799 protein-coding genes, 19 tRNA genes, 1 pseudogene and 2 riboswitches (2 of these 821 only partly in view) are annotated in these 922,746 nt (G+C 63.7%); of the genes and pseudogenes, 338 read left to right on the forward strand and 481 right to left on the reverse strand.

What is annotated here, in order from left to right; all coding sequences use genetic code 11:
• Positions 1-628: the 3' portion of a serine hydrolase domain-containing protein gene (locus CLU94_RS01125; protein WP_218965266.1), read on the forward strand. 422 nt of this gene lie to the left of the window's left edge; only the last 628 of its 1,050 coding nucleotides appear in the window; its start codon lies beyond the left edge, outside the window; its stop codon occupies positions 626-628.
• Between the two features lie 3 nt (positions 629-631).
• Here the strand turns inward: CLU94_RS01125 and CLU94_RS01130 are convergent, their stop codons facing one another.
• Both CLU94_RS01130 and CLU94_RS01135 read right to left on the reverse strand, forming a co-directional pair.
• Positions 632-1,762, reverse strand: a complete 1,131-nt coding sequence (locus CLU94_RS01130; RefSeq protein ID WP_257218632.1) for a YbfB/YjiJ family MFS transporter — start codon at positions 1,760-1,762, stop codon at positions 632-634.
• On the reverse strand, positions 1,759-2,631 hold the full coding sequence (locus tag CLU94_RS01135; protein WP_099664265.1) for a LysR substrate-binding domain-containing protein: 873 nt from the start codon (positions 2,629-2,631) through the stop codon (positions 1,759-1,761). Before CLU94_RS01135 ends, CLU94_RS01130 begins: the two co-directional genes overlap by 4 nt.
• A gap of 87 nt (positions 2,632-2,718) precedes the next feature.
• Between CLU94_RS01135 and CLU94_RS01140 the strand changes: the two genes are divergently transcribed.
• Complete coding sequence (locus CLU94_RS01140; RefSeq protein WP_099664266.1) at positions 2,719-3,780, forward strand: NAD(P)H-dependent flavin oxidoreductase; 1,062 nt, start codon at positions 2,719-2,721, stop codon at positions 3,778-3,780.
• Between the two features lie 19 nt (positions 3,781-3,799).
• Here CLU94_RS01140 and CLU94_RS01145 read toward each other — a convergent pair whose 3' ends face one another.
• On the reverse strand, positions 3,800-4,891 hold the full coding sequence (locus CLU94_RS01145) for an agmatine deiminase family protein (RefSeq protein ID WP_099664267.1): 1,092 nt from the start codon (positions 4,889-4,891) through the stop codon (positions 3,800-3,802).
• A 22-nt stretch (positions 4,892-4,913) separates the two neighbouring features.
• The gene (locus CLU94_RS01150) at positions 4,914-6,071 is read right to left on the reverse strand and encodes an agmatine deiminase family protein (protein ID WP_257218633.1); all 1,158 of its coding nucleotides are present in this window, start codon (positions 6,069-6,071) and stop codon (positions 4,914-4,916) included.
• 124 nt (positions 6,072-6,195) lie between these two features.
• Here CLU94_RS01150 and CLU94_RS01155 point away from each other — a divergent pair, with 124 nt between their 5' ends.
• On the forward strand, positions 6,196-7,092 hold the full coding sequence (locus CLU94_RS01155; RefSeq protein ID WP_099664269.1) for a LysR family transcriptional regulator: 897 nt from the start codon (positions 6,196-6,198) through the stop codon (positions 7,090-7,092).
• Here the strand turns inward: CLU94_RS01155 and CLU94_RS01160 are convergent, their stop codons facing one another.
• The 6 genes from CLU94_RS01160 to CLU94_RS28600 all read right to left on the reverse strand — a co-directional run bounded on the left by CLU94_RS01160 (position 7,093) and on the right by CLU94_RS28600 (position 11,780).
• Positions 7,093-7,671, reverse strand: coding sequence for a phospholipase D family nuclease (locus tag CLU94_RS01160; protein ID WP_257218634.1), 579 nt, complete (start codon positions 7,669-7,671; stop codon positions 7,093-7,095).
• A 239-nt stretch (positions 7,672-7,910) separates the two neighbouring features.
• Positions 7,911-8,444, reverse strand: a complete 534-nt coding sequence (locus CLU94_RS27885; protein ID WP_143451323.1) for a hypothetical protein — start codon at positions 8,442-8,444, stop codon at positions 7,911-7,913.
• 229 nt (positions 8,445-8,673) lie between these two features.
• Positions 8,674-9,528: a toxin-antitoxin system YwqK family antitoxin gene (locus CLU94_RS01165; RefSeq protein WP_143451324.1), complete on the reverse strand. Its 855-nt coding sequence runs from the start codon at positions 9,526-9,528 to the stop codon at positions 8,674-8,676.
• A 147-nt stretch (positions 9,529-9,675) separates the two neighbouring features.
• Positions 9,676-10,725: a hypothetical protein gene (locus tag CLU94_RS01170; RefSeq protein WP_143451325.1), complete on the reverse strand. Its 1,050-nt coding sequence runs from the start codon at positions 10,723-10,725 to the stop codon at positions 9,676-9,678.
• A gap of 21 nt (positions 10,726-10,746) precedes the next feature.
• Positions 10,747-11,544 carry a TOTE conflict system archaeo-eukaryotic primase domain-containing protein gene (locus CLU94_RS01175; RefSeq protein WP_099664273.1) on the reverse strand — a complete coding sequence of 266 codons (798 nt, stop codon included), beginning with the start codon at positions 11,542-11,544 and terminating at the stop codon, positions 10,747-10,749.
• Between the two features lie 47 nt (positions 11,545-11,591).
• On the reverse strand, positions 11,592-11,780 hold the full coding sequence (locus CLU94_RS28600) for a hypothetical protein (RefSeq protein ID WP_257218635.1): 189 nt from the start codon (positions 11,778-11,780) through the stop codon (positions 11,592-11,594).
• On the opposite strand from CLU94_RS28600, the gene CLU94_RS01180 reads away from it, so the two are divergent.
• Positions 11,779-12,333, forward strand: coding sequence for a LysR substrate-binding domain-containing protein (locus CLU94_RS01180; protein WP_257218636.1), 555 nt, complete (start codon positions 11,779-11,781; stop codon positions 12,331-12,333). The two genes, CLU94_RS28600 and CLU94_RS01180, sit on opposite strands and share 2 nt — an antisense overlap.
• Here the strand turns inward: CLU94_RS01180 and CLU94_RS01185 are convergent.
• A complete protein-coding gene (locus CLU94_RS01185; RefSeq protein ID WP_099664275.1) occupies positions 12,313-13,707 on the reverse strand; it encodes an MFS transporter in 1,395 nt (464 codons plus the stop codon). The two genes, CLU94_RS01180 and CLU94_RS01185, sit on opposite strands and share 21 nt — an antisense overlap.
• 93 nt (positions 13,708-13,800) lie before the next feature.
• Between CLU94_RS01185 and CLU94_RS01190 the strand changes: the two genes are divergently transcribed.
• Positions 13,801-14,697, forward strand: coding sequence for a LysR family transcriptional regulator (locus CLU94_RS01190; RefSeq protein WP_099664276.1), 897 nt, complete (start codon positions 13,801-13,803; stop codon positions 14,695-14,697).
• Between the two features lie 108 nt (positions 14,698-14,805).
• Positions 14,806-15,420: a glutathione transferase GstA gene (gene gstA / locus CLU94_RS01195; protein WP_099664277.1), complete on the forward strand. Its 615-nt coding sequence runs from the start codon at positions 14,806-14,808 to the stop codon at positions 15,418-15,420.
• A gap of 22 nt (positions 15,421-15,442) precedes the next feature.
• On the opposite strand, the gene CLU94_RS01200 is transcribed toward gstA, so the two are convergent.
• On the reverse strand, positions 15,443-15,895 hold the full coding sequence (locus tag CLU94_RS01200; protein ID WP_099664278.1) for a PaaI family thioesterase: 453 nt from the start codon (positions 15,893-15,895) through the stop codon (positions 15,443-15,445).
• A 151-nt stretch (positions 15,896-16,046) separates the two neighbouring features.
• Between CLU94_RS01200 and CLU94_RS01205 the strand changes: the two genes are divergently transcribed.
• Positions 16,047-16,619, forward strand: a complete 573-nt coding sequence (locus CLU94_RS01205; protein ID WP_180278549.1) for a DUF4337 domain-containing protein — start codon at positions 16,047-16,049, stop codon at positions 16,617-16,619.
• Positions 16,620-16,630: 11 nt separating this feature from the next.
• On the opposite strand, the gene CLU94_RS01210 is transcribed toward CLU94_RS01205, so the two are convergent.
• Entirely contained in the window at positions 16,631-17,251 is a 621-nt protein-coding gene (locus tag CLU94_RS01210; protein WP_099664280.1) for a ParB-like protein, read from the reverse strand.
• Positions 17,252-17,299: 48 nt separating this feature from the next.
• Positions 17,300-18,961, reverse strand: coding sequence for a SulP family inorganic anion transporter (locus tag CLU94_RS01215; protein ID WP_099664281.1), 1,662 nt, complete (start codon positions 18,959-18,961; stop codon positions 17,300-17,302).
• A gap of 160 nt (positions 18,962-19,121) precedes the next feature.
• On the opposite strand from CLU94_RS01215, the gene CLU94_RS01220 reads away from it, so the two are divergent.
• A complete protein-coding gene (locus CLU94_RS01220) occupies positions 19,122-19,451 on the forward strand; it encodes a hypothetical protein (protein WP_099664282.1) in 330 nt (109 codons plus the stop codon).
• Between the two features lie 103 nt (positions 19,452-19,554).
• On the forward strand, positions 19,555-20,682 hold the full coding sequence (locus CLU94_RS01225; protein WP_099664283.1) for an acyl-CoA dehydrogenase: 1,128 nt from the start codon (positions 19,555-19,557) through the stop codon (positions 20,680-20,682).
• On the opposite strand, the gene CLU94_RS01230 is transcribed toward CLU94_RS01225, so the two are convergent.
• From CLU94_RS01230 to CLU94_RS01240, 3 genes are read right to left on the reverse strand one after another with little or no spacing between them, the layout of a single operon-like run.
• The gene (locus CLU94_RS01230) at positions 20,679-21,158 is read right to left on the reverse strand and encodes a (R)-mandelonitrile lyase (RefSeq protein ID WP_099664284.1); all 480 of its coding nucleotides are present in this window, start codon (positions 21,156-21,158) and stop codon (positions 20,679-20,681) included. The genes CLU94_RS01225 and CLU94_RS01230 overlap by 4 nt on opposite strands.
• Positions 21,159-21,194: 36 nt before the next feature.
• Complete coding sequence (locus CLU94_RS01235; protein WP_099664285.1) at positions 21,195-21,602, reverse strand: carboxymuconolactone decarboxylase family protein; 408 nt, start codon at positions 21,600-21,602, stop codon at positions 21,195-21,197.
• Complete coding sequence (locus CLU94_RS01240; protein WP_099664286.1) at positions 21,602-22,687, reverse strand: alpha/beta hydrolase; 1,086 nt, start codon at positions 22,685-22,687, stop codon at positions 21,602-21,604. Before CLU94_RS01240 ends, CLU94_RS01235 begins: the two co-directional genes overlap by 1 nt.
• Before the next feature lie 206 nt (positions 22,688-22,893).
• Here CLU94_RS01240 and CLU94_RS01245 point away from each other — a divergent pair, with 206 nt between their 5' ends.
• From CLU94_RS01245 to CLU94_RS01255, 3 genes are all read left to right on the forward strand, one after another.
• Complete coding sequence (locus CLU94_RS01245; RefSeq protein WP_257218637.1) at positions 22,894-23,760, forward strand: HDOD domain-containing protein; 867 nt, start codon at positions 22,894-22,896, stop codon at positions 23,758-23,760.
• 92 nt (positions 23,761-23,852) lie between these two features.
• Positions 23,853-24,284, forward strand: coding sequence for a hypothetical protein (locus CLU94_RS01250; RefSeq protein ID WP_099664287.1), 432 nt, complete (start codon positions 23,853-23,855; stop codon positions 24,282-24,284).
• Positions 24,281-25,225, forward strand: a complete 945-nt coding sequence (locus CLU94_RS01255) for a DUF2145 domain-containing protein (protein WP_099664288.1) — start codon at positions 24,281-24,283, stop codon at positions 25,223-25,225. Before CLU94_RS01250 ends, CLU94_RS01255 begins: the two co-directional genes overlap by 4 nt.
• Here CLU94_RS01255 and CLU94_RS01260 read toward each other — a convergent pair.
• From CLU94_RS01260 to CLU94_RS01275, 4 genes are all read right to left on the reverse strand, one after another.
• On the reverse strand, positions 25,222-26,490 hold the full coding sequence (locus tag CLU94_RS01260; protein ID WP_099664289.1) for a nucleotide disphospho-sugar-binding domain-containing protein: 1,269 nt from the start codon (positions 26,488-26,490) through the stop codon (positions 25,222-25,224). The two genes, CLU94_RS01255 and CLU94_RS01260, sit on opposite strands and share 4 nt — an antisense overlap.
• A gap of 159 nt (positions 26,491-26,649) precedes the next feature.
• The gene (locus tag CLU94_RS01265) at positions 26,650-27,099 is read right to left on the reverse strand and encodes a GNAT family N-acetyltransferase (protein ID WP_099664290.1); all 450 of its coding nucleotides are present in this window, start codon (positions 27,097-27,099) and stop codon (positions 26,650-26,652) included.
• 46 nt (positions 27,100-27,145) lie between these two features.
• Entirely contained in the window at positions 27,146-27,775 is a 630-nt protein-coding gene (locus tag CLU94_RS01270) for an NAD-dependent dehydratase (RefSeq protein WP_099664291.1), read from the reverse strand.
• A gap of 46 nt (positions 27,776-27,821) precedes the next feature.
• Complete coding sequence (locus tag CLU94_RS01275) at positions 27,822-29,102, reverse strand: arsenic transporter (RefSeq protein ID WP_099664292.1); 1,281 nt, start codon at positions 29,100-29,102, stop codon at positions 27,822-27,824.
• Positions 29,103-29,359: 257 nt separating this feature from the next.
• Here CLU94_RS01275 and CLU94_RS01280 point away from each other — a divergent pair, with 257 nt between their 5' ends.
• From CLU94_RS01280 to CLU94_RS01290, 3 genes are read left to right on the forward strand one after another with little or no spacing between them, the layout of a single operon-like run.
• Positions 29,360-29,647, forward strand: a complete 288-nt coding sequence (locus CLU94_RS01280) for a DUF6150 family protein (protein ID WP_099664293.1) — start codon at positions 29,360-29,362, stop codon at positions 29,645-29,647.
• Between the two features lie 22 nt (positions 29,648-29,669).
• Positions 29,670-30,245: an Hcp family type VI secretion system effector gene (locus tag CLU94_RS01285; protein WP_099664294.1), complete on the forward strand. Its 576-nt coding sequence runs from the start codon at positions 29,670-29,672 to the stop codon at positions 30,243-30,245.
• A 4-nt stretch (positions 30,246-30,249) separates the two neighbouring features.
• Positions 30,250-30,801, forward strand: coding sequence for a contractile injection system tape measure protein (locus CLU94_RS01290; protein WP_099664295.1), 552 nt, complete (start codon positions 30,250-30,252; stop codon positions 30,799-30,801).
• Between the two features lie 44 nt (positions 30,802-30,845).
• Here the strand turns inward: CLU94_RS01290 and CLU94_RS01295 are convergent, their stop codons facing one another.
• Genes CLU94_RS01295 through CLU94_RS01305 form a run of 3 tightly spaced genes read right to left on the reverse strand, consistent with a single transcriptional unit; the run spans position 30,846 to position 36,526 of the window.
• Positions 30,846-32,219, reverse strand: a complete 1,374-nt coding sequence (locus CLU94_RS01295) for an efflux transporter outer membrane subunit (protein WP_099664296.1) — start codon at positions 32,217-32,219, stop codon at positions 30,846-30,848.
• Entirely contained in the window at positions 32,219-35,365 is a 3,147-nt protein-coding gene (locus CLU94_RS01300; protein WP_099664297.1) for an efflux RND transporter permease subunit, read from the reverse strand. Before CLU94_RS01300 ends, CLU94_RS01295 begins: the two co-directional genes overlap by 1 nt.
• A 33-nt stretch (positions 35,366-35,398) precedes the next feature.
• Positions 35,399-36,526, reverse strand: coding sequence for an efflux RND transporter periplasmic adaptor subunit (locus tag CLU94_RS01305; protein WP_257218638.1), 1,128 nt, complete (start codon positions 36,524-36,526; stop codon positions 35,399-35,401).
• 163 nt (positions 36,527-36,689) lie between these two features.
• On the opposite strand from CLU94_RS01305, the gene CLU94_RS01310 reads away from it, so the two are divergent.
• The gene (locus CLU94_RS01310; RefSeq protein WP_099664299.1) at positions 36,690-37,439 is read left to right on the forward strand and encodes a response regulator; all 750 of its coding nucleotides are present in this window, start codon (positions 36,690-36,692) and stop codon (positions 37,437-37,439) included.
• Positions 37,439-38,524, forward strand: a complete 1,086-nt coding sequence (locus CLU94_RS01315) for an ATP-binding protein (RefSeq protein WP_099664300.1) — start codon at positions 37,439-37,441, stop codon at positions 38,522-38,524. Before CLU94_RS01310 ends, CLU94_RS01315 begins: the two co-directional genes overlap by 1 nt.
• Here CLU94_RS01315 and CLU94_RS01320 read toward each other — a convergent pair whose 3' ends face one another.
• Positions 38,525-39,412, reverse strand: coding sequence for a LysR family transcriptional regulator (locus tag CLU94_RS01320; RefSeq protein ID WP_099664301.1), 888 nt, complete (start codon positions 39,410-39,412; stop codon positions 38,525-38,527).
• Between the two features lie 115 nt (positions 39,413-39,527).
• On the opposite strand from CLU94_RS01320, the gene CLU94_RS01325 reads away from it, so the two are divergent.
• Together CLU94_RS01325 and CLU94_RS01330 are read left to right on the forward strand one after the other, a co-directional pair.
• Positions 39,528-40,526, forward strand: a complete 999-nt coding sequence (locus tag CLU94_RS01325) for an aldo/keto reductase (protein WP_099664302.1) — start codon at positions 39,528-39,530, stop codon at positions 40,524-40,526.
• A gap of 121 nt (positions 40,527-40,647) precedes the next feature.
• The gene (locus tag CLU94_RS01330) at positions 40,648-41,286 is read left to right on the forward strand and encodes an NAD(P)H-dependent oxidoreductase (protein WP_099664303.1); all 639 of its coding nucleotides are present in this window, start codon (positions 40,648-40,650) and stop codon (positions 41,284-41,286) included.
• A gap of 60 nt (positions 41,287-41,346) precedes the next feature.
• On the opposite strand, the gene CLU94_RS01335 is transcribed toward CLU94_RS01330, so the two are convergent.
• From CLU94_RS01335 to CLU94_RS28285, 3 genes are all read right to left on the reverse strand, one after another.
• Positions 41,347-42,657 carry an ATP-binding protein gene (locus tag CLU94_RS01335; RefSeq protein ID WP_099664304.1) on the reverse strand — a complete coding sequence of 437 codons (1,311 nt, stop codon included), beginning with the start codon at positions 42,655-42,657 and terminating at the stop codon, positions 41,347-41,349.
• Positions 42,651-43,316 carry a response regulator transcription factor gene (locus tag CLU94_RS01340; protein WP_099664305.1) on the reverse strand — a complete coding sequence of 222 codons (666 nt, stop codon included), beginning with the start codon at positions 43,314-43,316 and terminating at the stop codon, positions 42,651-42,653. The genes CLU94_RS01335 and CLU94_RS01340 overlap by 7 nt, the downstream gene beginning before the upstream one ends.
• Positions 43,317-43,393: 77 nt before the next feature.
• Positions 43,394-43,570, reverse strand: coding sequence for a hypothetical protein (locus tag CLU94_RS28285; protein ID WP_180278550.1), 177 nt, complete (start codon positions 43,568-43,570; stop codon positions 43,394-43,396).
• Between the two features lie 249 nt (positions 43,571-43,819).
• Here CLU94_RS28285 and CLU94_RS01345 point away from each other — a divergent pair, with 249 nt between their 5' ends.
• Complete coding sequence (locus CLU94_RS01345) at positions 43,820-45,685, forward strand: LodA/GoxA family CTQ-dependent oxidase (protein WP_099664306.1); 1,866 nt, start codon at positions 43,820-43,822, stop codon at positions 45,683-45,685.
• Complete coding sequence (locus CLU94_RS01350) at positions 45,682-46,782, forward strand: tryptophan 7-halogenase (RefSeq protein ID WP_099664307.1); 1,101 nt, start codon at positions 45,682-45,684, stop codon at positions 46,780-46,782. The genes CLU94_RS01345 and CLU94_RS01350 overlap by 4 nt, the downstream gene beginning before the upstream one ends.
• Positions 46,783-46,834: 52 nt before the next feature.
• Here CLU94_RS01350 and CLU94_RS01355 read toward each other — a convergent pair whose 3' ends face one another.
• Positions 46,835-47,413, reverse strand: coding sequence for a TetR/AcrR family transcriptional regulator (locus CLU94_RS01355; protein WP_099664308.1), 579 nt, complete (start codon positions 47,411-47,413; stop codon positions 46,835-46,837).
• A gap of 92 nt (positions 47,414-47,505) precedes the next feature.
• Here CLU94_RS01355 and CLU94_RS01360 point away from each other — a divergent pair, with 92 nt between their 5' ends.
• Positions 47,506-48,354 carry a siderophore-interacting protein gene (locus CLU94_RS01360; RefSeq protein WP_099664309.1) on the forward strand — a complete coding sequence of 283 codons (849 nt, stop codon included), beginning with the start codon at positions 47,506-47,508 and terminating at the stop codon, positions 48,352-48,354.
• A 22-nt stretch (positions 48,355-48,376) separates the two neighbouring features.
• Here CLU94_RS01360 and CLU94_RS01365 read toward each other — a convergent pair whose 3' ends face one another.
• From CLU94_RS01365 to CLU94_RS01380, 4 genes are all read right to left on the reverse strand, one after another.
• The gene (locus CLU94_RS01365; protein WP_257218639.1) at positions 48,377-49,069 is read right to left on the reverse strand and encodes a hypothetical protein; all 693 of its coding nucleotides are present in this window, start codon (positions 49,067-49,069) and stop codon (positions 48,377-48,379) included.
• 74 nt (positions 49,070-49,143) lie between these two features.
• Positions 49,144-49,806, reverse strand: a complete 663-nt coding sequence (locus CLU94_RS01370) for a DUF799 domain-containing protein (RefSeq protein WP_034788080.1) — start codon at positions 49,804-49,806, stop codon at positions 49,144-49,146.
• Positions 49,803-50,171 (reverse strand): DUF4810 domain-containing protein, encoded by a 369-nt coding sequence (locus CLU94_RS01375; protein WP_230521897.1) that lies wholly within the window; start codon positions 50,169-50,171, stop codon positions 49,803-49,805. Before CLU94_RS01375 ends, CLU94_RS01370 begins: the two co-directional genes overlap by 4 nt.
• An 8-nt stretch (positions 50,172-50,179) precedes the next feature.
• Complete coding sequence (locus CLU94_RS01380) at positions 50,180-50,854, reverse strand: CsgG/HfaB family protein (RefSeq protein WP_099664311.1); 675 nt, start codon at positions 50,852-50,854, stop codon at positions 50,180-50,182.
• Positions 50,855-51,166: 312 nt separating this feature from the next.
• On the opposite strand from CLU94_RS01380, the gene CLU94_RS01390 reads away from it, so the two are divergent.
• Positions 51,167-52,366: a YbfB/YjiJ family MFS transporter gene (locus CLU94_RS01390; protein ID WP_099664313.1), complete on the forward strand. Its 1,200-nt coding sequence runs from the start codon at positions 51,167-51,169 to the stop codon at positions 52,364-52,366.
• A gap of 30 nt (positions 52,367-52,396) precedes the next feature.
• On the opposite strand, the gene CLU94_RS01395 is transcribed toward CLU94_RS01390, so the two are convergent.
• Positions 52,397-52,765 (reverse strand): cupin domain-containing protein, encoded by a 369-nt coding sequence (locus CLU94_RS01395; RefSeq protein ID WP_099668113.1) that lies wholly within the window; start codon positions 52,763-52,765, stop codon positions 52,397-52,399.
• Between the two features lie 234 nt (positions 52,766-52,999).
• Here CLU94_RS01395 and CLU94_RS01400 point away from each other — a divergent pair, with 234 nt between their 5' ends.
• Together CLU94_RS01400 and CLU94_RS01405 are read left to right on the forward strand one after the other, a co-directional pair.
• Positions 53,000-53,533 (forward strand): ankyrin repeat domain-containing protein, encoded by a 534-nt coding sequence (locus CLU94_RS01400; protein WP_099664314.1) that lies wholly within the window; start codon positions 53,000-53,002, stop codon positions 53,531-53,533.
• Between the two features lie 617 nt (positions 53,534-54,150).
• Positions 54,151-54,345: a hypothetical protein gene (locus CLU94_RS01405; protein ID WP_257218641.1), complete on the forward strand. Its 195-nt coding sequence runs from the start codon at positions 54,151-54,153 to the stop codon at positions 54,343-54,345.
• A 98-nt stretch (positions 54,346-54,443) separates the two neighbouring features.
• On the opposite strand, the gene CLU94_RS27890 is transcribed toward CLU94_RS01405, so the two are convergent.
• The 3 genes from CLU94_RS27890 to CLU94_RS01415 form a co-directional block, all read right to left on the reverse strand.
• The gene (locus CLU94_RS27890; RefSeq protein WP_143451326.1) at positions 54,444-54,920 is read right to left on the reverse strand and encodes a hypothetical protein; all 477 of its coding nucleotides are present in this window, start codon (positions 54,918-54,920) and stop codon (positions 54,444-54,446) included.
• A complete protein-coding gene (locus CLU94_RS01410; protein ID WP_099664315.1) occupies positions 54,917-74,815 on the reverse strand; it encodes a two-partner secretion domain-containing protein in 19,899 nt (6,632 codons plus the stop codon). The genes CLU94_RS27890 and CLU94_RS01410 overlap by 4 nt, the downstream gene beginning before the upstream one ends.
• Positions 74,816-74,918: 103 nt before the next feature.
• Positions 74,919-76,691 carry a ShlB/FhaC/HecB family hemolysin secretion/activation protein gene (locus CLU94_RS01415; protein ID WP_099664316.1) on the reverse strand — a complete coding sequence of 591 codons (1,773 nt, stop codon included), beginning with the start codon at positions 76,689-76,691 and terminating at the stop codon, positions 74,919-74,921.
• A 781-nt stretch (positions 76,692-77,472) separates the two neighbouring features.
• Here CLU94_RS01415 and CLU94_RS01420 point away from each other — a divergent pair.
• The 3 genes from CLU94_RS01420 to CLU94_RS28290 all read left to right on the forward strand — a co-directional run bounded on the left by CLU94_RS01420 (position 77,473) and on the right by CLU94_RS28290 (position 79,065).
• Positions 77,473-78,075, forward strand: coding sequence for a DUF4291 domain-containing protein (locus CLU94_RS01420; RefSeq protein WP_099668114.1), 603 nt, complete (start codon positions 77,473-77,475; stop codon positions 78,073-78,075).
• A 324-nt stretch (positions 78,076-78,399) separates the two neighbouring features.
• Positions 78,400-78,837 carry a helix-turn-helix domain-containing protein gene (locus tag CLU94_RS01425; protein WP_099664317.1) on the forward strand — a complete coding sequence of 146 codons (438 nt, stop codon included), beginning with the start codon at positions 78,400-78,402 and terminating at the stop codon, positions 78,835-78,837.
• A 69-nt stretch (positions 78,838-78,906) separates the two neighbouring features.
• Positions 78,907-79,065 (forward strand): hypothetical protein, encoded by a 159-nt coding sequence (locus tag CLU94_RS28290; protein ID WP_180278551.1) that lies wholly within the window; start codon positions 78,907-78,909, stop codon positions 79,063-79,065.
• Between the two features lie 55 nt (positions 79,066-79,120).
• On the opposite strand, the gene guaA is transcribed toward CLU94_RS28290, so the two are convergent.
• From guaA to CLU94_RS01445, 4 genes are all read right to left on the reverse strand, one after another.
• The gene (gene guaA, locus CLU94_RS01430; protein ID WP_034777714.1) at positions 79,121-80,731 is read right to left on the reverse strand and encodes a glutamine-hydrolyzing GMP synthase; all 1,611 of its coding nucleotides are present in this window, start codon (positions 80,729-80,731) and stop codon (positions 79,121-79,123) included.
• Positions 80,732-80,907: 176 nt separating this feature from the next.
• Positions 80,908-82,368 carry an IMP dehydrogenase gene (gene guaB, locus CLU94_RS01435; RefSeq protein ID WP_034752206.1) on the reverse strand — a complete coding sequence of 487 codons (1,461 nt, stop codon included), beginning with the start codon at positions 82,366-82,368 and terminating at the stop codon, positions 80,908-80,910.
• Positions 82,369-82,512: 144 nt separating this feature from the next.
• Entirely contained in the window at positions 82,513-82,809 is a 297-nt protein-coding gene (locus CLU94_RS01440) for an RnfH family protein (protein WP_099664318.1), read from the reverse strand.
• Positions 82,802-83,233 (reverse strand): type II toxin-antitoxin system RatA family toxin, encoded by a 432-nt coding sequence (locus CLU94_RS01445; RefSeq protein WP_099664319.1) that lies wholly within the window; start codon positions 83,231-83,233, stop codon positions 82,802-82,804. Before CLU94_RS01445 ends, CLU94_RS01440 begins: the two co-directional genes overlap by 8 nt.
• A 93-nt stretch (positions 83,234-83,326) precedes the next feature.
• Between CLU94_RS01445 and smpB the strand changes: the two genes are divergently transcribed.
• Complete coding sequence (gene smpB, locus CLU94_RS01450) at positions 83,327-83,776, forward strand: SsrA-binding protein SmpB (RefSeq protein ID WP_034784131.1); 450 nt, start codon at positions 83,327-83,329, stop codon at positions 83,774-83,776.
• 313 nt (positions 83,777-84,089) lie between these two features.
• Here smpB and CLU94_RS01455 read toward each other — a convergent pair whose 3' ends face one another.
• The 5 genes from CLU94_RS01455 to ppsA form a co-directional block, all read right to left on the reverse strand.
• On the reverse strand, positions 84,090-84,398 hold the full coding sequence (locus CLU94_RS01455; RefSeq protein ID WP_010397665.1) for an H-NS histone family protein: 309 nt from the start codon (positions 84,396-84,398) through the stop codon (positions 84,090-84,092).
• A 634-nt stretch (positions 84,399-85,032) separates the two neighbouring features.
• Positions 85,033-85,977, reverse strand: a complete 945-nt coding sequence (locus CLU94_RS01460; RefSeq protein WP_099664320.1) for an SPFH domain-containing protein — start codon at positions 85,975-85,977, stop codon at positions 85,033-85,035.
• A gap of 15 nt (positions 85,978-85,992) precedes the next feature.
• Complete coding sequence (locus CLU94_RS01465; RefSeq protein ID WP_099664321.1) at positions 85,993-86,409, reverse strand: NfeD family protein; 417 nt, start codon at positions 86,407-86,409, stop codon at positions 85,993-85,995.
• 177 nt (positions 86,410-86,586) lie between these two features.
• The gene (locus tag CLU94_RS01470; protein WP_034752224.1) at positions 86,587-87,084 is read right to left on the reverse strand and encodes a Dps family protein; all 498 of its coding nucleotides are present in this window, start codon (positions 87,082-87,084) and stop codon (positions 86,587-86,589) included.
• 146 nt (positions 87,085-87,230) lie between these two features.
• Positions 87,231-89,663 (reverse strand): phosphoenolpyruvate synthase, encoded by a 2,433-nt coding sequence (gene ppsA / locus CLU94_RS01475; RefSeq protein WP_099668115.1) that lies wholly within the window; start codon positions 89,661-89,663, stop codon positions 87,231-87,233.
• Positions 89,664-89,815: 152 nt separating this feature from the next.
• Between ppsA and ppsR the strand changes: the two genes are divergently transcribed.
• On the forward strand, positions 89,816-90,664 hold the full coding sequence (gene ppsR, locus CLU94_RS01480; protein WP_035818186.1) for a posphoenolpyruvate synthetase regulatory kinase/phosphorylase PpsR: 849 nt from the start codon (positions 89,816-89,818) through the stop codon (positions 90,662-90,664).
• Between the two features lie 112 nt (positions 90,665-90,776).
• Here ppsR and CLU94_RS01485 read toward each other — a convergent pair whose 3' ends face one another.
• The 17 genes from CLU94_RS01485 to rpsB all read right to left on the reverse strand — a co-directional run bounded on the left by CLU94_RS01485 (position 90,777) and on the right by rpsB (position 107,700).
• Positions 90,777-91,979 carry an aminotransferase class V-fold PLP-dependent enzyme gene (locus CLU94_RS01485; protein ID WP_099664322.1) on the reverse strand — a complete coding sequence of 401 codons (1,203 nt, stop codon included), beginning with the start codon at positions 91,977-91,979 and terminating at the stop codon, positions 90,777-90,779.
• Between the two features lie 11 nt (positions 91,980-91,990).
• On the reverse strand, positions 91,991-92,776 hold the full coding sequence (locus CLU94_RS01490) for a TrmH family RNA methyltransferase (RefSeq protein ID WP_099664323.1): 786 nt from the start codon (positions 92,774-92,776) through the stop codon (positions 91,991-91,993).
• Positions 92,773-93,411 carry a ribonuclease HII gene (gene rnhB / locus CLU94_RS01495; RefSeq protein ID WP_099664324.1) on the reverse strand — a complete coding sequence of 213 codons (639 nt, stop codon included), beginning with the start codon at positions 93,409-93,411 and terminating at the stop codon, positions 92,773-92,775. The genes CLU94_RS01490 and rnhB overlap by 4 nt, the downstream gene beginning before the upstream one ends.
• Before the next feature lie 45 nt (positions 93,412-93,456).
• Positions 93,457-94,641 (reverse strand): lipid-A-disaccharide synthase, encoded by a 1,185-nt coding sequence (gene lpxB / locus CLU94_RS01500; protein WP_099664325.1) that lies wholly within the window; start codon positions 94,639-94,641, stop codon positions 93,457-93,459.
• Entirely contained in the window at positions 94,625-95,416 is a 792-nt protein-coding gene (gene lpxA / locus CLU94_RS01505) for an acyl-ACP--UDP-N-acetylglucosamine O-acyltransferase (RefSeq protein ID WP_034784140.1), read from the reverse strand. Before lpxA ends, lpxB begins: the two co-directional genes overlap by 17 nt.
• Position 95,417: 1 nt before the next feature.
• Positions 95,418-95,912, reverse strand: a complete 495-nt coding sequence (gene fabZ / locus CLU94_RS01510) for a 3-hydroxyacyl-ACP dehydratase FabZ (RefSeq protein WP_071077748.1) — start codon at positions 95,910-95,912, stop codon at positions 95,418-95,420.
• Positions 95,909-96,964, reverse strand: coding sequence for a UDP-3-O-(3-hydroxymyristoyl)glucosamine N-acyltransferase (lpxD, locus tag CLU94_RS01515; protein ID WP_099664326.1), 1,056 nt, complete (start codon positions 96,962-96,964; stop codon positions 95,909-95,911). Before lpxD ends, fabZ begins: the two co-directional genes overlap by 4 nt.
• Before the next feature lie 70 nt (positions 96,965-97,034).
• On the reverse strand, positions 97,035-97,553 hold the full coding sequence (locus CLU94_RS01520; protein ID WP_077403376.1) for an OmpH family outer membrane protein: 519 nt from the start codon (positions 97,551-97,553) through the stop codon (positions 97,035-97,037).
• 51 nt (positions 97,554-97,604) lie between these two features.
• Entirely contained in the window at positions 97,605-99,941 is a 2,337-nt protein-coding gene (gene bamA / locus CLU94_RS01525) for an outer membrane protein assembly factor BamA (protein WP_099664327.1), read from the reverse strand.
• A gap of 83 nt (positions 99,942-100,024) precedes the next feature.
• Positions 100,025-101,386, reverse strand: a complete 1,362-nt coding sequence (rseP, locus tag CLU94_RS01530; RefSeq protein ID WP_099664328.1) for an RIP metalloprotease RseP — start codon at positions 101,384-101,386, stop codon at positions 100,025-100,027.
• The gene (gene ispC / locus CLU94_RS01535; protein WP_099664329.1) at positions 101,383-102,567 is read right to left on the reverse strand and encodes a 1-deoxy-D-xylulose-5-phosphate reductoisomerase; all 1,185 of its coding nucleotides are present in this window, start codon (positions 102,565-102,567) and stop codon (positions 101,383-101,385) included. The genes rseP and ispC overlap by 4 nt, the downstream gene beginning before the upstream one ends.
• An 8-nt stretch (positions 102,568-102,575) precedes the next feature.
• Positions 102,576-103,409, reverse strand: coding sequence for a phosphatidate cytidylyltransferase (locus CLU94_RS01540; protein ID WP_099664330.1), 834 nt, complete (start codon positions 103,407-103,409; stop codon positions 102,576-102,578).
• Positions 103,409-104,176, reverse strand: coding sequence for a polyprenyl diphosphate synthase (gene uppS / locus CLU94_RS01545; RefSeq protein WP_099664331.1), 768 nt, complete (start codon positions 104,174-104,176; stop codon positions 103,409-103,411). The genes CLU94_RS01540 and uppS overlap by 1 nt, the downstream gene beginning before the upstream one ends.
• Positions 104,177-104,275: 99 nt before the next feature.
• The gene (frr, locus tag CLU94_RS01550; RefSeq protein ID WP_034784152.1) at positions 104,276-104,836 is read right to left on the reverse strand and encodes a ribosome recycling factor; all 561 of its coding nucleotides are present in this window, start codon (positions 104,834-104,836) and stop codon (positions 104,276-104,278) included.
• 176 nt (positions 104,837-105,012) lie between these two features.
• A complete protein-coding gene (pyrH, locus tag CLU94_RS01555) occupies positions 105,013-105,729 on the reverse strand; it encodes a UMP kinase (protein WP_034752258.1) in 717 nt (238 codons plus the stop codon).
• A 148-nt stretch (positions 105,730-105,877) separates the two neighbouring features.
• Positions 105,878-106,789, reverse strand: a complete 912-nt coding sequence (tsf, locus tag CLU94_RS01560) for a translation elongation factor Ts (protein ID WP_034752260.1) — start codon at positions 106,787-106,789, stop codon at positions 105,878-105,880.
• 158 nt (positions 106,790-106,947) lie between these two features.
• Positions 106,948-107,700: a 30S ribosomal protein S2 gene (rpsB, locus tag CLU94_RS01565; RefSeq protein ID WP_010397614.1), complete on the reverse strand. Its 753-nt coding sequence runs from the start codon at positions 107,698-107,700 to the stop codon at positions 106,948-106,950.
• A gap of 390 nt (positions 107,701-108,090) precedes the next feature.
• Here rpsB and map point away from each other — a divergent pair, with 390 nt between their 5' ends.
• The 4 genes from map to CLU94_RS01585 all read left to right on the forward strand — a co-directional run bounded on the left by map (position 108,091) and on the right by CLU94_RS01585 (position 113,212).
• Complete coding sequence (gene map, locus CLU94_RS01570) at positions 108,091-108,903, forward strand: type I methionyl aminopeptidase (RefSeq protein ID WP_099668116.1); 813 nt, start codon at positions 108,091-108,093, stop codon at positions 108,901-108,903.
• 34 nt (positions 108,904-108,937) lie between these two features.
• Positions 108,938-111,505 carry a [protein-PII] uridylyltransferase gene (locus CLU94_RS01575; protein WP_099664332.1) on the forward strand — a complete coding sequence of 856 codons (2,568 nt, stop codon included), beginning with the start codon at positions 108,938-108,940 and terminating at the stop codon, positions 111,503-111,505.
• A gap of 40 nt (positions 111,506-111,545) precedes the next feature.
• Positions 111,546-112,295: a pseudouridine synthase gene (locus CLU94_RS01580; RefSeq protein ID WP_099664333.1), complete on the forward strand. Its 750-nt coding sequence runs from the start codon at positions 111,546-111,548 to the stop codon at positions 112,293-112,295.
• A 152-nt stretch (positions 112,296-112,447) separates the two neighbouring features.
• Positions 112,448-113,212: a flagellar brake protein gene (locus CLU94_RS01585; RefSeq protein WP_099664334.1), complete on the forward strand. Its 765-nt coding sequence runs from the start codon at positions 112,448-112,450 to the stop codon at positions 113,210-113,212.
• Between the two features lie 177 nt (positions 113,213-113,389).
• Here CLU94_RS01585 and def read toward each other — a convergent pair whose 3' ends face one another.
• From def to CLU94_RS01620, 7 genes are all read right to left on the reverse strand, one after another.
• On the reverse strand, positions 113,390-113,926 hold the full coding sequence (gene def, locus CLU94_RS01590) for a peptide deformylase (protein WP_076569759.1): 537 nt from the start codon (positions 113,924-113,926) through the stop codon (positions 113,390-113,392).
• Positions 113,923-114,816, reverse strand: a complete 894-nt coding sequence (gene galU / locus CLU94_RS01595) for a UTP--glucose-1-phosphate uridylyltransferase GalU (protein ID WP_077403348.1) — start codon at positions 114,814-114,816, stop codon at positions 113,923-113,925. Before galU ends, def begins: the two co-directional genes overlap by 4 nt.
• 24 nt (positions 114,817-114,840) lie before the next feature.
• Positions 114,841-117,207: an NAD-dependent DNA ligase LigA gene (gene ligA, locus CLU94_RS01600; RefSeq protein ID WP_099664335.1), complete on the reverse strand. Its 2,367-nt coding sequence runs from the start codon at positions 117,205-117,207 to the stop codon at positions 114,841-114,843.
• Positions 117,208-117,221: 14 nt separating this feature from the next.
• Positions 117,222-118,385 (reverse strand): cell division protein ZipA C-terminal FtsZ-binding domain-containing protein, encoded by a 1,164-nt coding sequence (locus CLU94_RS01605; RefSeq protein WP_099664336.1) that lies wholly within the window; start codon positions 118,383-118,385, stop codon positions 117,222-117,224.
• The gene (gene smc, locus CLU94_RS01610; RefSeq protein ID WP_099664337.1) at positions 118,382-121,909 is read right to left on the reverse strand and encodes a chromosome segregation protein SMC; all 3,528 of its coding nucleotides are present in this window, start codon (positions 121,907-121,909) and stop codon (positions 118,382-118,384) included. Before smc ends, CLU94_RS01605 begins: the two co-directional genes overlap by 4 nt.
• 190 nt (positions 121,910-122,099) lie before the next feature.
• On the reverse strand, positions 122,100-122,735 hold the full coding sequence (locus CLU94_RS01615) for a phosphatase PAP2 family protein (RefSeq protein WP_257218642.1): 636 nt from the start codon (positions 122,733-122,735) through the stop codon (positions 122,100-122,102).
• 147 nt (positions 122,736-122,882) lie between these two features.
• Positions 122,883-123,455 (reverse strand): ATP-dependent Clp protease proteolytic subunit, encoded by a 573-nt coding sequence (locus CLU94_RS01620; protein ID WP_257218643.1) that lies wholly within the window; start codon positions 123,453-123,455, stop codon positions 122,883-122,885.
• A 170-nt stretch (positions 123,456-123,625) separates the two neighbouring features.
• Positions 123,626-123,712, forward strand: a riboswitch (glycine riboswitch).
• Between the two features lie 28 nt (positions 123,713-123,740).
• A riboswitch (glycine riboswitch) is annotated at positions 123,741-123,846 on the forward strand.
• 74 nt (positions 123,847-123,920) lie between these two features.
• Here CLU94_RS01620 and gcvT point away from each other — a divergent pair.
• The 3 genes from gcvT (at position 123,921) to gcvP (ending at position 128,498) form a co-directional block, all read left to right on the forward strand.
• Positions 123,921-125,042 (forward strand): glycine cleavage system aminomethyltransferase GcvT, encoded by a 1,122-nt coding sequence (gcvT, locus tag CLU94_RS01625; RefSeq protein WP_099664340.1) that lies wholly within the window; start codon positions 123,921-123,923, stop codon positions 125,040-125,042.
• 71 nt (positions 125,043-125,113) lie between these two features.
• Positions 125,114-125,494 carry a glycine cleavage system protein GcvH gene (gene gcvH, locus CLU94_RS01630; RefSeq protein WP_077403327.1) on the forward strand — a complete coding sequence of 127 codons (381 nt, stop codon included), beginning with the start codon at positions 125,114-125,116 and terminating at the stop codon, positions 125,492-125,494.
• 103 nt (positions 125,495-125,597) lie between these two features.
• Positions 125,598-128,498: an aminomethyl-transferring glycine dehydrogenase gene (gene gcvP / locus CLU94_RS01635; protein ID WP_099664341.1), complete on the forward strand. Its 2,901-nt coding sequence runs from the start codon at positions 125,598-125,600 to the stop codon at positions 128,496-128,498.
• A gap of 228 nt (positions 128,499-128,726) precedes the next feature.
• On the opposite strand, the gene CLU94_RS28295 is transcribed toward gcvP, so the two are convergent.
• The gene (locus CLU94_RS28295) at positions 128,727-128,885 is read right to left on the reverse strand and encodes a hypothetical protein (RefSeq protein WP_180278552.1); all 159 of its coding nucleotides are present in this window, start codon (positions 128,883-128,885) and stop codon (positions 128,727-128,729) included.
• Between the two features lie 163 nt (positions 128,886-129,048).
• Here CLU94_RS28295 and CLU94_RS01640 point away from each other — a divergent pair, with 163 nt between their 5' ends.
• The 4 genes from CLU94_RS01640 to CLU94_RS01655 all read left to right on the forward strand — a co-directional run bounded on the left by CLU94_RS01640 (position 129,049) and on the right by CLU94_RS01655 (position 134,361).
• The gene (locus tag CLU94_RS01640; RefSeq protein ID WP_099664342.1) at positions 129,049-130,266 is read left to right on the forward strand and encodes a Bcr/CflA family efflux MFS transporter; all 1,218 of its coding nucleotides are present in this window, start codon (positions 129,049-129,051) and stop codon (positions 130,264-130,266) included.
• Positions 130,267-130,288: 22 nt separating this feature from the next.
• The gene (locus CLU94_RS01645; protein ID WP_099664343.1) at positions 130,289-130,900 is read left to right on the forward strand and encodes a TetR/AcrR family transcriptional regulator; all 612 of its coding nucleotides are present in this window, start codon (positions 130,289-130,291) and stop codon (positions 130,898-130,900) included.
• 386 nt (positions 130,901-131,286) lie between these two features.
• Positions 131,287-133,971 (forward strand): magnesium-translocating P-type ATPase, encoded by a 2,685-nt coding sequence (gene mgtA, locus CLU94_RS01650; RefSeq protein ID WP_099664344.1) that lies wholly within the window; start codon positions 131,287-131,289, stop codon positions 133,969-133,971.
• 36 nt (positions 133,972-134,007) lie between these two features.
• Positions 134,008-134,361: a DUF6677 family protein gene (locus CLU94_RS01655; RefSeq protein WP_099664345.1), complete on the forward strand. Its 354-nt coding sequence runs from the start codon at positions 134,008-134,010 to the stop codon at positions 134,359-134,361.
• Positions 134,362-134,372: 11 nt separating this feature from the next.
• On the opposite strand, the gene CLU94_RS01660 is transcribed toward CLU94_RS01655, so the two are convergent.
• Positions 134,373-134,939 carry an RrF2 family transcriptional regulator gene (locus CLU94_RS01660; RefSeq protein ID WP_099664346.1) on the reverse strand — a complete coding sequence of 189 codons (567 nt, stop codon included), beginning with the start codon at positions 134,937-134,939 and terminating at the stop codon, positions 134,373-134,375.
• Between the two features lie 59 nt (positions 134,940-134,998).
• Entirely contained in the window at positions 134,999-136,207 is a 1,209-nt protein-coding gene (locus CLU94_RS01665) for an NAD(P)/FAD-dependent oxidoreductase (protein ID WP_099664347.1), read from the reverse strand.
• A 143-nt stretch (positions 136,208-136,350) separates the two neighbouring features.
• Here CLU94_RS01665 and CLU94_RS01670 point away from each other — a divergent pair, with 143 nt between their 5' ends.
• Positions 136,351-137,040: a ribonuclease HI family protein gene (locus tag CLU94_RS01670; protein ID WP_099664348.1), complete on the forward strand. Its 690-nt coding sequence runs from the start codon at positions 136,351-136,353 to the stop codon at positions 137,038-137,040.
• Here the strand turns inward: CLU94_RS01670 and CLU94_RS01675 are convergent.
• The 3 genes from CLU94_RS01675 to CLU94_RS01685 all read right to left on the reverse strand — a co-directional run bounded on the left by CLU94_RS01675 (position 137,037) and on the right by CLU94_RS01685 (position 141,202).
• Complete coding sequence (locus CLU94_RS01675; RefSeq protein WP_099664349.1) at positions 137,037-138,683, reverse strand: methyl-accepting chemotaxis protein; 1,647 nt, start codon at positions 138,681-138,683, stop codon at positions 137,037-137,039. The genes CLU94_RS01670 and CLU94_RS01675 overlap by 4 nt on opposite strands.
• 72 nt (positions 138,684-138,755) lie before the next feature.
• Positions 138,756-140,387, reverse strand: a complete 1,632-nt coding sequence (locus CLU94_RS01680; protein WP_099664350.1) for a methyl-accepting chemotaxis protein — start codon at positions 140,385-140,387, stop codon at positions 138,756-138,758.
• A gap of 323 nt (positions 140,388-140,710) precedes the next feature.
• A complete protein-coding gene (locus CLU94_RS01685) occupies positions 140,711-141,202 on the reverse strand; it encodes a chemotaxis protein CheW (RefSeq protein WP_035818113.1) in 492 nt (163 codons plus the stop codon).
• Between the two features lie 444 nt (positions 141,203-141,646).
• On the opposite strand from CLU94_RS01685, the gene CLU94_RS01690 reads away from it, so the two are divergent.
• The 4 genes from CLU94_RS01690 to CLU94_RS01705 all read left to right on the forward strand — a co-directional run bounded on the left by CLU94_RS01690 (position 141,647) and on the right by CLU94_RS01705 (position 145,524).
• Complete coding sequence (locus CLU94_RS01690) at positions 141,647-142,297, forward strand: HD domain-containing protein (protein ID WP_099664351.1); 651 nt, start codon at positions 141,647-141,649, stop codon at positions 142,295-142,297.
• Between the two features lie 156 nt (positions 142,298-142,453).
• Positions 142,454-143,737 carry a TCR/Tet family MFS transporter gene (locus tag CLU94_RS01695; protein WP_099664352.1) on the forward strand — a complete coding sequence of 428 codons (1,284 nt, stop codon included), beginning with the start codon at positions 142,454-142,456 and terminating at the stop codon, positions 143,735-143,737.
• A gap of 100 nt (positions 143,738-143,837) precedes the next feature.
• Positions 143,838-144,659 carry a substrate-binding periplasmic protein gene (locus CLU94_RS01700; RefSeq protein WP_099664353.1) on the forward strand — a complete coding sequence of 274 codons (822 nt, stop codon included), beginning with the start codon at positions 143,838-143,840 and terminating at the stop codon, positions 144,657-144,659.
• 7 nt (positions 144,660-144,666) lie between these two features.
• A complete protein-coding gene (locus tag CLU94_RS01705) occupies positions 144,667-145,524 on the forward strand; it encodes a DMT family transporter (protein WP_099664354.1) in 858 nt (285 codons plus the stop codon).
• Here the strand turns inward: CLU94_RS01705 and CLU94_RS01710 are convergent.
• Positions 145,521-147,410 carry a CocE/NonD family hydrolase gene (locus CLU94_RS01710; protein ID WP_257218644.1) on the reverse strand — a complete coding sequence of 630 codons (1,890 nt, stop codon included), beginning with the start codon at positions 147,408-147,410 and terminating at the stop codon, positions 145,521-145,523. The genes CLU94_RS01705 and CLU94_RS01710 overlap by 4 nt on opposite strands.
• 383 nt (positions 147,411-147,793) lie before the next feature.
• Here CLU94_RS01710 and trpS point away from each other — a divergent pair, with 383 nt between their 5' ends.
• The 3 genes from trpS (at position 147,794) to CLU94_RS01725 (ending at position 151,875) form a co-directional block, all read left to right on the forward strand.
• Positions 147,794-148,873, forward strand: coding sequence for a tryptophan--tRNA ligase (trpS, locus tag CLU94_RS01715; protein ID WP_257218645.1), 1,080 nt, complete (start codon positions 147,794-147,796; stop codon positions 148,871-148,873).
• 129 nt (positions 148,874-149,002) lie between these two features.
• Complete coding sequence (locus tag CLU94_RS01720) at positions 149,003-150,592, forward strand: pyridoxal-dependent decarboxylase (protein WP_099664356.1); 1,590 nt, start codon at positions 149,003-149,005, stop codon at positions 150,590-150,592.
• A 35-nt stretch (positions 150,593-150,627) separates the two neighbouring features.
• Positions 150,628-151,875 (forward strand): voltage-gated chloride channel family protein, encoded by a 1,248-nt coding sequence (locus CLU94_RS01725; RefSeq protein ID WP_099664357.1) that lies wholly within the window; start codon positions 150,628-150,630, stop codon positions 151,873-151,875.
• A gap of 9 nt (positions 151,876-151,884) precedes the next feature.
• Here CLU94_RS01725 and CLU94_RS01730 read toward each other — a convergent pair whose 3' ends face one another.
• Positions 151,885-156,114 carry a DUF3857 domain-containing protein gene (locus CLU94_RS01730; RefSeq protein ID WP_180278553.1) on the reverse strand — a complete coding sequence of 1,410 codons (4,230 nt, stop codon included), beginning with the start codon at positions 156,112-156,114 and terminating at the stop codon, positions 151,885-151,887.
• A 207-nt stretch (positions 156,115-156,321) separates the two neighbouring features.
• Between CLU94_RS01730 and CLU94_RS01735 the strand changes: the two genes are divergently transcribed.
• The gene (locus CLU94_RS01735) at positions 156,322-157,053 is read left to right on the forward strand and encodes a class I SAM-dependent methyltransferase (RefSeq protein ID WP_099664359.1); all 732 of its coding nucleotides are present in this window, start codon (positions 156,322-156,324) and stop codon (positions 157,051-157,053) included.
• A gap of 6 nt (positions 157,054-157,059) precedes the next feature.
• Here the strand turns inward: CLU94_RS01735 and CLU94_RS01740 are convergent, their stop codons facing one another.
• Positions 157,060-157,617 (reverse strand): helix-turn-helix domain-containing protein, encoded by a 558-nt coding sequence (locus CLU94_RS01740; RefSeq protein WP_257218646.1) that lies wholly within the window; start codon positions 157,615-157,617, stop codon positions 157,060-157,062.
• A 51-nt stretch (positions 157,618-157,668) separates the two neighbouring features.
• On the opposite strand from CLU94_RS01740, the gene CLU94_RS01745 reads away from it, so the two are divergent.
• The gene (locus CLU94_RS01745; RefSeq protein WP_099664360.1) at positions 157,669-158,574 is read left to right on the forward strand and encodes a DMT family transporter; all 906 of its coding nucleotides are present in this window, start codon (positions 157,669-157,671) and stop codon (positions 158,572-158,574) included.
• A gap of 3 nt (positions 158,575-158,577) precedes the next feature.
• On the opposite strand, the gene CLU94_RS01750 is transcribed toward CLU94_RS01745, so the two are convergent.
• The 6 genes from CLU94_RS01750 to CLU94_RS01775 all read right to left on the reverse strand — a co-directional run bounded on the left by CLU94_RS01750 (position 158,578) and on the right by CLU94_RS01775 (position 165,802).
• A complete protein-coding gene (locus CLU94_RS01750) occupies positions 158,578-159,525 on the reverse strand; it encodes a cupin-like domain-containing protein (RefSeq protein WP_099664361.1) in 948 nt (315 codons plus the stop codon).
• A 52-nt stretch (positions 159,526-159,577) separates the two neighbouring features.
• On the reverse strand, positions 159,578-160,564 hold the full coding sequence (locus tag CLU94_RS01755) for a chemotaxis protein CheB (protein ID WP_099664362.1): 987 nt from the start codon (positions 160,562-160,564) through the stop codon (positions 159,578-159,580).
• A gap of 126 nt (positions 160,565-160,690) precedes the next feature.
• Positions 160,691-161,434, reverse strand: coding sequence for a DNA-binding protein (locus CLU94_RS01760; protein ID WP_046684938.1), 744 nt, complete (start codon positions 161,432-161,434; stop codon positions 160,691-160,693).
• 142 nt (positions 161,435-161,576) lie between these two features.
• Entirely contained in the window at positions 161,577-162,194 is a 618-nt protein-coding gene (locus tag CLU94_RS01765) for an LON peptidase substrate-binding domain-containing protein (RefSeq protein WP_099664363.1), read from the reverse strand.
• A 67-nt stretch (positions 162,195-162,261) separates the two neighbouring features.
• The gene (locus tag CLU94_RS01770) at positions 162,262-163,500 is read right to left on the reverse strand and encodes a DEAD/DEAH box helicase (protein WP_099668119.1); all 1,239 of its coding nucleotides are present in this window, start codon (positions 163,498-163,500) and stop codon (positions 162,262-162,264) included.
• A 118-nt stretch (positions 163,501-163,618) separates the two neighbouring features.
• Positions 163,619-165,802, reverse strand: coding sequence for a TonB-dependent receptor plug domain-containing protein (locus tag CLU94_RS01775; RefSeq protein ID WP_257218647.1), 2,184 nt, complete (start codon positions 165,800-165,802; stop codon positions 163,619-163,621).
• A 284-nt stretch (positions 165,803-166,086) separates the two neighbouring features.
• On the opposite strand from CLU94_RS01775, the gene asd reads away from it, so the two are divergent.
• Positions 166,087-166,935: an archaetidylserine decarboxylase gene (gene asd, locus CLU94_RS01780; RefSeq protein WP_099664364.1), complete on the forward strand. Its 849-nt coding sequence runs from the start codon at positions 166,087-166,089 to the stop codon at positions 166,933-166,935.
• 17 nt (positions 166,936-166,952) lie between these two features.
• Here the strand turns inward: asd and CLU94_RS01785 are convergent, their stop codons facing one another.
• Positions 166,953-167,858, reverse strand: coding sequence for a LysR family transcriptional regulator (locus CLU94_RS01785; protein ID WP_099664365.1), 906 nt, complete (start codon positions 167,856-167,858; stop codon positions 166,953-166,955).
• 124 nt (positions 167,859-167,982) lie between these two features.
• On the opposite strand from CLU94_RS01785, the gene CLU94_RS01790 reads away from it, so the two are divergent.
• The 3 genes from CLU94_RS01790 to CLU94_RS01800 all read left to right on the forward strand — a co-directional run bounded on the left by CLU94_RS01790 (position 167,983) and on the right by CLU94_RS01800 (position 170,582).
• Positions 167,983-168,582 (forward strand): FMN-dependent NADH-azoreductase, encoded by a 600-nt coding sequence (locus CLU94_RS01790; protein ID WP_099664366.1) that lies wholly within the window; start codon positions 167,983-167,985, stop codon positions 168,580-168,582.
• Positions 168,583-168,639: 57 nt separating this feature from the next.
• A complete protein-coding gene (locus tag CLU94_RS01795) occupies positions 168,640-169,515 on the forward strand; it encodes a pirin family protein (RefSeq protein WP_099664367.1) in 876 nt (291 codons plus the stop codon).
• A 116-nt stretch (positions 169,516-169,631) separates the two neighbouring features.
• Positions 169,632-170,582, forward strand: coding sequence for a cation diffusion facilitator family transporter (locus CLU94_RS01800; RefSeq protein WP_099664368.1), 951 nt, complete (start codon positions 169,632-169,634; stop codon positions 170,580-170,582).
• A gap of 41 nt (positions 170,583-170,623) precedes the next feature.
• On the opposite strand, the gene CLU94_RS01805 is transcribed toward CLU94_RS01800, so the two are convergent.
• Genes CLU94_RS01805 through CLU94_RS01815 form a run of 3 tightly spaced genes read right to left on the reverse strand, consistent with a single transcriptional unit; the run spans position 170,624 to position 174,187 of the window.
• On the reverse strand, positions 170,624-172,876 hold the full coding sequence (locus CLU94_RS01805) for a RelA/SpoT family protein (RefSeq protein WP_099664369.1): 2,253 nt from the start codon (positions 172,874-172,876) through the stop codon (positions 170,624-170,626).
• A 39-nt stretch (positions 172,877-172,915) separates the two neighbouring features.
• Positions 172,916-173,266, reverse strand: a complete 351-nt coding sequence (locus CLU94_RS01810) for a RidA family protein (protein ID WP_034784210.1) — start codon at positions 173,264-173,266, stop codon at positions 172,916-172,918.
• A gap of 39 nt (positions 173,267-173,305) precedes the next feature.
• Complete coding sequence (locus CLU94_RS01815; RefSeq protein ID WP_099664370.1) at positions 173,306-174,187, reverse strand: alpha/beta fold hydrolase; 882 nt, start codon at positions 174,185-174,187, stop codon at positions 173,306-173,308.
• 349 nt (positions 174,188-174,536) lie between these two features.
• Here CLU94_RS01815 and CLU94_RS01820 point away from each other — a divergent pair, with 349 nt between their 5' ends.
• The gene (locus tag CLU94_RS01820) at positions 174,537-175,874 is read left to right on the forward strand and encodes a dicarboxylate/amino acid:cation symporter (protein ID WP_257218648.1); all 1,338 of its coding nucleotides are present in this window, start codon (positions 174,537-174,539) and stop codon (positions 175,872-175,874) included.
• A 237-nt stretch (positions 175,875-176,111) separates the two neighbouring features.
• The gene (locus CLU94_RS01825) at positions 176,112-176,522 is read left to right on the forward strand and encodes a DoxX family protein (RefSeq protein WP_077409084.1); all 411 of its coding nucleotides are present in this window, start codon (positions 176,112-176,114) and stop codon (positions 176,520-176,522) included.
• Positions 176,523-176,572: 50 nt separating this feature from the next.
• Here the strand turns inward: CLU94_RS01825 and CLU94_RS01830 are convergent, their stop codons facing one another.
• Together CLU94_RS01830 and CLU94_RS01835 are read right to left on the reverse strand one after the other, a co-directional pair.
• Positions 176,573-177,223 (reverse strand): CoA transferase subunit B, encoded by a 651-nt coding sequence (locus CLU94_RS01830; protein ID WP_077403229.1) that lies wholly within the window; start codon positions 177,221-177,223, stop codon positions 176,573-176,575.
• A gap of 157 nt (positions 177,224-177,380) precedes the next feature.
• Positions 177,381-178,079: a CoA transferase subunit A gene (locus CLU94_RS01835; protein ID WP_099664372.1), complete on the reverse strand. Its 699-nt coding sequence runs from the start codon at positions 178,077-178,079 to the stop codon at positions 177,381-177,383.
• 147 nt (positions 178,080-178,226) lie between these two features.
• On the opposite strand from CLU94_RS01835, the gene CLU94_RS01840 reads away from it, so the two are divergent.
• On the forward strand, positions 178,227-178,793 hold the full coding sequence (locus CLU94_RS01840) for a LuxR C-terminal-related transcriptional regulator (protein WP_099664373.1): 567 nt from the start codon (positions 178,227-178,229) through the stop codon (positions 178,791-178,793).
• Positions 178,794-178,893: 100 nt separating this feature from the next.
• On the opposite strand, the gene CLU94_RS01845 is transcribed toward CLU94_RS01840, so the two are convergent.
• Positions 178,894-179,670, reverse strand: coding sequence for an SDR family oxidoreductase (locus tag CLU94_RS01845; protein ID WP_034752351.1), 777 nt, complete (start codon positions 179,668-179,670; stop codon positions 178,894-178,896).
• Positions 179,671-179,934: 264 nt separating this feature from the next.
• Here CLU94_RS01845 and CLU94_RS01850 point away from each other — a divergent pair, with 264 nt between their 5' ends.
• From CLU94_RS01850 to CLU94_RS01895, 10 genes are all read left to right on the forward strand, one after another.
• A complete protein-coding gene (locus tag CLU94_RS01850) occupies positions 179,935-181,611 on the forward strand; it encodes an electron transfer flavoprotein-ubiquinone oxidoreductase (RefSeq protein ID WP_174718100.1) in 1,677 nt (558 codons plus the stop codon).
• Between the two features lie 231 nt (positions 181,612-181,842).
• Positions 181,843-184,452 (forward strand): tetratricopeptide repeat protein, encoded by a 2,610-nt coding sequence (locus tag CLU94_RS01855; RefSeq protein WP_099664374.1) that lies wholly within the window; start codon positions 181,843-181,845, stop codon positions 184,450-184,452.
• Positions 184,449-185,582 carry a DegT/DnrJ/EryC1/StrS family aminotransferase gene (locus CLU94_RS01860; RefSeq protein WP_099664375.1) on the forward strand — a complete coding sequence of 378 codons (1,134 nt, stop codon included), beginning with the start codon at positions 184,449-184,451 and terminating at the stop codon, positions 185,580-185,582. The genes CLU94_RS01855 and CLU94_RS01860 overlap by 4 nt, the downstream gene beginning before the upstream one ends.
• On the forward strand, positions 185,579-186,322 hold the full coding sequence (locus CLU94_RS01865; RefSeq protein ID WP_099664376.1) for a CatB-related O-acetyltransferase: 744 nt from the start codon (positions 185,579-185,581) through the stop codon (positions 186,320-186,322). Before CLU94_RS01860 ends, CLU94_RS01865 begins: the two co-directional genes overlap by 4 nt.
• A complete protein-coding gene (locus CLU94_RS01870; RefSeq protein WP_099668121.1) occupies positions 186,315-186,911 on the forward strand; it encodes an acyltransferase in 597 nt (198 codons plus the stop codon). Before CLU94_RS01865 ends, CLU94_RS01870 begins: the two co-directional genes overlap by 8 nt.
• Before the next feature lie 172 nt (positions 186,912-187,083).
• Entirely contained in the window at positions 187,084-187,935 is an 852-nt protein-coding gene (locus tag CLU94_RS01875) for a flagellin N-terminal helical domain-containing protein (RefSeq protein ID WP_099664377.1), read from the forward strand.
• A gap of 184 nt (positions 187,936-188,119) precedes the next feature.
• Complete coding sequence (locus CLU94_RS01880) at positions 188,120-188,971, forward strand: flagellin N-terminal helical domain-containing protein (RefSeq protein WP_099664378.1); 852 nt, start codon at positions 188,120-188,122, stop codon at positions 188,969-188,971.
• Between the two features lie 184 nt (positions 188,972-189,155).
• Entirely contained in the window at positions 189,156-190,034 is an 879-nt protein-coding gene (locus CLU94_RS01885) for a flagellin N-terminal helical domain-containing protein (RefSeq protein ID WP_077403203.1), read from the forward strand.
• 173 nt (positions 190,035-190,207) lie between these two features.
• Positions 190,208-191,086, forward strand: coding sequence for a flagellin N-terminal helical domain-containing protein (locus CLU94_RS01890; protein WP_099664379.1), 879 nt, complete (start codon positions 190,208-190,210; stop codon positions 191,084-191,086).
• A gap of 56 nt (positions 191,087-191,142) precedes the next feature.
• On the forward strand, positions 191,143-192,243 hold the full coding sequence (locus tag CLU94_RS01895; RefSeq protein WP_180278554.1) for a hypothetical protein: 1,101 nt from the start codon (positions 191,143-191,145) through the stop codon (positions 192,241-192,243).
• Positions 192,244-192,309: 66 nt separating this feature from the next.
• Here CLU94_RS01895 and CLU94_RS01900 read toward each other — a convergent pair whose 3' ends face one another.
• The 7 genes from CLU94_RS01900 to CLU94_RS01930 all read right to left on the reverse strand — a co-directional run bounded on the left by CLU94_RS01900 (position 192,310) and on the right by CLU94_RS01930 (position 198,768).
• Positions 192,310-194,397 carry a flagellar biosynthesis protein FlhA gene (locus CLU94_RS01900; RefSeq protein ID WP_099664380.1) on the reverse strand — a complete coding sequence of 696 codons (2,088 nt, stop codon included), beginning with the start codon at positions 194,395-194,397 and terminating at the stop codon, positions 192,310-192,312.
• Complete coding sequence (locus CLU94_RS01905; protein ID WP_099664381.1) at positions 194,394-195,533, reverse strand: EscU/YscU/HrcU family type III secretion system export apparatus switch protein; 1,140 nt, start codon at positions 195,531-195,533, stop codon at positions 194,394-194,396. Before CLU94_RS01905 ends, CLU94_RS01900 begins: the two co-directional genes overlap by 4 nt.
• A 137-nt stretch (positions 195,534-195,670) precedes the next feature.
• Positions 195,671-196,468 carry a flagellar biosynthetic protein FliR gene (locus tag CLU94_RS01910; protein WP_077403190.1) on the reverse strand — a complete coding sequence of 266 codons (798 nt, stop codon included), beginning with the start codon at positions 196,466-196,468 and terminating at the stop codon, positions 195,671-195,673.
• Between the two features lie 11 nt (positions 196,469-196,479).
• Positions 196,480-196,752 carry a flagellar biosynthetic protein FliQ gene (locus CLU94_RS01915; RefSeq protein WP_034757874.1) on the reverse strand — a complete coding sequence of 91 codons (273 nt, stop codon included), beginning with the start codon at positions 196,750-196,752 and terminating at the stop codon, positions 196,480-196,482.
• Positions 196,753-196,755: 3 nt separating this feature from the next.
• Positions 196,756-197,526: a flagellar type III secretion system pore protein FliP gene (gene fliP / locus CLU94_RS01920; protein ID WP_099664382.1), complete on the reverse strand. Its 771-nt coding sequence runs from the start codon at positions 197,524-197,526 to the stop codon at positions 196,756-196,758.
• Positions 197,523-197,888, reverse strand: a complete 366-nt coding sequence (locus tag CLU94_RS01925; RefSeq protein ID WP_077403184.1) for a FliM/FliN family flagellar motor switch protein — start codon at positions 197,886-197,888, stop codon at positions 197,523-197,525. Before CLU94_RS01925 ends, fliP begins: the two co-directional genes overlap by 4 nt.
• Before the next feature lies 1 nt (position 197,889).
• Positions 197,890-198,768 carry a FliM/FliN family flagellar motor switch protein gene (locus tag CLU94_RS01930; RefSeq protein WP_257218649.1) on the reverse strand — a complete coding sequence of 293 codons (879 nt, stop codon included), beginning with the start codon at positions 198,766-198,768 and terminating at the stop codon, positions 197,890-197,892.
• A 551-nt stretch (positions 198,769-199,319) separates the two neighbouring features.
• Between CLU94_RS01930 and CLU94_RS01940 the strand changes: the two genes are divergently transcribed.
• The 17 genes from CLU94_RS01940 (at position 199,320) to CLU94_RS02020 (ending at position 212,995) form a co-directional block, all read left to right on the forward strand.
• Positions 199,320-199,658 (forward strand): flagellar hook-basal body complex protein FliE, encoded by a 339-nt coding sequence (locus CLU94_RS01940; RefSeq protein WP_034787870.1) that lies wholly within the window; start codon positions 199,320-199,322, stop codon positions 199,656-199,658.
• A gap of 60 nt (positions 199,659-199,718) precedes the next feature.
• Positions 199,719-201,449, forward strand: a complete 1,731-nt coding sequence (gene fliF / locus CLU94_RS01945) for a flagellar basal-body MS-ring/collar protein FliF (protein WP_099664383.1) — start codon at positions 199,719-199,721, stop codon at positions 201,447-201,449.
• On the forward strand, positions 201,427-202,467 hold the full coding sequence (locus tag CLU94_RS01950; RefSeq protein WP_077403172.1) for a flagellar motor switch protein FliG: 1,041 nt from the start codon (positions 201,427-201,429) through the stop codon (positions 202,465-202,467). Before fliF ends, CLU94_RS01950 begins: the two co-directional genes overlap by 23 nt.
• On the forward strand, positions 202,464-203,153 hold the full coding sequence (fliH, locus tag CLU94_RS01955) for a flagellar assembly protein FliH (protein WP_034787861.1): 690 nt from the start codon (positions 202,464-202,466) through the stop codon (positions 203,151-203,153). The genes CLU94_RS01950 and fliH overlap by 4 nt, the downstream gene beginning before the upstream one ends.
• Positions 203,150-204,460, forward strand: a complete 1,311-nt coding sequence (gene fliI / locus CLU94_RS01960; RefSeq protein WP_077403166.1) for a flagellar protein export ATPase FliI — start codon at positions 203,150-203,152, stop codon at positions 204,458-204,460. Before fliH ends, fliI begins: the two co-directional genes overlap by 4 nt.
• Positions 204,461-204,468: 8 nt before the next feature.
• Positions 204,469-204,906 carry a flagellar export protein FliJ gene (locus CLU94_RS01965; protein ID WP_077403163.1) on the forward strand — a complete coding sequence of 146 codons (438 nt, stop codon included), beginning with the start codon at positions 204,469-204,471 and terminating at the stop codon, positions 204,904-204,906.
• A gap of 89 nt (positions 204,907-204,995) precedes the next feature.
• The gene (gene fliD / locus CLU94_RS01970) at positions 204,996-206,405 is read left to right on the forward strand and encodes a flagellar filament capping protein FliD (protein WP_099664384.1); all 1,410 of its coding nucleotides are present in this window, start codon (positions 204,996-204,998) and stop codon (positions 206,403-206,405) included.
• Between the two features lie 50 nt (positions 206,406-206,455).
• On the forward strand, positions 206,456-206,845 hold the full coding sequence (gene fliS, locus CLU94_RS01975) for a flagellar export chaperone FliS (RefSeq protein ID WP_070219791.1): 390 nt from the start codon (positions 206,456-206,458) through the stop codon (positions 206,843-206,845).
• Between the two features lie 31 nt (positions 206,846-206,876).
• Positions 206,877-207,155: a hypothetical protein gene (locus CLU94_RS01980; protein ID WP_251349170.1), complete on the forward strand. Its 279-nt coding sequence runs from the start codon at positions 206,877-206,879 to the stop codon at positions 207,153-207,155.
• Positions 207,152-208,303, forward strand: coding sequence for a flagellar hook-length control protein FliK (locus CLU94_RS01985; RefSeq protein WP_099664386.1), 1,152 nt, complete (start codon positions 207,152-207,154; stop codon positions 208,301-208,303). Before CLU94_RS01980 ends, CLU94_RS01985 begins: the two co-directional genes overlap by 4 nt.
• Positions 208,304-208,308: 5 nt before the next feature.
• A complete protein-coding gene (locus tag CLU94_RS01990; protein WP_251349230.1) occupies positions 208,309-208,776 on the forward strand; it encodes a flagellar basal body-associated FliL family protein in 468 nt (155 codons plus the stop codon).
• Positions 208,777-208,809: 33 nt separating this feature from the next.
• On the forward strand, positions 208,810-209,553 hold the full coding sequence (locus CLU94_RS01995) for a FliA/WhiG family RNA polymerase sigma factor (RefSeq protein WP_077403148.1): 744 nt from the start codon (positions 208,810-208,812) through the stop codon (positions 209,551-209,553).
• Between the two features lie 56 nt (positions 209,554-209,609).
• Positions 209,610-210,524 (forward strand): flagellar motor stator protein MotA, encoded by a 915-nt coding sequence (motA, locus tag CLU94_RS02000; protein ID WP_034757817.1) that lies wholly within the window; start codon positions 209,610-209,612, stop codon positions 210,522-210,524.
• Positions 210,451-211,512 (forward strand): flagellar motor protein MotB, encoded by a 1,062-nt coding sequence (locus CLU94_RS02005; RefSeq protein ID WP_099664387.1) that lies wholly within the window; start codon positions 210,451-210,453, stop codon positions 211,510-211,512. The genes motA (CLU94_RS02000) and CLU94_RS02005 overlap by 74 nt, the downstream gene beginning before the upstream one ends.
• Positions 211,513-211,528: 16 nt before the next feature.
• Entirely contained in the window at positions 211,529-211,819 is a 291-nt protein-coding gene (gene flgM, locus CLU94_RS02010) for a flagellar biosynthesis anti-sigma factor FlgM (RefSeq protein ID WP_034757812.1), read from the forward strand.
• Complete coding sequence (flgN, locus tag CLU94_RS02015; protein ID WP_099664388.1) at positions 211,816-212,256, forward strand: flagellar export chaperone FlgN; 441 nt, start codon at positions 211,816-211,818, stop codon at positions 212,254-212,256. Before flgM ends, flgN begins: the two co-directional genes overlap by 4 nt.
• A complete protein-coding gene (locus CLU94_RS02020) occupies positions 212,243-212,995 on the forward strand; it encodes a glycoside hydrolase family 73 protein (RefSeq protein ID WP_180278555.1) in 753 nt (250 codons plus the stop codon). Before flgN ends, CLU94_RS02020 begins: the two co-directional genes overlap by 14 nt.
• A 5-nt stretch (positions 212,996-213,000) precedes the next feature.
• Here the strand turns inward: CLU94_RS02020 and flgA are convergent, their stop codons facing one another.
• The gene (gene flgA / locus CLU94_RS02025; RefSeq protein WP_099664389.1) at positions 213,001-213,648 is read right to left on the reverse strand and encodes a flagellar basal body P-ring formation chaperone FlgA; all 648 of its coding nucleotides are present in this window, start codon (positions 213,646-213,648) and stop codon (positions 213,001-213,003) included.
• A 254-nt stretch (positions 213,649-213,902) separates the two neighbouring features.
• On the opposite strand from flgA, the gene flgB reads away from it, so the two are divergent.
• From flgB to CLU94_RS02085, 12 genes are all read left to right on the forward strand, one after another.
• The gene (gene flgB / locus CLU94_RS02030) at positions 213,903-214,265 is read left to right on the forward strand and encodes a flagellar basal body rod protein FlgB (protein ID WP_034758109.1); all 363 of its coding nucleotides are present in this window, start codon (positions 213,903-213,905) and stop codon (positions 214,263-214,265) included.
• A gap of 8 nt (positions 214,266-214,273) precedes the next feature.
• Positions 214,274-214,690, forward strand: coding sequence for a flagellar basal body rod protein FlgC (flgC, locus tag CLU94_RS02035; RefSeq protein ID WP_034757795.1), 417 nt, complete (start codon positions 214,274-214,276; stop codon positions 214,688-214,690).
• A gap of 3 nt (positions 214,691-214,693) precedes the next feature.
• Entirely contained in the window at positions 214,694-215,347 is a 654-nt protein-coding gene (locus CLU94_RS02040; protein ID WP_099664390.1) for a flagellar hook capping FlgD N-terminal domain-containing protein, read from the forward strand.
• 58 nt (positions 215,348-215,405) lie between these two features.
• The gene (locus CLU94_RS02045; RefSeq protein ID WP_099664391.1) at positions 215,406-216,584 is read left to right on the forward strand and encodes a flagellar hook protein FlgE; all 1,179 of its coding nucleotides are present in this window, start codon (positions 215,406-215,408) and stop codon (positions 216,582-216,584) included.
• Positions 216,585-216,610: 26 nt separating this feature from the next.
• On the forward strand, positions 216,611-217,339 hold the full coding sequence (locus CLU94_RS02050) for a flagellar basal body rod protein FlgF (protein ID WP_099664392.1): 729 nt from the start codon (positions 216,611-216,613) through the stop codon (positions 217,337-217,339).
• Between the two features lie 32 nt (positions 217,340-217,371).
• Positions 217,372-218,160 (forward strand): flagellar basal-body rod protein FlgG, encoded by a 789-nt coding sequence (gene flgG, locus CLU94_RS02055; RefSeq protein WP_171985002.1) that lies wholly within the window; start codon positions 217,372-217,374, stop codon positions 218,158-218,160.
• 11 nt (positions 218,161-218,171) lie between these two features.
• Entirely contained in the window at positions 218,172-218,834 is a 663-nt protein-coding gene (gene flgH / locus CLU94_RS02060; RefSeq protein ID WP_180278556.1) for a flagellar basal body L-ring protein FlgH, read from the forward strand.
• A gap of 9 nt (positions 218,835-218,843) precedes the next feature.
• Entirely contained in the window at positions 218,844-219,956 is a 1,113-nt protein-coding gene (locus CLU94_RS02065) for a flagellar basal body P-ring protein FlgI (RefSeq protein ID WP_070219890.1), read from the forward strand.
• Positions 219,953-220,345 carry a flagellar biosynthesis protein FlgJ gene (locus CLU94_RS02070; RefSeq protein WP_373609739.1) on the forward strand — a complete coding sequence of 131 codons (393 nt, stop codon included), beginning with the start codon at positions 219,953-219,955 and terminating at the stop codon, positions 220,343-220,345. Before CLU94_RS02065 ends, CLU94_RS02070 begins: the two co-directional genes overlap by 4 nt.
• An 81-nt stretch (positions 220,346-220,426) precedes the next feature.
• Positions 220,427-221,788, forward strand: a complete 1,362-nt coding sequence (flgK, locus tag CLU94_RS02075; RefSeq protein WP_099664394.1) for a flagellar hook-associated protein FlgK — start codon at positions 220,427-220,429, stop codon at positions 221,786-221,788.
• A gap of 10 nt (positions 221,789-221,798) precedes the next feature.
• The gene (flgL, locus tag CLU94_RS02080; protein WP_099664395.1) at positions 221,799-222,710 is read left to right on the forward strand and encodes a flagellar hook-associated protein FlgL; all 912 of its coding nucleotides are present in this window, start codon (positions 221,799-221,801) and stop codon (positions 222,708-222,710) included.
• Between the two features lie 5 nt (positions 222,711-222,715).
• Positions 222,716-223,759, forward strand: coding sequence for a hypothetical protein (locus CLU94_RS02085; RefSeq protein WP_251349175.1), 1,044 nt, complete (start codon positions 222,716-222,718; stop codon positions 223,757-223,759).
• On the opposite strand, the gene CLU94_RS02090 is transcribed toward CLU94_RS02085, so the two are convergent.
• From CLU94_RS02090 to CLU94_RS02100, 3 genes are all read right to left on the reverse strand, one after another.
• A complete protein-coding gene (locus tag CLU94_RS02090; protein ID WP_180278557.1) occupies positions 223,756-225,921 on the reverse strand; it encodes a putative bifunctional diguanylate cyclase/phosphodiesterase in 2,166 nt (721 codons plus the stop codon). The two genes, CLU94_RS02085 and CLU94_RS02090, sit on opposite strands and share 4 nt — an antisense overlap.
• Positions 225,922-226,039: 118 nt before the next feature.
• Positions 226,040-226,885 carry a DUF5672 family protein gene (locus CLU94_RS02095; protein WP_099664397.1) on the reverse strand — a complete coding sequence of 282 codons (846 nt, stop codon included), beginning with the start codon at positions 226,883-226,885 and terminating at the stop codon, positions 226,040-226,042.
• 156 nt (positions 226,886-227,041) lie between these two features.
• Positions 227,042-227,497, reverse strand: coding sequence for a hypothetical protein (locus CLU94_RS02100; protein ID WP_099664398.1), 456 nt, complete (start codon positions 227,495-227,497; stop codon positions 227,042-227,044).
• A gap of 182 nt (positions 227,498-227,679) precedes the next feature.
• On the opposite strand from CLU94_RS02100, the gene CLU94_RS02105 reads away from it, so the two are divergent.
• A complete protein-coding gene (locus CLU94_RS02105; protein ID WP_099664399.1) occupies positions 227,680-228,147 on the forward strand; it encodes a PACE efflux transporter in 468 nt (155 codons plus the stop codon).
• On the opposite strand, the gene CLU94_RS02110 is transcribed toward CLU94_RS02105, so the two are convergent.
• The gene (locus tag CLU94_RS02110; RefSeq protein ID WP_099664400.1) at positions 228,123-229,004 is read right to left on the reverse strand and encodes a LysR family transcriptional regulator; all 882 of its coding nucleotides are present in this window, start codon (positions 229,002-229,004) and stop codon (positions 228,123-228,125) included. The two genes, CLU94_RS02105 and CLU94_RS02110, sit on opposite strands and share 25 nt — an antisense overlap.
• A gap of 74 nt (positions 229,005-229,078) precedes the next feature.
• Here CLU94_RS02110 and CLU94_RS02115 point away from each other — a divergent pair, with 74 nt between their 5' ends.
• Positions 229,079-229,282: a DUF3460 family protein gene (locus CLU94_RS02115; RefSeq protein ID WP_099664401.1), complete on the forward strand. Its 204-nt coding sequence runs from the start codon at positions 229,079-229,081 to the stop codon at positions 229,280-229,282.
• 25 nt (positions 229,283-229,307) lie between these two features.
• Here CLU94_RS02115 and CLU94_RS02120 read toward each other — a convergent pair whose 3' ends face one another.
• Together CLU94_RS02120 and CLU94_RS02125 are read right to left on the reverse strand one after the other, a co-directional pair.
• The gene (locus tag CLU94_RS02120) at positions 229,308-230,057 is read right to left on the reverse strand and encodes a YcbK family protein (RefSeq protein WP_369811599.1); all 750 of its coding nucleotides are present in this window, start codon (positions 230,055-230,057) and stop codon (positions 229,308-229,310) included.
• A gap of 125 nt (positions 230,058-230,182) precedes the next feature.
• A complete protein-coding gene (locus CLU94_RS02125) occupies positions 230,183-231,016 on the reverse strand; it encodes an EAL domain-containing protein (RefSeq protein ID WP_099664403.1) in 834 nt (277 codons plus the stop codon).
• A 234-nt stretch (positions 231,017-231,250) separates the two neighbouring features.
• Between CLU94_RS02125 and CLU94_RS02130 the strand changes: the two genes are divergently transcribed.
• Positions 231,251-232,063 (forward strand): class II glutamine amidotransferase, encoded by an 813-nt coding sequence (locus CLU94_RS02130; protein ID WP_099664404.1) that lies wholly within the window; start codon positions 231,251-231,253, stop codon positions 232,061-232,063.
• Positions 232,064-232,129: 66 nt separating this feature from the next.
• On the opposite strand, the gene CLU94_RS02135 is transcribed toward CLU94_RS02130, so the two are convergent.
• Positions 232,130-232,660, reverse strand: coding sequence for a GNAT family N-acetyltransferase (locus CLU94_RS02135; RefSeq protein ID WP_099402317.1), 531 nt, complete (start codon positions 232,658-232,660; stop codon positions 232,130-232,132).
• A gap of 462 nt (positions 232,661-233,122) precedes the next feature.
• On the opposite strand from CLU94_RS02135, the gene CLU94_RS02140 reads away from it, so the two are divergent.
• Positions 233,123-234,178, forward strand: a complete 1,056-nt coding sequence (locus tag CLU94_RS02140; protein ID WP_099664405.1) for a sulfate ABC transporter substrate-binding protein — start codon at positions 233,123-233,125, stop codon at positions 234,176-234,178.
• 63 nt (positions 234,179-234,241) lie between these two features.
• Here CLU94_RS02140 and CLU94_RS02145 read toward each other — a convergent pair whose 3' ends face one another.
• Entirely contained in the window at positions 234,242-234,742 is a 501-nt protein-coding gene (locus CLU94_RS02145; RefSeq protein ID WP_099664406.1) for a hypothetical protein, read from the reverse strand.
• A 175-nt stretch (positions 234,743-234,917) separates the two neighbouring features.
• Between CLU94_RS02145 and CLU94_RS02150 the strand changes: the two genes are divergently transcribed.
• Positions 234,918-235,136, forward strand: a complete 219-nt coding sequence (locus CLU94_RS02150) for a TOBE domain-containing protein (protein WP_034757699.1) — start codon at positions 234,918-234,920, stop codon at positions 235,134-235,136.
• A gap of 51 nt (positions 235,137-235,187) precedes the next feature.
• Here the strand turns inward: CLU94_RS02150 and CLU94_RS02155 are convergent, their stop codons facing one another.
• Genes CLU94_RS02155 through CLU94_RS02165 form a run of 3 tightly spaced genes read right to left on the reverse strand, consistent with a single transcriptional unit; the run spans position 235,188 to position 237,646 of the window.
• Positions 235,188-235,616, reverse strand: a complete 429-nt coding sequence (locus CLU94_RS02155) for a DsrE family protein (protein WP_099664407.1) — start codon at positions 235,614-235,616, stop codon at positions 235,188-235,190.
• 42 nt (positions 235,617-235,658) lie between these two features.
• Positions 235,659-236,408 (reverse strand): LytR/AlgR family response regulator transcription factor, encoded by a 750-nt coding sequence (locus tag CLU94_RS02160; RefSeq protein ID WP_099664408.1) that lies wholly within the window; start codon positions 236,406-236,408, stop codon positions 235,659-235,661.
• Positions 236,405-237,646, reverse strand: a complete 1,242-nt coding sequence (locus tag CLU94_RS02165; RefSeq protein WP_099664409.1) for a sensor histidine kinase — start codon at positions 237,644-237,646, stop codon at positions 236,405-236,407. The genes CLU94_RS02160 and CLU94_RS02165 overlap by 4 nt, the downstream gene beginning before the upstream one ends.
• A gap of 416 nt (positions 237,647-238,062) precedes the next feature.
• Here CLU94_RS02165 and CLU94_RS02170 point away from each other — a divergent pair, with 416 nt between their 5' ends.
• Positions 238,063-238,941: a serine hydrolase gene (locus tag CLU94_RS02170; protein ID WP_099668125.1), complete on the forward strand. Its 879-nt coding sequence runs from the start codon at positions 238,063-238,065 to the stop codon at positions 238,939-238,941.
• Here CLU94_RS02170 and CLU94_RS02175 read toward each other — a convergent pair whose 3' ends face one another.
• Positions 238,942-239,874 carry a DMT family transporter gene (locus tag CLU94_RS02175; RefSeq protein ID WP_099664410.1) on the reverse strand — a complete coding sequence of 311 codons (933 nt, stop codon included), beginning with the start codon at positions 239,872-239,874 and terminating at the stop codon, positions 238,942-238,944.
• Positions 239,875-239,983: 109 nt separating this feature from the next.
• On the opposite strand from CLU94_RS02175, the gene CLU94_RS02180 reads away from it, so the two are divergent.
• Entirely contained in the window at positions 239,984-240,883 is a 900-nt protein-coding gene (locus tag CLU94_RS02180; protein WP_099664411.1) for a LysR family transcriptional regulator, read from the forward strand.
• A gap of 7 nt (positions 240,884-240,890) precedes the next feature.
• On the opposite strand, the gene CLU94_RS02185 is transcribed toward CLU94_RS02180, so the two are convergent.
• Complete coding sequence (locus CLU94_RS02185; RefSeq protein WP_099664412.1) at positions 240,891-242,813, reverse strand: methyl-accepting chemotaxis protein; 1,923 nt, start codon at positions 242,811-242,813, stop codon at positions 240,891-240,893.
• 198 nt (positions 242,814-243,011) lie between these two features.
• Between CLU94_RS02185 and CLU94_RS02190 the strand changes: the two genes are divergently transcribed.
• Positions 243,012-243,674 (forward strand): thiol:disulfide interchange protein DsbA/DsbL, encoded by a 663-nt coding sequence (locus tag CLU94_RS02190; RefSeq protein ID WP_099664413.1) that lies wholly within the window; start codon positions 243,012-243,014, stop codon positions 243,672-243,674.
• Position 243,675: 1 nt separating this feature from the next.
• Here CLU94_RS02190 and recD read toward each other — a convergent pair whose 3' ends face one another.
• From recD to CLU94_RS02215, 5 genes are all read right to left on the reverse strand, one after another.
• On the reverse strand, positions 243,676-245,634 hold the full coding sequence (recD, locus tag CLU94_RS02195) for an exodeoxyribonuclease V subunit alpha (RefSeq protein ID WP_099664414.1): 1,959 nt from the start codon (positions 245,632-245,634) through the stop codon (positions 243,676-243,678).
• On the reverse strand, positions 245,624-249,295 hold the full coding sequence (recB, locus tag CLU94_RS02200; protein WP_099664415.1) for an exodeoxyribonuclease V subunit beta: 3,672 nt from the start codon (positions 249,293-249,295) through the stop codon (positions 245,624-245,626). Before recB ends, recD begins: the two co-directional genes overlap by 11 nt.
• Positions 249,292-252,711, reverse strand: coding sequence for an exodeoxyribonuclease V subunit gamma (gene recC, locus CLU94_RS02205; RefSeq protein WP_099664416.1), 3,420 nt, complete (start codon positions 252,709-252,711; stop codon positions 249,292-249,294). Before recC ends, recB begins: the two co-directional genes overlap by 4 nt.
• Positions 252,712-252,786: 75 nt before the next feature.
• Positions 252,787-255,834, reverse strand: coding sequence for a CHASE domain-containing protein (locus CLU94_RS02210; RefSeq protein WP_099664417.1), 3,048 nt, complete (start codon positions 255,832-255,834; stop codon positions 252,787-252,789).
• 143 nt (positions 255,835-255,977) lie between these two features.
• Positions 255,978-256,868 (reverse strand): LysR family transcriptional regulator, encoded by an 891-nt coding sequence (locus CLU94_RS02215; RefSeq protein WP_099664418.1) that lies wholly within the window; start codon positions 256,866-256,868, stop codon positions 255,978-255,980.
• Positions 256,869-256,976: 108 nt separating this feature from the next.
• Here CLU94_RS02215 and CLU94_RS02220 point away from each other — a divergent pair, with 108 nt between their 5' ends.
• Complete coding sequence (locus CLU94_RS02220; protein WP_099664419.1) at positions 256,977-257,969, forward strand: cyclase family protein; 993 nt, start codon at positions 256,977-256,979, stop codon at positions 257,967-257,969.
• Between the two features lies 1 nt (position 257,970).
• Here CLU94_RS02220 and cobA read toward each other — a convergent pair whose 3' ends face one another.
• The 11 genes from cobA to CLU94_RS02275 all read right to left on the reverse strand — a co-directional run bounded on the left by cobA (position 257,971) and on the right by CLU94_RS02275 (position 270,940).
• The gene (gene cobA / locus CLU94_RS02225) at positions 257,971-258,735 is read right to left on the reverse strand and encodes a uroporphyrinogen-III C-methyltransferase (protein WP_099664420.1); all 765 of its coding nucleotides are present in this window, start codon (positions 258,733-258,735) and stop codon (positions 257,971-257,973) included.
• Positions 258,736-258,749: 14 nt separating this feature from the next.
• Positions 258,750-259,928, reverse strand: a complete 1,179-nt coding sequence (locus CLU94_RS02230; protein WP_257218650.1) for a CmpA/NrtA family ABC transporter substrate-binding protein — start codon at positions 259,926-259,928, stop codon at positions 258,750-258,752.
• 157 nt (positions 259,929-260,085) lie between these two features.
• On the reverse strand, positions 260,086-260,724 hold the full coding sequence (locus CLU94_RS02235) for an ANTAR domain-containing response regulator (RefSeq protein WP_099664422.1): 639 nt from the start codon (positions 260,722-260,724) through the stop codon (positions 260,086-260,088).
• Between the two features lie 76 nt (positions 260,725-260,800).
• Positions 260,801-262,300 (reverse strand): CoA-acylating methylmalonate-semialdehyde dehydrogenase, encoded by a 1,500-nt coding sequence (locus CLU94_RS02240; RefSeq protein WP_099664423.1) that lies wholly within the window; start codon positions 262,298-262,300, stop codon positions 260,801-260,803.
• A gap of 13 nt (positions 262,301-262,313) precedes the next feature.
• Entirely contained in the window at positions 262,314-263,108 is a 795-nt protein-coding gene (gene iolB / locus CLU94_RS02245; RefSeq protein ID WP_099664424.1) for a 5-deoxy-glucuronate isomerase, read from the reverse strand.
• Positions 263,105-264,022: a myo-inosose-2 dehydratase gene (iolE, locus tag CLU94_RS02250; protein WP_099664425.1), complete on the reverse strand. Its 918-nt coding sequence runs from the start codon at positions 264,020-264,022 to the stop codon at positions 263,105-263,107. Before iolE ends, iolB begins: the two co-directional genes overlap by 4 nt.
• Positions 264,019-265,860 (reverse strand): 3D-(3,5/4)-trihydroxycyclohexane-1,2-dione acylhydrolase (decyclizing), encoded by a 1,842-nt coding sequence (iolD, locus tag CLU94_RS02255; protein ID WP_099664426.1) that lies wholly within the window; start codon positions 265,858-265,860, stop codon positions 264,019-264,021. Before iolD ends, iolE begins: the two co-directional genes overlap by 4 nt.
• Entirely contained in the window at positions 265,857-267,803 is a 1,947-nt protein-coding gene (locus CLU94_RS02260; protein ID WP_099664427.1) for a bifunctional 5-dehydro-2-deoxygluconokinase/5-dehydro-2-deoxyphosphogluconate aldolase, read from the reverse strand. The genes iolD and CLU94_RS02260 overlap by 4 nt, the downstream gene beginning before the upstream one ends.
• Before the next feature lie 8 nt (positions 267,804-267,811).
• Positions 267,812-268,597, reverse strand: coding sequence for an ATP-binding cassette domain-containing protein (locus tag CLU94_RS02265; RefSeq protein ID WP_099664428.1), 786 nt, complete (start codon positions 268,595-268,597; stop codon positions 267,812-267,814).
• A 3-nt stretch (positions 268,598-268,600) separates the two neighbouring features.
• Positions 268,601-269,722, reverse strand: a complete 1,122-nt coding sequence (locus tag CLU94_RS02270; RefSeq protein WP_077409079.1) for an ABC transporter permease — start codon at positions 269,720-269,722, stop codon at positions 268,601-268,603.
• 171 nt (positions 269,723-269,893) lie between these two features.
• Positions 269,894-270,940: a sugar ABC transporter substrate-binding protein gene (locus tag CLU94_RS02275; protein ID WP_099664429.1), complete on the reverse strand. Its 1,047-nt coding sequence runs from the start codon at positions 270,938-270,940 to the stop codon at positions 269,894-269,896.
• A 251-nt stretch (positions 270,941-271,191) separates the two neighbouring features.
• On the opposite strand from CLU94_RS02275, the gene CLU94_RS02280 reads away from it, so the two are divergent.
• From CLU94_RS02280 to CLU94_RS02290, 3 genes are read left to right on the forward strand one after another with little or no spacing between them, the layout of a single operon-like run.
• On the forward strand, positions 271,192-272,058 hold the full coding sequence (locus CLU94_RS02280; RefSeq protein WP_034757651.1) for a MurR/RpiR family transcriptional regulator: 867 nt from the start codon (positions 271,192-271,194) through the stop codon (positions 272,056-272,058).
• On the forward strand, positions 272,051-273,043 hold the full coding sequence (iolG, locus tag CLU94_RS02285; RefSeq protein ID WP_099664430.1) for an inositol 2-dehydrogenase: 993 nt from the start codon (positions 272,051-272,053) through the stop codon (positions 273,041-273,043). Before CLU94_RS02280 ends, iolG begins: the two co-directional genes overlap by 8 nt.
• 34 nt (positions 273,044-273,077) lie before the next feature.
• Entirely contained in the window at positions 273,078-274,100 is a 1,023-nt protein-coding gene (locus CLU94_RS02290; RefSeq protein ID WP_099664431.1) for a Gfo/Idh/MocA family oxidoreductase, read from the forward strand.
• A gap of 15 nt (positions 274,101-274,115) precedes the next feature.
• Here the strand turns inward: CLU94_RS02290 and CLU94_RS02295 are convergent, their stop codons facing one another.
• Entirely contained in the window at positions 274,116-274,454 is a 339-nt protein-coding gene (locus tag CLU94_RS02295) for a helix-turn-helix domain-containing transcriptional regulator (protein WP_099664432.1), read from the reverse strand.
• Positions 274,411-274,902, reverse strand: a complete 492-nt coding sequence (locus tag CLU94_RS02300) for a type II toxin-antitoxin system RelE/ParE family toxin (RefSeq protein ID WP_441326505.1) — start codon at positions 274,900-274,902, stop codon at positions 274,411-274,413. The genes CLU94_RS02295 and CLU94_RS02300 overlap by 44 nt, the downstream gene beginning before the upstream one ends.
• 123 nt (positions 274,903-275,025) lie before the next feature.
• Between CLU94_RS02300 and CLU94_RS02305 the strand changes: the two genes are divergently transcribed.
• On the forward strand, positions 275,026-276,243 hold the full coding sequence (locus CLU94_RS02305; protein ID WP_099664433.1) for a hypothetical protein: 1,218 nt from the start codon (positions 275,026-275,028) through the stop codon (positions 276,241-276,243).
• A gap of 3 nt (positions 276,244-276,246) precedes the next feature.
• On the opposite strand, the gene CLU94_RS02310 is transcribed toward CLU94_RS02305, so the two are convergent.
• On the reverse strand, positions 276,247-277,626 hold the full coding sequence (locus CLU94_RS02310) for an MFS transporter (protein ID WP_099664434.1): 1,380 nt from the start codon (positions 277,624-277,626) through the stop codon (positions 276,247-276,249).
• Positions 277,627-277,855: 229 nt separating this feature from the next.
• Between CLU94_RS02310 and CLU94_RS02315 the strand changes: the two genes are divergently transcribed.
• The 3 genes from CLU94_RS02315 to CLU94_RS02325 all read left to right on the forward strand — a co-directional run bounded on the left by CLU94_RS02315 (position 277,856) and on the right by CLU94_RS02325 (position 281,272).
• Positions 277,856-278,401: a TetR/AcrR family transcriptional regulator gene (locus CLU94_RS02315; protein ID WP_218965338.1), complete on the forward strand. Its 546-nt coding sequence runs from the start codon at positions 277,856-277,858 to the stop codon at positions 278,399-278,401.
• An 88-nt stretch (positions 278,402-278,489) separates the two neighbouring features.
• Positions 278,490-279,530 carry a ParB/Srx family N-terminal domain-containing protein gene (locus CLU94_RS02320; RefSeq protein WP_180278558.1) on the forward strand — a complete coding sequence of 347 codons (1,041 nt, stop codon included), beginning with the start codon at positions 278,490-278,492 and terminating at the stop codon, positions 279,528-279,530.
• Positions 279,531-279,607: 77 nt separating this feature from the next.
• On the forward strand, positions 279,608-281,272 hold the full coding sequence (locus tag CLU94_RS02325) for a ParB-like protein (protein WP_180278559.1): 1,665 nt from the start codon (positions 279,608-279,610) through the stop codon (positions 281,270-281,272).
• Positions 281,273-281,339: 67 nt separating this feature from the next.
• Here CLU94_RS02325 and CLU94_RS02330 read toward each other — a convergent pair whose 3' ends face one another.
• The 5 genes from CLU94_RS02330 to CLU94_RS02350 form a co-directional block, all read right to left on the reverse strand.
• Positions 281,340-282,449: an ABC transporter ATP-binding protein gene (locus tag CLU94_RS02330; protein WP_099664438.1), complete on the reverse strand. Its 1,110-nt coding sequence runs from the start codon at positions 282,447-282,449 to the stop codon at positions 281,340-281,342.
• A gap of 9 nt (positions 282,450-282,458) precedes the next feature.
• The gene (locus tag CLU94_RS02335) at positions 282,459-283,328 is read right to left on the reverse strand and encodes a carbohydrate ABC transporter permease (protein WP_034777933.1); all 870 of its coding nucleotides are present in this window, start codon (positions 283,326-283,328) and stop codon (positions 282,459-282,461) included.
• Entirely contained in the window at positions 283,325-284,209 is an 885-nt protein-coding gene (locus CLU94_RS02340; RefSeq protein ID WP_010397323.1) for a carbohydrate ABC transporter permease, read from the reverse strand. The genes CLU94_RS02335 and CLU94_RS02340 overlap by 4 nt, the downstream gene beginning before the upstream one ends.
• A 115-nt stretch (positions 284,210-284,324) precedes the next feature.
• The gene (locus tag CLU94_RS02345) at positions 284,325-285,578 is read right to left on the reverse strand and encodes an ABC transporter substrate-binding protein (protein WP_099664439.1); all 1,254 of its coding nucleotides are present in this window, start codon (positions 285,576-285,578) and stop codon (positions 284,325-284,327) included.
• A gap of 356 nt (positions 285,579-285,934) precedes the next feature.
• Complete coding sequence (locus CLU94_RS02350) at positions 285,935-287,248, reverse strand: maltoporin (protein WP_099664440.1); 1,314 nt, start codon at positions 287,246-287,248, stop codon at positions 285,935-285,937.
• Between the two features lie 346 nt (positions 287,249-287,594).
• Here CLU94_RS02350 and CLU94_RS02355 point away from each other — a divergent pair, with 346 nt between their 5' ends.
• Together CLU94_RS02355 and CLU94_RS02360 are read left to right on the forward strand one after the other, a co-directional pair.
• The gene (locus tag CLU94_RS02355) at positions 287,595-289,508 is read left to right on the forward strand and encodes a glucokinase (RefSeq protein ID WP_099380657.1); all 1,914 of its coding nucleotides are present in this window, start codon (positions 287,595-287,597) and stop codon (positions 289,506-289,508) included.
• Positions 289,492-290,586, forward strand: a complete 1,095-nt coding sequence (locus CLU94_RS02360) for a LacI family DNA-binding transcriptional regulator (protein ID WP_099664441.1) — start codon at positions 289,492-289,494, stop codon at positions 290,584-290,586. The genes CLU94_RS02355 and CLU94_RS02360 overlap by 17 nt, the downstream gene beginning before the upstream one ends.
• A 28-nt stretch (positions 290,587-290,614) precedes the next feature.
• Here CLU94_RS02360 and CLU94_RS02365 read toward each other — a convergent pair whose 3' ends face one another.
• The 4 genes from CLU94_RS02365 to CLU94_RS02380 all read right to left on the reverse strand — a co-directional run bounded on the left by CLU94_RS02365 (position 290,615) and on the right by CLU94_RS02380 (position 294,658).
• The gene (locus CLU94_RS02365; protein ID WP_099664442.1) at positions 290,615-291,538 is read right to left on the reverse strand and encodes a carbohydrate kinase family protein; all 924 of its coding nucleotides are present in this window, start codon (positions 291,536-291,538) and stop codon (positions 290,615-290,617) included.
• On the reverse strand, positions 291,535-292,749 hold the full coding sequence (locus CLU94_RS02370) for an AGE family epimerase/isomerase (RefSeq protein WP_099664443.1): 1,215 nt from the start codon (positions 292,747-292,749) through the stop codon (positions 291,535-291,537). Before CLU94_RS02370 ends, CLU94_RS02365 begins: the two co-directional genes overlap by 4 nt.
• A 68-nt stretch (positions 292,750-292,817) precedes the next feature.
• A complete protein-coding gene (locus tag CLU94_RS02375; protein WP_180278560.1) occupies positions 292,818-293,819 on the reverse strand; it encodes a tetratricopeptide repeat protein in 1,002 nt (333 codons plus the stop codon).
• Positions 293,816-294,658 carry a tetratricopeptide repeat protein gene (locus CLU94_RS02380; RefSeq protein WP_099664445.1) on the reverse strand — a complete coding sequence of 281 codons (843 nt, stop codon included), beginning with the start codon at positions 294,656-294,658 and terminating at the stop codon, positions 293,816-293,818. The genes CLU94_RS02375 and CLU94_RS02380 overlap by 4 nt, the downstream gene beginning before the upstream one ends.
• Before the next feature lie 134 nt (positions 294,659-294,792).
• Between CLU94_RS02380 and CLU94_RS02385 the strand changes: the two genes are divergently transcribed.
• On the forward strand, positions 294,793-295,182 hold the full coding sequence (locus CLU94_RS02385; protein WP_180278561.1) for a DUF1090 family protein: 390 nt from the start codon (positions 294,793-294,795) through the stop codon (positions 295,180-295,182).
• Between the two features lie 12 nt (positions 295,183-295,194).
• On the opposite strand, the gene CLU94_RS02390 is transcribed toward CLU94_RS02385, so the two are convergent.
• From CLU94_RS02390 to CLU94_RS02425, 8 genes are all read right to left on the reverse strand, one after another.
• Positions 295,195-297,201: an SWIM zinc finger family protein gene (locus CLU94_RS02390; RefSeq protein WP_099664447.1), complete on the reverse strand. Its 2,007-nt coding sequence runs from the start codon at positions 297,199-297,201 to the stop codon at positions 295,195-295,197.
• The gene (locus CLU94_RS02395) at positions 297,198-298,331 is read right to left on the reverse strand and encodes a VWA domain-containing protein (RefSeq protein ID WP_180278562.1); all 1,134 of its coding nucleotides are present in this window, start codon (positions 298,329-298,331) and stop codon (positions 297,198-297,200) included. Before CLU94_RS02395 ends, CLU94_RS02390 begins: the two co-directional genes overlap by 4 nt.
• A complete protein-coding gene (locus CLU94_RS02400; RefSeq protein WP_257218651.1) occupies positions 298,324-300,807 on the reverse strand; it encodes a DUF5682 family protein in 2,484 nt (827 codons plus the stop codon). Before CLU94_RS02400 ends, CLU94_RS02395 begins: the two co-directional genes overlap by 8 nt.
• Complete coding sequence (locus CLU94_RS02405; RefSeq protein ID WP_099664448.1) at positions 300,798-301,904, reverse strand: AAA family ATPase; 1,107 nt, start codon at positions 301,902-301,904, stop codon at positions 300,798-300,800. The genes CLU94_RS02400 and CLU94_RS02405 overlap by 10 nt, the downstream gene beginning before the upstream one ends.
• Positions 301,905-301,918: 14 nt before the next feature.
• Positions 301,919-305,659 (reverse strand): DUF4132 domain-containing protein, encoded by a 3,741-nt coding sequence (locus CLU94_RS02410; protein ID WP_099664449.1) that lies wholly within the window; start codon positions 305,657-305,659, stop codon positions 301,919-301,921.
• Between the two features lie 212 nt (positions 305,660-305,871).
• Positions 305,872-306,777 (reverse strand): 3-hydroxyisobutyrate dehydrogenase, encoded by a 906-nt coding sequence (gene mmsB / locus CLU94_RS02415; RefSeq protein ID WP_099664450.1) that lies wholly within the window; start codon positions 306,775-306,777, stop codon positions 305,872-305,874.
• Between the two features lie 10 nt (positions 306,778-306,787).
• On the reverse strand, positions 306,788-308,314 hold the full coding sequence (locus CLU94_RS02420; protein ID WP_099664451.1) for a CoA-acylating methylmalonate-semialdehyde dehydrogenase: 1,527 nt from the start codon (positions 308,312-308,314) through the stop codon (positions 306,788-306,790).
• Positions 308,315-308,340: 26 nt separating this feature from the next.
• On the reverse strand, positions 308,341-309,558 hold the full coding sequence (locus tag CLU94_RS02425) for an ABC transporter substrate-binding protein (protein ID WP_099664452.1): 1,218 nt from the start codon (positions 309,556-309,558) through the stop codon (positions 308,341-308,343).
• 124 nt (positions 309,559-309,682) lie between these two features.
• On the opposite strand from CLU94_RS02425, the gene CLU94_RS02430 reads away from it, so the two are divergent.
• The 3 genes from CLU94_RS02430 (at position 309,683) to CLU94_RS02440 (ending at position 313,153) form a co-directional block, all read left to right on the forward strand.
• The gene (locus tag CLU94_RS02430; RefSeq protein WP_099664453.1) at positions 309,683-310,600 is read left to right on the forward strand and encodes a LysR family transcriptional regulator; all 918 of its coding nucleotides are present in this window, start codon (positions 309,683-309,685) and stop codon (positions 310,598-310,600) included.
• Positions 310,601-310,643: 43 nt separating this feature from the next.
• Positions 310,644-311,174 (forward strand): isochorismatase family protein, encoded by a 531-nt coding sequence (locus CLU94_RS02435; RefSeq protein WP_099664454.1) that lies wholly within the window; start codon positions 310,644-310,646, stop codon positions 311,172-311,174.
• A gap of 107 nt (positions 311,175-311,281) precedes the next feature.
• Entirely contained in the window at positions 311,282-313,153 is a 1,872-nt protein-coding gene (locus tag CLU94_RS02440) for a hypothetical protein (RefSeq protein WP_218965269.1), read from the forward strand.
• Between the two features lie 7 nt (positions 313,154-313,160).
• Here the strand turns inward: CLU94_RS02440 and CLU94_RS02445 are convergent, their stop codons facing one another.
• Together CLU94_RS02445 and CLU94_RS02450 are read right to left on the reverse strand one after the other, a co-directional pair.
• Positions 313,161-314,318 carry a DUF1624 domain-containing protein gene (locus CLU94_RS02445; RefSeq protein WP_180278563.1) on the reverse strand — a complete coding sequence of 386 codons (1,158 nt, stop codon included), beginning with the start codon at positions 314,316-314,318 and terminating at the stop codon, positions 313,161-313,163.
• Between the two features lie 9 nt (positions 314,319-314,327).
• The gene (locus CLU94_RS02450; protein WP_180278564.1) at positions 314,328-316,430 is read right to left on the reverse strand and encodes a TonB-dependent siderophore receptor; all 2,103 of its coding nucleotides are present in this window, start codon (positions 316,428-316,430) and stop codon (positions 314,328-314,330) included.
• Positions 316,431-316,703: 273 nt separating this feature from the next.
• Here CLU94_RS02450 and CLU94_RS02455 point away from each other — a divergent pair, with 273 nt between their 5' ends.
• On the forward strand, positions 316,704-317,027 hold the full coding sequence (locus tag CLU94_RS02455) for a tetratricopeptide repeat protein (RefSeq protein ID WP_180278565.1): 324 nt from the start codon (positions 316,704-316,706) through the stop codon (positions 317,025-317,027).
• Between the two features lie 7 nt (positions 317,028-317,034).
• Here CLU94_RS02455 and bla (CLU94_RS02460) read toward each other — a convergent pair whose 3' ends face one another.
• From bla (CLU94_RS02460) to CLU94_RS02515, 12 genes are all read right to left on the reverse strand, one after another.
• On the reverse strand, positions 317,035-317,970 hold the full coding sequence (bla, locus tag CLU94_RS02460; protein WP_257218652.1) for a subclass B3 metallo-beta-lactamase: 936 nt from the start codon (positions 317,968-317,970) through the stop codon (positions 317,035-317,037).
• An 80-nt stretch (positions 317,971-318,050) separates the two neighbouring features.
• A complete protein-coding gene (locus CLU94_RS02465; protein WP_099664458.1) occupies positions 318,051-319,814 on the reverse strand; it encodes a M56 family metallopeptidase in 1,764 nt (587 codons plus the stop codon).
• The gene (locus CLU94_RS02470) at positions 319,811-320,203 is read right to left on the reverse strand and encodes a BlaI/MecI/CopY family transcriptional regulator (protein WP_099664459.1); all 393 of its coding nucleotides are present in this window, start codon (positions 320,201-320,203) and stop codon (positions 319,811-319,813) included. The genes CLU94_RS02465 and CLU94_RS02470 overlap by 4 nt, the downstream gene beginning before the upstream one ends.
• Before the next feature lie 63 nt (positions 320,204-320,266).
• Positions 320,267-321,766, reverse strand: a complete 1,500-nt coding sequence (locus CLU94_RS02475) for a hypothetical protein (protein ID WP_218965270.1) — start codon at positions 321,764-321,766, stop codon at positions 320,267-320,269.
• Between the two features lie 104 nt (positions 321,767-321,870).
• Positions 321,871-323,217 (reverse strand): DUF3422 family protein, encoded by a 1,347-nt coding sequence (locus tag CLU94_RS02480; protein WP_099664461.1) that lies wholly within the window; start codon positions 323,215-323,217, stop codon positions 321,871-321,873.
• 99 nt (positions 323,218-323,316) lie between these two features.
• Positions 323,317-324,525: a multidrug effflux MFS transporter gene (locus tag CLU94_RS02485; protein WP_099664462.1), complete on the reverse strand. Its 1,209-nt coding sequence runs from the start codon at positions 324,523-324,525 to the stop codon at positions 323,317-323,319.
• Positions 324,522-325,196 (reverse strand): CerR family C-terminal domain-containing protein, encoded by a 675-nt coding sequence (locus tag CLU94_RS02490; RefSeq protein ID WP_099664463.1) that lies wholly within the window; start codon positions 325,194-325,196, stop codon positions 324,522-324,524. The genes CLU94_RS02485 and CLU94_RS02490 overlap by 4 nt, the downstream gene beginning before the upstream one ends.
• Before the next feature lie 122 nt (positions 325,197-325,318).
• Complete coding sequence (locus CLU94_RS02495) at positions 325,319-325,789, reverse strand: copper chaperone PCu(A)C (protein WP_099664464.1); 471 nt, start codon at positions 325,787-325,789, stop codon at positions 325,319-325,321.
• Between the two features lie 20 nt (positions 325,790-325,809).
• On the reverse strand, positions 325,810-326,406 hold the full coding sequence (locus tag CLU94_RS02500; protein ID WP_251351250.1) for an SCO family protein: 597 nt from the start codon (positions 326,404-326,406) through the stop codon (positions 325,810-325,812).
• Between the two features lie 62 nt (positions 326,407-326,468).
• Positions 326,469-326,867 (reverse strand): DUF2946 domain-containing protein, encoded by a 399-nt coding sequence (locus CLU94_RS02505; RefSeq protein WP_257218653.1) that lies wholly within the window; start codon positions 326,865-326,867, stop codon positions 326,469-326,471.
• A 24-nt stretch (positions 326,868-326,891) separates the two neighbouring features.
• Positions 326,892-327,485, reverse strand: a complete 594-nt coding sequence (locus CLU94_RS28605) for a hypothetical protein (protein WP_257218654.1) — start codon at positions 327,483-327,485, stop codon at positions 326,892-326,894.
• Positions 327,486-327,547: 62 nt separating this feature from the next.
• Positions 327,548-328,249: a Crp/Fnr family transcriptional regulator gene (locus CLU94_RS02515; protein ID WP_099664467.1), complete on the reverse strand. Its 702-nt coding sequence runs from the start codon at positions 328,247-328,249 to the stop codon at positions 327,548-327,550.
• Positions 328,250-328,362: 113 nt separating this feature from the next.
• Here CLU94_RS02515 and CLU94_RS02520 point away from each other — a divergent pair, with 113 nt between their 5' ends.
• Positions 328,363-329,997, forward strand: coding sequence for an acyl-CoA synthetase (locus CLU94_RS02520; protein ID WP_099664468.1), 1,635 nt, complete (start codon positions 328,363-328,365; stop codon positions 329,995-329,997).
• Between the two features lie 2 nt (positions 329,998-329,999).
• On the opposite strand, the gene CLU94_RS02525 is transcribed toward CLU94_RS02520, so the two are convergent.
• The 8 genes from CLU94_RS02525 to CLU94_RS02560 all read right to left on the reverse strand — a co-directional run bounded on the left by CLU94_RS02525 (position 330,000) and on the right by CLU94_RS02560 (position 340,580).
• Complete coding sequence (locus CLU94_RS02525; RefSeq protein WP_099664469.1) at positions 330,000-331,415, reverse strand: MFS transporter; 1,416 nt, start codon at positions 331,413-331,415, stop codon at positions 330,000-330,002.
• Between the two features lie 73 nt (positions 331,416-331,488).
• Positions 331,489-332,205, reverse strand: a complete 717-nt coding sequence (locus CLU94_RS02530; RefSeq protein ID WP_218965271.1) for a ribonuclease T2 family protein — start codon at positions 332,203-332,205, stop codon at positions 331,489-331,491.
• A gap of 68 nt (positions 332,206-332,273) precedes the next feature.
• A complete protein-coding gene (locus tag CLU94_RS02535; protein WP_099664470.1) occupies positions 332,274-333,374 on the reverse strand; it encodes a branched-chain amino acid aminotransferase in 1,101 nt (366 codons plus the stop codon).
• Between the two features lie 117 nt (positions 333,375-333,491).
• The gene (locus CLU94_RS02540) at positions 333,492-333,989 is read right to left on the reverse strand and encodes a Fur family transcriptional regulator (RefSeq protein WP_180278566.1); all 498 of its coding nucleotides are present in this window, start codon (positions 333,987-333,989) and stop codon (positions 333,492-333,494) included.
• Positions 333,990-334,122: 133 nt separating this feature from the next.
• On the reverse strand, positions 334,123-336,474 hold the full coding sequence (locus CLU94_RS02545) for a TonB-dependent receptor (protein ID WP_099664472.1): 2,352 nt from the start codon (positions 336,472-336,474) through the stop codon (positions 334,123-334,125).
• Positions 336,475-336,567: 93 nt separating this feature from the next.
• On the reverse strand, positions 336,568-338,973 hold the full coding sequence (locus CLU94_RS02550) for a TonB-dependent siderophore receptor (RefSeq protein WP_099664473.1): 2,406 nt from the start codon (positions 338,971-338,973) through the stop codon (positions 336,568-336,570).
• Positions 338,974-339,064: 91 nt separating this feature from the next.
• Positions 339,065-340,078: a FecR domain-containing protein gene (locus CLU94_RS02555; protein ID WP_099668132.1), complete on the reverse strand. Its 1,014-nt coding sequence runs from the start codon at positions 340,076-340,078 to the stop codon at positions 339,065-339,067.
• Positions 340,068-340,580: a sigma-70 family RNA polymerase sigma factor gene (locus tag CLU94_RS02560; protein WP_369812298.1), complete on the reverse strand. Its 513-nt coding sequence runs from the start codon at positions 340,578-340,580 to the stop codon at positions 340,068-340,070. The genes CLU94_RS02555 and CLU94_RS02560 overlap by 11 nt, the downstream gene beginning before the upstream one ends.
• Positions 340,581-340,842: 262 nt before the next feature.
• Between CLU94_RS02560 and CLU94_RS02565 the strand changes: the two genes are divergently transcribed.
• The 4 genes from CLU94_RS02565 (at position 340,843) to CLU94_RS02580 (ending at position 344,716) form a co-directional block, all read left to right on the forward strand.
• Positions 340,843-343,389, forward strand: a complete 2,547-nt coding sequence (locus CLU94_RS02565; RefSeq protein ID WP_099668133.1) for a PepSY domain-containing protein — start codon at positions 340,843-340,845, stop codon at positions 343,387-343,389.
• 137 nt (positions 343,390-343,526) lie between these two features.
• Positions 343,527-343,712, forward strand: a complete 186-nt coding sequence (locus tag CLU94_RS02570; RefSeq protein ID WP_099402374.1) for a hypothetical protein — start codon at positions 343,527-343,529, stop codon at positions 343,710-343,712.
• A 151-nt stretch (positions 343,713-343,863) separates the two neighbouring features.
• Positions 343,864-344,019 (forward strand): hypothetical protein, encoded by a 156-nt coding sequence (locus CLU94_RS28300; RefSeq protein WP_180278567.1) that lies wholly within the window; start codon positions 343,864-343,866, stop codon positions 344,017-344,019.
• A 298-nt stretch (positions 344,020-344,317) separates the two neighbouring features.
• The gene (locus CLU94_RS02580) at positions 344,318-344,716 is read left to right on the forward strand and encodes a bacteriohemerythrin (RefSeq protein WP_099664476.1); all 399 of its coding nucleotides are present in this window, start codon (positions 344,318-344,320) and stop codon (positions 344,714-344,716) included.
• A gap of 3 nt (positions 344,717-344,719) precedes the next feature.
• Here the strand turns inward: CLU94_RS02580 and CLU94_RS02585 are convergent, their stop codons facing one another.
• Positions 344,720-345,598, reverse strand: coding sequence for a hypothetical protein (locus CLU94_RS02585; RefSeq protein ID WP_143451328.1), 879 nt, complete (start codon positions 345,596-345,598; stop codon positions 344,720-344,722).
• A 324-nt stretch (positions 345,599-345,922) separates the two neighbouring features.
• On the opposite strand from CLU94_RS02585, the gene CLU94_RS02590 reads away from it, so the two are divergent.
• On the forward strand, positions 345,923-348,157 hold the full coding sequence (locus tag CLU94_RS02590; protein WP_180278568.1) for a TonB-dependent siderophore receptor: 2,235 nt from the start codon (positions 345,923-345,925) through the stop codon (positions 348,155-348,157).
• 15 nt (positions 348,158-348,172) lie between these two features.
• Here the strand turns inward: CLU94_RS02590 and CLU94_RS02595 are convergent, their stop codons facing one another.
• The gene (locus CLU94_RS02595) at positions 348,173-348,934 is read right to left on the reverse strand and encodes a nucleotidyltransferase domain-containing protein (RefSeq protein WP_180278569.1); all 762 of its coding nucleotides are present in this window, start codon (positions 348,932-348,934) and stop codon (positions 348,173-348,175) included.
• A 94-nt stretch (positions 348,935-349,028) separates the two neighbouring features.
• Between CLU94_RS02595 and CLU94_RS02600 the strand changes: the two genes are divergently transcribed.
• The 3 genes from CLU94_RS02600 to CLU94_RS27895 all read left to right on the forward strand — a co-directional run bounded on the left by CLU94_RS02600 (position 349,029) and on the right by CLU94_RS27895 (position 350,542).
• The gene (locus CLU94_RS02600) at positions 349,029-349,595 is read left to right on the forward strand and encodes a methylated-DNA--[protein]-cysteine S-methyltransferase (protein ID WP_099664480.1); all 567 of its coding nucleotides are present in this window, start codon (positions 349,029-349,031) and stop codon (positions 349,593-349,595) included.
• Positions 349,596-349,653: 58 nt separating this feature from the next.
• Positions 349,654-350,028: a DUF1294 domain-containing protein gene (locus CLU94_RS02605; protein ID WP_099664481.1), complete on the forward strand. Its 375-nt coding sequence runs from the start codon at positions 349,654-349,656 to the stop codon at positions 350,026-350,028.
• A gap of 124 nt (positions 350,029-350,152) precedes the next feature.
• Entirely contained in the window at positions 350,153-350,542 is a 390-nt protein-coding gene (locus CLU94_RS27895; RefSeq protein WP_143451329.1) for a hypothetical protein, read from the forward strand.
• 81 nt (positions 350,543-350,623) lie between these two features.
• Here CLU94_RS27895 and CLU94_RS02610 read toward each other — a convergent pair whose 3' ends face one another.
• Positions 350,624-351,343, reverse strand: a complete 720-nt coding sequence (locus CLU94_RS02610; RefSeq protein ID WP_099664482.1) for a hypothetical protein — start codon at positions 351,341-351,343, stop codon at positions 350,624-350,626.
• A 158-nt stretch (positions 351,344-351,501) separates the two neighbouring features.
• Between CLU94_RS02610 and CLU94_RS02615 the strand changes: the two genes are divergently transcribed.
• The gene (locus CLU94_RS02615; protein WP_099664483.1) at positions 351,502-351,681 is read left to right on the forward strand and encodes a hypothetical protein; all 180 of its coding nucleotides are present in this window, start codon (positions 351,502-351,504) and stop codon (positions 351,679-351,681) included.
• Between the two features lie 123 nt (positions 351,682-351,804).
• Positions 351,805-352,017: a hypothetical protein gene (locus CLU94_RS02620; protein WP_099664484.1), complete on the forward strand. Its 213-nt coding sequence runs from the start codon at positions 351,805-351,807 to the stop codon at positions 352,015-352,017.
• Between the two features lie 63 nt (positions 352,018-352,080).
• On the opposite strand, the gene cydX is transcribed toward CLU94_RS02620, so the two are convergent.
• From cydX to cydD, 5 genes are all read right to left on the reverse strand, one after another.
• On the reverse strand, positions 352,081-352,206 hold the full coding sequence (gene cydX, locus CLU94_RS02625) for a cytochrome bd-I oxidase subunit CydX (protein ID WP_077402854.1): 126 nt from the start codon (positions 352,204-352,206) through the stop codon (positions 352,081-352,083).
• A 22-nt stretch (positions 352,207-352,228) separates the two neighbouring features.
• Positions 352,229-353,383, reverse strand: coding sequence for a cytochrome d ubiquinol oxidase subunit II (gene cydB / locus CLU94_RS02630; RefSeq protein ID WP_099664485.1), 1,155 nt, complete (start codon positions 353,381-353,383; stop codon positions 352,229-352,231).
• A 13-nt stretch (positions 353,384-353,396) separates the two neighbouring features.
• Positions 353,397-354,974, reverse strand: a complete 1,578-nt coding sequence (locus CLU94_RS02635) for a cytochrome ubiquinol oxidase subunit I (protein WP_099664486.1) — start codon at positions 354,972-354,974, stop codon at positions 353,397-353,399.
• 114 nt (positions 354,975-355,088) lie between these two features.
• Entirely contained in the window at positions 355,089-356,771 is a 1,683-nt protein-coding gene (locus CLU94_RS02640) for an amino acid ABC transporter ATP-binding/permease protein (protein ID WP_099664487.1), read from the reverse strand.
• A complete protein-coding gene (gene cydD, locus CLU94_RS02645; RefSeq protein WP_099664488.1) occupies positions 356,768-358,456 on the reverse strand; it encodes a thiol reductant ABC exporter subunit CydD in 1,689 nt (562 codons plus the stop codon). The genes CLU94_RS02640 and cydD overlap by 4 nt, the downstream gene beginning before the upstream one ends.
• Before the next feature lie 138 nt (positions 358,457-358,594).
• Here cydD and CLU94_RS02650 point away from each other — a divergent pair, with 138 nt between their 5' ends.
• The 3 genes from CLU94_RS02650 (at position 358,595) to CLU94_RS02660 (ending at position 360,327) form a co-directional block, all read left to right on the forward strand.
• A complete protein-coding gene (locus CLU94_RS02650) occupies positions 358,595-359,146 on the forward strand; it encodes a GbsR/MarR family transcriptional regulator (protein WP_180278570.1) in 552 nt (183 codons plus the stop codon).
• A gap of 289 nt (positions 359,147-359,435) precedes the next feature.
• On the forward strand, positions 359,436-360,002 hold the full coding sequence (locus CLU94_RS28610; RefSeq protein WP_099664489.1) for a PEP-CTERM sorting domain-containing protein: 567 nt from the start codon (positions 359,436-359,438) through the stop codon (positions 360,000-360,002).
• Between the two features lie 145 nt (positions 360,003-360,147).
• Positions 360,148-360,327 carry a hypothetical protein gene (locus tag CLU94_RS02660; RefSeq protein WP_099664490.1) on the forward strand — a complete coding sequence of 60 codons (180 nt, stop codon included), beginning with the start codon at positions 360,148-360,150 and terminating at the stop codon, positions 360,325-360,327.
• An 85-nt stretch (positions 360,328-360,412) separates the two neighbouring features.
• Here the strand turns inward: CLU94_RS02660 and CLU94_RS02665 are convergent.
• The 6 genes from CLU94_RS02665 to CLU94_RS02690 all read right to left on the reverse strand — a co-directional run bounded on the left by CLU94_RS02665 (position 360,413) and on the right by CLU94_RS02690 (position 365,823).
• Positions 360,413-360,487 (reverse strand) — tRNA-Arg (locus CLU94_RS02665).
• A gap of 94 nt (positions 360,488-360,581) precedes the next feature.
• Positions 360,582-360,658 (reverse strand) — tRNA-Pro (locus tag CLU94_RS02670).
• A gap of 81 nt (positions 360,659-360,739) precedes the next feature.
• The gene (gene glmM, locus CLU94_RS02675; RefSeq protein ID WP_099664491.1) at positions 360,740-362,077 is read right to left on the reverse strand and encodes a phosphoglucosamine mutase; all 1,338 of its coding nucleotides are present in this window, start codon (positions 362,075-362,077) and stop codon (positions 360,740-360,742) included.
• 40 nt (positions 362,078-362,117) lie between these two features.
• Positions 362,118-362,951 carry a dihydropteroate synthase gene (gene folP / locus CLU94_RS02680; RefSeq protein WP_099664492.1) on the reverse strand — a complete coding sequence of 278 codons (834 nt, stop codon included), beginning with the start codon at positions 362,949-362,951 and terminating at the stop codon, positions 362,118-362,120.
• A 105-nt stretch (positions 362,952-363,056) separates the two neighbouring features.
• Positions 363,057-364,937, reverse strand: coding sequence for an ATP-dependent zinc metalloprotease FtsH (gene ftsH / locus CLU94_RS02685; RefSeq protein WP_077402824.1), 1,881 nt, complete (start codon positions 364,935-364,937; stop codon positions 363,057-363,059).
• 202 nt (positions 364,938-365,139) lie between these two features.
• Positions 365,140-365,823, reverse strand: a complete 684-nt coding sequence (locus CLU94_RS02690; RefSeq protein WP_034757436.1) for an RlmE family RNA methyltransferase — start codon at positions 365,821-365,823, stop codon at positions 365,140-365,142.
• A gap of 42 nt (positions 365,824-365,865) precedes the next feature.
• On the opposite strand from CLU94_RS02690, the gene CLU94_RS02695 reads away from it, so the two are divergent.
• Positions 365,866-366,336 (forward strand): YhbY family RNA-binding protein, encoded by a 471-nt coding sequence (locus CLU94_RS02695; protein ID WP_010397237.1) that lies wholly within the window; start codon positions 365,866-365,868, stop codon positions 366,334-366,336.
• A 98-nt stretch (positions 366,337-366,434) separates the two neighbouring features.
• Here CLU94_RS02695 and CLU94_RS02700 read toward each other — a convergent pair whose 3' ends face one another.
• From CLU94_RS02700 to CLU94_RS02725, 6 genes are all read right to left on the reverse strand, one after another.
• Positions 366,435-366,878, reverse strand: coding sequence for a DUF4149 domain-containing protein (locus CLU94_RS02700; protein WP_180278571.1), 444 nt, complete (start codon positions 366,876-366,878; stop codon positions 366,435-366,437).
• Positions 366,878-367,354 (reverse strand): transcription elongation factor GreA, encoded by a 477-nt coding sequence (gene greA, locus CLU94_RS02705; protein ID WP_034757428.1) that lies wholly within the window; start codon positions 367,352-367,354, stop codon positions 366,878-366,880. Before greA ends, CLU94_RS02700 begins: the two co-directional genes overlap by 1 nt.
• Before the next feature lie 163 nt (positions 367,355-367,517).
• The gene (gene carB, locus CLU94_RS02710) at positions 367,518-370,748 is read right to left on the reverse strand and encodes a carbamoyl-phosphate synthase large subunit (protein WP_099664494.1); all 3,231 of its coding nucleotides are present in this window, start codon (positions 370,746-370,748) and stop codon (positions 367,518-367,520) included.
• The gene (gene carA, locus CLU94_RS02715; RefSeq protein WP_099664495.1) at positions 370,741-371,919 is read right to left on the reverse strand and encodes a glutamine-hydrolyzing carbamoyl-phosphate synthase small subunit; all 1,179 of its coding nucleotides are present in this window, start codon (positions 371,917-371,919) and stop codon (positions 370,741-370,743) included. The genes carB and carA overlap by 8 nt, the downstream gene beginning before the upstream one ends.
• A gap of 295 nt (positions 371,920-372,214) precedes the next feature.
• Positions 372,215-372,622, reverse strand: coding sequence for a GlcG/HbpS family heme-binding protein (locus tag CLU94_RS02720; RefSeq protein ID WP_034786036.1), 408 nt, complete (start codon positions 372,620-372,622; stop codon positions 372,215-372,217).
• 59 nt (positions 372,623-372,681) lie between these two features.
• Complete coding sequence (locus CLU94_RS02725; RefSeq protein ID WP_099664496.1) at positions 372,682-373,593, reverse strand: patatin-like phospholipase family protein; 912 nt, start codon at positions 373,591-373,593, stop codon at positions 372,682-372,684.
• Positions 373,594-373,831: 238 nt separating this feature from the next.
• On the opposite strand from CLU94_RS02725, the gene CLU94_RS02730 reads away from it, so the two are divergent.
• The 3 genes from CLU94_RS02730 to CLU94_RS02740 all read left to right on the forward strand — a co-directional run bounded on the left by CLU94_RS02730 (position 373,832) and on the right by CLU94_RS02740 (position 375,329).
• Positions 373,832-374,275 carry a hypothetical protein gene (locus tag CLU94_RS02730; protein ID WP_099664497.1) on the forward strand — a complete coding sequence of 148 codons (444 nt, stop codon included), beginning with the start codon at positions 373,832-373,834 and terminating at the stop codon, positions 374,273-374,275.
• A 107-nt stretch (positions 374,276-374,382) separates the two neighbouring features.
• Complete coding sequence (locus tag CLU94_RS02735) at positions 374,383-375,045, forward strand: hypothetical protein (RefSeq protein ID WP_099664498.1); 663 nt, start codon at positions 374,383-374,385, stop codon at positions 375,043-375,045.
• 14 nt (positions 375,046-375,059) lie between these two features.
• Positions 375,060-375,329, forward strand: coding sequence for a barstar family protein (locus CLU94_RS02740; protein WP_257218655.1), 270 nt, complete (start codon positions 375,060-375,062; stop codon positions 375,327-375,329).
• A 14-nt stretch (positions 375,330-375,343) separates the two neighbouring features.
• Here CLU94_RS02740 and CLU94_RS02745 read toward each other — a convergent pair whose 3' ends face one another.
• The 5 genes from CLU94_RS02745 to tssF (CLU94_RS02765) all read right to left on the reverse strand — a co-directional run bounded on the left by CLU94_RS02745 (position 375,344) and on the right by tssF (CLU94_RS02765) (position 384,649).
• A complete protein-coding gene (locus tag CLU94_RS02745) occupies positions 375,344-376,177 on the reverse strand; it encodes a hypothetical protein (RefSeq protein ID WP_257218656.1) in 834 nt (277 codons plus the stop codon).
• Positions 376,178-376,731: 554 nt separating this feature from the next.
• Positions 376,732-378,954: a T6SS effector phospholipase Tle3 domain-containing protein gene (locus CLU94_RS02750; RefSeq protein ID WP_180278572.1), complete on the reverse strand. Its 2,223-nt coding sequence runs from the start codon at positions 378,952-378,954 to the stop codon at positions 376,732-376,734.
• Positions 378,955-378,994: 40 nt separating this feature from the next.
• Positions 378,995-381,739, reverse strand: a complete 2,745-nt coding sequence (locus tag CLU94_RS02755; RefSeq protein ID WP_099664502.1) for a type VI secretion system Vgr family protein — start codon at positions 381,737-381,739, stop codon at positions 378,995-378,997.
• Positions 381,740-381,818: 79 nt separating this feature from the next.
• Positions 381,819-382,844, reverse strand: a complete 1,026-nt coding sequence (gene tssG, locus CLU94_RS02760) for a type VI secretion system baseplate subunit TssG (protein WP_099664503.1) — start codon at positions 382,842-382,844, stop codon at positions 381,819-381,821.
• A complete protein-coding gene (tssF, locus tag CLU94_RS02765) occupies positions 382,808-384,649 on the reverse strand; it encodes a type VI secretion system baseplate subunit TssF (RefSeq protein ID WP_180278573.1) in 1,842 nt (613 codons plus the stop codon). Before tssF (CLU94_RS02765) ends, tssG (CLU94_RS02760) begins: the two co-directional genes overlap by 37 nt.
• Positions 384,650-385,132: 483 nt before the next feature.
• Here tssF (CLU94_RS02765) and leuA point away from each other — a divergent pair, with 483 nt between their 5' ends.
• Positions 385,133-386,839 carry a 2-isopropylmalate synthase gene (leuA, locus tag CLU94_RS02775; protein WP_099664506.1) on the forward strand — a complete coding sequence of 569 codons (1,707 nt, stop codon included), beginning with the start codon at positions 385,133-385,135 and terminating at the stop codon, positions 386,837-386,839.
• A 167-nt stretch (positions 386,840-387,006) separates the two neighbouring features.
• A complete protein-coding gene (locus CLU94_RS02780) occupies positions 387,007-388,608 on the forward strand; it encodes a methyl-accepting chemotaxis protein (RefSeq protein WP_257218657.1) in 1,602 nt (533 codons plus the stop codon).
• Between the two features lie 5 nt (positions 388,609-388,613).
• Here the strand turns inward: CLU94_RS02780 and egtB are convergent, their stop codons facing one another.
• Positions 388,614-389,855, reverse strand: a complete 1,242-nt coding sequence (gene egtB, locus CLU94_RS02785; protein ID WP_099664508.1) for an ergothioneine biosynthesis protein EgtB — start codon at positions 389,853-389,855, stop codon at positions 388,614-388,616.
• A 9-nt stretch (positions 389,856-389,864) separates the two neighbouring features.
• Positions 389,865-390,857, reverse strand: a complete 993-nt coding sequence (egtD, locus tag CLU94_RS02790) for an L-histidine N(alpha)-methyltransferase (protein ID WP_099664509.1) — start codon at positions 390,855-390,857, stop codon at positions 389,865-389,867.
• Positions 390,858-391,179: 322 nt separating this feature from the next.
• On the opposite strand from egtD, the gene CLU94_RS02795 reads away from it, so the two are divergent.
• From CLU94_RS02795 to CLU94_RS02805, 3 genes are all read left to right on the forward strand, one after another.
• Positions 391,180-391,872 carry an ABC transporter ATP-binding protein gene (locus CLU94_RS02795; RefSeq protein WP_099664510.1) on the forward strand — a complete coding sequence of 231 codons (693 nt, stop codon included), beginning with the start codon at positions 391,180-391,182 and terminating at the stop codon, positions 391,870-391,872.
• 181 nt (positions 391,873-392,053) lie between these two features.
• Complete coding sequence (locus tag CLU94_RS02800) at positions 392,054-392,341, forward strand: hypothetical protein (RefSeq protein WP_034786045.1); 288 nt, start codon at positions 392,054-392,056, stop codon at positions 392,339-392,341.
• A gap of 261 nt (positions 392,342-392,602) precedes the next feature.
• Positions 392,603-398,065: a CHAT domain-containing protein gene (locus CLU94_RS02805; RefSeq protein WP_099664511.1), complete on the forward strand. Its 5,463-nt coding sequence runs from the start codon at positions 392,603-392,605 to the stop codon at positions 398,063-398,065.
• Here the strand turns inward: CLU94_RS02805 and CLU94_RS02810 are convergent.
• On the reverse strand, positions 397,998-398,759 hold the full coding sequence (locus CLU94_RS02810) for a GNAT family N-acetyltransferase (RefSeq protein ID WP_099664512.1): 762 nt from the start codon (positions 398,757-398,759) through the stop codon (positions 397,998-398,000). The two genes, CLU94_RS02805 and CLU94_RS02810, sit on opposite strands and share 68 nt — an antisense overlap.
• A 145-nt stretch (positions 398,760-398,904) precedes the next feature.
• Between CLU94_RS02810 and CLU94_RS02815 the strand changes: the two genes are divergently transcribed.
• The gene (locus CLU94_RS02815; protein WP_099664513.1) at positions 398,905-401,229 is read left to right on the forward strand and encodes an FdhF/YdeP family oxidoreductase; all 2,325 of its coding nucleotides are present in this window, start codon (positions 398,905-398,907) and stop codon (positions 401,227-401,229) included.
• On the opposite strand, the gene fdhD is transcribed toward CLU94_RS02815, so the two are convergent.
• The 4 genes from fdhD to CLU94_RS02835 form a co-directional block, all read right to left on the reverse strand.
• On the reverse strand, positions 401,205-402,032 hold the full coding sequence (gene fdhD / locus CLU94_RS02820) for a formate dehydrogenase accessory sulfurtransferase FdhD (RefSeq protein WP_099664514.1): 828 nt from the start codon (positions 402,030-402,032) through the stop codon (positions 401,205-401,207). The two genes, CLU94_RS02815 and fdhD, sit on opposite strands and share 25 nt — an antisense overlap.
• 67 nt (positions 402,033-402,099) lie before the next feature.
• Complete coding sequence (locus tag CLU94_RS02825; RefSeq protein WP_099664515.1) at positions 402,100-402,792, reverse strand: hypothetical protein; 693 nt, start codon at positions 402,790-402,792, stop codon at positions 402,100-402,102.
• A gap of 93 nt (positions 402,793-402,885) precedes the next feature.
• On the reverse strand, positions 402,886-404,343 hold the full coding sequence (locus tag CLU94_RS02830; protein ID WP_099664516.1) for a Ppx/GppA phosphatase family protein: 1,458 nt from the start codon (positions 404,341-404,343) through the stop codon (positions 402,886-402,888).
• A 164-nt stretch (positions 404,344-404,507) separates the two neighbouring features.
• Entirely contained in the window at positions 404,508-405,590 is a 1,083-nt protein-coding gene (locus CLU94_RS02835) for a calcium:proton antiporter (RefSeq protein WP_099664517.1), read from the reverse strand.
• A 295-nt stretch (positions 405,591-405,885) separates the two neighbouring features.
• On the opposite strand from CLU94_RS02835, the gene CLU94_RS02840 reads away from it, so the two are divergent.
• Positions 405,886-406,215 carry a hypothetical protein gene (locus CLU94_RS02840; protein WP_070279126.1) on the forward strand — a complete coding sequence of 110 codons (330 nt, stop codon included), beginning with the start codon at positions 405,886-405,888 and terminating at the stop codon, positions 406,213-406,215.
• A 16-nt stretch (positions 406,216-406,231) separates the two neighbouring features.
• Here CLU94_RS02840 and CLU94_RS02845 read toward each other — a convergent pair whose 3' ends face one another.
• Together CLU94_RS02845 and CLU94_RS02850 are read right to left on the reverse strand one after the other, a co-directional pair.
• Complete coding sequence (locus CLU94_RS02845) at positions 406,232-407,383, reverse strand: GGDEF domain-containing protein (RefSeq protein WP_099664518.1); 1,152 nt, start codon at positions 407,381-407,383, stop codon at positions 406,232-406,234.
• Positions 407,384-407,420: 37 nt separating this feature from the next.
• Entirely contained in the window at positions 407,421-407,696 is a 276-nt protein-coding gene (locus tag CLU94_RS02850) for a hypothetical protein (RefSeq protein WP_099388548.1), read from the reverse strand.
• Between the two features lie 165 nt (positions 407,697-407,861).
• Between CLU94_RS02850 and CLU94_RS02855 the strand changes: the two genes are divergently transcribed.
• Positions 407,862-408,638, forward strand: a complete 777-nt coding sequence (locus tag CLU94_RS02855) for a transferase spermidine synthase (protein WP_034782842.1) — start codon at positions 407,862-407,864, stop codon at positions 408,636-408,638.
• A gap of 154 nt (positions 408,639-408,792) precedes the next feature.
• Entirely contained in the window at positions 408,793-411,672 is a 2,880-nt protein-coding gene (locus CLU94_RS02860; RefSeq protein ID WP_099664519.1) for a bifunctional diguanylate cyclase/phosphodiesterase, read from the forward strand.
• On the opposite strand, the gene CLU94_RS02865 is transcribed toward CLU94_RS02860, so the two are convergent.
• The 5 genes from CLU94_RS02865 to CLU94_RS02885 all read right to left on the reverse strand — a co-directional run bounded on the left by CLU94_RS02865 (position 411,662) and on the right by CLU94_RS02885 (position 416,451).
• Positions 411,662-411,910 carry a hypothetical protein gene (locus tag CLU94_RS02865; protein WP_099664520.1) on the reverse strand — a complete coding sequence of 83 codons (249 nt, stop codon included), beginning with the start codon at positions 411,908-411,910 and terminating at the stop codon, positions 411,662-411,664. The genes CLU94_RS02860 and CLU94_RS02865 overlap by 11 nt on opposite strands.
• A 9-nt stretch (positions 411,911-411,919) precedes the next feature.
• The gene (locus tag CLU94_RS02870) at positions 411,920-412,801 is read right to left on the reverse strand and encodes a LysR family transcriptional regulator (protein ID WP_099664521.1); all 882 of its coding nucleotides are present in this window, start codon (positions 412,799-412,801) and stop codon (positions 411,920-411,922) included.
• Between the two features lie 91 nt (positions 412,802-412,892).
• On the reverse strand, positions 412,893-413,510 hold the full coding sequence (trhA, locus tag CLU94_RS02875) for a PAQR family membrane homeostasis protein TrhA (RefSeq protein ID WP_099664522.1): 618 nt from the start codon (positions 413,508-413,510) through the stop codon (positions 412,893-412,895).
• A gap of 136 nt (positions 413,511-413,646) precedes the next feature.
• Positions 413,647-415,152 (reverse strand): NYN domain-containing protein, encoded by a 1,506-nt coding sequence (locus CLU94_RS02880; RefSeq protein ID WP_099664523.1) that lies wholly within the window; start codon positions 415,150-415,152, stop codon positions 413,647-413,649.
• A gap of 111 nt (positions 415,153-415,263) precedes the next feature.
• Positions 415,264-416,451 carry a dienelactone hydrolase family protein gene (locus tag CLU94_RS02885; protein WP_099664524.1) on the reverse strand — a complete coding sequence of 396 codons (1,188 nt, stop codon included), beginning with the start codon at positions 416,449-416,451 and terminating at the stop codon, positions 415,264-415,266.
• A 168-nt stretch (positions 416,452-416,619) separates the two neighbouring features.
• On the opposite strand from CLU94_RS02885, the gene CLU94_RS02890 reads away from it, so the two are divergent.
• Positions 416,620-416,991 carry a flagellar basal body protein gene (locus tag CLU94_RS02890; RefSeq protein WP_099664525.1) on the forward strand — a complete coding sequence of 124 codons (372 nt, stop codon included), beginning with the start codon at positions 416,620-416,622 and terminating at the stop codon, positions 416,989-416,991.
• 37 nt (positions 416,992-417,028) lie between these two features.
• Here the strand turns inward: CLU94_RS02890 and CLU94_RS02895 are convergent, their stop codons facing one another.
• Positions 417,029-417,628 carry a TetR/AcrR family transcriptional regulator gene (locus tag CLU94_RS02895; protein WP_099668135.1) on the reverse strand — a complete coding sequence of 200 codons (600 nt, stop codon included), beginning with the start codon at positions 417,626-417,628 and terminating at the stop codon, positions 417,029-417,031.
• A 139-nt stretch (positions 417,629-417,767) separates the two neighbouring features.
• On the opposite strand from CLU94_RS02895, the gene CLU94_RS02900 reads away from it, so the two are divergent.
• Genes CLU94_RS02900 through CLU94_RS02910 form a run of 3 tightly spaced genes read left to right on the forward strand, consistent with a single transcriptional unit; the run spans position 417,768 to position 420,657 of the window.
• Positions 417,768-418,829 (forward strand): sugar phosphate isomerase/epimerase family protein, encoded by a 1,062-nt coding sequence (locus CLU94_RS02900; RefSeq protein ID WP_099664526.1) that lies wholly within the window; start codon positions 417,768-417,770, stop codon positions 418,827-418,829.
• A gap of 35 nt (positions 418,830-418,864) precedes the next feature.
• A complete protein-coding gene (locus CLU94_RS02905; RefSeq protein ID WP_099664527.1) occupies positions 418,865-419,731 on the forward strand; it encodes an alpha/beta fold hydrolase in 867 nt (288 codons plus the stop codon).
• Positions 419,728-420,657, forward strand: coding sequence for an alpha/beta hydrolase (locus CLU94_RS02910; protein WP_099664528.1), 930 nt, complete (start codon positions 419,728-419,730; stop codon positions 420,655-420,657). The genes CLU94_RS02905 and CLU94_RS02910 overlap by 4 nt, the downstream gene beginning before the upstream one ends.
• A gap of 51 nt (positions 420,658-420,708) precedes the next feature.
• Here the strand turns inward: CLU94_RS02910 and CLU94_RS02915 are convergent, their stop codons facing one another.
• Entirely contained in the window at positions 420,709-421,245 is a 537-nt protein-coding gene (locus CLU94_RS02915) for a molybdopterin-dependent oxidoreductase (RefSeq protein WP_099664529.1), read from the reverse strand.
• A gap of 30 nt (positions 421,246-421,275) precedes the next feature.
• Positions 421,276-423,282 (reverse strand): TonB-dependent receptor plug domain-containing protein, encoded by a 2,007-nt coding sequence (locus tag CLU94_RS02920; protein WP_099664530.1) that lies wholly within the window; start codon positions 423,280-423,282, stop codon positions 421,276-421,278.
• A 277-nt stretch (positions 423,283-423,559) separates the two neighbouring features.
• Between CLU94_RS02920 and CLU94_RS02925 the strand changes: the two genes are divergently transcribed.
• The 8 genes from CLU94_RS02925 (at position 423,560) to CLU94_RS02960 (ending at position 431,691) form a co-directional block, all read left to right on the forward strand.
• A complete protein-coding gene (locus CLU94_RS02925; RefSeq protein WP_099664531.1) occupies positions 423,560-424,384 on the forward strand; it encodes an IclR family transcriptional regulator in 825 nt (274 codons plus the stop codon).
• Positions 424,385-424,423: 39 nt separating this feature from the next.
• Positions 424,424-425,578, forward strand: coding sequence for an acyl-CoA dehydrogenase family protein (locus tag CLU94_RS02930; RefSeq protein ID WP_099664532.1), 1,155 nt, complete (start codon positions 424,424-424,426; stop codon positions 425,576-425,578).
• A gap of 11 nt (positions 425,579-425,589) precedes the next feature.
• Complete coding sequence (locus tag CLU94_RS02935) at positions 425,590-427,128, forward strand: class I adenylate-forming enzyme family protein (protein ID WP_099668136.1); 1,539 nt, start codon at positions 425,590-425,592, stop codon at positions 427,126-427,128.
• A 60-nt stretch (positions 427,129-427,188) separates the two neighbouring features.
• On the forward strand, positions 427,189-428,355 hold the full coding sequence (locus CLU94_RS02940; RefSeq protein ID WP_099664533.1) for an ABC transporter substrate-binding protein: 1,167 nt from the start codon (positions 427,189-427,191) through the stop codon (positions 428,353-428,355).
• A 104-nt stretch (positions 428,356-428,459) separates the two neighbouring features.
• Positions 428,460-429,332 carry a branched-chain amino acid ABC transporter permease gene (locus tag CLU94_RS02945; protein ID WP_035817692.1) on the forward strand — a complete coding sequence of 291 codons (873 nt, stop codon included), beginning with the start codon at positions 428,460-428,462 and terminating at the stop codon, positions 429,330-429,332.
• A complete protein-coding gene (locus CLU94_RS02950; RefSeq protein ID WP_099664534.1) occupies positions 429,329-430,291 on the forward strand; it encodes a branched-chain amino acid ABC transporter permease in 963 nt (320 codons plus the stop codon). Before CLU94_RS02945 ends, CLU94_RS02950 begins: the two co-directional genes overlap by 4 nt.
• Positions 430,284-430,997: an ABC transporter ATP-binding protein gene (locus CLU94_RS02955; RefSeq protein ID WP_099664535.1), complete on the forward strand. Its 714-nt coding sequence runs from the start codon at positions 430,284-430,286 to the stop codon at positions 430,995-430,997. The genes CLU94_RS02950 and CLU94_RS02955 overlap by 8 nt, the downstream gene beginning before the upstream one ends.
• Entirely contained in the window at positions 430,990-431,691 is a 702-nt protein-coding gene (locus tag CLU94_RS02960) for an ABC transporter ATP-binding protein (RefSeq protein WP_099664536.1), read from the forward strand. The genes CLU94_RS02955 and CLU94_RS02960 overlap by 8 nt, the downstream gene beginning before the upstream one ends.
• Here CLU94_RS02960 and CLU94_RS02965 read toward each other — a convergent pair.
• Positions 431,688-432,956, reverse strand: a complete 1,269-nt coding sequence (locus CLU94_RS02965; protein WP_180278574.1) for an alpha/beta hydrolase — start codon at positions 432,954-432,956, stop codon at positions 431,688-431,690. The two genes, CLU94_RS02960 and CLU94_RS02965, sit on opposite strands and share 4 nt — an antisense overlap.
• Positions 432,957-433,256: 300 nt before the next feature.
• Positions 433,257-434,174 (reverse strand): HDOD domain-containing protein, encoded by a 918-nt coding sequence (locus tag CLU94_RS02970; RefSeq protein WP_180278575.1) that lies wholly within the window; start codon positions 434,172-434,174, stop codon positions 433,257-433,259.
• On the opposite strand from CLU94_RS02970, the gene CLU94_RS28305 reads away from it, so the two are divergent.
• From CLU94_RS28305 to fghA, 10 genes are all read left to right on the forward strand, one after another.
• The gene (locus tag CLU94_RS28305; protein WP_180278576.1) at positions 434,134-434,409 is read left to right on the forward strand and encodes a hypothetical protein; all 276 of its coding nucleotides are present in this window, start codon (positions 434,134-434,136) and stop codon (positions 434,407-434,409) included. The genes CLU94_RS02970 and CLU94_RS28305 overlap by 41 nt on opposite strands.
• A 3-nt stretch (positions 434,410-434,412) precedes the next feature.
• Entirely contained in the window at positions 434,413-434,997 is a 585-nt protein-coding gene (locus tag CLU94_RS02975) for a DinB family protein (protein ID WP_099664539.1), read from the forward strand.
• 32 nt (positions 434,998-435,029) lie between these two features.
• Complete coding sequence (locus tag CLU94_RS02980) at positions 435,030-435,569, forward strand: GNAT family N-acetyltransferase (protein ID WP_180278577.1); 540 nt, start codon at positions 435,030-435,032, stop codon at positions 435,567-435,569.
• Positions 435,570-435,678: 109 nt separating this feature from the next.
• Entirely contained in the window at positions 435,679-437,277 is a 1,599-nt protein-coding gene (locus tag CLU94_RS02985; protein WP_099668137.1) for an oleate hydratase, read from the forward strand.
• A 126-nt stretch (positions 437,278-437,403) separates the two neighbouring features.
• Positions 437,404-437,655, forward strand: a complete 252-nt coding sequence (locus tag CLU94_RS02990; protein ID WP_099664541.1) for a hypothetical protein — start codon at positions 437,404-437,406, stop codon at positions 437,653-437,655.
• Positions 437,652-437,894, forward strand: a complete 243-nt coding sequence (locus tag CLU94_RS02995) for a hypothetical protein (RefSeq protein WP_099664542.1) — start codon at positions 437,652-437,654, stop codon at positions 437,892-437,894. The genes CLU94_RS02990 and CLU94_RS02995 overlap by 4 nt, the downstream gene beginning before the upstream one ends.
• Before the next feature lie 160 nt (positions 437,895-438,054).
• The gene (gene lepB / locus CLU94_RS03000) at positions 438,055-438,726 is read left to right on the forward strand and encodes a signal peptidase I (RefSeq protein ID WP_099664543.1); all 672 of its coding nucleotides are present in this window, start codon (positions 438,055-438,057) and stop codon (positions 438,724-438,726) included.
• A 48-nt stretch (positions 438,727-438,774) separates the two neighbouring features.
• Complete coding sequence (locus CLU94_RS03005) at positions 438,775-439,638, forward strand: NAD-dependent protein deacetylase (protein ID WP_099664544.1); 864 nt, start codon at positions 438,775-438,777, stop codon at positions 439,636-439,638.
• A 35-nt stretch (positions 439,639-439,673) separates the two neighbouring features.
• Positions 439,674-440,177, forward strand: a complete 504-nt coding sequence (locus CLU94_RS03010) for a hypothetical protein (RefSeq protein WP_099664545.1) — start codon at positions 439,674-439,676, stop codon at positions 440,175-440,177.
• Positions 440,178-440,249: 72 nt separating this feature from the next.
• A complete protein-coding gene (gene fghA, locus CLU94_RS03015) occupies positions 440,250-441,116 on the forward strand; it encodes an S-formylglutathione hydrolase (RefSeq protein ID WP_099664546.1) in 867 nt (288 codons plus the stop codon).
• Between the two features lie 9 nt (positions 441,117-441,125).
• Here the strand turns inward: fghA and CLU94_RS03020 are convergent, their stop codons facing one another.
• The 4 genes from CLU94_RS03020 to CLU94_RS03035 all read right to left on the reverse strand — a co-directional run bounded on the left by CLU94_RS03020 (position 441,126) and on the right by CLU94_RS03035 (position 446,062).
• On the reverse strand, positions 441,126-441,791 hold the full coding sequence (locus CLU94_RS03020) for a dienelactone hydrolase family protein (RefSeq protein WP_077402643.1): 666 nt from the start codon (positions 441,789-441,791) through the stop codon (positions 441,126-441,128).
• A gap of 177 nt (positions 441,792-441,968) precedes the next feature.
• Positions 441,969-444,287, reverse strand: coding sequence for a xanthine dehydrogenase family protein molybdopterin-binding subunit (locus tag CLU94_RS03025; RefSeq protein ID WP_099664547.1), 2,319 nt, complete (start codon positions 444,285-444,287; stop codon positions 441,969-441,971).
• Entirely contained in the window at positions 444,280-444,747 is a 468-nt protein-coding gene (locus CLU94_RS03030; RefSeq protein ID WP_034782880.1) for a (2Fe-2S)-binding protein, read from the reverse strand. The genes CLU94_RS03025 and CLU94_RS03030 overlap by 8 nt, the downstream gene beginning before the upstream one ends.
• Before the next feature lie 16 nt (positions 444,748-444,763).
• A complete protein-coding gene (locus CLU94_RS03035) occupies positions 444,764-446,062 on the reverse strand; it encodes a cytochrome c (protein ID WP_099664548.1) in 1,299 nt (432 codons plus the stop codon).
• A gap of 194 nt (positions 446,063-446,256) precedes the next feature.
• On the opposite strand from CLU94_RS03035, the gene CLU94_RS03040 reads away from it, so the two are divergent.
• The 9 genes from CLU94_RS03040 (at position 446,257) to CLU94_RS03080 (ending at position 453,104) form a co-directional block, all read left to right on the forward strand.
• The gene (locus CLU94_RS03040; protein ID WP_077402630.1) at positions 446,257-447,909 is read left to right on the forward strand and encodes a Na+/H+ antiporter; all 1,653 of its coding nucleotides are present in this window, start codon (positions 446,257-446,259) and stop codon (positions 447,907-447,909) included.
• Positions 447,910-448,104: 195 nt separating this feature from the next.
• Complete coding sequence (locus CLU94_RS03045) at positions 448,105-448,686, forward strand: YfiR family protein (protein ID WP_257218658.1); 582 nt, start codon at positions 448,105-448,107, stop codon at positions 448,684-448,686.
• 8 nt (positions 448,687-448,694) lie between these two features.
• Entirely contained in the window at positions 448,695-449,954 is a 1,260-nt protein-coding gene (locus tag CLU94_RS03050) for a diguanylate cyclase domain-containing protein (RefSeq protein WP_099668138.1), read from the forward strand.
• A 16-nt stretch (positions 449,955-449,970) separates the two neighbouring features.
• Complete coding sequence (locus tag CLU94_RS03055; RefSeq protein ID WP_099664550.1) at positions 449,971-450,474, forward strand: OmpA family protein; 504 nt, start codon at positions 449,971-449,973, stop codon at positions 450,472-450,474.
• A 38-nt stretch (positions 450,475-450,512) separates the two neighbouring features.
• Positions 450,513-450,983, forward strand: a complete 471-nt coding sequence (locus CLU94_RS03060) for a gluconokinase (protein WP_180278803.1) — start codon at positions 450,513-450,515, stop codon at positions 450,981-450,983.
• Between the two features lie 71 nt (positions 450,984-451,054).
• Positions 451,055-451,372: a DUF3144 domain-containing protein gene (locus CLU94_RS03065; RefSeq protein WP_099664551.1), complete on the forward strand. Its 318-nt coding sequence runs from the start codon at positions 451,055-451,057 to the stop codon at positions 451,370-451,372.
• Positions 451,372-452,292: an acyl-CoA desaturase gene (locus CLU94_RS03070; protein ID WP_099664552.1), complete on the forward strand. Its 921-nt coding sequence runs from the start codon at positions 451,372-451,374 to the stop codon at positions 452,290-452,292. The genes CLU94_RS03065 and CLU94_RS03070 overlap by 1 nt, the downstream gene beginning before the upstream one ends.
• A gap of 75 nt (positions 452,293-452,367) precedes the next feature.
• Positions 452,368-452,763 carry a helix-turn-helix domain-containing protein gene (locus CLU94_RS03075; protein ID WP_099664553.1) on the forward strand — a complete coding sequence of 132 codons (396 nt, stop codon included), beginning with the start codon at positions 452,368-452,370 and terminating at the stop codon, positions 452,761-452,763.
• Positions 452,745-453,104 (forward strand): hypothetical protein, encoded by a 360-nt coding sequence (locus CLU94_RS03080; protein ID WP_099664554.1) that lies wholly within the window; start codon positions 452,745-452,747, stop codon positions 453,102-453,104. The genes CLU94_RS03075 and CLU94_RS03080 overlap by 19 nt, the downstream gene beginning before the upstream one ends.
• A 4-nt stretch (positions 453,105-453,108) precedes the next feature.
• Here CLU94_RS03080 and CLU94_RS03085 read toward each other — a convergent pair whose 3' ends face one another.
• The 5 genes from CLU94_RS03085 to CLU94_RS03105 all read right to left on the reverse strand — a co-directional run bounded on the left by CLU94_RS03085 (position 453,109) and on the right by CLU94_RS03105 (position 458,251).
• A complete protein-coding gene (locus CLU94_RS03085; protein WP_099664555.1) occupies positions 453,109-453,648 on the reverse strand; it encodes a gamma carbonic anhydrase family protein in 540 nt (179 codons plus the stop codon).
• Between the two features lie 35 nt (positions 453,649-453,683).
• Complete coding sequence (locus tag CLU94_RS03090) at positions 453,684-454,415, reverse strand: CPBP family intramembrane glutamic endopeptidase (RefSeq protein ID WP_099664556.1); 732 nt, start codon at positions 454,413-454,415, stop codon at positions 453,684-453,686.
• A 99-nt stretch (positions 454,416-454,514) separates the two neighbouring features.
• Positions 454,515-455,651 carry a benzoate/H(+) symporter BenE family transporter gene (locus CLU94_RS03095; RefSeq protein ID WP_257219048.1) on the reverse strand — a complete coding sequence of 379 codons (1,137 nt, stop codon included), beginning with the start codon at positions 455,649-455,651 and terminating at the stop codon, positions 454,515-454,517.
• 177 nt (positions 455,652-455,828) lie between these two features.
• Positions 455,829-457,304: a MocR-like pyridoxine biosynthesis transcription factor PdxR gene (pdxR, locus tag CLU94_RS03100; RefSeq protein ID WP_099664558.1), complete on the reverse strand. Its 1,476-nt coding sequence runs from the start codon at positions 457,302-457,304 to the stop codon at positions 455,829-455,831.
• On the reverse strand, positions 457,301-458,251 hold the full coding sequence (locus tag CLU94_RS03105) for a hypothetical protein (RefSeq protein ID WP_099664559.1): 951 nt from the start codon (positions 458,249-458,251) through the stop codon (positions 457,301-457,303). The genes pdxR (CLU94_RS03100) and CLU94_RS03105 overlap by 4 nt, the downstream gene beginning before the upstream one ends.
• Before the next feature lie 150 nt (positions 458,252-458,401).
• On the opposite strand from CLU94_RS03105, the gene CLU94_RS03110 reads away from it, so the two are divergent.
• Together CLU94_RS03110 and CLU94_RS03115 are read left to right on the forward strand one after the other, a co-directional pair.
• A complete protein-coding gene (locus CLU94_RS03110; RefSeq protein WP_099664560.1) occupies positions 458,402-458,857 on the forward strand; it encodes an META domain-containing protein in 456 nt (151 codons plus the stop codon).
• 55 nt (positions 458,858-458,912) lie between these two features.
• Positions 458,913-459,635, forward strand: coding sequence for an HAD-IA family hydrolase (locus CLU94_RS03115; RefSeq protein ID WP_099664561.1), 723 nt, complete (start codon positions 458,913-458,915; stop codon positions 459,633-459,635).
• Here the strand turns inward: CLU94_RS03115 and CLU94_RS03120 are convergent.
• The 5 genes from CLU94_RS03120 to ssuE are packed head-to-tail and all read right to left on the reverse strand — an operon-like array spanning position 459,580 to position 464,067.
• A complete protein-coding gene (locus tag CLU94_RS03120) occupies positions 459,580-460,419 on the reverse strand; it encodes an ATP-binding cassette domain-containing protein (protein WP_099664562.1) in 840 nt (279 codons plus the stop codon). The two genes, CLU94_RS03115 and CLU94_RS03120, sit on opposite strands and share 56 nt — an antisense overlap.
• Before the next feature lie 25 nt (positions 460,420-460,444).
• On the reverse strand, positions 460,445-461,245 hold the full coding sequence (gene ssuC / locus CLU94_RS03125) for an aliphatic sulfonate ABC transporter permease SsuC (protein WP_099664563.1): 801 nt from the start codon (positions 461,243-461,245) through the stop codon (positions 460,445-460,447).
• A 1-nt stretch (position 461,246) separates the two neighbouring features.
• A complete protein-coding gene (ssuD, locus tag CLU94_RS03130) occupies positions 461,247-462,407 on the reverse strand; it encodes an FMNH2-dependent alkanesulfonate monooxygenase (RefSeq protein WP_099664564.1) in 1,161 nt (386 codons plus the stop codon).
• 16 nt (positions 462,408-462,423) lie between these two features.
• Positions 462,424-463,422, reverse strand: a complete 999-nt coding sequence (locus CLU94_RS03135; RefSeq protein WP_099664565.1) for a sulfonate ABC transporter substrate-binding protein — start codon at positions 463,420-463,422, stop codon at positions 462,424-462,426.
• 24 nt (positions 463,423-463,446) lie between these two features.
• Positions 463,447-464,067, reverse strand: coding sequence for an NADPH-dependent FMN reductase (gene ssuE, locus CLU94_RS03140; RefSeq protein WP_099664566.1), 621 nt, complete (start codon positions 464,065-464,067; stop codon positions 463,447-463,449).
• A 253-nt stretch (positions 464,068-464,320) separates the two neighbouring features.
• Here ssuE and CLU94_RS03145 point away from each other — a divergent pair, with 253 nt between their 5' ends.
• From CLU94_RS03145 to CLU94_RS03185, 9 genes are all read left to right on the forward strand, one after another.
• Positions 464,321-465,535 carry an acyl-CoA dehydrogenase family protein gene (locus CLU94_RS03145; protein WP_099664567.1) on the forward strand — a complete coding sequence of 405 codons (1,215 nt, stop codon included), beginning with the start codon at positions 464,321-464,323 and terminating at the stop codon, positions 465,533-465,535.
• A gap of 21 nt (positions 465,536-465,556) precedes the next feature.
• Positions 465,557-466,384, forward strand: coding sequence for a MetQ/NlpA family ABC transporter substrate-binding protein (locus CLU94_RS03150; RefSeq protein WP_099664568.1), 828 nt, complete (start codon positions 465,557-465,559; stop codon positions 466,382-466,384).
• 3 nt (positions 466,385-466,387) lie between these two features.
• Entirely contained in the window at positions 466,388-467,779 is a 1,392-nt protein-coding gene (locus CLU94_RS03155; protein ID WP_099664569.1) for an LLM class flavin-dependent oxidoreductase, read from the forward strand.
• A 28-nt stretch (positions 467,780-467,807) separates the two neighbouring features.
• Positions 467,808-468,797, forward strand: coding sequence for an aliphatic sulfonate ABC transporter substrate-binding protein (locus CLU94_RS03160; protein ID WP_099664570.1), 990 nt, complete (start codon positions 467,808-467,810; stop codon positions 468,795-468,797).
• 6 nt (positions 468,798-468,803) lie between these two features.
• Positions 468,804-469,634, forward strand: coding sequence for an ABC transporter permease (locus CLU94_RS03165; protein WP_099664571.1), 831 nt, complete (start codon positions 468,804-468,806; stop codon positions 469,632-469,634).
• Between the two features lie 15 nt (positions 469,635-469,649).
• Positions 469,650-470,384 (forward strand): ABC transporter ATP-binding protein, encoded by a 735-nt coding sequence (locus CLU94_RS03170; protein ID WP_099664572.1) that lies wholly within the window; start codon positions 469,650-469,652, stop codon positions 470,382-470,384.
• Between the two features lie 76 nt (positions 470,385-470,460).
• Positions 470,461-471,246, forward strand: coding sequence for a hypothetical protein (locus CLU94_RS03175; RefSeq protein ID WP_257218659.1), 786 nt, complete (start codon positions 470,461-470,463; stop codon positions 471,244-471,246).
• 64 nt (positions 471,247-471,310) lie between these two features.
• On the forward strand, positions 471,311-472,216 hold the full coding sequence (gene bla, locus CLU94_RS03180) for a subclass B3 metallo-beta-lactamase (protein WP_099664573.1): 906 nt from the start codon (positions 471,311-471,313) through the stop codon (positions 472,214-472,216).
• A gap of 85 nt (positions 472,217-472,301) precedes the next feature.
• A complete protein-coding gene (locus tag CLU94_RS03185) occupies positions 472,302-472,781 on the forward strand; it encodes an META domain-containing protein (RefSeq protein ID WP_180278578.1) in 480 nt (159 codons plus the stop codon).
• Between the two features lie 100 nt (positions 472,782-472,881).
• On the opposite strand, the gene epsC is transcribed toward CLU94_RS03185, so the two are convergent.
• Positions 472,882-473,820 carry a serine O-acetyltransferase EpsC gene (gene epsC / locus CLU94_RS03190; protein ID WP_077402556.1) on the reverse strand — a complete coding sequence of 313 codons (939 nt, stop codon included), beginning with the start codon at positions 473,818-473,820 and terminating at the stop codon, positions 472,882-472,884.
• Between the two features lie 188 nt (positions 473,821-474,008).
• Between epsC and CLU94_RS03195 the strand changes: the two genes are divergently transcribed.
• Entirely contained in the window at positions 474,009-475,196 is a 1,188-nt protein-coding gene (locus CLU94_RS03195; protein WP_099664575.1) for a multidrug effflux MFS transporter, read from the forward strand.
• Between the two features lie 127 nt (positions 475,197-475,323).
• Here CLU94_RS03195 and CLU94_RS03200 read toward each other — a convergent pair whose 3' ends face one another.
• Positions 475,324-475,620: a hypothetical protein gene (locus CLU94_RS03200; protein WP_099664576.1), complete on the reverse strand. Its 297-nt coding sequence runs from the start codon at positions 475,618-475,620 to the stop codon at positions 475,324-475,326.
• Between the two features lie 80 nt (positions 475,621-475,700).
• The gene (locus CLU94_RS03205; RefSeq protein ID WP_099668141.1) at positions 475,701-476,141 is read right to left on the reverse strand and encodes a carboxymuconolactone decarboxylase family protein; all 441 of its coding nucleotides are present in this window, start codon (positions 476,139-476,141) and stop codon (positions 475,701-475,703) included.
• Positions 476,142-476,245: 104 nt separating this feature from the next.
• Here CLU94_RS03205 and pdxR (CLU94_RS03210) point away from each other — a divergent pair, with 104 nt between their 5' ends.
• Positions 476,246-477,718, forward strand: coding sequence for a MocR-like pyridoxine biosynthesis transcription factor PdxR (pdxR, locus tag CLU94_RS03210; RefSeq protein ID WP_099664577.1), 1,473 nt, complete (start codon positions 476,246-476,248; stop codon positions 477,716-477,718).
• Here pdxR (CLU94_RS03210) and CLU94_RS03215 read toward each other — a convergent pair.
• The 5 genes from CLU94_RS03215 to trxC all read right to left on the reverse strand — a co-directional run bounded on the left by CLU94_RS03215 (position 477,687) and on the right by trxC (position 480,467).
• A complete protein-coding gene (locus CLU94_RS03215) occupies positions 477,687-478,277 on the reverse strand; it encodes a DUF1287 domain-containing protein (protein WP_099664578.1) in 591 nt (196 codons plus the stop codon). The genes pdxR (CLU94_RS03210) and CLU94_RS03215 overlap by 32 nt on opposite strands.
• Positions 478,278-478,339: 62 nt before the next feature.
• On the reverse strand, positions 478,340-478,675 hold the full coding sequence (locus CLU94_RS03220) for a DUF6616 family protein (RefSeq protein WP_099664579.1): 336 nt from the start codon (positions 478,673-478,675) through the stop codon (positions 478,340-478,342).
• A 16-nt stretch (positions 478,676-478,691) separates the two neighbouring features.
• Positions 478,692-479,438, reverse strand: a complete 747-nt coding sequence (locus CLU94_RS03225) for a HEAT repeat domain-containing protein (protein WP_099664580.1) — start codon at positions 479,436-479,438, stop codon at positions 478,692-478,694.
• The gene (locus CLU94_RS03230; RefSeq protein ID WP_218965340.1) at positions 479,435-479,944 is read right to left on the reverse strand and encodes a MarR family winged helix-turn-helix transcriptional regulator; all 510 of its coding nucleotides are present in this window, start codon (positions 479,942-479,944) and stop codon (positions 479,435-479,437) included. The genes CLU94_RS03225 and CLU94_RS03230 overlap by 4 nt, the downstream gene beginning before the upstream one ends.
• Before the next feature lie 70 nt (positions 479,945-480,014).
• Positions 480,015-480,467 (reverse strand): thioredoxin TrxC, encoded by a 453-nt coding sequence (gene trxC, locus CLU94_RS03235; RefSeq protein ID WP_099664582.1) that lies wholly within the window; start codon positions 480,465-480,467, stop codon positions 480,015-480,017.
• Positions 480,468-480,614: 147 nt separating this feature from the next.
• Here trxC and CLU94_RS03240 point away from each other — a divergent pair, with 147 nt between their 5' ends.
• Positions 480,615-482,042, forward strand: a complete 1,428-nt coding sequence (locus CLU94_RS03240; protein ID WP_099664583.1) for a coniferyl aldehyde dehydrogenase — start codon at positions 480,615-480,617, stop codon at positions 482,040-482,042.
• Here the strand turns inward: CLU94_RS03240 and CLU94_RS03245 are convergent, their stop codons facing one another.
• Positions 482,043-482,648 (reverse strand): LysE/ArgO family amino acid transporter, encoded by a 606-nt coding sequence (locus CLU94_RS03245; RefSeq protein WP_034785705.1) that lies wholly within the window; start codon positions 482,646-482,648, stop codon positions 482,043-482,045.
• A 202-nt stretch (positions 482,649-482,850) separates the two neighbouring features.
• On the opposite strand from CLU94_RS03245, the gene CLU94_RS03250 reads away from it, so the two are divergent.
• Positions 482,851-483,741, forward strand: coding sequence for a LysR family transcriptional regulator ArgP (locus CLU94_RS03250; RefSeq protein ID WP_034785706.1), 891 nt, complete (start codon positions 482,851-482,853; stop codon positions 483,739-483,741).
• Positions 483,742-483,846: 105 nt separating this feature from the next.
• On the forward strand, positions 483,847-484,863 hold the full coding sequence (locus CLU94_RS03255; RefSeq protein ID WP_099664584.1) for an alpha/beta hydrolase: 1,017 nt from the start codon (positions 483,847-483,849) through the stop codon (positions 484,861-484,863).
• A 106-nt stretch (positions 484,864-484,969) separates the two neighbouring features.
• On the opposite strand, the gene CLU94_RS03260 is transcribed toward CLU94_RS03255, so the two are convergent.
• The 6 genes from CLU94_RS03260 to CLU94_RS03285 form a co-directional block, all read right to left on the reverse strand.
• A complete protein-coding gene (locus tag CLU94_RS03260; protein WP_099664585.1) occupies positions 484,970-485,608 on the reverse strand; it encodes a phasin family protein in 639 nt (212 codons plus the stop codon).
• A 280-nt stretch (positions 485,609-485,888) separates the two neighbouring features.
• The gene (locus CLU94_RS03265) at positions 485,889-486,209 is read right to left on the reverse strand and encodes a hypothetical protein (RefSeq protein ID WP_099664586.1); all 321 of its coding nucleotides are present in this window, start codon (positions 486,207-486,209) and stop codon (positions 485,889-485,891) included.
• Between the two features lie 27 nt (positions 486,210-486,236).
• Entirely contained in the window at positions 486,237-486,608 is a 372-nt protein-coding gene (locus CLU94_RS03270; protein ID WP_099664587.1) for a VOC family protein, read from the reverse strand.
• Positions 486,609-486,724: 116 nt separating this feature from the next.
• Positions 486,725-487,996 carry a YVTN family beta-propeller repeat protein gene (locus CLU94_RS03275; RefSeq protein WP_099664588.1) on the reverse strand — a complete coding sequence of 424 codons (1,272 nt, stop codon included), beginning with the start codon at positions 487,994-487,996 and terminating at the stop codon, positions 486,725-486,727.
• 54 nt (positions 487,997-488,050) lie between these two features.
• A complete protein-coding gene (locus tag CLU94_RS03280; protein WP_099664589.1) occupies positions 488,051-488,821 on the reverse strand; it encodes a creatininase family protein in 771 nt (256 codons plus the stop codon).
• A 276-nt stretch (positions 488,822-489,097) separates the two neighbouring features.
• Positions 489,098-489,562, reverse strand: coding sequence for an SRPBCC family protein (locus CLU94_RS03285; RefSeq protein ID WP_099664590.1), 465 nt, complete (start codon positions 489,560-489,562; stop codon positions 489,098-489,100).
• Between the two features lie 369 nt (positions 489,563-489,931).
• Here CLU94_RS03285 and CLU94_RS03290 point away from each other — a divergent pair, with 369 nt between their 5' ends.
• From CLU94_RS03290 to CLU94_RS27905, 3 genes are all read left to right on the forward strand, one after another.
• Entirely contained in the window at positions 489,932-490,351 is a 420-nt protein-coding gene (locus CLU94_RS03290) for a hypothetical protein (RefSeq protein ID WP_099664591.1), read from the forward strand.
• Positions 490,352-490,401: 50 nt separating this feature from the next.
• Positions 490,402-490,698, forward strand: coding sequence for a hypothetical protein (locus CLU94_RS27900; RefSeq protein ID WP_143451332.1), 297 nt, complete (start codon positions 490,402-490,404; stop codon positions 490,696-490,698).
• A gap of 103 nt (positions 490,699-490,801) precedes the next feature.
• On the forward strand, positions 490,802-491,599 hold the full coding sequence (locus tag CLU94_RS27905; RefSeq protein WP_143451333.1) for a hypothetical protein: 798 nt from the start codon (positions 490,802-490,804) through the stop codon (positions 491,597-491,599).
• Between the two features lie 205 nt (positions 491,600-491,804).
• Here CLU94_RS27905 and CLU94_RS03295 read toward each other — a convergent pair whose 3' ends face one another.
• The 3 genes from CLU94_RS03295 to CLU94_RS03305 all read right to left on the reverse strand — a co-directional run bounded on the left by CLU94_RS03295 (position 491,805) and on the right by CLU94_RS03305 (position 495,893).
• Positions 491,805-493,451: a methyl-accepting chemotaxis protein gene (locus CLU94_RS03295; protein WP_099664592.1), complete on the reverse strand. Its 1,647-nt coding sequence runs from the start codon at positions 493,449-493,451 to the stop codon at positions 491,805-491,807.
• An 80-nt stretch (positions 493,452-493,531) separates the two neighbouring features.
• Entirely contained in the window at positions 493,532-494,653 is a 1,122-nt protein-coding gene (locus CLU94_RS03300) for a patatin-like phospholipase family protein (protein ID WP_099664593.1), read from the reverse strand.
• A gap of 313 nt (positions 494,654-494,966) precedes the next feature.
• A complete protein-coding gene (locus tag CLU94_RS03305) occupies positions 494,967-495,893 on the reverse strand; it encodes a LysR family transcriptional regulator (protein ID WP_099664594.1) in 927 nt (308 codons plus the stop codon).
• Between the two features lie 133 nt (positions 495,894-496,026).
• Here CLU94_RS03305 and CLU94_RS03310 point away from each other — a divergent pair, with 133 nt between their 5' ends.
• The 12 genes from CLU94_RS03310 (at position 496,027) to CLU94_RS03365 (ending at position 512,363) form a co-directional block, all read left to right on the forward strand.
• Complete coding sequence (locus CLU94_RS03310) at positions 496,027-497,577, forward strand: MFS transporter (protein WP_218965273.1); 1,551 nt, start codon at positions 496,027-496,029, stop codon at positions 497,575-497,577.
• Between the two features lie 238 nt (positions 497,578-497,815).
• Positions 497,816-499,036 (forward strand): maltoporin, encoded by a 1,221-nt coding sequence (locus tag CLU94_RS03315; protein WP_099664596.1) that lies wholly within the window; start codon positions 497,816-497,818, stop codon positions 499,034-499,036.
• Positions 499,037-499,348: 312 nt separating this feature from the next.
• Complete coding sequence (locus tag CLU94_RS03320) at positions 499,349-500,359, forward strand: substrate-binding domain-containing protein (protein WP_099664597.1); 1,011 nt, start codon at positions 499,349-499,351, stop codon at positions 500,357-500,359.
• Between the two features lie 239 nt (positions 500,360-500,598).
• Complete coding sequence (locus CLU94_RS03325; RefSeq protein ID WP_099664598.1) at positions 500,599-502,236, forward strand: alpha-amylase family glycosyl hydrolase; 1,638 nt, start codon at positions 500,599-500,601, stop codon at positions 502,234-502,236.
• Between the two features lie 221 nt (positions 502,237-502,457).
• Positions 502,458-503,543 carry an ABC transporter ATP-binding protein gene (locus tag CLU94_RS03330; protein WP_099664599.1) on the forward strand — a complete coding sequence of 362 codons (1,086 nt, stop codon included), beginning with the start codon at positions 502,458-502,460 and terminating at the stop codon, positions 503,541-503,543.
• 109 nt (positions 503,544-503,652) lie between these two features.
• Positions 503,653-504,873, forward strand: coding sequence for a maltose/maltodextrin ABC transporter substrate-binding protein MalE (gene malE / locus CLU94_RS03335; RefSeq protein WP_077402478.1), 1,221 nt, complete (start codon positions 503,653-503,655; stop codon positions 504,871-504,873).
• 97 nt (positions 504,874-504,970) lie between these two features.
• The gene (gene malF, locus CLU94_RS03340; protein ID WP_099664600.1) at positions 504,971-506,482 is read left to right on the forward strand and encodes a maltose ABC transporter permease MalF; all 1,512 of its coding nucleotides are present in this window, start codon (positions 504,971-504,973) and stop codon (positions 506,480-506,482) included.
• A gap of 10 nt (positions 506,483-506,492) precedes the next feature.
• Entirely contained in the window at positions 506,493-507,383 is an 891-nt protein-coding gene (malG, locus tag CLU94_RS03345; RefSeq protein WP_077402472.1) for a maltose ABC transporter permease MalG, read from the forward strand.
• 2 nt (positions 507,384-507,385) lie between these two features.
• Positions 507,386-509,032 (forward strand): alpha-amylase family glycosyl hydrolase, encoded by a 1,647-nt coding sequence (locus CLU94_RS03350; protein ID WP_099664601.1) that lies wholly within the window; start codon positions 507,386-507,388, stop codon positions 509,030-509,032.
• Complete coding sequence (locus CLU94_RS03355) at positions 509,029-509,940, forward strand: carbohydrate kinase family protein (protein ID WP_099664602.1); 912 nt, start codon at positions 509,029-509,031, stop codon at positions 509,938-509,940. The genes CLU94_RS03350 and CLU94_RS03355 overlap by 4 nt, the downstream gene beginning before the upstream one ends.
• 94 nt (positions 509,941-510,034) lie before the next feature.
• Complete coding sequence (locus CLU94_RS03360) at positions 510,035-511,321, forward strand: O-acetylhomoserine aminocarboxypropyltransferase/cysteine synthase family protein (protein WP_099664603.1); 1,287 nt, start codon at positions 510,035-510,037, stop codon at positions 511,319-511,321.
• A gap of 49 nt (positions 511,322-511,370) precedes the next feature.
• The gene (locus CLU94_RS03365; protein ID WP_218965274.1) at positions 511,371-512,363 is read left to right on the forward strand and encodes an AraC family transcriptional regulator; all 993 of its coding nucleotides are present in this window, start codon (positions 511,371-511,373) and stop codon (positions 512,361-512,363) included.
• A gap of 18 nt (positions 512,364-512,381) precedes the next feature.
• Here CLU94_RS03365 and CLU94_RS03370 read toward each other — a convergent pair whose 3' ends face one another.
• A complete protein-coding gene (locus CLU94_RS03370) occupies positions 512,382-513,185 on the reverse strand; it encodes an SDR family NAD(P)-dependent oxidoreductase (RefSeq protein ID WP_099664605.1) in 804 nt (267 codons plus the stop codon).
• A gap of 179 nt (positions 513,186-513,364) precedes the next feature.
• Between CLU94_RS03370 and CLU94_RS03375 the strand changes: the two genes are divergently transcribed.
• Complete coding sequence (locus tag CLU94_RS03375; protein ID WP_099664606.1) at positions 513,365-513,943, forward strand: TetR/AcrR family transcriptional regulator; 579 nt, start codon at positions 513,365-513,367, stop codon at positions 513,941-513,943.
• Here the strand turns inward: CLU94_RS03375 and CLU94_RS03380 are convergent.
• The 10 genes from CLU94_RS03380 to CLU94_RS03420 form a co-directional block, all read right to left on the reverse strand.
• Positions 513,900-514,943 carry an AAA family ATPase gene (locus tag CLU94_RS03380; RefSeq protein WP_099664607.1) on the reverse strand — a complete coding sequence of 348 codons (1,044 nt, stop codon included), beginning with the start codon at positions 514,941-514,943 and terminating at the stop codon, positions 513,900-513,902. The two genes, CLU94_RS03375 and CLU94_RS03380, sit on opposite strands and share 44 nt — an antisense overlap.
• Positions 514,940-516,319, reverse strand: coding sequence for an AMP-binding protein (locus tag CLU94_RS03385; protein WP_099664608.1), 1,380 nt, complete (start codon positions 516,317-516,319; stop codon positions 514,940-514,942). The genes CLU94_RS03380 and CLU94_RS03385 overlap by 4 nt, the downstream gene beginning before the upstream one ends.
• Positions 516,316-516,909 carry a hypothetical protein gene (locus CLU94_RS03390; protein WP_099664609.1) on the reverse strand — a complete coding sequence of 198 codons (594 nt, stop codon included), beginning with the start codon at positions 516,907-516,909 and terminating at the stop codon, positions 516,316-516,318. The genes CLU94_RS03385 and CLU94_RS03390 overlap by 4 nt, the downstream gene beginning before the upstream one ends.
• 1 nt (position 516,910) lies before the next feature.
• A complete protein-coding gene (locus tag CLU94_RS03395; RefSeq protein ID WP_099664610.1) occupies positions 516,911-518,695 on the reverse strand; it encodes a VWA domain-containing protein in 1,785 nt (594 codons plus the stop codon).
• A complete protein-coding gene (locus CLU94_RS03400) occupies positions 518,692-519,663 on the reverse strand; it encodes a hypothetical protein (protein ID WP_099664611.1) in 972 nt (323 codons plus the stop codon). Before CLU94_RS03400 ends, CLU94_RS03395 begins: the two co-directional genes overlap by 4 nt.
• 9 nt (positions 519,664-519,672) lie before the next feature.
• The gene (locus tag CLU94_RS03405) at positions 519,673-520,158 is read right to left on the reverse strand and encodes a hypothetical protein (RefSeq protein ID WP_099664612.1); all 486 of its coding nucleotides are present in this window, start codon (positions 520,156-520,158) and stop codon (positions 519,673-519,675) included.
• A complete protein-coding gene (locus tag CLU94_RS03410; RefSeq protein WP_099664613.1) occupies positions 520,155-521,735 on the reverse strand; it encodes an AAA family ATPase in 1,581 nt (526 codons plus the stop codon). Before CLU94_RS03410 ends, CLU94_RS03405 begins: the two co-directional genes overlap by 4 nt.
• Before the next feature lie 75 nt (positions 521,736-521,810).
• On the reverse strand, positions 521,811-522,416 hold the full coding sequence (locus CLU94_RS03415; RefSeq protein WP_099664614.1) for a glutathione S-transferase: 606 nt from the start codon (positions 522,414-522,416) through the stop codon (positions 521,811-521,813).
• On the reverse strand, positions 522,413-522,643 hold the full coding sequence (locus CLU94_RS28615) for an alpha/beta fold hydrolase (protein ID WP_257218660.1): 231 nt from the start codon (positions 522,641-522,643) through the stop codon (positions 522,413-522,415). The genes CLU94_RS03415 and CLU94_RS28615 overlap by 4 nt, the downstream gene beginning before the upstream one ends.
• A 13-nt stretch (positions 522,644-522,656) precedes the next feature.
• The gene (locus CLU94_RS03420) at positions 522,657-523,271 is read right to left on the reverse strand and encodes an alpha/beta fold hydrolase (RefSeq protein WP_257218661.1); all 615 of its coding nucleotides are present in this window, start codon (positions 523,269-523,271) and stop codon (positions 522,657-522,659) included.
• 99 nt (positions 523,272-523,370) lie between these two features.
• On the opposite strand from CLU94_RS03420, the gene CLU94_RS03425 reads away from it, so the two are divergent.
• The gene (locus tag CLU94_RS03425; protein WP_099664615.1) at positions 523,371-524,255 is read left to right on the forward strand and encodes a LysR family transcriptional regulator; all 885 of its coding nucleotides are present in this window, start codon (positions 523,371-523,373) and stop codon (positions 524,253-524,255) included.
• On the opposite strand, the gene CLU94_RS03430 is transcribed toward CLU94_RS03425, so the two are convergent.
• The 9 genes from CLU94_RS03430 to CLU94_RS03470 form a co-directional block, all read right to left on the reverse strand.
• Complete coding sequence (locus CLU94_RS03430) at positions 524,252-524,770, reverse strand: hypothetical protein (protein ID WP_143451334.1); 519 nt, start codon at positions 524,768-524,770, stop codon at positions 524,252-524,254. The genes CLU94_RS03425 and CLU94_RS03430 overlap by 4 nt on opposite strands.
• Before the next feature lie 2 nt (positions 524,771-524,772).
• Positions 524,773-525,921 carry an ABC transporter permease gene (locus tag CLU94_RS03435; protein WP_099664617.1) on the reverse strand — a complete coding sequence of 383 codons (1,149 nt, stop codon included), beginning with the start codon at positions 525,919-525,921 and terminating at the stop codon, positions 524,773-524,775.
• The gene (locus CLU94_RS03440) at positions 525,918-527,099 is read right to left on the reverse strand and encodes an ABC transporter permease (RefSeq protein WP_099664618.1); all 1,182 of its coding nucleotides are present in this window, start codon (positions 527,097-527,099) and stop codon (positions 525,918-525,920) included. The genes CLU94_RS03435 and CLU94_RS03440 overlap by 4 nt, the downstream gene beginning before the upstream one ends.
• A gap of 6 nt (positions 527,100-527,105) precedes the next feature.
• The gene (locus CLU94_RS03445) at positions 527,106-528,080 is read right to left on the reverse strand and encodes an HlyD family secretion protein (RefSeq protein ID WP_099664619.1); all 975 of its coding nucleotides are present in this window, start codon (positions 528,078-528,080) and stop codon (positions 527,106-527,108) included.
• Positions 528,081-528,082: 2 nt separating this feature from the next.
• Positions 528,083-529,507, reverse strand: a complete 1,425-nt coding sequence (locus CLU94_RS03450) for a TolC family protein (RefSeq protein ID WP_257218662.1) — start codon at positions 529,505-529,507, stop codon at positions 528,083-528,085.
• Between the two features lie 177 nt (positions 529,508-529,684).
• Positions 529,685-531,295, reverse strand: a complete 1,611-nt coding sequence (locus CLU94_RS03455) for a bifunctional aspartate transaminase/aspartate 4-decarboxylase (RefSeq protein ID WP_099664621.1) — start codon at positions 531,293-531,295, stop codon at positions 529,685-529,687.
• 76 nt (positions 531,296-531,371) lie between these two features.
• On the reverse strand, positions 531,372-533,060 hold the full coding sequence (aspT, locus tag CLU94_RS03460) for an aspartate-alanine antiporter (RefSeq protein WP_099664622.1): 1,689 nt from the start codon (positions 533,058-533,060) through the stop codon (positions 531,372-531,374).
• Positions 533,061-533,116: 56 nt separating this feature from the next.
• Entirely contained in the window at positions 533,117-534,799 is a 1,683-nt protein-coding gene (gene aspT / locus CLU94_RS03465) for an aspartate-alanine antiporter (RefSeq protein WP_099664623.1), read from the reverse strand.
• Positions 534,800-535,060: 261 nt separating this feature from the next.
• On the reverse strand, positions 535,061-535,927 hold the full coding sequence (locus CLU94_RS03470; RefSeq protein ID WP_099664624.1) for a substrate-binding periplasmic protein: 867 nt from the start codon (positions 535,925-535,927) through the stop codon (positions 535,061-535,063).
• A 248-nt stretch (positions 535,928-536,175) separates the two neighbouring features.
• Here CLU94_RS03470 and CLU94_RS03475 point away from each other — a divergent pair, with 248 nt between their 5' ends.
• The gene (locus CLU94_RS03475) at positions 536,176-536,439 is read left to right on the forward strand and encodes a heavy-metal-associated domain-containing protein (protein ID WP_077402408.1); all 264 of its coding nucleotides are present in this window, start codon (positions 536,176-536,178) and stop codon (positions 536,437-536,439) included.
• Positions 536,440-536,472: 33 nt separating this feature from the next.
• Here CLU94_RS03475 and ubiT read toward each other — a convergent pair whose 3' ends face one another.
• From ubiT to ubiU, 3 genes are all read right to left on the reverse strand, one after another.
• A complete protein-coding gene (gene ubiT / locus CLU94_RS03480; RefSeq protein WP_180278580.1) occupies positions 536,473-536,955 on the reverse strand; it encodes a ubiquinone anaerobic biosynthesis accessory factor UbiT in 483 nt (160 codons plus the stop codon).
• Between the two features lie 77 nt (positions 536,956-537,032).
• On the reverse strand, positions 537,033-537,929 hold the full coding sequence (gene ubiV / locus CLU94_RS03485) for a ubiquinone anaerobic biosynthesis protein UbiV (protein WP_099668143.1): 897 nt from the start codon (positions 537,927-537,929) through the stop codon (positions 537,033-537,035).
• A gap of 9 nt (positions 537,930-537,938) precedes the next feature.
• Positions 537,939-538,976 (reverse strand): ubiquinone anaerobic biosynthesis protein UbiU, encoded by a 1,038-nt coding sequence (gene ubiU, locus CLU94_RS03490; RefSeq protein WP_441326506.1) that lies wholly within the window; start codon positions 538,974-538,976, stop codon positions 537,939-537,941.
• 162 nt (positions 538,977-539,138) lie between these two features.
• Here ubiU and CLU94_RS03495 point away from each other — a divergent pair, with 162 nt between their 5' ends.
• The 7 genes from CLU94_RS03495 (at position 539,139) to CLU94_RS03525 (ending at position 548,160) form a co-directional block, all read left to right on the forward strand.
• On the forward strand, positions 539,139-539,549 hold the full coding sequence (locus CLU94_RS03495; RefSeq protein WP_099664626.1) for a hypothetical protein: 411 nt from the start codon (positions 539,139-539,141) through the stop codon (positions 539,547-539,549).
• A gap of 123 nt (positions 539,550-539,672) precedes the next feature.
• Positions 539,673-541,421, forward strand: a complete 1,749-nt coding sequence (locus tag CLU94_RS03500) for a ribonucleoside triphosphate reductase (RefSeq protein ID WP_099664627.1) — start codon at positions 539,673-539,675, stop codon at positions 541,419-541,421.
• On the forward strand, positions 541,418-541,618 hold the full coding sequence (gene nrdD / locus CLU94_RS03505; protein ID WP_092712624.1) for an anaerobic ribonucleoside-triphosphate reductase: 201 nt from the start codon (positions 541,418-541,420) through the stop codon (positions 541,616-541,618). The genes CLU94_RS03500 and nrdD overlap by 4 nt, the downstream gene beginning before the upstream one ends.
• A complete protein-coding gene (locus CLU94_RS03510; RefSeq protein ID WP_099664628.1) occupies positions 541,608-542,315 on the forward strand; it encodes an anaerobic ribonucleoside-triphosphate reductase activating protein in 708 nt (235 codons plus the stop codon). The genes nrdD and CLU94_RS03510 overlap by 11 nt, the downstream gene beginning before the upstream one ends.
• A gap of 148 nt (positions 542,316-542,463) precedes the next feature.
• Complete coding sequence (locus tag CLU94_RS03515; RefSeq protein ID WP_099664629.1) at positions 542,464-546,519, forward strand: Pls/PosA family non-ribosomal peptide synthetase; 4,056 nt, start codon at positions 542,464-542,466, stop codon at positions 546,517-546,519.
• Positions 546,520-546,540: 21 nt separating this feature from the next.
• Positions 546,541-547,056 (forward strand): 4'-phosphopantetheinyl transferase family protein, encoded by a 516-nt coding sequence (locus CLU94_RS03520; RefSeq protein ID WP_180278581.1) that lies wholly within the window; start codon positions 546,541-546,543, stop codon positions 547,054-547,056.
• A gap of 198 nt (positions 547,057-547,254) precedes the next feature.
• Complete coding sequence (locus tag CLU94_RS03525) at positions 547,255-548,160, forward strand: LysR family transcriptional regulator (RefSeq protein WP_099664631.1); 906 nt, start codon at positions 547,255-547,257, stop codon at positions 548,158-548,160.
• On the opposite strand, the gene CLU94_RS03530 is transcribed toward CLU94_RS03525, so the two are convergent.
• Positions 548,157-548,834 carry a phosphoribosylanthranilate isomerase gene (locus CLU94_RS03530; protein ID WP_099664632.1) on the reverse strand — a complete coding sequence of 226 codons (678 nt, stop codon included), beginning with the start codon at positions 548,832-548,834 and terminating at the stop codon, positions 548,157-548,159. The two genes, CLU94_RS03525 and CLU94_RS03530, sit on opposite strands and share 4 nt — an antisense overlap.
• 125 nt (positions 548,835-548,959) lie before the next feature.
• On the opposite strand from CLU94_RS03530, the gene CLU94_RS03535 reads away from it, so the two are divergent.
• Together CLU94_RS03535 and CLU94_RS03540 are read left to right on the forward strand one after the other, a co-directional pair.
• Positions 548,960-549,187 carry a protein L gene (locus tag CLU94_RS03535; protein WP_099664633.1) on the forward strand — a complete coding sequence of 76 codons (228 nt, stop codon included), beginning with the start codon at positions 548,960-548,962 and terminating at the stop codon, positions 549,185-549,187.
• A 62-nt stretch (positions 549,188-549,249) separates the two neighbouring features.
• Positions 549,250-549,654 (forward strand): hypothetical protein, encoded by a 405-nt coding sequence (locus tag CLU94_RS03540; protein WP_099664634.1) that lies wholly within the window; start codon positions 549,250-549,252, stop codon positions 549,652-549,654.
• Here the strand turns inward: CLU94_RS03540 and CLU94_RS03545 are convergent.
• The 7 genes from CLU94_RS03545 to CLU94_RS03575 form a co-directional block, all read right to left on the reverse strand.
• On the reverse strand, positions 549,651-550,679 hold the full coding sequence (locus CLU94_RS03545) for an RNA methyltransferase (protein ID WP_099664635.1): 1,029 nt from the start codon (positions 550,677-550,679) through the stop codon (positions 549,651-549,653). The two genes, CLU94_RS03540 and CLU94_RS03545, sit on opposite strands and share 4 nt — an antisense overlap.
• Positions 550,680-550,746: 67 nt before the next feature.
• Positions 550,747-551,088, reverse strand: a complete 342-nt coding sequence (locus CLU94_RS03550) for a zinc ribbon domain-containing protein YjdM (RefSeq protein ID WP_077402365.1) — start codon at positions 551,086-551,088, stop codon at positions 550,747-550,749.
• Positions 551,089-551,179: 91 nt separating this feature from the next.
• The gene (gene dmeF / locus CLU94_RS03555; RefSeq protein WP_099664636.1) at positions 551,180-552,145 is read right to left on the reverse strand and encodes a CDF family Co(II)/Ni(II) efflux transporter DmeF; all 966 of its coding nucleotides are present in this window, start codon (positions 552,143-552,145) and stop codon (positions 551,180-551,182) included.
• Positions 552,146-552,155: 10 nt separating this feature from the next.
• Positions 552,156-552,431, reverse strand: a complete 276-nt coding sequence (locus tag CLU94_RS03560; RefSeq protein ID WP_099664637.1) for a metal/formaldehyde-sensitive transcriptional repressor — start codon at positions 552,429-552,431, stop codon at positions 552,156-552,158.
• 121 nt (positions 552,432-552,552) lie between these two features.
• The gene (locus CLU94_RS03565) at positions 552,553-553,389 is read right to left on the reverse strand and encodes a TlpA disulfide reductase family protein (protein ID WP_099664638.1); all 837 of its coding nucleotides are present in this window, start codon (positions 553,387-553,389) and stop codon (positions 552,553-552,555) included.
• A 59-nt stretch (positions 553,390-553,448) separates the two neighbouring features.
• On the reverse strand, positions 553,449-554,147 hold the full coding sequence (locus tag CLU94_RS03570; protein ID WP_373610639.1) for a DUF2325 domain-containing protein: 699 nt from the start codon (positions 554,145-554,147) through the stop codon (positions 553,449-553,451).
• Between the two features lie 133 nt (positions 554,148-554,280).
• Positions 554,281-554,886: a hypothetical protein gene (locus CLU94_RS03575; RefSeq protein ID WP_143451335.1), complete on the reverse strand. Its 606-nt coding sequence runs from the start codon at positions 554,884-554,886 to the stop codon at positions 554,281-554,283.
• A gap of 285 nt (positions 554,887-555,171) precedes the next feature.
• On the opposite strand from CLU94_RS03575, the gene CLU94_RS03580 reads away from it, so the two are divergent.
• From CLU94_RS03580 to CLU94_RS03625, 11 genes are all read left to right on the forward strand, one after another.
• The gene (locus tag CLU94_RS03580) at positions 555,172-558,336 is read left to right on the forward strand and encodes a type VI secretion system Vgr family protein (protein ID WP_099664640.1); all 3,165 of its coding nucleotides are present in this window, start codon (positions 555,172-555,174) and stop codon (positions 558,334-558,336) included.
• The gene (locus CLU94_RS03585; protein ID WP_099664641.1) at positions 558,333-560,093 is read left to right on the forward strand and encodes a hypothetical protein; all 1,761 of its coding nucleotides are present in this window, start codon (positions 558,333-558,335) and stop codon (positions 560,091-560,093) included. The genes CLU94_RS03580 and CLU94_RS03585 overlap by 4 nt, the downstream gene beginning before the upstream one ends.
• A 2-nt stretch (positions 560,094-560,095) precedes the next feature.
• Positions 560,096-561,121 (forward strand): PoNe immunity protein domain-containing protein, encoded by a 1,026-nt coding sequence (locus CLU94_RS03590; RefSeq protein ID WP_099664642.1) that lies wholly within the window; start codon positions 560,096-560,098, stop codon positions 561,119-561,121.
• A gap of 47 nt (positions 561,122-561,168) precedes the next feature.
• Entirely contained in the window at positions 561,169-561,327 is a 159-nt protein-coding gene (locus CLU94_RS28310) for a hypothetical protein (protein ID WP_180278582.1), read from the forward strand.
• A 136-nt stretch (positions 561,328-561,463) separates the two neighbouring features.
• On the forward strand, positions 561,464-562,489 hold the full coding sequence (locus CLU94_RS03595; protein ID WP_099664643.1) for a PoNe immunity protein domain-containing protein: 1,026 nt from the start codon (positions 561,464-561,466) through the stop codon (positions 562,487-562,489).
• 107 nt (positions 562,490-562,596) lie between these two features.
• Entirely contained in the window at positions 562,597-563,622 is a 1,026-nt protein-coding gene (locus CLU94_RS03600; RefSeq protein ID WP_099664644.1) for a PoNe immunity protein domain-containing protein, read from the forward strand.
• 233 nt (positions 563,623-563,855) lie between these two features.
• Positions 563,856-564,932 carry a type VI immunity family protein gene (locus CLU94_RS28315; RefSeq protein ID WP_180278583.1) on the forward strand — a complete coding sequence of 359 codons (1,077 nt, stop codon included), beginning with the start codon at positions 563,856-563,858 and terminating at the stop codon, positions 564,930-564,932.
• The gene (locus CLU94_RS03610) at positions 564,929-565,810 is read left to right on the forward strand and encodes a PoNe immunity protein domain-containing protein (protein ID WP_099664646.1); all 882 of its coding nucleotides are present in this window, start codon (positions 564,929-564,931) and stop codon (positions 565,808-565,810) included. The genes CLU94_RS28315 and CLU94_RS03610 overlap by 4 nt, the downstream gene beginning before the upstream one ends.
• Position 565,811: 1 nt before the next feature.
• Entirely contained in the window at positions 565,812-566,729 is a 918-nt protein-coding gene (locus tag CLU94_RS03615; RefSeq protein ID WP_099664647.1) for a PoNe immunity protein domain-containing protein, read from the forward strand.
• A 2-nt stretch (positions 566,730-566,731) separates the two neighbouring features.
• Positions 566,732-567,568 carry a PoNe immunity protein domain-containing protein gene (locus CLU94_RS03620; RefSeq protein ID WP_099664648.1) on the forward strand — a complete coding sequence of 279 codons (837 nt, stop codon included), beginning with the start codon at positions 566,732-566,734 and terminating at the stop codon, positions 567,566-567,568.
• Entirely contained in the window at positions 567,565-568,668 is a 1,104-nt protein-coding gene (locus CLU94_RS03625; RefSeq protein ID WP_099664649.1) for a hypothetical protein, read from the forward strand. Before CLU94_RS03620 ends, CLU94_RS03625 begins: the two co-directional genes overlap by 4 nt.
• A gap of 18 nt (positions 568,669-568,686) precedes the next feature.
• Here the strand turns inward: CLU94_RS03625 and CLU94_RS03630 are convergent, their stop codons facing one another.
• Genes CLU94_RS03630 through CLU94_RS03650 form a run of 5 tightly spaced genes read right to left on the reverse strand, consistent with a single transcriptional unit; the run spans position 568,687 to position 575,627 of the window.
• Entirely contained in the window at positions 568,687-570,330 is a 1,644-nt protein-coding gene (locus CLU94_RS03630) for a T6SS phospholipase effector Tle1-like catalytic domain-containing protein (RefSeq protein ID WP_099664650.1), read from the reverse strand.
• Between the two features lie 3 nt (positions 570,331-570,333).
• Complete coding sequence (locus CLU94_RS03635) at positions 570,334-570,996, reverse strand: DUF3304 domain-containing protein (protein ID WP_099664651.1); 663 nt, start codon at positions 570,994-570,996, stop codon at positions 570,334-570,336.
• 13 nt (positions 570,997-571,009) lie between these two features.
• Positions 571,010-571,930, reverse strand: coding sequence for a DUF4123 domain-containing protein (locus CLU94_RS03640; protein ID WP_180278584.1), 921 nt, complete (start codon positions 571,928-571,930; stop codon positions 571,010-571,012).
• Positions 571,931-571,932: 2 nt separating this feature from the next.
• Entirely contained in the window at positions 571,933-574,827 is a 2,895-nt protein-coding gene (locus CLU94_RS03645) for a type VI secretion system Vgr family protein (RefSeq protein ID WP_099664653.1), read from the reverse strand.
• Entirely contained in the window at positions 574,824-575,627 is an 804-nt protein-coding gene (locus tag CLU94_RS03650) for a hypothetical protein (protein ID WP_143451336.1), read from the reverse strand. Before CLU94_RS03650 ends, CLU94_RS03645 begins: the two co-directional genes overlap by 4 nt.
• 220 nt (positions 575,628-575,847) lie before the next feature.
• On the opposite strand from CLU94_RS03650, the gene CLU94_RS03655 reads away from it, so the two are divergent.
• The 7 genes from CLU94_RS03655 to tssA are packed head-to-tail and all read left to right on the forward strand — an operon-like array spanning position 575,848 to position 585,138.
• The gene (locus CLU94_RS03655) at positions 575,848-576,690 is read left to right on the forward strand and encodes a M15 family metallopeptidase (RefSeq protein WP_180278585.1); all 843 of its coding nucleotides are present in this window, start codon (positions 575,848-575,850) and stop codon (positions 576,688-576,690) included.
• A gap of 11 nt (positions 576,691-576,701) precedes the next feature.
• Entirely contained in the window at positions 576,702-576,971 is a 270-nt protein-coding gene (locus CLU94_RS03660; protein WP_099664655.1) for a PAAR domain-containing protein, read from the forward strand.
• A gap of 31 nt (positions 576,972-577,002) precedes the next feature.
• Positions 577,003-578,439: a hypothetical protein gene (locus tag CLU94_RS03665; RefSeq protein ID WP_099664656.1), complete on the forward strand. Its 1,437-nt coding sequence runs from the start codon at positions 577,003-577,005 to the stop codon at positions 578,437-578,439.
• A 53-nt stretch (positions 578,440-578,492) separates the two neighbouring features.
• Positions 578,493-582,257: a type VI secretion system membrane subunit TssM gene (gene tssM, locus CLU94_RS03670; protein ID WP_099668147.1), complete on the forward strand. Its 3,765-nt coding sequence runs from the start codon at positions 578,493-578,495 to the stop codon at positions 582,255-582,257.
• A complete protein-coding gene (gene tagF, locus CLU94_RS03675; RefSeq protein ID WP_099664657.1) occupies positions 582,254-583,237 on the forward strand; it encodes a type VI secretion system-associated protein TagF in 984 nt (327 codons plus the stop codon). Before tssM ends, tagF begins: the two co-directional genes overlap by 4 nt.
• Positions 583,238-583,239: 2 nt before the next feature.
• On the forward strand, positions 583,240-584,052 hold the full coding sequence (locus CLU94_RS03680) for an OmpA family protein (RefSeq protein WP_099664658.1): 813 nt from the start codon (positions 583,240-583,242) through the stop codon (positions 584,050-584,052).
• A 48-nt stretch (positions 584,053-584,100) separates the two neighbouring features.
• Positions 584,101-585,138 (forward strand): type VI secretion system protein TssA, encoded by a 1,038-nt coding sequence (gene tssA, locus CLU94_RS03685; RefSeq protein ID WP_099664659.1) that lies wholly within the window; start codon positions 584,101-584,103, stop codon positions 585,136-585,138.
• A 13-nt stretch (positions 585,139-585,151) separates the two neighbouring features.
• Here tssA and tssH read toward each other — a convergent pair whose 3' ends face one another.
• The 8 genes from tssH to CLU94_RS28620 form a co-directional block, all read right to left on the reverse strand.
• Complete coding sequence (gene tssH / locus CLU94_RS03690; protein WP_099664660.1) at positions 585,152-587,809, reverse strand: type VI secretion system ATPase TssH; 2,658 nt, start codon at positions 587,807-587,809, stop codon at positions 585,152-585,154.
• Between the two features lie 53 nt (positions 587,810-587,862).
• Positions 587,863-588,948 (reverse strand): type VI secretion system baseplate subunit TssG, encoded by a 1,086-nt coding sequence (gene tssG, locus CLU94_RS03695; protein ID WP_099664661.1) that lies wholly within the window; start codon positions 588,946-588,948, stop codon positions 587,863-587,865.
• Positions 588,912-590,756: a type VI secretion system baseplate subunit TssF gene (tssF, locus tag CLU94_RS03700; protein WP_099664662.1), complete on the reverse strand. Its 1,845-nt coding sequence runs from the start codon at positions 590,754-590,756 to the stop codon at positions 588,912-588,914. Before tssF (CLU94_RS03700) ends, tssG (CLU94_RS03695) begins: the two co-directional genes overlap by 37 nt.
• A 2-nt stretch (positions 590,757-590,758) precedes the next feature.
• Positions 590,759-591,250: a type VI secretion system baseplate subunit TssE gene (gene tssE / locus CLU94_RS03705; protein ID WP_099664663.1), complete on the reverse strand. Its 492-nt coding sequence runs from the start codon at positions 591,248-591,250 to the stop codon at positions 590,759-590,761.
• Positions 591,251-591,345: 95 nt separating this feature from the next.
• Positions 591,346-591,837, reverse strand: a complete 492-nt coding sequence (locus CLU94_RS03710; RefSeq protein ID WP_035817450.1) for an Hcp family type VI secretion system effector — start codon at positions 591,835-591,837, stop codon at positions 591,346-591,348.
• A gap of 33 nt (positions 591,838-591,870) precedes the next feature.
• Positions 591,871-593,355 (reverse strand): type VI secretion system contractile sheath large subunit, encoded by a 1,485-nt coding sequence (gene tssC, locus CLU94_RS03715; RefSeq protein WP_099664664.1) that lies wholly within the window; start codon positions 593,353-593,355, stop codon positions 591,871-591,873.
• Position 593,356: 1 nt separating this feature from the next.
• A complete protein-coding gene (tssB, locus tag CLU94_RS03720) occupies positions 593,357-593,866 on the reverse strand; it encodes a type VI secretion system contractile sheath small subunit (protein WP_077402277.1) in 510 nt (169 codons plus the stop codon).
• A gap of 73 nt (positions 593,867-593,939) precedes the next feature.
• Positions 593,940-594,512 (reverse strand): hypothetical protein, encoded by a 573-nt coding sequence (locus CLU94_RS28620; RefSeq protein WP_257218664.1) that lies wholly within the window; start codon positions 594,510-594,512, stop codon positions 593,940-593,942.
• 289 nt (positions 594,513-594,801) lie between these two features.
• On the opposite strand from CLU94_RS28620, the gene tssK reads away from it, so the two are divergent.
• From tssK to CLU94_RS03745, 4 genes are read left to right on the forward strand one after another with little or no spacing between them, the layout of a single operon-like run.
• The gene (tssK, locus tag CLU94_RS03730; protein ID WP_099664665.1) at positions 594,802-596,148 is read left to right on the forward strand and encodes a type VI secretion system baseplate subunit TssK; all 1,347 of its coding nucleotides are present in this window, start codon (positions 594,802-594,804) and stop codon (positions 596,146-596,148) included.
• Between the two features lie 9 nt (positions 596,149-596,157).
• Positions 596,158-596,940 (forward strand): type IVB secretion system protein IcmH/DotU, encoded by a 783-nt coding sequence (gene icmH / locus CLU94_RS03735; RefSeq protein ID WP_099664666.1) that lies wholly within the window; start codon positions 596,158-596,160, stop codon positions 596,938-596,940.
• Positions 596,940-600,761 carry a type VI secretion system Vgr family protein gene (gene tssI, locus CLU94_RS03740; protein ID WP_099664667.1) on the forward strand — a complete coding sequence of 1,274 codons (3,822 nt, stop codon included), beginning with the start codon at positions 596,940-596,942 and terminating at the stop codon, positions 600,759-600,761. The genes icmH and tssI overlap by 1 nt, the downstream gene beginning before the upstream one ends.
• 41 nt (positions 600,762-600,802) lie before the next feature.
• Complete coding sequence (locus tag CLU94_RS03745; RefSeq protein ID WP_099664668.1) at positions 600,803-601,258, forward strand: hypothetical protein; 456 nt, start codon at positions 600,803-600,805, stop codon at positions 601,256-601,258.
• Here the strand turns inward: CLU94_RS03745 and CLU94_RS03750 are convergent.
• From CLU94_RS03750 to CLU94_RS03770, 5 genes are all read right to left on the reverse strand, one after another.
• Entirely contained in the window at positions 601,255-602,397 is a 1,143-nt protein-coding gene (locus CLU94_RS03750) for an FAD-dependent oxidoreductase (RefSeq protein WP_143451337.1), read from the reverse strand. The two genes, CLU94_RS03745 and CLU94_RS03750, sit on opposite strands and share 4 nt — an antisense overlap.
• A complete protein-coding gene (locus tag CLU94_RS03755; protein WP_099664670.1) occupies positions 602,397-604,583 on the reverse strand; it encodes a LodA/GoxA family CTQ-dependent oxidase in 2,187 nt (728 codons plus the stop codon). The genes CLU94_RS03750 and CLU94_RS03755 overlap by 1 nt, the downstream gene beginning before the upstream one ends.
• A 47-nt stretch (positions 604,584-604,630) precedes the next feature.
• Positions 604,631-604,990 carry a hypothetical protein gene (locus tag CLU94_RS03760; protein ID WP_099664671.1) on the reverse strand — a complete coding sequence of 120 codons (360 nt, stop codon included), beginning with the start codon at positions 604,988-604,990 and terminating at the stop codon, positions 604,631-604,633.
• Positions 604,987-606,690: a tyrosinase family protein gene (locus CLU94_RS03765; RefSeq protein ID WP_180278586.1), complete on the reverse strand. Its 1,704-nt coding sequence runs from the start codon at positions 606,688-606,690 to the stop codon at positions 604,987-604,989. The genes CLU94_RS03760 and CLU94_RS03765 overlap by 4 nt, the downstream gene beginning before the upstream one ends.
• Positions 606,691-606,757: 67 nt before the next feature.
• Positions 606,758-608,803 (reverse strand): multicopper oxidase family protein, encoded by a 2,046-nt coding sequence (locus tag CLU94_RS03770; protein ID WP_180278587.1) that lies wholly within the window; start codon positions 608,801-608,803, stop codon positions 606,758-606,760.
• A 630-nt stretch (positions 608,804-609,433) separates the two neighbouring features.
• Between CLU94_RS03770 and CLU94_RS03775 the strand changes: the two genes are divergently transcribed.
• Positions 609,434-609,739 (forward strand): hypothetical protein, encoded by a 306-nt coding sequence (locus CLU94_RS03775; protein ID WP_099664674.1) that lies wholly within the window; start codon positions 609,434-609,436, stop codon positions 609,737-609,739.
• Here the strand turns inward: CLU94_RS03775 and CLU94_RS03780 are convergent.
• From CLU94_RS03780 to mads1, 6 genes are read right to left on the reverse strand one after another with little or no spacing between them, the layout of a single operon-like run.
• Complete coding sequence (locus tag CLU94_RS03780) at positions 609,691-612,687, reverse strand: type III restriction-modification system endonuclease (protein WP_099664675.1); 2,997 nt, start codon at positions 612,685-612,687, stop codon at positions 609,691-609,693. The genes CLU94_RS03775 and CLU94_RS03780 overlap by 49 nt on opposite strands.
• Before the next feature lie 2 nt (positions 612,688-612,689).
• Positions 612,690-614,606 (reverse strand): site-specific DNA-methyltransferase, encoded by a 1,917-nt coding sequence (locus CLU94_RS03785; RefSeq protein ID WP_099668148.1) that lies wholly within the window; start codon positions 614,604-614,606, stop codon positions 612,690-612,692.
• A 23-nt stretch (positions 614,607-614,629) separates the two neighbouring features.
• Complete coding sequence (locus tag CLU94_RS03790; protein ID WP_099664676.1) at positions 614,630-616,486, reverse strand: ATP-binding protein; 1,857 nt, start codon at positions 616,484-616,486, stop codon at positions 614,630-614,632.
• Positions 616,487-616,488: 2 nt separating this feature from the next.
• Positions 616,489-617,271, reverse strand: coding sequence for a DUF4391 domain-containing protein (locus CLU94_RS03795; protein ID WP_099664677.1), 783 nt, complete (start codon positions 617,269-617,271; stop codon positions 616,489-616,491).
• A complete protein-coding gene (locus CLU94_RS03800) occupies positions 617,268-620,504 on the reverse strand; it encodes a helicase-related protein (protein ID WP_099664678.1) in 3,237 nt (1,078 codons plus the stop codon). The genes CLU94_RS03795 and CLU94_RS03800 overlap by 4 nt, the downstream gene beginning before the upstream one ends.
• Before the next feature lie 24 nt (positions 620,505-620,528).
• Positions 620,529-620,807 (reverse strand): methylation-associated defense system helix-turn-helix domain-containing protein MAD1, encoded by a 279-nt coding sequence (gene mads1, locus CLU94_RS03805; protein WP_373609838.1) that lies wholly within the window; start codon positions 620,805-620,807, stop codon positions 620,529-620,531.
• Positions 620,808-620,897: 90 nt separating this feature from the next.
• Between mads1 and CLU94_RS03810 the strand changes: the two are divergent.
• A pseudogene (locus CLU94_RS03810) lies at positions 620,898-621,632 on the forward strand (IS256 family transposase); the annotation flags it as partial.
• Between the two features lie 967 nt (positions 621,633-622,599).
• Here the strand turns inward: CLU94_RS03810 and CLU94_RS03815 are convergent.
• The 8 genes from CLU94_RS03815 to cysS (CLU94_RS03845) form a co-directional block, all read right to left on the reverse strand.
• Complete coding sequence (locus tag CLU94_RS03815) at positions 622,600-623,505, reverse strand: tyrosine-type recombinase/integrase (RefSeq protein WP_306558291.1); 906 nt, start codon at positions 623,503-623,505, stop codon at positions 622,600-622,602.
• 30 nt (positions 623,506-623,535) lie between these two features.
• Positions 623,536-623,808 carry an Arm DNA-binding domain-containing protein gene (locus tag CLU94_RS28835; protein ID WP_306558292.1) on the reverse strand — a complete coding sequence of 91 codons (273 nt, stop codon included), beginning with the start codon at positions 623,806-623,808 and terminating at the stop codon, positions 623,536-623,538.
• A 292-nt stretch (positions 623,809-624,100) separates the two neighbouring features.
• Positions 624,101-624,193 (reverse strand) — tRNA-Ser (locus CLU94_RS03820).
• A gap of 110 nt (positions 624,194-624,303) precedes the next feature.
• The gene (locus tag CLU94_RS03825) at positions 624,304-625,551 is read right to left on the reverse strand and encodes an aspartate kinase (protein ID WP_099664679.1); all 1,248 of its coding nucleotides are present in this window, start codon (positions 625,549-625,551) and stop codon (positions 624,304-624,306) included.
• Positions 625,552-625,747: 196 nt separating this feature from the next.
• On the reverse strand, positions 625,748-627,166 hold the full coding sequence (gene tilS, locus CLU94_RS03830) for a tRNA lysidine(34) synthetase TilS (protein ID WP_099664680.1): 1,419 nt from the start codon (positions 627,164-627,166) through the stop codon (positions 625,748-625,750).
• 100 nt (positions 627,167-627,266) lie between these two features.
• A complete protein-coding gene (locus CLU94_RS03835) occupies positions 627,267-628,241 on the reverse strand; it encodes an acetyl-CoA carboxylase carboxyltransferase subunit alpha (protein WP_034756951.1) in 975 nt (324 codons plus the stop codon).
• 54 nt (positions 628,242-628,295) lie between these two features.
• Positions 628,296-629,009: a DNA-3-methyladenine glycosylase family protein gene (locus tag CLU94_RS03840; RefSeq protein WP_369811602.1), complete on the reverse strand. Its 714-nt coding sequence runs from the start codon at positions 629,007-629,009 to the stop codon at positions 628,296-628,298.
• Positions 629,006-630,403, reverse strand: coding sequence for a cysteine--tRNA ligase (gene cysS / locus CLU94_RS03845; protein WP_099664681.1), 1,398 nt, complete (start codon positions 630,401-630,403; stop codon positions 629,006-629,008). Before cysS (CLU94_RS03845) ends, CLU94_RS03840 begins: the two co-directional genes overlap by 4 nt.
• Positions 630,404-630,682: 279 nt before the next feature.
• Between cysS (CLU94_RS03845) and CLU94_RS03850 the strand changes: the two genes are divergently transcribed.
• The 3 genes from CLU94_RS03850 to CLU94_RS03860 all read left to right on the forward strand — a co-directional run bounded on the left by CLU94_RS03850 (position 630,683) and on the right by CLU94_RS03860 (position 632,719).
• Positions 630,683-631,312 carry a peptidylprolyl isomerase gene (locus tag CLU94_RS03850; protein WP_099664682.1) on the forward strand — a complete coding sequence of 210 codons (630 nt, stop codon included), beginning with the start codon at positions 630,683-630,685 and terminating at the stop codon, positions 631,310-631,312.
• A 73-nt stretch (positions 631,313-631,385) separates the two neighbouring features.
• A complete protein-coding gene (locus tag CLU94_RS03855) occupies positions 631,386-631,877 on the forward strand; it encodes a peptidylprolyl isomerase (protein ID WP_070221314.1) in 492 nt (163 codons plus the stop codon).
• A gap of 86 nt (positions 631,878-631,963) precedes the next feature.
• Positions 631,964-632,719 carry a UDP-2,3-diacylglucosamine diphosphatase gene (locus CLU94_RS03860; protein WP_099664683.1) on the forward strand — a complete coding sequence of 252 codons (756 nt, stop codon included), beginning with the start codon at positions 631,964-631,966 and terminating at the stop codon, positions 632,717-632,719.
• 146 nt (positions 632,720-632,865) lie between these two features.
• Here the strand turns inward: CLU94_RS03860 and CLU94_RS03865 are convergent, their stop codons facing one another.
• Positions 632,866-635,157, reverse strand: a complete 2,292-nt coding sequence (locus tag CLU94_RS03865; RefSeq protein WP_143451338.1) for a hypothetical protein — start codon at positions 635,155-635,157, stop codon at positions 632,866-632,868.
• Between the two features lie 190 nt (positions 635,158-635,347).
• Here CLU94_RS03865 and CLU94_RS03870 point away from each other — a divergent pair, with 190 nt between their 5' ends.
• The 7 genes from CLU94_RS03870 (at position 635,348) to CLU94_RS03910 (ending at position 650,118) form a co-directional block, all read left to right on the forward strand.
• Positions 635,348-635,728: a GntR family transcriptional regulator gene (locus tag CLU94_RS03870; RefSeq protein ID WP_077402228.1), complete on the forward strand. Its 381-nt coding sequence runs from the start codon at positions 635,348-635,350 to the stop codon at positions 635,726-635,728.
• Complete coding sequence (locus CLU94_RS03875; RefSeq protein ID WP_099664685.1) at positions 635,725-636,597, forward strand: ABC transporter ATP-binding protein; 873 nt, start codon at positions 635,725-635,727, stop codon at positions 636,595-636,597. The genes CLU94_RS03870 and CLU94_RS03875 overlap by 4 nt, the downstream gene beginning before the upstream one ends.
• Positions 636,594-637,595 carry a hypothetical protein gene (locus tag CLU94_RS03880; protein ID WP_099664686.1) on the forward strand — a complete coding sequence of 334 codons (1,002 nt, stop codon included), beginning with the start codon at positions 636,594-636,596 and terminating at the stop codon, positions 637,593-637,595. The genes CLU94_RS03875 and CLU94_RS03880 overlap by 4 nt, the downstream gene beginning before the upstream one ends.
• Positions 637,596-638,356: 761 nt before the next feature.
• A complete protein-coding gene (locus CLU94_RS28320) occupies positions 638,357-645,379 on the forward strand; it encodes a hypothetical protein (RefSeq protein ID WP_180278588.1) in 7,023 nt (2,340 codons plus the stop codon).
• Between the two features lie 122 nt (positions 645,380-645,501).
• Complete coding sequence (locus CLU94_RS03900; RefSeq protein ID WP_180278589.1) at positions 645,502-646,770, forward strand: TolC family protein; 1,269 nt, start codon at positions 645,502-645,504, stop codon at positions 646,768-646,770.
• 28 nt (positions 646,771-646,798) lie between these two features.
• The gene (locus tag CLU94_RS03905) at positions 646,799-648,952 is read left to right on the forward strand and encodes an ATP-binding cassette domain-containing protein (RefSeq protein WP_218965275.1); all 2,154 of its coding nucleotides are present in this window, start codon (positions 646,799-646,801) and stop codon (positions 648,950-648,952) included.
• Positions 648,949-650,118 (forward strand): HlyD family type I secretion periplasmic adaptor subunit, encoded by a 1,170-nt coding sequence (locus tag CLU94_RS03910; protein WP_099664688.1) that lies wholly within the window; start codon positions 648,949-648,951, stop codon positions 650,116-650,118. The genes CLU94_RS03905 and CLU94_RS03910 overlap by 4 nt, the downstream gene beginning before the upstream one ends.
• Before the next feature lie 27 nt (positions 650,119-650,145).
• On the opposite strand, the gene udk is transcribed toward CLU94_RS03910, so the two are convergent.
• Positions 650,146-650,790, reverse strand: a complete 645-nt coding sequence (gene udk / locus CLU94_RS03915) for a uridine kinase (protein ID WP_099668153.1) — start codon at positions 650,788-650,790, stop codon at positions 650,146-650,148.
• Positions 650,791-650,849: 59 nt separating this feature from the next.
• Positions 650,850-651,353 carry a DUF2199 domain-containing protein gene (locus CLU94_RS03920; protein ID WP_099664689.1) on the reverse strand — a complete coding sequence of 168 codons (504 nt, stop codon included), beginning with the start codon at positions 651,351-651,353 and terminating at the stop codon, positions 650,850-650,852.
• Between the two features lie 192 nt (positions 651,354-651,545).
• Here CLU94_RS03920 and CLU94_RS03925 point away from each other — a divergent pair, with 192 nt between their 5' ends.
• On the forward strand, positions 651,546-651,995 hold the full coding sequence (locus tag CLU94_RS03925) for a DUF4240 domain-containing protein (protein ID WP_099664690.1): 450 nt from the start codon (positions 651,546-651,548) through the stop codon (positions 651,993-651,995).
• A 7-nt stretch (positions 651,996-652,002) separates the two neighbouring features.
• Positions 652,003-652,371, forward strand: coding sequence for a tetratricopeptide repeat protein (locus tag CLU94_RS03930; protein WP_099664691.1), 369 nt, complete (start codon positions 652,003-652,005; stop codon positions 652,369-652,371).
• Between the two features lie 16 nt (positions 652,372-652,387).
• On the opposite strand, the gene CLU94_RS03935 is transcribed toward CLU94_RS03930, so the two are convergent.
• The 4 genes from CLU94_RS03935 to rnr all read right to left on the reverse strand — a co-directional run bounded on the left by CLU94_RS03935 (position 652,388) and on the right by rnr (position 657,284).
• On the reverse strand, positions 652,388-653,086 hold the full coding sequence (locus tag CLU94_RS03935) for a YceH family protein (protein WP_099664692.1): 699 nt from the start codon (positions 653,084-653,086) through the stop codon (positions 652,388-652,390).
• 10 nt (positions 653,087-653,096) lie between these two features.
• Entirely contained in the window at positions 653,097-653,846 is a 750-nt protein-coding gene (cysE, locus tag CLU94_RS03940; protein ID WP_099664693.1) for a serine O-acetyltransferase, read from the reverse strand.
• 132 nt (positions 653,847-653,978) lie between these two features.
• On the reverse strand, positions 653,979-654,722 hold the full coding sequence (rlmB, locus tag CLU94_RS03945; protein WP_034756912.1) for a 23S rRNA (guanosine(2251)-2'-O)-methyltransferase RlmB: 744 nt from the start codon (positions 654,720-654,722) through the stop codon (positions 653,979-653,981).
• Between the two features lie 3 nt (positions 654,723-654,725).
• Positions 654,726-657,284 carry a ribonuclease R gene (gene rnr, locus CLU94_RS03950; protein WP_099664694.1) on the reverse strand — a complete coding sequence of 853 codons (2,559 nt, stop codon included), beginning with the start codon at positions 657,282-657,284 and terminating at the stop codon, positions 654,726-654,728.
• A 409-nt stretch (positions 657,285-657,693) separates the two neighbouring features.
• Between rnr and CLU94_RS03955 the strand changes: the two genes are divergently transcribed.
• From CLU94_RS03955 to CLU94_RS03970, 4 genes are all read left to right on the forward strand, one after another.
• Positions 657,694-657,778, forward strand: a tRNA-Leu gene (locus tag CLU94_RS03955).
• Positions 657,779-658,109: 331 nt separating this feature from the next.
• Positions 658,110-658,194, forward strand: a tRNA-Leu gene (locus tag CLU94_RS03960).
• A gap of 67 nt (positions 658,195-658,261) precedes the next feature.
• Positions 658,262-658,346, forward strand: a tRNA-Leu gene (locus CLU94_RS03965).
• A 67-nt stretch (positions 658,347-658,413) separates the two neighbouring features.
• A tRNA-Leu gene (locus tag CLU94_RS03970) sits at positions 658,414-658,498 on the forward strand.
• 98 nt (positions 658,499-658,596) lie between these two features.
• Here CLU94_RS03970 and CLU94_RS03975 read toward each other — a convergent pair.
• Positions 658,597-659,448: an SDR family oxidoreductase gene (locus CLU94_RS03975; RefSeq protein WP_099664695.1), complete on the reverse strand. Its 852-nt coding sequence runs from the start codon at positions 659,446-659,448 to the stop codon at positions 658,597-658,599.
• A 115-nt stretch (positions 659,449-659,563) separates the two neighbouring features.
• On the opposite strand from CLU94_RS03975, the gene CLU94_RS03980 reads away from it, so the two are divergent.
• The 4 genes from CLU94_RS03980 to phaP all read left to right on the forward strand — a co-directional run bounded on the left by CLU94_RS03980 (position 659,564) and on the right by phaP (position 663,285).
• Positions 659,564-659,992, forward strand: coding sequence for a winged helix-turn-helix transcriptional regulator (locus CLU94_RS03980; protein WP_099664696.1), 429 nt, complete (start codon positions 659,564-659,566; stop codon positions 659,990-659,992).
• A 91-nt stretch (positions 659,993-660,083) separates the two neighbouring features.
• The gene (locus CLU94_RS03985) at positions 660,084-662,324 is read left to right on the forward strand and encodes an ATP-binding protein (protein ID WP_099664697.1); all 2,241 of its coding nucleotides are present in this window, start codon (positions 660,084-660,086) and stop codon (positions 662,322-662,324) included.
• A 47-nt stretch (positions 662,325-662,371) separates the two neighbouring features.
• Positions 662,372-662,566 carry a hypothetical protein gene (locus CLU94_RS03990; protein WP_099664698.1) on the forward strand — a complete coding sequence of 65 codons (195 nt, stop codon included), beginning with the start codon at positions 662,372-662,374 and terminating at the stop codon, positions 662,564-662,566.
• A gap of 107 nt (positions 662,567-662,673) precedes the next feature.
• A complete protein-coding gene (gene phaP / locus CLU94_RS03995; protein WP_077402186.1) occupies positions 662,674-663,285 on the forward strand; it encodes a TIGR01841 family phasin in 612 nt (203 codons plus the stop codon).
• A 41-nt stretch (positions 663,286-663,326) separates the two neighbouring features.
• On the opposite strand, the gene CLU94_RS04000 is transcribed toward phaP, so the two are convergent.
• Positions 663,327-663,953, reverse strand: coding sequence for a helix-turn-helix transcriptional regulator (locus CLU94_RS04000; protein ID WP_099664699.1), 627 nt, complete (start codon positions 663,951-663,953; stop codon positions 663,327-663,329).
• Complete coding sequence (locus CLU94_RS04005) at positions 663,950-665,167, reverse strand: MFS transporter (protein ID WP_099664700.1); 1,218 nt, start codon at positions 665,165-665,167, stop codon at positions 663,950-663,952. The genes CLU94_RS04000 and CLU94_RS04005 overlap by 4 nt, the downstream gene beginning before the upstream one ends.
• A 160-nt stretch (positions 665,168-665,327) precedes the next feature.
• On the opposite strand from CLU94_RS04005, the gene CLU94_RS04010 reads away from it, so the two are divergent.
• The 3 genes from CLU94_RS04010 to CLU94_RS04020 all read left to right on the forward strand — a co-directional run bounded on the left by CLU94_RS04010 (position 665,328) and on the right by CLU94_RS04020 (position 670,034).
• Positions 665,328-666,032, forward strand: a complete 705-nt coding sequence (locus CLU94_RS04010; protein ID WP_099664701.1) for an SMI1/KNR4 family protein — start codon at positions 665,328-665,330, stop codon at positions 666,030-666,032.
• A gap of 85 nt (positions 666,033-666,117) precedes the next feature.
• Positions 666,118-667,770, forward strand: a complete 1,653-nt coding sequence (locus CLU94_RS04015; RefSeq protein WP_099664702.1) for a VRR-NUC domain-containing protein — start codon at positions 666,118-666,120, stop codon at positions 667,768-667,770.
• The gene (locus CLU94_RS04020; protein WP_099664703.1) at positions 667,767-670,034 is read left to right on the forward strand and encodes an ATP-dependent DNA helicase; all 2,268 of its coding nucleotides are present in this window, start codon (positions 667,767-667,769) and stop codon (positions 670,032-670,034) included. Before CLU94_RS04015 ends, CLU94_RS04020 begins: the two co-directional genes overlap by 4 nt.
• 155 nt (positions 670,035-670,189) lie before the next feature.
• On the opposite strand, the gene CLU94_RS04025 is transcribed toward CLU94_RS04020, so the two are convergent.
• The 14 genes from CLU94_RS04025 to pstS all read right to left on the reverse strand — a co-directional run bounded on the left by CLU94_RS04025 (position 670,190) and on the right by pstS (position 684,580).
• Positions 670,190-670,918 (reverse strand): LytR/AlgR family response regulator transcription factor, encoded by a 729-nt coding sequence (locus tag CLU94_RS04025; protein WP_099664704.1) that lies wholly within the window; start codon positions 670,916-670,918, stop codon positions 670,190-670,192.
• Between the two features lie 11 nt (positions 670,919-670,929).
• The gene (locus CLU94_RS04030; RefSeq protein WP_099664705.1) at positions 670,930-672,006 is read right to left on the reverse strand and encodes a sensor histidine kinase; all 1,077 of its coding nucleotides are present in this window, start codon (positions 672,004-672,006) and stop codon (positions 670,930-670,932) included.
• 6 nt (positions 672,007-672,012) lie between these two features.
• Positions 672,013-672,828: a LiaI-LiaF-like domain-containing protein gene (locus CLU94_RS04035; protein ID WP_099664706.1), complete on the reverse strand. Its 816-nt coding sequence runs from the start codon at positions 672,826-672,828 to the stop codon at positions 672,013-672,015.
• On the reverse strand, positions 672,818-673,201 hold the full coding sequence (locus CLU94_RS04040) for a LiaF transmembrane domain-containing protein (protein WP_099668154.1): 384 nt from the start codon (positions 673,199-673,201) through the stop codon (positions 672,818-672,820). Before CLU94_RS04040 ends, CLU94_RS04035 begins: the two co-directional genes overlap by 11 nt.
• Before the next feature lie 382 nt (positions 673,202-673,583).
• Entirely contained in the window at positions 673,584-674,498 is a 915-nt protein-coding gene (locus tag CLU94_RS04045; protein ID WP_099664707.1) for an NAD-dependent epimerase/dehydratase family protein, read from the reverse strand.
• Between the two features lie 94 nt (positions 674,499-674,592).
• Entirely contained in the window at positions 674,593-676,539 is a 1,947-nt protein-coding gene (locus CLU94_RS04050; RefSeq protein ID WP_099664708.1) for a UvrD-helicase domain-containing protein, read from the reverse strand.
• A gap of 40 nt (positions 676,540-676,579) precedes the next feature.
• Entirely contained in the window at positions 676,580-677,776 is a 1,197-nt protein-coding gene (gene senA / locus CLU94_RS04055; RefSeq protein WP_257218665.1) for a selenoneine synthase SenA, read from the reverse strand.
• 72 nt (positions 677,777-677,848) lie between these two features.
• Positions 677,849-679,165, reverse strand: coding sequence for a phosphate regulon sensor histidine kinase PhoR (gene phoR / locus CLU94_RS04060; protein ID WP_034778134.1), 1,317 nt, complete (start codon positions 679,163-679,165; stop codon positions 677,849-677,851).
• An 11-nt stretch (positions 679,166-679,176) separates the two neighbouring features.
• Positions 679,177-679,866, reverse strand: coding sequence for a response regulator (locus CLU94_RS04065; RefSeq protein WP_034755074.1), 690 nt, complete (start codon positions 679,864-679,866; stop codon positions 679,177-679,179).
• Between the two features lie 5 nt (positions 679,867-679,871).
• A complete protein-coding gene (phoU, locus tag CLU94_RS04070) occupies positions 679,872-680,582 on the reverse strand; it encodes a phosphate signaling complex protein PhoU (protein WP_034778131.1) in 711 nt (236 codons plus the stop codon).
• A 42-nt stretch (positions 680,583-680,624) separates the two neighbouring features.
• Complete coding sequence (gene pstB / locus CLU94_RS04075) at positions 680,625-681,407, reverse strand: phosphate ABC transporter ATP-binding protein PstB (RefSeq protein WP_010396817.1); 783 nt, start codon at positions 681,405-681,407, stop codon at positions 680,625-680,627.
• A 38-nt stretch (positions 681,408-681,445) separates the two neighbouring features.
• A complete protein-coding gene (pstA, locus tag CLU94_RS04080) occupies positions 681,446-682,333 on the reverse strand; it encodes a phosphate ABC transporter permease PstA (RefSeq protein WP_077402151.1) in 888 nt (295 codons plus the stop codon).
• Positions 682,330-683,301 (reverse strand): phosphate ABC transporter permease subunit PstC, encoded by a 972-nt coding sequence (gene pstC / locus CLU94_RS04085; protein ID WP_099664709.1) that lies wholly within the window; start codon positions 683,299-683,301, stop codon positions 682,330-682,332. The genes pstA and pstC overlap by 4 nt, the downstream gene beginning before the upstream one ends.
• A 229-nt stretch (positions 683,302-683,530) precedes the next feature.
• Positions 683,531-684,580: a phosphate ABC transporter substrate-binding protein PstS gene (gene pstS / locus CLU94_RS04090; RefSeq protein ID WP_099664710.1), complete on the reverse strand. Its 1,050-nt coding sequence runs from the start codon at positions 684,578-684,580 to the stop codon at positions 683,531-683,533.
• Positions 684,581-684,851: 271 nt separating this feature from the next.
• On the opposite strand from pstS, the gene ppk1 reads away from it, so the two are divergent.
• The 3 genes from ppk1 (at position 684,852) to CLU94_RS28625 (ending at position 687,867) form a co-directional block, all read left to right on the forward strand.
• Entirely contained in the window at positions 684,852-686,945 is a 2,094-nt protein-coding gene (gene ppk1, locus CLU94_RS04095) for a polyphosphate kinase 1 (RefSeq protein WP_099664711.1), read from the forward strand.
• 25 nt (positions 686,946-686,970) lie between these two features.
• Positions 686,971-687,429, forward strand: coding sequence for a phosphohistidine phosphatase SixA (sixA, locus tag CLU94_RS04100; RefSeq protein WP_070254143.1), 459 nt, complete (start codon positions 686,971-686,973; stop codon positions 687,427-687,429).
• Between the two features lie 312 nt (positions 687,430-687,741).
• Complete coding sequence (locus CLU94_RS28625; protein ID WP_257218666.1) at positions 687,742-687,867, forward strand: hypothetical protein; 126 nt, start codon at positions 687,742-687,744, stop codon at positions 687,865-687,867.
• 207 nt (positions 687,868-688,074) lie between these two features.
• On the opposite strand, the gene CLU94_RS04110 is transcribed toward CLU94_RS28625, so the two are convergent.
• The 9 genes from CLU94_RS04110 to CLU94_RS04150 all read right to left on the reverse strand — a co-directional run bounded on the left by CLU94_RS04110 (position 688,075) and on the right by CLU94_RS04150 (position 702,523).
• Positions 688,075-689,196 carry a polyamine ABC transporter substrate-binding protein gene (locus tag CLU94_RS04110; protein WP_099664712.1) on the reverse strand — a complete coding sequence of 374 codons (1,122 nt, stop codon included), beginning with the start codon at positions 689,194-689,196 and terminating at the stop codon, positions 688,075-688,077.
• Positions 689,197-689,310: 114 nt separating this feature from the next.
• Positions 689,311-691,917: an ATP-dependent chaperone ClpB gene (clpB, locus tag CLU94_RS04115; protein ID WP_099664713.1), complete on the reverse strand. Its 2,607-nt coding sequence runs from the start codon at positions 691,915-691,917 to the stop codon at positions 689,311-689,313.
• Between the two features lie 121 nt (positions 691,918-692,038).
• Positions 692,039-692,512 (reverse strand): molybdopterin synthase catalytic subunit MoaE, encoded by a 474-nt coding sequence (moaE, locus tag CLU94_RS04120; protein WP_099664714.1) that lies wholly within the window; start codon positions 692,510-692,512, stop codon positions 692,039-692,041.
• The gene (locus CLU94_RS04125; protein WP_257218667.1) at positions 692,509-695,121 is read right to left on the reverse strand and encodes a DUF349 domain-containing protein; all 2,613 of its coding nucleotides are present in this window, start codon (positions 695,119-695,121) and stop codon (positions 692,509-692,511) included. The genes moaE and CLU94_RS04125 overlap by 4 nt, the downstream gene beginning before the upstream one ends.
• A gap of 171 nt (positions 695,122-695,292) precedes the next feature.
• A complete protein-coding gene (locus CLU94_RS04130) occupies positions 695,293-695,934 on the reverse strand; it encodes a hypothetical protein (protein WP_143451339.1) in 642 nt (213 codons plus the stop codon).
• A gap of 116 nt (positions 695,935-696,050) precedes the next feature.
• Positions 696,051-698,717, reverse strand: coding sequence for a bifunctional acetate--CoA ligase family protein/GNAT family N-acetyltransferase (locus CLU94_RS04135; RefSeq protein WP_180278590.1), 2,667 nt, complete (start codon positions 698,715-698,717; stop codon positions 696,051-696,053).
• A gap of 118 nt (positions 698,718-698,835) precedes the next feature.
• Positions 698,836-699,828 (reverse strand): DUF2804 domain-containing protein, encoded by a 993-nt coding sequence (locus tag CLU94_RS04140; RefSeq protein ID WP_099664716.1) that lies wholly within the window; start codon positions 699,826-699,828, stop codon positions 698,836-698,838.
• Positions 699,825-701,108: a winged helix-turn-helix domain-containing protein gene (locus tag CLU94_RS04145; RefSeq protein ID WP_099664717.1), complete on the reverse strand. Its 1,284-nt coding sequence runs from the start codon at positions 701,106-701,108 to the stop codon at positions 699,825-699,827. Before CLU94_RS04145 ends, CLU94_RS04140 begins: the two co-directional genes overlap by 4 nt.
• A gap of 62 nt (positions 701,109-701,170) precedes the next feature.
• A complete protein-coding gene (locus CLU94_RS04150) occupies positions 701,171-702,523 on the reverse strand; it encodes an ATP-binding protein (RefSeq protein ID WP_257218668.1) in 1,353 nt (450 codons plus the stop codon).
• A gap of 165 nt (positions 702,524-702,688) precedes the next feature.
• On the opposite strand from CLU94_RS04150, the gene CLU94_RS04155 reads away from it, so the two are divergent.
• On the forward strand, positions 702,689-704,833 hold the full coding sequence (locus CLU94_RS04155) for a TonB-dependent receptor domain-containing protein (protein ID WP_099664719.1): 2,145 nt from the start codon (positions 702,689-702,691) through the stop codon (positions 704,831-704,833).
• 61 nt (positions 704,834-704,894) lie between these two features.
• Here CLU94_RS04155 and CLU94_RS04160 read toward each other — a convergent pair whose 3' ends face one another.
• Both CLU94_RS04160 and CLU94_RS04165 read right to left on the reverse strand, forming a co-directional pair.
• Positions 704,895-705,563, reverse strand: coding sequence for a response regulator (locus CLU94_RS04160; RefSeq protein WP_099664720.1), 669 nt, complete (start codon positions 705,561-705,563; stop codon positions 704,895-704,897).
• A 23-nt stretch (positions 705,564-705,586) separates the two neighbouring features.
• Positions 705,587-705,958, reverse strand: a complete 372-nt coding sequence (locus CLU94_RS04165) for a YajD family HNH nuclease (RefSeq protein WP_034755042.1) — start codon at positions 705,956-705,958, stop codon at positions 705,587-705,589.
• Between the two features lie 282 nt (positions 705,959-706,240).
• Here CLU94_RS04165 and CLU94_RS04170 point away from each other — a divergent pair, with 282 nt between their 5' ends.
• The 3 genes from CLU94_RS04170 to CLU94_RS04180 all read left to right on the forward strand — a co-directional run bounded on the left by CLU94_RS04170 (position 706,241) and on the right by CLU94_RS04180 (position 714,345).
• Positions 706,241-709,261: a PAS domain-containing protein gene (locus tag CLU94_RS04170; RefSeq protein ID WP_257218669.1), complete on the forward strand. Its 3,021-nt coding sequence runs from the start codon at positions 706,241-706,243 to the stop codon at positions 709,259-709,261.
• A gap of 82 nt (positions 709,262-709,343) precedes the next feature.
• Complete coding sequence (locus CLU94_RS04175) at positions 709,344-710,570, forward strand: exonuclease SbcCD subunit D C-terminal domain-containing protein (RefSeq protein ID WP_099664722.1); 1,227 nt, start codon at positions 709,344-709,346, stop codon at positions 710,568-710,570.
• 16 nt (positions 710,571-710,586) lie between these two features.
• Positions 710,587-714,345 carry an AAA family ATPase gene (locus CLU94_RS04180; RefSeq protein ID WP_099664723.1) on the forward strand — a complete coding sequence of 1,253 codons (3,759 nt, stop codon included), beginning with the start codon at positions 710,587-710,589 and terminating at the stop codon, positions 714,343-714,345.
• A 177-nt stretch (positions 714,346-714,522) separates the two neighbouring features.
• Here CLU94_RS04180 and CLU94_RS28325 read toward each other — a convergent pair whose 3' ends face one another.
• Positions 714,523-714,690 (reverse strand): hypothetical protein, encoded by a 168-nt coding sequence (locus CLU94_RS28325; RefSeq protein WP_171984974.1) that lies wholly within the window; start codon positions 714,688-714,690, stop codon positions 714,523-714,525.
• Between the two features lie 178 nt (positions 714,691-714,868).
• Between CLU94_RS28325 and CLU94_RS04185 the strand changes: the two genes are divergently transcribed.
• From CLU94_RS04185 to CLU94_RS04205, 5 genes are all read left to right on the forward strand, one after another.
• Complete coding sequence (locus CLU94_RS04185; RefSeq protein ID WP_034755039.1) at positions 714,869-715,078, forward strand: hypothetical protein; 210 nt, start codon at positions 714,869-714,871, stop codon at positions 715,076-715,078.
• A 60-nt stretch (positions 715,079-715,138) separates the two neighbouring features.
• A complete protein-coding gene (locus CLU94_RS04190; protein WP_099664724.1) occupies positions 715,139-716,002 on the forward strand; it encodes a hypothetical protein in 864 nt (287 codons plus the stop codon).
• 58 nt (positions 716,003-716,060) lie between these two features.
• Complete coding sequence (locus CLU94_RS04195; protein ID WP_099664725.1) at positions 716,061-717,239, forward strand: methyltransferase; 1,179 nt, start codon at positions 716,061-716,063, stop codon at positions 717,237-717,239.
• A 56-nt stretch (positions 717,240-717,295) separates the two neighbouring features.
• Positions 717,296-717,372: transfer RNA gene (locus CLU94_RS04200), tRNA-Met, on the forward strand.
• Between the two features lie 142 nt (positions 717,373-717,514).
• Positions 717,515-717,591 (forward strand) — tRNA-Met (locus CLU94_RS04205).
• A gap of 64 nt (positions 717,592-717,655) precedes the next feature.
• Here CLU94_RS04205 and CLU94_RS04210 read toward each other — a convergent pair.
• Positions 717,656-718,324 carry a hypothetical protein gene (locus CLU94_RS04210; protein WP_143451340.1) on the reverse strand — a complete coding sequence of 223 codons (669 nt, stop codon included), beginning with the start codon at positions 718,322-718,324 and terminating at the stop codon, positions 717,656-717,658.
• A 217-nt stretch (positions 718,325-718,541) separates the two neighbouring features.
• On the opposite strand from CLU94_RS04210, the gene CLU94_RS04215 reads away from it, so the two are divergent.
• From CLU94_RS04215 to dbpA, 6 genes are all read left to right on the forward strand, one after another.
• Positions 718,542-719,060, forward strand: coding sequence for a sigma-70 family RNA polymerase sigma factor (locus CLU94_RS04215; protein WP_099664727.1), 519 nt, complete (start codon positions 718,542-718,544; stop codon positions 719,058-719,060).
• A gap of 1 nt (position 719,061) precedes the next feature.
• Entirely contained in the window at positions 719,062-720,069 is a 1,008-nt protein-coding gene (locus CLU94_RS04220; RefSeq protein ID WP_099664728.1) for a FecR domain-containing protein, read from the forward strand.
• Between the two features lie 101 nt (positions 720,070-720,170).
• Entirely contained in the window at positions 720,171-722,666 is a 2,496-nt protein-coding gene (locus tag CLU94_RS04225; protein ID WP_257218670.1) for a TonB-dependent siderophore receptor, read from the forward strand.
• A gap of 75 nt (positions 722,667-722,741) precedes the next feature.
• Entirely contained in the window at positions 722,742-724,433 is a 1,692-nt protein-coding gene (locus CLU94_RS04230; protein ID WP_257218671.1) for an acid phosphatase, read from the forward strand.
• Between the two features lie 205 nt (positions 724,434-724,638).
• A complete protein-coding gene (locus CLU94_RS04235; protein ID WP_077402076.1) occupies positions 724,639-724,875 on the forward strand; it encodes a hypothetical protein in 237 nt (78 codons plus the stop codon).
• A 111-nt stretch (positions 724,876-724,986) separates the two neighbouring features.
• On the forward strand, positions 724,987-726,414 hold the full coding sequence (gene dbpA / locus CLU94_RS04240; protein ID WP_099664730.1) for an ATP-dependent RNA helicase DbpA: 1,428 nt from the start codon (positions 724,987-724,989) through the stop codon (positions 726,412-726,414).
• Here the strand turns inward: dbpA and CLU94_RS04245 are convergent.
• The 4 genes from CLU94_RS04245 to CLU94_RS04260 all read right to left on the reverse strand — a co-directional run bounded on the left by CLU94_RS04245 (position 726,401) and on the right by CLU94_RS04260 (position 730,409).
• Complete coding sequence (locus tag CLU94_RS04245; RefSeq protein WP_099664731.1) at positions 726,401-726,943, reverse strand: hypothetical protein; 543 nt, start codon at positions 726,941-726,943, stop codon at positions 726,401-726,403. The genes dbpA and CLU94_RS04245 overlap by 14 nt on opposite strands.
• Complete coding sequence (locus CLU94_RS04250) at positions 726,936-727,469, reverse strand: hypothetical protein (RefSeq protein ID WP_099664732.1); 534 nt, start codon at positions 727,467-727,469, stop codon at positions 726,936-726,938. Before CLU94_RS04250 ends, CLU94_RS04245 begins: the two co-directional genes overlap by 8 nt.
• An 81-nt stretch (positions 727,470-727,550) precedes the next feature.
• Entirely contained in the window at positions 727,551-728,927 is a 1,377-nt protein-coding gene (gene cysS, locus CLU94_RS04255) for a cysteine--tRNA ligase (RefSeq protein ID WP_099664733.1), read from the reverse strand.
• Between the two features lie 240 nt (positions 728,928-729,167).
• A complete protein-coding gene (locus CLU94_RS04260) occupies positions 729,168-730,409 on the reverse strand; it encodes an MFS transporter (RefSeq protein ID WP_099664734.1) in 1,242 nt (413 codons plus the stop codon).
• Between the two features lie 127 nt (positions 730,410-730,536).
• Here CLU94_RS04260 and CLU94_RS04265 point away from each other — a divergent pair, with 127 nt between their 5' ends.
• Entirely contained in the window at positions 730,537-731,367 is an 831-nt protein-coding gene (locus CLU94_RS04265) for an AraC family transcriptional regulator (protein ID WP_099664735.1), read from the forward strand.
• 37 nt (positions 731,368-731,404) lie between these two features.
• Here the strand turns inward: CLU94_RS04265 and aqpZ are convergent, their stop codons facing one another.
• The 18 genes from aqpZ to CLU94_RS04355 form a co-directional block, all read right to left on the reverse strand.
• On the reverse strand, positions 731,405-732,100 hold the full coding sequence (gene aqpZ, locus CLU94_RS04270; RefSeq protein WP_099664736.1) for an aquaporin Z: 696 nt from the start codon (positions 732,098-732,100) through the stop codon (positions 731,405-731,407).
• Between the two features lie 224 nt (positions 732,101-732,324).
• Positions 732,325-732,735, reverse strand: a complete 411-nt coding sequence (locus CLU94_RS04275; RefSeq protein WP_099664737.1) for a GNAT family N-acetyltransferase — start codon at positions 732,733-732,735, stop codon at positions 732,325-732,327.
• Positions 732,735-733,193, reverse strand: coding sequence for an Ivy family c-type lysozyme inhibitor (locus CLU94_RS04280; protein ID WP_180278591.1), 459 nt, complete (start codon positions 733,191-733,193; stop codon positions 732,735-732,737). The genes CLU94_RS04275 and CLU94_RS04280 overlap by 1 nt, the downstream gene beginning before the upstream one ends.
• A gap of 65 nt (positions 733,194-733,258) precedes the next feature.
• Positions 733,259-733,669 carry a hypothetical protein gene (locus CLU94_RS04285; RefSeq protein ID WP_143451341.1) on the reverse strand — a complete coding sequence of 137 codons (411 nt, stop codon included), beginning with the start codon at positions 733,667-733,669 and terminating at the stop codon, positions 733,259-733,261.
• 29 nt (positions 733,670-733,698) lie between these two features.
• Positions 733,699-734,847, reverse strand: a complete 1,149-nt coding sequence (locus CLU94_RS04290) for an amidase family protein (protein WP_257218672.1) — start codon at positions 734,845-734,847, stop codon at positions 733,699-733,701.
• A gap of 206 nt (positions 734,848-735,053) precedes the next feature.
• A complete protein-coding gene (locus CLU94_RS04295) occupies positions 735,054-735,629 on the reverse strand; it encodes an elongation factor P (RefSeq protein ID WP_034758247.1) in 576 nt (191 codons plus the stop codon).
• Positions 735,630-735,764: 135 nt separating this feature from the next.
• The gene (earP, locus tag CLU94_RS04300) at positions 735,765-736,934 is read right to left on the reverse strand and encodes an elongation factor P maturation arginine rhamnosyltransferase EarP (protein ID WP_099664740.1); all 1,170 of its coding nucleotides are present in this window, start codon (positions 736,932-736,934) and stop codon (positions 735,765-735,767) included.
• Between the two features lie 94 nt (positions 736,935-737,028).
• A tRNA-Glu gene (locus tag CLU94_RS04305) sits at positions 737,029-737,104 on the reverse strand.
• 57 nt (positions 737,105-737,161) lie between these two features.
• Positions 737,162-737,237, reverse strand: a tRNA-Glu gene (locus CLU94_RS04310).
• Between the two features lie 123 nt (positions 737,238-737,360).
• A tRNA-Glu gene (locus tag CLU94_RS04315) sits at positions 737,361-737,436 on the reverse strand.
• Between the two features lie 241 nt (positions 737,437-737,677).
• Entirely contained in the window at positions 737,678-738,715 is a 1,038-nt protein-coding gene (locus tag CLU94_RS04320; RefSeq protein WP_257218673.1) for a DUF5694 domain-containing protein, read from the reverse strand.
• 378 nt (positions 738,716-739,093) lie between these two features.
• Positions 739,094-739,169, reverse strand: a tRNA-Ala gene (locus CLU94_RS04325).
• Positions 739,170-739,219: 50 nt separating this feature from the next.
• Positions 739,220-739,295, reverse strand: a tRNA-Glu gene (locus tag CLU94_RS04330).
• A gap of 38 nt (positions 739,296-739,333) precedes the next feature.
• A tRNA-Ala gene (locus CLU94_RS04335) sits at positions 739,334-739,409 on the reverse strand.
• A 134-nt stretch (positions 739,410-739,543) separates the two neighbouring features.
• Positions 739,544-739,619, reverse strand: a tRNA-Glu gene (locus CLU94_RS04340).
• A 67-nt stretch (positions 739,620-739,686) separates the two neighbouring features.
• Positions 739,687-739,762, reverse strand: a tRNA-Ala gene (locus tag CLU94_RS04345).
• A 124-nt stretch (positions 739,763-739,886) separates the two neighbouring features.
• Positions 739,887-741,293: a glutamate--tRNA ligase gene (gene gltX, locus CLU94_RS04350; RefSeq protein ID WP_099664742.1), complete on the reverse strand. Its 1,407-nt coding sequence runs from the start codon at positions 741,291-741,293 to the stop codon at positions 739,887-739,889.
• Positions 741,294-741,363: 70 nt separating this feature from the next.
• Positions 741,364-742,275 carry a LysR family transcriptional regulator gene (locus CLU94_RS04355; protein WP_099668160.1) on the reverse strand — a complete coding sequence of 304 codons (912 nt, stop codon included), beginning with the start codon at positions 742,273-742,275 and terminating at the stop codon, positions 741,364-741,366.
• 101 nt (positions 742,276-742,376) lie between these two features.
• On the opposite strand from CLU94_RS04355, the gene lysA reads away from it, so the two are divergent.
• Both lysA and CLU94_RS04365 read left to right on the forward strand, forming a co-directional pair.
• Positions 742,377-743,615, forward strand: a complete 1,239-nt coding sequence (gene lysA, locus CLU94_RS04360) for a diaminopimelate decarboxylase (protein WP_099664743.1) — start codon at positions 742,377-742,379, stop codon at positions 743,613-743,615.
• 62 nt (positions 743,616-743,677) lie between these two features.
• Positions 743,678-745,240 carry a phospholipase D family protein gene (locus CLU94_RS04365; protein ID WP_099664744.1) on the forward strand — a complete coding sequence of 521 codons (1,563 nt, stop codon included), beginning with the start codon at positions 743,678-743,680 and terminating at the stop codon, positions 745,238-745,240.
• Between the two features lie 15 nt (positions 745,241-745,255).
• Here the strand turns inward: CLU94_RS04365 and CLU94_RS27915 are convergent, their stop codons facing one another.
• From CLU94_RS27915 to apbC, 4 genes are all read right to left on the reverse strand, one after another.
• On the reverse strand, positions 745,256-746,218 hold the full coding sequence (locus CLU94_RS27915) for a hypothetical protein (protein WP_143451342.1): 963 nt from the start codon (positions 746,216-746,218) through the stop codon (positions 745,256-745,258).
• 160 nt (positions 746,219-746,378) lie between these two features.
• Complete coding sequence (locus tag CLU94_RS04375; protein ID WP_257218674.1) at positions 746,379-748,064, reverse strand: alkaline phosphatase family protein; 1,686 nt, start codon at positions 748,062-748,064, stop codon at positions 746,379-746,381.
• A 165-nt stretch (positions 748,065-748,229) separates the two neighbouring features.
• The gene (locus CLU94_RS04380; protein ID WP_034778045.1) at positions 748,230-748,637 is read right to left on the reverse strand and encodes a DUF4399 domain-containing protein; all 408 of its coding nucleotides are present in this window, start codon (positions 748,635-748,637) and stop codon (positions 748,230-748,232) included.
• A gap of 87 nt (positions 748,638-748,724) precedes the next feature.
• On the reverse strand, positions 748,725-749,813 hold the full coding sequence (gene apbC, locus CLU94_RS04385; RefSeq protein ID WP_034758315.1) for an iron-sulfur cluster carrier protein ApbC: 1,089 nt from the start codon (positions 749,811-749,813) through the stop codon (positions 748,725-748,727).
• Between the two features lie 160 nt (positions 749,814-749,973).
• On the opposite strand from apbC, the gene metG reads away from it, so the two are divergent.
• The 5 genes from metG to panC all read left to right on the forward strand — a co-directional run bounded on the left by metG (position 749,974) and on the right by panC (position 754,790).
• A complete protein-coding gene (gene metG, locus CLU94_RS04390) occupies positions 749,974-752,130 on the forward strand; it encodes a methionine--tRNA ligase (RefSeq protein ID WP_099664746.1) in 2,157 nt (718 codons plus the stop codon).
• A gap of 19 nt (positions 752,131-752,149) precedes the next feature.
• Entirely contained in the window at positions 752,150-752,629 is a 480-nt protein-coding gene (locus tag CLU94_RS04395; protein WP_034778216.1) for a GNAT family N-acetyltransferase, read from the forward strand.
• A gap of 107 nt (positions 752,630-752,736) precedes the next feature.
• Entirely contained in the window at positions 752,737-752,946 is a 210-nt protein-coding gene (locus CLU94_RS04400; RefSeq protein ID WP_034778041.1) for a DUF3460 family protein, read from the forward strand.
• A 17-nt stretch (positions 752,947-752,963) separates the two neighbouring features.
• Positions 752,964-753,896 carry a segregation and condensation protein A gene (locus tag CLU94_RS04405; protein ID WP_077402012.1) on the forward strand — a complete coding sequence of 311 codons (933 nt, stop codon included), beginning with the start codon at positions 752,964-752,966 and terminating at the stop codon, positions 753,894-753,896.
• Between the two features lie 54 nt (positions 753,897-753,950).
• Positions 753,951-754,790, forward strand: coding sequence for a pantoate--beta-alanine ligase (gene panC, locus CLU94_RS04410; protein ID WP_099664747.1), 840 nt, complete (start codon positions 753,951-753,953; stop codon positions 754,788-754,790).
• Between the two features lie 65 nt (positions 754,791-754,855).
• On the opposite strand, the gene CLU94_RS04415 is transcribed toward panC, so the two are convergent.
• A complete protein-coding gene (locus CLU94_RS04415; RefSeq protein ID WP_099664748.1) occupies positions 754,856-755,308 on the reverse strand; it encodes a hypothetical protein in 453 nt (150 codons plus the stop codon).
• Between the two features lie 294 nt (positions 755,309-755,602).
• Here CLU94_RS04415 and CLU94_RS04420 point away from each other — a divergent pair, with 294 nt between their 5' ends.
• On the forward strand, positions 755,603-756,355 hold the full coding sequence (locus CLU94_RS04420; protein WP_099664749.1) for an SDR family oxidoreductase: 753 nt from the start codon (positions 755,603-755,605) through the stop codon (positions 756,353-756,355).
• A 73-nt stretch (positions 756,356-756,428) separates the two neighbouring features.
• On the opposite strand, the gene cheY is transcribed toward CLU94_RS04420, so the two are convergent.
• From cheY to flhD, 14 genes are all read right to left on the reverse strand, one after another.
• Complete coding sequence (gene cheY / locus CLU94_RS04425; RefSeq protein ID WP_010396677.1) at positions 756,429-756,827, reverse strand: chemotaxis response regulator CheY; 399 nt, start codon at positions 756,825-756,827, stop codon at positions 756,429-756,431.
• 147 nt (positions 756,828-756,974) lie between these two features.
• Positions 756,975-758,045 (reverse strand): protein-glutamate methylesterase/protein-glutamine glutaminase, encoded by a 1,071-nt coding sequence (locus tag CLU94_RS04430; RefSeq protein WP_034778028.1) that lies wholly within the window; start codon positions 758,043-758,045, stop codon positions 756,975-756,977.
• A 109-nt stretch (positions 758,046-758,154) separates the two neighbouring features.
• Positions 758,155-758,763 carry a chemoreceptor glutamine deamidase CheD gene (gene cheD, locus CLU94_RS04435; RefSeq protein ID WP_034758343.1) on the reverse strand — a complete coding sequence of 203 codons (609 nt, stop codon included), beginning with the start codon at positions 758,761-758,763 and terminating at the stop codon, positions 758,155-758,157.
• A 9-nt stretch (positions 758,764-758,772) separates the two neighbouring features.
• On the reverse strand, positions 758,773-759,645 hold the full coding sequence (locus tag CLU94_RS04440; RefSeq protein ID WP_099664750.1) for a CheR family methyltransferase: 873 nt from the start codon (positions 759,643-759,645) through the stop codon (positions 758,773-758,775).
• 71 nt (positions 759,646-759,716) lie between these two features.
• On the reverse strand, positions 759,717-761,438 hold the full coding sequence (locus CLU94_RS04445; RefSeq protein ID WP_099664751.1) for a methyl-accepting chemotaxis protein: 1,722 nt from the start codon (positions 761,436-761,438) through the stop codon (positions 759,717-759,719).
• A 180-nt stretch (positions 761,439-761,618) separates the two neighbouring features.
• A complete protein-coding gene (locus tag CLU94_RS04450; RefSeq protein WP_034758356.1) occupies positions 761,619-762,125 on the reverse strand; it encodes a chemotaxis protein CheW in 507 nt (168 codons plus the stop codon).
• A gap of 30 nt (positions 762,126-762,155) precedes the next feature.
• Positions 762,156-764,348: a chemotaxis protein CheA gene (gene cheA / locus CLU94_RS04455; protein WP_099664752.1), complete on the reverse strand. Its 2,193-nt coding sequence runs from the start codon at positions 764,346-764,348 to the stop codon at positions 762,156-762,158.
• A gap of 43 nt (positions 764,349-764,391) precedes the next feature.
• Positions 764,392-764,757 carry a response regulator gene (locus CLU94_RS04460; protein WP_034758362.1) on the reverse strand — a complete coding sequence of 122 codons (366 nt, stop codon included), beginning with the start codon at positions 764,755-764,757 and terminating at the stop codon, positions 764,392-764,394.
• 83 nt (positions 764,758-764,840) lie between these two features.
• Positions 764,841-765,389, reverse strand: coding sequence for a chemotaxis protein (locus tag CLU94_RS04465; RefSeq protein ID WP_077401991.1), 549 nt, complete (start codon positions 765,387-765,389; stop codon positions 764,841-764,843).
• Between the two features lie 46 nt (positions 765,390-765,435).
• Positions 765,436-766,413, reverse strand: a complete 978-nt coding sequence (gene motB / locus CLU94_RS04470; RefSeq protein ID WP_077401988.1) for a flagellar motor protein MotB — start codon at positions 766,411-766,413, stop codon at positions 765,436-765,438.
• Between the two features lie 58 nt (positions 766,414-766,471).
• Positions 766,472-767,332: a flagellar motor stator protein MotA gene (gene motA / locus CLU94_RS04475; RefSeq protein ID WP_077401985.1), complete on the reverse strand. Its 861-nt coding sequence runs from the start codon at positions 767,330-767,332 to the stop codon at positions 766,472-766,474.
• Between the two features lie 220 nt (positions 767,333-767,552).
• Positions 767,553-768,314 (reverse strand): class I SAM-dependent methyltransferase, encoded by a 762-nt coding sequence (locus tag CLU94_RS04480; protein ID WP_099664753.1) that lies wholly within the window; start codon positions 768,312-768,314, stop codon positions 767,553-767,555.
• A 121-nt stretch (positions 768,315-768,435) separates the two neighbouring features.
• Positions 768,436-768,999, reverse strand: coding sequence for a flagellar transcriptional regulator FlhC (gene flhC, locus CLU94_RS04485; RefSeq protein ID WP_099664754.1), 564 nt, complete (start codon positions 768,997-768,999; stop codon positions 768,436-768,438).
• Positions 769,000-769,145: 146 nt separating this feature from the next.
• Positions 769,146-769,463 (reverse strand): flagellar transcriptional regulator FlhD, encoded by a 318-nt coding sequence (flhD, locus tag CLU94_RS04490; RefSeq protein WP_034758381.1) that lies wholly within the window; start codon positions 769,461-769,463, stop codon positions 769,146-769,148.
• 606 nt (positions 769,464-770,069) lie between these two features.
• On the opposite strand from flhD, the gene kynU reads away from it, so the two are divergent.
• The 5 genes from kynU to CLU94_RS04515 all read left to right on the forward strand — a co-directional run bounded on the left by kynU (position 770,070) and on the right by CLU94_RS04515 (position 775,966).
• Positions 770,070-771,320 carry a kynureninase gene (gene kynU, locus CLU94_RS04495; protein WP_099664755.1) on the forward strand — a complete coding sequence of 417 codons (1,251 nt, stop codon included), beginning with the start codon at positions 770,070-770,072 and terminating at the stop codon, positions 771,318-771,320.
• 8 nt (positions 771,321-771,328) lie between these two features.
• On the forward strand, positions 771,329-772,216 hold the full coding sequence (kynA, locus tag CLU94_RS04500; RefSeq protein WP_099664756.1) for a tryptophan 2,3-dioxygenase: 888 nt from the start codon (positions 771,329-771,331) through the stop codon (positions 772,214-772,216).
• 15 nt (positions 772,217-772,231) lie between these two features.
• Positions 772,232-772,777 (forward strand): RBBP9/YdeN family alpha/beta hydrolase, encoded by a 546-nt coding sequence (locus CLU94_RS04505; protein ID WP_099664757.1) that lies wholly within the window; start codon positions 772,232-772,234, stop codon positions 772,775-772,777.
• Positions 772,778-772,883: 106 nt separating this feature from the next.
• Positions 772,884-774,938, forward strand: a complete 2,055-nt coding sequence (locus CLU94_RS04510; protein ID WP_143451343.1) for a toxin-antitoxin system YwqK family antitoxin — start codon at positions 772,884-772,886, stop codon at positions 774,936-774,938.
• 2 nt (positions 774,939-774,940) lie between these two features.
• Positions 774,941-775,966, forward strand: a complete 1,026-nt coding sequence (locus CLU94_RS04515) for a hypothetical protein (protein WP_099664759.1) — start codon at positions 774,941-774,943, stop codon at positions 775,964-775,966.
• A gap of 2 nt (positions 775,967-775,968) precedes the next feature.
• Here the strand turns inward: CLU94_RS04515 and CLU94_RS04520 are convergent, their stop codons facing one another.
• Positions 775,969-777,006, reverse strand: a complete 1,038-nt coding sequence (locus tag CLU94_RS04520; RefSeq protein WP_099664760.1) for a hypothetical protein — start codon at positions 777,004-777,006, stop codon at positions 775,969-775,971.
• A gap of 134 nt (positions 777,007-777,140) precedes the next feature.
• Here CLU94_RS04520 and CLU94_RS04525 point away from each other — a divergent pair, with 134 nt between their 5' ends.
• Entirely contained in the window at positions 777,141-777,872 is a 732-nt protein-coding gene (locus CLU94_RS04525) for an alpha/beta fold hydrolase (RefSeq protein ID WP_099668162.1), read from the forward strand.
• On the opposite strand, the gene CLU94_RS04530 is transcribed toward CLU94_RS04525, so the two are convergent.
• The 4 genes from CLU94_RS04530 to CLU94_RS04545 form a co-directional block, all read right to left on the reverse strand.
• The gene (locus CLU94_RS04530; RefSeq protein ID WP_099664761.1) at positions 777,849-778,214 is read right to left on the reverse strand and encodes a hypothetical protein; all 366 of its coding nucleotides are present in this window, start codon (positions 778,212-778,214) and stop codon (positions 777,849-777,851) included. The genes CLU94_RS04525 and CLU94_RS04530 overlap by 24 nt on opposite strands.
• Complete coding sequence (locus CLU94_RS04535) at positions 778,211-778,561, reverse strand: hypothetical protein (RefSeq protein ID WP_099664762.1); 351 nt, start codon at positions 778,559-778,561, stop codon at positions 778,211-778,213. Before CLU94_RS04535 ends, CLU94_RS04530 begins: the two co-directional genes overlap by 4 nt.
• Before the next feature lie 187 nt (positions 778,562-778,748).
• A complete protein-coding gene (gene htpG / locus CLU94_RS04540; protein WP_099664763.1) occupies positions 778,749-780,668 on the reverse strand; it encodes a molecular chaperone HtpG in 1,920 nt (639 codons plus the stop codon).
• 98 nt (positions 780,669-780,766) lie between these two features.
• Positions 780,767-782,185: an aminotransferase-like domain-containing protein gene (locus CLU94_RS04545; RefSeq protein ID WP_257218675.1), complete on the reverse strand. Its 1,419-nt coding sequence runs from the start codon at positions 782,183-782,185 to the stop codon at positions 780,767-780,769.
• A gap of 129 nt (positions 782,186-782,314) precedes the next feature.
• On the opposite strand from CLU94_RS04545, the gene CLU94_RS04550 reads away from it, so the two are divergent.
• From CLU94_RS04550 to CLU94_RS04560, 3 genes are all read left to right on the forward strand, one after another.
• The gene (locus CLU94_RS04550) at positions 782,315-783,229 is read left to right on the forward strand and encodes a DMT family transporter (RefSeq protein WP_099664765.1); all 915 of its coding nucleotides are present in this window, start codon (positions 782,315-782,317) and stop codon (positions 783,227-783,229) included.
• Positions 783,230-783,405: 176 nt separating this feature from the next.
• Positions 783,406-784,599, forward strand: coding sequence for an aminotransferase-like domain-containing protein (locus tag CLU94_RS04555; protein WP_099664766.1), 1,194 nt, complete (start codon positions 783,406-783,408; stop codon positions 784,597-784,599).
• Positions 784,600-784,889: 290 nt separating this feature from the next.
• A complete protein-coding gene (locus CLU94_RS04560; protein WP_099664767.1) occupies positions 784,890-786,248 on the forward strand; it encodes a diguanylate cyclase domain-containing protein in 1,359 nt (452 codons plus the stop codon).
• 4 nt (positions 786,249-786,252) lie between these two features.
• Here CLU94_RS04560 and CLU94_RS04565 read toward each other — a convergent pair whose 3' ends face one another.
• From CLU94_RS04565 to CLU94_RS04580, 4 genes are all read right to left on the reverse strand, one after another.
• Entirely contained in the window at positions 786,253-787,833 is a 1,581-nt protein-coding gene (locus CLU94_RS04565; RefSeq protein WP_099664768.1) for an FGGY-family carbohydrate kinase, read from the reverse strand.
• 3 nt (positions 787,834-787,836) lie between these two features.
• Positions 787,837-788,064: a hypothetical protein gene (locus CLU94_RS04570; RefSeq protein WP_099664769.1), complete on the reverse strand. Its 228-nt coding sequence runs from the start codon at positions 788,062-788,064 to the stop codon at positions 787,837-787,839.
• 135 nt (positions 788,065-788,199) lie between these two features.
• Entirely contained in the window at positions 788,200-789,780 is a 1,581-nt protein-coding gene (locus CLU94_RS04575) for a glycerol-3-phosphate dehydrogenase/oxidase (RefSeq protein ID WP_099664770.1), read from the reverse strand.
• Positions 789,777-791,387: an FAD-binding oxidoreductase gene (locus CLU94_RS04580; RefSeq protein WP_099668163.1), complete on the reverse strand. Its 1,611-nt coding sequence runs from the start codon at positions 791,385-791,387 to the stop codon at positions 789,777-789,779. Before CLU94_RS04580 ends, CLU94_RS04575 begins: the two co-directional genes overlap by 4 nt.
• A 126-nt stretch (positions 791,388-791,513) precedes the next feature.
• Here CLU94_RS04580 and CLU94_RS04585 point away from each other — a divergent pair, with 126 nt between their 5' ends.
• The 3 genes from CLU94_RS04585 to CLU94_RS04595 all read left to right on the forward strand — a co-directional run bounded on the left by CLU94_RS04585 (position 791,514) and on the right by CLU94_RS04595 (position 794,480).
• Positions 791,514-792,587, forward strand: coding sequence for an AraC family transcriptional regulator (locus CLU94_RS04585; protein WP_099664771.1), 1,074 nt, complete (start codon positions 791,514-791,516; stop codon positions 792,585-792,587).
• 92 nt (positions 792,588-792,679) lie between these two features.
• Positions 792,680-793,462 (forward strand): 3-hydroxybutyrate dehydrogenase, encoded by a 783-nt coding sequence (locus tag CLU94_RS04590; RefSeq protein WP_070257772.1) that lies wholly within the window; start codon positions 792,680-792,682, stop codon positions 793,460-793,462.
• Between the two features lie 169 nt (positions 793,463-793,631).
• Positions 793,632-794,480 (forward strand): DUF2071 domain-containing protein, encoded by an 849-nt coding sequence (locus CLU94_RS04595; RefSeq protein ID WP_099664772.1) that lies wholly within the window; start codon positions 793,632-793,634, stop codon positions 794,478-794,480.
• Here the strand turns inward: CLU94_RS04595 and CLU94_RS04600 are convergent.
• From CLU94_RS04600 to CLU94_RS04610, 3 genes are all read right to left on the reverse strand, one after another.
• Complete coding sequence (locus CLU94_RS04600; RefSeq protein ID WP_099664773.1) at positions 794,452-796,104, reverse strand: methyl-accepting chemotaxis protein; 1,653 nt, start codon at positions 796,102-796,104, stop codon at positions 794,452-794,454. The genes CLU94_RS04595 and CLU94_RS04600 overlap by 29 nt on opposite strands.
• Positions 796,105-796,352: 248 nt before the next feature.
• Entirely contained in the window at positions 796,353-796,949 is a 597-nt protein-coding gene (locus CLU94_RS04605) for a hypothetical protein (RefSeq protein ID WP_099664774.1), read from the reverse strand.
• 61 nt (positions 796,950-797,010) lie between these two features.
• Positions 797,011-797,376 (reverse strand): winged helix-turn-helix transcriptional regulator, encoded by a 366-nt coding sequence (locus tag CLU94_RS04610; protein WP_099664775.1) that lies wholly within the window; start codon positions 797,374-797,376, stop codon positions 797,011-797,013.
• A gap of 114 nt (positions 797,377-797,490) precedes the next feature.
• Here CLU94_RS04610 and CLU94_RS04615 point away from each other — a divergent pair, with 114 nt between their 5' ends.
• Both CLU94_RS04615 and CLU94_RS04620 read left to right on the forward strand, forming a co-directional pair.
• Positions 797,491-798,198 (forward strand): glutathione S-transferase family protein, encoded by a 708-nt coding sequence (locus CLU94_RS04615; protein WP_099664776.1) that lies wholly within the window; start codon positions 797,491-797,493, stop codon positions 798,196-798,198.
• A gap of 118 nt (positions 798,199-798,316) precedes the next feature.
• The gene (locus CLU94_RS04620) at positions 798,317-800,401 is read left to right on the forward strand and encodes a S9 family peptidase (RefSeq protein ID WP_099664777.1); all 2,085 of its coding nucleotides are present in this window, start codon (positions 798,317-798,319) and stop codon (positions 800,399-800,401) included.
• A gap of 126 nt (positions 800,402-800,527) precedes the next feature.
• On the opposite strand, the gene CLU94_RS04625 is transcribed toward CLU94_RS04620, so the two are convergent.
• The 8 genes from CLU94_RS04625 to CLU94_RS04660 all read right to left on the reverse strand — a co-directional run bounded on the left by CLU94_RS04625 (position 800,528) and on the right by CLU94_RS04660 (position 810,230).
• Positions 800,528-802,582: an esterase-like activity of phytase family protein gene (locus CLU94_RS04625; RefSeq protein WP_099664778.1), complete on the reverse strand. Its 2,055-nt coding sequence runs from the start codon at positions 802,580-802,582 to the stop codon at positions 800,528-800,530.
• A gap of 72 nt (positions 802,583-802,654) precedes the next feature.
• The gene (locus CLU94_RS04630; RefSeq protein WP_099664779.1) at positions 802,655-803,581 is read right to left on the reverse strand and encodes a helix-turn-helix domain-containing protein; all 927 of its coding nucleotides are present in this window, start codon (positions 803,579-803,581) and stop codon (positions 802,655-802,657) included.
• Between the two features lie 55 nt (positions 803,582-803,636).
• Positions 803,637-804,554 (reverse strand): helix-turn-helix domain-containing protein, encoded by a 918-nt coding sequence (locus tag CLU94_RS04635; protein ID WP_099664780.1) that lies wholly within the window; start codon positions 804,552-804,554, stop codon positions 803,637-803,639.
• Between the two features lie 16 nt (positions 804,555-804,570).
• Complete coding sequence (locus CLU94_RS04640; RefSeq protein WP_099664781.1) at positions 804,571-806,052, reverse strand: mannitol dehydrogenase family protein; 1,482 nt, start codon at positions 806,050-806,052, stop codon at positions 804,571-804,573.
• Positions 806,052-807,101 (reverse strand): ABC transporter ATP-binding protein, encoded by a 1,050-nt coding sequence (locus CLU94_RS04645; protein WP_099664782.1) that lies wholly within the window; start codon positions 807,099-807,101, stop codon positions 806,052-806,054. The genes CLU94_RS04640 and CLU94_RS04645 overlap by 1 nt, the downstream gene beginning before the upstream one ends.
• Positions 807,102-807,124: 23 nt before the next feature.
• On the reverse strand, positions 807,125-807,943 hold the full coding sequence (locus tag CLU94_RS04650) for a carbohydrate ABC transporter permease (protein WP_034777945.1): 819 nt from the start codon (positions 807,941-807,943) through the stop codon (positions 807,125-807,127).
• A 10-nt stretch (positions 807,944-807,953) separates the two neighbouring features.
• A complete protein-coding gene (locus tag CLU94_RS04655) occupies positions 807,954-808,814 on the reverse strand; it encodes a carbohydrate ABC transporter permease (protein WP_099664783.1) in 861 nt (286 codons plus the stop codon).
• A 111-nt stretch (positions 808,815-808,925) separates the two neighbouring features.
• Positions 808,926-810,230, reverse strand: coding sequence for an ABC transporter substrate-binding protein (locus CLU94_RS04660; protein ID WP_099664784.1), 1,305 nt, complete (start codon positions 810,228-810,230; stop codon positions 808,926-808,928).
• A gap of 310 nt (positions 810,231-810,540) precedes the next feature.
• Between CLU94_RS04660 and CLU94_RS04665 the strand changes: the two genes are divergently transcribed.
• Positions 810,541-811,809: a maltoporin gene (locus tag CLU94_RS04665; RefSeq protein WP_099664785.1), complete on the forward strand. Its 1,269-nt coding sequence runs from the start codon at positions 810,541-810,543 to the stop codon at positions 811,807-811,809.
• 79 nt (positions 811,810-811,888) lie between these two features.
• Here CLU94_RS04665 and CLU94_RS04670 read toward each other — a convergent pair whose 3' ends face one another.
• From CLU94_RS04670 to xsc (CLU94_RS04720), 11 genes are all read right to left on the reverse strand, one after another.
• Positions 811,889-814,207, reverse strand: coding sequence for a chitinase C-terminal domain-containing protein (locus tag CLU94_RS04670; protein ID WP_099664786.1), 2,319 nt, complete (start codon positions 814,205-814,207; stop codon positions 811,889-811,891).
• Positions 814,208-814,319: 112 nt separating this feature from the next.
• The gene (locus CLU94_RS04675) at positions 814,320-815,795 is read right to left on the reverse strand and encodes a glycoside hydrolase family 19 protein (protein ID WP_257218676.1); all 1,476 of its coding nucleotides are present in this window, start codon (positions 815,793-815,795) and stop codon (positions 814,320-814,322) included.
• A 298-nt stretch (positions 815,796-816,093) separates the two neighbouring features.
• Complete coding sequence (sorB, locus tag CLU94_RS04680) at positions 816,094-816,708, reverse strand: SorB family sulfite dehydrogenase c-type cytochrome subunit (protein ID WP_099664788.1); 615 nt, start codon at positions 816,706-816,708, stop codon at positions 816,094-816,096.
• Between the two features lie 10 nt (positions 816,709-816,718).
• Positions 816,719-817,945 carry a SorA family sulfite dehydrogenase catalytic subunit gene (gene sorA, locus CLU94_RS04685; protein ID WP_099664789.1) on the reverse strand — a complete coding sequence of 409 codons (1,227 nt, stop codon included), beginning with the start codon at positions 817,943-817,945 and terminating at the stop codon, positions 816,719-816,721.
• On the reverse strand, positions 817,938-819,371 hold the full coding sequence (locus tag CLU94_RS04690; protein ID WP_099664790.1) for an amino acid permease: 1,434 nt from the start codon (positions 819,369-819,371) through the stop codon (positions 817,938-817,940). The genes sorA and CLU94_RS04690 overlap by 8 nt, the downstream gene beginning before the upstream one ends.
• 280 nt (positions 819,372-819,651) lie before the next feature.
• Positions 819,652-820,446, reverse strand: a complete 795-nt coding sequence (locus CLU94_RS04695) for an ABC transporter permease subunit (protein WP_058049276.1) — start codon at positions 820,444-820,446, stop codon at positions 819,652-819,654.
• A 79-nt stretch (positions 820,447-820,525) separates the two neighbouring features.
• The gene (locus tag CLU94_RS04700) at positions 820,526-821,341 is read right to left on the reverse strand and encodes a taurine ABC transporter ATP-binding protein (protein WP_070219220.1); all 816 of its coding nucleotides are present in this window, start codon (positions 821,339-821,341) and stop codon (positions 820,526-820,528) included.
• 84 nt (positions 821,342-821,425) lie between these two features.
• Positions 821,426-822,478 carry a taurine ABC transporter substrate-binding protein gene (tauA, locus tag CLU94_RS04705; protein WP_099664792.1) on the reverse strand — a complete coding sequence of 351 codons (1,053 nt, stop codon included), beginning with the start codon at positions 822,476-822,478 and terminating at the stop codon, positions 821,426-821,428.
• Between the two features lie 121 nt (positions 822,479-822,599).
• On the reverse strand, positions 822,600-824,009 hold the full coding sequence (locus tag CLU94_RS04710; protein WP_217495227.1) for an NAD(P)/FAD-dependent oxidoreductase: 1,410 nt from the start codon (positions 824,007-824,009) through the stop codon (positions 822,600-822,602).
• Between the two features lie 58 nt (positions 824,010-824,067).
• Positions 824,068-824,475 carry a nuclear transport factor 2 family protein gene (locus tag CLU94_RS04715; protein ID WP_034788413.1) on the reverse strand — a complete coding sequence of 136 codons (408 nt, stop codon included), beginning with the start codon at positions 824,473-824,475 and terminating at the stop codon, positions 824,068-824,070.
• Positions 824,476-824,673: 198 nt separating this feature from the next.
• Entirely contained in the window at positions 824,674-826,479 is a 1,806-nt protein-coding gene (gene xsc, locus CLU94_RS04720) for a sulfoacetaldehyde acetyltransferase (protein WP_180278807.1), read from the reverse strand.
• 224 nt (positions 826,480-826,703) lie between these two features.
• On the opposite strand from xsc (CLU94_RS04720), the gene CLU94_RS04725 reads away from it, so the two are divergent.
• Genes CLU94_RS04725 through CLU94_RS04735 form a run of 3 tightly spaced genes read left to right on the forward strand, consistent with a single transcriptional unit; the run spans position 826,704 to position 830,287 of the window.
• Positions 826,704-827,540, forward strand: a complete 837-nt coding sequence (locus tag CLU94_RS04725) for an IclR family transcriptional regulator (protein ID WP_369811606.1) — start codon at positions 826,704-826,706, stop codon at positions 827,538-827,540.
• A gap of 39 nt (positions 827,541-827,579) precedes the next feature.
• A complete protein-coding gene (locus CLU94_RS04730) occupies positions 827,580-828,554 on the forward strand; it encodes an AAA family ATPase (RefSeq protein ID WP_257218678.1) in 975 nt (324 codons plus the stop codon).
• Complete coding sequence (locus CLU94_RS04735; protein WP_099664795.1) at positions 828,551-830,287, forward strand: cobaltochelatase CobT-related protein; 1,737 nt, start codon at positions 828,551-828,553, stop codon at positions 830,285-830,287. Before CLU94_RS04730 ends, CLU94_RS04735 begins: the two co-directional genes overlap by 4 nt.
• Before the next feature lie 3 nt (positions 830,288-830,290).
• On the opposite strand, the gene CLU94_RS04740 is transcribed toward CLU94_RS04735, so the two are convergent.
• The 3 genes from CLU94_RS04740 to CLU94_RS04750 form a co-directional block, all read right to left on the reverse strand.
• On the reverse strand, positions 830,291-831,199 hold the full coding sequence (locus tag CLU94_RS04740) for an NAD(P)H-binding protein (RefSeq protein WP_099664796.1): 909 nt from the start codon (positions 831,197-831,199) through the stop codon (positions 830,291-830,293).
• A gap of 220 nt (positions 831,200-831,419) precedes the next feature.
• Positions 831,420-832,559: an AAA family ATPase gene (locus CLU94_RS04745; protein WP_099664797.1), complete on the reverse strand. Its 1,140-nt coding sequence runs from the start codon at positions 832,557-832,559 to the stop codon at positions 831,420-831,422.
• Positions 832,556-833,443, reverse strand: coding sequence for an RNA ligase family protein (locus CLU94_RS04750; RefSeq protein WP_099664798.1), 888 nt, complete (start codon positions 833,441-833,443; stop codon positions 832,556-832,558). Before CLU94_RS04750 ends, CLU94_RS04745 begins: the two co-directional genes overlap by 4 nt.
• A 446-nt stretch (positions 833,444-833,889) precedes the next feature.
• Between CLU94_RS04750 and CLU94_RS04755 the strand changes: the two genes are divergently transcribed.
• Entirely contained in the window at positions 833,890-835,287 is a 1,398-nt protein-coding gene (locus CLU94_RS04755) for an RtcB family protein (RefSeq protein WP_180278592.1), read from the forward strand.
• Here CLU94_RS04755 and CLU94_RS04760 read toward each other — a convergent pair.
• The 10 genes from CLU94_RS04760 to hisC all read right to left on the reverse strand — a co-directional run bounded on the left by CLU94_RS04760 (position 835,284) and on the right by hisC (position 846,129).
• Positions 835,284-836,045: a sulfite exporter TauE/SafE family protein gene (locus tag CLU94_RS04760; RefSeq protein ID WP_257218679.1), complete on the reverse strand. Its 762-nt coding sequence runs from the start codon at positions 836,043-836,045 to the stop codon at positions 835,284-835,286. The two genes, CLU94_RS04755 and CLU94_RS04760, sit on opposite strands and share 4 nt — an antisense overlap.
• A 1-nt stretch (position 836,046) precedes the next feature.
• Entirely contained in the window at positions 836,047-837,048 is a 1,002-nt protein-coding gene (gene pta / locus CLU94_RS04765; RefSeq protein ID WP_099664801.1) for a phosphate acetyltransferase, read from the reverse strand.
• 111 nt (positions 837,049-837,159) lie between these two features.
• Positions 837,160-838,974 carry a sulfoacetaldehyde acetyltransferase gene (xsc, locus tag CLU94_RS04770; RefSeq protein ID WP_180278593.1) on the reverse strand — a complete coding sequence of 605 codons (1,815 nt, stop codon included), beginning with the start codon at positions 838,972-838,974 and terminating at the stop codon, positions 837,160-837,162.
• 225 nt (positions 838,975-839,199) lie between these two features.
• Complete coding sequence (locus tag CLU94_RS04775) at positions 839,200-840,210, reverse strand: porin (RefSeq protein WP_099664802.1); 1,011 nt, start codon at positions 840,208-840,210, stop codon at positions 839,200-839,202.
• An 83-nt stretch (positions 840,211-840,293) separates the two neighbouring features.
• On the reverse strand, positions 840,294-841,109 hold the full coding sequence (locus CLU94_RS04780; protein ID WP_099664803.1) for a thiazole synthase: 816 nt from the start codon (positions 841,107-841,109) through the stop codon (positions 840,294-840,296).
• The gene (locus CLU94_RS04785) at positions 841,106-842,410 is read right to left on the reverse strand and encodes a D-amino acid dehydrogenase (protein ID WP_099664804.1); all 1,305 of its coding nucleotides are present in this window, start codon (positions 842,408-842,410) and stop codon (positions 841,106-841,108) included. The genes CLU94_RS04780 and CLU94_RS04785 overlap by 4 nt, the downstream gene beginning before the upstream one ends.
• A gap of 16 nt (positions 842,411-842,426) precedes the next feature.
• Positions 842,427-843,491, reverse strand: a complete 1,065-nt coding sequence (locus tag CLU94_RS04790; protein WP_099664805.1) for a YeiH family protein — start codon at positions 843,489-843,491, stop codon at positions 842,427-842,429.
• Between the two features lie 207 nt (positions 843,492-843,698).
• Positions 843,699-844,568, reverse strand: a complete 870-nt coding sequence (locus CLU94_RS04795; RefSeq protein ID WP_099664806.1) for an NAD(P)-dependent oxidoreductase — start codon at positions 844,566-844,568, stop codon at positions 843,699-843,701.
• Between the two features lie 63 nt (positions 844,569-844,631).
• Entirely contained in the window at positions 844,632-845,069 is a 438-nt protein-coding gene (locus tag CLU94_RS04800; protein ID WP_099664807.1) for a GNAT family N-acetyltransferase, read from the reverse strand.
• Positions 845,070-845,073: 4 nt separating this feature from the next.
• Entirely contained in the window at positions 845,074-846,129 is a 1,056-nt protein-coding gene (hisC, locus tag CLU94_RS04805) for a histidinol-phosphate transaminase (protein ID WP_099664808.1), read from the reverse strand.
• A gap of 125 nt (positions 846,130-846,254) precedes the next feature.
• Between hisC and CLU94_RS04810 the strand changes: the two genes are divergently transcribed.
• Entirely contained in the window at positions 846,255-846,917 is a 663-nt protein-coding gene (locus CLU94_RS04810) for a hypothetical protein (protein ID WP_143451344.1), read from the forward strand.
• 163 nt (positions 846,918-847,080) lie between these two features.
• Here CLU94_RS04810 and CLU94_RS04815 read toward each other — a convergent pair.
• The 5 genes from CLU94_RS04815 to CLU94_RS04835 form a co-directional block, all read right to left on the reverse strand.
• Positions 847,081-847,170: transfer RNA gene (locus CLU94_RS04815), tRNA-Ser, on the reverse strand.
• Positions 847,171-847,517: 347 nt separating this feature from the next.
• Positions 847,518-847,607 (reverse strand) — tRNA-Ser (locus CLU94_RS04820).
• Between the two features lie 110 nt (positions 847,608-847,717).
• On the reverse strand, positions 847,718-849,007 hold the full coding sequence (serS, locus tag CLU94_RS04825; RefSeq protein ID WP_099664810.1) for a serine--tRNA ligase: 1,290 nt from the start codon (positions 849,005-849,007) through the stop codon (positions 847,718-847,720).
• A 146-nt stretch (positions 849,008-849,153) separates the two neighbouring features.
• Positions 849,154-849,351 carry a hypothetical protein gene (locus CLU94_RS04830; RefSeq protein ID WP_099664811.1) on the reverse strand — a complete coding sequence of 66 codons (198 nt, stop codon included), beginning with the start codon at positions 849,349-849,351 and terminating at the stop codon, positions 849,154-849,156.
• Between the two features lie 276 nt (positions 849,352-849,627).
• Positions 849,628-851,049, reverse strand: a complete 1,422-nt coding sequence (locus CLU94_RS04835; RefSeq protein ID WP_099664812.1) for an aminotransferase-like domain-containing protein — start codon at positions 851,047-851,049, stop codon at positions 849,628-849,630.
• Positions 851,050-851,229: 180 nt separating this feature from the next.
• On the opposite strand from CLU94_RS04835, the gene CLU94_RS28330 reads away from it, so the two are divergent.
• Both CLU94_RS28330 and CLU94_RS04845 read left to right on the forward strand, forming a co-directional pair.
• Positions 851,230-851,520 (forward strand): DUF2917 domain-containing protein, encoded by a 291-nt coding sequence (locus tag CLU94_RS28330; RefSeq protein ID WP_180278594.1) that lies wholly within the window; start codon positions 851,230-851,232, stop codon positions 851,518-851,520.
• Entirely contained in the window at positions 851,517-852,257 is a 741-nt protein-coding gene (locus CLU94_RS04845; RefSeq protein ID WP_099664814.1) for an NAD-dependent epimerase/dehydratase family protein, read from the forward strand. The genes CLU94_RS28330 and CLU94_RS04845 overlap by 4 nt, the downstream gene beginning before the upstream one ends.
• A gap of 3 nt (positions 852,258-852,260) precedes the next feature.
• On the opposite strand, the gene CLU94_RS04850 is transcribed toward CLU94_RS04845, so the two are convergent.
• From CLU94_RS04850 to CLU94_RS04860, 3 genes are all read right to left on the reverse strand, one after another.
• The gene (locus CLU94_RS04850; RefSeq protein WP_099664815.1) at positions 852,261-853,568 is read right to left on the reverse strand and encodes a replication-associated recombination protein A; all 1,308 of its coding nucleotides are present in this window, start codon (positions 853,566-853,568) and stop codon (positions 852,261-852,263) included.
• Between the two features lie 73 nt (positions 853,569-853,641).
• Positions 853,642-854,298, reverse strand: a complete 657-nt coding sequence (gene lolA / locus CLU94_RS04855; RefSeq protein ID WP_035826475.1) for an outer membrane lipoprotein chaperone LolA — start codon at positions 854,296-854,298, stop codon at positions 853,642-853,644.
• A gap of 3 nt (positions 854,299-854,301) precedes the next feature.
• Positions 854,302-856,662, reverse strand: coding sequence for a DNA translocase FtsK (locus tag CLU94_RS04860; RefSeq protein ID WP_099664816.1), 2,361 nt, complete (start codon positions 856,660-856,662; stop codon positions 854,302-854,304).
• 216 nt (positions 856,663-856,878) lie between these two features.
• Here CLU94_RS04860 and trxB point away from each other — a divergent pair, with 216 nt between their 5' ends.
• The 3 genes from trxB (at position 856,879) to CLU94_RS04875 (ending at position 859,267) form a co-directional block, all read left to right on the forward strand.
• Complete coding sequence (gene trxB / locus CLU94_RS04865) at positions 856,879-857,832, forward strand: thioredoxin-disulfide reductase (RefSeq protein ID WP_034786153.1); 954 nt, start codon at positions 856,879-856,881, stop codon at positions 857,830-857,832.
• A 7-nt stretch (positions 857,833-857,839) separates the two neighbouring features.
• Complete coding sequence (locus tag CLU94_RS04870; protein ID WP_099664817.1) at positions 857,840-858,514, forward strand: Smr/MutS family protein; 675 nt, start codon at positions 857,840-857,842, stop codon at positions 858,512-858,514.
• A gap of 123 nt (positions 858,515-858,637) precedes the next feature.
• Positions 858,638-859,267, forward strand: coding sequence for a trimeric intracellular cation channel family protein (locus tag CLU94_RS04875; protein WP_034786156.1), 630 nt, complete (start codon positions 858,638-858,640; stop codon positions 859,265-859,267).
• Between the two features lie 215 nt (positions 859,268-859,482).
• Here CLU94_RS04875 and CLU94_RS04880 read toward each other — a convergent pair whose 3' ends face one another.
• Both CLU94_RS04880 and CLU94_RS04885 read right to left on the reverse strand, forming a co-directional pair.
• Positions 859,483-859,821 carry a P-II family nitrogen regulator gene (locus CLU94_RS04880; RefSeq protein WP_034758685.1) on the reverse strand — a complete coding sequence of 113 codons (339 nt, stop codon included), beginning with the start codon at positions 859,819-859,821 and terminating at the stop codon, positions 859,483-859,485.
• Between the two features lie 41 nt (positions 859,822-859,862).
• The gene (locus CLU94_RS04885) at positions 859,863-861,479 is read right to left on the reverse strand and encodes an NAD+ synthase (RefSeq protein WP_099664818.1); all 1,617 of its coding nucleotides are present in this window, start codon (positions 861,477-861,479) and stop codon (positions 859,863-859,865) included.
• 90 nt (positions 861,480-861,569) lie between these two features.
• Between CLU94_RS04885 and CLU94_RS04890 the strand changes: the two genes are divergently transcribed.
• Entirely contained in the window at positions 861,570-862,703 is a 1,134-nt protein-coding gene (locus CLU94_RS04890) for a GNAT family N-acetyltransferase (RefSeq protein ID WP_099664819.1), read from the forward strand.
• A 52-nt stretch (positions 862,704-862,755) separates the two neighbouring features.
• On the opposite strand, the gene ppa is transcribed toward CLU94_RS04890, so the two are convergent.
• Positions 862,756-863,298, reverse strand: a complete 543-nt coding sequence (ppa, locus tag CLU94_RS04895) for an inorganic diphosphatase (RefSeq protein WP_034758697.1) — start codon at positions 863,296-863,298, stop codon at positions 862,756-862,758.
• A 624-nt stretch (positions 863,299-863,922) separates the two neighbouring features.
• Here ppa and CLU94_RS04900 point away from each other — a divergent pair.
• Positions 863,923-866,352, forward strand: coding sequence for a membrane-bound PQQ-dependent dehydrogenase, glucose/quinate/shikimate family (locus CLU94_RS04900; protein WP_257218680.1), 2,430 nt, complete (start codon positions 863,923-863,925; stop codon positions 866,350-866,352).
• Between the two features lie 109 nt (positions 866,353-866,461).
• On the opposite strand, the gene CLU94_RS04905 is transcribed toward CLU94_RS04900, so the two are convergent.
• From CLU94_RS04905 to hemC, 4 genes are read right to left on the reverse strand one after another with little or no spacing between them, the layout of a single operon-like run.
• A complete protein-coding gene (locus CLU94_RS04905) occupies positions 866,462-867,658 on the reverse strand; it encodes a heme biosynthesis protein HemY (RefSeq protein ID WP_071653290.1) in 1,197 nt (398 codons plus the stop codon).
• A gap of 4 nt (positions 867,659-867,662) precedes the next feature.
• The gene (locus CLU94_RS04910; protein ID WP_077401782.1) at positions 867,663-868,811 is read right to left on the reverse strand and encodes a uroporphyrinogen-III C-methyltransferase; all 1,149 of its coding nucleotides are present in this window, start codon (positions 868,809-868,811) and stop codon (positions 867,663-867,665) included.
• Entirely contained in the window at positions 868,808-869,590 is a 783-nt protein-coding gene (locus tag CLU94_RS04915) for a uroporphyrinogen-III synthase (RefSeq protein ID WP_099668167.1), read from the reverse strand. The genes CLU94_RS04910 and CLU94_RS04915 overlap by 4 nt, the downstream gene beginning before the upstream one ends.
• The gene (gene hemC / locus CLU94_RS04920) at positions 869,583-870,587 is read right to left on the reverse strand and encodes a hydroxymethylbilane synthase (protein ID WP_099664820.1); all 1,005 of its coding nucleotides are present in this window, start codon (positions 870,585-870,587) and stop codon (positions 869,583-869,585) included. Before hemC ends, CLU94_RS04915 begins: the two co-directional genes overlap by 8 nt.
• Positions 870,588-870,830: 243 nt before the next feature.
• Between hemC and ppc the strand changes: the two genes are divergently transcribed.
• Both ppc and CLU94_RS04930 read left to right on the forward strand, forming a co-directional pair.
• Entirely contained in the window at positions 870,831-873,671 is a 2,841-nt protein-coding gene (gene ppc / locus CLU94_RS04925) for a phosphoenolpyruvate carboxylase (RefSeq protein WP_099664821.1), read from the forward strand.
• 176 nt (positions 873,672-873,847) lie between these two features.
• The gene (locus tag CLU94_RS04930) at positions 873,848-875,605 is read left to right on the forward strand and encodes a PAS domain-containing sensor histidine kinase (protein ID WP_099664822.1); all 1,758 of its coding nucleotides are present in this window, start codon (positions 873,848-873,850) and stop codon (positions 875,603-875,605) included.
• A 59-nt stretch (positions 875,606-875,664) separates the two neighbouring features.
• Here the strand turns inward: CLU94_RS04930 and rpoD are convergent, their stop codons facing one another.
• Complete coding sequence (gene rpoD, locus CLU94_RS04935) at positions 875,665-878,211, reverse strand: RNA polymerase sigma factor RpoD (protein ID WP_099664823.1); 2,547 nt, start codon at positions 878,209-878,211, stop codon at positions 875,665-875,667.
• A 566-nt stretch (positions 878,212-878,777) separates the two neighbouring features.
• Between rpoD and CLU94_RS04940 the strand changes: the two genes are divergently transcribed.
• The 3 genes from CLU94_RS04940 to CLU94_RS04950 are packed head-to-tail and all read left to right on the forward strand — an operon-like array spanning position 878,778 to position 880,391.
• Entirely contained in the window at positions 878,778-879,287 is a 510-nt protein-coding gene (locus CLU94_RS04940) for a ProQ/FINO family protein (RefSeq protein WP_034758713.1), read from the forward strand.
• Between the two features lie 9 nt (positions 879,288-879,296).
• The gene (locus tag CLU94_RS04945; protein WP_077401767.1) at positions 879,297-879,944 is read left to right on the forward strand and encodes a 3'-5' exonuclease; all 648 of its coding nucleotides are present in this window, start codon (positions 879,297-879,299) and stop codon (positions 879,942-879,944) included.
• Between the two features lie 21 nt (positions 879,945-879,965).
• The gene (locus CLU94_RS04950) at positions 879,966-880,391 is read left to right on the forward strand and encodes an SMI1/KNR4 family protein (protein WP_099664824.1); all 426 of its coding nucleotides are present in this window, start codon (positions 879,966-879,968) and stop codon (positions 880,389-880,391) included.
• 21 nt (positions 880,392-880,412) lie between these two features.
• Here CLU94_RS04950 and CLU94_RS04955 read toward each other — a convergent pair whose 3' ends face one another.
• Both CLU94_RS04955 and CLU94_RS04960 read right to left on the reverse strand, forming a co-directional pair.
• Positions 880,413-880,760 (reverse strand): DUF4870 domain-containing protein, encoded by a 348-nt coding sequence (locus tag CLU94_RS04955; RefSeq protein ID WP_034786172.1) that lies wholly within the window; start codon positions 880,758-880,760, stop codon positions 880,413-880,415.
• Positions 880,761-880,857: 97 nt separating this feature from the next.
• Positions 880,858-882,270: an aminotransferase-like domain-containing protein gene (locus tag CLU94_RS04960; protein WP_099664825.1), complete on the reverse strand. Its 1,413-nt coding sequence runs from the start codon at positions 882,268-882,270 to the stop codon at positions 880,858-880,860.
• Positions 882,271-882,423: 153 nt separating this feature from the next.
• Between CLU94_RS04960 and CLU94_RS04965 the strand changes: the two genes are divergently transcribed.
• Together CLU94_RS04965 and CLU94_RS04970 are read left to right on the forward strand one after the other, a co-directional pair.
• Complete coding sequence (locus CLU94_RS04965) at positions 882,424-883,146, forward strand: c-type cytochrome (RefSeq protein WP_180278595.1); 723 nt, start codon at positions 882,424-882,426, stop codon at positions 883,144-883,146.
• Positions 883,143-884,417, forward strand: a complete 1,275-nt coding sequence (locus tag CLU94_RS04970; protein WP_099664827.1) for a cytochrome c — start codon at positions 883,143-883,145, stop codon at positions 884,415-884,417. Before CLU94_RS04965 ends, CLU94_RS04970 begins: the two co-directional genes overlap by 4 nt.
• A gap of 112 nt (positions 884,418-884,529) precedes the next feature.
• On the opposite strand, the gene CLU94_RS04975 is transcribed toward CLU94_RS04970, so the two are convergent.
• Entirely contained in the window at positions 884,530-885,165 is a 636-nt protein-coding gene (locus tag CLU94_RS04975; RefSeq protein ID WP_077409040.1) for an SAM-dependent methyltransferase, read from the reverse strand.
• Between the two features lie 188 nt (positions 885,166-885,353).
• On the opposite strand from CLU94_RS04975, the gene CLU94_RS04980 reads away from it, so the two are divergent.
• Entirely contained in the window at positions 885,354-886,139 is a 786-nt protein-coding gene (locus tag CLU94_RS04980; RefSeq protein WP_099664828.1) for a head GIN domain-containing protein, read from the forward strand.
• A 60-nt stretch (positions 886,140-886,199) separates the two neighbouring features.
• Here CLU94_RS04980 and CLU94_RS04985 read toward each other — a convergent pair whose 3' ends face one another.
• On the reverse strand, positions 886,200-886,742 hold the full coding sequence (locus CLU94_RS04985; RefSeq protein ID WP_070291303.1) for a YaeQ family protein: 543 nt from the start codon (positions 886,740-886,742) through the stop codon (positions 886,200-886,202).
• A gap of 39 nt (positions 886,743-886,781) precedes the next feature.
• Positions 886,782-887,663, reverse strand: a complete 882-nt coding sequence (gene purU, locus CLU94_RS04990; protein WP_099664829.1) for a formyltetrahydrofolate deformylase — start codon at positions 887,661-887,663, stop codon at positions 886,782-886,784.
• Positions 887,664-888,008: 345 nt separating this feature from the next.
• On the opposite strand from purU, the gene CLU94_RS04995 reads away from it, so the two are divergent.
• The 3 genes from CLU94_RS04995 to CLU94_RS05005 all read left to right on the forward strand — a co-directional run bounded on the left by CLU94_RS04995 (position 888,009) and on the right by CLU94_RS05005 (position 889,666).
• Positions 888,009-888,521 (forward strand): phasin family protein, encoded by a 513-nt coding sequence (locus CLU94_RS04995; RefSeq protein ID WP_099664830.1) that lies wholly within the window; start codon positions 888,009-888,011, stop codon positions 888,519-888,521.
• 47 nt (positions 888,522-888,568) lie between these two features.
• Complete coding sequence (locus CLU94_RS05000) at positions 888,569-888,985, forward strand: KGG domain-containing protein (RefSeq protein WP_099664831.1); 417 nt, start codon at positions 888,569-888,571, stop codon at positions 888,983-888,985.
• 168 nt (positions 888,986-889,153) lie between these two features.
• The gene (locus tag CLU94_RS05005) at positions 889,154-889,666 is read left to right on the forward strand and encodes a YgjP-like metallopeptidase domain-containing protein (protein ID WP_034758768.1); all 513 of its coding nucleotides are present in this window, start codon (positions 889,154-889,156) and stop codon (positions 889,664-889,666) included.
• Between the two features lie 126 nt (positions 889,667-889,792).
• Here CLU94_RS05005 and CLU94_RS05010 read toward each other — a convergent pair whose 3' ends face one another.
• The 12 genes from CLU94_RS05010 to CLU94_RS05065 form a co-directional block, all read right to left on the reverse strand.
• Positions 889,793-890,386 (reverse strand): PEP-CTERM sorting domain-containing protein, encoded by a 594-nt coding sequence (locus CLU94_RS05010; RefSeq protein ID WP_099664832.1) that lies wholly within the window; start codon positions 890,384-890,386, stop codon positions 889,793-889,795.
• A 312-nt stretch (positions 890,387-890,698) separates the two neighbouring features.
• Positions 890,699-891,244 carry a TIGR00730 family Rossman fold protein gene (locus CLU94_RS05015; RefSeq protein ID WP_180278808.1) on the reverse strand — a complete coding sequence of 182 codons (546 nt, stop codon included), beginning with the start codon at positions 891,242-891,244 and terminating at the stop codon, positions 890,699-890,701.
• Between the two features lie 11 nt (positions 891,245-891,255).
• The gene (locus CLU94_RS05020) at positions 891,256-892,029 is read right to left on the reverse strand and encodes a hypothetical protein (RefSeq protein ID WP_099664834.1); all 774 of its coding nucleotides are present in this window, start codon (positions 892,027-892,029) and stop codon (positions 891,256-891,258) included.
• 41 nt (positions 892,030-892,070) lie between these two features.
• On the reverse strand, positions 892,071-892,742 hold the full coding sequence (locus tag CLU94_RS05025) for a TetR/AcrR family transcriptional regulator (RefSeq protein WP_034758777.1): 672 nt from the start codon (positions 892,740-892,742) through the stop codon (positions 892,071-892,073).
• Between the two features lie 138 nt (positions 892,743-892,880).
• Positions 892,881-893,498, reverse strand: a complete 618-nt coding sequence (locus CLU94_RS05030; RefSeq protein WP_099664835.1) for a phasin family protein — start codon at positions 893,496-893,498, stop codon at positions 892,881-892,883.
• Positions 893,499-893,633: 135 nt separating this feature from the next.
• Complete coding sequence (locus tag CLU94_RS05035; protein ID WP_099664836.1) at positions 893,634-897,269, reverse strand: EAL domain-containing protein; 3,636 nt, start codon at positions 897,267-897,269, stop codon at positions 893,634-893,636.
• A 302-nt stretch (positions 897,270-897,571) separates the two neighbouring features.
• Positions 897,572-898,528 (reverse strand): esterase/lipase family protein, encoded by a 957-nt coding sequence (locus tag CLU94_RS05040; protein WP_099664837.1) that lies wholly within the window; start codon positions 898,526-898,528, stop codon positions 897,572-897,574.
• Positions 898,525-900,159, reverse strand: coding sequence for a GMC family oxidoreductase (locus tag CLU94_RS05045; protein ID WP_099664838.1), 1,635 nt, complete (start codon positions 900,157-900,159; stop codon positions 898,525-898,527). Before CLU94_RS05045 ends, CLU94_RS05040 begins: the two co-directional genes overlap by 4 nt.
• Positions 900,160-900,166: 7 nt before the next feature.
• Complete coding sequence (locus CLU94_RS05050) at positions 900,167-900,694, reverse strand: hypothetical protein (protein ID WP_099664839.1); 528 nt, start codon at positions 900,692-900,694, stop codon at positions 900,167-900,169.
• Positions 900,695-900,780: 86 nt separating this feature from the next.
• Entirely contained in the window at positions 900,781-901,986 is a 1,206-nt protein-coding gene (locus CLU94_RS05055) for an MFS transporter (RefSeq protein WP_257218681.1), read from the reverse strand.
• Positions 901,987-902,076: 90 nt separating this feature from the next.
• Positions 902,077-902,979, reverse strand: a complete 903-nt coding sequence (locus CLU94_RS05060) for a LysR substrate-binding domain-containing protein (RefSeq protein ID WP_099664840.1) — start codon at positions 902,977-902,979, stop codon at positions 902,077-902,079.
• Positions 902,976-903,740, reverse strand: a complete 765-nt coding sequence (locus CLU94_RS05065; RefSeq protein ID WP_070254993.1) for an RNA methyltransferase — start codon at positions 903,738-903,740, stop codon at positions 902,976-902,978. The genes CLU94_RS05060 and CLU94_RS05065 overlap by 4 nt, the downstream gene beginning before the upstream one ends.
• Before the next feature lie 195 nt (positions 903,741-903,935).
• Here CLU94_RS05065 and CLU94_RS05070 point away from each other — a divergent pair, with 195 nt between their 5' ends.
• Entirely contained in the window at positions 903,936-904,718 is a 783-nt protein-coding gene (locus CLU94_RS05070; RefSeq protein WP_035826389.1) for an inositol monophosphatase family protein, read from the forward strand.
• Between the two features lie 75 nt (positions 904,719-904,793).
• On the opposite strand, the gene CLU94_RS05075 is transcribed toward CLU94_RS05070, so the two are convergent.
• From CLU94_RS05075 to CLU94_RS05120, 10 genes are all read right to left on the reverse strand, one after another.
• Positions 904,794-905,735, reverse strand: coding sequence for a type II secretion system F family protein (locus CLU94_RS05075; RefSeq protein WP_369811608.1), 942 nt, complete (start codon positions 905,733-905,735; stop codon positions 904,794-904,796).
• 18 nt (positions 905,736-905,753) lie between these two features.
• Positions 905,754-906,719, reverse strand: a complete 966-nt coding sequence (locus tag CLU94_RS05080; RefSeq protein WP_099664841.1) for a type II secretion system F family protein — start codon at positions 906,717-906,719, stop codon at positions 905,754-905,756.
• A 6-nt stretch (positions 906,720-906,725) separates the two neighbouring features.
• Complete coding sequence (locus CLU94_RS05085; protein WP_373610644.1) at positions 906,726-908,072, reverse strand: CpaF family protein; 1,347 nt, start codon at positions 908,070-908,072, stop codon at positions 906,726-906,728.
• 63 nt (positions 908,073-908,135) lie between these two features.
• Positions 908,136-909,296, reverse strand: a complete 1,161-nt coding sequence (locus CLU94_RS05090; RefSeq protein ID WP_077401700.1) for an AAA family ATPase — start codon at positions 909,294-909,296, stop codon at positions 908,136-908,138.
• Between the two features lie 37 nt (positions 909,297-909,333).
• Positions 909,334-909,612 (reverse strand): pilus assembly protein, encoded by a 279-nt coding sequence (locus tag CLU94_RS05095; protein ID WP_099664842.1) that lies wholly within the window; start codon positions 909,610-909,612, stop codon positions 909,334-909,336.
• A 9-nt stretch (positions 909,613-909,621) separates the two neighbouring features.
• Positions 909,622-911,133: a type II and III secretion system protein family protein gene (locus CLU94_RS05100; RefSeq protein ID WP_257218682.1), complete on the reverse strand. Its 1,512-nt coding sequence runs from the start codon at positions 911,131-911,133 to the stop codon at positions 909,622-909,624.
• Positions 911,134-911,164: 31 nt separating this feature from the next.
• A complete protein-coding gene (gene cpaB / locus CLU94_RS05105) occupies positions 911,165-911,992 on the reverse strand; it encodes a Flp pilus assembly protein CpaB (protein ID WP_099664843.1) in 828 nt (275 codons plus the stop codon).
• Positions 911,993-912,034: 42 nt separating this feature from the next.
• Positions 912,035-912,595, reverse strand: a complete 561-nt coding sequence (locus tag CLU94_RS05110; RefSeq protein WP_099664844.1) for an A24 family peptidase — start codon at positions 912,593-912,595, stop codon at positions 912,035-912,037.
• 116 nt (positions 912,596-912,711) lie between these two features.
• On the reverse strand, positions 912,712-912,885 hold the full coding sequence (locus CLU94_RS05115; RefSeq protein ID WP_071650303.1) for a Flp family type IVb pilin: 174 nt from the start codon (positions 912,883-912,885) through the stop codon (positions 912,712-912,714).
• 204 nt (positions 912,886-913,089) lie between these two features.
• A complete protein-coding gene (locus tag CLU94_RS05120; protein WP_257218683.1) occupies positions 913,090-913,779 on the reverse strand; it encodes a LuxR C-terminal-related transcriptional regulator in 690 nt (229 codons plus the stop codon).
• Positions 913,780-914,339: 560 nt separating this feature from the next.
• Between CLU94_RS05120 and CLU94_RS05125 the strand changes: the two genes are divergently transcribed.
• Genes CLU94_RS05125 through CLU94_RS05135 form a run of 3 tightly spaced genes read left to right on the forward strand, consistent with a single transcriptional unit; the run spans position 914,340 to position 916,779 of the window.
• The gene (locus tag CLU94_RS05125) at positions 914,340-914,828 is read left to right on the forward strand and encodes a TadE family protein (RefSeq protein ID WP_099668172.1); all 489 of its coding nucleotides are present in this window, start codon (positions 914,340-914,342) and stop codon (positions 914,826-914,828) included.
• The gene (locus tag CLU94_RS05130; protein WP_099664846.1) at positions 914,828-915,439 is read left to right on the forward strand and encodes a TadE/TadG family type IV pilus assembly protein; all 612 of its coding nucleotides are present in this window, start codon (positions 914,828-914,830) and stop codon (positions 915,437-915,439) included. Before CLU94_RS05125 ends, CLU94_RS05130 begins: the two co-directional genes overlap by 1 nt.
• Entirely contained in the window at positions 915,439-916,779 is a 1,341-nt protein-coding gene (locus CLU94_RS05135; protein WP_099664847.1) for a TadE/TadG family type IV pilus assembly protein, read from the forward strand. Before CLU94_RS05130 ends, CLU94_RS05135 begins: the two co-directional genes overlap by 1 nt.
• A gap of 4 nt (positions 916,780-916,783) precedes the next feature.
• Here the strand turns inward: CLU94_RS05135 and CLU94_RS05140 are convergent, their stop codons facing one another.
• The 4 genes from CLU94_RS05140 to CLU94_RS05155 all read right to left on the reverse strand — a co-directional run bounded on the left by CLU94_RS05140 (position 916,784) and on the right by CLU94_RS05155 (position 919,719).
• Positions 916,784-916,942, reverse strand: a complete 159-nt coding sequence (locus CLU94_RS05140) for a XapX domain-containing protein (protein ID WP_077401676.1) — start codon at positions 916,940-916,942, stop codon at positions 916,784-916,786.
• The gene (locus tag CLU94_RS05145; RefSeq protein ID WP_099664848.1) at positions 916,939-917,130 is read right to left on the reverse strand and encodes a DUF1427 family protein; all 192 of its coding nucleotides are present in this window, start codon (positions 917,128-917,130) and stop codon (positions 916,939-916,941) included. Before CLU94_RS05145 ends, CLU94_RS05140 begins: the two co-directional genes overlap by 4 nt.
• Positions 917,131-917,144: 14 nt before the next feature.
• Positions 917,145-918,995: an amidohydrolase gene (locus CLU94_RS05150; protein ID WP_099664849.1), complete on the reverse strand. Its 1,851-nt coding sequence runs from the start codon at positions 918,993-918,995 to the stop codon at positions 917,145-917,147.
• A gap of 70 nt (positions 918,996-919,065) precedes the next feature.
• The gene (locus CLU94_RS05155; protein WP_099664850.1) at positions 919,066-919,719 is read right to left on the reverse strand and encodes a hydrolase; all 654 of its coding nucleotides are present in this window, start codon (positions 919,717-919,719) and stop codon (positions 919,066-919,068) included.
• A 215-nt stretch (positions 919,720-919,934) separates the two neighbouring features.
• Between CLU94_RS05155 and CLU94_RS05160 the strand changes: the two genes are divergently transcribed.
• On the forward strand, positions 919,935-920,177 hold the full coding sequence (locus tag CLU94_RS05160) for a hypothetical protein (RefSeq protein ID WP_099664851.1): 243 nt from the start codon (positions 919,935-919,937) through the stop codon (positions 920,175-920,177).
• A 2-nt stretch (positions 920,178-920,179) separates the two neighbouring features.
• Here CLU94_RS05160 and CLU94_RS05165 read toward each other — a convergent pair whose 3' ends face one another.
• Positions 920,180-922,315, reverse strand: coding sequence for a TonB-dependent receptor plug domain-containing protein (locus tag CLU94_RS05165; protein ID WP_099664852.1), 2,136 nt, complete (start codon positions 922,313-922,315; stop codon positions 920,180-920,182).
• Between the two features lie 88 nt (positions 922,316-922,403).
• Positions 922,404-922,746: the 3' portion of a M23/M56 family metallopeptidase gene (locus CLU94_RS05170; protein WP_099664853.1), read on the reverse strand. The gene runs 1,085 nt beyond the window's last position; only the last 343 of its 1,428 coding nucleotides appear in the window; its start codon lies beyond the right edge, outside the window; the stop codon is at positions 922,404-922,406.

The following is a 922,746-nucleotide window of genomic DNA, read 5'->3' on the forward strand; positions in this document are numbered from 1 at the left end:
GCTGGAAGGCACGCCGGGCCAGGCTGTCGCATACACGGACCGCGCCGCCCTGATCCTCGGCTTTGTCATCGAGCGCCTGCTGGGCCTGCCACTGGAACAGGCGCTTGCAGAGCATGTGCTGCAGCCGCTGGGCATGGCCGCCACGGGCTACGGCCCGCTCGCGCCACGCCACGGCCAGTTAGTGGCGCCGACCGAGTATTGCGAACAGGCGGGCGCCCACCTTGCCGGCGTGGTGCATGATTTCTCCGCCCGCCTGCTGGGCGGCGTGTGCGGCATCTCCGGGCTGTTTTCCAATGTGCCCGACTTGCAGCGCTTCCTGCGGGCAATGCTGGCGTCGGGCCTGCATGGCGCAGGCCAGGTGTTTGACGCCGGCTGGGTGCGCGCCTCGCTGACGCTGCAGACGGGTTCGTTAAATCCCTCGCGCGGCCTGTTCTGGCACCCGGCGGCAGGCACCGGGCCGGCAGACGACGTCTGGTGCCACCAGGGGTTCACCGGCACGGCCATGTGGCTCAGCCCCCGGCGCGGCCGCTATGCCGTGCTGCTGACGAACAAGCTGTATTACACGCGCGATTCCGCCCGGGTCAACGCGCTGCGGGGCGACTTCATGCGTTGCGCATTCGGCCTCTGAGGCTTACAGGCGCAAGCTCACCGCGATGGCCAGCAGCAGCGCGCCGGCCGCCGCCAGTAGTGCACCGTTGAAACTGTGCGACTGCGCATACAGGCTGCCGGCCAGCACGGGGCCGATAATCTGTCCGATGCCGTACACCACCGTCATGATGGCCATCATGCTGGCGCCCGCCTTGACAGCCGCCCGCTGCGCGGCCGGCATGGCGATGGTCACCGTGCCGACGAACGTGCCGCCGACGAGGATGGCGCTGAGCAGATAGCCGGCGGCCGAGGGCGCCAGCACGGGCAAGGCTACGCCCAGCGCCTGCAGCAGCAAATTCAGCCGCAGCGCCTGGCGCGTGCCCAGGCGCTCGTGCAGCCGGTGCCACAGGAAGCAGGACGGCGCCGCGCCCAGGCCGAACACGGCCCACACGTGGGCGGAATTAAGATTGGGCAAGGCCACGCCCACCAGCACGGGCAGATAGGTGGCCGTGACGATGTAGCCGAGTCCCGCCAGTCCATAGATCAGCACCAGCGGCCAGGGCGACACGGGCGCCAGCGCCGGCGCGGCCGGTGCGGGCGGCGCATCCGGGGTGGCCTGGCCGCTCACGGCAAGCGCGGGCGCGGCCGCCAGCCCCGCCAGCGCCGTAACGCCGGCCAGCAGCAGCCACATGCCGGCGCTGCGCCAGCCCAGGTGCGACGCCAGCACCAGCAATTCGGCCGAGATGGCAATGCCGGCGCCCACGCCCGCATACAGCAGCGGCGCGCCGCGCGCCTGCCCGCGCTGCACCAGCAGCCACAGCGAGGCCGCCACCATGGCCAGGGCGCTGAAGACGCCCGCCACGCCGCGCACCGTCACGATGAGCCAGACGGGCATCGGCCAGGCCAGCACGCCCAGGCACAGGGCCGTGCCGGCCACCGACCATAAACACAGCCGGTGCGCGCCATTCGCCCGCGCGCGCATGGCCAGGATGGCGCCCAGCAAGTAACCGGCATAGTTAGCCGAGGCGGCCAGGCTGCCGTCGCGCAAGGTCAAGACGCCTTCCTCGAGCATGTGCGGGTAGATGGCCGTGAAGGCGAAGCGGCCGAAGCCCATGCCGATGGCGAGGATGACGGCCGCGGCGATGGCCGCGCGCAGCCCGGCCGCCCCGCTCACGCCGCCTCGCCGAGCTGCGCCAGCAAGTGCTGGAACGCGGGCACGTCGAATCCCGCGCGCCACACCAGCACGGTGTCAATTTGCCCAGCGGAAATAGTCGCCAGGGTGGCCGGCGCGCCGGACAGCGCCAGCACACTGGCAGGCAGCAGGGTCACGCAGGCGCCGGCCGCCACGCAGGCGATCATGCAGTGATACGAGCTCATTTCCTGCACCTGCCATTGCGTGCTGCCGGCCACGCCCAGCACCTCTTCCGCGATGCCGCGGTAGGTGCAGCCCTGCGGAAACGCCGCCAGCGAACGCGTGCGCACATCCATGGCGCGGCGCGCCTGCGCTTCGCTGGCCGGCAGCAGCAGGCACAGTTCCTCGCGCCACACGGCCCTCGATGCCAGGCCCAGCTCCGCCAGGGCGGCGGCGCCGCCGAATGGTGGCGGCAAGGCCACGAAAGCGCAGTCGAGCAAGCCCGTGCGCACTTGCTCGATCAGGGGCCGCGACGGCCCCGTGCCCAGCGCCAGGCGCGTCGCCGGATAGCGCGCGTGATACGCGGCCAGCAAGGCCGGCAAACGGCTGGCCGCCGTGCTTTCCATGCTGCCGACGCGCAAGGTGCCCCCCTCGCGCCCGCCCGTGACGACATGCCGCGCCTCTTCCGCCAGCGCCAGCAGGCGCTGCGCATACTCGAGAAAGCGCTCGCCCGCCGCCGTCAGGGCCATGCGTTTATTGGTGCGCACGAACAGTTCCGCGCCGATATCGGCTTCCAGCTGCTGGATGCGCGTGGTAACGCTGGACGGCGCGCGCCCCAGCCGCGCGGCGGCCTGGGTGACGCTCAGTTCACTGGCGACCGAGCAAAAAATCCGCAATGATTCCGAATCCATCGCATTCTCTTTCTAAAAATGATTATGCTATTATATTCTTAAAATACGAATTAAATGCAGCATCCTCAACCTCATGAAGGAATCATCATGACGTCAATCCAGCGTTTCCTCGACCGTCTCGGCTTGCAATTGCCCATCATCCAGGCGCCGATGGCGGGCGTTTCCACGCCGCGCCTGGCCGCCGCCGTCTCGAACGCGGGCGGCCTCGGTTCGATGGGAATCGGCGCCGGCACCGTGGCGCAGGCGCGCCAGATGATCGCCGACACGCGCGCGCTGACGGACAAGCCCTTCAATATCAATGTGTTCTGCCATGCGCCGGCCGTCAGGGATGCGCGGCGCGAAGCGGCTTGGCTGGCCCATCTGGCGCCCCTGTTTGCGGAGCTGGGTGCAACCGTACCAGAGGCGCTCGACGAGATCTATCAGACGTTCATCGGCGACGAGGCGGCGTTTGCCCTGTTGCTGGAACAGCGTCCCGCCGTCGTCAGCTTCCATTTCGGCTTGCCGACGCAGCAGCAGATAGCCGCCCTGCGCCAGGCCGGCATCTACACGATGGCCACGGCCACCAATGTGCGCGAGGCAGCACTGATCGAACAGGCGGGCGTCGACGCCATCGTGGCGCAAGGCGTGGAAGCGGGCGGGCATCGCGGCGTCTTCGACCCGCAAGCGCCGGACGAACGCCACAGCACCACCGTGCTGCTGCGCCTGCTGGCGGGCCGCACCGCCCTGCCCCTCATCGCCGCCGGCGGCATCATGGATGGACAAGGCATCCGCGCCGCGCTGGACCTGGGCGCCGTGGCTGCGCAGCTGGGCACGGCGTTCGTGCTGTGCCCGGAATCGTCGGCCAATGCGGGCTACCGGAGCAACCTGAAAAGCGAACGGGCGGCGGCCACCCGGCTGACCAGCGTGCTGTCGGGCCGCCTGGCCCGCGGCATGGTGAACCGTTTGATCGAACATGGCGAAGCGCCGGGCAGCCCGCCGCCGGCCGACTATCCCGTCGCCTACGATGCCGCCAAGCAATTGAACGCGCTAGCCAGCCAGCATGGCGACAGCGAATTCGCCGCCCAGTGGGCCGGCCAGGGCGCCCCGCTGGCGCGGGAAATGGGGGCGGAGGAATTGGTGGCCACCCTGGCGCGGGAAATGGCGGCCTGACTTTTCCGGGGTCATCCGCCTACGCCGGCTGCTGCTGCGTGGTGCAGTGGATGCCGCCGCCACCGGCCGCGATGGCGTCGATGTTCAGTTGCACGATGTCGCGGCCGGGGAATTGCTCGCGCAGGATGGCCTTGGTGTTGCGGTCGGCTGCCGCATCGCCGAATTCCGGGCACAGCACGGCGCCGTTACAGACATAGAAATTGATGTAGCCGGCGGCGAAGTCCTTGTTTTCATAGCGCGGACGGACTGACCCAGGGCCCGGCAAGACCACCACCTGCAGCGCACGGCCGCGCGCATCCGTGGCCTTGCGCAGGATGTCGAGGTGGCGCTGGGTGACGGCCCGTTCAGGCGACGCCGGGTCGCTGTCGAAGCCGGCCGCCACGACGCCGGGGGCGCAGAAGCGGGCATAGAAATCCGTGTGGCCATCGGTGATGTCCTGGCCGGCGATGCCGGGCAGCCAGATGACTTTCTCGATGCCCAGCAGCCGGCGCAATTCGCGTTCGCATGCTGCCTTGCCGACGCCGGGATTGCGGTTGGCGTTCAGCACGCAGCTTTCCGTGATGATGGCCGTGCCCTGGCCATCGACTTCGATGCCGCCCCCTTCCAGCACCAGGCTGCTTTCCAGCACGGCCACGCCGGCGCGTCCGGCAACAAAAGGGGCCACCCGCGCATCGTCGTCATAGTCCTGCTTCTCTCCCCATCCATTGAAATTGAAATTCACGCCGGCCAGCGCCCCGCCCGCCTTTTTCACGAAGACGGGGCCCGTGTCGCGCATCCACAGGTCGTCGATGGGCTGCACCAGCAGCTTGACCTTGTTGCCGCACAGGCGAGCCGCCACGTCGTAATCTTCCTCGTTGACGAGCATGTGCACGGGTTCGACGCTGGCGATCGCTTGCGCGATGCGCGCCAGGTCCGCCTGCGCGCCCGCCTTCAGGCGCTTGCCCCACACGTCGTCATTCGCGCCGAAGGCCATCCACGTGGCGGCGTGGCGCTCGCCTTCGTCGGGCATGCGCCAGCCGGCGTCGGCCGCCAGGGCCGACATGGCCGGGAAACCGGCTGCGGCGCTGGCCGCCAGGCCCATGGCGCTGGTCAGAAAATGTCGTCGTTGCATGCTGTCCTCCTGTGCGGCGCGTTTACGCCGGTTCCTGTTGCGTGGTGCAATGGATGCCGCCGCCACCGGCCGCGATGGGGTCGATATTGATCTGGATCACGGCGCGTCCCGGATACAGCTGCGCATACTGCGCCTTGGCGCTGGCGTCCGCTTGCGCATCGCCGAATTCCGGCAGGAAAATGGCGCTGCTGGTGGCATAGTAATTGATGTAGCCGGCGGCGAAGGTGTTCGGGTTGTTTCCAGGCCGAATTTTCTCGGGGCCGTCGATGACGACGATCTGCAGCGGCTGGTTGTCGGCATCCGTGGCGCCGCGCAAAATCTCCAGGTGGCGCCGGGTCAGCGCGTAATCGTACGATGCCGTGTCCATCTCGCGGTGCGCCGCCACCACGCCGGGGCGCACGAAGCGGGCGTAAAAGTCCGTGTGGGCATCCGTGATGTCCTGGTTCTTGATGCCTGGCAGCCAGATCACCTTGCGGATGCCGAGCAGCCGGCCCAATTCCGCTTCGCAGTCGGCCTTGCTCCAGCCCGGATTGCGGTTACTGTTGAGCACGCAGCTTTCCGTGATGATGGCCGTGCCCTTGCCATCGACTTCCAGCGCGCCCCCTTCCAGCACCAGGCGCGTGGCCAGCAGCGGCACCCTGGCCTGGGCGGCGACCACGTCGGCCACCTGGCCATCCTTGCCGGACTGCTGCTTGTTGCCCCAGCCATTGAAGTTGAACTTCACGCCGGCCCGCTCGCCATTCGGCTTGCGCACGAAGACGGGCCCCGTGTCGCGCATCCAGACATCATCCATCTCGGCGGGAATCAGGTTCACGCGGGCGTCCAGCAACTGCCGCGCACTGGCCAGCTCGGCAGGACGCACCAGCATGTTGACGGGTTCGTAGGCGGCAATCGCGTTGGCGATGCGCACCAGCGCCAGCTGCACTTGCGGCACTTGCGCGCGCGTCCAGACGGCGTTCGAGGCGCCATACGCCATCCACGTCGCCTTGTGGGCTTCGGCCTCGTCGGGCATGCGCCAGCCGTCGGTCTGGTTGACGCCACCGCCGCTGATGATGGGCGGCACTGGCGCCACCGGGCCCGTTTCCGGCGTGCCGCCGCCGCAGCCGGCCAGCATGCCGCCCATGGCCAGCGCGCTGCCGCCCAGCATGCAATGGCGCAAGAAATATCGACGTGTGTTCATATCCATCCTTGATTAGTTAGTCAGAGTGCCGCGCAGTCGATGCGCTGGCATGGACGGCATTGTGGAGCGATCAAGATATGAAAACAAATGATATGATTTACGCTAATTCATTAGGTTTTCTCATATGTCAGAACATCGCATTCCCTCGCTGAAGTTATTGATGGGCTTTGAAGCGGCCGCCCGCCACGGTAATTTCTCGCGCGCGGCCGACGAGCTGCACGTGACGCAGTCGGCCATCAGCCATCAGGTGCAATTGCTGGAAGAACAAGTCAAGCAGCCGCTGTTCCGCCGCGCGGGACGGGGCGTGGAACTGACGGTGGCAGGCGAAGTGCTGCTGCGCAGCGTGCAGCGCTCGATGACCGTGCTGCGCAGCGGCCTGGGGCGCATCGCCACCTATCTCGATCCGGGATTGGTCGTGCTGGTGTGTCCGGCGCCCCTGCTGCACGGCTGGCTGCAGCCCCGGCTGCGGGAACTGGAAGCGCGGCTGCCCGAACTATGCCTGCTGCTGTCGGTGGACGAGAGCGCCCGCTTCGTCGATGAAATCGACGTCGATATCGCCATCGGCGACCGTCCCATCCTGCAGCCGGACTTGCAGGAAATCCCCCTGCTGCGCGATGAATGGGTGATGGTCGCCAACAGCGAGCTGGCGGCGCGGCTGGCCGGCGTGCCGCAGGATGCGCATCACCTGCACGCGGATCTGGTGTGTCTGGAAGAAAGCTTGACGGGCGACACTACGGCGCCCCTGTTCCTGGGCCCGCTGGCGCGCTTTCGCAAGCGGGCCATCTACGACGATGTGCGCCTGTTGCTGGACGCTACGCTCGACGGGCGCGGCATCGCCTGCCTGCCGCGTCTGCTGGTCGATGCCAGCCTGGCGCGCGGCCTGCTGCACATCCTGCCCGACTATCCGCGCGTGCCCGGCGCCACCTGGTGGCTGTCGGGCGTGGCGGAACATCCGCGTTCGCCCATCGTCGGGCAAGTATTCGACTGGCTGCGCGCGCAGGGTGCAGCTGAGGGGCAGTGATTACGGCAGCGTAGATGCAGGTGCAGGCGCCGCCAGCGGCGTGCGCACGTAGTCGACGCCGCTGGCCCAACGGTTTTCCCAGTGCGCCAGGTACGACTGCGCCAGGCGCTCGCTGTGCCACACGACGAGCACGTTTTCGCTGTTGGCGGTGGCCGCATCGGCCGTGTAATTGAAGCTGCCGTTTTGCACGGTCACGCCATCTGCCACGATATACTTGTCGTGATGCAAGACATAGCGGGAAATCAGGCGCGTGGGAATGCCAGCGCCGACGAGCCGGTCCAGCGCGGCCCGGCTGTTCTTGCGCGCGTTGCGCCGCGCATCGACCAGCACCCGGACATCCACGCCCCGCTGCCGCGCCCGCAGCAAGGCCTCGACCACATGGGACGAGCTGAACGAATAGGCGGCCAGCCGGATGCTCGACGCCGCGCTATCGATGACCTTGAGCACCAGCGCCTCCGCCCCGCCATCGGGAGAAAACGCGTTCTCGATGGTCACCACGGGCGCGGCGTCGGCGGCAAGCGCCGCTGGCGAAACGCCGTTAGCCAGGCACAACGCAACGGCAAGTACGAGATTCTTCATCGCTGGCATTTCCCTGCTTCAATAATCGGGGGTGGACGAACAAAAAATGTGGACACAGCCTGCAGGCAGACTCGTCGCCTGGGCGACCGTCCGCTGTCGCCCCAAAGCGGACAACGGTTACTGAGCGCAGATTACTTTGCTCGCGGTCAAGCACAGCGTTCAAAGGCCTGAAGGGCTGTTTCACCAGATATTTTCTGAGTGGGCAGCATTGGGCCTTTTCTCGTCAAATGTGCCAATACCTATTTTCCAACCACTGGACTAAAACGAGCGTTGCGAATTGACTGTTCAATAAACGAAATGTCAGATGCAGTCCTTTCGGACTTTTCCTGAGAGCTCAAAATCGAGTAGCTGAAACTAGCGACACGCACATGGTCTGGCTCCACAACATTTGCGACGTACCACCAATATATGGTGATGGGAGCGCCACGATCCACTTCCCGAGAAACATGCTTAGATATGGCGCCTCCAGTCGGTAGGTTTTCCGCATGCGGATATCCAATTTTCGCGAGCACTTCACCACTAGCAGATGATGATACGGGACTTGGGGACTTGGCAGTAATAACGTCTAAGCGGAGGGTGCCCGTGTCGTCGCCTGGCGCATAAAACACGCCGCCTCCCTCTGGCTCATACTCTTCCACCCACGCATCTGGCAGGGAGAACACAACGATTCCGCCACGGTAAATGATCTGTTTTAAATTTGATGGAGACTCTTGGCCAGCCATGGCGCCTTTCAAACTCAGTAATGCAATGATGCTCGCTATGACTTTGCGCATGAAGCGCCCCCTAATTTTTTGTAAGCGACCGCTTGTGGCCGGTAGCGGCACCAGAGCATAGCGGATTGCCAATCAGAAAATCTCACACATTGTCACGCTGCTTCGAATGGCCGCTTCTGGCCGATTTCAGCCAACCAGTCCACCTTCAAAACGAATCGGAACCCCACGACGTCGTGCATCACTGCTACGTCTCTCTACATACTCTGGGAGCCTGACACACCGCATCAGTTCATTTTTTCGACTTCTGACCATTTGAATACACCAGCACACCTTGCTCGTTGAACTGCTGGGTACTCAGCAGCACGCCCTTATCACTGTAAACCTGACGAATGCTTACCTTACCGTTGAGATGGTAACTATTTTGCACACCCACGGGCTGGCCATCGCGCCATTGCCCCTGCGACTCCAGCTTGTCATGACTAAAATACGTAGTTGCTACGCCGTGTTGGCGGCCATGCTCATCTAGCTCTACCTGCGATTTGATATTGCCATCTCGATCATAATAGCGGTAACCGCCAACCATCTTGCCAGAAACAAAATCGGCTGCATTGGTCTGTCCGGAGATTCGTACCAGATCGCTCTTGATGGTATCGAAAATCTCCACCTTCCAAGTGCCGGGCAACGCTGCTTTTGGTAGGGGCAGCACCAGCACATAAGGCGAGAGATGCTTGACCTGCGGCATCAGCTGTTCGTCCAGGTAGAGGCGCGCCTTGCCGTCGGGACAGGAGTCCGGGCCACAGTCGGTCATCATGCGCGCAAACGGAATGGCCTCATCGCCGGCTTTCCCGACAGGGCAGCCAAACAAGGTCACGACCATTGCTGTCTTGTCACGGATGCGCTCGGCGAGTGCGGGTCTGAGGCTCGCATACTCATCTTTGTTTTCCAGCATCCCCTCTTTTATGCGCAGCTGATTGCCGCCGCAGGCCGTAGATTCCGCCACGGTCAGCACATCGGCGCCTTTGCTATCTTTCTCGTTAGAAATAGCCGTAAACACGTGTCGCTGAATAATATCGGCCTGCGCCACTACTGGCCACAACAGCATCGCACCTAGCGCCACGCATATCATTTTCTGATGTTTTTTCAAGTACATCTCTAATCAAGTGCATCTGTAATATTGACTGGGTTAGCGGAAAAGTGCTTTCCCATGGCCGCTTGTGGCTGCTGTCATTGGCAGCTTCCGCCCCATTGTGCCGCTCGAACTCACATTGAACGTCAAAGTGATCGCCGCGCTTCAGTCCGTCAAATGCAGCATGGTGTTATCCATTTGCGTCAACTTTGCTTCGATCTGATCCAACGCATGTAGCTTTTCTTCGCGATGAGACCAGTCCCCCGCAGCCAGCGCCTGGGCTCTTTGCTGCCCGATAGCGTCCAATGCCAGTTGTCGCGCCTGTTGGTCGCATGCCGCTCTTAACTTGATATCCGCAAATGCGAGAGCAATCGACGCTTCGCAGCGCACGTCATCGTCCATGGCGTGTATGTCGGCGTATCCCCACTGCTTTGCCAGTTTCTCGAGGAATCGAATTGGCGTGACATCCTTGTGCGTCTTGTGCCAATCGCGATAGCTCTCCAGAAGATCAGCGCCAGTATCATTGCCGTTCGGCGAGAAATCATCCGTGCAATTCCAAAAAAATGGATCATCCAATATCTCGCGTGCCTTGGGATGAAAGTCTTCCCAGTCGATTCCCAACTGCTCCCAGGCCGACATTCCATCACGCTTGGCTTGTGCCGCTGCCTCCAGCCCGGATGCCAGGAGTTGCAGAGCTTCCACGGAATCCGGGACGCGTTTCCTGGCAGCTTCACAGTGGTCCAGAAATTTCTCCAGGCTAAAATCATCAGTGCGCTTCAATCGTTTGCTCAATAGCCCTAATGCATGGATGACTTCATCCACACCTGCTTTAAAAAGTGGCAAAGACAATGTTGAAGGATGCGTCCAGTCCCGGCCTTCCATCAATTCGCTGGCGATGTCGATCTCGACCTTGCCCTTTGCTCTTCGATAAGTGACCTTGGGTAGCGTTGCGCGGAAATTGTTGTGCGTCTCCAACAGAGATTCCAGCGTCTTCTTTGCCGAACCAGAGTCCCTGAAGTGAAGCGTGACCGCAATTTCCTGAATCGCGTCGCCAAAACTGCCGCCGCCCGCCAGAAGAAAATCCCCGATCGGAGACAACGTTGTGTGACCGCCGTAGCAATTATAGGAATTTGCGACTACATGGAAATCCATTGAATACTGCCTTTCATCTGAAATTTCAATTGTTCTGAATGTCGATATATATTGCTTGTTCACCTCAAGCCAGCCATGCCGTGGCTACGGCAACCGGTGCCGGAACGTCGGTTCGATGTTGCGCGCATGCAGCCAGCGCACGATGTCTTCCAGGGTGGCGTCCTGCAGCAACAAGCCAGGCGCGGTGGCGGATGAGGCCGCAGGCGGGGTGGCCACGGGAACAGGCGCTGGCGAAGACTCCGAAAGGCCAGCATGTCCCTGCAATTTCGCCAGCGCCTGCGCGAACTGGGCCGGATTGATGCTGCGCAAGCTTTCCAGGAAGCCCAGTTGGGCGGCGGGCGGCGGCGGCATGTCCAGGCCCGGTTCGTCGACGAAGGCGGCGCCCATGCTGGGGTGGATGAAGGCGGCCCACTTGCCGGACGGCTGCAGGCTTGGCGGCAGCGCCACCTGTTCCACGTCGGCGGGCGGCGCGGCGGCAAGGATGTCGGTCGAGGCAGGCAAAAAGGTCGAGCGCAGCAGTTGCACGAACTGGCGCGCCTGGGCGACGGGCACGGGCGTGGCCAGCGACAGCCATAACTGGAACGCCGTGCCCGAGATGCTGACGGCGGGCGCCGGCAAGTCCAGCTCGTGCTGCACGGCATTGGCGATCGCGCACAGCGCGCTCCAGTGCGCCTCGCCGCCGCCCTTGCCGCCAAACTCCAGCACCAGCGCGCGCGTCAGGCCGCTCCCGGTCACGAGTCGCACCGCTACCGTCTGCTCGCCCGACAGATGGCGCGCCAGCACGGCCGGCGTCAGCGGCTGCACGCCGCCCTCGCCATCGACATAGTGCTGCTGTTCATCGAACAGGTACAGGCGGGTGAGTTCGGAAATCAGTTTATGCATGGACGGCCTCGTAATGACGTTGAGCAACACTTGTCAACGTGCCCAGATTATAGCCTCCCAAGCCTTGGCGCACCCGCACGTCCGACGCCAAACACGAGCCAGCTGGCCACGGCGAACAGGCAGGCGGCAACGCCGCCGTACAGCATCACGGCGCCAAAGCCTTCTGCCAGCGCAAGCTTCGCCACGCCGGCCGGCAGCATAGCGGCGCCCTTGCCTGCCGACAAGTCTTCCACCATGGCGCGCCTGCCCGCCCTGCTGGCGCAGTTCGCCCACCTGTTTCCCGCCGTACGCCTCGATGTGACGGTCGGCACCTATCTTGACTTGCAAAAACTGGTCGCCGCCGATGCGCTGGACCTGGCCGTCGTCATGGCCCTGGCGGACGGGCAAGATGAAGCGGCCGTGCTGCGCCGCACGCGCTTCGTCTGGGCCGCGGCGCAGGATTTCCGGCACGACGGCGCGCTGCCCCTGCCGCTGGCGTTTTCACCGGCGCCCTGCATGCACCGGCAAGTGGGCGTCGACGCCCTCGAGGGCGCCGGCCTCGACTGGCGCGTGGCGTTCACCTCGCCCAGCCAGCAGGGCTTGCGCGCCGCCGTGCTGGCGGACCTGGCCGTCACGGCCCTGCCGCAAGGCGACCTGGAGTCCGGCATGGTGGTCATCGACGGCCAGCATGGCTTGCCCGCCCTGCCCGCCGCCCAGTTCCAACTGCTGTGGCGCGCCGCCGGCGGCACGGCGGCGGCCGAAGCGTTCGGACAGTTGCTGCGCGAATGGTCAGCCGCCGCGGCGGCTTGACAGCACCAGCAGCAAGGCCAGCGCCAGCATGGCGCTGGCGCCGCCCAGGGCCACCGTCACGCGGTGCGCCAGCAGCGCCGCGCCGACGCGCTGGTGTGCGCCAAAGGACGAGATCGCCACCAGCGCCGCCAGCCCCAGCGAATTGCCCAGCTGGTGCGCCACGTTGACGACGCCCGCAGCGGCGCCCGCATCCTGCGCGGGCACGCCCGCCACGCCGGCCGCCGTCAGCGGACTCAAGGCCATGCCCTGCCCCGCGCCGATCAGCACCATGGGCAAGGCCACGCCCAGCCAGTACGCCGTGCCCGCATCGATACGGCTCAGCCATGCCATGCCCAGCAGGGTTATCGACAATCCCATGGCCAGCAGGCGCGCATTGCCCAGGCGGCGCGTCAAACGCGGCACGCACAGGGCCACGCCGAAGTTGACCAGGGTCATGGGCAGGAAAGCCAGGCCCGTCAGCGATGGCGGATAGCGCAGCACCACTTGCAAAAATTGCGTGGTGAAAAAGAAAAACCCGATCATGGCGCCCAGGAACAGCACCCTGGCCCCGTACGCCGCATTGCGCTGCGCATCGGCAAACAGGCGCAGCGGCAGGATGGGCTGCGCGGCGCGCCGTTCGATGGCAATGAAAGCGGCCAGCAGCAGCACGCCCGCCGCCAGCGCAGCTTGCGTCAATGAGTCGCCCCAGCCGGCGCCGGCCGAGCGGATCAAGCCATACACGAGGGCCGACATGCCGAGGGTGGAGCTGGCCGCGCCGGCCACGTCAAAGCGGCCCCGGCTGCGCGGGCTTTCCGCGATGAATCGGCGCGCGGCCAGCAGCATGGCCGCGCCGATGGGCAGGTTGATGAAGAAACCCACGCGCCACGACAGCCATTCGGCCAGCACGCCGCCCAGCACCAGGCCCACGCTGGCGGCAATGCCCGCCACGGCGCTGTACAGGGCGATGGCCCGCGTGCGTTCGCGTCCCTCCGCAAACGTGGTTTGCAGCAAGGCCAGGGTGGATGGCGCCAAAATGGCCGCGCCCACGCCCTGGACGGCGCGCGCGGCAACCATCGTGGCAGGCGAGCGCGCCAGGCCGATGGCCAGCGATGCCAGCGTGAACAGCGCCAGGCCCTGCTGCAGCAGGCGGCGCCGGCCAAGCACGTCGCCGGCGCGCGCGGCCAGCAGCAGCAAGCCGCCAAACGTCAAGGTGTAGGCGCTTTGCACCCAGGCCAGGCCCGTATCCGTAAAGCCCAGTTCCTGGTGGATGTTCGGCAAGCCCGTCAGCACGATGGACGTGTCGAGCACGATCATCACGTAGCTGACGAGAATGATGGCGAGGATGGCCGCCTTGGGCGGCGCGGCAGAGGGAGTAGCAACTGGCGGATTGTTCATGCCATCACTGTAAGCCGTATGCATTACAATGAATAGATGGTAAAGTCCGCATGAACTTATTAGCACAACTAATGAATTGGAAAGACATCCGCCATGGCACAGACCAACTTCAACGACATACTCGCCTTCGTGGCCGTGGCCCGCGAAGGCAGTTTTACCCGGGCGGCGGCCAAGCTGGGCGTGTCGCAGTCGGCGCTGAGCCAGACCGTGCGGGCGCTGGAGGAACGGCTCGACTTGCGCCTGCTGGTGCGCACCACGCGCAGCGTCTCGCCCACGGAGGCGGGCGAACAGCTGCTGCGCACGGTGGCGCCCCGCTTCGACGAGATCGAGGCGGAACTGGCCCTGCTCAGCGCACGGCGCGACAAGCCGGCCGGCAACATCCGCATCAGCGCGGGCGAGCATTCGGCACTGACGGTGCTGCAGCCGGCCATCGCCCGTTTGCTGCCCCACTACCCGGACATCCACATCGAAGTCATCGTCGACAACGGCATGACCGACATCGTGGCCGCGCGCTGCGACGCGGGCGTGCGCCTGGGCGAGCAAGTGGCCAAGGACATGATCGCCATGCCCATCGGTCCCGATTTCCGCATGGCCATCGTTGCCTCGCCAGCCTATTTCAGCCGGAATCCGCCGCCCGTCACGCCGCAGGACTTGATGGCGCACAACTGCATCAACATGCGCCTGCCCACCCTGGGTGGCCTGTTTGCCTGGGAATTTTCCAAGGATGGGCAGGAACTGAAGGTACGCGTGGAAGGTCAAATGATCTACAACAACATGGCCATGCGCCTGCAGTCGGCGCTGGACGGCCTGGGCCTGGCCTGCATGCCGGAAGATGTGGTGCTGCCTTACGTGGCCGATGGCCGCCTGGTGCGCGTGCTGGACGACTGGTGCCCCGCGTACGCGGGCTACAAGCTGTATTACCCGAGCCGGCGCCACCCGTCTCCCGCGTTTACCTTGCTGCTCGACACCTTGCGCTATCCCCGCGTTTGAGCCAGCGCAATCGTCCACCGGGCGTGGACAGTCGCCAAACGAACATGCGTTTACCGTGCGGCGGCGCAGGACTATAGTGGCTACTTTCCCACCTGTTCAAGGATCGCCATGAAACTCTTTTATTCGCCGGGCGCCTGCTCGCAGGCGCCGCACATCATCCTGCGTGAAACGGGCACGCCATTCACCCTGGTCAAGGTCGACCTGGGCCAGCACCGGACGCAGGAAGGCGGCAATTACTACGAACTCAACCCGAAAGGCCAGGTGCCGCTGCTGGCGCTCGCCGATGGAACGACCTTGAGCGAAGGCCCCGTCATCGCCCAGTACATCGCGGAACAGGCTGGCCGACAGGACTTGCTGCCGTCCGTGGGCAGTTTTGCCCGCTACAAGGTGCTGGAATGGCAGAACTACATCACGTCCGAGCTGCACAAATCGTTCAGCCCCCTGTTCGATCCGCGCATCGACGCGGCCGCCAAGGCCTTGTTCGTCCAGCAACTGGCCAAGAAATACAAATGGGTGGACAGCCGCCTGGAAGGCAGGGCCTACCTGACGGGCGACACGTTCACGGTCGCCGACGCCTATCTGTTCGTCATCACGGGCTGGGCGCCAGGCGTGGGCGTGGACTTGTCCGCGCTGGCGCATGTGCAAGCCTTCCTGGCCAGAGTGGCCCGGCGCGACAGCGTCAAGGCGGCTTTGGAAGCGGAAGGACTGGCCAAGGCGGCTTGAGCGCCATCGCCCGGTGCACGGCTCACGTCTTTTCCGACTTGCCGTGCATCACCATGATGGTTTGCTGCATCAGCGCGCACAGGGTTTCCTTGCCATCGCGCACGGCGAACACTTCGGCTTGCGTGACGATCAGGGTGCGCCCCGGGCGCACCACCTTGCCGCGCGCGATCAGTTTCTCGCCATCGGCGGGCGCCAGCAAATTCATCTTGTATTCCACCGTCAGCACGGACGCGCCGTCGGCCACCATGGTCATGGCTGCGTAGCCGGCGGCCGAGTCCGCGATCATGCCCACCACGCCGCCATGCACGAAACCGTGCTGCTGCTCGATGCCGCGCCAGTGCGGCACGTGGATTTCCGTGCTGCCGTGGCTGACCACGGGCAGGCTGGCCTGGATCAGGGTCATGGCGTTTTGCAGGTCGAAACTGGCGCGGACTTTCTCGGCGAAGTGCGGGTCGGGCAGACGGGACGTGCTCATGGGCTGTGCGCTTTCAAGGGGAGAACGCCTTACTGTACCCGCTTATGCCCGTTCGCACCATGTCGCGGCGCCCGCCGGCTTGCACGGCAGATGCGGTAGTATCGCCATGTCGACACATGATCCCTCCTCCTGCCCCCGCGAAAGGTCCGCCATGGAAGAAGAATACGAAGTACCCAGCCCCCATGAGCACGCCGTGGAAGAGGCGACGGAGAACGAGCGCGATGGCCTGACGCAGAAAATCGCCCTGATGACCGCCATCCTCGCCACCATCGGCGCCCTGATCAGCTACCAGAGCGGCAACGCGCAGAACGAGGCCATGTTCCTGAAGAACGAGAGCATCCTGAAACAGGCGCAGGCGAGCGACCAGTGGGCCTTGTACCAGGCGAAGTCGACGAAAGGCCATATCGCCGAAGCGACGGCCGCGCTGGCCAGCGTACCCGAGGTGCGGGCCCGCTTCCTGGCGGAACAGGCGCGGCAGGAACGGGAAAAGCCCCTGGTGCAGGCGCAGGCGCGCCAGCTGGAAGAGCAGTCGAGGAAGCTGGGCGAGGCGTCGGAAGCCAAGCTGCGCCCGCACGAACGGCTGGCCATGGCCCTGACCTTCATCCAGATCGCCGTGGCGCTGGCCGCCATTACCGTGCTGACGCGGCGGCGCTGGCTGCTGTGGGGCTCGGTGGGCGCGGCGGCGGCCGGCATACTGGCGGCCGGCAGCGCCTTCCTGCTGTAGCGGCAGGCGGTTCAGGCGGGCGGCACGATGCCGCTCCAGCCCGGCAAATAGCGCGCCTGCTGGCTGCGCGCCAGCTTCATGGCCTGTGCCAGTGCCTTGGGGAAATTTTTCTGCAGGCTGGCGGGCGCGATGCGGCTGCGCAAGAAATCGGCCCACAAGAATTCGCTGAACGGCGTCACGTCCTTGGCGTAGCCGCCCGCGTTGCGCAATTCGCCGGCCAGGCTGCGGTAGGGATCGTCGTGCAAGCCGCTCAGGTGCCGGGGGATGGCGGAAAAATCGCGGCGCAAGCCTTCGCTGTCATACGGGTGCACCCACTGATGGTGGTCCATCACATGCCAGAAGTGCAGCGGCTCCAGCCAGGACAAATCCTTGAGGATCATCAAACTGACGCTTTTCACGCCTTCCTGGTGCAGCGCCAGGCCGAAATGGTGGTGGTCGACGATGTAGTGGCGCCCTTCCGGACCGATGATGCTGGGAAACCAGTGGTCGGCCAGCGCTGCCGCCCGCGCTTTCCGGCCCAGGCTGGCCCAATGCGCGCGCTTGAGCGCCACCTCGGCCATGCCCACCGTGATTTGCGTGGGCAGCAGCTTGTTCAGCCGTCCCTTGACCAGTTGCGGTTTCACGCTTGTCATACCGTCTCCCAGATGCATGGCCTGGCCGCCAGCGTAGCATAGTCGCCGCTACTTTTCAGGCGTGGCGCAGCCCAGCAGGCGCACGGCCTCGGCCACGCTCAATTCGCTGAGCAGCAGCGCCGGCCCCGCTTCGGCAGCCAGCATGTCGCGCAGCGCCAGTTGCAGCACGGCGCACGCCGGCTCCTTCAGCCGCGCCAGCGCCAGGGCCAGCCCCCGCTGGCGCGCAAACGCGGCAAAGTCGCGCAAGGCTTCGACGCTGCTGCCATCGAGGTCGGGCGACTCTTCCAGGCTGAGGATCACCTTGCGCAGCGGACCGGCCCGCTCCTCCAGCAGGGTGCGCGCCAGGTGCAGGCTGCGCTCGGCATTGACGAAGAACAAGGGTTCATCGAGGCGCAGGATCAACGTGTCGGGCTGCGCGCGGGCCGCCGGGTACAACGCCAGCTTCACGTAATCGTGGCTGTCGCCCAGCCGGCCCAGCACGGACAGGCCCGGCCGCGACAGGCGGCGCAGCATCAGTAGCAGGCTCATGGCGATGGCTGCCAGCAAGCCGTCGAGCACGCCGAACAGCAGCACGCCGGCAATGGCCGCCAGCGCCAGCAGGCGGTCGCGGCGCCAGGTGAAATAAGGCCGCAAGGAAACAGGGTTCAGGGTATGACTGACGGTATGGATGACCACGGCGGCCAGCACGGGCACGGGAATCAGGGCCACCAGCGGCAGCAGGGTCAGCACGATGACGCCCACGACGGCGGCGGCCACCAGCCCCGCCAGGCGCGAGGTGGCGCCGGCCGCCTCGTTGGCGGAGGTGGCCGAATAGCCGGCGCCCACCGGCATGGCCTGGAACAGGCCCGCCACCACGTTCGCCGCGCCCAGCGCCAGCAAGTCGCGCTCGGGCGCCACGGCGTCGCCATGCTTCAAGGCAAAACTGCGGATGGCGCCATACGATTCCGCATACAGGATCAGCGCCAGGGCAAACGCCAGCTCGGCCAGGCGCGTCCATTCCGCCTGCGTCAGGCGCGGCAAGACAGGCATGGCCAGGCGCACATCGATGGCGCCCACCAGGGCCACGCCATGGCGCGGCAAGTCCAGCCATTGCCCGGCGGCGATGCCCAGCCCGATGACGATCAGGCCGGCAGGCCAGCGCTGCAGCCGCCGCAGCAGGAACAGCGACAGCAGCGCCGCTGCGCACAGGCCGGCGCCACTGCCGTTCCACTGCCCTGCACCTGCCAGCAGGCCCGCCAGCAGATGCGGCACATCGCCGTGCGCCGGCTGCACGCCCAGCACGCCGGGCAACTGCTTCACGATGATCACGATGGCCAGGCCGAAGGAAAAGCCCCGCAGCACGGGCTTGGCGATGAATTCCGTGATGCTGCCCAGCCTGGCCAGCCAGGCCAGCAGGAAAAATGCCCCCGTCAATATCACCAGTCCCGCCATCAGCATCAGCCGGTGCCCCGCCGTGCCGCCCGGCATGGATGCCATGGCGGCGGCCAGCACGGCGGCCGAGGACGACGTGGCCGAGACGATGGCAAAGCGGCTCGTGCCCAGCACGCCGTAGCACAGCAAGCCCGCAAACAGGGCCAGGATGCCCGCCTGCGGCGCCAGGTTGCCGATGCTGGCATACGCCACCGCTTCCGGCAGCAGCAGGCCGGCGATCGACAGGCCGGCGCTGGCATCTTGCCAGCGGTTCATTTGCGTCGCAGCCGGTGCGCTCATGGAGGCTCCTGGTGAGTGGCGCTAGTCCGCTCCATGATGCGGCAAGAACGGTGTTTCCGGCCACATTTGCTTACATTTTATACATAAAAACTGTCTACCGGCGGCCCCGGCAGCGCGTTCAGGCAGTGTGACATCCCTGATCGACCACCTGGAGACTACAATGAAAACCACCGTCCTGTCCGCCATCACCGTGATCGTGCTTGCCTCGGTTGCCGCCAGCAGCTTTGCCGCAGAAACGACCTGGCAGAAAAACCATCCCCGCCGCGAACAGGTGAACAACCGCCTCGCGCATCAGAACGCGCGCATCCATAAGGAAGTCAAGGAAGGCGAGATCAGCAAGGGACAGGCGGCCGCCCTGCACCGCGAGGACCGCAGCATCCGCCGCGAAGAGCGCAGCATGGCCAAGCTCGATAACGGCCATATCACCAAGGCGGACCAGCGCGCGCTGAACCAGCAGGAAAATGTGGTCAGCAAACAGATCGGAAAGTGATTTGACGCAAGGGGCGGCGTTGCACGGTGCAACGCGCTCGCGCCGCCCACGGCATGCAGCTCTGTGCGAAAATGCCCGCCTTCGCCATTGCCGGATTCTGCCCATGCCGCACGCTGCCCTCGCTACCCCTGCTACCCTTTCCGGGCGCGATGCGCGCCGCATCGCACGCCACGCGCCGGCCGCCGACGCCGCCCGCTTCCTGCATCCGGCCCAGCAAGCGCTGCTGCACCGGCGCGGCTGGCTGACGATGCTGGCGCCGCGCGGCGCGGGCGGAGCCGAGCTGCCCTTGCCGCAAGTGGTGCGCCTGGAGGAAGCCGTGGCCGCCGTCGACGGCAGCATGGGCTGGGTGCTGACCCTGTGCGCGGGTGCCGGATGGTTTGCGGGTTTCCTGGCGCCCGACATGGCGCGGGCCATCATCGGCACGCCACGCGTCTGCCTGGGCGGCAGCGGCGCGGCCACCGGTGATGCGGAAGAGGAAGGCGACGGCTACCGCATCACGGGCAGCTGGGACTACGCCAGCGGCGCGCCGATGGCGACCCACTTCACGCTGAACGCCCGGCTGCGGCGCGATGGCCAGCCCCTGCTCGATGCGGATGGCAAGCCGCGCATCCGCGCCTTCCTCGTGCCCGCCGCCCTGGTGCAGCTGGTGCCCTCGTGGAACAGCATCGGCATGCGCGCCAGCGCCTCGCACAGCTACCGCATCGACGGTCAATGGGTTGCCAAGGAGCACGGTTTCACCATCGATCCTTCGGCCGCGACGGCCGGCGGCCCCCTGTACCGCTACCCGTTCTATTCGCTGGCCTACGTGACCCTGGCCGCCAACGTGGCCGGCATGGCCAGCCATTTCATGCAACTGGCCGAAGAAGGCATGCGCCACCGCCGCCATGCGCGCGCCGGCTTGCCGCTGCTGGACGTGCCGGAAGTGGCCGCCATGCTGCAAGACAGGAAACAAGCGTTCGCGGCCGCCCGCACCCGCTTCTATGCCGTGCTGGACGACAGCTGGGCGCAGGTCGCGGGCGGCGCGGCGCTCGGCGCGGATGCCATGCAAGCCGTGCAGGAACGTTCACTGGACCTGGTCGCCGCATGCCGCGCGGCCGTCGGTGATGTGTATCCGTATTGCGGCCTGTACGCGGCCCGCGAAGACAGCACCATCAACCGCGTGTGGCGCGATTTCCACACGGCCAGCCAGCATGCGCTGCTGCTGCCGCAAGCTGCCTGGCCGGCGCCTTAGCGCGGATAGCCGTCATCGGCCACCTGCTCCAGCCACGTTACCACCGTGCCATCCTGCGCCTCGGCGATGGCAACATGCTGCATGGCGGACGTGGCCGTGGCGCCATGCCAGTGCTTGACGCCGGGCGGTATCCACGCCACGTCGCCCACGGCCAGCTGCTGCAGCGGGCCCTGCCAGTGCTGCACCCAACCCTGGCCTTGCGTGACGATCAGGGTCTGGCCCAACGGGTGCGTATGCCACGCCGTGCGGGCGCCGGGCGCGAAGGTGACGATGGCGCCGCCCACGCGGGCCGGCGCCAGGCGCTGGAACCTGGCGTCGACTGCGACCTTCCCCGTGAAATAGGCGGCGTCGCCCATGCTAGCCGGCATGGCGGCGGCGCGCGTGACGGTGACGGCCGCTGGCGCGGCAGCCGGCTCGGCGGACGCGACCCCGGCGGGCAGGCAAAGCGGCAAGAGTGCCGCGGAGTATCGGTGCATGTGTATATCCTTTCTTGCCGCGCGGGGCGGCGGTCGTTATTTGCGGAAGACTTCTTTCGCCACGGCCAGCGCCGAGACGGCATTCGGCCAGCCCGCATAGAAGGCCAGGTGGGTGATCGCCTCGACCAGCTCTTCCTCCGTCAAGCCGTTCTGGCGCGCCAGCAACAGGTGCGATTTCAGCTGCTCGGGACGGTGCATGGCCACCAGCGCGCTGACGGTCACCAGGCTGCGGTCGCGTTTGGACAGCTGGGGACGCTCCCAGATGTCGCCGTACAGCACCTTGTCCGTGAGGTCGGCCATCTTCGGCGCAAGGTCCCCCATCAATTGCTGCGCGCGCGAGGGTGGCTTGCTCTGCGCATCCAGCGTTTGCGCTGGCGCAAAGACGGGCAGCGCCAGGCAGGCCGCCAGGAAGCCCGCTTCCATGCTGTTCGAGAAGACCCCCATCACGCCCCCAGGTGCTGGCGAAAGAAGGCGTCCAGCCTGGCCAGCGACTGCGCGATGTAAGGCGGCCGGTCGTACAGGTCCACGTGCGAGGCGCCGGGCACGACGAACAGTTCCTTCGGCTGCGCCGCCCTGGCGTACGCATCGTCGCTGAAATATGCCGAGACGGCGCGCTCGCCGACGATCATCAGCAACGGGCGCGGCGCGATCGTCTCGATCTGCGCGAACGGGAAGAAATTCATCATCGGCGCCAGGCTCGTCAAGGCGTACAAGCTGGTCGAGTGCGGGTGCTGGCCCCGGGGCGTGGCGTAGTAGTCGAGGAATTCGCGCACGATTTCCGGCGCGTCCGGCCCGGCCGACTCGGGCAGCGCGCGGATGTCGCGCCGCGGTTCGCCGCGCGCTTCGCGCGTGCGCTGCTCGCCGACCTCGTCCAAGGTCTTCATGCGCTGCTCGTAGGTGAGCGTGTCGCCCAGCCCCTGGCGGCGCGCGCGGCCCATGTCGTACATGCTGACGGTGGCGATGGCCTGGATGCGGTGGTCGACCTGCGCCGCGCTGACGGCATAGCCGCCGCCACCGCAAATGCCCAGCACGCCGATGCGCGCCGGGTCCACGGCCGGATGATTGCTGAAGAAATCCACGCAGGCGCTGTAATCGCCCACGCGCGTGCCCGGCACTTCCGTGTAGCGGGGCACGCCGCTGCTGTCGCCGTAATGCGAAGCGTCGAACGCCAGGGTCACATAGCCCAGTTCCGCCAGCTTTTGCGCGTGCAAGCCGGCCGTCTGCTCCTTCACGCCGCCGAACGGGTGGCCGATGACGATGGCGGGATATCGTTTGGCCGCGTCGAAGCGGGCTGGCATGAACAGGTTGGCCGCGATGACGGTCTGCGCGCTGGTGTTGGGAAACGTGACGCGTTCGATAGCGACGCCGTTGCGCCGGGGATGGCCCACGACCATGGGCAGGGTGGGCGCGGACGCCGGCGCTTGCGCCTGGGCCGCGCCTGCCAGGGCCATGCCGGCGCCGCCGGCCACCATGGCCAGCGAGGTGTTCAGGAACGTGCGCCGCTGCGGCTGGGGGACTTCATCACGCATCTGTATTTTCCTTGTAAACATTGATATGGAACAAGCCGCGTACGAGGCACGCTTGTGGCAGATCAAGCGTACCCGCCCTCGCCCACCGTGAATAGACAGGCAAATCCACTAAAGTCTATAAGTACAGCTTATGAATGGCGCCACCGGCCAGCCGTGCCTGACAGCAAAGGCAGCCGGGCGCCATGCGGCCTGGATTGCCTGATAAGATGGGGACATTGCTACTTCCCGCTCCCCTATCCATGCACGTCAACACGCTCAGCAGCCTGGCGCAACTTTTGGCCAGCGCCGAAACGGAAACCCTGGCTTTTCCCACCAGCATTAATACGGCCCTGCTCCTGCAAAAGGAACTGGCCAACCCGGATTGCCACTCGGCCGACATCAGCCGCTTGCTGCTGTGCGAACCGACCTTGTCGGCGCGCGCCGTGGCGCTGGCCAATTCGGCCCTGTTCTCGCCCGGCCAGGCGCCCGCCATCACCAGCGTGCGCGCCGCCGTCGAGCGGCTGGGCCACCGCAACCTGTATGCGCTGGCGACGGCCGCCGTCATCCGCCAGCTGAACGCGGGCATCCGCGACGAAGCCTTGCGCGCCCGCGCCACCCAGCTGTGGGCGCACACCGTGCACGTGGCGGCGCTGGCGCACGGGCTGGCCACCACCGTCACGCAGACGGATGCCGATACGGCGCTGTTCGCCGGCATCGTGCATGAAGTGGCCGGCTTTTATTTGCTGGCCCAGGCCGACAAGACTCCGGGCCTGTACGCCCAGCTGGAAACGCAGATGGCATCCACGCTGGAAGTGATCGGCCGCGCGCTGATGCGCCAGCTGGGCGTGCCGCTGCCGGTGGCCGACGCCGTCAACGCCTTGCCCGGTTCCACCATCATGCTGCCGCCCGAGGGCTTGCGCGACACGCTGCTGCTGGCCAAGGCGCTCTCTCCCGTCCCTTCGCCGCTGCCGCAGGCCAGCGTCACCGTCAGCGAGGCGCTGCAAGCCTATCTGGAACACGATCCCGTGCTGCAGGCGCTGCGCACGCAGCCGTCGGCCGAAGCGCAGGGCCTGATCGAGGTACTGCTCAGCTGATGGCCGATCTGCTATGATGGCGCGAGCCGGGATGGACCCGGTCCGCTTTCATTGATGCTCACTGGAAAACTGCCTTGACTACCTCCTTACGCATGCTCGGCCTGGCCGCAGCTCTGACCATGGCGTGCAACGCCAACGCCGACAGCTTCGTTTCCTCGGCCTCCAGCGCCGGTTCCCAGTCGAGCGGCAGCATTTCCGATTCGCTCAACGGTTCGAGCAACAGCTCTTCGCGCGACAACAAGGTGGCCAATGGTCCCTACCGCATCATCGACGTGGCCGCCGTGCCGGGCCGCGCCGGCATGACGCGTTTGACCATGCAGGCCGACGCCACGGCCACGCCGCTGGTGCTGGACTTGCCGCAAGCGGCGCTCGACAAGCAGCAGCTGGCGCAGGGCGACGTGGTGCATGCGCAAAACCGCGCCTACGGCATCGAATTCTCGCGCAACGACACGCGCGCCGCCTTCTTCCTCGTGCTGGCCGACGACTGGTACGGCGAAATGGCCACGCGTCCCGTCAGCCTTTGATTTTGCGCAAACTGGCGCCGCTGCTGGCCGGCTGCGCCGCACTCGTCCTGGCTGGCGCCGCCCAGGCGGGCACCTCAATTTCCTCCTCGCGCTTTTGCGACCGCGCCCAGGAACTCACGGCCACGGAACAGGACCGGCTCTTGCGCTTTGCCGCCGTCGTGCGCGAGGAACTGGCCGCCAGCGAAGGCAGCGTGGCCCTGATCAGCCGTTCCGGCCTGGACCTGGCCCGCTTCGGCATCCGCTATTCGCACGCCGCGCTGGCCTGGCGCCACGACAATGACAGCGGCTGGTCCGCGCGCCAGCTGTACTACGCCTGCGACGAAGGCCGCCCGCGCATCTTCGACCAGGGCACGGCCGGTTTCGCCATGGGCACGGAAAACCCGGCGCTCGGCTACATCTCGCTCGTGAAATTGCCGGCCGAAACCGTGCCGCCCCTGCGCCGCGCCCTGCTCGACCCCGTGCGCGTGCAGCAGTTGCTGGCGGGCCGCTACAGCGCCAACGCGTATGCTTTCAATTTGACATACCAGAATTGCAATCAGTGGGTGGTGGAAATGCTGGCCTCGGCCTGGGGCGAACTGGCGGCAGGCGGCGACTTGCGCGTCCGCGCCCAGGACTGGCTGCGCACCGCACCATATGCGCCCGCCCCCGTCGACGTGGGTGCGCGCTGGCTGATGCTCGGCTCCATCTTCGTGCCCCTCGTGCATATGGATGACCACCCGCCTGAGGCAATTCGCTCGATGCAGCTGGCGGTGAGCCTGCCGGCCAGCCTGGAAGCATTCGCGCGCCAGCGCCTGCCCGCCAGCGAACGCGTGGAAATCTGCCACGACGGCAAGCAGGTGGTGGTGCACCGGGGCTGGGAACCGATCGCCGACGGCTGCGTGCCCGGCGCAAACGACCGGGTCATCGCCCTCGACGACACCTGGCGTCCCCAGGCAGACTAAGCGGCCAGGGCCGCTTCGACGTGATCCAGCAGGCGCGCTGATTCAAGCCCCTCACCCATCCGGCGGGCCACCTCGCCGCACGCCAGCCTGACTTCGGGCGCGGCCAGCAGGCGCGCCAGCTGCCGCTGCATGCGCCCGGCAGACAAGCGCTTGGCCAGCAAGACTTCCCCCACACCGAGCCGTTTGGCGCGCCAGCCATTGTCGAACTGGTCGTACGCGAACGGCACGATCAGTTGCGGGATGCCCGCGCGGAAGGCGTCCGCGCTGGTGCCGATGCCGCCGTGATGCACCACGGCCGCCACGCGCGGCAACAGCGCCGCGAACGGCGCGTGCGCCTGCCACAGCACGCCAGCCGGCAAGTGCTGCGGCACTTGCGCCGCATGGGGCGTAAGGAACAGGCCGCGCCGCCCCAGCCGCCGCAAGACGTCCAGGGCGATGCTGAAGTAGGTTTGCGCATGCTGGTGGCCGGTGCCAGGCGTAAACACGATGGGCGGCTCGCCCTCGCCCAGAAAACGTTCCAGTTCCGGCGGCAGCGCTGCGGCGCCAGGCATGGCGGCGGCGGTGAAATCGGCTTGCGCGAAGTGCGGCGGCCAATCCGCCTGCGGCGCGGCGAACCAGGCGGGAAACAGTCCCAGCGAGGCGTCCGGCGCGGCCAGCATGTGTCCAAAAAAATGCGCTTCCGGCGGCAAGCCGTGCTGCGCGCGCGCGCCGTTCAGCCCAGGCAGCAGCACCGGGTCGATCATGGCGCGGTGGATCATGCGCCACAGGGCCTGGCGCCAGGCCAGCGGCACCCACGCGGGAATGCGCAGCGAACCGGCCGTCAGGAAATCATGGCTGCTGCACAGGTTCGATGGCGCCAGATACGCCGCGACGATGCGCAAGTCCGGGCGCACGGACCGCGCCAGGGCCGCCATCGGCACGAGGATGGGATGGCACAGCACCACGCAAGCCTCGTTGGCCGGCAAGCCTTGCACGATGTCGCGCACGGCGCCCAGGTGCGGCACGAGGCCGTTCCACACCACGCCCCAGCCCTTGCGTTCATCCCACAGGCCGGGGTTGCCCAGCATGGCCTGCCCCTCTTCCGCGCTGCCGAAGGTACGATACGGCAACTTTGACGCCTGCGCGGCCGCTTCCTGCCAGCCCGGCACCAGCAGCAGCACGCGCCGGCCCCGTTGCTGCAAGCCCTGCGCCAGCGCGATAAACGGCTGCATGTCGCCGCCGGTGCCGCTGCTGGCGATGATGACGAGCGGGGATGGATCAGCCATGCAGCCATCCGTGCCTGGCGGCAATTTTCAGCGGGAAATCAAGCAAGAACGAGGGGTGCATGGGCATCTTTCCTAGTTGAAACACCCAACGATAGTAAGCGATTAACGTTAGCATTTCAATCAATTATTGAGCGCGGCACGGCGCCATGCCTGCCGCTGCTACAGCGGCAGTTGCAGCACCATGTCCCATTGATCGATGCCCGGCCCGAAGCCGTCCGGCGTCACGTTGACCGTCACGAAACCGTAGCCCGCATAAAAGCCTTGCGTGTGCTGGCTGGTATTCATGCGCACGCTGGCGATGCCCGGCACGGCGCGGATGGCGTCCAGGCGCGCCTGCGTCAGCGCCCGGCCCAGTCCCTGGCCATGCGCATCCTGCGCCACCATGCCCCAGCACAGGCTGGCGACGCTGCCGCCCGCCTCGATGGCATGGCCGCCGCAGGCGACGATGCGGCCGTCGCGCAGAATGACCAGGTAGGGATGCGTCGAGGTATCGAGCCAGGCGGCAAAGTCCGCGCGCTCGGACGGGTCGAAAAAGCGCGGCGTATTGCCGTCGAACAGGGCCAGGCAGGCGTCGCGGTCGCCGGCCTGGTAAGGGCGTACAGTCTGCATTGCTATCCTTTTCAGAAACAGGAAGGGAGATTACACGGGCGCGCACTCACAGCAGCTGCTCCGACGTCACCACGTGCACGCCCGGCGCGGCGGCCAGCGCCGCTTCCAGCAAGGCGCTGGCGATGCGCGGCGCGGGATTGATGCGCCAGCGGCGCGGCAGCACGGGACCGAGCACGCGCAGGATGCGCAAGGCGGCGCCCTCGCCCGCCCGCGCCACGGCGCGCTCGCCGCCGATCAGGCCCGGCCGCACGTGCGTGAGCGAACGAAAACCCAGCGCTTGCAGGTCGCGTTCCAGCTCGCCCTTGACGCGGTTATAGAAGATGCGCGAAGCGGCGTCGGCGCCGGCCGCGGAATTGAGCACATAGACTGGCGTGCCGGCCGCCAGCGCCAGCCGCGCCACGGCCAGCGGATAATCGTGGTCCACGCGGGAAAACACTTGCCGCGTGCCGGCCACCTTCATCGTCGTGCCCAGGGTGCAGATGACGGCGTCCGCCTGCCACCAGGATGCGTCCGCCGGTAATTGATCGAAATCAATGAGGGGCGCGGACAGCTTGGGATGGGGCGGCAAGGGCTTGCGCACGGGCGCCACGATGGCCGTGATCCGCGCATCCGTCAGCGCCAGGCGCAGCACTTCGCTGCCGACGAGCCCGGTAGCGCCTACGAGCAGTAATTTCATTGCATCCCAGTATAAAGTTGCTCACAGCCACCACCATACACGGAACTCAGGACAGGCGCAGCGCCAGCGCGGCCAGGGTCACCAGCAGCACGGGCACGGTCAGCACGATGCCGACGCGGAAATAGTATCCCCAGGAAATGTGGATGTTCTTGCTGTCGAGCACGTGCAACCACAGCAAGGTGGCCAGGCTGCCGATCGGCGTGATCTTCGGTCCCAGGTCGCTGCCGATGACGTTCGCGTAGATCATCGCTTCGCGCACGGCCCCCTGCGCCGTCGTCGGGTCGATGGCCAGGGCGCCCACGAGCACCGTCGGCAAGTTGTTCATCACGGACGACAATAACGCCGTCAGCACGCCCGTGCCCATGGCCGCGCCCCACACGCCGTACTGCGCAAAGTGGTTCAGCATGCCCGTCAGGTAAGCCGTCAAGCCCGCATTGCGCAAGCCGTACACGACCAGGTACATGCCCAGCGAAAAGACAACGATGTGCCATGGCGCATGGCGCAGCACGTAGCGCGTGGAAATCACGTGGCCCTTGCCGGCCACGCCCAGCAGCAGCGCGGCGCCCACGGCGGCGATCAGGCTGATGGGCACGCCAAGGCTTTCCTGCGAGAAAAAGCCCACCAGCAGCAGCACCAGCACCAGCCAGCCGGCGCGGAAGGTGGCCAGGTCGCGGATGGCGGCGTCCGGACGTTTCAGCTGCGCCACTGCATAGTCGCGGGGAATATCCTGGTGGAAAAAGAGCAACAAGGCCGCCAGGGTGGCCAGCACGGCGACGACGTTGACGGGCACCATCACAGACGCGTACTCGGCAAAGCCGATCTTGAAGAAATCGGCCGAGACGATGTTCACCAGGTTCGACACCACCAGCGGCAGGCTGGCCGTGTCGGCGATGAAGCCGGCCGCCATCACGTAGGCCAGGGTTGCCTTGGCGGAAAACTTCAGCGCCCGCAGCATGGCGATGACAATGGGCGTGAGGATCAGCGCGGCGCCGTCGTTGGCGAACACGGCGGAAACGAGGGCGCCCAGCAAGACCAGCAGCACGAACAGTTTTCTGCCGCTGCCGCCGCCCCAGCGCGCCACGTGCAAGGCGGCCCATTCGAAGAAGCCGGCCGCGTCCAGCAGCAGGCTGATGATGATCACGGCGATGAATGTGCCGGTGGCGTTCCACACGATGTGCCAGACGACGGGGATGTCGCCCCAGTGGATGACGCCGGCCAGCAAGGCGACGCAGGCGCCGATGACGGCGCTCCAGCCGATGCCCAGGCCACGCGGCTGCCAGATGACGAGGATGAGGGTGGCGAGGAAGATCAGGAAAGCGGTCAGCATGCGGTAATGGTCCCGTGCAATGCGGCGTCGCGGGCACCATGCGCCGCAGCCTGTGAAATAAAACAATACTTCTATATTACTGGAATTATTGAATCAATGCAAAACCGCAGTGCTTGCGCCTCACTGCAGCGCCATGCCAGCCGGGAGGCCGGCGGCGCAAAAAAAAGTGGGCGCCAGCATTTATGATTGTCTTTAAGCAATTTAATCGGTGTATAGTCGCAGCACCGTTGACACCAGGATCGAACAAGGAAGCATACATGGCGCGCATTTACCAGACCAACAATATGGGCGAAGCGGACGTGCGCGTGGCCATCGTGCAGCGCGGCAACGCCGACTTGCTGGTGCAACGCGTGAGCAGCTGGGGCCTGGCGCATGGCGACGCCCATTGGTTCCTCACCCGTGAGCGGCAGGACGCCTCGGCCAGCGTGTATTTCACTTCGCAAGGCTTCGCGCAACTGACCATCTGCTTTGTCGACCACGCGGGCGAGGCAGGCTGGGCCCGGCCACACCGATTTAAAGGTTGCCTGTCGCACGGCGGCACCTGACCATCAAGCGGAGGAGTTCGTCATGGATTTGATCTTACTGGAACCCGGCGACGGGGAACTCGTGTTCGGCAAGGCGCAGGACGGTGAAAGCAAGAGCGGCGGTATCGACGCCATCTGGCGCGACGACGCCGCGCTGCGGGGCATGGGCCGGTACATCGAGCTGGTGTCATTACATCAAGGCATGAAGCAGCAAATAACGACCGACGTCAGCAACCCTGCGCGCACGTCCGGCCGGCCCGTCATCACCGAATTTACCTGCGTCAAGTATGTCGATGCGACCTCGGTCAAACTGTACGATCTGTGCCTGCGGGCGAAGCCGCTGGGCAGCGGCCCGGACCAGCCGACCAGGCTGTACATCACCCGCCAGACGGGCGACAAGACGGCCAACATCATCACCATCGCCCTGCGAGACGCCCTGATCAGCGAAATCCAGCTGCAAACCCATCCCGACGACATGCCCACCGAGCAGTTCAAGCTGAACTTTACGGAAATCCTCTGGACGTACAGCTTGCAGCAGGCCGACGTCCAGCTCGGCGACCAGCAGACGACGGGCTGGAGCCTGGCGCGCAACCGCCCGATCGGGGCATTTACAGGATAAGCACATGAACGACGCTGTGCACGCGACTGACATCGCCGACATCGGCAACGCCGGCCTGGCGCTGCTCCACCCGTTCCTGCCGGCAATGTTCCAGCGGCTGGACTTGCTCGCCACTGGCGGCGATGGCAGGCCGCGGCTGCGCGGCGAACACGGCGCGCGCGCCGTTCATTTGCTGCAATACCTGGTCGATGGCAGGAGCGACGCACCGGAGCAGGAGCAGGAGCAGGCACTGTCGCTGAACAAGCTGCTGTGCGGCCTGGAACCGGACTTCCCTGCTCCCCCTGTCGACCTCGGCGAAGAAGAACGGGTCCTGTGCGAACAAGTGCTGGCCGCCGTGATGCGCCATTGGCCAGCGGTGGGACAAACCTCGCCCGAGGGATTGCGCCAGGTATTTCTGCAGCGCGAAGGCCGACTGCAAAAAGGCGACGGGAAATGCACGCTGGCTGTCGCGCGCAATCCCTTCGATGTACTGCTGAGCCGCTTGCCGTGGAACCTGGCTGCCATCCGGCACCCGTGGATGCCGCAACCGCTGTTGATCGACTGGCCCGGCGCGTAGCCCGGCAAGCCCACGCCCGGCTGGCCGCCACCCCGCAAGGCGGGCTACTCTTCCAGCCCGCCCCCCAGCGCCTTGTACAGGGCCACGGCCGACTTGAACTGGTCGCGCCGCGCGTCGAGCAAGGCTTGCTGCGCCGCATACGACTGGCGCTGCGCGTCGAGCAATTCCAGCCGGCTGTCCTGGCCCGCGTCATAGCGCAGCTGCGACAGGCGCTGGCGCTGCTGCGCCGCCGTCACCACGCGTTCCTGCGCGGCGATCTGCTGCGCATACGTGGCGCTGCCCGCGAGGCCGTCGCGCACGTCGCGGAAGGCCGCCTGGATCGCTTGCTCGTATTGCAGCACGGCCACGTCCTTGCGCAGGCGCGACAGCTGCAATTCCGCGCGCAGCTGGCCGCCCTGGAACAGCGGCTGCGTCACTTGCGGCGAGAACGACCAGCTGCGCGCGCCGCCGCGGAACAGGTCGCCCAGTTCCGGGCTGGCCAGGCCCAGCTGCGCCGTCAGCGACAGGCGCGGGAAGAAGGCGGCGCGCGCGGCGCCGATTTCCGCATTCGCCGCCACCAGCGCGTATTCCGCCTGCAGGATATCGGGACGGCGCGCCAGCAAGTCCGACGGCAGGCCGGGCGGCAGCTGCGTCAGCACGGGCTGGCCATCGAGCGGCCGGCCCGCCGGCAAGTCGGCGGGCAACGGGGCGCCCAGCAGCAATTCCAGGTTGTTGCGCGCCAGGGCAGTCGCCCGCTCGCGGGCCTGCACGTCCGCTTCCGCCGTAGCCGCCTGTCCTTCGGCTTGCGCTACATCAAGACCGCTGCCCTGCTGCGCGCCGTGCAGGCGCTGCGTCAGGAGCAGCGCCTGGCGCCAGTCGAGCAGGGTTTGCCGGGCCAGCGCCAGCTGTTCCTCGGCCAGCCGCTGTTCCAGGTAGGCGTCGGCCACGGCGCCGATCAAGGCCATGTGGGCGGCCCGCTGGCCCTGCTGCGTGGCCAGGTAGCGCGCAAAGGCGGCCTCCGACAGCGAGCGCAGGCGGCCGAACAGGTCGATTTCGAACGCGCTCATGGCGACGCCCGCCGTGAACTGATTCTGTACCTTGCCATCGGCAGCGCGCTGGCGCGTGCCGCCGCCGTTGAGACCAATCGCCGGATAGCGGCCCGCATCCTGGATCTGGTACTGGGCCCGCACGGCTTCCACGTTGAGGGACGCCACGCGCAGGTCGCGGTTGTTTTCCAGCGCGATGTCGACCAGGCGCTGCAGGCGCGCGTCCAGCAGCATCTGGCGCCAGCCCAGGTTGGCCGCCGTGTCGGCCGTGCCTGGCGCGGCGGCCTCGGCATACGCGGCGGGAATCGGCGGTGCCGGCTTGACCAGCGGCGGCGTCAATGAACAGGCCGACAAGGCCAGCGCGGCCAGCGGCGTGATAAAAATCAAACGCATTACAACTCTCCTTCCACCGCCTTGACGGCGATGCGATTACTGCGTTTGTTGAAGTACGTGTCCATCTTGTCGACGGCGCCCAGCACCACGACAAAGAACACGGGCACGAAAAACACGGCCAGCACGGTGGCGGTGATCATGCCGCCGAACACGCCCGTGCCGATCGCATGCTGCGTCTCGGCGCTGGCGCCCGTGGCCAGCATCAGCGGCACCACGCCCAGCGCGAACGCCAGCGACGTCATCAGGATCGGGCGCAAGCGCAACCTGGCCGCTTCCACCGTCGCCTCGACCAATCCCTTGCCCTGCGCCTGCAGCTGGCGCGCATATTCGACGATCAGGATGGCGTTCTTCGCGGAAAGACCAATAATCGTGATCATGCCCACCTTGAAGAACACGTCGTTCGGCATGCCGCGCAACATCACGGCCAGCACGGCGCCCAGCAAGCCCAACGGCACCACCAGCATGACGGAGACGGGAATGCTCCAGCTTTCATACAGGGCCGCCAGCACGAGGAACACCACCAGCATCGACAGCGCCATCAGCATGGGCGCTTGCGAGGCCGATTCCTTCTCTTGCAGCGATTGGCCCGTCCACGCCAGCGCGAAACCGGGCGGCAATTGCTTCACGAGGCGCTCCATTTCCAGCATGGCGTCGCCGCTGGACACGCCGGGCGCCGCGCTGCCCGAAATGCGCGCGGCCGGATAACCCTGGTAGCGCACCAGCTGCAGCGGCGATTCGCTCCACACGGGGCGCACCAGCTCGCCCAGGGCCACCATGCCGCCCGCGTTATTGCGAATGCGCAAGGCCAGCACGTCGTTCAGCTGCATGCGCGACGGCGCATCGGCCTGGATGATCACTTGCTGCATGCGGCCCGCATTCGGGAAATCGTTGACATAGGTCGACCCCATGGCCGCCGTCAGCATGTCGGCGATGGCCGTAAACGACACGCCCAGCGCTTCCGCCTTGGTGCGGTCGATATCGAGGCGCACGCTGGCGCCGGGCGGCAAGCCGTCCGGATACACGCCCGCCACCTTGGTGCTTTGCGCGGCCAGGCCCAGCAACTGGTTCTGCGCCGCCTGCAGGGCAGCGATGCCCTGGTTGGCGCGGTCTTGCAGGCGCAGGGAAAAGCCGGACGAGTTGCCCAGTTCATCGATGGCGGGCGGCATCAGGCTCATGATCACGCCCTCCTTCGCCTGCGACATGGCGGCCTGCGCCAGCGCCACCTCTTCCTGCGCCGTGGCGCCGTTGCGCTGTTTCCAGTCCTTCAGCATGGTGAACGCCAGGCCCGCATTCGGCCCCGCGCCGGAAAAGCTGAAGCCAAGGATCGATTGATTTACCTCAATACCGGGCCGCGTGGCCACGTGCTGCTCGTACAGCTTGACGACATCGAGCGTGCGCTCCATGGTGGCGTCGGACGGCAGCTGGATCGAGGTAATGAAATAGCCCTGGTCTTCTTCCGGCAGGAAGGCCGACGGCAGCTGCATGAAGGCCACGCCCAGCGCCGCGACGATGGCGCCGTACAGCACCATCGAGCGCCCAGCGCGTTTCAGCATCGCCACCACGCCCTTTTCATAGCGCGCCGTCATGCGCTCAAACTGGCGGTCGAACCACAGGAAGAATCCCTTCTTGTCATGGTCGTGCGGACCGATGGGTTTCAACATCGTGGCGCACAGGGCCGGCGTCAGGGTCAGCGCCAAAAACGCCGAGAACAGGATCGACACGGCCATGGCCAGCGTGAACTGGCGGTAGATGGCGCCCACGGAACCGCTGGCCAGCGCCATCGGGATGAACACGGCCGTCAGCACCAGGGTGATGCCCACCACAGCGCCCGTGATTTCGCGCATGGCCTTGGAAGTCGCTTCCTTCGGCGACAGGCCCTCGGTCGCCATCAGGCGCTCGACGGCTTCCACCACCACGATGGCGTCATCGACGATGATGCCGATGGCCAGCACCATGCCGAACATGGTCAGCACGTTGACGGAATAGCCGGCCAGCAGCATCACCGTAAACGTCCCCATCAGGGCGATCGGCGCTACGATGGCGGGAATCAAGGTGTAGCGTATCTTTTGCAGGAACAGGTACATGACGAGGAACACCAGCACCATCGCTTCCAGCAGCGTGACGATGACCTTTTCGATCGAGATCTTCACGAACGGCGCCGTATCGAAGGGCACCGAATACTTGATCCCGGCCGGCATGGTGTGCGCCAGTTCGGCCATGCGCGCACGCACGGCAGCCGCCGTCTGCACGGCATTGGCGCCCGGCGACAGCATGATGGCGGCGCCCGACGCGGCCTGGCCGTTTTCGCGGATGCTGAAATTGAAGCTTTGCGCGCCCAGCGACACTTTCGCCACGTCGCCGATGGTCACTTTCGAGCCATCGGGATTCGCGCGCAGCACGATGGCGGCAAATTCGGCCGGCGTTTGCAGCTGGCCCTGCACCGTCAGCGGGATGGTCACGCGCTGGCCGTGCACGGCGGGCGAGTCGCCCAGGCGGCCCGGCGCGATCTGCGCATTTTGCTGCGCGATGGCGGCCGTCAGCTCGCCCATGGCGATGTTGTACGACACCAGCTTGGCCGGATCGACCCAGATGCGCATGGCCCGCTCGGAACCGAACAGCTGCACCTTGCCCACGCCGGGAATGCGGCGCAGTTCTTCCGTCACGTTGCGCGCCAGGTAGTCGCCCAGCGCCACTTCATCGTGCTGGCCATTGTCCGAGATCAAACTGACGATCATCAAAAAGCCGGACGACGCCGATTCCACCGTCAAGCCGTTTTGCCGCACGGCTTGCGGCAGGCGCGGCTCGATGGCTTTCAGGCGGTTTTGCACGTCCACCTGCGCCATTTCCGGATTCGTGCCCGGCTGGAAGGTGACGGTGATCGAGGCCGAACCCGACGTATCGGTGGACGACTCGAAATACAGCAGGTGCTTGACGCCCGACAGTTCGCGTTCGATCAAGCCCACCACGGAATCGTTCATGGTTTGCGGCGTGGCGCCGGGATAATTGGCGCTGATGCTGACGCTGGGCGGCGCCACCGAGGGGAAGCGTGCAATCGGCAATTGCGGTATGGCGATCAGTCCGAACAGGACGATGAAGACCGCCACCACCCACGCGAAGACGGGGCGGTTGATGAAAAATTGAGGCATGTCATTAGGCTTTCATTGTATTCATATGGTGCATCAACGCGCCCTGGCGGCAGCCGCCGTTGCCACGACGGCGGGTTTCCACGGCTGCGGCGCGGCCGTGGCGCCCGGCTGCAGGCGTTCCTGGCCTTCGATGACGACGGTTTCGCCAGCCTTCAAGCCGCCGTTGACCACGTACTGGTGCTCGATCACGTCGCCCACGCTGATGGGTTTAAGACTTGCTTTGTTCGTGCCATCGAGCACCCAGGCCTGCGCCTGGCCGCCGCTGCTGTGCAGGACGGCTTGCTGCGGCAACAGCACGCCATTCGCCTGCACGGCGCGGGCGATGCGGGCGCGTACGAACATGCCCGGCAGCAACTGGCGCTGCGGATTGTCGACCAGCACGCGGATGACGGCGTCGCCCGTGCCCGCATCGACGCTGATGCCCGAGAACAGGATGCGCCCCGTGACGGGATGCGGCTGGCCATCGGCGCCCAGGATGGTCACGGGCAGCTTGTCCGCGCCGCCCGTTCCCGACGCTTGCAATGCCGCCAGCGCGGCGGCCGGCTGGCGCACGTCCACATACACCTTGTCGATCTGCTGGATGCGCGCCATCGGCGTGGCATCGGCCAGGCCCACCAGCGCGCCTTCCGTCACCAGTTCCGAGCCGATGCGCCCGGCAATGGGCGCCTCGATGCTGGCGAAGGCCAGGTCCAGGCGGCGGCGCGCCAGGCTGGCCCGCGCCTGGGCCACGGTGGCCACGGCTTGCTCGCGCTGGGCCACGGCGTCGTCATACGCCTGGCGGCTGATGGCGTCCGCCTCCACCAGCGGCTTCAACCTGTCGGCCTGGCTGCTGGCGCGGTTGGCCGTGGCCACCGCATGCTGCAGGGCGGCGGCGGCCGAATCGACGTCCGCCTGGAACGGCGCCGGGTTGAGCTGGAACAACTTCTGTCCCGCCTTCACTTCGGCGCCCTGCTCGAACTGGCGGCGCAGCACGATGCCGCCCACTTGCGGACGGATGTCGGCCGTGCGGAAGGCGGCCACCCTGCCCGGCAATTCATCGCTGAGGACGACGGGTGCCGCTTGCAGCTTGAGCACCGTCACGGCGGCGGGCGGCGCCGCGCCTTCTTCCGGCGCGGGTTTGGAACAGGCGGCAAGGCTGAGCAGTGCCGCGGCGATCAACATGTTTTTCCTGGTGAGGTACTTTACTGGCATGACTTTTCTCTATGACTGATCCCAACCGGCGGTCCGGTCGACAGATAACAAGAGCATAGAAGGCCAACATGGATGTTCCGTCAAAGAAATGTGGAGATTCGATGGAGAGCGCGAAGAATGCTAGACTATTTGCATGAACTATCATCACAGCGCCAGCCAGCCCTCGTTTCTTGCCACCACACCCCCTTCCGCCCTCGTCCTGATCGCCGAAGATGAACCGCAAATCGCCCGCATCCTCGCCGGTTACCTGGAGCGCGACGGCTACCGCACGGCCTTCGCGCACGACGGCCAGGAAGCGCTGCAGCAGCACCTGGCGCTGGCGCCGGACCTGCTGCTGCTCGACGTGCAAATGCCCAGGGTCGATGGCTGGGGCGTGCTGGCGGAAGTGCGGCGGCGCGGCGAGACGCCCGTCATCATGCTGACGGCGCGCGACCAGGATGCCGACAAACTGGCCGCCCTGCGCGTGGGCGCCGACGACTACATCATCAAGCCCTTCAATCCGGCCGAAGTGGTGGCGCGCGTGGCGGCCGTGCTGCGCCGCTCGCGCGTGCGCCACCACCCGGTGGGCGGCCAGCGCCTGCGCTGCGGTCCCATCGACATCGACCAGGAAACGTATGTGGCCAGCGTGCTGCGCGACGGCGCGCCCGTGCCCTTGAGCCTGACCCTGACGGAATTCCGCCTGCTGGCCCACCTGGCGCGCACGCCGCGCCGTGTGTGCAGCCGCCTGGAATTGCTGGAGTCATGCATGCCCGAGAGCAACTCCATGGAACGCACGGTGGACAGCCACGTCAGCAAGCTGCGCAAGAAACTGGAAGAAGCTGGGGTGATGAACATGCCGGCCAGCCTGCGCGGCGTGGGCTACCGCCTGGAAAGCGACCTCTGATGCGCTTCACGGGCTTGAACCGGCAGATCGTGCTGTCGATGTCCGTGCTGATGGTCAGCGGCATCCTGATCATCTGGATCGGTTCCTGGACCTTCTTCGCCATCGCCTTCAAGATCGATCCCGGCATGCTGTCCGAGCCGGACGACTGGTCGCCGACGACGGCCGAATGGCTGTGGATCTTCGCCATCACCATCTTCGGCCTGGGCCTGGCCGCGTTTTTCGCCATCAAGCTCGCTTCGCGCATTCTCAAGCCGATCAATTCCGTGATGGACAGCGTGCGCCGCGTGGCGCATGGCGACCTGTCCGCGCGCGCCTTCGCGGGCGACCGCAGCCTGGGCGAGACGGCCATGCTGGTCGATGACTTCAACAGCATGGCCGAGCGCCTGCAGCGGGCGGCCAAGGAAAGCGAGACGTGGAATGCGGCCATCGCGCACGAATTGCGCACGCCCGTGACGATCCTGCGCGGCACCTTGCAAGGCGTCGTCGACGGCGTCTTCAAGCCCGAGGAAGTGCCGTTTTCCAGCCTGCTGGCGCAAGTCGAGGACCTGGGCCGCCTGATCGAAGACTTGCGCACCCTGAGCCTGGCCGACAGCGGCCACATGCAGCTGCGCATGGCGTGGACGGACCTGACCCTGGAAATCGGGGAAGTGCGCCGCCTGCTGGCGCAGGAGATGGAAGCGGCCGGTTTTACGCTGCAACTGCACCTGTCCGACCATCCCGTCTGCTGCGACGCGGCGCGCATCCGGCAAATCGTGCTGGCCCTGCTCGACAACGCGCGCCGCTACGCGCATCCGGGCTTGCTGCGCGTGCGCACCCGCGTGCAGGCCGGCCAGTACTACCTGAGCGTCGAAGATGCGGGTCCCGGCATTGCCGACGACCTGGCGCCGCACGTGTTCGAAGCGTTCCGCCGCGGCGACAGCGCCAGGGTCGACCTGAACGCGGGCAGCGGCCTGGGCCTGGCCGTGGTGGAAGCCATCGCGCGCGCCCACGGCGGCAGCGCCGTCTGCACGCGTGGCAAGGCGGGCGGCAGCCTGTTTACCATCAAGTGGCCGGTCGAGCATGGCGCCCCGCCGCCCGCCGGCTGACTACACGGGCGGGGCGCGCAGCATGTCGACGAAGGCGCGCAGCACGGGCGGCATCTGGCGCCGGCCCGGGTAGTACAGGAAATACCTGGGCGGCGGCGGCAGGCAGCGCTCCAGCACGCACGCCAGGCGCCCCGCCGCGAGATCGGCGCGCGCATCGGCCTCGTACACATACGCCAGTCCCGCGCCATCGCGGGCCGCGCGCAGCATCAATTCATCGTCGTCGAACACCAGCGGGCCGCCGACGGCGATGCTGACGGCTTCCCCTTCCAGCTCGAACTCCCACGCATACTGGCGCCCGCTGGGAAAACGCCGGCCGATGCAGGCATGGTCCAGCAAGTCGCGCGGCGTGCTTGGCGCCCCATGCACCGCCAGGTAGGCGGGCGACGCCACCACGACGAACGGTTGCGGCGCGCCCACGGGCACGGCGACCATGTCGGCCGCCACCTGCTCGCCAAAGCGGATGCCCGCATCAAAACCGTCGCGCACGATATCGATCATGCCGTCATCCGTCACCACTTCCACCTGCACGCGCGGATAGCGGGCGACGAAGCTGGCCAGCATGGGCGCCAGCAGCAGCCGGGCGGCCGGACGGGGCACGTTCAGGCGCAACTTGCCTGCGGGCACATCCTGCAAGGCGCTCAGGTCCAGCAAGGCATCGTCGATTTCGCGCATGGCCGGCGCCAGCCGCGCCAATAGCTGCTGTCCCGCCTCCGTCGGCGTGACGCTGCGCGTGGTGCGGTTCAGCAGGCGCACGCCCAGGCGCTCTTCCAGCGTCCGCAGCGCATGGCTGAGGGCGGACGCGGAGACGCCCCGTTCGAGGGCCGCCTTGCGAAAGCTGCGCAGGCGGGCAACGGCGGCAAAGGCCGTCAATTCATTCAGGTCAGCCATTATTCGGAAAACAATTCATGAGCAATATTCAGTAATACATGCAGGATTAGGCATCTTATCGCATGCTGTTGCTTCATCCATACTCCTCGCATCTTTTTTTGAAGAGGAGTGAAAAATGGAACACAGAACACTGGGCAAGTCCGGCTTGCGCGTCGCCCCCATCGGCCTGGGCTGCATGGGCATGAGCTTTGCCTACGGCGGCGCGGACGAAGCCGCCTCGCTGCGCGTGCTGCACCGCGCCGTGGAACTGGGCGTGACCCTGATCGATACAGCGGAAGTCTATGGCCCCTACGCCAACGAGGACTTGATAGGCCGCGCCCTGAAGCAATTGCGCGGCAAAGTCAGCATCGCTACCAAGTTCGGCTTCAAGATATTGCCCCACGGCCAGGGCGTGGAGCGCATGGCGGGCGTCGACAGCCGCCCCGAGCATATTCGCCAGGCGGTGGAAGCGTCGCTGTCCCGGCTGGGCATCGAGTGCATCGACTTGCTGTACCAGCACCGCGTGGACCCCGCCGTGCCCATCGAGGACGTCGTCGGCGCCATGGCCGGCCTGGTGCGCGCGGGCAAGGTGCGCCACCTGGGGCTGTCGGAAGTGTCGGCCGCGACTCTGCGCCGCGCCCACGCCGAGCACCCGATTGCGGCCGTGCAGTCCGAGTATTCGCTGTGGAGCCGCGACGCGGAAGCGGAGGTGCTGCCCGCCTGCCGCGCCCTCGGCATCGGCTTCGTGCCCTACAGCCCGCTGGGCCGGGGCTTCCTGACGGGCCAGCTCACGTCCAGCGCGATGCTGGCGCCCGACGATTATCGCCACAGCCTGCCCCGCTTCCAGCCGCAGGCGATGGCGGCCAACGCGCATCTGGTGGCAGAACTGCAGCGCCTGGCGGCGGCGCGCGGCGTCACGGCGGCCCAGCTGGCCCTGGCCTGGCTGCTGGCGCAAGGTGACGACCTCGTGCCGATACCCGGCGCCCGCAGCCTGGCGCACCTGGAAGAAAACGTGGCCGCCGCGCGTATCACCCTGGGCGACAGCGAGCTGGCCGCCATCGGCGCCGCCATTGCGCCCGCCAGTGTGCAAGGCGCGCGCTATCCGGACGTGGAACTTGCCATGCTTGGCCTGTAGACAAGCGTACTCGAGTACGCTAATTTGAGTACGAATACCGCTTCTTTTTGCCCGCCGCACTTGAAATGCCTGAATCCGCTATCATTTCCAATCTGAACTATTCATTATGAAAGGGATTTACATGTCCGCACTGCTCGAAACACTGCAATGGCGCTACGCCACCAAGAAAATGGACCCGACGAAAACGGTGCCGCAAGACAAGGTCGAGCGCATCCTGGAAGCCGTGCGCCTGACGGCCAGCTCCAGCGGACTGCATCCTTATGAAGTCTTCGTCGTGACGAATCCGGCCCTGCGCGAGCAGATCAAGCCGCATGCGTGGAACCAGGGCCAGGTGACGGATTCCTCGCACCTGCTGGTGTTTGCCGCCTGGGACAATTACACGGTGGAACGCATCAACGCGCGCTTCGACCTGGTCAACGAGGTGCGTGGCTTCAAGAATGAAGGCTGGGAAGCGTATCGCCAGCAAATCCTGGCCACGTATCCGCAGCGCGATGCCGAGACCAACTACCAGCACGCGGCGCGCCAGGCCTACATCGGCGTGGGCACGGCCCTGATCGCCGCGGCGCAGGAACAAGTCGATTCGACGCCGATGGAAGGTTTTGATCCGGCCAAGGTCGACGAGATCCTGAACTTGCGCGAAAAAGGCTTGCGTTCCGTCGTCATGCTGCCGCTGGGCTACCGCGCCGACGAAGGCGACTGGCTGGTGGACTTGAAAAAAGTGCGCCCTGCGCGCGAGCAATTCATCACCGAGCTGGCGTAAGCGCTACGCCAGTGCCTGAAAAGCGGATGCCCTGACCGGCATCCGCTTTTTTTTGTCCGCTCAGGCCGCCTGCGGGAAGCGCACCGTCACCTGCAATCCCCGCCCCGCCTCGCCGTCGGCCAGCGCGATATCGGCCTGGTGGTGCTCGGCGATGTGGCGCACGATGGACAGGCCCAGGCCGCAGCCCCAGGCGTCGTTGCCGTCGGGACGGAAGAAACGGTCGAACAGGCGCGCATGGTGCTGGCGCGGCACGCCAGGGCCGTTATCGGACACGCGCAGCAAGGGCCTGCCCTCTTCCACGGCCGCCTGCAAATCGACCCGGCCGCCCTGCTGCGTGTAACGCAAGGCATTGTCGATCAAGTTGTTCAGCAACACTTGCAAGCCGTCGGGATCGGCCTGCACCAGCACCCTGGCGGGCGGCGCTTCCACCACGCCCAGGTCGATGGCGCGGCTGTCGGCCAGCGCGCTATGGTCGCCCACGGCCGCTTCCAGCAATTGTCCCAGGTCCACCGTGTGCAGCTGGCTGGCCGTGAGCGCCGTTTCATGGCGCGCCAGGCTCAGCAACTGGCGCACCAGGTGCGTGCTGCGGTCCAGCCGTTCGTGCAGCCGCGCCAGCGCCACGCGCCGTTCTTCCTCGCTGCCGGCCCGTTCGGCCACCTGCAGCTGCAGTTTCAGCGCCGTCAGCGGCGAACGCAATTCATGCGCGGCATCGGCGACAAAGGTGCGCTGCGCCGTCAGCGCCGCCTCGAACTGCCCCATCAGGCTGTTGAGCGCCAGCGCCACGGGCCGCAGTTCGGGCGGCATGTCGTCGGCCGCCAGCGGCGTCAGCGCGTCCGGCGAACGGCCCGCCACGGACTCGGCCAGCCGGTGCAGCGGCGCCAGCGCGCGTCCCACGACAGCGACGATCAGCAGCGCCAGGATCAGCGCGAACACCAGCAGGGGCGCGCCGGCCCGCATCGTCATCCGCCAGGCCAGCTGGTCGCGCACGGCCTGCGCCTGCGCCACCTGCACGTAGCGGCCGCGCCGGGTTTCGCCGTACAGGCGCCAATCCTCGCCGTGCAGCTCGACATCGGCGAAGCCGGCCAGCGCATAGCGCGGCAGTGCCGGCTGCTCCTGCAGGACGGGCAAGGGCTGGCCATCCTCGTCCCACGCCTGCAGCACGAACGCTTCTTCCGGCTCTTGCGCGGCGGCCAGTCCCTCCTGCGGCTCGAACTCGTCGGGCAAGGCCACGGCCAGCTGGCGCAGCTGCAAGTCGGCCAGCTCATTGGTTTCTTCCAGCAGCGAACGGAACAGGGAAATGCCGGCGCCCAGCACGCACAGCAGGGTGGCGGCCAGCAAACCGAGCAGCAATTGGCGGCGGATGGTCAGCATGGCGTCAGCCGCATCTTGTAACCCACGCCGCGCACGGTCTGGATGCAATCCGCACCGAGCTTCTTGCGCAGCTGGTACACGTACACGTCGACGGTATTGCTTTCCACTTCGCTATCCCAGCCGTACAGCTTTTCGCTCAGCTGGCGCTTCGACACCACCTTGCCCGGATGGTCGAGCAAGGCGCGCAGCACGGAAAATTCGCGCGGCGGCAGCTTGATCAGCTCCCCCTCGAACGTGACGTCGTGGCTGGCCAGGTCGAGGATCAGCGCGCCATGCTCGATGACGGAGCGCGAACGGCTGACGCGGCGGCGCAGCAGCGCACGGATGCGCGCCAGCAGCTCGTCGAGGTCGAACGGCTTGACCAGGTAATCGTCGGCGCCGCTGTCGAGCCCTTCCACGCGGGCCGGCGTGCCGTCGCGCGCCGTGATGATCAGCACGGGCAACTCGGCGCCCCGCGCGCGCATGGCGCGCAGCACGTCCATGCCCTCCTTGCCGGGCAAGCCCAGGTCCAGCAGCATCAAATCGTAGGCGAAGCCGGCCAGCGCCAGCTCCGCATCGTGGCCATCGCGCACCCAGTCCACGGCATAGCACTCGCCGCGCAAGCCCTCGACCAGGCTTTCCCCGATCATCGGATCGTCTTCCACCAGCAACACGCGCACGCGGGCCTCTCAAAGTCTTGAAAAAGCCACCATCTTACCTTGACTGGCGCCGCGCCGCAGGGGCTGCCGCGGTAGCCTTACCTGGACCCGGACCCGCGGAACGGTGGGATATTGCCTTCTTGCGGATACAGCGCCACGCCTGTCGCAAGCGGTGCCGCCGCAGCGAGCGCCTCGCCGGGCTGGGCCGCTTGCGATACGGGCAGAAAGGCCAGCAGGGATACCACGCCAACACAGAAAATAGCCTTGATTTTCATATCATTCCTTCAAAGGTTGCATAGAAAAATATCGGATCAATACATTATTTCGTATATTGATAAACAGGCAATGCCAGCCCAAGATAGCTACATGCCGGCAACAAGTCAATCTCCGCAGCAACTGAATTGCTCCCGTGTCCGCCCATGCCAGGCATGGCGTGAATTCGCGATACCGTGACTATGTGCGCATTTGGCGCGTTTTTTATGCGGTATATTTTCCTTCCCTCCACGCATCTGGAAAGGCATGCCATGTCCAGTTCCACCCAAGATACCGTCATCGTCAAGGCGGCGATTTATCCGCCCATCGGCATTGCCCGCGTGGGCAACAGCCCCAGCGAGTACTTTATGGGACCGGAGGTGCCGGAACCGGCGCCGCGGCCGGCCGGCTATTACCGCGATGCGTCCGGGGCCATCAAGCGCCAGGCGGCGGGCTTTCGCATCTACGGCTTGAACGCCGCCGGCGTGGCCGTGGCCGAGTTGAACGCCAGCAATGCCGACATCGAATGGTCCGTCACGCTGGCCAACACCAAGGCGGCGTGGTATCAGTTCCAGATCGCGCTCGACATTCCCGAGGCGAATGCCACCCAGCCCTCGTTCCTGCGCAACATGGCCGTCACGGACCGCGCGCAACTGTCCATCACGCCGGGCGAGCGCAAGATCGGCGGCAGCGAACAGCCGGCCGTCGCCTTCGACAGCGGCCGCTTCATGGGTACGCCCGTCTACCTGGGCGAGTTGCGCACGGACGCCATGGGACGGCTGATCGTGCTGGGCGGCCATGGCAAGTCCGCCTCGTGGAATGGCGCGCGCGCCATCACCTTTGCCAACAACGAAGGCTGGCATGACGACACGGCCGACGGCCCCGTCTGCGCCACGGTGCACTACCAGGGCCATGCCTTGCCCGTCGACATGGCCTGGGTGGTCGTCGCGCCGCCCGACTACGCGCCGCAGCAAAAGTCGGTGCGCACCATGTGGGACTTGATGCGCGACCTGTTTGTTTCTGAAGACAAAATTACCGCGCCTGCCGTTCCCTCGTTCCATGACGACATCCGTCCCATTTTCGAGCGCCTGTCCAACCTGCAATGGGTCAATGCCGGCTTCGCGGCCGCCTTCGGCTGGGATGGCAGCACGCCGTTCAGCCGCGACGAATGGATGGCGCGCCTGGCCAGTCCGTCCGAAAACCGCAAGGAGTGGCGCAACGTCATCTATAACCAGTTCCGCCAGTTCGAGCGCGACGCCTGGGCGCCGTCGCCGTGGCCGTGGCTGTATGGCGACGCGATGGCCATCCCGCCGGCAGACACGCCGCGCCAGAACTGCGCGCTGAGCAATTTGCAGTTGCGCTTCCTCAAGCAATGGGCCGACGGCAAGTTCACGGACGACTACGCGCCCGGCAAGACGCCGCCGCAAAGCCTGGCCGACGTGGAAGTGGCGCAGCAGCCGGACACCCTGCTGCGCGCGGCCATGGAATTCTGCCTGGCCGACGCCTTCCACCCCGGCTGCGAAATGACCTGGCCCATGCGCCAGGCCAGCATGTACAGCGCGCCGTTCCGCCTGGCGCACCGGCCGCCCGGCTGGGTGGAGCCGGATTACGGTGCGGTGTTGACGCCGGACAATATCGGCAGCCCCTGCTCGGCGCAGATCGCCGGCGGCGTCACGCGCTGGATGGCCGTGCCTTGGCAAACGGACACGGCCAGCTGCCGCTCCGGCTACCAATCCGACTACGATCCCTATGTGCCGACCTTCTGGCCCGCGCGCGTGCCGAACCAGGTGATGAGCAAGCTCGCCTACGACACGGTGATGAACCGGGAAGCCCCCACCGACGACCGCCTGGCCGCCTTCGCCCGGCGCGCCGCGTGGATACGTCCGCTGGGCAACATCAGCTATGAAGAGCAGATCAACAACATGATCGCCGACCTGGCGCAAGTGGGCGTGGTCGAGGTGCGCCCCGGCCCCACGGACGTGAGCGGCTTCCCCGCCTTCCTGCAGGTGGAAAACCTGCCGCAAGCGATCGCCGGCAAGCATACATTGCGCGCCGCGGCGCCCATACCGGACGAGTTTGTCGACGTCGACCTGGAAGGCACGGAAAAAGCGCGGCATCTGCAGCGGCACCGCTTGTGACGGTGCTGCAGGCCGACGTGCTCGTCGTCGGCGCCGGTCCGGCCGGCGCCACGGCCGCCCTGAACCTGGCGGGGCGGCATCGGGTCTTGCTGGTCGACCGGCTGGCCGCGCCGCTGGCGCGCATCGGTGAATCGCTGCCGCCCGCCGCCGCGCGCCTGCTGCAGGACATGGGCTTGCTCGACGCCTTCCTGCGCCAGGGCCATGCGCCCTACCACGGCAACCGCGCGTGGTGGAACGGCGCCTGGGCGGAACACCACTTCCTCAGCGACCCCGATGGCCACGGCTGGCACCTGGCGCGCGGCACATTCGACCTATGGCTGCGCGACGAAGCGCGCCAACGCGGCGCCGCCCTGCTGGCCTCGGCCAGGGTCGCGGACATCGCGCCGGACGATGGCGGCTGGAGAGTACGGCTGGAAACGCGGCACGGCACCTGCGACGCGGCGGCGCGCATCGTCATCGACGCCACGGGACGCAGCGCCCGGCTGGCCCGCAAAGCGGGCGCGCAGCGCCGGCACAGCGACCGGCTGATATCTATATGGCAATACGGACATGAACGCACGCCCTCCGCGCGGGGCTTTGCCCACATCGAGGCGTGCGAATACGGCTGGTGGTACAGCGCGCCCCTGCCCGGCCAGCGCCGCGTGCTGGCCCTGCATACGGATGCGGACTTGCTCGGCAACACCTCCCTGCGCGATGCCGGCTGGCTGGAAGCGGCGGCACGGCGCTTGCCGGCCACGCGGGAATTGCTGGAGCAGCAAGGTTACGGGGCCGATACACCGGCCCTGGCCACGCCCGCCCATACGGCCGCCCTGGACGCCGCCGCGGGACCGGGCTGGTTTGCCGCCGGCGACGCGGCCCTGAGCTTCGATCCGCTGTCGTCGCAAGGCATCTTCAACGCCCTGTACACGGGCCTGGCCGCCGCCGAAGCGGCCGACCGCACGCTGCAGGGCGACGCCACGGCTTGCCAGCAATACAATGCGGAACTGGCGGCCATCGGCGCGGCATACGGACGCCACCTGGCATACTGTTACGGCCAAGAAACACGCTGGCCATCGGCGCCATTCTGGAGCCGGCGCCGGCCGCTCGCGGCCCGCTGACCCGCCGGCCCGCAAAAAAATCGCTGCGCCGCCGTGCTGCCACGCGCTGCCGCTATGGCTGCATGGCCAGCGCCCCGATCACCAGCGCGCGCATGCCCAGGTCGAACTCGGCCTCGATGAGCGCATCGTCCTCTGCTTCCCAGGCGTCGCCGGCCGGCGCATACACGGTGTCGGCCAGGGCCACGCAGTGGAAGGCCACGGTCGACAGCAGCCAGCGGGCGCGCTCCCTGGGCAGCCGGTAGCTGTCCGCCACTTGCGCCTGGTGGGCGTCGATCCGGGCCAGCATGGCCGGCGTCGTCGCTTTTCTGCGCAGCAGGTACGGCGCCAGCCCCGGATGCGACTTGACCAACGCGCGCAGCGAGGCGCTGAAACGCAGCAGATAACCCTCCAGGTCGTCGTTGCCCGTCGCCGGAAGTTTCCATCGAACAAAAATTTCCTCGGCCACCAGTAGCTTGAGCGCCGCCAGGTTCGCCACATGCTTGTACAACGCCACATGGCTGACGCCGAGCAAGGTGGCGACACCGGTAAACGTCATGGCGGGCAGGCCCACCGCCATGCCGGCGTCGGCGATGCGTTCGCGCGTGATGCTGGGGGGACGCCCGGGGCGGGGCGAAGTGCTTGCAATAGTCATCGTTATGGTCCGTGGCGGCAGCTGCGTTGTCGGTTTCAGTTAATTAGTTTAGCATGGTGAAACTAATTACCCAATACCAAGGAGTACTTACCATGGCAACACCCGTAGAACAGCAATCCGGCGGCCAGCTGCGCAATGCCGAGCATGACCGCAGCCTGCATGAAGTCACGGCCGCCGTCAGCGCCATCGCGCACCCCGTTCCCAGCGTGCTGCGCGTCACGGCCCGCCTGGACCGTTCCGGCGACGATCCCCAATGGGCGCTGCCCAACGTGGCCTTCCGCATCCACCTCGACGGGCCGGCGTATGGCGGCGCGTCGCGCATCTACACCGTGCGCAGCTTTGACGCGCAGGCAGGCGCGTTTACCTTCGATATCGTGCGGCATGCACACGCGAGTCCGATGATGCACTGGGGTAACAGCCTGCACGTGGGCGAGGTCTTCCGCCTGACGGGGCCGCGCCCGCAGTTCATCGTTCCTGCCGGCGCCGAAAAGAAAATCGCCCTCTTCCTCGACGAAACGGGCATACCCGCGCTGTATGCCATGTTGCAGCAGTGGCCCGCCGGCGCGAGCGGCATCGGCTGGGTGGTGACGGATGATGCGGCCTCCTTTGCCGAGCTGCCCACCGTGCCGGGCCTGGCATTGCAACGCCTCGGCACGGCCCACGTGGCGCCGGACGGGCCGCTGGCGGCCCAGGCCAGGGCCTTGCAATATCCGCACGATTACGCGATCTGGGGCGCCGGCGAGCGCGATGAAATGCGCGCCATCCGCCAGCATTTTCGCGTCGACGCGGGCCTGTCCAAGGAACAGGTGCTGGTGGCAGGCTACTGGAAACGGGGCGTCAGCAACACGGACATCGATCTGCGCCGCCGGCAAAATTTCGAGCAGCTGATCGCCGATGGCGGCACCCTGGCCGATTTCGACGACTTGGCCGTCGAAGTGTGAGCAGCGCCGGTCGCGGCGCGCGCTAGCGGGCGGCGAAGTCGAAGCGCCACGCGTCCTGGCTGCGGTGCAAGGTAACGTCCACTTCGGTAGCCGAGACCGGCATCGCATATTGCGTCATGTCCTGGAAACTCTCCAGGCTGTAAGTCTGGCCCGCCGCCGGCCGCATGGCCACCACAAAATACAGGCTGGGCAGGTATTCGAAACCGACCGTCATGTTGGCATCGACATCGGGCATGGTCGCGACCGGCCGGTCGTTCACGTACCAGTTGCAGCTGAATGGGATGAATGGGCTGGTCTCGTTCATGACGCCGCATTGTGCGGGCGTCAGCTTCGATTGCGCCAGCGAGGCGGCGGCCGGCTGCAGCAGCGGCGACAAGCCATGCGGGCTCACGGCCGACAGCAGCTGGCCCGGCGCGATGACCTGGCGGCCCGAGACGATCTTGTTCCCGCTGATGCCGAAACTGTTCACGTCAGTCGAGATGCTGTCCTCGTAGTGGAACGATTCGGTGGCGCCGGCCGACCCCGTCAACACCTGCCAGGCATGGCTGTGGTAATGGCCCTGCGGGTTGTGCAGCTTCAGGAAGACCAGCACGGAGTTGCCTTGCAAATCGTCTGTTTCCACGTTGTAGCGGACGTTGAATTGAATGCCCATCGCTTGCTCCCTGCCTGGAATCTGCACGAACTCAGGAAAGACAGCGCCGGAGGACGAGTCCACGATTTCCTCCGGCGCCGGTTGTCACTGCCCCTGCCCTGGCTGATGCAGGGCGTAAGCACGCTATTCGCGAACGATTACTGCGCCAGGTAGCGTTCCGAACGGGGACCGTACAGCAAGCCATTCGGCACGCCGGCCGACAGCATGCGCGCATTTGCCGTGCCGGCGAGCGGATGGCTGGCATCGGTGCTGGTGTTGATGATCTGCTTGACGGCCGCCGTCACCAGCATGCCGACCAGGCCGCCGCCACCGCTGTTGTTGCCTTCGTTGCTGGACGCGCTGGCCGCGCCCTGCCACAGCAAGGCGCCCGTCTTCAGGTCCACCAGCTTGGCATCGACCGACACCACCGTCACGCTGTCGATCACGGCATAGGTCGTGCCGTACTTGGAAATCGTCACGTACAGGCCCGCATCGGCGCCAAAGATCTCGTTGAGCTTTTTCGCATCGACGCCGTGGATATCGGCGGCGTTCGTCAAGCCGTTCTGCTTGAAGGTTTCACCGACCACGGCCACCGGCAGCACATAGTATCCCGCTTCGGCCAGGGGATACGTCACTTGCGCGTAGACGCTGTTGCCGGCATTGACTTCCGGCGAGTTGTTCAACGGCGGCAAGACCACGATGGAGCGGGGCTTGGCGGCCTTGAAGGCGGTGTAATCGTAGGCCGCCTGCTTGGTGGCGCAACCGACCATGAAGATGGCGGGACCCAGGCACAAGGCCATTTTCAACATGCGCGACATCATAATTTCTCGCCTTTTTTCATTTTACCCAACAGGAAGTCCATGTACGGCGTCGATTCCGGGAACAGTTTTTTCTCGTCTTCGAACTGCGCTTCGACTTGCTCCGGCTTGCCAGCGATCGAGTACAGCATGCCCAGGTGGGCATGGAAACCCGGCGGCGCGTGATTGCCCTTCGCGCCGATCACTTGCAAGTCTTTTTCCATGGCGGCGATCTGCTGTTCCGGGCTTTCACCCTTCAGGTATTCGTACACTTGCGGCTCGTAGCCTTCCCATTGGTACAGGGTCTTCGATTGCGTGGCGCAACCGGTCAGGGCGGCACAGGCGAGCAGCGCCAGCAGGGCTGCGCCCTTGTTCATCATTGTTTTCATGGGATACCTTATTGTTTGCGCATTGCGCCCGCTTCGACACCAGCCACCAGGCGCTCGACCGCTTCGCGCATGGCCAGGTCCAGCACTTTGCCGTTGAGGGTGGCGTCATAGCTGGCGGTGCCGCCAAAACCCAGCACTTCGCGGTTCGACAGGCTGTATTCACCGGCGCCGGCGGCCGAAAACACGACTTCCGACGTAGCGATGTTGACGACGTTCAAGGTGACCTTGGCATATGCCACTTGCGTCTTGCCGCGGCCCATGATGCCGAACAATTGCTTGTCGCCAACTTCCTTGCGGCCGAATTCGGTCACGTCGCCCGTGACGACGAAATCCGCGCCCTTGATGTTCTGGCCCTGCTTCTTGAACTCGGCTTCCTGCTTGAGTTCCGCCATGTTGTCGCGGTCGAGCACATTGAAACGGTTGGACGTTTGCAGGTGCGCAATCAGGATCGTTTTCGACTGGCTGCCCAGGCGGTCGACGCCATCGGAAAAGATGCCGCGCATGAAGTTCGAGCGGTTGTCGAATTTGCCGACAGCGATCAGGGTGCGTGGACCAACGTAGGGACGGGCTGCGCTGGCAACCGTGGGGACAGCCAAAGCTTGCGAGGATTCGGAAGCGCAACCAGCCAACGCCGCGCCAATCAGCGCTGCAATCAACAACGCGCCGGGTGTATTCTTGTTCATAGTGCCCTTATGATATGGAGGATCAGGAGCAACCTGCGAAATTGATTTTTGGCAAGTTAATTTCCTAATGGCAATTATATGGTATTGCATGTCTCATAATTCTCTCCAAAAGTAACGATGGCCAGGATTGCATGATTGCCGGCGCTACTCAGCGCTCGGCCCTGCTTGACTTCCCCGGGCCGATTCATTAACTTAGTAGTAAAAAAGCGCGCCGTCAGCGCCCTGTGCCACTGTCCCTCAGGGACTTCGCCCGCCGGCCCGCCCCACTCCGGCGCCAACTCCACGCTTTCCACCTGGACGGGTCTCCTGGCCATGCCGATACACGATCATTCCCCGGCCCATCCGCTGGTCACGGCGCTGGCGCTCTCGCTGGGCGCCGCCGTCGCCCTGGGCCTGTCGCGCTTTTCCTATGGCTTGCTGCTGCCGCCCATGCGCGCCGACCTGGGCTGGTCCTACCTGCTGGCAGGGGCCATGAACACCTTCAATGCGCTCGGTTATTTTCTCGGCGCCCTGGCCACGCCGGCCCTGATGCGCCGCCTGGGCGTGTGGCGCTTGCTGATCGTCGGTTCCGTGCTGGCCAGCATCTTCATGCTGATGTCGGGCCTCGTCAGCGACACGGCCACCCTGTTCCTGCAGCGCGTGTGCGCGGGCGTGGCCAGCGCCTTCATCTTCATCGCCGGCGGCGTACTGGCGGCGCGGCTCGGCTCCATGCACAGCCAGCGCGCCGGCTTCTACATCGGCCTGTATTACGGCGGCACGGGATTCGGCATCGCGCTGTCGGCCCTGCTGGTGCCGGCCGCATTGACGTCCGCCCGGCAGCACGGCGCCGCGCATGCCTGGCAATGGCCGTGGCTGGCACTGGGCATCGCCTGCCTGCTCGCCACCGCCGTCATGGCCTTGCCGGCGAAAGCCATCGGCGAAGCGCCGCGCGCCGTCGACACCCAGCGGCGCTTCGCCTGGCGCGACTTTTCCCCCAGCCTGGCCGGCTACTTCATGTTCGGCGTCGGCTACATCGGCTACATGACCTTCGTCATCGCCCTGCTCAAGCAGCAAGGCATGCCGCCCAGCTTGATCACGGTGTTCTACGCGGTATTGGGCCTGGCGGTGGTGGCGTCGTCGCGCATCTGGGCGCGCATGCTCGACCGCTACAAGGGCGGCGAATCGCTGGCGATATTGAATGGCGTGCTGGGCGCGGTGACCATCCTGCCCGCGCTGACGAGCTTTGTCCCCGTCGTGTTCCTCTCCGGACTCGTCTTCGGCGCCGTATTCCTGTCTGTGGTGGCGTCGACCACGGCCCTGGTGCGGCATAACCTGCCGCAGCAATCCTGGACGGCCGGCATCAGCGCCTACACGACGGTATTCGCCCTGGGCCAGATCGTCGGCCCCATCGTCGTCGGCTGGATCGCCGACGGCCCTGCCGGCCTGGAACGGGGCTTGATCGCCTCGGCCATCGCCCTCTTCATCGGCGCGGCGCTGGCCGCGCGGCAAAAGGCGCTGGCGGCGGGCGCGTAAGCGACTGTCTCGCACATGCATTGGCCCCGCTTATTGCGGTTTGGCATACTTTGCGACGCCGGTTACATCGAACAGTACACAACGCTGGTTTCCAACCACCCAGGCGTCGTGCCCTGGTGGCATATAGAAGACGTCACCCGGGCCATATTCCATTTCAGCGCCATCATTCATCCTTACCAGCATCCGTCCCTCAAGGACCATGCCGGTATGAGCTGCCTGGCACGAATCGGTTCCTGCAATCGGTTTTACGTGCAGACTCCAACGCCAGCCAGGCTCAAATTCGCCGCGCCCCATGGTCTGTTCGCCAAGCGTAAAGACAGCCATCCGGCCGGCTCCGTCCTTGAATGGGCGGACTTCGTCCGGCTTATCCAAGGATTTCTTTTCTAACATCGCACTCATGACCCGCCCCTCCTTTGAAATTTCTGGAAGTATTAAATTTCCGAATTGGAATAACTGACACAATATAAAAATCACATCATTTTCCAATATAGTTTAATAATGGAAATTTACAAGCAGGGCACCTGCCGCACTTACCTCAAATGCGGAGCCGGATCGTACAATTGAAACTTCCGGGCCAATGCTTCAACATCCATTTACACTGCAGGCATAGCCCACCTTCGCGGAAAGAAAACGATGAACACCGATGCACGAAAAATCCCGGCAACGATGGATGCGGAAACGCTGGAATTCATCCAGGGCCTGTTCGCCCTGGTGCGCGAAGGCGATACGCAGCAACTGGGCGCCATGGTGGCTCAGGGCGTTCCAGTGAACTTTCGCAACGAAAAAGGCAGCAGCCTGATCATGCTGGCCAGCTATCATGGCCACCTGGAAACGTCGCGCCTGCTGCTCGAAGCGGGCGCCGACGCCAACGTCCCCAACGACCAGGGCCAGACGCCGCTGGCCGGCGTGGCCTACAAGGGTTACCTGGACATCGCCGAACTGCTGCTCCGGCACGGCGCCAAGGTGGAAGGCAGCAGTCCGGATGGCAAGACCCCCTTGATGATGGCCGCCATGTTCAACCGCCTGGCCATCCTCGACCTGCTGCTGCAACACGGCGCCCGCATCGATGCCGTGGACAGCCGCGGCATGACTGCCGTTTCACTGGCCAAGAGCATGAATGCGCAGGAAACCCTGGGCCGCCTGGCCAGCTTGGGGCAGACGGCATAGCTGACGCTGACATCACCGACAGTTTGCAAGCCCACCGGCAAAAAAAGTCCCTGACAAATCAGGAACTTGGCGGTGTCGCTGAGCAAGCGTCAGCTTACGCTGTCGAATGAACGATTATTCCATTCGATGGTCAACGAGCTGGCTAAGCGCTTGATTTTTCAGTGTTTTCTACTTTATTCAGTTGCCGATACCCTCAAAAATACCCTCATCGCCAAAATCCGTCATTGCGGGTTTGTTGCCGGCGGAGACGGGAAAAACTAGCCCACTCGCTAGCACCTGCCATCAGATTCTTCTAGGCGATGAGGCCTTCATTTCAGCACATCAGCAATCGCAGCGCACCGAGACGCCGAGAGATACGCCAAGGTCGCAGCGCCGCGCTGTCACGCTGTCATTAGAGCAGTTTCGGGCGCGCTATAGCGACAGAGACGAGGCGATGGCACGCGCTTATCTATCGACCGCTTTTACCATGTCCCACATCGCCTCCGCTTTTCACGTCTCGAGCAGGACAGTCAGTCGAGCCGTATCGGCATTTAGTAAAGCGCAACCTGCTGCAGATCGAGACGACCAAGGCTGAGATCGTGTACGAATGCCGGACCTGCCCCCCGGCCTCCCGCAGCTTGGCCGCACGCCGCCACAATCCAATTCTCTGCCGTTTTGCCGAACGCTTGTCTGCAACGGACATGGCGAAAAAAGCCGTAATTGGCGCGATCATGCACAAACTAGCACATCTGATCTATGGCGTGATCCACACTGACAGGCCCTTTGATGCGCATTACTTGGCAAAAGGACTTGTCATTCAAGACGGTATCTGACCCCGGGCGTGCTGGCCCCGCGGCCCACGCGGCCCACGCGTAAACTGATCCCGATCCTTTAATCTCGCCGGCATTGAATTTTTTCCATTAGAACTCTATCAATCGATATTTATAATAATTATTGGGTCTAAAAAATCTTCTATTTCATTAACATTATACAAAACCTCTCCTTCCCTTTTTTTGTGAAATCTAAAAGTGCATATATCGCCAAACTCGTCACTCTTTTCATATCCAAAAATTGCGACAATGGGAAACGGTAATTTTCCATCACACAAAATTGAAAACTTCTCAACAAAACAGATCGATGAAGAAAAAAAGTTATCTACCATGAAGTCTTCAAGATGGATGCCATTAATTGCACATTCATACCCACTTAAATTTGAAAAATTTCTTTCAATAAAGTCAATATCAGGAATATTTTTACAATTAAATGAGTTCTTAAAAAATACACACCCGTCAATCTCACTAAAACCATCATCCAAAATCTTCGCCAATCCAACAGGAAACTCATCTGGACATAAATATTTGGTTTCCACAAGATGGCCCATCGATCGATTACATTTTACGGTTATCATTTTTTTACTCCCAAGTATTTGGTTAATCCCTTATCTATCGCCTTTGAAAATCTTTCATCTTTAAGCAGATTCTGCACAGACTTAGGAGCAAGTTCTGCTGTTTGGACGTTAAAAAATACTTTGGTATTTGGATCGTAATAATACTTTTTATTATTTTCATCTTGGTAATGAATTTGACCAGGACGGCTTCCTGGAGCAGCATTCTCCACATCGATCCTTTCTTTTCCTTTACCTTGCCAAATAGTTGTTGAGTGTGTTTTTTGTCCATCCTCACCCAACATTTTTCCTTGGTAATATCTAGCATCAATTTTTCCATCAACAGATTTTGTTTTTGATTTTCCAATTGATTGGACCATCAAGACTGCTAACATACTAGCAGCTTCGGGAGAGAGAGAGTATTTTTCCTGCAACTCTATCGTTGAACTCTCTACAGCTTTGTTTTTCCAATTGATAGATGAATAAAATTCCGGCGCAACCGATGTCAAAGATGCCTGATTTGTATGCGCGGATATGTATTTGAGGGTATTAAGACAAGAATAATCGCCTGGAGGGCAAAAGTTATACTTATCCTTAACCTCAGTAGAAAACAAACCCATCACACCATTCTGCTGGAGTGGATAAACAAAATCAGCGGTCAGCTCACGGCAAGACTCTGTAGTTATACATTGCTTCAATAAAACATCTTGAGCATCAGATAAATTTCTCATATCTGCTAATACGGAATCTTTGCATTGGACTGTTTTGCATTTTCCATAAGCATCTCGAAATTCATCCAGTTGCGCATGCTTCAGATAATTATTCGCCACCTCATTCGTGGCGCTAGCTGCTCCCGTCGCCCCACCAGCGGCGGCGCCCACCGCAGCGCCCGCAGCCAGCGTCAACGCATCACGCAGCGTTTCAGGCATATCAAGTTGCTTCAGGTGCTGGGCGATGGCATCCGTCGACAACGCCGCCGCGCCTGCGCCCAAAGCACCATTGGTTCCGCCGGCAAGCCCGCCAATTGCCGTGTGCAACGCGACCCGCGCTAGCCCCCCCTCTTTCCAATTCTCTGTTAACTCAACACTTTGACGCGTTAACTCTGCGCTTCTTTCAGGATCGGTTTCTCGAAGCTTATATGCTTCATCTGCCAATGCAGTCGCTTCTTTCAGCTTATCGGAAGCATAGGTCCCCAGCTTCTCTGCAGCAGCTGCCGCAAACGCCGCCGTCACATCCATCGTCGCCTGCAGCGCTGCCTTGTCAAAATTATTGCCAATCTTACCGCTGGAATCCACTCCAGTCGTTACATCGCGGTTCAGATCGGAGATAGCTTCATCCGTTCCCTTGCCCGTCGCTGCACGCTGAGCCGCATCATCGGTGATGACCAGAGTGCCGCCACTGATGCCGCTACGCGTAGTACTACTAGCGTTCTCGCTGAGCGCGACAATGGCAGGCAGGCCTGCGGGGGTGCCGCCTTTACCGCCAACATTGGTCAAATTCTTATTCTCTTCGGTCTCCTTGCCCGCTACCGAAAAACCGCCCGAAACACCCACACTGCTACCCTTCGATATCGCATGGTTGGCAATGTCGCTATGCGTCAGGGTCGCGGTGATCAAACTGCTGTCCAGCTTGCCCGCCTCGGTGGCACTGATGACGGCTCCCTTCAAGTCCGTATTGCCGCCCACCTTGATCTGGAAGCCGCCATCGCCCGCCTTGATGCCGCTTTGCTCCTGCACGCTGGCATAGTCGTTGTGCATGTTGCTCTGGCTATAGCTGCCGCTGAAGCTGGCGCCAATGCCCACCGTACCGCTGGCAGAAATGCTCTGGCTCTTGCTGTCGAACTTGGCCAGGTCTTGCAAGCTTTCCAGGTTCAGATTGCCCTTGATGTCGGCAATCACCTGGTTGGCGCTGGCCACGGCGCCCTTGATGTTGGTGTCGCCACCGCTTGTGATAACCAGCTTGTCGCCCGCTTTCACATGCGTATTGAGCTGCGTCGTGCCATCCCCGTCCTCATGCCCCTTGCTGCCGCTGACGCTGGCCGTGAAGCCGAACGAGGTGCCCTGTGTGCTGACGATCGCCTTCACGCCCACGGAGGCGCTCAGGCTCGAGCTCTTGCTGTGCTGGCTTTCCGTGTCCTGCGCGGCCAGCAGATTGACGTTATTGTCGGCATGCAGGCGGATATCGTTCTTCGCGTTCAAGTCGCTGCCCAGGATATTGATGTTGCTATCCTTGCCGCCACCCAGGGCCGTGATGTTGATATTGTTGCCTGTCAATACGCTGCCGCTATGGGTGGTGCTGGCCGTGTTTTGCGTCTGGATGCTTTCCGAATGGCCCGCCGTCAGGCTGATGCTGATGCTTGGACCGCCTTCCTTCATCATGTCCTTGGCAGCGTCCTTGGCGGCCATGGCCGCCGTGGCCGCCGCCATGGCCGTAACGCGGCCATCCTTGGCCGTGCTGGCCGCCGAACTCATGGTTTGCAAGGTCTGGATGGCGCTGATCACGCTGCCGCCCAGAGCCAGGGTCAAGCCATCCTGCGTCGTCTTGACTTCAAATTTCCCCTTCTCATTGTCCTGGCCCGGCTTGATGGTGACGCTCTTGCCGATGATATCGAGATCGGTAGCGGCAAGAATATCGCTGCCGCCTATCGTCACGTTATTGCCGGCAACCATCGTCAACGCACCGCCCGTGGCGCCGATCGAACTGCGCGCCTCGCCGCTTTGCAAGGTGGCATCCCGTTCCTGGTCTACGGTCGTGGTCTTGGTGCCATAGCTGAAGCCGATGCCGCCACTGCTCATGAAGCCACTTTTCTTGGTACTCGTGTGATGCAGTTCGTATACCGTATTGGTGGCCGCGTCGATCGTGATGTTGTTGCCCGCGAGTAATCGCGTCGCGTCGTCGCTCAAGATGCTCGAACCAGTAACTTGCAAATCATGCCCGGCCTGCACCGTCACGCTGCTGCCGCCAAGCGAGGTGCCGATGGCCGTGGTGGTATCGACCACGTCATGCTTGGTGGTGGTAGTCTTGTTCCAGAAGCCCTTCTTCGTCGATTTGCTGGCAACATCGGTCACTTCGTTCTGGAAACCATTCACCAGGCTGATGTCATTGCCCGCCACCAGGCCCAAGGTACCGCCCGCCTGCACGTCCGCCGCGCGCGCCGTCAGATCATGGCCCGCCTGCAAATTGACGTTGCCGGCGCCCATGATCTGGCTGCCCACTTCACCTGTCTTGCTTTCTTTGCGGTAATTGTCCGCATTGCGCACTTGGTCGTGCGTCGAGGCGACGGCGACGGTATTGAGAGTCAGGTTATTACCTGCGACCAGGCTGGTCTGGCCATTCACGCCGGCATTGGCGATGACGCCTCCGGTCAGCGTCATATCACGGCCCGCCTGGGCGACCAGCGTATTGCCTTCACCCGTGCCGGTCACATACAGGCCTGCCACCTTGTCGACGACGGTGCTGGTTTCGCTATTGCCCATCCCTTTCTTGCTGGCATTGCTGACAGTGGTCGTGACGATGTTGATGTCTCGTCCGGCGCTTGCGATGAGCTTGTCTGTCGCGATCACCTGGCCGCCAGTATTATTAATATCATTGCCGGCCAGCATGACGATCTGCTTGCCGCCCAGCTCGCTGCCTTGGCTAGTGCCTTTGGTCGAGCTGTTGCCATACCAGCTTTGACGCGTTTCTGTATCCCGTGCCGTAGAAATGTCGATATTGCGTTCCGCAGACAGCTGCAGCGTTTCCGCTGCCTGGACATTTGCCGCTTTCAGCTGGATATTGTCACCGGCACTCAGGCGAATATCGCCGGCAGATGCAATCGTGCTGGCGGTTTCTTTGCTGGACGTATCGGTCATATGCCGCTGCCCAGGACCTGCCAACGTGAACTCACTACCGCTGTTCACTGTCGTGACGGCAATATCACGGCCAGCTGCGATGCCAATGCCGCCACCGGCATCCGTATTCACGACGGATGCACCCGCGATAGTCACGTCGCGCCCCGCAGATACCAGCAAATTACCGCTGCCGGCCGTGCCATTGCCTGTGACATACAGGCCCGCCAGATTATCCAGGGTAGTACGACTGTAGCTGTTTTTGCCATCGCCGCCGCTGGACGTCAGCGTGGACGTCTTCACGTTGATATCCCTTCCCGCACTGACTTGCAGCTCGCTATTGGCAGAAATGGTGCCGCTGATGTTGTTCAGGTCATTCCTGGCATGGGCCGAAATGGCGTCGCCAGTAATGCGCCCGCCCAGGTTGTCGATATTTTCCGCATTCAGCTTGACGATCGTGCGTCCGGCGATCGTACCGCTATTGGTCAAATCGCCTTCGAGATTCAGATTGACTTCCTTGCCGGCCAACAATCCGCCCTGGCCATCGATATCGCCCTCACGCACGCGCACATACACTTGCGGCGCCAGCACTTTTTGCGTGCTGCCGTCGGCCAGCACGACGTCCTGTTCCACCAGCCAGACGATATCGCTGGTCAGCCCCGCCATTTGCTCCGCTGTCAGCGCAATACCGGGACGAAGGTCCCATTGCTTGGCAAACGCGACACCTTGATCCATCAGTGCCTTGTACTGCTGTTCGTCACTGGTGTAATCGCCGACGAAACGCTGCCCCGTCAGCTCTGCGACTTGCTCGCGCACCAGGCGTTGCTCGTAGAAACCGTCGCCCAGGCGCTTTTGCGTCACGGAGGGATCGTTTTTCACCTGCTTGAGCAGATAATCGGAACCCGTCCACTCCCGATAACTGGCAAAGCGCGGATCCGTTTCCACCAGATAGCGGGATGATGGCGCAGAGCTCACCTTATACAGGCTGGCGTTCGGAATCTGCAGCGATGAACCCGTGGTCCGCACCACTTGTGCGCGCGTGGATGGATTGCCCAGTTTCACCTGGGTAATGCCATTCATGCGCACCTGCCCTATTCCACCGACAGCACCTGCGTATGCCGCGCTGCCTGTCGAGGCTGCAATAGCCACGTCTTTCAGCGGGTTCAATCCGGTTCCGGCGCTTGCTTGCGCGCCGTTGACACCCGCCAGCGCAGTCGACGCCAGCGTTGCAATTTCGCCGGCCCGGCCAAGCTTGGCGGCATCGGCAATACCGCCTGGTCCGCCCTTGCCCTGCACTTGATCTGCCGCAATGCCGGCCCCGGCTACGGGACCAAGGCCTGTATGCGAGCTGGCGTGGCTGCCGGCAATGCCACTCAACTGGGCAGCATTCACCGCCCCAACCTCTCCAGCTTGGCCAAGGACGCCACCATGGGCCGCGCCGCCCGGCCCCTTGCCGCCCGACACGGCCGTGACCGCCCCCACAGACGAGCGAGACAGCAAGGCCGCATCAACGCCTGCGCCATGCTGGCCAGCGCCGCTGGCCGCATCAACGTGCGCGCCGGAAACCGTGTCAACGGCAACAGTACGGGCCGCATCGCCCGTACGCGTGCTGCCCGTCGCACCGTGAGCGCCCGACACCGTGGCGGCGCCCTGTGCGGCAACGCTACCTGCCGCGCCTGTCGACACGTGGTTCAGTGATGTCCCTGTATCTGCAGCGATGCCTGTCGCGCCATCAAGCTTGCTGCCTGGCGTGACGCCAACAGCCGCATCGGTGACGGGATTGCCAGCACGGTCAGTCTTTTGGACAACACTGCCGCCATCGACACGATTAGTTTCTTGACCGCTGACATCGGCTTTCCGGATTTCTGTTGCCTCCGTAGAAAAAGCCGAAGTGCGCACATGCGTTTCCGCACCGCCTATGCGTTCCGCCGCACCGCCAACGCCGTTTTTGACGGCACTGCCTGGTTTTGTGCCCTGGCCGCCGGTATTGGCATTTCCTTCATTGCGTGATGTGCTGGCAGAACTGGAGGGCTCAGTTACAGTCCGGTCTATGGGTGTATCAATTTTCGCCGTCACTGTTCTATGCTCAAATCCAATAACCGGTTTGAAAACTGTCATTTTTCCTTTCTCATGTACAGTTTTCTGCCCCTTCGTCGTCTTATTATTGAGAATCGCCCTATCCATATCCAAAGTACCACCTGCAATGATATGACTATTGTCATTCACAATGGCACTTGAGCTAATTTTCAAATTATTGCTTGCAATAATTCTCCCTGGATCAGAACTAACGACAACACTCTCATAGCTTGTGCGAGTCAGTTCACGCTTTGTGAAAACGGAATAGCCCCTGCCATCAGGTGCATTCATAAATAAGCTAGTATCCTTGGGGTCGTCTGGAAGAGCAAAAATATCCAAACCTAACGTGCCCTCTGTATACCAGATATCACTTCCTTTTCCTTGATACTCAGATATCGTCTCCGTCGTCATCCGCCCTTCCTCAAAAACCAGATGGTTATTGAGTACATTCACCTGACTCGCACCCAGGTTCAAGCTCCCCAGCGCCTCGATCGTCGCGCTGGCATTCGTCACCGTTCCCGCCCAGCCCGTGGCGATGCGGTTGCCGTCCAGGTAGCCTCCGATGGCCATGTCGCCGCCACTGAAGATCAGGCCGTGCTCGCGGTTGTTGAGTGTGGTGACGCCGATATCGAGCCGCTCGCGCGCCGCGATGGTGGCCGCCACGCCGCCTTCCACGTTATTGTTGACGGTGCCGCCTGCTATGCTCAGATGGTCGCCATAGATGCGGCCCGTGCCGACGTTGTTCAGCGTGCCCACGTTCAGTTGCGTGCTGATGCCGTCGATCACGCCCCGGTTGTTCAGCACGCCGCCGACGTTGACGCGCGTCGTGCCCGCATTGATGTCGCCCGTGCTGGCATTGTCGAAATTGGCCGCGCCCAGGGTCAGCATGCTGAGCGCCTGGATTTTCCCGGCATTGGCCAGCTGTCCGCCGATGGTGATATCCGCATTACCGTTGGCCATGATCTCGGCGCCTGCGTTCAGCGTAAAGTTGCCGGCCAGGTCCAGCGCCATATCCTTCTGCGACAGCACCTTGCCATCGCCGCTCAGGCTGCCCGCGCGGATGTCGGTGCGCTGGCCGCCGATGATGGTGCCGCCCGAGTTGGTCACGGCCAGTCCCCGGCCAGGGCCGGTGTCCTGCAGCGCCAGCGTGCTGCCGGCGCTGAGCATGCCCAGTGTGTTGTTGATAATGCCTGCACTGTTGATCGCCAGGTTGCCATCGGCGCGCACCGCGCCCTGCACATTGCTGACATTGACACTGTTCAGGGTCACATGGATGCCTTCGATGCCCTGGTTCGCGCCCAGGGTGCTGGCATTGTCAATGGTGCCGCCCGTCACCGTGACGGCCGCGCCGGAGCGGATCAAGCCTTGCTGGTTGTTGATACTGCCGCCACCCGCGTTCAAGCCAATATTGCCCAGCACCTGGATTTGCCCGCCCTGGTTTTGCAAGCCGCTCAGGGCCAGGTCCAGCGCCGACTTGCCGACGAGCTGGCCGCCACGGTTATCCAGCTGGCCCACGCTGCCCGTGATGTTGCCGGCCGCGCCCAGATAGCCGCCCGCATTGTTCCAGCTGCCCGTTTGCAGGGTCAATCCTGCGCCGCTGCTGATGCCGCCCGCGCTGCCCGGATGGCGCACCGCGTACGCGCCCGCATTGGTGTTGAGCAAGGCATTACCGTGCGTGTCGATGGTCATGGCGCCGCCCGACTGCAGCAAGCCGCCATCGTTGTCCAGGATGCCCGTCTGCAAGTTGACGGTGCCTGCGCCCGCCAGCGTGCCCTGCGTATTGTTGAAGACCTGGCCGTGCGTGTCGAGCGTGACATTCGCGCCCGCAATGGTGCCCTGCCCGTTCCACAGGCCGCCATTGCGCAGGATGATATCGCCGCCCGCTTGCAGAGTGCCGCCATTGTTGACGGTGGCGCCCGTGGACGTGACCGCCAACAGGCCTTGTACCGAGGCCAACTTACCCCCGGCGCTGTTGTCGACGCTGGCCGCGTTCACGGTCATATTGCCCGTGGCGGCCAGCAAGCCGCCCGCATTGTTCAATGCCTGCACCACATTTGCCGTCAGCTGCCCGCCCGCCGTGGCGCTGCCGCCTTGGTTCAGCAGATTTCCGGCACCCAGCACGACATTGCCGCCGCCGGCGATGACGCCGCCATGGCGGTTGTCGAGCACGTTGCTTGCCGTCAGCGTCAGGTTGGCCGTGCCGGCCGCCTGCAGCTTGCCGCCCTGATTGTTGAGGGTCGGTGCAACAATCGTCGTGTTGCCGTTGCTGGCAATCGTGCCGCCGCGGTTGTCCAGGCTGGTCGTCAATTGAATGCTGGTATCGCCCTTGCCCAGCTGCGTCAGGTTGCCGCCCGCATTGTCCAGGATCGTGCCCGTCACGCTCACTTGCTGCGCGATGGTGCTGGCGTTGCGGTGGTCGATGGCGCCGGCCGTGACGACCAGCGCGCCATTGCCCGTGATCTGTCCGCGCTGGTCGTTCAACTGCGCGGCTTGCAGGCTCAAGGTGCCGCTGCCCGCATGTTCGATCTTGCCATCCGTATTCGTCAGCGTACCCGCTTTCAGGCCCAGGTTGGCGCTGTTGACGGCGATGCGCCCGCCCGTGTTGTCCAGCACGCCTGCTGGCGATGTCAAGTCGATGGCCGTATTGCCGGCACCCGTCTGTACGATGCTGCCTTGCTGGTTGTTCAGGTTGCCGGCTGTGACGGCAAGTTGGCCGGCGCTGATGTCGCCGCGCTGGTTGTTCCAGCTTGCCTGTCCAGATGTAATCGTCAAGGCGCCCGGCGTAGTGACCACGGCGCCACTGGTGCTGACATCACCGCTTGTCGCCGTCAGGCTGATATTGCCAGCGCTGCTGCGGCTGCCGCCGAGGTCGACGCTGCCGCCGCGCAGGACGGCATTGCCTGCCGCCAACACTTGCCCATGCGCTCCCAATGCCTGCTGCGCCGTGATTTGCAGATTGCCGCTCGTCTGCAGGCTGCCATCGGCTTTCACGCCCGCGCCGATCAGGCTGGCCGCGCCGCTGTTGACGCTGTTGGCACTGATCGTGTTGTTGCCCTGGGCCAGGATCACGCCGGCATTTTCCAGCGCGCCCGTCACGGTGAGCGTTTGTTCTGTGCCGGCAAACAGGCTGCCGCTGTTGCGCACGCTGCCCGCCGTCGTCGTCAGATTGCCGCTGGCAACGATACTGCCCTGTGCGTTGAGTAGCTCGTCCATCGTCAATTGCGCATTGCCGCCCGCCGCCTGCAACTGGCCCAGGGTATTGTCCACCTTGCCACCGGCCAGTGTCAGGTCGCGCCCGGCAATGATCACGCCGCTAGTATTGTCCAGCTTGCCCGTCGCTGCCACATTGACATCTTGCGCAGACGCAATACGGCCATGATCGTTAAGCAACTCGCCCGTTTCCACGCGCACATTGCCATTCGCCTCGATCTTGCCGCCGCTATTATCCAGGCGCGTGCTGGCCAGCACTGTTGCCGCACTCGTGCCCAGCTGCGTGATCTGTCCCTGGCGATTATCGAGGATGCCGGCGGAGACGTTCACCTGCTGCGCCAGCAGGCTGGCGTTGCGGTGATCGAGGTAATTGGCCGCCACCTGCAGCGCGCCATTGCCCGTCAGCTGGCCCCGCTGGCCATACAAATTGGTGGCGCGGATCTCCAGCACGCCCTTGCCGGCATGCTCGATCTTGCCGTCGATATTCGTCAAGTCACCCGCCTGCAGGCGCAGGTTGGCGCTGTTGACGGCGATGCGCCCGCCCGTATTGTCCAGCTTGCCTGTTTCGATGAGCGTGTCGCCAGCACCCGTCTGTATCAAGGTGCCTTTGGCGTTGTCCAGGTTGGTAACGCGCAGGGCCAATTGCCCAGCGCTCAAGCTGCCGCCCTGGTTGACCAGTGCCTGCCCGTTGGCGGCATTCGCCGTGATGCTCAATAGACCATTGGTCGACACGACGGCCTTGCTGGTCGTCACATTGCCCGTCAAGGCCGTCAAGCCGATGTTGGCAGCGCTGGTCTGGCTGCCGCCCGCGTCGACCGATGCGCCCGTCATCTGCAGCTGGCCGGCCGCCATGTTCTGGCCACCAGCTTGCATGGCACCACGGGCCGTCACGGTCAGGTCACCGGCCGCGGCAAAGCTGCCATCGGCGCGCATGCCGGCCGCCAATAACCCGTTGCCGCCCAGACTGCCCGCCGTGATTGTCGTACTGCCCAGGGCTGCCAGCGAGCCTGTATTGCCGAGCAAGCCGCCGATATCCAGAGTCTGGTTGCGCCCCGCATACAACACGCCAGCGTTAAGCACATCACCGCTGACCTTGGCGGTGATATCCGTGGCCGCGCTGAGCGTGCCTTGCGCATTGCGCAGGCTGGCCGCATCCAGGCGCAAGGCGCCGGTCCCCGCCTGCAGCAAGCCGCGCGTGTTGTCGATGGCGCCGCCCAAGTGCAAATCGGTTGCCGCCGCGATCACGCCATCGGTATTGACGAGCGCGCCAGTGCTGGCGATGTCGGCGGACGTGGCCGAGGTGATCTTGCCTTTGGTGTTGTCAAGGCTGCCGGTCTGCACCGACAAGGTGCCGTTGCCAGCGATTTCGCCATTTGCGTTGTCCAGTTGGCCGGTCACGGCCACTGTCATGCCCCCCGCGCCCGTCTGCAGCAGATGGCCGCCCCGGTTGCTCAGGCTGTCTGCCTGCACGTTCAGGGAGCGTCCCGTGGTGGTGGCGTTGGCGTGGTCGAACAAGCCTGCCTTCAGATCGACGGCACCATTGCCGATGATACTGCCGCCTGCGCCCTGCAAGGTGGCCGCCGTGATGGCCAAGGTGCCGCTGCCCGCATGCTCGATCTTGCCGCCCGCATTCGTCAAGCTGGCCGTGCCCAGGGTCAGATTCGCGCTATTGACGGCGATGCGACCGGCGCTGTTGTCCAGTTTGCCCGTCTGGATGACGGTATCGCCCGAGCCCGTCTGGATGACGCTGCCCTTGGTGTTGTCCAGGTTGCCCACATGCAGGTCGAGCTGGCCCGCCTGCAATGTGCCTTCCGCGTTGTGCAGGTTGGCGCTCGTTGTGATGTTGAGCGCGCCTGGCGTCATCACCACCGCCTTGTTCGTGCTGACATCGCCCTGGGTTGCCGTCAGGCCGATGTTGGCGGCGCTGGTCTGGCTGCCGCCGATGTCGATGCTGGCACCTGTCAGATTGGCATTGCCCGCCGCCAGGTTCTGGCCGTGCGCGGCCAGCGTTTGTGTTGTGCTGATCGTCAAGTCGCCAGCCGTGCCCAGCTTGCCATCGGCCTGCATACCGGCGCCGATCAGGCTACTTGCGCTGCTATCGAGGCTTTTCGCCGTGAGGCTGTTGTTGCCTTGCGCCGCGATCACGCCCGTGTTCACGATGGCGCCGCTGGCGGTCAAGGTTTGATTGCCGGCCGCATACAGGCTGCCGCTGTTGTTCAAGGTGTCGAGCGTAGCGTTCAGGTTGCCGCCGGCAAACACGCTGCCCGCGTTGTTGTTCAGCTTGCCAACCTTCAAGGTCGCATCGCCCGCCACGGCCTGCAACTGACCCTTGGTATTGTCGATATCGCCACCGGTCAATGCCAGATTGCGCCCCGCCGCCACCGTGCCTTCCGTGTTATCCAGGCTACCGATGTTCAACTTGGCATCCTGTGCCGCCACGATGCGGCCCTTGTTGTTCAACAACGTACCTGCTTTCACCAGAGCATCGCCATTGCCTTCGATATTGCCGCCCGTGTTGTCCAGCAAACCAGTCGCATTGACATTCATCAAACCTGTACCCGTTTGCGCCAGGCTGCCGGCACGGTTGTCCAGGCTGCCCGCGTTCACCGTCAGCTGATTGGCCACGGTGGTGGCATTGCGGTGGTCCAAGGTCGCAGCGGTGAGGTCCACTTTGCCGTTGCCCGTAATCTTGCCGAACTGGTTGTTGAACTGGCCCGCGTTGATAGCCAGGATGCCCGCGCCCGCGTGTTCCAGCTTGCCATTGATATTGGTCAAGACGGAGGCGTTCAAGGCCAGGTTCGCGCTGTTGACGGCGATGCGGCCTGCCGTATTGTCCAGCTTGCCGGTGGTGATAACGGTATCGCCCGTGCCCGTCTGCACGATCTCCCCGCTGGCGTTGTTCAGGTTGGCCACGCTCAGTTGCAACTGGCCGGCCACCAGCTGGCCCTGCGTATTTACCAGTGACTGCGCGTTATGCGCGTTGGCCGTGATGGCCAGCACGTTGCTGGCGGAAATCACCGCCTTGTTCGTCACGACATCGCCAGTATTTGCCGTGATGGCGATATTCGCCGCGCCCGTCTGGCTATCCGACAAATCGACTGATGCACCTTTCAACTGAGCGCTGCCCGCCGCCAGGTTCTGCCCGCTCGCTTGCAACACGCCATCGGCATGGATGGTCAGATCGCCTGCCGTACCCAGGCTGCCGTCCGCTTTCACGCCGGCACCCAGCAAGCCGCTGCTGGTCACTTTGCCAGCGGTAATCGTCGTGTTATTCACGGAGGCAATCGACCCGCTATTGTTCAGCAAACCACCCACCGTCAGTTGCTGGTTGCGGCCCGCATACAGCAGGCCAGCGTTATTCAAATCACCACTCACTTTCGCCGTCAGGTCCATGCCAGCGCTCACTGTCCCCTGCTGGTTCAGCAAGGCCGCCACCTCAAGATGTAAATTGTCCGCCTGCAAGACGCCGCGCGTGTTGTCCAGTGCAGTGCCGCCAACCTGCAGATTGGTGGTGGCGGCGATCACGCCATCCGTATTGTTCAGCACACCTTTGCTGATGACAGAAGCTGCTGCCGCCGACGTGATGCGGCCCTTGTTGTTGTCCAGCACACCCGCCTGCACATTCAGCGTCCCCGTGCCCGCATGCTCGATCTTGCCATCCTGGTTCGTGACCTTGGCGGCATCGACATTCAAGTTCGTGCTGTTGACGGCGATGCGGCCAGCCGTGTTGTCAAGATTGCCCGTCTGGATGACGGTATCGCCCGTGCCCGTTTGCAAGAGAGTGCCCTTGGCGTTGTCCAGATTGCCCACATGCAAGTCGAGCTGGCCCGCCTGCAAGGTGCCTTCCGTGTTGTGCAGGGCGGCATTGCTCGTGATGTTCAATGTGCCTGGCGTCATCACCACGGCCTTGTTCGTGCCAACATCGCGCTGAGTGGCCGTCAGGCCGATGTTCGCCGCGCTGGTCTGGCTGCCGCCGATGTCGATGCTGGCGCCGGTCAGGGTCGCCTTGCCCGCCGCCAGGTTCTGGCCGTGTGCAGCCAACGTTTGCGCGGTGTTGATGGTCAAGTCACCAGCCGTACCCAGCTTGCCATCGGCCTGCATGCCGGCGCCGATCAGACTACTTGCGCTGCTGTCGAGCGTCTTTGCCGTGAGGCTGGTGTTGCCTTGTGCCGCGATCACGCCTGTATTAATGATGGCGCCTGTTGCGGTCAGGGATTGATTCCCGGCCGCATACAAGCTGCCCGTGTTGTTCAAGCTGGCCAGTGTCGCGTTCAGATTACTGCCAGCAAACACGCTGCCTGCCGCATTGTTCAAGTTTGCAACGTTCAAGGTAGCGTTACCGGCCACGGCCTGCAACTGGCCCTTGGTATTGTCGAAGTCAGCACCGCTGAATGCCAGGTTGCGGCCGGCAGCCACCGTACCATCCGTATTGTCCAGGCTACCGACGTTCAACGCGGCATCCTGCGCCGCCACGATGCGGCCCTTGTTGTTCAGCAAGGTAGTGGCCTTTACCAGCGCATCGCCATTGCCTTCGATCTTGCCGCCCGTATTGTCCAACAAACCAGTCGCATTGACGTTCATCAAACCTGTACCCGTTTGCGCCAGGCTGCCGCTGCGGTTGTCCAGCGTGCCCGCATTGACCGTCAGCTGGTTCGCGATGGTCGTGGCATTGCGGTGATCCAAGCTAGTCGCCGTGATGTCGAGCTTGCCATTACCCGTAATCTTGCTGAACTGGTTGTTGAACTGGCCCGCGTTGATGGCCAGGATGCCGGCGCCTGCGTGCTCCAGCTTGCCATTGATGTTCGTCAATACCGTGGCGTTCAAAGCCAGGTTCGCGCTGTTGACGGCGATACGGCCAGCCGTGTTGTCCAACTTGCCTGTGGTGATGACGGTGTCGCCCGTGCCCGTCTGCACGATGTCGCCGTTGGCATTGTCCAGATTCGCGATGTTCAGCTGCAGCTGGTCTGCCACTAGTTGGCCCTGGGTATTGATCAGCGACTGTGCGTTGGCCGCATTGGCGGTAATCGCCAGCAGCTTGCTCGCAGAAATGACCGCCTTGCTGGTGATGACATCGCCAGCAAGGGACGTGATGGCGAGGTTCGCCGCGCCCGTCTGGCTACCCGACAGATCCACATTGTCGCCCGTCAGCACGGCATTGCCCGCCGCAAGGTTCTGGCCGCTCGCTTGCAAGAGGCCATCGGCGTTGATGCTGAGATCACCTGCCACGCCCAAGCTGCCGTCCGCTTTCACGCCGGCGCCCAGCAAGCCGCTGCTGGTGAGCTTTCCAGCAGATATAGTGGTGCTACCAACGGAGGCGATGGAACCGCTGTTGTTCAGCACACCGCCCACCGTCCATTGCTGGTTGCGGCCCGCGTACAGCAGGCCAGCGTTGTTCAGGTCACCGCTCACTTTCGCCGTCAAGTCCGTGCCGGCGCTGAGCGTGCCTTGCTGGTTCAGCAAGGTCGCCGCGTCCAGACGTAAATTGTCCGCTTGCAATATACCTCGGGTGTTATCCAGTGCAATACCGCCCACCTGCAAGTCGGCAGTCGCTGCCATCACGCCATCGGTATTGTTCAGCGCGCCCTTGCTAACGATGTCGGCCGCCGCGGCGGATGTGATACGGCCCTTGCTGTTGTCCAGCACGCCCGCCTGCACGGACAGGATGCCGGCTCCCGCATGCTCGATCTTGCCATCGCGGTTCGTCAGCGTAGTCGCATCGAGGGTCAGCTTGTCACTGTTGACGGCGATGCGGCCAGCCGTGTTGTCCAGATTGCCCGTCTGGATGACGGTGTTACCCGTGCCCGTTTGCAGCAACGTCCCCTTGGCGTTATCCAGGTTTGCCACATGCAGGTCGAGCTGGCCCGCCTGCAAAGTACCGTCCGTGTTGTGCAACGCGGCGCTGGTCGTCACGTTCAACGTGCCCGGCGTCGTCACCACGGCCTTGTTCGTGCGGACATCGCCTTGTGTCGCCGTCAGGCCGATATTGGCCGCGCTGGCCTGGCTGCCACTGATGTCGAGCGTGGCGCCTGCCAGATTGGCATTGCCGGCCGCCAGAATCTGGCCGTGTGCATTCAGCGCTTGCGCGGTGCCGATCGCCAGGTCGCCAGACGTGCCCAGCTTGCCATCGGCCTGGATACCCGCGCCGATCAGGCTGCTTGCACTGCTGTCGAGGCGATTGGCCTTGATGCTGGTATCGCCCTGCGCCGCGATGACGCCCGTGTTGACGATGGCGCCTGTTGCGGTCAGGGATTGATTTCCGGCCGCATACAGGCTGCCCGTGTTGTTCAAGGTATCGAGCGTGGTGCTCAGATTGCCGCCGGCAAACACGTTGCCTGCCGCATTGTTCAAGTTCGCCACGGTCAAGGTAGCGTTACCGGCCACGGCTTGCAACTGGCCCTTGGTATTGTCGATGTCAGCACCGCTCAATGCCAGGTTGCGCCCGGCGGCCACGATCCCTTCCGTATTGTCCAGACGATCTACATTCAACGTGGCATCCTGCGCCGTCACGATGCGGCCCGTGTTGTTCAGCAAAGTGTTTGCCTTCACCAGCGCATCGCCATTGCCCTCGATCTTGCCGCCCGTGTTGTCCAGCGAGCCGGCGGCATTGAGGCTCATCAAACCTGTACCCGTTTGCGCCAGGCTGCCGGCGCGGTTGTCCAGGCTGCCGGCGTTGACGGTCAGCTGATTCGCCACCGTCGTCGCATTGCGGTGGTCGATGGCGGCGGCAGTGATGTCAAGCTTGCCATTGCCCGTGATCTTGCCGTACTGGTTGTTGAACTGACCTGCGTTAATGGCCAGAACGCCCGCACCCGCGTGTTCCAGTTTGCCATTGATGTTCGTCAAGACCGTCGCGTTCAAAGCCAGGTTGGCGCTGTTCACGGCGATGCGTCCGGCCGTGCTGTCCAGCTTGCCGGTGGTGATGACGGTGTCGCCAGTGCCCGTCTGCACGATCTCGCCGCTGGCGTTGTTCACATTCGCCACGTTCAGCTGCAACTGACCGCCCACCAGCTGCCCTTGGCTATTCACCAGCGATTGTCCATTGTTCGCATTGGCGGTAATAGCCAGCAGATTGCTGGCGGAAATCACGGCCTTGTTCGTCAATACGTCGCCGCTGCGCGCGGTGATGGCGATATTGCCTGCCCCCGTCTGGCTGCCCGACAAGTCCACATTGTCGCCCGTCAGCACGGCATTGCCCGCCGCAAGGTTCTGGCCGCTCGCTTGCAAGAGGCCATCGGCGTTGATGGTGAGATCGCCCGCCGTGCCCAGGCTACCGTCCGCTTTCACGCCGGCGCCGAGCAAGCCGCTGCTGGTCACTTTATTAGCGGAAATATTGGTGCTACCAACGGAGGCGATGGAACCGCTGTTGTTCAGCACACCTCCCACCGTCAGTTGCTGGTTGCGGCCCGCGTACAGCAGACCGGTGTTGCTCAAGTCTGCGCTGAGGCGCGCCGTCAGGTCCGAACCGGCGCTGAGCGTGCCCTGCTGGTTCAGCAAGGTTGCCGCGTCCAGACGTAAATTGTCCGCCTGCAATACGCCATGCGTGTTGTCAATATTTACACCTGCCACATGCAAGTCGGCAGTCGCAGCAATCACGCCATCCGTATTGTTCAGCGCCCCTTTGCTGACAATAGTCGCCGAGGCAGCGGACGTGATACGGCCCTTGCTGTTGTCCAGCACACTAGCTTGCACTTGCACGCCGCCATTGCCGGCGATGTTGCCACGCGTATTGTCCAGGGTCTGCGCCACATCCACGCGCATCTGTCCTGGTCCCGTCTGCTGCAGGGTACCGTCGCGGTTGTCCAGGTTGTCGGCCTGCACTGTTACCTGCTGCCCGGACGTGACGGCATGACGGTGATCAATTGTTTCCGTCTGGATATCAACCAGGCCATTGCCCGTCACCTTGCCGCGCTCGTCATCGAAACGCACCGCGTCGATGCTCAGGCTGCCCGTGCCCGCGTGTTCGATGCTGCCGTCGCGGTTAGTCACAGTTTCCGCAGTCAGCGCCAGCTTGGCGCTGTTGACGGCGATGCGTCCGCCCGTGTTGTCCAGGGTGCTGCCTTGCAAGGTAGTGTCGCCAGTGCCCGTCTGAATCAACGTGCCGCCGCGGTTGTCGAGCGATCCCGTTGTGATATCCAATTGCCCGGCGCTCAGGGTGCCGCGCACGTTCGACAGGGCCTGACCGCTGCCGGCCGCCATCACGGACAGCACGCCCGTAGTGGTCACCAGCGCGTTATCGGTCACGACATGACCGGCGCTGGCGTTCAGGCTAATCGCCGCGCCGCCCGTCTGGCTGCCGCTCAGGTCGATGGCGGAAGCATGCATGCTGGTCTTGCCTGCCGCCAGGTTCTGGCCGTGGGCCGCGATCGCCTGCGTGGCCGTCAGTTGCAACTGGCCGCTGCCGGCCAGGCTGCCGTCGGCACGGATCCCGGCGCCCAGCAAGCTGCCGGCCGCACTGTCGATGCGGTTGGCGTCGATGCGGTTATCGCCTTGCGCGGCAATGACGCCGCTGTTGCTGACGGCGCCGCTCACCTGCAGCGCCTGGCTGCCGGCCGCATACAGGTTGCCGCTGTTGAGCACTTCACTGGCCCGGGTGGCAAGGTTGCCACCGGCAAACACGCTGCCGGCCGTATTGTTCAGCTTTGCCACCGTCAAGGCCGCATCGCCCGCCACTGCCTGGATCTGGCCGCGCGTATTGTCGACGTCGCCGCTGTCGAGGCGCAACTTGCCGCCCGCCGCCAGGGTCGCCTCGGTATTGTCCAGCGCGCCTGTCGACAGCGCCACATCGGTGCCCGAGACGATACGGCCCTTCTGATTTTGTACATTGCCCGCCTGCACGCTCAAAGCGCCATTGCTTTCCAGCGCACCACCGCGGTTATCCAACCCGCCGCGCACCTGCACGCCGGTCGCGCCCTGGCCGCTCTGCGCCAGGCTGCCGCCCCGGTTATCCAGGTTGCCGGCATCGACGCTGAGCTGCCCCGCCACCGTGCGCGCATCGCGGTGGTCGATGTGCTCGCCCGTCAGCGCCATGGCGCCATTGCTAAGGATGCTGCCGCGCTGCAAGTTGACTTGCGCTGCGCCGATCTCCAGCGCGCCCGTACCCGCATGCTGGATTTGCCCATCCTGATTGCTCAGGCTGGCAGCATGCAGACGCAGGGCCTGGCTATTCGTGGCGATGACGCCGCGCGTATTGTCCAGTGCACCCGGCAAGCGGATGGCCAGATCACCGTTGCCCAGTTGCATGATCTGGCCGCCCACGTTCGACAAGTCGTGCGCGTTCACGCCCAATTGCTGGCCCACCAGTTGCGCCGCATCGCTGCGCACGGTGTGCGCAGCGTCCAGTTGCAGGCGGTCGCGGGCGGTGACCTGCGCGCGGCTGGCATCGAGGTCGCCAGCGCTGGCGCCCAGACTGACATTCCCGCCCGAAACTTGCGCCCCAGCAAGGTCCAGCTGGCGCGCCGCCAGAGTGCTGTCGCCGCCAGCCACGGCCGTGCCATGCATGGCAATGGTGTCGCCAGCAGAAACGCTCAGCTTGCCGCTGGCGGCCAAGGTATTGTCCAGATTCAAGCCAGCCGCCAGCACCGAGCCGGCGGTGGCATCGATGCGCGCCGCCGCCCCCGTGGCATGCACCTTGGCATTGCCCTGGGCCGCGATCACGCCGCTGTTGGCAATGTTGCCCTGCGCCTGCACCAGGCTGTCGCCACCCGCATACACGGTGCCGCTGTTGGCCACGTCGCCCGTGACGGCGATGCTCGTCTGGCTGCCCGCGCCGGCGGACTGGATATTGCCGCTGTTGCTCAGCCAGCCATTCGATTGCAGCACCAGATTACCCGCCGTGGCCGCCAAGACGCCCGCATTGCGCACACCCAGGCCCGCTTCCGTGCCGATCAGGGTGATCTTGCCCGCGTACATGCCGCCCAGCTGTGCCACGTCCAGCGCATACGCTGGGGCAGATCCTACACCAGCCGCAGCGCCCGTCACCCCATGCGCCGCATCGATCTGGTTCGCCCCCGTCACCACTTTCAATTCCTGCGTCCAGATGCCGCCGTTGATCTGTGCGGCGCGCGCCAGGATGGCTGTGTAGTCGCTCAGCGAGGTGTCCAGTCCACGCCCGTTGATGCTGACCACGCCGCGCTGCACCATGTAGCCGTCCAGGCTGCCGCCGTTGAGGATCGGCGTGCCCGTCGTCAGCGTGACCCGGCTGGCATTGATGAAACCGCCGCCGTCGATGGCCACGCCGGCCGGGTTGGCGATGACGACCTCGGCCCGCTGCCCGGCCACCTCGACATAACCGCGCAGCTGGCTCGGGTTGGCCGAGTTGACTTCGTTCAATATCACACGCGCGCTGCCGCCGGCCAGCCATGGATTGCCTTGCACCCAGCCGCCCGTCTGCGTCTGCACGTTGCCGCGGCTATTGTTCAGGATAGCGCCATTCGCCGTCACGTCGAACTGGCTGTAGGTATTGCGCGACACGCCCGCCGCGCTCGGCGTCTGGATATTGACCTGCGTCACGCCGTTGGCGCTTTGCACCACGGTCGGACGCTGGCGGCCCGGCGCGTTCGGATCAGCCACGATCTGTCCCATGGCCGGACCGGCGACAAAGGCCACCATGCCCAGCGCGCCAAATATCGCCAAGGCCAGGGGCCGCAATTTGGCATTGACCCCGCCACCGCCATCACCGCCAAAGACACCACTGTCCAGGCCTCCCTCCCCCTTGGCAGCCTTGCCTTGCGACGAAGCATTTTCGGCGACGACCATCAATTGGCCACGGCGTTTGTTGAAGATGATGCGGTACAGGTTCTTGTTCATGAAAGTCCTAATAGCGGCCAAATACAGGGAAAGGAAAACGTCTGGCGGATGGCTGCGTTTAGTGACTTAATTCTTTAAAACTACGTAACTACATTGCTAAATATCAATAACTGGCGTTCAGGCTGAAACCGGCCGTATGACTGGCCGTACGGAAGAGTTCAGGTTTATGCACGGGCCAGCCGACAAAAGCGTCGTACTGCACGCCCAGCCATTGCCCCCGCAAGCCGACGAAGCCGCCCGTCAGGCGGCGCGCGATCAGCCATTCGGCGGATGGCCCCGATACCTCGCCATGATCGAGTCCCGCATACGCTTGCTGGCCACTGCTGCCCAGCGGCACGCCGACTTCGTTGCGCAGCAGCCAGCCACGCTCGGCCGACAGGCTGCTTTCGCCGTCATAGCCGCGCACCGTGTAGCGCCCGCCGATGGCGAAGCGGTCTTGCGGCACCAGCGGCGTACGGTTGTGCTGCGTGCGCCAGCTACCCGTGTAGTGCAGCGGCTGGCCAGCCAGCGTGAACGGCGCCGACACGGCCGCGTCGGCCAGCAGCAAGCGCATGCGCGAGGTGCCCTCGCCAAACGCTTCCTCGGGCGCCGCCAGCGCCTCCATCGCGCCCGTGCCGCGCCGGTATTGCAGGTTCACGTCCAGGGTCGCCTGGCCCATGAATTCACGGTGGCCGATACCGATTTCCCAGCCAGCCATGCGGCGGCGCTGCACTTCCACTTCCGTGTCGTCGATGAAGTTTTGCGCGGAACGCTGCCAGCCCCGTAGCGACACCGTCGTCTTGCGCGAGGCGTCGCGGTAAACCAGGCGCGACAACTTGACTTCGCGATTCTGGCTGGCGCCGCTGTAGTTGTAGTCCTGGCTGATGCCGGCCACGGACTGGTGGTAATGGCTGTCGCTGACCGTGAAGGCCAGCAGCCAGTAGGCGTAGGGAATCGAATAATGCGCCACCATGCCGGCCGTGCCGCGCGGGCCGTCGCGGTCACCGTCGACGTTCTGGTTCAGGCTCAGGTAAAACAGGTCGTTCAGGGTCAGCCAATGGTCATACGACAGGGTCACGCTGCCCTGCAGCTTGCCCGTCGAGCGCGAACCGCCATCGTCGAGGCCCAGCGCCAGGCGGAACGGCAAGCCCTGCTTCCACTGGATCTGCAGGTCGCTCTCGCCCGGCTTCGCATTGCCGCCCTCGGCCGGCATGATCTGGATATCGGCCTCGGCCGTCGGCACGCGCTTGAAGTTTTCCAGCGCCTGTTCCGTATCGCGCACATTGAGCAAGTCGCCCGGGCGCGCCGGCACGGCATTCCACCAGGTGGCGCGGGGATTCGTGCCGGGCGCAAAGCCGATCTGGCGGATGCGACCCGGTATCAAGGTCAAGGCCAGCGTACCCTTGCTCAAGTCCTGCGGTTCGGCCAGCACGCGCGTGGTGACATAGCCGCGCGCGATGATGGCGTTCTGCAGCCGGCCCATCAGTACATTGATGGCCTGCGTGCCCAGGCAGCGCCCCAGCGCAGAGTCCGGCGCACCCAGGTCGTCGCGCCCGGCGGCGGCCAGCGCCCACTGGAATTGCGCGGCGTCCTCGCCTCGCAACACAAGCTGGTCAATCGTAAAGCATGGCGATTCGCCCGCAGGCAGGCGGTTGGCGGACGCGGCCGCGGGTGCATCGAGCAGGCGCACGTCGGGAGTGCGTTCCTGCTGCTGGCGCAGGAGGCGCTCACGTTCTTGCTGGCGGATAAGTTCCTGGCTGGCATCGTCGCGCTGGCTGGCGCCAGGCGGATTGGGAAGGGGCGGTGCAATTTCAGGACGGGTCTGCGCGGACACGGCGGTACACAAAGTACTGCTAAACAAAAATACACCGCACCATGGCGTCAAGCGCAGGTGCATATGTTGCCTTAGGTAATTATTTACGTAATGAAATTATAAATTAATTATTTCTATAGGGCAACTATATTTATTTATTGAGAACTTTACCTCTTTGGTAACTACCTTTCAACTATCCAATTACCACCAGTAAGACAGGTGAGCAGGCGATGGTGCATCGACATGAGCCCATAAAAAAACCTGCCAAACAGGGCTTCAGCTAGCTCAGTCATTCCGATACACAAAGTTTCCCAAAAAAACTTACTCCAACTCGATGCTCAATGAGATAGCTAAAATTCTGCATTTTTCAAACCAATAAACTGCTGCTACCCTCGCAAATACTCTCACCGGATATATCCATCCTGTCCGATTTGTCGCGGACTGGATGGCAGAGGCAAGCCCGTTCGCTCATACGGGTCACCATACCTTGCGCTTTTCACTGCGCGAGCAAGACAGTCAGTCGAACCGTATACACATTTGAGAAACTGATGCGTACCCTATGGGCTGAGATCGGGTAAGAATACCCCCGGCCTCCACATCGCCTTGATCGGCAAGCTGCGCACCCTGCGCATGCAGCGGGACGAGGCCAAGGTCGTGTAAGATTTACAAAGCTGACCACGCTCCACTTCCGCCAGTCGGGCCATCCACCTTGCCACCATCCTGATGGACCCATCGGCATGGGCTATCAACCGGCGACGTATGGCTGGCAGCAAGGATTGCTTAGGCCACGCGCAGGAATCGGGCGGCACTGTCAGCGTTACGTTAAAACTTGCCGGGATTCTCCCTGGCTTCAACCAAGGTAACAATGCAAGATGATCAGCACCCAACATCAGCCATCCCTGAACGTCAGATCAGGGCCACCTACGACGAATCGACCATCCGTGTCTATCAGGCCTATTCGGATGTGATCGCAGATGACGCATTAACGAACGGCACATTTACTTCGCCCCCATTCAAAATGGAACGCATGACGTGGATTAAACCGTCTTTCTTATGGATGATGTATCGCGCCGGCTGGGGATTCAAAGATGCTGGTCAGCAACGCATACTGGCGATCGATATCAGTCGAGCGGGATTTGAATGGGCACTGGAGCACGGCTGCCTGAGCCACGCGGATGCGTCCATGAGCAAGGACGAATGGTCGGCGAAAAAAGAGGCATCGCCCGTGCGCATCCAATGGGATCCAGAACGGGATCTGCTGTTGCGGCCGCAAGCTCACAGAGCCATTCAGATCGGCCTCAGCAAAAAGGCGGTAGAACTTTACGTACATCAATGGATAACCAGGGTGGCGGATGTGACGCCGCTGGCCCATGCAATCCATGCGTTGCTCGCCCAAGAGAAATTTGAGGAAGCAAAGCACATGCTCCCGCAAGAAAAACCGTATTCGTCAGTATTTCATCCATCCTGAGCGCTGACATCCAGGACCTGAGAGCGAGGTCAAGCAAGGTAGCTCATGCAACGCAGGCCACCTCTTAGCAAGCTCAACTGCGTCCAGCTCCCTCCCCTGCGCGGAGCGGGGTCAGATCCGGCATCCGTACACGATCTCAACATTGACCATGCCGACCGGAAGAAATACGAAACAAGGGATGCCGCCATGCCGCTCCCGGGCGGTAAAATCATTGCTGTTGACCAAGCTGTGGCTGGCAGAACGCTCTTGCTCCTTTCATCACCGTGGAGACAGCTGCACCACAGCCAGTCATTCACGAACGGTATATATTGAAAGGCAATATGTATGTCTGGCAACACCCATGTTTCTGAGCGCCTCAAAAGCTGCCGCGAGAATCTTCGTATCTCACAAGTGCTGCTTGCCGAACTGGCGGGCATCAATCCCACGCAACTGTATCGCTATGAATCAGGCAAAGCCAAACTGCTTATGGACGCGGCAGAGAAGATTGCCGCTGCCCTCGACGTCAGCACCGCCTGGCTTATGTATGGGACGTTACCCATCGCCAGAGGGACGCAAATCGACCCGCCAGTACCGGCCGGAGGGGCGCTGATCCTGCATTTTCTGGAACTTCCCCCCATGCTTGCCTCCGCCGTGAAGCGCCTGTCCATGCAAAATGGCTGCACCGTAGAAATAGCGCTGCTGGACCTCGCGCATCAAGGCCTCGAAGCCATCCCCAAAAAAACCTTGGATTGCGCCGAGCCCGCAAGCAAGAGCGAGAAATAACCGGATCACTACCTTGCTGAGAAGTCGCGGTAGATGGAGTAGTGCAGCTCACGGGGAAATACGCGCAGCGTGATCCATGCGCTGACCTGTGTAGGTAAAAAACTGCCTGATGACTGGCTGGATTCATTGACCTGGGATCGCGGTGGCGACGTCAATGCACGCATTTCCTTGGCGCGACGGATCAACCGCACGCACATCAAAAAAATGGCCGTTGATAATTCTTTTTGAATTATCAACGGCCATCAATTTTTCACTTTAAAATCAAACAGTTAAAGCGAGCTCATCACTCCCATTCGATGGTCGCCGGCGGCTTGCCCGAAATATCGTAGACGACACGGTTGATGCCGCGCACTTCATTGATGATGCGGTTGGAGACCTTGCCCAGCAAGCTGTGCGGCAGGTGCGCCCAGTGGGCCGTCATGAAGTCTTGCGTTTGCACGGCGCGCAGGGCCACCACGTATTCGTAGGTACGGCCATCGCCCATCACGCCCACCGATTTGACGGGCAGGAAGACGGCAAACGCCTGGCTGGTCGCTTCGTACCAGTTCGCTGGCAGCGCGTCCGGGTCGACGGCCTGGCCGGCGACGAACTCGTACGGCGTGTTGCGCAGCTCTTCGATGAAGATGGCATCGGCGCGGCGCAGCAGGTCGGCATAGTCTTTCTTGACTTCGCCGAGGATGCGCACGCCCAATCCCGGGCCCGGGAATGGGTGGCGGTAGACCATGTCATGCGGCAAGCCGAGCGCGACGCCCAGTTTGCGCACTTCATCCTTGAACAGTTCGCGCAAGGGTTCGAGCAATTTGAGCTTCATGGTGTCCGGCAAGCCGCCCACGTTGTGGTGGCTCTTGATGGTCTGGCCTTTCTTGCCCTTACCTGCCGATTCGATCACGTCCGGGTAGATCGTGCCTTGCGCCAGCCATTTGGCGTTGACCAGCTTGCCCGATTCAACCTGGAAGACTTCGACGAATTCGCGGCCGATGATCTTGCGCTTTTGCTCGGGGTCGGTGACGCCGGCCAAATGGCCCATGAACTGGTCTTCCGCATCGACGCGGATGACTTTCACGCCCAGGTTCTTGGCGAACATGTCCATCACCATCTTGCCTTCGTCCAGACGCAACAGGCCGTGGTCGACGAAGACGCAGGTCAGCTGGTCGCCGATGGCGCGGTGGATCAGGGCTGCGGCGACGGACGAATCGACGCCGCCGGACAGGCCCAGGATGACGTCGTCGCTACCGACTTGCGCGCGGATCTTTTCCACCGCTTCACTGATGTAGTCGGGCATGTTCCAGTCCGACTTGCAGCCGCAGATTTCATGCACGAAGCGGCCGATCATGGCCTTGCCCTGCACCGTGTGCGTCACTTCCGGGTGGAATTGCACGCCGTAGAACTGGCGCTCTTCGTCGGCCATGGCGGCGATCGGGCAGCTCGGAGTGTTGCCCATCAGCTTGAAACCTGGCGGCATTTCCAGCACCTTGTCGCCGTGGCTCATCCACACTTTCAGCATGCCGTGGCCTTCGTCGGTGACGAAGTCGGCAATGCCGTTGAGCAACTTGGTATGGCTGCGGGCGCGCACTTCGGCGTAACCGAATTCGCGCACCAGGCCGTTCTCCACCTTGCCGCCCAGCTGGGCTGCCATGGTTTGCATGCCGTAGCAGATGCCCAGCACGGGCACGCCCAGCTCGAACACGGCTTGCGGCGCGCGCGGCGAATCGCCGTCCAGCGTGGAATTGTGGCTGCCCGACAGGATCACGCCGGCGGCGCCATAGTTGCGCACGAATTCATCGCTGACGTCATACGGGAAGACTTCGGAAAACACGCCGGAATCGCGCACGCGGCGGGCGATCAACTGGGTGACTTGGGAACCGAAATCGAGAATGAGGATTTTAGAGTGCATGGTCGGAGCTTTATTCAGGGTCAATTGCAAAACCGGCGCACTGGGCGCCGGTCTGGACTTTCGCTACCACAATAGCGTAGCTGGAAAACTGTTCAGGGCAAGGCGCAGTGCCGAAGACAGTACGAACAGTACGGCGAGGCACTGGAACGCAGCCATGGACAGTTTCTCCAGTACGCTTACTCGGAGCGGTAGTTAGGCGCTTCTTTCGTGATCTGCACATCATGGACATGCGACTCGCGCATGCCGGCCGAGGTGATTTCCACGAATTCCGCTTTTTCGCGCAGTTCGTCGATGGTGGCGCAACCGCAGTAACCCATCGATTGACGCACGCCGCCCACCAGTTGGAAGATGATCGCCAGCACGCTGCCCTTGTAGGCCACGCGGCCTTCGATACCTTCAGGCACGAACTTGTCGGCCTTCATGGTGGCGTCCTGGAAATAACGGTCAGCCGAACCATCGGACATCGCGCCCAGCGAACCCATGCCGCGGTACGACTTGTAGCTGCGGCCCTGGTACAGGATCACTTCGCCCGGTGCTTCTTCCGTACCGGCAAACATGGAACCCATCATGACGGTCGAGGCGCCAGCGGCCAGCGCTTTCGAGATATCGCCCGAGAAACGGATACCGCCGTCGGCGATACATGGCACGCCCGTGCCTTCCAGTGCTTCAGCCACATTCGAGATGGCCGTGATTTGCGGCACGCCCACACCGGCGACGATACGCGTGGTGCAGATGGAGCCAGGACCGATGCCGACCTTGACCGCATCGGCACCGTATTCCACCAGCGCCTTGGCGGCAGCGGCCGTAGCGATGTTGCCGCCAATCACTTCCACTTGCGGATACTTGGTCTTGATCCAGCGTACGCGGTCGAGGATGCCCTGCGAGTGGCCGTGGGCCGTATCGACCACCAGCACGTCGACGCCGGCAGCGACCAGCAGGTCGATGCGCTCTTCATCCTTGGCGCCTACGCCGACGGCAGCGCCGACCAGCAGCTTGCCCTGGCTGTCTTTCGACGCGAACGGGTGGGAAGTCGACTTCTGGATATCCTTGACGGTGATCAGACCGCGCAGTTCGAACGCGTCGTTGACGACCAGCACGCGCTCGAGGCGGTGCTTGTTCATCAGGCGCTTGGCTTCGGCCGTATCGGCGTCTTCCTTGACGACCACGAGTTTTTCGCGCGGGGTCATCTTGGCGGAAGCTTCCGCGTCGAGTTCCTGCTCAAAGCGCAAATCGCGGTTGGTGATGATGCCGACGACTTCCTTGCCTTTGACAACAGGGAAACCGCTGATGCCGTATTGTTCCGTCAGGGCGATCACGTCGCGGATTTTCATTTCCGGCGGAATCGTGATCGGGTCGCGCAGCACGCCGGCTTCGAAACGCTTCACGCGGGCCACTTCACGCGCCTGGTCTTTCGGATTCAAATTCTTGTGAATGATGCCGATGCCGCCTTCCTGGGCCATCGCGATCGCGAGGCGGGCTTCCGTCACCGTATCCATGGCTGCGGACAGCAAGGGAATATTCAGGGTGATATTGCGGGTCAGGCGAGTTTTGAGGGACGTATCGGCGGGCAGAACGTTGGAGTAGGCTGGGACGAGCAGCACATCATCGAATGTGAGTGCTTTTTGAAGTAGACGCATAGCATTTCCTATTGGCGCAAAAGCAGATTATACAGAAAAAAGCGCCCTCCGTCCTTGCAGCATAGAAAAGATATTTGGAAATAGCAAAAAAATGTCCCGCCAGGGCCAGCCGCCAGCCGCAGCCCTGCCCCCCTTCCAGACCCGTCAGGTCTTGGCGGGCTTGCCGCTGGCACGCCGGCGGCGCGCTTCTTTCGGGTCCGCCTGCAGCGGACGGTACACCTCGATCCGGTCATGCTCGCGTAAGACGGTGTCCAACGGCTTCTTCTTGCCATAGATGCCGACCATATTCACGGCCAGGTCGATGCCGGGGACTTCCTGCAGCAAGCCGCTCTGCTCCACCGCCTGCCCGATGGTGGCGCCTGCAGGCACCGTCAATGAGCGCAGAAAGCTGCTATCGGGCAAGGCGTAGCAGACTTGCACCTGGATGCTCACTTCAGCCATACACCGTCTCCGCGCGCTTGCAGAAGGAATCGACCATGCTGTTGGCGATCATGCCGAAGACGGGGCCGATGATCTGCTCGAGCACGCGGCTGGAAAACTCGTAGTGCAGGTCCAGTTCGATCTTGCACGCATCGTCACGCAGGGCCTTGAAGGTCCACACGCCGTCGAGGGTCTTGAAAGGACCGTCCACCAGCTTCATCTTGATGGAGTTCGGCGGCACGTTCTCGTTGGACGTGGTGAAGCTTTGGCGCACGCCGTGGTAATGTATGCCCACGCTGGCGACGACCGTGTTCTCGCCCCGCTCGCGAATCTCGACCGCACCGCACCAGGGCAGGAATTTGGGATAATCCTCCACCGCCGCCACCAGCGCGAACATTTGTTCGGCGCTATAGCCGAGAAAAACTGATTTATGTACTACTGCCATTGAAGAACCATTTGCTATGATGTTGGATACATTTGATTTTATCGCGCTTGCGCGAGACAGTAGTTTAACCGACCCGCGCACATTTACCATCTCATGACCATAGCAGACAACAGAAAAGCCTTCCACGACTACTTTATCGAGGATCGCTACGAAGCCGGCATCGTGCTGGAAGGCTGGGAAGTCAAAGCCATCCGCGACGCCCGCGTACAAATCAAGGAAGCCTACGTTGTCGTCCGCGGCGATGAACTCTTCCTGTTCGGCGCGCATATCAGCGCCCTGCCGACCGCCTCTACCCACATCCACCCGGAAGCCGTACGCACGCGCAAGCTGCTGCTGCACCGTGCGGAAATGGATAAACTGATCGGCAAGGTGGAACGCTCCGGCTATACGCTGGTGCCGCTCAACCTGCACTACAAGGGCGGCCGCGTCAAATGCGAAATCGGCCTGGCCAAGGGCAAGAAACAGCACGACAAGCGGGCAGCGGAACGCGACCGCGACGGCGCGCGCGAAGTGCAGGCGGCAATGAAGTCGCACCGCCGCTGATCCGGCACCACGCGCAGCGAGTTGCGCCAATACCACCAAACCCGGCTATATGCCGGGTTTTATTTTGCCGGTACCTGCGGCAAGCGGAAATGCACAGCGCAATGGGATGAAAACAGGAAAAGGAAGAAATACTGCGGGAACAAGACAGGCATTATCGAAAATACCATGGAGATAAGCGAATGAATCAGCGTTGCCTGCGTGGCCAAAGACGATTAATCAGGAAAGTTCCGGATGCTTGCATACTGCCTTGTACTACACCTGTACTACTCCACAGGACAAGCATCCGAATGAACGGTTTGTTAAACCTTCAGGATCAAACCTTCAGCAGATCGCGCGACTTGCCCGAATCGGTCCACTCTTTGACCCATTTCGGTTGACGGCCGCGGCCAGTCCATTGCTGCGTCGCATCATCCGGATTGCGATAGCGTACTGCGACCGTGCCGGTTTTAGCGCGGATACCGGTACCAACCAGATCTTTTACGGAAACGCCAACGCTCTGGGCGATTGCCAGGATTTGTTCACGCGCTTTGGACAGATCGTCCTGTTCGCGTTTCTTCATTTGCTTCTTGATGTCGTCCTGCAAGGTGCGCAGTTCGGACAGGGATAAGCTGGACAGATCCATGATATTTCCTTGTGTGAGTTGAAAAATATAACTGAACAGTTAAATTCTATCCAATTGTAACGCGACTGAGGTGATTTTTCTTGAGATTTGATTGTTTTTTACAATTCTCTTACCAAAAACCCGACTTCCCCGACCTTCAGATGATGTAAGTCTTCAATCCAGGGAGCGGACATCGCGCCGGACCGACTGTCTGCGCCGACTTCCCTTCCTTGTGCGATCGCGATTCAATGCAGCACCATCGGCAGTATTTATTTTGCAGCACTTTCTACCTCATTGCAATTTATAGTAATCATAAATTGCAATTCAAAATATACATGGGAGCAATACTATCGCCAATGATGCATCGGCTCCCAAACACTACCCAAGTAACCGCCGCGGATATCGGTTGAATCATCGCAATGCATGAGCAGCAGATTCTACTTCAATCAAAAAGATAAGCGTCGCACGGCAGCATATAATCCCGAAAGTGCGCACAGCATAGCATAAAGAAAATATTTTCAACATTGCCATTTAAAGCGCAGATACTCGAGCCCTGTTGCCAGCATATATTCCAGCAGCGCAAATGAAAACTGCCCGCGATATGGCGGGCAGTTTTGACGACTAACTTGCTACGAGTTTGCTATTCACCAGGCAATCAGGGAATCGCCACGCCGCTTTTCGGCTTTTGCGTTTTCACCACCTGCATCGCCGTGGCGATCAAACCGCTCATATCGCCCAGATTGGCCGGCACGATAATCGAGTTATTTGTTTTCGCCAATTGCGCGAACGCGCCCACATACTGCTCGGCCACTTTCAGGTTGACGGCATCTTCGCCGCCCGGTTCGCGGATGGCGGCGCCCACCTGGCGCAGCGCCTCGGCACTGGCTTGCGCCAGCGCGACGATGGCCGTGGCCTGGCCTTCGGCACGGTTGATCGACGCCTGCTTTTCGCCTTCCGAGCGGGCAATCGCCGCTTCGCGCTCGCCGCTGGCGATATTGATCTGCTCCTGCTTGCGCCCTTCCGAGGCGGCAATCAGCGCGCGCTTTTCGCGTTCAGCCGTAATCTGCGCCTGCATCGCATGCAGGATTTCCTTGGGCGGCGTCAAATCCTTGATTTCATAGCGCAATACCTTGACGCCCCAATTCGCCGCCGATTCATCGATGGCATTCACGATGGCCGTATTGATATGGTCGCGTTCTTCAAATGTCTTGTCGAGTTCCATTTTACCGATCACCGAACGCAAGGTCGTTTGCGCCAGTTGCGTAATGGCGGCGATATAATTCGACGAGCCATACGAAGCACGCATGGCGTCGGTAATCTGGAAATACAGAATGCCATCGACCTGCAATTGCGTATTGTCGCGCGTAATACATACCTGCGGCGGCACGTCGAGCGGAATTTCCTTGAGCACGTGCTTGTAGGCGATACGGTCGACAAAAGGCACGACGATATTCAAGCCAGGGCCCAATACCGCATGGAACTTGCCCAGGCGCTCCACCACCCAGGCATGCTGCTGCGGTACCACATTGACCGTCTTGAAGACAAATACCAATGCCAGCAATAACAAGATCAACGACATGCTTCCGATGCTTACTTCCATAATCTACTCTCCAGGTTATCCAACAATCAAACGGCTGCCACGCACGGCGCGTATGGTGTAATGGCCGGCTTGCGTATCGCTGCCGGGAATCAGTTCCACATCCCACAAGGCGCCGCGGTACATGACGCGCGCCGCGCCATCGACCCAATGCGCGACCGCCACGCTTTGGCCGATATCGAGATTGACATTCGGATCCTGCGCCGCATCGCGCCGCGCCGCCTTGCCAAAACGGCTGCGCCGCAATAACAGGGTGGCCGCCACGCCGACAATGGCGGCCGTCAGGGCTTGCCAGCCGCCATTGCCGCCCGCCAGCGCCACCAGTCCTCCGGCACTGATACCGATGGCGATCATCAGCAGATAAAACGTGCCCGTAAACAGCTCCAGGATCAATACCGCGCCAGCCGCCACAAACCAGCCTACCCATTCAGCCATGATGCCTCCATCTTTGCGAATCCGAAAATAAAAAACCCCGCAGCCTATATAAGCGACGGGGTTTAATGCGTATTACTGCCTGATATTATTCTTGCCAAACACCTATATACAAGCAGTCTAACGCAATTCCTGATGGCGTCAATAGGCAGGGGCGAATTAGCGCCGCAGGCCCGGCAATTACTCTTCCAGCAGGCTGCGCAGCATCCACGCCGTCTTTTCATGCAAATCGAGGCGCTGCGTGATCAGGTCGGCCGTCGGCTGGTCATTGGCTTTTTCCAGCAGCGGGAACAGGCGGCGCGCCGTGCGCGCGGTCGCTTCCTGTGCCGATACCAGGTGGCTGACCATGTCCAGCGCCGGCGGCACACCGTCGATTTCCTTGATCGAGGCCAGCTTGACGAATTCCTTGTAGGTGCCGGGCGCAGGATAGCCGAGGGCGCGGATGCGCTCGGCGATCAGGTCCAGCGCGGCCCACTGTTCCGTGTATTGCGTCATGAACATCAGGTGCAGGGTGTTGAACATCGGCCCCTTGACGTTCCAGTGAAAATTATGGGTCATCAGGTACAAGGTGTAGCTGTCGGCCAGCAGGCCGGACAGGCCTTCCGCAATCTTCGCGCGGTCCGCCTCGGAAATGCCGATGTCGATCTTTGCCACTTTGCTCGGTTTCTTGCTTGCCATGAGAACTCCCGTTTCAATGTATTGGTGGAATCATTTTAGCTGATCTGGCGCAATACCATCGAATACAGGCGTGCGCCGCATAGCAGGCATAAAAAAACCCGCTGCCGGGTGAGCGGCAGCGGGTTTTCAGAAGGCGGACAAGACGCTTACGCTTTCAGCGCAGCGAGCTTTTGCCAGGTATCGATCACCGAGTCCGGGTTCAGCGACATCGATTCGATGCCCTGTTCCATCAGCCAGACGGCGAAGTCCGGATGGTCGGAAGGCCCCTGGCCGCAAATGCCGATGTACTTGCCGCGTGCCAGGCAAGCCTTGATGGCCAGGGCCAGCAGGGCTTTCACGGCAGGATCGCGCTCGTCGAAGTCGGCGGCCAGCAATTCCATGCCGGAATCGCGGTCCAGGCCCAGGGTCAGCTGGGTCAGATCGTTCGAACCGATCGAGAAGCCGTCGAAATGGTCGAGGAACTGGTCGGCCAGGATGGCGTTCGACGGCACTTCGCACATCATGATGACGCGCAAGTCGTTCTCGCCGCGCTTCAAGCCATTCTTCGCCAGCAACTCGATGACTTTCTCGGCCTGGCCCAGGGTCCGCACGAAGGGCACCATGATTTCCACGTTCGTCAGGCCCATGTCGTTGCGCACGCGCTTCATCGCTTCGCATTCCATGTTGAACGCTTCGGAGAAGTCGGCCGACAGGTAGCGCGCCGCGCCGCGGAAGCCCAGCATCGGGTTTTCCTCGTCCGGCTCGTAGCGCGAACCGCCGATCAGCTTCTTGTACTCGTTCGACTTGAAGTCGGACAGGCGCACGATGACTTTTTTCGGCCAGAACGCGGCGGCGATGGTGGCGATGCCTTCGGCCAGCTTGTCGATATAGAACGCTTTTGGCGAAGCGTGGCCACGCGCCACCGATTCCACGGCCTTTTTCAGGTCGGCGTCGATGTTCGGGTATTCCAGGATCGCGCGCGGATGCACACCAATATTGTTATTGATGATGAATTCCAGGCGCGCCAGGCCCACGCCCGCATTCGGCACGGACTGGAAGTCGAACGCCAGTTGCGGATTGCCCACGTTGAGCATGATCTTGGTGTCGAGCTTCGGCAATTCGCCGCGCGACACTTCCGACACTTCCGTTTCCAGCAAGCCATCGTAGATCTTGCCTTCGTCGCCTTCCGAGCACACCACGGTGACGAAGGTGCCGTCTTTCAGCACGTCGGTGGCGTTGCCGCAGCCGACGACGGCAGGCACGCCCAGCTCACGCGCGATAATTGCCGCGTGGCAAGTACGGCCGCCACGGTTGGTGACGATGGCCGAAGCGCGCTTCATGACCGGTTCCCAGTTCGGGTCCGTCATGTCGGCAACGAGCACGTCGCCTGGCTGCACGCGTTCCATGTCGGCCGGGTCGTGGATCACGCGCACGGGGCCGGCGCCGATCTTCTGGCCGATGGCGCGGCCGGAGGTCAGCACGGTGCCGGTGCTTTTCAACTTGAAGCGCTCTTGCACGTCGGTCGCCTTTTGCTGCGACTTGACGGTTTCAGGACGCGCTTGCAGGATGTACAGCTTGCCGTCGCGGCCATCCTTGCCCCACTCGATGTCCATCGGACGGCCGTAGTGGTTTTCGATGATGACGGCGTATTTGGCCAGTTCCACCACTTCGCTGTCGTTCAGCGAGTAGCGGTTGCGCATTTCGACGGGCACGTCGACGGTTTTCACGGAACGGCCGGCTTTCGCTTCATTCGTGAATTCCATCTTCAGCAGTTTCGAGCCGATATTGCGGCGGATCACGGGCGACTTGCCTTTTTCCAGCATCGGCTTGTGCACATAGAATTCGTCGGGATTGACGGCGCCCTGCACCACGGTTTCGCCCAGGCCATAGCTGGAAGTGACGAAGACCACGTCCTTGAAGCCCGATTCGGTGTCGATGGTAAACATCACGCCAGCGGCGCCCAGGTCGGAGCGCACCATGCGCTGCACGCCGGCCGACAAGGCCACTTCAGCGTGCGTAAAGCCCTTGTGCACGCGGTACGAGATGGCGCGGTCGTTGTACAACGACGCGAACACCTGCTTCATGGCCTCGAGCACGTTGTCGATACCGACCACGTTCAGGAAGGTTTCTTGCTGACCAGCAAAAGACGCGTCCGGCAAGTCTTCCGCCGTGGCCGACGAGCGCACGGCAAACGACATTTCGGTATCGGAATCGGCCACCAGCTTGGCGTAGAACTGGTCGATTTCGGCGGCCAGGCGGGGCTGGAATGGTGTTTCCACGATCCATTGACGGATCTCGGCGCCGGCTTGCGCCAGCGAGCGCACGTCATCGATGTTCAGCCCTTCGAGGCGCTGGGCGATGCGTTCGGCCAGCGGCAAGCCGCCGTTGGCGCTATATGACAGGAAATCGCGGAATGCCTGCGCCGTGGTGGCAAAGCCACCGGGCACGCGCACGCCGGCTTCCGCCAGTTGGCTGATCATTTCGCCCAGGGAGGCGTTCTTGCCGCCGACGGATTCGACATCCGTCATGCGCAAATGCTCGAACGAGGCAACATACACCGCGTCCTTGTCTTCCTGCTGTTGCGATACTGCGTTGGTCATAATGACACCCTTACTGATGATAGAAATCTTTACGCGCGGCGCACAGACAGTCTTCTTGTTATTCTTGGCGTCGTGCAGCACAATCATACCGTTGCAGCCATTTTACCTTGTGCGGCGCAAATTGACGACGCACAATCTTGATCCGAAAACCCATGACACAAGAACCACGCCCTCCTCTGCCCTCCGCGGCCCGCACCGTCTTCTTCGTTTCCGACGGCACCGGCATCACCGCCGAGACGTTCGGCCACTCGGTGCTGACGCAGTTCGATCTGCGCTTCCGGCAGATCCGCCTGCCCTTCATCGACACCATGGACAAGGCCTACGAGGCGGCGCGCAAGATCAACGAAGCCTTCGCCACCGATGGCCAGCGCCCGATCATTTTCTCGACCCTGGTGAAGAACGACCTGTCGGCCGTGATCCGCAAGTCCAGCGGCATGCACATGGACCTGATCCAGACCTTTGTCGCCCCGCTGGAGCAGGAGCTGGGCGTGATGTCGACCCATACCATCGGGCGTTCGCACAACATCGTCGACAGCGAGGAATACAAGAACCGCATCGAGGCGATCAACTATTCGCTGGCGCACGACGATGGCCAGTCGCACAAGAACCTGTCCTCGGCCGATGTCATTCTGGTGGGTGTTTCGCGCTCTGGCAAGACCCCGACCAGCCTGTACCTGGCCATGCAATACGGCATCAAGGCGGCCAATTATCCGCTGATTCCCGACGATTTCGAGCGCGACAAGCTGCCATCGGCCTTGCTGGAATTTAAGAATAAAATTTTCGGATTGAGCATTACGCCCGAACGTTTGTCGGAAATACGCAACGAAAGACGCGCTGGAAGCAAGTATGCGGCCATCGAAAACTGCCGTTACGAGGTCAACGAGGCGGAAAAAATGATGAAACGCGAGGGTATCCGCTGGCTGTCGTCGACCACCAAGTCGATCGAAGAGATCTCCACGACGATCCTGCAAGAGATTAAGCCGAACCGCCGCGAATACTAGAACGCTTGACAAAACCTGCTGCGCGTCGGTATAGGCGGCTTGCGATGCTCACCGTACTAGAAGTACGGTTGCGCTTCTCGGCCACCTCCCCCTTCCGCTCGCTACGGTTTTGTCAGGCGTTCGTTTCGCTCGAAAGCACTGTCAGCGCGGCGACCAGTTGATCGAGTTCGCTGGTCTGCGTCGTGATGGCCACCGTGGCGCGCACGATGTCGGTATCGCCGATATTGCGCTCCACCGTGAAGATGCCAAAGCGTTGCAGCAAGGCTTGCTGCAACTGGCGCGCGCTCATGCCGTCGACGGCAAAGGCCACCAGCGCCGTGCCCCGTTTCGCATCGAGCGGCGACAACATGCGCACGCCGGGCAGCTGCGCGGCACGGCTGACCCAGTAATTGCGCAGCCAGGCCAGGCGCTCCATCTTGGCCGGCGTACCGCCCAGGTGCGCATGAAAGTCCAATGCGGCAGGCGCGGCCAGGATGGCGCCGATCGGCGGCATGCCCATGCGCAGCCGGCCGCGGATATCATCCAACGGATAATCCTCGTCGCCCAAATGCGGCTCGATCTTGTGCAGCTGCGAGGCGCGGATATACACGACACCCAGTCCCGCCGGCGCCCCCAGCCATTTGTGCAGATTGAAACCGGCGAAATCGATGCCCATCGCTTGCACGTCCACGTCGACCTGCCCCAGCGCATGGGCGCTGTCGAGCAGCACGTCGATACCGTGTTCGCGCGCCAGCGCCATGATCTCCCGCACCGGCAGTTGCTGGCCGTTGGCCGGTGTCACCTGCGACAGCAGCAGCAATTTGGGCTTGACGGCCTGGCGCATGGCTTGCGCGTAACTGGCGACGATCTCGTCATCGCTGATGGGCAAGCGCAATGTGACTTGCGTGCTGGTGACGCCACGGCGCTGCGCCAGCCAGCGCATGGCCGTGCGCATGGCCGGATAGTCGAGATTACTCCACAGCACCGTATCGCCGGGCGCCAGGCCGTGGTATTGCGTGATCAGCACCTGCATGGACTCGGTGCCGCTGCGGGTCAGCAGGATTTCGTGCGGTTCCGCATGGATCAGTTCAGCGACACGCCGGCGCAGGATATCCACATGCGTGCGCGTGAACTCGCCGCGCACGAAAGGACTCAGTTGCTCGTTGGTGTAGCGCACGGCCTGCTCGAAGGCCGCTTGCACGGGCGCGGCCATGGCGCCGAAATAGCCGTGTTCGAGATTGACGATGGCGTCCGGCGGCGCAGGATACAAGGCGGCCACCTGGCGCCACCAGGCCTCGTCGCGTGCCGCGCCGTCGGCAAGCAGGGGGAAGGACATGGCTACCCTGTTCAGGCCTGGCCCTGGCGCAGCTGCTCGAAGAAGCAGACGGCGGCGCAGGCGGCCACGTTCAGCGATTCGATCTGGCCCAGGTGGGGAATGACCACCTGGTGCGTCGCCATCGACAATAAATCATCGGCGACGCCCTGCCCTTCATGGCCGAAGAGCCAGGCGACCGGTTGGCGGAGGTCGACGTCGTACAATCGCTGCGTGGCATAGCCGCTGGTGGCGAGCGTCGCCACCTTGGCACCGGAAACGAGCGCTGCCAGGTCGACGTTTTCAAAGATGTCGAGCACGAAGTGCGCGCCCATCGCCGCGCGCAGCACCTTCGGCGACCAGCAGAAGGCCGTGCCGGCGCTGCAATACACCTGCGTGATGCCGGCGGCCGCCGCGCTGCGCAGGATGGAACCCACGTTGCCCGGATCTTGCAGGTTATCGAGCAGCACGGCCGACACGCGCAGCGGCTGCGTGACGGCCCGTTCCGGCGTCTCGATGAGGAACATCACGCCCACGCCGTGCTCTACCTGGCTCACGGCGTGATACAGCGCGTCGGGCAAGCCCAGAACGTGCGCGCGCTGGCTTTCCAGCTGGCCGACGATGTCCGCCACTTCCGGGTTCTGCAAGGCGCTTTCGCTGACGATGCACTGCTCCGGCATGCCGCGCAGCTGCAGGTAGGACTGGCACAGGTGCACGCCGTCGAGCAGGGTGCGGCCCGACTTGCGGCGCGCCTGCGAACTGCCCGCCAGTTTCAGCAAATCCTTGTATTGCGCATTGTCGCGCGAGGTAATCGTCTTCATGCCACCACCTCCTGTCCGCCAAACAGGGCGATCACGTTGCGCACGGGCGCGAACGAGCGGCGGTGCACGGGCGAGGCGCCGTGCAGGTGCAGGCGCTCCAGGTGCAATTTCGTGCCATAGCCCTTGTGCTGGTCGAAGCAGTACTCGGGATAGGCCGCATGCAGGTGCACCAGCGCCGCGTCGCGCGCCGTCTTGGCCAGGATCGAGGCGGCAGAAATCGAATCGACCTTGTCGTCGCCGCCGATGATGGCCATGCCGCGTATCGGCATCACGGGGCAGCGGTTGCCGTCGATCAAGGCCAGGGTCGGCACGGTGGCCAACGCCTCGACGGCGCGGCGCATGGCCAGCATCGACGCCTGCAAAATGTTCAGGCGGTCGATTTCCTCTTCCGACGCTTCGGCGATGGCCCAGGCGAGGGCCTTGGCCTTGATCTGCGGCGCCAGCAGGTCGCGTTTGGCTTCGGTGAGCTTTTTCGAATCGCGCAAGCCGTCGATGGGCTGGTTCGGGTCGAGGATCACGGCGGCGGCGAACACGGGGCCGGCCAGCGGACCGCGCCCTGCCTCGTCGACGCCGCAGATGATTTCATCGAGCGAGAATGGCAAGTCGTCAAACAGGCCGGGATAGATATTTTTCACATTGAATCTTTGGTTGGGTACTGCGGTTGAAGCGGTGATCGGGAGCTACTTGCGGTTGGCCGCGATGACTTGCATGACGGCGTTGGCGCTTTCGCGCGCGCTGTCGCGCAGCAGGCTGTGGTGCATGTCCGTGAAGCGCTGCACCAGGCGCAGGCGGCCTGGAACGTCGCTCAGCTGCTGCCACATGGCCTCGGCCAGCGCTTCCGGGCTGGCCGCGTTTTGCAGCAGCTCGGGCACCAGGTAGTCGCGCGCCAGGATGTTGGGCAAACCGATCCACGGCTGGTAGCCCATGTGGCGCATGATTTCCCACGAGGCGCGCATCATCTTGTAGGCGATGACCATGGGTTTCTTGTACAACGCCACTTCCAGCGAGGCCGTGCCCGACGCCACCAGCACCGCATCGGCGGCGCAGATGGCCGTGTGCGAGCCGCCATCCGTCAGCAGTATCTCGACGTCCTGCAGGCCCGCTTCGCGGATCAGCTGCAAAAAGTACTGGCGCTGTTTTTCGCCGGCCATGGGCGCGACGAAACGCAAGGAGCGGTCGCGCGCCAGCAGCAGCTTGCAGGCGGCCACGAACGCCACCGTATTGTATTTGAGCTCGCCCATGCGGCTGCCCGGCATCAGGGTCACGACGTTCGCGTCTTCCGGCAAGCCCAGGGTGCGGCGCGCGGCCGCTTCGTCGGGCTGCAACGGGATCATTTCGGCCAGCGGATGGCCGACATAGGTGACGGGCACGCCTGCCTTGCGGTAGATCTCTTCCTCGAACGGGAAGATCACCAGCATGTGCGAGACGGCCTTGATGATTTTCTTGATGCGCCCGCCGCGCCAGGCCCAGATCTGCGGCCCGATGTAGTGCACGGTGGGGATGCCGCCTTCCTTGAGCTGCTGTTCCAGCCCCAGGTTGAAGCCGGGATAGTCGGCACCGATGAAGACGGCGGGACGCTCGGCCAGCAACTGGTCGCGCAGCGCGTTCTGGATGCCCTTGATTTCGCGGTAGCGGGGAATGATTTCGAACAGGCCCCGTACCGTCAGCTTGTCGAGCGGCCAGTCGGAAATAAAGCCCTGCCTGGCCATGTGCTCGCCGCCGATACCGTGGAAGCGCGTGCCGGGCAGCTGCGGCACGAGGCCGGACAGCAGCCGGCTGGCCAGCAGGTCGCCCGACACCTCGCCGGCGACGATGGCGACGTTGGCGACGCCGAGGCCGCTGGCCTGGTCAGCGGACGATGCCACGCGAGGCCACGCCAAGGAATTCGCGCATGGCGCGAATGTGTTGCGCCACCTCGGGCGACGACGCCGCTTCTTCTTCGAACAGGGCTGCCTTCGATTCTTCCAGGGTCAGTCCCGAGCGGTAAATGAGTTTGTACGCGGTGCGGATGCCGTTGATCTGCTCGCGCGTAAAGCCGCGGCGTTTCAAGCCCTCGATATTGACGCCATGCGCCTGCGCCGGATTGCCGTTCAACAACACAAAAGGTGGCACGTCCTGCGTCAGGCTGGTGCTCATGCCGACGAAGGCGTGCGCGCCGATCTTGCAGAACTGGTGCACGTTGGCGAAGCCGCTCATGATGACCCAGTCGCCGATCTCCACGTGGCCCGCCAGCTGGGCGTTGTTCGAAAAGATGGTGTTGTTGCCCACCAGGCAATCGTGCGCCAGGTGCACGTATGCCGAAATCCAGTTGTCGTTGCCCAGGCGCGTCACGCCGCCGCCCTGCACGGTACCCGTGTTGAAGGTGCAGAATTCGCGGATGGTGTTGCGGTCGCCGATTTCCAGGCGCGTCGCCTCGCCTGCCCATTTTTTATCCTGCGGCTGCGCGCCGATGGAAGAAAACTGGAACAGGTGGTTGTCGCTGCCGATCGTCGTATGGCCGTCGATGACCACGTGCGGGCCGACCTTGGTGCCGGCGCCGATGCGCACGTGCGGACCGATGATGGTGTACGGACCCACCTCGACCGAGCTGTCGAGCTCGGCCTTCGGATCGATCACTGCCGTGGAGTGGATGGCCGCCATATCACTGCCCCGCTGGCTGGCTCGCAGACTGGCTCGCATCCTGCGCGCTGCGGATGGTGCACATCAGTTCCGCTTCCAGCGCCACTTTGCCGTCGACGGAGCCGACTGCCTTGTATTTCCAGATGCCGCGCGAGACGCGCAGGATTTCCACATCCATCTTCAGCTGGTCGCCCGGTTCGACAGGACGCTTGAAGCGCGCATTGTCGATGCCGACGAAGTAGACCACCGAATTTTCATCCGGTTTCACACCCATCGACAGGAACGACAGCAAGGCCGCCGTTTGCGCCAGCGCTTCGATCATCAGCACGCCGGGCATGACCGGCTTGTGCGGGAAATGGCCCTGGAAGAACTCTTCGTTGACCGTCACGTTCTTGATGGCGGTGATGGTTTTGTTCGCTTCCCAGTCCAGCACGCGGTCAACCAGCAGCAGCGGATAGCGGTGCGGCAGCAGCGATTTGATGGCCAGGATGTCGAGGGTCTTTTTTTCAGTAGTCATTTTTCGTCTTGCGTGGTCAGTGTTTTAATTGTTTTTTCAAGCGCGCGGATCTTCTCGCGCATGCTTGACAGGTTGCGCACGATGGCGGCGCTCTTTTCCCAGTCGGCGTTCTTGGCCAGCGGATAAAAACCCGTGTACTGCCCCGGCTCCGCGATCGAACGCGAGACCATGCTGCCCGAGCCCACGTGGACGCGATCGGCAATGGTCAGGTGGCCCAGCACCATGGCGGCGCCGCCAAAGGTGCAGTACTTGCCGATGATGGCGCTGCCGGCCACGCCGACGCAGCCGGCCATGGCCGTGTGCGCGCCGATGCGGCAGTTGTGGCCGATCTGGATCTGGTTATCGAGCTTGACGCCATCTTCGATGATGGTGTCGGCCAGTGCGCCGCGGTCGATGGTGGTGTTGGCGCCGATATCGACATCGTCACCGATCACCACCCTGCCCGTCTGCGGAATCTTGATATACACGCCGCCTTCGTTGGCGAAGCCGAATCCGTCGGTGCCGATCACGGCGCCCGAATGGATGATGCCGCGCAGGCCGATCACGCAGCGCGCATGGAAGGTCACGTTGGCCAGCAGCTGCGTGCCCGCGCCGATGACGGCGTCGCGCCCCACTACGCAGCCAGGCCCGATGACGCAGCCGGCACCGATCACGGCGCCCGCTTCGATCACCGCATGCGCGCCGACGGAGGCGCTGGCGTCAACCTGCGCGCTGGCGTCGACAAAGGCGCCCGGGTGGATGCCGACCGGGGCCTTGATCTCGTGCAAGGCGGCGAAATACTGCGCCGCACGCGCGAAATACACATAGGGATTCGGTGTGACGATGCGCGCGCCCGCGTACTCGTCGCCGATCAGCGCGTCGTCGGCCGGCGTGAGGATCAGCGCCGCAGCGCCGCTCTGGGCCGCCTGTGCGCGGAATTTGGTATTGCTGAGAAAGCTGATGTGCGAAGCACCGGCGTCGGCCAGCGGTGCGATGCCTGAGACTTCCAGGTTCGGATCGCCCGCCAATTGCCCGCCGAAGCGTTCGACCAATTCTCCTAGTCGAGTGCCCATCTGATTACCTTTATAAATACGCCTGCCAGTGCACGCAGAGCATGCACTGGCAGGCTTGAAACCGTTTCGATTACTTGTCCAGCGCCTTCAAGACCTTGTCGGTGATGTCGATGCGCGGGCTGGCCCACAGGGCTTCCTGCAGCACGATGTCATATCCTTCGATATGCGCCATCTGCTGGATGATGGTGTTGGCTTTTTCCGCGATGGCGCTGCGCTCTTCGTTCGTGCGCTGGCTCAGGTCTTCGCGGAACTCGCGCTGGCGGCGCTGCAGCTCCTTGTCCAGCTCGAAAAACTCGCGCTGGCGCTTGGCGCGCTCCGCCTCGCTCAGGGTCGGCATGTCCTTTTCCAGGGCTTCGTTGGCGACCTTGAAGCGGGCCGCCAGTTCCTGCACGGCTTTTTCACGCGAGCGGAACTCTTCGGCCAGCTTGGCGCTGGCCAGCTTGGCCAGCCTCGATTCGTTATAAATACGTTCGCTGCTGATCCAGGCGATCTTCGACTCCTGAGCCTGCGCCTGCACCGGCAACAGCGAACTCCAGCACAATGCAATCATGGCAAGGGACTTGGGCAGGGTGGCGGATGCGGTGTTCATGATACTCCATGGTCAAAAAGTAAAAGCTGTCGCCCCGTTTCAGATGGCCGGTTAGAAACCGGTGCCCATCTGGAACTGGAAGCGCTCCAGGCGGTCCGTCGGCTTGGCGTTCAGCGGCTTGGCATAGCTCAGCTTGAGCGGGCCCACCGGTGAAATCCAGCTGATGCCCAAGCCAGCAGAATAGCGCAATTGCGAAATCCGCATTTTTTCGCCTTCCTGGTAGACCTGGCCGCCGTCAAGGAAACCGAACCAGCGCAGGCTGCGGTCATTGCCCGAACCGGGGAATGGCATCTGCAGTTCCGCGTTACCGATCAGGCGCGAAGCGCCGCCCAGGGCATCGTTGGTGCTCGGTTCAACCGCGCCCAGCGAGGAACTCAGATAGCCGCGCACCGAACCGATGCCGCCGCCGTAGAAGTTCTTGAAGACCGGATACACGTGCTTGCCGATACCGTGGCCGTAATCGATCTCGCCCTTCAGCGCCAGGGTGACCTTGCTGAACAGCGGACGGAAGTACTGGTGCTCATAGATGGCACGGAAGTACTTCTGGTCGCCGATCAGGTCAGCCTCCAGGTTGACGCGCTGGTAGCGGCCGATCGATGGCGTCAGGGCGCTGTCGCGGCTGTCGCGCTGCCATGCCGCCGTCAGCGGGATGGAATTGGTGGTGGCCGAACCGATACCGTCGGATGGGCCGCCATTGTCCACCACGTACTGCTTGAAGCGGATCGGGCTGGTGACGTCGGTCTCGATGCGCGAGCGCTCGCCGCCGATACCGAAGAAGACGGTGTCGACTTCCGAGAACGGCACGCCGAAACTGACGCGGCCACCGGTTTGCTTGATCTTGTAGCTGCCGATGTTCAGCGCCGGCGGTTCCGTCGTCCGCAGGTAGACTTCAAAGCTGCGCGAAATGCCGTCGTCCGTGAAGTACGGGTTAGTTTGCGAAAACGCAATCGTGCGGCTGTAATGGCTGGTATTGAGTTCAATACCGACCGTGTTGCCGCTACCGGCAAAGTTGGCCTGCGAAATCGACGCCGACAGGGTGAATTTTTCCGATTGCGAGAAAGCGCCGCCGATCAGGAAGTTACCCGTTGGTTTTTCCACCACCGTCACGTTGACGTCGACCTGGTCGGTCGTGCCCTGCGCTTCCGGCGTGTCGATGGTCACGTCCTTGAAGTAGCCCAGACGGTCGACACGGTCGCGCGACAGCTTGATCTTGTTGCTGTCATACCAGGACGATTCGAACTGGCGGAATTCGCGGCGGATGACTTCATCGCGCGTGGTGGTATTGCCGGCGATATTCATGTGGCGCACGTAGACGCGCTTGCCCGGATCGATGAAGAAGGTGAAACCGACTTCATGCTTTTCACGGTTGATTTCCGGATTGGCGTTGACGTTGGCAAACGCGTAGCCGAACGTGGCCAGGCGGTCCTGGATACGCTTGTTCGTCGCCGTCAGGCGCGCGCCCGAATAGATTTCGCCTTCGCGCATCAGGTTCAGGGCTTTCAGCTCTTCTTCGCGGCCGAACATCTCGCCTTCGAACTTGGTGCCGGCGATCTTGTACTTTTCACCTTCGGTGATATTGATCGTCAGGTAAATGTCTTTTTTATCGGGCGTGATCGACACTTGCGTCGAGTCGACCTGCATCTCGATATAGCCGCGGTCCAGGTAGTAGGACTTCAGCGACTCGATGTCGCCCGTCAGCTTGGTCTTCGAATATTGATCGGCCTTGGTGTACCAGCTGAACCAGCCGCCCGTGTTCAGGGCCAACTGCTCGCGCAGTTCCTTGTCGGTGAAGGCCTTGTTGCCAACGATGTTGATCTGCTTGATGCGGGCCACGTCGCCCTCGTCGACGGCGAACACCACGTTGACGCGGTTGCGCTCGATCGGCGTGACGGTGGTGGTGATCTTCACGCCGTACAGGCCATGCGACAGGTACTGGCGCTTGAGTTCCTGTTCCGCGCGGTCAACGGATGCCTTGTCGAAAATCTTGGCTTCGCCCACGCCGATTTCCTTCAATGCCTTGACCAGCACATCCTTTTCAAATTCCTTGGTACCCGTAAATGCCACGGAAGCGATGGCCGGACGTTCCTCGACCAGCACCACCAGCACGTCGCCCTCGGCTTCCAGGCGCACATCCTTGAACATGCCCGTCGCATACAGGGCCTTGATGGCGGCAACGCTCTTCTCGTCGGAGAACGTTTCGCCGACCCGCACCGGCAGGTAAGCAAAGACGGTGCCCGCTTCGGTACGCTGGATCCCTTCGACCCGGATGTCCTTGACAGTAAATGGCTGGACGGCCAGCGCGTGGCCGGAACAGATGGCCATGACGGCGGCGCCGATCAGGCTGCGACGAAAGGAAGGCAAGGCAAAACGAGCAGAATGTAATTTCATTGGGGTTATTCAATGGGTAAATCAATGGACAACATACACAAAAGATTGCTTGTGCGACTCACGCAATGGCATCAACCACGGCCCTAATTCAGCAATCGCAACACGTCATTAAAGACGGCAAGCACCATCAAGGTCAGCAACAAACCGATCCCCAGGCGCTGGGCAATCTCGCCTACGCGCTCCGGCAAGGGGCGTCCGGTCAAAACTTCCAGCGAATAATACAGCAAATGCCCGCCATCCAGAACAGGAATGGGTAGCAAATTCATCACGCCCAGACTGATACTGATGAAGGCAATGAAGCTCAGGTAGCTTACCAGGCCGATGCGCGCCGTCTGGCCCGCGTAATCGGCGATGGTAATGGGACCCGTCACATTCTTCAGCGAGACCTGGCCGGTGATCATTTTGCCCAGCATTTTCAGGCTCATGACACTGGTATCCCAGACCTTGGCGGACGCCTTGCCCACGGCGGAGAACGGTCCGGAGGCCACGGTGATCATATCCGGCACCTGTCCCAGCTTTGCCTGTATCTTACCAACTGTTACAGCTCCCTCTGCCCCGGCGCCCGGCACGGCGTCCGGCGTAATGGACAGGGTCAGGTCCTGGCCCTGGCGCAAGAGCTGCAATTGCAAGGTCCGGCCCGGCGCCTGGCTCAGGGTGGCGATGACGGCCGCCACGTCGTGCACGGGCTGTTCGTCGATGGCCAGGATCTGGTCGTTTTTCTGCAGGCCGGCGCGCGCGGCGGCGCCATCGGGCATGATTTCCATCAAGGTGGGCGCGGAACGGGCCAGGGTCAGGCCCAGCTTGCCCAGCACGTCGCCTTCCAGGTCCGCTTCCGTCAGGCTGGCCGTCGGCAAGGTCGCTTCCTGCTGGCCACGGTCGGGACGGCGCACTTCGATGCGCGCCGGCTGCTTGTCGAGGGTGGCCTGGATCAGTTCCCAGCGCAGCTCGGACCAGCTGGCCACGGCCTTGCCATTCACCGCTTCGACCGTATCGCCGCTGCGCAAGCCGGCCGCATAGGCGGCGGTCTGCTCGGCCACGGGACCGAGCTTGCTCGACGGCTCTTCGATGCCATGCATGAACAGGCCCGCGTACAGCACGATGGCGACGAGGAAATTGGCCAGCGGGCCGGCGGCCACGATGGCGATGCGGCGCCACACGCTCTGGCGCGTGAATTCGCGGCGCAATTCGCTTTCCGGCAAGTCGCTGAGGTCTTGCGCGCGGCTGTCGAGCATGCTGACATAGCCGCCCAGCGGCAGCGCGGAAATCGCCCATTCCGTCTGGTCCTTGCCAAACTTGCGCGAATACACCACTTTTCCCATGCCGATCGAGAAACGCAGCACCTTCACGCCGCACCAGCGCGCCACCAGGTAGTGGCCCAGCTCGTGCAGGGTGATCAGCGAGCCCAGCGCAACGATGAACGCCAGCAAGGTGGTAATCAGGGTCATGCGGCCAGCCTGTGGGCGATGTACGCGTGCGCGGCCGCTCTGGCCAGGCGGTCCTGCTCCATCACGGCCTCGATGCTCGAAGCGGCACCGTGCGGCACCGTCTCGATCACGTGCGCGATGACGCGGTCGATCTGGCGGAAGCCGATCTGTTCATCGAGGAAGGCTTGCACGGCCACTTCATTGGCCGCGTTCAGCAAGGCCGGCGCCGTGCCGCCCGCGCGCAGGGCGTCGAAGGCCAGCGCCAGGCAGGGGAAGCGGCGGAAATCGGGACGTTCGAACTGCAAGGTGGCCACTTGCGCTAGGTCAAGCTGCGCCACGCCAGAGTTGATACGCTGTGGATACGCCAGCGCATGCGCGATCGGCGTGCGCATGTCCGGATTACCCAGCTGGGCCAGCACGGAACCGTCGATGTACGAGACCATCGAATGGATCACGCTTTGCGGGTGGATCAGCACTTCGATCTGCTCCGCCGGCGCGCCGAACAGCCAGTGCGCCTCGATCACTTCCAGGCCCTTGTTCATCATGGTGGCCGAATCGACGGAAATCTTGCGCCCCATGGCCCAGGTCGGATGCTTGCAAGCCTGGTCCGGCGTGACCGTGTCGAGCGTCTCGACGTCGCGCGTGAGGAAGGGGCCGCCTGACGCCGTCAGCACGATTTTCGCCACGCCCGCGGCGCCCGGCGCGCGGCCATGCGCATGCGGCATGCATTGGAAGATAGCGTTATGTTCGCTGTCGATCGGCAGCAGTACGGCGCCGTTGTCATGCACGGCATCGATGAACAGCTGGCCGGACATGACCAGCGCTTCCTTGTTGGCCAGCAATACTTTCTTCCCGGCACGTGCCGCCGCCAGGGTCGGCGCCAGGCCGGCCGCGCCGACGATGGCCGCCATCACGCCCGTCACTTGCGGCGCGCTGGCGATGGCGCACAGGGCCTCCACGCCGTACTCGACTTGCGTATCGACGCCCTGCCCGCGCAGCAAACGCGTCAGCTCAAGGGCGGCGTCAGCCGTGCCGACGACGGCGCGCTGGGGACGGAATTGCAGGCACTGGGCGGCCAGTTCGGCGACACGGCTGTGCGCGCTCAACGCGTACACGCTGTATTGCTCCGGGTGACGCGCGAGCACGTCCAGGGTGGACACGCCGATCGAACCGGTCGCGCCAAGGATGGTGATGTATTGCATGAGTTTCCTTAAAGCCAGCTGGCCACGAGGGCGGCAAATGGCAGGACCGGGATCAACGCGTCGATACGGTCGAGTACACCGCCATGGCCGGGCAGCAGGTTGCTGCTGTCCTTGATGCCGGCGCGGCGCTTCAATTGGGATTCGAACAGGTCGCCGACGATGCTGGCGGCGACGATCAGCAACAGCACCAGCAAGGCCACCAGCCAGCCGCGGCGCAATTGCAGCTGCACGGCAAAGGTGTCTTGCAAGACCGGCAGTGCTGGCGCGGCGAAAATCGTGATGGCGGCGATGACGAGCACGGCGATGCCGCCGCCGATGGCGCCTTCCCAGGATTTACCTGGGGAAATACTTGGCGCCAGCTTGCGCTTGCCGAAAGCCTTGCCCGAGAAATAGGCGCCGATATCGGCGATCCACACGAGGGCCATGACGGACAGCAGGTACAAGGGGCTATGCAGGAACAAGGCGATGATGGCGACGAAGCAGCCGACGATGGTCACCGGATATACCAGGCTGAGCAAGGCATTGCCCAGGCCTTCGGTGGGCGGCAAGCCCGTCGCCAGCGAAGGCACGAAGCGGATCAGCCAGATGGCCACGCACAGGGCGAACCAGAAATTGAGCTGCGCCATGCCGTTGCCGACAAAAAACGTATAAGCGAAGGCGGCAGTCCAGATGGCGGCAATCAGGAGCGCCTGGCGATTTTTGAAAATGCGGAAGCTTTCCCAGATGGCGGCGCCGAAGAACGCCGTGGCGATCACGGCGAAGGCGGGGAAGTAATTCAGATACAGAACCGGCAGCAAGACCGCCAACAAGACCAGGGCGGTGATTATCCGTGTTTTCAGCATCAGTTTGTCTTTTCAGTTAATTGCGCGCTGGTACGGCCAAAGCGCCGTTCGCGCTGCTGGTAAGACGCGATTGCCGCGTCGAGGCACTCGTCATTGAAGTCGGGCCAGAAAGTCTCGGTGAAAAACAACTCAGTGTACGCCAGTTGCCACAGGAGGAAATTGGAAATGCGCTGCTCGCCGCCCGTGCGGATGAACAGGTCGGGCTCGGGCGCGTAAGCCATGGCCAGGTGCGGCGCCAATTGCTCTTCCGTGTAGGCGTGCCCGGCGCTCTGGCCGTTGGCTGCCGCCTCGGCCGTCATTTTGTTGACTGCCTGCATGATATCCCAGCGGCCGCCGTAATTGGCGCAGATGGACACCGTCAGGCGCGTGTTGTTCGCCGTCTTGCGTTCCGCATTGGCGATCAGGGTTTGCAACTGCTCATTGAAGCGCGACAGGTCGCCCACGACCTTGAGGCGGATATCATTGGCGTGCATCTTGACCACTTCGCGTTCCAGCATGGTAACGAACAGGCGCATCAGCATCGACACCTCTTCTTCCGGGCGGCGCCAGTTTTCCGAACTGAAGGCAAACAGGGTCAGGTACTCGACACCGCGATCGAGGCAAGTCTCGACGATGCCGCGCACGGCGTCGGCGCCCTTGACGTGGCCAGCCACGCGGGGCAGGAAGCGCTTGGTTGCCCAGCGGCCATTGCCATCCATAATGATTGCCACATGGCGCGGCACCGTGCCCACCTCAGGTACTGCCGTTGTCGAACTCGAATAGATCATGAAAACACGAATACCAAAAATAAAAGATAGCTATTATGCGCCAAATAGCACTGCCCGGAAAAGCCATGCTTTTCCGGGCAGCGTCAAAAGAACTGAAAACTAGACCGTCAGCACTTCTTTTTCTTTGTCGACCACCATCTTGTCGATGTCGGCAATAAACTTGTCCGTCAGCTTCTGCACTTCTTCCGACGAGCGGCGCTCATCGTCCTCGGAGCAGGCTTTTTCCTTGACCAGTTTCTTCAGCGACTCGTTCGCATCGCGGCGAATGTTACGCACGGCAATCTTCGCGTCTTCCGCTTCGCTCTTGACCAGTTTGACCATTTCCTTGCGGCGCTCTTCCGTCAGCGGCGGCGTCGGAACGCGGATCAGGTCGCCCTGTGCCGACGGGTTCAGGCCCAGGTCGGCGTCGCGGATGGCTTTTTCGATGGTGTTGGCCATCTTCTTTTCGTACGGCTGCACGCCGATGGTGCGCGCGTCGATCAGGGTCACGTTGGCGACCTGGGTCAGCGCCGTCGGCGAACCGTAGTAATCGACCATCACGTGGTCCAGGATACCCGTATGGGCGCGGCCGGTACGCACTTTGGCCAGGTCGGCCCGCAGTGTTTCCAGCGACTTCGTCATGCGTTCCTGGGTGTTCTTTTTAACGTCAGCTAAGGACATTACCTACTCCTTGTCTTGATAATAATGAATATTCTATTGCGCTTGCGGGTTGAATGGTACCGCAGCCGGGAGTGCCGAAAACCGTTCAGGGCAAGGCGCAGCGCCGAAGACAGTACTTAATGTACGGCGAGGCGCTGCAACGCAGCCATGAGCGGTTTCTCGACGCTCCGCTTCCCTTATACGTGAACCAGCGTGCCTTCGTCTTCGCCCATGATGACGCGCATCAGCGCGCCCGGCTTGGTGATCGAAAACACTTTGATTGGCAGTTTCTGGTCGCGGCACAGGGCGAATGCGGTGGCATCCATCACTTGCAGGTGCTTGGCGATGGCGTCGTCGAACGTAATCGTGTGGAACAGGGTGGCGTTCGGATCCTTCTTCGGATCGGCCGTGTAGACGCCGTCGACCTTGGTGGCCTTCAGGACGATCTCGGCGCTGATCTCGGAACCGCGCAGGGCGGCTGCCGTGTCGGTGGTGAAGAACGGATTGCCGGTACCGGCGGCGAAGACGACCACTTTACCTTCTTCCAGGTATTGCAGGGCTTTCGGGCGGACGTACGGCTCGACCACTTGCTCGATGCCGATGGCCGACATGACGCGCGCGGTGATGCCGACGTGGCGCATGGCATCGGCCAGGGCCAGGGCGTTCATCACCGTGGCAAGCATGCCCATGTAGTCGGCGGTGGCGCGGTCCATGCCTTGCGCACCAGGCGCGACGCCGCGGAAGATATTGCCGCCGCCAATCACGATTGCCAGTTCCACACCCAACTTTGCCACCTCGGCCACATCGGCCACCATGCGCTCGATCGTGGCGCGGTTGATGCCGTAGGGATCATCACCCATCAGGGCTTCGCCGGACAACTTGAGGAGGACGCGCTTGTAGGCTGGTTTTGACATGAGCTGGGGCTCCATAAATGAGGTTATTCGAGTATGACATGGCGCAGCGCCTTGCAGCGCCGGATAGGCGGGAGGAAGCTGCCCATGCCGCCGCCCGGCACGACAGGTGCGGGCGGGCCAAAAAAACGGGCCTCTCGGCCCGCTTTACTTACGCTCCCTGGGAGGCAGCCATCTGTGCTGCGACTTCTGCTGCGAAGTCGTCTTGCTTCTTCTCGATGCCCTCGCCCACTACGTACATGGCGAAACCTTTGACGCTGGTGTTAGCCGCCTTCAGCATTTGCTCAACCGACAGCTTGTCGTTTTTCACGAAAGCTTGGTTCAGCAGGGAAACTTCTTTCAAGAACTTCTGTACGGAACCTTCCAGGCGCTTGGCCAGGATTTCCGGCGATTGCGCTGGCTTGCCTTCGGCGGCCGCTTTGGCTGCGTCTTCTTCGGCTTTCAGTTGTGCAACCGAACGCTCTTTTTCGATCAGTTCCGCAGGAACTTCGTTCGACGACAGCGACACTGGCTTCATGGCAGCGATGTGCATGGCCACGTCTTTGCCGACTTGCTCATCGGCGCCGTCGAATTCGACGATCACGCCAATGCGCGAACCGTGCAGGTACGAAGCCAGCTTGGCGCTGGTTTCGAAACGCTGGAAGCGGCGGATGGTCATGTTTTCGCCGATTTTGCCGATCAGGGCAGCGCGCACGTCTTCCAGGGTCTTGCCATCGAGTGGCAGGGCCAGCAGGGCAGCGACGTCAGCCGGGTTGTGTTCCGCTACCAGACGGGCAGCGTTGTTGGCCAGTGCCAGGAAATCGTCGTTTTTCGCAACAAAGTCGGTTTCCGAGTTCACTTCGACCAGGGCGCCTACGCCATTGGCGATGTAGGTTGCCACGACGCCTTCAGCGGTGATGCGTGCCGATGCTTTCGATGCCTTGCCGCCCAGTTTGACGCGCAGGATCTCTTCCGCACGAGCCATGTCGCCTTCGGCTTCGGTCAGTGCTTTTTTGCATTCCATCATTGGTGCGTCGGTTTTGCCGCGCAATTCGCCTACCATCGCTGCTGTAATCGCTGCCATGTGTTTCTCCTGATTCGGTGAGTCGATAGTCGCGGCCGGGCATGCATGCCTCGCCAGCGGTCACTATCGTTTTTTTGTTAAAAAAAAGGGGGAGCTGCTGCCACCCCTTTTCCCTTACTGCTGTGCTTACAAACGGCTATCCTGCGATAGCCTGGCCATTAAGCCTGTTCGTTTACTTCGACGAATTCGTCGCCAGCGGCTGCTTTAACCATTTCAACAACTTCGTTACCGGCAGCTGCACGGCCTTCGATGATTGCATCAGCAACACCGCGAGCGTACAACATGATGGCTTTCGAGGAGTCATCGTTACCTGGGATCACGAAGTTCACGCCTTCTGGGGAGTGGTTGGTATCGACAACGCCGATGACCGGGATACCCAGTTTAGCTGCTTCGGTGATCGCACCTTTGTGGTAGCCGACGTCGACGACGAAGATTGCGTCAGGAATGCCGCCCATGTCCTTGATGCCGCCGATCGATTTTTGCAGCTTGATCATTTCGCGGGAGAACATCAGCGCTTCTTTTTTCGACAGCTTCTCGATCGAACCGTCTTCGATCATCACTTCCATGTCTTTCAGACGCTTGATCGAGGTTTTGATCGTTTTGAAGTTGGTCAGCATGCCGCCCAACCAACGTTGATCAACGAAAGGCACGCCAGCGCGTTGCGCTTCAGCAGCGATGATTTCGCGAGCTTGACGCTTGGTGCCAACCATCAGGATGGTGCCACGGTTTGCAGCCAGTTGACGCACGTGCTTCATTGCGTCCTGGTACATCGCCATGGTTTTTTCCAGGTTGATGATGTGGATCTTGTTGCGATGGCCGAAGATGAACGGTGCCATTTTTGGATTCCAAAAACGGGTTTGGTGACCAAAGTGGACACCGGCTTCCAGCATTTCGCGCATTGTTACGGACATTATTAACTCCAGGGTTGGGTCTGGAATCCGATCAGTCACCATACAGGCACCCTTGTCGACCGGATTCGCGTGTTTATATAAATTAAAGACACTGTTTTACTACATTGCTTAAAAGAGAATTCAAGCAACCCGGGATTCTACACCGAAATGCCCATTTCATCAAGTCCACGGCGCAAATCGCGCGCGCAGCGACGGCAAGCGTTGCACCACGCTGGTGCAATGCGTATCCGCCATGGCCATTCCCGCAAAAAACGCCTGCCCGCCCTAGGATGGAGGCGGCGGATACAGGGCGCCTCGTTTATAATTTCGACATATTTGCAGACTTTTCCTCCTACGCTGAGATTCGTCTGTGCTTTTCACCCGAACAACTTGCAGATTGCGAATTACATCATGTCCACCATCCGTATCAATACCGCCGCCGACATCGAAGGCATGCGCGTTGCCGGCAAACTCGGCGCCGAAGTGCTCGACTACATCACTCCCTTCGTCAAGGTCGGCGTCACGACCGGCGAACTGGACCGCCTGTGCCACGAATACATGGTCAACGTGCAAGGCACCATCCCTGCCCCGCTGAACTATTGCCCGCCCGGCTACACGCCCTACCCGAAAGCCATCTGCACCTCCGTCAACGACGTCATCTGCCATGGCATCCCCGGCGACAAGGTCTTGAAAAGCGGCGACTCCGTCAACCTCGACATCACCGTCATCAAGGATGGCTACCACGGCGACAACAGCCGCATGTTCCTCGTCGGCACGCCGACCATCCTGGCCAAGCGCCTGTCGGAAATCACCTATGAATGCATGTGGCTGGGCATAGCCCAGATCAAGCCGGGCGCCCACCTGGGCGATATCGGCCACGCCATCCAGCAGCACGCGGAAAAGGCCGGCTACAGCGTGGTGCGCGAATTCTGCGGCCACGGCATCGGCAAGGTCTTCCATGAAGAACCGCAAGTGTTGCATTACGGCAAGCCAGGCACCCTGGAACGCCTGGAAGCGGGCATGATTTTCACCGTCGAACCGATGATCAACTCGGGCCGCCGCGAAATCCGCGAAATGAACGATGGCTGGACCATCAAAACCAAGGACCGCAGCCTGTCGGCGCAATGGGAACACACGGTGCTGGTGACGGAAACGGGCTATGAAGTGCTGACCGTCTCGCCCGGCATGCCGCCACCACCGGCCTTGATCCTGAACAAAGCCTGATTCTCCACCCCACGCACCGCCACCCAGGGCCCAGATGAAAAAGCAAGTTCGGGAACAGCTGAAACAGCAACTGAAAGCCGACCGCCAGGTCGTCATTGCGGCCTTCCAGGCCGACGGCAAGCCTGAAAAACTGCTGCGCAGCCTGCGCCACAGCGTCGACGGCGTGCTGGCGCGCGCCTGGCAGGAAGCGGGCTTGCCACCAGGCACTTCCCTGGTGGGCGTGGGCGGCTATGGCCGCGGCGAACTGTTTCCGTATTCCGACGTCGACCTGCTGATCCTGCTGCAACAACCGCCCGATGGGGCCACGCAGGAAAAGCTCGAGGAACTGGTGCAACTGCTGTGGGACCTGGGCCTGGAAATCGGCCACAGCATCCGCACGGTCGATGAATGCCTGGTCGAATCGAGGGCCGACATCACCGTGCAAACGAGCTTGCTCGAAGCGCGCCTCGTGTGCGGCAACGCGGACTTGTTCGCGCAATTGCAGCAACGCTATGACGCGGCCATGGACCCGCAGGCGTTTTTCCACGCGAAAACGGCGGAAATGCGCCAGCGCCATGCCAAATATGAAGACACGGCCTTCAGCCTGGAGCCGAATTGCAAGGAAAGCCCGGGCGGCTTGCGCGACTTGCAAGTCATCCTGTGGGTAGCCAAGGCGGCCGGCCTGGCGAACTCGTGGCGCACCCTGGCCACGGGCGGCCTGATCACCCTGACGGAAGCGCGCCAGTTGATGGAAAAGGAGCGCGCCTTCAAGGATATCCGCGTGCGCCTGCACCTGCATGCGGGGCGGCGCGAAGACCGCCTCGTGTTCGACGTGCAGACGGCGATCGCCGAATCGCTGGGCTTGCAGGCGACTGGCAGCGGGCCGCACATGCGCCGCGCCAGCGAATTCCTCATGCAGCGCTACTACTGGGCCGCCAAGACGGTGACCCAGCTCAACACGATCTTGCTGCAAAACATCGAAGCGCGATTGTTTCCACAAGACAATGTGGCCGTGCCCATCAACGCACGCTTCAATGAAGTCAACAGCCTGATCGACATCAGCGCCGACGATACGTTCGAGCAATACCCATCGGCCATGCTGGAAGTCTTCGTGCTGATGACGGAACGCCCGGCCCTGAAGGGCATGACCTCGCGCGCCACGCGGGCCCTGTGGCACGCGCGCTTCAAGATCGACGCCGCCTTCCGCCAGGACCCCGTCAACCGCGCCCTCTTCCTGCGCATCATGCAGGCGCCGGTCGGTATCATCCATGCGCTGCGGCGCATGAACGAAATGAGCATCCTGGGGCGCTACCTGCCGAATTTCCGCCGCATCGTGGGCCAGATGCAGCACGACCTGTTCCACGTGTACACGGTCGACCAGCATATTTTGATGGTGGTGCGCAACATGCGCCGCTTCACCATGAGCGAACACGCGCACGAATACCCGTTCTGCAGCCAGCTGATGGCCGATTTCTCGCAATCGTGGCTGCTGTACGTGGCGGCCCTGTTCCACGACATCGCCAAGGGCCGCGGCGGCGACCATTCGAAGCTGGGCGTGGCCGACGCCACCCAGTTCTGCCAGGAGCACGGCCTGTCGGAAGAAGACACGGAACTGGTGGCTTTCTTGGTGGAAAATCACCTGACCATGTCGCAAGTGGCGCAAAAGCAGGATTTGTCCGATCCCGACGTCATCGCCGCCTTTGCAAAGGTGGTCAAGGACGAGCGCCACCTGACGGGCCTGTACCTGCTGACGGTGGCCGACATCCGCGGCACCAGCCCGAAAGTGTGGAATGCCTGGAAGGGCAAGCTGCTGGAAGACCTGTACAAGATCACCTTGCGCGTGCTGGGCGGCGAGCCGCACACGGCCGACCGCGAGCTGAAAAACCGCCAGCAGGAAGCGCTGGCCACCCTGCGCCTGTACGGCTTGCCGCCGGATGCCCATCTGAAACTGTGGCAGCAGCTGGACGTGGCGTATTTCCTGCGCCACGACGCGTCCGACATCGCCTGGCAGACGCGCTCGCTGTATGACAAGCTCGACAGCAAGTTGCCGGTGGTAAAATGCCGGCTGGCGCCCATCGGCGAAGGCTTGCAGGTGGCCGTGTACATTCCCGACCAGCCCGACCTGTTCGCGCGCATCTGCAGCTATTTCGACCGCAAGAACTTCAGCATTCTCGACGCGAAGATCCACACGACCAAGAATGGCTATGCGCTCGACACGTTCCTTGTCACGGAGCAAAACTTCGCCAAGAGCTACCGCGACATCATCAGCCTGATCGAGCATGAGCTGGGCGAGCTGCTGCAGTCGCAAACGCCGCTGCCGCCGCCGGGCAAGGGACGGCTGTCGCGCCTGTCGCGCACCTTCCCCTTCCAGCCGACCGTGGATTTGCGGCCCGATGAAAAGGGCCAATACTATTTGCTGTCGGTGGCGGCCAACGACCGCACGGGGCTGCTGTATGCGATCGCCAACGTGCTGACCAAGTACCGCATCAACTTGCACACGGCCAAGATCATGACCCTGGGCGAGCGGGTCGAAGACGTTTTCCTCGTCGACGGTCCCGCGCTCAACAATGCCCGCAACCAGATATTGCTGGAAACCGATTTACTCGATGCGCTGAAAGTGTAGACTTTCCGCGCAGCGCCTACCTTACTGAAACTGAAACAACATGACCGAAGAATTATTACGCTTGTCCAAACGCATGTCCGAACTGGGCCTGTGCTCCCGCCGTGAAGCCGATGAATGGATCGCACGCGGCTGGGTCCGTGTGGATGGCAAGGTGGTGTCCGAGCTGGGCAGCAAGGTCTACCCCAGCCAGCGGGTCACCGTGGAACGCCAGGCGGCGGCCGAGCAATCGAAGCGGGTCACCGTGCTGATCAACAAACCCGTCGGCTATGTCAGCGGCCAGGCCGAAGACGGCTACACGCCAGCCGTGGCCCTGATCAAGGCGGAAAACCGCTGGGCGGAAGACCGCAGCCCGGAACAATTCCACCCCACCCAGCTGCGCAGCCTGGTGGCGGCGGGCCGCCTGGACATCGATTCCGTCGGCTTGCTCGTCCTGACGCAGGACGGCCGCGTGGCCAAGCAGCTGATCGGCCACGATACCGATATCGACAAGGAATACCTGGTGCGCGTCAGCTACACCAAGGGCGGCACCCTGCCCGACAGCGAACTGAAAAAACTCAATCATGGCCTGTGGCTCGACGGCAAGCCGCTGCTGCCGGCCAAGGTGCGCTGGCAAAACGAAGACCAGCTGAGCTTTACCTTGCGCGAAGGCAAGAAACGCCAGATCCGCCGCATGTGCGAAGCCGTCGGCCTGAAAGTACTGGGTTTGAAACGCGTGCGCATCGGCAAGATCAAGCTGGGCGACCTGCCGACGGGCCAATGGCGTTACCTGAGCGCGGACGAACAGTTTTAAGCGACGGCATCAAGGTGGCATGCCGCGTGGCATGCCAAGCCATATAAGCAACAGGAATATAGTGATATAAAAACAATTATTGTGATTTACTTAGTAAATATTGCTTTAAACCTATACACTATTCCCCATCAGAACAAAAGAGATACGCTGTCGTGAACGATCCCATCCCCAATCCCCTGCGCAAAGGCGCGCCCAGCCTGGCTGACGTGGCCGAGCCGATGGCGCCAGGCACCAAGCCGCACCATATGAGCGATCCGTGGGATATCGGCGAAACCCTGTGCAGCCTGGCAGACAACGGCGACGCCATTTCCATCTACCCGGCGGGCGGCGAAGACGTCATCATGGCGCGCATCCTGTCCGTCGACGACGACTTGCCGCAATTCGTGCTGGAACTGAATGAAGGCGCCACCCTGCCCGAAGGCGGCGCCACGTTTGTGTCGTGGGTGCAAAGCGCCAAGTTGCAATTTACCATCAATGGCGAATGGGAAGCGTATCCCGAGCGGCCGAACGTGTATCTGACGAACTTCCCCAGCCATTGCCTGGTGCTGGAACGGCGCGAATCGGCACGCCTGGAAACGCCGCTGGGCGTGTACTACCTGGCCGCCTTCGTGCTCGAGGGTCGTCCGTATGAATTGCAGCTATATGATTTCTCGGCCGGCGGCATCGGCATGCGCGCCCATCCGCGCGACACGGTAGGCCTGTACGTGGGGCGCAAGCTGTCGCGCGTGCGCCTGGAGCTGGGACCGAACAAGGTCATGATCGCCGACCTGGAAATCCGCCTGTCGCGCACCTTCCGCTCCTTCCTGCTGGGCGAGCAGGTGCAGATCGGCTGCCGCTTCCTGAACCTGACGGAAGCCATGGAGGATGAATTGAAAGTGCTGCTCGATAATCTGGGCAGCAGCCGCAAGGTGCGCTAGTTTCGCTTCACGCATGAAAAATGGCCGCCCAGCTCATGCTGCGCGGCCATTTTTTGTTTAACAGCCAAAGTCACGAGGCGCCTGAAAAACGTTCAGGGCAAGACGCATTGCCGAAGACAGTACGAATAGTACGGCGAGGCAATGCAACGCCGCCATGGGCGTTTTCTCAGCCGCCGATCAGTCGTCGTCGTTTGGATCTAAATCCGGAAACATCACTTCCGTATAACCGAATTGCGTAAAATCAACGATGCGCATCGGATACAAAATGCCGTGCAAGTGGTCCACTTCATGCTGCACCACGCGCGCATGGAAACCGTCGCAGTCGCGGCTGATGGGCTGGCCGAACTGGTCCACGCCTTCGTAGTGCAGCTCGCTCCAGCGCGGCACGCTGCCGCGCAGGCCGGGCACGGACAGGCAGCCCTCGAAACCCTCTTCCTTGCGTTCCGACAAAGGCGTCAGCACAGGGTTGATCAGCACGGTTTCCGGCACTTGCGGCGCATCGGGGTAGCGCAGGTTCTGCTTGAAGCCGTAGATCACCAGCTGCAGGTTGACGCCGATCTGCGGCGCCGCCAGGCCCGCGCCATTGGCCGCATGCATGGTGTCGAACATGTCGGCGATCAAGGCGTGCAGTTCGGGCGTATCGAATTCACGCACGGGCTCGGCCATGCGCAGCAGGCGCGGATCGCCCATCTTGAGGATGTCACGTACCGTCATTTTGTTTCCAGTGTCGCTTGCAGTTGTTGCAGATAGCTACGGAAGGCGGCGCCCGTTTCCGGATGTTTCATGCCCATCGCCGTCGTTGCCTTCAGGTAACCAAGCTTGGAGCCGCAATCATAACGCTGCCCCTGGTAGCGGTAAGCCAGCACGCGCTCTTCGCGCATCAGGGCGGCGATGCCGTCCGTCAACTGGATTTCGCCGCCGGCACCCGTGCCGATATTTTCCAGATGGTTAAAGATACGGCTGGTCAGCACATAACGGCCCACCACGGCCAGGGTTGACGGCGCCTCTTCGGGCGCGGGCTTTTCCACGATGGCCGAGACCAGCTCCAGGTCGGGCTGATAATTCTTTGCCGACACAATACCGTACTGCTTGGTTTCCGCGCGCGGCACATCCTGCACGGCCAGCAGCGAGCAATTTTCATACTGGAAGACATCGGTCATCTGCGCCAGCACGGGGCGCACGCCCTCTTGCACATCCATGAAATCGTCGGCCAGCAAGACGGCAAACGGCTCGTCGCCGATCACGGGACGGGCGCACAGCACGGCATGCCCCAGCCCCAGCGGCGCGGACTGGCGAATGTAAATGCAATTGATATGCTTGGGAATGACGTTTTGCACCATGTCGAGCAACTGGCGCTTGCCGGCCGCTTCCAGCTCCGATTCCAGCTCGTAAGCCGTATCGAAATGGTCTTCGATGGCGCGCTTGTTGCGCCCCGTGATGAAGATCATTTCCGTGATACCGGCCGCCACGGCTTCTTCCACCGCGTACTGGATCAATGGTTTATCGACGATGGGCAACATTTCCTTCGGTTGTGCCTTGGTCGCTGGCAAGAAGCGGCTGCCCAGGCCGGCGACGGGAAAGACTGCTTTTCTGATTTTTTTCATGGGTCTTCTGTAATATTTTAAGAATTAATCCTGCGCGAGCAAGGCCAGCAAACCAGCCTCGTCGAGGATGGCCACGCCCAGTTCCTGGGCCTTGGCCAGCTTGCTGCCGGCGTCCGAGCCGGCCACGACATATCCTGTCTTCTTCGAAACAGAACCGCTGACCTTGCCACCGGCCGCTTCGATCAGCTCCGCCGCCTCGTCGCGGCTCATATTGGGCAAGGTACCCGTCAGGACGAAAGTCTTGCCGTCCAGCTTGCCGCCAGCGGCTGGCATTTCAGGCAATTGTGACAGTAATTCATGACGCAGGGCGTCCAGTTGACCAAGCAGCTTGACATTGCCCTCATCGGCCAGCCATTGCGCCAGCGACTCGGCCACGGCGGCAGGCAAGCCCGCATGGAAGCTGGCGCCTTGCGCGGCCAGGCTGGCCAGGGTCACGCCCCGCTCCACCAGCTGCTTGCTGCGCGGCTCCGTCAGCTTCGGGATGCCGATGGCGGCCAGCAAGGTGGTTTGTTCGAGCTGCGTGCGCAGCTTGGCGCTGGGCGCATGTTCGCCTTGCGGCGCGACGCCCGCATCCAGCAACGCCTGCAGCGCCTGCTGGTTCTTTTCTTCGGCAAAGAAATCGGCAATCGACTCGGCGACCGTGCCGCCGATGTCGGGCAGCACGCGCAGCAAGGCTGCGGGCGCTTGCCGCACATACGCCAGGCTACCGAGCCACTCGGCCAGGGTCTTGGCCGTCGATTCGCCCACGTGGCGGATGCCCAGCGCGAACAGGAAGCGCTCAAGCGGCGGGCGCTTGCTCGCTTCTATACCGGCCAGCAGGTTTTCCGCCCACTTGGTGGGAATCTTGCCTTGTTGCACTGTTTCTGGCGTCGAACCGTCGCGCTCGTCGGCGCGCACTTTCATTTCCAGCAATTTATCCAGGGTCAGGCTGTACAAGTCGGCCAGGCCATGCACGTATTCCAGTTCGACCAGGGTATCGATATAACGTTCGCCCAGGCCTTCGATATCCATCATGCGCCGGCCCGCGAAATGGCGGAACGCTTCCTTGCGCTGCGCCGAGCAGAACAGGCCGCCCGAGCAGCGGGCAATCGCCTCGCCCTCTTCGCGCACCACGTGCGAGCCGCACACGGGGCACGTTTCCCGCATCTTGAACGGCAGCGGCGCCGGTTCCGGCCGCTTTTCCAGCACCACGGACAGCACTTCGGGAATCACGTCGCCCGCGCGGCGCACGACGACCGTATCGCCCACGCGCACATCCTTGCGCAGCACCTCATCTTCATTGTGCAAGGTGGCGTTGGTGACCGTCACGCCGCCCACGGAGACGGGCGCCAGGCGCGCCACGGGCGTCATGGCGCCCGTGCGGCCCACCTGGATATCGATGCCCAGCACCTGCGTCAGCGCCTCTTCGGCGGGGAACTTGTGCGCCAGCGCAAAACGCGGTGCGCGCGACACAAAACCCAGCTCCTGCTGGTCTTCCGTCGCGTTCACCTTGTAGACGACGCCGTCGATTTCATACGGCAACGTGGGACGGCGCGCGCCGATGTCCGCGTAGTAATCGAGCAAGCCTTGCGCGCCCTGCACCACACGGCGCTCCTTCGATACGGGAATGCCCAGGGTTTCGTACCAGTCCAGCAAGGCAGAATGCGACACGGGCATGGCGGCGCCATCGAGGGCGCCGATGCCGTACGCATAGAAACGCAGCTTGCGCTGGGCCGTGATGCGCGAATCGAGCTGGCGCAGGCTGCCGGCCGCCGCATTGCGCGGGTTGGCAAATTCCTTCTGGCCCGCTTCGCGCTGGCGTTCGTTCAGGCGGGCAAAATCGGCCTTGAACATCATGACTTCGCCACGCACGTCGAGCACGGCAGGAATCCTGTCGCCATGCAGGCGCAACGGGATGCCGGAAATGGTGCGGATATTCGCCGTCACGTCCTCGCCCGTGGCGCCGTCGCCGCGCGTGGCCGCCTGTATGAACAGGCCGTTTTCATAGCGCAGGTTGATGGCCAGGCCGTCGAATTTCACTTCGGCAGCGTAATCGACTTCGGCACCGTCAAGGTCCAGGCCTTCGCGCACGCGGCGGTCGAAGTTGACGATATCGTCATCGGTGAAACCATTGTTCAACGACAACATCGGCACCGTGTGCGTGACTTGCTCGAATTGCGGCAAGGGCGCCGCGCCCACGCGCAAGGTGGGCGAATCGGGCGTGCGCAAGTCGGGATGGGCCGCTTCCAGCGCCTGCAGTTCGACGAACAGCTTGTCGTACTCGGCGTCGGGGATGGTGGGATTGTCGAGCACGTGGTAGGCGTGCAGATGCCGATTGAGTTCGGCCGTGAGTGCCAGGACGCGCTGAGCGGCATTCCGCTGGGCGGCGTCCTGGTTGATCGGATCAGTCATTGTTGCGGGATTCTTCAGCTAAATAAACGCAGGGCGCGGGTGGAACCGGCAGGAATGTCGGCCGCGTCCATTTCCTGGTAAAACTCTTGCACCTGGCCGGCGATCTCGGCCAGCGCCGCGTCCGACAGGGCCTGGTTGTAATCGTCGACGATGGTGGCGTCCAGGCGGCCCACCAGTGCCTTGGCGCAAGCGACCATGGCGCCGAAGCCGTCGCGCGCGGGCGCCACGCATGGTACGTCCAGCAGCAGGGTCAGGCGCGGCGTCGTTTCCTCGGCCAGGGTGACATTCGTCGACAGCGAGAACAGATAGCCACCTTCGCCGTCCGGCATGACGAAACGGCCGTCCGGACGTACGTCGAAGCCCTGCTTTTCCAGCGCGAACAGCAAGGTGGAAATGGCCCATGGCGCGCCATTCGTGTGCAGGTTGACGCCCAGCTGGGCATCGTGACCGGCCACGAAGCGGTGCAGATTGCGCGCTTCGGCCATCACTTCCATCATGTCGGGCACTTCCGGCTCGGCGCCGATCTCGTCAGCCACGCCGCGCAGGCGCGTGACCAGTTCCGAGTATTCCAGTTCATTCAGGGCCGTGCTGCGGCTGGCCAGCTGCACGCCGCCCTGCATCTTGGTGTAGACACCGCCATGCGTGATCGGTTCCCAGTCGCCATTCACGTGCAAACCGATGAAGTGGACGGGCTTGTTGCCCACCAGGCGCAGGGTTTGCAGCACGGGCAGGATCTTGTCGCCACGCACGGGCGCTTCCAGCGACAAAGGCAGCAGGCAATCGATCAGCGGGTCGACTAGGCTGGTCGCCTGTTCGCTGGCGGCGCTGACTTCCGGCTGCGCCGGCGCGGCAGGAGCGGCTGGTGCAGGGTCGGCATCGGCCAGCGACGGTTCCGCATGCACGGGCGCGTCCGGCACCACGGCCGCCGGCGGCGCGCCGAACGACGGTTCGGCCTTGGCGGCGGGCGCCGCGTCGAAGCGCGGTTCCTGGCGCAGCACGGGTTCCTGGGTTTCCACGGCAGGGGCCTCGCCCTCGCGCATCAGCACGTCGTCGTGGTCGGTGGAAAAAGCCCGTTCCACGCTTTTCTTGGCCTTGTATTCCTGCCATTTGTTGTACGAGAAAACACCGACGATAAAGACGCCGCCGGCGCCGAACAAGGTAATTTGAAGGTCTGTCATGCTGCTTGTGCCTCGGTTGCAAAATTTGCGGCGGACTCCATGTCCACCGCCACGATGCGCGATACGCCCTGCTCCTGCATCGTCACACCGATCAATTGATGGGCCATTTCCATCGCAATCTTGTTATGCGAAATGAAAAGGAATTGGGTCTGGTCGGACATGCGCTTGACCATGCGGCAGAAGCGTTCCGTGTTCGAATCGTCCAGCGGTGCATCGACTTCGTCGAGCAGGCAGAACGGCGCCGGATTCAGGCGGAACATGGAAAACACCAATGCGGTCGCGGTCAGCGCCTTCTCTCCACCCGATAACAGGTGGATGGTGGCATTTTTCTTGCCGGGAGGCTGCGCCATGACTTGTACACCGGAATCGAGAATCTCGTCGCCCGTCATGGTCAGCCTGGCCTGGCCGCCGCCGAACAGAATCGGGAACAGCTCGGAAAAGTGATGGTTGACCTTGTCGAACGTGTCTTGCAACAAGTCGCGCGTTTCCTTGTCGATCTTGTGGATCGCGTCTTCCAGGGTGTTGATCGCTTCCGTCAGGTCGGCATTCTGGGCGTCGAGGAAATTCTTGCGCTCGGATGCCTGCGCCAGCTCGTCCAGCGCGGCCAGGTTGACGGCGCCCAGGCCCGTGATGGCGTTCGTCAGGCGCGTCACTTCGCCCTGCAGATACGATGGACGCATGTCCGGGTGCAATTTCTCCGTCAGCGCGGCCTCGTCGGCGCCCGATTCCAGCAATTGCTGGGCGAATTGCTCCTGGTTCAGGCGCGCAGCCTGTTCCTTGAGCTGCATTTCCATGATCTTGTCGCGCTGCGGCTGCAAGCTGCGTTCCGATTGCGTGCGCGCATCTTCGGACAGGCGCAGCTGCTGCGTAATTTGATCGAGTTCGTGGCGCGCGTCCGCCAGCGCCCGCTCCTGCGTCGTGCGGCGTTCGAGCAAGTCCTGCAAGCCGTCAGCGGCCGCGCCGCTTTCCAGGTTGGCCAGTTCCAATTCTCCCGCCTGCAGGCTTTCCGTCACTTGCTGCGCCTGCGTGCTGGCCGTGGCGATGTTGCGGCGCAATTCCTCGATCTTCGCGCGGTGGGCTTTTTCCGCGTATTCCGTATCCTTGGCGGCGCGTTCCAGGTCGCGCAAGGCTTCGCGCGCTTCGGACAAAAGCTGTTCCTTCCGCAGGAAGTCCGTATGGCCGTCTTCGTGCGCTTCCTGCAAGTTGCCCAGCTCCATGTCCAGCTGTTCGAATTTCTCTTCCGATTCCAGCTTGGTCTGCATCTGCTCCGCTTCCTGCGCGGCGATCTCGGCGAGATCCGCACCGATCTGCGTGCTGCGCTGGTTGAAGCGCGCTTCCACTTCCGACAGTTTCACCACGTCCAGTTGCAGAGTATGCACGGAAGACGTCAGTTGCTGTATGCGCAAGCGCAAGTCGGACAGATTGCGCGTCAGGGTGGCAACGGCCGCATCGGCCCGCACGGAACGGGCGCGCGCCTCTTCGGCCAGCAATTGCTGGGCACGCAACTGCTTGCCGATATTGTCGATTTCCTGCTGGCGGCCCAGCATGCCTTCCTGCTCCGAATCGGCCGCATAGAAGCGCACGCTGGTGGCCGTCACGACGTGACCGGCGCGCGTGACGAAATAGCCGCCCGGCGGCAATTTAGCGCGTTCGGCCAGGGCTTCGGCCGCGTCTTCCACGGCATAGGCGTTGTACAGCCAATCCTGCAACAGGCCGCGCAAGCCCGGATCGTTGAGTTTCAACAAGTTCAGGAACGGCTTCAGGCCGGCGATTTCCGGCAGCGGCAGCGGCGCCACCGTGGATGGCGCGTACAGGGCCAGCTTGGCCGGCGGCGCGTCGGCAAAGAAGGCCTTGGCCCAGTCGATGTTCGACAGTTGCAAGGCCGACGTGCGCTCGCGCAAGATCGACTCCATGGCCGCTTCCCAGCCCGCTTCGATCTGCAGCTTTTGCCACAGACGCGGCAAGGTGTCGAGCTCGTGCTTTTTCAGCCAGGGCTGGACCTTGCCCTGCGTCTGCACCCGTTCCTGCAATTGTTTCAAAGCGGAAAGACGCGCTTCCAGCTGGGCATTCGCCGCCGTCTCGGCATTGACTTGCGCCTGCGCCTCGGCCCGCTCCTGTTCCAGCTTTGGCTGCTGCTCCAGCGCCTCTTCCAGGTAGAAACCCTGCTCTTCCAAGGTTTGCTGCTTTTCTTCCAGTTGGAGCTTCAGGTTTTCCAGGTGGCTGCTGTCGGGCAGGCTGAGGCTGTTCTTTTCCTGCTGCAGGCGCTCGCGGCGGCTCAAGAGGCTGGCCAGGATGTTCGAGGCATTGCGCTGGTGCGCCGATTCCAGCTCCAGCTGCTGCTGGGCCTGCATGATGCGCGCGCGCGATTCCGTGCTCTTGTTTTGCGCGGCGCGCCAGGCGGCGTCCAGCTCGGGCAATTGCTCGCCCTTCTGTTCCGCCATCATTTGCGATTGCTCAACCTTCGCAGCCAGTTCCTCGAGGTGGAATTCCGCCTCTTCGATCTGTTCCTGGTATTCGCCGCCCTGGCTGGTCCACTGGTCGCGCTGGGCCGTCAGGGTGGCCAGCTGCGCCTGCAGGCGGGCGCGCGATTCGATGACGAACTTGATCTGCGCTTCCAGGCTGCCGATTTCCGCATTCGTCTGGTACAGATGGCCTTGCGCCGTATGCAAGCGGTCGCCCACGGCAAAGTGCGCCTGGCGCATCTGCTCCAGGGTCAGTTCCACGTTGCGCAGCTTGGCCGTCTGCTCTTCCAGGTCCGTCTGCGCCTGTTCCACTTCGCGGAAATAGCGCGTCTGCTCGTTTTGCGCCTCGTTCTTGCGCAGCAGCCACAACAGCTTCTGCTTTTCTTCCTGGTCCGCCTGCAAGGCGTGGAAACGGGTGGCGACAGCGGCCTGCGCTTCCAGCTTTTCCAGGTTGGCATTGAGTTCGCGCAAGATATCTTCCACGCGCAGCAGGTTTTCGCGCGTGTCCTGCAAGCGGTTTTCCGTCTCGCGGCGGCGTTCCTTGTATTTCGATACGCCGGCCGCTTCTTCGAGGAAGACGCGCAATTCTTCCGGGCGCGATTCGATGATGCGCGAAATCATGCCCTGGCCGATGATGGCGTAGGCGCGCGGACCGAGGCCCGTGCCGAGGAAGATATCCTGGATGTCGCGCCGGCGCACGGGCTGGCCATTGATGTAATAGGTGGAGGTGCCGTCGCGCGTCAGGGTGCGCTTGACGGCGATCTCGGCGTACTGGCCCCACTGGCCGGACGCCTTGCCATCGTTATTGTCGAACACCAGTTCCACGGAAGCGCGCCCGGCCGGTTTGCGGTGGGTGGAGCCATTGAAAATGACGTCCTGCATCGATTCGCCGCGCAATTCCGACGCTTTCGATTCGCCCAGCACCCAGCGCACGGCGTCGATGATGTTCGACTTGCCGCAGCCATTCGGCCCGACCACGCCCACGAGCTGGCCTGGCACCTGGAAATTGGTGGGATCGACGAAAGACTTAAATCCCGACAACTTGATGGAAGAGAGACGCACGTGTTTTAGAGTTCCTGGCCTATGCTGGCGGTTATATTTGGGTGAACCCGGTTCATATTCAGTTCATGGCCACCTTGGCCACCCTTGCGGCAACAGTCCAGCCACTCACCGCAGGGAGTGGTTCATCATACCATTTCCTGATGCTTTTCTGGCCAAAAAACCGCAGCGCCAGGCGCCGGCGTGCCCCGCCTTACGGGGCTGGGCGGCCGTCCTGCGCCAGTTTCCAGTCTTCGCGGGAAAAAACGCGCTCATGGCCGGACAGCGCCAGGGCCAGTTTTTGCAGCCATTGCTCGGTCGGCATGGGCTCCGCCTTGAAGCTGAGCCCCACCATCAGCACGAGGCTGGCCAGGGCCAGCGCATGGCTGACGGCGATATTCACGGCGCCGCGGGCGCTCCACATGAAGCCCAGGGCCAGCGCCAGGCCCAGCACGCAGCCGCTGACGGCTTCCGACACGCTGTGCGCATGCACGACCACGCGCGAAATGGCCACCAGCACGGCAAAGGCCACGCCGACGAGCACGCCGGCATGGCGCCAGCGCGGTGCAGCCCGCTGCAGCAGCACATACATCAGCACGGGAAACACGGCGCCGGCGCGCATGGCGTGGCCGCTGAAGCCCGTAAAATCGAGCGCGCTGCTGCCCACGCCCCAGCTCATGAAGGCCAGCTTCGACAGCACCACGAGGGCCAGGCCGCCGCCGTACCACAGGCTCCAGCTGAGCACCAGGCGCCATTGGCGCGAGACGAGCAGCCACAGGGCAATCGCCACGCCAGCCGGCCCCATCACGGACATATCGGCCGCAAAAGAAATCCCATTCCACCAAGTCATCGCGCCTGCACTTATTTCATGATCAGCTTGCACTATGCCACGACTCTGCCCTGTTCCGCGCGGCTTTTGCTGTGCTGCAGCGAAGAATTACATTCGATTACAAACTTTCCACGCTGAAACCATCTGCCCGGCATGGCGCGGCAGGCGTCAGATATTCGTCAGGCGCTTGCCCTTGGGCGGCGCAAAGTCGCGGATCGATTCGATCATGCCCACTTCCAGCGCCTGGTCGGCCGTCAGGTGCAGGTCGGAATACGCGTGCACCTGCCACTGCTCTTCCGTCAGGCTGACGTGGCCGCGCAGGATGCGCTCGGTACGCATGTCGTCGGCGCGCAAGCCCTCGACGATGATGCTGAGCGCGTCGGGGCGGGAACCGGGCGAGGCTGTCGCATGCGACTTGTGCACCATGAAGCGGGCCGTGTCGCTGGCATGGCGGTGCCGCCCCGCCAGGAACAGGGTGACGGCGATGGAGGCCACGGCGCCCCCGTTATAGGTGATGATGTCGAGCGGCAACTTGCTGAGGAAGTTGTACAGACAGATGCCGTCGCTGACGTAGCCGCCGTTCGACTGGATCAGGATGTGCGCGGTGGTGAGCTTGTCTTCCGTGATGTCGGCCGCGGCGTTGAAGACGCGCCGCACCATATCGCTGTTGACGTCGCCCGAGAGGGTAAAGTAACCGTGCTGCTCGGTGTTGTTTTGCGTCTCGCTTTGTGTAGTGTTCATGGCAGGCACCCGCAAGAAAGCCAGAATTTCATCATAGCGCATTCCCGCACGGCCGGGCGCCCTTTTGCGGCGCCGCCAGCCCCCCTGACAGCCCCGCAAACCGGGGCTTTTGCTGCAATTTGGCAACGTCTTTTCAGATTGACAGAAACACCCTGCTGGCATATATTCCTCCCACTTGATCGGGAGAGGGCAAACCAGCGTTGCCGCCGAAGGGGCACTACCCAAAAACTCTCAGGCAAAAGGACCGATCAGGCGGACTGCAGCTGTTGCTTTGGCGACACGTTTCAGCTCAACTCTGGAGAGCGGCCGCGGCTATTGCCGGCGGCCCACCGAAGGGGCGCACGGGGCAAGCCCCCGTAATCTCTCAGGTACAAAGGACAGGGGGGTCAGTGATCACGCTGGAAAGCCGTGTTTGGCTATTCTATGTTTTGTTAACTCCCCTTTTACCTTCGTCCCGAGGAATCCATGACGCTCAAAGCGACCCCACTCAATAACGCCCACCGTGCCCTCGGCGCCCGCATGGTCGATTTCGGCGGCTGGGACATGCCCGTCAACTACGGCTCGCAAATCGAAGAACACAACGCCGTGCGCGGCGATGCCGGCATGTTCGACGTGTCCCATATGTGCGTGGTCGATATCGAAGGTCCGAACGTGCGCGCCTTCCTGCGCGGCTTGCTGGCCAACAACGTTGACAAGCTGCAAGTGTCGGGCAAGGCGCTGTACTCGTGCATGCTCAATGCCGAAGGCACCGTCATCGATGACCTGATCGTCTACTTCTTCAACGAAAACTGGTTCCGCCTCGTCGTCAACGCGGGCACGGCTGAAAAAGACGTGGCGTGGATGCAGCAGCAAAACACCAACACCAACAGCGGCCTGACGATCACCGAGCGCCGCAATGCCAACAATCCGATGGCCCTGGTGGCCGTGCAAGGCCCGAACGCGCGCGCCAAGGTGTGGCAAGTGCTGCCGGAAACGCAAGCCGCGTCCGAAGCCATCAAGCCGTTCAACGTCGTCATCGTCAAGGACACGGCCTTCGGCGAAGTCATGCTGGCGCGCACCGGCTACACGGGCGAAGACGGCTTTGAAATCGGCGTGGCCGCGACCCAGGCGGAAGCGCTGTGGAACGCCCTGGCGGCGGCCGGCGTCAAGCCTGCCGGCCTGGGCGCGCGCGACACCCTGCGCCTGGAAGCGGGCATGAATCTGTACGGCCAGGACATGGATGAAACCGTCAACCCGCTCGACGCGGGCCTGGCGTGGACCATCGACCTCGTCAGCGAACGCGATTTCATCGGCAAGGCCGCCCTGCTGGCCAAGGGCCAGAATGCGCAATTCGTCGGTTTGATCCTGCGCGAAAAAGGCGGCGTGCTGCGCGCCCATCAAAAAGTCATCATCGCCGGCAGCGAAGCCACGGGCGAAATCACCAGCGGCACCTTCAGCCCGACGATGCAGGAAGCGATCGCGCTGGCGCGCGTGCCAAATGGCGTCGCCGTGGGCGACACCGTGCACGTGGAAATCCGCGGCAAGCAGCTGGCCGCTTCCGTCGTCAAGCTGCCTTTCGTGCGTAACGGTAAAATCCTGGCTGCGTAAGGTTTTATAGAGCCGCCCGCAAGACCGTACAACCATAATCAATAACGAACACTTACCATCTGGAGCCACACATGAACATTCCTGCAGACCTGAAGTACACCGCTTCCCACGAATGGGTACGCCTTGAAGGCGACGGCACGATCACCGTCGGCATCACCGAGTACGCGCAGGACGCCCTGGGCGACATCGTCTTCGTCGAACTGCCAACCGTGGGCAACACCTACGGCGCCGGCGACGACGCCGCCGTGGTGGAATCGGTCAAGGCAGCGAGCGACATCTACGCGCCGATCGCCGGCGAAGTCGTGGCCGTCAACGACGACGTGGTCAACTCGCCCGAGTCGATCAACGCCGACGCCTACGCCAACTGGCTGTTCAAGATCAAGCCAGCCGACGTGTCGGCCCTGGACGGCTTGCTCGACGCTGCCGCCTATGGCGCCACTACCGGCGCGTAATCGCGTTTGACTCACGGGCCGCAATCGCGGCCCGTTTGCATTTTTTCTGCGCTGCGCCCGCGCGCCGCATCCCGGTTTTTCAGTCTTTTTTGGCCTCTATATCATGACCCGCACCAGCCTGACCCAACTCGAAGCACGCGATGCCTTCATCGCCCGCCACATCGGCCCTTCCCACACCGAACAAGCAGCCATGCTGGCGACCCTCGGCTATCCATCGCGCGCCGCGCTGATCGACGCCCTGGTACCGGCCAACATCCGCAACAAGGGCGCCCTGCCCCTGGGCGCGTACTCGCAGCCGATGCCGGAACAGGAAGCCCTGTCGCGCCTGAAAGCCATCGCCGGCAAGAACCAGGTACTCAAATCCCTGATCGGCCAAGGCTACTACAACACGTTCACGCCCGGTGTCGTTTTGCGCAACATCTTTGAAAATCCGGCCTGGTATACGGCGTACACGCCTTACCAGCCTGAGATTTCGCAAGGCCGCCTGGAAGCGATCCTGAACTTCCAGCAAGTGATCACGGACCTCACCGGCATGGGCATCTCGAACGCCTCGATGCTGGACGAAGGCACGGCCGCCGCCGAAGCGATGACCCTGATCCAGCGCGTGGGCAAGTCGAAGTCGAACGTGCTGTATGTCGCCAATGACGTGCTGCCGCAAACGCTGGAAGTGGTGCAGACGCGCGCCCAGCCGATCGGCATCGAAGTGCGCACGTTTGATCCGGCTGAAATCGAATCGCTGGACGCCTGCTTCGGCGTGCTGCTGCAATACCCTGGCGTCAACGGCGTCGTGCGCGATTACCGCGCCGGCGTGGAAAAACTGCACGCGAACGGCGCCATGGTCATCGTCGCGGCCGACCTGCTGGCCCTGACCATGCTCACGCCTCCGGGCGAATGGGGCGCCGACGTCGTCGTCGGCAACAGCCAGCGCTTCGGCGTGCCGCTCGGTTTCGGCGGCCCGCACGCGGGCTATCTGTCCACGCGCGATGAATTCAAGCGCAATATGTCGGGCCGCCTGGTGGGCGTGACCGTCGATGCGCAAGGCAACAAGGCGTATCGCCTGGCCCTGCAAACGCGCGAACAGCATATCCGCCGCGAAAAAGCGACCTCCAACATCTGCACGGCGCAAGTGCTGCTGGCCGTGATGGCCTCGATGTACGCCGTCTACCACGGCCCGGCCGGCCTGCTGCAGATCGCCCGCCGCGTGCACCGCTTTACGGGCGTGCTGGCGGCCAACCTGAAGACCCTCGGCTATGGCGTCGTCAACGCGACTTACTTCGACACCCTGACCATCAACGTCGCCGATGCGGCGCAACTGCACGCGACGGCCATGCACCACGGCGTCAACCTGCGCAAGATCGACAACACCCACGTGGGCGTGTCGCTCGATGAAACCACCACGCGCGACGATATCGCGCTGCTGTGGAAAGTGTTCGCGCACGGCCTGACCAACGCGCCTGCCGCGCCGGACCTGGACAGCGTGGAAGCAAATGTGACCAGCGCCCTGCCGGCCAACCTGGCGCGCGAAAGCGCCTACCTGACCCACCCCGTCTTCAACAGCTACCATTCGGAACACGAAATGCTGCGCTACCTGCGCAGCCTGGCCGACAAGGACCTGGCGCTGGACCGCACCATGATCCCGCTCGGCTCGTGCACCATGAAGCTAAACGCGACGAGCGAAATGATCCCCGTCACCTGGCCGGAATTTTCGAACATCCACCCGTTCGCGCCGGACGCGCAAACGGTTGGCTACCGCGAGATGATTTCGCAGCTGGAAGAGATGCTGTGCGCCTTGACGGGCTACGCGGCCGTCTCGCTGCAGCCGAACGCCGGCTCGCAGGGCGAATACGCGGGTCTGCTGGTGATCAAGGCCTACCATGAATCGCGCGGCGAAGGCCACCGCAACATTTGCCTGATCCCGTCGTCGGCGCATGGCACCAACCCCGCCTCGGCCAATATGGTCGGCATGCAGGTGGTCGTCACCAGCTGCGACGCCAACGGCAACGTGGACCTGGCCGACCTGAAGGCGAAGGCGGAAAAGCACAGCGCCAACCTGGCTTGCGTGATGGTCACCTACCCGTCCACCCACGGCGTGTTTGAAGAAGGCATCCAGGAACTGTGCGAAATCATCCATGCGCACGGCGGCCAGGTCTACATCGACGGCGCCAACATGAACGCGCTGGTCGGCGTGGCCGCTCCCGGCTCGTTTGGCGGCGACGTGTCCCACCTGAACCTGCACAAAACCTTCTGCATCCCGCACGGCGGCGGCGGACCGGGCGTCGGCCCGATCGGCGTCGGCGCCCACCTGGCGAAATTCCTGCCGAACCAGCGTTCCTCGGGCTACCAGCGCGATGCTGCCGGCATCGGCGCCGTCAGCGCCGCGCCATTCGGCTCGGCCAGCATCCTGCCGATTTCGTGGATGTACATCGCCATGATGGGCGCGGAAGGCTTGACGGCAGCCACCGAGACGGCGATCCTGGCGGCGAACTACATCGCGCGCCGCCTGGCGCCGCACTACCCCGTGCTGTACTCGGGCCACGACGGCCTGGTCGCGCACGAGTGCATCCTGGACCTGCGCCCGATCACGGACGCCACCGGCATCAGCAACGAAGACGTGGCCAAGCGTTTGATGGACTTCGGCTTCCATGCGCCGACCATGAGCTTCCCCGTGCCGGGCACCCTGATGATCGAACCGACGGAAAGCGAATCGAAAGTGGAAATCGACCGCTTCATCGACGCCATGATCGCCATCCGCGCGGAAATCGCCAAGGTCGCCAGCGGTGAATTCGACCACGACGACAACCCGCTGAAAAACGCGCCGCACACGGCACAGGTATTGATGTCGGACAACTGGGAACGCAAGTACAGCCGCGAAATCGCCGCCTACCCCGTCGCTTCCTTGCGCCAGCGCAAGTACTGGCCGCCGGTCGGCCGCGCCGACAACGTGTACGGCGACCGCAACCTGTTCTGCGGTTGCGCGCCCATCAGCTCATACGAAGAGGAATAACGCCAGACCAAACCTACTGCGCGTCGCGCTTTGCGGCCGGCGATGCTCACCGTACTGAAGTACGGTTGCGCTTCTCGGCCACAAGGGGGCGCCGAGCCTCACTGACGCTCGCTACGGTTTTGTCAGGCGTCGAAACTCAGTAATCAGGAATTAAAATCCCGGCGAAAACCGGGAGCATTAAACCAGAACGGCAGGCCGCAAGGTCTGCCGTTTTTTTTATGCGCCGCGTTACAGCGCCAGCAAGGCCGCGCCCGGCAATCCCAGGGCGGTGCCCAGCATCGTCAGCAGCACGACATCGCGCCGCTCGCAGCGGCCGCGGTGCGAACTCCAGGCGGCGAACAGCAAGGCCACGGCCACGCCGCTGAGCGAAATACCCACTTCCGTCATGTCCACTCTCCCCGCAGATGCGGCACAGCTGCCATTGTTACGTTCATCATCGTCGTCATCCTTTGCCTTTATTAAGTTAGCTACCTATCGGTAGGTAGTCAGTGTACAATAAAAAAGACGGCAATGTCCATGCCGTGTTTTTTGACGATACAAAGGAAGCGCAATGCAGCAGCAAACCCCTCTCCCCGCCGCCAGTCTCGGGCTGGCGGCTTCCCTGGCCCTGGTGGCCGTGCTCGGCCCGGCCGGCATCGACATGTACCTGGCCTCGATGCCCGCCATGGCGCGCGAGCTGCACACCTCGTATGCGAACGTGCAGCTAAGCCTGACGGTTTTCCTGCTCGCCCTGGGCGGCGGGCAATTGCTGTGCGGACCGCTCACCGACATGCTGGGCCGGCGCCGTCCGCTGCTGGCCGGCATCGCCGTGTACATTCTTGCCGCCGTGTGGGCGTCGCAGGCGGATCAATTGAGCACCCTGCTGCTGGCGCGCTTGCTGCAAGGCATGGGCGCCGCGCTGACCCTGGTCGTGGTGATGAGCATGGTGCGCGACGTGGCCGATGGCGTCAAAGCGGCGCAGCTGTTTGCCCTCTTGATGACCATCGTCGGCCTGGCGCCCGTGCTGGCGCCCGCCGTGGGCGGCTTGCTCGACGCGCATTACGGCTGGCGCGCCGTGATGCTGGCCCTGGCTGCGCTAGGTCTCTTGACCTTGCTCAATAGCGCGCTGTTCCTGCCAGAAACCCTGCCAGCGGCCCGGCGCGTCGCGCCGCGCGGCATGCACCGCACGTATGCGCGCATCGCGCTGGACCGCGCCTTCCTGCTGCCCGCGCTGGCCCTGTCCGCCACTTTCTTTTTCCTGTTTGCCTATATCGGCGGAGCGTCGCTCGTGTACCAGCGCGATTTCGGCCTGTCCGCAGGCAGCTTCGGCCTCGTCTTCGGCGCCACGGGCGTGGCCGTGCTGCTGGGCGCCATGGCCAGCGGCCGCCTGGTGGAAAAGCACGGCGTGGCGCGCCTTTGCGTGGCGGGCAGCGCGGCCATGCTGGGCGGCGCGGGGCTGGCGCTGCTCGGCGCCTGGGCGGGAGCAGGCATCGCCGCCGTCGTGCCAGGCATGTTCGTGGCCCTGTTTGGCCTGGGCATCGCGGAAGCGGCGCTGATGGCCATGGCCATGGGTTCCCAGCAGCGCGCGCTCGGTTCCACGGCCGCCCTGCTGGGCGCCATCCAGATGACCTTGTCGTCGCTGGCCACGCCGCTGGCGGCCAGCCTGTCCGAATGGGGGCCGCTGCCGTGGCTGCTGCTCTTGACCGTGGCCGGCCTGCTGGTATCATGGCTGACCCTGGCCACTGCGCGCGTCCATCCGGTCCATGCCAGCAGCCTGGGAGCGCACTGACGCCTCACCCCATATCACCCCCATGATGAAAAAACGCTCGGCCTCGGCCGATAACATCTGTGCCGTCGCCGTCGTCCACTTTTCGGAACACGGCTACGACGCTTCGTCCCTCAGCGACATCGCCGCGCAGGCGGGCATGCGCAAGGCGTCGCTGTATTCGCACTTCGCCGGCAAGGACGCCCTCTTCCTCGACGTGTTTGCCGACGCCCTGGCCGAAGAGCAAGCCTTCATGGACAGCTGCTTCGCCGACGAAGCGGCGCTGGCGGCGCCCGGCGGCCAGCAAGCCGGCGCCCTGTACTGCGACCGCATGGCGCAGCGCTATGCGGACTCGGCCCATTTGCGCTTTCTGCTGCGCACGGCGTATTTGCCGCCCGCGCCCCTGCGCGTGGAAGTGGGCACGGGCTACGAAGCCTTGCTGGCGCAGCTGCAGCGGTATTACGTGCAGAGCCTGGCCCGTCTCGCGCCCACGTTATCGCCGCAGCGCGTCGACCTGTATGCGCAAGCCTACCTGGGCATCGTCGACAGCCTGCACGTGGAGCTGATCTACGCGGGCGGCGCCGCGCTGCAGCAGCGTCATGCGGCGCTGTGGCAGATATTGTCCGATTCGCTGGCGATGGCCACGCAACATGGCTGAGCATGCGGCCTGCCACAGTCACATTACACTTTGGAAACCTAAGATTTCTTCAGTTGACACTCTTGCAGCATGTGCATAAGATGCCCCCATTATTCATTTACGGAGTCCCACGTGGGTACTTGTTCTAGTGACAGTAGCCGATCTTGTATCGGCGATTGCCTCGGCAGCTAAACAGCAAGCAACGCGGAACTCTCTTTCCTCCGTGCCTTGCTGAGCAAGGTGCGGTGTCTCGCGCGGCCAGTACGGTCGCACGCCTCTCCCCCCTCTTTCCGATCGCGACCGGCTACTGACCCGGATTGCCCGCCAGCACTATCGTGCTTTGGCGGCACGCAAGTCTTGCCTGCGGCTGCGCCGCCCGTCAACACCTCGTCGTGAAAGGAAGAGCAATGAATCTCTTCACCCGCTTATTCGAATCGTTCCTGCGCAAGCGCCATACGGCAGGCAACTTCCGCCGCCGCGCCATGCCGCTGGAAAACAGCACGGCCCGCCCCGTGCCCGACCACCTGGCGCGCCAGTTGCTGGCTGCCGCCCATGAAGACCTCGATAGCGCCCTGAACCGCCTGCACACGCGCCTGGAAGGCTTGCGCGATGCCGAAGCACAAGTGATCGGCGCGCAAACGGGTCCGAACGAGGTCGAGCATGAAAAACCGCTGGCCTGGTACCAGCACCTGTGGCTGTGCTACAAGAATCCGTTCAACCTGCTGCTCACCGTGCTGGCCATCGTTTCCTACCTGACGGAAGACCCGAAGGCAACCATCGTCATCGGCACCATGGTGATCTTGTCGACCCTGCTGCGTTTCGTGCAGGAAGGCCGCTCGAACCGGGCCGCCGAGCGCCTGAAAGCCATGGTCAGCAATACCGCCACCGTGCTGCGCAATGGCCAGCAAGTCGAGCTGCCGATCCGCCAGCTGGTGCAGGGCGACATCATCGTGCTGTCGGCAGGCGACATGATCCCCGCCGATTGCCGCCTGCTGTCCGCGAAAGACCTGTTCGTCAGCCAGGCCGCCATGACGGGCGAATCCTTGCCGGTGGAAAAGATGGCCGAGCTGGCCGACGCCCATGGCAAAGATCCCATGGAACTGGCCAATCTGCTGTTCATGGGTACGAACGTGATCTCGGGCGCCGCCACGGCGCTGGTATTGGCTACGGGCAACCGCACCTATTTCGGCACCATCGCCACGCGCGTGACGGCCACCGAACGCACGCCCACGGCGTTTGAGGCGGGCGTGAACAGCGTCAGCTGGCTCTTGATCCGCTTCGCCCTCGTGATGGCGCCGCTGGTCTTCCTGATCAACGGCTGGACCAAGGGCGACTGGATGGAAGCGTTCCTGTTCGCCCTGTCCGTGGCTGTCGGCCTGACGCCGGAAATGCTGCCCATGATCGTCACCAGCACCCTGGCCAAGGGCGCCGTGAAACTGTCGAAAAAGAAAGTCGTCGTCAAGCGCCTGGACGCCATCCAGAACTTCGGCGCCATGGACGTGTTGTGCACGGACAAGACGGGCACCTTGACGCAGGACAAGATCGTGCTCGAGCGCCACACCGACGTGTTCGGCCAGCAATCCGATGAAGTGCTGCAATTCGCCTATTTGAACAGCCACTACCAGACGGGCCTCAAAAACCTGCTGGACCGCGCCGTGCTCGACCACGTGGAATTGCAGACGGAAATGCAGCTGGCGCGCGATTACGTGAAAGTCGATGAAATCCCCTTCGATTTCGTGCGCCGCCGCATGTCCGTCGTCGTTTCCGAAAAGAATGACCACCATGAATTGATCTGCAAGGGCGCCGTCGAGGAAATCCTCGCCGCCTGCAGCCACCTGCGCCTGGGCGGCGTGAATATTCCCCTCGATGCGGCTCTGCTGGACAAGGTGCTGGAAACCACGCATGGCCTGAATGCGGAAGGTTTGCGCGTGGTGGCCGTGGCCGTCAAGGAAGTGCCGCCCCATAAAACCGTGTACGGCGTGGCCGATGAAACGGCGCTCACGCTGATCGGCTATGTCGCTTTCCTCGATCCGCCGAAGGAATCGACGGCGCCCGCCCTGCGCGCGCTGGCGGAACACGGCGTGACCGTGAAAGTGTTGACGGGCGACAACCACCTCGTGACGGCGAAGATTTGCCGCGAAGTGGGCCTGGCCGTGCATGGCGTGCTGCAAGGTCCGCAACTGGACGACATGGATGACGCGACCCTGGCGAAAGCGGCCGAGGACAACACGGTGTTTGCCAAGCTCAGCCCGCTGCACAAGGAGCGCCTCGTGCGCGCCCTGCGCGGCAATGGCCACATCGTCGGCTTCATGGGCGACGGCATCAACGACGCGCCCGCCCTGCGCGCGGCCGATATCGGCATTTCCGTCGATTCCGCCGTCGATATCGCCAAGGAAGCGGCCGACATCATTTTGCTGGAAAAGAGCCTGATGGTGCTGGAAGAAGGCGTGCTGGAAGGCCGCCGCACCTTCAGCAACATGCTCAAATACATTCGCATGACGGCCAGCTCGAACTTCGGCAATGTGTTTTCCGTGCTGGTGGCCAGCGCCTTCCTGCCGTTCCTGCCCATGCTGCCGCTGCACTTGCTGGTGCAAAACCTGCTGTACGACGTGTCGCAGATCGCCATCCCGTTCGACAATGTCGACGCCGAACTGATCCAGCAGCCGCTGAGCTGGAACCCGCGCGACATCGGCCGCTTCATGGTGTTTTTCGGCCCCATCAGCTCGATCTTCGACATCAGCACGTTTATCCTGATGTGGCATGTATTTGGCGCGAATACCCCGGAACAGCAAACCCTGTTCCAGTCCGGCTGGTTCGTCGTGGGGCTGTTGACGCAAACCCTGATCGTGCACCTGATCCGCACGCCCAAGCTGCCCTTCATCGACAGTATCGCTTCCGTGCCCCTGCTGGTGGCCACGACCCTGATCATGGCCGTGGGCGTATTCCTGCCGATGGGACCGCTGGCGACCTACTTCAAGCTGCAAGCCTTGCCATTGGGCTACTTCCCCTGGCTGCTGGGCATCCTCGTCTGCTACACCCTGCTGACGACGTTCATGAAACGCGTGTACCTGCGCAAATTCGGCTGGCAATAGTATGATGGGCCGCTCTTACCCCTACACAAGGCACGCATGAGCGGCTCCCCCTCACCTTCATCCATATCCAAACGCACGCAGGCCCTGCTGCTGTCGGGCCTCGTGTTTCCCGGCAGCGGGCATTTCTTATTAAAACGCAAGGCGCGCGGCTGCCTGTTCCTCGTGCCCGCCCTCGTCGCGCTGGTGCTCGTATTACGCCAGATCATGGCACGATTGGATCAAGTTATGGCACAGATCGACAGCGGCGCCCTGCCCCTCGACGTGCAGCTGATCGTGGAAAAAGTCGATGCGCTGTCGGCCCATGACGGCCCCGCCATGACGGTGGCCGTGGGCGTGCTGGTGGCGTGCTGGATCGGCAGCCTCGTCGATACCATGCTATTGAAGCCGTAAGATCGCTGGCGTCAGACGGCATCGCCCTTGACGCGGCACGGCTTCGGTCCGCGCACGGCGGCGATGCGCGCTTCGCTGCGCACCTGCACGCGGCCGCTGAACCAGCCCTGCAAATCCTCGCCAAAGCCGGCCGGCGCCGCACTGCCCACGCCTTGCGCCAGGTCCGCCAGGGTCGTCTTGGCCAGCTCGGCGCGCATGCTTTTCTCGGCGCGCAGCATCAAGGCATGGATGCCGCACACGCCGCTGGTCATCCAGCCGGGCGGCTCGCCTTCATACAGGGTGCAGCGGCTGCGGATCTGCTGGCAATCGAACAGCGGTTTCGGCCCCTCGATGGCATCCACCACGTCGAGCACGCTGATCTCGCCCGCGGGGCGCGCCAGCTGGTAGCCGCCGCGTATGCCTTCCGACGCCGTCACGATGCCCGCCTTTTCCAGCTTGGGAAAGATTTTTGCCAGGAAAGAGACGGAAATGCCCTGCAACTCCGCCAGGTCGCGGCTGCTGGCAGGCTCGGCAAGCGGCTGCGCCAGATACAGCAGGCAATGCAAGCCATACTCGGTGCCGCTTCCATAATGTGCCATGATGCCATTCCTCCGTTGCAAAACGGGGACTGTAGCACTCCCCGTTTGCAGCCGCAAGGCTACAGCGACAGCTCGAACGCGGGATCGGCGGCCGCCAGCGCCGCCGCGCTGTCGGCGGGCGGATAAATCACGCTGCCATTGATGGCCACCTTCAATGCCTTGCCTTCGCTGCCCGTCATCCACACCTTGCGCTCCCAGCCCTGCGTGACGACCGCGCCCCACGCCCCCAGGTCGAGGCACGTCACATAATACGGCTGGCGGTAGGGCCGCGTGGCCAGGCCCAGCAGGTCTGCCACGGCATTGTCGCCCGAGGAACGTCCGAGGAACATGGCGTGCTGGCAACTCATCAGCGTGTGATTGCCAGCGTCGTCCGTGGCCGCGACGGCCGCGTCGCCCGTGGCAAACACATTGGGGGCAGCAGGCACGCGCAAGTCGTTCGCCACCCGCAGGCGGCCCGCCGCATCCTTGTCGCCGGGAATCTGCGCCGTCAGCGCGCTGGCCCGCACGCCCGCCGTCCACACCACGGTGGCCGCCTCGATGCGCTCGCCATCGGCCGTCGTCAAGCCGTCCCCGTCGATGGCGGCGACGGCTGAACCGAGCCGGCATTCCACGCCCAGCTCCGCCAGCGCCTGCTCGATCACGGGACGCGGTCCCGGTCCCAGGTCGGGGCCGATGTCGGGCGCCCGCTCGACGATGATCACCTTGATCTCGGCATCCTGCCCCAGGATGGCGCGCAGGCGGGCCGGCAGTTCGGCCGCCAGCTCGATGCCCGTGAAGCCGCCACCGGCCACGATGACCGTATTGCGCGCAGCCGATGCGGGCCGGCCAGCCAGGCCATGCAGGTGCGCATCGAGCGCCACCGCGTCGTCGCGCTGGTCGGTGCTGAAGGCAAATTCTTGCAGGCCCGGAATATCCGGCCGGAACAGGCTGCTGCCCGCCGCCAGCACCAGGCGGTCGTAGGCCAGGGTCGAACGGCTGCCGTCGGCGGCCACGATGTCGACCTCGTCGCTGGCGCTGCGGATGGTCTCGACCTTGCCCGCGATGAAGCGCACGCCCGTGTCGTCGAACAGTTGCTGCAACGGCGCCACCATGCCGGCAGGCGCCGGCTCGTACAGGCGCGGGCGCATCGTCAGCACCGCTTCCGGCGCCACCAGCGCCACTTCGATGTCGCCTGCCGCAACGTTTTCCAGCGTCAGGCGGCGCACGGCGGCCAGGGCACTCCACAAGCCGGCAAAGCCGGCACCAATGATCAATACGCGCTGTGTCATGTTTTTTCTCCTTGATTTGATAACGCAGACTATATCACTCCGCGTTATGCGACGCAAGCGGACATGGCGAAAAAGGCGCAGCCTGTCTTGCGGTCCGCGCCGCACTCGCGTAGATTCGCGGCACAACGAACAGGGAAAGTCCCATGCAAGAGGAATTGGAAACATTGCTGGCAGCAGCGTTCAAGAGCGAGCGGATACAGGCGCGCCGGCTGGCGGCGCTGGAAGGCATCGCCGGCGACGCGGCGCTGCAGCGCATACTGGAACAGGCGGCAGGCACGCAGGGCCTTGCCGCCCTGCTGGCGACACGGACGCAGGCGCGCGCGGCCGACGCGCAGCGCAAGGCGCAAAAGATCAGCGACCGCCAGCAGGCACAAGCGGCCAAGCGCCTGCTGGCTGGCCCCGCTTCGGCATGGCGCGGCTGGTTCGACGGCTCCGCCCACCCGAATCCGGGCAAGCTGGGCATCGGCGCCCTGCTGCTGGGGCCGAACGGCGAACGTATCGAAGTGAGCGAGGCGGCCGGTTATGGCAGCAGCAGCGATGCGGAATATGCGGCCCTGACGGCCGTGCTGCAGGCGGCACTCGGCGTGCGCCCGCCGCCCGCGCAACTGCTGCTGTACGGCGACAGCCAGGTGGTGATCAACGATGTATTGGGAACGGCGGCAGGCGCCAAGGGACTGGAAATACACAGGGCCACCGTAGTGGCCCTGCTGGAACAATTACACGATGTAACGCTGCGCTGGCTGCCGCGTCACCGCAATGGCGAGGCGGACCGGCTGTCGCAGCTGGCGATCGCCGGCTGGGTGGAGGAAGACCCTCCACCCCTTGCCGTTTAGGCGGCGCGGCCGATCTGCAATGCCTCTTGCGGCGCCTTGGCCGCCGGGCGCTTGCCGCCGCCCACGGCCTTCAAGCCGCCGGCGCCGGCCTGCTGGCCATTGAGTTTAAAGACGCTGACGACTTGCGCCAGGTTGTGCGCCTGGTGCTGCATCGATTCGGCGGCGGCCGCCGACTCTTCCACCAGGGCCGCATTTTGTTGCGTCACGGCATCCATCTGGCCGATGGCCCGGTTGATTTCGTCGATGCCCACGCTTTGCTCGCTGCTGGCCGCCGTGATTTCCGTGATGATGTCGCTCACGCGCTGCACGCTGTCGACAATATCGTTCATGGTCGAACCGGCTTGCGCCACCAGCATGCTGCCCGCGTTGACTTGCTCCACGGAAGCACCGATCAGGGTCTTGATCTCTTTCGCCGCCGATGCGGAACGCTGCGCCAGGTTGCGCACTTCGGACGCCACGACGGCAAAGCCGCGACCCTGCTCGCCTGCGCGCGCCGCTTCCACGGCCGCGTTCAGGGCCAGGATGTTCGTCTGGAAGGCGATGCCATCGATCACGCTAATGATATCGACGATCTTGTTCGAGGAAGCGTTGATCGATTCCATCGTGCCCACCACTTGCGCCACCACTGCGCCGCCCTTGACGGCCACTTGCGCCGCCGAGGCCGCCAACTGGTTCGCCTGGCGCGCATTGTCCGCATTCTGTTTCACGGTGGAAGTCAGCTCTTCCATCGACGACGCCGTTTCTTCCAGGGAACCGGCCTGCTCTTCCGTGCGGGAAGACAGGTCCTGGTTGCCGGCGGCGATCTGCGTCGACGACGTCGCGATGCTGTCCGTGCCGCTGCGCACTTCGCTGACGATGTTGAGCAAGCTCGTGTTCATGTCCTTCAAGGCCAGCAAAAGTTGCCCAGTTTCATCTTTGGCGCTGGCGTCGATCTGCGCCGTCAAGTCGCCATCGGCCACCTTGCGGGCGATGTCCACGGCCGTGCGCAGGGGGCGCACGATGCCCGTCGTCAACAGCCAGGCGCAGACGACGCCAAAGCCCAGCGCCAGCACGGCCAGGGTCAGCAGCAAGTTGCGGCTCGTCTTGGCGACCTCGTCGATCTCGCGCGCCGTCGTGTCGATGCTGGCGCGCTGGTGCTGCAGCATGTCGTTGACCACTTTCAGGTATTTCGTCGAACCGGGCACGAAGATGCCCTGGAACGCCTTTTCTGCCTCGGCTTCCTGTCCATCCGCCTTCAGCTTCGACACTTGCGCGCGCGAATCGAGGTAGACCTTGCGCTGTTCGCTCACCAGGCGGAACAGTTCCTTTTCTTCCGGGCTGGAAATCAAGGCTTCGATTTTCTTTTGCAATTCGCCCGACACGACGGACGATTGCTTGGCCTCTTCCGCAAAATACGCGCCCAGTGACGTGTCGCTGCTGCGCGCGATGGCCGTGGTGCGGCGCACGCCGCTATCGATCTTTGCATACCAGTCGGAAATATAGCGTTCCTTCGCCAGCGGCAGCTCCATCATGGTGCGCGTGGCCATGGCCACGTCGTGCAAGCGCCACACGCTGATGCCCGTAATGAGCATGGAAAACAGCAAAATCACGGCAAAACCCAGGCCGAGGCGCACACCAATACTGACGTTTCTTAACAAATTCATGTGAATATCCTAAAAAAGCGGAACCAGACTATATAAAAGGGGTTGCGGCTGCGCAAGGCAGCCGCGGCGGCATCAGCGCGTGCCGATGCGCAAAGTGGTTTGCGGCGCTGCCTGGCGTTTCTGCACACCCTTCACGCCGCCGGCGCCGGCCTGCTGGCCATTGAGTTTAAAGACGCTGACCACTTGCGCCAGGTTGTGCGCCTGGTGCTGCATCGATTCGGCGGCGGCCGCCGATTCTTCCACCAGGGCCGCATTTTGTTGCGTCACGGCATCCATCTGGCCGATGGCCCGGTTGATCTCGTCGATGCCCACGCTTTGCTCGCTGCTCGCCGCCGTGATTTCCGTGATGATGTCGCTCACGCGCTGCACGCTGTCGACGATATCGTTCATGGTCGAACCGGCTTGCGCCACCAGCATGCTGCCCGCGTTGACTTGCTCCACGGAAGCACCGATCAGGGTCTTGATCTCTTTCGCCGCCGACGCCGAACGCTGGGCCAGGTTGCGCACTTCGGACGCCACGACGGCAAAGCCGCGGCCCTGCTCGCCCGCGCGCGCCGCTTCCACGGCCGCATTCAGGGCCAAAATGTTCGTCTGGAAGGCGATGCCGTCGATGACGGAAATGATGTCGACGATCTTGTTCGACGAAGCGTTGATCGATTCCATCGTGCCCACCACTTGCGCCACGACTGCGCCGCCCTTGACGGCCACTTGCGCAGCCGAGGCCGCCAACTGGTTCGCCTGGCGCGCATTGTCCGCATTCTGTTTCACGGTGCTGGTCAGCTCTTCCATCGACGACGCCGTTTCTTCCAGGGAACCGGCCTGCTCTTCCGTGCGGGAAGACAGGTCCTGGTTGCCGGCGGCGATTTGCGTCGACGACGTCGCGATGCTGTCCGTGCCGCTGCGCACTTCGCCCACGATATTGAGCAAGCTCGTGTTCATGTCCTTCAGGGCCAGCAAAAGTTGCCCAGTTTCATCTTTGGCGCTGGCGTCGATCTGCGCCGTCAAGTCGCCATCAGCCACCTTGCGGGCAATGTCCACGGCCGTGCGCAGGGGGCGCACGATGCCCATCGTCAAGACCCAGGCACAGACGACGCCGAATGCCAGCGCCAGCGCGGCCAGTACCAGCATCAGGTTGCGGCTGGTATTGGCGACGGCGTCGATCTCGCGCGCGGTGGCGTCGATCGTGGCGCGCTGGTGTTCCAGCAAGTCCGAGACCATCTTCTGGTATTTGGCGGCGGCCGGCACGAAGGTCTTTTCAAACACTTCATTGGCGGCATCGACCTGCGCTTCGCCCTTCAGCTTGTAGACCTGGTCGCGCGAACCGATATACACCTTGCGCTGCTCCAGCAAGCCCGCGAACATGGCTTTTTCCTCCGGCTTGTCGATCAGCGCCTCGATTTTCTTTTGCAGCTCGGCCGAGCTGGACGAGGAGACTTTCGATTCTTCGGCAAAATAGCCGCTCAGCGAGGTATCGCTGCTGCGGGCAATGGCGATGGTGCGGCGCACGGCGCTGTCGATGCGGCCATACCAGTCGGAAATATAGCGCTCCTTGGCCAGCGGCTGCTCCATCATGACGCGCGTGGCGCTGGCCACGTCGTGCAAGCGCCAGACGCTGATGCCCGTAATGAGCATGGAAAACAGCAAAATCACGGCAAAACCGAGTCCCAGGCGGACACCGATGCTGACGTTGCGTAATAAATTCATGTGACTGTCCTAAAAACCCGGATGCCGGCGTGGCGGCCGGCTGGCGCTCCCGCTCAGGGCGGACGCTGGCTGGCTGCCATGGCGAAACGGGCGTAAAAAGTGAAACTCAAGTGAAACTGGCGCACGGTTCGGCTGAACCGTGCGCCAGGAAATGCGCTAGCGTGCGCCTTGCAGAAAAAGCAAACAATGCTTGGGGTCAATTGTTTCTAAAAAACCCTCTCGCACTAGGGTGTCAGGAAATGTTCAGGGCAAGGCGCGTTGCCGAAGACAGTACGAATGTACGGCGAGGCAATGCAACGCCGTCCTGGACTTTTCCTGGCGGCCTAGGCTGCCAATTTTTCGATCAAGCCCATATCGGCGCTGGACATCAACTGGTCGATATCGACCAGGATCAGCATGCGCTCGTCGATGGTGCCCAGGCCGATCACGTATTCCGTGTTGATCGAACGGCCCATGTCCGGCGCCGGCTTGATCTGTTCCGGCATCAGGGTGGTGACGTCGGAAACGCGGTCGACGACCATGCCGACGACGCGGTTGCCGATATTGAGGATGATGACGACGGTGAACTGGTCATAACTGGGCGTGCCCAGGTTGAACTTGATGCGCATGTCGACGATGGGCACGATGATGCCGCGCAGGTTGACCACGCCTTTGACGAACTCGGGCGCGTTGGCGATGCGGGTCGGCGTTTCATAGCTGCGGATTTCGCTGACTTTCTGGATGTCGATGCCATATTCTTCCTGGCCCAGGGTAAAGGCCAGGTATTCGGCAGCCTTGGCAACGGTTGCGCCAGTGTCGCTGGAAATGGTGTTCATGATATTCCTTTCGTTAACTCGCCTGGGGCGCAGGCCAAGGCACGCTGCAAGCAAGCCTTGGACGTGGCAGAGTCACCCAACAGGGGATGGCCGCCACTTGTGTGTTTTTGCAAATATTTTCTAGCAATTAGCTTATGCCTCTAATTTCCGTGCGGCAATGTTACCCCATGTAAATTTTACATGCACTAAAAAAGAGCGACCGTCTGATTTTTGATTTTCAAAGATGCAATTTATGTGGCGAATACAGCACGCCGGCGCGCCTGGCCCCCGCCGCACTGGCAGCCCTTGCTTTATGTAAATTTGACATGCACTAAAAAAGAGCCATCGACGGCTTGATACTTTTCAAAAATACAATTCGTGTGGCAAATACGGCACGCCGGCCCCCGCCACGCACTGCGCCGTTTTATGCCACACTGGCGGCCCCTGCTTTTTACGACTGTGAACATGCATTCTTTGCTTTCCCAATGGCAACCACGCCTGCTGGCGCTGGCTACGGCCGGCCTGGGCGATGACGGCGCCCACGACCTCAACCACCTGCACCGCGTCTGGCGCAATGCCAGTGTCCTGCTGCAAGAGCATGCGGACGCGGATGCGCTCACCGTGATGGCCGCCTGCTACCTGCACGACCTGGTCAACCTGCCCAAAAACCACCCCGAGCGCCACCTGGCTTCGCGCCAGGCGGCAACGCTGGCTTGCCGCCAGCTGGCGGAACTGGATTTTCCGGCAGAAAAATTGGCCGGCGTGGCCCACGCCATCGAGACGCACAGTTTTTCCGCCAACTTGCCGCCGCACACGCTCGAAGCGCAAATCGTGCAGGATGCCGACCGCATCGATGCGTTGGGCGCCGTGGGACTGGCGCGGTTGTTCTATACGGCGGCGCGCATGGATAGCGCGCTGGCGCATGGCACGGACCCGCTGGCGCAGCAGCGTCCGCTCGACGACAAGGCTTACGCGCTCGACCACATCGTCACCAAGCTCGACAAGCTACCCGGCAAGATGCAGACGGCGGCGGGCCGCGCGCTGGCCGAACAGCGGCTGGCCGTGCTGACGGATTTCCGCGCCGCCTTTGCCGACGAATGGGGAATTGCTCTCTAGCATGGGTGGCGATAGCCAGCATGGCCCACGCTGTCTATAATGCAAGGCTCAGCTATCGCGCCGCGCGCCAGCAGGAAGCTGCCACGCGCCGGCGCCACGCCAACAACTGAACTCCGCACGCCGCACGGCGGCGCGGGGTGCGCGCCGAAAGCATGCATGTCCGACAAAACCAGCCCCGACAGCCATTCACCGTCATCGCCCGCCGCGCCCGCGCGCGCCGGCAACCTCAATTTCATCCTCGTCTGCGTCTTCATCGACATGCTGGGCATCGGCCTGGTGGTGCCCGTGCTGCCCATCCTGATCGGCGACTTTGTCAACGGCAAGGATGAGCAAGCATTCTGGTACGGCATCATGGCGGCCGTCTTCGGCTTGCTGCAATTCATCTTCATGCCCATGCTGGGCGCCATCAGCGACCGCGTGGGACGCCGCCCCGTGCTGCTGTATTCGATGGCCGGCATGGGCATCAACTTTCTCGCCACGGGCTGGGCGCCGAACCTGGCATGCCTGTTCATCGGCCGCATCATCGGCGGCGTCTCGTCGGCCAGCATGTCGGTCGCGTCCGCCTATGCGTCCGACGTCTCCACGCACGACAACCGCGCCAAGAGCTTCGGCAAGATCGGCGCCGCCTTCGGCCTGGGCTTCATTTGCGGCCCCATGCTGGGCGGCCTGCTGGGCGAGATCAACCTGCACCTGCCGTTTTACGTGGCGGCGGGCCTGTCGGCGGCCAATTTCATCTACGGCTATTTCTGCGTGCCCGAATCGCTGCAGCCGGGTCCGCGCGCACCCTTCACCCTGGCGCGCATCAACCCGTTTGCCGCCCTGCTCAAGCTGGTGCGCCGCGTGGAAATCCGCGGCCTGGTGCTGGCCTTCGGCCTGATGACGTTTGCACAAATGATGCTCAACACCACCTGGGTGCTGTACACGCACTTCCGCTTCGACTGGACGCCGCGCCAGAACGGCATCGCCCTGTTCTGCGTGGGCCTGTGCGCGGCCGTCGTGCAGGCGGGCTTGCTGGGCATCCTCATCAAGCGTTTCGGCGAAGTGCGCCTGTCCCTGCTGGGCATGGCCTCGGGCGCCCTCACCTATCTGCTGTACGGCCTGGCGACGCAGGGCTGGATGATGTATGCGCTGATCCTGTGCAACCTGCTGGCCTTTGCCGCCGGACCGGCGCTGCAAGGCATCATCTCGAAATCGTCCAACGCCAGCGAACAGGGAGAACTGATGGGCTCCTTGCAATCGATCAGCAGCCTGGGCATCATCTTCATGCCTTTGCTCGGCAGCATGATCCTCGGCGAAGTGAGCCACTTGCCGCCGCAAGACTGGCGCATCGGCAGCACCTTCTACCTGTGCGCCATCATGCAAACCCTGGGCATCCTGGTGGCCTGGCGCTACTTCAAGGCGCAACGCCAGGCAAGACTTATGGTTTCCACCACAAAGTAGTCGGCGGGATAATATTGTATTTGGGAAATAAATAGGCGAGAATGGGATAATCAAGCGGGCGTTGCCGACGCCGGCGATACGATGGTGAGCAAGGATGGGTATGACTGACTTTTATTCCAGCGCCTGGCGCCGAACCGTGGCCATGCTGGCGCTGGCGCTGCCATCGCTGGCGGGCGCGCAATGCTCGCGCGACATCCAGGTGCCCGTCTCGGCCATCGGCGCCAGCGTGGTGGTGAATGGCGCCACCATCAGCGGCATCTATCCCGACTTGCTGCGCGGCATGGGTGCCAAGCTCGGCTGCAATTTCATCTTCACGGCCGTGCCCCGCGCGCGCCTGGAAGCGATGTTCGAGGCGGGCAAGGCCGACTTGCTGATCCCGGCCAGCAGCACCTTGCGGCGCGACCAGCATGGCCTGTTCATCCCCATGCTGGGCAGCCGGCCCCTGCTGATCTCGCTCCAGGGCGCGCGACCGCCCATCAACACCATGCAGGAATTGATCGAGCGGCGCGAATTGCGCGTGGCGCTCGTGCGCGGCTACGACTATGGCGCACCGTACCAGGCGCTGGCGAAGGAGCTGAGCAGCCAGGGCCGCCTGTTCTACGAAGTCGACGCCCTGTCCGTGGCGCGCCTGATGCAAAGCGGCTTCATCGATGCCACCATCATGGCGCCCACCATCCTCGCCGGCGTGGCGCAAAACGATGCGCGCGTGTATGGCCTGGCCGACCGCCTGCGCCTGGAAGCGCTGCCGGAATTGCCCTGGGGCATGAGCGGCGTCTACCTGTCGCGCAAGTCGCTGACGGCGGAAGACCAGGCGACCCTGCGCGAACTGCTCGACAGGGCGGGCCGCTCCGGCGCCGTGATGGACGGCTTCCAGCGCCATCACCGCCAGGAATTGCTGTCGCTGAGCATACGCCCCCGCTAAGGCCTGCATGTCCGGTCTGGTCGTCGCCGTCGTCCTGTTTGCCGCCCTGCTGCACGCCAGCTGGAACGCCATCGTCAAGTCGGGCAAGGATACCTTCCTCAGCACGGTGCTCGTTTCCGTGGGCGCGGCCCTGATTTCACTGGCCGTCTTGCCCTTCGTCAACACTCCCGCACCCGCCAGCTGGCCCTACCTGGCCGCCTCGGCCGTGGCACAGCTGGCGTATTACTCGCTGCTGGCGGCTGCCTACAGGGCGGGCGACATGAGCCATGCCTACCCCTTGATGCGCGGCAGCGCGCCATTGCTCGTGGCGCTGGCCAGCTGGCCGCTGATCGGCGAACGCCTGTCTGCCATGCAGATGGGCGCCGTTGCCTGCATCTGCGCGGGCATCCTCGGCCTGTATGTGGCCGCGCGCACGGGCGCCATCGGCAGGATGCCGAAAAACACGGGCCGCGCCACCGCCTTTGCGCTCGGCAACGCCTGCGTCATCGCCAGCTATACCTTGATCGACGGCATCGGCGTGCGCCTATCCGGCGCGCCGGCCGCCTACACCATGTGGATTTTTGTCTTGAACGGCGCAGGACTGCTGCTGTGGACGGCGTTGCGCCGCCCCGCCGACTTGCTTGCGTATGCGCAAACGCAATGGCGCCTGGCCGCCGTTGGCGGCTTCGGCACCCTCGCATCGTATGGCCTGGCCCTGTGGGCCATGACGCAGGCGCCCGTGGCCGCCATCGCGGCCCTGCGCGAAACGTCGATCCTGTTCGCCATCGCCATCGCGGCCCTGTTCCTGCGCGAAAAGATCAGCCCCCGCCGCTACCTGGCCATCGGCCTGATCGCGGCGGGCGCCATCCTCATGCGAATCGCTTAGCGGGCGTCGAGCGGCGCAATCGGCAACTCGATCGCGCTGGCCGCCCCTGTCGCGTGGTACACGCGCTGCGTCGCCTTTCTATAATGGCCCGGGTCGGCCAGGAAGATGTTCGGCACGTAGTTTTGCGGGTTGCGGTCGTACAGGGGGAACCAGCTCGACTGCACTTGCACGGCGATGCGGTGGCCGGGCAGGAAGACGTGATTCGCGTTCGGCAAGGCGAAGCGGTAGCGTTCCACTTTACCTGCCGGTATCGGCGTCGGGTGCTCGAAGCTGTCGCGGTAGCGGCCGCGGAAGATATCCATCGCCACGCCCAGCTGGTAGCCGCCCATGGCCGGCTGCGACGGCACTTCGTCCGGATACACGTCGATCAGTTTCACCACCCAATCGGCATCCGTGCCGCTGGTGGCGGCAAACAGGTTCACCATCGGCGCGCCGGAGATGCGCACGGCCGTCTTCAACGGTTCGGACACATAGCTGAGCACATCCGTGCGGTCGGCATAGCCGCGCTGGTCGCTGACCAGCCATGGCTTCCACACGTCCGGGTCCGTGAGGCGCACGGGACGGGGCACGAAAGGCACGGGCTTGGCAGGGTCGGCCACGTATTCATCGAAAGCGCCTTCGGCCGCATCCGCAGCGCCCGATGGCGCCGCAAAGCCCAGCCTGGAACCGTCCTGCAGGTAGATCGGCGTCAGCTTGGTGTCGCAGGTCTCGCAGGCCAGCGGCCACTGCTGCAGGCGCTGCCACTGGTTGGTGCCGGTCTGGTACGACACCACGGGCGCCGTGTTCGCTTCCGGCGCACCATCCTTCAGGTATTGATTCAGGAATGGCTGCATGACTTTTTCGCGGAACTGGCGCGCCGTATCGCCGTCAAACTTCAGGGCGCCCAGGCTGGAACCGTCATAGTTGACGCCGCTATGGCGCCAGGGGCCGATGGCCAGGTAATTGAGGTTGTTGCGCTTGTCGCGCCCCTCCATCGCCGTGTAGGTGGCGTACGGGCCATAGATATCTTCCTGGTCCCACTGCCCCACCACGTGCATGGTGGGCACGATCAGCGGGCGCTTGGCGAGGATCTTGTCGAGCGCCTGTTCCTGCCAGTAACTGTCGTAGGCCGGGTGCTCGAACAGCTTTTTCGTGTAGGTCAGCTTGTCGATGCCGAACTTCTTCGCGTAATCGCCGGCCGAGCCGATGCGCAGATACGCATCGTATTCGTCATACACGCCCAGCGCCGGCGCCTCGCTACTGCCGCGCGCGCTCGTCTGCCACGCCAGGTAGGACAGGCTCGGCATGCGGAAGGCGCCGTTGTGGAACCAGTCGTCGCCGCGCCAGCCATCGACCATGGCGCTCATGGGGATGGCCACCTTCAGGGCCGGATGCGGGTCGACCAGGGCCATCAGCACCGTATGACCCTCGTACGAGGACCCCAGCATGCCCACCTTGCCATTCGTTTCCGGCACGTTTTTGACGAGCCAGTCGATGGTGTCCCACGCATCGGTCACGTTATCGACCTTGGTATGGTTCAGCGGCCCGCGCACGGGGCGCGTCATGACGTAATCGCCTTCCGAGCCATGCTTGCCGCGCACGTCCTGGAACACGCGGATGTAGCCGTTTTCCACCAGGGTATCGTCACCCTGCGGCAGGGCGGCCAGCATGCTGGGGCTGGCGGCGCGCTGGGCGCGGCGGGCCGCATTGTACGGCGTGCGCGTGAGCATGATCGGCGCCCGTTTGGCGTCTTTTGGCACGACGATCACCGTGTACAGCTTGACGCCGTCGCGCATGGGGATCATCACCACGCGCTTGACGTAATCATTCACATCGGGCATGGCCAGCTTGGCGCCGATATCGGGCGTCATGGGCGGCGTTTGCGCCATCGCGGGTGCTGCAAACAAGGAACTGAATAGGGAACTGACAACAAAAGCCAGGCCGGTGAGCCGGACGGGGGACGACACGCGCATACTGTTCTCCAATGATTCATGCCACGCAAAAGTGGCCGAACGGCAATAGTACCCGGAAAGCAAGTTTTACATAAGGCAAGCCTCTGACGCGGCGCAGCAGATAAATCCGGGCGCAAACTTGACAGAACGCGCCCGAACTGCAACCATAACGCCATGAAATTTATCCCTTCACAACACGCCTGCTTGAATTGGTGGTCCCGCTCACTTTCGCGCGGCCACTGCATAGTGATGTGAATTTGATCCACGCCGCCTCGATCGGTGGCGTAACAGGCTCAGCCTGGATCATCCCCGATGCAGGCGGCTCAAAAGGAAACTTGATGAGCTTGCCTAATACGCCCGATACCCCCGACACCCAGGACCAGAACGATGCCGCGCCGCCGTCCGCCGCCGCCATCGCTTCGCAATCCGTGATCCTGACGGGCGACCGCCCCACCGGCCCCTTGCACCTGGGCCATTACGTGGGCAGCCTGCGCGACCGCGTACGCTACCAGAACAGCTACAAGCAATTCATCATGCTGGCCGACGCGCAGGCGCTGACGGACAATATGGACGACATCGACAAGGTGCACCGCAATGTCGTCGAAGTGGCGCTCGATTACCTGGCCGTCGGCATCGACCCGACGAAAACCACCGTGTTCATCCAGTCGCAGATTCCGGAACTGGCCGAACTGACCTTTTACTACCTGAACATCGTCACCGTGGCGCGCCTCGAGCGCAACCCCACCGTCAAGGAAGAAATCCGCCTGCGCGGCTTCGAGCGCGACATCCCGGCCGGTTTCTTGACCTACCCGGCCAGCCAGGCGGCCGACATCACGGCCTTCAAGGCGGGCGTGGTGCCCGTGGGCGAAGACCAGATCCCGATGATCGAGCAAACGAATGAAATCGTGCGCCGCTTCAACCGCATGTACAACCGCGAAGTGCTGATGGAATGCAAGGCGCTGGTGCCGGACATCGGCCGCCTGCCCGGCATCGACGGCAAGGCGAAGATGAGCAAATCGCTGGGCAACACCATCAACCTGGGCGCGACCCCGGCCGAAATCACGGCCGCCGTGAAAAAAGTCTATACCGACCCGCTGCACCTGCGCGTGGAAGATCCGGGCCACCTGGAAGGCAACATCGCCTTTACGTACCTGGATGCGTTTGACCCGGAAAAAGCGGCGCTGGCCGAAATGAAAGCCCATTACGTGCGCGGCGGCCTGGGCGACAGCATCGTCAAGAAGCGCCTGGACCTGGTCTTGCAGGAAATGCTGGCGCCGATCCGCGCCCGCCGCGAAGAGTTCGCCAAGGACAAGGGACAAGTCATCCAGATGCTGAAAGAAGGCACCTTCAAGGCACGCGAAGTGGCGGCCCGCACGGCCGATGAAGTCAAGTCGGCGCTGGGCCTGAACTACTTCTGATCAGCAGCAATAGCAAACTGACATAGCAAACTGATGCGCTCAGGCGGAGTCGGGTAAAATCCCGCTTCCGCCTGGGCGCAATTCGTTTGTCACCGTGGCACCAGCAATCCGTAGAGAAAACAACGCGCCATGACCGATACCCCTGTCGAACAGCTGCTGCAGCAGCATTTTTCCATCGATGCATTGCAGCAGGCGCCCGCGCCCTTGCGGCAGGCGCTGGGCATGCTGGGCGGCTGGCTGGCCGCCGAGCGCGACACGGCCTATCCGCACACGCCGTATGCGGAGCTGCTGACTCAGCTGTCCGACACCAGCCTGCCCGCGCACGGCATGCCCGTGGCGGATTTCCTGCAAGAACTCGACACCACCGTGCTGGCCAATACGGCCCAGCTGAACCACCCGCAATACATCGGCCACATGACCCAGGCCCTGCCCTGGATCAGCGTGCTGGCAGAAGCGTTTACGGCCACCCTGAACCAGAACCAGGTCAAGATCGAGACGGCGTATGTGTCGACCCTGATCGAAAAGCAGATCCTCGGCTGGCTGCACCGCCAGGTGTACCAGCAACCCGAACATGTCTACACGCAAGCCATGGCCGCCACCAGCGGCGCGCTGGGCAATGTCGTCAATGGCGGTACCATGGGCAATTTGACGGCCCTGGCCGTGGCGCTGGAACGGCAGCTGCCCGGCACGCGCAAGCGTGGCCTGTTTGCCGCCATGCAAGAATCCGGCTATGCGGGGCTGGCCGTGATCGGCTCGGCCCGCAGCCACTATTCCGTCAAGAAGGCGCTGGCGACCCTGGGCCTCGGTGAAAACGCCTTGCACCTGGTGGCCGTCGACCGCGACAACCGCATCGACGTCCAGGCGCTGGAAGCGACGATTGCCGACTTGAAATTGCGCAATATCAAGGTCGTCGCCATGATCGGCATCGCCGGCACGACGGAAACGGGCGCCATCGACCCGCTGGCCGCCATGGCAGCCATTGCCGCGCGGGAAAGCATCTGGTTCCATGTGGATGCGGCCTGGGGCGGCGCGCTGCTGATCGCGGAACAGTACCGCGGGCTGTACGACGGCATCGCGCTGGCCGACTCCGTCGTCATCGACGGGCATAAATTGCTGTGGGTGCCGATGGCGCAAAGCATGGTGCTGTTCAAGGATAGCGCCAGCCTGAACCTGCTGAAGCACAACGCCAACTACATCTTGCGCGACAACTCGGGCGACCTGGGCCAGACTTCGCTGGAAGGCTCGCGCCGCTTCGATGCCTTGAAACTGTGGACCTCGTTCAAGGTGCTGGGCGTGTCCGGCTACACGACCTTGCTGCAGCAGGCGGCCACCTTGTCCGGCCAGTTGCAGGATTTATTGGCCGACCAGCAGGATTTCGAACTCGTCACACGCTCCGACACCTTCATCCTGACCTACCGCTACGTGCCCGCGCATTTGCGCCAGCGCATGGACAGCTTGCTGGCCGGCGGCCAGGTGGACGCGGCGACCGAACTGAACAAGCAGCTGAACACCTTGAACGCCAAGCTGCAAAACCGGCAAAAGGCGCAAGGCCACAGCTTTGTGTCGCGCACGGTACTCGAATCGACGCGCTACCCTGGCCCGACCAATGTGCTGCGCGTGGTCATGACGAATGTCAAGACGCGCCCCCACCACTTGCGCGCCATCCTGGCCGAACAGCAGACCATCGGCCAGGCGCTGACGGCGGAACTGGGATTGTAAGAACGTTCCACCCATCAACCTTGACTGGATGCTCGATGCACCGCCTCAGCGCCCTCACCGATCTGTTAAAGCATCTGTTGAAATGGCTGCTGCTTGCGAGCGTCGTGGCCGTGCTGGCGGGGTCGGCCTCGGCCGCTTTCCTGTTCGCCCTGGACTGGGCCACGCGCACGCGCCTGGCGCACGCCTGGCTGATCTGGCTGCTGCCCGTGGCGGGCTTTGCCGTCGGCTGGCTGTATTTGCGCTACGGCAGCAGTGTCGAAGGCGGCGCGAATCTGCTCATCGATGAAATCCACGACCCGAAAAAAATCATCCCCTTGCGCATGGCGCCGCTGGTGCTGGGCGGCACCGTCGTCTCGCACCTGTTCGGCGCCTCCGTCGGACGCGAAGGCACAGCCGTGCAGATGGGTGGTGCACTGGCCGACCAGCTGACCCGCATGTTTCGTTTGAACAATGAAGACCGCCGCATCATCCTGATGGCCGGCATCAGCGCCGGCTTTGCCTCCGTCTTCGGCACGCCGCTGGCGGGCGCCCTCTTCGGCCTGGAAGTGCTGGCCATCGGCCGCCTGCGCTACGAAGCCATGCTGCCCTGCCTGGCCGCTGCCGTCATCGCCGACCAGGTGGTCCTGCTGTGGGGTCCGCTTTTGCACATTGCTCACACGCATTACGCCGTGCCTTTGACCCCCGCCATTTCCGCCTGGACCTTGTCCGCGATGGTCATCGCGGGCGTGCTGTTCGGCGTGACCGGCAAAGTGTTTGCGCAAGCCACGCACGGCTTGAGTGCCTTGATGAAACGCAAGATTGCCTACGCTCCGCTGCGCCCGCTGATAGGCGGCCTCGTCGTCGCGCTCGCCGTGTGGCTGCTGGGCACGGATCGCTACATCGGCCTGGGCATTCCCACCATCGTCGATGCGCTGAAGGAGCCGCTGCCCGCCTGGGATTTCCTCGGCAAGATGGCGTTTACCATCGTCTCGCTGGGCACGGGTTTCAAGGGCGGCGAAGTGACGCCATTGTTCTTCATCGGCGCCACCCTGGGCAATGCGCTGGGGCCGCTGCTGCACCAGCCCGTCACCCTGCTGGCCGCCATCGGCTTCGTCGCCGTGTTTGCGGGCGCCGCCAACACGCCCATCGCCTCGACCCTGATGGCCATGGAACTGTTCGGTGCGGAGATCGGCGTGTACGCGGCCATCGCCTGCGTCGTGGCCTACCTGTTTTCCGGCCACGCGGGCATTTACCGGGCGCAACGGGGCGGCCACGCCAAGCGGCAGCCGCCAGACCAACAATAACGAGCTGACTTAAAGACTGCCCGGAGCCGGCAAGGCACTGCCCTGCTTCCAGCCAAGCGCAAACGCATCCGCTGCAGCAACCTTCTCGGCATCGACCTTTGTCGACAAGGTCATGCACTCATCAGCAAAATTGTCCGCGCCTGCCTGCACAGCTAGCTTGCAATAAGTATAGGCAAGCACAGGATCCAGTTGCACCCCCAGGCCTTTTTCATAAAGTGCAGAAAGACCGAGCAATGCAGAACTATGTCCTGCTTCTTGTGCAGACTGATGATATAGGCTGAACGCCTTGGCATAATCCTGCGTCACGCCGCGACCTTTTTCATATAGATTACCGAGGCTGGACAAGGCAAGCAGATTCCCGGCATCGGCCGCCTTCTGGTATAAACTGGCAGTCATCGTGAAGTCCTTCTCCAGACCTCCTTTTCCGGATTCGTACATGGCGCCGAGACCAATCTGCGCATTACTGTCACCCAGGTCAGAGCCTGCCTGCATATAATGACGGGCCTGGAGCACATCGGCCGGCGTGTCTTTCTCGTACAGATAAATATTTGCCAAGTCCGAGTACGCCATCTTCCTTAAGTCCAGATCCGCCGCCTTTCCCTTATCTTTGCTGGCATGTTGCAGCAGCGCGATCGCCTTCGGCAGATTTCTCTCCGCACCCTTGCCATCCCTGTACATCCGGCCCAGATAGAGGTGGCTATACGCATCGCCAGCATCTGCAAGCTGCGTATACAGCTTGAATGCCATGCCCACATCTTGTGCCACCCCCTCGCCCCGGTTATACATTATAGCCACGCCGTGTCTGCCACTGACATTACCCTTACTTTCCAGCCGTTGGTATAGTCTGAAAGCCTTTGCCATGTCTTCCGTTACTCCCAAACCATAATGATAGATATTCGCCAGCGTTAATATGCCATCCTCGTTCTCGTGCATGGCGGACCGCATCGCCCAGCGCAGCGCCTTCGGAGCATTCGAGATTTTTCCCGAATGCAAATAAAACTTAGCCGTTTTGGCCTGTGCGCCGGCATGGTTCCGCTCAGCCCCCTGGCGGTAGTAGAAAACAGCCTTATCCCAATCCTTTTCCACCCCATCTCCATACTCATAGGCCTTCCCCAAGTTAAACGAAGCGTGGCGACTGCCCAATTCCGCCGCCTTCGCATACCATTTTGCCGCCACGACCAAGTCCACCGGAAGGCCTTGACCATTGTCATACATATAACCCAGTGAATTCATGCCGCCCTGAGAGCCATTTCCTGCCGCAAGCTCGAACCAATGCTTGGCTTGCTGGTAATCCTGGGGAATATATTTGCCGGCCTCATACAGCATGCCCATTTCATGCTGGGATGCGGCGCAACCCGCTTCGGCGCTGGCACGCCACTTCACGACGGCCGTCGCGAAATCGCCACGATTGAAAGCGGCGTTGCCTAAATGATGGTTCTCATCTTCAGGCATGAGCCTGTCGAGTTCCCGCTCTGCCTGACCATGCAGAGGGGAGCTACGCAAGCCGTCCACGCCATACCACAGGAAAGCGTGGCGAGCCGCCAGCGTGTCGTTTGCCAGCAAGCGCTGCTGGCCAATATAAAACCAGGCATCGTTCAAGGCCAGGTCGCGCTGGTCTTCAGGAAAAGTTGATATCAGCTTCAGCAAGGCATCGGCACTGAGCACACCAAGCTGCATGGCCAGTAAGGGACGCGGCCAGATACCGTCAGGAATATCCCGGGCCAGCCGCACTAGCTCATCTGGCACGGGCTTGCCCGCCCTTTGCGCTAGGGCAATCTCATCGGCCAAGGCCAATCCCGCGCTGATATTGCTGCCAGCCACCCCACGCGCGGCGCGATATGCCGCCATGGTCGCCATGGCCTCTGCGCCATCGCCGGCATAGGCCTGCGCCCACGCCAGGTCACGGCGGTAAGGACTGTCGTCTTTCAAGGCGGCGCTTTGATAAGAAGCAACACTCTCGGCAAAATTTCCTTGGGCAAAGGAAAGGCGCGCCAGGCACGGCGTTCCACCCGGCACTTTTTCCTTCTTCAGGCTTTGTTCCAGTTGCCGCAGCGTGCCCTCGACATCCGACTCCAGCAGATCGCGCAGCCGGTACGCACTGAGCAGCACATCGCAAGCCTTGTCCAGGTCGGCCGGCGTCGCCTTGGCGGCATCGACCGTCTGCACCAAAGCATGAACATCGGCCACAACCTGCATGGCATCCAGTTCGCGCATGGACAGCGACATGGCGACAACTTCCGGCTTGCTGACGATTTCCTTGTTGATGCGGAAAGTTGCCGAAATATACGGCGCCAACAATTTCGACTGGGCTTGCAACTCGGGCACGTCGGCGGCCTGGACCACGGCCTGCTTGACGCGGTAGTCCAGCATATAGTCGAGGACATTGCCTTTCAGGGTCAATTCGTCGCGCGCCGTGAAGAAGGGATTGTCGACGGACTTGACGCCGGGTGCCTGGTCGGCGCGCACGCCATCCGGCCACTGGATTTGCAAACGGTAGCGCGCAGCATACCGGCCCCTGGGCAGCGCCAGCGGATAGCTGCGGACAATTTTCTTGGGCAAGCCCAGGCTGCCGTCGACGATATGGCTTTCATAGTCGATGACATAACCATCGTCGCTCTGGCGAACCGGCTTGGGCAGCTTGTAGCGTCCCAGCATGGCAAAGACATTCGCCTCGCGGTCATCCTCGACACGCGGGGGCTCGATCAGGGTCACCCCCGGATACAGGCTCTCATAGCGCTCCAGCATGCTCTTGCTGAACTCGACAGTGGACAGCTTGGGAATGCCGTCGCGCATCGCCTCTGCATAGCCGCCGCGGTAGGTTTCCCGCGCTTCCAGCACGGCGTCACCGTCGAAACTGCCGATGGTGATACGGTCCAGGTGTTCGTATTCCGGCCCCACGTCGCTCCGCTCAGGCAGCAGCGTCAGGCCTTGCGTGGCGGGGTCGACAAGCAGGCCGGAAGCACCGGCGAATACCGTCGTCAGTTTGTCCAGGGGCAGCTTTTGCCCGTTGGCCGTGGGGTCGACATAATAATCGCGGCCATCGATCTGCATTTGCACGATCACATGGTCGAACCACGAGGGCGAGGCGATGATCTTCGTCATTGCCTTGGGCGCCTGGGCATTGAGCAAGACCATGCGGGCGCGTATGCCCAGCTGGTTGAGCAAGCTGACCAGCAAGTAACTCTTGTCCTTGCAATCTCCATACCGGAGCTTGAGCACGGTATCAGGCGCTTGCGGGCGATGCGAATTCTCGCCGACGGAAACACTGAAATAGCGGATTTCATCCTGCACCCAGCGCAAGGCCGCGCCTGCCTGCGCGGCGGGCGTCGCTTCCTTGCGCAATTGCGCCGCTACCGCCTGCAAAGCGGTACTGGCCGGAGCCGGCGGAAACAGGCTGCTGGCCCAAACGGCGACGCTGTTCCAGTCACGGTGTTCAGTCATCTGCAGCGAACGCCCCGGTTGATACTCGCTCGGGATGGATTCTTCCGACTCCACCGCCTCAAGCGATCGCTGCTCAAAACGCAGTGTCTCGATCTCACCCTGGCGCGAAATGACGGGCGTCAATGGCGCGCCCTGGAAATCGCCCAACTGGCGCCAATACAAAGGCCGGCCTTGGGGATGAAACACCGTCAGGCTACGACGTTCCAGCGGCAGGCCCGTATCCCAGGAAAAGTCACCAGACCACTGCTTGCCAAAGACGGGGTTGCTACCTTCCACGCTATAGGTGGTCCACAAGGTGTCACCCACGCGCACGTCGTCGAGCAAAAGTTGCAGGGTGACTGCGCCGCCATACATGCCTGCGTCGATGCGGGTTTCCCGCTCAAGCAAGCGCGTGCTGACGCTTGCAGTACGATCCATGACCTGGCCGCCGCGCAGAATGGCCACGCGGTGCAGATGCAGTTTCTGATATGCGGGAAAATAGTCGATTCCGAACTGGCCTATCACCCCCAGAACGGATTGCTCATTGACTTGAATGGCTCGGTTCAGCAACACCGCATGGTTGTCGCCTACCCAGACCTGGGTTTCCGCCAAGCGAATAACCACGGGATCCTTGCGTTCCGTGGCAGGGATCTCCAGCAGAGGAACGGCCCATTTCGGCAAAGCCGAGCCACGGGTGAATGTATTTTTCGGCGAAGACGGTGCTTTTTTGGCTGCAGCAGGAGCCAGTTGCCCTGCGCTTGCGGAAGCGATGGTTGCCACTGCCAGAGTGCCAGCGAATACGGATAAAAGAATGCGCATAGAGAGTCGATGAGATATAAGATAACGTCCGGCCATCCAGACATCTGGACAAGCGCCACTATCCGCTTTTACTCCGGTGGAATAAAAACATAGATTTTTATTGTAATTTGGAAATTAATAAAAAATCAAATTTTAAATAGCCGGGCGCCATCAAGTAATTTCCTGCCGCCGGCAAGAGATTGCCCAACGCACGATTTCTCATAGCAGATGACACAGAATATCTACGACAACGACGCCTTCTTCACGGCCTACAGCCAGCTGCCCCGTTCAGTCGGTGGACTCGACAGCGCGCCAGAATGGCCAGCCTTGCGCGCCATGCTGCCTGCGCTGCAAGAAAAAAGCGTGCTGGACCTGGGTTGCGGCTATGGCTGGTTCTGCCGCTGGGCTGCCGAGGCTGGCGCGGCATCAGTGCTGGGCGTGGACGTGTCCGAAAAGATGCTGACGCAGGCGCGCGCCATGGGCGAGCATCTGGCTGTCAGCTATGCCCGGCTTGACCTGGAACAACTGGCCTTGCCGCCAGCCAGCTACGACCTCGTCTACAGCTCGCTGGCCTTCCACTACGTCGAAGGCTACGCCACCCTGCTGGCCGCCATCCGCCGCGGCCTGAAACCGGGCGGCAAGCTGGTGTTTTCCATCGAGCATCCGATCTTCATGGCGCCGCGCCAGCCCGGCTGGCTGACGGATGCGCAAGGCCGCAAGCGCTGGCCCATCGACAGTTACCAGCAACAAGGCCCGCGCGTGTCGGACTGGCTGGCGCCGGGCGTGATCAAGCAGCACCGCACGCTGGGCACGACCATCAATGCGCTGCTGCAAGCGGGTTTCCAACTGGAACATGTGGAAGAATGGGGGCCCAGCGATGAGCAGGTCGCCCTGCAGCCGGCCCTGGCGGAAGAGCGCGAGCGGCCGATGCTCCTCCTCATCGGCTGCGGCCTGGCGTAGTCCCCCTCAGCTGGCCACGTTGCGCGTAAAGCGCAAGGTGGATGAGCCAGCGTTGACATAGCTATACGCTTGCGCGCTGCTGAACACGAAGAAATCGCCCGTGACCAGCGTTCTCGTCCCGGCCGCCAGCTCCAGCTGCAGCTCGCCTTCCAGCACATACAGCATTTCGCTGAAGCCGGCCGGATCAGGCTCGGCATCGTAGCGCTCGCCCGGCGCCAGTATCCACGACCATAGTTCCACCTGACGGCTGGCGGGCGCCGCCCCCAGCAACACGGCCTGGCTCGCTTGCGATGCGCTTTGCCACATCAGCACGCGCAAGCTGTCGTGCGGCTGCCGCGGCGGCTGGACCAGGTCGACGAAGGCCACGTTCAAGGCGGCGGCCACGTGGTCCAGGTTGGCCAAACTGATGTTGGTGCCGCCCGCCTCGACGCCGTTGACCATGCGCCGGCTCAGGCCCGACTGGCGCGCCAGCTCGTCCTGGCTGAGGCCGGCGGCCAGGCGCAAGCGCCGCAGATTTTTGGCCAGGTGCTCCAGCACGCCACCGGCCTCGACTTGACTGCGCAATATATTGCTCCTATCATGATGGGAAATATTTTGCTCATAGCATAGCTCCCCATGAAAACACACGCAAGTCCCCCGCCCGCCCTCGGCATGCCCGAACTGGCCCTGATCGCCATCACCTTCATCTGGGGCGGCACTTTTCTCGTGGTGCAACATGCCATGACGGTCAGCGGGCCGCTGGCCTTTGTCGCCGCCCGCTTTGCCGTGGCCGCCAGCATCGGCGCCCTGATTTGCCGGGGCCAGCTGCGCCAGCTGACGAAAGCGGAGTTGCTGACGGGCATGGCCATCGGCGTGAGCATCTTTGGCGGCTATGCGCTGCAAACCTATGGCTTGATGTATATCACGAGCAGCAAGTCCGCTTTCATCACGGCCTTTTATGTGCCCATCGTGCCGCTGGTGCAATGGCTGGTCTTCAAGCAGCGGCCCCACCCTGCCGTGTGGGCGGCCGTCGTGCTGGCCTTCATCGGCTTGCTGTTATTGACGGGCACGGATGGCTTGAGCATGGGTTTTGGCACGGGTGAGCTGATCACGGCCGTGGGCGCCATCGCGATCGCCCTGGAAATCATCCTCATCAGCCGCGTGTCGCCGCAATTGAACATCCTGCGCGTGACCATCGTGCAACTGGCGACGGCGTCCCTGATCGCCCTGCTGCTGATGCCCGTCATGGGCGAAGCGCCGCCCGTCCTCAGCAAGACCTTCATCTTCAGCGTGCTGGCGCTGGGCTGCGCCAGCGCGCTGATCCAGTATGTGATGAACTGGGCGCAAAAGCGCATTTCCGCCACCAAGGCCACCTTGATCTATGCGGGCGAACCGGTCTGGGCCGGCGTGATCGGACGCATCGCCGGCGAGCGCCTGCCGGCCCTGGCCATCGTGGGCGCGGTTCTGATCATTTGTGCGGGCATCCTCAGCGAATGGCGGCCGAAGCGGGGCCGCGGCGCGGCCAAGGCCGTGCAGCCATAAGCTTCAATCCCCGCCCCGCCGCAGCGCCGCATCGCCATGCAAGGCCAGCGGCACGGCCCTGGCCCAGCGGTTCGAGGACAGGGAAAACGTCAGAGCCCGCACCTGGTGGTACCAGCCGGCGGGCACGTACAGCATGTCGCCCGGCTCGACGAGGCATTCGATCATGGCAGCCTGGCGCGCGAGGGGAAAACGCTCGAAATCGGGTGCTTCCGGGTCGAAGGGCGAGCCGAACAGGATGGCGTTCGCTTCGCTCGGATACAGGAAGACATCGTGGTGCGGCGGCGATAACATGATGCGCTTGCGGCCCCACACTTGCGCGAAGATATTGTCGTCGTAATCGCAATGCAGGGGCGTGACCGTGCCGGCCGGCCCCACCCAGAAGCGCGGCGGGCCCATCTTGTCGAAATACGTGGGCCAGTGGCACAAACGGTTCAGTTCGCGCAATTCCAGGTTGCCCAGGTAAGGCGGCAACGCGTGCCTGCCCTCTGCCACCAGGTCCAGGTATTGCCCCATCGACATATCCTGCATGGCGCGGTCGGCCGCAAAGGCCGTGTTGATGTAGTCGCCCACCCGCGCCCGCACGGGCACGTGGCTGAACTGTTCGCGCAAGACTTCAGGCCCCAGGGCCGACAGGGGCCAGCGCTGCACCAGCCCCCGCATCAGGAAAGGCAGGCCCAGCGCGGCCCGCGCGCGGAAGGCGGCGGCGTCCAGCATGGCCAGGCGCGGCACCTCGGTGATGCTGGGCAAGTCGCGCGCCGCCTGCTTGATGGCCTCGCGCATGGCGTCGATCGAGGTGACGCCGCGCACCTGCGCATCCTTGGCTTCGCGCGCTTGCTTATGCGCAAGGGCTGTTGCGGCAGAACTGAATTCTGCCGGCGGCCTGGGCGGCAGTGCGCGCGTCGATATGGGGGCTGCCGCAAGCGGGAGCGGCTCTTTTTTTTCTGCAGACATAAATCTTCTTTGCGATCAGGCGTCGCGCGGCATGGCGCGACAGTGCGCTATTTTAAGCCAGCAAGGTCCGTTTCAGCACATCGGCCTGCTCGCCCGCCTGGCGCGCCTTGGCGGCATATTCGCTGGCCGTGCCCGGATGCAGCCAGGCCTGGGCCTTGGCGGCCAGGTTCAGGTACAGCCTTTCTTTTTCCTGCAGTGCCCTGACGGCCGCCCAGATGGCGTCTTCCGCCTTGTCATGCTGCAACTCGCCGAGCATCTGCGCCGTGAAACTGTGGCCCGTATGGCAGCGAAAACGCTGCGGCTGCTGGCCGTGCAGCTCCCACAGCGTGCCCTGGCATTCGGGACAGGTGAAAGTCGATGGCGTGGCAATTTTTTCCAGTTGGTCCATATTTCCCACTCCCCGGGCAAAACGGTTTTCCACGGCAATCCATGGGGGCGCAGGCGGCAAGGGCTGCGCGGCGCGGGCCGGCGTGCCGCTGGCCAGCGCCAGCAGGGCCGGGCCGATCTCGGCGGCCGGCAAGCGCCAGTCCACCGCCGCATGCTCGATCGCGCTTTGCGGCATCGACGGCGCCACCGCGTCCTGCGGCTCCTGCACCAGCGCCTTGCCGCCGCAAGCCTTGATGGCTTGCAAGCCCGCCGTGCCATCGTCGAGATAGCCGCTGAGGATCACGCCCACCACCTTCGGCCCGAAAGCGGCGGCGGCACTGCGAAACAGCGGGTCGATGGCGGGACGCGTATGGTTTTCCTTGGGGCCCCGGCTCAGCCCGACCGTCGCCTGGCCAGCCAGGTTGGCAACGAGCATGTGCCGGTCCGGCGGCGCCAGCAGGATGCGCCCCGCGCGCACGGGTTCGCGCTCTTCGGCAAAGCGCACGGGCAAGGCGGAGGTTTTAGCGAGAATCTCGGACAAGACGCTGCTGCGCCGCCCCACATGCGCGACCACCAGCACGGGTGCCGGCATATTGGCAGGCAAGGCGGAAAAGATGGCGGACAGCGCTTCCACGCCGCCCACCGAGGCGCCCATGACGATCAGCGTTTCCATGCCGGCCCCTTTCGCGCGCAGGTCCAGCAGTTATTCTGCGGCGCCTTGCATCGCGATTCCGTGCGCCGCCTAACACAGGGCCGCATGACGCCATGTCACCCTGGGACGCATCGGGGCCGGGCGTCCTCAGACGGGCGTCTTGAAAATCGGATCGACGATGAATTGCTGGGCCTTGATGCGCAAGGTGCGTTCTTCATCGAGCTCGGCGCGCGTTTCGCCCAGCTCTTCGCGTTCCGCTTCCAGTTCCAGGCGCGCGGCCGCCAGTTCCGTTTCCACGCGCGTCAGGCTTTCCAGCTTCAGCTGGGCCTGGATCAGTTCGGCGCGTGCCGCTTCGGCAGCCTCTTCCAGGCGCGGGATGCCTTCGAGCTTGAATTGCGCCTTGGCCAAGTCCATGCGCGCCTGCTCGGCCGCCTCTTCCAGGCGCGGCAAGCCTTCCAGGCGGAGCTGCGCCTTGGCCAGGTCCGTGCGTGCCTGGTTCGCCACTTGCCGCTCCCGTTCCAGCTCCTCGCGCAAGGTTTCCAGCTCGCCAGCCTGCAAGTCGAGCAACTCTTGCTGGCGCTCGTTCTCGCTGGCCAAGTCCATCAATTCCTGTTGATTGTCGTTCATCTCGGCTTCATGCGCGCTGTGGCTGGCGCTTAATTCCTGTCCTACATAATCGAGGATGGCTTGCTGCAGCACGGGCGACAGTTCGGCGGCGGCAGCGATCTGGCGCTGCGCACCCGCCTTGCGGCGCTGCAAGAGCTTGCTGATGGTGCCCAGGCAGGCGCCGTTGCCCAGCCGTTCGCGCAAGGCGCGCACCGTGATGGCCTGGCCTTCGCCCGCCATCGCTTCCATTGCCGCATTGATCTGTTCCGCGCTTACTTTTGCCATGTCGTTTACTCTTGAATATTGCTCAGGGCAATCTTGCCCAGGGGCATTATCTTATGCCAGCGGCGGCAAAGCGTAAAGTATTTCTCAATAGAAATTGCAATTGCACAACGGAAGTGTGTGCAAACATGCGGCTTCGGCTGATTTATTCTTCCAGCAAGCCATTTTCCGTCAGCATATCCTGCACCAGTTCCAGGCGCAGCACGGGATTGTCCTGGCTCAGTAAAAGCTGCTTCTGCATGGCGTTCAGCGACAGCAGCTCGCACCAGCGGTTCGCCACCCAGCCGCACTCGTCAAGCCGGTATGGCGGCTGCAGGGGCATTTGCTCCGGCGGAATCTTTTGCTCCTGCAAGGTGCGGATCAGGGCGCCGAGCGCGTCAGCCACGTTCTGCTGCTCTTGCGGGATGGGGATGGTCTTGTCGGGTGCCAAAATTTCGATCCGCGCCACCCACAAGCCGTGCTTCAGCTGCTCGCTGGACACGATGTGAAAGCGCTGCATGCCCATGCATTTGATTTGCAGCAAGCCCGACAGGGGCGCGGCCCAGTCGACGATGCGCGCCAGGGTGCCCACGGGCGCCAGGGTTTCCTGCTGGCCCGGCTTGCGCACTTCCGCGCCGTCCAGCAGCTGCACCACGCCGAACGGCTGCTCGCCCATGATGCACTGACGTATCATGTCCAGGTAGCGTACCTCGAATATCTGCAGGGGCAGATAGCCATCGGGATACAGCACCGTATTGAGCGGGAACAAAGGTATCGAGGTCATAGGCGCATGATGGCACGAATGGCATATCCGTGCTGCGCGCCTTGCCCTGCCTGGCCAACTTCCCCGATTACTTGTAGAAGCGGCGTTTTTTCGCCCGCTCCGCCGCCTTCGGCGCCAGCACCTTCACGGCCTTTTTCTGTATCGTGCCGCCGGCGGACGTGCCCGGCACGCGGTGCTCGGCCTCGAAACCGGCTTCCTCGTTGCGCTTGAGGGTTTGCCGGGTCAGCGCTTCCACGGCCGACAGCAATTCCACCTCGTCGGCGCAAACGAGCGAGACCGCTTCACCCGAGGCGCCCGCGCGGCCCGTGCGGCCGATGCGGTGAATATAATCTTCCGCCACGGTGGGCAAGTCGAAATTGACGACGACGGGCAATTGATCGATATCGAGGCCACGGGCAGCCACGTCGGTGGCTACCAGCACCTGCACCTCGGCAGATTTGAAGCGGGCCAGCGCGCGCAGGCGGTTCGGCTGCGTCTTGTCGCCGTGAATCGAATCGGCGCGCACGCCCTGCTCCAGCAAGGTGTTCACCAGCAGCTCGACACCCTTGCGCGTCTTGACGAAGACCAATACCTGGCCCCAGCGCTTTTTCTTCAGCAAGTGCAAAAACAGTTCCGGCTTGCGTTTCTTGTCGCACACGATCACCGACTGTTTCACGGCCTTGACCGTGCTGTTGCGCGCGCTGACCTCCACCGAGACGGGATCCTTCAGCATGGTTTTCGCCATGGCGCGGATGGCGTCCGAGAAGGTGGCCGAGAACAGCAGGGTCTGGCGCTGCTTGGGCATGGTCATCAGCAATATATCGAGTTCGCGCTCGAAGCCCAGGTCCAGCATGCGGTCCGCTTCGTCCAGCACCAGGGTTTGCACCTGCTCGAACTTGACGGCGCCCTGCGTCTGCAAGTCGAGCAAACGGCCCGGCGTGGCCACCAGCACGTCGAGGCCCTTGCGCAGCTTGCTGATCTGCGGCTCGATGGGCACGCCGCCATACGCGACAAAGCTGCGCAGCGGCAAGTTGCCGCCATAGCTGCGGAAGCTCGCATACACTTGCTCGGCCAGTTCGCGCGTGGGCACCAGCACCAGCACGCGCACGCACTGGGGCGCCACCACGCCTTCCAGGGTCAGGCGCTGCAGCAGCGGCACGGCAAAGCCGGCCGTCTTGCCCGTGCCCGTCTGGGCGGCGGCCATCAGGTCGCGCCCGGCCAGCACGGCAGGAATCGCTTGCGCCTGCACGGGCGTGGGCTTGGCATAGCCGAGCTCGTCAAGTTTGCGGACCAGGGGATCGATCAGGCCGAGGGAGGAAAACGTCATGGGAAAAGCAATCTTGGCAAAGGAAAAGGTGGCGCGCACGGACGGGCCGTGCGCGCAATTGCCGAGATTATAGGCCAGCGGGGATGCTGGCCGGGGTTTCACGACTAAAACATCGCCATCAGAACTTCATTTCCATGGTCGCGCGCGCCTGCGGCGAACTCGGCGAAATGTTGTTGCGCACGATCGTGCCGCTGGCATCCGCATACGTGGTGGTACTTTCAAAATCCTGCGCCAGCAGGTTCGACACGGCCAGGCGCAACTGGTTCTTCGCATCGAATTTCCACAGCGCATAAATGTCGAGATCGCGCCGCGGCGACGTGTAGGCGCTCTGGCGCTCCGTGATGCGCACGGGGCCACCATTGCGGAAATTGAAACTGCCGCCCGTGGTAAGCATGCCATCGGGCGTCTTGTAGTCGAGGCCAAAGTTGCCGCTGACGGGGGTTTGCTGGTCGAGCCGGTTGTCCGGTCCCGGCACGTGCTCCACCTGCGACCAGTTGCGGCTGACGCTGGCGCGCAGGTCGATGGCCGGCACGGGCGCGGCCAGCACGGCGCGCAGCGGGAACTTCGCTTCCAGTTCCAGTGTCTGCGTATTCGCGCGACCGTCGTTGACGGGCGTCGATACCCAGCGCTCATTGATATATAACAAACCCTGGCGCGTGTAGCCATCGATGCGGCGGGCCGAGGCGCGCGCGCTGAGCAAGGCACCTTCGGCCCAGTAATGTTCGTAGGAAGCGTCGATGCCCAGCGCCAGCTCCGGCTTCAGGTTCGGATTGCCTTCGCGGTCAGGCTCGGTCTGGCTATTGTTCGTCGACATCATACGGCGTGGAATCAGACTGGAGGTGGCCGGCGCCTTGTAGGTGCGCGTCAGGGCCAGGCGCACCTGGTCGCCCTTGGTATCAGGCAATTTCCACAAGGTTTGCAGCAGCGGGCTCCAGACGCTGCTGCGCTGCTGTACCTCATCATACGTATTGCCGATACTGCGCGTATCGATGCCTTCCCAGCGCACGCCCGCATACATGGACCAGCGCGGCGTGATCTCCCACTCGTCCTGCGCATACAGCGCCAGGCGCTTGATGTCGGCATTGAAGTCTTCATCGACGTTGAATGGAGGGCGCCCGCCCGGCAAGGCCAGCTCGCGCTGCCAGCGCTCTTCATCCCGCTTGCCGTAGCTGCCATCCCAGCCCATCGACAAGGCATGGCCCGGGATGAGCGGCGAAGAATACTTGCCGGTGGACGACACGCTCTTTTCCGACGCATCCACGCGCGCGCTGCGGTCCAGCGCCAGTCCCACGCCATCGATATAGCCGAGCGGATGGTTATCGGAGGAATTATTGCTCAGGCCTACGCGCAGTCCCAGTTCCAGCCTGGCGCCGCCATCGAGCTTGCGCACCCAGGTCAGGTCCGTACGGCCAAATACATAATGGTTGCCGCCGTCGCTGTCATTCGTATCGTAGTCCGGCCGCAAGCCCATGAGCGTGTCGGTACGGCTGTGCGTACGGCTTTCGTTGCGTCCCACATTCAGGAAGAATTGCGCCGTCAGATTGTCGCCGCCGGGAAAAGCCCAGTTCAGGCGCGGCGACATATTGATGCCTTCCGAACGGCCATCGCCCGTGCCTTTGCTGCTGCGCAGCAGATTTTGCTGGCCTTCCGGCGCATAGCCCAGGTCCCGTGCCGGGTTTGCATAGTGATAGTCATAGCGATAAAAGGAGGCCGCCAGCGAATAGGAAAAAATGCCGTCCTTGTCCGACAATTGCAGGTTGCCATTGCTGGAAAACGCATCGCGCCCGCCCCCCACGCCCAGCTTGACGTCGCGCTGCGCCGTCTTGACGGCCTTTTTCAGCACCACGTTGATGGTGCCGGCGATCGACTGCGTGCTGTATTCGGCGCTGGCCGCATGCAAGATCTCGATGCGTTCGATCACGTCGGGCGACAGGGTGTCGAGCGAAAAGCCGGCCGGCGCCCGCTCGCCGTTGAGCAATATCTGCGTGTAGCCGCTGCCCAGCCCGCGCATGCGGATTTCGCCGCCCGAGCGTCCGGCCGCGCCGGAAACGGTAATGCCGGGCAAGCGCTTGAGCACGTCGGTGACACTCGTGTCGCCATACTTGAGGATTTCCTCGCTGCCCACGATCATCTTGCTGGCCGTATCGTCGCGGCGCGGATCGTAGCCGCTGCCCTTCACTTCGACGGTCTGCATGGCGGGAGCGGCGGATTTCTCGGCCTTCTCGGCCTTCAGCGGCGCGGCGGCGGCATCCGCGGCTGGCGTTTCGGATTGCTGGGCCTGGACATTCCAGGCAAGTAACACGGAGGAACAAAGGATGGTAAGGCGAAGGCAACGGCGTGGCATCATGACCTGGCTAAAAAAGTTGGCTGAATAAAAATGGCTAAAAGCTAAAAAACAGGCCGCTGTATTGTGCTGTAATTTTTTCCGCGTGGCACAGTTTCCTGAAAATATTTCCTATGGCAAATTAAATTCGGCAGCCGGCTGCGCTACGCCCCCTTGCATACGGTACATATCATTGCGCGCCACATCGCCGCTATAATGCGTTTTCATCATTGTTCCCATCACCCCGTCAAAGGCTTCCCATCGTGTCTGACCGTCTTGCCGTTTTGCCTCAATATCTGCTGCCCAAGGGAGCGTTGACCAATTTTGCCGGCCGGATCGCCGGCGCCAAGGGCGGCGCCATGACGACGCGCCTGATCCGCTGGTTCGTCGGCCGCTACAACGTCAACATGGATGAGGCGCTGGACCCGGACATCACGCACTACGCGAGCTTCAACGACTTTTTCACGCGCGCGCTGCGCCCGGACGCGCGTCCGCTGGCGCAAGCGGACTACGTCTGCCCCGTCGATGGCCGCATCAGCCAGTTCGGCAAGATCGACAAGGACCAGATCTTCCAGGCCAAGGGCCACCATTTCAGCACGACGGCCTTGGTGGGCGGCGATGCGGCCCTGGCGGCCCAGTTCGAACACGGCAGCTTCGCCAATCTGTACCTGAGCCCGCGCGACTACCACCGCATCCACATGCCGTGCGATGGCCGCTTGACGCGCATGATTTATGTTCCTGGTGAACTGTTTTCCGTCAACCCGACGACGGCGCGCGGCATTCCCGGCCTGTTCGCCCGCAACGAGCGCGTCGTCTGCGTGTTCGACACGGCCAACGGCCCCTTCGTCATGACCCTGGTGGGCGCCACCATCGTCGGCAGCATGGCCACCGTCTGGCACGGCGTCGTCAACCCGCCCCGCACGGGTGAAATTCGCGACTGGAGCTATGCCAACGACAATGTCGTGCTGAAACAGGGCGACGAGCTGGGCCGCTTCCTGCTTGGTTCCACCGTCGTCATGCTGTTCCCGAAAAACACGGTCGATTTCAATGCCAGCTGGCAACCGGCCGGCCCCGTGCAGCTGGGCGAAGTCATGGGCAAGCTGCCCAAGTAAGGCAACAAGACGCGCGCCTACACGGGCGCGTCGGTTCGGTACATTTCCTCCATCAAGTCCAGAAATGCGCGCGTCTTGGCCGGCATCAAGCGCCGGCCGGGAAACACGGCCCAGCCCGTGACGAGCGGAAAACTCCATTCCGGCAAGACCCGCACCAGTTCCCCCGTCGCCACATACGCCTTGGCAAAGCGGTCCGTGCTGGCCGCGATGCCCACGCCCGTGCACGCCATGCGCACCAGCAATTCCGGCGAGTTCGCCAGCAGGCGCACGGGCAAGTCCCGCTCCCACGTCGTCTTGCCGCGGATCAAAGTCCAGTGCACGAGGCCATGCACGGACCGTGGCAAACTGAGCAAATCGTGGCCATACAGATCGTCGGGATGCTCGGGCAAGCCGTGCACGCTCGTGTATTGCGGCGAGGCATACAGCGCCAGGGTGCTGAAGGCCACGCGGCGCGCGGCCAGGCTGGCATCGTCGGGCAAGTTGCCCATGCGGATGGCCAGGTCGAAGTTCTCTTCCAGCAAATCCACGCGGCGCGCCGACAAGTCCAGTTCCAGCGAAATGGCCGGATAGCGGCGCACGAACTCGGCCAGCACCTGGCGCATCAGCGTGTCGCCAAAATCGGCCGGCATGGAAATGCGCAGCAAGCCGCTAGGGCCTGCCTGGCGGTGCTGGGCCAGCGCGCCGGCCGCCTCCGTTTCTTCCACCACCTTGCGCGCATGCTCGAGCAGGCTGGCGCCAAACTCCGTCAGCGCCAGCTTGCGCGTGGTGCGCAGCAGAAGCCGTTCGCCCAATTTCGCTTCCAGCAGCGAGATGCGCCGCGACAGGGTCGACTTGGGCAAGTCCACGCGCACGGCGGCGCGCGAGAAACTGCCGCATTCGACGACGCGGGCGAACAGCAACAAATCTCCGGGATCGATATCCATCACTGACCTTTACGTTCAATTGTTCCACTAGTGGATTAATGTTATCCATTTTAACGGCTTCCGCATCAATTTTGGAATTGCTATAGTTCATCCATCGCAAGACACCTCACAACGGAGAAACAAGATGAACATCCTGCAAATCAATTCCAGCGCCCGCAGCACCGGTTCCGCCTCGACCCGCCTGGCTGACGCCATCGTTACCCGCGTACAAGCGGCCAACCCCGGCGCCGCCCTGGTGCGCCGCGACCTGGCCGCCGCACCGCACCCCGTGCTCGACGAACCGACCCTGCAAGCGCTGTTCACGCCAGCGGACAAGCGTACGCCGGAGCAAGCGGCCCGCATCGCCCTGGACGACGCGCTGATTGCGCAAGTGCAAGCGGCTGACGTGATCGTCATCGGCGCGCCCATGTACAACTTCGGCATCACCGTGCAACTGAAAAGCTGGTTCGACGCGATTGCCCGCGCCAACGTCACCTTCAAGTACACGGAAAACGGCCCCGTGGGCCTGCTGACCGGCAAGAAAGTCTACGTGGGCCTGTCCCGCGGCGGCTTGCACCGCGACAGCGCCAACGATAGCCAGGTGCCTTACCTGAACACCATGTTCGGCTTCCTGGGCCTGACCGACGTGCAATACGTGTATTCGGAAGGCATGGGCATGGGCCCGGAAGCCGTGGCCAAGGCGCAAGCCCAGGCGGACGCCGAGATCAACGCGATCCTGGTGTAATCCCCAGCAGTGAAAGGGGCGGCGCACTGGCGCCGTCCTGGCCTAGAGGAGAGAACAATGAGCGATACCACCACCGTCAACAAGCCACGCGCCGTCGAGCGCGTGATCGCCGGCCAGGCCGTCATGGATGGCGCCGGCGTGAAGATCAACCGCGTGCTGACGCAGCAGCTGCAGCGCCGCCTCGACCCGTTCTTGATGCTCGACAACTTTGCCAGCGACAAGCCGAACGACTATATCGCCGGCTTCCCCGAGCATCCGCACCGCGGCTTCGAAACCGTGTCGTACATGATCACGGGACGCATGCGCCACAAGGACAGCGCGGGCCACGAAGGCTTGCTGACCTCGGGCGGCGTCCAATGGATGACGGCCGGCAGCGGCGTGATCCACTCGGAAATGCCGGAACAGGAAGAAGGCGTGATGGAAGGTTTTCAGCTGTGGCTGAACCTGCCCGCGCGCGACAAGATGCGCACGCCGTGGTACCGCGACTTCGACAGCAGCGAAATCCCCCGCTACACGACGGATGCGGGCGTGACCGTGCAAGTGATCGCCGGCGAGAGCCATGGCGTGACGGGCGCCGTGCAGCGCGAGCTGACGGAACCGCTGTACCTCGACATCGACTTGCCGGCCGGCGCCAGCTTCGAGCAGCCCTTGCCGCCAGGCCATAATGCCTTCCTGTACACCTTCCGTGGCGAAGTGCAAGTCGATGGCAAGGCCGTGCCCGCCCTGCGCATGGCGATCTTCGCCAACACGCCAGGGTCCGACGGCGTGCGCATCGAGGCGCCGCAAGGCGGCCGCGTGATCCTCGTCGCCGGCCAGCCCTTGAACGAACCGATCGCGCAATATGGCCCGTTCGTCATGAATACCCAGGCGGAAGTGTTCCAGGCCGTGCAGGATTTCCGTGAAGGCAAGTTTGGCGAGACGGCGGCGCAATAAAATTGCCTGTGCCATCAAAAACCTGCAGTCCTCCGGGCTTGCAGGTTTTTTTTCGTGCCGACTATATTGTTGCTTTTCAATTACACTGGCGGCAACATCATTCCACAAAGCATTCCATGCAGCCGACGCACACCGAACACAACGCCACCCATTTGCACGCCCACCTGAAGGGCGACGCCAAACACACCCACTCGTTCGAGGGGCGCAGCCAGAGTATCCTTGCCTGGGCGCTGGGGCTGACCCTGTCGTTTGCCGGCATCGAAGTGGCGGCCGGCTTCCTGTCCAATTCGCTGGCCCTGATTTCCGACGCGGGCCACATGGTCACGGATGCGGCCGCGCTGGGCCTGGCCCTGCTGGCGCAACTGATCGCGCGCCGCCCTCCTTCGCCCCGCCACTCGTTCGGCTTTGGCCGCGCTGAGGCGCTGGCCGCCTTCGTCAACGGCCTGGCCATGCTGTGCGTGGTGGGCTGGATCTGCTATGAAGCGGCGCTGCGCTTTTCCTCCCCGCAACCCGTGAAGGGCGGCATGGTCTTCATCGTCGCCTTCATCGGCCTGGCGATCAACGTGGTGGTAGCGTGGGTATTGTCGAAAGACAAGCAAAGCGTGAACACGCGCGCCGCCCTCGTGCACGTGATGGGCGATTTGCTGGGCTCGGTCGCCGCCATCGTCGCGGGCGCCGTGATTTACTTTACGGGCTGGATGCAGATCGACCCGCTGCTGTCCGTGCTGGTGTCGCTGCTGATTTTAAAGTCGACATTCGGCGTGCTGCGCGAGTCCTACCATTTCCTGATGGAAGGCGTGCCCATGCACATCGACTACATCCAGGTGGGTGCGGACGTGGAACAAGTCGATGGCGTGATTGCCGTGCACGACTTGCACGTGTGGGACATGTCGCCGGGCCAGCCGGCCCTGATCGGCCACGTGGAAATCGAGCACCTCGACCATTGGCCGAAGGTATTGCGCGCGATCAAGAAAATGTTACTCAGCAAGCACGGTATCGACCACATTACTTTGCAGCCGGAGACGGCCACGATGGCCGGTTTGCATGCGAGCGACAAGACGCATTGACAGGGAGACGTGGGAATCCGGGCCGGATTCCCACAGATAAATTAACTTCTTCTTGCTTCCAGCACGCCACTGACGTCCTTGATCACATTCAGCGCTTTTAGTAACTGCGCCGTCGAGCTGATCTCGGCCGTAAACGTCATGCGGGCCTGGCCCTTGGCGCTTTGGGTGTTGACGCCGATCACGTTGATCTTTTCGCGCGAAAAGATTTCGGAGATGTCGCGCAGCAAGCCCTGGCGGTCGCCGGCCAGGATGAAAATGTCGACCGGATACACGGTATCGTGTCCGCCCGTGCTGCCCCACTCCGTGAAGATCACGCGCTCGGGCGACTTGGCGCGCATTTCCTCGAAGTTCTTGCACGTGGCGCGGTGAATCGAGACGCCCTTGCCGCGCGTCACGAAACCGACGATGCTGTCCGGTGGCGCCGGCTTGCAGCACTTGGCCAGCACCGTCATGAGGCCTTCAGTGCCCACCACCAGCACGCCGGACTTGGCGCCCTGCTCCACGCTGGACGCGCGGCTTTTGCCGACCAGAACGGCGTCTTCCGGCACCACCACTTCGCCATTGTCGTGCAGCGCCTGCTCCACGTGGCGCAGGCTGAATTCATCCTTGCCCACCGACAGGAACAGTTCGTCGACTTTCGCAAAGCCCAGCTTTTGCGCCAGCGCTTCGAGGTTGACGGCCGTCTTGCCTTCGCGCTGCAGGGATTTTTCCACCAGCGCGCGGCCGTGGGCCAGGGTTTCCTGCATGTCGATGGCATGGAACCAGGCGCGGATCTTCGAACGCGTGCGCGTGCTGACGGCGTAGCCGGCGCTGAGCCAGTCGCGCGACGGCCCCGCCGTACCCGGCGCGCCCTTGGCCGTGATGATTTCGCAGGTCTGGCCGTTCTTCAATTGCGTATTCAAGGGCACCATGATGCCGTCGACCTTGGCGCCGCGGCAGCGGTGGCCCACGTCCGTATGCAAGTGATACGCAAAATCGACGGGCGTGGCGCCCACGGGCAATTCCAGCACCCGCGCCTGCGGCGTCATGACGAAGATGCGGTCGTCCAGGGTGGCGGATTTCAGCTTTTCCACCCATTCGCGCTGGATTTCTTCCTGGCCCACGACGGCGTCGGCTACTTCCGTTTTCCACGCCAGCAACTGGCGCAGCCAGGCAATCTTTTCGTCGTATTTCTGGCCGGCAAAGTTCGAACCGCCCTCTTCCTTGTAGCGCCAGTGCGCGGCCACGCCGTATTCGGCAAAGCTGTGCATTTCATTGGTGCGGATTTGCACTTCCAGCGGACGGCCATCCTCGGCCGTCACCACCGTGTGCAGCGACTGGTAACCGTTGGGTTTCGGCCGCGAAATGTAATCGTCGAATTCTTTCGGGATGGGGGTCCAGATATTGTGGACCACGCCCAGCACCGTGTAGCAGGTTTTCACGTCGGCAACGATGACGCGGAAGGCGCGCACGTCGTACAGGGCCGTAAAGTCCAGCTCCTTGCCGCGCATCTTGTTCCAGATGCTGTAAATGTGTTTCGGGCGGCCAAATACTTCCGCCTGGATACCGGCCGAGGCCAGCTCCGTCTGCAGGCGCAGAATCGCCGAGGAAACAAAACCCTCGCGCATCATGCGCTTTTCTTCCAGCATCTTGGCGATGCGTTTATACGCTTCCGGCTCGATGAAGCGGAACGACAAATCTTCCAGTTCCCACTTCAGCTGCCAGATACCGAGGCGGTTGGCCAGCGGCGCGTACAGGTCCAGCGTTTCCTTGCCATACTCGCGCGTCATTTCATTGAACAATTTCAACTCGGCGAAATAGCGTAAGGTGGTCACGCACGAAGCCAGGCGCACCAGCACGACGCGCATGTCGGACGCCATCGCCAGCAACATCTTGCGCAGGGTTTCCACCTGGGCCACGGCTTGCTGCGCCGCATTCTTGCCGCGCCCGCCAGCGCTGCCATGCTGCGCCTGGGTCAGCGCACGCAAACGGATCAGCTGGCGCACGCCTGTTGCCAGATCGCACACCTGCTTGCCGAAGCGCGGCTCGATATCGGCCGCCGTGTCGGGTTCCAGCAGGGTCAGCTCGAACATCAGGCCGGCGATGCGCGTTTCCGCATCGCTGCGCAGGAAAGCGAGCGTGGTGGCCACGCCGAGGGCGAACTCCAGCGCGGAGCGGCCGGCAAAGGTCAGCTTGTCGCCATACGCTTCGGTGGCATACGCGAGCGCGTCCAGCACGCGCGCGCTGTCCGGCGCACTCAAGCCCTCTACCAGTTGTTCCGAGGTGACGCTATTCGGGGCCGAGATGGAAACCATGTAATACCTTTAAACTTAATAACTCAACAACTGAATAACTTAACGCTCTGCAGCGATGATGACGATTTCCACCAAGCAAGCCGGATTGGCCAGCTTCGCTTCCACCGTGGCGCGCGGCGGCGTGTGGCCGGAAGCCACCCAGTCATCCCACACTTCATTCATGCCGGGAAAATCTTTCATGTCGGCGATGTAGATCTGGCAGGACAGGATGCAAGTCTTGTCGCTGCCCGCTTCCATCAGCAGACGGTCGACGTGGCCGAGCACTTCGCGCGTCTGGCCGACGATGCCCTGCGTGGTGTCTTCCGCGATCTGGCCAGCCAGGTAGATGGTGTTGTTGTGTATGGCTACTTCGGAGAGGCGTTTGCCTACGTGCAGTCGTGTAATTTCCATGCTTCTTCTTTCGGTTGTTTCAAAATCTGTACAGCGGTATTACTTGCCCAGCAAAAACTTGCGGGCGATGGCGATCTGGTCGTCGTGCACGAACGTGGGCGCATGGCCGACGCCGGCGATTTCCACCAGCTCCGCCTTCGGGCCGCGGCCCAGCATGAGCGTGGCCGTCTCGTGCGACAGCAGATCGGATTCCGAGCCCCGCACCAGCAAAGTGGGGCAGCGCACGGCATCATACGCGGCCCACAGCATGGCTTCGTCGCTGGCCGCCGATTCCGGCGTGGCCGAGCGGAACGGCATGGCCAGTCCCATATCATAGTGGCGGCGCCAGTGGCCATCCTTATCCTGGCGCAACACATCCACCGCCAGTTTATGCCATTCCGCGTCCGTGTGCGGACCGAAGCTGGCGGACACGTCGCGCACGAACCTGGCGCCTTGCTCGAATGTCTCGAAACGCAGGTCCTGGCCGATGTAGTCGCCGATGCGCTGCAAGGCTTCCGGCGCCAGTGTCGGGCCGATATCGTTCAAGACCAGCTTGCTGATCGGGCTGTCCGGCAACGATGCCAGGCCCAAGCCGATCAAGCCGCCCATCGAGGTGCCGAACCAGTCCACCGTCTGGCGCTCGCCATTGGCCAGCACGCGCGCCAGCAGGGTCACCATGTCGCTCACATATTGCGGCACGCGGTAAAACTGCGGGTTGGCCAGCCAGCCCGAGCGCCCGCGTCCCACCACGTCGGGGCAGATCACGCGGTAATCGCTGGCCATGGCGCGCGCCAGGTTGTCGAAGTCGTCCGCCACGCGCGTCACGCCATGGGCGCAGACGAGCACGTTCGGATTGTCCGCCGCGCCCCACTCTTTATACGACATGGTGTGCAAGCCTGCGGGGGAAATGCACTGGACGGTTTTGATGCTGGCTTCGATCATGCGATTCCTTATAACACCGGAGAAAACCTACTGCGCGTCGGTGGTTGCGGCCTGCGATGCTCACCGTACCAAAGTACGGTTGCGCTTCTCGGCCACAACTCCCTTCCGCTCGCTACGGTTTTGTCCGGCGTCGTTATTTGGTAGTAAAAAACAAAGAAACCGGCGATTTGCCGGTTGCCTCGCGCGCGACGCTACGGCAGTGTAGCGCAGCGCGGGCAATGCTCCAAGCGCGCGCCTGAAATGCTGCGGCGCAGCACAGCACTGGCACCTTCGCCATGGCGCAATACCCGATATAGCGAAAATGCATATCTGCGGTTATCCACAATTGAGCCTGCCTGGCAATGGGCGGATGATCGCAGCATCAACCCGCAAGAGGAGACCACTCGTGAAAAAACCATTCTATAAAATCCTGTACGTACAGGTGCTGTTCGCCATCGTGGCTGGCGTGCTGCTGGGGGTGTTCTACCCATCGAACGCCGTCGACATGAAACCGCTGGGCGACGGCTTTATCAAACTGATCAAGATGATCATCGCCCCGGTGATCTTCTGTACCGTGGTCTCCGGCATCGCCGGCATGCAGGATGTGAAGAAAATCGGCCGCGTGGGCGGCAAGGCGCTGCTGTACTTCGAAGTGGTTTCCACCTTCGCGCTGGCCATCGGCTTGCTGGTTGCTAACATCCTCAAACCGGGCGCCGGCTTCAACGCCGATCCGGCCCACCTGGACGCCAAGTCGATCGCGCAATACACGCACGCCGAAGGCATGAGCACCGTCGACTTCCTGATGAATATCATCCCGAAGACCTTCGTCGACGCCTTCGCCAAGGGCGACATCCTGCAAGTGCTGCTGATCGCCATCCTGTTCGGCTTTTCGCTGTCCCTGCTGGGCGAGCGCGGCCGTCCGGTCACCAAGCTGATCGACGAGCTGTCGCATGCCATCTTCGGCATGGTCAACATCATCATGAAAGTCGCTCCCATCGGCGCGTTCGGCGCGATGGCCTTTACCATCGGTAAATACGGCCTGGCTTCGCTGATCCCGCTGGCGAAACTGATGGGCTCGTTCTACCTGACCTGCTTCCTGTTCGTCTTCGTCGTGCTGGGCCTGATCGCCAAGTACACGGGCTTCTCCATCGGCCGCTTCCTGCTGTACATCAAGGAAGAACTGCTGATCGTGCTCGGTACCAGCTCGTCGGAATCGGCCCTGCCGGCCCTGATGAAAAAACTCGAACGCCTCGGTTGCTCCAAGCCAGTCGTCGGCCTGGTCGTGCCTACCGGCTACTCGTTCAACCTGGACGGCACCAATATCTACATGACCATGGCCGCCCTGTTCGTGGCGCAAGCTACCAACACGGAACTGACCATCTGGCAGGAACTGACCATCCTGGGCGTGGCGATGCTGACCTCGAAAGGCGCGTCCGGCATCACGGGCGCCGGCTTCATCACCCTGGCCGCCACCCTGGCCGTCGTGCCGACCATCCCCGTGGCCGGCATGGCGCTGATCCTGGGCATCGACCGCTTCATGAGCGAATGCCGCGCGCTGACCAATTTCGTCGGCAACGGCGTGGCCACCATCGTCGTGTCGAAATGGGAAAAAGAACTGGACATGGACAAGCTGCATAGCGAGCTGGCCCATCCAACCCACCCGACCGACGACGCGTATGTCGCGCCCAGCGTGAATATCGTCAAGTAAGCTGTACTCTTCATTGAAAAGCCCCGCAGATCACTCTGCGGGGCTTTTTTCATGCGTGCAGGCTTTTGCCGGCATCATCAACAAACAGTAAATCATCCATCAATATTTCATTGGATGATCAATGAATGAAAAACCATTACAGTACGGTCACCTGTTCGCCACCTGGTTCCCGCATAATGACATTGCGTTAATGCAAGCCTGACACCGAACCATCCTCACCTTTGAATGGAGTACGTCATGTCCCTCTCGCCCGCCTTCTACGCCACCTGGAACCCACGCCTGCTGGGCCTGCTGCGCATCATCCTCGGCTTCCTCTTCCTGCAACACGGCACGGCCAAACTGTTCGGCGCGCCGCACGTGGCCATGTTCGACGGCTTGCAACTGTTGTCCGTGATGGGCGCGGCCGGCGTCATCGAGCTCGTCGGCGGCAGCTTGCTGCTGGTGGGCCTGTTCACGCGCCCCGTCGCGTTCATCCTGTCGGGCCAGATGGCGGCCGCCTACTTCATGGCGCATGCGCCTGCCGGTTTCCTGCCGATCCTGAACGGCGGCGAAATGGCCGTCATGTATTGCTTCACCTTCCTGTATTTCGCAGTGGCAGGCGCCGGCGCCTACAGCCTGGACGGCTTGCGCGGCAAGGCAGGCGCATAAAAAAAGGGCGGACATCGCTGTCCGCCCTTTCATTGCCTGCGACGATCCGTTTATACGGCGGAAACGTCCAATTCAGCGCCCGTGGCCGCCTGCACCTGTTCCTTGGTCACGCCCGGCGCCAGTTCCACCAGCTTCAAACCGTTTTCCGTCACGTCGATCACGCCCAGGTCGCTGATGATGACGTCGACCACGCCCACGCCCGTCAGCGGCAAGTCGCACTGTTTCAGCAGCTTGTGCGACGTCGTGCCATCCTTGGCCGTGGCCACGTGTTCCATCAGCACGACGACGCGCTTGACGCCGGCGACGAGGTCCATCGCGCCGCCCATGCCCTTGACCATCTTGCCTGGGATCATCCAGTTCGCCAGGTCGCCCTTTTCCGACACTTGCATGGCGCCCAGGATGGCCAGGTTGATCTTGCCGCCGCGGATCATGCCAAACGAGTCAGCCGAGCTGAAGTAGGCGGCGCCCGGCAAGGCCGTCACCGTCTGCTTGCCCGCGTTGATCAGGTCAGCATCGACTTCATCGTCCGTGGGAAACGGGCCGATGCCCAGCAAGCCGTTTTCCGACTGCAGGAACACTTCGATATTTTCCGGCACATAGTTCGCCACCAGGGTCGGCAAGCCGATGCCCAGGTTCACATAAAAGCCATCCTGCAATTCCTTTGCCGCGCGCGCGGCCATTTCGTCACGTGTCCAAGCCATTATCATCTCCCTCAATTTTCGTGGAACGCCTGTCCAAACCTACTGTGCGGCGCGCTTTGCGGCCTGCGATGCTCACCGTACTAAAGTACGGTTGCGCTTCTTAGCCACAAATCACTGCCGCTCGCTACGGTTTTGCCATGCGTAAATCTTCTATTTATTAGTCAGTGCGCACGGTGCGCTGCTCGATGCGTTTTTCCGGGTTCGCGTTGACCACGATGCGGTGCACGAAGATGCTCGGCGTGTGGACTTGGTCCGGGTCGATCTCGCCCACTTCGACCAGTTTTTCCACTTCGACGATGGTGATCTTGCCCGCCATGGCCACGTTCGGGTTGAAATTGCGCGCCGTCTTGCGGTAGACCAAATTGCCCGCGCGGTCGGCCATGTAGGCTTTCACCAGCGACACATCGGCCACGAGGCTGCGCTCCATCACGTATTGTTCGCCGTCGAATTCGCGCAGTTCCTTGCCGTCGGCGACGATGGTGCCCACGCCCGTCTTGGTGAAGAAGGCGGGAATGCCGGCGCCGCCGGCGCGCAGCTTCTCGGCCAGGGTGCCTTGCGGCGTGAATTCCAGTTCCAGTTCGCCGGCCAGGTACTGGCGCGCGAATTCCTTGTTTTCGCCCACATAGGAGGCGATCATTTTCTTGATCTGGCGCGTGGTCAACAGCTGGCCCAGGCCGAAGCCGTCGACGCCGGCGTTATTCGAAATGGCCGTCAGGCCCGTCACGCCCGAATCGCGCAAGGCGCCGATCAGGGCTTCGGGGATGCCGCACAGGCCGAAGCCGCCAACGGCGATGGTCTGGCCATCTTGGACGATACCGGCCAGCGCCGAGGCGGCGTCAGGATAAACTTTATTCATGGGTGTCCCTCTATCTTTTGTTAAGCTTTGGTCTTGAGTCCATGACTCAGGCAGCGACTCAGCATAAAATACGCGAGTGGAAAGTACAATACCGTAGAACTACCGGCGCCGTGCCGGCAATCCCCCTGTGAGAGTGATACGTATCAGATGAACGCCGCGTCAGCCATCGATTATGAAAGTATCTTCCTGCACGCGCCCGTGGGCATGTGCATGTCGGAAAACCGCATCATGCGCAGCTGCAACGAAGCGCTGGCGGCCATGTTCGGCTATGCGCGCGCCCAGCTGGACGACCAGTCGTTCGAAGTACTCTACCCCACGCACGACGAATTCCTGCGCACCGGTGACCGCATCATCCCCATCATGAACGCCAGGGGCCGCTATTCGGACGAGCGCATCATGCGCCGCAGTAATGGTGAATTGTTCTGGTGCCACGTCACGGGCCACGCCATGCTGGCCGCACAGCCGCTGGGGCCGGGCATCTGGACGTTCGAGGATGTCAGCGAGAAACGTCCCGTGACGGCGGAACTGACGCCGCGCGAGCGCGAAATCGCCGCCCTGCTGGTGGAAGGCAAGACCAGCAAGGTCATCGCCCGCCAGATCGACCTCAGCCCCCGTACGGTGGAAATGCACCGCGCCAAGCTGATGCGCAAGTTCGCCGCCTCGACGTCGTCCGAGCTGGTGCATAAGCTGGTGGGACTGCAGCTGCAGCGCTAGGGCTGCAGCCATGGTGACTATCGTTTAACGCCAAGTAAAACCGTCGCGAGCGGCAGCGATTTGTGGCCGCGAAGCGCGACGCGCAGCAGGTTTTATGGCGTTAAAAGGTGCTCATGCCGCCATCGGCGGAAATGATGGCGCCGTTGATGAAATGCGAATCCTCGCCCGCCAGCAACAGCAGCAGGCCGTCGAGGTCTTCCGGCTTGCCCGGACGTTTATTCGGCAACATTTCGATCAATTTCTTGCCCTGTTCGGTGGCAAAGTAATCTTCGTTGATTTCCGTGGAAATGTAGCCGGGACAGATGGCGTTCGTGTTGATGCCGTACTTGCCCCACTCCACGGCCATGGCGCGCGTCATGTGCACCATGCCCGCCTTGCTCATGCAATACACGCCGATCTGCGGCAGCACCTGCAAGCCCGCCATCGAGGCGATATTGATGATGCGGTGCTGCTTCTTCGGGTCGCCCTTGGCGCGCGCGATCATGCGCTTGGCCGTTTGCTGGGCCACGAAGAACGATCCGCGCAGGTTGGTATCCATCACGAACGAATAATCCTCGGGCGTGACGTCGACCAGGCGTTGCGTGGTGGAGACACCGGAATTGTTGACGAGGATATCGATGGGGCCCGCTTCCGTTTCCGCGTGCGCGATGGCCGACTTGATGCTGGCGAAGTCGGTCACGTCGAGCGACACCACGTGCGCGGCGCCGCCATCGGCTTCGATTTCGGCGCGCAATTCCTTCAGGCGTTCGGTGCGGCGCGACGCCAGCACGACCTGCGCGCCAGCCTGGGCCAGCACTTTCGCAAAGCGCGCGCCGAGGCCGCTCGATGCGCCGGTAATCAGGGCAATCTTGCCCTCGAAATTGACTTCTATGCCCACGAGCTACTCCTGTTTTATTTTAGATAACACTTTACGCCGTGCCGATGGCGCAGGGGCAAAATACCCTGCGTCGCACTTGAGCAAAGGTAAACGCCATCATTACACAAAATGGCCGGATTTAGATTGCGGCGAGGGGCAATGTCACGCAAAATGGCGCCAAAGTTGCAATCCTCGTCAAAAACAAGCACACTCGTGCTTAAATTTCCCCGATGATGCTTTATTCCCTATCCTTGCTACCTAATTGAGTGACTATAAATCGAGACCATGACACAGCCTAATAACTTAGTTGAACAGTACGGACCGCGCGAAACCATGGAATATGACGTGGTGATCGTCGGCGGTGGCCCCGCAGGCTTGGCCGCGGCGATCCGCCTGAAGCAGCTGGCCGCTGAAAAGAGCCAGGAAGTGTCCGTCTGCGTGCTGGAAAAAGGCGGCGAACTGGGCGCGCATATCCTGTCGGGCGCCATCATGGACCCGAAAGCGCTGACCGAACTGATTCCGAACTGGAAAGAACTGGGCGCGCCCCTGAACACGGAAGTGACGGAAGACCGCATCCTGTTCCTGACCGAAACGAAAGCGTATAAGACGCCAGGCTTCGCCGTGCCGGCCTGCTTTGAAAACCACGGCAATTACATCGTCTCGCTGGGCAATGTGGTGCGCTGGATGGGCCAGCAGGCGGAAAACCTGGGCGTGGAAATCTTCCCCGGCTTCCCTGCCGCGGAAATCCTCTACAACGACGACGGTTCCGTCAAAGGCGTGGCGACCGGCAACATGGGCGTCAAGCGCGACGGCGAACCGGGCCCCGACTTCCAGCTGGGCATGGAATTGCACGCCAAGTACACCCTGTTCGCCGAAGGCGCGCGCGGCCACCTGGGCAAGCAATTGATGGCCAAGTATGACTTGAATGCCGGCAAGGACCCGCAGTCCTACGGCATCGGCATCAAGGAATTGTGGGAAATCGACCCGGCCCAGCACAAGCCGGGCCTGGTGATCCACTCGAGCGGCTGGCCGCTGGACACGAAAACCTACGGCGGCTCCTTCCTGTACCACCTGGAAAACAACCAGGTCATGGTGGGCTACGTGGTCGGCTTGAACTACGAAAACCCGTACCTGTCGCCGTACGAGGAATTCCAGCGCTACAAGACGCATCCGGAAATCCGCAAGTTCTTCGAAGGCGGCAAGCGCATCTCGTACGGCGCGCGCGCCATCGCGGCCGGCGGCCTGCAATCGTTGCCGAAACTGGTGTTTGCGGGCGGCGCGCTGATTGGCTGCGATGCGGGCTTCCTGAACATGAGCCGCATCAAGGGCAGCCACGCGGCCATCAAGAGCGGCATGCTGGCGGCGGATGCGGCCTTCGGCGCGCTGGGCGAACAGCGCCAGCACGACGAACTGACGAGCTACCCTGTCGCCTTCGAACAATCGTGGCTGCATGAAGAGCTGCACGTGGCGCGCAACGTCAAGCCATGGCTGTCGAAAGGCCTGTACCTGGGCAGCCTGATGACGGGCATCGACCAGCTGATCTTCCGCGGCAAGGCGCCGTGGACCCTGCACCACTCGCATGGCGACCACGAATGCCTGAAACCGGCCGCCCAGTCGAAGAAGATCGTGTATCCGAAACCCGATGGCAAGTTGACCTTCGACAAGATGTCGTCCGTGTTCATTTCGAACACGAACCACGCGGAAGACCAGCCGATCCACCTGACGCTGAAGAACGCCAGCGTGCCCGTCGACGTCAACCTGGCCACGTATGCGGGTCCGGAAGCCCGTTACTGTCCCGCCGGCGTGTACGAGTTCGTGAAGAACGACGACGGCGCCGAACGCCTGCAGATCAATGCGCAGAACTGCGTGCACTGTAAAACCTGCGACATCAAGGATCCGACGCAAAACATCGTGTGGGTGACACCGGAAGGCGGCGGCGGGCCGAACTATCCGAATATGTAATCGCAAGGCTCCGCAGCACCGGCTGACAATCGGCCAGAACAGCGCACTCCCATCCGGCAGTGCGCTGTTTTTTTTGTCGGAAGGACCAGAATTGCCCGCACTTTGGACCAACTGCAACAGCAAGTGCGCATTCGCGCGGCGTGCGTCAACAAATTCCCCTCGGAAAGTTTCTCACGGGCACTGTCACCAGTTACAATTCCCGTTGCTAAACATTTCTGCCAGCCTCAGCCCATGCACCCGACCCTCCCTCCCGCAGTCTCCCCCGACACCGAATTACAGCAAGCCATCGCTGAACACCAGGCAGGGCGTTTTGCCGAGGCGGAAGAGATTTACCTGTCGATCCTGCAGGCCCATCCCTACCATGCCATCGCCAACCACAACCTGGGCTTGCTGGCCGGACAAGTGGGCCAGCACGTGGCCGGCCTGCCGTATTTGCGCAAGGCGCTGTCCGTCGCCCCGGACGAAGGCCAGTTCTGGCTGTCCTATGCGCAGGGATTGCTGCAGGCGGGACAGCCCGACGAAGCGCTCGACATCGTCGACACCGCCATCGCCCGCGGACTGGACAATGATGCTTCGCAAGCGCTGCGCCGGCAGGCGCAGGAAGCCGTCGCGCTGGCGGCCCTGTCGCCGTCGCAGCCGGAAATGGACCACATCGTACAGCTGTACCAGGCAGGCCAGCATGCGCAGATGGAAGCGGCCTGCCGGCAATTGCTGGCAGGCTATCCCGACTCGCCATTCGGCTGGAGCGTGCTGGGCACGGCCCTGCAACTGCAAGGCAAGGATGCCCTCGCCACGCTGCAGCGGACGGTGGAACTGACGCCGCACGATGCGCAGGCGCATGGCCACCTGGGCAATGCCTGGCAAACGGCCGGCAAACTCGATGCAGCCCGCGACTGCTACCTGCGGGCGCTGGAAATCGAGCCGGCGTTCGCCGAGGCGCACTGCAACCTGGGCAACCTGCTCCAGGCGGAAAACCGGCTGGACGAGGCCGTGGCGAGCTACCGCCGCGCCCTTGCCTTGAAGCCGGACTACGCGCTGGCGGCATTTAACCTGGGCAATGCGCTGCTGCGCCAGAAACAGTTTGGCGCCGCTGCCGACAGCTTCCGCGCCGCCACCCTTGCATTGCCCGACGACGCCGAAGCGCACAACCGGCTCGGCCAGGCGCTGCACGAAAACAAAAATGTGCAGGACGCCGTGCGCAGCTTCCAGCGCGCGCTGCAGATCAAACCCGATTACCGGGCGGCACGGAACAATCTGGTCGCCGCCTACCTGGCGCTGAAACAGTATCAGGATGTATTGACGTGCCTCAACACGGCCATGGAATCCGAACCAGATGATGAAGAATTGCACTTTCATTTAGGTAATGTCATGCGCACCATGGGCAAAAGCAAGGAAGCGCTGGCCGCGTTCCAGCGCGCCCTGGAAATCAAGCCCGACTACGCAGCGGCGGAAATCAACCTGTGCTCGCTACTCCATGCCGAAGGCCACCTGGAAGAAGCCATCGCCAGCGGCTATCGCGCGCGGACGGTGGCCCCGCATATTCCGGAAAGCCACAGCGGCCTGCTGTTTTGCCTCAGCCATAGCATCGATATCGACGCCCAACGCCTGTTTGAGGAACATTGCCGCTTCGGCGACGCCTTCGACCACCCATCCACGGCCGGGACGGCGGAAGGCCAAGGTTTTCACAACGACAACGATCCCGCGCGGCGCATCAGGGTCGGCTTTGTCTCGGGCGACTTCAATTCGCACGTGGTGTCCAATTTCGTCGTGCCCGTGATCGCGCACCTGAGCGCCAGCCCCGGCCTGAGCCTGTATGCCTATTACAACAATACGCTGGAAGACGCCGTCACGCAGCGCCTGCGCGGCTATTTCCCGCATTGGCAAAATATCATCGAGGTGAGCGACAGCAACTTGCAGGAAAAGATCCGCGAAGACGGCATCGACATCCTGGTCGACCTGTCCAGCCATACGGCCTTCAACCGCCTGACGGCCTTTGGCCGCAAACTGGCGCCGATTCAGGTCAGCTGGATCGCCTATCCCGGCACAACGGGCCTGAAAACCATGGATTACTACCTGACGGACCCGCAATTCGACGTCGATGAAAAGTACTTCACGGAAAAAGTCGTGCTGCTGCCCGCCAGCGTGCCCTTCCTGCCATCGTCGGACTCCCCGGAACTGGTCCGCGCGCCCGCGCTGGGCAACGGCTACCTGACCTTCGGCAGCTTCAATCGGCTCAGCAAGCTCAATCCAGGCGTCATCGCCCGCTGGGCAAAGCTGCTGCGGGCCCTGCCCGAAGCGAAAATGCATCTGGCAGCCATGCAAAAGGACAGCGACATCGCCACCTTGCAAGCCTGGTTCGCGCAGGAAGGCATCGCCGCCGACCGCCTGACCTTCCACGGCCGCACCCACCTGGGCGGCTATCTGGCCCTGCACCAGCAAATCGACCTTTGCCTCGACACCTTCCCGTACACGGGCGGCACCACCACGCTGCACGCGCTGTGGATGGGTGTGCCCACGCTGACGCTCAAGGGTACAAGCGTACCGAGCCATGCCGGCGCCTGCATCTTGCAGCATGTGGGTCTCGACGCTTTCATCGCGACCGACGACGACGATTTCGTCCGGAAAGGAATATTCTTGTCTAACAACATCATGCAACTGGCCGTCCTGCGCGCAGACTTGCGCAACCGCATGCAAGAATCGGCACTGGCCGACTCCCGGGCGATTGCCCACAATATGGAACAGGCTTTCCGCACCATGTGGCAGCGCTGGTGCGGCGGCTTGCCGCCCGCATCGTTCGCCATTGCGCCCGACGACGCCAGCAAGCAGGCGGTGCAGTCATGAGCGACAAGAAGCCGATTTACGTCACGCAGCCGCTCATGCCGGATTTGCAAGATTTCCTGCCGTATCTGGAAGAAATCTGGGAAAACAAGATCCTCACCAACGGCGGCCCGTTCCACCAGCAACTGGAACAGGCGCTGTGCGACTATCTGGGCGTCAAGCACATCTGCCTGTTTACCAATGGCACGCTGGCGCTGATCACGGCCCTGCAGGCGCTGCGCATCACCGGCGAAGTGATCACCACGCCCTATTCCTTCGTCGCCACCGCCCATTCGCTGCTGTGGAATGGCATCAAGCCCATTTTTGTCGATATCGACCCGCTGAGCCTGAATATGGATCCCGCCAGGATCGAGGCAGCCATCACGCCGCACACCACCGCCATCATGCCGGTGCACTGCTATGGCCGTCCCTGCGACGTGGAACGCATCGAAAAGATCGCCGACAACTATGGCTTGAAAGTCATCTACGACGCGGCGCATGCGTTCGGCGTGCGGCACAAGGGCAGCAGCGTGCTCAATTGCGGCGACCTGTCCGTGCTGAGTTTTCACGCCACCAAGATTTTCAATACCTTTGAAGGGGGCGCGATCGTCTGCCCCGACGCCAAGACCAAGCAACGCATCGACCATTTGAAAAATTTCGGCTTCGTCGACGAAGTGACGGTGGTGGCACCCGGCATCAACGGCAAGATGAGCGAGATCAACGCCGCATTCGGCCTCCTGCAATTGAAGGGCATCGACGCGGCTCGCCTGCAGCGGCGCGCCATCGATGGCCGCTACCGGGAACGGCTGGCGGCCATCGCCGGCATCGACTGCCTGCCGGCGGGAGAGGAAGAATCGGCCAACCACTCCTACTTCCCCATACTCGTCAAGGAAGCCTACGGCACCAGCCGCGACGCACTGTTCCAGCTGCTGCGGGACGAGAATATCTATGCGCGCCGCTATTTCTATCCGCTCATCAGCGACTTCCCCATGTACCGCAGCATGCCGACCGCCGCCCACAGCAATCTGCCGAACGCGCTGCAGGCATCGCGGCAAATCATCTGCCTGCCCATCTATCCCGGCCTGGATCTCGATCAGGTCGATGCCATCTGCGCCATCGTCGAGCGGCATGCACAGGCCGGCCTGACTCCATGAATATTTCCACAGACACCGACTTTTTCGGCACCATCGACGACCATCGCTGGGCGGCACAATTTACCGTGCTGTCCTATAAAAGTGGTGGACAGACCCTGATACCGCATGGCTTTTTCCGTAACTGGCTGGGCAATGAGCCCGACTTCGGGCAATTTACCATCGGCCGCTGTTCCGGCATCGGCATCGGTTCGCAAGCCAAATACGATTCGACCGCGCAGCACCTGCAAATCGGGCGCTACGTTTCCGGCGGCGCGAATCTGCGCTTCATCCTCAACGGCCAGCACGACATGCGCACCATTTCCACGTATCTTCTGGCATTGGGCGGCATGGGCCTGGAAAACAGCCCGATTCCCCAATATGCCGATACGGTCATCAAGAACGATGTGTGGATCGGCGACGAGGCGATGATATTGGGCGGCGCGGTCATCGAGAATGGCTGCGTCATCGGTGCGCGCACGCTGGTGCCGCCCAATTTCCGCAGCGAACCCTACGGCATTTACGCCGGGACGCCGGCGCGGCTGCTGCGCTTCCGCTTCAGCGAGGAAGTGCGCGCAGCCCTGCTGGCGCTGGCCTGGTGGGAACTGCCGCTGAGCTGGATACGCGAGAATAATGCGCATTTCCTGCAAAACATGACGGCCGACGACGGCGAGGCGCTGCGCATCATTGCCGAACTGGCGGAAAGCAAGCGCCGCCACCTGGAAGCCGGCGCCGCACACCCGCACAAGGATGACCATGTCTGAACTTTTCAATCCCGGCTATTACACCGAAGAAGACTTGCACGGCGCGGGGTTTCGCAGCCTCGGCCACAACGTGCGCATCGCCAGGAACTGCGTCATCATCGGCATCGACAATATCGCCATCGGCAACAACGTGCGCATCGATGGCTACAGCACGCTGGTGGCGGCGGGTGGCCATATCCGCATCGGCAGCTACGTTCACATTGGCGGCGGCTGCTTTCTCTCCGGCGGCGCAGGCATCACGCTGGAAGACTACGCCGGCTTGTCGCAAGGCGTGCGCCTGTACAGCAAGACCGATGACTACAGCGGAGCGAGCATGACCAACCCCACCGTGCCGGCGGAATTTACAAACTGCAAGAGCGGTGCCGTCCACCTGGGCAGGCACGTCATCGTCGGCTCGGGCAGCGTGGTGCTGCCCGGCGCGCAGCTTGGCGAAGGCGTCGCCGTGGGCGCGCTCAGCCTGGTCACCAGGTCCCTGCCGGCGTGGGGAATCTATGCGGGCACACCGGCGAAGCGTATCAACAGCCGCGACCAGGGGCTGTTAATTGCGGAAGAGCAATTGCGTGCGCGGGATGCCGTGAAAAATAGTTAAAAGTATATTTTTAATCATAATTTCCATGGCAATAAAAAATCAGCGCAGGCCAGCGGCCAGCTAAAAAATATTTCCATGTAGCATTTAATACATAAGCGGAAATAGCCGCCTTGTGCTTGTGAGAGCAGAAAAATAGCGCGTCTCGCTGAATATATCCTACAGGAGCAATACAATGCTGAGCCTTCACACCAATAACGCATCGCTGTCCGCACAAAACTCGATCGCCAAGACCCAATCGCAACTGTCGACCTCGATGACCCGCCTGTCGACCGGCTACCGCATCAACTCGGCAATGGACGACGCTGCCGGCCTGCAGATCGCCACCCGCCTGAAAGCACAGACCAGCGGCATGACGGTCGCCATGAGCAACACGCAAAACAGCACCTCGATGCTGCAAACGGCTGAAGGCGCGTTCGGCGAAGTCACCAACATGCTGGTGCGCATGAAAGATCTGGCCACGCAAGCTGCCGATGCTTCGTCGAACACGGCCGACAAGGACGCCATGCAAGCCGAGTACGACGCACTGGGCCTGGAATTGTCCAACGTGATGAACAACACCACGTTCGGCGGCCAAGCTCTGCTGACCGGCGGCACCATCGCCAGCGCCATGACGTTCCAGATCGGCGCCGCGAAGTCGGAAACGATGACCATCAACCTGTCCACCTCGATGGGCAGCGTCGCCACCGCACTGGGTTCGGCCACCGCCAACTTCACCGGTACCGCCGGCGGCACCGAACTGAAAACCCTGGCCAACACGGCCATCGGCAGCCTGGTTTCGGCCATCGACAGCATCGGCGTGGTACGTTCGGCACTGGGTGCCGCTGCCAACCGCCTCGACCACGTCAACAGCAACCTGTCGAACATCTCGACCAACACCAAGGCCGCTACCGGCCGCATCATGGACGTCGATTTCGCCACCGAAAGCTCGAACATGACCTCGTCGCAGATGCTGCTGCAAGCCGGCACCGCGATGCTGAAACAAAGCAACAGCATGTCCTCGATGGTCATGTCCTTGCTGCAATAATCACCGGCGCCTCGCGCCACCTGAAAGCCCCGGCAAGCGATTGCCGGGGCTTTTTTTCATGGCCGCGCGCCACATGAAAAATTTCCATGTGGAATTTAATGAAAGGCGCTCCCCTGTCGCCTTGTAGGGGTGAGGGCAAGAAATTACCTGCCGCTCGACGAATTCACTTACCAGGAGCAATACAATGCTGAGCCTTCACACCAACAACGCATCGCTGTCCGCACAAAACTCGATCGCCAAAACGCAATCGCAACTGTCGACCTCGATGACCCGCCTGTCGACCGGCTACCGCATCAACTCGGCAATGGACGACGCTGCCGGCCTGCAGATCGCCACCCGCCTGAAAGCACAGACCAGCGGCATGACGGTCGCCATGAGCAACACGCAAAACAGCACCTCGATGCTGCAAACGGCTGAAGGCGCGTTCGGTGAAGTCACCAACATGCTGGTGCGCATGAAAGATCTGGCCACGCAAGCTGCCGATGCTTCGTCGAACACGTCCGACAAAGACGCCATGCAAGCCGAATACGACGCACTGGGCCTGGAATTGTCCAACGTGATGAAAAACACCACGTTCGGCGGCCAAGCCCTGCTGACCGGCGGCACCATCGCCAGCGCCATGACGTTCCAGATCGGCGCCGCGAAGTCGGAAACGATGAGCATCAACCTGTCCACCTCGATGGGCAGCGTCACCGCCGCACTGGGTTCGGCCAGCGCCAACTTCGGCGCCGCCGGCCTGGGCACCGAACTGACCGCCAGCGCCAACGCCGCCATCGGCAGCCTGGTTTCGGCCATCGACAGCATCGGCGTGGTACGTTCGGCACTGGGCGCCGCCGCCAACCGCCTCGACCACGTCAACAGCAACCTGTCGAACATCTCGACCAACACCAAGGCCGCTACCGGCCGCATCATGGACGTCGATTTCGCCACCGAAAGCTCGAACATGACCTCGTCGCAGATGCTGCTGCAAGCCGGCACCGCGATGCTGAAACAAAGCAACAGCATGTCCTCGATGGTCATGTCCTTGCTGCAATAATCACCGGCGCCTCGCGCCACATGAAAGCCCCGGCAAGCGATTGCCGGGGCTTTTTTTCATGGCGGCGCGCCAGATAAAAAATTTCCATGTGGAATTTAATGAAAGGCGCTCCCCTGTCGCCTTGTAGGGGTGAGGGCAAGAAATTACCTGCCGCTCGACGAATTCACTTACCAGGAGCAATACAATGCTGAGCCTTCACACCAACAACGCATCGCTGTCCGCACAGAACTCGATCGCCAAGACCCAATCGCAACTGTCGACCTCGATGACCCGCCTGTCGACCGGCTACCGCATCAACTCGGCAATGGACGACGCTGCCGGCCTGCAGATCGCTACCCGCCTGAAAGCACAGACCAGCGGCATGACGGTCGCCATGAGCAACACGCAAAACAGCACCTCGATGCTGCAAACGGCTGAAGGCGCGTTCGGCGAAGTCACCAACATGCTGGTGCGCATGAAAGATCTGGCCACGCAAGCTGCCGATGCTTCGTCGAACACGGCCGACAAGACCGCCATGCAAGCCGAATACGACGCGCTGGGCCTGGAACTGTACAACGTGATGACCAATACCACGTTCGGCGGCCAGAATCTGCTGGGCGACGGCACGACCGGCAAGGGCACCCTGTCGGAAGCCAAGATGACCTTCCAGATCGGCGCCGCCAAGTCGGAAACCATGGACTTCACCGTGCAAGCAGGCATGGTCACGCTGGACGGCGCGCTGAAAGGCCTGTCCGCCAACAACTTCAAGGCAACCAGCGCCGGCGTCGGCACGGAACTGACCGGCACGGCAAACGCCACGATCGACCTGCTGAAAAATGCCATCGACAATGTCGGCACGATCCGCTCCTCCCTGGGCGCCGCCGCCAACCGCCTCGACCACGTCAACAGCAACCTGTCGAACATCGCCACCAACACCAAGGCCGCTACCGGCCGTATCATGGACGTTGACTTCGCCACCGAAAGCTCGAACATGACGTCGTCGCAAATGCTGCTGCAAGCCGGCACCGCGATGCTGAAACAAAGCAACAGCATGTCCTCGATGGTCATGTCCTTGCTGCAATAATCTTTGCCGGGCCGCTTGCGGCCAGCAACGCCAAGCCAGACTGCGGTCTGGCTTTTTTTATGCGCGAAACGTATTTATTTGACTATATTGCCTTTCGATTTAACAATGCGGGCGGCGCAGTCGCCTATACAAGGTAGACCCGATTCACCCTCACCGCCCACCGGAGCCGCCTTGTGCTGAGCATTCACACCAATATCGCCGCAATGTACGCCCAAAGCGCCGCCGCCAGTGCGCAAAGCCGGCTGGCGACGTCGATGCAGCGCCTGTCCACCGGCTTTCGCATCAACTCGGCCATGGACGACGCCGCCGGCTTGCAGATCGCCACGCGCCTCAGCGCCCAGGTCAGCGGCATGACGGTGGCCATGCGCAACACGCAGAACAGCACCTCGATGCTGCAGACGGCCGAAGGCGCGTTTGGCGAAGTCACCGACATGCTGGTGCGCATGAAAGACCTGGCCACGCAGGCGGCCGACGCTTCGTCCAACCAGACCGACCGCGACGCCATGCAGTCCGAATACGATGCGCTGGGGCTCGAGCTGTACAACGTCATGACCAACACTTCCTACGGCGGCGGCTTGCTGCTGGGCAACGGCAGTGCCGGCAAGGGCACCTTGTCGGAGGCGATGACCTTCCAGATCGGCGCCAGCAGCAGCGAAACCATGCAGTTCGACGTGTCAGGCAAGATGGGCGGCCTGGACACCTTGCTGAAAGCCATTTCGGCCAACTTTGCCGCCAGCGGCACGGCCGGCAGCGAAATCGGCACGAATGGCAGCGCCAACAACATGATCGACCAGCTGGCGGCGGCGCTCGACCAGGTCGGCGGCGTGCGCTCGGCCCTGGGCGCGGCGGCCAACCGCCTCGACCACGTGCACAACAACCTGGCCAACATGGTCACCAATACCAAGGCCGCCATCGGCCGCATCATGGATGTCGATTACGCGGCGGAAAGCGCCAACATGGTCTCGGCACAAATGTTGCTCCAGGCGAGCACGGCGATGCTCAAGCAAAGCCAGAGCATGCAGAAAATGATACTGTCCCTGTTGCAGCCATGATGGCTGATACCGCCTGATTCACCGGCTCTTATAGACTTTCATCTGGACACAGTGGCATGGCGATAGACCGCATTTCATCGGGCAACCCGGTTCCCCTGATTACCCAGCGCTTCGACGTCAGCCCCGCGACGCCGATGGTGCCGGGCGTGGTCCAGCCGCTGGTGCCCATCGGGCCCTACATGGCGCCCGCGCCCGACGCCGGCACCCTGCCCGCCCAGCTGCAACAGCAGGGACAGGACAGCCTGGCGTCCCTCATCAAGCCGAATGCCGACGGGACGGGCGGCGCCATGCCGCGCGACAGCAGCGCCATGCAAGTCAATCAACTGTTCTTCACGCGCCAGCTGGTCTGGCAGCCGCCCGACGCGGCGCAGCTGGCCGCCTCGTGGCGCGTGATGGTCAAGACGTATGGCGAGCAATACGCGGCCTTGCAGGAACAGGCGCGCGGCCAGCACGTGCCGGGCAACCTGTTCATGGCCGAGCAGCAACCGGCCCTGCTGCGCGAAGGCGCCCGCCCGCCGTTGACGGTCGACAGCGAAGCGTGGCGCTTCGCCGTGTATGGCTGGGGCGGCCAGCGCCTGCTGCTGCGCGTGCTGGCCAGCGACGAGGAAGACGATGCAACGCCCAAGCGGCGCGGCAAGGTGGCGCTGCGCGTCGAACTGATCATCATCGGTATCGGCCGGGTCGTGATTCAGATGGAACCGTCCGGCGACGGCGTGCTGCTGGAGCTGGCCGCCGACGAGGAAGCCGCATTGCGCCATGTGCGCCTGGCCCTGCCCGAGATCGCCGACGCCGTGCGGCGCGCCGGCCTGCGCGTGGTGCGCTGCCGCCTGAACCGCCAGCTGCACGCGCAGCGCGTGCACGGCAATTACCCGATGCAGGCGGGCGCCGCCTCGCTGTCGCTGGCCCTGTTCCGCGCCATGGCCGAAGTGGCGCTGCTGCTGACGCAGCCGGAAGCGGAAGCGGCGGCCGATCCCGATGCGCCCGCAGCCCCCGCGGACGCGGCCGAAGAGGAAACCATCATCGTCTCGAAGGAAGTGGCGGCGCCGCTCGGTTACGACTATGGCGACGACGAAGAAACGGCGCAAGGCCGCAACGTGCTGCTGCTGGCCGACGGCCAGGAGCACGACCTGCTGCCGCCCATCGACGAGCAGGATTGACGCAACAGAATTGATACAGAAAAAAAACGGCGCCCGCAGCGCCGTTTTTCTTTTCATGCCAGCGTTTTATCCCACCGTGCCGATGATGCTCACTTCGCGGTTTTCCGGGATTTCGTTGTACGACAGCACATGCAGGCCCGGCGCGAACAGGCGCGCATAGCGGGCCAGCAGCGGACGGATCTGCGGCAGCACCAGCAACAGCGGCGGCGTGGCCTGCTGCTTCATCTGCTCGCGCGCCACCGGCATGTTCACTTGCAGCTGCGACAGCAGGTGCGGATCGATCGGATAGTTATCCAAAGTCACCTTGCCCGCCTGGCGCGCCTGGTTCAGCGAACCGAGCAACATGTTTTCCAGTTCGCCGCCCAGGTTAAACGCCTGCATTTCCATCTTCTGGCCGAACAGGCCGCTGACGATCTGGCGTCGCAGCGCGCAGCGCACCTCGGCCGCCAGCAGGATCGGGTCCTTGGTCGTTTCCGAACTGTCGAGCAAGGTGGTAGCGATGGGCACGATATCCTTCAGTGACACATTTTCCGCCAGCAAGACGCGGAACACGCGCAACAGCTGCGTGTGCGTGAGCGCCTTGTCCAGCGCGCCGGCGAGCTTGGGCGACAGGGCCGTCAGGCGTTCCATCATGTTCGAGACGTCTTCGTGGCGGAACAGTTCCGGCAAGTATTCGCGCACCATCTTCGACAAGTGCGTGGCGATCACGCTGGGCGCCTCGATGACCTGGTAGCCGAGACCCAGCGCATGCGCCTTCTCGCTTGGCTCGATCCACGTGACGGGCATGCCGTAGGCCGGCTCGATGCCGGGAATGCCGTCCAGCTGGCCATACACGTTCGGCGACGGGATCGCCATCAGGCGGTCGGCCTGCACTTCCGCCTGCGCCACCACGGTGCCCGACAGCACGATCGCGTATTGCGACGGCTTCAGGGCCAGGTCGTCGCGCACGCCGATATTCGGCAGCAGCAAGCCCATCGCTTCAGACAGGCTCTGGCGCACGCCCTTGACGCGCTTGTTCAACGGTTCGCCTTGCGTTTTATCAACCATGCCGACCAGTTTATAGCCTAGCATCACCATCAGCGGCTGCACGGCAGGCAGTTGCTGCCACTCCAGCTCGGCCGGGCGCTCCTCGCGCAAGGCCGCCTCGATGGCCGCCATGCCGGCCGCGTCCGGTCCCTTCACGCGCTTGGTCAAACGCCAGGCCACGAAAGCCAGCACGGCCGCAAAGGTCATGAACATGAACCACGGCATGCCCGGAATCAGGGCCAGCGCCACCATCATGCCGGCCGCGCTGAAGATCACCGTCGGCGACGTCAGCACCTGGCCTGCCACCTGCTGTTCGAAGTCGCCCGAATCGCTGATGCGGGTAACCAGGATGGCGGCCGCAGCCGACAGCAGCAGCGCCGGAATCTGCGCCACCAGGCCATCACCGATGGTCAGCAGTGCGTACTGGCGGAAAGCGTCGCCGAACGACAGGTCGTGCATCAGCGAGCCGATGGCCACGCCGCCCACCATGTTGATGATCAAAATCAGGATACTGGCGACGGCATCGCCGCGCACGAACTTCGACGCACCGTCCATGGCGCCGTAGAAATCCGCTTCGGCGGCCACGTCCTTGCGGCGGATCTGGGCTTTTTCCTGGTTGATCAGGCCGGCATTCAGGTCGGCATCGATGGCCATCTGCTTGCCCGGCAAGGCATCGAGGGTAAAGCGCGCGGACACTTCGGAAATACGCTCGGCGCCCTTGGTGACGACGGCGAAGTTGATAATCATCAAGATCACGAAGACCACGATACCGACGACGAAGTTGCCGCCGATCACGACGTTACCAAACGCCTCGATCACCTTACCGGCCGCATCCGCGCCCGTGTGGCCGTGCAGCAGCACCACGCGCGTGGACGCCACGTTCAGGGTCAGCCTGAGCATGGTGGTGGCCAGGATCACCGTCGGGAAGACGGAGAAATCGAGCGGCCGCTTGGCCGACACGCTGACGAGGATGACGATCAGTGCCAGCACGATATTGAAAGTGAACAAGATATCGAGCAGCACCGGCGGCAGCGGCAGGATGATCATTGCCAGGATCACCAGCAGGAACAGCGGCGTGGCGAACTTGTGGCGGCGCATTTCGGCAACCAACCGGTTCAGGAAATTCATGAAGGTACTACCTCGCTCAAATGAGATGGCACGACCACCTCGGTGGGAAATGGGGGCTGGGCAGCGCGCTGCCCAGAACGGAATGCTTTCAGCTGCAGGATGTAGTTGAGCACCTGCGACACGGCCTGGTACAGCTGCACGGGAATCTGCTGCTGCACCTGGCTGGTGTTGTAGATGGCGCGCGCCAGCGGCGGCAACTCCAGCGTTTCAATATCGTGTTCCTTCGCCACTTGCCGGATATACAGCGCCATCTCGTCGACGCCCTTGGCAACGACAAACGGCGCCTCGGCGCGGTCCTGGTCATACTTCAATGCAACGGCGTAATGCTCGGGATTGACGATCACCACGTCGGCGTCGGGCACGGTCTTGCGCACGCTGCGCCGGCCGATCTGCTGCTGCAGCTGGCGGATGCGCTGGCGCACTTCAGGACGCCCTTCGCTGCTTTTATGTTCTTCCTTGACATCCTGCTTGCTCATGCGCTGGTTGCGGGCAAAGAAAAACGCCTGCGCCGGCACGTCGATGATGGCAAACAGGACAAAGACGGAAATGAGCGCCATCAAGCCGTCGAGCATCAGCGCCGAGCCATCGAGCATGGCCTGCTGCAGGGGCCGGTGTTGCAAATCCACATATTGCGTCAGGCTGGAGCGGCTCACATGCACGAGCACCATGCCCAGCACGGCGGCCTTGGCGATGGACAGGCCGAATTCAAAAGCATGCTTGGGCGCAATCAACCGGCCCAGGTTCTTGGCCGGGCTCAGACGCTCCATCTTCGGCATCCAGTTCTTCGTGCTGATGACCCAGCCGCCAGGGATCAAGGAGCCGAGCACGACGAACAGGGGCACGCAAAACAGCGGCACGATCATCTTGATCAGCAAGCCCACCGACGTCGTAAACGCCATCGACATGGCATTTTCCAGCGCGCCCTTGCTGTCGAGCGGCATGAAAGCCATGGCGAACAGCTCGCGAAAGCTCAGCAGATAGCTTGGCAGCAGGTAAATGAAGACCTTCATGCTGATCAGGATGCCCAGCGCCGTCGACAGGTCGCGCGAACGCACCACCTGCCCTTCCTGGCGCGATTTCTTCAGCTTTTGCTGTGACGCCTTTTCTGTCTTGTCGCCCGTGCTGCTATCCGCCATGGACCACACCTTTCCGCACGTGCCCTACAAGCGTAGCGAGCAAGTTCAATGCCGGGTTGAGTAGCGCAGCTGTACGGAGGTACAGCGAGCAACGGATGCCCGGAAGTGGACTGCGCAGCAGCTTGTCGGCACGTGCGCTATCCATGGGCCACCCGCATCTGTTCGGCGATCATTTCCAGCACGCGATTCGTCATGGCGATGTAGTGCTCGGGGATAAAGCGCACGATCTGCCCCAGCATCAGCAGGCCGAACACGGTGATCATGGAAAAACCCAGCGAAAACAGGTTCAGCGACGGCGCCACCCGGTTCAGGAAGCCAAAGCCCAGCTGCACCACCATGGTGGAAAAGACGATGGGCAAGGCCAGCAGCATGGCGGCGGCGAAAATCCACGCCACGTTATACGCCACCGTCTGCAGCAGCAGCGGCCCGTAGCCCTGCCCCACGGGCCAGGCCGTGAAACTGGCGCCGATCACGCCCGTCAGCACGAGGTGGCCGTCGATGGCGAAAAACACGATCATGCACATGATGGTGAGCATCCCCGTGATCACGTCCGAGGAGGTGCCATTGAGCGGGTCGTTCATCACGGCCATGGAAAAGCCCACCTGGCTCGATACGAGGTAACCGAGCACCGACATGACGGACATGGCGAAGTGGAAGGCCAGGCCGAGGACGAAGCCGATGATGGCCTGCTCCAGGGTGGCGACGGCGGCGTGCAGGGAAAACGGATCAATCTTCAGCAAGTCCTGCGAGATGCCCGACGCCTGCATCACGGGCAGCATCAGGATCGCCAGCACCAGCGACAGCAGCACCCGCACGGGGACGGGCACCATGGCGTCGCCGATCACGGGCGAGGCGCTGAGCATGGCCAGGATGCGGCAGAACGGCCACCACACGGCCAGCAGAAACGGCAGCACCTGATTGAAAATCTGATCCATGGCGCGCGGCGCTATCCGACCAGGGTGGCGGCGCGCTGAAAAATGGACACGCAATAATCCATCAGGTAACCGGCCATCCAGCGGCCGGCCAGGATCAGGGCCAGCAGGGTGACCAGCAGGCGCGGCAGGAAACTCATGGTCTGTTCATTGATCGAGGTGGCCGCCTGCACCAGCGCGACCAGCAAGCCCATGAGCAAACCGGGCACGACCAGGATCACCACCAGCAGCATCACGACGTGCAGCGCTTCGATGATCAGGTCGACGGCGACTTCAGGGGTAAACATGGATCAATAGCCCTGTATGCTGGTAACGAGCGTGTTGACGGTCAGGGTCCAGCCGTCGACGAGCACGAACAGCAGCAGCTTGAACGGCAGCGAAATCACCAGCGGCGAGAGCATCATCATGCCCATGGCCATCAGCACGGACGCCACCACCAGATCGATGATGAGGAACGGTATGAACAGCATGCACCCGATCTGGAACGCCGTCTTGAGTTCGGACAACACAAACGCGGCCAGCTTGACCGTGAAACTGTGGTCTTGCGGGCGCATGGTCGACGGTTCGCCGGCCAGGTGCGCGATCTGCGCCAGCGCGGCCTTGCTCGTCTGCGCCAGCATGAAGCGCGAAATCGGCACTTCGGCGATCTTCAGCGCTTCCTGCATGCCGATCTGGTCGCGGTCGTACGGCACGAACGCGTCCTTCCACACCTGGTCGCCGATGGGGCGCATGACCAGCAGGGTGAGGATCAGGGCGATGCCCGTGACGATGCGGTTGGGCAAGCCCTGCTGCAGGCCCAGGGCCTGGCGCAGCAGGGACAGCACGATGACGAAGCGGGTAAAGCTGGTCATCATCATGACCATCACGGGCAGCAGCCCGAGCAGGGTCATGACGACGAGGATCTGCATCTTCACCGACAGGTCGGTCTTCGCGCCCGGCACCACGCCGGACAGCAGGTCCTGCGCGCCAGCGGCGTTGCAGCACAGCATCAGAACGGGAACAGCCAGCGCAGCAGCCAGCGCGCCGCGGCGCCGGCTCAAGCCGGGTACCGCCAGCTTCATGCTGTCATCAGGTCGAGATTGAGGCCGTCGAGGTCGATGACTTTCAGGCCATAGTTCTCGCCGGCCACCACCACTTCGGCACGGCCGATCGGCGTACCGTTGACCTTGATCACCAGCGGTTCGCCGGCCAGCATGTCGAGTTCGATCACGCTTTCCGGGCCGATGGCCATCAATTCTTCCAGCGAAATGCGGGCCGAGCCCACTTCCAGGGTCAGGGTGACGGGAATCTTGCGCATCATCTGCGGAATGTCGCGCCGCGCGCGGCCGCTGGCCACGTCGGACACGTCGCCCTGGTCGATGATCATGTCATCGCCCAGGTCTTCCAGCAGGGTTTCGCTCTGGTTGGTATCGGTCATATTCATATTATTCGACATCTTCAAAGGAGGTTAAACAGAGCTTGCCCTTGTGTTCGGAAACAGCAGCTGTAAAGAGACGGGAGTCGTCGAGCATGACGTCGGTGCGGCTGAGGCTAACGGGAATCACGTCGCCCACGCGCAAGTCGAACAAGGCGCCCAGCTGCACCTGTTTGCTGACGAGCCGGCCTTCCAGGGTCACTTGCAGGCGCGACGCGAGCGGACGCACGCTGCCGCGCAAGGCTTTCTTCGCCTGCGCGCGCTCGGGCAGCAAGCCGCGCAGCACGTCGGCCATCAGGCGCTTGTCCAGCGAGAACCAGAACTGGCCGCTCTGCCCCGCCTCGACGTCGCTGAGCGCCACCGTGACGATCCAGCTGCCACGTGCCGGATGCACGCCCGACTGCGCGGCGACCTCGGCACTGGTGTCGATGTCGCTGCTTTTGCCCAGGGTTTGCAGGTTCTTGTGCACGCGGGAGAACAAACTGTTCACCAACTGTTGTCCAAGCACCACAGCGAGACGCTCTTCCGTGGCCGTCACGCGCACCTGCGCCGGATCGGGCAGCGCGCCCTTGGCGCCGGCACTACCATAGCGATAGTTCAGCACGCTCAAGAGTATCTGCCGTTCGAGGGCAAAGCCCGTCTGGCTGGCCGGCGTGGAGAAACTCAGCCAGCGGTTCACGCTGTCCTCGTTTTCCACGCGCGACAAGGTCACGGCATCGATCTGGAAATTCCCCCAGTAGCGGCGACTCATCGGCTGGCGCAGGGCCACGGCCAGGTCGTCGCGCAGCTGGGCGCCGAATACATGCAGCAAATGGACAGGACGTCCAAGCAGACAGGAATCGAGGACTTGATGGCGCACAGTTTGATCTGTCTTGGTAAGGATTGTCATGTAGTGGTCATGTCGGTATTGCGGTGGCAGAACAAATTATACGGATCGCCCGAAATTAAATACAGCATCATCTTGACCTGGCGTACCGGTCTGCAAGCAAACGATTGCGCATCGTATCGCATGCTGGATGACTACGGTGCTGAACAATACATGAAAAAGCTAAATATTGCCATGTATCAATATTCCTTGAGGCAATCCTCTCTTTACTTTATAGTTGCCGCGAGGTAAGCTTATAGCGACAAAATATAGATTTGCAGTGCGCCATTCCGCTTACCTGATTCCGGTTTTTATGGCAGTTTCCAGTCCCGCTTATTGCCACCAGAAGAAACTTTTATCAGATAATTATTAGTTATCATGGCCATGTGAATCACGTCGGCGCAGGTCTGCCGGGTTTGTTTGAATCTGCTTGAGCGGATGGTGTGGCAACTGATAAAACTGATGGGCCCTGTAAGCGGGCCGGGCAAGATGGCGCGGGATGTCATGCCTGCCGGAATGGCAACACCAGTAATTTCTGATTGATACGTCACCGCATATTGAAAGTAGAGGGCACGATGAGCAACGAACTCGCAGGTCTGATCAAGGCCGATCTGGCAGCACTGAGCAATGACGCGCGCGCCCTGGGCGCCAGCATCGCGCCCGCCGCCCAGTTCGGCGCGCCGGAACAATCCGGCTTCTCCTTTGCGCAAAGCATGAAAGACGCCATCGGCAAGGTCAACGGCGATGACCGCATGGCGGCGCAGAAAATGAGCGACGTCGACAGCGGCAAGAGCGACGACATGGTCGGCGCCATGCTGGCCAGCCAGGAAGCGAGCCTGTCCTTCTCCATGTTGATGCAAGTGCGCAACAAGGTCATGGGCGCCGTCGACGAACTCATCAAACTGCCTCTGTAATCTTCACGTCCTGATCCACGCCCAGCCTCCCAGCGAAAGTTACCCCAAGTGATTACCCCCATGAAGTCCGCATTTGCGCGCTGGCGCCTTGGTGCCCAGCCCGCCATCCCGCCCGCCCTGCTGAAAAACCTGGTTCCCATCGTCGTGCTGGCCATCGGCATCACCGCCATGGTGACCATGTATGCCTGGCGCGACCAGGCCAACTACAAGCCGGTGTTTGGCGCGCGCGAAAAAGTGGCCGTGACGGACATGATGGCCACGCTGGACGCCGAACACATCCCCTACCGCCTGCATCCGGACAGCGGCCAGGTGCTGGTGCCCGACGCGATGCTGGGCAAGGTGCGCATGCTGCTCGCCTCGAAGGGCGTGACGGCGCAACTGCCGGCCGGCCTGGAACTGATGGACAAGAATGACCCGCTGGGCGTATCGCAATTCGTGCAGGACGTGCGCTTCCGCCGCGGCCTGGAAGGCGAACTGGCGCAAAGCATCATGACGATGGACGCGATCGCTTCGGCGCGCGTCCATCTGTCGATTGCGAAATCGACATCGTTCGTCGCCAGCGACGGCGACAAATCGTCCGCCTCGATCGTCGTGGCGCTGAAACCGGGCCGCACCCTGGCGCCGGAACAGATCGCCGCCGTCATCAACATGGTGGCCGGCAGCGTCGCCAGCCTGGCGCCAACGCGCGTGAGCCTGGTCGACCAGGGCGGCAACCTGCTGTCCGCGCACGTCGACCTGACGGACGGCTTCGACGCCTCGGCCGCCGGCAATGAAGGCGCGAAACGTTTCCAAGATGAAATCCGCCGCAACGTCACGGGCTTGCTCGGCCCCGTCATCGGCGAAGACAACTTCAAGCTCAGCGTGACGGCCGCCGTAAACAACGACCGCGTGGACGAAACGCTGGAAAAATACGGCGAAGCCCCGAAAGTGACGAGCGAAGCGATGCGCGAAGAGCAGGAACGCAACCGCACCGTGGCCGGCATTCCCGGCAGTCTGTCGAACCGTCCGCCGGCGGCTGCCGTGCCGGCACCGGCCGACGCCGCCGGCGCCGCCCCCGCCGATGGCGCGCCGAAACCATCCGACGACGGCACGGCCCGCAAGAACGCCACCACGCGCCAGTACGCCTACGATCGCAGCATCACGCAGATCAAGCGCAGCCGTGGCCGCCTGGAAAAACTCAGCGTCGCCGTGGTCCTCAACAGCGCCGCCGCACCGAACCCGAAAACGGGCTGGACTCCTGCCGAACTGGGCAATATTGAAAAAATGCTCAACAGCGGCCTGGGCATCAACGCCCAGCGCGGCGACAGCCTGAGCCTGACGGCGCTGGCCTTCCCCGCCAAGCCGCCCGTGGCGCAGTGGTGGGAAGAGCGCGACACCGTCGTCGATTTCAGCAGCTGGCTGCTGTACGCACTGGGCGCCATCCTCGGCTACTTCCTGATCCTGCGTCCGCTGCTGCGCCTGCTGACCACGCGCCTGGCGCCGCCGGCACTGAAACAGCTCGACCCTGCCCTGGCGCTGGGCGGCAGCGCCGCCGCCGGCGCCAACGGCGCGACCGTTGCCGGCGCGCCAGCCCTGGGCGTGAATGGCACACCGCTGGCGCTCGAAGGCGAAGCCGCCGGCGGCAGCATGCCGGTCGTGCCGCTGCTGGAAAACTATGACTTGCCGCCGCCTGGCTCGGCGGTCGACGTGATGGTCGACCACCTGAAAGTGCTGGCTGAAAAAGAACCCGAGCGTGTCGCCGAAGTCGTCAAACAATGGATGCAGAAAAATGGCCGAACTCAACAACAATAATCCCTCCGACGGCGCCGAATACGAAAGCGCCAGCCTGAACCCCGTGGAACAGGCTGCCATCGTGCTGCTGAGCATAGGCGAAGAGCAGGCAGCCAACGTGCTGCGCTGCCTGTCGCGCGAAGAATTGCTGGAAGTCACGCAAGTGATGTCGCGCATGAGCGGCATCAAGGTCGAGTCCGTGAAAACGGCGATGCAGACCTTCTTCGACGACTACCGCCAGCAAAGCGGCGTGCACGGCGCCTCGCGCAGCTACCTGAAGCGTTCGCTGGACATGGCGCTGGGCAGCGATATCGCAAATAGCGTGCTGAACAACATCTACGGCGATGCGATCCGCCCCAAGATGGCGCGTCTGCAGTGGGCTTCGCCAAAATGGCTGGCCGAATACATCGTCAATGAACACGTGCAGATGCAAGCCGTGTTCCTGGCCTTCCTGCCGCCCGCGCTGGCCGGCCAGATTCTCGACGCCCTGCCCGTCGAAGGCCGCGACCTGGTGTTGCTGAACCTGGCGCGCCTGGACGAGATCGACCGCGACCTGCTGGTCGAGCTCGACGAACTGGTGGGCCGCTGCCTGGGCACGCTCGACACGCAAAGCACCAGCGTGGAAGGCATCCGCCAGGCGGCCGAGATTCTCAACCGCATGCCGGGCAACCGCGCCGCGCTGGTCGAGCTGCTGCGCGCGCACGACCCGGAAGTGGTGTCGGAAATCGAACTGAGCATGTACGACTTCCTGATCCTGGCCACGCAGAGCGATGTCACGCTCACGCGCATCCTGGAAGACGTGCCGATGGAACAGTGGGCCATCGCCCTCAAGGGCGCGGAACCGTCGATCCGCGACGCCGTGCTGAAAACCATGCCGCGCCGCCAGGCACAGAGCTTCGAAGACATGATGCGCCGTTCCGGCCCCGTGCCTTTGAGCCGTATCGAACAAACGCGCCAGGAAATCATGGCCACCGTCAAGGGACTCGCCGATGCGGGCGAGATCGAAGTGCAACTGTTTGCCGAAGCGGTGATCGAATGAAACACTTCCGCTCGTATCGTTTCCCGCCCCTGTCGCAATTCATCGCCGCCGGCCAGCGTGCCTCCAACGAGGACACGGACGGCCAGTGGCAGGCGTCCGTCTCGGAAGGCTTCGAGCAAGGCCAGCGCGACGGCTACGAAGTGGGCCTGGTGCAAGGCCAGCAGGACGGCTACGACACCGGACGCAACGACGGCATGGCGCAGGGCCGCGAAGAAGGCCGCAATGAAACCCTGGTGGCGCTGGACCGCCTGGCCCGCCCCGTCGACGCCATCCTGCGCGACCTGAAAAAAGTGCGCGCCGACTACCGCGAAGCGCAGCGCAAGGAAGTGGTCGACCTGGTGGCCAAGGTGGCGCGCCAGGTGATCCGCGCGGAACTGGCGCTGCAGCCGGTGCAATTGCTGGCCCTGGTCGACGAGACCCTGGCCTCGATGCCGCCCACGCGCGAGGAAATCGACGTCTTCCTCAATCCGGAAGAACTCAAACGCATCAGCGAACTCGATCCGAAGCGCGCCAAGCGATGGAATTTGATCGCCGACGCGCGCCTGGACGCGGGCGAATGCCGCATCAAGGCGGGCGACAATGAAGTCGACGCGGGCTGCCATCAGCGCCTGTCGGCCTGCATGGAACAAGTCAGCAGCCACCTGGCGCTGGCCGCCGAACACGCGGACCAGGGCGCGCCTGCATGATCGCCGACACGCTGCGCAGTTTCGAGATCGGCGATATCCCGGTCGCGACACCCACCGGCCGCCTGGTCGGCGCCTCCGGCCTGCTGCTGGAAAGCGCCGGCTGCCGCCTGCACACGGGCCAGCGTTGTCAAATTGAAACTGTGAGCGGCGAGTGGCTCGATGCGCAAGTCGTCGGTTTTCGCGAAAAGCTGTCCTACCTGATGCCGTTCAAGAAGGCCACGGGCCTGACCACCGGCGCCAGGGTTCTGCCCTTGCCCGACAAGGCCAGCCTGCAGATCGGCCCGTCGTGGCTGGGCCGCATGGTCAATGGCCTGGGCGAGCCGATCGACGACCTGGGCCGCCTCGGTGGCGAACACATCCTGGAAGTCACGCCGCCAAAAATTAATCCCCTGAAGAAACAACCGGTGGTCGAGCCGCTGGACGTGGGCGTGCGGGCCATCAACAGCATGCTAACCCTGGGCAAGGGCCAGCGCGTGGGCCTGATGGCCGGTTCCGGCGTCGGCAAGAGCGTGCTGCTGGGCCTGATCACGCGCCAGACGGTGGCCGATGTCGTCGTCGTCGGCCTGATCGGCGAACGGGGCCGCGAAGTGCGCGAATTCGTCGAAAAGTCGCTCGGCGCCGAAGGCTTGAAAAAAGCCGTGCTGGTGATCGCCCCGGCCGATGAATCGCCGTTGATGCGCATCATGGCCACCGAACTGTGCCATTCGATCGCCGCCCATTACCGCGACCAGGGCAAGCACGTGCTGCTGCTGGTCGACTCGCTGACGCGCTATGCGATGGCCTTGCGCGAGGTGGCGCTGGCCCTGGGCGAGCCGCCGGCCACGCGCGGCTATCCGCCGTCCGTGTTTTCGAACTTGCCGCAACTGGTGGAAAGCGCCGGCAATGGCGCCCACCCGGAAGGCAGCATGAGCGCCATCTACACGGTGCTGGCCGAGGGCGACGACCAACAGGACCCCGTGGTCGACACGGCGCGCGCGATTCTCGACGGCCACATCGTGCTCACGCGCGAACTGGCCGAGCGGGGCCACTACCCCGCCATCGACATCGCCGCCTCGATCAGCCGCTGCATGGCGCAGGTGATCACGCCCACCCACATGCAGGCGGCGCGCGCGCTGAAAGCGTCGATGGCGCGCCATGCGCGCGTGCGCGACCTGATCCCGCTGGGCGCCTACGTGCCCGGCGCGGACCCGATCACCGACCGCGCCGTCCAGCTGCACGCGCCCATCGAAGCCTTCCTGTGCCAGGGCACCAAGGAAGAGGCCCCGATGGGACCGTGCATCGAACAACTTGAACAGATCATGGCCTAGGAGCATACGTGAGCGACGCGCATACCATCCGCAACCTGACCACCTTGGTCGGCCTGCGCAGCACCGAAGTGGAACGCCTGCAAGGCGAAATGGCGGCGCAGACGGCCGTGCGCGAGCGCTACCAGAAAAACCTGGAACGCCTGACGGGCCTGTACACGGATAGCGGCCCCAGCGGCGCCCTGCCCCTGGCCCTGTCCGTCAACTGCGGCAACTTCAAGCAAGCCGTCATGCAGATGGCCGACCAGCACCGTACCGATCTGCATTTGCACGAAGCCAACATGGCCGTTTCGCAACGCGCACTCAATACGGCCTGGGCCAAGCGCGAAGTGCTGGACCAGGTCCTCACGCAGAAACAAAAGTATGTTGCAAATGAGCAACAACGTGTCGATGCCAAGCGGCAAGACGAGCTGGCGACGCAATTCTGGTTCCGCGGGCAGGTAAAATGAGGTTTGTGTAAGTTTCTTTCAGGAAAACTTCACAAAACGGGAATGGGGGTCGCCTTGTACCGGTATATCCCTTTATTCAGGAGTCTGGCATGGCAAGCGTAATTACTGCACCGCAATACGATCCGATCCCAACGGCCGAAAAACTGGCTACCAAGGCTATCGCCGCGCAAAAGGCCGCCCTGCAGGCGCAGAACACGCTGGCCAGCAACACCAGCACGGCGCTGGGCAACCTGAAGTCGGCCATCTCCGCCTTCCAGAGCGCCATGTCGTCCATGACCAGCAGCAAATCGGTGCTGAGCCAGTCCGCCACCTTCCCCGCCGCCGGTTACGGCACGGCCACGGCCGGCATCAATGCGACGCCGGGCACCTATTCCTTTTTTGTTGAAAAACTGGCCACGGCCAGCCAGATGTCGTATGGCGGCTTGAGCAACGTCAATACCGCCGATGGCACGGGTACGCTGAAAGTGAAAATCGGCGATGGCGTGGGCGACAACACGCTCAACATCGACCTGGCCGCCGCCGACAAGGATGGCAACGGCACACTGACACCGCAGGAAATCGCTGCCGCCATCAACGGCAACAGCAAGAACAATTCGCGCGTCACCGCCTCCATCGTGACCATCAATAACCAGGCGCAACTGGTACTGACGTCGAATGCGACGGGCATTGCCAACGCCGCCACGCTCGACGCCAGCGCTGTCGACAATATCGCGCTGAAAGGCGCGCTGATCGCTCCGGCCAACATCAAGGAAGTCGTCAAGGCTGACGACGCCATCGTCTGGCTGGGCGGCAAACCCGGCGGCACGGCCATCACGCAGGCATCGAATACATTCACCAACGTGCAGGATGTGAAAATCACGTTCACCCGCGCCATGAGTGCCGCCGAAGCGCCCGTCACGCTGACCGTCGCCACCGACAACTCCGGCACCGCCGCCAACGTGCAGGCGTTCGTCGATGCCTACAACAAGCTGAAAACCCTGATGGATGGCCTGGCCAGCCCCGGCAATCCGGAAAAGAACATCGCCGCGGGCATCTTCGCCCATGATTCCGGTCTGAATGCCTTGCGCAGCAGCATGGGCGACGCCCTGCGCCTGAACATCAATGGCGTCTCGCTCGTGTCCTACGGCATTACGGCCCAGCGCGACGGCACCATCAGCCTCAACGCCGCCAAGCTGACGGCCAAGCTGGCCGACAACCCGACGGGCCTGGACAAGCTTTTTGGCAACAACAGCCTGTCCGCCCCGGCCGGCGTGCTCGGCAGCCTGGACAAGGTACTGGGCCAGTGGAGCAATGTCACCAAGGGCCAGATCACCCAGCGCCAGGCCGCCACGGACAAGCTGCAGAAAAGCCTGGTCAAGAGCGGCGAGCGCCTCACGGCCCAATATGACACGGCATACAAACGCTTCCTCGATCAATTTACGCGTCTGCAAGTATTGCAGGAGCAAATGAGCAAGACGTCCGATATGTTCGATGCCATGTTTAGCAACAATAAATCCTAAGGCGGATGCGCCTGCCGCGCCGCCACAGTTAACATAGCGAGAATACAATCATGTTAAACAATGAAGCTTACGGCAACTACCACGCCGTCAACCTGGATGCCCAGACCGCCCGCGCAACACCGGTCGAACTGGTACTGGTGCTGACGGACGGCCTGCTGGAAGAACTGGCGCGCGCGCGCGGGCATATCGTGGGCAAGCGCTACGAACAAAAGGCCATCAGCCTGGATAAATGCACGCAGATCATCAACGGTCTGTCGAGCTCGCTCGATTTCGACAATGGCGGCGAAGTGGTCGTCAACCTGGCGCGCCTGTACGACTATTGCGTGGCGCGCCTGTACACGGCCGGCATCAAGCTCGACCCGACCCTGATCGATGAAGTGACAACCTTGATGACCACCATCAAGCGCGGCTGGGTGGGCGTCCAGGCCAACAATGCCTAGGCGCGCCGCGCTGCAGCAGCTGAGCCGGCAATTGAGCGCGGCCATCGCGCAGCCGGACTGGGAGGCGATGGAAAAACTCTCGGCCAGCCTGGCGAAAAACATCCCGCTGCTGGCTGAACGGGGCGCATGGAATGCGCTGGAACAAACAGAATTGTTGCAATTGCGCAAAATTCACGCGCAAGCGGTTAAAATTTGCTCTGAGGAAAAAGAACGCCTGGGGTTACACCTAGGTGCATTACAGGCAAATAAGGAAGGTTGGGTCGCCTACGCCGCGCTCGGCGAATACGACTCGGACGGGAATCAAGCATGATCATGAACTTCAACACGGCGCCGGCCGCTCCGGCACCGGCGGCCTCCGCTGCATCCGCACCGGCGCCAGCGCCGGCACAGACCGCTGCCTTGCCCGGCACGCCAGGCTATGGCAGCACCGCAACGGCGCCCTCCGCCCTGCCCCTGTTTGCGCAGGTGCTCGATGTGACCGCCGTGGAAACGGCCGACGCCGGCACGCCCGCGCCTGCACCCGCCAAGGACGGCGACAGCGACACCCAGGCCGACAGCAGCCTGCCGGCCATGGCCGCCCCCGTCATCGGCTTGCCGGTGACGATGCTGCCGCCAACGGACGCGGCCGCAGCCGAGGCGCGCGCCGCAGCCCAGACACAAACACAGACACCGGTGCAGGCGAATGCGGCGCAAGCCAACCCTGCACTCAACATCAGCCTGCATCCCGCGGCCGTCACCCTCACCGCATCCGCGCCGGCAATGGCGCCAGCGCCAGGGCGCGACACGCGCGAACCGCTGGCCGCCGCCAACCCGGCGACCGCCGCCAAGGGCAGCGCGCCGGCACAGCCGTTCGAAGCGCTGCTGCAGCAAGGCGCTCCCGTGACGGCCGCCGCCGCCCCTGCCGCGCGCGAGGGCGAACGCGGCGCCGCGACGCCGGCCCCCGCCACGCCCAACCTGGGCTTGACGGGCGCGGTCGGCAATACGGCCACGGCGGCTCCGTCCGGCGATACCATCAAGCTCAACGGCCCTGCCCAGCAATGGCAGGAACCGCTGCGCGAAGCGCTGGGCGAACGCCTGCAGACGCAGATCGGCCGCAACAGCGAGCACGCGACGATCCGCCTCGACCCGCCCATGCTGGGCCGCATTGAAATTTCCATCCGCCACACGGCTGGCGCGCTGCAGGTGAACGTCACGGCGTCGAACTCGGAAGTGTTGCGCCAGCTGCAAGGCATCGGCGAAAACATGCGCAGCGACCTGGCGCAGCGCCAGTACACCGAGGTGGCCGTGAATATCAGCGCCACCCCGCGCAGCCCCGCCGCCCAGGCGTTTGCCGAAGGCGATGCGCGCGGCCAGCGTCAACCGGGCCGCCAGAACGACGACGCGGAACCGGGGCGCGCCCTGTCCGACGGCAGCCCTGCCGGTACCACTTACGCCATGCATGAGCGAGAGACTGCCTGATGAATATGAAAATGAAACTGATAGGCGGCTTTGTCGCCGTGGCCGTGCTGGCCGCCGGCGCCGCTGGCGGCGCCATGTGGTACCTGGCCAAGCCGGTTGCCGGCCATGCCGAGGTGGCCGAAGCCAAGACCCCGCCGCCGGCCACAGGCAAGAAGGCGCGCAAGTTCCTCACGCTGGACAAGGTCATCGTGATGCTGCGCCGCGGCCCCGGCGAAGGCGAAACGCATTACCTGTCGGCCGACCTGGTGATCGCCACCACCGAAGAAAAGGAAAAGCTGACCAAGGACCACTTGCCGCTGATGCGTTCGATCGCCGTCAGCACCCTGTCGAGTTTCCCGATGGACAAGGCACAGACGATGACGGTGGAGCAATTTGCCGAACAGATCAACAAGGCCTTCAATGTCAGCTATGAACGCGAACAGATGGAAAAACCGTTCACCGAAGTCATGGTCGGCAAGCTGATCATTGAATAAGCCAACACGCCAGCCGACCTAGTGGGAGATCCCTTGGCCTATGTAGAGCAATACCAGGAAGCGTATGGCGCCGGCGAATATGCCGCCGCCAGCGCTTGCGCGGCAGTGCTCAGTGTTGCCGAAGAACAACAACATCTGGTGGCGTACTCCCCTTTGGTGAAACGCATCGTGCGCCAGCTCAATTCGCAGGTGTCGGGCGCCATCGACCGCGACGACATGGAACAGATCGGCCTGATGGGCTTGCTCGAAGCCTTGCGCCGCTACGGCGTGCCGGACCAGTCGTTCGGCAGCTATGCCAGCCTGCGCATCCGCGGCGCCATCCTCGATGAATTGCGGCGCCAGGACTGGCGTCCGCGCGCCGTGCGCCAGGAAAGCCACCGCCTGCGCGACAGCGTGCGCGCCCTGACCCGGCGCCTGGGGCGCGAGCCGCTGGAAGCGGAAATCATGGCGGCCCTGAAGCTGACGCCGGAAGCCTTCCAGGAGTACCAGCTGGCGGAAAACGCCGAGCTGATCGCCAGTTTTGATGAAGTGCTGCAGGAAAGCCTGGGACAAGCCGACAGCGCACCGAGCCCGGAAGAGCAATTGATGGTGCGGCGCAGCCTGGAACAGGCGCTGCGCACGCTGGACGAACGGGAACAGCGCGTGATCCAGATGTATTACGAATTCGAACTGAGCTATAAAGAAATTGCCGCCGTGCTAGACCTGAGCGACGCCCGCGTCTGCCAGTTGAACAAGACGGCGCTGGGCAAGATGAAAACCATGCTGCAAGACGCATAAGTTTCAGCACTATCCATCAAATTGACGCAGCACAATGACGCAGAAAGGCAGTTGACATGGTAATTATCGGTATCTTAATCGTGATGGGGTGTGTATTCGGAGGCTTCGCCCTGATGGGCGGCACCGTCCACGCGATCTGGCAACCGGTCGAGTTGATCATCATCATCGGCGCCGCCGTCGGCGCCCTGGTGCTGGGCAACCCCAAGCATGTACTCGGTGAAATGCTGCACCAGATGCGCAAGATCGTCACGCACAAGAAGCAAGGCTCGGAATTCCAGCGCCAGTTGCTGCTGCTGATGTATGAACTGCTGCAAACGGCCGCCGGCGGCCTGAAGGCGCTCGATGCCCACGTCGAGGCGCCGCGCGAAAGCGCCCTGTTCCAGCGCTATCCGCTGGTGCTGGAAGAGCCGAAGCTGCTCGCCTTCATCGTCGACAACTTCCGTTTGATGGCGATGGGCAAGATCAACGCGCATGAGCTGGAAGGCGTGCTGGAGCAGGAACTGGAAGCCATCCACGACGAATTGCTGCAACCGTCGAAATCCTTGCACAAGATCGCCGAAGCCATGCCCGGCTTCGGTATCCTGGCCGCCGTTCTGGGTATCGTGATGGCCATGAATTCCGTGGCCGACGGCGCCGATGCGGCGGAAATCTCGGAAAAAGTGGGCGCCGCCATGGTCGGTACCTTCATCGGCATCTTCTTCTGCTACGGCGTGCTCGATCCGATGTGCAACATGATGAAACAGCTGGTGGGCGAGGAAGGCTCGACCATGGAATGCGTGAAGGTCGTGCTGGTCACGCACGTGGCGGGCAAACCGCCCCTGCTGGCCATCGATGCGGGCCGCCGCCTGGTGCAGCTGAACATCAAGCCTAGCTTCGCCCAGCTGGAGAGCTGGATCAATGCGCTGGAAGATGGCGGCGCCGAACAAGAGCAAGGCCAAGGCCGGGGAGGCCGCCGTGCTAAAGCCGCATGAGAAACATGAACAGGCCATCATCAAGCGTGCCGGCCGCAAGCACGACGACGATGGCCATGGCGGCGCCTGGAAAGTGGCGTTCGCCGACTTTTGCCTGGCCCTGCTGTCGCTCTTCCTCGTGCTATGGCTGATGGCCGCGCGCGAGCAGCAGGCGATGAAGGAAATCATGATGGATGCGTCGGCAGGCAGCCGCCAGGGCGAAGGCCAGGGCGTCATGCCGGAACAGAAAGGCGGCCCCCGCGGCAGCCTGATCGAGCGCTTCCCCATGCCCCGCAAGGGCACGGGCGACACGCGCACGGAAGGCAAGCAGATGCAGGACGGCAAGGCTGGCGCCGCGCCGCAAAACCAGACCAAGGTCAGCTACCAGTCGCCGGAAGACCTGCTGAGCCTGTCGCGCGCGCTCGATAAGCTCAGCGATGAAGCGGGATTGAAGAGCAATTTGCAATCCGTGATCACGCCGTACGGCTTGCGCGTCATGCTGCACGACACGGACAAGCAAGGCATGTTCGTGCGCGGCAGCGCCGTGCCGACCGACCGTTTCCGCAAGCTGTTGCGCCAGATGGGCCCCGTGTTTGCGCAAATGGATAACCAGATGCTGATCGTCGGCCACACCGATTCGATGCAATACGCCAATACCGGCTATGAAGGCTTTTCGAACTGGACCCTGTCGGCCAACCGCGCCATGTCGGCGCGCGCGCAATTGTTGATCGGCAGCATGAGTCCGGACAGCGTGCTGCAAGTGGTGGGCATGGCCGACCGCGCGCCGCTGGACGTAAAAAACGCCAGCGCCGGCATCAACCGCCGCATCGAACTGTTAATATTGACGCGTGGCCAGGCTGACAGCATCGCCGCCATGTTCGGCATGGCCGGACAAAAGCCGCAGGGCGAAGAATTGCAAGTGGGCGAACCGGACTCGGGCACCTTGCAGCGCCTGCGCGAGAAACTGGGCTTGCCCGCAAAGAAGGAGCGGGATGAGCATGCAAATTAAGGGCAAGGGACAACGTATGAAAATCTCCTCCGGCAATACCGGCGCTGCCGTACGCAGCAGCGCCGTCGCGCCGGCCGAGGCGATCGCCGAGAACGCGGGCGCCGCCGGCGCCATGGGCGGCTCGTCGGCCGGGGCGGAACTGCAATCGGCCGTGCTGCAACCGGCCATGGCCGCCCTGCGCGCCATGCCTGAAATCGACCATGAGCGCGTGGCCATGCTGCGCGATGCGCTGGCCAAGGGCGAATTGCCGTTCGATCCGTCGAAACTGGCAGGCTTGATCCAGCGTTTCCACGGCGGCGAATCGTGACCGCACCGCGCAAGGGCATCACGCGCCAGGAAGCCATGCGCCGCGTGCTGCAAGGCATGAAAGACGACAGCATCGGCTATGCCGCCCTGCAAACCGTGCTGGAAGAGCAATTCCAGGCGACCTTGCACCATCAGAGCGCGCAATTGACGGCACTGGCCGACCAGGTCATCGCCGCCGTCGAGCCCCTCGATGCGCGCCGCCGCCAGCGGGTCAGCCTCGTCACTGCCCTGCTGGGCCCGCAAGGCGATATGCCGCAATTGTTTGCGTTATTGCAAGATGACGCGCGCACCACCGCCGAGCGCGACTGGGCTGCGCTCGAGCAGATGGTGCTCGAATGCAAGCGCCTGAATGCCCGCAACAGCGATTTATTAACAGAGCAGTACAGCATCATGCAGCGCGTGCTGCATGGCGAGGAAGATACGTATGCGCCAGGCTGATTTTTCACAGATGGGCGCCATGGCCGCCACGCCGTCGACGATGGCGACGAATGCCGTGCAAAGCAATATGCACGCAACCCCTGCCACGGCAGGCGCCGGCAGTTTCAGCAGCGTGTTCCGGCAAGTACAGGGCGAAGTGGCCCGCTTCATCGAACAGGGCGGCGGCAACGCCACCAGCCTGAACCCGCAAGGCCGCGCCTACCTGGAACAGAGCCAGCCCGTCAATGTGCTGGGCAGCATCAACCAGGGTGGCGAGATCGGCGAAACGCAGCAGCAATTCCTCGCCTCGATCAAGCCATGGACGCAGGAAACGGGCGCGCGCCTGGGCGTGGCGCCGGAAATCGTCGCCGCCCACGCGGCGCTGGAATCGGGCTGGGGCCAGCGTCCGCTGCGCCAGGGCACGGGCGCGGACACGAATAATCTGTTCGGCATCAAGGCCGGCGGCAAATGGCAAGGCGACGTGGCCAGCAATGTCACCACCGAATACGAGGCGGGCAGCGGCACGGCCCTGAAGAAAACGGAACGTTTCCGCAGTTATCCGGACCAGGCCAGCGCCTTCCGCGACTATGCGCAAGTATTGCTCGACAATCCACGCTACCGCGCCGCCCTGAACACGGGTAGCGACGCGGGCGCTTTCGCGCAAGGCCTGGCGCGCGGCGGCTATGCCACCGACCCCAACTACGCCGCCAAGCTGACCCAGCTGGCGACGCGTCTGCAGCGCACGGCCGCCGCCGAGTAGTTTCCTTAACGGCCGGGAAGTTCGGCCGGTTCCACCACGCCCGCATCGACCACCCTGGCACGTATCACCGTGCCGCTGGTGGCGTTGCGCACGCGAATCACCTCGCCCAGCGCGCCCGGATCCAGCGCTTCGCCGGCCATGCTCACTTCCACCTGCTCCTTGCGCGCCACGATATTCACCGCACTGCCCCGCTTGATCAACACGGGCGACGCCAGTTGCCCTTGCCGCAACACTTCGCCGGCACGCAAGCTGCGCCGGCTCGACAGGCCAACGGCGCCGGGCAAGGAGGAAATACTGTCCGGCACCATCGTCACGTCGCGCCGCGCCAGGGTCACGTCGCCCGCCTGCAACGGCGTATTCGCCGTCACGGGGGCGCTCGTCACCGCGACCTGGGCCGTAATGCTGCCGCGCGCCAGCATTTCATAGCGCCAACCGTTGCTTCCAGGACACACTGCCACGAAGCGCATGCGCTGCGCCGAACGGCTGTCCGCCGTTTCCAGCGCGACGGGCGCCGCGCACGCCGGCACGGGGCGCGTGCTTTTGACCACGGCCACTTGAAACTGCGGTTCCAGCAGTCCCGCCGAGGCTGCTTGCTGCACCAATTGCTCGCGCGCCAATTGTTCCACACGCGAAAATATATTGTCGGCTGGCAATTCTGCGCATCCTGCACTACTATATAGGCTGGTCAGTAAAAAGAGGCCCGGAAGCAGTATGTGACGACATTGCGCCTTGTTCCACATCACGGAATAGTTCTCAAAGTAAATCATTGCTAACCTTAATCAAAGATACTGAAGCGGCATGACCTTACCATGCGTCAACATGACCAGGCTGGGATTTTACCTCTGCACCACCTATTTTCTGGCCCGAACCGCAAAAAGCACGATCGAATTCAACACAAAGGATGACCATGGGGATTAATTTCAAGGATGCGCTGGGCGTGCACGCCGATGCACTCGCGCTGCGTGCCGACCGTACACGCGTACTGGCCGCCAACATCGCCAATGAAAACACGCCCGGCTTCCAGGCCATGGACATGGATTTCGGCAGCGCCCTGCAGCAGTTGCAGGACAACGAGGCGGGCCTGCTGTCGACCGATGACGATGCCAGCGCCCTGTACCGCGTCCCCTACCACCCTAGCCGCGACGGCAACACCGTCGAAATCGGCGTCGAGCAGGCGGCGTTCTCGCAGAATGCCACCGACTTCCAGACCAGCCTCACTTTCGTCAACATGAAACTGAAGGGTCTGTCCAAGGCCATTTCCGGACAATAAGGATCAGCATGAGCTTCCAGGACATTTCCAAGATCGCCGGTTCGGCGATGGCGGCGCAAACCGTGCGCCTCAATACCATCGCCAGCAACCTGGCCAATGCCGATTCCGTTGCCGGTTCCGAAGGCGAAACCTACCGCGCGCGCAAGCCCGTGTTTGCGGCCGTGATGGACGGCCCGGGCGCCAGCGGCGCCGGTGGGCGGGTGCAGGTACTCGACGTGGTGCAAAGCGATGAGCCGCTGCGCAAGGTCTATGAACCGGGCCACCCGATGGCCAATGCCGATGGCATGGTGTTCTATCCCAACGTCAATCAGGTTGCCGAGATGACCGACATGATGTCGGCCTCGCGCGCGTTTGAAACAAATGTCGAAGTTCTGGGCCGCATCAAGTCGATGCAGCAATCGCTCCTCAAATTAGGTGAAGCATAATCCATGGAAACCAACCTCTTTACAAATAACACCAGCGGCAGCAATAGCAACAGCAATGCCGTCAAGTCGCAAAGCAATGCCACCCAGGATATGTTCACCAAGTTGCTGGTCGCACAGATCAAGAACCAGGATCCCCTCGCGCCGACCGATCCGAGCCAGTTCGTCAATCAATTGACGCAGCAGGCGCAGACGGAAGCGATGCAAAACCTGTCGGCGCTGACCAGCGCCAATGCCAGCGTGCTGCAATCGATGCAAGTGCTGGCCCTGGGCGCGCAAGTGGGCTCGGAAGTCATGGTCAACACCGAAACGGTCCAGCTCGACAAGAGCAAGGTCAGCGGCACCATCGCGCTGGCCGCCAGCACCACCAAGACCACCGTGACCCTGAAAGGGCTGGACGACAAGGAATACAAGATCGAACTGGGCGCCAAGGCGCCCGGCACGGTGCCGTTCACCATCGATCCCGTGGCCTTGGGCTTGCCTGCCGGCACCTACAGCATGACGGTCAGCACCAGCGGCGCCGAAAAACCAACGGTCGACATTGCAGGCAAGCTCAACAGCGTGCGCCTGTCGTCCAGCGGCAGCATGATTTTGAGCGTGTCGAACCTGGGCGAAGTCAACCCTGGCGCGATCACCGGCTTTAACGGCAAGACGGCCTGATCCGCTCGCCCCTTCGTTTCCTGCACACTAATCTCGTCCTTCACTAAAGGAAGTCAACATGAGTTTCGACATCGCCCTGTCCGGTATCCAGTCCATCAACCAACAGTTGAACAGCACCAGTAACAATATCGCCAATGCCGGCACCTACGGTTTCAAGAGCAGCCGCGCCAACTTTTCGGCCATGTACGCCGGTTCGCGCGCCACGGGCACGGAAGTGGGCTCGATCACGCAAAGCATGTCGCTCAATGGCGGCGTGCTGAACACGGGCCGCGCGCTCGACGCGGCCATCGATGGCCGCGGCTACTTCGTCACGCGCGATGCGCAAAACACCATGACCTACAGCCGCGTCGGCATCTTTTCGGCCAGCAATGAAGGCAAGCTGATCGATTCGAACGGCCGCCTGGTGCAGGGTTATGCCGCCGTCAAGGGCAGCACCACCCTGGGCACCATGGGCGACATGAACATTCCGACGGGCCAGATTCCCGCCGTGGCGTCGACCAAGCTGGCGTATGCCGCCAACATGTCGTCCGAATGGACCATCAAGACCCCGGCTTTCGACAAGACCAATGAATTGAGCTACAACAGCGCCAAGTCCTCGATCGTCTACGATTCGCTGGGCGCCAAGCACTCGGTGGGCCAGTACTTCGTCAAGACGGCAACGGGCGTGGACGTGCACTACACCCTCGACAACGCCGATCTGGGGACGGTGACGAGCATGACCTTCAATACCTCCGGCAAGCTGAACCTGACCGCGCCGGTCAACCTGGCGCTGGGCACGCCGACAGGCGCCGCGCCGCTGTCGATCGCCATCGACTACACGGGCACCACCCAGTTCGCCGGCGAAGCGACCACCTCGACCGACCGTGCCGACGGCTATGCCTCGGGCACCTACACGGGCGTGGAACTGGCCGACGACGGCTCCGTCGTGGCGAAATACACGAACGGCCAGAAGCAAAGCATCGGCGTGATCGCCCTGGCCACCTTCCCCGACGAAGGCGCATTGACGGCCGTCAACGATACCAGCTGGGTCGCCTCGACCACTTCCGGCACCGCCATGTATGACCGTCCGGGCGTCGGCATGGCCGGCAAACTGACGACGAGCTCGCTGGAACAGTCGAACGTCGACATCACCTCCGAACTGGTGGGCCTGATGACGTCGCAGCGTAACTACCAGGCGAACTCGAAGGTCATCTCGACCGAGAACGCCATGCTGCAATCGCTGATGCAAGCGCTGTAATCCACGATACGCAAAGGTAAAGAGCAATGGATGCGCTGATTTATACCGCCATGAGCGGGGCCGACCGTGCCCTGCGGGCACAGCAGGTACACGCCAACAACCTGGCCAACATCGAGACGGGCGGCTTTCGCGCCAACCTGGAAGTGTCCACTGCCCAGCCGTTGCAAAACGGCTATGGCTACGACGACCGCCACATGACGCAGACGCAGTCGAGCGCCGTCGGCACGCGCACGGGCGCCATCAAGGAAACGGGACGCGAACTCGACGTGGCCGTCACGGGCCCCGGCTTTCTTGCGGTGCAGTGGCAAAACGGCGAAGCCTACACGCGCGCCGGCGCCATGGATCTCGATGAAACGGGCGCGCTGACCATCAATGGCCGGCCCGTGCTGGGCGAAGGCGGCCCGATCACGATTCCCGAGCACACCAGCCTGTCGATCGGCAGCGATGGCACGATTTCCATCCAGGTGCCGGGCACCGCGCAAATGCAGACGGTCGACAAGCTCAAGCTGGTCAACGCCGAAGCGGGCGAGCTGACCAAGAACGAGGCGGGCCTGATCGTGGCGCGCAGCGGCGAAGACTTGCAGGCCGATCCGGCGGTACGCATCCGCGACCGCCACCTGGAAGGCAGCAACGTCTCGGCCGTCGAGGAAATGGTCGCCACCATGAGCCTGAACCGCAGTTTCGAGATGCAGATGAAAGTATTCAAGGCCAGCGATTCCATGACGGAATCGGGCAACCGCCTGCTGGGCGCTTGAGCCCCACGCCAATCAATTACTAGGAGCAACACATGAATCCAGCAATGTGGATCAGCAAGACCGGCGTGCAGGCACAAGATGCCAAACTGCAAGCCATCGCGAATAACCTGGCCAACGTCAACACCGTCGGTTTCAAGCGCGACCGCGTCGTCTTCGAAGACCTGTTTTACCAGGTCGAGCAGCAGCCGGGCACGCAGCGCGCCGACAACACCCTCTCGCCTTCGGGCGTACAGCTGGGTAACGGCACGCACATGGTCGGCACGCAAAAGGTGTTTACCACCGGCAGCCTGCAAACGACGAGCCGCGAATTCGACGTCGCCATCACCGGCAACGGCTTCCTGCAGGTGCTGCGCCCGAACGGCGAAGCGGCCTACACGCGCGCCGGCCAGCTGGGCATCAATGAAAACGGCGTGATGGTCAACGCCCAGGGCTTGCCCCTGGTGCCGCAGATCACCGTGCCGAACAACGCCACGGCCATCACCATCGGCGAAAACGGCATGGTCACGGCCACCGTGCCGGGCAATGTCAACGGCACCCAGCTGGGCCAGCTGAACCTTTCCAGCTTCGTCAACCCGACGGGCCTGCTGGCACTCGGTGAAAACCTGTTCCAGGAGACGGCATCGAGCGGCACGCCGACGGAAGGCCGTCCCGGCGAAGGCGCCCTGGGCAAGCTGAAGCAGTTCGCGCTGGAAGGCTCGAACGTGCAGGTGGTCGAAGAGATGGTCGACATGATCGCTGCCCAGCGCACCTATGAAATGAACACCAAGGTGCTGTCGGCCGCCGACAATATGCTGCAATACCTGGCGCAAGCGGCACGCTGATGACAGTCGCCATGAAAGCCACGGCAGCCATGCTGCTGGTATTGATGGCCGGTTGCGCCAGCCAGCCGGCCGCGCCGGTGGCGCCGAGCTTTTCCGATACGCCGCTGCCCGTGGCGCCGCGCAGCGCTGCGCGCGGCGGCGTGGCCGGCGGCGTGTTCAATCCCGACGCAAGCCTGGACCTGATCTCGGACAGCCGCGCCTTCCGCGTCGGCGACGTCGTCACGGTGGCGCTGCAGGAAACCACGCAGGCCAGCAAGAAGGCGGGCACCTCGTTCAACAAGGGCTCGTCCGTCGGCGTGAAGGCGGCCAATATCCTCGGCAAGACCCTCCCCAAGACGGGCGTCGACCTGTCGGCCGACCGCAACTTCGCCGGCGACTCGACCAGCACGCAGCAAAATGCGCTGTCCGGCGCCATCACCGTGATCGTGCAGGAAGTCCTGCCGAACGGCTTGCTGCGCGTACAGGGCGAAAAAACGCTGACCCTGAACCAGGGCGAGGAATTCGTGCGCCTGCGCGGCTACCTGCGCGCGGCCGACATCGATTCCAGCAACCAGGTCTCGTCCTTGCGCATTGCCAATGCACAGATCGCCTATTCCGGCCAGGGCACCCTGGCCGAAGCCAATACACCAGGCTGGCTGACGCGCTTCTTCGTCGGCCCATGGATGCCGTTTTAAGGTGACCTCATGAAATTTCGTTCCGCCCTGCCCCTGGCAGCCATGCTGGCCGCGCTCTCCGGCTTTGCCCTGCCCGCCAGCGCCGCGCAAGTGCTGCGCAACCTGGTCAGTATCGAGGGCGTGCGCGACAACCCGCTGGTCGGCTACGGCCTCGTCGTGGGCCTGAACGGCAGCGGCGATACCACCCAGGTGAAGTTTTCCAGCCAGTCCGTGGTCAACATGCTCAAGCAGTTCGGCGTGAAGATGCCGGACGGCGCCGAAGCGAAAAGCAAGAACGTCGCCACCGTCATGGTCAGCGCCGTGTTTCCACCAGGATACCGTCGTGGCCAGGCCATCGACGTCACCGTGTCGTCCCTGGGCGATGCGAAAAGCTTGCGCGGCGGCACCCTGCTGCTGACGCAATTGCGCGCGGCCGACAATGAAACGTATGCGCTGGCGCAAGGCAACGTCGTCGTCGGCGGCCTGAACGCCACCGGCAAGAGCGGCTCGTCCGTCACCGTCAATACGCCCACCTCGGGACGCATTCCCAACGGCGCCAACATCGAGCGCGAGATCCTCAGCGATTTCTCGACCAAGCCGACCGTCACCCTGAACTTGCGCCACCCGCATTTCGAGACGGCCATCAATATCGTCGAAGCCGTCAACCGCCGCTTTGGCGCCGTCGCCACCACGCGCGACGCCACCAGCGTGGAAGTGCTGGCGCCGGAAAACCCGACCCAGCGCGTGGCCTTCATGGCCAAGCTGGAAGCCTTGAGCGTCGACGTCGGCGTCGATACGCCGAAAGTGGTCTTCAATTCGCGCACGGGCACCGTCGTCATCGCCGAAGGCTTGCGCGTGAAGGCGGCCGCCGTCACGCACGGCTCGCTCAAGGTCGTCATTTCCGAAAGCTCGGCCGTCAGCCAGCCGGCGCCGTTCGGCCGCGGCCAGACCACCGTCACGCCGCAATCGAAGGTGTCCGTCGACCAGGGCAACGGCAATATGTTCAAATGGCCGGCCGGCGCCAAGCTGCAATCGATCATCGACGTGGTCAACAGCCTGGGCGCTTCGCCCGATGACATCATGGCAATTTTACAAGCCCTCGACCAGGCGGGAGCCATCGAAGGCGAACTGGTGGTCATATGATCAATATCAACGACAGCAGCAGCGCCCTGCCCTCGGCGCTCGACGACCGCTCCCCTGCGGCCGCCACGCCGGCCGACCCGCGCTATGCGGCCAAGGCCACCGAGGCGGCCGTCAAGTTCGAGGCATTCTTCATCTCGCACATGCTGCGCCAGATGCGTTCGGGCACGCGCGAGATGGCGGGCGAAGACAGCGTCTTCAAGGACCCCATCAACAGCGACATGCTGGAAATGGCCGACAACCTGGTGGCCGACAAGATGGCTGGCCAGCGCGCCTTCGGCATCGCCGACGCCATCCTGCGCCAGCTGCTGCCGGCGGCCGGCGCCCCCGTGGCCGCCAAAAGCACTGTCAAAACCGACAATATTGCGGCACCGCTTAATAAATCCGTCTGAAGCGTCGCCTGTACAAGGTAACAACGATTCAATGCTTGCCCACCCGCACGCGCCACACTCTTCACGAAAGAAACTTGCCCAATGAGCATCATCAGCAATGCATTGTCAGGCAGCATCGCCGCCCAGGCCGCACTCAATGCGGCCAGCCAGAACATCGCCAACCTGCAAACGGCGGGCTACACGCGCCAGGGTGTGTTGCTGTCATCGCTGGGCGCCACCGCCGGCGTACGCTCGGCCGGCAATGGCGTGGAAGTGTCCGCCTTGCTGCGCTTTGCCGATGCATATAAAAGCCAGCAAATGTGGCGCGCCGCGTCCGACCAGGGCGCCCGTTCGCAGACCCAGCCTTACCTGACCCAGCTCGAGCGCGTGATGGGCGACGATGCTTCCAGCATCAGCAACGGCATCGACGGCTTTTTCGCCGCCCTCAACGCCTCGGCCGTCGACCCGACGTCGACGCCGCTGCGCCAGCAGATCATCACCTCCGCCGACTCCATGGCGCAGCGCTTCAACAGCATCAGCACCGTGATGGGCAACCAGTTGCTGTCGTTGCAACAGCAACGCGCAGCGATCGTGCCGCAAGCCAATACCACCCTGGCCAATATCGCCGCGCTGAACCAGCGCATCAGCACCGCCACGGCCTCGGGCACGAACGTGTCCTCGCTGATGGATGCGCGCGACCAGCTGATCGACGGCCTGGCCTCGCAAATGGGCATCGACGTCCTCGACCAGCCGGACGGCTCGCGCAATATCGCGCTGAAATCGGGCCAGCCGCTGGTCATCGGCAGCCTGGCCGGCACCTTGACCAGCAGCATGACGAACACGGGCGACCAGGTCCTGAGCCTCGATTTCGCCAAGTCGTCGTACAACCTCGATCTGGTGGCCATCGGCGGCCAGATGGGTGGCCTGGGCGAATTCGAGAAAAATACCCTGAAACCGCTGCAGCAATCGCTGCAAGACATGGCCACCCAGCTGACCAGCAAGGTCAACGCGCAACTGGCCCTGGGCAAGACCATGGCTGGCACATCCGGCGGTCCCCTGCTGGCCTACGCGAATGGCAAGCTGAGCATTACCCCCGGCTTCAACGCCAAGGACCTGGCCCTGTCGTTGACAGGCGCGGCCGGCGACAGCGGCAATTTGCAGGAATTGATCAATATCAAGAATCAACCGATCAGCGTCAGCTGGGTGGGTTCCGTCCTGATGAGCGATGCGGACACGCAGCTCGTCGGCAAGCTGGCCATCTACAGCCAGCAGAACCAGGCCCTGCTGAAGACTTCCAACACGGTGCGCGCGCAAGCCATCGACGACTGGAAGTCCACCAGCGGCGTGAACAAGGACGAGGAAGCGATGAACCTCGTCGAATTCCAGAATATGTACCAGGCAAACATGAAAGTCATTTCCGTGGCGAATACCTTGTTTGATGCCACTTTGCAAATGATGGGTTAAGGAGAAGATCATGCGTGTCGCCAGCAGCCAGTACCAATCACTGATTAATATTTCTCTTCAGCAAAATCAAGAGCGCATCAATTACCTGACCCAGCAGATGGCCTCGGGCTTGCGCATCCAGCTGCCATCGGACGATCCGATCGGCAACGTGCGCATTTCGCGCCTGACGCGCGAGCAAGCCATGGTCACGCAATACCAGGACAATATCGCCACGGTGAAAGTGCGCCTGCTGAAAAACGAAAACTATCTGACCAGCATGGTCACCGACATGGGCCAGGCGCGCGACCTGCTGGTATGGGCCGCCGACGGCGGCAATGCGCCGGACGACCTGAATGCGATGACGCAATCGCTGATCGCCATGCGCGACAGCGTGCTGTACACGGCCAACCTGAAGGACCAGGAAGGCCGCTACATGTTTTCCGGCACGGATACCGACAAGCCGGCCATCGCGTTCAATCCCGCTGCAGCCCCCGGTTCGCGCTACACGTATAACGGCAACACCGCCACGCAGACCGTGGTGGTGGGCAATGGCGTGACGCAGGCGGCCAACGTCGACGTGGACAAGCTGGAAGTGTGGCTGAACAAGATCGACCAGGCCATCGATACGCTGGGCAAGCCTGGCGTCAGCCCGAACGACCCGGCCGTGCGCAGCGTGGTTGGCGCGGCGCTCGATGGCACCGATGACGGCATGGATTTACTCTCTGGCAAGATCGCCATCTTTGGCGGCGCGCAAAACATCCTGACCACGCTCTCCGGCAACCTGGCCAACGTCTCGTTGTCGAATGACATGGCCTTGTCCGACTTGAAGAAGACCGACATGGGCGCGGCCGCCATCGAGCTGAACGGCTACCAGACGGCCCTGCAGGCAACATACAAGGCGTACGCCAAGGTTGGCACCCTTTCCCTGTTTGATCTTCTCTGACCATCATGCAAATCGTTCAGACTTCCTCCTCGTCCGGCGTCAATGCCAAAGGCGCCGGCACAGCCCGCGTCGTCGATGACGCGTCCGCCGCGGTCAAAAGCGGCGCCAGCGCGCGCAGCGAGGCGCCGGCGGCGAGGAGTTCGACGGCGAGCCTGCAGCGTGGCCTGAGCAACTGGGATCACCAGCTGCAGGGAGAAATTTCTAACGCGCAACAAACCCTCGACTACCTGGACCGCAGCAGCAGCCAGTTGCAAGCGCTGAAGAGCGAACTGGCGGCCAAGCTGGCCGCGCGCCAGGGCCGCGAAGGACAAGTCGAGGCCAGGGTACGCCAGTTCAGCAATACCTGGCGCCAGCGCGCCAGCGCCTCGGGCGGCACGCTCGACGCACAGCTCAGCTATACGAGCCCGCAGGCGGCGCAACAGAACTTCAGCATCCGCGGCCTGACCATGGCCAGCCTGCAGGAAGGCCCGCAGGAAGTGCTGGCCTTTTCCGTCGGCGGCGCGAACCAGGCCTTGCGCTCGGTCAACATCGAACCTGGCTTGAGCCAGAGCGAAATCGTTTCCCGCTTCGACCGCGCACTGATGCCGTCCGGCATCGGCGTCAAGCTGGGCGAGAACGGCGAACTGGTGTTCAGCACCTCGGAAGCGGCCTGGGCCAACGTGCGCGACAGCCTGTCCGTGCGCGGCAGCGGCATCCGCTACCCGACCGGCCAGATGAGCCGCGTGCGCACGGATGCGGAACCGGCCGCCATCGCCCCGGAAGAATGGAATACCGGCGACACGGAAGCCCTGCGCGCCACCTTGCAGCAAGTGGTGCAGGCGCTGGCGCAGTTGCAGGCGGCGCGCAGCTCCGTCAGCCTGGCCCTGGCGCAAGCCACGGGACGGGTGGCCCGCGCGCAACCGGTACAAGTGCACGTCAGCATGGATACCTTGGCGGAAAACTTCATGGAAAAGGCCCGCCAGCCCGGCTATGAATCGCTGCTGGCGATCAGCTCCGCACTGGTCGGCATCAGCCGCGAACGCGTCGTCGCGCTGCTGGGCCTGGATTAGAAGCGCCGGCCCGCGGCCAGCATTGCACTCAGCTGCTCCACAGGCACCGCGCCTGAAAATACATAACCCTGCGCATAATCGCAACCGGCGGCCCGCAGCAAGTCACGCTGCGCGGCCGTTTCCACGCCTTCCGCCACCACTTTCAGACCCAGCCCCTGCGCCAGGCTGATGATGGCCGCGCAGACGGCCAGCGCCGCGCCTCCCGCCCCCAGTTCCCGCACCAGCGAAGGGTCGAGCTTGAGTACCTCGAGATCGCCCCGCTTCAGGCAAGCCAGCGAGGTGTTGCCGGCGCCAAAGTCGTCGAGCGCCAGCGCCAGGCCCATGGCGCGGAACTGGCGCAGACGGTCGGCCACCGGGCGCGCCTCGTCGAGCAGCACCGCTTCCGGTGCCTCGATGACGATGGCGCCCGGCGCCAGGCCCGCCCGCGCCAGCGCATTGCCCCAGTCCTGGTAGAGCGCGGCATCGCAGCGAAATTCCACGGCCGACTTGTTGATACAGATCTGAAACACGGCGCCATGCGCCGTTTGCCACTGCCGCGCCTGGCTTACGACCTGGCGGAAGACCCACTCGCCAATATCGATGATCAGGCCGTTGGCCTCGGCGAAGGCGATGAAATCGGCGGGCAGCAGCAAGCCGCGCAGCGGATGGCGCCAGCGCAGCAGCGCCTCGGCCCGCTCGATACTGCCATCGCACAGGCGGATGATGGGCTGGTAATGCACTTCGAACTGGTCCTGCGCCAGCGCCAGGCGCATCTCGCGCACCGTCGCGCGGCGCAGGTCGGCCGCCTGCTGCAAGGCCGGCGTGAAATAGCTGTAGCCGTTGCGCCCCGCGCTCTTGGCCGCATACATGGCCTGGTCGGCATGCCGCAGCAAGCTGTCCGTCGCCTCCCCGTCGGCCGGGTACAGCGCCACGCCCACGCTGGCCGACACGTGCCCCGTGTCGCCGTCGAGCACGAAAGGCAGGGCCAGCGCCGTCGTCAACTCCTGCAGCACGCGCTCGATGCCGCCCAGCTGCCGCACGCCGGCCAGGATGACGGCGAATTCGTCGCCGCCCAGGCGCGCGACCGTATCGCTGGCGCGCACCCGCTCGCAGATGCGCAGCGCCGCCTGGCGCAGCAGCATGTCGCCCTTCTCCTGGCCCAGGCGGTCATTCACCAGCTTGAAATGATCGAGGTCGATGAACAGCAAGGCCAGGCAACCGCCTTCGCGGCTGGCGTGGCGCACCTCGTGCTGCAAGCGGTCGAGCAACAGGTGGCGGTTCGGCAAGCCCGTCAAGGGGTCGAAATTGGCTTGCCGCCAGAGGCGCTCGGACGCCGTGCGCTGCACCGTGATATCGCTGACCAGCGCCAGCGCCCCCAGGTAGGCGCCGCCGGAGTCGAAGATGGGATTGGTGGCCAGGGTGGCCCACAAGGTGCTGCCGTCACGCCGCAGGAACTTGAATTCGTGGCGCTCGACGATGCCATCCTGGCGCCGCGCAATGTTACGCTCCAGGATGGCGCGCCCCTCGTCATCCATGAAGGCGGCCAGCGGCTGGCCCAGCATATCCTCGATCTGGCAACCGAGCATCTGCGCCATCTTCGGATTGACAAAGCTGGTCAGCGCCTGCGCATCGATTTCCCAGATGCCCTCCTCGGCGCTGTGCACGATGCGCCGGAAACGCTCTTCGCTGCGTTCCAGCGCGGCCAGCTTGCCTTCGGCCTGCTCCAGCACCAGGCGCAGCGCCTGGCCGTTGGGATCGGCGCTGCCCAGCAAGCTGACGGGCAAGCCAGCCTCGCGCGCGCCGGGACGCCGCCGCACCTGCAGCTGGATACGTTCGGGCTCGCTGCTATTGAGCACGCGCTGCACGAATTGCTCGAAATCGTGGCGGAACGCCTCGTGCACATACGAACGGAACAGCACGTGGCCAAGGCGCTCGCGCACCAGGCCGAACAATTCGGCCGCCACCAGGTTGACTTGCACGATCACGCCATCGAGGCCGAGCACGAAATAGGCGACGGGCGCCAGCAGGTATAAATCGTTGAAATAGGCTTGCTCGCGCTCGGCCTTCACCCGTTCAGGGCTGAAGACGCCATCGTCAAGCAAGGGAGTGGCCGGCCACGGCACGGGGTCCTGGCCATGCAGGGAGGAATCAGGAGCTGAAACCGCATGCGGTGTATTGTCCATGGCTATCCTTTGCACCACCGCCCAGACGATCAGGCGGATGCTGTCCCGAGACTAGCATGCGCAAGGCTCAGTGTCGAGCGATGCATGGCGGCAGCCGGCGCAGCGGCCGCCAGGACGGCTAGGCGCGCGGCAACGCTGGGCGCGAGCGGGCGTGCGTGAGCGCGTGCATGCCTGTACGCAAGGCAAGCAGGCAGGCATCGCCGAATAGCGCCGCGCCGCCGTTGATGCGCCGGCGCAATATCCGGGCCGCCATCCGGTAGCGGCCGGAGCGATACAGCTGCTTGATCAGCCCGCGCGCGGTTGGCGCATGCATTATGGCATCGTCGCACTTGCGCAGGTAATCGGTCAGTTCCGTGTCGTCCAGCACTTCGCCAAAGTTGAAAAAACCATGGAAACCGAACGTGGGACCGGCCGGCATGATGCCTTCGAAGGCAAAGCTGGAGGCTAGGCCCGCATCGGCGAAACGCACGCCGAACTCCTCGCGCAGCCGGTCGCCATGCAATTCGCAGATCGCATAATCCTCAGGATGGGGTTGCGTGATGGCCAGCTGCGGCAAGATGTCATACAGGCGCCGCGAACGCAGCGAGAAGCCGCCATTGCCGACGGCCACCGGACGATGCGACCACGGTGCGCCGATATAATCGCAGTCGAGGAAAGCGCTCTGCCATTGACGCGCATCAACGATGAAACTGTCCCACTGCATGACGAGCGCATGCGTGCCGCTGAAATGGGCGCCCAGCTCATGCACCATGAATGCCGAATACGCTTCCACGCTCTCGATGGGGGCGATCAGCACCTGGCGTATATGCGGGGGCAAGTCATGCAGGCGGGAAGTGAACAGCAGGCATTCCTTGAAATCGGCGCCGGCCAGGCAGCGCTCGATGGCAAAACTGGCCAGCTCGGGATAACGCGTTTCCACGCACACCAGGCTGATGTCGCGAAGGTCCAGCTTGTCTTTGTGCATTACAGGCTTTTCATCGAATGTAGGCGGAGGGCATGCCAGGCGCGGGCATGGCATATTTTGCAACGCCCGCATGATACAGCGCAAACGGGAGCGGGACAAGAGGCATGGAACATGGGGCATGCGGCATGGCCGCCCGGCCCCCGCGGCGCGAACGGCTCAGCGGCCCATGCCGCGCCGGCGCAAGCCGAAATCATGCCCCACCACCAGCAAGGTGCTGGCCACCAGGCTCGACAGCCCCACGATCAGCTGGATCAACTTATCGTCAGGCAAGATCCACAGCGACCCATCCGGCGTCTCGCAACCCGTGGCCGCGCTGATCAGGGGAGAGACCCAGGCCGCGTCCGGCGTCACGTCGAGCACGACGGCGCCGTCGGCGCTCGTCTGCATATAGATATCGCCCCCTTCGGCCAGGGTAAAGCAGATGCCCACGCCCGTTTCCGTGGCGCGGATATTGTCCTGCATGCTGCGGTTATGTTCTTCGATCCACACTTCCACGTCGTACGGCGTTTCCAGGTGCTCCCACGGACGGGGACGGAAACGGGGACGTTCGTCCGCGCCGGCGGGGGTATCGGCGGGGGTATCGGGGATGTTGCTGTCTGCTGCGCCTTGCATGCTCGTTGACCTTTTCTGCGGTGATGCGGCGGGACCGGTTGCCTGCCAGCCGCCATTATCCACCGTTCGCGGCACGCACGGTATTCCCACAACGAATCCATCAGAAAAACTGACAGCTATCGACTTCAAACATCAGCACACCTGACTTAAAATATGCGCCATCTCTTCTTTACAGGCTTTACATGCAAGGCATCAAACGCAAAATCGTCTACGTCACCGCCTTTGAAATCATCGGCATGGCCATTTCCACGGCCTGGCTGACCCTGCTTTCGGGCGAGTCGCCCACCAGCACGGGGCCGCTGGCGATCATGATCACCACCATCGCCGTGATCTGGAACCTGCTCTACAACACGGCCTTCGAATACTGGGAAATCCGCCAGGTGTCGCGCACGCGCACCGTCTGGCGCCGCATCCTGCACGCGATCGGCTTCCAGATCACCCTGGTCATCTACCTGATCCCGCTGATCGCCTGGTGGCTCGATATCAGCCTGTGGCAAGCGTTCGTGCTGGACTTCGCGCTGATGCTGATCATCCCGTGCTACAGCTTCATTTTCAATTACTTCTTCGACGGCCTGTTCGGCGTGCCCCTGTCGGCGCAGCAGCCGAAGGAAGAAGCCACTGACGTTCAGGCTGCTTCGCTGAGCAACTGAAGAAAGGACCGCGCCGCCATGCCCAGCGGCCGGTCCTTCATCCACACCAGGTGGATGGGCACGACCAGGCCATTGCCCGTATTCTTGAACGCCACGCAGCGTACCCGCCCCGCCGCCAGAGAATGCTGGATGGCCGAGGCGGCAAAGTTGCCCCATCCCAAGCCCGCTTCCACCATGGCCAGCGCCATCGGCAAGCTGTCCGTGCGCCAATAGGACAGCCCCACCACGGGGCGCGCATCGGCCAGGTCGAGTTCGCGGCTGGCGACGATGATCTGGCGCAAATTCACCAATTCCTCGATATACAAGGGCTGGCCCGCCGCGCTGGGCGGATGCTGGGTGGAAATAATCGCCAGCAAGGCATCGCTGCCCACCAGCTGGAACTGTTCTTCGTGATTGATGCGCCCGCCTGCGAAAGCCATGCAGGCGCTGATGCGGCCCCGGTGCAGCATGTCGAGCACATCGTCCTGCGGCGCCGTCAGCACTTCGATGTCGAGCAGCGGATGGCGCTGCGACAGCGCGCGCACGGCGGCCAGGAAAGGCGTATGGTCAAGCTCGGCCGCGATGCCCAGCGAAATGCGGCTTTCCAGCCCCTGCGACAATTCCTGCACGTGCAGGTGCAACTGCTTCAACTGCTCGGCGATCAGGCGCGCGTGGGGAAGCAGGGCCAGCGCGGCCGGCGTGGGCACGGCTTCGCGCGCGCCCCGGTCGAACAGGGTGATGCCCAGTTCCGCCTCGATATTGGCCATCGCCATGCTGACGGCCGACGGCGCCCGCCGCAAGGCGCGTGCGGCGGCCGAGAACGAGCCGCCGTCGACGACGGCCAGGAACAGTTCGATGTTATGGCTGGAGAGTTTCATGGGAAGCTGGAAACGGGCGGCGCTTTTCCGCCGCTGGCGATAGAATGAAAGAAATGTCAACAGCAGGAGGAGCCATGACTCGTCCACTTCCCTACCGCCGCGGCGGCTATGTCTCGGAATTCACGCGCTTCATCGACGGCTATCTGCGCGAGCATCCCGAGGCGCAAGCCAGCCAGCGCCTGGGCTGGCGCATTTACTGGGAACGCCCCGTGAATTTCGACGCATGGCGGCGCGCCGGCAACGACAGCGTGCCGGAACCGCCGTATCACTATGACTAGCGTGACTAGCGCTCAGTGCTAACGCTTAACCCTTCCAGGTGCGCTGCAGGCCCGTATCCGCATGGATCCAGCCGCCACGGGGGCCGGAGCGGTAATAGAAGCCCACGCCGCCCTGCTTGAAGCTGCGCACGAGCGAACCGAGCACTTCAGCGTTCAAATTCGCCACGCGGATGTCGGCGGCGCGGCCCGAGATGTGCAGCGACTGGCGCGCAGCCGGCACGCCCGCTTCGCGCAGGCGGCTGTTCGACTCGGCCGTGCGGTAGCCCGACAAGATTTCCAGCGGCTGCTCGATGCCGTAGCGGGCCACGAACGCCTGCGTGCCCCACAGGGTTTCCAGCAGTTTCGGGTCGATGGGCGCCGTCTTCTTGCCGTTCACGTCGCGCAGCAAGTGGCACAGTTCCTGGTAGGCGGAATCGATGACTTCGCCATCTTTCCAGTACAGCAACCTGGCTTTTTCATTGCTGGCCGGGCGCACCACTTCCAGGGTGCGGGGCTTGAGCCAGAATTCCAGGTCCAGCGCCTGCGCGTCGAAGATGTCGGGAGGCGGTTCCATCTCGGTGATGGCCGCGCGCGGCTGCGAGGTGATCGAGCGGTCGATGCTGGCCAGTTGCGTCGGCTGGGGCGGCACGCCCGTGCGCGGCGCGCGCGGCTTGGCGCTGGCCGAAGCCGAGGCGGGAGCGGCCGTGCGCGAGGCGCAGCCGATGAGAGGGGTGGCAACCAGGCCCAACGCGGCCAGGCCCATACCATGGTGTAGAAAGTTTCTGCGCGATGCCATAGTCAGTCCAATATAACGATGGGAATACTATAGCGTATTGTGCTGCGAAGAAAAACCCTCATTTTCTATCGTCTCTGCCTGTTTCTCACGTATTTTCCGCTGAGCTTGCTTAAGCGGGAAACCGCTCACGCGGCGGCGCTGGCGGCCGCGTCCTGCTTTGCCTGCGCCAGCGCCGTCAATGGCTTGTCGAGCAGATAACCCTGGGCCACGATGGGCAAGCCCGTGATGGCGGCGACGCGCTGCAGCGCAGCCAGCGCGGCCGGCGTGTCGAGGCGCTTGAAGACGACGCGGATTTTCGCCGCATGGCACAGGGTGACGAAGCTGGCGACGGCCTGCTCGTCGCTGACGTTTCCCGCGTCGAGCTTGAACGCATGCGGGTGCAGGCGCTCCAGCATGCCCGTGGCCTCATGCACGCTGGCCACGTTGATGGCCAGGCGGAAACCATTGCGCCGGTAATTGTCGGCCACATAGTTGAGCAGCCAACCCTGGTTCGGCGTGACCGTCGGCAACTGCAGCACGATGCGCTCGATGGGCAAGCCCAGCGCGTCGAGGATGCGCTGGAAGGCGTGGCCGTGATTGCTGCTGACGGCGCTCAACAGGCGGTCATGCACGTTCAGGTACAGGTCGGCCTGCTCCGCTTCCGCCTGCCGGAAAAAATTGATGGCGTGCAGCATGCGGCACAGCCGATCCAGCTCCACGGATTCATCGTCGCTGGCCGCATGGTCGAGCAAACGCCACAGCGACAAGCCCTCGTCCGCCTTCGACACGCTGCGCGCCAGGCCCTCGAACGCCACCAGCTTGCCGCTTTCAAGTTCGCGCAGCGGCTGGAAGGCGCTGGTCATGGTGCAATTGAAAAAGCGCCCCAGCGCCCTGCCCTCCCCGTCGAGCCAGACGCTGGTGCCGGCCTGGGTTTGGTGCGACAGGCGGGCCAGGTAGTTTTTCAGGACGGGAAATGGCATACGTGCTCCTTCATCGGGCTGCGCCAGCTGCCCTGATGGGGAAGGCGGCGCCAAAGTGTGCAGAGTAAGGCAGCGCCAACCAAAGGAGAACGAATGGTTTCGCCATTTGATATGCGCCCAGCATATATGGCCGCAATGACGGACAGCGCATAACGATAGTCGGAAACATTCGTTCCGGCGGCCTGCCCCGGCCTTTACTGTGGACAGGTACCGATACCATCAGGAAGGGCAGCCATGTGCCAGTTACTCGCAATGAACAGCAGCAAGCCAGCGGCGCTGGGATTTTCCTTTGCCGGCTTTGCCGAACGGGGCGGACGCACGGACGAGCATCGCGACGGCTGGGGCATCGCCTATCATTCCAGTAGCGGCTGCACCTTGCTGACGGACCACCTGGCAGCCATCGATTCGCCGCTGGCGGCCCGGGTGCAGCAGCATCCCGTGAAAGCGAAAAACATCGTCGCGCACATCCGCAAGGCCACGCAAGGCCGCATCGCGCCTGAAAACACGCACCCGTTCGCCCGCGACCTGTGGGGCAAGACCTGGTCCTTCGCCCACAATGGCGACTTGAAAACGTGGCGCGCACCCGCCAATGCGCACTACCAGGCCAGCGGCGACACGGACAGCGAACAGGCGTTTTGCCACTTGCTGGCCCGCTTGCGCACGCAGTTTCCCCTGGGAGAACCAGCGCGCGCCCACTTGCGCGCCGCCATCGCCGAGGTCGCCAAGGAGATCGCCGCGCACGGCACCTTCAATTTCATCCTGTCGGACGGCGAGTTGCTATTTGCCCACTGTTCCACGCATTTGCACTACGTGATACGCGAATACCCGTTTTCCGTGGCGCAACTGATCGACTGCGAGCGCAGCATCGACTTTCGCCAGCATAATCACCTGGACGACCGCATCGCCGTCATCGCCACGCATCCATTGACGCAAAACGAGGATTGGCTGGCGTTCGCGCCCGGCGAACTGAAACTGTTTGCCGGCGGCACCTTGCTGCCGGCAAACGATAGCGCGCAACAAGGCGTGTATATCCAGATCAGTTACTGAAGGGAAATATTCAAAGGGAGGAAATGGCCCGCCGCCGGATGGGCGGGCTGAGGTGCAAGACCGGCGTCAGGCCGAATTGCAGTTGCAAAAGCGCTTGCGCTTGGGGTCGCCGCTGGCGATGCCTGCGGGGTCAATCTGTTTCCAGCAAAAAATCGTTTCCACGCCATACGGCGAGCGGACATTGCCCGCCTCGACATACCCCTGCTTGACGAAAAAGGCCTGGCTGCTGGCCGTGCTGTGCAGTTGCAAAGCCTTGATGCCCCACTCGCGCGCCTGCGCTTCCAGCTGCTCCACCAGCGCCTTGCCGGCGCCGCGGCCTTGCGCCTCGGGCAGCAGGTAGCACAGGGCCAGCTTGCCGGCGCGCGTCAGCAAGCCGACGCCGACGACGGCGCCCGCCTCGACTGCGACCAGCGAAAAATTGGTGGGCGACGCGAACCAGCACGCCACCATCTGCGGTGTTTTATTACCCAGCCAGGCTTCCAGGATGGCCGGATCGTCCCGATGATCGAGGCTGCAGCATTCGACGATGGAGCGTCGTAATACGTTGCACGCCTCGAAAGCGTCGGTCGATGTTGCAATACGAATTTCAAGACTCATGTACGCTCACAAAATATTCCAGTTGCCGATGCAGGCGGTTTTACCCCTGTATCGTGCGATTCGACTATACACCAAGCGGCGCTTTCGGGTTTTTTGCCGCACGCCACGGACCGGTTTTGCCTATGGCGCCATGCGTGCAGACTAAGTGCTGATGCGCATCTTGCCCACGAATGTTTCCAGAAATCGATATATGTTTTTTAGCGCAAACGGGAATCGAATCTAAGAGCCTATCCCCGCAGGGAGCGTCTTCTGCTGGCAGCGCATCAGGAGCGCGGACAAGGCGTGAGGAGGACGCGTGGCGAGCCACGCGACGACGATCAACGCAGTCCCCGCTTCTGAGGGGCGCCAGCAGGGGATGTATTCATCTGCTGGGATAGGCTCTAAGCATATTACGAAAAATTCGTTTCTTTTCCGGCCGGAATTTTAGACTATGTCTATCTATTCTCACAACAAGAGTTCAACATGACCCATTCCAACGCCGTATCGACTGCCGCAGCAACGCTCACCCAACGCTCGCGCCGCTGGTTCCTGGCCAGCGCCCTGGCCGCTTCCGCTGCCGCCATGAGCCTGCCGATGGCCGCCAGCGCCGCCGAACCGGTGGTCTTGCTGAACGCGTCCTACGACGTGATGCGCGAACTGTTCAAGGACGTGAATCCCGCATTTATTGCAGATTGGAAAGCCAAAACGGGCGAAACCATCACCATCAAGCAATCGCACGGCGGCTCCAGCAAGCAGGCGCGCTCCGTCGCCGATGGCCTGGAAGCGTCCGTCGTGACCATGAACCAGGCCAATGACATCGACATCCTCGTCGACCGCGGCCTGGTGGTGGCCGACTGGGCCAAGAAATTCCCGAACAATGCGGCGCCGTTCTACTCGACCATGGTGTACCTGGTGCGCAAAGGCAACCCGAAACACATCAAGGATTGGGACGACCTGGCCAAGCCCGGCATCAAGGTCATCGTGCCGAATCCGAAAACCTCGGGCAATGGCCGCTACACCTACCTGGCGGCGTGGGGCTATGCCGTGAAAAAAGGCGGCAGCGAAGCGCAGGCGCGCGAGCTCGTTACCAAGCTGTTCAAGAACGTGCCCGTGCTCGACGGCGGCGGCCGCGGCGCCACCACCACCTTCACGCAGCGCGAAATCGGCGACGTGCTGGTGACGTTTGAAAACGAAGTGCAACTGGTGCGCGCCGAATTCGGCGACAACTTCGAAGTCGTGTATCCAAGCATCTCCATCCTGGCCGAGTCGCCGGTGGCCGTCGTCGACAAGGTCGTCGACCGTCGCGGCATCCGCAAGGAAGCCACGGCCTACCTGCAATACCTGTACTCGGAACCGGGCCAGGAACTGGTCGCCAAGCACTATCTGCGCCCCCGTTCGGCGGCAGTGGCGAAGAAATACGCAGCCAGCTTCAAGCCGATCACCCTGTTCACCATCGATGACGTCTTTGGCGGCTGGAAACAAGCGCAAAAGAAACATTTTGACGATGGCGGCGAGTTCGACAAGATTTATCAGAAGTAAGCTTGCGCTACATCAATAAAAAAACCGGGACGAGTCCCGGTTTTTTTTATTGGCAGCGCCGCGTCACTGTTTTTTCAGCAGCAGCTTGAATTGCGGCAGCCAGCGCCCGTCCACCAGCATCTCGCTGGCCGCCTCATAGGCATCGCCCGACGGCGTCCAGCGCACGCGGTACGTCAGCGCCTTGCCGCTGGCGCCCACGTATTGCGTGGCAGGAAAGTCGAGGCCGCCGTCCGCCGGCAACATCGTGCCGCGGCTGTAGCCGCCGCTGTTTTCCACATACAGAAAGGCCACCTTGCCTTCGGCGGCATCGTGGTAATACGTGGTTTCGCCCACGTAATCGGGCTTGCCGGGGCTGCGCACCGTGTGCACGTCGCGCAGCATCCGGCCGCCATACAACCACTGGAAACAGTGCTCATCCGTCTGCTTACCACCAGGAAACTCTCCCTTCCAGCAATGCCCGGCCAGGAAAGCCATCGGTTGCAGGGCAGCGGCCGGTTGCGCCAGCGCGGCAGAGGTGGGCAACAGCAGGGGCAATAACAGGAACGACAGCAAGCATGGACGCATGGCAAACCTCCGCGTGGATAGACGGACGAGTATAGGCGAATAATATGCTTGCGGCGGCATCCGCGCACCATTTCCGCATATCGATATGCGCATCGATTCGTGGTCAAAAGCGCGCGCGCGCCGTACTCTGGCCATGTCGCGCCGCACGGCGTATTACGGGTACAAAGGAAATATCATGGCTATCTCGGAAGTAAATGTACGCAACCAGTTTCGCGGCAAGATCAAGGAAATCATCTTTGGCCCCGTGGTGTCGGAAGTGGACGTGGAAACGCCGCACGGCATCGTCACGTCGGTGATCACCTCGCGCTCGATCAAGGACCTGGACCTGAAAGTGGGCAGCGAAGTCATCGCGCTGGTGAAATCGACGGAGGTGTCGATCGCCAAGATCCAGTAAGCATCGCCTGTCCATGCGCCGCGCCCTTGCCATCTGGCAACGGCGCGTGCATCAGGGCTTGATATACACATAGCCTTCCTGCGCCTGCAGGCGGCTCAGTTCGGCCACGCCCGACGGCACGATGACGGCTTCGGGCAGCACGCGCTGGCGGTCGATATTGCGTCCTTGCAAGGTGTTATTGCAGACGCGAAAGCTCACTCCCCGCTTGACCAGCTCGCGCACCACCACGTCATACGGAGTGCCCTGCTTGTCGATGGCGCCGTCGAGCAGGAAGTCGATGCCGGGACCGTGGGCGACCAGCACGATGGTGGCTTGGGGGCTGGCATCGAGGTGGTTGCGGATATTCCTCAGCGCAGCCGTGGCATTGCTGGCGTCATTGACGTGATACACGACCTTTTCCTCCTTCTGCGCCCCCTGGGCGGCAGTACAGGAGAGCAAGGAAAGAAGGATGGCGGCGAACCAGCGGCGTAGAATTGTCATGAAAAGTCCATATGGTGGCAGATTAAAAACATTGCCATCATATCAATCCCTGAACAAATAGGTAAACGTGCGGCTGACGGGCAGCTTTTCCGCGCTGCCGCGCAGCAGCACCTGCATGCGCTCGGCGTCGATGCGTTCGGCCGCCTCGATGGCCTTCACGTTGACCATGGTGCCGCGGTGGATTTGCCAGAACTGCGCGGGATCCAGCCCGCCCAGCAAATCCTTCAGCGGCGTGCGCACCAGCGCTTCCGAGCCGGCCAGCACCACGCGCGTGTACTTGGTGTCGGCCTGGAAGAACAGCACGTCGTCGATGTCGATCAGGCGGATCTGCTTGCCCACGCTGGCCTTGATCCATTTCAGTTTTTCGCGCGGCGGCGCCGGCAGCGCCGCGCGCAGCGACTGCAGCAGATGAGCCATGTCGGCCGGCTGGGCGCCCAGCTTGTCGCGCAGCCGGGCCAGCGCCCGCTGCAAGCGCTCGGCCTGCACGGGTTTCAACAGATAATCGACGGCGCCCGCGTCGAAGGCGTCGACGGCATACTGGTCATACGCGGTGACAAATACCACGTGCGCCCGCGTGCCGATACGCTCGGCCACTTCCAGGCCAGACAGGCCCGGCATGCGGATGTCGAGGAAGACCACGTCCGGCTCATGCTCGAGGAAACCGTCCCAGGCATCGTTGCCGTTTTCCGCCACCAGCACGATGCGCGCCTCGGGCCAGGCCAGCGCCAGCATCGTTTGCAGGCGTTCGCGCATCAGGGGTTCGTCTTCGGCGATCAGGATGGTGGCATTCATGCGGCGGTTTCCTTCAAATCCATCGGCAACACGATTTCGGCGAGCACGCCCGCTTCCTCGCCATTTTGCACGTGCACGCAGGCAGCGGCCGCGGCCAGCTGCAGCCGGCGGCGCACATTTTCCAGGCCCAGGCCGCCTCCAGGCGCACTCGCGGCGCCCAGGCCCACGCCGCTATCCTGCACGCGCAAGCGCATGGCGCCGTCCCCGTCCAGCACGGCCGAGACGACGATCTCGCCGCCCCGCAGCGAGGGCTCGATGCCATGCTTGATGGCGTTTTCCACCAGGGTCAGCAAGATCATGCTGGGCACTTGTATCTGCGCCAGGCCGGGCGGCAAGTCGAGGCGGAAAGACAGGCGCGCGCCCAGGCGTACCTGCATCACTTGCAGATAGGCTTGCACCACGTCGAATTCCGTTTGCAAGGGCACCTGGTCGGCGCGCATTTCGGCCAGGCTGGCGCGCAGGAAAGCGATCAGGTTGGCCGTCAGCGCGGCCGCCTGCGCCGCCCCTTGGGCGCCCTGCTCGGCCAGCTGCTGCACGGCGCCCAGGGTATTGAACAGGAAATGCGGTTCGATTTGCGCGCGCAGCAGGCGCAGCTGCGATTCGCTCAGTTCGCGCGCCAGGCGGTCGCGCTCGGCATCCTGCTGCAGCTGCAGGGCCAGCGCCTCGTACTGGCGGTTACGCCAGAGCACAACGATAGTCATCGGCACCATATACACCAGCCCGGCCGTCAGCGCGGCCCAGCCGCCCACGCGCGCGCCCCGCTCGAGCGCCACGCCGAGGGAAGCATGGCCTTCCAGCATGGCGCGCAGCACGCCGATCGCCACACCGGCCAGGGCCGGCACCAGCAGCAGCAACAGTACCTTGAGCTTGCGCTGCGCCAGCTTGCGGTAATTGAACCAGACCCCCAGCACGCCCCAGGCCATCGCCAGGCCCAGGACATTGCTGAACACCACAGCCTTGCCCCAGCCGACCTTGTCGGGCAGCAGCAGGTGAAGCACGACGCCGATGCAGCTGAACAGCAGCATCAGCCTGGCCGCCGCCAGGTAAAAGCCGGCGCCCCGGTACTTGAGCATGAAGGCGTGGAATTGCTGGCGCTCGATCGGCGTCAGGGTGATGAGCCGCAACGCCACCCAGCGCCGCCAGCCAGGCGGCAACTGGGCCGCCGTGTCCGGATGCGCAAGCACCCTGAGGGTTTCATCGTCGTAACAGCGATACCATCCGGCAAATTTTTCCCACATGCTGCGTTCTCCTTGTCGTGTCAATCAGGCATGAACGCAGTCTACGGCGCCCCTGTTGCAGGGCATAGCGTGGGGCGACGAAGCACGAAGCGGCAGGCATCAACGACGAAGCGCGCGGCGCCTGCCGGACCATGGCTGCCAATATTGCTGAAATAATACGAAGTTTCCAAGACGAAATCAATAATCGCGCAACAATTTTCACTACGGCAAGAATAGCCCCGTTTATTTGCCAAATTGGCCGCTACACAGCCTGCGGCGCCCTTATCCCGTAGACATCGCTTGATCTTTAATGGTATTGTTTAAGCTTGGCAAATATTGCCTCCGAGATACACGCCGCGTCCCTGCGCGGCCCGCTTCCGGATTTGCGCGCAGCGCCCACGATGGCGCCCCAAAACTGCTTTCCCACATACAATCCCATGCTCAAAAAAATGTTCGCCGCGGTGCTGATGACGCTTTCGACAGCGGCCATCGCCGTGCCCTTCGGTTCCCAGTCGATCCTGGTGGTCGAAGACGGCACAGGCAAAGTCTTGCTTGAAAAAAATTCCAACGTGGTGGTGCCCATCGCCTCGCTGACCAAACTCATGACGGCCATGGTCGTGCTCGACTCCAAGGCGAATATGCAGGAAGAAATCAGCATCGACCGCGAGGATGTCGACACCTTGAAGCACAGCACGTCGCGCGTGCCCGTGGGCGCCACGCTGAGCCGCCACGACGTGCTGCAACTGGCGCTGATGTCGTCCGACAACCGCGCCGCCGCCTCGCTGGCGCGCACCTTCCCCGGTGGCCCGACGGCGTTTGCCGTGGCCGTCAACGCCAAGATCAAGGCCCTGGGCATGCGCCAGACCGTGATCGAGGAACCGACGGGCTTGTCGCCGAACAACCAGTCGACGGCGGCGGACCTCGTCAAGATGGCCGTGGCCGCCTCGCATTACCCGGAAATCAGCCGCATCACCACCGATTCGAAGGACGTGATCCAGATCAAGGGGCGCGACGTGGAATACCACAACACGAACCGCCTGGTGGGCGCCAAGGGCTGGGATATCGGCCTGTCGAAGACGGGCTACACGAATGAAGCGGGCCGCTGCCTGATCATGCGCATCAAGTCGGCCGGCAAGTTCGCCACCATGATTTTGCTCAACGCGCGCGCCAATTCCGTGCGCGCCATGGACGCCGTCAACATCCGCCGCATGCTGGCGGCCGAAAACGGCATCGAAGAACCGAAGGTGATGCGCGCTTCCGTCAGCCGGCACAAGAAGGCGCCGGCGAAGCCTGGTAAACGCCGCCGCGCAAAATAGTTATTTCGCTTGCCGGTTGGTCATCACCACGCCGGCAATCGTCACCGCCCCGCCCACCAGCATCGAGGCGAGCACGGGCTCGCCCAGCAACCCCGCCGCCAGCACGATGCCGAACACGGGCACGAGGTTGTTGAACACGGCCGTGCGCGACGGTCCCAGCGCTTTCACGCCTTCGTAATACCAGACAAAGCCGATCACCGTGCCGAACACGCCCAGGTAGCCGATGGCGGCCCACACTTGCCAGCCGAAGCTGTGCCATGGCACGGTCGGGAATTCCACGGCCGCCCCCACCAGCAAAAAGGCCAGGCCCCACATCGACGCATACGTGGTGGCGGCAATCGGCGACAAGCCCTTCAGCGCCACGCGGCCGATCAGGGTGTAGGCGGCCCAGCTGGAAATGCCGCAGAACATGAACACTTCGCCCATGCCGATGCCGCCGCCCGTGCCGTGCAGCACGCCGGCCAGATCGCCGCGCGTGATGACGATGGCCGTGCCGCAAAACGCCAGCATGATGCCGAGCCACTTGAAGGAACCGAGCCGTTCGCGGAACAGCATGGCCGAGGCCAGCGCCGTGACGATGGGATTCAGGGCCACGAACAGGGCCGTGCGTCCCGCCGGCATGCGCGACAGGGCCGCCAGGAAGCACAGGTTATATAAAAAGATGCCCGTCAAGCCCAGGGCCGCCGTCGTCGCCAGCTGCTTGCGGTCCAGGCGCGGCAAGCCCCCTTCCAGCTTCCACGCCAGCACGACGAGCAGCAGCACGGCCACGCCGAAGCGGCCGCTGGCCGCCGTCATGGGCGGCATCTGCTGCGCCAGCACGCGCCCGGCGATAAAGGTGCCGCCCCAGAACAGGGCGACGAAAATCAGTTTGATGTAGACGAGCGGCGACTGCGCGGCGAGCAGCGGGGCCTGGGGGACGGCGGAAGAAGACATGGGATATCCTGTAAAGCCGCTTGTGCGGCGAGTGGTGTGCGTATATATTAATACTAATATCAACTCATGAAATAATGAGTAAATACTCATAACTCAACAAAACCACACCATGACCTTCACGCAACTGGAAATTTTTACCCTGGTGGCCGAACTGCACGGCTTTTCCGCCGCCGCCGCGCAGCTGGGCATCAGCCAGTCGGCCGTCTCGCATGCATTGAAGGCGCTGGAAAAGGAGATGGGCGTGGACCTGATCGTGCGCCACCAGGCCTCGGCCGAACTGACGGACGTGGGCCGCCAGCTACTCGTGCGCGCGCGCGAAATCCTCGGCCTGTCGGAAGCCATGCGCCAGGAAGCGGCCGACGTGCTGGGCCAGCGCCAGGGCAGCCTGCGCATCGGCTCCTTCGGCCCGACGTCTTCCTTGAATCTGCTGCCGGCCATCACGGCGCAATTCCGCCTGCGCTATCCGGGCATCGACCTGCGCATCGACGAAGGCGCCGACCATGAGGTGGTGCAGTGGATACGCGAGCGCAGGGTCGATGTCGGCTTCGTCGTGCTGCCCGACGAGCGTTTCGACACGGCGCCGCTGGTGGAAGACCAGATGATGGCGCTGGTGCCGCGCAGCCATGCGCTGGCCGGCGAAACCGCCATCACCCTGGCGCAGCTGTGCGAGGGGCCGTTCATCATGTCCGAGGCGGGCTGCGCCTGCCTGATCGAACCGCTGTTCGCCAACGCGGGCTTGCAGCCGCACGTGCCCTACCGCATCAGCCAGGTGATCACCATCCTCGACATGGTCAGCCGCGGCGACGGCCTGTCCATCGTCGCCGAACTGGCCCTGCCGCAGCGCCTGCGCGAGCAGTATCCGGAGCTGGCCGCCCTGCCGCTCAATCCGCCCGTCAGCCGCAAGGTGGGCCTGGCCGTGCGCGACCGGCGCCAGAACACGCCCGCCACCAACGCCTTTTTCGAGGTGGCGAAGCAGATGGCGCCGACCCTGGCGCCACGGCGGGTCTGAACACGACTTAAAAAGTCTCCCACTCCTCGGACTGTTCCGTCTTGCGGGCGGCCGCATTGGCGGCAGGACGGCTGGCGATGCGCTGCACGACGGGTGGGCGCGCCACCGGTTTGACAGGCGCCGGCGCCTGCCCCTCATCGAGCTTGAACACGCCCACCACCTGCGCCAGGGTGCTGGCCTGGTCTTGCAGGCTTTCCGCCGCGGCGGCTGCCTCTTCCACCAGGGCCGCATTCTGCTGCGTCACCTGGTCCATTTGCGCAATCGCCTGGTTCACCTGCTCGATGCCGGAGCTTTGCTCGGCGCTGGCGGCCGTGATCTCGCCCATGATGTCGGTGACGCGGCGCACGCTGTCGACGATTTCCTGCATCGTCGCTCCCGCCTCGTCGACCAGGCGGGCGCCCGAATCGACCTTGCCCACCGAATCGTCGATCAGCAGCTTGATTTCCTTCGCCGCGCCGGCGGAGCGTTGCGCCAGGCTGCGCACTTCCGTCGCCACCACGGCAAAGCCCCGTCCCTGCTCGCCCGCGCGCGCCGCTTCCACGGCCGCATTCAAGGCCAGGATATTCGTCTGGAAGGCGATGCCGTCGATGACGCTGATGATATCGACGATCTTCTTCGACGAATCGTTGATCGAGGCCATGGTATCGACCACCTGCGCCACCACTTGCCCGCCCTTGCTGGCCACGCCGGACGCCGATTGCGCCATCTGGTTGGCCTGGCGCGCATTGTCCGCGTTCTGTTTCACCGTGCTGGTCAGCTCTTCCATCGAGGCGGCCGTCTCTTCCAGCGAACTGGCTTGCTGTTCCGTGCGCGACGACAGGTCCTGGTTGCCGGCGGCGATTTCCGAGGACGACACCTTCACCGATTCGCTGGCCGTGCGGATTTTCACGAGAACGGCGGCGATCTTGTCGATGAAGCGGTTGAAGGCGCCGGCGATCTGCGCCAGTTCATCCACGCCGGAAGCGTCGAGGCGGCGCGTCAGGTCGCCTTCGCCCGAGGCGATATCGTCGAGCGCATCGCGCACCAGTTCCAGGCGCTTGAGCATTTTGAACACCAGCAGCGACAGCAGCAGCGCCGCCAGCCCCGTCAGCAGCGCGGCCGTGACGGTGGCCGTCGTCAGCATCGTCTGCAACGCTTGCATGGCTTCCTGCTGGTCCAGCACCACGGCCAGCAGCCAGTCGGTGCCCGCCACGCGCGTGACATACAGCTTGCCGTCGCGCTCATCGAGGCGCACGGCATCGCTCGTGCGCGTGCTTTCCAGGCGGTTGACCTGCGCGGCCGACAGCGCCGCATCGAGTTTCGCCACCGGCTGCAGGCTCAAATCCTTGTTCGCATGGGCGATGATGGTGCCGCTCTGGTCGACGAGGAAGGCAAAGCTGTGCGGCGTCGGCTTGATCGCCACCACGTTGGCGATCACCGTATCGAGCAGCACGTCCGCGCCGGCCACGCCGCTCAGCGCCTCTTTCGGCCCGACAGGCGCCGTGAACGACACCACTAGCTTGTGGCTGGCCGCGTCCACATACGGCGGCGTGAGCATCGGCACGCCCGCCTTGACGGTGTCCGTGTACCAGGCGCGCGCGGTGGGATCGAAATCGGCCGGGCGGCCCGGATGGGTAAACACGGAGCGCTTGTCCGCGTAGCCGATGAACACTTCCGCAAAATCGCCGGCCTTTTCCGCGATCTGGAAGGCGCGCAGCGGATCAGGCGTCTCGGCCGACATGACGATGGACGCCATGACCTTTTTCTTGCCATCGACCCATTGCGCCAGCACGGCCGACTGGCTTTGCAGCAGTTGCTGCATCTGCTGGTCAGACGACGCCAGCATGCTGCTGCGCGTGGTGACGTAATTGGCGACCGACAAGGCCAGCATGGACAGCACGACGATGGCCACGCAAATGAGTACCAGCCGCGTGCGAAGGGAAGACAACATGATGGACTCCTGGTTTTGATGTTAATGGAATGACACAGCGTTTTCGCCCTGCCACCCTGCCTTTGCATTTTCACACAAAAATTGGAACGATATTATCCAATATTCGGAATAATAAACATTTATTACATCAAAGCAACACCATCCAACATTGACGTCCTATTATGATTGTCTTATAGTTAATTTTTAAAGGGAGCGTCCATGCGTTTGCACCAAGTCATCCTGGCCTGCGCCAGCTTCGCCGCCGCCGGCGCCTTCGCCTCGCCGCAAGCGCCCGTGCCGGGCGCCGATTATCTGGTGCTGGCCACGCCGCAACCGGCACAGGCGGCGCCTGGCAAGGTGGAAGTGATCGAATTTTTCATGTACCACTGCCCCGCCTGCAACGCGCTGGAGCCTAGCCTGACCCGCTGGGTCAAGGAGAATGCCGCCAGCGTGTCTTTCCGCCGCATCCATTTGCCGCACACGCCGGCAAATGATCCGGAAGCGCATTTGTTCCTGACACTGGAAGCGCTGAAGAAGGAAGAGGCGCTGCACGCGCAAGTCATGCACACCTGGCACGTGGAACGCAAGCGCCTGGCCAGCGACAGCGACAACCTCGATTGGGCGCTGAAAAATGGCCTGGACAAGGCCGCCTTCGAAGGCGCCTACCAGTCGTTTGGCGTGCAGACCAAGCTGAAAAACCTGCCCCGCCTGGCCGCCAGCTACCAGGTCGACAGCACGCCCACCCTGATCGTGGGCGGACGCTACCTGACCAATCCATCGATGGTCGCCGGCGCCAACCCGGGCTTGCCGCGCCAGGGCGTGGAGCAAGCGACCCTGCAAGTGGTCCAGGCGCTGGTGGCGAAGGCGAAGCTGGGGAAGTAAATCAGCCGATCAAGCCCCGCAGTCCGCTGGCGCGCTGCGTGCGGCGCAAGATCGCGTCGAACAGCACGGCCTGCGTGGGCGAGACCAGCGTAAAAAAGTCGCGCGCGCGCGTGATGCCCGTGTAGACCAGTTCGCGCGCCAGCATGGCGCCGCCTTCCTGCGGCAGCACCAGCACAGTATGGCGGAATTCCGAGCCCTGCGACTTGTGCACCGTCATGGCGAACGCCGTCTCCACGTGGCGCAAGCGCGTGGCCAGCACGCTGCGCACGTTCTCGCCTTCCAGGAAATACACGCGCAGGGAGCCGGGCCGCGCAGGGTCGCGCAGGGTCAGCCCGATGTCGCCATTGAACACGCCCGTGCCGTAATCGTTGCGCGTGACCATCACGGGACGGCCCACATACCACTCGCTGCGACGTATCAGCCCTTCCTTTTCCAGCCGCAGCTCGATGGCCGTATTCAGGCCCGCCACGCCCCATTCGCCCTCGCGCACGGCGCACAGGATGCGGAACGCTTCAAAAGCGTGCAGCACGGCGCGCACCCAGTCGTCGTGCTGCGCATAGCCCTCCTCGCCCGCATTCACCAGTTCCAGGTAGGGCTGGTAGCCGCCCGGCGCGTCGCTCCTGCCGCGCAAGGCCAGGCGCAGCACCTCGTCCGGCTGCGCGGTCACGCTCCACGCCAGCTGGCCGCCGCTCTCGCCGGCGAAACAGGCCTTCGCCAGGTCCGGCCTGCCGCCGTTCACGGCCAGCGCCAGTTCGCCAATCGGACCGCTGAAACGGTGGCTGTGACGCAGCATCACCGTTTGCTGCGCCAGCGCGCCCGCCGCTCCCGCAAAGGCAGGTGGAATGGCCACGCCGCTGGCCGCCTGCGCATACGCGATGGTGTCGGCCGTATAGCCGCCCGCCTGCGCGTCGTGGCACAAGTCGCCCAGCACGGCGCCCGCTTCCACGGACGCCAGTTGATCCTTGTCGCCCAGCAGGATCAGGATCGCCGTGAACGGCAAGGCGTCAAGCACCGACGCCATCATCTCCAGGTGCACCATCGACGCTTCATCGACGATCAACACGTCGACCTCGAGCGGATTGCCCGCGTGGTGGGCAAAGGCGCGCGTATCGGGCCGCGCGCCCAGCAAGCTATGCAGGGTGCGCGCCGCGCCCATGCGCCGCGCCAGTTCCAGCAGGGGCAAGGCATCGCCCGCCTTCGCCGCCAAGCCTTCCAGCGCCTTGTCGATCGACTGCTTCAGCCGCGCGGCCGCCTTGCCCGTGGGCGCGGCCAGCGCGATGCGCAGCTGCTCCGGCTGCGGCGAGACGGCAAACAGCAAGGTCAAAAGGCTCGCTACCGTGTACGTCTTGCCCGTGCCGGGACCGCCCGTGATGATGGCCACCTTGCCGCGCAGGGCGACGGCGCACGCCACTTTTTGCCAGTCCGGGCCACCGTCCCGGGTCGGCTGGTCGAACAGGATGTCGAGCCATTGCCGCACCTGCGCCAGCGGCGGCGTGTTCAAATCCTGCGCGCGCAAGGCGATTTTCCCGCCCACCAGGGTTTCGTCGCGCCAGTAGCGGCGCAGGTACAGGCGGTCGCCATCGAGCACCAGCGGCTGGCGCACGTCCGGCGCATCCACCTGCCACACCTGCGGCGCGCGGGCCAGCAGCGCGCGCCAGCCTGCGGCGCTGGCGGGCAGCGGGCCGGAAACGGCCAGCACGCCATGCCACAGCTCCTCGCTCCAGCCCAGCAGCTGCGACGGTTCGCCAGCCAGGTCGGACAGCATCAAACAGCTGTGGCCCCGCCCTTCCAGCTCGGACAGCACCACGCACGCCACGGCCACGGCGGGCGCATCCGGCGCCTGCTCGTCCAGGCTGGCGATGAAGCGGGCAAAGGCGGCGCTCAGGCGGCGCAGATGGCCATCCTCGGCGACGCCGTCGACATGGGCAAACAAGGCGTTCATCTGTGCGTCATGCTGCATGGTGTTCCGTTTCTTCTAACAGTTGATCGAGGCCGTCCAGCAATTCCAGCTGCGGCGCCAGCCAGTAGCAGCCATGCGTGTCCGCATTCGCGATACCGCGCAGGAACAGGAAAATGGCGCCGCCCAGGTGCTCAGCCGCATCATAGGCATCACCGAGCCGGCTTTTCAGCAACCGGTGCAGGGCCAGCATGTAGATGGCGCCCTGGATATCGTAGCGGTGCTGCGCCATGCCGGCGGCCAGCGCCTGCGTGTGGTACGCACCGTCGTTGGCGCCCAGCGCATTCGACTTGTAGTCGAGCACCCAGTAGCGGCCATCCCGTTCGATGACCAGGTCGGCAAAGCCTTTCAGCATGCCGTGCAGCTGGCGCCGCGGCAGCACGGGACGCGGCGCGCCATCGAGCAGCAAGCGCGTGCACAGCTGGTCGAGCGCCCCCGTGGACAAATGCTCGCTGGGGAACCAGAACTCCATCTCGGACAGGGTGCTATCGAGCTGCGACAGCGACGCATCGAGCAGCGGCAACGGCGTGAGGGCGATTTCCCTGAGCCAGGCGATGGCGTCTTCCTGGCGATGGCCCCAGCCGGCCCGCTCGCAGCGCGCGGCCAGGCGCGTGTCGAAGTGCGCCTCGTGGACGCTGTCAAAACCTTCGCTGCCCATCCACTCGAGCTGCTCGTGCAGGAAATTGCCGGGCACGGAGCCGCGCGGGAAGCGGTGCCATGGCGCGTCGCCCGTCTGCAGTGGCGACACGGCGGGCACGCCCGTGCCATCTTCCAGCAGGGTCTCTTCCAGCGCCCGCTGCGGCACGTGCGCGGCCGCCACGGCGCCGATCTGGCGCGTCAGCGACGTAAAGCTGCCCACCGACCAGTCGCGCTCGAATTCACCCGCGAACACGGGGGCGGGCCGCAATTCAGGGCGCCGCTCGACCCGGTCCAGCACCGTGCAGGCGTCGGGCTGCGCCAGGGAAGCCACGTAGATGGCGTCGCAGTCGCCCGCCACCTGCTGCCAGCGCAACAGCAATTGCTCCGCCGGCAGCTTGTCGCCGCCCGTCAGCAGGTAGCCGAGCGCCGATTCGTGCAAGGTGTTCTCGCCCGCCTTGCGCGCCGCCTGGGCGGCCACGCCCAGCCACAGGAAGTGGCGCGCGCGCGTCAGCGCCACGTACAGCAGGCGCAAGTCTTCCTCGATGCGCGCTTCCTCGACCGCCGCCATGGCCTCGTCGGACAGCGACAGGTCGAGGCGGCGTTCGCCTTTGTCATCCGCATAGTCGAAGAAACTGCGGTTGCGCTTGTCCACCTTGCGCGCCGTGACGGCAAACGGCAGATATACCAACGGGTATTCGAGGCCCTTGGATTTGTGCACGGTGATGACTTTCACCAGCTCCGCATCGCTTTCCAGGCGCAGCACGCGCTCGTCGCCGCCCTCGCCTTCGCCGGCAATCTGCTCGGCCAGCCAGCGTATCAGCGCCTGTTCGCCATCGAGCTGGCGGCTGGCCGATTGCAGCAGTTCGGCCAGGTGCAGCAGATTCGTCAACCGCCGCTCGCCGCCCGTCTGCTGCAGCAGCATGGCGGGCAATTGCAGCTCGTGGATGAAGCGGCGCAGCATGGCCAGCACGCCCTGGCGCTGCCAGATCAAATGCAGCGCCTTCAGCTGCTCGACCCGGCGTTCCCATTCCAGTTCGTCGCTGGACAGGCGCGCCAGCTCGCCCAGCGACAGGCCGATGGTGCGCGTGGCAAACGCGGCGCGCGCCAGTCCCCCGTCGAGCGGGTTGGCCAGCGCCGCCAGCCAGCGCAGCACGTCTTGCGCTTCCTCGCTGTCGACGACGGAATCCTTGTCGGACAGGTAGACGCTGGCGACCCGGCGGCGCGCCAGCGCGCGGCGGATGGCCGCCGCTTCCTTGCGGTCGCGCACGAGGATGGCGACGTCGGCCGGCTGCAGGCGCGTAAAACCGTCGGGGCCATCGAAACCGGCTTGCGCATCGCCCAGCATGGCGACGATATGCTCGGCGCAGTGCTGCGCGAAATACTCGCGGTAGCTGTCGCCGCGCAGCCCTTCATCGCTGGCGCAGGCGGCCAGCAGCGCTGGCAGCGGGCCGCCGGCGTTCACCAGGTGCTCGGCGCGGCCCTTGGCGTCGACGGCGTCGAACGGCAGCGGATTGTCATCCCCTTTGCGGTAGCGGAAGGCACCGAGCGGTACTTCGTCGCGTTCGGCGTGCAGGAACAGCTGGTTGACGGCCGCCACCAGCGGCGCCGTCGAGCGGTAGTTGGTGCCCAGCTGGTAGTGGCGCCCGGTCGTCGCGCGCCGCGCCGCCAGGTAGCTCTGGATGTCGGCGCCGCGAAAGCCGTAGATCGACTGTTTCGGGTCGCCGATCAAAAACAGGCCCAGGGCCGGGTCGTTGTCGGCGATGCGGTACAGCAGGTTGAAAATCTGGTACTGGGCCGGCGCCGTATCCTGGAATTCATCGACCATGGCCAGCGGATACTGGTCGATGATGCGCTGGCGCAGTGCCGCGCCATTCTCGCCGGCCAGCGCGTCGTGCAGGCGCTGCAGCATGTCGGCAAAGCCGAACTGGCGCGACTGGCGCTTCAACTGATCCATGCGCCGCGCGATGGCCGCCGCCGCATGCAGGTGCAGCTTGTGCGCCAGCGGCGTCAATGCGGCCAGGGCGATCCCCAGCGCCTCCGTATGCGCGAAGCACTCGGGCACCTGCGCCGTGAAACTCTTGGCAAACGCATCTTCGATGCCGAACGGCGTCAAGCGTTCCCACGCCTTGGCCGTGATGGCCGGCTGCAGCAGCAGCGGGTCTTGCGCCCAGCGGCGCAAGCCATCGAACCACTTCGCCAGGTTCTCCGGCTTCATCTTGACGCCGTTGAAACACTTGGGATTGGCGGCGCGGTGGTCGTTGATCCACGCGGCCATCTGGTCCACGCGCTCGACCCAGCCCGCCTTCAGCGTAGCCAGCTGCGCGGCCAGCGCCCGCTGTTCGCGCGCGATCAGCGCAGACAACGGTTCCTCGTCCGCCATGCCCATGATGTCCGCGCGGCGCGCCAGCTCGCGCGCGCCCTTCTTCAGCGCCCCCACGTCGGGCCAGCAGGCCAGCAGCACGTCGAGCGCCTGCGGCGGCAAGGGATAGACTTGCTGGCGCCAGTAATCGTGGGCCGCATCCTCGAACAGGGCTTGCTCGTCGCTGACCAGCTCTTCGTCGAACAGGCTGCCGCTGTCGAACGCGTGCTCGCGCAGCATGCGCTGGCACCAGGCGTCGATGGTGAAAATGGCCGCTTCATCCATCGTCTCGGCGGCCAGCATCAGCCGGTGCGCGGCCTTTTGCCGCTCGCTCTCGTCCGGATAGGACTCCAGCAAGGCGTCGAGAAACGGATCGCTGCCGCCGGATCCAATGCCGAATTCATGGCGAAAATAGGCAGCCGCCTCGATCAGGCGCTCGCGCACGCGGTTCGACAATTCGCGCGTGGCGGCGCGGGTAAATGTCATCACGAGGATGTCGGCCGGCAGCAGGGGACGCGTGAAACAGCTGTCGTCGTCGCCATGCCCCAGCACGAGCCGCACGTACAGCGCGGCGATGGTCCAGGTCTTGCCCGTGCCGGCCGACGCTTCGATCAGGCGCGAGCCGTGCAGCGGGAACGCCAGGGGGTTGAGCAGATGGCTCGTCATTGTTCTTCTCCCGCGCCGTCATCGGGCGCGCTGATCGGGTCGATGGTGATGTGTTCTTGCAGCCAGTCGGCCAGCGGGCCATACAGCTCCCGCGTGCAGTCCTGCCACGCTTCTTCGGCGGCCAGCGCGGAAAACTCGGGCCACAAGCGCGCCAGGCACAGTTCATCACGCTCGCCCGAGATATCGAAGCCGCCATCGTAGACGGCGCGCGGATCACCCTGCTGTACCAGCGCCAGCCCCGTCTTGCACGCCGTGGGCAGCGGATGGTTCATGCCTTCGCGCCACAGCGCCAGCAAGGTGGCCAGCGCTGCGCGCGAAGCGGCCGGATCGAGCGGCGCCATGCTGACGATGGCGTCGCGCGCCACCAGGTAGCCGGTGACGGAAAAGCCGAGGGCGGCGGCGGCCAGCTGGCGCAGCCACATCAGCATCAGCTTGTCGCCGCGCGCCAGGCCCGCCTTGTCCGTCACTTTCGAGGAAATCTGCATCAGCCAGGCCGTGTCGCGCCCGTTGCTGCACAATTTGTCGAGCCAGTCGTCGATCTGCACTTCGCCAAACGGCAAATTGATGGCGCGTTTGTCGGCCGCGTACGGGAACGAGGCACGCAAGGACAGCCACGCGCTGCGCACGGGCACCAGAGCCTCGACCAATTGCGCCTGCACTTGCTGGCCGATCAAGCCGATGGGCAGCACGCCTTCGCGCGCCAGCTTCGCTGCGCGCGCTTCCAGGCTGGCGCGCACATCGTCCGCCGCTTCCAGGGCCCCGCCGTCGTCCAGCATGGTGTCTTCCAGCAGATAGCGCTCGAGCGCATTCAGGCCGAACGGCTCTTCATCCTCGCCCAGCATGGCCGCGTCGGCGAAATACACGCTGAGGCGGCGGCGGAAAAAGTATTTGACGGGCTGGCGCAAAAAGCTGGCCAGCTCGCCCAGCTTCAGGCGCGTGCCGGGATCGAGCTCGTAAGGGCCCAGCGGCAGCACGGCGGCCTGCGCATCCGCATCGGCATGCGCGACGCGCCATTCGCGCGCATAGGTCAGCAAGCCATCGGCCTCGAAATAGCGGCGGCTGAACGGCTGCAGCGCATGCTCGGTGGTCAACGATACCAGGTGCCGGTCCAGCGACCAGCCGGCGGCCAGGTAATCGCGCAGCTGCGATACCAGCACGGACGGCGGCTGCTCGGAATTGTCGCGCACATTGCGCCCCACCCAGCTCACGTACAATTTATCGCGCGCGGCCAGCAAGGCTTCGAGCATCAGATAGCGGTCGTCGTCGCGGCGCGAACGGTCGCCCGGGCGCGCCATGCCGGGCAGCGCCAGCAAGTCGAAATCGGCCTTCTGCGCGCGGCGCGGGAAATCGCCATCGTTCATGCCCAGCAGGCACACGACGCGGAACGGCACGGCGCGCATCGGCATCAGGGTGCAGAAAGTCACGCCGCCGGAGACGAATTGATGGTTCAGGGTGGGCTCGTCCAGCGCGCCCAGCCACGCCACGCGCAGCACGGATAGCGGCACCGGCTCGACGAAGCCCGCGTGTTCGCAGGTTTCCAGCCAGCCCTGCAAGGCGCCTTCGAGCTGCGCCAGGGTCAAACGGTCGCCCTCGTCGTCGGCGTCGAAAAAAGCGGCCAGCAGCGCGCGCGCCTGCACGCCCCACTCGGCTGGCGTGCGCGCGCCGGCCAGCACCGTGCGCCAGTGCAGCAGCGCCTCGACCAGTTGCGCCAGCGAGCCGGCCAGCGCCGCATCGAGGCCGCCCACTTCCGCATACGGTTCGATGCCACCAAAGCTGGCGCCACTGCCGCTGGCATAGCCGAGCAGCATGCGCCGCACGCCGAAGATCCACGCATTCTGTTCCCCGGCCGCACCCAGCCCCAGGCCGGCGCGGTGTTCCTGGTCCAGGCCCCAGCGCACGCCCGCCCCTTCGATCCAGGCGCCCAGGGTGGCCAGGTCGTCCGGCTGCAGGCCGAAACGTGCCGCCAGCGCGGGCACGTCGAGCAAGTCGCGCACTTCGCTCTGGCGGCAGCGCTGCTGCGGCAGCTGCAGCAGCCACTCGAGCGCGACGAGCAGCGGGTTGACGCTGCGGTCCTTCACGTCGCCGATCTCGAACGGGATGAAACGCTCGTCATTGCGCCGGTACTGGCCGAAGACGGCGTGGATGGCGGCCGTGAAGGTGTCGATGTCGGGCACCATCACCACCACGTCGCGCGGACGCAGGCCCGTCTGGGCGCTGTGCGCGAACATGGCCAGCAGCTGGTCATGCAGCACTTCCACTTCGCGCTGCACGCTGTGCGCCACGTGAAATTCGATCGAGCGGTCGGCCGCACCGGGCGGTGTTTGCTCATGCTCGGCCAGCGGGCGCAGTTCGCGGATGGCCACCTGCACCTGCTGCAGCAGGGTCTCGCCCGTTTCCTCGCCAAACAGGTCGATGCGCAGGCTGTCGTCGCGCCCCTCGGCTTGCGCGTGTTCGTCGAATTCGTCGAGCATGCGGATGAAATCGCGCCCTTGCCTGCCCCAGCTGGCCAGCAGCGGGTGGCTGTGCGCATGCAGCGCTTCGAGCGGAATTTGCGCCAGGTCGGTGCCGTTGCGCTGCCGCTGGCGCTTGTTTTCCGCGCGCAGCAAGTCGCGCCCGTCGATGATGTCGCCCCAGTAGAACTGGCACGGATTGGGCACGGCCAGCACCACCTGCGTGTGGCGCGCCAGCGCGGCCAGCGCCTGCAAAGTCTGGTACGGCAAGGCCGACACGCCAAACAGCACGACGCGGCGCGGCAGCTTGCCGGCAGGCGCATCGCCGGCGGCGATCGCCGCCAGGAAGGCGTCGTGGATGTCGGCGCGGCCCGTGTCGCGCTCGAAAGCCTCGACGTCGCAACCCACGGCGCGCCACAACTGCGCCTGCCAGCGCTGGTCGTCCTTCAGTGCGATGGTTTCATTGCGGGCCGTGCGCAGCTGGTCGCGCCCCGCCGCCCAGTCGGCCAGCCAGTCGGCGCGGTAGACCTGGTACTGGTCGAACAAGTCGGCCAGGCGTTCGGCCAGCTGCAGCCGGCGCTCGCTGTCGCCATCGGCAAGGAAGTAGCGCAGCGGCGCGAAGACCGGGTCGGCCAGCAAGGACGGCAACAGGCGCATCAGACGCCAGGTCAGCGGGGATTTATCGAACGGCGACACGCGCGGCACGCGCTCGCGCCCCAGCATGCCCCGGTAGCTTTCCCACAGCAGGCGCGCCGGCAGCGCGATGCGCGTGGCGGCGCACACCCCCATCTCCTCGGCCAGGGCGATCTTCAGCCATTCGGCCACGCCGTTCGACTGCACCAGGAAGATATCCGTTTCCAGGGGCGCCAGCGGATGCTGGCGCAGCCACTGGAAGACGGCGGCGCGCAGCTGTTCCAGCTGGTTGCCATGCAGGATGAGGAGGCCGGGCGTGACGGGAGTATGCATGCTGATCCGATGGGTTGCCGCGTCTCCGGCCGGGTGGCCGGAGACGTCAAACGCGTATTATCGCCGCTGCCTGCGTCAGGGGGCGTCGCTGGCGGCAAATTCCACGGAAATTTGTTCCGCCACCTGCGCCAGGGCCGGCCCCAGGGCCGTCAGCAGGGCGCGCGCCTGCTGCAGGTCGCCGCCAAGGCGCAAGCCTTCGATCGACGCGCACAGGCCGGCAAAGGCATGGGCGCCGACGGCCAGCGCCGACGATTTGCTGCGGTGGCCCAGGTCGGCCAGGCGCCCCAGGTCTTCCAGCGCCATGGCTTGCTCCATTTCGGCGATGCCGTCGCGCGCCGTATCGAGAAACAGCTGGGTGTACTTGCGCATCTTCACGGGGTCATTGCTGAACGTGAGCGCCAGGGTGGCCAGGTCGAGGATGGCCGTATCGCGCAAGTCCGGCGAGGCGGCCGATGGCGACGCTTTCGGCACCGCCACCAGCCTGTCGCCCGCGCGCGCATGGCCGATGCCGCCGATGCCGCCAATCCCGCCACGCAGGCGAAACCATTTCGCCAGCAGGTGGAACAGCAGGTTCGGGGCGATCGGCTTGGTCAAAAATTCGTCCATGCCGGCCGCCAGGCAGCGGGCGCGGTCTTCGCTGCCCGCATTGGCCGTCATGGCGATCACCAGCAGGCCGGCAAGCTGCGGGTCGGCACGGATGCGCCGCGTCGCCTCGAAGCCATCCATCTCCGGCATCTGCACGTCCATCAGCACGCAGTCGTAGCGCCGGTGGGCCAGCAATTCCAGCGCTTCGCGGCCATTGCAGGCGACGCAGACGGTGGCGCCTGCGTCTTCCAGCAATTCGCAGCCCACCTGCTGGCTGAAGACGTTATCTTCCACCAGCAGGATGGATGCGCCGCGGATGACCCCCAGCACTTCCGGTTCCACTTCGGCGATGCGCTCGTCGCTGGCCTGCGCGCTTTTCTCCAGGCGCGCCGTGAACCAGAAGGTGCTGCCCAGGCCAGGTTGGCTGTACACGCCCACCTTGCCGCCCATGAGCTCCACCAGCTGCTTGCTGATCACCAGCCCCAGGCCGCTGCCGCCATACTTGCGCGTGGTCGACGGGTCGGCCTGGTGGAAGGAGCGGAACAGCTGCGCCACCTCTTCCTGATTCATGCCGATGCCGCGGTCCTGCACCTCGAAGCGCAGCATGCCGTGGCTGCCCCGCTCCTCGGACTGGCGCACGCGCACGAAGATGCTGCCATTGTCGGAAAACTTGATGGCGTTGCTGGTCAGGTTCAGCAAGACCTGCTCCAGGCGCAGCGGGTCGCCGCGCCAGCGCTGCGGCAGTTCCGGGGCAATATCGAACTGCAGCGCCAGGCCCTTGACGGCGGCCGCGTCGCCCAGCTGGCTGGCGATGTTCGCCAGCAGGGTATCGAGACGGAAGTCCAGCACTTCGAGTTCCAGCTTGCCCGCTTCGATCTTGGAAAAGTCGAGGATGTCGTTGATCAGGCCCAGCAAATGCTGGCCCGAATGGAAGATCTTCTGCAGATAGTCGCGCTGGCGCGCGTCGGCCACGGATTTCAGCGCCAGGTGCGCCATGCCGATGATGCTGTTCATCGGCGTGCGGATTTCATGGCTCATGTTCGACAGGAAGTCGCTCTTGGCCTGGCTGGCCGCGTCGGCCTGCTCCTTCAGCCGGTGCAATTCCGTCACGTCGGTGGACAGGCCGATCAAGCCCGTGACGGGACCGGGCAAGCCCAGGGGCACCTTCACGCTCCACAGGTGATGCACCTGGCCCTGCGCATCGACGAAGCGCTCCTCGCCGACGAACTTGGCGCCGCTGTCGAACACCTGGCGCTCCGTGCGCTGCACGGACGCCGCCGCATCGCCGAGCATCAACTCGCCATCCTGGCGGCCGATCAGCTGCTCCACCGAACGGCCCAGTATCTTCGCCGTGCGCGCATTCACGTAGCGGTAGCGCAGGTCGGCGTCCTTCATGTAGACGTAGGCGTCGACGCTGTCGAGCACCGTATCGAGCAGGGTACGCTGCGCCACCGCGTTGCGGCGCGAACGGTACAGGGTAAAGATGTAGCCATAAATGAGCAGGGTGCCGGCCACGCCGACGGCCAGCGCCAGCCACGGGAAATAGCGGTCGAAGGGGCTGTACAGCTCCGCCTTGCGCACGCGGAAATGGGCTTTCCACAGGCCTCCCTGGTACGCCACGGGCAGCACCTGGTCGAAATAATCGGCATCGCTGCCCGGTTGCGGCGGCGCCGTCGCCAGGTCGCCGTCATCGTTGAACAGCAGGCGGTCCTGCGGCGTGATGCGCAGGGCGCCATCGGCGGGCGTCGCGTCGGCGGCGCTGTACAGGGTCAGGTGCAGCGGCTCCAGCGCGCTGCGTTCGAGCGCGCTGTGCACCAGCTGCGCCACGCCAAAGCCGATGCCGACGGACCCCTGGTAGGCGGCGCGGCGCTCGGCCACGCTACCTTGCGGCATGCCGTTGCGGTACACGGGCAGGCGCATGCCCAGGCCCACGTGCGCGGGCGGCCCCTTGATCATGATCACCTGGCCAGACGCGCTGACTTCGCCGCTGTCGCGCGCCTGCGCCAGGGACTGCGCCACCAGCGGGTTGGCGCCGATATCGACGCCCATGCGTTCGGCCAGCAGGGAATCGGGTTCCAGGTAAGTGAGCACCGCGTATTCCGGCCGCTCCCCCGCGGGACGGATGGTGAAGGCGGGATAACCGCGCGGCGCCAGGCTGGTGTCGCGGCGCACGGCCTCGATGAAGGCGGCGCGCTGCGCCGACGGCACGGCCACCGCGTAATTGACCGATTCGATGGCCGGGAACTGGCGCGCGATATCGAGGCCGGCCACGTAATCGTGAAACTGCCGGCGCGTCAGCTGCTCGCTCGTGCGAAACAGGGCTTCGAGGCCGCGCAGCAGGTCGGAATAGCTTTTTACGCGCGTGATCAGGCTATGCTGGGCGCCATGCGTGAGGTTGTCGAAACGCTGTTCGGCATCGTCATCGACCGTGCGCGCCGCGCCCGCATACAGGGCGCCGCCCACCGCCAACGCCAGCAGCAAGCCCCCCGCCCATATCCTGATGCCTGATCCCGCCCCGCGCTTGCTCAAAGTGTGCATTGTCGATCGCTTATTCCGGTTTCCTTGAATGTGCGGCGCCCCGGCCGCCCAGCAAGTACGAGGATACTATCAAAGCCCCTGTGCGACGCACCTGTACATGAAAAAAAGCGCGTTCGATGGTTGCCCTGGAAAACACCTGGCGCCTAGGCCCCCCGCAGCGCCCCGGCCAGGAAGTCGCAAAAGGCGCGCACCTTTTCCTGCACGTGGCGTCCGTCGGGCGTCAAGGCATACACGCCGCGCCTGGCCATGCCGTGCGACGGCAGCACGCGCACCAGGGCGCCGCTGGCCAGCAGCGGCGCGGCGACAAACGACGGCAGCGCGCCCACGCCGATGCCCGCCGCCAGCATGTCGGCCAGCAGCAGGCTGCTGTCGGCGGAAAAGCGCACGGGCAGGACGATGCTGCTGTTCCCTTCCGGGCCGTCCAGCTGCCAGACGCCGGGGCTGTCGGCCAGCCGGTAAGCCAGGCAATCGTGGCCGTGCAAGTCCTGCGCCAGCCGGGGCGTGCCGCGCCGCGCCAGATAGGCGGGCGATGCGCAAATCATTTGCTCGACATACCCCAGGCGGCGCGCCACCAGGGACGAATCGGCCAGCGCGGCGCGGATGCGCAACGACACGTCATAGCCCTCGCCCACCACGTCGCGCAGGCGGTCGTCCAGGGTCATCTCGATTTTCACTTCCGGATGGCGCGCCATGAATACCGGCAGCAGCGGCGACAGCACCTTCAGGCCAAACGACAGTGGCGCATTCACGCGCAAGCGCCCCGCCACCTTGCCGGCGCAGCCGCGCGTGGCCAGTTCCAGCGCGTCGATTTCATCGAGCAGGCGGCAGCATTCCAGATAATAGGCGCGCCCGCCGTCCGACAAACTCATGCGCCGCGTCGTACGCACCAGCAGCACCGTGCCCAGATGTGCCTCCAGCTGGCGCACCTGCTTGCTGATGGCCGCCGCCGACTGGTGCAGGTCCAGCGCCGCCTTGCTGAAGCTGTCGCGCTCGACCACCTTGCGAAACACGCGCATGTGCGCCAGGACATCCATGATTCTTTCCTTGCAGTTGAATATCTTATTATTTTATCGCTGATTATCATTGGAATTGAAAATAATATGATGGCGGCTTCTTCATTCATGTCACGCAAGGAGTACCCCATGTTCAAACCATCCGCCACCCTGGCCACCCTGCTGCTGGCGCTGCTGGCCGGCGCAGTACAAGCCGCCCCGGCCACCGCCCTGCCCGAAGTGGGCATCAGCCCCTGGGGCCCGAAAGACGAGATCGGTCGCCTGAACCTGATGACGGCCGCCTCGCGCGCCGCCATCCTGGCCCGCATCGACGGCGGCAAGAGCTACGACCTGGCCGTCGATTTCTATGTCGGCATGCCCAGCTGGCAGGCGGCAGGCGACCCGCCCTACCAGATGTGGATGACGCACACGCCGAAGGGCAACGTGGTGGCCGACTCGATGCACGTGGGCGAACAGATGAACCGCCACGTCAGTTACACGGGCTCGGCCGTCTCCATGTATGCGCACATGGGCACGCATATCGACGCGCTCAACCACTTCGGCTTGAACGGCAAGATCTGGAACGGTTTTACGGAAGAGCAATACCTGGGCGACCGGGGCTGGACCGTGACGGGCGCGGAAAAACTGCCGCCCATCGTCGCGCGCGGCGTGCTGATCGACGTGGCCGTGGCCAAGGGGTTACAGCAACTGCCCGACAATTACCGCGTGACGCGGCAGGATTTGCGCGCGGCGCTGGCGCAACAGAAGGTGACGCTGGAAAAAGGCGACGTGGTGCTGATACGCACGGGCCGCATGCAGCACTATGAGCAGGCGCAAGCCTACATGGCGAACCCGCCCGGCCTGTCGCTGGACGCGGCGAAATTCCTCGTGGAAGATGGCGGCGCCATGGTGGTGGGCGCGGACAACCTCAGTTTCGAGGCGTTTCCCTCCGAAGTGGCCGGCAATTACCTGCCCGTGCACACGTATCTGCTGGCGCAGCAGGGCACGCCCATCCTGGAACTGGTCGACCTTGAAGGCTTGTCGCGCGACAAGGTCTACCAGTTCGCCTTCATCGGCGCCTCCTTGAAATTCCGCGGCGGCGACGCGGCGCCCATCCGTCCCGTGGCCCTGCCGATCCGCTAAATCACACGGCCGCGGCCAGCAAGGCACCATGGTCGTCCCAGGCATCGGCGCAGCGCACCACCTCGCCCACGACGATGATGCTGGGGCTGCCCAAGCCGCTGGCCAGCAAATCGTCCGGCAAGCGCTGCAAGGTGCTCAGCAGCTGGCGCTGGGCCGGCAAGCTGGCCGATTGCACCACGGCCACGGCCGTGCCGGGCGCCATGCCGCCAGCCAGCAAGCCGGCCTGGATGGCCGCCACCCTGGCCACGCCCATGTAGATGACGAGCGTCAGGCCGCTTTGCGCCAGCGCAAGCCAGTTCGGTTCGGACGCGCTATCCTTGCCGTGGCCCGTGACAAAAATGGCGCCCTGGCTCCAGCCGCGGTGCGTCAGCGGCACGCCGATGCTGGACGGCGCGGCCAGGCCGCTGCTGATACCAGGGATCACCTCGACGGCCACGCCGTGGCTGCGCAGGTAGGCGCGCTCTTCGCCGCCGCGCCCGAACAGATAGGGATCGCCCCCTTTCAGCCTTACCACGTGCAGGCCGGCGCGCGCTTCCGCCAGCATCAGGCGCTCGATGAAGGCTTGCGGCGTGGAAGCACAGCCGCCCCGCTTGCCCACCTCGACCACGCGCACGCCGGGCGCCGCATGCGCGAGGATGGCCGGATTGACGAGGTCGTCGATCAGCACCACGTCGGCCCGCGCGATGGCTTTTACCGCCTTGATGGTCAGCAAGTCCGGATCGCCGGGACCGGCGCCGACCAGGGTCACGCTTCCAAGTTGCGCCATGATGAACTCTCCAATCAGAAAAAATGGCCGATGGCAAACGATGCCGCATACGCTTCCGGCGCGCTGCCGTCCCACACGACGCCATCGCACAGGGTCGAGCTGCGCAGCGGTGATGCCGGCAAGGGCGTGCCCGTCATTTCCGCCGCCTGACGGTACAGGTCGATGCGGTTGACTTGCCTAGCCACCGCCAGGTAATCGGGTTCGTCGCGCAGCAAGCCCCAGCGCCGGTGCTGGGTCATGAACCACATGCCGTCCGACAGGTAGGGGAAATTGACGGCGCCGGCGCCGTAAAACTTCAAACCGTGCGCCTCATCCCACGTCTTGCCCAGACCATCCTGATAATGACCGAGGATGCGCGGCGCCAGCGTTTCCTGCGGCGTATTCAGATAAGCAGGCTCGGCCAGGGTGGCCGCCATGGCCAGCCGGTTGGCATCGCTGGCGTCGATCCAGCGCCCCGCCTCGAGCACGGCGGCGATCAGGGCGCGACAACTGTTCGGATGCTGGTGCGCAAACGCGGCGCTGGTGCCCAGCACCTTGCCCGGATGGTCGGGCCAGATGGCGCCGCTGGTGGTGGCCGTCACGCCCACGCCATCGACGATGGCCTTGTAACCCCATGGTTCGCCCGCGCAAAAGCCATCCATCTGCCCCGCGCGCAAGGCCGCCACCATCTGCGACGGCGGCACCGTCATCACGCGCGCGTCGCGCAGCGGATCGATGCCCTGCGCGGCCAGCCAGTATTGCAACAGCATCGCGTGGTTGCCGGTCGGGAAAGTATGCGCAAACGCAAAGGGCCGCGCCGCGCCGCGCATGTGCCGCGCCAATGTGGGGCCATCGTGGGCGCCCTCGCGCGCCAGCGCTGCCGACAGGGTGACGGCCTGGCCGCTGTGATTGAGATTCATCAATACGGCCATGTCGTGCCGCTGCCCGCCAATGCCCATCTGCACGCCATACACGAGACCGTACAACACATGGGCAGCGTCGAGTTCGCCGCTATTCAATTTGTCGCGCACGCCGGCCCACGACATCTCCCGGCTCAGTTCGATCTTGATGCCGTATTTTTCATCCAGGCCCAGCTTTGAAGCCATCACCAGCGAGGCGCAATCGGTCAGCGGCAGGTAGCCGATGCGTATCGTCTGTTTTTCCGGCTGCAGTGGGCGCGTCGGGTGGGCATTGGCGCCCGCTTGCTGTGTCATACCATTCCTTGCTGATAAATACTGTTTTGCCGTGCCGACATGGGCAAGGTCATGCCCATCCAGCAGCAAGGACCGTGCCTGTGCATGCCCTGTCCCAGGCAGCTGGAAGCGCACCGGAATGGTGCACTGCACCAGCATGTGTCAGGAAATGGACGATTCATCCCAGCAAGTCCTCCACGTCGAGGATGCGCTGGGCAATGTCCGCCAGCTTGAGTTTCTTGTTCATGGCCATGCTGCGCAAGCGCTGGTAAGCCTGGTCTTCCGTCAAGCCATGATGCGTCATCAACAGGCCCTTGGCCCGTTCGATCACCTTGCGCTCAAACAACTTGTGCCGCGTGTCGAGCAATTCGGCGCGCAATTTTTCTTCCTGGCGAAAGCGCGCCAGCGCCACGTTCAGCACGGGCAAGATGCGCTCGGCATGCAAGCCGGCCACGATATAGGCGGACACGCCGGCCGCCATGGCCGCATCGATGCTGGCCGTGGCGCCGTCTTCCGTAAACAGCACGATGGGACGGCGCTCGTCGCGCGTGGCGATGACGATGTGCTCGAGCACGTCGCGCGCATCCGATTCGGCGTCGATGATGATGAGGTCAGGCTGCAGTTGCGCGATGCGCTCGGGGAGGTAAAGGTCGGCTGGCAGGGAGGCGACGATGTCGAAACCCGATTCCAGCAAGCCGATGCGCAGGGCATTGCCGCGCTGCACCTGGGCAGCCAGGGCCGCATTCTCGTGCACGCCGTGCTCGACAATGGTGTTGACGACAACGATGCGCAAAGGCTGGGTACGGCTGGACGTCATGGGAGCGATCTGCAATGGCTAAACAATTAGCCATTGCAGTAAGCAAGAAGCGAACCAGCCGGTTTTACAGCGGATTTTACTTCAAGGTCGGCATGGCAAACTCGGCGCCCGCCGCCGTCGAGGCCGGCCAGCGCTGGGTGACGGCCTTCTGTTTCGTGTAGAAACGCACCGATTCCGGGCCATGCGCGTGGTGGTCGCCGAACAGGCTGCGCTTCCAGCCGCCGAAGCTGTGGAAGGCCATGGGCACGGGGATCGGCACGTTCACGCCCACCATCCCGACTTGCACGCGGTGCGTGTATTCGCGCGCCGTGTTGCCGTCGCGCGTATAAATCGCCGTGCCGTTGCCGTACTCATGCGCGTTGACGAGGTCCAGCGCGGTGGCGAAATCGGGCACGCGCACTATACAAAGAACGGGACCGAAGATTTCCTCTTTATAGATCGTCATCTCCGGCGTGACATGGTCGAACAGGCTGCCGCCGAGGAAAAAGCCGTGCTCATGGCCCGGCAAGACGAAACCGCGCCCGTCACTGACCAGCTTGGCGCCTTCCTTGACGCCCGTGGCGATGTAGCCGGCAATTTTGTCCTTGTGCACTTGCGTGACCACCGGGCCCATTTCCGCCTGTAAATCCATGCCTTGCGTAATCTTCAGGGCCGCAATACGGGGCACCAGCGCCTCGACCAATTGATCGGCCACATTGCCCACCGCCACGACGACGGAAATGGCCATGCAGCGCTCGCCCGCCGAACCGAAGGCGGCGCCCATCAGGGCGTCGACCGTCTGGGGAATGTCCGCGTCCGGCATGACGACCATGTGGTTTTTCGCGCCGCCCAGCGCTTGCACGCGCTTGCCCTGCGCGCAGCCGGTGGCGTAGATGTACTCGGCAATCGGCGTGGAACCGACGAAACTGACGGCGCGCACGTCCGGGTGGTGCAGCAAGCCATCCACGGCTTCTTTATCTCCCTGCACGACGTTGAAGACGCCGTCCGGCAAACCGGCGTCCGTCAACAGCTGCGCCAGCAGCAGGCTGGCCGACGGGTCGCGCTCCGACGGTTTCAAGACGAAGGTATTGCCGCAGGCAATCGCCATCGGGAACATCCACATCGGCACCATCACGGGGAAATTGAACGGCGTGATGCCGACGCAGACGCCCAATGCCTGGCGGATCGACCAGGCGTCGATGCCGCCGGCCACTTGCTCCGAATATTCTCCCTTCATCATTTGCGGGATGCCGCAGGCAAATTCCACCACTTCGATGCCGCGCGTGACTTCCCCTTTGGCATCCGTGAACACCTTGCCGTGTTCGGCCGTGATCAGGGCCGCCAATTGATCCGCATGTTCTTCCAGCAATTCCTTGAACTTGAACATGACTCTAGCGCGGCGCAGCGGCGAGGTTTGCGACCAGGCGGGAAAGGCCGCGTGGGCGGCGGCCACGGCCGCATTCAGCTCGGAAGGCGTCGCCAGCGATACTTTCGCCGTGACGGCGCCCGTGGCAGGGTTAAACACGTCGCTGGTGCGCTCGGAGCGCGACGCCATGGGGTTGCCACCAATAAAGTGGCCGATCATCGGGGTAGTCATTGTCTTGTCCTTGTTATTTCGTCATCAGCCAGTCATGGGCCGGGTCGTTTTTAAAGTGCCACACGCGTTTCGGGCCGGCCATCACGTTCAGGTAATAGCCATCGTAGCCATACGGCACGGTGACGGGGTGGTAACCCCTGGGCACCATCACCACGTCGTGGTTTTCCACGGCCATGGCTTCGTCGATGCTGCGGTCGTCCGTGTAGACGCGTTGGTACGCAAAGCCCTGCTCGGGATTGATGCGGTGGTAATACGTTTCTTCCAGCGAACTTTCCAGCGGGATATTGTCGCTGTCGTGCTTGTGCGGCGGATAGCTGGACGAATGGCCGGACGGCGTGACCACTTCCACCACCAGCAAGCCATCGGCCTCGGCTGTCTGCGGCAGGATGTCGCACACATAGCGGGTATTCGCCCCCTTGCCGCGCACGGAGCGCGTCATCGACTGCGGGTCGATCAGGCGCGCCGGGCGATGGGTCGTGGCCGGCGCACTGCACAGCGCCACTTCCGCGTTGCCCACGGCCGTGATGCCGACCGTGGTTTCCAGCGGCGCATACACGGCGTAGGGCGAGACGTCTTCAAACACGCTCTGGCGATTGCCGATGGCTTCCCAGGTCTGCCCGCCCGCCTGCACCGTCACCGTGCCCGTCAGCACGACGAGGCACAGTTCGCGGCTGCCCGTCTCCAACGTCAGCTGTTCGCCTGCCGCCAGCCGGTGCGCGGCAAAGCCCACGTGCGTCCAGCCGGCCGACTCTGGCGTCACTTCGACGATGGCCGAACCGGCCCTCGCCTTGACCAGCAGCGGGCTCATGCCGCCTCCCGCCCCAGGCGGGGAATCGCGTCGACCAGGCGTGCCAGGTAATCGTGGCCCATCTTGGCATACTGATAGCTGGGGGCCACGGCCGGATCTTGCTCCGCCTCCACCACCAGCCAGCCTTCGTAGCCGTGCAAATACAGGCGCGTCAGGATGGCCGGAAAGTCGATGCTGCCGTCGCCGGGGACGCTGAAGGCGCCATTGATGACGGCTTGCAGGAAACTCCAGTGGCCATTTCTCGCCAGCTTCACCACGTTGGGGCGCACATCCTTGCAATGCACGTGGCAGATGCGATCGATGTGCTTGTTCAAGACCGCCAGCGCATCGCCGCCGGCAAAGGTGATGTGGCCCGTGTCGAACAGCAAGCCGACCTCGGCCCCCGTCAAGGCCATCAATTGGTCCACGTCCGTCGGCGTTTCCACGTAGGCGCCCATGTGGTGGTGGTAGGCCAGGCGCACGCCGTGGCCGAGCAAGTGTTTCGCAAACGCCGTCAATTTGTCGGCATAGTCCTGCCATTGCTGCGGCGACTGGAAACGCGGACGTTTATACAACGGGCGGGCTTCGCCCTGGATGGCGTCCGCCACTTCGCCGTAGACCATGACGGTGGCGCCACTATCGGCCAGCAAGCGCAGATGCGGCCCGACAGCGGCAATTTCCTCTTCCACGGACCGGTGCGCCAGCCGTCCCGAATACCAGCCGGACACGCAGGCGAGATTATATTTGCCCAGCACGGCGTTCAGGGCCGGGGCATCCTTGGGAAACTTGTTGCCCAGTTCAAAGCCCACGTAGCCGATCTCGGCGCCTTCCTTGAGGGCTGTTTCCAGCGGCGTTTCGCCGCCCAGGCTGGGTAAATCGTCGTTCATCCACGAGATCGGGTTGATGCCGATCTTCACATTCCATGTAGTAGTCATTTTTGTTGTCCTTGGCGGTCAAGTTCATAACGGGCGCGCGCCGCTTGCACGCCGGCTTGTGTCGAGACTTCGGGTACGGCCACTTCCCACCAGCAACCGCCCTCCTCGGTCGTGCGCGTGGCGTCCGTATTGATGCAGATCAAGTAGGTGCGGCTGGCGGCGCGGGCGCGCAGCATCGCCTGTTCCAGTTCGTGAATATTGGCCACGTGCTCGGACAGCGCTCCCAGCGACCGGGCATGCAGGGCGAAGTCGATGGCGGGTGCGCTGTCGGGCAACATATTGTTGAATGACGCGTTGCCGCACGCCTGCTGCAATCGGTTGATGCAGCCGTAACCCCGGTTGTCGAGCACGACGATGATGAGTTTTTTATCCAGCATGACGGAGGTGGCGATTTCCGAATTCATCATCAGATAACTGCCGTCGCCCACCATGACGATGACTTCGCGCTCGGGCTTGGCCATCTTGACGCCCAGGCCGCCGGCGATTTCATAGCCCATGCACGAATAGCCGTATTCCATGTGGTAGCCGCCGGGCGTGCTGGTGCGCCACAGTTTGTGCAGCTCGGCCGGCAGCGTCCCCGCCGCGCAAACGACGATGTCGCGGGCAGTGGAGTCAGCAGAAGAGCGCTGCACGGCGCCGATGACTTCGCCGTCATACGGCAAGCCGTCCACCTCGCGCTGGCCAGTAATGGCCAGGACGGTATCGCGCCATGCGTTCCCAGCCTGCTGTGCGCGGTCCAGCCACTGGCCCGCGCTATTCCAGTTAGGCAAGTACCGCGACAAGCCCTGCAAGCCAAGTGTCGCGTCCGCCTGCACGCCCAGGCCACGGCGTTTCAGCGCATCGAAAGCGTTGACGTTCAGGCTGACCAGTTGCGCTTGCGCAAACAGGGAGTTCGAGCCCGTCGTGAAATCCTGCAAGCGCGTGCCGACAGCCAGCACCACGTCCGCCTGCGCCGCCAGGGCATTCGCAGCGGGCGAGCCGGTGACGCCGATGGCGCCCAGCTGCAGCGCATGATCCCAGGGCAGGGAACTTTTGCCGGCCTGGGTTTCCGCCACGGGGATGCCGTGGCGCTCGGCAAACGCCTGCAAGGCGGCACCGGCCTTGCCGTACAGCACGCCGCCGCCGGCCACGATCAGCGGCTGTTTCGCATGTTTCAGCAAGGCGGCCGCTTCTTCCAGTTCCTGCTCGACGGGCGGCACGGCGCGGAAACGCACGGTGCGCGGTTCGAAAAAGTCGGCCGGATAGTCATACGCCATCGTTTGCACGTCTTGCGGCAGGGACAAGGTGACGGGGCCGCAGGCGGCCGGGTCCGTCAAGGCGGCAATGGCGCGCGGCAAGGCCGTCAGCAATTGCTCCGGATACACGATGCGGTCGAAATAGCGCGATAAAGGTTTAAAAGCGTCATTCACCGACACGCTGCCGTCGCCGGCGTCTTCCAGCTGCTGCAATACGGGGTCCGGCGCGCGCGAGACGAACACGTCGCCGGGCAACAGCAATACCGGCAAGCGATTCACGTGGGCCAGCGCGGCGGCCGTCAGCAAATTGGTGGCGCCGGGGCCGATGGAACTGGTGACGGCCAGCATGCGCCGGCGCATGTGGGCTTTCGCATACGCAATGGCCGAGTGCGCCATCGCCTGCTCATTGTGGGCGCGGTACGTGGGGAAACTGTCGCGGTACTGGTACAGCGCTTCGCCCAGGCCCGCCACGTTGCCGTGGCCAAAGATGGCGAAGGCACCGCCGAACAGGGGGATCAAGGAACCATCGCCCTCTTCCGTGCGCAGGACGGCCAGGTAGCGGACTAAAGCCTGGGCCATGGTCAATCTGATCGTGGCGCTCATGCTGCACGCTCCAGGCGGTTGCGCATGCGCTGCCACAGGGCAATGAGCTGCTCGAAGTTGGCGCGCACGGCGGAGATCAAGCCCGCATCGTCGAGTTCGCCCGCCAGCCAGCGGCGGCTCGGTTCCTGGAAGATGGTGCGTCCCACCATGAAGCCGCGGCACGTCGTGCTGGCACTGGCTTGTTCAAAACTGGCGGCCAGGGCGGCAATCGGCGCGTTCAAGCCCAGCAGGACGACGCCACGGCAATACGGATCGCGCTCGTGCACGAGGGCATCGATGGCTTGCCATTGCTGGGCTGACATGCTTTCCAGCTTCCACCATTCCGGGTAAATGCCCAGGTTGTACAAGCGTTTGACGGCGCGCAAGACCGTGTCGTCGCCGTGCGGCAAGGATTCCGACGGTATGACTTCCAACAACAGTTCGTGACCGCTCACTTGCGCCGCGTCATACAGGGCCTTGATCTGCGCTTCCTGTTCCAATCGGTTTTCCACGGTATCGTCCGGATGCAACTGCACCAGGCACTTGATCACGTGTTCCTTGGGCCAGCTGAGCAGGTGCGAACCGATGGAGCGGCCCCAGTCGAATTGCAGCGGATTGGAACCGGGCAATTCCACGGGACGGCCGATCCACCAGCCGCGCCCCGTCGCATCGTTGAGCGCGTCGACGCCATAGCGTCCATCGATCAGCACGCCCGTCTTGCCAGCCAGTTGCAAGGCCGCTTCCGTCTGCGCCACGGCTTGCACCATCAATTGCTTCAGGGCGTAAATAGCCGATTCGGGCGCGCCTGCCTGTTGCGCCAGCTCAAAGAATTGCGTGCGGTGATCGAAGGCAAACACGCACAGTTCATTCCACTCTTTGCGCGCCACCGTCGTGCGGTGCAGGCGCGACAAGGTGGCGTCCTGGTCCGGTTGCGTCAGTTTTGCCGCATTGGCCAGGAAATAGTCGAGCTCGATGGGCGACGGCATGGCCGGCGCGCAACCGTGGCGCGACACGACCAAGGCGCCGCAGCCATTTGCATAGCGGCAGCACGCCTCGTAATCCTCGCCGCGCAGCCAGCCTTTCAAAAAGCCCGAGAGAAACGCGTCCCCGGCACCCAGCACGTTGAGCACTTCGACGCGCACGCCCTGATAGTTGAAAGCCGCATCGAGACCGGCTGGAATGGCCGCGTCGATGACGGCGCAGCCCAGCGGCCCCCGCTTGACGACCAGCGTGGCACCGCTCACGGCCCGCACGGCGCGCAGGGAGGCCATGATGTCGGCGCCGCCGCCGGCGATCATGAATTCCTCTTCCGTGCCGACGATCAAGTCGAACTGCGGCAAGATCGCCTGCAGGTGGCGCGTCACGCCGTCGTTCGAAACGAAACGCGTTTCGCCGTCCGCCTTGCCCGATAAACCCCACAGCACGGGCCGGTAATCGATGTCGAGCATGGTGCGCACGTTGTTGGCGCGCGCCAATTTCAGGGCCTGCGTGCTGACGGCGTGCATCGTAGCCGTCGAAAAATGCGTGCCGGTGATCAACAGCGCCTTGCTGGAAGCGATAAAGGCGGCGTCGACGGCGGATGGCTCGATGGCCATGTCGGCGCAGTTTTCACGGTAGAAAATCAGGGGAAACGTGTTTTTATCCTTGATGCCCAGCATCACCAGCGCCGTCAAACGGTCGCGGTCGATGCCGACATGGCTGACGTCGCAACCCTCTTTCGCCAAGGTGTCCGTCAAGAAACGGCCCATGTGGTCGTCGCCCACTTTCGACAGCATGGCGGACTTCAAGCCCAGGCGGGCCGTGCCGAAGGCGATATTCGCCGACGAACCGCCCAGGTACTTGGCGAAACTGGTCGCGTCTTCCAGGGTGCTGCCGATCTGCTGCGCATACAGGTCCACCGCCAGGCGGCCCAGGCAGATCACGTCCAGCGCGCGGCCCTGGGCAAATTGTGTCGGGTTATTCATGGTTATCCTTAAATCGTGACACCGTCGAGTTCACTCATCAGCGTTTGCATTTCCGCACCGCCCGCCATCATGTCGAGTACTTCATCCTTGGAAACAGTTTCCTTGGTGTAAGTGCCCAGCGATTTGCCCCGGTTCAAGAGCGTGAACGAGTCGCCCACGGGGTAGGCATGGTGCACATTGTGGGTAATAAAGATCACGGACAGGCCCCGTTCGCGCGCCTTGTAGATCAATTTCAACACATTGAACGACTGTTTCACGCCCAAGGCCGCCGTCGGCTCGTCGAGGATCAGCACGCGCGCGCCGAAGTGGATGGCGCGGGCAATGGCCAGGCATTGCCGCTCGCCGCCCGACATGGTGCCCACGGCCTGGTGCGGGTCGCGCACCATGATGCCCATTTCGGCCAGCTTGTCGCGCGCCGTCGTGGCTGCGTATTCCATATCCATCACGGGCAGCACGCCAAACATTTTCCGGATCGGTTCGCGGCCCATGAAGAAATTGCGCGCCACGGACAGCAATGGCACCAGCGCCAGGTCCTGGTAGACGGTGGCCACGCCCAGGTCGAGCGCTTCCTTCGGCGAATTGAAGCTGACGGGCTTGCCGTCAACCAGATACTGACCGTCGGTCGGCTTGTGCACTCCGGCCAAGGTCTTGATCAGGGTCGACTTGCCGGCGCCGTTATCACCGAGCAAGCAATGCACTTCGCCCGGTTTCAGGCGCAGGGTGACGTTTTGCAGGGCGATGACGGAGCCGAAACGTTTGCTGATGTTTTCCAGCGCAAGGATGTATTCGCTCATGGCTTATCTCGCTTCCGTGACACGGGCACGGACAAAGTTGTTGAACAGTACCGCGATCAACAGCATGACGCCGAGGAAGACGCGGAACCAGTCCGAATTGATATTGGTATAAGTAATGCCGATCTGTACCACGCCGAAGATCAGCGCGCCGAAGCAGGCGCCGACGACGGAACCGTAGCCGCCCGTCAGCAAGGCGCCGCCGATGACGGCCGCGATGATGGCTTCGAATTCCTTTTGCATGCCGCGGTCGGCGGCAGCCGAACCCACGTCAAATACTTGCAGCGTGGCAAACAGGCAAGCGCAGAACGCCGTGAAGACAAACAGCGATACCTTGATGGTTTTCACGGGCACGCCCACGTTCTTGGCCGCGTTGGCATCGCCGCCGACAGCGAAGATCCAGTTGCCGATACGGGTGCGGGCCAGGACGAAGCCGGACACCAGCGCCAGGCCGGCCCACCAGACGATGACCTTGGGGATGCCCTTGACCAGCGGCGCGCCATTGTCGAGCGCCGTGATCCAGCCCGCCTTGGCCATCCAGGCGAACAGCGACGTGCCCACTTCGCCATGGAACAGGGTCATGGCCAGCCAGTCGTCGGCGGCCAGCGCGCCGATGCCGCTGACGATGGTGCGGTTGGCAAACATGATGGACAGGGCCAGGGTCAGGCCGCGCAGGATGAACAGGAAGGCCAGGGTGACGATAAACGAAGGCAAGCGCGTCTTGATGACCAGGTAGCCGTTGAGCCAGCCCAGCGCCATCGAACCGGCAAAGGCGAACAGGATGGCGGCCCACACGGGCCAGTGGAAGTAGACGGAAGGGATGGCGATCATCATGCCGGCAAAGCCGATCATGGAGCCGATCGACAGGTCGAATTCGCCGGCGATCATCAATACGCAGGCACCGATGGCGATGATGCCCAGGTAGGCGGCCACTTGCGCCCAGTTGATCACGCCGTCGAGGTTGAACATGCCGGAATCGCCGGCCGTCAGGATAAAGAAGGCGAACACCAGGATGGCGCCCGAGATCGAGGCGAATTCCGGGCGGCTGAACAGCCGCTTGAGCCAGCTGACCTGCCCCACGCGCTCATCAAAGCCCTGCTTTTGCGGCGGCGTGCCCGAGGCGGCCATGCCACCCTGCTCCACGCTTAATTTCACGGTACTCATGCTATGTCTCCCTTGTTTTATAGCAACCTACCAGCCTCGACAGCAATTCCAGGGCGGCAGGACCCGCGCGCCGGCAAGCATGGCCTGCGCGCGGGGACAACGACTAAGGTCCTGATTGAACTGAAAAGCGGGTGCTTAACGGAACTGGCCGGCGTATTTCTCTACCTTGCCGATATTGTCCTTGGTGACATAACCAGGACCGGAACCGATATGGCGCGGGCCATACGATGGTGCCAGGCCGTACTCGGCCAGGCGCGCCTTGAATTTGGCGTTATTGATCAGCTTTTCGCGCACCTTGGCCAGGTCCGTGGTCTTGTCCTGCTTCATGATGGCCAGCACGGCAACGGGGATATAGCCTTGCAGGTAAGGTTGCTGGTCGATGGCGAACTGGATGCTGCCATCCTTGATGCCCTTCGAGATTTCATCGGACAGGTCGAACGTGGCGAACCACATCTTGCCCTTCAAACCCATTTTTTCCAGGGCCTTCAGCGAAGCGTGGGCCGAGGTGGGGCCCAGCGCCAGCACGGCCTGGGTTTTCGGGTTGTTGCGCAGGTAGGCGCTCAACTTGCTTTCGATGGTGGTCGGATCTTCGCCCGCATCCAGGGTGGCGGCCTTGAAATCGACGCCGATGGCTTCGGCAAAGCCGCGGCAGCGCTCGAATGACGACGGATTCGTCGCGTAATGGTTGACGCAAACGAAGGACTTGATGCCGGCCGCCTTGGCTTTTTCGCCGGCGCCCTTGCCTGCCTCGTATTCAGGCTGGCCCACGTGCATCACGGCGCCCAGCTGCTCGCTTTGCGCCAGGGTGCCCGAATTGATCGTGACAAACGGAATCTTCTTGGCAGCAACAAGGCCCAGCGGTTTTTGCAGCACGCTGAAGTCGGCGATGCTGACGATCACGCCGTCGTAGTTGCGGGCAGCCGATTGCTCGACCAGGCGCGCCATGTCGGCCAGGTCGCCGTTCGGTGGATTGCGGTAGTCGACGGTGACATTGAAGTCTTCGCCTGCTTGCTTGACGGAATTTTTAATCGTATTCCACCAGGAATCGGAATCGGGCGCATGGCTGATCAGCACGAATTTCTCGCCTGCCGCGTGGCTGGCGCTCATGCCCAGACCCAGTCCCAGGCCGAGGCCCAGCACGGCTAGGTGCTTCAGAAATCCCTTACGCTTATTGCTTTGCATGAATGTCTCCTTGAAGGATTAATTTTTATAGTTGCCAGCTTTTGTCGCGTGTCAGCGGGGAGCCGGAAAACCGGCAAGACCCGATGCACTGCGCACAGCTTAGGCCACAAAAAAGACAAATGCAATAAAATTTTCAAAATAAATTTAAATAGAAAATCATTTCTATTTTCTGGATTCACTCCTATAATTCTCGCCAGAACCAGCCGCCGCAATCCTGTTGCGCGGCCCAGCAAGCAACCGAGGAAAACACCATGGCAGCCACCGCCCCCATCGAACAGCTGATGCAGCACATTGCCGCCGAGTACGACAATCTGTCGCGCCAGCTGAAAGTCATCGCGCAATACATTGAAAAGCACCGTGCCAGCCTGATGCTCGAACGCATCAGCGACATCGCGGCCGCCTGCGATGTGCAGCCGTCCGCCATCGTGCGCTTCGCGCAGCGCTTCGGCTATACGGGCTTTTCGGAAATGCAGGACGTGTTCCGCCAGGCGTACACGGACCAGGCCGGCGCCACGCCCGACTACCAGCAGCGCATCCGCAAGCTCATTTCCACGCGCGACGCCGCCCTCAGCGCAGGCGACCTGACGCGCGAATTCGTCGGCGCCAGCCGCGCCGGCCTCGACGACCTGGCGGCCGGCCTCGACGACGCGCAGCTGGAAGCGGCCGTCAACCTGCTGTTGAAAGCGGAAAACATCTATGTGATCGGCGTGCGCCGGTCCTTTCCGATCGCCTCCTACATCGCCTATGCGCTGGAACACACGGACAAGCGCGTGCACCTGATTAGCGGACTGGGCGGCATGCACCGCGAACAGATGCGCAGCGTGCGCGAACGCGATGTGGCGATCGCCATCAGTTTCTCGCCTTACGGCAAGGAAACCCAGCAGTGCATCAAGGCGGCGCAAGACAAGGGCGCCAAGGTCCTGGTGATTACCGACAGCAAGCTGGCCCCGCTCGCACGGGCCGCCGACGCGCTGCTCACCGTCACCGAGGGCAGCGCCTTCGCCTTCCGTTCGCTGACCAGCACCATCTGCCTGTGCCAGGCGCTGTTCATCGCGCTGGCATACAAATTAGAGCTCGACATCGAAGAAATCCACACCCCAGGAGAACATGATGATTGAAGTAGCGTTGTTCGGCGCCGGACGCATCGGCAAAATCCACGCGGCCAACCTGGCTGCCCAACCCGGCGTGCAGTTCAAGTACGTGGTCGACGTCAACCAGGAAGCGGCCGCCGCCCTTGCCGGCTTGCACGGCGGCAGCAGCGCGACTGTCGAAGCGGCGCTGGCCGACCCGGCCATCAAGGCCGTCGTCATCGCTTCCAGCACGGATACGCACGCGGACCTGATCCTGCGCTCGGCCGCCGCCGGCAAGGCCATCTTTTGCGAAAAACCCGTCGACCTGACGATAGCCCGGGCGCGCGCCTGCGCCGCCGCCGTCAAGGAAGCGAAAGTGCTGTGCATGCTGGGCTTCCAGCGCCGCTACGACCCGACTTTCAATGCCGTCAAGACACGCATCGAAGCGGGCGAGATCGGTACGCCGGAGTTGCTGGTGGTGACCAGCCGCGATCCCGGCCCGCCGCCCGTGAGCTATATCCAGGTCTCGGGCGGCATCTTCAAGGATATGCTGATCCACGATTTCGACATTTTCCGCTGGATACTCGACGATGAAGCCGTCAGCGTGCACGCCACGGGCAGCTGCCTCGTCGACCCCGCCATCGGCGCGGCGGGCGACCTGGACACGGCCGTCGTCACCATCCGCACGGCGAAAGGACGTTTGTGCCAGATCAATGCCTCGCGCCGCGCCGCCTACGGCTACGACCAGCGCTTCGAAGTGCTGGGCAGCGCCGGCATGCTGCAGGCGGGCAACCACAAGCCGACGGAAGTGACGGCCTATGGTTCCGTGAACGTCAGCGTGGACAGGCCGGAAGATTTTTTCCTGGAACGTTATCGCGTGGCCTACGCGCAGGAAATGGCGCACTTCTTTGACGCCCTCACCCACGGCACGCCGCTGCGTACCACCGTCCACGATGGCTTGAAGGCATTGGAACTGGCCGAGGCGGCTACCTTGTCGTGGCGCGAGGGTCGTGTCGTGACCCTGGCGTCGTAACTTTATAAACAACAATAAAAAATCTGGAGACACCATGTCATCCCCAACATTAAAAGTCGGCATCGTCGGCCTGGGCCGGCTGGGCCAGCGCCACGCCATCAACCTGGCACAGCGCGTGCCGAATGCCGAGGTCGTGGCCGCCTGCAGTCCTGTGCAAGCCGAACTGGACTGGGCCGCCAGCACGCTCGGCATCACCAAAGTTTATGCGGATTACGACGCCCTGCTGGCCCACCCGGGCCTGGACGCCGTCTTCCTCGTCACGCCCACCTCGCTGCACGCGGACCAGATCATCGCCGCCCTGCGCGCCGGCAAGCACGTATTTTGCGAAAAACCGCTGTCGCTGGACCTGGCCGACTGCCTGAAGGTGGAAGCGGAAGCGGCGCGCCACCCGCAGCTGACCATCATGATCGGCTTCGTGCGCCGCTTCGATGCCAGCTACCATGACGCGCAGCAAAAGATCGCGCAAGGCCTGATCGGCAAGCCCTACCTGGTGCGTTCGCAGACGTGCGACCAGAACGACCCCAGCGGCGCCTTCATGCGCTTCGCCCCCACCAGCGGCGGCATCTTCCTCGACTGCAGCGTGCACGATATCGACCTGGCGCGCTGGCTGCTGGGCAATCCCGTGCCCAAACGCGTGTACGCGAGCGGCACCAACGCCATCCACACGGGCTTGCAAGCGTTTGGCGACGTCGACAACGGCCTGGCAACGGTGGAGTTTTCCGATGGCAGCATGGCCAGCTTCATGGCGTCGCGCACCATGGCGCATGGCCATGAAACCCTGACGGAAGTGTTCGGCACGGGCGGCCGCCTGGCCGTGGGCAGCAATCCGCGCCTGAACAGGGTGGAAATTTCGGATGCGCATGGCGTGCGCAATGAATGCACGCCGGACTTCTATGCCCGCTTCGCCGACGCCTTTTTGATCGAGGCGCAGGAGTTTACGGATGCGGCGCTGGGCCGGCGCACCTTGTCCTTGACCTTGCACGACGCGACGGAAGCGACGCGCATCGGCCTGGCCATGACGCAAGCGATGCGCGAAGCGCGGCCCGTCGAGTTTTAAGCCCAAGGCTGGGACTCAGGCAGCCGGTGCAGGAAACGGTTGCTTGGGTTCCACGGCCAGCCGCAAGCCCATGGCATCGAGGATGGCCGTCAAGGTGCTCAGCGAGGGATTGCCTTCGGGCGACAGGGTGCGGTACAGCTGGGTAGGGTTGAGCTTGGCCGCCTGCGCCACGGCCGGCACGCCGCCAAAGGCGCGCGTCAGCTGGCGCAGCACGGCCAGCAGTTCGCCATGGTCGCCATCGACGAGGATATTGTTGATCAATTCCAGGGCGAAGGCGGGATCGTCGCGGTACAGCTCAGCCATCGCTTCGTCATGCGAGCGGTCTCTTGGTGGTTTGCGGATGTCCTCGTTCATGTTCTCTCTCATGTCCCCTCTCCTTCCAGTCGTGCCAGCAGGCACAGGCGTATTCGATATCTTTCGGTTGCGTGCGCTTGTCGCCACCGCACAGCAATAAAATGAGCTGCGTTCCGGCAATAGCGTAATACACGCGGTAGCCGGGCCCCACATCGATGCGCAACTCCCACACGCCGTCGTGGCAAAACTTGTGGTCGCCAAAATTGCCAGGAATCATACGCAGCACGCGGCGCACGATGGCCACCCTGGCCGTGTTGTCGCGCTGGCGCTTCAGCCATTCCGTATATAAATCCCTGCCCGATGACGTCAGGTAGTGCCGGATCTCATACATCATATTCGTCCATAAACGAAGAAAGATCAAGGAGAAAATCACGTGTACATGTAAAAAAGAAGACCACGCCATCTTGCTACCAAACCCGCTCACACAGGCCACGAATGCCAGGTTCACTGAGCTATATCAAGATGCCTTTCGCTCATTGTTATAGGGAAATTATGTCGCCCGACCGTGCCTCACGTCTGGCTGATTGCGCTATACAATAAGCGCTGTCCAACCGTGAAGAACCCTGCCTCCATGAGCAACAACGACAGCAACTCCCCTTCCCTCGCCGACGTGGCCGAACGCTACGTCAAGCTGGTCTTGGCCATGGGCCAGCACGACGCCTCGTATGTCGACGCGTATTACGGCCCGCCCGCGTGGCAGGCCGCAGCGGTCAAACAGCTGCAGAGTTTGAGCGATATCAAAGATGGCGCAAACGCGGCGCTGGCCCTGCTGGCAGACGCCTCTTGCCTGCGCGCCCTCAACCTGCGCAAGCAGTTGCAAGCCGTGCTGGCCAAGGCGGACATGCTGCAAGGGACACGCCTGGATTTCGACACGGAAAGCGCGCGCCTGTACGACGCCGTTTCGCCCCACCACAGCCGCGCATATTACGCAGAGCTGGTGGCGCAGATCGACGCCCTGCTGCCTGGCGACGGCACGGTCAGCGACCGGGTCAACGCCTTGCGCGCGCAACTCGTCATTCCCGCCGACAAGCTGCGCGCCGTCATGGACGCGGCCATCCGAGCGGGCCGCGAACGCACCTTGCAGTACATCGCCCTGCCCGAAGGCGAGGATTTCGTGCTGGAATTCGTCACCGACAAACCGTGGAGCGGCTACAACTGGTACAAGGGCAACTACCAGAGCGTGATCCAGATCAATACCGACTTGCCCGTGTATATCGACCGCGCGGTTGATCTCGGCTGCCACGAAGCGTATCCCGGTCACCACGTCTACAACGTGCTGCTCGAGCGCGACCTGGTGCGCGGCAAGGGCTGGATGGAATACTGCATCTATCCGCTGTACTCGCCGCAATCGTTGATCGCCGAAGGCACGGCCAATTACGGCATCGAACTGAGTTTTACCGATGCAGAACGGCTGGCATTCGAACAGCAGGTGCTGTACCCGCTGGCCGGCCTCGATCCTGCGCTGGCGCCCCGCTACGCACAGCTGAACCAGTTGCTGGCCAAGCTAGGCTACGCCGACAACGACATTGCGCGCCAGTACCTCGAAGGCAGCCTGACCCGCGAAGAAGCGCTGGAATGGCTGGTCAACGTGCGCCTGTACCCGGCCGAAAAATCCGCGCAGCGCCTGCAGTTCTACGACGCCATGGGTGCCTATGTGATTAATTACAACCTGGGCCAGGACATGGCGAAAGCCTATGTCGAGCGCCAGGGCGCGACGCGCGCCGAGCACTGGGCCGCCTTCTGCGACCTGATGTCGTCGCCGCGCGTGCCCAGCCATTTGCAGGCATAAGCCTTACTTCGGCGGCAGCCAGTACAGCGGCAAGGCCACGGCCAGGCACGCCAGCCCCGCCAGCAGCATGGCCAGCTGAAAACCGGCTGCCAGGGCGGCAACCTGCCCCGCCCGCTCCAGCAAAGCGGCGGCGCGCAAGCTCATCACGCTGCCCAGCACGGCCACGCCCAAGGTCATGCCCGCCTGGCGCAAGGCATTCATGATGGCCGAAGCCATGGCGGCTTGCTCGCCGCGCACGGATGCCATCACCAGCAAACCGGTGGCCGGCACGGCCAGGCCCATCGCCAGGCCCAGCAGGCCGAACAGGCTGCCGACGATGGCGTAGGGCGTCCGCGGCGCCAAGGTCGCCGTCGCCAGCAGCACCAGGCCCGCCAGCACATAGCCGCCCAGCATCATTCGCCGCAGCGACAAGTGGCGGCTGAGGCGGCCGAAGCAGAGGGAAACGACGCCCATGGCCGCGAACTGCGGCAACATGCGCCCGCCGCTGGCGCCCGCCGGCCAACCCTGGATTTGCTGCAGGTACAGCGAGAAAAAGAACAGGCTGCTGTAGCAGGCAAACCCCAGCACCAGCGACGCCAGGTTGATCAACGCAAAGGTCCGGTCGCAAAACAGCCGCAACGGCAACAGGGGACGTGGCGCGCGCGCTTCGACAGCCAGGAAGGCGACGAAGGCCAGCAGCGCCACGCCCAGCGATGGCCAGGCAGCCATGCCGCCCGGTCCGCCCGCCTCGCCCAGCGCGATCAAGCCGTAGGTGAGCGCACCGAGCCAGACGATGCTGAGCACCTGTCCCGTCCGGTCCAGCGCCGCCTGTTCCCGGTAATGGCGTTCCGTCATGCCCCAGGCGCCCAGCAGCATGGCCAGCACTCCCAGCGGCAGGTTGATCAGGAAGATGCTTTGCCAGCCCGTGGCCTCCAGCAGCATGCCGCCCAGCAGGGGCCCCAGGGTCAGCGCCAGCGCGCTGAAGGCCGACCAGCCGCCGATCACGTGCGCCCGTTCGCGCGGGTCGGGAAACGCGTGGCTCAGTATCGGCATCGCGCCCGGAATCAGCAAGGCGCCCGCGACGCCCTGCACGGCCCGCCCCGCCAGCAGCAGCGGCAGGCCGGCGGCCAGCGCGCACAGCAGCGAACCGGCCGTAAACAGGGCCACGCCCAGCAGCCAGATGCGCTTGTGCCCATGCCGGTCGCCCAGCGGACCGGCCGACAGCATGCAGGCCGACAGGCACAGCGCATAGGCGTTGACCACCCACTGCAAACCCGCCATATCCGTCGCCAGCGCCGTTTGCAGGGTGGGCAAAGCCACGTTGACGATGCTGATGTCGAGCGAGGCGAGAAAGGTGCCCAGGTAGGCGGCGGCCACCAGGGCCGCGCGGCGATAGCGCTGCATGGCGTGTCTCCAATTCATGAGTTCGCCTTCATCATAACTATCGACTGACCGTCAGTCAATTAAAAACTATAGCCTTGCATGGCGGGTGCTTGGGCGACGCCCGCGCTTCACTTATACTGGGTGCATGACCACGACACGACACGCCAACCCCGCCCTGCCCGATGCCGCCGCCGCGCCGGCCCCCGTTCGCCCCCGCACCAAGCCTGCCGAAGTGCGCCTCGATGAATTGATGGCCGCCGCCGAGCGCCTGTTTCTCGACAAGGGCGTGGAAGCGACCACCGTCAGCGACATCACCACCCTGGCCGGCGTGGCGAAAGGCACGTTCTATCACTATTTTCCGTCCAAGCACGAGATGCTGGCGGCGCTGGCCGGACGCTATACGCAGCACTTCCTGGCCAGCCTGGAAACGGCCGTCGACCTGTGCATGCCCGGCGACTGGGAAGGCCGGCTGCGCGCGTGGGTGCAGGCGAATGTGGCCACTTACCTGCACACCTGGCAATTGCACGACATCGTCTACACGAGCCACCGGCGCAGCATCGGCATCGACCCCGCGGACAATCCCGACAAGAACGCCATCCTGGCCCAGCTGGGTGCCATCCTGGCGGGCGGCGCGGCGGCCGGCACCTGGCCTTTGCCGCAGCCACGCCTGGCGGCGCTGATGATTTACTCGGCCGTGCATGGCGTGACGGATGACGCCATCGCCGCGCAGTTACAGGACAGCAGCGCCTTCGCCGCCGACGTGGCCGACGCCTGCCTGCGCATGCTGGGCCGCTGACGGCGCGCAGCGATGTGAACCACTCCTGCGCGGCATCAAGCCACGGCGCCTGGCGTCATCCATACTGTATCGATTGGAGACACAGGCAATGAACCGGATTCTTTTCCGCATCCCCGCCCTGCTGCTGGCCCTGGCCTGCCTTGCAGCCTTCCTGCCGCCGGCACTGGCCCGCGATGCCGCCGTCGCGCCCGCCCTCAGCGCGCGCCAGCAGGCGCTGATGGCGACCGTCGTGGGCAGCGCCGCCCATCCGCGCATCCTGCAGGTGCGCCTCGATGAACTGCATCCGACCCAGCCGGCCATCGGCTACGACCAGGTGTACTACAAGCTGGGACGCTATGCGGCCGAAGAAAAACATATCGCCGACATCGCCAAGCCAAAGAAATTCGCCGACCTGTGCGAAGCCAATGGCCAGGGCGACGTCTTGCCAGGCACGGCCAATGTCGCCGGCGCCACCCTGGCCACGCCACCGCCCGGCTACCGCTGCAAGGCGGCCGTGGGCAGCCGTCCCGACGACATGAAGACTGTCGTCATCGGCCCGCGCGGCACGGTATACCTCACCGATGGCCACCACACGTTTTCCACTTTCTGGGATGCCGATGGCGGGCGCAATCATCAACTCAAGGTGTGGGTCAAGGTCAGCGACAATTTCAGCGCGCTGGACGAAACGGCGTTCTGGACGCGCATGCGCGCGGAAAACAAGGTGTGGCTGAAAAACGGCCGGAACCAGGCCATCACGCCGCAGCAGCTGCCGTCCGCCATCGGCCTGACATCGCTCGGCGACGACCCGTACCGCTCGCTCGTCTACTTTACGCGCGAGATCGGCTACGAGCCTCCCGACAGGGCCACGGAATTTCTCGAATTTTACTGGGCCGACTGGCTGCGCAACAAACCGGTGCTGGACCTGGCGCGCGTGAACCTGCTCGATCCCGCCGCCTACGCCAGCGCCATCCTGCTGGCCGCGCAGGCGATGGTGGCGCTGAAGCCGGCCGATATCGTCAGCGGCGGCAAGCGCGCGGTAGACCTGGGGGCGCTGGACGAAGTCGACCGCGAGACATTCGATGAATTGACGCAGGACAAAGGCAAACTGGGCTACGCCATCGACTACCGCAAGTCGCTGCTGCGCCAGTAACCTCCCGGCATGTCATCATCCTGACATCTGCGCCCGCTAGCATGTCGGCACTTTTCAGGCCGACATCACGGGACACCATGTACAAGCACAGCATCCGCAGCAGCACCCGCAGCACCCTGGCCATTGCCATCACCCTCGCACTGGGCGCCAGCCTGGCCGCCTGTGGCGGCACAGACTATCGCGACACCACGGTGCCCGTCGCCCCGGTGGATCCCGTCACCCCGGCACGCACCCTGAACGTGGTAGCGGCCACCGGCAAGGCCGTGGCGAATGCTTCCGTCTCCGTGCTCGACGCCGGCAAGAATGTCGTCGGCAGCGGCACCACGGACGCGACAGGCAAAGTGGCCATCACCCTGGCTGCCGCGGCGAAGGCGCCCTTCCTCGTCTCCGTCACGCCGGCAGGCGGCACCACCCTGTACGCGCTGTCGCTGAAGGAAAGCGCCGTCAACCTGACGCCGCTCACCTCCGTCATCGCCATGCAGCTGCTGGGCAGCATCCCCTCGAGCGCGTCCCCCGCCAGCCTGGCCGCCATCGATGCGGCCAGGCTGCAAACGGCGCAGACGCAGCTGGGCACGGCCCTGGCGGCGCCCCTGCAAACCCTGGGCATGGCGGCCAACTACGACTTCGTCAATGGCGCCCTGACGCCGAACAGCAAGGATCCGGCCGACGTCCTGCTCGACAACCTGCAGGTAAAACAGAGCGGCACGGATATCGACATCGTCAATGCCAGCGGCAGCATCGTCGCGCAAATCATCGATGGCGGCGCGCCGCTCGCCACCGGCAAGAGCGTGCTGGAAACGCCGCCCGTGCTCGGCGCGCGCCAGCAAGTGCTGGCCGCCACGGTTGCCGGCACCGATGCGGCGCCCGTCTTCCTGCAAGTGTCGCTCGACGAACTGCATCCCACGCAGCCAGCCGTCGGCTACGACCAGATCTACTACAAGCTGGGCCGCTACGGCGCGGAAGACCTCCTCATGGCCAAGACCAACAAGCCGAAGAAATTCGCCGAACTGTGCGAAGCCAACGGCCAGGACGACGTGGTGAGCAAGACGGCCAACGTGGCCGGCGCCACCCTGAGCAATCCACCGGCCACGTTCCAGTGCAAGTCCGCCGTGGGCACCAAGCCGGGCGACATGAAGACGGTCGTCATCGGTCCGAACGGCACCCTGTACCTGACGGACGGCCACCACACGTTCAGCGCCTTCCGGGATGCCGACAATGGCCAGAACCTGCAGTTGAAAGTGTGGGTCAAGGTGACGGACAATTTCAGCAAGCTCAGTGAATACGACTTCTGGACGCAGATGAAGAAGGCCAACAAGGTCTGGCTGAAGGATGGCGGCAACAAGGCCATCGCCACCAGCCAGCTGCCCGCGTCCATCGGTTTGAAGTCGCTGGGCAACGACCCGTACCGCTCGCTCGTCTACTTCACGCGCGATGCCGGCTACGTGGTGCCGTCGACGGCCACGGAATTCCTCGAATTCTACTGGGCCGACTGGCTGCGCACGCAACCCGGCATCGACCTGGCCAAGACGGACACGCGCGACGTTGCCAGCTACATGGCCACCATCAAGAGCGCATCGACGGCGATGGCGGGCCTGAAGGCGAACGATATCGTCAGCCGCGGCGTGACGGCGCAAACCCTGGGCTGGACGGGCGTCTTCAGCCAGGCCGCGCTGGACGACCTGGTCACGCCGACGGGCAAGCTGAGCTACTCCATCGCATATAAAAAATCGCTGGCCAAGTAAGCGCGGCGCAAACGACAACGGCCCGCCTGTCAGCTGACAGGCGGGCCGTTTTTATGGGCAACGTCGCTTACGCGATGCGTTCACCATTCTCCGGATCGAACAGGGCCGCTTTCGACAGGTTGAACGACAGCTGCATCGTCTGTCCTGGCAGCACGGCTTCGCGCGGATGCGTGCGGCAAGTCACGGCGGCGCCGTTCAGGCGCGTCGTCAGCAGCGTATCCGGGCCGGTCGGCTCGACCAGGTCGATCAGGCAACCCAGTTCCTGGCCCACGTCGCCGTGCGCGCTGCTCATGTCCGTGATCTGCTCCGGGCGCACGCCCAGGATCACGTCGCGGCCCGCATAGCTGCGCAGCTTGTCGGTGGCGAACGGCAGGGCCAGGCGCATGCTCTTGCCCGCGTTCTCGATGGCGACAAACACCTCGTTGCCTTCGACGACAGGCTTGACGGTGATGAAGTTCATCGATGGCGAGCCGATAAAGCCGGCCACGAACAGATTCGCCGGATTGTCGTAGATTTCCTGCGGCGTGCCCAGTTGCTGCACCACTCCATCCTTCATGACGGCGATCAAATCGCCCATGGTCATCGCCTCGATCTGGTCATGCGTGACGTAGACGATGGTGGCCTTCAGGCGCTGGTGCAGCAGCTTGATCTCGGCGCGCATTTCCACGCGCAGCTTGGCGTCCAGGTTCGACAGCGGCTCGTCGAACAGGAACAGCGACGGCTTGCGCGAAATGGCGCGGCCCATGGCGACCCGTTGGCGCTGGCCACCGGACAGCTGCGCCGGGCGGCGGTCCAGCAAATGCGTGATCTGCAGGGTTTCAGCGACGCGGGCGACGATTTCCTCCTGCTCCGCCTTCGGCACTTTTTTCACGTTCAGGCCGAACGCGATGTTTTCGCGCACCGTCATCGACGGGTACAGCGCATACGACTGGAACACCATGGCGATGTCGCGGTCCTTCGGCGGCAGGTCGTTGACCACCTTGCCGTCGATGAGGATTTCGCCCGAAGTGACGCTTTCCAGGCCGGCCACCATATTGAGCAAGGTCGACTTGCCGGAGCCGGAGCCGCCGACGAGGATCAGGAACTGGCCATCCTTGATCTCGATGTCGATGCCCTTGAGGACTTCGACGCCATTCGTGTACACCTTGCGGATGCTGCGTATCGATAAACTGGACATATTCTTTCCTTAACCTTTGACTGCGCCTGCGGTCAGACCGCGCACAAAATAACGACCTGCGACCAGATAGACCAGCAGGGTCGGCAGCGCGGCAATCACCGCGGCCGCCATGTTGACGTTGTATTCCTTCACGCCCGTGGACGTGTTGACCAGGTTGTTCAAGCCCACCGTGATCGGCTGCGAATCGCCGCTGGCGAAGACGATGCCGAACAGGAAGTCGTTCCAGATCTGCGTGAATTGCCAGATGATGCAGACGACGAAAATCGGACCCGAAATCGGCAGCACGATCTTGCGGAAGATCAAGAAGAAGCCGGCGCCGTCGATGCGGGCCGCCTTGATCAATTCTTCCGGCACGCCGATGTAGTAGTTACGGAAGAACAGGGTCGTGAACGCCGTGCCATACACCACGTGGACGAAGACCAGGCCGGTAGTGGTGTTGGCCAGGCCGAATTCGCCCAGCAAACGCGCCATCGGCAGGATCACCACCTGGAACGGAATGAAGCAGCCCACCAGCAAGGCGGCAAACAGGATTTCCGAACCGCGGAAGCGCCAATGCGCGAACACGTAGCCGTTGAAGGCGCCCAGGAAGGTCGAGATCAGCACGGCGGGAATCACCATCTTGATCGAGTTCCAGAAGAACGGCTGCATGCCGTCGCAGGTGACGCCCGTGCAGGCCGAAGACCAGGCCTTGGACCAGGAATCGAACTGCCACACGTGCGGCAGTGCCAGCAGGTTGCCGCTGCGGATCTCGTCGAGCGACTTGAACGACGTCGACAGGGTCACGTACAGGGGCACGATGTAGTACACCGCAAACAGGATCAGCAGCAGATATACAACCACCCGTCCGAGGGTGAGGCGATTATTGCGTGTAGGTGTCATCTCATCGCCTTTGCGCTGCGCGTTTCCAGGTACATCAGCGGCACGAGCACGGCCACGATGGTGGCCAGCATCATCATTGCCGATGCCGAGCCCAGGCCCAGCTGGCCGCGGGTGAAGGAAAACTGGTACATGAAGATGGCCGGCACGGACGACGAATTGCCAGGTCCGCCAGCCGTCAGTGCGATGACCAGGTCGAAGCTCTTGATGGCGATATGCGCGAGGATCAGCAGCACGCTGAAGAACACGGGTCGCATGGCGGGAATCACGATGCGCCAGTAGATCGTCGGCAGAGATGCGCCATCGACTTGCGCCGCCTTGATGATTTCATCATCGATGCCGCGCAGGCCCGCCAGGAACAGCGCCATGACGAAGCCCGACGATTGCCACACGCCGGCGATCACCACCGTGTAGATGGCCATGTCGGAATTGACCAGCCAGTCGAAGGTAAACGAGGTCCATCCCCAGTCGTGCATGACCTTTTCCAGGCCCAGGCTGGGATTGAGCATCCATTTCCACGCCGTGCCGGTGACGATGAAGGACAGCGCCATCGGATACAGGTAGATGGCGCGCAGCGCGCCTTCGGCGCGGATTTTCTGGTCCAGCAGGATGGCCAGGAACAGGCCGATGGCGATGCTGCAACCGATGAACAGGACACCGAAGATGCCGAGGTTCTTGAGCGAGGTCCACCAGCGCTCGTTGTCGAACAGCTCGACGTATTGCACCAGGCCGGCGAACTCGTAGTTCGGCATCAGCCGCGATTCGGTCAGCGACAGCCAACCGGTCAAAAAGATAAAACCATAGACGAATACCAAGCTGGCGATGAGCGTGGGGCCCAGCACCATCTGCGGTATCCATCGGTCGAATTGCTTGCGTATGGACATAGGACAGCCGTAGAAGTAGAACTGCGTGTGGCGCCGGCCTGGACGAATGCCAGGGCGGACGCCTGCGATGCATGCGATGCAGAGGGCGCCGGCGGGAGTGCCGGCGCCGTCGTGATTACTTCACTTTTGCCGCTTTGGCCAATGCAGCAACCGCGTCTTTCGAGCTCATGTTGGTGTTCATGAACTTGGCGATGACGTCGGTCACGGCGCCTTGCGTGGCCGATGCCAGCGCCATGCCGTGGGCGAACGATGGCACCAGGCCGCCGTTCTTGTTGGTGGCGTCCATGTCTTCCATCGATTTCAGGGCGCAAGCGTCAAACTTGTCCTTGGAAACGCCGGAACGCACGGGGATGGAACCCTTGTTCAGGTTGAAGATCGACTGGAACTTCGGATTCATGATGGCGTTGGCCAGGGCGATCTGCCCTTTCTTCGCATTCGCATCCTTTTGCGTGAACATGGCAAACGAATCGATGTTGAAGGTGTAGGCCTTGTCCGTGCCAGGAGCGGCCACGCACAGGTAGTCCTTGCCCGGCACCTTGCCTGCGGCCGTGAACTCGCCCTTGGCCCAGTCGCCCATGAACTGGAACCCGGCCTTGTTGTTGATGACCATGGCGGTGGCCAGGTTCCAGTCGCGGCCTGCCGCATCCTTGTCGATGTAGGTCTTCACCTTGCCCAGGGTGTCGAACACCTTGAGCATGGTCGGGCCGGTCAATTCCTTCTGATCCAGCTTGAGGATGGCCTTCTTGTAGAATTCCGTGCCGCCCACGCCCAGCGCGACGGATTCGAACACGGTAGCGTCCTGCCATGGCTGGCCGCCGTGGGCGATCGCGATGCCGCCCGATTTCTTGATTTTCTCGGCCGCGTCGAAGAACGCATCCCAGGTGGTCGGGGTGGTGGCCACGCCGGCTTTTTTCAGCACTTCCGGGTTAACCCACATCCAGTTGACGCGGTGGACGTTGACGGGAGCGGCAACGTAGTGGCCCTTGTATTTCATGATGTCGGCGACGACTTTCGGCAGCACGGCATCCCATTTGCCTGGAATGGCGGCATCATCGATATTGGCCAGCACGCCTTCCGCGCCCCACTCCTGGATCGACGGGCCCTTGATCTGGGCGGCCGTTGGCGGGTTGCCGGAAATGACGCGGGTTTTCAGCGCGGTCGCGGCGTTTTCGCCAGCGCCACCGGCCACGGCGAAGTCTTTCCAGCCGAAGCCGCTTTCCTTCACGATTTGCTGCAACTGGCCCACGGACTTCGCTTCGCCGCCGGAGGTCCAGTAGTGCAACACTTCCACGTCGGTCGCAAAGGCGCTGCCGGCGAATGCCAGGGTGGTCAACGCGGCCAGTTGGGTAATCTTGAATTTCAGTTTCATCTCCACATTCCTTTTTTGATCAAGCTTTTAGGGGGCTTCGGCATACGGGGGCCGAAAAAGGTGAAATCTGCGCCTGTACCGGCGCTCTTGTGCTCAGACCCGCTTGCAAACGGGCATCATCTTGGTGTAAAGACGGCGCCGTGATCCATGAAACGACTACATTGCATTTATATCACGGGACGGCGCCAAAAACGCATCCGCGAAGGATGCGCCAGGTTGATCTGCATTACAAACATCAACACTGAACAAAACCGTCGCGAGCGGCAGTGATTTGTGGCTAAGAAGCGCAACCGTGCTAGAGCACGGTGAGCATCGCAGGCCGCAAAGCGCGCCGCGCAGCAGGTTTGGTTCGGTGTTTAGAACCAGGTTTCCACTTGGAAACCGTAAGAGGTGCCGCTGGTATTGTTGTTGTAGATCGGGCCGCCGTTGTTCGACGCATTGACCGAGGCGGTGGCCGCATCGTTCCATTTGCCGTAGGTCACGAAAGCGCGCAGTTCAGGACGCGACCACAGGCCAGGACCGGCCGAGATCGTCGGCGCGATGGTCAGCTTGGTCAGGCGCTTGGCCGGCAGGCCGCCCGCTTGCGTCACGCGGTCCGTGCCCAGTTCGCCCACCAGCTTGAAGTTGTCGGTGAATGCGTACACAGGGCGCACGCCAACCGAGGTCCAGGTCGAGGAACCGTTGGCGTTCGACTCGTCTTTTTGCCACAGGGCAACGAATTCCATGCCGAAGTTGGCCATCGGCTGGATCGCCATGTCATTGAAGATACGCGTGCGTTTCACGTCCGAACCGAAACTGGTGTCGCCCGAAGCGCCGAACTGCGCGCCCTTGCCCGTGCCGGGACCGACGCCGTACTGCACGCCGAAGGTGTTGCCGCCGCCAAACACTTTACCTTGGCGGTGGAAGGCCGACAGCTGCCAGCCATTGTGTTTCTTGCCGTACAAGTCGTTATCCTTGCCTTCACCGATGATGTAGGTCGCGGCCAGGTCCAGCGTGCCGTTTTCATTGACGGGAATCTCGCCGTAGATGAAGTTCTGGCGCACGGCCGAACGGGTGCCGAGCAAGGCGCCCGGCTTGCCGCTGATCGTGCCGAGGCTGTCATCGAACTTGTTGAAATCGTTGTCCTTGAAGAAGGCATACGAGAATTTACCCGGGCCAGCAGGAATGCGGTCCAGGCCGGCGCCCGTGCCGTTCATATTGATGTATTGCAAGTCCAACATGTGGATGTCAGGACGGTAGTAGAAGCGTTTACCGATCCAGGCCGTGCCGCCGTTCAGGAAGTCGAGTCCCTGCGCTTCGACGTAGGCCTTGACGATGCCCAGCTTGTTGTCGCCGAAATCCGAGTTTGGCGCATAAGCGTTGACCCAGATGGTGGCCAGGTAGTTCACGCCGCCGGACTTGGCGATGGACTTGGTGTAGCCGAATTCCGTGTAGGCGTCGCACTCATTGCCCAGACGGTATTTCATGGTGTTGCCACCCAGGCCGAAGCAGCCTTGCGAACCGCCGTCGCCCGACGTATTGCTGCCGGCGCCGGCGCGCAGGTAGCCGTGGAAGCCTTCGGAGTCGGATGGGTACATCGGGTCGGCGGCAGCGGAACCGCTGGCGATGGCTAAGACGATGGCAGCTGGCAGCGTTTTCAACACGGCCTTCAACATGGTGCGATGCAGCATGGTAAGTCTCCTCAGTAATTTATTTTTTATCTAGTCATTCGTGGCCGAATGTACTGGCCAGAATTCTTTCCAGCAGGGACATAGTAACTATACTACGAACAAATATCAACATATTATGTTGTAATCCTACGACTACTCTGCGACACTTTATTTGCGTACCGACAGGCGCGTTGACTGCCCTGTTTTTCCCGCCGGCGCCGCCCGTTTCCGGCACTGCGGGCAAGCATTTATGCAGGCGTCCCGCATTTTTCGGCACGCGGCACGTATACGAATTAAAATCCTTGGTTTTTGCCATAACGACAGTGCGCCGCCAAGACAGCGCACGCAGACGAGACTAGGCACCGCCATGAAAATAGATGAAAAAATGGAAGTAGCAGGCAGCGATCCGGCGGAGCGTTTCAGTGAAGGGCCGCGCTTGCTGGCCGACATTGGCGGCACCAACGCCCGCTTCGTGCTCGAAACGCGCCAGGGCCACCTGGAAGCGGTCGCCGTGCTGCCCTGCGACGACTACGCTTCGCTGCTCGACGCCATCACCGCCTATATGGATAGCAGCGAGGCGCGCGCCGCCGGTTCGGCGCGCGTGCGCCATGCGGCCATCGCCATCGCCAATCCCATCGACGACGACAATATCCGCATGATGAACCATCACTGGTTCTTCTCGATCGAGGCCATGCGCGCTACGCTGGGCCTCGACACCCTGCTGGTGGTGAATGACTTCACGGCGCTGGCCATGGCCCTGCCCTATCTGCGGCCCGACCAGCGCCTGCAGATCGGCGGCGGCATGGCGCGCGCCGACAGCGTCATCGGCCTGCTCGGTTCGGGCACGGGCCTGGGCGTGTCGGGTATGATCCCCGCCGAAGACCGCTGGATCGCGCTGGGCAGCGAAGGCGGCCACGTCAGCTTCGCGCCCTGCGACCAGCGCGAGATGGACGTGCTGTCCTTCGCCTGGCGCGAGCTGTCGCACGTCTCGGCCGAACGCCTCGCTTCCGGGCGCGGCCTGGAACTGATCTACCGCGCCCTGTCCGAGCGCGCCGGCAAGCCCGATGCGCTGCCGCTGCTGGCAGCCGAAATCACCAGCCGCGCCCTGAACAATGAATGCGACGTGTGCCTCGAAGCGGTGGACTGCTTCTGCGCCATCCTCGGCTCCATCGCTGGCAACGTGGCCATGACCCTGGGCGCGCTGGGCGGCATCTATATAGGCGGGGGCATCGTGCCGCGCCTGGGCCCCCTGTTCGAACAGTCGCAGTTCCGCGCCCGCTTCGAGCAAAAGGGCCGCCTGAACGAATACCTGGCGCAGATTCCCACCTTTCTGATCACGGCCGAACTGCCGACTTTCCTCGGCATCGCCGCCATCCTCGCGCAAAAGCTCAAGCGCGCCCATTCCGGCGCGCCCGTGCTCGAATCCGTGCGCCAGGCGCGCGGCAGGATGAGCCCCTCGGAGTGCAAGGTGGCCGACTGGGTCTTGAAGGAGCCGAACGCCATGCTGACCCTGCCGATTGCCGAAATCGCCCAGCGCGTCGGCGTGAGCCAGCCGACCGTGATGCGCTTTTGCCGCTCGATCGGCGTGCAGGGCCTGGCCGACTTCAAATTGAAGCTGGCGTCCGGCCTGACGGGCGGCGCCATCACGGTGGCCCACTGCCACGTGGAGATATCGGATTCCGACGCCGAACTGGCGCGCAAGGTGCTGGGCAATAACGCCTCGGCCGCGCTGGCCCTGCGCGACATGCTCGACGTCAAAGCGCTGACGGCCGCCATCGAACTGCTGCGCGGCGCGCAGCGCGTGGAATTGCTGGCCGTGGGCAGCGCCCGCGTGGTGGCCGACGACATGCAGCACAAATTGCTCAACCTGGGCATCGTCAGCAGCTTCTTTGCCGACCCGCAGGCGCAGGAAATGAGCGCCGCCATGCTGAAACCAGGCGACGTGGCGCTGGTCATTTCCCGTTCCGGCGCCCTGCCCGACCTGCTGCGCACCGTCAAGGTGGCGCAGGGCTGCGGCGCGCGCGTGCTGGCGATTACGGCCAGCGGTTCGCCGCTGGCCAAGCTGGCCGACGTGCTGCTGACCTTGAACCACCCGGAAGGCAACCTCAATTTCGTGCCCATGATCGTGCGCCTGCTGCAGCTGATGATGCTCGATATCCTGTCCGTGGGATTGGCGCGGCGCGACACGGCGCAGCGCACCAGCGCCGCCGAACTGGAAGAAGGGCAATTGCACGGCATGCGCATCAGCGGCAAGCTGAAATTCGGTGGCCACCTCGAATAAGGCGGCGCACGCCGCCCCCACCTCCTCCGACGCCGCCAGCGGCGCCACCGTGCACGACGTGGCGCGCGTGGCCGGCGTGTCGGCCATGACGGTGTCGCGCGTGATCAACGGGCGCGCCAGCGTCAGCGCGGTCACGCGCGACAAGGTCGAGGCGGCGATCGCCAGCCTGCACTACCAGCCCAACCTGGCGGCCAGGGCGGCGCGCACGGGCACCCTGCGCATCGGCCTGTTGTACAGCAATCCGAGCGCGGCCTTCCTCAGCGAATTTTTAGTTGGCGCCATGGATCAATGCCGCCAGGGCGGCGGCCAGTTGCTGCTGGAACGCTGCGAAGACCTGGACAGCCAGCGCGCCGGCATCGATTGCCTGGTGGCGGCCGGCGTGGATGGCATCCTCGTGCCGCCGCCCCTCTGCGATTCGCCGGAAGTGCTGGCGCAGTTGAACCGGATGGGTATCCCCGCCATCGCCGTGGCCACGGCGCGCCCCTCGCCCGGCGTTTCGGCCGTGCGCATCGACGATTACGAGGGTGCGCTGGCCATGACGCGCCATTTGCTCGCGCTGGGCCACCGCGACATCGGTTTCATCGAAGGCGATCCGGCGCACACGCCGGCCCTGCTGCGCCGCCAGGCTTTCGAGGACGCCATGCGGGAAGCGGGTTTGCGGGTAGCGCCGCACAGGGTGGCGCAAGGTTACTTTACGTATCGTTCGGGTCTCGACGCGGCGCGCCAGCTGCTGGCGCAAGCACCGCATCCCAGCGCCATCTTCGCCAGCAACGACGACATGGCCGCCGCCACCCTGGCCGTGGCGCACGGCATGGGCTTGCAGGTACCGGCGCAATTGAGCGTGTGCGGCTTCGACGACACGCCCGTCGCCACCACCGTCTGGCCCGAGCTGAGCACCATCCACCAGCCCATCGCCGACATGGCCCGCGCCGCCGTCAATCTCGTCATCGACGAAATCCGCCAGCGCCGCGCCGGAGAGACGGCGCCCGCCACGCATCATTTGATGGCGTTTACCTTGATGGCGCGGGCGTCGACGGGGGAATGTGCTCCGGTCGGGCACATTCCGGTCGCAAAGTGACTGCCCCCACCAACCCGTCGAGCGCCCCTTAGCGCACCACCGTGCGCTGCACCAGCGACTCCACCAGTTCCACCGAAGGGGGCGCGCCACCGGCCGCCAGGCAGGCGCCCGCGCCCGCCGCGACGGCAAAGCGCAAATGCTGGCCGCCATCGGCCTCGGGCCGGTACATCAGGCTGTACAGCAAGCCTCCGATGCTGGCGTCGCCCGCCCCCACCGAATCGACCACCTCGATGACGGGCGGCGCCGCCTGCCATGTCTGCTCGCCCCGATACAGCGCCGCGCCTTGCGCGCCGCGCGTATACAAATACGTAGCTTGCAGATTCCAGCTGCGCAGCATGGCAAACGCGCCATCGATGTCGTCATCGCGGAACAGGCCCGCCAGGTCTTCGTCCGACACTTTGATCACGTCGGCCAGCTGCGTCATGCGGCGCAAGGTGGCGTCGTAGCGTTCATCCATCATGATGCGGAAATTCGGGTCGTAGCTGATCTTCACGCCAGCCGCCTTCAGTTCCTGCGCCAGCGCCACCAACTTGCCCGCCAGCGGTTCGCGCGCCAGGCTGATGCCGCCGAAATGCACCCATTGCGCCCCCTGCATCCAGCCGGCCGGCAAGAGCGACGCGTCGAAATGCAGGTCGGCGCTGTCGTCGCCGATGAAGTAATACGTAGGCGGATGCAGTTCATGCACGATGGCCAGCAACGGCGACTTCGCATGGCGCTGCAGGAAGCGCATGTCCAGGCCCGCCACGTCGGTCGCCTGCGCCAGCGCGTCGCCGAAGACGTCCAGGCTGACGCCGCCCGCGAAGGCGCTGGGCACGCCCAGGCGCGCCATCACGCGCGCCACGTTCCACGTCGAACCGCCCACCTGGCTGTTCCAGGAGTCGGCGCCCGTGCGCAGCATGTCCGTCAGAGCTTCGCCGGCCGACACAAAGCGTGGGAAATTGGCGGCGCTCATGCGGCACCGCCGATCACGTTCAGCACTTCATAGCAGGCGCCCATGGTGTGGTAATCGGTCTTGCCGGCCGGGCTTTTCTCGTTGCTGATTTTTTGATTTTCAGGCGTCAGGATGCGGTACCAGGCCCCGTGTTCATGGTCGACGAAGTGCGTCCAGCTGTAGTCCCATATCTTGTCGTAGCTATGCCAGTAAGCCTCGTCGCCCGTGCGCACGGCCAGCACGGCGGCCGCCGCGAAGCTTTCCGCCTGCACCCAGAAGTATTTGTCGCCGTCGCAGATCTCGTCCTGCGGGCCGAAACCATAGTGGATGCCGCCATGTTCGCCATCCCAGGCCTTGGCCAGCGCCGTGTCGTACAGGGCGCGCGCACGCGGCAGCAGCCAGTCCGACGGGCCGGCCATGAACCGGCTGTGGCGCTCCATGATCAGCAGCAGCTTGGCCCATTCCGTGAAATGGCCGGGCTGGTAGCCCCACGGACGGAAGATATTGCTCTTGTCGTGCAGGTTATAGTCCCAGTCGATCGACCAGTCAGGCTTGTAGTGCTCCCAGATCATGCCGTTCGCCAGGCCCGCCTGACGGACCGTGATGTTGTGCGCCAGGGTTTCGGCGCGGTGCAGATATCTCGCTTCGCCCGTCGCCTCGAACGCGGCCAGCATGGCTTCGCAAGCGTGCATATTGGCGTTCTGGCCCCGGTAGCCGTCCAGGGTGGACCAGTCGGCACTGGCCACGTCCGCATACAGGCCGTGTTCGGGCAGCCAGAAGCGCTGCTCCATCAATTCGAAGGTCTCGTCCAGATACGCGCTCGCTTCCGTCACGCCAGCTTGCAAGGCGTGCGCATAGGCCAGCAGCACGAAAGCCAGGCCGTAGCAGTGATTGGCGCCGTCTTCCACCGTCTTGACGCCGTCTTTCCAGGACAGTTGCCAGGCGTAGCCACCCGTAGCCGGGTCGCGGTGCACGTCGCGCAAGAAGGCCACGCCGTGGCGCAGGGCCGCCTGGTAAGCGTCATCGCCGAAGTGGCGGTACGCCATGGCGTAATTGAAGATGAAGCGCGTGCTGCTGACCAGGTGGCGCGTGCTGGCGTCGTACACCGTGCCGTCATCGAGGAAAAAGTGATAAAAGCCGCCGCTGGGATCAATCGCGCGCGGGTGATAAAAATTCATCGTGTGCTGGATATGCTTTTCGAGCATGTCCCTGGAGCGGAAATCGGGATTCATGGGTCTCTCATGATATTGTTATCGATAACAATGATGATAGCATGCCGTCCCCGCGCCGTCATGCCCGCTCAGGGAGTCTTGGCCAGCCTGAGCTTTTCGCGCCACAGGGCCGCTTGCGCGGGGTCGGCCGCCTGTTCCAGCTCGCCCCTATCGTACACCTTGATCAGCCGTTCGATGGCTTCCAGGTCGCCCTGCTTCGCCGCCAGCAGGTACAGCGCGAAGGGCTTGGGCGCCGGCCCTTGCCGGGTCGGGCCGCCACGGCCCTGCTCCAGCAGCCGCGCGAAACCCGTCTGGCCGGGCGGACTTTTGGCAATGGCCGCCATTTCGTACCAGCCCAGGGCCGCCTCGTCGCTCTGCGGCGCGCCCTGCCCCACTTCATACGAGTACGCCACATTGTTCAAACCGGAGGGATCGAGCGCCTTGGCCGCCCGCATGTACCAGGTGAATGCTTGCTTGCGCTGCGCCTCGTCCTGCGCCGTCATCATCAGGCGGTAGCCGATTTCATTGTAGGCGGGGATGAAGCCGTTTTCCGCATAGAACTTCAGCCAGTGCAGCGCGTGCGCCTGTTCTTCCGGGCTGCTGCGGATATTTTCATAGTGCATGGCCAGCGTGAAGTTGGCCAGCTCCACGCCTTGCGCGGCGCCCTTGCGCGACCAGTATTCGCCCAGCTTGCGGTCGATGGCCATGCCCTGCCCCAGCGTGTAGGCCACGCCCAGGAAAGCCTGCGCCGGGCCATAGCCGCCTGCGGCCGATTTCCGCATCCACGCCAGGCCGGCGTCGACGTCGCGCGGCGTGCCTTCGCCGCCGTGCAGCATCTGCGCCAGCTCCAGCTGGGCAGCCGCATCTCCCCCTTCCGCGGCCAGGCGCGCCCTCCCGAAGGCGGCGACCTTGTCCGGCGACAGGTCGGCAGGACGGTCGACCACGGCCCGCACCCTTGCGCGCATGTCATCGAGGCCGGACATATCGAATTCGACCAGCGCCGGATGCTGGCGCGGTGCGTGGGTGGACGCTGGCTGCGCCAGCACGCTCTGCGCCAGGGCCAGGCTCAATACCAACAGGATGGTCTTCATTTGTTTTCCTTCTCTGCCAGCTTGCCGCGCCATTCGGCCGCGTCTTCGGCATTCGCCTGTTCTCCCAGTTCGCCTTTGACGTACACCTCGATCATGCGCCGCATGGCGGGCACGTCGCCGCTCCATCCGGCCCGCTCGTACCAGACCAGGGCCCACTTGTCCGACTGCGCCACGCCCAGGCCCAGTTCATGTGCGCGGGCCAGGTTGCGCATGCCGGCCGGCTCCTTTTCACGCGCCGATCTGTAATACCAGTGGAAAGCCTCGCCGCGATCCTGTTCATCGACGGATGCGCGCATCAGGTGCTCGCCCAGCGCATTGTAGGCGGGCACAAAGTGCTGCTCGTTCGCCGCCGCCTTCAGCCAGGTGATGGCCAGCGCCTGCTCTTCGGCACTGCTGTCGCCATCGATGTATTCCATCGCCAGGATGGTTTGCGCCTCTGCATCGCCCTGCGCCACGCCCCGGCGCAACCAGTATTCGCCCTGCACGCGGTCGATGGGCACCTTGCCGCCCAAGGTGTAGGCCACCCCCATGGCCGCCTGCGCCGGCGCATAGCCGCCTTCGGCCGACTTGCGTATCCAGGCCATCGACTGCGCCGTATCCTGCGGCGTGCCGACGCCCAGCTGCAGCATGCGCGCCAGGTCCAGCTGCGCCTCCACGTCGCCCGTTTCCGCCACGCGCCGTGCCTGCTCAAATTCGGCGATGCTTTCCGGGCTATGGCTAGCCGCATCCGCCCTGACCTTGATGGCGAGCAGCTGCAGGTCGAGCAAGGTGGGCGGGGTCTGGGCCAGGAGCGGCAACGGCAGCAGGAAAGGAATCAGCAAGAGGAGTTTCTTGGGCATGCGAAGGTGTCGGGAAGAAGAAAACACGCATGGTAGCCGATGCCAGGCCAGACAGGCGCGCACTGCACAAGAAGTTTGACAGGGCAAGCCGGCAGGCTTACATTGCACGAGCCCACCACTTACACAGGAATGCCATGAACCGCCTCGCCACAACCGCCTTGACCCTGCTGCTGGCCGCAGCCTCCGTGGGCGCCAGCGCCGCCGACACCCAGCTGGCCGGCTGCGCCGCCAAGCGCGAAAGCATCCGCAGCGAATTGCACCAGGCGCAGGAACAGGGCCTGTCCGACAAGGTCGCGGGCCTGACGCGCGCGCTCGACGAAGTCAACGCCCACTGCCGCGACAGTACCCTGATCGAGCGCCACAACAAGAAAATCGTCAAGGCGCAGGCCAAGGTGAACCAGACGGAGCGTTCGCTGCGCCTGGCCCAGGAAGCGAACAAGGAGCCGAAGAAAATCGCCAAGCTGGAAGGCAAGCTGGAAAAAGCCAGGGCCGAGTTGGCGGCCCTGCAGGCGCAACAGCCCTGACCAAAGCCGCGACTACCCTGCCGCCTCCAGCGCGATGCACGTCGTGCAGACATACGCCAGGCGCAAGGCTTCAGGCGCGCGCGGCGCGCTGACGTAGGCCGCCAGCAGGCCGGCCGGCAAGTCCAGGCCCAGCGCACGCAAGGTGGCGCCATGCTGCGCCAGTTCGCCGGCCAGCTCGGCTTCCAGTCGTGGGCGTCCGCTGCGCGCCTGCAATGCGAGAAGGTCGAGCACCTGGACCAGCACCCGCGATGCCGCCGAGGCTTGCTGCGGCATGGACGGCGCCAGGCTGGTGCCTCCAAGGCTCTTGAAAAAGCGCGCCAGCGCCGACGGCAGCTTGCCCGCGTCGATCTCGAAATCGAGCGATACCACGCGCAGCTTGCCATTCTTGGCAATCAGCAGCGCCACCGGTTGCCAGCCACCTGAGTCGTCGCGCGCGCGGCTGGCCAGCACGGCCCGGATATCGGCGCCATCGGCCACGGCCGCCTGCAGCCGGGTGATGCGCGGACGCAGGGCCGGCACTGCCGGGATCTGCATGTCCAGAACGGCGCCGCAGGCATCGAACACTTGCCAATCGAGCCGCTGGCCCACTTCGTCAAGCTGCGGCCGCGCCACGGCCGCCGGACGCAGCACCACGCAATCGACGGGATCCGGCGCCAAACCGACGTTGTCACTCATGAAGGCAGCCAGCGCCGTCCAGTCGTCAAAGCCCAGGCGCTGCCAGCGCGCATCGTCGAGCGCCCACAGCGGCGCCGCACTGGCGCGCACCTGACTGTCCATGGCCAGGCGCCCATCCTCGGCCCAGGACGCGCCTGCCAACTGCAAGCCCGCCTCGCAAATATGCCGGGCGCTGCCAGCCCCCGTCCACAGGCTGCTCGCATCCCATGCCGATTCGCGCGTAAACGAGCGGTCGCTGGCGTCGGGCCGCGCCAGCACGGCCTGCACGATCCGCCCCTCGCCCTCCTCTGCATGCTGCCAGAACGACAAGGTCAGACCGTGCGCGCCGCCGCGCGTTTCCCACCAATACGCGCCCAGCGGCAGCAGGTCCAGGGCCCCGTCGCCGGCCGCATCAAAGCTGCGCCGCGCCTGCCCGCGCAAGCGCTGCAATAGCGCGCCAGACGCGTGTTCGAGCGCCGCGCACAAGGCGCAGATGGCCGCCATCTCGTCAAATGCCTGACGCTCGCTGGCGTGGTAGTCGCGCCGCACGAGCAGGTCCAGCGTACCGCCGAGGCCACGCAGCATGGCGGCAAGGCGGGGCAGGCTTTCAGTACGCGCCGACATGGTCAGCGCGCGCAGCTGGCCAGCGGCAATCGCGCTGGCATGCGACAAGCCATTGTCGTACAGTTCACCGAGCAAGCGCCGCACCTGGGCCAGGAACACCAGTTCGGACGTACTCATCCCTGGCGCTGCTTCAGCAGGCGCCATCGCCAGGCCTGCCGGCCAGGCAAATTCGCGGCCATGCTTGCGCCAGACACAGGCCAGCGCATACAGGTGCAGCGCCTTGCGGATGGCGGCCGGCGTATCGGACACCATGGCCTCGACCCCGGCGCCGCGCAGATAGCTGCAGCCCAGTTTCAACAGGGGCAACTCGATCTGCAGCCGCGCATTGACGATGGTGAGGTCCGCCTGGTCGCCTTCAGCCAGCCAGGCCAGCGCCTGGCGCACCGCCGGCTTGCCGGCCTGCTTGCACACGGCGGCGCTGTCGAGCGCCAGCACTTCGTCCTGCACGCTGGCCGGCAACCCCTCCTGCGCGCTGTCTTGCGGCAGTTCGCGCAGCCACACGGCGGCGGCCAGGATATGCTTGCAGATGCCGGGCGCCGGGCAATCGCAACGGCCCTTCTGCGGCCCCCCCGCATCGAGCGACACATGCTGACCGTCGGCGACCAGGGCGCCGCCCGCGTCAGCCTGCCAGCCCACCTTGCCCGCCTCGATATCTTTCAGGGCGCGGCGCAGCAGGCCGGCGTTGGCCAACGTCGCCAGGCTGTCGTCGTCAAAGCTGCGGTACACGGCGTGCCAGCTCATCCCATCACCCCGGCCAGCCATTCGGCAAAGTGCTGCGGCGTCAGTGCCGCCACGTGCATGCCCTGATCCGCCAGGCGTTGCGCCATGCCGTGGTCATACGCAGGCTGCGCGCGCTCGTCGAGCGCGGCCAGGCCCAGCAGGGTGACGCGCGACTCGGCCATGCGCCTGAGCGCCGCCAGCAACGGCCCTGGCGGCGCGCCCTCCTCGAAATCGCTGATCAGGGCCAGTACCGTGCGCTGCGGGTTGCTCACCAGCTGCTCGCAGTACTGCACCGCGCGGCCGATATTCGTGCCGCCGCCCAGCTGCACCGTCAGCAGCACCTCGACCGGGTCGGCGGCAAGGTGCGTCAAGTCCACCACGCTGGTGTCGAACACCACCAGCCGCACGTTGACCGCCGGCAGGCCGGACAGGATGCCGGCCACCACCGCCGCATAGATCACCGAATCCATCATCGAAGCGCTCTGGTCGACGCACAGGATGACGTCCCACGGCAGGCTGCGCTTGACGCGCGCGTTGAAGATGGGCCGCGCAATGAGCAGTCGGCGGCTGGCCGTATCGTAGTGTTTCAGGTTGGCGGCAATGGTCGCGCGCCAGTCGAAATTCTGCGTGCTCTTCATCTGCGTGCGGCGAAAGCGGTTGCGCCGCCCCACCACCGCGTTGACGAAATCCTTGCGCAGGCGCTCGGTGATTTCCTCGACCACGCGCCGTATCACCGCGCGCACCGCGTCGTGCATGTCCGCGCCGAGCCGCCCGCGCATGCCGATCAGGGCGCGCGCCAGGGCCTGGTTCGGCTCCAGGCTGGCCAGCACCGCCGGATCGCGCAGCAAGCCGCTCAATTCATAGCGCTCGATCGCGTGGCCCTGCACGCGCTCGTAGACATCCTGCGGAAACAGCTTGCGCGCCTGCGCCAGCCAGTCGATGGCGCGCAGCTGGCTGGGGTCCAGCGAGCCACCGCCGCCGGCACGCAGCATGCCCTTGCGCTCATACTCGCGGCCATACAGATAATCGAGGCTGGCATCGAGCCGGCCATCATTGTCAGACCAGGCAGCGCCCTGCAGCGGCTGCGCGTAGCGCCCCAGTATCAGGCGCCAGCGGCGCAGCAACGCCTGATTGTCCAGATTCTCAGCCATGCGGCTTCTCCGTTGAAATATCCAGCCAGCCGGACAGCGCGTCGCGCTCCAGGCAAGCGGCCAGCGCCGCGTTCAGGCGGCCGCCGGCCAGCATCTCGTCTTCGCTGACGTCGCAATGAAATTCAGCCTGCAAGGCGTCCGGCGCGGCGCCATTCAGCACCGCCAGCGCCTCGGCCAGGTCGCTCGTCTCCTGCGGTTTCAAGCCCGTGAAGGCCAAGCGCAAATCGGGCAGATAATGGATGAAACTGGCCTCGTCCCAACTGCCGACCAGGGTGTTGAAGCTGCGCCGCAACCCCGGCTGCGTCAGCAGCAATTCAGGCGCGGCGGCCATCAGGCCAGACAGGAAGCGCACGGCATCCTGCGGCGTGGCGCCGGCGCCGAAGCGCTGTTCCAGCAAACGCGATAAATCCTGTTCACCCCAGGCGCCATCGAGGAACAGCAGCGCGGCGGCGGCGCCGCAGATGCCGGGCGCGCAGTGGCGCGTCGCCGTCAGGGCGTGCAGGCGCTGGTGCAGGTCGCCGGCCTCGAAGGCCAGGCCAGCCTCGGGCGCAGGCAAGGCGCTGCGCGCGGCGCGGCCAAATTCGCGCAATGCCAGCAATTGCCCAACTTGCGCGCTTTCCCCGTCCATCCCCGTATCGGCCAGACCGGACAGCAGGAACAGCGCGGCCGACCAGACGCGCCGCATCAGCGCCAGCACGCCAGGATGCTCGCGCACGCCCAGCGGCTCGCGCGCGCGCCACAGGGTCACCAGCGCATGGCCGCAGGCGACGATGGAGGAGAAATCGGCATCGGCATCGAGATGGCGCGACAACAGCGCCAGCAGGCCGGGCAGACGCTCATGCAATCCCACCACGCAGGCACGCACCAACAGGGCGGCGGCGCTGCCAGCCGAACGGGCCTGGCCCGCGGCGCCCAGCGCCTGCTCTTCGCGCAGCAGCCGCGCCAGCGCCACCTCGGCCAGGGTGGCGCCATCGGCGGACAACTCGATCAGGCGCGCTTCGACCAGCGGCGTCCACGCATACGTCCATTCCTCGAACAGCAGTTCCAGCCGGCTGCCGGCCATGAAATCCGGGCCGCCCTGCCAGCGCGCCAGGCCCGTATCGAGATACTGCATCAGATGAAAGAAGCGGCTGCGCCGGCGGTGACGGTCCTTGCGGTACAGGTCCAGCCGCGCCAGCCGCGTGTCGCCATCGTCCAGCCGCAAGCCGTGACGATGCGCAGCCAGGCGCGCGTCTTGCACCAGCGGCGGCGAACCGGCCGACGGCGGCACGTCGCCCAGCCGGCTGCCCGTCATCTGGCGCCGCACATCGTCGAACAAGCCCTGCATGCCGTCGTCGATGGCGCCCTTGACGAAGCAGGAGCGCATCGCGTCAAGCACATCCTGGCGGCCTGGCCCCGCATGGCCGCGCAACACGGCGAGCCTGGCCGCCTGCAGCACGGCCGCCTGTACCTCCGCCGTGGAAATACGCTCCTGCAAGCCGCGCGCCCGGCTGTGCCTTGCCAGCATGGTCAACTGGTCCACGGCGACGGTAAGCTGATGATCGCCGTCCGCCGACGATTGCAGAGCGTCCCAGACGGCCTGGTAATAGGCGGGCGCCGGCATGCCCGCGCCATAGCCATTCAGGGCATCGAGCCGCTCGAAGCTGTAGCGTATCAGCCAGCTGGGGCTGGCGGCAGCCGGCACGGCGTGGGCGGGATCGGCGTCAAGCAGTTCGATCAGCGCGCTGGTGTGAAAGCCGCCGGTGACCACCACCACGGGGCCGTCCACCTGCTTGCGCCAGCGGGCGATATGCGCCGCCATGTGGCGTTCGCGCGGCAGGCTGCCCTCCGCTTCCAGCACCGCCGGCTCGTAATCGAGACGGGCCATGGCGCAGTAGGAAAACACGTCGCCAAACATGCCGCGCCAGTCCGCCAGCGCGGCGCGCGAACGCGCTTCGAACAGGTGATCCCATAGTTCGTCCTGGTCGCGGCAGCCGGCGCGCGCGGCCAGAGTGTTCAGATAGGTGCTGTGGGCCAGGTAGCGCTCGGCCATCAGGCTGCGCGCCTCGACATCGGCCTGCGCGTCTGCCCTGCCCGCGCGCGCCTGCCACGGCAGATCGATGAAGGCCAGCTGCGCCTGCGCAGCCGCCCCCTCGCGCAGCGCCACCCATTCAGGGCTGTAATCGCAAAACGGGAAAAACGCCGATACCGTGCGCCCCCCCTCTTCGCTTGCCGCCTGCGTCTGGCACAACAGCGCCACGGGCGGGCGCGTGCGTTCGTCCAGCAGCAAAGGCAGCATGTCCGTGAAGCCTTCCGGCCCCTCGATCAGCACGGCGGCCGGGCGCAATTCGCGCAGCATGGCTTGCAATGCATGGCCGCACGCCGGGCTATGGTGGCGCACCGGCGCGAAGTACAAGCCATGCTCGAACAGCCTGGCGCGCGCGGCAGCCACGCCGGCCGGCAAATTCGGCTGCAAATCCGGCTGCACTACAGCCATAGCTTGCGCGCCGCGTCGCCGAAGCTTTTCCACAAATCGTCGCGGCGGCCACGTTCGCGCACCACCGTGTCGAAATAATGGCGCACGCGCTTGAGGTCATCGGCGTTGTCCTTCAGGACCACGCCTTGCAACTGGTTGGCCAGTTCGCGCGGGCGCAAGGTGCCGTCGCCGAAATGCAGCGCCTCGAGCGAGGCCGCATAGACCAGGTTGACCGCCTCGGCGCTCGACATCACCGCCTCCGGCGTCTTGATGGCCGTGCCTTCGCGGGTCTGTCCGGCGCGCAGTTCCTGGAACGTGGTCACCAGCAGTTCAACCACGTCACGCCCGACAACGACGGCGGCGCCGATGGCGTCCAGTTCGCGCTGCAGCTGCCGCATCACCAACTCGACTTCGAAACCATGGTCGCGGATCGGCTTGACGGTTTCGAAGTTGAAGCGGCGTTTCAGCGCCGACGACATTTCATGCACGCCGCGGTCGCGCAAGTTGGCGCTGGCGATGATATTGAAGCCGCGCCGTGCATGCACGCGCGCGTCGCCGCCCAGTTCCGGAATCATCAGCTGCTTTTCCGACATCAGTGAAATGAGCACATCCTGCATCTCGGGCGCGCAGCGGGTGATTTCCTCGAAGCGCACCAGCTTGCCCGCTTCCATGGCCTGGAACAAGGGCGATGGCACCAATGCGCGCCGGCTCGGCCCTTCGGCCAGCAGCAAGGCGTAGTTCCACGAATACTTGATATGGTCCTCGGTGATGCCCGCCGTGCCCTGGATCGCCAGCGCGGAGTCGCCGCTGATGGCCGCCGCCAGCAATTCGGACAGCAGCGACTTGGCCGTACCCGGCTCGCCCACCAGCATCAGCCCCTGATGGCCCATCAGGGTGACGATGGCGCGGTCGACCAGCGGATCGTCGCCATAAAATTTGCGGCTCACTTGCAGCGCCGCGTCGCCCAGGATGAAGCGGCGCACCGCACGCGGCGACAGCTGCCAGCCCTCCGGGCGCGGCTCGGTATCGGCCGCCTTCAGACGTTCCAGCTCGCTCGCGTAGCGCTGTTCGGCGCTGCGGCGCACCACCTGGCTATCGTTATGTTGTTCCATCATCATTGTGCTCTCTTTGCTTACCACGGCATTTTACTTTCCCATTGCGCATCATAGCCGCCGCACGCCTTCGACACCGCCAGATAATCGGCATAGGTTTCGGCCAGCAGCACGGATGGCACGTCGGCCAGCGGCACCGCCTCGTCGCGCCAGGAGCGCGGCAAGGGATAGAACTGCAGCGTTTTCAGGGCCGCCGCCATCAGTTCCTCGGGCAGGCTGCTGCCGGAAAATTCGATCACAGCGCGCAGGCCGGCGCTGATGAAATCCTTGTGATATTCGGTGAAGACGCCGCCATCCTCGGCCTGGCCGCGCTGATAGCCGTGCTTGCCGAACGCGCCGCGCAAGCCGAAGGTGTCGCCCACCCAGCCTTCGCGGTCCGCGATGTGCCGGCCCGCCATCAGCGAGGCATCGGGCAACTGGTGCGCCAGCTGCTCGAACAGGGGCTTGACCTTGTAATCCTTGAAATGGCGCTGCCAGGCGGCGATCTGCGGCGCATCCAGCAGCGAAGCGTGCGCCAGGCGCAGCCGGCTGCCTTCGTTCAGGGCGACTTCCTCGTCGTCCGCGTCCAGCAGGCTACCGTCGTCGCTGGGGCGCAGCAGGGTACTGCCTGCGTCATCTTCCCGTATCCACACCAGCGCCTGCACCAGGCGTCCCGCGATCGGGTGGCCGAGCAGGTAGTCGCGCCACTCCTGCGCCGGCCAGACACGTCCCGCGCACATGGCTTCGTACAGGCGCGCCGTCTGCATGGTTATCACTTGCTTGAGTTCTTTCTTGCACACGGATAGCTGCTGTTTGGCTTCCTTGGCCAGTTCGGGCGATTCGTCCTGCCGCGGCTCGGGCAAGGCCTTGATCTCCTTGCCGTCAGGGTTGTGCAGGCGCGGTTTCATGGCGCCGTCCAGGGTCACATGGAAGACCCGCCCGCCATACGACAGGTCGAGCCGTCCGCTGTCGTCAAAGCCGCCCGTCGGGATGGTGCGGTCGCCCAGCTGGTCGTGGCTCCAGCCCTTGCCTTGCGCGATGCGCTCGACCAGCAGGCGCGCCTTTTCCTGCACCGAAGCGGTGCGGTAGCGCCGCGCGATCCCCAGCAATAACTGGATCACGGCCGGGTCGTAGCCGTCGGCCAGGCCGTCGAGCATCGCTTCGATCTGCGCGCGGCGCGGGTAATGGTCGCGCATATACGCTTGCAGCAGGCTGATCGCCACATGGCCTGGCGTGTAGGCGGCCAACGCCAGGATGCCCTTCTCGCCGATGGCGCTGCCCAGGTACTCGGCCATCTTGTTGCGGCGGATCTGGTCGAATACCTGCTCCAGGGTCATCTTGCCCTCGGCGGCATAATGCTGGGGATAGCGCCTGGCGTGGTCCTGGTAACTCTGGTAGGCCTGCGGCGCGCGCGCCTGCGCTTCTGCGGTCGCCACTTCCAGGCTCGGGCCGCGCAAATCCTCGTTGATAAACAGGCGCAGCACCGTCTCGCCCAAGGCGGCGCGGCCTGCCTCGTCCAGCAGGCCCAGATAGCGCAGCAGCAGGGCATTGCCGCCCGGCTCCTTCAATTTACAGGCCAGCACCACCCACCAGCGGATGATGTCGGCGTCGACCGGCGTGCCGTCCTGCCAGCGGCAGGCGGGCAGCGCCTCGAAGACGAACCAGGCCAGGCCGACGGGCGCCTTGCCCTTCAAGCCCTTACGCGCGGCGGCCAGCAGTATCTCGGGCGACAGGCGCGGGCTCAAGTCCTCGCCCAGTTTTTCCAGCGCCGTCAGCAGCGCGGCGATCACGGTTTCGCGCGTCTCCCTGTCCAGCGCCTGGTACAACGCCGGGATGGCGGCGCGGTAATCGAGGTCGGTCAGCCAGCGCGCCGCGCCGATGCGCATGTCCTGCTTGCCCGATCCCAGCGCCTCGGCCACGCGCTTGCCGATATCGGGCAAGCTGGACAGCACCTGCTGCGCGCTGGCGCGGTGCTGCTTGCCCTCGCCCAGCGCGATCTCCATCACGCGCGGCAGCCATTGCACCGGCAGCACCGGGAAGGTGGCCAATATTTCCAGGGTGGGACCCAGCTCGGGCGCCACGCCCCGGCGCCTTTCGGCGGCGCGCAAGCCCAGGCCCTGGTCGATCAGTTCGGGCTGTTCCGCGAACAGCGGCCAGACCATGTCCGCCGCCAGCACCTGCTGCGGCTTGACGCCCCACCAGTTGCTGCCCATGCAGGCCATGGCCACGCTGTCCTGCTCGTCGCCGGCTTCGCGCATGGCGCGCGCCAACAGGCGCAGGTCGAAAGTCGACAGATCCTGGCACGCCAGCCATTGCTGGAAAAATTCATCGTGCCAGAAATGGAAAATATTGCGCCGCGTGGCCAGCAGCCAGCGCGCCATGTGCGCCACGCCAAAGTCAGACAGAGCCGCCAGCTTGCCCTGCAGCTCGATCGGTTCGCGCACCAGGTTGTTTTGCAGGGACTGCGCGTCGCTCTTCGCTGCCTCGCCATTGAACACGCGTATGGCCGCTTCCAGCCAGGCCGGCTTGATCGTCTCATAGCGCTTCAGGCGCTCCTGCTTCCATTCGTACTTGTGCTTGGCGTGCTCGTTGTCTTCGCGCTCCTGCCGTGCTTCGACGCGGTACTTTTCCAGCAGCGCCGCATGGTTGGCCTGCAGCAGTTGCAGCGCGGCGTCGCCCAGGCGCGTCACCGGCGGCGCGGGCGGCAGCGGCGGCAGCGGCAAGTCCGCCGCGCCGGCATCGCTGGCCGCGTCCAGCCACGACAAGGCGTTGCGGATGGCCGCCTGCACCGGCTTGCTCGTCTCCTGCGCCAGCGCCTGTTCCAGCAGCGCCCCCTGCTGCGGCCCCAGACTGCGGCCCAGCAGTTCGGCCGCCTGCACCCGCTCTTCCGTCTTGCCAGTCAACAGGCACTGCTGCAGCAAGGTGGCTCTGCGCTCCTCGGGAATGGCGGCCAGATGGGGAGCCGCTTCGGTGCGCACGCTCTTGCCGCCATCGACGGCCAGGCGCACCAGGACGGCGGCGAAAGTGTCGGCCAGCGCAGGTGCGGCGCCCAGGCGTCTGGCCAGCTGCGCCTTGCCGCTGGCCGACAGCACTGCCGGCAAGTGCTCCACCAGCGCGGCATGCGCGAGCATGTAAGCGTCGAGCGCGCCGGGCGCCAGCAGGCGCTGCAGGCAGTTGTCGCGCACGTATTCGTTCAATTCGCGCCGCTCGAACACCAGTTGCAGCGCGCCCTCTTCCGCCTCGCCATCGGCGGCCAGCAGGCGCGCCAGCAGCAGCACGTCCCAGCCGCGCCGGTTGACCGTGGTCGCTTGCGCTCGGGTCTCGGAAAAACTGGCGAACAGCGCATCGCTGACCAGGTAGTCGAGCCACTGCGGCACCGCGGCGCCGGTGCGCTCCAGCGAGTCGCCCCCGTCGGCCGCCTGCAGCAGCTTGCCCAAGCGGACCAGCAGCGCCACGTCCAGCGTCGCCGCATCGGACTGGGCATAGAACTGGTGCCGGTGGCGCAGGCTTTCATTGGCCAGTGCCGCATCCTTGTTAGGCATGTTATGGGTATAAAAATGCGAGTACAGGCGCCCTGGCTTGCCCAGCAAGGTGCCGCCGCGCGGCGCCGCCGCCTGCACATCGAGCAGCACGCCTTCCTGGCGCCCTTCGCAAACGAACTCGCAGGCGCGCTCCCACAGCGCAGGCGATATCTGCGCCAGGCCGCGCAAACCCTTTTTCAATTGCGCGTGCTCATCCAGGCCCACTACGCCCTGCGCCAATTCCAGTATTTTTTTAAACATCGGGTGATTCGTCTTTCCTGTTCATCAAGGCCCTTGCCGGGCATGTTTTTTCGCAATCAGCGTCCAGATCCGCAGCATTCATCTTGCATCAAACTTGCATCCAATCAAGTTGCTGATTGTATATTCTTACCCTCCTGACAGCATGCACGTTTGGATGACGAGCATCAAAAAAAAAGCGCTCCCGCAGGAGCGCCATCGCCACAATAGCTGCCTTATGCCGGCGTATCCTGCAACCGGTAGATGCTGGAGAAATCGAGCCCGCCCGATCCAGCCTTGCTGTGCATGTCGTACAGCGTGCGCGCCAGCGCGCCCAGCGGCACGCTGGCGCCCGCCGCCTCGGCGCTTTCCACGGCCAGCCCCAGGTCTTTCAGCATCAAATCGACGCCGAAGCCGCCCGTGTAGCCGCGCGACGCGGGCACGTTTTCGGCCACGCCCGGGCACGGGTTGTAGACCTCCAGGGTCCAGTTGCGGCCCGAGCTTTTCGCCATCACGTCCGACACCACCTTCGGGTCCAGCCCATTGGCCACGCCCAGGCGTATCGCTTCGCTGGTGCCGATCATGAGTATCCCCAGCAGCATGTTGTTACATATCTTGACCGTCTGGCCGCAACCCGAGCCGCCCGCGTGAAAAATCGCCTTGCCCATGACGTCCAGGTAAGGCCGCGCCGCCGCCAGCGCGGATTCTTCACCGCCCACCATGAAGGTCAGGGTGCCGTTGGTGGCGCCCGCCGTGCCGCCCGACACGGGCGCGTCCAGCATCGGCATGCCCTTGTCCTGCGCCGCGCGGCCCACCTGGCGCGCCGCTTCGGTGGAAATCGTCGAGCAGTCGATCAGCAGGGTGCCGGGCCGCGCCTGCACCAGGATGCCAGAGTCCCCAAAAGGGTTACCCAAATAAGCACCCAGCACGTGGCGGCTGGCCGGCAGCATCGTGATGACGATGTCGGCCTGGCCTATCGCCGCCGCCTGGTCATCGGAGACCAGACCACCGCCATCGGCGAATTGCCGCACGCTGGCCGGCAGCAAGTCGAAACCCGTCACCGCATGGCCGGCCCGCACCAGGTTCTGCGCCATGGGCAAGCCCATGTTGCCCAGGCCGATGAAAACGATATTGGTGCCCATGGCCTTCCCCTTATTTCATCGAGATGGTGGTATTGACGCCGCTGCCGCCATCGTCCGGGGCGAACCAGCGCGCCGTGACGGTCTTGGTCTGCGTCCAGAAGTACAAGGCTTGCTTGCCGTTCGGGCCCAGATCGCCCAGCTTCGACGCGCGCGACCCCGTGAAGCTGAAGTAGGCGACGGGCACGGGAATGGCCACGTTGATGCCCACCTGTCCCACATCGATCTCGTTCTGGAACTTGCGCCCCGCCCAGCCGGACGAAGTGAAGATCGAAGTGCCGTTGCCGTTCGGGTTGGCGTTGATGAAGGCGATGGCCTGGTCCAGGGTGTCCGTCTCGACCACGCACATGGCGGGGCCGAAGATTTCCTGCGTGTAGACGGAATTCGACGCTGCCACCTTCGAGAAAATCGTCGGTCCCATGAAATTGCCGCCCTCGTAGCCGGCCACCTTGTGGCCGCGGCCATCGAGCAGCAGCTGCGCGCCTTCGTCCACGCCCGCCTGGATCAGCTTTTCCGCCCGCTGCATGGCTGCTTTCGACACCATCGGCCCCAGGTCGGCATCGCGGTCGCTGCCCGGCCCCACTTTCAGGGCCTGCGAGCGGGCGACGATTTCCGGCAGCCAGGAACGGGCCTCGCCCACCAGCACGACGACGGAATTGGCCATGCAGCGCTGGCCGGCCGCGCCGAAGGCGGCGCCGATCAGGTTATTGATCGCCTGTTCCTTGTTGGCGTCGGCCAGCACGACGCAATGGTTTTTCGCGCCCATCATCGATTGCGCGCGCTTGCCCGATTCGCTGGCGCGGCGGTACACATGCGTGCCCACGTGGGTGGAACCGATGAAGGAGACGGCCTTGATGTCGGGATGGTCGCACAGCATGTTGACGACGTCGGCGCCGCCATGCACGACGTTCAGCACGCCGGCCGGCAAGCCCGCCTGGTACATCAGTTCGACTAGGTACATGGTCGAGGACGGGTCTTGCTCGGACGGTTTCAAGACAAACGTATTGCCGCAGGCGATGGCAATCGGGAACATGAAGCACGGCAGCATGACGGGGAAGTTGAAGGCCGTGATGCCGGCGCCCACGCCCAGCGGCTGGTAGATATTGTAGACATCGACACCCGTGGCTGCGTTTTCCGCGATTTCGCCCAGCTGCAGGGTGGCGATCGAGCACGCGTGTTCCACCACTTCCAGGCCGCGCATCACCTCCCCTTCCGCGTCGGGCAAGGTCTTGCCATGTTCGCGGGTGATCAGTTCGGCCAGGGCGCCGATGTTTTCGCGGATCAGGTGCTGGTACTTGAGCATGATGCGCATGCGCGCCGCCAGCGGGGTATTGCGCCAGGTTTTAAAGGCTTCCTTGGCCGTGGCGACGGCCAGATTGACTTCGTCGGGCGTGGAAAACGGCACCTTGGCGACGATTTCCTGCGTGGCCGGGTTGACGACGTCGCGCCATTCGCTGCTGGTCGAGGCGTGGTGCTTGCCGCCGATGTGCAGGGGGATGGCGGGGACCGGGGTGACTGCGTGAGTGAGGGCTTGGTTCATGTGAGGCTCCGTAAGGTATTCGATGGTTATTTCTTGACCAGGTTGCACGCTGCCGCATCCATCGGCTTGAAGGCCTGGTCGGCGGGGATGGTCGACAGCACCTTCAGGTAATCCCACGCGCCTTTGGATTCGGCCGGGGTTTTGACCTGCACCAGGTACATGTCGTGGATCACGCGGCCGTCGGGGCGGATGGAGGCGTTGTTCATGACGGCATCCTTGATGGGCAGCTCGCGCATCTTCTGGGCGACGATCTTCGAATCGTCGCTCTTGGCCGCCGCCACCGATTTCAGGTAGTGGTAGACGCTGGAATACACGCCCGCCTGCACCATGGTCGGCTTGGCGCCCTTGTTGAGCGCTTCAAAGCGTTTCGCAAACGCGCGGCTGCGGTCATCGTAATCCCAGTAAAAGCCGTCCGCGTAGACGAGGCCCTGGGCCGTTTCCAGCCCCAGCGCGTGCACGTCCGAGAGAAACACCAGCAAGGCGGCCAGGCGCTGGTCCTTGCCGCTGCCGATGCGGAACTCGCGCGCCTGCTTGATGGCCGATACCGTGTCGGCGCCGCCGTTGGCCAGGCCGATCACCTGCGCTTTCGAGCCTTGCGCCTGCACCAGGAAGGACGAAAAATCGGACGCGTTCAGCGGATGGCGCACGGCACCCAGCACCGTGCCGCCGTTGCGCTTGACGACTTCGCTGGCATCCTTTTCCAGCGAGTGGCCGAACGCGTAATCGACGGTGACGAAGTACCAGGATTTTTGCCCCAGCTTGGTCAATGCCGCCGCCGTGCCGGCCGCCTGCGAATAGGTGTCGAACATCCAGTGGAAACCGTTCGGCGAGCAATCCTCGTTCGTCAGGCGTCCCGTGGCAGGGCCACTGAACATGGCGATGCCGCCCTTTTCTTTCATGAGCTTTTGCACGGACAGGGCCACCGAGGAATTGGTGAGATCGGCGATGGCGTCGACCTTGTCGCGGTCTATCCATTCGCGCGCCTTGGAGGCGGCGATGTCGGCCTTGTTCAAATGGTCGGCCGAGAGGATCTCGATCTTCATGCCCTTGCATTCGGCTTTCAGGCAATCCTCGACAGCCATCTGGCTGGCGACGACGGAGCCGCGCCCGCCCATGGCCGAATATGGGCCGGACATGTCGGTCAGGATGCCCACCTTGACGACGCCATCGGAAATTTGCGCGTGCGCGCCGGTGAAAGACAGGGAAAGCGCCAGCGCGCCCATGGCCAGAACGGTTTTTTTCATGCGTGTCTCCTGAGGGGTGAGGGTTTTTCTTATATGTATAGATGCATTCTGCATGTGTAAAAATATGCACTCAAGTGAAATTAATGCATAATTCCTTTGCAAAAATGCACAGGGAGGGTTTGCCATGCTCGATTGGGACAATGTACGGGTCTTCCTGGAACTGACGCGCAGCGCCGGCCTCGTCGATGCGGCGAAAAAGCTGGGCATCGACCATTCCACCGTGTCGCGGCGCATGCGCAAGTTCGAGGAACAGGTGGGCACGCAGCTGTTCGACCGCAACTACGTGGGCTACCAGCTGACGCCCGAAGGCCACCGCCTGATGGAATACGCGGAAGCCATGGAAAGCACGGTGTTTGCCGCCACCGAGGAACTGGGCGAACACAATCGCCTGCTGTCGGGCCAGGTGCGCCTGGGCGCTACCGAGGGCTTCGGCGCCATCGTGCTGGCGCCCCACCTGGCGCAGTTCTGCGGCAGGTACCCGCACATCAGCGTGGACCTGATCGCCGTGCCCCGTTTCGTCAGCCTGTCCAAGCGCGAAGCGGACGTGGCCATCTCCATCGAGCGCCCCCTGTCCGGCCCGTATGTCGTGACGAAGTTGTCCGACTACCGCCTGAAACTGTACGCCACGCCAGGCTACCTGGCGCGCCACGCGCCGATCACCAGCGTGGCGCAGCTGGCGCAACACCCGATCATCGGCTACGTGGACGACCTGGTCTTCAGCGCGGAGCTGCGCTACATGGATAACGTGGCGCCCGATTCCCTGCGCGCGTTTCGCAGCACCAGCGTCATCGCCCAGTACCACGCGGCGCGCGCGGGCCAGGCGCTGGCGATCCTGCCCTGCTTCGTGGCGCAGCAATCGAACGAACTGGTGCCCGTGCTCGACGGCGAGATCGACCTGCTGCGCGCCTTCTGGATGATCTCGCCCAGCGAGCGGCGCAACATCGCCCGGGTCAGCGCCCTGTGGAACTACCTGCGCACCGCCATCGACCTCAATCACGCCTACCTGATGGGCGAAACGGCCACGCCCAGCTGGCCAAGCTGACTGCGCGCTACACTGTCGCCACAAATGAATAAGGGAGAACGCCATGCTGATGGATGCAAACCAGGCCGTTTTGGTCATTGTCGACCTGCAAGGCCGCTTGATGCCGGCCATCCACGATGCCGGCCTGGTGCTGGCACAAAACCTGCGCCTGGCGAAGATCGCCCGCCTGCTCGACGTGCCCGTGCTGGGCACGGAACAGAACCGCCAGGGGCTGGGGCCGAACGTGGAAGAGATCGCCGCCCTGTGCGAACGGACCTTGCACAAGACGCATTTCGGCGCCTGTTTTGATGGCTTGCAGGACATGCTACCCGCCGGGCGCAGGCAGATCGTCGTCACCGGTTGCGAAGCGCATGTGTGCATGCTGCAGACGGCCATCGGCCTGCTGGAACGCGGCTATGACGTGAGCATCGCCATCGACGCCGTCGGTTCGCGCCAGGCCGCCAGCCGCGACGCGGCGCTGGCCCGCCTGGACAAGCTGGGCGCCCACCTGGTGACGGTCGAGATGCTGGCCTTCGAATGGTTGCGCGACTGCAAGCACCCGCGTTTCCGCGAAGTACTGGCGCTGATTAAATAATACGCGAGGTTTAAGCCAGATCAAGCCCTTCGGCGGCCCATTTGCTAGCTTGGTAACAGCGCCGCCATTGCGAGCGGCGCGCCGTCCATCTCAGCAAGGGAACCATCATGGCCTATATCCTGCGAGGCAAGCTGTGCGGCTTGATCTGCGCCGAGTGTCCTGAAGCCTTATCCCACGTCATCGTGCGCCTGTACCGGCCGCGCGCGTCGCAAAACGTCACGGCCCTGGCCGTGGCCAGCGCCAAGGAAACCTTCGCCATCCTCACCGATGACGAAGTGCAGGCCAAGGCCCCCTTTCTGCTGGCCGAAACGCGCACGGACGACGATGGCAACTACAGTTTTACCCTGGCAGGCGATTACCAGGGCGAGGCCGTCGAAGTCGATATCCTGTGCCCTACCGTGCCGCATCTGAAACCGGGGCCGAAAGGCCCCGTGCCGCTGCAGTTTTCCATCACCACGCTCCAGCCGCGCTGGCGCCAGGCCGACAATGATTTCCTCGCCGTCTGGGACTATTGCCTGCCGCAACGCTTCTGGTGCCTGGTGCGCGCCCGCTTCGGCGCCTGGACCATCTGCGGCCGGCTGCGCACCTGCGATGCGCCGCATGCGCCGATCGCCGGCGCCACCGTGCGGGCGTTCGACGCCGACTGGCTGCAGGACGACGCGCTGGGCCAGGCGATCACCGATGCCGGCGGACGCTTCCGCATCGATTACCTGACGTCCGACTTCACCTTGACGCCCTTCTCCCCATTCATCAACGTGGAGTTCGCCAGCGGGCCCGACGTGTATTTCACGGCGCAGCTGGGCAGCGTGACCATCCTGTCGGAAACGCAGGCCAACGGCCGCCAGCCGGGCCGGGAAAACGTGGGCCACTGTTTCTGCGTGGAATTGTGCTCGAAAGAAGTCTTGCCGCCCGACGTGGAAGGCGTGCCGCACTGGCAGCAGGTGGAAATCTTCGACATCCACCCGTTTCCCTCGCTGGCGGGCTTTTCCCCGCAAGGCTATGCGGGCGGCGCGGGCGCCTCGTATGTCTTCGCCGGCGGCGTCACCCTGAAGGGCAATTGTCCGCTGCGCAACAGCGCCATCCCCGCCAACCCGCTCGAATACCGCTTCCTGATCGGCGAATGGTCCTGGCCCGGCGGCACGGACGACCCCACGGCGCTGCCCACGGTGGCGCCGGCCAGCCTGGCGCCGTTGACGCAAGTGCTGGGCACGCATGTCGGTTATGTGTTTTATACGAATGGACTGGGCCTCGCCGATTCGGCGCCCGTCATCGTCGATGCGGGCGATCTGCAAGCGGGCGGCTGGATACGGGTGGACGGCAAGCCCGTCACGGTGGACATGCGCGACGGCACGACGGCCATCGTCAACGTAGCGCCCAACATCTTCCTGCGCACGTTTGATTTGCTGACGGTGAACACGCCGGCCATCACCAGCCTGCATCCGGCCAAGCTGCCGGGCGGCTTGCCCATCCTCGACGCGGGCCGCAGCCTGACGGCGGCCGAAAGCGAACCGATACGCCGCTACCGCCTGGGCTTCGAAGTGCGCGACGGCATCAGCCTGGCGCAGGTGGCGACGGACGGGCTCGACTCCATCGTCTTCGACAATTCGCCCGTCATCGTGGCGCTGGATCTGGAAGAGCTGCGCAGCAATGCCTGCAATCCCATCGCGGGCGGCCTCGTGCATATCCTGTACACGATCGACCATCCGCATTTGCGCTTTTTCAATATCACGATATCCAACAACAACGGCATCCAGCATCCGCCGCCACCGCTGCCGGCCGCCAGCTTTACCCCACCGCCGCCACCGAGCAACTATCTGTTCCGCGGCGGCGCGGGCGGACCGCATTTATCGGGCAACAATGGCGGCTTCCCCGTCAACGTGGCGCTCGATCCGCCGTGCGCCTACCGCGTGGCGATTGCGTGGCAGACGCGGCATTACCTGGCGTCCAGCCACAGCATCGACAGGCTGTACTGCAAGTAGGCATGCTTCAGAAATAGCGCACCCACGCCCGTTGCGAAGTGCGCTTGTAGTGGGCAAACGCGCGACAGGGAAAGTACAGCACGGGCATCAGGGCCAGCGCGATCAGCCACACTTGCCAGATGTGCTCGACGCCATAGCGGGCACCGTGGTTAACGCCCAGTACGGCCGTCAAGGCGAGGCCGATGGCCAGCAGCAGGTATAAATGCAGCAGATAGTAAAACATGGGCGCGCCGCCAAAGGTGGCGCACGCCCGCGTGAACCAGTTATCGACGCTTTCCAGCCAGGCCAGGCCCAGCAAACCCAGGCCCAGGGTGAACAGCAGGAAATCCAGCGACGGCGGATACTTGGTGAAGTTCAGCACGCTCATGGCCGTGCGCAAGGCCGTGTCGCCCGCCACCCAGGGCAGGGTTTCACCATAGAGATTCAAACCGCGCAGCACGGCCAGCAGCAGCAAACTGCCGCCGCCCAGCGCCAGCAACAGGCGGTGCCGTCCTTCGACAGACCGGCCGCGCGCATACAGGGGCCCGGCCACATAGCCGAGCACGATCACGCCTATCCATGGCAGCAGCGGGTAACTGACCTTGATCTTCATGGCGCCGTCCGCCACCAGGTAACCCCGTTGCAGCAGCACCGTCAGCGCGTAATAGGCAAAGCTGCCCTCTTCCGCGCGCAAGCCGGTGAACAGATGCTGCCCCGCGATGATCGCCACGCCCAGCAGCGCCAGCACCTTCAATGGCAGCCGGTGCAGCACGGCCAGCGCCATCATGGCCAGGCCGATGACCCAGATCACCTGCAGATACAGCACGGCCGGCGGAAACGCCCCGCTCCAGGCGAAGTTGACGAACACCAGTTCCAGCAGCACCAGCAGCAAGCCCCGCTTGAACAGGAAACCACTGGCGCTGCGGGGTCCGGCCGCCGGATGCGCGTACAGCCAGGCGGACAGACCCGTCAAAAAGACGAACATGGGTGCGCACACGTGGGCCGCCAGGCGGGTGAAGAACAGGGCCGGATCGACGCTGGCCGCATCCATCGGGTCGCTCACCTGGTGATGTAAAAAGACGGTTTCGCGCACATGGTCGAACAGCATGATCAGCATGACGAGGCCGCGCAATACGTCGATGACGGCGATGCGGGCGCGCAAGGTGGTAGTAGAAGTCGATGTCATGGCGATAGCTTAAAAACGGTAGTGCGCATTCAGGGTCAGCGTGCGCTCGGCCCCCGGCGCCACCCACAGCTGACTATAGGAACTCGCATAGTAGCTGCGGTTGAACAGGTTTTCCACGTTCAAGGCCAGGCGCAGTTTGGCGTTGGGCGAATACGAGGCCAGCAATTTGGCCGTCGTGTAGGCCGGCAAGGTAAAACTGCTGCTGACGGCGACGTCGCCCAGGCGCTCGCCCACGTACTGCACGCCGCCGCCCACGCTGGCCATGCCCATACCCAGCGCGAACCGCTGCGTGGCGAGGACATTGGCGCTGTGGCGCGGCACGTTGGCGAAGCGGCTTCCCGTCACGATCGTATTGTCGCCGCGCGTGACGCTGGCGTCCGTGTACGCATAGGCGCCCGAGACGCGCAAGCCGCGCGCCACTTCGCCCGACACGTCGACCTCCACGCCACGGCTGCCCACCTCGCCCGCCGCGATGGCGAAGTCCGTGTTGGCGGGATTCGTCGTCAGCACATTGCGCTTGCGGATGTCGTACACGGCCACGGTGCCTGTCAGCTTGCCCGTTTCCAGCTTCGCACCCAGCTCATACGAGCGGCTGCGCTCGGCCGGGAAAGCCTGGTTGGCGATGCTGATGCCGCTGTTGGGCCGAAAGCCCTTCGCCGCGCTCGCGTACAGCGACCATGCCTTCGATGGCTGGTAGACGAGGCCCGCGCGGGGGCTGGCGGCCGACAGCGACTGGCGGTTGCTGACATTCAGGCGCTTGTTCGTCACGTCCTGCGTGTACGTATCGTGGCGCACGCCGACCAGCGCCTTCCACTGCGCGCCCAGGTCCACCTGATCCTGCGCATACAGGCCACGCGCCCGTTGCCCTTCCTGCGTATCGATGGACAGGGCCAACGGATCGGCCTTGCCGCCATACGCGGGATGGAAGATATCGATGGCATAGGCGTTGGCGGCGGACGGATTGCGGCGCAGCTGTACCCGGTGGTCGTCGAAATGATAGGCGTCGACACCGGCCAGCACCTCGTGCGCCAGGCCCCCCGTCCTGAACTTGCCCAGCAACTCGACGCGGGCCGACGCGTCGGTGGCCGAGAAATCGCGATGGCGGCGCTGGCGGCTCAGGGTGCGGCCATCGGCCAGCAGCTTGTTCGCCTCGGTCGAATAGCCGGTCAATTCGCTGTCGCGGTAAGAAACGCCCGCCTGCACCGTCCAGTCGTCGGACAGCGCGTGGTGGAGGAACAGCTGCTGCCCCAGCGACTTGACCGTCATGGGGCCGTCGCCCGGTTCGCCCAGGAAGCGCGAGACGGGGACAAGTCCCAGTTGGCCATTGACGGCCACCACGCCCCGGTCGAACGGCGCGCGCTGCCGCACCGCTTCGATTTCATACGACACGGTCGTGTGTTCGCCCAGCAGCCAGAGGAAGGAAGGCGAAAACAAGCTGCGTTCGACCTTCAAGGTATCGCGGAAGCTGTGCCCCTCTTCATGCGCCGCGTTGAGGCGGTAGGCGATAGTGCCGCTCAACGGCCCCGTCAAGTCGGCGGCGGCGCGGCGCGTCTGGAAACTGCCCAGTGAAAAATCCGCGCCATATTCGGGCGTGAATTTCGGCTTTTTCGTCGTGATGTTCACCGTGCCGCCCGGCTCGCCCCTGCCATACAGGGCCGAAGCGGGGCCTTTCAGCACCTCCACCGCCTGCGTATTGCCTCCGTCGCGCATGCCGTTGTAGCCGCGGCTGCTACTGAAACCGTTGACCATGTAGTCGGAACCGAAATTCGGGTCGCCCGTGAAACCGCGCATGGCGTAGCTGTCCCACAGGCCGCCCAGCGGGCTTTGCTTCGCAATGCCGCTGGCCAGGTCCAGCGCGCCAGCCAGGGTCGTCACGCCCGCGTCGCGCAGCAAGTCGCCGGTGAGCACGCGCACGCTTTGCGGCAAGTCCATCAGCAAGGCATCCGTCTTGGTGGCGCCCGTGGCCGACAGGCTGCGGTAGTGCTGGCGCTCGGCCTTGACGGTGACGACATCCAGCGCAGCGGGCTTGTCGGCGGCAGGGTCAGCCGCCAGCACCAGGGGAGAGGCGGCGGCAAGCAAAAGCGCCACGGGGCGGCGGTAAAACACGGACATGGGATTCCTGACAATGGGCAATTCAATGCAATAGGCTTGCATTATAATTGATAATCAATTCTCATTAAAGATTTCATGGAAAATCTGCGCCAAGAACTCCACGGACACTGGCACCTTGGCCATGGGCGTGACGACCGTTCACGTCGGCGTAACGGTGTCTGGCAGCGCGCGGCAAGCTGGTGGTGGATGTGGCCGGCTGAACGCCGGCTTGTTACTGGCAGGTGGAAGCGTTAATATACAAGGATATACTTGCATATCAAGATGAGGCCGGGCATGCGTGAAAAACTGGAAAAACTGCTGGCGCAGGGGCGCGACAACGCCCTGCTGCGCTTTGGCCTGGGCGATGCCTGCCTGAAAGAGCATGACGCGCAGCAAGCGGCCCTGCACCTGACGCAAGCCACCGCGCAGCAACCGGGCTATTCCGCCGCCTGGAAGCTGCTGGGCAAGGCCTTGCACCAGCTGGGCCGGCTGGATGACGCGCAAGCCGCCTGGATCACCGGTATGACGGTGGCCCAACAGCAAGGCGACTTGCAAGCCGTCAAGGAAATGACGGTATTCCTGAATCGCCTGCAAAAACAGCGGCAGGCGGCACAGTAAAAACGGCTTAGTGCGCGTGCGCCGCGCCCTTCGCGTCAAGAGGCAGCGCCTCGCCCCGCTCCTTCGCCAGGCGCTTGGCCAGCAAGCCGTCCGCTTCGGCCGCATAGGCACGGCAGGCGCTGGCGTCGATCAGGGGATTGTCCGTGCCGCTGCGTCTGGCGGCCTTGCCCAGCACGTCCGTCGTGCCCGGATGCACGGGGATGATGATGTCGCATGGCAAGGCCGCCACCTTGGCGATGCTCGCTTCGAACGAGGCCGAAATATCTGGCGAACCTCCCTTGCCCTTGCCCGTATAACGGAAATCGCCGCTCGCATACGGGTTCAGGCTGTCCGCATACACGACGTCCAGGCAGCGGTCGCCTTCGCACGAGGTCCACGTCCACGTCGTGCCGCCTGGCGTGTGGCCCGGCGTCATGTGGGCCGTCAAGGTCAACGGTCCGACCTTGACGGTATCGCCCTCGCCCACCAGGCTGACCTTGCGCACCTTGGCGACGTGCACGACGGGATTGGCCTGGTATTGCGGATCGTCCTTGCCATTCGTGCCGCTTTGCAGGCCAAGGGCGCCCGAGGCGCTGGCCATCACGGTGGCGCCGCTGGCCCGTTGCAGTGCTGCAATGCCGCCCGCATGGTCCCAATGGGCATGCGAATTGAGGATGACTTTCACGTCCTCGATGCGAAAGCCCAGCGCCTGGATATTCGCGATGATCAGGGGTGCCGATTGCGGCAGCGCGCCGTCGAGCAGGATATGGCCCTGCGGACTCGTCACCAGCACGGCGGACAGGCCGGCCGTGCCCACGTACCAGGTATTGCCAAAGACATTGAACGGCTTGACGGGCGCGTTCCATTCCTTGCAACTATCACAATTAACAGGTTTATCCTGCACCGGTGCGGGCGTCTTCGCCTGCACCGCGCCAGCCGCCATGGTCGCAACCGTAGCCAGCATCAACTTCGCCAATAGTGTCATCTTCATCTCCAGAGTGTCAAAAAGAAGGGCGCCCGCACCGGCGCGCCCGGGGGGGGGTATCAATGCATGCGGCCGGTCCTGTCGGCCAGGGTGTCGCGGATGTGTCCGGCGTCGAGCGAGCGCCGCTGCGCGCCGGCGGCGTCCAGCAGCACCACGGTGACGTGCTTGCCGCCGCTGCGCATGCGCATCGTCAGGCAGCTGCCCGCCGCGTTGCTGCTGCCCGTCTTGGACAGCAAGATGTCCCAGCCCTTGCCGCCCACCAAGGGATTCGTGTTGTGCAAGGTGCGCGTCCTGCCATTGACGGCCACGCTCGCCTGCGGGTGGCTGGTGATGCGCGCGATGTCCGGATAGCGCGCGGCTGCCGCGACGATCTTCGCCACTTCGCTGGCCGTGGACGTATTCGCCGGCGAACTGCCGACCGGGTCCGTCAAGGTGGTGCGGCGCAAACCCAGCTGGCGTATCTTCGCCTGCAAGGCGAGGTGAAACGCCGCGCTGCCGCCCGGATAGGTGCGCGCCAGCGCGGCGGCGGCGCGGTTTTCGGATGGCAGCAGCGCCAGTTGCAACAGCGCGCCGCGCGACACGGCCACGCCCTCGGCCAGCAGGCTGTGGCGCTGCATGGAAGCGTCGCCATCGGCGCGCACGATACGCAGCTGTTCCTCCGGGTCGAGGCCCGCATCGAGCACCACCATGGCCGTCATCAGCTTGGTGATCGAGGCGATGGGCACGACGGTGTCCGCATCCTTCGCCATCAGCACCTTGCCGCTGGCGTCATCGAACACCAGCATGTGTTTCGCGCTGACGGGCAAGGCCAGCATGCCGGAGGCGGCCTCGGCCAGGGTCGCCCCGTTGACGGCGGGCTTGCCCTGCACCTGCAGCAGCAGGGTGGCGCAAGCCAGCAACAAGGCGGGCACGGCCAGTTTCCAGCCGGCCGTGTCGGGACCGGGCGCCATCAGGCGTTCTATGCGCGTCAGCAAGGCTCCGCCCCGTGCCGACATCAGCAAGCCGGAATGCTGCGGCACGGCAGCGTGCAGGGATAGCGCATGCAGCGCCGTGGCCAGCTGCTGCGGGTCTTGCAGCGCTTGCGCCGCCAGGGCGTCGGCCACCTGTTCCCGTTCGGCCCGCATGCGCGCCGACACCCACCAGACGACGGGGTGAAAAAACAGCAGCGCCTCGGCCACGCTTTGCAACAGGTTGACCAGGTAATCCCAGCGCCGCACGTGGGCCAGTTCATGCGCCAGCAGCGCTTCCAGCAAGGCGACGGGCATGCCACTCAGCAAGGCGGCCGGCAGCAGGATGACGGGGCGCCAGAAGCCCACGGTGACGGGGCTGGCCAGGCCCGCATGCAATTTCAGCGGAATCGGGGCACTGCGGCGCAAGCCCATGCGCTGCGCCAGCGCATCGAGGCGGCCTTGCCAGATGGCCGGCGCCGCCACCGCCTGGCGGCGCAGCTTGCCGACCCAGGCCAGGCCCAGGCACAGGCGCAAGCTCATCAGGGCAACGCCCGCGCCCCAGGCCAGCACCAGGGCCGGCATCCACGCTTGCAGCGCGGCACGCCAGGCGGGCGGCGCATCCACCGGCAGCCGGGCCGGCGAGACGCCCGACAGCAGAGACAGCAGGTGCACAAAGGGAATGCACAGGCACAACAGCAACGCCAGCGCGCAGACGGCATAGCGCCAGCGCGCACTGGCGTGGCGCAGCAGCCGGAGCAATACGGCAGATACGGCGCCGACGATCAAGCCCTGCCAGACGAAATACAGCAAGACCCAGCCCAGCGCGGGGACAAGGTTGCCCACATCGATGCCGAGGTGCATGTCCACGTTCATGGCGCCTTGCCATCCTTGCTGCTCAGGATTTTTTCAATTTCCAGGCGTTCCGCGTCGCTCACGTGCTCGCGCAGCGCCGTCAGCACGAGCGCCTTGCCGGAACCGGAAAACACCTTGCCGATCAAGTCCTTGAGCAAGCTGGTCTGCAGTTTTTCCTGCGCTTCGACGGCCGCATACAGCTGCGGCCGCTGGCTTTCATCGCGGCTCAGCAAGCCCTTGCCATGCATCAATTGCAACTGGCGCAGCACGGTGGCGTAGCTGGCGTCGGCACGCTCCGCGGCCAGGGCGTCATACACGGCGCGGGCGTCGGACGGACCGCGCTGCCACAGGATGCGCAGCAGGTCCAGTTCGGCGGCCGTGGGATGGGGAGTGGAGGTATTTTTTAGCATGACGCTAGAATACCCAGTCTAGAACTCCTTGTCTAGAACTTTCTTTCTAGATTGCCGGCAAGCCTAGAATTCGCGCAAGCGGTCGAACAGCTCCAGCAAGGCCGCCTCGTCGACGAGCGCGGCCCCCTGCCCGCCCGCTTGCTGCAATTGCTGCCGCAGCTGCGCCAGCAGCTCGGCCAGCACCGTGTAGATTTCCTCGCGCTCGACCGTCTCGATGATGCTGGCGCGCCGCTCGATCTTGTTGAATGCCTCCACATAGGCGGCGACCATCGCTTCCAGCGCGGCAGCAGCGGCCGTCGCCTCCATGGCCGCATCGAGGCTGCGCGTCACGGCCAGCATGTTCTTGTAGGCCAGCGCCGCCTTTTTCGCATACGCAGGGGGAATTTGCTCGCGGCCATCCCAGTCGCGGAACGGGTTGAGCAGGTTTTCAGCCAGCCATTCCGGCTTGCGCGCCTTGGTGAGCGACAAGTCCAGCCCCTGCGCCGCCGCTTTCTTGTAGCCGGCCTTGATGGCCTTGGCGACATCGGCTGGCAAGCTGGTCAGCCACAAGGCCGACAGCTGCGGCAATTGCGCGGCCGATGGAAACTCCTCCGCCGTGAAGCCGAACAGGTCATAGGTGGTGAACGTCCGCAGCTGGGCCAGCTGCGCAAGGCTGGCCATCTGCGACGCCATTCCCGGTTTACCCCAGATGCGCAAGGATGTCAGATGGGGAAAACGCCGCGCCACTTGCGCCAGATCAACTTCCTTCATGCCGATCAGCGACAGGCCGCCCAGCTGGCCGAGGCCGTGGAACGGCGGCAGAGCGTGCTTGCACTGCAGTGTCAGGTGGCGGCCATCGGCGCCATCTTCGATGCGCAGCGCCGGCGATGGCGCGCTGTCCAGCGCGAGAAGGTTCAAGCCTTCGTTCAAGACGAGGCTGGTGACGCCATCGGGCTGCAGGATCAGGCGTTCCAGGCCGCTGCCGCTGAAATCGAGCGCATGCACCGTCGATGATTGCCAGTCCAGCTCATTGATGAAGGGATTGCCTTGGATAAACTCCATCAAGGCTTGCGTGCCGTTGCCCGTCTCGATCGACATCAGGCAAGGCAGTTGCTCCAGCTCGGACACGTCGCCCAGCGCCTGCAGGACGCTGTCATTGATTTTCGTCGCGTCCTGGCGGAAGACCTGGCCACCCAAGGTCACTTCACGCTTGTCCGACGCGGCCTTGAACTGCTGGCGCCGCAGCGGATCGATGCGCTCCCAGTTGCGCTGGCGCAGCACGCTGTCGCCCACGTACCAGGCGCTGCGGTAGCTGTTGACTTCCACATCCACCAGCGGCGCGACATTGCCAACGAGCGTATAGCCAGGCGGCACGTTCGCCGTGGCATAGCAGTGATCGTGGCGATTGTTCCAAAAGAAATAATCGCACAGCAGCGGCCGCATGGCTTGCACGGCCGCCGCATCGGGCAAGGCGTCGCCGGTCCAGTCCAGCTCCAGCACGGCAGCTACCGGCCTGGACGAGGATGCATCCTTGATGCGGGTGACCTGGCAAGCCACATACTGCTGCAGCTCGCGCGAAAACACACTGTAAACATCTCCAACATTCGCTAGCACGCAACTTCCTTTTCAAAACACCTGACGGTCGAATGTTGAAAGATAGCAAAAATGACAGCGCGATGTCGTCCTGTTCAGTCCGCGTGCAGCTTGTGGTGCATGCGGCGCAGTCCCAGCCACACGGCGGCCGCCACGAACGGCACCAGGGCGCCGACGAGGATTTCCGGATTCACGGGCAAGCCCAGCACCTTGGCCGCCTTGCCCGTGTAGCTGAACAGGCCGATCACGTAATACGAAATGGCGGCCACGGACAAGCCTTCCACCGCTTGCTGCAGGCGCAGCTGCTGCGCGGCGCGGGCGTTCATCGATTGCAGGATTTGCCGGTTCTGCAACTCCTGCACGATGCCCACGCGCGTGCGCAGCAAGTCATTCGTGTTGGCGATGCGCTGGGCCATCGCTTCCTGGCGGCTGGCCATCGCTGCGCACGTATTCATGGCGGGCGTCAAACGGCGGTCCATGAATTCCTCGACCGTGGGGATGCCTTCGATGCGCACTTCGCGCAACTCGTCGATGCGCGCCTTGACGAGGCCCATGTAGGCTTTCGAGGCGGAAAAACGGTAGCTATTGTCGAGCGACAGCTTTTCAATGCGGGCCGCCAAACGCGTGATGCGGTCGAGCAAGGTTTGTTCGGCCACGCCTTCGTCGGCCTTGACCAGGCCAGGGGCGTCGTCCGTGTCCACCATGGCGGCCGCCAGGGTCGCCAATTCATTCTCGATGGCGTTCAAGGATGGCGCCGCCTGCATGGCGTAAGGCAGGCCCAACAAGGCCATCATGCGGTAGGTTTCGATTTCCAGCACGCGCTGCACCAAGCGGCCCGACTGCTGCGAACGCATGCCCGCGTCGCGGATGACGAAACGGCTGAAGCCGTCGGACTGGATGGTGAAATCCGTCCACAATTCTCCGCCCTGCAATACCTTGCTGCCCGCCAAGGTATTGCCTTCGAACACGCGCGACAAGCCCTGCATGAAGATCTCGGCCGGCTCGGTCGCTTGCTCGAGCACCACGTGCGCCGCCACCATCAGCTTGCCCTTCAAGCCCGCCAGCCATTGCTGCGGCAATTGCGCCAGCGGCATGCGCTCGAACGCCTGCTCCAGGGGCACGGCGGTACCAGGATGCTCGGCGAAGGTGAACGTGGCAAATTCCGTGTGGCATTCCCATTTCAGGCGGAAGCGGCCGAAATCGTAGTAAAAATACTTGGCTTCGGTGCTTGGCGGCGTGACGCCGAAATGCGTGCACAGGGCCGCCAGGGTGGCGTGCTGGGCCGCCATATTCGACGCACCGGGCGCCGCGCTGTCATCTTTATATACGGCCAGATGGGTGATCAGCTCGGGGGCGTCGAGCTGCAAGAATGGCCGCGAGTGGATTTCCGCGGCCAGCGGCACGCGCAAGGCGTGGTTCAAACTGGAGTTAATCAAGTGCATGATAGCCAAAGGTAAAGTTGCAAAACTGCTTAGACCCGCGCGGGTCTGATTGTCACAGTGTAACAAAGCAGAAAGCATGCCATCCTTTTCAAACTCCGCTCATGCCGTTTTGGCAACTCCCATCGCGCCCTGCGCCGCGTCCTGGCGCGTGCCCAGCCACCAGAAAAACGCGGCCAGCGCCACGGCCGAAGCCTGTCCCAGCGCCAATTTCAATGCGCTGTCGAACAGCAACGGTGCGACAAAACCGGACACCAGCGCAAACACCAGCATTTGCACGAAGTTTTGCAACGAGGCGGCAAGGCCCCGCATCTGCGGGAAGATGTCGAGCGTCGACATGGTCATGCCCGGCAAGGCCAGCGACATGCCGAACGCGTACAGCATCACGGGCGCGACGGCGAACGGGATGCTGGCCGCGAACCAGTGGTTATATGCAATATTGAGCGCGCCCGTGGCGGCCATGGCCAGCAAGCCCCAGCGCACCAGCACGGTGCTTTTCACCGCATGGGCCAGCTTGCCCGACAGCGCCGAACCGCCCACCAGGCCCGCCACCATGGGGATGAACATCCAGCCGAACGCCGTTTCCGGCAAGCGCAGCAGTTCCAGGATGAAATGCGGCGCGGACGCGATGTACAGGGCAAAGCCGCCAAAGGCGAAGGCCACGGCCAGCGAACGCAGCAGGAATGCCCGGTGGCGCAAGGCCAGCCAGTAATTGCGCGCGATGTTGCCTGGGTGGAAGGATTGGCGTTGCTCGACGGCTAAACTTTCCGGCAAGCCTTTCAGGCAGGCGAGCGCCAGCAGCACGGTGACGGAAAACGTGAACACGAACGTCGATTGCCAGCCATAGGCCACGTGCAGCCAGCCGCCGATAATGGGCGCGATGGCGGGTGCAATGCCGAACACCATCATGATATTGGCCAGCATCTTTTGCGCTGCCGCGCCCGACAAGCTGTCGCGCACGATGGCTTGCCCGATCACCCTGCCCGCCCCCGCCGAAGCGCCCTGCATGCCGCGGAAGAACAACAGCCAGCCAAAGCTGGGCGCGAACGCGGCGCCGATGGAGCCGACGGCAAAGATCAGCAGCGAAGCGAGGATCACGGGACGGCGGCCGAAGGAGTCGGACAAGGTGCCGTAGAACAAGGTCATGAAGGCATAGGCGGCCAGGTAGACGCTCAGGGTCTGCTGCACCAGCACGCTGCTGACGTCGAAATGCGTGCCGATCGCGGGAAACGACGGCAGGAAGGTATCCGTGGCGAACGGGCCCAGCATGGCCAGCCCCGCCAGCACCAGGGTCAGCTTGCGCGCCTTCATGCGAGCGCCTGCGCGGCATGCTGACGGCGCAAGCCATCGAGGGCGGCCAGCGAAAACGCGGCGACATGCTGCGCAATGCTGGCCGTGCCCGCCTCGTCATAGGTGATTTCCGGCGCCACCAGTTCATGCACGATGCGCGACCGCGCGTAGAACACGGCCTGGCCGATCACGCTGAACACGCATTTCTGCACCACGTCCGCCGGCATGGCCTGCCCCACCACGCCACGGATCAAGCCCGTAAACAGCGCATGGTGCGCGCGCACATCGCGGTCTGCCAGCATGTGGATGGCGGCCGTCGGCTCGATCAGTTCGCGCGCCACCAGGCGGCTGAACAGCGAAGCCGGTCCCGGACGCAGCATGTCGAATACCATCGACTGTATCGCCAGGCGCAACTGTTCCACGGGCGCCACGGCCGCCGCAGGGCCGGCTTCCGGCGCCGCAGCGGCCGAGGCACGCGCCAGCGCGCGCGCATGGTCGAAGGCGGCCAGGTACAGCTCTTCCTTGCCATGAAAGTAATAATTGACCATCGCTACGTTGACGTGGGCCGCTTCGCAAATCCGGCGCACGGACGCGAGCCGGTAACCTTCGTCGGCAAACAGCTGGGCCGCCGCTTGCAGGATGCGCGCGCGGGCCGGTTCCGTTTCCTGGTCGCTTCTCTTTTCTTCCGTCATGCCATTCCCATCGTTTAAACAGCTGTTTAATATTGGATGGGATTATATCAAACAGCCGTTTAACTTTCAGGCGGACGCAAAAAAGCCCGGCGAACCGGGCTTTTCAAGGGCGTATCGACAGCTTAATGCTTCATGGCCGGCATCGGGGCCGAGGCGGCGCCCAGCGGACGTGCCACGGCATTGACTTCGATGGTTTCGCGGCGCTTGTCCTCGCCTTCGACGACGAGGGTCAGCGGAATCTTGTCGCCCGCCTTCACCTGTCCTTTGAGTTCCAGCAGCATGACGTGGTAGCCGCCCGGCTTCAATTCGACGGCTTTGCCGGCTGGCAAGGCGATTTCCTTGACCTGGCGCATGCGCATCATATTGTCCGTCATGCTCATTTCGTGGATTTCCGCCACGCCCGCCACGGGCGAGCGCACTTCCAGCAGGCGCATGGCTTTCGGCGCCGTGATCTGCATGAAGGCGCCCGTGGCCTTTTGCTGCGGCACGGTGGCGCGCACCCACGGGTCGGTGATTTGCACGGACGTCTGGGCAACGGCGGAGAAGGACAGCACGGTCAGGGCCGCGGCCAGCAGGGTTTTGACATGGGTCATGATTATTCCTTTCGTGATAGTTACAAGGTGTATTTCGATTTCATCAAGGTCTTGATGTCTTGCACGCACTCGTCGCCCGTCAACTGGTGCTTCAAGCCCAGGCGCATGCGCCCCTCGTTATCGAGCACATAGCTGATGGCCGTGTGATCCATCGTGTACGAGCTGCCGCTGGGCACGCGGCGGTAGAAGACCTTGTAATTGAAGGCCGTCTGCGCCGTCGCCTGCGGGTCCGTGCGCAAGCCGAGGAAGCTGGGGTCGAAGGCGCGCATGTATTCGCCCAGCAACTCGGGCGTATCGCGCTCGGGGTCGATGCTGATGAAGATCACTTGCAGCTTGTCGGCATCGGCGCCCAGCTTCTGGCGGATTTCCAGCGCGCGCGACAACGCTGTCGGGCAGACGTCCGGACATTGCGTAAAGCCAAAGAAGACCATCACATACTTGCCCTTGAAGTCGGCCAGGGTGTAGACCTTGCCGTCGGGGCCGCTCAATTTGAAGTCGGGCTTGTAATCGCCTCCCGTCAAGTCGAGGCCGTTGTAATGGGGTTTGGGCGCTTGTTCGCAAGCGGCAAGCGTGAGCAATCCCGCCGTGCCGGCGAGAAGGAAAAGACGACGTTTCATGGCATTCTGGCCCGATGGGCGTAGTGGATACAGTTAAGACGTGGAAAGCGTGACGGCTGCGTTCAGGCAGCCGCAGGGGGGCCGCGCGGGCTGGCGGCCAGCCACGCGAACGGGGCCCGCGGCGCCTGGTAAAACAGGGGCGGATACAGGTCGTGGCCCGTGATGACGGGCAGCGTCGATGACGACGGCGGCGGCAAGCCCACGCTGCCCGCATGGCTCATGCAGAACGGGCAATGTTCGATGTGGTGCAGCACGGAATCGGTGGTGGACTTGGCGGCCGGCGCCAGGTCCGCTTGCGTGTAGACGGCGCCGCTGGCCGAGCAGATCTCGACGGCGGCATTGTTCGCGTTGGCGTGCAGCGAGGCAAACGCATACGACAGGGATGGCGACAGCGCATTGAGCAGTATCGCCAGGCAGGCGAACCACATATGCCACTGTTTGCGCTTCAATAATGATCCCATGGCCCCGATTATAACGGAGTCTGGCTATCCGGGCGCCTGGCCGCGCAGGAACAGGCTGGGACGCACGCCCGCCACGTCCACGCAGGCGTCGCAAAACGCGGGGATCGAGGCAAAGCCGGAACCGGCCGCCACTTGCGCCAGGTCGCGTTCGCCGTCTTCGTCGTCGGCATCCGCTTGCGCCGCCGTGTGCAGCGCGTGCGCCAGGCGCTGTTCGCGCACCAGACTGAGCAGTGCCTCGCCCTCGGCAAACAGGCGCGCCCTGGCCTTGTGCGGCGTCACTTGCCACAGGGCCGCCAGGCGGGCCGCCGTCCACTTGCCTTGCGGCGTATCAAAGATGTGCTGCGCCAGCGCCTGGCTCCAGCGCTTGCCGCCGCCGTGGCCGCCCTCCGCCTCGTCGCCTTCCAGCGCCAGGGTGAACACGGCCGGCTTGCCCCGCCCCGGCATCACGTCGCAGGCGAAGCGCAAGAAGGCGGGCACGACGAAACTGTCGCCGCTGGCCAGTTTCTTGGTGGCGATTTCATTGTGCAAAGTCACAAAACCCTGGCGCACGGTAACGCGCAGCCGGAGCGGAAAGCGCAAGCCCAGCAAGTGCAAGGGGTGATCGGAAACGAGGGCCATGCGTCAGGTCAAGGTGGTGAACGAGCCGCCAGCATGCCACACATCGCGCGCCGGGTCTGTCATCACAGCGACGCCACGCCGTAGCGGCGCAAGCCGTCGAGGTCGACGACGCGGATGGATTGGTAGGCGATGCTGATCAAGTTCAGTTCGGCCAGATGGCCCAGCGCCTGATTCACGCGCTGGCGGGAAATGCCCGTCAACAAGCCGATTTCTTCCTGCGACAGCTCAAGCACGCTGGACGTGCGCGGATATAACATGGGGTGGAACAGTTGCGCGATGGCTTGCGCCACTTGCGCGTCGACGGCCAGCAGGCGCTGGTTCTGGATGGTGGCGATGAATTGGCCCATGCGCTCGTTCAGCTGGCGGATGACGAAGGCATTGAAGGACAGGCTCTCGGCCAGCAGCAGGTGAAACAGTTCCACCGGCACGAGGAGGATGCTCGATGCGCGCACGGCCACCACGTCGTAGCGGCGCAGTTCGCGCTTGAGTACGCTGCCCTCGCCGCACCAGCCGCCGGCCGGCACGCCGGAAAACGTGGCGCCGCGCCCATCGGCATTGTAGACGGCCAGCTTGATCAAGCCCGTGTGCACGCCGATCCAGTGCGCCGACGGTTCGCCGCGCCGCGTGATGAAGGCGCCCGCCTCGTAATGCCGCAGCACGCTGTCGGCGCGCAACAGGGTCTGATGCCGCGCGTCGAGGGCCGTGAACCAGTCATGGCTGTCGAGTTCTGGCACGGCAAGGCCTACACTATCGTTGCTATCCATTCCACCCTTCAGTTGTCACTAAGATGACAGTGATTTTCCAGCACCGGTGCTATGCTAACCGGTATCAATCCCGAAACAGGGAGCTATAGAATTTTATTTACCAGGAGACAAGCATGACACCTGATTTCAATACCGGCCTCGGCAAAAACAGCGCCAACTACGCCGCCCTCACCCCGCTCGACTATATCGCCAGGGCAGCGGCAGTATATGGCAATCGCCTGGCAATTGCACATGGCGCCGTGCGCCAGACGTGGCGTGAAACGTATGCGCGCACGCGCCGCCTGGCATCCGGTCTCATCAAACTGGGCGTGGGCACGGGCGATACCGTCGCCGTGATGTTGCCGAACACGCCCGCCATGGTGGAAGCGAGCTTCGGCGTCCCGATGGCCGGCGCCGTCCTCAACGCCCTGAACATCCGCCTCGACCTGGCCTCGCTGACCTTCATGCTGCGCCATGGGCAGGCGAAGGTCTTGCTGGCCGACACGGAATTTGCCGAGCTGGCGCGCCAGATGGCGGCGCAGATTCCCGGCTTGCGCGTGATCCAGGTCAACGACGTGCTGGGACCGGAAGTGGACGCCTTTTCCGACCTCGACTACGAAAGCGTGCTGGCCAGCGGCGACCCCGACTACGACTGGCAGCCGCCCGCCGACGAGTGGGACGCCATCGCCCTGAACTACACGTCCGGCACCACGGGCGACCCGAAAGGCGTCGTCTACCACCACCGGGGCGCGGCCCTGAACGCCCTGTCGAACATATTAGAGTGGGACATGCCCAAGCATGCCGTGTATTTATGGACATTACCGATGTTCCACTGCAACGGCTGGTGCTTCCCGTGGACGGTGGCCGCGCGCGCCGGCGTCAACGTGTGCCTGCGCAAGTTCGAGCCGAAGCTCGTGTTCGACCTGATGCGCGAATTGCGCATCACCCACTATTGCGCCGCGCCCATCGTGCACGCGGCGCTGGCCAACGCGCCCGCCAACTGGCGCGACGGCATAGCCTGGACCGTGCGCGGCATGGTGGCCGGCGCGCCGCCGCCGGCGGCCATGGTGGCGAAGATCGAAGCCATGGGTTTCGACCTGATCCACTCGTATGGCTTGACGGAAGTGTACGGCCCGGCCGCCATCTGCGCCGAGCAGGACGAGTGGGCGGCCCTGTCGCAGGAAGAACGCGCCGTACTCAAATCGCGCCAGGGCGTGCGCTACCACTTGCAAAGCGCCGTGGCCGTGATCGATCCGGAAACCATGCAGCACGTAGCGGCCGACGGCGAACAGATCGGCGAGATCATGTTCCGCGGCAACATCTGCATGAAGGGTTATTTAAAGAATGAAAAGGCGACGCAGGAAGCGTTTGCGGGCGGCTGGTTCCACACGGGCGACCTGGGCGTCATGTATCCGGACGGCTACATCAAGCTGAAGGACCGCAGCAAGGACATCATCATTTCCGGCGGAGAAAACATTTCCAGCGTGGAAGTGGAAGACGCGCTGTACCACCACCCGCAAGTGCTGGCCGCCGCCGTCATCGCCCAGCCGGACGAAAAATGGGGCGAGACGCCGTGCGCGTTTGTCGAGCTGCGCGAAGGCGGCACGGTGACGGAAGCGGAATTGATCGCCTTTTGCAAGAACAACCTGGCCGGTTTCAAGGTGCCGAAAGCCATTTACTTCGGCCCCCTGCCCCGCACGTCGACGGGCAAGATCCAGAAGTTCGAATTGCGCAAGCGCATGCAGTCGGACAAGGCCATCGACGTCTAGGTTTAGCCGCCTTTGCCTGTCAGCCACGCCGGCTGCGCCACCACCAGGCGCGAGAAGCTGGCGATGCTGGCCACGGCGGCGAAGCCTGCCGCCAGGCACAGCGCATACGTCGTGCCCCGGCTGGCGGAAACCGTGAAGCAATACGCGACCAGCGCCGCGCCCGTCGCTTGCCCGATCAGGCGCGACGTGGCCACCACGCCGCTGGCGCCGCCGGCCCGTTCGGGCGGCGCGCTGCCCATGATGGCTTTCAGATTGGGCGCCTGGAAGAAACCAAAACCGATGCCGCACAGGGCCATGCGCCAGCCGATGTCGAACACGCTGGGGTGGGCCGGTATCCACACCAGGGTCAGCAAGCCGCCGGCCAGCGCCGCCAGGCCGATGCCGCCCAGCACGCCCGGCGAATAGCGGTCGCTGAGCCGTCCGGCGACGGGCGCCATCACGGCCACCAGCACGGCCCACGGCGTCATCAAAAAGCCCGTCTCGACGGGCGAACGGCCCAAGGTGACTTCAAAATAAAACGGCAGCGAGACGAAGGCCAGCCCCTGCGCGGCAAACGTGCAAATGGCCGTCAGCGACGACAGCAAGAACAGGGGACGGCGGAACAGGTCGATCGGCAGCATGGGCGCCGCATGCCCCGCCTGGCGGCGCAGCAGCAAAATAAAGAACACCACCACCGCCACCAGTTCCGGCAGCAAGGTCGACAGCGCCGCGTGGTGGGCCGCGTCGCCAAACAATAAAATCAGCAGGCCGAAGGCGCCCACGTTGTACAGCGCCGTGCGCGCATCGAGGGTATGCCCGGACAACTTGGTGGCCGGCAGCATGCGGCTGGCGAGGAAGAAGCCGGCCACGCCCAGGGGTACATTGATGGCGAACAACCATGGCCACGACGCCGTCGCCAGGATCAAGGAGGCGGCCGTGGGCCCGATGGCGAACGCGACGGCCACCACCAGCGCGTTGTTGCCGAACGCGCGGCCCAGCAAGTGTTTAGGGTACAGGGCGCGCAGCAGCGCCGTATTGACGCTCATCATGGCGCTGGCGCCGACGCCCTGGAACAGGCGCGCCACCACCAGCGACGGCAAGGACCAGGCCAGCGCGCACGCGAGCGAGGCCAACGTAAACAGGAACATGCCGGAGATAAACACGCGCCGGTAGCCGGCGATTTCGCCCAGCGCGGAAAACGGCAGCAGGGTCGCCACCATGGCCAGCTGATACACGTTGACGATCCAGACGGAAGCGGCCGGCGTCGTGTGCAGCTCGCCGGCGATGGCCGGCAAGGCCGTGTTGGCGATCGCCGTATCGAGCGAAGCCATGCCCACGCCGATGGCCAGCGCCAGCATGGCCCATACACGGGCGCCGGGCGGCAAGCCGTCCTCGCCCACCATCACGGCTTGCGTTTGCTGCCGCATAGACTGCTGCATACACTACCTGTTCATCTTGCTGATCCGGCCAATACACTAACATGTATGTAAGAAACCTGCAGGACAGGCCAGCTTACTTCTGGCAATCGATGACCTTGAAATCTTTCGAATAGCAGATGCGCAACTCGCCAGAGTGCTTTTCATAGCCGAGCCAGCGACCCTTCAATTGCGGATTATGCTGCTTCATCCACTGGAACAACTCATTCTTGGGCATGCTGGAGTCCGGCAACTTCAATGCCTGGAACAGTTCGCGTTCCTTCTCGAAATACTGCTTGGCCGTATCGAAATCGCAGGCGCCATGCTTTTCCCATTCACCCTGCAGCAAGGCTTCGCCCGGCTGCATGCACATGTAGGGCAGGATCTCGGACGGCGCCAGCTTCGGCAAATTGCCCTTGCAGTAACGCGGATGCAGTTCCGTCTTGCGCGGCGGCGTCACGGAAATGTCGTCGCAGCTGGCCGGGTTGTTCGACTGCGCCCACAGGCCATGCACGATCCAGCCGAAGTGGTTGCTATCGGCGCACTGGAAGGCAGCCTTTTTCGACACGGCGCCGCGGCGGCGCTGGCTGTCGCAAAAGCCTGGCGACCACGACAGCGCCAGCATGAAGTAATCGGTGGGCACGTTGGTGCTTTGCTTGTAGCACGTGTTTTTCTCGTCCGACGGCTTGACGTCGTAATCGTAGTAGCTGACGTTGCGGGGAATGGCGCAGCTGGCGTCGGCCGCGTGGACGGCGCTGGCAGACAGGCTGATGAACACGGCGGCCAGCGCGGGCAAGACAGAGCGGATTTTCATCGAGTTTCCTTCAAGATATAAAAACGCCGGCAACTGAGTGCCGGCGCGGTATCAATCAAACAAGTTGATCAGCAAACCTTGTGCATCCAGCCATGCGTGTCCGGTGCCGTGCCATGCTGCAAGCCCAGCAGCGCTTCGCGCAGGGCCAACGTAACGGCGCCGTTTTCATTGTTGTTGATGGTCATTTCAAAGCCATTGGCCTTGGCCACGCCCACCGGGGTGATGACGGCGGCCGTGCCGCAGGCGAACACTTCGGTCATGCGGCCCGAGGCGATATCGTCGCGCCATTGCTGGACGGACAATTTACGCTCTTCCGTCGCATAGCCGAGGTCTTTCGCCATTTCCAGCAGGCTGCGGCGGGTGATGCCTGGCAGCAAGGTGCCCGTCAATTCCGGCGTCACGACGGTGACTTTCTCGCCATCCTTGTAGACAAAGAACAAGTTCATGCCGCCCATTTCTTCGATGAATTCGCGGTGCACGGCGTCCAGCCAGACGACCTGGTCGCAGCCCTTCTCTTGCGCTTGCGACTGGGCCATCAGGCTGGCCGCGTAGTTGCCCGCGCACTTGGCTTCACCCGTGCCGCCCGGCGCGGCGCGCACGAAGTCTTCGCTGATCCACACGGTGACGGGTTTCACGCCTTTCGGGAAGTAGGCGCCGGCCGGCGAGGCGAACAGCACGAACAGGTATTCTTCCGAAGGACGCACGCCCAAGTAAGGATCGGTGGCGATCATCAGCGGACGCATGTACAGGCTCTCGCCCGTGTTCTTCGGCACCCAGTTGCGGTCTTGCGCAATGAGCGCGTCGCCCGCTTCCAGGAACAGCTCGACAGGGATGGCCGGCATGGCCAGGCGCGCGGCGCTGCGGTTGAAGCGTTCCGCGTTTTGTTCTGGACGGAAAGTCTTGATGCTGCCATCGGGCTGCGCGAACGCCTTATAACCTTCGAAGATGGCCTGGCCGTAGTGCAGCGACGACGCGGACGGGTCCAGCATCAGCGGGCCGTAAGCCTTCAGTTCGCCCTGCTGCCATTTGCCGTCGCGGTAAGGAATCACCACCATGTGGTCGGTGAAGATGCGGCCGAAGGCGGGATTGACCATGCGCGCGGCGCGTTCGGCGTCGGACAGGGGGTGGGCGGATGGGGTGACGACGAGATTCGGTGTGGAAGTGGTCATGGCAGCAGAAGACGAGTCAGGGAGAATAAAGAGATTCCCTATTGTAGCGCCTAATGCGCGCGGCGAGGCGGCGGATGGCCTTGCAGCAATGTTGCGCCGCATCAAAAAACGGCGCCGTCAGGCGGCCCGCAAGGGCTTGCCCCGCCCCGCTTGCGCTTCCCCGGCGCACTGGCTGCAGCGCATCTGCACAGAAATCACGTTGGCGCCGATGTCCATGCCGTGCGCCAGCGCCGCCTGGCGCAGCTGCTCCACCAGCGGCGCATCCTGCACCAGCACGCTGCGTTCGCAGACGCGGCACACGAGGTAGCAACTGTCCGTTTCCACCTGGTCGGGCTTGATCAGGTAGCGCGCCTTGTTGCCGCTGGCGCTAGCCTCGCGCTCGCGCAGCAGCAAGCCGGCCAGTTCCATTTCCTTAAGCACGCGGTAAATCGTGCCCAGGCTGACGGCAATGCCGATGTGCAGCAGTTGCTGATAAATGCTTTCCGCATTCATCGCTTGCCGTTGCGTGCCGGCCAGCACTTGCAAGATGCAGATGCGCGCGCTGGTCGGGCGCAGGCGCACGGCGCGCAAGCGCTCGAACACGCGGCCATCGCCCTGGTATTGAATGTCTTGCATGGGATTCTCCGCTTGTGCGTTCTGCTCTACTGACATTGCCAAGCGAGAAGCGCAAAAGGGAACCGGGAAATGAAAAAAAGCGCCGTTCCCGACTACTGGAACGGCGCCTTGCGCTACCTCAAACCGGCAAACATCAGAACTTCATGTTGGCCGTCAGGGTTGCCGAGCGGCCCGGTGCCACGCCAGCGTAATGCGGCGAGGAAACCTTGTCGAAGTACAGCTTGTTCGTCAGGTTCTGGATGTTCAGCTGCAGGGTCACGTTGCGGTTGACCACATAGCTGGCCATGACGTCGAAACGCGTGTAGGCCGGGGCAAACTTGTTGTTGGCCACGTTCGCGTAGACCTTGTCGACGTAGTTCACGCCGCCGCCCACCGTGATGGCAGGCGTGACCAGGTAGGACGTCCACAGCGAGGCGCTGTTTTTCGGCGTGGTCGGGAACTGGTTGCCGTTGTACGGCGACGGCGCGTATTGCGTGACGTTATTGATCACGCCATTCGTCACGTAACCGTTGTTTTCCACGATGGCGTTCAGGTGCGTGTAGCCGCCGAAGACCGACCATTCCTTGGTGATATTGCCGCTCACGCCCAGCTCGATACCCTTGACTTGCTTGTCGCCCACGTTTTGCGTGGTGCCGTCCGGTGCCGTCACGCGCGCATTGCTCATGTCGCTCTGGAAATAGGCGCCGCTCACGGACAGGCGGCCACCCGGCAGCACTTCCCATTTCGTGCCCAGCTCGAAGCTCTTGCTTTCCTGCGGCTTCAGGTTCTGGATGGCGACCGTCAAGCCGTCGATGCCGTCGCCGCCGTCATTGCCCGGTGGCGTGGACGAGGTGCCGTAGGAAACATACACGCTGCTGTTGGTCGATGGCTTGTACACCAGACCCGCCTGGTAGCTGGCGAAGGTGGCGTGCACCTTGGCGCTGGTGGCGGCGGTGGTCTTGCCGTCGAGCGTGTATTGCGGCGTGTTCAGCGAACTCTTGTAGTCATCCCAGCGGATGCCCACGTTGAGCAGCCATTGCGGCGTGAACTCGATGGTGTCGAAGCCGTACACGGAACGCGTGTTGGTGACGATGTTCGTGCGTGCCGGCGACACCGTGCGCGTGTAGACCCATGGGTCGTTGGCGTTCGGGTTGAGCAACGGTGCGCAGTTGTACAGGGTGGCCGCGCCATAGGTCGGGCAGTTGGAACCGACTTTTTCCAGCGGGTTGTTCGTCCCCGGGCTGAACATATAGGAGCTGCGATCCGTTTCCTCGCGGCCGATTTCCAGGCCCACCGTGTAGGTGTGCTTCACGCCGCCGGCCAGGAATTCGCCGCCCAGGCTGGTCGCATTGGCCAGCGCGTCCGTATCGGTCGTGCGCGTGTTGGCGCGGCGCCAGACGGTGCCGTACAGCATGGTGTTGCCCTTGGAATCGTCGGGCTGGGTCCACACGTAGTCATTGCTGGTCTTGCCGTAACGGGTTACGTTGCGCAAAATCAACTTGTTGCCGAAGTCGTGGCGCACGTCGATGGTGCCGATATCGCTTTGCGTGTCGCGGAAATCGCGGTTGACCAAGCCATAGAAAGTGTCGCGCGGCACGTTCACGGGGGTGCCGTTGCCGTTTTTCGATACATTCGCGCCCGACGAGAACGGGTTGTTGAACGGCAAGCCGGTGTCCGGCAATTCGCTCGACTGCATGTGGTAGTAGCTGAGCGTCGCCTGCGTGGCCGATTTCAGGCCGAAGGTGATCGATGGCGCGATGCCCCAGCGGTCGCCATTGATGTAGTCGCGGCCGGCCACGTGGGCGTCATGCGCCATCACGTTCAGGCGCACGGCCACGTCGTCGCTGATGACGCGGTTCACGTCGGCCGTGGCGCGGCGGTACTTGGCGCTGCCCAGGCCCACGGTGGCGTTGGTGAAATTGTCGACTTTCGGCGTCTTGCTGATCAGGTTGACGCCGCCGCCCGCGGACGAACGTCCACCGTAGGCCGAGTTCGGGCCCTTGACGACTTCGATTTGTTCCAGCGCAAAGATTTCACGCGATTGGGAACCCGTGTCGCGGATGCCGTCGATATACGTATCCGTTTGCGCGTTGTAGCCGCGGATAAACAGATTGTCGCCCACAGGATTGCCGCCTTCGCCGGCGCCGATGGTGATGCCCGGCACGGTGCGCAGCGCATCCGTCAGCGAGACGGCGCCCGTTTGCGAAATGATTTCGGCAGGAATCACGGTGACGGATTTCGGCGTGTCCAGCAGCGGCGCCGTCAGCTTGTCGTTGGCCGATTTGACGGGCGCCTGGATCAGGCGGTCAGCCGTGCCCACGACCTTGACTTCCTGCAACTGCTGCGGCTTGTCCACCGTTTGCGCGTGCAGCGCCAGCGGCATGGCCAGGGTGGCAAACGCGGCCAGGGCCGTGCCATGCATGCGTGGCGCGGAAGTGGTGTGGTGCTTGCGGCTGCGGATGAGGGCTGCCGGCTTGGCGGCGCCCGCTTGGTCTTTCAATGTCATCGCTATCTTTCACTCTATCGGATGGATTAAATTATGGCTGGCTACTGCGCCGTGGCGCCTGGCTGGCTCGTTGATTGCTTGGGTACGACAAAACTAGAACCGCCACAGCGCCGTCATGCGCAACGCCCGGGGCGAGCCGGGCGCGATGTTGTCGTTGCTGTGGGCGGAGGCAAAATATTTTCTGTTGAACAGGTTTTCCACATTCAGCTGCAGCTGAAAATTTCCTTGCGGCTTGAAGTAGACGGCGCCGTCGACGCGGGCAAATCCCGGCAGCGCCACCGTATTCGACACGGACGCATACACGGCGCTGCGGGCAATGATGCCCAGCGCCGCGCCCCAGGCAGGCGAAAAATCGTAGCGGTTCCACAGCGACAGGCTGTGCCGGGGCACATGGGCCACCGTGGCCCCCTCGAATGCCGTGGCCGATTGCGTGGCCGTCAGCACGGCCCGCTGCCAGGCATAGCCGCCCGCGATGCTCCACCCGGGTTGGACCTTGCCCTTCACTTCCAGTTCCAGCCCCTCGCTGCGCTGGCCATCGACCAGCATGGCCCGCGTGGCGTCATTCGGGTCGGTGACGGCGACCTTGCTGCGCGTCAAACGGTACAGGGCCGCGCTGGCCGACAGGTCCGGCGTGGCTTCCCATTTCACGCCCGCTTCCACGTTGCGAAAACGTTCAGGTTCAAACACGGCGTTACTGGGCGTCAATGACGCCAGCTGTTCGCCCGCGCGCGGCAAGAACGATTGGCTGACGCTGGCATACAGCGACAGCGCCGGCACGGGCTGATAGATCAGGGCCGCGCGCGGCGACCACGGCGCATCCGTGCGGGCGATGCGCGCGCCATTGCGGCGGTTGACGAAATCGACGGCGAAGCGCTCGTAGCGCAGGCCGGCAATCGCCTGCCATTGCGGGCTGAAACGGACCTGGTCCTGCAGGTACAGGGCGGCCGTGTCGGCCACGCCGTGGTTGTCGGCATCCGTGGCGCTGGGGCGGAAGGTCACGGGCAAGTCCGTCACGGGGTGCGATGTGGGCAGGCTGATGTGCGTGACGCCCTCGCCCAGGGTCGTGAAATAGCCGGTGTTGCGCAGATTGTCCGTCGTCTGGCGGCCCAGTTCCCCGCCCGCCGTCAGGCGGTGCCGCACGGCGCCGCTGCTTACCGTCCACTCCACGTCCGTCTGGTTGAACAGGTTGCGCCGCACGGTGGCGCTGTTGTACGCCAGCACCGTCACGCTGGCGCCGTCCGCGCTGACGGGGCCGGGAAAGGCATTCTGGTACAGCTTGTCGTAATCGGCCAGGCGCGTGCGGTTGCGCAAGACCGCACCGCCGGCGAACGCATGCTCGATGGCCACGCCCAGCGCGTCGATGTAAGCCCACGACGGGCTGCTGCCGGCGATGCCGAAAAACGTGGACGGGTCCGTGTCGAACGGCCGGCCCCGGTACGACGGCACGCCCCGGTCCGTCACGCGGTCGTCGCGGAAGTGTTCATAACTGGCTTGCACGGTGGTGCGCGGCGACAGGCGCCAAGCCACGACGGGGTTGACGGCGCTGCGGCGCACCTTGACGCCCTGGCGAAACGAGCCGCTGTTTTCCGCCATGGCGTTGACGCGCACGGCCACGTCGCCTTTCACAACCTGTTGCAGATCGATGGCGGCGCGCCTGTTGCGCCAGGCGCCCAGGCTCAGCGTTGCTTCGCCGTCATCGACCCACTGCGGCTGCTTGGTGGCCCGGTTGATCACGCCACCGCCGCCGCCATGGCCGAAGACCAGGGCGTTCGGCCCCTTGATGGCCTCGACCGCTTCGATATTGTAGAAATCGCGGTAGTACTGCACGTCGTCGCGCATGCCGTCCAGATAGAAATCCGAGGTCGAGCTGTTGCCGCGCATCACGGCTGTATCGCGGTTGCCCTCGCCTGCGGCCGTGCCCACGCCCGGCATGTAGCGCATGGCGTCGGCCAGGGTGCGCATGTCCTGGTCGCGTATCAATTCACGGCTCATCACGCTGACGGCCTGCGGCGTGTCATGCAGGGCCGTGTCGTTGCGGCTGGCGGCGGAAGAACTGGTACGGCGGTAGCCATCGTCGCCGCTGCCCTGCACGGTGACGGGCGCCAGCACTTGCAAGCCGGCGCCCTCCCCATCCAGGTCCGCGCGCAGGGGCGTGGGGGCCAGGCGCACGATGTAACTTCCGTCCGGCAACTGCACGGCCACGAGGCCCGTGCCTGCCAGCAATTGCTGCAAGCCCTGGCCCGTGGCCACGGTGGCGTTCAAGCCGGCGCTGCGTTTGCCCTGCGTCAAGCCGCCCTCGGCCGACAGCAAGATTCCCGCCTGGCCCGCGAACTGGCGCAGGGCCTGGCCCAGGGGCGCGGCGGCGATGCGGAAGCTGTGCACGGTCTCTTCCGCCGCCGCTGCCATCGCATGCATGGCAGGCACGGCCAGCAGCGCCGCGGCCAGGGACAGCGGCAGCAGACGGCGGGCAAACGGCAGGGAGACAGGGTACGGCGGCACGGCATTCCTTATTGATGTTGAGCAGCTTACTTCTACCTTGCCAAACAACTTTTCAAAAAGGGAACTACTTTTTGAGAAATATTCTCATTTACTATTTTGACTGCGGCAGCTGGGCTTCCACCGTCACCCACCAGTCATGCAGGCGATGTATTCTCACGGGCAAGGTCGCTTCCAGCGCCGCCAGGATGCGGTCCGTATCGGCCAGCGGGTAGCTGCCCACCAGGCGCAGGTGGGCCACTTCGGGCGCGCAGCCCAGATGGCCGCGCCGGTAGCGCGACAGTTGCGCGAGGAAATCATCGAGCCGCATCTGTTCCGGCTGCAGGCGGTACTCGATCCATGCGGCCCCGTTCGGATCGGCGGCGTATGGCTCGCCGATGAAACCGTCGCCGAAGCGCACTTGCTGGCCGGCCGGCACGATGCGCTGCACGCCGCCATCGCGGGGCGCCACCTCGACGCTGCCCTCGTAGACGGCCAGCAAGGTGGCATCGCCCTGCGGCTGCACGCTGAAACGCGTGCCCAGCGCGCGCAGGCGGCCGTGCACGGTGTCGACCACGAGCGGGCGCGCCGGCTGGCGGCTGTCGCGCGCGGAGGCGAGATAGATTTCGCCGCCATGCAGGGCGATGCGGCGCAGCGTGTCGCTGTAATCGATGTCGAGGGCAGTTGCCGTGTTCAGCCACAGTTGCGAGCCGTCGGCCAGCGCCAGCTGGCGGATGGTGCCGACCGGCGTTCTTTCGCCCGCATGCAGGCTGGCAACCCAGCTGCGCGTATCGCGCCGCAGCAGCGCGGCGCCACCCGTGCCGGCCGTCAGGCACAGCGCCAGCAAGCCCTTGACCAGGCTGCGGCGCGCGGCGTCGCTCTGGCGCGGGCCTGCGGCGTCGAGCGCCTGGCGCGCCGGTTCCGCCGGCACCTGGCGAAATTCGGCGCTGACGGCTTCCACCCTGCGCCAGGCGGCGCGGTGGGCAGGCGAGCTGGCATGCCAGCGCTCCCAGGCTTGCTGGTCGGCAGGACCGGCATCGTCCCCGCGCAGCACGGCGAACCATTCGGCCGCTTCCTGCAGGATGGCGTAGTCGGCCGGCGGCATGGCGGCGCCTGGCTTAGGCGGCATCATCCATGCACAGCATGCATTGCAGCATGGCTTGCGCCATGTATTTTTTCACCATGCGTTCGGATACGTCCAGCTGGCCGGCGATCTGCGCATACGTCAGGCCGTCGAGCTGCGCCAGCAGGAAAGCCTGGCGCGCGCGCGGCGACAGGGTATCGAGCATGGCGTCGATGCGGCACAGGGCTTCGACCACGAGAGCCCGCTCTTCGGGCGACGGCGCCGTCATTTCGGGATGGCTAGCCAGGGCCGCCAGGAACGTGCGTTCCAGGGTCAGGCGGCGCCAGTGGTTGACCAGCAAGCCATTGGCCACCGTGCTCAGGTAGGCGCGCGGTTCGCGCAGGCTGTCCGCCGATTGCGTCGCCAGCATGCGCACGAAGGTGTCCTGCGCCAGGTCGGCCGCACCGTCGCGGCAACCGAGCTTGCGCCACAGCCAGTTATACAGCCAGCCATGGTGGCTGGCGTACAGGTCGCTAAAGGTATCGAGGGAGGGAGAAATGGTGGACACGGGCAAACAAACAAAGGGGCTGCCATACTTGCCGGTCAAGTGGGTCAGCACTGCATCACGAATGAGAATGATTTTCATTTTCACACAATTTCACGACGATGTAAATTATCAAAAGCATCATCCCGGCCTGGCGCGGGCATTTTGCGCAACAGTGCCAATGCTCCATCATTTGCGAATGATTCTCGTTTGCGTTAAAATGTCAGCCTTCCTTCTTCCCCGCCATGCCTGACACCCCCGCATGGCGGCGCCATCGAAAGCCGCCATGACGACCTCCTCCCTTCCACAACCCCAGTTGCGCGCCAGCGCCGACGAGGCGCCGGAGACCCGCCAACAGCAACGCACGCCTGCCGCCAACCCGCCGCAACGGCGCTGGCACTGGAGCTGGAAGCAGGTGTGGTTTCAATTGCACTGGTTTATCGGCATCACGGCCGGCACGGTGCTGGTAATCATCGGCCTGAGCGGCGCCACCCTGGCGTTCAAGGATGAATTGCTCGATGTCATGAACCCCGGCGTGCGCCATGTGGCCTTGGAAACGCGCGCGCCGCTGACGCCTGGCCAGCTGAGTAACATTGCCGCTGCCGAACATGGCCAGCGCGTCGCCTCCATCACCATGTACGCCGAGGCGGGCGCGGCGCCTCGTTTATTCTTCGCGCCGAAGAACGGCCAGCGGCGCGGCGAGTCCATTTATGTCCACCCCTACACGGGCGCGACCCAGCCGGCGCTGACGGGCGCGGGCTTTTTCGAGTGGACGGAATCGCTGCACCGCTGGCTGCTCCTGCCCCGCGATCCGGGCCGGCAAGTGGCGGGCGCGCTGGCCCTGTGCCTGCTGGGACTGGCCCTGTCCGGCCTGTACCTGCGCTGGCCCCGCCGTCCGCTGGACTGGCGCACCTGGCTGACCTTCGACCCTGCATTAAAGGGCCGCTCCTTCCTGTGGAACCTGCACGCCGTGGCCGGCACCTGGTGCCTGGTGGTCTACGTGGCGCTGACCCTGACGGGCATTTACTGGAGCTATGACGTGGTGCGCGACAATATCGACGCCTGGGCCGGCAAGCCGCCAAGGATGGCACAAGCGCCCGGCAAGAAAGGCCAGTCCAAGGAGAAGAAAGAAGCGCCGGCCGTCGACATCAGCCTGGCCTGGAGCAGCTTCCAGCAGCACGCCCCCGGCTGGACCCTGGCCAGCGTGCGCCTGCCGACACGCGCCGGCGAAGCCGTGCAATTCACGTGGCTGGCCAGCGACGCGCCGCACGAGCGGGCGCGCAGCCGCATGAGCATTGCAGCGGTCGACGGCGCGGTGACGGAAAACGAACCGTACAGCCAGCAAGCGCTGGGCGCCCGCCTCGTCAACATCATTTATCCGCTGCACATGGGCACGTATTTTGGTTTGCCGGGCCGCATCATCGTCACCCTGGCCAGCCTGGGCCTGCCCCTGTTCGCCATCACGGGCTGGATGCTGTACCTGGGCCGCCGCAAGGCGAAACGGGCCGTGCAGGCGCAGCGCGCCATGCTGGGCGCCGGCGCGCCGGGCCAGGCGAACACGGGCTTGCCCACCCTGGTAGCCTACGCCAGCCAGTCGGGACAGGCCGAGCGCCTGGCCCTGGAAAGCGCGCGCGCCCTGCAGCAGGCGGGCGTGGCCGTCGACGTGCAATCGCTGGACCAGTTCGATCCCGCGCAATTGCGCCAGTACGAACGGGCCCTGATCGTCGCCAGCACCTTTGGCGAAGGCGAGGCGCCGGACGGCACGCGCCGCTTCGCGCGCCTGCTGCAAGCCACCTCCGGCACGCCGCTGGCGGGCCTGGAATTCGGCATGCTGGCCCTGGGCGACCGCCATTACAGCGCCTTCTGCGGCTTCGGCCATGCGCTGGCGCAACAATTGCAGGCGCTGGGCGCCACGCCCCTGTTCCCCCTGATCGAAGTGGACAAGCACGACCCCGCCGCCCTCGCCGACTGGTCCACAGCGCTGGCCCGCTGCAGCGGCAGCGCCATCGACGCCATCGGCGTGCAGGAAGAAGCGTCGTATGCAGAGTGGCGCCTGGCGCGCCGCGTGCTGCTCAACCCGGGCAGCCAGGGCGGCGAACTGCATGAAATCACGTTGACGGGCCCGGCCGGCGCCAGCTGGGAAGCGGGCGCACTGGCGGAAATCATTCCCTGCAATGCGGACGGCAGCGATGGCGATGCCGGCAATGCCCATCACGCGCCGCGCAGCTACTCGATCGCCTCGCTGCCGTCCGATGGCGAACTGCAGTTGCTGGTGCGCCAGGAACGCCATGCGGGCGAGGAAAATCAGGGCCATGGCCTCGGCTCCGGCTGGCTGACGCGCTTCGCCCCGCTGGACGCCGCCATCCGCCTGCGCCTGCAAGCCAATCCGGCCTTCGCCCCTGCCCTGGTCGACGTGCCCTGCATTTATATCGGCAACGGTTCCGGCCTGGCCGGCCTGCGCTCGCACTTGCGCGCGCGCCAGCGGGCGGGACTGGCCCGCAACTGGCTGCTGTTCGGCGAACGCCAGCAAGCTTTTGACAGCGTCTGCGGCGCAGAGTTGCAAGGCTGGCTGGACGCTGGCCACCTGGCGCGCCTGGACCGCGTCTTTTCGCGCGATGGCGCCAATGCCGGCAAGCGTGAGTACGTACAAGACCGCCTGCGCGCCAACGCCGGGACGCTGCGCGACTGGCTGGCGCAAGGGGCCATCGTCTACGTGTGCGGCAGCCTGCAAGGCATGGCCGCAGGAATCGATGCTGTACTGCAAGAAATGCTGGGCCAAGAAGGACTCGACGCCCTGCTGGCGGCCGGACGCTACCGCCGCGACGTGTATTGACCTGGCTCAAGCCATCGCCGGCGCCGCCCGACTATGTGGGCCGGCGCACGGTCGGCGCCTGCCATCGGATTACAGTGAGGGCATGGCGGCCGGGCGATAAACCCGCGCCGCCCCACCCACTGTCTGCGAGGCTTCCCATGAAAAACCCCTGGATGAGCATGTACCTGAGCGCCGCCAACCGCATCGCCAACACGGCGCGCGGCCATGCGACGGCCGCCGTCAAGCGCGAAGCGGCGAAAAATACGCGGCAATTAACGCAAGTGTGGTTCGATTCCTTCCTGCCCCCGACAGGCAAGCCGCGGCGCAGCCGCAAGGCGAAATAAGCTCCTGGCAATGGGCGAACTGGTGCGGTGCATCACAGCAATAAATTGAAGTTTCAATCAGATGAACTAAACTGCAAGCATGGTAGTACATAAGGAAGTGACCGGCAGGCGCCGCATCCCCGCGCCGCCGCCGGGACACCGGGAGACGACCATGTTGACGCTCAAAGTGCTGGCTTGCCTTGCCCTGTCGGCCTTGCTGCTCGTACCCCTCGTGCTGCGCGACGCGATGCAGACGTCCGCCGGGCAGCAGTTGCAGGTGCCGAATGTTGATGCGCAAGGCATGTGGGCCCACTGGCCTAAGCAATAAGACGCGCGGCTGAGAAAACACCGCTGACTGCGTTGCCGTGCCTCGTCGTACATTCGTACTGCCTTCGGCGCGGCGCCTTGCCAGCGGCGTTTTTCAGCGGCGCTCGGTAGTGGATTGCATCGTTAAAACCGCTTTGTTTTGCGGGTGGGGATTTGTTCTCTCCTCCCATTTATTTTTGCCTTGATTTGCTCCCCCTCTTCGCCGTACTTTTGATCCAGATCATGGATTTCCACCTTTGCTGCGCCCAAACTGGAACAGTCCGCTTCGCACCGTGACGGACTTAACCTGGAGCATCAGCATGGGTAAATCGGATTGGAAGGATGAGATGGCGCTGGGCGTTCCCGTCATCGACGAGGCGCATGAGGCGCTGTTTCAGGAACTGGCGCGGCTGCAGCAGTTGGGCGACCAGCATTTCAGCATGGCGTTTCGCGAGCTGATCGCGGCCGTCGAACGCGATTTCCGCGAAGAAGAGGATTTGATGGAGCAGATCGCCTTTCCCTCGCTGGCCAACCACCGCGAACAGCATGCGCGCGTGCTCAGCGGCCTGCACCATGCCTGGGCCGCCGTCGATGAAGGCGACCTGGAACAGGGGCGCCACGCGCTGTCGCTGTTGCCGCAATGGCTGATCTTTCACCAGGCCACGATGGACCTGGCCCTGGCGGCGGCGCTGGAGCTGGTGCAGCGCCAGCCTAGCTAGCTTCTACAGCAGCAGCACCGTGGCTTGCTCGGGCAAGACGACGCGGTAGTGGCCCGGGTATTTGTCTTCGCCATCGAAAATCTTGCAAAACACGGGCTGGTTGATGTCGTTGACGGCTGCCTCGTTCATGGGCAGGGTGGCGATCAGCTGCTCGCCTTCGACCAGTTGCAGCGCGCTGCCCCGCTCGGCAGCGCAAAACGCCAGCGATTGCACATCGCTGGCGAACGGCCGCTTGTACCACGGCGTGATGGCCCGCACGGCGCGCCGGGCGTCCTGCAAGACCTGCCCCACGCGCTTGACGTTCCAGGCATCGCGCGCCACGGACGGCTGGAGCACGATATTCGCCGTCAACTCGCCCCTGCTCTTATTCACTAGGAAAGTACCGTCCTGCGCGGCGATGTCTTCGTTGAGCGGCACGACGAACACGCCGCCGTCGGACACCTTGATCGGCATGGGCGCGCCATTGCCTTGCAAGGCCACGCGCACGTCGTCGATGGTGGCGCTCAGCTTGGCCGGAATCAGGCGCAGGGCCATGACCACGCTGCCGCTCGACACTTGCCACACTTTCCGGGCCGTCAGATAACTGTCGCGGTAAGCCGTGAAGCGCACGCGCGGCGCCTTGGCGTCGCTGCTGGCGGTGACCGTCACCGTTTGCGATGGCAAGGTTTCCTCCGCGCCCGCCGGTGCCGCTGGCGCCACGGGCGTGGCTGGCGCAGGGGGGGACGGCACGGGCGGTGGCGGCACGAGCGGCGGTGGCGCGACGGCGGCGGGCGGCACGCTGGCGCTCTGCAGCGGCGCGGGGATAGCCGGCGGCGCGTGCTCCTGGGCCTGGCCCAGCGACACGACACACAACCATCCGGCACAAGCGATCCATGTACGCATGCATTTCTTTCAATGAGGAAAATATTTTATCAGCGCCTGCATTATCGCAGAAGGCCAGCCCATGCGCGGTCCTTGGCCTATCCGCACTCTTTTGGTGCGCACGCTTGATTATTTAACAAATACCACTTATATTGATAATGATTCTTATTCACATAAGTGAAGGGAATCGCGCGCCCTTCTTTTCCACTGCCCGCACGCGCCGGGCCTTGCGGTGGAACTGCTATCCAAGCCAGACCACGGGCCAGCGTCACGCCATCCCCCAGCTACTGCGCACCTCGCCAGACGAGATAGGAAAACACACAACTACAATATGCCAGGAAAATGATGCAATCGACGACAGTCTTCCCTCCTTCGCGCCAGCCCGCCTTGCGCCCCCTCCCCCGCCTGTTACACGTCGCCCTGCTGAGCCTAGCCGCCGGCACCGTCTTGCCGGCCCAGGCCGCCGACGCCGCTGCGGCCGACGTCACCATGCCGGCCGTCACCGTGCTGGGCCAGTCGATGGCCAGTACGGAAGGCACGCAGTCGTACACGACAGGCGAAGCGCGCAGCGCCACGCGCATGGACCTGTCCCTGCGCGAAACGCCGCAATCGGTCAGCGTCATCACGCGCCAGTTGCTCGACGACCTGGGCGCCGTGCGCCTGGACCAGGCGCTGGCGCAGACGACGGGCATCCAGGTTGGCCAGAATGACACGGAGCGCACGACCTTTTATGCGCGCGGCTTCGGCATCAACAATATCCAGATCGACGGCATGGCGCGCGGCGGCCAAGCGCCGCTGCAAGACACGATTTTGTACGACCGCATCGAGGTCGTGCGCGGCGCCACCGGCTTGATGGGCGGCAAGGGCGACCCGTCGGCCACCATCAACATGATACGCAAGCGCCCGACGAAGGAATTCCAGGCAAGCGCCGGCCTCATCATGGGCCGCTGGGATGACCAGCGCGTCGAGGCCGACCTGTCCACGCCGCTGAACGCGCAGGGCAGCGTGCGTGCGCGCACGGCCCTGGCGTGGCAAAAACGCGACTCCTACCTGGACATGTATCACGAACGCAAGACGGTCGGCATGCTCATCGTCGAGGCGGACCTGCGTCCCGGCACCCTGCTGACGGCGGGCGTCGACTTCCAGGACAACCAGCCCACGGGCGCCACCTGGGGCGCCGTGCCCTACTGGAATGCGGATGGCAGCCTGGCCAATTTGCCGCGCAACACCAGCTGGACGGCGCCATGGAGCACCTGGGCCAAAAAACAGCACACGGTGTTTACCTCGGTGGACCAGCGCCTGCCGGGCAACTGGAATCTGCACCTCGGCTATGCGCGCACGGAAAGCACGAACCGCACCACCGTGCTGTATGCGGGCAAAGGTTATCCCGATCCCGCCACGGGCAAAGGCATGGAACTGTGGACGGGCGCCTGGGGCGCGGGCAAAAATTACAGCGACAATTTCGACGTCTACGCCAGCGGGCCGTTTACCTTGCTGGGACGCAAGCACACGGCCATCATCGGCTGGAATGGCGACAACAGCCAGGATCGCTCCATCGGCGGCAAGGAAAAAATCGATTACTCGAAATTCATCCCCGATTACCGCAGCTGGACGGGCAACGTCCCCCGCCCCGTGTTCACCCCGGATGGCTCGCACACGGAAAGCGTGACGCGCCTGGCGGGCGGCTATGTGGCCACGCGTTTGAGCCTGGCCGACCCGCTGCACGTGATCATCGGCGCGCGCAGCAGCACCTATCGCACGGACACGCGCAGCTACAACACGCAAGGCGTGTACACGGGCAGCAGCGACTTTGTGGAAACGCGCAATGAAGTCACGCCGTACGTGGGCGCCGTGTTCGATATCAACAAGCAATATTCCGCCTACGCCAGCTTCACGCAGCTGTTCAACCCGCAAACGAGCAAGGACCGCAACAACCAGTTCCTGGCGCCGGAAACGGGCGACAATGCCGAGCTGGGCGTCAAGGGGGAATTCTATGAAGGCAAGCTGAATGCGTCGGCCGCCCTGTTCCACACGAAGAAAAAGAACCTGGCGGAACTCGACCGTTCCGTGCCGCCCGGCTTTTTGCTGCCCGACGGCGGCCAGGCCATGGTGGCCAACGGCGCCGGCGTGACGGCCAAGGGCGTCGAATTCGACGTTTCCGGCCAGTTAACGCCCGCCTGGGAAGCGAGCGGCGGCTATACCTATCTGCACGCGGCCGAGGCCGATGGCCGCCGCGCCGCCACCACGCAGCCGCGCCATTTGCTGCGCCTGGCCACCAGCTACCGCTTCGACGGCCGCCTGGCAGGGCTGAAAGCGGGCGCCAGCCTGACGGCGCAAAGCGCCACCTACAGCGAATCGTGGTACGGCCGTCCGCCGTCAAGCGAGATGACGAACATCCCGCAAGCCGGTTATGCGCTGGTCAACGCCATGGCCAGCTATGCCATCAACCGCCATGCCAGCGTGCAGCTGAACGTGAATAACTTGCTCGACAAAAAGTACTACCGCAACGTGGGCTTCTTCGATGGCGTGTTCTGGGGCGAACCGCGCAACATCAGCCTGGCCGTGCGCACGGCGTTTTAAGCGGGGTGCAGTGCCTCAGGCTGCCGGCGCGCTGCGCCAGTGCGCGGGCGCGGGCAAAGTGAAGCCTTCGAGCAAGGGACCGCCCACGGGCGCCAGCACGGCGGCGGCCACCTGCCCGAACGCATGCTGGCCGGCCGGCAAGTCGCTGGCGACCAGGCGCAGCGCGCCGTCCAGCTGCACGGCGACGGCGGCGTCGAACGCCTGCAGGCGGCGGAACAGATGCTTGCCGCCGCCGCTCCATACGCCCGCCGCGCGCAAGTGCAGGTCGGCCAGCGCTTCGTACAGCTGGCAGGCCACGGCCAGCGCCTCGCCCGGGTGCGCGCTGTCGACCAGGTCTTCCAGCGCGGTGGTGATGGCGTAGCGGCGCCGCTGCAGGTTTTCCACGTCGAGCAAGGGCGGCCCGGCTGCGGCGATGGCTTGCGCCAGCGCCAGCAGCTGCGCGTGCTGCGCTCCGGGCGCAAGGATGTTTTCCCCTTCCACCACCATCATCACCAGCGGCACCTTGCCGCCCGGCGCATCAATTTCCTTGCAAAAATACGTGAACGTGGCCATGTCGTGCGCGAACAGTTCCACCGTGCGCCCTTCGGCCACGAGGGTGTCGCGCCAGGCGCAATCGACGTGGTCGAACAGCAGCAGCAAGTCGATGTCGGAAGTGGGCGTCTGCCGGCCCGTGGCGAACGAACCGCCGATGATGGCCGCCACGGCCGTGGGATAGCGTTCACGCACCAGCCGCACGGCGATCGCGCGGATAGCGTCATAGGTGGAAATGTATGTCACAGCCAGTGCTCCTTGCCGAAAAGCACTATCCTACACGCGATACGCGGCCTGCCGCCATCCTGCTACACTGGCGCTCTCTGATCAAGGAACCAACATGGAATACGATTGCATCGTGGTGCCCTCGCCCGTGGGCGAGCTGACGCTGGTGGCGCGCGGGACGGCCCTGGCCGCCATCCTGTGGGAAAACGACAAGCCCAACCGCGTGCGCCTGGGCGCGATGCGCGTCGATGACGGTTGCGCCGTGCTGCAGGAAACGGCGCGCCAGCTGGTGGAATATTTCGCCGGCACGCGCCAGTGTTTTGACGTGCCGCTCGATTTCGCCGGCACCGCCTTCCAGCAAGAAGTGTGGCGCGCACTGCTGACGATACCGTATGGCCAGACGCGCAGCTATGGCGAGATCGCACGCCAGATCGGCCGTCCCGCCGCCGTGCGCGCCGTGGGCGCCGCCAACGGCAAGAATCCCATTTCCATCATCGCCCCCTGCCACAGGGTCATCGGCGCCACGGGCGAGTTGACGGGCTTTGCGGGCGGCCTGCATGCCAAGGAAACCCTGCTGGCGCTGGAAGGCATCGCCCTGTCCAGCGACCGCGAAGCGCTGAAAACGGGCCACGCCCGCCGCCGCGCCATGCCCATTGATACGGCGCAAGGCTGCTTGTTTTAGGCGCGGCATCGCTCCCCTTGTGGGATACTCACGCCCTCCGTTCAAGCAAACACACCCTATGCCCTACCTTGTCATCCTGTTCTTTGTCGTCCTGTATTTGCTGGCCACGTTCTTTTTCCACATCCCCGCCCTGGTCGCCCTCGTGTATGGCGTGCTGAGCCTGAGCTGTTTCGTTGCCTATGCGATCGACAAATCGGCCGCCAAAGGGGGCCGCTGGCGCACCTCGGAACGCACCCTGCTGCTGCTGGGGCTGCTGTGCGGCTGGCCGGGCGCCGTGTTGGCCCAGCAATGGCTGCGCCACAAGTCCAGCAAGCGCTCGTTCCGCATCCTGTTCTGGATCACGGTCGCCCTCAATATCGGCGCCTTCGTGTATTTCAGCATGCATTACGCGGCGCCCGATATCGGCACCGAGGTGGCGCCCATCGAACTGTAAAACCACTGCAAGCCAAGATGTAACAATTATTGCAGCCCGTTGTTCTTGAAATGATCGCCTGTCAGAATATCAATATTCACGATATTCAAGCCAATTCATTTACACGGGAAAGCCCTTTTCGACCATGCGCACCTTGCAATTCCACAATTCCTTCCTGTTCCGCCTTGCCGCCGCGATTTGTTTCGCCATCACCTTGGCGGGCTGCACGAGCTATCGCTTTATTCCCCCGGACTCCGATGCGGGGCGTCAATGCGTGACGAGCTGCGGGACCAATCGGCAAATATGCATTGCCGGCAAGGAACAAGTTGCCGCGGCCCAGGCGCAAGCCTGCGAAATGCGCAACGTCAGTACCGTTTCCCTCTGCCTGGCCGTGGCGAAAACAGATGCGGATCGGGAACTGTGCTCGAAGAAACGCCAATATTGCGCCTCAAACAACTCTGCAACATGGCAATGCGAGACAGATTACCGCAGCTGCTATACGCAATGCGGCGGCAGGATCGAGGAAAGCGAATAAACGCGGAAAGCCTGATGCCATCGAACAGGATGCCGCGTGGCAAGCGCAAGGCGCGATGAACGACGCGCGGCAGGCATCGGCTTACTCGCCCAGCAGGCGCAGCGATTCCAGCCAGTCCGCCTTCCATTCGCGCAGCAACGGTTGCGTGGCGAACGCCTTCTTCAGGTGCGCCATCGGCACGCGGTGCACATCGTGCAAGCCGAACGCCAACGTCACCGGATGCCACAGATGGCTGTTCTTGCCGCCGCGCGAATTCTTGCGCACGCGCGCGCCATCGTCGCCGAAGATGCCCACGCCGCTGGCCAACCCCTTGTCCAGGTCGACCTTGCCCACGCCGGCAAAGGCCAGCAGAATCTGCTCGCGGGCCAGGCCCTTCAAGGCGCTGGGCAAGACCACGGGGCCCTTGTCCGCCTCCGCGACATCCGGCTGCGGATGCTGCAACTCCTTGAGCAAACGCAACAGATCGCGCTCCTGGAAGTGCAAGCCGTCCAGCGGCGCGCGCAATCCCGGCGCCTTCAGTTCGATGGCGATATTGCCCGAGTCGCGCGTAAAGCGCAGCCACACGTCGTCCGCGCCCGAGGCCAGGTGCTGCTTGTCCCCGATAAACACGACGGGCGCCGCATAGCGCGTCACGCCGTCATGGAACAGCTCGGCCCATGCGTCGCTGTAATCGAGCCAGACGTAGGGCAAGCCGCCCTGCTCCAGCAAGCGCGCCAGGGTCCACGGCGTGCCCGTCTGTTCAGCCAGCCAGGCACAGGCGTCAAGGGCGGTGGCGCGGTATGGCAGGGATATGGCAGTCATGGCGGTTCCATCGATAAAAGTGGAGCGCAGTGTAGCAGACCTCGTCCTCATCCCCTTCGGCAGGCGCAGCGGGACGCTGCGCAATGTGCTAGGCTGGAAGCATCAGCACGCGCCATGCCCATTCCGGCCGCCTGGCGCACTACCGCGAGGGGATTACCATGCATTCGAGCACCAACGCCGCCACCGCACCTGCCCCGCCACCCGAACGCGATTCGCCCACGCCGGCCAGCGAAAGCCATGCCGAGGAAGCGCTCGATGAAGCGCTGAAGGAAAGCTTTCCGGCCAGCGACCCGATCGCCATTGCCACGCCAAAACCAGCCGGCAAGACGCCGCCCTGATGGCGCGCGCCCCAGCCACCGTTGCGGTGGCTTTTTTTTGCCTGAACTGAATCCGGACGCCCCGCCCCCGCGTAGATGGCTATGCCACGACCGAACGAAGTTATTACGCGGAAAGGAAACGCCATGCAGCACTACAGCAAAAAGACGGATCCCCTGGACCAGCGCCTGTACCTGGCCCAGCGCATCGACCGGGCCGATGCGCGCCTGCAACGCTTGCACGATGCGGCCGAGCGCGAACGCTGCGCGCAATGGATCACGGCCTGGGCCGTGGCGGCGGGCGCCGACGCGCCGCGCGGCATGAAGCTGCGCATCCGCGGCGAATTCATCCTGCTTTGATCCAAAGCAAAAGCCCCGCCCGGTGCATGCGCACGGGGCGGGGCCAGTCAAACCGACAGTTTCCTAATCGGACGTGTCGCGGTACTGCTCGGGCGTCGTGTCGCCATCGGCGACTTCATACCACATCGCATTGAGCACGGCGAAGGTCGCCGCCAGCGGAAGACCCAGTATCCAGGCGAAATACCACATAGTTATATCCTTTCGTTGATTCTTAGTAGGCGTGACCGCTGTCGTCCTTGATTGCTTTTGCGTCAACCTTACCCCACAGCACTTTATATACCCACGTCGTGTACGCCACGATAAGGGGAATGAAGACGGCCGTGACGACCAGCATGATGAACAGGGTCATGTGGCTGGACGAGGAATCCCACACCGTCAGGCTGGCGCGCGGGTCGATCGACGATGGCAGGATGAACGGGAACATGGCCGCGCCCACGCCAAGGATGATGCCGGCGATGCCAGCCGCGCTGGCCAGCAAGGCGGGCACTTCGCGGCGCGCGCGCTGGAAGGCGAAGGCCAGCAGCGGGCAAAGCAGGCCCAGCGCAGGGGCGATCCAGGTCCAGGGATGGGCGGCAAAGTTGAGGAACCAGGCGCCCACGTGCACTTCCGCCGTTTTCAGCATCGGGTTCGACGGACCGTCGACCACCACCGTGCTGCTGATGCGGTAGCCATCGACCCACAGCCACAGGGCCACGCCGGCCAGCGCATACAGCACGACGGTGGCAAGCGCCGCCACGCTGCCGTAGCGGCGCGCCCGTTCGGCAACCGGGCCGTCCGTTTTCAGCTGCAGCCAGGTGGCGCCGTGCATCACCAGCATGGCCACCGAGACGAGGCCGCACAGCAGCGCGAACGGGTTGAGCAGCGCAAAGAAGCTGCCGTCATAGAAGATGTGCATGTCTGGCGAGAAACGGAACGGCACGCCTTGCAGCACGTTGCCGATGGCCACGCCGCAGATCAGGGCCGGCACGAAGCCGCCCACGAACAGGGCCGCATCCCAGCGGGCGCGCCAGCGCGGGTCTTCGCGCTTGCTGCGGAACTTGAAGGCCACGGGGCGCACGATCAGCGCCACGAGGATGACGAACATGGCCAGGTAAAAGCCCGAGAATGACACGGCGTACAGCTGCGGCCAGGCGGCAAAGATGGCGCCGCCGCCGAGGATCAGCCACACCTGGTTGCCTTCCCACACGGGACCGATACTGTTGATGACGACCCTGCGCTCGAGGTCCGTCTTGCCGACGAAGGGCAGCAGGATGCCCGTGCCCAGGTCGAAGCCGTCCGTGATGGCAAAGCCCACCAGCAAGATGCCGATCAGCAGCCACCAGATCAGGCGCAGTGTTTCGTAAGAAATCATTTCATGCAAAATCATGGTCTGGCCCTCCTTAGGCGCGTTGAGTCTGAATGGCAGCGGGGGCTGGCACGGGGGCCGGCGCCTTCTCTTCCGGCCCCTTGCGGATGGCCTTGAGCATGAGCTTCATTTCAATCATCAACAGCACCGTGTAGATGGCGGCAAAGCCGGCAATCGTGATCAGCAGGGTCGAAGCACCGAGGTTCGAGACGGCCACGGCCGTCGGCAGCACGCCTTCGATGACCCACGGCTGGCGGCCCACTTCGGCCACGATCCAGCCCGCTTCAATGGCCACCCACGGCAGCGGGATGGCGAACACGGCCAGCTTCAGCAGCCAGCGGTGCTTGTCCAGGGTGCGGCGCGTCGACAGCAGGAAGAACGTGCCAGTAAGCAAGATAAAGAACATGCCCAGGCCCACCATCACGCGGAAGGACCAGAACAGGGGCGCCACGGGCGGCACGGTATCGAGCGCGGCCTTGCGAATTTGCTCGGGCGTGGCCTGGCGCGGGTCGTCGACATAGCGTTTCAGCAGCAAGGCATAGCCCATCGACTGGCCTTTCGACTCGAACATGTCCTTCGCATCCTGCGGCACGGGGCTGCCCGGCGCCACGCTGCGGATGGTTTGCAGCGCGTCATACGCCTTGATGCCATCCTTGATCAGCAGTTCGCCGCGGTCGACCAATTGCTCGATGCCGGGGATTTCCGTCGTCAGCGAACGCGTGCCGATCAAGCCCATCACCATCGGGATGTGCACGGCGTAATGCGTCTCGCGCGCTTTCGCGTCGGGGAAGCCGAAGGCCGTGAAGGCGGCCGGGGCCGGCTCCGTGGTCCACATGGCCTCGATCGCTGCCAGCTTCATCTTTTGGTGTTCCGACGACAGGTAGCCGCTTTCATCACCCAATACCACCACCGACAGCGAGGCGGCCAGGCCGAACGAGGCGGCGACTGTCATCGAGCGCTTGGCCAGCTGCACATGGCGGCCCTTCAGCAGATACCAGGCGGAAATACCCAGCACGAACACGGCTGCGGCCGTATAGCCGGCCGACACCGTGTGCACGAATTTCGCCTGAGCAACAGGATTCGTCAGCACGGCGCCGAAATCCGTCACTTCCATGCGCATGGTTTGCGGATTGAAGGCCGCGCCGACGGGATTTTGCATCCAGCCGTTGGCGATCAGGATCCACAGGGCCGAGAAGTTCGAACCGATGGCCACCAGCCAGGTCGTGACCAGGTGGCCCCGCTTCGACAGCTTGTCCCAGCCGAAGAAGAACAGGCCGACGAAGGTCGCTTCCAAGAAGAAGGCCATCAAGCCCTCGATGGCCAGCGGCGCGCCGAAAATGTCGCCCACGTAATGGCTGTAGTAGCTCCAGTTCATGCCGAACTGGAATTCCATGACGATGCCCGTCGCCACGCCCATGGCGAAGTTGATGCCGAACAAGACACCCCAGAACTTGGTCATGTCGCGCCAGATGGGGCGGTTCGTCATCACGTAAACCGTCTCCATGATGGCGAGGATCACTGACAGGCCTATCGTCAGCGGAACGAATATAAAGTGGTACAGGGCTGTCAGCGCAAACTGCAGTCTGGATAAAGCGACAATATCGAAGTCCATATGATTTCCTTGGTGTTTCCCTACTGTAATTGTAAACTTGGTATCTATCTGATGCGATTCGATTGGTTCCGCCGCCTTCGGGCTGGCGTGCGGCACCGCCTGTCTCCGTCCCTGTCAATCCCCCCGCAAGCCCGCCAGGGCCGCTTCGAAGCCATCCGTGCCGCGCCGCAGCTCTTCGACGATGCGGCCGTCGCGGATGCGCAGCAGCCGATCCGCCAGCGCCGCTTCGCGCCGCAAGTGGGTTGCGATCAGCAAGCTGCGCCCTTCGCAGCGCGCGCGCAAGCGCTGCAAAACGTCGCTTGCCGTCCCCGCATTCAGCGCTTCCGTCGCTTCGTCGAGCAGCCACAAGGTCGATTCGTGCAGGAACAGCCGCGCCAGCGCCAAACGCCGCGCCTGGCCGCCCGACAAGCCCAGGCCGCCCTCGCCCAGCATGGTGTCGAGGCCGCCCGCCAGGGCGCGCACCTCGTCGTCCAGGCCGGCCGCCTGCAAGGCCGCCCACAGCTGCGCATCGCTGGCGGCGGGGTCGGCCAGGCGCAGGTTGTCGCGCAAGCTGTCCTGGAACAATTCCGTCTTCTGCGTGAACAGACAGGCGCGCGGCGCGCTCACCTTGCCCGACAATGGCGCCAGCTCGCGCGCGGCCAGGGCCAGCAAGGTGGACTTGCCCGCGCCGCTGGGGCCGATCAAGGCCACGCGCTCGCCGGCGGCGATGTGCAGCGATACGTCATGCAGGATGGCCACATGGCTGCCCGCATGCGCGGCGCTGACGTGTTCCAAGCGCAAGCCCGGTGCGGCATCCAGGGGCAGCGTGGCGACATCCTGCTGCTCCAGGCGCGGCGCCAGGCGGCGCATCGCCAGCAGCATGCGCCCCGCTTCCAGCGCGCCGCGGCGCAATCCCGCAAACGGTTCCACGGCCGTCAGGGCGATCAGCAGGGCCAGCGCCGCGGCCGGCACGCTCAGCGCCTGCTGCTGCACCAGCGCGGCGACGGCCAGCAGCACGCCAGCCAGGGTCGCGCTGCCGGCCACGCCATACGCGGCGCCCGCCGCCGTTTCCAGGCGCAGCAGGGCGAAATCGGCTTGCGCCAGCGAGCGGTCGATCCGTGCCAGCGCCGCGCACTGGGCGTCGATGCGGCCCGCCATCACCAGGTCCGTCTGGCCGGCCACCAGGTCGATGGCGCCGGAACGCAGTTTTTCGATGGCGCGCGAGCGCAGGATGGCCGGGCGGCGGGCGCGGCGCGCCACGCTCCAGCTGATGCCGCCGCCGGCGGCCAGCAGCCACGCGGCCAGGCCCAGGCCCAGCTGCCACTGCATCACGCCCAGCGCCACGCCCGCCAGCAAGGCCGCGCACAGGGCCGTGAAGGCAGGCACCAGCAGGCGCAGGTACAGCGATTCGAGCGCATCGATATCGGCCGTCAGGCGGAACAGCAGCTTGGCGGGCTGGCGCAGCAGCCGGCTGGCCGCTTCCGGGCGCGACCAGCCGCGGAACAGTTGCACGCGGATGCTGGCCAGCGCGGCGAACGTGGCGTCGTGCGTGACGAGGCGTTCCGCATAGCGCGAACCCGTACGGCCGATGGCCAGCAGGCGGATGCCGGCCGACGGGCCGAACACGTCGAACAGGATGGCCGTCGAGGCGTGCAGGCCGGCAATCGAGGTGGCCGTGATGAACCAGCCGGACAAGCCCAGTAAGGCCATGCCGGACACCGCCGTCAGGGCCGCCAGCAAGGCGCCCCCGATCAGCTTGCCTGGTTGGGCCAGCAGCAATTGCCGCAGGACGGGATGCGAGATCAGTGTGGTGTTCATGCGCGCAACTCCTGTGCCTGCGCCCGGGCATCGACCTGCACCGTGCGCTGCAGGCGGCCGGCCAGCACGGGGTCGTGCGTGGCGACGATCATCGTCTTGCCTTTCGCCAATTCCAGCAAGGCGTCCGTCACGCGCGCCGCCGTTTCGCTGTCCAGGTGGGCCGTCGGTTCATCGACCAGCAGCAAGTCCGCATGCGGATGCAGGGCCACGCGGGCCAGGGCCAGGCGCACGGCTTCGCCGCCGGACAAGCCCTGCCCGCCATCGCTGAGCATGACGGCCGGCTGCGCCTGCGCCACGGCAGCCAGGTCGGCCAGGTGCAGCGCCTGCGTCACTTGCGCGGCATGCGCGCCGACGCGGCCCAGGGTCACGTTCTGGCTGACGGAGGCGGCAAACACGTGGGGACGCTGGCCCATCCACGCCATGCGCTGGCGCAAGGTATTCACGGTGCCATCGTTCAGGCGCACGCCGCCGATGCGGATCTCGCCGCCGCTGGCGGGCAGCAAGCCGGCCAGCAAGGACAGCAAGGTGGTCTTGCCGGCTCCGCTGGCGCCCAGCAGGGCGACATGTTCGCCGGCGCGCACGGTCAGGTCGAAGCCGTCGAAGACGGGCGCCTCGCCGGGATGGGCAAAGCGCAGTTGATGGATTTCGATAGCGGGCGGCGGCGCCACGGCCATGGCGGCGGCGGAGACGGCAGCGGCTGCCACGCCGGCGCCGGGCAGGGGCACGCCCTCGGCCGCCAAGTCGTGCAGGCCGGCCAGGCCCGCTTCGCCGGCCGCCTTGTCGTGCCAGACGGCGGCCAGTTCGCGCAAGGGTTCGAAAAACGCGGGCGCCAGCAGCAGGATGAACAAGCCCTGCCCCAGGCTCAGTTCGCGGCCCCAGGTGCCGAAATTGATACTGCCCAGCAAGGAGAAACCGATAAACGCGGCCACCATGGCGACACCGAGCGCGGAAAACAGTTCCAGCACGGCCGACGACAGGAAGGCGATGCGCAGCACGACCATCGTGCGCCGGCGCACGGATTGCGACGAGGCATCCAGCCGCGCGGCCGTGGCATCGACGGCGTCGAGCGCGCGCAGGGTAGCCAGGCCGCGCAGGCGGTCCAGCAGAAACGCGTTCATGCTGCCCATTTCCACCATCTGCGCGCGGCTGGCCGCTTGCGCGCCCATGCCCACCAGGGCCATGAAGACGGGAATCAGGGGCGCGGCGATGAGCAGGATCAGGGCAGCGATCCACGACAGGGGCGTCACCACGGCGAGGATCACGAGCGGCACGAGCATGACCTTCCAGCGCGCGGGCTTGTAGCGCACCAGGTAGGGCACGATGGCTTCGGCCTGTTCGGCGATGACGCTGGCCGCCTGCCCCGACTGGGCGCGCTGGCGGTCCAGCGGCGAACGGTGCGCCAGCGCTTGCGCCACTTGCGCGCGCAAGGTGGACAAGTGGTCGCGCGCCGCCGCATACATGCGCCGCGCGCCCCACGCTTCGCAGCCGGCGCGCAGCATGCCCAGCAGCAGCACGCCGGCTGCCGGCAACAGGGCCGCGCGCCAGGGTGCACCGGCGAGCATGGCTTGCACGGCCCAGGCCAGCAAGGCCGCTTGCGGCAGCCACAGCAAGGCGGCACCGCCCTGCGCCAGGCTGGCGGCACGGGGAAGGATAAAGCGGGGCAAGGACAGCGGCGTGGTAGGCATATCTATACTTTTTGAGTTTTCAGAATTTTCTGTAAATTCGATATTTTGTATAATACTGCGAAACATGACATATATCAATTGACCCTGCGGGTGTGGCGTGAAAAAATTCAGATAATTATGAAAACTCAACATATCCAAATGACGCCGCTGATCCTGACCTTCGTCAGCCATTTCGGCGAGATGGGCAGCCGCTGGGGCTTTAACCGGACAGTGGGGCAAGTGTACGCCTTGTTGTTTGTCGCAGAGCATCCTTTACACGCGGATGAAATCGCGGAACACCTGAGTTTTTCACGCTCGAACGTGAGCATCGGCTTGAAGGAATTGCAGGGCTGGGGCTTGATCCGCCAGTCGCGCATCCCCGGCGACCGGCGCGAGTATTTTTCCTCGCTGGGCGATGTGTGGCAAATCTTCCGCGTGGTGGCCGCCGAGCGCCGCCGCCGCGAAGTGGCGCCGACCTTGACGGTGCTGCGCGAATCGCTGCTGGCGCCGGCCACGGAACCCGTCGACCAGTATGCGCAGGAGCGCATGCGCGAAATGTATGAACTGGTCGACCTGGCCAACACCTGGTTCGACGACTTGCAGCGCCTGTCGCCCGAATCGATGGCGCAGTTGATGAAAATGGGCACCAAGGTGCAAAAGCTGCTCAATGCCAAGGATCGCCTGTTCGGCGTCAGCAATAACAGCGACTGAAACCCGCCGCCCCTCTCCCTACTCAATGCATTGCTAGCACAAGCTGGCATGCCTTGTCACGCCATTTCCGCTCGCCGTACAGGCTTTCGCCAGCACAGCCATACATAGCCGTATGCGATGTTGTCAAGCATGCCAATAGCATTATTTAAATTGTATTAATTTACATCAAGACTAAGCTTGCATATGCGTACTCACGCAAAGGCGACCGGGCGACAAGTCGACCTCCCTGACCGGATGGCGCGCACCCTGAAGCAGTGAAATGTCTGCAATAAAATAAAAGGGGATTTTCATGAAAAGCATAACAAGCATTGCCATACGGGCATCCATGCTGGCCGCCCTGACGGCCTGCATGGGCGTGGCACAGGCTGCTACATGGGTCGATGTGGGACCGGCCAGCGGTTTCAGCATCGAAGGCAGCACCGTCACTTACTCGCCGTCACCTGCCCTCATGGTGAAATACTATAACGACAATCTCGTGCCGCAGAGTCCCACCGACATCCAGGGCTATATCAACGGCGTTTTCGGCACCAGCCTGGGTGCGGCCGTCTCGTTTTGCGACAATGCCACCTCAGGCTGCACCGCCGGCACCACGGCAGGCGCCAGCGGCGGGGTGAATTCCTTCACGAGTGCGGCGGCCTATGATTACCTGGCCATCCATTTCGGCCAGGGCGAACTGGTCTTCCAATGGGCAGCGCCCGTCGCAGCCGGCACGACCTTCACGGTGGCAGGCTTGCCCAAGGACCTGAGCAATTACCGCGCCTACGTTTCCGCCGTCCCTGAACCGGAAACCTATGCCATGCTGCTCGCCGGCCTGGGCCTGCTCGGCGTCCTGGCGCGCCGCCGCCAGGCAAAATAAGAGCATCGGGCAAGACCCGCAACACGGCGCCGGCGCACCCATGTTTACAGCGCGCTTGCGCCGCGCCGCCCACTCTTTACACCGCCTTTATGCCTCTCCCGCTATGCTGACCGGCATCTTCAGTCACCGTTGCGAGGGAGTCCACATGCATGAATCCCCATTCCAGCCGCGCGCGCGCCATGCGCTGCGCCAGCACTTGCCCGTGCGCGAACGGCTGCGCCTGGCACGCCTGGCCAGCAAGAAAGTGCTGTCGCTGTGTTCCGCGCTGCTGTGCGCGGCGCCGCTGCTGTATTTGCTGAGTGTGGTGCTGGGCGCGCAGCCCTGAACCGCTGCGCGAAAAACCGGATGTGGGGGAAAGATGGGGTGCGTTGCGGCAGCTTGCCGCAGCATGATCGTGGCCAGTATGAAACTGGTCCGCCCAGAGGGAATCGAACCCCCATTCACGGTTTAGAAGACCGTTGTCCTATCCGTTGAACGATGGGCGGAGAGGTGCAGTATTTTAATCCATGCGCGCCAGCAATGAAATGCCAGCGCGGAATAGAAAACGGGCTGTCATTTCTGACAGCCCGCTTATGACTTTGGTCGGAGTACAAGGATTCGAACCTTGGACCCCCTGGTCCCAAACCAGGTGCGCTACCGGGCTGCGCCACACTCCGAAGACAAGATAATAACGCCCCCACCCAATTTCGTCAATTGCCATAGACGAATTAGATGGAAATAACTATCGGCGCCTGCCTTTACACAGCCACTTTATCCGCAATGCGGCGCGCCATCGACTCGGCCTTTTCCTTATCTTTTGCCTCGACCATCACGCGGATCAGCGGCTCGGTGCCGGAAGCGCGGATCAGCACGCGACCCGTGTCGCCCAGCTCGGCCTCGACCAGTTCTTTCTCGGCCACCATGGCGGCATTTTTTTGCCAGTCGAAACCGGGCGCCACGCGCAGGTTGATCAGGGTTTGCGGGAACAGCACCAGTTCGGCCAGGCATTGCTGCAGGCTCTGGCCGCTGCGCTTGAGGGCGGACAATACTTGCAGCGCGGAAACGATGCCGTCGCCCGTCGTGTGCTTGTCCAGGCACAGCAGATGGCCGGAACCTTCACCGCCCAGTATCCAGCCCTTTTCCTTCATGACTTCCAGCACGTAGCGGTCGCCCACCTTGGCGCGCGCAAAGCCGATACCCTGCTGCTTGAACAGCACTTCCAGCGCCATATTCGTCATCAGGGTGCCGACGGCGCCGGCCACGGGGCCTGTCGCCAGGCGGTCCTTGACCATGACGTACAACAACTCGTCGCCGTTATACAGGCGGCCCGTGGCATCGCACATGATCAGGCGGTCGGCGTCGCCATCGAGGGCGATGCCCAGGTCGGCGCCGTGCTCGACGACGGCTTCGGCCATGGCCTTGGTTGCCGTGGCGCCGAAGCCCGCATTGATATTGAAACCGTCGGGCTTGTTGCCGATGGCGATGACTTCCGCGCCCAGCTCATGGAACACGTGCGGCGCGATATGGTAGGCGGCGCCATGCGCGCAATCGACGACGATCTTCAGGCCGCGCAAGTCCAGCTCGTTCGGGAAGGTACCCTTGCAAAATTCGATGTAGCGGCCCTGGGCATCGTCCAGGCGCTTGGCGCGGCCCAGCTTGTCCGAGGGCACGCAAGCCATGGGCTCGTCGAGCGCCGCTTCGATTTCCAGTTCCACGCTGTCGGGCAGCTTGGTGCCCTGGCCGGAAAAGAACTTGATGCCATTGTCGTGGTACGGGTTGTGCGAAGCGGAAATGACCACGCCGGCCGACAGGCGCAGCGCCCGCGTCAGGTAGGCGATTGCCGGGGTCGGCATAGGGCCGGCCAGCATCACATCCACGCCGGCGGCCGACAGGCCCGCTTCCAGCGCCGCTTCCAGCATGTAGCCGGAAATGCGCGTGTCCTTGCCGATCAGCACCGTCGGTCGCGTCTTGCCGCCTTGCGACTTGGCCAGCACCTTGCCGGCAGCATAGCCGAGGCGCATGACGAAGTCGGGGGTGATCGGAGCCGTGCCCACCAGGCCGCGGATGCCATCCGTGCCAAAATATTTACGCGTCATAGTATTTCTCTTTTTGTTGTTTATGATAAATCTTACAGGCTCAGTGTGCCATGCGCCAGACCTTCAGTGCATCGACGGTTTCAGCTACATCATGCACACGGATAATTTCCGCACCTTGCGCTACCGCAGCAAGTGCACCGGCAACACTGCCGGCCAGGCGCTGCTCGACGGGACGTCCCGTGACGGCGCCGATCATCGACTTGCGCGACAGCCCGGCCAGCACGGGCAGGCCCAGTTCGCTGCGCAACTGGCGCGTGGCGCGCAATAAGGCATAGTTCTGTTCCACCGTCTTGCCGAAGCCAAAGCCGGGATCGACGCACAGGCGCTCGCGGGCGATGCCGGCCGCCGTCATCGTGTCGATGCGCTCGCGCAGGAAGTCGATGACTTCGCGCACCACATCTTCGTACTGCGGCTGGGCTTGCATGGTTTCCGGCACGTTTTGCATGTGCATGATGCACAGCGCGCAATCGCTGTCGCGCACGGCGTCGATGGCGCCCGGCGCGCGGAAACCGTTGATATCGTTGATCATGTCGGCGCCCGCCAGGATGGCTTCGCGCATCACTTCCGGCTTGTAGGTGTCGACGGACAGGGGCTTGCCGCAGTCGCGCAAGGCGTACAGCACCGGCATGACGCGCTGCAGCTCGTCTTGCAGCGGCAGCGGCGGCGCGCCGGGGCGGCTCGATTCGCCGCCGATGTCGATGATGTCGACACCGTCGATGATCATCTGCTCGGCGCGGGAAATGGCAAATTCCAGGTGCTGGTACTGGCCCGCATCGGAAAACGAGTCGGGCGTGATGTTCAGGATGCCCATCACCAGCGCCTGCGTGCCCTGCAGGTTGAAGCCGAAACGGCCGAATTGCAAATAGTGTCGCATGTGAATCTTTGTAGTCGTCAGGAAAAAACTGCTGCGGCAACGAAAAAGGGCAAGGATTGCTCCTTACCCTTCTCTTGCATGCCACTAATCAGGCAGTGGTCGCTATCAGGCTGGCGCCGTCACGTTGGGCGAGATGCCGCCCGTGCCGCTGTCGCCCGCATTGCGGCGTGGCGGGATGACTTTCGGTGGACGCGGCTCCAGGCCGGCCATGATGTCGTTGATTTGCTCTGCATCAATGGTTTCCCATTCCAGCAAGGCTTTGGTCATCATTTCGACCTTGTCGCGGTTGCTTTCCAGCAAGGTGCGCGCCAAAGCATATTGCTTGTCGAGAATGTTGCGGATTTCAGCATCGACCTTTTGCTGCGTCGCTTCCGAGATCGTCTTCGTGGCGCCACCGAAGAAACCTTCGTTTTCGCTGTCTTCGTAGACCATCACACCCATGCTGTCGGACATGCCGAAGCGGGTCACCATGGAACGGGCCAGCTTGGTGGCGCGCGAAAAGTCGTTCGATGCGCCCGTGGACATTTGGCCCACGAAAATCTCTTCGGCGATACGGCCACCGAACAGGATGGAAATTTCTTCCAGCATCTTGTCCTTGTAGGCGGACAGATTGTCGTGTTCCGGCAACTGCCACGTCAGGCCCAGGGCCCAGCCGCGCGGCATGATCGTTACCTTGTGCACGGGATCGGCCTTCGGCAGCAGCTTGGCGACGACGGCGTGACCGGACTCATGGTAAGCCGTATTGCGACGCTCTTCCTCGCGGATGATCATCGATTTACGCTCTGGACCCATGTAGATCTTGTCTTTCGCATCTTCGAAGTCCGCCATTTCCACCAGGCGCTTGCTGCGGCGCGCGGCGAACAGGGCTGCCTCGTTGACCAGGTTGGCCAGGTCCGCGCCCGAGAAACCGGGGGTGCCGCGGGCCAGGATATCGGCTTTCACGTCGGTACCAATAGGCACTTTGCGCATGTGCACGTTCAAGATCTGCTCGCGGCCGCGGATATCGGGCAAGCCGACGGACACCTGGCGGTCGAAACGGCCCGGACGCAGCAGCGCTTTGTCGAGTACGTCGGCGCGGTTGGTGGCGGCCACGACGATCACGCCGGAGTTCGCTTCAAAACCGTCCATCTCGACCAGCAACTGGTTCAAGGTCTGTTCGCGTTCGTCATTGCCGCCGCCCATGCCGGCGCCGCGGTGACGGCCGACAGCGTCGATCTCGTCGATGAAGATGATGCATGGCGAATGCTTTTTCGCGTTTTCAAACATGTCGCGCACGCGGCTGGCGCCGACGCCGACGAACATTTCCACGAAGTCGGAACCGGAAATCGAGAAGAACGGCACCTTGGCTTCGCCGGCGATGGCGCGCGCCAGCAAGGTTTTACCCGTGCCCGGAGGACCGACCATCAGCACGCCGCGGGGAATGCGGCCGCCCAGTTTCTGGAATTTGCTCGGATCCTTGAGGAAGTCGACCACTTCGTTGACTTCTTCTTTCGCTTCGTCGCAACCGGCGACATCGGCGAAGGTGACGGTGTTGCTGGCTTCATCCATCATGCGCGCCTTCGACTTGCCGAACGAGAATGCCCCGCCCTTGCCGCCGCCTTGCATCTGACGCATGAAGAACACCCAGACACCGATCAACAGCAGCATGGGGAACCAGGAAACAAAAATAGTTTGCAGGAAAGACGCTTCCTCGGGCGGACGCACATCGAAATGCACGCCATTGTCGCGCAAGTCGCCGATCAAGCCCTTGTCGAGGCTGGTGGCGGTGGTACGCACCTTGGTGTCGTCCATCAGCTTGGCGGTGATCGACGAACCTTCGATCACGACATCCTTGACGCGCTTGGCTTTGACTTCATCCAGCAAATCGGAATAAGCGATGGCCTTGCTGCCGCCTGTGGCGCCATGACTGTCGAATTGCTTGAACAGCATGAACAACAGCAGCAATACGACTACCCAGATGGCAGATTTGGAAAACATGTTATTCACGAAGACTCCTTGGATGCAGTGCGCATCTCTTTACCTATAGCTAGAAACACGATTTTACTCGCAATAAGCGGGCCGTGCCAAAGCCCGCCGATCCGTGCGCGCGAAAAAATCGCGTTCACGCAAAAAAATGCAGTATAAACAATTTAGGCTTTTATGCCATCAGACGCTACTGCACTTCTCGTTCCCATGTGCGGATTCCCTCTTAAATATCAAGGGCGGAATCATCTTCTTCCACGGCATTTTTCAGCGGATTCTTGATTCCACGGCCCATCAGGAAGATTTCCGACGATTTATCGCGGCTGGCCTTGGGCTTTTTCTGCACGACGACCTTGAATTCGGCGCGGAATTTCTCCACGATCTGGCTGAAACCCATGTCCTTGAAGCATTTCACCAGCAGCACGCCAGACGGCTTCAGGTGCAATTGCGAGAATTCGATGGCCAGGTCGATCAAATGTTCCATGCGCGCGGCATCCGCCGTGGCGATGCCCGACAGGTTGGGCGCCATGTCCGACAGGACCAGGTCAACCTTGCGGCCCTGCAACACCACTTCCAGCTGGCGCAACACGCGCGCTTCGCGGAAGTCGCCCTGGATGAAGTGGAAATCGGCGATCGGCTCCATTTCCAGCATGTCCAGGCCAATCAGGGTACCATTGACCCCGCCGCCGTCCTTGCCGGCCAGCTTGCGCCGCGTGTACTGGGCCCAGCTGCCAGGAGTGCAACCCAGGTCGACGATCACCTGGCCAGGTTTGATCAGTTTCTCGTCTTCATCGATTTCTTTCAGCTTGTATGCTGCCCGGGCGCGGTAACCCTCTTTTTGCGCCAACTTCACATAAGGATCATTTATGTGGTCGTGCAACCAGTTTTTGTTTAATTTCTTCTTTGCCATTCGCGTAGAATACTGCTTTTAAGGGAATTACTAAATATTATTATGCTAAAACTTACACCCGTAGAGCGCAGCGCACTGCGCGCCGAAGCACACGCGCTGAAGCCTATCGTCATTATTGGCGAAGCGGGCTTGACACCTGCTGTCCTCAAAGAGATCGACCTTGGCCTGGATTCGCACGGCCTGATTAAAGTCCGCGTGTTCGGCGACGACCGCGAAGCCCGCGTCGGAATGTACGATACGATTTGCGGCAATCTCGGCGCCGCCCCGGTACAACATATTGGCAAACTGCTGGTAATCTACCGTCCGAAAAAAGAAGTGGTTAAGGAGAAGGTCAGCGCCGGCAAAGGCATGCGCGAAGTGACCATCGTCAAGGCCAGCGCCAGCGGCACCAAGCGCCCGAGCGTGACGAAAGTCATGATCAAGGGCAATGAGCGCGTTACCGAAGGCGGTTCCATCAAGCGTGCCAAGCCACGTCAGAAAAGCGCCAAGAAAAGCGCACTGGGCAGCAAGTAAGCCTGTTCACCCGGCCACCGCAAGGCGGCCGGGCTTGAAACAAGAAGCGGAGCACGGGATATTCCCTGCTCCGCTTTTTTATTGCTGCTGATTCAAGATTACTGCTGTTTCCAGATCAGCACGCCCGCCAGCAGGCTCTGCACGGCAAAGATCAGGGTCGACACGCCATGCAGCATGCCGAAGCGGCTGCGCATGGCCTCGTCCATGAGGCCCGACGGCGCTTGCGCCTTGATTTCGGCCATCAGGGGCGAAATGCCGAAATGGCTGAGCAGCGCGCACACCAGCATCGATAGTACCAATGCGGCCAGCAAGCGCCGGCGCTTGAGTTCCAGCGCGCCCGCGCCCCATTGCAACAGGGCCAGCAGCACCAGCGCACAGGCGATGGACAGCCAGGCCTCGGCGCGGAACATGCTGCCGGCGATATTGCCCGCCAGCACGCGGTCACTGAGGGTGCCGAACAGGGTGGGCGCCACGATGAAGCCGATGGTCCACAGGCTGCCGGCCCACAGGGCGGCAACGAGGAGGCGCACGCGCGTCAGCATCAGATGTACAGCACTTCCAGGATTTCGTATTCGCGCGGGCCGGACGGCGCCTGCACTTCCACCACGTCGCCGGCGTACTTGCCGATCAGCGCGCGGGCGATCGGGGACGTCACGGAAACCTTATTCATTTTCAAGTCGGCTTCATCGAGGCCGACGATCTGGTACGTGACTTTCTGACCCGATTCCAGGTCTTCCAGGTTCACGGTCGAGGCAAACACCACGCGGCCTTCCGCGTCGAGCGCGGTCGGGTCGATGATTTGCGCTGCGCCCAGCTTGCCTTCGAGCTCGGCGATGCGGCCTTCGACGAAGGCCTGGCGTTCCTTGGCGGCATCGTACTCGGCGTTTTCCGACAAATCTCCGTGCGAACGCGCTTCGGCGATCGCATCGATGACGATGCGGCGTTCCTTGGTCTTCAAATGATGCAGCTCTTCCTTCAAGAGTTCTGCGCCGTATTTGGTCAATGGGACTGAGGTCATGTTATCTCTACTATCTGCTAGTTATCGGCGCCGCTGTCCGTGTTTTGCCACGGTTAACGGACTTACCAAGTGAAAACCACAGAGGCCGCGCGCTGCTCTGCACGGAACTCTGTGGTTGATAAGCATGCAGTGTACCGCCTAACGGCGGCCACTGCAAACGCACTTAGTTCAAGGTCTTGTGCAGACCTTGCAAATCGTACACACGCAGCTCATCCAGGTGGCGGATGCCTTCGACGGCCGCTTCCGCGCCGGCGATGGTGGTGTAGGTCGTCACGCGCGACGCCAGGGCCGACGTGCGGATGGCCCGCGAATCGACGATGGCGCTGCGTTTTTCTTCCACGGTGTTGATCACCAGCACGATTTCATGGTTCTTGATCATGTCGACCACGTGCGGACGGCCTTCGATCACCTTGTTCACTGGCGTGACGGCGATGCCGGCAGCAGCGATCACGGCGGCGGTACCCTTGGTGGCGACCACGGTGAAGCCGGACTCGACCAGGTCACGCGCCACTTGCACGGCGCGCGGCTTGTCCGACGCTTTCACGCTGATGAAGACCTTGCCCGATTTTGGCAGGTTCACGCCGGCACCGAGTTGCGATTTCACAAACGCTTCGCCGAACGTCAGGCCCACGCCCATGACTTCGCCCGTCGATTTCATTTCAGGGCCCAGGATGGTGTCCACGCCAGGGAACTTGACGAACGGGAACACGGCTTCCTTGACGCTGAAGTATGGCGGCACGACTTCCTGCGTGATGCCTTGCGACGCCAGCGACTGGCCAACCATGCAGCGCGCGGCGATCTTCGCCAGTTGCAAGCCGGTGGCTTTCGAGACGAAAGGCACGGTGCGCGAGGCGCGTGGATTGACTTCCAGCACGAAGACGACGTCTTTCAGCTGGCCATCGATCTCTTGTTTCTGGATCGCGAACTGCACGTTCATCAGGCCGACCACGTTCAAGCCCTTGGCCATCAGCGCCGTCTGGCGTTTCAGTTCTTCAATGGTTTCCGGTGCCAACGAGTATGGTGGCAGCGAGCAAGCCGAGTCGCCCGAGTGGACGCCAGCCTGTTCGATGTGTTCCATCACGCCGCCGATGAACGTCGTTTCGCCGTCGGAGATGCAATCGACGTCGCACTCGATGGCGTCGTTCAGGAAGCGGTCCAGCAACACCGGCGAATCGTGCGAAACCTTGACGGCTTCGCGCATGTAGCGCTCGAGGTCGCGTTGCTCGTGGACGATTTCCATGGCGCGGCCGCCCAGCACGTACGATGGACGCACGACCAGCGGGTAACCGATTTCCTGCGCCAGCGCCAAAGCGTCGGCTTCCGTGCGCGCGGTGCGGTTAGGCGGCTGGCGCAGCTCCAGCTTGTGCAGCATCTGCTGGAAACGCTCGCGGTCTTCGGCCGCATCGATCATGTCGGGCGAGGTGCCGATGATCGGCACGCCATTCGCTTCCAGGTCCAGCGCCAGCTTCAAAGGCGTCTGGCCGCCGTACTGCACGATCACGCCCACCGGTTTTTCGATGGCGACGATTTCCAGCACGTCTTCCAGCGTCAAGGATTCGAAGTACAGACGGTCCGAGGTATCGTAGTCGGTCGAAACCGTTTCTGGGTTGCAATTGACCATGATGGTTTCGTAGCCGTCTTCGCGCATGGCGAGGGCCGCGTGGACGCAGCAATAGTCAAACTCGATACCCTGGCCGATACGGTTCGGGCCACCGCCCAGCACCATGATCTTTTTCTTGTCGGTCGGATTCGATTCGCACTCTTCGTCGTACGTGGAATACATGTACGCCGTGTCGGTCGAGAACTCGGCCGCGCACGTGTCGACGCGCTTGTAGACAGGACGGATGTTGAGCGCATGGCGCTGCTGGCGCACGGCCGTGTCGGTCGTCTGCAGCAGGAAGCCCAGGCGGCGGTCCGAGAAGCCCTTCTGTTTCAACTTGTACAGGGTGTTCTTGTCCAGGTTTTCCAGCTTCTGCGTGTCCAGCCACAGTTCCAGGTCGACGATTTCCTTGATCTGGATCAAGAACCACGGGTCGATCTTGGTCAGGTTGTGCACTTCTTCCAAAGTGAAACCTTGAGCAAACGCATCGCCCACGTACCAGATGCGCTCAGGACCAGGCTCGCCCAGTTCTTCTTCGATCTTTTCGCGGTCCTTGGTCTTTTCATTCATGCCGTCCACGCCCACTTCCAGGCCGCGCAAGGCTTTCTGGAACGATTCCTGGAAGGTACGGCCGATGGCCATCACTTCGCCGACGGATTTCATCTGCGTCGTCAGGTGGTGGTCGGCGGTCGGGAATTTCTCGAACGTGAAACGGGGAATCTTCGTGACGACGTAATCGATCGACGGTTCGAACGATGCCGGCGTGGCGCCGCCCGTGATTTCATTGCGCAGCTCGTCCAGGGTGAAACCGACAGCCAGCTTGGCGGCGATCTTGGCGATCGGGAAACCCGTCGCTTTCGATGCCAGGGCCGAAGAACGCGATACGCGCGGGTTCATCTCGATGACGATCATGCGGCCATCGACTGGGTTGATCGAGAATTGCACGTTCGAGCCACCCGTGTCAACGCCGATCTCGCGCAGCACTGCCAGCGAGGCATTGCGCATGATCTGGTATTCCTTGTCCGTCAGGGTTTGCGCAGGCGCAACCGTGATGGAGTCGCCCGTGTGCACGCCCATCGGGTCGAGGTTTTCGATCGAGCAAATGATGATGCAGTTGTCCGCCTTGTCGCGCACCACTTCCATCTCGTACTCTTTCCAGCCCAGCAACGATTCTTCGATCAGCAACTCTTTCGTCGGCGAGGCTTCCAGGCCGCGCTTGCAGATGGTTTCGAATTCTTCTTCGTTGTAGGCGATGCCGCCGCCGGAGCCGCCCATGGTGAACGATGGACGGATGATGGTCGGGAAGCCCAGGGTGCGCTGCACGGCCCACGATTCTTCCATCGAGTGCGCCACGCCGGAGCGTGCCGAACCGAGGCCGATCTTGGTCATCGCGTCCTTGAACTTGGAACGGTCTTCGGCCTTGTCGATGGCTTCCGGCGACGCGCCGATCAGCTCGACGTTGTATTTTGCCAGCACGCCATTGTTGAACAGGTCCAGCGCGCAGTTCAGCGCCGTCTGGCCGCCCATCGTCGGCAGGATGGCGTCAGGACGCTCCTTGGCGATGATGCGTTCAACGACCGACCAGGTGATCGGTTCGATATAGGTCACGTCGGCCATTTCCGGATCCGTCATGATGGTCGCAGGATTGCTGTTGACCAGGATGACTTTGTAGCCCTCTTCGCGCAGGGCCTTGCACGCTTGCGCGCCGGAATAATCGAATTCGCAGGCCTGGCCGATCACGATCGGGCCAGCGCCAATAATCAGAATACTTTTGATATCTAAACGTTTAGGCATTTTTCTTTTTCTCCTCCGCAGCCATCAAGTTGATGAAGCGGTCAAACAGGTAAGCAACATCCATCGGGCCCGGCGACGCTTCAGGGTGGCCCTGGAAGCAGAAGGCCGGCTTGTCCGTGCGGGCAAAGCCCTGCAGGGAGCCGTCGAACAGCGATTCATGGGTCACGCGGCAGTTCGCGGGCAAGGTTGCCGCGTCGACTGCGAAACCGTGGTTTTGCGAGGTAATCAAGACCTGTTTCGTTTCCAGGTCTTGCACCGGGTGGTTGGCGCCGTGGTGGCCGAACTTCATCTTCAGGGTTTTCGCACCGGAAGCCAAAGCCATGATCTGGTGGCCGAGGCAGATGCCGAAGGTCGGGATGCCCTTCTCAATCAATTCCTTGGTCGCCGCAATCGCGTAGTCGCACGGTTCCGGATCGCCGGGGCCGTTCGACAGGAAGATGCCGTCCGGATTGAGCGCCAGGGCGTCGGCAGCCGTCGCTTGCGCAGGCAATACGGTGACCTTGCAGCCGCGCGCCGTCAGCATGCGCAGGATATTGCGCTTGACGCCGTAGTCGAAGGCGACCACGTGGTATTTCGCGTCCGCGTCGGCCAGCTGGCCGTAGCCTTCGCCCAGCGTCCATTCCGTTTCGCGGTACTCGTAGGCATCCTTGCTGGACACGACCTTGGCCAGGTCCATGCCGGCCAGGCCGGGGAAGGAGCGGGCCAGTTCCAGCGCTTGCGCGGCGGATGGCTCGTTGCCTTGCGTACCGACGAGGATGGCGCCGCCCTGCGCACCTTTTTCACGCAGGATGCGCGTGAGCTTGCGAGTATCGATGCCGGCGATGGCGACGATATTTTCAGCTTTCAGGTAATCGGACAGGGAGAGCGTGGAACGGAAACTGGATGCCAGCAATGGCAGATCGCGGATGATGAGGCCAGCGGCGTGAACCTTGGAAGATTCGACGTCTTCCGGATTGACGCCCGTATTGCCGATATGCGGATAGGTCAGGGTGACCATCTGGCGGCAATAGCTTGGGTCGGTAAGGATTTCCTGATACCCGGTCATCGAGGTGTTGAAAACAACCTCGCCCGTGGTATGACCGGCGGCACCGATCGAAAAACCTTTAAAGATCGTTCCATCAGCAAGCGCTAATATGGCTGGAACGGCAGGGCCAGAAAAAAATGGCGGCAAGGGCAACTCCTGATAAAGTTACCGTAGCTGCGCCACGTCAGACCGACCGCCTAGATACCCGAGCCAGATGCACTCAGGGTGTTTCAACGGTCATTTTGAATGAGGGGATGGGTAGTCGCTACGGTATATGTGTGATTGGCTAAACCTTTGAATTATAACCAAAAGGAAGCTTTTCCACAAGGAAGAAAACTCGGAATCGGCGGCATTTTTTTGCGCAGCAGCATAAATCCCCCGCCCCATGAAAAAAGCCGCCCGGCTTGCGCGGGGCGGCTCATTCTGCAACTGCGGCTACTACTTAGGCCGTCAGGGCCGCAATGCCCGCTTTCGCGATTTGCGCGTCCTCGGCGGACTTGACGCCCGAGACGCCGACGGCGCCCACGTAGTGGCCGTCGAACACGATGGGCACGCCGCCTTCCAGCAAGCCGTCGATTTCCGGTGCGCTCAGGAACGAAACGCGGCCGCCGTTGATCATCTCTTCATAGATGCGCGATTCGCGGCGGCCCAGCGCGGCCGTCTTGGCTTTCGATGGGGCGATGTGCGACGAGATCGGCGCCACGCCATCCATGCGCTGCAGCCACAGCAGGTGGCCGCCGTCGTCGACGATGGCGATCGTGACCGCCCAGTTATTCTTGACCGCTTCCGCTTCGGCGGCGGCAGCGATTTTCTTTACGTCGTCCAGGGTCAAAATCGGTTTCGATTGCATGGTGCATCCTTGTTATGTTGAATCAAAATTGTATACGAAATGCGCAGCAGCGCTATCCCCTACTGCTCGCGCTTGGCTTTCAGCTTTTGCTTGAGCTGCGCCATCACGGCAAAGGTCGCCTGCTCGCCTGCCAGGATCGCCTGGTTGCGGCTGTTGAAATCGTTGCCCTTCATGGTGCCCAGGCTGGGCTGGATCACCACGTCCGCATCCTTGAGCTCGAACTGGTTGATCCGCTGGCCCATGATGGCGAAGGTCTGCATCAGCACTTCCATCGAGCTGATGGCCTTTTGCGTATCCGTTTGCGACGAGATATTCACGGCGATGATGAAATCGGCGCCCATGTCGCGCGCGAAGCGCACGGGCACGGGAGCGACGAGGCCGCCATCGACATAGGTGTGACCCGCGATCGTCACGGGCTGGAACACGCCCGGCACGGCCGACGAGGCGCGCACGGCCATGCCGGTGTTGCCACGCTGGAACAGGATCGGCTGGCCATTTTTCAGGTCGGTCGCCACCACGCCAAACGGAATTTTCAGTTTTTCCAGCGGCACGCCGCCCACGGCCTTGTTGACATAGCTTTGCAGCGCTTCGCCTTTCAGCACGCCGGACGACTTGCCGAACAGGGGCAAGGCCCAGTCGGAAATGGCCGCCTCGTCCATGTCGAACGCCATCTTTTGCAGGGCAAAGCCGGAGTTGCCCGCCGCATACATGGCGCCCACCACGCTGCCGGCGCTGGTGCCCGTGACGATGTCAGCGTTGATGCCCTGCGATTCGAGCGCCTTGATCACGCCGATGTGCGCGAAACCGCGCGCCGCGCCGCCGCCCAGGGCCAGGCCGATCTTGATCTTGCGCGGCGTGACGACGATGGGCTCGGGTGGCGTCAATACCTGGACGGGTTTCGGGGAGGTGGTTTCGCAGCCGGCCAGCGCAAAGGCGGCCAGGGCAAGCAGGGTCAGGCGTTTAGGGAACATGGTGGAGAATGAGAACCGCGCGCGGCAGTGGCAACAAAGGAGAGCCGATTGTAGCGCAAGCGGGGCCGCCCGCACTGAAGGCCGCCTTAAATGTTAATAAATAACAAGATTCCGAATCGTGCGCGCCACTGCGGCTGCTAGACTGGCGCCTGGCTTACCGCATCATTAATGTTGTTTTTAATATAATCAATTGCGCGCACCAGCCTGGCGCCGCAAGCCAACCTATATTGATCGGCTTATGAAAACAGACCTGTTACGCCTCATCGCCCATCCATGCCTGCTCGTTGCCGCCCTGCTGGGTGCGGCAGGCGCAAACGCCGTCGCGGCGACGCAGGGCGCCAATAACATCGCGGAGAAAATGGCGGGCTTTACCTGCACGGGGAACTTGCAGATGCCCATGGATCCGGGGGAGCACACGATAGCGCTCAGCTTTGACGCCCCCGACCAGCACGGGGCGCAAGGCACCCTCATGGTTGACGAGCGCGGCAAGGCGAGCAACTTCTACGGCTGCCGGCAAAGCGGCGACAACCTGGCGTGCACGTATGACGCGGGACCGGCCAGCGGCCCTCTGACCATGCGCTTTAGCGGCAAATTGAAGGAAGTAAAGGGCGAGATCAATTCCCCGTTTGAAAACAGCGCCACCATGCACTTTTCCGCACGCTGCCAAAAATCGGCGCAGTAGCAGCCAACCCTCCGGCGTCGCAGCGTCCGGTGTATTGCGCAACCCTGCCCCTGGCCAGGCAGGCAGTCAACCTATATAAACTCTTCTCACTCGCCGAATCACAGAACATGTCCGACGCATATCAATTTTCCGACAGCCGCGCCCTGAGCGACCCGTTTGCCCAACAGCTATCGCAGCAGCAGCCCGACGGCGCCCTCGCCTGGCTGACCGCCATCCTTGCCGCGCAGGCGCCCGCGCTGCGCTCGTCGAACGCCACCTTGCTGGCCTACACGGGCAATCCGGCCGCCCTCGCCTGGATCGACGCCAATGTGGGCTCGCCCGTGGCGGGACAATGGGGCGTGGCGGCGGCGCTCCTGGGCACGCCTTGGCCACGCATCCTGGACTGGCTGCAGCGCGGCGGCCCGCACCGGCTGATGGCGCTCGACACCTTGCTTGCCTACCGCAAGCCGGCCGTCAACATGTCGCCGCTGGAACAGATCGCCGCCCCCGTGCTGCCGCAGGCGCCCGCGCGCGCCGACCTCGACGCCGCGCTGGCCGCCTGCCTGGCCGCGTCGGCGACGCCGCGCATCCAGGCGGCCGTCAACTCGATCCAGCAGCATGCGGACGACATCCTGCGCGGCGGCCCGCGCGGCGTGGCCGTGGCCGACTTGCCGCGCCTGTATCTTGACCCGGCACCATTCCAGGATGCGCCCGCTATCCTGGAACGGCACGAAACGGTGGTCGCCGGCATGCGTGCAAACCTGCAGAACTTGCTCAAGGGAATAGTGTGAAGAGGCCAACCCTTGTGTCAATCGACTTGAGCGATATCAACTCGCCGCGCCAGCTGCACGCGGCGCTGGCCGCCGCACTGGGTTTTCCTTCCTTCTATGGCATGAACTGGGATGCTTTCCACGATGCCATCACGGGCCTGGTGGACATGCCGCAACAACTGGAGCTGCGCGGCTGGCCAGCCTTCGCCGCGCGCCTGCCCGACGAAGCGGCCATCCTGCAGCGCATCCTGGCGCGCATGGCGCAAGATGCGCCGGACCAAGCGGCGCAGCTATGCTATGCCTGACATGTCACCATCTTTTACTTCGAGTAACCCTGCTCATTGAATTGCCCCGCATCCAGCGTCGCCCACGCATGGCGGATGCCCCACCACATCAGATAGGCATTGCCGCCGCCGCGCGCGCGGAACCACGGTTTCACGGGGTCGATGGGCCGCACCTTGGCCGGCGGCAAGATCAACACGCCAGTCGTCTGGCCGGCGTCGCTGGTGCCCGCCACCAGCACGTTCTGGCCGAAGTGATTCGCCTGCGCGATGCCCAGCGCCACGTTCGTCAAGGCCGTGGCGGCGCCCATCTCGCCCAGCAAGGCCGGCGTATTGAAGGTCTGCTGAAGAAAATCGAAGGCAGGCAATTCCATCGTCAAGGTTTGCGCCAGGTAGGCGATGCGGTCCGATGAAGCCGGATGCGCGTTGTGCGCATCGTGGATCACATAGCCGATATCGGCATCGGTCTTGCGTCCATTCGCGGCCGCCTGCGCCAGCGTCGCCTGCCACGCCTGCACCGTCGGCGGCGGCAAGCCCTTCTGCGCAGCAAAGGCGCTGACCTGCTGCGTGGCCGGGTAGCCTATCCACGCCAGCGCATCGCGCTCCGTCTTGTAATGGGGACCGGCCAGCACCAGCAACACCATGTTTTCATTGATCTGCTCATCTTTCGGAAAACTGGGCGCATCCCAGCTCATCACCCACACTGTTTCCTTCGGATGCGCCTGCAGGTAATCGAGCGCGGCCGCCAGGGAAACAAATCCGGCATGCGCGCCACCGGCCGTCACACGCACGTCGGGCGGGGTGGACTTGGTCCAGGAGTTGGGGAAGTTCGGATTGCCGATGGAAAAAGTGCTTGTAATTTGCTTGCGCAAATCGTCACCTGCGAGAAGCGGATCAAACCGTTCTGCAGGCAAAGCGTACTCAACATGGATGCCTGCCAATTCATTCCAGCCTTTTTTGTTTTTTACATCATGCGCGTTGTAGAAATAAGTAGGACTTGAAAAGTACATACCATGAAATGGAGATATCAATTCATTAGCATACTTAATATGGAAATTCTTAAAACTCCCTTTCCCATTAAGGGAAGAGGCTATTCCAGAAACAGATCGCACACTGGAAAAAATATCTGGATGCAACTCAACCATATCATCTTTGCCATTCGGCCTCACCTTTCCAAGAGTCCAAAGCAACTGCCACTCTGTAGGATAATCCTGTCGTTGTAGGGGATTTAGCCATTGCACACCGACTACTTGTGCGACAAACGGCATAGTCACATTAGGAGCCACTTCTCCTTCACCAACATTTACTTCCGTTTTAACAGCGCATGAGGATAAACCTATCGTCGCCATCATCGTAGTCAAGGCAGTAAATATAAGATTTTTAGCCATAATCACCAACCTTAATTAAGAAAATTCCACAATAAAATTCAGGGCGCACTATTTTCACGCGCGTCTCTTATCTTCCCCGGCATAGCCCCATCTACTGAGGCCCCGGCCCAATTCGCAACCGTTTTTTCATTCATTCGACCTTCTTTAAAATATTCCTTGAAAATTTTCATTTTTTCATTATCTTCAAAATCATTAAGAAACCGCCAATCCGCCATCATCCTCAATTCCCGCAGCTCCGTTTCCAGCAGATGACAACAGCCCACGGCCACGTCATACGCCAGCGCCTTTCTGGAGTGCTCACTGTTGGTGAGGATGGTGGAGTGATCGGTGGCATAGGTGCCGACGTTGCCAGCCAGGCCCGCCTGGATTTTCCGGTGGCGCCAAGCGGTGTATTCGGCGCTTGCCGTTTCGGGATGGTCTTCTTCGGTGACATGTTTGTCTTTCTGGACCTTGCCTTCGCGCTTGGCCATCATGCGCAGGGAGGCGTGGTATTCGTATTGCAGGGCCGCTTCGCTGCCTTCATCGCCGCGCGCCGCGTCCGTGCGCTGTTTTTCGCCATGCAGGCCGCCGCGCGGTATCGGCAACTCGCGCTCGCCATGGAAAGGGTCGCCCTGCGGATGGGCGGCATCCTTGTTGCGTTCCCAGCCGTGAGGATGCAGGCCCATGTCAAAGCTGGGGCAGATCGCGCCAAACAACTTCGCCTGCGGGAAGAACTTCTCCGGCAAGTCGGGCGCTTCCAGCGGGATTTTCCAGTACTTGTCGGGCGAGGCATTGATACGCTTGCGCATCAAGGTGGTGGCCACGATGGCGATGGGCGCAAACGCCACGGTGAGTATCTGGAACAGCCAGTTTTCTTGCGCCTCCAGCCCCTTTTCCACGCTATACGTGGAAATCATGGACGGCGGATTCCAGAAATGGTCGCTGCCGAAATCAATGGCAGGACGATGATCGCCCCAGTAGTCGTACGCGCCCTTTACGCCGACGGGAAAACCCTCGGCAAACACGCGCTGGGTAAATATTCCCTCGCCACCTGCCCTGGCGATTTCGCCAGGGTCGACCTTGCCCTGGCGGTCTCTCCTGGGCAGGCCGTCCTTGTTCAGCACCGGGCCGGCCAAGCCGCGCCAGCCGATGCCTTGCACCGTCAAGGACGAAATCACCTGGTCGTGCGGATTGCAATACAGGGTCACGCGGCCCACGGTCGCGCCCCGCACGCCATAGGCATCGATATCCTGCTGCGCCTTGAACGGGTGGTGCGCACTGCTCATGGCCTGATCGATCTTCCCGGCCGGCCATTGTGCGGCGCGCCGCTCGCCGATGAGGGCGAAAAAGGCCGCCAGCGTGTCGATGCGCGCCGCGGCCGTCTGGCGGCCCGTGCTGCCGTCCGCCGCCTTCAGGTTGGACGACGTCCAGTTCTCCGCCATGTTGTCTTCCACCACGCTGTAGGGTGGATTACACAGGACATAATTATCGGCAATGCAAGGCCATAGCCTGCCTTGGGAGTCCGCCACCTTGGGCAGGCGCTCGCCCAGGAAGGCCGCCGCCATGCTGACCATATTGCCCTGGCTGTGGCACACGATGGTGATCGGCACATCGGCCTGCTTTTGCCGGATGGCCTCGATCAACCGCGCCAGGCGGTAGGCGGCCAGCACGAAATACGGCCGTGGCGGGCAAGCGTACACTTGCCGGTCATTGGTGGGATTCATGTGCTGGATCTGCATCCACAGGAATAGCTGGTCCGACAGGCCCTCGCCCCACAAGTCCGGCAGCGAAGTGCAGCCATTGGCAAAGGGCCCGCCGCCCCAATAATTCTGTTCATTCAGGAAGATGCCGTCGCCATACGTCTGTAACTCGATATCATTGGCTGCGTAACCCCAGCGAAAACGGATCACGGGCGAATAGCCGTCGCCCTCCATGAAGGTTCTGGGTTTCATCAGGGGATTGATGAAACCGTCGCGCGTCAGCTGCTTCAGATAGCGGGCCGGCGTCATGGCGATGCCTTCCTGGGCGCCCCGCCCGGCATCGTGTACGCGCCGGTGCAGGCGGGCATTCAATCCCGCGCACAAACCGGCTTCCGCCTCGTCATACCACTCGCCATCGGAGTTGACGCCATGCACGAAAATCATGATCCCCGGCAAGGGCAAGCGCGTGGTAATCGGCAAGGTGTCATGGTCGAAGCGCAACAGGCCATCGTTTTCGCCTATCTGCAGGTATTTGCTTTCATCGAAGGGCAAAGAACCGGCCTTGGGCTTATGTACACTCATGCTGGACTCCCGTGAATGGTGGACAATGCACGATCCATGCTCAGTCGCGCGGCCTGAAAATACGCACCTTGAGTTTTTCCAGGCTGTCGCCCACGATGGCCGCGCCCTTGCCTTCGCCATCGGCATCGACCACGTGCTGCGAGCCATCCTCGCGCTCGACGACGATCTTGACGCCGCTGACGGGACTGCCGTCGAGGCCGGAAAGCACCTGCGGCATGCGGCCCAGGTCGCCCTCATCAAAGCTCGGCAGTTCAGCCTTGCTGCTGGCCGGCCCATTCCAGTGATGGCCGTCAGTCTTGATGGTCAGCGCACCGGGGCCGCCCAGTTCCACGCTGCCGCCCGCCAGTTTCAGATAGGCGCCCCCGGCCGTCATGAATGTGATTTCATCCTGCGCCATGCCGATCAGACGGGTATTCGCCGTCAATTGCAGGGCCTTGGCGGCGTTGAGCTGCATGTCGTCAAACTGGCTCTGCATGAGAAATTTGCCATGGTGCGCGATCTGGGCGATGCCGCCCTTGTGAGCAAACACGGAAACGCCATCGCCGGCCTGTACGCTGCAGCGCTGGCCGGCGATCACGTGCACATGCTGCTGCGCCACCGTGTCGACATTCACGCCGGCATAGCTGACGATGGTCTTGGGACTGCTCAGCGCCAGCCCCGCAGGCGCCGTCAGGCTGGCCGCAGGCGCCTCGGCACCAGCCACCGCTTCTTTCAAGGCGGCGGCGGGCGCCACGTCGACCGGCAGCGCCTGGTGCGCGCCAGCATACTCGCCCAGCGATTTGAACAGGTTCAAGCACTCCTGCATCAGGGTCACATGTTCCTCGGCCGATAGCTGGCCGCCTGCGGCGTCGAGCCGGCGCCAGGCCGACAGCAGCAATGCCTTGCCGCTGCGCACGGCGCCGCCATGATCGCTGCGCAACTCGAATCCGTCGCCACGCTGGCGGCCCGCGCCGCCCGCGCGCGGCTCGACGAGAAATCCCAGGTTGAGCTCGGTGGCGGCGTGGTCGCTGGCCAGCTGGACGCTGATTTGCCGGGGCGTATCGTCGAAACGCAGCTGATTGCCGCCCTGGCCCCGCACTTCGCGGCTGCGCATGCCCGCCAGGTAGCGGTTGCCCGGCAGCGCGCCCCGCTTGCTGAGCGCCGGTGGCGGCGCCACCGTATTGAACAATTGCCCCAGGACAATCGGCCGGTCGGGATCGCCGGCCAGAAATCCGATCAGCACTTCCGAGCCGACGCGCGGCAATGCCAGCGTGCCGCACTGGTGCGCGCTGCCCTGTCCATCGCCAGCCCAGTTGCTGACGACACGCAGCCAGGCCGTGTCGCGCTCCGTATCGGAGGCACCGGAACCTTGCGCGTGCGCATGATCGGCAGCGCGGGTAGCGGGGAAACGCACCTTGATGCGCCCTTGCTCGTCGCAATGCACTTCTTCGCCGCCGGGTCCGACGACGATGGCGCTTTGCAGTTGCGGCTGGGGCACATCGCGCTGCGGATCGAAGGCGGGCACCAGGGCCACGCTGGAACGCACGCAGCGAAAGCGCATGCGATAACGCGGCGTTCCTGGCCCCGTCTCGCCCGCCGCCCAGGCCGTTCCTTGCCCCTGCCAGCCATTCGAGGCGAACAGGCGCGCGATGCGCGCATCCAGCGCTTGCGGCAGATTGTTGCTGGCATGCACCTCCAATGCCGTCACCAGGAAACGCCGGCCCTCCGGCCGGTGCTGATCGATCTCCGGATGTCCCGCCAAACTGAACTGCTGCCCCGCGCACAGCGTGCGCACCACGCCTTCGCCATGAAAGCACTTGGTTTCCACGTCATGGCGTGCCATCGCCAGCAAGCCCAGCCGTCGAAAATCCTCGGCGTCATTGCCCAGGTGCGGCGTCGCCACCAGATAATCGTCGAGGCTGGCGGCAAAACTATTGCCGCTGCTTCCCTGATCCGCCATCCCGCCAGCGTCCACCTGCATGAACTGGCGGTTACGCGGCGCCGCATAGTCCCAGCTGTGAAAGCCGGCACTGCCGGCTTGCAAGGTGCGCACGGCGCCCCAGGCCGTGATGGTATCGCTCTCCTCCGTGGCGTCCGCGCGGTGGTAGCGGATCACCGGCGCCGCATTCTCGGGCAGGCGGCTGGCATCATCGAACAGCAACAGGACGTGCGAGGGCACGGCGTCGGATGCCCCGCTCAGTGCGGCGCCAGGCTGGATGACCCAGGAAATGCCGCGCCGCCGCAACAGGCGCCGGATGAATGCGGCATCGGATTCATTGTGCTGCATGGTCAATTCACGGGCCGGGAATCGACGGTCGGCCAAGGCCTGATCGATTTTGCAGGCAAACGTGGTGCCGATGATGGTGCTGCCCAGCCGCCATTCGGCAATCAGCAATTCGACGATCTCCAGCTCCGTCTTGCCACGGAAAACACGCGTATTGCGGCGTTTCTCCATCAACGTCAGCGTATCGTGCAGCACCAGCTGGTAGGTGGCGAGGCCGCCATCGCTCAGTCCGGCGGATGCCTGCCCGACGATGCCGCACACGCTGCGCAACTGTCCTGCGTCGGTCACGATCTGCAACTCCGCCGGCACGCCGATGAACTGCTTGAGCGGCAGATGCGCATCGAGCGAAACGCAACGTATGTCGTACTCCAGGCTGCCGCAAATGGCTTCACGGCCATGCACCTGCTGCGGCAACAGCACATCATCGTTCACGCCGTCCGCATACGCCAGCCGCAGGCGCAATGGCCGGTTGCTGGAGTTCAACTCCTTCGCCCCCAGCATGAATTCTTCCGCGCTATCCATTCCACCTCCCTGCATGCCGACACGCATCGTCCCAAGCTCATCAGTATTCATCTATTTACCGGCGGCCAATTGCGGCGCGTCAAGCGGAACCGGGAAATCGGACGTCATAGTGCATGGCGTCGCAGTCGCTGCCTGCCGCTCCCGCCAGCAAACGCGCAGCTTGCCCGAGGCAGGCAGCACCCTGCCGAGCCGCCAGGGTGCTGCCGTGCACATCGGCAGCGCGCAGGATCAGACGGATGTCGTATTGCACGCAAGGCAGGCCAAACAGGCTCAACATGCTTTTCAAGGCCAGTGCGCCCGAATTTCCAGGAAGAAAATCGTCGAACCGTGCCCGCGTCAGAGGGCCCAGGCACAGGCGCACGCGCAAATCCCTGCGCCGGCAACGGGCACCCAGCATGGCCCCCTGCCCCAGGCTCGCATTGCTGCGATTGAGCAGCGAATGCTCATCGCTTGGGCGCACGCGCCAGGTGCTGACGAACGATTCGATGCGCAAGGGCACGTTGAAATAATCGGCCAGCACGTCGGCCATCCATGCGGCGCTGACGGGCCGCTGCCGCAGCGCCGCCGCGTAGTAAGCGAGCGCTTCCGGTGGCAATGCGCCGGTGCTTGCCAGGCGCGAAGGCCAGGCGCCAGCCAGCGCCAGCTGCAATGACAGGAAGCCGGGGCGGCCGCTGGCGTCGACCTGGCACTCAATCCGACTGCCGGCCCAGGCCTGATACAACAGCACGGGAGCGCGTTGCGACAGGGCGTCGAGAAAGGCACGCGCACCGGCATTCCCCGTTGCCCGCTCCTGGCGCACCAGCCGCTCCGTATAGTGCAGGGGCAAGGTGCCGTTCACACCCAGCAAACCCGTGAAACTGGGCCGCAGGTGCAGGCGGCCATGCTCGCTGTCATGCCACACTGCCTCTATCTCGCAGGCAGGAAAGACCAGGGCAACGCTATGATGGAAACGCAATCCATCGTGCAAGGCCGACTCCGCGCACGCTCCCTGCCGGCATAGCCAGCGTTCGAGCAGGCGTACGGTCTGGAAGAAACCGAAACGGTACGGCGCCTGTGACAGCAGCGCGACTACGCCAGCGTTTGCTGGCCATTGCGGGGCAGGCATCGCAGCAACTCCTTCCCGCTTTTGTGCGAAATCACGAACAAACGGCAATAGCTGTTCACATGCACATACATGCCCAGCACATGGTCGATCACTTGCGCAAAGACATGCAGGCCACTGCCGATATAGGCTTCTTCCTCCACTGTCAGCAAGACGTCGATGCCAAACACCAGTACGCCGCCACTGGCGTCGGGCATCCAGGTGCTGCTGGCGCGGTGCGTCAATGCCTTGATGCCCTGAATTTGCCGTTGCGACATCAGGGAAGCCGGCAAATCATGCAGCGTCAGCATTTCCTGAAACAGCGCCACGCCATCGTCCAGCAAGGATTGATGATTCAATGACAGCAATGCCAGCAACCGGGCTTGCGCAGCCAAGTCGGCTTTAAAGCGGTACGCCGGACTCGGTTGACGCAACAGGCGCACCGGCAGCGCGCCAGCCGCCCCCTCGTGCCGCAGATCGCCGCCGGGCGAACCGAATGGCAATGCGCCCGGCAAATCGCGATTGCTGCACGTCAGGTCGACCGATACCGTCGCCATGCCCCCATGCGTATCGTCCTCGTCGCTGTCGACAAACGCCAGGCTGCTTTCGTAACCGGGATGGGCGAGCGCCCGCGCCTCATCGCGCCGCAGTACCCAGCAAGGGCTCTTCGCCCCGGCAGGCTGCCCATGGTGCATGGCATAAAACGGCTGGCATTGCGTGACCGTGCCGGCATTGGCCCCCTGCCGCACCAGGCGCACGGCGTCGACACTATGGATGTCATACGCATGCGCATATTTATGTTCGGCGAGCAAGGGATACTCGCTGTGCGTTTGCGCCAGCCTGATCGGTGCTGCCGCCTGCTGGAACAAGTTAATGACCGGCGTGCAGCCAAGCAGCAGATTGCTTGCCGATACAGAGCGCAGCAGACGTGCGCCAGCGCTGCCGGCAGCGATGTCCCGCAAGCCCAGGTGCAAGGTCCAGCGCTCGCATCCGGGCGGCAAGCGTGGCGTAATCAAGCCAAGGTCGATATCAAAAAACTGGAATTTCTCAGGGAAGGCAAAGTATTCGGTCAGCAGGCAATAGGCGCGATGCGAGCCCGGCTTGCGCGGCAGCAGCGCTTCATCCGGCAAGAAACCGACGGCACGCAGCGGCACTTGCGGCAGTGGCAACTGTACGCCTCCCGCCTCGACCCACGCGTGCGCGGCATGCAGAAACAGGGCATCGCGCAACGTGGCGGCGAGCGATGGCGTGCCGTCGATGAAGACGCGCACGGCAGGCAGCGTGCATTGCTCCAGCGTGCCGGTGGCCGACGTGGAGACGATCTCGATGGCGATCGCGGTCGCGATGTCGGCGGGCAAATGCATCGCCGCAGTCACATCAATGATGGGAATGAAACGCGCGCCGGCAAGGCGGAGCGGTGCCAGCACCACATCATAAGCGGTGCGAAACTTGCAGACGACACCCTGATATTGGGCTGCATGCATCAAGGTTCCGCGCGGCAACATATCGATGCCGTCACGCGCCTGGCCCGGCGCACCACTGGCGTCCACATGGGCAATCGAACACGCTGGAAACGGCCTCAGGTAGTGTGGGAAATTCACTTCCAGCATGGACTCGGTGAAGACACGGCGTGCGTCATCGATCTTCTTGGCCGTGCGGGCATTGCACAGGGCATATGCCTCGATCAGGCGTTCAATGTGGGGGTCCTGGCAATTGCTGCCCACGATGCCCAGTGCGGCAGCGACACCAGGATAGCGCGCGGCAAATTCCTGCTGATGCGTACGCAGCATGCCCAGTTCGAGTTCATAGTATTTCAGCAAAGATTCCATGCCGGCGGCTCCAAGGCAGGACGGGCGACACACATCGCCAGACGGAAACTGCATTATTCAATAATGATAAAAAAGTAAATTGCGCCAGAACAATAAGTCGACCTGCGGCGTGGCGGCAGCATCGTTCCCTGCTGAAATATGCTTGACAGCCCCGCCCAATTTCCCGTACATTAAGTACATGTCCTCCTTCAAACATTCCTCCCCTTCCCTGCTGTCGCTATCGCGACTACTACTAGCACGCGCATAAGTTTGCCGCATTGCTTCGCCTGGCCACACGCCGGCGTGTTTCAAAAACCCTGGAAGGTTTGATGATGTTTGCACCATCCCCATTCGTACACGTAATCCCCACTGCGACCGCCCCCGCTGGCATCGTCGCTGCACTGCTATCGCTACCGATCGCTTGCCTGGCCTAGTGTTGCGTGGCCGCCCGGCAAGCTTGCGCCACAACCATTGATTTCCCCCTATCTTCAGGAGTACCCGATCATGATGTTGCAAAACCCAGCTTCCAAATACCGCGCCTTTCCTCCCGTCAAATTGACCGACCGTCAATGGCCGAACCAGATCATCAGCAAACCGCCTATCTGGATGAGCACCGACTTGCGCGACGGCAACCAGTCGCTGATCGAGCCGATGAGCGCGGAAAAGAAGCTGCGGTTCTTCGACATGCTGATCGCCATCGGCCTGAAAGAAATCGAAGTGGGTTTCCCATCGGCATCACAGACGGATTTCGATTTCGTCCGCAAGCTCGTCGATGAAGGCCGCATCCCGGACGACGTCACCATCATCGTGCTGACCCAGTCGCGCGAAGAGCTGATCCGCCGCACGGTGGAATCCGTCGTCGGCGCCAAGCGCGCCATCGTGCACCTGTACAACTCCGTGGCGCCCGTGTTCCGCAAAGTCGTGTTCGGCATGTCGCGCGAAGAAATCACGAATATCGCCACCACCGGCACCACCCTCGTGAAGCAATTGGTGGCGCAGCATCCGGAAACGGAATGGGGTTTTGAATACACGCCGGAATCGTTTTCCACCACGGAACTCGATTTCTCCAAGCATATCTGCGACGCCGTCAGCGCCATCTGGAAGCCGACGCCGGCCAACAAGATGATCATCAACCTGCCCTCGACCGTGGAATGCAGCACGCCCAACGTGTATGCGGACCAGATCGAATGGATGTCGCGCAAGCTGGCCCGCCGCGATTCCATCATCATCAGCGTGCACCCGCATAACGACCGCGGCACGGCCGTCGCGTCGGCCGAGCTGGCCGTGATGGCGGGCGCCGACCGCGTGGAAGGCTGTTTGTTCGGCAATGGCGAGCGCACCGGCAACGTCGACCTTGTCACCCTGGCGATGAACCTGTACACGCAAGGCGTGCATCCGGGCCTGGATTTCTCCGACATCGATACCGTGCGCAAGTGCGTGGAAGAGTGCAACCAGTTGCCCGTCCACCCGCGCCACCCGTATGCGGGCGACCTGGTCTTCACGGCCTTCTCCGGTTCGCACCAGGATGCGATCAAGAAAGGTTTCGCCAAGCAAGAAGCCGGCGCCATCTGGGAAGTGCCGTACCTGCCGATCGATCCGGCCGACCTGGGCCGCAGCTACGACGCCGTGATCCGCGTCAACAGCCAGTCCGGCAAGGGCGGCATGGCGTACTTGCTGGAACAGGAATACGGCCTGGTCTTGCCGCGCCGCCTGCAGATCGAATTCTCGCGCGCCGTGCAAGCCGTGGCCGACGCCACGGGCCGCGAAATCGCCGCGCAGGATATCCACGACATCTTCCAGCGCGAATACCTGGAGCAGACGGCGCCGTACGCCTACGCTTCGCACCGCATGGTGGAAGACACGAGCAGCGACGAATCCGTGCAGATCGACATCAGCCTGTCGCACCGCCAGACGCCGCTGGCCCTGCAAGGCGGCGGCAACGGCCCCATCGATGCCTTCGTCAATGCGCTCGGTCTCGACATCAAGCTGATGGATTACCATGAGCATTCGATCGGCTCCGGCGCCAATGCGCAAGCGGCTTGCTACGTGGAATTGCGCCTCGACAACGGCCCGACCCTGTTCGGCGCCGCCATCGACAGCAATATCGTCACCGCCTCGTTCAAGGCCGTGCTGTCCGCCGTGAACCGCCGCATCGGGCAAACGGAAGCCGAAAAAACAACAGCGGCCGACGTGGCCGCCAGCGCTGCCTAAGCAATTTCGGCGCGCTCCAGAGGGAGAAAAAGCGGTACGGCTTGATCGCCGTGCCGCTTTTTCATTTCTATATGGCAATTAGTAGTGCAAATCAGGTATCACCAGCCGTATAATTGTTTCATAACAAGACCACCGGAGACAGATCATTAGCTACCGAGGGAATCAGTATGAAATTAACGGATATGAAGATAGGCGTGCGCCTGGGTGCCGGTTTCGGCGTGGTGCTGCTGCTGATGGCAGTGCTGGTGGGCACGGGCCTGCTGCGCCTGGATAAGATCGGTGCGCTCAGCGAAGCCATCATCGAGAAAGACTGGGCCAAGGCCGACGCCATCGCCACCATCCGCAGTACCACGCGTTCGAACGCGGCACTGGTGCTGGAACTGTTCATCCATGAAGATCCGGCCCGCGCCAACGCCATCCACGGCGAAATCGACGCCAACAAGGCCACCATCACCGATGCGCTGGTCGTGCTCGACCGCCTGATCGTGCTGCCTGAAGGCAAGGAACTGCTGGCCACCCTGAAGCAGCAGCGCAAGGCCTATGTCGTGTCGTTCAGCCAGGCCGACAAGCTGCTGGTGGCGGGACAGCGCGCGGAAGCGGCCGTGCACGTGCGCGACGACACCCTGCCCGCCCTGAACCAGTTGCAAAAGACGGTCAACCACCTGAATGAAATCCAGCGCGGCGTGGTCGTGCATGGCGGCCAGCAAATCAAGCAGAATATTTCCGCCGCCAATGTGCTGATGGCCAGCCTGGGCACGGCCGCCCTGCTGCTGGGCGTGCTCTTTGCCTGGTGGGTCACGCGCTCGATCACTACGCCGATCGCGTATGCCTTGCGCGTGGCGCAAGCCGTGGCCGGAGGCGACCTGAGCAGCAAAATCGTGGCCGACGGCAAGGATGAAGCGGGCCAGCTGCTGCAGGCGCTGCGCGACATGAACACCAACCTGGCCACCCTGGTGGGCCAGGTGCGCGGCGGTACGGGCACGATCGCCGTGGCGTCGAGCCAGATTGCCAGCGGCAATGCCGACCTGTCGGCCCGCACGGAAGCGCAAGCGAGCGCGCTGGAAGAGACGGCCTCGTCGATGATCGAACTGACGGGTACCGTGCGCAGCAACAGCGACAATGCGCGCCAGGCCGACAGCCTGGCACGCTCGGCATCGGCCATCGCGCAGCGCGGCGGCTCGGCCATGGCGGAAGTGATCGGCACCATGGACGCCATCAATGCCTCGTCGCGCAAGATCGTCGATATCATCGCCGTGATCGACGGCATCGCCTTCCAGACGAATATCCTGGCCCTGAACGCGGCCGTCGAGGCGGCACGGGCCGGCGAGCAGGGACGGGGCTTCGCCGTCGTGGCTTCCGAAGTGCGCAACCTGGCGCAGCGCTCGGCGGCGGCCGCCAAGGAAATCAAGGAACTCATTGCCGACTCCGTCAGCCGGGTCGACCAGGGCGCGCAGCTGGTCAGCCAGGCGGGCGCCACGATGGATGAAGTGGTGGCCAGCGTGGGCCGGGTCAGCGCCATCGTCGGTGAAATCAGCGTCGCCAACCACGAGCAAAGCGAAGGCATCGAGCAAATCAATGCCGCCATCATGCAGATGGATCAGACGACGCAGCAAAACGCGGCCCTCGTCGAGGAAGCGGCCGCGGCGGCGGCGGCCATGCATGAACAGGCGGGCGACCTGGAAACCCTCGTCAGCCAGTTCAAGCTGGAACAGAGCGCTGGAGGCCAGGCGCCAAGCCGCCCTGCCCCGTCCGTTCCGCGCCTGCACTAAGCCGCTTATTCCACCTGGCGCGCCAGGCGGATGCCGGAAAATTGCCAGCGCGCACCGGCCGGGAAGAAATTGCGGTAGCTGGCGCGCGCATGGCCGGCCGGCGTGGCGCACGACGAGCCGCGCAACACGTATTGATTCAGCATGAACTTGCCGTTGTATTCGCCGAGCGCCCCGGGCGCCGTGCGGTAACCCGGATATGGCGCGTAGCTGCTGCTGGTCCACTGCCAGCAGTGGCCGAACATTTGCCGCAAGCCTGCGCCCGGCGCGCCGGCGGCCGGATGCAGCTGGCCCGTTTCCACGGCGACACCTTGCGCCGCCACTTCCCACTCCGCTTCCGTCGGCAGGCGCGCGCCGGCCCAGTGCGCATAGGCGTCCGCCTCGAACAACGATACATGCGTGGCCGGCGCCTGGAGGTCGAGCGGGCGCAAGCCGAATAAGGTGAATTCCTGCCAGCGGCCGGCGTCATCGCGCTGCCAGTACAGCGGACACGCCAGTTGCTGGCTGCGCACCCAGTCCCACCCTTCAGCCAGCCACAGGTGCGCCGTGCGGTAGCCGCCCGCCTCGATGAAGGCGAGATAGTCGCCATTCGTCACCAGCGCGCTGGCCAGTTCAAAGGGCGCCACGTATTGCGGATGGCGCGGCAATTCATTGTCGAAGCAAAAACCGTCGCCCGCATGCCCGATCAGCGCCAGGCCGCCGTCGAAGGCGAGCCAGGCCGTGGGCTGCGCGTGTTCTTGCGCTGGCGCAAGCCCACTGTCCCCGCGCTCCAGGTAGGCGGGAAACAGGGCGCTCTGCGCCAGCAGATGCTTGACATCCGTCAACAGCAACTCCTGGTGCTGCTGCTCGTGCTCGAGCCCCAGCGCCAGCAGCATGGTCAGCCGTTCGCGCTCGTCGCGCGCCAGTTCGCCCGCCAGCAGGCGCGCGATGCGCGCATCGACATTGGCCCGGTAGGCGCGCACGACATCCATGCCGGGGCGCGTCAGCAAGCCCCGCTGGGCGCGCGGGTGCTTCTCGCCCACGCCGTTGTAATACGAATTGAACAGCACGCGGAAGGCCGGGTGGAAAGGCGCGAACGCCGCTTCCATGCTTTCCAGGATAAACGTTTCAAAAAACCAGGTGGTATGCGCGAGATGCCACTTCACGGGACTGGCGTCCGGCATCGATTGCGCGCCGCAATCCTCGTCGGACAGGGGTTCGGCCAGCCGCAGAGAATGCTGGCGCACTTGATGGTAATGATCGATCAGCATCGTCGCCTTTTAGTCGCGAATCACGCGTGCGTAAATGACGGCAAACCACTGCTGCGGGTCCGTCCAGACTTGCACGGTGGAAAATCCTGCCTGCTCCAGCAAGCCGACGAAGGTGGCGCGCGTGTATTTGTAGCTGTCTTCCGTATGGATGCGCTCGCCTTTCGCGAAGCGCCGCTGGCCACCTTTCCAATGGACAACTTGTTCGCTGCGCGCTTCCAGGTGCATTTCGACGCGGAGCTCGTCGGCATTGAAAAAGCCGTGGTGCTGCCACGCGCGCACGTCGAAATCGGCGCCGATCAGCCCGTTCACGTGGCGCAACATGTTCAGGTTGAAGGCGGCCGTGACGCCCAGCGCATCGTCATAGGCGGCGTCGAGGATGGCGTCGTCCTTGACCAGGTCGACGCCGATCAGCAGGCCGCCATCGCCATCCGCATTCGCGCGCAGGCGGCGCAGGAAGGCGGTCGCTTGCTCTGGAGCAAAATTGCCGATCGACGAGCCGGGATAGAAGAACAGGCGCCGCGCCTCGCGCACGCTGTCGGGCAAGTCCAGGCGGCTGGAAAAATCCAGGCCCAGGCCCGTCATCTCGATGTGCGGGAAGCGCTGCTGCAGCCGGCTCAGCGATTCGCTGAGGAAATCGTAGGAAATATCCACGGCCACGTACTGGGCCGGGTGCAGCAGGGGGAACAGGCTGGCGGCCTTGGCGCAATTACCCGCGCCCAGGTCGATCAGGGTGCTGCCCGGCCCCACGGCATGCGCGATCTCGGCGCCGTGGCGGGCGAAGATGGCCGCTTCCGTGCGCGTCGGATAGTACTCGGGCAAGGCGCAGATGGCTTCGAACAGTTTCGAACCGAGCGCGTCGTACAGGTACTTGGGCGAGGTCCAGGCCTGGTGCGCCAGCAGGCCGCTGCTGATCTCGGCTATCGTGGCAGGAGTGGCGCTGGCCGCGGCGGCGTGGCTGGCGGGGCGGAAATCGGACTGCTGTTGCGCAAGTGGCATGGTCATGGGCTGGCGTCGTCAATGTTAGGTTCACTAGTTTCACGAAAGGCTTGCACGGTCGGCCACCGGGCGCGCAGCCCCTGCCGTAGTGCTTGGCCGGCGCCTTGCCGATGACTTTTTTCCATCATAACGGAATCCGCGCAAGCCAGCCGTGCGGCAGGTAACTTAGGGTCCATATCGGCGGCGTGCACGCAAAAGTGGTATTGCCAAGCAAAAAGCATAAGCCTGTCGTATACTACACATTGCCGGCCAAACAATCCGCGCCCCTTTGCAGTTCCCAGGCCCCCCTCTCCCCCGCGTGCCTCCCTTTACGATAGCCGTTAACACCATGCTCGAATTGCGCCATCTGTCGAAGTCCTATGCCAATGCCCGTCCCGTGCTGGCCAACATTTCCTGCCGTTTCAAGGCGGGGGAATTCATCGCCATCATGGGCGACTCGGGCGTGGGCAAGTCGACCTTGCTGAACCTGATCGCCGGCCTCGATACGCCCGACGCGGGTGCCGAAGCGCACCCTATCCTGGTGGACGGCATTGCCATGTCCAGCCTCGATGACGCCGCCGCCACCCGGCTGCGTCGCGCCCGCATGGGCTTTATTTTCCAGGCTTTCCACGTCTTGCCGCACCTGACCCTGCTGCAAAACGTGGCCCTGCCGCTGCTGCTCAACGGACTGCCCCAGGAGCGTGCCGCCAGCATGCTCGAGGCGGTCGGCCTGGGCGGACGCGGCGGCGACTTTCCGCAGCAATTGTCCGGCGGTGAAATGCAGCGCGTGGCCATTGCCCGCGCGCTCGTGCACAAGCCGGCGCTGGTGCTGGCCGACGAGCCTACCGGCAACCTCGACCCGGACACGGCACACAACATCCTGCAATTGCTGCGCGCCGAAATCAAGGCCAACGGCAGTTGCGCGATCATGGTCACGCATTCGCTGGCCGCCGCCGAAATGGCGGACAGAACCATGATATTGACTAAAAGCGGACTACAAAATACAACAATCGTCAACCAAATTGATCAAACAATCAGTTAATTTAACTGACCATCTGTCACAAGTTTTGTTATCGTAGTATTATTGAAAACACTTGCCTGGTTATCAATGTTTTAACGCGAATGTTGTACTACGTCACCCAGACAGCCGTACTGCGATGACGAACTATAGCCGGGACCACCCAAAGTGGTCTCGTCCCTTGCATAACCTGAAGGAGGAGTAAATGAACGTTCGGCAAAAGAAGCTGGAAATGATTGAAGCGATGAACCGGGCGCGTGCGCTCGAACCATCGAGTTTTGTGCCCAACAAGCTGCTCGACACCCTGATCGAGAAGATGAACCTGAAAAATGATGCGGAACTGTGCCGTGTACTGGAAGTACAGCCCCCCATCATCAGCAAGATTCGTCACGGCAAACTGTCGGTCGGTGCAACGATTTTATTGCGCATGCATGAAAAATCGGACATCACCATCCGCGAACTGAAGGAACTGTCCGCCACGCCAGTCCATTGAGTTACCCGCTGTTGTAATGCCATGCCAGGCACCCAGGTTCCCGGCGCCATGAACTTTTGCCATACAATTCGCGTAGTTCGTTCACCGCACCGCATCCGGACACGATAGCGAAGAGACCCAGCCCAAACCATGCTGACCGTTTCTCTGCCTTCCAGCGCCCTCCCAGCTTCTCCCCTGCATTTCCACTCAAACTTGATCTGACACAACACGCATGGTCCGCGCTGGCATCAAGGTCAGCTTTTAACCAGCGATCCCAACCGCATGTCCAGCGATCCCCTTGCGCCGCCCGTGCTGCGCCTGACGCTCACGCGCGATCCCCTCGCCAGCGCCGGCGACTGCCCCGCCGCGCCCGGCTGGCATAGCCAGACCCATGTGCTGTCCGGCGCGCGCGGCATCGGCAGTTGCCGCATCGCCCTCGATATCGGCCCGGACGACGTCGTGCAACTGCTGCTGTGCGACGGCAGTTCGCTGCTCGCCGGCAGCCTGGACCTGCCACGCTACCTGGGGCCGGCCACGCTGGCGCGCGACGGCGCGCCAGCCAGCATCGAAGTGGGACTGGCCTTGCGCCCGCAGGCGGCGCACCCGCCGCCGGGCGCCAGCCGCGACGGCCTGGGCGCCTGGATGCTGCGGGCCGTGCGCGTGTACCGCTGCGGCGGCGCCGCCATGACGGCGCTGGCGGCGGCGGGCGCCTTCCAGGATCGCCAGCTGGAACAACGCCTGGGCCTGTACCGCTGCGGCATCGAGGCGGGCAGCATGACGGCCGTCGCCAGCCTGCCCGCCGGGCCGGAACCGCTGCTGCTGTTGTTGCACGGCACGGCTTCGTCGACCCAGCGCAGCTTTGCCGGCCTGTGGCGCAATGGCCTGGCGCCGCAACTGGCGGCGCAGTACGGCAACCGCATCTATGGCTATGAGCACCGCAGCCTCAGCGACAGCCCCATCGAGAACGCGCTGGCCCTCGTGCGCCAGTTGCCGCACGGCGCCGTGCTGCACCTGCTGAGCCATTCGCGCGGCGGCCTGCTGGGCGAATTGCTGGCGCGGGCGCAGCGCATCGACAGCCGCGGCGCCGTCGACCTGGCAGGCGACGGCCTGGAGCGGCTGAGCGAGAACACGGTGGGCGGCGAAGCGTTCAACAGCCACGATATCGACCACTTCACGGCGCAGGCGCGGCTGGGCGGACGCGGCGGCTACGACGGGGATGCGGCGCGCCTGCGCGACCTGAGCATGGAACTGAAGACGCGCGCCATCCGCATCGCCCGCTTCGTGCGCGTGGCTTGCCCGGCGCGCGGCACCACCTTGATGTCGGGCCGCCTCGACCGCTGGGCCAGCGCGATGTTCAACCTGCTGCTCCACGGCGGCCTGCCCGATGGCGCCATGGCTTTCCTGCTGGCCGTGGTGCAGCAGCGCTGCGACGCGCGCATCCTGCCGGGCCTGGAAGCGATGATGCCCGACTCGCCCCTGGTGGCGCTGCTCAATGCGCCCGACGTGCGCGTGGCCAGCCCGCTGCATGTGCTGGCCGGCGCGTGCAGCGGCGATGGCCTGCTGGGCTGGCTGGGCGACTGCCTCGACGACCAGCTGTATGGCGGGCAGAACGACCTGGTGGTCAATTGCGCCTCGATGGCCGGCGGCGCCACGCGCAGCACCCCCGTGCGGCAACTGCTGCTGCGCGGGCCGCACGCGCACCACCTCAACTATTTCGAGCGCGCGCCGTCCGGCCTGGCCGCCGTGCAGGCGCTCACCGGCGACGAGACCGCCTACCTGCCGCTGCCCGGCATCGAGCACGGCCCCCTGGCGCGCGGCGGCGAAGTGCCGAAGCGGCGCGCGCACGCGCCCATCGTGCTGCTGCTGCCCGACATCATGGGCAGCCACCTGCAAGTGGGCAGCAACCGCATCTGGTTCGACCCCGTCAACCTGGTCGAAGGGCGCATCGAACGCCTGGCCGTGGGCCAGCCGCACATCGTCAGCGCCGGCTGGGTCGAGTCCTGCTATGAACCGTTTGCCCGCTTTCTCGCGCAAAGCCAGGAAGTGCGGCCCTTTGCCTATGACTGGCGCTTGTCGCTGCAGCACTCCGGCAACGCCTTCCTGCCCGTGCTCGACGAGGCCATGCGCGACGCCGAACAGCGCGGCCAGCCGCTGCGCATCGTTGCCCATGGCATGGGCGGGCTGGTGGCGCGCCTGGCCCTGAAAGACCGCTGGCAGCGCTTCGGCGCCCTGCCCGGCAGCCGCCTGCTGCAGGTGGGCACGGCCAACCGCGGCACGCAGGCGATGGTGCAAGTGCTGCTGGGGCGCGACCGGCTGGTGCAGATGCTGGCGTGCTGGATAGGCTGGAAGCACACGCGGCGCCAGTTTCTCGGCTTCGTGCGCGCCTTTCCCGGCGTGCTGGACATGCTGCCGTGGCCGCAGCCGGGCGGCATCGATTATTTCGACGCCGGCGCGTGGGCGCAGCTGGCCGCCGGCGACGCGCAGGCGGGCCTGCCCGGCGGCTGGCAGGCGCCCGAGGCCCAGGCGCTGGCCGCGGCGCGCGCCACCGTGGCCCTGCTGGAAGCGGCCCCGCCCGACGCCCGCCATTGCAGCTACCTGGCCGGCTGCGCCGACACGCCGGTGGCGCTGCGCCTGCGCGACGGCGGCATCGAGACAGCCTGGTCGCCGGACGGCGATGGCCGCACGGCCTGGCAAGGCGCGGTGCCGGACGGCGTGGCGGCCTGCTACCTGCCGGTGGCGCATGGCGACCTGCTGCTGCAAAAGGAATACTACCCGGCCATCGCGCAGCTGCTCGACAGCGGCCAGGCCGCGGCCCTGCCGCGGCACCCGCCGCACGCGCCTGGCGGCGCCCCGCCCCGCTTCCATCCGTACGCCCCCGACGCCACGCCGCTGTACCCGCAGCCGCAGGAACTGCTCGACGCCGCCCTCGGCGCCGCCGGCCCCGCCATCGCGCCGGAGAGCCGCGCGCCGCAGCTGAGCCTATCCATCATCCACGGCAGCATGGCCTCTGCCGACGCGCCCGTCATGAGCGGCTGCTACGCCGCCGAATCGCTGCGCGGCAGCATGAGTTTTCTCGACCGCCTGCTGGCGGGCAAGCTGCAGGAAATCCACGCGCTGGGACGCTTTCCGCAGCGCCCCGACTCCGCCCTGGTGGTGCTGCAGCCCGATGCGGCGCGCCGGCCCGGCGGCGCCATCGTCATCGGACTGGGCGCGCTGGGCGAGCTGACGCCGGGCGAACTGGCGCGCGCCTTTGCCGGCGGCCTGCTCGAATACGCGTGCGTCTGCCTGCAGGTGCGCGCCGCCGGCCATGCGGCCGCGCCGCCGATGGGCGAGCACGGCTTGCGCGTGGCCAGCCTGCTGTCCGGTTCCGGCTATGGCGGCTTGAGCATCGCCCTGTGCGCGCGGGCCCTGCTCGACGGCGCGCGCAGCGCCAACCGGCGCCTGGAAGACGCGGGCATGGCTTGCCGCATCGGCCATATCGCCATCTACGAACAGTCGGAGGCGCGCGCCATCGCGGCCGCCATGGCCATCGAGCAGATCATGGCCGAGGCGCGCTACCAGGGCAGCTTCACGTTCGAGCAGCGCATCCGCCACAGCCCCGGCGGCTACCGGCGCATCTTGCCCAGCCTGAGCGGCGACAATGGCTGGCGCCGCGTGCAGATCGTCGCCGCCGACCTGTCCGGCGCCCTGCGCTTCACCGTGCTGACGGACCGCGCCCACAACAGCGTCGACGAGGAGCCGAACCAGCGGCAAGCCGTCGATGGCCTGATCATGGACGCCACCGACAACACCACCGACCAGCCGGGCCTGTCGCGCGCACTGTATGAACTGATGCTGCCCAATGGCCTGAAGGCGGCCATCCCCGAGATGCGCGGCCTGATCCTGGCCGTCGACCAGAGCGCCGCCATCTATCCGTGGGAGCTGATGCGCGACGAGGCGGGCAGCGAGGAAAGCCCGCTGTCGACGCGCATCGGCATGGTGCGCCAGCTGGCCAGCCTGCGCGAGCAGCCATCGGCCGTCAGCCCGCCCAGCAACAGCGTGCTGGTGATCGGCGACACCGATTCCGGCCTGCCCGAGCTGCCCGCCGCGCAGGCCGAGGCGCAGGACGTGGCGCGCATGTTCGGCGCGTACGGCTACCAGGTGCGCGAGCTGCTGCGCCCGCAGGCGCAGCGCGTGCTGGTGCACCTGTTCGACGAGCGCTATTTCGCCATCCACCTGGCCGGCCATGGCGAAGTGGCCGGCCCCGGCATCGCCCATACGGGCCTGGTGCTGGGGCCGAAGACGCGGCTGACGGCGGCGCAGGTGGGTAAATTGAAGCGCGTGCCGCAATTCGTCTTCATCAATTGCTGCCACCTGGGCGACATGCGCCCGGATGCCATCGCGCCGTGGTCGAAACTGGCCGCCAGCCTGGCCACGGCCTTCATCGAAATGGGTTCGCAGGCGGTGATCGCGGCCGGCTGGCGCATCGACGACCAGGCGGCCAGCATCTTCGCGCACAGCTTTTATCACGCCATGCTGAGCGGCGAATATTTCGGCGACGCCGTGCGCCTGGCGCGCGAGGCGGCGTACCTGCAGTTCCCGGCCTCAAACACCTGGGGCGCCTACCAGGCGTATGGCGACGACCGCTACCGCTTCCCGAACACGCAGAGCCGGCCCTGGCAAGCGCCCGACTACCACTACCACGGCCACCTGCTGGCCGACCTGGAAACCCTGCACGCGCGCCTGGCGGGCGCCGATGCGGCGCGCCGCGCGGCCATCGAGGAAAAGCTGGGCAGCATCGAGGAAGCCGTGCGCGCCCGCTTCTTCGGCTGCGCCGACATCCGCGAAAACATGGCCGCCACGCGGGCCGGCCTCGGTGGCCTGGAGAACACCCTGCGCGCCATCGAACACTACCGGGCGGCGCACAGCGCGGCCGACGGCAAGGTGGGCTTGCGTGCGCTGGCGCACTGGGCGGAACTGGAAATACGCCAGGGCGCGGCCCTGTGCGGCCTCGATGCGGGCGCCGGCATCGAGCTGCCGGCCGTGCCGGATATGCCACAGGGACGGCAGTTGCTACAGGATGGAAAACAGCATATCGACCTGCTGGTGGCGCTGGCGCCCACGGCGCAGCGCCTGGCCCTGCTGGGCCGCTACTGGGCCTTGCAGGCGCGCCTGGCCTGCCGCGCAGGAAGCTCCGGCGCGCCCGCCCTGCGCGCCATGACGGACGCCTGCCTGGCCGCGCTGGAGGAAGCGCGGCGGCGCAGCGGCGTGGCCGACTGCGACCTGATTTTCCAGGTGCTGGCGGGCGCCCTGCTGTTGAAAGCCCATGGCGACAGCGGCGCCTGGCGCGCGCTCGATCCGCAGCTGGGCGACCTGCTGCACGACGCCATCGCCTATGCGCGCCAGCGCCACGCGGACGAACACCGCGCCATCGACGCCGGCGCCCCCGTGCGCGCCGCCCTGCTGGCGGCCCTGTGGCAGGCGCCGGACGGCCAGCCTTTCGACGCCTCCGCGCGCACCGCATTCCTGGCCCTGTACCACGACGCCGTGCGGCGCTACGGCAGCATCGGCGAACCCGAGGCGATCACGGCGCCGCTGCGCTTCCTGCTCGAACTGCTGCCGCCCGACGGCGCGGAAACCGGCTTGCGCAGCGCCGTGCAGGCGCTGGCCAGCCAGCTGCAGTCCTCACTTCCCGCTCTTAGCCAGGCACCACGCCATAGTGGCGCGCATAGCGCTCGTCCAGATTCGCCAGCGGCATCATCATGAACATGTCGGCGCTTTCGAAATCAGGGTCCCACGCCGGTTCGCCGCAAATCCAGGCGCCCGAACGCAGATAGCCCTTGATCAGCGGCGGCACCTGCGGCTTGTGCGCCGCTTCCACCTGGTGGATGGGGAAAGGCAGGTGCGGCGTGACGCGGTATTCGCTTGGGGCCATGTGCTTTTCGGCCAGCGCCTGGTACACGGCGACGGCGTTATGGCCGCCATCGGCCAGGCTAATGCTGGCGCAGCCGACCAGGTAGTCGCAGCGCTCGCGGCGCATGTACTCGGCCAGGCCGGACCACAGCAGCATGATCACGCTGCCGCCCCGGTATTTCGGGTGAATGCAGGCGCGGCCCGCTTCGACCATGCGTCCGCGCAGGTTCTTCAGGCGGCTCAGGTCGAACTCGTTTTCCGAATACAGGCGGCCGATCTTGGCGGCCTTGGCCGCGCTCAGCACGCGGTAGGTGCCCACCACTTTCAGGGTATCGGCGTCGCGCACGATCAGATGATCGCAGTGCGCATCGAATTCGTCGCTGTCGAGGCCATCGGCGTTGGCCAGCGACGTCAAGCCCATGGTCTCGATAAACACCTTGTAACGCAAACGCTGGACTTCGCGCAATTCCGCCGCGGTCGTGGCCTGGCTCAGCACCAGTTGGACCGGCCGGGCCTTGGCTTCGTTTGATGCGACTATGTTCTGCATGGTTTCATCCCCTGTGATCAAGACGACTCCAGCGTACTTGTCTAATATGTCAGGAAAATGACAGCCGAATGTCATTTCCATGACGCAAGTCAATGTCATCCGGGGATCGTGCATAATTACCACACTCGCCCAGCCGAAAGAGCCCATGAAAGACCAGGACGCACCGCACATCACGCCCTACACCAGGCCGGCCGCCGGCTGGGACGCCTTGAAACACGTGGCCATCAGCCTGCGCCAGGAGCGCGTCGCGCCCGGCAACCTGAAGGCGCTGCTGGCGCAAAACCAGCCGGGCGGCTTCGATTGCCCCGGCTGCGCCTGGCCCGACCGCGACCACGCTTCCACGTTTGCCTTTTGCGAAAACGGCGCCAAGGCCGTCGCCGCCGAAGCGACCAGCCGCCGCGCCGGCCCGGAACTGTTCGCCAGCCATACCGTCACGCAGCTGCTGGCACAGTCGGACTACGCGCTCGAGCAGCACGGCCGCCTGACGGAGCCGATGGTGTACGACGCCGCCAGCGACCGCTACGTGCCGATCTCCTGGGATGACGCCTGCGCCCTCGTGGGCCGCCACCTGCGCGCCCTGGCCGACCCGAACCAGGCCGCGTTCTATACGTCAGGCCGCGCCAGCAACGAAGCGGCCTTCCTGTACCAGCTGATGGCGCGCCTGTACGGCACCAACAACTTCCCCGACTGCTCCAACATGTGCCACGAGGCGACCAGCCGCGGCTTGCCGGCCACCGTGGGCATCGGCAAGGGCACGGTGACCCTGGCCGACTTCGAGCTGGCCGACACCATCCTCATCTTCGGCCAGAATCCCGCCACCAACCACCCGCGCATGCTGGGCGAATTGCGCGACTGCGCGCGCCGCGGCGGCAGCATCGTTTCCATCAATCCCCTGCGCGAGCGGGGCTTGCAGCGCTTCATGGACCCGCAGAGCGCGCTGGAAATGGCAACCCTGGGCAGCACGCGCCTGGCCGGCCTGTTCGTCCAGCCGACCTTGGGCGGCGACTTCGCCCTGATCAAGGCCGTCGCCAAGCGCGTCGTCGAGCATGACGACGCAGCGCAGGCGGCGGGCGCGCCCGCCGTCATCGACCACGCCTTCATCCTGGAACACTGCAGCGGCTTCGACGCCTTCCGCGACGACTTGCGCATGGAAAGCTGGGAACTGCTGCTGCGGGAGTCCGGCGTGGCGCGCGCGCAGATCGAGGCATTGACGGACATCTTCGTCAAGGGCCAGCGCATCATCGCCACCTGGGGCATGGGATTGACGCAGCACAAGCACAGCGTGGCGGCCATCCGCATGCTGTCGAACCTGATGATGTTGCGCGGGCAGATCGGCAAGCCGGGCGCCGGCCTGTGTCCCGTGCGCGGCCACTCGAACGTGCAAGGCGACCGCACGGTGGGCATCGAGGAAAAGCCGGCCAAGGCCTTCCTCGACCGCCTGGGCCAGGTGTATGGATTCGAGCCGCCGCGCGCGCATGGCCACGACGTGGTGGCCACCATCGCAGCGATGCAGCGCGGCGAGGTAAAAGTGTTCATCGCGCTGGGCGGCAATTTCGCCGCCGCCACGCCGGACACGCCGCTGACCTTTGCCGCCCTGCGCCAGTGCGCGCTGACGGTGCAGGTGGCCACCAAGCTCAATCGCAGCCACCTCGTCATCGGCAAGGAAGCCTTGCTGCTGCCCACGCTGGGGCGCACGGAAATCGACTTGCAGGGCGGCGTGGCGCAGGGCGTGACGGTGGAAGACTCGATGAGCATGGTGCATATCTCGTACGGCCGCAATGCGCCCGCTTCGCCGCAGCTGCGCTCGGAAGTGGCCATCGTGGCCGGCATGGCCGAAGCGACGGTGGGGAGCAGTCTGGTGGACTGGCGCGCCTATGCGGCCGACTATGCGCGCATCCGCGACGACATCGAAAAGGTGTTCGACGATTTCCACGACTACAACGCCAGGGTGGCGCAACCGGGCGGCTTTCACCTGACGGTGGCGTCGCGCGAGCGCGTGTGGAAGACGGCCAGCGGCAAGGCCAGCTTCCTCGTCGCTCCGCTGCAGCTGGACACGCCGCTGCACCGCGCGAAACAGCGCCATGGCGCGCGCCTGATGGTGTTGATGAGCACCCGCTCGCACGACCAGTACAACACCACCATCTACGGCATGGATGACCGCTACCGCGGCGTGTACGGCACGCGCAAGGTGGTCTTCGCCAACGAGGAAGATATCGCCATGCTGGGATTTGCCGATGGCGAGCTGGTGGACCTGATCGGCGCCTGGGACGATGGCGTGGCGCGCCGCGCCGACGGCTTCCGTCTCGTCGCCTACGACATCCCGCGCGGCTGCCTGGGCGCGTATTACCCGGAAACGAATGCGCTGGTGCCGCTAGCCAGCACGGCGGACGGCGCCGGCACGCCCACGTCGAAGTCCGTGCCAGTTTTGCTGGAACGCAGCGGAAGCTACAAGGTGATGCCGGGCGTGTAATCGACGTACGCATCCTGGCGGCAGAAACCCACCAGCTTCATGCCCGCCTGCGTGGCGATGGAAATGGCCAGCGAGCTGGGGGCGGAAATCGTCGCCAGCAGCGGAATCTGCATGCGCGCCGCCTTGCGCGCCAGCTCGTAGCTGCCGCGGCTGGACAGGAAGACGAAGCCGCGCCGCATGTCCGCCCCGCTCAGTGCCAAATGGCCGATCAGTTTATCCAGGCCATTGTGACGGCCGACATCCTCGAAGACGTGCACGATATCGCCGTCGGGCGTGCACCACGCGGCCGCATGCACGCCGCCCGTTTCCCGCATCAACGCCTGGTGCGCGCGCAAGCCGCTGGAGGCACGCGCCAGCGCGGCCGGCAGGTCGACATGGATCAGGGCCGGCGGCAGCGCCTGCGGCTGCAAGTCCAGCATCTCGATGCTGTCGATGCCGCACACGCCGCAGCCCGTGCGGCCCGTCAACTGGCGGCGCCGGTCTTTCAGGCGCACGAAATCCTCCTGGGCGATGCTCAAAGCCACTTCGGCGGAGTCGGGACGCAGGAACACTTCGCAATCGAAGATGGCGCCGGCGGAAGCGACCACGCCTTCCGTCAGCGCGAAGCCATAGGCAAACGCTTCCAGGTCGCGCGGGGTGGCCATCATGACGACGTGGGAAATGCCATTGAAGACCAGCGCGACGGGGACTTCCTCGGCGACGTGGTCGATGGCTGGGGTAGAGACGCCCGCCTGGTGGCGGACGATGGCGCGCTCGACGAAGCCGGCGCGTTCGATATCTGTATCTTCTGACATGGCAACCATGGGGGAACTATCACAGGCCCCATGGTAAACCAGAATGGACAGGCAGGGGCGGCCCCTGCCCGCGCCATCAATCCTTCTTCGGGCGCCCCGTTTTCAGCTGCGGCAGGCCGGCCAGCACGTTTTGCAGGGTCGCCAGGTCGATCTGGCTGATCAGCGCCACGCCGATGCGCAGCAATTCGCTTTTCTTGATCTCGAAACCGGCCTTCAGGCAGGCTTTCTTGACCTGGCCCAGGACTTCGTATTCCGCTTCCGGCATGGTGAAGCTGTCGCGCACCAGTTTCGGCTTGCGGGCTTTTTCCTTGACGGCGGCGACCTTGGCAACCGGCGCCTTTTTCGCTGGCGCAGGCTTGGCGGCCGCCTTGGCTACCGGTTTGGCGGCGGCTTTCGCGGCCGGCTTGGCGACGGTCTTCACCGCAGGCTTGGCGACAGCTTTCACGGCTGGCTTGGCTGCCGGCTTGACGGCGGCTTTGACGACGGCTTTGGCTGCAGGCTTGGCAACGGCGGCCTTCGCTACCGGCTTGGCGGCTGGCGCCTTCGCCGCGGCTGGCTTGGCCGCCGCTGGTTTGGCTGCCGCTGGCTTGGCGACTGCCGGCTTGACGGCGGCTTTTGCCACAGGCTTGGCGGCTGGTTTCGCAGCTGGTTTAGCGGCGGGCTTGGCAGCCGGGGCGGCCTTGGCCGCTGCCGCATTGATCGAAGCGCTGGTAGGGAACATCGATACGGGCGCGCTGTCGGCTTTTTTCGCTGGGACGGTTTTGGTCATGGATTTTCCAATCTAGTAATTAATATAAACAATATATACTGTTTTTTGAAATCTTGCTTGCTGCACATCAAGTCATGTGCACGACATGACCTCCTAGGCGCTGGCGCGGATGGTGAAATCGACCCCGACCTCATCCCAGAATTCCTGCTCTTTCTCGATCCAGAACGACACGGTGGGATGGTGCGCCACCCAGCCGCGCTTGATATCGAGTTCGATGCGGCTCTTCATGCGCAGGCGCAGTTCGCTGAAATCGGCTTCGATACGTGCATGCATGAGCAGGATCGACAGGCGCAGCGCCAGCACGGCCTTGGCAAAATCGGGGTCGGACAGCACTTCGCCGATCTTGCGCAAGTTGCCCTTCTGCGCCAGGATCAGCCGGCTCATGGTCTTCTGTTCGCGCGTGGTAAAACCGGGCAAGTCCGCGTTCTCCACGATATACGATGCATGCTTGTGGTAGCCCGTCTGCGACACGACCAGGCCCACTTCGTGCAGCAGGCTGCTCCAGCGCAGGGATTTCACCAGGGCGTCGGACGTGGGCTTGAGCTGCGCATACATGGCCAGCGCCTGCTCGGCCACCCGGCCGGCGCGCTGCTGGTCGATATGGAATTTCTCCATGCAGCCCTGCACCGACTGTTCGCGGCGGTCGCGCTTGGTCGAGCGCAGGTACAAATCCCACATCACGCCCATGCGCAGACCCGCCTCGATCGGCGTCATGACGGGAATGGCCAGTTCGCGGAACAAGCCGATCAAGATGGCCAGGCCGCCGACGATGGTGCTGGCGCGGTCGGGGCGCAAGCCGGGCATGTCGATGCGGCTGGTGTGACCGAGCTCGATGAAGCGGCGCGCCAGTGCGTCGAGGCTGGCGCTCGTGAGCAGGCCGTCGCCCAGCTTGTTGCGGGCGATGATGTCGGCGATGGTGCGGATGGTGCCGGAAGAGCCGTAAGCCGTCTTCCAGTGCTGCGGGCGGTACGGCGGCGCGGCATCCTCGAAATGGCTGCGCGCCGACAGGATGGCCGCCTCGAACGACGGCGCGTCGATGCGCCCGCCGATGAAGAACGACAGGCTTTGCTTGACGGTGCCCAGGCTGAAGGACTCGACGCGCTCGATATCGTTGCCGCGCCCCAGTATCAGTTCGGTCGAGCCGCCGCCGATATCCATCACCAGCCGGCGTTCGCCGGGAATGGCCAGTGCATTGGCCACGCCCATGTAGATCAAGCGTCCCTCTTCCTCGCCCGAGATGATCTCGATCGGATGGCCGATGGCTTGCTCGGCCAGCGGCAGGAAGACGGCGCCGTTGCGCGCCACGCGCATGGCCGACGTGGCCACCACGCGCACGGCATCGAGCTCGAAGCCGGCGAGAATGGCGCGAAAGCGCTGCAGGCAGGCCAGCGCGCCCTGCATGGCCGCCTCGGTCAGGTCGCCATTGGCATCCAGGCCGGCAGCCAGGCGTATCGGGTCGCGCACGCTCTTGACCACGCGGATCGTGTCGCCATCATGCTTGCCGACGTGTAAACGAAAACTGTTGGACCCCAGGTCCACCGCTGCATACATACTGGCCTCTTGTCTTGTCATTACTGTGCCAACTGAAAAAGTTGGCAAAATCAGTTACTAAACTATATAAATCATTTAAACGATTTAAAAATCCTACCACACTACCCTCATCGTATGACAGCGGCGTGACAGGATTGTGACAAAACGGCGGCCAGCCGTGGCGCTTACGGCACGATGGTGGTAAATAAATAAACGGCGAAAATCACCAGGTGCACCGTACCCTGCATGACCGTGGTGCGGCCCGTGCCCAGCGACAGGGTGGCCACCATCAGCGACAGCAGCAGCAGCACCGTCGACTTGATATCGAGACCCAGGGTAATCGTCAGGCCCGTGGCCAGCGACACCACCACCACAGCCGGAATAGTCAGGCCGATGCTGGCCAGCGCGGAGCCGAGCGCCAGGTTCAAGCTCGTTTGCAGGCGATTCGCGCGCGCCGCACGTACGGCGGCCAGGCCTTCGGGCAGCAGCACGATGGCGGCGATGACGATGCCGACCAGGGTTTTCGGCGCGCCCATGGCGGCAATCGCCGTCTCCAGCGCGGGCGCCAGCGACTTGGCCAGCAGCACCACGGCGCCCAGGCACACCAGCAGCGCGCCGGCGCTGACCCAGGCGACGGTGGGCGTGGGCGGCGCCGCATGCACCTCTTCATCGCCGACGGCTTCCTTGGGCAGGAAGTAATCGCGGTGGCGCACCGTCTGCACCAGCACGAAGGTGCCGTACAGGACCAGGGAAATGACGGCGATGAAGATCAGCTGGCTGGAATTGTAGAAGGGGCCGGCGGCGCTCGATGTGTAGTTCGGCAGCACCAGGGTCAGAACGGCGATGGCCGCCAGGGTGGCCAGCGAAGCGCTCACGCCCAGCAGGCCGAAGCTCTGCTCGCGGTGGCGCCCGGCGCCCAGCAGCAGGCAGATGCCGACGATTCCGTTCAGGATGATCATGATGGCGGCAAACACGGTATCGCGCGCCAGGCCCGTCGTTTCCGGTCCGCCGGCCAGCATCAGCGAGACGATCAGCGCCACCTCGATCAGGGTCACGGCCAGCGCCAGCACCAGCGTGCCGTACGGTTCGCCGATGCGGTGCGCCACCACTTCCGCGTGGTACACGGCGGCCAGCACGCTGCCGATCAGGCCCGCCACCAGCAGTATCTGGTAGGCGCCGCCGACATTGAAGGTGGAACCGAACAGGAACAGCCAGCCGGCAACGGGGGCGGCAAGCGGCCATACAGGCAGGGATTTGAGCATTTTCATTATGGGCCTGGCAAGAGTAAGAAAGAGGAACTGCGGTGCGGACGGCACAGGGCAGCCTGGCGTGCGCTCGATAGCATAACTTGCTTAGCTTAAATGAAAGTTAGGGAATGCACACGTTCGGGTAGCGGCGCTCCGCGCCTTGCTCATCGTTCGAGCGCCTTGCTGTGATGCACCTGCTTGCTACCAGTAACTATAGTCCCTTTGGTAACATGCCGTTGCAATTTTCTTGTGTTTTTGCTTCCGGCTGGCGTCATAATGCCAGGCCCGCCCTCGCGGCACCGACCAAGGACAGACCATGATTTCCGTACACAGCGCCGCCATGCGTGCATTCATCCTCGCGGGCAGCTTGCTGAGCGCCGCAGCACACGCGGACACACCGCCAGCGCAGGTCGACGCGAACTGGGCCACCGCGCCCGCGCCTGCCGCAGAGCCAAGGTGGCAAGACAGCCTGCCGCCCGCGCCGCCCGTGGAACCACGCGAAGAAAAGATCCTGCCCAAGAGCGAATGGCTGACCGTCGAACCGATGAAGGCGCCTGACCATCGCTGCGATCCCGGCCTCGATGCCCTGTTCCTGCCCAAGGAATGCGGCAAGGAACCCAGCTGGCTCGGCTCGCGCAAGAAGTAAGCGGGCTTGGGCTGAATTAAATGTCCAGGGTGCTGGCACCCTGCGCTTCCACTACCCTGTTGCGGCCCGCCTGCTTGGCCGCCTGCAGCGCTTCGTCGGCGCGCTTGAACAGGCTGACGGTGCTGTCTTCGGCGCGGATGGTCGTCACGCCCAGGCTGGCCGTCAGCTGCAGCACGGCGCGCTCCGTCTTGACGGGCAGCACTTCGACGGCGGCGCGGATACGCTCGGCCACCATCAGCGCATCGGCCAGGGTCGTGCGCGGCAGCTGGATGGCGAATTCGGCACCGCCCAGGCGGCCCATCAGGTCGCTGTCGCGCAACTGCTGGCGGCACGTGTCGACGATGGTTTTCAGCACCGCATCGCCCACCGGATGGCCATAGCTGTCGTTGACTCTTTTAAAGTGGTCGATATTGAGCACCACCATCGCCGTCGGCAAGCCAGGCCGGCGCGCCAGTGCCATCCATGGCGCCAGCGCCTGGTAAAAACCGCGCCGGTTCGGCACGCCCGTGGCCGCATCGAGCACTTCCAGGCGCGCCAGCTCGCCGCCCAGTTTTTCACGCGACAGCAGCAGGTAGCCGAAAGCATTCGTCAGCATCATCAGGTACAGGGCGCCAAAACCGGCCAGCTGCAGCAGCTCCGCGTCAAAATCCGGAACGGCGGCGGCCAGCACGCCGCGCGCGGCGATCAGCAGCGACAGCAAGCCCATGCTGACGACGAGGAAACGGCGCAGCATGCTCGCCTCGCGCCACTTGAGGCACAGGGCGGCCACGCCGGCGAGGAAGAAACCGGCCACGATCAGCGAACCGCCTGCGCTGCGCAGCAGCGGCGCCACATCGAACAGATAACAGGCGGCAAACAGGGCCACCGACAGCCCCAGCGCCGGCAAGACATAACGGCGCCAGCCGCTGCGCCCGGCCGCCTGCCACAGCGCGCCCGCATCGAGCGCCATGCCGGCAAACAGCAGGCTGTTACCCAGCAGGATGGAGAGGAAATCGGGCAGCACGCCGCGGAAGTACAGCAGGCACCAGGCCACGGCCTGGCATTGCTTGGCCACCGCCCAGGTGGACATGCTGAGCGACTTCTTGCGCTCGTACTCGAAGAAGAACAGGGCCGCGCACAGGCTCAGGTTGCCGAGCGCCAGGGCCAGTACCAGGGTCTTGATATCCATGGGCTAGGCTATCGATGCGCAGGCGCGGCGCGCCAGGTCAGATTTCGTGCTCGACATTGGTGCTGCCGTCGCCGACCTTGCTGGCCCACGCCTGCACGAAATACTGCTTTTCCACGTCGCTGGGGGCCTCGTGCCAGAACACGATGAGGGTGCCCTTGTGATCGTGGATCTGCGCCACTTTTTCAATGAAGCCGACATTGCCGGCCTGGTCGGCCAGCGCCGCCGCGTAGCCATACACGCGCGTCAGCCGCTCGATGCGGTCAGGCTCCGTAAAACTGTTCGTCGCCGTAATAATGGGGTGATCCAAAAACATGCTTGTCTCCATGGTGCCCGACTGCGCGGCCGTGCCGCCGCGCGCCGTATACATCTACATATACGCATGCTCGGCGCGGATTAATCGGGTATGCTCACGGGAGCTTATCAGATTTCTCTGAATGCAACAAAGCATCTCCCCCAGTCCACTCAGCGAAGTCGTCCCATGCCGGAAAACAGAAGCACCACCCCGCTTGCCCCGCAGGTGCATACCTGTGGCGACCGGCGCCGCCTGGAATTCCAGCCCGGCATGATCCAGAGCGAAATGCTGCTGTCGCGCCCCGACCATCTGCTGCTGCGCTATGCGCGCGCCATGATGTGCTTTACCCTGTTCGTGCCGCGCCCGCGGCATATCCTGATGGTGGGACTGGGTGGCGGCTCGCTGCTGAAATTCTGCCACCGCCACCTGCCCGACACCCGCATCACCGTGCTGGAATTGCGCGCCGACGTGATCGCCCTGCGCGAGCAGTTCATGCTGCCGCCCGACGACGCGCGCCTGCGCATCATCGAGACGGATGCCGTCAGCTATATCCGCCAGCATCCGGGCTGCGCCGACGTGCTGCTGCTCGACGGCTATGACGAGACGGGCTTGCCGCCGGCACTGGGCAGCGCGCGCTTCTATGCGGACTGCCTGCGCGCGCTGCTGCCCGGCGGCGTGCTGGTGGCCAACCTGTTCAGTTATGACGAGCACTACCCTGCCATGCTGGCGCGCCTGATGCTCACCTTCCGCGGTGCCGTGTGCCACTTCGACGGCATCGCCGGCAATAACCGCATCATCTTCGCCGCCAAGCCGGAGCAAGGCCAAGGCGCCGGCGGCCGCGCCGTGCGCGTGGTGCGCCTGGTGCGCTGGCGGCGGATGGCCGGCCTGGCTTTCCTGAACCGCTGGCTGCCGGCCTGGCAGTTGTGGCGTGTGCGCCGCCAGTCAGGCGCGGGCAGCGACTGAAAGTCATCCTTCCCGGCCATAGATATTGTTGCTTATTAGCAGTGATTTGGTGCAAAATCAGCATGATGGATGTGGTTTATGACAAACTACGGCCTGCGTGGGGCCGGCAGGCGCCGCCGAACCCATGTATCCATGAAGTGAGATAGGAAAAACCATGCTGCGTGGCCGCCTGCCATTGTCGATTTCTGCCGCGGCCGCGCTGACCTTTGCCTGCGGCGTCAGCGTGACGGCCGTGCTGTTCGCCGCCATCAGCCAGCTCGAATACGACAAGATGAGCCTGAGCCTGCAGCAGCGCGCCAGCGCCAGGGTGGCCGCCATCGAGCAGGGTCTCGACGATGCGGTCGAGGTGCTGACGACAACGAACCAGCTGTTTGCCGCCGTCGTGCCCGTCACCCGGGAACAGTTCCACGACTTCACCACGCCGCTGCTGCAGCGCCACCCATTCATCCAGGCCTTCAATTTCCACCGCATCGTGCCGCATGCGCAGCGCGCCGCCTTCGAGACGGAACTGCGGCGCATCGTGCCCGACTACGCCATGACGGAAATGCGCGCCGGCGTCGTCGTGCCGGCGACGACGCGCGCCAGCTACCTGGTGGTCGACTACCTCGAACCCCTGCAGGGCAACCGCCCCGCCTTCGGCCTGAACGTCAGCCCGAGCGGCGTGCTGGCGCGCGCGCTGGAACAGGCGATCGTCAGCGGCCAGACCACCGCCACCGGCCTGCTGGCCCTGGCGCAAGGGCCGCAACGGGGCTTCGTCATCGTGCGCCCCGTGTACCGCCACGGCGTGCCCCTGCAAACGATACAGCAGCGGCGCGCGGCGCTGATCGGCGATACGGCGGTCATCGTGCGCGCCGGAGAACTGGTGCAGAAAATCCTCGCCGGCGCCGACCTGCTGGGCGACTCGCAGCTTGAACTCAGCGTCTACGCGGACGCCGGCGCCGATCCGCGCCAATTGATCTTCCGGCATGGCCAGGCGCCTGCCGACGAACCGGGCGGCGCCTGGGAGTCGCTGCCCCGCTGGCTGCACTTTGCCTACCACAGCCATTACGACCGGGCCTTCGTTTCCGCCGGCCGGCCCTGGCATGTGCGCGTGATGGCCCATCCGCGCCCCTTCCTGGCCGACCATCTGGGCTCCCTGTTCACCCTGATCACGGGTTTGCTGTTCAGCGTACTGACGGCCGCCTTCGTGCAATCGCTGACGCAGCGCTCGCGCCGCGTGCAATTGCTGGTGGAGCAGCGCACGGCCGACCTGAAACGCAGCAATGAGCTGCTCAGCGCCGACGTGCGGGCGCGCCAGCGCACGGAGCGCGCCTTGCAGGAAAGCGAAAAGCGCTTCCGCCGTCTGCTGGCCCTGTCCTCGGACTGGTACTGGGAACAGGACGCCAACTTCTGCTTCACCCACATCACCAGCGGTTTCACGGACAAGTCGAACATGCCGCTGGAACGCTTCATCGGCATGACGCGCTGGGACAACAACCCGGAAATGCGCAATTCGCGCTGGGGCAAGCAGCATATCGCCAACCTGGAAGCCCACCTGCCCTTTTCCAACCTCGAATATGCGATGCACGACCGCGATGGCCAGCTGCGCTGGTTCAGCATCAATGGCGAGCCGCTGTTCAACGAACTGGGCGACTTTCGCGGCTACCGGGGCACGGGGTCCGAAATCACGGAACGCAAGCTGGCCGAGCAGCAAATCCAGCACATCGCCCACCACGACGTGCTGACGGGCTTGCCCAACCGCGCCCTGCTGCGCGACCGCCTGGCGCAAGCGATGGCCCTGTCGCGCCGCAAGAACCGCGCATTATGGGTGCTGTTGATCGACCTGGACCGGTTCAAGTTCGTCAACGACAGTCTCGGCCACAAGGCGGGCGACCTGCTGCTGAAAACCATCGCCACGCGCTTGCAGTCCAGCCTGCGCGAAAGCGACACCGTGGCGCGCCTGTCGGGCGATGAATTCGTCGCCATCCTGTGCGAGCAGGCCGACGAAGTGCTCAGCGGCGCCATCGTGCAGCGCGTGATGGATGCCGTGGCGCAGCCGGTGCTATTGGATGGCAAGGAATTCTTCGTCACCTGCAGCATCGGCGTGGCCGTCTACGACATGTCGCGCTACGACGCGCCCGGCGACGTGACCCTGAATGGCGAGACGCAGAACCTGATCGAGCAGGCCGACATCGCCATGTACTGCGCCAAGAAACAGGGCCGCAACAATATCAAGTTCTACACGACGGCCATGAACCAGGCCACCCTGGAGCGCCTGCGCATCGAGACGGCGCTGCGCAACGCCCTGGAACGCGAGCAGTTCGTGCTGCATTACCAGCCGCAGGTGGACCTGGCCAGCGGGCGCATCGTCGGCGTGGAAGCGCTGCTGCGCTGGCAGCATCCGGACCTGGGCATGGTGGCGCCGCAGCGCTTCATCGCGCTGGCGGAGGATACGGGCCTGATCGTGCCGATCGGCGCCTGGGTCATGCGCGAAGCGTGCGCGCAGGTGAAGCGCTGGCATGCGGCGGGACTGGACACCTTGCGCCTGGCCGTGAACCTGTCGGCGCGCCAGTTCAACGAGCCGAACCTGGTCGCGTCGATCGCCGACGTCCTGCTGGAAACGGGCTTGCCGCCCGCCTGCCTGGAACTGGAACTGACGGAAAGCCTGTTCATGCACGACGTGGCGCTGGCCGTCAGCCAGCTGCACGACATGAAGGCGCTCGGGGTGCAGCTGTCGATCGACGACTTCGGCACCGGCTATTCCAGCTTCGCCTACCTGCGCACCTTCCCCATCGACGTGCTGAAGATCGACCGCAGTTTCGTCGGCGACGTGGCGCGCGACGCGGACGACGCGGCCATCGTCGTCTCCATCATCGCCCTGGCGCACAATTTGAAGCTGCGCGTGGTGGCCGAAGGCGTGGAAACGGCGGAGCAGCTCGATTACCTGCGCCGCCATGGCTGCGACGAGGCACAGGGCTATTATTTCAGCCGGCCGCTGCCCGCCCATGAGGTGGAAGCCCTGCTGCGGGCGGAAGAATCGCACGTCATGCTGTAGGCGACGGCGGCACCCTTGCCCCGAGTTCGAGCTCGTCCCAGTCGTCGTCCAGGCCGGATTGCGCCAGCAGGGAAGCCACATCCGTGGCATGCGCCGGATCAATGTCCTGCTCCGGATGCGGCCACACGAAATCGCATTCCGTGCAGACGATCACCTGCTGGCCCGTCTTGCGGACCGTGGCGTGCACCAGGTCGCCATATTCGTCGCAGGTGGGGCATTGCATGCCATGTGCGCTCATGCCCGGGCCTTACAGTTTCTGTTGCAGGAATTCGAGGAAGCAGCTGATGCGCTGCGCCAGCTGCGTGTTGCGGTAGTAGACGGCGTGGATCTGCTGGCGGTAGCCCGTGTAAAACGGCTGCAGCACCCGCACCAGCCGGCCGGCAGCGATGTCATCCTTCGTCATGAAGTCGGACAGGCAGACGATGCCCTGGTCGTGCAACGCCAGCTGGCGCAGGGTTTCGCCGCTGGACGCGGCCAGCGCCGGCACGATCTGCAGGCTGTTGCCCGCTTCGTGGCGCAGCGGCCAGTTATTCCCCAGCTCATATTGCGCAAAACCCAGCAGCGCATGGCCGGACAGCGCTTCCGGCGTGGCGGGTTCGCCGTGGCGCGCCAGGTAGGCGGGCGTGGCCAGCACGTGCAGCGGACTGGCGCTGAGCGGGCGCGCATGCAGGGTCGAATCGACCAGGGCGCCGATGCGGATGGCGATATCGGTGCGGTGCTCGAGCAGGTCGGCGATCTGGTCGTTGCTGGTCAGCTCCAGGCGGATGTCCGGATACATGGCGCGAAATTCCGCCACGTGGGGCACCACGCAATGGAGCATGAAGGGCGAGGCGGCATCGACGGACAGCCGCCCCGCCGGCTTCTGGCGGCGGATGCGGATCGATTCCTCCACGTCTTCCATCGAGGCGAGGATGGCGCGCGCCTTGTCCAGGAACAGCTGCCCCTCTTCCGTCAGCTCCATGCGCCGCGTGGTGCGCGTCAGCAGCGAGGTGGCCAGCTTGTCTTCCAGGCGCGACAGGGCGCGGCTGACGCCCGAGGTGGTTTGTCCCAGGTGCACGGCGGCCGCGCTCAGGGTGCCGCTGTCGATGACGGTGACGAAGATTTTCAGGTCGTCCGAATTGATATCCATTGTTGCCTTATTATTGCCGCATTGTTGCGCTATTTTCACATATCGCGCCATTATAATGGAATCATGGCAACAGTGATGGCAAGGGATAACGTCAGGCAACGTAGAACAAAATGGCGATAAAATGACAGCTACTGCCGGCCAACACGAACAGGTGCCAGATGCCGTGGCCATGGCGCAGCTTGTGGTCGGTGGCATAGAAAGCGATGCCGCCCGTGTAGCACAGCCCACCTGCCACCAGCCACAGGAAGCCGTTCCACTCGAGCGCCGCCAGCAGCGGCTTGATGCCGATGACGATCAGCCAGCCCATGGCCACGTAAATCACCAGCGACAGGATGCGCGCGCCTTTCGCGTACACGTATTCCTGCACGATGCCCATCAAGGCCAGGCCCCAGACGACGCCGAACAGCGACCAGCCCCACGGCCCGCGCAGGGTCACCAGCATGAAGGGCGTGTAGGTGCCCGCGATGAGCAGGTAGATGGCGCAGTGGTCGAGCCGCTGCAGCACGGCCTTGGCCTTGCCGCGCACGCTGTGGTACAGGGTGGAAGTGAGGTAGAGCGTGAGCAGCATGGCCGCATACACGCTGCAGCTGACGATTTTCCAGGGGTCGCCCGTGCGGGCCGCCGCGACGATCAGGATGACGCCGCCGATGGCCGCCAGCGCGGCGCCCACCGTATGGGAAATGCTGTTGAACCGTTCACCGTGGTACATGCTTGACCGCCCGCCGCGTTAAAAACAGGCTCATCGTACACGCTTGGGGAGATCGGGGTGCGCGGTTTGCGCAAGGCAGGGACCGGAAAAGCGGGGGCGCATGCGATTGCCGCCCCGCTTGTTGCCGCTCAGGCTATCAGGCAGCTTCCGCCTTCTTGCGCGCGGGACGGCGCGCCGGCGTCTTGCGCGGCGCCTTGGCCGGCTTGTCTTCCGCCACGGCAGCCACTTCCACCGGCGCCGCTTCAACGACAGGCGCAGCTTCCACCACAGCTTCTGCCGCCTTCTTGGCCGGTTTCTTCGCCGCTGCCGCCTTGCGGGCCGGCGTGCGCGGCTTGGCCTTCGGCTTGGCTTCGGCGGCGGCTTCCACCGGCACTTCGGCTACCGGCTCAGGCGCAGGCACGGCTTCCACCACCGGCGCCACCTCGACGGCGACGACTTCGGCGCGCGCTTCGCGGGCGCCATCGCCATTCTTGCGGCCACCACGGCCATTGCGGCGCGAACCGCGCTTGGCGTTGCCCTCGTCTGCAACCACCTCGGCCACCGCTTCGGCGGCGGCTTCGGCCACTTCGTGCTGCACTTCCGGCTGCGGCGCCGGCGCATACTGCTCGACGACGACGGCTTCGGCGTCGGCCACCGGCACGAAGGCCTGTGGCGCGGACTCGCCGCGGCGTTGCTCGTTCTGCTTGCGGCCGCCACGGCCATTGCGGCGCGAATCGCGGCGGCTGCCGCCTTCGCGGTGATTGCCCTCTTCCGCCGTCACGCCGGTCTCGCCGCCGGCCTCGCTGGCGGTATCCGCGTTCACGGCGGCCGGCACGGCCACCAGGCCGCTGCTGCGGTAGACATAGGCGCCCGATTTTTCATCGCGGCCAAATTCCAGCAGGCCGCGCGTCTGCGCTTCTTCCAGCAGGTTGCCGAAGGTGCGGAAACCGTAATAGGACTCGCTGAAGTCCGGCTTGCGGCGCTTGATCGCTTCCTTCAGCATCGAGGCCCAGATCTTGCCGCTGTCGCCGCGCTCGGACACCAGCGCGTCGAAGGTCTCGACAGCCATTTCGATCGCTTCCGTCTTGCGCGACTCGTATTTTTCCTTGCGGCGCACTTCCTCGTCCGGCGAGCGCTTGGCGGCAGGCGTGTCGCGCGCGTCGCGCTTGGCGGCCGTGCGGCGGCTTTCGCGCACCAGGTCATCGTAGAAAATGAATTCGTCGCAGTTGGCCACCAGCAGGTCGGACGTCGACTGCTTGACGCCCACGCCGATCACCTGCTTGGCGTTTTCGCGCAGTTTCGACACGAGCGGCGAAAAGTCGGAATCGCCGCTGATGATGACGAAGGTGTTGACGTGGGCCTTGGTGTAGCACAGGTCCAGCGCATCGACCACCAGGCGGATGTCGGCCGAATTCTTGCCCGACTGGCGCACGTGGGGAATTTCGATCAGTTCGAAGTTCGCTTCATGCATGGTGCCCTTGAAACTCTTATAACGGTCCCAGTCGCAATATGCCTTCTTGACAACAATACTGCCCTTGAGCAGCAAGCGTTCCAGGATGGGCTTGATATCGAATTTTTCGTAATTTGCATCTCGCACGCCGAGCGCGACGTTCTCGAAGTCGCAAAACACGGCCATGCTGAGGTTTTCTGGGGATGACGCCATAAGGGTGAATTCTCGCTGATGATAAGGGCGGACGGGAAGCGCAACGCCTCCCTTTTCGCCTAGTATATTCGCCCATCCCCCGTTTCGGCGACAACTATCGTGCGCGGCGGCCTATTGCGCGCCGCCGGCGGCGCTTGCGCTGGCGCCGGCGAGCGGCCAAACGACGCTTTCATCGACCGAATACAGCTGGCACGGCAGGCTGCTGCGCCGCTGGCACGAGGCCAGTGCGCGCACATCGGGACTTTCGCCCTCCTCGGCCCAGCCCCAGGCGCCGCTGGCCGACAGGGCAAAGGCGCGCGGCGCGGTTTTCTCCAGGAAGACGCGGTAGGCGGCGCGCCCCTGCTCTTCCAGGTAGGGCACGGCGGCGATATCGTCCTGCGGCGCGAAATGCGTGGCGGGCGGCGACGGCGCCTCGGCCACGCGGTAGACCTGGCGCACCGGCATGCCGATGCTCTGCAGGAAGCGCTCGGTGGCGGGCAGCCACACGGCCACGCCGTCGCGGCTGCCCAGGGTCAGGTGCGCGTCGCGCTTGAACGGGCCATAGGCGAGCAATTGCGCCCGGCCGCCCGAACCGGTAAAGGAATTGAACAGCCGCCGCACCAGCGCCGGCGAAAAATACGAGTCATTCGCGCCATACAGCCACAGGCTGGGGATGTGGTTGTAGGCGCCCAGGGTGGCGAAGGACTTGGCCAGCGCCCCTTGCCAGTCGCAGCCGGGCATGTCGACGCGCAGGCCGCCGGAAAAATTGAGCACGCCCCGCACGCCGGGCAGCACCCGGGTGGCCAGCGCCAGCGCCGCCATGCCGCCATACGACTGGCCCGCGACGACGATGCGTTCCGGGTCGACCCAGCTCTGGCGCCGCGCATACGCGAGCGCGGCCAGCACGTCGCGCGCCTGGCCCTGGGCGTTGCCCAGCATGTCGCAGCCGAAATCGCGGTAGGCACCCGTGGAGCGCGCAAAACCGGCGCGCATGGGCAGCATCACCGCATAGCCGCGGCGCACGAATTCGGCGGCCATATAGATGAAGCGCTCGCGCGCCTGCAGTTTCGCCGGCCCGGCCTGCTTGCCGTGATTCATCAGCAACAGGGGAAACGGGCCGGGGCCGGCGGGACGGAACACCGTCGTCTCCAATGTCTCGCGCAAGCCGTCGCCGGCCGGCACCATGATGACCTGCTCGTTCAAGCGCGCATCGAGCGGCAGTGAGGCAGAAGCAGGCTGAGCTTGCAGGGTCAGGCAAGGCCAGCTGAGCAGCAAAGCCAGGCAAAGGCGGCGTACGAGGGGAGAAATGGCAGGCTCCATGCGAGATTTCCCAGCCAGTCTAGGCAGTGAAAGGGCGCAGGACAATATTAAAACATTATGGATGGGTAACTTTTTTTGCAGTCATCGACGGCGCGGAAAAATGTTGCCTTGCACCAACCACATAGCGCCTGCATGGGAGTAAACTAGGAGCCTTCTGAAGGAGTTGCCATGTCCATATCCGCCCTCACCACCGGTACCTCGGGGCTGACCGCCAACCAGCGCGCGCTGGATGTGGCCGCCAACAATATCGCCAATGCGAATACCCAGGGCTTCCAGCCGCAACAAGCCGAGTTCCAGGAAGCCAGCCCGGCCGGCACGGGCGTCACCCTCTCCGTCGAAGGACGCAAGCTGGCCGCCGGCGAAAGCGTCAGCGGCGCCAATGCGAATGCGGCCAAGGCGGCCGAAAGCCGGCCGAACGGCGTCGGCCTGGCGTCAGAACTGACGGATAACCTCGTCTACAAGGCCGGTTTTAATTTGTCGGCGAATGTCGTCAAGGCGGCCGACCAGGCCCTGGGCAGCCTGATCGACGTCAAGACCTGAGGCAGCAAACATCCACGGCGACTATCGGCAAGATAGTCTAATTTTTCATTTCCAGCGCCAAGGGCGCCATCGCCGGTTGAATCAGCGCCAGCAGCCGTTCGGCGGGAATGCCGTCGCGCGCCTGCACCGACAAGCCATGCAGCAGCGCCGCATAATAGTCGCCCAGCGCCTGCACGTCCGCTTCCTCTTTCAATTCTCCCGCCAACTGCGCCGCGCGCAGGCGCTCGATGACGGCCTGCGTGCGTGCGCGGCGGTGCTGCGCCAGCCAGTCGGCGATGCCCGCGTTGTCCGCGCTCGTATTCGTGGCGGCCGTGACCACCATGCAGCCCTGCGGCTGGCCGCTGCGCGTATACAGCAGCACGGCTTCTTCCAGCATGCGCGCCACGGCGTCGCGCACATTCAGGCTGGCCGCCAGCGCATGCACGGCAAACGCGCCCTCGCCCGTTTCATACAGTTCCACGGCTTCGCGGAACAGCTGCTCCTTCGAGCCGAACGCCGCATAGATGCGCGCCGAGGCGATGCCCAGCGCCGCCACCAGGTCGGCCATCGATACGCCTTCATAGCCGCGCGTCCAGAACGCGTCGCGCGCTTTTGCCAGCGCCAGCGCGCGGTCAAATTCCCTCGGTCTTCCTGCCATTTTCATCCTCTGCTTGCAAACTGGCGGCCAGTATAACGCTTGCAAGCCACACCGATTCCGCATTTATTTTGCATCACGGCCTTGACCGCGCAGAAAATTTCGCCTATTCTTTGTCGATCGACAAACAATAGGAGCCGATATGAAAACCATCCAAGGACCAAGCCTGCACCTGGCACAATTCGCCGCCGATACGGCGCCCTTCAACACCCTGCCCGCCATCGCCGAGTGGGCGGCCGGCATGGGCTTCAAGGCCCTGCAGATTCCCGCCTGGGATGCACGCCTGTTCGACGTGGCGCAAGCGGCCCACAGCCAGCAATACTGCGATGACCTCGTCGCCATGCTGGCCAGCCATGGCCTGGTCATCAGCGAACTGACGACACACATCCTCGGCCAGCTGGTCGCCGTGCACCCGGCCTACGACGCGCTGTGCGACAGCTTTGCGCCGGCACACCTGCACGGCCAGCCGGCGGCGCGCACCGAGTGGGCCATCGAGCAAGTGAAACTGGCGGCCATGGCCTCGAAGCGCCTGGGCCTGACCGACATGGGCACGTTCTCCGGCTCGTTCGCCTGGCCCTACCTGTTCCCGTTCCCGCAGCGCCCACCCGGCCTGATCGAGGCGGCCTTCGACGAACTGGCGCGCCGCTGGCTGCCCATCCTCGACGTGTGCGAAGAACAGGGCATCAACCTGTGCTACGAAATCCACCCGAGCGAAGACCTGCATGACGGCATCAGCTTCGAGATGTTCTACGAGCGCGTGGGCCGCCACCCGCGCTGCAAGATGCTGTTCGATCCGAGCCACTTCGTGCTGCAGCAATTGAACTACCTGGAATTCATCGACATCTACAAGGACCATATCCGCATGTTCCATGTGAAGGACGCGGAATTCAATCCGACGGGACGGCAAGGCATCTACGGCGGCTACCAGTCGTGGGAAAACCGCGCCGGACGTTTCCGCTCGCTGGGCGACGGCCAGGTCGATTTCAAGGCGATCTTCTCGAAGATGGCGCAGAACGACTACGCGGGCTGGGCCACGCTGGAATGGGAATGCTGCCTGAAGGACCAGGAAGTGGGTGCGCGTGAAGGCGTGGCCTTCATCAATGCCCACATCATTCCCGTGACCGACAAGATCTTCGACGACTTCGCCGGCGCCCCCGTCAGCGCGCAGCAGATCAATACCCTGCTCGGCATCACGCACAACTAATCAACTAATTAACTGAATCAATACAAGGACTTGCCATGCATCAGAATAAAGACAGCTACACCCACGACTATGTGCGCATTGACGGCCAGCGCCTGCATTGCGTCATCGCCGGCGAAGGCAAACCCGTGCTGCTGATCCCCGGCTGGCCGCAAACCTGGTACGCCTGGCGCCATGTGATGGCGGCCCTGGCCGCCCAGGGCTACCAGGCGATCGCCATCGATCCGCCCGGCAGCGGCCACTCGGAACGTCCGGCCGGCGGCTACGACACGGGCGCCGTTGCCGCCACCCTGCACCGCGCCATGCTGGCCCTGGGCCATGCGCAGTACGATGTCGTCGGCCACGACATCGGCATGTGGGTCGGCTATGCGCTGGCCAGCGACTTCCCGCAGGCCGTGACGAAACTGGCGCTGACGGAAGCCGTCATTCCCGGCCTGGCGCCCGCGCCGCCGATTTTTGTCGCGCCGTCCGACAATATCTTCCTGTGGCACTTCATGTTCAACCAGGTGCTGGACTTGCCCGAGATGCTCACGGCCGGCAAGGAGCGCGAATACATCCGCTTCATCCTGGACCGCTGGTCGTACCGCCGCGACAAGGTGGCCGTCGACGTGTATGCGGACGCCTATGCCACGCCGGGCGCCCTGCGCGCCGGCTTCGCCTACTACCGCGCCATTCCGGAAACCATCCGGCAGAACCTGGAGCGGGCGAAAAAGAGCCTGGCCATGCCCGTGCTGGCCATCGGCGCCGACCATGCGACGAATGACGCGCCATTGCTGACCATGCAGGGCAAGGCGGACATCTTGAAAGGCGCCATCGTCGCCGAATGCGGCCACTTCATCATGGAAGAACAGCCGGAAGCGTTCATCGCCCACCTGCTGCCGTTCCTGGCCGGAGAAGCCGCATGAGCCTCGATCCGCTGATCGCCACCTGGCTGGAACAGACAAGGGATGCGCCGCCGCCCGCCTCGCTGGCGGACTTGCGGGCCGCCACGGAAACGGGGCTGCGCCAGCTGCACGGGCCGCTGGAAGACGTCGCCTCGATCAAGGATTACGTGCTGCCTGGCGAGCACGCGCTGACCGTGCGCGCCTACATGCCCGCCGGCGCGGACACAAGCAAGCCCCTGCCGGCGATCGTCTTTGCGCATGGGGGCGGCTGGTGCCTGTGCTCGCTGGACCTGTACGACAATCCGTGCCGCGCACTGGCCAACGCCACCGGCTGCGTGATCTTTTCCGTCGACTACCGGCTGGCGCCCGAGCACAAGTTCCCCGTGCCGCTCGACGACTTTTACAGGGCAGTCTGCTGGGTGGCGGACCATGCCGAAGCGCTGGGCATCGATGCGAAGCGGCTGGCCGTGGGCGGCGACAGCGCGGGCGGCAACCTGGCGGCCGCCGCGGCCCTGATGGCGCGCGACCAGGCCGGTCCCGCGCTGGCGCACCAGCTGCTGCTGTACCCGGCGCTCGATTTCGCCTTCGACACGCCGTCCTACCAGCGCTATGCGGAAGGCCATTCGCTGACGCGGGAAGCCATGCGCTTTTGCTGGTCGGCCTATCTGAACGAGCCGGCTGAAGGCGCGCAGCCCTATGCGGCGCCCCTGCGGGCAACGTCGCTGAAGGACTTGCCGCCGGCGACCGTGCTGGTGTGCGAGTACGACCCGCTGCATGACGAAGGCGAAGCCTATGCGCGGTATTTGCGCGACGACGGCGTGGCGGCGCAATGCGTGCAGCTCGACGGCATGATCCATGCGTCGATCCACATGCTGGGCTTGACGCCAGCGGCGCGCGGCCTGTTCGACGTGGCGGGCCAGGCCATGCGGCAAGCGCTGGCGGCATAAAAAAAAGCGCCGGGGATGGCTCCACGGCGCGTTTTTTCCATCAGCTTATCGTCACTCCACCAGCTTGCGCACCTCGATGCCGTTCAGCCACTTCACGTGGCGCGGTCCCGTGCGGATGTCCTTTGCCGAAATGAGGGCGATTTCGCCATCGTTGTCGTCGAGCGCCTTGCCGTTTTTTTCGTAGTAGACGATCACGCCCTCGCCGGCCGGCGCGTTATACAGCTCGCCCCAGGAAAACACCACGGCATAGCCGTCGGTGGCCGTGGCGATGATGGCAAGCTTCTTGACGTCGTTGTGGCCCGGCGCATCGAGCACCGCCTTGTCGAGGATATCGCGCAGGCGCACGCCCTTGTAGCTGGTGATGGTTTCGGCCTTCTCGCCATTATGGCGCGTGACGGCGATTTCCCCGCCGTTGGCCGGCGGCAGCTGGCGCAGGTCGGCCACCTTCAAGGTCAATGGCGTTTCCACCACGCCCGTCACGGTCAGCGCGTGGCTCATATTGTCGCGTGCCGGCGCCGGGTCTGCCCACGCGGGCGCCGCCGCCAGCAGCGCCGCCGAAACGAGGCTTGTCAGTATTGTCTTCAACATGCTGTGTCCTTTCATGAAACATTCAAAAAATCAGAATTGGTACTGCGCATTGGCCAGCCAGGTGCGTCCAGCGCTGGGAAAACCGTCGGCCAGCGCGTAATTGCGGTCGCCCAGGTTCGCCACGCCCGCTTCCAGGGTCAAGGCCGGCAAGGGACGGTACACAGCCTTCAGGTTCACGGTCGTAAAGCCGCCGAGTTCCAGGGTGTTCGAGACCCAGCGCCCGCTGTTCGATTCGGCGATGGCCACCACGTCGACCTGGCGCGCCGCGTGCAGCACGGCGTGCGCCGTCAGCTTGTGGCGCGGCACGTCCGTCAGGCGCGTGGCGCGGTCGCTGACGTTCTTCATGTCCGTGTAGGTGTAATTGCCGCCGAAATCCAGCCAGGCGCCGGCGTTGCCGCGCAAGCCAAGTTCCACGCCGCTGATGTGCGCCCTGCCCGCGTTGCGCATCTGAGAGCGCACGCCCGAGACATTCGCCACGCTCTGGATCTTGTCCTTCACGTCGCTGTAGAACAGCGCCGCTTCCACCTTGGCGCCCTGCACGTTTCCTTGATATCCCAGCTCATAATTCATCGCCTCTTCCGCGCGCAGGGCCGGGTTTTCGATATACGTTCCCAGGCGCTGCGAGTAGCGGTCCTTCAGGGTCGGCAGGCGCGACTTGCGCGCCACGGTGGCGTACACGCGCGCATCAAGACCGACCTTGCGGAACAAGCCAGCCTGCAGGTCCGTGGCCGATTGATTGGCTGGCAAGGTGTAGGCATTGCCGGCGCTGTAGACAGTGTCCGGGCGCAGTTCATTGCGCGAGACGCCCAGCGACAGTTCCGTCGCCGCATCGAGGGCGATGCTGTCTTCCGCGCCCAGGGTCCACAAGGCATCCTTGTACCAGGTGGTGCGCACGCCTTTTGCATCGAGTTCCTGGTGTTCGTCGGCCTTGTAGCTGGCCACAAAACGCAGGCTGTGCGCGGCCAGGCGGAACGATTCGAGTTCCACCGCGCCGCCATTCGTACGGTCGTTATAGATGCTGCGCCCGCCGCTGACGCTGCCCTGGCCGCTGGTTTTCAGGGTCGCGTAGCTGCCGTTCGTGTAGGAGGTGATTTCATTATCGTAGCTGTCGTGATACAGGCGCAGTTTCAGGCGTTCGGCTTCGCCCAGGCGCGTCTGCGAGACGAAGTACACGCTTTCCTTGTTCCAGTACGGCCATTGCCAGTAGCGCGCGCCGACGGGATTGGTCGATGGCGGCTGGCCCTTTTCGCCATGCTGCTTATAGTAGCTCAGTGCATATTCGTCGCCTGCCTGCGCGCCATCGGGCGTGTAGCCCACCTTGAACGACAGTTTATGATCCTTGCGGTAGGAATTGTTGCGCATGCCGCCGTCTTCCGTGGCCGTGGGGCGGAAGTCCGACGACATGGGAAAACCGTCGCTGTCGATATACGACACGCCCGCCTGAAGATACCACAGGCCCTGGTTGGTGCCCACGTTGGCCGACACCTGGCGCTCGCTGCCCGAGCCGAAACCGATGGACGTATCGCCTTCCATCCGCGCGGACGGCTTGCGCGACACCAGGTTGATGGCGCCGCCCAGGGTATTGGCGCCATACGCCACGGAACTGTAGCCCTTGGCCACCTGGATGGCGGCCAGATCGCTGGTGGTGAAGCGGTTGAAATCGACATAGCCGTCGTACGGCACGTAGACGGGAATGCCGTCGATGTACAGCGGCACCTGGCGCGCATCGAAGCCGCGGATGGCGACGGTTTTTTCATTGCGCGAATTGGTCGACAGCGACACGCCGGACAGCAGATTCAATGCGTCACCCACATTGTCGCGGTTAAAGCGGCGCATCTCGGCGCGGCTCACTTGCGCGCCCACCTGCTGTTCCATTTGGCCTGCCTGCTCGCGCTGGCCGATCACCGTCACCGTGCCCAGCACGAACGGCGCCGCCGCATCCACGCCATCGTTGCCCGCCGTTTGCTGCGCCTGCGCCGTCTGTGCCATTTGCGCCAGCGCCAGCATCACGGCGCCTGCCATTACCTGTTTCAACATCGTTTCGATCTTTCCACTCTCGTTATATATCGTCTTATATAGCGATACTCAAAAAAGCGGCCACGCATGCGGCGGCCGTCACCCAACAGCGCAATATACAGACGTATATAGCGATGCTCAAGCGACAAGACCAAAAGCACGCGCGCAGGTCAATTTTTCACGCTTTTTTCATGCACCGCAGCATTTCGCTGTGCGAACGAATGTTTCACAAAACGGTTGACACGTCCAATTTGGCTAGGCAAACTGATTTCCAGGGAGCCCGAAAATGAATGCAAATATGACAAATATTCAGACCGCAGCAGATCCGGAACTCATCGTCTTCAGCGATGACGAGGAAGGCAAGGACCGCCAGTTCGTCAACGCGCTGGCGCGCGGGCTGGAAGTGCTGCGCTGCTTCCGTCCCGGCGAAGTGTTCCTGTCGAATGCGGACATGGCCAAGCGCACGGGCATCCCGAAACCGACGATTTCACGCCTCACCTATACCCTCACCAAACTGGGCTACCTGAATTACTCGGACAGCCTAGGCAAGTACCAGCTGGGCGCCGGCGTGCTGGCCCTCGGTTACCGCATGCTGTCGAACCTCGACGTGCGCAAGATGGCGCGCCCGCTGATGGAAGAACTGGCCGAACATGCGCAAGCGTCCGTCTCGCTGGGCACGCGCGACCGCCTCAGCATGGTGTACGTGGAAACGTGCCGCAGCAGCGCCAACGTCACCCTGCGCCTCGACGTCGGTTCGCGCATCCCCCTGATGACGACCGCCATGGGCAAGGCCCTGCTATGCATCCTGCCGCAGGCCGAACGCGACTACCTGATGGATCACGCCAGGGTGCACGAGACGGAACGCTGGCCGCGCATCAAGGCCGGCATCGAACAAGGCTTCAAGGATTACCAGGACCGGGGCTTTTGCATCTCGGCCGGCGAATGGCAGAACGACGTGCATGCCGTGGGCGTGCCCATGCTGGGTGCCGACGGCGAACAGGTGATGGCCTTCAATTGCGGCGGCCCCGCCTTTTTGCTGTCGCGTGAAAAACTCGAGTCCGACCTGGGACCGCGCCTGGTCGCCCTGGTCAAGACAGTGGAAAAAAACCTGGGCCGCGGTTAGACTGCGCGCCCCCTCTTAATTACAGTACCGAGGACCCCGATGATACGCGACGAAGAAACCCTGAACATCCTGCTCGACAGCATCGCCCGTTTCGTGCGCGAAGTGCTGGTGCCGAACGAGGCGCTGGTGGCCGAAACGGACACCATCCCGCCCGCCATCGTGGCGCAGATGCGCGAACTGGGCCTGTTCGGCCTGTCGATCCCGGAAGCCTACGGCGGCCTGGAACTGAGCATGGAAGAAGAAGTCCGGGTCGCGTTTGAAATCGCCCGCACCTCGCCCGCCTTCCGCTCGCTGATCGGCACGAACAACGGCATCGGCTCGCAAGGCATCGTCATCGACGGTACGGAAGCACAGAAACAATACTATCTGCCCAAGCTGGCGGCCGGCGACATCATCGGCTCGTTCGCTTTGACGGAAGCGGGGTCAGGTTCCGACGCCGCGTCCCTGCGCACGACGGCCGTGCGCGACGGCGACTTCTATATCCTCAACGGCAGCAAGCGCTATATCACCAACGCGCCCGAAGCGAGCATTTTTACCGTCATGGCCCGCACCGACCCCGTCAAGCGGGGCGCATCGGCCATTTCCGCCTTCATCGTGGAAAAGGACACGCCCGGCCTCTCGCTGGGAAAAATCGATAAAAAGATGGGCCAGCAAGGCGCGCATACCTGCGACGTGATCTTCGAGAACTGCCGCGTCCCGGCGGCAAACCTCATCGGCGGCAAGGAAGGCGTGGGCTTCAAGACGGCCATGAAAGTGCTCGACAAGGGCCGGCTGCATATCGCCGCCGTCTGCGTGGGCGCGGCCGAACGCATGCTGACCGACGCCCTCGCGTATGCGATGGAGCGCCAGCAGTTCGGCCAGCCCATCGCGGAATTCCAGCTGATCCAGGCCATGCTGGCCGACAGCAAGGCGGAAATCTACGCGGCGCGCAGCATGGTGCTCGACGCGGCGCGGCGCCGCGACAACAAGGAAGATATTTCGACGGAAGCGTCGTGCTGCAAGCTGTTCGCCTCCGAAATGTGCGGCCGCGTAGCCGACCGCTCCGTGCAGATCCACGGCGGCGCCGGCTATATCAGCGAATACGCGGCCGAGCGCTTCTACCGCGACGTGCGCCTGTTCCGCATCTATGAAGGCACGACGCAGATCCAGCAGATCGTCATCGCCCGCAACATGATCAAGGCAGCGCAAAAGTGAAGGAGGCCGCCATGGATATTCCCGCCCTGCTGGCCGGCTTGCCGGCACGCCTGTCGGCCATCCCCGCCCACTGGGCGGCACGCGCGCCAGACGCACCCGCGCTGCATGAAGCTGGCCGCAGCTGGACCTATGCGCAGCTGCAGCACAGTGTGGAAGATGCCGCTCGGCTGCTGCGCCAGCTGGACGTGCGCGCCGGCGACCGCCTGATGGTGGTGGGAGAAAACGGCGCGCTGCAGGTGGCGCTGATCTTCGCGGCGGCCAGCATCGACGCGTGGATCGTCAACGTCAACGCGCGGCTGTCGGCGCGCGAAATCGATACCATCGCCACGCACAGTTCCGCGCGGCGCGTGCTGTTCCTGGCCGGCGCCTCGCCGGAAGCGGCCGCGCATGCGGCACGTCTGGGCGCGGCCAGCGCCACGGTCGACGGCATGGGCGAGCTGCTGGTCGGCGACTTGAACGAGACAACTATCGTCGAAGACACGGTCCCCGGCAACGAACAGGTGGCCGCGCTGATCTACACGACGGGCACGACGGGGCAGTCGAAAGGCGTGATGCTGACGCACCGCAACCTGCTGTTCATCGCCGCCGTGTCCAGCACATTGCGGGGATTGAGCAGCACCGACCGCGCCTACGGCGTGCTGCCGATTTCGCACGTATATGGCCTGGCCTCGGTGGCCCTCGGCACCCTGTATGCGGGCGCCGCCCTGTACCTGGTGCCGCGCTTTTCCGTCGACGGCCTGCTCTCGGCCCTGAAAAACGACGGCTTGACCATCGTGCAGGGCGTGCCCGCCATGTACGCGAAACTGCTGCAAACCCTGGGCGGCGCCGATACCCCGCTGCCGACGAAGCTGCGCTTCGCGTATGCGGGCGGCTCGCCGCTGGCGCCGTCGCTCAAGCACGAGGTGGAAAAGCTGCTGGGCACCGCGCTGCACAATGGCTACGGCATGACGGAAAGCGCGCCCACCATCAGCCAGACGCGCCTGGAAGCGCCGCGCCGCGACGATTCCGTCGGCACGCCGATACCGGGCGTAGAAGTGCGCGTGGTGAGCGTTGACGGCCTTGATGTGGCGCCGGGCGAGCCGGGCGAACTGTGGATACGCGGGCCGAACGTCATGGCCGGCTATTACCGCGAACCGGCCATGACGGCGGCCACCATGCGCGATGGCAGCTGGCTCAATACGGGCGACATGGCGCGCCAGGATCCCGACGGCGCCCTCTTCATCGTCGGCCGCACCAAGGAGCTGATCATCCGTTCCGGCTTCAATGTGTATCCGCTGGAAGTGGAAACGGCCCTGAACGCCCACCCGTCCGTGGTGCAGTCGGCCGTGGTGGGACGCACTGTGGCCGATGGCAACGAGGACGTCATCGCCTACGTGGAGCTGGACCCGCGCCAGCCCGCCAGCGTGGCACAATTGCAGGCCTGGCTGGCGCAGACCCTGTCGCCATACAAATGCCCGTCCGCCATCATCGTCATGGACGCGCTGCCGGCCGCCGCCACGGGCAAGATTTTAAAGGGGCAGCTGCGGCAAATGGCGCAGAATGCACGATAAGTTGACCATGTATTACCAGAACCGACAATAAAACCAAGCCACATCACCGGAGGAGACACGATGAAACGCACCTACACACGCATCGCCATGGCAGCACTGGTTGCCAGCGCCTGGATGACGCAGGCCAGCGCCGACGAATTCCTGGTCGGCGCGGAAATCCCGTTGACGGGCAACCTGGCGCGCGTCGGCGCCGGCATGCAGGAAGGCATCATGGTCGCAGCCGAGGTCTTCAACAAGACCAACGGCAAGCACACCATCAAGATCATCACCGTCGACGACGAATCGGCGCCCGCCAAGGCCATCGCCGCCGTGGAAAAGCTGGCCAGCCAGGGCGTGGTGGCCATCACGGGCGGCTATGGCTCGAACAATATCTCGCCCGCCTCGGACACGGCGAACAAACTGGGCCTCGTCTACATCACCTCGGGCGGCGTGGACGACAGCCTGGTATCCAGCGGGCGCAAGAATTTTTTCCGCATCAATAACACGGCCGGCTACGAAAAAGCCATGCTGGGACTGCTGCAGGACGTGGGCGCCAAGTCCGTCTCCATCGTGTACTCGACCAAGGATGCCACCACGGGCCTGGCGAAGGACGTGGAAAAAGCCCTGGCAGCCAAGGGCGTGAAAGTGACGACGCACTCGTTCGACCCGGCGATTACGGACTTCAAACCCATCATCAACAAGATCAAGCTGCAGGACAAATCGGAAGTGGTGGCCATGGTCGGCTATGAAAACGACTATGTGGGCATCATCCGCGCCGCCCGCGTCCTGAAGCCGAAGATCAAGGCCATGGTGGGCGTGTGGTCGCTGGCCACGCCGAAAATGGCGGCCGACTTCCCCGACCTGATGCCGAACGTCTTCGGCACGGCCCTGCTGCCCTTCCCTACCGAATTCAAGACGGCCGACGGCAAGGCGTTCAGCGACGCCTACAAGCAGCTGTACAAGAAGGAACCGGACTACCTGGGCCAGTTCGGCTATGTGCAGTCGATGCTGCTGTTCGAAGCGATCGCGCGCGCGGCCGACAAGGGCACCATCAAGAAAGGCGGCGTGGCCGAGGAAATGCGCAAGACGGACCGCGAAACCCTGATCGGCCGGGTGCAGTTCGCCGCCAACGGCGACAACCAGAACTTCGTGCACCGCATGGCGCAGCACCAGGACAAGAAAGTGGTGATCGTCTGGCCGAAGGAACACGCGACGGGCAAGCTGGCCTATCCAGCCCTGCCCTGGTAGGCAGCCTCCCGCTGCGCACGCGCACGCCTGCCGGGCGTGCACCGATGAACGGCTTTCCTGGTGCATCTTCGCGATGCGCCAGGAAAGCCTGACGGGATGACGACATGACAGAATTAATCTTGCAAGCCCTGTATTCGGGCTTGCTGCAGGGCGGCTCCTACGCCCTGATCGCACTGGGACTGGCGCTGGTCTTCGGCACCATGAAAGTGATCAACCTGGCGCACGGCGAACTGGTGCTGCTAGCCGCCTACATCGCCTACAGCGTCGAATCGGGCCTGGGACTCGGTCCCATGTTCGCCATTCCCATCGCGCTGGTGATCGTCAGCCTGACGTCCGTGGGCGTCTACCTGATCGTCAGCCGCATCAAGAAGGACCGCGAAATCAATTCGCTGATCCTCACCTACGGCATCGGCGTCATCCTCACCAATTTCATCCTGCTCGTGTGGAAGGCCGACATCCGCTCGACGTCGTCGAGCTGGCTGCAGGAAGGGTTTGAAATCGGCCCGTTTTTCAGCATGCGCAGCGAAGTGATTTTCTTTGGCGTCAGCCTGGTGCTGATGGCGGCGCTGTGGCGCTGGCTGTCCACCAGCTGGTATGGCCGCGCCGTGCGCGCCGTCTCCAGCAACCGCGACGCGGCCAAGCTGATGGGCATCGACCCGGGCCGCACGGAACTGGTGTCCTTCCTGGTCGCCGGCATCCTGGCCGCCTTCGCGGGCGTCGCCCTGTTCAGCTATGGCGTGATCCAGCCGGCCTACGGCGGCGCGCTGACGGTGAAAGCCTTCATCATCACGGTATTGGCCGGCATCGGTTCCATTCCCGGCGTGCTGCTGGCCGCCGTGCTGCTGGGCGTGGCCGAAGCGCTGACCGTCACCCTGGCCAGCTCCGCGCTGCAGGAATTGTCCGGCATGGTGCTGTTCCTGCTGGTGCTGTTCATCATGCCGAACGGCTTGTTCGGCGCACAACGGAGGCGCGGATGAAGCGCTCGACACTGATTTCCACGGCGGGCCTGCTGCTGGCCGCGTACATCGCCGTGCCGCTGGCACTGGGCGGCAACCAGTACGTGATGAGCATGGTGGTGGCGGCCCTGATCATCGGCGGCGTGGCCATGTCCTGGGCCCTGCTGGGCAACCTGGGCGGCATGGTCAGCTTCGGCCACGCAGCCTTCTTCGGCGTAGGCGCGTATGTCTCCGCGCTGGCCACCGTAAAACTGGGCTTGCCCGTGTTTGCCGCCATGCTGCTCGGTGGCGCGGGCGCGGCCATCGCCGCCGTCATCATGCTGCCCGTGCTGCGCCTGCGCGGGCCGTATTTTGCGCTGGCCATCCTCGCCTACGCCCACATCTTCCGCATCCTGGCCACGGAATGGAGTTCCGTCACGGGCGGCGCCGGCGGCATCAACAATATCCCGGCCTTGCCTACCGTCTTCGGCTTCGACCTGGCCAGCAAGACAGGCGCCTACCTGGTGGTGCTGACCCTGGTGGTATGCTGCGCGTTTGCCTACAGCCGCATCCGCGCCAGCCACTACGGCATCGCCCTGCGCGCCATGCACGACAGCGAAGACGCCACGCGCGTCGTCGGCGTCAACAGCACCCTGCTGAAAGGCGCCATGCTGCTCGTATCGGCCTTCATGGCGGGCCTGTTCGGCGCCTTCAACGCCCACTACATCAATTTCCTGGAACCGGACTACGCCTTCAACAGCCTGTGGGTGACCTTGCCCATCGTGGCGGCCATCTTCGGCGGTTACCGCACGATACTCGGCCCCGTGCTGGGCGCCGTGGTGGTCTACCTGGTCGACCAGCTGATTTTCAAGTCGCTGATCCCCACGGGCCACCAGCTGGTGCTGGGCGTGCTGCTGGTGGCGATGATCGTCTTCAGTCCGAACGGCTTGCTGCCGCTGCTGCGCAAACTCGTCAAAGCGAAGGAAAAAGCACATGCTTGAACTCGATAATGTGTCCGTGCGCTTCGGCGGCCTGACGGCCGTCGATTCCGTCACCCTGAAGGTGGGCAGCCACGATGTGATCGGCCTGGTGGGCGCGAACGGCGCCGGCAAGACCACCCTGTTCAACGCCATTTCCGGCCTGGTGCGCCCCACCAGTGGCGGCATCAGCTTCGAGGGGCGCGACATCATGGCCACGCCCATGTACCAGCGCGCGCGCCTGGGGCTGGGCCGCACCTTCCAGATTCCGCAGCCCATGCATGAATTGACGGTGCGCGAAAACCTCGTCGTGGCGCAGCGCTTCGGCACCGGCAAAGTGGACATGCGCAAGATCGATGAAATCCTCGACTTCACGAGCCTGGCGGACAAGGCGCAGCGCGACGCGGCCAGCGAACTGGCGCTGACGGAATTGAAGGCGCTGGAAGTGGCCAAGGCGCTGGCGACGAACCCGAAACTGCTGCTGCTCGACGAAGTGCTGGCGGGACTGGAAACGAATGGCAAGCGCCGTTTCATGGGCATGCTCAAGGACTTGCACGCCGCCTTTGGCGTGGGCATCGTCATGATCGAGCACGATATCGAAACCATCAGCAATCTGTGCCAGCGCGTGGCCGTGCTCAATTTCGGCCAGCTGATCGCCGACGGCACGCCCGATGCGGTCTTCCGCAACCCGGCCGTCATCGAAAGCTACACGGGAGCCGCGCATGCTTAACATAGAGAATCTGCGCGCCGGCTATGGCGCCATCAATGTGCTGTGGGATGTGTCGCTGTCCATCCAGAAGGGCAAGCTGACCACCATCATCGGCCCGAACGGGGCCGGCAAGACCACTCTGCTGCGCGCCATCATGGGCTTGCTGCCCGTGGGCGCGGGCAGCATCGCGCTCGATGGCACGCCCATCAACGGCACGCCGACGTGGAAGATGAGCGACGCGAGGGTCACGATGATACCCGAGGGGCGCATGACGTTCCGCGACATGAGCGTGGAAGAAAACCTGATCATGGGCGCCTTTCCGAAGGAGCACCGCAGCCACATGCCTGCGCGCCTGGCGGAAGCCTACGCCATGTTCCCGCGCCTGCACGAGCGCCGCAGGCAGCTGGCAGGGTCCCTGTCCGGCGGCGAGGCGCAGATGCTGGCCATGGCGCGGGGCTTGATGTCGGATCCGTCGCTGCTGATCATCGACGAACCGTCGCTGGGCCTGGCGCCGCTGGTGGTCAACGAGCTGTTCGACATCCTCGCGCGCCTGAACGACGGCAAGCGCACCATCATCCTCGTCGAGCAGAACACGGCGCGCGCCGTCGGCGTGGCCGATCACGTCTACCTGATGCAAAGCGGCAAGGTGGCGCTGTCGCAGGCGGCCTCAGAGGTCGACCTCGAGCACCTGCATGCGCTCTACTTTGCGCGCTAATCGGCGGCAAACACCAGCCCCGGCATCTTCGCCACGCAATCGAGGTTCAAGGGCGCGCGCGAGTCGCGCAGGAATGCCAGTGTCAGCTGTCCGCCGCAGCGGTTGAACATGGCGCCATGCGCCTGGCCCGGTATCTGCACGAAGCGCGCGTTGGGCATGCTGCGCAGCAGGCGCCGGCCCCAGGCTGGCGGCGTCACGGGATCGAATTCGCCGGCCAGGATCAGCACCGGCACGTCGCTTTTCACGGCATCGTTTGCCTGCGCCGCAGCCGCTGCAACGCGCCAGGCGCCGCACATCCCCGGCGTCGCCGTGCGGTTATCCGCGCCGCCCAGCCCCAGGGCCGGCGCCACTTGCGCGGCCATGCGGTCGGGCTGCTCGAACGGCATCTCCTCGCCGCACCAGATCGACAGGCGCAGTCCCCAGTTGAAGCTGGAAGGAGCGCTGCGCAGCAATGGCAGCAAGCCTTGCGGACGGCCCTGCCCCGCTTCGCTGATCAGGCGAGGCAAGGTGGGGATCAGCGCGGGCTGCTGCAAGCCCTCGGCCAGGGCATTGACGATGTCGCGCCGGCGCAGCACGCGCCCGGGCGCCGCGATGCCGTCGCGGTCCGCGCGCGCAAGCAGCGCGTCCAAGCGTCCGCGCAGGTCCGGGTAGCGCACGTCGCACGCAGGCTCCGTCGCGCAGCCGTCGAGGACCAGGTCGATGGCGCGCCGCAGCGGCGCGGCGGCCATTTCGTCATAGTTGATGTCAACCGGCAGCACGGAATCGAGCACCACGCTGCGCACGCCCTCGGGATGGCGCGCCAGCACCGTCTGCGCCAGGCGGGTGCCGTAGGAGTAGCCGATCAGGTTCCACTGCGCGATGCCGAGCAGGCGACGCAGGTCGTCGAGGTCGTCCGCCGATTCCGCCGAGGTGTAGCCATCGAGGTCGATGCCGGACGCCACCAGCCCGGCGCGGCAGCGTGCAACGGCCTCGGTCTGCGCGGCCGGCGTGGCCTCCGCCGCCCGCAGCGCGTTCAGCTCAGGACAGGCGAGCGAAGGCTGCGCATGCTTGTTGCCGCGTCCTTCCAGCAATATCTGGTCGCGTTCCAGCAGGAAGGGATTGCCTTTGCCGCTGCTGCGCCCGTCGATGCTGCTCAAGCCCGGCCCGCCGGGGAGATACACGACGGGATCGGCGGCGGGCGTGGCCGCGCCGCTACGGAAAATCATGACCGGCAAGGCGATGGCGCGGCTATCGGCCTTGCCCCGATGTTCGGGTACGGTCAGCATGCCGCACTCTATCTTTTCGCCGGGCAGCACCGGCACTGCGCAGGCGGACGCTGCGAAGGCCGGTTTGACGGGCAGTGTGTCCGGCGCGGCGGCGCAGGGCTGCGCCGCTGTTACCAAACACGCGGCGGCAAGCATGGAAAGGCGAAATGGAAGCAAGGAACCTCCTCGGCAGCATGGGCGTACGACAGGATGGAATGGCACACTGCCCACTCATTTAGTTGCCAGATTACCACGCAATCGCGGCCCTGGCCGCAAGAATCTGTTACCGGGCCGGGGCGCAGTTCGACCGGCCTGCGGCCATCACTCGTCGTCCTCGTCCTCGTCGTCGGCCAGCTTGTCAAACACCTGCAGCTCGGCCTTGCTCAGTCCCGTCATCACGAAGGGATCATCGGCAGGAAAGCGGCCAGTGTCGACCAGCATGCGCAGCTTGCTCAAGCGATCGCCCAGCGCCAGCGCTTGCGCCTGCGGATCGGCGTGGTCATCGGCGCCGGCCTGCCCGATCGCGCGGGTCACGGACTCGGGAAACTCCCATAATTCGGCGATCCGTACCGACAAGATGCGCGCTTGCGCAAACACCTGGGCAATGAAGGCGTCCGATTGCGGGAAGGCATCGGGCGCGTGCATCTGGTCGATCAGGCGGAACGCCACCACCAGGCCCACATTGGCCATCAGCCCCGCCAGATAGGCGTCGAAGGCGTTGGCCTGCATTGCGGGCGCGACCAGGTTGGCCGCCAGCGCGCATTTCTCGGACTGGCGCCAGATCAGCGGCGCCGTGCGTATGGTCAACCCGCCGCTTTGCATGCTGACGATGGGGCGGAAGGCGACGCGGGCGAGCAGCATGCGCATGCCGTTTTGCCCGAGCAGCATGATGGCGCCTTCCATATTGTTGATCGACGGGCTGGCGTTGTAGCGCGAATGGTAGCGGGGCCGGTTCGCTTCGCGGTAGACCTCGGCGACCAGCGGCACGTCCTGGGCCAGCTGGCGCGACAGCTCGGCCGCGCTCATGTTTTCATTTTGCAAGGTACGCATCAACTGCGGAATGATGGCCGGGATGCGCGGCACCAGCGCGGCGCCGGCGATCGGTTCACTGGCCAGGCGCGTCAATTCATCCAGAATCTGCTGTTCGGCCTGCGCTGTCGCCTGCGCCGAACCCGCGGCCGCCAGCCAGCGGTAGTAGATGGCATCGATTTCGGTGATGGTGGCTGGCTGCCGTGTCATCTCGGGCGCCGCCGCTGCCGTGACTGGCGCAAGCTTGCTTTTTTCGCCGCCGTTCAGTAATTTTCCTATCCAACCCATTTTGCTTTTCCAGCCCTATATGCATCACTATCGCGACATCCGCTGCGCGATTTTACTTGATGACAGCCGTGCCGGTGCGATGGGCGTGGCCGCCTTGGTCCACCTGCCGCAAAGTGCTACAGTGGCGCTCTCGCAGTTTCCCCTCTTTGCAAGGTAAATCATGAGCAACATGCTGGCCCGCTACGTCACCACCCAGGCGTACAACAACGCCTGGAGCAACCACCGCCTGCTGAAAGCCTGCGGCGAGCTAAATCTGGCCGAATTCCAGGCGACGCGCGTCAGTTTTTTCCCCACCATCCAGTTCACCCTGAACCACATCCTCACATGCGACTGGTTTTATCTCGACGCGCTGGAGCGCGAGCTGCGCGGCGAGGCGCCGCATGCCGACTGCTATGCCTTCTTTGAACAGGACGAGCCATTTACCGACTGCGCCACGCTGCAGGCGGCCCAGCATGCGTCTGACGCGCGCCTGATCGCCCACTGCCGCAGCCTGTGCGACGCCGACCTGGCGCGGCCCGTGACGATCCTGCGCGACACGCCGCAAGTGGACACGCGCCAGCGCATGCTCGCGCATTTGTTCCAGCACCAGATCCACCACCGGGGGCAAGTGCACGCCATGCTGGCCGGCACGCGCATCGCGCCGCCCCAGCTCGACGAATTCTATTGCGCCGGCGAAGCGGGCGAGCGGGCGCAGGATTTTGTGGAACTGGGGTGGACGGAGGACGACGTCTGGGGAGCGCGTTGACGCCTGCCTCGCTCATGCTCCCACACGATCCCATGCCAGACCTCGACCGCCTTCAGTTGTTCGCCCCCTCCAGCGCCGACCTTCCCGCCTTGCTGGCCTTCGAACTGGAAAACCGCGCGTACTTTGAAAGCTGGGTCACGGCGCGCGCGCCATCCTATTACCACCAGGAAGCCATCGCCGCCGCCATCGAGCAGGCGCAGCGCGAACGCCAGCAGGATCTCGCCTACCAGTATCTGGCCAAACTGGATGGGCAAATCATCGGCCGGGTCAACTTGACGGCCGTCACGCGCCCCTATTTCAACAAGGCGACGCTCGGCTACCGCATCGGCGAACGGTTCGGCGGACGCGGCTACGCCACGCGCGTGGTGGCCCTGCTGCTGGAAGAGGCTTTCGGCACGCTGGACCTGTGGCGCGTGGAAGCGACGGCGCGGCCGCAAAACCTGGGCTCGGTCGCCGTCATGCAGCGCAACGGCTTTCACCAGTATGGCCGCTCGGAAAAAGCCATGCGCTTCCAGGATGCCTGGTCGGACTTGCTGTACTTTGAACGGCGCAAGGAACACGCGGGCGCCTGAAAAACCGAGCAACTGCTCCATAAAGCAGGCAGCCCTTACCTGATGTTGTAAAATAGGCAAATATGGCGCGGCGTCGGCCATGTCGCTTGCCAGCCTTTCGCGCACGCGGATGCACTCACACTCAGGGAACAACATGCGCAATACAGACAAGAAAGCCTACCTCGTCGGCGGCGGCATCGGCTCGCTGGCCGCGGCCGCCTTCATGATACGCGACGGCGGCATGCAAGGCAGCAACATCACCATTTTCGAAGCGTCGCCCGTGACCGGGGGCAGCCTCGACGGCGGCGGCAATGCCGAAGATGGCTATACCCTGCGCGGCGGGCGCATGCTGACCACCGACAATTACGAGTGCACCTGGGACTTGTTCAAGAGCATCCCCTCGCTCGAGCATGCGGGCCAGAGCGTCTACGACGAAACCGTCGCCTTCAACGAACTGCACCTTCCCCACTCGCGCGCGCGCCTGGTCGACCGCAACCGTTTCAAGGTCGACGTCAGCAGCATGGGCTTTTCCATGCAGGACAGGCTGGAATTGCTGAAGCTGGCGGAAGCGGACGAAGACACGCTGGGCAGCGGCGCCATCACGGACTGGCTCTCGCCCGCATTCTTCGACACCCGGTTCTGGACCATGTGGGCCACCACGTTCGCCTTCCAGCCCTGGCACAGCGCCGTCGAATTCAAGCGCTACCTGCACCGCTTCATGCTGGAGTTTTCGCGCATCGAAACCCTGGCCGGCGTCAAGCGCACCGTCTACAACCAGTACGATTCGCTGGTGCGCCCGCTGGTCGCCTGGCTGCAGGCGCAAGGCGTGAACCTCATCATGGATTGCACGGTGACCGATATCGAGGTGCAAGAATCCGATGGCCGCCTGAGCGCTACCGCCATTGCCTGCCAGCGCCGCGGCCTGGCCGACGTGGTCCCCGTCGCCGCGGACGACCTGGTGTTTTTCCAGAATGCCTCGATGACGGATGCGTCCAGCTATGGCAGCATGCACCGCGCGCCGGCCAGGCGCACGAAGCACGACAGCCATGGCTGGCGCCTGTGGGAAAAGCTGGCCGAGGGACGCTCGCAACTGGGCCGTCCCGCCGCCTTCAACAGCAGCATCCCCGAATCCTACTGGGCCTCGTACACGGTCACCTTGAAGGACGGCGCCTTCTTTGACAGGATGGAGCGCTTCACGGGCAACAGCGCGGGCACGGGCGGCCTCGTCACCTTCAAGGACAGCAACTGGCTCATGTCCATCGTGCTGGCGCACCAGCCCCATTTCGCCGGCCAGCCCGCGGGCGTGCAAGTATTCTGGGGCTATGCGCTGCACCCAGACCGCATCGGCAACTTCGTCGCCAAGCCCATGTCCGACTGCAGCGGCGAAGATATCCTGCGCGAGCTGTGCGGCCACCTGAACTTCGACCTCGAGTTCATGGCCACGGCGAACTGCATTCCCTGCCGCATGCCGTACATCACCAGCATGTTCATGCCCCGCGCAAAGAGCGACCGCCCCCTGCCCGTGCCGGCCAACTCCGTCAACCTGGCCTTCGTCAGCCAGTTCGTGGAAATCGCCGACGATGTCGTCTTCACCGTGGAATACTCGGTGCGCGCGGCGCAAACGGCCGTCTACCAGCTGCTGGGCGTGCAGCGCGAAGTGCCGGCCATCCACGCGCACGACAAGTCGCTGAAGGTCAAGCTGGACGCCGTCATCAAGGCCTTCAAGTAGCCGCATTCCCGGACGTCAATGCCGTTTTCCTCCTATCGTCCGCGACTTTGTGGCAGCGCAAGGCACCGTGATAATGGACTGATAACGTCAAGGTTCGGGAATCTTATCTATCTTGCAAAGTCCAACATGAAAGTGCGGCTACGCCTGTTCGAACATGTGCTGCTGGTGCTGGCATTGGCCGTCGCCATCTTTGCCGCCGCCATCGTGCTGGCACGCATGACGCAGTGGGCGGAAGCGCAGGAATTGCCCGTCTACCTCGTACAGGGCATGCACCTGGTGGGCAAGGTGCTGTTTTTCCTGGATGGCTGCATCGTCATCGCCGTCAGCAGCATTCTGGCCGCCCGGCTGTTCCGTCTGCTCACCAAGGAGGATTTATGAACGACCTTCACTACCTGTTCACGCTCCGGCATCCGCGCCGCTTCTGGTGCAGCGCCATCGTCATCGCCGTGGCCTCGGCCATCCTGCTGGGTCCATGGCTCGACAGTATTCCCTGGCTGGTGGCGATCCCCTTCGTGGCTGGCGGCTTGCTGGTGGCGCTCGGCGAGCTGTGGGACGAAATGCACGGCAAGCGCCGGCGCAACGGCGACGACACGCATGCGCCGTGCCGGCATCCCTGAAACCGGCATAGTGATGAGTGCACGCAACAATGGTCACGCCATCGGCCGCGCCTGCGTTGATTTAAGACTGGCTTCAGCCTTGCCGTGCATCGTGATATGGCGCCAGCAGCAATGGCGCTTCCCTTCACCCTCACGGGCACTGCCCAGCGAAAGAGCCGACATGAGCACATGGATGCGCGCCAACAAAGGTTTTTTGATGTTCCTCCTGCTGTTCGGCGTGTTCCGCACGGCCGTGGCGGACTGGAATCCCATCCCGTCGGCGTCGATGCGCCCCAACCTGCTCGAAGGCGACGTGGTCTTCGTCAACCGCCTCGCCTTCAACCTGAAAGTGCCGCTCACCGATATCGTGCTGCAGCGCCTGGGCGAACCGCAGCGGGGCGACATCGTCACCTTTTCCTCGCCGAAAGACGGCACGCGCCTGATCAAGCGCATCATCGCCCTGCCCGGCGACACGGTGGAAATGCGCGATGAGCAGCTGGTCATCAATGGCCAGCCCGCCCAGTACACAGCGCTCGACACGGCCCCTGAAACCGTCGCCCACGTGGGCCAGCTGACGGCGCAACGCATCAATGAACGCAACCAGACCGAGCAGCACAGCATCCAGGTCTTGCCGCAAATCGCGGGCGCGGCGCGCAGCTTTGGCCCCGTGACGGTGCCGGCCGACCATTTTCTCATGCTGGGCGATAACCGCGACAACAGCGCCGACTCGCGCTACTTCGGCTTCGTGCCGCGCGCGTTGCTGATCGGAAAGGCCGAGCGCATCCTCGTGTCGGCCAATATCCAGGAGCATTGGCAGCCGCGGCTGCAGCGCTTCGGCATGAAGCTGGAATAAACATCCCTCCTGCAACGGCGCCATGCTTTTCGGTTAGCATGGCGCATCATGCAAAATTTTCCCTCAGCCAGCCTGCGGTCCGCCAGCGACGATCTTGCCCTCGATCAGCTGACGCAGTTCCTGCGGCGCCATCCCGACGTGCTGCTGCTGACGGGCGCCGGTATCAGCACGGCGTCCGGCATACCCGATTACCGCGACACGCAAGGTGTGCGGCGCGGCAATGCGCCCATGCAAGGTCCCGATTTTCGCCGCCAGGAAGCCGTGCGCCGCCGCTACTGGGCGCGCAGCATGGTCGGCTGGCCAACCCTGGCGCGCGCTACGCCGAATCCCGGCCACCTGGCCATCGCGCAACTGGCCCGGCGCGGGAGAATAGGCGGCCTGGTCACGCAAAACGTGGATGGACTGCATCAGCAAGCGGGCAATACCGCCGTCACGGAGTTGCACGGCAGCATACATGGCGTGGTCTGTCTCGATTGCCGGGCTCGCCACACGCGCCGCCTGATCCAGGATCAGCTCGAACACGACAATCCGCAGCTGCTGGTCGCCACGGCCACGCCGGCGCCCGATGGCGACGCCTTGCTGGAGCCGTCGCAGCTGGCCACCTTCCACCTGCCCGTCTGCCCCCGCTGCGGCGGCACCCTGCAGCCGGACGTGGTGTTTTTCGGCGATGGCGTACCCGCCGCCTGCGCGGCCGAAGCCGAGCGCAAAATGATGGAAGCTGGCGCCCTGCTGGTGGTGGGCTCGTCCGTCATGGTGTATTCCAGTTTTCGTCTGTGCCGCATGGCGGCCGAAACGGGCAAGCCCGTGGCCGCCATCAACCTGGGCAAGACGCGCGCCGACCATTTGCTGGCCTTCAAGACGGAAGCGCCGGCGCAAGATACCCTGCCGCTCCTCGCGGCCATGCTGGATTGATGCGGTCCCTGCCGCTGCCACGCGGATCGGCACGCATGCTGGCCGGTGCCGGCATCGCCGTGCTGCTGCATGTGCTGCTGTGGCAAGTACTGCGTTCAAACAAGCTTCCGGCCCCCCCTTTGCTGCCGCAGCGCAGCATGCAAATGCTGTTTTTGGCCCCCGTAGCGCGGCCCGCGCGCCCCCTGCCGCCAGCCGTCTCAAAAAGCCAGGCGCGACCCCGGCATGCCGTGGCCATCACGCCAGCGCCAGCAGCAATGCCCGCGCCCGCTGCCGACGCCGCAGCATTGCCACCGCCCGCTGCGCTCGATCTTGACGCCTTGAAACGCCAGGCCAGGGAAGCGGCGCGCCAGGAGGGGCCATCCCTCGCCGGGCCAGCATTGACAACCAGCAACAAGATGGCGCAAGCCATCACCAGCGCCGCGCGGCCCAGGTGTGACAACGATTACAAGCCACGGCTAGGCAATGTGGAATTCACCGGCCTGGCCAAGCTGCCCTTCCTGCTGAAAGGCGCGACGGGCGACAGCGGCTGCAAGTGGTGACGCGCCTCCGGCGCCCGCCCATGACAGCGCTCCCCCACTCTGGCTATACTGTGAGATTAACGAGGAGAATTCATGCTGGAACTGTTGAGTGAACACGCCTGTTTTGGCGGAGTACAACGCTTTTATCGCCACGACGCGCAAGCCATCGGCTTGCCCATGCGTTTCTCGGCCTTCATTCCCGACATGGCGCCAGGCGCCGCAGTCAGCACCAAGCGCCCCGCCCTGTTTTACCTGGCGGGTCTGACTTGCACGGAAGAAACGTTCATGATCAAGGGCGGCGCGCAGCGCGTGGCCGCGGAAGAAGGCTTGATCCTGATCGCCCCCGACACCAGCCCCCGTGGCGCGAACGTCGCGGGTGAAAGCGACTCCTGGGATTTCGGCGTGGGCGCCGGCTTTTACGTGGACGCCACCGAGGCGCCGTGGAGCAGCCACTACCGCATGTACAGCTACATCCTGGAATTGCGTGCCCTGCTGGAGCAGGAACTGGCGATCGATGCGCAGCGCACGGGCATTTTCGGCCACTCGATGGGCGGCCACGGCGCACTGGTGCTGGCCTTGCGCAACCCGGCACTGTTCCGCTCCGTTTCCGCCTTCGCCCCCATCGCCGCACCGAGCCAATGTCCGTGGGGCAAGAAAGCGTTCACGGGCTACCTGGGCAGCGACGAGGCCAGCTGGCAGCAATACGACGCCAGCGCGCTGATGCGCGGCCTGCAGGGCCAGCCGCCACTGTTCCCCGAAGGCATCTTGATCGACCAGGGCCTGGCCGACAAGTTCCTGCCCGAGCAACTGTGCCCCGACGTCTTCGAAGCGGCATGCCGCGACGCTGGCCAGCCCCTGCAGCTGCGCCGCCATGCCGGCTACGACCACGGCTATTACTTCATCGCCAGCTTCATGGAAGAGCACGTACGCTTCCATGCGAAGAACTTGCGCGCCGCCTGAGCCGCTGCGCTACTGCGCCGTGCTGGTATGCCCGTTGAAATGGCGCGTGTACCAGTCCGTGGCCAGCAAGGCGGCCTGGTGGCGCGTGTCGGGGCCGCCAGGGGCGGCGATCTGTTCCAATTGTTTGTCGCAGCGCAAGGTGGCGAACGCCATGCGGTTCAGGCCAGCCACGTCGGGGTCGCGCCCGCCCACGATCAGCAGCGACGGCACGCGCACGTTTTCCAGCGCCGCCTTGCCGGCCATTTCCACCTGGCCATCGCACACGGCCAGCGCGGCGATTTCCGCGCTGCGCCAGGCCGCCAGCTGCATCACGACGGCCGCGCTGGTGCCATAGCCATACAGGCCGCAGGGCAAGCGCCGCGTGGACGGGTCGAGCTGCAGCCAGCCCAGGGCTTTTTCCAGCTGGCGCGCCAGCAGCACGATATCGCTGCGCACGAAATACGCGTGGCCATTGCTGCCGCCGCCAGGCTCGACGCCGCCCTGGTCGAAGCGCAGCGTGGCGATGCCCGCTCGCAAAAAATCCTGGGAAGTGGCGTGACTGGAAGCGCCCAGGTAGTCGCTGTCGGCGCCTGCGCCGTGGGCAAACAGGACGATGCCCACCGGCCGTTCGGGCATTTCAAGCACGCCATCCATTTGAAGTTCATCGGCCGTAATGCTGACAAATTGTTCTTGCATGGTTGCCTCCGCAATCGAGCTGGGATCAAGCTAAAGCTGAAGTCAAGCTGTACGCTGATTTTACGCTGATCTTGCCGGGCCGGGGACAGCCTGCGCGCCCCGGGCGGCCAACTTCAGTGTAGCAGCCCGCGGCCATTCCTGCGCAGCCGTTCACGCATCGTCACCGGCAAGGCAGGACTATACGGCGCCGTGCCGGTCCAGCCCCTTCAGCACGGCTTCCGGGCGGATCGGCAAATGCCGCACGCGCGACGCCACGGCGGCGAAGATGGCGTTGCCGATGGCCGGCGCCACGGCCGTCGTGGGCGGTTCGCCCATGCCCGTCGCCGTATGCGTGCTGGCAACGAATTCGATGTCGAGCTCGGGCACGTCGGCCATGCGCAGGGGCGTGTAGGTATTCAGGTTGGTATCCTTCACTTCGCCGTTCAGGAAAGCCGTGCCCTCATGCAAGGCCATGCTCACGCCCCACAGGGCGCCCCCTTCCGCCTGCGCCAGCGCGCCATCGGGGTCGACGATGCTGCCCGCATCGATCACCATGAACAATTTTTCGACTTTCACCATGCAAGTGCTGCGGTCCACCTTGACCCGGGCGACGCAAGCCGTCCAGGTGGGCATGTCACGTTCCTGGCCGAACGTGGCGGCGATGCCCAGGCCCGTGTCGGGCGGCATGGCCTTGCCCCAGCCCGCCTTGTCCGCCACGCGCTGCAGCACGTGGGCCAGGCGCGCAGCGCCGCCGACGGCGTTCGGCGCACTGCCCCCATTGCGGCCCGACGCCTGCAGCAAGGACAGGCGGAACGCCAGCGGATCGACCTTGGCCGCCTGCGCCGCCTCGTCCATGAAACTTTCCACAGCCCAATTCGTCCAGCCGGGACCCACGGAGCGCAGCCAGCCGGGGCGGAAACTGCTGTTGGCCAGGTCGTTCGACACGGCCCGCACGCGCTGCGCGCCCACCGCATACCAGTGGTCGGCACCGGCGATGGCGAACGGGTCATACGGATGGCCCTGCTTATCCTTGGCCAGGAAGGCGGGGATCATGGCTTGCGTGGGCCAGCCGGCGCTGGCCTCGTGCACCATCGCCGACACCTTGCCCGCGTCGTCGAACGCCATGCGCACATGCTGCACGGACGGCGAACGGGGCGAATCGAAGCGGGCATCGTCGGCCCGCGTGCAGATCATCTTGACGGGGCGCCCCACGGCTTGCGCCGCCAGGGCGGCCGGCACGCAATAATCGCCATTCAGGCGCCGCCCGAAACCGCCGCCGAGCAGATAGGTGTGCAGCATGACCTTGCTCTCCGGCACCTTCAGCGCTTGCGCCAGCACGGGCAGGATCAACGATTGCCACTGGTTGCCCGCATGAATGTGCCAGACGCCGTCGATTTCCTGCGCCAGGGCATTCACGGGTTCCAGCTGGAAATGCAGCACGGTGCTGGTCGTGTAGTGGCGCTCCAGTTGCAGGCTGGCATCCTTGAACGCTTGCTCCACGCCATCATCATCGACCACGCGCGCGCCCAGGCTGGCATCGGCCAGCTGCTTGGTGGCGTAGTTGAGGATATCCTGCTCCGCCACGTGGGCCGCCGCGCCGGCCCGCCATTTCACTTGCACCAGGTCGGCCGCGCGCACGGCGGCCGCATACGTTTCGGCCACCACCATGACCCAGCCGGGCACCGTGCCGCTGGGATCTTGCAAGGCGAACGAACGCAGGTAGCCCTTGACCTTTTTCGCGGCCGCATCATCGATGGACACCACTTTCGCGCCGTAGCGCGTGGGCGGGATCTTCGGGCGCGCATACAGCATGCCCTCGACGTGCGCATCGATGCCGTACACGGCCGCGCCATTGATTTTCGCGGGGATGTCCAGCGCCTGCACGTGCTGGCCGATCAGGCTGCGCTGCTGCGGCGTTTTCAGCACGATGGCTTTCAATTGCTCCGGCGTGTACTGGCGCGCCAGCTTGCCACGGCGCACGATGTCGCCATAGCTGATCGACCGTCCCCGGCCGTGCACGACGCCCAGCCTGGCGTGGCAGGCGGACACGGGCACGCGCAGCAGGCGCGCGCCCTCCTCGACCAGCGCCAGGCGCCCGGCCGCGCCAGCACGGCTGAGCGGGTCGAAATTCTGCCAGACGGACCAGCTGCCGCCCGTCACCATCAAGCCCCATTTCGGGTCCGTGTCCACGTAATGCAGGCGTATCTTGCTCCAGTCCGCTTCCAGCTCTTCGGCGACGATGCGCGCCAGGGCCGTACCAATATGCTGGCCCATTTCCGCCTTGGCGATATTGACGGTGATCATGCCATCGCGGCCGATCTGGAACCAGATGCTGGGGTCGAACACGGGCGCGGCCGGCTTGGCAGGCGGCACGCGTGCCACCTTGCTGTCGGCCAGGGAACTGTCGGCGCGCAGGAAGGCCAAAGTAAACCCCGTGCCGGCGGCGGCGATCAGGAAACCGCGCCGGCCCAACGAGCTGGGACGGGCAGCAGAATTTTCTTTCGGCAACTTAAACACCAGGCGCCTCCTGCATGCCGGCCGCCAGCTTGATGGCCTTGCGGATGCGCACATACGCCATGCAGCGACACAGGTTGCCGCTCATGACGGCATCGATATTCGCATCCGTCGGCTGCGGATAATCTTTCAACAAGGTGGCCGCCTGCATGATCTGGCCCGACTGGCAATAGCCGCACTGGGGCGCCTGCGTGGCCAGCCACGCCCGCTGCAAAGGATGCGTGCCATCGGGCGAGAGGCCTTCGATGGTGGTGATGGCGCAGCCGGCCACGGCGGCAATCGGCGTGATGCACGAACGCATGGCGCGGCCATCCACGTGCACGGTGCAGGCGCCGCACATGCCGATGCCGCAGCCAAACTTCGTACCCTTCAAGTTGACTTCATCGCGCAACACCCACAGCAGGGGCGTCTCGGCGTCGGTCTCGGTGCCGAAGGGCTGGCCATTCACGGTAATGTTATACATAAGAAACTTTCAAGAGTTACTTGCCGGCGCGCGTGCGCGCCACGGCCGCTTCCAGGTTCGTCCAGGCCGGCTGGTGGCTGCGGCTGCGGCGCAGATAGGCGGCCAGCTGGGCCACGTCATTGTCCGTCAGCGAGGCGGCAAAGCCGGGCATCAGCACGCCGGGCATGGCCGCATCCTTGCTGATACCGTGCAATATCACCTGGATCAGGTTGGCGGGATCGGGCGCGCTGACGGCGCTGTTCAGGCTCAGTTCCGGGCGCAGGGCCACGGGCCGGCCGTCGCTGTTCGAGTGGCACGACGCGCAGGCAGCCACGTACAGGCTGGCGCCACGGTCGTTGTCGACCAGGCTGACCCTCTGCGAGCGGGCGATGCCGGCCTTGACCACGGCATCCGTATCGACCTGGTGTTGTTCAGCGCCGGCCACGCCGGCAAAATATACGGACAGCGCGCGGATATCGCTATCGGGCGAGGCGCCCATGCCTTCGTGCACGACGGCCGACATGGGTCCTGCCGCCACGCCGTGCAGGGCCGTCGCGCCCGTGCGCAGGAAGGCGTACAGCTCGTCCTGCGTCCATGGCAAGGGGGCCGTGTTGGCGCTGGTCAAGGCCGGCGCATACCAGTGGTCGATGGCCGCGCCCAGATAGGGCGAACCGGCCAGCTCGGCGCCCAGCGCATTGCGCGGCGTGTGGCAGGCGGCGCAATGGGCCAGGCCTTCGGCCAGGTAACGGCCCCGGTTCCAGTCCAGTCCTTGCGCAGGATCAAGCTGGAAAGGCGCTGGCTTGAAAAACAGCAACTTCCAGCCCGCCTGTAGCGGCCGCAAGTTCAGGGGAAACGGCACGCTGTTGGCGGGCGCCACCGCATACACGGGCGGGCGCGTCATGAAATACGCGTACAAGGCCGTCAGGTCAGCCTCCGAGACGAGGTTGAAATGGGTGTACGGAAAGACGGGGTACAAATGGGCGCCATCGCGGCCCACGCCTTCGCGCATGGCCCGCTGGAAGGCGGCCAGCGACCAGCGGCCGATGCCCGTTTGCCGGTCGGGCGTGATATTCGTCGCATAGATCGTGCCGAACGGCGTGGCCAGGCCGTGGCCGCCCGCGTAATCGGTGCCGTCCCTGGCCGTATGGCAGGCGGCGCAATTGCCCATGCCCGCCAGGATGCGGCCCCGCTCCACCACTTGCGGGGAAAATGCCGTGGCGGCAGGCGGATCGATGGGCGCCAGCGCGGGGCGCCAGTAATACAGATACGCGGCCAGGGCCGCCACGATGAGCAATGCCAGCGACAACAGCAGGCCGGTGAAGATTTTCTTGAGCAAAACAGGAACCAGTGAAAAGTAAAGGCCAGGGTGTAAGCAAGGCGCACGGGCCGCCGGCCAACGGCGGCGGCAACAGGGCCACGGTGACAATCTTACCGCGATTGTGACTTGTTGTATGTACGCAATGACACGCAGGCAACGCCGCAGGCGGGCTGCGCCTTATAATCAGCGTTTCAGCACGCCGCCGCTCCTTCATGCATACCGTTACCATCATCCTCATCCTCGTCCTGACCGTCGTCCTGTGCGGCTTTCTCGCCCGCTCGCGCTGGGTCAGGCTGCCCCTGCCCCTGATCCAGATCGCCGGCGGCACGGGATTGGCCTTGTTTGGCGTGCAAGTACCGCTCGACCCCGACATTTTCTTCCTGCTCTTCATCCCGCCGCTGCTGTTTCTCGACGGCTGGCGCATCCCCAAGGGCGCCTTCTTTTCCGACGCGCGCTCGATCCTGATGCTGGCCATCGGCCTGGTGCTGTTTACCGTGCTGGGCATGGGCTTTTTCATCGACTGGCTGATCCCCAGCGTGCCGCTGGCCGTCGCCTTCGCGCTGGGCGCCATCCTGTCGCCGACGGACCCCGTGGCCGTCTCGGCAATTGCCGCCGGCAACCCCATCCCGCCGCGCCTGATGCACATCCTCGAAGGCGAATCGCTGCTGAACGACGCTTCGGGCCTGGTCTGCTTCACGTTTGCCGTGGGCGCCATGATGACGGGCGGCTTTTCCATCGGCGCCGCCTCGCTGAGTTTCCTGCAGGAAGCGGGCGGCGGCATCGTCATCGGCCTGGCCATCTCGTGGGGCGTGGGCCTGGCGAATAAATGGCTGGTGAGCAAGGTGGGCGAGGAACCGGGCCTGCAAATCCTCATCAGCATACTGATCCCGTTCGCCGCCTACCTGGGCGCCGAGCAAATCCACGGTTCCGGCATCCTGGCCGCCGCCACGGCGGGCGTGTCCATGCATTACGCCGACCTGATCGGCCGCCCGCTGGCCGCCACGCGCACCCAGCGCAAGGCCGTGTGGGATACCGTGCAACTGGTCTTGAACGGCGTGATCTTCGTCATGCTGGGCGCGCAACTGCCCGCCACCGTGGCCGGCTTGCCGGCCGCCTCCGCCGAAATCGGCGCCGGCAGCGCCTGGAAGCTGCCCCTGTTCGTCATCGCCATCACGGTGGGGCTGACCTTCATGCGTTTCCTCTGGGTCTTCATTTCCATGAAACTGACCCTGTTCAAGCACCACAAGAAAATCGCGGGCGAACCGAAGGACGCGGCGCTGCTGGCGCGCCCCAGCCTGCGCCTGCTGCTGGTGGCGTCGTTCGCGGGCGTGCGCGGCGCGCTGACCCTGGCCGGCATCCTGACCCTGCCCCTGTTCTTGCCCGATGGCAATCGTTTCCCGGCGCGTGACCTCGTCATCTTCCTGGCCATGGGCGTGATCCTGCTGTCGCTGCTGCTGGCCAGCGTCACCCTGCCCCTGCTGACCAAGGGCCTGGTGTTCGCGCCGCCCGCGCGCCGTTCGACGGAAGAGCGCAATGCCCGCGCCGCAGCCGCCGAAGCGGCCATCGCGCGGCTGGAAAAAGTGTGCGAAGGCATCGACAAGAATGACAAGCAGCAAGTCGTCACGGAAGCGGCCAACCGCCTGATCGAAGCCTACCGGCGCCGCCTCGCATATGGCGAAAGCAGCAACGACGAGGCGATGCGCTTGCAGGAACTGGCCAAGGCCGAGCGCGCGCTGCGCCTGGAAGCGCTGAATGCGGAGCGCGATGAACTGTTCCGCCGCCGCATTTCGGGCGAACTGGACGACACCATCCATTTGCGCCTGCTGCGCGAAATCGACTTGCTGGAAGCGACACTGGAAGAATAGCAACACTCTGGCGTGCCACGGCAGTGTTGACAAGTAATTCTCATGGTAAAGAATGCAAGTTTTCACATTCGTGTTTATAATGCAAGGTTGTATGGCGTAGCGCCGTGATTTACTTTCAACCGGGACTTCCGTAGAGTCTGTGTTGCTGAGTAACAATAGAAGTAGCCACCCGACCCGAATAAAGACACCGACGCCGTGCCCTCTTCCCCCCGCCACCGGCAGCGCTCCGCGCCGCCAGCCCTGTTTGCTGTCGTGCTGCTGGCTTCGCTGCTCGCCGGCACCGCGCTGGCGCCGTGCGCGGCATGGGCGCAAGCGGGCGCGGCGGCCGACGCCAGGCGTCCCGCCGAGGTGGCCCAAGTCCTGTTTGGCATCGTCAGCTATGTGCGCTGGCCCGTGGCGCGCCAGGAAGTGCGCGTCTGCATGGTCGGTGCGCCCCGTTACGGCGCGGCCATCGTCGACACGCCCGCCTCCAGCCTGGGCCAGCGCATCCGCGTGAAAATCCCGGCGGCGGCAAGCGCGGCCAGCGAATGCGACGTCGTCTACCTGGGCAGCTTGCCCGAGGGCGAACGCGAGCACTTGCTGGCGCAGCTCATCGGCAAGCCGATTTTATCGGTCGCCGAACCCGGCACGTCGTGCACCGTGGGCACCATGTTCTGCCTGCGCCTGAACGAGGCGCAGATCGGCTTTGACGTCAACCTCGACGCCATCGCCCGCAGCGGCCTGCGCGTGCACCCGAACGCCTTGCAAATTGCACGTCGCAAGGGACCGCCGCCATGAGCGCCCGCATGAGCACCAAGCCCCCCCGCGCGCCCCGCCCCACGCTCGACAGCGTGCTGCGGCGCGCCCACCTGAGCGTGTCGCTGATCGCCGTGCTGGCGGCTGGCCTGACCCTGACGGCCGTGGCGCTGCTGGCCCTGCGCGTGTATTCGGACCAGAACCTGCGCCTGGTGGCCCGCTCGATGAGCTACACGGTGGAAGGGGCCGTCGTCTTTGGCGATTCCCAGGCCGCCAGGGAAGCGCTGGCCTTGATCGGCGTCAATGAAGATATTGACCAGGCGCAGGTGAGCGACACGGCCGGCAAGGTGCTGGCCCGCTGGGAACGGGGGCAACATGGCACGCGCTACTACATCGAACGCGCGCTGACGGGCTGGATGCTGCCCGATTCGCTGACCTTCCCCATCACGCGCAATGACCAGGCCATCGGCAACATCACCCTGGTGCCGCACAGCCGCAGCCTGCTGCCCTTCCTGCTCAGCGGCCTGGCCTGCCTGCTCGCCTGCCTGGTGCTCAGCCTGGCCGTCGCCGTGCGCCTGTCGCGCCGCATGGAAACGGAAATCACGTCGCCCCTGCGCCACCTGGCGGAAACGGCCCACCGCGTGCGGCGCGACCGCTCGTTCGAACTGCGCGTGCCGCCAGCCAATATTGCCGAGTTGAACCAGATCAATGACGACTTCAACGCCCTGCTCGACGAACTGGAAGCATGGCAAAGCCATCTGCAAAAGGAAAACGCCTCGCTGTCGCACCGCGCCAACCACGACAGCCTGACGGGCCTGTCGAACCGCGCCTTCATGGAAGCGGAGCTGGAACGCGCCATCCTCGAAGCGCGGGTCGGCAATGGCAAGGTGGCCGTGCTGTTCCTCGACAGCGACCGCTTCAAGTACATCAACGACACCTTCGGCCATGCCTCGGGCGACCGGGTGCTGGTGACGATCGCCGCCCGCATCAAGCAGCAATTGCGCGAGGGCGACCTGGTGGCGCGCCTGGGCGGCGACGAATTCGCCATCCTGCTCAAGCCGCTGCGCAACAGCAGCGACGCCATGCACATCGCCGACAACATCATCGCCGCCATGGCGCAAGCCATTGAACTGCCCACTGGCAACAGTATCGTCAGCTCGCTGACCATCGGCGTGGCCGTCTTCCCCGACCACGCCATCGACGCCGTCTCGCTGGTGGGCGCGGCGGATGAAGCCATGTACCGCGCCAAGCAGGCGCAGCGCGGCACGCGCCAGGTGGCGCGCCTGCCGCAACCCCATATTCACCCCTGAACCAAGGAGCAACACCATGCAATTTCTCTACAAACAATTACGCCGCGGCGTCCTCGGTCTGTTCATGCTGGGCCTGCTGGCCGCCTGCCAGAGCACGCCAGAAATCAAACCGCTGTTCAACGCCGAGCAAGTCGCCACCTTGAAGGAGCAAGGCTTCAACCAGACCGACGAAGGCTGGGAACTGAGCTTTACGGACAAGCTGCTGTTCGAATTCGACGCCGCCAAGCTGACGGCACCGAGCCGCAACGCCATCCAGAAAATCAGCGCCGCCCTGCTGAAAGTGGGCATTACCCACATGCGCGTGGAAGGCCATACGGATAACGAAGGCACGGAAGCGTACAACAACAAGCTGTCGCTGGCGCGCGCCAACGTGGTGGCCGACGCCATGAGCGCATCGGGCATTCCGCGCGACAACATCACCGTCAAGGGCCTGGGCATGAGCAAACCGGTCGCCTCGAACGCCAGCAAGACGGGCAAGGCGGAAAACCGCCGCGTCACCGTCATCGTTTCGGCGCCTTGACCTTGCACCTGGACGTGCCCGCCGTGCGCTGGGTCGTGATGGGCGTGTCCGGCTGCGGCAAGAGCGCCGTCGGCAGCCTGCTGGCCGACGCCCTGCACGTGCCCTACGTGGAAGGCGACGACGTGCATTCCCCGCAAAACGTGGCGAAGATGGCGGCCGGCATCCCGCTCGACGATGCCGACCGGGCCGGCTGGCTGGCCGCCCTGCGCGAACGCATCGCTGCGGCGCGCGCACAAGGCAGCGGCCTCGTCGTTTCTTGCTCGGCCCTGAAGCGGGCCTACCGCGACGTGCTGCGCGCAGGCGACCCGGCCCTGCGCTTTGTCCACCTGGACGGCCCGCGCGCCGTGCTGGAAAGCCGCTTGCAGCGCCCGGGTCACTTCATGCCCGCCAGCCTGCTCGACAGCCAGCTGGCCACCCTGCAACCGCTGCAGGCGGACGAGGCCGGCATCGTGCTCGATATCCGCCAGCCGCTGGCCGTGCTGCTCGAACAGATCCTGCAAACGCCCTGACTGGCAGCCGTGCGGCTGGACAGCCCGCGGCCCCCTGTGTAGACTGGCGCGCACTTTCATGAAGGATTTCTATGAGCACACCAACGACAAAACCAGCACCGGGCCCGGAATTCTGGGAACGCGCCGACCAGGTCATCGCCCTGGCCAATGAGCAATGCATGCACAACGGCGGCAATGAAGTGGCCACCTCGCTGCTGTACGCGGCCGCCCGCTTCAACGCCTTCCTCGTCGCCAGCAAGAGCAACGACGTGGCCAAGATGCAGGCAGAGAAGGAAGGCGCCGTGGCCTTCTTCACGGAACAGTACAAGCGCATGCTGACCGACAACTTCAACGATTACATCACCAACTTCGACAAGTACACGCAACCGTCGTCGGCCCCCAAGGGCTGATGCCAACGGCCAGCCTGGACAGTCACCGCGTCCGCGCCAGCCACGCTGGCGAAGTGCTGGACGGCGTGGTGCGCTGCGCGCCGTTGCCATCGCTGTGGCTGACGGCCATGCTGGCCGGCGCCGTGACTGGCGCCCTGCTCTTCTTCAGCTGGACGGGCGTGGCGCTGTTTATCGTCAGCACGGCCATCGTCCTGCTGTTCGGCCACTCGCTGGGCAGCCACCGCAAACTGATCCACGACAGCTTCGCATGCCCGCAATGGCTGGAATATGTACTCGTGTACCTGGGCGTGCTGGTGGGCCTCAGCGGCCCGCTGGGCCTGCTGCGCCAGCACGAGCTGCGCGACTATGCCCAGCGCCTGCCCGATTGCCACCCCTATCTGCGCCACGGCGCCGGCTTCTGGCGCGATGCCTGGTGGCAACTCCACTGCCGCCTGGACCTCGACCGCCCGCCCCACATCGCCATCGAGCCGCGCATCGCGCACGACCGTTTTTATCGTTTCCTGGAAAAAACCTGGATGCTGCAGCAATTGCCGTGGGCCATGCTGTTCTACGCCTGGGGCGGCTGGGGCTACGTCTGCTGGGGCGTCTGCGCGCGGGTCAGCGCCGGCGTGCTGGGCCACTGGCTGATCGGCTACTTCGCCCACAACCATGGGCAAATGCACTTTCATGTCGACGGCGCCGCCGTGCAAGGCCGGAATATCCGCCTGACCTCGCTGCTGACCATGGGCGAGTGCTGGCACAACAACCATCACGCGTATCCGGGTTCAGCCAGGCTCGGCCTGCTGCCGGGCGAATGGGACCCGGGCTGGTGGATGCTGCTGCTGTTGCGGCGCCTGGGCCTCGTCTCCGGCCTGCGCCTGCCGCACGACCTGGCGCCGCGGCCGGAACTGCGCCAACGGCTGTCCGCCGATAGTTATTGACCAATCGTTCACCAATGCATATAGTGGAAGCAGATACGGGACATCCCGCCCCGCCGCACGCATTGCATACGTACCATGGCCAGACCGCGCAACTTCGACGAAACGACCGTCATCAGCCAGGCTGCCGCCGTCTTTGGCAGCCTGGGCTACAACGCCGCATCGATCGATGACCTGGTCAAGGCGACCGGTTTGCTGCGCGGCAGCCTGTACAAGGCATTCGGCTCCAAGCGCCATCTGTTCGAGCGCGTGCTGACGCAGGCGCTGCAGCCGGGCTGGCCGGCGCGGGAAGAAGCGGTCGACTTGCTGATCATCGCCTTGAAGGAACTGGCGCCCTCCGACGCCGCCATCACGGCGCTGTGCCGCACCGCCGTGCAGGACACGGGCGCCGGGACGGCCCGCCTGCTGGGCGAACGCCTGTTAAGCCATCTGGATCAACCACCAAAGGAGACACCATGCCTGTCCTCGAATTGAACGACGATGCACTGACCATCCGCCTGGCCCTGTGGGAAAAGCTGGCATCCTTTCACGGCAACCTGCGTATTCCCCTGCAGCATGTGCGTGGCGCCACCGACGATGACGGTTTCCGCGGCACGGCCCTGGGCTTGCGCGCCCCGGGCACCAACCTGCCTGGCGTCATTTCGGCGGGCACCTACCACAAGGGGGGCGACCGCCAGTTTGTCTTCATGACGCGCGGCACGCAGCCGCTGGTCATCGAATTGCAGGGCGAAAAGTGGGCGCGCCTGGTACTCGGCGTGCCTGACGCGCGCGCCATGGCGGCGCGCATCAATGCGCTGGCCACGGCGCCAGCTTGACGCATCAGCCCGGCTCGCCCGTCAGGTAATTGTTCTTCACGCGCACGTAGTGCTCGGCCGAATAGCGCAGGTAGGCGATCTCGGCCTCGGTCAGTGCGCGCACCTTGGCGGCGGGACGGCCCACGTACAAATGGCCGCTTTCCAGCACCTTGCCCGGCGACACCAGGCTGCCCGCACCCAGCATCACGTGTTTTTCCACCACCACGTCATCCATGACGATGCTGCCCATGCCGATCAGGCATTCGTCGCCGATGGTGCAGCCGTGCAAGATCACGGAATGGCCGATGGTGACGTACTTGCCGATGGTCAACGGTGAACCGTCGGGCTTGGCCGCATTCCTGTGCGACACGTGGCCCATGGAAAAGTCCTGGATATTGCTGCCTTCGCCGATGACGATGCGGTTGACGTCGCCGCGCAGCACGCTGTTGCACCAGATGGAACAGTCGTCGCCGATCTGCACGTCGCCAATCACTTGCGCCGTGTCATGCAGGTAGACGCGCTCGCCCAGCACGGGACGGGTATTCAGGTAAGAGCTTACAGGCATTGTCTTCTCGTTTCTTTAACATTAAACAACAGGTTTCACACCCAGCCGGCGGCCAGCGCAAAAATCGCCAGCCCATGCGCGAGGGATGCGCCCAGCAAGCCGGCACGGCAATATACCAGCCCCGCCACCACGCCTTCGATCACGGTGAACACGAGGATGGGCGCGCCCACCTGCGTGACGGTGGTGGCGAGAAAAGCATGGCACAGGCCAAACAGCAGGCCCGACACCAGCGCCGCGCGCCAGGCCGGCAGCCAGGCGCGCAATTGCTGCTGCAGCAAGCCGCGAAACAGCAATTCCTCATAACAGTTGGCCGCCAGCGCAAAGCCCAGCAGCAAGGGCAGCGCGGATGGCACAACGGGCGCCAGGGACGGCAAGCCGGACAGGGCTTTCAAGCCCGTCGCCAGCGCAATGATCACGCACGCGCCCGCCACGCCCAGCAGCACGGACAGGACCGGCCGCGTGCCCAGCCAGCGGATCTGGCGGCGCGCCTCGCTTTCCAGCCAGCAAGTACTCGCCACCAGGGCCAGCGACATGGCCCCCAGCGCCAGCAAGACCGGCGGCGGCGCCGTGAAACGCAAGCCGCCCGCCGCCACTTGCCAATAGCCATGCGCCGTCATCGCGTCGCGCGCCAGCACGAAAAACAGCATGTGCACGAGCACGCGCAGCAGCGGCACCGTCCGGGGAACGGCCAGCAGCAAGGCGGCGCAGACGAGGAAGGCGGGCGTGATCGCCAGCAGATACTGCGCCAGGGAAGTGATCTCGGGCATCGTTCAATCGTTCAATCGTTCGATAGTGCCAACGGGCACGGGCGCAGCAATTGTATGCGGCGGCCGGCAACATGGGCAAGCTGTCCGGCGATGCCGCCGTCAAGCCGCCTTGCGCCAGCCATGCATCAGCGCATGCGCCGCCAGCCCGGCCGCCAGTCCCCACAGGGCGCCGCCCACGCCCAGCAGGGTCACGTTCGCGGCCGTGGCCAGGAAGGTGACCAGCGCCGTTTCGCGCATGCGCACGTCCGCCATCGCCTGCGCCAGGCTGTTGCCGATGGCGCCCAGCAAGGCCAGGCCCGCCAGCGCCGTGATGAAGGGGCGCGGCAAGACCGTGAACAGGCTGGCCAGGGTGACGCCGAAGATGCCCACCAGGATGTACAGCACGCCGCACGCGAGCCCCGCGACATAGCGCTTCGACGGATCCGCATGCGCATCCTTGCCCGTGCAGATGGCGGCCGTGATGGCGGCCACGTTGAAGGCGTGCGCGCCGAATGGCGCCATGAGCAGCGAACCGAGTCCCGTCACCGTCAAAATGGGATTGGCGCTGACCTGGTAACCGTCATTGCGCAACACCAGCATGCCGGGCATGTATTGCCCAGTCAGGGTGATCAGGAACAGGGGCAGCGCCACGCCCAGCAGCGACGCCACGGAAAAGCGCGGCATCTCGAACACGGGCGCGGCCAGGGCCAGTGCGATGCCTTGCGTATCGATGCGCCCCTGCGCCAGCAGCAGGGCCAGGCCGATCAGCATGATGCCCACCACGGCAAAGCGCGCCGTGAAACGGCGCAGCACGGCGTACGACAGCAGCAATACCACCACCAGCAGCGGATCGGCGCTGGCGCCGCCGAAGGCGTTCACGCCGAATTGCAGCAGGATTCCGGCCAGCAAGCCGGCGGCGATGCCGCCCGGTATCAGCCGCACCAGGCGCTCGAAGGCGCCCGACATGCCCAGCAAGATGAAGGCGATGGCGGACACGATGTAGGCGCCGATCACCTCGGCATACGGCGTATGCGGCATGACGGTGGCCAAAAAGGCCACGCCGGGCGTGGACCAGGCCGTGATGATGGGTGCGCGGTAACGGTAGCTGAGCCAGATGCCCGTCACGCCCACGCCGATGCTCAGCGACCAGACCCAGGATGCCGTCTGCGCGGCGCTCAGCTGGGCCAGCTGGGCTGCCTGGAACACCAGCACGAAGGTGCCGCCATAGTTGACGAGGACAGAGATGAAGGCGGCCATGGCGGGGGACGCCAGGTCGCGCCAGCGCGCCTGGCGCCTGTTGCCGGTTGCGGCCGATGATGTGGAGCTTGTGTGCATGCGTGTGCCCTTGCCTGATGTTCAAAAGGGGCATCTTAACGGCCACATGGACTGCTCAGGCAGGCCACTTTACGCATTCACAACAGACCACTTGAGCGCTCACCCCAGCGCGCGGGCCAGGCGGACGATGCCGCTGTCGATCTCGTACGGCGTGAGCGCCGCAAAGCCCAGCAGCCAGCCGCCCCGCTCCGGCGGCCTCGCGTACAGCCGGCTCAGGCCCGGCAGCACGATGCCCGCCTGTGCCGCCAGGCGTATCGTTTCCAGCTCGTCCCTGCCCCCGTGCAGCAGACACGGCATCTGCAAGCCGCCCGGCGGCAGCTGCGCCGCGACCACGTGCGGCAAGTGCCGCTGCACGGCCTGCGCCATCGCATCGCGGCGCACGGCGTAGACCTTGCGCATGGCGCGCACATGGGCCGCGAAATGGCCATCGGCGATGAAACGGGCCAGCGTCAGCTGGTCCAGCTGCGGCGTATGCCCGTCGAGGATGCTGCGCGCATACGTCATCGGCTTGACCAGCGCGGGCGGCAGCACCATGTAGCCGAGGCGCAGCCCCGGATACAGCGACTTGGCAAAGGTGCCAAGGTAGATCGTGCGCTGCTGCGTGTCGAGCCCCTGCACGCAAGCCGTCGGCAAGCCCGCGTAGTGAAACTGGCTGTCGTAATCGTCCTCGACGATCCAGCCCTGGCGCTCGGCGGCCCAGGCAGTCAGGGCCAGGCGGCGCTCGAGCGCCAGGGTGGCGCCCGTCGGGTACTGATGCGAGGGCGTGACGTACACCGTGTTGGCCCCGCTGCGGTCTGCGCGCAGGTGCTCGATGGACAAGCCATGCGCATCGACGGGTACTGGAACGACCTGCAATTGCGCCATCTCGAACGCCTTGCGCGCGCCGAAATAGCCGGGGTCTTCCATCAGGATGGGGCCGTGCGCGTCGGCCAGCACTTGCGCGCACAGGTACAGGGCCTGGCGCGTGCTGCTCAGCACCAGCACCTGGTCCGCCGTGGCCCGCGCACCCCGCTCCAGGTTCACATAGTCGGCGATGGCCTGGCGCAGCGGTTCCGCGCCTTGCGGGTCGCCGTGCAGCAGCACGCCGGCCTGGTGTTCGCAGGCGGCCTGGCGCCGCAAGCGCTCCCACACGTCGAGCGGAAAGGCCCGCGTTTCCGGCAAGCCCGTGGCGAATGCCTTCACGCTCTGCTGGTCGGCCACGCCGCCGCTGGCGAAAATCTGCGCGCCGCGCGCGCTGAGGGCCACCGGCTGCGCGGACAAGGGCGGCAACGCAGTCGCAGGCTTGCCCAGCAAGCTCGCGCCTATCGTCGGCGAGACAAAACTGCCCGATCCCGCCTGCCGCCGCACATAGCCATCGAGGCGCAGCTGCGCATACGCCATTTCCACCGTCTCGCGCGACACGCCCAGCGACTGCGCCAGCGCGCGCGTGGCCGGCAGGCGCAGGCCGGGCGCCAGTACGCCGTCGAGTATCAACTGGCGCAGCGCGCGCTGCACCCGCACGCGCAAGTCGAGCGCCGCCAGTTCAGGCGCGGCGATGCGGATTTTCAGGGTGTCGAGTTCGAACTGCGGCGTCATATGGCCTTGACGCGGGCCGCATCCACGGCGGCCATGCTGCTGGCCAGCGAAAAGCCATGCTGCTGCAGCACCGCCACCAGCTGCTCGCCGGCGCAGCCCAAACGCAGGTTTTCCGCCACCCAGTCATGCCAGGCAGCGCCGATCTCCGGCATGGGTTCTTCTTCCAGCGTGAGACCGAGTATGCAGCTGGCCAGCAAACCGTTGATGCGCTTCGTGTCGATCAGGTGCTGCACCACCGCATGGCCCGACTGGGGATACGGGTGCAGGGTGCAACGGCCGAATGCGGCCAGGCGCTGCGCGTGCATGGCGTCAAGGTTCACCGATTCGCTGGCACTGGCGCCCGCATTGGCGACGTCGGGCCGGGCCACGTCAGGCCGCGTGCCGAACACCAGGTGCAGCTGCGTATCGTCCGTCGCCCTGGCGCGGCACAGGGCGGCCAGGTCGTAGTAGCCAGACGGCGGCGGGTCTTGCGCCAGCGACTCCATCACGGGCAGCCAGCGCAGCTCGTGGTACAGGCGCGCCTGCTGCACGTCCAGAAAAGACAAGGGTCCGAAGGCGACGATCTGCTGCGCCTCGAGCAGCAAGCCATACATGACGGCCGCGTACGCGCCCATGGACTGGCCAAGGGTGGTGACTTGGCTCGGCGCGATGCGGCGCACCAGCTCGCGCAGCGCTTGCGCCGTTTCATCCACGTGATTGCCCAGGCCCGCGATGCGGCGGTGGTACCAGGCGTTGCCCGAATCGCGCACGAGGATCTTGTTCAGGTGCTGGCCGCTGGCCTGTTCCAGCTTGCGCAGGCGCCCGTAAAAATCGAAGGCGGGACGCGTTGTCCACGAAACGAAGCCAAAGGCGATCACCAGCGGCGCGCCGGGCACGATGCGGTCGACCAGCACGTCGTCGGCACTGGTGGCGACCAGTCGATTATCCAGCGCTTGCGCTTGCAGCATCGGCCCGGCTCCCGATCAAGGTTGAAACAGCAGAAAGCATGAGTGTAATGCCAGTACTGGCAAAATGGAAACATTCGCCGCTGCGGTACGCCAGCAGATACGGGAAAACTGCTAATCTTGCGGCTATACACCTTGATACTGGAGCGCCCCATGCTGCATCGCCTCACATACCTGTCCCTCGCCGCAGCCATCGCCATGACCGGCGGCTGCGCCGCCACGCCCGACAGCGCCAAGCCGGACACCGGCCTGACGCCCAGCTACAGCCTGACGAATACCTACTGGAAGCTGACGGAACTCGATGGCGCCCCGGTGACGATGGCGCCGCAGCAGGAACGCGAAGTGCGCATCACCCTCACCGACGATGGCAAGGTCCATGGTTTCACGGGCTGCAACCAGGTCATGGGCGGCTACACGCTGGCCGGCACGGCCCTGCGCTTCACGCAGCTGGCCGGCACGCGCATGGCCTGCCCACCGCCCCTGATGCAGCTGGAAAGCGCCGTGCTGGCCAACTTGAACAGCGTGACGGGCTACCGTTTCGAAGGCGAGTACCTGATCCTGCTCAAGGATGGCGCACCCGTGGCCAGGTTTGAATCGGTCTACCTGTGAAATAAAAATCGACTGCCGTTACAATGGCTTCCAGCCCATCATCCGGAAGGAAGCCATGTCCGCACTGCCCTCGCCGTCTTCATCCCCGACACCATCGGCCGCCGGCCGCTACCGGGCTTTTCTTTTTGACATGGACGGCACCGTCATCAATTCCATCGCCGCCGCAGAACGCATCTGGGGCACCTGGGCGCAGCGCCAGGGCCTCGACGTGGCAGCCTTCCTGCCCACCATCCACGGCGCGCGCTCGGTCGACACCATCGCCAAACTGCGCTTGCCCGGCGTCGACGCGCAGCGCGAATCGCAGGGCATCACGGATGCCGAAATCATCGATGTGGAAGGAATTATTGAAATCGCGGGCGCGCTGCGCTTCTTGCAGTCGCTGCCGCCCGCGCAATGGGCCATCGTCACGTCGGCGCCGCGCGCGCTGGCCACGGCCCGCCTGAAGGCGGCCGGCATGCCGATACCGGCCGTCATAGTGACGGCGGAAGACGTCAAGGCGGGCAAACCCCGGCCCGATTGCTATTTGCTGGCGGCGGAAAAACTGGGCGTGGCGCCCTCCGATTGCCTGGTGTTCGAGGATGCCTCCGTCGGCATCGAGGCGGGCGAAGCGGCTGGCGCGAAAGTCATCGTCGTCACCGCCACGCATGCGCACCCGCTGGCCACGCGCCACCCGACCATCGACAATTATGAAGCCATCGTCGCGACGGTCGACAGCGACGGCTTCATCGTGCTGGCGCAGTTATCTGACCCTGCGGTTGCAGCACGCGCGACAAGATAGCCTGCTCCAGCGCGGCGAACGCCGCATGGCCGCGCTGGCGCGGGCGCGGCAAGTCCACCGGCACGTCCATGGTGACCTGTCCATCCTCGATCAGCAGCACCCGGTCGGCCAGGGCCACGGCTTCGGCCACGTCATGCGTCACCAGCACGGCCGTGAAACCGCGCGCCAGCCACAGGGACTCGATCAGCTGCTGCATCTCGATGCGCGTCAGGGCGTCGAGCGCGCCCAGCGGTTCGTCGAGCAGCAGCAGTTGCGGCTCGTGCACGAGCGCGCGCGCCAGCGCCACGCGCTGTTTCTGCCCGCCCGACAGCGCTGACGGCCAGTCGTCCGCCCGCTCGGCCAGGCCCACCGTCCACAACGAGGCGGCCGCCGCGCCGACGGAACGGGGCAAGCCCAGGGCCACGTTGTCGAGCACCGTCTTCCACGGCAGCAGCCGCGATTCCTGGAACATGATGCGGATATCGGGCGCACCCACGCCGCTGCCGATGGCGATGCTGCCCTCGTCGACGCTTTCCAGGCCCGCGATCGAGCGCAGCAAGGTGCTCTTGCCGCAGCCGCTGCGTCCCACGATGGCGACAAATTCGCCCGCTTCCAGCTGCAGGTCGACGTTTTTCAGGACCGGACGTTCGCCATAGGCCTTGCTCAATTGCGTCAAGGCCAGCGGCACGCCGCGGCGCGCCAGAGGGGCCTGCGGGGCGGCCTTGGCCTGCGGTGCGCTAGCCGGGTCGTACTGCACGAAGTGCGACAGGAAATCCGTTTCGATCTGGATGGGGGCGAGCAGCATGGTATTTTCTTTCCTCATTTCGTCACTATCGGTAGGCGGGATTCCAGCGCAGGCAGTGGCGTTCCAGCCCCCGCGAGAACAGGTCGGCCAGCTTGCCCAGCAAGGCGTACAGCAAAATCCCCACCAGCACCACGTCCGTTTGCAGGAATTCGCGGGCATTCATGGTCATGTAGCCGATGCCGGCCTGCGCCGAGATGGTTTCGGCGACGATCAGCAGCACCCACACGAGACCGAGCGAAAAGCGCACGCCGACCAGGATCGACGGCATGGCCGCCGGCAGGATCACGTCGCGGTACAGGGGCCAGCCGGAAAGGCCATAGCTTTTCGCCATTTCGATCAGCCCCTGGTCCGCCGAGCGGATGCCGTGGAAGGTGTTCAGGTAGACGGGAAAGAAGACGCCGACGGCCAGCAGGAACAGTTTCGCCGTCTCGTCGATGCCGAACCACAGGATCACCAGCGGGATCAGGGCCAGGGCCGGGATGTTGCGCACCATTTGCAGGGTCGTGTCGAGCAGGGTTTCCGCGTGGCGGAAGCTGCCCGTCAAGAGTCCCAGCAGCAAGCCCAGTCCCGCGCCGACGGTGAAACCGACCGTGGCGCGCCACAAGCTCGTTTTCAGGTGCAGCCACAATTCGCCCGACACGGCCAGGTGCCAGAAGGCTTTCGCCACGGCCCACGGCTCGGGCAGGATGCGGCTCGACAGCCAGCCCCACTGCGCCGCCAGTTGCCAGGCCAGCAGCAGCGCCACGGGCAAGGCCCACGGCGCCAGCGCATTGCGCCATGGCGTGCCGGGCAGACGCTTGGTGGTGAAAGTGGGGCCGGCGCCCATCTCAGGCCGCCTTTTTCTGCGGCGCGGCCGGCACGATATTGCTGGCCATGACTTCGCCGAACGGTCCCGTCAGTGACTGCTCACCCACAGCCTTGCCCTTGCCCAGCAACGGGAATACCAGTTCGGCGAAGCGGTACGACTCTTCCAGGTGCGGGTAGCCGGAGAAAATGAAGGTGTCGATGCCCAGGTCCGCGTATTCCTGCATGCGCGCCACGACCGTCGGGCCATCGCCCACCAGGGCCGTGCCCGCGCCGCCGCGCACCAGGCCCACGCCGGCCCATAGGTTGGGCGACACTTCGAGCTTGTCGCGCCGCCCGCCATGCAGGGCCGCCATCCGTTGCTGGCCCACGGAATCCATCTTGCCGAACGCCGCCTGCGCCTTGGCGATGATGTCGTCGTCCAGGTGGCTGATCAGTTCATCGGCCGCGCGCCAGGCCGCCTCGTTGGTTTCGCGCACGATCACGTGCAGGCGGATGCCGAAGCGCACCGCGCGGCCTTTTTTCGCGGCGCGCGCGCGGATGTCCGCGATTTTCTCGGCAACCGCGGCGGGCGGCTCGCCCCACGTCAGGTACACGTCCATCTGCTCGGCCGCCAGTTCATGCGCGGGCTCCGACGAGCCGCCGAAGTACAGCGGCGGATACGGTTTCTGCACGGGCGGATACAAGGTTTTCGCGCCCTTCACCTGGATATGCTTGCCCTCGAAATCGTAGCCGGCCGCGCCGCCCTCGCCCGCCAGGGTAGCGCGCCACACCTTGATGAATTCGTCAGAGATTTCATAGCGCTTGGCGTGGTCGGCAAACAGACCGTCCGCTTCCAGCTCGCCCTGGTCGCCACCCGTGACGACGTTGATCAGCAGGCGCCCGTTCGACAGGCGGTCGAAGGTGGACGCCATGCGCACGGCCAGGCCGGGCGTGGACAGGCCGGGACGGATGGCCACGAGGAATTTGAGCTTTTGCGTCACGCTGATCAAGGACGAAGCCACCACCCACGCATCTTCGCAGGAGCGGCCCGTGGGCAGCAGCACGCCGTCGTAGCCGAGCGTGTCGGCGGCCACGGCCACCTGGCGCAGATAATCGGCATCGACGGGGCGCGCGCCCTGTGACGTGCCCAGGTAGCGGCTATCGCCGTGGGTAGGGATGAACCAGAAGACATTCAGTGACATGGTGTGTATTCCTTGATTATTTGTTGCTGGTGGCCAGCTGGCGCGCCGGCAGCAACGCGTCCTTGACGACGATCGGTTTCGGGATCAGCTTCAGGCTGGAAAAGGCATCGGCCACCCTTTGCTGCGACGCGATGACGTCGACCGACACGGGTTTGACGCCATACGCATAGCGCGAGGCGGCCAGCGCCACGACATCCTTGCCCAGCCCCGTCTGCGCGGCGAGAATCGTCGCTACTTCGTCCGGATTGTTGCGGCCCCAGTCATCGACCTTGGCCACTTCATCGAGCACGATGCGCAGGATTTCCGGGTTTTTCTCGGCATACGTGCGCGAGGCGAGATAGAACTGGTAGTTCGCCACCAGGCCCTTGCCATCGGCCAGCACGCGGGCACCCAGCTGCTTTTCGGCGGCCGCCAGGAACGGGTCCCAGATGGCCCAGGCGTCCACGCTGCCCCGCTCGAAGGCGGCGCGCGCATCGGCCGGCGGCAGGAACACGGGCTGGATGTCGGCGTAGGCAACGCCGGCCTTTTCCAGCGCTTTGAGTAACAGGTAATGCACGTTCGAGCCCTTGTTCAGGGCGACTTTCTTGCCCTTCAAGTCGGCCAGCGTGCGCAGGCCGGAACCCTTGGGCACGACGATGGCTTCGCTGGCGGGCGACGCCGGCTCATTACCGACGTACACCAGGTTGGCGCCGGCCGCCTGGGCAAAGATCGGCGGCGCCTCGCCCACCGTGCCGAAGTCGATGCTACCCACGTTCAGGCCTTCCAGCAGCACGGGACCGGCCGGGAACTCCGTCCACTTCACGCCCACGCCCTGCTCGGCCAGGCGTTTTTCCAGGGTGCCGCGCCCCTTGAGCAAGGTCAATGTGCCGTATTTCTGGTAGCCGATGCGCACCTCGCCCTTGGCTTGCGCCTGCGCCGCGACCGGCATGCCGGCCGCCATCACGCCGGCGACGGCAGAAAACAGCAAACCCAGGGTGGTACGGCGCGAGAGTCGTTGTGCGTGGCGGTGTGTCATGGCAGTTCCTTGGTCGGTGAATAATCAGGCGGCTTGATACTGGGGCGCGTAAGGCTGGTCTTGCAGCGAACGCACGGGGACAGAAATATCGGCGGGCGCGGGCGGGCGCTGCCCCTGCAGCACGAACAGGCCGGTGGAGAGTTCCTCGATGCCCGCCTGCACGCGTTCGGCAATCGGCGCATCCAGGCTCAGGCCCCGTTCTTCGTGCCACGCCAGTTGCTGCGCATTCGCGTAGATGCTGGTGAAGACTTGCTTGGCGCCCAGTGCATGCAGCACGGGGCGCAGCGCGTAGTCGAGCGCCAGGGTGTGGGCATGGCCGCCGCCCGTGGCCAGCGGCAGCACCAGCTTGCCGGCCAGGCCATCTTGCGGCAGCAGGTCGAGGAAGGCTTTCAGCAACCCTGTATATGAAGCCTTGTAGATGGGCGTGGCGATCACGATGGCGTCGGCGTCGGCCACGGCGCGCACGGCGCGGGCAATCGCCGCATCGTCGTAGTCGGCCAGCAGCAAGGCGCGCGCCGGCAAATCGCGCACATGCAGCTTGGCGTAGCTGTGGCCCTGCAGCGCCAGCTGTTCGCCGATATGCAGCAGCAGGCGGCTGGAACTCGAGGGGAGTTGCGGGCTACCGCCCAATAACAAGATGCTCATGTGATGCCCGTCCCTGTAGGTTGTCGGATTGGAGTTGCTCGGATGCTTGCAGCCTATCGCCATCAGCAGTCCGGCAAAACGAATGCTTTCGCGCTTCGATATGCGTTTTTCGACTATCCGGGCCTGACGCCCCGCAAGCGGAGGCGCCGGCTTCCGCGCGGCTTTTTTCGCATATGCATGCGCGGTTTTCTTCGTGTACGGCGCACGCCTGGCGGTGCAATATCGGCGTCATCGTCTTTCTGGAATGTCACCCATGTCTAGCGTTTTTCTCCATGCCGCCCGTCCCCAGCCGCCTGTGCCGGAACCCCTGCAGGACGCCATCCGCATCGCAACAAAGCTGGCCGCGCGCCTGGCCGAAACGGCCAATGCCCGCGACCAGGCCGGCGGGCACGCGGCGCAGGAACGCGAATGGCTGCGCGAGTCGGGTCTGCTGACTTTGTCGATCCCCGTGGAATTCGGCGGCCAGGGCGCGTCCTGGCCCCTCGTGTACCAGGTAATCCGCATCCTGGCGCGGGCCGACAGCGCGCTGGCGCATGTCTTCGGCTTCCACCATTTGCAGCTGGCCGGCCTGCAGCTGTATGGCAGCGCGCAGCAGCAGCGCCGCCTGCTCACCTTGACCGTCGACGAGCGCCTGTTCTGGGGCAATGCCTTGAATCCCCTCGACAAACGGGTCACCGCGACCGACAGCGACGACGGTTTCACCCTTGACGGCATCAAGAGCTTTTCTTCCGGTTCCGTGGGCTCGGACTGGCTGACCGTCTCGGCCTGGCACGCGCCCACGCAGACGGCGCTAATCGCCGCCCTGCCCACGCGCCAGGATGGCGTGACCGTGCAGGCGGACTGGGACGCCTTCGGCCAACGCCAGACGGACAGCGGCAATGTGCATTTCCAGGCAGTGGCCCTGCCGCGCGAGCTGGTGCTGCAGGCGCCCGCGCAGGCCGCCACGCCGCAAGCCACCGTGCGCTCGCAGATCGCGCAGCTGATCATGGCCAACCTGTACCTTGGCATCGCCGAAGGCGCATTCGAGGCGGCGCGCCGCTACACGGACGAACAGGCGAAAGCCTGGTTTGCCTCGGGCGTGGCCAAGGCAACGGACGACCCCCTGGTACAGCACCGCTATGGCCAGCTGTGGCTCTTGCTGCGCCCCGCGCAGGTGCTGGCCGACGCGGCGGCGCAGGAACTGGAAAAAGTGTTCCGCAAGGGCGCGCTGGTGACGGCGCGCGAACGGGGCTTGCTGGCCGTCGCCGTGGCCGAAGCCAAGTGCCTGGCGCACCAGGCGGGACTGGAGATCAGCAGCCAGATGTTCGAACTGACGGGCGCCCGCTCCACCTCGGCCCAATACGGCTTCGACCGCTACTGGCGCAACGTGCGCGTGCATACCCTGCACGACCCCATCGACTACAAGCTGCGCGACCTGGGACGCTTTGCCTTGACCGGCACGGTGCCCGAACCAACCGCGTATTCCTGATTCACCCACCAAGGAGCCACCATGACCATCGCCCGCCGCAGCATCCTCCTCAGCGCCCTGACCCTGGCCTTGACGGCCACCTTCGCCCACGCCAAGGACCCGAAGGACATCACCATCGGCACCAGCGCTGGGCCGTACGCAGACCAGATCAAGCTGGGCATCAAGCCTATCCTGGAAAAGCAGGGCTACAAGGTCAAGCTGGTGGAATTCAACGACTACATCCAGCCGAACTTCGCGCTGGCCGAGGGTTCGCTGGACGCCAACGTCTTCCAGCACATCGTCTACCTGAAGAAATTCGCGCTGGAACACAAACTGGCGCTGACGGACCTGATCACGATCCCCACGGCGCCGATCGCCATCTACAGCAAGAAGCACAAGACCCTGGACGACGTGAAGGAAGGCACGACGGTGGGCTTGCCGAACGATCCGACCAACCAGGCGCGCGCGCTGGTGCTGCTCGACCAGCTGGGGTGGATCAAGCTGCGCCCCAGCTTCGACCCCGTGCGCGCGTCGGAAAAGGATATCGCCGTCAACACGAAGAAAATCAAGCTGCTGCCGCTGGAAGCGGCGCAACTGCCACGCTCGCTGGGCGACACCGATTACTCCTTCATCAACGGCAATTACGCGCTGGCGTCCGGGCTGAAGCTGACGGATGCGCTGGTGGCCGAGAAAATCTCGCCCAACTACATCAACCTGGTGGCCATCCGCACGGCGGACAAGGACAAGCAGTTCGCGAAAGACCTTGCGGCCGCCTACCGATCGCGCGAATTCCTCGACATCACGAACAAGCACTTTGCCGGCTACTCGAAACCCGATTACCAGCAAGCCTTGCAGACGGCGGCCAAATAAGCCATGGCCAAGTCGATACGCTTCAACGCCTTCCAGATGAATACCGTCGGCCACCAGTCGCCGGGCCTGTGGACGCATGCGCGCGACCGCAGCCACCGCTATACCGATCCCGAACACTGGACGGAACTGGCGCAACTGCTGGAAGCGGGCCTGTTCGACGCGGTTTTTCTCGCCGACGTGCTGGGCGTGTATGACGTGTACCGGGACAGCCTCGATGCGGCCCTGGAACACGGTGTGCAGGTGCCGCTGAACGACCCGCTGGCGCTCGTGCCCATCATGGCGCAGGCCACCACGCACCTGGGTTTCGGCGTCACCTGCGCCCTCACCTACGAGCACCCGTACACGTTCGCGCGCCGCATCTCCACCCTCGATCACCTGACGAAAGGGCGCATCGGCTGGAATATCGTCACCGGCTATCTCGATAGCGCGGCGCGCAACCTGGGCTTGAGCCAGCAGCTGGGCCACGACGAACGCTACGACCTGGCCGACGAATACCTGGACGTCGTCTACAAACTGTGGGAAAAAAGCTGGGACGACGACGCCGTCGTCAACGACAAGGCGCGCGGCATCTATGCCGATCCGGCCCGCGTGCATCCGATCAACCATGCCGGGCGCCACTACCAGGTGCCCGGCATCCATTTGTGCGAGCCGTCGCCGCAGCGCACGCCGCTGCTGTACCAGGCGGGCACCTCGCCGCGCGGCACGCGCTTCGCGGCGCGCCATGCGGAAGCTACCTTTGTCAGTGGCCCCAGCAAGACAGTCGTCAAGCGTTATGCCGATGACTTGCGCGCCGCCGTGCGGCAAAGCGGGCGCGATGGCGACGCATTGCTGATCTACGCGCAAGCGCTGGTCATCACGGGCGCCACGGAAGAAGAAGCGCGCGCCAAGCATGCCGATTACCTGCGCCACGTGAATATCGAGGCGGCCCTCGTGCTGCTGTCCGGCTGGACGGGCGTCGATTTCAGCCGCTACCCGCTTGACGCCACCATCGAGTACATCGATTCACCGGCCGGCCGCTCGGCGCTGGCCTCGTTCAGCCAGGCCGACCCGGACCGCCGCTGGACGGTGCGCGAAGCGGCCGAATACATCGGCCTGGGCGGACGCGGCCCAGTCATGGTCGGCGACGCGCGCCAGGTGGCAGACCAGCTGGAAAGCTGGCTCGATGAAACGGGCATCGACGGTTTCAACCTCGCCTTCGCCGTGGCCCACGACAGCATGGCCGACGTGGTGCAATACATCGTGCCGGAACTGCAGCGGCGCGGCCGCTACCGCACCCATTACGAGGAAGGCAGCTTGCGCCACAAGGTCTTCGGCCAGGGCCCGCGCCTGCCCGCCGATCACGCGGGCCGCCAGGTCAGCATCGCCCCCGCCGACGCCGCCCTGGCAGCGGCCTGACGCATCAGATTTCCCACTCAAGGACACCATGAAACGCAGAACCATCTTGCAACTGGCCGCCAGCGGCGCCACCATCGCCGCCTTGCCCGGCCTCGCCCGCGCAGCCACGCAAGCGCCCCTGAAGGAGCTGCGCCTCGACTACGCCTATTATTCGCCCACCAGCCTGGTGCTGCGCCGCTTCGGCTGGCTGGAAGACGCGTTCAAGCCGGACGGCACCAGCATCAAGTGGGTGCTCAGCGCGGGCAGCAACCGCGCACTCGAATACCTGAACGCCAACAGCATCGACATCGGTTCGAGCGCGGGCCTGGCCGCCCTGCTGGCGCGCGCCAATGGCAACCCTATCCGCGCGCCGTATATTTTTTCGCGTCCCGAATGGACGGCGCTGGTGGTGCGCAAGGATAGCCCCATCCGCAGTCTCGCCGACTTGAAGGGCAAGAAGGTGGCCGCCACCAAGGGCACCGACCCGTATCTGTTCTTGCTGCGCGCATTGAAGACGGCGGGCCTCAAGCGCGGCGACATCGAACACGTCAGCCTGCAGCATGCCGATGGCCGCGCGGCGCTGGAGCAGGGCAAGGTCGATGCCTGGGCCGGGCTCGATCCCCACATGGCCGCCAGCGAACTGGAAGCGGGGTCGCGCCTGATCTACCGCAACGTGGCCTTCAACACCTACGGCTTCCTGAACGTGCGCGAGGACTTCCTGGCCAGCCGCCCCGCCGAAGTGGGCAAGGTGATACAGGCCTACGAGCGGGCGCGCGCCTGGATACGCGCAAATCCGGCAGAGGCAGCGAAAATCCTGTCGGAAGAAGCCAAGGTCAGCCTGCCGGTGGCGCTGCTGCAGGTGAAACTGCGCAGTGACTTCAGCAATCCGCAGCCATCGAGCGAACATGTGAAGGCCCTGCTGGTGGCCGCGCCCATCCTCGCCGAGGAAGCGCTGGTCAAACCCGGCGCCGACGTGAACCGCGCCATCGCGGACCTGGTCGACACGCGCTTCGCCGCGCCCTTCATCAGCAAGGCGTAGGCGCTCATGGCCAGAGACACGCTCGCCGCACCGGCACCGGCCCACGACACGGGCGTCCGGCACAAGCTCTTTCGCCCGCCCTTGCCACGCGCGGCGCTGGGCCTGCTGCTGCCCGTACTGGCGCTGCTGGCGGCGGAACTGGGCGTGCGCACGGGCGCCATCCCCGCCAACCTGCTGCCTGCGCCCAGCGACATCGGCGCCACCATCGCCGAACTGGCGCGCCAGGGCCTGGCCGGCCATGTGCTGGCCAGCACCGCGCGCGTGGCCATCGGCTTTGCGGGCGGCGCACTGCTGGCCATCGTGCTCGGTGCGGCGGTGGGCTTGAACCGCACTGCGGAGGCGCTGCTCGATCCCACGTTCCAGGCCCTGCGCGCCATTCCCTCGCTGGCCTGGGTGCCCTTGCTGCTGCTGTGGCTAGGCATCGATGAAGCGCCTAAACTGGTCCTGATCGGCATCGGCGCCTTCTTCCCCGTGTACATGGGCGTGGCGTCGGGCATCCGCGACGTGGACCGCAAGCTGATCGACGCGGCCCGCTTATACCGTTTGAGCCGCCCCGCGCTGGCGCGGCGCGTGCTGCTGCCGGCCGCGCTGCCGGCCATCTTCACGGGTTTGCGCAACGGTTTGAGCCTGGCCTGGATGTTCATGGTGGCGGCAGAACTGATCGCCGCCAGCCAGGGCCTCGGCTACCTGCTCAGCGACGGGCGCGAAACGAGCCGCGCCGACATCGTGCTCGCGGCCATCGTGCTGCTGGCCGTGCTGGGCAAGGCCAGCGACAGCCTGATGCAGCGCCTGGAAACCCGCTTGCTCGCCTGGCGCGACAGCTATGCCACTTCCTGACGAAAGCCCCCACGCATGACTGCCCTGCTCGACATTGCCATCCATGACAAAGCCTATGGCCCGCGGCGCGTGCTGCATAACCTGCAATTGCAGCTGCGCCAGGGCGAGATCGTCAGCCTGATCGGCGCCAGCGGCTGCGGCAAGAGCAGCCTGCTATCCATCGTGGCAGGTCTCGATACGGACTTTCGCGGCACCGTGCGCCTCGACGGCAAGCTGCTGGCGGGAGTGCATGCGGACATTGGCCTGATCTTCCAGGAACCGCGCCTGTTTCCCTGGCTGACAGTGGCGCAAAACATCGCCTTCGGCCTCGGTCCCAAAGGCGAAGACGATCCCAGGGTCGCGCAATTGCTGGAGGAAGTAGGCTTGCAGGGCCATGCGGACAGCCTGCCCAAGCAGCTGTCGGGCGGCCAGGCGCAACGCGCGGCGATTGCCCGCGGCCTGTTTGGCCAGCCCCGCATCCTGCTGCTGGACGAACCATTTTCCGCCGTCGATGCTTTTACGCGCATGAAGCTGCAAGACTTGCTGGCCGCCGTCACCGCGCGCCATGGCCTGAGCGTGCTGCTGGTGACGCACGATATCGATGAAGCGCTGTACCTGAGCGACCGCATCGTCATGCTCGACACACGCGCCGGACCGCCACGCGCCCAGTACGACGTGGCCGCGCCCCGGCCCCGCCTGCGCACGCCAGCGGCACAGGCGCAATTAAAAGAGGCCATCCTCGGCGAACTGCACGCCGCGCACGCGATCTGAGGCTCGCGCTGCACCGCCAGTGACAAGCCTTATCATTCATGTTAGCTTGCCATGTTGAAAACATACAGGCGGCGACGTGCACCTTCCTTCCCTTCCCATCCTCGCCATCCTGGCCCTCGGCCACCTCGCGGCGCACGCCGGCACGCAGGCTGACGCGCCAGCCGCGGTGCCGGCGGAGACCGGCCAGTCCATCCACATCAACAGCATCCGCAATCCGGAATTGAAATCGTACCGCGTGATGGCGGCCGGCCTCGATGCCTTCGATGAATACCATGCGCTGGCGCCCGGGGCGCGCGAAGTGCGCTTCAAACTGGTCGCGGGCAGCCGCGCGCCGGCGGACGCCATGCAGGACCTAGCCTTGCGCATCGCCGGCAACGAAACGTCGATTGCGCTGCCCCTGGCCGCCGACGGCAGTTTCACGCTGCCGCGCAGCGCGCAGGCCGACAGCGAGGACGCGGACCTGGTCACCAACAAGAAAAAGGGCAATTACCGCTGGCAGCCATCCATTCACAGCGACGGCGTGCCGGCCGGCATGCGCCGCCTGGGCGACCTGCGCCTGCAATGCCAGGTGACGATTGCCATCGCCAAGAAAGAGATACCGTTCTGGGTACGCACCCTGGTCGGCACCCTGCTGCGCACCACCGACTGGTGCTCCGCCGAGCAGCTCAAGATGGGCACCCGCAGCGACCAGGCCATCGCCAGCGCCACCCTGCTCGATGGCGAGCGCCGCATCGCCCTGAAGGTGGAAAAGGAAGGCCGCTCCTTCCTGTCGCCCATCGGCGACACCCGCTATGCGGACGATACCCTGATCGAACTGGTCTACCAGCAGGATACCGCCGGCGCGCCGTCCGCCGCCCCTTAGGGTTTGCGTCCAGCCCCGTTCCATGTCAGCATATGCCACCCTGGCACCACGGATAAGGATCGCAATGCCCCCCACTCTTACGCGCGCGCTGGCACTGGCGCTGCTGGCAGGCCATGGCTCCCTGGCATTGGCGCAGGCGCCAGTCACGCCGCCGACGCCTGGCTGCGACATCTGCGCCACCTGGAATGCGGACCAGGCGCCGTTCCGCATCTTCGGCAATACCTATTATGTGGGCGTCAAAGGCCTCAGTTCCGTGCTGGTGACGTCGCCGCAGGGCCACGTGCTGATCGACGGCGGCTTGCCGGAATCGGCGCCCAAGATCATCGCCAATATCGGCACGCTGGGTTTTCGCATCGAGGACGTCAAGCTGATCCTCAATTCGCACGGCCATATCGACCATGCGGGCGGTCTGGCCGAATTGCAGCGGCGCAGCAATGCGCTGGTGGCCGCCAGCCCGTCGGCGGCGCTGGACCTGGCGTCGGGCGAAGTGGGGCCGGACGACCCGCAATACCACGCGCTGCCCAAGTACCCGCCCGTCAAGGACATGCGCCTGGCGCGCGACGGCGGCCAGTTCAATGTCGGACCCGTCAACCTGACGGCGCACGCCACGCCGGGCCACACGCCCGGAGGCTTGAGCTGGACGTGGCAATCGTGCGACGGCCCCCGCTGCCTGAACATGGTGTATGCGGACAGCCTCAACGCCGTCTCGCGTCCCGGCTTCAAGTTCAGCGCCAGCAGCGAGTATCCGAACGCGGTGGCGGACTTGCGCCGCAGCTTCGAGACCCTGGAAAAACTGCCTTGCGACGTGCTGATCTCCGCGCATCCCGAGGCTGCACAGTTGTGGGAACGGCTGGAGGCGAGCGCCACGGCCGGCAGCGACGCCTTTGTCGACCCGCAAGCCTGCCGCGCCTATGTGGCGGCGGCGCGCACCGTGCTCGACTCCCGGCTGGAACAGGAAAAGCAGCAGTAAGCTTGCCAATGAGCTTGTCAACCGTGCACGCTGGCGCAGCGCCGATCTGCTACGCTGGCGCCATTCATTTAAAGAAGGAACCGCCATGTTCAAACTCGCCAGCCTGATTCCCCTCGCCGCCATCGTCGCCATCACCGCCGGCTGCGCGCAAACACCGGTGCGCAGCGACGCTGCCGCCGCCGCGCCAGGCGCCACCTCGCCCGCCAAGCCGGCGCCCAAGCTGACGGGCACGCAGTGGAAGCTGAAGGAATTGAAGGGCAAGCAAGTGGTGCGCAAGGCGCCCGAGCAGCGCGAAGTGACCCTGCTGCTGGCTGAAGGCCGCGCCAGCGGCAACAGCGGCTGCAACCAGATGATGGGCGGCTACACCAGCGATGGCGTCAGCACCCTGAACTTTGGACAACTGGCAGGCACCATGATGATGTGCCAGCCGCAGGACATGGAGCTGGAACGCCTGCTGCTGACCACCCTGGGCGAAGTCAATGGCTACCGCTACGCCGACCAGGAATTGCTGCTGTTGAAGGATGGCGTGCCCGTCGCGCGCTATGAAGCGCTGACGGTAAAGTAAGGTCATCACAAAGCCAGGAACCCTCTCCTGGCGCAAAGAGTGGCCGAAAAACGTTCAGGGCAAGGCGCAACGCCGCCATAGACGTTTTCTCGGCCACTATTCAATCGTTGCGCATCTGCGCCTGCGATACATTGCTTTCTGGCGGCACGCTCTGCGTCAGCCACACATTCCCCCCGATGGTCGATCCCGCGCCGATGGTGATGCGCCCCAGTACGGTCGCGCCCGCGTAAATCACCACGTCGTCCTCGACGATGGGGTGGCGCGGCGTGCCCTTGATCAGCGCGCCGGAAGCGTCTGCGGGGAAGCGCTTGGCGCCCAGGGTGACGGCCTGGTACAGGCGCACGCGCTGGCCGATGATGGCCGTCTCGCCGATCACGACGCCCGTGCCGTGATCGATGAAGAAGGAGGCGCCGATGTGGGCGCCCGGGTGGATGTCGATGCCCGTCAACGTGTGCGCGATGTCGGCGATCAGGCGCGCCAGGAAGGGCGCACCGAGCGCATGCAGCCGGTGCGCGAGGCGGTGGTACAGGATGGCGATGGTGCCTGGATAGCACAGCATGATCTCGGCCACCGAGGTGGCGGCCGGGTCTCCCGCATACGCGGCCTGCACGTCCGACACCAGCAGGGCGCGGATATCGGGCAGGCTGGCGGCGAAGGCGCGCGTGATGTCGCGCGCCTGCTGCGCCAGCGCCGCATCGTCGCTGGCGCCATCGCCTTCATCGCCGGCCGGCACGGAAAAGAGCAAGCCGCGCCGCACCTGTTCGCTGAGGCGGTTCAGGGTGGTGTTGAGGGTGTCGCCGACAAAATAATCGATGCTTTCGTCCGTCAGGTTGGGCCGCCCGTAATGCGTGGGGAACAAGGCTGCCGACAGGCCGTTGACGATGGTGGTGAGGGCTTCGCGCGACGGCAGTTCGCGCACCCTGCCGTTATGGCGGATCTTGTGCTTGTCTTCGCGCGAGCTGCGCAAGGCCTGGATCACGGGCCCCAGGTTCCACTGGGCCGTGTCGTCGGCGGGCGCCGCGGGATAAATACTGTGCATGGCGTATCACTTCCAGAAAACGGCAAACAAGCCGGGTCGCCCCAGCTTAGCGGCGGCCGCAAGCGATGCAAACGAAGAATTTCAAGATTTCATATACGAAAAACGCATATGGATGGCAAAAAGGCCGGCGTCAAACCTGATTCCGGTCACTAGCGTAAAATGACGGACTAACAAAAACACTCTTCAACATGACTAAATTATTAACATGGATTTTGGCGGGCCTGGCGATGGTCGGACCGCTTGCAATTGACACCTATCTGCCGTCTTTCCCCGCCATCGCGCATGATTTCAATGCCAGCCCCCTGCTGGTGCAGCAAACCCTGAGCTTTTTCCTGTTCACGTTCGCCTTCATGATGCTGTTTTACGGCACCCTGTCCGACTCGTTCGGCCGCCGTCCCGTCATTCTCGTCTCGCTGGTGCTGTATGTGATCGCTTCCGTGGGCGCCGCACTGGCGCCGTCGCTGGGCTGGCTGCTGGCCTGGCGCGTGCTGCAGGGCCTGTCGGCGGGCGCCGGCTCCGTCATCGGCCGCGCCATCGTGCAAGACCGCTACTCGGGTGCCGCCGCGCAGAAAATCCTCTCGCACATCATGATGGTGTTCGCGCTGGCGCCGGCCATCGCCCCCGTGCTGGGCGGCTGGCTGCAGGTGGGCCTGGGCTGGCGCTGGATATTCTGGTTCCTGACGGCCTTTGGCGTGCTGATGTTCGTCGTCGTCTGGCGCGCGCTGCCGGAAAGCCTGCCGAAGGAACAGCGCCACGCCTTCCACCTGGGCGACATCGCCATCAATTACTGGAAAGTGCTGTGCCACCGCCAGTTCCTGCTGCTGTCGACGGCCATCGGCGCCGCCTTTGGCGGCTTCGCCCTGTACATCGGTTCGGCCGCCTACTTCATCATCAACATCCTGCATTTGCCGGAAACGGCGTTCGCCTGGCTGTTCATTCCATTAATTAGCGGCATGGTGTTCGGTTCGGCCCTGTCGGCGAAAATCGCCCACCGCTACAGCCAGCGCCAGATGATCTGGACCGGCTTCATCCTGATGCTCATCGCCGCGCTGGTCAACATCGGCTACAACTACTTCTTTGCCGCCGAAGTGCCGTGGGCCGTGCTGCCATTGTTCTTCTACTCGTTCGCCCTGTCGATCGCCATGCCGCCGATGACCCTGATGGCCCTGAACCACTTCCCCAACAACAGCGGCCTGGCGTCGTCGATGCAGTCGTTCATCCAGATGCTGCTGTTCGCGCTGGTCTCGGGCCTGGTGGCGCCACTGCTGTTCGACAGCGCCCTGAACCTGGCGTATGGCGTGATGGCGGGGTTGCTGGTGAGTTTGCTGTGCTGGGTGTTTGCGCAGGGCAAGAAAGCGGAAGTGGTCAAGCAGTAACTTGTACAGCGGATTTTTCAGGACGGAAGCACCTGAAAAACGTTCAGGACAAGGCGCCGTGCCGCAGGCAGTACGCTAGTACGGCCAGGCGCGGCAACGCAGTCATGGACGTTTTCTCAGGCGCTCCTCAAGGCCAGGGGGCGGGCGTCACGTCAATATACTGCGCCCCGCCCTGCTCCGGCTCAGCCCCATCGCGCGTAGTTGGCTGGTTCAGGGAACCGGCCGGCGAACGCAAGCTCAAGATTTCCTTGCGCGCCTCGACGAAGTCGGCGGAACTGAGCGGGTGTTCCTGGTCGGGCCAATGGCTGACGGCCCATTCCTGCAAGGCTTCAAAGCGCCGCCACAGTTCCGCGATGAATTCGCGGCGCGCCTCTTCCAGCTGTTCCGGTGTCTTTTCAATTGCTTCGCTGATATTGACTTCCATGGCCGTTCCCTCGCTGACAAGTTGTCTTGCCAGACTACGCAGGGACCAGCCAGGCGTCTGTTCGCGAACGAACACAGGATTTACTCTGGCATCTTGCGGAAACCCACGGCCAGGCGGTTCCAGGTATTGATGGAGCCGATGGCCAGGGTCACGTTGACCATTTCCGCCGGCGTCAATTGTTCCGCCAGCGCCGCATACACGTCATCGGGCGCCTGGCTTTGCGGCAGCAGGGTCAGCGCTTCCGTCCAGGCCAGCACGGCCCGCTCGCGCGGCGTGAAGAATGGCGTTTCGCGCCAGACGGACACGGCATACAGGCGGCGCTCCGTTTCGCCCGCCTTGCGCGCGTCGCTCGTGTGCATATCCACGCAATAGGCGCAGCCGTTGATTTGCGAGGCGCGCAAGCGGATCAGCTCGAGCAGCGAGTGTTCCACGCCCAGCCTGGCAATCGCCGCTTCCAGCGCGTACATGGCCTTGACGGCGTCCGGCGAAGCTTGTGTAAAATCGAGTCGTTGCTGTGTCATGATGCATTCCTTGAAGGAGTAGGGATGCACCATTGTAGTGGCCCAGGAACAGCGCGCGGCAGGCCAATCCCCCCGAAAAACAGCAGACCACCAGCAGATACTCCATGGAATTACATATCCTGATCGACGGCACGCGCGACCTGGGCGGCCAGCTGTACCGCCAGCTCAGCGAGGCCATCCGCTCGGGCCGGCTGACGGATGGACAGCAATTACCGCCCTCGCGCCTGCTGGCCAGCCAGCTGGGCCTGTCGCGCAAGACGGTGTCCGACGTGTATGACAAGCTCGGTTACGAAAAGCTGCTGGTCGGCAAAGTGGGCGTGGGCAGCTTCGTGCAGACGCCGCACGCGTCGCCGCAGCGCCGCCACGCCAGCACGCCCCTGGCCAGCGCGCAGCGCATCGCCCGCTGGGAAGCGACGCCCACGCCCTTGCGCCGCGCCAGCCAGGAAGAGCCGGCGCGCTACGCCTTCATCGGCGGGCGCGCCACGCCCGCGCACTTCCCGCAGGATGAATGGCGCGCCTGCATGCTGCACGCGCTGCGCCAGGGTGGCCAGGCGCGCGGCCGCTATGGCCCTGTCGCCGGCTTGCCGGCCTTGCGCGCGGCGATCGCCGGCCATGCCGCTTTCAGCCGTGGCATCCATTGCACCGAGGAACAAGTGCTCGTCACCAGCGGCGCGCAGCAAGCCTTGCACCTGCTGGCGCTGACCTTGCTGGAAGCAGGCGACACGGTTGCCGTGGAAGAACCCGGCTACCCGGTGGCGCGCGCCGTGTTCGCCAGCCAGGGCGCCCGCGTGGTGGGCATCGACGTGGACGAGGATGGCCTCATCGTCGGACAAATCCCGGACGGCACGCGGCTGATCTATGTCACGCCCGCGCATCAATTTCCGCTGGGCATGCCGATGAGCATGGCGCGCCGCCATGCCTTGCTGGAGCGGGCGCAGCAGCTGGGCGCCATCATCATCGAGGACGACTACGACAGCGCCTTCCGTTACGAAGGCCGGCCCGAAGATTCCCTGCAAAGCATGGACCGCTACGGCGTCGTCGCGCATGTGGGCAGCTTTTCCAAGATCATGCTGCCAGAATTGCGGCTCGGCTATGTTGTGCTGCCGCAAGCTATCGTGGCCGCCGTGGAAACGGTGAAATACCTGAGCGATTGCCACACGGCCAGCCTGGGCCAGCATGCGCTGGCCAAGTTCATCGGCGACGGCCATTTGCTGCGCCATATCCGCCGCTGCCACGATATCTATGCGGGGCGGCGCGAACGGCTGCAGCACTGGTTCAACGGCCCGCTGTCGCCGTGGTTCCGCCTGGTGCCCGCCAGCGCCGGCTTCCACGTGGCGGCCCTGGCCCAGGCGCCGCTCGACATCGCCGAATTGCTGCGCCGCGCGCGCCTGGCCGACATCAGCCTGTATGCGTTATCGGGCTTTTATCACGGCGAGGCACGCCACGCAGGCCTGTTCCTCGGTTATGGCGCCATCGACAAGCTCGATATCGACACGGCGCTGGCCCAGGTGCTGGCGATCCTGCAAGAGATCGCTCCCCTGCCCCTCAGCGCGGTTGCCAACGATAGTGTCCCGTGATGGGATAGCTGAATAGAATATTTTCCTCGCGCGCGCCTTCGCCGATGTTGTGGATGATGAGCGGCACGCCGCTCCATGACTGCTTGTCGCTGACGATGCCGATGTGCGTGAGGTTGCGCGGCAGGCGCCAGGTGACGATGTCGCCTGCGCGGTAAGCGTTGGCTTCCTTGCTTGGCGGCAAGCTGGTGCCATGGCGGGCAAAGTAGGTGCCCAGGTTCGGCACGCGCCGGTGGTCGATATTGCGGTCCGGCCCCTTCATCTGCCAGCGCCCCTGCTGCTGGTACACCTGCCACGCCTTGCGCATGTCTTCGTGCACCAGCACCTGCAAATCCTGCCCCAGCTGGCGGTAGGCGCGCACCACCACGTCCGTGCACACGCCCCGTTCCAGCGGCACGTCGCCGCCCGGATAGGCGAGCCGTTCGTAGCGCGGGTCGTACTGCAGGGTCACGCCCACCTGCTTGCGGGCGGCGACGACGAGGGCTTGCGGGGTGGCAGGAATGGCCGAGGCCAGCATGGGAGCCAGGGCAAGCATCAAAATGGACAGCTGTTTGATTGGCATCAACGTCAATGGTCGGATGAAAATGCCAACTTTACCGCAGCAGCAAGGAAAACGGCGTACGCTTAGACCCCGGCCAGTTGCGCCAGGTGGGCAGGAAAATCCACGGCCGGTCCCGCCGCATTGATGGTGTCGAAGTAATCATGCCAGCCCGTGGCGGCGATGCCGGCCAGCAAGGCATCCAGTGCCGCCTCGTCCGGGAAGCGCCAGACGGCATAAAATTGCTGGGCAGCCACATGCAGCTTGCCGCCATCAATGGCGCCCATGGCCAGCGCTTCCGCGCCCGTGCCGGACAAGGCTGCCATGCCGGCGCCCACCGTGCCGAAATACGCCTGGCGCGCGGCGGCGTCGAGGGCCAGCCAGGCCGGTTTCGGACTGTACAGTTCTAACAGGTAATGCATGTTTTCCTCCAAAAAGTTAAGCAAGCGAGCGTTGGGCGCGCTTGCAGATGCGTTGCGTGGCGGCATTGGCACTATCCTGCAGCCATTGCGCGCACAGGCTGCGCACCCAATCGGGCTGGCTCTTGGCCGCATCGTTGAGCCAGTTGGCCACGGAATCCTGTACGTAGACGGCCGGATCGGCGCGCAAGGCATGCAACACGGGCAAGGCCAGCTGCGGCTGTTCTTTTAACCGGCCAATATGCGCGCACCACACGCCGCGCGGGCGCAGCGCTTCGCAAGCGAAACGGCGCAGGCGTTCCGACGGGTCAGCCGTCCACGGCGCCAGCAAGGCAATGGCCTCGTCAAGGCTCTCCGCCAGATGGGGCCGCAGCGCCAGCCAGGCCCATTCGCGCACGCCGAAATGCCCATCGTCGGCCAGCGGCCGCATGGCCGCCAGCCGTTGCGGCAAGGTCAAGCCGGTTTGGGCGGCGATGGCAAAGCAGACCCAGCCCCGCACCGTGTCGGAAGCATGGGCTTGCAGCAGCGCCAGGTCGGTGTTGGCTTCCAGCAGCAATTGCGCCGCCAGCGCCATGCGCCGGGTGATACCGGCTGCGGCATGCTCATGCATCCGATCCAGCCGAGCGGCGCCGATAGCGGGCACGGCCGCAGCCAGCAACTGGGCGAAATCGATGGCCAGCCCTTCCGTCAGGGTGGTACTGGCCACACTTCCCTCGTTCAGCAGGGCCAGGCGCGCGGGAGCGATGTCGGCGATGCCGCGGCTCATGCGGTACCTCTATCCGTCTTGCGCCAGGCTTTTTCCAGCAGCGCACTCAGCAACTGCATTTCTTCCGGCGTGAAATCGGCAAACAGGCTGGCGATCCACTGCGCGTGTTCATCGACCAGGGTCGCAGCGGCCGCTTCTCCCTTAGCGCTCAGGCGCACCAGCAGCTTGCGCCGGTCAGCCTGGTCCGCGTGGCGCGCCAGGAAACCATCGCGTTCCAGGCCGTCGAGCAAGCCCGTGATGGTGCCGCGCGTCACGCCGGCCCGCTCGGCCAGCTCGTGCGGCGACAGTCCGCCTGGCACGTCGCGCAGCAGGGACAACAGCACAAATTTTCCTTCCGACAAGCCATGCCGGCCCAGGCGCGCGGCGCAATCGCCATCGATGGCGGAGGCAAGGCCCAGCACTTCAAAGCACAGGCGCAAGCGCGCCGTCGACTGCGCCATGTCGAGACCGCTGGCGCGGCGCTGCACGTCGCCCAGCAAGGCCGTGTATTTCTGTTTGAGCTTTATCATATGGCGCAATATAATATGGCGCCATATTAAATGTCAAATGGAAAACTGTGATGGTTTTCCTGTGCGTTTAGAAACGCGCCTTGTCCCTCGCCCAGGCAATGATGGCTTGCGCATCGATGGCGCCCGGCTGGCGCGCCACTTCCACGCCCCTGCGGAACAGGGCCAGCGTGGGAATGCTGCGGATATTGAAACGGCTGCCCAGGTCCGGCGACGCTTCCGTATTCACCTTGACGACGCGAAATGCGGGTTCCAGGGTCTTGGCGGCTTGCACATAGAATGGCGCCATGCTGCGGCACGGACCGCACCACGGCGCCCAGAAGTCGACCAGCACGGGAATGTCGCTGCGTTCGATATGCTTGAGGAAGCGGGCGCTGGCCAGGTCCACGGGCTGGCCAGTAAACAAATCCTTCTGGCACTTGCCGCAGGTGGGCTGTTCGATCAGGCGCGCCGCCGGCAAGCGGTTGACGGCGTCGCAATGGGGGCACACGATGTGCAGGGAGTCTGGCGTGGTCGAGGTCATGGCATTCCTGGAAAGAGTAGCGTACAGTTGCCGGACATTTTACGGCGTATCGTGCAGCGCCGTCGGCACGCTGGCGGCACTTGTCCGCAGAGTCCACTATAGTGTGCAGGAACGGCGCGCACATTGCCGGGCCGGCCAAGGAAAACAATGCCTGATGTCGCAGAAAACATGCTATTGAGCACCGAACTCGCCGCCGCCCTGCGCTTGCAGCGCGCCGCCTGCCTGGCCCACCCCGTGCCGACCCTGGCCGAGCGCAAACGCGACCTGCACACCTTGCAGCGCTTCATCCGCGACCACAAGGACGCGTTGTGCGAGGCGATCAGCGCCGACTACGGCAATCGTTCCCGGCACGAAACCTTGCTGGCGGAAATCTTTCCCGCCATCGACGGCATCAACCACGTCCTTAAACATTTGAAAAAATGGATGCGGCCGCAGCGCCGCGGCGTGGACTGGCGCAATTTCCCTGGCGCCCGCAACCGCGTGATGCCGCAGCCGCTGGGCGTGGTGGGCGTCATCGTGCCGTGGAATTTTCCCGTGAACCTGAGCCTGGTGCCCTTGACCTACATCTTCGCCGCCGGCAACCGCGCCATGGTCAAGATGAGCGAAAACTCGCGCCACCTGGCGCGGCTGCTGATCGACACCATGCCCGCCTACTTTCCACCGGAAAAGCTGCAGTTCTTTGACGAAACGGGCGGCGTGGGCATGGAATTTTCGCAACTGCCGTTCGACCACCTGCTATTTACGGGTTCCGGCCAGACGGGCCGCGCCGTCATGGCGGCCGCCGCGCGCAATCTGTGCCCCGTCACCCTGGAGCTGGGCGGCAAGGCGCCGGCCATCGTCTGCGCCGATTTCGACGTGCGCACGGCAGCCGAGCGCATCCTGTTCGTCAAGTTCCTGAACGCGGGGCAAATCTGCACCAGCGTCGACCACGCCTGGCTGCCCGAGGCCAGCATTCCTGCCTTCGTCGAACATGCACGCGCCATCGTGCCCACGCGCTACCCGCGGCTGGACACGCCCGACTACACCTCCATCATCGACGAGGCCGCCTTTGATCGCCTGCTGCAGGCGCTCGACGAAGCACGCGCACGGGGCGCGCAAGTGATTTCGCTGTTGCCGGGGCCCGCCTACGACCGCGCCACGCGCAAGATCGCGCCGCACATCGTGCTCGGCGCCCCTGAGGACAGCCTGCTGCTGACGCGGGAAATCTTCGGTCCCATCCTGCCGCTGCGCGGCTATGCCAGGCTTGACACCGTGATCGACAGCATCAATGCGGGACCACGGCCGCTGGCCATCTATCCATTCAGCAACAAAACAGACACGGTGCAGCTGCTGATCGACCGCGTGATGTCGGGCGGCGTGTCCGTCAACGACGCCCTGTACCACGTGGGCCAGCACGACCTGCCGTTCGGCGGCGTGGGCGAGTCCGGCATGGGCCACTACCACGGCGTCGAAGGTTTTCACACCTTCAGCAAGCTGCGGCCCGTGTTTTACCAGGCCCGCTACAGTGCGTTGAAACTGCTCTGGCCGCCGTATGGCAAGCTGGCCAGCCGCGTGCTGGCCTTCCTGACCCGCTGATTACAGGAACAGCGAGGCGGCGATGGCCCACATGACGAGGGCGATGATGCCGTCGAGCACGCGCCAAGCCATGGGCTTGGCAAACACGGGCGCCAGGTAGCGGGCGCCAAAGCCCAGCAGGAAGAACCACAGGGCCGAAGCCATGATGGCGCCGCCGGCGAAGTAGAAGCGTCCCACGCCTTCATGCTGGCCGCCGATCGAACCGAGCAGGATGACCGTGTCGAGGAAAGCGTGCGGGTTCAGCAGGCTGAACGCCAGCGCTGCGCCGATCACGGCCCAGTAGCCTTCCGGCGACTTGGCAGCCGACACCGTCAGGGCCGTTGGGCGCCAGGCGGACTTGGCGGCGCGCAAGCCGTAGGCGATCAGGAAGGTGGCGCCGCCGGCCTTGGCCCACAGCAGGAAATTGGGGTTGTCTGCAATGAAAGTGCCCATGCCGGCCACGCCGGCCGTGATCAAGATCGCATCGCACACCAGGCAGACCAGGATGCAGGTGAGCACGTAATGACGCTTCAAGCCCTGTTTCAGCAAGAAGGCATTTTGCGTGCCGATGGCAACGATCAGGCTCGCTCCGAGCCCCATGCCTTTCAAGAAGATTGCGCTGTCCATATCGATTCCTTTATTGCTTTCCATCACGCGCACGGCCGCCCACGCTCTGCCGGCAACGGCAAAGTCATCAAAGGTAGGTGGAGGGTGTAGCGGTACCAGCAGGACCGCGCGGGAGAGTGGAGTTGTTACCCTATTTCAACAGTGTAAAGAAAAAGTAAATATAAGTATAATGAATGATTCTAACCATATATAAGAGAAACTTATGCGCGTCGTCGATTACCGTGGATTGGCCGCCCTCGACGCCGTGATCGGCCTGGGCAGCTTTGAAAAGGCCGCGCAGGCGCTGGCGATCAGCCAGCCGGCCGTGTCGCAGCGCATCCGCACCCTGGAAAACCTGGAAGGCACTTTATTGATCATCCGCAGCCACCCGCCCCTGCCCACGGAAGCGGGCCAGCGCCTGATCGCCCATTACCGGCAAGTCAAGCTGCTCGAAGCGGCGCTCGACGCCCAGCCCGGCCCCACCACGCATTTGCCGGAACTGGCCATCGCCGTCAACGCCGACAGCGCCGCCACCTGGATCCCGGAAGCGCTGGGGCCGCTGCTGTCGCCGCCGTCCTGCCTGCTCGATATCCGCCTCGACGACCAGGACCACACCCTGAGCCAGTTGCGCGAAGGGCGCGTATTTGCCTGCGTCACCAGCGCCAACGACCTGGTGGCGGGCACCACGGCCACGCCGCTGGGCGGCATGCGCTACCTGTGCGTGGCCTCGCCCGCGTTCGCGCAGCAATGGTTTCCCCATGGATTTACGGTGGAAGCCGTCAGCCAGGCGCCCGCCATCACGTTCGGCAGCAAGGATGCGCTGCACGAGCGCTACCTGCAGCACCGCCTCGGCTACACGGGCCGCTATCCGCACCACGTGCTCGGTTCGGCGCGCGACTTCGTGCGCTTCATCGAAGCGGGCTATGCTTACGGCATGGTACCTTTGCTGCAGGCGGAAACGGCGCTGGCCGCCGGCAGGCTGGTCGACGTGGCGGCCGGGCAGGCGCTCGACGTGCCCCTGACCTGGCATGCCTGGGATATCCAGACCCCGCTCACGCGCACCCTGTCGGACGCCGTCATCGCCACCGCGCGCAAATGGCTGTTGCAGGATTGATAGACGCATGCCACATTTATCTATGCTATACAGCAACTTCCCCGTGTGCGCCCTGCCCTGCCTGGCCTACACTGCAAGCATCAACCCTCACCATCAGGAGCTGGCATGACGATCCTGCGCACCACCCTGCTCGGTTTGCTGGCGGCCATCCCGCTGGCTGCCGGCCTTGCCGCCTGCTCGCCCTTGATGGCCATCAATGCCTTTTCGTCCGGCAGCGCCTCGCACGTGACGCGCGGCCTGGCTTATGGCCCCCTGCCACGGCAAAAACTCGACGTCTACGCCCCCAAAATCCGCACGGGACCCGTGCCCGTGGTGGTGTTCTTTTATGGCGGCAACTGGACAACGGGCGAGCGCGCCGACTATGCCTTCGTGGGCCATGCGCTGGCGGCGCGCGGCTATCTGGCCGTGATCGCCGACTACCGGCTGTATCCGGACGTGCACTATCCCGAAATCCTGCAGGATGCGGCCCGCGCCGTGGCCTGGGCCGCGATGGAATCGAGCCGCCACGGCGGCGACCCGACGCGCCTGTTCGTCATGGGCCATAGCGCCGGCGCCTACAATGCGGCGATGGTGGCGCTCGACGCCAGCCTGCTGGCGCGCCATGGCATGCACCCGCACGACTTGCGGGGCTGGATAGGCCTGGCCGGCCCCTATGATTTCTTGCCGATCGAAAACACCACCACCCGGCCCGTTTTCTTTTACCCGGACACGCCCGCCGCGTCGCAGCCCATCCACCACGTGACGGCCGCAGCCCCGCCCGCCCTGCTGATCGCCCCCCTGCCCGGACAGGATAAACTGGTCGATCCGCGACGCAACACGGGCGGTCTGGCCAAGGCCTTGCGGACGCTTGCCAGGCCCGTGACGGAAACGTATTTCGACCACGTGGGCCACGCCACCCTGGTCGCCACGCTGGCAGCGCCCTTGCGCAGGCTGGCGCCCACCCTGGACACCGTCAGCGCCTTCATCGACGCCAACAGCGGGAGCGGGAGCGGTGACGCGGTCTTGTCCGCCGTCTCGCCGAAGACAGCCGTGCCGGCAAGCGTCACCGTGCCCACCCGCTCACCTGGCGCGGCCACGCCGGCCTCTGAACTGCACGCATACGACAAAACGCCCGCCCCGTGAAGGGCGGGCGCTCTGCCCAAACCAGGAGGCACGATGCTGCGTGCCGGCTGGCCGCAGCTCAAGGCTCGGCCCTCGCGAAGCGGCTCAGCCGCAAGCAGCCTCGTGCTTACTCTTTACGGCTGGCGCTGCTGCTCTTGCTTTGTGCGGAACCCGCTTGCGATACGCTGCCGCTGGCCGAGCCTTCGCTGCCGGCCGACTGCTGGCTGCCCTGGTGGCTGCCGCTTTGCAGGCTTTGGCCGTCACGGCTTTGCGCGCCCCGTTGCTGGTCGCGGCTGGCGCCGTTTTGCTGATAGGCCTGGAACGGTTCAGCGATGCGCTGCATGGCTTCCTGCTGCTTGCGCACGTTTTTCTCCGTTTCTTCCGACGCCGTGCGGGCCACTTCTTCGGCCAGCGCCTTGGCAGTACGGCTCGTTTCATTCACATGACGCTCTGCCACGTTGGCCAGTTCGACCTGCGTATCGGCTGCCAGGCGCGACACCTGTTGCTGGTACTTGCGCAGTTGCTCGGCGGCTGGCTGGCCCGCCGCGGCAGCCACCTGGAACACATCTTCAGCGCGCTCGACCGTCAGCAAGTTCTGGCTGGTGACTGCGGTTTCTTCCAGCAAGCCTTGCGCCAGTTGCATGTTCAGGTCGCTGAAGTGCTGCACCGACTGGAACAGCGACTTCGACAGTCCATTGAAAAAAGCCAGTTGCGCTTCCAGGTGGTTTTTGGCGGCGGGGGTAACACTACGGGAATATGGATACATGGAGTTCCTCATTAGATAGCGGTTGGGTGGACATAAACAGATGGCGACACCACCGGCTGTCGAACGGTGAAGCAGACGGCCGGGCTACGCCACGAAACGCGAAAAAACATATCCGATTGGTGGGACGATGCTTTGCAACGCGAGTCCCAAGGCTACGTGAGCACCGCAGTTGAGGGATGATCTGGATCAAAGGTGCGCTAGGCTGCGCAGAAAGTTTTGGCTGGACAGCTTGCCCTTGGCAAACGTCAGTGACGTGACGGGAAATCTGTGCCAGGCACGCTCAGCCTGGTACGACGGGCTTGTAGCCACGGCTGCGCAGCGAGGCTTCCAGCCAGCGGTTGCCATACCAGCCGCGCGCCAGCAGGTAACTGAGCTCCGCGGCGGCCATCAGCAGCATCATCGGGCCGATGCGCAGTTCGGTGGCCAGGTGGCTGCCAAACCACAGGCAGGCATCCATGGCCAGCATGAGCAGCAACAGCCACCAGCGGCGCTTGGCGACGGCCCAGAACGAGCCCAGCAAAAGGGCCGGCCAGGAAAAGCCCGCTTTCACATAGGCATAGCGGCCGGCATCGTCGGCAAACAGGGTGGCGCTGTGCTTCATGCTGCTCTCTTCAGGTAATGACCGGCGTCAAGGTTCGGGATGGTGGCAGACGGCTTCGACATTGTGACCGTCGGGGCCCAGCACGAAGGCGCCGTAGTAATTCGGGTGATAGATTTCGCGGATACCGGGGGCGCCGTTATCCTTGCCGCCCGCTGCCAGCGCGGCCTGGTAAAACGCGTCCACCTGGGCGCGGTTGTCCGCCGCGAAGGCGAGATGCATGCCTGCATGCGGCGCGCCGCCCACGCCGAACCAGAAATCGGGCTTGCCATCCTTGCCCAGGCCTACCCAGCCCTGCACTTCCATCACCACCGACACGCCCAGGGGCGCCAGGGCGGCCGAAAAGAAGGCCTTGCTGGCCTGTGCATCGCTGACATTCAAACCGATGTGATCAAGAATCATGCTGGTGCTCCCTGAAGGTAGTGGAATGGGGAATGCAGTATGCGCCAACATTGCTTTTTAGGCAAGCACAACTGCAGACCCGGCACTGCGGTTCCAGGGAGCGCCACGCGCCTCGCCTAGCGCAGGTTGCCCGTATGGCCCAGCGAATAGCGGCCCGGCTGCGGCCACACGGTCAGGCCGTGCGGCTCCTGGCCGACTTTCACTTTGGAAACGTCGCCACTGTTCGTATCGATGCGGTACACCACGTCGTCGAAACGGCCGGACAGCCACAGATATTTACCATCGGCACTCACATTGCCCATGTCGGGGCTGCCGCCGCCGGGAATCGGCCAGTTCGACACGACTTTTTCCGTGGCGAAGTCGATCACGCTGACGCTGCCCTTGCCCTTCGGCTTGCCATGGATGCGGTGCGTGCCGCGGTTGGCCACGTACAATTTCTTGCCGTCACGGCTCGGATACAGGCCGTGCGCGCCCACGCCCGTCTGGATGAAGCCGATTTCCTTCAGGGTGGCGCCATCGACGATGTGCACGCCGTCGGCGTCCATGTCGGCGATGAAGAATTTCTTGCCGTCCGGCGAGATGCGTATGTCTTGCGGCATGCCCTTCTTGACGCTGCAGATTTCATTCGCCGGGCCGCCCACGGGGCCGGACTCCGCAAAGCGCTTGGCCGGCATCTGCAATTTCAGGTAGCCGTCGACCTTGCGGCCCACCAGGTCGATCTTGGCGATGGTGCCGTCGAATTCGCAGGTGAACATGGCGTAGCGGCCGTCATTGGAAAAATCGGCATGGTTGATGCCGCCGCACTGGGGCGTGTCGATCGAATACTGCACGGCCATGGTCTTCGGATCGCGGAAATCGAGGCGGTGGCGCGCTTCGGCCACGACGATGGCCGACTTGCCGTCCGGCGTGTAATACATATTGTAGGGATCATCGACGGGCACTTCCTTGCCCGGCTTGCCCGTCAACGGGTCGATCGGCGTCAAACTGCCCTTGTCCGTGCGCTCGGCATTATTCGCCACCCACAGGGTGCGCAAGTCCCACGACGGCACCACGTGCTGCGGGCCGCTGCCCACCTTGAACTTGTCCACCACTTTCAGGCTGTCCTGGTCGATCACATACACGTCGTTCGAGCGCAAGTTGGGCACGTACACCCGACGCAAGTGATCCTTGACGACGGGGCTCATATTGCTGCTGGCAATGCTGCCATACACGTTTTTCGGGTCCACCAGCGGCGGCATGCCCGGCAGCGGCGAATAGGCGGCGGCCGGCGCTGCGGCGGCCGGGGCCGGCGTACTGGCGCCGATGACCTGGCTGGCCACGCCCAGGCCGGCCAGTGCGGCAGCCAGGGCGGACAAGGTGACGATGGTGCGTCGTTGAGATTTTTTCATGTGATTTCGCGTCGTTTCGTTGCAAAAGCCGGAAGTTCAGCACTTCCAGCGGAATTATTTAGGTCGTTGCAGCAGTTGCCTGATGGCAGCCACCGAGGTGTCCACCTGCAGCTTGATACCGATCTGACCCAGTTCAGCCGTGGCACGGGTCGCGTCGCCGCGCACGCCGTCCGCCACGCCAGGCTTGGGTCCGTGGGCCATGGCCTCGCTGCGCACCAGCGACTGGTCCGTCGCCAGCATCAGCGCCGCGTCCGCCAAACCGGCATGCAGGCCGATCTCGGCGCTGCTGTGGCCGCGCTTCTGCAGTTCGGCAATATAGGCCGATTGCGTGATGTCATAGTAATCGAGCAAGGCGTAAGCGCGCGCTTCCTTGCCGGCGGAAGCCTTGCCCCAGGCGCGGTTGAGCTTATTCGCCACGTTCTGCTCGTTCTTTTGATAGCCGCCATGGTCGCCGAGAAAAATGATGTCGCGGAAACCATGCTGGCGCAGGCTGGCGGCCGCCCCTTCCAGCACGGCTTCGAAGGCGGCTGGCGGTATCGAGATCGTGCCGGCAAAGCGCATGTGGCCGGCCGGCGGAGCAATACTGCCTTCCGGCACGTAGGAAACGACGGGCGCGACGATGGTATTGCCCAGCTTTTGCGCAATCTGCCGCGCCAGCAGCCCGGCGCGCACATTGTGCTTGCCCAGCGCGATGTACGGCCCGCTCTGCTCGACGCCGCCAATCGGCACCAGCACGGTGGTGGCGCCATGGTCGATACGGCTGCGCAACTCCGTGCTGGTCAGTTCTTCCAGCATGACGCTGCCGCTGGCTGGCGTGGCCGCCATGACGGGCGCCGTGAGCAGCAGGCATGAAAACGTCAGGACGAACAGGGAAACGAGGGGCTTGCGTGAAAGGCGGAGCGTGGATGGCGCGCAAGGCGCCGTTCGCTGGGGGAACTGCAGAGTCATAAGCCAACATCTTTCCGAGGTCAAAGCGTGGTGCCGTGCCCGGCCTTGCCAGGCAAGCTGGCTGCCACGCAAGAATTGTATTCCATCATGACGGGAACGGCACGTTAATTTGCTGCAGTGCTTTGCAAGGAATTGACGAGGGGAAACTATCTATCAGGCTGTAGTCGCGTCCGCCCTGCCCGGCTCGCCATCATGGAGCGTTTCGTTGCGCTTCTCGGCATAGGCCTTCAGCGAAAGCATCGTTTTGGGAAGCCCGTCCCTGACTTGCCTGGCAACGCCTGGGCCGAACAGAAAGGCAAGCGCTCCCGTAAACCACACGCGGTGAACGACTTCCGATCCGCCATTGACGGCGGCAACCGTGTGTTCGAAGTGGATGCGGAACAGGGGGATGTGGCCCTCGACGGTGAACGAGCGGCCGGCAGTGCGCTCCGTGACCAGCAGCGGAATGCCCATCCCCTTGCTGGGAACGATCCTGCCATGCGTCCCCACCGCGAACGGCCCATTGAGCCGGGCTTGCTTTGTGTCCGGATCCCACAGGTGCCATCGGTCGACCTCGCTCCAAATCTGGTCGACGACCGTGGGCGGGACAGCAATGTGAATGCTTTCTTTGATTTGCATCAATTGGGAATCTCCCTATCATTGTGGTGAAAGTAACTGGGTCTGCTATCCGGCGCCGCGCAGTGTCTGCATATTTGCCTGCGGCATAGCATTCATCACGCAATATCGCCATGCCATTGCGCCAATTCAAAGATACTCCGCCAGCAGGAACAAATGCCGCAGCTTTTTCTTTGCCTCGACAAAAAATATATCTGCTGGAATTGCAGGATACACTGTTTTTTTATCATGCCAATAGAATTAGATTCTGGTTATACTGGTCGCAGATAAAGCCGGGCCATGATGACAGCCTTGTTTGGTGCCAGGATCAAGCGATGCACCGGATTCGACCGCGCTGCTCGCCATAACCACGAGCATATGAAACTTTGAGAAATGATGAACACAGCACATTGGCGGGTTCAGGAACTACAGCATCACTCAGCGGATATCGCCTGGCTGAATGCCGAGGATGCCCGCCGCGCCTATGAGATAGCAGGCCTTCACGACTCGAGGACGCATCTCGGCCTGAACGTTAACACCGTTGATTCGATCGAGCGGCTCGCATCCGGAGAGGATGCGGCCATCGCAAGCAAGTGGTTACGTGCCCGTGTGCTAGGAAACCAGCAGCTCATCGTCGTGTTTGGAGAAGACGAATGTTTCTTGTGCAGCAGTGTGTTCCTGGTCGAGAATTGGTCGGATATTTTTGTCCCTTCACGTGACGACGCAATGGTTTATTCGAAGGACACGCCGCTTATCCTGTTTTACTGCCACGAGAATGAATTCGAAGTGGGACAGCGAATTATCTTTGATTAACAACCGAGTCAGGCCAAGAGCAGCCTCTAAAAATTGAATACGAAAAACACATGGAACCAAAAGCTGCCACCACCTTATTAATGTTTCTGACACCGTTTGTTGCATGGGCCTTCCATGGCCTGGGAGAAGTGCTAAACAAGCACTTGGGAAGAAACGCTGTAAACGGCGCCTCTGTCTACAACTGGCTATCGCTAGCCATTGCCGCTCTGCCAGCATTGGCAAATAACCCTCAGGCCTTTGGAAGGCTTTTAGCGGCGTTTTCCATATCCTGGATTGTGGGTGTGTCGCTCTCAAAAAAACATAAACGAAGCCACTTGGCGAATGCTGTGAAGACAACTGATGCTTAGAACTATGCCGCCTTCGGGTGATTCAGTCAGTAACCGGCCAGAAGCGGACCTTGAAAAACAGAAGCAGACTAACGCCTTTTTTTAAATTTTACCTGGAGCGTAGATGACCGATTCTTGGGACCCAGATATTGCAGCGTTAAGTCTCACCGATGTCGAGAAAAACGGCTTGCAAGTTTTCCGCAATTACACCTCCGCTTTCGCAAAGAGCGCAGCTGAGCGATTCGTCAGTGAATCTAATAGGACTGACTACGACAGTTCAAAGCTCAACGGGATACTTAGCCTAATTGTCGTTGAGGACGTTAGATTCCTCCCAGTAATTGCATGCTCATTCTCCGACGAACAGCTTGAAGGAATGTTCAAAAGAGAAATCCCTAGCGGAGTTCCCGGCGGTCGATCTTCCATGCTTTCTGGGTATGGTAGTTTGTCGCGGTTTTCTCAACGGATACAGGTCGCATATGCGTTCAATTGGATGGGAACTGACATTCTTGAAGAACTCGACAGGCTTCGAAAAATCCGCAATGACACGTCTCACTCCTGGGACATAAATTCTGTTCGCGGCAAGTTGGACCTGCTCATTGATGGCCGCATGACGAAAATAGAAGAGCAATTGGGCGATGGTATCAGGCTGCCCGAACGGTTCTGGGAGCGTCTGCCGAAAGAAGCTATTTTTAGGATTCGCCTAATCTGGATACTCGGTCGATGCTTTTATGAGTCGCATTTATATGCTGCGGCAATAAAGCTCCGCCTTAATCCGCAATTGGCACTGTATGGGGAAGAAAAGACCAACTTACTAGTTTGTGTCGCTGCTAAGTGTTTAGAAGCAACTAAGGAAGTTATTTCAGCAACGCAATCCAACACTGCGCCCAACCCGGCCACGCCGACAAGTTGCGCACCCGTTTAGCTGGAAGATTGAGTCAACTGCCCAGCGATCCCCACGGTCTGCTTCGGGGCGAAAGCAGACTCACACTCGTAAAAGGCAAGCATACTCCCAGACTGCCACGGAACCAGGCGGCGCCCTGCCCCTTGCCATCCCAACATCAACATTCCCCCATGGAACAGCACCGTCACCAAAGAAAAACCCCGGCGTACCGGGGTAATTTCCAAGCTTAAGCGCGGGCGCTGCGGCCAGGCAGCGCCAGGCGCCGGCTGGCTGAGGCGGAAGCCGGGGCCGGCAAGCCGCCCGCCACTTTCAACGGTTTTGCCTGGGCGTCGCCGCGCAGGCGGAACACGGCCACCACGTCGACCAGCTCGACGGCGCGGTCTTGCAGCGAGGATGCGGCCGCTGCCGCCTCTTCCACCAGGGCCGCGTTCTGCTGGGTGACCTGGTCCATTTGCGAAATGGCCTGGTTCACTTGCTCGATGCCGGCGCTTTGCTCGTGGCTGGCGTTGGCGATGTCGCCCATGATGTCCGTCACGCGGCGGATGCTGGCGACGATTTCTTCCATCGTCGCACCCGCCTGGTCGACCAGCGCGCTGCCCGTGTTGACCTTGTCGACGGAATCCTCGATCAAGCCCTTGATTTCCTTGGCGGCAGCCGCCGAGCGCTGCGCCAGGTTGCGCACTTCCGTGGCCACCACGGCGAAGCCGCGGCCTTGTTCGCCCGCGCGGGCCGCTTCGACGGCCGCATTCAACGCCAAAATGTTGGTTTGGAAGGCAATGCCGTCGATCACGCCGATAATGTCGGCGATCTTCTTCGCCGATTCGTTGATCGAGCCCATCGTGCCCACCACTTGCGCCACCACGGCGCCACCCTTGCGGGCCACGTCCGAAGCGGACACGGCCAGCGAGTTCGCCTGGCGCGCATTGTCCGTATTCTGGCGCACGGCCGAGGTCAACTCTTCCAGGCTGGACGCAGTTTCTTCCAGGGAAGACGCCTGCTGCTCCGTGCGTACGGACAAGTCCGCGTTGCCGGCGGAAATCTGCGCGGCCGCCACGCTGACCGTATCGGCCGAGGTACGCACGGTGGCGATCACGCCGACGATGCGCTCGAGGAATTTGTTGAAGGCGGTGGCTGTGCGGCCCACTTCATCCATGCGCTCGACGGGCATGGCGGCGGACAGGTCCAGCGAAGCGCTGACACGCTCCAGCGTGTGTTCGATATCGCCCAGGCCGCCGCTGATGGTGCGGTAGATATGCCAGGCCAGCGCGCCCGTCAGCAGCACGGCCACGCCCAGCACGGCCAGCATGGTGTTGAACGCCGTATCGTAGGCGGCCAGGCTTTCCGCTTTCACGTCATCGACCAGCTTGTTGTTGTAGGCGATATGGTCATCCATGCTTTTCTTGGCGGCCGCGGCCGTGATGGCCAGCGGCGTGCCGGCCAGCAAGGTGGCGCGCACGCCATCCATGTCGCCCGCGTAGGCGGCGGCAAAGAATGGCACCAGCGCGCGGCGGTAGGCTTCCATGGCGGCCTGGTCGGCATCGAGCATCTTGCTGTCCGTCGCATCGTACAGGCGCTCGGCGCGGTAGGTGGTGATGACCTTGTCGAAATTCGTGTTGGCATCGGCCACGGCCTTGTCCAGCGCCGTCTTGTCGGCCAAATTCGAGAACACGGACAGGCGGTAGCCGGCCAGGCGCGAATCGGCCAGGAAACCCTTGGCCGCATTCAAGCCCTGGATGCTGGGGATGATGCGGTTTTGCACCGTGTCAAAACGCTCCTGGGCGCGCTGCAGCTGGATGGCGCCGCCGGCGCCCAGCAATAGCAGGGCCAGCAAGGCGATGGTGAGAGTCAGAATTAATTGCTTGGTGATATTCATGGTGTTTCACAGTAAAAAGAGTGGCCTGGCAAGGCCAGGCAGGATAAATAGCTGCCGATCAGGTGGCCGGGGATCGGTGGCTAGGCCGCCAGCGGGGAAGCGTCAGGCGTGCGGCGCAGCAAGTCGCCATGCTGGCGGCAAAACGCCAGGCCCGCCTTGTGGCCCACGTCGAACAGCAGTTGCATGTTCGAACTGGACCAGTCCAGGGTATCGGGCCAGTGCTGCTCCGGGATGCCGCCCATCAGGTCGAGCTTGAGCAAGCGCCGCTTGGGCTGGCCCGTGCGCGCGTCCGTGTTGTGCTCGAGTTCGAACAGGCGCAGCTCGCTCTTGGAAATCTTCACCAGCGGCGTGATGATGGAACGCACCCAGGCGTCGTACAGGTTGCGCGGCTTGCGCAGCAGGCGCTCGTCACCGAGGATATCGAGGATGACCAGGGTGTCGGCGTCAGCATGTTCCCCCTTGCCTTCGATAAACGGGTCGAAATTGAGCGTGTCGAGCGCCGCGCCTTCGATGTAATCGTCGCCCGCGATGGTCGTGGGCGCATACAGAAACGGGAACGACAACGCGGCGCGCACGTGGATGGGTTCGATTTCGTGCTTGCCCCAGATTTGCATGCGATGTTCGCTGAGGTTGTAGGCATTGATGTAGAAATCGGGACGCATGCGGGCCACGCCCGAGAAATCCACGGCCTTTTCCAGGAAGGGCAAGTGCGCGCACAGGCCCAGGCTTTTCGCCGACAGGTCCGACGGCGACAGCGACGACACCATCAGCTTGCCCCAGTCCGACCAGGCCGTGGGCACGCCCGCAAACGTTTGCTGGAACGCCTGAAAAAAAGGATTGTTGGCCGGCGGCTGGAAGGCGTCGCGGAAAGTGCTCGCGTGCATGCCCGGCTTCTGGAACACCTTGTAGTTGATCGGGATCATCTTGTAGATGCTGTCGGCCACGCCCGTGTCGGCCCAGCTTTGCAAGGCCTGGCGCGGCGTTGCCTCGTGCGGCGTCGTGTAAAGCAAGCCCATCAACACACCGGCGCCCGAGGCTGAAATGACGTCGAACTCGATGCCTTCGTCGAGGAAAGCGGCCAGGGCGCCGGCGATCAAGGTGGAATTTGGTGCGCCGCCACCAAGCAGCAGACCCGTTTTACGGGCCGGTTTCGCTGGCGCGGCTGGCGCCAGATCCGGCGGTGTCGTAGTGACTGTCTTCATGCACACTCCCTGAACGGAACGGGGTTACCATCCCTTAATTGTTGGTTACTACACGCTTATGGCGCCTAATCCTGCACATGTTCCCGCAAGCGACCAGCCGATGCAATGTTGCAGAAACAGATATGAAATTAACATAAATAAATTCCTTATGGCAATTTCCATAACGAATGACGGGTATTCAGGAAGGGTATAAGTTGATGCCGTGCGGCATTGCCTGATGCGGTGCAGCAAATATAAATTCAGCGGCGTTAGGAATAATCTCTTTGGGGTAGGAATATTCCCCAAGCGGCCGCCGGCGCGGCGGCCAGGGGCATCACGGGAAGGATGCAGGGTCGGCAGGGGGCGCGGAAAAATGCAGGTGGGTACACAAATGGTCAACAAAGACGCGAATTTTGGGCGACAGGTGGCGGCTCGATGGCCACAGCACCCAGAACTTGCTCGAGTGCAGCAGGTAGCCGGCCAGCACGGCTTGCAATTCGCCGCGCGCGATGGCGTCGCGCACGATAAAGTCAGGCAGGTAAGCGAGACCCACGCCCTGCGTGGCGGCGCCGATCAAGGCTTCGATATTGTTGCAGGTCAAGGCGGTCGGTAAGCGCAACTCGTCGCCGCTGTCGCCGCCGGCCCGCTGCAGCGCCCATTCCTGCAGTTTTCCCGTGGTGGGGAATTTATAGCGCACGCAAGCGTGCCCTTCCAGTGCGCGCGGCGTGGCCGGCACGCCGTGGCGGGCGAAATACGCGGGCGAGCCCACGATGGCGAAGGCAAACGGCCCCAGCTCGCGCGCCATCAGCCGCGAATCCGTCAAGGTGCCGCTGCGCACGGCCACGTCGACGCCTTCGGCCACCACGTCGACGAGGCGGTCGTTGAAATCGAGGTCGAGTTCGATCTCCGGATACCGGCGCGTAAAGTCGGCCAGCAGGGGCAGGATGATGCGGTAGCCGATCACGGGCAGGCTGACCTTGAGCTTGCCGCGCGGCGCCTCGGCCAGGTGCGACAGTTCCGCCTCGGCATCGCCGAGGTCGGCCAGGATGCGCTGGCAGCGCTCGTAAAACAGCGCCCCCTCGTTGCTAAGGCTGATGCGCCGCGTGCTGCGGTTGAGCAGGCGCACGCCCAGCTTTTCTTCCAGCCGCGCCACGCTCTTGCCCACGGCCGAGGCCGACACCCCGAGCAGCCGCCCGGCCGCCACATAACTGGACGTTTCCGCCGCGCGCACGAAGGCGGCAATGCCGTTCAGATTATCCATGTCATCTCGCCATGTTGATTGGGGAATATTTGTCCGTTATGAGTGGATTTTCAACCACTTTTTCATTGATTACGTCCATATTATCATCGGATTCCCTCTTTCTGGAATCATTCCCATGGATACGAATCACCGTATGAAGCCGGCCTCCCCGGCCCGGCGCGCCTTCGTGCTGGCGGCCGTCTGCCTGGCCGCGCTATGCATGCCGCTCAGTTTTACGGGGCCGGCCATCGCCATTCCCGCCATCGCCGCCAACCTGCACGGCTCGCCGCTGGCGCTGGCGTGGATCACGAATGCCTTCATGCTCAGCTTTGGCGGCTGCCTGATGGCGGCCGGCGCGCTGGCCGACCGCTATGGCCGCAAGCGCGTGTTCTTGCTGGGCATGGGCGTGTTTTCCGCCGCCGCGCTGGCGCTCTCGGCCGCGCCCGGCATCCTGTGGCTCGACGTGCTGCGCGCCGTGCAGGGCCTGGGCTGCGCCATGGCCCTGTCGAGCGGACTGGCGGCCCTGGCGCAGGAATTCGACGGCCCCGCCCGCGCGTGCGCCTTCAGCCTGATCGGCACGGCCTTCGGCGTGGGCCTGGCCTTCGGTCCCTTCCTGGCCGGCACCTTGATCACGCACACGGGCTGGCGCGCCATTTTTGTCGCCACGGCCGCGGCCGGCCTGGCCGCCCTGCTGGCCGCCGCGCGCGCCATGCGCGAATCGCGCGACCCGCAAGCGCAGGGCGTCGATTGGCCCGGCGCCCTGACGTTTACGGGCGCATTGTCCCTGTTTACCTATGGCTTGCTACAGGCGCCCGACAGTGGATGGAGCAGCGCCGCCAGCCTGGGTTTGTTCAGTGCCGCGGCCTTGCTGCTGGCCATCTTCATCCGCGTGGAACGGCGCGCGGCGCGGCCCATGCTGGATTTATCCCTGTTTCGCCTGCCCGCCTTTGCCGGTGTGCAACTGCTGGCGGCCGCGCCCGCGTTTTCCTTCGTCGTGCTGCTGGTGCTGCTGCCGGCCCGCTTCATCGGCATCGAAGGCTACAGCGCGCTGGAAGCGGGACGCATGATGATTGCCCTGTCGGCGCCCATGCTGGTGCTGCCGATCCTGGCCGGCATGGCGGCGCAGCGCCTCGCCGCCGCGCACATCTGCGCCAGCGGATTACTGCTGGCGGTGGGCGGCTTGCTGTGGCTCTCCACTTGCGCGCCGGGCCAGTCGCCCGCCACCTTGCTGGGGCCGCTACTGCTGATCGGCTGCGGCATCAGCCTGCCCTGGGGCTTGATGGATGGCCTGGCCATCAGCGTCGTGCCCGTCGAACGGGCCGGCATGGCGGCCGGCATCTTCAATACGACGCGCGTGGCGGGCGAAGGCCTGGCGCTGGCCATCGTCAGCGCGCTGCTGGGCACCTTCACCATGGCGGCGCTGGGCGGCGCCGGCCTTGCCGGCATCGGTGCGGAGCAGGCGGCGCTGGCAGCGCCCTTCCTGGCGCTGGGCGAGCTGCGCCATGCGGGCGAGTTGTTGCCGCAGGCCGGCGCCGCCGAACTGGCGCAAGCCTATGGCGCCGCCTTCCGCCACTTGCTGTATGTGCTGGCCAGCATCACCACGGCGTCGGCCCTGCTGATCCTCGCCTTCCTGCGCCATCCGGCGAATGCAGCCGACGCCCCGCGGGACACGGCCGCCCTGCCCGCCTGCAAGGCGCCAAACTAAGCGGCCCGGCTTTCCCGCGACAGCCATCCCCCTCCCCGCCATACCCGGCGGCGCCCACGCGCCGCCGCCCGCCTTTGATGCTTCTCCGCAACACCTCAAAAGTTTTCAAAGATAAAACTAGTTTACTCATCAAAGCGCTTTGAACTATACTCAAAGCGCTTTGAAACATAACTAAAGCGCTTTGGTTGTGCGAAGTTATGCGCACCGATCCCACACCTATAAAAACACTGGAGACGCAATGAACAAACATTTCTTGAAAACTTTGCCTGCCGCCGTGGCGTTGGCCTTGAGCGCTTCGGCCGCCCAGGCCGCCCTGCCGATCGATTTCGGCGGCTACATCCGCTCGGGCTTCGGCACCAGCAGCGAAGGCGGCAAGGAAGCGTGTTTCGGCCTGGCCGGCGCCTCGTCCAAGTATCGTCTGGGCAATGAGTGCGAAACCTACGGCGAGCTGAAATTCGGCGGCGAAGCCTTCAAGGCAGCCAACGGCACCACCTTCCGCATCAATACCCTGGTGGCGTTCTCCGTCAACCAGAACCAGGACTGGGAGCAATCGGACCCGTCGTGGCGCGAAATGAACGTCGTCGCCGACAAGATCGGCACGGGCGCCTTCGCCGAAGCGCGCGCCTGGGTCGGCAAGCGCTACTACGACCGCCAGGACGTGCACATCACCGATTACTACTTCTGGAATAACAGCGGCCCTGGCGCCGGCCTGGAAAACATCGACCTGGGCGCCGCCAAACTGGCCTACGCCGTCGTGCGCACGGCCGATGACGGCGACAGCAAGCGCATGGGCCTGTCCCACGACTTGCGTTTCTCGGGCATCAAGGTCAACCCGGATGGCGAACTGACCCTGGGCCTGCAATTCAACCAGAAACGCAATGCGCAAGGCGCGGCCCCCATCGCCAGCGGCCACTTGCTGACCATCATGCATACGCAAGGCAATCTGTTGGGCGGCTTCAACAAGGTGGCATTGCAGTACGGCAAGGGCAGCGCCGCCAACACGGGCGGCTTCAGCCTGGGCGCCAACAAGGATGACAAGGTCGTGCGCCTGACGGAACAGATCATGATCCAGCCCAAAGGCGCCTGGTCGGGCATGGGCACCTTCGTCTACGAAGACAAGGAATCGGCAGGCGTGAGCAGCAAGTGGACGTCGATCGGCGCGCGTCCCGTCTACCACTTCACGGACAACTACAGCCTGGCCGTGGAACTGGGCCACGACATCGTCAAGCCGGAAGGCGGCGAAAGCCGCAACCTGACCAAGCTGACCTTCGCGCCGCAACTGTCGGCCGGCAACAGCTTCTGGTCGCGCCCCGTGCTGCGCGCTTTCTACACCTACGCCAAATGGAACAAGGCAGCCCAGTCGGCCGCCGCCGCGGAATCGGCGCTGTCGTCGACCGGCGTGTTCGGTGGCAAGACCAACGGCAGTTCCGTCGGTTTCCAAGTGGAAAGCTGGTGGTAATCGCAGGCCGCTAGAACGTTGGCAAGCGTCCCCGGACGCTTGCCGGTGGCAGCAACACCGCCCGCTTATCCAGGGGCAAGCAGTACCCGGACCCACCATTTCGCCGCTGCACGCGATGGCCGGCAGCTTCAATGTAGTGATTCAGCAGTATCCTCTTTTAGCGCGGGCGCCCCTGGGTTTGCCCGCGTATTTTTTTGGGCGCCGCCGCCGCTTGTCATGACCCTGATCAATCCGGCATTTATCAGATAAACTACCCGTCATCGCACGGCACCGTTCCCGACCCACCCTGGATAGACCCCAACCGCAGCATCCATGAACCTCAAAAATCTCGCCAAAACGCTAGGAATATCCGAAACCACCGTCAGCCGCGCCTTGAATGGCTATCCGGAAGTGAGCGAACGCACGCGCGAGCGGGTGCTGGCCGCCGCGCAGGCGGCCGGCTACCGCCCCAATCCCATGGCGCGCAGCCTGGCCGTGGGACGCACGAATATCGTCGGCATCATCTACCCGCTGATGCCGAACGACCTGGCCGACCCCATGTTCATCGACATCGTGGGCGGCATGTCGGAAGCGCTGGAAGCGCAGCAGATGGACATGATGATCGCGCCCGCCTCGGCCACCAACGAATTCCACACCTATGAACGCATGGTCAAGGGCCGCCGCATCGATGGCCTGATCGTCGGCCGCACCAAACCGTTCGACGAGCGCATCGCCTACCTGGCGCAGCAGGGCATGCCGTTCGTCGCGCATGGCCGCACCCAGCTGAACCAGCCGCACGCGTGGTTCGACTACGACAACGAGGCCGGCATGCGCCTGGCCGTCGAGCGCCTGGCGCAGCTGGGCCACCAGCGCATCGGCCTGATCAGCGCCACGCCGGACCTGAACTTCGTGCGCCAGCGCGTCGAGAGTTTTCAGCACGCCATGCAGGCGGGCGGCCTGCCCGTCGACCCGGACAACCTGGTCGACAACGCGCACGACCGCCGCGCCGGCTACCAGGCCATGCAGCGCCTGCTGGCCCGCTCGCCGCGCCCCACGGCCGTCATCGTCGACAACCACATGTCGGGCGTGGGCGCCGTGCGCGCGCTGCTCGACGCGGGCATCGCCATCGGCCGCGACATGTCGCTGATCGTCTGGGGCGTGATGGAGGATTCCCTGGCCGGCCACAACGTCACCACCGTCGTCCAGCCCGACCCGCGCGGCGCCGGCGCGAAGATGATCCACATGCTGCTGGCCCTGATGGATGGCACGCCCGTCACAGACTTGCAGGAACTGTGGCCGTGCGAACTGTTGCCGGGCGAGTCCGCCGGGCCTGTACCAAACTAGGCGTATTCCGCCTCCCCATGCCGCCGGCCGCCTGGCCGGCGCCACTGTCTCGCCTTCCTGAATCACCCTCATAAAAAAATCGTATGTCTGGCGCGTGTATCGCTTTACTTTTCAAAGCGCTTTGAACTATACTCATTTCATACCCAAAGCGCTTTGAATTTTAAAATAAGACGTTCGCCTACCAACCAGCAGCGCCGCCCTGATAGCCAAGGCTACAGGCAACTTTTAAGAAATCATTCATGCCGACCATCCAGAACAATCTCGCCCATCTGCCCGCCGACTGGTGGCGCAGCGCCGTCATCTACCAGGTTTATCCACGCAGCTTCCTCGACAGCAATGGCGACGGCATCGGCGACTTGCCTGGCATTACTTCCAAGCTCGATTACATCGCCGCCCTGGGCGCCGACATCGTGTGGATTTCCCCCTTCTTCACGTCGCCGATGAAGGACTTCGGCTACGACGTGGCCGACTTCTGCGACGTCGACCCCATGTTTGGCACCCTGGCCGATTTCGACCGCCTGGTGGCGCGCGCCCATGAACTGGGCTTGAAAGTGATGATCGACCAGGTGCTGTCGCACTCGTCCGACAACCACCCGTGGTTCGTGGAAAGCCGCTCCAGCCGCGACAATGCCAAAGCCGACTGGTATGTGTGGGCCGACCAGAAACCGGATGGCACGGCGCCGAATAACTGGCTGTCCGTATTCGGCGGTTCCGCCTGGCAATGGGAGCCGCGCCGCGGCCAGTATTACCTGCACGATTTCCTCGCCAGCCAGCCCGACCTGAATTTCCACAATCCGGCCGTGCAGCAGGCGCAGCTGGACAACCTGCGTTTCTGGCTGGAACGTGGCGTCGATGGCTTCCGCTTCGATTCCTGCAACTTCCCGTATCACGACCAGTTGCTGCGAGACAATCCGCCGGCCGCCCAGCGCGACGCGAGCAGCGTGTCCGCCATCAACCCGTACGGCATGCAGGCGCACGTGTACGACAAGACGCAGCCGGAAAACATCGCTTATTTGCAGCGCGTGCGCGCCATACTTGACGAATATCAAGCCATTTCCATCGGCGAAGTGGGCGACGACAATGCGCTGGCCACCATGGCTGCCTATACGGGCGCCGACAAGCTGCACATGGCCTACAGTTTCAATTTGCTGACGGCGGAGTTTTCGGCCGCGCACATCCGCACGCAGGTCGAAGAGTTCGAGGCGCAAGTGGCCGACGGCTGGGCGTCCTGGTCCGTGGGCAACCACGACAGCGTGCGCGTCATGACGCGCTGGGGCGGCGAAAACCCGTCGCCATCGCTGGCCAAGGTGGTGCTGGCCGTGCAGGCGGCGCTGAAAGGCACGCCGTGCCTGTACCAGGGCGACGAGCTGGCCCTGACGGAAGCGGATATTCCTTTCGAAGCGCTGCAAGACCCGTACGGCATCCCGTTCTGGCCCCAGTTCAAGGGCCGCGACGGCTGCCGCACGCCGATGCCTTGGGTGGCCGACGCGCCGCACGGCGGTTTCAGCACGGCAAAATCTTGGTTGCCCGTGCCGCCTGAACACCTGGCGCGCGCCGTTGATGTCGAAGAAAACGATGCCGCTTCACCATTGCAGTTTGCGCAAAACATCCTCGCCTGGCGCCGCACCCTGCCGCAATTGTTGCGCGGCGACATAGTCTTCTTCGATGCGCCGGAACCCGTGCTGGCCCTGCGCCGCGACTTGCCAGGCCAAGCGCCCGTGCTGGCCGCCTTCAACCTGGGCACGCAAGCCGTCACGTTTGCCTGGCCTGACGCGGCGCCGGCAGCCGACCTGGCCGGTCATGGATTGCCAGGCAGCAAGGATGGCCAACAGCTCACCCTGCCCCCGCATGGCGGCTGGTTCGGCACCCTGGCGTAAATCGCAGCCTTTGGCGGCCATGCCGCCAATTACAATAACGAGCCCCGCGCATCAGCGGGGCCGAACAACAGAGTATCAGTGCTTGGCAAAATCGTAGCGAGCGGATGAAAGTTGTGGCTGAGAAGCGCAGCTGTGCGAATGCACAGTGAGCATTGCCAGCCGCAAGTTCGACGCGCAGTAGATTTGGCCAGGCACATTCAGTGAGATTGAGGACGACAGACATGGCTGGACTGAAGTTAACAGGCCTGAAAAAGGCATATGGCGACGTGCAAACCCTGCACGGCATCGACCTGGAGATCGCCGACGGCGAATTCATGGTCTTCGTGGGCCCGTCGGGTTGCGGCAAATCCACCTTGCTGCGCAGCATCTGCGGCCTGGAAGAAATCAGCGGCGGCGACTTGTATATTGGCAAGACCCGCATGAACGACGTGCCGCCCGCCAAGCGCGGCATCGCCATGGTATTCCAGAGCTACGCCCTGTACCCGCACATGAGCGTGGCGCAAAACATGGCCTTCGGCCTGAAACTGGCCGGCATGAACAAGGTGCAGATCGCCGACGCCGTACAGCGCGCCGCGCAAATCCTGCGCATCGAACCTTTGCTGGAACGCAAACCAAAAGACTTGTCGGGCGGCCAGCGCCAGCGCGTGGCCATCGGCCGCGCCATCGTGCGCAAGCCCGACGTCTTCCTGTTCGACGAACCGCTGTCCAACCTGGACGCCTCGCTGCGCGTGCAGATGCGCATCGAACTGGCGAATCTGCACCGCGAATTGCGCTCGACCATGATTTACGTCACGCATGACCAGGTCGAAGCGATGACCCTGGCCGACCGCATCGTCGTGCTCAACGCGGGCCGCATCGAGCAGGTGGGCGCGCCGCTGGAGCTGTACCACCACCCCGCCAACCTGTTCGTGGCCGGCTTCCTCGGTTCGCCCCGCATGAATTTCCTCAAAGGCAAGATCCACAGCTACGCGGACGGCGTGGCCACCATCGCCACCAACGCGGGCGGCATGCTGCAAGCCGTGTTGACGCAGCCGCTGGCCAGCGGCACCCCCGTCACCGTCGGCGCGCGCCCCGAGCACGTGCAGGCGTGCGCGCCCGGCGCCACCGCCGCCCTCACGGCCACCGTGCAAGCGGTGGAAAAACTGGGCGACATCAGCTATCTGTATGTGCAGGTACCGGGCGGCGACGAGCCGCTGGTGGTGCGCGCCGATGCGGAAACGGACTGGACCATTGGCCAAAGCGTGGCGCTGCAAGTGGCGCCCGCCCGCGTCCACGTGTTCGACGAGCACGGCCAGACCCGTACCTGATTCCGAATTTAAAGGGCCAGGCGCTACAGGCGCCGCCTGGCCTGGTTGCATCGTTTCAGCCTTGATATTCAACATAAACTTAGCATAAAAAAAGATACTGGAGATTGACATGTCCTTCACGCACCCGAAACGCAGCTTCATCAAAACCACCCTGATCGCCGCCGCCCTGGCCGGCATCGGCAACCTGGCCGCCGTCAGCATGGCGAACGCGGCCGAAGCAGGCACCCTCTTGATCTGGATCAATGGCGACAAAGGCTACAAGGGCCTGGCCAAGGTTGGCGAGGAATTCACCAAGAAGACGGGCATCAAGGTCGTCGTCGAGCACCCGGAAGATGCGCCAAACAAATTCCAGCAGGCAGCGGCCGCTGGCAAGGGCCCGGACATCTGGATCTGGCCGCATGACCGCATCGGCACCTGGATCGACGCCGGCTTGCTGCAACCATTGACGCCAAGCAAGGAAGCGCGCGCCGCCATCCTGCCGCTGGCCTGGAACGCCTTCACCGTGGGCGGCAAGACCTGGGGCTACCCGATCTCCATCGAAGCCGTCGCCCTCGTCTACAACAAGGACCTGGTGCCGACCCCGCCAAAAACCTTCGAAGAAATCGCCGCACTGGACAAGAAATTGTCCGCGCAAGGCAAGAAAGCCATCCTGTGGGATTACACGAATACCTATTTCACGTGGCCTTTGCTGGGTGCGGGCGGCGGCTTCCCGTTTGAAGTCAAGTCCGACGGCCGCTACGATGCGGCGAAAACGGGCGTGAACAATGCCGGTTCGCAAGCTGGCGTGAATGCGCTGATGACCCTGATCAACAGCGGCGCCATGCCGAAGGGCGCGGGCTACGCGGAAATGGAAGCCGGTTTCAACCAGGGCAAGATCGCCATGATGATCAACGGCCCATGGTCGTGGGACAATGCGCGCAAGTCGAAGATCAATTTCGGCGTGGCAACGATCCCTACCGTGGCAGGCAAGACGGCCACCCCATTCGTGGGCGTGCTGGGCGCGATGATTTCGAAAGCCAGCCCGAACAAGGACCTGGCCACGGAGTTCCTGGAAAACCAGATGCTGCAGATCAATGGCCTGAAAACCATCAACGCCGACGTCCCGCTGGGCACGCCAGCCAACAAGGTGCTGTTCGCGGAATTGAAGGCCAATCCGAACATCCAGGCGACGATGGAAAGCGCGCAAGCGGGCCGTCCGATGCCGAACAACCCGGAAATGGGCCGCTTCTGGTCGTCGATGCAATCGGCGCTGGAAAACATCACGCAAGGCCGCCAGACGACCAAGGATGGCCTGGATGCGGCGGCGAAGCGGATTACGACGGCGAATTAAGCATATCGTACTGCCTGGCGCAGGCCGGATCACGGGCCCTCGGGCCTGATCCGGCCTGCGCCATCTCGTATCCTTCCATCTTCACAGGTATCCCATCGTGCGCAAGTTTATCGGCCCTACGGTATTGACCATCAGCATGGCGCTGGGTCTGTATCTGCTCTTCATGTTGTACATTTCCGGCCAGACCATGCTGGCCGCCGTTTTCCTCGGCTTGCTGACCCTGACGACGTTTGTCTTCACGTCGCCGCGCGCCTATGCCTACCGCTATCTGTTTCCCGGCATTACGGCGGTCATCGTCTTCGTGCTGCTGCCGATGGTGTACACGGTGTCGATCGGCTTTACCAATTTCAGTTCGCGCAACCTGCTTACCTATGAGCGCGCCACGCAATACCTGCTGGACGAGACGCAGCGCGTGGAAAGCGCCGGCTATGCGATGACCGTGCATGCCGACAACAAGGAATACCGCTTGCGCCTGGAAAGCCCGGACACGGGCGAAGTGCTGCTGACGCAGCCGCTGGCCCTCAAGCGCGCCGTGCCCCTGAACGTGGAAGTGACGCCGCTCGACCCCGTGCAGGCGCCCGTGCTGGCTCCGCCGCTGCCCATCAAGGACATCATCGCCCTGCAAAAGGATCTGAAGTTGCTCACCTTGATCTTGCCGAACAGGATAGAGCTGCGCATGGTGGGCTTGCGCGAATTCGGCCCCGTCGCGCACGTCTACAAGCAGTTGCCGGACAAAACGCTCAAGAAAATCGCCACGGGCGAACTCGTGACACCGAACTTCAAGACGGGTTTTTATGAAATGCCGGACGGCACGAAGCTGGAACCGGGCTTCAAGGTCAATGTGGGTTTCGCCAATTTCGTGAAAATCTTCTCCGACGAAGCGTTCCGCGGCCCCTTCCTGCGCATTTTCGTGTGGACCATCGTTTTCGCCCTGATCAGCGTGGCCACCACGACGGGCCTGGGCATGGTGCTGGCCGTGCTCTTGAACTGGGATGCGCTGCGCTTCCGCGGCCTGTACCGTACCCTGCTGTTCCTGCCGTACGCCGTACCGGGTTTTATCTCCATCCTGGTCTTCAAAGGTTTATTTAACAATAACTTCGGCGAAATCAACCTCGTGCTCGACGCCTTGTTCGGCATCAAGCCCGCCTGGTTCTCGGACACCACGCTGGCCAAGGCCATGATTTTGATCGTCAACACCTGGCTCGGCTACCCCTACATGATGGTGGTGTGCATGGGCTTGATCAAGGCGATCCCGTCGGACCTGTACGAAGCGTCGGCCCTGGCCGGCGCGGGACCGCTGACGAATTTCTTCAAAATAACGTTACCCCTGATCATCAAACCGCTGACGCCGCTGATGGTGGCCAGCCTGGGTTTCAATTTCAACAACTTCGTGCTGATCAGCTTGCTGACGGGCGGACGTCCCGATTTCCTCGACACGACGTTACCGGCCGGCACGACGGACTTGCTCGTGTCCTACACCTACCGCATCGCGTTCGAGGATTCCGGCCAGAACTTTGGCCTGGCCGCCGCCATCTCGACCCTGATCTTCTTCCTCGTGGCCGCGATTTCGCTGGTCAACATGCGCCTGACGCGCATGAACAAAGCATAAAGGACCGACCATGGCTATCGTTGTCGACCGTTCCAACCGCTGGCGCATCCTGGCGGCCCACGTCGCCGTGATCGCGCTGATCGCGCTGGTGATGTTTCCCTTCTTGATGATCTTGTCGATCTCATTGCGCCCTGGCAACTTCGCCTCGGGCAGCCTGATTCCGCCCGAGATCAGCTTCGAACACTGGCGCCTGGCGCTGGGCATGTCTTACCAGGCGCCCAACGGCACCCTGGTCGAGCCGGACTTCCCCGTGCTGCTGTGGCTATGGAATTCCATCAAGGTGGCCAGCATGAGCGCCACCGTCACCGTGCTGCTGTCGACCACCTGCGCGTACGCATTCGCGCGCATGCAGTTCCGCTTCAAGTCGCAAACCCTGTCCGCGCTGATGCTGCTGCAGATGTTCCCCGCCGTGCTGGCCCTGGTAGCCATCTACGCCATCTTCGATGTGCTGGGCAGCTACGTGCCGTGGCTGGGCATCGACCACCACGGCAGCCTGGTGCTGGCCTACACGGGCGGCATCGCCCTGCATATCTGGACCATCAAGGGCTACTATCAAACCATCCCCATCGAGATCGAGGAAGCGGCCAAGGTCGACGGCGCCACGCAATGGCAAGCGTTTGTCTACGTGCTGCTGCCGATGACGGTGCCCATCCTGATGGTGGTGTTTTTGTTGTCGTTCATCGGCGCCATCATCGAATACCCGATCGCTTCCGTGCTGCTGCATGAACAGAACAACCTGACCCTGGCCGTCGGCTCGAAACTGTTCCTGTACGAACAAAAATACCTGTGGGGCGACTTCGCCGCGGCCGCCATTTTGTCCGGCTTGCCCATCACGGCCGTGTTCCTGCTGGCGCAAAAATGGATGATCTCCGGCCTGACGGCTGGCGGCGTGAAAGGCTGACCATGCGACGCTCCCTGACTGCGCTGGCCGCCCTGTTACTCAGCGCTTCGGCGCAGGCAGGGAGCTTCAGCTTCGCTGACAACCCCATCGTCTACTTCGCCGTGACGGACCGTTTCGCCAACGGCAATCCCGGCAACGACCACAGTTATGGCCGCGCCGCCGACCCGCAAGGCGGCGACGTCGGCAGCTTTCACGGCGGCGACATCGCCGGCCTCACGCAGCAGCTCAAAGCTGGCTACTTCAAGGAACTGGGCGTCAACGCCCTGTGGATCACGGCGCCGTACGAGCAGATCCACGGCTGGGTGGTGGGCGGCAAGCAGCAATTCCAGCATTACGCCTACCACGGCTACTGGGCGCTCGACTATACCACCATGGACGCCAACATGGGCACGCGCGAGGAATTGCGCGAGATGATCGATATTGCCCACGCGCAAGGCATCCGCGTGCTGTTCGACGTGGTGCTGAACCACCCGGGTTACGCGGACTTGCGCACCCTGTCCGAATATAAAGTGCCCGTGCTGTGGCCAGGCCATGAAAAAGCCACCCTGCGCGACTATCATAGCTACATCGACTACAACAACTTTGATTTCGCACAATGGTGGGGTCCGGACTGGGTGCGCGCCGGCTTGCCAGGCTATCCCGACGGCGGCAAGGACGATTTCACCATGCAGCTGGCGTATCTGCCCGACTTCCGCACGGAAAGCAGCAAGGCCGTGGGCTTGCCGCCCATCCTGCAGCGTAAAAGCGATACGCGCGCCGTGGCCCTGCCCGATGCGACTGTCCGCACTTACCTTGTCCACTGGCTGGCCGACTGGGTGCGCGAATTCGGCGTCGACGGTTTCAGGGCCGACACCGTCAAGCACGTGGAGCCGGCCAGCTGGCTGGCCCTGCGCGCGGCAGCCACCGATGCCCTCAAGGATTGGAAAACCCGCCACCCGCAGCAGAAGATCGACGACGCACCGTTCTGGATGACGGGCGAAGCGTGGGGCCATGGCCCCGAGCGCAGCAGCTGGCATGACGCGGGCTTCGACTCGATGATCAATTTCGATTTCCAGAATCGCGCGGGCGGCGACTGGAAAAGCATCGATGGCGTGTACCGCCAGTACGCGACTTTGCTGGGCAAGCGCATCGGCAATGCACCCCGCTACGACATCCTGTCGTACATCTCCTCGCACGACACCAGCCTGTTCCCGCGCGACCGGCTGAAACATGGCTTGTCCGCCCTGCTGCTGGCGCCCGGTGGCGTGCAGCTGTTCTATGGCGATGAAAGCGCGCGCCAGCCTGGCGCCGCGCCCGTCGGCGACGAACAGCAGGCCACACGCTCCGACATGAACTGGTCGTCGCTCGATGCGGCCACCCTCGCCCATGCGCGCAAGCTGGGCCAGTTCCGCCTGCGCCACCCTGCGCTGGCGCGCGGCGAACACCGCTTCATCGACGACAAGCCGTACGCGTTCGCCCGCGCGATGGATGGCGACGCCGTCATCGCCGTGCCCGAAGCGCAAGGCCCGCTCGAACTGAAGGTGCACGGCGTCTTCACCGATGGCGCCCTGCTGCGCGACGCCTACACCAATCACACTTACACCGTCAGCAATGGCGCCGTCGCCGTGAATGCGGCCGGCACCGTCCTGTTAGAAAAGGCAGCACCATGAGCAGCTATGACATCTTAGTAGTCGGCGGCGCCGGCATCGACACCATCGTGCGCGTCCCCGACCTGCAATTGCCCGTCGCCGATTCGCTGCACGTGCCGCCCATCCGCGACTACGTGGCGCACACGGGCAATGGCGTGGCGCTCGGTTGCCACGCGCTGGGACTGCGCTGCAAGTTCATCGACTTCATCGGCGACGATGCGCAAGGCGCGGCCATCCTGCAGCGCTATAAGGATGCCAGGCTCGATTTCTCGCACATCGTCGAACCGTCGGGCACGCGGCGCAGCGTCAACCTGGTCGACCCGCAAGGGCGCCGGCTGTCGCTGTACGACGGCCGCCACCCGGAAGACGTGCGCATGCCCGCCGCTTTTTATCTTCCCTACCTGGGGCCGGCGCGCCACGCGCACTTTTCCATCATGGGCTGGGTGGCCGCGCTGTTTGACGATGCGCAAGCGTGCGGCACCACCGTGTCGACCGATCTGCACGACTGGGATGGCGTCAACCCGCACCACAAGGTGTTCGCCCTGCGCGCCGACCTGGTCTTCCTCAGCACGGCGGCGCTGGGCGAGCGCACGGAGTCCGTCATGCGCGCGATTGTCGCGGAAGGCCGCGCGCAGGCGGTGATCGCCATGGCGGGCGCACACGGCGCCTACCTGCTGGAACGGGGCAGCGAGACCGTGCGTCACACTCCGGCGGCTGGCTTGAAGCTGCCCGTGGTGGACACGAATGGCGCAGGCGACTCGTTCGTGGCCGCCTTCCTGCACGCCTGGCTGGACGGCGCGGGCCTGGACGAAGCCATGCGCCGCGGCGCCATCGGCGGCGCGTTTGCCTGCGCCCAGCATGGCACGCATGAACGGTTTATCGGCAAGGCAGAGCTGGATGACTTATATCAAGACAGCACTAGCTTATGACTTAAAATTCTATCAAGCGTGATAACTTGGTAACGGGCGCATGGCACAATGGCTGCGGATTTCACCATTGCAGACCATTCGAACCGGAGACCACATGAGAATCGAAACCCTGGCCGTGCACGCCGGCTACACCCCCGACCCGACCACCAAGGCCGCCGCCGTCCCCATCTACCAGACGGTGGCCTACGCCTTCGACAATGCCCAGCATGGCGCCGACCTGTTCGACCTGAAGGTCGCCGGGAATATCTACACGCGCATCATGAACCCCACGCAGGACGTGCTGGAAAAGCGGGTCGCGGCGCTGGAAGGCGGCGTGGCGGCATTGGCCGTGGCGTCGGGCATGGCGGCCATCACCTACGCGATCCAGACCATCGCCGAAGCGGGCGACAATTTCATCTCCGCCAGCCAGCTGTATGGCGGCACCTACAACCTGTTTGCCCACACCCTGCCGCAAATCGGCATCGAAGTGCGCTTCGCCGACGCGCGCCAGCCCGAGACCTTCGCCGCGCTGATCGACGCGCGCACCAAGGCCATCTTCTGCGAATCGATCGGCAACCCGCTGGGCAATGTGACGGATGTGGCCAAGCTGGCCGAGATCGCGCACGCGCACGGCATCCCGCTGATCGTCGATAACACGGTGCCCAGCCCCTACCTGTTCCGCCCCATCGAGCATGGCGCCGACATCGTCGTCCATTCGCTGACCAAATACCTGGGCGGCCACGGCACCACCGTCGGCGGCGCCATCGTCGACAGCGGCAAATTCCCATGGGCCGAACACAAGGAACGCTTCAAGCGCCTGAACGAGCCGGACGTGTCGTATCACGGCGTCGTCTACACGGAAGCGTTCGGCCCCGCCGCCTTCATCGGCCGCGCGCGCGTCGTCCCGCTGCGCAATATGGGCGCCGCCATCTCGCCGCTGAGCGCCTTCCAGCTGATCCAGGGCATCGAGACGCTGGCCCTGCGCATGGACCGCATCTGCGACAACACCCTGGCCCTGGCCAGGCACCTGAAAAACCATCCGAAAGTCGCGTGGGTCAATTACGCGGGCCTGGAAGACCACCCGGACCACGCGCTGGTGAAAAAATACATGCGCGGCCGCGCCTCGGGCATCCTGTCCTTCGGCCTGAAGCTGGCTGCAGGCGAAGACCCGCGCGCGGCCGGCGCCCGCGTGCTCGACGCCCTGCAACTGTTCACGCGCCTGGTCAACATCGGCGACGCCAAGTCGCTGGCCACCCACCCGGCCTCCACCACGCATCGCCAGCTCAATCCCGAAGAACTGGCCAAGGCGGGCGTGTCCGAAGACATGCTGCGCCTGTCCGTGGGCATCGAGCATATCGACGACTTGCGCGAAGACCTGGAGCAGGCATTGAACGCGGCGTAAGCCTCTTTTCCACGCCGGCCGGAGGGGACTTCATGCCATAATCGGCGGCATGTCTTCCCCTCCTACTCCCCCTGAGCAGCCGGCATCCGGCCATTTCCGCGCCGAATACGCGCGGCGCATGAATGCCGTGCTTGACCATATCGACCGCCACCTCGACACGCCGCTGGAGCTGGCGCAGCTGGCCGACGTCGCGCATTTTTCACGCTTCCACTTTCACCGCGTGTTCGCCGCCTGGATGGGCGAGACGCTGGGCGACTATGCGCGCCGCCGGCGCCTGGAAACGGCCGCCCTGCGGCTGGCCTGCCGCCCCGGCGAAGCGATACTGGACATCGCGCTGGCGACGGGCTTCGGCTCCGGCGAAGCGTTCGCGCGCGCCTTCAAGCTGAAATTCGGCTGCACGCCGACGGCCTGGCGCGCCGGCGTCGCCGCAAAAAACGCTGCCATGCTCGCAGCCATGCGCCTGCGCCGGCAAGATAGCAATCCGGATCAGGCCATGCGCAATCCCGGTCAGGAAAACGGGCCGAACTTCCAGCACCATGGGCACTCCAATCCACTTCATAGAGAGAGTCCCATGCAAGTCACCATCCTCGACCTGCCGCCCGCCACCGTGGCGTGCCAGCGCCATATCGGCCCTTACGGCCCCGCCATCGGCGCCTTCTGGCGCGACACCGTCGCGCCATGGATGCAGTCGCACGGCCTGGGCGACGCGACGTGCTACGGCATCGGCCATGACGATCCCAGCATCACGCCGCCGGACAAATGCCGCTACGACGCCTGCGTCGCCGTGCCCGATGCATTCCAGTCGGGCGGCCGGGCCAGCATCACCACCCTGCCGGGCGGGCGCTATGCGGTAGCGCAATTCAAGGGACCATCCAGCGCCATCGCCGAAACATGGACGCGCATGACCCGCGAATGGCTGCCGGCCAGCGGCCTGCAGTGGGATGAGCGCCCGTGCTTCGAGCGCTTTTCCGCGGCCACGGCGCTGGATCCGGCCACCGGCGAATTCTCTTGCGACATCTGCATCCCCGTACGGCCGCTGTAGCTTCCTCTTTCGCGTGTATCAGCCCGCGATACCATAGCGCGATGCCGGCTTGCCGCGCATCGCGCCTGCGAACAGGGCCAGGCGGGCAGAGTCAAACTGCTCCCACAAGGCCTGGTCTTCGACGGAAGGCAAGGTCACCAGTTCGCCCTGGTCCAGGCCAGCCAGGGCAGCGTCGACACAGTCTTCGGCGCGCATGATGGTGGCCTGGTCCAGCTGCGCCAGCGACACGCCGCTCAATTCCCAGATTTCCGTCGCCGTCGATGCGGGCAGCACCAGCTGCACCACGATGCCCGTGCCGGCCAGCTCCTGCTGCAAGCCGCGCGTGAAATTCATCACATAGCCCTTGGTGGCGCTGTAGATCGTGCTGACGGGCAAGATGTGGAAGGACAGCACGGAGCCGATATTGATGATGGTGCCGCTGTTGCGCTGCTTGAACTGCGGCAGCACGGCGTAGCTCAGCTCCGCCACGGCCGTCACGTTGACCTTGTCCATGGTGGCGATGCCCGCTTTCGGCGTATCGACGACGGGCGCCAGGGTCGACGCGCCCGCATTATTGACCAGCATGGTGATGGCCGGATTGCTGGCCAGTTCATCGGCCACGCGCTGCAGGTCGGCCGGTGCGGACAAGTCCGCCGCCATGACACGCACGGACACGCCATACTTTTCCGCCAGCGACCTGGCCAGCACGTCCAGGCGTTCGACCCGGCGCGCCACCAGGATCAAATCGAAGCCACGGCTGGCCAGGCGGTCCGCATACACGGCGCCCAGGCCCGACGACGCACCAGTGACGAGGGCCGTGCCCGGTGTATTGACTGTACTCATGATGATTCCTTTGCAATTGGTAAATTCGAATGAATGGTTTGCAGCACGACAGATCAAACATGACAGCCATCATGCTTTGATGCGACGCCAAACATGATGATCATCATGCTTAGCGTCGCAAGCATGACGTACGTAATGTATGATGTCAACAGAAATTATTTGATGATCGGGAGAACACCATGCGATACCCAGCGGCCGAGACGGCAGAAAAACACCAGCGCATCCTGCAGGAAGCGGCGCGGCTGTTCCGTGAACAGGGCTTTGACGGCGTCAGCGTGGGACAGATCATGCAGGCGACAGGACTCACGCATGGCCCCTTCTACAACCACTTTGCCTCGAAGGAAGCGCTGATGGCGGAAAGCACGCTGCACGGCTCGGAGCACTCGCGCGCGGCGCTCGATGCGGCAACCATCAGTCCGGAAGCCATGCGCCAGTATGTGCGCGATTATGTGAGCGCGGCCCACCGCGATGCGCCGGGCAACGGGTGCTTGCTGGCGGCGCTGGCCGGCGACGCGCGCAAGCAGCCGGCAGTGCTGCCCGCCTTCACCTTCCACCTGAAATCCATCATCGGCAAGCTGACCACGCATTTTCCGTGGCAGAAAAAACGCAACCCCCGGCAGGAAGCCATCGTCATGCTGTCTGCCATGGTGGGCGCCGTGGCGCTGGCGCGCGCCGTCGACGATGCCGCGTTTTCGGACGAGATACTGGCGGCGGTCAGCACGGCATTCGCGCCGCCAGCACTTGCGCCACCTGCCTGACCCTCTCGTCCACCGAACCTGACACATCGACAACGGCGATCCCCCGCCGCGCCAGCTCCGCCTGGTACCACGCATGCTGGCGCGCGCGGAAATCCTCGTCGCGGCGCGTGCCGTCCTGGATGAAGGGAAAATCAGGGGCGCACAGCAGCACCAGGTCGTAGCCGTGCTCGGCCAGCCGCGCCAGTTCCTGCTCCGCCTTGCCGAACATCTCGACGCAGTAGAAATACGTCGTCATGGGCGAGGTATCGCAAAACAGCCAGCGCCGCGCGGCCAATAGCGCGTGCGCTTCGCGGCGCAGCTGTTCCCGGCCGATCTTCAGCAAATCGTCATAGTTCAATATGCCATCCTGGCTTTCCCACAGTTCGCGGCCATACTCGGCCACCCAGGCTGTCTCGAAATGCGCCGCCAGCGCCTGCGCCAAGGTCGTCTTGCCGCTCGATTCGCCGCCGAGCACGCACACGCGCGCGACAAGATCGGCGCGCACAATCGGCGACAGGAAGGCGCTGTGCGCATGCGGGTCTTGCCGTACCCTGGTGCCGGACACGGGCACCGCAGTTCTCGCCTGATCCACGCTCACGTGCGCCACCGGCCCGCCGGCATAATGCCGTGCCAGCACCTGGGCAAAGCCGGGGCCATAGTCTTCGCTGGTGAACACGGCATCGACGGGCAGCGCCAGCACCGTCCAGCACAGCCAGCCCATGAAGTGGCGATGCAGCTCGCCATCGTCGTCGTTGTGCGGCAGATGGCGGGCAGGCACGCCGCGCGCGGTGCACAGGGCCGCCAGGCGCGCATCGTCCAGCACCACGATGTGCGCTTGCGGGAATTGCGCCCGCAGCCACCGTTCCCGGCGCGCCGGCTCATAGCCGGGAAATTCGGGCCTGGTGTAGCTGACCACCAGCAGTTCTTCGCAGGCGTCTTGCGCACGCTTGATCAACAGTTCGTGGCCCTGGTGCAGCGGGCAAAATTTGCCGACCACGAGGCCGCGTTTATAAAGGTTCATGCCACTGCTTCCTGCAAATCCGAGGTGTATTGAATGATCTTGTCTTCCGCCAGCAAGGTCTCGACGGTGATGGCGCCGAAAAATGGCGCGAGCAAGGCGCGCGCCCGGTCAGCCTGCGGCATGGCGTTCGGCGCCAGGCGCAGCGCGATGGCGCCGTCGCCATGCTGGTGCACGCCGAACAGGGCGATGGCCAGCGGTTTCAAGGCATGCGTGATATCGATATTATTGATCCACTCGCCCGTCATCGTCCTGTAGCGCAGGGGGCTGCGGCCGGCCAGCCCCACCAGCACGGGGCCGTGCGGGCCATGCGCCAGCGATGCGTAATCGCCCGTGCGGTAGCGCACGAGAGGCAGGCAGAAATTGAAGCCGCCCGTCACCGTGATTTCGCCGCGCGCGCCATCCGGCACGGGCTGGCCCGCACTATCGAGGATTTCCACGTACAGCCGGTGCTGCAGCAGCACGTGGCCGCCCGCCCGTTCGTCGTAGACGGCGACCGGCCCCACTTCATTGAGCGAATAGATGTCCAGCACGGGACAGCCGAAACGCGCTTCCAGGCGCGCGCGCATGCCGGGCAACAGCATCATCGACACGGACATCAGCGCGGCGGGCTTGTGCGCCATGGGCAAGGTCAGGAGTTCGGCAAACGAGATGGGGTCGCCCGCGATCAGCTCGGGCGCCATGGCGTCCAGGTAGCGCGCGCGGTCGTCCGGGGCGCGCCAATCGTCCGGGTGCAGGTTGATCTTCGCCAGGCCCGATTCGTTCATCGTGGGCGTGACGGAGACATAGGTGAAGCAGCGGCGCTGGTGCCCCAGCAGCATCACGCCCACCTGCCCCGCGCCATGGCGCAAGGCCACGCCGAAGCGGCGCAGCGCGCGCTTGTGGTAGGCCAGGTAGCGCCCCGCCACCAGCGGGTGCGAAGCGATCAGCAGCGGGTGGCCCGTGGTGCCCGTCGTCTGGAAGTTGATCATGCGCGCCAGGTCCGCATCGTCGGGCACGAAGGCGGCAATGTCGTGCGCCAGCTCGGCGCGGCTGATGGGCGCCACGTCCGCCAGGCGCGCGGGCGGCGAGCCGCAGGCGCGGTAATGCGGCACCGTGGCGTAGGCCGTCCTGAGAAAATCCGCCAGCCAGGGCGGCGGCGCATCGGCGCTCCAGCCGATATCCGCCTGCATGACTTCCTGCTCATAGGCGCGCAGCGCTTCGACCTCCGCGGCCAGCAGCTTGTTGCCGCTGCGGTTGCGGTAGCGGGGCGCCGCGGGATGGCTGCGCAGTTTGTCCAGCATGCGCGCGCCCGCCGGCGTCAGGGTGGGACAGTAGTCGCGGTCCGCTTCCCAGGCGCCGCCCGGCAGATTGACATCAGCTTTGCCAGCGAGCGTCATTCGCGCGACCACTTGTCGGCCGATTCCTCGGCCGCCTTCTTCGCCAGCGCCTCGCGGATTTCCCGCGCGCGCTGTTCGGCCAGGCGGCTCGCTTCAAGCAGGCGGCGGCGCTCCGTGCCGCTGATGGCGGACAATCTGTCCGTGGCCTGCGCCACGCTTTCGTCGCGGGGCCGAAAACCCAGGCGCGCCAGCACGATGCGCGCCAGTTCCTCGCGCCGCTCGGGGTCTTGCGTAAACTGGTGGGCCGGCGTGGCGGCGGATAGTTCACGCGCCGCCTCGCCCAGTACCTGCAGCAAGGCTGGCTGCGGCAACTGCTGCGCGGTGAACCACTCGTCGGCCAGCAGCCAGCACAGGATCATGGCCAGCGCCAGCCGGTTGCGGTCCGCCTTCACTTGCGCGCCGATGAACCCCTGCAAGGACGCGGCCGGCGCGCGCGCGCCATGCAGCAGCAAAACGTCGTTGACCAGCGCTGCCACCGCCACGGCCTGCGCATTGGCGACGCCGGCGATACGGGGCTCGGCGAGGAATTCGACGGGCGTGTCGGCCAGGCGATGGGTCAGGGTTTCGAGGTGGGGACCGGGAGTATGCATGTCATGATTGTATATAGTGGCGCCGGCTGAACGCCCGCGCAAAGTCCAGCAAGTCCTCGTAGCGCTCGACGGCGTGGATATCCCAGCCCTGTTCGTGGCGCGCGCGTTTCAAATCGTCATAGGTCTGCTGCAGCCACTGGTGGCTGGCCGCGCCATCCCAGTCGCGCGCCAGGTTCAGGGCCATGGTACCGCCCGCACCGCCCTGGGCCAGCGCTTTCGCCGAGATATCCCAGCCGCTGTTGCCCAGTTCATCCTGGTCGAACATGGTGGTGATGCCATCGTCGGAAATCATCAGGATATGCGCGGGCCGTTCGCGCTTGGCCGCATAGGTCTGGCGCAGGCGGTGGATGGGGAAACAGGTGCCGCCGCCAAAAAATTCCGTCAGCACGCCGAGGATCATGTCTTCATCGCGCACGAAACCTGGCGTTAGCATCACTTCGTTCTTGCCGCTCCACAGGGTGACCTGCACTTTTGCGCCCGCGCGCAGGGCGGACAAGGCGATGACGGCGCCGGCCAGGGTCAGGAACGAGGTGTGCGCCTGCGGGTTCGGCATGGAGCCGGAACTGTCCACGTACATGTCCAGGTCGACGGGCACGGCGTCGGTGGCGCGCGCCGGTTCGCGGCCATACACGCGGCGCACGGTGGTCACGCCCGGCACGGGGCGCGGCGACTGCATCACGGACTGCAGCCAGTCGATGTCTTCCAGCGGGTCGCCGATTTCCCAAGGCTCCAGCCCTTCCATCTGTGGCTCCTGCGACTCGGGTGCGGGGCGGCTGGGAAACGCCACCAGGTGCGGCAAGGCCCGCTCGCGGTAGTAGCGGATGGCGATTTCATGGTCGCTCAAGTCCACGCCCGACGCCTTCAGAATGTCGCCCAGCTCGAACGGTTCGCGCAGCTGGCCGCCGCCCGACCTGACTGGCGCCTCGGCCGCAGGTTCGGCGGCAGGTTCCTCGCCATCGAGGCCCGAGATGCGCTTGTCGTGCACGGGATGGATGGCGCCGTCCTCTTCGTCATCCTCGATCTGCTGCGCGCCATACGTCTGGCAGCCGCGTGCCGCGTCGCGCGTGTCCTGCAGATAGCGGCTGGGGTCAATGTCACCCAGGGCATCCGTATCTTCCACCAGGTAAGGCAGCAGCAAGGTGGCGAAGCGGCCCGCCGCCAGCATCCAGTCGTTCGCATACACGCGTATCAGGCGCGCCCCAAGCCAGGCATCCGTGTCCAGGCGCTCGTCAGCGTGGCCGCCCCCCAGCTCACCCTTTTCCAGCTGCCACAGGTTTTCATAGATGCGCATGTACAGGGTCCACACGCCGCCGCTGCCTTTGGCATTCGCCTCCGCAGAGCGCCCATGCTGCAGTTTGCGGTAGATATCGGCCATGCGCAGATTCGCCTGGCGCTGCAAACGGTCGTTGATGAACAGGTCCGTGTACAGGTTGGCCACCATGGGCGCATGCTGCTCCAGGGTCGGCAAGGCGCGGCGCATGCGCGCCAGCAGGCGGAACTGGTCGCTGGCGCTGCCCGGCGCGAGAATGTGGTGGCCGATTTCATGGGCAAGCACTTCCAGCGCATAGTCGTCCAGGCCCAGCTCCGTCACCAGCGGCAAGTCCACCACCACGCTCTGGTCCAGCAAGCGGATCATGGCGAAGCTGCCGGACAAGCCCTGCTTGCCGGCTTCGACGCGGCTGGCGCACAGGCTGGGGTCGCGCAGGCGCGTAAACTTGCTCCACACGGCCAGGGCCTCGGGCCAGGCGGCGCGCCAGCGGTCGATCAGGTCGGCATCGTTCTTCATGCGAGCGGCAGCAGGCGGATGGCGTGCGTCCACGGTGACGTGATGGCCAGCGTATGCGCATTCGCGGCGATGGCGATGTCGCCGGCCGGCAGGTCGAGCGCGATGCTGCGCGCGCCGATATGCACGGTCGCCCCCTCGAGGCGCACGGACGCCGGCACGCCGGTTTGCGCCAACTCAAACTCCTGCGCCGTGGCGCTGTGCAGCACGGCGCCATAGGCATCGGCCACCAGCAAATAATGGCGCTCGGCGCTGCGCACGACAAACCCGTCAAGCGTGGCGCGCACTTGCGGCGGCGTGGCGAAGTCGCCACCCAGGCCCGTGAAGGCGCCGAACTCCCTGCCTTCGGCATTGCCGCGCCACGGATTAGCCATGAGCTGCGCATGCACCTGCGGCCATTGCGCGCCCGGTTCGCCAAAGGCGGCCAGCGCCAGCGCATGCGGCAAGGTGTCGGCGGCGGCCAGCGCGCCCTGGCGGAAATGCGCGACGCCGGCGCGCCAGGCCAGCACCTGGCCCACGGCGCGCAGCTGTGCGACGCTGCCGACTTGCGGCGCCACGGCAGCCATCCCGGCCTGCCATTGCGCGGGCCGCGCGCCCGCCACGGAGGAAATGTGGATGGCGGCGTTGCTCAGCATGCCCAGCACGTCGACGGGGGCCGTCGCCAGCAGCGGCGCAAACGATGGCGCCAGTTCGCGCCAGACGGTATTGAGGAAGGGATTTTTCGCGGCCGGACCGGCCAGGCCATGGCCCACCAACTCCAGGGCCATGTCGTAGGCGGCCAAGGTAACGCCGCCCACGCGCTCGGTTGCTGCGGCGGCCACGGCCACCACCAGCGGATCGACGCCGTCGTGCAAGAAGGCGCCGAAGGCGGCCATGTCGAGCGCGGGAAAGCGCCGGCGCGCTTCCGCTGCGCGGCCATTGAACTGGGCGCGGCCACTGGCAAGGATAGTTGCGAAGGCAGGAGAAATCATTGTTCCTCCTCAATCGCTATGCGAAAAATGCAGCAGATAGCGCTCATCCCCTGATTCGAACGCGATCTCGTCCCAGTGGATCGCGTACCAGACACCAGGCGGCGGCGTCATCGTCACGATATGCATAGTGAATCCGGCCAGCGACATGTCCAGCGCTTCGAGGAAGGCGTTGACGAGGCAGGCGCGGAAACGGTCCGGCGGCGCTATCCGCATGTGGTCCGACGAAAAGAACCAGCGCTGGCACACCTGCTCCAGGTGCGCGCGCCCGCACGGCGCCACCGTGATCTGCCACAAGGGCGCCGGCAAGTCGCGCGCCGGGATGCTCACACTCAGGGCGTAATCTTCCACCCGCAAGCCCAGCGCCGTGAGCAGGTCCGGCGCGTCGGGCAGGCGCTGCAGCTCATAGCTTGCGCACAGGTCGCTGGCCTCGCTGTTCAACATGGCCAGCGCGTCGAGAAAACCGCGGCAATGGTCGATATTCAGTGCGTCATTCATTGCGAACGCAACCAGCTGCGGTAATTCGTATAGCGCTGGTGCAGGTACTTGAGCTTCAACAAATCATCATACAGGGGGCCGTACAGTTTTCGCCCCTTCGTGCGCTCGCCGATCAGCTTTTCGATGCGGTTCAGGCGCGCCAAGGTTTCGCGCTCGCTCACGCCATCGAGGCCCAGGTCGAATTCGGCCGACAGCACGCCCACGGGATCGTCGCGGTCCAGGTCCAGGCGGTTGAATTCATCGTTCGACAGATCGAACAGGCGGCGCAGCCAGCCCAGCCTGTCGCTGCGGTAGGCGGCGTTTTCCGGCAGCGCGAAAAATGGCGCATCCGGGTCCGGCTGCAGCTTGTTATGCAGGACAAATGGCAGCACCTGGCGCAAGTCTTCCAGCTCCACCTCGCCATTGCCCCGGAAATACGCCATGGCCTTGGCGTAGATCAAGAGCGCCATCAGGGTGCGCACGGAGATCCCGTTGAGGGTCTGGCAGCCGAGGTCCTTCAGGCGGTCGCGCCCATTGTCGGCCGCCTGCGCGGCGCCCCGGTCGGCGCCGGCCAGGCGGGCCGTATCCTTGGTCATGTATTCGAACTGGCCGCCCGCCGTCTCGAACAGCTCGAACTGGCTGGCGAAGAATTCCAGGCGGCGCCGCACGGCTTCGGGCACGCCCACCTGGCGGATGGATTCGCCAATTTGATCGACCTCCGCTTCCGTAAAGATGATATCGGGCGGCACCAGTTCTTCTGGCCGCACGTTTTCTTCCACGCGCAGCAGCAGTTCATTCAGGAAGCGGGGGTTGAAGGCCAGTGCCTGCACCGTCACGTCGACCCGGTCGCGCAGCGCTTCGATCACCTGGTAGGTACCGCCGCCCTGGTCATCGTTGGCCGTCAGATACCAGGCCGCTTCCGGACATTCGTAAATATGGTTCAGCACTTCCGCGTAATTGTCGCCCATGACGGTGAGCAGCGCGCTTTGCGTGCGCGTGGGGATACGGTTGTATTCATCGACGATTTTCACGCGCATGCCCAGCCAGGCGCGCCAGGCGATGCGGATGTCGTCCATGCTTTGCGCGTTCACCAGGTCCGCCGGCAGCGGATTGCCCAGCAAGTCGGCCACCGTCATCTGCGGATGGCCATGCTGCATGGCGCGCTTGACTTCCTTGACGGTGGAACCGGCCAGCACGCCCATCAGCAAGGCGCTGGCCGTCTTGCCCCGCCCCGGCCCGCCGACGAACAGGCATTTGCGGCGCGTGGCAAAGGTCAGCAGGGGCAGCAAAATGAAGCTGGAATAGCTTTGCGCCGATGGCAGATTCAGGGTGCGGCGGCTGTCGCCCACGGAATACGTCTGCGACGGGCCGTCGTTGTATTCGATATCGTAATGGGGGCTGATGATGGCGTGGTTGACGATCCAAAAGTATGCCTGGCGCAGCTTTTCATCGAAAGGTCGGGCTTGCGCCGCGCCTTCCGCTCCCAGCGCGATGGGGCCCTGGTACAGGTCCGCCACGTCGAACTGCCGCGCGGCGGGCGCGGACTTGGGTTTGGTGGGGGCCTGGGACAGGCGCTGGAACAGGTTAAAAGACGGCATGGCAATATTCTTCCATTAAGGAAATGAAATTATTGCACAAGCCACCTGCAAGCACCGGTTCGGATGACAAGCAGCTCAGCCCGCCATCGGCGTGGCCAAAAACACCGGCTGCTGCTCGGCCAGCGCCGTCAAAGCGGCCACGGCCGGATAATCGCTGGCCGCCATCACGTCGGGCACCATCTGCCGAGCAAAACTCCAGGCCACCGCAATGGTGATGCCGGCAATACTCAAGCAGTCTGGCGCCTCTTCGCGCAATGACGCCTCCAGCTGCGCCCAGGCCCCATGCAACTGCAGCTGGACGCGGTCCAGCCAGGGCTGGTGCTGTTTTTCCTGCGGGCGCAAGCGCCGTTCATAGACGATCTGCACGGCTTTGTCGCAGGCGGCCAAAGCATAGCTGGTCTGGCACAGCGCGCGCAGGCGTGCCGGACCCGGCTCCGGCCTGCTGCGGGGAGCATGCGCGGCCAGTTCCTCCAGATACGCCAGGATCAGGGTCGAGTCCATCAGCACCTGGCCGTCGTCCGTGACCAGGGTCGGCACTTTGACGGCCGGGTTGATGCTCCGTACCTGGTCGAAATCGGAAAACACCGACAGGGGCCGGTGTTCGTGCTCCAGGCCCAGCACTTTCATACCGATGGCAACGCGCCTGACGTAGGGCGAATCGAGCATTCCGATCAATATCATGGCCTTCTCCTCTCTATCTGCTGAATAAACGCGATGACTTGTGCCGCGACGGGCAAGGGCGCGTCTTCCATCAGGAAGTGCCCGGCCTCGTCAAACAGGTGCAAGGTGGCGCCGGGAATATCGCGCTGCAGGCGATGGCCGTAAGCCACCGGCTGCCACTCGTCCTGCTGGCCCCATAATACCTGTACCGGCACTGTCAACTGCGGCAGTCTTTCGGCAAAGTCCATCGTATAGCAGGCGTTATAGTGCGCCACCTGGTGCTGGTAGAACGAGGGCTGGCCCACCACGCCGCACAGCGGCTCCAGGTAGCACCGCAGAAGGTCGCCCTGCATCCTGTCCTTGTGAAAAACGGCCATGCCCAGCTGGCGCGCCATCGTGCCGCGATGCTCGCCGGCCGGCGTCAAGGCACGCCGGCCGGCGAGCATCGCGCAGATGCTTCCAGGTGGGCGATGGCCAGGAGTCGTAGCTGGGCGCGTCGGCGATGCTCAGGCTGCGCAGGCGCGACGCGTGCTCGAACGCCAGGCGCAGCGCAATGGCGCCGCCGATATCGTGGCCGAACAAATGGGTGGTCGGCAGTTGCCAGTGGTCGAGCAAGGCCGCCAGCAAGGCCACCTGCGCCGCTACCGAGGTATCGGCATCGACGGGCCGCTCCGACCGTCCAAAGCCCAGCAAGTCATACAGGTGCACCTGGAAACCGGCATCGACGAACAGCGGCACCAGTTCGCGCCAGATAATACTGTGCGCCGGCGTGCCATGCACCAGCACCAGCGGCGTGCCTGCTCCATGGATGCCGGTGGCGATACGGTGGCCGTGGATCAGGACGTGGCCATTCAACAGCGGTTCTTGACTCGTCATCAGATGTCCTTTTGTTTGCGGAACCTGCAGGCTAAGGCTTGACTGAACATGACGCCAGTGACATTCTTTTGATCTTCAATCCAATTTTTGTCATGATCCATGAATTTGCGCCTATCCGTCGATGCCCTGCGTGTGTTCAGGGCAGTGGTACAAACCGGCAGCATGAGCCAGGCCGCCAGCCTGCTCCATCTGAGCCAGTCGGCCGTCAGCTGGAAAATCAAGCGACTGGAGCAGCAGCTCGATTGCCAGCTGCTGGCGCGCAGCGGCGGGCTGTTTGATACGACCGACCAGGGAGCCGTGCTGCTGCGGCATGCCGTCAACATACTCGATGCCCACGATGACGCCGTCGCCCATTTTTCGCCATCGGCGATGCATGGCCGGCTGCGCATCGGCGTGACGGAGCAGATTTCATTGACGGACGTGTGCGCGGTACTGTCGCAGTTCTCGCATCACCACCCCAAGGTGGACGTGCAACTGGTGGTGGAGCAAAGCCAGGTACTGCGCGAACGCTTTGCCGACGGCGTGTTCGATGTGATTTTGCATCAGGATTTTGCCGGTATGGCGGCGCCGGCCGACACGCTGTTATGGACAGAAACGCTGCATTGGTGCGCTGCCACGGCAGAGCAGACTTTGCCGGGCGAGAACGTCAAGCTGATCACCTACGGGCCGCACTGCTTTTACCGCCGGCTGGCCGAGGAAAAGCTGGGCCAGGCCGGCATGGCCTGGAGCGTGGGCCTGGAATGCCCGTCGGTGGCGGGCGTGCTGACCGCGATTGCCGCCGGCCTGGGCATGGCGGTGGTCAATGAACGCAACCTGGGCCAGGGCGTGCTCCGGCATGCGGCGCTGGAACGGCTGGCGCCGCTACCCCGTGTCGCCAGCCTGCTGCGGGCCAATGACAACCTGCCCGATCCCGTGCGTGACGGTTTTTGCCAGCTGCTGCTGGCAGCATTACAGAACAGGAGGCACGATGGATCCCGTCGCTAGCGATGCGGCCAGAGCAGGTCAACCTTCTCGTCGTCGCTCAGCCACCAGCGCTTTCCGTCCTTGTCCTTGTGCACACCGAATATTTTCTGGTAGTTGTAGGTCTTGCAGTGCAGCTTCAGCCAGGCGTGGTAGTAGTCATCAAGAAAAGCGCTGAATATCTGCTGGAAGCGTGGTTCGCTGGCGTCTTTTTCGGGCAGTTCGAAGGTGCCTAACCTGGCAACGATGTGCGCGATGTCCGTCCTGCTGACGCCGTCGAGTTTCACGGGATCGGGCAAGGCGATCCTGAACGCCAGCACTTCCGCGCCCTCCTCTTCCCACCACTCGTACAAATTGAAGCGGGAAATATCTTTTCCGCTTAGTGCCTGCAATTGATCCGCGAGTCTGTCGTATTCGGCGTTGTCGTCATCGCCATGTGTGTCACAGAACTGCGTATAAGCCAGTATCGATGCCAAAATCGTGGCATACCTTTCTTCTGCCACAGCCAGTGGGGGCTCCAGCGCTTTCTCTGGTTTCATGCTCATCCTTGTTTGATGATAGGTACTGGCGCCTCGGCGCGCCAGCGCCACCAGCCCAGCGCCACGCACACGAGCAGCAAGGCCAGCAGCCCGGCCACTTCATGGCGGATTTCATACAGCGAGGCACCCATTTGATTAAGCGCAACAAAGCCCTGGATACCGGCCGTGGATGGCAGCAGCCAGCGCAGCCATTGCAGCACGACGGGCATGGACGACACGGGCCAGGTCAGGCCCGCGAGGAACAGCACGGGCATCGAGGTGGCGATCATCAGCTGCGTGCCCCGCTCGCGCGTGCGGAACAGCATGCCCAGCAACATGCCGAACGCTGCCTCACACAGCGAGAACAGCACCAGCAGCAAGAGCATGCCGCCAAAGTTGCCGCCACGGGGGTAATCCTGGAACCAGAAGACGAAACCGAAGAAATAGCAGCAGTTCAAAAACGCCACGCAGGCAAACGCCAGCAGCATGCCCATATACCCGCCCGCCGTGCGCCTGCCCGCCACGGGGAAGGCCTTGCGCTGGTACCATGTGCCGAACAGCATGGTCATGCCGATCAGCAAAGTCTGCTGCACAATGAGAGTAGCCACTCCTGGCACGACATAGGCGCCATAGCCTTCCTTGACGTTAAACAGGGGCACGGCGTCGAAGGCGATGGGCGAGCGCTGCTGGTTGGCCTGGATGGTGGACGGCGTGCCCGCGCCCAAACGCTTGAGCTCAATACCGGCCGACACCGTGCCCACCACTTCGGCCAGCCCGTTCAGGGCCACCTTGTTCAGCATCAAATACAAGCCATTGCCCGCCACTTGCGCGTGGGCGGCGCGGCCGGCCAGCACGTCCGTCTGCAAACCATGGGGAATGATCAATACGCCCATGACCTGGTCGCGCCATAATAAATCTTGCGCGACGGGCAGGTCCGGCGTGACGGCGACCACGTGCAGCGACGGGTGGGCCATGGCGAAGCGCGTCAGCTGGCGCGACATGGCGCTGCGGTCCTGGTCGACGACGGCCACGGGCACGCGCTGGACGATTTCCGTCGAATACGGCAGCGGATAGAAGAAGGAATAGATGATGCCGCCGATGAACAGCAAGGTCAGCGCACCCTTGTCCGTCAGCATGGCGCGCCAGGTGGCGACAAAGGCCGGCCAGATCATGTGCGTCCCCAGGCGGCAGGCGCATTCGCGCGGCGCGCCAACAGGAACACGCCCACGGCGCCGCAGCCGACGGCGATGCCGGCCAGTATCAGCATTTCCTGCACGCCATAGCGCCATGGCGCGCCGGCCAGCCAGTATTTCGTTTGCAGCTGCAAATAATGCGTGAGCGGCAAGGCTTCCGCCCAGGCGCGCGCTGGCGCCGGCATGGCCATCAAGGGAAAGGCCTGGCCCGCAAACGCGAACGCGGGCGCCGTGATGAAGGCCGCGCCGGACAGCGCCAAACGCAGAGACAGGGTGGCGGCGATCAGCAAGGTGGCCAGGCCGCAATACGCGAGCACCAGCAGCAGCATGCTCAGCAGCAATGCCGGCAAGCTGCCCGCCACGGCCCAATCCCGCGCCAGGCTGAAGAACAGCAAGTACAGCAGCGCCAGCGCGCAATAGGCGACGAGGGGGAACAGCAGCTTGGCAAGCACGGCGCGCAGCCAGCTGCCATGGGCCGAGGCCAGCCATTGCGGCACCGTGCCGTCGCGCAACTCGCGTCCGATACTCGTGACGACGGCGACGACGATGAAAATCTGCAGCATGGCCGGCATCAGCGCCAACGTTAAAAACGCTTCATAGCTGATGTTTTCGTTATACAAACTGTTCAAGGTCGTGCGTATCGGTTCGAACTGGGCCGCCGCCTGCACGCCCGACATACCCTTTTTCACCCGCGCCGTCATCTCGATGCCGGCCGACAAGGTCGTGCTGACCGTGCGCACGTCGCGCAGCAAGGCGCCCGCGTGCGAGGAAAACTGCGCGTTGTACAGCCATTGCACGGTGGCTTGCCGGCCGCCCAGCAGTTTCTGCTCGAAATCGTTCGGGATCAGCAGATAGCCGAACGCCGTGCGCTCGCGCAAGCGATGCAGGGCTTCGTCGCTGGACGCCACTTTCGCCGCCACCTGGATGCCGGGCGAAGCGTCGAGCCAGCGCGTGAGCTGGCGCGACAAGGTGGAATTGTCGTTATCGATGACGACGATGGGCAAGTCGCGCGCGATGCCGGCGGAAAACACCAGCCACAGCATGCCGCACAGCACGACAGGAATCCAGCTGAGCATGCCGAAGTCCCAGAAGTCGCCGCGCAGCCGCCGCCACTCGCGTGCCAGCGCCGCCGGCTGCTCTTTGTCAATCTCGCTCATCGGCTATCAGAGCGGCGGGAACACGACCGACATGCCCGGACGCAAGCCTTCGACCTTGATGGCGGGACGCAGGCGGATTTCAAACGTGCGCAAGTCCGTGCCGCCCGGACGGGCCGCGCGCCACGTGGCGAAGTCCGGCAGCACGGCGACCGAGCTGACCTTGAAGCTCAGTTGCTGTTTCAAGGCCGGCACGTTCGCCGTGTGCGTGCTGCCCATGGAAAACGCCGCCATTTCATCTTCGCGCACTTGCAGCACGGCCCAGGCGTCATCGAGGTTCACCAGGGTAATCACGGGGAAACCTTGCGGCGCCAGTTCGCCAGGCTGGATCTGGATCTTGCTGACCTGGCCCGCCACCGGCGCGGCAATCTTCGTCTCGGCCAGCGCGATCTGCGCTTCCGTCAGCACGGCGCCCACCTGGCGCGCCTGGGCGGCGGCAGCCGTCTTGTCTTCGGGACGGGCGCCCTTTTGCGCCATGTCAAACTGGGCGCGAGCCGCTTGGGCCAGCTGGTCGGCGGCGCGCCATTGCGCTTGCGCCTCGTCACGTTTCTGCTGGGCAATCACGCCTTGCTCGAACATATTGTTGACGCGGGTATACGTGGTCTTGGCGATGGTGGCCCCCGTTTGCGCCCGCTCCCAGTTCGCTTTCGCAGCCGCAATTTCTTCCGGACGCGCTCCCGCTTGCGCCTTGTGCGCCACGGCTTCGGCCGCTTGCGTGGCGGCCGTCGCTTGCGCGATCTTCGCATCCACTTCCGGGCTCGTCAGCTGGAACAGCAGCTCACCTTTCGGCACCGTCTGGCCCAGCTTGACGTACAGCTCGCCCACCCGGCCCGGCACTTTCGACGAGACATTGACTTCCTGCGCATCCATCTGTCCCTGCAATGGCAGGCGCTGCGGCTGGAAGGCCTGGTACAAGCCCCAGCCCACGAAGGCCAGGACAATGACGGTGGCGACTATGGCCAAGGTTTTTTTGGAGGTGCTCATTATTATTTGTCCACAGGTAATTGGATATCGGCCGCGGCGGCCAGGCTGCCCAGGCGCTGCGTCTCGCCCGTCGCTTCCAGCAATTGCGCCAGCCCCATCACATAGTTATAGGCCGTCTGCGCGCGCTGGGTTTCCACCTTTGCCAGGTTCAGGCGCGCGTCGACCACCTCCAGCGACGTCACTTGCCCTTGCTGGAAAGCCACGGTTTGCAGGCGGATATTTTCGCGCGCCAGCTCTACCGACGAGGCCGTGGACAGGTACTGGATACGGGCGTTTTCCAGCGCGCGCCAATTCTTTTCGATCAGGGTGGGAATGTCGCGCTCGGCCTGGCGCGCCACCACTTCCACCCGCTCCTGGTCCAGCTTGGCGGCGGCGATCATCTTGCCCGTATTGATGCGGTGCACGAGGGGCACGGACACGACCAGGCCGACGGCCCAGTTCGAGCGCACGAGCTTTTCATTGCCGCGGTTCAAATTGTAGTTACCGATGGCAAACACGGTAGGTGCGTATTCCTTGCCATGCAGCTTCAAGGCTTGCTCGGCCTGCACGCGCTTGCTGTCGATCTTTTTCCAGTTCGCATTTTCGCGCATGCCCGTGCTGATGAACGATTGCAAGGTGCCAACCGGCAAGCTATTGACGAACAGCGGCGTGCTGGGGCGCACTTGCGTATTGACGGCGAGCAAACGATCAAGCGCCACCTGGGCGATTTCCTCGTCGCTGCGCGCCTGCGCTTCGTCGCTGCGGGCGCTGTCCAGGGCCACGTCGGCGCGCAAGCGTTCCGCGCGCGAAATCAGGCCGCCCTTTTCCAGCTTGGCCGCATCGCGCTGGTGCTGCGTCACGCCGGCCGTCACTTCGGCCCGCACGGCCACCACTCTCTTGGCCAGCAGCAACTGAAAATAGCGCTGCGCCACCAGGGTGGCCAGTTGCTCTTCCGCTTCCGTGCGCTCCGCCTGCGCGGCCAGGGTCAGGCTCGATGCGAGCCCCTTGACGGCGTCCAGGCGCCCGCCCGTGTAGATGGGCCACATGCCCAGCAAGCCGAACGAGGTCAGATCCGTCACCACTTCGCGGTTGAGGGAATTGGGAATGTGCGGCGTGGGCAAGCCGGGAATGGGCGGCAGCACGGATTCGATGCCGCCCACCACGCCGGACAAGCCGCTCGTGTCGATGCTCAAATCCGTCGACAAACGGCCGCGAAACGCCGTCAAGTCCACGGAAGGGCCATCGATATTCGACAAGGCTTCCGCCTTCAGTGTTTTCGCGCGCACGTCGAGCGCGGCGCCCTGCACGGCGCCTGAAGCCTTGGCCGCTTGCTGCAGCGCCTCGTTGAATGTCAGCGGCGCGCCGGCCGGCAACTGCGCCAGGGCGGGCATGGCCGCGCCCAGCGCGCCCGCCAGCAATAATGATAAGTGTCCTTGCAATCTGCCCATGTAGCGTCCAGTCAATGAATGAGGGGAAAGCACGGGGTTGCCATGTTTATACTTTCACAATAGCAATTATATCTACGGATGTCTATTCCAGCCTGCACTATTGGTTACCGGAGCCGACACATAAAAACGGGCGCCTCTTGCGGGGCGCCCGTTGAGCTCAAGCAGCTACCCGGCGAATTACTTCTTCGCCTTCTTGCCGCCCTTCTCCTTTTCCTTTTCAAATACGGCAAAGAACTCGGACGCCATGTTGCGGATGGCGCGGCCGATGTTGGCGTAGTCGTATTCGTTCAGGTTGGCCAGCGACACGCGGCCGGACGGGTGCGTGGTGCCGAAGCCGCGGCCAGGCAACAGGATGACGCCCGTTTCCTCGGCCAGGCGGAACAGCGCTTCGTTCGGTTTGAGCTTTTTCAGCAGCCACTGCGAAAACTCCACGCCGTGCATCTGCGCGGCCAGCGATTCCATGTCCAGCAGGTGGTAGTAGCGCACGGAATTGGCGTCGTGCACCATCGGCAAGCCCAGTTCTCGGTACAGCGCTTCCTTGCGGCGCAGCACGATACGCTTCATCGACTGCTTGTACTTTTGCTCTTCATCCATCAGCGAGAACAGGGAGAACAAGGTCATCTGCGCCTGCACGGGCGTGGACAGGCCGGCCGTATGGTTCAGCGCCACCGTGCGGCTGTCGGCTACCAGGCGGTCGATGAATTTCAGCTCGCGCGGCTCCGTCGTGATCGAGTGATAGCGCGCGTCCAGCTGCTTCTTGATGGTTTCCGGCAACTTGGCAATCTTGTCGTCGAGTACATTTTTTTCATGCGTGGCCACCACGCCCATGCGCCAGCCCGTCGCGCCGAAGTATTTCGAGAACGAATACACGAGGATGGTGTTGTACGGGCACATGGCGAACAGCGAGACGAAGTTGTCGGCAAACGTGCCGTACACGTCATCGGTCAGGATGATCAGGTCCGGGCGCTTCTTGATGATCTTGGCAATGTATTCCAGTGTGTCATCGTCGATCTTGACGGATGGCGGATTGCTGGGATTGACGAGGAAGAAGGCCTTGACTTTCGGGTCCAGCAGCTTGTCCAGCTCTTTCTTTGTGAATTGCCAATTGTTCGATTGAGGCGCATCAATATGCACGGTGTTCAGCTTGTAATCATTGAGCTGGGGAATCTCGATGTACGGCGTGAAGATCGGCATGCCCAGGGCAATCGTGTCGCCTTCCTGGATGATGTGGTTCGATTTCAGGCTGGCGAACAGATACGTCATGGCCGCCGTGCCCCCTTCGACGGCGTACATGTCGAAGTTGCCGACGAAGGGATGGTCGCCGATCATTTCGCGGTGAATATACTGGCCGACGATTTTCTCGGACAGGCGCAGCATGCGGTCCGGCACGGGATAGTTGCAACCGAGAATGGCTTCGCACATCTCATAGATGAAGTCGCCCGCGTCCAGGCCCAGCTGGTCGCGCACATACGACATGGCTGCCTCGATGAAATGCACGCCGGGGTTGCCTTCATGCTTGCGCACGAAGATTTCGAAGCGCGCCTCGATGCCGTCGCGCGTGGGGAAGCCGCCCACGTCATCCATGTACACATAGGAACGTTCCGCTTCCGTCATGGCGAACTGGCCGAACTGGAAGAAGCCGTGGCGCGGCGTGGTGGCCAGGAAATTCGGGTTGCCGCGGCCCGCATTGAGCATCAGACGGTTGCTTTGCTTGGCCGTCTGGATCAGCGCATCCTTCAATTCGAAGGGGCTCAACAGCGCGAGTTTGCTTGGGTTACTGAAATCCATTTCAACGACTCCTTATCAACTGACAATATGGGAAAAGCCCCGCACAGGCGGCTTAGGTCCTGCAAATACGCCCGACTCAGACGAAGGCCACGATCAGCGGCCCCAGCAAGGTCAGGAAAACGTTGGCCAGGGCATACGTGATGGCAAACGGTACGGTGGGAATCGAGTTTTGCGCCGCGTTCAGCACTTCGCCGAACGCGGGATTGGCGCTGCGCGAGCCGGACAAGGCGCCCGCGAAGATGGCGACGTTGTCATAACGCAAGATGTAGCGGCCGATCAGCATGGTCAAGATCATCGGCAGGATGGTCACCACCACGCCCACGCCAAACAGGGTCAGGCCGTGTTCGCGCACGGTTTGCACGGCTTGCAGGCCGGACGTGAGGCCGACGACGGCAACGAAGCCGGCCAGGCCCAGGTCTTTCAGGATTTGCACGGCGCCGCTGGGCATGTAGCCAAACGTCTGGCGCTTGGCGCGGAACCAGCCGAATACCAGGCCCGACAGCAGCACGCCGCCGCCGCTGCCCAGCGTCAGCGGAATCGAGCCGATGCGCGCCACCAGCAAGCCCACGAGCAGCCCGACGACGAGGCCGGCGCCCATGTAGACGAAGTCCGTCTTGGCGCTCGGCACGATCATGTAGCCCACTTCGGCCGCCACGCGCTTGACGTCCTGCTCGGCGCCATAGATGGTCACCACATCGCCCGTCTGCACGACGGTTTCCGCTTGCATGGGCAGAATCTTGCCCATGCGGCTCAGTTGCACGACAAAGATGCCGTGGCGCACGCCCGGCGCCGTCGCGCTGCGGATTTCGCCCACCGTCTTGTTGTGGTAAGCCTTGTTCGTCAGCACCATGTCGCGGCGCTGCATCACCAGTTCCATGCCTTCGACTGCCAGCAATTCCTTGCCCAGCTGGGAAGACACGCTGAGCATGGCTTCGCGGCGGCCCACCAGCAGCACGATATCGTCGGCCGCCAGCACCAGGTCCGGGCTGACGTCGATGATCTGGCCATTGCGTTTCACGCGCTCGATGGTGATGGCCGTGCTCGGATGGGCGCTTTCGATGTCCGCCACGGAGCGCCCGGCGCCCGGACCCACGTCGTAGATGCGGCCGATGAGGTCGGGCGCAGCCGGCGTCTGGCCCGGCCCCAGCACTTGCACGCCCGCCTGCAGCGCCGTTTCCGCCTTGATGGCATCTTCGCGGATGGTGCGTCCCATGAGCTTGGGCAAGATATTGACGCAGACGATGATGGCGCCAAACGAGCCGAACACATACGTCACGGCATAGCCGACGGCCACGTTGCCCTGCAGGCGCGCCACTTCGTCGGCCGCCAGGCCCAGCTTGGTGATCGCGTCGCCGGCCGTGCCGATGATGGCCGACTGCGTCAAGCCGCCCGCCGCCACGCCGGCCGCCAGGCCCTTGTCCAGGCCAAAGACCTTGGCCAGGATGACCACCGTCAGCAGCGCCGTCACGGCCAGCACGACGGCCAGGATGATTTCGCGCACCGACTGGCGGCCCAGGGAATTGAAGAATTGCGGCCCGCTTTCATAGCCAACGGCGTAGATGAACAGCGCGAACAGCACCGATTTCACGCCGGGATCGATGGCGACGCCCACCTGGCTGACGAGCACCGCCACCAGGAGTGAACCGGCGACCCCGCCCAGCTGAAACGAGCCGAACTTGATCTTGCCGATGTAGTAACCCACTGCCAGGGAGAGAAACAAGGCAATTTCAGGCGACTTCTTGAATAACTCATGCAACCATTCCATGCGGACCGCCTTTCGTGTTGAAGGAATTCTTTACTGCGTTTGCCCTTGCTGGCTGCTCATGCGTGCACCGACCCTGCCAGGGCCACGATCAGCGGCCCCAGCAGGGGCAGCACCACGTTCGAGATGGCATAGGTGATCGTGTAGCCCAGCAAGGGCGTGGAATTGCCGGCCGCATTCTGCACGGCCGACAGGGCCGGCGTGCTGCACTGCTGGCCGGCAATGGCGCCCAGCAGCACGGGCGCTTCCAGCTTGAGGAAAAAGTGGCCTACCAGCAGCGACAACGAGGCGGGGATGACGGCGATCAATACCCCCATCAGCGGCAAGGACAGGCCGTACTGGCGGATCAAATCGATCGCCTGCGGCCCCGACGCCAGGCCCACGCAGGCGATGAAGGTGGCCAGGCCGATATCCTTCATCATGTCGAGCGCGCTGGAGGGGATGCCCTGCATGCCCGGCTTGCGCGCCTGGTACCAGCCGAACACGAGGCCCGTCAGCAAGGCGCCGCCGCCCGTGCCCAGCGAAAACGGGATGCCGCCCAGCTTGGCACTAAAGCCGCCGATATACACGCCCAGCACGATGCCGATGCTGGCGTAGACGATATTGCTGCGGTCGCCCGTGGGCACGCGCTTGCCGATGGCGGCCAGCGCCGTGTTCAGCTCGCGCCCTTCCGTCGTGCCGTACAGGCGCAGCACGTCGTCGCGCTGCAGGGCCAGGTCCGGCAAGGGCGGCATGCTGTGCTCGCCACGCACGACGGCCGCCACGTGCACGCCGGAGGGCAAGGCCAGCTGGCGCAAGGGCTGGCCCACCAGCGCGGCTTGCTGCAGCACCACTTCGACGGCCGAGACGGCCATGTTCAAACCCGTCGTGTCGGCAAATTCCTCGCCCAGGATGGCTTCGGCCGCCACCAGCGCGGGACGGTGGCCGATCACCAGCACTTCGTCGTTATTGCGCAAGCGCAATGCCGGTTCCAAGGGCAAGACCTTGCCATGCCGGCGCACGCGCGTGATGCTGGCGCGGCCCGCAAAGATATGCTGCAAGGCGTCGAGGCGGCGTCCCGCGCCGCGGCTGATGCGGTAGGCGCGCCCCACCATCTCCGGCGTGGCCTGCACGCCATCGCCGTCGGTCTGCGCGCCGCCCATCTTTTCCCACAACTTATCGGCTTCCTCGCGCAGGTTGACGCGCAGCAACAGCGGAAAAATCTGGCTGGTGACGATGACGATGGCGATCAGGCCAAAAATGTACGTGATGGAATACGCGGTGACGACGTTGGCCTGCAGCTCGGCGATGCGGGCGGCCGGCAGCGCCAGCTTCGAAATGGCGTCCGTGGCCGTGCCGACGACGGCCGATTCCGTCGCCGCGCCCGCCATCATGCCGGCCGCCGTGCCCTGGTCCAGGCCCAGGAAGCGCGTGGCCAGCAGCACCAGCGCCAGCACCACCACCACTTCGATCAGGCACAGCAGGCCCAGGCGCAAACCCTTGGCATTCAGGTTGGCAAAGAACTGGGGACCGCCCGCATAGCCGAGGGCAAAGATGAACAGCATGAAGAAGACATTCTTGACGCTGGCGTCCAGGGTGATGCCCAGCTGGCCGATCAGCAGCGCGGCGACCAGGGTGCCGCACACGCCGCCCAGCTGGATGGGGCCGAAGCGTATCTGCCCTGCCGCGTAACCGAGCGCCAGCGCCAGGAACAGGGCCAGTTCCGGCACCTGGTGCAATACGGACGTGATCGAATCGAGCATGGACGAACCTTCGAAAAGATAACGGATGGTGACAAGGGGACAGCGCGTTCGGCGGCTGGCGGCAGCTGGCTGTGGAACGGGCGCACGGTTCCCGCACGACACCTGCGGCAAGCGCTTGTGCTGGGAAAAAGTTGCAACGTGGAATTATGTTCGGCGAAAATTTAATAAGTGTCAACAGGTGTTCTATTGAACTCGCTTTGCGCTTCATCAAACATCGGGCGCACGATTGAAGCCACTGTTTGACATTGATCAATAAGATTATTAGTAATGTTTGGGACGATACCAAAGTGCCTTGCGCGCCAGCGGCGTCTCCTCGGGCAAGTCGGGATTGGCCAGTTCCAGCACGTGGCGCCGGGACAGCTGCAGGCCGTCCGCGAGGCGGCCGAAATGGCGCTGGAACAGCTGCGCGAAACTGCCATCGGCAAGCATGCTTTCCAATCCCCTTTCAATGTGGCGTGCCAGTTCCGGCCTGTGCTTGCCGACAAAGAAGTACAGCGCGGCCGGGTAGCGGATGACGAGGTGGGCGTCGAGCGCCAGCGGCAAGTGCGCATGGCTGGCCAGTTCGCTTTGCGCCTCGATCACGGAACGGGGAAAGTAATCGATGCGCCCTGCCGCCAGTTGCTGGAACAGGCCTTCGTAGGTACTCGAGGTATCGAGGCGCAAGCCATTCGCCTGCAGGATGGCGGAGTCGGGCCAGTCGCGCATCTGGCCGGCCGACAGCCGCGCCAGGGCGGCGATGCTGCGCACGCCGCGCAGCAGTTGCGGCTGGCGGGCCTGGATCAGGGCCACGCGCCAGCCGATCAGGCCGCGGTCGATGGGGATGCGCACCGGCAACAATTGCGTTTCGCGCGCGCGGCTCGTCATGGCCCAGACGACGTCGACACCGCCCGACGCCGTGGCAATTTCCTGCATCGCGCGCGTCTGCACCATGCGCAGTTCGGAGCGGCGCAAGGCATACGCCTGGCCCGACCTGGCCAGCGCCTGTTGCAGCAAGGCCGTCACATAGCCTTGCTGCGGATCATCGAGCGCCTGGTGGCGCGGATACACGAGCGGCAGCGGCGGCACCGCGCCGGCGGCCGCACCCAACGGCCACAGGGCGGCAAGCTTGAGCAGGGGGCGGCGCTGCATAGCCCCTCCTTTCCAGCGCTGTCATAGCGTTCTTATCAGAATGACAGTATCGCGCAGCAGGGCACGCTTGTCGACTGGAATACGGCAACTGTGTACAAAACAACAGCACTTTCAAGGTGACCCGCAGGGCTGGGGATTAATCCAGATCAATAAAACCGCAAATACAAAATAAATCTTGCGTGCTGCTCTGGACGGCATGCGCATGGCTCGCCTACGCTGTTTTTTTATCTGAAAAACAAGAGGAACCCATGCAGACAGCACGCTTGAATATTATCGGAATGGATCATGAAGGCTGCGCCGACAGGCTGACGGGCGCGCTCGAAGCCGTCACGGGCGTGGCCACCGTGTGCGTCTCGCTGGCGCGCCACGGCGCCACGGTGCAGTTCGACGAACGGCTGGCCACGCAGGAACGCCTGCTGGCCGCCGTCAACGACGCCGGCTTCATGGGCGAGGCGACGGATGAAGAACAGCTGGCCTCGTGCAGCGGCGCCTGCGGCCACTGCCGCCACTGAACGCCACTGAGCGCCCGCCCTCCCTTTCTTCGCTCAGCCTTCGCGCGCGCCCCGGTCGCGCAGATGCGCCAACACGCGGCGCGGTCCCAGCGCCTGCAGGTCGAATGGCGGCAACTCGATGGCATCGAGCGTATTCTTGAACAGCAAGCCCAGTTCCGTGTCGCCTTCCAGGCTCAAACGGCGGCTGAAGAACAGCGTGTCCGGATCTTCCTGGCGCCGCGCCAGCAGCATCAAATCATGCACGCTGGCGGCGATGCACAGGTCCGGCACGTCCGCATAGCGCTCCGCCACGAACACCGTGCCCTGCCACTCGAAATCGAAGGCGATGCCCGCGTCCAGCAGCCGCAAGCGCAAGCTGCGCCCTTCCAGGCTGCCCCGCACGTCGTCGGGCAATTGCGGCGCCAGCAGGCGGTTCAAGCCCTGCACGAACAGCCAGGAGGCGGGATACGGGGGCAGCTTGGACAGCAATTCGGCCAGCGGTTCGGGCAGCCGGTACGACACTGCGGGCTTGCTCATGCCCGGCCTGGCGGGGCTTGGGGCCGGGACGGGCAATCTTTCCAGTTGATCTTGCATGGTGCTTCCTTTCGAGGCGTTCAATGGGCGGCGTGCTGTTCCATGCCGGGCTGGCCGTGCCAATAGCCGTCGCAGGCGCCGGCCGGCTGGCAGGCCGCCAGCTGGGCCTGGGCGCCGATGCCGCTGACCTGGCCGCGGCGGGCGCGGTCGAAGATGGCGATGACTTGTTCCGTATGCATGGCCTGGGGGCTGATGCGCGCCACCGCCACGCCCATGTCGCGCATGGCGTCGAGTTCGCGCACCAGGTTGTAGACCAGCGCCGACTGCGTCTGCGTGCCATTCAGTACGAGGAAGGGCACTTCGTCGCGCGTGCGCAGCAACAGGCCGTCCGGCTCTTCCAGGCAGCTGTAGCCGCAATCGTCCTTCGGCAGGTTGCGGTTGCGCGCCGTGAAGCAGCGCGCGGAAAACGCCAGCGGCATGCGGCCGTAGGCGAAGACTTCCGTCTCCAGCCCTTCCGGCTTCTGGCGCTGCATCTCGGCCAGCGCCGTCTGCCCCATTTCCAGCGGCATCACCCAGCGCCGCGCGCCCAGGCGCGCCAGCAATTGCAGGCTGGGGCCATTGAACAGGTTCAAATGGGGACCGGCGACGAAGGACGTGCCCTTTTCCATGCAGTGCACGGCGCCCATGTCGTTGGCCTCGACCGAATAGCGGCCATTGCCCGTGATGCGGCGCAGGGTCGCCAGTTCCGCGCCCGCCTCGATCAGCGCCTGCGTCGACAGCACCACTTCCTTGCCGGCGGCGGCCAGCATGTCGGCGATATCGAGCCAGTCGGCCAGGCGCACCTCATGCCGGCGCGAGCACACGGTCTCACCCAGGTAGACGATATCGACGGCGGTACCGGCGATCTGCTGGTAAAACTCGAAGACGGTGGCGCGCGGCCAGTAGTACAGCAAAGGGCCAAGTGAAAGCTTCAGCATGTTCATCCTTTATTTCCAAGATCTATGGTAGGCGCCCAAGGTGTGCTGCTGGCCTTCGGCCAGCTTGTCCATGGCCGCCATCCAGCCCGGCTTGACGGCGTAGCGCGCATTGCCTTCGCGGCAGGCGTCGATCGCTTCGCGCCACACGCGCGTGACCTGCGCCACGTACGCGGGGCTGCGCTGGCGCCCTTCGATCTTCACGGCGCGCACGCCCATGGCGATCAGCTGCGGCAGCAGCGCCAGGGTATTCAGGCTGGCCGGCTCCTCGATGGCGTAATACTCTTCGTCGTTGACTTCGAAACGCCCCTTGCACAGGGTGGGATAGCTGGCGTTTTCGCCGGGCGCATAACGGTCGATCAGCACGCCGTTCAGGCGCGATTCGAGGCCGTTCGGCGTTTCCAGCCAGCGCACGGATTTCGCCGGCGAGCACACGCCGTGGGTGTTCGGCGCCTCGCCCGTCGCATACGACGACAGCGCGCAGCGCCCTTCGACCATCACGCACAGGCTGCCGAAACCGAAGACTTCGATCTCGACTTCCGTCTTGCTGATCAGTTGCTCCACCTGCGCCATCGACAACACGCGCGGCAGCACGGCGCGGGCGATGCCGAAGTGTTCATGGTAAAAATTGATGGCTTCGTAGTTGGTGGCCGAACCTTGCACGGACAGGTGCAGGCGCAGCTGCGGGTGGTGCTGGGCCGCATACGCCATCAAGCCCGGATCGGCCACGATCATGGCATCGATGCCGGCATCGGCGGCGCGGTCGATGGCGCTGCGCCACACGGCCCAGTTGTGCGGCTGCGGATAGGTGTTCAGCGCCAGCAGCACCTTGCGTCCATATTGGTGGGCGTAGCGCACGCCCTCGGCGATGGCCTTCTCGTCGAAATTGAGGCCGGCGAAATTGCGCGCATTGGTGGCATCGCGAAAACCCAGGTAAACGGTGTCGGCGCCATTGTCGATGGCCGCTTTCAAGGCAGGCAGGCTGCCGGCGGGGCAGACCAGTTCCAGCGGTCCGGCCACGCGGGTGGCGGTGGTTGATTCAAGCATCATGGTGTTCACAGTCCTGTATCGGCTCAGGGTGCAGACTATAGCCCCGCCCAGGCTGCCCAGTCCTTGACGCAGGTGAAGGAATGCATGCATGGCTGGCGCGCGTTCAACTTGCTTGACCTGGCTGTAAAATGCCCTCCTTTTCTCCCTCTTCGATTGCCCGCCATGCCCCGCAAACCGCTGCTGATCTTCCTGCTCACCCTGTTCCTCACCGTGCTGCAGGTGCAGTGGGCCTCTCCCACGGAAGGCTACGACGCCGAGGCGCTCTCCGTGCTGTCGCCCGAAGTACTGGGCGCGTATCCGGGCGTGCTGCTGCTGTTCCTGCAAGCCGTCTTCGCGCGCCGCGCCATGCCCGTGACGCGCCAGGCCGCCACCTGCACGGGACTGCTGGCCGTCTACTGGCTGCTGGCCAATTACGTCACGTTCGACGCGCGCGTGGCCAGCTGGAGCACCTTCTCGACGCGGGAAATCTGGGCGCACGTGCTGCCCGCCTCCATCCTCAGCATCGCCGTCTGCGGCGCCGCCTACTTCGCCGCGAGCGCCTTCATCCTGCGCCAGGGCCGCCTGAAAAAGTAAACGAGGGCGCTTTTTTCACCTGCATCAAGGATTCGTCACGCCACTGCACGCACCCTTTGACGCCACTATATTTAGTGATTAATCTCCATAAAAACACCGCATGTTGTGTTTATTGGAGGTTTCATGACGACGAATGCAGTTTCCCCCACACGCGGCCAGGTCGATGTCGCCGCGTCCATCAATGAATACCTGGACCGGCGCGACTGGCGTGTCAACGCCAACGCCAACCAGGGTTACTCGCTGGGCGGCCTGATACTCAATGTGTCGGGCAAGGTCATCGCCAACTACTGGCTGGACCAGGTCTATCCGCCGGAAGTGGGCGCGGCGCACCGCGAAGCGGCGCTGCACATCCACGACCTCGACATGCTGGCCGGCTATTGCGCCGGCTGGTCGCTGCGCACCCTGCTGCATGAAGGCTTGAATGGCGTGCCGGGCAAGATCGAGTCCGGTCCGCCGAAACACATGTCGAGCGCCATCGGCCAGATCGTCAATTTTCTCGGCACGCTGCAAAACGAGTGGGCCGGCGCGCAGGCGTTCAGCTCCTTCGACACCTACATGGCGCCCTACATCCGCAAGGACAGCCTGCGCTACGAAGACGTGCGCCAGTACATGCAGGAACTGATCTTCAACCTCAACGTTCCCTCGCGCTGGGGCACACAGACGCCGTTCACCAACCTCACCTTCGACTGGGTTTGCCCGGACGACCTGCGCGAGCAGATTCCCGTCATCGCCGGCCAGGAGATGGACTTCAGCTATGGCGAGCTGCAGGCCGAGATGGACATGATCAACCGCGCCTACATCGAGATCATGATGGCGGGCGACGCCAAGGGCCGCGTCTTCACCTTCCCCATCCCCACCTACAACATCACCGAGGATTTCGACTGGCATAGCGAAAATGCCGAACGCCTGTTCGAAATGACGGCCCGCTACGGCCTGCCCTACTTCCAGAATTTCATCAATTCGGAACTCAAGCCGAACATGATCCGCTCCATGTGCTGCCGCTTGCAGCTGGACTTGCGCGAACTGCTGAAACGGGGCAATGGCCTGTTCGGTTCCGCCGAGCAGACGGGTTCCCTGGGCGTGGTGACGATCAATTGCGCGCGCCTGGGCCACCTGTGGCGCGGCGACGAGCCAGCCTTGATGGCAGACCTGGAGCGTCTGCTGGAGCTGGGCAAGACCAGCCTGGAAATCAAGCGCCGCACCATCGAGGACCTGATGCAGCAAGGCCTGTTCCCCTACACGAAACGCTATCTGGGCACCCTGCGCAACCACTTTTCCACCCTGGGCGTGAACGGCATCAACGAGATGATCCGCAATTTCAGCAGCGACGCCTGGGACATCACGACGCCAGAAGGCCACGCGCTGGCCGTGCGCCTGCTCGACCACGTGCGCGCCCGCATGGTGGCCTTCCAGGAAGAGACGGGCCATATGTACAACCTGGAAGCGACGCCGGCCGAAGGCACGACCTACCGCTTCGCCCGCGAAGACCGCAAGCGCTTTCCCGCCATCCTGCAGGCAGGCACCGCCGACAACCCGTATTACACGAATTCGTCGCAACTGCCCGTCGGCCACACGGACGACCCGTTCGAGGCGCTGGAATTACAGGATGTGCTGCAGCGCAAATACACGGGCGGCACGGTGCTGCACCTGTACATGACGGAAGCGCTGTCCGACGCCAACGCCTGCCGCGAGCTGGTAAAACGCGCGCTGAGCCGCTTTTCGCTGCCCTACATCACCGTCACGCCCACGTTTTCCATCTGCCCGCGCCACGGCTACCTGGCCGGCAAGCATGAATTCTGTCCCACCTGCGATGCGGAGCTCATTGCCCGCAAGCAAGCCCAACCTGCTCCATCACTTGAGGAAACGCCATGAATGCACGTCCCGACTTCACTCCCGCCATCACCCTGCTCGATACGGAACGCCAGCGCTGCGAAATCTGGACCCGCGTGATGGGCTACCACCGCCCCGTCGCCTCGTTCAACATCGGCAAGCAGGGCGAATTCCACGAACGCCAGTATTTTACGGAAGCGAGCGCCCGGGTCGGCCAGCCCGCCTGCCATGGCGGCTGAATTGAAGGTGGGCGGCCTGACGCCCTTTTCCGCCACCGACTATCCCGGCAAGCTGGCGGCGGTGGTGTTCGTGCAGGGCTGTCCCTGGCGTTGCGGCTATTGCCACAATCCGCACCTGCAGGCGCGCATGCCGGAAGGCGCCATGCCGTGGCAGGACGTCCTGACCTGGCTGCGCCGCAGAACGGGCCTGGTCGACGCCGTCGTCTTCAGCGGCGGCGAAGCGTGCATGGATCCGGGCCTGGCACGGGCCATGCAGAACGTCAGGGAACTGGGTTTCGGCATCGGCCTGCACACGGCCTGCATCTATCCGCAGCGCCTGCAGGAAGTGCTGCCCCTGGTCGACTGGGTGGGCTTCGACATCAAGGCGCCGTTTGCCGACTATCGACATGTGACCCGCGTGGCCGGCAGCGGCGACCCGGCGCGCGCCTGCCTGGACGCCATCCTCGCCAGCGGCGTCGCCTACGAATGCCGCACCACCACCCATCCGGACCTGCTGCCGGACGACCAGCTGCTGGCCCTGGCCGCCACCCTGGCCGCCAAAGGCGTCGATAACTACGTGCTGCAGCAATTTCGCGCCGAAGGCTGCGCGGATGCGGCCCTGTCCGGACGCCCCCTGCACGGCTATCCGGCGGTGCGCACGGTGGCGCAAATCGGCGCCATGTTTCCCCGTTTTACATTCCGTAATCATGGCAGTTGAGCCGACAAGCACATTATTTCGGAAAGCCCCGCAAAATTCCCCGTTCTGCAACGCTGAAATGTCTTGCGTGCTGTAATGTATCAACTGTGCTGCGTACCACGCGCAGCCCGTCAGATTCCTCACACCGCATTACAGATAAGCGTCATCCATGAACGATTTCACCGCAGTCAGCCCAGGCACCCCTTCCACCCATGCCGACATCCTGTACGGCCCGCCGCGACCGGATCTGCTGCGCGAAGAAGTGCTGGCCGACCTGCTGGAAGCGACGGCCCGCCGCTGCCCGCAGCAAATCGCCCTGATCGATGGCGCGCGCCGCATCACGTATGCGGAGCTCGATGCCCAGGCGGGCCTGGCGGCGTCGCGCCTGGTGGCGGCCGGCGTCAAGCCGGGCGACATCGTGGGCCTGTGGCTGCCGCGCGGCGCCCATTTGCTGCTGATGCAGGCGGCCATCGCCAAGGCGGGCGCCGCCTGGCTGCCCGTCGATGAAGACACGCCCGTCGAGCGCCTGCAAGTGTGCCTCGATGACGCCAATGGCGCGGGCGTCGTCAGCTGCGCGCAATTCGCGCCACGCCTGCTTGATGCGGGCATCCAGCGCCCCGTGTGGACAGCGGAAAGCCTGCTGGCCCCCGCCGCGCCGGGCGAAGCGCTGCCCGCGCGCGGCGCCGTGCTGCCTGAACACCCGGCGTACGTGATCTATACGTCCGGCTCCACGGGCAAGCCGAAGGGCATCCTGATCAATCAACGCAGCATCTGCCACTTCCTGCGCAGCGAAAACGCCGTGCTGGAAGTGACGCAGGACGACACCGTCTACCAGGGCTTTTCCGTCGCCTTCGACATGTCGTTCGAGGAAATCTGGATCGCCTACCTAGTGGGCGCCACCCTGTGGCTGGGTCCCAAGGATATCTCGGGCGACCCGGAAGCCTTGCCCCGCGCCCTGGCAGAGAACAAGGTCACCGTTCTGCACGCCGTACCGACCTTGCTGGCCCTGTTCGCCGAAGAAGTACCGAGCCTGCGCCTGATCAATCTGGGCGGCGAGATGTGCCCGGAGTCGCTGGTCGAACGCTGGTCGCGCCCGGGCCGCGCCATGTTCAACACCTACGGGCCCACGGAAGCCACCGTCTCGTGCAGCCTGGCGCGACTGCGGCCCGGCGAACCGGTCACCATCGGCACGCCGCTGCCCAACTATGGCTTGCTGGTGCTGCAGGTGGCCGAAGCGGGAGAAAACCGTCCCCTGGCCCTGCTGCCTCGCGGCGAGACGGGAGAATTGTGCATCATCGGCCCCGGCCTGGCCGAGGGTTACCTGGGCCGGCCCGACCTGACGGTGGAAAAATTCCTGCCCAATCCCTGGGCGACCAGCGACGATGACGCGCGCCTGTACCGCACGGGTGACCTGGCGCGCATCGATGCGGACGGCCAGGTGCTGTGCCTGGGCCGCGCCGACGACCAGGTGAAAATTCGCGGCTTCCGCGTGGAGCTGGGCGAGATCGAAGCCGTGCTGGCGCAGCAGGCGGGCGTGGGCACGGTGGCAGTATTGCTGCGCAAGGACGACGGCATCGACCAGCTGGTGGCGTATATCGTCGGCAGCGACGAGGCGCCCGAGGACGCCCTGGCGGCGAAAACCCTGCGCACTGCCCTGAACCTGCATTTGCCGCCGTATATGGTGCCGGGCCGCTTTGAATTGCTGCCGCTGATGCCGCGCCTCACTTCCGGCAAGATCGACCGGAAAGCATTAAAGGCCATGCCATTGGCCACGCCGCCCGCAGGCGAGGCGGGCGAATCGGACGTGCCGGAAACGCCGGCCGAAGCGGCCCTGTTCGCGGCGCTGGCCAAGCTGTTTCCTGGCCAGGCGATCTTGCGCCAGCTGGATTTTTTCAGCGACCTCGGTGGCCATTCCTTCCTGGCTGCGCGCCTCGCATCCGCCCTGCGCGCCGATCCGGCCTACGCCCACATGACGGTACGCGACATTTACCAGAACCGGCAGATCGGCAAGATCGCCGCCGTGCTGGGTGAAGCGCCTGCGCTGGCCACCCCGGAAGCGGAATGGACGCCGCCATCGACCTGGAAGCGCTGGCTGTGCGGCGCCGCGCAGGCGGCGGCCGTGCCTGGCCTCGTCACCCTGCGCATGGCGCAGTGGATGGCGCCCTTCTTCACCTATCACTTCTTCACGGGCGACACGGGCGATACGGTGCCGCGCGCCATCGCCGCCTCGATCGGCGTATTCCTGCTGGCGACCCTGGCCGAATTTGCCATTGCGATTGCCGGCAAGTGGCTGATCGCCGGGCGCCTGAAGCCGGGCAGCTATCCGCTGTGGGGCATCACCTACTACCGCTGGTGGCTGGCAGACCGCCTGGTCGAATCGGCACCCGCCTACCTGCTCAGCGGCTCGTCCCTGAACAGCTGGTGGCTGCGCGCGCTGGGCGCCAAGGTGGGCAAGGAAGTGGTCATCGGCTCGATGACCCTGCGCGCGCCTGACCTGCTGGCCATCGGCGACAACGTCAGCGTGGGCAATGCCGTCAACTTTGAAAACGCCAGGGTCGAGCGGGGCCGCCTGTTGCTGGGCCAGATCCGCATCGGCGACGATGCCTGCATCAGCTCTTACGCTATCCTGGAAGGCAATACCAGCGTGGGCGCGTTTGGCCACCTGGAGGGACAATCGGCGCTGGCCGATGGCGCCTCGGTACCGGCCGGCAGGGTCTGGACTGGCTCGCCCGCGCGCGATATCGGCCCGTTTGACGTGGCCAGCCAGCCGCCGCGCCCCGCCGTCTCGCGCCTGCGCCTGACGGGCGAAACCCTGTTCTTCTGCTTTGGCATGGTCCTCATCGCCGTGCTGTTCTTCATGCCCGTCTTCCCCAGCTTCGTGCTGATCGACTGGTTCGACGAGCGCGAAATGATGCCGTGGCTGCAGGGACGCGACGTGACGACCCAGCTGGCCCGCTACTTCCTGCTGGCCTTCCCCGCCAGCGCCGTGCTGATCGTGCTGACGGCACTGCTGTCGGCCGCCATCCGCTGGGGCGCGCTGCCCCGCTTGAAGCCGGGCAGTTCGCCCGTGCACAGCAATATCTATTGCGCCAAGTGGCTGGTCAGCCATATCCAGGAATCGAGCCTGAACGTCCTGCACGGGATTTACGCCACCGTCTACGCGCCCTACTGGTACCGCCTGCTGGGCGCCAAGGTGGGCAAGGGCGCCGAGATTTCCACGGCGCTGGGCGTGGTGCCCGACATGCTGACCCTGGGCGACGACACCTTCATCGCCGACGCCGTCATGCTGGGCGACGAACAGATCGACGGCGGCTGGATGACCATGCGTCCCACCGTCATCTCGCACCGCAGCTTTGTCGGCAACGGCAGCTACATCCCGGACGGCACCGTGCTGCCCGAACACGTGCTGATCGGCGTGCACACGCATGCGCCGCGCAATGAGCAGATGCATAGCGGCGACACTTGGCTGGGCTCCCCGCCCATGCACCTGCCCGCGCGCGAACAGGTCAGCGGCTTTGCCGAGCACCTGACGTTCAAGCCATCGCTGTTGCGCCGCCTGGGCCGCAGCCTGATCGAAGCGTTCCGCATCGTCGCGCCGCACGCGGTGGTGATCGCCGTCGGCTATACCCTGGTGCTGGACGTGATGCCGATCGCGGGCGCCGGGCGCTGGGGCGAGGTGGTGGGCGACCTGGCCATCGCCGGCCTGGCCTACGGCATCGGCAATTTTTTGGTGGTGGTGCTGTTCAAGTGGCTGCTGCTGGGACGCTACCGCAAGCACGCGGCGCCCATGTGGACGCCGTTCGTGTGGATTTCCGAAGGCGTGACGAATCTGTACGAAGGCATCGCCGTGCCCAACTTCATGCGCTACTTGCGCGGCACGCCGTGGCTGCCTCTCGCCTTCCGCCTGTTCGGCTGCAAGATCGGCCGCGGCGTCTACATGGACACGACGGACATCACGGAATTTGACTGCGTGCACATCGGCGACTACAGCGAATTGAACGCCCTCACCTGCCCGCAAACGCATCTGTTCGAAGACCGCGTGATGAAGATCGACCACGTGGAAATCGGCCAGCGCGTCTACATGGGTCCGCGCAGCTCCGTGCTGTACAGCGCCAAGGTGGGCGACAATGCGCGCCTGGGACCGTTGACCCTGGTGATGAAGGGCGAGCATATCCCCGCCGGCAGCAACTGGGCGGGCTGCCCGGCCGCGCCGCTGCGCAGCTGATCGCAGTCGATGAATCGTACGGTGCTCTGGTCTGGAAACGGCGTGCTGGTGATCGGCATCGCCGCCGTGCTGCCGCGCGCCGAAGCCCGCTTGCGCATCCGCGCCGCCGTGCGCGAGGCGCTAGCCCAGTGGCTGAAGCTGGACATCGATGCGATTTCGGTGGTGTCGACGCCTGGCCAGGCCCCGCGCCTGCTGCTGGCCGGTCGCGCGGCGGGTTTGTCATTGACCCATGACGAGGGCATCTCGCTGGCCGCCGTCCATCTGCACGGCCCTGTCGGCCTTGACGTGATGCGGGTGCAGGCGATTGCCGACGGGTTCAATCTGGCGCGCGATTACCTGGGGCCGCAGGTGACGCAGGAGCTGGCTTCGTTGCCCGATGCTCAACGCCCATTGGCCCTGGCGCAAGCGTGGACGGCGCGCGAGGCGGCGCTCAAGTGCGCGGGCTTGCCGCTGGCGGAATGGGACGGGGCCGCGCCAGCTTGCCGCCTGCAGGCTTTGAGCGTGGCGGCTCCGTATGTGGCGACCCTGGCATACTAGTCTTCCTTGCCCTCGGCCGCCCCGCCGATCTGGACGAAAATCAGTTTTACGATAATACTGACGAGCAGTCCCAGCACCCCGATCAATTCCAGCATGGCCATTCCTTTGCAGTGACAGCAGACCAGGCCACTGTAACGCGAACCCCGGGGCCAGGCTAATATCAAATCAGGCAGTCTCCGATCTCGAAAAGGCATACGATTGATTTCCATCAGACAGTTCCGCTATTTTGTCGAAGTCGTCGATGCGGGCAGCTACTCGCGCGCGGCGGAAAAATTATATATCGCGCAATCGGCGCTGAGCCGGCAGATCAAGGAGCTGGAGGGCGAGGTGCAGGCGCTGCTGCTGACGCGCGACGCGCGCCATATCGAACTGACGCCTGCGGGACAGGTCTTTTATGAGCGGGCCAAACGCATCCTCGAAGATATCGACGAAACCGTGCGCCAGACGCGCCACGTGGGGCAAGGCGCGCAAGGCATCATCCGCCTGCTGCATTCGAGTTCCGTCACCCTCACACCCGCCATCGGCGCCGTACTGAACCGCCTGCTGGCGCAGTTCCCCGGCGTTTCGCTGGATATCTCCAAGGGATCGTCGGAAAACCAGGCGGCAGACATCGAGGAAGGCCGCGCCGACCTGGGCCTCGTGCGCCTGCCCACCTTGCGCAAGCATGCCAACATCGTCGTACGCGAACTTTACGCGGAAAAGCTGGTGGTGGCCGTGTCAGCGATGTCGCCATTGGCCGCGCTGGAACGCACGACGATCGCCGCCCTGCGCGACGAAGCCTTCGTCTCGATCCCGCACAAGGACCGGGGAGGCCTCAGCTACCTGGTGGCGGGCCTGTGCCTGGCGCAGGGATTCTTCCCGAAGGCGGCGCGCGCCCTGTCGCGCAAGACTTCACAGCTGAACCTGATCGAAGCGAACATGGGCATCGCCATCGTCCCGGACAGCATGCGCCTGGTGGCGCCGCCCGGCGTGCGTTTTATTCCCCTGCCGGACGAGGAATCGCATTCCGTCGTGGGATTGATCTCGCCGCGCGCCGCTGGCGGCATGGTGGCCGCGTTCACGGAAGCATTCGTGCACGAGATGGCCAAGCTGCCGGCCGATTAGCCTTCCGCATACAGCGCCGCATCCGCGTCGCGCACGGCCGCCATCAGCAAGGCCAGCTTCATGACGTCGAGCTGGCCATCCGTGCGCACGCGCGAGCACAGGTCGATGCCGTAGGGGCGCACCTGGCGCAGCGCCTCCATCACGTTGGTGGCGTCCAGCCCGCCGGCCAGGAAGACGGGACGGGGGCTGGCGCGCACGAAGCGCGCGCTGACAGACCAGTCGTGCGTGCGGCCCGTGCCGCCCAGTTCAGGCACGGCAGCGCCGGGACGGCCGGAGTCGAGCAAAAACGCATGGACGTGGGGCGCATAGGCGGGGATCAGCGCCAAAGCCTCGGGCCCCTCCACGTGGATCACCTGCACGCGCCGCACGTGCGGCAGCAAGCGCGCCAGCTCGGCCACCTCGCCCGGGTCGATATGCCCGACGATCTGCACGGTGGACGGCTGCGTGGCGCGCACATGTTCTGCGATGGCTGGCGCCGTCGTCTCGGACGTCAGCAGGAACGTGGCCACGGGCGGCGGCGTCCAGGCGGCGATTTGCGCGATGCGCGCATCGGGAATCGGGCCAGGGCCGGACGGCATGGCCGCCACTAGGCCCAGCGCGTCGGCGCCGGCGGCAATGGCCAGTTGCGCTTCGTCGATGGAAGCGATACAGCAAATCTTGATGCGGGTTCTCATGGCCTGGCGTGTTCAATCGGGATGATCAACATTACAACACAGGGCGACGCGCGCGCCAAGATACGCGGTCAAGCCCGCGCGCGATTGTGTGCCAGAATGGGGCCTGCCCACTTCCCGAGGAATCCATGGCCGACTACAAGAACCCCAGCTACGTAGCCCGCTCCATGCACCCGCGTTTCGATGAACTGACGTCACCGGGCGACGCCGTGCCGTATTCGGGCATCTACCGCTGCGACGGCTGCGCGCACGAAATCGTCTCCACGGAAGGCCACGTCATGCCGCCGCAAAACCACCATCAGCACAACAGCGAGCAGGGTCCGATCCGCTGGCGCCTGATCGTCAGCCCGCGCTGATTGACAGGCGCCAGGTGGCGGACGATACTTGATTTATCCGGGATCGCCATTGGAAGCCGCGTATGCGCATCGTCGACTTTGAAATCCGCAAGGAGTGTCCGCCGCAGTTGTGCGACTGCGAACGCGAGCGCCTGCTCGACGATCCGCAGGCAGACGTTTCCATCCTGCGCCTGAACCTGACGGAAGAAAAGCGCCTGCTCGCGCATATCGAGGGCATCGCCACCCATGCGCAGTTGCGGAAGCTGCAGCAGCGCTTGCGCGACAACCTGGGCGTGGAATTGCAGATTACGCCGGGCAGCGGCGAAGTGCGCACCGTGCGCGGTTTCCAGATCCGTCTGCTGGAGCGGCCCGGCCTGTGCCGCAAGACGCGCGCCGCCATTCCGGCCGCCGTACGCCGCTGCCTGGCCGCGCATCCCGAAATCGCGTTTGCAATCCTGAATGAAAACGACTTGCTGGGTGGTGTCTAGACGCCGGCGCGGATGGGAATGACCCTGCCCTTCGCTTCGCGCGCCCGCAACTGTCCGCAGCCGCCCTCCACGTCCTGCCCGGCCGAATCGCGCAATTTGGTCAGTACGCCGCGCGCGTGCAGGGCGGCGGCGATCGCCCGTGCCTTTTCCCAGCTGGGGCGCCGGAACGGCAAGTCGGCTATGGTGTTATACGGGATCATGTTCAGCACCGCATATTTCCCCTTCAAGAGTTCAACGATGCCGTCCATCTCGTCTTCGCCATCGTTGACGCCTTCCATCAAGGTCCACTGGTACTGCACCGGGTAGCCCGTCAGGCGCGCATACGATTCGCCGAAGTCCACCAGTTCCTGCGGGGTGAGCCTGGGCGCGCGCGGCAGCAGCTGTTCGCGCAGCGCAGGCTTGGTGGTATGCAGGGACAGGGCCAGCGCCGGCTTGACGCGACCTTGCGGCAAGCGCTCGAAGGCGCGCGGGTCGCCCACGGTGGAAAACACGAGGTTCTTGTGGCCGATATTGCCCTCGGTGCCCAGCAGGTCGATCGCTTCCATCACGTTGTTCAGGTTATGCGCCGGTTCGCCCATGCCCATGAAGACGACTTTTTTCACGGGGCGCAAGGTGCGCGCCAGTACCACTTGGGCGACAATTTCTCCACTGGTCACTTGCCGGATCAAGCCGTCGCGGCCCGTCATGCAGAACTGGCAGCCGACGGCGCAACCGACCTGGCTGGACACGCACAAGCCGTCGCGCGGCAGCAGCACGCTCTCCACCGTCTGGCCATCGTGCAGCCCCACCAGCAGGCGCGCGGAACCGTCAGCGCCCGGGTGGGTGCTGAGCAATTTCAGCATGCCCTGCAATTCCAGGTCGAGCGCGGGCAAGGCCTCGCGCACGGGCAGCGGCAAAAAATCCTCGGCGCGGCGCCGGCCCTGGTCATGCGGCTGCGCCTGTATCCAGTCGCGCAGCACGCGCTGTTCGTGCAGGGGCTTGGCGCCCAGGGCGCGCAGGCGCTGGCGGAGATGATCGATTTGCATGGATTCTGAATAAAAAACGGCGCGCCGGCAGGAATGCGAGGCGCGCCGCGAATGGCAAGGAAAAGGCTTAGACCTTTTTCACGAACTCGGTTTTCAGGCTCATGGAACCGAAGCCGTCGATCTTGCAATCGATATCGTGGTCGCTGTCGACCAGGCGGATGTTCTTGACCTTGGTGCCCATCTTGACGACACCGCCGCCGCCCTTCAATTTCAAGTCCTTGATGACGCTGACCGTGTCGCCGTCCTGCAGGATATTGCCGGCCGAATCGCGGTACACCTTGGCGCCCTCTTCCGCCGCTTCTGCAGCCGTGGCCGACCATTCATGCGCGCATTCAGGGCAGATCAACTGGCTGCCGTCTTCATACGTGAATTCGGATTGGCATTGCGGGCATGGTGGTAATGTGCTCATTTTCTTCTCTGTCTGGTGAACAGCGCGTGCTGTAAAAGCCGACATTATACTGCCTACGCCCCGCATCAGCTTGCTTTTTTCGCCATCATTATCAATGGCGGCGAATAATCTCGATGGTGCTGTGGACAATTTCTTCGTGGATGCCGATGCGCGCGCGCAGTTCGGCCGCCGTCAGGCTGGCGTCGCGGCTGACGACGGACAGGGCGCATGAATACAGCTGCTTGCCGACCCTCCACACGTGCAGGTCGACGACGCGCGGCGTGTCGCCTGCGCTTTCCACTTCCACGGCTTCGCGGATTTCATCCACCACGGGATGGTCCATCTCGCGGTCCAGCAAGACCTTGCCCGTCTCCTGCATCAGCTTTTTCGCCCACAGGGCCACCAGCACGGCGCCCGCGATGCCCATCACGGGATCGAGCCAGCGCCAGCCGTAAGCCCACGCGCCGGCCAGCGCAAGGATGGCCAGCACGGACGTGGCGGCGTCGGCCAGCACGTGGATGTACGCGGCCTTCATGTTCAAGTCTTCGCCGTGGCCATGCTGCTCATGGTGACCGTGATGGTCATGATGCCCGTGCTCGTGGCCATGGTCGTGGTGCCCGCCGAGGATCAGCGCGCACACGAGATTGACAGCCAGGCCGAAGGCCGCCACCGCCATCGCCTGCGGATAGTGGATGGGCTGCGGCGAGAACAGACGCTCGACGGAAGCGGCCACCATCAGCACGGCCACGCCCAGCAGCAGGATGGCGCTCGTGTAGCCGGCCAGCACTTCGATCTTCCACGTGCCGAAGGCAAAGCGCGGGTCGCGCGCATAGCGGCGCGCGGCCGCATACGCAAACGCGGCCAGGCCGATGGCCAGCGCGTGCGAACTCATATGCCAGCCGTCGGCCAGCAGGGCCATGGAGTTGTACCACCAGCCGGCGACGATTTCCAGCACCATGGTGGCCAGGGTGATCCACATGACGATGCGCGCGCGGCGTTCCGCCTTGTCGCTGGCTGCGCCAAACACGTGTTCATGCTGCCAGGCGGACAGGTCTTCCTTGATGGATGGCGTTTGCATGACGTGCTCCTTATTTGAGGTAGGTGCGCAGGATGCCCGCGATGTCGTCGGCGCCCCTGGCCCGCTCGTCGCCGGAGATATCGGGACTGGCCACGTGCTCGCGCAGGTGTTCTTCGATAACTTCGGCCATCAGGCCATTCACGGCGCCGCGCACGGCCGCGATCAACTGCAGCACTTCGCCGCAGTCGCGCCCCTCTTCCAAGCCCCGCTCCAGGCCTTCCACCTGTCCCTTGATGCGTTTGATCCTGTTCAACAGCTTGGTTTTGTTGTGCGCCGTGTGTCCCATGGTTCCACTCCGATAAATACTATAGGGGGGTATACTATCAGAAAGCGCGCCGCATGCGTCAAGGCGTTAAAAAAGCCGCGCATCCTCGCGGATGGGCGGCTCATTCAGGCAGGAACAGGCGCTATGGCGCCGGGGCGATCTTGCGCAGCTTGCTGGCCAGCGAGGCGTCGGATAATTCGCCCAGGTGCGTATCGACCAGTCGCCCCTGCGCATCATAAAACAAGGTGGTGGGCAGGGCCGAGGAGCCGGCCGCCTTGCCCAGCGCCGCCTCGCTGTCGAGCAGCACATTGCGCAGGGTCACGCCGCTCCTGTCCAGGAAAGCGCTGGCCGCCGCCGCATCCTCGCGCTGGTTCGCATACACGAAGACGATATCGGCGCGCGCCTGCTGCGCGGCAGCCAGCACCGGCATCTCGCGCCGGCACGGCGGGCACCAGCTGGCCCACAGATTGACCACCAGCGGCTTGCCGCCGGCCAGCGCCGCCAGGGTCACCGGCGCGCCATCGAGCGCCTGCAGCGCCACGGCCGGCAAGGCCGCCGGCTTGTCGTAGGCCAGCGAGATCCCCGCGCTCAGCACGCCCCATGCCAGCGCGCCCGACGCCACGCTGATGGCGAGAGGGCGGCGCATGGCCGCCATGGCGGGACGCCGGCAGCGCCACGCGGCGATGGCCAGCGCGGCGGCGATGCCGGCCGGCGCCATGAAGCCGCCATCGCGGATATTGAGGATGGACCAGGGTGCCGCCAAGGGGGAGCTGAAATACTGTTCGTGCCAGCGCAAGACGAATGCCAGCCGCGCCGCCAGCAGGCCGGCGATCAGCATGTCGGAAACGAGGGGGCCGGCGTCCGGCAGTTGGCGATAGCGCCGTAGCGACCACGCCGCGCCGTAGGCGACGCACAGGGAAACGATCAGCAGGACCAGGCCCGTAGGCAGGGCCAGGGGGCCGATTTGCAGGGACAGCATGGGCGCTCTCTATAACGTCGAATGAACGGCCATTCTGCCCGATACGGATTAAGCGGGCGTTAAGAAGCGGCCAGCGCTTCCTTGCGCACGAAATGCATGGCTTGCGGCTGGTCCACCAGCACGCACTGCTTGCCCGTACGCTTGCAGTGGTCGTGCACGCGCCAGTAGGCGTCGTGGCTGACGCAGCCCGTCTGGCAAATCACCAGGTCGGCCGCCACCAGGCCCGCTTCCAGCGCCGCCGCATCGTCGGCGCCATCGTCGCCGCCGGCATGGTGCAGGAAGCGCCCGCCAGCCTGCTCGATGGCTTGCTGCGCCACGTTGGCGCCACCCGCGTCCTGGCCAAGCTCCAAGCTTGAATAGTTGCTCACATATAGCACGGCTTTTTCGCGCACATCGGCCTGCAAGGCGGGCAAAGGTACGACGGAAGGCGCGGGCAGCCACTGCAGGCGCAGCAATTCGCGCATCAGGTCCTGCACCCGTTCGCCGAGCCACTCGACCCGGCGGGCCAGCCGGGCGCGCGTCGGCAAGCCCGGCACGCTGGCCGCCAGTTCGACCAGTTCATCGCGCGCCAGCGCCAGCCGGGTATCGCGGATCACGACCTGCGCCCGCGCGCGCATCAATTCCGCCTCCAGCTGCGCGATGCGGGCCGCCTGCGCAGCCAGTTGCGCACTGCAGCGCGCCTGCGCGCGGCCATATTCCCCCATCAGCACGCGATGCTCGTGCGCGATCATGTCTTCGTTGCCATACACACTGCCCATCATGCCCTCCTTCACCGACCGTGGCGCCATGGCGCCAACCCATCGCACCCCCATGGATTCGAATTATAAATGAGAATCATTATTATTTGTCTATGCGCGTGCGCGCAGTAGGGGTATGCGGCGGCCGCCAGCGTCACGCAGCCGGCGGGCAAGACAGCAGGCGCTGCCAAACATCGTCCTGCACCTGCCGCACATGCCGCAGGCCGTCGGTGCCACGATAGATCCCCAGCGTATTCGGCCACGCCACATCGATGAACAGCAGCCGCGCTGGATCGATCAGCAGGGACTGGCCCACATAATTGCCCTTGATCTCGCCCTTGTTCACGATCAGCAGGCGCGCGCCACCGGCCAGCGCCCGCTCTTCCAGCGCCACGCCGCTGCGCTCGGCCACATCGCGCAGCCAGCGTTCGCGCCAGCGCGCCTGCTCCCCGAACTGCCCCGTTGGCGGCCGGTCCAGCTTGACGACGGCTGCCACGGGACCGTCAATGCCCGCCTGCAGCGAAAAGCCCATGCGTTCCTGCAGTTCGACCGTGTAAGCCTCGCCCTTGACGTCGATCTGGTAGCGCCCCGTCCCGTCCTGTACCCGCAGCTCGGCCTGGTGATAGGCGGGTTGGACGCAACTGGCGTACTGATGGACGAGCACATCGAGAAACGGTGGTTCGACGGGCGATGCCGCCGCCATGGCGGGCGACAGGCTGGCACACAGCACGGCGGCAGCCGCGCATTTCATTGTATTCACTCTTGCTCCGGTTCACGTGGGATGGCTGCCGAAAAACAGGCACGGCACGCCATATTATTGCTTTTAAGTAATATTTCGCAGTATTTTTTGCAATGGTGGAATTGGCAAGATCCGCACTCTAGCAGAAGGGGCAAAAACGGCCCGCACGGCCCGCGCACGACCCGGCCTGCCGCACGATTCAATTGAATCGCGCTTGTTAAATCACTATTTCTAAGGTGTAATCTTATAAGCAAGTCATTGAATTAATTGCAAGTACGCTCATTTCTCCACACGGAGTTCCAATCAATGTCCGAACCGGTCCAAGCAAGCGCGTCGCCGTCACCTGCTACGTCACCCGTCGCCAACGGCTTCAGCCAGGCCACGCGCCTGCTGAAGCTGAGCACGCCCCTGGGCCCGGACAAGCTGCTGGCCGAATGCGTGCGCGGCGAGGAAGGCCTGGGACTGGGCTATGTCTTCAACATCGCCGCCCTGTCGCTCGACGCAGCCATTCCCCTCAAGTCGCTGATCGGCCAGCCCATCCTGCTGGAATTGCGCACGGCCGCCGGCACCGAGGACTGGCGCCCGTTCCACGGCCACATCACCGCCGTCGAACTGGCGGGCGCAAACGGCGGCTTTGCCCGCTACAACCTGACCATGCAGCCGTGGACGGCCTTCCTGGCGCACGGCCGCGACAGCCGCGTCTTCCAGGACCTGGCGGTACCGGACATCCTCGAAGTCGTCTTCGCCCGCTACCAGGGCCAGGGCATGCTGGCGCCCGCCTGGCGCTTCGACCTGCTCGACCGCGCGGCCTATCCGAAACGCAGCATCTGCAGCCAGTACCAGGAAAGCGACTGGGCCTTTGCGGAACGGCTGATGAGCGAGGAAGGGCTGTTTTATTATGCGGAACACACGGGCGATGCGGGCAGCGCCAGCCTGGGCAGCCATACCCTCGTCATCGCCGACCACAACGGCAGCTTCAAGCCCAACGCCCAGGCCAGCATCGCCTACAGCCAGCCAGGCGCCGTCATGCCGCAAGACACGATGGACCGCTGGCGCATGCAGCTGCGCCAGCAAACCAACGGCATCGAACTGTCGAGCTGGGATTACCGCGCGCTGGGCCAGCGCCCCATCAGCGCCGCTGGCGCCAGGGACGGGACGATGGCGCTGGTCAGCCGCGACGCGCCCGGCGCCTATGCCTACCCGTCGCGCGAGCACGGACAACGGCTCGCCGAGCGCCAGTTGCAGGCGCTGACGGCGGCCAGGGAAGTGTTTATCGGCGCCGGCACCGTGCGCACCCTGGCGCCCGGCACCACCTTCACCCTGAGCGGCCAGGCGCAAACGGACGCGGCGGGCGATGGCGACGCAGCGACCTTCCTCGTCACCCGCACGGTGCACTTGATGCATAACAACCTCGATGCGGAGCTGGGCGGCGGACTGCTGCAGCGCTTCGGCCAGGGCTTGCTCGACGCGCTGATCGGCGACGAAGCGGCCGGCAGCCTGCATGCCGTCGGCGACACCATCGGCGAACGCCCGCCCTACCGCAACCGCATCGACGCCATCCGCAGCAAGATCCCCTACCGCAGCAGCTATGCCGATGACCACGGCCAGCTGCTGCATCCGCGCCCCAGCATCATGGGCCAGCAAACCGCCATCGTCGTCGGCCCGGCCGGCGTCCAGCTACATACGGACCGCGACCACCGCATCAAGGTGCAATTCCACTGGCAGCGGGGGACGCAAAGCCATAGCCGGCTGGCGCATCCGGCCGCCGACGGCCACACGGGCGCCCCCGGCGACGATAGCGCCGGCACCTGGGTCAGGGTCGCCACGCCGCTGGCCCCCGTCGCCGGCGCCAACTGGGGCAGCAACGCCCTGCCCCGCGTGGGCCAGGAAGTGCTCGTCGATTTCCTGGAAGGCAATATCGACCGCCCCGTCGTCATCGGCACGCTGTACAACGGCCGCGGCCAGGCCGACGCGCAAAACAACCAGGTCAGCCAGGGCACGGGCGCGGCGACGGGCAACGCGCCGGCCTGGTTTCCCGGCCAGGCCGGCGCCCATGCCCACCCGGCGGCCTTGTCCGGCATCAAGACGCAAGCCATGCAAGCCAGCCAGGGCGGCGGCGGCGCCTACAGCCAGCTGGTATTCGACGACAGCCCGGGCCAGGGCCGTGTCGCCTTGCAGCGCCACGCCGGCCCTCACCAGGGCACGGCCGAACTGAACCTGGGCCATTTGCGCCACCAGAGCGACAACCAGCGGCTGGCGCCGTCCGGCTTTGGCGCCGAGCTGAAAACAGAACACAGCGCTGCCCTGCGCGCGGGAGCGGGCATGCTGCTGTCGGCGCATGGCCGCGATGCCGGCGGCAGCCAGATGGATGCGCAGGAAGCGCTGGAACAGCTCAGGCAAAGCTTGCAACTGCAGACCTCGCTGGCCGAGCAGGCGCAAAAACATTTCGCGCTCGAAATGCCCAGCCCGGCCACAGCCGGTGCGGCCGCGCCAGCTTCCGCTGCCACGCAGGACCAGGCGGAGACGCCTGCGCCAGCCGCCCAGCTCCCCGCCCTCGCCCAGATGCAGCACAGCATCGATGTCCTGGGCGCGACGGCCGAGGGCGCCGCCGCTGCGGGCCAGGGCCAGCAGGCGGCGGGCGGCGAAGGCCAGGCCAGTGCGTATGGCGACCCGCAGCTGCAATTATCCAGTCCGTCCGGCATCGCCGCCACCACGCCGGCCAACGCCGTGCTGGTCGCCGGCGGCAATGGCAGTCTGGCGGCGGGCGCGGATCTCAACTTTGCCGCGCAGGGCAACAGCCTGTACGCGCTGGGCAAGGGCATCAGCCTGTTCACCTATGGCAAGACCAGCAGCAAGGATAAGCCCAACCAGGAAACCGGCATCCGCCTGCATGCGGCCAGCGGCAAGGTCAGCAGCCAAAGCCAGTCCGATGCGACACGGCTGACGGCCGACAAGGCCATCACTGTCAGCAGCACCGCCAAGAGCGTCACGGCGGCGGCCAAGCAGCACATCCTGATGACGGCCCAGGGCGCGTACATCCGCCTCGAAGGCGGCAACATCATGCTGCATGGACCGGGCAAGATCGATTTCAACGCCAGCATGAAGGAATTGGCGGGGCCGGCGAGCAGCCAGCCCACCTTGCCGGCGATGCCGAATGCGGCCGACCTGGGCCGGGCAGTCGAACTGAACCTGCATTATGGCGATCTCGAACCTGTCATTAACTCCCCCTACAAAATCACGTTCGCCAATGGTACTTCACTCAGTGGATTGCTCAACGACAAGGGCCATGCCCGCCTCGAAAACATTCCTCCCGGCGCATATCACATTGAATATGGCGAGGACCAGCGCGACTGGGTAGCGCCGCCATTGGTAGCGGAACCCCGTCTGCGGCAAGCGAGGCAGCAGCTGAAACAGGCTTCCGCATTGCTGGAAGCGGCCAGGAAAAGCAGTAAACCGGATCCCCAACCATGAGCCAGAACTTTGTCGATGAGATTGTAGAGTTTTTCAAGGACCTGATCCTGGGCGACTTCGAGGATGACCAGGGCAAGGCCGCCATGATCGTCGGCGGCGCCATTTCCCTGATCCCCGTGGTTGACCAGGTGATGGATGTGCGCGATGTCTCGGGCATGATCTACCGGGTCGGCAGGAAAGGCGTGTCGCGCGCGACCCGCGATGACTGGGTCGACATGGCGCTGGCGGCGTTCGGCTGCATTCCGGAAGTCGGCAGCCTCTTCAAGACCATCATCAAGCCTTTGCGCAAGTACCGCAAGGAGGTTGGCGCGGCGGCCGCTGGCGGCAATGTCATGATCGAAGCCATGCTGGGCAAGAGCAAGGGCGCCGCGATCAAATTCCTGAAAACCTTCCAGTGGGCGCAAAACACCCAGCTGGCAATCAGCACGGCCATGAGCGCGCTGGACAACTGCGTGCAATTGCTCGGCTACCTGTCGACCAGCCATTGGTGGCTGCCGTCGGACTTGCAGCATTTGGCACGCGACATGAAGCCGCAAGTCGAAGCGGTGCGCGGCCCCCTCAAGGCCGGCATTGCGCAAGGCGCCAAGGCGTTGCAGGACTTGATCGAGGACATGCTGGGCGAAGACGCGTTATGGGCGGCAAAAAAAATCGCCGTCGCCGCCGGCACCGGCGCCAATACGGCAGCCAGGCACAATCACAAGCCCGGCAACACACATCCGCACAGCGCCAACGCCCAGTTCAAGTCGCCCACGATCAGCACCGATAAAAAAACCAAGGGCGTGGATGCCAAAGCAAAAACCAAAGAACGGGACTCGCCGGGCAAGGGCAAGGAACACAAACCCGTGGACGACTCGCACCGCCAGAGCAGCGACGGCGGCACCGCACCGGTGAAGAATACGTCGCGGCCGATTCGCGAATTGCTGTCCAAAGTGCCATTCGGGCCAAAGGGACTCATCGGCGAGCATATGGCAGATTATTATCATATGGAACACGTGCTTAAAAAAGCCACCGCCTGGCCGCACGGTAACGTCAATGGAAAATGGCGCTTTGACTACCCGCGCGTTGTCGGTCCCGATAACGCACACAAACGCCCGACAGAGCTTGTACCCGAAGACTTAAAAAAAATGCTACAAAATGGTGTGGATACCATCTGGCAGACAAATAGCGACACTTTCCATTTCATCGAAGCAAAATTCAGTAGCAGTGCCTACACACTGTTCCAGCGGCTGCAAAAGGAAGTGGAACGTGGCAATATCCCACGCCCCCCGGCATCCCTCAACGACAGAGAGCTGATGTTATGGACTTTGCTCGGTGAACGTATAAAGGGCACGCAGATGGGGAAAAAATGGCTTACCAACAGCACCAAAAACGGTGCCATGCAATCCGTTGAAAATTTAAAAAATCGCTGGACATATCTAATACTGGGAAGCACCGCACTCTCTAATCCGTTCGTGACGGCGGCACACCCGCATGGCAAGCTCAAGTTAGCAGCAGCACCTGGAGTTGTCGACCATCTTGCAGCGACATTGGAATTACTCGCGTCAGGTGATCATTACAATATAAAAATACATGACAAACACAAAGAAACTCATGGCATAAGCGACACATTCAACTATATGGAAATTGATCGCATAGACAAAGGACGTAGAAGCCTCGAAAAAGCAACGTCTAAAAAACCAGTCGATCAACAAGAACAGCAAGAGAACAAGAATAAATCAAGCAAAGCAGTTTCAGGAAAGAGAAAGCGGAGAAAATAACAATGAAGAACCCAGAATTCCATGAACGCCGTCGCCAACAATTCCTTTATGAGGAGCTTTACACTAAAACTCGAGAAAATCAACTTTCACTAATTAAAGGTCAACTTGCCAACAAAAAAGTGGCCGAATCAACACAAAGTCAAACTGTCATTTACCAGTTTTTGTATTTGGAAGCGCTATGGATCTGGATACTCGACTATACGGCAGGTGAGCCGATCGATGCACTGGCGCCGCGCATTGCAGGCATCGTGGATAAATTTGAAGAATGGAATGAAGTCGATCAACTTTATCAACAGGAAGCGGCGCTTGACTTTCCAGAATACGGGCCATACGAATACGAGGGAGCGCCACAGTTTTCCATCCTTTCCGATTATGAAGACACGCTTCAACTACTCAGCATCGCCATCCTGCTACGCGATCAGCGTTCGGTGCGACGCATCATCCACGTACTGCGTAGCCACCGTGGCCACGATGGGCTGTTCGAGCAATTAATTGGCGCATATGTCGAGGACAGTCAAGACCTCGACACCTGCATTATCAGCAAACCCTACGACACCCTGTTGCAAGTATTCTATGAGGAAGATGAGAAAGCTAGCTTAGTCCTGCTGCAAAAATACCTGAAACAGTGGTACCCAGCTATGAGAAATCATCCGCGCTGGTACGATGAGCATCTCAACATCAACGAGGAAGGCTATGCCGCCTATTACGGCTACTGGGCATTCGAAGCAGGGGCGACCGTCTTTATACTCGACCTGGACGACAGCCAGATCGACCATCTGGTCTACCCCAAAGACCTGGTCGATTATGCACGACAGTTATGGGAAGTAGGCCGCTTTACCAGTCAGGAAACAGAACCACTGATGCGCAAGGGACGCGTCGAGGGCGGCCAGCCCTGCCCTCAAACTGGCTTCTGGGAAACCCCAGCAAAATTACACAGCCGCAGCCACTTCGCGCAAGGCCAAATAATGCCTGTTTTTGACGATGCGGCATACGGTGAAACCATCTGGTATTGGAGTGAAGAACAATAGCCAAATTCCATCTCGCACAGCCAGCGACTGGCCCAGCGCAGGAGGCTTTGGAATTGCACGCCTACGCCGCCGAGGCCTGCCCGCAGACCGGACAGTGGCAAGCGCTGGACATTCCGCCGCAAACCCGGCGATTTGAACAAGGCGAGATCATGCGCAATCTGGATTGCGCCTATGGCTTGACGGTGTGGCGCTTCCTGAACGCATAAAAAACAGCGACGGTACTGATGTTCGAAACCATCGAGCTGATGCTCGACTGAAAAAGGCAATCATGCATTGCGGTTTCAGCATGCGCGTACCTTCTTTGACACGAATACAATTTACCCAAGAAAAAAGCAAGTAGCCATGGAAGATTTACCCTTTCATCACCGACGCAGACAGCAATTTCTCCATGAAGAACTTTACAATAGAACACGGGAAAATCAACTTCTTCTCATTGAAGTAGGAAATGATAATGAAAATGTAGCCAATACAACGCAAAGTGCAAATTCGATTTATCAGTTCTTGCATCTTGAACTATTTTGGCTCTGGATGTTGGACTACACCGCAGGCGTCCCCATCCATGAACTTGCCCCGCGCCTTGTCGCCATTATCGACGCATTTGAAAAATGGAATGATGTATATCAATTGCTTCAACAGGATGCCGCACTTGAATTTCCAGAATTTGGCCCCTACGAATATGTAGGCGCCCCGCAATTTTCCAATCTTTTTGAATACGAAAATACCCTTCAATTAATTAGCATTGCCATTTTACTGCGCGACCAGCAATCGGTCATGCGCATCATTAATGTGCTACGTAGTCACCGTGGTCAAGATGGATTATTCGAACAATTAATTGGAGGATATGTCGAAGAAGAAATAAATCTAGACAGTTGCATTCTTGAAAAACCCTATGACACGCTGCTGCAGGTATTTTATGAAGAAGACGAAAGTGCGACGCTCAATCTTGTGAAAAAGTATTTGAAATTATGGTACCCAGCCATGAAGGATCATCCACGCTGGTATGACGAACACTTGCATATCAACGAGGAAGGTTATTCCGGTTATTATGGTTACTGGGCATTCGAAGCAGGCGCAACAGTCTATCTACTCGATCTCGATGACAGCGGTATCAATCACCTGGTCTATCCAAAAGACCTTGTAGACTACGGGCGAAAATTACGCGAAGAAAACCGTTACACCAGCTTGTATACGAAACAGCAGCACAATGTCCGCCGTGTTGAAGGGGGAAATCCGTGTCCCCAAAGTGGTTTCTGGGAAACCTCAGCAAGGTTACACAGCCGCAGCCACTTCGCGCAAGGCCAGGTGATGCCTGTTTTTGACGATGCGGCATACGGCGAAACAATCTGGCATTGGAGTGAAGGACAATAGTCAATATTTCATCTCACACTGCCAAGTATGTTAGGCATTTACGTTGAAAGTAATGTCCGACAACATCTTGCAGAAATCTGCACTAAACAAAAAAATGGTACTTCACCATGAAAAATAACGTCTTTCACGAACGGCGTCGGCAACAATTTCTTTATGAAGAACTTTATAAAAAAACACGGACAAATCAACTTTCCTTGATTCGGGGAGGAGGAGAAAACAAAAAGGATGCATATTCGATAGGCGAAAGCTCCTCCGTTCATCATTTCCTGTATCTGGAATTACTCTGGATATGGATGCTTGACTACACGGCTGGCATAGCCCTCGATCAACTGGCGCCTCGAATCGCCGATATCGTGGACAAATTTGAAGAGTGGAACGAAGTGGATCAAAAATATCAACAGGAGTGTGCACTGAAGCTGCCTGAATATGGTCCATATAAATATTCGGGGGCGCCCGATTTCGCGACACTTTCCGACTACGAAGACACGCTACAACTGCTGAGCATTGCCATCTTGCTACGCGATCAGCATTCGGTCCAACGCATCATCCACGTACTACGTAGCCATCGCGGTCAAGATGGCCTGTTCGAGCAATTGATCAGTGCTTATGCCGACAACGTCGTCGAGCGCGATACCTGCGTGCTTGGCGCCCCTTATGACACCTTGCTAGGTGTCTTTTATGAAGAAGATGAGACGGCCACACTTAGCTTGCTCAAGCAATATTTACAACAGTGGTATCCGGCAATGAAGGATCATCCACGCTGGCATGACGAGCACCTTAGGATCAGCGAAGAGGGCTATGCCGGCTATTATGGCTATTGGGCATTTGAAGCCGGAGCGGCGGTCTTTATTCTCGATCTGGACGACAGCGCTATCGATCATCTGGTCTACCCTAAAGACTTGGTCAATTATGGCCGCAAGTTACGCGCGGAACACCGTTACACAAGCATGGATACTGACTTAATAAATAAGGCCGGTCGTGTTGAGGGTGGTCACCCCTGCCCCCAAACTGGCTTCTGGGAAGCCCCAACAAGGTTACACAGCCTTAGCCACTTCGCGCAAGGCCAAGCGATGCCTGTTTTTGACGATGCGGCATACGGTGAAACCATCTGGCATTGGAGTGAAGAACAATAGCCAAATTCCATCTCGCACAGTCAGCGGCTGGTCCAGTGCAGGGGCCTTTGGAATTGCGCGCTGAAGCCGGCTAGGTCTGCCCGCAGGCCGGCCAGTGGCAAGCGCTGGACGTTCCTCCGTCAACCCGGCGATTTGAACAGGGCGAGATCATGAGCAATCTGGATTCTGCCTATGGCTTGACGGTGTGGCGTTTTATGAAGGCGTAAAGAAACAATGCAGTGAGAGGAGAAAAGATGAGCACAACGGAACGTTTTTTTACTGCCGAAGATGTAGAGGGAATGGTTGCTGACCTCAAAGAATGGCCAAACATGTCCTGTGACGATGGTAATCAAGATCTGGGGGTGTCTCCTTTCATAACATTTTACTTCTTGTATGATACTAAACGCCATCTTGACATATCCAATCTCATGATTGATATCCATGAAGAATTTTATAAAATCACAGGAAATCCATATATTATCGCAACGCATCCGAGTTCTGAGAGACCGCACCCTTACGGATCGAAACGTTTACCTGATCTGCGTGAGTTTGCAAGAAAAACAAAAAAAGAAGACTATTTCATTTTCAATTTTACCGATCAGAAAAAACATAACTCGTCGCCTTCCACTGCTGGATATTTCTGGAAAATGCGGGATCATATGAACGATAATTCAGAACCGTCAAACAGGGATTACTCATTCATTCAATTCTACTATCGCTGGTCATGGTGGAAGGATAACAAGAATGCATGGCGGCGGTTTGTTCTGGAAACCATGGAAAAACTAAAACCTGATCAGGTTTATAGCGGCTTTTCGATGGCCAATCCGATTGCTTTCGGCACCCGCTCGGCAGTGACCGTGTGGGAACGCTCTCTGGCACCTCGATTTTTTGGTTTGGACATTGATTATCCTTTTTCCATGAGCGGCTCGCTGGCAGACGGCATTCGCCCGCCAACCTGGGGCTTCCTGCTGTCGGATATGTGGCGCGAAAAATTGGATCTCAGCCGCGACCAGATAAAACTCAGCCTGCAACATCCGCACATCCGGATCGACGAGCTCGGCGCAGGCCTATGGATCGAACTGGGCGAGGAACCGGCCCTCTACCCGGTGGAGGACGGCGTGCCGGAATTGCCGGCGCTGCTCAACAAACTGCTCAAGCCGATCCGCAACGACCACATGGCGCTGCTGGGCTTTGGCCAATGGGACGGCGACCCTAACGAACGCTTCAATGACGCCGACTCGCTACGCTGGATGCGGCGCTTCGACGCCGACAGCGACTGGCCCAGCGCCGAGTTGCGCCAGCGAGCAGCAAAAACGACGGATAAACAATGATGGCCGCCCCGTTCGACATGCGGCGCCGGCAGAAATTTCTCTACGAAGATCTTTATCATAAAACGCGGGAAAATCTGCTCGCATTAATTGCAGTCCGACTTGCAAATAAAAAAATAGTGGAATCACCGCTGGAAAACTCTGTGGTACATCAGTTTCTGTATTTGGAAGCGTTCTGGATCTGGATGCTGGATTACACAGCGGGTGAACCGATCGATGCACTGGCGCCGCGTATCGCCGGCATCGTGGATAAGTTTGAAGAGTGGAATGAGGTCGATCAATTCTGTCAACAGGAAGCGGCGCTTGAGTTTCCGGATTATGGGCCGTACGAATACAAGGGAGCACCAGACTTTTCCACGCTTGCACATTATGAGAACACGCTACAACTACTCAGTATTGCACTATTACTGCGCGATCAACATTCGGTCTTGCGCATCATCCATGTGTTACGCAGCCACCGTGGCCAGGATGGATTATTTGAGCAATTGATTGGCGCATATGTCGAGGATAAGCAAGATATTGATTCGTGTATTCTCGAAAAGCCCTATGGTACTTTGCTTCAGGTTTTCTATGAAAATAATGAGAGAGAGATACTCAAACTGGTCCAGAAATACCTGAAACAGTGGTATCCAGCCATGAAAGATCATTCCCGCTGGCACGACGGGCATCTGAGAATCAGGGACGAGGGGTACGCTCCCTATTATGGTTACTGGGCCTTTGAAGCCGGTGCGACCGTCTTTATGCTCGACTTGGACGACAGCCAGATCGACCATCTCGTTTACCCCAAGGACCTGGTCGATTATGCGCGCCAGCTACGGAAAGAAGGCCGCCACACCAGCCTGGAGATGAAACCATCAGCCGAACAAGAACCCGGCGAATAGAATGAAAAATCCACCATTCGATGATCGCCGCCGCCAGCAATTCATTTACCAGGAACTGTATGAAAAAACCCTGGAAAATTCGCTTACCCTGATACAAGTCCAACAGAAGAATAAGGAATCGGCTGAATCTGCGGCAGATCTCAGTCTGGCTTACAATTTTCTGTATCTTGAAAATTTCTGGATTTGGCTACTCGATTACACTGCGGGCATGCCCATGGAGGACCTCGCACCACGCCTATCTGGCATCGTGGACAAGTTTGCGGAGTGGAATGAAGTCGATCAAATTCATCAGAAGGAAATATTATCGAAACATCCTGAATATGGCCCATATAGATATCGGGCAGCACCAAATTTTGGCGACCTTGGCGATTATGAAGATACTCTGCAATTACTGAGTATCGCCATATTATTGCGTGACCAGCGTTCGGTCAGTCGCATCATACGCATACTTAGCAGCCACCGTGGACAGGATGGCTTGTTCGAGGAACTGATTAGCGCCTATGTGGAGGATGCGATCATGATCGACACTTGCTTACTGGGCAAACCGTACGATGTCTTGCTGCAGACAGTGTATGAAGATGATGAAAATTCGGCACGAAATTTACTCAAGAAATATTTGAAACAATGGTACCCGGCGATGAAGGACCATCCACGCTGGTACAACGGCCATCTCAGAATCAGCGATGAAGGCTACGCCCCATATTATGGTTATTGGGCATTTGAAGCAGCTGCAATGGTTTTTGTTTTTGACCTTGATGACAGCGACATAGACCATTTGGTCTATCCCAAAGACCTCGTTGACTATGCGCGACAGTTATCGAAAGAAGCTCGCTATACCAGCATAGAGAGGAACGAGGCAAGCGATGGCGGGCATGTCGAAGGCAAACAGCCCTGCCGTGACACGGATTTTCGGGAGTAAGAATGCAGACTCTGGACGAACACACTTTTTTGGCCTGGCGCAGGGAACCGCTGCTGTCCTACGCGATTTACCTTGAAAGCAAAGACAGCCACGACGAGTGCTTCGACATGGTGGAGGCAGGCTTGCAACAGCCTGCCGAAGTACTGCAAAATATCCCGCCAGAAAATTTCATGACGGCCACGCGCCAGCGGGCCTGGGATGGCATAGACCTGCTCAGCCTGGCCTACAGCGCCGGCCATACGATAGCCGATCTGCGCGCGCTGTATCCCACGATACTCGAATACTGGGAAGAGTTTGCCAACTATGACAGGGCTTTTGACGTGCAGGCCTGCGCTGCGGAACAGGGATTTCCCCACTTCGCCCTGCCCGGTGATGGCTACGAGCAGGTCAACCGCATGATCTGCCTTGGCATTCTCCTGGGTTGGGGCAATTTGCTGCCCCGCCTGGCGCCAGTCATCGATTTCAACAACCACGAAAAAGATGGGCTGGTCGAACGCCTGCTGGCATTTTCCATCGATAACAGGGATACCGCCTGGCCGGAATGTACCCGCCACCTGCCCTACATCAAGACGCTCAAGATATTTGCGGCAGAAAAAAACCAGCGCCCGGCGCTGATGAAGGATTACCTGAGGCAATGGTATGACGCCAGCCGCCGCGAACCCTACTATGACAGCCACGCGCGCGACACCTCCTTTTCAGGCTACTGGTCATGGGAAGCGGCGGCCATCACTTGCCTGCTCGATATCGACGACAGCAGCTACCGCGATGCCAAATTCTATCCCGCCGACCTGGTGGCATTCCACCGTCAGCCACCCAGTATGCGATCGGAGCCGGCATGAGCCACAAACCCGCCGTGATCGCAGCCTGCCTCCTCTGCGCCATGCCCGCGCAGTCGCACGCCGCCGACTCGCCCTTCCCTGGGATTTATTCCGTCATCGATCCCGTCACGGGCATGACGCAGGATGTGCTGAAAATCGAACCGTTCATCAACGGCGAATTCAACGTCTTTCCCCGCTTCGCAGGGGAACGGGCGTGGGCCGGCGTGCTCTCTGGAAAGGTGATGGGCGCCAGGGACCGCTATCTGGAGGAAGCACTATTTCCGCAGGACAGGAAGGTACGCACCCTGGCCATCGCAGACATCGGCTACCTCTACCGCACGCCCGGCGACAGCTATTCGCGCGACGGCCGCTCGGATACCGGCTACCTGAGTCATATCTTTGCCATCGGCATCAAGTCCATGCAGCGCCGGCCGCTGCTGGCAGGCCATGCCGAACGCGGCGAGCGCGGCCAGCACGATTACCGGCCCGGGGCCGATGAAGCGAAGATAGCGGTCAGCACCCTGAACTACAGCGCCCGTCCCATCCAGGTCGGCGTCAGCGATGCCGGCAATCCGGCCAATGCCGTCGATACCGATCCCCTGAACCCTTACATGAGCAGCGCCGCCAATTGCTGTTTCTACCTGCCAGCCACGCCGCACAAGCCGGTACAGCTGACCATCGAATACCGCTGGTTGCCTGACGGTAAGCCGGAAACGCGCACGCTGCCGTTGCCTGCCGGCAATGCCACCGAGGAGCTGCTGGTCGTCGTGCAAGCCGATGGCAAGCTGGCGCTGGAATTTCGCGCCCCGCACGAATCTCAGTCGATGACGGCGGATGGCAGCGTCAAGGCCGGCAACGGCAGGCTGTATCCGGCCCTGCCCGCTGCCGAGCGCAAGGCCGTGCTGGCAGCGGAACTGGCGCGTCAGCAACGCTCCCTCAAAGACCTCAGCAAGAAACTGGAAAAACTGCCCCCGACGACACCGTTGCAGCTCACGCAGCGGGTGGCGGAACTGGTCGAAGAGCGGCAGGCCGCCGTGACGTATCTGGTAGCGTTTTCCGCATGCAAGGCGGCCGTGCGCGAGTGCGACAAGCAAGCCAGGGCGGCGGCCCGCGCCAGATAGCGACTCGGCCCGTTTCTGCTAGGCTATCGCCGTGTCGCCACCTGTCGACGCTTCTTTCGGCACCAGCATCGCCTCTTTTACGCCGCCCGATGCCGGTTTTGCCCCCTCGTATCGCCAATAAAGATATTTCTTGCCTCGTTTCCCCATGAAATACTGTCGGTTTCGGGACCAGCGACTGGCTTCAACAAAGCCGATACTGGCGTCACTCATCTGATTCTTGAATCCCGCAACAGAATCATGCACATAGCGATCGAAGAATTTGTCAAATAAAGTCCGCTCCGCAACCGACATCGACTTTCGGAGCTTGCCTTTCCAGGCATCGTAGATCGCGTCCTCCAGCGGTTCCGTGGAACTGCGAAAAAATCCTGTTTTCTTTTCTGCAATATTCTGAACGTCGCGTTCCCATTCGCTGTCCGTCGTGGTCATGTACTTGTCCGGCGTGGCATACATGACGGACTGCCCCTTTGCGATGATGGCTTCGCGTTCTTTGCGCGCCGCGCGCTGGCGTTCCGTGCGTCCCCAGCGCCAATGATAGTAATTGTTCATGTGGCTGATGACTTGCGTCTCGAGCCGCTTGTCCGCGCTGACGTGCTTCATGTAAGCGTCGAAGCATGCCTCCAATTCGCTGCTGATGTTAAACAGCGAGCCATAATCCTGAAGAACCTCTTCGGGTGACTTGAACGGCACCCCGGCGGCATATGCCGACAGATACATATTGCACAGCGGAATGCGCGCCAGTTCATTTGACCGTCCCTCCTGATTCATGTCGTCATAACCGCCGCCCACGTCGGAGTGCGCCCCGGGATAAAGGGTTTCCCGACAGTTCGAGTCAGTGGCCTGGTCGATTCGGATAGAGTCTGATGGAAATTTCTCGCGCACTTCATGCGCTGCGACATAATGCTCGCAAAAGCGCACATACGGTGGAATACGCAGATCGGAGGCCCATTCCGCATGGCCGCCCTCGTCTGCCAGATACATCACGCCGCCCCAGACAGGTCCCAGGTGATATTTGAGATTCGACTCAAGGCGGCTACCGCCAAACCCCACCGAGGCCACGGTATCAAAAATACCGAGGAAGTAAATCACCAGACGCGGCTGAATAAATCCGCCACTTTTGATCCAGATCAATCCATCTCCCTGCTGATAACACTGTCCAGCCAACTGACGCACAAAGGCCCGCGCCTGGGCCGCCCCCCGACTGAAACCAAACACGGCAACATTGATTTGATTTACATGCGGCATGTGCTTGTCCACCCGCACCTTCAACTCCTTCAGCATCCAGCTGATCCGGGCCTGCCCTTTGGCAGCCGATGCCATGCCGAGTGCCCCATCGATTCCATCACCGCTGTCTTGAATCTCCGGAAACGGCGTGCCGACTCCTGGCGTATATATCGCGTAAGTCTTGTTTTTTTCGTCTTCGGCCGTATGCGCAAACTTTCCCAGTTTCGCAATATTGCTGTACTTTACATTCGACGAAGCCAGCGAACCATTTCCATCTTTTTTGAAATTATTTCCAGTTCCATCAAAAAAACAGCTGATCCAGACGGGCTTTCGGCAATCCGACTCCTTCGCACATTTCTCCAATTCCTTGCGATAAATTCCTCGGGCAAGTCTTTCACTCTTCGTGACGTCGCTAAGCCGGCGTATCGTTGGTTTACTCATGGTCTATTCCCTATGCGGTGTGCGAGGTATGCCATAAAAAGGATTCTCGATTTCCTGCTTGCAGAACTGGCCTTGGGGAAGGCGCGTGGCATGCAGTTTCACTTGCTCGGCAGCAAGTGGCGCCTGCGTCTTGAAGGTTCCCAGATGTGCCTGGACTGTTCCATCGGCAAGAAAGTGCAAGAGCACGGTGGTTGGACGATCTGACCCTTTGGCGGGCAGGATATCCACAGTGGCCTGACACCAGCGGCTTCCGGGAGAACTCTGCCTGGAAGTGCGTTCGTCATAGTCAACACTCGATTTTCCATTGTGATAGGCAGTATCGAACACCACGCTCCAGACCACGCGCACTCTCAGCGGTTTATCCACGGGAGTGTCCCAGATAAAACAGCAATTTCCGCTACTGAAACGGACTTTTTCACCATTGTCCATTTCCGCCTCGCTGGCATCGCGAAAAAAAATGGAACCTCCGCTGGGAGCTTCATCGATCTTGAATGGCAGTGAAATACCCTTGAAGGTGATGGAGTAAATATCGTACGGCGTGTAGTTATATGAGGTGGTAGTGAAGGTTTTCTCGCTTAATTCCTGTTGCAAGCGATTTTCCTTTTCCTTGGAATTGCAAGCGGCCAAAAAAACCAGGCACAATACGATAGAGGTCAGTTTTTTCATGTCGGGATCGCATTCATATGCTGGAAGCGGAAATTTCTTCGAGTGCAGCCCATTGCTGGGGAGTCCAGGCCAATATCCGGTCGCTGAATGACTGCGCCGTTCCCGTCGCCTGCAATGCGATGGCGGCGAGCGGGGACAGATGAAAATCGGCGCCCAGCATGAGCGACAACATGCAGTAGCTTTTCAAGTCTGTGGGCGAACTGAGTCCATATGCCTGCGCCCTGCCCAGCTGTTGAAAGAAAAAGTCATAGCGCTGATCCGGAGGCAAACCGTCGAGCGCCTGCGGATCATCGCTCTCCATTTGCTTCATCAGCATGTACGGCGCTGTTCTATTCATCAGCTCGACATATTGATGTTGTGTCAAAAGCATTCGTTCGCTTCCAAGGGACGCAGACTCCTCATCCTTCTCGCCAGGTACAATTTGTGGCACCCCACGCACGTCCATGTACAACCAGCCCGTGATTTCTGCGAGTGCAGCCTTGCGCTGCGCCGTTTCCAGCACGTCCAGCCAGTGCGGCAGGATAAGCGGATCGTAGTAGCGCATGATCCACTCCGTACCGTCATCGTGCTCCACCTCGGTCAGCCACGTCAGCCGTTCCAGCACTTGCGGCAGGGGCCGGTCAGAAACAATCAGCGACATGAAATGGGCGCTGCCGGCAGTGCAAAGCAATTGGGCGAGCAAGGGACATTGCTCGCGCTTGATATGCCGCAACAATATCGGGCCGGCGTACAGGGCGTCTGGCTCGGCCAATTCACCTAACAAGGAATACAACTCAACGCTGTGATCGCTTGGCAAGCGGATACGGGCCAAACCATCAAACTTGGCGCCATCAATCAAGCTGTACAGGGTCACACCCTGGTCGGCAGGATGGCTATCGAGCAGCGCAAGCAACTGCAAACCGCAGGCGGGGGCCCCGCCATCGTCGTCGCGCATGCTTACTCCCCCTTCGCGGCAAAGGGCGAGCCGCTCCTGGCCGCATTTAACAGACATTCCTTGCAAATACTGCGAGGCATGACCGGCAGCGGGTAGCTTGCACGGGATGGCCCCGTAAAACTCTTCTTGCCGGCATGCACCGTGATCTTGCCGGGACACTGCACGGTGATGTTGCCGCCCTCGATCGTGATGTTCGCCCCGCCCGCCGTCGACAGGCGGATGCTTTTCGCCGCCGCCCAGTCGATGTGCGCGGCGGCGCTGACGATGTTGACTTCCTCGCGCGCCTGCACGTTGAGCACGTCGGCCTGCGCCTGCAGGTCGATGGCCTGTTTGGCGGCGATCAGTTGCAGGCCGATATTGTTCTCGCCCGCCTTGACCACCCCGGCCAGGGCGCCGATGGCCTGGCCGCTGTGCACGCGCAGCTGGCCGCCGCCGACGAACTGGGTGTCCTGGCCGCTCATCAAGGAGGTGGTTTCGCCATTTGCCAGCTGGATATCCTGGCCCGCCAGCACGCCCAGGCCCGCGCGGGCGGCGATGGCGATGATGGCGTCGCTGCTGTGCGGCAACTTGTCATCGCCGGGGCTGGTCGGCTTGCCCGCCGCGTCGCGCCTGGCGGCGGCCGTATCGTCCTGGCTCAGCATGCCGGAGACGCTGGTCAAAAACGCCGGCAAGGGCGCCGCCTTTTCGTCGAGCACGCTGGCATTCGCCTTGGCCGGCCCCAGGTGGCTGGCATACGCGACCGTCTTGTGCGTGACGGCGGCGGCGCTGAAGGTTGCACCCAGCTTGGCCGCCTGTTTGAGCAAGACCATGCCCGGCGCATTGTCGCCGGCCGGATCGCGCGCCTGCGCGTCGTGGTTGACGAGGTAGCTGGAAATCAGGAGCCCGGCGCCGGCCCGCACGGTGCCGTAAGCGTCGGTGCGCAGCTCGGCGCCCGTGCCGCGCAGGCTGCCCCGGTAATTGTCGGCCGCATGGATCAGGTGGCCAAGATTGAGTTCGCTTGCTGCATGGCTGCTCTTGAGCTGGATGCGCCCCTGCTGGTCGGTATCGTCGAACAGCAGCTGGTTATAGCCAGAGCCGGAGCCGGCAGCGCCGAATTCCTTGCTGCGGATACCCCACTGCGCCGCGCCGTTGCGGTGGCCGGCGCTGCCGCCGGCCGCGCCATGCCAGACCGGACTGTTGCCGCCGGCCACGTTGCCCTGCGCCGACGGCGCATGGTCGCGCGCCGGCTCGAAGACACTGGCATCCGCGGGCTTATCCGTGATGCCGCCCGGCGAGGGCGCGACGCCGCCCTCGCCCTGCCCGTTGTACAGGGCGCCGACGATGATGGGGCGGTCGATATCGTTTTCCAGGAATTGCACCAGCACTTCCTGGCCGATGCGCGGCAGGAACTGACTACCCATGCCGCCGCCGGCCGAGCGCTGCGCCACGCGTACCCAGCAGGTGGCGCCGCCTTCCTGCTGCCAGTGGAAACGGATGCGCACCCGGCCCAGCTTGTCGCAATGGATCTCGCTGCCGCCGCTGGCGCTGCCGTCGGCGCCGACGACGATGGCGCTCTGGCTGCCGCGGGCCGTCGGTGCCGGATGGTGGCGCGCATCGCCGCCCTCTGGTGCCGGGCGCCATGGCGTATCGGCCGCGATCGCCTCAATATGGTTGGCATAGCCACTCTCGACCGCCTGGGCGATCACTTGCTGGACATGCGCGATATCGCGCGGCGCCAGCGCCTGGCCAGCCAGGCCTTCCTGCAGCAATTCGGGTATGGGGCCGAACAGCTCAGCCAGGCCCTGCCTGGCAGGCGCCGGCAAGTTATTCACGCCCACGCTGTACACGCGCAACACGACCAGCGCCGGCGCGTCGGCGCCGTCCTGCTGCAACGGTCCCTGCGTCAGGGTAAAGCGCGTGCCGGCACGCAAGGTGCGCACGGTCGAACGCGCCTGCCAGCGTTCGCCGCGCGCTTCGAGCGCCTGCATCCGCAGCAAGGCATAGCGTTCGGCCTGGGCCGCATTGGCATAGAAATACTGGCCTGGCGTGTCATAGCTTTCCAGCGCGGGCGCGTTTTTCCCGCCCGGCGCCAGCCGCGTCGGCACGCTGGCGCTGACGGCCTTCTTGGCCTTGTAATCGTAGCTGAGCACGGTCGCCACCGCCGTGCGCAAGGCGTGTGCCCGGCTGAGCGCCTGGATGGCGTCGGCCTGCTCCATGGCCCGCGCGCCATGAAAACGGATGCCGCCTTGCGCGCTGCTGGCGTCTTCCGGCACCGCGCTCAAGGCGCTGCTGTCGGCGAACAGTACCAGGCAATGGCCGCCCTCGTGCTCTTCGAAGCGCCAGGCCAGGCCTTCTTCGCCCAGCAGGCGCGTGACGAAGGCCAGGTCCGACTCGCGGTACTGGCAGCAATAGCTGCGCGGCTGCGCCTCGGCCATGAACGGCCCCGTGTCGCCGCTCCAGCGCCAGTCGGCTTGCGGCGCGTAGGCCTGGAACACGCTGTCGACGATTTCGATGACGCTCTTGTCTTGCCAGACGCGGCTGTTGCGTACCTGGCTCAACAGCCATAGCCACGGCGTCAGGCGCAGCCGGAAACGGGCCAGTCCGCCGTCGCTGCCCAGCATCGCCGCTGCGCTGACATAGCCGCTGAAGACAGCACGGCTGCCGTCGGCCAGGCTGACGTGCAGCGCGGCCCGCTTGCCCAGCAGGGGCGCCAGCGCCACATTCGCCTGCGTGGACAGCACGATGACGTCGCGCACGCCCACGGCCTGCAACTGCTCGTCGGCGACAAACGCTTCCACCAGCCACTGCGCCGTCCCGCCGTCGCCGCCGTCGCCGTCCAGCGACAGCTCATACAACCGCGTCACGCTGCTGAAACCCGCGAGGGAAGCGTTGACCTGAGCGGCGCTGGCGGCGCTCATTTTTCGCCTTTCACGGCAACTTGCCCGGCCTTGCATTGCACATACTCGGCATGGCCCTGGCAGGCGCGCGCGCGGCACGCGGCGGCGGCGTCGCGCTTGAGCGCCGCGCATTGCTGCAACTGGGTCCGCAGATTGGGAACGGTTTTCTTCGGCGCCGGCGCGGCCTGCGCGTGGGCCAGCAGGGCCGACAGCAGGGCGATATCGCTGTCTTCCGCGCGGCGGGCGGGCGTAGCCGCAGGCCCTTTCGCCGGCGGTTTTTTGGCTGCCGGACGGGGCGCCTTGGCCACCTGTTTCGTGACGGGTTGCGAGGCGGCGGCTGGGGGCGACGGCGTTTCCAGCGCCTTGCTCAGGACATCGCCCGGGTGCGCGGCACCCGCGTTCCGGGCAGCGGCAGTGGCGGCTGTGGCGGCCGCGCCGGCATCGAGCATCTCGCTCAGGCTCTGCTGCGGTGCGGCGGCGCCGGGCGGCGCCTCGTCACGGATGCTGGCAACGACCGGCGGCGCTTCCACGGCGGCGGGCGCGGCGGTGGCGACAGGCGGGGAAGCAGGCGCCGCCGGCGCATCGTCGTCGCCAACCCGTTCGCCGCGCTGCCCCAGCCAGACGCCCGCTGCCAATAACAGCAGCAGCGCGCCCACGCCTCCGCGCAGGGCCAGGCTGCCGCGCCTGGCCTTCGCAGACGCGCCGGCATTGCCACCCTCGAGCGTGCTCAGGATGCGGTTACGGTCGGCCTCCGCCTGCTGCGCCTGCGTCAACAGGCTGGGCCGGGCCGGGAGCCGGGGGCTATCGTCATGAGTTCGCAAAATGTGCGCTCCTGTAATATTTGCAAGACTTTACGCTATTCAACAAAATCATGACGCGTGCCATAAAATCAACAGTGCGCACCCTCCGCACAATTGAAAAAAGCCCCCCTTAATTATCAGTTTTGTAAGATATACTTCCAGGCAATATCCATCGCAGCCCTGTTTTTCCCGATGGACAGCACCGTTCCCCGCAGCCAAACATTTCTTGATTGAGGTTAGCGTGTTCCTACTCGCGGTAGCGCTGTATTTCATCCTGGCATGCCTGATCAGCTGGCTGATCCTGTTCCCGGCCGGGCGCGATTTCGTGCTGCATGCCGTCGATGGCGCGGAGCAGCGCCTCGCCGCCTGCCTGCAGCGCGTGGCGAGGCGCCGGCAGACGGGCATGGCCAGCCTGGGACAGCACAGCAGCGCGCTGTGGGCCCGCACTGCCGACTTGCTGCGCCGTCATTACCTGCTGTGTCTCGCGGGCGTGGCCGCGCTCAGCCTGCCGACCCTGCTGGCCCTGATGGCCGACAGCAAATCCATGCTGGGCGCCTACGATGTATCGACGCGGGAAATGAATACGCAGGTCGCCAGCCTGCTGCAGGGAGAACAGCTGGTGCCGCCCGTCGACCTGCCGCCGCTCGTGTTTGCCACGGAAGAAGTGCGCCAGGAGCGCCCGCTGCTGGTATCGGCCAGCCGCAACTGGACCTTGCTGAATGTGGAATACGCCCAGCGCTTGCTGCTGGTCTTCAAGATCATGAAGGAAAAGCATGGCTACGAGATGGCGCTGCTGGAAGGCTATCGCAGCCCCGAGCGGCAAGACATGTTGGCGGGCATGGGTCCCAACGTCAGCAACGCGGCCGCCTTTCAAAGCTGGCACCAGTACGGCCTGGCGGCCGACTGCGCCTTCCTGCGCAATGGCAAGCTGGTCATTTCCGAGAAGGACCCGTGGGCCATGCGCGGCTACCAGTTGTATGGCGAAGTGGCCGAATCGGTCGGCATGACCTGGGGCGGACGCTGGAAAATGATGGATTTCGGGCATACCGAACTGCGCCTGCCCGGCGTAATGAAAAAACACTGAGGGGAGCGCGTATGGCGGGTCCGGTAATCAGATTGGGCGACAAGACATCGCATGGCGGCACCGTGCTGGAAGCATCGGCGGTGAGCGACAGCGGCGGCATCGGCATGGCGCGGGTCGGCGACAAGGTCGCCTGTCCCCTGCCCGGCCATGGCGTCTGCCCCATCGTCAGCGGCGACTCCAGCTTCATCGTCGATGGCAAGCCCGTGGCCTGCCATGGCGACAAGACCAGCTGCGGGGCGCTGCTGATCGCCAGCCAGCAAGCCACCATCGACCAGGCATGACGGCCCTGCCCATACGCGGAGGAGCCCGCTGATGCGCCCCTGGTTGCGACGCGCCCTGCTGACCGTGTCCGTCTTTGCGCTGAGCTGGACGGGCGCCATCGCCTATTGGCGCGACAGCACGCGCATGCCGACGCCAGGCGAGCTGGCCGGCGCCATGCTGGCGCTACCGCTGGCCCTGCTATTGATGCTGTGGCTGGGTAAGAAACTGCTGGCCAGGCTGCTGGCCGGGCCAGCCCTGGCGGCGCCGGGTCTGGCCGCGCCACTCGAGGCCGAGGCGGCGACACCTCCCGCGGCACCGCTGCCGCTGCATATCGTGGCGGCCACCCTGCGCATGCCGGGCGGCGCCACGCCGTCAGAATTGCTGGCCGCCATGCGCTCCCGCCAGGCGCGACCCGCGCTCGACGGCCAGCTGCTCGATGAAGACGGCTATCCCCTGCTGTGCGGCAGGGTGGACGGCATCGACGAAGAAGAGCAGCAGCAAGTGCTGGCCGCCTGGCTGCGCGAACATCCGCAGGCCGGCCTGGCCAGCGAACCGTTTCCCTTCAATCCGGAAGACGTGCGCGCGCTGGCCCTGGGCGCCGAAGTGCTGGCCGAACTGGTGGACGAAGCCCTGCAGCATGCGCTGTCCGCAGGCGCACGGGCCTCGCCGGCCAGCGCGCCGCCCATGCTGCGGCTGCACCTGCTGATGCCGGCCTCGTGGAGCGCCGCCCAGCGCCAGGCCGGCGACGCCTGGCTGCGCCACCTGGCGCGCGAGCAGGGCTGGCCAGCGCAGACATTGCCGCCGCCCGCCGAAGCCGCCAACCGGCCACCGGCGCCGTTTGCCCTGTTGAACCAGCTTGCCGGCCATGCCGCGCCACCGCAGCCGCCCGGCCTGTCCATCGTGCTGGCCTGCGATTCGCACCTGGGCGAGCTGCGCGTGCATGTCCTGGCGAGCCAGGGCCAGCTGTTCAGCGCCAGCCAGGCGAACGGACAGATTCCCGGCGAAGGCGCGGCCGGCCTGCTGCTGGCCATCCCTGGCGCGACGGTGCCACCGGACGAGCCGGCGCCCGTCCTGCTGCACCGCGCCGCCACGGGCGAACTGCCGCAAGGCGCCAGCCAGCGCGGCCCGGCCGACAAGAGCATGCTGGCGGAACTGGGCCGGCAGGCGCTGGCGGCAGCCGGCGACGATGCGGCGGCCGGCATCGCGCTGGTCAGCGCCGATACCGACCAGCGCGCCAACCGCATGCTCGAACTGATGCAGTGCGCCGGTGCCATCTTGCCCCAGCTGGACCTGGGCGAGCAAGTGCTGGGCGTCGGCACCGCATGCGGCCAGTGCGGCGCGGTCACGACGCTGGCCGCACTGGCCATGGCGCGGCAGGCGGCGGCCGACGATGGCGCGCACGTTTTATGTCTCAGCAACCTCGATCCACTGCAGCGCGGCGCCCTCGTCGTTGGTCCGCGCGCGAAAAACAGTCACGGCACCACCTGATACAGCGACGTCCCATTCACGCACCTTAACGGTTTGCACACTATAAAACTATGATGCAACGATTCTGGCACTCCCTGACTTCACGCACCAGCCTGCTCATCCTCGGCATAGCGGCCGCCATCCTGCTGCTGTTCGCCTGCGCCGCCATTTTCGACTGGCCAGCCATCCGGCTGCTGCCCTTGCTGGCCGCGGCGGCGCTGCTGGGCGCCATCGTGTGGTGGCTGCGCCGCCGCCGGCGCCGGCGCGAGGGCGCCAGCTTCAACAGCATGCTGGAGCAGCAGGCGGCGGGCGCCGCGCCCAAGGCCGGTCCGGTGCAGCGCGAGGAAACCGAAGCCAACCGTAAGCGCATGCTGGAAGCGATCAATACCATCAAGACATCGCGGCTGGGCCAGCTGTCGGGCGATGCCGCGCTGTATGAATTGCCGTGGTACATGATCATCGGCAACCCCGCCGCCGGCAAGAGCACGGCGATCGCCAATTCCGGCCTGCAGTTTCCTTTTGTCGACAGCAAGATCGTGCAAGGCATGGGCGGCACCCGCAACTGCGACTGGTTTTTCACCACCGACGGCATCCTGCTCGACACGGCCGGGCGCTACGCCATCAACGATGAAGACCGCGCCGAATGGTTCGGCTTTCTCGGCCTGCTGAAAAAGCACCGCAAGCGCGCGCCGATCAACGGCATCATCATCGCCGTCAGCATTGCCGAGCTGACCGGCAGCAAGCCCGAATTCGCCATCGAACTGGCCAAGAACCTGCGCCAGCGCGTGCAGGAACTGACGGAGAAGCTGGAAGTCCATGCGCCCGTGTACGTGGTCTTCACCAAGGCCGACCTGATCACCGGCTTCAGCGAATTTTTCCAGGATGCCGAACGCGCCGAACGCGACAAGGTCTGGGGCGCCACCCTGCCCTACAGCGTCAACAGCTCGAAACAGGATGTGCTGGAACAGTTCGACCAGCGCTTCGATGAGCTGTACGATGGCTTGAAGGACCTCAGCCTGGCCAATATGTCGCTGCTGGGACGCGAGCGCATGCCGCCCGGCGTGTTCACCTTCCCGCTGGAATTCAGTTCCGTGAAGGGACCGCTGCGCGCCTTCATCGCCACCCTGTTCGAAGAAAATCCCTTCCAGTTCAAGCCCGTCTTCCGCGGTTTCTATTTCACCAGCGCGCTGCAGGAAGGCGCCTCCGTCTCCGCCTCGTCGGAACGGGTGGCCCAGCGCTTCGACCTCAAGCCGCAGCAGCAGGAACACAAGACGGTCCAGGCCCAGGATCAGCACGGCTATTTCCTGCTGAACCTGTTTCGCAAGGTGATCTTCGCCGACAGGGAACTGGTGGCGCAATACGCCAGCCCGCGCAAGACACGCTTGCGCTATGCCACGTTTTTCACCGCCATCGCGCTGGCCGGCCTGGCGCTGGGCGGCTGGAGCTGGTCCTACCTGGCCAACCGCCAGCTGGCGGCCAACGTGCAGGCCGACCTGGAGCAAGCCATCAAGGTGCAGGACCAGCGCCTGGACCTGCAGTCGCGCTTCCAGGCCCTGGAAATCATGCAGGACCGCATCGAGCAGCTGGAAGCGTACCGCAGCAAGCGGCCGCTGGCGCTCAGCCTGGGCCTGTACCAGGGGGATTTGCTGGAGCGCAAACTGCGCGAGGAGTATTTTTCCGGCCTCAAGGAAGTCATGCTCGCGCCGGTGGCGCAATCGCTGGAGTCCTTCCTCGCGGAAGTGAACGCGGGCGCCGACCGGCTGCAGCCGCTGACGCCGGCGCCGGCCAGCACGGCGGCCGCTGCCACAGTCGGCACGGCAGCCGTTACGGCGGTCGGTACGACAGGCCAGCCCTTCAAGGATGCCGCGCCGACGAATGTGGAGGATGCCTACAATGCCCTGAAAACCTACTTGATGCTGGGCGACAAGTCGCGCGCCGAGGCCGGCCACCTGAACGACCAGCTGACCCGCTACTGGCGCGGCTGGCTCGACGCCAACCGGGGCAACATGCCGCGCGAACAGATGATCCGCAGCGCCGAACGCCTGATCTCGTTCTATCTGACGCAGATCGACGACCCGTCCTGGCCGCAGATCGAGAACAAGCTGGCCCTGGCCGACCAGTCGCGCGACAGCCTGCGCCGCGTGGTGCGCGGCATGCCGGCGCGCGACCGCGTGTATGCGGACGTGAAGGCGCGCGCCGCCACGCGCTTCCCGTCGATGACGGTGGCGCGCATCGTTGGCGAGCAGGACAAGGAACTGGTACTGGGCAGCTACGCCATCCCCGGCACCTTCACGCGCGACGCGTGGGAAAAATACATCCAGCAGGCGTTCCAGGAAGCGGCCAACCGCGAATTGCAAAGCGCCGACTGGGTATTGAAAACGGCGTCGAAGGATGACCTGACCCTGGAAGGCAGCCCGGAACAGATCCAGAAGGCGCTGGTGGAACTGTACAAGACCGATTACGCGCGGGAGTGGCAGAAATTCATCCAGGGCGTCAGCATCCGCGAATTGAACGGTTTCGACAATGCGGCGCAGGCGATGAACCGCCTCGGCGATCCGCAAGCCTCGCCCCTCAACAAACTGATCGAGACGGTGTACCAGGAAACCTCGTGGGACAACCCCTCCTTGCTGGGCCAGGGCTTGCAGCGCGCCCAGCGCGGGGCGATGGACTGGTTCCGCGAAACGGTGCTGCGCCAGAAGCCTGCCGCCGCGGCGGCGGGCCAGGCCGGCGGCGCCATGCCGATGGGGCCCGTCGGCCGCGAATTTTCCGGCGTGGCGCGCCTGGTGGTGGCGCGCGACAAGGAAGCCTCGCCCATGCGCGGCTACCTGGCGGCCCTGTCGAAGCTGCGCGTGCGCTTCAACCAGATCAAGAACCAGGGCGACACGGGCCCCGGCGCCAAGCAGCTGATGCAGCAGACGCTCGATGGCAGCGGCTCGGAGCTGGCCGACGCGCTGAAATACGTGGACGAGCAGATGCTGACCGGCATGAGCGACCCGCAAAAGCAGGCCATCCGCCCGCTGCTGGTGCGCCCGCTGATGCAGACCTTCGCCGTCATCGTCAAGCCCACCGAGACGGAGATCAACAAGGTATGGCTGGCGCAGGTGCTCGAACCGTTCCAGAAAACCCTGGCGCCGAAATATCCGTTCGCGCCCGACTCGCGCATCGAGGCGAGCAATGCCGACATCGGCCAGGTATTCGGCCCGGAAGGCGCCATCGCCAAGTTCTTCAACACCACCATCGGCCCGCTGGTCGTGCGGCGCGGCGACGCCATCAGCGCCAGGACCTGGGCCGCGATGGGCATCACCCTGGCGCCGCCGGTGGTGGCCAGCCTGCCCGGCTGGGTCGCCCCGCTCAGCGCCAACGGCGTGGCCACGGCGGCCGGCGCCGCCGAAGCGCAGACGCGCTTCGACCTGCAGGCGCTGAGCGCGCCCGGCGCCACCGAATATACGATCGAGATCGATGGCCAGGCGCTGCGCTGGCGCGGCCAGCCGCAGCCCTGGGTGCACATGGTCTGGCCCAATCCGCAAGGCGTGCCCGGCTCGCGCATCAGCGCCATCACGCCGGAAGGGCGCACGGTGGTACTGCTGAACGAACCGGGTCATTTCGGCCTGAAGAAGATGATCGACTCGGCCAGGCGCACGCGCAAGGAGGGCGGCGTATTCGAACTGAGCTGGGAGAACGGCGGCGTCACCGTGATGGCCAACCTGAAGATCGTGGCCGCGACCGCGCCGGCCGCCACCTCCGCCGGCAACCAGGGTTTCCGCGGCCTGAAGCTGCCGGAATCGGTCGTCATCGGCGCGCCGGAAACGGCCACCGCCATCGCCGGGAACACGCCATGAGCCGCCCTACCGTTACCCAGATCGGCTATTTCGGCAAGATCCCCAGCCGCGGCGACTTCATCAAGCACGGCGACAACCCGGCCCTGCTGAAGATGCTCGATGAGTGGCTGGCCAACGCCATGGAACTGATGACGGCCGATGCGCGCTGGAAGCTGACCTACGACGCGCTGCCGCCGCTGCATTTCGCCTTCATCGGCCCGCGCCGCGGCCGCGCCATCGCCGGGCATATCGCCGCCAGCAGCGATGCCTCGTCGCGCCGCTTTCCCTTCCTGATGATGGGCGCCATGGAAGTGGCGCAGCCGGCCGGCTTCGTGCCGACCAGTCCGCTTGTGCTGTCGCGCCTGTGGAACCGCCTCGATGCCCTGAGCGCCGAGATGTGCGGCGCGGCGGCCGGCGCCGCGCTGCCGGCCGCCGCCGCAGGCGCCAGCATCGAACTGGACTTGCGCGGCAGCGCCTACGATGCCGCCTTCGACGATTTCCTCGGCTTGCAGACGGTGGGCGCGCTCGACGCCCTGCTGGCGCCCACGGGTTTTGGCGGTTCCGTGTGCCAGGTGCTGCTGGCCCTGGGCATGCTGCTGCAGCCCGTCATGGCCAGCAGCTCCAGCCGGCTGGAAAAAAGCCTGGAACTGCCGCTGCCGGCCGACCCGCTGTACCGCAACCTGGTGGCGGCCTTCTGGATGCACCTGATCGCCCCGTTCCTGGCGCGCGCCGATTTCGAACTGGCGCTGTTCATCACCCGCATCCGTGGCCGCCATACGCTGGTGCTGGGCTTTTGCGGCGCCTCGGCGCAGACCCTGCACGCCATCATGGAACCGCAGGCGGCGCTGGAACACCACATCGCCTTCGACGACCTGGCCTGGGTCGAGGAACACGCCAACAGCGACTACGCCATCAAGAAAGCCTCGAGCTACCTCGCGCAGCCCAACCTGTCACTCAAATCGGCGCACGACACGTTTCGTGCCGCCTTCATCGGGACCTGATCATGCGCCACCTCCGCCTTGCCATCCTTCTCAGCCTGGTATTCGCCCCGGCCGGCGCCAGCGCGCAAAACGCCGCCGTGCCGACGGCCGCTGTCTCGGCGCCCGCCGCCGCCACGCCGCAACCGGGCCAGGTCCTGGCCAGCGGCACGGTGCCGGACGAAGCGGCCAAGGCGGCGGTGCTGGTGCGCCTGCGCGAACTGTATGGCGCCGACAAGGTGGTCGACCAGATCGCCGTCGGCCAGGTCGCGCAGCCGGCCAACTGGAACGCCTATGTGCAAAAGCTGCTGACGGCGGACCTCAAACAGATCCGCCGCGGCCAGCTGAAGATCGAAGGCAGCGTGGTCAGCGTGCGCGGCGAAGTGGCCAACGAGGCGCAGCGGCAAAAGATCGCCAGCGACTTCGCCACCAGCCTCAATCCCACGTACACCGTCAACAACGGCTTGCGCGTGTCCGCCTCCGACCAGAACATCCTCGACGGCACGCTGGCCAACCGCACCATCGAATTCGAGAGCGGCAAGACCACGCTGACGCCGTCTGGCCGCGCCATCCTCGACGAAATGAGCGCGGCGCTGCACAAGCTGGCGGGCCGCAAGGTGGACATCATCGGCCACACCGACAACCTGGGACTGCGCGCCAGCAACCAGAACCTGAGCCAGGCGCGCGCCGAGGCGGTCAAGACCTACCTGGCCGGCAAGGGCATCGACGGCGACCTGCTCAGCGCTTCCGGACAGGGCCCGGACCGTCCCATCGCCAGCAATGACAGCGCCGATGGCCGCGCGCGCAACCGCCGCATCGAATTTCGCATGGTCCAGTAAGACCGCCACGCTTCCCGCAAGCCATCCGTCCCACTGCCGAGAACACACATGATTTCAGCCGACCAGCTCCTGCTTCCCATCAGCGCCGAACAGCCATGCGGCGTCGACCTGTCCTTCTCCACCGACTTCGACGCCATCGGCCAGGCGCGCAAGTTCGACGACCCCACGCTCGACCAGGGCGAGTGGGTCACCGACCTGAAGGAAGCCGACTGGGCCTTCGTACTGCAGCGCTGCGCCACCCTGCTGGGCGAAAAGAGCAAGGACTTGCGGCTCGCCGCCTGGCTGGCCGAAGCTTGCGCCAGGCAAGACCATTTGCGCGGCCTGGGCGAAGGCTATCGCCTGCTGGCCGGCCTGCTGCGCCAGTACTGGGACCTGGGCCTGTACCCGCAGCCCGATGGCGACGACCACGAGCAGCGCATCGGCAACCTGAGCTGGATCCTGGCGCGCACGCCGTCCCTCGTGCGCGCCATGGCGCTGACGGACAAGCAGTCGGGCGGCTGGTCGACGGTCGACTTCGAGACGGCGCGCAAGCGGGCCGCCAGCAACCAGGACGGCGTCAACGGCACCAAGCTGGTGGACATGGAGGCGGCGCGGCGCGGCACGTCGGCGCAGTTCCGCGCCGCCTTTGCCGCCGACGCCCAGTTCTGCCTGGACGCGCTGGCCGAGCTGGAACAGGCGGCCGATACCCGCCTGGGCAGGGATAGCCCGGGCTTTTCCATGGCGCGCGAGGCCCTGCAGGCGATACAGCTCGCCCTGCCTGCCGCCGCCACGGCCATCCCTGCCTCCAGCGTCGCCACCGCGCCGGTGCCGGCTGGCGGCCAGGCGGCGGTGGCTGCCATGCCGGCGCTGCTGCCGGCGGCGCCCGGCGAGCTGCAAAGCCGCGCCCAGGCGCTGGCGCAGCTGCGCCAGGTGGCGCAGTACTTCCGCCAGACGGAACCGCACAGCCCCGTCTCCTACTTCGCCGACAAGGCCGCCAACGCCGGCGAGCAGAACCTGCACGAATGGCTGCGCGGCGTGGTCAAGGACGGCGCCTCGCTGGCCCACATCGAGGAACTGCTGGGCATCGCGCCCGGCAGCGGCCACTGAGCCGGCTAGACGCCTATTTGATCGTGTACCGGAACTGCCCCTGCTTGCCGGCGCTGGCCTTGATGCGGCTGATGCCCTGCCCTTCCGCCATGCGCGCCAGCACGGCTTCGGCGATTTCCGGCAGCAGGCTGCCATTGAGGATATTGTCGACATTGCGCGCGCCCGAATCGACTTCGGTGCAGCGCGCCAGCACCGCCTCGACCAGCGCCTCGTCGTAGAGGAACTCGGCCTGGTGATTGGCGGCGATGCGGGCCGCGATGCGGCCCAGCTTCAGGCCGATGATACGGGCCAGCACATCGTCGCCGAGCGGATAATAGGGAATCACCTTCAGGCGCCCAAGGAACGCGGGCTTGAAAACCTTCAGCAGCTGCGGACGGATGGCCAGCTCCAGCTGCTCCGGCGTCGGCAACTGCTCTTGCGGCAGGTTCAGGCACGCCTGCATCATGGCGGCCGACGCCACGTTCGAGGTCAGGATGATGATGGTGTTCTTGAAATCGATCTCGCGTCCCTCGGCATCGTCCATCACGCCCTTGTCGAAGACCTGGAAGAACAGCTCCATGACATCGGGATGCGCCTTTTCCACCTCGTCGAGCAGCAGCACGCTGTACGGATTGCGGCGCACCGCCTCGGTCAGCACGCCGCCTTCGCCATAGCCGACATAGCCGGGCGGCGAACCCTTCAGACCCGAGACGCTGTGAGCTTCCTGGTATTCGCTCATGTTGATGGAAATGAGCTTGCGTTCGCCGCCGTACAGCACGTCGGCCAGCGCCAGCGCCGTTTCCGTCTTGCCGATGCCGGACGGGCCGACGAACAGGAACACGCCCTTCGGCTTGTCCGGGTCGTCCAGGTTGGCGCGCGCCGTGCGCACGCGCTGCGCCACCGCCTCGATCGCGTGGGGCTGGCCCAGCACGCGCTCCTGCAGCAAATCCTTCAGCCGCAGCACCGTCTTGAGTTCATCCTTGACCATCTTGCCCAGCGGGATGCCGGTCCAGCCGGCGACGATTTCCGCCACCACGTGGCCGTCGACCTGCACCGGCACCAGCGGCGTCTCGCCCTGCAGCGACGCCAGCTCGGCCTGCAGCGCCAGCAGCTCGCGCCCCTGGCCCGCGTCGGCCGGCTTGCCCTCCTCGAGCTGCCGGCGGATCGCCCGGATCTGTTCCGACAGCGCCTTTTCGCCATCCCAGCGCGCGGCCAGCTGCGCGTGTTCCTGCGTGGCGGCGCCACGTTCGGCGTCGAGTTGCTGCAGCCGCGCGCCATGGCGTGCGCCGCCGCTCTCCTCGCGTGCCAGGGCCGAGGCTTCCGCATCGATGCGCTCGCGCCGGCGCGTCACGCTGTCGAGCAGGGCCGGCGTGGCGCTCTGCCCCAGCGCCACCCTGGCGCAGGCTGTATCGAGCACGCTGATGGCCTTGTCCGGCAGCTGGCGGCCCGCGATGTAGCGGTGCGACAGGCGCACGGCTTCGGTGATCGCCTCGTCGAAGATGCGCACCTTGAAATGCTGTTCCATCAGCGGCGCCATGCCGCGCAACATGGCGCACGCCAGCTCTTCGCTCGGTTCCTCGATCTTGACGACCTGGAAGCGGCGCGCCAGCGCGGCATCCTTTTCAAAATATTTTTTGTATTCGCCCCACGTGGTGGCGGCGATGGTGCGCAGCTCGCCGCGCGCCAGTGCCGGTTTCAGCAAGTTGGCCGCGTCGTTCTGGCCGGCGCTGCCGCCGGCGCCGATCATCGTATGCGCCTCGTCGATGAAGAGGATGATGGCGTGCGCGCTCTTGCCCACTTCGGCGATGACATTTTTCAGGCGGTTCTCGAACTCGCCCTTGACGCTGGCGCCGGCCTGCAGCAGGCCCATGTCCAGCGTGTGGATTTCCACGCCCTGCAGGATGTCGGGCACGTCGCCCTGCACGATGCGCAGCGCCAGGCCCTCCACCACGGCCGTCTTGCCGACCCCGGCCTCGCCCGTCAGGATGGGGTTGTTCTGGCGCCGCCGCATCAGGATATCGATCGCCTGGCGGATTTCCATGTCGCGCCCGATCACGGGATCGACCTTGCCGGCGCGCGCGCGCGCCGTCAGGTTGACGGTGAACTGGTCCAGCGCCGGCGTTTTCGACGCCGCCGCGCCGGCCAATTCGCCCACGGGATCGCCGCCGGCGTCGCCCGCCTCCTCCTGCCCTGCGGCCGCCTCGCCGGCTTCCTGCGAACCCTCGGTCAGCTTGTCGAGCCCGTGCTTGATCTCGTCGAGCTTGAATTCGTGGAACAGCGCCGAGCCCCGGTAGGCCAGCTGCGCCAGTTCCGGCTCGGTCAGCAGCGCCTGCAGCAGGTGACCGCTGCGGATGCTCACCTGCCGCCCGGCCCGCAAATCAAGCGAAGCGATCAGCCAGGCATGCTCGAACAGTTTCGGCAGGCGCACGGAAAACACGGGCGTGCGCGCGTTACCCGTCTGCAGGCGCGCCACTTCGGCGCGCAAATCCGCTTCCAGCATGCTCACGCTGACGCCGCTCCTGCGGGCAATCAGCACGAAATCGCTGCGCGGCTGCTCCAGCAAGGCGAGAAAGACATGCTCCAGGTCGACTTCATACTGCCCCAGGCCGACGCACAGACTGGCCGCGCGCGTGGCGGCCGTGCGGCAGGTGTCGTTCAACTTGCTGATCAGGGTTTTCAGGTTGATGCTCATGGGGCGGCGGTCCTTGTCGGGTGATGGTTGGCGAAATCGGTGGAGTGGCGCGCTCAAGCCGGCGCATGCAGTTCATAGCGGACATCGGCGCGGTCGCACGCCTCGCCGCCGGTGATCAGGAAACTGTCCCAGCCCAGCCGCCCGCCGCTGCGCGGCACTGCCAGCGCCGTGCCCTGCACGTCGGCGGCGCGCAGCACCAGCTGCACTTCGTATTCCAGGCACAGGCCGGTGAACATGGCGAGCATTTTCTCGAGCGCGAGAGCGGCCGCGCCGCCGGGCAGGAAAGCGTCGAAGTGGCGGCGGGCCAGGGGGCCGATGGTCAGCCGCAGGCGCAAGTCGCGCTGCCAGACGCGCGCACCGACCATGGCGGTGGCGCCCAGCACGGCGTTGCTGCCGCCCAGCGTACTTTGCTGCTCGCGCGGCACGTCGTACCAGCAGCCGACAAACTGGCTGACGGCGACGCGCTGCCCGAAATACTCGGACAGCACCTGGCCTATCATCACGGCCGACGGCGGCCGGTGGCGCATGGCGGCGGCAAAGTAGCCCACCGATTCGTCGAGCACGCCCGTGCCGTCCCCCGCCAGGCGCTGGCGCAGCGAGGCGTTGCCCAGCCCTGCCAACGACAGCAGCAGCGGCAGGAACTGGTCCTTGCCGTCGAGCTGATACTTGAGCTCCAGCCGGTACTTGCGCCAGGCTTCATAGAACAAAGCCAGGGCGCGGTTCGAGAACGTGTCGAGGAAGGCGCGCGGCCCCTCGTCCTTTTCATACAGCTGGTGCGTGGCGATGCGTTCCGTATAGTGCAGCGGCAGCGCGCCGGCGACGCCGAGAAAACCCATGAAGGCCGGCGTGACGCGCACGTATTTCAGCTGGGCGCTGCGCAGCGCAGCGCCCAGGGCGTTGACGTCCGTGGCCAGTTCGCGCGGCTCGGGCGCCAGCGTTTCGATCTGGCTGGGGGCGAAGTCGAGCGAGACGGAATTCTGGAAGCGCAGGAAACTGGCCACCGCATCGTCGTGCGGCAAGCCATTGCGCCTGAGCCAAAGCTCCAGCATGCGTACCGCCTGGAAGTACTGGAAGCGGCAAGGCTGGGCAAACAGGCGCTCGATTACACTAGGCTCGAATCGCCGCTGCGTGGTTTGCATCGCCACAGCTCCTCTCCTGATTTTTTTGCCAGCACCACCAGCTGCGTGAAGCTGTTCGCATGCACATACAAGCCCAGGAAGCACTCGATCACATGCGCAAAGGCGTGGATGCCGCTGCCGACGAAGGCCTCTTCATCTATCGTCAGCCGCACTTCGACGCCGCGCACCAGGCAAGCGAAGGGATTGCCTGGCAGCCAGGCATTGGCGGCCTGGTGGGCGATGGCCGTGATGCCGCGGATTTGCCGCTGCGACGTGGCCGAGCGCGGCAAGTCGTACAGGGCCAGCATTTCCTGGAACGCTTCCAGGCCGCTGCCGGCCAGCGACAGGTGATTCAGCGACAGATGCGAAATCAAACGCCAGTGGGCGCCCCTGCCCCGTTCGAAACGGTGCGACTCGCTGGGTTTGCGCAGCAGGCTGATGCTGCGCACGCTGGAGCCGCCCTCGAGGAACAGGTCGCCGCCGTGCAAGCCGTAGGTCAGCTGCGCAGGCAAGTCGCGGTTGGTGCAGCTCAGCTCCAGGCTGAGCGTGTCCGTTTCCACCGCGGCCGGATCGAAATCGATGTCGACGATCGAAATCTGCATTTCGTAGCCGGGACTCTTGCTGGCGATGATCTCGTCGCGCCGCATGACCCAGTAGTGGCCATCCCTGGCCGGGGTCTCGCCATGGCGCAGCGAATAGAATGGGCGGAATTCCACCACGGATTCGCCCTGCGGCGTCTGCCGCACCAGCTTGACCGAGTCGATGGCCTGCACCTCGAACGCATACGCGCGGCGCGCATCGGCCAGCACAGGGTAGCTGGCGGCCGTGTGCGTGAGGCGGATGGGCTCGCCGCGCTGGCGGAACAGGTTGACCACCGGCGTGCAGCCCAGCAGCAGGTTGTGCGTGTTCATCGTCCCCAGCAGGCGTGCCGTGTTCGAATCGGTGCGCAAGCCGCTCAGCGCCAGGTGCAAGGTGATGCGACGGCTGCCGGACGGCAGCGCGGCGCACAGCGCGCCCAGGTCGATGTCGAAGAAATTGAATTTTTCGGGAAAGCAGAAATACTCGGTCAGCAGCCGGTAGGCCGGATGCGAGCGGGCGGAAAACGGGATCAGTGCATCGTCCTCGGCAAAACCGGCGCTGCGCACGGGAATGCCGTCGAGCGCGACCCAGCTGCCGCTGCCGTCCGCCTCGGCATAGGCCTTCACGGTGCGCATGAACAGGGCGTCGCGCAGCGCCGCGCAAAACGAGGGCTGGCCATCGATGAACACGCGCAGCGACGCCAGTCCCAGCTGGGCCAGCGACAGCTGCGCGGCGCTCGACTCGATGGTGATGCGCACGCCCGAGGTGGCATTCGCCGGCAGCAGCACCTGTTCCGGCGCCTCGATGATGGCGGAAAAAGCTGCATGCGTGAGCGCCAGCGGCGCCACCGTCACGGGATAGGCGGTACGGAAGGTGCAGGCGACGCCTTTCACGGGGCGCGTCGTCAGCTCCGTGCCGCGGGCGATTTCCGCAGGCGCCGTCAGCTGCGCCGCTGCGGCGCCGTAATCCATGCGCGCGATCGAGCACGAGGGAAACGGCCGCAGGTAATGCGGATACAGCACTTCGAACAGCGCTTCGGTAAATTCGGGATAATCGTCGTCGATGCGCTTCGAGATGCGCGAATTGAGCAGCGCGAACGACTGGATCATGCGCTCGATGTGCGGGTCTTCGCACACCTCGCCGCCCATCAGCAGGCGGCCGGCGATCTTCGGGTAGCGCTCGGAAAACTCGCGCGAATAGCGGCGCAGGAAACCCAGTTCGCGCTCGTAATAGGGCAGCAATTCATCCAAGGTCAGGCTCCCGTGGACGCGGCGCGGCGCCCCTTGCTGATCGTGTAATGCAGGCTGGAAGGCTGCAGGATGGCGTCGAAGCTGACCGGTTCGTGCGCCGCATGCACCACCAGCAGCGCGCTGATGGCGAAATTGAGGCGGTTGATCGAGCCTTCCTCGATTTCCAGCGATGCGCGCACCTGGCGCAAGCGCGGCTCGTGGCGGGCGATGGCCTTTTCCAGGCACTGGCAGATATAGGCGCGGTCGTCCGTGCTCGACAGGCTGAGCCCGGCGAAATCGTTCAAGCCGTACGTGATGATCGACTTGCCGCACTCGGGAAAGGGTTTGAGCAGCGTCTCGGGCAGCACGGCGCGCGTGTTGAGCAGCGCTTCGAGGTCGCGCGCCACGGTGTCTTTCAAGTCCTCGAGCGAGAGGCGCGAGACGGTGCCGCTGGAGGCGCCGTGCACGGGCGTATCCATCAGGCGGTCGAACAGGCCCGGCGTAAAACCTTTCATGGGCTTCCCGTTTCATGGGTGGCGTGGACGCCGCTGCCGGCGGCCAGGAAAGCCAGCGGCGGCAGCGCGCCGCTGGCGTACGCGGTCAGATGCGGTCAGGCTGTCTTGTTGGCCGACAGGTCCCAGCCGCCGGAGGTGTTGCCGCCCGAACCGCCACCCACTTTTTGCTGCGTGTACTTCCACTTGACCTTCGAATACTTGAGTGCCAGGTCTTCGCCGAGAATGTCGCCTGCGGCCACCGATGGCGCCACGCTGCTGATCATCACATTCTCCAGTTCGATCTCGAAGTACTTGATGCGCTCGCCCTGGCCATCGGCGCGCAGGAACTCGAGCTTGGCTTTCGGGATGGTCTTGCCAGAAGAGCAAGTTTGCAGCAGCAAGGGGCTGGCGAGATCGGCCATCTTGGCGATGACGATATCCTTGTGCTCGGTACGTTCGGCGGTATGGCCGCCGCCCGTCGAGGCGGTCGCCGATTTGGGTTGCAACACCTGCCACTGGACCGACTTGCATTCGATCCAATCTTTGTGGCTGTTATCCGTGGATTCGCCTTTGATGCCATCAATTTGCAAGTATACGTCGATTGCCATGTTATTCCTTTCAAGGGTGTGAAGAAAAATACATTACGATTTGGTCGACTGCGGAAGCTCCGCGACCAAACGGAGTGAAACGGACAATTCATCGAGCTGGAAATGCGGACGCAGGAAGGACACGGCGCGGTACACGCCGGGCCGGCCCGGCACTTCCGCCACCTGCACCGAGGCTTCGCGCAGCGGAAACTGGGCCTTCTGTTCCTGGCTGGCGTTATCGTCGAGCAGCACGTACTGCGTCAGCCAGCGGTTGAGGAAATCTTCCACGTTGGAAGCGGCGGCGAAGCTGCCGATCTTGTCGCGCATCATGGCCTTCATGTAGTGGGCGATGCGCGACACGGCGAAGATGTATTGCAGCTGCGCCGACAGCACGGCGTTCGCGTTGGCGGCGTCCGTATTGTATTTTTTCGCCTTCTGCGCCGACTGGGCGCCGAAAAACGCGGCATAGTCCGTGTTCTTGCAGTGCACGAGGGAGATGAAGCCCAGGTCGCTCAATTCCTTTTCGCGGCGGTCCGTGATGGCGATCTCGGTCGGGCATTTCAGCGCCACCTCGCCCTCGTCCGTCTTGAAGGTATGCGTCGGCAAGTCTTCCACCAAGCCGCCACCCTCCACGCCGCGGATCGCCGCGCACCAGCCGTAATCCTCGAAGGCGGCCGTCAGCTTGGTGCCGAACGCGTAGGCGGCGTTGCACCACAGGTATTTCTGGTGGTCGGTGCCGTCGACGTCCTCGACGAAATTGAAGCCGTCGACGGTGGCGCCATCGAGCGGATTGAACGGCAGCCGGCCCAGGAAGCGGGGCAAGGTCAGGCCCACGTAGCGAGAATCTTCCGATTCGCGCAAGGATTTCCACTTCGCGTACTCGACCGTGTCGAAGACCTTGGCCAGGTCGCGCGGCTTGCCCAGGTCGCTGTAGCTTTCCAGGCCAAACAGTTCCGGCGACGCGGACGAGATGAATGGCGCGTGCGCGGCGGCGGCCACGTGCGACATCTGCTCGATGAAATACATGTCTTCCGGCTGGCGGCTGAATTCGAAGTCGCCCAGCAAGGTACCGAACGGCGCGCCGCCAAAGGTGCCGAATTCCTCCTCGTAGACCTTCTTGAACATGGTCGACTGGTCGAACTCCAGCGCGCTCTGGAAATCCTTGACCAGCTCGCGCTTGGTCGCGTTCATCATCTTGATTTTCAGATTCGTGCCGGTAGCCGTGTTCTTCACCAGGTAATGCAGGCCCGTCCAGCTGCTTTCCAGCTTCTGGAATTCGGGCGCGTGCATGATGGCACTGAGCTGCGCGGAAATAAGCTGGTCCAGTTCGGCCACGCGGGCATCGATGGTGGCGGCCAGGTTGTTCGATACCACCACCGTGCCATCCATGACCTGGCTGACCAGTTCGGAAATCAGATCCTTGGCGCGGGCGTGTTCGACGCTGGACTTGGCCACCTTGCTCTGCTCGACGATCTGGTCGAGCAAGTCGATTTCGGCGGCGCCGGCAGCGCTCAATGCGGGGGTCAGTTGTGCGGACATATCAATCTTTCCTGACGTGGGAATGTTGTTCCAGCTGGGCCAGTTTTTCCGTGCTGTTGAGCACGTCATTCAGGATGTCTTCCAGTTTGTCGTTGCCGGCCAGCTTGTTGCGCAGGTCGGCCAGCTTGGTGCGCGCCTCGAGCAGCTTGCGCAGCGGCTCGACCTGCTCGACCACCGCTTCCGGGCGGAAATCAGCGATCGCGCGAAATTTCAGCTCGACACCGAACTGGCCGCCAGCGGCGCCCAGTTCATTCGGCACGCGGAAGGTGGCGCGCGGCTCGATACCCTTCATCACTTCATCGAAATTGTCGCGGTCGATATCGACGAACTTGCGGTCCTTCAGGCGCTTCTGCTCGAGTTCGGAATTGCCGCCGAAATCGCCCACCACGCCCACCACGAAGGGCAGTTCCTTGTTTTCGATGGCGTCGCCGATCTCGACGTCATAGGTCATCTGCACGCGTGGCGGGCGTACCTTTTGCAAGCGCTTCTGCACACTATCTTTTTTCGACATGACATCCCCTTCCCAAATATTGGCGGCATCGGCGATGCGCCTGTTGAACTGCGGCGTACCTGTGCCTGGCTGGCTACTTCAGGGCGTTGAATGGATTGGCGCTGCCCTCATCGGCAGTGCGCTTGCTTGGCTGCTTGCGCGACGCTCGCACGGGCGGTTTGTCCGGCGGCGGCACCAGCACGGTTTCGCCCAGGCTCTCGCGCAGCAGCTTGGCCAGGTCCTGCGATTCCGCGCGCAGCGGACCGGACAGGTTGTTCTGGCGGCTCAGGTCGGCCAGCGCCCGCGTCGACAGGCGCAGTCCGCTGATGGCGATCACGCTGTTGGCCAGCTTGTCGGCAGGATCGCGCACCAGCACTTCCTGGGCATTGAGGATGGCTTCACCATACTGGCCCGCATCGTAGCGGCTTTGCGCCATGCGCACCCAGGGCTGCTTGTCGGCGGGCGCCGCGGCGGCCGCCTCCTGCCACAGCGCCAGCGCCGCCGCCTTGTTGCCCGTGTCCACCGCCTGCGTGGCCTTGGCCATCAGTTCTTCCAGCGTCGGCGCCACGACGGGCGGCGGCTTGGCCACCGGCGCCGTACTGCAGGCGCTGAGGGTAAAAGCACAGGCGATAACTGCAAGCGTGCATAGCGAAACCGGGCGTGTCATGTTGAGCTTTCCTTCAAAAAAGAAGACGGTTTTGGCGATTGAAAAGTTGCTTTTTATAGTTGCTAATTGTTTATTTTTCGGAGCGTAGCATGATTTCAAAATTCACTGCGTTCGATAGAAAATACGCGAAAACTCACACTACTCACGCTAAAAACGTACCGTACGCACCATTCTTCAAGATAATGTTAAGGTTCCTGCAGTTGCGAAAAAAGCACCAAGTTGCGCGATGCGAAGCATGATTTTCAGTCGCTGCCGCGCGCCTCACTGTGTCTGGCATAGAGGGCAATCCATGAGCATGGCAAACAAATTGTTATGGGGCGAAGGGCTGTTCCTGCGTCCCCAGCATTTCCAGCAGCAAGACCAGTACCACGAACAGCGCCTGCACGAGAGCGTCAAGGCGCTGCACCCGTACGCGTGGGGCGTGAACCAGTTGCAGATCGACCGCGATGCGCTGGCGAACAACAGCTTGCGCCTGCTGGAACTGTCGCTGGTCTTCCAGGACGGCGAAATCTACAACGCCGCCGGAAGCGATGACCTGCCCGACGCGCTCGACCTGGGCAACTTGCCGTCGTCGCTGCAATCGGTGACCTTCCACGCCGCCTTGCCGGCTTTCAAGCCATTCGGCGGCAACTTCGCCGCCAGCGGCCAGCCCAACAACGCGGCGCGCTACGCCCAGGCCAATCTCAGCACGCCGGACCTGTACACCCAGGCCGCGCAGGCCGAACTGACCTACCTGAAAAAAACCCTGCGCCTCGTCGCCGATGCCGAACCGCGCGATTCCTACGTCAGCTTCCCCCTGCTGCGCCTGCGGCGCCTGTCGACGGGCGGCTTCGAGCAGGATCCGGCCTTCGTGCCTCCCAGCCTGTCCATCCGCAGCGCGCCCCTGCTGTTCCTGCAGCTGCGCCGCCTGATCGACGCGCTGCAGGCCAAGGTCAACGCGCTGTATGGCCATCACCGCGAGCCGAGCAAGAGCGTGATCGAATTTCGCTCCGGCGACATGTCCTCGTTCTGGCTGCTGCATACGGCCAGCGCGGCCTACGCCTCGCTCAGCCATTACTTCCATCATCCGGCGCTGCATCCGGAGCGCCTGTACGAGCAGCTGCTGGCCCTGGCGGGCGGCTTGATGACCTTTTCACGCAGCCATGCGCTGGCCGACCTGCCGCCATACCGGCATGCCGATCCCGGACCGTCGTTCGCCCAGCTGCACGCCATGATCCGCGAATTGCTCGACACCGTGATCTCGTCGAAATACTTCGCCATCGCGCTGACGGAAACCAAGCCGTCCTACCATCACGGCAAGCTGGACTCGGAAAAGATCGATGCCAAGACGGCGTTCTACCTGGGCGTGTCCGCCGACATGGCCGGCGTGGAACTGGTCGACGTGGTGCCGCTGCGCTTCAAGGTGGGCGCGCCAGACGACGTGGAAAAATTCGTCCTGTCCGCCCTGCCCGGGGTGCGCCTGCAGCATGCGCCGCAGGTGCCGGCCGCCGTGCCGGTGCGCCCCGACATGTTTTATTTCACCATCGAGGCCAAGGGCCAGATGTACGAACGCATGCTGCAGGCGCAGTCGCTGCTGGTGTATGTACCTTCCGGCATGCGTGAACTGAAACTCGAACTTGTCGCCGTCACTTCCTGAGGTCCAACGATGCACTCCAGCGCTCCCCCTTCCCTGATGTCCGGCAGCCAGGCCGCCTATGCCGCCAGCATGGCTGCCGGTCCCGGCACCGAACACACATTGATGGACTTGATGTACGACGGTTTTTACGCCCTGTTCATGCTGAAGAACGGCAGCGGGCCGCAAGACAATGCCGATTTCATCAGCAAGATGACGCACTTCCTCGATGAGTTCAGCCGCGGCGCGAAAAAACAGGGCGCGTCGGCGGACGACATCGACGCCGCCAAATATGCGTTCTGTGCGGCCGTCGATGAAATCATCCTGCGTTCGCCCTACAGCATCCGCGACGAATGGGCGCGGCGGCCGTTGCAGCTGGTGCTGTTCGGCGACCAGCTGGCCGGCGAAAACTTCTTCATCCGTCTCGAAGCGCTGCGCGCGCGCGGCAGCGCGCACCTGCAGGCGCTCGAGGTCTTCCACATGTGCCTGCTGCTGGGTTTCCAGGGCCGCTACATCCTCGAAGGCCCGGAAAAACTCAATTACCTGACGGCGCGCCTGGGCGACGAAATCGCCCAGATGAAGGGCAAGAAAACCGGCTTCGCCCCGCATGCGGAGCGGCCCGACCAGATCATCCACAAGCTGCGCAACAACGTGCCGCCATGGGTGCTGTGCTCGGTGTTCGCCCTGATCTGCGCACTGGGCTACCTGGGCCTGCGCACCATGCTGGCCAAACAGACGCAAGCGCAGATCAATGCCTACAACGACATCGTCAAGCTGGCGCCGCGCGTGGCTAACCTGAGCATTACCCTGCCGTGATGGGCGACGCACAACACCCCCCCGCGGCAACGGGCCAGTTCGGCACGGGCCTGAGCCAGCACGCACGGCTCATCAGCCTGGCCACGGCCCAGCAGTCCGGGCAGCCGGAATCGCTGATGGCGGAACAGTTCGAGGGCCGCGAGGCCGTCAATGAACTGTTCCGCTTCGAGGTCGACGCCCTGAGCACCGCGGCCAGCCTGGACCTGGCCTCCTTCATCGGCGAGGAAATGACGCTGTGCCTGCTGCAGCCCGACGGCAGCCAGCGCGCCTGGCACGGCATCTGCACCGATTGCGCCTGGCTGGGCGCCGACGGCGGCGTGGCGCGCTACCGGCTGCGCCTCGAGCCGGCCCTGGCCCTGCTGCAGCTGCGCCGCGACAGTTACATTTTCCAGGACAAGAATGCGCGCGACATCGTCACCGAGCTGCTGGCCGACTACCCGCAGCTGCGCTTCGCATTCGATGTCAGCCAGGCGCTGGCCACGCGCGCCATCTGCACCCAGTACCGCGAAAGCGACTTCGATTTCTTCGCGCGCCTGCTCGCTGCCGAAGGCCTGAGCTGGCGCTTCGAGCACGACCAGCCCGGCGGCGCGCAGGACAGCGGCGATGGCCAGGCGCAGGCCAGGCACAAACTGGTGATCTTCGACAGCAAGGCCACCGCGCCGCAGACGCCGGGCGGCGCCGACATGCGCTTTCACGGCGTGCGCGCTACCGATACGGACGACGCCATCGACCGCTTCGGCGCGCGCCGCCAGGTGCAATCGAACGCCGTCAGCATCAGCAGCTGGGACCCGGCGCAGGTGACGGCGCCCGCCGCCGAGCAAGTCTCCAGCCTGGAGGCCGGGCAATTGCCGCAGCTGGCCGTGTATGACGGTGCCGGCGAGCGCCTGCACGCCGACCGCGCGGCGGCCGGGCCGCACAGCGAGCGCATGCTGCAAGCCCTGGAGCTGGACAACAAGCAGTTCGACGGCGCCGGCGCCGTGCGCCGCCTGGCCGCCGGCCACGCCATGCGCCTGCTGCAGCACGAGCAGCATGCCGATGGCGCCAACGCCTTCACCGTGCTGTGGGCCGAGCACCAGGCGCGCAACAATACGGGACCGGCCGGCGCCAGCCTGGGCGACATGCTGTCGAGGCTGGCCAGGACGGCCGGCCTGGGCGGCGTGGCCGACTGGATCGCCGGCCAGATCGAGCCGGGCACCTACCGCAACCGCTTCGGCTGCGTGCGCACCAGCGTGGCCATCGTGCCGCGCGCCACCGCCGCGCGTGCGCCGGCCGTGGCGCTGGGTCCGCAGACGGCGCTGGTGGTGGGCCTGGCCGACAGCGTGGCCACCACGGGCCGCGACCACCAGGTGCGCATCCAGTTTGCCTGGCAGCGCGGCAGCGCCGCCAATCCCGGCGGCCTGGCGCACAACACCGACCAGCAGGGCAACGCGCCCGGCAACGAGGCGTCCGGCGCCTGGGTGCGCGTGGCCGAAGCGCTGGCCGGCCCGAACTGGGGCTCGCAATTCACGCCGCGCCTCGGCACCGAAGTGCTGGTCGACTTCATCGAAGGCGACATGGACCGCCCGCTGGTCGTCGCCCAGCTCTACACGGGCAGCGACACGCCGCCGTATGCGGCCGGCGAGGATTCTGGCGTCAACCACGCGGGCGTCCTGTCGGGCATGCACAGCCACAATTTCGATGGCGCCGGCTACAACCAGTGGGTGCTGGACGATACCCAGGGCCAGCTGCGCACCCGGCTCGCGTCGAGCAGCGCCGCCACCGAGCTCAATCTGGGCTACCTGGTGCAGCAAGGCGCCAGTTCGGCGCAACGGGGCAACTACCGCGGCAGCGGCTTTGAGTTGCGCACCGATGCCTGGGCCATGCTGCGCGCCGGCGAAGGCGTGCTGCTCTCGACCACGGCGCGCGCGCGCCAGGGCGCCGGCGTGGCGTCGAGCCAGCTCGACACCAGGGAGGCGCTGGCCCTGCTGCGCGGCGCCTGTGAACTGAGCAAGACGGTGGCGACGTCGGCAAGCCAGCAAAAAGCCCTCGTCAGCAAGGATGCGAACCAGGCGCAGCTGGACATGGCGAAGCAGATCGACCCGCAGCAGGATGGCAAGTACCAGGCCAGCGTCGGCGGCCAGGAAACCAGCAAGGCGGGTAGCGGCACGCGCGCGCCCGATACGGCGCAGCCCGTGGAACGCTACGCCCAGCCGCTGGTGCTGATGGAGTCGCCCAGCAGCATCAACTGGGCCACGCCCGCGTCGACCGTGCTGTTCGCGGGCCAGCAGCTGCACTGGACGGCGCAGGCCGACCTGCACATGACGGCCGGCCAGACGGTCGCCTCGGTGGCGGCCAACGCGGCCACGCTGTTCAGCCAGGAAGGCGGCATCAAGGCCGTCGCTGGCAACGGCCCCGTCTCGCTCGAAGCGCATACCGACCAGCTGGAAATCCTCGCCGATCAAGCCGTCACGGTGATCTCCGTGAGCGACAGCATCGACATCAAGGCCAACCAGAAAATCGTCCTGCAGGCGGGACAATCCTCGATCACGCTCGAAGGCGGCGACATCACCTTCCGCTGCCCCGGCCATTTTACGGTCAAGGGCGGGCAGCATCTCTTCAATGGCGGCGCCAGCGCCGCGGCCGGCCTGCCGCCGTTGCCGGACAGCCGCTTGAAACTGTTCGACGAAGGCTTCGTGCTGAAAGACCGCGACACGGGCGAACTGATGGCGCGCCAGCCGTATCGCGTCAAGCGCGCCGACGGCAGCATCGAAACGGGCATGACGGACGCCAGGGGCCTGACCCACATCGTGGCCGCTGCCGCCGTCGAGGCGCTGGTGATCGAACTGCTCAAGTCTCCGGGCCAGTTGCCCGAGACGGAGAACGGCCCAGACCAGGCTCCTGCGCCCAGCTCGGACACGCGCGCCAAGGCGCCCGCTCCCGGCACGACGGCCAAGGCGCCGCCCAACCCCGAACCGAAATTCAAGGCAACGGGTACGTCCAGCACCAGCCCCGTCGACAACAAGCAGCGCAAGGAAGTGCTGATCAAGCGCCCCGCCTGCTGGATCGCCGACTATGAAAAGGAGATTAGCGTCTCCAGCGTGCCGCGCTACAACAACACCTTCGGCGCCACTGGTGCGCCGCATAACTATTTCGACACCGTGCGCTACAAGATCTACGTGCCCGTCAAGTCGAATACCGGCATCATCGCCGAATTGCGCGTCAAGGTGATCACGGTGCTCGAGCCGGCCGACCAGGCGCTGGAAGAGCGCGAGAAGGGCACCCCGCAGGCCGCCACGCGGGCCAAGCAGCGCGCCGCCGTCATCAAGTACGTCAAGGGCATCGCCACCACGGGGCTGGAAAGCCACTGGAACAATAAATTCCAGATGAAAATCAGCGATCCGGAATGCGGCACGCGCACCCTGCCCATCATCTACCGCGTCGTTTATGTGGAGAGCAACGAGCACTACGTCATGCAGATCCACAAACGCTACGACCGCGAAAGCGTGACGGGGACCATCATCGACGTGTCCGCCTCGACCGATGGCCAGACACACGCCCATGAATTCGGTCACTGCTATGGCTTGCCGGATGAATACTCGTATGTGGAAGGAGACGACGAGACCGTCAAATACAAGAAACCGGACGGCAGCTGGGATGCGCCCGTGCCTTCGCTCTCGGACGATGAGGAACCGGAACCGGCCGCTGCCAACATCATGAACTCGGCCGGCTCCATCGTCATCCGTGACCGGCATGCCTGGCAGATCGCCATCGAAGTGCAGGACTTGCTACGGACGAAAATAGGACGGCAGATCAAATGCGATATCATCCTGAACGGCTCCTAATCGCACTGCTCGCAGTGTCCCTACAACTCCCAGGAAACGCCATGCCGAACGACATCCTCTCCATCAGCGCCCACTGCATCGATAATCCGGCCTGCATTTTCACGGGCAGCGACATGCGCATCGAGGTGGTCATCAAGAATATCGGCAATGGGGAAGTCGGCTATCCGCTCCAGTACATGCAAGCGCGGGGGCCCAATATGCGCCTGATCGACAACGCGAGCGAACAAAGCCAGGTATTGAAGACGGGCCTGGCCAATCACGCGCTCAAGCGCGCCTTCACCCCCATCGCGCCGGGCCAGTCGATTGCGCTGCAAAGCGTCATCAAGCACACCGAGCTGCGCATGTTCCGTACGGAATTCGTCGACGTGACGGCCGAAATCGGCGTCTCGGCCGGCATCCAGACGGCGGGCAGCGAGGAAGCGCTGCCCTTCAAGGGCGGCGCCAGCCTGAAGATCATCGGCAGGGATACGCTCGAACGCGAAGCGCAGCGCCGTTAATCCGCTAGCGCATCCGCATGCAGCTGGCGCCAGAACGGCGCGGCGGGCCAGCGCTGCTCCCAGCCGTAGTACTGCTGGCGCTGCGCCAGGTAATCGGCGTAGCGCTGCGCCACCGTCTGCGCCACCGCGTCCAGGATGGCGTGGCCGGCGATGGCGCCAGCGGCCGCCATGCCATTGGCCAGCGCCTTGACGATGCCTTGCGAGGTGACGGGATCGTAGGCCGAGGCGGCGTCGCCGATGGCCAGCCAGCCGTCGCCATCCAGTTGCTCGAGGCAGTAGGACGGCGCGGGAAAACTCTGCACGCCGCCTGCCAGCGGCACCGCGCCGCGGGCCAGCGCTGCTGTATTGGGCGCGGCCGCCAGCCCTTCCAGCCAGTGCGCGGCATGCTGCAGGCGCCGCGCCTTGACGGTGGCCGCGTCGCTGTAGAACGCCAGCAGCAAGGTGGCGTCGGGCAGATGGGCGCCATACCACCAGCCATGTTCGACCGCTTCCAGGTGCGTCATGCCGGAACGGGGGGCGTCGGGCGCGGCGAAGCGCATGGCCAGGCAGACCAGCGGCAGCGTTTCGACCTTGCGGCTGCCGCGCTGGCGCGCGAAGACGGCGCGCGTGCCGCTGGCGTCGACCACCACATCGGCATGGATGCTGGCCGGTCGCGGGTGCGCGAGATCGCCCAGCATCAATTCCAGGGTAAAACCGCCGCCTTGCGCCGGGGCCGACGCGACCAGGCTGGCGCGCAGCAGCACTTCCGCCCCGCGCAAGCGCGCCTGCTGCGCCAGGAAGCGATTGAAACGGGAGCGCTCCAGATGCCAACCGTGGCCCAGCGGATGCAGCAGCGCGTCGTTGTAGCCGCGCTTGTCGCTGCCCCACCAGGAACAGCTGCCATGGCAAGGCGCATGCGCCTCGGCGAAAAAATCCTGCGCAATGCCCAGCGCGTGGAACAGACGGTTGGCTTCGGGCGGAATGCTTTCGCCGATGCGAAATTGCGCGTAGTCGCCCGCCTCGATCACGAGCACGTCATGCACGCCGTGCTGGGCCAGCGCCAGCGCACAGGCGCAGCCAGCCGGGCCGCCGCCGATGATGGCGACCCGGTAGCGCTGCCGCGATGGCCCTGCCGCAGCGGAGCTTTCTGCCGCCGCCATCAGGGCTTCGGTTTCGGCTGCGGCTTCGGCCGGTACACCTTGTCGATGGCCGTGTTGCGCCAATACTCGACCAGGTTGCTTTCATCGCTGTCGAACAGGCTTTCGACTTCCAGGTAGTAATCCTTGCAGATGGCCTTCTCGCCAGCCTTGCGCGCAATCGCCGTGCTTTGCACGACCACGCCGATGCGGTGCCAGTTCAGCAGGAACTGCGCGCGGTCCTGGTAGCGGCCCACATGCATGGCGGGCCGGTCGATTTCCGCATTTTCCGGGGTGGCCGATGGCAGCCCATCTGCCCGCGTGCCCTTGCCGCGCACGGAATAGCGCGGCGTCGTCAATTCGCCGCCGTTGGCGACGACGTCGTCGTAGGTGTACACGGCCACGGGCCGCTGCGCCGGCCACGATGAATACAGCAAGGTATTGTAGCCATTGCCCTTGAGCGCCGTGGCCGCATCGATGGCCTGCTGGTTGTTCAGCACCGTGCCGCCGGGATTCGGATCGGGCAGATGCGTGGCGCACGAGTTGTAATCGGTATGCCACGGCAAGGCCATGAATTTCGACACGTCGCCGGGCTGCACCGCGCCGCCGCGCAGCGGCATGTAGCCGGCGCCAAGGAAGGGCTGGTCCCTGACGGCGGCCGAGTAATCGAGATGCTGCGCATTGATGCGGAACGGGCCGCCAGCATCATGGCGCCGCCATGCCTGCCGGTACAGGCCGGGGTCGCGCACGATAAAACCCATCTCGATGCCGGGGCTGTAGCGGCCCCCCAGGCAGTTGAACAGGATGGTACGGTCGAGCGCTTCGCCCGCGCCCAGCAGGAAAGTGCCGCTGCCGGCCACATACTTGCCATGCGCCCACTGATCCATGAAAAAATACTGGGCACGGGTCAGGGTCAGCAGGCTGCTGCCCGCATCGCCCAGCGACAGCGGCATTTGCGGCCGCAGCGACGGCGCCCCCGTCTGGTCGGGATGGCGGATGAAATTCATGATCGGGTAGGTCAGGCCTTCCGCCTTCATCTTGCCCAGCAAGTCGTGCTCCTTGATCGCCCTGGGCGGCAAGCTGGTCGTCCAGCGCTGCAGCGAGGCCGCGCGCAGGATGGGCTGCACATCGGTGCTGAAATTGCTCTGGTAGCCCGTTTGATAGCTGCCATCCGCATACACGGCGGGCCGCAGCGCCATCTTTTCCAGCCAGGTGCAATACAGGTCGTCCCACAGCGATACGACGTTCGCCGTTTGCGGCGCGTACGACGGGTCGCTCGAGATCACCCAGGCGCCGCCCTCGACGCTGCGCGCCGTGCCGTCGGCAAAGAGCAGCATGGCCGTGACGGGACCATCGGCCACGTCATCGAACCAGTTGTCGTTGTTGACATTGTCGTGCAGGACGGCGGCGGCCGAATAATTGCCTTGCGCGTCGAAGCCGCAGGCCTTGCCATAGCCGCCCAGCACCAGCAATCGTCCATTCTTTTCCGTCGTGATGGCGCCCAGCGAGGCGATGATGGCGCCAGGGCCCTGCGCCGGCGCGCCAGGCTGCCCGCCGCGCGGGAACGACACGGGATAGTCGGGTAGGCTGCGCACGGCGCCGCTGGCCGCATCCGCGCACGACGGCGGCGTCGATGTGTCGAACTGCTGCACGCCCTGGCGCGAAGCCTGCACGGTGCGCGGTCCGGGATCGATGACCAGCAGCTTCAGGCGCAGCGGGTCGGCCGGCGTGCCGAAGTGCGGCGAGCCTGGCGTGCCGAAGGCCGGATTGCGCAGGGCTGGCGCGCGCTGGTTTTCAAACGGCGCCACGCCGTCCCCACCCTCCCAGCTATTGGCTTTCTTGTTGGCCAGGTGCACGGTCCAGACGATGTCCTTGACGATCTTGCCATCGACCATGCTGCCGATGGCCACTTCGGCCGCCCCGCCCCGCCGGCCCAGCGGGTAGCTTTCCACGCCGTCCGCCGCGTCGAACGCATATTGGTAAATCCGGAAGCGGGCCGCCTGCCGCTTGAGCTTTCCGCCGGCGTCGCGCAACTCGGTGCTGGCGATGGTCGTGTCTTCCGTGCCGGGCCGGATCGGCAAGCCTCCCGTGCCATCCTGGCCATCGAGCGGCATGCCGGCCAGGCTTTCCGGGCCCAGATAGTATTCTTCGCTGTTGCCGACGCGGGCGATGCCGATGGCCGGGTGAATTCTCAAACCTGTGTATGCCATGCTGAACTCCTGATCATCAAGGGTGTCTGTGCCGGTTGGCCTGAGAGTCACGGCTGCATGCCGTCCCTGACCCACTGGTCGAAGATATCGATGCCTTCCTGCGGCATCGGCCCGTCGGGCGGCATCGGATGCGGCGCGGACATGACATACTCGCCTTCCCGCCCTCCCGGCGCGCGCAGGCGGTGCCCGGCGTCCACCAGCCATTTTGCGTTGCGGCTGTCATAGTCGTAACCGTGGATGGCCACCTGGATTTGCCAGGCAAACGCCTTCACGCTCGCATAGTCATTCAGGTACAGCCGCTGCACGCCCGTCGACTCGGGGTTCGACAGCTTGATCTTGTTCATGTCGGCCACGTAGCGGGAAAACAGGCCCTGCACATCGCGCTTGAAGCTGGTCCGTTCGTTCATGGCTTGCTCTCCTCATACGTGGGTTCGGCAGGTTTGCGGCGGTCGACGACCTGGATCACGGGCGTGGAAAAATCGCCTTGCCGTATCAAGCCGCGGCCCTTGTCATTCGTGGTGATGGCCGCCGTGATGCGCCAGGCCTGCCTGCGCTTCTTGGGAACCAGGCTGTCGACGATGCCGGTGATATCCGTTTCGATGACATATTTATCATGCTGGTGGGCGCCGGACAGGGCCCAGTGGCTGGTGCTGGTGACCAGGTAGCGGTCGCGGAACGCCTTGTCGCCGATGCGCGCAGTCACCTTGGCGGGATACAGGTAGATATCGGCCTGAAAACTGTAGTCCTCGTCCGCATGCGCGCGGTCCAGCACCATGTTCACCCGCTTGTCGCCGGCCACCCGCCGCGCCGGGATCGTGTAGGCGCTGGTCACGGTGAGGTCGGGCCTGGCGACCGCGCCATCGGCCGCATCGTCGCTGAGCAGGGCGGCGAACAGGCTTTTCTGGTTGTCGCCGAATACAAACCCCGCCTGCTGGTGCCGGTCGATCAAGGCCTGGATATCCTTCTTGCGGGCAAACTCGCCGCCATAGCGCGGCTGGAAGCCATAGCCTTGCCGGAGGGTGTCGAAGTACAGCACCGCCTGGCCCATGTTGGCCGTGTAGTCGCCCGAATCGCTGCGCTGGGCATCGCCGCTGCCGGCGCTCCAGCCGACGGGCCGTGGCAAGCTGGCGTCCTGCTCGCTGCGCATGAACGCCGTGCGCCCGCTGCCGCGTATGCCGGCGTCGCCATGCTCGTCCAGCCACTTCTCGAAACTGTAATCGAGGAAATTATGGAAGGCATAGAACAACGGATCGAGGCCGGCCGTGACGTTGTCGCCCATATTGCCGCCCATGTAGGTGGCGTGCATGTGATTGTGGATCTTCGTCTCTAGGTTGCCACCGCCCAGGCTGCCGTATTCGTCGCCGCCAAAATCGGCCCAATCCATGTAGTAGATCTGGTAGGCCAGCAAATTGGGGGAAGCCGTGGCCAGCGAGCTGTCGAGCCCCTCCCTCTTGCGCGTGGCATCGTACAGCGGAGAATCGACATCCTCGAAGGCTTTCGGATAGCGCACGCCGGAAGGCTTGCGGGTGAAGTTCCAGTACGGCAACGCGACGTTGCGCGTGCTGGGCCCCCGTTCGCCGTTCGGGTCGGCCGCCTGCAGCGCTTGCTCGTAAAAGTACAGCTGCGCCCGGTGCCATTGCAGGAAGGTGTTCTTCTGGTGCTCGCACTCGCCCGGGAATTCCTCGTGGGCATTGTCCTCGGTCGCCACCTTGTCGATGAAATAAGCAATGTCGCAGCTGTTGCGCGTCGGATCGCCCAGCAACTGCTTCAGCCTGTCGCCGGGCAAGGCCGCCTGACGGTCATTGAAGACGTCGACGGAGGTGCAGTTATGCACCCAGGCTTGCCACAGGAAGCCGCGCCGGTCATACACGTTTTCCTGGCTCTTGCGTTTCATCTCGCTCACCGCATGCTTGAAGGCGTCAAGCTCGGCCGGGGTCAGTTCATCGATATTCTTGCGGTAGCGCACGACGCGCGCGCCACCCGGCTCCGCCTGGGCCTGCAATTCCGGGCGACACGATACGGTAACCTGCGCCTGTACCGCGGTGCAGACACCCGCGCACAGCAAGCCGGCCAGGAGGGGAAGGATGGAAGTTTTCATGCGTAACATGGGCAGTTGCTCCAAAGACAGGTTGGGAAAGGCGGACGCGCGCCGGACGCGCTGCCGCCAGGAACGGTCAGTGTCCGTGTCCGCCCGCGTCGCCGCCGCCCTTGCCATCCGGCAGTACCACCTTGACGTTTTGCATCATGCCCTGGTCTTCATGTTCGAGGATGTGGCAATGCAGCACGTATTCGCCGATGTAGCGCTGGTAACGCGTGGCGATCTCGATCTTGTGCTTTTCGATCACCAGCAAGGTGTCTTTCCACGTGCCGATCAGATCCTTGTATTGCGCATCGACCGCGCCGCCGTCGGTGCGGCTAATGCCGATGATCTGGAAGGGGTTGACGTGGATATGGAAGGGGTGGCTGCCATTCTTCGAAGCGAGCTCCCAGATCTGCTCGGTGCCCAGCACCAGCGTGTGGTCGACGCGGTGCGGGTCATAGACATACTTCAGCTCGGGTATCGGCGAGTCTTCCGGCTTGCCTTCCACCATGAAGCGGGCCTTGCCGCCCAACTTGGCGATATTGAAGGTCACATACTCCTTCTTCTTGCCGCGCATCGCGTCCTTTGCCGCCGCGCTGAAGCCCGCATGTGGGACGAACTTGCCGAGCTTGAGACCATTCTCCAGGTCGCCAAGGATCGTGCTCTTGACGCTATCGGGCAACTGGGCGCCGGGCAGGCTTTGGACGGCATTGCGCAACTCGGCCAGCAGGAAATCGCGCGGCGACTCGCCCGACCTGACGCGTGCGGATGCCTTGGTGTTGGTCTTGGCGGCGATCACGCCGATCAGGCGCGTGTTGTTGACGTCATGCATCGTCGTCATGTTGTTGACGTTGGTTTCCGCATATACGCAATAGGCGCCGGCTTTCGGCAGCGAGAACAGGATATCGCTGCGGTAGCCCGGCTGCAGGTAGTTCAAGGTCTTGGGGATGATCCTGTCGTGCGTCAAGCCGTCGCTGGCCACCTCGAATTGCGTGACGTCCTCGCCATCGCATAGCTCCATCACGTCCTTGTCCTGGTTGGCCACGCTGAGCGCCTTGAACAGCTTTTGCGGATCGTTCGCGCGGCGGATGCGCAGCACCACGGTTGCCTGGAAACCCGTGTCGATCATGCGCCAGCGGTACAGGCGCTGCGTCTTCATCTTCAGCACCGGCTGCACCTTGCCGTTGACGGAGGTATAGCGGCCCGACTTCAGCCAGGCATTCGGATCGTTGACCTGACCGAAATCCTCCAGCACGCCTACCCCGTCCGTGGCGCACGGCGTCGTCGGCGTCAGGCTGTTGCTGGGGCAGTCATAGGGAATTTGCTGCAGCAGCATCACCTCGCCGGCGCTGCCGCTGCCGTCGTCGGGCTGGAATGGCTTCAGTATCACATCGAGGTCGCCATTCGCCGTGGCGCTCGGATAACGGTCGCCTTCGACCACCAGCGCGCCGGCCATGCCGCTGGCGACCTGCATCGCCGTCGAGCCATGCTGGTGCGGGTGATACCAGAACGTGCCGGCCGGATGGTCGATGGGAATATTGTATTCGTACTCGAAATCCACGCCAGGCTTGATCGATATCAACACGTTGTCGCTATTGCCCGAGGGCGAGACCCACAGACCATGCGAGTGCAGATTGGTATCGTTGAAGCAGCCAATGGGACGCGCTGCATTGATATCGCTCGTCGCGCACTGCTCGTCCGGCAGCGCCGGCAACTGGTTATGCAGCTTGAAGCGCACGGTTTGCCCCGGCGCCATCACCACGGTGGGCGCCATGAAGGTGGCCGCATTCTCGTCGCGTCCATCGAGCGCCAGGCCGTCCGTCTGCTGGTAGGAGCGCAGGCGCACCTTGTCATGCTTGGCCGTGGTCGGGTTATAGATGCTGCCGTTGGCATAGCGGATGTACAGGTCGTACGCTTTCTCGTACTCGTCGCGCTTGCTCGCCGCGCGCGTGGCGGGCCTGGCGCGCGCCTTCAGCTTCGGCGGCTCCTGCAGCAGGCGCAGCTCGAGTTTGGGCACGGACTGCAGGCTCAGGTCGACATTCAGATTGACCGTGCTTTCCGCGGCGAAGGCGGCACTGCAAGCGAACGGCATGGCGGCCAGGCACAGCGACACATACCTGCGGGGAATGCGGTGGGACATGACAACTCCTCGATTGGACTGGACAATGGAAGCATGGCGGGGCATGCGTATTTTTATTAATAACATTGCCATTATCCATAATGACAAAGAGTCAATACTCACACTAAGTCACTTGTTGTATTTATTGCTGAGGTAACTGGGGCCGACGGGCGAGCTGGCTGCTGGAGCCTGAGATGGGGGGACGGCGTTGGCCGCTGCGCGGCCAACGGCCCGCGCGGAGCGCGGTGGTTGGGCGATTCGGAGAGGGCTGGGCCGGCACGGCCCAGCCCTTCGAATTCCACCGTTCCGTCCAGACAAATAAAAAAGCCTCCCGCAGGGGAGGCTTTTTTATTTGATTCTGGCGGAGACGGTGTCCGTAGAACATGCCTATGAAAAACAAAGCATACGTCGGCCCTACCCCCCTGCCTCCCCCCCAGTGACAACTGGGGTGGAGAGGTTGTTAGTCAATGGCAGAGTGAATCGCCAGGAGTCTGCCAGACAACCGCGAACCGTTCAAAATTGCTTCGTTAAAGCTCTGCTAGCGAGAGCCAGTCATCAGAACCGTGACGGCAATTGGGAGTGTAGAACATTTCGATTTAGTCGACGATAGACCGCGAGCTCGACATTTTCTCCGCAGTTTGCAACATCGCCATGAAGACCTGGTACGTCCATCTCCTCCAGCACCCGATGGACGGGGTGAAGCGCCCACCGCACTTCAACGAACTCGACCGTCGCCTGAGACCTGGTGAGGAGGATCGCGTGCTGGACGCGGCGTTTGAAGAAACATGGTCCCAGACGTTCTGCCATGACCAACTGGTCGCGTCCGAGCTTCAAGATATTGAAGGAGGGCCTAACGTCTCACTCCCGAGACGCAGCCTTCTCCCCATCACCACAACCAAGGCAGCTGATCAACTGACCGACTGCAACACATCATTCAAGGTCCTCGCCACCAGGTAACGTGCTGGGTTCTCACCTGCCGCTAAGGCAGCGAAGTGCGCTTTGCCACACTCGATCTTGCCCCACTCCTTGTCGCGTAAATCGTCCGCGAAAAGGCTGCTCTTGGTCTCCACCACGAAATACAAACGCTGCACGCCGTCCTTCTGCATCAGCACCGCCCAGTCTGGATTGTAGTTGCCCAACGGGGTGGGCACCTTGAACCAGTTGGGCAACTTGGCGTAGAGGACCACGTCTTGGTTGAACTCCAGCGCTTGAGCAAAGTCACGTTCAGTAGTCGAGTCGTAGACCACATGCTCATGAATGGACTTGGCAGTATCCTGCAACATGCCCTTGAGGTAGCCCGTAAGCTCCTGCTGCTCGAATAGCTCCTGGACGTAAACTTGCTGCTCGCCCAGCTTCTGATACTTAATGCCATCCACCAAGGCCAAGCGCTTGCAGCGATTAATCTGCTCGGCCGCTTGCTCAATGAATTGCTGCGGATTTCGACGGAAGTCATCCAACCGGCCGGACTCGGTCAAGATCGAGACTAAGCTTCGGCGGGTCAGGTGAGTACGGTCCTGAAGGTCTGTCAACAGGTCAGGCAGCTCGATACCCGCTTCGTCCAGTCCAACGGTGTACGCGCCGTCCTTTTGCTCTGTGGTCTGGACTCCAGCTTTGCCGATAGCGATGTCAGCCTTGCGCCATTGCAGGCGTGCCTTCGGGATCGGCGGCGCGTCACGCAGCGCTTTCGTGCAATCTTGAAGTAGCTTGGCATTGTCAAACTGAACCCGGTAAGTTGTCTTATGCTTGATGCGATCCCAGAGGGCCTTGAACTCATCACCCAACGTGATTGCCTTGCCATCAGCGTCCTTGCGCAGCGCAACCGACTTACGCTCGTCCGCGTTCTTTATCTCCAAGCGACCACTGACCTTGCGCAGAAGCTCCAGCACCTGCGTGCGCTGCGCGGAGAAGGCATGAGGCAGCACAAGCGTACCCTCTTTCAAGGCTTGCTTGAGCGAGTCCTGCACTTTCCCCTTGGCGTCAATGTAGCCGACAGCCCTCAGGTGCTCCCATAGCTGCTTGGATTGATCTACCCCGAGGGCCACCACCTGCCCATCAGCGCTCGCCACCGGGATGCCAGCGAACTGGTGCGGCTCCACAATACCAAAACGAATGCCAGTATCCTTTTCAATCTCCTTCTGAAGGTTTTCCGCAAAGTCTTCGTACGACTCAGTCGCGATCACGGTAAGCCGATTGACGTCGAAGCCCCGTACCCGTTCTCCGGCTTGATTCACGCATAGGCGCAGGCCACGACCGATAGTCTGGCGGCGCTCGCGCTCAGAGCCCATCTCGCGCAAGGCGCAAATCTGGAACACATTGGGGTTATCCCAGCCTTCCTTAAGTGCTGAGTGCGAGAAGATAAACTTCAATGGCGTAACGAAGTCTAGCAGCCGCTCTTTCTCCCTCATGATAAGGTTGTAGGCCCGCTCAGCGTTCTCGCGGCCAGCAGCGTTGTTGTCTGCGGTCTCCGTCCAGCCGCCCTTTTTGTCGATGGAGAAGTAGCCGTTGTGAACTTCCTCGGCTGCAGTCGTCAAATCGACCTCGGAAAACAGGCTCTGGAAGGTCGGGAGTTTAGCCGCACGACGATACTCCTCCTCGAAGATGCGTGCGTACTCCCCCTTCACAGCCTGCCCTTGGGCATTCACCTTGCGATAACGCTCTACCGACTCGATGAAGAACAGCGACAACACCTTGATACCTTTCGGCCGCAAAAGCCTCTCCTTCTCCAGGTGTTCGCGGATGGTGCGGCGGATCATCTCACGCTGCACTGCCAGTTCTTCTACTGCACCGTACGCCTCGCCAATACCAAGAGCTTCTTCGCCACCAGGGTAGCGTAACTCCAAGAACTCACCGTCTTTACCGTTGTTGATTTCGCCCACACGGAAGTCGGCATAGATCGCTCGATGGGTGACCTGCTGCAGGTCGTCCCCATCACTCACAGACACTTCCCTTAGTTTCGGCCCAGCGGCTTCCTGAATGTGCAACTCCACTTGTGCGCTAATGCGGCCACGCTTGTTAGTGATACCTACCAGCCGCACGTAGGGCTTGTTGAATGCATCTTCCACAGTGGCCGCCGCAACTTCGATCTGCTTAACCAGCTTACGCTCATAGGCGTCCACCGCGTCCAGTCTGAAAACCATGTGATGCTTATCGGCATGAGTGGCCGAGTAACGCAGGGTGCACAGAGGATTCATAGCGTCCAGCGCAGTCTTGCCGGCGCCGCTAAGGCCACCGTCCACGCTCTGGGGCTCATCAACGATGACGATAGGGTTCGATGCTCGAATTAGGTCAATTGGCTTCTCGCCACCAGTCTTCTCGCTGTCCTTGTAGAGGTTGTTGACGTCTTTCTTGTTAATGGCTCCGACCGTAACCACCATCACCTGGATGGCCGAGCTGGTCGCGAAGTTGCGCACCTGCCCCAGTTTAGTGGAGTCGTACAGGAAGAAGTCCACCGGCACGCCTGCATACAGGGCCTTGAAGTGGTCTTCCGTAATCTGTAGCGATTTGTAAACCCCTTCTTTAATCGCTACAGAAGGTACGACGATGACGAACTTGGTAAAGCCGTAGCGCCTGTTCAACTCGAAGATCGTGCGCAGGTACACGTATGTCTTCCCTGTCCCGGTCTCCATCTCTACAGTGAAATCGCCAGACACCAGCGTGCTGGCCGGTGCTAGGCCGTTACGTAGCTGAACATCCTGTAGGTTCTTCAGCAACTGATCATCGAGCAAAGTCAGGCGATTGCCCACCCCAAGATCGGTCTCTGCCACCCCCAGAGTTAGCTGCTGCTCGGGCAGACGCATGGAAACGGTGAACTCCGTACGGCAAGTCTCTTGCCCCCGGAATAGATCACAAACGGATTCAATGGCTTGCTGCTGATAGTCCAAGTCGGATTCGAAATGCAACTTCATGCTTACAGGCTCCGGACGTTCTGGATGCCCTGCTGCTGCAGGATCGCCGCCATATTCGTCTTAGCGACATCATTGGCAAAGGCGCTGTCGCGGAACACGCAAGTAACCTCACCGACCGGTGCGAGCTCCTGGTACCACCTGACAATACCTTCGCTCAGTTCCTCCACGTCAGTGGCGGCAATATCCTCGGCTAGGCAAGCCAGAAGCACGCCGGCACCCACTGCATGAACGGACTTGCCTGCTATAGTCAGTTGTTTAATCGGGACGCAAAGGTCGAGACCCAGCTTAAGTAGCAGTTCGTAGAGCAAGTCTTGCTCGGTACGGCCGGGCAGAAGGTGCTCTTGGTGCTCAAACAGTGCTTGAACAATGTCCATTGGCTGTGGTGTCCATGCCTGGATATTGGAAGCATCCAGTCTAAAAACGCGAAAGCCCATCTCGCTAGGAAACATAGGAGCATTTGCTCGCAACTTGATAGCAGCCCGACGCAAACGATCCTTCGTCAACTCAGATATATTCAGCGGCTTACTTTGACTGAGGCAAAATCTAGCGGCCTCCTTTTGGTCCTTATTATCGGGGTCTAACGGCTCGGGCAATTGAACTAAAACAAAGCGACGGCTGCCGCTATCTTCCAGATTTTGAGCCCATACGGCATGCCCCATAGTGCCGGAGCCAGCAAAGAAGTCCATTACAATATCCTCACCCGACGTAACGAGTGAACAAATCCGCTTCAACAATTTGGTTGGTTTCGGGGTTTGAAAATATGCTCCACCATCAAAGAGTTCTTTTAATTCAAGACTCGCCTCTTTGTTCGACCCAAATTTATCGTGGACCCACCACGTACTCGGAGTAAGCCCATCCTCCATCTCAGAAAGAAATTTCTTGAGCATCGGACGCCCTTCGCCAGACAGTCCGAAAGTAATTCGACCGTCAGCTAGCCACTCTTTATACTGCCGCTCGTTGCACCGCCAGTAGCGCCCTGGCGGTGGACTAAACTTCGTTCCTGTGGGACCGACAATTTCAAATTGGCCAGCTGCATAGTATTTGCCGGCCGATAGATTTTCAGCCTTCCATACTCCCCTCGGGTCATCGTCTGAATTGCGGAACTTGGCAATCTGGTCCTCAGTTCTCTCAAACTTTCCAACCTCGGCGAATTCAATGTTCTTCGCATACACCACAATATGATCGTGCGTGTTCGAGATAAATTTCGCCGTCATATTTGCCGTGTAGGCCTTTTCCCAGACAATATTCCCTACAAAATTTTCCTCTCCAAAAATCTCCGACATCATTGCTCGAAGATGATGAACTTCGGTGTCGTCGATACTCACAAAGATGAGCCCATCATCCCTCATCAAGTTTCGTGCCAACTTCAGCCGCGGGTACATCATGCTCAGCCAATCCGTATGATATCGTCCACTAGCATCACTATTCGTAGATAACTTTGCGCCGTTTTCAGCCTGACCAGTTAACTCTAGGTAGTTCTTAATGCTGCTATGAAAGTTATCCGGGTACACGAAGTCCTTACCGGTGTTGTACGGCGGATCAATATAAATGAGCTTGACTTTGCCCGCATAGCTCTTCTGCAACAGCTTGAGTACCTCCAGGTTGTCGCCCTCAATCATGAGGTTCTGGGTAGTGTCCCAATCTATACTCTCTTCCGGGCATGGGCGCAGCGTGCCGGTGCTCGGCATCAACGCCAGTTGACGCGCCCGGCGTTTGCCATGCCAGTTCAAACTGTACTTCTCATCGGCATCAGTGACCGTGGCGTCACCTACGAGGGCCTTCAGCACATCCAAGTTAATGGTTGCACCCTTGGAGCTTTCGGTGAGAAGCTCCGGAAAAAGCGCCTTGAGTTGGGCGATGTTGCTAACCACCAAGTCTGCGGACTGGGCTTCTGGCGAGGTGACGTCTATCTTCTGCATGGTCATAATTTGTTGTTCTTGGTTCAGTTCTGAGGCGAGCCGGGCATTGTATACCTCTGATCGGGATGGTTTTCCATTTCCGGAATGGTGTAGGCTAGCAGGCCCTCAGCCACCATGGGGCTAAGATGGTTACGGACGAGCTTCTTCGCGTCTTGTCGGCCCAGTGCTGCGGCTATTTCTCGCGAACTCAGTGGACACCATTGGCACAGAGCCAAAATAAGTTGACGGACCTCCTTCTGGCGGGGTTTGACGCCTGCTTGGGCAATTTGGACCCGGATAGGCTCCGGGATAGGCACCAGAGACTGGTGCCCAAATTCAGAGGGGGTGGTGCCCAAACTGTCGTTGGGCACCAGTTCGGTGGTGCCCCGGGCCGCCAGCGCCTCAAACATCGGTCCTGGGAGGTAATAGGTGCGACTCCCACTGCCCTTCATGGCCAACAATGCAAGATCGCGAAGCCTCCGCAGGTGGGTCGATGCGTTCAACGTGTCAGTCCTGTTGATCGCGCGGTAGGCAGCGTTATCAATGGCTCCAACCTCCCTGGCGAAGACAAGCGCACGTGCCTCTTCGTCACTCAGGGCCTCAGTCGTCAATCGTCGCAGCCATACGATGTCATCTTTACCCAGGAAGTGATGGAACAAGAAAGTAGCCACGAACTGGTCGGGCCTACGAGTGGACTCAAAGGTTGGAGGCAGTAGGTCGTGCTGAACCATCAGTTCTCGCATAGCACGGATGCCGCTGCCCTTGGTTTCCGCAACGTTCACCTCGTGGAGCACCGCAGCAATACGTGGGTTCCGCGTCTCGCTGCCCGGCTCCCCAAGTTGCTCCTCGGCCTTGATCGAGTGCCCTGGATTGCGGACCTCAAGTCGGTTGGAATACCGAATAATCTGGATGGCGCCGTGAATGCGGTAGCTACGATGCATCACCGCGTTGACGATAGCCTCACGAATCACTCGCAGTGGCAACGTCGGGTCGTCTTCACGCTCGATGGCCCCTTCTGGCAGCGAGAAGCTCTGGAGCAGTTCGTCGCGCACAGCATTGGTAGCCCGCCGAATGGCAGTCAGCAGTGGCGCACGTATCTCCATGGTGTCGAAACGATGTGAAGGGTCCTCAACCCACTGCCGGCCAGGCACGCGAATGTAATCAATTCGCATCATGGGGAAACACCTGCGTAATGCCTGCGCAGAACCGAACAAGAGCAGCCCAGCCACTGTCGGCTTGAGCTGATCGCCTTGTTTCATTAGTGCACCGAGCGAGCGCAGCAGGTCATGATCATTCCAGGTGAGCTCCTCAGCGCTAGGATTGATCTTGGACCGTTGTCGCCGGTAATCCTCGACCGCGCTAGTGTCGATATCGCTCAGGTCCGTGTCCGCCAAAACGGCCCCATCGAACGTGTCGGTCTGGTGCCCAGCGTAAAGCGTGATCAGGTCGTCCTCACTGCCTTCCTGGTCCGTCGATCCGACACGCCTGAAGGCTCCTCGCGGCAAGCCAAGATTGCTTATGTAGATAGGCTTGTCGGTCGGTGCAACTTCTGGCACATAAACGGCAATTACTGTCTTACCGTGGATAGCCTCGACAGATACGCGGGGACGTAAAGGCCGGTTGAACACACAGGCGCACTGGCTGGCCAAGTCCGACTGTAACTTGTCGGGATTGCTTACGCCGACGACCTCATATGCCGTGCCAAATAAATCATTTGGGTCCCGTACCACTCCCAGCAGCAGGTAGCCGCCACCCAGCCCAGGTTCGTTGGCAAAAGCACAGACCGTTTCCATGATTGAGCGGTCTATTTGGGTACATTGCTTGGCCTCTATCCGATGAGACTCATCGATGGCCTGCAGCTCCTGCAGCAAGTCCTCCGCACTGCGGTTTGCGTCGTTCATTGTCAAAGTTCTTCCTTGGCGGCGAGCAGCCCCATCTGCACTTTTTGCAGGGCCAGATTGTATTCCACGCGTTTCGCCATCTGGCTTTCCTTGGCAGCCAGGGCCCGCAAGCGGGCGGCCTCCTGCTCAAGAAGCTGATGTTCCCGCAAGGCGGCCCGTCGCGAAGCGGCTTGATCTGGCGTTACGGCGACAACAAAGTGACCAGTCACTCTCGCCGCCTGAGCAGCGATCAGCGTGTCGATCCAACCCTGGTAAAAAGCCATCAGGTGCTGGTGGGGCTGGCAATCGACGGCCAGGGCTGCAAGCAACCCGTCCGGTACCGGCTCTTCTTCTCCCAGAACCAGCCTTATCAGCTCGCCATCCAGCACGACCTTACCCGCCTCGTTCTGAGCAGCGCGCTTATGCGCCAAGCTCAGCTCCACCAAATCTGGGGTAAGGATGAGCAACAGAACCGGATAAGGTACAGCACGATGAACGAGCTCACTTAGTCGCTCACGCTGAGCACCCGAAGCATGGCTAGCACGAAGCTCCACGGCGAGTACCGCCAGCTCCAGGTATTCTCTCGCCTCATCGCACCACGCCGGCACTGCCACCGTGGTGGGCTTGAGCGCTGCCAGCCAATGGGCCTCGGCAATGCCATCGGTCAGCAGCCGGCGGTCGGTGGCTGTCGCACCACCATGCTCCGCCAGCATCTTTTTAGGCACGCGCTGGTCCACCCTGCAACTCGCCGGCAGGGCAAGGGACGCCACGATGGCGTCGTGCAGGGTGCGCGCGGAGTCGCTCAAGTAGAACCTCCTTGTGGAGACAAACCACTTGGCAAAATGACCATGAACGCCAGCACCTCGAAATCGTTCGCGCCAGCGAACTCACCTTTCATGGCATGGGTTCCCCCCGGTGAGAAGAGACTGGCCACTGCACGCTCTTCTGCTTTACCCACCACCGAGGCAATGGCCGCCGCCAGCAACTTCTGTGCGTGGCGCATATCGTCACCCTGACGGGTCTGTCGGTCGAACCGGGCGCAAGCACCGTCATCAGGAAGTTCACGGCCTAAGGCTACACGCTTGAGCCTGTCCATGATGCGCTTGGCCTGCGGGTAAGGCAGTAGAACCGCGCCGTCATCGCCGACGTGCACCAGGTAGATCGGTGCAAGCGGATAGTCCGACGCTTCGCCCTTGGCAGCTGCTGCACCCTCAGCGCGAAGGCAGAAGACGATACCTGCGGGAATGTCGGCATCAATGGTGGAGGTCACAGCGTAGGTGCCAAGAGGCGTCTCTTCCAGTAGACCGGGATGCTCCTTCATGAACTGCGCAAGGTCAATGCGGAAGTCCGTTAGAGTGAGGTCGGTGATGGAGACACCACTTGAAAGGTCTTCGATGTCAATTACGGTGTCCTGAAGCTTCAGCAGCTGCTTGCGCCGGTACTCCAGGTCATTCATCGGATTGCCCGACTGTTGCTCGATCAGGTTTTCTTCCCCAGTGGCCGACACATCCAGCAACACCATGCGGCCGCTCACACGCTGCTCTAATCCAATGTACTCCTCCAGCTCCATGTTGGGCCAGAAGTTGACGAGTTGAACGCTCTGATTGGGCGATCCGATGCGGTCCACCCGCCCGAATCGCTGGATAATACGAACCGGGTTCCAGTGGATGTCGTAATTGATGAGCCAGTCGCAGTCCTGCAGATTCTGGCCTTCGGAGATGCAATCGGTGGCGATCAGCAGCTCGATTTCCCCCTCTTCCGCCAGCTCGGCTGGACGTTCCTTGGAACGGGGAGCGAAAGCGGAAAGAACGCTGCTCATGCTTTTGCGCAGGCCAGGTAGCGTAGACTGGATACCCGCCGTGCCGGTCACAAGACCGGAGTCAAGTCCCAACGTCTGCTTGGCCCACGGCGCAAGCTGAGCGTATAGGTACTCCGCCGTATCGGAGAACGCGGTAAAGATGATGACCTTGCGGTTGGCCCGGCCACCTACTTGGTTAATGGGCTCACGGCACTTTCGCTCGATCACCTCACGCAGCCTGGCCAGCTTGGCATCGCGGGTCGCGTCCACCTGCTGTGCTGCTTTCAACAGATTATCCAGCCGGTTGCGATCTTCGATGAGGTCCTGCTTCCATCGATGCAGGTCCACGTCGCTAAGCAGGACCTTAACCTTGCGGCCGACCAGCAACTGCTCGAAAGCAGGATCGTCGATGTCGACGTCCGAGATCTCCAACTCTTCCATTTCGCCTGCGTCTGCCGCGTGCTCTTCGATACGGGTCAGCGTGGTCTCGACATCCTTGAGCTGTCGCTGGATGGTGAGCGCAAACGAGGAGACAGCGCTCTCCATGCGCTTGAGCACGTTGACGCGCAGCAGGTGAATCAAGCTCTCTTCACGGTCAGCCTGCCGGAATATGCTCTCGCCGCCACGGATTTCCGTGCTGTACTTGGCGTCGTAGGCATCCGCTTTGTGGGGCAACACGTAGCGCATAGGAGCATAGCTGGCAAGGTTTAGGCGACGAATCTCCAGGTTGATTTCGCGGATCGCCCGGAACTGCCCGGCAGTATCAACGTCAGCCTTAATGTTGATTGGCGTGAGACGCTCTGGAAACCGGCCGGTCTCCTCTGTGCCGTAATACCGTTCGATGTGTTTCCTCGAACGAGCTATGGTCAGATGGTCGAGCAGAGTGAAGTAGTCGAAGCCCAGCATTTCGACCAAGCGGCCGGGATTGCGCTCCTCCTCAGGCAGGTCCAGCCAGCGGTTGAACTGTATCTGTGCTTTGCGGGTCGTCTGCTCGATACTGTCAATGCCATGGTCCTGCAGCGCCGTGTCATCGCCCTCGGTGGCGAAGGCGATCTGGTTGCGCAAGTCGGACAGCCGGTTGTTGACAGGGGTGGCAGAGAGCATCAATACCCGGGTCTTAACCCCCTCGCGGATGATCTTACGCATCAGTCGGTGATAGCGGGTCTCGGAGCCCTGCTTGGGTGATTTCTTATTGCGGAAGTTGTGCGACTCGTCGATTACGACCAAGTCGTAATTACCCCAATTTACGTGCGCGAGGTCGATGTCACCGGACTGGCCACCGTCGCGCGATAGGTCGGTATGGTTCAGGACGTCATAGTTGAGCCTGTCGGCGGCCAAGATATTGCGGCGGTCGTTGGCTTTGTAAAGCGTCCAGTTGTCGCGCAAGCGCTTTGGAGCCAGCACCAGCACACGGTCGTTCCGCAGCTCGTGATACTTGATAATGGCCAAGGCCTCGAAGGTCTTACCAAGACCCACGCTGTCCGCGATGATGCAGCCACCAAATCGAGCCAGCTTGTCGATAGCCCCCACGACGCCATCACGCTGGAATTTGAAGAGCTTTTTCCAGATGATGGTATTGCGAATGCCAGTAGCAGCTTTGACAATGCGGTCCTCGTCCAGTGCCTCGTCACGGTTGCCTAACAGGTGGTGCAGGATCAATGCATACACCTCGAACGGAGGGCGATGCGCCGCCATACCCTTCAGAGCTTCAATCAAGCTCTGGATGCCGTCAGGCTGAGACCGCAGCATACTCCACTGCTGGTTAAACCAACGCGCCAGTGTGCGGGCCTCGTCGCGCGACTCCGAGGCCTGGATCAGGTTCAATGGGTTGCCCGGAGCCAATCCCAAGCCTTCAGAGCTTAAAGCGAACGACCCCAGCACCGCCTGATCCGGCTCATCACTAGCGCCTGTCAGTACAGCGGCACCTTGGGGAACTCGGCCATGCACGCGGCGCACCTCTGCCTTCTGCGCCAACCACTGAGCGCACTGGTTCGCCAACCATCGAGCCTGCAGACGATTCCGTTGGGCGCGATCCCCCTCCCCACCAAGAAGCTCTAACGAGTCATTGTCAGCAGGCAGGACGAGCTGGACTTGCTCCAGTCCATTTAGAGCTTCGCGCAGCTCGGCAAATGCATGTAGCGAAAACGAAGGCGTGATACAGCCCAGCCTGCTGCCGGGCGCCAGATGCGGCAGCAGCAGATCAATCACGCGGTCTGAGCCGCTGTTTTGCACCAGCTTCATGAACTTCCCCTTTTTGTTGGACGGCTACCTGATCCCATCCTCTGACTCAGGCAGCCCTGAAGCTGCCTGAGCGTCGATCCAACGGTCGATGTCTGCTCGCTTGAAACGCCAAGACGTTCCCACCTTAAACCCGGGCAACTTGCGATCCACGGCCAGTCGATAGACGGTACGTTGGTTCACGCGCAGGTAGTCTGCGACTTCCTTCACGGTCATAACACTGTCAGTCGTAGTTTTCATGGCAAAAAAGACAGCAATCAGGTGGAAAGCTAGTGCAAGGGAGTACAACAGAGAGCAGAATATCATAGTCCCTCAGCCGGCCATGCCATCTGCCCGACGAGTGTCACTCAATTAAGTCAGATCGCCGTTCGCCGTGACCCAAGACGCGTCCATGACCCGATTGTCTACTTCGGCGCCTTGCGTCTGAAAATCCGCGACGAGGGCACGGTCAAGAATAAGGCAGCCTACCTGGCGCTGGGCATCCGAGCCGACGGTCGCAAGGAAGTGCTGGGATTGTGGATCGAGCAGACCGAGGGCGCCAAGCTCTGGTTGAAGGTATTTAACGAGCTCAAGAACCGTGGACTGGACGATATCTTGATCGCAGTCATTGACGGACTACGCGGCTTCCCTGAGGCCATTGAGGCGGTGTATCCGCAGGCACAGATCCAGACCTGCATCGTGCACCTGATTCGTAATTTGACCACGCTGGCAGCCTGAAAGGACCGTAAGGAACTGGCGGCGTCTCTGATGCCCATCTAGCAGGCCGCCAATACCGATCTGGCAGCGGCGGCGCTGGACAAATTTGAGGCGGAGCCGTGGGGCAAGAAATTCCCGACGGTGGCGGCCATGTGGCGGCGCCAGTGGCAACAAGTGATTCCATTCTTCGCCCACCCGCCGGAGGTACGCACCATCATCTACACCACGAACGCCATCGAGAGCTTGCATATGCGCCTGCGAAAGATCGTCAAGAATCCTGGTCATTTCCCCAGCGATGAGGCGGTGACCAAGCTGCTGTTCCTGGCCTTGCGTAATATCGAAAAAGATTGGAAGATGCCGCAGCGGACTTGGAAGCTGGCGGCCAATCAGTTTGCCATCATGTTTGGCGAACGCTTCACAAACGCGATTAACTAAAACCCGGCCCCGCACACACAGAATTTCTTATACGTCCAAAATGAATGCTACTTCATGTCGTCATGACTAACGCCACAAGTGGTGTACTTTCCACCTATCGAGGCGTTCTCGACGATTAGACCCCAGCACCCCAACCGCTGTCGGGATTGCGTCCCTTCAGGCATCCTTCACACGTTGAGCACGAAGTGCGAATAAGCAGGTGTGAAGTTAGCTAGCCGGCCCGCCGGTTAGCTAACTTCACCTATCCTGCCCCGCTTCGCGCAGCGACTGAACCACTAAAATCGTCGGACGCGACGTCGACCAAACCCCTTTTTTGGCACGGTTGAAAGCAAATAAGGCCTTATAAGGCCTTATATGTGCCATATCTGCTTTCAACCGTGGCATTTCAGGCTTCAACCGTGTCAGATTTGTGGTTCAACCGTGCCAGATTTGTGGTTTAACCGTGCATGTTCCGCACGACATGAGGACGATTAAATACCATGAAGAATCCTGTGCAGAACAACTGCGTGCCTTGCTCAAACGCCACCATCAGCGAAGCGCGGCCAGAATTTCGTCGCATTTCTGGACTTCAGCGACGATACCTGCACCAACGATCAACTGGTGACGCCAGGACGGCGATCCGGTCTGCGCCATTGCCGTCGTGCTGGCACCGATCCTGCCTCACCGTTGAAGAGAAACACGTCCCAAGTGACTCCTTCCTCCACGCCAGAGTACCTTGGCGCGCCAACGCTCAACGAGGCGCGCTTCAGCCGCCTGCCTGAAGTGTCGGCAAGCAGCGGAAAATAGCGTAGCCGGATTTAAGCAAGCTTCAAGGAAGCCACCTTCCTGGCCTCCGCAAGACTCCAGGAACGCTTGCCGGCCTGGTTCAGGAGCGCATGGCGGCACGGGATGCGGACAGTGGCTGCAAGGCGCCTGAACACGCATGCCAGTCCTCAGCCCGCGCAAGGATACTCCATGGGGCATGCCATCACACGACAGACGGTGCGGGATTGGTGCAAAAGTCAGACCATGCCTGCATCAGCACGATACGCTTGTCGAACAAGTCGCCGCGCCGGTAGGCAGCTTCCACCCTGTCCGGCAAGCGGTGCGCCAGCGCATGCTCGCATACCTCACGTGAAAAGGCATTGGCTGCCGCCTCGGCGCACCAATCACGGAAGGAAGAACGGAAACCGTGCACGGTGATGTCCTCAAACTGCATGCGGCGCAAGACTGCCGTCAAACTCATGTCCGACAACTGCGTGCCACGCTTGCGGCCTGAAAAGATGATGTCTCCCTGACGCGGCACTGCGCGCAGCAGCGCAAGCGCCCCACCAGAGAGCGGCACGCGATGCTCCTTGCCTGCCTTCATACGCTGCGCTGGAATCGTCCACAGCGCCGCCTCCAGGTCAATCTCCTGCCAACGCGCACCCCTGACCTCTCCTGAGCGCGCAGCCGTCAGGATGGCAAACGCCAGCGCCCTGGCAGCAATCCCTTCCTGACACGATAAGGCGGCCATGAATCTGCCAATCTCTTGCCACGGCAGGGCCGGCCGGTTTTTTACTGGAGAAACCTTGTTCGGATTGGCCAGCAGATTTTCCAGATGGCCTTTCCAGCGCGCCGGATTTTCTCCCTGACGAAAGCCACTGACCGTTGCCCAGTCGAGTATGCATTCGATTCTGCCGCGTATGCGCGTTGCCGTCTCCGTCTTTGACAACCAGATTGCATCGAGCACCTTGACGACCAGGTCGGTGTCGATCGCCGCGACAGGCAACGCCCCCACCAATGGGAACACATAAGCGGCCAGGGTGTTTTCCCACTGCGCCACATGTTTGGCATTTCTCCAGCCGTGCCGATGCGCCGCGATATAGGATGCCGCGCACTGCTCAAAGGTCATTTGACGCGCACGCGCCAGCATCCCTGCCTGCTATTGCTGGCGGCGCACTGCCAGCGGGTCACGCCCTTCACTCAGCAGCAAACGGCATTGCCGGGCCTTTTTGCGTGCCTCGACCAGATCGACTGCCAGACAAGAACCCAGTCCCATTTCGTGACGCCTGCCAGCTACGCTGTAACGAAACAGCCAACTCCTGGCGCCAGCGCCGGATACTTGCAGCACCAGGCCGCCGCCATCTCCGTAATACCCTGGCTCCCTGGCGCGACCTACGGCCAGCGCCGACAGCTTGTTCATCCTGATTGTCATGCCCCCACTCCCGCATTGCGAGAACCCGTACTAATTTTAGCGCGCGATCAAGCGCGTGCTGGCAACGACACTTGATCCCGCGCAAGGTCAGTTGCGGCAACAGGCGGGACATAACAGGATCGGTGACGTACGCTTGAAGGCAGCGCACACAGCCATTCCTCCCCCCCAGCCTACCCCCCAGCAGATGCAGGATTGACGCGGCAGGCAGCGGACGCTGGCGGATGGATTTACGTGGTTTCTCCTATGAGGAGCGGAAATGAAAAAACCCGCCGAAGCGGGTTTTTAGAAATACTGGCGGAGACGGTGGGATTCGAACCCACGATACAGGTATAAGCCGTATGCATCCTTAGCAGGGATGTGCCTTCGGCCACTCGGCCACGTCTCCTAGCTGATTACTCAACTATGTCTCTGTAGCTAACTGCGCTGCAGCGACGAACGTCATAATATCGATTGCCCCCCCTTTGGTCAAGGGCGTGGGGCAATATTTTTGGATATTTAAGCTTTTTCCAGCTCGAACGCTTTATGCAGCGCGCGCACGGCCAGTTCCATGTACTTTTCATCGATCAGCACGGAGATCTTGATCTCGGAAGTGGAGATCATCATGATGTTGATGCCCTCTTCCGACAAGGTCCGGAACATTTGCGATGCGACGCCGACATGGCTGCGCATGCCCACGCCGACGACGGACAGTTTCGACACTTTCGCGTCGCCCGTGATGCTGGCCGCGCCCAGCGATTCGCGGTTCGCTTCCAGCACGGCCAGCGCGCGCGTGTATTCGCCGCGCGAGACGGTGAAGGTGAAGTCCGTTTTACCGTCTACCGACTGATTCTGTATGATCATGTCGACTTCGATGTTCGCGTCCGCCACCGGTCCCAGGATGTGGTACGCCACGCCTGGGCGGTCGGGCACGCCGAGCACGGTGATTTTGGCTTCATCGCGGTTGAAGGCGATGCCGGAGATGACTGCTTGTTCCATGTTTGTATCTTCCTCAAACGAAATCAGGGTGCCTGAATTGGCTTCTATTTCCAGCGGCAACATCGGGTCGGTCAGCGACGACAGCACGCGCGTGGGAACGCGGTAGTTGCCGGCAAATTCCACCGAGCGCGTCTGCAGCACTTTGGAACCCAGCGAAGCCAGTTCCAGCATTTCTTCAAAGGTGATGGTCTTCAGGCGGCGCGCCTCGGAGACCACGCGCGGGTCGGTCGTGTAGACGCCGTCGACGTCCGTGAAGATCAGGCATTCGGCCGCCTGCATGGCGGCGGCGATCGCCACGGCCGAGGTGTCCGAACCGCCGCGGCCCAGGGTCGCGATGTTGTCGTGTTCGTCGACGCCCTGGAAACCGGTAATGATGACAATCTTGCCTGCATCGAGGTCGCGTTTGACTTTTTCGTCATCGATCGACTGGATGCGTGCCTTGGTAAAGGCGGAATCGGTCTTGATCGCGACTTGCCAGCCAGCATAGGATACGGCTTGTTTGCCGATCGCCAGCAGTGCCATCGACAATAGGCCGACGGACACTTGTTCGCCTGTCGAGGCGATCATGTCAAGTTCACGGGGATCGGGTTGATCCATGATTTCCTTGGCCAGTCCAATCAGGCGGTTGGTTTCGCCCGACATGGCGGATGGCACCACCACGATTTGATGCCCGGCGTCGTGCCACTTGGCAACGCGCTTGGCGACATTCTTGATACGGTCAGTCGAGCCCATCGACGTACCGCCATATTTGTGGACGATTAAAGCCATAAGAGTGAAGTTTCCGCTCAAGAAGAATAAAAAAGGAGGGCTTTACTCTACATGCCGCAATGCAAAATAACAAGCTAAAAAGCGCATTAGCTCATACCGATTGCGTATATGGAAATAACCAATCCATGCAGTCCAGCTGGCTTGAGCAGCCGCTTGGCAGCCACCCCGGGAGTGGCCGTGGCGGCTGCCCTTACGCTCAGCAGGAGACCCAGCGCAAGGCCACGCGGGGACGATCCAGCAGGCTCAGGCAATGGCAATCGAGGCCAATACCAGCCGCGAACAGCAATTGTTGCGCCGCACAGACAAGGGGCAGGCGTTCGCGCTCCCAGGCGGGCACGTCAAACGCCTGGTAATGGTATTTCAAGCTCTTGGTGGGACGGTTCAAGGCCAGTTTCAAGCGCTCGCCACCCTGGCGGAAATCGATCGTCAAGGTTTGAGATTGCAACCAGGCAATATCGATACCCTGGCCGCCCTCTTCCACCGCATCGAAATGCAGCACGCCGCCATACGCGGGAAAGGCCAGGCTGGCCTCGCCTTTCCATGCAAACTCCTGGCCGGCTTTTTCCAGGCCAGGAATGCCCGCATCGTCACGCTCGCGCATGCCGGCCAGGTCATCGAGCTTCGGCGTCAGGTACAGACGGTCGCGGTGGCGCCGCACGTGGCATTCGGGATGCGTGACCAGCAATTGCGCATCGGGCCGCGCCTCCAGCAGCTGCGCCAGCATTTCCGCCAGCCACGCCGTCGACGGCATGCGCAAGCCGCGCGTGCCGAACCAGTGGCGCAGCAGGTTGTAGCAGCGGTCCGCGCTCAGCGCGCGCAATTTCGCCAGCTCGATGCAGTCGCCGTCGAGACAGGCGGCCAGGTCCTGCGTCGCCAGTTCCGTCAACAGGCGCTGCGCCGATTGCGCGTGCTGGGCGCTGCGGGCGAAGCGCTCCTGGAAACCGGGAAACGCCTGCGCCAGCACGGGCATCACCTGGTGCCGCAAGGCATTGCGGGCAAAGCGGGGATCGTCATTCGACTCATCGTGGATATGCGCAATCGCATGTTTCGCCACGTACGCCTCCAGTTGCCTGCGCGACACGGGCAGCAGCGGACGCGCCATCACCAGGTCAGGATTGCCCAGCAGCTCGGGCGCGCTGTTGGCGCCATCCATGCCGGACAAGCCCGCCGTGCCGGAGCCGCGCAGCAATTGCAGCAACACCGTTTCCGCCTGGTCATCCTGGTGGTGCGCCGTCAGCAGCAGGCGCACGCCGTGCGCGGCGCACAGCTCGCCCAGGGCCGCGTAACGGCGCTTGCGGGCCGCCTCTTCCGTGCCCGTTTTCGCATTCTTTTCCAGCGTGACCTTGCGTGCCTCGAAGGCGATGCCCATGCCGGCGCACAACTGCCCACAGTGCGCCAGCCACGCATCCGCGTTCGGGCTCAGGCCATGGTGCACGTGGAAGGCGTGCAGGGCCACGCCGTGCTCTTGCGCCCAGGCATGCGCCAGGTGCAGCAGGGCCGAGGAATCGAGGCCGCCGCTGAGGGCGATGCCGACCGCTTCGCCGGCTTGCGGTCCGCAAGTTACCAGCGCGCTGGCGAAGATGTCGGCGACGGTGGCGTTTTGTTGCTTTTTCATAAGACTCCTGGAATGCAAAGAGGGACAGGTGGCCAAACGAGTGATGTCGCTTGGCTGCCTGTCCCTGGTGTTCTTGCTGCCGGCCTGCGCCGGCGATGGTTTACTCGCTCGGCGTGGTTTCCTTGAACTTGCCGTAGCTCAGCAGTTTTTCATGGCGCGCGGCCAGCAAGTCCTTGGTTTTCATGCCGTGGAACTGGCGCAGGGTGTCGGCCAGTGCGCGTTTCAGCAAGGTCGCCATCTGTTTCGGATCGCGGTGGGCGCCGCCCAGCGGTTCGTTGATGATCTTGTCGATCAGGCCCATGGCTTTCAGGCGGTGCGCCGTCAGGCCCAGCGCTTCGGCCGCATCGGAGGCGCGCTCGGCGCTCTTCCACAGGATCGAGGCGCAGCCTTCCGGCGAGATCACGGCATAGGTCGAGTATTGCAGCATCAGCACGGCATCGCCCACGGCGATGGCCAGCGCGCCGCCGGAACCGCCTTCACCGATGATGGTGGCGATCAGCGGCACCTTGAGTTCCGCCATCACGTACAGGTTGTGACCGATCGCTTCCGACTGGCCGCGCTCTTCCGCGTCGATGCCGGGGAAGGCGCCTGGCGTGTCGACGAAGGTAAAGATAGGCAAGTTGAACTTTTCAGCCACTTTCATCAGGCGCATGGCCTTGCGGTAGCCTTCCGGCTTCGGCATGCCGAAATTGCGCATGGCGCGCTCTTTCGTGTCGCGGCCCTTTTGATGGCCGATGACCATGCACGGCTGGCCGTTGAAGCGGGCCAGGCCGCCGACGACGGACAAATCGTCCGCGTAGCTGCGGTCGCCATGCAATTCGTGGAAATCGGTAAAGATTTCATTCACATAATCCATGGTGTAGGGGCGCTGCGGGTGGCGCGCGATCTGCGCCACTTGCCAAGGGGTCAGCTTGGCGTAGATATCCTTGGTCAGTTGCTGGCTCTTCTTGGCCAGGCGGTCGATCTCTTCCGAGATGTCGACGGCCGAATCGTCTTGCACGAAGCGCAACTCTTCGATCTTGGAATCGAGTTCCGCGATCGGCTGTTCAAAATTGAGGAAAGTCGTTTTAGTCATTGTACCTCCAGGTTTTACCGGCCACGGCGCCAGGGCGCGCGGCGTCATCTATGTTTATTTTACCGTACCGGCTGGTGCGCCGGGGGCTGTATCGGATGCGGCAGGGGCGGCTGCAGGGTCGAGACTGCGCCACAAATACCACGTCGCCACGGTGCGCCACGGTTCCCAATTGGCGGAAACTTCGCGCGCATCGCTGCGGGAAACTGGTTCGCCGGAGAAATAATTGACGCTGATGCCCTGGATCAAACCGGGGTCGTCGAGCGGCAAGACATTCGGCCGGAGCAGATTAAATATCAGAAACATCTCGGCTGTCCAGCGGCCGATGCCGCGGATTTGCACCAGTTCGGCGATGACGGCTTCGTCATCCATCTGGTCCCACTGACTCGCGTGCACGCGCTTGGCCTTGAAATGGTCGGCCAGGTCGAGGATGTATTCGGTCTTGCGTTTGGACAAACCGCAGGCGGACAGTTGCTCGGCGCCTGCCTTCAATACTTGCGAAGGCGTGCATTTCGGGCAAGCCAGCAGCAGTTTTTTCCAGGCAGCATCCGCCGCCTTGGGCGTGATCTGCTGCCCCACCAGCGAACGGGCCAGGGTGGTAAACGGGTCGCTATGGCCGACCAGGTGCAGGTCGCCAAATTGCGGGATGAGCTTTTTCATGATGCGGTCGCGCTTCATCAGCTCGATCTTCGCCTCTTCCCAGTAATGCGGCACCTGGATCACCTGCGCCGCCACCGGGGCTTCCCCGTTTTCCCTGGACGTTGGCATCATGCGCGGCGCCAGTTGGTCGAGCCGTCAGGCTTGTCTTCAAGAATGATGCCCGCAGCCAACAATTCGGCGCGGATCTTGTCGGACTGGGCAAAGTCGCGCGCCTTTTTCGCCGCGCTGCGCGCCGCGATGGCCGCTTCGATGCCGGCCGCCTCATCCTGGTCGCCGTCAGCGGCGCCGACGGTGGCTTGCAGGAATTGCTGCGGCGTGCGCTCGAGCAAGCCGAACACGCCCGCCAGCCCCTTCAATTGACGGGCCAGGGCGGGCGACTTGCTCTTGTTGACTTCCGTTGCCAGGTCGAACAGGGCGGCCACGGCCAGCGGCGTGTTGAAATCGTCATCCATCGCTTCGCGCACGCGCACGGCATGGGCTTCGCTCCAGTCGATGGCGCCCTCTTCCACCGCCACGTCGGCCAGCGCCGTGTACAAACGGGTCAGGGACAGGCGCGCGTCGTCGAGGTGCACGTCCGAGTAATTCAGGGGGCTGCGGTAGTGCGCGCGCAGGATGAAGAAGCGGATCACTTCGGCATCGAACTTTTGCAGCACTTCGCGGATGGTGAAGAAGTTGCCCAGCGATTTGGACATTTTTTCATTGTCCAGGCGCACGAAACCGTTATGTATCCAGTAATTGACGCTGGTATGGCCGAACGCGCCTTCGGATTGGGCGATCTCGTTTTCGTGGTGCGGGAATTGCAAGTCCGCGCCGCCGCCATGGATGTCGAATTGTTCACCGAGCAAGGCGCACGACATGGCCGAGCACTCGATATGCCAGCCCGGGCGGCCCTTGCCCCACTTCGAATCCCATTTGACTTCTTCCGGCTCCGACTCTTTCGACGACTTCCACAGCACGAAGTCGAGCGGATCGCGCTTGCCCGTGTTGACGTCGACACGCTCGCCCGCGCGCAGGTCGTCGAGCGACTTGCCCGACAGCTTGCCATAGTGGGGGAAATTGCGCACGGCATAGTTCACATCGCCATCCGCACCCTGGTAAGCCAAATCTTTGGCTTCCAGTTGTTCGATCAGGCGCAGCATCTGCGGCACGTATTCCGTGGCGCGCGGCGTGTAGTCGGGCGTCAAAATGCCCAGCGCGGCCGTGTCTTCATCCATGTACTGGGTGAAACGCGTCGTCAGCTGGGAAATCGTCTCGCCGTTTTCCACGGCGCGGCGGATGATCTTGTCGTCGATGTCCGTAATGTTGCGCACATAGGTGACGTCGAAGCCGGACGCCTTCAGCCAGCGGTAAATGACGTCGAACGCCATCATCATGCGCGCATGGCCGATATGGCAATAATCGTAGATGGTCATGCCGCACACGTACATGCGAACCTTGCCCGCTTCCATCGGGACGAATACCTGCTTCTCGCGAGCCAGGGTGTTGTAAATCTTTAGATTGCTCATCGTGCTTTGCAAGTGGAGCGGTCGCCAGCCTGGCAAAACGACAGACAGGCGCGGACACCGGGGGTGCCGCGCCACAGAACTGCCGTGTGCGCCGAAGACTGTACGACCCGCTATATTGTTGTTCTTGTTTGTTAGAATTAGGGCGTTAGCGGTCAAGTATAACATTGATAAAAACCATACTGGCCCGATATGAATCAGGTTTTTACGATGTTCAACCGAATTTTCACTTCTTTACAATTAAAGCAAGTTTAAAGAAAAATAACGATCAAGGACGCCTTCATGCAAGAAATCAAATCGAAACGCCTGTCTTTCCTGGCCCGCTTTTGCACCCTGTTTGCCGGCCTGACCCTGGGCAGTGCCGTCGTGGCAGCCGCTCCGGCGACCGCCGTCGACCCAACGCCGCACGTGGCCCTGAAAACCAGCATGGGCGAGATCGTGCTGGAACTGGACCAGGAAAAAGCACCGAAAAGCGTGGCCAATTTCCTGCAGTACGTCAACAGCGGTTACTACAAGGGCACCGTATTTCACCGCGTCATCGATGGCTTCATGATACAGGGCGGCGGCTTCGACAAGAACATGAAGCAGAAACCGACGAAAGCGCCCATCAAGAACGAAGCGCAGAACGGCTTGCAGAACGTGACCTACAGCATCGCCATGGCGCGCACGGGCGACCCGCATTCGGCCACCGCGCAATTCTTTATCAACGTCAACGACAACGGCCCGCTCGACTACCCTGGCCGCGACGGTTTCGGCTACACGGTGTTCGGCAAAGTCGTCAGCGGCATGGACGTGGTCGACAAGATCAAGGCCGTACCCGTGGCGGACAAGGGCCCGCACCAGAACGTGCCCGTCACCCCCGTGGTGATCGAATCGGCGACTTTACTCAAGACAGCGCCCGCAAAACTGTAAAATAGCGTTTTTGCGGCGCCCGCCTGCCTGGCGCCGCTGAATCAATTATTCATCCAATTTATTAAGGATCATCATGACCTCCGTTATCATCACCACCAATCTGGGCAAGATCACCGCTGAACTGGACGCCGAGAAAGCGCCGAAAACGGTTGCCAACTTCCTGGCCTACATGCAAGCCGGCCACTACGACAACACGATTTTCCACCGCGTCATCGACGGCTTCATGATCCAGGGCGGCGGTTTCGAGCCAGGCATGAAACAAAAGCCAGCCGACACCACCGTGGAAAACGAAGCCAAGAACGGCCTGAAAAACGATACCTACACGCTGGCCATGGCCCGCACGTCGGATCCGCACTCGGCATCGGCCCAGTTCTTCATCAACATCAAGAACAACAGCTTCCTCGACTACCCAGGCCAGGACGGCTGGGGCTACGCCGTGTTCGGTAAAGTCACCGACGGCAAGGAAGTCGTCGACGCCATCCGCGCCGTGAAAACCTCGCGCGCCGGCATGTTCGCCGATGTGCCAGTCACCGATGTCATCATCGAAAAAGTCGAAGCAGTTTAATTCGGCCACTGCACCATGACTAACAGGCATTGCAGCGTTTGCGCCTCTCCATGTACATCACTTTCTGGGAGCGTTGAACGATGACAATGCCTGCCGCACTCTTTATTTCCGACCTGCATCTGCAGAGCTCGCACCCGCGCACCAGCGCGGCGTTTCTTTCTTTCCTGGAACACCATGCGCAATATGCGCAAGCGCTGTATCTATTAGGCGACCTGTTCGAATACTGGGCTGGCGACGATGACCTGGAAGACCCGTTCAATGCGCGCATGACGGCCGCCATCCGCGCCGTCAGCGATGCGGGCGTGCACGTCTACTGGATCGCCGGCAACCGCGACTTTCTTGTCGGCTCCGGCTTTGCCGCCGCCGCCGGCGCCACCCTGCTCAGCGAACCGCACGTGGCCACGCTTGCCGGCCGGCGCATCGTCTTGCTGCATGGCGACGCCGAATGCACGAAAGACGTCCAATACATGGAGTTTCGCGCCATGGTGCGCCAGCCTGCCTGGCAAAAACAGTTTTTATCAATGCCGCTGGCGCAGCGCAAGGCGATCATCGACGGCTTGCGCAAAAGCAGCCGCGAGCACAATGGCGAAAAAACCATGGACATCATGGATGTCACGCCCGATGCCGTAGCACAAGTATTTGCCGAACACGCGAGCACCGTCATGATCCACGGCCATACGCACCGCCCCGCCCTGCATAAAGTTGACGAAACCTTGCGCTATGTCTTGCCCGACTGGGAATGCGACGTGACGCCGCCACAACAGCCACGCGGCGGCTGGATCGCCATCGATGCGCGCGGCAACATCACGCGCCATGACTTGAACGGCGACATCATCGACTAGGCAGTCGCCGACCACGTCACGGGCGTTTTTCCGATAGCCGAACCCGCCTGGCCTTGCTGCCATGGCAGCATGCATACTTATTACCACAGGCTGGATTTGCAGGCCAGGCTGATGAAGACACCAGCGTCGCCTGCGCGTCGTTACGCTTAAGGCAAAGGCGTCTGCACCACTGCCTGGGCCGTGAAGCCAAACAGGATTCCATTCCCGAAGGTAAGCATAGTGATGTCCGGATGGCCCCATGCCATGGTTGGCGTGGAAATGACGCCGGCCGTATCAATCTTGCGCAACCAGCCTTGGCCGCTCAGGTAAAGATTGTCGTTCGCATCGACAGCCAGGCTGGCGATGCCAGAAAAAGACAAGCCACCCGCGCCTGGCGGGCCATCGCCGCCGCTGCCCTTGTTCAAGGTCCCGGCAAAAACGCTGGCCTTGCCTGCACGGTCGACCTTGAGGACGACTTGATGAATATAGTCATCAAAATACAGATTGCCCTTGCTGTCAAAAACCAGGCTGTTCGGGTCTAAGTACGCCCAATTGAAATTCGTCTCGCCCAGCGAACGCATCATGGTTTCGAATGACAGGAACGCCGAGAACGTTCCTCCGGGAGCGCGGCGGAAGATGCCTTCGCGGCCCCAGCCCAGCCAAACCATATAGCCATCCTTGTCGATCGCCAGTTGATACTGCAAGGGTGTACCTGTGCCGGAAGGTAAAGCTTCTTGCGTGGATACCTGGCCATCCTTGCCGATCTTGCGCAAGTTGAATGCAGTGCCCGCAGCTGCCTTGTCGGCAAAGTACACAGCGCCATCCTTGTCGCAGACGATCGCAACAGGGTCATGCATGGTCGCGCTTGCGCGCGGCCCGTCATTGCTGCCCGCCTGGCCCGCAATACCCGCATAGACGCTGAAAGTGCCGTCCGGCGTCACACGGCGCAACACCTTGTTGGTCCTATCGAGCAGATAGACGTTGCCGGCAGGATCGCTGCACATGCCCGAGCCGCCCACGTTGCCCACGCGGGCCGCCCCTCCAACGCCTTCCGTCACGCCCGAACTGCCCGGCATGAAAGGCATGGTGGATAACGTCTTTGTCGTGTCAAACCTGTTCAGGCGGCGCTTGCTGACATCGTACACAATCATGCTGCCTGAAGGCTCCAGCAAGAGCGTACCGAGGCTCGTCCAGCCGGCGGATGCCCCCGCCGCATCGGTCACCGTCCCGCCCACCAACGTCGTCACATTGCCATCCGGTGTCACCCGGCGAAGCGAGGCGGCATCGGCCAACAGCACATTGCCGTCACGGTCGGCCACCATGCCGCGGATATTACGGAAGCCGGCGGCGGCGCCCTTGCCGTCTTCACTCACGCGCTTGTTGCCTCCGGCAACCACGATGGCCACGCCCTGCTGCCAACGGAACAGGCGGGTGCCAGCACCGTCACTGAAGTAAATGGCGCCGCTGGCATCGACGGCCAGTTGCGACGCGTAGATCAGCCCCCCCATGGCATCGACAAGCTTCTCGGTACGGACCAGGCCACCAGGCGTCACCCTGCGAATACCGGGAGCCGTCGAATCGGCAAGCAGGACATCGCCATTGCTATCCATGGTCATGCCGGTGATCCAGCCGAATTGCGCCTGCGCCCCCTGTCCATCGGCAACCACGGCTTCGGGACTTGACCAATTGCAGGCTGCGTTGCGCTGGCCCGCCACCGTGCTGACCACGCCAGCTGGCGTAATCTTGCGCAAGAGTGCATTGCAAATATCGAAGAGATACAGATTCTCTGCGCGGTCGATCGCCAGGAACGAAAAGCCATCACGCATGTGGAAAGTAGCGGCGGCAGCGACACCATCGTCCGCGCCCGCCTTGCCCGAAATGCCCGCATGCACGCTCAAGGCGCCGGCAGGCGTGACTTTATGGATGACTTGTCGCATGGCATCGGCGATGTAATAATTGCCAGCCTTATCTTGCACCATGCCGGACACATTCTGGATTTTCGCCTGCACGCCCGCCAGCACGACGGGCAGGCAACGCACGACGAGCGTATTGACGTCCGCATTGCCCACCGTCGCCGCCGCATTCGCATTCGCAATGATGCACCCCAGGCCTTCCGAGGTGCTGTCGATCTTGCCTTCATAGCTGGCGCCCGGCGCCAGTTTGCCCGCAAAACGGAATGCGCCGTTGGCCGTCACGGTCAATTTTTCCTCACCGCTTGCCAGCACCACTTGGGCGCCAGGCACCAGGCCGCTGACCGTGCCGCCCACCAGATAGCTTGGCGCCTCGGTCACCGGCACGGTGGGCGCCGTGGGTGCACCGGCATCGCCGGAACCGCCGCCGCAGGCGCTCAACAGCGCCAACAGGGCGGCGCCGCAACCGGCGCGTCTGAACAGGTTTTGTACTTCTCCAAAGCAATTTATCATTTCTGCTTTCATGGTTGTGGCGACGATGCACGCCAAAAGTTATCAAGTAGGATTTTCAAACACGCAACATTATAGTTTCTCCATGGATAGAGAAACATGAAAATGTTGACATTTATATTTTCACTGTTATAGTGAACTACAACACTAACCCAATGCACCACGGAGCTTCGATGCCTACAGCACTTTTTACGCGCCGCGCCGCCCCGCCCTTGTCGGAGCGCATCCCATGAGCGCGGAATGGAACGACAATAGCCCCATCTACCGCCAGCTCAAGGCCAGGGTGGTGGGCATGATGCTCGATGGCGTGCTGCAGTCCGGTGACGCCTTGCCGTCGGTGCGCCAGGTGGCGGCCGATTATCAATTGAATCCCATCACGGTCTCGCGCGCCTACCAGGAACTGGTCGACGATGCCCTGGTGGAAAAACGCAGAGGACTCGGTATGTATGTCTTGGAAGGCGCCCGCGACAAATTGCTGGCCAGCGAACGCGAACGCTTCCTGCGCGAAGAATGGCCAGCCTTGCTGGAACACATCACCCGCCTGGGCCTTGATCTCGATCAACTGCTGCAAGCGAGCCGCGACGGCGGCGCACACGGAGAGAACGCATGAATGCACTGAACAAGGACAGCGTCATCAGCGCGCGCGGCCTGCGCAAGCAGTATGGCAAGCAGGTGGCCATCGACAACATCAGCTTCGATATCGCGCCGGGGCGCATCGTCGGCTTGATCGGGCCTAACGGTTCCGGCAAGACCACCACCCTGAAAGCCATCCTGGGCCTGACGGGCTTCGATGGCGACTTGTCGGTGCTGGGGCGCGATCCCCGCGTGCAGCGCGACGCGCTGATGGACGACGTGTGCTTCATCGCCGACGTGGCCATCCTGCCGGGCTGGCTGCGCGTGGTCGACGCCATCGATTTCGTTGCCGGCGTGCATCCACGTTTCGACCGCAGCAAGGCCGAACGCTATCTGGCCCACACCAAGCTGTCGCCGAAGATGAAGGTCAAGGCCATGTCGAAGGGCATGGTGGTGCAGCTGCACCTGGCGCTGGTGATGGCCATCGACGCCCGGCTGCTGGTGCTCGACGAGCCGACCCTGGGCCTGGATATCCTGTACCGCAAGCAGTTCTACCAGAACTTGCTGGAAGACTACTTCGATGAAAACAAGACCATCGTCATCACCACGCACCAGATCGAGGAAGTGGAACACATCCTCAGCGACCTGATGTTCATTCGCGACGGCAAGATCGTGCTGGCGTCCAGCATGGAAGAGGTGGGTGAGCGCTATATCGAGGTGATGGTGGGCCCGCAGCACGTCAATCCGGCGCGCGCCCTGCAGCCGATCAGCGAACGCAGCGTGTTCGGCAAGTCCGTGATGCTGTTCGATGGCGTCGCCCGCACCCAGCTGGCTGCCCTCGGCGAAGTACGCACGCCCAGCCTGGCTGACCTGTTTGTCGCGACCATGAAAGGATCGTACCAATGAGTATTTCCCCTGTAAACAAGATGCAATGGCTGCTCCGGCGCGAGTTGTGGGAACACAAGGGCATGCTGGTGTGGACGCCTGCCCTGATCGGCGTCGTCATGACGGTGCTGGGCGCCCTGATGGCGGCCGCGACCGTCGCAAAGACCAAAATGCACACGGCGCTCATCGTCAATGGCGAGGAAATTTCCTGGAGCACCGTCTTCAATACGCGCACCTTTGGCCCGCGCCGCACGGAAATCATCGACGCCGTCGCCAACAACTATACGTACGCGGCCGCGCCGCTGTTCCTGGCGCTGGGCTTCCTCGTATTTTTCTATTGCCTCAGCGCCCTGCATGACGACCGCCGCGACCGCAGCGTGCTGTTCTGGAAATCGCTGCCCATCTCGGATGCGCAGACGGTGCTGTCGAAAGCGGCCATCGCCCTGCTGGTCGCGCCGCTGATCGTGGCCGCTGCCGCCAGCCTGACGTCGCTGGCCCTGATCCTGATCCTCAGCGGCGTGCTGGCGGTCAACGGCATCCACGTGTTTGCCGAACTGCTGGGCTCTTCCGGCCTGTACCTGGGACCGCTGCGCGTGTTTGGCTTGCTGCCCGTGTATTGCCTGTGGGCCTTGCCGACTGTCGGCTGGCTGCTGATGGTATCGAGTTGGGCCAAGTCGAAAGTCTTCCTGTGGGCCGTCGGCGTGCCGTTGCTGCTGCTCATCCTGACAGTCTGGGCCGGCAAGCTGACGCAGACGGAAAGCGATGTCAGCTGGATACAGATGAATGTCATCGGACGCGCCCTGCTGGGCACCCTCCCCGGCAGCTGGTATCTGTTCGAACCGGAACTGCTGCCGCGCATGCACGCCCTGGCAGAGGGGGGATCGCACATGACACGCATCGATGTGTTCAGCAATTCCTGGTCCAGCCTCGCCTTGCCGGCCGTCTGGCTCGGCGCGGCGGCAGGCGCGGCACTGATTTACGCCGCCATCCGCCTGCGCAGCTGGCGCGAGGAAGGCTGACAGCGCACTAGCTCTTCCCCCTCAAAAACGCCCCGCCCATCGGGGCGTTTTCTATTTCTGCGCTGGCAAAACATCTGAAAATAATAACTACCTTTCTGATAGTGATTATTAAAAAATTCCCTCTCTGAATAACGACTATTCATTCGATAGCATCAGTTCGATATAAAAATTACAAATAATTATTTCTATCGTATTTTATTACCAATCAAATTTGATAATCACCATACAAAAAAGCAACAACTAGCAATTCGATAGCGATAGGGTTTTTTCGATGAAAGACGCAGAAACACTGCAACCGGATAGCGGATTCAGCCTGAAAGTCCCATTCCGTGACAATCCGTGATTATTCACTTGCGCAAAGCTTGACAGAATAGAGTCATGAAAAATGATAAAAATTGAATTGAAAGTTTCAAAATTGAAACTACCATCAGAGTGAGAGCTGGTGCGGCCTGCATGCAAATACCGCTATCTTTCTAGGTGTATCGGCTGGCAAGCCAGTTATCGGAAAAACAGGATGCAAGAAAATAACGCCATGCAAAACAAATGCAAAAATGGCATTTTAAATATTTCAGGGCCGACGTTCCATTACGCCAGCGTTTTTTTGCCAGTTATGTTTTACTTTCACCATCTGCATCGGCAATACCCAATTTCAACCACGGCCCAAGCCACGCCGGAGTAAGCAAGGAAACGAAACACATTATTGATTTTTTAATATCTTAAAAAATTGAACGAACGTATAACCTTCTTCCGGAGATTTTCAAATGGCCACCACCCAAAATCCAGCACAAGTTCCCGTCAATGCCGAAGGCGCTGGCGTCAAGGTCGCTACGCCCGCTAAAAAAGCGGTCAATCCGAAAAACGGCGACCGCAAGCAATATGACGAAGACGAGCTGATAAAAGGGGCCGATGCCAGCGCGACCATGCCGCCTGAAAATGTCGTGGAAGTCACGGGAAGCGCCGATAGCGGCAATGCCGCTGCCCTGGGCACGGCCGCGGCGGTGGCGGCAGCCGCCTTGGCAGCTGGTGGCGGCGGTGCGGCCGCAGGCCAGGCCGGCAACGGCAGTGCCGATCCCGGCACGTCGCAAAGCGACAACAACGGCGGCGCCGCGGGCGCGGCAGGCACCGGCGCGGGCGCGGCCGGCATCCCCAGCGGCAGCGTCGTGGATGTCGCAGGAGCATCAGCTGGAGCGGGTGCAGGCGCCGGCGCTGCAGGCGGCCTGGGCGGACTTGGCGTGCTGGGCGCGCTCGGCGGCCTTGGCCTGGTAGCCGCCGCGGCTGGCGGTGGCGGCGGAGGCGGTGCCGCGGCTGGCGGTGCCGGCACCGGTGGCACGGGCACTGGCGGCACGGGCACGGGAGGAACCGGTGGCACGGGCGGAACGGGAGGAACTGGCGGCACGGGCGGCTCGACCGGCGGTAGCACGGGAAATCAATCCACGACGACGACCATTACCGACGCGGCCGTGCTGGCTGCAGCAGCAGCGGTCGCGGCGGCCAGCAATGCCCTGGCCGATGATGCCGCCGCCGCGGCAGCCGCCGCCACGGCAGCAGCTGCGCTGGCAGCGGCGAATGCGGCCACGCTCGCCGACCAGCAGGCTGCCGCCGCTGCAGCTGCAGCGGCAGCAGCCTTGCTCGCAGCCAATAACGCCACCAGCGACGATGTGCTGGCCGCCAGCACGGCAGCCGCCGTGCCCGGTGCGCAAGCCGCTGCCACGGCTGCCACGACCGACGACAACGCGGCCGCGGCTGCTGCCGCGACCGCCGCCATTTCGCTGGCCGCCACCACGTCGGCACAAAATGCCGATGCGGCTGCCGTCACGGCCGCCGCCAACGCCGCCGCCGCGCACGCCGCTGCCGATGCGGCACAGACGCAAGCGGACCAGACCAACGCCCCCGCGCTGCAATTGATCGCCGATGCGGCCGATGTCGTCTCCACCGCCGCCAATACCCAGGCAGCGCTGACCGATGCGGCGGCGCTGGGCGTCATCTCGGCCAATGATGCCGCCGCCGCTGCCGCCGCCACGGCGCTGGCCAATGCCACGGACGCCGCCGCGCTGGACCTGGCGGCAACGGCCGCCGCCAACGCCGCCGTCACGGCCGGCATACAGGCCAGCCTGACGGACGCCGCCGCCCTGACAGTCATCTCCGATGCCGATGCGGCCACCGCCGCCGCGGCCGCCAGCGTGGCCGCCGCCACCGATGCCGTCGCCCTGACCGCCGCCTCGAATGCGGCCGCTACCGCGGCAGCGAATGCGGCAATCAACGCCAATGCCAGCGACGCTGCGGCACTGGGCATCGCCGCCACTGCGGCAGTGAGTGCCGCCGCAGCGGCCAGCACGCAAGCAGGACTCACCGACGCCGTGACGCTGACCATGGCAGCGGACGCCGCCGCCGGCGTCGCCGCCTGGGATGCATCGATCGCCAACGCCACCGATGCCGTGGCCCTGCAGGCCGCCGCCGATGCGGCCGCCACGAACGCCGCAAATGCGCAGACACAAGCGAACATGACGGACGCGCCCACCCTGGGGCTGATCGCCGATGCGGCCACCCTGGCGTCGGATGCGGCGCAGGCGCAGGCCGACCTGACCGACGCGGCAGCGCTGGCCCTCATTTCCAGTGCCGACGCCGCCGCAGCGGCGACAGCGGCCACCCTGGCCGGCAACACGGATGCCGCCGCGCTCGACATCGCTGCCGCCGCTGCCGCCACTGCTGCCGCCAACGCCGTGGTGACAGCCAACCTGAGCGACGCGGCCGCCCTGCAGATCACGGCCGATGCCGCCGCCAACACCTCGACCGCCGCCGCCGCGCAAGCGGCGCTGACCGATGCGGCCGCGCTGCAAATCGTCTCCGACAATGACGCCGCCGCCGCGCTGGCAGCGCAAGCCACCGCCGACCAGACGGATGCTGCCGCCCTGGCCGCTGCCGACGCGGCGGCAGCCAGCGATGCCGCAAATGCCCAGGCAGTGGCCGGTCAGACCGATGTAGTTGCTCTGCAGCAAGCTGCCGACCAGGCCGATGCGGATGCGGCGGCCGCCCATTCGCAAGCGAGCCTGCTGGACGTCAACGTCGCCCTGAATGCCTTCAACCTGGCCAACCTCGCCGCCCTGGCCGCCAACGTCACGGCCGGGCAGACCAGCGTCGTCGACCTGACGGCCACCGTCAACGCCTTGCAGCTCGATTCCGACAATGCCGACATCACTGCCAACCTGACGGATGCCCTCTTCCTCGCCGGCATCTCCGCCGCCGATGCGCTGGCGGCCGCGACTGCGCTGACCACTGCCAACCTGACCGACGCCGTGGCGCTCGCCAACACCGCCGCCGCGGCCGTTGCGGCGGCGGAAACGGCTGCCCTGCTGGGCGGGATCGACATCTCGGCCGTCAGCGCCGCGGCGGCGGCCCAAGCTGCCGCCACGGCAGCAGCGGCCACCGCCGCCCTGACCGATGCCGGCGCGCTGGGCCTTGTCTCCACCGCCGATGCCGCCGCCGAACTTGCCGCCCAGGCCGCCGTCAGCACACTGACGGCCGCCAATACGCTGGCGCAAAACGCCCTGACCGCGGCACAGCTCGTGGCCGGCCAGACCGATGCCGCGGCCCTGGCCGTGGCGTCGTCGACCGCCGATGCGGCCGCCGCCGCAGCCGTCACGACGGCGGGCCAGACGGACGCCATCGCGCTGAGCCTCATTTCCAACGCCGATGGCCTGGCTGCCGCCTCGGCCGCCAGCCTGGCGGCACTGACGGATGCCACGGCGCTGAGCGTGATCTCGACCGCCGATGCCACCTTGGCCGCCACCCTGCTGACAACGGCCAACTTGACGGACGCGGCCGCCCTGGGCCTGGCCGCCGCCGCCGCGGCCGCCGCCGCCAATACGGCGACGAATGTTGCCAACCTGACCGATGCGGTGGCACTGGGCACGCTCTCGGCCGCCGCCACCACGGCCGCCAATACGGCCGCCGCCACCGCCTCGTTGACGGACGCCACGGCCCTGGGCCTCGTCGCCACGGCCGATGCGGCGCTCGCCGCCACGGCGCAAACGACGGCCAACCTCACCGATGCCGTGGCGCTGGGCCTCGTCTCGACGGCCGCCAACACGGCCGCCAGCCTGGCCGCCACGACAGCCAACCTGACGGACGCCGTTGCCCTGGGCACCGTCTCGGCGGCCGCCACTGCTGCCGCCAACACGGCTGCCGCCACCGCCGCGCTGACCGATGCCGTGGCCCTGGGGCTGACGGCCACCGTCGATGCGGCCGCCGCCACCGCCGCGCAAACAACGGCCAGCCTGACGGACGCCGTCGCCCTGGGCCTGGTGGCGACCGTGAATGCCACGGCCGCCGCGACCGCCGCCACCGTTGCCGGCCTGACCGACGCCGTCGTGCTGGGCACCCAGCATACGCTCGACGTCACGGCCGCCACCGTGGCCGCCACCAAGGCGGCGCTGACGGACGCGGCCGCGCTGACCACCATCGCCAACAACGATGCCGCGAGCGCCGCTGCGGCTGCCGCCTATTCGGCCGCCCATCCACTCGACCTGGTGGCCGCGCTGGCCGCCACCGTGGCCGCCACCACGGCCGGCCTGTCGCACACGGCGGCGCTGGCGGCGCAAGCCGACGATGCGGCTGCCGCCTCGACGGCCGCCACGGCTGCCGCCTCGCTGGTCACGCTGAACAATGCGATTGCCGCCGACAATGCCGCCACCGCCGCCGCCACGCTGGCCCTGACCTCGCAGGCTGCCGCCACGGCGGCGCAGCTGGACGACACTCTCGCGGCGACCGCCGCTGGCGTGGCCGCCACCTCGCTGGCAGCGGCGCAGGCAGCGCAAGCGGCCGATGCCGCCGCCGCCGCGACGGCAGCGACGGCAGCCAATGCCCTGGCCGCCTTGAATGCGGCCCTGGCCGCCGACGCGAATGCGGCAGCTACCGCCGCGGCTGCCGTCACGGCCAATGCAGCCACGGCCGCCGCCGTCGCCGACGATCTGGCCGCCGCCACGGCCGCCACCGTCGCCAATGCCTCGCAAGCGGCCGCGCAAGCGGCCCAGCTGGCCGACAATGCGGCCGCCAGCGCCGCCACCATCGCCGCCAATGCATTGACCGCGCTGAACCAGGCGCTGGCTGACGATGCGGCCGCCGCAGCCGCCGTCCTCAACTCCACCAACGCCACGGCTGCCGCTGCGGCCGCTACCGCCGCCGATACGGCCGCCGCCGCTGCCGCCGCCGTCGCCGCCATCTCGGCCGCCGCCACGCAGCATGCGCAGGCGGACGATGCCGCAGCAGCAGCAGCCGCCCTCACGGCGGCCATCTCGCTGGCCGCCACGCAAGCCGCGCAGGCGGCCGACCTGGCCGTCGGCACGACGGCGACGGCGGCAGCAGCCGCACTGGCCGCCCTGAACCAGGCCCTGAACGACGACAGCGTCGCCGCAGCAGCGGCCACGGCGGCCAACAATGCGCAAGCGGCCCTGAATGCGGCCACGACGGCGCTCAATGCGGCAATCCTGACGGCCAGCAACTCGCTTGCCGCCACCAATGCCGCCGTGGGCGCCGACGCCACGGCGGCAAGCACGGCAGCCGCCGCCGCGGCCGCGCAGATCATTGCCGACGCCGCGCTGCAGGCCGACGCCGGCCTGGCCGCCCTCGCCACGGCGGCCAACAATGCACTGGCCGCAGCCAGCGCCGCGCTGGCCGCCGACGATGCGGCCGCCAGTGCCGCGCACACGGCGGCCCTGTCGGCAGCAGCCACGCTGGCGGCGCAATTGGCCGACACGGCCGCCCTCAATGCCCATGCGGCGCTCAACGCGGCCATCGCCAACCTGAACGCGGCGGTAACGGCCGATACCAACGCCCTGGACGCCGACAATGACAAGACGCTCAAGCTGAACCTGCTCATCTCCGCGCAAAATGCGTCCGATGCGGCAGCCCAGGCCGACGCGAATGCGGCAGCCGCCCATGCGGCGCTGGCGTCGGCCCAGGCCGACGATGCAGCGGCCGTCACGGCTGCCAACAATGCGGCAGCCGCGCATGCGGCGGCCGTCGCGGCGCAAAATGCCGATGCCGTCGCGGCAGCGGCGGCGGCACAGGCAGCCATCTCGCTGGCCGCCACGCTCAATGCCCAGGCGGATGACGCCACGGCGGCAGCGGCCGCCACGGCCGCCGCGAATGCGCAGCTGGCGCTGAACGCGGCCCTCGCCGCCGACGCCAATGTCGCCGCCACCGCAGCTGCAGCCGCCGCCGCCCAGTTGGCGGCGCAAAACGCGCACGATGCCGATGCCGCCGCCGCGGCAGCGGCCGTCGCGGCCGCCATTACCCTGGCAGCCACGCAGGCAGCCCAGGCCGACGATGCGGCAGCCGCCCTGGCCGCGGCCAACGCCGCCAACGCCCAGGCAGCGCACAACGCCGCCGTCGCCGACGACCAGGCCGCAGCGGACGCAGCAGCAGCCGCCTCCCTCGCACAAGCGGCAGCGACGGCGGCAGCAGCAGCCGATGTCGCCGCCGCCGCCAGCGCCGCGGCGGCAGCAGCGGCACTGCTCGCCGCCCAGGCAGCACAAGCCGACGACACGGCCGCCAACCAGGCGGCGGCAAATGCCGCCGCCGCCACCGCCGCGCACACGGCAGCCATCGCCGCCGATGCCCTCGCCATCAGCACGGCGGCAACGGCAGCCACCGCCCTGGCCGCCGCCACCGCGGCGCAGAACGACGATGACGCCGCGGCAGCCGCAGCAGCCCAGGCCGCCATTTCGCTGGCCATCACGCAACAGGCACAGGCCGACGATGCGGCAGCGGCAGCGGCCACCGTCAACGCCAACAATGCGGCCGCAGCCGCGCTGGCCGCCCATGCCGCCGATGCGGCCGCGCCGCTGGCCCAGGCCCAGGCCGCCGCATCGCTGCTGGCCTTCCAGGCGGCGCAAGCGGACGATGCCGCCGCCGCCAACGCGGCGGCAGCAGCGGCCCAGGCGCATGCCAATGCCAATGCGGCCTACACGGACGATGCGGCAGCGGCCCAGGCCAACGCCGACGCGCAGGCAGCCGATGCGGCCCTGGTGCAAGCGAACGCCCTGGCCGCGCAAACGGACGCCAGCGCCCTGGCCGTGGTGTCGGCGGCGGACGCCGCCCACGCCGCCGCCGTGCAAGCGCTGGCCGACCAGACCGATGCCGTGGCGCTCACCCAGGCCGCCGATGCGGCTGCGGCAGCCGCCCTGGCCGCGGCGCAGACGGCCAACCTGACGGACGCCACCGCCCTGCACCTGGCAGCGGATGCGGCCGCCGCCGCCGCCCTGCAGGCGCAGGCGCAGGCGGACCTGACGGATGCAAACTCGCTGACGGTGTCGGCCAATGCCGCGGCCGCAGCCGCAGCGGCAGCCCAGGCCCACGCCGACCTGACGGATGCGAGCCAGTTGTTCGTGCTGAGCCAGAACGCCCTGCACAATCCGCTGACGGTGAGCGACTTCAGCACCGGCCTACCGGCCGCCGGCGGCGACGTGATCGACATGTCGGCCATCGCCCACCTGACGGCAGCGGTGGCGGTGGGCGTCAACCTGAGCACGGACTTTGGCAACGACAACCTGTTCATCTTCGATGGCACGTCCGTGTCGATCGGCGCGGCAGCCAGCGCCATCGCGGCCGACAACAGCGTCCTGTCGGGCCAGGGCTACATCGTCATCGCCGATGCGCAGAACAGCGGCGCCGTGACGGTGTATCACTCGAGTGACCTGAGCAACGCCAACGCCATCGACACGGCGCTGGTGCTGCTGAGCGGGGTGAACATCACGCAGCTGACGGCGGCCAACTTCATCGTCTGAAGCAGGGCACCCACGCCAGGCACGGCAGCGGGAGCGCGCAGCGGCGCGCTCCCGCCACACCTTGAAATGCGTCAGGCCTCGGGCCGGAAAAATACGGGATGAGATCAAGCGGTTCCCCAGCATTGTCCTCACTGCCACGCATCGCGGCCCTGCTGATGGCCGCGGCCATGGCATCCATGGCGTCTTTCGCCCATGCCCAGGGCGCCACCGCCTGGAGCTTCGACCAGGTCTTGCAGCAGGCGCTGCAAAGCCATCCCGCCGTGCAGGGCAGGCGCTCGGCGCAGGCAGCCGCGCGGGCCGACCTCGATGGCGCGCAATGGCAGCGCTTTCCCAGCCTGTCGGCGGAAGTCCCCACCGGTTCGCAGGAAACGGGCGGCGTGGTGCGCATCGAGCAGCCGCTGTGGAGCGGCGGGCGCATCGACGCCGGCATCGATGCCGCCAGCAGCCGGGTCGACGCGGCCGGCGCGGCCATCGAGGAAGAACGCCTGACCCTGTCCCTGCGCGTGATCGCCGCCTACACCGAGGCGCTGCGCCAGACGGCGCGCGTGCGTTCGGCCGAGGCGGGCCTGGCCGAGCACCAGCGCCTGCTGGACATGATCAAGCGCCGCGTGGTGCAGTCGGTCAGCTCGCAGACGGACCAGCGCCTGGCCGAGTCGCGCGCCTACCAGGCGGCCAACGACGTGTCGAATGCGCGCCAGGCGCTGGACAACGCGCTGGCGCAGCTGTCGCAGCTGGCGGGCAAGCCCGTGCGCCTCGTCAGCACCACCGGCATCGGCGTGGGCGAACCGCTGCCCGACGCCAGCCTGGAACGGGTCATGCGCCAGGCCATCGACTATTCCCCCACCCTGCACCGCCTCGATTTCGAGGCGCAGGCCGCCGATTCCGAAATCACCATGCAGCGCTCGGCCTACATGCCGAAAGTCGTGCTGCGCATGGAAAAGCCGACGGGCGGCATCAATGCCGACAACCGCACGCGCGCCATGCTGGTGCTGCAGGCGCAGCCGGGCGCCGGCCTGTCGGCCAAGGCGGGCGTGGATGCCGCCGTGGCCCGCCGCGAAGGCGCGCGCGCCGCGCACGACGTGGCCGAACGCGAAGTGCGCGAGCGTTTCACGCTGGACTGGAACGAGGCCGAGGCGAGCCGCCAGCGCCTGGGCAACGCGGGCGAGGCCAGCACCACCTCGACGCAGGTATTCGAATCGTATGCGCGCCAGTACGTGATCGGCCGCAAGAGCTGGAACGACGTGCTCAACGCCGTGCGCGAAGCGACCCAGGCACAGTTTTCGCTGGAAGACACGCGCGCGCAGGCGATCGCCGCCAGCCTGCGCCTGGCCGCGCAAACGGGCACCCTGGCCGGGCGCACGGCGCCGGCCGCGTCGGTGCGCGCCAATTGACCGCCACAGAACACGAACAGGAGACAGAGTGGATACCTCCATCAAACATGGCTTGCTGACACTCATCGAGCGGGCCGCCCGCCTGACAGGACAGCACGTGCCCGCCGCCCGCCTGGCCGACCTGCAGCGCCAGCTCGATGACGTCGACGACAACGGCGCCCCCGGCGTGATGTTGACCGCCATCTGGCAGGCGGCCGGGCTGGAAGGCGCGGCGCGCGCGCTGCACGAGCCGACGCCGGGCGAGCTGCCGTTCGCCGTCTACAGCGCCAGCACGGGCTGGGGCTTGCTGCAGTCGCGCGGTGCCGACGGCGCCTGGCGCGGCGAAGGCATCGACGGGCGCGCCTTGCAACTGGCCTCGCTGGCCGGCCTGGCTTGCGTGGGCCTGCCGCGCCGCAGCGAAAAAAGCGGCGCCCGCCCCGGCGCCCTGGCCCTGGTGCGCAACGCCCTGTGGCTGAAGAAAAGCGTATTTGTCGACGCCGTGCTGGCCACGGCGCTGGTGACCCTGCTGACCATGGCCACCTCGCTGTTTTCCATGCAGGTGTACGACCGCGTGATCCCGAACCAGAGCTTCAGCACCCTGTGGGTACTGGTGGTGGGCGTGGCCCTGTCGATCGGCCTGGAATTCATCCTCAAGCAGGTGCGCAGCCGCATCGTCGACCACTCGTGCAATGACGTCGACCATGAACTGTCCGAGTGGTTTTTCCAGCGCATGCTGGGCATCCGCATGGAGGCGCGCCCCGCGTCCGTCGGTACCCTGGCGGCGCAGGTGAAAGGCTTTGAAATGGTGCGCGGCGTGCTCACGTCGACATCGCTGTTCGTGCTGACGGACGTGCCCTTCGCCGTGATTTTTCTCGCCATGATCACCATCATCGGCGGCTGGCTGGTGGTGGTGCCGCTGGTGGCCCTGCCGCTGGCCCTCGCGTGCGGGCTGATGTTCCAGCGCGCCATCGAAAGCCATACGCGCAAGAACCTCAACGCCAGCAACCGCAAGGCCGGCTTGCTGGTGGAAGCCGTCGACGGCGTCGAAACACTCAAGGGCAGCAGCGCCGAATGGATGATGCAGGCGCGCTGGGCCGAACTGGTGGCCGAGAGCAGCCACGCCGAGCAGAATATCCGCGACTATGCGGCCCTGTCGCAGAACATCACGGCCGCCTTCCAGCAGCTGACCAATGTGGCGCTGATCTCCATGGGCGCCTGGTTCGTGGCCGAAAACCAGATGACCATGGGCGCCCTGATGGCCTGCACCATCATCAGCAACCGCGCCCTGATGCCCATCGTGCAGCTGCCCGCCGTGATGGTGCAATGGGCGCATGCGCGCGCTTCGATCGACGGCCTGGAACAGGTCATCAGCCTGCCCAACGAAGCGGACAACGCGCAGTTCGCGCTGACGCCGCGCAGCCTCGACACGGGCTTGCGCTTCGAACGCATCCGCTTTACGTATGGCGGCGCGCAAAAGGTGGCGCTGGAAGTGGAAAACCTCGCCATCCGCCCCGGCGAGCGCGTCGGCCTGGTGGGCGCCATCGGCTCGGGCAAGAGCACCCTGCTGAAACTGGCCTCGGGCCTGTACCTGCCGGCCGAGGGAAAAGCCTACCTGGGCGACATCGACATGGCCCTGCTGGCGCCGGCCGTGGTGCGCGAAATGGTCGGCTACCTGCCGCAGGAAACGCGGCTGTTCAGCGGCACCCTGCGCGACAACCTGTTATTGGGACTGGCCGACCCGGGCGAGGAAGCCATCCTGGCCGCCGCCAAACGCACGGGCTTGATCGAGCTGATACTGGGCCAGCCACGGGGACTGGCGCTGGGCATCACCGAAGGCGGACGGGGCGTGTCGGGCGGCCAGCGCCAGTTGATCGCCGTCACGCGCCTGCTGCTGGCCAAGCCGCGCATCTGGCTGCTCGACGAGCCGACGGGCGCCATGGATGCGAAGACGGAAGCGCGCATCGTCGGGCTATTGGGCGAGCTGGCGGCCGAAGGCGTGACCATGGTCGCCACCACGCACAAGAACGCCCTCCTGCCCCTGCTCGACCGCCTGGTGGTGCTGCAGGCGGGACGGGTGCTGCTGGACGGCCCGCGCGATGCCGTGCTGGCCAAGCTGTCGGGCAAACCGCAAGCCGTTCCCGCTTCCGCGCCCGCGCCGGTGGTCCAGGCAGCGGCAGCGGCAGCGCAAGGAGCCGTCGCATGAAACTGGCCAAGGTCGAAACGAGGGAAGAAGCGAAACGGGGCCGGGTGCTGATCTGGAGCTGCACGGCGGCGCTGGCGGGCGTCATCGCCTGGGCTTCGTGGGCGGAGCTGGACCAGGTCACGCGCGCCAACGGCCAGGTGATCGCCAGCTCGCGCAACCAGATCATCCAGGTGGCCGATGGGGGCGTGCTGGCCGAACTGCGCGTGCATGAAGGCAGCATCGTGAAGAAAGGCGAATTGCTGGCCCGTTTCGACCGCACGCGGGCCGAGACGAGCTACCTGGAAAGCACGGCCAAGGCGGCCGGGCTGAAGGCGGCCGTGGCGCGCCTGCAGGCGGAAGTGTTTGGCGGCGCGCCGAAGTTCCCGCCCGAACTGCAGGCGTTTCCGGAATTTCGCGCCAACCAGCTGGCCCTGTTCAGCAAGCGCCAGGGCGCCGTGCAGGCGGAAGTGAGTTCGCTGGAAAGCGCCATGAAACTGATCAAGGAAGAGCTGGAAATGAATCTGCCGCTGCTGGAAACGGGAGACGTCAGCCGCGCCGAGGTGCTGAAACTGCGGCGGCAAGTGGTCGACATCCAGGCGCAGATCACCAACCGGCGCAACAAATACCTGCAAGACAGCCAGACGGACCTGGTGAAAGCCCAGGAAGACCTGGCCGGCGTGCTGCAGACGGTGACCCAGCGCAAGGAGCAGCTGGGTTCGACGGACATTTACGCGCCCACCGACGGCATCGTGCGCAACGTGCGCCTCACTACCCTGGGCGGCGTAGCCAAGCCGGGCGAGGAAATCCTGCAAATCGTGCCCACGGACGATGACCTGATCATCGAAGCGAAAGTCAAACCGGCCGACATCGCCTTCATCAAGCCCGGCCTGCCCACGGCCGTGAAACTGGACGCCTATGACTACGGCATCTACGGCCGCCTGCGCGGCACCGTCAGCTACATCAGCGCGGACACTTTAAGCGAAGACAACAAGGGCAACGAGCAGCCGTACTACCGCGTGCAGATCAAGACCAGCGGGCGCAACCTGATGGGCAAGAATGGCGAGCCGATCCTGATCCAGCCCGGCATGACGGCCACCGTGGAAATCAACACGGGCCGCAAGACGGTCTTGCGCTACCTGACGAAACCGATCACCAAGACGTTCTCGGAGTCGATGGGAGAGCGGTGACGCAGCGGGCTGCGTCACCGGCAGGCTTCAAACGGCCGGTTTCAATCGACCGATGACGCTGGCCACCTTGGCCGTGATCATGTCGACCGCGGGGCCATTGGCGCCGTGCGGCAAAATGACGTCGGCATTGCGCTTGGTCGGTTCGATGAATTGCTTGTGCATCGGGCGCACGGTTTCCAAGTATTGCTCGATGACGCTTTCCACCGAACGGCCACGTTCCGTGATATCGCGTTGCATGCGGCGGATGAAGCGCACGTCGGAGGCCGTGTCGACGAAGATCTTCAGCGACATCATGTTGCGCAAGTCTTCGTCATACAGGGCAAACAGGCCCTCGATGACGATCACCGGCGCCGGCTTGACCAAGATGGTCCTGTCGGAGCGGTTGTGCAGCGTGAAGTCGTACTCGGGCATCTCGATCGATTCGCCATTGCGCAAGGCCTGGATGTGCTGCACCAGCAATGGCCACTCGAACGCCTGCGGATGGTCGTAATTCTGCTGCCGGCGCACTTCAGGGGAGAGGTGGGTCTGGTCGCAGTAGTAGTCGTCCTGCATCACGACCGAGACCATGTCGGCGCCGAACGACGCCAGCACTTGCTGGGATACGGTGGACTTGCCACTGCCGCTTCCGCCAGCGACACCAATAACAAACGGTTGGAAGGAAATAGTATTCATGCCGAATGATACCGGAAACATGAGCGGTCCGACAGGGAGCGGCTGCAACGCCGGGCCTGTCACGCGCCATGCATCAGTCGCGCATACAGCTCGGCCACCCGCTCTGCCGTGATGCCGTCGCGCTGTTCCACGGCCAGCGGGTGATCCGTCGGTTCCAGCTCGATGGCCGGACGTATGCCATCGTCGCGCAGGTGCACGCGGGTTTTCAGGTTCAGGGTGTCCGGATACACGGGAAGCTGCGTGCTGAGCCAGCCGAAGAAAGGGCCGATGTGCGCCCGTTTGGCATCGTTGAAGCAGGCGTCCCAGGCGTCGAAGCTGTCGCCGCTCAGCGATACCCACACGCCCCAGCTGAACGGCTCGTCAAAGCCATGCACGGGGATGTCGATGGTGGCGCGCACGAAGCAGTGCGCTTCGTCGACGATGCAGGCGTCGCTGTCGAGCTGGCAGCGTGCTTCGCGTTCGGCGGGCGCCATCTGCTCGTACAGCCACGGCGCATCGGCGCCAAAGCTGGGCATGCCCGTGTGGGTCTCGCCGCAGGAGCGGCACTGGAAGGAAAAAGTCATATGGGAAGGCTGCTTATTCGAATTGTTTGCGGTATTGCATGCAAAGAGTTACTTGGGGAAACCGTGCGCTTGGCATTCGGGCAAGATGATATTCTAAACAAGCCCAAGATGCACAGACGGGACGCATCGCGCCACGGGCATTGCATGCCTGGACTCTTTCAGTATCGATGGACTATTTACCTGGAATGAACAATGAACGAAGAAAAATTTTGGCAGCTGATAGAGCAAATCGACCGTGAGGCCCTGCAAGACGGCGACGCCGATGCTGCGGTGGAACCATTGACGGAAGCCCTCGCCGAGTTGCCGGTCAAGGACATCAAGGGCTTCGAAGAGTGCCTGGCGCAGGCACTGTACCAGCTCGATGGCAAGGTGTTTGCGGAGCAGGCCGGTGATTCAGGGAAGTCGGATGACAGTTTCCTGTATGCGCGCTGTTTCGTCGTCGGCTCGGGCAAGGCCACGTACGACAGCGTTCTGGCCGACCCCACACTGATGCCCGATCAAACGGACGCGTGGCTGGAAGAACTGTTGAGCGTCGCTCCCGAGGCCTGGTCCGAGAAGACAGGGCGCGACACCGATGACTGGGATTTTACCGCCAGCGTCGACTATGAAACCGGAAGCAATTCCGCCGCCTGGCCTGGCTAGGGCGGCAATGGACGCCATCGCCGCAAGCAGGGCGCATATCCAGCTGGCCGATGGCGATGCCGGGCACTGGGAGGCGCACATGGCGGCGGCTGAAGCCGTGTTGCGCAGCGCCTTGCAAGCGGCCCGGCAAGACACGGCCCTGATCACCTGCCTGGGCGCCGTGCTGTGCGACCAGGGCAAGTACAGGGACGCCGTCAACGTACTGGAAACAGCGCTCAAGCTGGGCTCGACGGACAGCCATACCCATTACAACCTGGGGGTGGCCCTGGCGGGACTGGCAAAGCCGCGCAAGGCCATGGCGCAATTTGGCAAGGCGCAGGGTCTTGCCGCTTCCAGCCTGACCTGGACCGCCTATTTCGACCCGCAGGCCCAATAGGCGCGTGCCCTGAAAACTATTCGAACTGCTTGCGGAACGCCTCGAACTGCGCCGCCAGGCCGTCGAAATCGCTGCGCAATTGCAGCACTTCCTGTTCCAGCTGGGCGACCCTGCTGCCCTGCTGCGGCGCGCTGACGGCGCCAGCAAAACCGGCCGCCGTCTCGATCTGCGCCAGCGCTTCTTCGCCGCCCAGCAGATGGCCGTAGCGCGGTTCCTTGGCACCGGGAGCGACGGCCAGCTTGGCCACCAGCGGCGGGTATTTGTCGATCAAGAATTGCAGGCCGGCTTCCACTTCCGCCACGGACTTGAATTCATGTACCCTGCCGCTGCGGCTGCGGATCTCGCCCGCCGTCTGCAAGCCGCGCAGCATCAAGATCGTCAGGATGGCCAGCTTGTCCTGTTCCAGCGACCACTTGATGCGCATGCGGTGTTCGTACTTGGCGACACGCGCGCCCGCCTGCGTGATGCCGTTGACGAATTTGCGCTGCATCAAACGCTGCAACACATCGTAGACGGTTTCTTCGGACAGGGCCATGACGGGGTCGCGGCTGGACAGCTGGTTGCAGCCGTTCGTCAGCGCGTTGAGCGACAGCGGGTAGCTGTCCGGCGTCAGCGCTTCCTTTTCGGCCAGCACGGCCAGCACGCGGATCTCGAAGGGGTCGAGCAGATTCGGATTGTCGCTGCTTTTCTCTGCTACGTTTGCGTCTGTAGTCATGCCTGTATCCTTAATCAACCAGCTTGTTCATTTGCTCGGAATCAAATTTATCACACTCGGGCACGCCCTGGCAGCAGATGCCCGCCGCCTTCAGGGTGGCGAGGATGGTCTCGATGCGCTGTTCCTGCGCCACGGCGTGCGTGATCAAGCCTTGCAGGGCTTTCGACAGGGGATCGTCGCCGTTGGGCGTGACGCCATACGCGGCGAACAAATGGGCCGTGCTGCCCTCGCGCAGGGCGCTGACATCCTTTTGCACGATGTGCGCGGGGTTGCCGACGGCCGTGGCGCCGGACGGCACGGGTTTCAGCAGCACGGCGTTCGAGCCCACCTTGGCGTACTCGCCCACCGTGAAGCTGCCCAGCACCTGCGCGCCGGCGCCGACGATGACGCCCCGTTCCAGGGTCGGATGGCGTTTGCTGCCGCTGTGCAGCGAGGTGCCGCCCAAAGTCACGCCCTGGTAGATGGTGCAATCGTCGCCGACGACGGCCGTCTCGCCGATCACCACGCCGAAGCCATGGTCGATGAAGACGCGCCGGCCGATGACGGCGCCCGGATGGATCTCGATGCCCGTGATGATGCGGCCGATATACGAAATGAAGCGCCCTACCCACTTCATGTGCCGCGTCCAGCACCAGTGCGCCCAGCCGTGCATGACGATGGCGTGCAAGCCCGGATAACAGGTCAGCACCTCCCAGCCATTGCGGGCGGCGGGGTCACGTTCAATGATGCTGTTGATATCTTCGCGCAGGTGGTGGAACATAATGACAATGAATAAGGTGGAACGCAAATGGTAGCGTATTCGGCGGGGGAATGCTGGAGGGGAAAGCAAATCGGCCGCCAGCACCAGGGCGGCGGCCGATCATGGAAGCGCTACAAAACGTTCAGGACGTTCTTAAGCTTCCAAAGCGATCCGCTGGCGGCGGGCTTCGTACAGACAGACGCCGGAAGCGACCGACACGTTCAAGCTCTCGACGGAGCCGAACATCGGGATGCTGACGAGGATATCGCAGGTGTCGCGCGTCAAACGGCGCATGCCTTCGCCTTCGGAACCCATGACGAGGGCCGTCGGGCCCGTGAAATCGGCTTCGTACAAGCCTTTTTCGCCGTCGTCCGACGTGCCGATCAGCCAGATGCCGCGTTCCTTGAGTTCACGCATGGTGCGCGCCAGATTCGTCACGGTGATGTACGGGACGGTTTCGGCGGCGCCGCTGGCGACCTTGGCGGCCGTGGCGTTGAGGCCCACGGCGCGGTCCTTCGGCACGATGACGGCATGTGCGCCGACACCGTCGGCCACGCGTAGGCAGGCGCCCAGGTTGTGCGGGTCGGTGATGCCGTCGAGAATCAACAGCAGCGGCGGGCCGTCGATAGCGTCCAGCAACTCATCGAGATTGCGCGCCAGCGACAGTTGCGAGGCAAACGCGATCACGCCCTGGTGACGGCGCGTGCCGACGATCTTGTCCAGACGCGACGAGTCGACAGGCATGACGCGCACGTTGGCAGCCTTGGCGGCGGCGATCATGTCCTTCATGCGGCCGTCGACGCGGCTGGCATCGACAAAAATTTCTTCCACGGACGACGCTTCATGACGCAGACGCGAGGTGACGGCGTGGAAGCCGAAAATCATTTTATTCTTCATTATTTATCGTTTCTTCTTGCTTGTTTTTGATACAGATACAGTTTTTGCTGCTCGTGGTGCCGCCGCAGCGGGTGCCGCGGCTGGTTTCTTGCTGCGTTTCGGCGCGGCGGCCTTGGGCGCCGCCGCCTTCGGGGCTGCCTTGGCTGCAGGCTTGGCTTGCGCCTTGGCGCCGTTGGCACGGCCGCCGGAACCATTGCCGGGTTTGCCACCGTTGTTGACGCTGGTTTTGATCTCATGGCGCTGCTCGGTCGCTGGACCGGGCTTGACCATCGATTTCTTTTCGCCCTTGCGCTTGCCGCTGCCGTTCGGCTTGGCTGGCGCTTCTTCGCCCGCCAGTTCCGCATCGGTGACCAGGCGCAGGTCGATCTTGCGCGTTTCCAGGTCGACACGCGCCACTTGCACCGTCAGACGGTCGGTCAATTGATAACGCTTGCCCGTGCGCTCGCCACGCAATTCATGGCGCGCATCGTCGTACTGGAAGTAATCGGTGCCCAGCTCGGTGACGTGCACCAGGCCTTCGACAAACAGGGTATCGAGTTGCACGAACACGCCAAACGTGGTCACGCCCGTGATGGTGCCGGTGAACTCTTCGCCCAGCTTGTCCTGCATGAAGTAGCACTTCAGCCAAGCTTCCACGTCGCGCGACGCTTCGTCGGCGCGGCGCTCGTTGGCCGAGCAATGCACGCCCAGCGCGTCCCAGATGGTCAGGTCCGTCTTCTTCGGCTTGCCGTCGGCCTTGTCCTTCGCCTGCTGCTTGCGCGTGGCGTTCGACACGTTCGTGTTCAGCACGGTCTTTTCGGACAGCTTCGGCTCGTATTTCTTGCCTTGCAGAATGGCCTTGATGGCGCGGTGCGTCAGCAGGTCGGGATAGCGGCGGATCGGGCTGGTGAAGTGGGCATACGCCTCGTAGGCCAGGCCGAAGTGGCCGATATTGTCCGGGCTGTAGACGGCTTGCTGCATCGAGCGCAGCAGCATCGTTTGCAGCAGGGCCGCATCGGGACGCGCCTTGATCTGCTGCATCAGGGTCTGGTAATCGGATGCCGATGGCGTGTCGCCGCCCGTCAGGTTCAGGCCCACCTGCTTGAGGAAGGTGCGCACTTGCGTGAGCTTTTCCTTGGTCGGGCTGGCATGGATGCGGTAGGTGCCTGGATGCTTGTTGCGCAGCAACAAATCGGCCGCGCAAACGTTGGCCGCCAGCATGCACTCTTCGATGATCTTGTGCGCTTCGTTGCGCGTGCGGGGGATGATCTTTTCGATCTTGCCCGCGCTATTGCAGACGATATACGTTTCCGTCGTCTCGAAATCGATGGCGCCCCGCTCCGTGCGTGCTTTCAGCAAGGCGCGGTAGACGGCTTCCAGGTTCTGCAGGTGCGGCAGGATGTCCGCGCGGCGTGCCGCTTCGGGTCCCTTGGTATTGCCCAGCACGGCAGCGACTTCGTCGTAGGTCAGGCGCGCGGCCGAATGGATGACGGCAGGATAGAACTGGTACGCCTTCAACTCGCCCTTGTCGCTGACGACGGCGTCGCAGACGAGGGTCAGGCGGTCGACGGCCGGGTTCAGCGAGCACAGGCCATTCGACAGCTTTTCCGGCAGCATCGGGATGACGCGGCGCGGGAAGTAGACGGACGTGCTGCGCTCCAACGCGTCGATATCGAGCGCGTCGTTCGGTTTCACGTAATGGCTGACGTCGGCAATCGCCACGATCAGGCGGAAGCAGTTGGCGCGGCCGATCTTGACGGGTTCGCAATACACGGCATCGTCGAAATCGCGCGCATCCTCGCCATCGATGGTTACCAAAGGCACGTCGCGCAGGTCGACGCGGTCTTTCAGGTCGGCGGCGCGCACTTCGAATGGCAGCTTTTCAGCTTGTTTGAGGGCGGCGGCGGAAAAGACGTGCGGCACGTTGAATTTACGCACGGCAATCTCGATTTCCATGCCGGGATCGTCAAGCGCACCGAGCACTTCGACGATCTTGCCGACCGGCTGCTTGAAGCGCATCGGTTGCTCGGTCAGCTCGACGCTGACGATCTGGCCCGCTTTCGCCTTGCCCACCGAACCGGTGACCAAAATGTCCTGGCCGATGCGCTGGTCTTCCGGCGCCACGACCCAGGTACCGTTTTCCTGGATCAGGCGGCCGATGACGTGGGTATTGGCGCGGTAGGTGACTTCGACGATCGTGCCTTCCGGACGACCGCGGCGGTCCGTGCCGACGATGCGGGCCATGACCTTGTCGCCATGCAGTACTTTCTGCATTTCTTTCTCAGGCAGGAACAGGTCGGCGCTGGCGTCGTCGGGAATGACAAAGCCGAAGCCGTCGCGGTGGCTGGTGACGCGACCGGCGACAAGCGCGCTCTGGTCGGCCAGGCTGAAAACACCGCTGGCGTCAGACTTGAGCTGGCCGTCGCGCTCCATCGCCTTCAGGCGACGGACCAGGACATCCATGGAATCGGCATGCACTTGCAGCGTTTTCCCGAGAGACTGCGGGTCGAGAGGCGCGCTGACGCTGCGGAATATGCCGAGAATGTCCTCCCGGCTGGGGATGGTGTGGGTATTTTGGCTCAAAAGTATTTCTATAGTTGTTATTGACAGTGATCAAACGGAAGACAAAGACCGATGACATCACCGTCAATATTGACACGGTGATGTCCGGTAGTGTACCGGAGGACGCCTTGGTTTGCCTAACGGACAGCGTAGCGGAAACCGAACAAGTGCCCCGCCGATGAAAAAAAGGAGAAAAGCTGCGCAATGCATTTGACTTCGGCAAATATTGCTCTATAATCTCGGTCTCTTGCAGCGACAAACCTTCACGGGAATGCAGCTACAGGAAAGCGGTACAGGGTTGATGTGCAGTATGGAGCGAAAGCTCATCTGGCGCAAAACTCTTCAAGTCGCTATAATAGCAGAATTGTTGTGAAGTTATTTTTCAACAAGTACTCGAGCAGTAAAAGTAATAAGTCACAGCAGCATCAGTGCCCACGTGGCGGAATTGGTAGACGCGCATGGTTCAGGTCCATGTGCCTTCGGGTGTAGGGGTTCGAGTCCCTTCGTGGGCACCATTACCTAATTCGCAAAAAAGCCGCAAACTTTCACGAGTTTGCGGCTTTTTTCATTTCCGAAACGAAAACCCATTTCCCCCTCCCCGCAATCGCCACGCACCTGCCAGGCGATGACATTCACTCCCCGCACTCCAGCGAATGCCATCCGTCATCAAAAACGCTGAAAAAAGAGGCAGATTCAGCCTTTTTTCATAGGGAAAAGCCCTTTTCAGGCGAAAAAACATGTTTCTTGCAGAAAAGTGCAAAATGTTGATTGACCGAATGCGCGCCAGCCCTTATGATTTTGTCCTCGCTGCAGAACATGCAGCGACAAGCAGCAAGCAGTAACAATGCCCACGTGGCGGAATTGGTAGACGCGCATGGTTCAGGTCCATGTGCCTTCGGGTGTAGGGGTTCGAGTCCCTTCGTGGGCACCACCAGCAACAAGTTGTTCATTGTTGTGATCCGCAGTAAAGTAGTCGATAGCAGTAAAAGCAGCACAATGCCCACGTGGCGGAATTGGTAGACGCGCATGGTTCAGGTCCATGTGCCTTCGGGTGTAGGGGTTCGAGTCCCTTCGTGGGCACCACCAGCAACGAGTCGTTTTCGTTGTAGTCCGCAGTACAGTAGTGAGATATAGCAGTAGCAGCATCAGTGCCCACGTGGCGGAATTGGTAGACGCGCATGGTTCAGGTCCATGTGCCTTCGGGTGTAGGGGTTCGAGTCCCTTCGTGGGCACCATTACCTAATTCGCAAAAAAGCCGCAAACTTTCACTAGTTTGCGGCTTTTTTCATTCCAGAATGATTTTAGAATGCCGCATCCCTGCGGCACCCTCCCCTTATTTGGCCAGCGCCGCCTTCACGGCGTCATGCAGGCTCGTCGTCGGACGGCCAATCAGCGCGCTCAATTGCTTGCCATGGTCTTCCAGGCCGCCCTTGGCCGCGCCCGCATCGGAATCGGCCAGCAAGTCGGCAAAGCCTTCCGGCACGCCCACGCCCACCAGCGCCGCCTTGAAGTCCGCCTGCGGCATATCCTTGTACGCGATCGCCTTGCCCGACTGGCGCGCCACTTCGGCCGCATATTCCGCCAGGGTAAAGCCTTGGTCGCCCGCCAGTTCATAGATGGCTTGCGGCTGGGTCGCCGTCAGCACGGCAGCGGCGGCCGCCGCATAGTCGGCGCGCGCGGCCGACGAAAAACGCCCGTTTTGCGCCGCGCCCAGCACGACGCCATGCTCGAGCACGGGCGCCAGGTGCTCCGTATGGTTTTCCAGGTACCAGCCGTTGCGCAGGAAAGTGTATGGCAGGCCGGATGCGCGGATGGCCGCTTCCGTGACGACGTGCTCGGCGGCCAGGCCCAGCGGCGACGTGTCGGCGCGCAAGACGCTGGTATAGGCCAGCAGGGCCACGCCGGCGCGCCTGGCCGCATCGATGACGTTCTGGTGCTGCTGCGCGCGCTGGCCCACTTCGCTCGACGAGATCAGCAGGATTTTCGTTGCACCCTTGAACGCCGCATCGAGGCTGGCGCCATCGTTGTAATCGGCCTGGCGCACTTGCACGCCCAGTGCAGCCAGGCTGGCGGCCTTGGCCGGGTTGCGCACGGCGGCGATGATGTTGGCTGCAGGGACGGATTTGAGCAGGCTGGCAATGACGTGCTGGCCCAGGTTGCCTGTGGCGCCGGTGATGACGATCATGATTTCTCCTTGGTACGTGGGTGGTAAAACCCTATAATAGGACTATTACTTACTTATTGTAAGTACGTACCTTTTGGTAAGTATAAATAAAATCTCATTAACGAGGCCAACTATCATGTCCACAGACACTCCCGGCGCCAGCCTGCGCGCCGCCCTCGCCCGCCAGAACCAGGGCGCGCACCTGCTGGCGGCCGCCTGCCCGTCGCGCGCCGTGCTCAGCCACCTGACCAGCCGCTGGGCCGTGCTGGTGCTGGTACTGCTGCTGAGCGGCACGCGGCGCTTCAGCGAACTGCGCCGCGAAGTGGGCGGCGTCAGCGAAAAAATGCTGGCGCAAACCCTGGAAGCGCTGGCGGGCGACGGCTTCGTGCTGCGCCAGGCCTACCTGGTGATCCCGCCCAAGGTGGAATACAGCCTCACGCCGCTGGGACGCGAGGCGGCCGAACGCCTGGCCGTGCTGGTCGACTGGATCGAGGATAATTATCCGCGTATCGAACAGGCGCGCGCCGACCTGGAAGCGGCACCAGCAGCGCTAAATGCGGCTTGAACAGGTTGCTTTTGGTCATCAAGAATTATCGTTTACTCCTACTTGCCTTGATGTAATACTAGGCCCATGAAACGCGTAAGGGCGCGACACCATGAACCAGTTGATTTCTTCCATCACTGACCGGGCCAATGTGCTGCTGGTCAGCAATTCGCCGAACGATGTGCGCGAACTGCTGTATGTGCTGGACCGGCATAACCTGGGCACGGGACTGGCGGGCGATATCGACGAAGGCGTGGAACTGGCGGCCGGCGGCACGGACCTGATCCTGCTCGACGCGGCCCTGGCGGGCACGAATATCGGCGCCACCTGCATGCGCCTGCGCAATGCGGGCGGACGCCACGGCGTGCCCCTGCTGCTGATGTCGGCCACCCCCAGCGCCGAAGAGCAAGGCCGCAGCGTGGGCGCCGGCGCTTCCGACTACATCAAGATGCCCTTCAATGCGCGCGACGTGGCGGAAAAAATCCTCATGGAACTGGCGCTGCACAAGGCCGAGGCGCCCGCGCCGCGTGCCGCCACGCCGCCGCGCCCCCTGCATCCGCAAACGCTGGAAGTCAATTACCACTCCATCCTGGCCGGTTCGCCCGACGCCGTGCTGCTGTTCGATATCGACAACCGCCTGCTGATCGACGCCAACCACCTGGCCGAAGAATTGTTCGGCATGCCGCTGGCCGAGCTGCTGCAAGGCGGCATGGAGCCGCTGTTCCCCAGGCACCAGGGCGATGGCCGCGCCTCGCCGCAACTGCTGGAAGAAAAGATCCGCGATACCTTGCAAGGCAAGATCGTCGTCTTCCGCGCCAGCTGCTGCCACCGCGACAGCCACCCGATCGCCTGCGAAATCCGCCTGATGCGCCTGTCCGTGCCCGGCCGCCAGCTGGTGCATGCGCGCATCATCGACTTGACCGAACGCAACCTCGCCGAAGCGATGCGCTCGGGCCAGAGCGCCCTGCTGGAAATGGTCGCCAAGGGCGCGCCGCTGATCCCCACCCTGAACCACTTGCTGCTGCTGATCGAAGGCCAGTCGCGCGGCGTGCTCTGCTCCATCATGCTGCTCGACGACGACGGCATCCACATGCATAGCGCGGCCGGCCCCAGCCTGCCGGCCGAGTACATGGCCCTGCTCGAAGGCGTGGCCATCGGCCCCGGCGTGGGTTCCTGCGGCACGGCCATGTTCCTGCGCGAACCGGTGGTCGTCACCGACATCATGCGCGATCCGCTGTGGGCGCCCTACCGCGAGCTGGCGGCGCCATTCGGCTTGCGCGCCTGCTGGTCGCGCCCCATCTTCGGCCAGGATGGCACCGTGCTCGGTTCCTTCGCCATGTACTACCGCGAAGTGCGCCAGCCCGACGCGCGCGACCTGGAGCTGATCGACACGGCCACCGACCTGGCCGGCATCGCGATTGGCCGCATGCGCCACGAACGCGAGCTGCAGCGCCACCGCGCCCACCTGGAAGAGCTGGTGGCCGAACGCACGGCCGCCTTGACGCAGGCCAAGGAACACTCGGAGCAGATGAACCTCGAATTGGCCGCCGCGCTGGAAAATCTGTCCATCACGCAAGAAGAACTGGTGCGCCGCGACAAGCTGGCCGCGCTGGGCGCGCTGGTGGCCGGCATCGCGCACGAACTCAATACGCCGATCGGCAACGGCCTGGTGGTGGCCACCACCATGGCCGAGCGCACGCGCGAAATCCAGGCCAGCTTCCTCGACGGCTTGCGCCGCTCCGAACTGGGCGCCTACCTGACCCAGGCCAGCGAGGCGGACGCCATCATGCTGCGCAACCTGCAGCGCGCCGCCGACCTCGTGTCGAGCTTCAAGCAGATCGCCGTCGACCGCGCCAGCTCGCAGCGCCGCCACTTCCTGCTGCGCCAGTTCATCGCCGAACTGATGCTGCCCATGTCGACGCCGCTCAAGGCCGCCGGCCTGAGCCTGACGCAGGACGTGCCCGATGGCCTGGCCATGGACAGCTATCCGGGTCCGCTGGGCCAGGTCCTGAGCAACCTGCTGGAAAACTGCCTGCGCCACGCCTTCGAGGGCCGCAGCGGCGGCACCATCGCCATCGCCGCGCGCGGCAGCGACGACGGGCAGACGATCACCCTGTCCATCGCCGACACGGGCGTGGGCATCGCCGCCGATGACCTCGTGCATGTCTACGACCCCTTCTTCACGACCAAGCTCGGTTCCGGCGGTTCGGGCCTGGGCCTGCATGTGGCGCACAACATCGTCACGGGCGTGCTGGGCGGCCATATCTATGTTGCCAGCAGCACCGGCGACGGCAGCGGCACCACCTTCACCCTGCAGCTGCCCGCCGCCGCGCCGCAAGCGCCCGCCCCCTGACGGGCAGGCGCGCTACAATGCCAGCAAGCATTTCTTTCGGAGCACCCATGAAATACCTTATCGCCACTGCCCTGCTGGCAGTTTGCGCTGGCGCAATGGCCGGACCTGCCCCCTGGTACAAATGGCGCAGCAAGATCGACGGCACCCTGTCGTGCGCCCAATCGACCCTGGGATTTGGCTGGGAACTGGCCTCGGGACCGTACAAAGATAGCCGTTGCGAAAAACCGGCGCTTGTTAAATAATGGGGCCATGACCACACGGGGCACCGGCTTGAGAGCAAGCGATGGCAATGCGGCGTCGAAAGAGTATGGAACGATAAGAACGTATCTATTCAAACCGAGGAGACCACATGTTTACGAATCCCGAACAATTCGCAACGGCCACCAAGGCCCTGTTTGAATTCCAGCTGATGACCTTCAACACCCTCACCTCCAAGGCCGTGCAAGGCGTGGAACAGGTCTTGGCGCTGAACATGGCCACCGCCAAGTCCGGCATCGAGGATGGCCTAGCCGCCAGCAAGGAAATCAGCCAGGCCAAGGATCCGAAGGCCGCCATGGCCGCCGCCGCCGCCCAGCTGCAACCGGGCGTGGCCGGCGCGAAAGCGTATAAACAGCAACTCGACGACATCATCAAGGAAATCCACACGGAATTCACGACGGCCGCCGAAGCCCATGTGGCCGAAGCGAAAAGCAATTTGAGCGCCCTGATCTACGACGTGACGAAAAACGTGCCGCCAGGCTCGGAAAACGCCGTCGCCATCGTCAAGGCCGCCATCGACAACGCCTTCCTCGGCTACGAACAAGTGACCAAGGCCACGAAACAGGCCGTGAAAACGGTGGAAGAGCAGATCGCCAAGGCCAGCGCGCAAGTGGCGCAGGCCACGGAAAAGGCGACGGGCGGCGCCACCGCCGCGGCTGAAAAGGCGGCGCCTGCCGCCAAGCCGAAGGCTGCCAAGAAGTAATTTGACAAGAAGTCCGTACACACCTATCGGGGCCTGATTCCTCAGGTCCCGATAGGCATGATCCTGTACACGCAGCGCCGTCCCCCTTCCAGCAGATATTCGCTGCGTTCCACCGTGCAATCGTCCCCCAATACCCGCTGAAAGATGGCCAGCTCGGCGCGGCAGAAATTCTGGCACGCCTTGGCGGCCGCACAGATCGGGCAATGGTTTTCCACCAGCAGGACACTGCCATCGTCCTGCGGTTCCGCATGGGCCATATAACCTTCGCCATCGCGCGCCCGCGCCAGGCTGTCCACCCGTTGCGCCAGATCAAGCCCAGGGTCGACCAGCTTGCCGTAGGCGGCTTCGCTGCTGCGCTCGCGCGCGCCGATCAGTCTATCCAGCCCCTCGTCGCCGAACAGGGTTTTCACTTGCGCGATCAATTCCAGGGTCAGGTCGGCATGGCGGTCGGGAAAGCGCGCGTGGCCCGCTGGCGTCAGCTGCCAGCGCCGCGACGGGCGCCCCACCTTGTCGGCCACGTCCCCGCAAGCCACCAGGCCCTTTTCCTGCGCCGCTTCCAGCTGGCGCCGCGCGCCCATGGAGGTGATATCGAGCAAGGCCGCCAGCTGCTGCGCCGTCTGCGGCCCGCGCATCTTCAGCAAGAACAGCGTCTGCTCGGACGTATTCATGCCACGGCCTCGGCATCGACGGCGCCGGCCAGCTGGCGGCGCCAGGCGGCCATGCGCCACGCGGCCCAGGCAGCAGAACAGGCGCCCGTGACGAGGATCAGCCGCGTATCGATCAGGGTCAGCACGGAGCCGCTGAGGGCGACGACGATGTTGGCGATACAAAAGGTGGTGGCCAGCAAGCCCATCACGGCGCCCTGCCCGTGCGCGCTGAAGCGCTCGGCGCACCAGCCCTGGATCACCGTGTTGTACAACGCATTCGGAATGCCGAACAGCACGATGGCGGCGATGCCCACCCAGATATTGCCCAGTGCCAATATCCCGACGGCCAGCGCCACGCCGCACGCATACCAGCTGGCGCGCAGCAAGGGCGCATGGCGGCTGGGACCGCCCGCCAGCAGTGAAGTGATGGTCATCGTGCCGCACAGGCCCACATTCACCCAGGCAATCTCTTGCGCATGGTAATTGGCCGTCTCGACCAGCCACAGCGGATAGAACTCGTAAAAGCTGGCCACGCCGCAAGTCAGCGCCAGCTGCACGATGAACAGGGTGCGCAGCTCGTCATGGCGCAGCAAATTGAGCGAATGGCGGTCGCGCGCCACTTGCCACCACGACGTCGTCAATAACGAGGGCGTTTCGCGCGGCAAGCCCGCGGCCACCAGCACGGCAACGAGCATCAGGGCGGCGGCGGCGATCCAGAACGGCACCGTCACGCCCCAATGCAGGGTAGCGCCCGCCAGGATGGGACCCACCAGCCAGCCCAGGTAAAACGCGCCATTCAGCCAGGACATGGCGCGCAGGCGCAGCGGCCCCGTCAGCTGGTCGGCCAGCATGGCGCGCGCCACGGCGCCGTTACCTTCCAGCAAACCGGTGATGAAACGGGCGACGATGAACAGGGGGTAGGACTGGATCACCAGCGCCCAGGCCGTGAAGGCGTGGCCGATGGCGGCGCCCACGGCCGTGCGCATCAGCAAGGGGCGGCGGCCATAGCGGTCCGACAGCGGCCCCAGCAAGGCCGAGCCGATCAGCAAGCCCAGCGGGTTGATGGTCAGCGCCAGGCCGAACAGCAGTTTCGATGGCAAGCCGAGGAAATTGTTAAAAGCATTCGGCGCCTCGGCCGCGAACAGGGGCGGCAGGATCGGGTACGGCAGGGAGGCGCCGATGGTCGACAGCAACGCCAGCAAACAGGCGGCGGAAATCAGGATGATGTTTTTCATGCGGGCTCGATGGAGATGGTCTGGCCAGACTACGTGAGCACGCCAAATAAGTAAACTAAAATGTTTATTAATTATGCGCATCATTGTCGCCGTGGGGCCAGCCGTGCGCGCCATCGCCTCGGCTATCATTGCCGCATGACTCACGTTGAACAGGGAAAACATGACACTGGCAGAAATTGAACAGCAACACGGCTTCACTTATCCTGCGCTGTACCGGCAGCTGGACCGCGACGGCATGCTGGCCGTGGGTGAATACGGCCCCGACTGGTACAAGCTGGTCTATCCCACCTTGACCGAGCGGCCCACCCTGCTGCTGCATGCGGACGATTTCGAGTTGCTGAGCGTCAAAGCCGCAGCGGCAGCCATGGAAGAACTGGCCGATCCCGACGATTACCGGCAGATCGATCCCGCCTTCCGCGTCATCCCGTTCGCGCAAACGGGCGCGGGCGACCACTACTGCTTCTTCGCGTCCGGCCAGCAAGACGGCGACATGCCCATCGTGCTGCTGTGGCATGACCAGGATGAAGCCCAATACCTGGCAAAGAACCTGCAGGATTTCCTGTTTCACATGTTGTTGAACAGCATGGCCGACCAGGATACGTACAACGACGTTAGCGATGATGAATTCAAGGAACAACTGGCAAACACCCTGGGCACGCATGCACGCTACCTGACGGCGCGCCAGGCCGAAGTGCTGCAAGCCTTGCTGGCCAGGGACATCATCGATTATGACGTGCTGTTGCCGAAGGGACGCAAGGAAGCGCACCGGGGCTTGCTGAGCGATATCGAACTGGCCGGCTTGCGCGCGGAACTGATTCCCTACGAAAAGTTCGACAGCTGTTTTGCCTATGGCACGGCTGGCTGAACATAAAATCGCTGGGCAAGCGGCGGCTGAAGGTTTAAACTGTATATAAACACAGTAAAACCGATCACCTTGCCCTATTGCCCCCATGTTGAGAGTCCTGGAAAATCCCCTGTACTATCTGGATAATTTCCAGGACGTGCTGAACTGGATCAGCGCGCGTTACGCCGATCTGCTGAGTGTTGAGGAAACGCAGTTCATCGCCGCATTCGGCGCACTGCCGCAGCCGTCGCGCGCCCTGTTCGTGCGCCTCGTCATGCGCAAGGGTTGCTTGTTTCGCGCAAGCAAGCTCAATTACCCGGAAATCGGCGACACGCGCGCGGCCGCCCTGCCCCTGCTGGCCACCGGCTGGGTGGCAGCCGATCCGGTCATTTCTCTAGACGAGCTGTTCGACCTGCTGCTGAAAGCGGAAATCGCCCAGGCCTTCGACCTCGCCGCGCCCCTGAAGGCGGCGCGCAAGGCGGAACAATTGGACACCTTGCGCGAACAGCATGTGAATGAGAAGCCGTTTTCCGCCTGGCATCCCGCCTCCGGCGACGTGCTGTACCGCCTCGGCCTGCAAGCCCTGTGCGACCGTTTACGCCTGATTTACTTTGGCAACTATCACCAGGACTGGTCGGAATTCGTGCTGTCCGACCTGGGCGTGTACCAATATGAAAAAGTGGAATTCTCGCCCGCTTCGCGCGGTTTTCGCACGCGCCAGGATATCGAGCACTATGAAGTGCTGCACCAGTGCCGCGAACGCTACAACGACAGCGCACCGGCCGACGAAGTGCTGCAGGAACTGGCTGCTCTGCCCTTGTCGCAGGACAATACCTGGCTGGCCAGCCGGCGCGACAAGCTGCGCTTCCAGATCGCCCAGCACCTGGAAAAATGCCAGGACTGGCCGGCCGCCTACCGCGCCTACGCCGATTGCCGCTATCCGGGCGCGCGTGGCCGCGCCATCCGCGTGCTGGAAAAAGATGAGCAGCCGCAAGCAGCCTATGAGCGCCTGACGATCGCCCTGGCCGCGCCGGAAAGCGAAGCGGAACAGCAATTGCTGCTGCGCATGGCCCCCCGTTTGCGGCGCAAGCTGGGCCATGCGAAGCAGGCGGCCAGCGCGGCGGCAAGCGTGGAGCGCATCGACCTGCTGCTGCCCTGCCCTGAACAGGCGTGCTACGTGGAAGGGGTGGTGCAGCAACACCTGATGCGGGATGACGCGCCCGTGTATTACGTGGAAAACACCCTGATCAACTCGCTGTTCGGCCTGCTGTGCTGGCCCGCCATCTTCAAGGCCATGCCGGGCGCCTTCTTCCACCCGTTCCACCGTGGCCCGGCCGACTTGCACAGCGCCGATTTTTACCTGCGCCGCAGCAGCGACTTTGCCGCTTGCCTGGCGCAGCTGGACGACGGCAGCTACCACGCCGCCATCCGCGCCACGCTTGCCGCCAAGCACGGCATCGTCTCGCCCTTCGTCAGCTGGGACGTGCTCGACGACGGCTTGCTGGACCTGGCGCTGGCCTGCATTCCGGCAGCGCATCTGAAGAAGGCGTTCGAGCGCATCTTGCTCGACATCAAAAGCAACCGCAGCGGCTTTCCCGATTTAATCCAGTTCTGGCCGGCCGAACGGCGCTACCGCATGATCGAAGTCAAGGGTCCGGGCGACCGCCTGCAAGACAACCAGCTGCGCTGGATCGCGTATTGCGCCGAGCACGCCATGCCCGTCAGCGTGTGCTACCTGCAGTGGGAGGCGGCCGCATGAGCGTCAAGCGGTACACGATCGCCGTGCGCGCCCTGTGCGAATTCACGGCCAAGGCAGGCGACCTGGACTTACGCTTCACCCCGTCCCCCACGGCGCAGGAAGGCATGGCCGGGCACGCCACCGTCACTGGCCGGCGCGACGACGATTACCAGCGCGAAATCAGCCTGTCCGGCAACTTCGGCCCCCTGCACGTGCGGGGCCGCGCCGACGGCTACGACCCGGCGCGGCGCCAGCTGGAAGAAATCAAGACTTACCGGGGCGAACTGGACACGATGCCCGCCAACCACCGCCAGTTGCACTGGGCGCAGGCGCGCATCTACGGCCATTTGCTATGCCAGCAGCTGAACCTGCCCATGCTGCGCGTGGCGCTCGTGTATTTCGATATCGCGAGCCAGAAGGAAACGGTCATGCACGAGGAGTGCACGGCCGAGGCGTTGCGCCTTTTCTTCGAACAGCATTGCGCCCTCTTCCTCGACTGGGCCGAGCAGGAACTGGCGCACCGCGCCAGCCGCGATGCACAGCTGACCAGCATGGCGTTTCCCCATGCCAACTTCCGCCCGGGGCAGCGCCAGCTGGCCGAAGCCATGTACAAGGCCAGCAGCCGTGGCTGCGGCTTGCTGGCGCAGGCGCCGACCGGCATCGGCAAGACGGTGGGCAGCCTGTTTCCCATGTTGAAGGCGACGGCTGCGCATAGCCTGGATAAACTGTTTTTCCTCGCCGCCAAGGTGCCGGGACGCCAGATGGCGCTCGACGCCTGCGCCATCCTCAAGGATAGCGCGCCCCTGCTGCCGCTGCGCGTGCTGGAACTGAGCGCCAAGAGCAGCGCCTGCGAACATCCTGACAAAGCCTGTCATGGCCAATCGTGTCCGCTGGCCAAGGGTTTTTACGACCGCTTGCCGCTGGCGCGCGAGGTGGCGCTCGCCAGCGGTTTGATCCTGGACAAGGAAGCCGTGCGCGCCATCGCCTTGCAGCAAGGTATTTGCCCGTATTACCTGGGCATGGAGCTGGCCCGCTGGAGCGACGTCGTCATCGGCGACTACAATTATTACTTCGACCTCAGCGCGATGCTGTACAGCATGACCCTGGCCCACGACTGGAAAGTCAATGTGCTGGTCGACGAAGCGCACAATATGGTGTCGCGCGCGCGCAGCATGTATTCGGCCGAGCTGGCGCAGATCGACCTGAAAATGCTGCGCAAGTTCGCGCCGGAGGGCTTGAAAAAGCCGCTGGACCGCCTCTCGCGCCAGTGGACGGCCTTATTGAAAGAACAAGATAGCGATTACCATGTGCATGCGGCGTTGCCGGACAAATTCTTTGGCGCCCTGCAAGGCGTGGCCACGGCCATCGGCGACTACCTGGCCGAACATGCCGCCACGCTGGACGAGGACTTGCAGCGCTTTTACTTTGACGTGCTGCTGATCAACCGCCTGGCGGAAAGCTTTGGCGAGCATTCGCTGTTCGACGTCAGCAAGACGGATACCGGTTCCACCGTCTGCCTCCGCAACATCGTCCCGGCACCGTTTCTCAAGGAGCGCTTCGCGGCCAGCCACAGCACGGCCCTGTTTTCCGCCACCCTGAGTCCGTGGAATTACTACAGCGACACTCTGGGCATGCCGGCCGACACGGCCTGGGTCGACGTGGAATCGCCTTTCCAGGCGGAGCAATTGTCCGTGCGCGTGGCCGACAGCATTTCCACGCGCTACCAGCACCGCGCCGCCTCGCTGCTGCCCATCGCCCAGCTGATGGCGAAGCAATACGCAGAAACGCCGGGCAACTACCTGGCCTTCTTCAGCAGCTTCGACTACATGGAAAAGACGGCCCACTTGTTCGCCCAGCATTACCCGGACGTGCCACTCTGGCAACAGCCGCGCCGCATGGACGACGCTGCCCGCTCGCAATTTTTGGGCCGTTTCGGCCTGGACACGCGCGGCATCGGCTTTGCCGTGCTCGGCGGCGCGTTCGGCGAAGGCATCGACTTGCCCGGCGCGCGCCTGATCGGCGCCTTCATCGCCACCCTCGGTTTGCCGCAGATCAATCCCGTCAACGAACAGATCCGACAGCGCATGGGCGACATCTTCGGCGCCGGCTACGACTACACGTATCTGTATCCGGGCATGCAAAAGGTGGTACAGGCGGCAGGCAGGGTCATCCGCACGCAATCGGACAAGGGCGTCGTCTACCTGATCGACGACCGCTTTTCCCGCCCGGAAATCCGCCAGCTGCTGCCCACGTGGTGGGATGTGCAGCTAAGTACCCCCCAATAAATTATTGTGATTTCTGACTTCCATAACCGGCGCTCTGCAAGGTGGCCGACGAGGCTTGCCCGCTGCTAGCAGTGCTCGCGCTGCGCCGCACCGGGCGCCTTGCATAACATCCGGTTCTGTTCGTCATAATTTCACAATAATTTCCTGAGGATTACTTAGCCAACCAGTAACCTCAGCTTCTGATACCCCGCCTTGCTCACTGGTATCCTCGTGTCATCGCGCAGGATGGCCACGTGGCTGTCTTTCGTTGCCGCCTCGATGCGGCGGATGCCGTCGATATTGAGCAGGTATGACCGGTGCACGCGCAGGAACTTGGCGGGGTCGAGCTGGGTTTCCAGCTCCGCCAAGGTCTGGCTTTTCAGGTAGGACTTGCCCTCGGAGCGGATGCTGATGTAGTCATCTTGCGCCTCGATGTAATCGATGCGCGCGCTGGCGATGACGTGGACCTTGGCGCCGTCGCGTATCAGCACGCGGTCCAGTGGCGCTGCGCGCGTGGCCGCTTCGCGCGCCACCGTCAGCACCGTCTCGGGCGTGCTGCGGCTGGCGCGCGCATGGGCCAGCGCCTGGTCGAAGCGCTGTTCGCTGAACGGTTTGAGCAGGTAATCCAGCGCATGGCATTCGAAGGCCTTCAAGGCGTACTGGTCATAGGCCGTGACAAAGATCAGCTTTGTCTTCGCGCCGATCAGTTCGGCCACTTCAAAGCCGTCCAGGCGCGGCATCTGGATGTCGAGAAACACCAGTTCCGGTTCCAGCTCCGCGATGGCCTTGACGGCCTCGAAGCCGTTGGCGCACTCGGCCACGATGTCGATATCGTCGTGGCGCGCCAGGTATTCGCGCAACACGCTGCGCGCCAGCAGCTCATCGTCAACGATGGCGACCCGCATTCTTGCCTGCATCATGCTTCCTCCGTGTCGCCGGTCTGCGCCGGCATGGAAATCATCACTTCGAACTGGCCGTCGCGCCGACCCCAGTGCACGCTGGCTTCGTGGCCATACGCGCCGGCCAGGCGCTGGCGCACATTCTCCAGGCCCACGCCATTGCCGCGGGCAGGCCCTTGATCTGCATCAACGGGATTGCGCACGGCGATCTGCAGCAGGCTGCCTGCGCGCCGGGCCTCGATGGCGATCAGGCCGCCCTCCGTCAAGCCGCAGATACCATGTTTGACGGCATTTTCCACCAGCGGCTGTATCAGCATGGGCGGCAGCAGACACGCCAGCGCGGCAGTGTCGATGCTTTCCGCCACTTGCAGGCGTTCGCCAAAACGCACGTGCTCGATGGCAAGAAAATGGCGGATCAACACCAGTTCCTGCTCCACGGTGATGTGCTTGTGCGCTTCCAGGCTCAGGCTCTGGCGAAAGAAACTGGCCAGTTGCACCGTCATCTGGCGCGCGCCCGCCACATCGATAGACGTCAAGGCGCTGATGGAGTTCAAGCTGTTGAACAGGAAATGCGGATCGATTTGCGTGCGCAGCATGCGCAATTGCGCTTCCTGCGCCGTCAGCTGCGCTTCCAGTCCCCGCTGCTCGGCCATCCTGGCGCGCACGAATTCCAGCAACAGATAATGCACTGCGGCAGCGAGGCAATACAGCAGCACGCCCAGGCCGAAGAACAGGGCCAGCAGCGATTGCGTCAGGTTCACGCCCAGCCAGCGCAGCTCCAGCAACAGGCTGACGCTATTCAGAAATTGCAGCAGGGTGGCCCACAGCAAGCCCGCGAACAGGGCCGCCACGCCCACCACGCCGGCGATGGCGAGCGGATGGCGTACGTGCAAGGGATAGGCGCGGCACAGGTAAAACGCGGAAAACCCCGACCCGATCGCATACACGAGCGTGGCGGGCACCACCAGCACGACGGCATTGAGCCAGGGCGCGTGCGCCACCCTGGCCAGAATAAAGGCCAGGGCCAGGCCCAGCGCGATGCAGACCAAAAACACTACCACGGCGCCGCGCCGCTTCGACAAGGGCCCCGACATGCGCGCCTAGTTGCGGATTTCCAGGCCGCCCATGATGGCGTAGCCCGTCACATACAGACGCTTGGCCTGGTTCGGCGGCACGATGGTCTTTTCTTCGAAGCCGCCGAGGATGGGCGTGCCCTGCAGCACGACGCTCCAGTCGGGCGGAATCTTGATGGTGACGCCGCCGCACAGGGCAAATACGTTGAGCACGGCTTCGCCTTCGATCGACGCCTGGCGCAAGTCGATTTCGCAGCCGGCCATGATGACATTGATATCGCCGCCCTTGAAGCGCTGCGACGACACGCGCCGCACATAGCCGCCGAGGATGGCCGTCACCTCGATGATGCTGTCATCGTCCGCCTGGCCGCCGGCGCCGGGCGCCGCAGTGGCATCGGCGGCATCCTTGTCCAGCGACACGGCGCCATTCCTGGCCTGGCCGAACGAGTCGGGCGCAGCGCTTCCATCTTGTTGTGCGGCAAAGCGCCGGCGGCGCTGGCGCTGCTGCGCGCCGGGCAGGGACTTCGACACCACGGCCACGCCCAGGCCGATGATCAGCAGGGGCCACAGCAAGTCCCAGTTCATGTAGAAGATGCCCATGTGCTTGAGGGTCCAGGCCACGCCCAGCAGCACCAGCATGCCACCCAATAAATAACCGTTCGCGCTGCGGCTTTGCGACAGTTTCAGCAGGCCAAACACGATCAGCGCCGTGGGCCAGAAACGGAAGGTGTAGCGCACATCGATGAAACCGAGGTTATCGAGCAGGAACAGCAGTCCCAGGCCGATGACGATGACGCCCAGCACGATCTGCGATGGCGAGTGCAGCGGCGGTTTATTTTTCATGCTCGGACTCCCGGTAGGCAATAAAATGTTTGTTCAACAGCGGCTCCAGCACGAGGCCCACGCCCCAGGCGATCAGCAAGGCGGGCCAGCTGTTATAAAAACTCAAGTTCCACAGTTCTTCATACGATACATACCACCAGGCGGCGAAGAAGATCAGCCACAGGCCGCTCAATACCTGCTTGGCGGACACTGGCGTGAGCAGCTTGTTCAAGCCGAAAACGACCAGTATCACCGGCCAATAATGCCATAGTGAATAGTAATCGTGGAGATAGATCATATCGAGCCGGTCCAGCAGGATGATGGCGCCGGTGGCGATCAGCAGCACGCCCCACAGCAGCTGGGTACGGCGGCAATAAGCTGGTTCAGGTTTCACGGTCACCCCTTGAAGTTGGTTGATCGTAAAGATACGCGCAATTCGGGGATGGGAAAACAGCGCTTAGGCGAATGGCGGAAATACAGCGGTGAATGGCGCGGCGATGGAAACAACGGGCAAAAAAAAGACCGGCTAGAGCCGGCCTTGAAGGGGTTCGCAGTCCACACCGCGACCTGGAGTTGCAGTGCACAGCCGCATGGCGCAAGCGCGCCGGCAGCAAGAATCTGGTGCCGATCCTTGAGGCGACCGGCTGACCTGCTGGAAGATCGAACATGCCGCCAACTTCACGGCAGTGCGTCTCAACCAAGCAAAGCCATCATACTCCCGATCGCCACAAAGCACCGTTCGCTAGCGCACACTGATGAGGTTTTGCTGAGCTGCATCAAACGGTGCTGGCATGCGGCGGGTGCAGCATGTCGTTCTTGATCCATGCCAGCACGGACGGTCCCTCCGGCTGCCAGCCCAGCAGCTTGCGCGCCCGCTCGCCGCGCACGCGGCTGTTGGAACCGAGGCCGTAGGAAGCCATCTCGTAGCCCCATTCGGCTATCGCCTCGGGCAGCGGCCAATCCTGCGCGGGCCCTAGGTCCAGTGCCTTGGCGATGGCGGCCGTCATGTCGCGGAAGGCCGCTTCGCCCGATTCGACAAAGTAAAACGTGCCGGCGGGCGACTTTTCCAGGGCCAGCAAATACAGGCTGACGACGTCGTCGATATGCACGTTCGACCAGATGTTGCGGCCCGGTCCCACGTGGCGCACGATGCCGCTCTTGCGTGCCTGCTTGAGCAGGCGGGGCAGTTGCACGCTGTCGCGCGGCAAGGCGCCATGGCCGTAGATCAGGGTGTTGCACAGTACGCTGGCGCGCACGCCCTTGCCTGCGCTGGCCAGCACCAGGTCGTCGATGGCGACGCGGGCCGCCTTGTCGGCCGTGGGCGCCGGCAACTTGTCTTCATAATAGATCTGCTGTGTGCCCTCGCCGCCCGAGGCGTCGCCCACGATGGACGAACCGCTGGTATGGAGGAAAGGCTTGTTGCTGCCTGCCAGCGCGTCGAGAATCGCCTCGACGGCGCCCCGGTGGTCGCTGCTGGCCGCGTTGATGACGGCGTCCGCCGCCCTCGCCTGCTCGATGAGCAATGCGCGGTCATTCAACTCGCCCTGCACGCCCAACACGCCGATCTTGGCCAGTTCGGCCACCTGTTCCGGTTTGCGCACGAGGCCCGTGACCTGATGGCCGGCGCGCACGAGGCCCGCCGCGATGGAACTACCGATAAAACCCGCTGCGCCTGTCAAAAACACTTTCATATCTTGCTCCCTGTCTGGTTAGATTGCTGTCAATCACACCAGTACAGTATGCCCGCTTTCGTCTTTCGCAAAAAGCAGGCATTCAGCAAAAGATCTATGACTTGGGCGCAACAATCTTCTGTTTGAGCTGCAGGGCGGCGATGTAGCGGCTCTGGTAAGCAGGGTCTTGCGGCGTCAGCAAGGTGAGCCTGTCGCGCGCGCGGGTGGCGGCCACATAGAAACGGTTTTCCTCTTCCAGCGGGTCGGTCTTGCTGCGCGGAAATTCGTCGACGGCCAGGTAAGGCAGGATCACGTGGTGGTATTCGAGGCCCTTGATCTGGTCGATGCAGGCGATGACGAGTTTAGCCTTGCCGGTCGAGACCGTCACGGCTTCTTCCATCTCGCCCAGCCAGCCGGCAAAGCCGCCCAGCGCCACGCCCGCTTCGCGGCACACGGCAATGAAACCGTGCAGGGAACGGGCGACGACCCGCGCCTGTGCCGGATCGACATAGATGCGGCGCGCCGTCTGTTCCAGCTGCATCAAGTCAAAGATGTGCTGCAAGGCATCGCCCGCCAGGGCGTCGGGAGGCAGCGCGCGCAGGTAGTCGACGGCGGCCAGGGTCAGCGCCGCCTTGTCCTGGTTCTGCGACTTGGCCAACTGGTTCGTCAAGAAACCTTCCAGCAAGTCGGGATAGTTGGCCACGTCGGCCTTGGCTTGCTGCAATTCCGTGCGCGTAAACGGGATTTCCGCGAAGGCCACGAGGGCTTCGAGGATTTCGCCGCGGCGCGGGCCGCTCTTGATCGCGTGCAAATCCTTGCGGGCGATGGCGACCATGCCGCGCAGCATCAGCACTTCCAGGCTCAGCAGATAGCTGTTCATGTCCACCAGGCCATACGCGATGCCGCTCTGGAACAGCGCCGTTTCCACGCGGATCGCCTGGTCGCGGTCGCGCAGCAAGATGGCCGTCGTGCCCGCATGCGCGTGCTCGAGCGCGGCGATCAGCTGGGCGCTGCACGCTTGCGGCTGCGCATGGTCGTACTCGAGCAGCTCGATGTGGGTGGCGCGCGACAGGGCCGAGACGCTGGCCTTGTTTTTCAGCACACCCACGGCGTGCGCCAGCTGCGGACCGTAGCGGTACGATGCCGTCAGCGGCAGGCGCTGCAAGGCCGGGAACTCCTGTTCGAAGCGCTGGCGCAGGAAGCGGTGGTCGGCGCCCGACCACGTGTAGATGACCTGGTCCTTGTCGCCGGCGCCGCAGAAAAACGCGTTGCCGCGGCGTATCAGCATGGTCAGCAGCCGGAACGACGCTTCGTTCAAATCGTGCAATTCATCGGCGACGATGATCTGGAAGGCGGGCAATTGCTGGCGCAGCGGCTCGTCGCCGTCGAGCATGCGCACGAGGTCGTAGGTGGCGTCAAATGGCGCGCGGAACTGGATATCGCCCGTGTCGGCGCCGCGCAAGCCTTCGTATTCGCGCAGCCACAGATAATGCGTGCGCGACATGCCCAGCAGCTCCAGGTTGTCATCCAGGGAATTGCTCTCGAAGTCGGGATTCTGGAAATCCAGGCGCGCCTTGGTGCGCAATTGCAGTTTCAAGAATTCGGCGATCGCCCCGTTGGTCGTATTGATTTCCAGCGGATAACGGTGAGCATACTTTTCCGACACGACTTCCAGTGCTTCCCAGGCAACCGGGCGCAACTCTTCATCGCTGCGCATGGCTGCCACCTGCATGTTTTCCAGCTGCAACAGCACCTTGGCGGCAAAGGCGTCGAAGGTGTCGATGGTCAGGCGCTTGACGACGCCCAGCGGCACGCCCACTTCCAGCAAGCGCTGGCGCAGGGCCACGCGCGCCGCCTCGGTGAACACGAGGGCCAGCATGCGTTCGGGCGCGCGCCCCCGGTGCAGCGCCTCGGCCAGGCGCAGGGCCAGGGTCGTCGTCTTGGCCGCGCCGGCATTGGCGTCGATCAGCACCACTTTCTTTTGCGCCGTCTGGATGGCGACCTGTTCCGGCGTGGGCGTGATGCGTTTGGGAATGAACTGCGGGGCGTTATCTGTACTCAAAAGAATTCCTGAAAAGGGTAGCGGCTGGCTGTCCCGGGACTTACCAGGCGCAGGTGCGCAGGCCGGCAAAGACGTCGCCCCGCTCGGGCGCGTGGAAGGCGCGCATGCGGGCCGAATGCAGGCGCGGCGGCGTGGCGAAGGCGGCGCCGCGCAGCACCTGGTGCTGAATGAAATACGGCGCGGAATATTCGCGCCAGGCATCCACCGCAAAGCCCGGATACGGTTCGAACGGCGTCGCCGTCCACTCCCACACCTGGCCCCAGTGAAAGCGCGGATGGCCGGACAGCGCAGCATACTCCCATTCCGCCTCGGTCGCCAGGCGGCGCCCCGCCCAGGCGCAGTACGCCTGCGCTTCAAACAGGTTGATGTGGCGCACGGCTTCGTTCGGCGGCAAGGTCGTGCGCTGGCCGAAACGCATGGTGCGCCACTGCGTCGCTTCGCGCAGCCAGTACAGGGGCGACGAGCGCTCCTGCTGCATCAGCCAGGCGCTGCCGGCAGCACTCCAGAACTGGCGGTTCTGGTAGCCGCCGTCCGCGACAAAATCGGCATACTGGGCATTGGATACGGCGCAGGCATCGATGGAAAACGGCGCCACGTAGCAACTGTAGGGCGGCGATTCATTGTCGAAGGCAAAACCGGCCCCGCGCGGCGAGCCCAGTTCGATGGTGCCCCCAGGAAACGCGATCTCGCCCGCGCCCGGCGGCAAGGCCGGGCTGGCCGACAGGGACTCCGGTGCTTCCAGGCCCAGCCATTGCAAACCTGCCAGCATTTCTTCGCCGCACAAGTCTTCATGCGCCAGAGCCAGCCGGTACGGCGCCAGGGCGCTGTCGACATTGGCTTCGCGCGAGAGTTTGTCCAGCACCCGGTCGAGTACTTCGCGGCAATACGTCTTCACGGCGCCTGGACTGGGCAATTCCAGCTTCCAGCGCGCGCGGTGCTCCACCATGTTGGCGTCGAACAAGTCGTCGCCGCGCGTCAGCAGGGAGTTATAAATGGCGTCGGCCGGATGGCTGGTAGCGGCTTCGCGCAGGATGAACCACTCGGCAAACCAGGCGATCTGCGCGAGTTGCCAGAGGGGCGGCGTGAGCCGCGAGTGGCGCGGCATGCCGGCCACCACGTCCAGGCCGGCAGTAACATAACAGTCGAACAGGGAAAGCGTATCCTGGCGCGCGGCCTGCAGCGACTGGGCCAGTTGCTGCGCGCCGGCGTGGCGAAAAGAGGCGTTGATTAAAGTCATGGCCTGATTGTAACGACTTATGCCAACCTTGCACTAGTCGCGCAGGAAGCATGGGGGGCCATGCCCCCCACCCTACTTGACCAGCAGCTCGCCCTGCAGCGGAGTGACGACCGATTTTGGCATGCTGACAATAAAACTGCTGCCCTTGTCGGCCACGGACTGGATGGCCAGGGTCCCGCCGTGGCGCAGCAGCACGTGCTTGACGATGGCCAGGCCCAGGCCCGTGCCCTGGGTTTCGCGCGAACGGCTCTTGTCGACGCGGTAGAAACGTTCCGTCAGGCGCGAAATATGTTCCTGGCTGATGCCGATGCCCGTATCTTGCGCGATGAATTGCGGACCGGCCGGGCCATCCTGCCAGCGCAAGGTGATGGTGCCGCCGGCCGGCGTGTAGCGCACGGCGTTCGAAGCCAGGTTGCCAAACGCGCTATACAGCTCGTCGTAGCTGCCCAGCACGTCGGGACCGTTGCATTCCATGGTCACTTCATGCTTGCCGGCAGACAAACCTTTGGCGTCGCGCAAGACTTGCTGCATGAGTTTCTTGATATCCACCGGTTCGGGACGCAGCGGATAGTCGACCGATTCCAGGCGCGACAAGGTCAGCATGTCCTCGATCAAATGCTGCATGCGGTGGCCCTGCTCCGTCATCAGCTTGAGGTGGGCGGCGCGCGTGGCGGCGTCCAGGTCCAGCTCGGCGGAAGCGATTTCCAGGAAGCCGACGATGACGGTGAGCGGCGTGCGCAGTTCGTGCGAGGCGTTGGCGATGAAGTCGCGGCGCATCATTTCGATGCGTTCCGTCTCCGTCACATCGTGCGTGACGAGAATCTGGCGGCGGTTTTCAAATGGAATGATCTGCACGATCAGCTTGCGGTTGCGGAAGGTGATCGTCAGCGGCTGGTCGTAGCGGCCCAGGATGATGTAATCCATGAACTCGGGGCTGCGGATCAGGTTCGTCACGCGCATGCCCTTGTCGCGCTCGTGCGTGAGACCCAGATGTTTCTCGGCGGCAGGATTGCACCATTCGAGGAACAGCACGTCATCCATGATGACGACGCCGTCGGGCAGCAGGTGCATGGCCTGGCGGAAACGCGCCAGCCATTCCGTCAGCTCGGCCTGGTTTTTCTCGTCGTCGCGGCGCATGCGGTACAGGCGCGCGAAAATGCTGGTCCAGGCGCCCCAGCCGTCGGGCAGCTTGGCGCTTTGCGGATTGTCCAGCCAGTTACTCAGCTGGAACAGATACGACAGCTGCACGAACACCATCATGGCCATCAGCACGAAGGCGATGCCCAGCGCATACGTGGCGCCAAACAGATACCAGACGACGGCCACGCCCAGCAGCGCCAGCACCATGCGCAGGGCGGCCGGTACCCAGAACAGCAATTTCGGATTCATAGAGTCAAACTTTACTTTTCAGACAACATGTAGCCGACGCTGCGCACCGTCTTGATCAGGCTTTCCGCCTCTTTCAAGGCTTTGCGCAAGCGCAATACGTGGACGTCGACCGTGCGTTCCTCGATCACCACATGGTCGCCCCACACCTTGTCGAGCAGCTGGCTGCGCGAAAACACGCGTTCCGGATGGGCCAGCAGGAATTTCAGCAGCTTGTATTCGGCGTGGCCGATATCGATCTTCTGTTCATCCATCATCACGGTGCAGCTGACGGGGTCCAGGGCCACGTTGCCGGCGCGCATGGGCGCCTGCGCGTGTTCCGGACTCTTGCGTCGCAGCAATGCCTTGGCGCGCGCCAGCAGCTCGCGCGGCGAGAACGGCTTGGTGACGTAATCGTCGGCCCCGCTGTTCAAGCCGGCCAGCTTGTCTTCTTCCATGCTCTTGGCGGTGAGCATGATGACGGGGATGGCGGCGAAATTGCGGTCGGCGCGGATGCGCGACAGCAGGCGCAAGCCCGTCTGGTCCGGCAGCATCCAGTCCAGCAGGATCAGGTGCGGCGTGCGGTGCTGGATGAATTCCCAGGCATCGGCGACGTTTTGTACAGAACAGCAATTCCAGCCGGATTCGCGCAGCGAATAGGTCACCAGTTCAACGATGGCCGGCTCATCTTCAACAATCAATACCGTGGTTTTATCAGATGCCATAAAGCTTACTCAGGGAGCTCCTCGGAAATGGCGGGAGCAGCCACCTTGGTGTGGCGGATGTCCTTGCCTTCAACCACGTAGATCACGTATTCGGCGATGTTTTTCGCATGGTCGCCGATCCGTTCGATGGCTTTGGCCACCCACAGGGTATCGAGCGCCGCCGAAATCGTGCGCGGGTCTTCCATCATAAAGGTTATCAAGTTGCGCATGATAGACCGAAACTCGTGGTCGATGATGGCATCTTGTGCAATTAATTGTAAGGCCTGCTTGCCATCGTTGCGCGCGAATGCGTCCAGCGCATCGTGCAGCATGTCGGTGGCCGTGTTGGCAATGCCGCGCACCATTTCGTAGTGGTTGACGACGCCGTTGCCGCGCTTGTGCAGATTCTTCGCCACGCGGGCGATTTTCGTCGCCTCGTCGCCTACGCGTTCGAGGTCGGTAATCACCTTGATGGTGGCCATGATGGTGCGCAAGTCGTTGGCGGCCGGCTGGCGGCGCACGATCAGATGGCTGCAGGCGTCGTCCAGCGACACTTCCAGCTGGTTGACGACGTCGTCTTCGCGCATCACGCGGTCGGCGCGTTCCGGATTGCCGATGCGGAAGCACGTCATCGCGTCGAGGAACTGGGTTTCAACGATGCCGCCCATCAGGAGCACTTTCGAGCGGATCGCTTCGAGTTCGTTGTCGTATTGCTTGGATGAATGTTCGCCTATCATGCTGTCTCTCCGTATTCAGTTGTTGTGTATGCGCGGGGCGGATCAGCCGAAGCGGCCCGTGATGTAATCCTGCGTTTCCTTGCGGGCCGGATTCATGAAGATCTGGTCCGTTTCGCCGAATTCCACCAGCTCGCCCAGGTACATATAGGCCGTGTAGTCGGAGCAGCGCGCCGCCTGCTGCATATTGTGCGTCACGATGGCGATCGTGTAATCCTGTTTCAATTCGCTGATCAGCTCTTCCACTTTCGAGGTCGAGATCGGGTCCAGCGCCGAGGTCGGCTCGTCGAGCAGCAAGACGTCCGGCTTCACGGCCACGCCGCGCGCGATGCACAAACGCTGCTGCTGGCCGCCCGACAGCGACAGGCCGCTCTTGCTCAGCTTATCCTTGACTTCGCCCCACAGCGCGGCCTTTTTCAGGGCCCACTCGACGCGCTCGTCCATCTCGCCCTTCGACAGGTCTTCATACAGGCGCACGCCGAAGGCGATGTTGTCGTACACGGACATGGGGAACGGCGTCGGCTTCTGGAACACCATGCCGACCTTGGCGCGCAGCATGTTGACGTCCTGGTCGGCGTCGAGCACGTTGCGGCCGCGGTACAGGATCGAGCCTTCCGCGCGCTGGCCCGGGTACAGGTCGTACATGCGGTTCAGGGTGCGCAGCAGGGTTGATTTACCGCAACCGGACGGGCCGATGAAAGCGGTAACCTTCTTTTCGTGGATGTCCAGGTTGACGTTATGCAAGCTTTGCGTTTTGCCGTAAAAAAAGTTCAGGCCCGAAATTTCGATGGTTTTTTTCTTTGGTGCCAGGTCTTGTGCTGGATTCATTTGCGTATTCATATGGGTTCGCTTCGCTCGGTATCTGTTTAATTAGGGACTTTTTGGCTGAACACGGTGCGCGACAGGATATTCAGGGCCAGCACGCTGAAGGTGATCAGCAGTGCGCCGCCCCAGGCCAGCGAGCGCCAGTTGTCGTACGGGCTCATCGCAAACGATGCGATGACGGACGGCAAGTTGGCCATCGGCGCATTCATGTTGAAGCTTTGGAACTGGTTATTCAGGGCCGTGAACAGCAGCGGCGCCGTTTCGCCGGCGATGCGGGCCAATGCCAGCAGTACGCCGGTGATGACGCCGGCCTTGACGGCGCGCAAGCGCACCAGGGTGGCGACCTTCCAGCGCGGCGCGCCCAGGGCAAACGCGGCTTCCAGCAGGCTGTTCGGTACCAGGCGCAGCATATTGTCCGTCGTGCGCACCACCACCGGCACGGCGATCAGCGACAGGGCGATGGCGCCCGCGTAACCGGAGAAGTGTTTCACGTGCGCCACGTACAGCGCATACACGAACAGGCCGATGACGATCGATGGCGCCGACAGCATGATGTCCGTGACGAAGCGCGTCACTTGCGCCAGCTTGTTTTCTTCGCCGTATTCGGCCAGGTAGATGCCGGCCAGGATGCCGATCGGGGTGCTGACGACGGTTGCCAGGCCCACCATCAGGGCGCTGCCGACGATGGCATTGATCAGACCGCCGCCTTCGCTGCCGGGGGCCGGCGTCGTTTGCGTGAACAGGTCGACGGACAAGGCGCCGAAACCCTTGATCACCAGGGTGAACAGGATCCACACGAGCACGGCCAGGCCCAGGGCCATGGCGGCCACCGACAGGGCGATGCCGACGCGGTGCATCAGCAGGCGCTTGCGGTAGACGGGGTTCATGGCCGGCTTGGCCGGAACGTCGAGAGTGCTTACTTGGCTCATTTCGTGCCTTCCTTGCGGGACATGCCAGCCAGCATCAGCTTGGCGGCGGATAAGACGATAAAGGTGATGACAAACAGGATCAGTGCCAGCGAGAACAGCGAGGACACGTGCAGCGCCGATTGCGCTTCGCCGAATTCGTTCGCCAGCAGCGAGGTGATGCTGTTACCGGCGGCAAACAGCGACCACGACAGCTTGTTCGCGTTGCCGATGACGAAGGTGACGGCCATGGTCTCGCCCAGCGCGCGGCCCAGGCCCAGCATGACGCCGCCGACGACGCCGGTCTTGGTGTAAGGCAAGACAATCTTGCGCACCACTTCCCAGCGCGTGCAACCCAGGCCGTAGGCGGATTCCTTCAGCACGGCAGGCACGATCTCGAACACGTCGCGCATCACGGAAGCGATGAAGGGGATGATCATGATGGCCAGCACCAGGCCGGCCGTCAGCAAGCCGATGCCCATCATGGGGCCGCTGAACAGCTGGCCGATGACGGGGACGTTGCCCAGGGTGGCTTTCAGCAAAGGCTGGACGTGGTCGGCGAACAGGGGCGCGAAGACGAACAGGCCCCAGATGCCGTAGATGATCGATGGCACGCCGGCCAGCAGCTCGACAGCCGTGCCCAGCGGGCGGCGCAGCCAGGCCGGGCAAATTTCCGTGAGGAATAGGGCGATGCCGAAGCTGACGGGGAAGGCGATCAGCAAGGCGATGACGGACGTCACCAGGGTGCCGATGATGGGAATCAGGGCGCCGTACTGGTCATTGACGGGGTCCCATTCCGCGGACACGATGAAATGCAGGCCGAAGGTCTGGAAGGCCGGTATCGATTCCATGATCAGCGAAATGATGATGCCGACCAGGACGATCAGCACCGACAGGGCGAACAGCATCGTCACCTTGTGGAACAGAAAATCCTGGATGCGCTGCTTGCGCATGGTGGAAAGCATTTGCGCGTGACTGATGGAATCGGTCATGGTGCCGCCTGGCAGGGGGATCGTGGAGGAGGTAGATTGTGCGCTCATATTGTGCCAGATGTGGGTGGTACTGCCGGTGTCGCTATTTTGAACTCTTGTTTTATTGTTGCTTCTTTAGCCAGGACCGTCTGCAAGGGCTTGCGGGCGGTCCTGGCTAACTCCCTGCCCCGCCGCCGTGCTGCTGGCGGGGGCAAGGATGGGTACTTAGTCAGGCATGCAGACTATCGGATTAGTAGATCGACTTGCCCGATGCGTCTTTCAGGTTGGCTTTCCACGACTCTTGCACCAGTTTCACGACCGATGCCGGCATCGGCACGTAGTCCAGTTCGACTGCAGCTGGGCCGCCGTTTTTGTAGGCCCAGTCGAAGAATTTCAGGACTTCCTTGGCCTTGGCTGCGTCAGCCTGGACTTTGTGCATCAGGATGAACGACACGCCGGTGATCGGCCAGCTGTTCTTGCCAGCCTGGTCGGTCAGGACCACGCCGAAGCCTGGGGTTTGCGTCCAAGGTGCCGAAGCGGCTGCTGCCTTGAAGTTTTCGTCGTCAGGTTGCAGGTAGTTGCCATCCTTGTTTTGCAGCTGGGTGTGCGACATCTTGTTTTTCTTGGCGTAAGCCCACTCGACGTAGCCGATCGAACCCTTGATACGCTGCACGTTGGCGGCGACGCCTTCGTTACCCTTGCCGCCCACGCCCACGGCCCATTTCACAGCCGAGCCAGCACCGATTTTCGATTTGAATTCCGGGTTGGTTTTCGACAGGAAGTCGGTGAACAGGAAGGACGTGCCCGAACCGTCGGCGCGGTGTACCACGGTAATTTCCGTGTCCGGCAGCTTGACGCCCGTGTTCAGTGCGGCGATTTCCGGCGCGCTCCACTTGGTGATCTTGCCCAGGTAGATGTCGCCAACGACTTTACCCGTCATTTTCAGCTGGCCTGGGGTTACGCCGTCCAGGTTGACGATGGTGACCACGCCGCCCATGATGGCCGGGAACTGCATCAGGCCAGCTTCTTCCAGCTCTTCTGCCTTCAAAGGCATGTCCGAGGCGCCGAATTCAACAGTCTTGGCCTTGATTTGCTTGATGCCAGCGCCGGAACCGACGGACTGGTAGTTCAGGCCGTTGCCGGTGTTGGCTTTGTACGTCTCAGCCCATTTGGCGTAGATAGGGTACGGGAAGGTTGCGCCAGCACCTGTCATATCTGCCGCCATGACGGAAGCGGAAGAAAATGCCATCGCTGCCGAAGCACCCACGACGATAAATTTGAACATTTGCTTCATTTGCATATCAAGTCCTCAGGGTTGTTAGGGCTCAAAGTCCCGGTTGAATGCTGCGCAGTCTAGCAAGCGAATATGACAGCTTTATGACATGGGTAAAAAATCCTGAAATAATTGGCTACGCCCCGGGAATACCCCTTTTCGACGTGAAAAATGACAGGCCGGGCGACGCTTTATGACAGCTTATGTCACGCTTACGTCATATTTCATGATTACACTCACAGCGCGTCATACATGATGAAATACGGCTAGAATTAACTATCTGCAAAGACAAAAGAATATGAAACCTGAACTGCACACGGAAGTGACCAAATCGGGCATCCTGCTTGACCGCGAGCTGTCGCAACTGACTTTCAACCGGCGCGTGATGGCCCAGGCGGAAGACCCGAACATTCCGCTGCTCGAGCGCCTGCGCTACCTGTGCATCGTCAGCAGTAATATGGATGAGTTCTTCGAGGTGCGCGTGGCCAGCCTGCTGGCGGCCGGCAGCATCGGCGGTTCGCTGGCCGGCCACCCTGCCCTGGCGGCCAACCTGGAGCGCATCGGCAAGGAGTGCCATGCGCTGGTGGAACGCCAGTACGAGATATTAAATAACGACGTCTTGCCGGCCCTGCGCGAAGCGGGCGTGCATTTGCTGCGCGACAGCGACCGCAACGAGGCGCAGCGCGCGTGGGTCAAGGAATATTTCGACCGCGAAGTGCGCCCCCTGCTGACGCCGATCGGCCTCGACCCGGCCCACCCGTTCCCGCAGGTCGTCAACAAGAGTCTCAATTTCATCGTCTCTCTGAGCGGCAAGGATGCGTTCGGCCGCGGCACGGCGATCGCCATCGTCAAGGCGCCCCGCGTCTTGCCACGCGTCATCAAGCTGCCGGACGAGATTTCCGGCGACGGCGTGTCCTTCTGTTTATTGTCCTCCGTCATCCATGCGCATATCTCGGACTTGTTCGCCGGACGCGAAGTGATTGCCTATTCGCAATTCCGGGTCACGCGCGACAGCGACCTGTGGGTGGACGAGGATGAAGTCAAGAATTTGCGCCAAGCCCTGAAAGGCGAGCTGGTCGGTCGCCAGTTCGGCACCTCCGTGCGGCTGGAAGTGGCGCGCAATTGTCCGCCAGAATTGTCGCAGTTCCTGCTCGACCAGTTTAATCTGGATCAAAGCCGCCTGTACCGCGTCAACGGCCCCGTGAACCTCGTGCGCCTGTCGGAAATGATCGACCACGTCAAGCAGCCCGAGCTGCGCTTCCCGCCGTTCTTCCCCGGCCTCGCGCACAAAGCCATCGGCAACGACATCTTTGCCGCCCTGACCAAGCACGACATCCTGCTGCACCACCCCTACCAGTCGTTCCAGACGGTCATCGACTTCATCCGCAGCGCCGCCTACGATCCGTCCGTCGTCGCCATCAAGCAGACGATTTACCGCACGGGCATGAACTCGGACCTGATGGAGTCGCTCATTACGGCGGCGAAGATGGGCAAGGAAGTGACCGTCATCGTGGAATTGATGGCGCGTTTCGACGAAGAAGCCAATATCAACTGGGCCGACAAGCTCGAGCAAGCCGGCGCGCAAGTCGTGTACGGCGTCGTGGGATTGAAAACCCATGCCAAGGTGGCGCTCGTCATCCGCCGCGAAGAAGGCTCCCTGCGCTTCTACGCCCACTTGGGTACCGGCAACTACCATCCCACGACAACCAAGCTGTACACGGACTTCGGCTTGCTGACGGCCAACCAGGACCTGGCCGTGGAAGTCAATGAAGTCTTCATCCACCTGACCAGCCTGACCAAGCCGCACAACCTGAACCATTTGTGGCTGGCCCCGTTCGGCCTGCAAAGCGAGATCATCAAGGCCATCCGCAACGAGGCGAAGATCGCCCGTTCGGGCCGGCGCGGGCGCATCATCGTGAAAGTCAACGCGCTGGTGGATGAATCCGTGATCCGCGCCCTGTATGCGGCCTCGACCGATGGCGTGAAGATCGACCTGATCGTGCGCGGCGCCTGCACCCTGAAGCCGGGCGTGCCTGGCCTGTCGGAAAACATCAAGGTGCGCTCCGTGATCGGTCGTTTCCTCGAACATAGCCGCATTTACTACTTCCGCAACGACCTGGCGCACGATGTCTACCTGGCCAGCGCCGACTGGATGAGCCGCAACCTGTTCCGCAGGGTGGAAGTGGCCTTCCCCGTGCTGGACCGGGCGCTGAAGCGGCGCGTGATCGCCGAGGGCCTGAATCCGTATTTGAAGGATAATACCAATGCATGGGAACTGGAGCCGACGGGCCATTACGCACGCCGCAAGCCGCGCGGCAAGCAAACGCCGTTCAGTGCCCAGCAGTATTTGATGCATTCACTGGGCACGCCGGGCGCGGAGGTCGGCGAATAGGCAATTCTACACAGAGGAGCACAGCATGGATCTCATCTTGTGGCGACACGCAGAAGCCGAGCCGGGCGTCCCCGACCTCGAACGCGCCCTGACCGTCAAAGGACAGAAACAGGCGCGCCGCATGGGGGAATGGCTGGCCTCGCAACTACCGGAAAATTGCCGCATCCTCGTCAGCCCCGCCCTGCGCACCCTGCAAACGGCGGAAGCGCTGGGGCGCAAGTTCAAGCTGATGCCGGAACTGGCGCCCGGCGCCGAGGCGGAGGATATCCTCAAGGCGGCCAACTGGCCCGGCGGCAAGGAAACCGTGCTCATCGTCGGCCACCAGCCCACCCTGGGCCAGGCCGCCGCCCTGCTATTGACGGGAGAAGAGCAGGAATGGGAACTGCGCAAGGCCAGCGCGTGGTGGTTCTCCCAGCGCGAACCAGGCGACCCGATCAGTGTTTATCTGAAAGCCGTGATGGCGCATGATCTGGTGGTGAAATAACGGTGCTCGAGCAGGGAACTGCGCAAGGCCAGCGCAAGGATGGACGGGTTCTCGCAGCGCGAACCAGGTGACCCCATCAGTGTGTATCTGAAGGCCGTGATGGCGCATGACCTGGTGGTGAAATAAGGGTGGTGAAATAGAGAAAATGCGCAAAAAGTGCGCTGGGACAAATACTAGCAGAAATTACAACTCGGCGGCCTTGTAAAGCGCTGCCGATCTGCTAGAGTTTAATTGCATCAACTACGTGTTGGAGCGCTGCTCTGGCACATTGAGCAACCCAGCGGACAGCCGTCCAACGGCGGCTGAAAGACCATGTTAACCTTCGTCGTTTTTCTCTTCATCGCCATCTTCGCCGCCATCATCGGCTTCGTCGCCTTTGAACTGATCGAAGAAATGCGCGGCAGTCACCACAAGCTGATGGACCGCTACCACGAGTAGTGTTCGCCTCGGCAATATCGCATGGCGCCAGCGACGGCCTACAGGCCCGTCCCTCGCGCCATCCTTGTATCTCCCCACAAAACTTACTGCGCGTCGCGATTTGCAATCTGCGATGCTCACTGCCTCGGCGGCCCCGTGCACAGCACAGTTCCGCTTCTCGATCACAACTCCCTTCCGCTCGCTACAGTTTTGTAGGGAGCTAGTACTTTACACTCCCGTCTTGAACTTCGTATAGATACGCGTCATCAAGCGGCGGATGTCGGCCGTGGTCGCTTCCGGTGCGGCCATGCGCTGCTTGTCGGCGTCCGACAGGAAGATGGCCTTGTTTTCACCGATGTCCTTGCGCACATATTTGATGCTGGCCGGATTCGGATTCGCGTAGAACACCTTGTTGCTCAGGCTGGCATGCACTTGCGGGCGCAAAATATAGTTGATGAACAGGTGCGCGTTGGTCGGATGCGGCGCGTCGGCGGGGATGGCCATGGTGTCGAACATCAGGGCGGCCGTCTTCGGTACCAGCACCTGGATCACATTGCCGTTTTTCGCATCGATGGCGCGCTGGCGCGCGATATTGATGTCGCCCGACCAGCCCAGCGCGACGCAGACGGAGCCGTTGGCCATGTCGTTGATGTAGCCGGATGAGCTGAACAGGGTCACGTAGGGACGGATCGCCTGCAGCACCTTGCCCGCTTCCTGGTAATCGGCGGCCGCTTTCGAGTACGCGGGCTTGCCCAGGTATTGCAGGGCGGCCGGCAGCACTTCCGACGGCGAGTCGAGGAAGGACACGCCGCACGATTTCAGCTTCGCCGCGTATTTCGGGTCGAAGATCAGGTCCCACGCGTTGTCAGGCATGGGCATGCCGCCCAGCGCGGCCTTGACCTTGTTGACGTTGATGCCCACCGTCGTGTAGCCCCACAGCCAGTCGACCAGGTAATCGTTGTTCGGGTCGATCTTCGACAGCTTGGCCTGCAGGTTCTGGTCCAGGTTGCCCAGATTCGTCAGCTTGCTCTTGTCGAGCTTGCGCAACAGGCCCGCATCGATCTGCAGGCGCGCCCACTGGGCCGTCGGCACGACGATGTCGTAGCCGGACTTGCCCGCCACCAGTTTCGCATTGAGGATTTCGTTATTGTCGAAAACGTCGTAGCGTACCTTGATGCCCGTTTCCTTCTCAAAATTCTTGATCGTATCGTCGCCGATATAGTCCGACCAGTTATAGATGTTCAGGACCTTTTCTTCCTGAGCCTGAGCTTGGCCAGGCAAGGCCAGTACGGCCGCCGCCAAGGCCAGTCCCACTCCAATGCGCCGCCCTGCTTGCCATGTGTGTGCCATCGTACCGCCTCCGGAATTAGTCAGAAAATAGTGCCGATCATAACAAGAAGGGCGGCATCAGGTCTAGCCTGATACCGCCCTGCTTTCACTACCGGGGTCAGACTCCAAGCAACATTACACCTTGTCCAGCCCCACTTGCGCCCCCGTAAATACGAGGTTGCCGTTCTGGGCGTCGATGCGGATTTCGTCTTTCGGGCCGAACTTGCCTTCCAGAATCAGCTTCGACAGCGGATTTTCGATCTGCTGCTGGATCGCCCGCTTCAGCGGACGGGCGCCATACACCGGGTCATAGCCCGCTTCGGCGATCTGCTGCAAGGCCGCGTCCGTCAAGCTCAGCGCCATGTCCATGCGCGCCAGGCGTTCTTCGAGGATCTTCAGCTGGATCTTCGCGATCGCGCCGATGTTTTTCTCATCGAGGCCGTGGAACACGACGATTTCGTCGATGCGGTTGACGAACTCGGGACGGAAGTGCGAACGTACCTCGGCCATCACTGCCAGCTTCACGACACCGGGATCATCGCTTTCCATGGCCTGGATTTTATGCGAACCCAGGTTCGAGGTCATGATGATGACGGTATTCTTGAAGTCCACCGTGCGGCCCTGGCCATCCGTCATGCGTCCATCGTCGAGCACTTGCAGCAGCACGTTGAAGACGTCGGCATGCGCCTTTTCCACTTCGTCGAGCAGGATCACGCTGTACGGCTTGCGGCGCACGGCTTCCGTCAGGTAGCCGCCCTCGTCGTAGCCCACGTAGCCCGGCGGCGCGCCGATCAGACGGGCCACGGAGTGCTTCTCCATGAACTCGCTCATGTCGATGCGGATCATCGATTCTTCCGTATCGAACAGGAAGGTGGCCAGCGCCTTGCTCAGCTCGGTCTTGCCGACACCCGTCGGTCCCAGGAACATGAAGGAACCATATGGACGGTTCGGGTCGGAGAGGCCGGCGCGCGAACGGCGGATGGCGTCAGCCACGGCCGTGATCGCTTCATCCTGGCCCACGACGCGCTCGTGCAGCTTCTCTTCGATATGCAGCAGCTTGTCGCGCTCGCCCTGCATCATGCGCGACACGGGGATACCCGTCGCGCGCGACACCACTTCGGCGATTTCCTCGGCGCCCACTTCCGTGCGCAGCAGTTTCGGCTGGTCAGGGTCGAGTTTCGGGATGCCGCTGTCAGCCTGCTTGAGCTGGGCTTCCAGCTGCGGCAACTTGCCATACTGCAATTCCGACACTTTCTGCCAGTTGCTCTCGCGCGTGGCCTGCTCCATCTGCAGCTTGACGTGCTCGATCTCTTCCTTGATGTGCGTGCTGCCCTGCACCACGGCTTTTTCCGCCTTCAGGATTTCCTCGAAGTCATTGTATTCGCGCTGCAGCTTGACGATCTCTTCCTCGATCAAGGCCAGCCGGCGCAACGACGCTTCGTCCTTTTCCTTCTTGACGGCTTCGCGCTCGATCTTGAGCTGGATCAAACGGCGCTCCAGCTTGTCCATCACTTCCGGCTTCGAATCGATCTCGATCTTGATCTTCGCCGCCGCTTCATCGATCAGGTCGATCGCCTTGTCGGGCAAAAAGCGGTCCGTGATATAGCGGTGCGACAGCTCGGCGGCAGCGATGATGGCCGCGTCCGTGATTTCCACCTTGTGGTGCAGCGCATATTTATCCTGCAAGCCGCGCAGGATGGCGATCGTCGCTTCCACGGTCGGTTCGTCGACAAGCACTTTCTGGAAGCGGCGTTCCAGCGCGGCATCCTTCTCGATGTACTTGCGGTACTCGTCGAGGGTGGTCGCGCCCACGCAGTGCAGTTCGCCGCGCGCCAGCGCCGGTTTCAGCATATTGCCGGCATCCATCGCGCCTTCGGCCTTGCCCGCGCCCACCATGGTGTGCATTTCATCGATGAAGACGATGGTTTGCCCTTCATCCATGGCCAGTTCCTTCAGCACGGATTTCAGGCGCTCCTCGAATTCGCCGCGGAATTTCGCGCCAGCCAGCAAGGCGGCCATGTCCAGCGACAGTACGCGCTTGCCTTTCAGCGATTCCGGCACTTCGCCGTTGACGATGCGCTGCGCCAGGCCTTCGACGATGGCCGTCTTGCCCACGCCCGGTTCGCCGATCAGCACGGGGTTGTTCTTGCTGCGGCGCTGCAGGATCTGGATGGTGCGGCGGATTTCATCGTCGCGGCCGATCACAGGGTCGAGCTTGCCCTTGCGCGCCCGCTCAGTCAGGTCCAGCGTGTATTTTTTCAAGGCTTCGCGCTGGCCTTCGGCCTCTTGCGAGTCGACCTTGTTGCCGCCGCGCACAGCCTCGATGGCCGCTTCCAGCGCCTTGCGGGTCAGGCCGTTTTCGCGCGCCAGCTTGCCGCAGTCGGACTTGTCGTCCGTCATCGCCAGCAAGACCATTTCGCTGGAAACGAACTGGTCGCCAGCCTTCTGCGATTCCTTGTCGGCCAGGTTCAGCAGAGCCACGAATTCGCGGCTGACCTGCACGTCGCCGCCCGTGCCCGACACCTTCGGCAAGCGTTCGATGGACGCGCCCAGGGCCTTGGACAGGCCGCCCACGTTGACGCCGGCCCGCTGCAAGAGCGAACGGGCGCCGCCATCGTCCTGGTTCAACAGGGCCGTCAGCAGGTGGACTGGTTCGATATAGGGATTGTCGTTGCCCACGGCCAAGCTTTGCGCATCGGCCAGGGCTTCCTGTAATTTGGTAGTGAGTTTGTCTTGTCGCATGAAAAGCGCTCCCGGTTAATTAGTTGTTAACCAAATTGGGGTGAGGCAGTACTTTTCAAGCATACACAAAGCAGAAAACCGCTGCATTTGGGCAAATGCTAGCGTGCGCGGCAGATACGATTCAAATGGTGCTTGCTTTTGTCGTCCACTTGTCCAGCGCCGTCTCGTCGCTGTCGCGCGCATCGACCCAGCGCGCGCCTTCCGGCGTATCTTCCTTCTTCCAGAACGGCGCTTCCGTCTTCAGGTAGTCGATGATGAACTCGCAGGCGGCGAACGCTTCGCCCCGGTGGGCGGACGAGACGGCCACCAGTACGATCTGCTCCTGCGGCAACAGCGGCCCCACGCGGTGGATCACCAGCGCGCCCGACAGGGGCCAGCGCGCGCGCGCCTGCTCGACGATGGCTACAATGGACTTTTCCGTCATGCCCGGATAATGCTCGAGCTCCATGGCGGCCACGTCCAGCCCCTCGTTCATGTCGCGCACCGTGCCGACAAAGCCGACGACGGCGCCCACCTTGGGGTTGCCTGCACGCAATTGTGCGATTTCTTGACTCAAGTCAAAATCAGCTTGCTGGACGCGGACGCTGGTACTCATTTGGCATGCCCTCCGATACGGCGCAGCAGGGTTTCGATGCGGCTGGCCGTGCGCGCATCGGTGGCGGCGGCAATCGCGCACAGCTGCATCAGCTGCGACACTTGCGTGAGCGGCTTCTGGCCCGATTTCAGCGACGATTGCAGCACTTCCACCTGCATTTTCAGGCGGTCGCGGGCGAATTCGGCGCCGCTGTCGACGCCGGCGACGATTTCCAGGCGCAAGACTTCCTCGAGCAAGCGGGCCTCGTTGGCCTGCAATTGCTGCACGTAGGCGTCAGCGCCCTCGCCCAGCGCGGCCTGGGCGGCGGCAAAGCGCTGCTGCAGGCTGCGTTCGTATTGCGTGTCGAGCGGCGGCAAGGCGCTCCAGCGTTCGCTCCACGCTGGCGCGTCGGCATCGGCGCCGCCCTCGGCCAGCGACGCTTCCAGCGATTGCACCAGACGCAGCTTGTCGCGCAAGGCGTTGGCCTGGGCCGCGCCGGCCCGTTCGGCGATGGCGTCCGCTTGCGCCTGCACGCCGGCGACGGCCGCGTGGTAGCGCTGCTCGATCTTCGCTTCGCTGGCGCGCGGCACGGGGCCCGTGGCGTTCCAGGCGGCGCGCGTGTCGCGCAGCAAGTGATGGATGAAGGCCGTGCGGGACTTGTCGTCGCCTTCGGGCACGACGGCCGTTTCCAGCGTGGCGCACAGCGCTTCGCGCGCATGCAGGTGTTCGCGGCGCTCGTGGTCGGCCGCGTGGGCCGTTTCCTTGCGCTTGGCAAAGATATCGTCGCAGGCGGCGCGGAAACGCTGCCACAGCGCCTGTTCCGCGCGGCGCTCCAGCGGCAGGGCTTTCGCCAGTTCCTGCCATTTATCCTGCAAGGCTTTCAGCATGTCGACCGTGTTGCGCTCCGATGGCTTGAGCAAGCCCACTTCGACGATCAATTGTTCGCGCCGCGCCGTCTCGATCTGGCGCTGCGTGTCCAGCGGCTTCGACAGGGCGTCCAGCGCGGCGCCGAATTCCGTATCCAGGCGTTTCTTCTCCTTGCGGTCGATGGTGCCCAGGCGCGTCCAGGCCTGGCGCAGGCGCTGCGAAGCGGAGGCGACGTGTTTCCAGTCGGTACTTTCTTCGGCCGCCAGGGCCGCCGTTTCCGCGATCAGTTCCTGGGCCTTGGCCGCGTTGCCGTGGCGCTCTTCGGCCAATTGCTTGAAATGCTGGGCCGCCGGCGCATACGCGAGGCTGCAGGCGGCGTCGAAACGTTCCCACAGGGATTTCGGCGCCGGGCCGGACAAGGCATCGAGCGACTTCCAGCGCTCGCGCAGGCTGCCCACTTTCTTGGCCAGCTCGGCCATTGGAAGTTCCTGTGCCGGCAATTCCTCGCCCGCCTTGACCAATTCCTCGCGCGACACGTTGCCGCCCCAGCGCGCCCAGTCGGCCAGGCGCTTGAATTCTCCCCGCACATGGGCCAGGCGGTCCGCTTGCGCAGGCGTCAAACGGCCGTGCTTGCTATCGCGCAAGGTCTTGTCATGCTCGGAGGCCACGTGCAGCAAGCCATCCTGCAGGGCCGCCTCCATGGCGTCGAGCACCTTGAAGAACTGTTCCGTCGCTTCTTTCGAGACGGGTGCGTGTTCCGCGCGCGGCTTGCGCGGCGCCGGGTCGGCATGGGCTGGTGCGGCCTCTGGCGTTGCCGCCTGCACGGGCGCCGGCGCGCTGGCCAGCACGGCCGCAAATTGCTGCTGCAAGCTGTCGGACAAGGGCGACTCGGGCAGGCGCGGCAGGGCTTGCCATGCGCGCTTCAGGGTATCCACGTCGAGCGTGGCGGCGTCCTGCGCCTGCCATTCGGCCAGCGCGACCTGGCGCGCGTCGAACACGGCCTGGTGTTGCTGCAGGGCTTGCAGGGCGGACTGCGCCTGCTCGCGTGCCTGGGCGAAGTCGCTTTCCAGGTGTTTCGGCAAGGAGCCGCGCTCGGGCGATTGCGCATGCTGCGCATGTTCCCCGTCCAGGCGGGCCAGCGCCTGCGCCAGCTCGCCGGCGGACTGGCCATTGCTGGCCAGCGCGCGTGCAGCGGCGACGGCGTCGATCACGGCGCGCTGCAGCACCACTTGCGCTTCCAGGCGGGCGGCCAGCGCGGCGCGCGCGCCGGCAAAGGCGGTCGCCAGCTCCGGCGTGGCCTTGATGACTTGCCATTGGCGGTCCAGCTCGGCTACCTGGTTCGGGCTGAGCTTCTCATCGTTCAACAGGCGCTGGGCCGTGTCGATGCTGGCCTGGGCGCGTTGCGTCTCGGCAGCCTGATGACGGATCAGGTCGATACGGCCCTGCATCAGCTTGGCCACGCGGCGGTCCGTGTTGCGCATGGCGTGGTGGACTTTTTCCAGCAGGGGCAAGGCGTGGACGTGTTCGGCCGCGATCAGACGGGCATCGGCAAATTCGCTGGACACGATGAATTCAAAGGCGGCAGCCTCGTCGCCAGCCACGGCATGGGCACGCGCCACCTGTTCGGCGCGGCGCGATGCGCTCTGCGCCGAGGCGGCGGCCTGTTCTGCCACGACAGGGTCGGGTACGGCAGTCTTGCTGGCAGAACGCTTGAAGAGAAATTCGAACATGACGGGTTTCGCGTGGATCAAAACCACCATCATAACAAAGCCCGGGGTATTGCATCGGACAGGACTGAACAAGTTATCAAATGAATAAAGCGAATCTTTTCCGAATCTTTCCCCTGGATTTTTGCCCTATGGCGGTGCGCCGGCCGCCCTCGCGAAAACGCCTCCGGCAGACACCGCCTGGCGGGGTGTGCGCTCGCTACCCGTTCAAGCCTGCGCACGCAGCGGCTGTGCCGGCGCGGGCGGCGCGGGCGCGGCGCCATCCGCCAGCGTTTCAGCGCCGCCGGCTGCCGGCAAGGGCGCTGGCAAAACAAAGGGCAGCACTTGCGCCTTGCCACGGCGCGCTTCCTGCGCGCGCGCATCGTGGGCGAGGAACTGGTAGGCGATGGCAAACCACGCTTCGCCGACGATGACCTTGCGCGCCAGCGCAAACAGCTCGCGCTCTTCCTTTTCCAGGCGCTGCAGCAAGGCCGCGCAAAAGGCGTCGATGGCGGCGCACAGCTGCTCGGCTTGTAATTCGGAATGGTCGATGGCGGCACCCGCGCGCTGCTGCACGACATTGATGCTTTCCAGCGCCGCGTGGTTCAAGCCGTTCAACTCGTCCAGCAAGCCGTCCACATGGGGCGCGGCCTGGCGGATGGCGGGAATCAGGTACATCTCCACCTTGCGCCAATAGCTCCCCTGGTACAGCCGGTTCAGCCAGTCGCCCGTGTACTGCAGTTGCGCCAAACTGAGCCTGCTTTGCTGGCGCAGTTGCACCTGCATGTATTTCTGAAAAGCCAACAAGCTCATGCGGATGCTGGCCTGTTCCACCGACAGGGAAACCAATATATATGTTGCAGTAAGCATGCACTCACTCCCGAAAATGCGCCGGATATGTCATCCTGGAAGTGAAAGTGTAAAGACTACCGACAGGGGCCGGTTTGATCCTGCACAAACCCGCGGCTGGCCAGCCGCGCTTTCTTTTACGGCGCGCGCAGGCCGATATGCAGGTTGACGACGCCCGGCTCTTCCGACGGCGTGACTTCGCCGCCAAAGCTTTTCACCAGCCGCTGCATGCCCTTGTTGCGCGCCATCGCCTCGCCCACCAGCGCTTCCGTGCCCCGGCTGCGGAAGTAGTCGACCAGCTTCTCGAACAGGATGTGTCCCAGTCCCTTGCCTTTCAGGGCCGAGCGCACGGCGATGGCGAAATCGGCGTGGATATTGTCCGGATCGGCCACGGCGCGCACCACGCCCAGGGTTTCCGGCTTGCCGTCCGGGCCCGTGTGCGTGGCGATGAAGGCCATGGCGCGGTCGTAATCGATCTGCGTCAGGCGCGCCAGCTGCGACACGGGCAGCTCGCGCATGGACGTGAAGAAGCGCAGGCGCACGTCGTCCGGGTCCAGCGCGTGGAACAGGTCCATGTGCTGCGGCGCGTCCTCGGGGCGGATGGGGCGCAGCAGGATGGATTGGTCCATCCACGTCACCTGCTCTTCCAGCTCCTGCGGATACGGGCGGATGGCCAGGCGGTCGCGCTTCTGGCCCGGCTGCAGGCGGATGCGCGCGTCGAGGGCGATCACGCCGTCCGCGTCGGCCACCAGGGGATTGATGTCGAGTTCGGCCAGCTCGCCGATGTCGGCCACCAGTTCGGCCACCTGGATCAGGGTGTAGCAGATGGCGTCGATGTCGGCCGGCGGCTGGTTGCGGTAGCCGGCCAGCAGCTTCGACACGCGCGTGCGCGCCAGCATGTCGCGCGCCAGCACCATGTTCAGGGGCGGCAGGCCGATGGCGTGGTCGGCCGTCACTTCCACGGCGATGCCGCCCTGCCCCACCAGGATCACGGGGCCGAAGGCGGCGTCCGTCGTCACGCCGACGATCAATTCATGCGATTGCGGCCGGCGCGCCATCTGCTGCACGGTAAAACCGTCGATCAGCGCGTCGGGACGCATGCGGCGCACGCGCTTGAGCATGGCGGCGGCGGCCGTGCGCAGGATGTCGGGCGTATCGAGGTCGAGCGCCACGCCGCCCACGTCGGACTTGTGCGCGATGTCGGGCGAGTGGATTTTCAACGCGACGGGATAGCCGATGTCGGCCGCCACGGCCAGCGCCTCTTCCACGTCGGCCGCCATGCGCGTGGTGGCGACGGGAATGCCGTAGGCGGCCAGGATTTCCTTCGAGTGGCATTCACCGAGCACCGTCTGGCCGGCCGCCAGCGCGGCGGCGACGATTTCGCGCACGCGCGCGCGGCGCGGCGTGGCCGACATGGGCAGCTGCGCCGGCACCTGCATCAGGGTTTCCTGGTTGCGCCGGTACTGCACGATCTGCATGAAGCCATGTACGGCCTTTTCCGGCGTGTCGTAGGTGGGAATGCCGGCCCGGTTGAAGACCTGGCGCGCGGGCGCCACGGTGGTGCCGCCCAGCAGGCACGACAGCACCGTGCGCGAGGTGGCCTTGATCAGCGGCGTGACGGCTTCGGCGATATCGATCGACGAGACCATGGCCGTGGGTGCGTGCAGCAGCAACAAGGCGTCCGCCTGCGGCTCGTCGAGCAGCGGCTTGATGGCGTCGGCATAGCGCTGCACGGCTGCGTCGCCGGGCAAGCCCACGGGGTTGTCGTGCGACCAGCCCCGTGGCAAGGCTTTTTCCAGCGCGATGACGGTGTCCGGGGAGAGTTCGGCCAGCTTGCCGCCGCTGCCCACCAGGGCGTCGGTGGCCATCACGCCCAGGCCGCCGCCGTTGCACAGGATCGCCAGGCGCTCGCCGCGCTGCGAACGGATATGCGTGAGGGTTTCCACGGCATCGAAGAGCTCTTCGGCCGAATACACGCGCAGCATGCCGGCGCGGCGGATGGCCGCGTCGTACACGGCGTCGGAACCGGCCAGCGCGCCCGTATGCCAGGCCGCCATGGCCGCGCCTTCCGCCTCGCGCCCCGCTTTCAGGACGATGACGGGCTTGCTGCGCGCGGCCGCCCGCGCCGCCGACATGAATTTGCGCGCCGCCTGGATATCTTCCATGTACAGCAGGATGGCGGCCGTGTCGACGTCGCCGGCCAGGTAGTCGAGCAGATCGCCGAAATCGATATCGTAGCTGGCGCCCAGCGAAATGAACTTGGAAAAGCCCACGCCATGCGCGTTGGCCCAGTCGAGCACGCCCGACACCAGCGCGCCCGATTGCGAGACGAAGGCGATCTTGCCGCTGGTCGCGCCTACATGGGCGAAGCTGGCGTTCAAGCCCAGTTTCGGCACCAGCAGCCCCATGCTGTTGGGGCCGAGGATGCGCAGCAGGTGCGGCTTGGCCGCCTTCAGCATGGCCAGGCGCAGCGACTGCTCGCGCACGGGGTCGAGGCCGGACGTCATGACGATGGCCGCGCGCGTGCCCAGCGCACCCAATTCACGGATCAAGGCCGTGATGGTGGCGGGCGGCGTGCAGATGATGGCCAGGTCTGGCGCTTTCGGCAGCTGCGCCAGCTTGCGGTAGCATTTCAGGCCCATCAGCTCGTCGTACTTGGGATTGACGGGCCAAATGTCCCCTTGGTAGCCGCCACCGAGCAGGTTGTACAGGGCGATGGCGCCCAGCTTGCGTTCGCGCGCCGTGGCGCCGATCAGGGCCACCGAGGCCGGCTTGAACAGCTTGTCGAGATTACGGATACTCATGTTCTGGCCTCATGGATTGCCGGAGCGGGATTGCCGGAGCGGCTACGCGCCAGTGTAAGGGATGCGTTGCCAAAAAAATTTGACCTTGCGCTGCATTTCACGAAAAATCCGCGCGCCCCTACCAGCGCGAGCGGTGGCTTTCCGTCACCCCGGCCAGCTGCGCCACGATGCGCTTCGGAGAGTCCGCGCTGGTGCGCACCCAGCCGCTGAAGGTGCCGATGGGCTGGATGTAGCGGCTGGCGGCGATCCACAGATTCTTATCCTCGCGGCGCGCGCCTTCCGGCTTGAAGTGCAGGTCCAGCAAATCGTCGTCCGTCCACACATGCCACGGCGCCAGCGGGTTGTCGGGATTGAAGTCGAAGTGCGCGCGGCCCAGCGGATACAGCTGGCCATCGAGCCACAGCGCGTTTTCATGCGCGCCGAAATAGCCGGCCTGCAGGTTGAAACCCAGGTCCAGGCTGTGCGCCGAGGCCCAGCGCCATTCCGTTTCGCGCGCCAGCAAGCCATTCGAATAATCGAAGCTGGCCACGCCGTCGTCCAAGCTGTAGCCCATGGCGCCGCAGCGCACGCTGCCCCACAAGGGCAAGCCGCCCGACTTTTGCGTCGCATGCACGCTGCCGCCCTCGCCCACGGGCCCCACGGCCAGCAAGGTGGGCGCCACGGGCGGGCCGAATTCCGCGTCGATGCCGAAATGGCCGCAATCGAGCCGCAAACGGTAGCGCTGCTGGGGCTGGGCCTCGATGGAGATCACTTGCGAGAGGAAGCGGAAACGGCTGCTGGCGCCCGCATGCGGCGCCACCGTGGCGCTCAAGCCCGGCACGCCATCCTGCGAAAAACTGGCCACGATCTTGCCCTTGTGGCGGTCGAAGGCATACGCGAAGGCCGTGCTGGTCCAGCCCAGGTCGACGATGGCCACGCCGCAGAACAGCGTGGGCGTGGACAGGGCCACATAATGCCAGCGCTTGTGGTGGAACAGGCGCCAGAGGGCGCCGCGCGCGTGGGGCGGCGCCAGAGCGGCCCAGTCAAAGGCGTTCAATTGCCCCGTGTAGCGGCCAAAGCAGGGGACGCCATCGGCGTCGAGCAGCTGGGGAGGAGCCGGCGGCAGCATCATGCGGCCCGCCTTGCGGCAGCGCCGCCGTCGAGCAGGGCCTGGGCCAGCAGCGCGCCGAAGGCTGCCGGCTGCGTCTGCGCAATATCAATATCCGGGCAGGCATGCCAGAGCGCCAGGCGCTGCACGGCGCCGGCCACGTCCTGCACCAGGCGGGTACTGAGGCGCACGCCGTCTTCCAGCGCCAGCGACTTGATCTCGAAGCGCCCCTGCGCGCGGTGCGCCTTGGCGTCCAGGCGCCCCACCAGCGCGCCGCGGCGCAAGATCGGCAAGGTGAAATAACCATAGCGGCGCTTTTCGGCCGGCGTGTAGCATTCAAGCCGGTAGTCGAAGCCGAACAATTCCAGGGCGCGGCGCCGGTCCCAGACGACGGGATCGAACGGCGAGAGGATCGTCGTCAGGGTGGGCGCCAGCTTGCCGGCCGCCGCGTCGCGCAACAAGTCCCCATGCTCGGCATGCACGTACACGGCATCACTCCAGCCATCGACCGTGCAGCGCAGCAGCGCGCCCTCGTCCACCAGCGCCTGCAGATCGCGCGCCAGGCTGGCGCGCGGTTGCCTGGTGCGGAAGTAATCGCTGATCCAGCTGGCCCGCGCCAGCCCCAGCGCCTTCACGCTGGCCAGCAGCAGGCGGCGGCGCACCTGGTCCTCGGACGGCAGCAAGCCATCGTGCCAGCCCGGCAGCACGCGTTCGGCCAGGTCGTAATAGCGCTGGAAATTGTGGCGTTTGGCGATCATCAGCACGCCCGACGTAAACAGCACTTCGAGCGAGCGCTTTTCCGGCTTCCAGCTCCACCAGCCGCCCGCCTGGCCATCCGTGCGCTCGAAGTCGGCCGAACGCGCGGCGCCGTTGGCGCGGATATGTTCCAGCACCGAAGCGACGGCCTCGCCCTGCTCCGCCATCCATTTGACGGAGTATTTCCAGCCCATGGCGGCCGGATCCAGCATGCGGTGGCGGTACAGGCCATAGTCTTCGATGGGCACGAAGCAAGCCTCGTGCGCCCAGTACTCGAACAGCGCGCCCTCGGCCAGCAGCTGCTCCAGCCACGGCTGCGGATAGTCGCCCAGGCGGCTCCACAGCACCAGGTAGGGGCTGCGCGCCACCACGTGGATGGTGTCGATCTGCAGCACGCCCATCTGCCGCACGGCGGCCAGCACGTCCGCCTTCACGGCTTTCTTGCGCCGCGCCTGCAGCAAGCCTTGCGCGGCCAGGTGCAGCGCGCGCGCGGCGGCCAGCGATAAAGCGGGGGGATCGAAAAGAATGGGCTGGTGTGGGCTGTGCATAACAGAAAGATACCGCATTCTGCACACGCCTTGTGCGTTTTATCGCTATCGGATCGCGCCCGCTACGTTGCGGGAAACACGACCGTCACCGCCAGCCCCCGGCCCTGCAGTCCGGCGCCGAGGAGGATCTGCGCGCCATGGCGCTCGGCGATGCGGCGCACGATGGACAGGCCCAGCCCGCTGCCGGGAACCTGGCCACCGCCCAGGCGCACGAAGCGCTCGAACACGCGCGCGTGCCATTGCTCGGCGATGCCCGGCCCCGTATCGGCCACGCGCAGGTAGCTGCGCCCCGCCTCCACGCCGCAGCGGATCTCGATGGCGCCCGGCGCCGGGGTATAGCGCAGCGCATTGTCGACCAGGTTGCGCAGCAATACCTGCAGGCTGTCCGCATGCAGCGCGCAGGGCGCCGGCGCAACGTTGACCGCCAGCGACAACTTGTACGGCGCGGCCAGCGCCTGCCACTGCGCCCCCTGCGCTGCCAGCACGTGCGCCAGGTCGCCCGGCGCCAGCGCCGTCTCTGCCTGCGACTGCGGATCGAGCTGCGCCAGCGCCAGCAACTGGTTGACGAGGCGCGTGGCGCGCTCCACGCTGGCGCCCAGGGCGGCGATGAATTCCTCGCGTTCGTCCGCGCTGCGGGCCCGCTGCAGCACTTGCAGATTGGTCTTGATGGCGGCCAGCGGCGTGCGCAGCTCGTGCGCCGCATCGGCCGTGAAGCGCTGTTCATTGTCGCGGCTGTGCCGCACCCTGCCGAACAGGCGGTTGATTTCCAGCAGCAGCGGATGCAGCTCCGAAGGCGCGCCGTGCACATGCACGTCCGTCAGTTCATCGGGCGTGCGTGCCGACACTTCGTCGGCGGACGCCTGCAGCACGCGAAACACGCGGTGGATGCTCCACCAGATGGCGATGGTGGCCAGCGCCACGAGTAGCAGGCCGAACAGCGCGATGCGGTAAAAGAAACCGCGGCTGATGTCGTCGCGGTGGCTGGTCGGTTCGGCCACCAGCAGCTGCAGGCTGCGCTGCGGGTTCCACAGCGAAAACAGACGCCAGCGCTGGCCGCCGATGCTGGTCCACGACAGGCCGTCCGGCGCGCTGCGCGACAGGGCGATGTCGGACGCCGCGTCGTTGCGGTACAGGACGCGCTGCTGCGCGTCGCGCACCTTGAACAGCAAATACTGGTGGGGATTCGGATGGCCGCGCAGCGGCAGGTCGATGGGCCCCGTCAAGCCATGCTCGCGCGCATCCTTTTCCACCAGCGACAGCAGCAAATGGCCCGTCTCGATCAGCGACTGGTCGAACAATTCCTGGCTTTCGCGGCGCGCTTCCACGTAGACGATGGCGGCGCTGCCCACCCACAGGGCCAGGGTCAGGCCCAGCAGCACGGCCAGCAGGGTGCGCCGCAGCGACCAGCTTTTCACGCCGCCGCTAGCCGTTAAGAATCTCTTAAGAACTTCTGCGCAAGATCCGGAGCGAAATATTTTTTGGGAAGCCATGCCTGCAATTGTAAATGATTCTTATTGCTTTCATGATTCCCATTACCTAAACAATACAGACCAATAATTCATTCACCCTCAGGAGTTTGCATGTCCAACAGCCCCCGCCGCGCGCGCCTGCCGCGTCCCACCACCCTGGCCCTGGCCTTGGCCGCCCTGTCCTGCCTGCCGGCCCACGCCCAGACGGGCACGCCTGCCAGCATGCCGGAAGTGGTGGTTTCCGCCTCCGGTTTCGAGCAGGATATCAAGCAGGCGCCCGCCTCGATCACCGTGCTGACGCGTGAAGAACTGTCGAAGGAACGCTTCGGCAACCTGACGCAGGCGCTGGAAAGCGTGGAAGGCATCGACGTGGGCGCGGCGGGCGACAAGACGGGCGGCATGAACATCAGCATCCGCGGCATGCCCAGCGACTACACCCTGGTGCTGATCGACGGACGCCGCCAGAACGCGGCCGGCAATGTCACGCCAAACGGCTTCGGCGGCACGCAGACGAGCTTCATGCCGCCGCTGGCCGCCATCGAGCGCATCGAGATCATCCGCGGCCCCATGTCGACCCTGTACGGTTCGGATGCCATGGGCGGCGTGATCAACATCATCACGCGCAAGGTGGGCAAGCAGTGGATGGGTTCCATCTCGGCCGACTACACCTTGCAGGAAGAGTCCGATTTCGGCGACGTGAAAAGCGGCCGCTTCTACCTGAGCGGCCCTCTCGCCACCGACCTGCTGGGCCTATCCCTGCGCGGCAGCAAGCAGCGCCGCGATGCGGCCAACATCCGCTACAACGACGCGGCCGGTGCGGAAAATGTGCCGAGCATGGGCGCCAATCCCGTGCGCGCGGACATCGAGAACTTTGGCGCGCGCCTGGCGTTCACGCCCAACCGTTTCCATACCGTCATCCTCGACGCGGATGCGGGCCGCCAGACCTACGACAATTCGAAGAAGCAACTGGGCACCTTGGGCTTGCAGGGCGGCTACGGTCCCGAGCAGAAATACAACCGCGACCAGTGGACGCTGTCGCACACGGGCCGCTTCGGCTTCGGCACCCTGGACAGCAGCTACATGGTGAACAAGACGGAAACCCTGGGCCGCACGATTCCGCCAGGCACGCCCGGCGCCGTCGCCGGCAGCGCGCGCACCCTGGAAGTGGAAAGCCAGGTGTTCGACACCAAATTGGTCATGCCGTTGGGCAAACACATGGCCACCGTCGGCGCGCAATGGTGGAAAGCGGAAATGACGGATGGCGTGGCGCCAAAGAAATTCGAATTCACGCAAAAAGCCCTGTTCCTGGAAGACGAATGGCAGGTGCTGGAGAATGTCGCGCTGACCTTCGGCGCCCGTTATGACGATCACAGCATCTTCGGCGGCCAGACCAGCCCCCGCGCATATGCCGTGTGGAACGCGACGCCAAGCTGGACCGTCAAGGGCGGCGTCAGCAAGGGCTACAAGACGCCACGCGTGGAACAATTGTCGCCAGGAATCAACGGTTTCGGCGGCCAGGGCACGATTCCCCTCGTCGGCAGCCCGAACCTGAAGCCGGAAACGAGCACGACGACGGAAATCGGCGCGTATTTCGACAACCTGGCCGGCTGGACCGCCAGCGGCTCCCTGTTCAACAATCAATTCAAGGACAAGATCACGACGGGCACGGGCCTCGTCAACTGCGATTACCGTCCCTCGCCGAACCGTCCCGGCTGCGTCAGCTTCGGCAACTGGCCCAACGTCGATGCGTTCGGCCAGTCGGTCAACGTGGATGAGGCCGTCACGCGCGGCGTCGAGCTGAATACGCGCTTCCCGCTGGGCAAGACCTTGTCGGCCAGCGCCAACTACACGTACACGGAAAGCGAACAGAAGAGTGGCAGCAACGCGGGCAAGCCCCTGAGCGACACGCCCAAGCACGCCGTCAACGCGCGCCTGAGCTGGGATATCTCGCGCGAATGGAACGGCTGGCTGCGCGCCGAGTACCGCAGCGAACGCTTCCGCGATCCGGGCACCTCCGCTTCCACGCGCGCCGCCAAGGCCGCGCTGGGCGACTACAAGGGCTACACCATGTTGCACCTGGGCAGCAGCTACCAGCTGAACAAGCGCGTCACCCTGAACGCGGCCGTGTACAACCTGCTCAACAAGGACTTCGTCGACTATCAGCCTTACCGCGCACCGACGTTGACCTACGCCAACCGCTATGTGAACAGCCTGGACGGCCGCCGTCTGTGGCTGTCGGCCACCGTCGATTTCTGATGCGCTAATCCAGCCGCATCATCGATGCCAACGGGCTGCCTCAGGGTAGCCCGTTTTTTCATCAGGCCGCTTGCGCTTTATCAATGCAATAGCCGATCGCATGCACGGTGCGTATCAAGTCCCGCCCCAGCTTCTTGCGCAGGTGGTGGATATGCACTTGCACGGCATTGCTTTCCACTTCATCGCCCCAGCTGTACAGGTTTTTCTCCAGCTGTTCCCGGCTCAGCACCCGGCCACCGTGTTCCAGCAGCAATTGCAGGATGCGAAACTCCTTCATCGTGAGCATCACGGGCAATCCCCCTTGCGTCACCTGCCGGTCCGCGATATCGAGCACCAGGTCGCCGTGCACGAGGTGCTCGCGCAGGCGGCCCGCGGCGCGCCGGCAGGCGCTGCGGATGCGCGCGGCCAGCTCGTCGAGGTCGAACGGTTTCACGATGAAGTCGTCGGCGCCCGCGTCGAGCCCGGCGATGCGCTCGCCCACCTGGTCGCGCGCCGTGACGACCAGTACGGCGCCGCTGTAGCCATTGTCGCGCAGCACGCCCAGCGCCTGCATGCCATCCTGTCCCGGCAAGCCCAGGTCCAGCAAAATGCAGCCATAGTCGTGCAGGCGCACGGCCGTGTGCGCATGTTCGGCGCTCGTGACCCAGTCGACGGCGTGGCCGGCCTGTTCCAGGCCGATCTGCGTGGCGCGGCCCAGCTGCGGGTCATCTTCGGTCAGCAAGATGCGCATGGGGTGGGAGGCGGACGGGCCGCTCAGTCCTTTTTCTTGATCAGGCCAGCGAGCGCGGCGAACGGATTGTGCGTGGCGGGCGCCACCTCGGCCGACAACAGGCCGGCGCCACGGTCCGCTTCCAGGTAGCGCGAGTGCTCATTGTCGTGGCAATACAGGCACAGCAGTTCCCAGTTGCTGCCATCGGGCGGATTGTTGTCGTGGTTGTGGTCGCGGTGGTGCACCGTCAGCTGCTGCACGTTGGCGCGCGTGAATTCGCGCATGCAGCGGCCGCAGACCCACGGGTACATCTTCAGCGAACGCTCGCGGTAGCCGCTCTCGCGCTGGTCGGCGGCGCGGCGCGCTTCAGCCACGATCTTGTCCAGTCTTGCCGCGTCGGGCTTTTTACTCTGCATGACAACTTTCGATATGGGAGGAAGAAGCATCCATTTTAATGAGGATGGGGGCGCAATTGTACTTTTTCTGCCACGGCGCCAGCCCGTGTCGCCGCCGGCGTGCTTTTTTTAGCGTGCGCGGCACCACGGCTACTTGATTTAAAGCAAAATAAGGCCAGCGACAGACCGCGAACAGACGATGGCAGCGGCGGCAACACGCTGACGCGCAAGGCGGCCGATTTCGGCTATCATGCGCGCCACGCCGCCCCTCCCCTTTTCCATGAATATAGCCTGCAAGCGCCCGTGATAGCGATAACAAGACCCCTGCAACGCCTTGCCCGCCGCCTGTACCGTCTCAGCCTGGTGCCCCTGTTCGCGCTCATCCTGCTGCTGGCGCTGTGGGCGGCCGTCTTTTACCAGGTGGGCCAGGAGCGGGCCAGCGCCGTGCGCGACGCCGTGGCCGTCAGCCAGTCGCTGGCGCGCACCCTGGCCGACCATACCAGTTTCACCTTGCGCCAGACGGATCACGCCACGCAATTGTTCAAGCTCAAATACGAGGAAACGGACGGCGGCCTGCGCCTGAATGAATTCACGCGCCGCCAGGGCTTGCTCGACAGCGTGCTGCCGTCGAAGCTGGCATTGCCGATCGCCCTCGTCGATGCGCAGGGCAATGTGCTCGACAGCGCCAACGCCTACCTGCCGGAAAACCTGGCCGGCCAGGCATTTTTCAAGGCGCTGGCCGCGAATGCGTCCGACACGGTCCTGGTCGACACGCCCATGCTCGACGCGGGCGGCAAGCACTGGACCATCCGCCTGGCGCGCCGCCTGAACGATGCGCAAGGCCGCTTTGCCGGCGCCATCGTCATCCTCGTCGACCCCACGTATTTTGTCGACGACTACGACCGCCTGAACCTCGATGAACAGGGCGCGCTGATGCTGGTGGCGCGCGACAGCGGCCTGACGGCGGGGCGCATCGGCGAACAATTGATCCTCAGCGACCGCATCGACTTCCGCATGCCGGGACCGCCGCAGCACGCCGCCGGAGAATTGCTGATCGAGCCGCCCGTCGACGCGACGTCCCGCATCTACAGCTACCACGAGCTGCCGCGCTACCCGCTGCTGGCCGTGGTGGGCGTGAGCCGCGCCGTCGCCCTGGCGCGCTTCGAACACCGCCGCCTGATATATGTCGGCGCGCTGCTCGCCGCCAGCGTGCTCATTGCCGGCTTTACGACCCTGCTGATGCGCCAGAGCGCGCGCCTGCGCCGCAGCATCCGCCAGGCCACGGAAACGCAAGCCTTGCTGCGCGCGGCGCACCAGGGCAGCCTCGATGCCGTGCTGCTGCTGAAAGCCTGGCGCGCCGCGCCGGGCAAGCCGGTGGAAGACTTCACCTTTGCCGACATCAACGAGCGCGCCGCCGACATGCTGGGCAAGCCGCGCTCCGAACTGCTGGGCCAGCGCGTGCTGCCGCTGATACCGCTGCTGCGCGGCGAGCGTTTCTTCAAGCGCTTCGTGCTGGTGATGGAAACGGGCCAGCCGCTGGAAGATGAATTCGAACTGCCGCTGGCCTCGGGCGGCACGCGCTGGCTGCGCCACCAGGTGGTGCCGATCGCCGACGGCGTGGCCGTCACCTCGCGCGACATCAGCGCGCGCAAGCACGACGAACTGGCGCTGCAGGACAACCGCAGCTTCCTGCAGTCGCTGATCGACCATCTGCCCGTGCTGGTCTACGTAAAAAGCGCGCGCCCGGAAAATTTCGGCCAGATGGAAGTGTGGAACAAGGCGGCCGAGGACATCACCGGCCACCTGGCCGCCGACGTCATCGGCAAGACCGATTGCCAGGCCTTCCCGCCCGACTTCGGCCTGCACGACGCCGAGGACGACCGCGCCATCCTGGCCGAGCGGGGCGTCATCGACCATACGGAAAAGCCGTTGCGCCTGTTCGATGGCAGCCTGCGCTACCTGCGCGCCGTCTCCGTACCCGTGTTCGACGAGCGCCAGCAGATCGAACATATCCTGTGCATCGCCGAGGATATCTCGCAGCGCCGCCAGCAGGAACTGGAACTGCGCCAGAAACAGGCCGAACTGGCCGCCGTCAACGACGCTTCGCCGCTCGGCCTGGTGCGCCTGGACCGCCAGCGCCGCTGCACCTACGTCAACCGCACCTTCGAATCGATCACGGGCTTGCCGCGCGCGGCCGCCCTGGGCGCCGGCTGGACCAGCGCCCTGCACCCGGACGACTATCCGCTGATGCACGTGGCGCTGGAACAGCTCACGCGCAGCCATGCGCCATTCCAGTCCACCCTGCGCTGCCTGCACCGCGCCGGCAGGCTGGTCTGGGTCTCCGTCAAAATTGCCCCCATCCTCATCGACGGCCGGATCGAAGGCTACGTGGGCAGCCTGGACGACATCACCATCCTGCGCGAATCGGAAGTGGCGCTGCTGGAAAGCGAAGCGCGCCTGCGCACCATCGCCGACACCCTGCCGGCCATGATCGCCTACATCGACGCCGACCAGGTCTACCGCTTCCTGAACATCGCCTATGAACGCGAATTCGGCCTGACGGGCCGGCAAGCGCTGGGCAAGAGCGTGCGCGACACGGTGGGCGAGGCGCGCTACCGCACGGTGGCGCCGTACATCGAAAGAGTGCTGGCGGGCGAAACCCTGAGCTTCGAGGAAGAAGACGACAAGGAAGGCATCGAGCGCTGCCTGGAAGTGATCTACATCCCGCAGATCGGCGAAGACAAGCTGCAGGTGGTGGGCTTTCACGTGATGCGCCAGGATATCACCGTGCAAAAGCGCGAAAAACAGCGCCTGCTGAAACTGGCCCAGGTCGACGCGCTGACGGGTTTGTCGAACCGCGCCGGCTTCCAGCAAAAACTCAGCGACGCCATGCACGCGAGCCGCCAGCATCAGCACCTGATGGCCGTCATGTACATGGATATCGACCGTTTCAAGCCCGTCAACGACACACACGGCCACGGCACCGGCGACGCGCTGCTGCGCGCCTTCGCCCAGCGCCTGACGCAAACCATGCGCGTCACCGACATCGTCGCCCGCCTGGGCGGCGACGAATTCACCATCATCATGGAACAGATCACCCGGCCCGAGGACGCGGCCGTGCTGGCGGAAAAAATCGTCGCCGCCATGCAGCAGCCGTTCGAACTCGATGGCATCACCGTGCGCATTTCCGCCAGCATCGGCCTGGCTTTCTACCGCGACGAAGACATCCCCCCTGCCGTGCTGCTGCAGCGGGCCGACGTGCTGCTGTACAAGGCCAAGCAGGATGGCCGGAATACCTATCGCGCCGGGATGCTGACCACTTGATATGGCCGCTGGTGCCTGGCGCGGGTCTGACCCCTATCATTCCTGCTATATTGGCGCCTGTCTTCCCTACCCTTGGCCCACCATGCGCCTGCTGCACACTTCCGACTGGCATCTGGGCCAGACCCTGCACAATTACGAGCGGGGCTACGAGCACCAGCGCTTCCTCGACTGGCTGCTCGACACGCTCGTGGCCGAAAAGGTCGACGTGCTGCTCGTTGCCGGCGACGTGTTCGACAACGCCAACCCGTCGGCCGCCTCGCAAAAGCAGCTGTACGTCTTCCTGCAGCAGGCGCGCGCGCGCCTGCCCGCGCTGCAGCTGGTCGTCGTCGCCGGCAACCACGATTCGGCGGGACGGCTCGAAGCGCCCGGGCCCCTGCTGGCCGCGCACGGCACGCACGTGATCGGCCATCTGCTGCGCGACGAAGATGGCCAGATCGACCTGGAGCGCCTGCTGCTGCCTTTGACGGGCGCCGATGGGCAAGTGCAAGCCTGGTGCCTGGCCGTGCCCTTCCTGCGTCCCGGCGACGTGCCGAAACTGCCGGCCGGCGATACCCAGGACGCCTACCTGGGCGGCATCGCCCTGCTGTACCGCCAGCTGGCGGACCTGGCGCTGGCGCGCCGCCAGCCCGGCCAAGCCATCGTAGCCATGGGCCACTGCCACATGGTGGGCGGCGAAATGTCCAACGATTCCGAGCGCCGCATCGTCATCGGCGGCACGGAAATGCTGCCGTCGGGGATTTTTGACGCCGCCATCGCCTATGCGGCGCTGGGCCATTTGCACAAGGCGCAAGCCGTGGGCGGCCAGGCGCATATCCGCTATTGCGGCAGCCCGATTCCCCTGTCCTTCGCCGAAGTCAATTATCGCCATCAGGTGCTGTGCCTGGACATCGATGGCGAACAGCTGAAGGACGTGCGCACCATCGAAGTGCCGCGCGCCGTGCCCCTCTTGCGCGTGCCCGCCACGCCGGCGCCGATCGACGAGGTGCTGGCGCAGCTGGCCGCCCTCGACGTACCCGCCGCCGCACCGGAAGCGCAGCCCTTCCTGGAAGTGCGCGTGCGCCTCGATGCGCCGGAACCGGGCCTGCGCACGCGCATCGAAACAGCGCTCGACGGCAAGCAGGTGCGCCTGGCGAAGATCGAAACGTCGAGCGCCGCGCGCAGCAGCGCGCCCGAGAACATGACGCTCGACCAATTGAGCCAGCTGCAGCCCGAGGACATCTTCCGCCGCCTGTACCTGCAAAAATACGGCCGGCCCGCGCCGCCCGAACAACTGTCGGCCCTGGCCGAACTGCTGCTGCCCGGCGCCTGACGGTACCTGAAGAACCATGAAAATACTGAAAATCAGCGGCAAGAACCTGGCCTCGCTGGCCGGCGAATTTGAAGTCGACTTCCAGCAGGAGCCGCTGGCGTCCTCCGGCCTGTTTGCCATCAGCGGCCCCACGGGCGCGGGCAAGAGCACCCTGCTCGACGCCCTGTGCCTGGCCCTGTACGACGCCACGCCGCGCCTGCTGAAGGTGCTGGGCCGGGGCAGCGCCCTGCCCGACGTGGGCAAGGAAACCGTCAACGCCCAGGATACGCGCACCCTGCTGCGCCGTGGCACGCCGGACGGTTACGCGCAAGTGGACTTCGTCGGCAACGATGGCGCAAGCTATCGCGCGCGCTGGAGCGTGCGCCGCTCGCGCACCCGGGCCGAAGGGGCGCTGCAGGCGACCGCCATGAGCTTGCACCAGCTGCCAGCGCTGCAGCCCATCGGCGGCACCAAGACGGAAGTCAAGGAAGAGATCGAAAAGCGCATCGGCCTGTCGTTCGACCAGTTTACGCGCGCCGTGCTGCTGGCGCAGAACGAGTTTTCCACCTTCCTCAAGACGGAAGACAATGAACGGGGAGAATTGCTGGAAACCCTGACGGGCAGCAGCATCTATACCGACATTTCCATGCGCGCCTTCGAGCGGGCGAAGAAGGAAAAACAGGTCCTCGAACGCCTGGGCGAAAAACTGGCCGACCAGCGGCCCCTGTCGCAGGAAGAGCGGGCCGAGACCGAAGCGCTGTGCGGCGCGGCCGACACCGCCCTGCACACCCTCGACTTGCGCAAGGCGGTGCTGGAGCTGCAGCAGCGCTGGCACCAGGAGACGCACAAGCTGCAAAGCCAGATAGCAGCGGCGCAAGAGACGCTCGATGGCGCGGATGCCGAACGCACCGCGTCCGAAGGACGCCGCGCGGCGCTGGCGCAGTGGGAATTGCTGCAGCCGGCGCGGCCCCTCATCGACGACGTGGCGCGCCTGGCGAACGACATCGCCGGCACCGGTGCCGCGCTGGAAGCGTCGCGCGCGCAGGCGGCGCAAGCCGTGGCCAGCGAAACGCAACTGGCTGCCAGCGTGCAACTGGCGGCGGCGGCCTTGCAAGCCAGGGAAACGGCGCAGCGCGACGCGGCGCCCCGGCTCGATCAAGCCAAGGCACTCGATGCCGGCATTGCGGCACACTTGCCTGCCCACCGCCAGGCGCAGGATGGCGCACTGGCGGCCGACCAGGCCAACGAAACGGCGCGCGCCACCTTGCACGAGCTGCAGCAGCACCAGCACGCCATGCAGGCGGAGCAGGAAACGGGCCGCCTGTGGCTGGCGTCGCACCAGCACTGGCAAGCGCTGGCCGCGTCATGGCAATTGTCGGACCAGTTGTTCGCCCAGGCCGGCCAGGCGGCCGCGCAAGCCGATGCTGCCGACGCCAGGGCGGCCGACGCGGCGCAGCTGGTGCGCGCGGCAGGCGCCGCGGGCCAGGAGGCACAGGCCGCGTTGACGGCGGCCGCCGCCACGCTCGCCGCGCACGATGCGCAGCGGCGCGAGGCGCAGTGCGCCGTGCAAGCCATCGATGGACAGCTGCTGCAGCAACAGCGCGGCCAGCTGGAAGACCATGCGCGCCAGTTGAATGCGGCGGAAAAGACGTGGACGGAACTGGCGCGCAAGCAGCAGGAGCTGGCGCACGGACAAGCAAGGGCGGCGCAACTGGCGCAGGCCGCACAAACGGAAACGACGGCGCTGGCGGCGCAGGCGGCACAAACGGCGCTGCTGGAAGCGGCCCTGGCGCAGGCGGAAAAATCCTTGAAAGGGGCGGAAGCGGCATGCGCGGCCAGCGTGGAGCAGTTGCGCGCCACCTTGCAGGACGAGCAGCCCTGCCCCGTCTGCGGCGCGCTGGAACACCCGTACAGCCACGCCGACGACGCCCTGCAGGCGATGCTGGCCAGCTTGCAGGATGAGGTACTGGCTTGCCGCGCGCAGGCGCGCAGCAATCTGGAGCGGCTGGCCACGCACAAGGCGGCGCTGGCCGCGACCGCGCGCGAACAGGCGCAGACGGATGCGGAACTGGCCGTCCTGCCGCCCGCCATCGACAGCTTGAACGCGCAATGGCAGCCGCATGCGGACACCCTGCAACTGCCGCCGGCAAGCCAGCGCGCGGACTGGTTCGCGCAGCAGCTGACGGCCAATGCGGCAGCCCTGCAAGCGCTGGCGCAGCAGGAGGCGGCGCTGCGCCAGGCCGGCGCGCGGCGCGAGCAAGCGCAGGCGGCGCACGAACTGGCCGGCGCCGAACACGCGCGCTGCACTAGCGCCGTCGCCGAAACGCAGACGCGTCTGGCGCAATTGCAGGCACAGCAGGCGGCCGGTCTGGACAAGGCGGAAACGTCGCGCGGCGCGCTTGACGGCTTGCTGGCGCAGCTCGATGCCGCGTTTGCCGACGTGGAAGGCGCCGAAGGCTGGAAAGACAGCTGGCGCGCCGGCCCCGCCGCCTTCCGCGCGGCGCGCGAAACGGAAAGCCGGCAATGGCTGAAACAGCAGGCGGACCAGGACCAGCGCGGCCACGCGCTGGCGACCCTGGCCGCGCAGCTGGAAGCGGCGCAGCTGGCCGCCGGCAAGGCACGGCAAACGGCGCAGGAGTCCCACGCCGCCTTTGCCGCCGCCGACAAACAGCGCACGGCACTGCAAGCGGAGCGCAACGCGCTGTGGCAGGGCCAGAGCGTGGCCGAGGTGGAACGCAGCCTGGCGGCGGCCATCGCGCAGGCCAAAGACCAGCTGGCGCAGCAGCAGGCGGCGGCCCACGCGGCCAGCGCGCAGCGCACGCGCCTCGACGAAGCGTGCGCGCAGCTGGCGCAGCGCCTGGCCGCCCTGCGCGAACAGGAGCACGGCGCCACCGTCGCCCTGCACGACTGGCTGCAGCAATTCCGGCAGCGTCACTCCGGCCACGCGCCCGACACGCTCGACGAGCTGCGCGCGCGCCTGGCCATCTCCATGGACGCCATGCGCGCCGAGCGCGACGCCCTGCAAGTAATCGCCGACCGCCACACGGCGGCCGTTTCCGTGCTGGCCGAGCGCCGGCAGCAACTGGCCGCGCACGTGCAGCAGCCGCCGGAAGCGCTGGAAATGGACGAGGCCGTACTGCAGGCGGCGCTGGACGCGCTGGGCGCCGAACGCCAGGCGGCCAACCAGGAAGCGACGCGACTGCGCCTGGCCATCGCGCAGGACGACGCCAGGCGCCACAGCGCGCAAGCGATGCTGGCGCAGATCGAGGCGCAAGCCGTGATCGAACGGCGCTGGGCCAGCCTGAATGAATTGATCGGCTCGGCCGACGGCAAGAAATTCCGCAACTACGCGCAGCAATTCACGCTGGAAGTGCTGCTCGGCTATGCCAACGCGCACCTGAACCACCTGGCGCGCCGCTACCAGCTGGAACGCATCGACAACCCGAACAACCCGTCGCTGGGCCTGATGGTGCGCGACCAGGACATGGGCGGCGAGCTGCGCTCCGTGCACTCGCTGTCGGGCGGCGAATCGTTCCTCGTTTCGCTGGCCCTGGCGCTGGGCCTGGCCTCGCTATCCTCGAACCGGGTGCGCGTGGAATCGCTGTTCATCGACGAGGGCTTCGGCAGCCTGGACACGGAAACCCTGCGCGTGGCCATGGATGCGCTCGACGGCTTGCAAGCGATGGGACGCAAGGTGGGCGTCATCTCGCACGTGCAGGAAATGACGGAGCGCATCGCCACCCGCATCCTCGTGCAGCCTGGGTCCGGCGGCAAGAGCGTGGTGACGGTGCGCTAAGAGCTTATCCCGGTAGGGAGCGTCTTCTGCTGGCAGCGCATCAGGAGCGCGGACAAGGCGTGAGGAGGACGCGTGGCGAGCCACGCGACGACGAGCAACGCAGTCCCCGCTTCTGAGGGGCGCCAGCAGGGGATGTATTCATCTACCGGGATAGGCTCTAAGGGCGTGGCAAAGGCGTCATCGAGCTAGCGGTTCGCGGCCCAGCCGGAGCAAATCCCAGCCCAGTTCGCGGCGGATCTGCTCGGGGTCGGGCGGGGGCCGGCGCTGTTCCAGCTCCGCTTTCAACCATTTTCTCACCAGCTCCTTGGCGGGCTGTACAGGCTTTTCCTTGTCACGCTTGTCCATGGTGCTACCTCTTCAATGGCGGTCAGACGACCTCCTATATACGTTCAACGTCACGGCGCGGATTCAGTTGACGTACGCGTGGCGCAGATGCAACAACGTGTAACGGTGGCCGGAGTGCGTTAAAATCGCCGCCTTCGCGTAGGCACCGCCTACGCCCCGCAACAGTTCAAGGAACCCCATGAAAGCCGCCCGCAGCCTCACCTTCAAGTGCGTAAAATGTCACAAATCCATGCAGGTTTACCTGCAAAAAGTCTCCGCCTGCTCGCATATCCAGCCGTATCAGGGCATTTGCGCATGCGGCGAACTCAAGCGTCACGCCACGGGCCAGGCCGATGCCGTCAAGTCCTACCTGGAATCGGCAGACGGTAGCTGGTCGCACCATCACTAATGGTTAAAGAATGGGGCGATATTGCCGTTAATTCGCCTATCTTCCCCATTTGAACCGACCATGTCCCAGCTCCCCGCCCTCCTTTCCGGCTCGCGCCAGCCCGCCGCCAATCCCCTGGCAGGACAGGCGCCGCCAAAAGCAGGCGCCGGCGCGTCCGGCCTGGCCGCTTCGCCCCTGATGCAGCGCACGGCGCAAGACGTGGTGGCGCTGTCGAAAAATGGCCTGGACCTGTCGGCCAAGGGATTGTCGCAACGGACCGATGCGCTGGGCAACGCCACGGTCGACGTGGCGCAGGATTTTCTCTCCACCATGACGCGCCAGCTGTTCGGCGACGGCGCCACGGTTGCCTTCGATTCCGTCGACCTGCAGGCCGGTTCCAGCTTCAGCAGTGGCAGCGCCAGCGTCTCGGGCGCCAACGGCAGCAGCCGCGCGGCCGCCTTCAGCCTCGATGAAAACGCGCATTTCCTCGGCAAGGGCAAGATCACGACGGCCGATGGCCAGACCTTCGACTTCGAAGTGGAAGTGCAATATCGATCGAACATCAGCGCGGGCGTCCTTGAGCAAACGCAAGAAGCCGACGAAGAAGCAAGCTCCGCCGACGACGCCAGCCTGCCCGCCAGGGAGTTGCCCGCCACGCACTTCGGCGGCAATCTGCACGACCTGTTCAAGCTGCTGGGCCAGCAATTGCAAAGCAATCTCTATCAGGGCACGTCCGATGGCGCCAGCGCCAGCGGCAAGGATGGCGACCTGGCGGGCAGCCTGAGCTTGCGTTTGCTCAAGCTGGTGCAGCCGGAGCATGCCACCGAGACCGCAAAAGTCGACAGGCAAGCCGTGGCAACCACGCCGGAAGAGCAGGCGCGCGCCCGTGCGCTGGCACTCGCCTATGGCACGGACACGGCAAACAGCACGGCCGGCGACGTATAATGGAAGACGGCCTGCGCAGGCGACCATGCCGCGCGCCCCCTTCTATCGATTGAATCCCATGTCCGACACTTCTTCACCTACCGTTCATCCGCAGATCCACTGGAGCGAAAACGGCGCCGAGCATTCGGCCCGCTGGCGCTCGGAAAGCGGCATGCCGCCGCCCAAGCGCGTCGTCATCGCCGACGACCGCACGACGGCCGACCAGGCTTACCGCCTGGCCTGCGAAGGCACGGCCATGCTGTGGCGCGGCGACTTCCAGAACGCGCGCCAGCTGCTGCAGGCGTTGGCGCGGCGCGCCGACCACAAGAACGACAAGCCAAGCAAGAAGGCCAAGGCCGCCAAGCTGGCGAAACCCGAACCGACTGCCACGGAAGCCTTCCATTTGCACCGCCAGGCCCAGTCGCAGCGCGCCCGTACCCTGGCCATGCTGCTGCTGCCTTTCGACGCCGACTACACGATTCCGCTGCGCCGCGCGCCGGACGTGAAACTGGCTTGCAATGAAGCGTATGGCCGCGGCGAAGAGCCGTTCGTCGCCTCGCTGCGCGAGCTGCTGGGCCTGATCGGCGCGCACGAATGGCGCCGCACGGGCGTGGAACTGCCGGCCCTGGGCCAGCGCATCCATCCGCATTACGGCGTGTTCGCGCCCATCCGCGGCGAGTACGTGGGCCTGGTGGCGGAAGCGCCGCTGCCCGCGCGCGCCAAGCTGGCCTTCGATATCGGCACGGGCACGGGCGTGCTGGCCGCCGTGCTGGCGCAGCGCGGCATCGAACGCATCGTCGCCACCGACCAGGACCCGCGCGCCCTGTCCTGCGCGCGCGAGAACCTGGCCCGCCTCGATTTGCAGGGCAAGGTCGACGTGGTGCAGGCCGACCTGTTCCCCGCCGGCCGCGCGCCGCTGGTCGTGTGCAATCCGCCCTGGCTGCCGGCCCGTCCAAGTTCGCCGATCGAATATGCCGTCTACGATCCGGACAGCCGCATGCTGCGCGGTTTCCTCGCCGGCCTGGCCGACCACCTGGAGCCAAGCGGCGAAGGCTGGCTGATTTTGTCCGACCTGGCCGAGCACCTGGGCTTGCGCCCGCGCGCGCAATTGCTCGAATGGATAGCGCAAGCGGGCTTGAAAGTCGTCGACCGCCTGGACGTGAAACCCACGCACCCGCGCGCCCAGGATGCGACGGACAGCCTGCACGCGGCCCGCTCGCAGGAAGTCACGTCGCTGTGGCGCCTGGCGGCGGCATAATCGAGGGTCTGAAACCCGGCCATTGCGCATTGCAGCAAACCCCGCTATAATTCGCCTGCGGGGTGGAGCAGTCTGGCAGCTCGTCGGGCTCATAACCCGAAGGTCACAGGTTCAAATCCTGTCCCCGCAACCAATATTTGAAAGCCGCTGATTCCTGCAAAGGATCGGCGGCTTTTTCCATGGCGGCGCGCTATGCCCGCGACCATCATGCAAGGCAAATGCCCCCGGTTGCGCTCCGCTCTTTCGCAATGCAACAAACTCGGTTATAATTCGCCTGCGGGGTGGAGCAGTCTGGCAGCTCGTCGGGCTCATAACCCGAAGGTCACAGGTTCAAATCCTGTCCCCGCAACCAATACATAAAAACCGCTGACTCCTGCAAGGGATTCAGCGGTTTTTTCATTCCAGGCCTGGCCCGCTCACGCGGCGACGCTGGCCCTGATCTGCCTGGCCGCCGCATGCAGGCTGGCCGCCACCCGTTCCAGCTTGTCGGCACCCGCCGTTTCGGCCAGCGCGGCAAAGGCGCTGATATGAAACGTGGCCACCATCGCCGGCGACACTTCCAGTTCCAGCGCGGTCTTGCTCAATTCCGTCGACGCTTCGAGGTAAGGCTCGCTGCCCGCCTCGAACGCCTGCTTCGTTTCCAGCAATTCCTGGCCGCCTTCCGCCTTGGCCAGGCACGCATCGACCTTTTGCTGGAAGGCCGGCAAGGTATCGCGCACGGGGCCGGCGTCCGGCGCCGCTTCGGGTTCCGGCTCCGCAGGTGCAGGCGCGGCTGCGGCCGGCTTGTCCGCCGGCGGCATGTCGCGCAGGGTCAGCCAGCGTTCGACGGCGAGGAAATCGGCAAACGGCTCGGCCACCTTGGGATTCATCAGCCAGACCTCGCCCGTGCGCCAGTCGATCCGGGCGCCGCGCTCATTTCTCGCCAACAGAATATCCTTGCCGCCATCGGCATTCGACACCCGGCCGATATCGAGCCAGTTCATCAGTTCCGCCTGGCGCGACATCGCGTTGACCCGGTGGAAAAAGGCCAACCATAAGAATCGGGCGACCAGGAGAACCAGGGCACCGCCAACCATCCACATCATTTTTCGCTCCGCACCACATCGACAGCCCGCATTTTCTCACATGAAAGCTTGCGCCAAGGAAACTTTTACATCTGCCGTGCGCGGGCGCAAATCCGCCGCCGCACACGACTTGGCGCGCAGTCGCATTTCAGCAACGCCGCGTTTTCCCGATTGCCTGGCGGGCGCCGCTACGTTATTATGAGAACAATTCTCATTTAGATTAAGTCATCCCGTACGCATGCTGTCCGCCCCTTCCCCGCCGTCCGATTTCCAGTCGCTGTATGCCGAGCACCATTCCTGGCTGCTGCATTGGCTGAAGCGCCGCCTGCACGATGCGGGGCTGGCGGGCGACCTGGCGCAGGATACCTTCCTGAAGATCTTCGTTGCGCGCAGCAGTGCCGGGATCGCGCAGCCGCGCCCTTTCCTGGCCACCATCGCCAAACGCCTGCTGGCCAACCACTGCCGGCGCGAAGCGCTCGAACGGGCCTACCTCGACGCCCTGCTGCACCAGCCGCATGCCTGCACGCCGTCGCCGGAAGCGATGTCCCTCCTGCTCGAATCGCTGCAACTGGTCGACCGCGCGCTGGACCAGCTTTCCGCCAAGGCCAGGGCCGCCTTCCTGCTGGCCCACCTGGACGGCATGACCTATGCCGAGATCGCTGCCGAACTGGGCACCACCACGCATTCCGTCAAAAAATACCTGAGCAAGGCCAACCTGCTGTGCTTTTTTGCCGTGCCCGATTTTGTCGCGCCCTGAGATGCGCGGCGCCACCGTCTACGCCCAGGGCCAGCCCATCGACCTGGCCATCGCCATGCAGGCGGCCGAATGGCTGGCCACCCTGATGAGCGGTGCCACCACGCCGGCGGAAAAAACAGCCTGGCAACAGTGGCGCCAGGCGCATCCCGACCACGAACGCGCGTGGCAGCACATCGAAAGCGTCAGCGGCAGCTTGCGCGAACTCGATGCGCAGGCCAGCCGCAAGGCACTGCTGCAACGTCCCGCCGCGCTCCCGGTCTCGCGGCGCAGCAGCCTGCGGTTGCTGGCGTGGGCATCGACCATCGGCCTCACGGGCTGGTTCGGCGCGCGCTCGGAATACGCGCCCGACTTTGCCCGCGCCGCGCTGGCCGACCTGTCCACTGGCGTGGGCGAACGCCGCGAGCTGACCCTGCCCGACGACACCCGCTTGCACCTGAACAGCGGCAGCGCCGTCAACATCCGCTACACGGGCACGCAGCGCCTGCTGCAGCTGGTGCAGGGCGAAGTCTTCATCGCCACCGCCCGAGAAACGGGCATGCCCTACCGCCCCTTCCTCGTCGAAACCGCGCACGGCCGCGCGCAGGCGCTGGGCACGCGCTACTCGGTGCGCCAGGCGGACGGCAGCACCGAGGTCGCCGTCGAAGAAGGCGCCGTCCGGCTGCTACCGCGCCAGGGCGATGGCAATCTGCTCCTCCGCGCTGGCCAGGGCGGCGGCATGACGGCGCAGCAGGTCTTGCCCGCGCACGCCGTTTCGCCCGACATCTGGGCCTGGCGCCAGGGCTTGCTGCTGGCCGATGCCATGCCGCTGCGCGACTTCCTGCATGAACTGAGCCGCTACCGCCACGGCTTGCTGGGCTGCGACGACGCCGTCGCCGGCCTGCGCATTTCCGGCGTCTTCCCGCTGGCCGACCTGGACGCCGTGCTGCTGTCGCTGCCCGACTCCCTGCCGGTGGACGTGCGCCTGCGCACTCGCTACTGGGTGCAGGTGGAAGCGCGCCAGCAGCGCTGACCATTTATTTTGAGGCCGACGCAAAAAAAAGTACCCGCTTTCGCTTCTCGCGTGACCTGTGTAGGCAACGTCCTTTTTGACGACTACACCACAAGGTAACCATGTCTCTTGCCATTCACTCCAAGCCGCGCATCAAGCGCATGGCGTATGCCATCCAACTCGTCTTCATCGGTTCGGCCCTGCTGCTGAACGCCCAGGCGCCAGCCCTGGCGCAGGAAAGCGCAGCAGCGCCAGCGGCCAGCCTCGACTTCCAGGTGCCGGCCGGCGACCTGGCGACGGCGCTGCGCCAGGTCGCCAGCCAGTCGCGGGTCATCCTCAGCTTCACGCCGGAGCAGACGCGCGGCAAGACGTCGGCCGGCTTGAGCGGCCGCCACGACGTGCTGGCCGCCCTGAACGGCGTGCTGCGCGGCACGGGCCTGAAGGCCGAGCGCAGCGTCAACGGCAGCTATGTGCTGCGCCCGGCCGATGCCGCGGCGGGTGGCGAAGCGCTGTCGATGATGCCGGAAGTGTCGGTCAAGGCGCAGCAGGATGCCACCGAAGGCTCGGGCGCGTATGTCTCCACCCTGCCGATCGCCACGGCCACGCCACTGGGCCTGTCGATCCGGGAAACGCCGCAGTCGGTCAGCGTCATCACGCAGCAGCGCATGCAGGACCAGGGCTTGAGTACGATCGCGCAAGTGATGGCGCAAACGCCGGGCATCACGCTGTATTCGCTGGGCAGCGAACGCACGGGCTTTACTTCGCGCGGCTATTCGATCACCAATTACCAGCTCGATGGCGTCAGCACGCATTCGGAAAACCTGGGCCTCGATGCAATACCGTCGCAAAGCCTGGCCGACATGGCGCTGTACGACCGCATCGAAGTGCTGCGCGGCGCCTCGGGCCTGATGACGGGCGCGGGCGATGCCTCGGGCACCATCAACATGGTGCGCAAGAAGCCGACGGCGCAATTCCAGGCCTCCGTCGAGGGCGAGCTGGGTTCCCACGATGAGCGGCGCGCCATGGCCGACGTTGCCGGCCCGCTCAACGACGCGGGCACGGTGCGCGGCCGCCTGGTGACAGTGTACGAGGAAGGCGACAGCATCGTCGACGGCTACAGCCGCGACAAGAAAGTGGTCTACGGCGTGCTCGAGGCGGACCTGTCCGCCGACACGAAACTGACGGCCGGCGTCACGCACCAGCGCAAGCGCTCGAACGGATCCCTGTCCTACCTGGGCTTTCCCCTGTTCTACAGCAATGGCAGCATGACAAACCTGCCCCGCTCCTTCAGCCCGGCGGCCACGTCGAATCGCTTCGACACCAATTCGACCGACGTCTTCGCCACTGTGGAACACACGCTGGCGAACGACTGGAAGCTGAAAATCTCGGCCAACCGCGTGCAGTCGTCGCAGGAAGAGCGCTCCGTCTACCTGAACGTCAGCGGCGGCTTGCCCGACCAGACCACGGGCGATGGCCTGCGCCTGAACGCCGACTACCGCGACTACCAGCTCCAGGTCAACAGCGTGGACGTCAACGTGCGCGGACCGTTCAGCGCATTCGGCCGCCAGCACGAACTGGTGCTGGGCATGGACTACAACGAATTTCAAAGCACGACGGATGCACGTTTCGACAACGGCATCGAGCGCACGCCTGTCAACCTGTACCGCTGGAATCGCACGGCGACGCCCGTGTTTGGCAGCACCAGCACTCCCTACGACAGCACGCGCCGCCAGGCCAGCGCGTATGCCGCCACGCGCCTCAATCTCTCCGAGCGCCTGAAACTGATCGCTGGCGCCAAGGTGCTGCGCTACAGCGAGAATTACATTTTTGGCGTGCCTTCCGACCAGTTTTACAGTACATCGCCAGCGTCGGAGAGCCGCGTCTTCACGCCATATGGCGGCCTGGTGTTCGACATCGACGGCACGCACAGCGCCTACGCCAGTTATTCCACCATCTATCAGCCGCAAGCATCGCAGGACCGCTACGGCAAGCTGCTGGCGCCGCGCGAAGGCAAGACCCTGGAAGCGGGCGTCAAGAGCGGCTGGCTCGATGGCCGCCTGAACACGGCTGCCGCGCTGTACCAGATCCGCCAGGACAATCTGGCCGAATCGGATCCGGGTTATTACGTGCCTGGCACAAAGATTTCCGCCAACCGCGCCATCAAGGGCGCCAGGACCCAGGGCGTGGACCTGGAAGCGACGGGCGCCCTGACGCCGGACTGGAACATCTCGGCCTCGTGGTCGTACAGCCAGACGGAAGACAATACGGGCAAGAGCATCCTGACCACCTTCCCGCGCCACCTGGTGAAACTGTGGACCACTTACCGCCTGCCCGGCGAATTCAAGCGCCTGACGGTGGGCGGCGGCATGAACTGGCAAAGCCGCGTGTATTCCGACATCGATGCGTGGCAGGTCGAGCGCACCCTGCATTGGGAACAGAAGGCGTACTCGGTGGCCAGCCTGATGGCGCGCTACGACGTCAGCGACAAGCTGTCGGCCACCGTCAACGTGGCCAACCTGTTCGACAAGCAGTACACGGCTTCCGTGTCGGACTGGTGGTTGTCGGGCATGCATGGTCCGGCGCGCAAGGTGGCGTTGACCGTGCGCTACCAGTTCTGATGCGCTGAAGGGGGGCGAATATTTCACACTATCGAGGGGCCGGTGATACAATTTTCCGCTTCACGGGCACAGACCATGGCCCGTGCCACCCAAGGAGAATGTGTGAAGGACCTCGCCCCCGCCCTGCCAGCCGATCCGGCCGACCAACCCGCCAATCCCTCGCGCCGGCGCATTTTCCAGGCCGCTTCCGCAGTCGGCCTGGCCGCCAGCCTGCCCGCGCTGGCCGATGCCGCGCCAGCCAGGAAGACCATCGCCAAGGGTTCGCTCGACGCGAAACTCAAGGCGCACGTCAAGAACGTGGTCGTGATCTACCTGGAAAACCGCAGTTTCAACAACCTGTTCGCCAACTTCCCCGGCACCAGCGCGCCCCTGTCCGCCGTCACGGCCGAACAGGCGCAGCAGCTGGACCGCGACGGCAAGCCGCTGGCCACCCTGCCGAAGATCTGGGGCGGCCTGGTGCCGAACCAGCAGAATATCGGCGGCATCGATTACCTGATCAAGGAAGACCAGATTTCCGGCCTGCCCAACGCGCCCTACAAATTGAGCGACGCGGCCGGCAAGCCCCTGCCCGAGAGCATCATCACGCGCGACCTCGTGCACCGTTTCTATAACAATCAGATGCAGATCAACGGCGGCAAGAACGACGGCTTTGCCGCGTGGGCCGACAGCGGCGGCCTGGTGATGGGCCATTACGGCGAAACGTCGAAAAACCTGAACCTGTGGCAGATCGCCGAACAGTACACCTTGTGCGACAACTTCTTCATGGCGGCCTTCGGCGGCTCCTACATGAACCACCAGTTCCTCGTGACGGGCCGCGCCAACGAATATTTCAATGCTTCCGAGACGGCGGCGAAGAAAAAGATCGCCGTGCTGTCCGACGGCCCGCAAGGCGTGCGCCTGGCGATCTCGCCCGACTGCCCCGCCTCCGCGCTGGACGGCAAGCCGAAATACGTCAACGACGGCGCCCTCACCCCGGACGGCTATGCCGTCAACACCATGGCGCCGCCATATCAACCGAGCTACATCCGCCCGGCCTTCGACGGCGACCCGCTGCATGCCGACCCGGCCGACGCGAATACCCTGCCGCCGCAAACCTACGACACCATCGGCGACCTGCTGTCGCGCAAGGGCGTCAGCTGGGCGTGGTATGGCGGCGGCTGGCAAGCGGCGCTCGACCACAAGGGCGGCGGCAGCAAGCCGAACTTCCAGTTCCACCACCAGCCGCTGAACTACTTCAAGCAGTTCGCCCCCGGCACGGCCGCGCGCGCCGAACACCTGCGCGACGGCGGCACGGGCGACAGCCCGATCTCGAACAAATTCCTCGCCGCGGCCGTGGCGGGCAAGCTGCCGGCCGTGACCTTCTACAAGCCGCAGGGCAATCTGAACCTGCATGCCGGTTATTCGGACATCGAGTCGGGCGACCAGCACGTGGCCAACGTCATCCAGCATCTGAAGGAATCGCCGCAGTGGAAAGACATGATCGTGGTGATCACGTTCGATGAAAACGGCGGCTGGTGGGACCACGTGGCGCCGCCGAAGGGCGACCGCTGGGGGCCGGGCACGCGCATTCCCGCCATCGTCGTCTCGCCGTACGCGAAGAAAGGCGCCGTCGACCACAGTTTTTATGACACGACGTCGATCCTGCGCCTGATCACGCGCCTGCACGACTTGCCGCTGCTCGAAGGCTTGAAAGTGCGCAACGACGCATTCGCGTCACGCGGCGCGCTGCCGCCGGGCGACCTGACGGGTGCGTTGAGCTTCCGCTAAGCCCCACACAGTGCGGCACGCCTGTGATACACTGCGTGCCGCACTTAAATCCGCAGGACAAGTTTTCCTGCAGGTTATCCCAACAATGAGCCCGACTCCAGTAGCCGGGCTTTTGTTTTGTGGATGAAGTTAAAGCGTATAGACATAGGCGGGCAGCACCTTGCCCGCCCCCTGGCCATCGCAAGCCAGGGACAGAGGTTAGCAAATGAGAGATAAAAAAGACAACGCCACCATCGACTTGCCCGGCTTCGGCCCGCCGCCAGCGCCCGAGGCGCCAGAGCCGGCGCCGGAACCGCAGCGCCGCGCGCGCGCGCGCAAGGTGGCCTTGAAGCAGGTGCAGCTCGAATTGCTGGAGCCGACCGATGCCACGGGCCTGCCCGTGTGGACGCGCGACGCCGGCCTCGATCTGACCGGCTTGCCCATCTGGGCACCCGACAATTAACACCCCATGCCGGCGGCCGTTTGCCGCCGGCTTCCACACCACCATCCGCACAAGGGCGTAGAACGCCTGTAGACTGTGCCCATCCACCCGCTTTTTACCGGCTCCGCCCCTATGAACACCACCACTGACACCACCACTTCCTTTTCCAGCCTGCCGCTGACGCCCGCCTTTTTGGCCAACCTGGACTCGCTCGGCTACCACGAGATGACCACCATCCAGGCGCAAAGCCTGCCGGCGGTGCTCGATGGCCGCGACCTGATCGCCCAGGCGAAAACGGGCAGCGGCAAGACGGCCGCCTTCGGCATCGGCATCCTGCACAAGCTCAATCCGGCCTGGTTTGCCGTGCAAGGCCTGGTGCTGTGCCCGACGCGCGAATTGGCCGACCAGGTGGCCAATGAATTGCGGCGCCTGGCCCGCGCGGCCGGCAACATCAAGATCCTGACCCTGACGGGCGGCGCGCCGATGCGCCCGCAAATCGCTTCGCTGGAACACGGCGCCCACATCGTCGTCGGCACGCCGGGCCGCCTGCGCGACCACCTGGGCCGCGGCACCATCAACCTGAATCACGTGCAGACGCTGGTGCTCGATGAAGCGGACCGCATGACGGACATGGGCTTTTACGAGGAAATCGCCGGCATCGTCAGCGCCTGCCCGGCGCGCCGCCAGACCTTGCTGTTCTCGGCCACGTATCCGGAAGACATCCGCCGCGCCACGGCATCGTTCCTCGTCAATCCGCTGGAAGTGACGGTCGAAGCGCAGCATGACAACGACAAGATCGAGCAGCGCTTCTATGAAATCGGCTTCGACGAGCGCAACAGCGCCGTCGGCAAGCTGTTGAAGCACTTCAAGCCGGAATCGACCCTGGCCTTCTGCAATACCAAGGTGCATTGCCGCGAACTGGCCGAAGAACTGCGCCAGCAGGGCTTTTCCGCGCTGGCACTGTACGGCGAGCTGGAACAGCGCGAGCGCGATGAAATCCTCGTGTTGTTCGCCAACCGCAGTTGCTCCGTGCTGGTCGCCACCGACGTGGCTGCGCGCGGCCTCGATATTTCCGACCTGGGCGCCGTGATCAACGTCGACGTGTCGAAGGACACGGAAGTGCACATCCACCGCATCGGCCGCACTGGCCGCGGCAGCAAGAAGGGTCTGGCCCTGTCGCTGTGCGCGCCGAACGAGAAAAAATGGGTCAAGCTGATCGAGCAATACCAGAACAGCGCCGCCGAATGGCACGACCTGAAGGAACTGGCGGAAGATGACGGGATGGAGGCGCTGCCGGCGCCGATGGTCACCCTGTGCATCATGGGCGGCAAGAAGGACAAGCTGCGCCCGGGCGACCTGCTGGGCGCGCTGACGGGCGACGCGGGCCTCACCAAGGAGCAAGTGGGCAAGATCAATGTGTTCGAGTTCATGACCTACGTGGCGCTCGACCGCAAGGTGGCCGAAGCGGCCTTCAAGCGCCTGAACGCAGGCAATACGCTGGGCCGCGACTTCGGCAACATCAAGGGCCGCAGCTTCAAGATGCGCTTTATCGAGGCGTAAGCCGCTGTAATGCCCGCAGGGCCGCCATGGCCCTGCGTCCCGGATAACCGTCCCACACGGGATATTGATGGCGGTAGTAGCAGTTCCAGTAGCTGACGGCGCGCCGCTGCAGCGTATCCACATACGCGGGGTTCTCCCGCAGGTAGCGCGCCAGCGCCTGCGCATTCCAGGCCGGCAGCGCCGCCCCGATTCTCTCGACGATCTCCAGCACGTATTCACCGCACAGGTGCACGACGAACGGCACCGTCCACGCCCGCTCCTGCAGCAACAGCTGCCTTACACACGCTTCGCGCAGATGGCCATCGTGGTGGCGCGTGCCCAGGCACAGGGCGATCACGCCCGCGTCGCCGGGCAGCTGCGTACAGGCCAGCAATCGCTGGCGGTCGTAATACGTGCGCGTCGGGATCAGCAAGGCCTCGCCATCCTGGCAAACGGCAAATGGCTGGTGTGCCTGGCTGCTCCCCAGCGCGGGCAGCAGCTGCGCCACAGTGCCGGCCAATGCCGCCGGAAAGGCGCCTGCTTCAAGCATCGCGCTCCTCCTGGCACACCTTGCGCACGCCCAGCGCAGGTTTATCCACCTTTTCAAAGATCACATTCGAATACCATGCGGCCGGATCGCCTTCGGTGGGCTTGCCCAACGAGATATAAAAGCCGCCGTAGGTGAACAGGGCCGTGGTTTCCTTGCCTGGCGTCGCACCTTGCAGGAAGCCGGGCCAAGCCGCCTTGTCGACTTGATTAAAACGCGCGGCCAGCAGCACCAGCAGGCGCGCGTGCGAGGCCGGCGCATACGGGAACAGATACAGGTATTCGACCAGTTCGCCGCCGTCAGCCAGGCGCGTGACGGCGGCCGTCGCCGCCTCGACCTCACCACCAAAACTGCACAGCACTCCGCCGCTGTAGGCGAAATCGATGACGGTCGCCGGCGCACACGCCTGCCGTTCGCGGTCGACGCCGACGGGCGGCAGTGCGCGCACTTGCGCCAGCAGCGCCTCGCTCGATGTAGCCAGCGCGGGAAAACCGGGGCAGGCGCTGGCCGCCTGGACGGAGTTAGACAAGGCAAGGCAACAACTCAATAGCAGCAAACGACGCTTCACGGCATCTCCAGTTTCATCAGGCGGCCATTATGCAGGACATCTTCACAAAGGCCGCGCCTGTTGCCCCTGCGGCGTATCGTCGATCTCATAGCCGGCCGCGCGCGCCAGTGCGCGCAAGCGGTCCGCCTCGGCCCACTGGCGCTCCAGGCGGGCGGCAGCCCGTTCCGCCATCCACACCTGCACCTGCTGCGGCACTTCCACCTGCGCCGGCTGCCAGGCCAGCAGGTCGAGTCCCAGGGCCGTATCGAAACGGGCCATCGTGGCCTTTTTCACGGCGTCGGGCAGCCCGCTTTTCAGCAGCTCCCAGGCCACGGCCAGCGCGCGCGGGTAGTTCAGGTCATCGTTGATGCAGCTCATGAAGCGCTCATGCCATGCAGGATCGGCTTCGCCGTCCGCAGCACCCAGGCCATGCACGGCCACGCGCAAGCGCGCCAGGCCGCTGGCAGCAGCGCGCAAGGCGTCGTCCGTGAAATTGAGGCTGCTGCGGTAATGGGCGCCCAGGCACAGGTAGCGGTAGGCCAGCGGATCGACGCCCTGCTCCACCAGGCTGTGCAAACGTAAAAAGTCACCCGACGACTTCGACATCTTCGCGTCCTGCGTTTTCAGGAAGGCACCATGCAGCCAGAAATTCGCCAGGCGCGTGCCATGGCGCGCTTCCGTTTGCGCGATCTCGTTGCTGTGGTGCACGGCCACGTGGTCTTCGCCGCCGCAATGGATGTCGAAATACGCGCCCAGGTGTTTTTCCGCCATGGCCGAGCATTCGATATGCCAGCCAGGGAAACCCAGGCCCCAGGGACTGTCCCACTCCATCTGCCGCTGGCCCGGCACGCCGCTGAACTTCCACAGGGCGAAGTCGCAGATATCGCGCTTCTCGCCCAGGTCTACCCTCTTCCCTGCCTGCAGGCCGTCGCGATTCAGGCGTGCCAGTTTCCCATAGCTGTCCTGGCGCGTCGTATCGAAATAGATGCCGTCGTCCGTGCGATAGGTATAGCCCTTCGCTTCCAGGTCGCGGATGAAATCGATCTGCTCCGCGATATGGTCGGTGGCGCGGCACCAGACGGTGGGCGGCAGGATATTGAGCTGGCGCAGATCCCCCTCGAACGCGCGGGTGAATTCGGCGGCGATATCCCAGGCGGACTTGCCGCTGCGGGCGCTGCGGGCCTCGATCTTGTCGTCGCCGCTGTCCGCATCCGACGTCAGATGGCCCACGTCCGTGATATTCATCACGTGGCGCACCCGCAAACCGTTGAATTCGAGCGCACGGCGCAAGCCGTCGACAAACAGATAGGTGCGCAGGTTGCCGATGTGCGCGTAGTCGTAGACGGTGGGGCCGCAGGCGTACAGGCCCGCCTGGCCCGGGGCGATGGGATCGAACGGACGCAGGCTGCGGCTATACGTATCGTACAAATGAAGTGTCATGCGGGGCTTTCATGCGCGTTGCGGAAAAAGAAAATGGCCACAGGTTTTTCAACACTGTGGCCATCGGAATGAGGAGTAAAAGTTTAACGGCGCCGGGCCGCATCCTCACGAAGCCAGGTACACGGACACAGCGCAGCGGCGGCGCGGCGGTATGCAAGGACTGGAGGGAAGATGGAAGAAATCATGATGAGAATATCGCATGCACGCGGGCGGGCCGTCAAGCCCTCCCGCAATGCGCGCTTATTTTTTCGCCTGCTCGATATGCGGCAGCAGCACCGTCAGGATGCCCAGCAGCGGCAGGTAGGAGCAGATTTTATACACATAGGCGATGCCCGATACGTCGGCCAGGTGGCCCATGGCGGCCGCCGCGATGCCGGACACGCCGAACATCAGGCCAAAGAAGATCCCCGCGATCATGCCCACCTTGCCCGGCACCAGTTCTTGCGCAAACACAACGATGGCGGAAAACGCGGAAGAAATGACGAAACCGATGATCACCGTCAATACAGCCGTCCAGAACAGGTCGACATACGGCAGCAGCAGGGTAAATGGCGCGGCGCCCAGGATGGAAATCCAGATCACGCGCTTGCGGCCGATGCGGTCGCCGATGGGGCCGCCCATGAAGGTGCCGGCCGCCACGGCGGCGAGGAAGAGGAACAGGTACAGTTGCGCCGCGCCGATCGACAGGTGAAACTTGTCGATCAAATAAAACGTGTAATAGCTCGACAGGCTGGCCATGTAGATGTATTTCGAGAACACCAGCAAGGCCAGCACGCCCAGGGCACCCATCACCTTGTTGCGCGACAAGTTCGGTCCATGGCCGCCCGCCTTCGGCTTGAAGCTGGCCAGGTGGCCGCTATACCAGTGGCTGACCTTGTACAGCACGCCGATGGCCAGCACGGCAAGCAAGCTGAACCAGGCGATATTGCCCTGCCCGCGATTCACGATGACGGCGGCCGCCAGCAACGGACCCAGGGCGGAGCCGACGTTGCCGCCCACCTGGAACAGCGACTGGGCAAAGCCATAGCGTCCGCCCGACGCCATGCGGGCCACGCGCGACGCTTCCGGGTGGAAAGTCGACGAACCGACGCCGATCAGGCCCGACGCGATCAACAGGGTCGGGAAGGTCGAGACGATGGACAGCATCAGCACACCGGCCAGGGTAAAACACATGCCGACAGGCAACAGGAACGGCAGCGGACGACGGTCCGTGTACAAGCCGATCCAGGGCTGCAGCAACGATGCCGTGCACTGGAACGTCAGGGTTATAAGGCCGACCTGGGTAAAGCTGAGTGAAAACTCGGCTTTCAGCATCGGATAAATCGACGGCAGTAATGCCTGGATCAAGTCATTGAGCAAATGCACGAAGGCGACGGCGCCCAGGATGTGCATGGCCAGACCGGATTGTTGTTGGGAACTAGGAAGCGAGGGCGCCGCCGGCACGGGCGTCGCCAATGCTGGGGCAGGTGTGGTTGTGTGCATGTCTCATCCGCAATAATCGGGCACGGCGGGCGGCCCGGCAAAGAAGCCAGTATAGTATGGTCACTGAACTGATAACTTCCAATAATCGTCGCCCAAGTGACAACCAAGAGACAAACCCGCGCCCCACATGTACACCCAGCAACCCGCCCAGACCCATCCCGATGGCGTGCCGTTCAGCCGCAGCACCAGCTCGCACGATTACCAGCACGTGCCGCGCCCCGTGACGGCCATGTCCAGGCAATATGCGGCGGGCGACTATACGGCGCCGCACAGCCACGTGCGGGCGCAGCTGCTGTATGCGACGGAAGGCGTGATGCGCGTCTCCACCGAACACGGCGTGTGGATATTGCCGCCGCGGCGCGCCCTGCTGATCCCCGTGGGCGTGGTGCATGAAGTCCACATCTTGAGCGAACTGAGCATGCGCACCGTGTACATCGATGCGCAGGTGGCCGCCCCGTATGGCGCCGATTGCAAGGTGCTGGAAGTGAGCCGGCTGTTGCGCGAGCTGATCCTGGCCTTGCTGGCCGAGCCGATCGAATATGCGCTGGCGGGCCGCGGCGACTGGCTGGCGCATTTGATCCTGTCGGAGCTGACGGCGGCCGATACCGTGCCCATCGCCATCCCCTGGCCGCGCGACCGGCGCCTGGTGGCCGTCTGTTCGGCCATCATGAGCGCGCCCGGCAGCCGGCGCAGCATCGAGGACTGGGCGCAGGACGCGGGCGCCAGCGCGCGCACCCTGATCCGCTTATTCCCCAAGGAAACGGGCTTGCACTACCGCCAATGGCTGCAGCAAGTCCACCTGGCCGAGGCCTTCTGCCGCCTGGACCGGGGCGAAGGCGTGGCGGCCATCGCCTATGCGCTGGGCTACGCCAGCCCCAGCGCCTTCAGCGCCATGTTCCGCCGCATCCTGGGCCGCACGCCGCAGCATTACCTGAGCGAGTGGCGCGCCGCCGACTAAATGAAAAAGCAGCCCGCGGGCTGCTTTTTTTACATGTTCAAGCTGATTCTTTTTCGCCGGCAATCAAGCGGTAGGCCAGCGCGCCCAGCAAGGCGCCGATGATGGGTGCCAGCCAGAACAGCCACAGCTGGCTGGTGGCCCAGTCACCCACGTACAGGGCCACGCCCGTGCTGCGGGCCGGGTTGACGGAGGTATTCGTGACGGGAATGCTGATCAGGTGGATCAGGGTCAGCGCCAGGCCGATCGGCAGCGGGGCGAAGCCGGCCGGCGCGCGCTTGTCGGTGGCGCCCAGGATGACGATCAGGAAGAACATCGTCAGCACGATTTCAATGACCAGCGCCGACAGCATCGAATAGCCGCCCGGCGAATGGGCGCCGAAGCCGTTCGAGGCAAAGCCCTTGCTGACATCGAAACCGGCCTGGCCGCTGGCGATCACGTACAGCACGCCGCCGGCCACGATGGCGCCCAGCACTTGCGCAATGATGTATGGCAACAGTTGATTGGCGGGGAAGCGGCCGCCGGCCCACAGGCCGATCGAGACGGCAGGATTCAGGTGGCTGCCCGAGATGTGACCGATGGCGTAAGCCATGGTCAGCACCGTCAGGCCAAAGGCCAGCGCTACGCCGGCAAAGCCGATGCCCAGGCCGGGAAAGGCGGCGGCCAGCACGGCGCTGCCGCAACCGCCGAAGACCAGCCAGAACGTGCCGAGAAATTCGGCGCCATATTGTTTCATGATGTATTCCTTTAAAGTGACGAGAAAACGTGCCAGGGACGACCAATCGGACCGCTCACCACCTTTGCCCCGCCAGGTAGCGACGGCAAAGCACAGCACCAGCAACGCACCGCTGCGTAAGCTGCAGAGCGCGCATAATGACATGATGTCATTATCAATGCAACATTATTGCGTACAATAATGTTAATAGTTCTCTTGACACCTAAAGGTTGTTTTGATAATTCTCACGCCGCAGGACGGCGCATGTACTTATGCGGCGCCTCCAGTGGCGCAAAACCAAAGCTCGCATACAGGCCATGCGCGTCATCGGTGCCCAGCATCCAGACGACATCGCGCACACGCGCATCCCCAAGCGCGGCGGCCACGATCTGCTTTCCATAGCCGCGCCCCTGGTATTGCGGCAGCACAAACACGTCGCGCAGGTAGGCAAAATCCGTGTAATCGGTGATGACCCGGGCGAACGCCACTTGCTGGCCATCCACATAACCGCCGAAACACAGCGCGTTGGCGATGCCCTTGCGCACCGTTTCCAGCGCCACGCCGCGCTTCCAGTACGACTGCTCGCTCAGGTAGCGGTGGATCATGGCCACGTCCAGCTCGCCGCGTTCGCTGGAAATGCGCAGTGGCGCGTGCATCAGTTCTTGAACAACATGTCGGCTTCGGCGATGCTGGGTTCGCCGAAGTAGACGGTGCGCGAGCCGCCCTTGCCATCGCTGCCGATATACACGCCCGTCATGCTGCGCTCGGCCGGGTCGTACAGGATGGAGTAGCGGTGGCCGCAATTGTGCGGTTCGCAGACACTGCTCAGCAGACGCGCCTTGCCGTCGATCTCGACGGGCTTGAGCGGGCTCGCCACACCATTCGGCACCCAGCGCTGCCGCTTCAGGCCAGCCTTCTTCAGGCCGATATTGAAGGCCTTGCGAAAGGCGTAGTCCGCCTTGTAGACGTCGGGGAAGTACGGGCAGGTGTGGCCGCCGTCGCAGCTTTGCGCCTGCTCGATCAGCGACAGTTGCGGCGTACGCGCGTGCGCCGGCAGGGTGGCCAGCGCCACGGCGGCGCCCAGGAACAGGGGCAGGAACAAACGTGCGGACATGCAATCTCCTAAAAGCATTCAATAATGCGGGCAGCATAGCAGAATGGCATGCTTGCGCGCCCGCCTCAGGGAGAACAGCGGATACCGACGACCCCGTTGACCTTGCCTTCCGCCCATCCCGTCTCGCGCCAGCGGTACACGCCGGGCGCGACGATGATCAACTGCCACTCCACCAGCTTGCCAGCGGCATTGAGGCGGGTTTCATTGTCATAGCGCAAAGTCAGGCTGTGCTCCGTTTCCGCCACCACCGTCGCGGCAAAGCGGTTGGTTTCCCCCAGCTTGCTTTTCCACGTCCGGTCGCTGAAGATCGCCAGCCGCCGATGATCGTCAGACAGCTGCATGCGCGTAAAGTGCCGCGCTTCTTCGCAAACGCTATTCGTATTGACGCTGTCGGACCAGCTGCCAGACAATTGCGCGGCATCAAAAGGAGTCGGAATGGCCGTCACGGCCGCAGTCAGCAGCAAGGTTGCAAGCATAGTTTATCGAAAGAAAACGAAAAAAATCATCATGGCAGGCGCAACGCCAGGGTAATGCTCGACGGCAGCGCGGGCGTGCGCCGGTGCAAAGTCGCCTGCTCATAGGCATACGCCATCGCGATGAGTTGCATGTCGCCGTGCGCAGGGCCGATGAAGGACAAGCCGACCGGCAAGCCCCCGGCCACGCCGGCCGGCACCGTAATATGCGGCAAGGCCGACGGCGCCTGCGCTACGCCATGGCAGGTGGGGCCCACCAGCGCATCGAGGCTGTGCGAGCCCAGCAGCGCTTCGATGCCGCCGGGCCCGGGCGCGGGCGGCATCTCGATCAATTCCGCCCCCTGCTCGCGCAACGCCAGCAGCGCCTGCCCGATCACGGCATCGGTCCCGGCGCACAGGCCGAACAGGCTGCGCGCCACGCCGATGCGGCGCCCATGCAAGCCGGCGGCATCCAACACCACGCCATCGGCCAGGCGCTCGCCGCTCAGGGCCGCGAGCAGCCAGGCCGCCTCGCGCACGCTGGGCGCCATCGGTCCGGCCGTGGCTGGCTCGCCGCCCTGCCCCGCGGCAGTCCTGCCCGTGGGCTTGATGGCGACCAGGCCGCAATTTGAAGCCGGCGCGACGATGGAACCGTCCACCGCGCTGTCGACGGCGAGGATGGTCAGCCCGGCCCAGCTGGCACTGGCATGCGGCACGCTGACGGCGGCCCATTGGCGCAAATTGCTTTTGCCGATGATGACGGCGCCGGCTGCGCGCAAGCGCGCCGCCACAAAGGAATCGCAGCTGGCATGCGTGGCCAGGGGCGCCTGCGTGCGCGTCTTCATGCGGTCGCCCGTGGCGATATTGTCGCGCAAGACGACGGGAATGCCGTGCAAGGGGCCGCGCACCTTGTGCACCTGCCGTTCGCGGTCCATTTCCAGGGCGATTTTCAACGCATCGGGGTTGATTTCAATGCCGGGATAGGCGCGCGCGCCGATGCTGCACAGGGAACGGATGCGCCCCAGGTACTGCGACGTCAGCGCATGGGAACTGAGTTTGCCTGCCTGCATCATCTGCTGTTGCGGCAACACGCCCGCATCGAGCAGATGGGCCATGGGGCTGGCGGGCGCCGTGGCACGGGCCAATACGGGACGCGCCACGCCCCGGGACGCGCCACTGCGTAACATCTGACTGCGCTGCATGCTATCTCCAGGAAACTTCAATGTTTCTACCGCAATAATGTTGTAGCCATAGCATAGCAGTCCTTGCAACACAATTGTTGTTGAAGGGAATTATTTTTTAAGCAAAAAAAACGCCGCCCGAAGGCAGCGTTTCTTGGTGATCCAGCACTGAGGCAAACCAGACCGGCATCTGCCGGGCCATGCGCGCGGCGCAGTGCAAGAATCTATCAGTTGCGTACGACACGCTTGTATTCGTTGGTACGGGTGTCGATTTCGATGACGTCGTCCTGTGCCACGAACAGCGGCACTTGCACGGTGTGGCGGTGTGCGTCGATGGCGTTTTCGATCTTGGCTTCTTTCAGGACGTTGCCCGAAGTATTGCCCTTGACCGCTGGCTCCGAGTACACCACTTGACGGGCGATGGTCGTAGGCAGTTCAACGGAGATAGCTTTGCCGTCGTAGAAAATGGCTTCGCATTCCATGCCATCTTTCAGGTAGTTCAGCGCTTCGCCCAGGTTTTCTTCTTCGATTTCGTACTGGTTGTACTCGGTGTCCATGAACACGAACAGCGGGTCGGCGAAGTACGAATACGTCACTGGCTTTTTATCCAGAACAACAACGTCAAACTTGTCGTCGCCGCGGAACACGTTTTCCATCGGGGTGTTCGTCAGAAGATTTTTCATCTTCCATTTGTAGGTGAAGCCCGTGCGGCTCGAACCGTTGACATCAGAACGCAACACGATCATTGGCTTGCTGTCGACCATGATGATATTGCCAACACGAATTTCTTTTGCGGGTTTCATAGGAATGTACGTAAAAAGTGGGTTGCATGAAGACCATCTGCCGCCTGTGCGCCATCGGCGCCGCAAGCTTGCGTTTGATCGGTTAAAAATACGTTAGAAATAACCGGGCATTTTACCTTAATTTTTGGCAAGCGCCTATCTCGTCGCGCCAGCGAACGCCAGCAGGTTACTTGCCAGATCGCCATTGGCCTGCATCTGCCGCTGCCAGGCCTGCGCGCGCGCCCGGATGCGCGGCAGGTTGGTTTGCAAGGCGGGCCACAGTTGCGCCCATGGCAAGGCGTCCGCGCTGGCGCCATTCCAGGCCAGCGCCGCCTGCACCAGGCTGTCGATGGCGCCGTCCGCATCGGCCGCATAGCGCTGCAGGAAGGCGCGCAATTTCACGTGATGCAAGTTTTCATCCTGCAGATAGATATGCCAGAGAAACGGCTGGCCCGCCCATTGCGCGCGCACGAAGGAATCCTCGCCGCGTACGAAATTGACGTCGCAAGCCCACAGCAGGCGGTCGTAATCGTCTTGCGGCACGAACGGCAGCACGCGCACGGTGAGCGCGCCGCGCATGCGCGCCGCACCGGCCAACGCCGCATCGTCGCCGATAAACGCCTGAACGGCATCGAACGCGACGCCTTCCGGCACCAGGCACGTCACGGGCTCGCTGCCCACCTGCCAGGCTTCAAACAGCTCGGCGACCGGCGCAGACGGGTAGCAGAACAGCGACACCTTCAAGGCGGACATTTCCGCCGCCGTCACGCCGAATTGTCCGAGGAATGCCGCCATGGCGCCCGCATCGGCCTGGAATGCCAGCCTTTTCTCGTCCAGCGCCGCTTCGCGCAACAGGCCGCCCGTCTTGTTCGTAAAGCCGGGAAAGAAGAAATGCTTGATCATGCCGTGGCGCGGCGACGTCAGCGCGTGGCAGCCCTCGACCCACTCTTCCGCCGTCAAGCCTTCCAGGTTCAGCCACACGGGATGCGGCGCGCACTGCGCCATGGCGGCGATATAGCCGGGCGGAATGTCGCAGGCAAAGAATTCGATGACGATGTCGGCGATGTCGGCCGGCGCGAATGCGCCATCCTGGTCGCGCCAGTGGCGCACCGTGATGCCGCCGGCCTGCTGCACTGGCGCCGCCACGTCGATTTCCGGACAGATGCGCCGGAAACTCGGCAAATCATCGACCCACAGGGTGACAGCCACGCCATGCTCGCCGCTCAACTGCCGCGCCAGGCGCCAGCAAATGCCGATATCGCCGTAGTTGTCGACGACTTTGCAGAAGATGGCCAAGGTTGGCGCGCGATCGGTAGCTAATGGCATATTCAAAGGGGAAGAGAAAAATGTGGCATGGCAGCCCATAACAAAAAAGCCGCACTGTTACCAGGCGGCTTTTTGTTGGCTGATTCAGCCGGTCTGGCGTCCCCAAGGGGATTCGAACCCCTGTACTCACCGTGAAAGGGTGATGTCCTAGGCCTCTAGACGATGGGGACAGAAAATCTGTCCTGAATGCACTATTCCGCATCCCGACCTGTTACTGCTTGCGAATCTGGCGTCCCCAAGGGGATTCGAACCCCTGTACTCACCGTGAAAGGGTGATGTCCTAGGCCTCTAGACGATGGGGACAGAAATCTGTCCTGAATGCACTATTTGCATCCTGACCCGGTACTGCAGCAATATTGCAGAAACAAAAAAAGCCTGACTTGTCAGGCCCATTCAGCACTGCACTCTTACCTTACAACTAAATCCTGGCGTCCCCAAGGGGATTCGAACCCCTGTACTCACCGTGAAAGGGTGATGTCCTAGGCCTCTAGACGATGGGGACCTGTGCTGGCTTTACTCTCAGCGGACTCTTCGTTGAAGGCTTTGCTTAGCCCCTCAAAAAAGCGTGCGCGAAGTTTAACACGAAGCGATTCACGAAATCAACTGCCGGCCTTCTTTTTTCCACCTTATTTGTATCATCGCCCCCTATGAGGACAGGATGATGACAGGAAGATATGGAAGCGGCGGTACGCCAGGCACGCAGGGAAAACCGCGCCAACCGTCTGGCGCGGCAAAAGCATTCCTTAACGCAAGATATCGCCCGCATTGGCGATGCGCACGTCATGCATCTGGCCCAGATACGCCTCCAGGTAGCCCTTGTGGGATGCGCCGACGATGACCAGCACGCGCATGCCCGGGCGCGCCGCCATGATTTCGCGGATATTCGACGCCATGCGCAAGTTGCGCACCTCCCAGGAGGCCACGTAGTTGCGGCCATAACGCTGCGGCGACGGCTCTTCCAGCGCCGCGCCAAAGTCGCCGCGGAAGGCCAGGTCCGCCTCTGCGGGTCCGTTGTACGCGCGGTAGATCGCCAGCACACCGGCGGGCGTATTCCATTGCCCCTCAAACCCGGCATGGATGCGCTTGCGCTCGGCCGAAGAGGAATTATTCCAGGCCGCCCTGATCGCCTTAGCATACGCCTTTTCATCATCGACAGGCATATCGGACGTATGGTCATCCATGGCATGCACCCGCTCGTGCCCGCCCTTCGCCGCCAGTACGGCAGCAATCTGATAGCTCTCGTTGCGCTGCCCCAGCAAGGAATTGAGGTTCACGGCCAGGGGCTCGCTCACGCCGTCACCGGCGCGCCGCTCATCCGCGGGCAGGCGCAGCCATTGCACCAGCGCCGATGCACGCTCGCCACCGGCCAGGAACAGGGAAGCCAATGCGCGCCGCTGGGCGGCGGACGGCGCCGCCGGCCAGGCGGCCAGCAAACGTTCGGCCTGCGCCGTGGCCGCCACCACATCGAGCCCCGTGGCGGCCCGCGCGGCGGAAGTGTCATAGCAATACGCTTTCACCGTATCGTCATAGCGCTGCGGATAGGCGCGCAAGTAAGCGCATTGCAAGCCGGAAAGCGCCTCGATCGCGATCGCATCCGGCCGCCAGCCCGCCAGGCGCTCGTTGAGCAAGCTCAATTGAGACGGATCAAACGATGTTGGCAATTGCGCCAAATGGGGCGAACCGAGCACCAGCACGTCATTGAACGGCCCCTTTTGCAACTTCAGCGCACCAGGATCGAATTTCGCCGCAGGCGGCGCCTCCGCGTGCGCGGGAACGTGCATAACAGCAGCAAGAAAAAAACTGGCAAATACGCGGTGCATCCTGTCTCCTCAGTGTAATGGTCCATTTTTTATCCGCGGGCATAATGAAATCAAGCCGCCTGCCAAATGTAACCACTCCGCAAATCACTGTCAGTTATATCCATGCAACCAATAGGCACAAAAAAAGCCGCCCGAGGCGACTTTGATGTATTTCCATTTCCACCCCATTGGCAAACGCAAGCGGGATCAAACACTCGCCTCTTGCCTGCCATACAAACATCCCAACAGTTAAACCATACTTCCCTGAAAGGCATAACAACAAATGCTTCGGAAATAAAAAAAGCCGCTCAAGGCGACTTTGATTTATTCATTACAATTTACTACCTGTTTCTGCGCTGTTGGTGGAGGTAAGCGGGATCGAACCGCTGACCTCTTGCATGCCATGCAAGCGCTCTCCCAGCTGAGCTATACCCCCCGGGCGCAGAAACACTGCTACTTCTTTACAACCACAACACCAGACTGAACTGGCGTCCCCAAGGGGATTCGAACCCCTGTACTCACCGTGAAAGGGTGATGTCCTAGGCCTCTAGACGATGGGGACCTCGGTACTACAGTTTTACCACCTTACTTCTGCGCTGTTGGTGGAGGTAAGCGGGATCGAACCGCTGACCTCTTGCATGCCATGCAAGCGCTCTCCCAGCTGAGCTATACCCCCCGGGCGCAGAAATAATAAAAGCCGCACTTGGCGACTTTGTTCCACTACTTGCTTTCCATCCAGATTCCGCTTTTTACGGGCCTGAACTTACAACAATCAGTACAAACAACTGCCACTACTATATCACAACTACCTGGCGTCCCCAAGGGGATTCGAACCCCTGTACTCACCGTGAAAGGGTGATGTCCTAGGCCTCTAGACGATGGGGACCGCGGAACTTCCAAACAACTACTGCACCACTTCAACGACTAACAAAACCTGACTGCGGTTTTGCTGCTGGTGGAGGTAAGCGGGATCGAACCGCTGACCTCTTGCATGCCATGCAAGCGCTCTCCCAGCTGAGCTATACCCCCGTTGGTGCAGAAACAAGAGTATAGCAAAGAAGTTTCACTCTGCAAATACCCTTTTTCGTCTATGAGCAACTTTTCATAGGGGCGGTTTCCGCACCGCATTTACACGCTCAATTCAGCGCGACGATTACAGCCACTTTGCCAGGCGCGCCAGCACGGTGTCGCGGCCGAACATCACCACCACCTGGTCGATGGCAGGCGTCTGCAGCTGGCCCGTCAAGATCAAACGCAAAGGCATGGCCAGCAGCGGCATCTTGATGGTGTTCGCGGCCAGCACTTCCTTGATCATGGCGGCGACGGCTTCCTTGCTCCACTCCACCGTGGCGATACGCTCGGCAAACTGCGCCAGCACGGGCTTGATGGCGTCCGTGATGTGCTGCGTGACCAGTTCCGCTTCCGGCTGCGGTTCGCGGAAAAACAGCATCGAGGCGGCAGCCAGCTCATTGACGGTGTTGGCGCGCTCTTTCATCATACCCAGCACTTGCGCCAGGTCCGGCGCGCCTTCGAAGACGGCGCCGGCGGCGACCATTTGCGGACGCGCCAGGTCGGCCAGGCGGGTATTGTCGGCCTGCTTGATATAGTGGTTGTTCAGCCAGGCCAGTTTTTCATTGTTGAACTGGGCCGCCGATTTCGACAGGTGGTTCAGGTTGAACCACTCGCAGAACTGCTCGGTCGAGAACACTTCATCGTCGCCATGGCTCCAGCCCAGGCGCGCCAGGTAGTTCAGCATCGCTTCCGGCAGGAAGCCCTGCGCCGGGTAATCCATCACGCTGACGGCGCCATGGCGCTTCGACAGCTTTTCGCCGTCCGCGCCCAGGATCATCGGCAGGTGGCCGTACAGCGGCAGCGGTGCGCCGATGGCGCGCAGGATGTTGATCTGGCGCGGGGTGTTGTTGACATGGTCGTCGCCGCGGATCACGTGGGTGATCTGCATGTCCCAGTCATCGACGGCCACGCAGAAGTTGTACGTCGGCGTGCCGTCAGGGCGGGCGATCACCAGGTCGTCCAGCTCGCGGTTGGAAATCGTGATCGTGCCCTTGACCACATCGTCCCACGTCACGTCGCCATCGAGCGGGTTCTTGAAACGCACGACGGGCTTGCGGTCGGCCGGCACGGCCGGCAGGGTCTTGCCAGACTCCGGACGCCAGGTGCCGTCGTAGCGCGGCTTTTCACCGGCGGCGCGCATGCGCTCGCGCATCGCTTCGACTTCTTCCGGCGACGAGTAGCAGTGATATGCCGTGCCCTCAAGCAGCATCTGCGCCACCACTTCGCGGTAGCGGTCCATGCGCTGCATCTGGTAGAACGGGCCTTCGTCGTGGTCCAGGCCCAGCCACTTCATGCCTTCGATGATGGCTTGCACGGCTTCCGGCGTGGAACGCTCCACGTCCGTGTCTTCGATGCGCAGCACGAAGGTGCCGCCGAAGTGGCGGGCATACGCCCAGCTGTACAAAGCGGTGCGGGCGCCGCCCAGGTGCAGATAGCCGGTCGGGCTGGGAGCGAAACGGGTACGGACGGGAGTAGCGGTTGTGGTCATCGAAGTAGTCAGGCTTGAATAAGTAAAACGCCATTTTACTCTGTTGACCGCCGCCGCTCCACAAGCACCGTCACAGCTGCAGCAAGCGCCTTTTCACCTCCGCCGCCTGCGCATGCAGCGCCTGCTCGAACAGGGCGACCAGTTGCGACAGGGGCCGGTGCAGGGGCTTGACCAGATTCACCGTAAATGGCAGGGAAACGCCGAAGCGGCGGATCTGCAAGCCCTGCCCCGCGTAGTCCAGCGCCGTGAGCGGATTGACGATGGCCAGGCCCACGCCTTCGCGCACCATCGCGCACACGGAGGCAGCGCTGTGCGTGTCGAGCGCCATGCGCCGTTCCACGCCCGCCTGCGCGAAGATGGCGTCGATCTGCTGGCGGTAGGGGTCGACGGCGGCCAAACTGATGAAAGGCTGGCCCGCGAAGTCCGCCGGCTGCAGCACGGCCTTGCCGGCGAGCGCATGGCCGTCGGGCAGCACGCACACTTCATCGACGGACATCAATGTATCGAGCGCGGTGCCCGGCGGCGCATTGCCCACTTCCGTCAGGCCGATATCGTGGCGCTGCGCCGACAGCCACTCTTCCAGCAGCGGCGACTCCTGCGGCGTGATGCTGATGCTCACCTTGGGAAAATCGGCGACGAAACGCTTGCACGCCTGCGGCAGCAGCGACTGGGAAAACACGGGCAGGCAGGCGATCGACAACTGTCCCTGGTCGAACTGGCGCAGGGCCGCCGCCGTGCTGACGATGCGCTCGAGGCCGAAATACGCGCGCTGCACTTCCTCGAACAGCTGCAGCGCCTGGGCCGTGGGACGCAGCCGTCCCCGCTCGCGCTCGAACAGGGTCAGGCCCGTCAAATGCTCGAGGCGCGCCAGTTCGCGGCTGACGGTGGGCTGCGACGTATGCAGCATGGCGGCGGCGGCCGTCACGCTGCCCGTCGTCATGATGGCGCGGAAGACTTCGATATGGCGCAGGGAGATAGTCATGGCCATATCATAAATGAATAAGGTAGCCTCAAATAGATATTTTATAGTCGAAGCACAATCGGCCATCATGCGCTATCTCCTCATTCCACCGAAAGCACACGATGAAGCCCGTCACCGACCAGACCCTCGCCCAACTCGCCCAGGAACACGGCACGCCCCTGTGGGTGTATGACGCGGCCACCATCCGCGCGCGCATCGCGCAGCTGGCGCAGTTCGACACGGTGCGCTTCGCGCAAAAGGCCAATTCGAACATTCACCTGCTCAACCTGATGCGCGAAGCGGGCGTGCACGTGGACGCCGTCTCACTGGGCGAGATCGAGCGCGCGCTGCAGGCAGGCTTTGCGCCGGCGCAAACGAATGGCGCCGCCGGCGTGGTCTTCACCTGCGACCTGTTCGACCGCGCCACCCTGGCGCGCGTGGCGGCGGCAAAGATCGAAGTCAATTGCGGCTCCGTCGACATGCTGCGCCAACTGGGCCCCGTGTCGCCCGGCCACCGCGTCTGGCTGCGCATCAATCCCGGCTATGGCCATGGCCACAGCAACAAGACCAATACGGGCGGCGAAAACAGCAAGCATGGCATCTGGCATGAAGAGCTGCCGGAGGCGCTGGCCGTCATCCGCGCACATGGCCTGCACCTGGTGGGCCTGCACATGCACATCGGCTCGGGCGTCGACTACAGCCACCTGGAAACCGTCTGCGGCACCATGGTCGACCTGGTGAAAAACATGGGCCACGACATCGAAGCCATTTCCACGGGCGGCGGCCTGTCCGTACCCTATCGCGAAGGCGAGCAGCCGGTCGACACGGACCACTACTTCCAGCTATGGGATGCGGCGCGCAAGCAGATCGAGGCGCACCTGGGCCATCCCGTGCACCTGGAAATCGAACCGGGCCGCTTCCTCGTGGCCGACGCGGGCTTGCTGGTGGCCGAAGTGCGCGCCACCAAGCAAATGGGCGGCAACCACTTCACCTTGCTCGATACGGGCTTCAATGAACTGATGCGCCCTGCCATGTATGGCAGCTACCATGAAATGTCGGTCATCGCGCATGACGGCCGCGCACTGGACATGCAGCGCGCTACCGTCGTCGGCGGCCCCCTGTGCGAATCGGGCGACGTCTTCACCCAGCGCGATGGCGGCGTGGTCGAAACACGCCTCCTGCCCGCAGCGCAGGTGGGCGACTACGTCGTCTTCGAAGGCGCGGGCGCGTATGGCGCGTCGATGTCGTCGAACTACAACAGCCGTCCGCATGCGGCCGAATACCTGGTCGACGGAGAACAATCCCGCCTGATCCGCCGCCGCCAGACGGTGGCCGAACTGATCGCGCTGGAACAACTGTAACACCTCGCCCCGTGCGGGCATGCGCATCTGCTAACATCGGGGCAACCCGATGAAAGCCCGCCATGCCCGCCCAAGCACTTCCCTTCCGCAGCGCCACCCGGCTGCTGCCGCTGCTGCTGTCCGCCGTCCTCGCCGGCTGCGCCTCGTTGCCTTCGCTGGAAGGCCGCGTGGCATCCAGCGTCATCGCCGACACAAAGCACACCCAGCTGGCCACGGCCATTGCGCCCATGGTGGCGCAGCATCCCGGCGTGTCCGGCATTTACCCGCTCGCCGACGGACGCGACGCCTTTGCCGCGCGCGCCCTGCTGGCCGCCGCCGCCCAGCGCAGCCTGGACGTGCAGTACTACATCTGGCACAAGGACATCACGGGCACCCTGCTGTTCGACGCCCTGCGCCAGGCAGCCGAGCGGGGCGTGCGCGTGCGCCTGCTGCTCGACGATAACAACACGGCGGGCCTGGACCAGACCCTGGCGATGCTGGGCAAACAGCACAACCTGGAAATCCGCCTGTTCAATCCCTTTATGCCCCGCGCGCCGCGCGCGCTGGCCTTTGCCACCGATTTTTCCCGCCTCAACCGGCGCATGCACAACAAATCGTTCACGGCCGATAACCAGGCCACCATCGTCGGCGGGCGCAATGTGGGCGACGAATATTTTGGCGCGGCCGGCGACGTGCTGTTTGCCGACCTGGACGTGCTGGCCATCGGCTCCGTCGTCAACGACGTTTCGCGCGATTTCGACCGCTACTGGAACAGCGCCTCGGCCTACCCCGCCAGCCTGTTGCTCACCAGCCCTGTCGAGGGTGACGCGGCCACCATCGCCGCCGAGGCGGACCGTATCGACGACACCAAGGCAGCCGAGGAATACGTGCAGGCGCTGCGTACCTCGCCCTTCGTCAGACAAATGATGGAGCGCACCCTGCCCTTCGAATGGGCCAGGACGCGCATGGTCAGCGACGACCCGGCCAAAGTGCTGGACAAGGCCAGGCCAGGCACGGGCGTGGCGGACAACCTGAAAAACCTGCTGGGCGTGCCGGAAAAGGAAGTGGACCTGGTGTCGCCGTATTTCGTGCCCGGCAAAGCCGGCACCCAGGCCTTCGCCGACCTGACAAGAAAAGGCGTCGGCGTGCGCATCCTGACGAATGCGCTGGAAGCGACCGACGTGGCGGCCGTGCATGCGGGCTATGCGAAGTGGAGAAAACCGCTGCTGGAAGCGGGTGTGCTGCTGTACGAGTCGCGCCGCTCGTGGGAAGCCGGCGATGCGCGCGCACAGCCGGGCCGCTTCGGCAGCTCCGCATCGAGCCTGCATGCGAAGACCTTTGCCGTCGACGACCGGCGCATCTTTGTCGGCTCGTTCAACTTCGACCCGCGCTCGATCGAATTGAACACGGAAATGGGCCTCGTCATCGACAGCCCCGCGCTGGCCAGCCAGCTGGGGCAAGCCATGCGCACCACCATCCCGCAGCGCGCCTACCAGGTACTGCTGGGCGACGACGGCGCACTGTACTGGATCGCCCGCGACGCCAGCGGCGCCACCACGCGCTACGACACGGAGCCGGGCACCAGCGTGTGGAAGCGCATCGGGGTGGCGATACTGTCGGTGCTGCCGATTGATTGGCTACTGTAAAGCACGCAGCCTATGTCATTTCCCGCGAAATGGCCGACAATATTTAAGGTCGGGGGATGGTTTCTCACCATCAAAAAATATCATTCTCAAACCAATAACCGTATCTGAGTAGTGACAATGAAAATTGGGATAATCCGGTACTGGCAACAGAGGTGGCGCCGGTGTGGTCTCAAGCCGGAACATCGTGCTCTGTAATCGGACGACCTCGGACAAGCGCACGGTCTTGCGCGTACTTTCATTCGGGAGATCAGCATCCCGTAAAACCGTGCGCGGTTGACCAAAATCTGACTGACCTACCGCGCTGGAGCTGAGGTAAAACAGTTTCATCGGTTTACGCAAAATAGCATTAAACTGATCGCTGTCCTCAAAGTTCAATATATCAAGCGGGGCGAAATCGGCCTGCAGATCCTTTCGGCAGTCTGATTCATACTCCGCAAATACCCATATATTATCGGCATCAAAGACAATAAGGCGTGGTACAGGCTCATCCGTTCTACATAATGCGTTTGGCCGCAAATCGATTGCAACAACACCAGCGTCGTTTCCTTCCAGTGATCGGCGCTCGTCACCGCCAAACCCAGGCCGAAGCAAATATATTTTGCGTGATTCTTCTTTAACAAGACTAACTGCACGATACGTCGTGTTGGCATAGGCCGAAAGCATTGGTTGAAACTGCAACTTGCCGGGATGCCACACGCTCACTCTGTAGCGACCTATCTCATGCCAATCCGGCTTCTGCGGTCGCTCCATCACCCAAAAACCCGGCGGGTCACATTTTGGCGGCACTTCACTATGCTCACATTTGTTATAGGCATGCAGATCAAGCCCGTTGCTCAGACTTAGCCACGGCTTGTCGGCCTTCAAGGGAACGGCATAATAATAGTCATATGAGGCATGATCGAAGTGTGGCACGACGCACCCCGGCAGCAAAATCCACATCAATGCCATACAACAACATTTGAATAGTGAACTGTTCATTGACGTCCTCATCGTGAAATAAAGAAATTTCACTATCCGTCAAGAACTTTGCGTGCCTATTGATATTTGTCGACTTACAACTCTTAAATCAATAAAAAAACAGGCTTCCGTGAAAACGCAAGCCTGGCCTTTACATCAACGATACACCTCTATGCCTGAACTACCGCACCACCTCCATCAACACCCGCCCCTCCGACGCCGACGGCTGGCGCACGCGCAGCAGGTGCGCCAGGGTCGGGGCGATATCGACCACTTCCGCATACTGGCCATAGGCGCCCGGCTTGATCCAGCGGGGGCCGAACACCATCAGCGGCACGTTGGTGTCATAGGTGTAAGGCGTGCCGTGCGAAGTGCCTCCCGCGCCCTTGCCGAAGTACCAGGCCGGCTTTGTCACGACCATCAGGTCGCCCGAGAGCTGGCGGTTCCAGGCGCGGCGCATCAGGGTGTCCATGCGCGTGGCAACGGCGCCCGTTTCCATCTGCGTGCGCGTGTAGACTTGCGCCAGGCCGTCCTGCTGCAGCAGGAAGCGGGCCGCCGCGTCTTCCAGGGCGGCGCGCTTGACGCCGCCCTTCTCCGCCAGCGCGTAATCGAGGTAGATATTCGGCAGCGACGACGTCGTCACCAGTTTATCGATGCCCAGGTTGGTCGCTAGGTGCTGGTTCAAGGCATCGACCAGTTTGGCGCCATCGATGCGTTTGGCCGAGAAGCCCCGCGTTTCGGCAAATTCCGGCACGTTGGCAAAACCATGGTCGGCCGTCAGCACCACCAGCACGTTGTCTATGCCGACTTTTTTATCGAGGTCGGCAAAGAAACCGGCCAGCATGCGGTCCAGGCGCTGCAGGTGGTCGTGCGACATCTTGCTTTCCGGGCCATAGGCATGGTTCACATAGTCGTGCGCGGACAGGCTCACGCCCAGGATATCGGGCACGCCGGCCGGGTTGTGGCCCAGGTTTTCGCCATCGATGGCGGCGCGGGCGAATTCCAGGGTCAGTTCATCGAGGAAGGGACCGGCCTTCAGGCGGCTGTAGTACTCGCCATCGAGCTTGCCGCTGTCGCTGTAGTAGGCGAACGGGAAGGTGTTGCGCGTGCCCGGCTTGGCCGGCACCAGATCATCGCGGGCATCGCGCGCATAGGCGGAATCGGCCAGCAGCGGCGTCCAGCTCTTGCCATAATAACGGTCCTGCGGTTTGGCGGCCTGGTAGCGATGCACCCATTGCGGATGCTGCTGCATATAATAGGTGCTGCTGGCAAAATTGCCCGTCTTTTCCATGTACATATACGCCGTGCCCGTTTTCCCGGCCAGCAGGATGGCGCCCCGGTCCTTGCCCGACACCGTGACGACCTTGGCCTTGTCGCCCGTGGAATAGCGCAACTCGTCGCCCAGGGTGCTCACGCGCAGTTTCGTCGGCGCCGTGCCGTCGTCGGGCTGCGTGTCTTCGCCGATGTAATGGAAATTGCCATCCTCGGTGCAGTACACGGATTTTTTCGTGACGGGATCGATCCAGTTATTGCCGATCACGCCATGCTGATACGGATAGGCGCCCGACAGCACGGCCGAGTGGCCGATGGCCGTGACCGTGATGCCATGCGCCTGGTGCGCGTCGCTGAACCACGCGCCCTGCTCCAGCAGGCGGCGGAAACCGCCCTGGCCGAACTGGTCGCGGTAGCGCGTCACCTGCTCTTGCGGCAAGCCGTCCACTACCAGCACCACCACCAGCTTCGGCTGCGCCGCACCGGCAGCAACAGCAGGAACGGCCTTGGCCGCATGCACCTGGCTCGCCGCCACGCCAGCCGCCAACAGCAGCGCCTGCGCCAGTTGCCGGGAAAGGGAGAAATGTTTCGTCATATCCGCTCATCAAAAGTTAGGCCACCGGCCAGCATACGCCGACTATATGACACAATAATGACAAGAGGCAACAATATGAAAAAGGCCAGGCTCCATCGCTGGAACCCGGCCTTTACTGGAACGGATGAATTTGCCTGACTTATTTGCCTGGCTTATTTGCCTGACTTACTTGACCGTCACCTTGATGCTTTTGCTCAACTCCGGCCCATACGACTGGTGCGCGCCGTTGGCAAACTGCATGGTCAGGGTGTACTGCCCCGGCGGCAAGGTGACGTCCGTTTCCGTCTGTCCTTTGCCAAAATGCAAATGTTTGTCATCCATGGGTATCATCTCGCCCGCCTTCATCGGCCCCATATTGATGAGCAAATGATGGTGGCCCGTCTTGGCCGTCATGTCGCCGGCCGGCTTGACGTCCATGCCGCTGACGGCAAATTTCACTTTGAACGGGCTGGTCACTGTCGCGCCATCGACGGGCTCGACGAACGAGACGGATTGCGCAAACGCGCTGGCGGCCAGCAGGCTGCCCGCGATCACGGCTGCGGCTTGGCGCAGGAATACGGTGGTCAATTGCATGATGTCTCCTCTTGTTTAATAACAACACGGACTGCATGAAACCATATTCCTGCTGACAATGGCGCGTGGCAGCGCCAAGCCTGACGTTTAATCGTTCTTGATGACGATCGACGGGAACTTGCTGGTCATATCCTTCGCCTTTTCCGCCACCTTGATCGCGATGGTGCGGGCGATCTGCTTGTAGATCACGGCGACGGGACCTTCCGGCTCGGCCACGACGGTCGGCGTGCCGGAATCCGTCTGCTGGCGGATCGCCATGGTCAGCGGCAAGGCGCCGAGGAATTCCACGCCGAAGTCCGCGCACATCTTCGCGCCGCCGCCGGCGCCGAAGATTTCTTCCGCATGGCCGCAGTTCGAGCAAATGTGCGTGCTCATGTTTTCCACCACGCCGAGGATAGGAATGCCGACCTTCTCGAACATTTTCAAGCCCTTGCGCGCATCCAGCAGCGCGATGTCCTGCGGCGTCGTGACGATCACGGCGCCCGTGACGGGCACTTTCTGCGACAGGGTCAATTGAATGTCGCCCGTGCCCGGCGGCATGTCGACGATCAGGTAATCGAGGTCGCGCCAGTTGGTCTGGTCCAGCAGTTGCTGCAAGGCTTGCGTGACCATCGGGCCGCGCCACACCATCGGCTCGTCCGGATCGATCATGAAGCCGATCGACGACACTTGCAGGCCGTGATTTTCCATCGGTTCCATGCTCTTGCCGTCGAGGGTCTTCGGCTGGCCGCTGATGCCCAGCATCATCGGCTGCGACGGGCCATAGATATCGGCGTCCAGCATGCCGACGGTGGCGCCTTCGGCCGCCAGGGCCAGGGCCAGGTTGACGGCCGTGGTCGATTTGCCAACCCCGCCCTTGCCGGAAGCGACGGCGATGATGTTTTTCACGTTGCTCATCGGCTTCAAGCCGCGCTGCACCGTGTGCGAAATGATTTTCGACGACACGCCCACGCTGACGTTGCCCACGCCCGGCAGCACGCGCAGGGCGGCCAGCACGGATTTGCGGATCAGGTCGATCTGGCTTTTAGCGGGGTAGCCCAGTTCGATGTCGAGCGAAATATCATCGCCATCGACCTTCAGATTCTTGACGGTTTTGCTGGAAACGAAATCTTTATGTGTATTTGGATCAATAACCTGGGCCAGCGCGGCCTTGACGTCTTCTACTGTGATGCTCATGTAAATCTCCGTGTGTACTACATATGTGCAATACGCGCAGTCTAGCGCAAATTTGCATGGCGCGATGGCGGCAAAAGCATCACTTGCCAGCGCTGCATCTGCTCATATTGCCTTTCCGCTGTTAAAATGACCTATTATCCATCCCAAAAGTGCATCAATCATGACTCGCAAGCTGTTCGTCACCACTGCCCTGCCTTACGCAAACGCCGCTTTTCACATTGGCCACATCATGGAATACATCCAGGCCGATATCTGGGTCCGGTTCCAGCGAATGCAACGCGATGGCGCAGCCGGCCGTGAAGTGCACTTTGTGGGCGCCGACGATACGCATGGTACGCCCATCATGATCGCCGCCGAAAAGGAAGGCATTACGCCGCAGCAATTCGTCGCCAACATCGCGGCCGGCCGCGCCCAGTACCTCGATGGCTTCCATATCGCCTTCGACAACTGGTATTCGACCGATTCGCCGGAAAACGTTGATCTGTCGCAATCGATCTACCGCAAGCTGCGCGATACGGGCCTGATCGTCACGAAAACCGTCGACCGCTTCTTCGATCCGGTCAAGGGCATGTTCCTGGCCGACCGCAACATCAAGGGCGAATGCCCGAAATGCGGCGCCAAGAACCAGTACGGCGACAATTGCGAAGTGTGCGGCGCCGCTTACCAGCCGACCGACCTGGTCAACCCGTTCTCCGTGTTCACCAACGCGACGCCCGTGATGAAGCCGTCGGAACAGTACTTCTTCAAGCTGTCCGACCCGCGCTGCTTCGAATTCCTCAAGGATTGGCTCAACACGCCAGGCCGCCTGCAGCCTGAAATGGTCAACAAGGTCAGCGAATGGCTGGGCGAAGCGGGCGAAAAGCTGGCCGACTGGGATATCTCGCGCGATGCGCCCTATTTCGGCATCCCGATTCCCGATGCGCCGGGCAAGTTCTTCTATGTGTGGATGGACGCGCCGGTCGGCTACCTGGCCAGCCTGAAAAACTATTGCGACAAGAAAGGCCTCGATTTCGACGCCCTGCTGAACGATCCTGCCACGGAACAAATCCACTTCATCGGCAAGGACATCGTTTCCTTCCATTTGCTGTTCTGGCCCGCCATGCTGAAATTTGCCGGCCACCCGGTGATCGACAAACTGAAAGTCAATGTGCACGGCTTCCTGACGGTCAACAACGAAAAGATGTCGAAGTCGCGCGGCACGGGCATCTCGCCGCTGCGCTACCTGGACCTGGGCATGAACCCGGAATGGCTGCGCTACTACATCGCTTTCAAGCTGAACTCGAAAGTGGAAGACCTGGACTTCAACGGCGACGATTTCGTGGCCCGCGTGAACAGCGACCTGATCGGCAAATACGTGAACATCGCCAGCCGCTGCGCCGGCTTCATCGCCAAGCGTTTCGACGGCAAGCTGGCATCGACGCTGTCGGAAGGCGCGCAAAGCTGGATCAACCGCGCGCTGACGGTGGACGCCAACGGCGTCATCGTCGAGCGCCAGGCCAGCATCGCCGCGCACTTCGAGAACCGCGAATTCGGCAAGGCCTTGCGCGAGATCATGGAAATCGCCGACATCACCAACCAGTATGTCGATGAAAACAAGCCGTGGATCCTCGCCAAGGATGCGGACAAGACCGCCGAACTGCACGACGTGTGCACGACGGCCCTGATCCTGTTCCGCCAGCTGACGATCCTGCTGTCGCCGGTCTTGCCGGGCGTGGCCAAGAACGTGGCCTCGTTCCTCAACGACGAGCAATTCACCTGGGCCGATACGCAAGTGTTCGGCGACGCCGTCTCGAACAGCATGCTGGGCCGTACCATCGGCGCCTACAGCCACTTGATGACGCGCATGGATGCAAAGATGATCGAAGCGCTGTTTGACGCACCGCAAGCTGCCGCCATCGCGGCGCCGGCTGGCGATGCCGCGAACGACGCCGCAGCGGTCGCTGAAACACCGGCCTCCGCCATCGAGGAACTGGCGCCCGAGATCAAGATCGACGACTTCCTCAAGGTCGACTTGCGCATCGCGAAAATCGTCAACTGCGAACTGGTCGACGGCTCGGACAAGCTGCTGCGCCTGACCCTGGACGCGGGCGAAGGCCGCTTGCGCAATGTGTTCTCCGGCATCCGTTCGGCCTACCAGCCGGAAGAGCTGGTCGGCAAGCTGACGGTACTGGTGGCCAACCTGGCGCCGCGCAAGATGAAGTTCGGCATTTCGGAAGGCATGGTCATGGCCGCATCAAGCGCCGACGAGAAGGCCAATCCAGGCATCTATATCCTGAACCCTTGGCCAGGCGCCGAACCTGGCATGCGCATCCGCTAAGCCCGCACAAGGACCGATGATGAATATCGTGGTGCGCGAAGCAACGAATGCCGATGCACAACTGATGGCCGAGCTGACCCGCGCCGCGTGGGCCGGCAAGGTGGCGGCCTCGTCCAGTGGACACCACGAGACGGCGCAGCAGGTGGAAGAGCAGTTGCGCCACGGCGGCGGTTTTCTGTTGCTGATCGACGACATTCCAGCCGGTTCGCTGCGCTGGATGCCGCTCGACAGCGATCCCGCCATCTGGAAGATTTCACGCATGGGCGTGCTGCCCGCCTACCGGGGCAGCCATGTTTCGCAACATTTGCTGGAAGCCATCATTCATCACGGCCTCTCGTGCCAGGCGGAGGAATTGCGCCTGGCCGTGCGGCGCGACCAGCGCAAGCTGATCGATTTTTATGCGGCCTTCGAATTCGACCTGGCCGAAGAACTGGAATATTCGCACGCCAACCCCGCCGAACCGGCGCCGATGGTGATGCGGCGTTTGTTGCGTTATTGATTTTTAGCAATTTCGCCCCGGACTTGCCGATACAACAACCCGCCAGGCGGCACGGCGCGGTAAAATACGGCCGGCTGACCTTACCTATAAGACACTCAGAAGAGAATATGAAACTGCCTGCAAAACACAACAACTACGTATCCGACCACACCTTGTTCATCGCTGAACTGAAGGCCAAGAATCCTGGCATGGAAGCGGGCCAGCAAGCGGGTCGCGCCCTGCTGTGGGACAAGCCGGCCGTCAGCATCGATGAGCAGGAGCGCCAGCTGGCGTCGGCCGTCAAGCAACAGGCTTACGTTTACCAGAACAAGAACTAAGATCTGGAACCGGCACTATGTTGCCTGAAGAGTCTGCAGTCACGCCGGAAGCCGACGCTTCCGGTGCCGGCGCAGTCATCGAGTCGCCCGAACCCGCCGCTGGCGGCGACGGCAGCGGCGACCCTGCAGCATCCGCCACGGCAGTAACGGACGCGGCGCCCGCCGCCGACCCGCTGGGCATCGCCCGCCTGTATGGCGAGCCGATGATGCGCATGCCGACGGATCTGTACATTCCGCCGGACGCGCTGGAAATCTTCCTCGAAGCCTTCGAAGGCCCGCTCGACTTGCTGCTCTACCTGATCCGCAAGCAAAATTTCAACATTCTCGATATCCCGATGGCGCAGGTGACCCTGCAATATCTGAAATATGTCGACCAGATCCGCGTGCGCAACCTGGAACTGGCCGCCGAGTATTTGTTGATGGCGGCCATGTTGATCGAGATCAAGTCGCGCATGCTCTTGCCTTCGCGCAAGAGCGACGTCGAGGAAGATGGCGGCGATCCCCGTGCCGAACTGGTGCGCCGCTTGCTCGAGTACGAACAGATCAAGCTGGCCGCCTACGACCTGAACGCCATCCCGCAGTTCGAGCGCGATTTCGTGCGCACGCAGATTTTCATCGAGCAAAGCCTGACGCCCACCTGGCCCGACGTGGAACCGGTGGACTTGCAGCAGGCGTGGCTCGACGTGTTGAAACGCGCCAAACTGACCCAGCATCACCGCATCAGCCGCCAGGAACTGTCCGTGCGCGAGCACATGTCGAGCATCCTGCGCCACTTGCAGTCGTCGCGCTTCGTCGAATTCAGCGAGCTGTTCGACATTGCCGGCGGCGTGCCCGTGGTGGTGGTCAACTTCGTGGCCCTGCTGGAACTGGCCAAGGAAACCCTGATCGAAATCACACAGGCAGAACCGTTTGCCCCCATCTACGTCCGGCTGGCCTATTCGCCCGCCTGATCCCTTCCCTTTGTCACTGACCACCGTACAACGGGGTTTTAGCGAAAGCAATCCATGAAAATTATTTCCGACATCGAAGAATTGCGCGACCAGCTCAGCGGACAGCTGCGCACGGCGTTCGTCCCCACCATGGGCAACCTGCACGAAGGCCATCTGTCGCTGATGCGCCTGGCGCGCAAGCATGGCGACCCCGTCGTCGCCTCGATCTTCGTGAACCGCCTGCAATTCGGCCCGAACGAAGACTTCGAGAAATATCCGCGCACCATGGCGGCCGACATCGCCAAGCTGGAAAAGGAAGGCGTGTACGTGCTGTTCGCGCCCACGGAAAAGGAACTGTACCCGGAGCCGCAGGAATACCGCGTGCGCCCGCCCGATGACCTGGGCAATACCCTGGAAGGCGAATTCCGTCCCGGCTTCTTCGAAGGCGTGTGCACGGTCGTCACCAAGCTGTTTTCGTGCGTGGGTCCGCGCGTGGCCGTGTTCGGCAAGAAGGATTACCAGCAGTTGATGATCATCCGCAACATGGCGCGCCAGTTCGCGCTGCCGACGGAAATCATCGCCGCCGAGACCTACCGTGCAGACGATGGCTTGGCCTTGTCCTCGCGCAATATGTACCTGTCGGAAAGCGAACGCGCGGAAGCGCCGGAACTGTTCAAGGGCCTTAATTTCGTCGCCGAGGAAGTGCGCAAGGGTAACCTTGCCGTCGGCGAACTGGAACAGGCGGCCATGCAGCTGCTGGACGGCCGCGGCTGGAAATCGGACTACATCGCCGTGCGCAAGCGCGCCAACCTGCAGGCGCCGAACGCCGCCGAACTGGCCGCCGGCGAACCGCTGGTGGTGCTGGCCGCCGCCAAGCTGGGACAGACTCGCCTGATCGACAACCTGGAAATTTAAGCGCCATCTCCAAGCGTCACCTCGACGGGGCCATTCGGTCCCGTTTCTGTTTCTGTTTCTTTTCCTTACTTCTCCATCCCTACCAGCTTGAGTTCGGCAAACAGCGGCCTGTTGCTGCCGCGTGCCGCTTGCAACATGTCATAGCTGGCCGCATCGAGCACGATTTCCTCTCCCGCCCACAGCTTGCGCTGGTTCGCAGGCAGCCTCAGGCTGCGCAGGATGGCCCGCGCCTGGGCCGGATCGGCTGCCAGCAGGCGGATGGCGTGCGCATGGCGCTGCGTACCCGTGAGTATCGGCAAGCCGCCCTGCGGGCCATGCTGGCTCAGGCTGACATAGTCATGGCCGCCCACGCGATGCAAATAGGCATGCCGGCCATCGGCTTCGGCAACCGGCTGCGCGGCAGGCTCCTGCATCTCGACCGACGCGACGGGCGCAACGGCCGTTTGCTCCAGGCTCACGCCGCAGGCCGTTAACAGGGCCGTGCCCAGGGCGAAAAATAATACGGGTGCTCGGCGCATCGTGCGCTCCTTCTTGTCGGGGTCGGGGACAAAGGGGAAATACTGCAGCGATCATGGGCCAAATTATTTGACGTGTAAAGTTAACTTTGGGAAATATTTCATTCCTTTGCGCAATTATCTGCAGGCCGCGGGATCATCTCTGTCCGTACCCCGCATGCCTGGGACAATTGTTAATGCAATTTGCACACTGAAATCATCAAGCCCATCTTTATCCATCAATCAATAAAGATGACAATGGCTGCACTGGTTCGCAGCGACAACATGCGGGCCTCCCACCACGACAGGAGAACACCCATGAACACAGCAGCTCTACCGGCCAAGGTCGCCATCGTCACGGGCGCTTCGCGCGGCATCGGCGCAGCCATCGCCCGCCGCCTGGCGCGCGATGGCATGCGGGTCGTCGTCAATTACGCCAGCGGCAACGTGGAAGCGGAGCAACTGGTGGCGGCCATCGTGGCCGACGGCGGCGCCGCCATCGCCGTCAAGGCCAACGTCGCCGACGCGGGCGAGGTGCAAGCCCTGTTCGATGCGGCCGAGGCGGCCTACGGCGGCGTCGACGTGCTGGTCAACAATGCCGGCATCATGCCGCCCGCGCTGCCGGCCCTGGCCGACACGGACGACGCCACCTTCGACAGCCTGTTCGCCATTAACGTCAAGGGCAGCTTCAACACCATGCGCCAGGCGGCGACGCGCTTGCGCCACGGCGGCAGCGTCGTCAATTTCTCCACCAGCGTGATCGGCCTGGCCCTGCCCGGCTATGCCGTCTACGGCGCCACCAAGGCAGCCATCGAGACGATGACGAATATCTTTGCCAAGGAGTTGCGCGGCAAGAACATCACCGTCAACGCCGTCGCCCCCGGTCCCACGGCCACGGCGCTGTTCTTGAACGGCAAGACGGACGAAACGATACAGCGCATGGGCAAGATGGCGCCATTGGAACGCCTGGGCACGCCGGACGACATCGCCGCCGCCGTGGCCTTTTTGGCCGGGCCGGATGGCCGCTGGGTGAATGGCCAGACCCTGCGCGCGAATGGCGGGCTGGTCTGAGTTTTTTGCGGACGAAAAAAAACGCTGCCAATTCGCATTGGCAGCGTTTTTCTTGATCGGTATCAAGCCGTGATCAGGCGCCGGCTTTTTCCAGCTTCTCGAAAATCTTGTTCAGCTTTTCATCGAGGGTCGCGGCCGTGAACGGCTTGACGACATAACCGCTGGCGCCAGCCTGGGCGGCGGCGATGATGTTCTCTTTTTTCGCTTCGGCGGTGACCATCAGCACGGGCAGCTTGGCCAGTGCGGGATCGGCACGGATATGCTGCAGCATCGTCAGGCCATCCATATTTGGCATGTTCCAGTCCGACACGACGAAATCATACGATTCCGCGCGCAGCTTGGCCAGGCCCATCACGCCGTCTTCCGCCTCATCGACGTTGGCATAACCCAGTTCCTTCAACAGATTCCGGACAATGCGGCGCATCGTCGAAAAATCGTCAACGACTAAAAATTTCATCTTTGGATCAGCCATGAATAACTCCGTTGTTTCTGTAGCGGTTTGTTAATAATATCGACATGAATGCCGACATTATGGTCGACACTACGGCAGCAAGTTGTAGGATAGCATTTTCGTTGCTTTTAGGCGAACAAACTTGCCTCAGATCATATAAAACGTGGCTTACACGCGCAAAGCACGCATGCCGTGCGCAGCCAGGTGTCCCAGCACCATGCCAGGCAGCGCCGTCAGAGCGCCGACCTCATGCGTAGCACCGACGGCGATCGCCTCGCGCGGCATGCCGAACACCACGCAACTGGCTTCATCCTGCGCAAAATTATACGCTCCTGCAGCCTTCATCTCCAACATGCCTTGTGCGCCATCCTTGCCCATGCCGGTCAGGATCACGCCGACGGCATTTTTACCGGCCGATTGCGCGGCCGAACGGAACAGCACGTCGACGGACGGGCGGTGGCGGTTTACCGGCTCACCCTGGTCGATCTTGGTCATGTAGTTGGCGCCGCTGCGCGTCAGGGTCAGGTGCGAATGGCCGGGCGCGATGTAGGCGTGGCCGGGCAGTACCCGTTCGCCGCCTGCCGCTTCCTGCACCGATATCTTGCACAGCGAATCGAGACGGCGCGCAAACGAGCGCGTAAAGCCTTCCGGCATGTGCTGCGTGATCAGGATGCCGGGACAATCGGACGGCATCTGCATGAGGAATTCGCGGATCGCTTCCGTGCCGCCCGTGGAGGCGCCCACGATGATCAGCTTTTCGCTCGACGTCAACGGGCTGCGCAGCGCAGGCAGCGGCGCGGCCACCTTGTCGCTGGCCGACGGCAGGGTGCGCGCGCGGATGCGCGCCTTCGAGGCGGCGCGGATCTTGTCGGCGATCATGTCCGTGTACTCGCGCATGCCGCTCTGGATGGAAATCTTCGGCTTGGTGACGAAATCGACCGCGCCCAGCTCCAGCGCGCGCATGGTGATTTCCGAACCGCGCTCGGTCAGCGACGACACCATCAATACCGGCATCGGGCGCAAGCGCATCAGTTTTTCCAGGAAGTCGAGGCCATCCATCTTCGGCATCTCGACGTCGAGGGTCAGCACGTCGGGGTTGGTCTGCTTGATCATCTCGCGCGCCACCAGCGGATCGGGCGCAGCGCCCACCACTTCCATGTCGGGCTGGCTGTTCACGATTTCCGTCATCACGCTGCGGATCAAGGCCGAATCATCCACGATCAATACTTTGATCTTCATAGTTATCCTTCCAGGCCTTGCGGCCCTTATTCTTTATTAAATTAGTACACCGGACAAAATCGCCGCAAGCCGCACGGCGCGACGCGCAGCAGGTTTGGTCTGGTGTTTGTCAGAACAGCTCAACTTCGCCGCCCACCGGCGCGACCTTGAGACGGCTTGCGTAATCGAGTTCGCGGCGCACCAGCGTATCGTTATGCGTCTGCATCAGCTTTTTCACCAGCACCTTGCCGCTGCGGGGGAAAAAATACACCTTGCGCGGGTGGATGTCATTGAGGTCTTCCGCCACCACGCGCATCTTTTCCGCCTTCAGATAATTGATGACGAAGGCCGCATTGCGTTCGCCCACATTGATCGCCGTGAAGCCGCGCAGCACGGCGCCGCCGCCGAACACTTTCGCTTCCATGTTCTCGCGCCGCGCGCCCGCCTTCAGCAAATCGTTGATCAGGATCTCCATGGCGTAGGTACCATAGCGCATCGACGCGGAAATCGGGCTGTTCGGATCGCTGCCGCCGTCGGGCAGCATGAAGTGGTTCATGCCGCCCAGGCCCGTGACGCGGTCGCGGATGCAGGCCGAGACGCAGGAGCCGAGCACGGTGACGATCAGCATGTCCTTGTTGGTAAAGTAATACTCACCAGGCAAGATCTTGGCGGCGTCACAATTGAACGTCCTGTCGTAATAGACGTTAGTGGCGAATTGCTCTTTGGATTCCAGGCTCATATTTCACTCTCATGTACGATGCGACGATGCCTTGGGCGCGGCGCCCCGAGGCTGATCGAGCTCATAGACTGTTTTACCGCGCAGCTTCAATGAATCCGACACGTACAGAAAATTCTCCGAATGGCCCGCAAACAGCAGGGCATCCGGCTTCATCAACGGCACAAAGCGCGACAGGATCTTGCGCTGCGTCGCCTTGTCAAAATAAATCATCACGTTACGGCAAAAGATGACGTCGAACTGGCCCGTCACCGGCCAGCTGTCGGCCAGCAGGTTGAGCGGCTTGAAGGTGATCATCTGGCGCAGTTCCGGGCGCACCCGCACCTGCCCCTCGCGATCGCCCTTGCCGCGCAAGAAAAAGCGCCGCGCACGATCGGCCGGCATCTTGTCGAGCCGGTCCAGGTTGTAGACGCCATTGGCGGCCGTGGCCAGCACGTTCGTGTCGATGTCCGTGGCGATGATGGTGACGGGCGGCGTGAGCGTATTGAATGCCTCGCACACCGTCATGGCGATCGAATACGGCTCCTCGCCGGTGGAACTGGCCGAACACCAGATGGTGATCGGCCCGCTCAGTTTCTTCACATGCTCGGCCAGCAGCGGAAAGTGATGCGCCTCGCGGAAGAACGACGTCAGGTTGGTCGTCAGCGCATTCGTGAACGCTTCCCACTCATCGCCCATGCGGCCCGCTTCCAGGTCGTCCAGGTAGCGGACGAACGAGGAGATGCCGGTCGCGCGCAGGCGTCGCGCCAGGCGACTGTAGACCATCTCCTGCTTGCTGTCGGCCAGCGCGATGCCGGCCCGCTTGTAAATCATGGCGCGGACCCGTTCAAAGTCCTTGCCAGTGAAATCAAATTCCTTGACCGAATCCGTTTTAGTTTGCGGCATTTTGTTTTTACCTCTCTATGACTACTCTGACCAATGCCTTTGCAAGTATAACTAGCGGGACCGGGTTGGCGTCAGAACTCTTCCCAATCGTCGCCGCCGGCCGCCGCCAGCTTTTTCGCGGGCGGTGGCGTGCCGGCTTGCGCCGTCTTTGCCAACCGCCGTGTATTTGCCGCCACACTCGGTACCGGCCGTGCAGCCATCTTGACTACTGGCGCGGGTGCGGGCACGGCCGCCTGCGCCGCGCTCTCGCCATCGAGCTTGAAGATGCTGACGGCATCGGCCAGTTTCTGCGCCTGGTCCTGCATGCTTTCGGCCGCCGCCGCCGCTTCCTCGACCAGCGCCGCGTTCTGCTGCGTCATCTGGTCCATCTGCGCGATGGCCTGGTTCACTTCCTCGATGCCATGGCTCTGTTCCTGCGTTGCCGCCGTGATCTCGCCCATGATGTCGGCCACCTGCCGGATCGACGTGACGATCAGGCCCATGGTCTGCCCCGCCTCGTCCACCAGGCGGCTGCCAGCATCGACCTTGTCGACCGAGTCGCCGATCAGGCCCTTGATCTCTTTCGCCGCGCCAGCCGAACGCTGCGCCAGGTTGCGCACTTCCGACGCCACCACCGCAAAGCCGCGCCCCTGCTCGCCTGCGCGCGCCGCTTCGACGGCCGCATTCAAGGCCAGGATATTCGTCTGGAACGCGATGCCGTCGATGACGCCGATAATATCGACGATCTTGCGCGAACTGTCCTTGATGGAGCCCATGGTATCGACCACTTGCGCCACCACCTTGCCGCCCTGCTCCGCCACTGACGACGCCGACACGGCCAGCTGGTTGGCCTGGCGCGCGTTGTCCGCGTTCTGCTTCACGGTCGACGTCAGTTCTTCCATCGACGATGCCGTCTCTTCGAGCGAACTGGCCTGCGTTTCCGTACGCGCCGACAGGTCCGCATTGCCGCTGGCGATCTCGCGCGACGCCACGGTAATCGTATCCGTTCCCTGGCGCACGTCGCTGACCGTCTGCACCAGGCTCTCGTTCATGTCCTTGAGCGCCTGCTGCAGGGCGCTCGTTTCATCCTTGCCTTCGACCACCACGCGCGCCGTCAGCTCGCCGGCAGCCACCTTCTGCGCCACGGCCAGGGCGCCGGACAACGGCACCGTGATCGAACGCGTGATGAAGATGGCGCACCAGGCGCCGATCGCCACCGCTGCGCCACCCAGGATGAACAACACCGTCATCAGGCGCGCATCGGCCGCCAGCGAGTCGTCCATGAAGCTTTGCTGCGCCACATGCTGCAAGTCGAGCAGCTTGTTGATGTCGGCCAGGGTCGTCTTGTTCAAGGGATCGATGCGGGTGGCAATCACCTTCGCCGCGCCCTCGCTGTTAAACGCCAGTACCTGCCCCATCGCTTCCTTGAAAGCGGCATCGACTTCGCCGTCAACCTTGGCGATATTGGCCAGCAGCGCCTTCTCGCCCTCGGACAGCCCCAGGCTGGCCAGCTTGCCGCGCGCGCCGTCGTACAGCTTGCGCTGCTCGCGCACCTTGCCCTCTTCCACCTGCATCAGCCCCACATCGCCCTGCAGGCCGATATTGCGCATGGCGATACCCGTTTCCAGCATCGCGCTTTTCATCAGCGACGCCTGCGTATTCTTTTCGCTTGCCAGCTCCAGACCCGTGAGCAACTGGGCCTTGTTACGGTAATTCAGTGCATTCGCCGAAACGATCACTACCACCAGGATGGCGAGGATGCTGCCAAAACCTATCCCCAGCCGGGTGCCTATCTTGAAATCGCGCAAACTCATTACAGTCTCCAATATTTATGTGAACGGCGCCCGTTCAACCGGACGGCGCCGTGTTATGGCCTGGTCTCTGACGGACCTTGCAGCCTGCCGGCGCGCCTCTAGTCGCACCGGTACATGCATATCTGTAGTGATTCTTTGCGTGCCAAAACGGCGGCGCACCGGGCGCCGCCTTGCTGCCGCTTACGCCGCCAGCTTGTCGATCAGGCCCATCTCGCTGCTCGACATCAGCTTGTCGATATCGACCAGGATCAGCATGCGCTCGTCGATGGTGCCCAGGCCGATCATGTAGTCGGTCGAGAAGGCGGTACCCATTTCCGGCGCCGGCTTCACCTGCTCCGGCGTCAGCGTGGTGACGTCGGAAACGCTGTCGACCACCATGCCGACGATGCGCCCGCCGATGTTCAGGATGATCACCACCGTGAACTGGTCGTACACGGGCGTGCCCAGGTTGAACTTGATGCGCATGTCGACCACGGGGATGATGATGCCGCGCAGGTTGATCACGCCCTTGATGAATTCTGGCGCGTTGGCGATGCGGGTGACCGCTTCATAACCGCGGATTTCCTGAACCTTCAGGATATCGATGCCGTACTCTTCGGAGCCCAGGGTGAAGGCCAGGAATTCACGGCCGGCGATGTCCTTGCCGTCGCCCGCATTGCTTCCGGATGTTTGTTGAGTATCTGACATGGTGCGTTTTCCTATCTTTATCTATCGGTATTACGAAAAAATGGACTCGTCGGCCAGCTGGCGAGAGGAACGGATCAGGGCGGCGACATCGAGAATCAGCGACACGCCGCCATCGCCCAGGATGGTGGCGCCGGAAATGCCCACCACCTTGCGGTAATTCGATTCGAGGTTTTTCACCACGACCTGCTGCTGTCCCACCAGGTCGTCGACAAACAGGGCCGCCTTGCGCCCTTCCGTCTCGAGGATCACGCAGATGCCTTCCGAGGGACTGGTAAAGCGCGGCGCGATGTCGAACATCTGGTACAGCGGGATCAAGGGCAGGTATTCGCCGCGCACTTTCACCACCTGGCCCTTGCCACTGATGTCCTTGATATCCTCAACGGCCGGTTGCAGCGATTCGATGACAAAGCCCAGAGGCAAAATATACACTTCGTCGCCGACGCGAATCGACATGCCGTCCAGGATGGCCAGGGTCAGCGGCAGCGAGATGGAAATCGTCGTGCCGAAACCCTTCGCCGAACGGATGTCGACGACGCCGCCCATGGCGCTGATATTGCGCTTGACGACATCCATGCCCACGCCGCGGCCCGACACGTCGGTGACCGCTTCGGCAGTGGAAAAGCCGGGCGCGAAAATCAGCTGCCACACGTCGGCGTCGCTCATCGTCTCGGACACATCCAGGCCCTGCTGCGCGGCCTTGGCCAGGATGCGCTCGCGGTTCAGGCCCGCGCCGTCATCGGATACTTCGATGATGATGTTGCCGCCCTGGTGGCTGGCCGAAAGGAACAAACGGCCAGCCTCGGTCTTGCCGGCGGCCACGCGGGCGGCCGGCATTTCCACGCCATGGTCGATACTGTTGCGCACCAGGTGCGTGAGCGGATCGACAATGCGCTCGATGAGGCCCTTGTCCAGCTCCGTGGCGGCGCCATTGGTGATGAAGTCGACCTTCTTGCCCAGTTTCGTCGCCAGGTCGCGCACCATGCGCGGGAAGCGCGAAAAGACGAAATCCATCGGCATCATGCGGATCGACATCACCGCTTCCTGCAAGTCGCGCGTATTGCGCGTCAGGTGGCTGACGCTGTCGAGGAGTTTTTCATGCAGCATCGGGTCGAGCGCGCTGGCGCGCTGCTCGATCATCGCCTGCGTGATCACCAGTTCACCCACCAGGTTGATCAGCTGGTCGACTTTTTCGATCGAGACGCGGATCGACGACGACTCGGCGCCGGCCTTGTCGCCCTCTTTCTTGGCCGGTTTCTTTTCCTGCTCCGCTTCGGCCACGGCGCTGGCCACGACCGGCGTGGCCGCGGCGCCGGCGTTGCCCGCCTTGGCCGCGTCGGCGCGAATCTGTTCGAGCGGCTGGAAGAAACCGTAGCCCTGTTCGGCCTCGGTCTGCACGCCTGCGGCGGCGCGGATGTCCTCGAGCGGCTGGAAGAAGCCGTAACCGGGATCGGCCGCGCCCTGCGCGCCTGGCAGCGGGTCGAAGAAGCCGTAGCCCTGGGCTTTTTCCTGCGCCGCGCGGGCCGCTTCGGCTTCGCCTGGCGCCAGTGGCGGCGCCTGCGTGATCACCATGTCGTCCGGATTGAGCACGAAGGAGCAGATGGCCAGGATATCGTCCAGGCTTTCATGCGTCGTCACTTCCAGCACCTTGCGCGCGTCGGGCAGGCTTGATACCACGACGTCGCCCAGCAAGCCCAGTTCGGCCGCCAGCGCATCGACTTCGCGCGGCTCCATGGCCGGCAGCTCCAGGCGGATGCGATGGCCGCCGGCATGACTGACGGCGGCCTTTTCCGCCGTATGGAAAGCCGGCGCGACGGGCGTGAGGGCGGCCACGGGCACGTCCTGCGAGAACGACTGCAGCATCATGCGCACATTGGCCACGGCATCCTGGTCGACGGCGCTGCCCAGGCGGTGGCCGTCGAGCTGCATCTTGAGGATATCCTTGGCCGCCAAAAAGGCGTCGACGTGTTCCGCCGTCAGGGCCATCTGGCCCTGGCGGATGCGGTCGAGCAGCGACTCGAGGATGTGCGTCACCTCGCTCATGTCGGAGAGGCCGAACGTCGATGCGCCGCCCTTGATCGAATGGGCGGTGCGGAAAATGGCATTCAGGTCTTCGGCGTCGGGCGCCGCAATATCAACGGCCAGCAGCAGCCGTTCTTTTTCAGCCAGCAGTTCTTCGGCCTCATCGAAAAAGACCTGAAAAAACTGGCTAATATCGATGGTCATAGGGTGACTCCGTCAATTGCATCGTTGTGCTGCGCGGCTGGCATCAGCCGATCACCTTCTTGACCACTTCGATCAGGCGTTGCGGATCGAACGGCTTGACCAGCCAGCCATTGGCGCCGGCGGCACGTCCCTTCGATTTCATCTCGTCCGACGACTCAGTCGTCAGCATCAAGATGGGTACCTTCTGGTAGGTCGGCAGTTCGCGCAGCAGCTTGATCAGCTCCAGGCCATCCATGCGCGGCATGTTCTGGTCCGTCAATACCAGGTCCACGGTTTGCAGCTTGGCTTTTTCCAGTCCATCCTGGCCGTCGACGGCCTCCACCACCTGGTAACCGGCGGCTTTCAGGCTGAACGCCACCATCTGGCGCAATGAGCTGGAATCGTCCACTGCAAGTATCGTTTTGGCCATCTTTGCTCCCACTTATTCCGGGCATCCTGCCCGAGTATTTGATTAATCAATCCATGCAACCACAAGCGTTCCGCACTGGCATGCTAGAACAGCTCGATGTCGCCACTTTCCAAATGCTGTTGACTGACAGCCTTGCGCAGCACGCTGCGCAACTCCAGGCTTTGAATCGCCAGCGCCATGCTGACCCGCCCCAGCAAGGCGACAATTTCTTCATTGTCGCTCTCCGGCAACATCTCCGCGCCATGCGAGCCCAGGGTTCCGAGGAACTCGCGCAAGCCCGTCACGCGCTTCAAGGTGCGCTCGATCAGCTGGCTGGTCATGTCCTGGAACTGCAGGCTGGTGATGGCGGCATTCACGTAGCCCCCCACCTCATCCTGCAACGCCAGCAGTTTTTCCCGCTGCTGCTCGGCCGGAATACCGCCGTCGAGCAGCAGGGCGATGGTATCTTGCTGCGCAGCAACAGCTGCGTGTATCGCCATGAAATTGAAGGACAGCTTCTCGATCGCCTCTTCCAGCAAGATGCCGGTCTGCACCAGGTCGGTTTCCACCTCCGTCAAGTGCTTGCGGCCATGGTCCGACACGCCAGACAGCAGGCGCTTTACATGCGAGCCAAGTATTTTCTTTCTTGTCATAAAGGTCTCATTGTTTCAATACACCACGCGTCGACAGCCTTGCGTGTTATTTTTTCGCCGCTACCGGGCTGGGGGCTGGCGCCGCCGCGGGCGGCGCACCGGCCGCCAGCCCAGAAGCGACGGCGGCGGCAGCGGCATCGGTCACCGGCAGCTCGATCGCCGAGCCATCGCGCAGGACATTTTCTTCCGTGCGTTTGTTCATGACGATGATGCTGATGCGCCGGTTGATCGGATTGAAGGGGTCGAGCTTGTCCAAGTGGGCGGCCGAGCCCAGCCCCACCACGCGCAATACTTTCTCTTCCTTCATGCCGCCAATCACCAGTTCGCGCCGCGACGCGTTCGCGCGGTCGGCCGACAATTCCCAGTTGCTGTAGCCGGCATCGCTCATGTAGGGCGTCGAATCCGTATGGCCGGACAGGCCGATGCGGTTCGGCACTTCATTGAGCACGGAGCCGATGGCGTGCAGGATTTCCTTGGTGTACGGTTGCAGATTCGCATTGGCGAGCGCAAACATCGGACGGTTCTGCTCGTCGACGATCTGGATGCGCAAGCCTTCGCTGGTGATATCGAGCAGCAACTGGTTCTTGTATTTTTTCAGCAGGGGATTGGCGTCGATGGTCGCTTCGATGCGCGCCTTGAGCGCCTGCAGGCGCTTGCCCTCTTCGCGTTCGAGCGCGGCCTTGGCGGAATTGAGGTCGAACGACTTGCGCTGCTGCTCTTCCTGCGCCTTGCGCACTTGCCCATCCTGGCGCGACAGGTCCTGGCCGCCGCCCTGGATAACGGAATTGCTTTCGCCGCTGCCGGAACCGCCCGCCATCGCCACTTTCAAGGGTGTCTTGAAGAATTCGGAAATGCCGTTCAAGTCGCCCTTCGAGGTGGAGCCCAGCAGCCACATCAGCAGGAAGAAGGCCATCATGGCCGTGACAAAGTCGGCGTAGGCGATTTTCCACGCCCCGCCATGGTGTCCGCCAGCCGTCTTCTTGATACGCTTGACGATAATCGGGCGCATGCCTTCATCGGCCATGGCGTCCCCCTTCCGTGTGCTGCAAATGACTCATGGTGTCCAGGCGTATATTCACTGCTTACTTCGTTTTCGATTTCTTGATGTGGTCTTCCAGCTCATTGAACGTCGGGCGCTCGGTCGAGAACAGGACCTTGCGGCCGAACTCCACGGCCAGCGCCGGCGCATAGCCGTTCAGGCTGGCCAGCAGGGTCACTTTCACGCACTGGAACATCTTGCTCGACTCTTCCAGCTTCTGCTCCAGCAGGCTGGCCAGGGGGCCGACGAAACCATACGCCAGCAAGATGCCGAGGAAAGTGCCGACCAGCGCATGCGCGATCAGCATGCCCAGCTCGGCTGGCGGGATACCCACCGATTCCATCGTGTGCACCACGCCCATCACGGCGGCGACGATACCGAAGGCGGGCAAGCCATCGCCCACCTTGGCGATCACGTGGGCCGGCACGGCGCCTTCGTGATGGTGCGTTTCGATTTCGTTGTCCATCAGGTTTTCGATCTGGAACGCATCCATATTGCCCGACACCATCAGGCGCAGGTAATCGGTCATGAATTCGACGATGTGGTGGTCGGCCAGCACGGCCGGATACTTGGAAAACAGGGGGCTTTCCTCTGGCTTGTCGATATCGCCTTCAATCGACATCAAGCCTTCCTTGCGCACTTTGCTGAGCACTTCGAACAGCAGCGACATCAGTTCCATGTACAGTTCTTTGGTATAGCGCGAACCCTTGAACAGGCTGGGCAAGGCGGCGATCGTCGCCTTGATGGCCTTGTTATTGTTACCAACAAGGAAGGCGCCCAGGGCGGCGCCGCCGATCATCAGCAGCTCCAGCGGCTGGAACAGCGCCGCCAGATGGCCGCCGGCCAACGCGAAGCCGCCAAAGACCGAGGCGCAGACGATGATGTATCCGATTATGACTAACAAGTGCCCTGACTCCCAATAATGGCCGGGGCTGTATGCCCGGCATGTTCAAACCTGTTCCTGTCTTCTGGCGGCTGCGCCGCCGGCAAAGACAGCGGCAAAAAAAAGCAACCGGAAGTTAATTGAAATGCGCTGCTTTTCAATGCAATTCCGAGAAAATGCCGTGTGGAACTACAATAACGTGAGATTGCCCGACGGGCAAGCAAATAACGCAGACAATTGCTTAAAAGCACCATATGTAAAGTAAAGGGCCACCCTCTGTGGCGGCAATGGTCTTATCGGGCTCGCGTGCCGCAATCTGGAATTCGTAACTAAGAAGCATGCTACCGGGCAACATTTCCCTTTCCGCCTTGCGCCACAGGGCCGCCATCGCCGCCGGCGACAGGTAGGCAAAGACGGCATCGTAGCGGCCGAAATCGAGCGCCTCGTAGTCGCCGCGCAGGAAGCGCGCGCGGCTGCCCGCCAGTCCTGCGCGCAAGCGGCTTGCCAGCCACGGCAGCGGCGCCAGCTCGATGCCGGAAAACTGCCCGTCGGGCCGGCGCCGCGCCAGGTCCAGCACCAGTCCACCCAGGCCGCTGCCGATATCGACCAGGCGCACGCCGGGACGGTCCGCGATCAGCTCGGCCACCGCCTGCCACACCTTCGGCCCCGACGGATAAAACGGCACTTGCGTGCGAAACGTCGACCAGTACAAACTCAGCAGGAAGACAAAGGCCGCCAGGAACACGGCCGGCGGCAAATCGAGCAGGCTGGCCGCCAGCAAGGCAGGCGCAAACAGCAGGCCGATGGCGCACCACCAGCGCGCCAGTCCCGCGCGCCACGTGATAAGTGCCGCCAGCACGCCCTGCACCAACGCCACGGCCGGCAACGACATGGCCACGCCGGCACGCGCCAGACCATATACCAATAGCAACATCAAGGGAAAGGCCAGCACCTGGATCAGGATGGCCTTGAGCGCGGGCGCGCGCAGGATTTGTTGCAGCATGGGACAGTCAAAGGAGGAAAACGCCAGTGTAAGCGAAAGCACCATGAAAAAACCGGAGTCCGGTCTGGCGACCGCTCCGGTTTTCACTGAGGCTATTATTCGGGCAGCTATTGAAGCAACATCAGGCGGCGACACCTGGCGGCGCGACAGCGGCCGCTTCATCGCGCGCCTTCTTGGTCTTGCCGGCACGCGAAGGCATGTGGCACAGGCCGCATACATAATCGGCGTTCAGATCGAGGCAGTTGACGACAAACTTGCCGCCGCACTTGCCGCAGGGCGCCATGTCCAGCATCTTGCTGCTGAAAAAGCGCACCAGGGTCCAGGCCCGCGTCAGCGACAGCAGGGGCTCTTCACCCGCTTCGGGCGGCATCTGCTCCAGATACAGCTTATATGCCTTCATCACGGCTTCGATGCCGGTGGCGCCGGCGTGGTCGACGAGGAATTTGTGGATATTGATGAACAGCGAGGAATGGATATTCGGTTGCCAGGTGATGAACCAGTCGGTGGAAAACGGCAGCATGCCCTTGGGCGGCGAGACGCCCTTCAATTCCTTGTACAGATTCAGCAGGCGTTCGCGCGACAGCGAGACTTCGGTCTCCAGCAGTTGCAAACGGGCGCCCAGCTGTATCAATTCGATGGCCAGCTGGATTTCCTGCGCTTCCGATACGACACTTTTCTTGGCCATGCTGTGTACTCCACTACTGACTGATACTGACTGATACTGCCTAACAAGGTTGCCAGAAAAATGTTCAGGGCAAGGCGCGTTGCCGAAGACAGTACAAATGTACGGCGAGGCAATGCAACACCGCCATGGACGTTTTGATGGGAACCTTAAGCGATTTCTTCGACACCCTGGCCGGCCATCAGAATGGCAGCATGGGACTGGGCCAGCGAGCGGTCTTTATTGTAGTTCGTCAACATGCCCAGGATGGCGCTGTCGTCGAAGCGGAAGCGGGCCAGCATCATGTTGCCGCCAGCCAGTTTCAGGATCTGCGCATTGCTCATGCCCTCGATCAGTTCGGCGATTTCGGCGGCAATGCCCAAACGGAAGATGGCCGTTACTTTGTCCGCACGAATCATTTGCTGGGCCAGCATCAGGTAGCTCAGGTTAGCGTCGCGAATCTCAGCCATCATGTCGTTAGCAGTCATTTCCATCTCCTCAATCCGTTGAATTCAGCTGGCGTTGTGTGTTGCCAGTGAGATACATTCTGCAGGAGCAACATTAAACGCAACAGAGGCAAAGCGCTGTATTTTTGGTCGGGGAATAGCGGATGGGATCGTAGGTGTTTGTCTGACAAACACTGCTCGATCATGGTCGCACGCCAGCAACGGCGCGGATGTGGGAGGTTGGCTCTGTGCCGGATTTGCCCGACTTTTGGCCTGTAAAAAATATCACTTTTTTACAACAACTTGATAAGAATCAAGCCTGCCTACTGAGATAACGGCTGCCTTGGCAGGAACTTTAGGGCTTTTTTGAAAAATATTTAAAAAAGCTGCATTCTTTTTCCGTCGGTTTGACGCCGTTCATGTAATCGTTGACGGCAGCATCTGGCAAAACTTTAGGGCTATTTGAAAATATTTTTAAAAATCGTGATTTTTTTCGTTGACGCCCCACAAGCAGGCATTTTTTCGCCGCCTGTCCATGCCAGGAAACACGTTTTGCGACGGGGATTTGCTACACTGCCACTTCCGCGTGATACTTTAAGCCTCAAGCAATATCATGCCATCCAGACAAGTATCAATATGAAAGCCACCATGATTTCTCGACATGACTGCAGCGCGCGCGACCTCGACGATCCCCTGGCGCCCCTGCGCCAGCAATTCGACTTGCCGCAAGGCGTGATTTACCTCGATGGCAATTCCCTGGGCGCGCGGCCGAAAGCGGCCCTGGCCCGCGCCCAGCACGTCATCACGGCCGAATGGGGCACGGACCTGATCCGCAGCTGGAATACGGCCGGCTGGTTCGACTTGCCCAAGCGCCTGGGCGACCGCCTGGCCCCGCTGCTCGGCGCGCACACGGGCGAAGTGGTGATCACCGACACCACCTCCGTCAACCTGTTCAAGGCCCTGGCCGCCGCCCTGCAGATGCAGGCCAGCGATCCGGCGCAGGCCGCGCGACGCAGCATCGTCAGCGAACGCAGCAACTTCCCCACCGACCTGTACATGGCACAGGGCCTGGCCGCCTGGCTGGACCGGGGTTACCAGCTGCGCCTGGTCGACAGTCCCGAGGAGCTGGCGCAAGCCATCGACGCCGATTGCGCCGTCGCCATGCTCACGCACGTCAACTACCGCACCGGCTACCAGCACGACATGGCCGCCATCAGCAGCCATTGCCACGCGCAAGGGGCACTGGCGCTGTGGGACCTGGCCCATTCGGCCGGCGCCGTGCCGCTGGACCTGAATGGCGCCGGCGCCGACCTGGCCGTCGGCTGCACCTATAAGTACCTGAACGGCGGCCCCGGCTCGCCCGCCTTCATCTGGGTGCCGGAAAAACACCAGGCGCGCTTCCGCCAGCCTTTGTCCGGCTGGTGGGGCCACGCCACGCCGTTCGCCATGAACCCGGACTTCGCGCCCGCCGACGGCATCGCCCGCGCCCTGTGCGGCACGCAGCCGATACTCTCGCTGGCCCTGGTCGAATGCGGCCTCGATATCTTTGCGCAAACGAGCATGGAAGCCATCCGCCGCAAGTCGCTGGCCCTGACGGACCTGTTCATCGCGCTGGTGGAACAGCGCTGCGCCAGCCATCCGCTGGGCCTCGTCACCCCGCGCGAGCATGCGCGGCGCGGCAGCCAGGTCAGCTTCACGCACCCGCACGGCTATGCCGTGATGCAGGCGCTGATCGCGCGCGGCGTGATCGGCGACTACCGCGAACCGGCCATCATGCGCTTCGGCTTCACGCCCCTGTATACGAGCTTTGCCGACGTATGGGATGCCGTGGAAATCCTGCGCGACATCCTCGACACACGAGCCTACGACATCGCCGCCAAGCGCGATGCGGTCACCTGAACCACCCCATGAGCGACGACAAGACTATGAACAAGGAAAACACCAGCGGCTGCCCCATGCATGCCGGCGCCCAGGACGCGCAGTGGCATGGCGCGCAGATGGATTTCAGCGAATCTATGAGCTACGGTAACTACCTGGCGCTGGACCGCATCCTCACGGCCCAGCATCCGCTGTCGCCGAACCACAACGAAATGCTGTTCATCGTGCAGCACCAGACGAGCGAATTGTGGATGAAGCTGATGCTGCACGAAATGCACGCCGTGCGCGCCAACCTGCAAAGCGGCGACCTGGCCCCCGCCTTCAAGATGCTGGCCCGCGTGGCGCGCATCATGGATCAATTGGTGCATGCCTGGGACGTGCTGGCCACCATGACGCCGCCCGAATACACGGCCATCCGCCCCTACCTGGGCGCCTCGTCCGGCTTCCAGTCCTTCCAGTACCGCGAAATCGAATTCATTTTGGGGAACAAGAACGCCGCCCTGCTCAACGTGCATACGACGGCGCCGGAAACCTATGCGGTGCTTGACGCCGCCCTGCGCGCGCCCTCCGTCTACGATGAAGCCATCAAGCTGCTGGCGCGCAGCGGCTTGCCCATCTCCGCCGAACGATTGAACGCCGACTGGACCCTGCCGACCGCCTCCGACGCCTCGGTCAAGGCGGCGTGGCTGGAAGTCTACCGCGACCCGTCGAAACACTGGGCCCTGTACGAGCTGGCCGAAAAGCTGGTGGACCTGGAAACGGCCTTCCGCTTCTGGCGCTTCCGCCATGTGACGACGGTGGAGCGCATCATCGGCTTCAAGACGGGCACGGGCGGCACGGCGGGCGTGAGCTATTTGCGCAAGATGCTCGACGTGGTATTGTTCCCGGAGCTGTTCGCCCTGCGCACGGAGCTATAACCTCAAGGAGCATCGATGTCGCCTCTCGTCTTGACCCTGGCCGGCCTGTGGAATTCGGGGCCGCAGCACTGGCAAACCCACTGGGAAGCGCGCCACCCGCAATGGTCGCGCGTGCCGCACGGGGAATGGCAGACGCCGGACAAGGACGCATGGGTGGCGGAGCTCGACCGCGCCATCGCCGCCTGCGAGCGCCCGCCCGTGCTGGTGGCGCACAGCCTGGCCTGCACGCTGGTGGCCCACTGGGCGGCCAGCGGCTCGCCGCACAGGATCGCCGGCGCCTTCCTCGTCGCCCCCAGCGATGTGGAAGCGCCCTCCTACCCATCCGGCACCACGGGCTTTGCGCCGATGCCGCTGCAAGCCTTGCCGTTCCCCAGCCTGGTGGTCGCCAGCGGCGATGATCCCTACGTCAGCTTCGCGCGCGCACGCGCATTTGCCGCCGCCTGGGGCAGCGATTTCACCCTGATCGGCGACGCCGGCCATATCAACGGCGACGCCGGCTACGGCCCGTGGCCGGACGGCGAGCAGCTGCTGCTGGACTTCTGCGCCGCGCACCAACCCTGACACGCAGGGCGCGCACCTGCGCACGATAGGCGCATATTTGCCCACAAGTAAGAACGCAGGCAGAATCGTGGCCTTTCCCTTGCGGCGCCCCGGCGCCAGCCACACGATGAAACGTCTGCTTCTGCCCTTGCTCCTCTGCTCCGCGCTGGCCCACGGCGCGCCCTTTTATGAAGGCAAGAGCCTCGCCCATCCCGCCATCAGCGCATCCCAGGACAGCGGCTTCGATATCGCCTTCCTCAAGGAAAAGGATGGCGTCAACGGCTATTACTGCGAGTGCAAGAGCGGCAGCGCGAAACCGATTTTGCTCGACCAGTTCGGCAATGCCGTCATCCGTTCCGTCTTCTACGCCTCGCTGGACAAGGAAACGGACGACAGCGTGCAAACCATGCTGGTGCTGTTCCGCCAGGGTGGCAAGGACGGCCTGCGCGCCTACCGCTACCACCGCAGTTCCGGCAAATACCGGCGCCTCGATGGCTTGCAGCCGGCCCTGAACCGCATCGCGGCGCAAAGCGCCAGTCCCAACGCGGGACTGGTCAAGGCCGCGCTGGCCAAGCTGGCGCCGATGGACTACAGCGTCGCCCGGGGCAAGAGCGGCAATGCGGACTTCGACGCCATCGACCACACGCAAGGCACCATCGTCGGCTACTACAGCGATGACGGCAAGCCCGTGGCCGCTGGCGGCAAGGACGCCATCACCTACAAGAAAACCTTTCTGAAAAAAGGTGACCACTACCTGACGGCCAGCTACACCCTGTACAGCGACGCGGGCGCGGGCATCCTGCCCAACTACCGCCTGTGGCAAGTGACGTGGGAAACGGCGCCGCGGCAGTTCACGGGCAGCGCAGACGGCCCGTCCGTCATTTACAGCCTGGCCTGGGACGATGGCTCGGTGGTCGAACGGGGCCGGTACGTGAAGGGCAAGCGCCAGGGCTTGTGGGTACGCGAAGGCATGCACGAAGGCAGCGAAAAGGGACATTTCGTCAACGGCTTGCAGGAAGGGCTGTGGCGCTTCGATTATCCAAGGCAGAGCGAGAGCGGCATGTACCGGGCCGGCAAGCGCGAAGGCCGCTGGACGGTCGTCAACTATGCCGATGCAGAGGAAGTGACGGGCTTCGACACCTACACGGGCGGCCAGCTCAATGGTCCGCACGAGCGCAGCATGGGCGGCAAGCTGCAAACGCGCGGCAACTACGTCAACGGCGCGCGCCATGGCGCGTGGATCACGGAAGACGGCGACGGCAGCTTTATCGACGGCTTGCGCGACGGGCCGTGGAAACTCAGGCTCAAGGACAAGGTCACGCAAAGTGTCACTTTTGTGCAGGGCAAAAAACAGGGCGAGGCAGTCGACACGGATGCGCAAGGCGCGCTGCGCGTGCGCGACCACTACCAGGCCGGCGTGCTCGATGGCAGCCGCACGCGCTATCTGGGCCCGGCGGGCAAGGAATACGTGGTCTACACGGCCACCTACCGCAACGACCAGCTCGATGGGCGCGAACAGGCGTTCGACGACAGCGGCAAGATCCTGCGCCTCGACACCTTGTGGGACAACGGCAAGAAGCAGGGCCTGGACGCGCGCTACTACCCGAACGGCAAGCCGGAACGCCTGGCCGTCATCGATCAGGGCCGTCTGCTCACGCACCTGCGCGAATACTATGAGGACGGCCAGCTGCTCAACGACATCCACCGCTGCACCTTCAAGGAGTACGGCAGCACGCGCGACGACGTGTGCGAGTACCACCACATGTACTACCCGGACGGCAAGCCACAGTCTTACTACACCTTCCAGTACGGCCAGCGCCAGGAAGGATACGAGAACTACCCGAACGGCAAGCGCAAGGACGAACTGCTGGTCGACCGTGCCGCCGACACCTCCGTCTTCAACGTGTATTACGAAAGCGGCCAGCTCAAATGCACGGAGCCGCGCAGCGGCCACAGCACGCGCACGGTGAATGGCCAAACCATGAACAGCTACGCGTCGGCCGACCGCGACGGCGACAATATCTGCTACCACCCGAACGGCAAGGTGGCCAGCATCTACACCTTCCGCAAGCGCGTGCTCGTCGATTGCGGCAAGCGCTACGATGACACGGGCAAGCAGACGTTCCCGGGCCCGGAAGGCTGTCCGCCCCCCAGGCAGGTAACCTACCCCATAGGATTGTGACGATGACGCAAGCAGAACGGCCGCAGTGCATCCAGAACCCCGAACGCATCGACGCCGTGGCGATCCGCGCCGCCATTGCCGCTGGCAAGCAGGTGCTGGTGCAGTTCAATACCCTGGCCGAGCCGGAACCGCTGCTGGCCGACCTCGACGCCCTGGCCGCCACCTGCGGCACGGCGCTGACCATCCGCATCTACGGCTATGACCCGAGGGTGTTCGATGCCCGCATCCTGCGCGCGCTGCCGCATGTGGCCAGCCTGTCCATCGATTACCACCGGCAAGCCATCCATCTGGAAGCGCTGGGCGAACTGCGGCATCTCAAGCGCCTGAGCCTGGGCGTGTACGAGCTGGCGCAAGCCGACATCCTGCAGCTGGAGAGTTTGCGCGGGCTCGAATACCTGCACCTGGGCGAGTCGGCAAAGAACAATATCGACCTGGCTCCCCTGCGCCACTATACGCACCTGGCCAGCCTGGTCCTCGAAGGCCACCACCAGCGCATCGACACCCTGGCCGGCCTGCCGGCGCTGCACGAGCTGTCGCTGTACCGCATCAAGAACAAGGTGCCGCTGGATTTCATCTCGGAGATGGGCCGCCTGGACAGGCTGCTGTTGCAGCTGGGCGGCCGCGAATCGCTCGCCCACATCGAGGCGCCGCTGTTGAAGAAACTGGAAGTGATACGCGTGCGCGGCCTGGAAACGCTGGGTGATATCGGCCGCTTCCCGTTGCTGCAGGCGCTATGGGTGGAAGACCAGATCAAGCTGCGGCAGATCGCGCTGGGGGCCAATCCCGTGCTCGAACGCCTGAACCTGCACACCTGCAAGACGCTCGACAACCTGCCCGGCCTCGCCACCTTGCCCGCCCTGCGCCAGTTGTCGGCATCCGAGACCATGCTCGACATCGACGCATTGCTGGCGCATGGCTTGCCCGCGTCCCTGACGCATGCGCGCCTGCGCACCGGCAGGAAAACACGCGACGACGCCATCGCCGCGCAACTGGTACAACTGGGCTACGAACCGGCGCGCCCTGGCTGAAATCAGCGGCCGGCCGCCAGCTTGCGCTGCCACAGCGCCACGTCAATCATCACGCCATCCGCGCCCGTGTTGCGGATGTAGACGCGGTAGCTGCCCTGTCCCATGTCGCCATCGAGGTAGGCCGTGCGCTCGTTGCGCTGCAGCCTGGCGCCCTTGGCCAGCTGGCGGTAGCGCTCCACCACCGTGTCGAAACTGGCATAGCTGCGCAGCGCCACTTCCAAATCGCGCGGCGGGCGGCCTTCGGCATGGTCCAGCACATTGTTCTGTTTCTTGCCCTTCAGCGTGAGCGGATAGGCAAACACGCCCGCGCCGGCCGACGTCAGCACCGTGGACTTATCGAGCAGCAGCGGCAGCAGCGCCGGCGGATAGGCGGGCGGCAGCTGGGCGCGGTTCCAGCCCGGCAGGGCCGGCTGCGCCAGCACATATTCGACGCTGGCGATCTTTTGCCCATCGGCGCCCGCTTCCTTGTCGCCCGCGATCAGCGCCAGCATGGGCGGCAATTGCCGGGCCCAGGCCAGCAGGGGCGCCGCTTCGCCGACCAGCATGCCCTTGCGGTGGAACACCGTCAACACCGCGCTCGGATCGGGATTGCAGACTTTCGCCAGCGGCTGGCCCTCGAGGTGGCAATGCCCGTTGACGAGGCCAAAAGCGATGATGGCGCCGCGCTTGTCGAGCAGCATGGCACCCCGTTCGCGGCCCTGCTTGCGGTCATTCATCGACGCCAGTAACTGGCGGCCGTCGGCCAGCACGGTGCGCGTGGCGTCGCGCTTTTCGCTGATCGCTTCGAGCGCCTGCGCCAGCAGCAATTCATCGTCTTCCGTGTAACTGCCGCGCGCGTAACCGAAGAAGTCGAACAGGGCGGCCCGCACCTGCGCATCGTCGCTCAGGCGCGGCAAGGGGCCGCCGGCCAGCAGCGAAGACAGGCTTTTCCCGGCCGGCGCGGAGGGCGCCGCCGTGGCGCGGGCGGGCTGGGAAAGGACGCAGGCCGCTGCCAGCAAAGCGCCGCCCAGAGTACGGTAATTCGAAAAAATGATATGCATGATTCTGTCTGTCGGGGATTTGGCCGCAATTGCGGCCACGCAGGGCGCGCTGGCGATTCTAGCATGGCGCCAGCGCCCATGCCGTGCGGCTGGCGGACGGCGCATATGCCGGCGCGGCTGCTATGATGGCCGCAATGACGACACCAACCCACGCCTCGCCCCTGCTTGTCCTCCTGCCCGGCATGGATGGCACGGCCCGGCTATTCGACCGCTTTGACGCCGCCCTGCGCGCGCAGGCCGCCATCGATACCCTGGCCATCGCCTATCCGGCCGCGCCACTCGATTACGCGGCGCTGGAAGCGTTCGTGCGCGAGCGCTTGCCGCAGGACCGCCCCTTCGTCGTGCTGGCCGAATCGTTTTCCGGACCGCTGGGGGCCGCCCTGCGCGCCGATCCGCCGCCCGGCATGCGCGCCCTGATCCTGTGCTGTTCATTCGTGCGCAATCCGCGCCCAATGCTGGCGCCACTGCGCCACCTGCTCGGCCTTGTGCCCTTCGGCGCCATGCCCGGCTTCGCACTGCGCCAGGCGCTGCTGGCGCCCTGCTCCACGCCGCAACTGCAGGCGGAACTGGCGGCGGCGCTGGCGCAAGTGCCGCCCAGCGTGCTGCGCCAGCGCCTGCGCGCCGTGCTGGGAACCGACGCCTCGCGCAGCTTCGCGCGCGGCAGCCTGCCCGTGCTGTATCTGCGCGCCCAGCACGACCGCCTGGTGCCGCCGGCGAACGCATTGCAGATACTGCGCCTGGCACCCGGCGCGCAACTGGCCGACATCGCCGCGCCGCACATGCTGCTGCAGGCAGCGCCGGAAGCGGCCGCCATCGCCGTCGCCGCCTTTGTCAACGCCCTGTCAGCCGCGCAGGTATCCGCTTAAACGCGTGCCGGCCAGCACGGCCAGCCAGCTCAAGCCGCCCGCCAGCACGCTGAAGTAGATCGCCCGTAGCGGATGTTGGGGCAACAGATACGCGAGCACGGCCGCGCCCAGCAAGCCGCACAGCAGCGGCTTCACCCTGCCGGGCGGCAGCAGCGCCAGCACCAGGTTGGTACCCGCATACACGTAAAACACCAGCAGCAGGGCCAGGCCGCCGGCCACGCCGCGCGAGCCGAGGCTGCCGAACAGCTGCGTGTACAGGTAAAACCCCAGCCAGCTCAAGGCAATAAACAGCAGGCAGCCCAGCGCATGCGCGCCCAGGCCCGCCATCAGGCGAATTTTCACGGTTGCCTAAGTACAGGAATGAAGCGGTGGCCGCAGGCATGGCACATGAAGGTACGCGCATATTTGTCCTGCAAGGCGGCAGCCTCCTTGTCCCAATTGGCGACGAAGGTCGTTTGCGACAAGGCGATGGAGACGACGCCCCCTGCCACGAAGATCCAGAACAGGCCATTCGCGCCAGCCTGGTAAAAGACGACGGCGGCGATGACAAAAATGATCACGCCCAGCACGATCAGCCCTGCCTTCTGGTGGGTCTGCATCGTCGGCCCTGCGGCCTGGCGTGACAGCAAGGTCTGGCTGCGCGTATGCGCATGGCCGTGGATGAAATCACCATCAATCCTGCCCGACATATGGGTCGATGTGCCTGAAATGCCGGAGGCATGCACCATGGAGAGGCGTTGAACGTTGGAACTGTCACATGCCGGGCAATGCGCCATTGCTTTTTCCATAAAATAAAATAATGGCGCACTGTAGCATAAAAAAAGCCGGCCCTTTCACGCAGAAAGGGCCGGCTTGCTTACGTCAACAGCAAGGTGTTTACTTCGCCGAATTGAGCAGCAATTCGTTGAGGCGTTTCACGAAGCTGGCCGGGTCGGCCAGCGAACCGCCTTCGGCCAGCATGGCCTGGTCGAACAGGATGTTGGCCCAGTCGCCGAACTTGCCGCCTTCCGCATCTTCGTATTTCAGGCGCGTCACCAGCGGGTGGTTCGGGTTGATTTCCAAAATCGGCTTCGACTCCGGCGCGCTCTGGCCAGCAGCTTTAAGCATGCGCAGCAGGTTGCCCGACAATTCGTTTTCATCGGCCACCAGGCAGGCTGGCGAATCGGTCAGGCGGAACGTGACGCGCACGTCCTTGGCCTTGTCGGCCAGCACGGTCTTCATCTTGCCCACCAGGTCGGCGTACGAGGTTTCCGTTTCTTCGTGCTCTTTCTTTTCCGCTTCGTCTTCCAGCGCGCCCAGGTCCAGGCCACCTTTTGCCACGGAGACCAGTTCCTTGCCTTCGAAGTCCTGGATAAACGACAGCATCCATTCATCGACACGGTCCGTCAGCAGCAGCACTTCGACGCCCTTCTTGCGGAAGATTTCCAAGTGCGGGCTGTTCTTGGCGGCGGCGTAATTGTCGGCCGTGACGTAGTAAATCTTGTCCTGGCCTTCCTTCATGCGCGCCACGTAGTCGGCGAACGAAGTGATTTGCTCGTCGCTGTCGTTGGCCGTCGAGGCAAAGCGCAGCAGCTTGGCCAGGCGCTCCTTGTTGGCCGCGTCTTCGCCGATGCCTTCCTTCAGCACCTGGCCGAATTCCTTCCAGAAGACGGCGTACTTGTCCTTCTTGTCCTGCTCGTCCGCGTTCGCCAGTTCTTCCAGCATGCCCAGCACGCGCTTGGTCGAGCCTTCACGGATCACTTTCACGTCACGCGATTCCTGCAGGATTTCGCGCGATACGTTCAGCGGCAGGTCGGCCGAGTCGATCACCCCGCGCACGAAGCGCAGGTACGTCGGCATCAGCTGCTCGGCATCGTCCATGATGAAGACGCGCTTGACGTACAGCTTGATACCGCCGCGCTTGTTGCGGTCCCACATGTCGAACGGCGCCTTGGCCGGGATGTACAGCAGCTGCGTGTACTCGCTGCGGCCTTCCACGCGGTTGTGCGTGTGCGTGAGCGGCGACTGGAAGTCGTGCGACACGTGCTTGTAGAATTCGTCGTACTGTTCCGGCGTGATGTCGGCCTTGTTGCGGGCCCACAGGGCGCTGGCCTGGTTGACGGTTTCGAATTCGTCTTTCAGGACAGTTTCTTTTTTCTCGTCGTCCCACTCTTCCTTCTGCATCACGATCGGCAGCGAGATATGGTCCGAATATTTGCGGATGATGGACTTGATCTTCCAGCTCGACAGCAATTCGTCTTCGCCTTCGCGCAGGTGCAGGATAATGTCCGTGCCGCGGCCCGTTTTTTCGATGGTCTCGATGCTGTAATCGCCTTCACCCGCCGATTCCCAGCGCACGCCCTCGGCGGCGTCGACGCCGGCGCGGCGCGTTTCGACGGTGATCTTGTCGGCGACGATGAAGCCCGAATAGAAGCCCACGCCGAACTGGCCGATCAGGGCCGCGTCCTGCTGCTGGTCGCCCGACAGCTTGCCGAAGAATTCCTTGGTGCCCGACTTGGCGATGGTGCCCAGGTGCGAGATTGCCTCGTCGCGGGTCATGCCGATGCCGTTGTCGGAAATGGTGATGGTGCGCGCATCCTTGTCGAAGCTGACCTTGATCTTCAATTCGTGATCGTTGCCGTACAGGGCGTCGTTATCGATCGCTTCAAAGCGTAACTTGTCGGCCGCGTCGGACGCGTTCGAGATCAATTCGCGCAGGAAGATTTCCTTGTTCGAGTACAGGGAATGGATCATCAGGTGCAGCATTTGCTTCACTTCGGTCTGAAAACCCAGGGTTTGCTTTTCGGAGACAGCCATTTTTACCTCATAGTCTTGTGGATGGGACGGATTCTACGGAGTTGGGGATGGTACAAGCGATTTCAAGAGCCCCAGCCGAATGTCCTGCAATGTCCAGTTTACCCCAGTGCGCGGTCGAAAAACGCCCAGATGCGCTCGTCCTGCACCGTGGCCAGGTTCAGACGCATGCGGGTCGACGGCAACTGGCGCGGCGAAAACAGGCTGCCCGGCGCCAGCACCAGCCCCTCGGCCAGCGCCTTTTCGGCCAGTACATTCGTGTCGCAGCCCGCATCGGCCCATACGAACATGCCCGCCGACGCCGGGGCGAAGCGCAAGCCCGCCTGCTCGACCTTGCGGTACGTGCCCTCGCGCACCTTGTCGAGCCGCGCGCGCAGGCGCTCCGCATGCTTGCGGTACAGCCCCTGCGAGAGGATTTTATACACCACGCGCTCGCCGATGTCGCTGGTGGTGAGCGTTGCCAGCATCTTGCGGTCGGCCAGGCGCTGCGCCCGCTCCGCAGAGGTGGCGATGAAGCCCACGCGCAGGTTCGCCGCCAGGCTCTTGGAAAAGCCGCCCAGGTAAATCACGCGGCGCAGCTGGTCCAGCGCGGCCAGGCGGGTGGCCGGCTGCACCGCGCCGCCCGGGTGCATGTCGCAATAAATGTCATCCTCGACGATGAGGAAATCGTGCTGTTCGGCCAGGCGCAGCACCTGGAAAGCCTTGGCCGCCGACAGCGACGTCGAACTGGGATTGTGCAGCACCGAATTGATCACGTACAGCCTGGGACGGTGCAAGGCCGCCAGCTCGGCCAGCACGGCGATATCGGGGCCGTCGGCCAGGCGCGGGATGCCAATGACATTCATGCCCATGGCGGCAAAAGCGCCGAACATCAGCCAATACGCGGGATCGTCGACGAAAATCGTTTCGCCGGGGCGGGCAAACTCGCGCGCCACCAGGTCCAGCGCCTGCATCACGCCCACGGTGGTGACGATCTGCTCGGGCGGACAGGCGATTTCCAGCCCCGCCAGCTTCAGCTGCAACTGCTGGCGCAGCGGCAGGAAACCCTGCGGCGCGCCGTAGCCCAGCAGCAAACTTCCGGGCTGGCGGCTGACGTCGCGCAAGGCGCGCGCCACCAGGTCGCCATCGAGCCACTCGGCGGGCAGCATGCCGGAGCCTGGCGCGGGGATGGCCGGCGTCTGGCGGAACATGTTACGGATCAGCCACACCACGTCCATCGGCTGCGCCGCCGCATCCTGCGCGCCAGCGGGCGGCAAGGGGGTGTTCAACGGCGAGCGCTCGCACACGAAAAAGCCGGCGCCGCGCCGCGATTCCAGGTAGCCGCGCGCCACCAGCTTGTCGTAGCTGGCCACCACCGTGGCGCACGACACGCTCAGGCTGGCGGCGCACTGGCGGATCGACGGCATGCGCGCACCGCCGCGCAGCAGCTTGTCGTCGATGCGCGCCGCCAGCGAGCGCACGATCTGGTCGATCAGGGTTTCGCCCGAGACGCGCGACAGCAAAGGGAGTGTATTGCTCATATGACCATCACAGTATGTGAAATTATGCGTGGAAGTGTATTTGTACTGTATTGCTATTGCACCCTAGGATAGCAGTATCGGGCAGTTTAATCCATGCCAATACCTTGTCACGCCAGCCTCGGGAATCCCATGCCTTCGCACACCAGCACCATCGTTTCCAACCATCCACCGCGCCTCGGCGCCGACCGCACCGGCCTGTTGCTGGGCTTGATCGCCGTCGCCCTCTTCAGCCTGACCCTGCCTTTTACGCGGCTGGCGGTGGCTGAACTCGATCCCACCTTCGTCGCCCTGGGCCGCGCCCTGGTGGCCGCCGTCCTGGCCGGACTGTGGCTATGGCAGCAGCGCGCGCCTATGCCGCGCCGCGAACAATGGCTGCCGCTGGCGCTCGTGTCGCTGGGCTGCGTGCTGGGCTTCCCCTGGCTGACGTCGATCGCCATGCGCAGCCTGCCCGCCTCGCACGGCGCCGTGCTGGTGGGCATCCTGCCGCTGGCCACCGCCGTGTTTGCCGTATTGCGCGGCAAGGAGCGCCCATCGCCGGGCTTCTGGCTGATGGCCCTGCTCGGCACGGCGCTGGTGGTGGCCTTCGCGCTGCGCCAGGGCGGCGGCAGCTTCCACCTGGCCGACTGGCTGATCTTTGCCGCCGTACTGCTGGCCGCACTCGGCTATGCCGAAGGCGGGCGCCTGGCGCAAGCCATGCCGGGCCAGCATGTGATTTCCTGGGCGCTGCTGCTGGCCGTGCCATTTGTCTTGCCCGTGGTGCTGTGGAACGCCTGGCCGCAGCGCGCGCTGATGGCGCAGGCCAGCAGCGCGGCCTGGCTGGGCTTTGCCTATATTTCCGTGTTTTCCATGTTTATCGGTTTCTTTTTCTGGTACCGGGGCATGGCGCTGGGCGGCGTGGCACGCGTGGGACAGACGCAGTTGCTGCAGCCTTTCCTCACCCTGCTGGGCGCGGCGCTGCTGCTGCACGAACCCCTGACGGGTGAAAGCCTGCTGTTTGCGGGCGCCGTGATCGCCGTGGTGGGGATCGGGCGCAAGCTGAAGTAACGCTCCTTGACGCCCATTTGCAACGCCGTTGCGCGTGCGGATGGGCAGAGCGGCGTGCAAGCCGTACAATACCGCAGCACCATGGCGACGCCTATCCGGCGCCGCTTGCGCACGCACCGCCACAAGCGGGCCAACAAATCCAGCCGGCGCAGCTCGGCATCTTCTGTGAGACTCGTATGAAAATTGAAAATCCGAATCCGATCCAATGGCGCTTTGCCGAACGCGCGGAACAGCTGCAAAGCTCGTTCATCCGCGAAATCCTGAAGATCACGCAGCGTCCCGAGATCATCTCGTTTGCCGGCGGCCTGCCCTCGCCCGCCACCTTCCCCGTGGAAGAAATGAAGACCGCCTTCGACAAGGTCCTGTCGAACAATGGCAAGGTCGCCCTGCAATACGGCCCCACCGACGGCTACCTGCCGCTGCGCCAGTGGATCGCCGATTCCCTGTCCGCCAACGGCAGCACCATCATGCCGGAACAGGTGCTGATGACGTCCGGCTCGCAGCAGGCACTGGACTTGCTGGGCAAGGTCCTGATCGACGAAGGCAGCAAGGTATTGGTGGAAACCCCCAGCTACCTGGGCGCCCTGCAGGCGTTTTCCGTCTACCGTCCCGAATTCGTTTCCGTCGATACCGATGACGAAGGCCTGGTGCCGTCGTCGGTCAACCCCGTCGCCGATGGCGCGCGCCTGCTGTACGCGCTGCCGAACTTCCAGAACCCGACGGGCCGCAGCCTGTCCGTGGCGCGCCGCGTGGAACTGGTGGAAACCTGCGCCCGCCACGGCCTGCCGCTGATTGAAGATGATCCGTACGGCGCCCTGAGCTACAGCGGCGAGCCGTATCCGAAGATGATCAACATGAATCCGGACGGCGTGATCTACATGGGCTCGTTCTCGAAAGTGCTCACGCCCGGCATCCGCCTCGGCTACGTGGTGGCGCCGATGCCGCTGGTGCGCCGCCTGGAACTGGCCAAGCAGGCGGCCGACCTGCACACGTCGCAACTGACGCAGATGGTCGTGCATGAAGTGATCAAGGATGGCTTCCTGGACCGGCATATCCCCAGCATCCGCAGCCTGTACGGCAACCAGTGCCAGGCCATGCTGTCGGCGCTGGAAGAGCACTTCCCGGCCGGCGTCACGTGGACCAAGCCTGAAGGCGGCATGTTCATCTGGGTTACCCTGCCGAAGCACATCGATGCGATGCAACTGCTCGATGAAGCCATCGCCAACAAGGTCGCCTTCGTGCCGGGCGCGCCGTTCTACGCCAACACGCCGGAAACGCACACCTTGCGCCTGTCGTTCGTGACGGTGCCGCCGGAACGCATCCGTGTAGGCATCGCGATCCTCGGCAAACTGATCGCCGCAAAAATGTAATCGCACTCCCCACGCCCCGCCTGCCGCGGGGCGTGTCCCAGCTGTCCCTGCTCCAGGGGGCACGCGTCTTTTTCGCCCAAAAACCGCCTTCACGATAGCAATTGCGTGTATTTATTTTTAAAAATAGCATAAAAATAATATTTTACCGCCTCGCGCAACGTCGATTTTTTTACCCAAAAAATTGGCAAGGCGGTATGATTTGACCGCTGTCGCAGATTTGAACCCGGTCAGCATCACCGAAAGTGCAGCAATCGCTGGCATCGCAAAGTACATCGAGAAGGCCGGAAGCAATGAGTCCAGGCAGTGTGGAGCATTCCCAGCGGCGCGAGGCCGCCATTTTGATTGTCGACGATGCGCCGGCCAACCTTGAGCTGCTGCGCAAACTGATGAGCGAGCAAGGCTATCAAACCTATGTCGCCACGTCCGGCGAACGGGCGCTGGCGATCGCCCAGCGCGCCCACCCCGACCTGATCCTGCTCGACGTGCTGATGCCGGACATGGACGGCATCGAAACGTGCCGCCGCCTCAAGCAGCACCCGCTGACGCAGGGCATCCCCGTCATCTTCATGAGCGCCAAGACGGAAACGGATGACGTGGTGGCCGGCTTCGACTGCGGCGCCGTCGATTACATCAGCAAGCCGCTGCGCATGGCCGAAGTGTGCGCGCGCGTGCGCGCCCAGCTGCAAATCCGCAGCAACAATGAAACCCAGCAGGAACAGGCCGAGCGCCTGCGCACCATCGTCAACAACATGGCCGAGGGCTTGCTGATCATCGAAGCCGATGGCCGCATCCAGTACACCAATCCGGCCTGCGATCAGTACCTGGGCTACCGCGAAAACGAACTGGCCGGGCGCTCCATCGGCGAGTTGCTCAGCCCCCTGGTGACGCAGGAATACCTCGATTACTTCGCCATGCACGCGGCCAATCCGGAAAAAGCGCACAACCATGGCACGCGCGAAGTGGCGATCCGCCACCGCAACGGCGAGGCGCTGAGCATGGACCTGACCCTGACGCCCATGTATCTGCGCCAGCCCCTGTATATCGGCCTGCTGCACGACATCACGCACCACAAGCAGTCGGAAGACGCCTTGCAGCGCGCCGCCTATCTCGACCCGCTGACGCAGATCGCCAACCGCCGGCATTTCGACAGCTTCCTGGAAAAGGAATGGCAGCGCGCCGTGCGCGGCGGCGGCGTCCTGTCGCTGGTGGTGCTCGACGTTGACCACTTCAAGCTGTACAACGATAGCCTGGGCCATCCGGCCGGCGACAGCTGCCTGCAGCAGGTGGCGCAAGCCATCGCCTCGCACGCCGCACGCCCCGGCGACCTGGCGGCCCGCTACGGCGGCGAGGAATTCGTCCTGCTGTTCGCAGACACGGATGCCGAAGGCGCCCTGCACCTGGCCGCAGCCATCCGCGCGCACATCGAGGCGCTGCAACTGCCGCACCCGCGATCGATCACCTCGCCGTGGATCACCGTCAGCATCGGCGTGGCGACCATCCGCCCGCACCAGCTGGACGACCGCGAAGCGCTGTTCGTCGCCGCCGATCGCGCCCTGTACGTGGCCAAGGAAGGGGGCCGCAACCAGGTGCGCGTCACGCAATCGGGCAGCGCGGCCTGGGAGACGGTGAAAGCGCTCGTCCTGCGCTAGCCGGTCACTTTTCAGGATAGCCGGTGATGTCGGCGATTTCGCGGTACAGGGGCTGCAGCCGCGCATACATCTTGCAGTACACGCGCCGGTACAGTTTTTCATAGACCTTGCTGTGCCCGGGATCCGGCTGGAATACCCTACCCTTGCGCGTCATGGCTTGCACGGCGGCGGGAAAGTCCGCATGCCAGCCCAGGCCCACGCTAGCGGCGATGGCCGCGCCCAGGCCCGAACTTTCATACACGTGGGCGCGCGCGGCGGGCAAGCCGAAGATGTCGGCCGTCAGCTGCATGGCCGCATCGCTTTGCGAACCGCCGCCCGCGATGCGCAGCTCCGTGATGGCGATGCCGCTGCGCTGCTCGATGCGCTCCTTGCCTTCGCGCAGCGCATACGCGAGTCCTTCGAGGATGGCGCGGTAGATGTGCGCGCGCGTATGCACGTCGCCAAAGCCGATCATGGCGCCCTTCGCTTCCGGCCCCGGCACCTTGATGCCGGGACTCCAGTACGGCTGCAGCATCAAGCCCATGGAGCCTGGCGGCACGGCCTCGACCAGGCGGTCGAACAGCGCTTCGGCGGACAAGCCCGCGCCGTCTTCGGCGGCCGCCGCCCGTTCGCGGTCGCCGAACTGCTCCTTGAACCAGTTGACCATCCAGTAGCCGCGGAATATCTGCACTTCCGTGCTGTAGGCGCCCGGCATGGCGGCCGGATACGGCGGAATGAAGCGCGTCACTTCCACATACTTGCGGTTGGTCGTGTTGATGGTGGCCGTGGTGCCGTAGCTGAGGCACGCCACGTGCGGTTCGAGGCAGCCGGCGCCCAGCACCTCGCACGCCTTGTCGGCGGCGGCCGCCAGCAAGGGCGTGCCTTCCAGGATGCCCGTCGCCGCAGCGGCGGATGCCGTGATGGCACCCATGCGCGTGCCCGGCGTTACCAGCTCGGGCAGCATGGCGCGTCGAATCGCCAGCGCCTGCCATTTCCAGTCGAAGCGCCCGGCCCAGGCGTGGCGCTTGTAGTCGAAGGGAATATACGCCACTTGCGAGCCCGTCGAATCGACGTAGTTGCCGCACAGGCGGTGATTCAGAAAACCCGACAGCAGCAGGAATTTGTGCGTGCGGCGCCAGATGTCGGGCTGGTGCGCGCTGATCCAGTTGATTTCAGCCTCGCGGCGGAAGTAGCGTATCGTGCCGTCGAGACGGGTGGCGCGGAAGGCGGCGCGCCACCACGGAGCCAGCCGGGGAATGTCGCGCGTGCTGCGCTGGTCCAGCCAGGTGATGGCGGGCCGCAACGGTGCGCCATGTTCATCCACGTTGACCACCGTGCCGCGCTGCGTGGTGACGGCCACGCCGGCCACCGAGGATTTGGCTATGTCCGTGCCGCGCCACAGCTGCTGGCACGCTTCGCATACGGCTTGCCAGTAGCCGTCGGCGTCGTGCTCGGCCCAGCCGGGGTGGTCGGAGTAATACGCTTCCAGGAAGACTTGCGCCTTGGCCGCCAGCTTGCCGTCGCGGTCGAACAGCAGCGCGCGCACGCTTTGCGTGCCATTGTCGATGGAGAGGATATACGGGCCATCGCCCGCTGCGCAGGTCATGGCTCAGCCCACGCTGGCCAGCGCAGCGCGCAGCGCCTGCAGCAGCGCCTGCGGATCCTTGTCCGGCTGCGCGCTGAACACGGGCGCGTCCCAGTCCTGTCCCCGCACGGCCACCACGCGCAAGCGTCCCTGCGCATTCCAGGCCGGATACCAGCCCACGTCGACGATGTCGCCATTCGCGCACGTGATTTGCAACAGGTCCTCGCCCAGGTCGTCGACGAGGACGTCCACGCTCTGGCGCAAGTCCAGCGGCGACAGGCTGTCGTAGGTGATGCGGGCGTCGCCCAGCGCCAGGGGCTGGCCAAACAGGGTAGTTTCGATGATGCTCTCCTCTTTTATGTTTTTATCGCTGCTTTTATCATTGCGTCATTCGCCTTGCGGCACGCTGTAATGGCGGCGCCACAGGGCCAGGTAGCGCTGCTGCTCTTCCTCCCAGCGCACATCGTCCCAGCCCAGTTCCTGCTGGCAGATGGCGCGCAGGCGCGGCATGATAGCAAGCGCGCCGCCGGCCAGCTGCAAACCGAGGCGCGTGCGCCGCAGCAGCAGGTCGTCCAGGTGCTGCACGTCCTCGTTGCGCGCGCCCCAGCGCAGCTGCGCCCATAAAGTCTGCGTGCCGGGAACCGGCGCCAGTTCGCCCTCCTGCGCCGCATCGCACAGCGCCTGTGCGGCCGCGCCATGACGGCCCAGCAGGCGTGCGCGCTGCTCGCCATCGAGCGCCAACGCCTTGCCCGACAAGGACGGCGACGGGTCAAAGATCGGCAAGGGGCGCAAATCCGCCTGCCAGCCCGGCAGCAGCGGCGCGGCACGGCGCAATGCATCCAGGGCGATCACGCGAAACGTCGTCAATTTTCCGCCCGCCACCGTCAGCAAGCCGTTTTCCAGCCATAGCGCATGTTCGCGCGCTTCCTTCGACGGGTCAAGCTGGCCGCTGTCGATCACGGGGCGCACGCCGGCAAACGTGGCCAGCACATCGTCTTTGCCCAGCGCCAGCTGCGGAAACTGCCAGCGCAGCGCCGCCAGCAGATAATCGAGTTCGCCGCGCGTGATGGCCGGCTCCAGGTCCAGGCTGGCGCCGTGGTCGACATCGGTGGTGCCCACCAGGGTCACGCCCTCCCAGGGATACGCAAACACGGGGCGGCCATCGCGCGGGTGCATCAGGCTGACGGCTTGCGCCAGCGGCAGGCGCCAGGCCGGCAGCAGCAGATGGCTGCCGCGCAGGGGCCGCAGTTTCGGCTGTTCTCCCACCTGGCCGCGCAAGCCGTCGGCCCAGGCGCCCGTGGCGCTGATCACCAGGCGCGCGCGCACTGTGAGTGCCCTGCCATCGACCGCATCGTTCAAGGTGGCGCCGGCGACCTTGCCATCGTCACGCAGCAGCGAGTCCACGCCCAGGTAATTGACGGCCACGCCGCCATGGCGGCGCGCCTCCTGCAGCACGCGCAGCACCAGGCGCGCATCGTCCGTCTTGGCGTCCTGGTACAGCATGCCGCCCCGCAGGCCATCGCGGTTGACATGCGGCGCCAGCATGGCGAAATCCGCCGCATCGACATAGCGGCGCGCGCGCCGGCCCGCCATCACGTCATAGATGGCCAGGCCCAGCATGAACTGGCGCCGGCCCGGCTTCCGGCCCGTGTAATCGCCAAAGGCAAAGCCCTGCGGCTCGACCAGCCCCGCCGCATCCGTCAGCAACGCTTGCCGCTCATGCACCGATTCGCGCGTCAGCGCGAACTGTCCCTGCTTCAGGTAGCGCAAGCCGCCGTGCACCAGCTTCGAGGAGCGGCTCGACGTGCCCCAGGCGAAATCGCGCTGCTCCACCAGCAGCGCCGTCAAGCCGCGCCGCGCCGCTTCCAGCAGGATGCCGGCGCCCGTGATGCCGCCGCCGACGATCAAGATATCCCACTCGCGCGCCAGGACGTCAGGCAAATCCACCCTGCGCGGGGCCGCGTTCACAAGCCGCCTCCCGCTTCAGGCAGCAGTTTGCCGGGATTCATCATGCCCTGCGGGTCGAACTGGCGCAGCAGCGCGCGCATGGCGGCGATGCCCAGCTCTCCCTTTTCCGCCGCCAGCCACGGCGCGTGATCCGTGCCCACGCCATGCTGGTGGCTGATGGTGCCGCCATGGGCGACGATGGCGGCGCTGGCCGCGTCTTTCAAGGCACGCCAGCGCGCCATGTTTTCCTCGAACGTGGCGGCCAGCCGGTACACATATGTGGTGTAGACGCTGGCGCCCTGTGCGTACACGTGCGACAGATGCGTGTACGCGTGCACTTGCTCGCCATGCCGCGCCAGCGCTTTGGTGCCCGCCTGCTCCAGCGCCGCCATCATGGGCGCCACGCGCGGCCAGTCGACGGCCGTTTCCACCGTGTCGATGACATAGCCGTGCTCCCACGCGCCATTGCGCAGGTAGACGTTGCGAAAACGCCCCTGCTTCCATTTGTCGCCCATGTGCCGCCCCACGTGCACGCCCTTGTGCCGCCGCGCCAGCGCCAGGGCGCCGCGCAGGGCCGCGCGCGCCGGCCCGGTTTCGCCGCTGACGCCCAGCATCAGCATGCACTTGCCCTCGCCGCAGCCGCGCAGCGACAGATAGCGCTCCAGCAGTCCCACCAGCTTCTTGTGCCCGGCCAGGGTCAGCATGGTTCGCGTTTCCAGCGCATTCGACAGGCGCAGCATGCACAGGGGCAGCCGCGACTGGGCAAGCGCCCGCACGGCCGCTTGCGCCTGCCCCCAGTCGGCGAAAAACACGGCGTGGAACGCTTCATAAGGGGGCAGCGGCGAGACGCGCACCGTCGCCTGCGTCACGATGCCCAGCCGGCCCTCGGAGCCGAGCACCATTTCGCGCAGGTCGATGCCGGCCGCCGAAGCTGGAAAGGTGGGAATGCTCAAGGTACCGGCCGGCGTTTCCACTTCGCCGCCCGCGAACAATTGCTCGATGCGGCCATAGCGCAGCGATTGCTGGCCCGACGAGCGCGTGGCGATCCAGCCGCCCAAGGTCGAATACTCGAACGATTGCGGATAGTGGCCCAGGGTGTAGCCATGCGCGCGCAACTGCGCTTCCAGGTCGGGGCCATACACGCCCGCGCCGAACGTGGCCAGCTGCGCTTCGCGGTCCAGGTGGCCCAGCGCGCACAGGCGCGCGAGGCTGAGCGCCAGCACGGGGCGCGGCCCCGCCGCCACCGTCAAATGCCCGGCCACGCTAGTGCCGCCACCGTGGGGAATCACGGCCACGCAGGCCTGGCGCGCATACGCGAGCAGCTGGCGCACCTGCAGCGCGCTGTCGGGAAAGGCCACGCCATCAGGCACGGCGCCGATGCGGCCATGGCGTAATTTAAACCAGTCGGGCAGGCTTTGACCGAGCGCATGGCGCACGCGCGTGGCAGGCTGGGTGTCGATCAGCGGATGCGGCGCCAGGCGCGAAGCGGGCACTTGCGCGCAGGCGTCGTCGAAGGTGGCGTCGACGATGGCGCTGCCCGGCCCCAGGCGCTCGCCCAGGAAGGCCAGCGCGTCCTCGCTCAGCGCATACGTGATGCTCTCGTCTCCCCATCCATTCCAGCGTTGCATCGACATCCCCTGTGTTCGGCCAGTTGCGCGCCACGGCGGCTTGCTATACTGTTCTTGCCTGTTCAACAGCATATGCCGCCACAGGCCAAGGGTATTGGTTTTTCATGACAATCGCATTGTTCCATCATGACAAGCACTGAAGGCCGGGTCGCCGGCGCCTATCTGCAGCCGCTGCTGGAAGCGGCCGGCGCGCACGGCATCCCCGTTGCCGCCCTGGCGCAGGCGGCCGGCGTGGCGCCGTACAGCCTGGAAGCGTCCGCAGCCAGCCTGGCCGCGTGCGACTACGTGAGCCTGCTCGATGCGGGCGCGCAACTGGCGGGCGATGCGCATTTCGGCCTGCACGTGGGCCAGCGCGTGCGCATGGGCACCTACAGCGCCTACGGTTTGATATTGCTCAGTTGCAGCAACGTGGGCCAGGCACTGGAACAGACGGCCCGCTATGAACGGCTGGCGCACGACCTGGGCCGCTCGACCCTGCAGCGCGACGGCGCAGTCGCGCATTACCGCTGGGCAAGCAACTACCCGGGCGCCAGCCGGCACCTGGTCGACAGCGTCTTCGCCGGCATCCGCGTGTGCGGCGACTGGCTGGCGGGCATGCCGCTGCCGCCGGCCCGCCTGGCGTTCACGCACGATGGCGGCGGCGACCTGCTGCGCCACGCGGCGCACCGCGACGAATATGTGCGCGTGCTGGGCAGCCTGCCCGCCTTCAATGCCCCTGCCAACACGGCCACCTTCGATGCGCAATTGCTGGACTGGCCCGTGCCGAACGCCGACGTCAGCCTGTACCCCGTGCTGTGCCAGCATGCGGAACAACTGCTGGCGCAGCGCCAGGCTGAAAACGACACCGGCGGTGCCATCGACGCGCAAGTCCACGCGGCCATCGTCGCGGGCTTGCGCCACGGGTCGGCGCGGCTGGCCACCGTTGCCGCCGCCTTGGCCGTCACGCCGCGCACCCTGCAGCGCAAGCTGGCCGACGCGGGCACCAGCTTCCAGGCCCTGCTGGACCAGGCCCGATACGGGCTGGCGCGCGATTATCTGCGCGCGCCGGATTTGTCGCTGGTCGACATCGCCTTCCTGCTCGGCTACCAGGAGCAAAGCGCGTTCAATCATGCGTTCCGCACCTGGGCGGGCACCAATCCCGGCGCCTGGCGCTTGCAGGAAATGCAAGAGAGGCAACTTGACCGGCAGCAAGCCCCATAGGCGTGCGCGGGGCATGCGCGGCGCGTTTTCTGGCTATACTGGCATAGTCAGGTTTTCCACGATCACTCCAACCCGCAATGCAAAGGATTAATATGCAACTCAAAGACAAAGTCGCACTGATTACCGGCGCCGCCAGTGGTATCGGCAAGGAAATGGCTATTGAATACGCGAAACAAGGCGCCAAGGTCGTCATCGCCGACCTGGCCCTGGAAGCGGCCAGCAAGACGGCCGAGGAAATCAAGCAGTCGGGCGGCCAGGCGTTTGCCGTCGCCATGGATGTCTCCAGCGAAGAACAAGTGGACAAGGGCGTGGCCGATGCCGCCGCCCACTTCGGCGGCATCGATATCCTGATCAGCAATGCGGGCATCCAGATCATCAGCCCCGTCGTCGACTACCCGTTCGAGCAATGGAAAAAGATGCTGGCCATTCACATGGACGGCGCCTTCCTCACCACGCGCGCCTGCATGCGCGAAATGATCAAGGCGGGCCGCGGCGGCGCCATCATCTACATGGGTTCCGTGCACTCGCACGAAGGCTCGCCGTTCAAGAGCGCATACGTTGCCGCCAAGCACGGCTTGCTGGGCTTGGCCAAGGTGGTGGCCAAGGAAGGCGCCAAGGATGGCATCCGCGCCAACGTCATCTGCCCCGGCTTCGTGCGCACACCGCTGGTCGACAAGCAAATCCCCGAACAGGCGGCCCAGCTGAACATCAGCGAAGAAGACGTGATCAAGAAAGTCATGCTGAAAGACACCATCGACGGCGAATTCACCACCACGCAAGACGTGGCGCAAACGGCCGTCTTCCTGGCCGCCTTCCCGTCGAACGCCCTGAGCGGCCAGTCGATCGTTGTCAGCCACGGCTGGCACATGCAATAACAGTGACGCCCGCCCACATCGGCTGCGCGGCGCCCTGTGCGGCCTGCGATGCTCGCTGTGCTCCAGCACAGCTGCGCGTCTCGGCCACACATCGCTGCCGCTCGCGATGATGTGGACGGGTGCTTTTGCATCAGCGTATTCCCCCGGTATCTACCCCGAAAGTTCCCAATTGCAAGACAACACTTACCGCCACCCGCGCGCGGGCTGGCCGGGGCGCCTGTTTGCCGCGCTCGCCAATTCCACGCGCTTTGCCAACGCACGCCAGGCGATCATATCCCGCCTGCCCTTCCTGACCCTGCACAGCGACGTGCGCGACGTCGTCTACGTGAGCTGGCTGGTCGACGCCGCTGCCGCGCAGCAACTGCTGCCCCCCGGCGCGACCCTGTGGCAGCGCGACGGCAAGACGCCATTTACCGTGCTGACCTACCGTCACGGGCACTTCGGTCCGGCCCTGCTCGGCCCCTTGCGCCGGATGCTACCGTCTCCATTGCAAAGCAACTGGCGTGTATATCTGGACCACACGCCCGCGGGCGCGCCGGCAGTGCCCTGCGTGTACTTTCTGAAAAACATCATGGACAGCTTGCCGCATGCGCTGGGCACGCGGCTGTTCAGCGACATCCTGCCGACCCACCTGGCCGCCGGCATGACGCTGGAAGTCACGGCCACGCAAGCGCGCTGCAGCGTTACAAGCGGCGCCGGCAGCGCGCCATCGCTGGACGTGCAGGCGGACATCGTGACCGACCATGCCCTCGATGCCGGCTGGCAAGCGCTGTTCGGCAACTGGCGCGACGCCGTCGCCTTCCTCGCCTGCCAGGATGCGGCCATCGCGCACGTGCCGCGCAACGGCAAGCTGGTCTTCGGCGAAATCGACTTGCCCGTTGATCTGGATCAAGTACAAGCGCTGACGGCCTTGCGCGCCGACTGCGGCTTGCTGGCGCAATTGCAGCCCGTCTCCCAGCCGTTTGCCTTTCTCGTGCCCAAGGTTCCCTTCAAGGCGTTGTCAGAGCACCTGCTGTAGCACGCCGGCGCTCCCCCGTGCGCGGGGGCGTGGCGGAGCCTGCCTGGCCGCCGCGCCGCCGTTCCAGCTTGAACAAGGCCATCGCCTGCTCCAGCTGCAAGGTCTGGTCTTGCAGCGACGCCGAGGCGGCCGCCGATTCCTCCACCAGCGCCGCGTTCTGCTGCGTCACTTCATCCATCTGCGTGACGGCCATGTTGACCTGGCCGATGCCGTGGCTTTGCTCGCGCGAAGCGGAGGCGATCTCTTCCATGATGCCGTGCACGCCCTGAACGGCGCCCAGCATTTCGGCGCTGCTGGCGCCCGCCTGCTGCGCCAGCTTCGCGCCCGCCTGCACCTGCGCCAACGACGCCGTGATCAATTGCTTGATTTCCGTGGCCGCCGCCGCGCTGCGATGAGCCAGGCTGCGCACTTCGCCCGCCACGACGGCAAAGCCCCGCCCCTGGTCGCCGGCGCGCGCCGCTTCCACGGCCGCGTTCAGGGCCAGGATATTCGTCTGGAAGGCGATGCCTTCGATAATGCCCGTAATGTCGCCGATCTTCTTCGATGAAGCGTCAATATCGGCCATCATGCTCACCATCTGGCCGACGATCTCGCCGCCGCGCCCGGCCAGGCCGTGGACCTTGCCCGCCATGTCGCTGGCCTGCACGGCGTTGCCGCTGTTTTGCTGCACCGTGGCCGCCAGCTGCTCCATGCTCGACGCCGTCTGCTGCAGGGCCGACGCCTGCGCTTCCGTGCGGCCCGACAAGTCCATATTGCCGGCGGCGATTTCCTGGCTGGCCATGCTGATACGCAAGAAATTGCCGCGCACGTCGCCGACGATGGAATGCAAGTTTACGCGCAGCTGGCGCAGGGAGCGCAGCAGTTGCCCCATCTCGTCGCGCCGCGTGGTGTCGAGCTCGCCCGTCAAGTCGCCGCCCGCCATCACGTCGCAAGCCTGGCGCGCCTGCTGCAACGGTTGCAGCACGGCGCGGTGCAGGCTGTGCCAGAAATACAGGGTCGCGCCCAAGGCCGCCACGGACAAGCCCGTCAGCCAGCCGGCCGCGCCGGCCGGCAGCACGCCCGCATTCCACGCCAGTTGCAGCAGCAATACCAGGCTCAGCAAGCCCAGGTTCCAGCCGATGCGCTTGCCCAGCGGCAAGTCGCGCAGGCGCGCGAACCTGGCCAGCCAGCCAGTCCGCACGGCCGCGCCCTGGCTGATGACGATGCCGTCGGCCTGCCCCGCCTTGATGCGCGCGTACAGGGCCGTGGCCTGCGCCACCTGCTGGCGCGTGGGCTTGGTGCGCACGGACATGTAGCCGACGGCCACGCCGTCTTCCACCACCGGCGTCACGTTCGCCAGCACCCAGTAGTAATCGCCATTCTTGCAGCGGTTTTTCACCATGCCGCTCCACGAACGCCCCGAACGGATGGTGGCCCAGAAATCGGCGAACGCTTCGACCGGCATGTCGGGATGGCGCAGGATGTTCTGCGGCGCGCCGATCAATTCTTCCGCGCTGTAACCGCTGACGGCGATGAAATACGGGTTGGCATAGGTGATATTGCCTTGCAAGTCGGTAGTCGAGACGATGGTCTCGGTATCGCTCAGGTTGATTTCGGTATCGCTGACGGGAAGATTGAGTCGCATGGTCACATCCTCAAAGGTAGCCCGTGCAGGCACGGGGAAGCGGGCAAATGCAAGGCGGCAGGAAGCCGGCGGCAATCTGCACCGATACATTAATTTTAATATCTAATTATTAATTTAAATCGGCAATTTTCACTGGCGAAATTGCCTTGCGAATCTGCAAATATTGCAGGCGGCAGCGTGGCCGCAGGGTGATGGCGGGAACGGCGCCGGAACAGCGTGACTGTCCCGGCGGCAAACAACGCGGCGGCTTAGCGCGGCACGTAGCGCCAGCTGGCGTTTTCCAGCATGAAGGTCAGTTCCGTCTTGATGGCTTCCGGACGGCTCGGCACGCTCAATTCCGTATCGCAGACCAGATAGCCCGTCTTGCGCTTGACCTCGCACTCGTTGATGGCCTTGACCTGCATGGTGCTCTGCGCTTCCTGCATCTGCACATCCTTGGCCGCTTCCGGATTGCGCGCCACTTCTTCCTTGGCCCAGGCGCGTATCATCGCTTGCGCCTCGGCCGGCGACGGTCCCGCGAACTTGGCATCCTTGCGCTCGACGCCCACCCAGGTACCGTTCTCGTTGCGCAACGGCAGCACCATGAAAGCATCGCGCATGCCCCCGCTCATGGCGACCAGGCACACCACTTCGCCCGGCACTTCCTGCGAATCCTGGCAGCCGGTCAAGCTGGTGACCTTGACGGCGATCGGTACCGTCACAGTCGATTGCATTTTGGCCCGGGTCTTGGCCACGCCCACCTGCACGGCGGCGTGGATTTGTTCGAGCGTCGGCATGGTGGCCGCCTGGGCCGGCAAGGCGGCAAACAGGGCGGCGGCGGTCAGGGCGAGGGAAGTCAGGCGCATGGGTATCGAGAGTAGTGAGCAAAGGCCGGCAGTCTAGCACTTTGCATAAAGACAGTTGTTTCTATTGAGAATGATCATCGCCATCGGGCGTGAGAAAGGCGCCACCCCCATCCGCCTGTCCGCGCAGGCGCAAGCCGATGGCGCGCAGCATCTCGACCAGCTCCCGCAAGCGCAAGCCCTCGTCCGTCAGCCGGTATTCCACCTTGACGGGCACTTCCGCGTAAATCGTGCGCGTCAGCAAGCCCGCCTCTTCCAGCGCGCGCAAGTCCAGGGTCAGCATGCGCTGCGAGATATTCGGCACGGCGCGGCGAATTTCGCTGAAGCGCTTCGGCCCCGCCATCAGATAGCTGAGCAGCACGATGCGCCAGCGCCCGCCCAGCAATCGCATGGCTTCCTCCACGGCGCAGCCGGAGACATTGTCTTTCATGGTTGGCTTCCAACTTGGTATAAAAAATGTACCTATACCACATTATTCTGCCTTCTTCCAAATAGTAACCATCGCGATTAGACTGCCCTTCTTTCCTCTCACCGGAGCTCCAGCATGGAAACTACCCTGATCTACAGCGTGCCGTTCGGCTGCTCGTTCGCCGCCATCGCCGCCCTCGAATGGAGCGGCCTGCCGTACCAACTTGCCCGCGTGGAAGCGCGCGACCCGGCCAGCAAGCAGCATCCCGCCTTTCTCGCCATCAATCCCTTGGGCCAGACGCCCGCCCTGCTCACGCACGCGGGCGCGCCGCTGCTGGAAAGCATGGCGATTCTGCTGCACCTTGCCGCCCGCGCACCCGCCAGCGGTCTGGGCTTTGCGCAGGACACGCCGCAATATGATCGCCTGAACAGCGTGCTGTCCTTTTTGCACACGACGTTCCACGCGGCCTTCATGCCCGCCTTCCAGGCGTCGCGCGCGCCGGAAACCGACGCGCGCGCGGCCATCTGGCGCGAGATGGCCGTCGAGAAGGTCAACAAAAGCCTGGCGCACCTGGAGCGCCTGCTCGCCGGCCGCACCTGGCTCGCTTCCGATACCGCCCCCACCATCGCCGACGCCTACCTGGCCGCCACGGCGCGCTGGGCCGAACCGCTGCAGCTGGCGCGCCTGGCAGACTATCCGGACACGGCGCGCGTGCTGGCGGCGCTGGGACAGGACCCCGGCATCCGCTTTGCCCATGCCATCGAGGACGGCTTGCCGGCCGCCAGCCAGGGCGGCTTCCTGGGCCACGTGGCGCTCGACCAACTGGCACTGCCGGCCGGCTAACCGGCGGTCAACTCCCGCAGCAGGCGCGTCTTTATTGCTATGATGTCGGGCTGCCGGCGGTACAGCCGGCCACGTCAATACCATATCGATAACGTCGTCATAAGAATCGGGAGTTTGAATGAGTTTACGTCTGCTGCTCTTGGGAGCATTCAGTGCCGCCATGGCCACCACCGCCGCCGTGCCGGCGCTGGCCGCGCCGCGCGGTTTCACCGTGGAAGACATGGTGGCCATGGAACGTGTGGGCAGCCCCGTGCTGTCGCCGGACGCCACGCGCGTCGTCTACACGGTGCGCACCACCAACCTGGACAAAAACCGCGGCAACACGCAGCTGTGGATGATCGACCTGCGCGCGCCGAACGCTGTACCGCGCCAGCTCACGCGCGGCGATGCCAGCGCCAGCGATCCGCAATGGTCGCCGAACGGCGACGCCATCTACTTCCTGTCCGGCCGCTCCGGCTCCTCGCAAGTGTGGCAGCTGCCCCTGAACGGCGGCGAAGCGGCCAAGGTCACCGACCTGGCGCTGGACGTCGACACCTACCGCCTGTCGCCGCAGGGCGACCGCCTGGCCTTCAGCATGGGCGTCTTCCTCGATTGCGCGGACCTCGCCTGCACCAAGAAGCGCCTCGATGACAAAGCGAAAAACAAGGCCAGCGGCATGGTCTACGACCAGATGTTCGTGCGCCACTGGGATACCTGGGCCGATGGCCGCCGCAACGCGCTGTACTCGGCGCCCATCGACGCCACGGGCAAGGTCAGCGCCGCGCCCGTGAGCCTGAGCGGCACCCTCGACGGCGACGCGCCCTCGAAGCCGTTCGGCGACAATGGCGAATACCACTTCAGCCCGGACGGCAAGACGGTGGCCTTCTCCGTGCGCGTGGCCGGCCGCACGGAATCGTGGTCGACCAACTTCGATGTCTACACGATTCCTGCTATCGGCGGCCAGGCGCCGCGCAATCTCACGGCCGACAATCCGGCCTGGGATGCGAAAGCCACCTGGTCGCCCGATGGCCGCACCCTGGCCTATGTCGCCATGACCAAGCCTGGCTTCGAAGCGGACCGTTTTCATCTGGTGCTGATGGATGTCGCCACCGGCAAGAAGCGCACCCTGGCCGATGACTGGGACCGTTCCGTGGCCGACTTCCGCTGGACGCCGGACAGCAAGGCTTTCCTCGTCGCCGCCGATGACGTGGGCCAGCACCGCTTGTTCCACATCGACGCGGCCAGCGGCAAGGTCGCTGCGCTGACGGGCAAGGGCGCCGTGGGCGACTTCGACGTGCGCGGCAATACCATCGTGCTGGCGCAAGCCAACCTGGCCTCGGGCGCGCAGCTGTACACGCGCAAGCTCGATGCAAAGTCGGAAAACGCGCCGATGGTGCAGCTGACGAAGCAGAATGCGGCGGCCCTGGCCGACGTGCGTTTCGGCGAATATGAACAGTTCTCGTTCGCGGGCGCGAATGGCGAAACCGTCTACGGCCACGTCATGAAGCCGTGGAATGCCAAGGCCGGCGAAAAGTATCCGGTCGCCTTTTTGGTGCACGGCGGCCCGCAAGGCAGCTTTGGCAACAGCTGGAGCTACCGCTGGAACCCGCAAGTGTATGCGGGCGCCGGCTACGCCACCGTCTTCATCGACTTCCACGGTTCCACCGGCTACGGCCAGAAATTCACGGATTCCATCAGCGGCGACTGGGGCGGCAAGCCGCTGGTCGACTTGCAGAAGGGCCTGGAAGCGGCCACCAAGAAGTTCCCGTGGCTGGATCGCGAGCGCAGCTGCGCGCTGGGCGCGTCCTACGGCGGCTACATGATGAACTGGATCGCCGGTAACTGGCCGGACGGCTTCAAATGTCTGGTCAACCACGACGGCGTGTTCGACAACCGAGGCATGGCTTACGCGACGGAAGAACTGTGGTTCACCGAGTGGGAAAACGGCGGCCCGTACTACGACGCGCCGGCCAAGCACGAGCAGTTCAACCCCGTCAACTTCGTGAAGAACTGGAAGACGCCGATGCTGGTGGTACAGGGCGACCTGGATTTCCGCATCCCTACCGCGCAAGGCCTGGGCACCTTCACGGCGCTGCAGCGCCAGGGCATCCCGAGCAAGCTGCTGGTCTTCCCGGACGAAAACCACTGGGTACTGAAACCAGCGAACTCGCTGCTGTGGCATCACACGGTGCTCGATTGGTTGAACACGTACACAAAGAAATAAGCCCCAGCGCAGGAGCTGGGGTCGGACCCTCAGGGTCCGACCCCGGTTTTTCGCCGTCATGGGTTAAAAAAAGCCGCCCGGCACACTACTTGTGCGGGGCGGCTTTTTTACGTCCATCAAACTACATCAATACGTATTGAGCGCCTTGGCGAACTTCACGATCCACAGCCGGCTTGGGCGTTCGCGGTCGTCGCCGCGCGCTACGCGGATGGTGTTGCCCGCGGTGCAGCCGACAGCGCTGCTGGTGACGATGGCGCCGTTGGCATCGACCGTGCACTTCGTGACGTCAGCGCCATCGACTTCCACGCCATTCGCGTCAAAGATCTTCGTCTTCAGGCCGAAGTCATTGTCGTTGGCCAGCGCGATGGTGGAGTCGTCGATCAGGGTCAGGCCTTCCGCCTTTTCCGCCGCCCAGCCGATGGCGTTCAAGTCCAGCAGCAGGGTTTTCTTCAGCGGCGTGACGGCGGCCCAGTCGGCGCCGTTGACGCCAGCGCCGCCCATGCTGCTCTTTTCCAGGTCGGACGTCGTCGCGTTGAAGGCGGCGGCGGAAATGTCCGTGGCGCCCTTCAATTCGACCAGCATCAGTTTATTGAAGACCTTGCCCGACGGCGCGGCGCCCTGCTCGATGACGAGGAATTTGCCGCCGCCCAGCGCCACCATGTCGCCCAGCTTGGCGTTGCCCGTGCGGCCATCCTGGTAGTCGGCCGCATTGAGCGGATACGCATACATCTTGCCGCTGGTGCCCGTCACCGGGTCGAATTCGATCCAGCGCGTGAAGCGGGCGAAGCGCTCCACCTGCTCCGCCTTCTTCGTCACCGAATACATGGCCGTGCCGTCGCTCAAGGGGCTTTGCAGGAAGGCGTACAGCTTGTCGTTGCTCGTGTCGAGGGTCATGCCTTCCATGCCGCGGTTCGCGCGGCGCTTGGCGAACAGCGCCGGCAAGCCCTTGCCCGGCTCGTACTTGGCCTGGATGACGCCCGTGGCCGCATCGATCTTGATGATGAACGGGCCGTATTCGTCCGATACCCACAGCGCATTGCGCTTCGCATCGACGACGATGGCTTCCGAATCGAGGCCGCCCGCATTGAAGACGGCCTTGCCGCTAGCATCAAACTTCATCGCATCCATGACGGGAATCTCGGCCGAATTGCCGACCGCGCCCACGGGCACGGGCAAGCCCGAGCTGTTGACGGCAGCCGACACCTTGATCGGCGTGCTCGACGCCAGCACGGCGCCGTTCTTGCCCACCGTGATCACGCCGAACGACGGGGTAAAACTGGGCGACGGGAAGATCTTGCTGCCGATGGTGCCCTTGCCCGAGGGATCGGGCACCAGCGGGCCGTCGCCGTTCGGGCCGCGGTCCGTCAAGCCATAGAATTCCAGGTCGCCGGCCGCATTCTTGCCCTTGTAGGCCAGGCCCGAGCCGTACGACGGCAGGAAGCCGTTCGGGAATTCGCCCTTGATCTTCGCGTTCGCACCTTCGTACGGCACGTAGAATTTATCGGCCGCCTGGATCTGGTAGCGCGTCACGGTCACTTTCACTTCGCCCACCGGATTGGCTTGCGTCAGCGCTTCGTTGACGGGTGCGCCCGCCTTCGAGGCCAGGGTGTCTTCGAAATGCTCGCGCACGAGGGCGCGGCGCTCCGCATCGACCGTGCGGCCGGCGAATTTTGTGCCCACCGTTGCCAGATGCGCGGCCAGGGCCGCGTTGAAAGCTGCCGGGGCGGCGGCGAAGTCCAGGGTCTTGCCGGCCAGCGCAGCCTTCACTTCGGCCGTCAGCCTGATGCCGTTCGACGGATCGCTGTCATCGTCCAGCAATTGCAGCGCCAGCAGGCGGTTGACGACCTTGTCGTCCGCCACGTTGGTGCTGGCGGCCAGCGCCAGCGGCGTGACGACGGCGCCGCACGGCGCCGAGCCCAGGGCCAGGCCGCCCACGCTGAAGGCCACCGTCTCGCCCGGATTGCAAACGAATTCGCCCTTGGCATTGGTGCTGGCCTTGGCCGCGCTGCCCGCCACGTAATCGAGTCCTTCCACCGCGCCGTCCAGGAACACGCCCGTCTGCGCCACGGGCTTGGAAGGCTCCGCCGGCGGATTGTCGCTGCCGCCGCACGCGGCCAGGGCCAGGCCGGCGGCGATGGCCAACAGGGTCAGTTTCGGGATCGGCGTTACGGCAGTATTCATGCATTCCTCGGCTAAGGTGGGTGGAGTAGCCGTGGAGCATAACTAATCAAAGTGACAAGGCAATGACAGCGGCTAGGCCTGTGGCATATCCGCCACGGGCCCGCCGATGCCGCCAAAACGGCCATCGGCCTGGCGCCGGAATTCCTTCGGCGTGACGCCCTTCACCTGCAGGAAGCGGCGGTTGAAATTGGCCACGTTCTGGAAACCCACGTCGTAGCAGACGTTCGACACATACTGGTCCGTATCCATCAGCAGCTGGCACGCCTTGTTGATGCGCAGCCGGCTGATGAAATCCGTAAAACTGTTGCCCGTCGCCTTGCGGAAGAAGCGCGAGAATTTACTCAGCGACATGCCCACCTGTTCGGCCAGCATTTCCGCCGAAATCGGCTCGCGGTAATTGTCCGTGATGTAGTTAAGGACGGAATTGACCTTGGCCAGGGTGGCATCGTCGTCGTACGAACGCAGGGAGGCGCTCGACAGCAAGCGGTAATTGGCCGTGCGCGCCAGTTTGCTCATCAGCTGCACGAATTCGGCGAAGCGCTCGGCGCCATGCGTGACGCGGATGCGCGCCAGGTGCCGCTCCGCTTCCGCGCCCATGTCGAAAAACTCCACGCCATAGCTGGAGCGCTCCAGCAGCGGCAACAGCTCGCGCAATTCGGGAATGACGCGCGCGGCGCCCGCCAGCGGCGCGTGGGCGAATTGCACGATCATGTCGCGCAGGGCCACGCCGCCTTCCGGCATCACGTTGGAAATCCAGTTGTGCGGCAGGCGCGGACCCGTCAGCACCAGGTGGCCGGGCGAAAACTCGCCGATATAGTCGCCCACGAACAATCTCCCGCTGGTGGCGACGATCAGGTGCAGCTCGTACTCTTCATGGCAGTGCCAGCGCACGCGCGAGCTGGGATAGCCGTGTTCCAGGTAATTGATGATGCCGTCATAGCTTTCGCGTTCCAGTTCGGGCGCCTTGCGCTCGCTGTCCTTCTGCCACAGGTGTTCCATGCTCGTCTCTCCCAGGCTGTCCCCGCCTGTGCCATCCAATGTACCTCAAAAAGCCTCACTCGCCAAAACGACCCAGCGCCTGCTGGCGAAACTCCTTCGGCGTCATGCCCTTCAATTCCAGGAAGCGCCGGTTGAAATTGGCCACGTTGTTGAATCCCGCCTCGTAGCAGATGTTGCTGACATAGCGTTCCGTTTCCATCAGCAGCTGGCACGCCTTGTTGATGCGCAGGCGGTTGACGAAGTCCGTGAAGCTGTTGCCCGTGGCGTGGCGAAAGAAGCGCGAAAACGTCCGCTCGGGCATGTCCACCTGCTCGGCCAGCTGCTTCAGCGAGAATTGGCTGCTGTAATTGTGCACGATGAAGTTGATGGCGGAGCTGATGCGCGCCAGGGCCACGTCGTCGTCGCTCGACTGCATCGGCACCGTCGACAGCAGCTGGTAGTCGCTGGTCTGCGCCAGTTCGCCCAGCAGGCTCAAAAATTCGATCAGGCGCGGCAAGCCGCTGCTGTCGCGGATGCGCTGGAAGCGCCGCAGCGACTGTTCGCTGACGCCGAAAAATTCGACGCCGTGCAGGGAGCGCTGCAGCAGCGGGAAAATATCCTTCAACTCGGGCATGGCGGCGGCCATCGACGCCAACGGCGCGTGCGAAAACTGGATCACCATGTCGCGCAAGGCCACGCCTTCGGGCGGCGTACCGAGCGAGACCCAGTTGTGCGGCACGCGCGGCCCCGTCAACACCAGGTGGCCGGGCGCGAACTGGCCGATGTAGTCGCCGACAAACACCTTGCCGCTGCTCTCGACGATCAGGTGCAGCTCATACTCGTCGTGGTAATGCCAGCGCACCAGCGAATTCGGAAAGCCGTGCTCCAGGTAGCGGATGAAGCCGAAACTGCCTTTCGGCTCGAAGCCGGGCGTGGCGTCGCGCTGCTGCTCCAGCTCCATCTGCGGTTGCGGATATTCGGCCTTGCGTTGCATGGCGCGCCCTCCCCCGTCAGGCGACGATCTGTTCCAGCGCCGCGCGCGCGCCCAGCCCATACAGGCCGGCCAGCGACTGCCCCACCGCCTGCGTGAAGGCCGGTGTGTCGCTCAGGTCGCCGAACAGCTCGCGCAAGGACAGCAGCGCCGCGGCGTCCGCGCCGCCCTGCAGCGCCAGCGCGCGCAGGCGCACCGCGTACGGATCGTTCAACGGCATCTCGCGTCCCTGCTCGTCGTGGCCTTCCAGGTAGCGGAACCAGCACGCCACGGTAAACGCCAGCAGCGTGATGGCGCCGCCCCGGGCCAGCGCTTCGCGCACGGACGGCAGCACGAATTTCGGGATGCGCGCCGAACCTTCCGTGCCGATGCGCGCCAGCTGGTCGCGCACGGCCGGATTCGAGAAGCGCTCGATCAGGGTGTCTTTGTAGCTGTCCAGGTCTATGCCTTCCACTTCGCCGAGCAAGGGCGTGACTTCGTCATCCATCATGCGCCGCACGAGCGCGCGGATGCCAGGGTCACCCATCGCTTCATGCGCAAACGTGTAACCGAGCTGCATGCCAATGTAGCACAGGGCCTGGTGGCTGGCATTGAGCAAGCGCAGCTTCATCTTTTCATACGGCAGCACGTCGTGCGTCATCTGCGCGCCCACCTGTTCCCAGGCCGGCCGGCCCTGCGGGAATTCGTCTTCGATGACCCACTGGCGGAACGGCTCGCACACGACGGGCCAGGCGTCGACGATGCCGAAGGTCTCGCGCACGAGCGCCCGGTGTTCGTCCGTGGTGGCCGGCGTGATGCGGTCGACCATGCTGTTGGGGAAGCTGCCGTGCGTGGCCAGCCAGCGCGCCAGCTCCACGTCGCGCAGGGCGACAAAGGCCAGCAGCATCTTGCGCGTCACGTCGCCATTGTTTTGCAGGTTATCGCAGGACATGATGGTAAACGGTGCCAGGCCACGCTGGTGGCGCAGGGCCAGCGCCGCGGCCAGGTAGCCGAACGAGCAGCGCGGCGCCTCGGGGTGCGCCAGTTCGTACGCAATGTCAGCATGACCTGCGTCAAACTCGCCCGTGCCCTGGTTCACGTAATAACCGCCTTCCGTGATGGTCAGCGCGACGATGCGCGTGCCAGGGTCGGCCAGCTTATCCAGCACGGCTTGCGGCTCGTCGGGCGCATACAGGTATTCGGCGATGCTGCCGACGATGCGCGCGCTATCGCCGGCCGCGCTGCGCTCGACCACCGTGTACAAGCCATCCTGCGCCTGCATGGCGTCGCGCATGGCCGCGTCATGCGCCAGCAAGCCCACGCCGCAATAGCCCCACTGCGCATGCTCCTGGCCTTGGAGCGCCAGCAAGTCGTCGAGGTACACGGCCTGGTGGGCGCGAAAAAAACCGCCCACGCCGATATGCACGATGCTGGGCACGAGCGCGCCGCACGCATACGCGGGCACGGCCACGTTCCCTGGCAGCGTTGCCAGGTTTGCCTGGTTCAAGGCGATGGCGTCCATTACAGCGCTCCTTTCGCTGCCGCGTAGGTCTTGCCGGCGCGGTCGAAATAATGCACGAAGCCCGGCTCGAACGTCAGGTGCGTCTGCTGGCCCGGCTGCAGGCTGCTGCGCTCCGCGCCGCGCGACACCACCTGCACATTGTTCGGCAGGCGCACATAGGTCAGGGTTTCCACGCCCAGCGATTCGACCAGGTCGACGGTGACGGGCACGCTGCCCGGCTGCGCCGCCCCCAGGTGCACGTGCTCGGGACGGATGCCGACAAAGCCGTCGGCCTGCGCCGCGCTGCCCGCCTGCGCCAGCAGCTGCGGCGCCGCGTCGGCCGGCACCACGTTCATGCTGGGCGTGCCGATGAATTGCGCGACGAAGCGGTTGGCCGGACGGTCGTACAGTTCCAGGGGCGAGCCATGCTGCTCGATCTGCCCGTCGCGCAGCACCACCACGCGGTCGGCCAGGGTCATCGCCTCGACCTGGTCGTGCGTGACGTAGATGGTGGTGGCGCCCAGCTCGCGGTGCAGCTTGGCGATCTCGATGCGCGTCTGCACGCGCAGGGCCGCATCGAGGTTCGACAGCGGTTCATCGAACAAGAACACTTTCGGGTCGCGCACGATGGCGCGGCCGATGGCCACGCGCTGGCGCTGGCCGCCCGACAATTCTTTGGGCGTGCGCTCCAGGTACTTCCCCAGGTCGAGGATGGCGGCCGCCTTGTCGACTTTTTCGCGGATGATGGCCGGATCGACGCCGGCCAGCTTCAGCGCGAACGACATGTTCTGGAACACCGTCATGTGCGGGTACAGCGCATACGACTGGAACACCATCGCCAGATCGCGCTTGGACGATGGCAGCGCCGTGATGTCACGCCCATCGAGCGACAGCTTGCCGCCGTCGATCGGTTCGAGGCCCGCGATCAGGCGCAGCAGGGTTGATTTACCGCAACCCGACGGTCCCACGAAGACGACGAACTCGCCCTGCCGGATCTCCAGGTCGATGCCCTTGATGGCGCGGTGCTCGCCAAAGAATTTCTCGATATTGCTCAGTTGAAGGTAAGCCATGATGTGTGTCTCTATTCTGTAGTTTATTTGACTGCGCCAAAGGTCATACCCTGGACCAACTGCTTCTGGCAGAACCAGCCCAGCGCCATGATGGGCGCGATGGCCATCAGGGAAGCGGCCGACAATTTCGCCCAGAACAAGCCTTCCGGGCTCGAATATGAAGCGATGAGCCAGGCCAGGGTGCCCGCGTTGGACGCGCCCAGGTTCAGCGACCAGAACGATTCATTCCACGACCACACCATGCACACGAGGGCCGTGGAAGCGATGCCGCCCACGGACAGGGGCAGCACGACGTGGCGGAATTCGTCCCACACGGTGGCGCCATCCATGCGCGACGCTTCCAGGATTTCGCGCGGCAACTCCTTCATGCTCGTGTACAGCAGCCAGATCATGATGGGCAAATTCATCAGCATGAACATGATGGTCAGGCCGATGCGCGTGTCGAGCAGGCCGAAGTACTGGTAGCAGATATAGATCGGCATCAAGGCGCCCACGCCGGGCATGTAACGTGAGCTGAGCATGAATTTCAGCAAACCGATGGTGCCGCCCGTGGGAAAGAAAGCCATCGAATACGCGGCCGGAATGGCAATCAGGAGGCCGATGGCCGTCGACAGCACGCTGGTAAACAGCGAGTTCCACGCATAGCCGAAGTAATTGTCGCGCGCCAGCACTTCGCGGAAGCTGTCGAGTGTCGGCGTGAAGAACAGCAGCGGCGGCGTGGAAATGGCTTGCCCTTCCGTCTTGAAGGCCATCAGGCCCAGCCAGAAGATGGGGAAGAACAGCAGCAGCGCGAACAGCCAGGCGGCAGCCGTGCGGCCATATAAGTTAAGTTTGCTATGCATCAAGGTCTCCTTATTTCGACAGATTCTTGCCGATGACGCGCATCAGGAAGAAGGCGGCGATGTTGGCGATGAGCACGGCGAACAGGGCGCCGGCCGAGGCCGCTCCCACGTCATAGGACAGCAGTGCCTGCTGGTAAATCATGAAAGTGATGGTGGTCGTGTCGAAGCCGGGACCGCCGCCCGTGGTGGTAAAAATTTCCGCAAAGATCGACAGCAAGAAGATCATTTCGATCATCAGCACCACCGAGACGGCGCGTCCCAGGTGGGGAATGTAGAGGTAGCGCAACTGCTGCAGATACGTGGCGCCATCCATGCGCGCCGCTTCCAGCTGTTCCCGGTCCATCGATTGCAGCGCCGTCATGAAGATCAGGCAGGCAAACGGCAGCCATTGCCACGAAACCATCATGATGATGGAAAACAGGGGGTGGGCCGACAGCCAGTCGACGGGCGTGGCGCCAAAGAACAGGCTGATCTGCGCGAACAGGCCGTAGATCGGGTTGAGCAGCATGTTCTTCCACATCAGGGCATTCACGGCCGGCATGACGAGAAACGGCGAAATCAAGAGCACGCGCACGACGGCGCGCCCCGGAAACGCTTCATTGATCAGCAAGCCCAGCGCCGTGCCCAGCACCACCGTGATCAGCATGACGGAAAACAGCAGGGTAAACGTGTTCTGCAAGGCCGGCAGGAACGAGGCATCCGTAAAGAAAAAGTGGAAATTGGCCAGGCCATGGAAAGGATGGCCGCTGGGATCGAGCATCGAATAACGCACGAACGCGTAATACAGGGTGATCAGCAGCGGGATCACGGAAATGACGGAGACGGCGACCACGGCCGGCGTCAGCAAAGTCCGGGGGATAATGCGTTTCATAGGATTTCTCTTGGGGCAAGAAGGAACAATCGCCGGCAAAAATCTGGGGTCAGACCCGTCGGGTCTGACCCCGGCTTTACGCTATTGGAGCAAGCAAACTATGCAGCAGGCTTACTTGTAGTACCCTCCTTTGCGCATCTCGCGTTCAGCCGTCTGCTGCGACAATTCCAGGGCCTGGTCCACCGTCACCTTGCCCAGCAACGCCGCCGCCATCTGCTGGCCGGCCGCCACGCCGATCACCTGGAATTCGGGGATCGACGCGAATTGCACGCCCACATATGGCGATGGCGGCAAGGTGCTTTGCACGGCGCGCGTGGTGGCCAGGGCCTTGCCTTCGGCGGCGGCAAATTTCGCCACTTTCTGGAACTCGGGGCTCGCATACGTCGACTTGCGCGTACCCGTCGGCACGTTGGCCCAGCTCGTTTCCTTGGCAACCAGTTTCACGTAGTCGGGCGAGGTGGCCCAGTTGATGAAGCGCTGCGCCTCATTCGGGTGCTTCGAGCTCGACGGGATGGCCAGCGACCAGATCCACAGCCAGTTGGCGCCCCGCTCCGTCACGCCCACGGGCGACTGGGCGAACGCCACCTTGTCGGCCACCTTGCTTTGCTTGGGGTCTGTGATGAAGGAAGCGGCGATGGTCGCGTCGATCCAGATGCCGCACTTGCCCTGGTTAAACAGCGCCAGGTTTTCATTGAAGCTGTTGGCGGCCGCGCCCGGCGGGCCGTATTTCTTCATCAGGTCGACATACATATTGACCGCGTCTTTCCACGGCTTGCTGGTAAATTGCGGCTTCCATTGCATATCGAACAACTGGCCGCCATAGGAATTGGCCATGGTGGTGATCAGCGCCATGTTGTCGCCCCAACCCGGCTTGCCGCGCAGGCAGATGCCGTACACGCCGTTGGCCGGATCGTGCAGCTTGGCCGCCACGTCGCGCAACTGGTTCCAGGAAGGACGGTCCTCGATCGTCACGCCGGCTTTTTTCACCAGGTCGCTGCGGTACATGATCATCGAGCTTTCGCCATAGAACGGCGACGCGTACAGCTTGCCGTCGCCGGAGAGGCCTTCGCGTATGGCGGGCAGCAAGTCGTCGATATCGTATTTGGCGTCCGGCTTGATGGGGATCAACCAGTTTTTCTTGCCCCAGATGGGCGTTTCATACAGGCCGATGGTCATCACGTCGAACTGGCCGCCCTTGGTGGCAATATCGGTGGTCATGCGCTGGCGCAAGACGCCCTCTTCCAGGGTCACCCATTTGAGCTTGATGTCGGGATTGGCTTGCTCGAAGAACTTGCTGAGCTTTTGCATTTCGATCATGTGGCCATTGTTGACGGTGGCGATGACGAGGTCGGTTGCGGCGAAGGCGGACGAACTGAGGAAGCCGGCGCACAGCGCGGCAATGGCGGAACGTTTCATTGTGTGTCTCCAGTGTTTTTTGTCGTTGGCAATGCTCAGGTACTTAGCACCACGACCACAATGTAGCACCAGACTTTGATACTTTCTGATACTCCAAAACCGCAATTCGATACTCCTTTGCAAGCCCACTATGCGCAAGAGTATCGACATTGGATAAAAACAACACTTTGAAAGAAAGTATCGTCACTTGTTCGTTTTGTATCAGGGTGGTTAAAAAAGCGCTGCTAGACTTGGTTTTCGGCATTAGACCGTGTGCGGTGACAGCCTTCCGGGGCGCCACCGCTACCACCTACATTTTTCTGGAGACCGCATGAACCGCACTGCCTTGAAAACCTTGCCTGCCCTGCTCCTCGCCATCGCCAGCGCTTCCGCCATGGCCGACCCGATGTACCCATCCGATTCCGAAGGCTTCCACGGCTACCTGCGCGCCGGCGCCGGCAGCAATACGTCGGGCGACGGGGGTTCGCAAGGCTGCTTCGGCCTGGGTGGCAATACCATGAAATACCGTCTGGGCAATGAGTGCGACGCCTACACGGAATTCGGCTACACCAAGTCCGTCGCCAAGTCCGGCGGCGTGAACTACCTGGCCACCATCTGGGTCAACGCCTACGCGCCAAACTCGGATTTCGGCGACAACAAGCTGGGCATCGTCAAGGCCTACGTCGAAGCGCAGGGACTCGATTTCCTGAACGGCGGCACGGCCTGGATCGGTAAACGCTTCTACTACCGTCCTGACATCCACATGCTGGACTTGCAATACATCAACATGAACGGCACGGGCGCCGGCCTGGACCGCATTCCTGCTGGCCCGGGTAAATTCTCGTATGCCTTCTTCAAGGACAACGACGTCAAGGTCGCGTTGCCGAACGGCGGCGTCAACACCAAATCGGCCGTGCGCCAGAACTTCATCTACGGCGAGATTCCCGTCAATGAAAACGGCACGCTGGACCTGGCCGCGACCTACATCATCGGCGAAGGCAAGGATGACGTCATCACTGGCAAGCGCAATAATGGCTGGCAGCTGTCGGCCTTCCACCGTCAAGGTAAAGTGTTTGGCGGCGGCAATACCTTCGGCGTGCAGTACGGCGTCGGTCCCGGCACGGGCAAGGGCGCGCAGTTCGGCGCTTCGGGCGACACCAATTTCGGTTCGGACGTGAAACGCACGCGTATCTTCAATGACATGGCGATCCAGCCGATGGCCAACTTCGGCATGGAATTCGTCGCCCTGTGGCAAAAAGACGAGTCGAACGCCAAGGGTTCCTCGACCTGGACCTCGGTTGGCGTGCGCCCCGTGTACGCATTCACCGACAACTTCAAGCTGGTGGGCGAACTGGGCACGGACCGCGTGACGCAAGCGGGCGGCCTGCCGGCCAAGCGCCTGAGCAAGCTGACCATCGCGCCGACGATCTCGGCCGGTCCTGGCCTGTGGTCGCGTCCAGAGCTGCGCGCTTTCGTGACCTACGGCAAATGGAACGATGCGGCCACCGCCTCGGTCAATGCGTCGAACAACGGCGGCCCGATCTACAACAACAATACCAGCGGCACCTCGTACGGCTTCCAGGTGGAAACGTGGTTCTAAGCCAGCTTAGCTAACGCCAGAAACTAAAAAGGGCGGAACCGCGGTTCCGCCCTTCTCTGTTTACACTACCGGATTCAACTTACGGCAGCGCCACCGGCAATTCCGGATACTCTTGCGTCAGCGCATACTTGGTGCCGCCCACGGTGACCGTGTAGTTGGCCGGTCCCGAGATCGGCAAGCGGTAATTCAAGGTCAGCGCCACGGAGCCGCCCGGCGCCAGCGATTGCCAGGCGGGAATCGCAAAGCGGGCCCGGTTGTAGTTCTTCGTGAAGCCGCCGATATTGTTCGGCCCCGTGTAGCCGGCATTGATCACCGTCAAGCCGAAGCCGGACTGGTCGCTCATGTCCGACGGCGCCGAGACGGGATAATCGAACTCCACCACGGTGCCGCCCGGCAAGGTCGACGCCGTGTTGTTCTTCACCGTCATCACCGGATTGATGGGGAAGTTGTTGTCGCCCAGCTTCCAGCCGCCCAGGGTGATGCTGACATTGGCCGCCGTGCCCGGCATGGCGATTTCAGCGCGTTTGTTGCCATACGCGCCGGCCGTGCGGAAGGCCTGGTACAGCACGTCCGTCAGGGTGGTACCCATGAAATACTCGCCCTTGCCACCGTTGCGCGTGGCATCCCAGGCATAGTCGCCCGCCATTTCCCAGATCATCACGCCACCGATATTGTTGTTGACGATGTACTGGGCCTTGGCCGCGATCGATTGCGTGGTTTCCGTGGAAATGAATACTTTCTTGGTCGCATTCCACAGCCACGGCGCCACCATGGTGCTGCTGTAGTACGGCACATACGTGCCCACCAGCGCCTTGTCCGTGACTTTATAGGCATCCAGGTAGCTCGGCACGATGCCGTTCTGCAAGTTCAGCGCGTGCCAGATGGGGTTGCCGCCGCCTGGCGTCGGTTTGCCCTGCGAATCCAGGTCGTACCACACGTTGTCGATGCCGGTGGCGCCCGTGCCGCACGTCTTGGTGCCGGCACAGGTGACCGTGGAACTGATCAACGGCGTCGTGCCCCACAAGCCATTCGTGCCACCCGTCACATCCTTCCAGCCCCGCGTGTAGAACGGCACGCCGATATTGATGCGCCCCGCCTGCATGGCGCCACGGTAATAGCGGTAGGCCCAGTCCGTATTCAAATAGCCGATGTTCTGGAACTGGTAGGCGTTACCGGCGCGCAACTCACCGTCGTTGCCGTCGTCAAACAGCGCCGCGTTCGGTCCCACATATTGGTTCCACGCGCCGTGCAAGTCATACGACATCAGGCTGGCGTAATCGAGATATTTCAATCCCGACATGTTTTCCTCCCCCCGCAAGACCCAGCCCGAGGCGGAGCCGGCGATGGTCAGCAGGTAATATTTATTGTCCTGCACGGCCGCTTCGTCGAGCTTCTGGCGCAGCACCTTCAGCAGCACGTTGTAGCTCGTCATCAGGCCGGCCAGGCGCGGCTTCGAGACGGCGAAGTCGTTCGGATTGCCCGCTTCATTGTTGGTGGTCGGATGTTCGTAATCGACATCGACGCCATCGAAGAAGTTGTACTGGCGCACGAAGGCCACCATGGAATCGGCCAGGGTGTTGATGCCGGCCGTGTTGATGCTGCCGTCCGCGTTCGTCGTGGCCGTGTAGAAGCCGCCGCTGCCGGCCCAGCCGCCCACGGAAATCATCAGTTTCACGCCCGGATACTTCTTCTTGTATTGCGACAGCAAGTTGAAGTGACCCTTGTACGGCAGCGACGGGTCCATGGCGGCGGCAGGCACGTTCGGCCACGTGAGGCCCGTATCGGGATTGGCCGCGCCGCTGCCGATGGCGATTTTTGACGTGGCCGGATCGACGGAGGCAAACGCATAGTTCAAGTGGGTAATCTTGTCCCACGGCAAATTGTTCACCAGGTAAGTCGGGCTGCCATCGGCGCCCGTGCGCCAGCTGGCGAAATAGCCGACGATGCGCCGGTTCAAGCCATTGCCCAGCACTTCGCGGCCATTCGCGTCGTACACCTTGCAATACGGCACATTCGGCACGGCCGAAATCAAGCCGTCCGGACGGCAAGCCGTGGGCGTTGGGGTCGGCGTTGGCGTTGGCGTTGGGGTCGGCGTTGGCGTTGGCGTTGGCGTTGGCGTCGGTGTCGGGGTTGGCGTCGGGGTATCCGTCACGGCCCATGGGCCCCACTGGTCGGTGGCGCTGGGGACATTGCCCTGCGTCCACCACTTGGCCTTGTAGGTGACGCCCTGGTACAGCACGCACTGGCCGCCCGTGTAGACGGTGGCGGCATCCCAGACGGCGCACGCTTCCGCGGCGGCCAGCAAGGTGTTGGGCGTGGCGGTCGTGCCTTCCTGGCCGCCGCCGCAAGCGACGAGCACGCCGCTGAGCAGGGCCATCAATAATGCATTCGATTTCATGTTGTATTGGTCTCCGTTATGGTTGTACAGGTTGTACGTTGTGAGCTGTTGCAGGCCCCTGAAGGGGCTCTTGTCAACTGTTATCCCTGGCCGGCTATTCCTGCATTTACTGCTACTGCAACTTCACATTCCAGTTGGCTTCCACGCATTTCACGTAGTTTCCGGCCAGCAAGGCGCTGTACGGGGTTTGGTAACTGACCAGCTGGCATTGGTTCTCGCCACCCGCGCTCCAGTTCTTTTCCCAATAGATGTTGTAGGAGGCGGAACTGGCCGGGGTGAAGCGTTGCATGTTGGCGCATGACAATTGTTCGCCGGAATAATCCCAGCCCATGTCGGCGGCAAATTGCTTGTAGTAATCGATGCGGTTTTGCGCGGCCTGCTTTTCCGTGCCCTGCCCGCATTCGGCGTTGATGATCATGATGGTGGTGGCGAAGTTATTGCCCGCGCCAGCCGTCGTATCGGCCGCGTTCGGCACCCACGTGCCATCGAGCACATGCAGCATCGACGGTTTCGGCGGTTGCGGATAAACGAAGAAGAAGGTGGCCGACGCCAGGTTCAGCCACGTCGAGGCCACCAGGTCCGGATTTTTCAGCAGCACGGATTGATCGCCGTCATGCATGGCTTGCGAAAACGGCCCATAGTTGTAGTTGTACGACAGCTGCTTGGCGCCACGGCCGAAATACTTCTTGAAGCTGCCGTCGGCATTCTTGCCGCAGGTCCACACCTTGTTGAAGACAGGGTCGGCGCACTCGATGTTGTAGCCGCAGCCGGCGCCCGTCTCGTCACAGCCCAGTTCGCGCAAATACTTCAAGCCCTGGCGCCATTGCGGCAGCGGGCTGCTGGCGTTGTGGTCGCCCGTTTCCTGCCCGAAGTGGGCGAACATGGTCGCCAGGCTGTGGCGGCAGATGGCGTCCGCATTGCGCCCGTCGCTGTAGTCGTCGCACACGGCGGGGAACTTGGCCACCGCTTGCAGGAAGCGCTGATACGTATAACTGGCGTCGCGCGCGGCAAAATAGTAATCCCACTTCGCCGCCGGCAGCAGGCGCTCGACGCGCTTGACGTTGAGGGGATTGCTGGTCAGGCCCGGCTGCACGGCTTCGACGGCCGTATTGCCCAGGGTACGGATCGAGGCCTTGACCTTGCGGAAGAAATCGTTATTCGTCAGCGCCGCCTCGTTCGCCTCGGCCTGGGCCTTGGTGGGAATGCCGGGCGTAGGCGTGGGTGTCGGCGTGGGAGTGGGAGTCGGTGTGGGCGTCGGTGTCGGTGTCGGTGTCGGTGTCGGTGTCGGTGTCGGTGTCGGGGTCGGCGTGGTGCTATCGAGGCTCCACGGTCCCCACTGGTCGTTGTTCGGCGCCGTGCCCTGCACCCACCATTTGGCCCGGTACACCTTGCCGTCGTAGACAGCGCACTGGCCCGCCGTGTAGACGGCAGCGGCGCTCCAGGCCGCGCAACTGTCGCTGGCGGCCGTGGCGGCCAGCAGGGTCGATGGGGGTTCGGTGGTGGAATTGCCGCCGCAAGCGAGCAGCGCGCTGCCCAGCAGGCCAGCCATCAAAGGCGAGGCCAGCCGGCTAATTTGCCGTGTCTTCACAATGTCTCCTGAACGTTATACGAAAACTATCGAAGTAGCTTTTATGTTGTACGTAAAGAAAGCACAGCGAAGCGTCGGCTTTCTGCACAGAGAATGCGACGCCCTAAATTGGTAGTCAAGTGGTTTTATATAACGGTGTTTTTTACAATACCAGTGCATGCAACCGCCGCGTTGGCAAGCGAGGTAGCGGCGAATAGGGGACGTAAAAAAAAGCCCGCTGCATGATGGCAGCAGGCAATACCGCGCAGGACGGGTGGCGGCAAGTGGTATTAAGGGTCGCCGCGCGTCCGGGACGAACTTATCTGTTCAGCACGTATTTCGCCAGGGTCGCCGCATCGGCTTCGCTGAGCTGGCTGAATGGCGGCATGGGCACGGGGCCCCATTTGCCGGCGCCGCCACTGCGGATGTTGGCCGCCACGGCGGCGATGCCGTCCTTGCCCTTGTACCTGGCCGCCACTTCCGCAAAGCCGGGGCCGACCACTTTCTGGTCGAGGGCGTGGCAAGCCATGCAGCCGTTCGCCGCCAGCAAGCTTTTGACATCCTTGCCGCCGGTAGCCGGGACGGCGGCTGCCACGGGCTTGGCGACGGCAGCGGCAGGCACGGCGGCGCCCCGCTCCGCGCCATAGGTTTTCACCAGGTAATCGACCATGGCCGGCACGTCCGCATCGTCAAACTGGGCGCCGAACGGCTTTTTCATCTTCTTGACAGTCGCTTCCCAGTAAGCGCGCGGCGAGGCGGGCGGCTGGGTCGATGCGTACTGGGCCGCGTGGCACGTCATGCAATTGCGCTGCACCAGCTGGTAGCCAGGCAATTCGCTGGGTTTGTAGGTCGCCGTTTCCGGCGGCAAGTGGATGTCCAGCGCGCACGCGCCGCCCGCCGCCGACAGTGCCAGCGCGGCAAGTAATATCTTCATATGGTTCTCCTCAGACTGCCTGGATGCGCGTGGTTTCCACCACGTTGCGCATATAACCCATGGGATTCCACAGGGCTTTCATGGGCTGGCTCTGGCCGATGCGGTTGACGGCGCGCACCATCAGCACATGCTTGCCCTTGCGCGGCGCCTTCATGAGCATCGTCCATTCGCGGAACGAAAAGCGCCCCAGGTCCTTGCCCAGCCTGGCTTCCTGCCAGCTCTGGCCGCAATCCACCGAGACGGTCACCTCGCTGATGCCCTGGCCGCCATCAAACGCGATGCCGCGCAGGGCCAGGTCACGCCCCGCCTTCACTTGCGCGCCATCTTGCACGCTGGTAATGAAGGAGCGCACGTTGAGGCGGCTGATCGGCGTCGTCTTGCCCACGGGCGCGCCCGGTTCGATGAAGCCGGAACCATTGTCGGGAATGCGGTAGCCCGTGCTCATCCAGAAGCCATCGAAGGGCTTGTCCAGCACCGTGATGTCGCTCAAGTGCTTGACCCAGTAAGTGCCGTAATAGCCGGGCACGATCAGGCGCAGCGGGTAGCCGTTCAGGAAAGGAATGTCCTCGCCATTCATGGCCCAGGCCAGCATGACGTCGCCGGCCATGATGTGCTCGACGGACAGGGCCTTTTGAAAGTCGGGACCGTCGCCCACGGGCGGCGTTTCCAGGCCATTGAAGGCCACTTGCACGGCATTGGCCGCGATGCCGGCCTTTTCCAGCACGATTTTCAGGGGGATGCCCGTCCAGCGGGCATTGCCCATGGCGCCATTACCCAGCTGCCCGCCATTCGCACGGGGGGCAAAAAAACCGCGGCTGTTGCCTGAACATTGCGTCACGGCCACCACGTCAACGGGCTCGGCCAGCTGCTTCAGTTCCGCCAGCGACAGTTCCAAGGGCGTCTTGACGAGGCCGGCGATGCGCAGCCGGTAGCTGTCGCCGTCTATGCTGGTGGGCAAGCCGCTCCAGTGATAACGCACGAAAAACGCATCATTGGGCGTGATCGCGCCTTCATTGAACACGCCGAACGGCGTTTCCAGCTGCGGCGGACGGCTGGTCAGCAGAATCAGCGGACGCTTTTGCGGGAAAGTCACCAGTTCGCGTTCACCGTTTTCAAACGGCAAGGTGACGGAAGCGGCCAAGGCTGACCCAGGCCCCGCCACTGCGGCGGCGCCCAGGGCGGCCGTCGTGCGCAGGAAGCGGCGCCGGCCTGCGGGCAACAAGGTCGTGTCAGACATGTTTGAGCTCCACTTTGGTGTCGGCCGCCTCACCGCCGTTGCGGTCGTCGTTGACCAGTTTCTTGATGTAGTACATGACGCTCAGGATGACCACGCTCAACAGGCCGAACCAGAACGACACGCGCTGCTCCGTATCGGACGACACGCTCATGGCGCCCAGGATCACCAGCATGGCGATGATGGTGAAATACGTCAGGTAAGGAAACAGCCACATGCGCACCTTGATGCGTTCCGGGCATTCGCGTTCCAGGCGGCGACGCAAACGCAATTGAGATATCGCAATGAGCAGGTACACAAACAGGATCAGGATGCCGTAAGAGTTGACGATGAAGGGGAACACGAGGTCGGCCGACACATACGAGACGGCAATGGCAAAGTAGGCGAACAAGGTGCTAAACAGGATGGCGCGGATCGGCACGCCGTTCTTGCTCAGTTTCACGAGGCCCGTGGGCGCATCGCCGCGGCGCGTCAGCGCAAAGATCATGCGCGACGAAGCGTACAGGCTGGAATTCAAGGCCGACAGCACGGCCGTCAGGATGATGGCGTTCATGATGTGGGCCGCGTACGGGATGTTCATGACGGTCAGGGCGCTGACGAAAGGCGTGGCGATGGCCGGCGAATCCCAGGGCACGATGCAGACGACGACAAACATGGAGCCCACATAGAACATCAGCACGCGCGTGATGACGGAATTGGTGGCGCGGGCGATGGCCTTGGCCGGGTCCGACGTTTCGGCGGCGGCGATGGTGACGATTTCGGCGCCCGAATAAAAGGCCGTCGCGGCGACGGCGCCGCTGAGCACGGGGCCCCAGCCATGCGGCATGAAGCCGCCGTTGCTGGTCAAAAAGCCCAGGGTCGGGATGCTGTTAGGCAAGCTTCCCGTGATGAACAAGGCGCCGACGAACAGGAAGACGATGATGGCGACCACCTTGATCGAGGCGAACCAGAACTCGAATTCGCCAAACGCCTTCACGGAGAACAGGTTCAGGATGGTCATCGACACGAGCAGCACCAGGCTGATCGACCACGACGGCACGTCGGGCAGCCAGAAGTTGACCAATTTCGCACCGGCAATGGCTTCCAGGGCCACGACGACGACCCAGAAATACCAGTACATCCAGCCGCTCATGAAGCCGAGGAATTTCGACACCTTCGGCTTGTCGTCGAAGGCCAGGCGCGCATATTCGTAAAAGGAGCCGACCACGGGCAGGGACGAGGCCAGCTCGCCCAGCATGCGCATGATCAGGACGACGAGGCCGCCCGTGAGCAGGAAGGAAAGGATGGCGGCCGGGCCGGCGGCCTTGGCGATGACGCCGCTGCCGACAAAGAGGCCGGCGCCGATCACGCCGCCGATGGCGATCATGCTCATGTGGCGTTGCTTGAGCGAGTGCTGCAAGCCGGTACTGTTATGCGATTCGCTAATCATGTTTTGTCTCCTGAAAATCTCTGAAGCTCGGTGCGCCCTGCCTGCTGCGGCTTGTTCTTGCCGCGCGGCTTTGTTTTATTTAGGCAACACCGTCAAGCAGCATCGATACATCGTGTGAATCAGTCTGGTTGGCCGCATTCCATAAGTCAATCTGGAAATGCAGCGGCCCGGCGCGGCGCCCGAGGGGCAAGCGCGCTGGAGGGTAAGTACGGCTTATTGCGGATTAAAAAAAGGGAGCGGCGGCAACACTTGTGGCGTGCGCGCCACTCCCGGGAACGTCTTACACCTTGCCCTTCCATGGCACGAGGGTACGTTCGAGGTAACGCATCATCAAATCAAACAGGAAAGCGAAGAAGCCGATCACGATAATGCCCATGATCACCACGTCGCTGGCCAGGAACTCGGAAGCGCTGAGCACCATGTAGCCGAGGCCGCGCGTGGCCGCCACCATTTCGCCCGCCACCAGGGTGGTCCAGCCCACGCCGATGCCGATGCGCATGCCGGTGAGGATTTCCGGTATCGCCGCGCGCAAAATCACGTGCACGATCACCTGGAAACGGGTAGCGCCCATCGAGTAAGCCGCATGGATTTGCTCCAGTGAAACAGAGCTGACGCCGGCGCGGGCCGCGATCGCCATCGGCGCGAAGATGGCCAGGAAGATCAGGTAGACCTTCGAGAATTCGCCGATGCCGAACCAGATGATGACCAGTGGCAAGTAAGCAAGCGGCGGCAATGGACGGTAGAACTCGATCAAGGGATCGAAGATGCCCCGCGCCACGCGGTTGACGCCCATCATCACGCCGACGGGAATGGCAAACAGGCAAGCCAGGCCAAAGGCGCCGAACACGCGCACCAGGCTGGCGACCGTGTGTTCCCACAGGGTGGCGCCGCCGAAACCGGTGGTGGCCGCCATGATGAATTTTTCATACACGGCTTGCGGCGAAGGCAGAAACAAGGGTTTCACCATGCCGCTGGCCGTCACGCCAAACCACAGCAAGAGCACGGCGATGACGGTGACGGTGGCGATGCGGCTGGAATTGCCCTGCCCCGGCGCGCCGAACGCTTCGCCGGGCATGGCGCAGCGGGGGGCGAACAGGCGGCCGAAGAAGCCGGCGCGCTTGGCAGTGGTGGGAGGAAATCCCACGACGGATGGGCTATGCATGGGACACCTCCAGCTCTTTATTGACAGCGCGCTCGTCGCCATAAATGATGTTGAGCACCGTTTCGCGCATCTTGATGAAGTCCGGGCTCGATTTCACGGCACGCGCATCGCGGCATTCGAGGAAGCGCTTGTTGAAATCGAGTTCATACGTGTGCGTGATGCGGCCCGGACGGGGCGACATGACGATCAGCCGGTTCGCCAGGAACAGCGCCTCGTCGACGCTGTGGGTAATGAAGAAGAACATGGTGCTGGACTTGGCCCAGATATCGAGCAGCAACTCCTGGATGGTTTCGCGGGTCAGCGCGTCGAGCGCCGCCATCGGTTCATCCATCAACAGCATGGCGGGATTGCTGGTCAGGGCCCGGGCGATGCCCACCCTTTGCTGCATGCCGCCCGACAATTGATAAATCATATTGTCGTGAAAGTCCTTCAAGCCGACGAGCGCCAGGTTCTTTGCCGCCTGTTCGCGCCGCACGGCTTTCGGCACGCCTTGCAGCTTCAAGCCGAATTCCACGTTTTCCATCACGTTCAGCCACGGCAGCAAGGCATGTTTCTGGAATACGACGCCACGGTCGGCGCCCGGCCCTTCCACTTTATTGTCGCCGAGCATGATCTCGCCCTTGGACGGGGCGATAAAGCCCGCCATCAGGCTCAGCAAGGTGGTCTTGCCGCAGCCCGAGGCGCCCAGCGCGACGACGAAGTCGCCGCTGTTAATCGTCAAATTGATATTGTTTAAGGCATGTACGCGTTCACCGGCCGTCTTGCCCGGATAAATCACGCTGACATCCTTGACGTAGAGATTTTCCATCGTGTGCCCCGCATAGGTGTAGTCACTTCAGTTCAACGCATTCTGTTCAGTCAGCGCGCCCGCAGGCGCGCCATCGCACAACGTTTACTTCAGCAGGCCGGCGGCCTGTGCATACCTGGGTGTCACATATTTGGCGTAATCGCTTGCCAGGGTGTCGATCTTGCCTTCGCCCTTCAAAAATTGCGCCGTGGCCAGCAAGGCTTGCGCCACGCCGCCCTTCGCGCCGCCACCGAGCCAGGCCGGCGACGCCTGTTCCTGCAGCGAGGGATAGGCGTACAGGGCCACGGAAGCGGCCACGTCCTTGGCGGCCGCGCCCGAATGCTTGACGTTGGCTTTCACTTGCGGGGAATCAATGGTCCACGCCTTCGGATTGGCGCGGTAGTCGGCGTCGGCCGCGGCCATTACCTTGACGAACTTGGCCATGAAGTCCGCGTTCGCTTCGCCCCAGGCGCGCTCGACGGCGATGCCGTCAAACGTGGCCTTGCCCTTCTTGCTCAGCTCGCCGGAAGTGACGAGCACCTTGCCGTTTTGCTTGAGTTTGCTCAAGGCCGGGTCCCACACGAAGGCCGCGTCGATGTCGCCCCGCTCCCAGGCGGCGGCGATCTGGTTCGGCTGCATGTTCAGCAATTTCACTTCCGTGGGCTTGATGCCCCACGTTTCCAGCGCGAACATGGTGTGGAAATGCGTGGTGGAAACGAATGGCACGGCGATCTTCTTGCCGCGCAAGTCCGTGGGCTTGCTGATGCCGGCGCCGTTGCGCGCCACCATCGCTTCGGCTTCGTTGATGTCGTCGATGATCCAGAACAGCTGCAAGTCGACGCCGCGGCTGACGGCCGCCGTCAATGGGCTCGAACCGATGACGCCGATCTGCACGTCGCCGGACGCCATGCCGGTGGCCACCTTGGCGCCCGAATCGAACTTGCGCCAGTTGATTTTATAGCCGGTGGTTTTTTCCACTTCGCCGCTGGCGATGGCCACCAGGAAGGGACCGTTGATTTCCTGGTAGGCAATCGTCACTTCCTTGCCTTGCGCGAAGGCCGTGCCGCTGGAGGCGGCCACGACACCCAGCACCAGGGTGCCGAGGACGGCGCGGCGCAGCGTTGAAAATACCGTGTTTTTGCTCGTGTATGTGTTCATGTCTCACTCCAAGTTATTGTTATGTGTGAACGTGCGGGCAATCTCATCCCTTGCGGGAGGCGCCGTTGGTTGCTCTATGTCAACTCATACGGCGGCTTAGTACGGCTACTGCTATTACTATTTAAAACACTTCATCCTTCAAGTGATACCAGCGGTACAGGAAGCGCTGGCCCAGGCGGCGGAACGGGGCGAACGCTTGCGATTCGACCAGTTCCATCATGTTGGGATACGGCAGTTTCGAATTAAAGATCGGCAAGCCCGTGTCGCTGGCCTTGCCGGCGATGCGCTCGGCCATGCGCCGGCCCGCCTGCGCCGAGTACATGACGCCGTTGCCGCCGTAGCCGAGCGAATAAAAGATCGATTGCTTCGGGTCCGGTTGCACGATGCGCGGCATCATGTCGTGGCTGACGTCGACCCAGCCCCACCACGAATAATCGATGCCGATCCCCGTCAGCGCGGGGAACTTGCGGTGCAGATCGTTGATCAAAAACTGTTTGTATTTGTCGTCCGGCGCGTCGGCGCCCGTGATGGCGCTGCGGCTGCCGATCTGTACGCGGTTGTCCGGCATCAAGCGGTAGTAGTGGCGCAAGATGCGCGTATCCGTGATCACCTGATGGGTGCGGAAGTTGCACGCCTCGATTTCCGCCGGGGTCAACGGGCGCGTGACGAGGGAGTTCGACAGAATCGGCAGCAAGCGGTTCTTCACTTGCGGATGCAGGTGGGGCGAGGTGTAGCCGCCCGTGGCCACGGCCACGGAACGGGCACGCACCACGCCGCCCGGCGTTTGCAGATAATGCACGCCATTGCGCGTTTCCCAGCCCATCACGGGGCTGGATGGATGCACCTTGGCGCCCAGCGCGCGCGCCTTGCGCAGGTAGCCGAAGGCCAGCTTGCCCGCATGGATGCCGATGCCTTCCGGCTCGTGCAGCGCGCCGGCCGCTTCCTTGTCATCGACAAATTCGCGCTTGACCGTGTCGGCGTCGAGGATGCGGGCGTCGTACTTGAAGATCTCGCGCATCACCTTGGCTTCTTTTTCCAGCGCGGGCATGGCTTTCGCCTTGTGGGCGATGTACAGGTGGCCGCCCGGCTGCGGGTCGCAATCGATGTCGGCCGTGATCTTCTTGAACGTTTCCATTGCGTCGCACACTTCCGCGTGCAGTTTCAGGGCCGTGTCCAGGCCATAACGGTCTATCCACTGCGAGCGCTTCAGGCGGCCCGTCGTGCACTGGGCTTGGCCGCCATTGCGCGTGCTGCAGCCCCAGCTGACCCGGTTCGCTTCCAGCACGGTGGCCTTGATGCCATGTTCCTGTGCCAAAAAGATGGCACAGGACAGGCCGGTAAAACCCGAGCCGATGATGGCCACGTCGACGTCGATGTCATGCGTGATGGGGCCGTCGTCGGCGGGCGGCTCGCCGGCCGTGCCGATCCAGTAGGTGGGCGCGTAGGCATTGCCGTGGCCGGGGCGCTGGGCCACCAGCGGATCGAAGGCGGGGTCGTAGGGCGTGCGGGCGGCGGTGCTGTTGTTGCCCATTACGCCAGGCGGGGTGTCGACAGGTTTGTTCATGGTCATTCCTGGTGAACGTGCTGGCTCAGACTGTGACGACGGGTGGGCGATCCTTGCGGAAAGCATTCTTGACTGCGATCTTGCCGTCGCGGAAAGTGAAGATATCGACCATGCGCGCTTCGATGCGCGTGCCGTCCGCCTTGGTGCCGGCAAAGGTCGACTCCGTCACGCCGCGTTCGCCGCTGACGAAATGCACGGGGTTGAGCCAGGCGGCGTCGGGGAAGGTTTGCCAGGCCAGCTCGAAGCCGGCGCGCACGGCGTCGCGGCCGATGAAGCTCTTGCCCAGCAGTTCAGGACCGGCGACGGCATGGAATTCGCAATCGTCGGCCATGGCGGCCATCAGGGCCTCGATATCGTGGCGGTTCCAGGCATCGCCGAACGCTTGCAGGAAGTCCGTGGTGACGGCGTCAGTGTGCGGTACAGGGTGGTTCATGGTTGTCTCCGTAAATCGTTTTTGATACGCTACGTTCCGTTTTTTGTCTTTTATTGAATTTAAGCCTTAAGCATGGCCTTGTCAAATCAAATAATTCAAAAAACGGGACGCCTTGTATTCTTTAATGAAATTATGATGCATTCGTGACAATCTGTGAGAATTTGGTCACAGCCCATTCCCACAGGCTGGCTCACTTAATTAAACATAGTCCTTGTACTTGTCCAGGTGGCGGATCGGCTTGCTCAGCGCATCGCGGCGGAACGGGTCGCCCAGCTCGCGTGTGCACATGATTTCGATGATGGTGGTCTTGCCCTCATTCATCTGCATGTCGATGGCCTTTTTCAGGGCCGGGCCCACGTCTTCCAGCTTGTCGACCGTGATGCCTTCGGCGCCCATGGCGCGCGCGATCTCGGCAAAGCTCTGGTTGTCCAGCTCGCCTGCGACGAAGCGGCGGTTGTAGAAATCCACCTGGTTTTTCTTTTCCGCGCCCCATTGGCGGTTGTGGAACACCACGGCCGTCACGGGAATGTTGTGGCGCACGCAGGTCATCGTTTCCATCAAGCTCATGCCCCAGGCGCCGTCGCCCGCATACGACACGGCCGGGCGGTGCGGTGCGGCCACTTTCGCGCCGATGATGGTCGGGAAGGCATAGCCGCAATTGCCAAAGCTCATCGCCGCAAAGAAGCTGCGCGGCTTTTCGAAGCGCAGGTAGCTGTTGGCCACCGAGTTGATGTTGCCGATGTCGGTCGACACCATCACGTCTTCCGGCATGGCTTTTTCCAGCTCGCGCAAGACCTGGCGCGGGTGCAGGTAATTGCCCGGCTCTTTCTTTTGCTCTTCGATCATGTCCAGGCTGTACGCATCTTTTTCGTGCGTCCAGTTCGTCAATTCCTCTTCCCACGCGGCCTTTTCCGCTTGCACGGTGGCATAGCGCTCGTCGCGCGTGGCGTCGCAATCGAGCGTCTTGCCGTCCAGGCGGGCAATAATCGCCTTGGCGGCCGCCTTGGCGTCGCCGCAGATGCCCACCGAAATCTTTTTCACCAGGCCCAGCATCTTGTTGTCCGCATCGATCTGGATGATCTTGGCGTTCTTCGGCCAGTAATCCATGCCGTGCTGCGGCAAGGTGCCGAACGGTCCCAGGCGCGAACCGAGGGCCACGACGACGTCGGCCTGGGCGATCAGTTTCATGGCCGCCTTCGATCCTTGGTAACCCAATGGACCGCACCACAGCGGGTGGCTGGCGGGGAAGGAATCGTTGTGCAGGTAGCTGTTGACGACGGGGGCGCCCAGGCGCTCGGCCAGGGCCTTGCACTCTTCGATCGCTTCGCCCATGACGACGCCGCCGCCCGAGATGATCACCGGGAACTTGGCCTTGGCCAACAGTTCCGCCGCATCGTTGAGGCTTTGCTCGCCGCCGGCGCCGCGGTCCAGGCGGTTCGGTTTCGGGATTTCCGCCTTGATTTCGCCATAGAAATAGTCACGGGGAATATTCAATTGCGTCGGACCCATTTCCGACATGGCGCGGTCAAAGCAGCGGCCCGTGAATTCCGCCATGCGGGCGGGATTGGTCACGTGGCCCTGGTATTTCGTAAATTCCTCGAACATCGGCAACTGGTTCGCTTCCTGGAAGCCGCCCAGGCCCATGCTCATCGTGCCCGTTTCCGGCGTGATGATCACGACGGGCGTATGCGCCCAGTAGGCGGCGGCGATGGCGGTCACGCAATTGCTGATGCCGGGGCCGTTCTGGCCGATGACGACGCCATGGCGGCCCGAAACGCGCGCATAGCCGTCGGCCATGTGGCCGGCGCCCTGCTCGTGCACGACGGGGATCAGGCGGATGCCGGCGGGGGCGAAGATATCCATCGGGTCCATGAAGGCCGAGCCCATGATGCCGAACATGTCGGTCACGCCATTGGCGGCCAGGGTTTCCACGAACGCTTCGGAAGGCGTCATCTTTTGCGGGCCTACAGGTATCGCTGCGGCGGCGGCTTTTTGCTCGGTCATGTCATTCATGGGTGTCTCCTGGTCTGTGGTGATGAAGTGCAGCGAATTATCAATTAATTTATCAAAAATCGGTATATTTTGTTCCGAAATTTGATATACAATTCAATTTAAGCGTTCAGCAATCAAAAGTCAAACAGATTTTCAAGGAAACGGTACAATTTGAGTTCGAAAATGAAATAAGCTGACGTCACACTCAGAGCTACCCAACCGAGGCCACCATGGACATGATTTCATCCCCAAAACTTGAGCCGGAAAAACTGGAAGGCGACACGCCCACGATGCGTTTGTTTGCCTTGCTGGAAGTGATTGCCGAAAAAGACCAGTTGCTGTCGCTGCAAGCGCTGGTGGAAGAAACGGGCTTGCCGAAGCCCACCCTGCACCGCATGCTGCAACAGCTGGAAAGCGTGGGCGTGCTGCAGCGCGAAAGCGATGGCCGCCACTACAGCACGGGCGTGCGCCTGCGCCGCCTCGCATCGAACCTACTGATTAACAACACTTTCCATGGCGCCCGCCGCATGGTCTTGCGCCAGCTGGTCGAGGAAGTGGGCGAGAGCTGCAACCTGACGGCCTTCAGCGGCAGCGAAGTCGTGTACCTGGACCGGGTGGAAACGGCGGCCCCGCTGCGCTTCTACCTGCATCCCGGTTCGCGGGTGCCGGCCCACTGCTCGTCCAGCGGCAAGCTGTTCCTGGCGCAAATGACGCCCGTGCAACGGCGCCGCCTGCTGGGCCACATGGAATTGACGCGCTTTACGGACAAGACGGAAACGGACCCCGTCAAGCTGGAACGCGAACTGGAACTGGTGCGCCGCAACGGCTATGCGCTTGACGACGAGGAATTCCTGCCCGGCCTGCTGTGCGTGGCCGTGCTGGTGCCGAACCCGAACGGCCGCTCGAACCTGGCCGTGGCCATCCAGGCGCCCATCATCCGTTTGACGCACGACAAGGCTTTACATTTCTTGCCAGCATTGCAACGCGCCGCGCAAGCCCTGGCCGCCATCGAATCGGAAACCATGCCGACGACGGGCGGGGACGACGACGCATTGCAGGCAGGTAATTCATAACCCCGTAGCGCCCCCGCTGCGGTTTCACAGGAGAACAAGGTGCCAGATTCACGCCAACATCCCCCCGCCGCAGCGGCGCAAACCTTGCAGTCCGTGCGCAGCCTGTTCCACATCGACAGCGACCTGCACGTGCCCGTCTTCACGGAGCGCGACCCGCACGTGCCCGACATCGACCCCGCCTACCGCTTCAACAAGGATGTCACCCTGGCGATCCTGGCCGGCTTCACCCACAACCGCCGCGTGATGGTGCAAGGCTTGCACGGCACGGGCAAGTCCACGCACATCGAGCAGGTGGCGGCGCGCCTGAACTGGCCTTGCGTGCGCGTCAACCTCGACGGCCACATCAGCCGCCTGGACCTGGTCGGCAAGGACGCCATCGTGCTGCGCGAACAGCAGCAAGTGACGGAATTCCAGGAAGGCATCGTGCCCTGGTCGCTGCAGCGCCCCGTGGCCCTGATCTTCGACGAGTACGATGCGGGCCGTCCCGACGTGATGTTCGTCATCCAGCGCATTCTGGAACGCGACGGCAAGTTCACCCTGCTCGACCAGAACCGGGTCATCACGCCGCATCCCCACTTCCGCCTGTTCGCCACGTCGAACACGGTGGGCCTCGGCAACCTGAACGGCATGTACCACGGCACGCAGGTACTCAATCACGCGCAGATCGACCGCTGGAACATCGTTGCCACCCTGAACTATTTGCCGCAGGCGGAAGAAGCCGAGATTGTGCTGGCCAGGGTGCCCGCCATGAACGACGAGGCGGGCCGCCAGCTGGCAGCCGCCATGGTGGCCGTGGCCAGCCTGACGCGCCACGGCTATGCGGCGGGCGACCTGGCGTGCCTGATGTCGCCGCGCACGGTCATTACCTGGGCGGAAAATTGCCAGATCTTCCGCGACCCGGCGCTGGCCTTCCGCTTGTCCTTCCTCAACAAATGCGACGAGGCCGAGCGCCCCATGGTGGCCGAGTATTACCAGCGCTGTTTCAATGAGGAATTGCTGGCGAGCCAGGCATGAGCACGGAAGCGACCGCGCCGGCCGCCTACACGCGCGAGCAGCAGGAAACGGACGAGTTGTGCGCGGGCGCCATCCGCGCGCTGAGCGGCGTTGCCTCCATCCGCTACCGGGGCCGGCGCCTGCACGACGACCACCGCCCGCTGCCCATCCACTCCGCCCATCTGCAGCCCGATGCCACGCTGCAGGATTTGCCCTCGCTGCGCGGCGCGGCCGACAGCGTGGCCCTGCGCCTGCTGCACACGGATGCGGCCCTGCACAAGTCCTTGTGTCCGGTGGAACCCGTGGCGCGCCTCGTCTTCGAATTGCTGGAACAGCTCAGGGTGGAAACGCTTGCGCCAGATCAACATGCGGGCGTGGCGCACAACCTGCGCCACCGTTTCACGGCCTGGTCGCACGCGTTCTACGATTCCGGCCTGGCCGAAGGCGCGTCGGGCTTGCTGTTGTACACGGTGTTCCAGATGTGCTGGTCGCGCCTGACGGCCAGGCCCGTGCTGGAAAAGACGGAGGATTTCATCGAGGCCACGCGCTGGTCCGTCTCTTCGCAACTGAGCGGCGACCTGGCGGGCTTGCGCCGCCACCGAACGGACCAGGCGGCCTTTGCGCGCCACGCTCTGGCCATCGCCCACGCCGTCGACGCCATGCTGCAAGAGGCACAGGCGAAGCGCGAAGGCGACCAGGACGAGGCGGGCGACGCCAAGGCGCAGGCGGCCTTCAAGCTGCTGCTCGATTTCGACAGCGACAACGACCACCTGCCCGATGCCGCGCCGCTGGGCGACAGCCGCGCTTTCAACGATAGCGACGGCAACGGCGGCTACAGGGCGTACTCCACGGCTTATGACCGCGAAGAAAAAGCGGGCGAGCTGGTGCGCCGCGCCCTGCTGCTCGAATACCGCGAACGCATGGATGCGCGCATCGCCAGCCTGGGCATCAACACGGCCCGCCTGGCGCGGCGTTTCACGCAACTGCTGGCCGTGCCGCAACGCGACGGCTGGTCGTTCGGCGAGGAAGAGGGTTATATCGACGGGCGCCGCCTGGCTCAGCTGATCAGTTCGCCGTCGGAACGCCGGCTGTTCCGCAAGGAACAATTCCTGCCGCAAGCCGATTGCCTCGTCACCTTCCTCGTCGATTGTTCCGGCTCCATGAAGACGCATGCGGAATCCGTGGCCGTGCTGCTCGACATTCTGCTGCGCGCGCTGGACCAGGCGGGGATCAGCACGGAGTTGCTGGGCTTTACGACGGGCGCGTGGAACGGGGGAAGAGTCAAGCGCGACTGGATGCGCGCCCGTTCGCCCGCCCAGCCGGGCCGCTTGAACGAACTGGTGCACATGGTCTTCAAGGATGGCGACACGAGCTGGCGCCGCGCGCGGCCCGACATCGCGGCCCTGCTGAAAGCGGACCTGTACCGCGAAGGCGTCGATGGCGAAGCCGTGGACTGGGCGTGCACGCGCATGCTGGCACGCCCGGAACGGCGGCGCATCTTGCTCGTCGTATCCGACGGTTGCCCGATGGATACAGCCACGAATCTGGCCAACGACGAGTTTTATCTGGCGCAACATTTAAAGCAAGTGGTGGCGCGCCGCGAAGCGCAGGGCGCCGTGGAAATCTGCGGGCTGGGACTGGGCCTGGACCTGGGCGCCTACTACAGCCGCAGCCTGGCCACCACCCTGCCCGCCTCGCTGAACAATGAGCTGTTCAGCGAGATCGCGCAGTTGCTCGGTGGATGCAAAAAGTAGCCGCTATGCCGGCGGAAGCGCCAGCAACTGGCGGCGATGCGCGTGCAGGAAGGCTGGCACGGGCGACGCCTGCCGTCCCGTCAACGCGCGATAATCGTCGCTGACGATGTGCATGGCATCGGTGGCCAGCCAGCGCTCGATGCCTGCCAGCATCTGCGCCATCGGCGCCGGCATGCCGGTGGCGATGAAATGACGCGCCCGTTCCTCCGCATCGAGATTCACGACCTCGACAGGCTTGCCAGACAGTAAGGCGGCCATGGCGGCCAGCGCCGGCGCATCGGGGGCGGCGGGCCCCGTGATGTCCAGGATGCGGCTGCCAGGATAGCCATCCGATAGCGCCGCAGCCGCCGCATGCGCGCAGTCTTCGCGCGCCACGTACGACACATGACCTGTTCCCATGGCCGTTTGCAGCCGGCCATCCACGGCGGCAGTGCCCAGCACCACGAGCAGCAAATCCTGGTAAAACGCGTTGCGCAAGATCGTATGGGCCATGCCGCTGTCCGCCAGCAGCGCTTCCGTGGCCCGGTGATCGTCGTTCAGCAGCGAGCGCTTGCCCTCCTGCGGCTGCAGGAACGAGGTGTAGACGATATGCGCCACGCCCGCCTGGCGCGCCGCCTCGATGGCATGGCGGTGCTGTGCCACGCGGCGGCCCGTGCCGTCGAGGGTATTCGTGCTGATCAACAGCAAACGCTCGACGCCGTGGAAGGCGCTAGCCAGGCCTTGCGGCTGGTCAAAGTCGCCGCAGCGCACGCCGACGCCCTGCTGCTGCCACGCCGCGTGGCGCCCTGGCGTGCGGGTGATGGCCGTGAGCGCCATGCCGGGCCGGCCGGCGCGATGCCCGATGAGTTCATTGACGACGAGGGACCCCAGTTGGCCGGAAGCGCCGGCGACGGCGAGATGCATTGTTTTCATGTTCTTTTCCTTGTGGCGCGCGCAGGCGCACCCCGGATGGGGCGGCAACGCGCGACGATGATGTAGGGGAATCAAAGGCGGCCATGCGGCGGCCCGCCCCTTGCGGGGCAAAGCTGCGGCAGGCTTACAGGAAAGAAGGGAAAACAAGTGTCATGCGCCCACCATGGCGCGTGGCGCCCGCCTGGTCAAGCGCTTTCGATGGCGCTTGACGGCGGCAGGGCTAGTCGACGCAGTACCGCACGGCATGCGCTTCCATGGGCAGCGGAATTTCCCAGTTCCACAGCATCGACTGCAACTTCTTGTTACTGAGCGACGTGTCGCGCTGGCCGTTGCGCCGCAGTAATTCCTTGCGCGGCTGCTCCAGGTACACGAGTTCCACCTGCGCATGGTATTTGTACAGCAGGTTGAGCGTCTTTTCGCGCATCAGTTTGGACAGATGCGTGGCGTTCCACACGAACGGTTCGCCCTTGCGCAGCAGCTCGCGCGCCCGCTCTTCCGCATAGTCGCCCACCTGCCCTTCGTTCTTGCCGTGCTTCAAGCCCAGGGCGATGCGCGCATCGTCGAAGGAGACGACGGGCAGGCGCGGATGGTGCTTCTCCACCCACGTATTCTTGCCCGACGCGGGCAAGCCCGACATGACGATCACGCGCGAGCCCGGCTCCTGGAACAGGGAGTAATCGGGGTGCGCCTCGGCGCCGCGAAAGTATTTGACGCGCGTGTGATCGTCGACAAACACCCGGCGCTGGCCATAGCAGCCCTCCTCGCGCGCCAGTTCGCGGAACAGCTCGATGGCATCTAAAATGCGCTGCGGATCGGGACAGATCCTGCCGCGGATATCGGCCTCGGCCAGCATGGCCAGCAAGCGGATATCGACTTGCCACGACAGTTCGCGCACGGTGAACTCGGGCGTCACGCCGCGCCGCGAGGTTTCCAGCGCGAAAAACGGCACTTGATGGACATTAATCAGGCGGCAGATTTCCTCGCGCACGGCAAACGGCACGTCCACGTCCCACAGGGCGATGCGCGCATCGAGGGCGCCCTTGCGCGAGTGGCCGGGCTGGCCGATGGCGCCCGTGACGGGGTCGATCACGGTGGTGCTGCACTTGGCCACGTCGTGCAGCAAGGCGGCCAGGAACACGATTTCCTGCTGCGCCCGCGTGGCTTGCTGGTAATCGGGCATGGCCAGCAGGGATTCCACCACCATCATCGTATGCGTCCACACATCGCCTTCCGCGTGGTACACGGGGTTTTGCGGCGTCGTCTTCGCCAGTTCCAGCTGCGGGAAGGCGGCCAGGCAGGCGTTGAAATCGGGCGACTGGCCCGCCGACGGCACCAGTTGTTGTAACTGTTTCCAGTTCATCTAGTACTCCTTGAAAATATTGCCAGTTCGTCCAGCGACTGGCAGGTGTGCAAGCCCAGGCTCTCCCACGTGACGAGCGGCTGCGGCGCGTACAAGTCCACGCCCTCGGCCAGCAGATTCGGAATCAATGGACGCGTGCTGTGGTGCGAGCCGCTGTCGAGGATGGTTTGCGTAAAGTCATGCCGCACCAGCTTGTAGCGGGCCAGTACTTGCTCGTCGTCTTCCACTTTCAGGTACAGGCCTTCCGCGTGGTCGGACTTGTCCGTCTGCTTCCAGCACAGGTCCAGCGGCAGCCGTTCGCGCGCCACCACGCCTTCGAAAGCGTCGCGCCACAGGCGGGACTTGGCCAGCGAATGGCGCAGCAGCTGCCACAGCTGTTTCGATGACGCGGGCATCTTGCCCGCGTACAGCACGGGCACGGACAGCACGGGCGAGCCGGCCAGCATGGCGTGGCGGCGCGCCGTCGACAAGAACATCTGCGTGCGGCGGCAATACACGTCGAACTCGTTGAAATAATGGGGCAGCCGGTCGTAAAACACGGAATGCTTGCTGTAAGACCATTCGCCAAACAGCACAAATTGATCTTCCAGCAAGTGCAGCAAGGCGTGTTCATGCGCATGCGCCCACGGTTTGAGCAGGTTGAACTGGCGTTCGCTGCCGCCGCCCGCCAGGTAGTGGCCGCGCGACTGCAGCAGCACCTCGCCCGCGTCGCTGAACGACACGGCGGAGTTGGCGCCATCGATTTTTTCCTCGATGACGACGTACTGGCCGGCCAGCTTTTTCAGGGGCATCTGGTCGGAACCGTCGTCGCCATCCTGCAGGCGCGAGCCTTCCAGGTGCGGCGTGCGCGGGTATTTGAATAAGGGCAAAGATTGTAAAAACATAGCGTCCCACGCCGCGTTCACCGGGGCGTGTCCATACAGGGTCAGGGGTGCTGACGACGTGTTCGGGCGTGGACGATCAGGACGGTGGTCCTGGATACGTGTGCGGAGGGAGCAAAAACAGTGCCGCAGCAATCGGGGGCGTCAACGCGCCGAACGATGCTGCAGAGAGCATTTCGTCAGCGTTAGCAGGTGATGGCGAAGAAGCGAGGCACTTTTGGCTCCAATAAAGAAGAGGTTCGAGAAAGAACCGCGAATATAAAGGCTGTTTGATTATTTTGCAAGTGGCGCTGCGTATCGTGCGCCCTCTTGTGCGCACTGCCGGGGCCGGCGGCTTTGCAATCCGCACAAAGTTTGCTAAGCTGGCGGCACTTCCTGTCGCTGCTGCGTGGAAAACAAACATGGCCCTTGCAAAAAGGCCGTGCATTCGTTATTTCCGGAGCAGAATCGTGTTTCCCCTATCCAGATTACAAAAAGCCCTGCGCCGCCAGGGCATCGCTGTCGCCTATGCCGACGGCATTTATACACTCAGCAATCCGCACGCCCAGGCGTCCGTGCTACTGCCCCACAACTTTCCCCTCGAGGAAAAAGCCGTGCGCCAGCTGATGGAGTTTGCCGCCGTCGCCGTGCCGGGCCAGGATGGCCATGTGTGCAAGGCCTGCGCCACGCCCGACTTCCACCCGGGCAGCATCGCCCCCGTGGGCAGCATCGTTGCCACCAGCCCCGACATGGTGATTCCCGCCATCCCCGGCACGGACATCGCCTGCGGCATGCGCCTGATCACGACGGGCTTGAGCCTGGCGCAGTTCGAGGCGCGCAAGCCGCAGCTGCTCGCCAAGCTCAAACATGTGCTGCTGGAAGACGGCCGCAACGTGCCGCTGCGCTCGAAAGCGTTTGCCGCCCTGTTCGACGTGGGGCCGGAAGCGTTCATCGACAGCCTGCACAATGATGGCTTGTGGCCACGGGTCGACAAGCAGCGCTTGCTGCGCGAGCTCGACGATTGCATCGCCTTGCGCGAACTGGGCGGCGGCTTGCGCCATGCGCCCGAAGCGCTGGTGGGCACGCGCGAAGTGATACGCGACCCCAGCCTGGGCACCACGGGATCGGGCAACCACTTCGTGGAAATCCAGCTGGTCGATGCCGTCATGGACCGCCATGCCGCGTACCGGCACGGACTGGTGCCCGGCGAAGTGGTCGTCATGATCCACAGCGGCAGCCGCGACGTGGGATTTTTTGTCGGCAGCCGCTGGATGGACCGTGCCAAAGAAGCGTGGCCGGCAGGCGTGCGCCATCCGCAGTCCGGCCTGTACGGCTTGACGGGCGAACTGGCCGGCGAATACATGGACGCCATGGGCGTGGCGTCGCGCTATGCCTGGGTCAACCGCATGGTATTGGCCGAGCTGGTGCGCGACAGCCTGGCGCAGGTGTTTGCGCAGGATCAATCCCGCCTGGTGGTGGACGTGCCGCACAACGTCATCCTGCGCGAGCACGGCATGAACATCCACCGCAAGGGCGCCACGCCCGCGCGCGAAGGCGACCTGGCGCTGATCCCCGGTTCCATGGGCGATTATTCCTATGTAGCCACGGGCATGGGCAATCCCGACTGGCTGTGGTCGTGCTCGCACGGCGCGGGACGCAGCATCCGCCGCCAGGCCATGCGCGCCATGCGGCCCACGGTGGGCGGCGACGAAATGGCGTTCCAGTGCGTGACCCTGCGCGAAGAGCGCCGCGTCGAGGAAGCGCCGATGGCGTATAAAAAGATCGGTCCCGTCATCGCCGCGCAGGAGGAAGCGGGCTTGCTGCAATCGGTGGCCCGCCTGAAACCTTTATTGACGTTCAAGGCCTAGGCCAGCAGCTGCGGCACGGCCGCCGCCATCAGCGAAATGCCGATGGCGGTCAGCACGGCAAACGCGATGCGGCGCATGCCGCGCTGGGCGATCGGTGGCGGATAGCGCTTGCCGGCCATCGTGGCCAGCACACCCACGGGCAAGGCCAGCGTGCACAGCAGCAATACTTTCGCATCGAGCTGGCCCTGGCTGCCCGCCATCAGCGAGCGCCCGCCCGCGCTGATGGCGAACAGGAAGATCAGGCTGTAGCGGATGGTGGTCAGACTCATTTCCTGGCGATAAAACTGGTACACGAGCGGCGGTCCCGCCAGCGAAAACAGGCCCGAAAACAGGCCGCCGCACACGCCGCTGATGAAGAAGCTGCGCTTGTCGGCCGCGCCCGGTCCCGGCGGCGCCTGCAGCAGGATGCTGACGCCGCCATACACGATGGCCGCGCCCAGCAAGAGTCTCAGGATGGGCGCATACGCCTGGTCCAGGTATCCCAATAGCAAGACACCGGCCGCCATGGCCGGCAGCAAGCCGATGCTGGCGGCGCGGATGGCGCGCCAGTCCAGGTGGTGCAAGGCGCCCGGCAAGGCCACGAGGCAATTGGCCAAGGACAATAAACTGACGAGGGCCGCCAGCGCGGGTACGGACGCCAGGCCCAGGCCGCTGGCCACGCCCATGACGATCATGCCCAGTCCGAAACCCGTGACGGTCTGGAAATACGTGCCTGCCGCCACCACGCCCAGCAGCGCCAGCACGGGCAGGCTGAACAACTCAGCGCCCACCCTGGGCCTGCACGGACGTGACGGCAATCACGTTATACACGTCGTCGGCGCAGCAACCGCGCGACAGATCGTTGGCCGGTTTGTTCAAGCCTTGCAGCAAGGGGCCGATGGCGACGGCGCCGCCCATGCGTTCGGCCAATTTATAGCCGATATTGCCCGCGTCCAGGTTCGGGAACACCAGCACGTTCGCGCGGCCGTTGACGACGGAATCCTTGACTTTTCTTTGCGAAATCTCGGCCACGATGGCCGCATCGAGCTGCACGTCGCCATCGATGGCCAGCAGCGGACGCTGGGCCTTGACCCGGTCCGTGGCCGCATGCACCTTGTCGACGGCCGCATGGTGGGCGCTGCCGCTGGTGGAAAACGACAGCATGGCCACGCGCGGCTCTTCCATCAGCAAGGCTTGCGCGCTGTCGGCGGCGGCCATGGCGATGTCGGCCAGCTCTTCCGCCTTCGGGTCGACCACGAGGGCGCAATCGGAAAAGATGAAACCGCCCTTCAGGCTGTGGAACGGCTCGCACAGCATCATCAGGAAAAAGCTCGACACGAGCTTGAAGGCCGGATCGACGCCGATGATCTGGATGGCGCTGCGCACCACGTCGGCCGTCGTGTGCACGGCCCCCGCCACGCAACCGTCCGCGTCGCCCAGGCGCACCATCAGGTTGGCGTAGCACAAGGGATCTTGCACGGCGATCCTCGCCTGCTCCACCGTCATGCCCTTGGCTTGACGCAGCACAAACAATTGCTGGGCATAGTGCTCCGACTCGTCGGACGTTTCCGGGTCGACCAGGCGCACGGCGTCCAGGTCCAGCGCCTGTTCGCGCGCCAGGGCCAGGATGGCGGCCGGCTTGCCGACGATGGTGATGTGCGCCAGGCCGTCGCTGGCCGCCCGCGCGGCCGCCTGCAGCACGCGCACGTCGCCGCCCTCGCACAAGACGATGTTTTTCGGCACGGCGCGGGCTTGCGCGATGATGCGGTGCAGGGCTTTCATGGCGACTCCAATTCGGTAAAAAAATGCCGGAACCATGGAAGCATGAAACATGGTTCCGGCACATAAAACCCGGCACGATTGCCGGGGTCATACAAGGATCGGGCAGATTGATTACACGTAGTCTTTGTACTTGTCCAGGTGACGGATCGGTTTGCTCAGCGCATCGCGGCGGAACGGGTCGCCCAGCTCGCGCGTGCACATGATTTCGATGATGGTGGTCTTGCCTTCATTCATCTGCATGTCGATGGCCTTCTTCAAGGCCGGGCCCACGTCTTCCAGCTTGTCGACCGTGATGCCTTCGGCGCCCATGGCCCGTGCGATCTCGGCAAAGCTCTGGTTGTCCAGCTCGCCTGCGACGAAGCGGCGGTTGTAGAAATCCACCTGGTTTTTCTTTTCCGCGCCCCACTGGCGGTTGTGGAACACCACGGCCGTGACGGGAATGTTATGGCGCACGCACGTCATCGTTTCCATCAAGCTCATGCCCCAGGCGCCGTCGCCCGCATACGACACGGCCGGACGGTGCGGCGCGGCAACCTTGGCGCCGATGATGGTCGGGAAGGCATAGCCGCAGTTGCCAAAGCTCATCGCCGCAAAGAAGCTGCGCGGCTTTTCGAAGCGCAAGTAACTATTGGCCACCGAGTTGATGTTGCCGATGTCGGTCGACACCATCACGTCTTCCGGCATGGCTTTTTCCAGCTCGCGCAGCACCTGGCGCGGGTGCAGGTAATTGCCCGGCTCTTTCTTTTGCTCTTCGATCATGTCCAGGCTGTACGCATCCTTCTCGTGCGTCCAGTTCGTCAGCTCCTCTTCCCACGCGGCCTTTTCCGCTTGCACGGTGGCGTAGCGTGCGTCGCGCGTGGCGTCGCAATCGAGCTTCTTGCCATCCAGGCGGGCAATAATCGCCTTGGCGGCCGCCTTGGCGTCGCCGCAGATGCCCACCGAAATCTTTTTCACCAAACCGAGCATCTTGTTGTCCGCGTCGATCTGGATGATCTTGGCGTTTTTCGGCCAGTAATCCATGCCGTGCTGCGGCAAGGTGCCGAACGGCCCCAGGCGCGAACCGAGGGCCACGACGACGTCGGCCTGGGCGATCAGTTTCATCGCCGCCTTGGAACCCTGGTAGCCGAGCGGGCCGCACCACAGCGGATGGCTGGCGGGAAACGAGTCGTTGTGCAGGTAGCTGTTCACGACGGGCGCGCCCAGGCGTTCGGCCAGCGCCTTGCACTCTTCGATGGCTTCGCCCATGACGACGCCGCCGCCCGAGATGATGACGGGGAACTTGGCCTTCGCCAACAGTTCCGCCGCATCATCGAGGCTTTGTTCGCCGCCGGCGCCGCGGTCCAGGCGGTTCGGTTTCGGGATTTCCGCCTTGATTTCGCCATAGAAATAGTCGCGTGGGATATTCAATTGCGTCGGGCCCATTTCCGACATGGCGCGGTCGAAGCAGCGGCCCGTGAATTCCGCCATGCGGGCGGGATTCGTCACATGACCTTGATATTTCGTAAATTCTTCGAACATCGGCAACTGGTTCGCTTCCTGGAAGCCCCCCAGGCCCATGCTCATCGTGCCCGTCTCCGGCGTGATGATGACGACGGGCGTGTGCGCCCAGTAGGCGGCGGCGATGGCCGTGACGCAATTGCTGATGCCGGGGCCGTTCTGGCCGATGACGACGCCATGGCGGCCCGAAACGCGCGCATAGCCGTCGGCCATGTGGCCGGCGCCCTGCTCGTGCACGACGGGGATCAGGCGGATGCCGGCCGGGGCGAAGATGTCCATCGGGTCCATGAAGGCCGAGCCCATGATGCCGAACATGTCGGTCACGCCATTGGCGGCCAGGGTTTCCACGAACGCTTCGGAAGGCGTCATCTTTTGCGGGCCTACAGGTATCGCCGCGGCGGCGGCTTTTTGGTCGGACAAATCGGTCATGGCTCAGTCTCCTTACGGTTTTATGAAAAATCGGTATATTTTGTTCCGATATTTGAAATACGTGTTCAATTTAACGGTTGCGAAATGCGCTGTCAATGAAATTTCATGAAAAATCGGACTGTTTCATTCCTGAATCCGGAATCCGCGACTTTGCCCCACTCCTGAAACAACAATGGCGGCTTATCCGCAACAGACAAGCCGCCATCCCTCGCTGCGCCGGCGCGCCTAGAACTTCAGGCGCATGCCGGCCGTAAAGGCGCTCGAGTTATGCCCAGGCAAGGGCACGCTGCCGCCGCTCGATGCATCGCCGACGAAGTTGGTGCCCGCGCCATCGTTGCTGATGCGGCCGTACGAGGTGTACAGATTCGTGCGCTTGGACAAGGCATACGTGTAGCCGATGGCCAGCTGGCGCCCGCCGCGGCGCGCATTCGTGCGGTCATCCTTGCGGATGTACGAAGCCATCACGCTGCCGGCCGCGCCCACCGGGGCCGATGCGCCCAGCATGTAGTTGCGGAAATCCGTGCCCGCATCGTCCTTGTCCGTCTCATACGCGGCGTGCAGCTTGGCGGGGCCGAAGTCGTAGGTGCCGCCCAGCAAGGTGACTTTCGCCGTGTTCAGCGGCGTATCCTTGCGGTTGTCGTGGGCCAGGGTCAGCACGAGCGGACCGTTGGCGTAATCGATGGAAAAGTCGATGGTGCGGCCCAGGGTGTTGCTGTCCGGCTTTTCGCCCAGGCCGTACATGACGGCGGCCGACAAGCCGTTCACCTTCGGCGTCTCGTACATGATGGAATTTTTCGTGCGCAGGCTGGCCACGCTCATCAGGTTGATCGAGGCGCCCGTCATGCCCGTCTCGAAGGGGTCGATATTGTCCAGCGCAGTGAACAGCGGGTTGTGCTGCAAGCCCAGGTTCACGGCGCCGAAGCCGCCCGACAGGCCCACGTAAGCCTTGCGCCCGAACAAGGCGCCCTGGCGGTTGGCGCCCGTATCCACGTCGAGGCCGTTTTCCAGCAAGAAGTTGGCCTTTAAATTATTGCCCAGGTCTTCCGTGCCCTTGAAGCCGATGCGGCTGCCCGACTGCACGCCGGTGGCCAGCTTGGTGACGGAACCGTCCGCGCCGCCGTGTTCGGACGTCAGGCCCGCGTCGAGCAAGCCGTACACGGTGACGGACGATTGGGCGCTGGCGTTGCCGGCAAGGAAGGAGGCCAGGATGGCTGCCGCTACGAGTGTGTGTTTCATGTCATCTCCAGGTATTGTGGTTTTTATAAACGCTTGAAACGATAATCAACTACGGTGCTGCAATTGCGGGTAAATGCGGCGGCTCAGGCGATCAGCCCGGCCATCGGCGACGAGGGCGAAGCGCTCATGGCGTCCGCTCTCCGGGGCATGCGTCCGGCCAGGTAAGCCTCGCGTCCGCCCTGCACTGCCAGTTTCATGGCGCGCGCCATGCGGATCGGTTCGCGCGCCGCCGCGATGGCGGTATTCATCAGGATGCCGTCGCAACCGAGTTCCATGGCGATGGCCGCGTCCGACGCCGTGCCCACGCCCGCGTCGACCAGCACGGGCACGCGGGCTTGCTCGATGATCAGCGACAAATTCCATGGATTCAAAATACCCATGCCCGAGCCGATCAGTGACGCCAGCGGCATGACGGCGATGCAGCCGAGGTCTTCCAGCATGCGCGCCTGGATGGGGTCGTCGCTGCAATACACCATCACCTGGAAGCCGTCGCGCACCAGCTCCCCGGCCGCCTTGAGGGTTTCCGGCATGTTCGGGAACAGGGTCTTTTCATCGCCCAGCACTTCCAGCTTGCACAGCGGGTGGCCGCCCAGCAGCTCGCGCGCCAGTTGCAAGGTGTAGACGGCGTCGCGCGCGTTGTAGCAGCCGCCCGTGTTGGGCAGAATCGTGTATTTCGATGGCGGAATGAAGTCGAGCAAGTTCGGCTCGCCCTTTTCCTGGCCGATATTCACGCGGCGTATCGTCACCGTGACGATGTCGGCGCCGCTCTCCTCGATGGCCAGGCGCGTTTCCTCGAAATCCTTGTATTTACCTGTACCCACCAGCAGGCGCGACTGGTAGGTGGTGCCGGCCAGGGTCAGGCCGCCGGGTGGCTGGCTGGGGGTGGCGTCGTCTCTCATCGTGGTGCTCTCCTTAGTTGAACCAAAGCGGTCTCTTGCCGGGGCGGCTCGCCGCAAAACGCAAAATCGACTTCCGGCCGGCGTCCCGACACGAGGTCGGCGATCGCCCTGCCCGCGCCGCAGCCCATGGTCCAGCCCAGGGTGCCGTGGCCCGTGTTGAGGAACAGCTGGCGGTAGCGCGTGGCGCCGATGTAGGGCACGTTCGACGGCGTCAGGGGGCGCAAGCCGGCCCAGTAGACGGGGTCGCTGTAATCGCAGGCGTGGGGAAACAGCGCCTGCACGCGGCGCGTGATGGCGGCGCAGCGCACGGGGTTGAGTTCCCGCGTGTAGCCGTTCAGCTCGCACGTTCCCGCCACGCGCAGGCGCGATCCCAGGCGCGAAAACACCAATTTGTGGCCATCGTCCGTCAGCGAGACGGTCGGCGCGGCGGATGGGTCAAGGATGGGATAGGTGGCGGAATAACCTTTGCCCGGATACAGCATCAAGCGTATGCCCAGCGGCTGCAGCAGGGGCGCGGAAAAGCTGCCCATGGCCACCACCACGACGTCCGCGTATTCCAGGCGATGGCGCCCCTGCGCATCGATGCATTCCACGCCCGTGATGCGTTCGCCGTCCGCCAGCAGGCGCGTCACGGTGGTGCCGTACTGGAAATCCGCGCCGGCAGCCGCGGCGCGCGCGGCCAATGCCGTGGTAAACAGGTGCACGTCGCCCGACTCGTCGCTGGCCGTGAAATCGCCGCCGACGATGTGCCGGCGGGCATGGGCCAGGGCAGGTTCCAACCGTATCACTTCATCGGCGCTGACGGTGTTGCGCGGGCAGCCCAGCTCGCGCAACAGCGCGGCACCCGCTTGCGATTTGTCAAACTCTTGCTGGTCCGTATAAAAATGCAGGATGCCTCGCTCGAGATGGTCATATGCGATGCCCGTTTCGCGCCGCAAGGCTTGCAGGCTCTGCCGGCTGTACTCGGCCAGGGCGACGATCTGGCGCATGTTGCGCGCCACCCGCGACGGCAGGCATTCGCGCAGATAGTGCAAGGCCCATTGCCATTGCAGCGCATCGAGGCGGGGCCGGAACAGCAGCGGCGCATCGTCCTTGCCCAACCATTTCACAACCTTGCGCAGGGTGGCGGGATTGGCCCACGGCTCCGCATGCGAGACGGATATCTGCCCGCCATTGCCGAAGCTGGTTTCCTGCGCGGCGCCCGCCTGACGCTCGAGCACGCGCACGTCGTGGCCCGCCTGGCGCAAGTACCAGGCCGATGCCGTGCCGACCACGCCGGCGCCGAGGACGAGGATCTTCATGACGGGCCCGCTTCGCTTAGCGCGTCAGCAGGACGGCAATGGCGACGAAGGCGGCGATCCACACCGTTTCCATCACCAGCATGATCACGGGACGCCAGCCCAGCGAGGCCAGCGACTGGAACGACGTTTTCACGCCCAGCGCGGCGATGGCGATGACGAGACAGGCGCGCGAAGCATTGTTGATCCAGCCATTCACTTCCTGCGGAATCAGGCCCAGGCTGTTCGTGATGACGAGCCAGACAAAGCCGATCAGGAAGAACGGCACGAGCGGCGGCGCATCGACTTCGCTCTTGCCATCCTTGCGCTTGAACATGATCGACAGGCCCAGCACGACGGGCACGAGGCACGCGACGCGCGTCAGTTTCACGAAGGTGGCCACGTCGCCCGTGTGGTTGCTGACCAGGTAGCCGGCGCCCACCACTTGCGCTACATCATGGATGGTGCCGCCGATGAATACGCCCGCCTCCGTCGGGTCAAAGCCCAGCAGCTTGACCAGCAGCGGGTAGACGATCATGGCCAGGGTCGACAGCGACGTCACGCCCACCACCGTCAGCAGCGTGAATTTTTCGTTTTCCTTGGTTTGCGGCAGCACGGCCGAGATGGCCAGCGCGGCCGAGGCGCCGCAGATGGCCACGGAACCACCGGACAAAATCCCTTCCGTGATGGGCCGTTTCAGCCACCTGGCCAGCATATAGCCGAAACCCAGTGTGGCGATCAACCCGCCGACGACGATCAATAAGGGCGTCACGCCCACGGAAGCGATCTGGTTGAACGTGATGCGCGCGCCCAGCAGGGCCACGCCCGTGCGCAGCAGCACCTTGCTGCAAAACTCGATGCCGGGCTTGCAGGTAGGGTCGGATGCGAGGAAGTGGAAGGCCAGGCCGAAGAACAGCGCATACAGCAGCTGGGGGCCGCCGTAATTGCTGGAAATAAAGGTGGCCGACAGGGCGATCACCAGCGCGATGGCCACGCCGGGCCAGCTGCGCAGCACGGCGCGGGGACGCCAGATGGCGACGGCGGAAGACAGGTAGGGAATGTTCTTGTCGACAACGCGTGTTATCGCTGAGGAGTTGGTTTTCATGCGGGTCCGCTCATAATGTTTTAAAAATTGGGACATTTCATCTCGTTTTTTAATAATACACGATGAGCTAGCGAAGTCCATGCTTTTCCATGAAAATCGAAACCGGATGTTCCGGAAACTGACGTTTTAAGGTTAATGCTGGCGTAAACGACAAGCGGCGCGGCCCTTTGCAGGGACGCGCCGCTCTTTAACTATGAGCCTGAGGGCTTACTTTTTGTTCAGGCGGGTAATCAGGCTGGATGTATCGTAGCGGTTGCCGCCCGCCTGCTGCACTTCGCCATAGAACTGGTCCGTCAAGGTCGTCACGGGCAAGTCGCTGCCGTTGCGCTTGGCTTCGGCGAGGCAGATGCCCAGGTCCTTGCGCATCAGGTCGACGGCGAAGCCGAAGTCGAACTTGCGCTCGATCATGGTCTTGCCCCGGTTTTCCAGCTGCCACGACTGCGCCGCGCCCTTGGAAATCACGTCGACGACGAGGGCCGCGTCCAGGCCTGCGTTTTCCGCAAAGGCGATGCCTTCGCTCAAGGCTTGCACCAGGCCCGCGATGCAGATCTGGTTGACCATTTTTGTGAGCTGGCCGGAACCGGAAGCACCCATGTAGGTGACGGCGCGCGAGAACAGCGCGATGACGGGCTCGGCCCTTGCATACGCTTCCGCATCGCCGCCCACCATCACGGTCAGCTTGCCGTTTTCCGCGCCCGCCTGGCCGCCGGACACGGGCGCATCGAGGAAGAACACGCCCTGCTCTTTCGCCGCAGCATGGATGGTGCGCGCCGCTTCAGCCGATGCCGTCGTATGGTCGATCAGGATGCTGCCCGGCGCCATGGCGGACAGCAAGCCGCCCTCTTCCAGGATGACTTGATACAGATCATTATCGTTGCCGATGCACGTAAACACGAACTCGGCGCCAGCAGCAGCGGCGGCCGGCGTGGCGGCGCTGCTGCCCTTGTGCTGTTCCAGCCAGGCGGCCGCGCGGGCCGGGTTGCGGTTGTACACGGTGACGTCGTGCCCGCCCGCCGCCAGGTGACCTGCCATGGGGAAACCCATGACGCCCAAACCGATGAATGCCACTTTTGCCATATTGTCCGTCCTGTCGATGAATGAATCCGATTATTGTTGCACAAACAGTCGCCGCCGGCAGCCTCAAGGCGCGGGGGCGCGCCGATAATACAGGTCGAACTCTTCCTCGCCATCGGGCACGAAGCCGTGACGCACATAGAAGCGGTTCGCCTCGCTGTCGCGCAAGGCGCCCACACGCACGCTCTGGCGGGCCGCATCGGCCTCGGCAAACACGCGCGCCAGCACGGCCGCGCCCATCCCTTGCCGCTGGTAGCCGGGCGCCAGGTAGAGGTGGTCGAGCAACAGATAGTCCGCTTGCGGCCGCAACACATAGAAGCCGGCCAGCGTGTCGTCATGGCGCAACTGCCAGGTGTGGGCGGGGTCGTAGCTGGCCAGGAAACGATCACGCGCGCGCTGCGGATCATAGCGGCCGATGCGCTCCAGGCTTGCGCGCATGGCAGCCACGCGCAGGCTGGCCAGCGCCTCGCCATCGGCCAGGCTGGCAGGCAAGAAGGTCAGCATGGCGTCACAGCAGGTCGCGCAGCGCCGCCACCAGGGCTGCGCATTCGTCCGGGTTGCCGATGCTGATGCGCAAATACTGGCTGATGCGCGGCGCATTGAAATGGCGCACGATCACGGAGCGGGCGCGCAAGCCGGCCGCCAGTTGCGCCGCGTCATGCTGCGGGTGGCGGGCAAACACGAAATTGGCCACCGAGGGCAGCACCTCGAAGCCCAGCGCCGCCAAGTCCGCCGTCAGCTGTTCGCGGCTGGCGATCACGGCCTGGCGCGTCTGCTGGAAATACGCTTCGTCGTGCAGCGACGCGACGGCGCCGGCCAGCGCCAGCCGGTCCAGCGGATACGAATTGAAACTGTTCTTCACGCGCTCCAGCGCCTCGATCAGGTCCGGATGCCCGAAGGCACTGCCCACGCGCAAACCGGCGAGCGAGCGCGATTTCGAGAACGTCTGCACCACCAGCAAGTTCGGATAACGCTCGACCAGGGCCACGGCGCTCTCGCCGCCAAAATCCACATACGCTTCATCGACCACCACCACGGCGTCGGGATGCTCGCGCAGCAGCGCTTCCACGCCGGCCAGCGGCAAGTCCACGCCTGTCGGCGCATTGGGATTAGGAAAGATGATGGCGCCGCACGGCCCCTGGTAGTCTTCCGGGCGGATGCGCATGGCATCGTCGAGCGCGACCGTGCGGTAGTCGATACCGTACAGCTTGCAATACACGGGGTAGAAGCTGTAGCTGATATCCGGGAACAGCAGCGGCGCATCGTGCTTGAGCAAGGCCATGAAAGCCAGCGCCAGCACTTCGTCGGAACCGTTGCCGACGAACACTTGCGCGCTGCTCAGTCCGTGGTAAGTGGCCAGGGTTTGCTTCAGTTCGCTGGCGGAAGGGTCCGGGTAGAGGCGCAGGCTGTCGTTGGCCGCATCGCGCAGCGCGGCCAGCACCTGCGGTGACGGGCCGTACGGGTTTTCGTTGGTGTTGAGTTTGACCAGGCCGGGCAGTTTCGGTTGCTCGCCCGGGATGTAGGGGGTCAGCTCGCTGACGATGGTGCTCCAGAATCGGCTCATTGGTTTTATTGGTGGGGGCAGGATGGGGGTACGGTAGATTACCATAGGGTGAGCGGGGTCAAGGCGGACACCATCGGCGAAGAGTAGCGTGGGCGATATCGGCCCCAACGCGAAGAGGACGCAGCATGAACAGCATGCACAAGCTGAGCGATACGCACGTGCGGCATGGCGCGCTGACGCCACAGTCACGCCAGCGCAAGATCGATGCGTGGCTGCAGGTCGCAGCCAGTCTCAGCGAGCAGATCACCGTGGAATTGCAGACTGCCACGGAGCAGCTACAGGGCGAAGGAATGGCCGACTTGCAGCGCGTGACGGCGCTGGCGCAACGGCTGGCAAGCAATAGCAAAGCCATGCGCGATACCCTCGGGACACTGTTTGACAGCGGTGAAAAAAGCGAGGAGCATGCAGTGACAAGCACGGAGGATTGCGCCATGGACGAGCAAGTCAACGCACTGGCAAAAGACATGGCCAGTGTGAAACTGGACGTAAAGGATGTAAAGGTCGATGTGGCTGACATCAAGGTGGATGTTGCCGGCCTGAAAACGGATGTCACTGGCCTCAAGGTGGATGTTGCTGGTCTGAAAACGGATGTCGCTGCTCTCAAGACCGATGTCGGCGTTCTCAAGACGGATGTCAGTGGCTTGAAACTGGACCTCGCTGTGGTGCGCTCCAATTATGCGACCAAGTCAGATGTGGCTGAGGCGAAGTCGGCTGTCATCCTGTCGTGCGTGGGGACGATCATTGCCATGTCGGGCGTCGCGTTTGCGGTGGCCAAGCTCGTGCACTAGCTTGCGGTAGTGGGGACGCTGGCTTTCAAAGTCTGAATGGAGGAAAAAACGCCTTGCGCTGCGCGCTTTGGGCGGTTTTTCTACCTGGGTTTGATACGCTGGTGGCTGGCATCTGTTGTGGGCATAAAAAAAGCTCCCTTGCGGGAGCTTCTCTTATGTATTCTGGCGGAGAGGGTGGGATTCGAACCCACGGTACGATTTAACGTACGCTTGATTTCGAGTCAAGTACATTCGACCACTCTGCCACCTCTCCGTTTACTGCGGTCTATTCGTTCAAACTGACGTGCCTGTTTGAACGAGGCGCTATTTTAGCATGGGGATTGTTGGGTTGGGTAGGGGTTTTATTGGCGATTTGCAACTGAGGGCTGGTAGCCAAACCAAAAAACCAATCGGGCGATTCGGGGAGCCTCGTACAAGGCGCGGCTCGCCTTTGTAGACGCCACCTTGGCGCACGCGTGAAAACCAATTTGACGATTCGGGGAGCCTCGCGCGAGTACGCGCTCGTCTTCGAATCCCACGCGCAAGGCGCGCAGGCGCCTTGTTCCTCTTCGCCGCCACCAATAAAAAAAGCTCCCTTGCGGGAGCTTTCTCTATTTGTTCTGGCGGAGAGGGTGGGATTCGAACCCACGGTACGATTTAACGTACGCTTGATTTCGAGTCAAGTACATTCGACCACTCTGCCACCTCTCCATTTGCTGCGGTCTCTCCCGCATTGCTGCGAGAAGGCAAGATTATAGCAGCCGCTTGAAAAAATGGAAGGACTATTTTGCGCCTTCCATTCACCGGGCTGCCCGAACCTTTCAGGCTTTCAGATGCGTCAGGCCGCCCATGTACGGGCGCAACACGGCCGGGATCTCGACGCTGCCGTCCGCTTGCTGATAATTTTCCAGCACGGCCACCAGGGTGCGGCCCACCGCCAGGCCGGAGCCGTTCAGGGTGTGCGCCAGTTCCGGCTTGCCGGCCGCGTTGCGGAAACGCGCCTGCATGCGGCGGGCCTGGAAGGCTTCGCAGTTCGACAGGGACGAAATCTCGCGGTAGGTGTTTTGCGCCGGCAGCCATACTTCCAGGTCGAAGGTCTTGGTGGCGCCGAAACCCATGTCGCCCGTGCACAGCGACATCACGCGGTATGGCAGGCCCAGGCGCTGCAAGATGCTTTCCGCATGGCCGACCATTTCTTCCAGCACCTGGTACGACGTGTCCGGATGCACTACTTGCACCATTTCCACCTTGTCGAACTGGTGCTGGCGGATCATGCCGCGCGTGTCGCGGCCGTAGCTGCCCGCTTCCGAGCGGAAGCATGGCGTGTGGGCCGTCATTTTCAGGGGCAGTTGATCGAGCGCCAGGATTTCATCGCGCGCGATGTTGGTCAGCGACACTTCCGACGTGGGGATCAGGTAGAAGGTTTCGCCCTCGCCTTCCGCGCCGCCTTTTTTCACCGAGAACAGATCGGCTTCGAATTTCGGCAGCTGGCCTGTGCCGCGCAAGGAATCGGCGTTGACCATGTACGGCGTATAGCATTCCGTGTAGCCGTGCTCGTCCACGTGCGTATTCAGCATGAATTGCGCCAGTGCGCGGTGCAAACGGGCGATGCCGCCCTTCATGACGGAGAAGCGCGAACCGGTCAGCTTGGTGGCCACTTCGAAGTCGAGGCCCAGCGGGGCGCCCACGTCGACGTGATCCTTGACCTCGAAATCGAAGGTGCGTGGCGTGCCGACCTTGCGCACTTCCACGTTGCCCGACTCGTCCGTGCCCAGGGGCGACGATTCATGCGGCAAGTTCGGCACGGCCATGATGAAATCGCTCAGCTTGGCTTGCACCAGGGTCAGGGCCGCTTCATCGGCTTTCAACTCATCGCCCAGGCCAGCCACTTGCGCCATCACGGCCGAGGTGTCTTCCCCCTTGCCTTTCAACATGCCGATTTGCTTGGACAGCGCATTGCGCTTGCCCTGCAGCTCTTCGGTGCGCGTCTGGATCGCCTTGCGTTCGGCTTCGAGGGCGGTAAAGCCTGCCACGTCGAGCTGGAATTTGCGCGTCGCCAGGCGTTCTGCGACGGTGGCGATGTCTTTACGGAGAAGTTGGATATCTATCATGGGTGGATGGCGGTGCCGATGTATCGAAAGCACTCATTGTACCAAGACCCAGTTCACTTCGATGAGTTTTGCGCAAGGTCAACCATCGTCATGGCGGCCTGGCCGGGCACTCGCGCCCGCTTTACATTTTCTGCTTGGCTTATTGCTTAAATGAACGCGGCTTTTTCGGCAGCGGTCAGGCGGCGGGCGCTGACGGTAACGACAGGCATGTCTGCGGCCTGGGCGATCACGCTGCTGCTGGCGCTCACTTCCAGGGTATTCGCGCCGGCGGTGGCGAAGCTGGCGCCGATGGCGATGATGGCGGCGGCGACGAAGGTGATTTCCATGTTTTTCAGTGCGTTCATGATGTTACTCCTGGTTAGTTTGTTTCGTTGACTGCTGCTGGTATGGTGGTACTTTAGCCAACGGCCGCAAACAACGCCACCGGCTTGCGACCAGCGGCGAAAAACAGGGAGCGAACGGTGAAAATGGGGGACTGAAGGGAAAACAAGGGAATGAACAATGCCTGACAAAACCGTAGCGAGCGGCAGTGATTTGTGGCTAAAAAGCGCAACCGTGCTAGAGCACGGTGAGCATCGCAGGCCGCAAAGCGCGCCGCGCAGTAGGTTTTGACAGGCGTTCTACAAGGCGTCCTTGACGAGATGCCCCAGGCGGCCGATAGCCTGCTCGATGCGCGGCGTCCACGCATTGCCGCAATTGAGGCGCAGATAATTGCCGAACTTGCCCGAGGCCGAGAACAGCTGGCCCGGCATATACGCTACGCCGTCCGCGATCGCCTGGCCATGCAGGGCCAGCGCATCGACTTGCGGCGGCATCTGCACCCACAGCACGAAACCGCCCTGCGGCTCGGACAGCATGCAGTCCGCCGGAAAGCTGGCCGCCACGGCGTCGGACATGCGGGCGATGCGCTGCACCAGGGTGCGCCGCATCTTGCGCAGCTGCTGATCGTAGCTGCTGCCTTCCAGAAAGTCTGCCAGCACGGCCTGGAAGAAATGGCTGGTGGCGCCGCTCGACACGGTTTTCAGCAGCGCCACTTCCTGCGCGAAACGCCCGGCCAGCACATAGCCCACGCGCGACGCGGGCGTAATCGCCTTGGAAAACGAGGAGCACAATAAAACGTTGCCGCTCGTGTCGTAAGCCTTCACGGGCCACGGACGCTGCGGCGCAAAGCACAGGTCGCCATATACGTCGTCTTCCACCAGCGGAATATTGAATTCCGACAGCAGCCCCGCCAGCCGCTTCTTGTTTGCTTCCGGCATGACGCAGCCCAAAGGATTATTTGCGTTCGGCACGAACAGGCACGCTTGCACGAGGCCGGCGCGCAAGGCCAGTTCCAGCGCGTCGAGCGACGGCCCCGTCTTCGGGTCGGTGGGAATTTCCAGCGCCTTCATGCCCAGGCTTTCGATCATTTGCAGCAGCACGAAATACGTGGCCGACTCGATGGCGATGGTGTCGCCCGGCTTGGCGACGGCGCGCAGGCACAGGCTGATCGCTTCCGTGCAGGAATTCGTCACGACGATCTCGTGCGGATCGAGCTTGCCCCAGTCCAGCGCGCGGCGCGCCACCTGGCGCAGGAAATTGCCTTCGCTGATGTCGTAGCAGCTGACTTTACTCAGCAGGACGGGATCGCGCCGCGCTACCGCGCTGATGGTGCGCTGCATGCGCTTGATCGGCAGGATCTCGTCGGGCGGCCAGGCCGTGCCCAGCTGCACGATATTCGCCGTCTCGTTGTCCTTCAGCACGCGCATCAACAGATTGTTGATGCCGACAAAGGCCGGCTCCTTCAGGTGCTGGGCGTCGGCGCTGCAGGGCCGGCGTGGCGCCCGGTGGCGCACGAAATAGCCGGACTGGGGCCGCGCATCGACTTGCCCCCGGTCTTCCATCAGGCGCAAGGCTTGCATCACGGTACTGATGGAAATGCGCTTTTGCTGCGCCAGGTGGCGTATCGACGGCAGGCGGTCGCCGGGCGCGAACACGCGCGAGTCGATCAGCGCACCCAGCTCGTTGGCCAGGTGCTCGTACAGATTCAAATGCGCGCTCATGTTCATCCCTTCAGTATGCGGCGGCCGCGCGGGGCCGGCACAGATACAGTTGCCCGCTTTTTTGATAAGCACAGTCTACGGCGAAGTGTACTGTATTCATCACAATTTCGTTTTCCTGCATCTGTCATGGTTCACGGCAAGGGCATAAGCTGTTCCTGTCAGCACAACAGGAGCGACGCCATGCATACCGACCACGAATTACGCAGCGAACGGCCCTTGCGCCTGGAAAAAGCGCACGCCAAGGTCATCGAATGCCTGTCCGGCACGGCGTGGATCACGGCCTACGCCCAGTTCGAGGATTGCGTGCTGCGCAGCGGCGAACGCTACACGATACCGAATGACGGCCTGGTGCTGGTCGAAGCCGTGGGTAGCGGACACATCCGCGTGCATGGCACTGCCGCACCGCGCCCCGCCCTGCTGCGCTGGCTGAACCTGGCACTGCCTCACACCTTGAATATTAGGAATACATGACTCAAGCACCACCACTGCGCGTCCTCGTCACGGGCGCCGCCGGCGTCATCGGCACCGTTTTCTGGAAGAGCCGGCACGGGGAATTTTCCCTGCGCCTGGCCGACCTGCACACAGGCAAGCTGGCCGAAGCGCCCTGCCCGTTCATTCAGCTCGACGTGAGCGACTACGCCGCCTGCCTGGCCGCCTGCGCCAACATCGACGTGGTGCTGCACCTGGCCGGCGTGCCACACGCCAGCGCCGATTTCGATGCGCAACTGCTGCAACCGAACGTCATCGGCACGCACAACATCTTCCGCGCGGCGCAGGCGCAAGGCGTGAAAAGAGTCGTGTTCGCCAGCAGCGCACAAGCCATCGAAGGCTATCCACTCGACGTACAGGTGCACGAGCACATGCCGGCGCGCCCGGCGAACATGTATGGCGCCAGCAAGGCCTTCGGCGAAGGCGTGGCCTCCGCATTCGCCCACCAGCATGGCATGACGGCGATCGCCGTGCGCATCGCCAACGTGGCGCAGTTTGAGAAAGGTCAACAACACAGCGCGCGCGACGTCGCCGCCTTCATCAGCGAGCGCGACGTGGTGCAATTGCTGGCCCGCTGCATCGCCGCCGACGTGCCGCCCGGCTACCACGTCGTGCATGGGGTGTCGGACAACCGCTATAAACGCTTGTCGATCGCAGCGACGCGCCAGCTGGTGGGCTACGCGCCGCAGGATGACGGTTTTACTTTGCTGGGCCTGTAAGCCTCAGCCCTTCCCTGCCTTCCTGTCCAGCTCGCGCAACCACGCCAGCTTGTCGGCGATCTTGCTTTCCAGGCCGCGGGGCACGGGCTGGTACCAGCCCGGTTCCGCCATGCCGTCCGGAAAGTAGGTTTCGCCGGCCGCATACGCATCAGGTTCATCGTGCGCGTAGCGGTAGGCATGGCCGTAGCCCAGCTCCTTCATCAGCTTCGTCGGCGCATTGCGCAAGTGCACGGGCACTTCCTTCGATTTATCTTTCTTGACGAAGGCCATGGCCGTGTTGAACGCGTTATAGCCGGCATTGCTTTTCGCGGCAATGGCCAGGTAAATCACGGCCTGGCCCAGCGCCAGCTCGCCTTCGGGCGAACCGAGCCGTTCATATGTTTCCGCCGCATCATTGACCATGGTCAAGGCGCGGGGGTCGGCCAGGCCGATGTCTTCCCAGGCCATGCGCACGATGCGCCGCGACAAATAACGGGGGTCGGCGCCGCCATCGATCATGCGGCAAAACCAGTACAGGGCCGCGTCCGGGTTGGAACCGCGCACGGATTTATGCAGAGCGGAAATCTGGTCATAGAAATTGTCGCCGCCCTTGTCGAAACGACGCGAATTCAAGGTCAGCGCATTGTCGACGAAGGCCGCGTCGATTTTGGTCGTACCCGTCGAGCTGGCGGCCGTCTCGGCCTGCTCCAGCAAATTCAGGAAGCGCCGCGCATCGCCGTCCGCGTAGCCGATCAGGGTGTCGGCCGCCGCTGCATCAAACGTCAGGTGCGTCAGGGCCGTGGACTGCGCCTTGGCCAGCAACTGCTTCATCTCGTCTTCGTTGAGCGATTTCAACACATACACTTGCGCGCGCGACAGCAGCGCCGAATTGACTTCGAAGCTGGGGTTTTCCGTCGTCGCGCCGATGAACGTCACCAGGCCCGATTCAACGAAGGGCAGCAAGGCGTCTTGTTGCGATTTATTAAACCTGTGGATTTCATCGACGAACAATAAGGTGTGCTTGCCGAACTGGTCCAGGCTGTGGCGGGCCTGGTCCATGGCTGCGCGGATATCTTTCACGCCAGCAAACACGGCCGACAAGGCGATAAATTCGCTGTCGAAAGCATTCGCCATCAGGCGCGCCAGGGTGGTCTTGCCCACGCCGGGCGGCCCCCATAAAATCATCGAATGGGCCTTGCCCGCCTCGAACGCGAGGCGCAGCGGCTTGCCCGCGCCCAGCAGGTGCGTCTGGCCGATGACTTCGTTCAGGGTGGCTGGCCGCAAGGCTTCGGCCAGCGGCTGGCGCGGTGCGGTGGAAAAGAGATCCGCCATAATGAGTAACCTAATAAGAATGCAAAAGCCCCGCATTGCTGCGAGGCCGGCTCATACGCAAGGCGCAACAGTCTTAATTATTAATGACGTCGGCGCCCTTGGGCATGACAAATTTAAAGTGATTGGCCGAAAGCGCCGGATTCTTCTGGAAGTTCTTGAACGCCAGCACCGACGTCTGACCGAACGAATCGCGCAATTCCATCGCTTCCGGCACGCCGTTGCGCAGGCCGATGGTGATTTCATCGAAGGTCGTATCCTTGGCCTTCGGCGTGGCTTTCAGCCATTCCAGGCCATCGCGCGTGCCCGCTTCGGCCAGGGTGAAATTCTTTTCCAGGTCGTTGCTGCCGAACAAGATGGCCGCCGGCGAGGAACCGAGCGCGTCGCCCAGTTTCTTCACCGTCACCTGGCTCAAGTCCTTGTCGTAGATATACAACTTGTCGCCATCGGCTTGCAGCAACTGCTCGTACGGCTTCAGGTACGTCCAGATGAACTTGCCAGGGCGGGCGAACTCGAACGTGCCGCTGGCGGGCGTCGACACTTTCGCCTTGCCGCTGGCGTCCGCCTTCTTGACTTGGCGCTGCACGAACTCGCCCTTGGCCGACTTGGTGCCGGCCGCAAAGCTCTTGAATTGCTCGAGCGCGCTGGCCGAGGCGCTGGCCGCGAACAGCAGGCTGCAGGCAACGCTGGCCGCGCCGATCATCATTTTTGCTGCGAAAGTATTGCTTTTCATTCTTTACCCTTGTTCGGCACTTGCCGCCGGCACCAGGATTTCCCGGTTGCCATTGGATTGCATGGTTGATACCACCCCGCTCTGCTCCATCTGCTCGAGCAGACGGGCGGCGCGGTTGTAGCCGATGCGCAAATGGCGCTGCACCAGCGAAATCGAGGCGCGGCGGTTTTTCAGCACCACCGCCACCGCCTGGTCGTACAGGGCATCGGCCTCGCCGCCGCCCTCGCCCGGCGCGCCGCCTTCGGCGCCATCGCCTTCCAGGGTGCCGCCTTCGAGGATGCCTTCGATGTAATTCGGTTCGCCCTGCAGCTTCAAATGGCTGACGACGCGGTGGACTTCTTCATCGGACACGAACGCGCCGTGCACGCGCATCGGCAAGCCGGTGCCGGGCGGCATGTACAGCATGTCACCCATGCCCAGCAGGGTTTCCGCGCCCATCTGGTCCAGAATGGTGCGCGAGTCGATCTTCGACGATACCTGGAAGGCGATACGCGTGGGAATGTTGGCCTTGATCAAGCCCGTGATCACGTCTACAGATGGGCGCTGCGTGGCCAGAATCAAGTGCAGACCGGCGGCGCGCGCCTTTTGCGCGATACGCGCGATCAATTCCTCGACTTTTTTGCCCACCACCATCATCAAATCGGCCAGTTCGTCGATGATGATGACGATAGTCGGCAGTTTTTCCAGCGGTTCCGGCGAATCCGGCGTCAGGCTGAACGGATTCGGGATGTGTTCTTCGCGCTTTTTCGCGTCGGCAATCTTCGCGTTGTAGCCGGCCAGGTTACGCACGCCCATCTTGCTCATCAGCTTGTAGCGGCGTTCCATCTCGTTCACGGCCCAGTTCAGCGCATGGCCAGCCTGGCGCATGTCCGTCACGACGGGCGCCAGCAAGTGCGGAATGCCTTCGTAGACGGACATTTCCAGCATCTTCGGATCGATCAGGATCAAACGCACGTCGAGCGGGTCGGATTTGTACAGCAGCGACAGGATGGTCGCATTGATGCCCACGGATTTACCGGAACCGGTGGTACCGGCCACCAGCAAGTGGGGCATCTTGGCCAGGTCGGCCACGACGGGCTTGCCGGCGATATCCTTGCCCAGCGCAATCGTCAGGCTGGACACACCATCGTTGTAGACCTTGGAGCCGAGGATTTCCGTCAGGCGCACGATCTGGCGCTTGCTGTTCGGCAATTCCAAGGCCATGTAATTCTTGCCGGGAATGGTTTCCACGACCCGGATCGACGTCAGCGACAGCGAACGGGCCAGGTCGCGCGCCAGGCCCACGATCTGGCTGCCTTTGACGCCCGTGGCCGGCTCGATTTCATAGCGCGTGACCACGGGGCCGGGGTAAGCGGCCACTACCTTGGCATCCACGCCAAAGTCGGACAATTTCTTTTCGATCAGGCGGCTCGTGAATTCCAGGGTTTCCACGGAAACCGTTTCCACCACGGGCGGCGCCTCGTCCAGCAGCGACAAGGGCGGCAGCTTGCCATCGCCCAGGTTCTCGAACAGATGGGCCTGGCGTTCCTTTTCCACGCGCTCGGATTTCACCACCGTCACAACCTGCGGCTCGATCTTCACGGGCGGCGCGGCCACGTGCTTTTCCACATGCTTGGCCCGCTCGATGACCACCACTTCGTCGCGGCGCACGGCGGCCACTTCGCCCTGGCGGCGGTCTTCGCGGTCCTGGTAGCGCAGCACGAACCAGTTGAAAGCGTCTTCGATGGCGCCGCCGATGCGCTCGGCCACTTGCAGCCAGGACACATGGAAGAACAGGCTGAAACCGAGACCAAACAGCAGCAACAGCAATAAAGTGGCGCCCGTGAAACCGAACGCCACGTGGGCCGAGTGCCCCACCAGCTGGCCCAGCACGCCGCCCGGATCGCGCGGCAGCTGCACGTGCAGGCTTTTCGCCATGCGCAGGTATTCAAGGCCCATGCTGCCGATCAGCATGATGGAGAAGCCGACGATGCGGATCAGCATCTCGACGTGGTGCTCGCGCTCCACCTCTTCCTCTTCCAGCAGGAAACGCTTACTCAGGCGGCGATAGCCATGCCACACCGTACGCAGCAGCCACACGCACCACCACCAGGCGGAAAAACCGAAGATGTACAGCAACAGATCGGAAAAGGTGGCACCGAGCTTGCCGCCCAGGTTGGCGACCTTGTCGACGTTGGTGGCATGCGACCAGCCGGGGTCGAGCTTGTTGAAGCTGGCCAGGATCAGCACGAAATACAAGGCAAACGCGGCCAGCGCGAACCAGCGCGCCTCGGACAACAGCCGCACCAGCCGGTTGGGCAGGGGCCGGCGTTCGACCGGTTTTCGGGTGTAGCTATTTTGATTGGCCTGGGCTGGTTTAGTCATTCTGGGAAGCGCTGCAAGGTGAAAAATGTTTCTGAAAGGGAATTTCCCATAATAAGGAAGTATTCTAAGCCATATATGCCCCGGACGGCCCCACGATTCGTCGCTACAGGCGGCTTGGTCTATAATCGTGGATTGCTTGCGCAAGCGCAATACGCCCTTGTTCTTCGCGCGTATGCCCCCAATTCGGATAGACCCCACTCATAGAGAAGCCTCATTATGACCACTACCAAACACGCCCGCGTTTTGATCCTCGGCTCCGGCCCAGCCGGCTACAGCGCCGCCGTCTACGCCGCCCGCGCCAACCTGAACCCGATGCTGGTCACCGGCGTGGAACAAGGCGGTCAGCTGATGACCACCACCGACGTGGAAAACTGGCCAGGCGACCCGATGGGCGTGCAAGGTCCGGACCTGATGCAGCGCCTGCTGCAGCACGCCGAGCGTTTCAATACGGAAATCGTGTTTGACCACATCCACACCACTTTCCTGAATGAAAAACCGATCCGCCTGAAGGGCGACAGCCACGAATACACGTGCGACACCCTGATCATCGCCACGGGCGCATCCGCGCAATACCTGGGCCTGCCATCGGAAGCGGAATTCATGGGCAAGGGCGTGTCCGCCTGCGCCACCTGCGATGGCTTCTTCTACCGCAACCAGGAAGTGGCCGTCGTCGGCGGCGGCAACACGGCCGTCGAAGAAGCGCTGTACCTGTCGAACATCGCCAATAAAGTCACCCTGATCCACCGCCGCGACAAGTTCCGCGCGGAAGCGATTTTGATCGACCGCCTGAACGCCAAGGTTGCCGAAGGCAAGATTGTGTTGAAATATAACCACACCCTGGACGAAGTGACGGGCAACGAAGGCGGCGTGACGGGCTTGAACATCAAGTCGACCATCGACGGCAAGGTCGAAGCATTGAGCGTGCACGGCGTGTTCATCGCCATCGGCCACAAGCCGAACACGGGCATCTTCGAAGGCCAGCTGGAAATGCACAACGGCTACATCAAAACGAAAACGGGCCTGGAAGGCATGGCCACGGCCACCAGCGCGCCGGGCGTGTTTGCCGCCGGCGACGTGCAAGACCACATCTACCGCCAGGCCATCACCAGCGCCGGCACGGGTTGCATGGCAGCACTGGACGCCCAGCGCTACCTGGAAGGCCAGGAGTAAGCGTCGCATGGCGTCGATGAAAGACTTTGCCGACCTGAAAGCGGTCAGCAAGCAGCTCAAGGAGCAGGCGGACGCGCGCGCGCAAGCTGCGGCGGAGCGCGTCCAGCAAGCCAAGGTGCAAGCCGTGGAAAGCAATCTGTTCAAGGCCAGCATCGGCGGCGTCAAGCGCCTGCCCGAGTCGGACCGCTACGTGCCCAGCCTGCCCAAGGCGGGCGCCATGGCGGCCCAGCAGCCGGCCCGCAAGCTGTCGCCGGAAGAGGACGATGCGGCCGTGCTGCGCGAATCGCTGTCGGACTTGTTCGAAGTCGACCATTACCTGGAAAACGATCCGGCCCTGAACTACGCCCGCCCCGGCGTGGGACCGGACGTCGTGAAAAAGATGCGCAAGGGCCACTGGCCCGTGCAGGACGAGCTGGACTTGCACGGCTTGCGCCGCGACGAGGCGCGCGACGGCATCGGCGCCTTCCTGAACCAAGCCACACGGCGCAAGCTGCGCTGCGTGCGCGTGATCCACGGCAAGGGTTTCGGCTCGAAAGGCCAGGAACCGGTCTTGAAATCGATGGTGCACAGCTGGCTCGTGCAAAAGGATGAAGTCATCGCCTTTTGCCAGGCGCGCCGCTCCGAAGGGGGCGATGGCGCGCTGGTGGTATTGCTTTCTTCCGCACTGCAGCCGATCCGCTAGGCTTGACAGCAAGCAATTACAATTCAGTCACCAGTTCCGCACTGCACACGGCCCCGTTTGTCACCATTCGGGGCCGTGTCATGTTAACCTGTGACAATTATTTCCTGCTCAAGCGCTCCACCCATGATGCCACCCCAATTGCCGCCTGGCTCGCTGATCAAGATCATTGAGGTCATCGCCATCCTGGTGGGCGCGTTTTCCGGCTTCATCGAAGCGCGCCGCAAGCGCATGGACCTGGTCGGCGTGTTCGTCGTGGCTTTCATCACGGCATTCGGCGGCGGCACCCTGCGCGACATCCTGCTCGACAAGCGGCCCCTGTTCTGGGTGTCGCACCAGGAATACGCAATTTTGATCTTCGTGCTGGCCCTGACGGCCGCGCCCCTGATCCAGCATTTGCGCCAGATCGTCTCGGAACGCCTGATCGTCATCGCCGACGCCATCGGCCTGGGCATGTTCGCCATCGCGGGCGTGGCTGAAGCGATGCGCGCCGGCATGCCGATCTTTATTGCCTCGATGATGGGGGTGATTACGGGGATTTTCGGCGGCGTGATGCGCGACATCGTCTGTAACGAAGTGCCGATGGTGTTTCGCGACGGCAAACCCTACGCCATCTGCGCGTTTTTCGGCTGCTGGGCTTATTTATTGCAGATGCACTTCGGCGCCGAGCACGACTTCGCGCTGTGGACCAGCGCCAGCGGCATCACGATTCTGCGCCTGATATGCTGGAAATTCGACATGCGCTTGGGGCGCTGAACGGTGCTGATGCGTAATCCATAATATTATTGGCAACTCATGTCGGATTACGCGCTGGCGCTAATCCGACCTACGGTCTGCTGAAGAACATCTACATAGCGCCTGCCAGAAGCGTAGCGAGCGGCAGCGATTTGTGGCTAAGAAGCGCAACCGTGCTGAAGCACGGTGAGCATCGCAGGCCGCAAAGCACGACGCGCAGTAGCTTATGGCTGGTGCTAGACGGCGTCTGGACCCGTTTCGCCCGTACGGATGCGGATGACCTGCTCCACGTCGCGCACGAAGATCTTGCCATCGCCAATCTTGCCCGTGCGGGCCGCCTTGATGATGGCGTCGACCACCAGTTCCGACACGCTGTCGTCCACCACCACTTCGACTTTGACTTTCGGCAAGAAGTCGACCACATACTCGGCGCCACGGTACAGCTCGGTATGGCCTTTCTGGCGGCCAAAGCCCTTTACTTCCGTCACGGTCAAGCCCGTCACGTTCACATCGGCCAGGGCCTCGCGTACTTCGTCGAGCTTGAATGGTTTGATGATGGCGGTAATCTGTTTCATGGCTACTCCTTAAAATTGTTGGATTGTGGACAGATGGCTGCTTATTCGTAAAACTTCGACGTAATGGGGTAACGCCAGTCGCGGCCGAAGCCACGGTGCGTGACGCGGATGCCCACCGGCGACTGGCGCCGCTTGTATTCATTGATCTTGATCAGGCGCGTGATTTTCGCCACGTCGGCCGGCGGGTAGCCAGCCTCGATAATGTCGGCGATCGGCCGATTTTCTTCCATGTACAACTGCATGATGCCGTCGAGTATTTCATACGGCGGCAAGGAATCCTGGTCCAGCTGGTCGGCGCGCAGCTCGGCCGACGGTCCGCGCGTCAGGATGCGCTCGGGAATCACGTCCGACACGCTGTTGCGGTACGCGCACAAGCGGTAGACGAGGGTCTTGGCGATATCCTTGATCACGGCAAAGCCGCCCGCCATGTCGCCGTACAGGGTGCAATAGCCAACGGCCATCTCGCTCTTGTTGCCCGTCGTCAAGACGATGCTGCCATGCTTGTTCGACAGGGCCATCAGCAAGGTGCCGCGGATGCGCGCCTGGATATTCTCTTCCGTCGCATCTTCCGCCAGTCCCGCGAACTCCTCGGCCAGGGTGGCGCGGAAGGCGTCGAAAGTTTGCTTGATCGGAATTTCATCGTAGCGCACATTGAGGCGTTTTACCATGTCGCGCGAGTCGATCCACGAGATATCGGCCGTAAATTGCGACGGCATCATGACGGCGCGCACCTTGTCGGCGCCCAGCGCATCGACGGCGATCGCCAGGGTCAGCGCGGAATCGACGCCGCCCGACATGCCGATCAGCACGCCAGGGAAGCCGTTCTTGCCTATGTAGTCGCGCACGCCCAGCACCAGCGCCTGGTACACCTGCGCCTCCGTGGTCAAGGGTGCGGCCAGCGGCTGCGGCACGGGCGTGGCGCCGTCGAAGTCGACGACCTGCAAGTCTTCCTCGAAATGGCGCAGCTGGGCGCAGATCGTGCCGGCCGCATCCATGACAAACGAGTCGCCGTCGAAAATCAGCTCATCCTGGCCACCGACCAGGTTGGCGTACACGAGGGCCATGCCTTGCGCGCTGACGTTCTTGCGCATGGTTTCATAGCGCAGATGCTGCTTGTTCATGTGGTAGGGCGAGCCGTTCGGCACCAGCAGCACTTGCGCGCCGGCCGCGCGGGCGCGCATCGGCGCATGCTCGAACCACGTGTCTTCGCAGATATTGATGCCGAAACGCACGCCTTTCACGCCAAACACGAAAGCCTGGTCGGATGACGTAAAGTAACGTTTTTCATCGAACACGGTCGTATTCGGCAAGTCGTGCTTGCGGTAGGTGCCCAGCACTTCGCCGTTCAGCAGCACGGAGGCGGCATTGTGGCGCACGCCCTTCTCGTCTTGCAGGGGCAAGCCCACCACCACGTGCAAATCCTTGAACTGGGCCAGGTCGGCAGCCAGTCCCGCAAACGCTTCCTGCGTTTTTGCGTAGAATGCATTGCGCAGCAACAGGTCCTCGGGTGGATAGCCGACCAGCGACAGTTCCGGCGTGAGCACGATATCGGCGCCCGCCTCGAACGCGCGGCGGGAAAGGTCGAAGATCTTGGCACGGTTGCCGGCCAGATCGCCGACCGTACTATTCATTTGAGCAATTGCGACTTTGACTGTCATGATGATGATGGATATTTCGTTCTATTAAACAAGACAGGGGCGCGCAGGCCGATGGCGGCGCCCCGAGAGTGATGAATGCACACTACAACAATGAATTATCGCACGGCTATCGTCACTACCCTGGCTGAAATTGGCGAAGCGGCCTGGTCTGAACTGCTGGCAAGCCAGGCGGACGCCACTCCCTTCCTTTCCTACGCCTTTTTGCACGCGCTGCACGAGTCCGGCTGCGCCAGCGCGGACACGGGCTGGCAACCGAATTACCTAGTGCTGTGGCAAGGCGAGACCCTGGCCGCCGCCCTGCCCCTGTACCTGAAGATGCACTCGTATGGCGAATACGTGTTCGACTGGGCCTGGGCCGATGCATATCAGCAACATGGTCTTGAATATTACCCGAAACTGCTGTCCGCGATACCGTTTACGCCCGTCAGCGGCACGCGCTTGCTGGCCCGCGATGGCGAGGCGCGCGCGGCCCTGCTGGCCTTCCTGCAGGCGCAGCAGCAAGCGGCCGACGTGTCGTCCTGCCACATCCTGTTCCCGCCGGAAAGCGAAGCGCGCCAGCTGGAGGAAGCCGGCTACCTGATGCGTAGTGGCGTGCAGTTTCACTGGCTCAATCCGGGCTACACGGATTTCGAGCAATTCCTCGCCACCCTGGAACACAAGAAGCGCAAGAATATCCGCGCCGAGCGGCGCAAGGTGCGGGAAGCGGGCGTCACCCTGCGCCAGGTGCGCGGGGTGGACGCTCTTGATGCCGACTGGAAACTGTTCCACCGCTGCTACAGCAATACCTATGCGGAACACCGCTCCTCGCCTTACCTGAGCCTGGACTTCTTCCGGCGCATCGGCGCCAGCATGCCGCAGAACATACTCCTGGTGATCGCCGAGCGCGACGGCCGGGCCATTGCCGCCTCGCTGGTGATCCACACGGCCGACACCCTGTATGGCCGCTACTGGGGCGCACTCGAACACGTGCCTTGCCTGCATTTCGAGACGGCGTATTACCAGCCGCTGGAGTTTTGCATCGCCAACGGCATCGCCACCTTCGAAGGGGGCGCCCAGGGCGAGCACAAGATGGCGCGCGGCTTCCTGCCGCAAAAGACCTGGTCCGCCCACTGGCTGGCGCACCCGGCCTTTGCGGACGCCGTGCAGCGCTTCCTCGAGCGCGAACGGGGCGGCATCGACGCCTACCTCGATGAATTGAACGAGCACAGCCCGTTTCGCGCATAAAAAAACGCTCCCGGCCATCGCAGGCGGGGAGCGTTTTTCTTACCGGGTGTTCTTAGGCTTTGGCGGCGTCGGCCTTGAAGGCGGCAACGCCGTTCAGGATTTCTTCCTTGGCCACTTCAGGACCATACCAGCCGTCGATCTTGACCCATTTGCCTTTTTCCAGATCCTTGTAGTGCTCAAAGAAATGCTGGATCTGGCGCAAGCGCAGTTCGTTCAGGTCTTCCGGCTTTTGCCAGTGGCTGTAGATCGACAGGACCTTGTCGACTGGCACAGCCAGCACTTTCGCGTCTTCGCCCGACTCGTCGGTCATTTTCAGCACGCCGATAGGACGGCAGCGCACGACCACGCCCGGGATCAGCGGGAACGGGGTGATGACCAGCACATCGACCGGGTCGCCGTCCGGCGACAGGGTGTTCGGCACGTAGCCGTAGTTGCACGGGTAATGCATGGCGGTACCCATGAAGCGATCGACGAAAATCGCGCCGCTTTCCTTGTCGACTTCGTACTTGATCGGATCGGCATTCATCGGGATTTCGATGACGACGTTGAAATCGTTCGGCAGATCGCGGCCGGAAGAGACGTTATTCAAACTCATGGGGTTCCTCATTAGCGGATTGTGTTTTAACCGCGCAATTATAGCGAAGTACAGGCAGCTTGTGCGATGCAGCAGCGGCTCGCCGGCGTTTTGCGCGTCCAGCCAGCAACAGTGGCGTGCATGGCCCGCCGGCGCGCGCAACCGGCCATCGAGAGAATAAACAAACCATCGGCAATAATAAGTATAAACACCTAAGCAATACTACCGACGCCTTGAATCAATGCCGATGGAATATCTGCGTATTTTCATTTGAATATCGCCACACGCCAGGCATGGTTATTATAATCCGCATTGCATTTTTTGCAGCCACTTATAACAACAGTTTTATTCTCATTCATTCCTCGGCGCCCCTGCATTATTGCGCGGCCACCCCGCCGCCCCCCTCCAGGCGGCCTGCCAGCCCCGCAACACCGTTATCCAGCATAATATTTGTTCTTATTTGAAGTGTTTATTTGATTCAAACAAGAGCCCCGCCAAAAAATGGCGCTACCGGAAGACAATCATCAATTCTGATAAACTGTCACATTCTGGTGATTCCAAACTTTGTATATTCTGCAATCGACGCCTTCCCTGAATTCAATATGGCGCATCACGCGCCACCGATAAATCCTTGCAAAAAGGAATATGATGATTCCCTCTTTCCGGCCCGGTCCTTTATTAAAGGTCACCGGCGTTATTTTCATTCTGTTTGGCCTCGCCCTGCTGGGCGGCGGCATCTGGCTGGCCACGCTCGGCGGCTCCTGGTACTACTTGCTGGCCGGTATAGGCATGCTGATCGCCGGCGCGCTGGTATTCCAGGGCAAGCGCAGCGCGCAACCGTTCATGGCGCTGCTGCTGCTCGCCACCCTGATCTGGTCCCTCATTGAAGTGAAATTCGACTGGTGGCAATTGTTGCCGCGCCTGGACATCTGGTTTGCCGCCGCCGTCTGGCTGCTGCTGCCCTTCGTCAGCCGCCGCCTGGCCCCTCCCGCCGGCGCAGCGAAACAGCCGCAAGCGGGCAAGACGGCCCTCTCCGCCGCCGTGGCCCTGACCGTCATCGCCGGCGTCATCGCCCTGTTCCAGGACTACCATGACCTGCATGGCGACGTGCCGGCCGAAAACATGGCCGCCACGGCCTCAGGCGACCTGGCGCCCGGCGTCGAGCACAACGACTGGTCCGCGTATGGCCGCTCCGGCTATGGCGACCGCTATGCCCCGGCCGCGCAGATTACGCCGGCGAATATTTCCGGCCTGAAAGAAGCCTGGACCTATCACACGGGCGACTTCAAGGGTCCGAACGACCCGGGCGAGATCGCCAACGAAGTCACGCCGCTGAAGGTCAATGACATGCTGTACCTGTGCACGCCGCACAATATCGTCATCGCCCTGAACCCGGACACGGGCAAGGAAATCTGGCGCCACGATCCGAAGATCAACCGCGACGCGGCCAGCTACCAGCACATGATCTGCCGTGGCGTGGCCTACTGGGACGTGAACGCGGGCCGCGCGAAGAACAATCCGGCCCCCGAAGCTGCCGGCATGGAATGCCCGCGCCGCATCCTGGCGCCGACCATGGATGGCACCATGATCGCCGTCAATGCCGATACGGGCGAGTCGTGCAAGAGCTTTGGCAACAACGGCGTCGTCAACCTGTATAAAAACATGGCCATGATCAAGCGCGGTTTCCTGATGCCAACGTCGCCGCCGGCCGTCTCGCAGAAAATGGCCGTGATCGCCGCCAGCGTGACGGACAACCATTCGACGGAAGAGCCATCGGGCGTGATCCGCGGCTACGATCCCGTCACCGGCAAGCTGATGTGGAACTGGGACCCGGCCACGCCAGAAGACACGGCGCCTTTCCCTGAAGGCAAGAACTACACCAACAACTCGCCCAACTCGTGGGGCGTGGCCAGCATCGATGAAAAGCTGGGCATGGTTTACATTCCGATGGGCAATGAAACCCCCGATACCTGGGGCGGCAACCGCAACAAGAATGGCGAGAAATTCAACAGCGCCATCGTCGCGCTGGACCTGGCGACGGGTAAAGTACGCTGGGTCTACCAGACCGTGCACCACGATATCTGGGACATGGACATCGGCGGCCAGCCGAGCCTGGTCGACATCGACACGCCGAAAGGTAAAGTGCCCTCTGTTGTTGCCACGACGAAACGCGGCGACATCTACGTGATCGACCGCCGCGACGGCAGCCTGGTCGTGCCGGCACCGGAAAAACCCGTGCCGACAAGTAATCCTGCCGCCGGCGACACCCTGTCGCCCACGCAGCCGTTCTCGGCCCTGACCTTCTTGCCAGAACGCAATATCAGCGAAGCGGACATGTGGGGCACCACGCCGTTCGACCAGCTCGCTTGCCGCATCATCTTCAAGGAACGCCGCTATGAAGGCCCGTTCACGCCGCAAACGGCCGGCAAGGGCGCCGTCATCTCGCCGGGCCCGCTCGGCATCTTCGAATGGGGTGGCGCGGCCATCGACCCCGTGCGCCAGTTGTTGATCGTCAACCCAGACTACATGGGCTTCCTGGAAAAACTCGTGCCGCGCGCGGAAACGACGGCCAAGGGCGGCACGGGTGGCGAAATGGGCTTGCAGCCGCAGACGGGCGTGCCGTTCGCCGTGGAAATCAAGGCCTTCCTGTCGCCGCTGGGCTTCCCATGCCAGGCACCGCCGTGGGGCTATGTGGCCGCCGTCGACCTGCGTACCATGAAGAAAGTGTGGATGCACAAGAACGGCACCACGCGCGACAGCGGTCCCGTGCCGATTCCCTTGCCGCTGGGCGTGCCCAGCCTGGGCGGCATGGTCACCACGGGCGGTGGCGTGACCTTCCTCAGCAGCACGCTCGACTACTACATCCGCGGCTACGACGTCAGCAACGGCAAAGTGATCTGGAAAGCCCGCCTGCCAGCCGGCGGCCAGGCTACGCCGATGAGCTATGTGTCGAACAAGTCGGGACGCCAGTTCGTCGTCGTCATGGCCGGCGGCCACGGTTCGCTGGGCACGAAGATGAGCGACACCCTGGTCGCGTATGCCTTGCCGGAAGGCACTACGGTAACGAAGAAGTAAGTTAGTCAGTCAGGTAGCAGCGCACTCCGCCATGGGGTGCGCACAAAGAAAAAGCCGTTCAGTCTGCACTGAACGGCTTTTTTACGTCCGAGGAAATGATCTACAAGGCTTACAGGATGGTAGCCAGTGCGCACTGCCGGTAATGCGCGGCAGCCTGTTCCGTCTGCTGCAGGGCGTCGTGCATCTGCGCCAGCTTCAGGTGGGCGTCGCGCACCATCTGCGGCTCATTGGCATCCGACAAGGCCTGCTCCAGGTGGCGCTGGGCCTTGCCCCACAGTTTTTGCTTCAGGCACAAGGTGCCCAGGGTCAGCGCCAGTTCCGCATCCAGCGGACGCTGCTTCATCCATTGCTCGCAATGCTCGATCTGCAGCAGCAGGGCCGGCGTGCCGCTTGGCGCCGCCGCTTCGCGGTAGGCGCGCACGACGCGCTCGTCCCAGTCGGCGGCCAGCGACTCTTCGCACACAAGGCGCGCTTCGTCGTGCAGGCCGCGCGCATTCAGGGCCGTGGCGGCGCGGCAGGCGATATACGGCTTGACCCGGTCCGCGCTTGGCACGGTGGACCACACGCGCATCAGCGACTCGGCGTCATGCGAGGGGTCGGACAGCAGATGGTCGTAGGCCAGTTCGCGCAGGCGCGACGACAGGGCCGGATGCAGCGCGCGGTGCTTGTCGAGCGAACGCACGAGGCGCAGCACTTCCGGCCAGTTCTTCGCCTGCTGCTCGGCTTTCAGCGACCATTGCAGCGCGTGGATGTGGCGCGTGCCGCTGGCATTGAGTTCGCGCACGGCGGCCAGGGCCGCTTCCGGCTGGTGGTCGTCGACCAGCAATTCCGTCACCGTCATCAAGCGGGCCGTCTTCAGGCTGGCATCGCCTTCAACGCGCGACAGCCAGCTGTCGCGGCGTTCGGACTGGCGCATGCGGTGCGCGGCGCGCGCGCCGATCAGCGCGGCCAGGCCGGCGTTCTCTTCCAGCTCGGCGGCGCGCAAGGCGGCCTTCTCGGCATGGCCGAAACGGCCTTCGAACAGGGCTTTCAAGGCTTCGCGCAAGCCCTTGTTGCCGTCGCGCTCACGCTTGCGCTGGCGGTAGGCCGCCACTTGCGCCGGCATGCGCACGGTGGCGCGCACGGCGCGCACCAGCAGGTACAGCAGCACGAACAGCACGACCTGCAGCAGCAGGAAGAAATTCAGCGACAAATCGATGCGGTATGGCGGATAGAACAGCACCACGTTGCCGGGGTTGAAACGGGCCGTCACGGCGATACCGATCGCCGCGGCCATCAGGGCGAGTAACCAGAGAAATAGACGCATGGGCTCAGGACTTCGCTTTGTAGTTGCGCACAGCCGTCAGGCTGTCGGACAAGGTTGGCATTTCGATGGCCAGGTTGCTGCCCTGCACCTGGCGCAGCAGGGCTTGCGCCGTCTGCGTGCTCTTGGCGCGGGTGTCGAAATACTTGGCCAGCGCATCCTGTGCGGCGATCAAATCGTTGCGGAAAGCCGTTTCATTGCGCGACAACAAGGCCATGCGGGCATTGAGCAGGCGCAACTTGACGTTTTCACGCAAGAAATACGATTGCGTCGGCGACAGCATCAGTGCTTCCGGCGTATCGACGCGGCGGATGCGTATCAATTGACGCACGTCGGCCCACATGTCGCCGCTCCAGGTATTGAAGCCGTCGCGCACTTTTTGCAGCAGCGGTTCCGGCGCAGGCGGCCCCATCAGCTTGCCGCTCGCATCGCGCACGGGCTTGGCCTTGCCCGGTTTTTCCGGTGCGGCCGGCAAGGCCGGCGTTTCGTCGGACAGCATCGGCAGCGAATCGACCTGGGCGATCACGGCGTCGAGGCGCAGGGCCACGCCCGTCGAATCGACGCTGGGCAGGGCTTTCAATTTTTCCATGTCGCGCCCGATGGCGCGGCGGATGGTGATGAATTGCGGCTTGTCGGAACGCGACAGGCTGCGGTCCGCGTTTTGCAGGGCAATCAGCGCGCCGGGCACGTTGCCGGCCAGTTGCAGCTGCTGGCTGGCCGTCGACAGCACTTGCTCGATTTCCGTCAGCGCCCACTCGTCGCGGTTCTTCGACAAGTCGTTGTACAGTTGTTCCAGCGCAAGCTGCTGGCTTTGCGTTTCGCTCTGGCGGTTTTCCAGCGCGCCCACCTTGATTTGCAGCTCTTTCGTGCCTTCTTGCACGTTGCGCGCCAGCACGCCCGTTTCGGCGTTGCTGACATCGCCTTTTTGCAGGCGCTTGGCCACTTCTTCGCGCAAGTTGCGGATCTGCTTGCTGGTCGACCAGCTTTGCGCAGCCAGCAGCACGGCCAGCACGATGACGGCGATGCTCATGGGCTTTTGCAGCTGTTCCAGCAGGGTCGGCGCGCGGCCGGCAGGTTGGTCGGCCGCCTGCGGCGCCGTCTTCACGGCGCTGCCAGGCGTTGCATTCGGTTCGGAGAGTGTAGGCATTTCGTTCATGGTCGTGATTGTAACGCGGCGAGCACTCCTGCGTCGCCTGATCCTGTCAAGGTGACTCGGGCAAAACCCAGGGCCGCCGCCGTTTGTGCAATGCGGGCGTGCGGCACGATCAGATGCTGCTGTTGCATTTTCACAACAGCTGCCTTTTCAGCATCCATTTCGCCCAGCAGCGCCAGCAAGCCGCGCAGCGCTTCCGAGCTGGTGATGATCCAGTCATTATTATGCTGCAACAGGTTTTCCAGGGTCGCCCGCAAGGATGGCGTCAACCTTGGCACCTTGCGGCGGTAGGCCGTGACGAACTCGACAGTTGCTCCCGCAGCGCGCAAGCCGTCGGCCAGGTAATCGCGTCCGCCATCGCCGCGCACGATCAGCACGCGCTTGCCGCGCAGGGCCGGCAAGTCCAGCGCCAATAATAGATGTTCGGAGTCGCTGCGCGCCGTGTCCAGCGGACTCGTGATGGTCGCGTTGGCGTCCGTGACGCCATGCGCGCCCAGGGCCATCCGGCTGCCCTCGCCCACCACGGCCAGCGGCAGGCCGGGGGGCCAGGCGGGCAGATGCGCAAAGACGCAATCGATGGCGTTGGGCGAGACGAACGCCACCAGGTCGTAATCGCTCAGGCGGGCCAGCACGGCTTGCAGCCGCGCGCATTCCTCTGCGCCGTCAAGCGCGTGGATTTCCAGCAGCGGCAGCAATTGCACGGGCAAGCCCAGCGCCGCGATCCGGGCAGCCAGCGGCCCCGCTTGCGCCGCGGGCCGCGTGATCACCACGGTGTCAGGCATGCGGCGCCAGGCCTTCATGGTTGTCGGGCGTGACTGCGCACGAGGCGAGGATGCCGGCGGCATCTTGCCCGCGCAGCAATTCGGCCACTTGCTCGCCCAGCTGTTCCGGCGCGCCGGCAGCACCGCTAACATCGGCGCTGGCCATGCGCGCGCCGTCCGGCGTGGCGACCATGGCGCGCAAGCGCATCTGCCCGCCCTCGACGGTGGCGAACGCGGCCAGCGGAATCTGGCAGCTACCGCCGAAGATCTTCGACACCTTGCGCTCGGCCGTGACGGCTTGCGCCGTGGCCGTGTGGTTCAGCGGCGCCAGCAGGCGCACCAGGTCGGCGCCGTCCGCGCGCCCGCTGCGGATCTCGATCGCCATGGCGCCCTGGCCGGCGGCCGGCAAGCTGTCTTCCGGCGCCAGCACGGCGCGGATGCGCGACGCCAGGCCCAGGCGTTTCAAGCCGGCTGCGGCCAGGATGATGGCCGCATAGTCGCCACGGTCCAGCTTGCCCAAACGCGTATCGAGGTTGCCGCGCAGGGGCAGAATCGTCAGGTGCGGGTAGCGCGCGGCGATCAGCGACTGGCGGCGCAGGCTGCTGGTGCCGACGACGGCGCCGTGCGGCAGCTCGGCCAGGCTGGCGTAATCGTTCGACACGAACGCATCGCGCGGGTCTTCGCGCTCGAGGATGGCGGCCAGGGCAAAGCCTTCCGGCAACTCCATCGGCACGTCTTTCAGCGAATGCACGGCCAGGTCGGCGCGGCCTTCTTCCATCGCCACTTCCAGCTCCTTGACGAACAGGCCCTTGCCGCCTACCTTGGACAAGGCGCGGTCCAGAATCTGGTCGCCGCGTGTGGTCATGCCGAGAATTTCGACGCTACACTGCGGATACAGGGCGGCCAGGCGGGCGCGCACGTGTTCAGCTTGCCACATGGCAAGACGGCTCTCGCGCGTGGCGATCACCAGGCGGGCAGGAATATTCAATTCGTTCGGGGTCAATTCGGATGCTTTCAAAACAAGTTCTTTCGCTGTGGCTGTCGTTGTCATTATCGTTGCCATTTCGCCCGTCTGATATCAATTTTGTATCGGGTGGCGCCTGGCGTCGCTATAATCGTTATCGCTTAGCCTAGAAGGCCAAGTCAGGCTAGCGTCCATGTTGAAGACCACAAATTTTATCATGCGCCCCCTCCCCTCTGCGGCCAAACGCCCGGTGCGATCCACATTCCCTTGCTTTTACACTTACTTTGGTTCTTTATTATGCTCAATGACGCAGTAGCACCAGAAATAGTTCCAGCGGCCGGCTCCGACAAGGATGCGCCGCTGAAAGAAGACATCCGCCTGCTGGGCCGCCTGCTGGGCGACGTGCTGCGCGAACAAGAAGGCGACGCCGTCTTCAATGTGGTGGAAACCATACGCCAGACGTCCGTGCGCTTCCGCCGCGAAGCGGACGCGGACGCCGCGCTGGAACTCGACGCCATGCTCAAGGAACTGAGCCGCGAACAGACGATTTCCGTCGTGCGCGCCTTTTCCTACTTTTCGCACCTGGCCAACATTGCGGAAGATCAACACCACATCCGCCGCCGCCGCGCCCACCTGCTGGCCGGCTCGCCGGCGCAAAAGGGCAGCGTCAGCTTCGCGCTGAGAAAACTGCGCCTGGCCGGCGTGCCGCGCAAGACGGTCGACACCTTCTTCCAGGACGCCCTGATCGCCCCCGTGCTGACGGCCCACCCGACGGAAGTGCAGCGCAAGAGCATCCTCGACGCCGAGCACGACATTGCCCGCCTGCTGGCCGAGCGCGACTTGCCGCAGACGCCGAAAGAGCGGCACGCCAACATGCAGCTGCTGCGCTCGCGCGTGGCCACCCTGTGGCAGACGCGCATGCTGCGCTACTCGAAGCTGACGGTGGCCGACGAGATCGAAAACGCCCTGTCCTACTACCGCATCACCTTCCTGCGCGAACTGCCGGGCCTGTATGACGACATCGAGGACGATATCGCCGCCGAATACCCGAACGGCGACGGCACGATCGAGCCCATCAACGCCGCCTACGTGCAGATGGGCAGCTGGATCGGCGGCGACCGCGACGGCAACCCGAACGTCAACGCGGGCACCATGCAGCACGCGCTGGCGCGCCACGCCACCACCATCCTCGACTTTTACCTCGACGAAGCGCACGCGCTGGGCGCGGAATTGTCCGTCTCCACCCTGATGGTGGGCGTGAGCGCGGAACTGCAGGCGCTGGCCGACCAGTCGCCCGACGCCTCGCCGCACCGCAGCGACGAGCCGTACCGCCGCGCCCTGATCGGCATCTATGCGCGCCTGGCCGCCACGGCCCGCGCCCTGGGCGCCACCAACATCCTGCGCAAGGAAGTGGGCGCCGCGGCCGCCTACCCGGACGCGGCCGCCTTTGTGGCCGACCTGCGCACCATCGTCGCCTCGCTCGAATCGCACCACGGCGCCGCCCTCGTGCGCCCGCGCCTGGCCACCCTGGCGCGCGCGGCCGACATCTTCGGTTTCCACCTGGCGTCGCTGGACATGCGCCAGACCTCGGACGTGCACGAGCGCGTGCTGGCCGACCTGTTCGCGAAAAGCGACGTGGCCGCCGATTACACGGCCCTGTCCGAGGAAGATAAGCAGGCGCTGCTGCTGAACGAACTGGCCCAGCCGCGCCTGCTGTACTCGCCCTACATCGCCTACGCGGCGGAAACGGATTCCGAACTGGCGATCCTGCGCGCAGCGCGCGACATCCGCCAGCGCTACGGCGCGCGGGCCATCCGCAACTACATCATTTCGCACACGGAAACCGTGTCCGACTTGCTGGAAGTGTTGCTGCTGCAAAAGGAAACGGGCTTGCTGCGCACCGACTGGCAAACTGGCGACAGCATCTGCGAGCTGATGGTCATCCCCCTGTTCGAGACGATACCCGACCTGCAGCGCGCGGCAGGCATCATGAGCCAGGTCATGGCCTTGCCTTTGGTCAAACAACTGATCGCCAAGCAGGGCCAGTTGCAGGAAGTCATGCTCGGTTATTCCGATTCGAACAAGGATGGCGGCTTCCTCACGTCCAACTGGGAACTGTACAAGGCGGAACTGGCGCTGGTCGCCGACTTCCAGAAGGCCGGCGTCAAGCTGCGCCTGTTCCATGGCCGCGGCGGCACGGTGGGCCGTGGCGGCGGACCCAGCTACGAAGCCATCCTGGCCCAGCCGCCGGGCACCGTCAACGGCCAGATCCGCCTGACGGAGCAAGGCGAGATCATCGCCTCGAAGTTTTCCAACGCGGAAATCGGCCGGCGCAACCTGGAATTGCTGGTGGCCGCCACCCTGGAAGCGAGCCTGGCGCCGCAGGAAGCCAATCCGGCCCGCAACGGCCAGCTGGCGCAGTTCGAAGCCGTGATGGCGCAACTGTCGGACCTCGCCTATCACGCCTACCGCCACCTCGTGTATGAAACGCCGGGTTTTACGGAATATTTCTTCTCGGCTACGCCGATCGCGGAAATCGCCGAGCTGAACCTCGGTTCGCGCCCCGCCTCGCGCAAGGCCAACCAGCGCATCGAAGACTTGCGCGCCATTCCCTGGGGCTTTTCCTGGGGCCAGTGCCGCTTGCTGCTGCCGGGCTGGTTCGGCTTCGGCAGCGCCATCGAAACGTGGATCAAGCAAGCCGACGGGGCCGCGAAAGATGACAGGATCGCCACCCTGCGCGCCATGTACGCCGAATGGCCATTCTTCGCTACCCTGCTGTCGAACATGGACATGGTGCTGGCCAAGACGGACCTGGCGATCGCCTCGCGCTATGCGGAACTGGTGGCGGACCAGGGCTTGCGCGAACGCATCTACAAGCGCATCACGGACGAGCACGGCAACACCCTGCGCTGCCTGGAGCTGATCACCGGCAACACGGAACGCCTGGCGGGCAATCCGCTGCTGGCCCGTTCGATCCAGAACCGCTTCGCCTATCTCGACCCGCTGAACCACCTGCAGGTGGAGTTAATCAAGCGCAACCGCGCCCTGTCGGCGGAAAGCCGGATCGACGAAAGGGTGCACCGCGGCATCCAGCTGTCGATCAATGGCGTGGCGGCCGGCCTGCGCAACACGGGCTGATCGCACCGCCTTGCCATCGGCAAACAGGGCCGGCACCGCAAGGGCCGGCCCTTTTGCTTGCCCAATGGAAAAATATTCTCAAGAAAACAACAATTGGTATTACACTAGCGTCGGATACCTTCCCCTCTCCGGCGCCAGGCGCACGGCAGCGGCCAACCACGACGCCAGGGACGCGGATGAGCAAATGGTCGATTGAAACCCTGAGTGGCGCTTGCGGCGCCCTCATCCTGATCATGCTGGGCTGGTTCGCCGGCGCGGCCTGGCAAGAACTCGATTTCTGGCAGCATGTCTGGCTGGCCCTGCTGCTGCTGGCCGCCGCCGTCGCCGTCCTCTGGCTGATGCGCAAGCTGCGCAGCCACCTGGCCCTGACGCGCGCGCAGCTCGACGATAGCCTGATGCGCTACCAACACCTGAGCGAAACGGCGCAGGACGGCATGTGGCAAACGGATGCGCACGGCCGCATCCTGCACGTCAACCAGCGCCTGTGCGACATGCTGGGCGTCCCCGCGGAACAGCTGCTGGACCACTCGATGGACGAATTCCACGACGAAGCCACCTTGCTGCGCCTGTGTCCGCTGCGCCAGACGGCGACGGATAGTTGCATGGGAGAACTGCATTACCAGCATGGCGACGGCTCGGAACGCTGGGCCATGCTCAGCGGACGCCGCCTGTACGACCAGCGCGGCACCCTGACGGGAGCGCTGGTCATGGCCAGCGACATCACGGAACACAAGCGGGCCGAACACGCGCTGACCGTCGCCCATGCGGAGCTGGAAAGCCGCGTGGCCCTGCGCACGGCCCAGCTGCTCGACGTCAATCTCCAGCTGTCCGCGGAAATCGCCATGCGCGCGCAAACGGAAGCGGCCCTGGCGCGCAGCGAAGAGCGGCTGCAGGACATCATTTCCATGATGCCCCTGTCGCTGTTCCTGAAAGACGCCGATTCGCGCATGCTGCTGATGAACCAGGCTTGCGAGCAGCAATGGGGCGTGCTGTTCCAGGATATCGCCGAGGGACGCGACGTGCAGCACTTTCCCTCGGACCAGACCCAGGCATTCCACGCGGCGGACCAGGAAGCGTTTGCCAGCCGCCAGGTGGTGATCCGCGAAGAACTCGTGTGGAATGCGCGGCTGCAGGAAAACCGCCTGCTGCAGACGCATAAAAAACCCATCTTCGATGCGCAAGGCCGGCCGCAGATGATCATCGCCATGGGCATCGACATCACGGAAAGCAAGCGCAACGAGGATAACCTGCAGCGCACCCTGGCCCAGCTGCGCGAACTGACCGACCACCAGCAGACCATCAAGGAAGAGGAAAGGCGCCGCATCGCGCTCGACATTCATGACGACCTGGGCCAGAACCTGATGGTGCTGCGCATCGACGTGTCGCTGCTGCACGCGCGCACTGCCAGGACCCACCCGCGCCTGCACCGCCACGCCCAGCGCGTGCTCGACACCATCGACGCCACCATCCGCTCGGTGCGCATCATCATCAATGACTTGCATCCCAGCACCCTGGAACTGGGCCTGGGCCCGGCAGCCGAATGGCTGATACGCCAGATGGAAAGCCGCGGCGCCATCCGCTACCAGCTCTCGCTCGACAGCGAGGCGCCCGACCTGGGCCTGGACCAGCGCCAGACGTCGGCCATCTTCCGCGTGCTGCAGGAATCGCTGTCGAACATCGTGCGCCACGCCCAGGCCAGCGAAGTGGAAGTGGCGCTGGCGCAAGATACGGATGCCATCGTGCTGCGCATCAGCGACAACGGCATCGGCATGCAGCCGGACGCCCACGGCAAGAAGGCCGCCTTCGGCCTGAAGAGCATCCGCGAACGTGTCCATGCGCTGGGCGGCGAACTGCGCATCGACAGCCAGGAGGGCCAGGGCACGGCGCTGGCCATCCGCCTGCCGATCGCCAAAAGCCAGGCCGTCGAAGCCTAGGACAATTCCAGGGCGAAAAAAAAGAGGCTTGCGCCTCTTTTTTATTGCCTGCTGACTACTTAATTTTGCGTCAAGAAGGTTTTCAGCTTGTCCGAACGCGAAGGCTGGCGCAGCTTGCTCATGGCTTTCGCTTCGATCTGGCGGATGCGCTCGCGCGTCACGTCGAACTGCTTGCCCACTTCTTCCAGCGTGTGGTCGTTCGACATTTCCACGCCGTAACGCATGCGCAGCACTTTCGCTTCGCGCGGCGTCAGGGAGTCCAGCACTTCCTTGATCACGTTGCGCATCGACGCGTGCAGCGCGGCGTCCAGCGGCGCCAGGGTCGTGTTGTCTTCGATGAAGTCGCCCAGTTGCGAATCGCCATCTTCGCCCATCGGCGTTTCCATGGAAATCGGCTCTTTCGCGATCTTCATGATCTCGCGCACCTTGTTTTCCGGCATTTCCATCTTGACGGCCAGGGTCGCCAGGTCCGGCTCGCTGCCCGTTTCCTGCATGATCTGGCGCGAGATGCGGTTCATCTTGTTGATCGTTTCGATCATGTGCACCGGCACGCGGATGGTGCGGGCCATGTCGGCGATCGAACGCGTGATGGCCTGGCGGATCCACCAGGTGGCGTAGGTCGAGAACTTGTAGCCGCGGCGGTATTCGAATTTATCGACAGCCTTCAGCAAGCCGATGTTGCCTTCCTGGATCAGGTCGAGGAATTGCAAGCCGCGGTTGATGTATTTCTTGGCGATCGAAATGACCAGGCGCAAGTTGGCGACCGTCATTTCGCGTTTCGCGTGACGGGCGCGCTTTTCGCCGGCAGCCATCTGCTTGTTGATCTTGCGCAAGTCTGCCAGCGGCAGGGCCACGCGGGCTTGCAGGTCGATCATCTTCTTTTGCAGTTCCTTGACGGCAGGCACGTTGCGGCTGAGGATGGCGCTGTACGGATACTTGCAGTCGACTTCGCGGTCGACCCATTCCAGGTCGCATTCATTGCCCGGGAACACCTTGATGAAGTGGGCGCGCGGCATGCCGCATTTGTTCACGCACAGTTCCAGCACGGCGCGCTCGATGTGGCGCACTTCTTCCATCTGGCCGCGCAGGGTGTCGCACAGCTTTTCGACGACCTTGGCCGTGAAGCGGATGCCCAGCAATTCCTGCGAAATGGCTTCCTGCGCCTTGACGTAGGCTTTCGAGTTGTAACCCTCGGGCGCCTTGCGCATCTTGTCGTACTGCGTCGAAATGACGTTGAATTTCTCCAACGCATTCTTTTTCAGCTGGGCCAATTGCTCGCTGGAGAAACCGGCCGCGCCGCCATTGGCGTCGCCGTCTTCTTCCTCGGCTTCTTCTTCCTCTTCCTCGTCGTCACCGCTGGCGGCGGCGGGCGCAGCGGCAGCGGCAGGCGCCGGGGCATTGCTTTCGTTCAAATCGACGAAACCGTCGACCACTTCATCGACCTTGATTTCGTCGCGCGCGATTTTTTGCGACAGCGCAACGATTTCGCCGATGGTGGTCGGGCAGGCGGAAATCGCCTGGATCATGTCCTTCAAGCCGCCTTCGATGCGCTTGGCGATCTCGATCTCGCCTTCACGCGTCAGCAGCGCCACGGCGCCCATTTCACGCATGTACATGCGCACGGGGTCGGTGGTGCGGCCGAAGTCGGAATCGACCGTCGACAGGGCGGTCGCGGCAGCCGCTTCCACTTCATCGTCGCTGGTGACGGTGGCGACGTTGTCGGTCAACAACAGACTTTCCGCGTCAGGGGCGCGCTCGTAGACGGCGATGCCCATGTCGTTGAAGGTGGCGATGATGCCTTCGATCGCTTCCGGATCGATGATGTTTTCCGGCAATTGGTCATTGATCTCGGCATAGGTGAGGAAACCGCGTTCCTTACCCATGTTGATCAAGCCCGTGATCTGCTTGCGGCGGCGTTCCAGGTCCGCTGCCGATGCTTCCGGATCGCCCAGCGCATCGGCCAGGCCGCCCTTGGCCTTGCGGTCGCGCGCTTTCGAGACGGCCTTCAGTTCGGCGCGCTCGACGGCGTTCAGTGCTGCCACTTCGTCGTTTTCCGGCGTGAATTCGCTCGGTTTGCGGCCACGGCGGCCAGGTACCTTGACGGTCGGCAAGAAGTAATTCGAGGTATCGATGGCGGCCAGCGCATCGGCGTCCGTGGTCTTGCTGACCACTTGCGCGCCGGTGATGATGGTCACGGGCGCCGCTTCAGGCTTGGCGCGCACGACTTTCGAACGGGCTGCCGTCACCACCTTGTTCGTGGCGGCGCTTTCGCTGACCTTGCGCGGCGCAGGCGCCGCCTTGGCGCTAGGCGCCACCTTGACGCTCGGCGTCTTGACGGGCGCCGCTTCCACGGCGTCGGCGGCGTCGGCCACGGGCGCGGCAACCGCTGCTTCCGCTACCGTTTCGGCCGGCGGCACGGCAGCCAGGCGCGAGCGGCTTTTCTTCACCACGGTGACGACGGTCGGCGCCGTCGTGACGGTGGCTTCCGGATTCGCTTGCGCATTATCGATGAAGTAAGATAAAGTCGTTTTGGGTACGGCAAGCGGCGCCGCGGCTGGGCGTGGCGCCTTGGCGGACAACGTTAAAGTTTTTGGCGTATTCTTCATGAGATATCTCTTAATGCGAGACCAGATGGTGTCGGCGCGAAGTGAATGATTCCACCTAAGCCTGCGAAACCGGACTCGATGGAGCGTATTGTTGCGGCTGCCGTCAAGGGCAGCGGCGCCTGTCTATCGTGACGTTCATAGCCCGCGCATCCGGCATGAGGAGCGCGGGGCCGAAGCCGGGTCAGATAAATAAGCGATGTACATTGCGGAATGAAAAAAAGCCCGTACCAGAACGGGCTTGAATCTATTGTTGTTCAGTGAAGACACAGCGGAGAGCAAGATTATGCACGAAGGCCCGTTATCTGAATAATTGATAAGTGGAATAACCGATATCAAAAATATCAATAATGGTGGCCCTGCGCCGCACTGCTCCTATCCCCTGCACACCTGAGCCAGACCTTCAAAAACAGGGTCCAGTCATCAGCGCAAGCCGACATTATACACATTTCCCGTATTTCGCGCTGTGCCGGCTGTAGTGCGAACCCGCTTATCGCAGGTCAAGTTGCCAAAAAAGACAATGCACTTGCCTGTGGCGCGTGCTATGCTCCCCTTTTATAGCCCAACCAATGATGTCGATGACCAGCTCCACGCCAGACCAGCAAGCCACCACTCCTGACACGCCAGTCGATGCAGCCCCAGCGGCGGCACCGGCCGCAGCGACCACGCCGGCGCCTGCCGGCCTGACCGCGCGCGCGCTGCTGAAACAGTTCCAGGAGCAATTCCCGCCATTCCGCGATTGCCTGCCCTTGTCGATCGGTATCGACAAGCAGATCCTCGCGCGGCTGCCGGACCTGGACCGCAAGCTGATGCGCACGGCGCTGGGCATCCACACGGGTTCGCTGCGCTACCTGCGCGTGATGGAAAAAGCCAAGGTACGCTACGACCTCGACGGCACCGCCGGCGCGGAAGTGACGCAAACCCACCGCGACCACGCCACGCAAGTATTGCAGCAGCGCTTCAAGAAGGAAGCCGAGCGCAAGAAAGCCGAGCGCGATGCCGCGGCCGCCGAAGAAGCGAACCGTTTGCGCCTGGAAAAACTGAATCAGCTGACCGCGAAATTCTCGCGCAAAGGCTGATCCGGTTTCATGGACACAGCTGCCGCACCGCCACTGCCCCCCTATCAAGGCATTGCACTCGACCACGTCAAGCTGGTACGCACCAGCGATGATGCGCAGGCGGCCATGGCCGCCCTGCTGGCAGCGGACGCCATCGGCTTCGATACGGAATCGAAGCCGACCTTTGTGAAGGGCGAATCCTCCACGGGACCGCACCTGATCCAGCTGGCCACCGACGACATCGCCTACCTGTTCCAGGTGGGCAGCACGCCGGCGCCGGCCCTGGCCGAACTCAAGGCCATCCTCGAATCGACCACCACCCTGAAGGTGGGCTTCGGCCTGTCCGACGACGTCAAGCGCCTGCGCAACAAGCTGGGCATCGCCCCGGCCCAGGTGCTCGACCTGTCCGTCGCCCTGCGCGGCGGCCAGCGCAACGACCTGGGCGCGAAGACGGCCGTGGCCAAGTTCTTCGGCCTGCACCTGCAGAAATCGAAAAAGATTTCCACCACCAACTGGGCCACGTCGCGCCTGACGGAAAAGCAGATCCTGTATGCGGCCGACGATGCGCAAGTGGCCCTGCGCGTGTACCGCCGCTGGATCGCCGACGGCGGCAAGGTCGCGCCGCAAAAAGCCCCGCGCGCCAGCACGCCGCCAGCCCCGCCGCCTATCGCCGCCTGAGCCGGTGCGCCTTCCTGCAGCATGAGCAAGAGTAAGTCCATCGGCACCACGCTTGACGCGATCGCCGCCGCCGAACAGGCGCTGGGGCGGCAGCTGCCCGCATCCCATGTGCAATGGTTATTGGAGAACAATGGCCGCGCGCTGGGCGCCTTGAGCGTGTTTCCCGTCTACGACGCAGCCAATGCGCGCAAGACGTGGGAGTCGATAGCACGCCATTACCGCGAAGGCTGGCAGGAATGGCTGGAGAATGCCGGGACAGGCGACGAGGCCGGCAGCCTGCTGCCCTTCGCCCAGTTCGGCACGGGCGATTACTACTGTTTTGATTATGCGCAAACGGGGCCATCGGGCGAACCCGTGGTCGTGCTGTGGTCGCACGAAACAGGCGCCACCACCGCGGTGGCGCCCGGCTTTGCCGCATTCCTCGCGCTGCCCGGCCGCCCGGGCTGACACCCGGCGGCCGGCACAGCCTTATTTGACGAGGCGCAAGGTCAAGGGATAGCGGTAAGTGACGCCATTGCTGGCCTTGACGGCCGCGACGATCGAGCACACCAGGTTGGCCAGCGCCACGATCCAGAACAGGAACAGGCCGATCAGCACGAACGACAGGATGAAGCAGGCGAAATACCAGATGATCAGGGTGATCTGGAAATTCAGCGCTTCGCGGGCGTTCTCGGCCGAGAATTTATCCGCATCATCTTTCTTGATCAAATAAATGATCAGCGGCGCCACCCAGCTGGTGAACAGGCCGCCAACGTGGGACAGAATGGCGATCGTCGTATCTTGTGTACGACCCACTTCCGGCTGCGTGTTATCCATTATGATTCCCATCATTAGTTATAGATACATCAATATAACAGTAATATTTCTTTTTGGAATGGAACACTTGCTGCCGCAAGGGACTTTTTTTTCGCCGCTATGCCGCCGCCAGCGCCAGCCGCCCCAGGGTGGCGATGGCTTCTTCCAGTTGCGCGTTCCACGGGTGGCCGTAATTGAGGCGGATGCAGTGGCGAAACGCACGCGTGGCGGAAAAAATGGGGCCGGGCGCGATGCTGATGCCGGCCGCCAGCGCGCTGCGGTGCAAGGCCAGCGCGTCGATACCGGCAGGCATCTCCACCCAGACGAAATAACCGCCCTGCGGCCGCGTGACCCTTGTGCCGGGCGGAAAATGCACGGCGATGGCTTGCAGCATGGTATTTTGCTGCGCCGCCAGGGTCAGGCGCAGCTGGCGCAAATGGCGGTCGTAGCCGCCTGCCGCCAGGTAATCGGCCAGCGCCATCTGCAGCGGAATGGGCGCCGACAGGCTCGTCGTCAGCTTCAGGCGCTCGACCTGGCGCGCATAGCGGCCCGCCACGGCCCAGCCCAGGCGAAAGCCGGGCGCCAGGGTCTTGGAAAACGAACTGCAATGCATCACCAGACCCGCGCTGTCATGGCTTTTCGTCAAGCCGGGGCGCTGCTTGCCGAAATACAACTCACCATACACGTCATCCTCGATCAGCGGCACGCCATGGCGCGCCAGCAGTTCGACCAGCGCGCGCTTCTTTTCCGGCGACATCAGGCTGCCCAGGGGATTCTGGAAATTCGTCATCAGCCAGCACGCCTTGGGCTGGTGGCGCAGCAGCAATTCATCGAGCGCCGCCAGGTCGACGCCGTCGCGGGGGCTGGTGGCGATCTCGACTGCCTTGAGTTCCAGCCGCTCCAGCGCCTGCAAACACGCATAGAAGCTGGGCGACTCGATCAGCACCGTGTCGCCGGGCCGCGTGACGGCTTGCAGGCACAGGTTCAGCGCTTCCAGCGCGCCATTCGTGATGACGATGTCGTCGCTGGAAACGAGCACCCCGTCGAGCTGGTAGCGCAGGGCGATCTGGCGGCGCAGTTCGGCATTGCCCAGCGATAAATCCGTGACCGTACTCCACGGGTCGAGGCGGCGCATGCTGGCCGACACGGCCCGCGCCAACTTTTCCATCGGAAACAGATGCGGGCTGGGAAACGCCGAGCCGAAAGGCACGATATCGCGCGCGCCCACGGCGCCCAGCACTTCGAACACGAGGTCGCTGACATCGACCGTGGTGCTGGCGTCGAGCGGGCGGGAACTGTCCGGCTCGGGGGCCAGCGCGGCGCGCTGCGGCGCCACGTAGTAGCCGGAGCGGGGCCGCGAGACGATCATGCCGCGCGCTTCGAGCAAATAATAGGCCTGGAACACCGTCGACGGGCTCACGCCCCTGCGCGCATGCTGCTGGCGCACGGAAGGCAACTTATCACCAGGCAACAACAGCTGCGTGCTGATCATGGCGGCGACTTCTTCCGCCAATTCCTCATATCGTTTCAACCTTGCTCCTCAAACTGATCCGTAGTTTTATTGCACAACTGATCCTGTCACAGTGACAGCACCCGTTATATGCTAGGGTAACAACATCCGGGCAGCAACACCGGCACGCCATCATCGACCGACGAGACAGGTTACTTTTCCATGCAACTCTCCATGCTACTGCATTCCCCCCTCGTGCTGTTGCTGTCCATTGCCTTGCCCGCCACGGCGCTGGCCGCGCCCGCCAGCATTTCCGCCAGCCACGACAGCCTGGAACAGCGCATCAAGGCGTGCACGGCCTGTCATGCGCAAAAGGAACGCCACGACGCCTTCTTTCCCCGCATCGCGGGCAAGCCGGCCGGCTACCTGTACAACCAGCTGCTGAACTTTCGCGAGGGACGGCGCCAGTATCCGATGATGAACTATATGGTGGAACACTTGCCTGACGATTACCTGCGCGAAATTGCCGACTATTTTGCGGCACAGCACCCTGCCCCGCCGCCGGCCCAGCCCAGCAGCGCCGGCACGACGGCCCTGGCGCGGGGCAAGCAGCTGGTGCTGCATGGCGATGCCGGCAAGAAAATTCCCGCCTGTATCGCCTGCCACGGCCAGCAGCTGGCCGGCGTGGCACCCGCCATCCCCGGCTTGCTGGGCTTGCCGCGCGACTATATCAACGCCCAGCTCGGTGCGTGGAAGAACGGCATCCGCCGCGCCCATGCGCCCGACTGCATGGCGCAAGTGGCGCAGCGCCTGTCGGATGCGGACGTGGGCGCCGTCTCGGCCTGGCTGGGCACGCAGGTGGCCAGCGCCGACGCGCGTCCCGCGGAAAACATCGCCCTGCCCTTGCCGCTGCATTGCGGCGGCGTGCCCGGTTCCAGCGCGCAGGTGGCGCCATGAAAAAATGGATGCTCGCGGCCGCCATCGTCGCCATCGGCGCAGCCGGTGCCAAATTCCTGCTGTGGCCGGCGGACGACGTGGGACCGCCGGCCGCCGCCAGCACCCTGAGCCAGGAACAGCTGGTCGCGCGCGGCGCCTACCTGGCCAAGGCGGGCGACTGCATGGCTTGCCACACGACGCGCGGCGGCGTGCCCTACGCGGGCGGCCGTGCCTTGCAGACGCCGTTCGGCAAGGTGCTTTCACCCAACATCACGGCCGACAGGGAAACGGGCATCGGCAGCTGGACGGCCGACGATTTCTGGCGCGCCATCCACAACGGCAAGTCGAAGGATGGCCGGCTGCTGTATCCGGCCTTTCCCTACACCAGCTACACCAAGGTGCGGCGCGAGGATAGCGACGCCCTGTACGCCTATTTCCAGAGCGTGCCGCCGCACCGGCAAGCCAACCAGCCGCACGCGCTGCGCTTCCCCTACAACCAGCAGGTCGCGCTGGCCGCCTGGCGCGCCCTGTACTTCAAGCCGGGCGTGTACCAGCCGCTGACGGACAAAAGCATGGAATGGAACCGCGGCGCCTACCTGGTGCAGGGCCTGGGCCACTGCAGCGCCTGCCATAGCAGCCGCACGACCCTGGGCGGCAGCGACGACGGCCTGTCGGGCGGCCTGATCCCCGTGCTGGGCTGGTATGCGCCGTCGCTGACATCGGATGCGGAAGCGGGCCTGGGCGACTGGGACACGGCGCACATCGTGGAATTGCTGCAAACGGGCGTGTCGCCGCGCGCCACCGTCTTCGGCCCCATGGCGGAAGTCGTGCGGCAAAGCTTGCAGCACATGAGCAATGCCGACGTGCAAGCGATGGCCGTCTACCTGAAAAGCCTGCCCGGCCCCGCGCAGCCCGTACAACGGGCGCCGCGCGACACGTCGGAGCAAGCCCGGCAGCAACTGGCGCTGGGCGCGAAGCTGTATGAGGCGCAATGCGCGAGCTGCCACCAGGCCGACGGCAAGGGCGTGCCGCCCGGCTACCCGCCGCTGGCCGGCAACCGCGCGCTGACGACGGCGTCGGCCGTCAACGCCATCCGGCTCGTGCTCAACGGCGGCTTCGCGCCCGGAACAAAAGGCAACCCGCGCCCCTACGGCATGCCGCCGTTCGGCCCCGTCATGGATGATGCGGAAGTGGCGGCCGTGGTCACGTACCTGCGTGCGTCGTGGGGCAATGATGCACCGGCCGTGTCGGCCCTGGAAGTCAATAAATACCGCAGCGTGCCGCTGGAGTAGCGCGCCTGAAAAACGTCCATGGCCGATTGCATCGCTTACCTTGGACGTTTTGCCGGCGCGCATACGAAAAAAAACCGGCCAGCGCCGGTTTTTTCACGTCAAGCAGCCGTTCTCAGCGGAACTTGCTCTTGTGACCCGTCTTCAGGTCCAGCGCATAACGCACGCCGTTGTCCGTCAACATGACTTCATCGGGCGGCTCTTCGCCGGCCAGGGCGCCGTCGATCAGGGGCAAGCCTTCGCCCTTGCGCATCAGGTCGTCGCAGCGCTCGTACACGTTGACGCACCCCGTGGACGCCATCAGCGATTGCACGATGGCCACTTTCCACGCATCCACGCCGCCCGCATTGAATTCGCAGATCAGATAGCCTTGCACGCCGCCGAACAGCTGCACCACCAGGCCGGGCAAGCCCTCGTCTTCGCCCTTGATCAGGGTCAACAGCTGGTTTTCGCCCGCCTTCTTGATGGCAGATAATTTTTTCTCGATGGCGGCCTTGACGCGGCGCTTGATCAGCGCGTGGTCGACCGGTTCGTCTTCCTTGAAGCTCCAGATGCGCGCGCGGATCTGCGACTTCGAATTGTAGGCGGCGCGGGCGATGAATTGCTTCGATGAGCTTTGCACGATGGCCGTCGAGCCGGGCTTCATTTTTTCCTGCGGCTTGCCTTCGACTTTTTCAATCGCGGACGCGTAAATCCAGGATTGGCCCAGCAAGCTCTTTTCCTTGCCCTGTTTGATGGTGATGATCAGCATGTAATTCCAGTAGTGTGACCGGCGCGTACCGGTCGTCGTATATCCAATACCGGCATGATACCTCATGCCATCCTGTCGCATCCTCCTGCATTCCATGCCGCTGCTGGCGCAGTCTGTCGCAGCGCGCTACGCAGGCGCGGCCGGCTGGCATACCATGCAAGTATACCAATTCCAAACAGGGAGCAAGAATGACACCGACACTTTTCCACCCACGCCGTGCCCGCGCCGCCACCGTCCTGCTGCTGGCCGCCTGCGCGCTGGCCCTCCCGGCCGCGCCGGCGCTGGCCTCGCCGCTCGACTGGATTTCCGGCAACAGCATCCAGGGCAGCGGCAAGCTGCAAAAGCAGACGCGCGAAGTCGGCAGTTTCCATGCCGTGGCGCTGAACGTGCCGGGCACGGTCGAATTGCGTATCGGCAACACGGACAGCATCACCATCGAGGCCGACGACAATATCCTGCCGCTGATCGAGACGGCGGTGGAAAACGGCACCTTGCGCATCCGCCCCGCCAAGCGCAACGCCAACTTCCGCCAGAGCAGCCTGAACATCGTCATCCAGGCGCGCCAGGTGGAACGCATCAGCGTGGGCGGCTCGGGCAACATCACGGCCACGGGCTTGCGCGCCGAGAATCTGCGCTTCGACGTGGGCGGCTCCGGCTCCATCCACGCGCGTGACCTCGACAGCCGCCAAGTCTCCATCGCCATCGGCGGCAGCGGCAACTTCAAGGCCAGCGGCAAGACGGAGCAACTGACGGCCTCCATCGGCGGCTCGGGCAATATCCAGGCGGGCAAGCTGGCCGCGCGCGACGTGCAGGTGAGCATCGGCGGCTCGGGCGAGGCGCAGGTGTGGGCCAAGGATGACTTGACCATCAGCATCGGCGGCTCGGGCGAAGTGAGCTACTACGGCGACCCGCGCATCAGCCGCAGCATGCAGCGTTCGAGCAGCATCAAGCGGCTGGGCGCGGCGCCGAATTAAGCCCCCGCAATGACAAAAGCCCGGAGCGATCCGGGCTTTTTGCGTTTCAGACAGGCTATATCAGCGGGCCGGCTTCACCGGTTCGCGGTCGATCAGGACCGTATTGACGCTGTCCGTCAGCCAGATCTGGCCATCCTGGATCGTGCATTGCAGCTGCATCGTGCGCTGCGCCAGCTTGCTCATGTCTTGCGCCGCTTCCGATGGCAAGTTGATCACGGTCAAGTTCTTCGCCCGTTCCAGCTTGTTCGCGATCTGCTTCCACCAGATGTGGCTGGTTGCGCCATAGCTGTAGACGATGACCTGTTCCGAACGGCCGCACGCCTTCAGGATGCGCTTTTCGTCCGGCTGGCCCACTTCGATCCACAGCTGGATGGCGCCCGTCAAGTCTTTCTGCCACAGGTCGGGCTCTTCCGTGTCGAACAGGCCCTTGGTAAACGTCAGCGCCTCGTCGGCGTGGATGGCGAACGCCAGCAGGCGCACCATCATGCGCTCGTCCGTTTCGGACGGGTGGCGCGCCAGGGTCAGCGCGTGATCCTGGTAGTAATTGCGGTCCATGTCGGCGATCTGCAGATCGGCTTTGAAAATTGTTGCTTTGAGGGCCATCGTGTTTCTGTCTCGGTAAAGTAAATAGTGAAGTCGGTATCAGCGGAAAACCACGGTCTTGTCGCCATTTTTCAGGATGCGGTGCTCGACGAACCATTTCACGGCGCGCGCCAGCACCACGCACTCGACGTCGCGGCCGATGGCCGTCAGGGTTTCCGCATCCATCGCATGGTCGACGCGCTCGACGTCCTGCTCGATGATCGGGCCTTCATCCAGGTCGCCCGTGACGAAATGGGCCGTCGCGCCGATCAGCTTGACGCCGCGGTGATGCGCCTGCGCATACGGCTTGGCGCCCTTGAAGCTGGGCAGGAAGGAATGGTGGATATTGATGGCGCGGCCGTCGAGCGCCTGGCACAGGCTAGGCGACAGGATCTGCATGTAGCGCGCCAGTACCACCAGGTCGATCTTGTGCGTGTCCATCAAGTCGATGATCTTCGCTTCCTGCGCCAGCTTGGCCGCTTCCGGCGCGCCGGTGGCCAGCGGCAGGTGGTGGAACGGAATATTGTAGCTGGCCGCCAGCTGGTAGAACTCCATGTGGTTCGACACGATGGCGGGAATTTCCACGTTCAGCAAGCCGCTCTTGTAGCGGAACAGCAAATCGTTCAGGCAATGGCCGATCTTCGACACCATCAGCATGACGCGCGGCTTGACGCGCGCATCGTGCAGCTGGCCGTGGAAGGGGCCGTTCAACTGCATGGCTTGCGACAGGTCGGCGAAGTCGCTGCGCAACTGGGCGTCGCTGACGGCGCCGTCTTCCAGCGCGAAATGCACGCGCATGAAGAACAGCTGGGATTCCTGGTCGCCGAACTGGGCGGAATCGAGGATGTTGCAGCCGCGTTCGGCCAGGAAGCCGGACACGCGGTGCACGATGCCGCGCTGGTCCAGGCAGGACAGGGTCAGGATGTATTCGGGATGCGTCATGGTCGCGGAATAAAGCAAAAAAAGTGGGCTATGCTCGGCTCAGCCACGCGCGCCGGCCATCGGCTGCGCTGCCGCGAGCCGGCTATTGTCGCACGGCCGGGCCGGTCAACCCGCATTTTCCACACAAGCAGCATGGCTGCCGGCGGCGGCAAGCCGATTCACGTTCATTTGATCTAACACAAAGTCATCGCATTTTTCCGTCTTCCAGGCGCCATTCCCCCGCCAAACGGGCAGCTGGCGTGGAACCTGGCACGCCATCCGGCGTCTATCCCTTTGCTTGTTTCACCATACGCCGCATCCGGTGCACCGGGTGTTTCCTGGATCCGTTTTTCATTGAGGTAGAACATGTTCACAAACAGTATTTCCCCCAGTTTCAGCCCCGCCCTGAAGTCCCACCTGGAGGCCCAGTGCAATTTCGCCACGGAACTATCGCGCAAGCTGGTCGATACGGCGCAGCAACTGAGCGAGCTGCATCTGCGGCTGGCGCAAGACTTGCTGCAGGAATGGAGCAGCGCCAGCCAGCAACTGCTGTGCGCGCGCGACACGGGCGAGTTCATGTCGCTGGCCGCGGCCCAGTTGCAGCCGAGCAGCAACAAGCTGCAGCAGTACCAGCAGCAGCTCGGCAACCTCGTCGCCAACGCCAATGTCGAAATGAACCGCACGGCAGAGAACCACCTGCCCGAAGCGAGGCGCACGGCCGTGGCCTTCGCTGACGAAGTGGTGCGCAAGACGGCCGAGGAAACGGAAAAAGCCACGCAGCGCCAGCGTGAAATGATCGAAAAGATGCACGCCACGGCCCCCAGCAATGGCGCCGGCCGCAGCCGCGATACCGGCAGGCAATCCGATCAGGCGCATTGAGCACTTGAATTGACCACTTGACCCCACTCGACAGCAAGGAGAGCGACATGGCTAGCAATCAAGGTAATGAACAGGGCAAAGGCGCTGGCAGCAGCCAGAAAGCCGGCGAATCGGGCAGCGGCAAAGGCCCGAGCAAGCGCGGTTTCGCCGCCATGAACGAGGAACAGCAACGCGAAATCGCCAGCAAGGGCGGCCAGGCAGCCCATCAAAAGGGCACGGCGCATGAATTCGACTCGGAAGAAGCGCGCCGGGCCGGACAGAAAGGCGGCGAAGCCGTCAGCCGCAACCGCGAACACATGGCGGAAATCGGCCGCAAGGGTGGCGAAAGCCGGCAATCGGCCCAGCGCGCCAATGAAAGCCGCAGCGGCACGGCCACGCGCAGCGGCGGCACCGAGCAGGGCCGCACTGGCCGGCAAGGCGGCAAGGACGAGGACGACAAGGGCGGAGCAGGCGGAGCGGGCTGAGCGGGGCAGGCCGGGCTGCCCCTGCGGCGCGCGGCCTGATGCAGGCAGGCAGGGGCGGCCCTGGCAGCCCTGGCAGCCCCGTGCAAGGGCTGGCGCAGCGCGGGGGGCGGCGGTATGGTACATTCTCGCCTTACCGACACCTCCGCGCCACGCCCCGCCCTTCCCCGCATGCAGCCATCCCTGAAATACCTGAGCGCCTATTCCGAACAAACGCAAGCGCAAGTGCAGCAACTGATCGCGCAAGACAAGCTGGGCGACGTCCTGTTGAAACGCTATCCGAACGCGCACGATGTACGCAACGACAAGGCTTTATACCAGTATGTGCAGGACTTGAAGAATGAATTCCTGCGCAATGCCGAGCCCATCAACAAGGTGGCGTTCGACAGCAAGATCCATGTGATCCAGCACGCGCTGGGCTTGCATACCTCGATCTCGCGCGTGCAAGGTGGCAAGCTCAAGGCCAAGCATGAAATCCGCGTGGCCACCATGTTCAAGGAAGTGCCGCTGGAATTCCTGCGCATGATCGCCGTGCACGAACTGGCGCACGTGAAGGAAAAGCAGCATGACAAGGCGTTCTACAAGCTGTGCACGTATATGGAACCGCAATACCACCAGTACGAATTCGACGTGCGCCTGTACCTGACCCAGCTCGACCTGTCCGGCCAGCGCCTGTGGTCATGACATCCACATAACAATGCCGCCCCGGGCATCCATTGGGCGGCATTGTTGGCGTGGGTCAGAGTAGCCGCCCGGCAAGACGGGCGGCTCTTGACGCATGTGCCGGCGGGACCGGCAGCATGTTCAAGCTCAGGCGGCGTTCTTGCGGCGGCGCAGGAAGGCCAGCAAGCCCAGTCCGCCCAGCATCATGCCGTAGGTGGCCGGTTCCGGCACGGCGCTCACGCTGGCGGCGATATTATCGACCTGGAAGGTGTGCAAGGCGCCCTCCTGCCACGTTGCCGACAGCAGGTTGTTGAAACCCGTGAACGTGTAATCGCTGAAGTTATGGCTGCCATCGAGGCTGAAGGTCTGGGTCACCGTGCCGCCGCCCACCTGATGGCCGAAGAACGTCACGTCGTAAGGGCCAGGCAAGCTCACGAAATCAGCCAGGCGGATCGAGCTCAGCGAGAAAGCGGCGCCATCGGTACGGCTCAAGGTTGTCGTCGTCAGCACGGTGGCGCCAAGACCGGCCGAGCCGGCATAGGCAAAGTTGCTTTGATGTGCGGAACTCAACAGGCCCAGGAAGCTGCTGTCGAAATTGTAGCCGCCTTCGGAATAGGAGTCGAAGACGGAGCCGAGAATGCCGGGTTGCTCCAGCGCATCGAAGCCGATGACGGTGGTTTGTGCATGGGCGCCGCCGGCGGCGAGAATGGCGGCGACGGCAGTCGCGCGCAAGAGAGTCATTGGTTTCACAATAGTATCCTTTCAAGATGATGAAGTAGCGAGGTTGTGGCAACTTGCAATATCTAGGCGTCGTAGCGGGAAACGGGAGGCGCCTCGCTGGGTGTCCGACATGCCTGTCTTTTGAACAATTGCAGTAGAACACATTCATGCATAAAAAGCATCTTCATTTTCAAAAAAACATGCCTTAGTGGAAACATTCTAGCTATATTTATATTAATTAATTAATTGATCTTGATCAATTTTCCCGCACAGAAATAAAAAAGCCATGCATTTCACAATGCATGGCTCTGGATGAGACTTCACAAAGAAGATTTACGGCGCACTATCCTTCAACCGCTGCACCAGGGCCGCAGGATCGGCATCGGCGTTCAGGAACGCCGCGTGCTGCGGGCGGATGAAGCCCTGTTCCTTGCCGTTTTGCACGAAAGCGATCAAGCCGTCATAAAAACGGTCGACATTGAGCAAGCCGATGGGCTTGGCGTGCAATCCCAGCTGGGCCCAGGTGAGCATCTCGAACAGCTCTTCCAGGGTGCCATAGCCGCCGGGCATGGCGATGAAGGCGTCGGACAGGCTGGCCATCATCGCCTTGCGCTCGTGCATGTCCTTCACGATGAACTGCCGCGTCAAGCCCGTGTGGCCCACTTCGCGCTCGACCAGCTGGGTGGGAATCACGCCCGTCACCTCGCCGCCCAGGCGCAGCACTTCATCGGCGATCACGCCCATCAGTCCCACCTTGCCGCCGCCATACACGAGCGAGATATTTTCCGCCACCAGCACGCGCGCCAGTTCGCGCGCCGCCACGGCATAGTCCGGCGAGACGCCCGCGTTGGCGCCGCAATACACACATAAAGCCTTGATCACAGTATTCCCTACCCTTTCAATTCATCGATCGCCGCCTCGACCTCGAGGCGCTCCTTGGCGTCCAGTGCCACGCACTCGGCCGCCTTTTCATACAGGGCCAGCGCTTCCGCCAGCTTTTTCTTTCCGTCCAGCATATTCAAGGCGCGCGCATATTCGCTGTGCGCCAGCGCCGAATACGGCGTCAGGGCCAGCGCCGTCTTGAAGTGCTGGTAGCCATCTTCCTTGTTGGCGCCGTAGGTCAGGCCGCCTATCATGGCGCCGACCTTGTCGATAATTTCCGTATGATAAATCCCAAACGCGATATGCGCTTCCGCATGCATGGGCGCCACCGTCATCGTGCGGTCCAGGCTATTGCGCACGCGCGCGCCCATGCCCTGCGCCAGGGCCTTGACGACGGACGTGCCCAGCGCATAGCGGCCCAGGCTGTAGGCATGCCAGTAGTAGCCGGCCGGATTGTCCGGCTGCTCGCTCTGCTGGCGCTCGCAGCGCTCCGCCACTTCCTCGTACATGTCGAGTTTCCGGCTGTCATCCACTTCCAGGTGCGTGGCATAGATGCAGGTCGCCTTGTGCGCCACCGCATAGCCGGGCACGCCGACAGCCAGGCCCAGTTTCACGGCCCGCTCGAAGTCGCCCGCATGGAAGGCCAGCCACGCCTGCACCAGCGCCGGGTGCGTGGGAAAGGGTTCCACATCGCCCGCATGCAGGCGCGCCCAGGCCGCTTCCAGGGTTTGCGGGGTGTAGACATATGCTTCGTCCGGATAAGGAAATTGTTTCCAAGCCATATATCTCTCCTGTAAATGACGACGTGGCGCCAGCAGTCGCGTCAGTCGTTCTTGAGTTTTGTCACATACTCTTCCGACAGTTTGCGAAACAGCAAATGCGTTTCATTGCGTAAATACGGCCCGATCAGGGACAGCACCTGGTAACAGCCGCGCGCCAGCGCGTCGGACATCGATTGCTGCTCGCTGTACTTGCGCGGGTTGCGCACATATTCGTACGACAGCCAGTAGGTGGCGACGACGACCATATTCGTCGCCATCGCGGCCACTTCCATGTCCGACGCTTCCAGCGACTGTTCGCTGCGCAAGTCTTCGCACAGCTGCGTGGCCACCTTGATCTTGTGCGCCAGGATCAGCTTGAAGTGCAGTTCCAGCTTGCGGTTGCGCGACAGCAAATCGTTGAGGTCGCGATAGAAGAAGCGGTAACGCCAGATCAGTTCGAACATCAGGTGCAAATACAGCCAGACATCCTCGATATTCGAGCGGCGCCCGTCGGGCACGGTCAGGATGCGTTCGATTTCCGCCTCGAACTGGACGAAGATGGAATTGACGATGTCGTCCTTGTTACGGAAGTGGTAATACAGGTTGCCGGGCGAAATGTTCATCTCTTCCGCAATCACGGTCGTCGTGATATTCGGCTCACCAAACTCATTGAACAGGCGCAGCGACAACTCCAGGATGCGTTCGCGGGTACGGCGTGGTGCTTTTTGTAGCATGGCGGGCAATCTCTCTGTGTTCTGCCTCAAGCATACCACCTAAGATAGCTGTAATGAAACACTCCGCCCCCGGGCGCCGGCGAAAAGCCCGGGCAAGAAAAAGCCTGCTCGCGCAGGCTGGAGGGATGCGGCACCGGCTCAGGCGGCCGGCGCTTTTTTCTTCGCCGCCGGTCTCGCCGCCGGCTTGCTCGCCGGCTTGCTCGCCGCTTTGCTCGCCGGCTTGGCCGCGGGGCGCGGCGCGCTCCGGGCTGCCGGCTTGGCCGGGGCCTTGGCGACGACCGGTTTCGACGCGGTTTTCGGTGCAATTTTCGGCGCCGCCTTCACGGCGGGCTTGGCCGCGGCCTTCGGCTTGGGCGCCGGCGCCGCCTGGGCCGACAGCGCCGCCACTTGCCGGCTCAAGGCCTCGATCTGCGCATGCAGTGCGGAAATATCCTGTTGCGTGGGCACGCCGATGGTGGCCAGGGCGCGCGCGACACGCTCTTCAAACACCTGTTCCAGCTTGTCCCAGGAGCCGCTGGCCTGCTTGCCCACGCCATCGGCCAGCTTGCTGACACTGTCGCTGACGCCGGAAACCTTGTCTTCGGCGCGCTTCTGGAATTCCGTGCCTTCCTTCACCAGCCGGGAAAACACGCGTCCACCCTCTTCCTGCGCCTTGGCGAAGGCGCCCAGGCCCGCTTGCCAGATCTGCTGCGCGGACGAGCGCACGGCGTTCGCCAATTCCTTGTCTTCCGCCAATTCCTTCAATTTCTTCACCATCGCCAGCTCCCGTCATATGAAAGGCCATGCCACTTCATGGATACTTTTTATTCTAGTGAGCAAAACTAGAGACGGGAGTCTAATCCGATAGAAAGCTGCCTCGGAAGGTGCGCCAGCGCACGCAGTGGCCAGCGCCTAGGCCGCCGCCTTCACCTGGCCATGCAGCAGCTTGTGCAGGCGGAAGCCTTCGCGAATATTCTCGCGCAGCACGGCGCCTTTCCACGGTTTCGTGTAGAAGCGGTCGACGGCGCCGCGGTTGATGGCCGCCATGATGGGCGTCAGGTCGGCAAAGGCCGACAGCATGATGCGGAAAGTGTCGGGACACAGGTGCTTGACCCGCTCCATGAATTCGGTGCCGCTCATGAGCGGCATGCACTGGTCGCACAGGATCACCTGCACCTTGTGGCGCGCCAGGATGTCGAAGCCTTCGGCGGCCGTCTGCGCCGTGAGGATGCGGTAGCCGTCCTGCGCCAGGAAGTCGCTGAGCACGTCGAGCATGAAGACATCATCGTCGACGATCAGCAAAGTTTGCTGCTCTTCGCCGGCGGCATCCTCAGGCGCCTGCAGCAACTTGCCGCCCATCAACATCTGCTCGAATTCCTCGTGCGGCACGGGGCGGCTGAAATAATACCCCTGCATCTCGTCGCAGCCGTGGCGCCGCAAATAGGCCAGCTGCGCATCGTTTTCCACGCCTTCGGCGATCACTTCCAGCTTCATGCTGTGCGCCATGCTGATGATGGCCAGCACGATGGCCGCGTCGTCCGGATTGCTGGTGACTTCGCGCACGAAGGCGATGTCGATCTTCAGCTTGTCGATGGGGAAGCGCTTCAGGTAGGCCAGGCTGGAATAGCCGGTGCCGAAATCGTCGATGGAAATCTGGATGCCCAGCGCCTTCAGGTTGCGCAGCACGGCGATGGTTTCCTCGGCGTTCGACATCAGCGAGCTTTCCGTCAGCTCCAGTTCCAGCAGCTCGGGCGCGATCTCGTATTTGCGGATGGCCTTGAGCACCTCCTCTTCCAGGCCGCCGACGAAAAACTGGATGCCCGAGACGTTCACCGACAGGTGCACCGGCCCGATGCTGCTGGCGCCCCACTCGCTGATCTTCTTGCACGCTTCGTCGAGCACCCAGTTACCGACGCGCACGATGAGTCCCGTTTCTTCCAGCAGGGGGATGAACAGGGCCGGCGAAACCATGCCGTGGCCGGGACGGCGCCAGCGTATCAGCGCTTCGGCGCCGCTGATGCGCCCCGAGATGATATTCACCTTGGGCTGGAAGAACAGCACGAATTCCTCGTTGTCGATGGCGCGCCGCAGGGCGTTTTCCATGTCCAGCCGCGCCATCGACTGCGCATTCATTTCCGCCGTGAAGAAGCGGAAGGCGTCGCGGCCCGCCTCCTTGGCGCGGTACATGGCCGTGTCGGCATATTGAATCAAGGTGTCCGCATCGACGCCATCGTCGGGGTACACGGAAATGCCGATGCTGACCGTCACCGTCACTTCATGGCCCTGCAAATCGAAGGGCTTGCGCATCGCCTCGCGCACCTTGTGGACCACGCCCACGGCATGCTGGGCGCCGTCGGGCAGCACCAGGATGGTGGCAAATTCGTCGCCGCCAAAGCGGCCGATGGTATCGCGCACGCGCAGGCAATCGACGAGGCGGCTGGAAAACTGGCGCAACAGGTCGTCGCCGATGGTGTGGCCCAGGGTGTCGTTGATATTCTTGAAGCGGTCGATATCCATGAACAGCACGGCCACGGCCCACTGGTGTTCGGCAGCCTGGGCCAGGGAATGGGTCAGCGAGACGTAGAACTGGCTGCGGTTCGGCAAACCCGTCAAGGTGTCGAAATGGGCCAGCTTCATCAGGCGCTGCTCGGCATCCTTGCGCTCGGTGATGTCGCGCGCCACGGCCACCAGGATCCAGCTCTGCCCCGAACGCAGGGTGCGCCGCTGCACTTCCACCGACAGCGGCGAGCCGTCCTTGCGCTGCAACTGCAATTCCGTCATCGGCCCGCCCTGGTCGCCGGCCAGCAGCTTGTTGTACAGCTCTTCCAGCTGGGATTCGCCCTCGTGCGCGCGGCCAGGCCCCACGCGCAGGAAATCCTCGCGCTCGAAACCGAGCATGCGGCAAGCCGTCTGGTTGACGTCGACGAAGCACATGCCGGCGCGGTCGACGAGGAAAATCGCGTCGGCCGTGGCGTCCATCGCCAGGCGGAAGCGGCGCAAGTCTTCATCGAGGCGGATGCGCGCCGCCATGTCCAGGGTCAGCTGCTCGTGATGGCGCTTGATCTCGTCGTACAGCAGCAGGTTGTCGTAGGCGACGGCGATCTGCGCCGCCACCGTGGCGGCGACCCGCTCGTCGACTTCGGAAAACTCAGTCGCCCCCAGCTTGTCGACCAGGTACAGCCAGCCGTGGCTGCGTTCACGCGAGGCGATGGCCACGCCCAGGAAGGAGTGCACGGGCGGGTGCGTGTCGGGCAGGCCCAGCGCGCCGGGGTCGCCCTTCAAGCCATTGACCCGGTAGGGCTGGCGCTGCTCCAGCAAGCGGTTCAGGATGCCCGTGCGCGGCGCGCTGGCGATGCGCTCGAGGTTTTTCTCGGCGCCGCACGAAGAAAAATAGCTGAGCTTTTCGGCGCCCTCTTCCAGCACGCCGATGCAGGCGTACTTCGAAACGCAGATATTCTGCGCCACCTTGCAGCCCGCCTCGATCAGGGCGCGCGGATCGCGTTCGGCGCCCAGTTCGATGCCCAGCTCGATCAAGGCCGTCAGGCGCAGGCTGACCGCCTGCAGGCTCGACAGCGAACGCGACAGGCGCTCCGTCATGACGCCCAGGTCTTCGGGGATGGCGGCCTGGCCCTCGCGCTGGCTGGCCAGCTGCGAAATCTGCTGGCTGCTCGATTCGAGTTCATCGAGATAGCCGCTGACCTGGTGCTCGATGCCGGCCAGCTTGCCCGAGGCGGGAAGCGCCGCGCCGCCGGCGCCCGGCGCCCCCTGCACCTGTGCCGCCGCCGGCATCAGCCCCAGCGCCTCGTTGACGGTGCGCACGATGACCTCGGGGTCGGACGGCTTGGGCAGCACCCAGCGCACGCCGCAGGCCTGCGCCAGCAGGATCGCTTCCTGCTCGCGGTAGGTGGCCGTATAGAAGATGATGGGCACGTCGGTCAGCGCGGGATCGGCATGCACGCGCGTGACGAATTCGTAGCCGTCCATGTTCGGCATGAGGATGTCGGAAATGATCAGGTCCGGCCGCTCGGTGCGCAGGATTTCCAGCGCGTCGGCGCCATTCGCCGCTTCCAGCAGGCGGTGGCCGCCGTAACCCAGCAGCGCGGTCAGGAATTCGCGGTTCAGCACATGATCATCGACGATCAGGATGGTGGCTATGTCGTTTTTAACTGGCGTCGACGGCGCCCCGGGTAAAAAAGACTCCAGCTCCGCAACGAAAAGGTCGGGCTCGATCGGCTTGCCGATGTAGCCATTGAAACCCGCCTCGAGCAGGCGTTCGCGGTCGCCCACCATGGCCAGCGCCGTCACGGCCAGGGCCGGGATCGCGCGCAGCCGCGGGTCTTTCTTCAGCTCCGCCACCACGCCGTAGCCATCGAGCTTGGGCAAATGCACGTCGCAAATGATCAAGTCCGGCAATTCGCTGCGCGCCATGCGCACGCCCTCTTCGCCGTCATAGGCTGCCAGCGGCGTGTACCCGAAGGCGCGCAGCAAATACACCATCAATTCCATATTGGTGGCGTTATCTTCAATAATCAGGATACGTGCGGACAATTAGCGCCCCCAATAAAAACTGCATGGACTCATTTTCCGCCTGCGTTCAACTTTCCGCATGCGCGGCTAACATAACAATCCTATAACATCTTGCCATACATCCAGAAAAATATCTGTGCGCAGGATACCTGCAGAGCTTCGCAAGCGGCCTCGGGAACAAATTTCCGCCAGCCGTCTTCTGACGTTAGCTTAATACAGTACGCCAGTGGAAAACAGCATTTTCTGCCCGTGACGCTGTTAAACACGGGCAACAGCAGAGTCAAAAGAGACAGTCTTGCCATGCAGATAAAACACAACAGGATTCAGGCAAAACGGGGGGAAGATGGGGGTTGGGCGACTTCGGTCTTGATAGTGATTTCCGCCAACAGCTGACGCAGCACGCGCGCATCGCTGGCCAGCGCCACGTGGCCGATGCCGCCGAAGGCAAGATTGCGCGCGCCGGGCAAATGCGCGGAAGATTGCGGCGCGACAATATTATCGTGGTGCGAGTAAATCGAGGTGATCAGGGCGCGCGTCTCCGGCGTCTCGCTGGCGGCCAGCTGCGCCAGCCAGCCGCTGGGCGCGCCATGGATACGGCTCATCTGGCGCGCATTGGCGCCCGCCGCCACATTGGCCAGCGCCGTGCCGTGGTGCGGCGTGCCGATGGTGACGATGCGCGCCACGCGGGCCGCGCCGTAATGGCGCAGCCAGGCGCGCGCCACCAGGCCGCCCATGCTGTGGGCGACGATGATGGCGCGGTCGCTGCCCGTGCGGGCGCACAGCGCCGCGATGGCTTGCTCGACCTGCGGCACGAACTCCTCGATATCGGCGCCTATCGGTTCCAGGTCGACGCCGTCGTGCGCGATGCCGGCCCGCGCCAGCTGCCGGCTCAGCTGCGCCCAGTAGCCGCGGTTGCACACATAGCCGTGGATCAGCAGCACGGGCAAGCCCTGGCCAGCGACGGTGTCGGCTGCATGCAGGCGCGGACGCAGCATGCCCCACGACGAGGTCCACAGCGTGGCGCGCAACTCGCCCAGGAACAGGCGCGCGGCGCCCCGCATACCCAACTGATGCTCCGGCGGCACGGGGCTGCCAAGATGCCGGCTCTGCCGGAAATTGCGCGCCACGACCAGCGCGCGCACGGCCAGCAGCATGGCGCCCGCCAGCAGCAGGGCCATGGCGGGCGAGGCGACGCCCCAGGCATGCATGGCCAGGTACGCCACCGCCAGCACGGCCAGCACTTGCAGCAGCATCAGCCACCTGAGGATGCGCGCGATCATGCCGTGCCTGCAACGGGAACGGGCGCCGGCTTGCCCGTCAGTTCCCGCGCCAGGCCGCTGGCCAGGCGCGCGGCCAGCGCATACAGCGTCAGTTGCGGATTGGCGCCTATCGAGGTGGGGAACACCGAGCCGTCGTGCACGGACAGGTTGCGCACGCCGTGGTAGCGGCCGTCGGCGCCCGTCACGCCCAGGCGCGCATCGTCCGACATGGCGCAGCCGCCCATCACGTGGGCCGATACCACGCGCGCCAGCAGCGCCTTCATCGGCAAATCGCCGATGGCCTGTTTCGCCTGCGTCCAGCTGGTGTAATGGCTGGCCAGCTCGTGCACGGGATACACGCTCCGCGCGCCGGCCGCGAACTGGATTTCCGCCATCGACAGCAGCGCGCGCCGCACGCCGTCCCAGATGAAGGGCGTGAGCGGATAGTCGAGCACGGGCGCGCCGAAGCTGTCGATCGATACGCTGCCGCCCGCCGCTTCATGGTGAAAGCCGTCGCGCAGCAGCGCCAGCAAGGCGTGCGCATGGGGGAAGTCGCGCATGGTGCGCGCATGCTCGTCGCCGAAGCCGCCCATGGTGGTGGCCATCAGCAGCGGATGCAGGGGCGGCGCTTCGAGCTTGTAGCCGATGGGGCCATCGATGGGCGCCGTGTGCAGGAAATGGTCGGAATAAATCGTCTGCGGCGCGCCCGCATAGGCGTCGACGCGCTGCTTGAACAAGCCCGCCGAAATCACCGTCGGATGCAAGAAGGTGCGCCGACCCAGCAAGCCGTGCGGATCGGGCGCCTGCGAACGCAGCAGCAGCGCGGGCGAGTTGATGGCGCCGCCGGCCAGCACGAAGTGCCTGGCGCGCAGCGTCAGGCGCACGCCCGTGGACGCCTGCCCGGCAGCATCGAGCGCCGTCACCTGCAGGCTGTCGATGCGCTCGCCCTTGAAGCTGAAGCGTTCCGCGCGCGCATGCACGAGCAGGCCCGCGCCCAGCGCCAGCGCCGAGGGGATCGTCGTCACCAGCATCGATTGCTTGGCGTTGGTCGGGCAACCCATGCCGCAGTAGCCGAGGTTCCAGCAGCCGTTCACGTTGCGCCGGATGGCGGCCGTGGGGATGCCCAGCGCCGTGGCGCCACGCCGCAATAAGTCGTTGTTTTCATTCGGCGGCGCGGCCCAGTCGCTCACGTGCAGGCGTTTTTCCATCATGGCGAACCACGGCGCCATGGCGTCCACGGAATAGCCGGACAAGCCAAAATGCTTGCGCCAGTAATCGAGGGTGCCGGGCGGCGTGCGGAAGCTCGACGTCCAGTTGACGGTGGTCGAACCGCCGACGGTGCGCCCCTGCAAAATGTTGATGGCCTTGTCGCGCGTCTTGCGCGCGGCCGATTCCTGGTACAGCGCGGGATAGGCGTCCGCTTCGCGCATCTTGAAGTCGCGCGAGGACTTCAAGCCGCCCTCTTCGACGATCAAGACCTTCAGGCCGGCCAGCGCAAGGATTTCCGCCGTCACGCCGCCGCCAGCGCCGCTGCCGATGACGACGACATCCGCCTCCAGGGTGCGGTCGGCATTCAGGGTGCTGGCGTCGGTGACGTTCCAGCCGCTAGCCACGCCGATGGCGATGGGGTCGGGAATGGGGGATGTGCTCATGGATGCCTTATGCGCTCAGTTCGGGCAGCGGTCCCGGATAGCCGATGGCGGCCCAGTGGGCGGCATCGGCATACCAGGCGCCGAGGATCAGGTCGTGCAGGGCCAGGTAGGCCGCCTGCAAGGTGGCCAGGCGGTGCGTGCGCCACGCCTGCAGGAAGGCGGCCACCTGGGCGGGGTCGGCTTCGCGCCAGCCATCTTTGACGCCGGCGACGAAGCGCCGCGCGGGCGCCAGCGCCAGCAAACCGAACAAATCCTGCACTTCCTGCTGCGCCGCCAGCGGCAAGCCGCGGATGGCCGTGTCGACGCCGGCGATGGCGCCATCGAGCGCCGCGGCCCGCGCGGGGGCTTCCCGCGGCAGCGCGCTGCCCAGCATGGCCGGCACGATGGCGGCCAGCGCCGCGCGCGCCGCGCCATCGAGCACGAAGCGACCAGGGGGCGCCGGTCCGCGCACCAGCCGGTACGCGGCGCCGCCGGCGGCCAGCGCGCAGGCGCCGAGCACACCCAGTTTCAGAAACGATCTGCGTCGCATCAGCATGTCTCCATTGCCATGTCTCCCCTTGTTTTATACCGCCTTTTGCAAGCCAGTGTACGCCAAAGGCAGTGGGCGTTTGAACGCAAAAACTAGAGCGGAGAGTCTAGTTTTTGCGACTGAAACCACAGCAGCAGCATGGCCAGCAGCGCCGCCAGCGCGCCGCCGATGGCGATGCTGGGCAAGCCGCAGGCGACGATCAGCGCGCCGCCCAGTGCGCCGCCAAGCGCCGTGCCCCCATTGAAGGCGGCGATATTCAGGCCCGCCGCCACGGCGTCGCTGCCCGGGCAATGCCGCCGCGCCAGGCGCAGCAAACCCATGGTCGACAGGGTGACGAGGGCAAAGAACAGCAAGCCCAAAGTGCCGCACAGGGCCAGCATGGCCAGGGGATGGGCGCGCAGCAGATAAAAGGCCAGCAGATTGAGCGCCAGCGCGGCCAGGGCCAGCATGGTGGCGCGCAGCGCGTGGGGGCGGTCCGCGCACCAGCCGCCCAGCAGGTTGCCGCCGATGGCGCACGCGCCAAAGCACAGCATGGCGGCGCCCAGCCAGCCCGCATCGAGTCCGCCCAGCTGCAGCAGGAAGGGCGAGACATACGTGAAAAAGCTGAAGGTGGCTACGCTGACCAGCGCCGCCACGCCGGCCGCCAGCAGCAGGGGCGGTTGCAGGATGGCGCGCAGGCTGGCCAGGGCCGATGCGGTGGCGGCCTGCTCACGCGCGGCCGGCATGGCCAGGCGCAAGCCCACGCCGCCGCACAGGGCCAGCACGCCGATCACCGCAAATACCCAGCGCCACGACGCGACGGCGCCCAGCCACGTCCCCAGCGGCACGCCGCCCGCCAGCGCCAGGGTCAGGCCCAGCCAGACGATGGACAGCGCCCGGCCCGCGCGCGACGGGTCGACCAGGCTGGTGGCCGCATGCGAGGCGACGGCCATGAACACGCCATGCGCGAGGCCGACGGCAAAGCGCACACCCAGCAGCGCGCCCAGCGCCGGCGCGGCCGCCATGGCCACGCTGCCGGCCGCCAGCACGAGCATGGTGGCCACCAGCACCTGGCGCACGGGCCGGCGCGCCAGCAAGGCCGTCAGCACGGGCGCGCCGATGGCCGCCCCCAGCGCATATGCGGCGATGGCGCCGCCGGCCGCCGCCACGCTGGCGTGCAGGTCGCGCGCCATGGGCGTCAACAGGCCGGCGGCGATGAATTCGCACAAGCCGAAGGCGAAGCTGCACAGGGAAAGCAGATAGATGGAGAATGGCAGCGCGGCGGACGGCAGCGCAGTGCGCGAGGACATGGTGGACATGGCAGTTCCTGACAATCAAAACGCCATGCTGGCCCCGCGATGACCATCTGTAAAATATCTTATTTATCTTGAAACGAGACGTTCAAAGTCTCAATGCGGGGAAAAGTGCCGCAATTGCGCCAGCAGCCGCTCGCGCACGGGGGACGTGCGCCGCGGGTCCCACGCCATGTACAGGTCGAGCTGGCGCAGCGGCGCGGGCGCGCTGCTTGCCAGCGGCAGCATGACGACGCCCGCCGGCATGGACGCCGCCAGGCTGGCCGGCAGCAGGGCCGCACCAAAACCGGCCGCCACCAATCCCAGCACCGTCTGCAAGCGGCGCGCCTGCTGCGCCACCTGCGGCACGAAGCCCGCGTGCAGGCACAGGCTGGCCAGCTGGTCGTGGAAACCCTGGCCCAGTTCGCGCGGCGAGGCGACGAAATCGTCACCGGCCAGATCCGCCAAGTCCACCCGCGCCTGGCCCGCGCAGCGGTGGTTCAACGGCAGCGCAACAACGATGTCTTCGCCGGACAGGCGCTCGAAGCGCAGGCCCGGCGTGCTGCGCCCCGGCGCGCGCAGCAGGGCGACATCGACCTCGCCTTTTTCCAGCCACTCGACCTGCTGCTGCGTCGACGCTTCGCGCAAGGTGAATTGCACGGCGGGCGAGGCGGCGCGGAAGGCGCGCAAGGCCGTCAATACGTGGGCATACGGGGTGATGTGGATGAAACTGAGGCGCACGTGGCCCTCGATGCCCTGCGCCACGCGGCGCGTGGCCGCCACGCCCTCTTCCAGGCTGGCCAGCACCTGGCGGGCGGTGGCCAGGAAAGCCGTGCCGGCCGGCGTCAGGCTGACCTTGCGGTTGGTGCGCTCGAATACGGGATAGCCGAGCGCTTCTTCCAGCCGCAATATCGCCTGCGACAACGGCGGCTGCGCCATGTGCAGCCGTTCGGCCGCGCGGCGGAAATTGAGTTCCTCGGCGACGGCGATGAACTGGCGCAGCAGCCGGGTTTCTATCATGGGCCTTTTTTCGCCACCGCCAGGATATGCCGGGCGATGCCGCGCAGGATATTGACTTCTTCCGTTTCCAGCCCCGTGCGCGAAAACAGGCGTTTCAGCCGTGGCATGAGCTTTTTCGGGTTGTCGGCGTCGAGAAAATCGATGGCCACCAGCGCCTGTTCCAAGTGCGCATACATGCCGTCGACCTGCGCCAGGCTGGCCGCGTCGCCGTGAAAGCCGACGGGACTGGCGATTTGCCCGTCGCCGAGGGCCGCCACGCGGCATTCGTAGGCGACGACCTGCGCCGCCTGCGACAGGTTCAGCGAGGAATACTCGGGATTGGCGGGGATGTTGATCAGCACATTGCACTGCTCGACGATCTCGTTGGGCAAGCCGAAGCGCTCGTTGCCGAAGATGACGGCCGCGTGCAAGTCCTCGCTGGCCGCCAGCTGCGCGGCGATGGCGCGCGGCGCCGTGACGGGCGGCGAAAATTCGCGCAGCCGGGCCGAGACGGCCGCCGCGTAATTGCAGCCTTCGAGCGCCTCGGCGATGGAGCCGACGATGCGCGCGCCGGACAGGATATCCTGCGCGCCGCTGGCGAAAGCCACCGCTTCCGCGTCCGTCAAGGCGTCGGGAAAGCGGGGGTTGACCAGCACCAGATCGGAAAAACCCATCGTTTTCATGGCCCGCGCGACGGCGCCAATGTTGCCGGATCGACTAGTTTCGACAAGAATAAATCGCAGGCGTTTGAAAAGAGACGTGTTGATTTCGGGCAGATTCATTTAAAATAGCGCTATTGCGCGGTATCGATACAGGAAATTTCGGGAAACGGAGTCACAAAACGCTGACTCCAGGCCGGGATTTTAACCACTTCGGCACCGCTCCGCTCTTTAATTCATTCTTGCACTCTATCGTACCGGCGCCGAAAGGCGACGCTGGGCGGTCGCGTGCTTTTAACGGAAGCTCACATGCACCCAATGCTCAACACGGCGATCAAAGCCGCCCGCCGCGGCGCCGCCGTCATCAATCGCGCCTCTTTTGACCTCGACCGCGTCGTCGTCACGGAAAAACAACATAACGATTTCGTCACCGACGTCGACCAGGCGGCCGAACAAGCCATCATCGAGGTGCTGTCCAAAGCCTACCCGGACCACGCGTTCCTGGCTGAGGAATCGGGAGCTTCCGCCAACTCGCACGACGAGAATGAATATCAGTGGATCATCGACCCGATCGATGGCACCACCAACTTCATCCACGGCTTCCCGCAATACTGCATCTCGATCGCCCTCGCGCATCGCGGCGTCGTCACGCAAGCCGTCATCTACGATCCGGTACGCAACGACCTGTTCACGGCCACCAAGGGCGCCGGCGCCTACCTGAACGAAAAACGCATCCGCGTCACCAAGCTGGACCGCATCTCGAACGCCCTGCTGGGCACCGGCTACGTGGCCGGCAGCGCCCGCGCGCTGGACGAATACCTGAAGATGTACGCGATCATGGGCGAACGCAGCCAGGGCGTGCGCCGCGCCGGCTCGGCCGCGCTGGACCTGGCCTACGTCGCTTGCGGCCGCCTGGACGGCTTCTACGAAAAAGGCTTGAAGCCTTGGGATATCGCCGCCGGCGCCCTGATGATCACGGAATCGGGCGGCATCGTCGGTGAATTTTCCGGCGAATCGGACTACCTGTACAAGGGCGACGTCATCGCCGCCAGCCCGAAGATCTTTGGCCAGATGATCACCCTGCTGACGCCATTCGCCTGATTGCCGGGCGCGCGCTGATGTAACAAAAGCTGCCGGAGGCGACTCCGGCAGCTTTTTTTTCGCCCCGGCCAGCCCTCAGCTGCCCCGCATGGCCGGCAGCAGCACGCGGTAAATCTGCAGGAACGCCGGCCCCATCAGTACGACCATCAGCGAGGGGAAGATGAAAAAGATCAACGGAAACAGCAGCTTGAGGGCGATCCTGGCCGCCGTTTCCTCGGCCCGCTGGCGCCGCTTGGTGCGCAGCTGGTCGGATTGCACGCGCAGCGACGCGGCGATGCTCGTGCCGAAGCGCTCGGCCTGGATCAGCAGGGTCACCAGCGCATCCACATCCTCCACTCCCGTGCGCAGGGCCAGGTTGCGCAAGGCCTTGTCCTTGGCGCTGCCGGCGCGCAATTCCAAGGTCACCAGTTGCAGCTCTTCGGCCAGGACCGCGCTTTTCAGGCCGATTTCCTGCGCCACGCGCGCCAGCGCCGCATCCATCGCCAGCCCCGCTTCGACACACACCGTCATCAGGTCCAGCGCATCTGGAAAGGTTTCGAACACTTCGCGCTGACGCTGTTTCAGGCAGTGCGACAGCCAGGCATTGGGCAGGTAGTAACCGAGGGCGGCCGCCGCGACCAGCCACAACAACATATTGTGCCCGCCCTGGCGCAGCAGAAAATACGCCAGCAGCGGCAAGCCCACGAACAAGCCTGTCTTGGCCGCGTAAAACAGCGCAGGTGCGGCCTGGCTGCGCCAGCCGGCATGGACGAAACGGCTGCGGATGGGCGAACTTTCCCAGCCCTCGTCCGGCAGCGACAGCCTGGCCAGCGGGCGCGTCAGGCTGACGGCGTGCGCCAGCCAGCGCCGCCTCGCATGGCGCCCGCTGTCGCCGCCGGCGCCCGCATCGCCCAGCGCCTGCAGCCGCTCCTGCACGGCACTGCCCGTGCACAGGCGCAACACCAGCAAGGCCAGCGCGAAAACAATCAGGAACAGCAGGCCCAGCAAGGCCAGCTGCGCCGTACTCATCGTGCTCATCGTGTCTGTTCTTTCATCTTACACCCGGATATTGATAATTCTTCTGATGCAGATCACGCCCAGCATCAGCAAGCCCAGCGATACTCCAACCATCTTGCGCCCGCCCCCATCCGTGTACAGCACGGCAATAAACTGCGGATTCATCAAATGCATCATCAGCGCCGCGCCGAACGGCAGCAAACCCAGGACCCAGGCCGACATGCGCCCTTCGGCCGACAGCACGCGCACCTGGCCCAGCAATTTCAGGCGGTCGCGGATGATGGCGCTGATGCTGCTCAGCAATTCAGTCAGGTTGCCGCCCGTTTCGCGCTGGATCAGCACGGCGATGACGAAATAGCGCAAGTCCGTGCTGGGCACGCGCGCAGCCAGGTTGCCCAGCGCATCGGCCATCGCGACGCCGAAACTGACTTCATCGAACACGGCGCGGAACTCGTCGGCCAGCGGCCCCGTCATTTCCTCGCCCACCATTTTCAACGCGGTGGGAAAGGCATGGCCGACGCGCATGGCGCGGCTCATCAGGTCGAGCGCGTCCGGCAATTGCTGCTCGATGCGCACCAGCCGCTTGCTCCTGGCGCGGCGCACCAGCAGATACGGCAGCGCGGCGCCGCCCGCGGCCAGGCCCAGGCGCACATACCATGGCAGCGGCAGCGCGCCGGCCAGCAGCAGGCCGGCCGTCCCGCCCAGCAGGCAATAGCCCAGAAAAGTGGCCACGAACCAGCGCATGCCCGCCTGCAGCAGCAGCTGGTCGAGGCGCCGCGCGCCGGGCAAGCCTTCCAGCACGCCGTGCAGCAAGGGATGTGCGCTCAGCGGGCGCTGCTTGGTGATCGACAGCGCCTGTTCGCCATCGCTGGCCGTGTACATGGCTTGCAGGCGCCGCGCCACCCGCGCCGCGCCCGCTCCCCGCGCCGCTTGCCACGCCAGCCAGGCGCCAGCCACCAGCAGCACGGCCAGGAAAAGGAACAGATAGACAAGGTAGGAAAGCATGGCCGGTCAGCGCCCCGCCGCGGTGGGTTCGAACAGGGCGGCGGACACGCCGATGCCAAAGCTGTTCAGGCGCTCGAGGAAGCGCGGGCGGATGCCGCTGGCCGAGAAATGCCCGACCACCGCGCCGCCCTCGGCCACGCCCGTCTGCCGGAAACTGAAGATTTCCTGCATCGTGATGATTTCCCCTTCCATGCCCGTGATTTCCTGGATCGACGTGACCTTGCGCTTGCCGTCGATCAGGCGCGACACTTGCACCACCACCGACACGGCCGAGCTGATCTGCTGCCGGATGGCCTTGCTGGGCAGGTTGGCCGCCGCCATGCTGATCATGTTTTCCAGCCGCGTGATGGCGTCGCGCGGCGTATTGGCGTGGATGGTGGCCATCGAGCCTTCGTGGCCCGTGTTCATCGCGCCCAGCATGTCGAGCGCCTCGGCGCCGCGCACTTCGCCCAGGATGATGCGGTCCGGGCGCATGCGCAGCGCGTTGCGCACCAGCGCGCGCTGGCTCACCTCCCCCTTGCCTTCGATATTCGCGGGCCGCGTTTCCAGGCGCACCACGTGCGGCTGCTGCAATTGCAGCTCGGCCGCGTCTTCCACCGTGACGATACGCTCCGTCTGGCCGATAAAGCCGGAAATCACGTTGAGCATGGTGGTCTTGCCGCTGCCCGTGCCGCCGGAAATGAGGATATTCATCTTCGCCTTGCCCAGGCCCTGCAGCACCTCGGCCATCTCGGCCGTCATGCTGTGATAGGCGACCAGGTCGGCCAGGCGCAGCGGATCGACGGAAAACCGCCGGATCGACATCACGGGGCCGTCGATGGCCAGCGGCGGGATGATGGCGTTGACGCGCGAACCGTCGGGCAGGCGCGCATCGACCATGGGGCTCGATTCGTCGATGCGGCGGCCCACGCGCGAGACGATCTTGTCGATGATCTTCATCAGATGGGCGTCGTCGTCGAAGCAGACGTCGGTCAGCTCCAGGCGCCCGCCCCGCTCCACATACACCTGCTTGTGGCCATTGACCAGGATGTCCGACACGCTGGCATCGGCGAGCAGCGTTTCGAGCGGCCCGAAGCCCAGCATCTCGTGCTGGATGTCGCGCGTCAGGCTACGGCGCTCGGCGTCGTTGATGACCACCGCCTCTTCGTCCAGCAGGCGCTCGACCAGGCCGCGCAATTCTTCGCGGATGCGCTCCTGCGACAGGCGCTGCATGCTTTCCAGGTCGACCCGTTCGAGCAGCAGCCCATGGATGCGCAGCTTGAGGTCGCGGTAGCCGTGGTTGTCGATGACGGCCATGCGTTGCGGCGCGAGCGCGGCGATCTTGGCGCTGCCGAGCCGTTCGCGGATGGACAAGGCGGCGATGGGGGAAGTGGCCATGAAGTGCTCCTGTTCTGGGATGGGGATCAAGCGCGTGGATCAGGCGCGCCGCAGGACACGGCCGAGCCAGCCCTGGCGCGCCGTGCTGGCCGCGCCGCCGGCCAGGCTGGCGGCGAACTCCTGCAGCGAGCGGGTGATCGGGCTGGCCTTGTCGAGCTGCAGGATAGGCACGCCCTGGTTGACCGAGGCGGCGGCCGAGGCGTAGTGATTCGGCACGGTGCGGTAGACCGCCGTGCCGTACGCCGCTTCCAGGTCGCGCAGGCGGATTTCGCCGCCCTTGTCGTGGCGGTTGACGATGATATGCACCTTGTCCTTCGCGTATTCGAGCGAGCGGAACATGCCCAGCAGGCGCTTGCCGTCGCGGATGTACGGCAAGGTCGCCTGCAGGACGGGGAAGATCATGTCGGCGTGGTCCAGCGCGCGCACGCTGACGGCGTCGAGGTTGCGGCCCACGTCGAGCACGATGAAATCGTACTGGCGCCTGGCTTGCCGGATGACGGCGTCGATGTGCTCGGGCGCCACTTCGCTGGCGTGCGCCGGATCCTCGGGCGCGGCCAGCACGCTGTAGTTGGGCAGGATGTGCAGCATGCTCGATGCCAGGAACGAGGCGTCGAGCCGGTGGATGTCGCGCGTGACGTCGGACAGCGTGGCCAGCGGCTTGTTCTCGGACACGAAGAGCGAAGCGTCGCCAAAATGCAGGTTCATGTCGATCAGGGCAACGCGCTGCTGGCCGCCGGCGGCCAGCGCATAACCGAGATTGCTGGCGATGAAGGTGGCGCCGCTGCCGCCCTTGCAGGAGATGAAGGCCAGCACCTTGCCGTTGCCATGCTCGCGCCGCTCCAGCTTTTCCTCGATGCGTTCGAGCGCCGCATACAGGCTGGCCGGCGCGGCGGGAAACGGCAGCACGTCGCGCACGCCCGCGCGCATGGCCTGCAGCAGGAATTCAGGCGCCTGCTGGTGGCACAGCACGATGAAGGCCATGCGCGGATGCTGGTTGCTGAGGCGTTCGATGGCGGCCAGGTCGGCGCCGTCGTTCGACGGGCGGTCGAAGATCAGCACGTCGGGCAGCGATTGCGCCGCCTGCAGCGGTTCCAGCGTTTCGCCGCCCGCGTTGATCTCGTCGAGCCGGTTGCGGCTGCGCAGCAGCCGCCCCAGTTCGGACAGCGTTTTTTGATCCGTGGAATGGATGGCGATTTTCACGATATGCCTTGCGGGTTCTGTGGTAACGGTGCCAGCTTCACTGGCGCGCCCCGACGCCGATGGTGAAGGCGGCCCCTTGCGGCGCGGGCGCGGCAAAGCTTTTCTGGTACGCCGCGTAGGCGGCCTGGGCGGCCTTGCCGTCCATGCCGGCCACGGGATCGCGGTTCGCGCCCGCCTGCGGCGACAGCACTTGCCGCAGGCGCAGCTGCTCGACGCTGTGGCCGAACTGGCGGTCCAGGTTCGGCGTGGCGGCGCAGCCGCTGGCAGCCAGGGCGGCCAGCAGCACAGATAGGAAAAGGGAAAGGGAATGCTGCATGAGGTGCTCCTAATGAGTGTCCGGGCCGGCGGGCGCCGTCTGCGTGGCCGCTTCCTGCCGTGGCCGTGGCGCGCCAGCGCCTTCCATTTTTCCTTGCAAGAAGAACTCGCCGCGGCTGGGCGCCACATAGGCGTCGGTCGGCAAGACGATATCGCCGTCAAGCGTGCCGTCGAGCGGCTTGACCAGGTGCGGCGTGATGATGAACACCAGCTCGGTACGGTCGGTCTGGAAATCGCTGCTGCGGAACAGCGCGCCCAGCACGGGGATCTCGCCCAGGAAGGGCAAGGCCTTGATATTGGTCGTCACATTGTTCTTGATCAAACCACCCACGGCAAAACTCTGGCCATCGAACAGCTGCACCGTGGTGGTGGTGCGCCGCGTGGTAAAGGCCGGCAACACGGCATTGGCGGCGGTGCCCCCGCCGGTGGTGATGCCGATGCCTTCGCGGTTCAGCTCAGACACTTCCGGCGCCACCTTCAGGTTGATGCGTCCGCCTTCCAGCACGGTGGGCGTGAACTTGACGGCAATGCCGAATTCCTTTTCCTCCAGCGTGATCTTGTTGGTGGTGCTGTCTTGCGCGACCGGAATGAAAATCTTGCCGCCCGCCAAGAAACTGGCTTCCTGGCCACTGATGGCCATGATGTTCGGTTCGGCCAGCACCTTCACCAGGCCGTCGCGCTTTTGCGCGTCGAGCGTCAGCCCGTTGCCATTCTTGCCGTGCACGGCGCCCAGCTGGCTGGGGTTGCCGCTGAGCAAGTTCGACAGCAAGCCGTAGCTCCAGTTGCCGCGCGTGCCGCTGATGCCCACGCTGGCGCCCAGCTGGTCGACCAGGGTCTTCGATACTTCAGCGATTTTCACTTCCAGCATGACCTGTTGCGGCGCCGCGATCGTCAGCATGTTGATGACCTTGACGCCGCCGGCCGCGCTGGCGGCGCCGTCGGCCGGCGCGGCCGCTTCGCCGGCGCCGCGCTGCGCATAGGCTTGCGCCATGTCCAGGATCTGGCTGGCCTTGACGCTGTCGCTCACCTGCCCCGACAGCACGATGCTGCCGCCGGCCGCGCCAGCCTTGACGGCGCGCTCGCCAGGGAAGACATAGGCCAGCTGCGCCTGCAAGCCCTCGACATCGATCTCGACTTCGATATCAACGATCACGGGGCGCTGCTGCCGGTCCCACAGGATCAGGTTGGTGCTGCCCGGGGCCAGGCCCCAGACGAACAGCTGGCTGGACGAGCCCAGCATCCTGGCGCCGGCCACCCGCGGATCGTTGACGGCGATCTGCGACACCGGCAGGCTCAGGCTGCGCAAGGTGGACTTGCCCACGGCGATGCGCACGGGCGCGCCCAGGCGGGCGATATCGGCGCCCAGCGACATGGCCGGCGCCGCGACGGGCGACATGACGGCCTGCCGGGCCGGCGCCGCCGCGCTGGCGCCGCTTGGCCAGGCCAGGCTTGCCGCCGCGCCGCCCAGCGTCAGGGCCAGGCGCATGCCCGCACTCGCGGCGTGCTTACGAAATTTGTTCATCGATCATCCTTGCTCGCTTGCCTGCTGATTTTTAAAATTGCTGGACGCTCGTATCCATGCCCTTGATGACGGTGATGCTGTCGCGCGCGGGAGCGCGTGGGGGGGCCGCCTGGCGCCGCGCCGCGCGCACCGGCGCGGCCGCCGGCGCCTTCAGTTCCAGCAGCGACTCCTTGGTGGCGCCGCCCGTGGTGACGGGCGCCGGATCGACCTGGTTGCGCAGCACCAGCGACAGACTGCCCACGCTGCGCGCCAGGTCCAGCTTTTCCACCTGCTCCGGCGTCAGCTCCAGGGTCACGGCATTGACCACCTTGGGCTTGTTGTCGTCGCGGCCGGACTCTTGCGCCACGGCCAGCACCAGGATGCGTTCCAGCACGATCTTGGAAATGGCCAGCGGCCCGCCGCCCGCCGGCCTGGCGCGGTCATCCTGCGTATGCACGAGAATGTCGACGAAATTGCCCGGCAAGGCGAAACCGGCCACGCCCACCACGTCGTTGACGCGCACGGTCATGGCGCGCTTGCCGGCAGCCACGATGGCCGACAGGCCGCCCGTGGCGCCGGGCGGCGCGAGCTTGCTTTCCAGCACAGGCTCGCCCTTGCTGACGGCCGTGCGCGTGATGCGCCCGTCCAGCGCGCCGGCCTCGCCAAACGCCCCCGGCGGCATGGCGCCCGCCGGCCAGTCCATGCCGCGCAGCATGGCCGGCGTCACCTTCGCGCCCACGCCGATATCGACCAGCGCGACCATCACCGTCTGGCTGGCCGGCGCGCCTTGTCCCGACATCCAGCGCGCCGCTGCCAGCACGGCGCCCCCCGCCATCAGCAACGCCAGCAGCAGCACGATCGCAACGCGGCTATTTCTCATGATTTTTCCTCTTGGTAAAACTTGGGTTTCCGGACGGGCACATCATGCATAGCCGCCTGCCGCCAGGGCCAGCCAGATGGCGGTACCGGCGGCAATGGCGATCGCATACGGCAGTTTGCCGCCCGGCACGGCGGGCGCATCGACCCGCGGCACTTCGCCTGCGGCGGCGCGCAGCCAGCCTTGCAGCAGCAATTGCCGGGCATTCGCCATCGCCTGGCGCAGCGTGCCCTGGCACAGGGCGACGGCCAGCGCCAGCACGCCGCCCGCCAGCAGGCTGCACAGCACGGCAAACACGGCGGGGCGCGGGCCAAGAAAAGCCCCCACCATCGCCATCAGCTTGACGTCGCCCGCGCCCAGCGCCTTCATCGCATACATGGGCAGCAGCAAGCCCAGGCCGACGGCCAGGCCGCCCAGCGCCAGCCACGGCCCGGCCGGCGTCACCCCGGGCAAGGCCACGCTGTTGAGCAGCACGCCAAGCAAGGCGCCGGAAAACACCAGCCGGTTGGGAATGCGCCGGCGGCGCACGTCATGCCAGACAGCCGCGGCAAGCAGCCCCCACAAGACCGTGGCGGGGCTGAACGTCCAGAAAGAATGAGGGTCCATCGTGTACCTGATGCAAGCCGATGGCATGACGGCATGCGCATCGTTGGGCGGGAAGTCGGCAGGCCGGTGCGCAGGGGCAGCCGGCCTGTCGGGGTGCAGCGCGGTGGGCAGGCGCCTTAGATCGCCGCGCCCGTCAGCTTGGTGCCGATCGCCTTGAAGGCGCCATCGAGGCCGGTGGTGAAATAGCCGACGGCCGTGACCAGCGCCGCAGCCACCAGCGCAGCGATCAGCGCATATTCGATGGCCGTCACGCCATCTTCTTCGGCGATAAAGTTTTTAATGAAATTCATATTATTCCATTTCAGGTCAAGTTTTAAACATGATAAAAACTGAAAATACAGTCTGAAAATAAAAACATTCTCTTTGTTTTTATTTTCCAATTTCTGATGCGTGTATTTTATATAAACAAACATTAAATCGAATCAGAGAAAAGTCATTTTATGCGCAGTACAAACCATCTTAATTTTTTGTCTACAATCAGGACATATGTACTGTCACTCCGCATGGACGGGTTCGGCCAGCCGGTTGCGGGTGGCGTACACATATAATTCCAGGCGGTTGGTGACATCGAGCTTGCTGTAGATCGATGTCAAATGATTACGCAAGGTTTGCTCCGAGATAAAAGCGCGCTGGGCGATCGCACGGTTCAGCGCGCCATTTCCTTCCACCATCATGGCCACGATCTTGCGCTCCTTCAGCGTCAGCCTGGCGATGCGCTGCTCTTCCGGGTCGGGCGCCGCTTCCGGCTTGTTCAACACGCCCAGCATGCTGTCGAGCAGCGCCGGGTCCAGGCACAATTCGCCGTGATGCAGGCGGGCGATAGCGTCGACCATTTGCTTGACGGGCGTTTCCTTGCCCACCACGGCGCGCGCGCCGCTGCGCACGGCGCGCCCGCAGGCGGCCTGGTCCTGCGTGCCGCTGAACAGCAATGCGCGCGACACGCCATTGCCCAGCAGCTGCGGCAGATAATCGATGGCGCAGGCGCCGCCGCAGCCCAGATCGGCGTCGAGCACGATGACGTCGGGACACAGGGTGCGCGCCAGCAGCAGCGCGCTGTCGATCTCGGTGGAGCTGGCCACCACCTGCATCGCCGGCTGGGCGCCGGCGAGCAACTGCTCCAGGCCCCACAGCCAGGTCTTGTGGTCCGACACCAGCATGACGCGTATGACATTGTTTGTTGACATGCTTTACCTCTTTACTTGTAGCCCACTCCCATCGGGGAATGCTGTTGATCCGAATCGGCTTGCCTGCCTCGTCCGCGCGCGCCTTCTGCTGCCGCACGCGGGGGAAAGAAGTCATGGGGGCACAAAGGAAGAGGCCTTGGGCCGGCACGCGCCAACGCGGTGCGTGCCCCAAGGCAGCGGTCGCCGCATGCCGGGCGTGAGCCGATGGATGGGCAGCGTGGCCGGGGCGGGTGCGCCACGGGTGCGCCATCGCTGCTGCCGCCGCTGCTGTTGCTTACATTGCAGCATTTTTGTTGCATCACCTTGCAAAACAAGTCCTTGCCTGCACGCAGGACAATCCTGACACCAGGCCTGTTTTCATACCCGCGCATATTACTCCTGGCCCTGTAGCGACGGGGCCGGCACGTTTGAAATAACGCAGTTAATTGCGATTATCTTGACCTGTAATAATTTAAATGGCGGACACGCCCTTGAAAATCGATATAGAATAATTGCCAGTCAAATGGCGCAATGCCATCCGCCCGACATTCGTCATCGCGGAACTTAACCGGATTATTCCCATGCGCTTAAAACAGGCCGATTCCCGCATATTCCGCAAGCAAAGCGGACAGGCTGGCGCCACCCTGGTCGAATTGGCCCTGATAACACCGGTCTTTCTCATGCTGATAATCGGCATCATTGAATTGAGCATGGCTTATTTTGCCAATATGACCATGCAGCACGCGGTGCGCGAAGGCGCGCGCTATGCCGTCACGGGGGCCAAGGACCTCGACCCCGACAGCGCCAACCAGCAGCGCTACCACGCCGTCATGCAAAAAATACGCGACAGCTCCATGGGCATGTATGACAAGGTCAGCCCCGTGATCTCCGTCAACGGCAGCGATGCGGTGGGCGCCGCCATGTTCGGCCAGGCCGGCGATATCGTCGTCATTTCCGTCGATTGCCGCTGGGCGTTTGCCACACCCATGATCCGTGCCCTGTTCCGCGACGGCCAGGCGCATTTCGTCGTGGCGGCCACCATGCGCAATGAAAGCTTTGGCGGCCTGTGATGCGCGCACCCGCTCCCCGTTTTCCGCGCCGCGCCGCGCGCGGCATCGCCGCCATCGAATTTGCCATCGTGCTGCCCTTGCTGGCCTTGCTGCTGTTCATGCTGGCCGACCTGTCGCGCGCCATCCAGGCCAAGACCATCCTGCTCAATATCAGCCGCGAAGGCGCCAACCTGTCCGCGCGCGCCACGTCCGACCTGAGCGGCTCCAGCCAGGGCATCATGAATGCGCTGGCCGCCAGCACGCCGCCGCTGGACATGCACGGGCGCGGCATGATCTACATCACCAAGATCATGGGTTACACGGCGCAGAGCGGCTTGCGCAATATCGTGCTGGAACAGTACCGCTGGGACGCCGGCGCGAAGGCCAGCGGCTACCTGCCCGCCAGCCAGGTGTGGCAATGCGGCAGCTGGCGCGATGGCACGTGCACCGGCATCGCCAAGGACGAATACGCCCCCACGGTGCCATTGATGCAGAACCAGCTGGCCGATGGCGAACTGATTTACGCCGTGGAAACTTTCTACAATTTCGACATGCTGTTCGGCACATTGAAATTTGGCAACAGCACGACGCCCGTACTGGCGCCCAACCTGACTTCGATGACGGTATTCTGATGCGCATTCCACACAAGCGGCAAGGCGGGCAAGTCCTGGTCATGGTGGCGCTGTCGGCCGTCGTCCTGATCGCCTCCGTGGGCCTGGCCATCGATTCGGCCCTCGGCTACTTCGTCAAGGCCAAGCTCAACGCGGCCGTCGACTCGGCCAGCCTGGCGGCGGCGCGCGGTGTCACCGCGGGCAACTCGGAAGAGGAACAGCGGACCAGGGCGCGCCAGTCGGCAAAGGATTTTTTTGACGTCAATTATCCGGACCACTTCCTGCTGTCGACGCCGACCCTCCATCCCGTCGACGTCACGTTCGACAAGGGTACCGTCACCATCGACGTCTCGGCCAGCGCCTCGCTGCCCGTCTCGCTGATGGGCGTACTCGGCTTCAAGACCCTGGACGTGGCCGCCAGCGCGCAAACCATCCGCAAGGACCTGGACATGGTGCTGGTGATGGATACGTCGCGTTCGCTGGAACACAATGCGGACGCCGTGCGGGCGGCGGGCAAGTCCTTCCTGAACAAGTTCAACGCCACGGTCGACCGGGTCGGCTTGCTGCACTTCGCTTCGGAAGCGCAAATCGACGTCCCGATCAGGCAGACCGACCGCGGCTTCGACCGCGGCGGCATGACCATGAAAGGTGGAAAGATCGATCAATTCGCCTTCGTCGGCGGCACCAACTCGTCCGCCGGCATGTTCCAGGCGCGCAAGCAGCTGAACGACATCGCGCAGGTCGACCGCTCCAGCCTGCGCGTCATCGTGTTTTTCTCCGACGGTTCGCCGGCGGCGTTTTCCTCGTACTTCCCCAACAAGGACAACAAATGCAAGGACGCAGGCGGCCTCGCCACCTTTCCGAAACTGCAAAACCCGGCATTGGCGGGCCTGTACAGGATGAAAGTGAGCGACTCGCTCCAGTACGGCGATTGCGCCGCCAGCCAGATCACCGCGCTTCCCGCATGGTATAACGCGACGAATGACGCGGCACTGCGCGAGTTTCCCATCGTCACCAACTCGCCCCGCGTCGTGACCGCGTCCACCGCCACGGCGCAGGCGCAATGGACGAATGTGCACCGCGCCTCGCGCAACCTGGTCGAAGCGATGGCGGCCAAGGCGCGCCAGGAAGGCATTTTCGTCTTTACCCTGGGCATGGGCGCATCGCTGAAAACCAAGGAAGGGCCGGACAACGAGCTGGGCGAAGACTTGCTGCGCTGCCTGGCCAATACCACCGATGCGAAAGCGGCTTGCCGCAAGCCGGCCGAACCCGTGGGCCTGTATTGCTATGCGGCCAGCGACAGCGACCTGAGTCCCTGCTTCACCCGGCTCGCCTCGGCCATTTTGCGCCTGTCCAAATAAGCGCCTAACCCTGCCACTGCCCCGCCACGACAAAACCCAGGGTCATGGCCACCACCATCGCCGCGCCGGTGGGCGTGGGCGGCGTGGGCGACGGCAGGTCGAACCAGCGGCACACGGCGCCCACCAGCAATCCCAGTACCGATCCTGCCAGCATGACGTTCATGGCGCCTCCCCTTGCGTTTCACGGCGCTGCAAATACAGGCCCGTGAGCCAGTAGCCGCAGCTGGTCAGGAACACCAGCAGCGCGGCGCCCAGCACGGGCGGCGCCGGCACGGGGATGTGCGCCAGCTGGCAGACGAAGCCCACGACAAAGGCCAGCAGCAGGCCCAGGATGACTTTCTTGTAGCGCATGGCTCTGTCCTCTACTAGAAAGCGAAGCAGCTGCAACCCAGCGTGCCCCAGAAGCCGGAAAAATCGCTGATCGGCACGGCCGACTTGCGCACCCGGTCGTGGGCGTGGGCGTGCACGCCGCAGGCGCCCGCGCACTGGTGCGGCATGGCCGCCTGCGCCGGCCTGGCCACGGACCGGTAATGGCCCGGCACCGCGCGCACGGGCGACCACTCGGGCAGCACGGGAATCGGGGGCGGCGCCATGGCCGTGAATTCCGCCTGGCCGTAGACGACCTTGCCGCCGACGATGGTGAGCACGGATTCGATGGACTTGATCGCCTCTTCCGGCACCGCGAAATAATCGGCCGACAGCACGGACAGGTCGGCCAGCATGCCCTCGCGGATGCGCCCCTTCTTGCCTTGCTCGCTGGAAAACCAGGCGCTGCCCGCCGTCCACAGTTCCAGCGCCGTGTCGCGCGACAATCGCCCCGCCGCATCCGTCAGGGCCAGGCCGCCCACGGTGCGCCCCGACACGAGCCAGTACAGCGCCGTCCACGGGTTGTAGCTGGCCACGCGCGTGGCGTCCGTGCCGCCGCCGACGGGCACGCCCGCGTCCAGCATGCGCTGCACGGGCGGCGTGGCCTTCGCCGCCTCAGCGCCATAGCGCTCGACGAAGTACTCGCCCTGGAAAGCCATGCGGTGCTGGATGGCCAGGCCGCCGCCAAGCGCCTTGACCCGGTCGATATTTTTCGGGCTGATGGTTTCCGCGTGGTCGAACAGCCAGTGCAAGCCGCCGAACGGCGTGTCGCGGTTGACCTTTTCGAATACGTCGAGCATGCGGCCGATCGATTCGTCATAGGTGGCGTGCAGGCGGAACGGCCAGCGCTGCTCCACCAGGTGGCGCACGACCTTTTCCAGCTCGTCTTCCATGCCGGCCGCCAGCTCCGGACGCGGCTCGAGGAAATCCTCGAAGTCGGCGGCGGAAAACACCAGCATCTCTCCGGCGCCGTTGTGACGGTAAAAGTCCGTGCCGTCGCCCGGCTTGACCATGCCCGTCCACTTCTGGAAGTCCTGCAATTCGGCGCCCTTGTTCTGCGTAAACAGGTTGTAGGCGATGCGGATGGTCAGCTGCTCTTTTTGCGCCAGCTCGTCGACGACGGCGTAATCCTCGGGATAGTTCTGGAAGCCGCCGCCCGCGTCGATGGCGCTGGTGATGCCCAGACGGTTGAGTTCGCGCATGAACTGGCGCGTGGAGTTCACTTGCAATTCGCGCGGCAGGGTCGGGCCTTTCGCCAGGGTCGCATATAAAATCATGGCGTTCGGACGGGCGATCAGCAAGCCCGTGGGGTTGCCGGCAGCGTCGCGCACGATTTCGCCGCCGGGCGGGTTCGGCGTGTTCTTGTCGTAGCCGACGGCGCGCAGGGCGGCGCGGTTCAGCAGGGCGCGGTCGTACAGGTGCAGGATGAAGACGGGCGTGTCCGGCGCAGCCGCGTTGATCTCGTCGAGGGTCGGCATGCGCTTTTCCGCGAACTGGAATTCCGTCCAGCCGCCCACCACGCGCACCCACTGCGGGTTCGGCGTGCGCAGCGCCTGTTCCTTGAGCATGCGCAAAGCGTCGGCCAGCGAGGGTACCCCTTCCCAGCGCAATTCCAGGTTGTAGTTCAAGCCGCCGCGGATCAGGTGCAAATGCGAGTCGTTCAGGCCGGGAATGACGGTGCGGCCAGCCAGGTCGATCACTTGCGTGGCGGGACCGCGATGACGCATCACGTCCTCGACGTCGCCCACGGCGAGAAATTTGCCATCGGCGATGGCGACGGCGGACGCCAGCGGCTGCGCCCTGTCGACCGTGTGGAAACGGCCATTGAGCAAGATCGTGTGTGCATGCATGGGAACTCCCGATTCAGGTGAAGGATACGCCCCCGCCGGCGGGCGGCGGTGGCGCGATATCAATAAAATCTCAATGGCCTTCGCTGGCATTGAACATGGATTTGGCGTAGATCAAGCCCAGGCCATAGCCGCCGCCGTGCGCCACGGCCGTCACCACCGTCTCGTTGTAGGTCTCGCCGCGGGCCCAGTCGCGCTGCAGTTCCAGCAAGTATTGCACGGACGTCATCGGCTGCGCGCCCGCCTGTATCATGCGCTGCATGGCCATCGCATGGGCTTCGTCGGAGACGTCGCCGCTGGCGTCGGCGATCACGTACACGTCAAAACCCTGTTCCAGTGCCGACAGCGCGGGGCCGACGATGCACACGGACGTCCACAGGCCGGCCAGCACGATCTTGCCCTTGCCGTAGCCATTCACCTTGTCGGCGATGCGCGCATCCTCCCAGGTATTCATGCTGGTGCGGTCGATCGGCGCCTGCTCCGGGAAGACGGACTGGATTTCGTCAAAAATAGGGCCGGAGAACGATTTGGCCGCCACCGTCGTCAGGATCGTCGGCACCTTGAATTCCGCGGCCGCCTTGGCGACGAGGGCCGCATTGTTGCGCAGCAAGGCCAGGTCGATGGAGCGCGTGGCGAACGCCATCTGCGACTGGTGGTCGATCATGATCAGGGTGTGGTCGTTCGGGGTCAGCAGTTTTTGGGCGGCTTGGGCGGTAGCGATAGGCATGATGTTTTCCTCAGTGAAAATAATTGAATATCAAAGTAGTGGTATCCGGCCCGCACAATCTTGCGCTTTCCTTCTTGCGCTGCCATGTTGCGTGTCAGTGACAGGCAGTATGCACGCACAAAAAGGAAAACAAAAACGGAAAGAATGCCAAGCTATATTCGATTTTTTCGATGATATAAAATAAGCACACCGCAACCAATCGCACGGAGGAAAACATGGGATTTGAATTCAGGATCGCGGCCAGCCTGACGGCCGGCCAGCGCCAGCACCTCGAACAACTGCTGGCGGCGCTGCCGCAGGCGACCGACGGCATGCCCGGCACGGACGCCAGGCTGACGGATGCCGGCCTGTATGTATGCCAGTACCTGCGCCCGGAGCCGTGGCACGGCCTGGACGCCGTGCGCGCCTGGCTCGATGCGCAGGGCGTGGACTACGCCGTCGCGGAGGTCGACGACTGACGCTACAGGGTGCCTTCCAGCATCACGCGCCAAGTGCGGTAGGTGCCCGTATCGACCGTGCGCAGCGCGCTGCCCCCGCCATCCGCATACAGGCTGCGCGTGCGGTCCGCCTGCCGCAGCAGGTTGGCGCCCGACACGCGCAGGCGCAGCGTGTCGCTGACCTTCCACAGCGCATACACATCGAGTTCGCGCCGGGCGCCTTGCCAGGCCAGCAGCTGGCCTGACTCGCGCGACGGCCCTCCCGCCTGGTAATGCAGGTTGCCGCCCACGGCCAGCGGTCGGCTGGCCAGCTGGTAGTCCGCGCCCAGGTTGGCGCTCCACGGCAGCTGGCCATCGAGGCGGTTGTACGGGCCGGGAACGGCATCCACCGCCGACCAGTTGCGCGCCAGATTCGCCCGCAGGTCCAGCGCGGGGGCACGGGGGAACAGCACCGCCAGCGGCAGCTTCGCTTCCAGTTCGATACCGCGCACCTGCGCCCTGCCATTGTTGGCGGGCGTGGCCACCCAGCGCCCGTTGTCCTGGTACAGCCGGTCCAGCATCACGTCGCGGATGCGGCGCCAGGTGGCGCTGGCACTGAGCATGGCGCCCTCGCCCAGATAGTACTCATAGGCCGCGTCCAGGCCCCACGCCATTTCCGGGCGCAGCGCGGGGTTGCCCTGGTTGTCGGGATTCGTGGGACTATTGCCGTTATCGACCGCGTACGGGCGCGGGATCAGCTGGAAAATCTGCGGCGCCTTGTACGTGCGCGTGACGGCCAGGCGCACCTGGTCCTTGCCGGCGAACTTCCACAGGCTTTGCAGCACGGGACTCCACACCTGCGCGCGCACGTCGACAGGGTTCGCGCCACCGGTGGCGCTGGCCGTGCGCCAGGTTTCCCAGCGCAGGCCCAGGTACAGCGACCAGCGCGCGGAGACATCCCACTCATCCTGCGCGAACAGGGCCAGGCGCCGCACCGTGACCGCGTAGTCCGCGTCCGGCAGGACGGGCGGCCCGCCCGGCTCCAGCTGGCGCTCGCGGCGATACTCCGCGCGCCGCCGGCGGCCCCCGTCCCAGCCCGCCGCCAGCGCGTGCCCCTCGCCCAGCGCCCGGCGGTAGGTGCCGCTGGCCTGCACGCCCACATCGTCCACGCCAGCGTCGACCAGGCGCACATTCGCCGGCCCAGGCAGAGCGCCCACGCCCCGGAACAGGTAATCGCTGCCGCGGTGGTTGACATCGACACCCAGCTTCACCTCGAGGCTGGCGCCAGCTTCCAGCTTGCGCAGCCAGCGCAGGTCGCTGCGCACGGTGCTGCTGTCCTGGTCGAAGGCGGCGTCGTTGTCCGGATAGCCGGTATGGCCGCCCAGGTAAGCCGCTTCCACCACATGGCGGCGGCTGGCCAGGCGACGCACGTTGAGCAGGCTTTGCCAGGCCAGGCTGTCTTCGCCCGCCAGCGCCCATTGCAGGCGGGGCGCCAGCTCGAACGTGTCGCTGGTCACGCGCTCGGTCAGCGGCATGTGGCGCACCACGGTGGGCGTGCCGCCGGCCGCATATTCGCGGTTCCATTCATCGAGCAACCCGCGGCGCCCCGTGTGGCCAAGCGTGCCGGCCAGCGCGTACGACAGGCGCCCGTCCTGGCTGGACCATTGCACGGTGGCGCTGCCGGCGGGCATGCCGTTGCTGGCCGAGCCGCCCAGCTTGTAGGTGCGCTCGCGCCGCTTGGCGGATTTCTTCAGCACGATATTGATGGAGCCGGCGATCGCCTGGGCGGAAAATTCCGCCGTGGCGGCGCGCATGATTTCCACGCGCTCGACCAGTTCCGGGTCCAGCGCGTCCAGCGAAAAACCGGCCGGCACGGGGTCGCCGTCGAGCATGACGAGGGTGTAGCCCTGTCCCAGCCCCCGCAGCTGGAGCTGCCCGCCCTGCCCCGTGCCGGCCGGCGCGCCGATGGTAATGCCGGGCAGGCGCTTCAAGGCGTCGGACAGGACGCGGTCGCCCTGGCGTATCAGCTCATCGTGGCCGACGACCATGCCGGCGACGGTATCGTTGCGGCGCTGCTCCAGCTTGCCCGCATTGACCGTCACGGAAGGAAGGGTGTCTTCGGCACGGACGTGCGCCGTCAACGGCAGCGCGAGGCTGCACAGGAAAATACTCAATCGCATGGGAATTCCAGAAAGATGGCGGTTGCCGGATGAATGGTTGCCGGGCCAGGCGCGCCGCGCCCGCCCGGCCTGCAGTCAAAAACAGGCGTCAGCGGCCGAACTGCTGCTTGCGCATGCGCAGGGCCCGCGCGCTGGCGTTGGCGTCGAGGCCCGCGAGCCACTGCTGCGGATCCTGCAGGCGCCCGTTGCGGGTGACCTGGAAATGCAGGTGCGGCCCCGTCGCCAGGCCCGTCGCGCCCACCGTGCCGATGGACTGCCCCGCCGTGACGGCCATGCCGGTGGTGAGCGTGACCCGGTCGAGATGGGCATACAGCGATTCGACGCCGCCGCCATGGTCGATGCGGACGGCCTTGCCGAGGCGCGCATCCTCGCTGACGCTGGCGATGCCGTCGGCCGCCGCATGCACGGGCGTGCCCCGCCTGGCGCCCAGA

This window comes from Janthinobacterium sp. 13, from assembly GCF_002749695.1.
GTDB lineage: Bacteria > Pseudomonadota > Gammaproteobacteria > Burkholderiales > Burkholderiaceae_D > Janthinobacterium > Janthinobacterium kumbetense.

Bases quoted from the DNA above. Each gene is read 5' to 3' on its own strand.
- CLU94_RS02660 (WP_099664490.1), top strand. From the start codon at position 360,148: ATGCATGAATCCCCATTCCAGCCGCGCGCGCGCCATGCGCTGCGCCAG.
- udk (WP_099668153.1), bottom strand. From the start codon at position 650,790: ATGAATACTATTTCCTTCCAACCGTTTGTTATTGGTGTCGCTGGCGGA.
- CLU94_RS03320 (WP_099664597.1), top strand. From the start codon at position 499,349: ATGAACCTCAAAAATCTCGCCAAAACGCTAGGAATATCCGAAACCACC.
- cysE (WP_099664693.1), bottom strand. From the start codon at position 653,846: ATGTTCCACCACCTGCGCGAAGATATCAACAGCATCATTGAACGTGAC.
- pdxR (WP_099664558.1), bottom strand. From the start codon at position 457,304: ATGACGCCGCAGTTCGAACTCGACACCCTGAAAATCCGCATCGCCGCG.
- trpS (WP_257218645.1), top strand. From the start codon at position 147,794: ATGAGCTTGCCTAATACGCCCGATACCCCCGACACCCAGGACCAGAAC.
- CLU94_RS01335 (WP_099664304.1), bottom strand. From the start codon at position 42,657: ATGCTGACCATCCGCCGCCAATTGCTGCTCGGTTTGCTGGCCGCCACC.
- CLU94_RS05145 (WP_099664848.1), bottom strand. From the start codon at position 917,130: ATGCGCTACAAGAAAGTCATCCTGGGCCTGCTGCTGGCCTTTGTCGTG.
- CLU94_RS04155 (WP_099664719.1), top strand. From the start codon at position 702,689: ATGTCCAACAGCCCCCGCCGCGCGCGCCTGCCGCGTCCCACCACCCTG.
- CLU94_RS04775 (WP_099664802.1), bottom strand. From the start codon at position 840,210: ATGAAACACACACTCGTAGCGGCAGCCATCCTGGCCTCCTTCCTTGCC.
- CLU94_RS03350 (WP_099664601.1), top strand. From the start codon at position 507,386: ATGCGACGCTCCCTGACTGCGCTGGCCGCCCTGTTACTCAGCGCTTCG.
- CLU94_RS03405 (WP_099664612.1), bottom strand. From the start codon at position 520,158: ATGAATGACGCACTGAATATCGACCATTGCCGCGGTTTTCTCGACGCG.
- CLU94_RS04795 (WP_099664806.1), bottom strand. From the start codon at position 844,568: ATGGCAAAAGTGGCATTCATCGGTTTGGGCGTCATGGGTTTCCCCATG.
- CLU94_RS03640 (WP_180278584.1), bottom strand. From the start codon at position 571,930: ATGCGCGACGACGATGGCGGGGCCCCCGCCTGCGGTTTGCAGTTGCTT.
- CLU94_RS01760 (WP_046684938.1), bottom strand. From the start codon at position 161,434: ATGGCAAAAGTAAGCGCGGAACAGATCAATGCGGCAATGGAAGCGATG.
- CLU94_RS01940 (WP_034787870.1), top strand. From the start codon at position 199,320: ATGAGCAACGAACTCGCAGGTCTGATCAAGGCCGATCTGGCAGCACTG.
- CLU94_RS03825 (WP_099664679.1), bottom strand. From the start codon at position 625,551: ATGGCTTTAATCGTCCACAAATATGGCGGTACGTCGATGGGCTCGACT.
- CLU94_RS04005 (WP_099664700.1), bottom strand. From the start codon at position 665,167: ATGAAAAACATCATCCTGATTTCCGCCGCCTGTTTGCTGGCGTTGCTG.
- CLU94_RS05025 (WP_034758777.1), bottom strand. From the start codon at position 892,742: ATGCTACAAAAAGCACCACGCCGTACCCGCGAACGCATCCTGGAGTTG.
- lysA (WP_099664743.1), top strand. From the start codon at position 742,377: ATGAAGCCCGTCACCGACCAGACCCTCGCCCAACTCGCCCAGGAACAC.
- CLU94_RS04260 (WP_099664734.1), bottom strand. From the start codon at position 730,409: ATGCACACAACCACACCTGCCCCAGCATTGGCGACGCCCGTGCCGGCG.
- CLU94_RS04985 (WP_070291303.1), bottom strand. From the start codon at position 886,742: ATGGCCCTCAAAGCAACAATTTTCAAAGCCGATCTGCAGATCGCCGAC.
- tagF (WP_099664657.1), top strand. From the start codon at position 582,254: ATGAGCCGCCCTACCGTTACCCAGATCGGCTATTTCGGCAAGATCCCC.
- CLU94_RS04915 (WP_099668167.1), bottom strand. From the start codon at position 869,590: ATGCCTGACACCGTGGTGATCACGCGGCCCGCGGCGCAAGCGGGGCCG.
- CLU94_RS03065 (WP_099664551.1), top strand. From the start codon at position 451,055: ATGAGCACACCAACGACAAAACCAGCACCGGGCCCGGAATTCTGGGAA.
- CLU94_RS04265 (WP_099664735.1), top strand. From the start codon at position 730,537: ATGTACACCCAGCAACCCGCCCAGACCCATCCCGATGGCGTGCCGTTC.
- CLU94_RS03770 (WP_180278587.1), bottom strand. From the start codon at position 608,803: ATGTCCCACCGCATTCCCCGCAGGTATGTGTCGCTGTGCCTGGCCGCC.
- CLU94_RS04980 (WP_099664828.1), top strand. From the start codon at position 885,354: ATGACACCGACACTTTTCCACCCACGCCGTGCCCGCGCCGCCACCGTC.
- CLU94_RS02370 (WP_099664443.1), bottom strand. From the start codon at position 292,749: ATGAATCCCGATTTCCGCTCCAGGGACATGCTCGAAAAGCATATCCAG.
- CLU94_RS27915 (WP_143451342.1), bottom strand. From the start codon at position 746,218: ATGAACAGTTCACTATTCAAATGTTGTTGTATGGCATTGATGTGGATT.
- CLU94_RS03240 (WP_099664583.1), top strand. From the start codon at position 480,615: ATGCCTGATGTCGCAGAAAACATGCTATTGAGCACCGAACTCGCCGCC.
- CLU94_RS01460 (WP_099664320.1), bottom strand. From the start codon at position 85,977: ATGGAAGTAAGCATCGGAAGCATGTCGTTGATCTTGTTATTGCTGGCA.
- rseP (WP_099664328.1), bottom strand. From the start codon at position 101,386: ATGACCCTGATTACCACCTTGCTGGCGTTCATCGTTGCGCTGGGCTCG.
- CLU94_RS01925 (WP_077403184.1), bottom strand. From the start codon at position 197,888: ATGAATATGACCGATACCAACCAGAGCGAAACCCTGCTGGAAGACCTG.
- CLU94_RS01280 (WP_099664293.1), top strand. From the start codon at position 29,360: ATGGCGCGCATTTACCAGACCAACAATATGGGCGAAGCGGACGTGCGC.
- CLU94_RS02990 (WP_099664541.1), top strand. From the start codon at position 437,404: ATGAAAGTGCGGCTACGCCTGTTCGAACATGTGCTGCTGGTGCTGGCA.
- CLU94_RS03620 (WP_099664648.1), top strand. From the start codon at position 566,732: ATGCAGACTCTGGACGAACACACTTTTTTGGCCTGGCGCAGGGAACCG.
- CLU94_RS02385 (WP_180278561.1), top strand. From the start codon at position 294,793: ATGAACCGCCTCGCCACAACCGCCTTGACCCTGCTGCTGGCCGCAGCC.
- CLU94_RS03280 (WP_099664589.1), bottom strand. From the start codon at position 488,821: ATGGCGGCCACGCCAGCCAGCGGCAGCGTCATGCTGGAAGAACTGACC.
- recB (WP_099664415.1), bottom strand. From the start codon at position 249,295: ATGACGAGCCATCTGCTCAACCCCCTGGCGTTCCCGCTGCACGGCTCG.
- CLU94_RS05065 (WP_070254993.1), bottom strand. From the start codon at position 903,740: ATGAATCTGCCCGAAATCAACACGTCTCTTTTCAAACGCCTGCGATTT.
- motA (WP_034757817.1), top strand. From the start codon at position 209,610: ATGGTAATTATCGGTATCTTAATCGTGATGGGGTGTGTATTCGGAGGC.
- CLU94_RS02515 (WP_099664467.1), bottom strand. From the start codon at position 328,249: ATGGATAGCAACGATAGTGTAGGCCTTGCCGTGCCAGAACTCGACAGC.
- CLU94_RS04505 (WP_099664757.1), top strand. From the start codon at position 772,232: ATGTCGCCTCTCGTCTTGACCCTGGCCGGCCTGTGGAATTCGGGGCCG.
- CLU94_RS01400 (WP_099664314.1), top strand. From the start codon at position 53,000: ATGAACACCGATGCACGAAAAATCCCGGCAACGATGGATGCGGAAACG.
- CLU94_RS04210 (WP_143451340.1), bottom strand. From the start codon at position 718,324: ATGATGTGGATGGTTGGCGGTGCCCTGGTTCTCCTGGTCGCCCGATTC.
- CLU94_RS02150 (WP_034757699.1), top strand. From the start codon at position 234,918: ATGGCTATCTCGGAAGTAAATGTACGCAACCAGTTTCGCGGCAAGATC.
- cheD (WP_034758343.1), bottom strand. From the start codon at position 758,763: ATGAGCCTGGAATCCAAAGAGCAATTCGCCACTAACGTCTATTACGAC.
- CLU94_RS03840 (WP_369811602.1), bottom strand. From the start codon at position 629,009: ATGATGCCAACGTCCAGGGAAAACGGGGAAGCCCCGGTGGCGGCGCAG.
- CLU94_RS02945 (WP_035817692.1), top strand. From the start codon at position 428,460: ATGACAGAATTAATCTTGCAAGCCCTGTATTCGGGCTTGCTGCAGGGC.
- CLU94_RS04615 (WP_099664776.1), top strand. From the start codon at position 797,491: ATGGAAACTACCCTGATCTACAGCGTGCCGTTCGGCTGCTCGTTCGCC.
- CLU94_RS04975 (WP_077409040.1), bottom strand. From the start codon at position 885,165: ATGCTGATCATCACCATCAAACAGGGCAAGGAAAAGAGCTTGCTGGGC.
- CLU94_RS02690 (WP_034757436.1), bottom strand. From the start codon at position 365,823: ATGGCAAAGAAGAAATTAAACAAAAACTGGTTGCACGACCACATAAAT.
- CLU94_RS04030 (WP_099664705.1), bottom strand. From the start codon at position 672,006: ATGTCGGGGCCCTTGTCGAAGCGGCGCGGCGCCGTGGTAGTGTTTTTG.
- tssC (WP_099664664.1), bottom strand. From the start codon at position 593,355: ATGTCCGCACAACTGACCCCCGCATTGAGCGCTGCCGGCGCCGCCGAA.
- tilS (WP_099664680.1), bottom strand. From the start codon at position 627,166: ATGAAAAAGCAACAAAACGCCACCGTCGCCGACATCTTCGCCAGCGCG.
- CLU94_RS03255 (WP_099664584.1), top strand. From the start codon at position 483,847: ATGACGATCCTGCGCACCACCCTGCTCGGTTTGCTGGCGGCCATCCCG.
- CLU94_RS03415 (WP_099664614.1), bottom strand. From the start codon at position 522,416: ATGATATTGATCGGAATGCTCGATTCGCCCTACGTCAGGCGCGTTGCC.
- CLU94_RS28600 (WP_257218635.1), bottom strand. From the start codon at position 11,780: ATGGTGGAAGACTTGTCGGCAGGCAAGGGCGCCGCTATGCTGCCGGCC.
- CLU94_RS01295 (WP_099664296.1), bottom strand. From the start codon at position 32,219: ATGCGTTTGATTTTTATCACGCCGCTGGCCGCGCTGGCCTTGTCGGCC.
- CLU94_RS01575 (WP_099664332.1), top strand. From the start codon at position 108,938: ATGAAAAAGCAAGTTCGGGAACAGCTGAAACAGCAACTGAAAGCCGAC.
- CLU94_RS01870 (WP_099668121.1), top strand. From the start codon at position 186,315: ATGTCTGAACTTTTCAATCCCGGCTATTACACCGAAGAAGACTTGCAC.
- CLU94_RS05115 (WP_071650303.1), bottom strand. From the start codon at position 912,885: ATGAATTTCATTAAAAACTTTATCGCCGAAGAAGATGGCGTGACGGCC.
- CLU94_RS03365 (WP_218965274.1), top strand. From the start codon at position 511,371: ATGTCTTCCCCTCCTACTCCCCCTGAGCAGCCGGCATCCGGCCATTTC.
- kynA (WP_099664756.1), top strand. From the start codon at position 771,329: ATGAGCGACGACAAGACTATGAACAAGGAAAACACCAGCGGCTGCCCC.
- fliH (WP_034787861.1), top strand. From the start codon at position 202,464: ATGAAACACTTCCGCTCGTATCGTTTCCCGCCCCTGTCGCAATTCATC.
- CLU94_RS03425 (WP_099664615.1), top strand. From the start codon at position 523,371: ATGAATTTGCGCCTATCCGTCGATGCCCTGCGTGTGTTCAGGGCAGTG.
- CLU94_RS04620 (WP_099664777.1), top strand. From the start codon at position 798,317: ATGAGTTTACGTCTGCTGCTCTTGGGAGCATTCAGTGCCGCCATGGCC.
- CLU94_RS01310 (WP_099664299.1), top strand. From the start codon at position 36,690: ATGAACTATCATCACAGCGCCAGCCAGCCCTCGTTTCTTGCCACCACA.
- lolA (WP_035826475.1), bottom strand. From the start codon at position 854,298: ATGAAAAGCAATACTTTCGCAGCAAAAATGATGATCGGCGCGGCCAGC.
- map (WP_099668116.1), top strand. From the start codon at position 108,091: ATGTCCACCATCCGTATCAATACCGCCGCCGACATCGAAGGCATGCGC.
- iolB (WP_099664424.1), bottom strand. From the start codon at position 263,108: ATGAGCCCGCTGCTGGTCAAGGCGAGGGCCGGTTCGGCCATCGTCGAA.
- CLU94_RS01615 (WP_257218642.1), bottom strand. From the start codon at position 122,735: ATGACTTGGTGGAATGGGATTTCTTTTGCGGCCGATATGTCCGTGATG.
- CLU94_RS02980 (WP_180278577.1), top strand. From the start codon at position 435,030: ATGCCAGACCTCGACCGCCTTCAGTTGTTCGCCCCCTCCAGCGCCGAC.
- CLU94_RS03245 (WP_034785705.1), bottom strand. From the start codon at position 482,648: ATGGACAGCGCAATCTTCTTGAAAGGCATGGGGCTCGGAGCGAGCCTG.
- CLU94_RS01380 (WP_099664311.1), bottom strand. From the start codon at position 50,854: ATGAACAAGAATACACCCGGCGCGTTGTTGATTGCAGCGCTGATTGGC.
- bla (WP_099664573.1), top strand. From the start codon at position 471,311: ATGCCCCCCACTCTTACGCGCGCGCTGGCACTGGCGCTGCTGGCAGGC.
- CLU94_RS04945 (WP_077401767.1), top strand. From the start codon at position 879,297: ATGGACACAGCTGCCGCACCGCCACTGCCCCCCTATCAAGGCATTGCA.
- panC (WP_099664747.1), top strand. From the start codon at position 753,951: ATGAAAATTATTTCCGACATCGAAGAATTGCGCGACCAGCTCAGCGGA.
- CLU94_RS01880 (WP_099664378.1), top strand. From the start codon at position 188,120: ATGCTGAGCCTTCACACCAACAACGCATCGCTGTCCGCACAAAACTCG.
- CLU94_RS03080 (WP_099664554.1), top strand. From the start codon at position 452,745: ATGCCTGTCCTCGAATTGAACGACGATGCACTGACCATCCGCCTGGCC.
- CLU94_RS02810 (WP_099664512.1), bottom strand. From the start codon at position 398,759: ATGCAGAACATAGTCGCATCAAACGAAGCCAAGGCCCGGCCGGTCCAA.
- guaA (WP_034777714.1), bottom strand. From the start codon at position 80,731: ATGCACTCTAAAATCCTCATTCTCGATTTCGGTTCCCAAGTCACCCAG.
- CLU94_RS02180 (WP_099664411.1), top strand. From the start codon at position 239,984: ATGACCTTCACGCAACTGGAAATTTTTACCCTGGTGGCCGAACTGCAC.
- CLU94_RS01735 (WP_099664359.1), top strand. From the start codon at position 156,322: ATGACACAGAATATCTACGACAACGACGCCTTCTTCACGGCCTACAGC.
- CLU94_RS02465 (WP_099664458.1), bottom strand. From the start codon at position 319,814: ATGAACGTGGACATGCACCTCGGCATCGATGTGGGCAACCTTGTCCCC.
- CLU94_RS02455 (WP_180278565.1), top strand. From the start codon at position 316,704: ATGCGTGAAAAACTGGAAAAACTGCTGGCGCAGGGGCGCGACAACGCC.
- CLU94_RS01820 (WP_257218648.1), top strand. From the start codon at position 174,537: ATGATCGCAGCATCAACCCGCAAGAGGAGACCACTCGTGAAAAAACCA.
- CLU94_RS01140 (WP_099664266.1), top strand. From the start codon at position 2,719: ATGACGTCAATCCAGCGTTTCCTCGACCGTCTCGGCTTGCAATTGCCC.
- CLU94_RS04275 (WP_099664737.1), bottom strand. From the start codon at position 732,735: ATGCACGCGCCACTGCGCATTTCCAGCGAACGCGGCGAGCTGGACGTG.
- CLU94_RS02095 (WP_099664397.1), bottom strand. From the start codon at position 226,885: ATGCACAAAGACAAGCTGGACCTTCGCGACATCAGCCTGGTGTGCGTG.
- CLU94_RS04900 (WP_257218680.1), top strand. From the start codon at position 863,923: ATGATGATTCCCTCTTTCCGGCCCGGTCCTTTATTAAAGGTCACCGGC.
- CLU94_RS05000 (WP_099664831.1), top strand. From the start codon at position 888,569: ATGGCTAGCAATCAAGGTAATGAACAGGGCAAAGGCGCTGGCAGCAGC.
- CLU94_RS03040 (WP_077402630.1), top strand. From the start codon at position 446,257: ATGCATACCGTTACCATCATCCTCATCCTCGTCCTGACCGTCGTCCTG.
- CLU94_RS02275 (WP_099664429.1), bottom strand. From the start codon at position 270,940: ATGCAAAGCAATAAGCGTAAGGGATTTCTGAAGCACCTAGCCGTGCTG.
- bamA (WP_099664327.1), bottom strand. From the start codon at position 99,941: ATGAAATTACATTCTGCTCGTTTTGCCTTGCCTTCCTTTCGTCGCAGC.
- CLU94_RS04355 (WP_099668160.1), bottom strand. From the start codon at position 742,275: ATGACTATCTCCCTGCGCCATATCGAAGTCTTCCGCGCCATCATGACG.
- CLU94_RS03155 (WP_099664569.1), top strand. From the start codon at position 466,388: ATGGCCAAGTCGATACGCTTCAACGCCTTCCAGATGAATACCGTCGGC.
- CLU94_RS01390 (WP_099664313.1), top strand. From the start codon at position 51,167: ATGCCGATACACGATCATTCCCCGGCCCATCCGCTGGTCACGGCGCTG.
- CLU94_RS03665 (WP_099664656.1), top strand. From the start codon at position 577,003: ATGCGCCCCTGGTTGCGACGCGCCCTGCTGACCGTGTCCGTCTTTGCG.
- CLU94_RS01725 (WP_099664357.1), top strand. From the start codon at position 150,628: ATGCACCGCCTCAGCGCCCTCACCGATCTGTTAAAGCATCTGTTGAAA.
- CLU94_RS03615 (WP_099664647.1), top strand. From the start codon at position 565,812: ATGAAAAATCCACCATTCGATGATCGCCGCCGCCAGCAATTCATTTAC.
- CLU94_RS03495 (WP_099664626.1), top strand. From the start codon at position 539,139: ATGCCCCGCAAACCGCTGCTGATCTTCCTGCTCACCCTGTTCCTCACC.
- CLU94_RS02735 (WP_099664498.1), top strand. From the start codon at position 374,383: ATGTCCGACGCATATCAATTTTCCGACAGCCGCGCCCTGAGCGACCCG.
- ssuE (WP_099664566.1), bottom strand. From the start codon at position 464,067: ATGAGCATCTTGTTATTGGGCGGTAGCCCGCAACTCCCCTCGAGTTCC.
- CLU94_RS04480 (WP_099664753.1), bottom strand. From the start codon at position 768,314: ATGCTGCAACAAATCCTGCGCGCGCCCGCGCTCAAGGCCATCCTGATC.
- CLU94_RS03875 (WP_099664685.1), top strand. From the start codon at position 635,725: ATGAATGCACTGAACAAGGACAGCGTCATCAGCGCGCGCGGCCTGCGC.
- CLU94_RS28605 (WP_257218654.1), bottom strand. From the start codon at position 327,485: ATGGCCCTCGTTTCCGATCACCCCTTGCACTTGCTGGGCTTGCGCTTT.
- CLU94_RS01370 (WP_034788080.1), bottom strand. From the start codon at position 49,806: ATGATGTCGCGCATGTTGAAAATGGCCTTGTGCCTGGGTCCCGCCATC.
- CLU94_RS02240 (WP_099664423.1), bottom strand. From the start codon at position 262,300: ATGACTACCCCGATGATCGGCCACTTTATTGGTGGCAACCCCATGGCG.
- CLU94_RS04600 (WP_099664773.1), bottom strand. From the start codon at position 796,104: ATGCGACTCAATCTTCCCGTCAGCGATACCGAAATCAACCTGAGCGAT.
- flhD (WP_034758381.1), bottom strand. From the start codon at position 769,463: ATGACTGCTAACGACATGATGGCTGAGATTCGCGACGCTAACCTGAGC.
- CLU94_RS05135 (WP_099664847.1), top strand. From the start codon at position 915,439: ATGCGCATTCCACACAAGCGGCAAGGCGGGCAAGTCCTGGTCATGGTG.
- CLU94_RS04800 (WP_099664807.1), bottom strand. From the start codon at position 845,069: ATGCTGACCTTCTTGCCTGCCAGCCTGGCCGATGGCGAGGCGCTGGCC.
- CLU94_RS05055 (WP_257218681.1), bottom strand. From the start codon at position 901,986: ATGTCCACCATGTCCTCGCGCACTGCGCTGCCGTCCGCCGCGCTGCCA.
- gcvH (WP_077403327.1), top strand. From the start codon at position 125,114: ATGAACATTCCTGCAGACCTGAAGTACACCGCTTCCCACGAATGGGTA.
- flgH (WP_180278556.1), top strand. From the start codon at position 218,172: ATGAAAGCCACGGCAGCCATGCTGCTGGTATTGATGGCCGGTTGCGCC.
- CLU94_RS01895 (WP_180278554.1), top strand. From the start codon at position 191,143: ATGGCGATAGACCGCATTTCATCGGGCAACCCGGTTCCCCTGATTACC.
- CLU94_RS04110 (WP_099664712.1), bottom strand. From the start codon at position 689,196: ATGGCACACACATGGCAAGCAGGGCGGCGCATTGGAGTGGGACTGGCC.
- CLU94_RS04400 (WP_034778041.1), top strand. From the start codon at position 752,737: ATGAAACTGCCTGCAAAACACAACAACTACGTATCCGACCACACCTTG.
- CLU94_RS02540 (WP_180278566.1), bottom strand. From the start codon at position 333,989: ATGCAAGACATTCAATACCAGGGCGATGGCCGCGTGTTCGAGCGCTTG.
- CLU94_RS03500 (WP_099664627.1), top strand. From the start codon at position 539,673: ATGACGACGAATGCAGTTTCCCCCACACGCGGCCAGGTCGATGTCGCC.
- trxC (WP_099664582.1), bottom strand. From the start codon at position 480,467: ATGACCTCGACCACGCCAGACTCCCTGCACATCGTGTGCCCCCATTGC.
- CLU94_RS02985 (WP_099668137.1), top strand. From the start codon at position 435,679: ATGCACTCACACTCAGGGAACAACATGCGCAATACAGACAAGAAAGCC.
- guaB (WP_034752206.1), bottom strand. From the start codon at position 82,368: ATGCGTCTACTTCAAAAAGCACTCACATTCGATGATGTGCTGCTCGTC.
- CLU94_RS02865 (WP_099664520.1), bottom strand. From the start codon at position 411,910: ATGAGCGCACATGGCATGCAATGCCCCACCTGCGACGAATATGGCGAC.
- CLU94_RS04010 (WP_099664701.1), top strand. From the start codon at position 665,328: ATGACACTGGCAGAAATTGAACAGCAACACGGCTTCACTTATCCTGCG.
- CLU94_RS03375 (WP_099664606.1), top strand. From the start codon at position 513,365: ATGCGATACCCAGCGGCCGAGACGGCAGAAAAACACCAGCGCATCCTG.
- CLU94_RS05095 (WP_099664842.1), bottom strand. From the start codon at position 909,612: ATGCAGCATTCCCTTTCCCTTTTCCTATCTGTGCTGCTGGCCGCCCTG.
- CLU94_RS03710 (WP_035817450.1), bottom strand. From the start codon at position 591,837: ATGGCAATCGACGTATACTTGCAAATTGATGGCATCAAAGGCGAATCC.
- CLU94_RS04225 (WP_257218670.1), top strand. From the start codon at position 720,171: ATGTCTCTTGCCATTCACTCCAAGCCGCGCATCAAGCGCATGGCGTAT.
- CLU94_RS03355 (WP_099664602.1), top strand. From the start codon at position 509,029: ATGAGCAGCTATGACATCTTAGTAGTCGGCGGCGCCGGCATCGACACC.
- CLU94_RS01160 (WP_257218634.1), bottom strand. From the start codon at position 7,671: ATGAAGAATCTCGTACTTGCCGTTGCGTTGTGCCTGGCTAACGGCGTT.
- icmH (WP_099664666.1), top strand. From the start codon at position 596,158: ATGCACTCCAGCGCTCCCCCTTCCCTGATGTCCGGCAGCCAGGCCGCC.
- CLU94_RS03985 (WP_099664697.1), top strand. From the start codon at position 660,084: ATGAACCAGTTGATTTCTTCCATCACTGACCGGGCCAATGTGCTGCTG.
- recD (WP_099664414.1), bottom strand. From the start codon at position 245,634: ATGCAGCATGACGCACAGATGAACGCCTTGTTTGCCCATGTCGACGGC.
- CLU94_RS03510 (WP_099664628.1), top strand. From the start codon at position 541,608: ATGGCGGCTGAATTGAAGGTGGGCGGCCTGACGCCCTTTTCCGCCACC.
- fliI (WP_077403166.1), top strand. From the start codon at position 203,150: ATGATCGCCGACACGCTGCGCAGTTTCGAGATCGGCGATATCCCGGTC.
- CLU94_RS01220 (WP_099664282.1), top strand. From the start codon at position 19,122: ATGAAAACCACCGTCCTGTCCGCCATCACCGTGATCGTGCTTGCCTCG.
- pstS (WP_099664710.1), bottom strand. From the start codon at position 684,580: ATGCAAATGAAGCAAATGTTCAAATTTATCGTCGTGGGTGCTTCGGCA.
- pyrH (WP_034752258.1), bottom strand. From the start codon at position 105,729: ATGTCAAAACCAGCCTACAAGCGCGTCCTCCTCAAGTTGTCCGGCGAA.
- CLU94_RS03745 (WP_099664668.1), top strand. From the start codon at position 600,803: ATGCCGAACGACATCCTCTCCATCAGCGCCCACTGCATCGATAATCCG.
- CLU94_RS03315 (WP_099664596.1), top strand. From the start codon at position 497,816: ATGAACAAACATTTCTTGAAAACTTTGCCTGCCGCCGTGGCGTTGGCC.
- CLU94_RS03540 (WP_099664634.1), top strand. From the start codon at position 549,250: ATGCGCATCGTCGACTTTGAAATCCGCAAGGAGTGTCCGCCGCAGTTG.
- CLU94_RS02545 (WP_099664472.1), bottom strand. From the start codon at position 336,474: ATGACATTGAAAGACCAAGCGGGCGCCGCCAAGCCGGCAGCCCTCATC.
- CLU94_RS05165 (WP_099664852.1), bottom strand. From the start codon at position 922,315: ATGCGATTGAGTATTTTCCTGTGCAGCCTCGCGCTGCCGTTGACGGCG.
- CLU94_RS01640 (WP_099664342.1), top strand. From the start codon at position 129,049: ATGCAGCAGCAAACCCCTCTCCCCGCCGCCAGTCTCGGGCTGGCGGCT.
- CLU94_RS03990 (WP_099664698.1), top strand. From the start codon at position 662,372: ATGAAATACCTTATCGCCACTGCCCTGCTGGCAGTTTGCGCTGGCGCA.
- CLU94_RS01290 (WP_099664295.1), top strand. From the start codon at position 30,250: ATGAACGACGCTGTGCACGCGACTGACATCGCCGACATCGGCAACGCC.
- CLU94_RS01860 (WP_099664375.1), top strand. From the start codon at position 184,449: ATGAGCGACAAGAAGCCGATTTACGTCACGCAGCCGCTCATGCCGGAT.
- ssuD (WP_099664564.1), bottom strand. From the start codon at position 462,407: ATGTCACTGAATGTCTTCTGGTTCATCCCTACCCACGGCGATAGCCGC.
- CLU94_RS02835 (WP_099664517.1), bottom strand. From the start codon at position 405,590: ATGAAAATGCTCAAATCCCTGCCTGTATGGCCGCTTGCCGCCCCCGTT.
- CLU94_RS02780 (WP_257218657.1), top strand. From the start codon at position 387,007: ATGAAATTAACGGATATGAAGATAGGCGTGCGCCTGGGTGCCGGTTTC.
- htpG (WP_099664763.1), bottom strand. From the start codon at position 780,668: ATGGCTGTCTCCGAAAAGCAAACCCTGGGTTTTCAGACCGAAGTGAAG.
- CLU94_RS04610 (WP_099664775.1), bottom strand. From the start codon at position 797,376: ATGAAAGACAATGTCTCCGGCTGCGCCGTGGAGGAAGCCATGCGATTG.
- CLU94_RS01730 (WP_180278553.1), bottom strand. From the start codon at position 156,114: ATGCGCATTCTTTTATCCGTATTCGCTGGCACTCTGGCAGTGGCAACC.
- CLU94_RS05020 (WP_099664834.1), bottom strand. From the start codon at position 892,029: ATGGCTTGGAAACAATTTCCTTATCCGGACGAAGCATATGTCTACACC.
- CLU94_RS02935 (WP_099668136.1), top strand. From the start codon at position 425,590: ATGGATATTCCCGCCCTGCTGGCCGGCTTGCCGGCACGCCTGTCGGCC.
- CLU94_RS04235 (WP_077402076.1), top strand. From the start codon at position 724,639: ATGAGAGATAAAAAAGACAACGCCACCATCGACTTGCCCGGCTTCGGC.
- egtB (WP_099664508.1), bottom strand. From the start codon at position 389,855: ATGCTGATCGATCATTACCATCAAGTGCGCCAGCATTCTCTGCGGCTG.
- CLU94_RS01490 (WP_099664323.1), bottom strand. From the start codon at position 92,776: ATGAAGACGATTACCTCGCGCGACAATGCGCAATACAAGGATTTGCTG.
- CLU94_RS01465 (WP_099664321.1), bottom strand. From the start codon at position 86,409: ATGGCTGAATGGGTAGGCTGGTTTGTGGCGGCTGGCGCGGTATTGATC.
- rpoD (WP_099664823.1), bottom strand. From the start codon at position 878,211: ATGAAGAATACGCCAAAAACTTTAACGTTGTCCGCCAAGGCGCCACGC.
- CLU94_RS02105 (WP_099664399.1), top strand. From the start codon at position 227,680: ATGCAAGGCATCAAACGCAAAATCGTCTACGTCACCGCCTTTGAAATC.
- tssI (WP_099664667.1), top strand. From the start codon at position 596,940: ATGGGCGACGCACAACACCCCCCCGCGGCAACGGGCCAGTTCGGCACG.
- CLU94_RS03585 (WP_099664641.1), top strand. From the start codon at position 558,333: ATGAGCCAGAACTTTGTCGATGAGATTGTAGAGTTTTTCAAGGACCTG.
- serS (WP_099664810.1), bottom strand. From the start codon at position 849,007: ATGATAGATATCCAACTTCTCCGTAAAGACATCGCCACCGTCGCAGAA.
- ssuC (WP_099664563.1), bottom strand. From the start codon at position 461,245: ATGGGCGCCGGCCCCACTTTCACCACCAAGCGTCTGCCCGGCACGCCA.
- CLU94_RS03195 (WP_099664575.1), top strand. From the start codon at position 474,009: ATGACTAAATTATTAACATGGATTTTGGCGGGCCTGGCGATGGTCGGA.
- CLU94_RS03005 (WP_099664544.1), top strand. From the start codon at position 438,775: ATGCAAAATTTTCCCTCAGCCAGCCTGCGGTCCGCCAGCGACGATCTT.
- moaE (WP_099664714.1), bottom strand. From the start codon at position 692,512: ATGAGTACCAGCGTCCGCGTCCAGCAAGCTGATTTTGACTTGAGTCAA.
- CLU94_RS03850 (WP_099664682.1), top strand. From the start codon at position 630,683: ATGCAAGAAATCAAATCGAAACGCCTGTCTTTCCTGGCCCGCTTTTGC.
- CLU94_RS03185 (WP_180278578.1), top strand. From the start codon at position 472,302: ATGTTCAAACTCGCCAGCCTGATTCCCCTCGCCGCCATCGTCGCCATC.
- CLU94_RS01155 (WP_099664269.1), top strand. From the start codon at position 6,196: ATGTCAGAACATCGCATTCCCTCGCTGAAGTTATTGATGGGCTTTGAA.
- CLU94_RS03760 (WP_099664671.1), bottom strand. From the start codon at position 604,990: ATGAACGAACGGACCAGCTTCAAGCGCGATGTGCAGGGCCTGTTTTCC.
- CLU94_RS01175 (WP_099664273.1), bottom strand. From the start codon at position 11,544: ATGCATAAACTGATTTCCGAACTCACCCGCCTGTACCTGTTCGATGAA.
- CLU94_RS03165 (WP_099664571.1), top strand. From the start codon at position 468,804: ATGGCCAGAGACACGCTCGCCGCACCGGCACCGGCCCACGACACGGGC.
- CLU94_RS04790 (WP_099664805.1), bottom strand. From the start codon at position 843,491: ATGAAAACCAACTCCTCAGCGATAACACGCGTTGTCGACAAGAACATT.
- ligA (WP_099664335.1), bottom strand. From the start codon at position 117,207: ATGACTGATCCGATCAACCAGGACGCCGCCCAGCGGAATGCCGCTCAG.
- tssG (WP_099664503.1), bottom strand. From the start codon at position 382,844: ATGCCTGCCCCGCAATGGCCAGCAAACGCTGGCGTAGTCGCGCTGCTG.
- CLU94_RS01720 (WP_099664356.1), top strand. From the start codon at position 149,003: ATGACCGATACCCCTGTCGAACAGCTGCTGCAGCAGCATTTTTCCATC.
- CLU94_RS01705 (WP_099664354.1), top strand. From the start codon at position 144,667: ATGTCCGGTCTGGTCGTCGCCGTCGTCCTGTTTGCCGCCCTGCTGCAC.
- pta (WP_099664801.1), bottom strand. From the start codon at position 837,048: ATGAAAGCCCTGCACCGCATCATCGCGCAAGCCCGCGCCGTGCCGAAA.
- CLU94_RS04630 (WP_099664779.1), bottom strand. From the start codon at position 803,581: ATGGAACACCTGTGGCAGAAGGACAGCGAGCGCAAGGCGCCCGAACTG.
- CLU94_RS01910 (WP_077403190.1), bottom strand. From the start codon at position 196,468: ATGGATCAGATTTTCAATCAGGTGCTGCCGTTTCTGCTGGCCGTGTGG.
- CLU94_RS02615 (WP_099664483.1), top strand. From the start codon at position 351,502: ATGCATTCGAGCACCAACGCCGCCACCGCACCTGCCCCGCCACCCGAA.
- CLU94_RS05070 (WP_035826389.1), top strand. From the start codon at position 903,936: ATGCTCAACACGGCGATCAAAGCCGCCCGCCGCGGCGCCGCCGTCATC.
- CLU94_RS01415 (WP_099664316.1), bottom strand. From the start codon at position 76,691: ATGCACCTGCGCTTGACGCCATGGTGCGGTGTATTTTTGTTTAGCAGT.
- CLU94_RS04065 (WP_034755074.1), bottom strand. From the start codon at position 679,866: ATGGCATCTGATAAAACCACGGTATTGATTGTTGAAGATGAGCCGGCC.
- fliF (WP_099664383.1), top strand. From the start codon at position 199,719: ATGAAGTCCGCATTTGCGCGCTGGCGCCTTGGTGCCCAGCCCGCCATC.
- CLU94_RS04585 (WP_099664771.1), top strand. From the start codon at position 791,514: ATGACAAGCACTGAAGGCCGGGTCGCCGGCGCCTATCTGCAGCCGCTG.
- ppa (WP_034758697.1), bottom strand. From the start codon at position 863,298: ATGAGTTTGAATAACGTCTCTTCCGGCCGCGATCTGCCGAACGATTTC.
- CLU94_RS01915 (WP_034757874.1), bottom strand. From the start codon at position 196,752: ATGTTTACCCCTGAAGTCGCCGTCGACCTGATCATCGAAGCGCTGCAC.
- CLU94_RS04025 (WP_099664704.1), bottom strand. From the start codon at position 670,918: ATGCGGGTCGCCATCGTTGACGATGAGCTGCTGGCGCGCAGCGTGTTG.
- lepB (WP_099664543.1), top strand. From the start codon at position 438,055: ATGAGCACATGGATGCGCGCCAACAAAGGTTTTTTGATGTTCCTCCTG.
- CLU94_RS03300 (WP_099664593.1), bottom strand. From the start codon at position 494,653: ATGAAGACAGTCACTACGACACCGCCGGATCTGGCGCCAGCCGCGCCA.
- tssH (WP_099664660.1), bottom strand. From the start codon at position 587,809: ATGAGCATCAACCTGAAAACCCTGATCAGCAAGTTGAACGACACCTGC.
- CLU94_RS01320 (WP_099664301.1), bottom strand. From the start codon at position 39,412: ATGGCTGACCTGAATGAATTGACGGCCTTTGCCGCCGTTGCCCGCCTG.
- CLU94_RS03095 (WP_257219048.1), bottom strand. From the start codon at position 455,651: ATGGCCGCCTTCATCTCTGTCCTCGTCAACTATGGCGGCACCTTCGTG.
- phoU (WP_034778131.1), bottom strand. From the start codon at position 680,582: ATGATAGGCGAACATTCATCCAAGCAATACGACAACGAACTCGAAGCG.
- motB (WP_077401988.1), bottom strand. From the start codon at position 766,413: ATGGCCGATGAAGGCATGCGCCCGATTATCGTCAAGCGTATCAAGAAG.
- CLU94_RS01905 (WP_099664381.1), bottom strand. From the start codon at position 195,533: ATGGCGGATAGCAGCACGGGCGACAAGACAGAAAAGGCGTCACAGCAA.
- CLU94_RS05075 (WP_369811608.1), bottom strand. From the start codon at position 905,735: ATGAGCACGATGAGTACGGCGCAGCTGGCCTTGCTGGGCCTGCTGTTC.
- pstA (WP_077402151.1), bottom strand. From the start codon at position 682,333: ATGAGCCAAGTAAGCACTCTCGACGTTCCGGCCAAGCCGGCCATGAAC.
- CLU94_RS02850 (WP_099388548.1), bottom strand. From the start codon at position 407,696: ATGTTTTTGGATCACCCCATTATTACGGCGACGAACAGTTTTACGGAG.
- CLU94_RS03020 (WP_077402643.1), bottom strand. From the start codon at position 441,791: ATGCAAGAACAATTTGTCAGCATTACGGCCGATGAACTTCAAATGGAT.
- CLU94_RS03645 (WP_099664653.1), bottom strand. From the start codon at position 574,827: ATGAGCGCCGCCAGCGCCGCTCAGGTCAACGCTTCCCTCGCGGGTTTC.
- CLU94_RS02375 (WP_180278560.1), bottom strand. From the start codon at position 293,819: ATGAAGACCATCCTGTTGGTATTGAGCCTGGCCCTGGCGCAGAGCGTG.
- CLU94_RS03250 (WP_034785706.1), top strand. From the start codon at position 482,851: ATGCGCGTCGTCGATTACCGTGGATTGGCCGCCCTCGACGCCGTGATC.
- CLU94_RS04365 (WP_099664744.1), top strand. From the start codon at position 743,678: ATGCCCGCCCAAGCACTTCCCTTCCGCAGCGCCACCCGGCTGCTGCCG.
- CLU94_RS02310 (WP_099664434.1), bottom strand. From the start codon at position 277,626: ATGCAGCGCTATCGCCGCGCGGCCCTGGTGGCCGCCGCCTACCTGGGC.
- CLU94_RS02725 (WP_099664496.1), bottom strand. From the start codon at position 373,593: ATGTTCCCTAAACGCCTGACCCTGCTTGCCCTGGCCGCCTTTGCGCTG.
- CLU94_RS04660 (WP_099664784.1), bottom strand. From the start codon at position 810,230: ATGAAACGTTCCGCCATTGCCGCGCTGTGCGCCGGCTTCCTCAGTTCG.
- CLU94_RS03285 (WP_099664590.1), bottom strand. From the start codon at position 489,562: ATGCAAATCAAAGAAAGCATTCACATTGCTGTCCCGCCCACGGTCGTC.
- CLU94_RS01840 (WP_099664373.1), top strand. From the start codon at position 178,227: ATGAACGCCGCGTCAGCCATCGATTATGAAAGTATCTTCCTGCACGCG.
- sixA (WP_070254143.1), top strand. From the start codon at position 686,971: ATGGATCTCATCTTGTGGCGACACGCAGAAGCCGAGCCGGGCGTCCCC.
- CLU94_RS27885 (WP_143451323.1), bottom strand. From the start codon at position 8,444: ATGCGCAAAGTCATAGCGAGCATCATTGCATTACTGAGTTTGAAAGGC.
- CLU94_RS04690 (WP_099664790.1), bottom strand. From the start codon at position 819,371: ATGATTAGCGAATCGCATAACAGTACCGGCTTGCAGCACTCGCTCAAG.
- CLU94_RS02965 (WP_180278574.1), bottom strand. From the start codon at position 432,956: ATGCTGACCGTACCCGAACATCGGGGCAAGGCCGATAGCCGCGCCATC.
- CLU94_RS04280 (WP_180278591.1), bottom strand. From the start codon at position 733,193: ATGTCCGCACGTTTGTTCCTGCCCCTGTTCCTGGGCGCCGCCGTGGCG.
- CLU94_RS02490 (WP_099664463.1), bottom strand. From the start codon at position 325,196: ATGACGGAAGAAAAGAGAAGCGACCAGGAAACGGAACCGGCCCGCGCG.
- CLU94_RS01815 (WP_099664370.1), bottom strand. From the start codon at position 174,187: ATGATCGAAGCCAGCATCAAAACCGTCCAGTGCATTTCCCCCGCAGGC.
- CLU94_RS02020 (WP_180278555.1), top strand. From the start codon at position 212,243: ATGCGCCAGGCTGATTTTTCACAGATGGGCGCCATGGCCGCCACGCCG.
- CLU94_RS04850 (WP_099664815.1), bottom strand. From the start codon at position 853,568: ATGGCGGATCTCTTTTCCACCGCACCGCGCCAGCCGCTGGCCGAAGCC.
- CLU94_RS04220 (WP_099664728.1), top strand. From the start codon at position 719,062: ATGCGCGGCGCCACCGTCTACGCCCAGGGCCAGCCCATCGACCTGGCC.
- CLU94_RS04725 (WP_369811606.1), top strand. From the start codon at position 826,704: ATGATTTCATCCCCAAAACTTGAGCCGGAAAAACTGGAAGGCGACACG.
- CLU94_RS04035 (WP_099664706.1), bottom strand. From the start codon at position 672,828: ATGAAAAATAAACCGCCGCTGCACTCGCCATCGCAGATCGTGCTGGGC.
- CLU94_RS02650 (WP_180278570.1), top strand. From the start codon at position 358,595: ATGACGCCGCTGATCCTGACCTTCGTCAGCCATTTCGGCGAGATGGGC.
- CLU94_RS01540 (WP_099664330.1), bottom strand. From the start codon at position 103,409: ATGCTGAAAACACGGATAATCACCGCCCTGGTCTTGTTGGCGGTCTTG.
- CLU94_RS04135 (WP_180278590.1), bottom strand. From the start codon at position 698,717: ATGAGTATCCGTAATCTCGACAAGCTGTTCAAGCCGGCCTCGGTGGCC.
- CLU94_RS04175 (WP_099664722.1), top strand. From the start codon at position 709,344: ATGCGCCTGCTGCACACTTCCGACTGGCATCTGGGCCAGACCCTGCAC.
- CLU94_RS03455 (WP_099664621.1), bottom strand. From the start codon at position 531,295: ATGGATTTCAGTAACCCAAGCAAACTCGCGCTGTTGAGCCCCTTCGAA.
- CLU94_RS02070 (WP_373609739.1), top strand. From the start codon at position 219,953: ATGATCAATATCAACGACAGCAGCAGCGCCCTGCCCTCGGCGCTCGAC.
- CLU94_RS04635 (WP_099664780.1), bottom strand. From the start codon at position 804,554: ATGCAACGCAAGGCCGAATATCCGCAACCGCAGATGGAGCTGGAGCAG.
- CLU94_RS02640 (WP_099664487.1), bottom strand. From the start codon at position 356,771: ATGAACACCACACTGATCTCGCATCCCGTCCTGCGGCAATTGCTGCTG.
- CLU94_RS04830 (WP_099664811.1), bottom strand. From the start codon at position 849,351: ATGAACGCACTGAAAAACATGGAAATCACCTTCGTCGCCGCCGCCATC.
- lpxD (WP_099664326.1), bottom strand. From the start codon at position 96,964: ATGGGCACTCGACTAGGAGAATTGGTCGAACGCTTCGGCGGGCAATTG.
- CLU94_RS01210 (WP_099664280.1), bottom strand. From the start codon at position 17,251: ATGACAAGCGTGAAACCGCAACTGGTCAAGGGACGGCTGAACAAGCTG.
- cpaB (WP_099664843.1), bottom strand. From the start codon at position 911,992: ATGAGAAATAGCCGCGTTGCGATCGTGCTGCTGCTGGCGTTGCTGATG.
- CLU94_RS03870 (WP_077402228.1), top strand. From the start codon at position 635,348: ATGAGCGCGGAATGGAACGACAATAGCCCCATCTACCGCCAGCTCAAG.
- kynU (WP_099664755.1), top strand. From the start codon at position 770,070: ATGATTTCTCGACATGACTGCAGCGCGCGCGACCTCGACGATCCCCTG.
- CLU94_RS01985 (WP_099664386.1), top strand. From the start codon at position 207,152: ATGATCATGAACTTCAACACGGCGCCGGCCGCTCCGGCACCGGCGGCC.
- CLU94_RS03595 (WP_099664643.1), top strand. From the start codon at position 561,464: ATGGAAGATTTACCCTTTCATCACCGACGCAGACAGCAATTTCTCCAT.
- CLU94_RS03370 (WP_099664605.1), bottom strand. From the start codon at position 513,185: ATGAGTACAGTCAATACACCGGGCACGGCCCTCGTCACTGGTGCGTCG.
- CLU94_RS04710 (WP_217495227.1), bottom strand. From the start codon at position 824,009: ATGGGCAACAACAGCACCGCCGCCCGCACGCCCTACGACCCCGCCTTC.
- CLU94_RS03590 (WP_099664642.1), top strand. From the start codon at position 560,096: ATGAAGAACCCAGAATTCCATGAACGCCGTCGCCAACAATTCCTTTAT.
- CLU94_RS03330 (WP_099664599.1), top strand. From the start codon at position 502,458: ATGGCTGGACTGAAGTTAACAGGCCTGAAAAAGGCATATGGCGACGTG.
- flgC (WP_034757795.1), top strand. From the start codon at position 214,274: ATGAGCTTCCAGGACATTTCCAAGATCGCCGGTTCGGCGATGGCGGCG.
- CLU94_RS02450 (WP_180278564.1), bottom strand. From the start codon at position 316,430: ATGTCCGTGTTTTACCGCCGCCCCGTGGCGCTTTTGCTTGCCGCCGCC.
- CLU94_RS02345 (WP_099664439.1), bottom strand. From the start codon at position 285,578: ATGAAACTGAAATTCAAGATTACCCAACTGGCCGCGTTGACCACCCTG.
- CLU94_RS02570 (WP_099402374.1), top strand. From the start codon at position 343,527: ATGAAAAACCCCTGGATGAGCATGTACCTGAGCGCCGCCAACCGCATC.
- CLU94_RS02435 (WP_099664454.1), top strand. From the start codon at position 310,644: ATGCTGATGGATGCAAACCAGGCCGTTTTGGTCATTGTCGACCTGCAA.
- CLU94_RS01485 (WP_099664322.1), bottom strand. From the start codon at position 91,979: ATGTCCTTCCCCCTGCTTGCCGACGGCGCGGCACGCGACGAGGCCTGG.
- CLU94_RS04605 (WP_099664774.1), bottom strand. From the start codon at position 796,949: ATGCGCCTGACTTCCCTCGCCCTGACCGCCGCCGCCCTGTTTGCCGCC.
- CLU94_RS01285 (WP_099664294.1), top strand. From the start codon at position 29,670: ATGGATTTGATCTTACTGGAACCCGGCGACGGGGAACTCGTGTTCGGC.
- CLU94_RS01680 (WP_099664350.1), bottom strand. From the start codon at position 140,387: ATGAATTTATTACGCAACGTCAGCATCGGTGTCCGCCTGGGACTCGGT.
- CLU94_RS03470 (WP_099664624.1), bottom strand. From the start codon at position 535,927: ATGCAGCGCCGCCCCCTGCTCAAGCTTGCCGCCCTGTGGCCGTTGGGT.
- CLU94_RS03170 (WP_099664572.1), top strand. From the start codon at position 469,650: ATGACTGCCCTGCTCGACATTGCCATCCATGACAAAGCCTATGGCCCG.
- CLU94_RS03270 (WP_099664587.1), bottom strand. From the start codon at position 486,608: ATGATTCTTGATCACATCGGTTTGAATGTCAGCGATGCACAGGCCAGC.
- CLU94_RS02830 (WP_099664516.1), bottom strand. From the start codon at position 404,343: ATGTATGCAGCGGTGGACCTGGGGTCCAACAGTTTTCGTTTACACGTC.
- CLU94_RS27900 (WP_143451332.1), top strand. From the start codon at position 490,402: ATGGAACCAAAAGCTGCCACCACCTTATTAATGTTTCTGACACCGTTT.
- CLU94_RS04955 (WP_034786172.1), bottom strand. From the start codon at position 880,760: ATGGATAACACGCAGCCGGAAGTGGGTCGTACACAAGATACGACGATC.
- tauA (WP_099664792.1), bottom strand. From the start codon at position 822,478: ATGAACACATACACGAGCAAAAACACGGTATTTTCAACGCTGCGCCGC.
- CLU94_RS03380 (WP_099664607.1), bottom strand. From the start codon at position 514,943: ATGAACCTTTATAAACGCGGCCTCGTGGTCGGCAAATTTTGCCCGCTG.
- xsc (WP_180278593.1), bottom strand. From the start codon at position 838,974: ATGACCGATTTGTCCGACCAAAAAGCCGCCGCCGCGGCGATACCTGTA.
- CLU94_RS02230 (WP_257218650.1), bottom strand. From the start codon at position 259,928: ATGACACAGCAAGCGGGCGCCAATGCCCACCCGACGCGCCCACTGCAG.
- CLU94_RS02145 (WP_099664406.1), bottom strand. From the start codon at position 234,742: ATGCGTCCATGCTTGCTGTCGTTCCTGTTATTGCCCCTGCTGTTGCCC.
- CLU94_RS04420 (WP_099664749.1), top strand. From the start codon at position 755,603: ATGAACACAGCAGCTCTACCGGCCAAGGTCGCCATCGTCACGGGCGCT.
- CLU94_RS01865 (WP_099664376.1), top strand. From the start codon at position 185,579: ATGAATATTTCCACAGACACCGACTTTTTCGGCACCATCGACGACCAT.
- CLU94_RS02410 (WP_099664449.1), bottom strand. From the start codon at position 305,659: ATGTTTAAAAAAATACTGGAATTGGCGCAGGGCGTAGTGGGCCTGGAT.
- CLU94_RS03860 (WP_099664683.1), top strand. From the start codon at position 631,964: ATGCCTGCCGCACTCTTTATTTCCGACCTGCATCTGCAGAGCTCGCAC.
- CLU94_RS03535 (WP_099664633.1), top strand. From the start codon at position 548,960: ATGGCCGACTACAAGAACCCCAGCTACGTAGCCCGCTCCATGCACCCG.
- CLU94_RS04445 (WP_099664751.1), bottom strand. From the start codon at position 761,438: ATGAGTTTGCGCGATTTCAAGATAGGCACCCGGCTGGGGATAGGTTTT.
- cydX (WP_077402854.1), bottom strand. From the start codon at position 352,206: ATGTGGTATTTCGCCTGGATACTGGGTCTTCCGCTGGCGGCGACCTTC.
- CLU94_RS02695 (WP_010397237.1), top strand. From the start codon at position 365,866: ATGCTAAAACTTACACCCGTAGAGCGCAGCGCACTGCGCGCCGAAGCA.
- gcvT (WP_099664340.1), top strand. From the start codon at position 123,921: ATGACGCTCAAAGCGACCCCACTCAATAACGCCCACCGTGCCCTCGGC.
- CLU94_RS01150 (WP_257218633.1), bottom strand. From the start codon at position 6,071: ATGAACACACGTCGATATTTCTTGCGCCATTGCATGCTGGGCGGCAGC.
- CLU94_RS04130 (WP_143451339.1), bottom strand. From the start codon at position 695,934: ATGCTTACTGCAACATATATATTGGTTTCCCTGTCGGTGGAACAGGCC.
- CLU94_RS01250 (WP_099664287.1), top strand. From the start codon at position 23,853: ATGCTCGGCCTGGCCGCAGCTCTGACCATGGCGTGCAACGCCAACGCC.
- CLU94_RS01470 (WP_034752224.1), bottom strand. From the start codon at position 87,084: ATGGCAAGCAAGAAACCGAGCAAAGTGGCAAAGATCGACATCGGCATT.
- tssF (WP_180278573.1), bottom strand. From the start codon at position 384,649: ATGGAATCTTTGCTGAAATACTATGAACTCGAACTGGGCATGCTGCGT.
- CLU94_RS01135 (WP_099664265.1), bottom strand. From the start codon at position 2,631: ATGGATTCGGAATCATTGCGGATTTTTTGCTCGGTCGCCAGTGAACTG.
- malE (WP_077402478.1), top strand. From the start codon at position 503,653: ATGTCCTTCACGCACCCGAAACGCAGCTTCATCAAAACCACCCTGATC.
- pdxR (WP_099664577.1), top strand. From the start codon at position 476,246: ATGGAATTACATATCCTGATCGACGGCACGCGCGACCTGGGCGGCCAG.
- CLU94_RS02825 (WP_099664515.1), bottom strand. From the start codon at position 402,792: ATGACCAAAACCGTCCCAGCGAAAAAAGCCGACAGCGCGCCCGTATCG.
- CLU94_RS04525 (WP_099668162.1), top strand. From the start codon at position 777,141: ATGACGACACCAACCCACGCCTCGCCCCTGCTTGTCCTCCTGCCCGGC.
- CLU94_RS04125 (WP_257218667.1), bottom strand. From the start codon at position 695,121: ATGATGGTGGTTTTGATCCACGCGAAACCCGTCATGTTCGAATTTCTC.
- gltX (WP_099664742.1), bottom strand. From the start codon at position 741,293: ATGACCACAACCGCTACTCCCGTCCGTACCCGTTTCGCTCCCAGCCCG.
- aspT (WP_099664623.1), bottom strand. From the start codon at position 534,799: ATGCTCGATTCGATCACGTCCGTATTGCACCAGGTGCCGGAACTGGCC.
- CLU94_RS01885 (WP_077403203.1), top strand. From the start codon at position 189,156: ATGCTGAGCCTTCACACCAACAACGCATCGCTGTCCGCACAGAACTCG.
- CLU94_RS03630 (WP_099664650.1), bottom strand. From the start codon at position 570,330: ATGAGTAAACCAACGATACGCCGGCTTAGCGACGTCACGAAGAGTGAA.
- CLU94_RS03625 (WP_099664649.1), top strand. From the start codon at position 567,565: ATGAGCCACAAACCCGCCGTGATCGCAGCCTGCCTCCTCTGCGCCATG.
- CLU94_RS02495 (WP_099664464.1), bottom strand. From the start codon at position 325,789: ATGACCCATGTCAAAACCCTGCTGGCCGCGGCCCTGACCGTGCTGTCC.
- CLU94_RS05155 (WP_099664850.1), bottom strand. From the start codon at position 919,719: ATGCCTATCGCTACCGCCCAAGCCGCCCAAAAACTGCTGACCCCGAAC.
- CLU94_RS04195 (WP_099664725.1), top strand. From the start codon at position 716,061: ATGTCCGACACTTCTTCACCTACCGTTCATCCGCAGATCCACTGGAGC.
- CLU94_RS04870 (WP_099664817.1), top strand. From the start codon at position 857,840: ATGGCGTCGATGAAAGACTTTGCCGACCTGAAAGCGGTCAGCAAGCAG.
- CLU94_RS03515 (WP_099664629.1), top strand. From the start codon at position 542,464: ATGAACGATTTCACCGCAGTCAGCCCAGGCACCCCTTCCACCCATGCC.
- CLU94_RS01850 (WP_174718100.1), top strand. From the start codon at position 179,935: ATGACACAGCCTAATAACTTAGTTGAACAGTACGGACCGCGCGAAACC.
- CLU94_RS01455 (WP_010397665.1), bottom strand. From the start codon at position 84,398: ATGGATCTGTCCAGCTTATCCCTGTCCGAACTGCGCACCTTGCAGGAC.
- purU (WP_099664829.1), bottom strand. From the start codon at position 887,663: ATGACGCATCCCGAATACATCCTGACCCTGTCCTGCCTGGACCAGCGC.
- CLU94_RS02440 (WP_218965269.1), top strand. From the start codon at position 311,282: ATGGCCTATATCCTGCGAGGCAAGCTGTGCGGCTTGATCTGCGCCGAG.
- CLU94_RS02890 (WP_099664525.1), top strand. From the start codon at position 416,620: ATGTCCATATCCGCCCTCACCACCGGTACCTCGGGGCTGACCGCCAAC.
- CLU94_RS02165 (WP_099664409.1), bottom strand. From the start codon at position 237,646: ATGTGGGAAAAATTTGCCGGATGGTATCGCTGTTACGACGATGAAACC.
- CLU94_RS03550 (WP_077402365.1), bottom strand. From the start codon at position 551,088: ATGAGCACATTACCACCATGCCCGCAATGCCAATCCGAATTCACGTAT.
- CLU94_RS01345 (WP_099664306.1), top strand. From the start codon at position 43,820: ATGTCCAGTTCCACCCAAGATACCGTCATCGTCAAGGCGGCGATTTAT.
- CLU94_RS01810 (WP_034784210.1), bottom strand. From the start codon at position 173,266: ATGGAAATTACACGACTGCACGTAGGCAAACGCCTCTCCGAAGTAGCC.
- CLU94_RS04190 (WP_099664724.1), top strand. From the start codon at position 715,139: ATGTCCCAGCTCCCCGCCCTCCTTTCCGGCTCGCGCCAGCCCGCCGCC.
- CLU94_RS05030 (WP_099664835.1), bottom strand. From the start codon at position 893,498: ATGGTGAAGAAATTGAAGGAATTGGCGGAAGACAAGGAATTGGCGAAC.
- CLU94_RS05150 (WP_099664849.1), bottom strand. From the start codon at position 918,995: ATGCATGCACACACGATCTTGCTCAATGGCCGTTTCCACACGGTCGAC.
- tssG (WP_099664661.1), bottom strand. From the start codon at position 588,948: ATGCAAACCACGCAGCGGCGATTCGAGCCTAGTGTAATCGAGCGCCTG.
- CLU94_RS03110 (WP_099664560.1), top strand. From the start codon at position 458,402: ATGCTGCATCGCCTCACATACCTGTCCCTCGCCGCAGCCATCGCCATG.
- CLU94_RS02405 (WP_099664448.1), bottom strand. From the start codon at position 301,904: ATGATGATGGAACAACATAACGATAGCCAGGTGGTGCGCCGCAGCGCC.
- CLU94_RS01620 (WP_257218643.1), bottom strand. From the start codon at position 123,455: ATGAACACTACACAAAGCGAGACGCAAAACAACACCGAGCAGCACGGT.
- CLU94_RS28835 (WP_306558292.1), bottom strand. From the start codon at position 623,808: ATGACAATCAGGATGAACAAGCTGTCGGCGCTGGCCGTAGGTCGCGCC.
- CLU94_RS04700 (WP_070219220.1), bottom strand. From the start codon at position 821,341: ATGGAAAATCTCTACGTCAAGGATGTCAGCGTGATTTATCCGGGCAAG.
- cysS (WP_099664733.1), bottom strand. From the start codon at position 728,927: ATGACACTTCATTTGTACGATACGTATAGCCGCAGCCTGCGTCCGTTC.
- CLU94_RS04000 (WP_099664699.1), bottom strand. From the start codon at position 663,953: ATGAATACGTCCGAGCAGACGCTGTTCTTGCTGAAGATGCGCGGGCCG.
- fghA (WP_099664546.1), top strand. From the start codon at position 440,250: ATGCTGGAACTGTTGAGTGAACACGCCTGTTTTGGCGGAGTACAACGC.
- metG (WP_099664746.1), top strand. From the start codon at position 749,974: ATGACTCGCAAGCTGTTCGTCACCACTGCCCTGCCTTACGCAAACGCC.
- CLU94_RS01260 (WP_099664289.1), bottom strand. From the start codon at position 26,490: ATGGCTGATCCATCCCCGCTCGTCATCATCGCCAGCAGCGGCACCGGC.
- CLU94_RS02280 (WP_034757651.1), top strand. From the start codon at position 271,192: ATGGCAGCCACCGCCCCCATCGAACAGCTGATGCAGCACATTGCCGCC.
- CLU94_RS03070 (WP_099664552.1), top strand. From the start codon at position 451,372: ATGCCAACGGCCAGCCTGGACAGTCACCGCGTCCGCGCCAGCCACGCT.
- CLU94_RS02950 (WP_099664534.1), top strand. From the start codon at position 429,329: ATGAAGCGCTCGACACTGATTTCCACGGCGGGCCTGCTGCTGGCCGCG.
- cysS (WP_099664681.1), bottom strand. From the start codon at position 630,403: ATGAGCAATCTAAAGATTTACAACACCCTGGCTCGCGAGAAGCAGGTA.
- frr (WP_034784152.1), bottom strand. From the start codon at position 104,836: ATGTCCTTAGCTGACGTTAAAAAGAACACCCAGGAACGCATGACGAAG.
- CLU94_RS03930 (WP_099664691.1), top strand. From the start codon at position 652,003: ATGGACGCCATCGCCGCAAGCAGGGCGCATATCCAGCTGGCCGATGGC.
- CLU94_RS03410 (WP_099664613.1), bottom strand. From the start codon at position 521,735: ATGCCGTCTTTTAACCTGTTCCAGCGCCTGTCCCAGGCCCCCACCAAA.
- nrdD (WP_092712624.1), top strand. From the start codon at position 541,418: ATGAATGCACGTCCCGACTTCACTCCCGCCATCACCCTGCTCGATACG.
- CLU94_RS04565 (WP_099664768.1), bottom strand. From the start codon at position 787,833: ATGACCTGCGCAGCGGGCGATGGCCCGTATATCCTCTCCATCGACAAT.
- CLU94_RS05110 (WP_099664844.1), bottom strand. From the start codon at position 912,595: ATGGACCCTCATTCTTTCTGGACGTTCAGCCCCGCCACGGTCTTGTGG.
- CLU94_RS02940 (WP_099664533.1), top strand. From the start codon at position 427,189: ATGAAACGCACCTACACACGCATCGCCATGGCAGCACTGGTTGCCAGC.
- CLU94_RS05010 (WP_099664832.1), bottom strand. From the start codon at position 890,386: ATGACTCTCTTGCGCGCGACTGCCGTCGCCGCCATTCTCGCCGCCGGC.
- CLU94_RS04020 (WP_099664703.1), top strand. From the start codon at position 667,767: ATGAGCGTCAAGCGGTACACGATCGCCGTGCGCGCCCTGTGCGAATTC.
- tssK (WP_099664665.1), top strand. From the start codon at position 594,802: ATGAGCATGGCAAACAAATTGTTATGGGGCGAAGGGCTGTTCCTGCGT.
- CLU94_RS04185 (WP_034755039.1), top strand. From the start codon at position 714,869: ATGAAAGCCGCCCGCAGCCTCACCTTCAAGTGCGTAAAATGTCACAAA.
- CLU94_RS03560 (WP_099664637.1), bottom strand. From the start codon at position 552,431: ATGGGACACACGGCGCACAACAAAACCAAGCTGTTGAACAGGATCAAA.
- CLU94_RS01795 (WP_099664367.1), top strand. From the start codon at position 168,640: ATGAGCGATACCACCACCGTCAACAAGCCACGCGCCGTCGAGCGCGTG.
- clpB (WP_099664713.1), bottom strand. From the start codon at position 691,917: ATGCGACAAGACAAACTCACTACCAAATTACAGGAAGCCCTGGCCGAT.
- CLU94_RS28315 (WP_180278583.1), top strand. From the start codon at position 563,856: ATGAGCACAACGGAACGTTTTTTTACTGCCGAAGATGTAGAGGGAATG.
- CLU94_RS04995 (WP_099664830.1), top strand. From the start codon at position 888,009: ATGTTCACAAACAGTATTTCCCCCAGTTTCAGCCCCGCCCTGAAGTCC.
- CLU94_RS04650 (WP_034777945.1), bottom strand. From the start codon at position 807,943: ATGCATAGCAAACTTAACTTATATGGCCGCACGGCTGCCGCCTGGCTG.
- CLU94_RS04665 (WP_099664785.1), top strand. From the start codon at position 810,541: ATGAACCGCACTGCCTTGAAAACCTTGCCTGCCCTGCTCCTCGCCATC.
- fliS (WP_070219791.1), top strand. From the start codon at position 206,456: ATGTTAAACAATGAAGCTTACGGCAACTACCACGCCGTCAACCTGGAT.
- CLU94_RS04375 (WP_257218674.1), bottom strand. From the start codon at position 748,064: ATGACGAAACATTTCTCCCTTTCCCGGCAACTGGCGCAGGCGCTGCTG.
- CLU94_RS04165 (WP_034755042.1), bottom strand. From the start codon at position 705,958: ATGCAGAGTAAAAAGCCCGACGCGGCAAGACTGGACAAGATCGTGGCT.
- CLU94_RS04160 (WP_099664720.1), bottom strand. From the start codon at position 705,563: ATGCGCATCTTGCTGACCGAAGATGACCCGCAGCTGGGCCGCGCCACG.
- CLU94_RS01240 (WP_099664286.1), bottom strand. From the start codon at position 22,687: ATGCGTGATGAAGTCCCCCAGCCGCAGCGGCGCACGTTCCTGAACACC.
- CLU94_RS03635 (WP_099664651.1), bottom strand. From the start codon at position 570,996: ATGAAAAAACTGACCTCTATCGTATTGTGCCTGGTTTTTTTGGCCGCT.
- CLU94_RS03225 (WP_099664580.1), bottom strand. From the start codon at position 479,438: ATGAGCCGCGGCATCGCCGACATCGCTCCCGCGCGCCTGGCCCTGCTG.
- CLU94_RS01215 (WP_099664281.1), bottom strand. From the start codon at position 18,961: ATGAGCGCACCGGCTGCGACGCAAATGAACCGCTGGCAAGATGCCAGC.
- CLU94_RS03530 (WP_099664632.1), bottom strand. From the start codon at position 548,834: ATGAGAACCCGCATCAAGATTTGCTGTATCGCTTCCATCGACGAAGCG.
- CLU94_RS02955 (WP_099664535.1), top strand. From the start codon at position 430,284: ATGCTTGAACTCGATAATGTGTCCGTGCGCTTCGGCGGCCTGACGGCC.
- CLU94_RS04460 (WP_034758362.1), bottom strand. From the start codon at position 764,757: ATGGCCAAAACGATACTTGCAGTGGACGATTCCAGCTCATTGCGCCAG.
- ubiV (WP_099668143.1), bottom strand. From the start codon at position 537,929: ATGCTGAAGCTTTCACTTGGCCCTTTGCTGTACTACTGGCCGCGCGCC.
- CLU94_RS01670 (WP_099664348.1), top strand. From the start codon at position 136,351: ATGCAAGAGGAATTGGAAACATTGCTGGCAGCAGCGTTCAAGAGCGAG.
- CLU94_RS04545 (WP_257218675.1), bottom strand. From the start codon at position 782,185: ATGAGCAATACACTCCCTTTGCTGTCGCGCGTCTCGGGCGAAACCCTG.
- CLU94_RS04290 (WP_257218672.1), bottom strand. From the start codon at position 734,847: ATGCAGCGCAGTCAGATGTTACGCAGTGGCGCGTCCCGGGGCGTGGCG.
- CLU94_RS02635 (WP_099664486.1), bottom strand. From the start codon at position 354,974: ATGGACTTCGATATTGTCGCTTTATCCAGACTGCAGTTTGCGCTGACA.
- CLU94_RS01805 (WP_099664369.1), bottom strand. From the start codon at position 172,876: ATGGTTTCCATCTCGGCCCCGAATAGCGTCACCTCGGAACAACTGGTA.
- CLU94_RS02555 (WP_099668132.1), bottom strand. From the start codon at position 340,078: ATGCCGCCTAAGCCAGGCGCCGCCATGCCGCCGGCCGACTACGCCATC.
- CLU94_RS03445 (WP_099664619.1), bottom strand. From the start codon at position 528,080: ATGAGCACCTCCAAAAAAACCTTGGCCATAGTCGCCACCGTCATTGTC.
- CLU94_RS02125 (WP_099664403.1), bottom strand. From the start codon at position 231,016: ATGCCATTTCCCGTCCTGAAAAACTACCTGGCCCGCCTGTCGCACCAA.
- CLU94_RS01695 (WP_099664352.1), top strand. From the start codon at position 142,454: ATGTCCGACAAAACCAGCCCCGACAGCCATTCACCGTCATCGCCCGCC.
- fliP (WP_099664382.1), bottom strand. From the start codon at position 197,526: ATGAAGCTGGCGGTACCCGGCTTGAGCCGGCGCCGCGGCGCGCTGGCT.
- CLU94_RS02870 (WP_099664521.1), bottom strand. From the start codon at position 412,801: ATGGATATCAATTCGGACGACCTGAAAATCTTCGTCACCGTCATCGAC.
- CLU94_RS28620 (WP_257218664.1), bottom strand. From the start codon at position 594,512: ATGACACGCCCGGTTTCGCTATGCACGCTTGCAGTTATCGCCTGTGCT.
- cheA (WP_099664752.1), bottom strand. From the start codon at position 764,348: ATGACCATCGATATTAGCCAGTTTTTTCAGGTCTTTTTCGATGAGGCC.
- xsc (WP_180278807.1), bottom strand. From the start codon at position 826,479: ATGACCGAGCAAAAAGCCGCCGCCGCAGCGATACCTGTAGGCCCGCAA.
- CLU94_RS01655 (WP_099664345.1), top strand. From the start codon at position 134,008: ATGAGCGGCTCCCCCTCACCTTCATCCATATCCAAACGCACGCAGGCC.
- CLU94_RS28610 (WP_099664489.1), top strand. From the start codon at position 359,436: ATGAAAAGCATAACAAGCATTGCCATACGGGCATCCATGCTGGCCGCC.
- CLU94_RS01270 (WP_099664291.1), bottom strand. From the start codon at position 27,775: ATGAAATTACTGCTCGTAGGCGCTACCGGGCTCGTCGGCAGCGAAGTG.
- CLU94_RS05005 (WP_034758768.1), top strand. From the start codon at position 889,154: ATGCAGCCATCCCTGAAATACCTGAGCGCCTATTCCGAACAAACGCAA.
- CLU94_RS03980 (WP_099664696.1), top strand. From the start codon at position 659,564: ATGTCCACAGACACTCCCGGCGCCAGCCTGCGCGCCGCCCTCGCCCGC.
- mads1 (WP_373609838.1), bottom strand. From the start codon at position 620,807: ATGATATTCTGCTCTCTGTTGTACTCCCTTGCACTAGCTTTCCACCTG.
- CLU94_RS02100 (WP_099664398.1), bottom strand. From the start codon at position 227,497: ATGCAAGGCGCAGCAGACAGCAACATCCCCGATACCCCCGCCGATACC.
- bla (WP_257218652.1), bottom strand. From the start codon at position 317,970: ATGCTGGCTACGGTTGCGACCATGGCGGCTGGCGCGGTGCAGGCGAAG.
- CLU94_RS04970 (WP_099664827.1), top strand. From the start codon at position 883,143: ATGAAAAAATGGATGCTCGCGGCCGCCATCGTCGCCATCGGCGCAGCC.
- CLU94_RS28305 (WP_180278576.1), top strand. From the start codon at position 434,134: ATGGCATCGATTTCGGTGATGGTGGCTGGCTGCCGTGTCATCTCGGGC.
- CLU94_RS04735 (WP_099664795.1), top strand. From the start codon at position 828,551: ATGAGCACGGAAGCGACCGCGCCGGCCGCCTACACGCGCGAGCAGCAG.
- CLU94_RS02065 (WP_070219890.1), top strand. From the start codon at position 218,844: ATGAAATTTCGTTCCGCCCTGCCCCTGGCAGCCATGCTGGCCGCGCTC.
- malG (WP_077402472.1), top strand. From the start codon at position 506,493: ATGGCTATCGTTGTCGACCGTTCCAACCGCTGGCGCATCCTGGCGGCC.
- CLU94_RS03055 (WP_099664550.1), top strand. From the start codon at position 449,971: ATGCAATTTCTCTACAAACAATTACGCCGCGGCGTCCTCGGTCTGTTC.
- CLU94_RS02600 (WP_099664480.1), top strand. From the start codon at position 349,029: ATGGAATACGATTGCATCGTGGTGCCCTCGCCCGTGGGCGAGCTGACG.
- CLU94_RS03755 (WP_099664670.1), bottom strand. From the start codon at position 604,583: ATGGCATACACAGGTTTGAGAATTCACCCGGCCATCGGCATCGCCCGC.
- CLU94_RS03855 (WP_070221314.1), top strand. From the start codon at position 631,386: ATGACCTCCGTTATCATCACCACCAATCTGGGCAAGATCACCGCTGAA.
- CLU94_RS03275 (WP_099664588.1), bottom strand. From the start codon at position 487,996: ATGAAAAAATCTCAACGACGCACCATCGTCACCTTGTCCGCCCTGGCT.
- CLU94_RS02135 (WP_099402317.1), bottom strand. From the start codon at position 232,660: ATGAGTCTTGAAATTCGTATTGCAACATCGACCGACGCTTTCGAGGCG.
- CLU94_RS28615 (WP_257218660.1), bottom strand. From the start codon at position 522,643: ATGGACTTTGCCGAAAGACTGCCGCAGTTGACAGTGCCGGTACAGGTA.
- CLU94_RS01690 (WP_099664351.1), top strand. From the start codon at position 141,647: ATGCATTCTTTGCTTTCCCAATGGCAACCACGCCTGCTGGCGCTGGCT.
- CLU94_RS01580 (WP_099664333.1), top strand. From the start codon at position 111,546: ATGACCGAAGAATTATTACGCTTGTCCAAACGCATGTCCGAACTGGGC.
- CLU94_RS01765 (WP_099664363.1), bottom strand. From the start codon at position 162,194: ATGACCTCGATACCTTTGTTCCCGCTCAATACGGTGCTGTATCCCGAT.
- CLU94_RS01275 (WP_099664292.1), bottom strand. From the start codon at position 29,102: ATGCTGACCGCTTTCCTGATCTTCCTCGCCACCCTCATCCTCGTCATC.
- CLU94_RS04745 (WP_099664797.1), bottom strand. From the start codon at position 832,559: ATGAACTGGAAACAGTTACAACAACTGGTGCCGTCGGCGGGCCAGTCG.
- CLU94_RS02900 (WP_099664526.1), top strand. From the start codon at position 417,768: ATGAAAACCATCCAAGGACCAAGCCTGCACCTGGCACAATTCGCCGCC.
- CLU94_RS02605 (WP_099664481.1), top strand. From the start codon at position 349,654: ATGCCCTACCTTGTCATCCTGTTCTTTGTCGTCCTGTATTTGCTGGCC.
- CLU94_RS02390 (WP_099664447.1), bottom strand. From the start codon at position 297,201: ATGAGCTGGCACGCCGTGTACCGCAGCTTTGACGACGACAGCCTGGCG.
- CLU94_RS03050 (WP_099668138.1), top strand. From the start codon at position 448,695: ATGAGCACCAAGCCCCCCCGCGCGCCCCGCCCCACGCTCGACAGCGTG.
- galU (WP_077403348.1), bottom strand. From the start codon at position 114,816: ATGAAAAAAATCAGAAAAGCAGTCTTTCCCGTCGCCGGCCTGGGCAGC.
- CLU94_RS02585 (WP_143451328.1), bottom strand. From the start codon at position 345,598: ATGCGTACATGGATCGCTTGTGCCGGATGGTTGTGTGTCGTGTCGCTG.
- CLU94_RS02420 (WP_099664451.1), bottom strand. From the start codon at position 308,314: ATGAACCAAGCCCTCACTCACGCAGTCACCCCGGTCCCCGCCATCCCC.
- CLU94_RS02330 (WP_099664438.1), bottom strand. From the start codon at position 282,449: ATGTCCAGTTTATCGATACGCAGCATCCGCAAGGTGTACACGAATGGC.
- CLU94_RS03910 (WP_099664688.1), top strand. From the start codon at position 648,949: ATGAAACTGGCCAAGGTCGAAACGAGGGAAGAAGCGAAACGGGGCCGG.
- CLU94_RS03085 (WP_099664555.1), bottom strand. From the start codon at position 453,648: ATGCCTGTAAGCTCTTACCTGAATACCCGTCCCGTGCTGGGCGAGCGC.
- CLU94_RS01990 (WP_251349230.1), top strand. From the start codon at position 208,309: ATGAAAATGAAACTGATAGGCGGCTTTGTCGCCGTGGCCGTGCTGGCC.
- CLU94_RS02170 (WP_099668125.1), top strand. From the start codon at position 238,063: ATGCTCAAAAAAATGTTCGCCGCGGTGCTGATGACGCTTTCGACAGCG.
- sorA (WP_099664789.1), bottom strand. From the start codon at position 817,945: ATGTCTGACACGACCTTGTTGCCCGCAGGCCGGCGCCGCTTCCTGCGC.
- CLU94_RS03835 (WP_034756951.1), bottom strand. From the start codon at position 628,241: ATGACTAAAACGACTTTCCTCAATTTTGAACAGCCGATCGCGGAACTC.
- tssE (WP_099664663.1), bottom strand. From the start codon at position 591,250: ATGAAAGGTTTTACGCCGGGCCTGTTCGACCGCCTGATGGATACGCCC.
- tsf (WP_034752260.1), bottom strand. From the start codon at position 106,789: ATGGCAGCGATTACAGCAGCGATGGTAGGCGAATTGCGCGGCAAAACC.
- CLU94_RS03325 (WP_099664598.1), top strand. From the start codon at position 500,599: ATGCCGACCATCCAGAACAATCTCGCCCATCTGCCCGCCGACTGGTGG.
- CLU94_RS04695 (WP_058049276.1), bottom strand. From the start codon at position 820,446: ATGCCCGGCGAAGCGTTCGGCGCGCCGGGGCAGGGCAATTCCAGCCGC.
- CLU94_RS03680 (WP_099664658.1), top strand. From the start codon at position 583,240: ATGCGCCACCTCCGCCTTGCCATCCTTCTCAGCCTGGTATTCGCCCCG.
- ispC (WP_099664329.1), bottom strand. From the start codon at position 102,567: ATGCAATACATCACCATCCTTGGCGCGACCGGTTCGATCGGCGTGTCC.
- CLU94_RS05080 (WP_099664841.1), bottom strand. From the start codon at position 906,719: ATGCTTTCCTACCTTGTCTATCTGTTCCTTTTCCTGGCCGTGCTGCTG.
- CLU94_RS04045 (WP_099664707.1), bottom strand. From the start codon at position 674,498: ATGAAAGTGTTTTTGACAGGCGCAGCGGGTTTTATCGGTAGTTCCATC.
- CLU94_RS02270 (WP_077409079.1), bottom strand. From the start codon at position 269,722: ATGGCCGCCTCGGGCACGCCGCCGCAAAAGCAGGGCTTTGATGAGCGC.
- CLU94_RS01245 (WP_257218637.1), top strand. From the start codon at position 22,894: ATGGGGACATTGCTACTTCCCGCTCCCCTATCCATGCACGTCAACACG.
- CLU94_RS04950 (WP_099664824.1), top strand. From the start codon at position 879,966: ATGAGCAAGAGTAAGTCCATCGGCACCACGCTTGACGCGATCGCCGCC.
- fliD (WP_099664384.1), top strand. From the start codon at position 204,996: ATGGCAAGCGTAATTACTGCACCGCAATACGATCCGATCCCAACGGCC.
- CLU94_RS04780 (WP_099664803.1), bottom strand. From the start codon at position 841,109: ATGAGAGACGACGCCACCCCCAGCCAGCCACCCGGCGGCCTGACCCTG.
- CLU94_RS04590 (WP_070257772.1), top strand. From the start codon at position 792,680: ATGCAACTCAAAGACAAAGTCGCACTGATTACCGGCGCCGCCAGTGGT.
- CLU94_RS02500 (WP_251351250.1), bottom strand. From the start codon at position 326,406: ATGAAACGTCGTCTTTTCCTTCTCGCCGGCACGGCGGGATTGCTCACG.
- CLU94_RS02915 (WP_099664529.1), bottom strand. From the start codon at position 421,245: ATGTTGAAGACAATACTGACAAGCCTCGTTTCGGCGGCGCTGCTGGCG.
- CLU94_RS03785 (WP_099668148.1), bottom strand. From the start codon at position 614,606: ATGCAGAAGATAGACGTCACCTCGCCAGAAGCCCAGTCCGCAGACTTG.
- CLU94_RS01190 (WP_099664276.1), top strand. From the start codon at position 13,801: ATGGCACAGACCAACTTCAACGACATACTCGCCTTCGTGGCCGTGGCC.
- CLU94_RS02220 (WP_099664419.1), top strand. From the start codon at position 256,977: ATGTTCAAACCATCCGCCACCCTGGCCACCCTGCTGCTGGCGCTGCTG.
- CLU94_RS01520 (WP_077403376.1), bottom strand. From the start codon at position 97,553: ATGAACACCGCATCCGCCACCCTGCCCAAGTCCCTTGCCATGATTGCA.
- CLU94_RS04295 (WP_034758247.1), bottom strand. From the start codon at position 735,629: ATGAAACCCGCAAAAGAAATTCGTGTTGGCAATATCATCATGGTCGAC.
- CLU94_RS01230 (WP_099664284.1), bottom strand. From the start codon at position 21,158: ATGCACCGATACTCCGCGGCACTCTTGCCGCTTTGCCTGCCCGCCGGG.
- CLU94_RS04905 (WP_071653290.1), bottom strand. From the start codon at position 867,658: ATGCGTCTATTTCTCTGGTTACTCGCCCTGATGGCCGCGGCGATCGGT.
- CLU94_RS28285 (WP_180278550.1), bottom strand. From the start codon at position 43,570: ATGAAAATCAAGGCTATTTTCTGTGTTGGCGTGGTATCCCTGCTGGCC.
- CLU94_RS03765 (WP_180278586.1), bottom strand. From the start codon at position 606,690: ATGTTACGCATGAAAACTTCCATCCTTCCCCTCCTGGCCGGCTTGCTG.
- CLU94_RS03395 (WP_099664610.1), bottom strand. From the start codon at position 518,695: ATGAAGAACGATGCCGACCTGATCGACCGCTGGCGCGCCGCCTGGCCC.
- CLU94_RS02750 (WP_180278572.1), bottom strand. From the start codon at position 378,954: ATGAGTGTACATAAGCCCAAGGCCGGTTCTTTGCCCTTCGATGAAAGC.
- CLU94_RS03145 (WP_099664567.1), top strand. From the start codon at position 464,321: ATGTCTAGCGTTTTTCTCCATGCCGCCCGTCCCCAGCCGCCTGTGCCG.
- CLU94_RS27895 (WP_143451329.1), top strand. From the start codon at position 350,153: ATGCGCACCTTGCAATTCCACAATTCCTTCCTGTTCCGCCTTGCCGCC.
- CLU94_RS04405 (WP_077402012.1), top strand. From the start codon at position 752,964: ATGTTGCCTGAAGAGTCTGCAGTCACGCCGGAAGCCGACGCTTCCGGT.
- carB (WP_099664494.1), bottom strand. From the start codon at position 370,748: ATGCCTAAACGTTTAGATATCAAAAGTATTCTGATTATTGGCGCTGGC.
- CLU94_RS02530 (WP_218965271.1), bottom strand. From the start codon at position 332,205: ATGAAAATCCGCTCTGTCTTGCCCGCGCTGGCCGCCGTGTTCATCAGC.
- CLU94_RS01830 (WP_077403229.1), bottom strand. From the start codon at position 177,223: ATGGCTTGGACACGTGACGAAATGGCCGCGCGCGCGGCAAAGGAATTG.
- CLU94_RS04430 (WP_034778028.1), bottom strand. From the start codon at position 758,045: ATGAAGATCAAAGTATTGATCGTGGATGATTCGGCCTTGATCCGCAGC.
- CLU94_RS02905 (WP_099664527.1), top strand. From the start codon at position 418,865: ATGCATCAGAATAAAGACAGCTACACCCACGACTATGTGCGCATTGAC.
- phoR (WP_034778134.1), bottom strand. From the start codon at position 679,165: ATGAATCCGAAATTGCTGTTCTGGGTACCGGCCGCCCTGCGCATGGTG.
- CLU94_RS01395 (WP_099668113.1), bottom strand. From the start codon at position 52,765: ATGAGTGCGATGTTAGAAAAGAAATCCTTGGATAAGCCGGACGAAGTC.
- CLU94_RS02400 (WP_257218651.1), bottom strand. From the start codon at position 300,807: ATGGCTGTAGTGCAGCCGGATTTGCAGCCGAATTTGCCGGCCGGCGTG.
- CLU94_RS02730 (WP_099664497.1), top strand. From the start codon at position 373,832: ATGAAAACAGACCTGTTACGCCTCATCGCCCATCCATGCCTGCTCGTT.
- flgG (WP_171985002.1), top strand. From the start codon at position 217,372: ATGAATCCAGCAATGTGGATCAGCAAGACCGGCGTGCAGGCACAAGAT.
- leuA (WP_099664506.1), top strand. From the start codon at position 385,133: ATGATGTTGCAAAACCCAGCTTCCAAATACCGCGCCTTTCCTCCCGTC.
- CLU94_RS03570 (WP_373610639.1), bottom strand. From the start codon at position 554,147: ATGGGCAGTGTGTATGGCAACGAAGACATGATCGCGCACGAGCATCGC.
- CLU94_RS28330 (WP_180278594.1), top strand. From the start codon at position 851,230: ATGCATACCGACCACGAATTACGCAGCGAACGGCCCTTGCGCCTGGAA.
- CLU94_RS03295 (WP_099664592.1), bottom strand. From the start codon at position 493,451: ATGAATATCACCAAGCAATTAATTCTGACTCTCACCATCGCCTTGCTG.
- aqpZ (WP_099664736.1), bottom strand. From the start codon at position 732,100: ATGAAACAATATGGCGCCGAATTTCTCGGCACGTTCTGGCTGGTCTTC.
- CLU94_RS03440 (WP_099664618.1), bottom strand. From the start codon at position 527,099: ATGAGCGAGATTGACAAAGAGCAGCCGGCGGCGCTGGCACGCGAGTGG.
- ppsR (WP_035818186.1), top strand. From the start codon at position 89,816: ATGACACAAGAACCACGCCCTCCTCTGCCCTCCGCGGCCCGCACCGTC.
- CLU94_RS03305 (WP_099664594.1), bottom strand. From the start codon at position 495,893: ATGGATAATCTGAACGGCATTGCCGCCTTCGTGCGCGCGGCGGAAACG.
- CLU94_RS03205 (WP_099668141.1), bottom strand. From the start codon at position 476,141: ATGACACAGCAACGACTCGATTTTACACAAGCTTCGCCGGACGCCGTC.
- CLU94_RS01930 (WP_257218649.1), bottom strand. From the start codon at position 198,768: ATGACAATCCTTACCAAGACAGATCAAACTGTGCGCCATCAAGTCCTC.
- epsC (WP_077402556.1), bottom strand. From the start codon at position 473,820: ATGCACAGTATTTATCCCGCGGCGCCCGCCGACGACACGGCCCAGTGG.
- CLU94_RS04875 (WP_034786156.1), top strand. From the start codon at position 858,638: ATGATGCCACCCCAATTGCCGCCTGGCTCGCTGATCAAGATCATTGAG.
- CLU94_RS03215 (WP_099664578.1), bottom strand. From the start codon at position 478,277: ATGCCAATCAAACAGCTGTCCATTTTGATGCTTGCCCTGGCTCCCATG.
- CLU94_RS05130 (WP_099664846.1), top strand. From the start codon at position 914,828: ATGCGCGCACCCGCTCCCCGTTTTCCGCGCCGCGCCGCGCGCGGCATC.
- ppk1 (WP_099664711.1), top strand. From the start codon at position 684,852: ATGAAACCTGAACTGCACACGGAAGTGACCAAATCGGGCATCCTGCTT.
- CLU94_RS03780 (WP_099664675.1), bottom strand. From the start codon at position 612,687: ATGAAGTTGCATTTCGAATCCGACTTGGACTATCAGCAGCAAGCCATT.
- recC (WP_099664416.1), bottom strand. From the start codon at position 252,711: ATGCATACTCCCGTCACGCCCGGCCTCCTCATCCTGCATGGCAACCAG.
- CLU94_RS01875 (WP_099664377.1), top strand. From the start codon at position 187,084: ATGCTGAGCCTTCACACCAATAACGCATCGCTGTCCGCACAAAACTCG.
- lpxA (WP_034784140.1), bottom strand. From the start codon at position 95,416: ATGGCGGCCATCCACTCCACGGCAGTGATCGATCCGAAGGCCGAGCTC.
- CLU94_RS03265 (WP_099664586.1), bottom strand. From the start codon at position 486,209: ATGAAGCACAGCGCCACCCTGTTTGCCGACGATGCCGGCCGCTATGCC.
- CLU94_RS02110 (WP_099664400.1), bottom strand. From the start codon at position 229,004: ATGAAACTCTCCAGCCATAACATCGAACTGTTCCTGGCCGTCGTCGAC.
- CLU94_RS02485 (WP_099664462.1), bottom strand. From the start codon at position 324,525: ATGAAGGCGCGCAAGCTGACCCTGGTGCTGGCGGGGCTGGCCATGCTG.
- CLU94_RS03360 (WP_099664603.1), top strand. From the start codon at position 510,035: ATGAGAATCGAAACCCTGGCCGTGCACGCCGGCTACACCCCCGACCCG.
- CLU94_RS03565 (WP_099664638.1), bottom strand. From the start codon at position 553,389: ATGCTGTCCCTGCAAATCGGCCCCCTGGCCCTGCCTACGGGCCTGGTC.
- CLU94_RS02325 (WP_180278559.1), top strand. From the start codon at position 279,608: ATGTACAAGCACAGCATCCGCAGCAGCACCCGCAGCACCCTGGCCATT.
- CLU94_RS02855 (WP_034782842.1), top strand. From the start codon at position 407,862: ATGCCGGAAAACAGAAGCACCACCCCGCTTGCCCCGCAGGTGCATACC.
- CLU94_RS02505 (WP_257218653.1), bottom strand. From the start codon at position 326,867: ATGGGATCATTATTGAAGCGCAAACAGTGGCATATGTGGTTCGCCTGC.
- flgL (WP_099664395.1), top strand. From the start codon at position 221,799: ATGCGTGTCGCCAGCAGCCAGTACCAATCACTGATTAATATTTCTCTT.
- dmeF (WP_099664636.1), bottom strand. From the start codon at position 552,145: ATGCAAACGCCATCCATCAAGGAAGACCTGTCCGCCTGGCAGCATGAA.
- CLU94_RS02160 (WP_099664408.1), bottom strand. From the start codon at position 236,408: ATGAATGCCACCATCCTGATCGCCGAAGACGAACCCCTGATGCGCGAA.
- CLU94_RS01325 (WP_099664302.1), top strand. From the start codon at position 39,528: ATGGAACACAGAACACTGGGCAAGTCCGGCTTGCGCGTCGCCCCCATC.
- CLU94_RS03010 (WP_099664545.1), top strand. From the start codon at position 439,674: ATGCTGGCCGGTGCCGGCATCGCCGTGCTGCTGCATGTGCTGCTGTGG.
- CLU94_RS02610 (WP_099664482.1), bottom strand. From the start codon at position 351,343: ATGACTGCCATATCCCTGCCATACCGCGCCACCGCCCTTGACGCCTGT.
- CLU94_RS03260 (WP_099664585.1), bottom strand. From the start codon at position 485,608: ATGTATCCATATTCCCGTAGTGTTACCCCCGCCGCCAAAAACCACCTG.
- CLU94_RS02445 (WP_180278563.1), bottom strand. From the start codon at position 314,318: ATGACATCGACTTCTACTACCACCTTGCGCGCCCGCATCGCCGTCATC.
- def (WP_076569759.1), bottom strand. From the start codon at position 113,926: ATGACGGTACGTGACATCCTCAAGATGGGCGATCCGCGCCTGCTGCGC.
- CLU94_RS02970 (WP_180278575.1), bottom strand. From the start codon at position 434,174: ATGACACGGCAGCCAGCCACCATCACCGAAATCGATGCCATCTACTAC.
- CLU94_RS03600 (WP_099664644.1), top strand. From the start codon at position 562,597: ATGAAAAATAACGTCTTTCACGAACGGCGTCGGCAACAATTTCTTTAT.
- CLU94_RS03390 (WP_099664609.1), bottom strand. From the start codon at position 516,909: ATGCATACTCCCGGTCCCCACCTCGAAACCCTGACCCATCGCCTGGCC.
- CLU94_RS03120 (WP_099664562.1), bottom strand. From the start codon at position 460,419: ATGCTGCTCGCCCCCATCCAGATCGAAACGGATTTCCTGTCGCACTTC.
- CLU94_RS04625 (WP_099664778.1), bottom strand. From the start codon at position 802,582: ATGAATACTGCCGTAACGCCGATCCCGAAACTGACCCTGTTGGCCATC.
- gstA (WP_099664277.1), top strand. From the start codon at position 14,806: ATGAAACTCTTTTATTCGCCGGGCGCCTGCTCGCAGGCGCCGCACATC.
- mgtA (WP_099664344.1), top strand. From the start codon at position 131,287: ATGAATCTCTTCACCCGCTTATTCGAATCGTTCCTGCGCAAGCGCCAT.
- CLU94_RS03310 (WP_218965273.1), top strand. From the start codon at position 496,027: ATGAAGCCGGCCTCCCCGGCCCGGCGCGCCTTCGTGCTGGCGGCCGTC.
- CLU94_RS05040 (WP_099664837.1), bottom strand. From the start codon at position 898,528: ATGATCGCGCGCATCCTCAGGTGGCTGATGCTGCTGCAAGTGCTGGCC.
- CLU94_RS03385 (WP_099664608.1), bottom strand. From the start codon at position 516,319: ATGACGCTCGCTGGCAAAGCTGATGTCAATCTGCCGGGCGGCGCCTGG.
- CLU94_RS03545 (WP_099664635.1), bottom strand. From the start codon at position 550,679: ATGCAAATCGATCATCTCCGCCAGCGCCTGCGCGCCCTGGGCGCCAAG.
- CLU94_RS03475 (WP_077402408.1), top strand. From the start codon at position 536,176: ATGCAGACAGCACGCTTGAATATTATCGGAATGGATCATGAAGGCTGC.
- CLU94_RS02340 (WP_010397323.1), bottom strand. From the start codon at position 284,209: ATGTCCATACGCAAGCAATTCGACCGATGGATACCGCAGATGGTGCTG.
- CLU94_RS01205 (WP_180278549.1), top strand. From the start codon at position 16,047: ATGGAAGAAGAATACGAAGTACCCAGCCCCCATGAGCACGCCGTGGAA.
- CLU94_RS01440 (WP_099664318.1), bottom strand. From the start codon at position 82,809: ATGGCTGAAGTGAGCATCCAGGTGCAAGTCTGCTACGCCTTGCCCGAT.
- fabZ (WP_071077748.1), bottom strand. From the start codon at position 95,912: ATGACTACTGAAAAAAAGACCCTCGACATCCTGGCCATCAAATCGCTG.
- CLU94_RS02140 (WP_099664405.1), top strand. From the start codon at position 233,123: ATGACCCATTCCAACGCCGTATCGACTGCCGCAGCAACGCTCACCCAA.
- CLU94_RS04145 (WP_099664717.1), bottom strand. From the start codon at position 701,108: ATGCACAGCCCACACCAGCCCATTCTTTTCGATCCCCCCGCTTTATCG.
- CLU94_RS01950 (WP_077403172.1), top strand. From the start codon at position 201,427: ATGGCCGAACTCAACAACAATAATCCCTCCGACGGCGCCGAATACGAA.
- CLU94_RS01235 (WP_099664285.1), bottom strand. From the start codon at position 21,602: ATGGGGGTCTTCTCGAACAGCATGGAAGCGGGCTTCCTGGCGGCCTGC.
- CLU94_RS02920 (WP_099664530.1), bottom strand. From the start codon at position 423,282: ATGTTGAAACAGGTAATGGCAGGCGCCGTGATGCTGGCGCTGGCGCAA.
- ppc (WP_099664821.1), top strand. From the start codon at position 870,831: ATGCTCAATGACGCAGTAGCACCAGAAATAGTTCCAGCGGCCGGCTCC.
- CLU94_RS04560 (WP_099664767.1), top strand. From the start codon at position 784,890: ATGAGTCCAGGCAGTGTGGAGCATTCCCAGCGGCGCGAGGCCGCCATT.
- CLU94_RS02265 (WP_099664428.1), bottom strand. From the start codon at position 268,597: ATGAGCGAATACATCCTTGCGCTGGAAAACATCAGCAAACGTTTCGGC.
- CLU94_RS04440 (WP_099664750.1), bottom strand. From the start codon at position 759,645: ATGCCGCAAACTAAAACGGATTCGGTCAAGGAATTTGATTTCACTGGC.
- CLU94_RS04670 (WP_099664786.1), bottom strand. From the start codon at position 814,207: ATGAAATCGAATGCATTATTGATGGCCCTGCTCAGCGGCGTGCTCGTC.
- CLU94_RS02090 (WP_180278557.1), bottom strand. From the start codon at position 225,921: ATGGACAATACACCGCATGCGGTTTCAGCTCCTGATTCCTCCCTGCAT.
- flhC (WP_099664754.1), bottom strand. From the start codon at position 768,999: ATGGCCAAGAAAAGTGTCGTATCGGAAGCGCAGGAAATCCAGCTGGCC.
- flgM (WP_034757812.1), top strand. From the start codon at position 211,529: ATGAAAATCTCCTCCGGCAATACCGGCGCTGCCGTACGCAGCAGCGCC.
- CLU94_RS02335 (WP_034777933.1), bottom strand. From the start codon at position 283,328: ATGACACCTACACGCAATAATCGCCTCACCCTCGGACGGGTGGTTGTA.
- CLU94_RS02350 (WP_099664440.1), bottom strand. From the start codon at position 287,248: ATGCTGCATCGCACCATGTTGAAGGCCGTGTTGAAAACGCTGCCAGCT.
- CLU94_RS02520 (WP_099664468.1), top strand. From the start codon at position 328,363: ATGACACCTGATTTCAATACCGGCCTCGGCAAAAACAGCGCCAACTAC.
- CLU94_RS02295 (WP_099664432.1), bottom strand. From the start codon at position 274,454: ATGAACGAGGACATCCGCAAACCACCAAGAGACCGCTCGCATGACGAA.
- CLU94_RS03935 (WP_099664692.1), bottom strand. From the start codon at position 653,086: ATGACTACAGACGCAAACGTAGCAGAGAAAAGCAGCGACAATCCGAAT.
- CLU94_RS02260 (WP_099664427.1), bottom strand. From the start codon at position 267,803: ATGAATAACCCGACACAATTTGCCCAGGGCCGCGCGCTGGACGTGATC.
- CLU94_RS04380 (WP_034778045.1), bottom strand. From the start codon at position 748,637: ATGCAATTGACCACCGTATTCCTGCGCCAAGCCGCAGCCGTGATCGCG.
- flgB (WP_034758109.1), top strand. From the start codon at position 213,903: ATGGGGATTAATTTCAAGGATGCGCTGGGCGTGCACGCCGATGCACTC.
- CLU94_RS04740 (WP_099664796.1), bottom strand. From the start codon at position 831,199: ATGAAAACAATGCATCTCGCCGTCGCCGGCGCTTCCGGCCAACTGGGG.
- CLU94_RS02050 (WP_099664392.1), top strand. From the start codon at position 216,611: ATGGATGCGCTGATTTATACCGCCATGAGCGGGGCCGACCGTGCCCTG.
- CLU94_RS02315 (WP_218965338.1), top strand. From the start codon at position 277,856: ATGGCCGCCGCCGAGCGCCTGTTTCTCGACAAGGGCGTGGAAGCGACC.
- egtD (WP_099664509.1), bottom strand. From the start codon at position 390,857: ATGACCATGCCACTTGCGCAACAGCAGTCCGATTTCCGCCCCGCCAGC.
- CLU94_RS03610 (WP_099664646.1), top strand. From the start codon at position 564,929: ATGATGGCCGCCCCGTTCGACATGCGGCGCCGGCAGAAATTTCTCTAC.
- CLU94_RS01855 (WP_099664374.1), top strand. From the start codon at position 181,843: ATGCACCCGACCCTCCCTCCCGCAGTCTCCCCCGACACCGAATTACAG.
- CLU94_RS01785 (WP_099664365.1), bottom strand. From the start codon at position 167,858: ATGGATATCGATCCCGGAGATTTGTTGCTGTTCGCCCGCGTCGTCGAA.
- CLU94_RS01355 (WP_099664308.1), bottom strand. From the start codon at position 47,413: ATGACTATTGCAAGCACTTCGCCCCGCCCCGGGCGTCCCCCCAGCATC.
- CLU94_RS03430 (WP_143451334.1), bottom strand. From the start codon at position 524,770: ATGAAACCAGAGAAAGCGCTGGAGCCCCCACTGGCTGTGGCAGAAGAA.
- CLU94_RS02565 (WP_099668133.1), top strand. From the start codon at position 340,843: ATGACGACCTCCTCCCTTCCACAACCCCAGTTGCGCGCCAGCGCCGAC.
- CLU94_RS04465 (WP_077401991.1), bottom strand. From the start codon at position 765,389: ATGACAAGAAAGAAAATACTTGGCTCGCATGTAAAGCGCCTGCTGTCT.
- CLU94_RS01300 (WP_099664297.1), bottom strand. From the start codon at position 35,365: ATGCCTCAATTTTTCATCAACCGCCCCGTCTTCGCGTGGGTGGTGGCG.
- apbC (WP_034758315.1), bottom strand. From the start codon at position 749,813: ATGAGCATCACAGTAGAAGACGTCAAGGCCGCGCTGGCCCAGGTTATT.
- CLU94_RS01145 (WP_099664267.1), bottom strand. From the start codon at position 4,891: ATGCAACGACGACATTTTCTGACCAGCGCCATGGGCCTGGCGGCCAGC.
- CLU94_RS02800 (WP_034786045.1), top strand. From the start codon at position 392,054: ATGAACGTTCGGCAAAAGAAGCTGGAAATGATTGAAGCGATGAACCGG.
- CLU94_RS04640 (WP_099664781.1), bottom strand. From the start codon at position 806,052: ATGGACGCCATCGCCTTGAACCAGGCAAACCTGGCAACGCTGCCAGGG.
- rlmB (WP_034756912.1), bottom strand. From the start codon at position 654,722: ATGAAGAATAAAATGATTTTCGGCTTCCACGCCGTCACCTCGCGTCTG.
- CLU94_RS02430 (WP_099664453.1), top strand. From the start codon at position 309,683: ATGCTCGATTGGGACAATGTACGGGTCTTCCTGGAACTGACGCGCAGC.
- CLU94_RS01675 (WP_099664349.1), bottom strand. From the start codon at position 138,683: ATGAATTTGTTAAGAAACGTCAGTATTGGTGTGCGCCTCGGCCTGGGT.
- CLU94_RS02190 (WP_099664413.1), top strand. From the start codon at position 243,012: ATGCGTTTGCACCAAGTCATCCTGGCCTGCGCCAGCTTCGCCGCCGCC.
- CLU94_RS02290 (WP_099664431.1), top strand. From the start codon at position 273,078: ATGTCATCCCCAACATTAAAAGTCGGCATCGTCGGCCTGGGCCGGCTG.
- CLU94_RS02365 (WP_099664442.1), bottom strand. From the start codon at position 291,538: ATGAGCGCCGCCAATTTCCCACGCTTTGTGTCGGCCGGCGAAGCTCTG.
- CLU94_RS01425 (WP_099664317.1), top strand. From the start codon at position 78,400: ATGTCTGGCAACACCCATGTTTCTGAGCGCCTCAAAAGCTGCCGCGAG.
- CLU94_RS04535 (WP_099664762.1), bottom strand. From the start codon at position 778,561: ATGTCGGGCAGGATTGATGGTGATTTCATCCACGGCCATGCGCATACG.
- CLU94_RS01225 (WP_099664283.1), top strand. From the start codon at position 19,555: ATGCCGCACGCTGCCCTCGCTACCCCTGCTACCCTTTCCGGGCGCGAT.
- pstB (WP_010396817.1), bottom strand. From the start codon at position 681,407: ATGAATCCAGCACAAGACCTGGCACCAAAGAAAAAAACCATCGAAATT.
- CLU94_RS04320 (WP_257218673.1), bottom strand. From the start codon at position 738,715: ATGCACGTTCCCGCGCACGCGGAGGCGCCGCCTGCGGCGAAATTCGAT.
- CLU94_RS01665 (WP_099664347.1), bottom strand. From the start codon at position 136,207: ATGACACAGCGCGTATTGATCATTGGTGCCGGCTTTGCCGGCTTGTGG.
- mmsB (WP_099664450.1), bottom strand. From the start codon at position 306,777: ATGGGCACCAATATCGTTTTCATCGGCCTGGGCAACATGGGCTTGCCC.
- CLU94_RS03220 (WP_099664579.1), bottom strand. From the start codon at position 478,675: ATGCATTACCTGTTAGAACTGTACAGTCCGAAACCGGCCTGGCTGGCC.
- CLU94_RS03115 (WP_099664561.1), top strand. From the start codon at position 458,913: ATGTCCGCACTGCCCTCGCCGTCTTCATCCCCGACACCATCGGCCGCC.
- CLU94_RS04965 (WP_180278595.1), top strand. From the start codon at position 882,424: ATGCTACTGCATTCCCCCCTCGTGCTGTTGCTGTCCATTGCCTTGCCC.
- CLU94_RS04655 (WP_099664783.1), bottom strand. From the start codon at position 808,814: ATGAAACGCATTATCCCCCGGACTTTGCTGACGCCGGCCGTGGTCGCC.
- CLU94_RS02120 (WP_369811599.1), bottom strand. From the start codon at position 230,057: ATGGCATCGCGCAGAAACTTTCTACACCATGGTATGGGCCTGGCCGCG.
- greA (WP_034757428.1), bottom strand. From the start codon at position 367,354: ATGACCTCAGTCCCATTGACCAAATACGGCGCAGAACTCTTGAAGGAA.
- CLU94_RS02995 (WP_099664542.1), top strand. From the start codon at position 437,652: ATGAACGACCTTCACTACCTGTTCACGCTCCGGCATCCGCGCCGCTTC.
- CLU94_RS03975 (WP_099664695.1), bottom strand. From the start codon at position 659,448: ATGATCGTCATCACCGGCGCCACAGGCAACCTGGGCCAGCACGTCATT.
- CLU94_RS01700 (WP_099664353.1), top strand. From the start codon at position 143,838: ATGACTGACTTTTATTCCAGCGCCTGGCGCCGAACCGTGGCCATGCTG.
- CLU94_RS01900 (WP_099664380.1), bottom strand. From the start codon at position 194,397: ATGAATTTCCTGAACCGGTTGGTTGCCGAAATGCGCCGCCACAAGTTC.
- CLU94_RS03075 (WP_099664553.1), top strand. From the start codon at position 452,368: ATGGCCAGACCGCGCAACTTCGACGAAACGACCGTCATCAGCCAGGCT.
- CLU94_RS01790 (WP_099664366.1), top strand. From the start codon at position 167,983: ATGAACATCCTGCAAATCAATTCCAGCGCCCGCAGCACCGGTTCCGCC.
- CLU94_RS01745 (WP_099664360.1), top strand. From the start codon at position 157,669: ATGAAAACACACGCAAGTCCCCCGCCCGCCCTCGGCATGCCCGAACTG.
- CLU94_RS04910 (WP_077401782.1), bottom strand. From the start codon at position 868,811: ATGAACGAAATGCCTACACTCTCCGAACCGAATGCAACGCCTGGCAGC.
- iolE (WP_099664425.1), bottom strand. From the start codon at position 264,022: ATGACTACTACATGGAATGTGAAGATCGGCATCAACCCGATCTCGTGG.
- CLU94_RS02235 (WP_099664422.1), bottom strand. From the start codon at position 260,724: ATGACGTCCAGCCGTACCCAGCCTTTGCGCATCGTTGTCGTCAACACC.
- CLU94_RS04520 (WP_099664760.1), bottom strand. From the start codon at position 777,006: ATGCATATCATTTTTTCGAATTACCGTACTCTGGGCGGCGCTTTGCTG.
- CLU94_RS04835 (WP_099664812.1), bottom strand. From the start codon at position 851,049: ATGAGCGCGCATTTGAATCTGTACGAGCACCTGGCCAACGAGCTGGGT.
- CLU94_RS03775 (WP_099664674.1), top strand. From the start codon at position 609,434: ATGAAGACCTGGTACGTCCATCTCCTCCAGCACCCGATGGACGGGGTG.
- CLU94_RS01755 (WP_099664362.1), bottom strand. From the start codon at position 160,564: ATGGAAACGCTGATCGTCATGGGCGCCTCGGTGGGCGGCGTGGAAGCG.
- CLU94_RS04785 (WP_099664804.1), bottom strand. From the start codon at position 842,410: ATGAAGATCCTCGTCCTCGGCGCCGGCGTGGTCGGCACGGCATCGGCC.
- CLU94_RS04885 (WP_099664818.1), bottom strand. From the start codon at position 861,479: ATGACAGTCAAAGTCGCAATTGCTCAAATGAATAGTACGGTCGGCGAT.
- ubiU (WP_441326506.1), bottom strand. From the start codon at position 538,976: ATGATGCTTGAATCAACCACCGCCACCCGCGTGGCCGGACCGCTGGAA.
- earP (WP_099664740.1), bottom strand. From the start codon at position 736,934: ATGCCATTAGCTACCGATCGCGCGCCAACCTTGGCCATCTTCTGCAAA.
- hisC (WP_099664808.1), bottom strand. From the start codon at position 846,129: ATGAGCCGATTCTGGAGCACCATCGTCAGCGAGCTGACCCCCTACATC.
- CLU94_RS02115 (WP_099664401.1), top strand. From the start codon at position 229,079: ATGACTCGTCCACTTCCCTACCGCCGCGGCGGCTATGTCTCGGAATTC.
- cydB (WP_099664485.1), bottom strand. From the start codon at position 353,383: ATGATTTTGCATGAAATGATTTCTTACGAAACACTGCGCCTGATCTGG.
- CLU94_RS01410 (WP_099664315.1), bottom strand. From the start codon at position 74,815: ATGAACAAGAACCTGTACCGCATCATCTTCAACAAACGCCGTGGCCAA.
- glmM (WP_099664491.1), bottom strand. From the start codon at position 362,077: ATGACGCGTAAATATTTTGGCACGGATGGCATCCGCGGCCTGGTGGGC.
- CLU94_RS03790 (WP_099664676.1), bottom strand. From the start codon at position 616,486: ATGAACGACGCAAACCGCAGTGCGGAGGACTTGCTGCAGGAGCTGCAG.
- CLU94_RS03420 (WP_257218661.1), bottom strand. From the start codon at position 523,271: ATGACGAGTCAAGAACCGCTGTTGAATGGCCACGTCCTGATCCACGGC.
- CLU94_RS03435 (WP_099664617.1), bottom strand. From the start codon at position 525,921: ATGATCTGGCCGGCCTTTGTCGCCACCTGGCGCGCCATGCTGACGGAC.
- CLU94_RS03090 (WP_099664556.1), bottom strand. From the start codon at position 454,415: ATGCCCGAGATCACTTCCCTGGCGCAGTATCTGCTGGCGATCACGCCC.
- CLU94_RS05125 (WP_099668172.1), top strand. From the start codon at position 914,340: ATGCGCTTAAAACAGGCCGATTCCCGCATATTCCGCAAGCAAAGCGGA.
- CLU94_RS05060 (WP_099664840.1), bottom strand. From the start codon at position 902,979: ATGATAGAAACCCGGCTGCTGCGCCAGTTCATCGCCGTCGCCGAGGAA.
- CLU94_RS28295 (WP_180278552.1), bottom strand. From the start codon at position 128,885: ATGACGGAAGTGGGTATTTCGCTCAGCGGCGTGGCCGTGGCCTTGCTG.
- CLU94_RS01750 (WP_099664361.1), bottom strand. From the start codon at position 159,525: ATGTCTGCAGAAAAAAAAGAGCCGCTCCCGCTTGCGGCAGCCCCCATA.
- CLU94_RS05100 (WP_257218682.1), bottom strand. From the start codon at position 911,133: ATGAACAAATTTCGTAAGCACGCCGCGAGTGCGGGCATGCGCCTGGCC.
- CLU94_RS02085 (WP_251349175.1), top strand. From the start codon at position 222,716: ATGCAAATCGTTCAGACTTCCTCCTCGTCCGGCGTCAATGCCAAAGGC.
- CLU94_RS02795 (WP_099664510.1), top strand. From the start codon at position 391,180: ATGCTCGAATTGCGCCATCTGTCGAAGTCCTATGCCAATGCCCGTCCC.
- CLU94_RS03160 (WP_099664570.1), top strand. From the start codon at position 467,808: ATGAAACGCAGAACCATCTTGCAACTGGCCGCCAGCGGCGCCACCATC.
- CLU94_RS04860 (WP_099664816.1), bottom strand. From the start codon at position 856,662: ATGACTAAACCAGCCCAGGCCAATCAAAATAGCTACACCCGAAAACCG.
- CLU94_RS04515 (WP_099664759.1), top strand. From the start codon at position 774,941: ATGACGCAAGCAGAACGGCCGCAGTGCATCCAGAACCCCGAACGCATC.
- CLU94_RS02755 (WP_099664502.1), bottom strand. From the start codon at position 381,739: ATGGATAGCGCGGAAGAATTCATGCTGGGGGCGAAGGAGTTGAACTCC.
- phaP (WP_077402186.1), top strand. From the start codon at position 662,674: ATGTTTACGAATCCCGAACAATTCGCAACGGCCACCAAGGCCCTGTTT.
- CLU94_RS01420 (WP_099668114.1), top strand. From the start codon at position 77,473: ATGCAAGATGATCAGCACCCAACATCAGCCATCCCTGAACGTCAGATC.
- CLU94_RS02155 (WP_099664407.1), bottom strand. From the start codon at position 235,616: ATGACAATTCTACGCCGCTGGTTCGCCGCCATCCTTCTTTCCTTGCTC.
- smpB (WP_034784131.1), top strand. From the start codon at position 83,327: ATGACCATAGCAGACAACAGAAAAGCCTTCCACGACTACTTTATCGAG.
- CLU94_RS04940 (WP_034758713.1), top strand. From the start codon at position 878,778: ATGATGTCGATGACCAGCTCCACGCCAGACCAGCAAGCCACCACTCCT.
- CLU94_RS02960 (WP_099664536.1), top strand. From the start codon at position 430,990: ATGCTTAACATAGAGAATCTGCGCGCCGGCTATGGCGCCATCAATGTG.
- CLU94_RS04880 (WP_034758685.1), bottom strand. From the start codon at position 859,821: ATGAAACAGATTACCGCCATCATCAAACCATTCAAGCTCGACGAAGTA.
- CLU94_RS02975 (WP_099664539.1), top strand. From the start codon at position 434,413: ATGAGCAACATGCTGGCCCGCTACGTCACCACCCAGGCGTACAACAAC.
- CLU94_RS04140 (WP_099664716.1), bottom strand. From the start codon at position 699,828: ATGATGCTGCCGCCGGCTCCTCCCCAGCTGCTCGACGCCGATGGCGTC.
- CLU94_RS03925 (WP_099664690.1), top strand. From the start codon at position 651,546: ATGAACGAAGAAAAATTTTGGCAGCTGATAGAGCAAATCGACCGTGAG.
- CLU94_RS02885 (WP_099664524.1), bottom strand. From the start codon at position 416,451: ATGGAGCCTGCCATTTCTCCCCTCGTACGCCGCCTTTGCCTGGCTTTG.
- gcvP (WP_099664341.1), top strand. From the start codon at position 125,598: ATGACCCGCACCAGCCTGACCCAACTCGAAGCACGCGATGCCTTCATC.
- ppsA (WP_099668115.1), bottom strand. From the start codon at position 89,663: ATGACCAACGCAGTATCGCAACAGCAGGAAGACAAGGACGCGGTGTAT.
- tssB (WP_077402277.1), bottom strand. From the start codon at position 593,866: ATGTCGAAAAAAGATAGTGTGCAGAAGCGCTTGCAAAAGGTACGCCCG.
- CLU94_RS03920 (WP_099664689.1), bottom strand. From the start codon at position 651,353: ATGACTTTTTCCTTCCAGTGCCGCTCCTGCGGCGAGACCCACACGGGC.
- cydD (WP_099664488.1), bottom strand. From the start codon at position 358,456: ATGCCTACCACGCCGCTGTCCTTGCCCCGCTTTATCCTTCCCCGTGCC.
- CLU94_RS04890 (WP_099664819.1), top strand. From the start codon at position 861,570: ATGAATTATCGCACGGCTATCGTCACTACCCTGGCTGAAATTGGCGAA.
- CLU94_RS02320 (WP_180278558.1), top strand. From the start codon at position 278,490: ATGAACCGGATTCTTTTCCGCATCCCCGCCCTGCTGCTGGCCCTGGCC.
- CLU94_RS03880 (WP_099664686.1), top strand. From the start codon at position 636,594: ATGAGTATTTCCCCTGTAAACAAGATGCAATGGCTGCTCCGGCGCGAG.
- CLU94_RS04450 (WP_034758356.1), bottom strand. From the start codon at position 762,125: ATGTCAGATACTCAACAAACATCCGGAAGCAATGCGGGCGACGGCAAG.
- CLU94_RS03660 (WP_099664655.1), top strand. From the start codon at position 576,702: ATGGCGGGTCCGGTAATCAGATTGGGCGACAAGACATCGCATGGCGGC.
- CLU94_RS05045 (WP_099664838.1), bottom strand. From the start codon at position 900,159: ATGAGCACATCCCCCATTCCCGACCCCATCGCCATCGGCGTGGCTAGC.
- CLU94_RS04645 (WP_099664782.1), bottom strand. From the start codon at position 807,101: ATGGCTTACCTTCAACTGAGCAATATCGAGAAATTCTTTGGCGAGCAC.
- CLU94_RS01360 (WP_099664309.1), top strand. From the start codon at position 47,506: ATGGCAACACCCGTAGAACAGCAATCCGGCGGCCAGCTGCGCAATGCC.
- CLU94_RS01180 (WP_257218636.1), top strand. From the start codon at position 11,779: ATGGCGCGCCTGCCCGCCCTGCTGGCGCAGTTCGCCCACCTGTTTCCC.
- tssA (WP_099664659.1), top strand. From the start codon at position 584,101: ATGATTTCAGCCGACCAGCTCCTGCTTCCCATCAGCGCCGAACAGCCA.
- aspT (WP_099664622.1), bottom strand. From the start codon at position 533,060: ATGGAATGGTTGCATGAGTTATTCAAGAAGTCGCCTGAAATTGCCTTG.
- CLU94_RS02305 (WP_099664433.1), top strand. From the start codon at position 275,026: ATGAGCAACAACGACAGCAACTCCCCTTCCCTCGCCGACGTGGCCGAA.
- CLU94_RS02930 (WP_099664532.1), top strand. From the start codon at position 424,424: ATGATACGCGACGAAGAAACCCTGAACATCCTGCTCGACAGCATCGCC.
- CLU94_RS28325 (WP_171984974.1), bottom strand. From the start codon at position 714,690: ATGGACAAGCGTGACAAGGAAAAGCCTGTACAGCCCGCCAAGGAGCTG.
- CLU94_RS02480 (WP_099664461.1), bottom strand. From the start codon at position 323,217: ATGCACTTGATTAACTCCAGTTTGAACCACGCCTTGCGCGTGCCGCTG.
- CLU94_RS04415 (WP_099664748.1), bottom strand. From the start codon at position 755,308: ATGCGCCGAGCACCCGTATTATTTTTCGCCCTGGGCACGGCCCTGTTA.
- CLU94_RS02720 (WP_034786036.1), bottom strand. From the start codon at position 372,622: ATGCAATCGAAACCGATTTTGACCCTGGACGACGTAAAGAAAATCGCT.
- CLU94_RS01185 (WP_099664275.1), bottom strand. From the start codon at position 13,707: ATGAACAATCCGCCAGTTGCTACTCCCTCTGCCGCGCCGCCCAAGGCG.
- cheY (WP_010396677.1), bottom strand. From the start codon at position 756,827: ATGGCTGATCCAAAGATGAAATTTTTAGTCGTTGACGATTTTTCGACG.
- CLU94_RS04015 (WP_099664702.1), top strand. From the start codon at position 666,118: ATGTTGAGAGTCCTGGAAAATCCCCTGTACTATCTGGATAATTTCCAG.
- CLU94_RS02535 (WP_099664470.1), bottom strand. From the start codon at position 333,374: ATGACCACTTCCACACCGAATCTCGTCGTCACCCCATCCGCCCACCCC.
- CLU94_RS05120 (WP_257218683.1), bottom strand. From the start codon at position 913,779: ATGTCAACAAACAATGTCATACGCGTCATGCTGGTGTCGGACCACAAG.
- CLU94_RS02040 (WP_099664390.1), top strand. From the start codon at position 214,694: ATGGAAACCAACCTCTTTACAAATAACACCAGCGGCAGCAATAGCAAC.
- CLU94_RS04550 (WP_099664765.1), top strand. From the start codon at position 782,315: ATGCCTTCGCACACCAGCACCATCGTTTCCAACCATCCACCGCGCCTC.
- rpsB (WP_010397614.1), bottom strand. From the start codon at position 107,700: ATGTCCGTAACAATGCGCGAAATGCTGGAAGCCGGTGTCCACTTTGGT.
- CLU94_RS02580 (WP_099664476.1), top strand. From the start codon at position 344,318: ATGGGTAAATCGGATTGGAAGGATGAGATGGCGCTGGGCGTTCCCGTC.
- CLU94_RS02620 (WP_099664484.1), top strand. From the start codon at position 351,805: ATGCAGCACTACAGCAAAAAGACGGATCCCCTGGACCAGCGCCTGTAC.
- CLU94_RS04810 (WP_143451344.1), top strand. From the start codon at position 846,255: ATGAACAGCATGCACAAGCTGAGCGATACGCACGTGCGGCATGGCGCG.
- CLU94_RS04845 (WP_099664814.1), top strand. From the start codon at position 851,517: ATGACTCAAGCACCACCACTGCGCGTCCTCGTCACGGGCGCCGCCGGC.
- CLU94_RS01660 (WP_099664346.1), bottom strand. From the start codon at position 134,939: ATGGCACATTATGGAAGCGGCACCGAGTATGGCTTGCATTGCCTGCTG.
- CLU94_RS01200 (WP_099664278.1), bottom strand. From the start codon at position 15,895: ATGAGCACGTCCCGTCTGCCCGACCCGCACTTCGCCGAGAAAGTCCGC.
- trxB (WP_034786153.1), top strand. From the start codon at position 856,879: ATGACCACTACCAAACACGCCCGCGTTTTGATCCTCGGCTCCGGCCCA.
- CLU94_RS02425 (WP_099664452.1), bottom strand. From the start codon at position 309,558: ATGAAAAAAACCGTTCTGGCCATGGGCGCGCTGGCGCTTTCCCTGTCT.
- CLU94_RS02590 (WP_180278568.1), top strand. From the start codon at position 345,923: ATGCAATCGACGACAGTCTTCCCTCCTTCGCGCCAGCCCGCCTTGCGC.
- CLU94_RS02175 (WP_099664410.1), bottom strand. From the start codon at position 239,874: ATGTCTTCTTCCGCCGTCCCCCAGGCCCCGCTGCTCGCCGCGCAGTCG.
- CLU94_RS02860 (WP_099664519.1), top strand. From the start codon at position 408,793: ATGCTGCGTGGCCGCCTGCCATTGTCGATTTCTGCCGCGGCCGCGCTG.
- CLU94_RS03135 (WP_099664565.1), bottom strand. From the start codon at position 463,422: ATGACACACCGCCACGCACAACGACTCTCGCGCCGTACCACCCTGGGT.
- CLU94_RS03750 (WP_143451337.1), bottom strand. From the start codon at position 602,397: ATGGCGGCGGCAGAAAGCTCCGCTGCGGCAGGGCCATCGCGGCAGCGC.
- CLU94_RS03450 (WP_257218662.1), bottom strand. From the start codon at position 529,507: ATGGGCAGATTGCAAGGACACTTATCATTATTGCTGGCGGGCGCGCTG.
- CLU94_RS04180 (WP_099664723.1), top strand. From the start codon at position 710,587: ATGAAAATACTGAAAATCAGCGGCAAGAACCTGGCCTCGCTGGCCGGC.
- CLU94_RS03105 (WP_099664559.1), bottom strand. From the start codon at position 458,251: ATGCTGCAAGCGCAAGCGCTGGATAATCGACTGGTCGCCACCAGTGCC.
- CLU94_RS01265 (WP_099664290.1), bottom strand. From the start codon at position 27,099: ATGCAGACTGTACGCCCTTACCAGGCCGGCGACCGCGACGCCTGCCTG.
- CLU94_RS05050 (WP_099664839.1), bottom strand. From the start codon at position 900,694: ATGCTGATGCGACGCAGATCGTTTCTGAAACTGGGTGTGCTCGGCGCC.
- iolD (WP_099664426.1), bottom strand. From the start codon at position 265,860: ATGAGCGCCACGATCAGATTGACCATGGCCCAGGCTTTAGTCCGCTAC.
- sorB (WP_099664788.1), bottom strand. From the start codon at position 816,708: ATGAAGATATTACTTGCCGCGCTGGCACTGTCGGCGGCGGGCGGCGCG.
- CLU94_RS01445 (WP_099664319.1), bottom strand. From the start codon at position 83,233: ATGGCAGTAGTACATAAATCAGTTTTTCTCGGCTATAGCGCCGAACAA.
- pstC (WP_099664709.1), bottom strand. From the start codon at position 683,301: ATGACCGATTCCATCAGTCACGCGCAAATGCTTTCCACCATGCGCAAG.
- CLU94_RS02525 (WP_099664469.1), bottom strand. From the start codon at position 331,415: ATGCAGCAGTCTATGCGGCAGCAAACGCAAGCCGTGATGGTGGGCGAG.
- CLU94_RS01305 (WP_257218638.1), bottom strand. From the start codon at position 36,526: ATGTTGATCGCCGCGGCACTGCTCAGCCTTGCCGCCTGTTCCAAACCC.
- CLU94_RS02805 (WP_099664511.1), top strand. From the start codon at position 392,603: ATGTCCAGCGATCCCCTTGCGCCGCCCGTGCTGCGCCTGACGCTCACG.
- CLU94_RS03060 (WP_180278803.1), top strand. From the start codon at position 450,513: ATGGGCGTGTCCGGCTGCGGCAAGAGCGCCGTCGGCAGCCTGCTGGCC.
- CLU94_RS04555 (WP_099664766.1), top strand. From the start codon at position 783,406: ATGAAAATTGAAAATCCGAATCCGATCCAATGGCGCTTTGCCGAACGC.
- CLU94_RS04285 (WP_143451341.1), bottom strand. From the start codon at position 733,669: ATGCTTGCAACCTTGCTGCTGACTGCGGCCGTGACGGCCATTCCGACT.
- CLU94_RS04580 (WP_099668163.1), bottom strand. From the start codon at position 791,387: ATGCAACGCTGGAATGGATGGGGAGACGAGAGCATCACGTATGCGCTG.
- CLU94_RS03800 (WP_099664678.1), bottom strand. From the start codon at position 620,504: ATGAAGCTGGTGCAAAACAGCGGCTCAGACCGCGTGATTGATCTGCTG.
- CLU94_RS03030 (WP_034782880.1), bottom strand. From the start codon at position 444,747: ATGTATAACATTACCGTGAATGGCCAGCCCTTCGGCACCGAGACCGAC.
- CLU94_RS02700 (WP_180278571.1), bottom strand. From the start codon at position 366,878: ATGCTGACGCGCGTGCGCCTCCTCGTTGCCGCCCTGTGGGCCGGCAGC.
- CLU94_RS02005 (WP_099664387.1), top strand. From the start codon at position 210,451: ATGCGCTGGAAGATGGCGGCGCCGAACAAGAGCAAGGCCAAGGCCGGG.
- CLU94_RS02880 (WP_099664523.1), bottom strand. From the start codon at position 415,152: ATGGCGTCATCCCCAGAAAACCTCAGCATGGCCGTGTTTTGCGACTTC.
- CLU94_RS04930 (WP_099664822.1), top strand. From the start codon at position 873,848: ATGAGCAAATGGTCGATTGAAACCCTGAGTGGCGCTTGCGGCGCCCTC.
- CLU94_RS02215 (WP_099664418.1), bottom strand. From the start codon at position 256,868: ATGGATGTCCTGGCGCACATGCGCGTGTTTCGCAAGGTGGTCGAGCGC.
- CLU94_RS02910 (WP_099664528.1), top strand. From the start codon at position 419,728: ATGAGCCTCGATCCGCTGATCGCCACCTGGCTGGAACAGACAAGGGAT.
- ubiT (WP_180278580.1), bottom strand. From the start codon at position 536,955: ATGAGCAAGCCCGCAGTGTCGTACCGGCTGCCCGAACCGCTGGCCGAA.
- CLU94_RS01315 (WP_099664300.1), top strand. From the start codon at position 37,439: ATGCGCTTCACGGGCTTGAACCGGCAGATCGTGCTGTCGATGTCCGTG.
- CLU94_RS02210 (WP_099664417.1), bottom strand. From the start codon at position 255,834: ATGCACACTTTGAGCAAGCGCGGGGCGGGATCAGGCATCAGGATATGG.
- CLU94_RS02045 (WP_099664391.1), top strand. From the start codon at position 215,406: ATGAGTTTCGACATCGCCCTGTCCGGTATCCAGTCCATCAACCAACAG.
- CLU94_RS01645 (WP_099664343.1), top strand. From the start codon at position 130,289: ATGATGAAAAAACGCTCGGCCTCGGCCGATAACATCTGTGCCGTCGCC.
- CLU94_RS01330 (WP_099664303.1), top strand. From the start codon at position 40,648: ATGTCCGCACTGCTCGAAACACTGCAATGGCGCTACGCCACCAAGAAA.
- CLU94_RS02355 (WP_099380657.1), top strand. From the start codon at position 287,595: ATGAAAATAGATGAAAAAATGGAAGTAGCAGGCAGCGATCCGGCGGAG.
- CLU94_RS02845 (WP_099664518.1), bottom strand. From the start codon at position 407,383: ATGGATATCAAGACCCTGGTACTGGCCCTGGCGCTCGGCAACCTGAGC.
- dbpA (WP_099664730.1), top strand. From the start codon at position 724,987: ATGAACACCACCACTGACACCACCACTTCCTTTTCCAGCCTGCCGCTG.
- CLU94_RS02185 (WP_099664412.1), bottom strand. From the start codon at position 242,813: ATGTTGTCTTCCCTTCGCACGCGGCTGGTACTCATTTGCGTGGCCATC.
- CLU94_RS01375 (WP_230521897.1), bottom strand. From the start codon at position 50,171: ATGAAAACAATGATGAACAAGGGCGCAGCCCTGCTGGCGCTGCTCGCC.
- CLU94_RS03290 (WP_099664591.1), top strand. From the start codon at position 489,932: ATGATGAACACAGCACATTGGCGGGTTCAGGAACTACAGCATCACTCA.
- CLU94_RS02470 (WP_099664459.1), bottom strand. From the start codon at position 320,203: ATGCTAAAAAATACCTCCACTCCCCATCCCACGGCCGCCGAACTGGAC.
- CLU94_RS01825 (WP_077409084.1), top strand. From the start codon at position 176,112: ATGTCCCTCTCGCCCGCCTTCTACGCCACCTGGAACCCACGCCTGCTG.
- CLU94_RS03200 (WP_099664576.1), bottom strand. From the start codon at position 475,620: ATGGAAGTCAATATCAGCGAAGCAATTGAAAAGACACCGGAACAGCTG.
- CLU94_RS04230 (WP_257218671.1), top strand. From the start codon at position 722,742: ATGGCCCGTGCCACCCAAGGAGAATGTGTGAAGGACCTCGCCCCCGCC.
- CLU94_RS03815 (WP_306558291.1), bottom strand. From the start codon at position 623,505: ATGACCTTTGAGCAGTGCGCGGCATCCTATATCGCGGCGCATCGGCAC.
- senA (WP_257218665.1), bottom strand. From the start codon at position 677,776: ATGACTTTAATCAACGCCTCTTTTCGCCACGCCGGCGCGCAGCAACTG.
- uppS (WP_099664331.1), bottom strand. From the start codon at position 104,176: ATGATCTATTCGAGTTCGACAACGGCAGTACCTGAGGTGGGCACGGTG.
- CLU94_RS02895 (WP_099668135.1), bottom strand. From the start codon at position 417,628: ATGGCAGGAAGACCGAGGGAATTTGACCGCGCGCTGGCGCTGGCAAAA.
- CLU94_RS01835 (WP_099664372.1), bottom strand. From the start codon at position 178,079: ATGAATAAAGTTTATCCTGACGCCGCCTCGGCGCTGGCCGGTATCGTC.
- cobA (WP_099664420.1), bottom strand. From the start codon at position 258,735: ATGGCGCAACTTGGAAGCGTGACCCTGGTCGGCGCCGGTCCCGGCGAT.
- trhA (WP_099664522.1), bottom strand. From the start codon at position 413,510: ATGTACCACGGTGAACGGTTCAACAGCATTTCCCATACGGTGGGCGCC.
- CLU94_RS02130 (WP_099664404.1), top strand. From the start codon at position 231,251: ATGTGCCAGTTACTCGCAATGAACAGCAGCAAGCCAGCGGCGCTGGGA.
- CLU94_RS01685 (WP_035818113.1), bottom strand. From the start codon at position 141,202: ATGAACACCATTTCCAGCGACACTGGCGCAACCGTTGCCAAGGCTGCC.
- fdhD (WP_099664514.1), bottom strand. From the start codon at position 402,032: ATGGTTGCCATGTCAGAAGATACAGATATCGAACGCGCCGGCTTCGTC.
- CLU94_RS02925 (WP_099664531.1), top strand. From the start codon at position 423,560: ATGACAAATATTCAGACCGCAGCAGATCCGGAACTCATCGTCTTCAGC.
- CLU94_RS01605 (WP_099664336.1), bottom strand. From the start codon at position 118,385: ATGACAGACCTTCAAATTACCTTGTTCGGCGCCGGCGGCGTCTTTATC.
- CLU94_RS27905 (WP_143451333.1), top strand. From the start codon at position 490,802: ATGACCGATTCTTGGGACCCAGATATTGCAGCGTTAAGTCTCACCGAT.
- CLU94_RS28625 (WP_257218666.1), top strand. From the start codon at position 687,742: ATGTTAACCTTCGTCGTTTTTCTCTTCATCGCCATCTTCGCCGCCATC.
- CLU94_RS04750 (WP_099664798.1), bottom strand. From the start codon at position 833,443: ATGTTTTTACAATCTTTGCCCTTATTCAAATACCCGCGCACGCCGCAC.
- CLU94_RS03150 (WP_099664568.1), top strand. From the start codon at position 465,557: ATGACCATCGCCCGCCGCAGCATCCTCCTCAGCGCCCTGACCCTGGCC.
- CLU94_RS02395 (WP_180278562.1), bottom strand. From the start codon at position 298,331: ATGGCTGAGAATCTGGACAATCAGGCGTTGCTGCGCCGCTGGCGCCTG.
- CLU94_RS04245 (WP_099664731.1), bottom strand. From the start codon at position 726,943: ATGCTTGAAGCAGGCGCCTTTCCGGCGGCATTGGCCGGCACTGTGGCG.
- CLU94_RS01800 (WP_099664368.1), top strand. From the start codon at position 169,632: ATGCAGCCGACGCACACCGAACACAACGCCACCCATTTGCACGCCCAC.
- CLU94_RS01770 (WP_099668119.1), bottom strand. From the start codon at position 163,500: ATGACGTTTTCCTCCCTCGGCCTGATCGATCCCCTGGTCCGCAAACTT.
- CLU94_RS05140 (WP_077401676.1), bottom strand. From the start codon at position 916,942: ATGAACGTCATGCTGGCAGGATCGGTACTGGGATTGCTGGTGGGCGCC.
- CLU94_RS04215 (WP_099664727.1), top strand. From the start codon at position 718,542: ATGCTGTCCGCCCCTTCCCCGCCGTCCGATTTCCAGTCGCTGTATGCC.
- CLU94_RS04715 (WP_034788413.1), bottom strand. From the start codon at position 824,475: ATGAACCACCCTGTACCGCACACTGACGCCGTCACCACGGACTTCCTG.
- tssM (WP_099668147.1), top strand. From the start codon at position 578,493: ATGCAACGATTCTGGCACTCCCTGACTTCACGCACCAGCCTGCTCATC.
- CLU94_RS28320 (WP_180278588.1), top strand. From the start codon at position 638,357: ATGGCCACCACCCAAAATCCAGCACAAGTTCCCGTCAATGCCGAAGGC.
- CLU94_RS03400 (WP_099664611.1), bottom strand. From the start codon at position 519,663: ATGATTTCTCCTGCCTTCGCAACTATCCTTGCCAGTGGCCGCGCCCAG.
- folP (WP_099664492.1), bottom strand. From the start codon at position 362,951: ATGCGACACTATTTGCAATTCGGCCGTTTCGGCTTCAACCTGCAGGGC.
- CLU94_RS02815 (WP_099664513.1), top strand. From the start codon at position 398,905: ATGAAAGACCAGGACGCACCGCACATCACGCCCTACACCAGGCCGGCC.
- flgK (WP_099664394.1), top strand. From the start codon at position 220,427: ATGAGCATCATCAGCAATGCATTGTCAGGCAGCATCGCCGCCCAGGCC.
- CLU94_RS03580 (WP_099664640.1), top strand. From the start codon at position 555,172: ATGTCCGAACCGGTCCAAGCAAGCGCGTCGCCGTCACCTGCTACGTCA.
- CLU94_RS04510 (WP_143451343.1), top strand. From the start codon at position 772,884: ATGAAACGTCTGCTTCTGCCCTTGCTCCTCTGCTCCGCGCTGGCCCAC.
- iolG (WP_099664430.1), top strand. From the start codon at position 272,051: ATGATTGAAGTAGCGTTGTTCGGCGCCGGACGCATCGGCAAAATCCAC.
- CLU94_RS02380 (WP_099664445.1), bottom strand. From the start codon at position 294,658: ATGCCCAAGAAACTCCTCTTGCTGATTCCTTTCCTGCTGCCGTTGCCG.
- CLU94_RS04395 (WP_034778216.1), top strand. From the start codon at position 752,150: ATGAATATCGTGGTGCGCGAAGCAACGAATGCCGATGCACAACTGATG.
- CLU94_RS27890 (WP_143451326.1), bottom strand. From the start codon at position 54,920: ATGATAACCGTAAAATGTAATCGATCGATGGGCCATCTTGTGGAAACC.
- CLU94_RS28300 (WP_180278567.1), top strand. From the start codon at position 343,864: ATGTTGACGCTCAAAGTGCTGGCTTGCCTTGCCCTGTCGGCCTTGCTG.
- CLU94_RS05160 (WP_099664851.1), top strand. From the start codon at position 919,935: ATGGGATTTGAATTCAGGATCGCGGCCAGCCTGACGGCCGGCCAGCGC.
- CLU94_RS02840 (WP_070279126.1), top strand. From the start codon at position 405,886: ATGATTTCCGTACACAGCGCCGCCATGCGTGCATTCATCCTCGCGGGC.